This window comes from Actinomadura rugatobispora (assembly GCF_055379765.1).
This window is the reverse complement of sequence record NZ_AP029191.1, coordinates 4,376,216-5,278,856: the sequence shown is the minus strand read 5'-3', so window position 1 is coordinate 5,278,856 and position 902,641 is coordinate 4,376,216. Positions and strand designations below refer to the sequence as shown.

Sequence of the window (902,641 nt, the reverse complement as noted above, 5' to 3'; positions counted from 1 at the left end):
GGCGTCGGCATCCGCGCCGCCCGCGGCGAGATCGTCGTCTTCGCCGACTCCGACACCTGGTGGCAGCCCGGCCTGCTGGACGCCGTCCAGATGCCGTTCGAGGACCCCCAGGTCGGCGGCGTCGGCACCCAGCAGAACGTCTACCAGCGCACCACCAGCGTCTGGCGCCGCATCGCCGACTGGCTGGTCAACCTGCGCTACTACGACTACGTCCCCGCGATGGGCTCCAAGGGCGGCGTGGCCTGCCTGTCCGGCCGCACCGCCGCCTACCGCCGCTCGGTGATCCTGCCGGTGGTGGAGAACCTGGAGAACGAGTTCTTCCTCGGCCGCCGCTGCATCGCCGGCGACGACGGCCGGCTGACCTGGCTGACCCTCTCCCAGGGCTACAAGACCGTGCACCAGTCGTCGGCGCGCGCGATCTCGATGTTCCCCGACTCCTTCCGGGCCTTCGTCAAGCAGCGCATCCGCTGGAGCCGCAACTCCTACCGCTGCTACCTCACCGCCCTGTGGAAGGGCTGGCTGTGGAAGACCCCGTTCGTCACCAAGGTGACCGTGCTGCAGATCCTGCTGACGCCGGTCACCATGGGCGTCACCCTCGCCTACCTGATCTTCAGCCGGATCCTGGACAACCTGCACCCGCTGGGCATCGCACTGGCGATCGGCTGGGTGCTGTTCGGACGCGGCGTGCGCGGCTGGTCCCACCTGCGCCGGCACCCCAAGGAGATCCTGCTGCTGCCGCTGACCGCGCTGGTCATCATCATGATCTCGCTGCCGATCAAGCTCTACGCGTTCCTCACGATGAACAAGCAGGGCTGGCTGACCCGGAGCGCCGACCAGATCGGCGGCGCCGGCCAGACCGCGGGCTCGCTGCAGGGAGTGGGCTCCCCGTGATCGTTCCGCAGCGCCGCAGGGTCCTCGGACTGGGGCTCGCGCTGGGCGCCGGCCTGACCCTGCCGGCCGGCCTGGCCCCGGTCGCCCCGATCCCGGCCGCCCACGCGGGCCCGGTCGAGGACGCCAAGCGGCAGGCCACCCTGGTCGACCAGGAGGACCAGCGGATCATGCAGGTCCGCTCGGTGCTGGCCGCGATCCTGCAGATCGGCGGCGACCAGACCACCACGTGGAAGCGGCCCCAGGTCTTCGGGTCCAGCCACGGCAAGACGCTGGTGCTCCCGCCCGTCGCCAGCGGCAAGCCCTACACCGTCGCCGACCTCCAGAAGATCGGCGGCAAGTACTTCCAGCGGCTCGGCGACGGCTCCTTCATGCTGTCCGCCCACCTGTTCGTCGCGGACGGCGCCAAGCTCGTCCTGAGCAACCCGGCCGGCCCGCTGCACATCCGGATGGCCAGCAGCCCCACCTCCTTCAGCTCCATCGTGAGCTTCGGCGGTGCCCTCCAGATCGAGGGCACCGCGCAGAACCCCGTGCGGATCGACAGCTGGGACTCGCGGACCCGGCGGCCCGACGTCCAGGTCGCCGACGGCCGCCCCTACATCCGGGCGGTCGGCGGCGAGTTCAAGATGAAGTACGCCAAGGTCTCCCAGCTCGGCTTCTGGAGCGGCCGGACCGGCGGCATCGCGCTGACCGGCACCGACCGTCCCGCCAACGCCGTCAAGCGGCTCAACAAGGAGCAGCGGCACGAGGCCAAGAAGAAGCGGCTGGAGCAGAACCAGCAGGGCAACACCACCGGGGGCGGCGGCCCCGGCGACATCGAGATCGAGCAGCCCGGCGGCACCGCCACCCACGTGCCCGCCACCGACCTGGTCACCGGCTCCATCGACAACAGCACGATCGTCGGCGACGCGTTCGGGCTGTTCGTCTCCGGCTCCAACCAGACCCAGATCACCAACAACCGGATCGAGGGCAGCCTCGTCCACGGCGTGCTGATGCACCGGTTCGCCAAGAACGCCACGATCCAGAACACGACCGTGACCGGCAGCCGCGGCGACGGGTTCGTCCTGTCGCGGGCCACCGAGAAGGTCCGGGTCACGGGCTGCACCGCCGAGCGCAACGGCCACAACGGCTTCACCCTCAACGGGCAGGCGCTGGCCAAGGGCCCGTCGGCGTCCGGCGAGTCGCTGGAGAGCTTCGGCGACAGCTCGGTCACCAACAGCCTGGCCAAGGACAACGGCCACTACGGCATCGAGCTCATGGGCGGCGACAAGCTGTCGGTGCAGAACAGCCGGGTCATCGGCGGCGACATGGGCATCGTCGTCCGCAACGGCGCCACCGACGTGCAGATCTCCGGCAACCAGCTGCAGAAGCAGGTGCGGCAGGGCATCGCGCTGCGCGACGGCGTCCGCGACGCCAGCCTGGCCGGCAACACCGTCGTCGGCGCCCGCACCGGCATCTACCTGCGCAACGCGAACGCCTCCATGGTCGGGAACGTGGTGCAGGGCGCCACCGCGCACGGCATCACGCTCAAGGGGGACAACGACGGCTCCACCGTCCGCAACAACACCCTCAGCGGCTCGGGCACCAGCGCGGTCAGCACCTCCGGCTCGGACGGAACGGTCCGCAAGGAGGACAACAACACCGAGGGCTGGCACGACACCGCCTCGCTGTGGATGAAGGCCAAGCGGTACGCCAAGCCGATGAACCTGATCTGGGCCGCGGTGTTCCTCATGGTGATCATCTCCATGCTGCGGGCCCGGGGCGGGGGCGGCGTCCGGATCGGGCGCACCGGCGTGCACCCGTACTCGCTGCAGCAGGCGATGGAGAAGCGCCAGGTGTGGAGCCTGCCGAAGCGGCCCGGCAGCGGCCAGCAGATGATGCCGGGGCAGCCCGTCGCGGGCCGTGCCACCAACACCGGCGGCTTCCCGCTGCCGGGACAGCCCAACATGCCGGGGCAGCCCGTCGCCGGACGGCACGCCACGGCGAACGCGCAGGGCCAGCCGGCCCCGCAGAACGGCAACGGCCGGGGCGCCCGCCGGGCGCCGCAGCACCGCGCGCCGCAGCCGGCCGTCCCGATGGCCGCCCCGATGGCCGCCCCGGTGCCGCAGGGCGCCGGCAACGGCGCCGGGCACCAGCAGCCGCCCGGGCACCAGCCGGCGCACGCCACGCCCGTCCAGGGCATGCCGCAGCCCGACCGAGGGGGTAGGTGACATGGCGAGGGCGAAACCGGGCGCGCACGCGTCCAAGGTGGAGGAGCCGCCCGCCAAGCAGGGCTCGTTCGGGAAGGTCGTCACGACCATCCTCGTCCTCAGCCTGGCCGGCGGCGGCACCTACGCCTACCGCACCTACTTCTCCGGCGACGGGCAGGGCATGCCCGCCGTGAACGAGGTGACGTCCTCCTCCGCGCGGCAGCAGTCGACCCTGGTCGACCAGGAGGACACGCGCATCATGCAGGTGCGCGCCAACCACGACTCGCAGCTGGCCGACGGCGGCGCCCGCGCCGCCCAGGTGCGGCAGCCCTACAACGCCGCCTCCGCCAACGGCCGCACCCTGGTCCTGCCGCAGCGCCGCGAGCCGTACTACGTCGCGGAGCTGGAGAACAAGCGGGTCCTGGAGAAGCAGTCCGACGGCTCCTACCTGCTGACCATGAACATCCTGGCGGTCGAGGGCGCCAAGCTGATCCTGCAGAACGCCTCCGGCCCGCTGACCATCCGGATGCGCAGCGTGCCGGGCCAGTTCACCTCGATCGTCAGCTCCGGCGCCAGCGTCCGGATCAACGGCTCGGCGCAGAACCCGGTGCGCTTCCTCAGCTGGAACGACGACACCCGGCAGCCCGACACCCAGGTGTCGGACGGGCGGTCCTACATCAGGGCCATCGGCGGCGAGTTCAGCATGAAGTACACCGAGGTGTCGAACCTGGGCTTCTGGAGCGGGCGGACCGGCGGGCTGGCGCTGACCGGCACCGACCGTCCCGACTCGGCCGCCGAACGCGTCCAGGCGGGCGCGCCGGCGCGGCGGATCCAGCTCCCGAGCGGCGGCCAGGACACCAACAGCGGGACGCGGGAGGAGATCCAGGTCGGCGCCGCGCCGGGCGGCGGCGGGGCCACCTTCTACGTGCCGCAGGCCAACCTGGTCAGCGGCACCATCGACAACGTCCGGGTCACCGGCAACGCCTACGGGCTGTTCGTCACCGCGTCCAACCAGACCCAGATCACCAACAACCGGATCGATGGCAGCCTGGTGCACGGCCTGCTGCTGCACCGGTTCGCCAAGAACACCGTGATCGAGAACACCACGGTGTCCAAGAGCCGCGGCGACGGGTTCGTGCTGTCGCGCGGCACCGAGGGCGTCCGGGTCACCAACTGCACCTCCCAGGGCAACGGCGGCAACGGCTACACCCTCAACGGGCAGCCGCTGGCCGACGGCGCGTCCGCGTCCGGCGAGTCCATCACCGCCTTCGGCGGCAACCTGATCAGCGGCAGCACCGCCCGCGACAACAAGCGGTACGGGGTCGAGCTGCTCGGCGGCGACAACACCGCCGTCCAGAACAACCGGATCATCGGCGGCGACATGGGCGTCGTCGTCCGGGAGAAGGCGACCCGGATGCAGATCTCCGGGAACCAGGTGAGCAACCCGTCCCGGCAGGGCATCGTGCTGCGCGACGGCGTCTCGGGCGCGACGGTGGCCGGCAACGTCATCAGCGGCACCGACACCGCCCTCTACCTGCGCGACTCCAGCGGCGCCATCAACGGCAACACCGTGCAGTCGGCCTCCCGGCACGGGCTCACGCTGCGCGGCGCGGTCGCCGGGACGCAGATCACCGGGAACACGCTCAGCGGCACCGGGACCAGCGTGATGGACGTCGACCGGGCCACCGGGGCCTACGTCAACGCGAACAACAACACCAAGGGCTGGCACAAGACCGCCGGCTTCTGGACCTGGGTCAAGCGGCTCCTGAAGCCGATGAACATCATCTGGTTCCTGGTCTTCCTGCTCGTGGCCGTGTCCATGTACCGCTCCCGGGACGCCGGGATGCGGATCGGGCGGCGCGGTTCCCACCCGTACGAGAACCAGAGCAAGCTTGAGGATCGTCCTGTGCGGCTCCTGCGCCGCACCGCCACCGATTCCGCGGCTCCCGGGCACGACGCGGAGCGGGCCGGGGCGGGCGCCCGCCCGTGACGGCGGTACGGGGCACAGAGCGATCATCGAAGGAGTGGTGCGGCAATGACGATCAAGGTTGATGTGAAGTTCCTGGTGGGGCTGGCGGTGGGCGCGCTGGTCGTGGCCGGGCTGGTGTTCCTGGTGACGGGGGTGACCGGCGACGACAAGGCGTCCAACACCTCCGCGAACGGCCCCGGTCCCGCGCCGTCCCCCGACGGCGGCGACGGCGGTGACGGGGACGGCGGCGACGGGAACGAGGGCGACGGCGGTGACGGCGGCAACGGCGGCGGCGCCAAGCCCGGCGCCCCGCTGACCCTGCCGGTGCCCGAGGGCGCGGGCAAGATCTCCTGCCCGAACCCGACCAAGACCGTCGGCAACGCCCAGGAGCTGGAGCAGGCGCTGAAGGGCGCTGCCGCCGGCGACGTGATCAAGATGAACGCCGGCACCTACGAGGGCAAGTTCGTGGCCACCGCCTCCGGCACCCCGCAGCAGCCGATCTTCCTGTGCGGCGACCAGAACGCGGTGCTCGACGGCGGCGGCGTGAAGAAGGGCTACGCCTTCCACCTGAACAAGGCCGGCCACTGGCGGCTGATCGGCTTCACCGTCAAGAACAGCCAGAAGGGCGTGATGGCCGACACCAGCAACGGGTCGATCATCCAGGGGCTGACCGTGCACGACATCGGCGACGAGGCCATCCACCTGCGCAACTTCTCCACCGGCAACAGCGTCCAGTACAACAAGATCTACAACACCGGGCTACGCCGGGAGAAGTTCGGCGAGGGCGTCTACCTCGGCACCGCGCAGTCGAACTGGAAGCGGTTCTCCGGCGGCAAGATCGACAACAGTGACAACAACGTGGTGCGCGGCAACGTCATCCGGGCCACCGCCGAGGCGATCGACATCAAGGAGGGCACCTCCGGCGGCAAGATCATCGGGAACGTGTTCGACGGCTCGGTCACCGGCGGCGACAAGCACAACGACTCCTGGATCGACGTCAAGGGCAACAACTACGTCATCGAGGACAACCGCGGCACCAAGACCCCGGCCGACGGCTTCCAGACGCACGAGATCGTGGACGGCTGGGGCAAGGGCAACGTCTTCCGCCGCAACACCATCGACCTGGCCGGCGGCAACGGCGTCGGCATCAACGACACCGTCGGCGGCAACACCATCGCCTGCGACAACAAGGTGACCGGCGGGCAGCTCACCAAGAAGGGCGGCTGCTCCTGACCGGCCGCGGGCCGGCCCGGAGCGGCACGAGGTAGATCGTGGCAATCGACTGGAAGTTCACCGGCCTGCTGGTCGCCGGTGCCGTGGCCACCAGCGCGGTCGTGCTGGTGGCCACCGGGAGCGGGGACGGCGGCTCCGGCGAGCCGGCGGCGGGCGACGCCCCGCTCCCCGCGCCGCCCGCGGGCGGCCCGGCACCCGGCGCCGCACCGGGCGCCACCCCCGGCGCGGGCAACCCCGGCGGGCCCGGCGGCCCTGGCGGGCCCACCGGCCCGCAGCAGACGCTCCCGCTGCCCGCGATGGGCGGCCGGATCACCTGCCCGAACGCGACCGCGACCGTCAGCTCGCCCGTCGAACTGCAGGAGAAGCTCAACGACGCCAACCCCGGCGACGTCATCCGACTCGCCCCCGGCACCTACCCGGGGCAGTACCGCACGCAGCGCTCCGGCACCGCCGACAAGCCGATCTTCGTGTGCGGACCGGCCGGGGCGGTGCTGGACGGCGGCAACGCCGGCAAGGGCTACGGCTTCCACCTGGAGGGCGCCAGCCACTGGCGGCTGGTCGGCTTCACCGTCCGCAACAGCCAGAAGGGCGTGATGCTGGACGGCTCGTCCGGCTCCGTCCTCCAGGGCCTGACCGTGCGCGACACCGGCGACGAGGCGATCCACCTGCGCCGGTTCAGCACCGGCAACGCCGTCACGCACAACACCATCACCGGCACCGGACGCTCCAACCCGCGCTTCGGCGAGGGCGTCTACCTCGGCTCGTCCCACAAGAACTGGGCCCAGCTCACCCAGGGGCAGCCGGACAAGAGCGACAACAACCTCGTCGCCGCCAACCGCATCCAGGGCACCACCGCGGAGGCCGTCGACATCAAGGAGGGCACCTCCGGCGGCCGCATCGCGGGGAACGTCTTCGACGGCTCGCGGCTGTCCGGGGACAAGGTCAACGACTCGTGGGTGGACGTCAAGGGCAACAACTACGTGATCGAGGGCAACCGCGGGTCCAGGACCGTCAAGGACGGGTTCCAGGCACACGAGGAGTATCGGGGCTGGGGAACCGGCAACACCTTCCGCGGCAACATCGTCGACCTCGGCGGGGGCCGGGGCGTCGGCTTCAACCTCTTCTCCGACGGCAACCGGGTGGCCTGCGACAACCGCGTCACAGGCGGCCGGCTGCTCAACAAGGGCGCCTGCTCCTGATCTGAGCACCGCCCCGTTCCAACGACTTCAACGACCGCACAGCAAGGAGAAGGCACATGAACCCCACGGGGGCTCCGAGGCTCACTGTCATCGGCACCGGCTACCTCGGTGCCACACACGCGATCTGCATGGCCGTCCTGGGCTTCGAGGTCCTCGGCGTGGACGTGGACGAGGGAAAGATCGCGAAACTGGCGGCGGGGGAGGTACCGTTCTTCGAACCCGGACTGCCCGAGCTGCTGGCCAAGGCGCTGGAGTCGGGGCGGCTGCGGTTCACCACCTCCTTCGAGGAGGCCGGCGGGTTCGGCGACGTCCACTTCGTGTGCGTGGGCACCCCGCAGATGCCCGGATCGGACGCCTGCGACCTGACCTACGTGGACGCCGCCGTCCGCGGGCTGGCCCCGTACCTGGACCGGCGCACCCTGGTCGTCGGCAAGTCCACCGTGCCCGTGGGCACCGCCGCCCGCCTCACCTCGCTGGTGCAGGAGCTGGCCCCGGCCGGCACCGACGTCGAGCTGGCCTGGAACCCCGAGTTCCTGCGCGAGGGCTTCGCCGTCGACGACACCATGCGCCCCGACCGCCTCGTGTTCGGCGTCGCCTCCGACTGGGCGGACGAGCGGCTGCGCGCCGCGTTCAAGCCCATCCTCGACCAGGGCACCCCGGTCATCCGCACCGACCTCGCCACCGCCGAGCTGGTGAAGGTCGCGGCCAACTCCTTCCTCGCCACCAAGATCTCCTACATCAACGCGATGGCCGAGGTCTGCGAGGCCGTCGGCGCCGACATCAAGGACCTCGCCGACTCCCTCGCCCTGGACGACCGGATCGGCGGCAAGTTCCTCAAGCCGGGCCTCGGCTTCGGCGGCGGCTGCCTCCCCAAGGACATCCGGGCCTTCGCCCACCGGGCCGAGGAGATCGGCGTCGGGCAGGCGGTGTCGTTCCTGCGCGAGGTGGACGACATCAACCGGCGGCGCCGCGCCCGCACCGTCGACCTGGTACGCGAGCTGCTCGGCGGGCAGATCTCCGGCCGCCGCATCGCCGCCTGGGGCGCGGCGTTCAAGCCCAACTCCGACGACATCCGCGACGCGCCCGCCCTGGACGTGGCCCGCACCATGCACGGCCTCGGCGGCCACGTCCGCGTCTTCGACCCGGCCGCGCTCGACAACGCCCGACGCGCCTACCCCGAGCTGCGTTACGGCGAGAGCGCCCTGGACGCCGCCGAGGACGCCGACGTGGTGGTCCTGCTGACCGAGTGGTCCGACTTCCGCGAGATCGACCCCAACGCGCTGGCCGAGGTCGTCCGGCACAAGCGGATCGTCGACGGCCGCCACGCCCTCGACGCCGCCCAGTGGCGCGCAGCGGGCTGGGAGTACCGCGCCCTCGGGAGGAACTGATCTCCTGAAACACGCCAGGCTTCCGGCGGCGGGCCGATGGTGAACCGCCTCACCATCGGCCCGCCGCCGGAAGTTCTTGTGTTTTCGGCTTGTTAGCATCCAGGTGAGGGCCGTTCCCGGCCTTCCCGGACGAGGTGCGCGCCGTACCCGGCAGGCAAAGACGACGCGCGGGCAAGGCATACCCGTCCGGAAGGAAAGATCATGGCCTGGGTCCTCGTCGTCGTCGCCGGTCTGTTCGAGGTCGCGATGGCGCTCTGCCTCAAGCAGAGCAAGGGCTTCACCGAGCTCGTCCCCTCGATCGGATTCCTCGTCTTCGCCGTGACCAGTTTCGGCCTGCTCAGCATGGCGGTGAACCGGCTGGAGGTCGGCACCGCGTACGCGGTCTGGGTCGGCATCGGCGCCGTCGGCACGGCCGTGCTGGGCATGGTGCTGATGGGCGACCGGGTCACCCCGCTCAAGCTGGGCGCGCTCGCGCTGATCGTGATCGGCGTGGTCGGTCTCAACCTGGCCGGCGGTGGCGCGCACTGACGTCCGCCGGACCGTCCTGAATGGGGCGGTTCCGCTGCGAGTCACGCAGGTGGAACGTAGCCTCCCCCCAACGCGTCTATCCGAACAAGCACGCCAAACCGACATGGACGCGCGGGGAACGGGAAGGCGTCCACGGCACGGGAGGAAACCTTGGTCTTCAAGAAGCTCATGCAGGCGATGGGAGTCGGCGGCCCCCAGGTCGAGACCGTCCTGCACAACCCGAACACCACGCCCGGCGGCACCGTCACCGGCGAGGTGACGATCGTGGGCGGCGAGCACGACTCCGACATCATCGGCGTGAAGCTGGCGCTGAAGACCCGGGTGGAGATCGAGTCCGGCGACAACGAGTACTCGTCCAACCTGGAGTACGCCAAGCTGCCGATCGCGGGGGCGTTCAAGCTGGAAGACGGGGCGCGCCACAGCATCCCGTTCCAGCTGCCGATCCCGTGGGAGGCGCCGCTCACCCACTTCTACGGCCGGGCGCTGCACGGCACCACCGTGGGCGTCGCCACCGAGCTCGAGGTGGCGCGGGCCGTGGACGCGACCGACCTCGACCCGATCGCGGTGCACCCGCTGCCCGCGCAGGAGCGCATCCTGCTGGCCTTCTCCAACCTCGGCTTCCAGTTCCGAAACGCCGACTGCGAGAAGGGCCGGATCTGGGGCGTCCACCAGGAGCTGCCGTTCTACCAGGAGATCGAGTACTACCCGCCGTCGCAGTACGCGCGGGGCATCAAGCAGCTCGAGGTCACGTTCGTGTCGTACCCGCAGTCGATGGAGGTCGTGCTGGAGCTCGACAAGCGGGGCGGGGCGTTCACCGAGGGGCACGACGCGTTCAGCCGCTTCACCGTCGACTACGCGACCGTCGAGCAGACCAACTGGGAGCAGAAGCTCGACGAGTTCCTGCAGAAGGCCGGCCGCCGCAGGGGCCTGTTCTAAACACCGAATGAGCGAGGCCCGGGGGGAACCCTCCGGGCCTTGATCATTCAGGGGGGTTGCCCATAGAAAGGGGCCTTGTGGCGGAACCTCCCGGACTGAGCGATGCGGAACGACGACTGTGGACGGCCTTCCCCAGCGGAGGGCAGGTGGTCCTGGGAGATGAGATTCCAGCCGGGCCCGACCCCGACCGGATCGTCCGCGCCGAGGTGATCTCCCAGTTGCTGCTGGGGGCGTGCGAGCCGCGCAGCGGCTTCGTGGCGGCCGTGCGGCTGAGCGGTGCGTACATCATCGGCCCCCTGGAGCTTTCGGGCGGCACGGTGGAGTACGAGCTCCGCCTGACCCACTGCCGCCTGGTGGAGGTCCCCGACTTCTCCAACGCCCAGGCCCGCCAGCTGCGGCTCTCGGACTGCCGGATGCCGGGGTTCGACGGCGGCGGGCTGCGCGCCGACGGCTACCTCAGCCTGTCCGGCTCGGTGGTCGAGGGGCAGGTGCGGCTGACCCGCGCCCAGCTCATGGGCGGGCTCCGGATGAACGGCACCCGCGTCTCGGTGACCGATCCCGGCGAGTGGGCGATCTCGGCCGCGGCGCTGCTGGTCGAGGTCGGGCTCTTCGCCCGCGAGTGCGAGATCGAGGGCGGGGCGCGGCTGGTCGGGGCCCGGATGAACGGCGGGCTCTGGATGGAGGACGCGGTGCTGCGCAACCCCGGCCGGCTGGCCATGGACGCGCAGAACATGGTCGTGGAGGACGCCGCCGAGTTCAGCCGGGCGACCACGATCGGGACGGTCCGGCTGCGCAGCGCCCGGATCAACGGGACGCTGTCGTTCTCCCGGGCCCGGATGGACGCGGGCGCGCCCGACCGGATGGCGCTGCACGCCAGCCACATGGTGTGCGACGAGCTGACGCTGTGGCCGGCGGAGAAGATCCAGGGCCGGGTGGCGCTGTCGTACTCCCGGATCCAGCTGATCATGGATCATCCGGACATCTGGCCGGACGAGCTGTGGCTGAACGGCCTCGTCTACGAGACGCTGCGGGGCGGGGACTTCAAGGACCGGCTCAGCTGGATCTCCCGCGACAAGGAGTTCCACACCCAGCCGTACGAGCAGCTGGCCTCCTGGTACCACGGGATCGGCCACGACGACCTGGCCCGCAAGGTGCAGCTGGCCAAGATGCGCGCCCGCCGCCGCAACCTCAACCTCATCGGCCGGGCCTGGAACGGCCTGCTGGACTGGACGGTCGGCTACGGCTTCCGGCCCTGGCTGGCGTTCGCGTGGTTCGGGGTGCTGGTGGCGGTCGGCACGCTGGTCTTCTCCCTCAACCCGCCCAAGTCGATCAAACCGGGCGAGGAGCAGCCCGACTTCCACGCGCTCGTCTACACGCTGGACCTGCTGATCCCGATCGACACCTTCGGGCAGCAGCAGGCCTACGACCCGCAGGGCTGGTCGCGCTGGATGGCCTACGCCCTGATCGCGACCGGGTGGATCCTGGCCACCGCGCTCATCGCCGGCGTGACCCGCGTCCTGCGTCCCAACTAGGCTGTGTCTCAAAGTCCCGGCCTACGGCGCTCGCCTGGCGGCTCGCCCCTGACCGGGCCTTGGCGAGCGCGGCATCGCTCCGCGATCTGGCCGGTGACGCTCGCCTCCGGCATCGCACCACCGTCCAGGTAACGCGCTCGCGCCGCACCTGAGGCCACTTCGAGACAGGCCCTAGGAACGTGAGGCGAACCTGTGGGCCGGACCGCGCATCGACCACGATGAGCGAGGAGAATGGGGCGTCATGGGCATGTATCTGATCACGGGGGCGACCGGCGGGATCGGCGCCGCCGTCGCGGGGCTGCTGGCCGAGCGCGGGCACGAGCTGATCCTGGCCGGACGGTCGCCGGAGCGGCTGGCGGCGCTGGCGCAGCGGATCTCCACCGGGCAGCACGGGCGCACGCAGGTGCTGGTGCGGGACCGCAACGGCGAGCCGGGCGCGGTCCGCACGACCACGCCGCAGGGCTCCGCGCGCACCCTCACACTGGACCTGACCGAGCCGCGGCGGCTGGAGGCGGCGCTGGCCGAGGGCGGCGTCCCCGCCCGGCTGGACGGCGTCGTGCACAGCGCGGGCGTGGTCGACCTGGGCGCGGTGGCCGAACAGGACGCCGACCACTGGATCGACCAGCTGATGGTCAACCTGGTGTCGGCGGCGGAGCTGACCCGGATCCTGCTTCCCGCGCTGCGCGCGGCCGAAGGGCACGTGGTGTTCGTCAACTCGACGGCGGGGCTGCGCGCCAACCCGAAGTGGTCGGCGTACGCGGCGAGCAAGTTCGGGCTGCGGGCGCTGGCCGACTCGCTGCGGGCGGAGGAGCCGGCGATCCGGGTGACGACGGTGTACCCGGGGCGCACCTCGACGGAGATGCAGCGGAAGGTGCACGCCCAGGAGGGGCGGGTCTACGACGAGGACGCGTTCACCGATCCGGCGACCGTGGCGCGCGCGCTGGTCGCGGCCCTGGAGACGCCGGCGGACGCGGTCGTGTCGGAGATCACCGTCCGCCCCCGCGGCCGCCGCCCCTGAGCCCTCCGGGCGCTCACTCGTAGGCGGGCGCCCGGACCTCCTTGTCGTGGCCCCGGCGCAGCACCCAGGACGCCAGCACACCGCCGAGCATCCCGAACAGGTGACCCTGCCAGGAGATCCCCGGGTCGCTCGGCAGCACACCGAAGATCATCGTGCCGTAGACCAGGACCACGCCGACCGCGATGGCCAGGTCGAGCAGCCGCCGCTCGAACAGGCCCCGGCCGAGCAGGTAGCCGAAGAAGCCGAAGATCAGGATGCTGGAGCCCAGCGTGTTGGCGGAGCTGAGGAACCACACGCCCAGCCCCCCGACCACCACGATGATCAGGCTGGCGACCAGGAACTTGACGATGCCGCGGGCGGCGGCGAGGAACCCCAGGATGACGAACGGGAGGGTGTTGCCGATCAGGTGGCCGAACCCGCCGTGCATGAACGGGGCGGTGAAGATGTCGGGCAGGTCGCTCACGTCGTGGGGGCGGATGCCGTAGTCGTCCAGCGCGCCGTTCATCACGTAGTCGGCGATCTCCAGCACCCACATGCCGGCGGTGACGACGCCGATGATGATGGCCGCCGACAGGGCGCGCACGCCGTGCGTCGCGAGCCCTTCGGAGCGGTGCTTCTCGGGGACCGGGGGATAGCTCATGTTCGCCCACCGTTGGTGTGATGACCCTGCCGTCATTATCGGTAACGTTCGCGGGCCGCGCATCGTGCCCGTCCCGCTCGTCCCACCCGTACCCGGCGCCCCGGTGTGGCGAACGGGATTCGGTTTCGCCATATTGATGCAATGCGCTCAGTGGTATGCGAAGAACTCGGTTCGGTCGTCGTCCGGGACACCGCTCCCGTCGAGCCCGCCCCCGGCCAGGTGGTCGTCGCGGTCGAGGCGGCGGGGGTCAACTACGTGGACGGGCTGTTCGTCCAGGGCCGGTACCAGATCAAGCCGCCGCTGCCGTTCGTCCCGGGCAGCGAGATCGCCGGGACGATCGTCGCCGCGGCGCCCGGCGTGACCGAGCCGCCCGTCGGCACACGCGTCCTCGCCATGTGCGGTCTCGGCGGCTTCGCCGAGCGGATCGCCCTCGCGGCGGCGTCCGTGGTGCCGATCCCCGCCGAACTGGACGCCGCGCGGGCCGCCACGTTCACCCAGAGCTACTGCACCGGCCTGTTCGCGCTGCGGGAGCGCGGCGGGCTGCGCTCCGGGGAGACCGTGCTCGTGCTGGGCGCGGGCGGCGGGGTCGGGCTCGCCGCCGTCCAGATCGCCACGGCGCTGGGCGCCCGGGTACTGGCCGCGGCGTCGTCCGCGGAGAAGCGGGAGGCCGCGCTGGCGGCGGGCGCCGACGCCGCGGTGGACACCTCGTCCGAGGACGTGAAGACCGCGGCCCGCGCCTGGTCGCCCGGCGGCGTGGATCTCGTCTACGACCCCGTCGGCGGCCGGCTGGCCGACCCGGCACTACGGTCCCTGCGCGAGTTCGGCCGCTACCTGGTGATCGGTTTCGCGTCGGGCGACATCCCGTCGCTGCCGCTCAACCAGGTCCTGCTCCGCAACCGCACGGTGACCGGGGTCGACTGGGGCGCCTGGTCGGGGGCGCGCCCGCTGGAGCAGCGGGCGCTTCTGGAGGAGCTGCTGGCGATGGTCGCGGACGGGCGGCTCGCGCCGGTCGCGCCGCGCACCGCGCCGCTGGAGTCGGCCCCCGCCGTCCTGGACGACCTGCTAGGCCGCCGCGTCGTCGGCAAGGTAGCCCTGACCCCCTGACTCAGGCCGTGCCTTCGTGGGGGGACGACCCCCCACACCCCCCGGCAAGAACGGCGCTCTTGCCCTCGCTTCGCTCGGTCAAGCCGCGTCCTCCACCACGTCGCCGCGGACCATGATGACGGGCAGGCGGCGGCGGGGCGGGGCGTCCGCGGAGCGGCGCAGGTGGCGGCGCTCCTCGGGCGTGGTGCCGCCCCAGACGCCGTCCGGCTCGCCCACGCGCAGCGCCCAGGCGAGGCAGTCGGCCGTCACCGGGCAGTGGCCGCAGATCGCCTTGGCCGCCCGCTCCTGCTCCCGCAGGATCGGCGCGGAATAGCCGATGGGGAAGAACAGGTCGGGGTCGGCGCCGCGGCAGATGGCGTGGTCGCTCCAGTGTTCCTCGTTCTCGTCGTGCTGCATGGCTGCTCCCTGGGGCGTGCTCGGACGCCGGGCAGTTCCGGGGCGGGATTCTTTGCTGAACCCAACGTAGTACTACAAGGCGTAGTACTACAAGTCGTTGTGTCGAGAGGGACGATACGGCCGGATAACCTGTGTGACGTGCGGCGTGATCAAGAAGTGACCTTCCGGGAGGCGACCCGGGCGGATCTGCCCGCGATCGTCCGGCTGCTGGCCGACGATCCACTGGGCCAGACCCGCGAATCACCGGGCGAGGTCATCCCCGAGGCGTACTTCGCCGCGTTCGACGCGATCGACGGGGACCCCAACAACAGCGTGATCGTCGCCGAGATCGACGGCGCCATCGCGGGCACGCTGCAGCTGACCTACATCCCCGGCCTCACCTACACCGGCGGCGAGCGCGCCCAGATCGAGGGCGTGCGCGTCGCCTCCGAGCACCGCGGCCACGGCGTCGGGCAGGTGCTCATCCGCTGGGCCATCGACCAGGCCCGCGCCCGCGGCTGCCGTGTGGTGCAACTCACCACCGACCGCCAGCGCCCCGACTCGATCCGCTTCTACCAGAAGATCGGCTTCCGCCCCTCCCACATGGGCATGAAGTACCACCTCAAGGACGGTTAGCCCCAATGCCGGGTAGTTAAGGGCTTGGGGTGGGCGTCAACTCAGGTGGGTGGAGGATGTCGATGGTGAGGGTCGCCCGGTGGTTGGTGCGGTCGACCTGGCCTTTTGCCCGGTGTTTGGAGATCGCTCGTTTGACGATGCGGGGGCAGCTGCGGTCTCGGCGGGCGGGCAGCGGGTTGTCCAGGACCGCCCGGCCGATCTGTCCGACCAGGTCGATGACGGTGCCGGCGATGACCCCGGCGGCGTGGACGACCTGGTCGCGGGCGGCCAGCAGCGCGACGGTGAAGCTGGCCCGGTCGGCGGGGAGGCCGCCGCCGGCCGTGGCGTCGGCCATCGCCAGCCGCAACGCCTGGTAGACGGCCAGCAGAGCGTAGATCTCCTGGTCGGCGCCCTGCGGGGTACGCGAGCGCAGGACACGGCCGCCCAGCATGGTGGACTTCAGCTCCAGATAGGTCGTCTCGATCTCCCACCGCTGGTGGTAGAGCCTCACGATCTCCGCAGCCGGGTGGAGGCGCGGATCCAGCAGGGTGGTGATCAACCGGTAATGGCCGGTGCGGTGCCCGCCGCCCGACAGGGTGAGGGTGATCTGGGCGTCGATCACCCGGATCGGCACCCCGCCCAGCACCGAACGCCACGATCGGTCGGCCAGGGTCTCAAGACGGGGCAGCGGCCGGTTGCTCTTGCAGCGGATCAGCAGGTCCGCGCCGGTGCCCTGCGGACCGGCGATCGCCGCCACCAGGGCTTTGACGGCGAAATTGCGGTCGGCCAGCAGCAGCATGCCCGCCTTGAGGCAGCCGAACAACTCGGGCGCGTAGGCCGTCTCACCGGTCGCGAACCGGCCGAACCCGGCCCCCAGCACGGTGCGGGTGCCGCAGGCGACCACCGCGACCAGCCGGACCAGCGGATAGCCCGACCCGCCATGACTGCCGCTCTGATGACCATAGGCCGCCAGATTGGCCGGGCTGTCGGGGACACTCATCGTGGTGCCGTCCATCGCGCACACCAGCAGCCCCCGCCACCGCACCGCCCCCGCGGGCGGACCGGCCAGCAGATCGAACAACGCCCGCAGCGGCGCGACCCCCACCCGGCGGCGGGCCTGGGCCAGCACCGACGACGAGGGCACCCACCCCGGCCCCTCCAGGCCCGACACCAGCCGCGCCCACACCTGCCCAAGGCCCTGCCCCTCGAACAACCCCGCCGCCAGCAGCAGATACACCACCACCCGCGACGGCAACCGCCGCACCCGCCGCTGCGCCGACCGCGTCTCGGCCAGCACCTCGTCCACCATCTCGAACGGCACGATCCGGGTCAGTTCCCCCAGATGCCCGGGCGCGAACACCCCGCCCGCCCAACGGTCGACCGAACCCATGGCACAGGCCCCAGCAGACCTGGCAGACTCAACACCCAACGGAGATCCAGTAGGTCAGACGGACGATGGTAGAAGATCACCCGTTCTACTGGATCTCCGTTCCCACGTCTCCAAGATCCACCAAACCCCTGGACAACCAGCCCACAGGCCTAACTACCCGGCATTGCGGTTAGCCCGGGGGGCCGGTGGTGATGCCGGCCATGACCAGGGTGAAGAGGTGGTCGCGGCGGTCGGCCAGTGAGGGGGCCTGGTCGGCTAGCCAGCCGATGGCGCTGACCAGTGCGAGCAGGTCCACGCGGTCCACTTCCGGGCGGACGTGGCCGGACTTCTGCGCGCGTTCCAGCAGGTGCGCGACGGCCTCGCGCATGCCCTGGCACGAGGTGTAGAGCGGCGAGGTCTCGTCGTCGAGCGTGGCCATCATCGACGCGGCCAGGCCGCGGTAGGCGGTGCTCCCGGCGAGGAAGTCGCGCAGCCATTCGGCCAGCGCCTCCTCGGGCGGGCGGGTCTCGGCGAGCGTTCGGGCTTTCGCGGCCAGGTCGTCGAAGCCGCGGCCCAGCAGGGCCTCCAGCAGCGCGTCCCGGGTCGGGAAGTGCCGGTAGAGGGTGCCGAGGCCGACCCCGGCGTGCCTGGCGATCTCCCGTAGCGACGCCTGGGTGCCCTGCTCGGCGACCACGGTCCGGGCGGCGTCGAGGACGCGTTCGCGGTTGCGCCGGGCGTCGGCCCGCGGCGGGCGCGGCGGTACGGGGTCGGGCGTCATGGGACCCAGTATCCCTGAGTTGACAACCGGAGCACTGCTCCGCTTATTATCTGGAGCAGTGCTCCGGATATGGCCGGAGTCTGGCGAAGGGTGATGGCGACGATGAAGGCTGTGCAGGTGCACGAGTTCGGCGGGCCCGAGGTGCTGGTGTACGAGGACGTCCCGCGCCCGGTGCCGGGCCCCGGGGAGGTCCTGGTGCGCGTCCACGCGGCCGCGCTGAACCCGCCCGACTGGTACCGGCGCGTGGGTTACACCAACTTCCCGGAGGATGTGCGGCCGCCGGCGCCGCCGCTGCCGTTCATCCCGGGCTCGGACGTCTCGGGCACGGTCGTCGGGACGGGTCCAGGGGTCACCGCGTTCCGCGAGGGGGACGCCGTGTTCGGCCTCGTGCGCTTCCCCACGATCGACAACGCCGCCCGGGGGTACGCGGAGTACGTCACTTCGCCGGTGGAGCATCTGGCCCTCAAGCCGGAGACCGTCGACCACGTGCACGCCGCGGGTGTGCCCATGGCCGGGCTCACCGCCTACCAGTTCCTGTTCGACCACGTGCGGCTGGGCTGGGACAAAACGGTGCTCGTCAATGGCGCGGGCGGGGGCGTCGGCCACTTCCTCGTCCAGTTGGCCAAGACCAGGCGGGCGCACGTCATCGGCGTGGCCTCGGGGCGGCACGAGGCGTTCCTGCACAAGCTGGGCGTCGACCGGTTCATCGACTACACCACCACCTCGGCCGGGGAGACCGTCCGTGATGTTGACCACGTGTTCGACACCGTCGGCGGGCCCGACGGCCACCGGTTCCTGCCGGTGCTCAAGCGCGGCGGGACGCTCATGCCGGTCTTCTACGGCGACTACCACCAGGACCGCGCCGATGAGCTCGGCTTCACGTTCCTGTCGGGGCAGGTGCGCTCCGACGGGGCGCAGATGGCCGAGCTGGCCCGGCTGATCGACGACGGCCGGGTCCAGGTCGGGATCGACGCCGTCTACCCGCTCGCGGACGCGCCGGCGGCCCACGAGCGGGCCGAACGCGGGCACATCCAGGGCAAGATCGTTCTGCGGGTCGCCGAGGACTGACCCGGGGCGGGTTTACTGGTGTGAGGCCGGAAGCGGCCGCCCGGAGGGCACGGCGTCGGTCAGTCGACGGGAAGATGTCTGTATCTGTTAACCCTGTCGTGTAATGCTGGCCATAAAAGCCTGGTAACCAGCGCCGTTGCACCGGTGAGGAGCCTTACGTGGCCGTGAAGCATGTGGAGATCGAGCGCAAGTACGACGCCGCCGCCGATTTCGCCGTCCCCGAGCTGACCGTCCTGCCCGGGGTGGCGTCGGTCAGCGCGCCCGAGACGCACCACCTGCACGCCACGTACTTCGACACCGCCGACCTGCGGCTGGCCGCGCGCGGGATCACGCTGCGGCGGCGCCGCGGCGGGACGGACGCGGGCTGGCACCTGAAGATCCCGGCCGGTCCCGACAGCAAGAACGAGCTGCGCGCCCCGCTGGGCCGGGCGCATGTCGTCCCGGCCCGGCTGGCGGGGCTCGTCGCGGCGTACGCGCGCGGCGCCGAGCTGCGGCCGGTGGCCACGCTGGAGACCGACCGCACCGTGCTGCGGCTGCTGGACGACTCCGGCGAGGTGCTCGCCGAGGTGGCCGACGACGCGGTGACCGGACGGGTGCTGGACGAGGGGTCCGGCGACGCCTGGCGGGAGATCGAGGTGGAGCTCGCCGCCGGCGCCCGCGACCTGCTGAAGGCGGCGGGCAAGCGGCTGCGGAAGGCGGGGGCGCGCAAGGCGTCCTCGTCCTCCAAGCTGGGGCGGCTGCTGAACGGGCAGATCGCCCGTCCCACCGCCCAGGAGACCGGGCGGCAGGCCCTGGCCAGAATCGCCGCGCCCGCCCCGACCGCGGGCGACGCGGCGGTCGCCTACCTCGCGGCGCAGGTGGAGGCGCTGCTGGCGTACGACCCCAAGGTGCGGCTGGCCGAGTTCGACGCCGTGCACCGGATGCGGGTCGCGACCCGGCGGATGCGCAGCGTGCTGCAGAGCTACCGTCCCGTCCTCGACCGGGAGCGGACCGATCCGCTGCGCGAGGAGCTGAAGTGGCTGGCCGCGGTGCTCGGCGAGGTCCGTGACCTGGAGGTGCTGCGGATGCGCTTCACCGAACGGGTCGAGGGCCTGGAGGGCATCGGGGAGCCCGCGTGGCTGGAGGAGCTGGCCAAGCAGGAGCAGGCGGCGTACCGGCGGGTCAACACCGCGCTCAAGCTGCCCCGCTACTACGCGCTGCTGGACGCGCTGGAGGCGCTGGTGGCCGACCCTCCGCTGACCGCGCGGGCCGGGCGCGACGCCACCGCCGAGCTCCCCCGCCTGGTGGTGCGGGCGTGGAAGCGGCTCGCCGACGCCTACGACGGGGTCGCCGCGTCCGAGGACCCCGAGCTGACCCGGCACGAGGTCCGCAAGGACGCCAAGCGGGCCCGGTACGCGGCGGAGGCCGCGGTGGCGGTGCTGGGCGACCCGGCGAAGCAGACGGTGAAGAACGCCAAGCGCCTCCAGGAGGTGCTCGGCGGCTACCAGGACGGCGTGATCGCCAGCGAGCACCTGCGCGGGGCGGCGGAGCGCGCCCGCGACACCGCCGACGCGTTCACCCTCGGCGTCCTGTACGGCATCGAACGCTGCGAGGCCCAGGCCGCCCTCGACCGTCTCGAAGGCACCTGGGCCGACATCCCCGCCCCCGCCTTCTAGCGGCCCTCGCCGTAGGCGCCGTGGCGTTCCAGCGCGGAGATGGCCGGGGCGCCGTCGTCGCCGCCCGCCAGGTGCGCCACCCAGAACGAGCCCTTGCGCAGCGACGGCTCGTCGGGGACCTTCTCGCCGAGCGTGCGGCACAGCCCGGTGATCAGGTCGGCGACGATCTCGCCGTGCGTGCACACGATCACGGGGACGCCGTCGTCGGCCAGTTCCAGCAGCCGCTCGCAGGCCCGTTCGGTGTCGGTCTCGCCGATCGTGAACGCGGTGTCGGTGACGGCGGGGGCGCCGGTCCGCCGCGAGTACGGCAGCACCGTCTCCGTGCAGCGGGCGGTGGCCGAGGAGATCGGGCGGGCCGGGCCGTAGGCGGTCAGCAGCCCGGCCAGCCGCTGCGCCTCGGCGCGCCCGCGGGCGTCCAGCGGCCGCAGCTCGTCGGGTTCGTGCCAGCGGGTCTTCTCGCCGGCCGAGCCGTGCCGCAGGATCACCAGCGGCCAGGTGTGCGGGGGCCCGGCGGCGAACTCGCGCAGCAGGTCGACGTCGTGGGAGTAGGACAGCCGCGCCTCCGCCTCCCTGACGGGCAGCCACGCGATCCGGTCGACCTCGTCGTTCGGCACCGCGTGGCCGTCGGAGGCGCCGAGGCCGCGGGCCGTCCAGTAGTCGACCCGCTTGGTGCGGTCGTCCTTGGGATAGGTGCTGGAGGGCAGGCGGCGGCCCAGGCGTGGAACGATCCCGGTCTCCTCCTCGACCTCCCGGACGACGGCGCGCAGCACGTGCTCGCCGTTCTTGAGCTTGCCCTTCGGGAAGGACCAGTCGTCGTAGCGCGGCCGGTGGATCAGCGCCACCTCCGCCTCGCCGGGCTCCGGCCCGTCACGCCACAGGACGGCCCCGGCCGCGCGGATCAGGTCGTCCTGCGCGCCGGGGCGGTTCTCGCGACCGCGCCGCTCAGGCATCGACGGTCCTCCAGCGCCGGCTCCGGACGAGGTGGGTCTGGATGTCCAGCAGCGGCGCGTCGGTCATCGCGGAGCGGCGGGTCCAGGTGCCGTCGCCGTCCAGCCACCACGCGTCGGTGCCGTCGTCCATGGCGAGGGAGATCAGGTCGACCAGCTCGTGCCGGTGGCCGCGGTCGGTGACCTTGACCAGGGCCTCCACGCGGCGGTCCAGGTTGCGGTGCATGAGGTCGGCGCTGCCCAGCCACACCTCGGGGTCGCCGCCGTTCTCGAACGCGAACACCCGCGAGTGCTCCAGGAACCGGCCCAGGACGCTGCGCACCCGGATCGTCTCCGACAGCCCCTGGACGCCGGGGCGCAGCGCGCAGATCCCGCGCACCCAGACGTCCACCGGCACGCCCGCCTGCGCGGCCCGGTAGAGCGCGTCGATGACGACCTCGTCGACCACCGAGTTGCACTTGAACCGGACGTGCGCGGGGCGGCCGGCCTCGTGGTGCTCGATCTCCCGCTCGATCCGCTGCACCAGGCCGGGCCGCAGGCTCTGCGGGGCGACCAGCAGGCGCTTGTAGGAGTTCTGCCGGGAGTAGCCGGTGAGGTGGTTGAACAGGGCGCTGACGTCCTCGCCGACGGCCGGGTCGGCGGTGAGCAGGCCGAAGTCCTCGTAGAGCCGGGCGGTCTTGGGGTGGTAGTTGCCGGTGCCGATGTGGCAGTAGCGGCGCAGCGCGCCGTCGGCCTCCTGCCGGACGACCAGGGCGAGCTTGCAGTGCGTCTTCAGTCCGACGAACCCGTACACGACGTGGCAGCCGGCCTTCTCCAGCTTGCGCGCCCAGGCGATGTTGGCGCGCTCGTCGAAGCGGGCCTTGAGCTCGACGACCACCACGACCTGCTTGCCCGCGGCGGCGGCGCCGACCAGGGCGTCCACGATCGGGGAGTCGCCGCTGGTGCGGTAGAGGGTCTGCTTGATCGCCAGGACCCGGGGGTCGTCGGCGGCCTCCTCGATGAGCCGCTGCACGGTCGTGGTGAACGAGTCGTAGGGGTGGTGCACCAGGACGTCGCGCTCGCGGACGGCGGCGAAGAGGTCGGCGTCGGCCGGCAGCGCCTCCTTGGACGGCACGAACGGCGGGTACTTCAGCTCGGGCCGGTCGAGGTCGGCGATGGCCGACATCCCGGCCAGGTCGAGCGGGCCGTCCAGCCGGTAGATCTGCCGCTCGTCGATGGCCAGCTCGGTGGTGAGCAGGTCCAGGACGCCTTCGGAGATGGAGTCCTCCACCTCCAGCCGGACGACCGGGCCGAAGCGGCGGCGCAGCAGCTCGCGCTCCAGCGCCTGCAGCAGCCCCTCGCTGATGTCGTCGTCGATCTCCAGGTCCTGGTTGCGGGTGACGCGGAACGCGTGGTGCTCCACGATCTCCATGCCCACGAACAGCTGGCCGAGGTGCTGGGCGATGACGTCTTCGAGGGGGGTGAACCGGTTGGGCGAGGCCTCGATGAAGCGGGGCAGCACCGGCGGCACCTTGACGCGCGCGAACATGGTCGCGTCGTTCCCCGGGTCGCGGACGATCACCGCGAGGTTGAGGGAGAGCCCGGAGATGTAGGGGAAGGGGTGCGCGGAGTCGACGACCAGCGGGGTCAGCACCGGGTAGATGCGGTCGCGGAACAGCCGGCGCATCCGCTCCTGCTCGGTGTCGGCCAGGTCGTCCCAGCGCAGCAGCTCGATGCCCTCCTTGGCGAGCGCCGGGAGGAGGTCGTCGCGGAAGGTGGTGGCGTGCCGCAGCATCAGCTCGCGGGCGACGCCGGCGGTGCGCTCCAGCACCTCGCGGGGCTGCCGGCCGCTGGCGGACTGGACGGCCAGTCCGGTGGCCATGCGGCGGGTGAGGCCGGCGACCCGGACCATGAAGAACTCGTCGAGGTTGCTGGCGAAGATCGACAGGAAGCGGACCCGTTCGAGGAGCGGCAGCCGGGGGTCCTCGGCCAGTTCCAGGACGCGCTGGTTGAACCGAAGCCAGCTCTCCTCGCGGTCCAGGAACCGGTCGTCGGGCAGCGCTTCCGCACCGTGAGGGATTTGTCCTGGATTGACGCTCATACGGTAATAATCCCTGCTCAAGATGAACGGCAAACGAACGAAGGCGTCGCGGATGTCTCGGATCTGTCAGCCCCGAGTCAGACAGGCGGATGATGCCCGCGGTTCCCGCTGATCACTCGAACGACCGGGCCCGGGGCCGTGCTCCGGGACGCGATCGGGCCGCGAGTGCGGTCCGTGATCGGCGGGACGCGGGAATCCTCCGCCCGGCCGCCCCGGCCGGGCCGATGGTCCATCCCCCATATGCCCCCATGTCTCCAGATTACGTGCCAGGGATCGCACCAACCCGATGAACGACCATGCCGCACGGGGGTACAACGTTTGACGTGACCCCTACCGAGATATCGCGGTCGTCCACACTCGCCCCGATTTCGCCCTCTCCGTGGCTGCCACTCGGGCGCACCTGGCCGAGATGCGGCGCGGAGGACGGATGCACGGAACGGGCCTGCATTCCCTATCCCGCCTGCCTGGCCCACCTCACCCCGGACGAGCTGGAGCGCATGCTCGCCGGGCTCAACCCCGGGGCCGACATCGACCTGCGCGGGTCGACCGTCCCGGAGCGTGTCTTCGCCGCCCTGCTGAAGGCGGTGACAGGCCCCGACAAGCATCCGCACCTCGGACGCAGCCGCTTCGACGGGGCCGTGCTCCCCGCGGGAGCCTCACTGAGCGGGGTGTGCTTCGAGGGGGACTGCTCGTTCGACGGTGCGCGCTTCGACGGCGGGGTCTCGTTCTATGACGCGAGGTTCCTGGGGCACGTGTCGTTCCGTGGGGCGCGCTTCGCGGGCAACGCCTCGTTCCACGGGGCGCGCTTCCAGCGGCACGGGTCGTTCGACGAGGCCGTGTTCGCCTGCGACGCGCTCTTCGGGGAGACGGTGTGGCGGGCGGACGCCTCGTTCAGCCGCACGGTCTTCGTGGGAGCGGTGGCCTTCGACCGCGCGCACTTCGGCCGGGACGCGGTGCTGGAGGCGGCGCAGTTCGGCGGGGCGGCCTCGTTCAGGCGCGTCCGGGTGGCCAGGCACGCGCGCCTCGACCGGACCAGGTTCCGCCAGGACGTCTGGATGGGGCCGCTGGCCACGCGCGGACGGCTGTCCCTGACCTACGCCAAGGCCCACCGCGGGCTGCGCGTGGACGCGGTGGCACGGCAGGTCGACGCCAACCACGTCGTGGCGCACGGACCCGCCGAGTTCAGGCTGCGTCACGCGGACCTCGACCTTGAGGACGCGTACTTCCACGCGGGAGTGACCGTACGGTCCCTCTCCCGTCGGTTCCAGTGCCTGACCGAGGACGACTTCGACGGGCGGCACGGCCCCGTGCGCCTGCTCTCGGCACGCGGGCTGTCCGCGCCCAAGCTGGAACTGGCGGACGTAGACCTGAGCCGGTGCAAGCTCCTCGGCCTGGAACACCCGGAGGGGCTGCGCATCACGGGCGACTGCACGTTCGCGACGCTGCCCGCCCGCCGCCGCGTCCGGGGACTCCGTGGCCGCCAGAGCCCCCGCGACCGCCAGGGGTGCGCCGTGCTGGTGGAGGAGCTGGCGGGCTCGTACGGCGGCCTCGCCGTCCTCTACCGGCACCTGGCCGCCGCCGCGGCGGAGGCCGACCCGGACCTGGCCCGCGACCTGCGCTACCGCTCCTTCGAGGTCCGCCGCCGCGCCGATCCGCGGACCGTGCGGCGGTGGCTGCTGCACCTGTCCTGGCTGATGTGCGGGTACGGCCTGCGGACGGGACGGCTGACGACCTGCATGGCGGTCCTGGTGGTGCTGCTGGCGAGCGGCGCCGCGTACGCTGCGCGTCCATGACCGACAAGATCGGCACGAACGGGTTGTTCGTCTACGGCACGCTGCGCTTCCCCGAGATCCTGGAGATCCTCCTCGGCCGCGTGCCCCGGCTCGCCCCGGCGGCCGTCGCCGGATGGCGGGTGCGGGCGCTGCCCGGCGTCACCTACCCCGGGCTGGTGGCCGATCCGGACGCCACCGCCGAGGGCGTGCTGATCAGCGGGCTGACGGAGGCCGAGCAGGGGCTGCTGGACGACTTCGAGGACGAGTCGTACGAGCCGGCCCTGCTGCCGCTGGCGGACGGCTCGGGCCGGGCGCGCGCCTACGTCTGGCGCGGGCCCACCGAACCGTACGACTGGGATCCCGGCCACTTCGCCGAGCACGCGCTGGCCGACTTCGCGAAGGGCTGCCGCAGCTGGCTCGGCGGGCGGCTCTGACCCGCACCTCACCTTCATCTTCACGGTTTGCTTATATAAGCCACGACAACAATAATGAGGTCATGCACGCCTTCGACGTTCTCGGGGATCCGGTCCGGCGCCGGATCCTGGAGCTGCTCGCGGACGGCGAGCGCGCCGCCGGCGAGATCAGCGCCGTGGTGCAGGAGGAGTTCGGCATCAGCCAGCCGGGCGTGTCCCAGCACCTGCGGGTGCTGCGCGAGAACGGGTTCACGACCGTCCGCGCGGCCGGCACCCGCCGGCTCTACTCGGTGGACCCCGCCCCGCTCCAGGAGATCGACCGGTGGCTCGACCGCTACCGGCGGTTCTGGACGCAGCGGCTGGACGCGCTGGGCACCGAGATCGCGCGCGGCAAACGAGAGCGTCGGCACACGAGTCCCGGGGAGGACACGGAGACATGACCGACATCGATGACGCGATCAAGCCGACCCACCGCGAGATCGGCGAGCGGAAGATCGAAGGCTACGACGCCACCGGCACCGTCGTGCTGCGCCGCGCCTACGACACCACCGCCGAGGACCTCTGGGACGCCGTCACCGACCCGGCCCGGCTGGCCCGCTGGTTCCTGCCCGTCAGCGGCGACCTGCGCCCCGGCGGCACGTATCAGATCGAGGGCAACGCCGGCGGCGAGATCCTGGAGTGCGCTCCGCCGCGCCTGCTGCGGGTGTCCTGGGTGTACGGCGACCTGAACAGCCACGTGGAGGTGCGGATCTCCGCCGAGGGCGGGCAGGCCGTTCTGGAACTGGAGCACGGCGGCGTCCCCGAGGGCTTTTTCGAGGGCATCGGCGGCGGCTGGGATCCCGCGGTCTGGGCCCTTGACCAGCACCTTCGCGGACTTCTGCCGGAGGATCTCGCCGACCGGATGAAGGCCGGAGAAGTGCCCCCGGTGCTGCAGGAAATCTTCGCCAGGACCGCCGAGGAGTGGCACGCGGTCGCCGTCGCGGCCGGCAAGGAGGGGTTGAAGGGACCGGGCGCGGACACCGATTCCTGATCTCCCCGGGATCGCCCCGGGATCGTCCCGGGGGCCGCCTTCCGAGGGGCCGCCGGCCATTCGATCGATATCCGCGGATGAATTGTCAGACCCTTGGGGAATCATTCGTGGTATGAGCAGAGACTCCCATTCGGGGTTGCAGTGCCCGCACTGCCGCACGCATCTCGCGCTCGTCGCCGCGCCCGACTCCGCACCCGACCCGAAGACCGCACCCGCCCGGCCGGCCGCGGCGGTGGATCAGCCCTTCCTCGTCCGCGAGGAATGGTCGCCGCCGCCGGTCGGCGAGGTGCTCGCCCAATACGCCCATCTGACCAAGGACACCGCCACCGCGCTGCGCGGCGCCGCCCGCGTGCGCGACAGCCTCAACCGGGCCCGCCAGGCCGCGGCCAGAAAGCGCACGGAACAGCGCGCGGCCCGCAGCGCATGACCGCATGACCGTCCGGGCGCGCGACGCCCGACCGGCCGCCGGGCATCCGGGCGACCCGGCGTTTCGCCGTTCCCGCGCTCCGGCGTTCCGGCACTGTGACGGCGGCCTTACGGAAAGGGGTTGAGGGCTTTTCGGCCGATCGTCAGAGAACGGCCGATCGCCAGGGAAGGGTGGGCGACCACCGCGTCCCGCGGCGCTCGATCAGCATCCGCGCCCGCCGGGACACGCTCGGCGGAAGCAGCGCTTCCATCGCATATCTCCAACCCCGCGGGTAACACCTGGCCGCCAGCATTACCTCACCGCCGGGTCAGCCAATCCAGACCATCGAGCCCGGCTCGATCCCCCGAACGCGGGCCATAGCGGGGCAGACCCTTGACCCGTCCGGATTTCAGGCGCGGACGGGCGCGGTCTCGCTCCCGGAATCCCGCCCGGCACCGGATTCACCCCCGGCCCCGGCCACGGATTCACCCCCGGCCGCGGAATCGTCCTCGGCCGCGGAATCTTGCTCCGCATCGGGCGCGGACCCCGGAATGCCGTTCCAGTCCAGGCACACCACGACCGCGTCGTCCACCTGCTCGGCGCCCTGGTGGTAGGCCAGGAAGTGGCGGATGAAGGTGCGGACCGCCTCGGACGGGTTCTGCAGGCGGGTCTCGCGGAGGGCCTGCAGCAGGGCCAGCGTCCCGTACAGTTCCCCGGCGGGCGACTTGGCCGAGTGCACGCCGTCGCTGACGACGACCAGCCGGTCACCCGGCTCGATCATGAACTCCTCGGTCGTGTAGTGCGCGTCGCCGAACATGCCGAGCGGCAGCTGGGCCTCGAAGTCGAGGATCTCGGTGGTGCTTCCGCGCATCCGGTAGACCCGCGGGGAGCCCGCGTCGATCGCCAGCACCCGGCCGGTCGCCGGCTCGAAGTCCAGCAGCAGCGTGGCCAGGTGCCGGGTGCCGCGGTGGTGCGCGTACAGGGTCTGGTCGGCCAGCGCGGCCTGCTCGGCGATGTCGGCGCCGGAGCGGCGGGCGTTGCGCAGCGCGCTGATCGCCAGATGGGTGAGCGCGGCGGCCTCGGTCCCGGTGCCCGTGCCGTTGCTGACGGTCAGGGTCAGCCGGTCCTCCGACACCGACCAGTCGAAGTTGTCGCCCCAGACGGCGTAGGCCGGTTCGAGCTGCCCGGCCAGGTGGAACGTGCCGGTGTCGCAGGCCCGGCCGGGCAGCAGGTCCCACTGCATCTCGGCGGCGAGGGTGAGCCGGGTGCGGCGGCGGATCCGGCGGTAGAGATCGGTGTTGGCGTCGGCGATCTTCAGCGCGCGGGCCAGGACGACCGCGGCGGACTCCATCCGCTCCTCCCAGGGCGGCCCCTCGCCGTTCGCCTCCCTCAGGTCCTCGTCCGCCTTGGCGGACGGGCGCACGCTGAGGACGCCGAGCCGGTCGCCGTGCACCGACAGCGGCAGGTGCAGGACCGGCTCCCCGTCGCGCTCGCCGCGGACCACCCGCTGCGCCGCGAAGGCATGGCCCTCGGGGGTGTTGTCCACCCGGACGGGGTCGCCGCCCGACACCGTGGGGACCAGGTACGCCTGGCGGTAGTCGGCCAGCAGGATCTCCACACCGGCGGCGTCCGCGTGCTCCTCGAACGCCGCCCTGGCCCTGCCGATCAGCTCGTACGGCAGGGCGTCCCACAGGGCCTGTTCGAGATCTCGCGACTGGGCGGAACGCATCGTGTCCTCATCTGCATGTATCGCCCGCCCGGGCGTTCCCGGGCGGATCACTAGGTGGGGGACTCGGTGGGGGAAAGGTGCCGCGACGGACGCGGTATGTAACAGTGGAGGGCATGGTCGACACGCCGGGTCAGGGAGCCGCCGAGTCGGCCGCCGCGCTGGACGAGGCGGCCGGCACCCTGATGAGCGTATGGGCTCGCGCCCATAACGGCCCCGACGTGCCGGTCCCCGCGACCCAGCTGCGCGCGCTGTTCGTGCTCGAACGGGGTCCGGTCAACATCAGCAGCCTGGCGACCGAGCTGGGCGCGCTGGTCTCCTCGGCCAGCAGGCTCTGCGACCGGCTGGAGGCCGGGGGGCTCCTCCTGCGCGACCCGGGCCGCGACCGCCGCGAGGTGACGGTCCGGCTGACCACGGAGGGCCAGGCCCTGCTCGACCGGCTCCGGGTACGGCGCCGCGAAGAGCTCGCACGGGTGCTGGCGACGATGTCGTCCCCCGCCCGCGCAGCCCTGCTCTGGGGGCTCGCCCAGTTCCACGAGTCGGCCACTGCTTCCTCGGACGGCAAGGATACGTCCTCGTTCTCCATGCCCGCCTGACCGTCCCGCTGCACCAGGTGCCCGCGGCCAGGGCCTCGATGTGGCCTCGGCCACCGCGCGAGCGCGTTACCTGGGCGGTGGTGCGATGCCGGAGGCGAGCGTCACCGGCCAGATCGCGAAGCGATGCCGCGCTCGCACAGGCCCGGTGAGGAGCGAGCCGCCAGGCGAGCGCCGTAGGCCGGGACTTGGAAACACAGGATTCCCCTCCCGGACTTCCCAGCCCGTCGCCGCGCCTTTCGGGCGTGATGCCTCCGCCGCCGGCCATCGCATCACCCTCCCGACGATAGTTGTCATGCGGCAAATGTAGCGTGTGCCCCCGGTTCGTCGCGCCCGGCCACCCGGAAAGGCCGTACGGGTAGGCCCTGCGGGCGCGGACCGCGCCGGCGGCCGCCCCGCGGCGCCGCGACCGGCGCACACTCGCCCGCCGACCCGCCCGCCGGCCGGCTCCCGGATGGTGCACCTTTTTCCCGTTGTCGCTTTTGCCCGGCACCGTGGAATTGCCGATGAAATCCGGTGACGCGGGCAATGCCGGTACCCGGCGAATGCACCACGGCAAAGAAATCAGTTCGTTCACCGGAGTTCTGGACGCGCCCCCGCCGCCCGGCGCTAGCATCCCGGCGAACGGTCACCGCCAATCGCATTCCACGGGGGAACGGAATGCGCGACATGCCACGGGGGGCATTTCTGATGCATCGTGCACGCGCCGCGCGCGCCGTGGTCGCGGTCGCCGCCGCGGCCGCCACGGCGCTCCCGGCCGCCGCCTGCACGGGCTCGGCCCCGTCCGCCACGTCCGCCGGCAGGGAGCGGTCCGGGGAGCCGCCGGTCGGGATCCCCGCCGAGCTGCCCGAGTCCACCACCCACACCACCGTCCACGGCGCGCCCAGGGACCGGGCCGCGCACGCGGCGGCCGCCACCGACGGGCTCGTCGTCCGGGCGACCACGGACAGGACCGTCCTGGACGCCCCGGGGGGCCGTCCCATCGCGACCCTGCCCGCCCGCCAGCTCGGCGGCCCCACCTGGGTCCCGGTGGTGAGCCGCTCCGGCGCCTGGCTCCAGGTGCTGCTGCCGAGCCGCCCCAACCAGGCCACCGGATGGATCTCGACCGCCGAGGGCGGCCTCCGCACCGCCCGCACCCCGTACCTGGTCCGGGTGGACGTGCCGCGCCGCCGGCTGTCGCTGCTCCGGTCCGGCCGGACGGTCGGCCGCTGGCGCGTCGCGGTCGGCGCGCCCGCCACCCCGACCCCGATCGGCCGCACGTTCCTGCTGGCCCTGCTGCGGCCGTCCCAGCGCACCCCGAGCCCGCTGCTCATGCCGCTGGGCGCGCATTCGGCGACCCTCGACACCTACGGCGGCGGCCCCGGCACGGTCGCCCTGCACGGCTGGCCCGACCGGACGGTCTTCGGCCGGGCCGTCACCCACGGTTGCGTGCGCGTGCCGAAGGACGCGCTGCGCGCGCTGTCGAAGGTCCCGCTCGGAACCTTGGTGATCATCACTGGCTGACCGGCGGGCCCGACCCGCCGGAGCCTCCCAACCGCGAAAGAGAGACACCGTCATGCGCTCCACGAAGTTCCTGCCGGCCGTCGCGCTGCTCGCCACCGCGACCGCCACGGCCACCGCCGTCACCGGCCTGGCCGCCCTGGCGTCCGGACCGGCGACGGCGGCCGCCGCCGTCCCGTCCAGACCTCCCGTCCCGGCCCAACCGGAGGGCGCCGCCTACGGGGTGGCCGCCACCGGCCCGGTCAGGCTGCCGGCGACGCCCGCCGTGGTCTCCCGCGGCGCGGAGGTCCGCAAGAGCCTGGCGCATGAGAACCGCACCAAGCTGTTCAGCGCCACCGCGATGGACACCAGGGCCGCCTCCCGGCACGCCCGGTCGACGGTCAAGGACCTCAAGGTGCCCGGCGCCGCGCTGTCGGCCGACGCGGTCTCCGCCCGGTGCCGCGGCGGACGCGGCTCGGCCCGGCTCGCCAACACGGTCATCGACGGCAAGAAGATGGGCGTCAGGCCGCGCGCCAACAGCGTCGTCCCGGTGAAGATCCCCGGCGTCGGCACGGCGCAGGTGACGCTGAACAAGCAGCAGCGGCTCCGGGACGGGCGGCTGGCGGTCACCGCCGTGGAGGCCAAGGTGCCGATGGGCAGGCGCGGCACCGAGACGATCAGGACCGGCGCCGTGACCTGCGGCCGCGCGACCCACAAGCACGGCGGCCCCACCTCGCCCAACTCTCCCGGGGCCCCGGCCGGGCCCGGCACGCCCGCGAAGCCGGCGGCCCCGGGGGCTCCGGGCGGCCCCGCGAGGCCCGCCAACCCGGGGGCGCCCGGCGGTCACGCGGGAGCGCCCGGCGGTCACGGAGGCCACGGCAAGGGCGGCGGCGCCACGACGCCGGGCGCCGCGACCGCCGGCCAGCCCGCCAGGGCCCCCAAGCCCACGCCGGTGGACGGCGACCTCCCCGTCACCGGCTGACGACGCGGCCGCACGCCCCCGGTCCCGCCCGGCCAGCCGGCCGGCCGGCCGGCCGGGGGCGTGCGCACGCCGGTCGGTGGCCCGGGTCAGCTGGCCAGGGACTTCTCAAAATGAACGATCGCGCCGTTCCTGTCGGCGCGACCGGTGATGTTCAGGTCTTCGGTGAAGGCTCTCATCAGCTGGAGCCCCCTCCCGCTCTCCGCGATCGGCAGAGCGCGGCGCTCGCGTTTCCACAGCGCCATGTCGCCGGAACGGCCGCCGTCGATGACGTCCACGACGCAGCGCACACCGTCCATATGCGCGCGGACCTCGTACTCACGGCTCGACTCGGCGTGCTGGATGACGTTGGCGCAGGCCTCGCCAAGAGCCAGCGCGATGTCGGCACGAATCTCGGAGGTCACTCCCAAGCCCCGCAGGGACGCGTCGAGCGTATGCCGCACCAGTGGCGCGCTCTCGGCGTCCCGGGGCAAGGTCATCTCGATCACGACCTCCATGGCACCCTCCATTCCCCGTCGATAGATCAAGAGTTCCCGATGTGATCGAGCGGAAACACAGCGCTTCGGCAATGTGTCGAAACCCTCCCGGCCGGGTTCGAATGGGAAATGATTCTCACTGGCTACTCACCTGGCTGACAAAGCGGGCCGATTATCCGTGCTCCCGCGCGACAGTGCAGGCCCGCGGCGCTCCGCGATAATCCGTTGGCTTCCGTCCGCGGACGGAAGGGCATCCCCGTCGACGACGCACGGTTCGCTGGAGGTTCGGTGCCGCGACACCCAGATCCCCCGCACGGTGACGACCGGCGGCTCGCCGAGGAGCTGCGCGAGCGGCGCCCCGGCGCCGTCGGGCACGTCTACAACGTCTACGGGCCGCAGCTGTTCGAGTACGCGCACGGCCTGCTGGGCGATCGCGACCTGGCCGTGGAGGCGGTCCGGGCCGCGCTGCTCGCCGGGCGCGACGGCCCGGACGCCGTCCCCGGCCCGGAGCGGTTCCGCACCTGGCTGTACGGCCTCGTCCAGGACGAGTGCCTGGGCCGTCTCGAGGACGAGTCCACCGGGGCCGCCCCCACGGTCACGCCGCCGGCGGGCGCGGCCGAGCAGAGGGCACTGGCGCTGGCCGTCCAGCGGAACCTGCCCGTCGCCGAGTCGTCGGTCCTGGTGGGGCCGCCGCGGCCGGACGGCGGCGAGGGCCGGACGGCCTTCGCGGCGCCCGCCCCGGACATGCCCCCGGAGTTCATGGCGGCCGCGGCCCTCGAAGGAACCTCGAACCCGCAGGATCCCGGGCCGACCGACGACCCCGTCCAAGCCCTGGTGGCGCTCGCCACTCCCCAGCCGGACCCGACCGCCCTCGACGCCCACCAGGCCGCGCCCTTGCCGGAACCGGCCACTCCCCACGGGACCCCTGTGGCGGGGGAGGCGCACCGGAAGAAGGACGAGCCCTCCCCGCGCGTGCACCGCGCCAGGCTGCTGCTCATCGCGGTCGGGAGCGCCGCCGCCGTCGTACTGACCGGCCTGCTCATCATCGCCCAGATGCCGGACGACGGACCGCCCCCGGCGGGAGCCGCCGCCGCGCCCGGCACCACCGCGCCGCCCGTCCCGCCGCCGTCCGCGACCGCGCCGTCCGCGACCCCGGAGCCCAAGAAGACCAAGAAGCCCGAGCGGCGGACCACGACCAGGCCCGCGTCGTCCGGACGCCCCCGGCTGGTGATCGGCGACTCCGGCTGCCGCTCGGTCGCCGCGGCCGGGCTCGGCGGACGGTGCAGCATCCGGCTCACCGCGCGCGGCGGGACCGTCCGCTGGTCGGTCTCCTCGGTCAGCGGGACGGGCGTGTTCGCCTCCGGCGGCGGCACGCTGTCCAGCGGCCGGTCCACCTCGGTGACCGTGACCGTGCGGCCCTCCATCCGCTGCTACACGCGCGGCGGCGGCACCGGCAGCGTCGCGTTCTCGCCCGGCGGGCAGGCGAGCGTGAGCTACACCTGCCGGCCCGGCTGAGCCCGTCCGGGGACGCCCGGCGGCTGCTAACGTCGCCGCCTGTGGTGAACGTCTACGTAGGGAACGCCGGAGTCGACGCCCCCGGCGACCGGGGCTGGCTGCTGGGCCACTTCAAACCGCCCGGCGACCCCAGGCACAGCGACGACGTCGAGATCAAGTGGGGCACCCACCGGCCCGGCGACCGGCGCGCGCAGTGGGCCACCGGCGAGCGGCGCACCGCCCTGCTGGTGCTGATCAGCGGCCGGTTCCGGGTCGAGCTGCCGGGCCGGAGCGTGCTGCTGGGCAAGCAGGGCGACTACGTCGTCTGGGGGCCGGGCGTGGACCACTCCTGGTACGCCGAGGAGGAGTCGGTCGTGCTGACCGTCCGGTGGCCGTCGATCCCCGGCTACGCCGTACCGGAGGACCTCCTGAACGACTGATCCCCCGGCCGCCGGTCAGGTCGCCACGGGTTCCTCGCGCGCCGGCCCGCCGTCGCCCTCCCCGTCGACGGCCGCCTCCGGGCCGGGGTCGGAGCCGTCCTTGCCGTTCGTCCCGTTGCCCGGGACGACACGCAGCTCGAAGTCGCCGTCGTACAGCTCGTGCCCGGTGATGACGGCCGTCTCGACGGCCTGCTCCCCGCGCTCGCCGCGCAGGATCAGCGGGTCGTGCCGCAGGTCCCGCATCAGCGCCACGCACATCCCCACCATCACCAGCATGAACGGCACGGCCACCAGGATCGTGAGGTTCTTCAGCCCGGTCAGCGCCGCGTCACCGCCGCCGCCGACCAGCAGCATGATCGCCGCGACCGCGCCGGTCAGCACGCCCCAGATCACCACCACGGCCCGGGTGGGCTCCAGCGTGCCGCGCTGCGACAGCGTCCCCATGACGATCGAGGCCGCGTCCGCGCCGGACACGAAGAAGATCCCCACCAGGATCATCACCAGCAGGCCGGTGACGCCCGCGATCGGGTACTCCCGCAACACCGCGAACAGCTGCCCCTCCGGGGTGGCGTCGCCGCCGGTCAGCCCGGCGCCCTGCGACTCCAGCCGGGTCGCCGTGCCGCCGAACACCGCGAACCACACCAGGCTGACCACGCTCGGCACCAGGATCACGCCGCCGACGAACTGCCGGATGGTGCGGCCCCGGCTGATCCGGGCGATGAACAGGCCCACGAACGGCGTCCAGGAGATCCACCAGGCCCAGTAGAACACCGACCAGTTCGACAGCCACTCGGCGATGTTGTCCCCGGCGGTCGCCTCGGTCCGGGCCGCCATCTGCGGCAGGTCCTGCAGGTACGCGCCGATCGAGGTGGGCAGCAGGTCCAGGATCTGGACGGTCGGGCCGAGCACGAAGACGAACACGACCAGCATCAGCGCCAGCACCATGTTGGTGTTGGACAGCCACTGGATGCCCTTGTCGATGCCGGAGACGGCGGAGGCGACGAACGCCAGCGTCAGCACGACGATGATGAGGACCAGGATCCCCTCGGAGATCTCGTCGGTCCATCCGGCCGCCTTGGCGCCGCTGCTGATCTGCAGCGCGCCCAGTCCCAGCGAGGCGGCGGAGCCGAACAGCGTGGCGAAGATCGCCAGGATGTCGATCACCTTGCCGGTGCCGCCGTTGGCGTGCTTCTCGCCGATCAGCGGGGTGAACACCGCGCTGATGGTCTGCCGCCGGCCCCGGCGGTAGCAGCTGTAGGCGATGCCCAGGCCGACCACCGCGTAGATCGCCCACGGGTGCAGCGTCCAGTGGAACAGCGTGGTCGCCATCGCGGTCTCGATCTTGTCCGCGGGAACGGTGTCGTGGGTGCCGGGCGGCGGGTCGGCGTAGTGGGTGAGCGGCTCGTTCACCCCGTAGAACATCAGCCCGATGCCCATGCCCGCGCTGAACATCATCGCGACCCAGGAGATCGTCCGGAACTCCGGCTCCTCCCCCTCCTGCCCCAGCGTGATCTTCCCGTACCGGCTGAACGCCAGCCACAGCGCGAACACCACGAATCCGGAGGCGGCCAGCACGAACGCCCAGCCCAGGTTGTGCATGGTGCCGGTCAGGAGGGAGGTCGACACCTCCTCCAGCGAGTCGGTGGCGGTGGCGCCCCAGACCACGAAGGCGAGGGTCAGCACCGCCGTCACGCCGAACACGATCCAGTCGGTCCGGGGCGGCAGCGCTCCCCTCAGCCCGGCCGACGTGCCCAGGACCTCCTCACCGCCCTTGCTGTCCGGTTTCACGTGTTCCTCCGGCATGTTCCTCGTCCTTCTGTCTCGTTCTCTGCACCGGACGCCCGTCCGCACCTCGCGGATGGACCGTTCCGGCCACGGCTCGCCGCGCACCTCCGCGCTCCGACCACCCCAGCCCGCATAACAGACCAAAAGAAAAACAGTGCAGTCAAGTAAACCTAGATGCCCGTTCAAGCGTCAGGCAACACACGCCGGTACGCACGGTGACGCCCGCACCCCGCCGCGCCACCGGCCGGAGCCACCGGCCGGAGCCACCGTCCAGGGGCCCGATCCGCCCTGCTCAGCCCCCGTACAGGAGCCGGACGACCGCCCGCCTGAACTCGCCGAACGCCGGCGACTCGCCCCCGAACCCCTGAAGGAACCCCAGCAGCGCCTGCAGGCCGCCCGGGTAGTCCAGGCAGGTGCGGATGATCTCGTAGGTGTCGGACCGGGCATTGAACGACCGCGGGATCACACCGGCGATCTCCACCGGCAGCGCCGCCACCACCCGCTCCCGCTCCCCCGCCAGTTGCGCCATCCCCAACGCCAGATCCACCAACGCGAACAGCACGGCGCCCGCGCGCAGGACGCCGGCCGACGCTTCTACCGGAGTTCGAGCAGTTCTTCGCGAACAGGGCGCTTCAGCACAGCGGCCAACACCCTGGGGAGACGACGGACCAGACCGATAACGGCACAAGCCGACGAAATCGGCTATTGCGCAAGCCTGAAAACAATCAATGTCTTCAGAGAAGACCGATTCGGCCAGAAGTCATCCGAAACACGAACTAGAGCCGACCGTCGGTACCAGGAGTCAGCCGCTCAGATCGTTCGAAAAGCCACGACCCGGTCGGCCCGACCCCGGCGCCGGATCCAGTGTCTCGAACAAGGCCCGCATGAGCGGCGACTCAGGGGAGGTGGTCAGGCGAGAGAACGACAGGCCGGAGGTGTCGATGAGCTCAAGGCTCGCCTGGGGACCGGCGTGCACATCGGAACTCGCCTGTGTCATGCACTCTCCCTGGTCGCAGGCATGGGACACTGCTGGTCATCATTATACCCGGCCACCCGATCGACATGGCCGCGCCGCCCTGCGGCAGGCGACGCCGCCGGGCTGTTCCATCCGAAGCCCGTGCCCGTAGCGCAAGTTTAGGACATCAATAATCCAAATTATTGGAGCCCAAAATTAGAGCCTCGTCGGATGAGATGATCCCCTGAACCCGCTCACGCAAAGGGAATGGCCGATCCGCCCGCCGCATCGGACTTGTCTCTCCGCTTGACAGTACGGAGAATTGCGTGCATTGGTCGATACCTATGCAGAGGTGGCTCGGATGACCAACCCACGCCCGGGAGCAACGCGACCGGCCGGACGTGTTCCCGAGGTATGGGGAAGGATCCCACCCCGCAACAAGAACTTCACCGGCCGGAAAGAGTTGCTCGGCCGGCTCCACGACGGCATCGCGGGGCAGGTCACGGCGGTCGTGCCGCACGCGCTGCACGGCCTGGGCGGCGTCGGCAAGACCCAGATGGCCGTCGAGTACGCCTACCGCTTCCGTTCGGAGTACGACGTCGTCTGGTGGATCCCCGCCGACCAGCCCGTGCTGGTGCGCTCCTCGCTGGCGAGCCTGGCGCCGTCCCTCGGGCTGCCGACGCCCACCGCCAGCGGCATCGAGGACGCCGCCAAGGCCGTGCTCGAGGCGCTGCGGCGGGGAGAGCCGTACGACCGGTGGCTGCTCATCTTCGACAACGCCGACCAGCCCGAGGACCTGAACGACATCATCCCGCACGGCCCCGGGCACGTCCTGATCACCTCCCGCAACCACCGCTGGGAGGGCGTCGTCGACACCGTCGCGGTGGACGTGTTCCGCCGCGAGGAGAGCCTGGAGTTCCTGCGGAAGCGGGTGCCGCGGGCCATCACCGACGAGGACGCCGACCGGCTCGCGCACGAGCTCGGCGACCTCCCGCTCGCGCTCGAACAGGCCGGCGCGCTGCAGGCCGAGACCGGCATGAGCGTGTCGGAGTACCTCGGGCTGCTGGCCGAGCGCACCAGCCAGCTGCTAGCCGAGGGCAAGCCCAGCGAATACCCCGTGCCGATGACGGCCGCGTGGGGGCTGTCGGTGGCCAGCCTCAACGACAAGCTTCCCGAGGCCATCGCCCTGCTCCGCTGCTGCGCCTTCTTCGGTCCCGAGCCGATCCCCCGGGACGCATTCAGCCAGCCGCGCGTGGAACTCGGCGACCCCCTGGCCGGGCTGGTCCGCGACCCCATCCTGCTCAGCCGGGTGATCGGCGAGCTGGGCCGGTACGCCCTGGCGCGCCTGGACATACCCCACCGCACCATCCAGGTCCACCGGCTGATCCAGGCGCTGCTGCGCGAGGAGCTGCCGCCGGACGAGCAGGGCCGGCTGCGCGACGAGGTCCACCTGCTGCTCGCCGGGTACGCCCCCGGCGACCCCCGGGAGCCCGGCAGCTGGAAGCGCTACTCCGAGCTGCTGGGCCACATCGTCCCGGCGAAGGTCGGCTTCAGTCAGGTGCCCGACGCCCGACGCCTCTCCATCGACATCGTCCGGTACCTGTACGCGTCGGGCGACTTCGAGTCGGCCCGTGACCATGCGGAGAGCTTCCTCACCAAGTGGATCGCCGACTCCGGTGAGGAGCACTCGGACGTCATCGAACTCCGCATGGAACAGGCCAACATCCTGCGGGACCTCGGCGACTACGAAGCCTCGTCCAATCTCAATCTCAACACCCTGAAGGCGGCCGAGAAGACCCTTGGTCCCGATGACGAGCTGACGCTGCGCTTCCTGCGCGGGGAGGGCGCCGACCTCCGTGCCCACGGCGAGTTCCAGCGTGCGCTCGAACGCGACGAGGAACTCCTGCGCCGCTACGAGGCCAAGTTCGGTCAGGTTGACCTGAGGACCATCAGAACGGCGAACAACGTGGCGCTGGACTACGGGCTCAGCAGTGCCTACGTCCGCTCCAAGGAAGTGCTGGAAGACGCCTACCAGGCCTGCCTCGCCCTGGAGGCGAACAACTTCGACAAGCTGACCCACATCGCCATCTGGAGCGGGCTCGCTCGCGCCGTCCGGCTGTGCGGCGACTACTCGGAAGCCTGCGACCTGGGCGAGGACGCCTACGCCTACAGCGTCGAGGAGTTGGGGGTGGAACACACCCGGACGCTCCGGACCGGCAAGGACCTGTCCATTGCCTGGCGCCTGCTGGGCGAGCTCGATCGTGCCGCCGAGTTGACCGAAGAAGTTCACGTCCGATGCGTCCGGCAGTTCGGCCTCGACCACCCGGACACCCTCGCCGCGGCGATGTGCCTGGCCAATCTCCTGCGCACCCGTGGCGACATCTCGGAGGCCTTGGACTTGGCCGCGGACACGGTACGGCGCTATCCCAAGGTCTACGGGCCCGCCCACCCGTACAACTACGGCTGCATGGGGAACCTCGCCATCATGCACCGTGTCCGGGACGACCCGCACTCCGCACGTGAACTCAACGAACGGGCGTTGGCCGGGCTGGAATCGAAGCTGGGCCGCGACCACCACTATGCCCTGACCGTCGCGACGAACCTCGCCAGTGACCTGGCGGCGCAGGGCGACCACGACAACGCGTGCCGCCTGGGGCGGGGCACCCTCCGGCGGCTGCGCGCCGTCCTGGGCGCCGAGCACCCCATGACCCTCCTCTGCGCCGCCAATCTGACATCGGATCTGAAGGTGCTGGGCGAGGAAGAGGAGGCCATGGGTCTCTTCGAAGAGACCAGGGCCGCGTACCACCGGACGCTGGGCCTCGAACATCCCAGCGCGGCGCTCTTCCTCGAGGGCGGGCGCATCAACGTCGGCTTCGACCCGCCCCCGATCTAGGAGGTCGTCGCGCCTCGCAGGGCCTCGACGTCGGCGGACACGACCCCGTGGATGTACGTGATCAGCCGGTAGAGGTCATTGCAGTAGATGGAGCGGTCGCGGAAGCCGTTTCCCGAACGGTAACGGTGCACGTAGTGCCCGCCGCCGCACACACGCTTGATCCGGCAACTCGCGCAATGGGGACCGAGGGCCCGTTGCCCGATCTGGCGGGCGACGATCGGCGGCAGCATCAGGGCCGCGTCGAACGGGTCGCGCGAGACGTGCAGCGGCGTGACCGCAGCCCCCTCGAACGTCGACTTGAGCGAGTCCACCTGCTCGATCTGACCGTTGGCCTCCACCACGACCAGCGCGATCGGCGCCAGCCCGACCGCCTCGGCGGTGGGATGCCCGCCCAGCAGCAGGCGCATGATGTCATCGAACAGCCGGAGGCGGGTCTCCCTGGCCTTCGCGCCGTACCAGCGGTCGAACACGCTGATGAGCCAGTCGCCGTACGGCGTGGTGTCGTCCGGGGGACGCCCCGGAGGCGGCGAGTCCCAGTTCCCGTGCGGCAACAGGAAATCCACGGCGGGCGGCTCGAAGTCGAGCAAGGCCTCATAGGTCCGTACCGGATCGTTCTTCAGGTCGATCGTGCCCAGCAGTCCACCGAACAGCCGCTTGTACCGAGGCGCCCGCAACGCCTCGACGCCGGCGCGCACCGCCTGGAAACTGCCCCGCCCGTTGGCGCGGCGCCGATGGAGGTCATGGCCTTCCTCGTCGCCGTCCATGCTGACCCCGACCATGATGTCCAGTTCATCGAAGAGCTCGAGGAACTCGGCATCGATGAGCACACCGTTCGTCTGCACATGCAGGCCGACGTCGATCTCGGGCATGGCCCGGCGCAGGGTGCTCGCCGTGTAGCGCACGTGCTCGACCCCGGCCAGCAGCGGCTCACCGCCGTGCAAGATCACGTCGACCTTGGGCAGGAGGTTCGACCTGGCGTGCTCGGCGATCCTGCGCGCCACCTGGTCGACGATGGGACGGCTCATCCGCCGTGGTTGGCGTCGCCACCCCTGGTCCGCCATCTCGTACATGTAGCAGTAGTCACAGGCCAGGTTGCAGCGGCTGTGAATCTTGAGCACGAACTCGCGGAACGGCGTCGGCCGCCAGCCCTCCTCAAGGAGGGCCCTCACATCGAGAGTGTCGGGCCACTCGGGCCGCGGGCGGTGGGTAGGCAACTCAACGTCGAAGGCCACGTTCGCCCTCCTCAGTGAGATTCGAGCGCGGCGCCGCGCACCAGACTCCTCGTCCGCCCACGTACGAGGCCACGTGCGCTAGCTCCGATCGTCGACGATGGCCCAGCGCTCATGGTCCCGCCACACCCCCTCGATCCTAATCAGTTTCGGCGAGAATCCCTCCCGGCGCAGGCCGACCTTGGCCGCCAGGCTCAGCGACGCCGTGTTCCCCGGCTGGATGTCGGCCTCCAGCCGGTGCAGCCCCAGCCGCTCGAACCCGTGCCGGACCGCCAGCGCGACGCCCTCCGTCATATAGCCGCGCCCCTCGTGCGGCGTGAAGGCCCCGTACCCCAGCACGCCCTTCTCGTACGAGCCGCGCTCGATCCGGCTGATGCTGACGAACCCCGCGATCGCCCCGGTCTTCCGCAGGCAGACGACGAACCCCACGGCCGCGACCTGGTCGAACCGGGCCAGGTACTCCTCGAACCCCTGCTCCGTGGTGGGCACCCACACCCAGGGATGGTGCAGGTCCCCGCTGGCCCTCGCCAGGCCGATGAACTCGTCCCTGTCATCGGCCGAGGTACGCCGCAGCACCACCCGACCGCCGTCCCCGGCGTCGTCCACCGGCCGCCCGTGCTCCATGCGCCCAGTATCGCCCGGTACGCGAACCGAAAACCGCCGGACCGGGCGCGGTCCAACGGAGCCCTCTCCAGGCGCGCACGCTCGGATCAGCCCAGCCGCTCGGCCAGGAAGTCCTCCCACGTCCGCCCGCCGAGGTCGGCCCCTTCGAGGGTCAGGTTGTCGCCGGCCCGGTACGCGCGTCCGACCTTCCCCGGGATCCGGACCGGCACCATCGCCCGCCGCTTCCCGCGCACCCGCAGGTACTCGCGGACGAGATCGGCCATCCCGTACACCGCCGGCCCGGCCAGATCGTCCACCAGGCCGGCCGGCTCGCCGAGCGTCAGTTCCGCGAGCCGGGACGCCACGTCCCGCGCGTCGACCGGCTGGAACCGTAGCCCGCCCGGCGCCGGGACGGCCGGCAGCGCCGCCATCTTCCGCACCACCCCCAGCACCAGGTCGTGGAACTGGGCCGCCCGCAGCATCGTCCACGGGACGCCGGAGCCGGTCACGGCCTCCTCCGCGCCCAGCTGCGTCCGGAACCAGCCCAGCGGCATCCGGTCGGCCCCGATGACCGAGATGTGCACCAGGTGCCGCGCACCGGCCCGCGACACGGCCCGCGCGAGGTTGCGGGTCGCCGCGTCGTCGCCCTTGGGGCCGCCCGCCAGGTGCAGGACGGTCTCGGCCCCGTCCACCGCGGCCTCGATCCCCTCCCCCGCGAGCAGGTCGCCGGTCACGTGCTCGACGCCGTCCGACGGGTCCCCGCCGCGGCGGCTGAGCACCCGCACCTTGCACCCCGCGTCCAGCAGCAGCGGCGTGACGTGGCGTCCCAGGGTGCCGGTGCCGCCGGTGATCAGGACGGATGATGTCATGGCCTTCTCCAGAGCTCGCTCTCGGACCGGGCTCCCGCCCGGCCGGACCACCGGTTCCGGGGTCCCGCCTCTCTGAAACGCCGCCCGCGAGGAATGTGACAGATGGACGAGAACGCATCGCTGACCGAGCGTTTCGAGGCGGACAGGACCCATCTGCGAGCCGTCGCCTACCGGATGCTCGGCTCGCTCAGCGAGGCCGAGGACGCCCTGCAGGAGGCCTGGCTGCGCGCCAGCCGCGCCGACACCTCCGACGTCGCCAACCTCGGCGGCTGGCTGACCACGGTGGTGGCGCGGGTGTGCCTGAACATGCTGCGCGCGCGCCGTTCACGCCGCGAGGAGCCCATCGAGTCGCTCGCACCGGACCAGGCCCCCGCCGCCCGCGACGCCGGCGCCGACCCCGAGCGGGAGGCGCTGCTGGCCGACTCGGTCGGGGTCGCGCTGCTGGTCGTCCTGGACACGCTGGCACCGGCCGAACGGCTCGCCTTCGTGCTGCACGACATGTTCGCCGTGCCCTTCGACCAGATCGGCCCGATGATCGAGCGGTCCCCGGCCGCGGCGAGGCAGCTCGCGAGCCGCGCCCGCCGCCGCGTCAAGGGCGGCACTCCGGCTCCCGGCGCCGACCTGACCCGCCAGCGCCGCGTCGTCGAGGCGTTCCTGGCCGCCACCCGCGGCGGCGACTTCCAGGCGCTGGTCACGCTGCTGCACCCGGACGTGGTGCTCCGCGCGGACGCGGCCGTCGTCCCGACGCCCCGTCCCATCGTGGTGCGCGGCGCCGGCAGCGTCGCCGAGGGCGCGATGGCCGCCACGGGCCGGGCGCGCTTCACCGGGACGGCGCTCATCAACGGTTCGGCCGGGCTGGCCATGGCCCCGGGCGGCCGGCTGTCCCTGGTCCTCGCCTTCACGTTCGACGGCGACCGGATCACCGAGATCGACGTCATCGCCGAGCCGTCCCGCCTCGACCGCCTCGACCTGACCCCGCTCCCGGCCTGATCTGAGATCATGGATCATGGCCGAACGCATCGGAGGGCCGGTCGGCGCCGACGGCCGCCACCCGCTGCTCCTGCCCGATGACGCCACCGAGCTGGTCGACGAGGAACTCCTCCGGCACGACGAACTCGACGCGATCTCCCACGGGCCGAGGGTCGATTTCCGCACGGCGCTCCGCCTGGACGGCCCGCTCGCCGGGCAGACCGCCTACGCCGTCAACGAGCTCGGCTCCCGGTCCGGGTTCTACGAGCTGGTCGAACTCGCCGAGGGCGAGATGCGGCTGGTCGGGCTGAACGGCCGCCCTCTGCCCTAGGCGACATCCGCGGACGGCACTCTCCGGCAAGCAGCCGTTTGCCTGGCCTCAGCGAAGGAGGCACTGCAGACCCGCAAAGTGCAGGCGAACGCCCACGGAGGACCATGACCGACATCGACAGCACGGTCGTCGACGCCGCCGAACTGCTCGCGACGGCCATCCGGCACCTGAACGACCACGACACCCGGCGGCCCATCGCGGAGATCCCGACCCTGGACGAAGCGGCAACGCGGCCGTTCCGGCCGTTCCCGGCCCTGGCGATCGCCATGGCGTCCCACGTTCTCAGCGCATGGGAGGTGAGGACGTTCCAGGTCGAACGCGGCGACCACGGCGACCGGATCCGCTCCTTCACCGCCGTCGGCCGCGACCCCCTGCGCCCCTTCCGCGCGTGCACGGTGTTCGTCCCGGACCTCGGTACGCAACGCGTCGTCGAGATGTGCGGGCACGCCTTCTGCCCGAACATCGCCCCCGCGGGCCCCGGAAGCCGCTGCCCGGAACATCTGCGGGACCCTGCACCCGAGACCCCGCTCCATTGGCTCCGGCTGGCCGGTGAAGCCGCCAGAGCAGCGGAGCGCGAGCGCGGTGACCGTCCCGAAACGGAGAACCTGGCCCTGGCCTCCGTCCGCCTGGGACTCCCCCTGGACGAGATCTGCCGGGCGACCTTCCTCAACGAATGGACGGTGCAGGCCCTGGCGGACGAGCCCCCGCCGCTACCGGACGACGTCGCCGACTCCGACAACCCCGATCAATGGCCGCTCGTCCTCACCCCGGACCGGGACATCACCGCAGCCGACGCCCACCGGGTCTACGTCCTCGACGGCGGAAGATACGCTCCCGCCGATCCGCCCCCGGAAACGGTGCTCGCCCGCAGCGGCGGGTTCTACACCTACTTCCACACCCATGACCATGGGCCGCTCATCGTGGCCGGGGAGGATCGGCGCTTCTTCAGATTGGAATGGTGGCAGATCCAGGACCACCTGCCGCAACACCGCCTGGCCCGCCGAGCCGACGAACGCAGACAGGAAATGTACGAGCCCCCGGACCCCTGGGGAGAGCACTGGTAGGCACCGGTCACCCGCCCGAAAAGCGGGAATCCGCCGCCCCACCCGAACCTGGTGAGACGGCGGATGCCCACACTGCGATCCCTAGATGTCGCCGTCCTCGTAGCTCTCGTAGTTCTCGTCCTGGTCGCCGTAGCTCCCGTCGTAGCCCTCCTGGCCCTTGTTGGCGCCCTCGTGGCCCTTGAGCCCCGCGTGGTGCCCCTTCTCGCCCTCGTGGCCGCTCTGAAGGCCCTCGTGGCCCCCCTGCTGCCCCTTGTGGCCGCCCTGGAGGCCCTCGTGGCCCCCCTGCTGCCCCTTGTGGCCGCCCTGGAGGCCCTTCTCGCCCTGGCTCTTGTCGCCGCCCTGGAGACCCTTCTCGCCCTGGGCCTTGTCGCCGCCCTGCTGACCCTCGTGGACGACCTGCTGGCCCTTGTCGCCCTGGAGGCCCTTGTCGCCGTCGCGGCCCTTGTCGCCCTGGGGAGCCTTGTCGCCCTGGGGAGCCTTGTCGCCCTGGTGGGCCTTGTCGCCCTGGTGGGCCTTGTCGCCCTGGGGAGCCTTGTCGCCCTGGGGAGCCTTGTCGCCCTCGTGGCCCTTGTCGCCCTCGTGGCCCTTGTCGCCCTCGGGGCCCTTGCCGTGCTGACCGAAGAACTCCTCGAATGCCTGGCTGTGAAGACCATGGAGATGACCGAGGAACTGGCCGTGATAACCGTGCTCCCCGTGCTCGCCGTCGCAGTCCTGCGCGAACGAGCACGTGGGGGAAGTCGCTGCCTGGGCGGCGTTGGTTTGCGCCGCGCTCGACATGGTGGCGGGACCGAACGCGGCGAAGCCGGCGGCCGCGACCATGCTGGCACCGGTCAGTGCAGCCATGCGCAGCGGAGTCGGAATCTTCATGCTTCCTCCTGAAGTAAGGGCACCGAGCCCGTGTTTTCGCACGTCACGTACCCTCACCGTATTCAGGCAATTACAGAGAGTGAGTAAAGGCGTTCCAGGCTGGCCCCCACCCCGCCGCACTCTCTTGTTCTGACATCGGCCGGGTAAAGGCCAGTGATGATCACCCCACGGCACGACGGCATGCCTCTTACCCGAGGAAGCTCATTCACCCAGCGCGACCCGACAATCTGGACCGAGTTCCGCCGGTCGCAGGGGCGTGACGGCCCACCAGAAGGCGACACACGGATCACCATCAGGTCTTTACCAACACCCAAAGCCGGACCGCTGCGGCAGAGCGACTTCAGCAAAGTCACCTACAGATGGCACTCCGCGCGCCGAACCCGCACACGAATCAGCGAATCACTCACAACTCGCATAAGCCATCACAACCAGCAACCCCGTATCGCCTTGCCAGTCTCCCTCAATCGCCGCTGCTCATACGATCACGGGCATACCGGTCAGCGCAGCGCCGGCGCCTCGAGAGCCATTGACCTCGGTCGTCGCCTTCACGAGCCCGGAATCCGCACCCCGGCCAATGACCTGAATCGCAGGCAGCCTGCGCATCGAGCCGCACCCAGGCTGGAAACGGCGAGACCTCAGCAACGAAGCATCCACGAAGCCACCCGACCCCTAGTACTCCAGCTGTAGATCGCGATCTTGCTGGTTAAGGGCGTTTGGAAGCAGGACGGCCACCGCGTGATCATCGTTGTTTGTGAGGACAAACGAAAACCGGGCGGTGGCCGCTGGCCACAGCGTAGACCCTGGCCGCTGGCAGAGCATGTTCGATGACCTGATGGGCCATCTGGCCTGCCGATTCACCCGGGTGGAGCCACGACGCACGGCCCGGGCGATGCTGCTGGGGCTGCTGGCCGAGCTGCCGCGCAAGAACTGCTGGACGCTGGCTGAGCACGCCGGTCACGCCACCCCGGACGCGATGCAGCATCTGCTGTCGCGGGCGAGTTGGGATGCCGACGCCGTACGCGATGATCTGCGCCGGTACGTGACCGCCCGCCTCGCCGGCGCCGGGGCGGTGCTGGTGGTGGACGAGACCGGCGACCTGAAGAAGGGCACCCGCACGGCCGGGGTGCAACGCCAGTACACCGGCACCGCCGGCCGCATCGAGAACAGCCAGGTCGCGGTGTTCCTGGCCTACGCGGCCGACGCCGGGCACGCCTTCATCGACCGGGAGCTGTATCTGCCCCACGTCTGGGCCGGCGACGACCAGCGACGCCATGACGCCCGAGTGCCCGCCGACCGAGCCTTCGCCACCAAGGGCGAGCTGGCCCGCCGCATGATCGCCCGCGCGCTGGACGCCGGAACGCAGGCCGAGTGGGTGGCCGCCGACGAGGTCTACGGCCAGTACCCTGCCCTGCGCCGTGAGCTGGAGGAACGCGGCGTGGGATATGTGCTGGCGGTGGCGGCCTCCCACCGGGTCGCCCTGCCCATCGGCGCCCGCCGTGCCGACCAGGTGGCCGCCGCCCTTCCCCAGCGGGCCTGGCAGCGGCTGTCGGCCGGGGCAGGCGCCAAGGGCCATCGTCTTTATGACTGGGCGCTGGTCGACACCGACCGGCGGACCGACCGGCCGGGATGCCGGTGGCTGCTGATCCGGCGCAACCGCCGCACACGGGAACTGGCGTTCTACCGCTGCTACGCGCCCGGCCCGGTGCCGGTCGCGGCGCTGGTGAAGGTTGCCGGACGGCGCTGGACCATCGAGGAGGCGTTCCAGGCCGGCAAGGGCCTGTGCGGTCTGGACCAGCACCAGGTCCGCACCTGGAGATCCTGGTACCGGTGGACCACCCTCGCCATGCTCGCGCACGCCTTCCTGGCCGCCGTGACCACAGCCGAACGCGCCCGCCTCGGCGACCAACCCGACCTGGCCCCGATCACTTTGGCCGAGGTTCAGCGGCTACTGACCCGCATGACCTCACGCACGGCCCCTGATCCCGCGCACTGCCTGCACTGGTCGCACTGGCGGCGACGCCACCAAGCCCGCGCCCGCACCTGCCACTACCAGCGACAATCCACCCGGAAACGATAAAGATCACCTTCTACGGCTGGAGTACTAGACGGCCGTCCACGCCGGGAAATCAATGGGCGGCGAGGTGCGGTCGGACGAGGGCACACCGCCCTCCCTATAACCAGGTGAACGGAAAATGCCGGTTTCGGCCCTTACCGGCGTCCACCGAATTCCCAGTCGTGCACCTCTATGCAGGCGTACCGGTCCATGGTCAGGACGGCGCGTGCGGTGTCCGGGTCCGGCGCCTGGACCAGCGCCGCCGTCCCCAGCCAGGTGATCCCGTCGTCGGACAGCAGCGGCCCGTACGCGATCAGCTCGTCCTCCTCGGGCGGGAGGGCGAGGTCGGCGGCCCGCCCCGAGCCGAGGCCGAGCACCAGGTACCGGTTGCCGCCGGTCCGGCCACCGGGGAAATCCCACATGGTGCGCCCGAGCGTGTTGCGCCACCGCCGGAGCAGCACGTCCCGGTACACACCGGCCTGGTAGTTGGGCTCGTCGAAGGCGAACGAGCGGGCGTCGGCCGGACCGGGCAAGTCGACGATGTGCAGGCTGCCGGAGGGCGTGTCCCCGTCACCGGCGAAGGTCGGACCGCGAGCGATCATCTCCGTCGCGTACCGGTCCATGTAGGACCAGTGCTCCTCAAGCAGTTCGGCGCGCAACGCCATGGAGCCGGTCCGGTCGCGGTGATAGCAGAAGAACTCCATGCCACAACTCTCTACAGGACAGCCACGGTGGGCCTCGTCAGGACGTGATCGCAGCCGACCGCCGAGGTCAGAAGTACGCTCCACTCCGTCCTCGAACACGCACGCCTTCGGCGGGCGTGTTCGGGGCGTCCGGACGGTTCATGACCGCGCTCCGGCTACTCGAAGTCGTCGTCGAACATGCCGCTGGGGACGAGTCCCTCGACGAACGATCGGAAGTCCGGCGCCAGGGCGAGTTCCGTTCCTCGATCGGCGTCGAGCCAGGTGACCGACGGCTCGCGGTCCACCCCGGAGGCGCGGTAGTCAAGCGCGATCCAGTAGTGCCCATCACCGGACAGCAGGACGACCGGGGAGGGCAGACCCCACTCCTGGGTCAGGTACGGGGTATCGAGCAGAGACAGGGTTCCCTCTCGTCGGCCGATCCCGAGGAGATCGGGGAAGGGGACATGGTCAGGACTCCACGAGTTCGGCTCATCGGTGGGGAAGGCGTCCCATGCCTCAGCGACCTCGCCACCGTTCTGGACGCTCAGAAGATCGAGCAACAACGCGGGCAACCGGAGCGCGAGCTCCCGCTCGGCCTCCCCGACCGCCTCTTCCGTCAAGGGTGATTGGACGCCGTAGCCGTCCTCTGCCCAGAAGGTGAGCTTGACGTCCTCGAAGTCGGCCATGAGAACGGAGTCTAGGTTCACCGGGATCGCGCGGTCCTCGTTGACCAAAGCTCAGCCGGCCATGAGGACGGGCGACGCGCCTCACCAATGCGGTGACGGGCATCGGGACCGACTGCCTCCGCAACGCCGCGACACCTCGCCTGGTGACCACCGAGGCAAGGCGTGGTCACCAGCCGAATTCAGGTGGCCCGATCACCTCCGCGCCGACTTGGGCCGCCAGCCACTCCGCCCGCCGGTCCTCGTCAGGGCCGGCATGCACGAAGACGGTGTGATCGGGAGCCGGCTCTTCACAGAAGATGTCGCGGCTGTAGCAAGCGATCTCCAACTCGGCGTACTTGTGCTGCTCTCGGAGACCCAACTCGGGTACGGCGGGCCAGAAGATCCAGTGCCACAACACGTAGCAGGGCGTGATGCCCATTCCCGTACGGAGCGCGGCCGCCGCCTCCTCGAACGACCCCACCTTGAAGGTCACTTCCACCGGGAACAGCGATCCCTCTCGCCCGTACGACCTGGTCGCAGCATCGGGAAAGGCGGTCGTCAACCGCTCAAGAACAGATTCGGTACGGGCCCAAGCGTTCAGATAGCACGACGTGGGGCTGTAATCGTCGGCAACGGACAGTAGCCGCCGCGCCAGATCCAATGCCTGAGACACCTCTGCCGTCCTCAGTACCGGCCAAGCGCGAGTGTTGCCCATGAGAATGCATCATGGCACCGACGCGTCAACGACGCCGTTCTGCTGCTCCCCTTTCACAGGAAGCGCCCCCAAACGCCCCGCCACTCTAAGGCCGAGAGGTGCCCTTGAAGCTGCCTGAGAACGAGCACACGGACGTGATGCAAACGAATCGCTTCACTTGGACATGATCTCGGTAACAAACCACGGACGGGTGCTCGACCAGCAAGAAGACCCTCCGGCCGTAGCGGAGGTACACGCTTCCACCGGAAGTCTTGACGGGTCGCGCCAACGCCCGGCTGACGCTTCCCGGCGGATGCCCGCTGGTTCGCCGTGTCGTGCTGGAGGGGAACACCGGTGGGTGGGCCGCTTCCACCGCCAGCGGCTGGAGCGGCCTGGCCGACCGGTGCAGAGGGCCGTGCTCCTACCTGTCGCGGACACCCACTCGCGGGTCGAGGAGCGGGCGCTGCAGCCGCGTCGCGCGTTCCGTGCCGGGCCCGACCACATCTCCCGCGAGACCGGGATCTCGGCCCGCACCGTCACCCGGATCCTGCGCCGCCAGGGCGCCCTCGTCCTGGCCGCCTGCGACCCGGTCACCGGGCAGCGGATCCGCGCCTCCCGCATCAGCCCGGCGGCGCTATGAGCACTCCGCCGCCGGGCGAGAGGATCCATCTGGACGTCAAGAAGCTCGGCCACATCCCCGAGCGCGGCGACCAGCGCGTCCGCGTCACGTCGCGAGACGGTCCGCGGGCGCAGTTCGGCAGCGCGGCCGTGTGCTGGGCGCCCGACATCTCGGCGCGGTGAGGTAGGCACCGGTTCACGGTCGAGCCGCTGAGGCTCGGGGCGATCGGCGCTCATCACCGCACAGGCGGCGCCCACACGCCGCGGAGCCGCCTCTGCCGGGCTCGGCTGGCGGTCTTGAGGACGCTGCCGCAGCACGCCCCCGCCCCCCTTCGCTTTGTGACCGCGCGGGATCGGCTACAACCACGACCACACGTGCCTGGCCTACGCCGTTTTCGTGCCTGATGAGAGGGGCACCACCTCCGCCACGTTCCTTGCGTGGGCAGCGGAGTCGTTTCGCCGCCCACGGCCATCCACTAGGCCATGACCGACATCGCCAAGAATCACCAGTCCAGCCGCGCCTCCCAGCAGGTTTGCGCCGCCTGAAGGGGCGCGGCGCGGCGGAGACGGGCGCAGCGCCCTGCGGCCCGCGGCGGGGATGGCGCAACCGGCGCCCTGGGCACCCGCCAACGCGCCCCATCGCGGACGCTCGACGAGTCGCCCATGTCCCGAACAAATTGGGGTCTCCAGGCAATGCGCGTGCCAGCGGGGCCGAGGGTTGGAGCGGTCTGGCCGATCGGTGCTGCGGGCTTGTTCGCGCGGCCGTGGTGCCCACTGTCAGGCGGATCCCGTGGAGGGCCGCGGGTGACTTGCGCGGCAGCCCCTTACCGCTGCGAACAGCCGCGCCGGACGAGATGATCCGCTTGAACGTCAAGCTGATGGCTTGCGCGGGGGACGACAACGAGAGCGCTGCGTTGCGCTACAAGTTCGTGCTGAACGAGCAGCAGCGGAGCTAGAGCGGGACGGCGGGGAAGCCGATCGCCGCCGCGTTGTCGCATGGCGAGCGCGAGACACACCGGACCAGAAACGGTCAAGACCAAGTGCCCGGAATCAGTCTGGCCTGGACCTCTTGGTGGAGCAGGTGACGGGGAATCGAAGCGGATCCACGCGCTCCGAAGGGGCAGTTTGGCTCTGCAGTTGCTTCGGGCCGCCGCAGGTGGGCCGAGCTGGTCATCCACCAGCGTGCTCTTCGTCCGGACGTTCTCAAGGTGGGTCGGCAGGGCGGGCCCGGAGGGAAGCCGTGCACCGCTCGTTGGGCCTGTGGGGCAGCGCGGTTTGGGTAATGGCGTCCAATTTCCGGGGAGGGAGCTCTGATCGTTCCCGTTACCGTTGCGAACTTTGCTGTCGCCTTCGTCGGGCCCCGCTGAGAAGATCGGCACACCCCGGACAGTTGGTGAGGTGGCGTCATTGGAAGCGCTGGCAGACGGCGACCCGCGGACGATCGGCCGTTATCGGCTTGAGGCACGGCTCGGGCACGGCGGCATGGGTGTGGTGTTCCTGGGACGTTCCCCCAGTGGCAGGGCGGTGGCCGTCAAGATCGTGCGTCCGGAGCTGTCGACGGACCAGCAGTTCCGGCAGCGTTTCGCGGCCGAGGTCGAGGCGGCGCGCCGGGTCGGCGGATTCCACACGACGCCGGTGGTGGACGCCGACCCCGAGGGCGATCCGCCATGGCTCGTCACGGCGTACATCCCGGGGCCGTCCCTGGCGCAGGCGATCGCCGCTCACGGTCCGCTGCCGGAGCACTCGCTGAAGGTGCTCGCGGCGGGGCTGGCCGAGGCGCTGGAGGCCATCCATGCAGAGGGCCTGGTGCACCGGGATCTGAAGCCTTCCAACATCCTGCTCGCCGACGACGGCCCGAGGGTCATCGACTTCGGCATCGCGCGGGCTCTGGACGGGACCGCGATCACCCGGTCCGGGGGAGTCGTGGGAACGCCCGGTTTCATGGCGCCCGAACAGATCACCGGGGCGGGCTCGGGGCCGGCGGCCGATGTCTTCGCCTTCGGCTCGGTCCTGTGCCAGGCCGCCGGGGTCCAGCCGTTCGGTGAGGGTCCCACCACGGCGATGCTGTACCGGGTGGTCCATCAGGAGCCCGACCTGGGCGGGCTTCCCGGTGGCCTCCTTGACCTGGTCGCCAGCTGCCTGGCCAAGGACCCGGCCCAGCGTCCCACTCCCGCCCAGCTGCTTGAGCGCCTCTCGGTCGCGGGGCCGACGCGGGCCTGGCTGCCACACGAAGTGCAATCCATGCTCCCGGACGTCCCGGACACTCCGGCGCGCCCGGCCCCTCCTCGGACCGCGCCGCGCGGAGTCAGGTTTCCGGGAGTGAAGGCGTGGCCGGCGATCGGCCTTGCCTCCTACCTCGTCGGCCTTGTCATCAGCGGCTTCATGCTGTTCCTAGGGGTGGCCGGATTCCTGGGCGACAGCGGCGGCGACGGCCCCGTGCCCCTCATGGTGGCTTTGCTGGGAATCTTGGGCGTCACCTCCTGCCTGCGCGGCATGTGGGCGAGGATCAACACCCTGAGCCGACCGTACGACCTGAGCGTCGGCCCAGGCGGGCTGGACCTGCGGCACAGCGGCCGCCACACCATCTATCACTGGGCCGACATCAATCGTGTCGCGGTACGCCGGGGCGCCGAGAAGCGAGCCTGGTCGGTGTGCGTCTCTCTGGTCCCCGGCTCCCCGCCGCCTCCGGCCAAGGACTTCCGCGCGCCCTTCCCTCACCTGGAGAAGAAGACGGGCTGGATCGTCCTCGCCCTGACCCGTGAGCTCAGCGCCCCGCGAGCCGACATCGAGGCGGCTCTCGCGCGCTTCGCGGGCCCGCGCTGGGGAGGCAACGGGTGACCCGGCGCTCCGAGAGCCGCCTTCGACGTCGTCGCGAACGATCGTGATCCGCACGCCGGACGGCCGGGGCCCTCCCGTCCTGGAGCATCTGCCGCTCGTCCCACGTCGACGCCGACGATTCGAGCGGATGAGGTGCCCGTGCGAGGGCCCCGGTCAGGTCAGGCGCCCACGTAGGCCGCGAGGTGCTCGCCGGTGAGGGTGGAGCGCGCGGCGACGAGGTCGGCCGGCGTGCCCTCGAAGACGATCTTGCCGCCGTCGTGCCCGGCGCCCGGGCCGAGGTCGATGATCCAGTCGGCGTGCGCCATGACCGCCTGGTGGTGCTCGATGACGATGACCGACTTGCCGGAGTCGACGAGCCGGTCGAGCAGGCCGAGCAGCTGCTCGACGTCGGCGAGGTGGAGACCGGTGGTGGGCTCGTCGAGGACGTAGACGCCGCCCTTCTCGGCCATGTGGGTGGCCAGCTTGAGCCGCTGCCGCTCGCCGCCGGACAGCGTGGTGAGCGGCTGGCCGAGTTTGAGGTAGCCGAGCCCGACGTCCGCGAGCCGGCCGAGGATGCGGTGCGCGGCCGGCGTGCGCGCCTCACCGTCCCCGAAGAACTCCTCGGCCTCGGACACCGACATCGCGAGCACCTCACTGATGTCGCGGCCGCCGAAGTGGTGGTCCAGCACCGACGCCTCGAACCGCTTCCCCTCGCACTCCTCACACGTGGTGGCGACACCGGCCATCATCGCCAGGTCGGTGTAGATGACGCCGGCGCCGTTGCAGTTGGGGCAGGCGCCCTCGGAGTTGGCGCTGAACAGCCCCGGCTTCACGCCGTTGGCCTTCGCGAACGCCTTGCGGATCGGGTCGAGCAGCCCGGTGTACGTCGCCGGGTTGCTCCGCCGCGAGCCGCGGATCGCGCTCTGGTCGACCGACACCACGCCCTCGCCGGCCGGGATCGACCCGTGCACCAGCGAACTCTTGCCCGAGCCGGCCACCCCGGTGATCACGACGAGCACCCCGAGCGGGATGTCGACGTCCACGTCCCGCAGGTTGTTGGCCGTCGCACCGCGGATCTTCAACACGTCGCCGGACTTCCGCACCGCCTCCTTGAGGGTGGTCCGGTCGTCGAGATGGCGGCCGGTGACGGTGCCGCCGGCCCGCAGCCCCTCCACGGTGCCCTCGAAGCAGACGCTGCCGCCCTCCGTGCCGGCGCCGGGACCGAGGTCGACGACATGGTCGGCGATCGCGATCATCTCCGGCTTGTGCTCCACGACCAGCACCGTGTTGCCCTTGTCCCGCAGCCGCAGCAGCAGGTCGTTCATCCGCTGGATGTCATGGGGGTGCAGGCCCGCGGTGGGCTCGTCGAACACGTAGGTGGTGTCGGTGAGCGAGGACCCGAGGTGCCGGATCATCTTGACGCGCTGCGCCTCACCGCCCGACAGCGTGCCCGACGGCCGGTCGAGCGAGAGATAGCCCAGCCCGATCTCCACGAACGAGTCGAGCGTCCGCCGCAGCGTGCCGAGCAGCGGAGCCACCGACGGCTCGTCGAGGTCGCGGACCCATACGGCCAGGTCGCTGATCTGCATCGCGCACGCGTCGCCGATGTGGATGCCCTTGATCTTCGACGACCGCGCCGCCTCACTGAGCCGGGTGCCGCCGCACTCGGGGCACGTGGTGAAGGTGACCGCGCGGTCCACGAACGCCCGGATGTGCGGCTGCATCGCCTCCTTGTCCTTGGACAGGAACGACTTCTGGACCTTGGGGATCAGCCCTTCGTAGGTGAGGTTCACGCCCTCGACCTTCACCTTGGTCGGCTCCCCGTAGAGGAAGTCCTTCATCTCCTTCTCGGTGAACTCGCGGATCGGCTTGTTCGGGTCGAGGAAGCCCGACTCGGCGTAGGTCCGCACCGTCCACCAGCTGTCCGACTTCCAGCCGGGGATGGTGAACGCTCCCTCGGCGATCGACTTGGAGTCGTCGTAGAGCTGGGTGAGGTCGATGTCGGAAACGGTGCCCCGGCCTTCACAGTTCGTGCACATGCCGCCGGTGCGGGAGAACGTCGCCTTCACCGTCTTCTTGTCACCGCGCTCGACGGTGATCGCGCCGCTCGCCTTGACCGACGGAACGTTGAACGAGTACGCGTTGGGCGAGCCGATGTGCGGCTGCCCGAGCCGGCTGAACAGGATGCGCAGCATCGCGTTGGCGTCGGTGGCCGTGCCGACCGTGGAACGCGGGTCGGCCCCCATCCGCTGCTGGTCGACGATGATCGCCGTCGTCAGCCCGTCGAGGACGTCGACCTCGGGCCGCGCCAGCGTCGGCATGAAGCCCTGCACGAAGGCGCTGTAGGTCTCGTTGATCAGCCGCTGCGACTCCGCGGCGATCGTGTTGAACACCAGCGAGCTCTTGCCCGAGCCGGAGACCCCCGTGAACACCGTCAGGCGGCGCTTGGGGATCTCGACGCTGACGTCCTTGAGGTTGTTCTCCCGCGCGCCGTGCACGCGGATCAGATCGTGGCTGTCGGCAAGGTGCGGCGCAGGCGACTGCGGGTCGGTCCTCGGGGCCATGCTCATCGTTTCTCCATCTGTTACTCGGGACCGCCGTTGCGGTCACCGCCGGCGCCGCCTGGCTCGCTCGAACCAGCTTCGACCAGCACGTCTGGCTCTCCTGCGTCAGCGCGATCGCGGCAACAGCCCCCTGTTTACCTGATCGCCGAAGCCACCCGGGCGCCCGACCAGCAACGCCCCCGCCCGCCTGACATCGTCCAGTGACGCCCCGCCAGGCTGACGTTGGCGGCAACAACCCACCCGCGTGACTCCCACCGTCAGCACCCGCCCGGCTGACACCGGCGACACCCCGCCAGGCCGACGGTCACGGCGACGGCCCGTACACCTGATGCCAGCGGGGGTCGCGCCCATCGTTAGAACCAAGGCGCCCACGCCACTGCGCCGCGCCCTCGCCATCAATCCCGGGTGCCTGCGCGTCAGACCAGCCAGCGGCCGTCGCGCATCAACTCGCGATCAGTCAATTCGTTCTCCTCGCGCCAAGCCTGGACGCGGCGCGGAGAGACCCGGAACCAGCGGTACGACGTGTCCGACGCCCGCGGGTCGAAACCGGCGTGCGCGACGAACCGGTCGCCCCGCTCCTGTGGCAGCACGTCGATCTCGAGCACCTCGACGTCACCCTCGATCATGGTGACGTCCCGGGTGTGCCCCAACCCCAGCCGGACGACCCGGGTGGCGGCCAGGTTCCGGCCGGTCGGGCTGTCCGCCGGCGTGGCCAGCAGCAGCGCCTCACCGTCCCAGTCGAAGGAGAGCGGCACCATGTACGGCGCACCGTCCGCCGAGGCACTCGCCACCCACACGTCCGAGTCATGGGTGAGCCGATGCTCGGTGTCGCGACGACGCTGGACGCGGGAGCGTGGGCCGGCGCTCATAGGCCGGAAAGCGGTTCGGGGACGGAGACGGCAGCCTCCAAGCGGCCGCCACCAGCGTCACGCGCGGAGGCGGTTGCGCGTGCCATGACCACGATCATCGGACGGCTCAGCGTGCTTCCTGAATGCGGATCATATTGCCGGCAGGATCACGGACGGCGCAGTCGCGAACCCCGTAGGGCTGGTCGGTCGGCTCCTGGACGATCTCGACATCACCCGCCTGCAGCCGTTCGAAGGTGCCGTCGAGGTCGGCGGTCGCCAGCAGGATTCCGGCGTAGGTGCCCTTGGCCATCATCTCGACAATGGTGCGGCGCTCGTCGTCGGTGATACCGGGATCGGCGGCCGGAGGCTGCAGGACGATCGACGTATCGGGCTGGTCCGCGGGGCCGACCGTGATCCACCGCATCCCGTCGTACCCCACATCGTTGCGGACCTCGAACCCGAGAGCGTCGCGATAAAAGGCCAGGGACGCGTCCGGATCGTCATGCGGGAGAAAGCTCGCCTGAATGCTGATGTCCATGCCGGTCACGCTAGCCGCGGCTCCGTAATCCGCGCTTCTCGATTCCTGATCGGTCCGGTCACCCGCCCCACCGGACCACACGAAGGGACCCCTCACCCAACGCCGATGGACACCCACTCAAGTGGCAACTCTCCGCATCGGGCACGAGCAGGAGGCGCACACCATCCAACGCGACCACGCAAGCGCTCGGCAGACCTACAAGATCGCTCCGCCCCCAGAACCTGGGGCGTCCCGCCACAACGACGCCCCCACCGCTGTCGGCCGCGCGGTCGGGTTGCCGAACCGCATGTTCGTCGCCGGGGCTCTCCCAGGTGCAGCCGCGTGTATTCCAGATCGGCCAGGACAAGGACGATGCCCCCGCACACGAGCCCAGACATCGCGCAATTGCCGGGCTGGGGTACCAAGTGAGCCTGCCCAGGGCCTATCCCGCCGGGCCAGGTCCCCCGCCCCTTGCCGACCGTCCCAAAACAGCCGAACCACGCTGAGCAAGCCGTCGTCCTCCGACGCCCGCGCCCCTGCAACACCGCCCTCGGCACCCCGACAACGTGAGCGAGGCACACCTCCAGCCGCCCGGTCGGCTTGCGGTGGCCCCAGGCCGCAAGTGTCACCGGCCAGCTAACGAAGCGACCCAGGCCCCGTTAGGCGAAGGGCCCTCACCTAGACAGGGCCGACGAAACGGAACTTAGGACCTGTCTCAGAGTGGCCCCCGGACCCGGCCGAACGCCATACCCGGACGGAAAGGCCGCTGCGCCGCGGTCAGGGCCCCGGCACCGCCCCCGCGTGCCCGACGCTGCGGCACCACGGCGGCCCGCCTTCCGGCGCTCGACGACGCCGAGGCCGCTGCCTGGCGGCGGACCGGCGCCCTAGTGCGCGATGCCGGAGGCGAGCGTAACCGGCCAGGGTGCGTAGCGATGCCGCGCCCGCCAAGGCCGGATGGTGCTCGAGCCGCCAGGCGAACGCCGTCTCCGGGACGTCGAAACACAACACAACCGCAGCCCGGCGGCCGTACCGCCGACCGTTCCTCACTCCGGAGCGCTCGTCGTCGCGAACGACACTCGTCCGCAGCAAGATCGCCCTCAGAAACCCCGCATCCGGTCTCCTGCTCTCGCACCACGCACCGAGCCGGTCCGGGCCACAGGAGACACCTGCTCCGGCAGCACCAAGCACTCGACGGCCCCGCCCTGCCATGCGAATGGCGTCACCGCCGGCTGCCGTACCCGACGTCCCGTCCGGGTATGACCGTACGATCGCAGGACACGGAGACGCGGGCCACCGCACCGGACGGCTGAACTTCTGCGCCGACCATGTCGAGACGGTGCCGTCGGCCGCGACCTTCCTGTGAGCGGCCTCCCCGCCGGAGGCCCGGACAACGATCACAGGAGTAATGATGAGAAAGATCTTCGCGTTCTTCGTGGTGACCGCCGACGGATACTACGAGGGACCCAACGGGGAGTTCGACTGGCCCAACGTCGACCAGGAGTTCATGGACTTCTCCGTGGAGCAGCTCGACGAGATCGGCACGCTGGTGTTCGGGCGGATCACCTACGACATGGTGGCCGCACACTGGCCGACGCCCCAGGCGCGCGAGGACGCCCCGGCCGTCGCCGACAGGATGAACGCCACACCCAAGATCGTGGTGTCCCGTACCCTCCAGCGAGCGGACTGGGCCGACACGCGGCTGCTCGCCGACGATGTCGCCGGGGAGCTCACCAAGCTCAAGCAGCAGCCCGGCAAGGACATCGCGATCTTCGGGAGCTCGAACCTGACGGTGAGCCTGCTGGACCTGGGACTGGTCGATGAGCTGCGGATCATGGTGCATCCGATCGTCCTGAGCGAAGGCAAGTCGCTGTTCCACACAGCAGAGCACAGAATCCCCCTCGAACTGACCGGCACCAGGGCCTTCAAGTCGGGCAACGTGATGCTCTACTACCGGCCACTCACTAACTGAGGACTCTCGTCCCAGAGGCCCTTCGCAAGACGGCCTGGCCAGCACAATCGCGCGAACGAGTCCACCATGGGGCCTGGAAGTCGCAGGATCCCAGCAACACACCACGGCAATCGGCCCGTCAGCCAAAACGGCAACCCTCGGACTATTCCGAGAATCCGGCTGTGTGACGATGGCCGCATGATGCTGATGACTCGAAAGGGCCATGCCGCGTAGGCAGCCATCCCGCCTGCGTGCTGAGATGCTGCTCGATCGGCATCGCTGCAGCTGTTCCAAGAAGGTCTCGTGGTTCCCGCACATGTCCGGACGAGGCCGCCTCGTCCTGGCCAGCTTGGAACACACGCGGCTGCAACCGGGAGAGGCCAGGGAGGCATGGGAAATCTGGGCCCATGCGGTTCGGCAACCCGAGCACCGTCTGTACGCGCGGCCGAGTCCCTCCTATCTTTCCGGCTCACACGCCTATGACCCGGGCCATGACCTGCCGCTGCCCGGGTACGTCGACGGCCCCTGGGACTGCAACAACCCCTACCGCGCGCGGGAGGTACTGGAGGTCGTAGCCTGCGCGCTTCCTGGTAGAGACGCGCGGGAGTTTCGACGACGACTGAGCGCCCTCGACGAGCTGTGGTGATAGGACGGCGCCGAGCACCCGGCGACAAAGTCAACCAGCGGCCGTACGGCCATCAGGGCCCTGCCAGCGCGGCCAGTCGCACCAGGGCAACGCTCCAAAAGCCAAGCCAGGTCGGCGTTCAAGACGGCAAACCAACACAGCCACCCCGGACGCCCGCTCACCAAGACGATGAGCCGGTTAGGGCACTCTGAAGCGCCCCGGGTCGGATGGAGGCTCGATTTCCTGAGAGGATCGAGTCATGGCACGTCCGTCCCGTTATCCCCCTGAGCTGCGCAATCGTGCGGTCCGCATGGTTGCCGAGGTTCGTCCGGACTATCTGACCGAGTGGTCGGCGATGAAGGCCGTCGCGGCCAAACTGGGTGTCAAGCACGCCGAGACGGTGCGCAGCTGGGTGCGTAAGGCCGAGGTCGATGCCGGCGGGCGGCCGGGGACCACAACCGAGGAATCGGCCGAGCTCAAGCGGCTCAAGCGCGAGAACGCCGAGTTGAAGCGGGCGAATGAGATCCTCAAGGCCGCGGCGGGTTTCTTCGCGGCCGAGCTCGACCGGCCACACAGGTACTGATCGCGTTCATCGACGCGTTCCGCAAGGTGTTCGGGGTCGAGCCGATCTGCCGTGTCCTGTCCGAGCACGGCACCAAGATCGCCCCGTCCACCTACTACGCCGCCAAGTCGCGTCCCGTCTCGCCCCGAGCGGTGCGGGACGAGCGCCTCAAGTCCGAGATCACCCGGATCTACCGGGCCAACTACCAGGTCTATGGCGCTCGCAAGATCTGGCGGCAGCTGCACCGCGAAGGCCACGTCGTGGCGCGTTGCACGGTGGAGCGGCTGATGCGCGAGCTCGGCCTGCAAGGTGCCCGCCGCGGGAAGAGGGTCCGCACCACCGTGCGCGACGACGGGCATGAACGGGCCGGTGACCTGCTGCGGCGGGACTTCACCGCGCCCGCGCCCAACCGCCGCTGGGTGGCCGACTTCACCCACGTGGCCACCTGGGCCGGCGTGGTGTACGTCGCGTTCGTCGTGGACGTCTTCTCCCGCGCCGTCGTCGGCTGGGCCGCCGCGACCACCAAGCAGACCCGGCTGGTGCTGGACGCGCTCGACATGGCGCTATGGCGGCGCGACCGCGCCGGACGTCCGGTCGGGCCGGGCCTGGTTCACCACAGCGACGCAGGCTCGCAATACACGTCCTTCCGGTTCACCACCCACCTGATCGAGGCCGGGATCGACGCCTCCATCGGCACCGTCGGCGACGCGCTCGACAACGCCCTGATGGAATCGGCGATCGGCCTGTACAAGATCGAGCTCATCAAGCGCCATGGGCCGTGGAAGAACCTGACCGGCGTCGAACTGGCCACCGCCGAGTACGTGGACTGGTACAACACCACCCGGCTCCACGGTGAGATCGGCCACGTCCCACCCGATGAATACGAGGCCAGCTACTTCCAGAACCACACAGAACCGCAGGTCACAGCCACAACCTAGAGCCTCTATCGAACCCGGGGCGCTTCACTCCTCCACGCCTATGGCCCGTCGCGTCAACGCTGAGCAGAAAGCCCAACGGCCGAGGAGCAATCGGGCGCAACGGAGGCGAGGAAGCCTGAGGAAGCACGAAACCACGCCAGCCAACCACGCTCGCACCTGGACCTGCGACCGCGCCCAAACCCCCGGCCCGTTCGACGCAACGTCCACGGGACGGCCTCCGCCGCGATAGGAACCCAGCGGGCCTGCAGGTGGGACGAGCGCTCTACAGCAAAGCGGAGGCACCACGCGGCTAGATCATGACGACCAGGGCATCGGCGACTCCAGGCGAACGCCTGGAAGGCGCGGCCATGTTCGGCCGACTGCACGCAACAAGCAGCCGGTTGCCGCAGTCGCACCGCCGCAAAAGCAGTTCGCATCCCCCCGCCACCTGACGACGCCTAGCTGTGCCCCGCGCTCCTGGCCCAGCAGGCAATCGACCGCCCGATGTCAACGACTCGCGGGCGGCCACCCGTCATGATCGACAGCTCATCACCCGTGCATCGGCCGCCGACACACTCCCCTGACGACACGGCCAACGATCATGACGAGGAGCCTGGAACAGCCACGCGAACCGGCTCGCCGATCAAGGTTGCCGCTCCGCTTCAGAGGTGCCATGCTCCGCCGATGAGTCCGCTGAAATTGATCGAAACCTCGCCCGGGGCCTTCTCACTGTTGTTGAACGCAGGGACGACGCAAGTAGACGAACTCATCGAGCAACTCGGTCACGAACCGAACGGCTACTTCTGGGAAGGCGTCGCGCAGATCCTCGTGAGCACGGAGGCACAAACTCTCGAAGGACGCTTCTCATATGACCCGGAAGGCGGCATGTTCTGCGCGTACGGCAAAGACCGAACCGCACTCCAGGAGCTCGCCGATCTCATGAGCGCCGTCGCCACAGACAACGATCGGATGCGGAAGCTCGTCACGTCGGCCAAGGCCAACGGTTTCGAGTTCGACGACTGATCACCCACCAGCCGCTCGGCCGATCCACCACAAGACCGTCAGCCCCCAGAAGCGTCCAAAGACCATGCACCCCCCAGCGCCGTCGTACCACTCGCATCACCCACGCCGCTCGCCTCCCCAGTTCCCGCCTACTGGGCCTTGGGACGAGTGCGACGGCGCTCCGCGGTCTGGCCGGTGACGCTAGTCTCCATCCTCGCCTCACCGGCCAGACAAACCCCCTCGCGACAGGCCTTGCCCTGGAGGAGGAGCACTCACACGACCGAGACGTGCATCGCGCGAGGGCACCTCTCCCCCATAGGCGCTTGGGCCACGAGACCCACTCCACACTTGCCGCGCCGACGCCCCACGTACTGCGGTGCCTCCAAATTCGAGACCGAGGCCTGCCAGCGCGCAAGAGAATGAGGCTCCGCCCCCTAGTACTCCAGCCCTAGACCATGATCTTGCCGGTGGTCCCTGCAGCCATGGGGTCGATCGATATCGGATCGCGTGAGACGGATGCCAGCTGGCACGCTGCCTCTATGGATCGCGCAGAAGTACTGCTCATCGGAGGGCGGGCCGGAGTCGGCAAGACGACGGTGGCATGGGAGGTTTCGGCGCAGCTCCGGGCTGCGGCGGTCTCGCATGCGGTCATCGAGGGAGACTTCATGGGTCAGGTGCATCCGGCCCCGGAGGGGGATCCTCACCGTTCTGAGATCACCGAGAGCAATCTGACCGCTGTGTGGGCGAACTTCGCCCAGCGCGGCTACCGCCGACTGATCTATACGAACACTGTGAGTGTGCTGCCTGAGGCGACCGGGATGTTCGAGCGTTCCATGGGAACGGAGGTACGGATCGTACGGGTTCTGCTCACCGCCTCCGATCTCACCGCCCGCGAGCGGCTGGTGCGCCGGGAACTCGGCTCGGAGCTGGAGCAGGAGCTGGAGGGCAGTGCTCACAAGGCTCGGCTGCTGGACCAGCGGGCCCCTGCGGAGACCGTGCGGGTGGTAACGGATGGGCGGGCTGTCGTGGAGATCGCGCGCGAGGTGGTAACCACCACCGGTTGGGCCAAGCAGCACTCCCCGACTCTGAAGATCAGGCGGTGACCGCAGGGTCACAACATAGATGCCCCCTGGCAGGAGGCGTAAGAGCTCCTGAGGTCCCGGATAGCGGGTCGGTTCGCACGGGTTGAACCCCGGCGTTGGGTCAGTGACCTGGCGTTGGGCCTGCTGTCGGACCTGCCACGCAAGAACTGTTGGAGCATCGCAGAGTGGGCCGGGCAGGCCACTTCGGACGGCATGCCGCCCTTACTCGGCCAGGCCAAGTGGGAGGCCAACACCGTCCGCGAGTACGTGCTGGACCATCTCCACGACGAGGATGCGATGCTGGCGGTCGACGGACCGGGGATGCAAAAAGAGCACACCAGCGCCAATACACCGACCGCCGGGGGATCGAAAACGCGCAAGTCACGGTCGATCTCGTCTACGCAGGCGCACGGCGGTGCACCGTGAGCTGTACATCCCGCGCTCGTGGACGTGCGACCCAAACCCCACGCACCTGTCATAGGGCTCCAGCCGCATACGCTCGCCCATCTCATCCGTAGCAAGCTCGACGATGTCCAAGACCACCCAGCGCCGCTGTTAGCCCTCCCGCTCGCACGCCACCCCTCCCAGGGCGTGCGCCCGTGCAAACGGCGAGACGGCTTCGCGCAGGAGCCCCTCCGCCGCCCGCAGGGGACTGGAGCCGCAACGCCCCGCTTCTGGCACGCTCAACCGGCCTCCTCCGGGCGCGGCAGCAGACTTCGGGCCTCCTCGACCATGCTGATCTCCAACTCCCTTCGACGAGCCGGGTACTCCGCCCAGAGAGCCATCAAGTAAGGGATGTCGCCAATCTCTTGAGGTGATCCCAGCGCAACGCCGTAACGTTCGATCTGCGAAGCGCCCTCGTATGGACTGACCGTCGCTTCGACCATGCATCGGGCCCATAGCCGAACCTTCTCCCACAGCACCGAGTCCGCATCTGGCATCGGTATTTCCAGTTCGGCCATGGCGGCGAGATAGAGATCTCGGATGTCCCGGACATCGTCTGATGCGTTGCAGCCGGCCAACTCTCGGAGCGCCAGGGAGTCGACGCCTCGCGCAAGCGCCTCGGCAGCGATCGAGGGAAGCGCTTCTGGGCCCAACTCGCCAATCACATAGTCGCAGGCCAGACGATGAAGGCCGGTCACGATCCCGCCCACCGGCTCGCGGCGGCGGCGCTCGTGGGCCTGGAAGCGGTGGACGAGACCGTGATCGGGCAACTCACCGTCTCCTCCATCCAGGCGAACCTAGTCGAGACCAAGACCTTCGGTAGCACCCTCGTCGCCTCGCGCCCGCTTGAGGGGATCACACGATCCCCATCGCGCGCCGAAGCCCAATCCGGCCGCATTCGACCGGGCCTTGGAGCGGCTGCGCACTGGTCCGGCGACAGAGGCGCCGCTGATGGCCGGGGCAGCGCTGACGTTCGCCTTCGACATCCTTGATGTGGCCGACTGCTGCATCTACACGTCGGCTCCGTTCCTGACCGACATCCCTTATGACGACCACGAACGCGAGCCGGACAAAGAGATCGAGCCCTTCGACGATCGACACCGAGACGTCGTCCGGGCGCTCGCCGGCCTCCCCCGGACTCCTGGCCGATCTGACCGAGCCCCCGCTGCGGCTACTGCTACCGTTCATCCAGAATCATGGTTCGGTCGGCGGCAAGGCCGTCGCCAGTGCGAAAAGAAGTCTCTTCATGACCCTCCCCGGACTCGACCGGGTCGAATGGTCCACTCTCCAGCATGCCTACGGATCGGCCGGTGACCTGCCGGAATTGTTGCAGCGGATCGCCGATGACCAGGACGCCCCCGACGCGGTCTTCGATCTGGAGAACAAGATCTACCACCAGGGCGGATTCGTGTGCTCCGCCGCCACGGCGGCCCTGCCCTTTCTCGTCCTGCTGGCCAGGACTGCCGAGGTCACCGTGCGGCGGGGTGTCGTGGCACTGCTCGGAGGGCTGGCCGGGCAGGCCGTCCTCGCGGCGCCTCGGCATGTCGACCCTGGCTGGCGGCCGGCCTGGCGGGCGGCGCTGCCACGCCTGCTGGCACTTCTTGACGATCCCGATGTCGACTTGCGCCGTGGCCTGGCGCGGGCGCTCTCAGAGGCCGCCGCGGACGCGGATCCGGCGGTCACCGCGCTCTGCGACCGGTACTCCCGTGAGGAGGATCGGGCGGTACGGATCGGGATCATCCTGGCCGTCGGGGAACTCACGGCCAGATGTTCGGCCGAGGTCCTGCCCGAGACGGCGATCTGGCTGCGGGGGCTGCGCGCACATGCCGACCCGCAGATCCGGCTGGCCGCGGCGGTCGCGCTGGACAAGGCGATCGCCGCCCAGCGGTTGGGTACCGATCTGGACACGCTCATCGAGGCCTTGGGCGACGATGGGATCGGGGTTTGGCGGGACGTCCCATGGGTCGGCGCGATGCCGGCTTGGCTGACCGAGTACTACGGCGGGAGCGCCGCCCGGTTGGCCGGTTGGGTGGACCGGCGGCTCGGGGACGACGCGACCACACGTACCGAGGTGTGCCGGGCCTTCATCGGGAACCGGGACGCCGACCGGCGGGTGGGGGCCGTACGGGCGGCGGCCGAAGTCTTCAGCACCTGGCGGTCTCCGGGCGAGCGGCTGCTTCCTGCTCTGGCGGAGCGGACGGCCGACCCGGCTGGAGCCGTCCGCGCCTATGCGACCCACGTGCTCGCAGCCGCCGGCGAGGAGACGGACCGGTACCGTGACCTGCTCGCCGCGCGGCTTTCCGACGACCAGCGGCTGTCCCGGCACGGCGGCGGGCGAATCAGCGATATCGCTGCCTGGGGGCTGGCCTGGCGCCACGACGTGCGGTGCCTGCCGCACCTGCTGGACCGGCTCGGCGACCGCGAGCTCGGTTTCGGCACTGCCATCGTGCACGGTTACACGTCGTACGCGACGACCCTGCCGGCCGTACATGAAGTGCTCGCACCGCTTCGCGAGCATGCGGGCGTGCTGCTACCGGTGATCCGCGAGCGGCTACGTGACGGTGGCCATGAACTCCGCCGAGCCCTCGCCGGACTGCTCGAGCAGTGGGGTGAGGTCTCGGCGCCCGCCGTTCCTGAGCTGGTGGACCTTCTCGGTACCGAGACGCACGCACAGGGAGCCCTCGCACTCGGAGCCATCGGTCCCGCCGCCGGCTCTGCCGGCCCGGTCATCGAGCGGCTGCTGCGGCGGCCATCCGAACCGCCCGGGGCGTGGAACGCGCGGGTGTCCGCCGTCGTGCTGCCGTGGTCGTACTGGCGGATCACCGGCGATCCCGAGCCCGCACTCGCCGCGATCGGCGGCATGCTCGACGCGAAATCCGACGAGTGGGGCTTGCAAGAACACTGGCGCTGCCTCGCCGACCTCGGCACGCACGCCACGGCGCACATCGACCGGATCCGCGGCCACATCGACCGACAGAACAAATGGGAGCAGGTCCTCGCTGCTCACGCGTTGCACCGGATCACGGGCGATCCCGAGCCCGCCGTCCAAGTGCTCTGCCGCGAGATCTGGCCGCTCGCGTCAGGCGAGGAGCTCCCGGTGACGTGGGCGGCGTTGCGCTATCTCGCCGAGACGGGTGCCACGGCGGAGCCCTGCCACTGGGTGCTGCGCGACGTGCTCGACTCCGACCGCCGACACAGCACCGACGGCGGCTGGCGCAGGTTCACGCAGGACCGGGAGCTGCGCGAGCTGGCGGCCGGCATCCTGAGCTCCGCCGAGGTGTAGCCCCGAGCACGAAACGGAAACCCACGCACTCGAAGGGCGAGCCGACCCGGAGTGCAGGGCCGACTACGGCCCTGCGCTCCGAAGCGGCGCGGCAGCGATCGCCGACAACCACCGACAGACATTGGTTATCTACGGCGATCGTCTCGAATCTCCGCCGTCGCACTCGTCTGGTGATCGATGATGGCGGCCCTATGCTTTATCACACGCCGGGTTACCGCGCGTGCACCACCGGACTGGTGGTCGGGTAGAGGAAGTCGTTTCCCTTGAAGCGCGCTCGGAAGTACCCTCCGCGCGCAGGGAACGGGTCGCTCTCCGATTCCGGGAGGCCCCGGTCACGGGTGCCAAAAATCCCGTTGTCCATGGAGATCAGTTGCCCGAGGTGCCGCCAGCGGGTCCTGCCGTTGCGCGACCACTCGATGATGATGGGCAGATTCTTCATGTTGTGGAACAACACTTCGCCGTTCGGTCCCAACGGGCTCTCGATGGCCCCGAAGACGCCCGCTCGGCCGGGTTCGTTGAACGCGACATTGAAGTTCACGAACCGCGGCGTCCCAGGCGCGACGACCACCGGCACGTTGCCCTCCGCGTTGCCGCAGTTGACGGGGAAGAAGTAGAGGTCGTCCGACGGAATGTCGGGTGCCACGTAGAGGGGGTGGAGGCCCGGGTCCGCTGTGATCGGTACCGTGGCGCTGAATGCTCCGGCGGCGTTCAGCGGTGCGCTTCCCAGGATCTGGAAGTTCTTGTCGTCCCGTACCACGATGTTCCGACCGGTCAGGGGTACGGGACCGGCGCCGGTGTCGTAAGTGACGGTGCCGGTGACTGTGATGGGTGTCGTCTTGGTGACCCGAGTGGGGGTGACCTCGCAGGACTGGACCCGAGCCGCGGTCTGCCGGACTTCGAGCCACAGTTGTGGCGCTCTCGCTGCCGCCACCTGATCGGTCTCCTGGATCGCCGCCTCCACGATCGTGGACCGGTCGTCCGGGGTGATAGCCAGGCTGAAATGTCCGTCGCCGTCCGTGGTCAGCGTCCGTGGCTGGCCGGCTCCGACATCAGGGTTGACCTCGACCTGCTGGTTGGTGAGCGGCCCAGTACTCCCGTCGGGCATGGTCGCGGTGACCGTGCCGGTCACGACGGCCGTCCGATGGTCGACGTCGAGCGGGTTCCTGTCCGCCGTAAGCGTGATGGTCGGCTGGATCTTGTTAGTGGCGTCGGCGGCGCGGGCCGTGGCGAGGTTCACGATCAATGCGATCGCGAGGGCGAGCACGCCAGGGCCAAACAGAGGGTTTCGTCGCAAATCAGCACCTGCCCGGAGTCGATGAAAAACCGTCGCGTGTTCGATCACACACAGGGGAGACGCCCCAGGTGACGCCGGATTTGTCCGGATGTCCGGATGTGGACCGGTTCCAGGAACGGGCTGATCCGGCCGGCAGGACGGCGGCATAACGCCGCTGTTGGCAAGCCAGGCACCGTCGAAGCCCTTTCCAAGATCGAAAGGGCCTCTGACGTGCAGCCGCCCGTCGGAATCGAACCGACGCCCCTCATTACGAGTCTCACGAGCAAAATCCAGGACTGTCCAGCCTCGTCCGCTGACCTGCTCGGCACCCTCTCTGACGCCCGCTGGTTCCACGCTCGTCCAAGAGCGTCCAGACGAGTCGTTAGCACCCGCGTTAGCAAGCTCAGTGTCCATATCGACCTGTCGACGGGTTCACTCGCCGCCGGTACGCCGCGTCTCTACGTCGGAATGAGTGCCATCATGAGCCACGTGACAGACCAAGACGAGCTGCTGGGCCAGGTCGCCACCCACGCAAGGCAAGAATCCGGTGGCGCGCCCTCCCCGCGACCGGTGAACAGATCAGAGAAGCGCACCGATCTTGCCTGTCACCGGGGCGGATGGCCCGTACGCCTGTCCCCAAGTGATCGCCGTTGCACCTTGATCGCCGCTCCCGATTGCACGCCGGTTGCACAGCCACAGCTCGCTGACCAGAGCGATCAAGGTTCATGTCACACGCAGCTCAGTGGAATCCACGGCGTCCACCTCCTACCCTCAGACACGAACCCGTCTCGAAGATGAAGAAGGTGGTCGTCTTACGTCGGCGCGACATGCCTCGCCAAAACCGTGACAATCCGCTACAGGCCGATACGTCAACACCGGACGTGCTTACGGCATACGCCCCAGTCGTCACTTTTCAGAGAACAAGTCAGACCACCGGCACCGTCCCGAGCCTGACTACGCTAGGTAGCCCCGCTGGTCACGTCATGTGAGGCGTTGAGACTTCAGAGAGACACATGCGCGGGTCCGTGGGCTTGCGCTATTGTTCAAGTCAACATAATTCGTGACGGGTCGTGGGGGCCGAAAATGTCCGAGTCGATTCCAAGCAGTGACCTGATTCCAATTGAGAGTCGAACAAAGACCATCCAAACCTGTTTTCAACAGTGCCTGTATGAGGTTCCCAATTTTCAGCGCCCCTACAGCTGGTCACAGGATCAACTCAGCGATTTTTGGGACGACGTCATCTTGGCGAAGGGTGATTTTTTCTTCGGATCCACAGTAACGTGGGTCAGCAAAAAAAGGGATCTCTTCAACGACACATACTCAATCATTGATGGCCAACAGAGGCTAACCACGAGCGCAATCCTACTATCTGTTGTTCGTGACGCTTTTAACGACGTGGCTACTAAATATATTGATGTCAATGATTTCGATGCACATGCAGCTACGAGTCAGGCGCTCACTACTCAAAAGTATCTGATGGTCAAAGACGATGACGGCAAAAGTCATCCCGTTTTGCGTCGCCCCGAGAAGATGTTCTATGAAGTAATCCAAAATCCGAACGCCATTCCATCCGGGGCAGAGTGGAATAGGAGCGCTGAACGGATCGGAGAGGCGCGATCCTTCTTTGAGGCGAAGATTCTCGCTGCAGTCAAGGGATTGACGCCGAGTGGGCAACTCGAACGCCTTAAATCAATTCGGTCAAACGCCTTGAAGGCACGCGTAATTCAGGTTGAGTTGGCCTCTGAGGAAGACGGATTCCTGGTCTTCGAGACATTGAATACGCGCGGGGCAGATCTGCGCCTATCCGACCTCGTCAAGAACCTTCTGATCCGCGGCGGGGCCACGGACCCAGACGATCGCCAAGCAGTCGCAGATCGTTGGGACCGACTCGTCGACCGTGTTCAGCTAGGTCGTGTAAGCGCGGACTTTGTCGACAGATTCATTTGGCAGTCCTGGAACTCGCGACGCGAGGCGGTTAGGGAACCCGAACTGTTCAAGGAGATTAGCCGCATTGTGGGCGCCATCCCAGCAGCACACCTTTCCTACCTGGAGGAACTCGAACGAGATGCGGAAACCTATCAGTGGCTAGAGGCGGAGCATGTACAGGTTCAACCAAAAGTTCGTGGCGAACGCAATGCTTTTGCAATCCCTGAATTTGTTGACAGTGTTCGCGCACTTGCGATCTTCAATGTCTCGGTAGCAAATTCGACGGTCCTCGCCGTGGCCCGGAAATTCCGAGAAACAAAATTGATCAAGCAGGCACAGGTCATTGAAGTATTGAGGCTAGTTGAGTCTTTTCATTTCCAATATACCGCACTGACAAATAGCGGTTCAACTGGTGGCACTCGGGGTCGATATAATCGCTTCGCTGTCCGCTTGGAGAATGCTACCTCTGCCAGCGAAGTGGCGTTGGCTATCGGGGACCTGAAAGAAAAACTTCGCAAAAGTCTACCCGATCATACGAGAGCTCTCCAAGCATTCTGCTCCTTGTTCTATGCGCCCACACTTCAGTTGACCCAGGCGCAAAAACTCCGATCTCGTAAGATTTTCATCGCTTACGTGCTGATGTCGTTCGCGAAGTTGGAGGGCCTGCTGCCTGCGGGTCAGAATCTTACGACGTGGTCGATTGAGCACATCAAGCCTCAGGCAAAGGCCTCAGCGGATTATCGCGATCCGATATACGCGATAGGAAATCTGACACTACTCACCGATCGTCTCAATAGTTCCCTTGGGGACGCTCCGTTGTCATCCAAGGCTGAGGCCCTCAAGAGAGGAAGGGCGTATTTCGATTCGGAACTTGCCACGTGGGAATCAAGCGCCAACGATGCTCCGTCTGATGCCCAGATCGAGGCGAGGTCGCGTTTCCTGGCTGCCGACGCGCTGGATCGAGTTTGGCACCTATAGACACAGGAGGCGCTCCAGGTCGGGCTCGGGATGTCATGCCACCGATCAAACGGACCCGTAGAACCCCTCCCGGAACCCCAGCAACACCCCACGATCGGCATCTATGCCCGAACTCGCTCTGAAGGCTTCCCGATAACCGCTCTTCGTCCTCGCCTCATCCTCGTCCCGGCGCCCGTTCTGCCTCGTCCTCGGTGGGAACCTGGCCGTCATGCAGCCGGCCCCACGTCCGCCAGCCCAGCAGGGGCGGCCGCAGCATCCCCAGGTGCGGCACAGCAGGCTATGAGGATGGCGATCACGCTGCGGTTGCGCAGGTCGGTCACTACGCCGCGTCAGAACACGGCGCCCACGCCGGTCGGGCCATCGGCTGCTTTGGGCACCCAGATGCCCAGGACGTGCATGTCACCGTCGGTGTCGATCCCCCCGTGCCATTCTGTGAGATGTGCGTGGACGCACTTTGTCACAGCCTCGTACGCCGAGACGGAGAATGCGCCGACAATTCGTCCCCTCCGCTCGTCGAACTTGGGCCTCGTGACCGCTGACCTGCGCACCCTCGGCCCGCTCGGACGACGACCGCACATGCCTCATCCGAGGGCAAGCGGACCCGGAGCGCAAGCGGTATGCGGCATGGAGTACCTCCCGGGACACTTTAGCTGGGGCCTCAGCGAGGGCCGCGAACCAGTCGGGTCCGGCCGGTAGGCCCACAGGGTCTGTCCAGGTAACGGTGTAACTGGATCTTGTATGGGTTAGTTGCGGGTGGTCAGGCCACCTTCGAAGGTGATCTCGAAGGCGTTCAGGGCGGCTTTCCATCGGGCGATCCAGCGTTTGCGGCTGGTGCCGGTGGGATCGAGGCTCACCCCCGCCAGGTAGACGCACTTGACTGCGGCCTGTTCGTTGGGGAAGTGCCCGCGGGCCTTGACCGCTCGGCGGATCCGGGTGTTCACCGACTCGATCGCGTTGGTGGAGCACACCACCTTGCGGATCTCGGGGTCGAACTGCACGAACGGGACGAACTCGGCCCAGGCTTTCTCCCATAGCCTGATGATCGCCGGGTACTTGGTGCCCCAGTCCTCGGCGAACTCCAGCCACCGCTCCATCGCGGCGGCCTCGGTCGGTGCGGTGTAGACCGGCTTGAGGGCCTTGGCGACCTTGTCCCAGTCCTGGCGGGCGGCGTAGCGGAAGCTGTTGCGCAGCAGGTGCACGATGCAGGTTTGGACCAGCGCCTGGGGCCACACGTGGGCGACCGCGTCCGGGAGCCCGGTCAGTCCGTCGCAGACCACCATGAAGGCAACGGCGACGCCGCGGTTGCGCAGTTCGGTGAGCACCTGCAACCAGTACTTGGCGCCCTCGCCACCGCCGACGCCGGCCCACAGCCCCAGATGTCGCGGGTGCCCTCGACCGTGACCGCCAGCGCCACGTAGATCGGGCGGTTGGCGACCTGGCCGTCGCGGATCTTCACATGGATGGCGTCCAGGAAGATCACCGGATACACGCCGTCGAGCGGCCGGTTCTGCCACTCGGCCATCCCCTCGATGACCGAGTCAGTGATGGTGGAGATGGTCTGCTTGGACACGCTCGCGCCATACACCTCGGCCAGGTGCGAGGAGATCTCGCCGTGGGTGAGGCCCTTGGCCGACAGCGACAGCGACAGCGACAGCGACAGCGACAGCGACAGCGACAGCGACAGCGACAGCACCATCTCATCCGCGCCGGTCAGCCGCCGCTGCCGCTTTTTGACCAGCTGCGGCTCGAAGCTGGCATCGCGGTCGCGGGGCACCTCGATCTCGACCGGGCCGAGCTCGGTGGTCACGGTCTTGGCACGGTGCACGTTGCGGAAGTTGGCCCCGGTCTTGCCGGCCGCGTCGTGGCGGTCGTAGCCGAGGTGGTCGGTGAGCTCGCCCTCGAGCGCCGATTCCAGCACCCCGCTTGGTCAGCTGCTGCAGCAGCCCGCCTTCACCGACCAGGTCCAAGCCCTGCTCACGGGCCTGAGCGACCAGCTGACCGATCAGATCCTGGTCGACCGGGCCGATGCCCTTGCTCTCGGCCGGTTTGTCGGACTTGGCCACCGAGGCGTCCGCATTCTCTTGAGTTGTCGTCATCAGGTGTCACTCCTTGATCAGGAGTTACACCGAAAACCGTACAGCCCCGGCCCACATGTAGGAGCGGTGTTCGGGGCTGGTGCCTCGGTCGGCCAGGTAGCCGTTGATGGTCTTGTCTGTCCACCAGGGGACGGCGGTGCGGAGGTAGTCGGCGCACTCGATCATGGGGGTGCCGTCGTTGATGGCGCGGTGGGCTCGGGCCAGAATGAGTTGGGTGTTGTGGGTGAGGCGGACCCGGATGATCAGGACCTTGTCCTCGGGGAGCAGGAACAGGGGCCATACCTGGGCCAGTCCTTCGAGCATCACTTGCTGGGGCGCGTGGATGCTCAGGAGACGGCCCCAGGGGACGTCTTCGGCGGCGGCTGGGCGGTAAGGCTGGCGCTTTGGAGTCCGTGGCCGAGTACCTCGTGTAGGGCGAACTGTTTGGCGCCGGTCTGGGTGAACTCGATGTTGGGGAGGTTGAGACGGAGTCTGACGTTCTGGCCGGCGCCGTCCAGCCAGTAGGCCCAGTACGCCTCTACCTCGGCGGTCTCGATGGTGAGTGTGTAGGGCGCGGTGCTGCCGGTGGCTTCGCGAACTAGGGGCTCTAGGTTTTCGGCGGCATGGCGGATGGCGTCGGGGGCATCGCTGACGTCAAGGAGGCCCTCGGCCTGGCGGAGTTCGGCGTTGGTTTCGCTCCCCCACCGGATGCCCAGATCGGCCAACGCTTCGCGGAAAGCTCGGCGCGCTCGGCGAGGTACTCGTCTGGCCAACCAGCCGTGCCGCATCCCTGGATCGCACAGACGTAGTCGGCTAGGGGGCGGTGTTCGCCTAGCAGGGCGTCGAGGTAGGCCAGGTCGGCGTCAAGACGAGTCGCAAGCGGGCCCGTAGCGGCGGGGCGCAGGTCCGCGAGCTGGCGATAAGCGGTGAGGCGGTCGGGGGCTGGTATCGGTTCGGGACCGCCAGGGTGGCAGTCGAAGTCGATGATGGGTGAGTCGCCTCGGTTGACCTCGTAGGCGTTCCACGCTCGGAGAACGTTCTCGATCTCGTCACGCAGATTCATGCAGTACATCCCATCGCAGTTTGAGCGCCTGGTTCGGGCGGAGGTAGTCGCGGGGTCAACCGCATGACCCTCGGCGACCTGGCCCCCGCCGCCCTCGACGCCGCCCGCGCCATCCCCGCCGAAACCCCCGGCGTGTGCGTGGTCGCCGATCGGGCACGGCGCCTGGCACCGCGCCCAATCGGTCTACGTGCCTGAGCAGGCAGCCGAACAGGCTGCCCGCGACTACGCCGACCTTGCTCCGGACTGGGAGAGCCTCATCGGCTCCGTCCCGGACGTCCGCCCCGCCGTGTAGGCGAACCCCACTCCCCTGCGGCTCGGCGTGAGCCCTGATCGCGCCACGTCCCTACCCGACCCATGCCCGAAACCGCCTCTGGAGGCTCTCCCATGGCCGCTCGCGTCCATGTCCTTCGTCCTCGGCCCCGGTTCGTCGCCGTCCCGTCCCCGTCCCGGTCGTCCTCGGTGTCGTCCTGGGACGTGTGGCCGGTCGGCGTCGAGTGGGACGAATTCCGTTCCCTGCATGTGGCCCGCTGCCAGCAGTGCGCCGAGTCGCTCGCCTCCTCGTCCTCGTCCGAGGTGGACGACTGGGCCGACGCGCACCGCTGTGACCCGGAGCTGGCCACGCTGCTCGCCCTCGCCACCCGGCGGGCGGCATGACCCGGCGCCTCTTCGGGGCCGTGGCCGACTCCGGGCCGGTCGTCATCCTGGGGGTATCGCTGCGGCGGGGTCGTTCACCCACATCCGTGACACGGCCACCGACCACGGACAGCACGGGTGGATGGCCTGGGCCATCGCCGTGTGCATCGACCTCACGTGCGTGATGGCGGCTGGGGAACGCCAGCGCGACAAGCGCACCGGTCGGGAGACGGGACGGCTGTCCTGGCCGACGCTCGTCCTGGTCGGCGGAATCCTGCTCTCGCTCGCGGCGAACCTGGCGCAAGCGGATCAGTCGGTGTGGGGCTGGGTCACCACTGGCACTCCTGCCGGGGCGTTCCTGGTCGCGGTCTCCATGCTGGAACGCCGGAAGGACGCTCCGGCAGCGACGGAATCCACGGCTGTTCCGGAGCCTGCCGTCCTCGCAGGAATCCGCCCCGTCCTCCCCGTGGGTCGTCTGGGAGGACCGTCCCCGCACCCCTGACCCCGTCCAGGACGACCAGCCCCCGGCGGGCGCCACGGACGGCCAGACGGAGATCCCCGTCCCGATAGAGGAGTCCGCCGAGTCGGCTCCGGCGGCTCCGCTGGTCGCGTTCGTCCGCCGCGTCGCCTCTGAGCACGAGGGCCGGCACGGACGCCGGATCACCCGTGACGCGCTGCGCGCCCGGCTCGGGGTGTCCAACCAGCTCGCTTCCGACCTGCTCCGCCAGATCCGCGCCGAATCCGCACCCGTCGCCCGACCTCATGGAGGCACCCCACCATGACCGCCCACTCGATGCCCATCGTCCCCGGTGACCTGTTCTCGCGTCACCAGATCATCACCGGCCTGCGAGAGTTGGCCGACTTCCTAGAGGCCACCCCCGACGTCCAGGTCTGCGAGTACGGCGCGACCCTCCAGGTCTTCGCCCGCGAGGGCGACGACGCCAGCTCGGCCGCCCTGGTCGACCAGGTGGCCGCGCTCCTGGACGTGACCGTCGCCGATGACCGCGCCTCCGGTGCCCACTACGTCGCGACCTGGACCTTCGGCCGGGCCGCCTACCGCATCGTCCACATCCCCCAGCGCTGCCGGGAGGAGCACGAAGCACAGACCAGCTACTTCGACAACCTTCGCCTCGACAACGGCAGGCAGGCCGCCTGATGACCCCCCAGACCTCGACGCCATGGCGACTCCGCTGCTGGGTCTGCAACCACACCAACCACGGCCTCAACTGGGTGACCCTGCTCGCCCTCCGGGACGGCCCCGCCTGCTCGGCCTGCGGCTCGCACGAGGTGACCGCACAGGACTCCGCGACCGGAGCGGCCGTCACCTTCCCCTGCGCGGCCGTCTCGCTCGGCGAGTGGTGGCAGTGCTGCAACTGCGGCGGAACCGGCCTGGACTCCGGCGGCGACGCCTGCCCGCACTGCGAGGGCCTCGGCCACTGCCATCGCCGATGGCCCCGTAGAACCGATGACCGTGTCCGACGTATGGAGGGCTGCCTAATGGCGAACAAGGGTGGGCACCGCCGGTTCGGCAACATCCGCAAGCGTGACTCGGGGGGCGATACCAGGTCCGCTATCCAGGGCCAGACGGCCGCATGTGCACAGCACCCAAGACATATGCCAGCAAGACAGAAGCGGAACGCGCCCTGACGCTGATCGAAGCGGAGATCCTCACAGGGACGTGGACTGATCCTGAGCGGGCCAAGGTCAAGCTTGGCGTCAACGCCGAACTGTGGATCGAGCAGCGTCAGAGCTCCGGCCACGCACGCGAGAGCTGTACGCGTTGCTGCTGCGCAAGCACATCAGCCTCACCTGGGCGGTGTGAGCCTGAGCAACCTCAGTACGCCGATGATCCGGGAGAGGCTGACGACTCTCGCCAGCAGCGGCGTGGGGGCGACCTCGCGCGCCAAGGCGTACCGGCTGCTGCGGGCCGTGCTGATGACGGCGGGCGTGGAACACAAGCTTCTCCCCGCAACCCGTGCCAGGTGCGCGGGGCCGGCACCGAGCATGCCGAAGAGCGTCCGACACTCACCGTCGCCCAAGTCTTCGAGCTGACCGAACGGGTCGGCGTCCGCCCGGTCGGCAACTTCCACAAGTTGGACTCCGGTGACTACCGGCTGCGGTACCGCGTGAAGGGCGGAACCGTGCGGCGCTTCCCGCAGACGTTCGCCACCCGCGCGGAAGCGGAACGGGCTCTGTGGAAGATGGCGGAGGATGGGCACGCCGATGTCATCAGGGACGAGCGTCTGCGTGCGTTCATCCTGCTGGCGACCTTCGCCGTCTGCGCTGGGACGAGATCACCGCGCTTTGCCGCTGCGACCTGGACCTGACCGCGCGCACTGTTCGTGTCCGGCATGCCTACGTCGAGCAGGCCAACGGCCGCATGTTGCTCGGCCCGCCCAAGTCCAAGGCGGGAGTTCGGACGGTGACCATCCCGGCCGCGATCGTCCCCCACCTGACGGCGCACCTGAACAGGTACACCAAGCCCGAAGCGAACGCCTTGGTCTTCGCCGGGCTCAAGGGCGGGCCGCTGCGGCGTAGCGGCTTCAACAAGGTCACCAATTGGCGTCACCTGGTGGAGGCACTCGGGGTGCCGAACCTTCATTTCCATGACCTTCGACACACGGGCAACCAGCTCGCAGCCGACATGGGCGTCTCGACCAAGAACCTGATGGCTCGGATGGGCCACGACAACGAGCGGGCCGCGCTGCGCTACCAGCACAAGTCCGCGAAGGGTGATCGGATCATTGCCGATGGCCTCGATGAGCTGGTCCGTGCGGAGCAGGGCGAGGAAGGCGGCGGCCGGTTGGTGCCGGTGGCCTAACCTCGGGCTTTCACCGGGCGATGGGCCGGGAGTGACCGTTTAGATAAGAAAAGTGCCTCTGTGCTGGGAGGATAGGGCTTGTCGAAGGTCCTGTCCGTACCAGTCCAGAAGGCACTTTTCAGGTGAGCAAGCGTATCGGGTCATACCCGCGTGTGGGCGTCGATGGCTGTGGTCGCGGGGTGGTCTCGCAGGCCGGGGCCGTGCTGCTGGTGGAAACGGTCCGCAAGAGCGGGCTGGACGGCGCGCTTTCGGCGGCGTTGGCGCCTTGGCGCAGGCCGCGAGCCCGGCATGATCCGGGCAAGATCGTGATGGATATGGCGCTGGCGGTGGCGCTGGGCGGTGACTGCCTGGCCGATGTCGCGATGCTGCGTGCCGAGCCGGGGTTGTTCGGGCCGGTGGCCTCCGACCCGACGTTCTCCCGTCTGATCGATGTCCTGGCCGGTGGCGGTGAGCGGGCGCTGAGGGCGTTGCGCCGGGCTCGTGCCCAGGTGCGTGAACGGGTGTGGGCGCTGGCCGGTGACGCCGCCCCGGACACCGGCGGGCAGGTGATCGTGGATGTGGACGGGGTGCTGGTGATCGCGCATTCCGACAAGCAGGACGCCGCCCCGACCTGGAAGAAGACCTTCGGCCACCACCCGCTGATGGCGTTCGTCGATCACGGTCCCGGCGGATCGGGGGAGCCGGTGGCGGGGCTGCTGCGGCCCGGGAACGCCGGGTCCAACACCGCCGCCGATCACATCACCGCAGCGAAGCTGGCGCTGGCCCAGTTGCCCGCCCGTTATCGGCGTGGCCGCCGCACCCTGATCCGCACCGACACCGCCGGCGGCACCCACGGGTTCGTCGAGTGGCTGGCCGCGCGGGGCCGGTGGCTGGGCTACTCGGTCGGGATGACCATCACCGAGTCCATCCACGCCGCCGTCCTGCAGATCCCGGACCCGGCCTGGACCCCGGCCCTCGAGCCGGACGGCCGGATCCGCCACGGCGCCTGGGTGGCCGAGCTGAGCGGCCGGGTGCTGGCCGGCTGGCCGCCCGGGATGCGGCTGATCGTGCGCAAAGAACGCCCGCACCCCGGCGCCCAGCTGCGCCTCACCGACGCCGACGGCATGCGCCTGACCTGCTTCGCCACCAACACGCCCGGCACGCCGATCGCCGAACTGGAACTGCGGCACCGCCGCCGCGCCCGGGCCGAGGACCGCGTCCGCGCCGCCCGCGCCACCGGCCTGCGCAACCTCCCCCTGCACGACACCGCGCAGAACCAGATCTGGCTGGAGATCGTGCAACTCGCCCTCGACCTGCTCGCCTGGATGCCGATGCTCGCCCTTACCGGCCCCGCCCGCCGCTGGGAACCCCGCCGCCTGCGGCTGCGGCTGCTGCACACCGCCGGACGGCTGGTCACCACCGGACGCCGCCGCATCCTGCGCATCGCCCGGCACTGGCCCTGGACCACCCTGATCACTGACGCCCTCGCACGCCTCGCGGCACTACCCAACCCCGGCTGACCAGCACCAACCGTCCCCACAACCCAGGAAGGAGAACCAGGGGCCGTGGAACCCCGCCCACCCGGAGCGACATCCGGGCCACCGACCTGACCACCACCAGAAAACACAAACCGGTCAGGCCGCCACACGACCCAACCGGCGCTGTGAAAGATCGAGGCTAATGGCCCGTTAATGGCCCGGCGGCGGTGACGCCCAACAACGATCAAGGCCCAGTGTTCGGGATCATGTCCCGGACCTGGGCCTTCTGTGTGGAGCGGGTGACGGGAATCGAACCCGCGCTGTCAGCTTGGGAACCATCCCGATCTTCCTCGTTAACGGCGCTGACCTGGCGTTCGGCCGTACCGCGACTGACCGTGAATGCCCCTTGATCACCACCCTTAATGGCACGCTAATGGCACGCCGACCAAGCCCGTGGCCTGCGCGCTCGCCACGCGTACACGGGCGCTCCTCGCCCTGGAGCGCTCATCCGCGCGAACGGCGAGCCTGCTGACTGGCTGGGGGCCGCTCTGTTGAGCGGCTATCAGTCCGTCGTGCCGAAAACGTCCTTCACGGCTCGGAGTACCCTCCGTCGTTGCCATGTAGAAGCGCTGCGGAACTTCTGCGTAAACATATCCCATGTCTGCACATCCTGGGCGAAGGCGACCATGTCCGGGTCCGGCTCCGGCTCGTATCCAGCCACCTTCAACAGTTCGTAAGCTCCGAGGCCCGCTCCCCTGTAGTGACGGGCGAGCGCACGACCGAGCTTCTGCACGTCGCCGTAGGAAGGCTGCACTCCGCGTTTCCATTGACTGAGGCGCTGCTCTCGGATACCTGCCATCCGCTCTAGCTCAGCGTAGGTGAAGTGAAACTGAGAAAGACTCATCTGATCGTGGATGTACTCGACAACTGCCGGGCCGCTCATGGCGGCAACCTAGCCACATCCGATTGGTGATCACTTTAAGTGGCCGGAGTTGGCCTACCGGTGATGGCCACCTAAGAGCCGAGGTCGCAGACATCGTCTGATCCGTAGCAAGATCGACACCGTCCAGGCCCGTCCACACCCATCCCCTGACCTGGCCGCGCCCCTCTCGAACGTCCACCGCCGTCCGAGGTCATCCAGCGCCGTTGTTAGCACTCCCGTTAGCACGCCGACCGTACCGGAGGGTGCGCCCGCGCGAACGGCGAGACGGTGTGACAGACAGTCTCGCGCGGGCGTGCCCTCCGGCCCGCGGGGGGCTGGGGGTCGCGAGACCCCCGCTTCACGCTCGTCCAGCCGACACCCTTACTCCCTGACAACCGCACACGTCGTTGACACAAGCTCCGCCGGCACTCACACTGCTCAGCCAACACGGTTAGCAGCGGTTCGCCCCTTGTTCCAGCTTTCGACGACCATCTGGTAGCACTGACTCTCTCGGGACCCGGTACCACTGTTGTTGTAGCCCCCGTTCGAGGCTCGCGTCAGAGCTTCGGAGCGCCAGCGCGCAGCCAAGCCTCGCTTAAGCATCTTCTTCGCGAGTTCGGCGTCCTCAACGCCGTCGCCGTGGCGGCTGAGAAACATCGCCACGCCGCCCAGGATCACGCCGTCCCACGACTCTTTGTCCCTCCCCCAGGCTGCTTCGACCACCGTGAAGGTCCGGTCCAGGGTAGCTGCTCCATACTGTCTCGTGATGCGCAGCACCGCCGATACAGCACCCACGCTGTTGGTCGAACTCGACCCCAGACCGAGGCTATGGCTCTTTAGTACTTGGTCGACACTCACGCAGAGGGCGTCCCCGGCGGTCAGGCCCACTCTGTACTGGTCCAGCGTGCTGACCTTGGCAGATTCTCGGTTCTTGATGAGGAACAGAGTCGCTTCCTGCTGCTGGCTAAGTCCGTAGTGGATTTCCGCCTTGATCGTCCGAAGGCCTCTTAGCTTGCACGCCTCGGTCCGGTGCATGCCGTCAACGACGTATCGCTGGCCATCTGCACGTTCGGAGACCACGATCGACCCGAGGGCATCAATGATTAGACCATCAGCGATGCCCTTCGCGCGCTTCGAGTTGAGGCCACGCTGCGCGTCCTCATCGATCTTGAGTGAGTCGATCTCGATCTCGACCCCGTACTCAACGCGATGATCTGGGAGTTCGTACTGGAAACGAGCTTTGGCCATGGGGGTTAGACCTCCATATTCGAGGGTGGCGAGAGTCTAGAGTTCAGGGTGACGAGGATCGTGAGGCGGATCTAGAGGCGGAGGAACGCGCTTGAGGAACTCGGTGGCCACCTTCTCACTCGTAGTCGACACCGACCTGCGAGCATCCCCGTTCCGTTCCTCGCAGCGCAGCACCAGAGGAATCTGCTGCCCTCGATGGCGACTGGGCTCGCTATGCTGTTCGCCCTGGTCAGCCTTGGAATCAAACCACACTGCCAGGACAACAAGACCAAGCACCACGGCCCATGTCAGCAGGTTGTACTTCCACTCTGTAGCAAGGTTGACCGCTATAGCCACCCCCGCTGTAGCGAGCGCACCCCAAACCTTCCAGGGCTTGATCTTCATGTTTTGATGGCCTATCAGGGTGAGTTCCTGCACGGAAGGCCATCCTGTGTCCACGCTCAACACCCCTCAGGCCCGCACCCGGCACTCTACTCACGGGCTTGACCTGTGCACAACAAGAACCGCGCCAATCTCTTACCACAGACGCTAGCAAGCCATCGAAATTTTGACAATCAGTCCTGGTGAAACACGTGATCGATGTCGCGATCCTAGATTGACAACAAAGAGATAACTCCTCTCGATATTCGAGAAATATAATATGGTGATCAGTGGTTCGCGTGGCCGGTCGGTGCTGGCTCCGCAGTCCTGCAACGGGCATGACTCATGGGCAAGAGGAACAGATAGAGGCGACGTCGTGGGCTGTGCGGGATGCCCCTGTTCTCATGCCGATGTTTCGCATGGTGGCTGGGCGGCCGTGGCCGGGCTGCGAGACGGGACCGGACGGAACAGGCCGCATGCCCGGCTCGCAGAGCCGGGCGCGGCCGCCCGGCGACCCGCGCAGCGGGGCGCCTTTAAAGACGTACAGAAAGTTCTCATCGGGCAGGCTGCCGCCCTATCCTCTTGGTGCGTTCCTGCTGGTCAAGCCATCAACTTGCGGAGTGTTTCGCGGGTTTGGTCGGCAAGACTGGTGGCTGCGCCTAGGCGATTGTCGATGGTGTGGTGAACACCCGGCGGTGGTTCCTCGGTGTTCAGGGTGTTGGCGTACTCGTCCCAGTGGGACAGCTTCCAATGGTCGCGTGGGGCATCGCGGACCTCGATGTACTCGTGCATGGTGTCGATGTCGCTGTGCACCCAGACGGCGGCGACCTCGACGCCTCGGGCCTGGCATCGGTGGGTGAGGCGTGGCAACCAACCGGCGGTGCTCAACTCGGTGGTGAACGGCGCGGCGAGGATGATTGAGACGCCGTTGTCGGTGTTGGCGTAGGCGCTGTTCATCAGGACGCGGTACTCGTGGGGGCGTACCTCGGCGTTGTAGAGGTCGGTGTGGCGGTCGTGGGGGTTGGCGGCCATGGAGGCTAGGAGTCGTTCGGTCATGCGGCGGGTGAGTGCGTCCTTGTCCAGGAACGCCCATCCGGTGAGGCCCGAGAGGAAGCAGGCGAACTCGGTCTTGCCGGATCCGGCGTAGCCGCCGACCAGGACCAGGGAGGGGCCTCCGCCGGCGTTGGCCACGGCGCGGCCGTGCCATGCGTTGGCGATGCGGGACTTGAGGGCGTCGGCCTGGGGGAAGAACGCGGACAGGTCGAACGGGTGCCCGGTGGGCGCTGGCTCGGTACCGCGGGCGTGAGCGGCCATGCGTTCCAAGACGGCGAGCGGCACGTTGTGCGCCTGGGCGATGTAGGGCAACCAGTCGTCAGGGATGCGCTCGCCTCGTTCCCAGCGGGAGACCTCGTTACGGGTGAGCGTGACGGTCTCTGCCAGTTCGCACAGCAAGGCGGCTTGGGCGCGCTGGCTCCTGGTTCCGCGTAGGCGTGCGAGGTAGCGGCCGAATTCTCTGCGTCGCTCGGTCGTCATCTGCGGCAACCTCCCTCGTTCCAGTTTGGCCCCCTGCTGGCCCCCTGTCAGGCGCCTTTGGTGAACGAGTGCACGCGGGAAGTTGGATCGACCCCATTCCTGCGAACGGGTCCGGTCGTTAATGGCTGGATTCGTGCACGAACACGAGGTCTCCCATGACAGGAACATCAAGAAATGTCGAGGATCCGACCCTTGTCCGGCTTCGCGCGGACTTCCCTGGTCATCGCATCTGGCGCTCGATTCGCTATGACGGCCGACTCGGCGACTGGGTCGCGACCCTGCACGACCCTGCGGAGGGCGTCGATCCGACGGTTATCCGTGACGACGCTGAGGCGCTGCGCACGGCGCTCGAAGGGCAACGGGCCCAGGTCAAGAAGCGCTCTCGGACCCGGTGATGGATGGGGAGGGGCCGTCGATCCCATCACCGGACGGGGCCGCTTCGCAGGATGCGGCCCCGTGGGGGGATGAGAAGGCGGCGCGGTCGGTGGATATCTCCCCGGATGCATCGGCCGCGCCGTCCTTCGCCGATCGCTGGAAGCGGCGTTGGGCGTGTCGGCGGCTGGATCGACTCGCGCGAGAACTGCGGCGCCAAGGCTGGGCTACGGAACGAAGGTACGACCAGGACCCGCCACTACTGCACGTGTTCCCGAAAAGCGCTCCGGTGGTGGGTGACAGCATCTCGGTCATTCGAGGGCCTGGACTGTGGTGGTTCCAGTCGAGTACAGGCGCATGGCTGGGGCAGTGCACCCAACCATGGCGGGCCGCTGAATCCGTCACGGCACTGCTGGGAACGTGGGGTATCACCACGGGCGGTCGTGGGGGTGCGTCGTGACCGCTGATGCACGGTCGGATGCGTCGCCGGCGGCTCTCGCTGTCGAGGAACTGCGCGAGCAGTTTCCGGGGGTACCGCTGTGGTTCGGGCTGCACACCCGGATGTTCTGGGCGCTGGTCCGGGTGGCGGACTCCCCGCGGCTGGTGGAAGCGATCACGCCCCAGGAACTCGCCACGGCGATCAAGGCGCCATGGTGGCCGTGGCCGTCCCAGTGACCGGTCAGAGCTTGATGGCTTCGATGATGCGGCGGGCCGTGTCGGCTGGCTCTGCTTGGTCGGTGTGAACGACCAGGTCGAACGGCACCGCGCCTTTCTGGGATTCGCCTCGTCGTAGGTCTGCGTCGGTCTCGTCCCATGCTCGCAAGCGTGCGGGTGTGTCGACGTCGCCTCGTCGCTGGGAGCGTTCGGCGCAGACCTCGCGGGGTATCCAGAGGCATACGCTCGTCCAGTCCAGCGGGACGGCGGCGCGCAGCTCCGCCAGGTCGGCCAGGTTGCCGATGTGCACGACCGGAACGTGGCCCGTCTCGGTGAGTTCGTCGATGTCGTGGCGGTCGACGGCGTAGCGGTTGCCGTAGCGCTCGGTCTCGACGACCAGGCGCCCGGCCTGGCGGAGCCTCGCCAGGTCTTCGGCGGAGACCTGGCGGTAGCCCGTCGTACGGCCCGTTCCGGCCTTCAGCTTGGGCAACAGCGCGAACCGGTCATCCTGGCGGGCCAGTTCGGCGGTGACGGTGTCCTTGCCGCTGGTCGGCGGGCCGTACAGGATCACGCCTCGCTTGGTCACCCCAGGATCTTACGGATGGCGTCCCGCGTCTGGTCGGCGATGCTGATGGCTGCGCCCTGGCGGTTGTCGATGGTGAGGTGAACGCCCGGCGGGCTGGCCTCGGTGTTGATGCCCTGGATGTAGTCGTCCCAGTGGGTGAGCTTCCACTCATCGCGGGGAGCGTCGCGGAACTCGATGTACTCGCGCATGGAGTCGATGTCACAGCGGACCCAGATCGCGGCGACCTCTACGCCCTTGGCCCTGCACCGGTTGGTGAGGCGGTTCATCCAAGCTTCGTCGTTCAGTTCTGAGATGAACGGCGCCGCGAGGATCGTGGAAATGCCGCAATCGATGTTGTCGTTCGCGGTGTCCATCAGGCATTTGTACTCAAGCGGCCTGATCTCTTTGAGGTAGAGGTCGCTATGCCGGTCGTGGGCGTCGCCGCCCATGGCGGTCAAGAGGCGTTCGACGAGTCGCCTGGTCAGAGAGTCCTTGTCCAGGAACGCCCATCCCGATACATCGCCTAGGAATCGAGCGAACTCGGTCTTGCCCGATCCGGCGTAGCCGCCGACCAGGACCAGAACGGGCTTGTTGATCCCGTCCGACAGTGCTCGACCTCGCCACGCGTTGACCACGCGGTTCTTGAGGACCGTCCCGGCGGCGGCGTCCCGGTCCTGGGTGGCGTCGGTGACCTTGTCCAGTCCGCGAGAGATCGTGGTGGCGGCCTCTTCGGTCACGGCCGGGCTGGTGCCGGGCGTGGGGAGCGGCAGGACGGCGTCTAGGGCTACCTCCTCGCCGGGGAGGGGGAGGCGAAAGCCCAGGTCGGGCTCTGTGGACTGGTGCATCAAGCAGTACGCGCGCCGGTAGTGCGGCCCTGGGTAGACACTCCCGCTCTCGTGCCCCCACAGGGTTTGGAAGTTGGCCGCAACGCGGAGTTCTGCCCGGTCGGCGACCTGGCGCAACTTGTCGCCGGCGGCTTCCAAGCTCAAACCGTGCGCCTCGCGTCGCTCACGAAGCCTGCCGGGCTGCCAACCGGGACGCTGCTTGGTTGCGGTCATGCGTATCGGCCTTTCCGTTCACTGTAGATAATGCCGCGTTCTGCGGGCTTCGCGGTCTACATGGGAGGTGTGAAAGCGGATGTATAAACCGTTGTGAAAGCTTCTGATGATTGATAAGTGATGGGTTTCCTTCGCCTCCTGCGTTGAAATCTCAGTGTGCCGACAAACGAGAGAACGCAGCATGACAGGGGGCGGTTCTGAGTGACGGCGGAGGGTGAGCGGAGGCAGACCCCTGGGGAACTGCTGGCGCAGATTCTCGCGGAACTGGACGACCTCACTTGCCGGGTCGACGAGCTTGCGGTGGCTCTGCGAACACGCTCTCCTCAAGCCGGGCGACCCGTTCGCCCAGATCCCGGACGGCGCCCAGCACCTCGGCGAGCTGCTCCATGAGCGCGCCGTCTTCGGCGGGCGGGGCCGGCGACTCGACTGAGTCCCGGTCCTGGATGAACACGCCCTTGCCCTGCTGGCCGACGACCAAGCCTTCGGTGCGCAACACGCTGATGGCGGCCTTCACGACACCGGCGGACACGTCGTACTGCTCGCGAAGCTGCGCGGTCGACGGCAACGCGTCCCCCGGATTGAGTCGACCGTCGGCGACCTGTGCTCGCAGGTCATCGGCGATCTGGAGGTATCCGGGGCGTCCCGTCCTCTTGACCATCGTCCGCCTTCCCTCGTCGCTGCGGACTCCAGTTCAGCACAGTCCGACCGACCAAGAAAGCCAAGGCTGCCTTGACAGCTTGGCCGTCTATGCAGACTATGTTGTCTAAGTAGTTCACTCGACGTAGGAGGTTCCGCATGCGGAACATGCCCATCGACCTCGCGAACCTGGCGTTCGTGTGCGTCTCCCCGCCGCGTCCCAAGCTGGTGAACTAGGAGACCGGAGAAGTCAAGGTCGACAAGAACGGGGAGGCCGTCTATCAGGTCGGTCTGTCCTGCGCGAACGCTGAGGGTCGTGTCGACCTGCTCAACGTCGCGGTCACCGGAGACCCCGGTGTCTCGCTCGGCCAGGTCGTCACGCCGGTCGGCCTGGTCGGGTTCTTCTGGGAACAGACGATCAATGGTGAGCGGCGGTCGGGAGTCTCCTTCCGCGCTGAACGCGTGGTCCCGGTCGGCGGCGAGAGTGCGGCGGCTGCCTGATGGACGCGTCCACTGTGTACCTGGTGCTCGGGGTCCTGGCCGCTGCGGCGGCCGGGCTCTGGGCCTGGCACCGCTGGCACCCGCTGTCGTTCTGGTACGGCGTCGCCTTCCCGATCCGGGTCGTTCGGGTCTACCTGACATGGCGGTCGGTCGCCTCGGGCTGCAAGCTCACCCGGACCAAGCGCGCGTGGCGCGTCACCCTGGATGCGATTCCGGTGGTGGGGCCGGCGGCGCGGTCGGCGGCGACGGTGGTGGAGCAGAAGCGGCGGGTGCGGCGGGTCGATGTCGAGCAGGCTCCGCGGCTGGGCCTCATGCTCCCCACCCCCTACGGGTGGCGGCTGCGGATCAAGCTCCTCGACGGTCAGATCCCGGAGGACTACGCCAAGGTCGCCGAACGGTTCGCGCACTCCTGGCGGGTGCACGGGGTGCGGGTCCTGGAGCACAAGCCCGGCCGGATCACCCTGCTGGCCACCCGGCGCGACCCGCTCAAGCTCGTCACCGTGACCGCTGGCGGGGCTGGCGCGGGTGACCTGCTGGTCGTCCGTCCGGGCGTACTGGAGAACGGTGAGCCGTGGGTGATGGACTTCCGCACCGTGCCGCACTGGATGATCGTCGGTGCGACGCAGTCGGGTAAGTCGAACCTGGCGAACGCGATCATCCGAGCCTTGTCCCCTCAGCCGGTGGCGCTGATCGGGTTCGATCTCAAGGGCGGGGTGGAGTTCACGCCGTATGCTCCTCGGCTCTCGGCGCTGGCCACTACGCGCAAGGAATCGGTGGACCTGCTGGCTGAGCTGGTCGCCGAGGTGGAGTCCCGGATGGCGGTGTGCCGTGCGCAGGGTGCCCGCAACATCTGGAAGCTGGCGGAGTCGGCTCGGCCGGTCCCAATCGTCGCCCTGGTGGACGAGGTCGCAGAGCTGTTCCTGATGGGTGACAAGTCCGAGAAGGACGAGGTGGCCAAGACCGGTACGGCGCTGCTGCGGGTGGCCCAACTCGGCCGGGCGTTCGGGGTCTTCCTGATCATCTGCGGACAGCGCGTCGGCTCCGACCTCGGCCCCGGCGTGACCGCGCTGCGGGCGCAGTTGTCCGGGCGGGTCTGCCACCGGGTCAATGACCCCGAGACGGCGAACATGGCCCTGGGCGACCTCGACCCGGCGGCGCTGGAGGTCGCCCGGTCGATCGCGGCTGAGACTCCCGGCGTGGCGGTGGTCTCCGGTCAAGACGGCACCTGGCATCGCGCCCGTGCCGTGCACGTCAGCGAGGAAGAGGCCGAGCAAGCGGCCCGTGACTTCGCGCCCCTCGCCCCGTCCTGGGATGACCTGATCGGCGGTCCCCCGGCCATCGACGCCGCGTAACCCCTCCCCCTCCCCCTCCCTTTCCGGCTCGGTGCGGGCCCTGATCGCGCCACGTCCCTACCCCTGCCATGCCCGAAACCCGTCCTGGAGGTGTCCATGTCCGCGCGAGCGGCCTGCTTCCGTCCCCGTCCTGGGGCCGTCCCCGGCTCGTCCTGGGCGTCGTCCTCGCCCGTCCTGGCCGTTAAGGGCGCGCGGTGAGTCGGCGCGTGCTGGGTGCCGTGGCGGACACGGGGCCGGTGCTGGTCCTGGCCGCGATCGCGGCGGCCGGGTCCTTCACTCACATCCGCGATACCGCTGCCGAACACGGTCAGGGCGGTTGGATGGCCTGGGCCGTCGCGGTGTGCATCGACCTGACGTGCGTGATGGCGGCCCGCGAGCGTCAGCGGGACAAGCGCACCGGACGGGACACGGCGCGGCTGTCGTGGCCGACGCTCGTCCTGGTCGGCGGCATCCTGCTCAGCCTGGCCGCCAACCTGGCGCAAGCCGAACCGTCGGTGTGGGGCTGGCTGTCGGCGGCGACCCCGGCCGGTGCCTTCCTGGTCGCCGTCTCGATGCTGGAACGCCGCGCCTCCGGCTCGTCCGCGTCCCGTCCTGCGGTGCCGGCCGTCCCGTCCTCGGACGCGCTGACCGTCCCGCCGTCCTTCGGCCGTCCCAACGACTCGCCCTCGACCTCGACCGCGTTCCCGGTCCCGGCCGAGTCGCCGGTCCCCGTGGTCGAGGACGAGTCCCGCCCGGAACTCCCGGCCGTGCAGGACGAGCAAACCGAGATCCCCGTCCCCGCGGCCGAGTCGGCTCCTCGTCCGGCTGCTCCGCTCCTGGACTTCGCCCGCCGCGTGGCCGACGAGCGCAAGGCCCAGCACGGGCGCCCGATCACCCGTGACGCCCTCCGGGGCCGACTCGGCGTCTCCAACCAACTCGCCTCCGACCTCCTCCGCCAGCTCCGCACCGACACCCCCGCCTGACCACACCAACCCAGGAGATCACCATGACCGACCACGCCTTCGCCCCCGACGCCGACGAGACCGCCCACCGCAACCGCATCATCGACGGCCTGCTCGACCTGGCCGCCTTCCTGGAGGCCAACCCGGCTCTCCCGGTCCCCCGGTTCAACTGGACGCTGAGCATCCCTTCCGGCGTGAGCGTCAACAGGACCACCGACCTTCGCCAGCGCGCCGAGATCGACCGCATCGCCGAACTGCTCGGCGTCCCGGTCTGGGACGAGACCGCTGACGGCGGCCACTACATCACGCGCCGCCACTTCGGCCCGGTCACCTACGAAGCTGTCCATATCCCGGCCCGTCGCATGGCGCAGCACAGGGCGGCAGACAGCTACCACAGCAACATCACGGCCAGCTTCGAGGGTGAGGCGGCCTGATGATCAACGAGTACCTGGCGGTATGGCGGCTGCGGTGCCGCGCCTGCAACGTCACCACCACCGGCCTGAAATGGATGGTCCTGCTCGCCCTGCGGGGCGGGCCCACCTGCCCCGCCTGCGGCTCGCACGAGGTCACCGCGCAAGATCCCGCGACCGGAACGGCCATCGCCTTCCCGCGTCCGCTGGCACCGCCGGTCGAGTGGTGGCGCTGCTGCAGCTGCGGCGGGACCGGCGTCGACGCCTACGGCGATATGTGCCCCCACTGCGCGGGCCTCGGGCACTGCCCCTAACCCTGAGCGCCCCCGGCGTGGCCGCACGAGCCGCCAAGCACACGCGCCACGTCGGGGGCCATCCCCTCACCCGGACCGAACCGGTTAGGAGACCCCTCCATCGTGCCTCACCCTGTCATCACGCCGACCGACGCCCGGCTGATGGCGCGCATCATCGACCGACCCGACTTCGACCGCTGGGCCGCCCGTGCCCGCGCCACCGGCGGCTGCTCACAACCGGTCTTCCTCACCGGCACCGTCAAACACGTCCACACCGGCACCGGCGAACTCCTCCACCAGTACACGACCGACACCGAACCCGACGGCGCGCTCCCGGTGGCCTGCAAGACCCGGCGGGCCTCCCGCTGCCCCGCCTGCGCCGAGATCTACCGCGCCGACACCTACCAACTCATCCGCGCGGGCCTAGCCGGAGGCAAAGGCGTACCCGACACCGTGCCGGGACACCCCGCCGCGTTCGTCACCCTCACCGCGCCCTCGTTCGGGCCCGTCCACGCACGGCGGGAAAAGGCCGGCGGCCGGGTCGAGCGCTGCCACCCCCGCAGAAACGCCAAACCATGCCCCCATGGCATCGTCGCCTCCTGCGGCGCCCGGCACTCCGCCGATGACCCTCGGCTCGGTGAACCGCTCTGCCCCGACTGCTACGACCACGCCGGGTCGGTCCTGTTCAACGCCCTCGCTCCGGAGCTGTGGCGACGCTTCACGCTGGCGCTGCGCCGTTACCTCGCCAAGGCTGCGGGACTGACGCAGAAGGAGTTCCGCGAGACGCTGGCGGTCTCCTTCGCCAAGGTCGCCGAATACCAGCGGCGCGGCGTCGTCCACTTCCACGCCGTCATCCGCTTCGACGGCCCCACCGGACCGACCACACCCCCACCCGGCTGGGCAAACGTCCGGCTCTTGGACGACGCCGTCCGGCACGCTGCGGCCGCCGTCTCCGTCACCACCCCGGCCGCTCCTGGCACTCCGGCCCGGTCACTGGGCTCGGGCTCACAGGTGGACGTACGAGCTATCACGACCTCGGGCACCCTCACGCAACAGGCCGTAGCGGGCTACGTGGCCAAATACGCCACCAAGGCCGCTGAGTGCGTCGGCACGCTCGACCGGCGCCTTCGCCCCACTGACGACCTGGACGCGCTCGCGATCACGCCACACGCCCGGCGGCTCATGAACGAATGCCTCCGCCTGGGCGCCCTGGAAGAGTTCGCAGACCTCCGGCTCGCCCAGTGGGCTCACATGCTCGGCTTCCGCGGCCACTTCTCCACCAAATCCCGCCGCTACTCCACCACTCTCGGCGCGCTCCGGGCCGCGCGCATCGCCTACGTCCGCGAGCACCATCCCGGCTGGCAACCGCCGGACGACCAAGACTCCGCGCTGGTCGTCGCCCTCGGCGAATGGCGCTTCCACAGCCAGGGACTCACGCGCGGCGAAGCCCTCGTCACTGCCGCGCTCACCGGACGCCCCCTCCCTCCTCCCGCGACGACCGACAGGAGAGCCGCATGAGCAAAGCCAGGACTCAAGCGCCCTCGATCGATCTGAACGAACGGCTGCTGACGATCACTGAAGCCGCCGCCTTCCTCAACACCTCACCGCGCTTCCCTCGACGCCTCGTCGCCGAACGGCGCATCCAGTTCGTCCGCCTCGGCGAGCCGGGCAAGCGCGGACACATCCGCATCCCGGAGTTCGCGCTCCGCGAATACGTCTCGGCCGGACTGGTCGAGCCCATGACCGCTTCCGACATCTGGAGTGCTGCCTGATGGCCAATAAGGACGGACACCGGCGCTTCGGCAACATCCGCAAGCTGCCCTCGGGCCGGTACCAGGTGCGCTATCCGGGACCGGACGGGCGCATTCGTACCGCGCCCAAGACGTTCGCCACCAAGCGCGACGCGGACCGCTATCTGACGCTGATCGAGGGCCAGATGCTCAGCGGGGAATGGACGGATCCGGAGCGCGCCAAAGTCAGGCTCGGCGACTATGCCGCGAAGTGGATAGAGCAGCGTCAGAAGCTGCGGCCCCGCACTCGGGAACTGTATGTCTGGCTGCTCCGCAAGCACATCGCCCCGCACCTCGGCGGGGTCGCCCTCGGCCAGCTCAGCACACCGATGATCCGGGATTGGCTGTCGGCGCTGGCCGATGCCGGGGTCTCGGCGACTTCGCGCGCCAAGGCGTACCGGCTGCTCCGGGCCGTGCTCATGACGGCCGTGGATGAAGACAAGATTCTCACTCGGAACCCGTGTCGCGTGCGCGGGGCCGGCACTGAGGACGCTCCCGAACGACCGACCCTGACGGTTGTCCAGGTCTTCGAGCTGGCGGAACGGGTCGGCGTGCGGCCGGTCGGCAACATCCGCAAGCTGGACTCAGGTGAGTACCGGCTGCGCTACCAGATCAAAGACGGGGTCATGCGACGGTTCCCGCAAACCTTCGCGACCCGTCTGGAAGCTGAGCGAGTCCTCTGGAAGCTGGCAGAGGAGGGGCGCGCGGACGTGGTCCAGGACGACCGGCTTCGGGCCTTCATCCTGCTCGCCGCGTTCGCAAGTCTCCGGTGGGGCGAGGTGACCGCGCTGCGGCGGTGCGACATCGACACCGTGAACCGGACCGTTCGGGTACGTGCGGCCTACGTCGAGCGGGCCAACGGAGAGATGATCCTCGGCCCCACCAAGTCGCGGGCGGGGATGCGTACGGTCTCCATCCCGGCTTCGATCGTCCCTCACCTGGTCGCCCACATGAACAAGTACGTCCGGCCGGGCACCGATGCGCTCGTGTTCACGGGGATCAAGGGCGGGCCACTGCGGCGTAGCGGCTTCAACAAGCTCACGCGCTGGAGCCACGTGGCGAGCGCGTTGGGCGTGCCGAATCTGCACTTCCACGACCTTCGCCACACTGGCAACACCTTGGCCGCGGACATGGGCGTCTCGCTCAAGAACCTGATGGCACGGATGGGCCATGACAACGAGCGGGCGGCTCTCCGGTATCAGCACCGGTCAGCCAAGGGGGATCGTGCCATCGCGGACGGGCTTGACGCACTGGTCCAAGCTGAGCGGGGCCAGGACGACGACGGCGCGGCGGGTGCTCTGGTGCCGGTGGCCTAATGGCACGCTAATGGCACGAGTGCCCGCGTACGCGAAAACGATCAAGGCCCAGTGTTCGGGATCATGTCCCGGACCTGGGCCTTCGTGGTGGAGCGGGTGACGGGAATCGAACCCGCGCTGTCAGCTTGGGAAGCTGAAGTTCTACCATTGAACTACACCCGCGTGGTGCTGGGCACCGTGCCTTGGACATCGTACCGGACGGTGGGGGGTTCGCGGGACGGGACGTGGAGCCGGTAGCTTTTCTGACGTGCTGCTCTCCGATCGTGACATCAGGGCCGAACTCGACTCCGGGCGGGTGAAGATCGACCCCTATGACCCGGGCATGGTCCAGCCGTCGAGCGTGGATGTGCGGTTGGACCGGTTCTTCCGGGTGTTCGAGAACCACAAGTACCCGCACATCGATCCGGCGATCGAGCAGAGCGATCTGACGCGGCTGGTGGAGGTCGGCGGGGACGAGGCGTTCGTGCTCCATCCGGGGGAGTTCGTGCTGGCCTCGACGTACGAGGTGTTCGCGCTGCCCGATGATCTGGCGGCGCGGCTGGAGGGGAAGAGTTCCCTGGGGCGGCTCGGGCTGCTGACGCACTCGACGGCGGGGTGGATCGATCCCGGGTTCAGCGGGCACGTGACGTTGGAGTTGTCGAACGTGGCGACGCTGCCGATCAAGTTGTGGCCGGGGATGAAAATCGGGCAGATGTGCCTGTTCCGCACGAGTTCTCCGGCGGAGCATCCGTACGGGTCGGAGAAGTACGGGTCGCGGTACCAGGACCAGCGGGGGCCGACGCCGTCGCGGTCGTATCTGAACTTCCACCGGACGAAGGTGTGACTTCGCAGGTCGTGGGCTAATGTGACGCAGATCACCAAAAGGTGAAAGATTCTCCCAGTACGGGTAGTTTCGTTCGACGCATGAGGTTGACGTCCGGTTGACCGGCTCTTTTCCGGACGATGCCGAGCGAGACGTTTTCGCGCGGGTGCGCGGAAACCCGGAAGGAGACCGTGTCCATACTCCGCGCACAAGGCGTTACCAAATTGTTCGGCCGCAAGGCCGCCGAGGCACAGCGAAAACTCGGCGCCGGCGCGGCGCCTGAGGAGATCCGCCGGCTGGGGGTGACCGCGGCGGTGGTGGACGCCACGTTCGCGGTCGAGCAGGGCGAGATCTTCGTGGTCATGGGGCTGTCGGGGTCCGGTAAGTCGACGCTGATCCGGATGCTGAACGGGCTGCTGGAGCCGACCTCGGGGACGATCGAGATCGAGGGCCGGGACATCGCCCGGCTGGGCGGCAAGCCGCTGCGGGCGCTGCGCCAGAACAAGGTCAGCATGGTGTTCCAGCACTTCGCGCTGTTCCCGCACCGGTCGGTGCTGGAGAACGCGGCGTACGGGCTGGAGGTCCGCGGCGTCCCGAAAGAGGAACGTGCCAAGAAGGCGCGGGAGTTCCTCGGGCTGGTCGGGTTGACCGGCTGGGAGGACAAGCTGCCCGGGCAGTTGTCGGGCGGGATGCGGCAGCGGGTGGGGCTGGCCCGCGCGCTGGCCGCGGGCACCGACATCATCTTGATGGACGAGGCGTTCAGTGCTCTGGACCCGCTGATCCGCCGTGAGATGCAGGATCTGCTGCTGGACCTGCAGGCCAGGCTGAACAAGACGATCGTGTTCATCACCCACGATCTGAACGAGGCGATGCGGATCGGCGACCGGATCGCGGTGATGCGCGAGGGCCGGATCGTGCAGATCGGGACGGCCGAGGAGATCCTGACGGATCCGGCGAACGACTACGTGGCGCAGTTCGTCGCGGACGTGGACCGGACGCGGGTGCTGACGGCGGGGTCGGTGATGGAGAACCCGCTGGTGACCGTCCCGGCGAACACCGGGCCGCGGACGGCGCTGCGCACGATGCGCGAGCACCAGACGTCGGCGGCGTTCGTGGTGGGCCGGGACCGCAGGCTGGTCGGGAAGGTGACCGGGACGGCGGTGGCCGACGCGGTGCAGGACGGCGTCCAGACCCTGGACGAGCTGATCGATCCCGAGGACCTGGAGCCGGTGGCTCCGGACACCCCCGTGGCCGATCTGTTCGCCCGGTGCGCGGAGAGCGACCTGCCGGTGCCGGTGGCGGACGCCGACGGGATCCTGCTCGGGGTGATCCCGAGGGTGACGCTGCTGGCGGCGCTGGGCGCGATCAACACCCATGTGGCCGATGTGATCAGCGAGGAGGGCAGTGTCGTTGAGAAGCGGTGATCTGGCGGCGGAGCTGCCCCGGGTGCCGGTGGGCGACTGGTTCGACGGGCTGGTCACCTGGCTGACCGACAACGTGTCGTGGCTGTTCGACGCGATCGGCGCGGCGGTCGAGGGCGCGGTGGAGGGGCTGACGGCGGCGCTGACGGCGCCGCCGGCGCTGGTGCTGACGGCGGTGTTCGCGCTGCTGGCGCTGTTCCTGAGCGGCTGGAGGCTGGGCCTGTTCACGCTGGTGGGCTTCGGGCTGATCGAGAGCATGGAGCTGTGGGAGCCGGCGATGGACTCGCTGGCGCTGGTGCTGGTGGCGGCGCTGGTCTCGGTGGTCATTTCGATCCCGCTGGGGATCGCGGCGGCCCGCAACGACGTGGTGAGCCGGGTGGTGCGGCCGGCGCTGGACCTGATGCAGACGATGCCGGCGTTCGTCTACCTGATCCCGGCGATCTTCTTCTTCAGCATCGGGGTGGTGCCCGGCGTGGTCGCCACCGTGATCTTCGCGCTGCCGCCCGGGGTGCGGCTGACGGAGCTGGGCATCCGGGGCGTGGACGCGGAGATGGTGGAGGCCGGCGAGGCGTTCGGGACGCCGCCGGGCCGCATCCTGACCCGGATCCAGATCCCCCTGGCGATGCCGTCGATCATGGCCGGGATCAACCAGCTGATCATGCTGTCGCTGTCGATGGTGGTCATCGCGGGGATGGTCGGCGCGGGCGGCCTGGGCAACGAGGTGCTGGAGGGCATCCAGCGGGTCGACATCGCCCAGGGCTTCGAGGGCGGCCTGGCCGTGGTGGTGCTGGCGATCTTCCTGGACCGGGTCACCGGTGCGCTGGGCGACCGTACGGCGGTGTCCCGCGCGATGGCGCAGATGACCTGATTCGATCTACCGAAAGGAACGTTCCGAGCATGCGCTTCAAAGGTGTGACCGTCGCGGCCGTCGTGCTGTCCCTGGGGCTGACCGCCGCGGGCTGCGGCGGCGGTGACGACTCCGGATCCGGCGACAAGAAGATCGTGATCGGCTCGGTGGCGGGCTGGGCGGAGGGCGAGGCCGCCACCGCGCTGTGGCAGAAGATGCTGCAGGACAAGGGCTACCAGGTCGAGGTGAAGATGCTCGACGCCGGTCCGCTGTACGCGGGCATGGCCAAGGGCGACGTGGACCTCTACCTGGACGCGTGGCTGCCGGGCACGCACGAGGACTACTGGAAGCAGTACGGCGACAAGCTCGAGAAGATCAGCATCTGGTACGACGAGGCGCCGCTGACGATCGCGGTGCCGAACTACTCGCCGCTGAAGTCGCTGGAGGACCTGAAGGGCAAGGGGTCCGCCTACGGCGGCAAGATCATCGGGATCGAGAAGAGCTCCGGCCTGTACCGGGTGTCCAAGGAGGACATGCTTCCCGCGTACGGCCTGGAGGGCGAGTACGAGGTGACGACGTCGTCGACGGCGGCGATGCTCACCGAGCTGAAGAAGGCCACGGACGCCAAGAAGGACATCGTCGTCACGCTGTGGCGGCCGCACTGGGCGTACGCGAAGTTCCCGATCCGCGACCTGACCGACCCCAAGGGCGCGATGGGCAAGCCCGACGGCGTCAACATCGTCGGCCGCAAGGACTTCTCGAAGGACCAGGCCGAGGTCGCGGGCTGGCTGAAGAAGTTCCGGATGGACGACAAGCAGCTGGGCACGCTCGAGGACCTGATGGAGAACAAGTACAAGGGCAAGCCCGAGCAGGCCGTCAACGAGTGGGTGCAGGCCAACCCGGACTTCACCAAGAACATCACCGGCTGACCTCCCCCGCATGGGCCGTCCGACGTTTCGGGCGGCCCATGCCCTTGTGTCAGTCGGCGACGCCGACGACGACGAAGACGGCGAGGACCCCGCACGCGGTGGCGCACAGCGTCAGGACGCGGGGGTGGCGGCTGTGCGCCTCGGGCAGGATCTCGGCGGCGGCCAGGTAGAGCAGGACGCCCGCGAAGAAGCCGAGGTACGGTCCGAGGACCGCTTTCGGGACGGTCACCAGCAGCGTGGCCAGCGCCCCCGCGATCGGCGCCAGGGCGTCGGCGGCCAGCAGGATCAGCGCGGGACGGCGGTCGGCGCGGTTCAGGGACGCGGCGGTGAAGGTGTTGAAGCCGTCGGCGAAGTCGTGCGCGATCACGGCGAGGGCGACGACGACGCCGACGTCGTGGCCGGCCTGGAAGCCGAGGCCGATGCTGAGCCCGTCGATGAAGCTGTGCCCGACGAGCGCACAGGCGGCCAGCAGCCCGCCCTTCCCCGGGCCCGCGTGGGCGTGGACGTGCGGCGCGTACTCGCCCTCGTGCGCCCGGTGGATGGCGGCGGACTGCTCGACGACGTGCAGCAGCAGGAACCCGGCGGCGAAGCCGATCATGGGGGCGGGCACGCCGAGGAGGCTGGTCTCGGACTCCTCCAGGGCCTCCGGGACGAGGTCGAACGCGACGATGCCGAGGATCAGCCCGCCGGCCAGGCCCAGCACCAGGTGCCGGCGGTCCCGTACGCGCATCGCGACGAGCCCGCCGGTCAGGGTCATCAGGAAGGCCACCGCCGAGAGGACCACCGCCGCCATGGGACGGTCCTACCAGTCGTCCGGCCCCGTACGCGCGGAGACGGCCGCGTGTCGCGATCGCGAAGGCCCCCGGATCCCGCCGCGAGGGGCGGGGGCCGGGGGCCTTGGTCCGTCGGTCACTCGGCGGCGGCGGGCTGCTTCTCCTTGGCGGTGCCTTCGCCCTTGATGGAGCGGATGAGGAGCTGGGAGACGTCCACGACCTCCAGCGATTCCTTGGCCTCGCCGGAGTTCTTCTTCTCGTTGATGGCATCGCCCAGCATCACCAGGCAGAACGGGCACGCGGTGGAGACGGTGTCGGGGTCGGTGGTCAGCGCCTCGTCCACCCGCTCGGTGTTGATGCGCTTGCCGATCCGCTCCTCCATCCACATCCGCGCACCGCCGGCGCCGCAGCAGAAACCGCGGTCCTTGTGCCGGTGCATCTCCTGGGTCTTGACGCCCGGGACGGTGGCCATGATGTCGCGGGGCTGCTTGTAGACCTTGTTGTGGCGGCCCAGGAAGCAGGGGTCGTGGTAGGTGATGTTCTCCTCGATCGGGGTGACCGGGGTGAGTTTGCCCTCCTCGACCAGGTGCGCCAGCAGCTGGGTGTGGTGCACGACCTCGTAGTCCCCGCCGATCTGCGGGTACTCGTTGGCCAGGGTGTTGAAGCAGTGCGGGCAGGTCGCCACGATCTTCTTGGCGCCGGCGTCGTTGAGCGTCTCGACGTTCTGCTGGCCGAGCATCTGGAACACGAACTCCATGCCCAGGCGGCGGGCCGGGTCGCCGGTGCAGGCCTCCATCGGGCCCAGCACGGCGAACTTGACGCCGGCGATGTGCAGCAGCTCGGCGACCGCCTTGGTGGTCTTCTTGGCCCGGTCCTCCAGCGCGCCCGCGCACCCGACCCAGAACAGGTACTCGGTGTCCTCCGACAGCTTGTCGTCGACGACCTCGACCTCGAAGTCCAGCTCCTCGATCCATTCGAGGCGCTTCATCTCCGACATGCCCCAGGGGTTGCCCTTGTTCTCCAGGTTCTTGAGCATCACCCCCGCCTCCGACGGGAACGAGGACTCGATCATCACCTGGAAGCGGCGCATGTCCAGGATGTGGTCGATGTGCTCGATGTCGACCGGGCACTGCTCCACGCACGCGCCGCAGTTGGTGCACGACCACAGCACGTCGGGGTGGATGACCCCGTCCTCGCCGACCAGCTCCTTGTCCACCTGCATGGCGGCCTTCTGCTCGTCGGTGAAGGCGGCCCGCTCCTCCTCGGAGGCCAGCATGTAGGGGGCCTTGGCGAAGGCGTGGTCGCGCAGCTCCAGCACCACCATCTTCGGGGACAGCGGCTTGCCGGTGTTCCAGGCCGGGCACTGGGACTGGCAGCGCCCGCACTCGGTGCAGGTCGCCATGTCCAGGAAGCCCTTCCAGGTGAAGTCCTCGATCTTCCCGCGCCCGAAGGTGTCCTCGTCGGGGTCGGCCTCCTCGAAGTCCAGCGGCTTGCCCCGGCTCATCATCGGCTGCACCGCGCCCAGCCCGTCGGGGCGGCGCTTGAACATCACGTTCAACGGCGCGATGAAGATGTGCAGGTGCTTGGAGTTGACCACGATCACCAGGAAGATCAGCGCCACGCCGATGTGGGCCAGCAGGAAGAAGGCCTCCAGCCCGTTCAGCAGGCCGCTGTCGGGCTCGCCGATGTTCTCCAGCAGCCGGCCGACGCCGTAGGAGGCGTAGGCGGCCCTGCCGTAGGAGAAGTTGCCGTTGGCGACCTCCATGCCGCGGAAGGCCAGCATCGTCCAGATCACGTTGAAGATCATGAACAGGATCAGCCACGCGCCGCCGGTGTGCGAGCCCTTGAACCGCGACCCCCGGTCCAGCTTCTTCGGCGAGTTCCTCACCCGGATGAGCGCGAAGGTGGCCAGACCGGCCAGGCACGCCAGCGCGATCGTGTCCTGGACGAACCCGATCGGCCCCCAGGTCTGCAGGAACGGGATGTGGGCGTGCAACCCGAACAGCAGCTGGACGCCCGCCTCGCCGTACACGGTGATCAGCAGCAGGAACGCCCACATCACCGCCAGATGCGCCGCACCGGCCACCGTCCACTTCAGCAGCTTGCGCTGCCCCAGGACCTCGGTGACCTGCCCCTCCACACCGCTCTTCTTGTCACGCTTGAGCTGAAGAACACGATCGGGGTCGGGCTGACCGCTCTTGAACAGATCCCACAGGAACCTCACCCGCCGGCCCGCCAGCGCTAGCGCCACCGCTACACCGACGAGCCCGACGATCAACGTGATCGCGTACTGCACAGTTCCGTCCTCCTGAGGTACGGGCGTTGGCTGTCAGCGTAGGGCTCGCGACAGATCGCACTTCATCCGGGGCCCGAATACTACTCGGCAGTAGCTTATGCGTCTCCCGAGGCGAACCGGCCACGTGATGTACCACTTGTGACCGGTGTATATACGCGCGGCCTTATCCCAGGCAAACCCGTCCGTCCCGGAAACCGCCGAACAGGGACGCCGGCGGCCCGTGACGGGCCCTCGCTGGGCCCTCTCACAAAAGAGCACCGGCCGTACCCGGAGAAGGTACGACCGGCGCTCTCAGCGGCGGGTCAGGGGAGGGCCGGGGGCCTCGGGGCCTCGTCGGTCCAGCCCGCGCCCAGGTAGAGCGTGGTGCGCTCCTTGCCCGGGACGGCACCGCCCTTGACCTTGCTGATCACGTGCTCCGACAGGACCTGCGAGGTGCCCGGGTCGATGATCAGCCGGGTGCCGGTCGAGCTCGTCCCGTACGAGGCGACGATGGAGAAGGCCACGCCGGGCCGTCCGCGCCCGTCCACGGCCCGGCCCTCCGACCGGACGACCGGCATGTCGGCCAGCGCGCGGAACGCCGCCGCCCGCACCTTCGGCGGCACCGGCGCGGTGGTCAGCAGGTCGAGCAGCTTGCCCGCCGCGAACACCTGCCTCACCTGCTCGTTCGCGGCGTGCAGGCGATCCCTGCCGCCGTCGTTGAGCGCGCGCTTCTCGGCGAGCTTGCGCAGAACCGCCGGGTCGGTGGGGAGTTTCTCCAGGTCGGCGAACGACGGCCTGTCCCCGGCGATCGGGACCTGCAGGCCGGCGGACCCGGCCACCTTCACCAGGGTCCCCCGCTCCGGCTTGGTCTGGACGTACACGGGCCGCTTGTCGACGGTGTCCCCGATGCCGAGGGTCCATCGCGCCGGGGAGCCGTCGAGCCGCCACGCCTTCTCGTCCTGCGGGGTCTTCGGCTTGGCCCCCACCGTGCGGTGGCCGCTCCAGTTGCTCCCGTTCCGGGCGGTCCACTGCTCCGAGATGCGGGCGTCCTCGACGGTGTAGGGACGGTCCTTCGGCCCCACCTTGATCGGCAGCAGGTACATCTCGCGGACGCGCCAGTACTTGCCCGTCGCCGGGGCCGTCTCCGCCTTCGCGGCGGCGGCGAGCAGCACGGTGCGGGCCGACGTGGCGTCCAACTGCCCGGCGGTGGGCCCGCCGTCGCCGCCCGGTGCGCCGTCGCCGGGGACGCCGCCGCCCGTGGACGCGATGACCAGCGCCGCCGCGGCGGCCGCGCCGACCAGGCCGAGCCCGCCGCCCCACAGCGGGGCGACGCGGCGCCGTCCCGGGACCACCCGGCGGTCCGCGGCGCCGCGGGCGGCGGCGGGCGCCATGGCGTGGGCCAGTTCCGCGGCCCGGGTCCCGGCGTCGACCGGGGCGTCCGGGTCAAGGTGGGTGGGACGCGCCTCGGTGAGGGTCCGCATCACGTCGCGGCTCATGACATCTCCTTACTGACCATCCGAACGCGGGAACGAGCGGGGGCGACCCCGTCCGCTGGGGCCTCCACGGGGCCGTCCTCGACCGCGCGCAGCAGGCGCTTGCGGGCGCGGTGCAGCCGTACGCGCAGCGCGGTGGCGCTGCACCCGACGACCTTGGCGGCGTCCTTCGGGGACAGGCCCTGCCAGGCGACGAGGATCAGGATCTCCCGGTCGCCCTCGGGCAGCGCGGCCATGGCGCGCAGCACCGCGAGCCGCTCGGCGACCCGTTCGGCGATGTCATCCTCGGCGGCGCCGGCGAGGCCCTGGCGGCCCCGGCCCCGGCCGGGCGGCGGCTCGTCCGCGAAGTCGGTGGTGAACGCGGCGCGCCGGGCCTCCTCCCGGTAGCGGTCGCGCAGCACGTTCCGGGCGACGCCGAGCAGCCAGGGCAGCGCCGGCTCGGGCACGTCACCCAGCCGGCGCCACGCCACCGCGAACGTCTCGCTCACCACGTCGTCGGCGGCCTGCCGCCCGGCACGCGCCGCGGCGTACGCCCAGACGCGCTGCCGGCAGGCGTCGTAGATCGCGGTGAAGCGCCCGGCGTCCCGGGACTCCCCCGGTTCCCCGGGCGCTCCGGATCCTCCGGATCCAACGGTCATCGCCCGCACCTCCGTCCGTCCCTTGTCTTCGGTGTGTTCTGACACCAGGAAGTGGGACGGGAAGGCCCATCGTTACCCGGCTTCGCAAAGATTCCGGGAGAGGAGGGTCAGGCGGGGACGCGCTCGAAGACGGCGGCGAGGCCCTGGCCGCCGCCGATGCACATGGTCTCCAGCCCGTAGCGGGCCTCGCGGCGGTCCATCTCGCGGGCCAGGGTGGCGAGGATCCGCGCGCCCGTGGCGCCCACCGGGTGCCCCAGGGAGATGCCGGAGCCGTTGACGTTGAGCCGGTCGTAGTCGTCCTCCTTCAGGCCCCACTCGCGGAGGACGGCGAGGACCTGGGCGGCGAACGCCTCGTTCAGCTCGATGAGGTCGATGTCGGACAGGCCGAGCCCGGCCCGCTCCAGCGCCTTCGCGGTGGCGGGCACCGGGCCGATCCCCATCGTGCGGGGCGGCACGCCCGCCCGCGCCCAGGACACCAGCCGGACGAGGGGGCGCAGGCCCAGCTCGGCGGCGCGCTCGGGCGTGGTCACCACGCACACGGCGGCGCCGTCGTTCTGGCCGCTGGAGTTGCCCGCCGTGACGGTGGCCTGGTCGTCGCCCTTCCCGAGGACGGGACGCAGCTTGGCGAGGCTCTCCACGGTGGTGCCCGGACGCGGGTGCTCGTCGGCGTCCACGACCGTGTCGCCCTTGCGGGACCGCACCGTGACCGGGACGATCTCGTCGGCGAAGCGGCCCTCGCGCTGGGCGGCCACGGCCCGCTCGTGCGACATGACGGCGAGGCGGTCCTGCTCGTCGCGGGAGATGCCGTACTCGCGGCGCAGGTTCTCGGCGGTCTCCAGCATGCCGCCGGGGACCGGGTACCGGTCGCCGCCCGCGGTGACGCGGCCCCGGGCGAGCGAGTCGTGCAGTTCGAGGCCGGAGCCGCGGATGCCCCAGCGCGCCTCGGTCGTGTAGAACGGCGCGGAGCTCATGCTCTCGGCCCCGCCGGCGATGATCAGGTCGCTCGCCCCGGTCTGCACCTGGAGGGCGGCGTTCACGACGGCCTGGAGGCCGGAACCGCAGCGCCGGTCGATCTGGAGGCCGCCGACCTCGACGGGGAGCCCGGCGTCCAGTGCGGCGACGCGGCCGATGGCGGGGGCGTCGGAGGTGGGGTAGCAGTTGCCCAGGAACACCTCGTCCACCGCCTCGCCGGGCAGGCCGGTGCGCTCCAGCAGCGCCCGGATCACGGTCGCCGCCAGTTCGACCGGCGGGACCGTCTTCAACGCCCCGCCGAACCGGCCGATCGGGGTCCGTACCGGCTCGCAGATCACCGCTTCGCGCATCACTCGCTCCATGTCCCTTGGCGTCCGCCCTGTCCCCGGGCGTCCGCCACGAGGATAGGCACGCCCCGGGCGCACCGGCCCGATCACGGTCGATACCAAATCCGGCACACAGTGATACGCCGGCCGACATAATCGCCCGCCGCGGAGATCGCTAGGAGGTCTCCGGGGTGGGCAGGACCTCCTCGGCCACGGCCAGGACGGAGCGCAGCGCCGCCGACGGGTTGTCCGCGCGCCAGGCCAGCGCCAGCTCCAGCACGTTCGGACGGCCCGCCAGCGGCCGGTAGACCATGCCGGGGATGCGGATGTGCTGCACCGACGAGACCGTCAGCGTGACCCCGACCCCCGCCCCGACCAGCGCCAGGATCGTGTACGAGTCGGGCGCCTCCTGCACGATCCGGGGCTGGAACCCGGCGGCGACGCAGGCGTGCACCAGGGCGTCCCGCACCGCCGAGCCGCGTGTGCCGGGGAAGGTCACGAACGGTTCGGCGGCCAGGTCGGGCAGCCGGATCTCGTGGTGGCGGGCCAGCGGGTGCTCGGCGGGCAGCGCCGCGACCAGGAACTCCCGCTCGATCAGCCGGACGAGGACGCCCTCGCGGTGCACGGGCAGCCGGACGAAGCCGAGGTCGTGGTCGCCGCCCGCGACCTTGGTGACGGCCTCGCCGGAGTAGGTCTGGCCGCGCAGCACCAGCTCGATGCCGGGGTGCCGGGCGCGGACGGCCTTGGTGAGCACGGGCAGCGTCTCGTGGCTGCTGGCCCCGGCGAACCCGATCGTCACCCGGCCGACCTCGCCGCGTCCCCCGGCCTGCGCGGCGCGGCGGGCGACGTCGAGGTCGGCCAGCACGCGCCGGGCGGGTTCGAGGAACGCCCGGCCCGCCGAGGTGAGCCGCACCGAACGGGTGCTGCGCTCGAACAGCTGCACGCCGAGCTCGTGTTCGAGCTGGCGGATCTGCTGGCTGAGCGGCGGCTGGGCGATGTGCAGGCGGGCGGCGGCCCGGCCGAAGTGCAGCTCCTCGGCCACGGCCACGAACCCGGCGAGGTGCCGGAACTCCATGACCCGATTATGACTGTTCAGGTATCAGCCATCGGTCGATTGTACTGAGTCAACTCTTGAATTCGACCGCCCCGGTGGGATTCCATACCAGCACGACGACACGCGACCGCGGTGCCGGAACGACAGGCGGGAACGACAGGGAGATGCGCTGATGGAGCGGTGGACGGCCGGGCGGGTCCGCACGATCCGGGTGATCGGGACCGGCGTGATGGGGCGCGGGATCGTCCAGCTCGCCGCGGCGGGCGGCCTGACGGTGGAGCTGGCCGACGTGCGCGCCGAGGCCGTGACCGCCGCCGTCGACCAGGTCGGCGCGATGTTCGACAAGCTCGCCGGCAAGGGCCGCATGACGGCCGGCGACGCCGCGGCGGCCAAGGCCAGGCTCCGCCCGGTCGGCGACCCGCTGGCCCCCGCCGACGGCTGCGACCTGGTGGTCGAGGCCGTGCGCGAGGACCTGGAGACCAAGCGGGAGCTGTTCGCGGCACTGGAGAAGGTGTGCGGCGAGGGCACGGTCCTGGTCACCAACACCAGTTCCCTGTCGGTGACCGCGATCGGCGCCGCGATGGAGGATCCGAGCCGCCTGGCGGGCCTGCACTTCTTCAATCCCGTGCCGCTGATGCGCCTGGTCGAGGTGATCCCCGGTGCCCGGACGGCCGCCTGGCTGCCCGGCGAGCTGGTGGACCTCGTGCGGCGGCTGGGCCACGAGCCCGTGCTGGCCCCCGACACCCCCGGCTTCCTGGTCAACCACGCCGGGCGCGGGCTGGTCACCGAGGCCATGCAGGTGCTGTCCGAGGCGGTGGCCGAGCCCGCGGACCTCGACCGCATCGCCCGCGAGGCCCTCGGCTTGAAGATGGGCCCGTGTGAGCTGCTCGACATGACCGGCCTGGACGTCTCCCACCCGGTGATGGAAATCATCTGGAACGGCTTCTACGGGGACCCGCGGCTGCGGCCGTCCAGGGTCACGCGCACCCGCGTAGAGGCCGGGCTGCTCGGCCGTAAGACGGGCGAGGGCTTCTACCGGTACGTGGACGGCGCCAAGCAGGAGCCGCCCGAGCCGCCCATCCCCTCGGCCGACCCGCGTCCGGTGTGGGTGCACGACTCCGAGCCCCTGCGCACTCTCCTCGCCAAGGGCGACGTCCAGCTGGAAGCGGGTCCGCGGCCTTCTGATGAGGCGGTCATCCTGGTCACCCCGTACGGCCAGAGCGCGCTTGAGGCCGCCCATGCGCACGGCCTCCCCGCCGAACGGACCCTCTCGGTCGACCCCCTGGGCGACTTCTCCGGGCGGCTCACCCTGGCCGTGCACCCCGGAGTGGACCCCGCCGTAGGACGGGCCGCGCTCGCCGCACTCGGCAGCACCGGCCAGCCCGTGACCGTCGTACGAGACGCCCCCGGTACGGTCGCGCAACGGCTGCTCGCTTCGATCGTTAACGTCGCCTCCGCGATCGCCGAACTGCGCCTGGCCGACCCCAAGGACATCAACACGGCCGTCAAGCTCGGCCTGGGCTACCCGCAGGGACCTCTGGAATGGGGCGATCGCGTGGGGCCCTCCACCATCCTGCGCATTCTCCGCGCCCTGCACGCCGCCACCGGCGACCCGCGTTACCGCCCGAGCCCCTGGCTGGTCGAACGAGCCGAACTCGGCCTCCCCCTGAGCGAGACCGGCACCACCCCCGGCGACCTGCGCTGACCGAAGGAGTCAGTCCGACTTCGCCGGCTCCGCCGAAGGAGCCGCTTGCGCGACGGGCGGCGCGCCGGGAACGGAGCGCCGCAGCACGAAGGCGGCGAGCAGGGGGGCGTCCAGCGCGGCGCCCGCGCCGTTGCCGAACGCCGCCGCGACCGCCACCTGCAGCAGCGCCAGCCCGGCCTTCAGCGGCCCGTACGCCAGCACCAGCTGGAGGAACTGGGTCAGCGCCAACAGCGTCCCGGCCAGCGCGAACGCGAACAGCGCGATCACGATCGCGGCGCCGGAGAAGCCGGGCCGGGCCAGCAGCCGCAGATCGAGCATCGGCTCGGGGTTGCGGTGCTGCCAGGCGGCGAACGCGGCCAGCGCGACCGCGGCGACGGCCAGCCCGCCGAGCGTGCGGGCGCCCGTCCAGCCGTGCCCGGGCCCGGAGATCAGGCAGAGTTGACTCGCACACTGTACGAGTAAACTCGCACGCTGTTCAACTCTCATACTCTGTACGAGATACGCGGGAGAGGTGAGGGAGAGGAGACCGGGCGATGGCCGGGAGCGAGAAGGGCCCCACCTCGGTGTGGACGCGCCCCGAACGGCGGCGCCGCGAGCAGCCCACCCTCGGCCGCGACCAGATCGTCGACGCCGCCCTCGGCCTCCTCGACGCCGAGGGGCTCGCGGGCCTGAGCATGCGCCGCCTCGGCACCCGCCTCAACGCGGGCGCCACCTCCGTCTACTGGCATGTGGCCAACAAGGACGAGCTGCTCGAACTGGCCCTCGACCGCGTCATGGGCGAGGTGACCGTCCCCGACCCCGCCGAGCGGGGCTGGCGCGAGGCCGCCGCCGGCTACGCCCGCGGCCTCCGCGCGATGATCCACCGACACCCCTGGACGGTCACCCTCTTCGGCGACCGCCCCATGCTGGGCCCCAACGCCGCCCGCGCCCTCGACGAGACCCTCGCCGTCTTCGCGCACGCCGGCTTCACCGGCCACGACCTCGAATACGCCTGGTCACTGGTCGTCGACTACGTCGTCGGCGCCGCCGGGAGCGAGGCCGGCCGGCACGCCGCCCAGACCGGCACCACCGCCGCGGACTGGATGCACTCCCTGGGCCCCTACCTCGCCCGGATGGACGCCGAACGCCCCCGCTTGGCCGCGCACATCCGCGACATCTGGTCCGGCGACGACACCGAGAACATCCTGGAGGCCCGCTTCGCCTTCGGCCTCGAAACCGTCCTCGACGGCCTTGAGGCGCGCAGGCCCGGCCGGGGGTGAGTCCCCGGCCAGGCCCTCCGCAGCATGGAGTGTCAGGCGTGGTGCGGGGTCTCGTTCGTCCAGCCGGCCTGGAGGACGAGATCCCGGTTCAGGACGTCCCCCGGCCGCATGCCCTTCATGGAGCCGCCCGGCTTGACCACGACCTTCCGCCCGGAGAGGATCCGGTAGGTCTTCGGCTCCAGGATGAGCTGGTAGTCGAAGACGGTTCCGCTGCCCTCCTGCATGGTGCCGCGCGCGGCCAGCCCGATCCCGGTGCGCCCCCGGTCGTCGGTCACCGACCCGATCGTCCGGACGCCGGACACGCCGGCGAGGAGACGGAACGCCGCCGCCCGCACCTCGGGCGTCGCGGGGCGAAGGGTGAGGAACATGAAGCCCGACATCAGGTCGCCCGCGGCGTCGCGTTCCTGCGTCCGGAGACCTGCGGGCACCTCCCGGGCGTGCGCTGGGATCTGCTTGGTGCGCTTGGGGAAGAGCAGTTCCCCGACCTTCGACGGGTCGGCTACCACGCTCACGTCGTTCGGGCCCTCCCTGAGCGCGCGGCAGTCCGCGTCGGAGAGGGGCTTGCCGTCCTTGCGCATCTTCGCGCAGACCTGCTCGAAATCCTTGGCGGCCCGCTTCTTCCGCTCGGAGGTGGTGCGGTCCTCCTGCCACCCGCCGGGCCCGACACCGTACGTCTTGCCCGGGACGGTGCTGAGCGTGGCCCAGTGGTCGTTGGACCAGACGCGCATCGTCTTGGGCGAGCCCGCCTTCTTCCAGGCGGCCTTGTCGGCCGCTGTCAGCGGGCGGGCGCCCAGGTCGCGGGCATAGAGGACGTTGTCGTCCGAGTCTGAGCGGGCCGTCCACCTGTCCCACTGGGAGGTGTAGCCCAGGACGGTGTAGCCGCCCGCGCCCTCGTCGCCGACCCGGTATGCCTGGCCGTCGACGGTCTGGACGCGCCAGTAGCGCCCGGTCGGCTCCTTGGCCGCCTGCTCGGCCGCGGCAAGCAGGATCGACCGCGCAGACGTGCCGCCGGACTCCTCCGGCTGCGGTACCGCCGTCCCGCCGCCCCCCAACGTGGCGACGGCGACGGCGGCCGCGGCCCCAGCGGCGACCAGGCCGGTGAGGCCGAGCTGCATCCGCCCGACCAGGCGCCGCCGGGCCCGGACGCGGCGCCGCGGACGGCGTCCGGCGATCTCCGACTCCAGGGCCTGCAATGCCGCGCCGGTGGCGCGGACGGACGGCGGCGCGGGCTCGGCGAGCAGATCGCGGACCATCTTCATCTCGTTCATGCCGTGGACTCCTCAGTGGTCAGCATCCGATCGGCCCCGCCCAGCGCCTCGCGCACCTTCTTCCGAGCCCTGTGCAGCCTTGACGCCACCGTGCCGGTCTTCAGATCCAGCGCCGCCGCGACCTCGTCGTACGAGAGGTCCGCGAGCGCCACCAGGAGGAGGACGTCGCGGTCGCCGGAGGACAGCCGGGCCAGGGCCCTGGCGAGCTCTCCCCCGACCTCGCCCGCACTGACCCGGGCGGCGACGCGGTCCTCGTGACCGTCGGCGACGCCGTCGACCGGGGTGCGGGCGAGCGCGCGGTAGTGGCGCCGCTCGGCCCGCCGGTGCAGGCCGACCTGGTTGGTGGCGATCCCGTACAGCCAGGCCCGGACCGCCCCCTTCTCCGGGTCGAACCGGTCCCGGCGGCGGAACGCGGCCAGGAACGTCTCGGCGGCGATGTCGTCGGCGGCGTCGGCGCCCAGGCGGCGGGCGACGTAGCGGTGGATCTCCGCGAAGTACCGGTGGAAGATCCCGGCGAACAGTTCGGGCTCATGCCACGACCTCGCGATCGTCTCCGCGTCGTCCGCCGGTGGGTCGGATCCGGGCTCCGCGGCCTCGGCCGAGGCGTGGCTCTGTCTCATGGGAGGTCCTTGTCGTGGGGGAGGCTGTCACCCCGTACTCATCCGCACCGGGGATCCGCCTTCACGGCCCCGCCCCGGCCTCAGGGAGCGGTCGGCACGCGCGGCTTCTCGTCGGTCCAGCCGACTTCCAGGTAGGTCTCCGAGAACTCGGGGTGCCTGGGAAGGACCGTCCTGATCGACAGCAGTTGCGAGGTGGCGGGATCGACCAGCACACGCTCCTGCCCGTCCTTGCCGAGCCGCAGCTCGCGGCCCGGCCGTCCGCGCTGGTCGCGGGCGACGCCGCCGTCCCGGACGCCCGGCCGGTCGGCCAGCGCCCGGAACGCCGCCGCCCGGGTCGCGGGCAGCGCGGGCACCTGGACCAGCAGGTAGGTCAGGAGGGTGTCGACGAATCCCTCGATGTCCACCTTCCGCCAGTTGGGAGAGACCCCGGACGCGACCTTCCGCGCCCACCGCTCGATGCCCTCGGGGGTGGTGGGCAGGCCGCGGATCTCCTTCAGGGTGAGCGGCTGGTCCACCACCGAGAACCGGTTCGACCGCGGGCCGCGCGTGAGCCAGCCGCGCTCTCCCGCAGGCTTTCTGGGCCCTCCGAGCCAGAGGTGCCCGCTCCAGTACGCCCCGTCCTTGCCTTTCCAGTCCACCTCAAGTGACCTGCCGGCGTGGTTCTGCCGGATGTGGCTCACCTTCCAGTAGGCGCCGTCGGTGGCCGGCTTGCGTTCCGCCGCGGTCGCGGCCATCAGAAGCACCTGCCGGCTCGACATCTGCTGCAACGCCTCCACCGACGCCCCTGGCTGCCCGGCCTTGGTCGGGGGCGCGGACGGCGGCCCGGCCGGGGTGCCCGTCCCGAGACCGCTGATCGCCACGATCGCGGCCGCCGCGGCGGCGGTGAGGCCGGTGCCGAGGGCGGCCCAGCGCGGTGCCCGGCGCGCGGAGCGTCCGCCGCGGCCCGTCCTGGACGGTCCCGGGACGGCGGCGGTCATGGCGCGGGCGAGGTCGCGGTCGCGCCGGGACGGGTCGTGCGGAGGTGTGAGGGAGGCGGGACGGGTGCCGGCGATCCGGTCCATGATGTCGTCGCGGTCGCTCATGCGCGCTCACTTCCAGGGGTCAGTACGGATCGTGCGGCGGCCTCCCCGGCCGGAGGGGCGGCGGGAGGCAGGGTGAGGGCGCGCGCGAGGCGGCGCCGGGCGCGGTGCAGGCGCACGAAGAAGGTCGCCTTCGAGCACCCGACCACCCGCGCCACCTGGCCGGGGGTGAGGCCGTGCCAGGCGACCAGCGTGAGGAGCTCGCGGTCCTCCGCGGAGAGGGCGGCCAGCGCCCGCAGCATCTCGGCGCGCTCGACCACCGCCTCCGCGATGTCGCCGGCGGTCAGCTCGGCCGGCGAGGTCCAGGCGCGCAGCTCGGCGTCCAGGGAGTCGCGCCGGGCCTGGGTGCGGTACGACTCGCGCACCACGTTGCGGGCGATGCCGAGCAGCCACGGCAGCTCGGCGTCCGGCAGGTCGCGCATCCGCCGCCAGGCGACACAGAACGTGTCACCGGCGACCTCTTCGGCGAGATGCCGGCCGGCCCGGCTCACGGCGTAGGCGTACACGCGGTCGTAGTGCGTGTCGTACAGCGCCGTGAACCGGGCCCTGTCGTCGGGATCCGTCACGTCGAACCCTTCGTCCCGGGGGTTTGGGGGCCATCACCCGGGAAGTGATCGAGATCGGCCACTTCTTACACCCCGGTCCGGAACGCCCGCCATCGCCCGGCGTCCTTCTCACGGCGGAGGGCGGTCGCTCGTCCGGCGGAGGGCGCGGCCCCGGGCCGTCGTCCTCGGCGACGAATCTGCGCTCGCTCCCGGCCGCGGGGAACCGGAATACATCGCTCAATCGTCCTGTTGAAGAGGTCGTCAGCAAAGTTGAGTCGCCAAGACTCAAGTGATTTGACAGAGGGAGTCGCTCACGGCACCCTTGCCAACAGAGACTCGACCGGCCGCCGTCCCGCCCTCAGGCGGAGGCGGGCCGGCCCACATACCGGACGAGAACCACACGACGGAGGACGAGGGACATGACACGTGCGGTCGGTATCGACCTGGGGACGACCAACTCGGTCGTCGCGATCCTGGAGGGCGGCGAGCCCACGGTGATCGCCAACGCGGAGGGTTCGCGGACCACGCCGTCGGTGGTGGCGTTCGCCAAGAACGGCGAGGTGCTGGTCGGTGAGGTCGCCAAGCGGCAGGCGGTGACCAACGTCGACCGCACCATCCGGTCGGTCAAGCGCGAGATGGGCACCGACTGGAAGACCAAGATCGACGACAAGCCGTTCACCCCCCAGCAGATCAGCGCGTTCGTGCTGCAGAAGCTCAAGCGGGACGCCGAGGCCTACCTGGGCGAGAAGGTGACCGACGCGGTGATCACCGTGCCGGCCTACTTCTCCGACCACCAGCGGCAGGCCACCAAGGAGGCCGGGCAGATCGCCGGGCTGAACGTGCTGCGGATCATCAACGAGCCCACCTCCGCGGCGCTGGCCTACCACCTGGAGAAGGAGAACGAGGCCACCATCCTGGTGTTCGACCTGGGCGGCGGCACCTTCGACGTGTCGCTGCTGGAGGTCGGCGACGGGGTGGTCGAGGTCAAGGCGACCTCCGGTGACAACCACCTGGGCGGCGACGACTGGGACAACAAGGTCGTCGAGTGGCTGGTGGAGAAGTTCAAGAACGCCAACGGCGTGGACCTGTCCAAGGACAAGATGGCGCTGCAGCGGCTGCGCGAGGCGGCCGAGAAGGCCAAGATCGAGCTGTCGTCGTCCTCGGAGACGCAGATCAACCTTCCCTACATCACCGCTTCCTCCGAGGGTCCGCTGCACCTGGACGAGAAGCTGACCCGGGGCGAGTTCCAGCGGATGACCTCCGATCTGCTGGAGCGGACCAAGGCGCCGTTCAAGCAGGTGCTCAAGGACGCCGGGATCACCGTGGACGGCATCGACCAGGTCGTCCTGGTCGGCGGCTCGACGCGCATGCCGGCCGTCAGTGAGCTGGTCAAGGAGCTGACCGGGGGCAAGGAGCCCAACAAGGGCGTCAACCCCGACGAGGTCGTGGCGATCGGCGCGAGCCTGCAGGCGGGCGTGCTCAAGGGCGAGGTCAAGGACGTCCTGCTGCTGGACGTGACCCCGCTGTCGCTGGGGATCGAGACCAAGGGCGGCATCTTCACCAAGATCATCGAGCGCAACACCACCATCCCCACCAAGCGCTCGGAGACCTTCACCACGGCCGACGACAACCAGCCGTCCGTGGAGATCCAGGTCTTCCAGGGCGAGCGGGAGATCGCCGCCTACAACAAGAAGCTGGGCACCTTCCAGCTCACCGGCCTGCCCCCGGCGCCGCGCGGCGTGCCGCAGATCGAGGTCACCTTCGACATCGACGCCAACGGCATCGTCAACGTCAGCGCCAAGGACCAGGGCACCGGCCGCGAGCAGTCGATGGTCATCACGGGCGGCAGCGCGCTGCCCAAGGACGACATCGACAAGATGATGCGCGACGCCGAGGAGTACGCCGAGGAGGACCGCCGGCGCAAGGAGGAGGCCGAGGTCCGCAACCAGGCCGACACCCTCGCGTACTCGACCGAGAAGTTCCTGCGGGAGAACGACGAGAAGATCCCCGCGGAGACCAAGACCGAGGTCGAGGAGGCCGTCGCCGAGGTCAAGAAGAACCTCGAGGGCACCGACGTCGACGCCATCCGCACCAGCGCCGAGAAGCTGGCCCAGGTCAGCCAGAAGATGGGCGCGGCGATGTACGCGCAGAACCCCGAGGGCGCGCAGGCCGGCGCCGACGCCGGCCCGACGGCCGACGCCCAGGGCGGCGCCGCCGGTCAGGACGACGAGGTGGTCGACGCCGAGATCGTGGACGACGACAAGGAAAAGAAGGACGGTGCCGCGTGACGACCCCTCCCACCAAGGGCGAGGGCGAGGAGCGTGAGGGCCCGGTGATCCGCGACAAGCGGCGCATCGACCCCCAGACGGGCGCGGTCCGGGAGCCGGCGGCGCAGCCGCAGCCCCCGGGCGCGCCCGGCGGGGCGGCCCCCGGCGGCGCCACCCCGGGCGGGGGCACGGCGCCCGCCGCGGACGGGGAGGCCGCAGCGCTCAAGACCCAGCTCGCCGAGCGCACCGCGGACCTGCAACGGCTCAAGGCGGAGTACGACAACTACCGCAAGCGGGTCGAGCGGGACCGGGTGGCCGTGCGCGAGCAGGCCCTGGCGAACGTGCTGAACGAACTGCTCCCGGTGCTGGACGACATCGGCCGGGCCCGCGACCACGACGAGCTCGTGGGCGGGTTCAAGTCGGTGGGCGAGGCGCTGGAGGCGGTGACCGGAAAGCTCGGCCTGGAGCGGTACGGGGCGAAGGGCGAGCCGTTCGACCCGACCGTCCACGAGGCCCTCATGCACGGGTACTCGGCCGACGTGACCGAGACCAGCGTGACCGACGTCCTGCAGCCCGGCTACCGGATCGGGGAGCGGGTCCTGCGGCCCGCCCGGGTCGCGGTGGCCGAGCCCGACCCGAGCGCCGCGCCGGCGCCCGGCGCCGCCGGTTCCGGCGGCACGGCCGGTGACGGCGAGCAGGCCGGCGGCCCGGCCTGATCGCGCGCCGTCCGGGGCGGGCCCGTCCCGGCGGCGCGCCGGCCGACACTCGCGGTGGCCCCGCACCCGGCGGATCGGGGCGGGGCCGCCGCGGGGCAGACACGACTTGACGACAGTGGCACGAGCAGAGAGCGGGGCGCCGTGAGCACCAAGGACTACCTGGAGAAGGACTACTACAAAGTCCTCGGTGTCGCGAAGAACGCCTCCCAGGACGACATCAAGAAGTCCTACCGGAAGCTGGCCCGCAAGTACCACCCGGACGCCAACAAGGGCGACACCGACTCCGAGGACCGCTTCAAGGAGGTCTCCGAGGCCTACGACGTCCTGTCCGACGAGAAGCGCCGCAAGGAGTACGACGCGGTGCGGGCGATGCCGGGCGGTTTCCGCGGGCAGCAGGGCGGCGGCGGCTTCGGGTTCGACCTGGGCGACCTCTTCGGGCAGACCGGGGGCGGTGGCGGCGCGGGCGGCGCCGGGGGCGCCGGCGACCGGCTGGGCGACCTGTTCGGCGGGCTGTTCGGGCGCGGCGGTGGCGGCACCCGGACCACCGCCGGGTCGCGCCGGGCACGGCGCGGCGCGGACGTGGAGACCGAGGTGACGCTGTCGTTCGGCAAGGCGATGAACGGGGTGACCGTTCCGCTCAAGCTGACCAGCGAGGCCGCGTGCCCGAGCTGCCGCGGGACGGGCGCCAAGGCGGGCACCGTGCCGCGGGTGTGCCCGTCCTGCGAGGGCACCGGGCACGAGACCCGCAACCTGGGCAGCTTCGGGTTCCAGGAGCCGTGCCGCGAGTGCCGCGGCCGGGGCCTGGTGGTGGACGACCCCTGCCCGACGTGCACCGGCAGCGGCCGCGCGACCGGCACCCGGACGATCCAGGCGCGGATCCCGGCGGGCGTCGCCGACGGCCAGAAGATCCGGCTCAAGGGCAAGGGGGCGCCGGGCGAGAACGGCGGCCCGGGCGGCGACCTGTACGTGAACATCAAGGTCCGGCCGCATCCGGTGTTCGGGCGCGACCGCGACAACCTGACGCTGACGGTGCCGGTGACGTTCCCGGAGGCGGCGCTGGGCGCGGAGATCAGGGTGCCGACGTTCCAGGGGCAGCCGGTGACGCTGCGCCTGCCGGAGGGCACCCCGAACGGCCGGACGTTCCGGGTGCGGGGCCGCGGCGCCTCCCGGCGCGACGGCACCAAGGGCGACCTGCTGGTGACGGTGGACGTGCAGGTGCCGCAGAAGGTGGACGACCAGACGCGCGAGGCCCTGGAGCGGCTGCGCGCCACGGGCGCGGGCGACGACCTGCGCAGTGAGCTGCTCCAGAAGGCGCGGGAGGAGTGAGTTCGTCATGGACGCCTTCGGCGACGACACCCCGGTCTATGTGATCTCGGTGGCGGCGCAGCTGTCGGGCCTGCACCCGCAGACGCTGCGCACCTACGACCGGCTCGGGCTGGTCTCCCCCGGCCGGACGGCCGGGCGGGGCCGCCGCTACTCGATGCGCGACATCGTGCTGCTCCGGGAGATCCAGCGGCTCTCCCAGGAGGAGGGCATCAACCTGTCGGGCATCAAGCACATCCTCGAGCTGCAGCGGGACAACGTCATCCTCCGCGAGCAGCTGGCGAAGGCGCACGCCGCGCTGGAGGACCTGGCCAACGAACTCGAGTCGACCCGGGCCGTGGCCGCGCGCCTGGCGCAGCAGCGCCGGCGCGGCGACACCGCCCCGGCGGCGGGTCCCGGCGGGACGCCGGGCGGCGATCTGGTGCCGATCCGCCACACCGGTGTCGTGGTGTGGCGCGAGCGCGGCCGCGAAGACTGATGTGACGGGGAGTGGGGGTCAACCGAACATGGACTACAAGCTGACGCAGAAGAGCCAGGAGGCGGTGTCGGTCGCGGTCCGCCGGACGGCGGCCGAAGGGCACCCGCAGGTCGAGCCGCAGCATCTGCTGGTCGCGCTCATCGGCCAGCCGGAGGGCACGGCGGTGCCGCTGCTGGAGGCGGTGGGCGCCGACTGGCAGGCGCTGCGCCGCCGCGCGGAGGAGCAGCTGGCGGGCATGCCGAAGGCGGCGGGGTCGACGGTGTCGTCGCCGCAGATGTCGCGGCAGCTGATCGTGGCGGTCAACACCGCGGCGAACCGGGCCAAGCAGCTGGAGGACGAGTACGTCTCGACCGAGCACCTGCTGGTGGGCCTGGCCGCCGACGGCGGTCCCGCCGCGGGGCTGCTGAAGGAGTTCGGGGCGACGCCGCAGGCGCTGCTGGACGCGTTCGAGAAGGTCCGCGGGCACGCCCGGGTGACCAGCGAGAACCCCGAGGACACCTACCAGGCGCTGGAGAAGTACGGCGTCGACCTGACCGGCGCGGCCCGGGACGGCCGGCTCGACCCGGTGATCGGCCGGGACGCCGAGATCCGCCGGGTGGTGCAGGTGCTGTCCCGCCGGACGAAGAACAACCCGGTGCTGATCGGCGAGCCCGGGGTCGGGAAGACCGCGGTGGTGGAGGGCCTGGCGCAGCGGATCGTGGCGGGCGACGTGCCCGAGTCGCTGCGCGGCAAGCGGCTGGTGTCGCTGGACCTGGGCGCGATGGTCGCGGGCGCCAAGTACCGGGGCGAGTTCGAGGAGCGGCTCAAGGCCGTCCTGAACGAGATCAAGCAGAGCGACGGGCAGATCGTCACGTTCATCGACGAGCTGCACACGGTCGTCGGGGCGGGCGCCGCCGAGGGCGCGATGGACGCCGGCAACATGCTCAAGCCGATGCTGGCGCGCGGCGAGCTGCGCATGATCGGCGCGACCACGCTGGACGAGTACCGCGAGCGGATCGAGAAGGACGCGGCCCTGGAGCGCCGCTTCCAGCAGGTGCTGGTGGGCGAGCCGTCGGTGGAGGACACCGTCGCGATCCTGCGCGGGCTGAAGGGCCGGTACGAGGCGCACCACAAGGTGCAGATCAACGACTCGGCGCTGGTGGCCGCCGCCACGCTGTCGGACCGGTACATCACCTCCCGGTTCCTGCCGGACAAGGCGATCGACCTGATCGACGAGTCGGCGTCCCGGCTCCGGATGGAGATCGATTCCCGGCCCGTGGAGATCGACGAGCTGCAGCGTGCGGTCGACCGGCTCAGGATGGAGGAGCTGGCGGTCGGCAAGGAGACCGACGAGGCGTCCAAGCAGCGCCTGGAGCGGCTGCGCCGCGACCTGGCCGACCGGCAGGAGCAGCTGAACGGGCTGGTGGGCCGGTGGGAGCGGGAGAAGGCGGGCCTGAACCGGGTCGGTGAGATCAAGGAGCGCATCGACCAGCTCCGCGGGGAGGCCGAGCGCGCGCAGCGCGACGGCGACCTGGAGACCTCGGCGCGGCTGACCTACGGCGAGATCCCGGCGCTGGAGAAGCAGCTGGACGACGCCGTCGCCGCCGCCGACGGCGAGAACCGCGACGCCATGGTGAAGGAGGAGGTCGGCCCGGACGACGTCGCCGACGTGGTCGCGTCCTGGACGGGCATCCCGGCCGGGCGCCTCATGGAGGGCGAGACCGCCAAGCTGCTGCGCATGGAGGAGGAGCTCGGCCGGCGGCTGATCGGGCAGGAGCAGGCCGTCCGGACGGTGTCGGACGCGGTCCGCCGCGCCCGCGCCGGGGTCGCCGACCCCGACCGCCCGACCGGTTCGTTCCTGTTCCTGGGCCCGACGGGCGTGGGCAAGACCGAGCTGGCCAAGGCCCTCGCCGAGTTCCTGTTCGACGACGAGCGGGCGATGACGCGGATCGACATGAGCGAGTACTCCGAGAAGCACTCGGTGGCCCGCCTGGTCGGCGCCCCGCCCGGCTACGTCGGCTACGAGGAGGGCGGGCAGCTCACCGAGGCCGTGCGGCGCCGCCCGTACTCGGTGGTGCTGCTGGACGAGGTCGAGAAGGCCCACCCCGAGGTGTTCGACATCCTCCTGCAGGTGCTGGACGACGGGCGCCTCACCGACGGGCAGGGCCGCACGGTCGACTTCCGCAACGCGATCCTGATCCTCACCTCCAACCTGGGGTCGCAGTTCCTGATCGACCCGACGCTGGAGAACGGCGCCAAGCGGGACGCCGTCATGAACGCGGTCCGCGCCGCGTTCAAGCCGGAGTTCCTGAACCGGCTGGACGACGTGATCCTGTTCGACGCGCTGTCCACGCAGGAGCTCACCCGGATCGTCGACCTGCAGGTCGACCGGCTCGGCAGGCGGCTGTCGGACCGGCAGCTCACGCTGACGGTGACCGAGGCGGCCCGCGAGTGGCTGGCGCTGACCGGCTACGACCCGCTGTACGGGGCGCGCCCGCTGCGCCGCCTGGTGCAGACGGCGATCGGCGACCAGCTCGCGCGGGAGCTGTTGTCGGGGGAGATCCTCGACGGCGACGAGGTCGTGGTCGACCTGGACGAGGCCGCGGACGCGCTGACGGTGGGCCCGGCGCGGAGCATCACCCTCGCCAAGTCCTGACCCGATCAGGACCTCGCCGAACCGCACCGCGGCGTGCCGTCCCGGGCCTGGAACCGGTCCCGGGACGGCACGGCTTCTTTCGGTCCGCCCGGTCGCCGCCCGCGCCGGACGCGGTCAGCGAGTGATCAGGGAGCCGAAGGCGGCACGGATGTCGGCGGTGGAAGGCTTGACGTACTTCTTGCTCGGCGGAGAAGAGCCGAGACCGGGAACGGAGCTGTAGGAAAAGGACGATGGGCAGCTCCTGCCGCCGATCTGCAGTTCTCTGTCGGCGACGCGTTTCCCGGTCCGCAGTTCGTACGCCTTGACCGGGACGGCGATCTTGCGGAAGGTCACGTAGGTGACGCCGGTCCCGGCCCCGGTGTAAGGACAGGTCTGGGCGACCTTGCCGTACTCCCTCTCGTCCACGCAGACCACGAGAACCGCTTTGGCGATGTCCGTGGTCCGCCACGTGCCTGGGAGGCGGCCGGTGTACTCGTCGTCGCCGGCGAAGAAGGCGCGGTTGGTCCCCTTGCCGTACGGAGCGGCGCCGCTGTACTTGGCGGGCTCGGAGCAGTACTCGGGCTGGTCGCCGAACCTCTCCCCCAGAAGCGCGCGGACCTGCGCGAGTTCGCCGGCCAGGGTGGCCCGTTCGACGCCGTCTTCGGCTTTGCCCCTGAGCCCGTGGCCCGGGTACTCGTCGAGCATCTGCTGGTAGCGCATGCGCGCACTTGCCCAGTCCTCGGCGGTCATGGTGTCGTCGCCGCATCGGACGAGGGCGGCGGGCGCGGTCTGGGGGACGATGGCGGTGGCTCCGTCCAGCACGTTCCCACGGGCCCTCCGCAGGAGGAGCTCATCGGTGATCGCGGCCGTGGCGCAGGGCTTGCCGGCGGGCAGCCGGCGGAGGAACCCGTCCAGAACGGTCCGGACCATCTCCTCGTGGCCCGGCAGATCCGCAAGGACCCTCGTGAGACCGTGGAACCCGGCCCGCAACGCGTTCACGTCACCCGACAGCGCGGCGGCGAGCTTGTCCTCGGCCGCCGCGATCCTCCGGCATGCCTGGACGGTCTCGTTCCCGCGCGCCGCGAGCGGGGCGTCCGCCACACGCTGGCCGAACCACACGCGCCGCTGAGCCGCCAGCGCCCGTGCGCAGTCGCCGCTGCCGCGGGCCTTGGCGGTGGCCTCCTCGATCCCGGAGGCGTCGAATCGCAGGACCCCCACCGTCAACAGCACCGGGAGTGCGGTCGCGGCCGCGATCAGCCGCCGTCTCCGCCGGACCGGCCCACGGGCGGCCAGTGTCCACCCGTGTGCGATCAAGGCGGCCCACCACAGCACCACGATGATTTCGAACCACACCGCCTGCACGACCGAGGCGAGCAGGACGGCGAGCACGAGTGTGACCAGCCCGGTGACGACCGCGAGCCCGCGCCGTCCCAGGAACAGGTAGCCGATGCCGAGCAGGGACGCGTTCGCGAGAGCGACGGCCAGCGGATCATCACCCGTTGGGCGCGGAGAGTCGGACATCCTGGTCCCTTCATCGTGGACGGACAGGCCGACGCCATTGTTTTCCGCGCACTTCGGGACGGGTCCCAAGCCGAACCGCCCGGGTCACCGTCCCACCGGTCCGGGACCGGTCCCGGACCGGACCGCCTAAGATCCCCGCAACGCGAGCGGGTCCGGCCAGACCTTCAGTCGGGAGGGCAGCCCAGGAGGTGGACGAGGCGTCTCCCCCCGTCGCCACCGGTAATCGCCCGTCCGGACCAGGACGGGCACCCCCGGCAACACGCAGCGAGCGCACAGGGAAAGGAGCGGCCGATGCCATTGGCGCCGCAGGAGGGGTCCCCGAAGGTCCGCCTGTTGCCGCGAGAGGTCGGCAGCCTCGCACACGGGATCCCGAGGGCCACGCCGCCGGGAACGCTTTTCGTCATGGGGGTCGAAGGCGGCATGCGCGTGGCACCGGACGCGGGCTTCACCCTGCTGTTCGGGCGGTGCGAGCCCGATGTCCACGTATGCGTCGGCGCCGCCGACCGGCATGTCAGCAGGCGGCACGGATACATCGCGCACGAAGGTTCGCGCTGGGTGCTGCACAACACCGGCAGAATGGCCATCCGGTTCCCGGGCTCGCGCCTGGTGCTCGGCGGGCAGCAGGCCGAACTGCCCGCCGCCTACACGCCGCTGTTCATCGTCACCCCGCGGCAGGAACACCTTCTCGAAGTGCGGATCGCCACCGGGGCCGCGCTGTCGTCCCGGGAGGCACTGCACGAGGCCGAGACGGACAACTCCGACAAGTGGAAGCTGTCCAAAGAAGAGCGTCTGCTGCTGGTGTGTCTCGCCCAGCGCTACCTTCGACAGGAGCCTCACCCCCAGCCGCTGACCTGGGCTCAGGTCGCCTACGAGCTCGACCTCCTGCAGCCCCGGAGGGGCTGGACAGCCAAGGTCGCCTCGTACGGCGTCAAGACCGTGCGGGAGAGACTGAGCGGGAAAGTGCACGGGTTGACCGAGAAAGAGGTTCCACCGCCGATCGGCAACGCGCTCAACCACAACCTCATCACCGAGTTGCTGGTCACGGCGACGATCCGCGAAGAAGACCTGGCGCTGCTCGACCGGTCCGACGGCCCGTGAAGGGCCGGCGCGGGAACCGACCGGCCTACGTGTCCGAGTAGCTGAAGTTCCGCGTTCCCGCCCAGGTCGGTGCCGTGACGCGATACCGGTGCGCGCGTTCGTCCTCGGGATGGCCGGGCCCGATGTCGACGACGTCGGCGCGCGCCCAGCGACCGCCGATCCGCTGGTCGACGTAGTAGGTGAACTCGTTGAAGTCCTTCGTCGACGACGCGAACGTGTTTCTTATGACCAGGGCCTTCCTGTCCGCGGTGAGGGGCGCCGGGAATTCGACCGTCTGGTCCTTCCAGGTGACGAGGGACCCGTCCAGCCCCACCCACAGTCCGGCCCGTCTGCCGTTCACGGAGATGACCGCACTCTGTCCGGAGACACTGGAATCGAGTCGGCGTGTCAGCCGCACACCCGTGTTGGCCGGATCGACCCGCACGGTGAACTGACTCCACCCGCCCGGCCCGAAGGCCCTGCCGTCGTCGAGCACGAACCGCCGGGTGGCCGGTGGCCGCTCAGCGGACCCCGACAGCGTGAGGACCAGCACCACGGCCCCGGCGGAAAGCACCGCGACGGCGGCCCCGGCGACCAGCACGGCGCGGGGCCGGAGCCGGCGTCCGCGGCCGGGGTCCAACGTGCTCTGGTGGTGCATGCGGGGGTCTGTTTCACCGGTTCCCGACTTCAGCGCGCCGATGGACTCCGATTCGGTGGAGTGGATCATGTTCATGACGGCGGCCGGCAGCCAATTGCCGTCCGGCCAGGAACCGGCCAGCCGGGCGAGAATGTCGGGGAGTTCCGGACGGGCGGCGGGATCCTTGGCCAGGCACCCGGCGATCAGATCGCGATACCCGTTCTCCACGGGTATGTCGCCGAGATCGGGTGGTCCGCCGGTGATGCGATGAAGGGTCGCCGCGACCGTCTCGGCGCCGAAAGGGCTGCGACCGCCCGCGGCGAAGCCCAGGACCGAGCCGAGGGCGAACACATCACTCGCGGGGCCTGCCGGATCGCCGTTCACCTGCTCGGGGGACATGTAGGCGTAGGTCCCCAGAACAGCGCCGGTCGCGGTCATCCGGTCGGCGTCCTGCGTGCCGACAACGCCCAGATCGATGATCCTGGGCCCGTCGGCCGCCAGGATCACGTTGCCCGGCTTGAGGTCCCGATGCACCAGCCCGCAGGCGTGGATGGCGAGCAGGCCCTCGGCGAGCCCGGCGCCCAGGGTGCGCACGGCCTGCAGGTCGAGCGGACCGTGCTCGTCGACGGCGCGCTGCAGGGACGGACCGGGAATGTAGGCCGTGACCATCCACGGTGGATCGGCGTCGGGGTCCGCATCGATCACCAGCGCGGTATGGAATCCCCCGATCCGGCGAGCGGCCTCGACCTCGCGGGCGAAACGGGCACGGAAACGGCGCCGGTGAGCGTATTCGCTTCGGATGAACTTCACCGCGACCGGCCGCCCGCCAGGGGAACGGCCGAAGAACACCCGCCCCATTCCGCCTTCGCCAAGGCGTCCCAGCAGAAGATACTTCCCGGCATGGGTCGGATCGCCAGGCCCCAGAGGATCCACTCAAGCCCCCACTGCTGGTTCGCCGGTCGCCCCGAGGACGGCAACGCGAGCCGCCACCGAAAGGGCGTCCCCGTCCCGGGAAACAAGTTAGTCGAAGCGCGGCGCCCTGGGGGAACCAGTACGGCAATCCGAGAGATCGCACTCTGAGCAGAAGATCATCTGCCGGTAACGCGGGACGGCCGCCCAATGATCTTTATGTGCGACGATCAATGACCCCATTGGAAGATTGGAGTCATTCTGCGACAATCGCGGGCCATGAGCGTTCTGGTCATCATGATGCGCAAGAAGGCCGTCCAGGAGTGGAGCGCCGCACGTCACCCCCTGCGCGACGCCGAAGTCGCCTGACCATCACGCCACCGGGTGGGTCGGGACGTTCAGGCGGGTGCCGAGGCGGGTGAGATTCTCGTTGAAGGCTTCGCGGGTGCGGTCGGCGAAGCCTATGAAGAAGCGGTTCGCCAAGGGGACGCCCCAGCGCATCCACTGTGCGACGTTGATGACGCGGTGGACGAGCAGGGCCCCCTGGGGATGCGGCCTGACGCTCCACTCCCCGCGGTACCACCAGCCGCCCTGGAACGCGATGGTGTGACCGGTCACCTCCACGGTGGAGGTGTGACCGGGGGCGTCCTCGACGGTGAAGCGGCCGGTGCGCCTGCCGTCGGGCAGCAGGTCGCCCGCGAGGGCGTCCCAGACGCGGGCGACCGGGGCCTCGATGATCCCGGACACCTCGGCGATCGTCTTCATGACGCCGCCCTGGTGTTCTGGAAGGAGGCGAAGCGCCAGCCCTCGGGCGTGCCGACGGCGGTGAAGGAGACGATCGAGTCGCGCGGCGGGCCGCCCGCCAGGGCGGTGCCGCCCCGGGCGATCACCAGGACCGGGCCGTCGGCCAGCGGCTTGGCCGCGGTGTCGCCGGGCGCGGACATGGTGGATCCCTTGAGCGGCCCGTCGAACAGCCACCGGTGGGACGACTCGATGGCCGCACGCCCCCGGGTGTGCGTGCCGTCGAAGGCGATGTAGTCGGCGTCGTCGGTGAAGACGGCGGCGTAGGCGGTGGCGTCGCCCGCGTTCCACGCCTCGGCGAGGCGGGAGAGCAGGCCGGCGATTTCCGCGTTCACGGACATGGCGCGGCTCCTCACGGTCGCGGCGCCTATCCTTGGATCGCGCGTCCAGGCAGGGCAGGCGCCTTGTTCGGATGTCCGGCCGCCGGGGTGTTGGCGCACCCCGGCGGCCGCTTTCTTCAGGTCTCGCCGAGCACCTGGGCCAGCGGTTTCGCTTCGGCGGCGCTCGACCATTCCAGTTCGCCCGACTCCAGGCGTGCGACGAGCCCGCGGACCCAGGCCAGCTCGGTCTCGGTCAGCGCCCGCTCGTAGTCGATCTCGATCACCAGGATGTCGGGCAGGCCGCTGTCCTTCAGGGCCTTCAGCTGGGCGTTCATCCCGGTGAGGGCCCCTTCGAGCGCCGCCGCCCTGGTGCGCAGGGACTGCAGCGCGTCCGGTACGGGCAGGACGCCGAGCAGCGAGACGGCCGCGGTGAAGGTGCGGCGCTCCGCGCCCGGGTTCTCCAGCAGCACCCGGAGCCGGGTGGCCAGCTCGCGGCGGCCCTCGTCGGTGATCTCGTAGACGGTGCGTTCCGGCCGGCGGCCCTCCCTGCTGGTCTCGACCGGGACGATCAGCTCCTCGCCCGCGAGCCGCTCGACCGCGTGGTACAGGCTCCGGGGCAGGCCCGTCACGTAGTCCTTGTGCGTGTCGACGATGAAGCGGTGCAGCTCGTACGGGTGGCCGGCGCGCACCGAGAGCATCGCCAGCACGGTCAGTCCGACCAGGTCGGGACGCCGCGCCATGCCTCCCCCTTCCCTCGTGGGACACCCGCGTCGGCGGCAGTGCACTACAGCATAGCGCCATAGTGCGATTTGCAATATAGGGGTAAGCGGTCGTACGCCCTCCCCGATTTCGCGGGACGGGTCAGTGGAGGCGGGTCTCCAGGCCGTCGAGCAGGGCGCGGAGGCCGAACTCGAAGCTGCTCTCGGGGGCGGCACCGTACTGCTGGGCGGAGGCGTCGCCGAGGCGGGCACGGAGCCGCGGGAACTGCTTGCCGACCTCGGCAGCCTGCGCCATGGTCTCGCGCAGGCGTTCCCCGGCGTCGTCGCCCATCCGGTTGAGCTTCCTGGTCAGCGAGGCGGTGGACGACTCGCCGAGGGCGTTGCCGAGCACGAACATGAAGACGCCCGCTGTGGCCTGGTCCGCCTCGGCGCCGGTGAAGCCCGCGGCCTCGTAGACGCCCAGGCTGTGGTCGTCGTGGCGGGCCTTGTCCGGACCGTACAGCACGTGCGAGGCCAGTGCCTGCACGACCCAGGGGTGGCGGGTGAACATCGCCAGCAGGTCGGTGGCCATGGCCGTGGCCGCGGCGCGCCAGCCGACCGCGTCCGGGTCGGGCAGCCCGATCTCCTGCCACACCTGGTCGCCGGCCAGCAGCAGCAGGTTGTCCTTGCTCTTGACGTGCCAGTAGACGGCGGTCGCGGCCGAGTCGAGGCGCTGGCCGAGGGCGCGCATGTTCAGGCCTTCCAGCCCTTCCTCGTCCAGGAGCTCGATGGCGGTCCGGACGATCTGCTCCTTGGTCAGCGTGGTGCGCGGCATGCGGCCACGATACGGCAGCGGCGACCCTCCTGCACAAAGTTCAAGTCGACCACTTGCACTTAGTTCAAGTCATGCTTAGGGTCGCACTTGAACAAAGTACAAGTCACTCGCCCCGGGAGCCCCCATGACGACCGTCGCCGCCGTCGCCCAGATCCTCGTCGCCCTCGCCTTCGTCAGCATCCCGATGCTGCGCCACCGCTACGGCGCCACCACCGCCAAGGCCAACGCCGAGGCCGAGCTGAGGCGCCAGGGCATCCCCACCCGCGTGCTGGCCGAAAACAAGCTCACCTTCGACGCCGGCGGCCACGAGACCGCCGTGCCCGTCTCGGTCGCCGCGGTCATGGCCGCCGTCGCGGCCCTCAACCTCGCCGGGAACGAGTGGGGACAGACCCTGACCTATGTCTTCTCGTCGCTCGTCCTGGTCGGGAACGGGCTCATCCTGTGGAGCCAGCTGACCGCCGTGCAGTCCGTCCAGAGGGCCTTCAAGCGCAAGGGCGACCCCATGCTGGAGCGCGTCGACGTGCCGGCGCTGCTCAAGGCCGCCGGGAGCGGCTTCCCGTCGTGGACCCCGATCCTCCAGAACGTCCGGCACGGCATCGCCTTCGCCGGCTCGATCATCGCCCTGGTGGCGGTCGGCCTGGCGTGACGGCCTCGGCGTCCGCCTAGTGCAGGGGGATGGCCGGGCGGACCAGGACGTCGCGGGCCTCGTTGGCCGTAGGCCCCTCGGCGCCGTCGCGGTAGGACGTGGCCAGGGGAAGCCACCCGAGGAAGAAGCCGGAGCCGCCGCACACCGCGCTGCCGCCGTCGCCGCCGCAGAGCACGGCCGGGTCGGCGGTGGCTTCGCGGAGGGTGGAGCGCTGGCCGATGTTCAGGCCGAACGCGTTGGGCTCCAGATGCGGGCCGTGGTCGGGTTCGACGCTGCCGTCCCCGCGCATGGTGGCGCCGGGGTAGCGGTCGGCGGGGCAGTCATCGCCCCAGCGGAACAGGGTGGCGGCGCCCGCGCCGCAGGCGTGCTCCCACTCGTCCGGGGTGAGGAGCCGCATCCCCTTGGACGCCATGCGTTCCAGGTCGTCGGCGAGCGAGAACATCAGCCAGGCCTCGGTGACCGTCCCGTCCGGGGTCAGGAGCACGCGGGCCTGGCGCGCGGCGTGCTTCCCGGGCGGCCACATGACGCGGACCTCCCGGGGCTCCGCGGCGCGATCCTCCCGGGGATCGGCGCGGTGCATGGCGGCGGCCTCGGCGATCAGGGGGTGGTCGGGGGCGACACGGGTGAGGCCCGCGTCCCGCGCCTCGACCGCCACCAGCAGCGGCGGGACGTCCACGGCGCGCGGCGGGGACGTCAGCGTGTCGACGGTCTCGCGGATGTCGGCCGGAAGGCCGTAGTCCTCCCCCGGCGCCCCGTACTCCTCGTACGAGGAGGCGTAGGAGGCCAGCTGCCCCTCCGACGGGACGAACCGGGCGCCGTCGTAGCCGACCTCGACGCCGCCGCCCGGGACGAGGCCGTACAGCTCCCCGTCGCGGCGGAACAGCACGTACCGGACGGGTCCGGCGGGGCCGGGGCGCCACCCCGTCTCGACCGGTTCGGCGTCCGCGCGCGAGGCGATCCGGTCGGCCAGTCGGCCGGCGTCGCGATCGTCCAGGTCACGCCACTGTTCGAGGTCGAGATCGTCCAGAGCCACCGCGACAGCCTAGCGGCGCGCCGCCGCGAGCCGCGGGCCATTGACAAAGAACTCTTTTACGATAAAGACTTGTTTCATCATGAAGGAGATCTTTTGCATTGAGCGCTTCGAGCAGGCGGAGGCCCTGCTCAAGCCGCAGCGGGTCGAGGTCCTGCGGCAGCTGGCGCGGCCACGCTCGTGCACGGAGGTGGGAACGGCCCTCGGGCAGTCGCCGCAGCGGGTCTACTACCACGTCAAGAAGCTGGTGGACGCCGGGCTGGCGGCGCAGGTCGACGAGCGCCGGGTGCGCGGCATCCACGAGGGCGTCTACCAGGCCAGCGCGCAGTCGTACTGGCTGTCCCCGCGGCTGGTCGGCACGATCGGGCGGCGCCGCGTCCGCGACGAGCTCAGCCTCGGCTACCTGCTGAACCTCCTCGAAGACGTGCAGACCGACCTCGCCGCGCTCGACCCCGCGATCGACGAGCTGGCCACGCTGGCCGTCTCCGGGGAGATCCGCCTTCCGGCCGGGAACCGCGGGGAGTTCCTGGACGACCTGCGCACCACCCTCCAAGACCTGTTCGCCCGGCACGGCGGCGCCGAGGGAGACGCCTTCCGGCTGGCCGTGGCCTGTTACCCGAAGGAGAACCCGGATGAGTAGTGACGAGCTGTCGATCGAGGCCCGGCTGGGCGCCCCGCCGCCGCGCGTCTACCACGCCCTGACCGACCCCGGCGCGCTGCGCTCCTGGCTCGCCGAGCACGCCGCGTCCGCCCCGGAGCGGCGGGAGTACGCCTTCTGGGGCCGGCACACCCCGCAGGGCGAGATCGGGCGGCAGACCCTGGTGGCGGCCGAGGAGGACCGGCGGCTGGTGTTCGCCTGGACGCTCGACGACCAGCGGACCACCGTCGAGCTGCGGCTGGAGCCGTACGGGGCCGACGGCACCACGCTGCGGTTCCGGCAGGACAAGATGCCCACGCTCGAGGAGCTGATGGCCCCGCCGGGGCGGCGCGACGGCCGCCACTCGATGCACACGTTCTGGGGCCTGGCCGTCGCCAACCTGGCCGAGTACGTGGAGGGGCGGCCGCTGACGCCCAAGGCCGACTTCGGCCCGGCCCGGCCACGGGAGATCAGGGCGGAGGTCGTCATCGGCGCCTCGCCGGAGGAGGTGTTCGCGTCGCTGGTCGATCCGGCGCGGATCCGCCGCTGGTTCGGCTGGGAGGCCGAGGTCGAACCCCGTGTCGGCGGCCGGATGACGCTGGGCCTCGAGGGCGAGATCTCCGCGTTCGAGCCCGGGAAGCAGCTGGTCTACGGGGACGGCGAGGGCACGGTCGTCAACTGGGAGCTGGCCGGGTCCGAGGGCAGGACGTTCCTGACGTTCGTGCAGAGCGGCTACTCCGAGGACGAGCTCGACAGCGCCGCCCAGCATGAGGCGGGCTGGCTGGGCGGTATCGCCGAGCTCAAGCGTATGCACGAGCTGGGGGACGCGTGGACCCCGCTCATCACTGAGCTCCCCGGCACCGAGGAGGGCGAGCCGACCTGAGCCGGGTCGTGCCGGGTCGGCACAGTGGGGGCGGTCACCCGGGTGGACGGGACGTGGCACCGCCGGCGGTCGGCCCGCAGGCGGGGCTGGAGAACGTGCAGCCGCCCCTTACGAACAGCGGGAGCGGGGCGGCGAGCGCGGCGATGCAGGCCCCCACGAGGAGTAGGAGATCCGTGCCGAACCGCGCCACCGCCAGGCCCGCCAGGAGGTAGCCGATCGGTGTCAGCGACTCGCTGCCCAGCCAGTCGAGGGCCATGACGCGTCCGAGGACCTCGTCGGGGACGTCCCGTTGCACGGCGGTCGTCCACAGCACCTCGAAGATGGTGATGCCCGCACCGGCCGTCCCCCACAGGAGGAGAACCCCCGGCAGGGGGAGCGCGGCCAGGGAGAGGGGGGCTCCCGCCACGAGGACGATGCCGATGACGGCGGTGGCGCCGGGACGGCGCGTTCTCAGCCTGGCCGCCAGGAGCGCCCCCAGGATCGAGCCGACGCCCAGGGCGGTGAAGGCCGCCCCATAGGCTTGCGGGCTGTCCGTGGCGAGAGGTGCTATGAGCATCATGGGCGCGACGGTGATGCTCATGACCAGCATGGACGCGACCATGGACGCCCCCAGCCAGGGCCGCCTCCGGACCGCTTGGAACCCCTCGCCCAGGTCCAGGGCCGTTTGCCTGAGGCTCCAGGGCGGCGGCTTGGTCGCGGCCTCCGCCTGGGACTCCCTGACGAACGCGAGCGTGGCGAGGCTCATCGCAAAGGTGCCGACGTCCACCCACAGGGCCGCGGTCGTTCCGGCCGTCGCTATGACCGCGCCCGCCAGGGACGGGCCGATGACCAGGGCCGTGTACTGGGAGAAGGACGTCAGGGAGTTGCCCGCCTGGAGGCACCCGGCCGGAAGCGTGCGCGGGATGACCGCGGCGTAGGCGGGCTGGAACAGGCCCTCCGCCACGGCGATCACGATGACCAGGCCCACCAGGGCGGTGTCCGGGGTGAAGGCGAGCGCCGCCACGGCGAGGGCGCGGGCCAGGTCGGTCCACAGCATGATGGCGCGGCGGGGGAGACGGTCGGTGACGGCGGCGGCCAGCAGCGTCCCGACCACCAGGGCCACGCTCTGCACGGCGAGGACCACCCCCAGCGCCGCGGCGCCGGAATGCCGGTCGAGGACGACCAGCGCCAGGATCACCGGGAACATCCGGTTCCCGACCGCGCTGAGGGACTGCCCGGCCCACAGCAGCGCGAAATGGCGATGCCTCAGGGCCCCGAGCATGCAGCGCACCACATCACAAGATGATCATCACTTCAAGGTGGTGACCTTATGCGGTCAGGACCATTTTACGAATCTGTCAAGATGCTGAACACTGGCCGGATGCACACACCCCGCGACAATGCGCCCGGCCGCGACGCACCCGGGCGCAATACGCCCGGCCTGCGCGTGACCCTGGCGTCGATGCCCTGGCAGTCGTTCGAACTGCCGTCCCTGCCGCTGGCCTTGTTGAAGGCCCGGCTCGCCGAGGTACGCCCCGCCGACACGGTAGGTGAATATCACGGCTACCTGCGGTGGGCGGAGCACGTCCTGGAAGAGACCGGGGGCGAGATCACCCCCGCCACCTGCGAACGGGTTTCGGTCGATGACGTATTCCACGGAATCGGCGACTGGATTTTCGCGGGCGCGCTTTACGACGACCCCGAATGGCGGGCCGGGGAGCTGGAGTCGTACGCCGCGCGGGCCCGCGGCGGCGGCCCGCTCGACCTCGGCCCGGCCCGCCGGATGCGGCCGCTGGCCGCCGGGTTCATCGACCTGGCCGCCGCCGAGATCCTCGCGGGCGAGCCCGACGTCGTCGGCCTGACCTCGACGTTCATGCAGAACGTGGCGAGTCTCGCGCTGGCCCGGCGGCTGAAGGAGCTGGCCCCCGGCGTCGCGGTCGTCATCGGCGGCAGCAACTGCGACGGCGCGATGGGGCACGCCCTGCACCGCAACCACCCGTTCGTCGACTACGTCGTGCGGGGCGAGGGCGAGGTGGTCTTCCCCGAGCTGCTCGACCGTATCCGGGCCGGCAATTCCCCCGAGCACCTTCCGGGCGTCTGCTGGTGGAAAGGCGAGGACTCGGTGGCCAATGAGGCCGCCGCCCGCCCCGTTCCGCCGATGCTCGTCCCGCGCCCCGATTTCGACGGCTGGCAGCAGGTCCTCGACGCTTCGCCGGTGCGCCCGTTCGTGGAGCCGAAACTGCTCCTGGAAGGCTCCCGGGGGTGCTGGTGGGGCGAGAAACACCAGTGCACTTTCTGCGGGCTCAACGGCTCGTCCATCACCTTCCGGTCCCGCCCGGCCGAACGATTCCGCGCCGACATCGACCACCTGGTGAAACGGCACCGCATTCTCGACGTCATCACCGTCGACAACATCATGGACATGTCCTATTTCCGCGACCTGCTGCCGGGACTGGCGGCGTCCGGATGGGACCTGCGGATCCACTACGAGGTCAAGGCGAACCTGCGCGCCGACCAGCTGCGGCTCCTCGCCGACGCCGGCGTGCACTGCGTCCAGCCCGGCATCGAGAGCCTCAGCACCCGGGTCCTGGAGCTGATGGACAAGGGCACCACCGCGACCATCAACGTGCGGATGCTGCGCGACTGCGAGGCCGAGGGCATCACCACGTCCTGGAACCACCTCTGCGGCTTCCCGGGCGAGACCGACGACGACTACCTCCAGGTCATCGAGCAGATGCCCGCGCTCGTCCACCTCCAGCCGCCGGGCTCGGTCGGCCGCATCCTCCTCGAACGGTTCAGCCCGTACTTCGAACGGCCCGAGCTGGGCTTCGCCGAACGCCGCCCCCACCGCATCTACGACCACGTCTACGACCTCCCGGAGGAGGAGCTGAACGACCTGGTCTACCTGTTCGACACCCCGCCCGCGGGCATATCCGGCGCCCTGGAGAAGCGGCTCCAGGACGCGGCCGCGCGGTGGCGCGACGCCTACCCCGAATCGACCCTCGTCCTCTATGACGACGCAGAGGACGGCCTGCGCGTCGAAGACCGCCGCGTGGGCTGGCCCAGGGCCGACCACGTCCTCACCGGGTGGGAGGCCGACGCGTACCGCGCCCTGGAACGCGGCCGTACGGCGAAGGCGCTCATCAAGACCCTCGCCGAGGACTTCGGTGTCAGTGGGGACGTCCCCGTCGAGGCGTGGCTCCAGGAGCAGGTCCGCCGCGGCCTGCTGTTCCGGGACGGGCCGGTCTACCTGGCCTTGGCCAGCCGGGGCGCCCCCGTCCACAAGGTGTCGGAGCTCATGGAGGAAACCTCCCGTTGGAGGCCCCACGTATGACCGCGATCGACAAGCCCCTCGACCTGGGCGGCGACCCCGCGGCCACCACCCAGGCCGTGGCGCTCCTCCGCGACCTCGCGCCCACCGGCCAGCACGTCGACTGGCGCGGCAGGGTCACCGGCCCCATCGACCTCAGCCTGCTGCACCACCTGCCGCCCCCGGCCGAACTCGAACACGGCCCCGGCGATGGGACCGATGCCAAGGAAGCCTGGGCGCGTTCACACGACTTCGGCTCGTGCTACTACCGCATGGGGCCCGGCTTCCTTCAGGTGAAGGACGTCCGCAATCCCTCCAGCCCGACCCAGACAGTCCTGGACGACCCGGAACTCATCGACGCCTTCACCACCTGCCTCACACCGACCCGCGTACGGGCCCTGCAGGCCGCGGCCCTGCGCGACCTCGTCCGCCGCCGGCTGCTCCTGCTCGTGGACGACCTCGCCGTGACGCTCCCCTACCGCCTGACCAGGTGGCCGGTCCCCTTCTTCGCCATCTGACCGCCGCGAGCGGCTCGACGGGGCTGAGGGCTGGGGGTCCGCGCGGCCCCCAGCCCTCGGCTCAGGGGCCGTGAGGAGCGGGCGTGGGGCGGTTGGGCTCGACGAACTGCGACGGAGGCGTCCAGGTGATCTTGGAGTCGGTGAAGTTGACGGCCGCGGTGCCGGTGGGCGCCAGGGTGGCCAGCCGCATCGTCGAGCCGGCGCCCAGGACGGCGGAGAAGATGTTGTTGGCCGTGTTCAGGAAGTCCCGCACGGCGTCGACGAACATGGCCACCGACACGACCACCATCACGCCGATCACCGCCTTGGCGATCCGCGCGGGGATGCTCACGGCCGGGTGCGGCACTTTGGCCAGCGCCCACAGCGCGAAGATCATCGGGGCGACCGAAAGGATGAGGCTGCCGATGGACAACCAGTAGTCCATGTACATCTTGGCGATGCTCTCGACCGTCCCGCCGACGGCCTCCGCGTGCTTGCGGACGACCTCGACGTGCCCGATGAACTCCTCGACGGCGCGGGCGAACGCCTCCTGGTCGTCGGCGATCCAGTCCGTGCCCGAATTGGTCGCGATGCCGCGCATGAGCTGGTTGGCGGGCTTGTCGAGCTGCCCCGAGATACCGGTCTTCCAGTTCGACGAGGCCTGGTAGATACCCGGGATGTTGGCGATGCCCAGGGTGGCCATGGCGATGCCGACGAAGATCAGGTACTCCTTCTTCGCCACCTTCTTGAAGTTCTTCAGGACATCGTCGACCAGCGATCCCGCGGACGCGGGCCCCTTCGGCGCCGCACTCCCCGGAGGTCCGGGCGGACCCGCGGGGCCCCGGGGACCGGTCGCGCCTGGAGGGCCGGGCCGGCCAGAAGGACCCGCCTGGCCGGGCTGGCCGGGAGCACCGGTCTGACCGGGCGGACCGGCAGGACCGGTCTGGCCGGGAGTGCCGGCGGGCCCCTGAGGACCGGTGGGGCCTGTGGGCCCTGTGGGGCCCGGCTGACCCGGCTGGCCCGGGTAACCGGGCGGCCCCTGAGGACCCGTGGGGCCCGCGGGCCCGGTAGGTCCGGGCGGACCGGCGGGACCGACAGGACCGGTCCCGGGAGGCGGACCGGGCGGGCCGCCCGGCGGCCCCGACGGGCCGTGGTAGGGCGCTCCCGGCTGGTACGGCCCCCCTGGCGGATACCCCCCGCCCCCCGGCGGATACCCCGCGGTCGGATAACCCGGAGGCGGACCGCCCGGCGCCGGTTGCGCGGGCCAGGGACCCCCGGGGAGGCGAGGGTCGGGGGGCTGGTTGGGTGTCGTCATCTGCCTTCACCTCCACGCGGGGCCGAGACGGCCGTACCGGAACGGGTCGGCTCGGGGCGAGCACGAACGGTCGCGCGCACGGTCATTGGTAGACCGCGGGACCGGTGATGTTCACGTCCTGTCCGTTGGGGCCCTGCACGACCTTGGGCGCGCTGTAGTCCTCGGCCGCCCGCCAGACCCGCTTGATGTCCTCCAGGGCGGTCCGCCACGCCTCCATGACGTCGACGGCGTCCTGCATGTACCGCTCCATCTCGGTCTGCACATTGTTGTACGTGGGCGAGATGGCGATCATCCCGAGAAGGCCGAACCCCGGAAAGCCGACATCGGTTTCACCGACCATCTTCTTGACCTGCTGGAAAAACGGTATGGCCTCCTGCTGGAGGGTCACCCGAATACTTTCGATTCCCTCGGAGGTGACGTACTTTTCCTGCCCCGGAGCCATGCCGACGCCCCTTCCCCGTTGAGCCGGCCTCGTCCAGCCCCACCTTCTACCGCAGCCGCCCGCAACAGGACAAGCGGTTCTCCGGAACAGCCGATCTTTCCCATCCGATTCAAGAGATCAACACATGTGATTCCTGGCTTATTACCGCGTTATTCATGTTCGGTTGGTCGACTGTACGCCACTTTCCCCTCACGAAAGGCCCGCGATGTTCGACCTCAACCCCGCGAACTTCCGCATCGAGGATCTCGAACGCGTGATGCACCAGGCCGACGAGCTGATGAAGCGGCTGGGCGAGTCGAATGACGAGATGGCGGAGATGGTCGGGGAGGGCGAGTCGAAGGACGGCCTGCTGCGCGCCACGGTGGACTCCGGCGGCCGGCTCAAGTCGATCGACATCAATCCGCGGGCGATGCGGCTGGACAGCACGGCGCTGGCCGAAGGGCTGACCGAGGCGATCCAGGCCGCCCAGGACGACGCGGTGAACCGGTCCGAGGGAATGGTGACCGAACTGCTGGCCGCCTACGGGCTGCCCACCGATCCGGACACCGGCGACGTCAGCGACCAGATCAGCACCGTCACCGAGGCCGCCCAGCGCCGTTTCCGGCAGAACCACGATGAATTGAACGAGGTCCGCCGAAACATTCCCTGACCCGGAACACAGGGAATTCTCGGGACCGGGTTCCGGCGCGGAAGGAGAAACGGCCGATGACGGGGCGCGACCACCCGGAATGGGGCCGCAGCCTGTCGGTGAGCCCGGATCGCGGCACCTGGTTCCTCACCGCGCTGTACTGCGCGTTCATGCTGGCCGCGGGCGTGGCATTGGCGATCCAGACGGTGATTCTGGCACGGGACGGGCGCGGCACCGCCCCGTTCGCCGTGATGTTCGGGGTGTTGGCGGCGGTCGCCCTTTCCGAGACGGTCCTCAGCGTGCTCAGGCGTTATCACCGCGCCTTCTGGCTGAACGGGACGGTGCTCACCGCGCGGCGCGTCGGCGAGCCCGTCCGGTGCGACCTGTCGCGGGCGTCGGTCAGGCTGCACCGCGGCTCCAACGGCCTGGGGGGCCGGCGGCTGACGGCGACCGGGCCGGGCACTCGGCCGATCACCGTGCCGCTGCGGCTGAACGAGTCGTGGAACTCGACCTCCGCGGACGAGCTCCGGGCGCTCGCCCAGGCCATCGCCGCCGGCCGGGAGGGCGGCGGGGACGAGGCGGAGGAGGTCGCCGCCGAGCTGATGCGGCTGGCCGCCGAAGAGCGTGGAGCGGAAGAACCACCCCGCCCCTCGCCGTCCTAGACGAGCAGGCTGGGGTGTGGACGGGGCAGGGGCGCGGAGTCGGTTCAGTAGGTGGTGCCGTCGGGGCGCCTGCGGAGGGTGCGGCCGGGGAGGGCGCCGGTGTGGCGGCCGTCCTCGATGACGGGCACGCCGCCGACCAGGACGTGCGGGATGCCCTGGGCCTGCCGCCTGGGGTCGTCGAACGTGGCCGTGTCCCGGACGGTCGCGGGATCGAACAGGACGAGGTCGGCCCGGTAGCCGGACCGGACCAGGCCGCGCCCGGCCAGCCGCAGGCGCCGGGCGGGACGGCCGGTGAGGTGCGCGACGCACTCCTCCAGCGACAGGACGCCCAGGTCGCGGGAGTAGTGGCCGAGATAGCGCGGGAACGTTCCCCAGGCGCGGGGGTGGGGCTTGGCGGGGGCGAGCAGGCCGTCGCTGCCGCCGGTGTGGGCGGGATGCCGCATGATCGCTCGCACGTTGTCCTCGTCGCCGACGTGCTGGAGGATCGTGGTGCCGAGATCGTCGGCGAGGAGGCGTTCGCAGTAGACGTCGAACGGTGCGCGTCCCGCCGACTCGGCCAGTTCGGCGACGGTACGGCCCACGGCCGACGCGTCCGCGGGCGAACCGGCGATCTCGACGGTCGCCCATTCCACCGGGACGCCGTGGCAGCCGTCGGAGCCCTCGACCTCCATGGCGTACCGGATCCGTTCCCGATCGGACGGATCGGCGAGCCGTCGCAGGGTCGCCTTGGGGCCGCCCTCGGACGCCCAGCTCGGAAGCAGCGCGGCGAGGGTCGTGGCACCGGGCAGGTAGGGATAGGTGTCGAGGCTTATGTCGCAGCCCTCGGCGATGGCCTCGTCGAGGAGGTCGAGCAGTTCGGGGGCGCGTCCCTTGTTGACGCCGAAGTTCATGGTGGCGTGCGCGAGGTGCAGGGGGCAGCCTGAGCGGCGCGAGACCTCGACCATGTCGGCGTAGGCCTGCAACGCTCCAGCGCCGTACGAGCGGTGGTGCGGTGCGTAGAAGCCGCCGAGCGAGGCGACGACGCGGCACAGCTCGGTCAGCTCGTCGTCGGCTGCGTACATGCCCGGCACGTAGGTGAGCCCACTGGACATCCCCACCGCCCCCTCGCGCATGCCCGTGGCCACGAGTTCACGTTGCCGATCCATCTCCGCCTGTATGGGAGGGCGGTCGTCCCAGCCCATCGCCAGCATCCGCACCGACCCCTGGGGGACGAGGTAGCACGCGTTGACCGCGATACCCGGGTCGTCGAGCCGGTCCAGGTATTCGGCGACGCTCCTCCAATTCCAGTCGAAGCCGGCCGGATTCCCGTTCCAGCCCGCTATCGCCTGGCGCGTGGCGTCGAGCGTCGTGTCGTCCACGGGGGCGTAGGAGAGGCCGTCCTGACCTAGCACTTCGCAGGTCACGCCCTGGCTGACCTTGGCGAGATGGTCCGGCTCCACGAGCAGCGCCAGATCGGAGTGCGCGTGCATGTCGATGAAGCCGGGCGTCAGGACGAGGCCGGTGGCGTCCAGGACGCGCCGTCCCGTGGGCGTGGACGTGCCCGTGACGTCCTCGATCCGGCCGTCCGTGACGGCCACATCGGCCACGCGGCCTGGAGCGCCCGTGCCGTCCATCACGGTCGCGCCCCGGATCACCAGGTCGGCCATCAGAACCACGTCCTGACGAAGTCGACGACGACGGGCCGCTCGGCGTCGGCGTCGTCGACGACGGGGATGAGCGTCCACTTGTCGAACGTCGTGCACGGGTGGGACAGGCCGAGCCGTACGACGTCCCCCACGTCCACGTCGGCGCCCCTGAGGAAGGCGTGCTGGTCGTTGAGGGCGGTCACGCGCGCGCCCGCGACCGCATCGGCGCCGCGCGGGCCGCGTACGAGCTGGGGCGCGGGCATGCCTTCGTCGAACGGCAGATCGCGCTTGCCCGCGTCCAGCAACGCCAGCTCCGCCTCAGGCCGCGACACCACCCGCCCCCACCCGTGAATGGCCGACCGCAACCGTCCGGCGGTCGCTTCGGTGTGCGGGCGGGCGAAGGGGGAGATGTTCCGGTAGAAGCCGTCGTCGTGCGCGATGTAGGCGCCCGAGCGCAGCACCAGCCGCCCGTCCAGGCCGCCCAGTAGGTCCACGACCTGGTCGAAGAAGGAACTGCCGCCCGCCGTCACCACCGGCGCGTCGACTTCGTAGGCGAGGCGGTCGTGCAGGTTCGCGAGTCGCCTCAGGTAGGCGTCCACCGCCGCGAGCCCATCGGCGGACGCGTCGTGGGACAGGGCCCCCTCATAGCCGCCGGCCCCCGCCAACCTCAGGGTCGGCGCCTTGCGCACGGCCTCGGCCACGGCGACGGCGTCGTCCTCGTCGCGCACCCCTGATCGGCCGTGCGGACCCCCGAGTTCGACGCACACATCGACCTGCCGCTGCGCGCGCGCCGCGCGCAGCGCCTCGTCCATCAACTCGACCGAGCGCACTGAGTCGACCCAGGACAGGAACTCGAAGTCCGGGTCGTGGTCCAGTTCTCCCCCCAGCCATGCGAGCCCGGCTTCGTCCAAGAGCGAGTTGGCCAGCAGCACGCGGCGCACACCGAAGGCACGCGCGACACGCACCTGGGGGAGGTTCGCCAGGGTGATGCCCCATGCGCCCGCGTCGAGCTGCCTGCGCCAGAGCTGCGGGGCCATGGTGGTCTTGCCGTGCGGGGCGAGCTCCACGCCCGCCGCGCGCGTCCACTCGGCCATCAGGCGGACGTTGTGGTCGAGGGCGCCCGCGTCAAGGGTCAGCAACGGGGTACCGAAGTCGTCGAGCGGTCGCCTGGCGCGGGCCTGCTCGCGCACGGTCGAGCCGTGCGCCGAGGCCGGGATCGCCTTGAAGCGCCAGTCGAGGATCTCCTCGCCGAGTGCGTCGACCGCGTCGTTGTCGATGGCGTCGACCATCATGACCTCCTATGTTGCGTGATATGCAATGTGCATTGCGTCACACGCTTCTGCGGTTGTAACATCGCGTCGCACCCCGGGTCAACGCCCCCACTCCCGCCCCAGGAGCCCGATGAGCCAGAGCCTCGCGCGGGCGTTGCGCATCCTGGCCGAGCTCGGCGAGGGGCCGCGCACGCTGGACGAACTCGCGGCCACCCTCGGCGTGCACAAGACCACCGTGCTGCGGCTGCTGCGCACCCTCGAACAGGAGCGCTTCGCCTACCGCGACGACGCCCACCGCTTCCACCTGGGCTCGCGCCTGTTCTCGCTGTCGGGGGCCGCGCTCGAACAGCGCGGCGTCCGCGACGTCGCCGCGCCCCACCTCGCCGGGCTGAACGACCTCACCGGCCAGACCGTGCACCTCGGCGTGTACGAGGGCGGCGAGGTCGTCTACCTCGACAAATACGACTCGCGGCACGCCATCCGCATGTACTCGCGCGTGGGCCTGCGGATGCCGCTGCACGCCACCGCCATCGCCAAGGTGCTCCTGGCCGACCTCCCCGAGCCGAGGCGCCGCCGTGTCGCCGCCGACATCGACTACGTCCCGCACACCGGCAACACCATCACCGACCCGGCCGCACTGCTGGACGAGCTCTCCCGCGTGGCCGCCCAGGGGTATGCCGTGGACGACGCCGAACACGAGACATTCATCCGATGCATCGCCGTCCCCATCCGGGACGCCGAAGGCCGCGCCATAGCGGCCGTGTCCATTTCAGTACCGGACGTCGTTCTGGGACGCGAACAAGTGATGGACCTACTCCCCGACCTGCAGGCAACCGCCCGCGCCATCTCCGACCACTACGGCTACACAGCCCCGACCCCCCGGTGACCGCGGCTATTTGGGGAAGGCGCCGTCGTCGGCCAGTCGGCCCGTCGCGACCAGTTCCAGCGTCACGATGACCGCGGTGGCCTCGATGGCCAGCAGCCCGATCAGCACCAGCAACTGCGTCGCCCCCGCCTCGACCGGGTCGGCGCCGCCCAGCAGCACGCCCACGAACGCCCCCGGCAGCGTGACCAGCCCCACCGTGCGGGTCTGGTCCAGCACCGGCACCAGTGCCAGCGCCGCCGACGAGCGGCACACCTCCAGCGCCGCGTCCCGGGGGAGCAGCCCCAGGGCGAGCCCGCCCTCGTACTCGCCGCGCCGGGTGCGCAACTCGTCCAGCGTGCGGCGCCCGGTCAGCGAGGTCGCCGTCATCGCCCCGCCGATGAAGATCCCCGCGATCGGCAGCACCGCGACCGGGCGCGGCGGCAGCACCGTCGAGGCCAGCAGCAACGCCAGCACGGGCGCCACCCCGGCGAGGATCGGCAGCAGCGTCCACCAGGCGCGGCCGCGGAACGACCCGGTCACCCGCCGGCCCGCCGTGGCCGCCGCGACCACCACCATCCCCGTCACGAACACCGCGGTCCAGCCCGCGCTGCGCAGCACCGCCGCGATCAGCAGCGACACGGCGGTCAGCTGGACGGCGGCGCGCAGCGCGGCCACCACGACATCGCGCGACAGGCCGAGCCGGCCGAGCCGCACCAGCAGCGCCGCGACGGCCGCCAGCGCGAGGAGGACGACGGCCAGCAGCGGGCCGACCGCGGGTGCCGCGTTCATGACCGCGTCATCCCCCGTTCCGCCGCCGCACGCACCGAACGGAGGCCGTGGCGCCGATTGAACTCATTGTGATCGTTTCTCCGCGTTGGCCCCACCGACACCGATAGCGTTTGCGGCGTGGGGGTAGTCGATTCGAGCCTTGCGTCTCGCCGCAGGGCTCTCTGGTTGATGGGTGCGGCCGGTTTCGCTTGCCTGGCCGCCGACAGTGCGGGCGCGTCCACCACGCCCCTGAGCGCGCGGCCCGGGAACGCGGCCCGTACGCGCCCGGTGGTGCACCGCCCCAGTCCGACACCGACGCCCACACCCACCCCTACTCCGCGCCCCGCGCCCTGGACGCCGACACGGCTCACCGCGGTCAAGCCAGGCGAACCCATCCGCAACCTGACCGAGCTCATCCCGCCGGCGCCCGACAAGTCGATCGCGCTCACCATCGACGACGGGCCCAGTCCCCAGTGGACGCCCAAGGTGCTCGACCTCCTCGCGGAGCACCAGGTGCGCGCGACGTTCTTCATCATCGGCGCCCAGGTCAAGGAATACCCCAAGCTGACCCAGCGGATCGCGGCGGCCGGGCACCAGATCTGCAACCACACGATGACGCACCCGCTGTCGTTCGACGACCTGTCCACCAAGACGCTGCGCAAGGAGATCGGCGAGGCGCACGACCGCATCGCGCAGATCTCCGGGGTCGTCCCGCTGTTCTTCCGCGCGCCCGGCGGCGCCTGGTCGCCCCAGGTCATGGAGGTCGTCGGGGAGCACGGCATGCTGCCCATCGACTGGGCGGTGGATCCGCGCGACTGGGCCCGGCCGGGCGTCGCGAGGATCCGCAAGACGCTGATGGGCTGCGCGTCCGGGAACATCCTGCTGGTGCACGACGGGGGCGGCGACCGCTCCCAGACCGTGAAGGCGTTGAAGGACGTCGTCCCGAAGCTCAAGAAGCGAGGCATGACCTTCGTCCCCCTCTGAACCCGGGTGGTGTAGATAAGTACACCCCTGTCCGGGTTTCGGGCACACTGTGCTCGCGGGGCATCCGCCCAAGACTGGACTCCGTACGGCCGCAGAGGTACGGAGGAACCGGTGGAAAACGAACTGACCAGACAGACCTGGCTCATGGAACGGGCCCGCGCGCCCTGGCGCGGCTTCCGGCTGTGGCTGCTCTCGATCCCCACGATCATCATCACCTACCTGGTGGCCAGCACGTTCTCCGCGATCAGCATCGGTCTGGGCGTCCTGATCGTCCCGCCCGCCGTGGAGGCCGCGCGCCGCTGGCTCGGCGTCTACCGCCGCCTCATCGGCGAGTGGACCGGCCACCGCATCGAGCGTCCGTATCTGCCGGAACCGGCCGGCGCCGCCGACTCCCCCCACCCGAGGCTCCAGCGCTTCCAGCAGGTCATGGCCGACCCCGCCACCTGGCGCGACCTCGGCTGGATGGTGGCCGACCCGATCGTCGCGCTGTTCACCGCCGCGCTCCCGGCGAGCCTGATCCTGTACGGCTTCTGGGGCTGGAACCTCACCTTCTGGGCCGGCCACACCATCGGCAGCCAAGGCTGGACGGAGTTCTACACCTTCATCCGCGTGGACGCCGGGTACACCTCGAACGCGGCCAACGTGGTCGGCACCGCGGTGCTCGGCACCCTCTTCATCGCGATCGGCTTCCTCATCGGCCCGAAGATGCTCGACGTGTACGGCCGCTGGGGCCGTTCACTGCTCGGCCCCACGGAGAAGGCCCGCCTCGCCCTGCGCGTCCAGCACCTCACCGAGACCCGGTACAACGCGGTGGACGCGTCCGCCGCCGAACTGCGCCGCATCGAACGCGATCTGCACGACGGCGCGCAGGCCCGCCTTGTCGCCATGGGCATGAGCCTCGGCGCCATCGAGCACCTGCTGGACAAGGACCCCGACAAGGCGAGGCTGCTGCTGGCCGAGACCCGCGCCTCGTCCGCCATGGCCCTCGCCGAACTGCGCGACCTCGTCCGCGGCATCCACCCGCCCGTCCTCGCCGACCGCGGTGTGGGCGACGCGGTCAAGGCGCTGGCACTGGACCACCCGCTGCCCGTAGAGGTAACCGTCGACCTGTCTGGACGCCCCGAGCCCCCGGTGGAATCGGCCGTCTACTTCGCCGTCTCCGAGATGCTCACCAACACCGCCAAGCACTCGGGCGCCGAACGGGTGTGGATCGACCTCCGCCACAGCGACGGGATGCTGCGCGCCACCGTCACCGACAACGGCCAGGGCGGCGCCTCGTTCGAAGGCGGCACCGGGCTGCGCGGCATCGAACGGCGGATCGGTAGCTTCGACGGAGTGCTCGCCCTGAACTCTCCTCCGGGCGGCCCCACCATCGTCACCCTGGAGGTCACGTGCACGCTCGACTCGCCCCCCTCCCCGTAGGGAGCGCGCACTGATGCGCGTCGTCCTGGCCGAAGACCTGGCTCTCCTGCGGGAGGGCCTGGTCAGTCTCCTGGAGGCGCACGACTTCGAGATCGCGGCGGCCGTGGACAACGGCCCTTCCCTGGTCAAGGCACTGCTCGACCACCGCCCGGACGTGGCGGTGGTCGATGTGCGCCTGCCGCCCTCGTTCACCGACGAGGGCCTCCAGGCGGCGCTGGAGGCCCGCCGCCGGATCCCGGGCCTGCCGGTGCTGGTGCTGTCGCAGTACGTCGAGCAGCTGTACGCGCGCGAACTGCTGGCCGACGGCAGCGGCGGCATCGGCTACCTGCTCAAGGACCGGGTCTTCGACGCCGCCCAGTTCGTGGACGCGGTGCGCCGCGTCGCGGCGGGCGGCACGGCCATGGACCCCGAGGTCATCTCCCGGCTGGTCGCCAGCACCCGGCAGCGGCCGCTGGGCCGCCTCACGCCCCGCGAGCTGGAGGTGCTGGAGCTGATGGCGCAGGGGCGCTCCAACGGCGCCATCGCGCAGCAGCTCGTCGTCACCGAGCGCGCCGTCACCAAGCACACCGCCAACATCTTCGGCAAGCTCGACCTCGCCGTCTCCGACGACGACAACCGCCGCGTCCTGGCCGTCCTCGCCTACCTCAACCGCTGACCCGGCCGCATCGCGACCGGCGCGTGGGCAATGACCTTGCTGAAACGCGATATCGGGCTATCCCGGTCCTCACATGGTGAATTATCTTGCCAGGCAAGATTGAGCCCTTCTGGAGGGGCCGCCATGACATGGATCCTGGTCCTGCTGTGCCTGGCGATCGCGGGCCGTGAGCTGTACCTGGCGTTCGAGCGCAAGCGCCCCGGCACCACACCCGAACTGGCCGACCTTCGCGCCCGGCTCACCGACACCCGCGAGGAGGTCGAACGGCTCCGCTCCGCGCAGGACGAGCGGTTCGAGCAGACCGCCGCCGACCACACCCACCTCACCGAGTCCCTGGGCGAGACCGACGCCCGCATCAGCTCCCTCATCGGCCAGATCAACGACCGGATGGTGCCCGAGGTCAACACCCGCCTGACCCGGCAGCGCGAGACGATCGAACGCCTCGGCTCCGAACTGGCCGGACTCCGCGGCCACCTGATCGCCCGCCTCGACCAGGCCGTCGCCGCCTCCCTCGGCGCCGACCCCGTCGACACCGTCGCCGGAGCGCTCGCCGCCGACGCCACCGCACCCCGCACCGACCTCGGCCGCGCCTTCGAACGCCTCACCGGCCAGTACGGCCTCCGCGTCGAACTGGCCGACCCCGCCGCGTACCGGATGCCCGGCTCCTCCGACGCCTGGCAGACCCGCTACTACCTCTCCGGCCGCAGCCCGCGCGGCCTGGAACGCGACTTCATCGACCTGCTCCGCGCCCTCGCCGGCCCCGGCACCGACACCAAGGCCGAGGCAGCCCAAACTCTCCTGGGCGCCCTCGAACACACACGAATGGGCGGCGCCCAGATCGGCCCCCTCGTCATAGCCCGCACCCCCCACTCCCTCATCTGCGGCGTGCTCCCCCTGGCCGACCTGCAGAAATCCGAACCCGCCGCCCGCATCGCCGACCCCCTCACCACGGCGGCCAAACTTCAGGCCCTCCCCCCAACCCGCCTCTACACCCCCCGATCCCCCTGAGAGGAGGGGTTGCTTGCGGGTTAGTGGTGGGGGGTGGTCCAGGTGAAGGTGGGTGGGCGGCGTTGTTCGAAGGCGGTGACGCCTTCGGTCATGTCGCCGGTGGGGGCGTGGGCCTCGGCCAGCCAGCGGGCGGTGGTGGACTCCAGGTCGGCGCCGGTCACGATCGTGTCGACGATCTCCTTGGTGGCGCGCTGGGTGAGGAGGGAGCGGGAGGCCAGGGTGGCGGCGAACTCGGTGACGCGCCGGTGCAGGTCGCCGGGATCGACGACCTCGTTCAGCAGGCCGATGCGGAGGGCGTGCTCGGCCGGGACGAGGTCGGCCGAGTAGAGGAGGTACTTGGCCGCGGACGCGCCGACCTGGCGTACCAGGCGCCGCGTCGCCGAGGCCGGGTAGACGATGCCGAGGCGGGCCGGGGTGATGCCGAAACGGGCGTCGGCGGCGGCGAAGCGCAGGTCGCAGGCGGTGGCGAGCTGGCAGCCGCCGCCGACACAGAAACCCTCGATCGCCGCGACGGTCGGCTTGGGGAACGCGGCGAGGGCGTCCTCGGCGACGGTCGAGGGGTGCGCGTCGCCGCGGCGGCGGATCTCCGCCAGCTCGCCGATGTCGGCACCGGCGCAGAAGTTGCCGCCCGCCCCCGTGAGCACCACCACGCGCACGGCCGGGTCGTCGGCGAACACCTCCAGGAGTTCGGGGAGCCGGTGCCACATGGCCGTGGTCATCGCGTTGCGCTTCTCCGGCCGGTCGATCGTGATCGTCGCGACGCCGCCGGCGACCTCGCCGTGCAGCCACTGCTCCGCCATCCCGCCCCCCTCTGTTCGCGGCAATCGTACGAGGCGGCCCTTTCCCGACTCCGCCCTGGGTACGACTCCGCCTCCTCCGCCGGGTGAGGCGCAAGACACCACCTGCGGGTGAGGATTTCGGCGGCGCCGCGGCGGATTCTAGATGTGGGGGCGGCCCGAGGATCGGAGTTCGTGGTGCCACCAAGCACGCGCGTCTTCTGGACCATTCCGCTCGACGACGCCCCGGCCGCGCGCGCGGGCGCCAAGGCGGCCAACCTGGCCCGCGCGGCCCGGCACGACCTGCCGGTGCTGCCCGGCTTCGTCATCCCCGTCCGTCCCGGCGACGGCACCGGTGACCTCCGCGACGCCTGGGCCCGGCTCTCCGCGGGCGGCGAACGCCCCCTGGTGGTCCGGTCGTCGTCCACGCAGGAGGACGGGGCGGTGTCGTCCATGGCGGGCCGGTTCGTGTCGGTGCTGGACGTGCGCGGCTGGGAGCGGTTCCAGACCGCCGTCGACGAGGTCATCGCGTCCGCCTCGGCGCCCGGCACGATGGCGGTGCTGGTGCAGCCGCAGCTGGACGCGGTGGCGGGCGGTGTCATGTTCGGCGCCGACCCTGTCGACGGCCGCACCGACCGGGTGATCGTGTCGGCGGTGCCCGGCGGTCCGCACGCGCTGGTCGGCGGTGAGATCGACGGCACCCGTTACGCGCTGACCAGGCGCGGGCGGGTGGTCGGAGAGCACGGGGGCGGGCCGCTGACCCGGTCGCAGCTGCGCGCGCTCGCCCGGCTGGCGGCGCGGACGGCGTCGGTGTTCGGCGGCCCGCAGGACGTCGAGTTCGCGTTCGACGGGGACGGGCGGCTGTGGCTGCTGCAGAGCCGTCCGGTCACGGCGCTGGCCCCGGTGCCGCCGCGGCGGGCACCGCTGCTGGGGCCGGGACCGGTGGCGGAGACGCTGCCCGATCCGCTGTCGCCCTTGGAGGAGGACCTCTGGCTGATGCCGCTGGATCGGGGGCTCGGCGAGGCGCTGGCCACGGCGGGGGCGGTGTCGCGGCGCGCGCTCCGCAGGCGTCCCACGGTCGTCTCCGTCGGCGGGCGCGCGGCGGCCGACCTGCGGAGGCTGGGGGCCGCGCCCGGCGGCCGCCCGTGGCTGCGGCTGCTCAACCCCGTGCCCGCCGTCCGGAGACTGGCGGTGGCCTGGCAGGTGGGCCGCCTGCGCGCCGGGTTCCCCGAGATCGCCGCGCGTACCACGGCGCGGGTGGACGCGGAGCTCGCGGCCGTTCCGGGGTTGGCGGAGCTCACCGACAAGGAGATGGTCGCCGCCCTGCGCTGGACGCGGGCCACGCTGGTCCCGCTGCACGGTCTCGAAGCGCTCGCTGGCTCCCTTGTGACCGCGGAGAAGTCCGCGACCGCCGCGGCCCAGGGTCTGGCCGCGCTCACCGGGGCCCGCGCCCGAGGTCTGGACGACGCGCGGATCGTCGCCGCGAACCCGGCGGTCCTGGCCCTCACCCCACCGTCCATCGGTCCTACGTGCCTGCCACCGACGCGATGGGGGACGGCGACGCCCGGCTCTGGCCTGGGGGCTCGGGAGGGGTTGCGGTTGCGGATTCGGTGGGTGCAGGAGCTCGGCGCCCGGCTGGCGTGGGAGGCCGGGATGCGGCTGACCTCGGACGACGCGCTGCCGCGCCCCGAGATGGTGCGGGTGCTGAGGTTCGATGAGCTGGTGGCGGCGTTCGAGGGCGGCTCACTCCCCGCCGGTCTGGAACGCGGCGCCGCTCCGCCGCGTACCGCTCCGCTGCCGGCGGTGTTCCGGCTGGCTGGCGGACGGGTCGTGGCGGAGGCACCGCCGCCCGGGGACGGCGCGCGTCCCGCGGGCGGCGGACGGGGGTCCGGGCCGGTCCACGCCGGCCCGGGCTCTCCCCCGGCGGGTTCGGTGCTGGTGGTACGGACCCTGGCCCCTTCGCTGGCGGCGGAGCTGCCGGCGCTGGCGGGGCTGGTGGCCGAGACGGGGAGCCCGCTGTCGCACCTGGCGATCCTCGCCCGGGAGCTCGGGGTCCCGACCGTGGTCGGGCTGCGCGGCGCCCTCGACCGGTTCCCGCCCGGTACCGAGATCGTGGTGGACGGCGACACCGGCGCGGTCGAGGCCGCGGCATGAGGCGGCTGGTGTACGCGGGCCTCGGGGCGATGGTGGCCGCCACCGGGGGTTACACGGTGGTGTACCTGGCCCGGTGGGAGTGGCAGCGGTCGCTGATGGCGGGCGAGTTGCTGCTGGTGTGCCTGATCGTGCTGGTCGCGGTGGCCGGGGCGCACCGGTTGCGGCGGATCGAGCGGCTGCTGGCCGGAGGGCGGCCCGCGGAGAAGACAGAGCCCGTGGAGAAGACAGAGCCCGTGGAGGGGGAGGTGCCGCGGTTCCGGTGGCTGGAGGCCGAGTCCTCCTCGTACAAGGTGTTCATTCCGGTCCTGCTGGGGGTGGGGATCGTGGTGTCGGGCCTGGCGGCCCTGGTGGAACGGGTCGCGGCCTCCATCAGTCGGGGCACGGCCGGGGGCGACGTCGTTCCGGGCTCGCTGCGGTTGCCTGAGGGAGGGGTGCTGGTAGGTGCGCCGGAGCCGCCCCCGGCCGGGCGTGACCTTCGGGTGCGGGTGTTCGGGGCGGGCGTGGCGCTGGTGGTGGCCGCGCTGGGCGTCATCGAGCTGGCCGACCACACCCAGGACCGGCCCGACCCGCCGATGCGCGCGACCGCGAGCACGCTGATCCTCCAGGCGGAGACGAACGGGGTGGCGGCGTCCGGTCCGCTGACGGCGCGGCTGTGGGAGTACTGCCGAGGCTCCACCCGGCCCTACCTGGAGCGCGGCGGGCTCGTCCCCCTGGCCGAGGGGCGCTACGCCCTGGTCGTCCAGCCCGCTCTGGGGGAGTACGCGCTGAGGCGGCTGCGCGGGTGCCTGCAGGACGCGGTCATCGATCACGGGCGGTTCAGCGTGCTGTCCGTACGGCACGACCAGGGGTGAAGAAGGGAAGCGCGGGGAACTTGGGAAAGGGATGCGGAGTCATACGGGGTGTCAGAGAAAGGATTCGGGGGCTCTGCGAGGGGGATCGTCATTATGGACGACCGGCGTGAAGGGATCGCCGGGCGGCGGGAATGCGGAACGGGCGTTGCGTGCTGTACTGTCGTGATAGCGCCTGTGTGTTGCCGCCCCACATCGGTTGGGCGGTGAGGGCGTTTCCTCCCCGCCCGGGCCATCTGAGCGCCCGGTGATTGTGTTCCCCCATTCGTTCGTGTCCGGGGGTACGCGCGGATCCGCGTCCCGGACCATCGCACCAAGGGAGCCGACGGCAGCACGGTGAACCGGAGCTGCATCTCATTCCCTCCACGTACGGGCCACGCGCCGAGCGCGAGCCGTACGCGGAAACCGACTCCAGGCGCCGCACAACGCTTTCCGCGGACGCCTGAGAAGGGATTTCCATGACCACCATGACCACCGAACGCACGGCCGTGCCCAAGCAGCAGGCCACGCGCCGCCGGACGGCGCGGTCCTCGCGGCAGGCGACGGCCGCCACGGGGGCCGGCACTGCGGTGCGGCGGCCCGACCAGCCGGCCGCCGAAGAGACGGTCATCCCGTTCCAGGGCGTGCTGTCCGTGCAGGACAAGCACGCGTTCGTCCGGACGCAGGGCTACGCGCCCGGCCCGTCCGACGTGTACCTCTCGCCCGCGCAGGTGAAGGCGGCCCATCTGCGCCCCGGTGACGTCGTCGCCGGGACGGCCCGCCCGCCCCGCTCCAGCCGCGAGAAGCACAACTCCCTCGTCCAGGTCGAGGCCGTCAACGGGGGCTCCCCCGAGGACGCCGCCGCGCGGCCCGAGTTCGGCAAGCTGACCCCGCTGTTCCCGGAGGAGCGGCTGCGGCTGGACAGCGGCGCGCTCGCGACCCGCGTCATCGACCTGGTCTCCCCCATCGGCAAGGGCCAGCGCGGGCTGATCGTGTCGCCGCCCAAGGTCGGCAAGACGATGATCCTGCAGGCCCTGGCCAACGCCATCAGCATCAACAACCCCGAATGCCACCTCATGGTCGTGCTCATCGACGAGCGGCCCGAAGAGGTCACCGACATGCAGCGGTCGGTGAACGGCGAGGTGCTGCACTCGACGTTCGACCGCCCCGCCGAGGACCACACCGCGCTGGCGGAACTGGCCATCGAGCGCGCCAAGCGGCTGGTCGAGCAGGGCCGCGACGTGGTCGTGCTGCTCGACTCGATCACCCGGCTGGGCCGCGCGTACAACCTGGCGGCGCCGTCCAGCAGCCGCATCCTGGCGGGCGGCGTGGCGACGACCGCGCTGTACCCGCCCAAGAAGTTCTTCGGCGCCGCCCGCAACATCGAGGACGGCGGTTCGCTGACCATCCTGGCGACCGCGCTGGTCGACACCGGGTCCCGGATGGACGACGTGTTCTTCGAGGAGTTCAAGGGCACCGGCAACATGGAGCTGAAGCTCGACCGGGGCCTGGCCGACCGGCGGATCTTCCCCGCGGTCGACATCGAGGCGTCCGGCACGCGGCGTGAGGAGCTGCTCATCGGCCGCGAGGAGCTGCAGCTGAACTGGCGGCTGCGCCGCGCCCTGCACGGTCTCGAACGGCAGCAGGCCGTCGAGATGCTGCTGGAGAAGATGAAGGGCACCACCTCCAACGCCGAGTTCCTGCTGCGCGTGCAGCAGACGACCTGACGCTCCCTCCTCCCCCTCCGCCGGCGGTCAGCCGGTGCGGAAGGATTCCAGGATGCGGTCGTAGCGCCGTTGCGCCGGTGTCCAGTGGCTGTCGGGGGCGTGGAAGGAGAACTCGTATCCGGCCGCCCGGCTGCGCAGCGCGTGCGAGCGCTCGCCGTCCTCGCCCCAGGTGAACTCCCATTCCGCCGCGTCCGCGAGCAGCGCCGGCACGGCCTCGAGCCGCAGCAGGCGGTAGCCGGGGTAGGTTCCGGACGCCAGCGCCTCGTGCTCGGCCGCGCGCAGCCCGGCCAGCGGGTCGCCGGAGACCGGGGTGATGCGCAGCGCCTGCTCGGCCGCCGCGTCCTGCCACTGGACGGTGCCGCCGAGCCGTTCGCGCCGCCAGTCGCGCGGGATGTCGATGTGGTAGCCGCCGGAGCCGGCGACCTCGTGATAGGTGATCATTCTGGGTGAGCGGTGCCCGGCGGTCCCGTGCTCGTCCCCCGAGGCCGGGAGCAGGGCCAGGGGTTCGCTCTTGCCGACGGAGTTCCAGCGCGCGCTCCAGGCTCCCAGGACGACGGCCATCACGACGACCGTCGTGAAGCACGCCACCGTCAGGGCGCGCGGGCGGTTGTCGTGGGCGTGCGCCGCCGGCCCTGGACGGGCCGGGCCGGGATCGGGTTCGTCCACCATGAGGCCGAGGCGCGTAGACCACTGTCTGGGAATCCGCCGCCGCCAGAGCGGGACCGGCGGGTCGGGGGGACGGCCCGCCTCGCGCAGCATCCGCGCAGCGTCGGCTGCCCCCAGCCGCTGGGACGGGTCCTGTTCCAGCAACCCCTGGATGACGGGGGCGAGCCGGCCCGCGTGCACGGGCGGCGGGTAGTCGCCCAGCAGCACCGCCAGCATGGATGCGAGCGCGTGGCGTCGCAGGAACGGCGACACTCCCTCCACGGCCGTGTAGAGCGTCGCCCCGAGCGACCACAGGTCCGACTCGCGCCTGCCGGGTTCCCCCCGGACGCGTTCGGGCGGCATGTACGCGGGAGACCCCTCGATGCCCGCGACGAGCGTCTCCTCCGGTTCCTGGCCGCCCTGGTCCATGTGGACGGCCAGGCCGAAGTCGGTGAGCACGATCCGGCCGTCGTCGCACAGCAGCACGTTGCTGGGTTTGACGTCGCGGTGCAGGATGCCGGCCGCGTGCGCCGCGCGCAGCACCGACAGCACGCGCCGGCCGATGCGGGCGGCGCGTTCGACGCGCACCGGGCCGCGTTCGGCGATCTCCTGGTGCAGGGACCGGGCGTTCAGCAGTTCCATGACGATCCACGGACGCCCGTCCTCGATGACGATGTCGTGCACGTCGATGACGCCGGGATGGCGCAGCGCCGCGGTGGCGCGGGCCTCCTCGATGAGCCTGCGGCACAGGAGCCGGCACTCGCCCGCGGTGAAGCGTTCCGGAAGGCGCACTTCCTTCACCGCGACGTCGCGGCCCAGCATCTCGTCATGGGCGCGCCACACCGTGCCCATCCCGCCCCTGCCGACCACCGAGAGGAGGCGATACCGCTCGGCCAGCGGAATCAACCGATCTCTCCCCATGGGGTGGTTATGCGCGCGAACCGCCCCAAGGCATGTTCCGGGGCACCAAATCCTTTCTTGACCGATCCCCGACCCGGCGCTGAGCCGGGGCGTGGGGAGCGCGCGTGAAGTTAAGGAGCGTTCGCGCGCCTCCTCAAACGCCAGCCGCGGGCGCGGGCGTGGACGAGGGCGTGGACGCGGCCGGTTCGGGGTGCGGCTGCGGGCGCGTTTCCGGCGCCGGCGCTGGCGTCGGTGTCGGCTCCGGTTCCGCTTCCGGCTCCGGCTCCGGCTCCGGCTGCGCGCGGGGCGGCACCGGGCGGCGGCCGCGAGCCGGCTGCGCGACGGGAACGGGCCACCGGTCCAGCGGGTGGTGCAGGACGGTGCCGGGCGGCAGGTCCCGCCGTACGAACCACTCCGTACCCAGAACGAGCCGGAACACCACGCGCGGCAGACGCAGCAGCGCCGTGAACGTGCAGACCGAATCACCGCACAGCCGGTGCGTGACGTGGGCGGCCATGACGGCTCGCTTGGTCGCGCTGTACTTGCGGACGCGGATGCGGTGCGTGATTTCCCCGCGCGAGGTGTACGCGTGCCGCGCGCGCGGGAGCAGGCCGAAACGTGCGATCGGCCCGAGCGCGCGCAGGAGAAGGTCGCGGTCGACCGTCGCCTCCAGGACGACCGGCGTCCCCGCCAGTTCGGCGGCCCTGACCCCGACCCGGTGCACCTGCACATGGTCGGGGTGCCCGTAACCTCCGGCCGGGTCGTACACGGTGAGCAGGTCTGCCTGCTCCTCGCGCAGCACCTCGGCCACTTCCTCGGCGGCGAGTTCCACCTTCGTACGGGAGAACCCGCCGAGCGCGCTGCCGTCGGGACCGGAGTCCTCGTACCCGAGCAGCACGACGCGCTCGCATCCGAGGACGTGCGCCGGCGCGTCGAGCACGTCGGTGCGGACCTGGCCCCTCGGGCGGGCGTCCAGGCCGCTCGGCGCGTGCTCCGCCGCGGCGACCACGAGCACCACCCGGTGGCCCTCGGCCGCCAGGCGCGCCATCGTGCCGCCCGTCAGCAACGCCTCGTCGTCACGGTGGGCGTGGAAGAAGACGCAGGTCCTTCGCACGGCGTGTAGATGCCCCGACCCGGTTGAAGATCATTCCACCGGCTCGTCAAACCTGCGCCATACCCGCCACGCCGCGCACGACCGCGCCGGACGCCCGGTGCTAGGCGGCCCGGTCGAACGTCCCAATAAGGTCAGGTAAGGACGGATTTGGCCCACTTGTAGTCGGACTTCCCCACGGCGGTGCGGTGAACCTCGTCCACCACCGTGATCTGGCGGGGCAGCTTGTACCCGGCCAGGCGGCCCCGGCAGTGCTCGACCAGCGCCTCCAGGGTCGGGGACGCGCCGGGGCGGGCGGAGACGACGGCCGCCACGCGCTGGCCGAAGCGCTCGTCCGGAAGGCCCACGACCACGGCGTCGTACACGTCGGGGTGGGACTTGAGCGCGACCTCGACCTCCTCCGGGTAGACCTTCTCGCCCCCGGTGTTGATCATCAGGGAGCCGCGGCCGAGCAGGGTGATCGTGCCGTCCTCCTCCAGCGCGGCGAAGTCGCCCGGGACCGACCAGCGGGTGCCCTCGGCGTCGGTGAAGAACGTGGACGCGGTCTTCTCCGGGTCGTTGTAGTAGCCGATCGGGATGTGCCCGCTGCGCGCCAGCCGGCCGATCTCGCCGGGCCGCACCGCCTTGAGGTCGTCGTCCAGGACGGTGATGCCGGGCTTCATCATGAAGCGCGCCGTGCCCTCCTTGCCGCCGCCGATCGACGGGCCGCACGCGCCGGTCTCGGACGCCCCGTAGTTGTCCATGAACAGGATGTTCGGCAGGAGCGCCTGCAGTTCGGCCCGGGCGCCCTCGGTCAGCGGCGCCCCGCCGGACGCGATCGCGAAAAGCGAGGACGTGTCGTGCTCGCCGGTCGCCAGTTCCTTCGCCACCGGCCGCGCCATCACGTCCCCGACCAGCATCAGCACGTTGGCCTGCTCGTCCGCCACGATCCGCAGGGCGCGGGCCGCGTCGAACGCGTGGTCGGTGTAGAGGACGACCTTGGCGCCGCTGAGCAACCCCATGAACGCCACCCACTGCCCGGCGCCGTGCATGACGGGCGCGCAGTCCAGGACCGCCATCGGGGGCTGCTCAGCGTTCGCGGCGATCCCCTCGGGGCTGGTGATCGGGTCGCCGAGGACGTTCCCGCCGCCGAGCGCGCCGAAGAAGATGTCCTCGCAGCGCCACTCCACGCCCTTGGGGTAGCCGGTGGTGCCGCCGGTGTACATGATGTAGCGGTCGTCGCTGGACCGCTCCGGGAAGTCGTCGCCGGGGGAGACGGCCGCGAGGGACTTCTCGTACTCGACGGCGCCGGGGACGTCGGCGTCCGAGCCGTCCTCCAGGACGACCACGTGCCGCAGCTTCGGCAGGTCGCCCCGTATCTCCTCGACCCTGGCCAGCAGCGAGCGCTCCCCTATCAGCGCGACCGCGTCGGAGTCGGACAGCACGTGCCGCAGCTCGGCGGCGACGTAGCGGTAGTTCACCGGGATCGGGACGGCCCGGACCTTGAAGGCGCCGAGCATGCTCTCGATCCATTCGGCCCGGTTGTAGGCCAGGATCGCGACGTGCTCGTCCGGGCGAACGCCGGCGGCCGCCAGGTGGTGGCCCACCCGGCTCGCGCGTTCGTCGAGCTCACGGTAGGTGCGGCGCTCGTCCCCGGCGACGAGTGCGGGGCGGTCCGGTCCGGCGGCGGCAAGGATCTCGAGAAGGTCGGCCAGGTTGTAGCTTCGCGCCATGCCACGTCCTCGCGGTCGGGGGGTGGGTGGTATGCGGGTGGGCGGAGCGTCGGTTCCGTCGGGCTTGTCCGGGTTCCGCCGGTGGGGTCATCCGATCATGTCTGGCGTCCGTGCGGGGCTCAATCGCTGCTGACGGATCGTCCAATGGCATCGCTCACAAGGGCGTGAACGCCCCGGTCAATGAGCGATCCGTCACACGACCGCCGCGACCTGGCCCCATCCGGCCACCCCGCCGATCGGGGAAACCGCAGTTCACCAGGGATTCCGCCGGAACGACCCCGGGAGGGCCCGGCGCCGCATCCGGCCGGCCAACGACGTTCTTACACGGCTCTTATCTGGGTACCGGCATGCTTGGCCGTAACGATTTCGCATCAGACGGGGGTAGCGGTGAGCGCAGGCGCGATGGCGTGGACGCCTCCGACATGGGAGGAGATCGTCAGCGAGCACTCCACAAGGGTGTTCAGGCTGGCGTACCGCCTGACCGGTAACCGGCACGACGCCGAGGACCTGACCCAGGACGTCTTCATCCGGGTGTTCCGTTCCTTGTCCTCCTACAGCCCGGGGACCTTCGAAGGATGGCTGCACCGGATCACCACCAACCTCTTCCTCGACCGCGCCCGCCGCAAGCAGCGCATCCGGTTCGACGCGCTCGGCGACGACGCGGCCGACCGGCTGCAGGGCCGCGAGCCGTCGCCCGCCCAGGCGTACGACGAGCGGCACCTGGACGCCGACATCCAGCGCGCGCTGGACGCGCTGGCGCCGGAGTACCGCGCCGCGGTGGTCCTGTGCGACATCGAGGGCCTGACCTACGAGGAGATCGGCGCCTCGCTGGGCGTCAAGCTCGGCACCGTGCGCAGCCGCATCCACCGCGGCCGGGCCCAGCTCCGCGCCGCCCTGGAGCACCGCCGCCCGCCCGAGCCCGCCCCGGCCCCGAGCCTGGACGGCGACACCGTCCCCACCTCCTACTGACCCACCCGGCCACCCCCGCCACCTGCACTCACACCGCCTGGCGAGCAGAACCCGGCCGAGGTCGGCCTGCCCCGACCGTCCACACCGCGCCCGCCGGCGGGGTGCGGGCGCGGCGTGAGGACCGTCACACGTGACCGGCCGGTAACTTGTGGCCTACCCTCAGCCCGTGGACATCGTCTTCGAGCGTCGCGGCGACGGGCCGCCGCTGGTGCTGCTGCACGGGATCGGCCACCGGCTGCAGGGCTGGCGGCCGGTCATGGACCGGCTGGCCGGGGAGCGCGACGTGATCGCGCTGGATCTGCCCGGTTTCGGCGACTCGCCGCCGCTTCCTCCGGGCACCCCGTACACCGTGGACGCGACGATCGACGTCCTGGCGGACCTGTTCGAGCGGCTCGGCGTGGAGCGGCCGCACATCGCGGGCAACTCGCTGGGCGGGCTGTTCGCGCTGGAGGCCGCCGATCGCGGGCTGGTCAGCTCCGCCACCGCGCTGTCGCCGGCCGGGTTCTTCAACGCGCGCGAGCTGGCGCGGGCCGCCTCGATCCTGCGCGCCTCGCGGCTGGGGGCCAGGCTCCCGGACCCGCTGATGGCCCTGCTCGCGCGCTCGCCGCGCCGCCGGACGGCCATGTTCGGGATGATCTACGGCCGTCCCGACCTGCTGGACGCCGAGGCGCTCGCGGGGGACGCCAGGGCGATGCGCACCGCCGCCGGGTTCGAGCCGACGCTGCGGGCGGGGCGCGGGGTCCGCTTCCAGGGCGCCTGCGCGGACGTCCCGGTGACGATCGCGTGGGGCACCAGGGACCGGCTGCTGGGCGCGAGCCAGGCCGTCCGCGCCCAGCGGGCGCTGCCGGACGCCCGGTTCGTCTGGATGGAGGGCTGCGGTCACGTCCCGATGGGAGACGATCCCGAGCTGGTGGCCAAGGTCCTTCTGGACGGCAGCGCCCACCCTCTCCTCGCGGCGCAGGCCAGGTCCACCGCCTGAGCGGCCCTCCGGAGCGGTCTTCGCCAGGCGTTTGACATATCATTGAAGTCTCAACTAACCTCACCGTAGGCAAGTCGTTGAAACTTCAAGCAAATCTGGAGTGACCATGAGCATCGCCACCGCGGCCCCCGGGCTGACCGCCGGCACCTGGAACATCGACCCCGCGCACTCCGAGGTCACCTTCGTGATCCGGCACCTGATGACCAAGGTACGGGGCAGCTTCACCGACTTCTCCGGCAGCATCGTGATCGCCGACGACCTGGCCTCCTCCACGGCCACCGCCGAGATCAAGATGGCCTCCATCGACACCCGCCACGCCGACCGCGACGCGCACGTCCGCTCCGCCGACGTCCTCGACATCGAGAACCACCCGACGATGACGTTCGCGACCACCGGCCTGCGCTCCGAGGGCGGCGACCACTACCTCGACGGCGACCTCACCATCCGGGGCGTCACCCGCCCGGTCTCCCTGGAGGTCGAGTTCAACGGCGTCGGCGACGACCCGTGGGGCGGCTTCCGCGCCGGTTTCACCGCTTCCACCACGATCAACCGCAAGAACTGGGGCATCGAGTTCAACGTCCCGCTGGCCGGCGACAAGGCCCTCCTGGGCGACAAGGTCGACCTCCAGCTGGAGATCCAGGCCGTCCGCGCCTGACCTTCCCCTCCCGGGAGGTCACGAGGCGACGCCCCACTTGCCGAAGGGCCGCCCGCACCACGTGGTGCGGGCGGCCCTTCGGCATTCCCGTCCTTCAGGCGGGTGTGCCCGTGGCCGCCCGGAGGTACTGGCGGGGATAGAGCGACTCGACCGGCCCGGCCCCCAGTTCCCGCGCGGCCCGCAGCGGCCACGACGGGTCGCGGAGGGCCTCACGGGCGAGCAGCACCGCGTCCGCCGAGCCCTCCGCGAGGACGGCCTCGGCCTGCTCGGGACGGGTGATCAGCCCGACCGCCCCGACCGGGACCCCGGCCTCGGCCCGCACCCGGCGTGCGAAGGGGACCTGGTAGCCGGGCCCGACCGTGATCCGCTGGGCCGCGTCCAGGCCGCCGGACGACACGTCCATCAGATCGACGCCCCGCTCCCGCAGCGTCCCGGCGAGGTCGGCGGTCTCCTCGGGCGTCCATCCGCCCTCGATCCAGTCCGAGGCCGACAGCCGCACGAGCAGCGGCATGCCGTCCGGCCAGACGCCGCGGACGGCGTCGACGACCTCGCGGAGCAGCCGGGTGCGGTTCTCGAACGAGCCGCCGTAGCGGTCGGTCCGCCGGTTCGACAGCGGGGACAGGAACTGGTGCAGCAGGTATCCGTGTCCCGCGTGGATCTCGATCAGGTCGAACCCGGCGGCGCCGGCCCGCCGCGCCGCGTCCCGGAAGGACCGGACGACCCCGGCGAGCTCCTCGGCGGTGGCCTCGCGGGGCTCCGCCAGCCCCGGGTAGGCCAGCGGCGACGGGCCGAGGACGCTCCAGCCGCCCTGGTCCACCGGCAGGGGGCCGCGTCCGTGCCAGGGCGCGAACGCCGAGCCCTTGCGGCCCGCGTGCCCGAGCTGGACGCCGACGGCGGCGCCGTGCGCGTGGACGAAGTCGACGATGCGCGCCCACCCCGCCACCTGGTCCTCGTTCCACAGCCCGGTGTCCTGCGGGCTGATCCGCGCGTCCGGGCTGACGGCGGTGGACTCGGTGAGGATCAGCCCGAAGCCGCCCGCCGCGCGGGCGCCGAGGTGGACCAGATGCCAGTCCGCCGGGACGCCGTCGCCCGTCTCGACGCTGTACTGGCACATGGGCGAGAGCCAGGCCCGGTTCTTGATCGTCAGAGCCCGCAGGGTGATCGGTGTGAACAGGCGCGTCATGATCCGTCACCGTGAAGGAAGGTCCGGGCGTTGCCCGTGAGGGCCTCGGCGTCGAGCCCGGCGCCGGTCGCGAACCCGACCGGGTCCTGCTGCGCCATGTCGAACGGGTAGTCGCTGCCGCAGACGACCGCGTCCGCGCCGGCGTGCGCGGCGAGCAGGCGGAGCTGGCCGGCGTCGTGGGTGACGGTGTCGAAGTACAGCTCCCGGAATGTCTCGCGCGGCGGGCGCGCGGAGCTTCTCCGGACGTCGGCGCGCGTGCGCCAGCCGTGCTCCCACCGTCCGAGCAGTCCGGGCGCGCAGCCGCCGCCGTGGACGAAGCAGATCCGCAGCCGGGGGAGCCGTTCCTTGACGCCGCCCAGCAGCAGCGCGGCGACGGCGGTCGCGGTCTCCACCGGGTTGCCGATGAGGTTGGCCAGGTAGTGGTCGCCCCACTCCGGCCGGGGCAGCTGCATGGGGTGCACCAGCACCGCCAGGCCGAGCCGTTCGGCCTCGGTCAGGACGTGCAGCAGCGCGCCCCGGTCCAGGGAGGCGCCCGCGACCAGCGGCGGGATCGCCGCGCCGGCGATTCCGGGTGCCGCGGCCAGGCTCTCCAGCTGGGCGCTCGTCTCGGCGGGATCGTCGAACGAGACCATGCCCAGACCGGCGAGGGTGCCGCCGGCGTCCGCGACGAGGGCGCCGAGGGCCTCGTTGTACGCGGTGACGTAGCCGGTCGCCGGGCCCGCGACGGGGAACGCGAACGGTGGCGCGGACAGCACCCGCACGCCCACCCCTCCGGCCCGCATGTCGTCGTGGATCGCCCGCACGTCGCTCATCGCGCGCGTCTCGATGGACAGCGGGATTTCGCCCAGGTACAGCTCGCCGTCACGGTCCCGCATGGGGCCGTAGGGCGCTCCGGGAGGGAGGTCGAACAGCTCGGGCGGCAGCCAGTGGGCATGGACGTCGATCACGCCGCCGTCGATCACGCCGCTCATGGCGTCCGCCTCTCACGGTGGACGTCCAGGGGCTCGTTCGCGCTGTCCAGGTGCTCCACGGTGGTGAACACGAGCTCCCCGTCACCGATGTTCTCGATGTCGTGCAGCAGGTACTCGCCGGGGCCGAAGGTGAAGTGACGCGTCTCGCCGGCGGTGTAGGCCACCTCCCGCGTGGTGCCGTCGCTGGTGTGCTGGCGGCTGCGGCCCGCGTCCACCGCCGTCCAGAAGTAGTCCAGGACGTGCCGGTGGGCGTGCCAGCGCTCGCCGGGCGCGAGCCGGATCTCCCAGACCCGCACGCGCTCGTTCTCACTGAGCAGGCGCGACCCGACGTGCCCGTCGTGGGCGTACGTCTCGAACTCCTCGCGCAGTTCCTCGGACCAGCCGTCGAAGCCGGTCGCGACCAATTCCCCGGCCAGGGGCAGGTCGCTCAGGAACGAGGTGTCCGTCATGGTGTCTCTCCGTTCGTTACTGGTCGCTATTGGCCGGGGCCGTAGAGGCCGAACCGCAGGCTCGGGTCCCCCGGGATCCAGGTGTTGCTGAACTGCGAACGCTCCCCCATCGCGACGACGCGTTCGAGTAGGCGCGCGCTCAGCTCGAGCTGGGCGGGCTCCCATTTGCGCAGGGCGGCCGGAATGTCGCCCCTGGCCTCTTCGAGCGCCACGACGAGCGCCCACGCGTCCGCCGCGGCCTTGGCCGTGCCCGCCGCGGCGTGCGGGCGGGCGGCGCAGGCGGCGTCACCGATCAGCGCGACCCGCCCGTCGGCCATCCGGGACGCGCGCACGTCCGACACCACCTGCACGTACGGAGCGGCCGTCGCCGTCACCACCTCGGCGGCGGCGGGCGCGAGCATCCGCCCGGCGGCCTCGCGCATCTCCTCGACGTAGCGGTCCTGCACCTGCCCGGGATGGAGCGACACCTTGCCGGGGAAACCGCGCTTGTCGAGCAGCATCTCCGACAGCTCCGCGCCCTCCGGCACGTTCCGGTACCAGACGTAGTTCATCAACCGGTCGCGCGGCCCGGTGCCGCCCTCGCCCGGGATCGGGTAGAGCGTGATGTGGGAGTGGGGCACCACGCTGTATGAGATGGCGTCGCCCAGCAGCTCCCGCGTGGACTCGGTCAGCTCGTGCTCGGGGACGGTCCCGCGCCACCCCACGTACCCCGAGTAGGTGAGCCGGGCGGCGGGATCCAGCCGCTCCCGCCCGACCGAGGTGATGCCGTCGGCGAAGACCACCAGGTCGGCGGTCTCCCGGCGGCCGCTCACGAAGCGGACCGTCGCCCCGCGCTCGTCCTGGTCGAAGCCGCACGCGAACTCGCCGAGCCGGTAGCGGTCGAGCCCGAAGTCGGCGAGCAGCGCCCGGTAGAACGTGCCCCACGAGGTGTAGCTCCAGGAACGGCGGTCCCGGTCGATGATCTCGTTGCCGGGGCCGAGGTACTGGACCCACTCGGTGGTGGTGCTGAGCGCGTCCGGGCGCTGGGTGCTGCGCTCGTTGAACCAGCGCAGCGTGTCCGGCTGCAGGACGATCCCGCTGCCGCGCCCGTCCAGGGCCGCCGGGGTGCGCTCGAAGACCTCCGTCCGGAAGCCCAGGTCGCGCAGGAGCAGGGCGGCGGTGAGTCCGCCGATGGAGCCGCCGATGACCACGGCTCGCGCGCCGTCGTAGACGCTCATGACCTGGTCTCCTCTCCGGTCGTCGTGGTGGCGGGCGCGGCACCGGGCGCCGGAGCGACCGGGGCCGGGACGACCGGGACCGGGTCGGTCGGGAGCGGCGCCCCGCGGGTCTCCGGCGCGAAGAACAGCCCGATCGCGCCGAGCATGCCGACGGCGACCACGCACGTGGTGGCCAGGCCGAGATCACCGCCGAACCAGGACGCCGCGATGACACCGGCGACCAGGGGCCCGGAGGCGGTGATGAAACGGCCGATCCCGTTGTAGAGGGCCATGCCGGTCGCGCGGACGCTGGGCGGGAACAGCTCCGGCCCGTACACGAGGATGCCGGACAGCGCCCCGTACAGCCCGAACCCGGCCACCGGGATGACGAGCAGGAACACGCCGTACGAGCGGTCGAAGGGGAAGAGGAACAGCACGCTCGCCGCGGAGATCGCGAAGCTGAGCGCGAACGTCTTCCGGCGGCCGATGGCGTCGGCGAGGAAGCCCCAGGTGGCGTAGCCGAGGACGCCTCCGGCGTTGAACAGCATGGACGCCGTGGCCACCCGGTCCTTGACGGCGTCCGCGGGCAGGGCCGCCGCCGTCGCCGCCTCGCGCAGCACCTGCGGGTACCAGGTCGACACGCTCCAGAAGGCGAGCAGGGAACCGGTGGCCAGGGCGGTCCCGACGAGGGTCCGGTGCAGCAGCGGCGGGGTGAGCAGGCGGCGCAGGACGAACCGGTCCTCCTCCGCGCGATGCCCCAGCGCCTTGCGCGTCCGCCGGGCCTCGATCGTGTCCTTGATCTCCGGGGGCTCGGGGACGTGGCGGCGGATGAACCACACCAGCAGCGCCGGCGCGACCGCGATGCCCATCATGAGGCGCCAGCCGTAGCCGCCGAGGACCGCGTACGCGAGCGCGGCGACGAAGAATCCCAGGGCGTACCCCGACATCATCACGCCGCAGGCGCGGGCCCGGTGCCGGTTGCGCCAGACCTCGGCCACCAGCGCGGCCCCGACCGGGGCCTCCACGCCGGAGCCGAGTCCCGCGACGAACCGCAGGACGCCGAGCTGCCACCACGTGTCGGCGAACGCCGCGAGCGCGGTGAAGACCGCGTAGGTGACGATCCCGACCGACAGCACCCGGACCCGGCCGAAGTAGTCGGCGAGGATGCCGAACAGGATGCCGCCGGTGCCCCAGCCGAACAGGAACAGGGCGGCGGTGAGCCCGCCGTAGAGGCCGATGCTCCCGCCGTCGACGGCGATGCCGCTGTTGGGCAGCAGCTCGGTCATGGCCGGTCCGAGGACCAGCGTGTAGAGGCTTCCCGCGAACCCGTCGAGGGCCCAGCCCATGGTCGTCCCGAACAGGACGAGCCACTGGGTGCGGGTGATCTCGGCGCGCCAGCCCCGCGGAGGCGGTGCCGGGGTGGGGTGGGAGGGCATGGCGATCCCTTCGTTCGTGCGACGGATCGGTGGATCAGAGGGGGTGGGGGAGGTCAGTTGAGGCGGCCGGGTTCGTCCCGGCCGTACCAGTCGGCGTCGTCGGCGGCGGTGCGCACGACGACCGTCTTGATCCAGGTGAAGTCGTCGAAGCTCTCGGTCCCGGCGTCCCGGCCCGTCCCGGACTCCTTCGTCCCGCCCCACGGCAGCGACGGTTCGAGCCGGTGGTGGTCGTTCACCCACACCATCCCGGCGACCAGGCGGTCCGCGACCCGGTGGGCGCGGGCGACGTCGCGGGTCCAGACGCCGGCGCCGAGGCCGTACCGGTTGTCGTTGGCCTTGGCGACGGCGTCGTCCTCGTCGTCGAACGGCACGACCACCGCGACCGGCCCGAAGATCTCCTCCTGGGCGACCCGCATCGCGTTGGTCGCGCCGGCCAGGACCGTCGGCCGCACGTAGAAGCCCCCGCGCAGCGGGCCGGGCAGGTCGCCCGGGACGCCGCCGCCCGTCACCAGGCGGGCGCCCTCCTCGACGCCGACGTCGATCATCCGCAGCACCCGGTCGCGCTGGACGGCGCTGATCAGCGGCCCGAGGCGCGTCGCGGGGTCGGCGGGGTCGCCGATGCGGATCGACTCGGCCCGGCGGGCGAGGGCGGCGACGAACTCGTCGTGGATCCCGCGCTGCACCAGGAAGCGGGAGCCGGCGACGCACGACTGCCCGGCGGCGACGAACGCCGCGAACGCGGCGCCCTCGGCGGCGGCCGCCGGGTCGGCGTCGTCGAACACCAGGATCGGGGTCTTGCCGCCGAGTTCGGCCGTGACCCGGGCGAACCGTGCGGCGGTCGCGACGGCGGCGGCGCGTCCGGCCTCCGTGCCCCCGGTCAGCGTGATCTTGGCGACGCCGGGGTGGGCCGTGAGGTGCTCCCCGACGTCCCGGCCGCCGGTCACCACGTTCACCACGCCGTCCGGCAGGCCCGCCTCGCGCAGCACCTCGACCAGCGCCAGCGTGGACAGCGGGGTGGTCTCGGACGGCTTGACCACCACGGTGTTCCCGGTGGCGAGCGCGGCGGACAGGCTGCGCGCCAGGATCAGCAGCGGATGGTTGAACGGGGTGATGATCCCGCAGACGCCCAGGGGCGCGCGGCGCTGGTAGGTCAGGTACGGGCCGTCGGACGGGAGGACGGCGTCCCGCTGGGCGGCGAGCAGCCCCGCGTTGTAGCGGAACCATTCGGGGACGCGGGAGAGCTGGGCCCTGGTCTCGGTGATGGGGCGCCCGTTGTTGCGCGTCTCCAGCCGGTAGAGCGTCTCGGCGGCGGACTCGACGGCGTCGGCGGCGCGCAGCAGGTGGCGGGCGCGCTCGCTGCGCGGCAGCGCGGGCCAGGGCCCGCCGGTGAACGCGGCGCGGGCGGTGCGCACGGCGTCGTCGACCTCGGCGATCGTGCTGTCGGCGACGGTCTGGATCACCTCGCCGGTGGCCGGGTTCAGGACGGGCCGGGCCGCCGCGGCGGCGTCTGTCTGCGTCATGCGGTGCCTTTCCAACGCGGGGTGGGACCGGCGTCCCGATGCGCCGGTGCGATCGAGTATGGAATCGGACAGACCAGATTTATATGTATGGCGGAACACTCTTTCCGGTGATCTATGTTCCGCCTACCATTCAGATCGTGACCCCGACGAACGAACCGGACCACCTGCCCAACCACCGGCCCGACACTGAGTCGCTCGCCGAGCTGCGCCGCTGGCTGGACGCAGTCGGAGCCCTCACCGCGGCCGTCAACTCGGGCCGCGGACTGCGCGAGGTCCTCGACCTGATCGCGGAGACCGCGCGGTCGCTGCTCGGCCTCGACTTCTGCGGCGTCCTCGTCCCGGACGCCGCCGGGCGGAACCTGGTCATCGCCGGCTGGAGCGGGCTGACGGAGGAGTACGTCGCGCGGGTCAACTCCGACCGGCCGGTGCGCCTGGAGACCGGCGCGCGGGGCGGGGCTCCGTCGAGCCGGGCGTTCCGGTCCGGGCGGCCGGTCGCGGTCGCCGACATCTCGGCCGAGCCCGACTTCAGCTGGGCGGGCGTGGCCCGCGAACAGGGCTACCGCTCGATGCTGTCGGTGCCGCTGGTCACGGGCCCGGCGGTGGTCGGCACGCTGAACAGCTACCACTCCGCCGTCCACGACTTCACGCCGCTGGAGATCGACCGGCTGCGGCTGCTGGCCGACCACGCCGCGATCGCGCTCACCTCCGCCAGGATGCTCGACGACCTCCGCCACCAGCACGAGCTGGTCACCCGCTCCGAACGGATCCACGAAAGCCTGCTCCGCGTCGCCCTCCGGGCGGGCGGCGTCGACGGCATCGCCGCCGCGGTGTCGGACCTGCTGGCCAGGCCGGTGCTGGTCGAGGACGCCCGCGGCGAGGTCATGGCGCACGCCGGCCCCCTGGAGGACCTGCCCGGCGCCGAGATCCGCAGCACGAGCACGGCCAGGCCCGGAACGGACCTCGTCCGGCAGCACGGGGAGCACGTGGTCATCGGGGTGCTCCTGGAGGGCTCGGTGGTCGCCCGGCTCTGGCTGCCGCGCGGCACCGAGCCCCTCACGCCCCTGGACGAGCGGGCCCTCGAACACGCCTCGATCGTGCTGTCCCTCGAACTGTTCCGGCTCCGCACCGCCGCCGAGGTCGAGCAGCGGCTGCGCGGGGAACTGCTCGCCGACATCCTCGGCGGCACCGACCCCGCCTCAGGCCCGCTCCGCGAACGCGCCGAACTGCTCGGGCACGACCTGTCCCGCCCGCATCTGGCACTGGTCTGCCGGATCGAGCCCGCCCAGACCGCCCTGGCCGAGCGGGCACTGGCCGCGGTCACCCACCTGGCCTCCGGATTCGTCCCGAGACCCCTCGTCGCCCTGCACCGCCAAGCGCTCGTGGTGCTGTGGCCGGCGGAGGACGCCCGCCCTCGGGAGATCGGGGAGAGGGTGCGGAAGGCGCTGACGTCCGTGCCCGGGGTCACGGAGGCGATGGTCGCGGTGTCCGCCCCTGCCCACCACGGCATCGTCCAGTCCTACCGGACGGCGCTCGGCGCCCTCACCGTCGCGGCCAGAGCGGGACGGCCCGCGTCCACGGTGACGGTGGACGACCTGGGCATCGGCGGCCTGCTCCTACAACTGGACGACAGCGCCCAACTCCTCGCCTTCGCCGACCGCACGCTCGCGGACGTCCGCCACCACGACCGCGAACGCGGAACCGAACTCCTGCACACGCTCCGCGTCCACCTCGACGCCGGGCTCGACCGGCGCGAGACGGCGCGGCGGCTCAACGTCCACCCCAACACCGTCAGCCAGCGGCTGCGCCGCATCGAAACCGTGTCGGGCCTGGACCTGTCCCAGCCGGAGACCGTCGTCAACGTCCGGGCCGCCCTGGTCCTGCTCGACGTGGCCGAGGGCGCCGCCCCTTAGACGAGCATCAGCACCCCGCTGAACACCGCGAAGAACCCCTGGATCCACGCCCAGTGCTGGACGGGGATGCCGTAAAGCGTGTGCTCGTTGAACCCCCGGTACCCACCCTGACACGCCGCCCCGCCGTCGTCCCAGACTTCGTGGAGCAGTAGCGTCCTGCCGCAGTGCCTCTTCCCACAACGCGAGCAGCGCTCATGAACACCTCGGCGGAGAGCCCCCTCAGCGGCCTGGAGTCGGTCGGCTGGGCTGAGCTCCACCGCGCCTACGGCCCGGCCGTGGACGTCCCCGGCCAGCTCAAGGCACTCCTGTCAGCGGACGAGGAGGAACGCCGCCAGGCCCATCACCGGCTCCGCGGGAACGTCTACCACCAGGGAACCCGCTGGCAGGTGAGCTGCCATGTCGTCCCGTTCCTGACCGCACTGGTGGACGACCCGGCGACCCCGGACCGGGCGGCCGTGCTCGACCTCCTCCGCATCATCGCGCTGGGAGACCGCGACGACACCCACCTCCCCTTCGCCCTAACCCCGGCCGAGAACGTGACCGGCACTGCCGTAGCGGCCGTCGTCGCGTGGCTCTACGGCGACGACGACCGCGACGAACCCGAGGAAGCCGAAGCGGTCGCGGCGTCCTGGGACCGCGACGCCTACCTCGCGGCGGCCGTGCTCAGCGACCGGTTCGCCGCGTGGACCGACGACCCCGACCCGCTGGTCGCCGCGGGCGCGGCCGAACTCCTCGCCTGGTTCCCCGCCACCGGGCTCACCGTCTCGCGGCTCCTGGAGATCCCGGCGACCCAGGAGATACCGCGCGCGAGCGCCAATCTCACCCTCGGCTACCTCGCCCCGGCCGAACCCGCCATCGACCACCGGCTGACGTCCCTGCTCACCACCGAAAGCCTCGCCGTCCAGCTCACCGCCGCCGTCGCCCTCGCGCTCCGCCTCGGCGACCGGCTGCCCGACGCCGCGCTCCAGATACTCGCCGAGGCCCCCGACCACCCCGACGAGATCACCGCGTTCCCCATCCCCTGGGACCGCTCACTCCTCGGATTCGCCGCCCTCGCCCTCTACCGCATCGGCTTGTCCCCCTAATCCTCTAGGTTGCTCTCCATGCCGCTTGACGACGGTCTGAAGGCCCGGATGGCCGAGCCCGGCTTCTGGTCCGCCTACCTCTTCGAGGACGATGCCCCCGACTTTGAAGAGGAGGAGCCTTGCCGCGCTGAATTCGACGTAGGCGACGGCCACGCGCTCGTCCTCGACGTGGACCTCGCCTACGGCGCCTTCGAACTCGCCGTCGCCGTCCCCGGCACGGCGGAGCCCATCCAGGTCGGCTGGGATGACCAGGCCCACTTCCACCCGCACGTGATGCGCTGGTCCGAGCTGGACCTGCTGGCCCGGGCCGCGGCGCTGCGCGATGCCGAGCTGCGTCACCCGGGGCCATTCCTCGCCCTGCTGGCCCGCTTCGCCGTCCTGGACGAGCAGGACGACCCGGACGCGATGGCCCCGCTCGTGGACGGCGCCTTCCACCTGGTGCGTCCTGGCACCGTCAGCGGCCTCCGCCCTGAGACCCGAGAGTGGTACGAGCTGCGCGATCTGCGCGGCACCGGCCTGCTCTGGACGACCCGCCCGGACGGCCATCCCGCCGTCGACCAACCCCTCGACATCTCGATCGAGCGGCCGCTCTACTCGCTGCGAGCCCCCGACTCCGACGACTTCCCGTTCGCGGCCTGGGCCGCCCTCCTCGACCGCGCCCGGCATGCCCTCGCCGCCGTGGCCGCCGACCCTGCTCTCCAGGACGCCGCCGTCCGTTCCGCCCTGCAGCGCTGCTCCACCGCCCGCGGCCACCACGACCTCGTCCCACTGGCCCGGGCACTGCGCACCGCCGGTTTCGCCCAGCCCGTCCTGCTGCGCGCCTTGGAGGACCCGGTGAGCCGGGCGGAATCGTGCTGGGCGATCGAAGCGTTGGCCGGCCTCGACCAAGGCTCCCTGGTGAAACGCTGGTTCGGCCGCAGCCTCCTGGCTACGGCCCGTTTCTGGGAGCTGACCCTGACTCTGGCCGTCGAGGGCCGCCCGCAGGCCCACGCCCGTACCGTGGCGGCCGATCTCAGCGATGCCCTCAAGCAGGCCGGGCTGGGCCGTGCCGAGATCGGTGGCGGCACCTTCCGCCAGGCGCCGGGCGGCGGCTCCGTCGCCGAGAAGGTCATGATCGAGGTCACGGTCCGCGACGACCTGGACCGCGGAGCCTCCCTGGTCCACGAAACCCTGCGCCGCCACGACGCGACGGACACCGCCACCCTGGCCCGCTCCGGCCCGCCCTACGACCCCGTCCCCCTGGACCGTTGATGGGATATCGCTGAAGGGCGCGATGTGTCCCACCACGCCTCCTGGGGCGGCCTGTGGCCATTGACCAGCACCGACATCTCCCATCAACGATCTAGGGGCGGCGGTTCACGCGCCGGCACTCCGGGGGGACGTCGCGAGCCGCTCGCCGCCGGTGCGGTAGTCGAGCAGGACGAGGCGGTCGTCGATCACGGTGGTGCCGACGAGGTCCAGATCGGCCACGGGCAGTTCGTCGAAGACCGGCGCTTCCCCCTCCACACCGTGGATCATGGGGAAGAACATCACCCGGACACGGTCGACCAGCCCGAGCCGGAAGAGGCTGCGGACCAGGGACGCGCTGCCGATGGTGCGCATCGGCAGCCCGTCGTCCAGGGCCTTCAGCGCGGGCACGGCCGTCTCGACCGGCTCGTCGACGAGCGTGGTGTTCGCCCACGTCAGCGGCGGCCGCAGCGTCTTGGAGAACACGATCTTGGGGAGTTCCGCCATCCGGGGGAAGGTCGGGTCGTCGACGCTCGCGACGATCTCGGCCATCTGCCGGTACGACGTCGCGCCCATGAGCATGACGTGCTCCTCGGCGAGCTGGGCGTCCATCCATTCGGACAGCCCCGGCCCGATGTACCCCCAGTACGGGGCCGACCGCGGCCCGCCACCGCCGTACCCGTCGACGGTGCTGAACATGTCGACCATCAGCTCACGCATGCGCTCTCCCGGCCATCGGCTGGAGCCGGAGCACCCGTTGCCCCGACTTCTCCCCTGTAGACCTCCCCGGCCCGGAGAACTCATCGCCCGCACCTTCCGTCGTGCGCACCACCCTTGACACGACACACGAACGCACCCCGCGCGGCCGCATCGAAGGCCGGCCGGGGACCATCCGGGTCCTTGGAATCACGCAAACCGATCACAGGAGCCAGGTCCGCCACCTCGACGCACTCACCACCGTGATCGTCGCTGCGGCTGCTCTTGCGCCACCGGAGAGCTTGAGAGTCCATGCGTGCAGGCACCCCGCCGAGTCAATGTGGTGATCGCCACGGCGGGACCGAAAAGCAGGGAGAATGGCGATTCTATCCCCAAGGGTGCCGCGATGATCAGGCGACTCGCAGTTCGGCACCACGATCGTAGGATGTGCCGGACGGTAAGTCTTCCGGCAGACCTCGAGGGGCGATCGCCATGACCCAGAACGACCTGTTCGCAATTCCCCAGGAAGACCGGCGGTTCGAGGACTTCGTACCCGGCATGACCTATGAGCACAATGGGCAGATCGAGGTCACCGAAAAAGAAATACTCGACTTCGCGGGGGCCTTCGACCTGCAGTCGTTCCATACCGACCCGGCCGCCGCCTCGGACGGCCCCTTCGGCGGCCTGATCGCGAGCGGCTGGCACACCACCGCGCTGATGATGCGGTTGCTGACCGAGCACTATCTGCCGAGGACCGCCGGTTTCGGCAGTCCGGGCGTCGACGACCTGCGGTGGCTCGTCCCCGTACGGCCGGCCGACACGCTGCGGCTCCGGCTCACGGTCACTGACGCGGTCCGATCCACCAGCAGGCCCGACCGCGGCCTCGTGCACTTCCGGCCGCAACTGATCAACCAGGACGGCAAGGTCGTCCTGGACATGAAGGCCCTCATATTCCTGCGGACCGCGGAGGGATGAGATGAACGAGCCCGAAGTCCTCTGGCGGCCCCCGCCCGGTGTGCTGGACGCCTCCCGGATCGGCGCCCACCTGAGCATGGCTCCGCCATGACCGCGGGCTCCGCCTCGACGATTACCTCTCGCTGTGGGAATGGTCGGTGCGCGATCTCGAAAACTTCTGGACGTCGATCGCCGAGCACTTCGACGTGAAATGGCAGGTGCCGCCGGAAACGGGCCGGTCGCGACTCGACGATGTGGCCGGCGCCGTCTGGTTCCCCGGGTCGCGGCTCAACTACGCGGCCAACGTTCTCCGCCTTCCCGGTGTGGCCCCCGACGACATCGTGGTGCGCGCCTACAGCGAGACCCGGCCACCACAGAGCCTCACCGCGACCCAGTTGCGCGACACGGTGACACGGGTGGCGGCCGGGCTGCGCCGCCTGATCTTCGCTTGGGCTTCCTCAAGGTCAGCTTCTCGGCCGTGAACGGGCCGAGCTTGCGGCTCGGCCGTTCACACCTTGTTGCGCTCCCGGCCGCCACTGGCCGTGGTGCGCGGGTCGCATCACCCTTCTCCCGCCACGGGGTGGGGGGAGGGGCGGGCATGCTGACAAATACCGACGCCGTGCGCGCCCTTCGGTGGACCTTCACGGCGGCGATGTCGTCGGCCAGGCCAGCGAGCCCGCACACGACGCAACGCAACCCGCCCCTGGTGGGGCGGTTCATTCGGGAGACGTGCCCACACCACGGGTTCGGGCACCTCTGCGAGGTGTGGGGGTGCTCACTTGTTGGTTTCGTCCAGGATGTATCGCGCGAGGATGACGTCGCCGATCAAGCATACTTCGGCGACTTTCATCCGGTTGCCGGGGTGGTGAGGGAAAGCTCCGCCACCTACGAAGCGGGGGGCGTCGGTCTCACCGACGAAGAAGGGGGCGATGACGAGCTGGAGCTCGTTGGCGAGCCCTTGGGTGAGGAACTGGGTGTGGACGGTGCCGCCGCCTTCCACCATCAACCGCTGGACGCCTCGCATGGCGAGATCGTCCAGGACCTTCTCCAACTGAACTGTGTCGCCGGCGTTCACCACAGTTGCGGCGTCGCCGAGGCGGCCACGGCATTTGTCCACCGCGGCACCGGCGCAGTACACGATCTTTTCCACCTCGCCCGCGGCGAAGAACTTGGCCTCCGGGTCGAGATCGCCATGGTTGGTGAAGGTGACCTTGATCGGGCTTTCGGGGAGGCCACGGGCGAGACGGTCTTCACGGCGTTCCCGGGCCCGGACGAGCAGCCGGGGGTTGTCACGCCGAATGGTGTTGGCGCCGACAAGGATCGCGTCGCTGCCAGCCCGGACTTCGTCTACACGGTCGAAGTCTTCATCGTTGGACAGCAGCAGCCGCTTGTCGGTCGAGTCGTCGATGTAGCCATCGATCGAGGCCGCGCAGGACAGCAGTACGTAGGGACGTTCAGTCACATGGGGCTCCATGGTGGTCGTGGATCAACTGCTCGACGATCCGAACGAAATCCTCGGCGGAGTCCTCGCAGGCGTTCAGAGAGGCAAAGTGCTCGTGGGTCATCCATGAGCACAGGCGTTGGTCTCGAATCGCCTGCTGGTAGAAGCGCCGCGCCCTACCTCCGCTCGCGGGCAACACGATGATCTTCTTGCCCAGCGAGTGGGCGAGGTCGATCTCGGTTTGGGTGCCGGCCGCGCCACCGAGCACGATGACGAACTCGGCGCCCTGGACGACGTGGCGATGGCCGAAGAGTCCTATGGCCAAGGTGATGTCGGGTGGGCGGTACTGGTCAGCGATGTAGGTCATGACCTCGATGCCCACGCCGACCGGGCCGTGGCTGACCTTGTAACCGCGGCTCATGACCAGTCGTGCCAGGCACCGGACGACCGCGTCGATCACAACGGCGTCGGTATCGGGTGCCCGGCTGCCACAGATGGCGATGTGTACGGGACCAGACCTGGTTCGCACTTCAGTGCCACTGTGCGTGGTGACGCGCGGTGGCATGGGCGGCCGGTCGGCTCTGGGATCGGGGTTGTGGGCTGCTGGGGCGAGCCCGAGCAGGAGGCGGCTCTGGTCGGGTATGTGCAGGCCGTCGGCGATGCGGGAGGACTTCGATGTCGGAGACTCGGCCTTGGCGGGTGCCTCTGACCCAGTTGGAGATGTCGGAGCGGTCGTGTTGGGTGAGAAAGGCGAGCTGGGTCTGTGTGCAGTCGGGGAACTCGTTGAGGAACAGGCGGAACAGGCTCGCCACGTCCCTTTCGGTAAGGCATCGCTGAACATCGTCGCCGCACCAGAACCCCATGGGAACGGCTCCGGGATCGAAGACCCTGCGCCTGGCCACGTCGCCATTCGTCCTTGATTGGTTTGTCACCCCGGCCCCAAGCCTAGCGACCCGCAGGCGGCGGGCAAGCGCATTCGTTGGGAGTGACCCGTGGGGCGGTTCCACGGTCACAGACGACGTGCTCATTCCCTGCCGCAAAACGCGGGACGGACCACAGAGTAGGGCTCGGCAAGTCCGGCCGCAGGGGGCGGTCGGCCAGGAAGGAGTCCCAGTGAAGGACGAGAACGGCAGCAGCGGCCTGGTGGTGGCCGTGGAGAAGATCGTGGCGGCCCGCGGGCGTGCCACTCAGCCCTCCGACGGCGGATCCACCGGCAAGTCCGACCTGAACGACGGCTGAACCACGATCATGATCGACCTGATCGTCGAGGTCCTGGGCGGGGAGAGATTCCTCGCCCAGGACCTGGGCCGCACCCACCGCGTCTTCCCCGCCCCCGCTGCGGAGCGGGACCGGTTCGCCGGGCTGCTGAGCTGGCCTGCGTTGAACGAGATCCTGAACACTCATCGTCTGGAGCCGCCCCGGCTGCGGCTGGCCATCAACGGGACGACCGTGCCGACCTCCGATTACTGCGAGCAGCGCACATACCGGCGGATGCAACCCTGGAACGCCCCGCAGCCGCACCTCCTCGCAGCACAGCTGCGTGACGGTGCAACCCTGGTCCTGGACGCGATCGAGGAGATGCACCCGCCGATCCGCGACATGGCAAGCAGGCTGGAGCGGCACCTGCGCACCGGTGTGCAGGTCAACGCATACGCCTCTTGGACCTCTAAAGAAGGCTTCGGCGTTCACTGGGACGATCACGACGTCATCGTCATCCAGGTGGCCGGAGCGAAACGATGGCGTGTCTATGGCCCGACACGACTCACGCCGCTCTACCGAGACATCGACTTCGACGACACACCACCCGAGCACCCCACCGACGCCTTCACCCTCGAGGCAGGAGACGTTCTGCACGTCCCCCGCGGATGGTGGCACGCAGCGGCCGCGTCCACCGGACGGCCTTCGCTTCACCTGACCTGTGGCCTGGCCACGCACACGGGCATCGATCTGCTCTCCTGGCTGGTGGATGAGCTACGAGCCCACCAGTCCATGCGCGCCGACCTTCCGCGTTGGGCTGACGAAGCTACCCGATCAGCCTGGCGCCGACATGCCGCCGAGCTGCTATCCGAACGACTCGACGACCCATCGATCATCGAGAACTACCTGGCCGCGCGAGACGCCGCCTACGGGTCCCACGGCGGCTTCTCCCTTCCACACGCCGTCAGTGCGCAGCCCTCAGACGCCGACCTCAGGGTCCGGCTGACAGCGCCACGTGCCCTGATCCGCGATGCTGGTCAAACCGTGGCGTTGGAGGCCGCCGGGCAACGCTGGATACTTGCAGCCGAGGCGGCACCCCTGCTGGACATGCTCGCCTCCGGCCGGGAGACGGGCGTCGGCCGCCTCTCCGCGGCTGCGGGAATCGCTCCGGAACAGGTCGCCGAATTGCTGCACCAGTTCCTCCAGGCCGGCGTCGTGGCCGTGAGCGACGCGTGATGGCACTTCTGGGTTTGGGGACGTACCGCTGCCGTGACGTCTCCGCCGCCGCACGCGTGGCCGTCTCAGCAGGGGTCACTACCATCGACACCGCCCCCGTCTACGCCCAAGGAACCGCGCAAGCCCAGCTGGCCCACATCGTGGCCGCCCATCCCGAGGTGCGCCTCTTCTCCAAGGTCGGGCACATGACCCGCACGCAGGCCCAAGCGGCCCTACGCGCTGGAGTCATCGCGGCGCGGGATGCCACCCGATGCCACTCCATCAGTCCGGCCTATCTCGACTACCAGATCGCCACCACCGGCGCCGAACTGGACCGCCAACGCCTCGACCTGCTTTACCTGCACAACCCCGAGCATGACGCCCACACCGATCCCCGGCGCCTACTTCACCAGATCACACGAGCCTTCGCGACCTGTGAAAGGCGGTTCATGACGGCAAAATCGCCGGCTACGGCGTCGCCACCTGGAGCGGTTTCACCCACGGCGCCTTCAGCGTGCACCACCTCCTCAACGCCGCGCGAGACGCCGCAGGCGGCACCAACCACCACCTACGCGCGATCCAGTTGCCCGTGAACCTCGTACACATAACGCCCCTCGCCGGAGCATTGAACGGGGTCGGCCCAGTGGCCGAGGCCGCGGAAGCGGGCTTGCAGGTTTGGGCTTCGGCCCCGCTGAACGGCGGCGAACTCGTCGACATGGTCACCAACGAACTCGCCGCCCTCATCAACCCATGCCTGTCACCCGTCGCGGCGACCCTTGCCATCGTGGCGTCCACACCAGGATTAACCGGTGCCCTGCTGTCAGCATCCACTGCGGCACACTGGCACGAGGCCCTGACCGCGTTCCGGACTCCGGCCGTCCCGCCCTCGCACCTCAAGGAGATCTGCCATCTTCTCCGAGCCTGACGACCCCGCCTTGGCCGAAAGGATGCGCTCAGCCTTCACCGCCGCAACGACGCGACTCGAGCTCACACCGCTCGACCAGACGCCCAAGGTATGGGGCCACAGTGGCCGCACCCTCAGCGGCCCCGTCACCACGCACTCCGGACGCGCATGGCTCCGCCTGCTCGAAGCCCCAGCAGGCAAGGAGGGCGGCAAGCTATGGACCGGAACCCAGCAAGCCACCACACTGCTCCCCACCCAAATCCCGCGTCCCCGCCTGCTCCGCACCACCCACTGGACGCATGACGCGCACGTCTACCGCGCCGAACTCACCACCTACGAGCCGACCCCCGTCTGCTCACCCACACCCGACCTCACCGAACCGATCACCCTCCCCGACGCGTGGTGGACCCAACTGCGCCAGGCCACCGACGCCCTCAGCACAACTCCAGCCCCGCACGACCGCCAGCCCGTCATCAGCCAGGAGTACATCCACCGCACCATCCCCCGATACCTCGGCGACATCGGCATCGACACCGCCGTCCAACGATGGAGCCTGGCCCACGGCGACCTCCACTGGGCCAACCTCACCAGCCCGAAACTCACCATCCTCGACTGGGAAGGCTTCGGCCCCGCCCCCCACGGCTTCGACGCCGCCCACCTCCACGCCTACACACTCCCCAACCCCGAACTTGCCGCCCGCGTCCATCACAACTTCGCCGACATCCTGACCACACCACAGGGCCGACTCGCCAGGCTCACCGTCGCCGCGATCCTCCTCCAAGCCGCCGACCGCGACCCCACCCACGCCCGCCTCGCGCCCCACATACGAAAGCACGTCCATCAGTTGCTGGCATCAGCGATCTGAGCGGATCAGCCCAGGTCGTGCACACCAGCCTTGACACGGCGCGTGAACGCACCCCACGCAGCGGCATCGAAGGCCAGCCTGGGACCATCCGGATCCTTGGAATCACGGACACCGATCACAGGAGCCAGGTCCGCGACCTCGACACACTCACCGCCGTGCTGGTCGCTGTGGCTGCTCTTGCGCCACTGGAGAGCTTGAGAATCCATGCGCGCATCATCCGCTGGCCCACGGCCCCGGTCCAGACCGTGGGCACAACGCATCCGCCTCAGCCCAGGTCGAGCACACCAGCCTTGACACGGCGCGTGAACGCACCCCACGCGGCGGCGTCAAAGGCCAGCTTCGGACCATCGGGGTCCTTGGAATCACGCACACCGATCACGGAAGCCAGGTCTGCCACCTCGACGCAGTCACCGCCGTGATCGTCGCTGTGGCTGCTCTTGCGCCAGTGGATGATCGCCGGATCGTCCATGCTCATAGCTCCTCCATCACACTCTTGATCAAGTCCTGCGACTTGTCGACGGGGAGTGCGTGACCGCGCACCATGTCATAGCGTACGAGGCGCCTTGCGACTGAGGCGCGGTCATTGATGAGGACGCCTTCGCCCGTAGATTCGGTGTAGGCGACGTTCTTGCCGTCCCTCAGGTCAAGGATGGTGAACGTTCCTCCGAGTCCTTCGTGGTAGCCCGTGTCGAGCGGCACGATGTGCACCATGCTGGTTGGGCGCTCGCTAAATTCCAGAAGGTGGGCGAGTTGCTCGCGCATGATCTCCCGGCTGCCGACGATCCGTCGTAGCACCATCTCATCCATGACGAACCACGCGTGCGGCGGATGCTGGCGAGTGAGGATCCGCTGACGTTCCATGCGCTCCTGCAAGAGACGTTCGGCCTTCTCGGGGACCTGGTTGCTTCCGAGGACTGTGCGGGCGTAGCCCTCGGTCTGGAGAAGACCATTCACGAGCGTCGGGTCTGTCCAGTTAACGGTGTGACTCGATATTGCTGAGGTCAGCTGCCGGCGGTGGTGAGGCGGCCTTCGAAAGCGATGTCGAAGGCGTTGAGGGCGGCCTTCCACCGGGCGATCCAGCGTTTGCGGCCGGTGCCGGTGGGGTCCAGGCTCATCACCGCGAGGTAGACGCACTTGAGGGCGGCCTGCTCGTTGGGGAAGTGCCCGCGGGCCTTGACCGCGCGGCGGATCCGGGCGTTCACCGACTCGATGGCGTTGGTGGAGCACACCACCTTGCGGATCTCGGGGTCGAACTGCAGAAACGGCACGAACTCGGCCCAGGCGTTCTCCCACAACCGCACGATCGCCGGGTACTTGGCGCCCCAGGTCTCGGCGAACTCCAGCCACCGCTCCATCGCCGCCGACTCGGTCGGTGCCGTGTAGACCGGCTTGAGCGCCTTGGCGATCTTGTCCCAGTCCTGCCGGGCGGCATAGCGGAAGGAACCGCGCAGCAGATGCACGATGCACGTCTGGACCAGGGCCTGCGGCCAGACGTGGGCGACGGCGTCGGGCAGCCCGGTCAGCCCGTCGCACACCACCATGCAGGCGTCGTCCACGCCCCGGTTGCGCAGCTCGGTGAGGACCTGCAGCCAGTACTTGGCGCCCTCACCGCCGCCGTCCCCGGCCCACAGCCCCAGGATGTCGCGGGTGCCCTCGGCGGTGACCGCCAGCGCCACATAGATCGGGCGGTTGGCGACCTGCCCGTCGCGGATCTTGACCTGGATCGCGTCCAGGAAGATCACCGGATACACGGGGTCGAGCGGCCGGTTCTGCCACTCGATCATGCCGTCGATGACCTTGTCGGTGATGGTGGAGATCGTCTGCTTGGACACCGAGGCGCCGTAGACCTCGGCCAGGTGCGCCGAGATCTCGCCATGGGTGAGGCCCTTCGCGCTCAGCGACAGCACCATCTCGTCCACCCCGGTCAGCCGCCGCTGCCGCTTGCGGACGATCTTCGGCTCGAACGTGGCGTCCCGGTCCCGCGGCACCTCGATCTCGACCCGGCCGACCTCGGTGGTGACCATCTTGGAACGGTGACCGTTCCGGACGTTCCCGCCACCCTCGCCCGTCCGTTCGTGGCGGTCCCGGCCCAGGTGATCGGTGATCTCGCCCTCGAGCGCCGACTCCAGCACCCGCTTGGTCAACTCGGCCAGCAAGCCCCCCTCACCGGTCAGCTCCAGGCCCTGCTCGCGGGCCTGGGCCACCAGTCGGCCGACCAGCTCCTGCTCGACCGCGGCCGTGGTCGGCTTGTCGGACTCGGCCACCACAGCCTCCGTGCTCGTTCCGGTTGTCATGTGTCACTCCATGATCAGGAGTTACACCGAAAACCGTACAGTCCCCGAGCGTCGGGCTGACGTTGCGGATGGTCTCGGCGTTGGCCTCGTAGGCGAGGTACTGGGGGAAGCCGGGCGGGAGGGTGGAGAGGTGGCGAGTCTCCTCGATGCGCTTCCAGAGGCGGTGGAAGAGGCCGTTGGTCTTGAAGTAGGTGTCGAGGTCCTGGGCGAACTCCTGTGAGGGAAGGTTCTTGCACAGTTCGACCTGGCCCACGTAGGCGTCGGTGCAGCCGAGGGCCTGGGCGAGGGCCGTCTTCGTCAGCCCGGCGGCCGTCCGCCATGCCTCCAGTTCGGTGGCGAACGTGGTGATGGCGGGGGCGTCGTAGGGCTCGGGACGTGCGGGCATGGGGGCCTCCCGTATGTCGAACCTGATCGGCCGGGTTCGGACGATCTCGGCTGGGGTTTGTCGCTGGTAGTGCCTGGTCGCTTCCTCAGGGTAATCACGTGTGCGAGTGTGGTGGCAGCAATTCCGATGGAAGTGACACGAAGGTTTCTCGATGGACAGGGACTCGAACACTGAAGAGAAAGTTCTCGAACAGCTACGTCAAGAGTTCGAGGGGCATCGGATCTGGCGGTCGGTCCGTGCGGACGGCCGGCTCGGCGAATGGATCGCCAGCTTGCACGATCCCACGGCCGGGGTAACGCCCACGTTGATGCATCCAACGCCCGAGGCATTGCGAACGGCGCTCATACGGGAGCGCGTGCAGGCGCGGGCAAAGGACCTATAGGCCCAGTGGCGGTTTTCCCGTGGCCGCCACTGGAAAAGAGGGCGCCTCTATAGGAGCACCCTCAGTTGTAGTGGAGACGGCGCGGCCCGGTGTGCGTTCCCCCGTGTGCACCTGGCCGCGCCGTGGTCAACGGTCGTCCACAAGCGAGCGAGGTGAAGCGGATGTGGTTCGGTAGGGGCCGCCATGCGGCGACCGATGGGCAGCGGCGCAGGACGGGCAACCAGCGGCGCGAGCATCTGGAGAGGCTCGGGCGGGCCGTCGGGGCCAGGCCCGGGTTCAAGTGCCGGGTCGGAGAGGAGGGCGGGGTTCACGCCCTGCACGTGGAGAAGGGCGGAACCTCGCTGGAGGTGGGGTGCGACTTTAGGGACGGGCGCTGGTGGTTCACCTGGCCCGGCGACGGTCGGGCGATCGTGCCCGTCGCGGCTCTGTACGGTGCCGTGCGGGTGATCGTCCAGGAGTTGGGCGGGGCGCGGGCATGAGTCAGGGCGGGATGGTGCCGGGGCTCGCCTGAACGTCAGTCTTCGATGGTGATGCCCATGGCGGCGGTGAGGGCGTGGAGGAGGCCCTGGGCGTCGGTGGTGTTGACGATGGCGCCCTCGAAGCTCTGGATGCCGTTGACCCCGTACAGGTCGCAGTTGGCGATGCGGGTGCCGTGCATGTGGGCGGCGCTGAACTGGGCTCCGGTGAGCCTGCAGTCCTCGAATCTGGCGCCCCGGAGGTCGGCGCCCTGGAAATTGGCCTCGGCCAGGTTGCAGCCGCGGAAGACGACGTTCTTGAAGCGCGAGAAACGGAACGAGGTGAGATCGGCCCGGCAGTCGCGGAAAAGGACGTCGCGGAAGCCGCAGTCGGTCAGGGAAAGGCCGGTCAGGCGGCAGTCCTCGATCGCGACACCGAACATGCGGGAGTCGAACATCCGGAGATTGGCCAGGTCGCAGCCCTTGAAGGCGACGTCGGCCAGGCCGGTGCGGCGGAAGGTCGTGCCGGCCAGGCGGGTCTCGTCGAACCGGCAGCGTTCGAATTCGACGGCTTCGACGTCCAGGCCGACGAGGTCGAAGGCGCCGTAGTGCAGCGAGAGGTGGACGGAGTCGTCGGCGGGTTCGTCCTCCGGATAGGCGGCCCGGGCCAGCTTGGGCGGGAGTTTCGGTGCCACCGGTTCTTTCAGGCGTGCCGCCTCGTGCGTCCGCATGGCCCTGCACTCTACGGGGCGAGGGGGAGTGAAAGGGCGAAGCGGGCGCCTTGGGGGTGGTCCTCGATGCGGAGGGAGCCGCCGTGGGCCTGGGCGATCTCGCGGGCTATGGCCAGGCCCAGGCCGGTGCCTCCGGAGCCGCGGCTGCGGGCGGAGTCCAGGCGGGTGAAGCGTTCGAAGACGCGTTCGCGGTCTTCGGGGGGAACCCCGGCGCCGTCGTCGGTGACGGTCAGGCGGGCGTGCCCGTTCTGGGAGTCGACCTCGATCTCGACCTTGCCGCCCGCGTAGCGTTCGGCGTTGTCGAGCAGGTTGCCCAGGAGGCGGACGAGCTGCATCCGCACCCCGCGGACGGCCACGCCGGGGTCCAGGCTGGTGTGCACGGCCAGGCCGGACGACGTGCGGCGGCGCAGTTCGGCGGCGGCCAGTTCGGACAGGTCGATGGTCTCCTGGGCGGCGGTGCCGCCGGTGCCGATCCGGGCCAGCAGGAGCAGGTCGGTGACGATCGACTCCAGGCGGTCGGTGTCGCGGAGCGCCGAGGCGATCGTGCGTTCCAGGTCGGTGTCGTCGGGGTGCATCGAGGCGTCCTCCAGGTTGGCGCGCAGGCCCGCGATGGGGGTGCGCAGCTCGTGGGAGGCGTCCGAGGCGAACTGGCGCTGCCGGGCGACGGCGCGTTCCAGCCGGTCGAGGGTCTCGTTGGCGGTACGGGCCAGCTGGGCGATCTCGTCCTCGCCCGGCGGCTCGGGGACCCGGCGGCTGAGGTCGCTGGCGCTGATCTCGGCGAGCTGGGTGCGGATCTCCTCGACCGGGCGCAGGGTGCGGCCGACGAACCGCCAGGTGATCTTCGCGACCAGGGCGGACAGGGCCAGCACCGCGAGGGTCAGGAGGGCCTCCAGGAGGCCGGTGACCAGGATCCGCGGCATCGGCTTCACCGCGTACACGACGACGGAGTCGGGCGCGGTGGTGGTGCGGATGACCTCCAGGACCTCGCAGTGGCCGCCGGGGCCGACGGCGCGGCACTGGGTCCTGTCGATGATGCGCTCGTCGCGGGACGGCCACACGTCGCTGAGCGGCGGGCGTCCGGCGGCGGCCGGGGTGGCGCCGATGACCTCGCCGCCGGGGGCGACGACCTGGATGAGGATGCGGCCCCGGGTGTAGTCGGGGATCCGGGGGCCGGTGAGGGAGCCGTCGCGGACGCCGGCGCTGACCCGGCGGGCGGCGATCTGGGTCTCCTGGAGCAGCTCGGCGCCGGTGGCGTACCGCACCGCCAGGTCGGTGCCGGCGGCGATCGACCCGAAGACCAGGGCCGCCAGCACGGCGGCGATCAGGGTGTCGCGCGCGCGGATCGACCGGGGTCGCAGCCGCATGGATCTCCTCGTCCTGGCGGGGGGCGGGCGCGGAGCGGGTGGGGCGGGGTCGGGCCTCGCGCCAGGGTGGCACGGCTCCCCCCGATACCGCCCGGGACTCGGCCAACCGTACCGGCAAGTAACCAGCCGGGGGGCGAACCGGGCCGCAGGTCCGGGCGATTCACCCGGGCATCGGTCTGACCGAAACCGGCTCTGGGGTTTCGTCACGGCCCGACTGGACATGCGTCTCATAGCAATCCAAATCCAGCAAGGCGGGACATATGGGCAGGGATGTGAGCGCCACCACCATCAGCGGGGAGGACCGGCGTCGCTACCGCGACAAGGTCCGCAGCTGTCTCGACGTGCTCGCGCGGATGCTCGGCGAGTCGCAGTTCGACTTCGAACGGCCGCACATCGGCCTGGAGATCGAGCTGAACCTGGTCGACGCCATGGGCGATCCGCTGATGCGCAACGCCGACGTGCTCAAGGCGATCGCGGACCCCGCCTGGGCCACCGAGCTGGGCCAGTTCAACCTGGAGATCAACATCCCGCCGCGGGAGCTGGGCGGGTCCGGCACCGGGGAGCTGGAGGCGGAGGTCCGCGAGCATCTCAACCGGGCCGACGCGCGGGCCCGCGAGGTCGGCGCCCATCTGATCATGATCGGGATCCTGCCCACGCTGCGCCGCTCCGACATCGGGGAGGAGTCGCTGTCGTCCAACGCCCGCTACAAGATGCTCAACGACCAGATCTTCGCCGCCCGGGGCGAGGAGATGCGGATCGCGGTGGACGGCCCCGAACCGCTGCGGATGCACGCCGACACGATCATCCCCGAGGCCGCGTGCACCAGCGTGCAGTTCCACCTCCAGGTCAGCCCCGACCACTTCGGCGACTACTGGAACGCCGCGCAGGCGCTGGCGGCGCCGCAGGTGGCGCTGGCCGCCAACTCCCCCTTCCTGTTCGGGCACCGACTCTGGCACGAGACCCGCATCACCCTCTTCGAGCAGGCCACCGACACCCGCCCGGACGAGCTGAAGACGCAGGGCGTGCGGCCCCGGGTCTGGTTCGGGGAGCGCTGGATCACCTCGGTCTTCGACCTGTTCGAGGAGAACACCCGCTACTTCCCCTCGCTGCTTCCGCTGTGCGACGACGAGGACCCGCAGGAGGTCCTGGAGAACGGCGGCATCCCCGAACTGGGCGAGCTGAGCCTGCACAACGGGACCGTCTACCGCTGGAACCGCCCGATCTACGCCGTCGTGAACGGCCGCCCGCACCTGCGCGTGGAGAACCGGGTGCTGCCCGCCGGGCCCACCGTCGCCGACGTCGTCGCCAACGGCGCGTTCTACTACGGGCTGGTGCGGACGCTGGCCGAGGAGGACCGGCCGGTGTGGACGCGGATGTCGTTCCAGACCGCGGCCGAGAACCTGCGCCGCGCCGCCCGCGACGGCCTGGACGCCATGCTCTACTGGCCGGGCGTCGGGGAGGTGCCCGCGTGCGAGCTGGTGCAGCGGACCCTGCTGCCGATGGCGTACGAGGGCCTGGACCGCTGGAACGTCGACCCGGCCCGCCGCGACCGGCTGCTCGGGATCATCGACCAGCGCTGCACGACGGGACAGACCGGCGCGTCCTGGCAGATCCAGACCGTGGACGCGATCGAGGAGTCGTTCGGCACGGAGCGGCACGAGGCGTTGCGGCTGATGACGCAGAGTTACACCCGGTTGATGCACTCCAACGAGCCCGTCCACACCTGGCCGATCGGACCGTGATCGCCTTCACATAACCCCTACATTTCCCAACGAACTCGGACACGCTTTCTGCGTACAGTTCGGGCTGTGACAGCGAACCAGCAGCGCATCCTGGTCGTCGAGGACGAGCCGACGATCGCGGGGGCGGTGGCGGACCGGCTGGCGGCCGAGGGCTTCGCGGTCGAGATCGCCGCCGACGGGCCGTCCGCCGTGGAGCGGGCCCGGTCGTACCGGCCGGACCTGATCGTCCTCGACCTCATGCTGCCCGGCTTCGACGGCCTGGAGGTCTGCCGCCGCGTCCAGGCGGAACGTCCCGTGCCGGTGCTGATGCTCACCGCCCGCGACGACGAGACCGATCTCCTGGTGGGCCTGGGCGTCGGCGCCGACGACTACATCACCAAGCCGTTCAGCATGCGCGAGCTGGCCGCGCGCATCAGGGCCGTGCTGCGCCGCGTGGAGCGCTCGTCCGACGACCCGGACGGCGGGCCGGAGCCCGCCGGGCCGCTGCGCGCCGGTCCGCTGGAGATCGATCCGCGGTCCAGGAGGGTGCGGCGGGACGGGGAGGAGGTGCATCTGACCCCGACCGAGTTCGAGCTGCTGGGCTGCCTGGCCCGCAACCAGGGCACGGTGCTGACCCGCGCCGTGCTGCTGGAACAGGTCTGGGACTGGGCGGACGCCTCCGGGACGCGCGCCGTGGACAGCCACGTCAAGGCGCTGCGCCGCAAGCTGGGCGCCGACCTGATCCGTACCGTGCACGGCGTCGGCTACTGCCTGGAGATCCCCGCATGAGTACCCCCGAGGCCCCTCCCCGGGGCACTGTCCACAGGCTGTGGACGATCCTGCCGCGGCCGCTCGACCCGCTGCGCTCGATCAAGGTGAAGTTCGGGGTCGTGACGTCGGTGACGGCGTGCACGGCCATTCTCATGGTGCTGTGGGGGTACGCGCTCGATCTTCGCGCCCGGCAGACGCTGCCCGCCGGGGTCCTGGTCTCGCTGGTGATCATGCAGCTGCTGGCGCACGGGATGACCGCGCCGCTGCGCGAGATGACCGCGGCGGCGCGGGCGATGGCGCGCGGCGACTACAGCCGCCGGGTGCGCGCCACCTCGCGGGACGAGGTCGGCGAGCTGGCGCACGCGTTCAACCGGATGGCCGCCGACCTGGCCGAGGTGGAGCGGCAGCGGCGGGAGTTCGTGGCCAACGTCTCGCACGAGCTGCGCACCCCGATCAGCGCGCTGCGGGCCGTGCTGGAGAACGTCGCGGACGGCGTCACCCCGGCCACCCCCGAGGTCCTGGAATCGGCCCTCGACCAGACCGAGCGCCTCGGCCGCCTGGTCACCCAGCTGCTCGACCTGTCCCGGGTGGACGCCGGCGCGGCCCGGCTCGACCTGGCCGGGATCGATGTCGCCGCGTTCCTCGGGGACGTGACGGCGGAGGCCGCCGCGGGCCGTCCCGACGTCCGGTTCGACATCGACGTGACCCCCGGCCTGCACGCGGTGGCCGACCGCGACCGCCTCCACCAGGTGGTCGCCAACCTGCTGGACAACGCGGCCCGGCACAGCCCGCCGGACGCCCCGGTCACCGTGACCGCCGCCCCCCTCGGCACGGTCGGCGGCGGCCTGCTGCTGGAGGTCGCCGACCGGGGGCCCGGGATCCCGCCGAGCGAGCGCGCGCGGGTCTTCGAGCGCTTCTCGCGGGGCGCGCCCGTCCGGGAAGACCGCACCCGGGTCGGCACGCCGGGCGGCGGCACCGGCCTCGGCCTGGCCATCGCCCGCTGGGCCGTGGAGCTGCACGACGGGGAGATCTACGTCGTCGACACGCCCCAGGGCTGCCGCATCCGCGTCACCATCCCCGAGCAGCCGGGCGAGGCGGAGGGGCTCAGCGGCGCAGGTTCGTGACGACGCCGGACGGACCGGAACCCGGATCGCCCACGGCCGCGCCGGGCCCGGACAGGACGCGCCCCTCGGCGTCGTCGGCCAGCAGCGCCCGCGCCCGCAGCACGATCTCCAGGTCGAAGCGCAGGTCAGGGTCCATCAGCTGGTCCCCGAACAGGTCCTCCAGCTGCCGCAGCCGGTAGCGGACGGTCTGCGGGTGGACGTGCAGCCGCATCGCCACCTCGTTGGCGTTGCGGCCCGACTGGAGCCAGGCCAGCAGCGTCTCGGCCAGCCGGTCCTGCTGCCCGGCGCGCAGATGGCCGAGCGGCGCCAGCCGCAGCTCGGCCAGCGAGGTGATCAGCTCCTCGTCCTGGAACAGGATCAGCGTGGACATGTGCTCGACACTGCGGATCACCCCGGTGTCGGCCTCGATCACACCGCGTTCGACCAGGCCGAGCGTCTTGCGGGCCCACTGGATCGACCGGGCCGCCTCGGCCACCGGGACGCTCGGGCCGACCACCGCCAGGCAGCCGCTCAGTGAGCGGTCCACCACGCCGGCCCGGCCGGGGCCGTCCGGATCGGGGATGATCAGGCTGGGCGTGCGGCGGGTGAGGTCGACCAGGACGTCGGGCGGGAAGGCGGGCAGCCGGGAGTCGCGGTGGTGGCGGCGGCCCAGCGCGACCGCGGCGATCGTGCGGGGCACCGGCCAGTGCGCCGCCGCGGCCAGGTCGGCGATCGCCTCCGGGCCCACCGGCGGGTCGGCGAACAGCAGGTCGAGCAGGCGCTTGCGGCGCCGCTGCATCTCCCCGGCCACCGCCGCCTTGGCCTGCGCGAAGCCCTCGGCGGCCGCGGCGGCCAGCTCGTCCTGGAACTGCATGAGGACCTCGCCGACCGTGCCGAGGGTGCGCGGGGCGACCTCCAGCGCCGCGGCGCCCTCGCTGATCCGCCGCCAGGCGACCATCCCGCCGACCCGCATCGCGCTCTGCATCGCGTCCAGGCTGCGGCCCTCGGCGGCCTCGCCGCGGCCGATCGCGCGGAAGAAGTCGGTGACCGGGCCGGAGTCGTGGTCGGGGTCGGCGACCCGGTCCACGAAGTAGTGCAGGACGCGCTCGACCGCCTGCCGGGTCGTGCCCGAGTAGGCGCCGTCGGCCGGCCGGTCGTACTCGCTGACCCGGGACCGGATGGTCTGGATCATGTCATCGGCGACCTCGTCGAGATGGGGCCGCATGTGATCGGCCAGTTCCCGGGGCAGTTCGTGCCAGGCCCGCCCCAGGCCGGATCCCTCCTCGGCCACTGTGCCTCCCGCCGACGCGATCCCCCGGCGTGGCAGTCCGGCCACCCGGGGTAATTGCCTACTTATGTGCTTTATGTGGTGAAAATCATGTCCCTAGACGGGCGTCCACGCAAAGCCCCCTGCGGCGTTTCGACCAGATTCGGTCCGACCGAATGCCCCGATGTCACAACCCTGGTCGCCGGGGCGTCTACCGGGTAGTGCGACATAGAGGAGACGTACCACCCGGGAGGTCCGCGTGGCGGCGAACGAGGACGGCGGCGGCCAGGGGCCGCCGAAGGCACTGGCCGGCGCCGGCCGGGCGATCGACGAGCGCTTCGGCGCCGCGGCCTTCACCCGCAAGGCGTTCCGCAAGGCCTTCCCCGACCACTGGAGCTTCCTGCTCGGCGAGATCGCGATGTACTCCTTCGTGATCATCCTGCTGACCGGGGTGTTCCTCACCCTGTTCTTCAAGCCGAGCATGAACGAAATCGTGTACGACGGCTCGTACCAGGCCCTCCGCGGCGTCCGGATGAGCGAGGCCTACGCCTCCACCCTGCACATCAGCTTCGACGTGCGCGGCGGCCTGCTCATGCGGCAGATCCACCACTGGGCCACGATCGTCTTCATGGCGGCGATCGTCGTCCACCTGCTCCGCAACTTCTTCACCGGCGCCTTCCGCAAGCCCCGCGAGCTGAACTGGCTGATCGGCATCCTCCTGTTCATGCTCGTCATGCTGAACGGCCTGTTCGGCTACTCCCTCCCCGACGACCTGCTGTCGGGCACCGGCATCCGCATCCTGGAAGGCGTCCTGCTGGGCATCCCGGTCGTCGGCACCTACGCGCAGATGTTCCTGTTCGGCGGCGAGTTCCCCGGCGACCTGATCATCCCCCGCCTGTACGTCATCCACATCCTGCTCATCCCCGGCATCCTGCTCGCCCTCATCCCGCTGCACGCCATCGTGCTGACCTGGCGGCAGACCCACACCCAGTTCCCCGGCAAGGGCAGCACCAACCGCACCGTCCGCGGCTACCCCTTCTTCCCGGTGTTCATCGCCAAGACCACCGCGTTCTTCCTGTGGGTCTTCGGTGTCGTCACCCTCCTGGCCACCTTCTTCCAGATCAACCCGATCTGGCTGTTCGGCCCGTACAACCCGGGCGCCATCAGCGCCGGCTCCCAGCCCGACTGGTACATGGGCTGGCTGGAGGGCGCGCTGCGCATCATGCCCGCCTGGGAGATCAACGCCTGGGGCCACACCGTCACCTTCAGCGTGATGGTCCCCGCCCTGGTCGTCCCGGGCGTCCTGTTCACCGGGCTGGCGCTCTACCCGTTCCTGGAACGCTGGGTCACCGGCGACCACCAGATCCACAACCTCCTGGACCGGCCGCGCGACGTCCCCGCCCGCACCGGCATCGGCATGGGCGGCGTCGTGTTCTACGCCGTCCTGTGGATCGCCGGCGGCAACGACATCCTCGCCAACACGTTCCACATCCCGCTCTTCTGGACGACCTGGTTCTTCCGCGGCGCGATCATCCTCGGCCCCGTCCTCGCCTACGTCATCGCGTACCGGATCTGCCTCGGCCTGCAGCACCGCGACCGCGCGCTCATCGAGCACGGCCTGGAGACCGGCATGATCCGCCGCTCCCCCGAAGGCGAGTACACCGAGGTCGAGCACCCTCTGGACGACGAGCGCGCGGCCCCCATCACCGACGCCCGCCCACCCGCGGCGATCGCCATGGGCCGTCCCGAACACCAGGGCGTGGAAGCCCCCGAGGCCCGCGGCCGCCTGGGCAGGGTGCGCATAGCCCTGAACCGCCGCTTCATGACCGACCTGGCCACCCCGCCGTCCCGCACCGGCGACCGCGAGGAAAAGGAACGCAAGGCCGTCGAACGCGGGTCGCGTTAAAGGGAAAAAGGTTGACACAATCACCTTGACTGACCTGATCCGGCCAGTCCGATATCCCTTCCCACATTTCGCTTGTTTCGCAATAGGCCGTCGCTAAGCTGCGTGCTCATCGTTCTCTTCCATCCCACCGGATGGAGCGCGACCTCTGCCGACCGCGCCGATGCGCGGCTTCCCCGCCACGACCGAGGCGCGTCTCCGGCCTGCCGGAAAACACGATCAGAGGAGAAAGGCATGCGCGCGATTCGCCTGGCCGCGACGGGATTCGCCGCGGGGGCCATGGTCCTGGGAATGGCCGCCCCCGCCCTCGCCGCCGAGCCCGTCCCCACCACGGTCACCCCTGGCGCTTTCTGCAAGAACGAGCACCTCGGCCAGAAGAGCAAGACCAAAGACGGCACGCCCATGATCTGCCTGAAGAAGCCCGGCGAAAAGCAGGGCCGCTGGCGCGCCGTCGCCCCCGACGTCCCCACTCCGCCCAAGCCCGTGTTCAAATTCGGCTACGACAAGGTGAAGCTGTCCAGCCGCCGCGTCGTCCCCGGCGGCACGACGACGTTCACCGTGACCTGCCCGTCCACGGTGACCATCACCGGCAACGGCTACACCCGCAGCCCGCTGGCCGTGAAGAAGCTGAGCGCGAACCGCTGGACCGCCACGGGCACCTTCCGCACGAACCTCCCCGACCCGACGACCGCCACGGTGGTCTGCAAGGGCTACGGCTCGGTCAAGCTCAGCACCAGCCCGGAGAAGAACGACGGCCTGAAGCCCAAGCAGCCGAAGATCCCCACCGGCCGCATCGACACGGGCGACGGCAGCACCCAGGGCAACGGCTCGGCGCTGCCCGCCGCCGGCCTGGGCGCACTCGCCCTCGCGGGCCTCGGCGCCTTCGCCCTCCGCCGCAGGACGGCCCGGGAGCGGTCGTAAGGTGCCCGGGTACCCGGCCTCGGCCGCCGGTCGCCGCGCCGCGTGCGCGGCGGCCGGCGCACTGCTCACCACACTGCTCACCACGCTGCTCGCCGGCTGCGGAGGCGGGGAGAACACCGCCGCCCCCACCCCCGGGCCGTCCAGCAGCACCGTCCCGGCGGCGAACACCGCACCCCTGCCCGAGTCCCCGCCCACCAAGATCACCATCCCGGCCATCAAGGTCTCGGCCCCGGTGGACCGGCTCGGACTCCGCCCCGACGGGCGCATCGAGGAACCGCCGCTGAGCCGCCCCGGCCTGACCGGCTGGTACAAGGAGGGCCCCACCCCCGGCGAGGTCGGCCCGTCCGTCGTCCTCGGCCACGTCGACGCCAACGGCAAGGCGGCCGTCTTCGCCCGGTTGAAGGACCTCAAGCCCGGCGACCGGATCCAGGTGACCCGCCAGGACGGCTCCACCGCCACGTTCGCCGTGGAGAGATCGGAGCGCGTCGACAAGAACGCCTTCCCGCACAAGAAGGTCTTCGGCGCCGACCTGGACCACGCGGCCCTCCGCCTGGTGACCTGCGGCGGCGCCTTCGACCAGGCGTCCGGCCACTACAAGGACAACCTCATCGTCTACACCCGCCTCGTCACCACCTGACACCGTTCCCGCGCCCCTCGGTCCGGCGAGGGGCGCGGGAGCGGGCCTCCAAGAGGTCTGAGCGGGGGGCGAGCAGCGCGGCGGCGGCCACGATGGACGCACCGCCGAGCAGCGCGCTGGTGAGGCTGGTGGTCTCGGCGAGCACACCGCCGGTGAGGGGACCGAAGAGGAGCCCGACGCCCTGCATGCCGGTCGCCGCGGCGATCAGCACGGCGGTGAGGTCGTCCGGGGCCACGGCGATGGCGGCGATGGCGGCGGCCTCCAGCAGCGCGGTGAGCACGAACGTGAGGCGGGCGCCGAGGCGGGCGATCACGTCCGCGGCGGCCAGCCCGGCGAGGCTGGTGATCCCGGCCACGCCCAGCAGGATCCGGCCCGCGGCCTGGTCGAGGCCGGCATCGCGGACGTGGTCGATCGCGAAGGTCCAGAACGTCGCGCTGCCGAGCCCGATCAGCAGCGCGGCCGCGAACATCGGCAGCGCCGAGGGGCGCCGGCCGGGCGCGGACGCGGGTGGCGCCGCGGTCGTCGTGGTACGTCCGGGCAAGGTGCGTGCGGACAGCAGCGTGCTCAGGAGGGCGCAGCCGGCGAAGCCGAGGTAGGCGATCCGCCACGCGTCGCCGGTCAGGACGGCGATCGGGGCGGCGACGGCGACGCCCCACCCGGTGCCGCAGCTGATCGTCGCCAGCGTCCGAGCGCGCTCCACCGGGGGCAGCCGGTCCACGGCGTCGCCGAACGGCGCGTACACGAACCCGGCGCTGGCACCGGCGACGGCCGCCCCGGCGCCGAGCGGCACCGGGCCGTCGGCCAGCGCCACGACGGTCGTGCCCGCGACCGCCAGCAGGCCGCCGCCCACGACGGTGGCCCGGTGGCCCGCGCGCTCGACGCAGCGGACCACGAGCACCGTTGCGAGCAGGTAGGCGGCGTAGGCGAGCGTCCCGATCACACCCAGCGTGCCCAGCCCCAGCGCGAGGTCGTCCTGGATGTCGGGCAGCAGCAGGCCGTAGCCGTAGCGGGCCATTCCGAACGCGGTCGCGACGGCCGCCGAACCGGCCACCGCGAGGAGGAGCGGCGACGGGCCGCCCACCCCCGCCTCGGCGGTCCGGCCCGTCACCCGCGCGGCCTCGTCCTCGCGCCTCCCGGCCTGGTGGTGTGCTCAAGTGGGCAGCCCGGACCCGAGGTGCAGCACTCGCGGTCGCACAGCCGGCAAACGCGGACCGCCCCCGGACGATCCGCGGCCAGGCCCGCGGTGACCTGCCCGAGCAGACGCTCCAGCGTGCCCCGCTCACCCGGTGACAGCCCGGCCAGCAGAGGCGCGAGGGCCTCCGCCCGCGCCGCCAGGACGGCCTCTGCCGCGCGCGAGCCGGCCTCGGTGAGCACCAGCGCGACCGTGCGCCGGTCAGGCCCCGCGTCGCGGCGGAGCAGCCCCCGCTCGACGAGCCGGTCCACCAACCGCACGGTCGCCGGCTGCGAGAGGCCCACCACGCCGGCGAGGTCTCCCACCGAACCGCCGGGCCAGGCTCGCACATGCACCAGCGCGCCGGCCTCGGCCTCGCCCACCGTCGCCACACCGGCGCGCAGTCGATCCATCACGGCCAGGGCCACCACGCCGAGAAGCTGGTCTGTGCGGTCGTCCATACGGATGATCATATGCGTGGCGCATCATATGCACAACAAATACATCTGGCCGGTGCGGATGCAACAGATCGGGGGGCCGGCGCGTCCCGGGGGTGACGGAAAGGATGCCTGTGGACGATGACGGTTCGACCTACGAGAGGTTCGTCACCGAGCGGGCCCCGGCGCTCCTGCGGTACGGGTACGTCCTGACGGGCGACGCCGACGACGCCGTGGACCTCATGCAGGAGGGGCTGGCCAGGCTGCGCGCCGCGTGGCCCCGCGTCGTCCGGAAGGACGACCCCGAGGGCTACACGCGGACGATCATGGCCCGGCAGCACGTCAGCATGTGGCGGCGCCGCCGCCGGGAGCGCCTGGTCGGCGAGGTGCCCGAGCGGGAGTACGCAGACCCCGGCCTGGAGCGGGCGGAACGCGACCCGCGGCTGTGGCGCTCCCTCGCCGCCCTCCCGCGTCGGCAGCGGGCCGTGCTGGTCCTGCGCTACTACGAGGACCTCCCCGACGAGGAGATCGCCCGGATGCTCGGCATCTCGCGCGGGACGGTCCGCAGCCAGGCCGCCCGCGCCCTCGACAAGCTCCGCGCGGACTGGAGTCCGGCGGCCCGACCGACGACGGGAGCGCACCATGACCGATGAGATGCGGGAGGCCCTGAAGGGCACCCTCAAGGCCGCGTCGCTGAACGCCCCCGAGGTCGCCCCGGATCTGCTCGATCGGCTCGCCGACCGGCACCGGGCCCGCCGCCGCAGGCGCGCCACGTCCGCGGTGGCGGCGGTCGCGGCGGTCGCGGTCGCCGCCGGCGGGACGACGCTGGTCCTCCGCCCCGGCGGCGACGCCGGCCCCGAGCCGCTCAAGCGGCCGACGCCGCTGACGACCGCCACGCTGCCGAAGCCCGTCCCCGTCCCCGAGGGCGCGGTCCGGACCCTGCCGAAGACCCTCCCCAACGGCCGCGAGTACCGCCCGAAGGTCGCGTTGAGCGGGACCGCACTCCTGGTCTCCACGGAATCGAGCCTCCAGGTCACCGACCGCCTGTGGGTGTACGACCTCCGGACGCGCGCGGCCACCAAGGTCACCGACGTCGTGGTGCCGTCCGGATCGAAGATCTACGCGTCGTACTTCGCCGTCGGCGACGGCCAGGTCGCGTGGTGGCTGCAGCGCAGGAGCGGCGCCCGGATGATGACCGAGATATGGACGGCGCCGCTCGCCGGCGGAACCGCCCGCAAGGTCCTCGCCCTCGACGCGGCATCGGACGAGGGCAGGAGCATCGGGCGGCTCGTCGTCGGCGCCGGCAAGATCCGCTGGGGCCCGAACGATTTCATGCCCCAGGCCGGCACGGCAGTGTACGAGGCGCCTCTCACCGGCGGCCGGGCTCAGAGGATCCCCGGGACGGAGGGATCCCGCATACTCGCCTGGCCCTGGGTCGGCACGCCGGGCGGCACGTCGGGCCGGGTCGACGAGGCGTCCTTCAAGCGGCTCCGCAACATGGACACCGGAGAGACCCGGGACGCGGAACTCCCCAAAGGCAAAGCCTCCTGGACCTGCGGGATCACCTGGTGCCTGGGCGGCCAGGCCGCCGGCGTCACCTACACCGGCGGCGCACCCGACTCCTATGCCCTGCGGCGGGACGGCAAGGCCGGACACGTGTTCAAGATGCGCGACCTGGACCTTTTCCCTGGGGCGGATCCCCTGTACGACCGCTTCCTGCCCCAGCTGGTCGCGGCCACGTCCCAGGGCAAGAAGCTCGCGCGCAACGCGATGCTCTACGACCTTGCGACGGAGAAGCTGATCGATCTCGGTCCGAACAAGGGCGGGGCCGTGCCGGGCACCATCGCCAACGCCTGGCAGGGCGGCACCGGCCCCGGTCTCGACCGCTACATCGTCAGGGAAACCGCGGACGGCTCCTTCCAGATGGTCGACCTGGCCGCCCTCTCTTGACCACGGAGTCCACATTCGGCTTAGGGTTCTCGTTGTGGGAGTCGACTGGATTCGGATGCGGGTCCGGGACGGGGTGTCCCGTGCCGAGCTCCAACGGCTGGTCGAGGCGGAGAAGGACGCGTTCGCGGCTTTGGGGAACTGGTACGACGGGGAGTTCGACCACCTGGTCTCCTCGGCTCCGCCCGGGAATCCGGAGGGGTTGCGCGAGCACGTGGACATCGACGACGGGCCGGACGACTATCGGCGGGTCATGCTGTTCTCGCTGAATCCGGTGTTCCCGGCGGAATGGCGGCTGGCGGCGTACCGGAGTTATCTGCCCGATGAATTGCCGGGAGCGCTGGAGGTGTGGCTGGCGCATCTCGAGCGGGTGCGGGCCGGTGGGCACCGAGACTATCTGGAGGCTTGGTACCGGTACGCGACCAGCCGGGACCTGTCCCTGGAGTGGGCGGCGTTGCGGGAGCAGGCCCTGGAGGCGCGGGGGCGCGCCAATGCCTGGGCGGGACGGGCGGAGCTGGTGGAGGCGCGGGAACGGATCATCAGCGTGCCCGTGCCCACGGTGTCGCCCGTTCCGTTCTGGGAAGGCGGGCCCGTCGAGGCGGCGGCCTCACCGGATTTCGCGGGGGCGGTCGCGCTGGCCCGCGAATGGAATTACCGGGTGCCCAGGAAGCAGCGGGTGCACGTGACGCAGCCTGCGGGGTTCGAGGAATGGCTGGGCGAGGCGCTGGCGTCGGAGAGTCTCGCGGATCTGCTGGGGTGGCTTCGGCGGTCGTGTGACGCGGAGTTCGGGTTGTTTCTCGACTGGTGAAGGGTTGCGGCGTGCCGTCCCCCTGTGAGCCCTCGGTGCGGGGACGGCACGCCGCAAGTACTCAGCGGCGGAAGAGGTTGAGGCGGGTCTCGCCGACGCGGCCGCGCAGGGCGTGGTCGGTGACGCCTTCGCCTTCCTTGGGGGCGCCGCACAGGACGGCGACCTTGCCCACGTGCTGGTTGGTCTGGACGGCGCGCGTCGCCTCGCCCGCCTCCTCCAGGGGGAACACGGTCGAGAGGGTCGGGTGGATCATGCCGAGGCCGATCAGGCGGTTGACCTCGACGGCCTCGTGGTAGTTGAAGCCGTGCGAGCCGATGATGCTCTTGAGGCGCATCCACAGGAAGCGGTTGTCGTACTCGTGCTTGTAGCCGGTGGACGAGCCGCAGGTGATGATGGTGCCGCCGCGCTTGGCGACGTACACGGAGGCGCCGAACGTCTCGCGGCCCAGGTATTCGAAGACGATGCCCGGGTCCTCGCCGACCAGGCGGCGGATGGCCTCGCCGAGGATCCGGCCGGCCTTGGGGTGGCGCATGCCCTGCTCGCCGAGGTTGAGCTCGTTGCGGTTGATGACGTGCTCGCAGCCCTGGGCGCGGACGATCTCCGCCTTCTCCTCGGAGGAGACCACGGAGACGGGGATACCGCCGCCGTTCTTGACGAGCTGGGTGGCGTACGAGCCGAGCCCGCCGGTGGCGCCCCAGATCAGGACGATGTCGCCCTGCTTCATGCGGGCGCCGTGCTTGCCGACGAGCATGCGGTACGCGGTGGCGGCGCACAGCGTGTTGGACCCGGCCTCTTCCCAGGTGAGGTGGGCGGGCTTGCGGATGAGCTGGTTGGCCTTGGCGATGCAGAACTCGCCGAGCGCGCCGAAGTTGGTCTCGAAGCCCCAGGCGAGCTGGGTCTCGCTCATCATGCCGTCGTCGTAGGAGCCGTGGTCCTCCTCGTCGACGTAGGACGGGGAGATGACGACGCGGTCGCCGGGCTTCCAGCTCTTGACGCCGGAGCCGACGCGGACGACGACGCCGGCGGCGTCGGAGCCGAGGATGTGGTAGGGCAGGTCGTGCCGGGCGCCGTGCCAGCCCTGCCGGCCGAACTTCTCCAGGAACGCGAAGGTCGGGACCGGCTCGAAGATGGCCGACCACACCGTGTTGAAGTTGATCGCGGCGGCCATGACGGCGACGACCACCTCGTCCGGTGCGAGCTCGGGCATCGCGACCTCGCCCACGTGCAGGGAGCGGCGCACGTCCTTGTCGGTGTGACCGTCGAAGATGCCGACCTCGTCCTTCAGCGTGTAGGCGGCGCGGAAGGTGGACGGAAGGTCGAGGTCGAGCAGCTCCTGCTCTCCGGCGCCCGAGCGTGCGGCGTCGAGCAGGTCACTGGACCGAGCGGGCTGAGCCATGGATCTCCTCCGGGAGGGGCGGGGACATGAGCGGGTGCTGCCGTCCGGGCCGTTCCGGTGCGGCGAGCCTGTCCTCCAGGTGCGCGGCCATGAACCCGACCCCGGGCGGGTCGAGCAGGTTGAGGTGGTGCGCACCGGGAACGGTGACGATCTCCAGGTCGGCGCAGAGGTCGCCGAAGCCGTTGGTGCCGTCGAGCACGTAGCGGGCGTCCTTCACCGACCACGGCGTCTCCTCGGGCGCGTGGTAGAGGACGACGCGGCCGTCGTACGGGCCGGGCCGGTACGCCTCCAGGGATCGGGTGTCCTGGTGCGAGGTGAGCTGGTGGGTGAGGGCCGCCGGGGGGATGTGGTCGACGAGGGGTTCCGCGCGTTCCATGACGAGGGCGAACTGGGCCTCCTCGTCCAGTCCGGCGAGTTCGTCGTAGGTGAGGGCGACGTCGAGCCCGTAGGTCTGGTTGATGTAGTCGGCGAACGCGGCGAACCGGCGGGCGAGGGTGTCGGACTCGTCCTCGACGGGGAGGGGGAGCCCGGCGTCGAACAGCGCGACCAGTTCGACCTCGCGGCCGGCGGCGGTGAGCTGCCGGGCGGTCTCGTAGGCCAGGACGCCGCCGAACGACCAGCCGCCCAGCCGGAACGCGCCGTCGGGCTGGGCCTCCTGGAGGTGCCGGACGTAGCGGGCGGCGCGTTCCTCGACGGGCGGCGCGTCCTCGAACCGCTCCAGCCCGTAGACGGGCTGGTCGCCGCCGAGGAGTTCGGTGAGGGTCCGGTAGCAGGCGGTGGTGCCGCCGGCGGGGTGCGCGATGAAGAGGGGGCGGCGGGTGCCGGACGACTTCAGCGGCCGGACGGTCTGCCGGGCGGCCTCCTCGTCGGAGGCGCGGATGAACTCGGCGACGTGCTCGGCGGTGGGCGTCTCGAACAGTTCGCCGCGGGTGACGGCGTGGCCGAGTTCGGTGGCGACCTGGGCGACGACCTGGTCGGCCTGGTGCTCCTGGCCGCCGAGGTCGGCGAAGAAGTCGGCGGTGACGCCGACGCGGTCGAGGCCGAGGACGTCCTCGAACAGCCGGACGGCGAGGCGTTCGGCGGCGTCGCGGGCCATGACGTAGCCGGGTTCGGCGTTGGGCGTGGCCGCGGGTGCGGTGGGCGCCCCCGTCAGGCCCAGTTCGCCGGCCGCCCATTCCTCGAACACGTTGACGCTGGCGCCCTGCAGCAGGACCGACGCGGGGACGGTGAGGCCGAGGTCGTGCTCGACGCCGCTCTTGATCCGTACCGCGACCAGGGAGTCCAGGCCGAGGTCGGTGAGCGGGACGGCGGGGTCGAGCCGGTCGGGTTCGAAGCCGAGCACGGACGCGATCCGCCACCGGACCTGGTCGGCGATGAGGCGGCGGGCGGTGGCCGGGTCGAGGTCGGCGAGGGCGTCCACGCCGGGCCAGTCGGCGGCGGCGCCCGTGCCGGTGTCGCCGGCGGCCTCGGTGAGGGACGCGAAGTAGGGGATCCGGCGGATCTCCGGGAACAGGCTCACCGCGGCGTCCGGGTCGAAGCGGAGGACGCCGGTCGCGGGCCGGTCGTGGACGAGGATCGCCTCCAGGGCCTCGGCGCCCTCGTCCGGGCTGATCGGCTCGATGACGGCCAGGTTCAGCTCGGCGGCGCCGCCGACCTGGGACCAGGCGCCCCAGTTGACGGTGGTGCCGGGGCGGCCGTGCGCGCGGCGGTGCGCGACGAGCGCGTCCAGGGCGGCGTTGGCCGCGGCGTAGGCGGCCTGGCCGGGGGAGCCCAGCAGTGCCGCGGCCGAGGAGTGGGCGACGAACCAGTCGAGGTCCTCGCCCCAGGTGGCCGCGCTGAGCCGCCGGGCACCCTCGACCTTGGCGTTCCAGACGCGGTGCAGGTCGTCCGGGCCGAGGTCGGTGATGAGCCGGTCGTCGATGACACCCGCGCCGTGCAGGACGCCGCACAGCGGCGTGCCGCCCTCGCGGGCCACCGCGACCAGGCGTTCGGCGACGCCGGGATCGGCGATGTCGCCGAGGACCAGGCCGATGTCCACGCCGTTCTCGCGCAGCCGCGCGATCGCCTTCTCGGCGTCGGCGTCGGGGCCGGACCGGCCGGACAGCACGATCCGGGCGGCGCCGCGCGCGGCCAGCAGGCGGGCGGTGACCAGGCCGATGCCGCCGTAGCCGCCGGTGATGACGTAGGCGCCGCCGCGGCGGGCCAGTCCCCGGCGCCGCCGCCGCGGGAGGGCGGGACCCTCGGCGTGTCGCCCGTCCGCAGCGGTCTTTACGGGCGACACGCCGGGGTGCCGGGGGCGCGCCGCCGGGCCCGGGTCCGCGGCCGCGGAGTCCGCGGCGGCGGCCGGGTCGAGGGCGGCGCGGGCCAGGCGGGCGGTACGGCGCGTGCCGCTCCGCCAGGCGGTCTCGCGGGCGTCGCCGTCGCCGAGGATCTCGGTGACGAGGTCGGCCGGGCGGTCGACGTCCACGAGGGTGGCGCGCTGGACGGTCCGTTCGAACGCCAGCACGCGGGTCAGCGCGCGGGCGGGGGCGTGGCCGGGCTCGCCGGCCTCGCCGTCCAGGACGGGCAGGGCGGAGCGGGTCGCGATCCACAGCCGGGGCCCGTCGGGCAGCGACCGGCTCACCCCCGCGACGGTGAGGACGAGGGCTTCGTCGACCAGGTCCGCGGGCGGCACCAGGACGACCGCGTCCGGGGCGGCCTCGGCGTCCTCCGGCGGGTGCCCGTGGGGCGCGCGGTCGGCGAGGCGGTGCCGGACGACGCGGTGGCCGCGGGCCTCCAGGCCGGCGGCCGCGGCGGCGGCGAGGGGGTCGTCGTCCTCGGCGAGCAGCAGGTACGTGCCGTCGCCGATCGCGGGCGCGGGCGGCGCGGTCTCGTCCCAGACGACCTCGACGAGCTTGTCGGCCAGCGGCACGGGGACGCCGGAACGCTCGACGCGCCGCAGCACGATCCCGGTGGCCTCGGCGAGGACGGACCCGTCGGGCGCGACGAGCCGCACCGATCCGGTGGCCTCCCCGGAGCCCTCCTCCCCGGCGGCGGCCTGCACGCGGACGTGCCCGCCGCGGTGCGCGGGCCCGTACACGCGCAGGCTCCCGATCGTCTCGGCCAGCCAGACGCCGCCCGGCTCGCCGGTGACCGCCGCCGCCTCGGCCGACAGGACGGCCAGGCAGCGGTCGAAGACCTCGGGGTGCAGCCGGTAGTGGCGGCTGCCGCGCTCGGCGCCGGCGACCTCGGTGGGCGCGCCGGTCAGCGGCGGCGCGGGCGCGCGGTGGTCGGCGCCGACGTCGGCGCTGGCGAGCCGCGTCCACGTCCCGGCGGGGGTGCGGGCGTGCATCTCGACGCGCTGCTCGTCCTCGTCGAACGTGGTCGTGACGACGGTGTGCTCGGCGAGCGCGAGCGGCCGCTCCATCCACAGGCTGTTGACGCGGACCTCGTCCAGGCCGAGCGCCTCCGACCCGGCGGCCAGGGCCATCTCGGCGTACGCGGCGACCGGCAGCACCCGCAGCCCGTGCACGCGGGACTCGGCGGGCCAGTCCCACATGGCGGTGCCGAGGTCGGCGCGCCAGGCGTGCCGCTCCTCGCCGGGCAGCTCGACGTGCGCGCCCAGCAGCGGGTGCTCGTCGCGGCCGCCGGAGGGCCGCTTGGTGTGGTCCACCCAGAAGCTCTCGTGCCGCCACGGGGACGCCGGGACGTCGACCACGGCGCCGCCGTCGGCGGGCGGCCCGACCGGGACGCCGTGCGCGGCGAGGGCGCCGAGCTGGGCGTGGAAGGTCAGGGCGTCGTCGGTCGCCTCGCCCTTGCGGGCCCGCTTGAGGGTGTGGGTGACGAACGCGCCCGTGCCCTCCAGGGTCTCACCGACGCCGTGGGCCAGGATCGGATGCGCGTTGATCTCGACGAACGCGCGGAAGCCGTCCTCGGCGGCGGCGGCGATCGTGCTGGTGAGCCGGACCGGATTGCGCAGGTTCGCCGCCCAGTACGCGGCGTCTAGGCGGGCGCCGTCCGCGAGGAGGGCGCGCGGGTCGTCCAGGGCCGTGGTGTAGAGCCGGATGCCGTCGGCGAGCGGCACGCCGGGCTCGGCGCCGATCCCCGCGAGCTCCTCCCGCAGGTCCGGGAGCAGCGGGTCGACCTGCGGGGAGTGCCCGGCGCCCTCGGCCTTCACCATGCGGGCCAGGCGGCCCTCGGCCTCCGCCCGCTCGACCATGGTCGCGATCTGCGCGGCGTCGCCGGTCACGACGGTCTGCTTCGGCGAGGAGTGCACCGCCGCGTACACCTCGGGCAGGCCGTCGGCCAGCCGCGCGACCTCCTCGGCGGACGCGCCCAGCACCGCCATCGCCCCGCCGCCCACCAGCCGGGTCAGCAGCCGGGAGCGGCGGCAGATGACCTTGACGCCGTCCTCGGCGGTCAGCGCGCCCGCGACGACCGCCGCCGCGACCTCGCCCATCGAATGGCCGACGACCGCGCCCGGGACGACGCCGTACGACCGCAGCGTGCGGGCCAGCGCGACCTGGATGCCGAACAGCACCGGCATCGTCTCCGCCGGGCCGTCGGGCTCGCCGCCCTGTTCCAGGATCGTCCACAGGGCCGGGCCGCCCTCCTCCTGGAACAGCGTGTCGAGGTCGTCGACGGCCTCCGCGAACGCCGGTTCCTCTTCCAGGAGGCGCTGCGCCATGCCCGGACGCTGCGCGCCGTACCCGGAGAACACCCACACGGGACGGCCCGGGGCGCCCAGCGCCGTACCGGTGACGACGGCGGGGTGCGGGCGGCCCTCGGCCAGCGCCATCAGCCCGTCCACGAGCCCGGCCCGGTCGCGGGCGGCGACGGCGGCGCGGGCCCGGCCGCGGCCGGCGCGGCGGTGCAGGGTGGCGGCCAGGTCGGACAGGCGCACGCCGTCCTCGGCCTCGGCCTCCGCGAGCCAGCGGGCCAGCAGCCCGGCGTGGTCGCGGATCCGGTCGGCGTCGGTGTCCGACAGCGGGAACGCGCGGACCGCCACCGGGTCGTCCCCGGCCTTCTGCGGCGGCGCCTCCTCCAGGACGAGATGCGCGTTCGTCCCGCCGAACCCGAAACCGGACACCCCGGCGCGCGCCGGATGCCCCCGGTCGGGCCACGGCGTCTCCTCCGCCGCGACCGCGAGCCGCAGGTCGTCGAACGGGATGTGCGGGTTGGGCTCCTTGTAGTGCAGGCTCGGCGGGATCGTCCGGTGGTGCAGCGCCAGCACCGTCTTGATCAGCCCGGCGACGCCCGCGGCCGACTCCATGTGCCCGAGGTTGGACTTGGCCGACCCCAGCAGCAGCGGCTCCCCGGCCTCACGCCCGGCGCCCGCGCCCAGCACCTCGCCGACCGCCTTGGCCTCGATCGGGTCGCCCAGCAGCGTGCCGGTGCCGTGCGCCTCCACGTAGTCGACCTCGCACGGGTCGACGCCCGCGGTCGCGTACACCTCGCGCAGCAGCGCCTTCTGCGCGTCGGAGTTCGGCGCGACCAGGCCGTTGGAGCGGCCGTCGGAATTGACGCCCGAACCCCTGATCAGCGCCAGCACCCGGTCACCGTCGCGCAGCGCGTCCGGGAGCCGCTTGAGCACCACGGCGCCGCAGCCCTCCGCCCGGACCATCCCGTCGGCGGACGCGTCGAACGCCTTGCAGCGCCCGTCGGCGGCGGTCGCGCCGGACCGGTCGAACGTCATCGTGATCGTCGGCGACAGCAGCAGGTTGACCCCGCCGGCCAGCGCCACGTCCGCCTCCCCGCGGCGCAGCGCCTGCACCGCCAGATGCGCGGAGACCAGCGACGACGAGCACGCGGTGTCCACGATCATGCTCGGGCCGCGCAGGTCCAGCAGGTAGGACAGCCGGTTGGCGATGATGCTGAGCGCGGCGCCGGTCGCGGTGAACGCCTCCAGCGCCACCGGGTCGGAGGCGGTGTAGGCGGCGTACTCCGGCGCGGACACGCCCACGAACACGCCGGTGCGGGTGCCGCGCAGCGCCGCGGGGGCCAGCCCGGCGTGCTCGAACGCCTCCCAGGCCACCTCCAGGACGAGCCGCTGCTGCGGGTCCATGACGGCCGCCTCGCGCGGGGTGATCGCGAAGAAGCGGGCGTCGAACGCCGACACGTCGTCCAGGAAGCCGCCCAGCCGGGTGGTGCGGGCCAGCAGGTCGCCGACCTCGGGCGAGCCGTCGTCGAACGCGTCCCAGCGGCCCTCGGGGACCTCGCGGATCGCGTCACCGGACCCGGTGAGGAAGCGCCAGTAGTCGCCGGGCCCGGTCAGGTCGCGGTCGCCGCCGGGGAAGCGGCAGCCGATCCCGATGACGGCGATCGGCTCGTCGCCGGACGCGGAGACGGCGGGGGTGGGCGGGGGCGTCGCCGCCGTGGTGGCCGTGGGCGACGCGCCGGAGGCGATGTCCGCCAGCGCGACGGAGAGCTTGTTGATCGTCGGGTGTTCCCAGACGAGGGTCGCCGGGAGCGCGCGGCCGAGCAGCTGCTCCAGCACCCCGGCGACGGCGACGGCGTCCCGCGAGCCCAGCCCGAACTCCTCCAGCGGGCGGTCCGGGTCGATCTCTTCCGCGGCGATCCGGGAGCGGCGCGCGATCTGCTCGATCAGGTGCCGACGAAGCGCATCCTCGCTGATCCGCGTCTGGTCCTGCGCATCCTGCCGCGCGGCTCCGGAACGATCGTTGCTCTGCATGCGTGCGGCTCCCCCAACAATACGAGGATCGAAACATGGGATCGTTCGGCGGAGGGACCACTTTGTCCCACGCTGACCGGCTCATGATGCGCACGCAGACCACTTTTCTCAGCGACGGCTTGTCACGGTGATGACAAGACTCAGAAGTAATCGATGTGGCCTGATGGGATGGTGGAAAATCCCCGTCCCACCGGCGGGGTCGTGACACAACGCGAACGAAATGTAACGCCGCACACATGCGCCGGAACAACACCCAGAACAGCACGTGAGAACGCGTGAACAACAGAACGTACAAGCCCACTCACGCAATAGGGGGGAGCGGCGAATTCCCGGGCCGCCGGCCGGGACCGACGCGCCGCGCGATCAGGTGACCCGGGGCCGATACCGATGGGCGCTGGCGGTGGTCGCCATCAGCGCCTTCATGATCACCATGGACAACACGGTGGTCGCCAACGCGCTGCCCACCATGATCCGCGAGCTCGACATGTCGAACTCGGCGAAGGACTGGGTGGCCACCGGCTACATCCTGATGTTCTCCTGCCTGATGATCGCGGGCGGGCGGCTCACCGACGTGTACGGCTGCCGCGTCACCTTCACCACCGGCATGGTCGTGTTCACGCTGGCCTCCGCGGTGTGCGGGCTGGCGCCCGACGACATGGTGCTGATCCTCGGCCGGATCGTGCAGGGCGCCGGCGCCGCGCTGGCGCTGCCCGCCACCCTGGTCATGGTCACCGTCGGCCGCACCGACAAGCAGCGCTCCCTCGGCACGATCGTCTGGGTGGGCGCCGCGTCCGGGGCCACCGCGCTCGGCCCCACCATCGGCGGGATCATCGTCTCCCACTGGCCGTGGGGCTGGATCTTCCTCATCAACATCCCGGCCGGGATCCTCGTGATCATCCTCGGCCTGGTGGTGCTCAACGGCAAGGGCGACAACGCCGACGCCCGCGTCGACCTGCCCGGCGTGCTCATCTCCGCCACCCTGCTGTTCGCGCTGGCCTACGGCCTGGAGACCGGGCGCGTCCACGGGTGGGGCGACCCGTCGGTGCTCGCCGTGTTCGCGCTGGCCGCGATCGCGCTCGTGTGCTTCATCGTGGTGGAGACCTGGGCCCCCGACCCGATGATGAACCTGCGGTTCTTCCGCAACCGGGTGTTCGTGGGCGGGCTGCTGTCGCAGATGCTGTGGGGCATCGGCTTCAACGGGATGGTCTTCTACTCGGCGACGTTCCTGCAGACCTACCTCGGCTTCTCCCCGCCGAAGGCCGGGCTGGTCATGCTGCCCTCGGCGGTCGCCGTCATGGTGACCACGCCGGTCGCGTTCTGGCTGGCGGGACGGGTCGGGCCGCGCGCCGCGGTCGGCGGCGGGATGGCGGCCATGGCGTTCGGCATGGTGCTGTTCTCCATGCTCCGCCGCGACGACGGCTTCGCCGAACTGATGCCCGGGGTGCTCATCGTCGGGATCGGCTCGGCCATGTGCATGCCACTGGCGATGTACGTGCTCAAGGCGGTGCCCGACGACCAGGCCGGGCTGGCCAGCGGCATCCTGAACGTGATCCGCGAGGTGTCCGGGGCGTTCGGCATCGCGATCGTCGGGCTGCTGATCCACGAGGTGCCGCGGCAGGACGCGGGCGCCGCGGAACTGGAGGCGTTCCGGCACGGCACCGCCTCCGGACTGATCATCGGCGCGGTGCTGGTGCTGATCGGCGGCATGATCAGCGCGGTGACGCTGCCCAGCAGGCGGGGCTGGTTCGGGCCCAAGCACGGCCGGCAGGGCGGGCGCCGTCCCGCCGCCCCGGCACGCCGGGCCGCTGCGCCGCGTCCCGCGCAGCCCGTCCCGGCCTCCATCGGGGCCGACGGCGGCGGTGGCGGAGTGGGCGTCCTGGTGGCGGAGCAGCCCGCCGAGCCCGCCGAGCTACCGGCGCCGGAGCCGTACGAACCCGAGCCGCATCCAGACCTGCTCTCGTCATTCCGCCGACCTTGGGAGGGACTGGCCGTGACCACCTCGGGTCCTGCCTACACAGGACCGCCGCGCTACCCGGCGTACCCCGCGCCAACGGCGGAGGAGACCCCGCCCGTGGAGGAGAAGTCACCGCCGCCCCCGCCCGTGGACCCGGTCACCCCCCTGCGTGCGGCGCCGCCTCCCGCCGGGGAGTCCTCACGCACCACCCGGCCCGAACATCCGATCGTCAAGCCCGACCCCGAAGGCGAGGACGAACCCGACGCCTGGCGCCCGCCACCCCCGCCCAAGGGCTGGTACCACCCGTACGTGCCGGACGACACCCAGACGCCGCAGAGTGATTCCTGGTGACCCGGACCATCGTCATCATCGCGGCAGGGTCGCGGGGGGACATCCAGCCGTGCGTTGCACTCGCCCAAGCGCTCGTCGCGTCCAGGGGCGACCGCGTGCGGCTGGTCGCCTCCAGCCGGTACGCCCAGATGGTGGAGGCCGCGGACAGGGCCGTCCGCCGCGGCGGCATGACCGCTGGAATCGAGCTGTCCCCCCTGACCGCCGACCCCACCGAGATCCTCGACTCAGAGGCCGGCCAGGAACTCCTCGCCGGAGGCCGCAACCCGGTCACGTTCCTGGGCGGCTTCAGACGCATCCTGGGACCGATGGCCGAACGGCTCCTCGCCGAATGCCTCGACGCCTGCAAGGGAGCCGACCTCGTCATCGGCCCCACCCTCGGGATGCTCCCCCGGCACCTGGGCGAACACCTGGGCGTCCCCTGGGCGCTCGTGCACTTCCAGCCGAGCCACCCCACCGGAGCCTTCCCGCACCCGTTCGTCCCGCAGACGCAGAAACTGGGACCGTGGGCCAACCGGCTCGGCTTCCTGGCCATCGACCAGATCGCCTGGCAACTGTCCCGGCCCTTCATCAACCCGTGGCGGCGCGACACCCTGGCGCTGCCCACACTCTCCCTGCGCGGCCCTATGCACCAGGCACGCCGCCAAGCGAAGACCGTGCTCGCCTGCTTCAGCCGTGCCGTCGTGCCACGCCCCCGGGACTGGCCGCGGTACGTGCACCTGACCGGCTACTGGTTCCTGGACGAGCCCGACTGGGAACCGCCCCCCGCACTCGCCGCCTTCCTCGCATCCGGCCCGCCACCGGTCTACGTGGGCTTCGGAAGCATGCGGCCCAAGGACCCCGAGGCGACCGACCGCGCGATCCGTACCGCACTGCGGACGGCCAAGGTCCGCGGCATCGTGCAGGGCCCCGACCCCGAATCGTCGGACGACGACGTACTCGCCGTACGCGACGTCCCGCACTCCTGGCTGTTCCCCCGCATGGCCGCCGTCGTCCACCACGGCGGCGCCGGCACCACCTCCGCAGGACTGCGCGCAGGCGTTCCAACGGTCGTCTGCCCGTTCTTCGGCGACCAGCCCTACTGGGGCGAACGGATCGCCGCCCTCAAAGCAGGCCCTGCACCCGTACCGTTCCGCGACCTGACCGCACCACGCCTGGCCCGAGCCATCCAACAAGCCCAAGCACCCGTCATAGCCGAACGCGCCGCCGCACTAGGACGCCGCATATCGACCGAGGACGGCGCAGCGCGCGCTTGCGAACTCATCGACCGCATCGCCTGAACACAAAACGCCCCGGCCACCGGCCGGGGCGCTCCGCGTTCTCAGCCAACCTGCTTGGCGCCGAGGGTCTTCATCATCATCGGCCAAGCGGTGTGCATCTCCCGCTTCCAGTACGGCCACGAGTGCCGGCCGTTGCCGTAGATGTGCGCGGTGACCGGGATCCCCAGCCGCTTGGCCCGCGCCGCGAACTGCTCCACCGTCGGCCCGATCGCCCGCTCGCTCAGGTAGCCGATGTCCCAGGGGGCGATGTCCGGCGAGTCCAGCGGGCCGCGCTGGCCCGTGGTGCCGGACGACACGTACAGGCGCGTCCCCTTCATCCTGGGAAGCAGGTGGATCGGGTCGTGCGCGTCCCAGTTCGCCTTGTCGATCCAGGGGATGCCCCAGATCGCGTACGGGTCGTTCCCGTTCCCGCTGTTGGTGTACATCAGCAGCGCCGGCATGCCGGGCGAGCTCATCGACAGCACACCGCTGAAGCACGCCGCGTACCGGAACATGCCCGGCGCCCGGCCCGCGTACGTGCACGCCCCCTGCGCCCCGGACGAGATGCCCATCGCCGCCCTGGAGCCGCCCGCCTGGTAATTGCGCTCGACGAGCTGCCGCACCTCGCGCAAATGGAATTCCTCCCACCGCGGCGTGCCGCCCTTGCCGCCGTTCCACCAGTCGGTGAACGAGCCGTTGGAGGCTTCCGGCATCACCACCATGACGCCCCACTTACGCGACAGCGCCTCGATATCGGTGTTCTTCTTACGCGTCCACGACGTGTAATTGTCATTGCCCCCGTGGTAGGCGTACACCACGGGCCAGCTCTGCCGCGAGTTGTACTTCCACCCCTTGGGCAAGAGCACCCGGACGTTCTGCGACGCCCCCAAGGCCGGGGACTTGACGGTGAAATCGAACGCCGTCTTCCCCTTGTTCAGCCACCGGTAGGCGGTGATGCTCGCACCGTTGTCGGCCTTCTTGAACCCGGCGGTCGCGGCGGCCGGAACGGCGCCCGCCACCACCGTCGCCGCCCCCACCGCGACAGCGCCCACCACCGCCGCGGCGCATCTCACGGCACGCCGGCGTCCATCATTCGACATGTTCACTCTCCACTGTCCCTCCAGCGCCACCCCGAACCGTCGGGAGCGGGAACTATCTCGCGCTTGTTGCGGCTGTTGCGTTGCGGTACCGGCTCAGGCTGCCCATTGGCCCAGGGCGCCCAAGGCCGCCCTTCGTCGTCCCGCGCGGGCGGCGGCGGGTCCGCCCGCCTGAACGTCACGTCCCCAGAGAAATCACGCCCCCCGAAGGCGACAGCCCCCTCCACCCCCTGCCCCGAAGGCTGCGGGCCTGGCTGCGCCGGGGGCTGTGGGCCATGGGCCGACGGCCTGGCCTGAGGCAAGGACCGCACGCTCTGCGCCAGAGGCTCCCCGGCCGGTCGAGGCTTGGCCGCCCGAACAGGCACCCGCGCAGGATGCCCAGGCCCCATGGGCGCAGGTCCCGCGGGCGTAGGCATTGCGGGCGTAGGCATTGCGGGGCCCGGCCCCATGCGGGTTTGCCTTACCGGGGGCTTCGGTTTGGCCTGGGGCGGGGTGCTCGGGGTCGGCTCTTCCCAGCGCATCGCGTACGGGACGGGCGGAGGGCCCGGCTTGGACGCGGGCGGGGCGGTGGGGGTGACGTCGTCGCGTTCGCGGAGGTCCATGCGGGCGTGCAGGCCCGCCAGCGGGCGCGGGAGCCACCAGTTGGCGGCGCCCATGAAGCGCATGGTGGCCGGGACGAGCAGCGAGCGGACCAGCATGGCGTCCACGACGACGGCGACGAACATGCCGACGCCGATGAGCTTCACGACCGTGATGCCGGCCATGCTGAACGCGCCGATGACGACGAGGAAGAGCAGCGCGGCGCTGGTGATGATGCTGCCGGTGCGCTGCATGCCGACGGCGACGGCGGTGCGGTTGTCGTGGGTGCGGTCCCACTCCTCGCGGATCCGGCTGAGCAGGAAGACCTCGTAGTCCATGGACAGCCCGAACACCACGGCGAGGATGAGGATCATGCTGGTGGCCTCGACGCCGCCGGTCGGGGTGAAGTCCAGCAGGCCGGCGAGGTGGCCGTACTGGAAGCCCCACACGATCGCGCCGAACGAGGCGCCGATGGACAGCACGTTCATCACGATCGCCTTCAGCGGCAGGACGACCGAGCCGAAGAACATGAAGAGCAGGATGAACGTGGCGACGCCGACGGCGATGGCCATCATCGGGAGCGTGCGCATGAGGCTGGACATCAGGTCCATCTGCGCGGCCGTGCTGCCCCCGACGTCGATGTGCATCGGGTAGCCGTCCTTGGTCAGCTCCATGGCCCGGACGCGTTTGACGAGCTCCTGGGCCTGCGACGCCATCGGCTCGTACCGGTGCGTCACGGAGATGCGCACGCCGCCGTAGGTGCCCGAGTAGCCGGTGAACTTGGCGTCGGTGACGCCCGGCAGCTCGGCCAGGCGCTTGCGGAAGTTCTCCAGGTACGGCGGGATGGTGTCGCCGTCGCGGCCGGGCCGCCAGTTGCGCGGGATGAGGTCGCCGGAGACGACCACGTCGATCGGCTCGGCGGTGCCGTTGGGGAACTCGGCCTTGACGGTCTCGACGACGGCGCGGGTCGGGCTGTCCTTGGGGAGGACGCGCGCGTCCACGCTGGAGAACTGCACGTTCAGGAACGGCCCGAAGAGGACGGCGAGGATGACCAGCACCACGGCGAAGTAGGGCACGGGGTGCTTCATGACGCTGTGGCCGAGGCGGTACCAGAAGCCGCTCTCGGGGTCGCGCTGCGCGCGCTTGGCGCTGGGCCTCCGCCAGGGCATGCGCCCGCCCTCGACCTTGGGTCCGAGGACGGCGAGCAGGATGGGCAGGACGACGATCGCGCCGAACACGGCGACCAGGACGGTGGCGATCCCGGCCAGGCCGATGGTGCGCAGGAACATCTGCGGGAACAGCAGCAGGCCGCCGAGTGCCGCGGACACGGTGATGCCGGAGACGACGATGGTGCGGCCCGCGGTGCTCATGGTGATGGCGAGCGCGTCGCGGCGGACCGGGTCCAGCGCGCGCTTGTACGCCTTCTTGTCGGCCCTGCGTTCCTTGCGGGTGGGGAGGCGTTTCCAGGGTTTGCCCTGGGGGAGGCCCTTCGCGTCCATGCCGCGGGCCAGTTCCTCCCGGAACCGGGACACGATGAACAGCGAGTAGTCGATGGCGAGGCCGACGCCCATCATCGTGACGACCTCGAGGGCGAACGAGGTCACGCTGGTGAGATAGGTGACCGCGTGCACCACCGCGAGCCCGCCGACGATGGAGAAGATCGCCACGACCTGGGGCAGCAGCGAGGCCACCAGCGCCCCGAACAGGATGATCAGCAGGGCCAGCAGCGGCAGCGCGGTGATCATCTCGGCCCGGATGATGTCGGCCACGACCTGCTCGCCGAACTCCTTGCCCAGCGGAATGTTGCCGCCGAGCTCGACGCGCAGGCCGGGCGCCGCCAGCCGGTCCTTGATCGCCTCGTAGTTGGCCAGCTTGGTGGCGTCGTCCCTGCCCTCCAGCTTGATCGACACGAAGGTCTTGCGCTGGTCGCGGCTGGCGAACGGCGCCGCGTCCCTGCGGTCGAACGACCAGTACGAGATGACCTCGGCGACCCGGTCCTTCGGGAGCCGCGCCACCGTCGTGATGACCGCGCCCATGTAGCGGGGGTCGCGGACGGTCGCCGAGTCGCTGCTGTAGAGGACCAGCACGTCGGGGTTGGTGCTGCCGAAGTAGCTGGCGCCGAGCTTGGCCACCAGCGTGGACGACGCCTTGGGGTCCTCGAAGCCGCCCTGGGAGAACTTGCTGAAGACCCCCAGGCCCCAGCCCCCGGCGCCCACCGTCAGCAGCAGCACCAGGACAAGACCGGACCAGCGCCGTCGGTGAATGAGACGCCCCAGCCCGGCGAGCATGATCCTCCTGTGTCCCTGTCCGGTCGTGTCCCAGTGCGGCGGGTCAGCCGCGCCCGGCCAGCCGGTCCGCGGTGCCGGGCAGCTCTCCCTTCAGGAACCGCTCCCGGGTCGCGTTGCGGGCGATCTTGCCGCTGGAGGTGCGCGCCACCGCGCCCGGCTCCACCATCACGAACTCCTGGACGGCCATCTCGTGCTCGATCGTGACGGCCGCGCGCACCGCCGACTCGACCTCGTCCAGGTCCAGCCGGGCCAGCGGGACGCGCCGGTTGCGCTCGGCGACCAGCACCAGCCGCTCGGTGCCCTCGCCCGCCACGGCGAACGCGGCCACGTGGTCGGGACGCACGGCGGGGTGCGCCTCCTGCGCGGTGAGCTCGATGTCCTGCGGGTAGTGGTTGCGGCCGTCCACGATGATGAGGTCCTTGATGCGGCCCGTGACGTACAGCTCGCCCTCGTGGATCACGCCGTAGTCGCCGGTGCGCATCCACGGCCCCGCGGGGAGGGCGCCCGGCTCGGCCAGTTCGGCGCCGAAGGTGTCCTGGCTGCGTTCGGTGTTGCGCCAGTAGCCGCGGGCGGTGTTGGGGCCGTGCACCCAGATCTCCCCGACCAGCCCGTCGGGCTGCTCGACCCGGGACTCCGGATCGACGATCGCGACGTACTGCCCGATCGGCCGCCCGCACGACACCAGCGGGCCGGACCGCTCGTCGCCGGGCTCGCCCACCCGCAGCAGGCCCTGGGTCAGCGCCTCCCGGTCCACCGTGATGATCTTCGGGGGGACGTCCTCGGCCGCGGCGGTCACGAACACCGTCGCCTCGGCCAGCCCGTACCCCGGCGCCTGCGCGCCCGGCCGCAGCCCCGCGCCCGCGAACGTCTCCGCGAACGCCGACAGCGTCGCGGGACGGATCGGCTCCGCCCCGTTCAGGCACGTCACCAGGCCGCTCAGGTCGAGGCGGGCGAGCGCCTCGGGGGTGGCCATGGACGCGGCGTACTCGTAGGCGAAGTTCGGCCCGGCCGTGTAGACGTTCTTGTTCGGCCGCGACGCGATCAGCTCCAGCCACCGCAGCGGGTTCATGATGAACGACACCGGATCGGTGTAGATCGCGTGGTCGCCCCGCACCAGCGGCAGCGCCATCGTGGCGATCAGCCCCATGTCGTGGAACAGCGGCAGCCAGCTCACCAGCTCCGGGTCCGGCCGCTCCGGCGCCCAGCCCGACCACAGCTGCGCCGCGTTCGCGGTGACGTTGCCGTGGGTGATCTCCACCCCGGCGGGGCGGCGGGTCGAGCCCGAGGTGTACTGCAGGTACGCCAGGTCGTCGAACCCGATCGGCTCGTCCCGCCAGAACTCGGCCGGGCCCTCGTCGATCTCGTCCGCGAACACGATCTCCCGGGGCCGCGGCACGTCGTGGTCGGCGAGGAACTTCTCCACGTGCGGCAGCGCGTTCCGGGACGTGGCGATCAGCGTGGGCTCGGCGTCGCCGTACGCGCCGATCAGCCGGTCGGCGTGGCCCGGCAGGTCGGGGGAGAACAGCGGGACCGCGACAACGCGCGCGTACATCGCGCCGAGCATCGTCATCATGTACTCGAGCGTCTGCGGCAGCAGCAGCGCCACCCGCTCGCCCGGCTCGGCCGACCGGCGCAGCCGCGCCGCGGTGGCACGGGCCCGCCGCTCCACCTCCGCCCAGGTCAGGGTGACCTCCGCGCCGGAGGGGTCCAGCGAGTAGTCGACGAAGGTGAAGGCGGGTGCGTCCGGCTTCTCTGCGGCCCAGCGGGCGACCCGCTCGATCAGCGGGGTGCGGCCCGAGCCGCCGGGCTGGAGTTCGGGAAGCAGCGAGCCCAGTGCCATGGGTCCAACTCCTGGGGGTGAGCGGGGGGCGCGCCGCCGGGAGGGGCCGCCGGCGCGTACGAGCCATGGCCGGGCGCCCCCGCGGAGCCCCGGCATGAACGGTTCTACCGTGCAGCGTGAAGCTACCGGATGGTAGAACGCGAAGACATTGGGCCACGCGCACATTCGTTCCGCGCGGCTTTGTCACGGGGGTGACAAGAGAGGATCATCGCGTGTGCGCACGGGCGACCGTCCGTGACGGCCGCCGCACCAACGGTTTCCGGTGCCTTTCCTCGGCGCTTTCCCGGGGCTTTCTCGCGGGCTTCTCGCGGGCTTCTCGGGGCGTCTCGCGGGATTGTCGAACGCTCAGCGCGTATGCCTCAGGCGGACCAGGGTCCACCGGCGCCGCAGCACGAGCAGGCAGGCGAGCATCCACAGCAGGCCCACCTCGGTGACCAGGGCCGCGCCGAACACCGCGGCCCAGTCGCGCTGGTCGCTCTCTTGGCCGACCAGCGCGAGGCCCGTTCCGTTGGTGGCCAGCCGCGGCGGCATGGGCGGCGGCATGGGCGGCGGCGAGGGCAGCGTGAGCGGGGGCGGCACGGAGGGCGGTCCCGGAGGCGCGGGCGGCAACGTCGGCGACAGCGGACCGACTCCCAGGGGCTCCTGTGAGGGAGGCACCGGCACTCCTCCCAACGACGTCTGCTCCTCTCCCTTGCCTATGGGCTCCCCCTTGCCCTTGGGCTCTCCCTTGCCCTTGCCGTGCTCTTGGACTTCGTCCTGGACTTCCCCGGGAGGCACGGGCGGTTGGGCGCCGGGCTCGGGCAGGCCACCTGGGAACGGCGGCATGGCCTTAGGCGCGGACGGTTTCTTGGGCTTCGGCAGGGTGGACGGCTTCGAGGGGGAGGAACCAGAGGGGGAAGGCGTCTTGCCCTTGGGCAAGCTGACAGGCCCCTGCGCGGATCCAGACGGCTCCTTGGGCATGGGCGGCGTGGGCTCGCCCGGCCCAGCCGGCCCCTTGAACCAGGTCGGCGCCATAGGCCACGGGGGTGTGTGTTCATTGGGCCAGGGCGGCCTCTGGGGCCAGGTCGGTTCCGTGGGCCGGGTCCATGCCCGAGGGCATACGCAGCGCTCCCTCTGGGACCGGGTGGCCAGGTTGTGGTGCGATTCGCCGCTGCGCGCCGGGGGTGTGGAGGACGCCGCCAACCCGACCTGGTGACCGCTCAGGGGGGACGGCGCCGGGAGGGCGAGCAGGGCCGTCGTGCACAGCGTCGTGACCCCGATGCGCTGGACGCTTCTCGTGCTGCCCGGCGTTGGCACACCGGTCCCCTTTCGACGGTTCCCTCTACGGTTCGGTGGCTCCCGGGGGGACGGCACCATGACGACCTCTCCTGGCCGTAGTGAGTATTACCGCCCGAACACGGAGAGTAACGTCCCGTGCACCTTTCGCTGGCCGAAATCGATACTCCGTAGAATGCGGGGATCGCGAGGAGAGGAGGGCCGGTGGCGGAGGCCGTACGGTCACTGGAGCGCGCCTTCGAGCTGCTGGAGCATCTCGCGGACGCCGGGGGCGAGATGGCGCTGTCGGAGCTGACGGAGGTGTCCGGCCTGCCGATGCCGACCATCTACCGGCTGATGCGGACGCTGGTCAACCGCGGCTACGTCCGCCAGGAGCCGTCCAAGCGCTACGCGCTGGGGCCCCGGCTGATCAGGCTGGGCGAGAGCGCGGGCCGGCTGCTGGGGTCGTGGGCGCGGCCGGCGCTGACCCGGCTGGTGGACGAGGTGGGCGAGACCGCCAACATGGCGGTGCTGGAGGGCGACGAGGCCGTCTACGTCGCGCAGGTCCCGTCCCGGCATTCGATGCGGATGTTCACCGAGGTCGGGCGCAGGGTGCGGCCGCACTGCACGGGCGTCGGGAAGGCGCTGCTGGCCCAGCTGCCCGAGTCGCGCGTACGGGAGATCCTGGAGCGCACCGGCATGGAGGCGCAGACGCCCAACACCTTCACCGATCCGGAGGCGCTGCTGGCCGAGCTGGAGCGGATCAGGGAGCAGGGGTACGCGGTGGACGACGAGGAGCAGGAGATCGGGGTCCGCTGCGTCGCCGTGGCGCTACCGGGGGCGCCCGCGCTGACCGCGCTGTCGGTGTCGGGACCGTCCGCGCGCATGACCGGCGCGACCGTCCGGGACGCGGTCCCGGTCATGCGCGAGATCGCCGGCGGTTTCGCCAAGGAGCTGCGCCCCGGCGCCCCCTGAGCCCCTGCCGGCCCCTGGACGTCCGTCGGCCGCCGCTCACCGGGCGGCCCCTGAGCGCCCGGAGAACGGCGGCCGGTGGTCGATGGCCGGTGGTCAGCCGGCGATGTCGCCGACGACCACCTTGGGACGGCCGCCGCGTTCCCACCTGACGTAGTCGCCCGCCGACCGGACGAGGACGGCGGCCATCCACAGGGCCACGCCGGTGTCGTCGGCCAGGCCGAGCGGCACGAGGACGTCGGGGACGACGTCGAGCGGGGAGAGGATGTAGACCAGCCCCACCGCCATCAGGCCGAGCGTCTTGTACGACAGACCCTTGTAGTCGCCGCGCATGGCCGCCTTCAGCATGCGCGGCACGGCGCGGACGCGCTCGCCCATGCGGGGCGCGTCGGCCTGGAGAGTCTCGCTGTAGATGTTCCACGCCTGACCGGCCGCGGCATCGCTACGCTTCCTGTCCACAGGTGTCGCTCCTCCAACGTTGCTGGGGCGCGCCCCCGCGGCGCCCACGTTCTAGTACGACGCGGCGGGGGTTCAGTATGTTCCCTTCCGCGAAGACCGAAATGCCATGTTTCGTCGGCTCCGTAGCCGAATGTCGGCACTTCCCCGGTCTCACCGCGGGGATTCAGGGCAGGAGCGTCTTCATCGAGTTACCGCCGGTGAGGCATTCATCACTCTCGTGGGCGAGGTGCGGGGATTCGGGAGCATTCTTCGCCGTCCACTGAAAACATGGGGGGTGGGAACCTCCGGGTCCACGGGGAGTGCGCCGGCTCTCTGACCGACCGGCATCGGGAACGGAGCGCCAGCGGTGTCTGCCAGTGACGGGTTTCGGTCGGTCCGCTTACCGGGGGAGCCGGGGGGTACGTCCCCCCGGCAGCACAGACGAGTGCGATCCAGCACTATTGCCGAGCACAGCAGGAGCTGACCCAGAACATGAGCGGCGATCGCCCCACCCTGCCCGAAGCCGGGAGGCCCGTTCACGGGACCGCCGCGGGCACCGCGTACCTCGCCCTCCCGCCCACCGCCGTCGACGCCCGCCCGTCCGGACCCACCCGTCTCGTCGTCGCCTGGCCCGGGTTCGACCCGCCCCGCACCGCGGCCGCGCTGGCCGCCGCGATGCCGCTGACCGGCGTGCCGACCTGGCGCGTCTACCTCGAACTGACCGCGCCCGGCGGCGCCCCGTCCGAGGGCCTGGGCTCCGGCGCGCTGCTGGAGGCCCGCGGCGTGGAGGCGTACGCGGCGGCGGTCGAGGGCGCCGTCGAGAGCCTGCCCGCCGTGCTCGCGGCGCTCCGTGCCGACCTGGGCATCGAGGAGGGGCCGGTCGGCCTGGCCGGGTTCTCGGTCGGGGCGAGCATCGCGCTGCTCGCGCTCGCGCGCGGCACCGTCCCGGTGAGCGCCGCCGCGCTGGTCACCCCCGTGCTGGCGCCCGCCCGCGCCGCCACCTCGCTGGAACGCCTGGCCGGCCGCGAGCGCGACTGGGACGACCGGGCCGCGGCGGCCGCCGAGCGTCTCGACCTCGCCCCGCTCGCCGAGCGGATCGCGGGCGGTGACGCCGCGGTGCTGCTCATCGCGGGCGCCAAGGACCGCGTGGTGTCGTCCCTGGAGATCACCGAGCTGCGCGACCGGCTGCGCGAGCACGGGCTCAACGCGGTCGAGGCCGCCACGTTCCGGATGGGCCACGCCATGGCGGCGCAGCCGGGCATCGACGCGCAGCCCCCGACCACCGAGGCGGTACGGGTGGACGGCGTCCTGAACGACTGGTTCCGCGAACGGCTGGCCGTCGTGACCGACCCCGGCGGCGACGCGGAGCCGCATCCCGGCCACCTCGCCCCCGCCACGGCCGACCCGGTCGAGGCCGATCCGGTCACGACCGGCCCGGCCGGTGCCGGGCCCGTCCCGGTCGAGCCGGCCGCGCGGGCCGCGGAGACCGTCACCCAGCCCTTCTCGCGCCCCGCGGGCGGCTCCATGACCGGCACCGGCGCCGGACTGGACGCCGGCTCCGACGCCGGTCACGGTTTCCAGCCCACGCCCGGCCCCGGTTTCGGTTCCGGTTCCGCCGGATCCGCGCCCGTGATGGGGTTCGGCACGGTCCGCAGCCCGATGGGCGAGTATCCCGCCGACCTGTCGCAGGCGATCGGCCTGGGCTGCCACAACTGATCCACGACCGGTCAGGCGCGTTCGAGCACCTGGTACCGGACCGGGATCACCCCGGATCCGGTGCCGCGGACCTCGGTCATGGCCGCCTTGGAGAGGTCCAGGCAGCGGCCGCCCGCGTACGGGCCGCGGTCGTTGATGCGGACGATGACCGAACGGCCGTTGTTCTTGTTGGTGACCCGCACCTTCGAGCCCATCGGCAGCGTCTTGTGCGCCGCGGTCAGCTCGCCGGGGTCGAAGCGCTCGCCGCTGGCCGTCATCTGGCCCTGCCAGTAGTACGAGGCCTCGCAGGAGCCGGACCTGAGCACGCGGTACTCGGGCTTCTTCTTCGCCGGCTTCCGCGGCGCGCGCTCCAACTGGGAACTGGCGGTGGCCGTCATGCTCGGCGCCGGCTCGGGCGTCTCCGTCCGGGAACCGCCCCGGTCGGCCCTGGACGGCACGGGCCGCGGCGGGTCCGCCTGGGCGCCGGTGGCCTCCGGCGCGATCCGCGCTGCGCTCGCGTTGCCGGCACGGCCGCCGGACGCGGCCGAGGCGAGCGCCCACGCGCCCGCTGCGAGCACGGCCACGGCGAGGCCCGAGGCGAGCATGACGGTACGGACACGGGTGTTCTTGGGGCGATGCCTGGCACGCCGGCCCACAGAGTTGCCCACAGAGAGAGTCCTTTGGTCGGGGACAGGTCCCCGGACGCCCGGCGTGCGAAGCACCGCCGTCTGTAATTCGGCGCAGCCGGGCGACACCCTCGTCCCCCGAACTCATGCGCCGCGCAGGGGCCGGCCCGCCGGGAGAAACAATCCCGGGGCCCCCGCCGCCACGCCCCCGATAAGGGCGCCTTACCGCGTCATCGCGGTCATCGGCGTCCGGTCGGTGCGGCTCGGCGTCTGTTCACTTGAGAAATCGAACCCGTTCGTCATGAGCCGCACACAAGTTCCAGACCGTACGTCGAATTCCGCGTAGATCAAGACGTGCGGCGGGACTTTGTGGGGTTTGTCACCCGTCTTTTTGCGGTACGGAGTCGATCATGTGCAATGGGTGATCGCCTATGAAGATCGTCTTTACCCGTCCGGCGAGGCCGATCTCGGGTCGGTAAATCCCGGTGAAGTGATCATTTTCCGCGAAATGCCGGCGGGCGCCCCGCGGGATGCCGTCGCATCCGCGGGACGCCCGTCCGGGTGTCCTGAACCGCCGGTCTCCCGGCCGGCGTCAGCCGACCATGGGCAGCCCCGGGGCGCCGCCGAGGATCGCGCCGGTCGAAGGCGTGGCCGGGCCCGCGACCTGGCCGGGCATCCCGGTGACGGTGGACCGGAGGTCACCCGGCAGCGGCGCGGACACGAGCCGCTTCGCGGTCTTCGAGGCGTTCCCGGTGGCGGGCCGCGGAGCACCGGCCGACTGGCCGGCCCTCGACTTCTTCGACTTCTTCGTGGTCTTCGGCTTCTTCGACTTCGTGGACTTCGTGGTCTTCGGCTTCTTCGAGGTCTTCGGCTTCTTCGGGGCCTTCGGCGCACCCGCCGCCGGAGCCTCCGGGCCCTGGGGCGCGTTCGCGGCCGGGGCGTTCGGGACATTCGCCGCCGTGTCCTGCGCCGGGCCCTGCGGGGCATCCGCCACCGTGTCCTGCGTCAGGACCTCCGGGGTGTCCGCCGGCGACGCGTTGGACCGCGGTCCGGACCGCGGCCCGGACCTCGGCACGGAGCTGGGCAGGCCCGCGAGCGCGCCCATCTGCGCCATGTTGATCAGGTCGCGGAGCGTCCTCTCGCCCCCGTTGAACAGCAGGCCGTCCCGGTCCGGATCGGGGGCGCGCCGCTCGCCGGCCTTGGCGCGGGTCGGCTTCCCGAGCCCGGCCCCGTTCGTGCGGATGCCGGCCGGGCAGCGGGCGACGGCGTAGTCGCGGGTGACCCCGTTCGGTTCGGTGACGGCGGCGCCGACGACGGTGAGCGCGCCGGTGGCGTCGCGGAGCTGCTTGTTCAGGGTGACGGTCCGGCCCTTGGGAGCCGGGACGCGGTGGTTCTTCGCCGGGCGGGCCGGCACCTTGCCCAGCGCCCTGTTCAGCGTGGCGTCCGGGTTGATGCGGGTGAACCCGCGCACCAGGCCGTCCAGGTCCTTCTCGCAGCTCGCGGTCATCCCGGTGAAGCGCATCTCGCCCTGCGCGGTCCGGAGCGTGCCGGGGCCGAGCCGGGACGCGGCGCCCTTCGGGTTCACCGACGCCAGGCCGGGCTGGGCGGTGAGCACGTCGTTCGCGGCCGTCGCGGGGATCCGCACCAGCGGGTGGGCCGCGTCGGCGACCTCCGCGGGCAGGCTGCCCTTGGCGGCGTCCCTGGACAGGAAGGCCTGCGGGCCGGCCTCGGCGGCGCCCGGAACGGCGGGCGTGGCCGCGGCCGGAACGGTCGCCGTGGCCGCGGTGCCGGTCGCGATCGCGGCGGCCAGCGGAGCGACCACGGACATTCTCCGCAGAGCAGCCAGTGAACGGTTCATATTTCCCCCCCGGGAATTCCAGATTGAGCTGCGCGTCGTGCGGGGACGTTAGTACAAACCCGCGACCGGCGCCTGGAATTGTTCCCGAAAATGGTGAACCGAAAGGACGATCTACGGAAGGGCGACCCTTGGATTACCGGTGGATCCGCCAATATTCCCGGTGAAATGCCGATGCCCGGCCGGTCCCGGTGACCGGCCGGGCGCGGGCGTGCGCACGCGCTCGCGGCCCCCAGGGGCGGGCCGCAGGGCGAGGGGCGCCGCGGCGGCTCAGCCGGAGGCGCCGCCGAGGGCGACCGCCGCGTCGACCTCCCGCTTCCGCGCCGCCAGCTCCTCGGCGTGCCGCTCCTCGTCGACCTTCTCCGCGATCTCCTCGTCCTGCCGCATCAGGGCCTCGAGGTCGGACTTGGCGTTGTCCAGGACGCCCATGTCGTCGTAGGCCGCCTGCACCTTGTCGCCCCACAGCCCGACATCGCGCACGCACGGAACGATCCGGCTGAACAGCAGCGACTGGTAGAGCGTGTACATATCGGAGTTGTCGACGTACTCCATGCATTCGGCGACCGGCATGCCGAGGGTCTCGAAAATCTCACGGCCCTTGAAACGGTCCCGCATGAGGTAGCAGCCCTCGACGACGAACTCCTCGCGTTCCGCCCGCTCCCTGTCGGTCAGTTCGGCGTAGTAGTCCTTGAGCGCCAGCCGCCCGAACGCGACGTGCCGCGCCTCGTCCTGCATGACGTACGCGAGCAGCTGCTTCACCAGCGGGTTGGTCGACATGTCGCGGTACAGCCCGAACGCGGCCAGGGCCAGCCCCTCGATGAGCACCTGCATGCCGAGGTAGGGCAGGTCCCAGCGGCTGTCCTCCAGCGACTCGGCCAGCAGCTTGGCCAGGTCCTGGTTGATCGGGTAGTACATCCCGATCTTCTCGTGCACGAACCGGGTGTAGAGCTCGACGTGCCGCGCCTCGTCCATGGTCTGGGTGGCGGCGTAGAACTTGGAGTCCAGGTCGGGCACCGACTGGACGATCCGCGCCGAGACGTTCAGCGCGCCCTGCTCGCCGTGCAGGAACTGGCTGAACAGCCACGCGCCCTGGTGGCGGCCGAACTCGTCGCGCTCCTTCTGCGACATCCGGTCCCAGATCTCGGAGCCGAAGAGGGGGTTGAAGTTCTCCGGAAGCCCGGCGATGTTGACCGGGTCGACCTCCAGGTCCCAGTCGATGCGCTTCTGGGCGTCCCACTGCTTGTCCTTGCCCTTCTGGTACAGGCTCAGCAGGCGGTCGCGCCCGGCGTCGTACTCCCAGGTGAAGCGGGCGTCCCCGGCCATGGGGACGTTCCAGGTGTCGTGGGGGACGGGGCTGGAGTAAAGGTCATGGGAACTCACGGGGAAGCCTCCTCGGAAGCGCCGGCGCATCGTCGCGCCGGGTGGGGTCAACCGCCCACGGCTTTACATCCCTTCGTAACATGTAAAGGGCGCGTTGGCCATACCTGTGTGCTCCCTCACGCTCCGCACACGCCCGGGACCGTACGATCGGACGATGCGACGCCCTCTCGCGCCCGCACTCGCCCACACCGCGACCGCCGTCGCCCTCGCCCTGCTCACCGCCGCCGGGTGCTCAGCGCTTCCCGGCGGCTCCGGCGACCGCGGCCCCGCGAACGGGAACGGCGGCGCAGTCGGACGCCCGGCGGCTCCCGTCCCGCAGGCGAGCGTCCCCGCCGGCCGCCGGCCGGCGGTGCCGAGCACGGGCTGCCGCGCCGCGCAGGCGGCTCCCGCGACCGGGCGGCACACCTTCGCCGGACGGTCCTACCTGCTCAAACGGCCGAACACCGACCCCCGCAGACCCGCCCCGCTGATCCTCGACCTGCACGGCCTCCACTCCAGCGGCTTCCAGCAGGCCCTCTACAGCCAGATGGCCACCGTCGGATCGGCGCGCGGCTTCATCGTGGTCGAGCCCGACAGCGCCCCCGGCAGGGAGGGCTGGAAGCTGCCCGGGATGCCCGACGGCTCGGCGGACGTCGCGTACATGGGGCGGCTCCTCGACCACCTGGAGAGCGCGCTGTGCGTCGACCGCGCGCACGAGTTCGCGACCGGCTTCTCCAACGGCGCGGGCCTGGCGACCGCGCTGATCTGCGGCCTGGACGGACGGCTCGCGGGCGTCGCGCCGATCGCGGGGTTCAACCTGGCCAGGCCGTGCGCGGGCGCCCGGCCGACGACGGTCGTCGCCTTCCACGGCACCGCCGACCGGATCATCCCGTACCGGGGCGGCGAGCCCTACGGCGGCGACCGCACCCGGATCCCGCCGTGGATGCGCCCGTCCGACGGCGCCTTCGCGCTGCCCTCCGTGCGCACCGCCGCCGCCCGCTGGGCGCGCGCCCTCGGCTGCCGTACGACCGGCGACGGCGCCCGCAACGTCCAGAGCGGCGGTGAGATCGGCCGGCTGAGCTACCAGCGCTGCAAGGGCGGTGCCCGGCTGGACCTCTACACCGTGGCGGACGGCGGTCACACCTGGCCCGGAACGATGCCGATCGGCCTGGGGAAGACCACGACGCGGCTCAACGCCACGTCCACCATCCTGGACGCCTTCTCCCGCACCTGACCCGGAGACCCGCGAGGTCAGCGGGACTGGAGGGCGTCCAGCGCGACGGCCTGCGCGATGACCAGGCGGCGGTCGAGGTCGGGGTCCTTGATGTCGACGACGTACCGGTCGCGGAGGGAGAACTTCTTCTCGACCGAGAACGCGAGCCGGTCGCCAGCGTAGAAGTCGAAGTGGTACGGCCACGCGAACGGCAGCGCGTCCACGTACGGGATGATCCCCCACACCCGCCGCAGCACCGCCACCGCCTTGTTGCGCTCGCTGCCGGTGATCGCGCGCCGTCCCGGCTGCTCCAGGTGCCAGGTGGAGGCGAGCAGGGAGCGTTTGAAGTCCTTGCGGAAGAGCCCGATGGGCCGCCCGGCCTCGTCGGTGACGTCGTACGTCGCGGCCAGGTCGATGCGCTTGCGGGCCTTGAAGCCGAGGATCGGGCGGGTCTTCTCGGTGTCGGCGTACAGGGTGACCTGCTCCTTGAACGCCAGCCGCTTCTGCTGCGCGAACGCGACGAGGTCGCCCTCGGCGCCGCCGGGCGCCTCGGTGCGCACCTCGTACTGGTTGACCATCAGGCGCAGCCGCTGCCGGACCAGGAACCGTTCCCGCGCCTGGATCCCTTCGGCGCCCGCCGCGCCGCCCGCCGCCTCGCCGGTCATGTGGCCCTCCTCGCCGCGCCCGCCGCACTGTCGGTCTTCGGCCTCCCGGTCCGGCTCGGCGCGGGGGCGTGCCGGGCTAGGCGGGATCCGGCCGGGTTCGACCGGACATCGGCTCATTGTCCTTGATGTAGGCGGCAAGGTAACCGTGGATGAGCCGTTCCGCCTCCGCGATGATCGCCGGGTCGCCGCCGGGGGCGCGGCGGAAGGCCAGCTTGAGCACCGCGTCCCCGGCCTCGACCGCGATCGCCAGCGCCCGGGCCAGCTCGGCGGTGTCGGAGATCGCGAAGTTCTCCACGATCATCCGCCGCAGCCGGTCGGCGACCACCGAGTTGTTGTCGCTGACGGAGTCGAGCAGGTTGATGTCGGCGACGTCGCCGAAGCGCAGCTCGCGGAAGCCGGGGACGGTGCGGTGCATGTCGACGAAGATGTCGATGATCGCGCCCACCGTGTCGGTCCAGTGCGCGAAGCCGCCCTCGGCCAGCCGCCGCGAGATCCGCTGCCCGAACTGCTCCAGGTTGCGCAGCGCCAGCGCCTGCGCGACCGCCCGCTTGTCGGGGAAGAACTGGTAGACCGAGCCGATCGCCACCTCGGCCCGCTGCGCGATGCGGGTGGTGGTGAGGCCGTCGTAGCCGTCCTCGTCGAGGATGTCCGCGCACGCGTCGAGCATCCGCTGGACGCGTTCGGCGCTGCGGCGCTGGGCGGGGCGGCGGCGGAGCGGGGTCCGGATCTCGGTCACGCCCCCATTGTCACCTTTCCCCGGCGCGGCACGACACGATCGCCATCTCTGCCACCCCCGTCAAACTTCTGCCCGGCGACGGCACCGAAGGGGGAGCTCTCTTAAGCAAACTTCTCGTAATGAGCTTTCTAAAAGTTAGCTCATACCCTATCGTCGTGCCCGATGACCGGAAGGGAAGGACGGGCATGAGCCGAGTCGCACTGATCACGGGCGCCGGACGGGGCATCGGCGCCGCGACGGCCCGGGAACTGGGCGGTCGCGGGTTCCACGTGATCGTCAACTATGTCCGCGACGCCGCTTCCGCGCGCACCGTGGTGAAGGACGTCGAGGCCGCGGGCGGGACGGCGCGGGCCGTCCAGGCCGACGTGTTCGACCCCGAGCAGGCCGGGAGACTGGTGGACGCCTGCCCGCGCGTCGACGCGCTCGTCTGCAACGCCAACCGGCAACCGCCCTTCGCCACGCTGGAGGACATGACCTGGGAGGCGTTCCACGGCAAGCTGAGCGACGAGCTGGCCGGGGCGTTCCATGTCAGCCGGGCGGCGCTGCCGCGGATGCGGGAGCGCCGCGCGGGCACGATCGTCTACGTCTCCAGCCTCAGCGCCGAGCTGACCAGGCCGGGCGCCATCGCGCACTCCTCCGCCAAGGCCGCCCTGAACGCGTTCGCACGGCATGTGGCGCTGGAGGCGGCACCGTACGGGATCACCGTCAACACCATCGCGCCCGGCGCCGTCGCCACCGACGCGACCGCCGGGGTGTTCACGCCCGAGGCCCGCGCCGCGTTCGCCGAGAACTCCGTGCTGCGGCGCGTCATGGAGCCGGCGGACGTCGCCAGGGCGATCGCCGCCACCGTGGAGGGCGGCCTCGAAGGCGGCGCCTTCGCGGGCGTCACGGGGGCCCGCATCCCTGTCGACGGCGGCTACCGCGTCATCAGCGGCAACGCCTGAGCGGCAACGCTTCAAAACCCGGCCGTCCCGTCCGGAGGCCGAAAGCCGACCTCCGGACGGGACGGGTAGACCTTGGTCGCTATCCGTGCGCGCCCGAACGCGGAACGATCGCGTCCATGAAAGACGCCAAGTCCTACGACTCGCTCATGACCGCCGTCTTCCTCATCGGGGCCTACGAAGGGGTGGTGCCGTTCATCGCCAAGGCGACCGACACGAAGCCCATCCTGTCGCTGCCGGCGAGAATGCCCTCACCCCTCTGGTGGATCGTGTCGTCCGTGGTGATCGTGGTGGCGTTCTTCCTGCTCTGGGGTCTCGACAGCGCCAAGAAGCGCCACCAGGCACGCTGACCGCCGCCCCGCCCCCGCGGACGGGGATCGTCAGCCTCCCAGGCGGCTGCGGAGGCCGTCGAGGACCTTCTGGGCGTTCTCGGGAGGAAGCGTGGCCACGGCCTCGACGATCGCCTCCGGCGGCAGCCCGGTCAGCACGCCCTGCGCGAGCGCCCGCTGGTCACCGGCCGGGGACTGCGCCGCCAGCGCCGCCACCGCCGCCTTGACCTGCTGGACGCTGGAGTAGGTGTCCCGCACGATGTTGACGTGCCGCCACGTCGGGTTGTCGGCGGCGGACCCGGACGGCGCGGGAGCGGTGTCGCTGTTCCACACGATGTCGCGGATCTTCTGCAGGTCCTCGTTGGACAGTGGCATGTCGTCCTCCTGGTAGTCCGGGCGTCCGTACCCGGCGATCGCCGTCGACGAGCGGACCCTGCGCAGGCACTGGTCGCTCGTGTTCCCCTCGATGGTCTGCACCCGGCCGCCGCCGAGCGCCTTCTCCACCACGCCCACGTGGTCGATGGCGCCGACGGAGTTGGTGTTGCCCCAGTCGAAGAACACGATGTCGCCGGGCCGGGCCTTGTTGACGTTGGCGGTCGTGCCGGTGAACCACCGGTCCGCCTTCTGGAAGTCCTGCGCGTGCCAGACGGTGTAGGCCCGGTCGCCGCCCAGCAGCACGGCCCCGGCGTTGCCGGAGCGCCGCGCCCAGTACGTGACGGCCATGTCGCACCAGGCGGCCCGCAGGAACTCGTCCCCGTGCCGCTTGGCGTAGTCGCGCGTGATCGTGTTGGGGCGCCCCGACATGCCCAGGGACTTGCGGGCCTCGGCGAGCATCCCCTCGGCCGAGCCCATCAGACGCCCTCCCCGCGGAACACCCCGTCGGGATCGGGCTCCCCGTACAGCTCGCGCAGGATCTGCTCCTCGTCGGGCTCGGTGGCCGTGTGCACGCCCGGGTGCCGGTCCACGTCGCGCTCGACCAGCGCGGCCTCGTCGTTCTCGCTCATCGCCTTCCACATCCCAGATCGATTGGCACTCGTCTCTTCGCCGTCCCCGCCGTTCCCGCCGTCGCTCACCGGCCGCCCCATCGCGACTATCCGCCGTGAAGCGCGTCCGCGCGGGGAACGTACGGTCGGCTCATCTGCCGTTCACCTGGACGTTCTCCAGAAATCCTCCTCAACCACGACAAATCGCCTTTCACGCGCATGCCTCAATCGCCGACCGGAAACGACCCGATCGGCCCCGACGCTCCACAACCCGGCACCCGCCCGCCCGGACACCGGCCGCCCGGACACCGGCCGCCCGGACACCGGGCGGCCGTCATCACGGGCGGTCCGCGCGACCCTGCGCGGGCCGGGCCGGCCGGCCGGTGCGCGGAGTTCCCGTCACCGGCCGGCGGCCCGTCCGGTCAGCGGTCCTGGCGGACGGTGAGGCGGCCGGACACCGCGCGCGGCACCGGACGGCCGTCGGCGGGGCCGGCCGGGTAGACCGCGATCGCGGCGTACACGTGCTGCCCCTTCGTCAGCCCTTTACTCATCGACCCGGTGACGATCTGCGCCCCCTTGGTCGCGGGGTGGTCGGCGTGGATCTCGTCCCACCGGGCGCTGCTGCGCCCGTCCTTCCAGTCGTGCACCTCGTACCGCAGCTGGTACTCGTCGCCCGGCGCCAGGCCGTCCACACGCACGGACACGGTGAGGTCGGCCCACGAGCTCTGCGGCGCGACGTAGCCGGGGAAGTCGCCGTCCCCGTGCGCGCCCGCCGGGTCGGCGTACTCGGCGTCCCAGCTGATCGGGACGAACTCGCCCCACTTCAGCTCCTGGGCGCGCGTCTTGCCGAGGCTGGTGCGGATCGGCATGTCATCCTCCTCGCCGGTCCCGAGGGCCAGCGCCCTCAGATCGTTCAGGCTCGTGCGGTAGGCGTTGGCGTCGCAGCGCCCGGAGATGCCCGGCACGCTGGCGCTGCTGGTGAACTGCAGGACGCTGATCGGCTCGCCGCCGAAGGAGTCCCACCACGCGTCGGGGACCTTCGCGTACAGCGACGACGGCGACCCGGTGCCCTCCACGTAGTGGCTCTGCCAGATCGTGTCGAAGAACGACAGGTCGGGACGCCCCTGCTGGTCCCAGTACCAGCGCGGGAAGTAACCGATCACGGGATGGCCGCCGGTGCGGTCCTTGAACTCGCTGACCCAGTCGCGGGCGGTGGCCGCGTTCGCCCCGGAGGCCTCCACGTCCAGGGCCACCGCGAAGTCGCCCAGATCGCCCGCCTTCGACAGGAAGTAGCGCGCCTGGGCCGCCCCGTCGCCGCCGTGCAGGAAGTGGTACGCGCCGGGCAGGAAGTCGTCGCCGAGCGACAGCATCCCGGACCGGTTGTGCGACCAGGTGGGGTTGGTGTAGTCGGTGTCCTCGGTCACCTTGCCGAAGGCGAACCGGATCCCGGAGCCGTGCACCTTCGACCAGGACGGGTTCCCCTGATATGAGGCCACGTCCACGCCGTACAGCGGCATAGCGGCCCTCCCTCTCGTCGACGATCGCCGTGCGTGCGGGCAGCGCCACCCTAGAGAGAACCAACGTGATCAGGGGGAGAAAAGGGAAAGGTCACACCTTGCGTGCACCACGGGCTCACGGTGGGGACGCTCCCCGGACCAGGCCGAATGCTGCCAGGCTGTGTTTCACGGTCCCGGCCTACGGCGCTCGCCTGGCGGCGCTGGTCTTGTCGGCTCTCGCCTACCGAGCCTTGGCGAGCGCGGCATCGCTTCGCGATCTGGCCGGTGACGCTCGCCTCCGGCATCGCACCACCGCCCAGGTAACGCGCTCGCGCGATACCTGAGGCCACTTCGAGACAGACCCTAAGTCAGGAGGAGGGGCGGGCGGTGAGCCCGGCGCAGCCGCGCAGCGACGCCCACCGCTTCTGCCCGGCGGCCTCGGCGGGGCCGGTGAGCAGCCTGGGGAGGCCGCCGGAGATCCGGGCGGGCTTCCACTTGTCGGCGGTGACCTTGCCGTTCTCCACCCGCAGCACCAGGACGCCGGACTCGGCGGTCGGGCCGTTGGCGGAGTAGAAGACGAAGTTGCCCAGCCCGTAGTGGACGTAGGCGCCCTCCATGTAGCCGCCGCCCTGCAGGACGTGCGCGTGGCCGCCGACGATCGCGTCCGCGCCCGCCTCCACGAGCCGCCGCGCCAGCTCCTTCTGCCGGGGCAGCGGGCAGGTCGCCAGCTCCTGCCCCCAGTGCAGGTGGACGATCACCACGTCGGAGCCCTTGGCCGCGTCCCGTACGGCCTGCACCATCCGGTCGACGTCCTTCGCCGAGGCCAGCCCGCCCTTGGTGTCGGTCGCCGTCCACGCCGGGATCAGGTGGTCGTCCAGGACCTGGGTGGCGCCGACGATCGCGACCCGGTTGCCCTTCACGGTGACGCGGTGCGCCCGGTACGCCTCCGCGGCGTCACGGCCGATGCCGACCGTCGGGAACCCGGTCGCCTTGATGGCCCTGAGGGAGTCGCGCAGCCCGGAGTCCATGTAGTCCATGCCGTGGTTGTTGGCCATCGACGCGACGTCCACCCCGGCGGCCTTCAGGGCCGTGAACGCCGACGGCGGCGCGCGGAAGGCGAACTCCTTGCCGGGCGCCTTGGTGCCGCCGGTGGTGATGGCGGTCTCCAGATTGACCATGGCCAGGTCGGCGGCCTTGAGCGTGCGGGCGATGGGGCCGAGCGCGGTGGCGGGGGAGGCGAGCCTGGGCCGCAGGATGCCCTCGAAGTGCACGTCGCCGCCGAACGCCAGGGTGATCGGCTGCTTGGCGGCGGGCGCCGCCGGCCGGGACGGGGACGCGCCGGCGCTGCCGGGCGCGGTCGTGCCGGTGGCGCCCTGGGCCTTGGGCGTGCCCGAGTCGCCGCCGCACGCGCCCGCGGCCAGCGCCATGACGACCGCCCCGCCCAGGGCCGTCGCCACCATCGAGTTCCTGCGCATCCCGAGTCCCCCTCGTCATCGCTCGGGACAGCATGCCACGCCGCGCCGGGCCGCTCGGGGCGTCCCACCGGGTATCACGCTGCGTGAGCGGATCCGCACGCGGACCGGATCCACGTGAAACATCACCGTCCGCCGGAAGGCCGTTCAGGACGGGCCGGGGCGGACGTCGGCGCAGGTGCGCAGCGACTCCCACCGGGTGCGGGCGGTCTGCGCCTCGGCGCCCGACAGCGGCCGGGGGATCCCGCCGTTGATCACGGCGGGTGCCCAGTCGGCCTTGGCGACCCGGCTCGCGCCCGTCTTCGCGCCCCGCGCCTTCGCGCCGCCCTGCCCGCCGGGCCCGGGGTCGAAGGTCAGCGTGAGCACGCCGCTCTGCGCCGTCCGGCCGCTGGAGTTGTAGAAGACGAAGTTCCCGAGCCCGTAGTGGACGTAGGACTTGCGCAGGTAGCCGCCCGCCTGGAGGACGTGCGCGTGGCTGCCGACGACGGCGTCGGCGCCCGCGTCCGCGAGCTGCGCGGCGAGCTGCCGCTGGACGGGGGTGGCGCAGGAGTTCAGCTCCTGACCCCAGTGCAGGTTGACGATCACCACGTCGGCGGCCTTGCGCGCCGCCAGGACCGCCTGGACGAGCCGCGGCACGTTCTTGGCCGAGGCGAGCCCGGCCTTGGCGTCGGTGGCGGTCCACGCCTGGATGAGGTTGTCGTCCAGGACCTGGGTGGCGCCGATGACCGCGACCTTGGCGCCCTTCACCGTGACCGTGTACGGCTTGTACGCCTCGGCGGCGTTGCGGCCGATCCCGACCAGCGGCATCCCGGCCTGGCGTCCGGCGGCCAGGGAGTCGGTCAGGCCGGTCTCGCCGAAGTCCATGCCGTGGTTGTTGGCCATCGTGGTCACGTCCACCCCGGCGGAGCGCAGGGCGCGGAACGCGGTCGGCGGCGCCCTGAACGCGAACTGCTTGGGCGCCTGCGTGCCGCCGGTCGTGACCGCCGTCTCCAGGTTGACCATGGCCAGGTCGGCCCGCTTGAGCTGCTCGGCCACGGGCCCGAGGGCGGTGTCGGGGGCGGAGTCGAGCCGGGCCCGCAGCATGCCCTCGAAGTGCACGTCGCCGCCGAACGCGACGGTGAAGGGGCGCTTGGGGCCGCCGCCCTTCCCGCCGCCGCCCCCGCCCCCGCTCCCGTCGCCGGAGCCGTCGGAGCCGCCGTCGGCCGCCAGGGTGACGGCGACGCCGCCCGCCGCCAGCGCCGTCCCGGTGACCAGTGCCAGGACGACCGCCATGGCGGTCGAGCGTCTCTTGCGGCGACGCCGCTCGCGCATCGCGGCCTCCCCCGTGTCCGGACCGGCCCGCCGGGGCCGGTCTCTGAGCGTCCACCACTTGGATGCGGTCGACCACCGGGAAGTTCAAACCACCCGAAACCGCCCTCGCATCATGGAGGGCCGCCGGGAGTCGACGGGTCCGGATCGGCAGAGTGGCCTGAAGCGGTCCCGGTGCGTCCGGCACGGCGGGGCCTGGGCTCTCCCATATGTCGCATCGGCCACCCCTGTCCCAACAGAGGGTCAGCCTTTATGTGTGGCGTTATGTCAATGCTTCGTCGCGACATGCGAGGCTTGGCGCACCTCCGGAAAGCGCGCCATTATTAACACGGTCCCGGTCACAAGGAGTGTCTCGATGGGCAGCCGCATGGCCTACCGCACGTGTCCCCTCTGCGAAGCCCTCTGCGGCCTGGAGTTGACCCTGGACGACTCCGGCACGGTCACCCGTGTGCGCGGTGACCGCGACGACCCCTTGAGCAAGGGGTTCATCTGTCCCAAGGGCGCCACCCTGGGACGGCTCGACGCCGACCCCGACCGCCTGGACACGCCCCTGCTGCGCCGTCCCGACGGTAGCCACGTCCAGGCCCCCGGCTGGGACGAGGCGTTCGAGGTCGTCCGGCACGGCATCAGGAAGGTCGCCGAGCGGTACGGCAAGGATTCGGTCGCCGTCTACATCGGCAACCCCACCGCGCACTCCATCGCGGGCCCGCTCTACGGCGCGGCCATCATCAAGGCCCTCGGCACCCGCAACGTCTACACCGCCAGCACCGCCGACCAGATGCCCAAGCACGTGAGCTGCGGCCACATGTTCGGCGACCCGCTGGCCATCCCGGTGCCCGACCTCGACCGCACCGACCACCTGCTCATGCTCGGCGCCAACCCGCTGGAGTCCAACGGCAGCCTGTGCTCGGCGCCCGACTTCCCCGGGCGGCTCAAGGCCATCCGGGGGCGCGGCGGGAAGGTCACCGTCGTCGACCCGCGCCGCACCCGCACGGCTGCGCTCGCGAGCGAGCACGTGTTCATCCGGCCGGGCACCGACGCGTACCTGCTGATGGCGCTGGTCCGCACGCTGTTCGCCGAGGACCTCGCCGAGGTGCCCGCGCACCTGGCCGGGCGCGTCAACGGGCTGGACGACCTGCGCGCCCTCGCCGTCGACTTCACCCCCGAGCGCGTCGCGCCCGTCACCGGGATCCCCGCCGCCGCGATCCGCCGCATGGCGCGCGACCTCGCCGCCGCCGGCAGGGCCGCCGTGTACGGGCGGATCGGCACCTGCACCCAGGCGTACGGGACGCTCAACAGCTGGCTGGTGGACGTCCTCAACGTCCTGACGGGCAACCTCGACCGGGAGGGCGGCGCGATGTTCCCGCGCGCCGCGCACATGCCCGCCTACCGCCGCAAGCGCCCGTTCACCACCGGCCGGTGGGTCAGCCGCGTGCGCGGTCTGCCGGAGGTCAACGGGGAGCTGCCGGTCGCCACGCTGGCCGACGAGATCGAGACCCCGGGGGAGGGCCGGATCCGGGCGCTGATCACCATCGGCGGCAACCCGGTGCTGTCCGCGCCGAACGGGGCCCGGCTCGACCCGGCGCTGGACGGCCTGGAGTTCATGGTCAGCGTCGACCCGTACCTGAACGAGACCACCCGGCACGCCGACGTGGTGCTGCCGCCGCCGCGGCCCGTCCAGACCCCGCACTACGACCTGGCGCTGCTGCCCCTGGCGGTCCGCGACTACGTGCGCTACTCGCCGGCGGCGGTGCCGCTGCCCGCGGGCCGTCCCGCCGAGTCGGAGATCCTCGCCCGGCTGGCGGTGCTCGCCTCCGGCCTGGACGGCGACCCGGCCGCGCTGGACGAGATGGTCATCGCCGCCACGCTGGGCAAGGCCGTGGCGTCGCCCGGTTCCCCGGTGCAGGGCCGCGATCCCGACGAGCTGCGCAAGATGCTGACCGACGACGGGCCCGCCTCCCTCACCGAGCAGCGCCTGGACATGATGCTGCGGCTCGGCCCTTACGGTGACGGCTTCGGCGCCGTCCAGGACGGCCTCACCCTGGCGCGCCTTCGCGACGACCATCCGCACGGCCTCGACCTGGGCGCGCTCAAGCCCCGCCTGGACGAGGTGCTGTGCACGGCGTCCGGCCACATCGAGCTATGCCCGCCGTCGTTCGCGGCCGACGCCGCCAGGCTGCGCGCCGCGCTGGACGACGACCGTGACCGCGACCCGGCGCAGATGCTCCTGATCGGGCGCCGCCACCTGCGGTCCAACAACAGCTGGCTGCACAACGTCCCCGAGCTGGTGCGCGGGTCCAACACGTGCACGCTGCAGCTCAACCCCGAGGACGCGGAGCGGCTCGGCATCGGCGGCGGAGACGTGGTCCGGGTGGTGTCGCGTTCGGGCTCGCTCGAAGCCGTCGCCGAGACCACCGACACCGTGATGTCCGGCGTGGTGAGCCTGCCGCACGGGTGGGGCCACGACCGTCCGGGCACCCGTACCGAGGTCGCGCGCAAGCACGCGGGCGTCAACGTCAACGCGGTCACCGACGAGAACGAGATCGACCCGCTGTCGGGGACGGCCGTCTTCAACGGCGTACCCGTGACCCTCGAACCGGTCCTCGCGCCCGCCGCCCCCGCCGCGAGCCCGCGCGCCGAGGCGGAGGGCGCCGGGACGGCCACGGCCGGGTGACCGCGAACGGCACCGACCCGGCCTTCCCCTGCGAATACCTGTCGGCCGCAACGCGGGTTTAGGGCGTGCTACCTATAGGTAGGTATCCACCACTGTGGGTGCCCGCCACCGGCTGGGAGACCGTACAAGACGTCCCCCGGGTGGCTACACGTGAGCACGGGGGCTAGTGTCGCAACGAGCGTCCCATTACGGCCGTCCCCATCGACACCGGACGCGCACCCGAGGAGGGACATGAACCGTAGGGCGAGCAGGATCTTCCGGCGCGGTCCCCGGCCGCAGGCGCGGCCGCATCCGGTGGACCTGGCCGAGAGCCTGGAGCACGCCCAGGGCCTGGACGGCGCCATCCGGACGCTCTCCACGGCGGTCCAGCGGGCGATCCACCCCGGCCTCGTCAAGGACGCGCTGCACGGCGTGCCGATCGGGCATCCCGCGCACCCGCCGCTGACCGACCTGCCGATGGGCGCCTGGATGTCGGTCGCCGTCCTCGACCTGTTCCCGGGCACGGGCCGGGCGTCCCGGGCCCTGGTGGCCGCGGGCCTCGCGGGCGCCGTCCCGACCGCGCTCACCGGGATCGCCGACTGGTCGGCCCTGCACCGCCAGCAGCAGCGGGTCGGCCTCGTCCACGCGATGAGCACCGCGACCGCGAGCGCGCTGTACACGGCCTCGTTCGTGGCCCGCTCCCGCGGCCGCGACGCCGCGGGCCGCGCCCTCGGCTACGCGGGCCTCACCGCCCTGCTGGCGGGCGGCTACCTGGGCGGCCATCTGGCCTTCCGCCAGGCGGCGGGCGCCAGCCACGCCGACCAGACCGCGCACCTGGTGCCGCTGGGCTGGCACGACCTGTGCGACTCCGCCGAACTGCCGGACGGCTGGCCCGTCCAGCGCCGCCTCGGCTACATCAGCCTGTTCGTGCTGCGCGAGGGCGAGGAGATCCACGTCCTCACCGACCGCTGCAGCCACCTGGCCGGGCCGCTCCACCAGGGCCGGATCGTCACCGACGAGAACGCCGACACGTGCGTGGTCTGCCCCTGGCACGGCAGCACGTTCCGCGTCCGGGACGGGTCGGTCGTGCACGGGCCCGCCACCGGCCGCCAGCCCTCGTTCGAGACCCGCGTCCTGGAGGACGGCACCGTCCAGGTGCGCCCCGTGGCCTGAAAGCGGCTCAGTCGGGCTCGACCTCCGAGCCCCCGCCGTGCCGGGCGCCCGGGTCGTCGCCGGAGACGTGCGCGTCGGAGATCGGGTGCTCCACCAGCGCCAGCACCCGACTGGCCATGAACCGGGCGGTGCGGACGGGCGACCCGGTACGGGTGACCTCGCTCACCTCCACCACGCCGCGGCGATTGGTGATCTCGACCCGGCGCCCCGCCCGGGTGGCGCCGACCTCGTAGGTGCGGGGGCCCTCGCCCCCGGCGTCGATGACGATCTCGACCCTGTCGCCCTTCATCCGCACACCCCTCCGGGTCCTCGAACGTATATTCGAGTTATACCCACCCAAAGCGGCAGTGAACCCCCGAAATCGCTGGTCAGAACAGCAATGTGTAAAGGGCGGCGAGGCCCACCACGACGATGAACGCGCGCAGCGCCATGGGCGGGATCCGCCGCCCGACCCGGGCCCCGACCAGCCCCCCGATGGTCGCCCCCACCGCCACCAGCAGCACCGCGAGCCAGCTGATCTCGGTGTCGGAGAGCAGCCACAGCGCGATGAACACCACCGCCGCGGACCCGTTCACGATGGCCGACAGCACGTTCTTGGCCGCGTTCACCCGCTGCAACTCGTCGTCCAGCGCGATGCCCAGCAGGGCGATCAGCACGATGCCCTGCGCCGCCCCGAAGTAGCCGCCGTACACCCCGGCCAGCAGCACGCCCACCCACAGCCACGGCCCGCCGTGCGGGTGCTGCTTCTCCCGGCGCGCCAGCAGCCACCGCTGCAGCCTCGGCTGGACGACCACCAGCACCAGCGCGATCGCGATCAGCACGGGCACGATCACGTCGAACGCCCCGGCCGGCAGCCCCAGCAGCAGCACCGCCCCGACCAGCGCGCCCACCAGCGAGGCGCTGCCCAGCCGCAGCAGCCTCGGTCGCTGCCCCTTCAGTTCCTCGCGGTAGCCGTAGGCGCCGGTGACCGAACCGGGCACCAGCCCGATGTTGTTGGAGACGTTGGCGACGACCGGCGGGAAGCCGAGCGCCACCATCGTCGGGAACGTGATCAGGGAGCCGGACCCGACGACGGTGTTGATACCGCCCGCCGCGATCCCGGCCGCGAAGATCGCGGCCGCGTCAAGCACGTCCAAGAACCGACCATCCAAGCCTGTGACTTCTCAACGGACAACGATGGTAGGGAACCCCGGCCCACCCCCCGACACCGGGTCGGACCGGACAGAGAACCACGTCCCACTCGAGACGGCTCTCAGGAGGACACCGCCGCCGAAACGCCCTCGCAGGCACTGAAGAGTCGTCAGCGGACGGCGCGCGCGTACCAGCGGCCGTCCTGGCGCTCGACGCCGAGGCGCAGCCCGAAGCACTCGCTCAGCCGCTCCGCCGTGAACACCTCGTCGACCTTTCCCTGCGCGATGGCCTGCCCGCCGCGCAGCAGCAGCGCGTGGGTGAACCCGTCGGGGACCTCCTCCACGTGGTGCGTGACCATCACCATCGTGGGCGCGGCCGGGTCGTCGGCCAGGCGCGCGAGCCGGGCGACCAGGTCCTCCCGGCCGCCGAGGTCGAGCCCGGCGGCGGGCTCGTCCAGCAGCAGCAGCTCGGGGTCGGGCATCAGGGCGCGGGCGATCTGGACGCGCTTGCGCTCCCCCTCCGACAGCGTGTCGAACCGCCGCCGGATCAGATGCGCGCAGCCCAGCGCCTCCAGCAGCTCGACGGCGCGGCCGAGGTCGAGCGAGTCGTACTCCTCCTGCCAGCGGCCGAGGATCGCGTACGACGCCGTCAGCACCAGGTCGATGACGGTCTCGCCCGCGGGGACCTTCTCGGCCACGGCGGCGCTGGCGATGCCGATGCGCGGGCGCAGCTCGAACACGTCCGTACGGCCCAGCTCCTCACCGAGGATCGCGACCGACCCCGACGTCGGATGCAGCAGCGCGCCGGCGATCTGCAGCAGCGTCGTCTTGCCCGCGCCGTTCGGGCCGACGATCACCCAACGCTCGTTCTCGTTCACCGTCCATGTGACCTCGCGCAGCAGGTCGGCGCCGCCGCGCCTGACCCCAACCCTGCGAAGGTGCAGCACCTCACCGGTCATCGCGCGCCTTTGTCCCCAATCTCGCCTGCCAGGGCATCCGTCCTCAGGAGAGAACCTATGCGATTGCGAGCACTTATGGTGGTCTGCATGTGCGCTGGGACTCGACAGGACGGGCCGGTCAACGACGCGGGCGACGCGGCGACCGCTCTGGTCGCGTGGGGCAACGCGTGGCTGACCGGACACGTCGGTCTTGACGAGGGCGTGGACGCGGTCGAGAAGGTCGCGGGGCCCCAGATCGTGAGCGGTCTCACCGCGGTGCCCGCCGGGGCCGCCGGCGCGCCGCCGGGCGAGGTGCCGCTCCGCCGCGCCCTGGGCGACCTGCGGGTCTGCGGGCTGGCCGGGCTGCGGCTGGCGCTGCCCGCGCCCGGCGACCCGCTCGGCCTGACCGGCCCGCCCGACTTCAACCGGGCCGCGATCGACGCCGAGGCAGCGGTCATCGCCGTGCTGCCCGACCGCACCATCGGGCTGGTGCCCGGCGAGGACCGCCGCGGCTCGTCCTACGTCGGGGTGCGCTGGCGGTCCTGGGACGGCGCGCCCGGCACACCGGACGTGCCCGCGCTGCCCGACGCCGACCGGCAGTTGACGCTGGCCATGCGGGACGCGACCGAGGTGCTGCTGACCGTGGACGACGTGACCGGCGTCCCGCCGGAGATCGCCGACGCGCTGGCCGACCTGCGCGATCCCGACCGCGGCGACCATCCGCTCGCGCCCGGCTACCCTCAGCGCGCCCACCGGGTCGCCGCGCTGGCCGGACGGCTGGCGCTGGTGGTCGACCTGGCCCGCCGGCTGGACGCGCACGGGCTCACCGCCGACCAGATGCGGCGGCGTAGTGAGGCGCTGCGGATGCTCGACCGCGCCGTACGGCGGGCCCGGGTGGCCGCGTGCAACAGCGCGTTCGATCCCGTGCCCTGAACCCGGCGTTCCGCACCGCGCCGATCCGGGTTGGAGCGGTCCCGAATCCTTTGCCCGAGCCGGTGACCACGGCGTTTCCATGAGACTCCGGATATTTCCGGGCGAACACGCGGAACGGGGCGCCCCCGTACCCGCGGCCCGGGGACCCTGTGGTCCCGCCGGCCTCGGATGCGAGGACGCCCCGTCGCTCACGTGCGGACGCCGTACCTGCGCCTTCGGGACGGATCGCCCCGGTCGGCGGCGTGTCAGGCGCGGACGACGAGCGTGCTGACGATCTTGTCGTGCCAGGTCTGCTTACGCTCGTCCCACAGCGGCCAGAGGTAGCCGATGGGCAGGCCACAGACGATCGTGTCGACGATGTGGCAGATCCTGCGCAGGAACGCCATGCCGAAACCGATCGGCTGGCCGGTCTGGGCACCGACCACGCGGATGCCCATCTGCCGCTTGCCGATCGTCTGCCCGGTCGTGCCCTCCTGGTAGATCATCCAGATGCTGGCCGCGAAGGCCGCCAGCCCGCCGATCGAGAGCAGCAGCAGGCCGATCATCGCCGCGGCGCCCTCACCCGAGCCGGCGAGCAGGAAGAACAGTATGTAGAGCACGAACATCGGCCCGGCGATGATCACGTAGTCGATGAGGTAGGCGCCGACGCGCGAGCCCCACTCGGCGAGCTGGCCGGTCGCCCCGTAGTGGTGGTGGTGGACTTCCTGGCCGTAGCCCGGCTGGGCCTGAGGCTGCTGACCGTAGCCCGGCTGCGCCGGCGGCTGCTGACCGTAGCCGGGCTGCTGACCGTACCCGGGCTGCTGACCGTAACCGGGCTGCGCCGGGGGCTGCTGACCGTACCCGGGCTGCTGACCGTAGCCCGGCTGCGCCGGGGGCTGCTGACCGTAGCCCGGCTGCGCCGGGGGCTGCTGACCGTAGCCCGGCTGCTGGCCGTACGGGTCGTAGGGGTTACCCACACCTGCTCCTTATTGATTGACCCTGTGGTTATGTGACGCCCGCCGGACCCGGAGGGCTCCGCAAGTTTGACCGACGGAACTCGCGGCTTCAAACCCGCAGGAGACCGAGCCGGACAAGCTGCCACAGCTCCGACCCCAAGAGGGCGGCGCCGAGCACCCACGCGCGGGTGTTCGGCCGGAGTGCCCACCACCGGTCCCCCACCCCCAGCGGCGCGATCGCGAGCGCGACCGCCCCGGAGAAGGCCACCGGGTTCGCGAGCACGGCCTGGGCGGGACGGCCCGAGCCGAGTTCGACGAACACGGTGGTGCCCCCGCACAGGGGGCAGGGGATCCCGGTGAACGCCCTGAGGGGGCAGAGCACGCCGGGGTCGTTGACACGATGGATCCATGCCGCGCCGATGGCCGCCGTGGCCATCGCAGCGACGCGCAGCACCACGCCCGCAGGGCCGTGCCGCGCAGCAGTGAGGGTCCGGGCGACCGGGCCGCCCAGCGCACCGCGTGGCGCACCGGTGGCCGACGCCCCGGGCACTCCCCCCAACGGATCCTCCGCCTCGATGACTTAATCCGGGTGACCCGTATATCGGGTGCACCCCAAGGTGGGTCAAGCCCCGACGACCATCTGCGATCGGACCGTGACCTAGAGCGCGATCAACTCCACCTCAAGGGCAAGGGTAGGACAAACCACCACCAGGTGGGGCTGTCTTTATGGGCATCAGCCCGGGGAGGGCGGCCGTGCGCGGGGCCGCCGGAGGACCGGTGGAGAGGTGCGCGAGGGGCCCGGTTCGCCGTGCCGCCGTCCGCCGGGGCCGCCGGCGAGGGGCGGGCGCCGGGCCGCGAACGGCGCGGGCGCAAGGGCGCGGGGAGTGTTGGGGCCGGTGCGCGGGGAGGGGTGCGTGTGTTTCAGGAGGAAGCCGTGGCCGCGGACGTTCGGTGGGGTGGGGACGCCGCCGCTATGACACTGATCACCCGTCGCGCGCGTGCGCCGTCCGGCCGCGAACGGGCGGTGAACGGGGTGCGTCCCGGCACGTGGAGGGGCCGGGCACGAGACCGACCCGGGCACGGTTCGAGTCGGGCTCCGTGTGTCGCGGCTCGTGTGTCGCGGCTCGTGCGGTGCGGTGCGGCGCGTCGCGGCTCGTGCGGTGCGTCGCGGCGCGGTGCGGCCGTGCGGTGGCCCGGCGGCGTACGCGGTCCGGTGCGGTGCGGTACGGGCCGGGCTCGCGATCAGGTGTGGGTCTGGGCCGCCGCGCCGACGACGAGGGGAGGACCGGACTCGGTGAGCTGCTCGGCCTCGACCACGTCGGCGATCACACCGGTGATGTTGTCGGGGCCGCCGCCGTCGCGGGCCAGCCCGATCAGCCGCTCCACGGCGCGCTGCGGATCGGCCTCGGCCACCAGCACCTCGTAGATCGTCTGCGCGTCCACCACGCCGCTCAGCCCGTCCGAGCAGAGCAGGTACCGGTCGCCCGGACGGCCCTCGCGGAGCCGCAGGTCGGGCTCGCGGTCCTCGCGGCCGTCCAGCACCCGGTAGAGGACGTGCGACAGCCGCGACGCCTCGGCCGGGTCGGGGGCGGGGCCGCCGCCCGCCTGCTCGGCCTCCTGCTTGAGCAGCTCGTCCATGGTGTGGTCCTGGGTGATCTGGAAGAGCTCACCGTCGCGGAGGAGGTAGCCGCGGGAGTCGCCGATGTGGGCGAGCGCGACCGCCGTGCCGGTCCAGAGCATCGCGGTGAGCGTGGTGCCCATCCGGCTCAGGTCGGGCCGCTCCTCGCGGACGATCCGCAGCTTCTCGTTGGCCTCGGCGACCGCCCGTCCGAGGGTCTCCTCCAGATCGTCGTAGGGGGCGTCGGCGTCCAGCGAGCGCAGCGAACCGATGACGGTGGAGCTGGCGACCTCGCCGCCCGCGTACCCGCCCATGCCGTCGGCGACCGCGATCAACCGCGCACCGGCATAACCCGAGTCCTCGTTGTTCTCGCGGTTGCACCCGATGTCACTGCCTGCTGCGTACCTGATTGCTACGTTCATACCGATTTCGATGACGATCCTGTCAGAGGAGTTGTATCACTCGCCGGCCAGTCCATGGCGGACGGCGAACAGCGCCGCCTGCGTACGGTCCTGCACTCCCAGTTTCATGAGCAGATTACTGACGTGGGTCTTGACGGTCTTCTCGGAGACGACAAGGGCGCGGGCGATCTCCCTGTTGGACCTGCCCCGCGCGATCTGCACGAGCACCTCCCTCTCCCGTTCGGTCAGCGCGGCCGGGCCGCGGTCGTCGGCGGCCGGATCCGCCCGCACCATCGCCTCGGCGGCGTCCGGGGCGAAGAGGACATGCCCATCATGGACGGCCCTGATCGCCTGGACGAGCGCCTGCGGGTCGACATCCTTGTAGAGATACCCCGCCGCGCCCGCCTGAACGGCGGGCAGGACGTGTCCACGTTCCGTCACGCTGGTGAGGACCAGGACGCGCGCCGCCACCCCGCGAGCCCGCAGCTCCGTCAGCGCGGCCAAGCCGTCGGCGCCCGGCATCTTGAGGTCCATCAGCACGATATCGGGCCTGAGCGATTCGGCCAGCGACACGGCGGCCAGGCCGTCGGCCGCCTCGCCGACCACCTCGATGTCGTCCTGTATGCCCAGGAACGTCCGCAGGCCCTGCCGGACGACCGGATGGTCGTCGGCGATCAGCACCTTGATCACGTCCCCCTCCCCCGCGGCATTGCCGGGAACGGCCTTAGCATGCCTCACAGTGGCACCTCCAGCCGCACCACCGTGCCGACGCCGGGCGCGGCGTCGAGGGACAGCACCGCGCCGACCGACTCCGCGCGGTCGCGCATCGAGGCGAGCCCGAGCCCTCCGCCGCCGCCCTGCGCCTCCCCCTGGCCGCCGGGCGGCTGCCCGCCCGCGGCGCCGTTCGCGGAGCTCAAACCCCGTGCGGTCCCGCGCGCGGGACCGTCCGGGACGCCGTTCGCGGTGCCTGAGGCGGGCGCGGTGCCGTTCGGGACGGCGTTCGCGGCCAGTCCGGCGGGGTCGAAGCCGGTGCCGTCATCGGCCACCTCCAGCACGGCGGTACGCCCGGGCGCGTCGCCGCGGGCCTCATCACCGCAGGCCCCGTCACCGCGGACCCCGTCACCGTGGACGCCGCCGTCGCGGACCCGCAGCCGGACCTCGACCGTGCGGGCCGAGGAGTGCCGCAACGCGTTGTGCAGCGCCTCCTGCGCGATCCGGAACAGCACCGCCTCCTGGTCCTCGGCGAGCGTGACCGCGCAGTCGGCGGTGAAGCGCACCTCGGTCTCGTACGCGCGGTCCAGGACCTCCACGTGCTTGCGGAGCGAGGCGACCAGGCCGTCGGCCAGGTCCGCCGGCCGCAGCTCGAAGATCACCGCGCGCAGCTCGGCGAGGGCCTCGGCGGCCAGCCGCTCGACCTGCTCCAGCTCCCGCACCGTGCGGCCGGGGTCGCGCTCGGCCAGCGCCGCGGCGGCGCGCGCCGTCAGCCGCAGCGAGAACAGCTTCTGCGCGACCGCGTCGTGCAGCTCGCGGGCCAGCCGGTTGCGCTCGGCCACCACGGTCAGCTCCCGGTTGTGCTCGTACAGCCGGGCGTTGGTCATGGCGATGGCGGCGTGCGCGGCGAAGAGGGTGAGGAGCTCCTCGTCCTCGGCGGAGAACCCGCGCGGGCGGCCCTCCCGGCGGTTCTTGTTGGCCAGGAAGAGGATGCCCAGGACGTCCTCGCCGTCGCGGATGGGCACCCCGAGGAAGTCCTTGAGCACCGGGTGCGCCACGGGCCAGCCCTCGAACTCCGGCTCGCGGCGGATGTCGTCCAGCCGCTTGGGGGCGTTGTCGCGCAGCATCGCGGCGAGCATGCCGTGCTGGCGGGGGAGCGGGCCGATGGCCTCCCACTCCTCGTCGGTGATGCCCTCGACCACGAACTCGGCGAACGAGCCCTCCTCGTCGGGCACGCCCAGGGCCGCGTAGCGCACGTCCAGGAGCTGCGCGGCCGCGCGCACGATCACCTGGAGGACCTCGTGGACGGACAGGTGCCGGGTCACGGCGAGCACGGCGGAGCTGACCGCGTGCAGCGCGGCGTCGGCGCCCCCCGGGGATCCGTTCCGGTCCATCCGCTCGTCCATCCCGCCGTTCCGTCCGGCGGCGCGTGTCACCGGTCCGTGCCCGGTACGCGTCGCGGCTCCGTTGTTCGGTGCTTCCGTGTTTCCGTGCTTCCGTGGTTCCTGGGTGACGGGCGTGTCGCCCCTCTGAGAAAAACGTACTCCCCGTACGGGGGCCGCCGAATCAGCCCGGCGTCGTAGGTGGGAGCGAACCGCGCCCTCCCGGGGTCTCGGTGCCGCCCGACCCGTATCACCCTGCCGGGTTACGTCATTTATGTCGGGTTTATTGGGCGGGGGTTCCGGAGGTCCTAGGACCATGGTTCGAGCGGTCCCGGACCCGCGCGCCCGATGTCGCCGGCCCCCGGGATTCCTAGCGTCGAGACCATGACGGACATCGATCCCGGCCACGCAGCCCCCGATACCCGCACCCGCCCCCGTACCGCGGTCGTCACCGGCGCGTCGCGCGGCCTCGGCCTGGCCCTCGCCCGCGAACTCGCCCGCGACGGATGGAACCTGGTGATCGACGCCCGCGGCGCCCCCGCGCTCGAGGACGCGGCCGAGGAACTCCGCGAGACGGCCGCGAGCTCCGCGGCCTCCGGGACGGCGGTGATCGCTGCGCTCGCCGGGGACGTCGCCGATCCCGCGCACCGCGCGGCGCTCGCCCGCACCGCCCTGGAGATCGGGCACGGCGTCGACCTGCTCGTCAACAACGCGAGCGTCCTGGGCACCACCCCGCTGCCCCGGCTCGCCGCCCAGCCCCTCGCCGACCTGGAACGGGCGTTCGCGGTCAACACGGTGGCGCCGCTCGCGCTCGTCCAGGCGCTCCTGCCCGCTCTGCGGGAACGCGGCGGCGCCGTCCTCAACATCACCTCCGACGCCGCCGTCGAGGGCTACGAGACGTGGGGCGGCTACGGGGCGACCAAGGCCGCGCTGGAGCAGCTCTCCCGCGTCCTGGCGGCCGAGGAGCCCGGCCTGGCGGTCTGGTGGACCGACCCGGGCGAGATGCGCACCCGGATGCTGCGCGAGGCGGGTGAGGACGCCGATGCCGCGCCCCCGCCCGAGGAGGCCGCGGCGGCGCTGTACCGGCTGGTCACGGACCGGCTCCCGAGCGGCCGCCACCAGGCCGCCGACCTGGCGGGTGAGCGATGACCACGGTCACCGGCCCGTCGGCGCCCGCCGCCGACCCCGTTCAGGACGCCTCCGATCCGGGGCGGGCGGAGGGTCTGCTCGGCCGCCGCCACCGGGCCGCCACGCTCGGCATCGTCCTGGTCGTCACGCTGATGGCCTTCGAGGCGATGGCGGTCGCCACCGTCATGCCGGTGATCGCCCGCGAGCTGGACGGCCTGGCCCTGTACGCGTGGGGGTTCAGCGCCACGCTGATCGCGGGCGTCCCGGCCAACGTGCTGGCGGGCGGCTGGGTGGACCGGTCCGGGCCGTCCACACCCATGCTGACCGGGCTGGCGGCCTTCGTGGCCGGGCTCGTGATCGCCGGCGCCGCCCCCGACATGTGGATCTTCGTGGCCGGGCGGGCCGTGCAGGGCCTGGGCACCGGGATCGCGATGGTCGCCACGTACGTCCTGATCGCCCGCGTGTACCCCGACCGGCTCCGCCCCCGGGTGTTCGCGGCGCTGTCGGCCGCCTGGGTGCTGCCCGCGCTGATCGGCCCCGCGATCGGCGGCGCGGCGGCCGAGCGGCTCGGCTGGCGGTGGGTGTTCCTGGGGCTGATCCCCCTGGTGGTCCCGCCGACGCTCATGCTGGTCCCGGCGATGCGGGGCCTCCGCCGCACCGTCCACTCCAACGGCGCGAAGGCCGGCTCCCGCCGGAGGAGGCAATACCTGGCCGCGATCGCCGCCGCCCTGGGCGCGGCCGTGTTCCTGTACGGCCTCGACCATCCCGGCTGGGCGGTCCTCCCGCTCATCGCCGCGGGCCTGGCCGGGCTGGCGATCGGGCTGCCCCCGCTGTTTCCCGCCGGGACCCTTCGGATGCGGCGCGGCCTGCCCAGCGTGGTGCTCGTCAGGGCGCTGCTGTCGGGCTCCTTCTTCGGGACGGACGTGTTCATCCCGCTCGCGCTTACCTCGCTGCACGGCTTCACACCCACGCAGGCCGGGCTGGTCCTGACCGTGGGCGCGCTGGGCTGGTCCGCGGCCTCGCAGATCCAGGGCCGGTCGAAGCGGTCCGGGGCGTTCTACGTACGGCTCGGAGCGGCGCTGGTCACCACGGGCATCGCGACGTCCACGCTCGTGCTCCAGGTGACGGGCTGGGCGGCCGCACTGACCTGGATCGTCGGCGGTGCCGGCATGGGCTTCGCCATCGGCAGCCTCAGCGTGTTGCTGCTGGAGCTGTCGCCAGAGGAGGAGCAGGGCTCCAACTCCTCCGCCCTCCAGATCGCCGACACGCTCGGCTCGTCCCTGGTGGTCGGCGTCGCGGGCGCGCTCGTCACGGCGTTCGGCACCGACCGGCTCGCCCTGGGCCTCGGCGTCGCCGGGTCCCTCTTCGCCGCGATCGCCGCCGTGGGCATCGTCGCGGCCCTCCGCCTGGAGGCCAAGGCCAGAACCGGGGCCGGAACCCGCATTCCGCTCAGTGGAGGCTCGTCATGAACACGGCTCCCTCGCTTGATTTCACCCTCCCCAAGGCCCTGGAAGCCCAGGAGCCACCCGAGGAGCGTCCCGCCCGCCCTGGGGATGACCTGAGGCTTCTACCCCCGCCAGAGGCTCCTGAGGGGCGCCTGCGCCGGCGTACGCGCGACGACGTCCGGCTCCTGGTGGGACGGCGCGGCAGCGGGGCGGTGAGCCACCACAGGTTCCGCGAACTGCCCGACCTCCTGCGTCCCGGAGATCTCCTGGTGGTCAACACCTCGGCGACGCTGCCCGCGGCCGTCCACCTGGACAAGATCGCCGTCCACTTCTCCACCCCCTTCCCAGAAGGGGACGAAGGGATCTCCCCTGGCGGAGGCGAAGTGTGGCTGGTGGAGCTACGACGCCGTACGGGAAAGGGCAGCATCCCCTATCTCGGCGGCTCGCCCCACGAATGGATCCCCATGCCGGGGAACGCCACCCTCACTCTCCTGCGACGCCATACCGAAAGGCTCTGGGTGGCGCGCCTCGGCACCAGCGTCGTCCCGTACCTGCGCCGCTACGGCGTGCCCATCCGGTACGGGTACGTGCGCCGCTCCTGGCCCACCGCCGCCTACCAGACCGTGTTCGCCCACGACCAGGACGGTGAGACGGGAAGCGCGGAAATGCCCAGCGCCGCCCGCCCCTTCACCACGGACCTCGTCACACGCCTGGTCTCAAGGGGAGTGCTCATCGCACCGCTCACCCTGCACACGGGGGTGGCCTCTCCAGAAGCCCACGAGCCCCCGTACGCCGAACGCTACGAAGTGCCCCAAGCCACCGCGGCCCTTGTCGAACACGTCCACGCCCAGGAACCCAGGGGACGCGTCATAGCGGTGGGCACCACCGTGGTGCGAGCCCTGGAAACCGCCGTGGACGCCAACGGCCGCGTCCGAGCCTCCAAGGGCTGGACCGAACACGTCGTCACACCGGACGACCGAAAAGCAGGGGGAGGAGTGCGCGCGGTGGACGGTCTCCTCACGGGCCTGCACGAGCCCAGGTCGTCCCACCTGATGATGCTCACCGCCATAGCGGGCCATGACCTCGTCAAGGCCACCTACGACGCCGCCCTGACCGAACGCTACCTCTGGCACGAATTCGGTGACCTTAACCTTTTGGTTCCCTGACGCTCGCCGCACGCATACTCGCAGGCCACCCCCCGTATACAGGAGCGTCACCGCTGCCGCGGGCCGCGCCGTCCCGCATTGTGGACACGATGCGCGGTGCTTTGGCTCGGCCCGGTAGCGTGGTGAAAAGCATGAACGGGTCAGCACAGCGCACGCTGCTCATAACGCTCACCGGCCGCGACCGCCCCGGGGTGACCTCGCGGCTGTTCACCATGCTCTCCGAGTTCCCGCTCACGGTGGCGGACGTGGAGCAGGTCGTCATCCGCGGCCGGCTCGTCCTCGGCGTCCTGGTCACCTACCCCGAGGGCACCGACATCGGCCGGGTCTGGACGTCCGCGGAACGGGTCGCCACCGATCTCGACATGGAGATCGAGATGTCGACCGGCCGCGACAAGAGCATGCCCAGCCGCCGCGGCCGGCTGCACGTCACCGTGCTCGGGGCGCCGCTCCGGCCGGACGCGATGGCCGGGATCTCGGGCCGGATCGCCGCCGGCGGAGCCAACATCGACCGCATCGAACGGCTCGCCCACTACCCCGTGACCTGCATCGAGATGGACGTCTCGGGCGCCGATCCGGAGGCGCTGCGGGCCGCGCTGGCGGTGGAGGCCGCCGAGCGGCAGGTCGACGTGGCCGTCCAGCAGGGCGGGCTGCACCGGCGGGCCAAGCGGCTGATCGTCATGGACGTCGACTCCACGCTCATCCAGGGCGAGGTGATCGAGCTGCTGGCCGGGCACGCCGGGTGCCTGGACGAGGTGGCGAAGGTCACCGAGGCCGCGATGCGCGGCGAGCTCGACTTCGAGGGCTCGCTGCGGGAGCGGGTCGCGCTGCTGGCCGGCCTGGACGCCGCCGCGATCGACGCGGTCCGCGACCAGGTGGAGCTGGCCGCCGGGGCCCGCACGATGGTGCGCACCCTCAAACGGCTCGACTACAAGTTCGCCATCGTCAGCGGCGGGTTCACCCAGGTCACCGACGGTCTGGTGGAGGACCTCGGGATCGACTACTCCGCCGCCAACACGCTGGAGATCGAGAACGGGAAGCTCACCGGGCGGGTCACCGGGCCGGTGATCGACCGTGCCGGGAAGGCCGCCGCGCTGGAGCGGTTCGCCCGCGAGGCCGGGATCCCGATCAGCCAGACGGTGGCGATCGGCGACGGCGCCAACGACCTGGACATGCTCCAGGCGGCCGGGCTGGGCGTGGCGTACAACGCCAAGCCGGTGGTCCGGAAGGCCGCCGACACGGCGGTGAACGTGCCCTATCTCGACACGATCCTCTTCCTGCTGGGGATCTCCCGTGACGAGATCGAGGCCGCCGACGCCGCCGACGCCGTCCACACCGCGCGCTGACCTTTCCCTGCCGGCACCACGCCCGTCGCCCGCGGGCTCGCTGACGCGCGTCCGCTACGGCTGATTCCGGACAGCCGGAAAGAGCCGTCCGCCGTGCCGTCCGGACTATCGCCGGTGCCCCGTGCGGGTACATGCTGATCGTCCAGAACGCCACGAAACCGACATGAGCGGACCCGACACGGACCGGCGAGGGAGACGTGCGCCACTTCTTGCGCGGCGACCGAAGGGCGGCCCTGGAGCGCGCCCGCGAGGCGTACGCCAGGGTCGAGGGGCAGACGGCGCCCTTCTACGGGCTCGCCGCCTCCCTCGCGATCTCCCTGCCGCTCCTGGTCGGCACGCTCACCGGCCACGCCGCCCAGGGCGGGCTCATCGCCCTCGGCGCCTACCTCGTGGCGCTGCGCACCCCCGAGGGCCCGTACGGCGCCCGCGCCCGCAACCTCGCCAGCGCCGTACTGGTCATCGCCGTCGGCGCGACCATCGGCGGCAACCTGGCCGCGCACGCCTGGCTCGCGGTCATCGTCGTCCCGCCGGTCGTCGCGCTCGGCAGCGCCGTCCCCTGGATCGGTCCCACCGCGGGGCTCGCCGTGCTGCTCACCGCCATCCGCCCGCCCACCGGCGACGTCCTGTACGGCGGCTTCCTGGAACTGCTCGGCGGGCTGCTCACCACCGCGCTGCTGCTGGCCCCGTGGCCGGCCCGCCGGCTGCGGCCGCTCCGGACCACGCTGAGCGAGGCCGCCGACGCCGTCGCCGCCGCCCTGGACGCCGTGGCCGAGGACGTCGGCGGCCCCGACCCCGGCCCCCTGGAGGCCGTCGAGCTCACCGATCCCGGCCTCGCCTCCGTCGCCCGCAAGCCCGACTGGGACGAACGCCGTCGCGCCGCGTCCCAGGCCCTCACCGCCGCCCGCGCCACCTACGGCTTCTACCGTTCCGGACGCGGCCGCGAGGAGCCCACCCGGCCGGAGCGGCTCATCGACGCGCTCGCCCGGATCATGCAGGAGACGGTGGCGCTGCGGGCCCTGGTCGAGGCCGCGCGGCGCCGCCCGCCCGACCGCGAGTGGGAGCAGGAGGCCCGGGTCGCGATCGCGGCGCTGGCCGCCCGGGTCCGGCTGGTCGCCGGCGCCATCGAGGCGACCGGGAAGGCGCCCCTGGGCACCGTGGAGTCCGCCGCGATCCGCCGGTTCGGCCGGCAGACCGAGAGCATCCGGCGGGCCGGGCTGGCCGGCGACGAGGACCTGGTCGCGGTCGCGCTGATCGTGCAGATCCGCCGGTCGGTCGAACGGATCGCCGGCGGCGTCAACGCCGCCCGGCGGCTCGCGGCCGGCGGGGTCCGGATCGGCTTCGGCCCGCCCCGGCTGCTCGCCGAGGTCCCGGGCCCGGTCAGCACGTGGGGGCGGCTGGGCCGGGCCGTGCGGACCCGCTCACCCGGGTTCCGCGAGGTCGGACGGGTCACCTTCATCGCGTTCCTGGCCATGTTCCTCGCCACCGCGCTGGACCTGCCGCACGGCCAGTGGATGACGATCACCGCCATGTTCAGCCTGCGCGGCACCTACGGCCAGACCGTCGACCGGGTCGTCCAGCGGGTCGGCGGCACCGCGGTCGGCTCCGCCATCGCCGCGCTGCTGCTCGCCCTGGCCCCCGACCAGACCGCCACCGCCCTGATCATCTTCGCGTTCGCGCTGGTCAGCTTCACGCTGCGGGCGGTGAACTTCGTCTACTGGGAGCTGTTCAACACGGTCGTGGCGATGATGCTGCTGGGCTTCTCCGTGCCGTCCACCTGGGTGGACGCGGGCGAGCGGATCGGCCTCACCATCGCGGGCGGGCTGCTGGCCTTCCTCGCGGTCCGGCTGCTGTGGCCGACCGGGCACGCCGAGCGGCTGCCGGTCCAGGCGGACCGCCTCCTGAGCGTGCACGCGGACCTGGCCCGTTCGGCCGCCGCCGTCGTCGAGGGCAACCTGGAACGGCTCCCGCACGATCAGCTCGTCGCCGCGGAACGGGCCGCGGAGACCCTGGCCGACACCCGGAGCCGGCTCGTCCACGAGCGCCTGCCCGACGAAGACCTGATCGACCGGCTCGGCAACGCGGTCGACGCCGCCCACCGCGTCCGCGACAACCTCATAGCGATCGGCCGCATGACCCGTGAACACGAGGTCGACGCAGGCCCGCTCCCAGAGATCCTGGACCGCCTGGCCGACCATCTGGAAGAGGTGGCCGACTCCTTGGACGAGCCCGAACCCGCCTTGGACGAGGGCTCTCCCGACGCCCCGTCCCCTAACGAACGGCTGGACGAGGAGTTCTCCGACCTGGACACCCACCTGTCGGCCCTGGCCAGGCGCCGCCGCGAGGAAATCAAGGCCGGTGTGAGCACCGACGAGTTCACCCCGTTGCGACACGCCCTCCTGCAATCCTCAGGCACCCGCTACACCGCACGCTCGCTCCGGGCCGACGTCGAAACCCTCATCGAGAACACTTGCGCGGCCCTGGCCCCACAGGCACAGCTCGCTTCGGCCGCCGCGGAGCAGGCCGACTCCAAGGAACCCCGCCCCGTCTCCTGACGCGCTAGGCGCCGCCCTTGGGAGTGCGGTAGGAGGTCAGGTCACCCACCCCCGGGCGAATCTCGCTCCACGCCCCCGGAACGTCGATCACGGCCAGCGCGCACGTGGGGAAGGACTCGGGCGCCTCGCCGGTCAGATCGTGCACGAGCTGATGCACCGACGGGTTGTGCCCGACGAGGAGGACCCGTCCGGCCTCGTCCCCCGCCTCCCGGGCCAGGGCCAGCAGCGTGTCGGCGTCGTTGTCGTAGATCTGGGACTCGAACCTCACCTGGTTGGTCGCCAGCGCCAGCCGTTCCAGGGTCTGCCTGGTCCGGACGGCGGTCGAGCACAGCACCAGGTCGGGGGTCAGCCCCTCGTTCCGCAGCCACTCGCCCGCGGCCGTGGAGTCCCGCCGTCCACGGTCGTTGAGAGGACGGTCTATGTCGGCGAGCCCCGGCCCAGCGGCGGCCTTGGCATGGCGGAGAACGATGAGCGACGGCATGCCGTCACCCTAGTCCTCCTCAGGGAAGCCGCCGGTCTTCCTTACAGGACGCGCATGCACCCGCCGCCAGGCAATGCGAAAGCTTTACTCCGGAGTCCCGCTCAGGGAGCGACGAGGGCGGCGATCCCCCACAGGACCAGCATGACCCCGAGCATCCCGCCCAGGATGATGGCAAAGCCCTTCGGCCCGGCAATGGTGGACTTCCCGCCATCGTTCACAGCCGCGTCTCCTTCGTATCGTCGTCCACTGCCAGCCTATGTGCGCCCCCCGTCCACCCCGGACACACCCCCGCCCAGGCAAGGAGAAAGGGGCCGGCATGACGCCGGCCCCTTCCCCGAGGTGGTTCGGATCAGGCCTTGTTGGCCGAGGAGGTCTGACCCGGATCAGGGGTCGCCTCACCGGCCGCGTCGCCCTTCGCACCCGTTCCGTTCCCGGCCTCGACCGCCTCCGCGGCGTCGCCGGAGGCCACCGACTCGTCCGGGACCGCGGTCCGCGCGGCAGGGACCGCGTCGCCCGTGCCACCGCCCGCGGGCTTGGCGTCGCCCGCGCCGATCGGGTCCGCCTGCCGCTTGGAGATCACGATCGCGCCGACGACCACGGCGACCGCCGCCACGGTGACCCCGATCCGCAGCGGGACGTTCCCCGCGTACGTCACCACCGCGTCCGCGATCAGCAGCGCGACCAGGTTCATCACCTTGATCAACGGGTTGATCGCGGGACCGGCGGTGTCCTTGAACGGGTCGCCCACGGTGTCGCCGATGACCGTCGCCTCGTGCGCCTCACTGCCCTTGCCGCCGAGGTTGCCCTCCTCGACCAGCTTCTTGGCGTTGTCCCAGGCGCCGCCGGAGTTGGCCAGGAACACCGCCATCAGCACACCGGCCGCGATCGCCCCGCCGAGGAAGGCGCCCAGCGGCGCGTACCCCAGCGCGAACCCGACCGCGATCGGGGTCAGGATCGCCAGCAGGCCGGGCGTGGCCAGCTCCCGCTGCGCGTCCCGGGTGCAGATGTCGACCACCCGGTCGTAGTCGGGCTTCTCGGAGAAGTCCATGATCCCCGGCTTGGTGCGGAACTGCTCGCGCACCTCGACGACCACCCGGCCGGCCGCCCGGCCCACCGCCATGATCGCCAGCCCGGAGAACATGAACACCACCGCGGCGCCCACGATCAACCCGATCAGCACGTTCGGCTGGTCGATCGACAGGCTGAAGGACGCGAACGTGCCGAGCGCCTCACGGGCCTCGTCCGAGGCGTCCGAGAGCGCGGACACCACCGTCGTCCGGAACGACCCGAACAGCGCCGTCGCCGCCAGCACCGCGGTCGCGATCGCGATGCCCTTGGTGATCGCCTTGGTGGTGTTGCCGACCGCGTCCAGCCGCTCCAGCACCGCGGCGCCCTCGCCCTGCACGTCGCCCGACATCTCGGCGATGCCCTGGGCGTTGTCGGAGACCGGGCCGAAGGTGTCCATCGACACGATCACACCGACCGTGGTGAGGAGACCGGTGCCGGCCATCGCCACCGCGAACAGCGCGACGGTGGTGTTGCCGAACCCGAGCAGGAACGCCCCGTACACCGCGCCACCGATCACCAGCGCCGTGTAGACCGCCGACTCCAGGCCCAGCGAGATGCCCGACAGGATCACCGTGGCCGGCCCGGTGCGGGCGCTGCCGGTGACCTCCTGCACGGGCTTGCGGTTGGTCTCGGTGAAGTAGCCGGTCAGCAGCTGGATCGCGCTGGCCAGCACGATGCCGATCAGTACCGCGCCGAACGCCACCACCCGCGGATCGGCGTCCAGTCCCTGGATCGCCCGGTCCGAGACGCCGGTCAGCTCGGCGAACGAGGACGGCAGGTAGGCGAAGGCCGCCACCCCGACCAGCACCGCCGAGATGATCGCGGAGATGAAGAAGCCGCGGTTGATCGCCGACATCCCGGAACGGTCGCGGTCGCGGGGCGCCACCGCGAAGATCCCGATCACCGCGGTGATCACACCGATCATCGGCACGATCAGCGGGAACACCAGACCCTCGGTGCCGAACGCCGCGGTGCCCAGGATCAGCGCCGCGACCAGCATCACCGCGTACGACTCGAACAGGTCGGCCGCCATCCCGGCGCAGTCGCCCACGTTGTCGCCCACGTTGTCGGCGATGGTCGCGGCGTTGCGCGGATCGTCCTCGGGGATGCCCTGTTCGACCTTGCCCACCAGGTCGGCGCCCACGTCCGCCGCCTTGGTGAAGATCCCGCCCCCGACTCGCATGAACATCGCCAGCAGCGCCGCGCCGAACCCGAAGCCCTCCAGGACCTTCGGCGCGTCGCCCTGGTAGGCCAGCACGACCACCGCGGCGCCGAACAGCCCCAGGCCCACGGTGAACATCCCGGCGACGCCGCCGGTGCGGAAGGCGATCCGCATCGCCCGCTTCTCGCCGCCCTCCTCGCGGGCCGCCGCCGCGACCCGGACGTTGCCGCGCACCGCCAGCCACATGCCGACGAACCCGGTGACGGCCGAGAACAGCGCCCCGATGACGAAGAAGACCGAGCGCCCGATCCGTTCACCGGTGGAGTCGGCGGGGAGCAGGAGCAGGACGAGCGGGATCAGGATCACGAAGACCGCGACCGTACGGAACTGGCGTTTCAGGTACGCGCCGGCGCCTTCTTGCACGGCTCGCGCGATGTTCTGCATCTTCTCGGTGCCCTGACCCGCGGCCAGTACCTCGCGTACCAGACCACCGGCGACGACCAGTGCCAGCAGCGCGATCACGGCGACGACGACAACCAGTGAGAGGTCGCCGCCGCCGAGATCCACGTCTGCGCCGGCCGGGCTTGACAGGGAAAGCCCAGACATCCGTCCTCCTCGACAGGGGCATTGCGACTCGACCGTCTATGGACGATCTTTACCGCGTACCCACGCGGGTGGCGCTTTAGACGCCCGCACGGCAACGCGGGTGCCGGGAGTCTACGCACGAGGTGGACGGAAGAGAAGACTTACCTTGCTTCAATCGAGGAGTCAGGGAAGCCCAATCTGCGGTCCGTCAGAATTTGCCCTGAAACCTGCCCTCACTCAGCATCACCGCAGGTGACCATGGGTGCACGCCCCCGACCATTACGATCTTGAATCTTGACCATCCAGGCCGCCCCCGAGTCGCGCACGCCTCACCTCCCAGATACCTCCCAACACAAATACCAATTACATTCCGCCCAAAATTCACAACCTTTCCAAGATCGCCGCAAACAACATCCCATAACCCCCAACCCCACCCAGCCACCGCCCCCCTCGAAACGCCTTCCCCACCCCCGCAACCCGCGCACCACAAAGAGCCGCCGAACAACCACCGACAGCCCGCGACGGCCGCGAGAGCGCTCACTGCCCACGCGAGCGCCCTGGACCCGCCCGGGAGAGCCCGTACCCCTCCTAGAGCGCCTGGAGATCAAGAGGAGTGCCATGTGTGCCGCAGGGCGGCCTTACGGGACGCTCGGCGCGCCCAGGGCCCCCGCCGCCCCCGGACGACGACGGCCCGCATCACCGCAGTCGGGGCGCGCGGCCCACCCTCGCGGCCCTGCCGTCCGCAGGACCTCAGCGGTCGCAGGCACCGGCGACCGCCGAAGAGCGCGCGGGCCTCGTCCGCCGAACGGCCCCACCGGGCACATGCGTCAGGTGAAAACCAGTTGCCGGCCGACATGGCCGGATGTTTCGCTAGTAAGACATGGCAACTCACCATGTACCGGACCCGCGACAGACCGCGGAGCTCGCGGAGCACATCCGCCTCTACAGCGCGGCCTACGGCACGTCCGCGGAAGAGCTCGACCGTCTCTACGAGGACCGCGCTCTCCTCGTTCCCCGTCCAGGACACCCCGTCACCGGTTCTGAACGCCTCGCAGCCCACCGCCACATGATCGGCATGGGCACCACCCTGGAAGCCAGGCCCCGCCACACCTACGTCGTGGACGACATCGCCCTCCTCGTCGTCGACTGGACGATGAAGGGCACCACCCCTGACGGCCAAGGCTTCCAGTACGACGGAACGGCCGCCGATGTGGCCCGCCAGGGGCGAGACGGCCGCTGGCGCTACGTCATAGACAACCCCTTCGGCACAGCCTCCTGAGCCCCGCTAAGGCCGTCCAGAGCACCCCACACCAGCCTCAGCCCAAGCCGACAGCCATCAAGCCACCACCCCTCCAGCAGACGCCAGAGCCGAGGCCAGCCCAAGGCAACCAGCCAACAAGCCTCCCCCCCTCCAGCAGACACCGGAGCCGAGGCCCACCCAAGCCGACGAGCCATCAAGCCTCCGCCCCTCCGCCGATGCCGGAGGGGCGGCCCACTCAAGGCGAGCGCCGATCAAGCCTCTGTTCCCTCTGGCAGATCCCGGAGCCGAGGCCAGCCCAAGCCGACCAGCCAACAAGCCGCTGCCCCTCCAGCAGACGCCGGAGGGGCAGAAGCGGAAGGGCGAGAAAGAAAGATCGCGGCCGCCCGGTCGGGCGGCCGCGATCTTTGTGTCGGGTCGGTTCTCCGGTCCGTCAGGAGATCGGAGGAGGTTCTCCCGCGGCGGGCCAGCTCATCCGGATCTGCATGCCCTTGGGGGTGGAGGAGAAGTCCACGTCGTCGGCGAGGCTCGCGATCACGGCCAGGCCGAGTTCGGCGGTGTCATCACCCCACACCTCGTCGAACGCCTCGTCCGGACCACTGACCTCGGGCAGGCCGGCCGTCTCGGCGAGGCCGCCGGCGGCGTCGTCCTCGGGGACGGCGTCGCTGACGACGACTTCGAACCGGTGGCCTGCGCCACTCAGTTCCAGCCGCACCGGTTCGTCCGGGCAGCGCCTCCGGTGCGCCTCCACGGCCCGGGAGCACGCTTCACCGACCGCCAGCCGAACCTCGTCCAGCAGGGCCTCGGCCACTCCGCTGCGGCGGGCCACGGCGGTGACGATCAGCCGGGCCGTCCGGACGTGGACGGGTAGCGCGCTGAAAGAGAGCTCAACGGTCGCCATGTCGTCCGCGTGCCGCTACTTCGCGCCCTTGCGCTTTTCCTCGGCCTCGGCGATCGAGTCATGGATGCCGAAGACCTTGGTCAGCCCGGTGATGCGGAAGATCTTGAGGATGCGCTCCTGGGTGCACACCAGCTCCAGGGAGCCGTCGTGCGCACGCACCCGCTTCAACCCGCCGACGAGGACGCCCAGGCCCGTGGAGTCGAGGAACTCGACCTTTTCCATATCCACGAGCAGGTGGAACTTCCCCTTGTTGACCAGATCGATGAGCTTCTCACGAAGCTTCGGCGCCGTGTAGACGTCGATCTCGCCCTCCACGGTGATGACCGTGAGGCCATCTTCGGTGGTGCGGTCGTTCACCTTCAGGTCCACAGATCCTCCAGCGCCCTACAACTCACTGTGCTCTCGGAGCCGCCGCACCGCCGGGACGCCCTGCGGCGACGGAACTCCGCCCGTGATTCAACCACGCTCCGGCGTCGCTTACGCAGATAATCGCCCACTCGGGCGAAACTTCGCGCCATCCCGCTGACCTGCTGTTCCACCGGTCATGGCAGGGGGTACGGAGCCACCGGCGCCGGGGCGTTCCCGTTGTTCTGCCCAGGCTGGCAAACTGAAAACCTGATGGCCGTCCAAAGATCTTCTTCTCCCCTGGACCGACTGCTCGCCGACCCCACGCGCCGTGGACGCATCACCCATGTGGAGAGCGTTCCCGCACGTCAGGGGCGTCGTGCGGGCTGGCCTGACTGGGCGCCGGGGCTGCTGGTGGAGCGGCTCGCGGCGGCCGGGATCGAGGCTCCCTGGGAGCATCAGGCCACGGCCGCCGAGCACGCCCGCGCTGGCCGTTCTGTGATCATCGCCACTGGCACCGCGTCCGGGAAGTCGCTGGCCTACCTGCTGCCCTCGGTCGCCGCGATCTACGAGGAGGACGCGCGGCGCGAGGGCACTGTGCTCTATCTCGCACCGACGAAGGCTCTGGCGGCGGACCAGTTGCGCGCGCTGAGGGGGCTGCGCCTGACCCGTGTGCGCGCGGCGACGTACGACGGCGACACCCCTCGGGACGAGCGCGCCTGGGTGCGGCAGCACGCCAACTACGTCCTGACCAACCCGGACATGCTCCACCGCTCGATCCTGCCCGCCCACGCGCGCTGGACCTCGTTCCTGAGGCGACTGCGCTACGTGGTCATCGACGAGGCCCACGGCTACAGGGGCGTGTTCGGCTCCCACGTGGCCCAGGTGCTGCGCAGGCTCCGCCGGGTGTGCGCCCGTTACGGGGCCGAGCCCACCTTCGTCCTGGCCTCGGCCACCACTTCGGAGCCCGCCGCCACGGCCTCCCGCCTGACGGGCCTGGACGTGGTCGCGGTCCATGACGACGCCTCGCCGCGCGGCCCCGCAACCTTCGCGCTGTGGGAACCGCCCCTGACCGAGTTGCGCGGTGAGCGCGGCGCCCCCGTCCGCCGTACGGCGACGGCCGAGGCAGGGGACCTGCTGGCCGACCTCGTGGTCGAGGGGGTGCAGACCCTGGCCTTCGTACGGTCTCGCCGCGGCGCCGAGTCGGTGGCCCTCGGCGCCAAGCGCGCGCTGCACGAGGCGGCGCCCGAGCTGGCCGACCAGGTGGCGGCCTACCGGGCCGGGTACCTGCCCGAAGAGCGGCGTGCCCTCGAGGACGCCCTGCGCTCGCGCTCCATCATCGGGTTGGCCAGCACCAACGCCCTCGAACTAGGCGTGGACGTCTCGGGCCTCGACGCCGTCGTCGTCTGCGGCTGGCCCGGGACACGCGCCTCCCTGTGGCAGCAGGCCGGCCGCGCGGGCCGTTCAGGGCAGTCGGCCCTCGCGGTCCTGGTCGCCAGGGACGACCCCCTGGACACCTTCCTCGTCCACCACCCGGAGGCCATTTTCGGCACCCCGGTGGAAGCGACCGTCCTCGACCCGGACAACCCCTACGTCCTCGAACCGCACCTGTGCGCGGCGGCCTCCGAGCTACCGCTCACCGAGGCCGACACAGAACTCTTCGGGCCGTCCACCCGAGACCTCCTACCCGACCTCGTACGCCGCGGTTTCCTACGCCGGCGCCCCGCGGGCTGGTACTGGACGCGCCGCGACAAGGCCACCGACCTGGCCGACATACGCGGCGCCGGAGGCACCCCCATCCAGGTCGTGGAGGCCCTGACGGGCCGCCTGCTGGGCACGGTGGACGAGGCGTCGGCCCACACCACCGTCCACGAAGGCGCCGTCTACATCCACCAGGGCGAGTCGTACCTCGTCCAGACCCTCGACCTGGACGACTCCGTGGCCCTCGTGGAAGCCGCCGACCCCGACTACTCGACCACCGCCCGCGACATCACCGACATCAGCATCGTCGAACGCCTCCGCTCCACCGCCTGGGGCGAGGCGACCCTCTCCTACGGCACGGTGGACGTGACCCGCCAGGTCGTCGCCTACCAGATGCGCCGCCTCCAGACCGGCGAGATGCTGGGCGAGAAGCCACTGGAGCTCCCGCCCCGCACCCTCCGCACCCGCGCCGTCTGGTGGACGCTCTCCGAAGCGCAGATCGAGAACCTGGGCGACCTCGACCTCGCCGGCTCCGCCCACGCCGCCGAACACGCCTCGATCGGCCTGCTCCCCCTCTTCGCCACCTGCGACCGCTGGGACATCGGCGGCGTCTCCACGGCCGTCCACCCCGACACGGGCCTGCTCACCGTCTTCGTCTACGACGGCCACGAAGGAGGCGCGGGCTTCGCCGAACGCGGCTACGCCGACGCCTCCGAATGGCTCCGCGCCACCAGCGACGTCATCACCGCCTGCGAATGCGCGTCAGGCTGCCCGTCCTGCATCCAGTCGCCCAAGTGTGGAAACGGCAACGACCCCTTGGACAAGCAAGGCGCCCTCATCCTCCTGGCAGAACTCCTGCGACAGGCCCCTGACCGCTAGGCCTCTGGACGACTGCCCAACACAAGATCCCACGCGAATCTCCAAGGCGAAGCCTGGCCGCGCCCCAGAAACCAAGCCCCCCGCCGCAGGCCTGACCGTCCAAGACCCATCGCCGACCCCAAAACGACACCCCTGGCCAGACTCCATCCGCCCGAGTCCCGCTGTCCATGCCGGACTACGGCCTCTCCGCGGTACAAGGGTCCCGCCACGGCCGACTCCATAGCCGCCCCGATGGGCAGCGATGGGGGCGCCTTCGAGGAACGCACATCAACTGCCCCAAGGCCATCCCTCTCGAACGTCACCTTGGACGTTCCTCCACGTCTTCGGCTCCGACCAGAGCTAACGCCCTCACAACCTCGGCCCGCCCCTGAATCGCCCACAGGACTAGGGCTCCGAGAGAAACTCCACACCTGGCCCGAGACCGCAACGGCTCGACCGCCTACTGACCACGTCCGCTGGGACGACCCCAACCCCAAGGTGCGAAACTCGCACGTGGCATCGCCCGAGAAACGCGCACCACATGGGCCAACCACCAATGGAACGCTGTTCACTTCGCGCCGTTCGACCAACCTGGACCTTCGGCCGCATCCTCTGAACTACGCGACAGGGGCGTTGCGTGGCGCGTTGCGCCGAGCCTGCGCAAGCTCCCGCTGCAGCTGCCGCTTCTCCAACTCCAGCGTCTGCATCGACTCCGCGTGCTCGTCTCGAAGGTCGCGCAGCTCGCGCCGGATCCCCACCGCCCGCTTGAACCCGAGCGCCGCGACCGTGACACCCGCCATGAAGACGATCGCCACCACCGCACCGGCCATGAAGACCTGCCACTCCTCGGTGACACCGGGAACCTCGTTCCCGAACGACGTCAATCCGGCCGCTTCCGAGTTCCCCATGACCACGGCCGCACCGGCCACAACGGCGGCGACGGCCAGCACCAGTCCCAAGAAGATCATACGGAGGGTCTCCTCTCCGGATTCCGGGCACACCGGGAGATCTCAGCTGGCAAAGGAGCCTAAACCCTCCCCATTCCAAAACACCACCCCCACCAGACACGCATCCCCCGCACGCGGCCCTAAAACGCGCACGCTCACGGCCGCCGCCCAACCTCAACAGGCTGACTCAACCAAAGCTCTGCCCACACTGAAGCGAGCTCACCTGCGCGACACTCCACCCCACCCCTCCCGCCATCCAGGGACATCGTCACCGGAGCCACGTCGCGGCGACGCGGCATCCAGCGCGGCCAAGATCGTCATGGTGGTCCTAGCCCTACCCTCGAAGTGGAGTTCGCCTTATCGGCGCGACACCACAGGCGTACCTAGCGTTATCCCATGAACAATCACCGCCGCCGCAACCGCCGCCTGACCACCATCGTCACCCTCAGCGCCCTCGGGCTGCTGGGCGCCCTTGTCGCCCCCCAGGGAACGCTCGCGGCACCGCCCTCGTCATCCACCGACACCCTCCAGCAGGGGCTCGACTCGCTGGTGCACAAGAACGGGTCCCCGCCGCGCTCGCCTCGGTAACCGGACAGGACGGGCGCGTGCGCCACTACACCGCTGGCGCCGGTGACCTGAAGACCCAAGGCAGGGTCCCGGTGCGCATCGGCAGCAACACCAAGACCTTCACCGCCGTGACCGTCCTGCAAACTGGTCGGCGAGGGCAAGCTCGAGCTGGACAAGCCGATCGAGACCTACCTGCCCGCGGAACCGGAAGACGGAACCGGAACGCGGAACCGGAACGCGGAACCGGAAGGGGAAACAGGGAACCGGAAGGTGGGAGTGGAAGGGGAGCACCGTCTCGGCCGGGATTTGGGACGACAACCCAAGCTCACAAGGCCACCAGACCTGCCCACCAACAGGGCCGCCGTGCTGCGCCTTACTTGCGGCGGCGGCCTCGGGAGTTGGCGTGACGGCCACGACCGTCGACCGGCTCACGTCGGGGGCCGCCGCTACCTGGCTGAGCGATTCGCACGCTCACGCCACTGGAGCCGCGCGCTGACGTGCCGGGACGCCGTCCACCCCTCGGCGCGGACGCGGAACCCTGTCGGGAACTCGTGTCACCCCTGCGAGCTGCCGTCGTCCGGGCGGGCTTGCCGCCGCTTGCCGCCGCCAAGGGCACCGCGAGCTCGCTCGTCTTGGCGACCGCCTCGGCCCGTGCGATCTGCTCTCGGGCATTGCGGACCCGTGTGCGACCGCTGCCGCCCCGTGCCGTGCGAGCGGCCTTGCCTTGAGCGCTCACTCCGGCCTGCGCGACGCGCAGGCGCCTGGTCCACGTTCCCAGGTGAGCCGCGACGACGAGCAGGACCAGGGCGATGCCCACGCTCTTGCCCCACTGGAGGCTGTCGATCGCAGAGGCGTTCTCCGCCTTCGGTGACATCTGGTTGGCCACCTGCGGGGTCGGATAGGTGAAGCCCGGAGCGGCGCCGTCAGGCTGGACGGAGGGCAGGGTCACCGGCGACTCGTTGTTGAACGGCCTCAACGGTGCCGTTCCGCTCGGAGGGGCGGCGCCCGGTGCCGCGGGCGGAACCGATCCCAGCGAACCCGAGCCGGACCCGCTGCCGCTGCCGACCGAGGCGCTGGTCGCCGCGATACCCGAGGAGACCGAACCGCCCAGGCCGTCAGGACGCTTGGCACGCACCTTCACCGGGATCGAGCCACTGGCGCCGGACGGGATGCTCAGCGTCGTGGTGCAGTTCGTCCCCGAACAGAGAGAGCCGGCCGACCCGCTCTTGGAACCGGCCGAACCGGCGCTCACGGTATAGCCCGAGATGTCGTCCTCAAGGCCGAGGTTCCACTGCACGACGAGCTTGCCGCCCGATGCCTTCGCCGACACCCCGCTGGGCTGAGCCGGCGGGATCCGCACCGTGAAGGTGTTCGAGTCGTACACGTGGCCGGTGATGCCGCCCTTCATGTACACGGTGTACCGGCCGTTGCGGCGGAGCGGAATGGACGCCGACATGTCGCCCGCAAGGTTCCGCTTGGTCAGGAACGTGTCGCCCGACCCCGGAATGTTGGCACGCAGCTGCATGTCCACGGCGAAGTCGAAATGGGCGCGGGCGGTCACATTGGATCCGCTCGTGATCACCGCACCGTTCTGGGGAGCGAGCACCGTCGTCGCCGCCGCCTCGGCGGGCACCGACGCACCGAGAACCGGGAGGCCCATCGCAAGCGGTGCCGCCAGCATGAGTGCACCAGTCCTGCGAATCCTTGTCACGGCCTCATTCCCTTCATCGAACGCCCGACCGACCGCGTCGCGCTCAACCCTTGGGGAGCGGAGGCGAGTGGCCGTTGCAGTCGCCGTGTCGAGTGGTACCTGTGCGCTTACGGCAGGGTAACGTACCACCTGGTAGCAAGAGTCATCCGATGGTGACAAAAATCCAGCCGATACGGCTCACCCTCCGAACACCTATTGACGCCCAGTACAACGAACATGGGCCGTCAGGGTACGCTTTCGCGCTCCACAGGACCAGCCCTCGCCCGCGAGACGACGTCCAGCCCGCGGACCGGCCCTCTCAGCACCATCGCCACCGAGACCTCGGCGACACGGTCACGTACCGAGCAGGCCGACAGGCGGCCACCCGATTTCCTCACCGCCTCGGCCGCCGCCTTGCAGGCCACCTCAGTCCCCTCCGGCGCCCGCGCCGCCGCCCCGAGGGCCGCAAGGTCAGCCGCAGCATCTGCGCGGTGCCGTGTCACACGCGCCGCCCCCACCGTCATGGCCGCGACCCCCACCACCCAGACCAGCGCCATGCACGCCACCACCCAAACCACCCCCGCCCCCCGATCATCGCTCAGCGACACATCTCGTCCCCTCCCAACGAACACCCCCACACCCCCTCCCGACTCACGGACCTACTCCTCACGCACGGACCCAGCCGTGTCTCACTTCCAGGACCATTCGGCCGAGGGCCCAGTGCACTTTGCCGCAGCGGTCATGAACACCTCCCTCCTGTCGGCTCTCGCTCACGCCGAACTACGCAACGTCCGTGCCGGCACCGCCACGCGAGGCATGGGCCGCATGCCGTGGTCGCCAACTCCGGGTTCCGTGACCGCAGTCGCGCGAACTCGGATCACGAGCGGTGGGAGATCCGCGCTTGCGGGCGCTTCGACCGGGGCGGCGATCTCGACACGGGTGCTTTGCGCATCTCGATAGACGCGTACTGAAGCTCCGGCAGGCAAGGAGCGGGCGACGCGTGCTCGTACCACGTCTATGGGCTCTCCACGGGCAGCCGCTCTGGCCCCACTCCGCGCAGCGTCCGTGCAGGCGATCTGCGTAGAGGCGGCGACCACGCCCCAGATGGATAGGGCCATGACCAGTACGAGCGCCGGCAACGCGACCGCGATCTCCGCCGTCACCATCCCCCGCTCCCGGTCGGCGCGACCTCTCACCCGACCTGCTGCAGAGCGTTCTTGACCGCGGCTAACAGCAAGCCTTTGACGTCCGAGCCGGTCATGACCTTGAGCAGCACGCCCGCGAACGCCACCGCGGCCAGCATTCCGACCGCGTACTCGGCCGTCGACATCCCGAGATCCCTCGCTTCGCTTCGCCATCGCCGCACCACCGCCGTTCTGGCCCATGGCCGCGCCAGCTTCGCCATGAAGCGCATACACGCTCTCCTTTCGCCTTGCGGGCACCGATCGGCGCCAACATCAAGCCTGCAGACTTCGCGAGGCCGGCAACAGGCGAATCACGTTCTGTGGATAACGGGTCATCCAGCCGAGCGAGGGCCGTGACCAGCTAACACAGGCTCAGCCCACCGTCCCGCCGTCCCGCCGTCTTGCCGTCTTGCCGTTCCGCTGGCCCGTCCAGCCCGCTTCTGGGCGACCGGCCATTCAACGCACTCTCGTCAAGGTGAGCTCGCCCTCGGGAAGCCTCTGAACGGGACATCCGAAAACAAATTGATCTTCATGTGTGCGTCCGAGAAGCTGCCCGCCAGACTGTCTCGGCCTGGCAAGCGGGGCGTTCGGTCACGGAACGGAGGTCAGGGCCGTGTGGTATCCGAAAATCCCGCAGCGGTTCGGCGATGGACCGTTGCCCGGCGGGACCTGGGTGGCCGAAGAGAAGGTGCACGGCGCCCATCTCGCGTTGGTCAGCGACGGCCGGACGGCGCGGGCCGCCGGGCGACGCGGGCTGTTGGACGAGGATCGGCTCGAGACGTTCTTCGGGGTAACGCGGCTGTGGCCGGTACTGGCGACAGCGGCGGCGGCAGCGGCCCGGGCTGCCGGACAGGACGTGATCTTGTTTGGGGAACTGGCCGGCGGAGGCTATCCGCACCCGCAGGTACCGCCGGTCAAGGACATCGGCCCGGTGCAGACCGGCGTGTGGTACAGCCCTGACCTGGTCTGGCTGGCGTTCGACGGCGCCGTCGGCGCATCACCCGGCCAGCGCTGGATGAGCCGCGCGGAACTGGCAGACCTCGTGGCCGGTGTGGGCTTGGGATGCGTGCCGCTGGTGGGTCAAGGCCAGCGGCAGAAGCTAAGAGAGCTGACGGTCGACTTCCCGACGCTGGTCTCCAACGCGCTGGGCCTTCCCGAACTGCCCGGCAACCGCGCCGAAGGCTACGTCCTCAAGCCCGCCAGCTCCTGGGATACGAGCGAACTGGGACCACGGCCGGTTCTGAAGGTCAAGCATCCCGACTTTGCCGAGGACGCCCGCTACAGCGGCGCCCGGCCGTTCGTGCCACCGCCCGGCGGAGTGACGGGAGTGCCGGCTTGGCTGTTGGCGGCTGCAGTAGAGCGCCTCACCCCGCCGCGAGTGGACGGGGCCCGCAGCAAGCTCGGCCCAGCCGCTGACACCGCCGCATTGGCCACCGAGGTGGTGGCCGACCTGCTCGCCGACCTCGATGACGACCTGGGCGGCCTGCCCGAGTCCGATCGTCAACGCCTGGCCGCCGCGCTCATGCCGGCAGCCCGCGCACTGTCCACATTTCACCACCGCTGAAACAGCCCTACTTGGCCGAGGCATCAACGCGCAGCGATGCGAACGAGTTCTGGGTCGCTTGAGCTAGGCGAACGAGGTCCCCGCAGATTTAGCCACCCCCTCGCCAAGGACGGGACCGCGGAACGCTACATCGGTTGCCGGGGGACGGGGTCACGATGGCAGGAGGATCGTGGAGGCTACTCCGGCGATGGCCGGCACCACTCCGAGAAGCACGAAGGCAGGGAGGAAGCAGGCACCCATGGGTGCCAACGCCTTGATTCCTGCGGCGCGGGCACGCGTGGCGGCGGCCGTCCGGGCGTTCCGCCGTTGGTCACGGGCAAGCCGAGCAAGTGCAGTCGCGGGTGCGGCGCCGCTTTGTACGGCTCGGACCGCGGTACGGGCGAGAGGTGCCAGCGCCGGGTCTTGGGTGAGAGCGAGCCAAGCATCGGCGGGGTCGGCGCCCAGCCGGATCTGAACGGCGACCCTGTTCAACTCGTGGCCCAGCGGACCACCGACGGCACCGGCAACGGCTTCCACTGCTTCGCTCCACGGTGTGCCGCCGCGCAGGCAGGCGGCAAGCAGGTCCACCGCGATGGGAAGGTCCGCGACCAACCTCGCGTGGCGCTTCCGGTGCTCCATACGCTCCGCGCGGTTGAACGCACGATAGACCGTTGCCATGGCTGCGAGCCCGACCATGGCTCCGGCCAGTCCACCGACGCATACTGCGCAGCTCACGCAGACCAGGGCCGAGGTGAGGCGACGGAGCCGTTCTTTGCGGGGGCCATCTTTCAGGCTGCTCTCTGCTGTTGGCCCCTGGGGTGGCGGCAGTGAAAGGAACGGGCCGTCGTTCGCACGCTTTTCGGCGTGGTGGAGGTGTTGGACGGGTCGTGTGGCCCGACCCCGATGTCGCAGGGGAGACAGGCGCCAGCTTTTGGAGGGTGGCGGGTTCGGTGTGAGTTGGCGGGTCAGCCTGCGGGGCGTGCGGAGGGGCGCCTGAGTGAGAAGGAATCCGCACGCGGCGCTGCACAGTACGGCTATCAGGATCAGCATGTATGCCTCCATGGGCGCTGCGGCGTCACCGGAGTTCCTCTGCTGCTCGGGCCAGCCGGTGTGTCCACCAGAACCCGACCAGGTTCAACGCCAGTCCTGCGCACAGGCAGCCGAAGCCGGGAGCTGTTCCGAGGAGGAAGGACACAGGATTGGAGCCGAGTGCGGCGGCCATTCCCAGGCCGAGTAGCGGCAGCACAGCCAGCAACCGTGCGGTGGCGCGCGGGCCGGCGAGTTGGGTGGTGACTTCCTGGCGTTGTGTCTCCTCGTCCCGAAGCGCCGTGGCCAGACCGTCCAGGACGGTGGCCAGCGTGCCGCCTCTTTCGGCACCGATACGCCAGCTCACCGCCAGCATTCGGAGACCTTCTGCGCCATGGTTTGCGGCCAGTCTCTCCAAGCGGTCGATCGGTGGACCTATGGCTGTATGCGCGACCAGCTGCTGGGGGTGGTCCGCACGTGGCTGGTCGGCGTCGAGGGGCTGGTTGGGCCTGCTGCTGATAGCGCCGTACTCCGGCGGTGGCTGCCGCCACTGGTCGGTTGGCTTTTGGTGGCGCCGGGGCCTGCTGCGTCCGGGACGCCAGCGGGCGGGAGGCGGAAGGCCGCCGTGCAGCTCCGGAGCCCTGGCGCCCGAGGCTCGTCGGTCGGGGAGGGCGGGTGCCGATGCCGAGAGCGGTATCGGTTCCGCCGGCTGCCGTGCGCCGACGCGCGGAGGCCGATTGGCTTGAGCAAGCTGGGTGGGGGATGGTGCATGGGGGTTGAGGCCTTGGGGAGCGCGTGCGAGCTGTTCAGGAAACTGTGGCTCGCCTAGCAGCTCCGTGGCGATGCGCGGATCCAGGAGTGCCGCGGTTATCTTGAACGCTTCGTCGGGCGACCGTCCGGCCGCGAGTTCGGAGGCCATCCCGTCGCAGAGTTCGATGGCCGCCTCACGCCATCGTTGGCGTCTCCGGCTCCGTTCACGGACGCGCTCATAGCGGGACGCAACGTCTTGCACGAGCCGCTCGGCCCTGCTCGGCATGGGAGTGCTCTGGAGATTGAGCAGGTGCCCCAGTCGTTGGCTGGCCGTGGTCGATGGGAGAAGCAGCCATGCGAGCACGGCGGCGCAGCACGACGCAAGCCAGGCCGACTCCATCGCATCCTCCTGCTCTTGGTTGTGGGGTCACGTGGCGGGTTGCTGTCACTCGCGGGCGCCGGGGCGAGGTGCAGGCTTGTCGTTGCTCGAGGTCAGGGTGGCTTCCATAGGTTGTCGAGGCGGGCGGCCAGTGTGGTGGCGCCTGGCGCCAGTACCGTCTCGCCCGACGGGGTGAACGAGACGGCGGGGACCACGCCGACCAGCCCGTCCGGTGCGCGGCGGAGCAGGCACACTTCGGCGACCCGTCTTGGCTTCTTGGGGGACTCGCGGGTTAGATGGACGACGATCTCCAAGGCGGCGGCAAGCTGGCTGTGGACGGCCTCACGGCTGAGCCCGGCGGCACAGGCGAGGGCTTCCAGGCGCGCCGGTACATCGGCGGCCGTGTTGGCGTGCAACGTGCCGCAGCCGCCTTCATGACCCGTGTTGAGGGCGTTCAGCAGAGTTATGACCTCGACGCCCCTCACCTCGCCGACGACGAGCCGGTCAGGACGCATGCGCAGGGCTTGGCGCACGAGGTCGTCCAGCGTCACGCCGCCCGCCCCCTCCACATTCGGTGGCCGGGCTTCCAGCCGTACGACGTGCGGGTGATCCGGCTTCAGCTCGGAGGAGTCCTCCACCAGGACGAGCCGCTCGGCAGGGTCCGCGATCGACAGCAGGCAGCTCAGGAGAGTCGTCTTGCCGGTTCCGGTGCCTCCCGTGATGAGAAAAGCCGCCCGTGCCACCACGAGAGCCGCCAGCAACTCGGCACCGGCGGGTGGGACCGTGCCGACGTCCACCAGTTCGTCGAGCGTGAACGCGCGCCGGCGCGGCAGGCGCAGGGACAGGCACGTGCCGTTCGGGGCGATCGGAGGCAGCACGGCGTGCAGGCGGATGCCTCCTGGGAGGCGGGCGTCGGCGTAAGGGGACGCGTCGTCGAGTCGGCGACCGGCCGCGGCGGTCAATCGTTGTGCCAGGCGGCGGAGGGTGGCCTCGTCCGGGAAACGGGTCGACGTGCGCGTCAGGCCGTCCCCCGCGTCGATCCAGACCTCGCCCGGTCCGTTGACGAGGACGTCGGTGACGTGCGGCGAGCGCAGCAACGGTTCCAGGGGACCCGCCCCGACGAACTCGGCCTGTAACTGGTCGGCCAGCGCCAGAACCTCCCGGTCGCCCAGCAGTCGTTCTTCGGCCCGTACCGCAGTGGCGACCCACCCTGTGGTCGGCTCGGCGCCACTACCGGCGAGCCGGTCGCGTACAGCGTCGGAGAGACGGTTCACGATGCTTGCTGCTCCCTTGGGGCCTCGTCGATGCGCGGACGGTGAGGAATAGGTGAGGGGTGCGGGTGCTGAGTTGAGAAGTCCGGACGGTGAGGACTGCGGATGCTGAGATGCGCCGACGTCAGGTGCCCGAACGGAGAGATGCGTGGATAGAGGAGATATGTGCCGGTGAGGTTCGCGCTCAGGTGCACGCGAACGGTCGATGCGCGGACGTTGAGGGGAGTCGAGGAGTGCAGACAGCGAGGTGGGCGAGCGGCGAGGTGGGTGGACGGTCAGGAGCACGCGGACGGTGAGGAGCATGGGCGGTAGGAGCAACAGGGCCTGTCATATGCGCGGGGGACCACTCGGACAGGCGGTGTACGTGGTGAGGTCGGGCGTTCGGGCAGGCGGCGCGTGGGTGGGGTACGGCCCGTGATGAGGAGCACGGCGGTCATGTGTGCGGGTCTTGAGTTGACGCGGACGTTGAGATGCATGGGCACCGAGCAGTCCGGACGGTGGGAGCACGCGGACGGTGGGAGCACGCGGACGGTGGGAGCACGCGGACGGTGGGAGCACGCGGACGGTGGGAGCACGCGGACGGTGGGAGCACGCGGACGGTGGGAGCACGCGGACGGTGGGAGCACGCGGACGGTGGGAGCACGCGGACGGTGGGAGCACGCGGACGGTGGGAGCACGCGGACGGTGGGAGCACAGGGACCGTCCTATGTGCGGGGGTTCACTCGGACAGGCGGTGTAGGTGGTGAGGTCGGGCGTTCGGGCAGGCGGCGCGTGGGTGGGGTACGGCACATGGTGAGGTGCACGGCGGTCATGTGCATGCGGACTGTAGGGAGCCTGGACGGTGGGATAAGCGACTGTTAGGTGCGCAGGTGACGAGGCGGATCAACGGTGTGGTTCATGAGTTGTGCCAGCGGTGAAGTGCACGAGTGTTGATCAGGTGCTCGTGGGGTGTCGAGGCTAGGGAGGCAGGGAGCGTTGGTCATTGCGGGATACCAGGTGGCACGGGTCGTGTCGCGGCGGCATGGGTTGACCGCAGGAGTGGGGACTTTGGGGTGGCTGGCGGGTTAGGCGGCTTGGGGTTCTTCGTGTGGCTCCTGCAGTTGCGGGTGGAGAGTGGGCAGGAGGTGGGCGCACAGGTCGGCGAGGGGGCCGCGTCGTAGGGCTCGTTCCAGATCACCTGTCTCGAGGGTGCGAGTGAGCTTGCGGTCGCATTCCAAGAGGCCGGCGAGCGGCAGGGCGAGGGCGTCGGCCACCACCTCGGGGGTGACGTCACCGGGGCCGGGAGCGCGGACGATCACCTTCATGTTGGTGGAGTCGTCGCGCAGGGCGGCGACCTGGGTGTCGGCCGCCAAGGTCGCGCGGACCTCGGCCGGGACGAGGACGAGGGTGGTGTCGGCGGCGCGCAGGGCCGCCCGGCCGATCTCGCCCTGGTAGCGGGGGACGTCGACGATCACCAGGTCGAAGGCGCGTACGGCGGCGTCGATCAGGGATGGGGCCGCTTCGCTGTTGACGGTGGTCAGGGTGCCGCGCCGGCAGGAGAGCACCGAGAGGTCGCCCAGACGGGGAAGCGCTTCGTAGAGGGTGAGCGCGCTCAGGCGGCCGGAGCGGGCGGCGAAGTCGGGCCAGCGGGCTCCCGGCTGCTCTTCGATTCCCACGACCAGGTCGATGCCGCCGCCGTACGGGTCGGCGTCGACGAGGAGCGTGCGCAGGCCGCGGTTCGCGGCGGTGAGCCCGAGCGCGGCGGAGAGGACGCTGGCGCCGATACCGCCCGTGGCTCCGAGGACGCAGACCAGTGCCCCCTGGCCCTCGGGTTCCGAGGCGGCGGCCATGGCGTCGATGATCCATGACTCGTCGCCGGGCAGGCAGGCGACGTCCTGGGCGCCGACCTTGACGGCTCTTCGGTAGACCTGCTCGGTGTCCGGGTCGTTGGTGACCACGACGACGCCCTGCCGGCGTTCGGGTGCTTCCGCCGCTATCGCGTCGGCGAGATCGTTGCCGACGAGGATGAGCGAGGGCCAGTGCCAGCCCTGGCGGGCCCGGTCGGCGTCGTGGACGAGTTCTATCCGGGCGTCCGCGGCGGCGGCGAGCCGCAGCAGGTCGTCGGTGAGCGAGGGGTCATCGGTCGCGATCATCGCAGCGATGGTCATCCTGCCTCCCTGGGTGTCGGAGGTATCCACCATGCGCCGGCGGCGAGGGGCGGCGAAAGACCTTCCGCGAACTGTGGATAACTTCGTGGGAGGGGTGCCGACCTGCGAAAATGCGGCTTTTGCGAGGGTTGAGGTATCCGGCTGTGCGTACGCCCCGGGCCCGGCTGCGCCGGCGCGCGGCAGTCCCCGGCGCCATCGGCCCGGCGCGTCGTGGCGGTCAGCGTTCGTGACGGCTCGCGCGCCTTCCGCGGGGTCGGTCCCGCGGAAGGCGCCTTCGAGGCGGCCGGGCGGCCCTCGGAGAGGGTGGGCCACCGACTTGGGACGTGCGGCCGGGGGGCGGATCCGCTGGTAGGCGGGCCGCCCCCCGACCACTCACGACAGGGCGACCCCCGCCGGGGGGGATAGCGGGGGTCGCCTAACGGTCCGGCTCCGGGGGGGTAGAGCCGGCCCGTTTTCCCAAGAAAGTCTCAGGAGAGATCACGCTAAGCCGATCGCCAGTTTGATCTATAGGCGAGGCAAAGTCGTTGCCTACAGTCTAGGCAGATACAACATATGCTGCCCGATCGTCGAGACTTCCGTCGAGCCGCAAAGTCGTCCGACAGGTCACGTTTTTTCGCACCTGGTCGAGATGATCCCACTCTGGGAGTGGGGCGACGCCGCCGGTCGTTCGCCGCCCACGCCGGGGGATCCGGCGAGGAAAGCCCTGGACGAGAGTGGGAGCGTACAGCAGATCTAAAGATCCTTCCGGCACGGCACGAGATCACCGACATAAAGAATCGATCACACTGCGTGATCGAATCGCCGATGTGCCGGAGAAGCACCGATACCTCCCGAAAGGTACGGCGGCCAGTGCGGCTGAGGTGCACACGGGGGCGCGGTGGTTCATGAGGTCCCCCCTTTCGGGCGCGCACATTTTCCGAATAGGGGCTTGTCAACAGGGCAAAGGGGGCGTACACAGGAACTACGGACCAAGTGTCCGGGCACGGCAGCCGGGCACCCACGCGCGACCAGCCGCGGGAGGCGCGTCGTGACGGGCTTGACCCGATGCGACGGATATGAGGTGCACGCTTGGTAACCCGGTGTGACGTGACCGGCGACGGCGCCCCAGAGCGAGGGGCGCCGTTCGCTATGCGGACGACCCCTTCATCACATTCGCGTATCACCTTGATGTCGTGAAGGCAGCGCGTTCGATACTTACCATCTGGCAAGCCCGTGATGACGGCGAGCGCACGCAGACCTGGCGCCTGTCGTGGCGAGTCAAGGCGCCGGTTGCTCCGTGCCTGAGCAGGCGATCAGGCCCGTGCGGGCGCCTTGGGATTTGGGTGCGCGCCCTTGGGCCGCCGCCCCCGATGGACGCGGCGTCGCCTCCCTGGGCTCTCTGAATTCCCATTCGACCGCCTTGACCGATATGGATCAATCGCGGCCGCGTCAGGGGCGGTTCGGGCTAGCCGCGTTGGAAGGCTTCGCAGATGGCCTGGGAGTCGCGGGCGGCCGCGGCGACCGAGTCCGCGCAGTGGCGGATCCAGCCGGCCACGCCCTCGGGGGTACCCGTGATGTAGCCGTGCAGGGCCTTGGCATAGCCCTCGGACAGCTCCGCGTGACCGATCTCAGGGGCGGTCAAGGACTTGGGGTCCAGCCCCCTGGAGACGAGGGTGAGACGCTCCGCGGCGCGCGCGATGATGCCGTCCCCCCAGCCGAAGGGACGGAGGCTCAGGAGTTCGCCGTGCACGACGGCGGCCACCACAAGGGCGGGGGCCTTGGTGGGGTTGGTCAGCAGACCGCTGAGCATGTCCAGGCGTCCTGCCACTTCCGCAGGGGCCGGAGGGGCCTCCAGGCCGAGGATGTCCCTGGCCGGTTGGTCTTCGGAGCGTGGACGGCCCAGTTCGGAACTCTCGACGACGTCCGCGGCCGCCAGTACGTGGAGGCGGGCCAGGACTTGGCGAGGGGCCTGGCGCCAGGTATCGGAGAGGGTTCCGAGTTCGGCGGAGACCCTCAGTGCCCCCTGGACGATGGGGTCCTTGGGGCTTTCCTCTCCTCGCAGCTCGTCCAGAGTGACCGTGGCCCCTTCCAGGACGGCGGAGGCCCGGGCACCGCGCAGCGCGGATTCGGTGGAGACCTCTGCGCTGCGGCGTCGCAGGATGCGATGTCCTAGCAGCCTGTCCACCGCGGTACGGGCGTCGTCCACGGCGTCGGCCACTCCAGGCAGATTCGCCACGTGGGCGAGGGCGTCGGCTTCGGTCACGGGGATGACCCTACGTGGTGGGGCACAGCGCTCTGTTCCCACCCCCGCACACGTGTATGGATGCCTTCCCCGGGTAGGGGTGGCTGATTCCGGGTGCGACTTGGACGCGACGGCCCTTCGTCTACGTCCGATCCGGGGCTAGAAGCGCCGGGCGTCCGGCCGTGCAGCCGGGAAGGACTTGTGGGTCGGCACCGTCCCTGGTGAAGTGGGGCTCACCGGGCGCCTTCCTCTCGCAAGCAAGGAGTACGCGTTGAGTCAGAGCCAAGAGACACTTTCCAACCTGTTGCAGGAGACGAGGCGCTTCCCACCTCCGGCCGACCTCGCCGCGTCCGCGAACGTCCAGGCCGACGTGTACGACGAGGCCGCCTCCGACCGGCTCGCCTTCTGGGCCCGGCAGGCGGAGCGGCTGTCGTGGGCCAAGCCCTGGGACGAGGTCCTCGACTGGAGCAACCCCCCGTTCGCCAAGTGGTATGTGGGCGGCGAGCTGAACGTCGCGTACAACTGCGTGGACAGGCACGTGGAGGCCGGCAAGGGCGCCAAGGTGGCCTTCCACTGGGAGGGCGAGCCCGGCGACAGCCGTACCCTCACCTACGCGGACCTGCAGCGGGAGGTGAACAAGGCGGCCAACGCCCTGCTGGAACTGGGCGTGCGGAAGGGCGACCGCGTCGCCATCTACCTCCCGATGATTCCGGAGCTGCCGATCTCGATGCTCGCGTGCGCGCGCATCGGCGCCACCCACTCGGTGGTGTTCGGCGGTTTCTCCGCGGACGCGCTCCGGACCCGCATCAACGACGCCGAGGCCAAGGTGGTCGTCACGGCGGACGGAGGCTACCGGCGCGGCAAGCCGTCGGCGCTGAAGTCGATCGTGGACGAGGCCGTCGAGGACACCCCGTCCATCGAGCATGTCCTGGTGGTGCGGCGTACCGGCGAGGAGGTCGCGGAGAACTCCCGGGACGTGTGGTGGAGCGACCTCGTCGAGCGGCAGAGCGAGGAGCACACCGCCGAGGCGCACGACGCGGAGCACCCGCTCTACATCCTGTACACGTCCGGTACGACGGGTAAGCCCAAGGGCATCCTGCACACGACGGGGGGCTACCTGACGCAGGTGGCCTACACCCACCACGCGGTGTTCGACCTCAAGCCGGAGACCGACGTCTACTGGTGCTCGGCCGACATCGGCTGGGTGACGGGCCACTCGTACATCGTGTACGGGCCGCTGGCCAACGGCGCGACCAGCGTCATCTACGAGGGCACCCCCGACACCCCGCACCGGGGCCGCTGGTGGGAGGTCATCCAGAAGTACAAGGTGACGATCTTCTACACCGCGCCCACCGCGATCCGGACGTGCATGAAGTGGGGCGACGAGATCCCGGCCGGGTTCGACCTGTCGTCGCTGCGGGTGCTGGGCAGCGTCGGCGAGCCGATCAACCCCGAGGCCTACATCTGGTACCGCGACCACATCGGCGCGGGACGCACCCCGGTGGTCGACACGTGGTGGCAGACCGAGACCGGCGCCATCATGATCAGCCCGCTGCCCGGGGTGACCTCCGGCAAGCCGGGCGCGGCGATGACCCCGCTGCCCGGCGTGGTCGCGGACGTGGTGGACGACCAGGGGCAGTCGGTGCCGAACGGCGGCGGCGGGTTCCTGGTGGTCAAGGAGCCGTGGCCGTCGATGCTGCGCACCATCTGGGGCGACGACGAGCGGTTCGTCAAGACCTACTGGTCGCGGTTCGAGGGCATGTACTTCGCCGGCGACGGGGCCAAGAAGGACGACGACGGGGACTTCTGGCTGCTGGGCCGGGTGGACGACGTCATGCTGGTGTCGGGCCACAACATCTCCACCACGGAGGTGGAGTCGGCGCTGGTGTCGCATCCGAAGGTGGCCGAGGCAGCGGTGGTGGGCGCGACGGACCCGGTGACCGGGCAGGCCATCGTGTCCTTCGTGATCCCGCGGGGCAGCGCCGGCGAGGACGTGGAGGGCGAGGAGTTCCTCAAGGAGCTCCGCGACCATGTCGCCAAGAAGCTGGGCCCGATCGCCAAGCCCCGGCAGATCATGATCGTTCCGGAGCTGCCGAAGACGCGGTCCGGGAAGATCATGCGCCGGCTGCTGCGGGACGTCGCCGAGAACCGCAGCATCGGGGACGTCACCACGCTGGCCGACAGCACGGTGATGGACCTGATCTCCGAGAAGCTGCCCAGCGCCAAGTCCGAGGACTGACGCTCCGGTGGCCCGCCCGGCGGCCCGCCTAGCGGGCGCACCGCTTCGCCGCGCCGTGCCTCGGTAGTTCTACGCGGCTCCAGTCGTGTGTTGCGTGGGGCGTAGGTGAGGAGGAGTACCCCGGGTCGCGTAGTGCGCGACCCGGGGTACTCGGCTTTGGGCCCTGGCCTGTGGAACATGCCGGGTTCACCTTGGAGCGCGCTGGCTCTCCTAGGGCGAGGGTGGGGCGGAGTCTGCCGAATGCCGAACAGGAGCGCCCCGCCATACGGCAGAGCCTTTTCGCCGGTGTTCTGTGCGCCCGGTTCAAGCGTTCAGGCCCGCTTGCTGTGGCGTTGGAGAGCGCGGGGCCAAGAGGGTGTTCGTCCACCTGGTGACCCTGTTTGTGTTCGCCGGGTTGATGATCGGTAAGTTCGTGGGCGTCTTCGGCGGGGCGTTGGCTTCCCGCAGGGCCGGGCCGGTCACGCTGGGGCGGAACCGCATCGGCGGGAATCACCGGGGTCGGGATGCTTGCCGGACGGGTTTCACCATTTCGCTGCTGATCGGCGGTTTGACCTATACCGACCCCGCACAATTCGAGAGAGTGACAACAGCGGTCCCGATCGAGAGCGGCAGCCCGTCCGCTCGCGTTTGTGACCGCCACCGTCGTCTTCCGGAGGCGGGTGCACCGGCGGAACCCACGTCCCAGAGGGGCTCGGGAGCATGCCCTGAGGCTTGAGGGAGGCGTCCTGGGCCTGGGGGACGTCCTGAGGCTCGGGGAGTGCGTCTCGAGGGTGGAAGGGTGCGGCCTGAGGTTCGAGGGTCGCGGCCTGAGGCTCGGGGGTCGCTTCCTGAGGCTCGGGGTCGCGGCCTGAGGTTCGAGGTCGCGGCCTGAGCTGGAGGGTCGCGGCCCTGAGCTGCAGGGTCGCGGCCCTGAGGCTGGAGGGTCGCTTCCTGAGGTTTGGGGGTGCGGCCTGAGGGCTCGCGGGTTGCGCGCTGGGGACTCTGGGCGCCTGTGGCTCGTTCTTGGGACGGGGCGTGTTCATGGTGTCCTGGAGGCTCGACGGGCTGGTGTGAAGGGTTGTGCGTCTTGACACATCCGGATCACCGATGGCACTACCGGGTGGCCCGACCGATCGCCCGGCTGACAGGCTGTGAGGCCCGTCCTGAAGGCCGGGGCCCTGGAAGGAGAGAGCGAAATGTCCGAGGCACTGCCGGACGAGCGCATCGAGGACAAGTCCCTCGGCGAGCTGGTCGCGCTGGCGTCGAGCAACGTCTCCGACCTGGTCAGAGCGGAGATCGACCTGGCCAAGCTGGAGCTCAAGGCCGACGCCAAGAAGGCCGCGTGGGGCGGGGTCATGTTCAGCATCGCCGGGCTGATCGCCGGGCTGATCGTGATCCTGCTGTCGATCGCCGCCGCCTACGGGCTGGTCGCGCTGGGCATCTGGCACTGGGCGGCGTTCCTGATCGTCGCCGGGGCGTACTTGCTGCTGGCGGCGCTGCTGCTGCTGATCGGCTACTTCCGGATCAAGAAGATCGACGGAGCCAGCCGGACCCGCAAGACGCTGAAGGACGACCTGACCATGCTGCGCAAGCGCGGCGATGCGGACACCCCCGCACTGACGGACTGAGGACGATGCCCCGGCACGACGCGTCGATCGTCGAAGTCGACGGCCCCTGGACCCACCGGGCGATCAGCGCCGGGGGGACGCGCTTTCACGTCGCGGAGGCGGGTGAGGGCCCCCTCGTGCTGCTGCTGCACGGCTTCCCGGAGTTCTGGTGGTCGTGGCACAACCAACTGGTCTCGTTGTCCGCCGCCGGCTATCGGGCCGTCGCCGTGGACCTGCGGGGGTACGGGGGGAGCGACAAGCCTCCCCGTGGATACGACCTGGTGACCCTGGCAGGGGACGCCGCGGGGCTCGTCCGGGCCCTGGGCGAGGCGAACGCCACCGTCGTCGGGCACGACTGGGGCGGGCTTCTGGCCTGGACCATGGCGGTCTACCACCCCAAGGTCGTCCAGCGTCTCTCCGTGGTGAGCGCGCCCCATCCCCTCCGGTTGCGGCAGGCCATACGGAGCGATCCGCGCGGTCAGGGCTGGGCCGCACGGCACACGTTCGGCTACCAGCTGCCCATGTGGCCCGAGCGCCGTCTCATACGGGACGACGCCGCGCTCGTGGGGCGGCTTCTCCACGCGTGGTCCGGGCCCGGATGGCCTGATGAGCGCACCGAGAGTCTCGTACGGCGGGCCATGCAGATCCCCGGCACGGTTCACTGCGCGATGGAGTACCACCGGTGGTTCGTGCGTTCCCAGCCGCGCCCTGACGGCATCCGGTACGCGCACCGCATGCGTACCCCGATCCAGGTGCCGACCCTGCAGCTGCACGGTTCCCTGGACCCGTGCACGCTCCCCGCCAGCGCCCAGGGGTCGGGCCGGTACGTGGCCGCACCGTACCGCTGGAAGCTCATCGACGGCGCCGGCCACTTCCCCCACCAGGAACGCCCGCGCGCTTTCGACGCCCAACTGCTCGGCTGGATGAAGGACCCGGAGACCGCAGGCTGAGAGGCCGGCCTGGAGCCGCCCACTCCGAGAGCTCACGCGGAGGGGTGACAATGGGTTCATGCGGGATCGGGACGAAGCGGGACGGCCGCGTAACGCTCGGCCGCGCGACGCGTACGGCCGCCCTCTCCCCCGGGGCGCCACCGGAACACCGACGATGCCCGACGACCTGGCCGTGACCCCCGTGGAGGCCCTGGAGGAGGCTCAGCGCCTCCTGGACGCCGACAGACCCTTCCATGCGCACGAGGTCCTGGAAGCGGCCTGGAAGTCCGCACCGGAGGCCGAACGGGAGCTGTGGCGTGGGCTGGCCCAGGTCGCGGTGGGAATCACGCACGTACGCAGGGGCAATCCGCGCGGAGCCAGGGCCCTCCTGGAACGAGCGGCAGACCGTATCGAGACCTACGGAACCGCCGACGTTCCCCACGGCATCGACGTCCCGGGCATCGCCGCCGAAGCCCGGCGCACCGCCGAGCAGGCCGCACAGGGCTCAGACATCCCCGTCCACCTCCGGCTCCGCCTCGCGCACGGCTGACCGAACACCGCCGGGGCGGCCAGGAGGACGACAGGCCCGCCCACTGGCCGAGAGTTGCCCCCGGGGAGGGGCGAGTTCAGTCGGAGCAGGTCTGGGTCGACACAGGCGTGGTGGCGGCGGCACCGGCGCGGGCGTCCGGGGCGACCTCCTCGGCGGTCAGCGCGTAGCCCGTCGCCGGGGCGTCCAGGGCCGCGGCGAAGATGACGCCGTAGACGCTGCCGTCGCGGGCGAGGAGCGGGCCGCCGGAGTTGCCCGGCTCGACCGTGCCGCGGATGGCATAGATCTCCCGGCTGACCTGGCCGGCGTGGTAGATGTCGGGGCCCTTGGCGGTCTGCCGCGCGCGGACCCGGGCGGCGCTCGCGGTGAACGGGTGGTTCTTGGGGAAGCCCGCGATGATGGCGTCGTCCCGCACCCGGGCGGGCCCGGCGAATCTCAGCGGCGGCGCCTGCAGGCCCGGCACGTGCAGGACGGCGATGTCGCGCTTGGGGTCGTACAGGACGACCCGGCCGCGGTCGCGCGCCCCGCTCAGCGACGCGATGACCGACTGGCCGCGGGCGCCCGCCACCACGTGCGCGTTGGTCATCACGCGCTCCGGCGCGTACACGAACCCGGTGCCCTCGATCTTGCGCTGGCACTGCGGCGCGGTGCTGACCACCTTGACGATGCTGCGCTTGGCCTCGCGCAGCGCCCGGGTGTCGAGGATCGCGTCGTTCGGCGGCGGCACCTCCACCACCGACTCGCCGCCGAGGCCGTTGAAGACCTGCGGGAAGTCGCTGCTCTTCACGAATCCCTGAAACGAGGCGAACCACGTCTCGGCCTGCCCGGGCATCAGGTCGTTGATGCCGTTGATGATCGTGGAGGCCTTGACCTGGGTGCGCACCGGCCGGAACTCGGAGTTGGCGACCAGGGTGCCGAAGAACCAGGCGACGATCAGCAGGGACAGGGCGCTGACCACCGCGCCGCCGGCGGCGTCGGCGGCGCGGGCGTTGTCGCCGGTGACCCGGTTGCGCAGGACGGCCCCCACCGAGGAGGCGATCAGCTGACCGAGGGTGGCGGACAGGAACGCGACGACGATCGCCAGCAGCGCCTGCTGCGCGGCGCCGTCCACGGCCGCCTCGGCGATCGGCGGGGCGATGAGGACGCCCACCACGCCGCCGCCGACGAAGCCTCCGAAGCTCAGCAGGCTCACGATGAAGCCCTGCCGGTACCCCGAGACCCCGAACAGCACGAGGAGCACGAGCAGTATCAGGTCAAGAAGGTGGTCGCCCAGCACCGCTTCACCGTATAGCGCCCGGCCCCGTGTGCACGTCGCCTCGGTGTACCAGATTGGGCGGACTCACGTAGTCGTGCGGTGTGATGCGAAGCCGTCACCGTGCGCCAAGTCGGCGAGTTCGCCGGTCATCGCACGGTTACCGGCCGATCATGGACATGCGCCCGCCGCGGGGACGGCGCACGCGTCCCGCCCGAACCGGAAGCCGCGACACGCCTGGCCCACGCCCCCGCCCAACCGCCGCTCGCAGCGCAGGGCGGTGCGGGTTACTCGCGGGCGGCCAGGTTGAGGACTTCGGACGGGAGGTCCTCGACGTGGTCGACGTTCCAGGGACGGTTCCAGCCGCCCGCGTCGAGCACCTGGATGAGAAGCCCGGCCGTGAATCCCCACACGAGCATCTCCCGTACGCGGAAGGCCGGGCCCAGGGTGAGTCCGGACGGGTGCCGCACGGTCAGGCGGTTCGCCGGGTCGACGAGTTCGGCGATCGGCACCCGGGCCACGGTCGCGACCTCGCCGGGATGACCGGGCGCGATGTCGGACGGCTCGCGCCACCAGGCCGCCACCGGCGTCACGCGGTGCCTGCTGCGGGACAGGTAGAGCTCGGGGAGGGACGTCAGGACGTCCACGCCCGACGGCTCCACCCCGGCCTCCTCCCAGGCCTCGCGCAGGGCCGCCCCGACCGGTCCGTCGTCCTCGGGGTCGATACGGCCCCCGGGGAACGCGGGCTGGCCCGCGTGCGCCGCGAGCGTGGCGGCACGCTCCGTCAGGAGGACGTCAGGCCCCTCCGGCCCCTCCCCGAACAGGATGAGCACCGCCGCCGCGCGCGCGCCGTTCACCGGCTCCAGCATTGGCGGCACCGTCATGTGGGGGGCTTGCGCACGGAATCGGTCGAGCCAAGGCGGGCACTGAGGGAGGTCGGTCACTCTTGACCCAACCCCAGGACGACACGGTTACTTCCCACGAAATTCACACAGCTCCCCTTCCAGCCCCTTCGCCCTCCGAAGCGGGCCTCACGCAAGCCCCGCCCGGCCCTGGCCGCCCCTTCCTGGTGCGTCCGGTGCGTCCGGTGCCGGTCACCCGCATCGCAGGGTCACGAGAACGGGCCCTCCTTGACGAGCTTGCCCGCCGTGGCCGCGTCGGTGGGGCCCTCGCCGAACGACGGGCACAGCCTGGCCAGCGGGCAGGCGCCGCAGGCGGGACGGCGCGCGTGGCAGATCCGGCGGCCGTGCCAGATCAGCCGATGCGACAGGATCGTCCAGTCCTTGCGGGGGATCAGGGCACCTATCTCGTGCTCGACCTTGACCGGATCGGTCTCGGTCGTCCAGCCGAAACGCCGGGCCAACCGGCCGAAGTGGGTGTCGACGGTGATCCCCGGGACGTCGAAGGCGTTGCCGAGCACCACGTTGGCGGTCTTGCGGCCCACGCCGGGCAGCTTCACGAGCGCCTCAAGGGTTCCCGGAACCTCACCCTCATGGCGTTCGCACAGGTCATGCCCTAGTTTCATAATATTGTTGGCCTTGGCCCGGAAGAATCCGGTCGACTGGATCAGTCGTTCGAGTTCCTCGCGGTCCGCGGCGGCGTAGTCCTCGGCGGTCCGGTACCGGGTGAAGAGAGCCGGTGTGACCGCGTTCACCCGGCGGTCCGTACACTGGGCGGACAGGATCGTGGCGACCAGCAGCTCAAGCGGACTGGTGAAGTCCAGCTCGCAGTGTGCGTCGGGGTAGAGCGCGGCGAGCTCGCGGTTGATCCGCCGGGCACGGCGGACCAGGGCGAGGCGCGTCTCCACCCGAAGCCGGGGCTTGCGGGGCGCCGTCACGGGGGCGGGACTACCGTTGCGAGGCACGTGGGCAAGGGTACGTCCTCTGGCCCCCGCGTTCGGCGCGCCGCGGACCCTACCTTCGTACGCGGTGGGACGTACGTCACACTATGTATGTAGGTGTTTAGGAGGAGAAGCGTGACCGACCGCGACGTGGACGTATTGAGCAGGGCCCCGCTCTTCGAGGCACTCGACGAGCAGGGCGCCAAGGCGCTGCGCGCCAATGTGACGGAGGTGCGGCTGGCGCGCGGCCAGACGCTCTTCAACGAAGGGGAGACGGGCGACCGGTTGTACGTCGTCCTCGACGGGAAGATCAAGCTGACCCGGGCCGCGCCGGACGGCCGGGAGAACCTCCTGAGCGTCCTCGGCCCGAGCGAGATGTTCGGTGAGCTTTCGCTGTTCGACCCGCGGCCCCGTACGGCCAGCGCGATCGCGGTGACCGAGTGCCGGCTGGCCGGGCTGGGCCATGACGATCTGCGGCCGTGGCTGACCGGTCACCCGGAGGTGGCGGTCCAGTTGCTGCGGGCGCTGGCGCAGCGGCTGCGGCGGACCAACGACGTGATGGCCGACCTGGTCTTCACCGACGTCCCCGGGCGGGTCGCCAAGCAGCTGCTCGACCTGGCCGAGCGGTTCGGCCAGCCGTCGGAAGCCGGATTGCACGTCCACCACGACCTCACCCAGGAGGAGCTGGCGCAGCTCGTCGGCGCGTCGCGGGAGACCGTGAACAAGGCCCTGGCCGACTTCGCGCAGCGCAACTGGCTGCGGATCGAGGCGCGGGCCGTGGTGATCCTCGACATCGAAAGGCTCCGCAAGCGCTCCAAGTAACCGCCTCCGCAGACACTCCGGCCACTCTGGACGTCCCTCCCGACCCCTGGGCGTCCGGTGCACGTCGCCCGAACGCGCGTTGCTCCCAGGCGCCCAGGGCCTGTCTCGCCGTACGCGCGAGCGCGTGCGCGTCACCTGGGCGGTGGGCGAACGTCACCCGCCAGGTCGCGAAGCGATGCCGCGCTCGCTGGAACACAGCCCGGTGCTCGGCGCCCCACGAGCACGGGCAGGCGGGCGGCCGTACACCGGAGCGCGGAAGGTCAGGGGCGTCGTTCGTTGAGGTAGTCGAGCTGGGACTGGACGGACCACTCGGCGGCCGGCCAGAGGGACTTGTCCACGTCCGCGTAGACGCGCGCGACCACCTCCTTGGCGGTGCGGGCCCCGGCCGCGACCGCCGCCTCCACCTGGGCGAGCCGCTCGCGCCTGTGGTTGATGTAGTGGTCGAGCGCGCCGATCGGGTCGTCGAGCTTGGGGCCGTGTCCGGGGAGGATCGTGACGGCCTCGACGTCCTCGGAGAACTTCCGCAGCCTGTCCAGAGAGCTCATGTAGTCGCCGAGACCGCCTTCGAGGACGGTCGTGCCGTACCCGAGCACGGTGTCCCCGGTCAGGACGGCGCGGTCGGCGGGCAGGTAGAACGTCAGCGAGTCGTCGGAATGCCCCGGCGTCTCCATCACCTGCAGCTCCACGCCGCCGGTGACGACCACGTCACCCTCGGCCAGACCTTCGTCACCGAGCCGGTGGCGCGGGTCCAGCGCCCGCACGGGGACGGTGCCGGCCCGCGTCCCGCCGGGAGCACCGGGAGCGGCGGCGGCCGCGGCCGCGGCGAGGCCGGCGAACTTCACCGCGCCCGCCGAATGATCGGGATGCCCGTGCGTGAGCAGCACCAGCCCGACCCGGCGGCCCTGTGCCGTGATCCCGTCCACGACCCGCCTGAGGTGGACGCCGTCCTTGGGGCCGGGGTCGATGACCACGACCTCCTCCGCGCCGGGCTCGCCGATGACCCAGGTGTTGGTGCCGTCCAGCGTCATCGCGGACGGATTGGGCGCCAGCCAGCAGGTCGCCCGTTCCGTGCCCATCCCGTCGATCTCGCTCATCTGCCCCATCCTGCCCGACCGCCGATCGGGGTGGCGGACGGGGTTCCACCCCAGCCGGTCCAGGTGCCGCAGCGCGGACGTCCCGGCCAGCCGCCACACCACGGCTCGCGAAAGCGGTACATTCCCACCACGGCGCGGTGACATCGGATCAGCCCTTCGGGTAGTGCTCCTCCTTGCCCTCCGGCGGGACGAGATACGCCTCCCCATCGATGATCTTGGCCACGGGCTCGTGCACCACGATCTCGCGCGGCGCGGCGAGCACGTCCGCGACCGTCTCGTACCCGGCCAGCTCCGACAGCGTCGCGAGCGTCGGCGGCATCAGGAACCACTCGCCGCGGGACGCCCGCTCGACCGCCTCGGCGGGCCGCACCCACGCCACCTGGTCGGCCTCGGTGCTGACGTCGCGGGCCCGCTGCCCGTCCGGCATCCCGGCGACGAAGAACCGGGTGTCGTACCGCTTGGACTCCACGAGCGGGGTGATCCAGTGCGCCCAGGGACGCAGCAGGTCGGTGCGCAGGACCAGGCCGCGCCGGTCCAGGAACTGCCCGAACGACAGCGAACGGTCCAGGAGCGCCTGCCGGTCGGCCTCCCAGTCCTCGCCCCTGGTGTCGTCCACGACCGACGCCTCGGTGGGCCCGGCCAGCAGGACCAGCGTCTCCTCGAACGTCTCGCGGACCGCCGCGCAGACCAGTTCGCGCGCGACGGTCTCGCTCGCCTTGAACGCCGCACCCCATTCCGCGGGGGAGGGCCCCGACCACGCGAGCACCGCCTCGCCGTCGCGCGGGTCGACCGAGCCGCCGGGGAAGACGTAGGCGCCGGGGGCGAAGTCCATGGACACCACCCGGCGCAGCAGGAAGGCCTGCAGCCCGTACCGCGCGTGGTCGCGCAGGACGACGACGGTCGCCGCGTCGCGCGCGGACACCGGCTCGATCTTGCCGGCCTGGATGTCCTCGATCCGCTCCCGCATCTCCTTCGGGAGCTTCAGCCCGTTCACCATCGCCCGTCCCCGCAACTGATCCTCATGGCGGCCAATTCGGACATACCGAATGTCATTCCGTCAAGCCCCGCCCCCGGGAACCAGAGGGCAGGGGCAAGGGCCCGCCGTGAGATCGGCGTACGACCCGGACGCAATCTCACGGCGGGCATCTGCGGACGGCGCGTCGTCCGCGCCCTCTCCCGGCGCCGCGCGGCACCGGGACGCGTGCGGTCCGGCGGTCACCGCGCCTCGGAGGTCAGGAGACCTCGGCGATCAGTTCCACCTCGACCGGGACGTTGCTGGGCAGCACGGCCACCCCGACCGCGCTGCGGGCGTGCCTGCCCGCGTCGCCGAAGATCTCGCCGAGCAGATCGCTGGCGCCGTTGATCACCTTGGGCTGGCCGTAGAAGTCGGGGGCGCTGGCGACGAAGCCGACGACCTTGACGATCCTGACGACCCTCGACAGCTCGCCCAGCTCCGCCTTGAGCGCCGCGACGCAGTTGAGCGCGCAGATCCGCGCCTGCTCGACGGCCTGGTCCAGGTCGACCTCGGCGCCCACCTTGCCGAGCACGCGCAGCTCGCCCTTGACGAACGGGACCTGCCCCGAGGTGTAGACCAGGTTCCCGGTCCGCAGGGTCGGGACGTACGAGGCCACCGGCGCGACGGGTTCGGGCAGCTCCAGCCCGAGTTCGCTGATCCGCTCTTCGGGCGTGCCCACCCTCACTGCTCCAGTTCGCGCTTGAAGTAGGCCACGAGGTTCTCGGGGTTGGGCCCCGGCAGGACCGTGACGAGCTCCCACCCGTCCTGGCCCCAGTTGTCAAGGATCTGCTTGGTCGCGTGGACCAGCAGCGGAACGGTCGCGTACTCCCACTTCTTCATGCCGCTCAGCCTAGCGATCCCCCCTCCCCGCACAGCGCCTCCACGGCCCGCGCCGCCGCCCCTGGCTCAGACGGCCACGGCCCACACCCGTCTAGGGCAAGCCGGAACCAGGGGCCGCCTGGTCATCCGTTCCCGGTCGGCCGGGGGAGCGTCCGTCCGATCAGGACTCGCGATGGGGAGCTTCCGCGGTCTCTCCGTCCGGCCGCTGCCCTTGGCCGCGCCCGGCGGCGACGCCACGCTCATCCCCACCGGCGCCCTCGCCGGTAGCCGCCGCCTCAGCCTCCGAGGTGGACGAGCCGGACTCCAGTCCGGGCGTCCGCTGCTTGGGCGCCCTGGGCTCGTCCAGGCCGATCACCGGGGGCACGTCCTCGGCCGAGCCGAGGGCGGACGGCTCCTCCGCCGCCTTGAGCAGGTCCTGCTCGGCCTTGGCGAGACGTTCGCCCAGCCCCGGACGGTCCTTCTGGGCGCTCTCCCCGGCTGCTTCGGCCGGGCCGCCCGCCATCCGGTCGAAGAACCGGAGGACCTCCACCGGCAGCGGCATGACCAGCGTGCTGTTCCGCTCGGCGGACACCTCCACGACCGTCTGCAGCAGCCGCAGCTGCAGCGCGGCCGGGTCCTGCGACATGATCTCCGCGGCCGCGGCCAGCCGCTTGGACGCCTGGAACTCGCCGTCGGCGGTGATGATCCGGGCGCGGCGCTCCCGTTCCGCCTCCGCCTGGCGGGCCATCGACCGCTTCATGCCCTCGGGCAGCGAGACGTCCTTGATCTCGACCCGTTCGATCCGGATCCCCCAGGGGGCGTCGGTGATCTCGTCCATGATCCCGCGCAGCCGCAGGTTGATCTTCTCGCGCTCGCCGAGCAGCTCCTGCATGTCGGTCTGCCCGATCACCGAGCGCAGCGAGGTCTGCCCGATCTGGGAGACCGCGTAGCTGTAGTTCTGGACGTTCACGATGGCCTTCACCGGATCGATCACGCGGAAGTAGACGACCGCGTCGACCCGGACGCTCACGTTGTCCTGGGTGATCCCCTCCTGCCCCGGGACGTTCATCGTGACCGTCTGCTGGTTGACCTTCTGCATGCGTTCCACGAACGGGACGATGAGGGTGAGCCCCGGGCCGCGCAGCGCGCTGGGCCGGAGCCGCCCGCCGCGCTGCACCTGGCCGAACCGGAACACGATGCCGTGCTCGAACTGCTGGACGACCCGCAGCGACGACGCCGCCCCGATCAGCACCAGCACCCCGAGGACGAGGATGAGGAGGGCTACCGCTTCCATCACGGGCACCTTTCACGCGAGGGTGGTCCCGGGCCGTCTGAGACCCGGGAGGCCGGCCGTTCGCGCGGGAGGTCCGGCCTTGGGAGGCAGCCCCTGAAGCCGGCCGCCCCCGGCCCGACGACCGGTTGCACGTTTTCCAGCTAACCTCCTGGGCACGGCGGAGAACAGGGGTAGGGGGGATCGTTCCTGGAACGGCCCCTGGAACCGTGTCAGGAATCACTTGCATGAGGCGGGGCACCCTCTAAAAGTCCTTGCCGAGCGAACGATATGGTCGATCGGGTGAGCGCGAGAGACACCGACTGGGACGGCGTACGCCTCCACGTGGTCACGGGCAAGGGCGGGACCGGCAAGACCACGGTCGCCGCCGCGCTGGCCCTTGCGCTGGCCGCCGGCGGCCGGAAGGTGCTCCTGGTCGAGGTCGAGGGCCGGCAGGGCATCGCCCAGCTGTTCGACTGCCCCCCGCTGCCGTACGAGGAGCGCCGGGTGGCCGTCGCCCCGGACGGCGGGGACGTCTACGCGCTCGCGATCGACACCGAGGAGGCGCTCCTCGAGTACCTCGAGATGTTCTACAACCTCAAGCGGGCCGGCAAGGCGATGTCCAAGCTGGGCGTGGTCGACTTCGTCACCACGATCGCCCCCGGGCTCCGCGACGTGATCCTCACCGGCAAGACCGCGGAGGCGGTGCGGCGCCGGGCCAAGGACGGCTCGTACGTGTACGACGCGGTGGTCATGGACGCCCCGCCCACCGGCCGGATCACCAAGTTCCTGAACGTCAACGAGGAGGTCTCCGGGCTGGCCAAGGTCGGCCCGGTCCGCAACCACGCCGACACGGTGATGAAGGTGGTCCGCAGCCCCGAGACCGCCGTGCACTTCGTCACGCTCCTGGAGGAGATGCCGGTCCAGGAGACGATGGACGGTGTCCACGACCTCACCGAGGTCGGCCTCCCCGTCGGCGGCGTCATGATCAACATGGAGCATCCGCCGATGCTGGGCGCCGACGCGCTGGCCGCGGCCGCCGCCGGATCCCTCGACCGGGACGAGATCATCCGCGGGGTGAAGGCCGCCGGCCTGGAGCACGACGCCGAGTCGATCGCGGTCGCGCTGGCCGCCGAGGCCACCGAGCACGCCCGCCGCACCGCGATGCAGGCCGGCGAGAAGGAGCGCCTGGAGTCGGTCGACCGCCCGCGCTACTCCCTTCCGCTCCTGTCGGACGGCATGGACCTCGCCGGCCTGTACGACCTGGCCGAGTCCCTGCGGGCCCAGGGCGCCGCGTGACCTCCGGGGCCGGGGCGCCGACGCGCTCTCCAGAGACGAACGGAAGGGGCCGCCCGAGATGAGCCCGACCGCGAAGACCCCGCCCGTCCTGGACGTGGACGCCCTGATCGACGACCCGCGCACCAAGATCATCGTGTGCTGCGGCTCCGGCGGCGTCGGGAAGACCACCACGGCCGCCGCCCTCGGCGTCCGCGCCGCCGAACGGGGCCGCGACGTCGTCGTGCTGACCGTCGACCCGGCCCGCCGCCTGGCGCAGTCGATGGGCCTGTCCGAGCTGGACAACAATCCGCGCCGCATCGAGATCGACGGCGACGGCGAGCTGCACGCGATGATGCTCGACATGAAGCGGACCTTCGACGAGATCGTCGAGGCGCACGCCGACCCCGACCGGGCCAAGCAGATCCTGTCCAACCCCTTCTACCAGTCGCTGTCGTCGTCCCTGTCCGGGACGCAGGAGTACATGGCGATGGAGAAGCTCGGCCAGCTGCACCGTTCGGGCGCGTGGGACCTCATCATCGTCGACACGCCGCCGTCCCGGAACGCGCTGGACTTCCTGGACGCCCCCGAACGCATGGGCCGCTTCCTGGACAGCCGCTTCATGAAGCTCCTGGCGGCCCCCGCCAAGACCGGCGGCCGCCTCGGCGTGAAGGTCCTCAGCGCGGGCTTCGGCATGTTCACCGGCGTCATCAACAAGGTGCTCGGCGTCCAGCTGCTCCGCGACGTGCAGACGTTCGTCGCCGCCTTCGACACGATGTTCGGCGGCTTCCGCGAACGCGCCGAGAAGACCTTCAAGCTGCTCCAGACACCGGGCACCGCCTTCCTGGTGGTCGCCGCCCCCGAGCCCGACGCCCTCCGCGAGGCCTCCTACTTCGTGGAACGCCTCGCCGAGGAGCGCATGCCGCTGGCCGGCCTGGTCGTGAACCGCGTCCACGAGGCCGCCACCGACGCGCTGTCCGCCGCACGCAGCCAGGCCGCGGCCGAGAATCTGGAGGAACGCGGCGAACACACCCTGACCGCGGCCCTCCTCCGCATGCACACCGCCCGCATGCAACTGGCGGCCCGCGAGGAACGCCTCCGCGAGCACTTCGCCTCGACCCACCCCACGGTGCCCATCACCGCCGTCCCCGCCCAGGCCGAAGACGTCCACGACCTGGACGGCCTACGCCGAGTAGGCCAGGACCTCTCCACCCAACAAGCCGCCTGACAAAGGCACGTCCCGCACCGAGCCGGACACGCCATCCCAGGACGCACAGCACTCCCGCCGCCACACCACACGCCCTCCCACCAAGACACGGCACGGCGCGAGGCGACCCGCACGTCCGTGAGCGCGACGGGAAGGCGGCGCCGCCGAGTGACAAGCAGGACGACTCCACGCGCGCGGGGACATGGCACGCATGCCTTGGAGCGCCTCACCGAGGACACGGCCCGGGGTGGACATAGGGGATCAAAGCGGCGGCCTCGGGCTAAACGGGCACCCCGTGGCCGGATCCGGCCACGACGGGTTACGGACCAGAAAGGCACCACATACGGCCGACCAATACCGGCTCGCCATCCCCGTGATCGCCTCATCGCGATGCGCTTCGCTCGCCGCCGGAGGCATCGCCCGTCACCCGGAGCCCCCGCGTCCGGCACCGGGAGAACCCGCGCGACGGACGCGAGAGGACGCCGCGCCGCGTCCCGCACACGCCTCCGCGCGCATGGCGGGCGGACATGAGCGTGGGCCCGCACTCAACCAACGAGTGCGGGCCCACGACCCACTGATCAAGACCTTGAACTTCGCCGAACCGCGCCTCTGCCCCTCAGGGCCGCATCCGATCGCCGCCGGCCGGCACACCGGTCAACTGGCGACGAGTTCACTCTCGTCGGGTTCGACCGAGCGCTCGTACTCCTCCTTGGCGGTTTCCAGCAGGTCGCGCCACGAGCGCACATCCGGACGCCGCCGTAGCAGGGCACGTCGCTCCCGCTCGGTCATGCCGCCCCAGACGCCGAACTCGATCCGGTTGTCCAGAGCGTCCGCTAGACACTCCGTCCGCACCGGGCAGCCGCGGCAGATGAGCTTGGCTCGGTTCTGCGCCGCCCCCTGCACGAACAAGGCATCTGGATCCGCGTTACGGCAGGCGGCGCGGGCGGTCCAATCCGTGATCCACATCTTGGCCCCACTCCCCTAGGGTCTGTGTCGATTTGCGCTCCTTGGCCAGACGGGCGCGGACGTCAGGCCGCCAAACGAAAGCCGTGGGGAAGAACTTACGGAAGCGAGGGAGGATCCACCACTCCCCGATGGGCCCATTCTCGATATAGCCCTCCAGGGCCATACCGCCGGAACGGACTAGTTACCTTTGCTTGACGCGCGAGCCGCGCGCCTGGTTGACACCAAACCGAGGATCGTTCGGGCGAGCCGGGCGCACACCGTCGTACCGGACAGACACACCGCCCACCCCCGTCAACGCCGACCCGAACCCGAGCGCACCACCCACCCGGCCGCACGCTCCGCGCACACGTGGGCACTCCGCGGTTCACTGCCGCGGCCACGACCCCATCGTCCCGCACCGACGACCGGGGCGGATGGGAAACCGGCAATCCGGTCCCCGTGACCAGGCGTCATGGCCTGCGTCAGGCAACACTGAGCACGGACAAACAACAACGAACAACCACACCGAACGCACCCGGCCCGCGCCCCGAACCCGCCACCCACCAGCAGGATCACCGCCCGAGCGCACGCCGCCGCCCGAGCCCGCACACGCCGCCTCCGCCGGACGTGTCCCGTATGCACTGGTCATCCCCGCGTACCCTAGAGCGCGTGCACGGTGCAAAAGAGAATCGGCGGCAGGCCTTCTCCACGCTGTTCCGGCTCCTGGGAGCGGGTGTCGTCGCGGGCGTCCTGGTCGCGTTCATCGCGCTGCCCGGTGTCGGGAGCGCGGGACTCACCGCGCGCGACGCCGCGAACAACTTCGAGAGCATGGAAGGCGAGCTGAAGACGTCGCCGCCGTCGGAGAAGACGGTGATGTACGACGCCAACGGCAAGGAGATCGCCCGGTTCTTCGACAAGTACCGCGAATCGGTCCGCCTCGACCAGGTCAACCAGGTCATGCGGCAGGCCATCATCGACATCGAGGACTCGCGCTTCTACGAGCACGGCGCGCTCGACCTCAAGGGCACCATCCGCGCGATGGCGACCAACGCCAACTCCGAGCAGACCCAGGGCGGGTCCACGCTCACGCAGCAGTACGTGAAGAACCTCCTGGTCGACAACGCCAAGACCGAGGAGGAGTACCTCGACGCCACCGCGCCCACGGTCGGCCGCAAGCTGCGCGAGCTCCGCTACGCGCTCGACCTCGAACAGCGCCTCACCAAGGACCAGATCCTCGAGGGCTACCTGAACGTCGCCTACTTCGGCGCGGGCGCGTACGGCGTGCAGGCCGCGGCCAAGCGCTACTTCAGCAAGCCCGCCACCCAGCTCTCCCTGGAGCAGGCCGCGCTGCTGGCCGGCATCACCCAGAACCCGACCGCGTTCGACCCGATCCGCAACCCCGACGCCGCCCGCAAGCGCCGCGACATCGTCCTCTACCGGATGGTGCAGCTGCAGCACATCACCAAGCAGCAGGCCGACGCGGCCGCCGCCAAGCCCATCGAGCTCAACAAGACCGAGCCGGTGGGCGGGTGCGAGACGAGCAAGGCGCCGTACTTCTGCGAGTACGTGAAGTACGACATGCTGCAGATCCTGTCCGGCGGCAAGTACTGGCAGATGAAGCCGAAGCAGCGGCAGGACATCGTCAACAAACTCAACCGCGGCGGCTACACGATCCGCACCACGCTCGACATGAAGGCGCAGAACTCGGTCGACCGGGCGCTGCGCGGCAACGTCGCGCCCGGCGGCAACCGGGTCGGCGCGGAGGCGATGGTCGAGCCCGGCACCGGTCACGTCAAGGCGATCGGGGTGAGCAAGCGGTTCGGCGCCGGCAAGGGCCGCACCACCATCAACCTGGCGGCCGACTCGGCGCACGGCGGCGGCAGCGGCGTCTCCGCGGGCTCGACGTTCAAGGTGTTCACGCTGGCCGCCGCGCTCGACCAGGGCATCCCGGTCAGCACCAGCATCAACTCGCCGGAGACCACGAGCATCAGCGGCTTCCAGCCGTGCAAGTACACCGGCATGTTCAACGGCAAGAAGTACGACAACGAGTGGCTCGGCGGCGGCCCGTGGCCCTCGGTCTCCAACGCCGGTGACAGCGAGGCGGGCAACTTCAACCTGAAGACCGGCACCTGGCACTCGGTCAACACCTTCTACGCCTACCTGGAGAAGCGCGTCGGGGTGTGCAACTCGGTGAAGATGGCCGAGAAGTTCGGCATGAAGCGCGCCGACGGCAACCCGATCGCGCCGCTCCCGTCCCAGGTCCTCGGCGTGAACGACATCGACATGGTGCACCTGGCCGCCGCCTACGCCGGCTTCGGCGCCCGCGGCAAGTACTGCGCGCCGGTCTCGGTCGTGGACGTGGTCGACTCCGAGGGCAAGAAGGTCAAGCTGCCCAAGGCGGACTGCCGCCAGGTCGTGGACGAGGCCGTGGCCGACAAGGTGAACAACATCCTGCAGGGCGTCCTGACGCAGGGCACCGCGAAGGGACGCGGCATCGGCCGTCCCGCCGCCGCCAAGACCGGCACGTGCGAGGCCCACAGCTGCGCGGTCTTCGCCGGGCACACCCCGAACATGGCCGCCGCGACCGCGTACTGGGACTTCCGCGGCCCCTGGCGCTACAAGGTGTACGGCGTGTACGGCGCCGACACCCCGGGCGCCATGTGGCAGCAGAGCATGCGCGGCGCCCTGGCCGACAAGCCCTCGCCCGGGTTCGCCACCCCGACCCGCGACTTCGGCGACACCATCCGGGTGCCGGACGTGAAGGGCATGTCGGTCGGCGCCGCCACGGCCCGCCTCAAGGCCGCCGAGCTGGAGGTGAAGGTCTCGCCGCGGCCCATCGAGTCGGACGCGCCTCGCGGGTCCGTGGCGTCCACGTCACCGGGCGCCCAGACCGAGGTCGGCCCCGGCACCACCGTGATCATCTATCCGAGCAACGGCAGCCGCAGGAACGACGGCTGGCCCGGCCGCCGCCCCAACGAACCGGGCTTCCGCTGGCCCTGGGAGAACTGACGGAGGTCGCCCTGCGGGGCGCGGAGGGCGCCCTACCGGGCGCCCTCCAGCCTCAACCCCCCGCAAGCTGCCGCTTGACCTCGCCGGCCACCCGGCCGCCCTCGGCCCTCCCTGCGACCTTCGGATTCACAACCTTCATGACCTGACCCATCGCCCTCGGCCCCTCGGCCCCCGTCTCGGCGATCGCCTCCGCGACCAGCGCGGCCAGCTCCTCGTCGCCGAGCTGGGCGGGCAGGTACTCCTCCAGGACCTCGCCCTCGTCCCGCTCGGCCCGCGCCTGCGCCTCCCGGCCGGCGTCGTCGAACGCCGTGGCCGCCTCGCGGCGCTTCTTGGCCTCGCGGGTCAGCACCTTCACGACGTCGTCGTCGGACAGCTCGCGGGCCCGCCTGCCGGCGACCTCCTCGTTCTTCACCGCGGTGAGGGCCATGCGCAGGGTGCGGGTCCGCACCTCGTCACGGGCCTTCATCGCGACCGAAAGGTCGGTTTCCAGCTTCTCCTTCAGGGCACTCATGGTCACAATCATGCCCGTCCGGTCTCCCAGGTCTCACCAGGATTACCGTCGTACGCGACACTGCCCGATTCTGGGAGCATATGAGGTGTCGGGTTCGGTGCCTTGGAGGGAGAACCGTGCGAAAGCTCTACGCCCTGCCCCTTGGGATGGCGGGCGCCGGCGCGGCCACGTTCGGCTACGCGTCGGTCGTCGAGCGGAACTGGTTCCGCCTGCGCCGCTTCGACGTGCCCGTCCTGGCCCCGGGACGCCCCTCCGTGAAGATCCTGCACATCTCCGACGCCCACCTCACCCCGGGCCGGAAGCGCCTGATCAACTGGGTCCGCTCCCTCGACGCCCTGGAACCCGACCTGGTCGTCAACACCGGCGACACCCTCGCCCACCGCGACGCGATCGGCCCCTTCCTGGACGCCCTGGGCCCCCTCCTCGACCGTCCGGGCGTCTTCGTGTACGGCTCGAACGACCTCTACTCGCCGATCTTCAAGAACCCCACCCGCTACATCTGGCGCACCAGCAAGTCCGATTACAAGAAGCGCCGCCGCGAGCCCGACCTCCCGTACCGCGAACTGGGCTCCTCCCTCATGGCCGCCGGCTGGCTCGACCTCAACAACCGGATCGGCCGCCTCAAGGTCGGCGAGCTCGACGTGGAGTTCGGCGGGATCGACGACTCCCACATCAACCGCGACCGCTACGACAAGATCGCCGGCCCGGTCGACCCGCAGGCCGACGTCCACCTGGGCGTCATGCACTCCCCGGAACCCCGCAACCTCGACCGCTTCGCCGTCGACGGCTACGACCTCCTCCTCGCCGGCCACACCCACGGCGGCCAGGTCTGCGTCCCCTTCTACGGCGCCCTGGCCACCAACTGCGGCATCGACCGCCCCCGGGTCAAGGGCCTGCACCGCCACCGCGGCTCCTGGCTCCACGTCTCCGCGGGCCTCGGAACCTCCCCGATGGCCCCGATCCGCTTCTGCTGCCCACCCGAAGCATCCCTCCTCACCCTCGTCCCCCGCTAAATAGGGACGCAGCACCCCCAGACATCCGCTAAAGTGGACGAGGCGCCGGGAGGCACGTACGACTCCCGGGCAGCCACCACCGGGGTGTAGCGCAGCTTGGCAGCGCGCTTCGTTCGGGACGAAGAGGTCGTGGGTTCAAATCCCGCCACCCCGACAGAAACCGCCAGGTCAGAGGCCGGTTCTCCAAACAGGAGGCCGGCCTCAAGATCTTTTGTCCGCGATTCGTCCGTGGGACTGAACCTCCACCCACGAACACCGTCCGTCCCGGACCAGCACCCACCGAACACCCATCTCCCCCGTTACCTTTCACGTCCCCGCCTCGGGGGGAGCCAAGTCACCCGGCCCGGCATGGCTCAGGCTTCCTGTCGCAGGCATGATCCGGGAGGTGTTGTCACCGGGCCGGGGTGGCGTCGGTGGACCGCTCATAGGGACAAGACACCGTCTGTGACGAGGGAATCGTTCGCCATAACGTGGCTGCCGGCAACCGTCGCCAGAGCTGTGACCAGGCCGAACACAGCCCCCGAGGGAGGTGGAGCGTGAATGGCGAATATGCGGTGTTCTGGGTCTGGACGTGGGCAAGGGCGAATACCTGCCCGGCCTGACGATGCGCCGCCCGGCCGACCTTCACCCGGGCAACGCCAAGACCGACGCCCGCGCCTCCCGCACACCCTCCGACGAGTTGACACCGGCCAGGAGGCCCTGGCCTAGCGGGAAGTCCTCGTCGGGCTTGACGATGACCTGGCCGGGGGAGGCGACCAGGCTGGCCAACCGGCCTGCGGACTGCCGGTCACCATCCACCCCGCCCTGGAGATGGCCCTGGGACCGTGACAGCACCGCCCCGCCGCCCTGGAACTGCTCATCGCCTTCGACGGCCCGGATGGTCTGCGTACCGCCAGCCGCGACCAGCTGCTGGCCACCGCCAAGCCGCTGGCACCCCAGATGGCCGGACGGCTGATGGAGTCGTCCTGGCCGCGCTGGAGGCCCAGGCCGTGATCGTCCCCGACACACGGCAGCATCGACCGTCCTGCCGCACCTGGCCCGCTCGCTGCGAACGGTGCACGAGCAACGCGAACAGGTCGCAGTGCAGGTGTAGAAGACTTCTGATGCGCACCCTCTTGCCAAGGTCCTGATCTCGATGCCCCGGCTCGGGATCAGAACCGCCGCAAGGATTCGCTGGAGATCGGCGACATTGCCGCCGTCTCCACTCCCGGACACCTGGCGGCCTACGCTGGACTCGCCCCATCACTCGCCGATCCGGCTCCTCCATCAAGGGCGAACACCCGCCCAAGGGCGGCAACAAGACCCTGAAACGCGCCATACTACTCGCCGCGTTCGCCTCCCCTGTCCGACATGGGAACAGGGCCCTTCTGCCACGGCGACCGAAGGTCGAGCACAGCGCGGCCCGCACTGCCACGCTGTGCCGGGAGTTGGCAGTGGGGTAGTCGATGGGCCGGGTCGAATGCGCGCTGGTCAATGCCGCCGCGGAGGCGTTCCACTCAAAGCTGAAGATCAAGTTTTGCGCACCGGCCGCGACCCGCGCCGAAGCGCATCAAATTCTCGACCTTGATCAGTGACCTTCTACAACACACCGGAGACACCGCCAACCACGGACTCGATCTGATCACGCGCCAACGCCAGACGGCTGAGCGGCGGAGAGCATCAACCGGCCCGGCCCGGCTCGGAGCCGAGGTCGCATTACACCGCCTCCACGTTCTCCTCTCTCGCACCGCAGATCAGAGCGTCGAGTCGCCACAGCGACCGTGAGCTGTACGTGATTGTCGCCTGCCTGCTTCCCAAAGGTTCGACCACCTCCGGCCAAGACCTGCACGCCCCTGCAGCGTGATGCCTTGGCGCCCAGTATGTAGCCATGGGCGGCTATGAGGCTCTGGGGCAGGACGAGACGAATTCACAGAGACCACCAACCAGGAGTTTGGGAAGTACGCCGGAACCACTGCTTCCAACGTGCCTCCGCCACAACCATCGGCAGCAGGGCTTCACCTCCGGAGGCAACCGCTCCACCAGGTGCAGCGAGAGCGCTAGCAAAGCAGGCATACCGCGCTGTCGAGTTGAGCCGGCGCACCAGCACTGGCGCTCGCCTCATGCTTCCGGCGTGGGGTAGCGAAGCTCGGCGCGTACTCTCCGGAAGCTGCAGAGCATGCCTTGCCGAGGGCCGACATCCGAATCACTAGCAAAACACCTCCAGGGTTCGTCAGGTCGGATGCCTCTAGCCGGTTGACTTCTCGTCGTAGATCATCTAGCTACACGGTCGCCTTCACAGTGAATCCGAGGTCCACAGCACTGGCTGATCGACAATGTACTCTATGCAACGTTTGTGCAGGTCAGCCATGATTTCGAATCCTGGATTGCAATCCGTTCACGCAATCTGCTAGCGTTGGGCTATCGTAGGCTGGACTACGGAAGGAAGCTCGCACATGGCCCCCCGAAACTCCCGGACGGCACACCCCGCTGTCTCTCAGCAGATCGAGCAGATGCTCAGAGCGCGAAGCATTGAGTTCGACTTCGAGCCCAACGTGCAGATCTCCGAGATCCGTGACGCTGAAGGAAACCAGGTGCGCCTGACTGAGCATCGCGCTCCAAAGGACCAGATCACCCGGTACGCCGTCGCGATGAAGCACGGCGCACAGTTCCCCGCGATCGTCCTGAACGACCGACTGGAGCGCATCGACGGCAATACGCGTCTTGAGGCCCGCATCAGGAACGGCGACACGACCATCCCCGCGTACATCTGCCACGGACTTACGCCGTTGGAAGCGCGCTCTCTCTCAGTTGAGCTCAACCAGTCCAATGGCCTTGCCATGACCGAACAGGAAATCCGCAGGTTCGTGGACGGTGCTGTTCTGGAAGGCCAGCACGCGGACATCCGGAGTTTGTCCCGGATGACTGGCGTGAGCGACACAAAGATCGCACGTTGGATCGCCGAGACCCAGTTTAAAGCGCGGGCAGGACGTGAGGGCATCGAGGACCGGCACGTAAACGTGCTGCCCCCAAGCACTCGAGCCGCCCTCCACGCGGCACGCCTAGCCACCGTCTTCCGCGCCATTACCCAACTTGCCGCCGAGGCGCGTATTCCGGCGGCCGAGGCTAAGAAGGTCGTCGCTAAGGCGAACGCCGCCCCATCGGAGTCGGAGGCGCTGACCATCGTCGCAGCCGAGCGCGATGCTCGCCTGGAGGAAATCCGGGCCGTCGGGTCCGGTTTCAGTCCCCGCAACAACCGACGCTCCCAAGGGTCGGCCCAACACATTGGCGGTCTGGTCCGCTTCGAGGTTGACGACCTGCTGGACGTGGCCCCTGAGAAGCAGTTCGAGACATACCAGCGCATGAAGCTTCTTCGAGACCGGCTCAATGATGTAGTCCGGCGCGCCGAGGAAGAGTGGAACCTGACGCCGCCAAGCGACGAGACAGAGGGTCGGTTCAGCGACCAGTCCGACTAAACCACCGGCGCCGCGGCCGACATCTCCGGCTAGTCGCGCTAGCTCCACCTAGGGCTCCGAGAGAGGAAGACTTCATGCACCCTGCAGCCTCGGCTCAGACCGAGAGCAAACTCGCTGCCCGCCATGTGCGCTACGTGTTCGAACCGAACCTTGCCATCCATCAGATCCGCGATGTCGAAGGTAACCAGGTTCGCTTGAGTGAACACCGGGCACCAAAAGCGATGGTAGATCGTTACGCAGAACAGATGAGGGCCGGAGCAATCTTCCCTGCCATCGTCGTCAGCGACAGGTTCGAGATCGTGGACGGCAACAGCCGCTGGATGGCCTGCCGGCGCAACAAATCGGAAACAATCGCCGCCTACATCTGTTCGGACATCTCTGCGCTCCAAGCACGATCGCTGTCCGTAGAACTCAATCAAACGCACGGCCTCTCAATGACAGACGAGGAGATCCGCGCATTCGTAACGGGCGCTGTCGACGAAGGGCAGGTGCTCGACACAAAGGCATACTCTCGTATGACAGGGGTCAAGGCGTCTCGGCTTGCCCGGTGGGTGGCCGCCGAACACTTCGCCCTGCGAGCGGCCCGGGACGGTCTGGCCACCGAACAGCTGAAAGACCTGGCCGATAGCGCACGCGCAGCACTGAACGTGGCAAAGCTAGAGACTGTCTTCGTGCAGGCTACAACCCTTGCCATGGATGCGAGGGTCCCCGCTGCGCACCTCAGGCGGATCATCACCGAGGCCAATGCCGCACCTTCAGAAGCGGAAGCCATCGAGGTAGTCACACGAGCCCGCGCAGCTCGATCCGAGGACATCAAGGCGATCGCGTCGGGGTTCAAGAGTACTCCCCGCAAGAGCAAGGGATCGGCGCTTCACATTAGCGGCTTGCTCCGCTTCGAGGTAGATGACCTTCTGGACGTCTCTCCAAACAAGCAAGCTGAGATGTTCACGCGGATGAGCCGTCTCCGGGGGCTACTCGACGGAGCGCTCACGCAAGCGCGGGTCGATTGGAACCTGGATGACTTCCCCTCGACCGAGCAGCTAGACTCTCCACAGTCGCGCGATCTCACGCATGTGAGATGATGGACCGATGCGAGAGACTGCGAACACTCAAGATCTCCCCCCCGACAACGCATCACGGTTGGCTATCTACGACGCCGTTCACGAGTACGTTGCAGATACCGATAGCTCAGCAATAACCGACATCGAGCTTTTTGGACGCGTAATCGGACGCCTACGCGTGCTTGTACCTCGTGAGCTGCATCTCGCTGGGGACAGCGAATACGTGAACGAAAAGGTCCAGGCCTGCGTGCAGGCAGGGATCCTCATCACGGGGATCGATAACGGAACACGGACTCTTAGCTTGACGGGGCGGCCGCCACTCGTCCGCTATCCCGACGGAGAAATTCGTAAATATACGCCAGGGCTCGAACCTGCACGCGAGCGACTCGACCGTGACAACACACGCCTAAGAGCAGCTGGATTTGACGTCCGAAAGTTCATCCCCAGTATCGCCGATAAGCCAGAGGGGGGCCCGTTTCAGGCACTGCTTTCCTCAATGCGCGAGCATGGATTCATGAAGCAGTTCCCCGTCGTTGAGTATGAGGACGGTACCATCGTTGATGGGCTGGCTCGTCGCCGGGCGGCTACAATCCTGCAGCTCGACGTCGAATATTTGAAGTACGGCTCTGAAAAGGAGCGAAAAGCTGCGCATTTGCGCGACATGCCGCTGAATCGTATCCTGATCGCAGTGCACAGTAACATTGGCCGCTTGCAAGGTGATGTCGTAGATGCTGTGCACGAGAGCGCTTCCGAGGTTACCGGCCGGGCCTGGGACGAAACGGCGGCCGACCTCGCGCTGACTCAAGAGTGGCGGCACTCAAGACCATCCGAGTACACGCCGAGGTTCGAGGTCACGAGACTCGCCTACCGCGAGGGTGAGGATCCGAAGGTCCAGGTCACGGCAGACCACAAAGTGATGGTGCGTTCGTTGGTGGAGGCCGGCGGGCTTGCGAGCTACAAGATCGACACGCAACTTAGCCGTCACGTGCCGTTCGAAAGAGCTCGCAGCGCATACAGCGGTGGGCGAAAGGCATACTTTGCACGGGCCGAAGACTTGATCGCAGGGATTACGGCGATGCAGCAGGAACGACGGGCAGCAAGGCGCAAGACGGATCCCGAGTGGGAGCAGATCCGTGAATGGCTCGTTCGTACCTTCGGACCCACACAAGACTGAACGAGGACACCCGTAAGCTGTCTAGCAATGATCGCCTGACGCGGCGTGTCGTTGTGAGCATGGGTTGACAGTGCGAGTATCGTCGCTTCAATGAAGTGGCAGAGGTCGTCGTGATCGACGACATCATCCCCAGATCCCCCGTCGACAGGCTCAAGCGAGACTACAGCAAGAAAGAACTTCAGGCCGAGTTCGATGCTGACCTCGTTTCGGCTGTCATCGGGATGAGCCGTGCCTTCATGGTCCGTGCGCTCGACCGGCCAGGTACCCGCCCTCGGGTATTCACACTCGCTGAAGTCCTGACGTTGCTAGACGTCGATGGCTTTCAAGAGACCTTCATTCCTCGCAGTCGCATCCCGAAGTACCTTCTTGAGTATTCGGCGACGCCACCCAGCCAGATTCCTGGGCTTCGCCGCTCGTCAAGACAGATCGGAGACGCTACGCTGTGTGTCGGGGACGCTCGGGAACTAATTCCGCGGCTCGAGGCCGGCTCGGTGCAGTGCGTAGTGACGTCGACGCCCTATTGGGGCATGCGCGTTTACGATAATGAGCGAAACATCCGTTGGGCCGACGGCGAAAGCTGCCCGTACGGCTTCGAACAGACCCCCGAAGGCTTCATTCGCCACACGATTGAGCTACTTCTGCTTTTGAAGCCAGCTATCAAATCAGAAGGATCGGTGTGGTGGAATATCATGGATACTTACAACACTCGGACGCCTATCCGTGGAAACGCTCGTGAGTGGCTGGATGCCATGGGAGAAAAATCCGGAAGCCGTAAAGGGTGGACGGAGCATAGCGCCTGTCGGCATAGCGCTGGACATATGTACCTCGATGACGCTGAACTGAGTTCCATTCCTTCGCGAATCGCAGAGCGCGCGTCGCGAATTGGCTACAAACTCAAGAGTTTCATAACTTGGCGAAAACATCCGGCAATGCCAGAGCCTGCCAAGAGCCGGGTTTCCCGGCAAGCCGAGTACATCCTGCACCTCACAATCGAGCGCACGCCATTCTTTAATAAGGAAGCATGGCAAGCTCTGGAACCAGACCTCGGCGGCCCCAACCTGCGCCATGAATCAGCAGAGAAGATCACCGATGTATGGTCTCTACCCACGTCAACGGGCAAGAATGGGCACGGCGCAGAATTTTCTTTGGCGCTCGCTGGGCGCTGCATCGCCTTGACCAGCCGAAAAGGCGATCTCATACTTGATCCATTCGTAGGCGCCGGGACAACAGCGGTCGCTGCTGTCCTAATGGGGCGCCGATGCCTAGGTTATGATATCAGTGAGAAATATATAGACGCAGCTGAGAACCGCCTTAAGGTCGCCACAAAAGACGGTCAGCTCAGTTTCGACGACACCATGGATATTGAGTCACCAAACGTTGATGCAGCAGAGACACACGCATCAACAGCGTGACCCCCTCAAGAAGCACCGAGCAGCCCTTGCGCGCCTTGGTTGCGCAGGCCTCAGCCTGGCTGGTGAACATGGTCCAATGCGGACGATGAATTGTTGCCGAACCTCCTGGTAACGCTGATCACCACCCGATAGGTGGCGCGTGTAACGACCCGGAGGGCTTATCCGTGTGAACAGCGGGGGACGGTGTGACAGACAGATGCCGCGAGGAGGACTCCTCTGGATCGCGGGGGCTGGGGATTGCGAGACCCCTTTTGCTCAAGTTCAACCGCGCGCAACCAACCCACCGTCAGACACCGCCCCTTGAAAGGATCATCTAAATCTCGGGCGGTGCCGGTTTGCAGCTGTCAGAACACAACGTTCGGTCGGGGCACACCGCAGAGGTCGCAGCCTGCCGCCCCGGGGCTGCAGGCCCCCTTGTAGCGGGTGCCCTTGAGTTCTCACCCTGATCTAGGCGGGGTCTGCGTGCTGTCCCGGGGACGACAACTCGACCATGGTCGATCAATGCTAGCCATGAGGCGTCGGAGGTCGGCGGTGACGACTCGATAGCTGGTGCCTACGCGGATGACCTTGCAGGGGAAGCGGTTCTAACGGGCTAGTTGGTAGGTGCAGGTTCGGCCGAGGCCGAGAGCTCGGGCGGCGGTCTCGATGGTGGTTGTGGTGGGGAGGGCGGCGAGTTCCTCGTGGGTCATCGGCTCGATCATCAGGCCTCCTGGATGTTTTCCACTGCGGACGTGGATGGCTGTTGCGTTCGCTGGTAGGAGGCGGTGGGAGGAGCGTCGGGTCGGTGATCGGTCTGGGGAAGTCATTGGCCGCCGCTGCTACACCGACCTCCGCGTGTGTCTCGCCTCCGGCTGTCGAGGCGGCTGCGCGTTCGCAGGTCGGAAGGGAGTGGACAGCGTTGATAGCGGATTGGGCGTCCCTGAGGGCCACACAGAGAACTTGAGTATGGTGCCTGGCCTCGGCCAGAGCCTGGCCATGGCGGCCAAGTACGTCGGTGAGGTTTTCGCCGTGGTCGTGGCCGAGGTGGCCGGCATGGACAGCGTACCCATCGCGATCGACTGTTCTACTCGAGCGAACAGCGCAGGCGCGAGATGAACCTGAAGGTCCTGGCCAGCCTGGGCGGCACCCTGCTGTGGGTGTCGAGAGAACTGCGCGGAGCGGTGCACGTTTTCAAAGCGGCCGTCCCTGTGCCGCCGGTACGCACGGACGCCCGCACCGGGCCGCAGGTTCGGGACGCGCCGGGTCGGATTGATCACGTCGCGGCGCGCCAACCTCACCGGCCCGCGCCCGTATCTCACCCGGTACAGCGCGATCATGAAGAACGCGCACCGAGGACGGGAGCGGAGACCCATGCGGAAGATCGTGATCACCGGTGTGGCGGCGGCGCTGGCGCTCGGTCTGACGGCCTGCGACGGCAACGGTCCGGCGGCGGCGCCCTCGTCACCCGCCGGCTCCGCGCCCGCGCCGAGCGACAACTCCACTCCGCGGGGCGGCACCTCCACCCCTGAGGGCTCGGGTGATTCGGGTGCCCCAGCGGTGCAGCGCACCCCGCTCGCGCAGCAAGGGGGCCAGCAGATCAAGTCGCAGTGGGGACGGCTGCGTTACATGGCGCCGGGCAAGTTCGCCGTCGGCGACGTCGTCTTCTTCACCGCCGAGGACACCGTCCTGTACGTGGCCGGGAGCACGTGCCCGGACGGCATCAGGCCGCCCGGCGCCAGCAAGTGTTCCATGGCCGGATTCGACGACTGGGTGAAGGCCGCGCCGCACAACGCCACCGTGCGCTTCTCCGGCCAGGCCGCCACCCTCATCCGGGAGACCCAGTAGCGAGTTCGTGCGGGGCGCGAGATTCACCCAGACTCGCAAGGTGGGGCCATGGCGCGTTCGCCACGTCAGCCACTTTTCCGGTGCGGCGCATGACACGTCGACCTGTGATCGCTCCGACAATGCTTTGCCCCAGGAGGGCCGGGTCCTCCCTACAGTTCTGCCCCTCTATTGAGCGGTTGGCCTGGGGTTTCCCCGGCGTCGGGGAGTGTGTGGGTAGCGCTCGGTTGTGGCGGTGGAGGCGTTCTGGCTACCGCCTGGAGGTCTGCGCCGCCGCGCACTTCTTTGAATGGCCTTGAGAAAGGGGGTTTTGAACTCAGGGCTCAAATCGTGTGGACGCCGTCGTGGCCCCCTTCCGTGACGGAGGGGGCTTTGGTGGTTCGGGTTAGTAGGGGTGGCGGGTGGGTTTGGTGGTCCAGGCTTCGTAGGCTTTTTCACCTAGTTCGGGGTGGATTTGTTCTATGTGGATGCGGCGTTGGTCCATTGGTTTTTGGAAGTCCTCGTACTGGAAGGCGTCGTCGAAGCCGATGGCGGCGGTGGCGGCCAGGTCGTTGGCGAAGTAGACCTCGTCGATGCGTGACCAGTAGATGGCGCTCATGCACATCGGGCAGGGGGCGCCGCTCACGTAGATCGTGCAGCCCTGGAGCATGCGGGCTCGTTCGCTGAGGGGGTCGGGGGAGCCTTCGGGGCGGGGGACGTATTCGAGGGTGCTCTCGTTCTGGTGCTCCTCCGAAATGGAGGGGGCTTCGGGGTTGAGGCGGGCGATCGCTTTGCGAATGGTCTCCACTTCGGCGTGCGCGGTGGGGTCGCCGGTGAGGAGTACGCGGTTCTGACCCCGGGCGACGATCTCGCCGTCCCGGGTTATCACGGCGCCGAAGGGGCCGCCCCAGCCCTGTTCGACCGACTCGACGGCCAGCCTGACGGCCTCTTCCAGGAACTCCCGCTGCCCCATGGCGCAACCTCCGCTCGGTAATTTATGGGCAATTTGTCCTGTTTGTCGCTTTGTTACTACGCTACCCCTTATGGGCGTCAGGGCAAATGACGGCTCGGCCGGGGCGACGGTGGTCACGTCCCAGAAGGTTCTGCGGGGGTGCGAGGACGACTACCGGCGCTGGCAGGAAGGGGTGAACCGGGCCGCACGGGGCTTCGACGGGTTCGAGGGGACGGAGTCGTACCCGCCGGAGTCCGGCGCGAGCAACGAGTGGGTGGTGGTGTTCCGCTTCTCCGACGTCGACCAGTTGAGCGCGTGGTTGAGGTCCGGTACGCGGCGGCGGCTTATCGAGGAGGGGCGTGGGCTGTTCGAGGAGGAGCCGGCGCAGGAGGTGCTCAGTGGTGGGGCGCGCGCGCAGGAGGCGGTGACCGCGGTGGTGTCGCATGAGGTCAGGGCTGGGCGGGAACAGGATTTTTTGGAGTGGCAGCGTAAGACGTTGAAGGCGCAGGAGAAATTTCCCGGGTTCATGGGGTCGGAGCTGTTCGAGCCTGTCGAGGGGATTCAGGATAGGTGGGTCGTTATTTTTCGTTTTGATAGTCGGGAGAATTTGGGACGGTGGATGGACTCCGAGGTTCGGAGGCGGTTGTTGGACGAGGGGGACGAGTGTTTCAGCGATTATGAGGTGCGCGAGATCCGGTCGGCGTTCAGTGGGTGGTTCCGGTTCGAGGGGGCGCGGGAGGGGGCTCCACCTAGTTGGAAGCAGGCCATGGCGGTGCTGCTTGCGTTGTATCCCACGGTCATGGTGTTGACGTTGACGGTGGATCGGGAGGTTTCCGGTCTGGGGGCGCCGTTGTATCTGGCGCTGTTCATTGGGAATGTGCTGAGTGTCTCGATTCTGACCTGGGTCATGATGCCGCTGGTGAATCGGGGATTGGCCTTCTGGCTGCCGCCCGGACGCTCGCGGCGCGTTCAGGTCGCGGGCGCGGCTTTGGTGGTGGCGTGTTACGTGCTGCTCATCGTGTTGTTCGCACTGGTCACGTGAATGGACTGCTTATGGACCTGAACGGGATCACTTCGGTGGTGGAGGCGCCCACCCGGGCGGTGCAGGCGGCGTGGCGGCCGGGGGACGCGTGGCTCGGCGGCGGGACGTGGCTGTTCTCCGAGCCGCAGCCGGACCTTGAGCGGCTCATCGATCTCCGGGGCTTCGGCTGGGAGCCGCTGCGGATCGGGCCTGGGGGTTTGGAGATCGGCGCGACGTGCACCTTCGCGAAGTTGTCGGTGGACATGCCGGCGGACTGGACGGCGGCGCCGTTGATCGACCAGTGCCGCCGGGCACTGCTGGGCTCCTTCAAGGTGTGGAACGAGGCCACGGTGGGCGGCAATCTGTGCATGTCGCTGCCCGCGGGTCCGATGATCTCCCTGACGGCGGCCCTGGAGGGCGAGTGCACGATCTGGACGACCGGCGGGGGCGAGCGGCGGGTCGCGGCGGCGGATTTCGTCACCGGGCCGGGAAGGAATGTCCTGGAGCCGGGTGAGCTGCTGCGTTCGATCATGCTGCCGGAGTGGGCGATGCGGTTCCGGACGGCGTTCCGCTGGACCTCGCTGGCGCCGCTCGGCCGTTCGGCGGCGCTGCTCATCGGCAGGTGGTCGCCTGACGACGGCTCCTTCGCGCTGACGGTGACCGCCTCGACGCCGCGTCCGGTGCTGCTGTTCTTCCGCCGGACGCCCGGGTCGAGGGAGCTTCGGGATGCCCTCGACGTCGTGATCCCCCCGGAGTCCTATTTCGACGACGTGCACGGGACGCCGGAATGGCGCCGGCACATGACGCTCCGGTTCGCCGAGGAGATCAGGGACGAGCTCGCGACGGCCGGGGGGAGGTGATCCGGATGCGGATCGAGGTCAATGGTCGGGTGTTCGATGCCGAGGCATGTCCTGGGCAGTGCCTGCGGACCTTTCTGAGGGAGCTCGGTCATTTCGGGGTGAAGAAGGGCTGCGACGCGGGCGACTGCGGCGCGTGCACCGTGCACGTGGACGGCCGGCCCGTGCACAGCTGCCTGTTTCCCGCGTTCCGCGCGGCCGGGCACCGGGTGACGACGATCGAGGGGCTGGGGCCGCATCCGCTGCAGCGCGACTTCCTGGCGGCGCAGGGTTTCCAGTGCGGCTTCTGCACCGCGGGAATGATCATGACGGTGGCCGCGCTCGATCAAGGGCAGCGGGAAGACCTCGCGCGGTCGCTCAAGGGGAACCTGTGCCGCTGCACTGGTTACCGTGCGATCGACGACGCCGTGCACGGGATCGTCCACGTGGAGGAGCCGGAGGAGGGCGATCCGTGTGGACGGAACGTACCGGCACCGGCCGGGCCAGAGATTGTTAGCGGGCAGGCCCGCTACACCCTGGACGTGGCCATGGAGGGCCTGCTCCACCTCAAGCTGCTGCGCTCGCCGCATGCGCACGCCCGGATCGTCTCTATCGACACGAGCGCCGCCCAGGCTGTCCCTGGCGTGCAGGCGGTGTTCACGCACGAGGACGCGCCGCGGCGGCTTTACTCGACCGGACGGCATCAGAACCCCGGCGACGACCCCTCCGACACGCTGCTGTTCGACGACGTCGTCCGGTTCACCGGTCAGCGGGTCGCGGCCGTCGTGGCCGAGAGCGTGGCGGCCGCCGAGGAGGGCTGCCGACGGATCGCCGTCGACTACGAGGTGCTTCCGGCCGTCCTGGATCCCGACGAGGCGATGCGGGATGGTGCGCCCGTGCTGCATGGGGACAAGGGCGCCGAGCAGCACATCGCCCGTGCGGAACGCAATATCGCGGCCGAGGTGCACGGCGGCATAGGCGATGTCGAGGCGGCGTTCGAGGAGGCCGACGTCGTCCATGAGCACACCTATGCCAGCCATCGTCTCCAGCACGCGCACCTTGAGACCCACGCATCGATCGCCTGGGTGGACGAGTCGGGCCGGCTGACGGTGCGCACGAGCAGCCAGGTGCCGTTCCTCACCAAGGACGCCCTGTGCGCGCTCTTCGACCTTCCGGAGGACGGCGTGCGCGTGGTGTGCGGCCGGGTGGGCGGCGGGTTCGGCGCCAAGCAGGAGATGCTGACCGAGGACGTCGTCGCGCTCGCGGCCCTGCGGACCGGACGTCCGGTGCAACTGGAGTTCACCCGCCAGGAGGAGTTCGAGGCGGCCGTGACCAGGCATCCGGCGACCGTGGAGGTCAAGGCGGGCGCGCGGGACGACGGCACGCTCACGGCGCTGCGGCTGCGGGTGGTCACCGACACCGGCGCGTACGGCAACCACGCGGGCGTCGTGTTCCACGCCTGCAACGAGTCGATCGGCGTGTACCGCTGCGCGAACAAGAGGGTGGACGGGTACGCCGTCTACACCAACACCGTCCCCTCCGGGGCCTACCGCGGCTACGGGCTCAGCCAGGGGATCTTCGCCGTCGAGTCGGCGATCGACGAGCTCGCCCGCGCGATCGGCATGGACCCGGTGGCCTTCCGGGAACGCAACATCATCCGTCCCGGCGACGCGATGGTGAGCTTCCAGGTCCCGTCGGCGGACGAGGCCGTGATCGGCAGCTACGGCCTGGACCAGTGCCTGGCCCGTGTCGACGAGGCCCTGGGGCGCGGCGACGGGCCCGAGGAGGAGGGCTGGTCCGTGGGCAGGGGCGTCGCGCTGGCGATGATCGACACGATTCCGCCGCGCGGGCACCGGTCCGAGGCGCGGATCCGGCTGCTGGCCGACGGCGCCTACGAGCTCGCGGTGGGCATGGCCGAGTTCGGGAACGGGACGACGACCGTGCACCGGCAGCTCGCCGCCGCCGTCCTGGGCACGACCGTCGACCGGGTCCGGATCGATCAGGCGGACACCGACAAGGTCGGCCACGACACCGGCGCGTTCGGCTCGACCGGGACGACGGTCACCGGGCTGGCCGTCGCCCGCGCGGCGGGGGCGCTGCGCGAACGCGTCGCCGCCGTCGCCGGGGACCACGCGGGCGCGGACCCGTCCACCCTCGTCTTCGACGGCGACGAGATCCGCTCCGGCGGCACCTGCCTGAAGCTCGCCACCGTCGCCGCGGCGGCGCGGCTCGGCGGCCGGGAGCTGGTCGCGGACGGCGCGTCCGACGGGGCGCCGTGTTCGGTGGCGTTCAACGTCCAGGGGTTCCGGGTCGCGGTGTGCGCCGCGACCGGGGAGATCAGGATCCTGCAGAGCGTCCACGGGGCGGACGCCGGGCGGGTCATCAATCCGATGCAGTGCCGCGGGCAGGTCGAGGGCGGTGTGGCGCAGGCGGTGGGCGCGGCGATGTACGAGTCGCTCGTCGTGGACGGGGCCGGGCGGGTCGCGACGCCGGTCTTCCGGCACTACCACGTGCCTTCGTTCGGGGACGTGCCGCGCACCGAGGTGTTCTTCGCCGACACGTCCGACGCGCTGGGCCCGCTGGGCGCCAAGTCGATGAGCGAGAGCCCGTTCAACCCGGTGGCCCCCGCGCTCGCCAACGCGGTGCGGGACGCCACCGGCATCCGCTTCGGGACGCTTCCGCTGGCGCGCGATCGCGTCCACGCGGCGTTGGAGGCCCGTGGGGCGGCCGGAGCCGCCCCACGGCAGGCGCGGCGCCGCTAGCCGGTGGTGCGTTCTTCCAGGAGGGTCTGGAGGAGGGTGCGGGACTCCTCGGGGGAGGCGGCGGACTTCTCCTCGATGGTCTCCCAGAGGTCGGTGAGATCACCCCGCGCCAGGCCGATGCCCAGAATGGTGTGGATGAGGCTGATCCGGTCGCTGATACCGGGAAATTCCAGGACGTCGAACGGGTGGGCGCGGTCCTCGTAGAACAGCGCCCCGTCGGGCACCACCCGCACCCTGGCGTCGGGGCTCTCGCCGAGTTCCAGCAGGTGGCGCAGCTGCGCGCGCATCACCTTCGGATCCTTGACGGGCAGGGTCAGGGCGTGCTCGTCGACGATCACGTCGAGGAAGCGGCGGCGGCCGCCGGCGCGGAAACGCCGGCGGTGGTCCAGCAGCTCCCACTCGGCCTCCTCGTCGCACTCCATGATCTGGACGGAGGCGACGAACCGGGCGTACTCCTCCGCCTGCGCCAGATCCGGGATCTTCTGGAAGCCGTAGGTGTGGACGACGCACGCCTCCGACTCGGAGATGAGGGCGTCGCGCGCCTCCGCCTTCATCGTGCGCCCGGCCAGCCAGGGCGGGCCGTCCGGTCGCGAGGCCAGGTCGATCATCAGCTCGGCGACCTTGGCCTCGCGGACCTCGTAGCGCTCCAGCAGCCGTTCCACCTCGGCGGGCGCCGGCGGCGCGAAGCCGGTCTCCACCCGCACCAGCCAGTCGGACTCGCAGCCCGTCCGCGCCGCGGCCTCCTCGTACGACAGCCCCACGATCTCCCGGGTGCGCTGGAGGTACAGCCCGAGACGGCGGGCGTTGATGTTCGGACCTCGGTAATCGCCGGTCATTCACGCCTCCCGCCCTCCATCTTCGGTCACGATCGCGGAGGGCGCGCGGCTTCTCACGAGATGCAGAGTCTATGTACTGGTATGTCGATTTTCTTTCCGGGACGCCGCGCGCCACGGCGACCGCCTCGATTTCCAGGAGCCGGGATTCGTCGTAGATACCGGTGATGATGATGGAGGCCGGGCCGTGGTCGCCGAGGACCTCGTGGCGGATCCGGGAATTGGCTGCGTGCGGCTACAGGGGACGCAGGACCATGATGACTTCGTCTCGGGTGCCATTCTTTCCCGGGCAGACGGACTTGGGCCATCGGCCCACTTCCCGCCAGCCGAGCCGTTCGTAGAAATGCTCCAGGCCGAGTCCGCCGCGTGCGGCGAGCTGGAGCCGTTCCAGTCGCATCTCCTCGCGGGCGATGTGGTGGAGGCGGCGCATGAGGGCCGTCCCGACGCCGCGCTTGCGGTGGGACGGCAGGGTCTGCAGGAGGTTGACGCTGCCCCAGTGCGCGATCCGGGGGTTGGGGTCGCGGCTGAGGGCGACCCACCCGGTGAGGGCGGCGCCGCAACGGGCGACGAGGAGCCGTTCGCGATGGGGGTGCAGGCGGGTGATGAGGGCGTCCATGACGGGGGCGACGTTGTGGGCGTGGACGGGCGGGAACGGGAAGCCGGCTTCGCCGTCGCCGTTGGTCACTCGGGTCCAGCAGTCGATGAGGCCCCGGCGCAGCGCCGGGGTGACGTCCGAACGGTCGGTGAGCTGGATCAGGTCGGTCATTCGGGGGCCGCCTCTCACGCTGTTGATCTGATGATCCCCGCGCGGAAGGCGTTAGAAAATGGGCGATTTGACCGTTTTCGGCTTTGGGGCCGGTGCTGTGCGCGCAACGGGACGACCCTAAGGTCAAGGGGTCGGCGGGGACACCGCGATTCGTCGTTCGGGAGGGTCAGTGAAGGCTGGGAACGCAACGGACGGCGGACCCGCCCACGCCCCGGAAGAACCCACCGTCCCCGACGGCCCCACTGCCCCAACCGCCCCAGGCGAACCCATGGGTGGGCTGGGCGGGCCCACTGTTCCGCGCATTCTGTTGGGGGCGCGGCTGCGCCGCTTCCGGGAGGCGCGGCGGATTCCCCGTTCCAGGGCCGCCCATGCCATCCGGGCCAGCGACTCCAAGATCAGCCGCATGGAGCTGGGCCGCTCCCCGTTCAAGGTGCGGGACGTGGAGGACCTGCTCACCCTGTACGGGATCACCGAGGCACGCGAGCGGGAGTCCCTGCTCCAGCTCGCCCAGGAGAGCAACAGGCCGGGATGGTGGTACGGCTACAGCGACCTGATCTCCACGGGCACCGACCACTACCTCGGCCTGGAGGTGGCCGCCTCGCTCCTCCGGGTGTACGAGCTGCAAGTCGTCCCCGAACTCCTCCAGACGAGGGACTACGCGCGGGCCGTCACCAGGCTCAGGCAGCCCCGCACCCCCGATCTGGAGGTCGAGCGCTGGGTCGACCTGCGGATCGAACGCCAGGAGCTGTTCCTGAAGGCCGGCGGCCGCAAGCTCTGGGCCCTCCTGGACGAGGCCGTCCTGCACCGCGCCTGGGGAGGCGCCGAGGTCATGCGCGGGCAGCTGGAGCGGTTGCTCGAACTGAGCGAATCGCCCGAGGTGACCCTCCAGATCGTCCCGTTCACCGCCGTGACGGCCCTCGGCGTGGGGGGCGCGTACACGGTGTTCCGCTTCGCCGAGGACGACCTGCCCGACGTCGTCCACCTGAACCAGGCGACCGGCGAGTACTACATGGACAAGCAGGAGGACGTCGACCGCTTCGTCCACGAGTGGGGCCTGCTCTCCGGAGACGCCCTCCCCCCGCACGAGAGCCAGGCCCTGCTCTACGAGACGCTCGCACGCTCGTAGCGCAGAGGCTCGCAGGTAAAGGATGCGGGGGACCGGAAGTTTCGCGGGGCGGGTGGAGTTATGCCTAGAACGGCTCTAGGGGCTAGGTCCCCTCTCTTTGGGGGCTTTCCCCGATAGCGATGAGTTCGCCGGATCGTCAGAGTCTTACTTAGCGGCAGGGGCTTGGAGACCCCCCACCGACGGAAGAAGGCACACGATGTCGCACACGCTGAGCCCCACCTCGATGAGCACCTCCGACCTGGCCCAGATCCTGTTCGCCTCCCCGCTGCAGGCATCGGGACGTCCCACGCCCGAGCAGGTCCGGGCCGCGATCGACGCGCGGTTGTGCGCCTGCGGAGGCGACCACGCGCCGTGCGCCGCGTACGTGGCGCAGGAGGCCGGCGATCACCCCGAGGCGTACACCGTCCGGATGCGCTGGGCCCTCCATGCCATCGCCCTCGCCTTTCCCGCCTACACCACCGCCGCCTAGCCCTCGTCGTACCGTGCGCAGAGGAGGCGACCCAGATGCGCTCCCGATACGCCGACAAGCCTGAAGAGTTCACCGACAGGCGCGAAGAGATCGTGCCGCGTTCGCTTGAGCAACTGCTCCTGGCCGATGACCCGCAACGCAAGGATCGGCCCCGGCGGCGCAGGCCACGCAAGACCACGGCCCGGCGGAGGCGCGTCTAGCCCCCGCGGACGCGTCGTGCGTTAGTGGCTCTTCTTGCGCTTCTTCTTCTTGGAGTCGCCGCCGGACTCCCACTCGTACCCGGGGGTGTTCTTCTCGCAGAAGCTGTCGCTGACCACGGTGTCGGTCGCGTCATGCTCACACCAGCGGTCCTGCGAGCACGAGGTCACCCCCAGCCCCGAGACGAGCACGACGGCCGCGACCAACGTGGATGAGGTCCTGGGCATGAACGATCACCCTTCCAGAACGGGGAGCGCGTGAACGGGACCGGCTGAGATTAGCCCACCCAGGCCCGGCCCCATAGGGCGCCCCTGGGAAGTCCCGGTACCGGAACGGTGAACCGACCGCGGGGACAGACCCGGATATCGGGCCGCAAACCCCGACCGGTCCCGCTTCATCGCGATCACGCAGTGTGCGGGGACCGTGGCGAACTATGCTTGCGCCGTGAGCGACAATCCGGCGCGGGAAAACGGGGGCCCGACCCCGGCGAACGAAGCGATCACCAGCGCCGATCCCGCGCCGCCGCGCCCCGTCCGGGAGTACCGCATCGCCGAGCTCGCCCGGGCCGCCGGACTCCCCGTCCGCACGCTGCGCTACTACCAGGAGCGCAGGCTGCTGCCCCCGCCGCGCCGCGCGGGCCGGATCGGGCTGTACTCCGAAGACCACCTCGCCCGCCTCCGCATGATCGCGAGCCTGCTGGAGCGCGGCCACACCCTGGAGGGCATCCGCGAGCTGCTGTCGGCCTGGGAAGAGGGCCGCGACATCGAGGCCGTGCTCGGCGTCGAGCAGGCCGTGACCACCCCCTGGTCCACCGAGACCCCCGTGACCCTGACTCTGGACGAGCTCGCCGCGCTGTTCCCCGGCCAGGTGAGCACGCGATCGGTCGAACGGGCCGTGCGCCTGGGGCACATCGAGATCGACGGCGACCGCGTCACCCACTGGAGCCGCCGCCAGCTGGAGGCCACCGTGACGCTGGTCCAGGCGGGCGTGCCGCTCGAGGAGGTGCTCTCGGCCAGCCAGGAGCTGCAACGGAGCATGGACGACCTGGCGGCCGTGTTCGTCCGGCTGATCACCAGGCATGTGGTCGCGCGGATGGCCGAGCAGGACCTCGCCGGCCTCACCGACGTGCTGGCCCGGCTGCGCCCCGGCGCCCAGGTCGCGGTGGAGGCGGGCTTCGCCCGCGCCATGGACCGCCAGGTGAGAGCCGAGATCGACCGGGTGCTCGCCCGGCTGGCCGCCCCCTCCGAGCCCAGGCGCCCCTGACCTCCGGCCTTCCGCGGTCAGCGCCGCCGAGCGGGCGTCGGCATCGAGACCGCACCGTCATACTTGAGGGCATGGTCGACGAAGAGCGCTGGAAGGCCCGGTTCCGTGCCGCGCGGGTGAGCCTGCCCGGCTGGGCCCTGGACGCCCCGCACCGCAGCACCTACCGGTCGAACGTCACCGGCACCTGGGAGATCTACGCCTGGGACCGCACGACCGGCACCCGGCGGCAGGTCACCGACCGTCCCAACGGCACGTGGATGGGCGGCGTCGACCCCACCGGTGAGTCGATCTGGTGGTTCGCCGACACTGACGGCGACGAGTTCGGCATCTGGCGGCGCACACCGTTCGGCGCCGCGGACATCGCCGGCGCCGACGGCTCGGGCAGCGATCCCGCCGTGCCGGGCCTGGAGCCGTCCTACCCGTCCGGGCTGGCCCTGGGGTCCAGCGGGCTCGCGCTCGTCGGCCGGACGACCGAGAGCGGCAACACCGTCCACCTGTGCCGTCCCGGGGCCGCCCCGGAGACGCTGTACGAGCACGCCGAGGACGCGCACGTCGCCGCCCTCTCCCGCGACGAGACCCTCGTCGCCATCGGCCACAGCGAGCACGGCGACAGCCGCCACATGGCCCTGCGCGTCGTCCGCCCCGACGGGACCGCGGTCGCCGACCTGTGGGACGGCCCCGGCAAGGGCGTGTACGGCGCCGGCTTCTCCCCCGTCGCGGGCGACCCCCGGCTGCTGGTCGGCCACGAGCGCCGCGGCCGCGACGAGCTGCTGATCTGGGACCCGGTCGCGGGCACCGAGCAGGAGATCGTCCTCGACCTGCCCGGCGAGATCGGCGCCGACTGGTACGCCGACGGCTCCGCGCTGCTGGTCTCCCACTCCCACGAGGCCCGCGACGAGCTCTACCGCTACGACCTGTCCGGCTCCGGCGCCGGCTCCCTCACCCGCATCGACACGCCCCGCGGCGTGATCGGCGGCGCCACCGCCCGCCCCGACGGGACGGTCGAGTTCTCCTGGTCGTCGGCCGCCGAACCGCCCGTCGTGCGGTCCACGTCCGGCGCCGTGGTGCTCACCCCGCCCGGCCCGACCGCCCCGCCGTCGGTGCCCGTCGAGGACGCCTGGGTGGACGGCCCCGGAGGCCGCGTCCACGCGCTGGTCAGCAGGCCGGTCGAGGGGGAGGGCCCGTTCCCGACGGTGTTCGACGTCCACGGCGGCCCGACCGCCCAGGACCAGGACTCCTTCGTCCCGGCCGCCGCCGCCTGGATCGACCACGGCTTCGCCGTCGTCCGCGTCAACTACCGGGGCTCGACCGGGTACGGCTCGCAGTGGCGGGACGCCATCGAGGGCCGCGTCGGGCTCACCGAACTGGAGGACATCAAGGCCGTCCGCGACTGGGCGGTGTCGTCCGGCCTGGCCGACCCGTCCCGCCTCGTCCTCACGGGCGGCTCCTGGGGCGGGTTCCTGACCCTGCTGGGCATCGGCACCCAGTCCGACGACTGGGCCGTGGCGGTCGCCGCCGTCCCCGTCGCCGACTACTTCGCCGCCTACGAGGACGAGATGGAGGGCCTCCAGGCCTTCGACCGCTCCCTGTTCGGCGGGTCGCCGGAGGAGGTCCCGGAGCGCTACCGCGAGTCGTCCCCGCTGACCTACATCGAGAACGTGAAGGCGCCCGTCCTGATCCTGGCCGGGGAGAACGACCCGCGCTGCCCCATCCGGCAGATCGACAACTACCTCGGCAAGCTCACCGAACTGGGCCGTCCGCACGAGGTGTACCGGTACGACGCCGGCCACGGCTCCCTGGTCGTCGAGGAGCGGATCAAGCAGATGGAGGCCGAGATGACCTTCGCCCGCAAGCACCTCGGCCTCACCTGACGTGCCGTGAGCACGACCGGCGGGCGGGGTCGCGTCAGGCGCGGACGTCGCGGATGATGTCCACCAGCTCCCGCGTCACCGACTTGAAGCCGGGCAGCCGCGACATCGCGACCATGCGGTTGACCAGCGGCACGGTGCGGTCCACCAGGAGGTAGGTCTTGCGGCAGCCGGGGGAGCTGTCGTGCACCCAGTACAGGACGATCCCCATGGAGTAGAGCCACAGCAGCTCGGGAAGCTCCTTGCGGAACTCCTCGTCGATCTTCAGGGTGGAGCCGTCCACGACCTCGCGGTAGATGGCGACGGCCGCGGTCCGCGCCGGACCCGCGTCAGCGCTGAACGGGTTGAGGGGGCTGGTGGGCTCGGCCGCGAACTTGAAGAACTTCCCGGCGAACTCGTGGTACGGCACCATCGTGTCGACCCGGGCCTTCAGCACCCCCATCAGCCGCGCCGCGAACTCCCGTTCGGTGTCGAGGACGGCCCGGCAGGCCTTGACGTGGTCCTCCTGGAGCTCGTCGTAGTAGGCCTGGATCAGCTCCTCCTTGGAGCCGAAGTAGTAGTAGGCGTTGCCGACCGAGACCCCGGCCTCCTTGGCGATCGCCCGCATCGTCGTCGCCTCGTACCCGCGCTCGCGGAAGAGCCGCAGCGCCGTCTGCACGATCAGCGCACGCGTCTGCTCCGACTTCACCGCCTTGGTCTCGGTCACGTAGGCCACCCTAAGGCGCGGAAGCTCAACTTGTTCGCGCCCCGCCCCGCCGCTCCCGGGCGCCCGAATCCCAAATGACCTCACCGGGCCGTCCCCCAGCACAACGACGTCCGAGGCCGGTCGATCGCCTTGACGACAAGTCACTGGACGTCAACGGCCGAGCAGACAACGCCAACGGCCAAGGCGACCGCCTCAACGATCAACCGTCCGCGCTGACGCCCAGGCCGCCACCCCCGCGCCCCAAGAAGTCTCGACGACCCGTCGCCAGCGCCAAAGGGCCAAACCCCGCCGCCCACCGCCGATGGCCAAGCGCCCTCGCCAACGGTAGGGCGCCTTCGCTTCAACGGTTGGGGCATCGACGACGACGGCCGTCGCCGGGGGCTCAAGGCCCCCGGCGACGGCCGGGCGCTCGTCGACGATCGGTGGCCGGCGTCAGCGGCCGGTGCCGCCGTAGACGACGGCCTCGACCTGCTCGGCGTCGAGGTCGAACGCGCGGTGGGCGGCCGCCACCGCGGTGTCGATGTCGTCCTGGGCGACCACCACCGAGATCCGGATCTCCGAGGTGGAGATCATCTCGATGTTGACGCCCGCGTCGGCGATCGCGGAGAAGAAGGACGCGGTGACGCCCGGGTGTGAGCGCATCCCGGCGCCGATCAGCGAGACCTTGCCGATCCGGTCGTCGTAGCGCAGCGACTCGAACCCGATCCGGTCCTTCACCTTGTTCAGCGCGGTGAGCGCGGTCTGCCCGTCGGTGGCCGGGAGGGTGAAGGAGATGTCGGTGCGGCCGGTGGAGGCGGCCGAGACATTCTGGACGATCATGTCGATGTTGATCTCGGCCTCGGAGAGCACCGTGAAGATCGAGGCGGCCTCGCCGACCTTGTCCGGGACGCCCACCACGGTGATCTTGGCCTCGCTGCGGTCGTGCGCGACGCCGGAGATGATCGCCTGTTCCATGTTCTGGTCCCTCTTGCCCTCGATATCGCTGCTGTCGACGACCCAGGTGCCCTCCTTCTGGCTGAAGGAGGACCGCACGTGGATCGGGATGTTGTAGCGGCGTGCGTACTCCACGCAGCGCAGGTGCAGGATCTTGGCCCCGCTGGCGGCCATCTCCAGCATCTCCTCGTAGGAGATGCGGGGGATCTGGCGCGCGGCCGGGACGATCCGCGGGTCGGCGGTGAAGACGCCGTCCACGTCGGTGTAGATCTCGCACACGTCGGCGTCCAGCGCCGCGGCCAGCGCGACCGCGGTGGTGTCGGAGCCGCCGCGCCCGAGCGTGGTGATGTCCTTGGTGCCCTGCGAGACGCCCTGGAACCCGGCCACGATGCAGATCGAGCCCTCGTCCAGGGCGGTGCGGATCCGGCCCGGCGTGACGTCGATGATCTTGGCTTTGCCGTGCGCTCCGTCGGTGATCACCCCGGCCTGGGAGCCGGTGAACGAGCGGGCCTCGTGGCCCAGGTTGGCGATGGCCATGGCCAGCAGCGCCATGGAGATCCGCTCCCCGGCGGTGAGCAGCATGTCCAGCTCACGGACCGGCGGGAGCGGGCTGACCTGCTTGGCCTTATCGATGAGGTCGTCCGTCGTGTCACCCATGGCGGAGACCACGACGACGACGTCGTTCCCCGCCTTCTTGTTCGCGACGATGCGCTGGGCGACCGCCTTGATGCGCTCGGCATCGGCGACGGAGGAGCCACCGTACTTCTGCACGACAAGAGCCACGAGTGGGCGCTCCTCGGATAGGGGTCTGGCGTACCGCGGTCGAGTCTACCGAGGTGACTCGAATGCGTTACGACCAGGTAACTCCACGACTTTGATCACGCTTGATCGAGTATGCCCCGCAAAACCGCGAATATCCGGACTCGCTCCGGTCAGAGCGGCGCCCGGCCGGCTCGGAGACCGCCCGGGCACGTACGGGCCGCGGCCGCGCACGACGCGCCGCCGCCGACCCCGTCACCGCGTCAGAGGACGCCGGCCGCCTCCGTCGCCGCCGTGGCCTCGTCGGCGACGTCCAGGCGGGCGCCCGCGATCACGGCGTGCAGGGCCCGGAGCGCGGCGCCGGCGTGGTTGCCCCAGTGGTTGAAGTAGGAGTACTGCCACCACCACAGCGCCTCCAGCGGACGGTCGTGCTGGTAGTGGCGCAGTCCGTGGACCAGGTCGCTGGCGACGTCGACGAGGTCGTCGGAGAGCCGGTAGGACGTCGTCTCGTCGTCCTTGTACGGGTCGAAGACCTCGGTGTACTCGTCCACCCCGATGAGCCGCTCGGACAGGCCCTGCCGGATCTCGTCCAGGTCCGGGTCCTCGCCGACCTCCGGCTCCCAGTTGTCCGGAAGGATCACGTCGGCGCTGGCGCCCAGCTGCGCACCGGCCAGGATGACCTGCGACACCTCCAGGAGCAGCAGCGGCACGGTGTGGCGGCCGCCATCGCCCCGGGCGACGGCCTCGAGCCCGTTGAGATAGTTCTCCACATGGCGGGCCACCCGCTCGGCGAGGGCGTTCCAGTCCTGTGGGCTGTTGGAGTCAGACATCGAGCAGCCTCCGTCCTTCGAATGCGCGGCCCAGCGTCACCTCGTCGGCGTACTCCAGATCCCCACCCACCGGCAGGCCGCTGGCCAGGCGGGTGACGGTCAGCCCCATGGGCTTCACGAGACGGGCGAGATACGTCGCGGTGGCCTCGCCCTCCAGATTGGGGTCCGTGGCGAGGATCAGCTCGTTCACGGTGCCGTCGGCGAGTCGCTGCATCAGTTCCCGGATGCGCAGGTCCTCCGGGCCCACGCCCTCGATGGGACTGATCGCCCCGCCGAGCACGTGGTAGCGGCCGCGGAACTCCCGGGTCTTCTCGATGGCGACGACGTCCTTGGACTCCTCGACCACGCAGATGACCTGGGGGTCGCGGCGCGCGTCCCGGCAGATCCGGCACTCCTCCTCCTCGGCGACGTTGCCGCAGGTCTTACAGAAACGGACCTTGTCCTTGACCTCCTTGAGCGCCTTGGACAGCCGTTCGACGTCGGCGGGATCGGCGGCGAGGAGGTGGAAGGCGATCCGCTGCGCGCTCTTGGGGCCGACGCCGGGCAGCCTGCCCAGTTCGTCGATGAGGTTCTGAACGACCCCTTCGTACAACGGTCCCTTCCTTTCACGCTAGGCCGTCGATGGGTGACGACGACCGACCACGATACGACTCCCGGCGCGGTGACGGTATGGTCCGCTCACCTCACGGTGACTTGCGGACGGCCTGTCCGGCCTGCCGGAACGGCCGATCCGTCCAGGCACCGGGCCGTGTCCGGCTCCGACGGAAGATCAGCTCCCCGGCTTCCCGGCGCCGCCCTGCTCCTCCGGGCCCTCGCCGCCTTCGTCCTCCGAACCGCTCGGCCCGCCGGGGCCACCGGGCGCACCGGGCGCACCGGAGCCGGGCAATCCTGGGAATCCGGGCATGCCCGGGAGGCCGGAGATGTCGGGCATGCCGGGGATACCACCCCCTCCGGCACCACCGAGCCCCGGAAGCCCGCCACCGAGCGCGGCGAGCGGCGCCATCGCCGACTGCTGCAGCTCCTGTACGCCTCGTCCGGCGTCACGGATGGCCGCGAGCACCAGGTCGGCCAGGGTCTCGGCGGTATCGGCCGGATCGTCGGGATCGATCGTCTTCGGATCGATGGACAGACCGGTCACCTCGCCCTGGCCGTTGACCGTCGCGGTGACGAGCCCACCGCCCGAAGTGCCCGTCACCTCGGCCTCCGCGAGCTCTTGCTGCGCGGTGAAGATCTTCTGCGCCTGCTGCAGGAGCTCCTGGAAGTTCACCTGACCACCGGGTTCCACGGCGTGCTCCGTTTCCTCTCGCCCCCGAAGGGCCCCGTACTCGGCGGATCCGCCGACCATCGCGTCTGTCTTCCCGAGACTACGGGTTTCGCCCGCGTTCCGGTACGTGCCGACTCCGTATCCAGAATCCCACGCGCCCCCGTCGCGGAACGGCGCTGCTCCAAGGCACGCACCCCCGATGATCTCGCCCGACACGCCCGGACCAACCCCAAAGGACTCCTGCGCCGGCACCCCCGCCCGCTTAGGGCGCGGGCTATCGGTGCTGCCCCCTGCCCGTGCCCAATGGCGCCGCTCAGGGGGTTCAGGGTCGGGCGGCCTTCAGGAGTTGTCGATCTCGCGGATGATCTGGCCGCCCAGCTCCCGCTGGATGAGGGCCATGCCGCTGGCCTCGGCTTCCGCACCGTCCGCGTCGGCGTCGCCTTCCGGGTCGACCTCGTCACTCTCGTCCACCGGCGAGGGCTCGGGCGGTGGCGGAGGCTCGTCGGGCGGCGGAGGCCCGGGGTCGGGGTCCTGCCGTACGGGACCGGCCCCTCCTTGCCCCGCTCCCGGGACGGAGGCCGCGGACGCCCCGTGCACTTGCGGTGCGCCGGACGGCTCCGGTTGCGCTGCCGGCTGACCGGGTCCGGGACGCGAAGGCTCGGGCGCGGAGGCCCCGCCCCCGCCGAATCCGGACGCCGACGCGGGGGCCGCTCCGAATCCACCGCCCCCGGGACCGCCCGATCCGCCGGGCCTGCCCGCCTGCCGACCGCCCGAACGCCCGCCCTGACCGGCGGGCATCGCACCGCCGAGCACGGTGTCGATCCTCCATTCGACGCCCATCCGCTCCCGGAGGACCTCGCGGAGCACCACGTCCCGGCCGCCGTTGGTGAAGTTGGTCCGCGCCCCCTCCGCCTCGAACGACAGGGTGAGGAGGTTGCCGTCCAGCGAGATCGGCCGGACGCCCGACATGATCGCCATCCAGGCGACCCGGCTCTTCTGCTTGACGGCCTCGACGATGTCCGGCCAGTACCGCTGGACGGCCGAGACGTCCGCCCCGCCCTGCGAGGGCGCCGGCGGGGCCGCTGGTGCCGACTGCTGTACCGCCGGGGCCGGGGCTGGCGCCGGGGCCGCTGGACGTGGCGGCGCGGCCGCCTGAACTGCGGCGGGCTGCGGCGCCGATCGGGGGGCTTCCTGCGGACGGGCGGCGGCTGCGGGCCCGGCATCGGCCGGGGCGCCCCGGCCGGCGTCCCCGCCCGGCCGGTTATCCACAGAACCCCGTTCGCCTTCCCCGCCCCCGCCACCACGCTCGACAATCGAAGACGAGCCGGACGGCCCCGCCTGCGGCACCGGAACGTCCGCGAACGCCGGCGCCGGCCCGCCGCCCGCAGGGCCACCGCCACCGGCTCCGGCGAACCCGCCCTGCGCCGCCTGGCGCTCCAGCCGGTCCAGCCGGGCGAACATCGACGCCTCGTCCTCGTACGCGGCGGGAAGGAGGATCCGTGCGCAGATCAGCTCCAGCAGCAACCGCGGCGACGTCGCCCCGCGCATCTCCGTCAGCCCGGTGTGCAGCAGGTCGGCGGCGCGCGTCAGCTCTCCCGGCCCCATCGACGCGGCCTGCCGCCGCATCTGCTCCAGCTCGTCGGGCGGCACGTTCAGGAGCCCGGTCCCGCCCGCCTCCGGCACGTTCGACAGGATCACCAGATCCCGGACGCGCTCCAGCAGGTCGGCGGTGAACCGGCGGGGGTCCTGCCCGCTCTCGACCACCCGGTCGATCGCGGCGAACACGGCCGCGCCGTCACGGGCGGCGAACGCCCCGATCACCTCGTCCAGCAGCGCCGAGTCGGTGTAGCCCAGCAGCGACACGGCCTTGGCGTAGGTGATGCCCTTCTCGTCCGAGCCGGCCAGCAGCTGGTCCAGGATCGACAGGGTGTCCCGCGCCGATCCCGCGCCCGCCCGTACGGCCAGGGGCAGCGCCGCCTCCTCGTACGGGACGTCCTCCGCCCTGAGGATCTCCTCGACCAGGTCCTGGAGCACGCCCGGCGGGATCAGCCGGAACGGGTAGTGGTGCGTCCGGGACCGGATCGTCCCGATGACCTTCTCCGGCTCGGTGGTCGCGAACACGAACTTCAGGTGCGGGGGAGGCTCCTCCACCAGCTTCAGCAGCGCGTTGAAGCCCTCCCGGGTGACCATGTGCGCCTCGTCGATGATGTACACCTTGAAGCGCGCCGAGACGGGCGCGAAGAACGCGCGTTCCCGCAGGTCACGGGCGTCGTCGACACCACCGTGGGAGGCGGCGTCGATCTCGATCACGTCGATGTGGCCGTTGCCGGTGGGGCCGAGCGCGACGCAGGAGTCGCAGCTTCCGCACGGCTCGGGCGTGGGCCCCTTCTCGCAGTTCAGCGAGCGGGCCAGGATCCGGGCACTGGACGTCTTGCCGCAGCCCCGCGGACCGCTGAAGAGGTAGGCGTGGTTGATCCGCCCGTTCCGCAACGCCTGCTGGAGGGGCTCTGCGACGTGCTCCTGCCCCTTGAGCTCGGCGAACGTCGCTGGCCGGTACTTGCGGTACAGAGCCAGGGTCATCGGGGGTCCGCCCTCCTCGAGAAGCAGAGCGTCAGAAAGCACAGTGTCGCCTTAAACCAAGGGACCCCCCGCACACCCGCCAGAGCCTGCTTATCCTTGCTGCCTTCCGGCCCTGGGGAGGTTCACAGGGTGACGCCGTGCGAGGGGTCTGCCCCGAGTCTATGGCATCCGCGGCCCCGGGTTTGCACGGTTGCCACGTCCGCCCCAGATCGACTCACGTAGGCTCCGGCCCTATGCCCGCCCCCCACCGCTCGTCCCCCCAGGAAACGCTCCTCCACATCGCCGAGCGCCACCACTGGGAATCCGCCCGCGACACGGGTGTGTCGTACACCATGTCCACCCTGGGCCGCACTTTGGACGACGAGGGCTTCATCCACTGCTCCGCCGACCTCGCCCAGGTCGAGGGCGTCCTGTCCCGCTTCTACAAGGACATCGACCGCACGACCCTCGTCCTCCTGGTCATCGACCCCGCCCAGCTCCCGGCCCCCGTCCGCCACGAACCAGCCGACGGCCAGCTCTTCCCCCACGTCTACGGCCCGATCCCCCTCTCGGCCGTTATTGATGTCCGGTCAGTCCTCGAGAACCGGTAAGCTCTCCTGCGGAGGATTCGCCTAGTGGCCTAGGGCGCACGCTTGGAAAGCGTGTTGGGTTCACGCCCTCGCGAGTTCGAATCTCGCATCCTCCGCCAGCGTGAACAGGCACAACGCCGGGCGGTTCCCACAGCGGAGCACCCGGCGTTCTGCGTTTGGTCTCCTTCGCCGTCGGATCGGCCCGAGATCCAGATCAGCCTGCCCAGGCGCTGTGCACGGCCCCGGTGATGTGCTGGTGGCGAGCGGCCCATCGCCCTGGTGGACGAGCCGATCACTCCCATGACGCCTCGCCAGCCCTTAGGCGCCATCATGCAAAGGCGTTTCGGGCAACCGCGCGCTCCTGGGCGTGGCCGCGGCCGCGCTGACCGTCATCATCGGCCTCGACGCCTGGGCCCTCAACCGGCAGCGACGCACCTCATCCACGGTGTACGGCTCGACCTCAGATTCGCTGCCCGCCGTGCCTTGGCGAGCGCAGCGGGGTTCCTGGTGCCTTCCGGAAGCACGGCTTGCGATCGCCCGTCGCATCGCGGCACCGCCCTGTTATGCGAAGTCACCGAATCCGCCTCCAGGAGATCAAGGCGCCACCTCCGGCGGCGTAGGCCGGCCACCCCAGCCGGGCGCTCGCTCACCACGCCTCCGGCCCGGCGTGGGGTCGGCTACCCAGCCCCACGTGCCCCTGGGGCGCCTCCCGTCACCAATGATTCAGCGCGTGGTCGCAGGTCTACCCAGGCGAACAGTCGCACCGGAGGGATTCACATGCTGCAAAGGAAGACTGCCGTGATCTACGGAGCCGGCGGATCCGTTGGCCGGGCCGTCGCACGTGCGTTCGCCGAGAACGGGGCGTGCGTCCACCTGGCCGGTCGAAACCACTCGGCTGTCCAAGCCCTGGCGGACGAACTCACAGGCTCCGGGCTCAGCGCGTCCGCCGCTGCACTCGATGTCACCGACGCCGTCGCCACCGGCGAGCACGCCCGGTCTGTCGTGGACGTCGATGGCCGCATCGACATCGCCTTCACAGCCGTCACCTATGACGAGGTACAGGGGACCCCTCTTCACGAGTTGCCGGTCGACGACGTCGAGCGCACCCTCTCCGTCGCCGCCCGGTCCCACATGCACACGGTCCAGGCAGTGGCACCCCACATGATCAAGCAACGCGACGGCGTCGTCCAGACCATGGTCGGATATGGGCCGCCCCACCCCCTCATGGGATCGACGGCGCTGGCGTGGCAGCTCGTCGAAGCCATGTATCGCCAGTACGCCGTCGAACTGGGCCCATCGGGAGTGCGAGTCCAATGGTTCCGGACCGGCGGGTTCCGCGAGTCGATCGTCGACGCCCCCGACTACGGCAGCACCTACGCCGGTGACACGTCCACGCCCGAGCTGCTGGCATCCCTGGACGAGGCGACCGCCCTGGGGCGCGTGCCATCCGTCAACGACGCGGGATCATTCGCCGCGTTCGCCGCCAGTGCTGCCGGACGATCCCTGACCGCCGCCGGGTTCAACATGACGTCCGGCGCCGTCTCGGACAAGACCACCCGACCCGGCACCGCGCGGAGACAGGGGAAGTGCGGGCTGGTGATCTCCTCATGGCGCGCCGAGACGGCAGCCAGACACTGGCGGCGGCCTAGCTCGGCGGCATCGCCCGGCCGGAGCCCCGCCAGGCCCGTCAGCGCCCGCGCCGCGCCGGCGAAGACCATGCCGCCGAGCATGCGCTCGACGAGCCGTACCCACCGCCCCGTCAACGCTGACCTCCCGCGGCCGACGGCTCCTGAGGTCACGACTCGGGACCGCCGGGCCGCCGGTCTGGTGCCCCTCCGAGCGGTCCTGAGCGACCGCCCCCAAAACCCCTGCCTCCCCGGCCCCTAGAGGCATGAGCGCGGTGTGGTGCTCAGCAGCACGGTGACGGGCCGCCACGCCCAATGGCATCCGGCGCCCGACCCGCCAGCGCGCGGCGGCTTGGCGCAGGCGCGCGAGCTCGGAGGCATCGCCCGGCGGCGACCGGGAGTCGGCCCAACCTGCGGCGTTTCGCGACCTACGCCCTGCGCCCGGCTTTTGAAGCGGCCGCTGCGCGCACGACCTAGGCGGTGGGGAAGCTTCGCCGGGGCTCTGGGCACGGTCAAGCAGCGTGTGGGGGCCTTTGGCCTTGCGCAGCCGGTCGGAGGTAGGACGTTCGAGCGGAGCGGTGCGATGGGGTGTGGGTCGGGTGGGGTTTCCGCTGCGTGACCGGTTGCGGGTTCCGTGTCTTGGGGGTGACGGGGACGGCTGATGGGGAATGGTGGGGCTCGGAGGACCGGCCGGGGGGGGAGTGAGATGGACGGACCGCGCGGGAACGGCGAACTGTGCCTGGTGACGGGGGCGACCGGCTACATCGGCGGACGACTCGTGCCCGAGTTGCTGGAGGCCGGGTACGCGGTGCGCTGCCTGGCGCGGTCGCCCGAGAAGCTGCGCGACCATCCGTGGGCGCATCGGGTGGAGGTCGTGCAGGGTGACGTGACCGACCCCCAGTCGATGGCGGTGGCGCTGAAGGACGTCGCGGTCGCGTACTACCTCGTCCACGCGCTCGGCAAGGGTCCGGAGTTCGAGGCCACCGACCGTCGCGCCGCCGAGATCTTCGCGGCCTGCGCCGAGGAGGCGGGCGTGCGCCGGATCGTCTACCTGGGCGGGCCGGTGCCCCCTGAGGAGGCGGACCAGGAGTTGTCCCCGCATCTGCGGTCGCGCGCCGAGGTCGGGCGGATCCTGCAGTCGTCGGCCGTGCCGACCGCGGTGCTGCGGGCCGCGATGATCATCGGGTCGGGGTCGGCGTCGTTCGAGATGCTGCGGTACCTGACCGAGCGGTTGCCGGTGATGGTCGCGCCGCGGTGGGTGCGGACCCTGGTGCAGCCGATCGCGGTCCGGGACGTCCTGCGCTACCTGGTCGGATGCGCGTCCCTCCCGGCCGAGGTGGATCGCGGGTTCGACATCGGCGGCCCGGACGTCCTGTCGTACCGGGACATGATGCAGCGGTACGCGTGGGTCGCCCGGCTGCCGCGGCGCCTGATCCTGCCCGTGCCGGTGCTGACGACGCGGCTGTCGAGCCTGTGGGTGGGGCTGGTGACGCCCGTGCCGCCGGGGATCGCCCGGCCGCTGGCCGAGTCGCTGCGGCACGAGGTGGTGTGCCAGGAGAACGACATCACCCGGTACGTCCCGGATCCGCCCGAGGGGAGGGTCGGGTTCGAGCGGGCGGTGGGGCTGGCGCTCCAGAGGATCCGGGAGGCGGACGTGAGCACGCGCTGGTCGTCGGCGTCCGTGCCCGGCGCCCCCAGCGACCCGCTCCCGACCGACCCGGGCTGGGCGGGCGGCAGCCTCTACGCCGACCGTCGCGCGCGGGTCGTGGACGCGACGCCCGGGGAGCTGTGGCGGGTCATCGAGGGGATCGGCGGGGAGAACGGCTGGTACTCGTTCCCGCTGGCCTGGGCGGTGCGGGGCTGGATGGACCGGTTGCTGGGCGGGGTGGGGCTGCGGCGCGGGCGGCGGGACGCGGCGCGTCTGCGGGCGGGCGACTCGCTGGACTTCTGGCGGGTGGAGGAGATCGAACCGGGTCGGCTGCTGCGGCTGCGCGCGGAGATGCGCCTGCCCGGGCCGGCGTGGCTGGAGTTGATGATCGGACGCGACGCCCGGGGCCGGACGGTGTACCTGCAGCGGGCGGTGTTCCATCCGCACGGGCTGGCGGGGCACGCGTACTGGTGGGGCGTCTCCCCGTTCCACGCGGCGGTCTTCGGCGGCATGGCGCGCAACATCGCGGCGGCGGCCGAACACCGTCCGGGCGGGGGCGCGTAGCGTTACACGGAGGCCAGGTCCGGGCGGTGGACGTGCCGCCGGGGCGTGTCCCGGACGGTGCCGCAGAGGGCTCTGATCAGTGACTTCGCGGTTGACCGGACGCACCGGCACGGGTGACCCGGCCGGTTGCGCCGTCTTCTCTGGCCCCACCAGACGCCGTAGACTCAGAGGGTGATCTTCAAGGCGGTGGGTGACGGGCGGCCCTATCCGGAGCACGGCCTGACGCCCCGTGACTGGGCCAAGATCCCGCCCCGCCAGGTCCGGCTGGACCAGCTCGTCAGCACCAAGCGGGAGCTGGACCTGCAGTCTCTGCTGGCCAAGGACTCCACGTTCTACGGCGACCTGTTCCCGCACGTCGTCCTGTGGCAGGGCGAGCTCTACCTGGAGGACGGCCTGCACCGGGCGCTCCGCGCCGCCCTCCACCAGCGGCTCGTCCTGCACGCGCGCGTCTTCGACATGGACGCGGGCCGCCCGAACGGTTAGCCGAGCGCGTTCCGGCCACCGGCGGCCGATCCCGCGGGGACGGCCGCGGGGACGCCCTTGGGCTCGATCAGCTTCTCCACGCCCTCCTCGCGGCGGGGTGGGCCCGTCCGGACGAACGCGGGGCGGGCGGCGAGCAGGCCGAAGATCAGTTCGGGGACGACCAGGGCCAGTAGCAGGCCGAGCGACACGTCCCAGTTCCCGGTGGCGCTGTGCAGGAGGCCGACGGCCAGCGGTCCCAGTCCGGCCAGGAGGTAGCCGCCGCCCTGCGCCATACCCGACAGTCGCGCGGCCACCAGCGGGGTCGGCGAGCGGAGGGTCAGCAGTGTGAAGCCCAGCGGGAACGCGCTGCCGGTGGCCACGCCGAGGATCGTCACCCACACCCACGCGGGCTCGGGGAACAGCAGCAGCCCGGTCAGGCCCACCGCCATGATCGCCGCGATGCCGACGATGAGGGGCCGCTGGTCGCGCATCCGGGCGGCCACCACCGGGGCCAGGAAGCCCAGCGGGATACCGATGATCATCATGACCGAGACCATGCTCCCGGCGGCGGCGGGCGGCTGCCCGTGATCGCGCATGATCTCCGGCAGCCACGACATGAGGACGTAGAACATCAGCGAGGCCAAGCCCAAGAACGCGGTGACGTGCCAGGCCAGCGGCGAACGCAGCAGCGACCCGTGCCCGCGCTCCGCCCCGGCGGACGCCCCGTCCCGGACGGGCGTCGCGTCCTCGCGGCGGCGGCCCCTGAGGGCCAGCGGGCCCCAGGCCAGCGCCGCGAACAGCGAGGGCACGGCCCACACGGCCAGCGCGACCCGCCAGCCGGCCGCGTCGTTCAGCGGGACGGCCAGCCCGGCGGCGATCGCGCCGCTGGTGGCCATCAGCATCATCGCCATGCCGGTGAGCGACCCGACGCGGCGCGGGAACACGCGCTTGACCACCGAGGGCGTCAGCACGTTGCCCATCGCTATGCCCGCGCCCGCGAGGACCGTCCCGGCGAACAGCGCCGCCCGCGACGGGACCACCCGGAGCACGATCCCGGCCGTGATCAGCAGCAGCGAGAGCGCGATCGCGGGCTCGGCGCCCAGCCGCCGCGCCAGGAGGGGCGCGAGGTAGGCGAACAGGCCCAGGCACAGCACGGGCAGCGTGGTGAGGACGCTGACCTCGACCCCGGACAGCCCGAACACGTCCCGCAGGTCGGCGAGCATCGGCGAGATGCCGGTGATGGCCGCCCGCAGGTTGACGGTCAGGAGGATCAGGCCGAGGAACGTCCACGCGGCGGTGGCACGGCTGATGTTCGGTGATGAAGCAGTCATTTCGCCTTCGTCGGCGCCCGCGCGACCGGGCAGGAGAGCAGGGGAACAGGTATCGGGGACGGGATGGGGCCGGGGCCGGGCTCCGCCGGGCGTGCACGCCCGCGGGATCAGCGGCTCGTGGTGGACGACGAGCCGGCGGGCCGGCGGCGCACGTGGTCAGGCGCCTGGAACGGTCCCGACGAACGGGCCGGGCCGGAACGGCGGAACGGCGGAACGGGCCGGGAGGCCGTCAAGAAGGAGCCGGTGCGGCCTGGGTGGCCGGCGGACGCGTCTCCGTGGACCGGAGGATCTCGTCCAGACAGGTGTGCGTGGCCTGCGCCGCGGCCTCCGCGTCGCCCGCCTCGATCGCGGCGGCGATGGGGCCGTGCGGGACGTCCGAGTGCCGCAGCAGGGTGCCCGCGGCCCCGATGCTGGCCCGCAGCACGGCGCTGAAGTCGCGGTAGAGCTCGATCAGCACCCGGTTGTGGGTGGCCTCCACGACCGCCGTGTGGAACTCCAGGTCGGCCTCCACGAACTCGGCGTGCGCCCCGGCGGCCCAGGTGGCGTCCCGCCGGGCGAGCGCGTCGCCGATCGCGGCGATGTCGGCCTCAGTACGGCGCGCGGCCGCCAGCCGGGCGGCCTCCACCTCGAACCCGCGCCGCACCTCGAGGATCTCGACCAGTTCGGCGGTCTGCAGCCGCCGCCGTACGGCGCCGGACAGCTCGCTGGTGGCCCGCACGTAGGTGCCGTCGCCCTGGCGGCACTCCAGCAACCCGGCGTGGGTCAGTGCCCGTACGGCCTCGCGGACGGTGTTGCGGCCGACGCCCAGGCTCTCGGCGAGCGCGGGCTCGGGCGGGATCTTGGCCCCGACCGGCCACACGCCCGTCGCGATCTCACCCCTGAGCTGGTCGATCACCTGCTCGACCAGGGACGAGCGGCGGGCTGTGCGCAGAGTCAAGACTCCCCCTCGAACGATCACGGCGGCAGGACGGCGGCGGCCGATTCCACCAATCATCCTACGTTTACATGTTAGGACCACCGCTGCCGTGGTTATATTCCGGCCCTGCCAAAGAAGCCGGTCACGCCTTCACCGGACGAGGGCCAGGTCGCCCTGAGCTCGGCCCTCTCCCCGACTCGCCTGGGCTCAGTTTCGCCGCAGCTTGCCGGGCTCAGACCCGTGCCAGGTCGCCTTGGGCTCAGGCCGTGCCGGGTCGGCCCGGCTCAGACCCGTGCCAGATCGTCCGGGGTTCGGCCATCCCCGGGGTGCCCCGGGCTCAGAACGGTCGAGGTCATTGAGCCGGGCTCAGACTCGGCCCAGGTCGCAGTCGGCGGTGTGGGCGCGGGCGGGGCGGAGTCCGGCGGCCTCTAGGGCCTGGCGGTACGCGATGGTGGCGCCCTCGGTGTCGCCGGCGAGTTCGAACAGCTCGCCCAGTTCCCTGAACAGTTGGGCGGCCTGCCGGCCGGGGGTCAGCCGCTTGAGGTCACCGTCGGCGGCGCGCAGGACCACCAGGGCGGCCGTCGGGTCGCCCTGGGCCAGCCGTGCCCGTGCCAGGACCATGCGTGCCTGCGTGGTCTTGCGCACGCGGGCGGCCGGGTCGACTCCGGGGTGGGCCGTCACATGGGCCGGGATGTTGGCCGTGGGCGCGGCCAGGGCCATGCCGGTGTCGAGGAAGTCCTCCAGCATGGCGGTCGCCTGGTCGGGACGGCCCACGAGGACGAGCGCGCGGGCCTTCTCGATGGTGCTCTCGGTGGCCTCGAAGCCTTCGAGGACGGAGGTGCCCTCAAGGAGTTCGATGGCCTCTTCGGCGGCCGTCGCGCGCGCCCCCTCGTTCCGCTGCCAGCCGGGGCCCGCGGGACGTCCCAGGAGCACACCGCCCACGGGCTGCTCCTCGTCGCCCTTCTCCAAGGGGGTGGCGAGGTCGAGTTCGTGGCCGAACGGGGCGACGCCTCGCAGGAGGGCCTTGGCCCCGGCCAGGTTCAGGCGGGCCTGGGCGAAGGCGGGGCTCGCTCCGCTGTACGCGGCGAGCGCCTGGTCGGCCAGGTAGAGGGCGTCCCCCACCGCGCCCTCGCTCAGCGCGCGCGAGCTGGCCTTCTGGTAGCCGTCGGCCGGTTCCGTGTACTCCGCGGGCTCGTCGGGGGTGGTCTCCCTGGGCGCCAGCATGCGCCGTCCCAGCGCGTGGGCGCGGACGGGGTCGGACCGGTCCACGTACGCCAGGAGCAGGATCCGCCCGACCTCGGTGTACTCGTGGCCCACGCCGAGGCCCAGATGGCGCAGGCGGTTGAGGGCGCGTTCTCCCAGCGCGACCGCCTGGCCGAGGTCGCCGACGGCGTGGTAGCAGCGGGCCAGCGCGATCACCGGGGGCAGCCAGCTCGTCCGGCCCGGGTCGCGTTCGGCCTGCTCGCGCAGCTCCTCGAACAGGGTGATGGCGTCGTCGGTACGGCCCAGCTCCTCCAGCGCGCGGGCGCGGCCCCAGCGGGCGCGGGAGGTGAGGTCGGGATCGTCGCTGCGGGCGATCACATCGTCGAAGCCGGCCTCCGCCGTGGCCGGGTCACCGGCCAGCAGCGCCAGGTGCGCGTGCCTCTCCCGGACCTCCAGGTGGGCGCGCTGCTCCGGCTCGACGCCCTCGGCGAGGTACTCCGGGGTGCAGCCGAGCCGTTCGGCCAGCATCCGCAGGACGGTCGGCGTGGGCGTCCGCTTTCCGGACTCGATCAGAGAGATATAGCTGTCGGAGAGGTCGTGACCGGCGAGTTGCGCCTGCGACAAGCGTCTGGTCAGGCGCAGGTTGCGGACACGTTCGCCGACGTTGCCTGGACCCGGCATGTGGACTCACTTAGCGGAAGTAATCAGGCGGCTGGGGTGCCGACATGATTGCACATTGCGGGTTAACACACATCGAGAGTAAAGAAGCGGCACGGGTGGCGATCACCTGGCCGGCTCCGGCCCCCATGCCCTTCACCGGTGTGCGCCGCCGATCCCGGGACGCCGTCGGGGCCCCGGGATCACCCGCGCGCTCAGGGGATCTTCCTCTTACCGTAGCCGGTCACGTGCCGATCGGTCGGCGATGCCCTAAATTCGCGTAGACCGAGCCCGAAAATCCCTACAAACCCGCCATATCACGGCAGTTGCTACCGTCGAGTACGGCCGAACCCGGCCGACTTTCACCCCCGAACCACCCCAGAACGACCCGAGGCGGAGCGGGAGCCGGGACGGGGATCAGTCGTCGGAGGGGTTCTTGTTGGGGAAGATCATCTCGCAGACCTCGAGGTACAGCTGCTCGGGGTAGGGCAGGTAGTCCACCGTGTCCAGCGCCTGGTCCTGACCCGCGGACTCCAGCACGAAGTCCCCGTACCCGAGCATCCGGCCCATGATCGTCCGCCGGAAGCTCATGTCGGTGACCTTGGCCAGCGGCATCATCGCGACCTTGCGGGTGATGAGCCCGGTGGTCAGCAGCATCCGCTGGTTGGTGATCACGAAGTAGTCGACCGACCACTCGGCCACCCGCCAGACGAACCAGGCGAGCAGGATCAGCCAGCCCCACCAGATCCAGCTGGTGGCCTGGGTGACGGTGTTGCTCAGCACGCCGGCGACGATCAGCCCGGCCAGCACCAGGCCGACCGGCAGCATCAGCACGGCGGGATGCCGCCGCACCGTGATCACCTGGTTCTCGTGCGGCAGCAGGTACTTGTTCACCGACGCCGGCGCGGAGTCGCCGGGGGTCACCAGCCTCATCCCGACCCCCTCAGGCCAGCGTGTTGACGAAGGTGACCAGGGAACCGGCGACGGAGGCGAGACCGTCCGCCGCGTCGTTCAGCGACCGGGTCGCGCGGTCGGGCTGGCTGACGACATAGAACGCCACGAAGGCCGCGGCAGCCCACGTGATGTACTTCTTGGCGGGCACGGCTGCCTCCCGGAGCATGATGACCCACAGACCCCACGCCAGTCTCGCACAGCCCCGATGTGCCGCAAAGTAAGGGCTATGGAGCGTTGCCGAGGGTCGAGCGCGGCGACCGCCGGCGCTTCTCGGCGGCCACGACCGCCAGCACCTGCAGGTGCTTGCGGGCGATCCGTTCCACCAGGTCCGGCGCCGCGCCCCCCGTGACCTCCTGCGCGCCGTGCCGCGCCGCGGCGACGCAGCGCTGCACCGTCTCGGGCGGGTGCACGCCCGCGAACTCCTCGGTGAGACGGTCGCCGACCTCTTCGTAGCCCGACAGCCGCTGGTTGTCCCCTTGGTGAGCCATCACGTGTCCTCGAGCCTCGCTCGCACCGCCCCGGTCCTCGCGGTCCCCAGTTGCCAGGGCGGCGGAGGGGAACGATCACTGCGTTCCGTAGCTGCTTATTACCCACCGTGACCCATCCGCGAACATCGCACCTTCTGGGCTTGGTCAAGAGTCGGTACGGTCCGTCGCAAGTTCGGCGTCAACGCAGGTGAGAGGAACTATTCGTCCCAGTGCGGACTCTGGGGCCGGGGCGCGGCCCGTGCGGCGGCCACGGGGACAGAAGAGAAGAAGCCGTGTGAGTGGGATATGTCACACGGCTTCGGGAGAAGGGCGCAGGGCCGATGGGGCGATGGGACGTGCTCAGACCACCCCGTAGAGGCGGTCCCCCGCGTCGCCCAGGCCGGGCATGATGAAGCCCTGCTCGTTGAGGTGCGCGTCGATGGCGGCCGTCACGACCCGGATCGGCGCCTGCGTCCCCTCGAAGGCCTGCTCCATGTACATGAGCCCCTCCGGCGCCGCCAGCAGGCAGATCGCCGTGACGTCGTCGGCGCCGCGCTCGAACAGCAGCCGGATCGCGGCCGCCAGGGTGCCGCCGGTCGCCAGCATCGGGTCCAGGACGTAGCACTGGCGTCCGGAGAGGTCTTCGGGCAGACGCGTCGCATAGGTCTGCGCCTGCAGCGTCCCTTCATCGCGGATCATCCCGAGAAATCCCACTTCAGCGGTGGGGAGCAGGCGGGTCATCCCGTCCAGCATCCCCAGCCCGGCGCGCAGGATCGGGACGACGAGCGGCTTGGGGCTGGCGAGCTGGACCCCCTGCGCCGGCACCAGCGGGGTCTCCACGGTGACATCGGCGACCCGGACGTCACGGGTGGCCTCGTAGGCCAGCAGCGTGACGAGCTCGTCGGCCAGGCGGCGGAACGTGGGGGAGTCGGTGGTCACGTCCCGCAGCATGGTGAGCTTGTGCGCGACGAGCGGGTGGTCGACGGCAAGGGTCTGCATGCGCACACCGTACCCGCGCCCGATCATCCGGCCCGCACCCCAGGCCGCGGCCCCGGAACGCGTCCGTCAAGGCCACACAAAGCCGACAGGAGGATAGGAGTCCGCCCTGCGGGGCACGATGCCGTTATGACCCGAGATCGCGACCAGCAGCCGAGACGCGCGGCGTCGGCCGATGACGCCTTCCTGGAGGTCACCGGAGCGCTGGCGAGAAACGAGGGAGCGCGCGCCAGGGACGCCGCGGCCGGCGGCGGAGACGAGGAGGACCGGGCGGCGCCGGGCGCGGCCGCCGGGGCCCCGTCCCGCGACCGCACCGCACGCCCGTGGACACCCCCCGAGGACTCCGAGGAGGCGGCGGAGGGCGCGCACGATGCCACCGAGCCGGCCGTGTCCCCGGAGGAGGTCCGCGACCACCTCCGCCGCCGCGCGATCTTCCTGCGCGAACTGGCCGAGGCGCGCGAACTGCGCCGCCGCGTGACCCCGCACCGCTCCCGCCGCGCCCGGATCCACGCGGCCCTCCGTCGCCGCACCTTCCGGATTAACTGATCAGGAATCGAGTAGATTCGTCCGCGGCGCCCAGAAGGCGCTGTCGGCTCACCTCACGGACGGTCACGAGGGCCAGTTTGGCGGTGGGGGACACGAGGGCGCGCCGCATCTGCGACCATGCCCTGGCAGGAACCGCGCCGGTGGGGTGGAAATGACGGATGTGGACGCGACGGACTTCGCCGTCGTGGTGTATCGGGAGGACGAACGCTGGGAGGCGGAGGTCCTCCCCGTCGCGCTGACCGAGGACCTGGACGGGCTGATCCACGCCCTCCGCCAGCAGCCGAGCCTGGGCGGCACCATCGGGCTGGTGTCGGTGGGCGACGACTTCTTCGTCGCGATCCGGCTGCTCGGCGACGAGGTGATGGTCTTCCTCTCCGACGTGACCGCGTCGGTGGACTGGCCGCTGGCCGGTCAGGTGCTCGATCATCTGGACATCCCGATCCCGGAGGACGAGGAGCTCGACCAGGTCCTCCCGGTGGGCGACATGTCGATCTTCGCGGAGCTGGGCCTGGACGAGATGGAGCTCGGCGCGATCTCCGGCGACCTGGAGCTCTACCCGGACGAGATGCTGCTGAGCATCGCCGGCCGCGTCGGCTTCGCCCCCGCCTTCGAGCGGGCGCTGGACGCCATCGGCTGATCACCCCCGCCCGGTCCCGGACAAGGGGTGTGACCGGGGCGATCTCGTGGGTCACAATGAGCTGGTGTCCTACTTCGCCGCCGTCTTCGCCCGGACCCCGCAGGGGTGGGTGGGGACCGAGGCCGTGCTCGCGGAGGCCGAGGGCGTCGACGACGTCGCCGACCTCATGCGCGAGGCCGCCGTGGAATCGTACGGCGATCCGGTGCTGCTCCTGATCGAGCAGGACGACGACTGGTTCGCCGTTCTCCGCCTCGACGGGGAGAACGAGCCGAGGGCCTTCATCTCGACCGTCCGCGAGGACGGGCTGGGGGGCCTGTTCTACCAGCTGGTGGGCGAGGCCCCGGACGGCGACGTGGGCGGCGACCCCGAGCTGCTGGAGGATCTCGGCGTCGACGGCAAGCGGCTCGCCGACCTGGGCGAGCGGGCGCTGCCGGGGGACGCCCTGCTGACGGTCGCCGAACTGGCCGGGTTCGGCGAGGAGTTCGACCGGCTCCGTGACTGAGATCACTCCCCAGGGCACCGCGCACCGTCCTCCGGCGGGCGGCGGAGCGGTCGAGGCCGAGTTCGGCGGGCCGATGCGGCTGGCACTGGACGAGGCGCGGCGGGCCGCCGAGTCGGGGGACGTTCCGGTCGGCGCCGTCGTCCTGGACGCGTCCGGCGCGGTCATCGGGACCGGCCACAACGACCGCGAGCGCTCCGCCGACCCCACCGGCCACGCGGAGATCGTCGCGATGCGCGCCGCGGCCGCCGCACGCGGCTCCTGGCGCCTGGACGGCTGCACGCTGGTGGTGACCCTGGAGCCGTGCACCATGTGCGCCGGGGCCGCCGTACAGGCCCGCGTGGACCGCATCGTGTACGGAGCGATCGACCCCAAGGCGGGCGCCGTGGGCTCGCTGTGGGACGTCGTACGCGACCGCCGTCTCAACCACCGTCCCGAGGTCATCGCCGAAGTGCTGGCGCAGGAGTGCGGCGCGCTCCTCGTCGAGTTCTTCGCGCACCGCAGAGTCGGGTAGGCTTCCCCGCGGTGGTGTCGCCTAGTGGACGAGGGCGCACGCCTCGAAAGCGTGTGAAGGGCAACCTTCCGTGGGTTCGAATCCCACCACCACCGCCATTCTGAAGCGCCCCTGCCGTGCACCACGCCACGCCGGGGGCGCTCCGCGTTTCCAGGGGCTCCTGAAGCCTCCGCACGCCGCCCGGCAGGATGCCGCCGAGCCACCCACTCCACAAGGCACCTCACACGACAGGCCCGCCGGTTCCGCGACCGGCTCCTTCGACCGATGGACGGCCCAGGCCATCAGCAGACACCGGTGTCTGTTTGGAGGGGGTTCGCACTATGCTTCCCGCTGTGATCGAGGACCTCGGGGAGCTGTTGGGCGGCCGGTACCGGATCCTCGCCCCGATCGGCCGCGGCGGCATGGGCGTGGTGTGGCGCGCCTGGGACTCCGACCTGGACCGCACGGTCGCGATCAAGGAACTGCGGCTGCCCGAGCAGGTCGAAGCGGAGGAGCGCCAGGTCTTCTACGCCCGGATGGAACGCGAGGCCCGTGCCGCGGCCCGGCTCAAGCATCCCGGGATCATCACCGTCTACGACCGGGTGGCCGGTGAGGACGGCCGCCCGTGGATCGTGATGGAGTACATCGAGGGCGGTTCGCTGCACGACCTGCTGACCGAGAGGGAGCGGCTGCCGGTCGGCGAGGTCGCCCAGATCGGCGTCCAGATGCTGGACGCGTTGCGGCTCGCGCACGGCCAGGGCATCGTGCACCGCGACATCAAGCCCGCCAACGTGCTGCTCGAGGGCCGGCGGGTGGTGCTGACCGACTTCGGCATCGCCGCGCTGGACGGCGATGCCACCCTCACCCAGACCGGCGCCATCCTGGGCACCCCGGCGTTCATGGCCCCCGAGCAGGTGCGCGGGCGGGACGCCACCCCCGAGTCGGACCTGTGGTCCCTGGGCGCCACGCTCTTCGCCGCGGCCGAGGGCGGCCCGCCGTTCACCGGCACCAACCCCGGAGCGGTCTTCGTGGCCATCGCCACCGAGGACCCCGCCCCCTGCGTCCACTCCGGACCGCTCAGTGAGGTGCTCACCGGTCTCCTGAACAAGGACCCGGCGGCACGGCTGACCGCCGACCGCGCGCACGACCTCTTGGCCGCCCTGGCCACCGAAGCACCCGCTCCTCCACCACCGGCCGACGCCCCTGCGCCCCTGCCAATGCCAGGCGTTCAGGTGCCACCACCCGGCCCTCCGCCCGTACAGCCACAAACCAGGGCGGACGGCCCCGCACGGCAGGCGACGCCGGACTCATCCGACGAACTGCGTCCCCAGCTCATCGGCGCCTTGGCGGCCGTGCTCGTCGCGGCCGTCGTGATCGGGGCGGCGGTGCTCTTCTGGCCGGAGTCCGACAACGACCGGCTCGTCCCGGCGACCGGCTCGACGCCGCTCGGAGCGCCTCCTCCCGTGCAGCCGAGCCCCAGCCCCGAGGTCACCGGCACGCCGCGCGAGACGCTCAAGACCACCGGCGGGGCACGGTCCGTGTCGTTCAGCCGGGACGGAACCAAGCTGGCCGGCAGCTCCGACGGCGGCTCGATCAGGCTTTGGAACGCGACCGGCGGCCGCCCCACCGTCACCATGAAGCTCGAAACGCCCAAGTTCCCCATGGTGGCGTTCAGGCCCGACGGGAAAAGCCTGATCAGCGGCCAGTGGGACGGCTCCGTGCGGCTCTGGAACGTGGCGTCCCGCAGCTCCTCGGTCATCATGTCCGACCCCGACGGCGCCGGCGGGATCGCGATGAGCCCCGACGGCACGAAGGTCGCCCGGAGCGAGGGAAAGAAGATCCGGATCTTCGACGTGCCCGGGAACCGCACCGCCCGCACCCTGAGCGGCCATACCAAGTCCGCCGGCTCGGTGGCGTTCAGCCCGGACGGCAGGCTCCTGGCCAGCTCGAGCAGCCTCGACAACACCGTCCGGATCTGGGACGTGGCCTCCGGCCGCGCCCTCCGCGTCATCCCCAGCGAGGAACTGTCCATCTTCAGCGACATGCTGGCCTTCAGTCCGGACGGGAAGACCCTGGCCAAGGCCAACGACAAGAACAGCGTCCAGCTCTGGGACGTCGCCACCGGCAGCCTGACCAAGACCTTCACCAACGTCGAGGACTCGTCGTTCTACTCGCTGGCGTTCAGCCCCGACGGGAAGACCCTGGCCACCGGCACCGGCCGAGGTCTGATCAAGTTGTGGGACGTGGCGGGCGGCCGCGTCACCACCGTCCTCGCCGGCCACGACGATTCCGCGACGGTCAACGGGCTCGCCTTCCGTCCCGACGGCAGATCGCTGGCCAGCGCCGGCAGCGACGACACCGTCCGCCTCTGGGTAACCCCCTAACCCAGCCCCTGACCACTCCGGTAGGCCCGCGCTCCGAAGGAGCCGCCCCAGCGCCGCGGCGAGCAGCGCGGCAGATGCAAAACGGCCTACCGCCCCGCCAGGAACAGGCCAACTGCACCCCCGGCGGGCGGACGGCCCCAGCGCCCCCAAACATCCTCAAGCGTTCCCCGGCACTCCGACGCTCCCAGCGCCCCGACGCTTCCGGCGGACCCGGCGTCCGGGCAGCCCCGGCGTCCGGGCGGTCTCGGCACCCCCGGCGGTTCCAACGCCCCGACGCTCCCAGCTCCCAGCGCCCCGGCACCCCGAGTCTCCCAGCGGACCCGGCGTCCGGGCGGACCCGGCGTCCGGGCGGACCCGGCGTCCGGGCGGCCCCGGCGGTCCCAGCGTCCCAACTGTCCCCGGACGCCCCCGGCGGTCGGACGGTCCCAGCGTCCCGACGCCCCCGACACCCCCGGCGGTCCCAGCGTCCGGCGGTTCCGGCGGTTCCGGCGTCTCGGGCGGTCCCAGCGTCCGGGCACTCCCGGCACCCCGGGCGGTTCCGACGCCCCCGAAGCTCCTAGCGTCCCGGCGGTCCCGGCGGTCCCGGTGTCGGGGCGGCCCCGGCGTCTCGGGCGGCCCCGTCGGTCCCAGCGCCCCGACGTCCCCGGACGCCCCCGGCGGTCGAACGGTCCCAGCGTCCCGGCGGTTCCGCTGTCCGGGCGGCCCCAGCGTCTCGGGCGGCCCCGGCGTCCCGGCACCCCGGCGGTTCCGACGCCCCCGACGATCCCAGCGCCCCGGCACCCCGACGGTCTCGACGCCCCCGAGGGTCCCGGCGTCTGGGCGGTCCCGGTGTCCGGGCGGTCCCGCGCCCCCGACGCTCCCAGCGTCCCGACGGTCCGGGCGGACCCGGCGTCCGGGCGGACCCGGCGGTCCCAGCGTCCCAACTGTCCCCGGACGCCCCCGGCGGTCGGACGGTCCCAGCGTCCCGACCTGTCCCCGGACGCCTCCGGCGGCCCGTGGTCCGGGCGGTCCTAGCGTCCCGGTGCCCCCGGCGGTCTGAGCGTCGGGGCAACTGGGTTGTTGGGGGGCGGCTGATCAGCCGATGGTGACCAGGGCCACGCCCGCTGCGGCGATGGCGAGCCCGAGGCGTTGGACGACGCGTAGCCGCTCGCTGTAGGCGATCCTGGCCAGCAGCACCGTGATCGCGGGATACAGCGAGGTCAGGACGGCGGCAAGGCTGAGCATGCCCTGCTGGGCGGCGACGAAGTAGAGGGCGTTCGCGGAGGCGTCCAGGGTGCCTGACAGGACGGCCAGGCCGATGAGCAGCCGTCCCGAGACCGGGGGGCCGAGGTCTGCGCCGCGGGCCCAGATCATGACGGCCAAGGCCGCGCCGATCACGCACAGGTTGCCGACGCGGGCGGCGACCACCGGCCAGAGCCCGCTCGCGTCGCCGGCCCCCTTGAGCATGATGAAGAAGATCCCGAAGCAGACGCCGGAGATCCCGGCCATCAGCGGCCCGCTGTCCGCGAGCCGGGCGGACCAGGCAGGCATGCCCGCCACCCGCCCATCCGTGGACGCGGCCGCCTCCGGGGATGCCGATGGATTCGGAGATGCCCCGGTTGCGGTGGGGGTGTTGTTCTCCATGCTGATCAGGCCGATCGCGACCAGGCAGAGCAGGACGCCGGCCAGGACGGGGGCGTCCAGCTGCTCGCCGCGTAGTGTGCCGACGCCCACGGGCAGGACGGCGGCGGCGAGTGCGGACACGGGGGCCACCACGCTCATCGGGCCCCGGGCCAGTGCCCGGTAGAAGGTGATCAGGCCGGTGCCGCCCGCCAGGCCGGCGCCGAACCCCCAGGCCAGGGACGTCCAGGTGAACCGCCCGCCGATGACCAGCGCGGCCGCCAGGATCACTGCCAGGCCGACCGGCACGCACCAGGCCAGCGCCTTCAGCGCGCTGGTCCGGCGGGAGACGGCGCCGCCGAGGAAGTCGGCGACGCCGTAGGCGAGGGCGGCGCCGAGGGCCAGCAGCGTGACCATCAGCCGTCCGCGCCGATCAGCCGGCTTTCGATCCGCACGTCCGGGCTGATGGCGCGCAGCCGGGCGGCCAGGTCGTCGCCGGCGGCGCGGAGCCGGTCGAGGGGGTACGGGTCGAGCCGTTCGAGCAGGAACAGCCCGTTCACGGTGGATTCGGTGATGCGGGTGCGGACGCACTGCCGCCAGTTCCAGCGGCGGCAGGTCACCCCGGCGTCGTCGCGCCAGACCACCTCGCCCGGGAGCGGGTGCTCGACGGCAGGCTCGCCGCCCGCGACGGTGTCGAACGGCTCGTCCCCGGCCGCCCGGACGAGCCGTGCGGGCCCGCGGTAGGCGTCGAGGTCCTCGCCGCCGACCGGCAGGGCGTACTCGACGCTGATCGCGTTGTAGGCGTCCACGACCTTGTTGATCTGGGGCAGGGAGTCGGCCCGGCGCACCAGGGCGTCCACGGAGGGGCGGGTACGCTGCGGTTTGGCGCCGAAGGCGCGGTAGGCGTTCCGCCAGGCCTCCAGGTGCGGGTCGTCGGCGGCCTGTGCGGCGGCCTTGGCCGCCAGCGCCAGCCAGTCCGCCGTGAGGGCGTCGCCCGGCCCGTTGGCCAGGCCCTCGGCGGTGACGGCGAGCACCGCGACGTCCGGGCGCAACTCCCGCACGGCCCCGTCGATGACGATCCGCTCCAGCATTCCGGGCTCCCCTCCAGCACGGTCATTTTAATGAACTCCGCATACCATCTTACCGACCGCGAGGGGTGCTCGCGACGCTCTAAGGTGACGGAGGGGAGGACACCGTGAGCGATCAGGAAGCCATCGGCGAGGCCGTGGCCAGGACCGTGCGGGCGCTGCGGGCCGGGCACGGCTGGAGCCTGGACGAGCTGGCCGGCCGCGCCGGGGTGAGCAAGGGCGTCCTGGTCGGGCTGGAGCAGGGCCGCGGCAACCCCAACCTCGGCACCCTCATCCGCATCTCCGACGCCCTGGGCGTGCCGCTCACCCGGCTCGTCCAGGTCGAGGAGCAGCCGCCGATCAGGATGTTCCCGCCCGACCGCCACGTCGTCCTGTGGGAGGGCACGCACGGGGGCACCGGCACGCTCCTGGGCGGCAGCGATCCCCGGCCGTCCCTGGAGCTGTGGCGCTGGGAGCTGCGGCCGGGCGAGGTCAGGGAGAGCGATCCGCACGTGCCCGGCACCAAGGAGATCGTGTACGTGGAGGAGGGCGTTCTCACCCTGAACGTCGACGGCCGCGGCGACCTGGTCGAGGCCGGGACGGCGGCGGTGTTCGTCGGCGACCGGCCGCACACCTACGGCAACGCGGGCAAGGACGATCTCCGCTTCATCCTGGCCGTCCTGGACCTCTGACGCCCCCGGTTCTTTCACCCCCAAAGCGCGTTCCGGTCCGCGAGGGGTTTTCTCCGCGCGGCGTTCGGCGCATCGTCGTAGACGAGCGTGAATCAGGAACGGAGCATGCGCGTCAACGCGTTGGACGGGGTGTGCAGACGCTTGTCAGGACGCCACGGGACGGTCGTTGATCCCACCCGACGCGATTCGTCCCAGGCTCAGGTGAGAGGCCGTCAGCGGTGAACCGACACGAGACCCAGGGCCGCTCCGGGGTTACAGGCGCGCTGATGGTGCTCTCCGGTGGCACCGCGTGGCAGGTCGTCTCCCCCACGGTCGTCGAGGCTTCGCACATGCTCGCGGGAGTCGCCGCCGCGTCTCCGGCCGAGGTGTGGGTGGTGGGGCACGTCGGGCAGCATCCCCTCGTCGCCCGCTGGGACGGCACGAGGTGGACGATCCCGCCGGGCCCGCTGCCCGTCGCGAGCCATATCGGCGCCGGCTTCCGGGGGATAGCCGTCGCCGGCCGTGACTCCCGGGCAAAGCCCGCACGTCCCGCCGGAAGGCCGGAAGCGGACGTGTCCGTCCAGGCCATCGCGGTCGGCGGCGGCTACGACCGGCTGGCCGCGGCCGAGGTCCCGCTCATCCACCACTGGAACGGCTCCGTCTGGGACGCCTGGGAGGGCTGGCCCGAGGATCCCCGAGCGGCCCGCGGCTTCGTCCTGACCGACGTCGCCATGGTCGGCGAGGAGGCGTGGGCGGTCGGACACGGCCTTCTGCGGGGCGGCCCGCCCGGCCCTGTGGCCTTGCACCGGCACGGCGGCGCCTGGCACGCCGCCGAGACGCCTTCCGTGGCCAAGGGCAGACTGCTCGCCGTCTCCGCGACCAGCGACGGGGACGTGTGGGCCGTGGGCGCGGCCGACCGTACCGGGCTCGTCATGCACTACGACGGCCGCTCTTGGACGCGCGTGCCGATCCCCACGACCCGCTTCCCGCTCACCGGTGTCGTGGCGCTCGCCCGGGACGACGCCTGGGCCGTGGGCCGCGATCGGGTACTGCGCTGGAACGGCCGCAAGTGGCGCAAGGTGGACGCCCCGGTGACGGCCGCCAACACCGTGACCGCCCTCGCCCCGGACGACGTGTGGGTCGCCGGTGGACGCGGCGAACTCGCCCATTTCGACGGCCGCACCTGGAGCCGGACGCCGTCGCCCCAGCCGCTCGGCGACACCGCCGTGTGGCTGGCCTCCGCCTCCCTGCCCGCCCCCGAGGCGGGCGGCGCATGGCTGGTCGGCTCCCACCAGGTCCCCCAGGCCGGAACGGTCGGCACCGCCTCCAGCATCACCGCCCAATCCGGCGACTCCTAAGGAGGCGTCAGGCCGTCGTGCGGCGCCGGCAGGCGCATCGCCGTGCAAGCGGATCCCGGCACCCCACGCCGACGAGGGCGGGGACGTGCCGGGCCCCGCGATAGGCGGGTGGGCGGCTGTTACCGAGGGGTGTTCAGGAGGAGAGGCGGACGGGCATGGCCAGGTAGCGGTAGCCGGTGTCGCCTCCCGGGTCCGGTGGGGTCTCGTCCTCGGGCGCCTCGGCGTCCTTCTCCGGGTCGGGGACGGCGGTGAGGAGGGCGGCCTTGGTGGGGCCGGTGCACTGGAGCCGGGCGAACTCGGTGTCGATCCCGGCCAGACCGTCGAGCAGGTACTGCGGGCTGAACGCGATGTCGATCTCTTCGCCGTCCAGCGCGGCCGGCAGGCTCTCGTTGGCGCGGGCGGAGTCGCCGGAGGCGGCGCGGATCCGCACCTGGCCGGAGGCGAACGCCAGGCGGACCGGGGTGTTGCGCTCGGTCACCAGCGCCACCCGCTTGATCGCCTCGACGAACGGGGCGACGCGGACGCGGGCGGTGGAGGTCCACACGCCGGTGAGCCGGGACCGGTAGTCGATGAACTGGTCGTCGAGGAGGCGGGTGGTCATGCTGCGGCCGCCGCCGGAGACGCCGATCAGGACGTCGCCGGTGCCGGTCAGGCCGATGGCCACCTCGGCGCCCGGCCTGATCGCCTTGGCGGTGTCGGCGAGGGTGCGGGCGGGGACCACGACCCCGGCGGCGAAGTCGTCGCGGGACGGCGTCCAGGCCAGCTCGCGGGCGGCGATCCGGTAGCGGTCGGTGCAGGCCATCCGCATGGTGGTGCCCTCGACGTCGATCCGGACGCCGGTGAGCATGGGGAGGGTGTCGTCGCGGCCGGCGGCGGGCGTCACCTGGGCGACGGCGGCGGCGAACACCTCGCCCGGGACGGTTCCGGCGCGGGCGGGCGGCTCGGGCAGGCTGGGGTAGTCCTCCACCGGGAGGGGGAGCAGGCCGAACTCGGCGCTGCCGCAGCTCACCACGATCTCCGAGCCCTTGAGCGCGACGTCGACCGGTTGGTGCGGGAGGTTGCGGACGATCTCGGCCAGCAGCCGCCCCGGCACCAGGACCCGGCCGGGCGCGGTGACGGTCAGCCCGTCCTCGGCCGTGATCCTGGCCTGGGCGGACACCTCGTAGTCGAAGGCGGCCAGCGCCAGCTCGCCGTCGGCGGTCGCCTCGACCAGCAGGCCCGCGAGGACGGGCAGCGCGGGCCGGGACGGCAGCGTCCGCGCCGCCCACGCGACCGCGTCGGCCAGTGCCTGACGATCGACCCGGAACTCCATCGGTCGTGCTCCTCTGCCCCGATTCGTGCGTGCAGGGCCACCGTAACCGCCGCGTCCGACAGAACGCCGCCCGGCGGTCAGAAGAGGGTGGTCGCGGGCGTGCCGGAGTCCTTCACGCGGCGTTCGAAGTCGAGGAGGTAGCGCTTGCGCTCCAGCCCGCCGCCGTACCCGGTGAGCCCGCCGGACGAGCCCACGACGCGGTGGCACGGGACGATGACGCTGACCGGGTTGCGGCCGTTGGCCAGGCCGACGGCGCGTGAGGCGCCGGGCTTGCCGATCTCCTGTGCGAGTTCGCCGTACGAGACGGTCTCGCCGTAGGGGATCTCCTGGAGCGCGTCCCAGACCCGCTGCTGGAAGGGTGTGCCGCGCATGGCCAGCGGCACCTCGAACCGGTTCAGCTCACCGGCGAAGTAGGCCTTGAGCTGCTCGGCGACCTCCCTGTAGGGGGTGCTGTCGGCCGAGTCCGCGGGCACCCCGAAGGTCTCCTGGGCGGGGCGGTGCCGTTGCAGGTCCATGTAGAGCCCGGCCAGGGATCCGCCGTCCACCACGGCGGTCAGCGGGCCGATGGGGCTGTCCAGGACGGCGTGCGTGCGCTCGCCCGTGGACGTCGTGCCGATGCTCATGATTTTCCTTTCGATGGCATGGCCGCTCAGGCGGCGGGGAGGCGGTTGATGGCGTGGTCGCCGGTCGCCCAGAGGTACTGGACGGCGTATGCCCGCCAGGGGCGCCACGCGGCGGCGCGGCGGGTGAGCGCGGCGGGCGTCCCGGGCAGGCCGAGGTCGCGGGCGGCGGCGCGGACGCCCAGGTCGGTGGGGATGAACGCGTCGGGGTCGCCGAGGGCGCGCATGGCGATCGTCTCGATCGTCCAGGGGCCGATTCCGGGGAGTTCGCCGAGGGCGGCGCGGGCCTTGTCCCAGTCGCTGCCCGCGCCGAGGTCGATGCCGTCACTGGCGAGGGCGGCGACGAGGGTGGTGAAGGTGGTGCGGCGCGACTGCGGGAAGGCGAGCGTGGACGGGTCCAGGCCGGCCAGCGCTTCGGGGCCGGGGAACAGGTGCGTGAGCCCGCCCACCGGGGTGATCGGGTCGCCGTGGGCGGTGACCAGGCGCGCGGCGTGGGTGCGCGCCGCGGCGGTGGACACCTGCTGGCCCAGCACCGCGCGCACGGCGAACTCGGCCGGGTCGACGGTGCGCGGCACGCGCCGTCCCGGGGCCTTCTCCACCAGCGGCTCCAGGAGCGGGTCGGAGCGCAGCAGCTCGTCGACGGCGACCGGGTCGGCGTCGAGGTCGAGCAGGCGGCGGCAGCGGCTGATCGCGATGGTCAGGTCGCGGAGGTCGGTGAGGGACAGCGTGCAGGCGACGTGGTCGGGGTGCGGGCGCAGCGCGACGACGGCGTGCCCGTGGGGGAGGCGCAGCGTGCGCCGGTACGCGCCGTCCCGCCACTCCTCGACGCCCGGGACGGCGGTGGCCACCAGGTGCCCGAACAGGTTGTCCGGGCACAGCGGGGCGCGGAACGGCAGCCGCAGCGACAGCGACCCCGGCCCCGCGGTGGCCGGATGCCCGCGCGCCACCCGGTCGCGCAGTTCGCTCGGCGTGAGCGCGAACACCTCGCGGACGGTGTCGTTGAACGCCCGGATGCTGGCGAACCCGGCGCCGAACGCGATGTCGCCCATCGGCAGCGCGGTGGTCTCGATCAGCAGCCGCGCGGTCTGCGCGCGCTGGGCGCGGGCCAGCGCGAGCGGGCCGGCGCCCAGTTCGGCGTTCAGCAGCCGTTCGATCTGCCGCGGGCTGTAACCGAGGTGCGCGGCCAGGCCCGGGACGCCCTCGCGGTCGACCACCCCGTCCGCGATGAGCCGCATGGCGCGGGCCACGACGTCCGCGCGGTGGTTCCACTCGGGAGAGCCGGGGCTGGCGTCGGGACGGCAGCGCTTGCACGCCCGGAACCCGGCCTGCTGGGCGGCCGCGGCGCTGGGGTAGAAGCGCATGTTCTCCGGTTTGGGGGGCACCACGGGGCAACTGGGCCGACAATAGATGCCGGTGGTGACGACGGCGGTGTAGAACCACCCGTCGAACCGGGCGTCCTTGGACTGCACCGCGCGTACGCATCGCTCCACGTCCTCGTGCATGCCTCCAGCATCGTCGATGGTCACCGCGTTCCACTAGCGAGAATCCGACATCATCGTCGGCGGTCGCGGCGGCGATGACCCGCCAGGTAATCGATCTTCCGCGTCCGGCTTGGCACCGTGGTCCGTGCCGGGCGGCGAACCCCCGCCGCCCGCGTCACCGGACACGGAGGAGCGGACGATGAGCGACGTCAAGGACCTGGTGGAACGCTACCTGGCCGCCTGGAACGAGCGGGACGCCGGCGCCCGGCGCGCGGCCGTCGACGGCCTCTGCGCCGAGGACGCCACCTACACCGACCCGCTGGTGGACGTGGCGGGCCGGGACGCGATCGACGCCGTGATCGGCGCCGTCCAGCAGCGGTTCCCCGACTTCGTCTTCCGGTTGGCCGGAGACGTGGACGCGCACCACGACCTGGCCCGCTTCACCTGGGAACTCGGCCCGGAGGGCGGGGAGGCCGTGGTGGTCGGGTTCGACGTGGCGGTTCTGACCGGTGACGGCCGGATCGGCAAAGTGCACGGCTTCCTCGACAAGGTCCCCGCCGCCTGACCCGGCCCAACCCGTCCCAGCCCCGCTCACCCGGAACCGCGCCGCAGACTCCGGGGACGGGCTCGGCGCAGGGTCTGGCGCGGATTCCAGGGCGGGGCGGGCTCCGGCGAGGACGGGTCCGGCGCGGGCGGGGCGGAGACGCCCCGGGCGGGTTGAGGCCGGGCGGGGCGGAGGCGCCCCGGTGGGGGCCTTGAGGCCGGACGGGGGGGGCGTGGTTGCGGGCCGGTGAGGTGGGGTTGCGCTCCTACGGTTCCCCCAGCGCAACCCCGGGCTCTCCCCGGGCGCCGTGACGCGGGATAGGGCTGGATAGGGCTGGATAGGGCGCCGATACGATCGAGTGAACGGCGTGGCCCACGGGGATGGCGGACTCATGAACGGTCGGCGTGGAAGGCGGGCGGCGCGTTCTCTGGTCGAAGGCGAGGCCGAGACCCTCACCTGGGCGGATGAGCGGGACGGCGACGGGAGCGGGGCGCGGCATTCGGCGCGGTGGCGTTCGGAGAGCGGTGCGCCCCCGCCCGGACGCGTGGTGGTCGCGGACGACCGCGTGAAGGCCGACGACGCGTACCGGCTGGCCTGCGAGGGCACCGCGCTGCTCTGGCAGGGCGATTTCCAGAACGCGCGGCAGTTGCTCCAAGCGATGATGCGGCGCGTGGACCGTCCGCCCAAGCGCGCGCAGCGAAAGCGGCAGCAGGCCGCGGAGCCGTCCCTGACTCAGGCGTTCCACATGCACCGCCAGGCGCAGGCACAGCGCGCCCGCACGTTGGGCATGGTGCTGATCCCGGTGGAGGCGGGCCATGTCGTTCCACTGCGACGCGCTCCCGATGTAAGGCAGGCGTGCTTCGAGGCGTACGGGCCGGGCGACGAGCCTTACGTGGTGTCGTTGCGCGAACTGCTGGGCGTCATCGGCGCGCACGAGTGGCGCGAGAAGGGCGTCTCCATCCCGGCGCTGGGCGGAGACCGCATCCATCCGCATTACGGGGTCTTCTCCCCGGTGCGGGGCGAGTACGTCTCCCTGGTCGCGGAGGCTCCTCTTCCGGTGTCCAGGTCCTTGGCGTACGACATCGGCACTGGGACGGGGGTGCTCGCAGCCGTCCTGGCACGCCGTGGCCTGGAACGCGTCGTGGCCACCGACCAGGACCCGCGCGCGCTTGCCTGCGCCCACGAGAACATCACGCGCCTGGGTCTGACGGACCGGGTGGAGGTCGTGGAGGCCGACCTGTGGCCGCCGTCCCCGTCAGGCGGCGCATCGCTGGTGGTGTGCAATCCGCCGTGGGTGCCCGCACGCCCAAGCTCCCCTTTGGAGCACGCGGTCTACGACCCTGAGAGCCGTATGCTCCGCGCCTACCTCGGCGGACTCGCCCAGCACCTCGCGCCCGGCGGCGAGGGCTGGCTGATCCTCTCCGACCTGGCCGAGCATCTGGGCCTGCGGACGCGCGCAGAACTCCTGGCGGCGTTCGACGCCGGCGGCCTGAAGGTGGCGGGACGCCTGGACGCCAAGCCCGTCCATCCGCGCGCCGCCGATGCCGACGACCAGCTCCACGAGGCGCGCGCGGCCGAAGTCACCTCCCTCTGGCGCCTCGTCCCCGCCTGACCGCCTGACCCGACTTCGAACGCCGTTCCCTCCCCTCTGCTGTGCCCTATAGTAAACGAACAGACATTTATTAACTCTGGAGAGGGACGACGATCATGGGGCAGCTCACCGACACCGTCGCGCTCGTCGCCGGCGCCACGCGCGGGGCCGGCCGGGGGATCGCCACCGAGCTGGGCGCGGCCGGGGCGACGGTGTACGTCACCGGCCGCACGTCCCGGGACACCGGCCGCTCCGACCTCGACCGTCCGGAGACGATCGAGGAGACCGCCGAACAGGTCACCGGACGCGGCGGCACCGGCATCCCGGTCCGCTGCGACCACTCCGACCCCGACCAGGTGCGCGCCCTCACCGAGCGGATCGCCCAGGACCACGGACGCCTCGACCTGCTCGTCAACGACATCTGGGGCGGAGACGCCCTCACCCAGTGGGACAAGCGGCTGTGGGAGCACGACCTCGGCAACGGCCTCACGCTGCTGCACCGCGCCGTCGACACCCACATCATCACCAGCCACCACGCGCTGCCGCTCCTGATCGGCACGGGCCGCGGCCTGGTCATCGAGATCACCGACGGCACCGAGCAGTGGGTCGAGGAGATGCTCGACGGCTACCGCGGCACGTTCTTCTACGACCTGGCCAAGCACGCGGTGATCAGGATGGCCCGCAACCAAGCCGCCGAGCTCAAACCGCACGGCGTCGCGGCGCTCTCGCTCACACCCGGCTTCCTGCGCTCGGAGGCCATGCTCGACCACTTCGGCGTCACCGAGGCCACCTGGCGGGACGGCGCCGCCAAGGACCCGCACTTCGCCCAGTCCGAGACGCCCGCCTACATCGGGAGAGCCGTCGTCGCGCTCGCCGCCGACCCGGAGATCATGTCCAAGACGGGCGGCTCGTACGACACCGGGGGCCTGTCCGCGGAGTACGGGTTCACCGACGTGGACGGCACCCGTCCCGACTTCGCCGCCTACTACCGCGACTTCCTGGCCACCTCGAAGACCACCCCCACCCCCTGACCGCCGAACGTCCCTCGGCCGGCGCCCTCAATTGGAGGCTTCTCGGCGGGCGACCTCGTCCAGAGGTTCGGCGGCGCCCGCCTCGAAGTCGTTCTCGTAGGCGGCGTCGCCCAAGGCGAGGCGGAGGCCGGCGGCGATGCGGTCGACATCGCCCCGCTCCGCCGATGGCAGCGGAAGGCCGACCGACGCCCTGGCCGCATGCGCCGCGCCCAGCAGCCGGGCCGCGCGGCCGTGCTCGTCCACCAGTACCCACGCCCCCGCCAGGCCCTCGAACGCCAACGCCAGCGCGCGCCGGTCCTCTGTGGAACGAGCGGCGGCCAAGCCCTCCCGGTGCAGCGCGAGTGCCTCCCCGGCGTCGCCACGCAGTTCCGCCACGAACCCCAGCTCGGCGAGGGTGAAGGCCACCCCGGCCTCGCCCTCCCAGCGGCGGCACCACTCCAGCCAGGCCCGCAGGTGCCGCTCCGCCTCGTCCAGGCGTCCCCGCCTTCGGGCCAGCATGCCCAGGCCCACCTCGGCGAACTCCTGGCCGCGCAGGTACGAGCGTGCCGCGGCCAGGTCCCACGCACGCCGGTGCAGTTCCTCAGCCTGGTCGAGGTCACCCTTGAGGAGGGCGACCCGTCCCAGCCTGGCGAGCATGCCGGACGCCTCGTTCCACAGCCCCAGGTCCTCGGCCACGCGCAGGCCGTCCCGGCGCAGCCGCTCGGCGCGCTCGTAATCGCCGGTGATCTCGGCCAGCTCGCCCAGGACATGGACGATCTTCAGCTCCCCCCAGCGGTCGCCGAGCTCCCGGAACAGCGCCATGGCTTCCTCGCCGTCGCGCTGTGCCCGGTCCGTCTCGCCGCGGTAGAGGGAGACCTCCGCGCGGACGCTCAGCGCCGCCGCCGTACCCCAGCGGTCACCGAGCATGCGGTGCTCCGCGAGCGCCTCCTCCACCAGCGCGAACCCGGCACCGGCCGCGGAGTCGCCGAAACCGAGCCGGCAGAACCCCACGAACCAGCGCGCCCGCGCCCGTCCCGCCGGGTCGTCGGCCTCGTCGTACAGGCGCAGGACCGATCGGCTGTACCGGATCGGATCCGGCTCGCTGCCGTCCAGGACCAGCAGCGCCATGCCCGCGTCCCAGGCCATCGCCGCCGCCCGCACCGGATCGGCCGAGGGAACCGCCGTGCCCGCCGCCGTCAGGGCCAACTGGAGTGAGCGGCGCGCCTCGGCGTACCGGCCCCGCAGAAACCAGTACCAGGCCAGCGCATTGACCAGCCGCAACGCCGCCTCCGGAGCCCTCGCCCCCGCACCGGACGCGTCCCCAGCGCCCGGCGCCAGCCCCACATCGGACGTGGGAGCCACACCGGCGTCGCACGCAGCGCCCGGCGCCAGCCCCACAGCGGACGCTGGCCCCGGGCCAGGCGTCGGCGCGGCGCCGGTTGATGCGGTGCCTACCGCTGTTTCCAGGGCGGTGCGGAGGTTGGCGGCCTCGGCGTCCAGGTGTTCCAGCCAGCGGCGCTGGTCATGGCCGCGGAGGAAGGGTTCGGCGCGTTCGGCCAGTGCCAGGTGGTGGTCGAGGTGACGGCGCCGCACGCGGTCGAGTTCGCCCGCCTCGTCCAGGCGTTCCCTGGCGTACGCGGCGACCGATTCCAGCAGCCGGTAACGCACCTCCCGCGCCCCGGCCGCATCCGCGGTGGGAGGGTGCACCGGGACGACCAGGGAGCGGTCGATCAGCCGGCCCAGCAGCCCGAGCACCTCGTCCGCCCGGACGCCGTCCCCCGAGCAGACCTCCTCCGCCGACCGCAGCGTGCAGCCGCCCGCGTGCACCGCCAGCCGCCGCAGCACGACCCGTTCGGGCTCGGTCAGCAGCTCCCAGCTCCAGTCGATCATCGCCCGGAGCGTGCGCTGGCGGGCGGGCAGGCCGCGCGGAGCGGCCGTCAGCACCCGGAACCGGTCGTCGAGCCGTTCCGCCAGCTCGTGCACGCCCATGGCCCGTACCCGGGTCGCCGCCAGTTCCAGGGCCAGCGGGATCCCGTCCAGCCGGCGGCAGATCGCGGCGACCGCGGCGGCGTTCGACGCGTCCAGGGCGAAGCCGGGGGCGGCCGCCCGCGCCCGCGCCACGAACAGCCGCACCGCGCTCGACCGCCCTTCCAGCAGGTCGCCGGCATCCTCGGCGGGAGGCAGGTCCAGGGGCTGGACGGTCCACAGGCGTTCCCCGACCACCGCCAAGGGCTCCTGGCTGGTCGCGAGGACGCGCAGGTCCGGTGCCTCGCGGAGCAGCTCGGCGGCCAGTTCGGCGGCGGGGCCCACCACGTGTTCGCAGTTGTCCAGCACGAGCAGCATCCGCTTCATGCGCACGGCCTCGACGAGCCGTTCGAGCAGCGGGCGGGTCCGTTCGTCCGCCGCCGGACGCGAGGCCGGGCCGTCGTCGCGGATGCCGAGCACCGCGGCGACGGCCTCGGCCACCCGCGCGGCACCCTCGCTCCCCGCCTTCGCCGGGGGCTGCGCGGCCAGTTCCACCGCCAGCACGCCGTCGGGGAACGCGTCCTCCGACCGCCGCGCGGCCTCGAACGCCAGCCGGGTCTTGCCGACGCCGCCGGCCCCGGTCAGCGTCACCAGGCGTTCCTCGGACGCGAGCAGCCCGCGCACCTCCCGCACCGCGTCCTCCCGTCCGATCAGCGCGGTCAGCGGATGCGGCAGGTTGCTCACGGGACGAGCCGTCGCGGGAGACCGTGACGGCGGCGTTCGCAGAGCGGGGTCCTGGCGCAGGATGGCCTGGTGTAGAGCGACCAGCTCCGGCCCTGGGTCGATGCCCAGTTCGTCCTGGAGCAGGTGCCGGAAGCCGGTGTAGTCGGCCAGGGCCTCGCTCTGCCGTCCCGACAGGTAGAGGGCCCGGATGTACGCGGCGCGGAGCCGTTCACGCAGAGGATGGACCGAGACGGCATCACCGAGCTCGCTCACCAGGGTCCCGTGCTCCCCCAGCTCCAGCCGCGTCTCCGCCAGGTCCTCGACCGCGACGAGCCGCCGCTCCTCGAGCCGCTGGATCTCCGTCCGCGCGAACTCCTCGTCGGCGAAGTCGGCGAACGCCGGGCCGCGCCACAGGTCCAGGGCCTGCGCCAGCGACCGTGCCCGGGCCCGCGGATCGGCGCCGGCCCGCTCGTCCGCGTCCCGCAGCAGCGCGAGGAAGCGGTCCGCGTCCACCTCCCCCGGAACCGTCCTGATCAGGTAGCCGGGGGAGCGGAAGGCGACCAGTTCGAGGCCGGGACGGCCGGTCGCGCCGGCCAGGACGCGGCGGAGCTGCGACACCTTGGCGCGGAGCGTGGCGGCGGGGCTGCCCGGCGGTTCCGTCCCCCACAGGTCCTCGATCAGCCGGTCGGCCGGCACGGGACGGCCGCGATGGATCAGCAGGACGGCCAGCAGCGCCCTGACCTTGGTCTCCGGTACGCGGACGGCCCTTCCGTCCGCCGCCCAGACTTCCAGCGACCCCAGCACCCCGAAACGCACGCGGCCAGTTAACCCGCACCCCGCCGCGCACCGCACCACAAGCCGACCCGAACCAGACCGCAACGCCCGTCCCGCAGTGTTGAGACCGCCCCGAACCACGACCGACGAGGAAGACGATGACGACCGATACGACGACGAACAGCCCGGTCACCGTGCTCGGGCTCGGCTCCATGGGAAGCGCTCTCGCCGCGGCCCTGCTCAAGGCCGGGCACCCCACCACCGTCTGGAACCGTTCACCCGGGAAGGCCGACGACCTCGTCGCGGCCGGAGCCGTCCGGGCCGCCTCCGTCACCGACGCGATCAAGGCGAGCCCGCTGGTGATCGCCTGCCTGCTCGACTATCCCGTCGTGGAGGAGCTGCTCGCCCCGGCCGCCGACGCCCTCACCGGCCGCGACCTGGTCAACCTCACCAACGGCACGCCCGACCAGGCCCGGGCGCTCGCCGCCCGGCTGGACGCGCGCGGCGCCTGGTACGTCGACGGCGGCATCATGGCGATCCCCCGGCTCATCGGCACGCCCGAGGGGTTCATTCTCTACAGCGGCTCGCGCGAGACGTTCGACCGGGCGCGGCCGGCGCTCGACCGCCTCGGCGGCGCCCACTACCTGGGCGGGGACGCCGGGCTCGCCTCGCTGTACGACCTGGCCCTGCTCAGCGCCATGTACGGGATGGCCTCCGGAGTCCGGCACGCGATCACCATGGTGGGGGAGGAACGGGCCGCCGAGTTCGGCTCGGCGTACCTCGCTCCGTGGCTGCAGGCGATGGCGGCGCCGATCGGGCAGGGCGCGGCGGAGGACGAGGAGGCCTCGCCGCTCGGCATGCAGGCGGTCGGGATGTCCAACATCGTCGAGGCGTCCCGCGGCGAGGGCGTCCCGAACGTGCTCCTCAGCCACCTGCTCATCGCGATGCAGGACATCGTGGACGCCGGTCACGACGACCTCCTCCCGCCCCTGATCGACCAGATCAGGAAAGCGGGCTGACGGCGATCGGCCCCGGGCTCGCCCGGGGCCGACCAGGAGGCGCGCCGCCGGCCGAAAGCGGTCCGGAAGTCCGCCAGAAGTGCTCCCCGGCAGGGTGAAACCACCGAAGACCAAGGAGCCGACATGACGACCACCACCGCCACCCGCGCCCCCGTGACGATCCTCGGGACGGGCCCGATGGGGCAGGCGCTGGCCAGGGCGTTCCTCAAGGCGGGGCACGCCACCACCGTCTGGAACCGCACCGCCGCGAAGACTGAGGCGCTCGTGGCCGAAGGGGCCTCCGCCGCGCCGACCGCCGCCGAGGCCGCGGCCGCGAGCCCCCTGGTGATCGTGTGCGTGCTGGACTACGACGCCGTCCAGACGATCACCGAGTCCGCCGCGTCCGCGCTCAAGGGCCGCACGCTGGTCAGCCTCACCGCCGACTCGCCCGAACGCGCCCGCGCGATGGCCGCGTGGGCGTCCGGGCACGGCATCGACTACCTCGACGGCTCGATCATGACCCCGACCGTGACCATCGGCGGACCGGACGCCGTCCTGCTCTACAGCGGACCAGAGCCGGTCTACCGCGCGCACCGCGACACCCTCGAAGCCCTGGGCGGCACGGGCACCTACCTGGGCGCCGACCCGGGACGGGCCGCGGCCTACGACGTGGCCCTGCTCGGCATCGCCTGGACGTCCGTCAGCGCCATCATCCACGCGTTCGCGCTGGCCAGGGCCGAGAACATCGCCCCGGGCGACCTGGCGCCGTTCGCCCAGGGGATCCTCGGCATGCTGCCCGCGTTCGGCACGGAGATCGTCCGCAACCTGGAGACGGGCGACTTCCGGGACGACGTCTCCAACACCACCTCGATCGCCGCCGGGATGGAACACGTCATCCAGGCGTCCGAGGCACGCGGCATCGACGCGGCGTCCCTGCGCGGTGCCCACGCCGCCGCCCGGCGCGCCATCGACGCGGGCCACGGCAGGGAGAGCATCGCCCGCGTCATCGACTTCCTGACGTTGGACGGAACGGGCCTCAGCGCAGGAGCCGGAAGAACGCCCGGACATCGCCGGTGAGCAGCTCCGGCACCTCCAGCGCCGGAAGATGACCGCCCCGGTCGAACTCCGTCCAGTGGACGACATCGTGGACGCGTTCGGCGAACTGCCTGATCGGCAGCACCAGATCGTGCGGGAACACCGCCACGCCCAGCGGCACCGGGCACGGCAGCGGCCTGCCGCCGCGCTTGCCGCCCGACTCGCGGTGCAGGCGCGAGGACGATCCGCCCGTCCCGTTCAGCCAGTACAGCATCACCGTCGTGAGCAGCCGGTCATCACTGATCTCGCTCGCCGGATCGCTCCACTCCGCGACCTTGTCCGCGATCCACGCGAGCTGCGCCACGGGGGAGTCGGACAGCCCGTACGCGAGGGTCTGGGGTCGCGTGGACTGCATCCGCCAGTACCCGGCCGGCTCCGCCAGATAGTTCCTCATCCGGTCGAGCCGCGCCCGCTCCTCCTCCGTCAGGTCGCCGTCCTCCCCGCCGGACGGCGTCGGCAGGTAGTTGAGGTGGAGTCCGATGACCGACTCCCGCTCCTGAAGGGCCAGTTCGTGGGAGATCGGCCAGCCGAAATCGCCCCCCTGCGCGCCGTACCGCTCGTACCCGAGCCGCCTCATCAGCTCGCCCCACGCGCGGGCGACGCGGGGGACGTCCCAGCCCCGATCCCTGGTCGGCCCCGAGAACCCGAAGCCGGGGATGGACGGGACGACCACGTGGAACGCGTCGGCCGGATCGCCGCCGTGCGCCCGCGGATCGGAGAGCGGCCCGATCATGTCGAGGAAGTCGGCGGACGTGCTGGGCCAGCCGTGGGTCAGGATGAGCGGCAGCGCGTCCGGCTCGGGCGAGCGCACATGGTAGAAGTGCACGTTCGCCCCATCGATCTCCGTCGTGAACTGGGGGAACTCGTTGAGCCTCGCCTCCTGGGCGCGCCAGTCGTACCCGGTGCGCCAGTACTCGGCCAGTTCCCTCGTCCGCGCGAGCGGGATCCCGTGGTCCCAGCCGACGCCCGGCAGTTCGTCCGGCCACCGCGTGCGGGCCAGCCGCCCGGCGAGATCGTCCAGGTCCGCCTGGGGCACCTGCGCACGGAACGCGACGATGTCGGCCATCTCCCACTCCATTCATTGGCATCACCAACATTGGTGTAGCCAACGATAACGTTAATCGTGGGTGTTGCCAACAAGTTGCTAGACTCGCGCGCATGATGAAGGCCGAGGGCCCCCAGCCCGCCCGCCTCAGGCACGCGCCCAGCTGGCTGCTCGGCCAGGCCTCCATGCACAGCCACCGCCTGATCGGCGAACGGTTCGCCGCCGAGGGCGTCCGCGGCTACCACTACCGCCTGCTCGCTGCCCTCGAGGAGTTCGGCCCGTCCAGCCAGGCCGCCCTGGGCCGCAGCACGGGCATCGACCGCAGCGACGTCGTCGCCGCGCTCAACGAGATGGCCGCCAAGCACCTGATCGAACGCTCCCCCGACCCCGACGACCGCCGCCGCAACGTCATCACCCTCACCCAGGTCGGAAGCAGGCACCTCAAGGAGCTGGACGGCGTCGTGACCGAGATCCAGGACACCCTCCTGGCACCCCTCACCCCAGCCGAACGCGCGACCCTGACCGACCTCCTGTCCCGCCTGGTCGACCACCACACCCGCCCCTGAACCGACCCGCAGGCGGCCGCCGCACAGCCGAGATCGGCCCTGGGCGCACATCCACACGGCCGGTCAGAGCCACCCCGGCATCCGGGGATGGGGATGGTTGCGTGGCCAAGGAAGGCCAGGACAGCAGGCGGCAGGGCGACCGCGCCGCCGGCAGCGCGGGCAGCCCCGTGCGCGGCAAGACACAAGCGCCCCAAGTGCAAGGCAGGCCGCCCGAACGGGACGCGCGGCCGCTCGGACACGCCGCTACTGCGCCATGTCCACGAAGCGGCTGTAGTGCCCCTGGAACGCCACGGTCACCGTCGCCGTGGGGCCGTTACGATGCTTGGCCACGATCAGGTCGGCCTCACCCGCCCGTGGCGACTCCTTCTCATACGCGTCCTCACGATGCAGCAGCACGACCATGTCCGCGTCCTGCTCGATGGAGCCCGATTCGCGCAGGTCCGACACCATGGGCTTCTTGTCGGTCCGCTGTTCGGGACCACGGTTGAGCTGAGACAGCGCGATCACGGGCACGCCGAGTTCCTTGGCGAGGAGCTTCAGCGAACGGGAGAACTCCGAGACCTCCACCTGCCGGCTCTCCACCCGTTTGCCGGAGGTCATCAGCTGCAGGTAGTCGATGATGACCAGCCGCAGGTCGTGCTGCTGTTTGAGTCTGCGGCACTTGGCGCGGATCTCCATCATCGACATGTTGGGCGAGTCGTCGATGAACAGCGGGGCCTCGGCGACCTCGCTCATCCTGCGGGCCAGGCGGGTCCAGTCCTCGTCCTGCATGGTGCCGGACCGCATCGCGTGCAGCGCCACCCGGGCCTCCGCCGACAGCAGCCGCATCGTGATCTCGTTGCGCCCCATCTCCAGGCTGAAGAACGCCGAGGTCAGACCGTGCTTGATCGAAGCGGCGCGGGCGAAGTCGAGCGCGAGCGTCGAGTTGTGCGTGGGGATGCAGGAGCGCCCGGCCAGATACATGTGGTCGGCGTTGTCGACCTGGACGCACCGCACCGGCACGCTCTCCACCGGCCGCACATCGACGATGTACCGGACCCGCGCCTTCGGATCCACCCTCTTGCGCTGCCGCTCCAGTTTGCGCGGAAGCCGGAACACCGGCTCCGCCGGAGTGAAATTGATCCGATAGAACGTCGAGGTCTCAGGTGAACGCCCCTTGACCGGCTTGGTGGTCATCGTCGCCCGGTAGCCGAGACTGAGGATCAGCTCGTGCGCCCCCTCGGCCAGCCGCCTGTTCACGAACGCGAGCTGGACCTGACCGATCTCGGAAACGTACCCGTCGGTGTCGAGCATCCCGGCCAGCAGAGCGCGCCGCTGCTCCTCGGACGCCCGCAGATAGCGCGCGGGGATGTGCTTGTTCCGCCAAACCCCCAACTCCTTGAGCTTCGTTACCAGGCGAGGGAGACCGAACCGTCCAGGCGTCTTGTACCGCACGACCGGCTGCCCGGCCGTTTCGATCTGCTCCAGGATCTCCTCGTCGAAGCACGTGATGGCCCCGGCCCAGCTGTCCCCATCACCAAGCCACGCCCCCAGGACATAGGGGTCGACGGGCAACTCGGCGTGCGGCAGCCGGAAGGGCGCGGCCACTTCGACCGCGTGGTTGGGACGGTTGTCACCGCCACAGCGCAGGGTCGCCGCGATCTCCTCCGTCGTCTTGATGGGCCGGTGCTCCGCCGTGATCGCGAAGTTCTTCGGACGGACGGCGCGCTGCAGCAGCCCACGGTAAAGAGTCGCGCACTCATAACGGACCTGTCGCTTTGAGATGCTCGTATCGACCTCGCCGCGGTGGCCCAGTTGCCTGGTGACCGCATGGAGCGCATGGTGGAACTCCGCGCCGACCTCTGCCACCGCCTGGCGATGCGAGATCAGTCTCCTGGGCTGCTCGTTCGCGGCCGCCGTTGCCCACCGAACCCGGTTGATCGCGTCTGCGGACCAGTGGTAGGCAGGCCTGCGCTCATTACGCTGGCGGCGGCTCGCACGGGTCGTCGTCCGCCACTGGTGCTGCGCGTCGGCGACGAGTACCTCGCCGTCGGAGAACTCGACCTCGTAGCAGGGGCGGCCGTACATGACCTCGGTGGCGGCGACGACGCGGGTCGGCTTTCCGTCGGCCCCGATCAGGTAGTCCCCCACCTTGACCTCCCCCATCGTCGTCCAGCCGGTGGGGGTCGCTAGTGGGGTATTTGTCCGGAATGCCTTTCCCATTGCAGGGCGGGCGGCGACCACGATCATCTGGCCGGGGTGGAGGCCGTTGGTGAGGGCGTCGAAATCGGCGAAGCCGGTGGGGACGCCGGTCATCTGGCCGCCGCGGCTGCCGATGGCCTCGATCTCGTCCAGCGCGCCCGGCATGATCTCGCTCAGCGGCACGTAGTCCTCGCCGGTGCGCTTCTCGGCGATGGCGAAGACCTCGGCCTGGGCCCGGTCGAGGACGTCGTCCGCGTCGGCCCCGTCGGCGGCGTATCCCATCTGGACGATCCGCGTCCCGGTCTCGACCAGCTTGCGCAGCACCGCGCGCTCGCGGACGATCTTGGCGTAGTAGCCGGCGTTGGCCGCGGTCGGGACCGAGGAGATCAGGGTGTGCAGGTACGGGGCGCCGCCGATCCGGGCGATCTCGCCGCGCTTGGTCAGCTCCCCGGCGATCGTGACGGCGTCGGCCGGGTCGCCGCGGCCGTACAGGTCGAGGATCGCGTCGAAGATGATCTGGTGGGCGGGCCGGTAGAAGTCGTGGGTGCGCAGGAGCTCGATGACCTCGGCGATGGCGTCCTGGGAGAGCAGCATGCCTCCGATGACGCCCTGCTCTGCGGAGATGTCGTGCGGCGGGGTGCGCTCGAACTCCTGCTCGTGCGGTCCGAGCTCGGTCACGCTCATTCCAGCAGCCCCCCATGGCCTCAGTCGCCGCGGCAGTCCCGTCCGGCTCCTCTAGGTTCCGTTCATCTCATGTGCGTCTGACATTCTCCGAGCCGGACACGCCCGAGGGCAAAGCCGGGTGTGGACGAGCCTGTGGAGGCGTTGTGCAGACACGCGGGGATCGTTGTGCACGACCTGGGGACAACTTTGTGGATAACCGTGGACGGCTTCCACTCCAACCCTCCTGACCTGCGATGACCCCGTCCACCGGCTGTGCGGGAAAGAAAGTCCGAAGATCTGTGTCCCGCACGCCCACGAACACCCCGTAACCGACAAATTGCTCATATCCCTTACAGCTTGCTAGCCTGACGTGGATCATGGCCGGCCTCCCCCTGCGTGCGAACAAGCACGACCGCGAGATCCTCCGCCTCGCCATCCCCGCGTTCGGCGCGCTGGTGGCCGAGCCGCTGTTCCTGCTGACCGACAGCGCGATCGTCGGCCACCTCGGCACCGCCCAGCTCGGCGGCCTCGGCGTCGCCGGCCAGGCCCTGGCCACCCTCGTCTACCTGTGTGTCTTCCTCGCCTACGGGACGACCGCCGGAGTCGCCAGGCAGGTCGGCGCCGGCGACCTGCGGGCGGCGGTGCGCCAGGGTATCGACGGCATGTGGCTCGCGCTGGGGCTCGGCCTCCTGCTCATCGCGGTGTGCTGGCCCTTGGCCCCCTGGATCGTGGACCTGTTCGGCGCGTCCCCGTCGGTCGCGCCCTACGCCCGCACCTATCTCACCGTGAGCCTGATCGGCATCCCCGGCATGCTGGTCGTCCTCGCCGGGACGGGGGTGCTGCGCGGCCTCCAGGACACCCGTACACCCCTGCTCGTCTCCATCGGCGGCTTCGGCGCCAACCTCGTCCTGAACGTGGTGTTCGTGCTGTGGCTCGGGTGGGGCATCGCGGGCTCGGCCTGGGGGACGGTGCTCGCGCAGACCGGGAGCGCGGTCGTGTACGTGGTCGTCGTGCTGCGCGCGGCACGGCGGCACGGCGCCCCGATCCGGCCCGACCTGGCCGGCCTGCGCGGTGCCGTGTCCGCCGGGGTGCACCTCGTGCTGCGGACGGCCGCGCTGCGGATCGTGCTGATCGTCGGCACGTCGATCGCGGCCCGGATGGGCGACCCGGAGATCGCCGCGTACCAGGTCGGCTACCAGGTCTGGAACCTGATGGTCTTCGCCCTGGACGCGATCGCGATCGCCGGGCAGGCCATCACCGGACGCCATCTCGGCGCGGCCGACGTCCCCGCCACCCGGTCCGCGACGCGGCGCATGGTGCAGTGGGGCGCGGCCTGCGGGGTCGTCTTCGGCATCGCCGTCCTCGCCGTACGACCGTGGCTCCCCGCCCTGTTCAGCCCCGACGACCAGGTGCGGAACCTGCTGCTCGGCTCCCTGATCCTGGTGGCCCTGCTCCAGCCGATCGCCGGAGTGGTCTTCGTCCTGGACGGCATCCTGATCGGCGCGGGAGACGGCCCGTACCTCGCGGTGACCTCGGTGATCGCCACGCTGGCGTTCCTTCCCGCGGCCCTGCTCGCCTACTGGGCGGACGCCGGGCTCATCGGCCTGTGGCTGGCGATCGGCCTGTGGATGGTCACCCGCCTGATCACCCTCGGCCTGCGCGCCAGGGGCGACGCCTGGCTGGTCACGGGCGCCGTCCGGCGCTGACCGCCGGGAAATCGGTGAAGCTCACCCGTCCCACCGGTCACTCTCGCTAGGATTCGAACATGTGTTCCACACACGGCGAGCGGATGGCCCGCCTGACGCAGGCGATCGACGACCTGGCGGCCGAGGGCCTGGCCGGGCTGCCTCCGGAGACCCTGGTGGAACGGGTGGCGGGCATCTGGTCCCTGGTCGAGGGCATCGACCCGGAGATCGCCCGCCGCCGCACCCGCTACACGACCCCGGAGTCCTGACGTTGGCACGTTCCCACCGCTAGGGCAGCATCGGCAGATCGGGAAGCTCCAACGTCCCGTCCTCGAGCAACGGAATCCCGGAAGACGGCTCTTTCGGCTTCGTCTTGGGCTTCGCCTTAGGCTTCGTCTTGGGTTTCACCTTCGCCTTCGGCGGCGCCTTCTTCGGCTTCGCCTTGACCTTCGGCTGCGCACTCACCTTCTCCGAGTCGAACTCCTCGTCCGATTCGTCGGAGGTCTCGTCCAGGTCCAGGAGCCTGGCCACATCACCGCGAAGCTCCGGCAGCCGCGCGTAGAACACGTCCCCCGGACAGTCGGTCGCCACCAGGTCCCGGTGCCCGACGATGGCGCGGAACGGGTCGAGGCGGTACTCGGTGCACAGCCAGGCGCACGTCTCCACCAGGGACGACCAGAGCCTCGCCGGCACCGCGGCCTGGCTGTAGGTGCCCTCGTTCTCGATACCGATCGTGTGGGAGTTGTGGTGCAACGCCTGCGCGCCCACAAGATGCCGCCCCGCGCGTATGGCCGCGAGGCTGCCGTTGCGGCCCTCCATGACATGGCCGCCGCGGCTGATGGTGAGCTGCTGCCCGGCGTCGTCCCACCTGCGGGTGTTCATGTGGAAACCCTGGATCTGCCGTGACAGCTGATAGGCGTGCGCGACCGAGTAGTCCTTGGAGTTCGGGGTCGCCGTATGGTGCACGACGATCCGATCCGGAGCCCGACTGAGCACCTGCGCCCGCCTGCGCGGCGGCACCGCCTTCCACTGCGCCCGCGTGTGGACGCGCAGAGGCGGCGTGTCCCATGCGAACGCCTTGTCGACCAGGAGCAGGTCGAGAAGCCCGAACCCAAGGATTCCCGCCATACTCCGGCGGGTGAGCCGACCGTACGGATGCGTGGACACACCGCCCCCTCCAGTGAAGATCCACTTCGGACGGTAGCCACAGCTCGCCGCATGATCCAAAGACAGGGCGTTTCAATGTCATGTCCCACAAAACCCCGACTCCCCCACACCAACCCCCCATGGCCGCCCCACCCCGATCGCTCCAACCACAGCGCTCACGCACAACTCCGTAAGCCCTAACCAGCCCGCAGCTCGCATAGCCACACGTCGCCTTCGCGTGACCGGCCAGGCGGGGCGAAGACATGGTCGCCGGGGCTTGGACAAGGAGCTCCGCCCCGGCCAGACGGGACGGAACACCGTGGCGAGCCATGGCCCGACGCGGCAGACGCGACCACAGGCGGCCGCAACCTGACCAGGCGAGCCGGGGGCGGGCCATGATGCAGCACAACTCGGCACGCGCCACCACAGGCCGTCGTGACCTGACCAGACAAGACGGGGCATGGTTGCCCCGATCTGGCCAGGCGGGCGACGCAAGGGGACGCTACGGCCCAGCCAGCAGGACGGAACGGAACGCGGTGGCCCCGACGCGGCGGACGCCACCACCGGCTACCGCGACCAGGCCAGGCAAACCGGGCCGCGACATGATGCGACACAACTCGACAGGCGCCACCACAGGCTGCCACCAACAAGCCAGGCGAGCCGGGGCGGGGCATGATGCGACGCAACCCGGCAGGCGCCACCACAGGTTGTCGTGACCTGGCCAGGCGGGATGGAGACATGGTTGCCGGGCCTGGACAAAGGAGCTCCGGCCCGGCCAAGCGGACGGAAGGGAAGACCGTGGCGTGCCATGGCCCGACTACGACGCGACCATAGGTTGCCGCAACCTTGACCAGGCGAACGAGGGCGGGGCGTGATGCGGCTCGGCGGTCCGGGCCACAGGTTGTCTTGACCTGGCTAGGTGGGCGGCGCGCGGGGAGCGGAGGCATTGGGGGTGTGCGGGCGGGGGGGGGACGGCTACGGCCCAGGTGGACGCTGGTGCGTCCACCTGGGCCGTTGCTTTGTGGTCCTGCTCACGGGTGGTGTGAGCGGGGTCAGGCCTCGACTACATCGACGTCGATGGTGGCGTTGACGTCCGAGTGCAGGCGGATGCTGACCCGGTGGGTGCCGACGGTCTTGATCGGGTTGCCGATCTCGATGCGGCGGCGGTCCAGGTCGGGGCCGTCGGCGGCCTTGACGGCCTCGGCGATGTCGGCGGCGGTGACGGCGCCGAACAGGCGGCCGTTGCTGCCGGTGCGGGTCCGCAGGGTCACCTTGAGCGCCTTCAGCGCGCCGGCGACCTCCTTGGCGTGCTCGACGGTCGCGATCTCGCGGGCCGAGCGGGCCTTCTTGATCGAGTCGATCTCGCGTTCGGCGCCGCGGGTCCACTTGATCGCGAACCCGCGCGGGATCAGGTAGTTGCGGCCGTAGCCGTCACGGACCTCGATCACGTCTCCGGGCTCACCGAGTCCGGAGACCTGCTGGGTGAGGATGAGCTTCATGGTCGTCGTTCCCCCTCACTCAGCGCGCGGTGCTGGTGTACGGCAGCAGCGCCATCTCGCGGGCGTTCTTGATCGCCGTGGCGACGTCCCGCTGGTGCTGGGTGCAGTTGCCGGTCACCCGACGCGCCCGGATCTTGCCGCGGTCGGAAATGAACTTCCGCAGCAGCCCGGTGTCCTTGTAGTCGACGTAGGAGATCTTCTCCTGGCAGAAAACGCAAACCTTCTTCTTCGGCTTGCGGGGAGGTGGCTTCGCCATCGTGGTGCTCCTTTATGAGAGCCCCGCTCACGCGGGAATGGACTGGGTTGGTGTGATCGCCTAGAACGGCGGGTCGTCGGAGAACCCGCCGCCACCGCCGGAGCCGCCGCCGGTGGCCCAGGGGTCGGCCGGGGCTCCGCCGCCGGGGCCGCCCTGCTGGCCGCCGCCGAAGCCGCCACCACCACCGCCGGGACCGCCCTGCTGACCGCCGAAGCCGCCGCCTCCGCCGTCTCCGCCGCCGAAGCCGCCGCCACCGCCGCCCTGCCGCTGGGTCTTGTTGACCTTCGCGGTGGCGTTGCGCAGTGAGGGACCGACCTCCTCGACCTCGATCTCGAAGACGGTCCGCTTCTCACCCTGCTGGGTCTCGTACGAGCGCTGCTGGAGGCGGCCCTGAACGATCACCCGCATGCCGCGCTGCAGGGTCTCGGCCACGTTCTCGGCCGCCTGCCGCCAGACGTTGCAGGTCAGGAAGAGCGCCTCGCGGTCCTTCCACTCGCCCGACTGGCGGTCGAAGTACCGCGGCGTCGAGGCGATGCGGAACGACGCGACCGCCTGGCCGCTCGTGGTGAAGCGTAGGTTCGGGTCCTCCACGAGGTTCCCGACGATCGTGATTACGGTGTCGCCTGCCATGGGCTCGCTCCGGCTGGTGTGAGGGCCTGAGCCTGGCTCAGTGGACCTCGGGGCGGATGACCTTCGTACGGAGGATCGACTCGCTCAGGTTGAGCTGCCGGTCGAGCTCCTTGACCGTGGCAGGCTCGGCCGAGAGGTCGACCACCGCGTAGATGCCTTCGGACTTCTTCTGGATGTCGTAGGCCAGACGCCTGCGGCCCCAGATGTCGACCTTCTCGACGCTGCCGCCGCCGTCCTTGACGACCTTCAGGAACGGGTCGAGCGAAGCGGACGCGGTGCGCTCGTCGATGGCGGGGTCGAGGATGGCCATGAGTTCGTAACGACGCATGCTGTGTCCCTACCTCCTCTGGACTGATGCGGTCACGGTCTCTCCGTGACAGGAGGGTTCTTGCGTCTCTCGGGCCGCGCGGCACCGGCCGGGTGGCCGTGCACCGGCCGCGAGACCGATACAGGCTACCAAGAGTCGGCAGCGTGCAAGCCGTTTCCGCACGCGGACGGGCACGGAGCGCCTCCGCAACCGCACCGTCCGGCGCCGGCCCGTCCGCGTGCGCGGGGCCGGCGCAGGAGCCGTGCCGTCCGCACGTGCGGGCGGCACGGCTGCGGCGGCCGGTGGCGGGACGCACTAGCGCCGGGCACCGGGAGCGCGAGCGGCGCAGCGCCGGCGCTCCAGCTCGGCCATGATGTCGGCCATGCGGGCGCGCATGCGGGCGGTCTGGGTCGTCAGCAGCGACAACTCCTCGACCAGTTCCGCGTCGCCGATGACCGCGAGTTCACTCTGCCTCATCTCGGCACCTCCTGACTCTCCCCGCTTCCCCTCGGGGCGGACCGGGACCGGCGTCCTCGAATCCATGTTCGACCGTACCGGGTGCCGCCGACAATTTCGGGGAGCGGACAGCCGAATGATCATTCGTTTCCGGGGGAATCCCTTGTACGGGCGCGTTCCGGCAGCCCGTCCGGTACCCGCGCGTCCCGACGGAGACGGCGAACACGCCCGCACCGGCAGGAGGTGTCCCGATGTCGCAGGAGGCAGCCGGGAGGAAACGGTCGGCCCTCACTCTGAACACCGACGGCGAGCGCCATCCGGTGGAGAACTCTCTGGCGGTGGCCGCGCTCACCACCGGGCTGCTCGCCCTCGTGCTGGGATTCATCCCGGCCACCCACTTCTTCGGCGCCCTGGCGGGAGTGATCGGGCTTCCGCTCGCCCTCTACTCGCAGATGGTCTCCGCGACGACCGGGGAGCGCTGGCTGAACGTGGTCGGCATGGTGGCCGCGTTCATCGGGGCCGCCTTCGCCCTCAGCCACGGCGGCTTCTCCATCTGAGCCGCCGCCCCCGGCGGCTGACCTCAGGCGGGTGATCCCAGGCCGCTGATCCGGTCGCTGGTCCCGGCTGCTGGCCCCGGCCGCTGGTCCCGGCGGTTGATCCCGATCGCTCCGGCCGCTGATCTCGGCGGCTGGTTCTGGTCGCTGGCCCCGGCGGCTGGTCCCGGCCGCTGGTCCCGGCTGCTGGCCCCGGCGGCTGGTCCCGGCCGCTGGTCCCGGCTGCTGGCCCCGGCCGCCGGTCCCGGCCGCTGATCCCGGCGACTGGTCCCGGCCGCCGGTCCCGGCCGCTGATCCCGGCGGCTGATCCGGGCCGCTGATCCCGGCCGCTGATCCCGGCGACTGGCCCCGGCCGTTGATCCCGGCTGCCGGTCCCGGCGGCTGGTCGTGGCGGCTGGTCGTGGCCGGGGTTCTCGGGCGGTGGTCTCGGCGGGGGCCTGGTGGGGCGTTGCCATCGGGCGTGCCTGGGGTGCTGGCGCCGGATACCCTCGGAGGCATGCGCATCGGAGCCCATGTCGACCAGACCGACCCGCTCGAGAGCGCCCGCGCTCGCGAGGCGGACGTCGTCCAGTTCTTCCTGGGCGACCCGCAGGGCTGGAAGAAGCCCGTGATCCCCGAGGGCGCGAAGGCGGTCCAGGACTCCGACGTGGACGTGTACGTGCACGCCCCCTACGTGGTCAACGTGGCGACGTCCAACAACAAGATCCGGATCCCGAGCCGCAAGATCCTCCAGCAGCAGCTGGAGGCGGCGGCGTCGATCGGCGCCAAGGCGCTGATCGTGCACGGGGGGCATGTCCTCAAGGCCGACGACCCCGAGACCGGCTACGAGAACTGGCGGAAGGTCTTCGAGCGCATCGACTGCCCCATCCCGGTCTACATCGAGAACACGGCGGGCGGCGACAACGCGATGGCCCGCAAGTTCGACCGGATCGCCCGGTTGTGGGAGGTCCTGACGGGGGTGGACGGTCTCGAGTCCAAGCTCGGCTTCTGCCTGGACACGTGCCACGCGCACGCGGCCGGGGAGGAGCTCATCGACGCCGTCGACCGGATCAAGTCCATCACCGGGCGCATCGACCTGGTGCACTGCAACGACAGCCGCGACGCGTTCGGCTCCGGCGCCGACCGGCACGCCAACCTGGGCTCGGGCACCATCGAGACCGACCTGATCCTGTCGGTCGTACGGGCCGCGGGCGCCCCGGTCATCGTGGAGACCCCCGGCGACGGGCAGGCGGCCGACATCGCGCTGCTCCGCTCCAATCTGACCTGATCTTCGGCGGGCCGCCCGGATCGGCGGACGTTCGCGCGCGGAAATGCAGGGTTTCGATCTCCTGGAGCGGGGCCGCTTTCGGTCGTTCCGGCCTTGGCGCATGACCACGTCGCCGCGTGTGAGCATCGCGGGGGAGCGGCGGCATTCCCGGGCCGCCGACCTGCGGGGGAGCCGCGCGGGTTCCCGGACGGGGCCCGGGGCCGGATTGGGACGGGAGTAAATTCCCGAGGTTCGCAGGAACCTCGCGCTTGGACGCGGCATCTAATCTCTCACAGCACCGCAAAGCGCGAGTAAGCACCACACTGGCATAATCCGGAAGACGACCTCAGCCCCAGCGCACGCGCGCGTGACCATGCGACGACGGGCGCGCCGAACGATCGGGAAGTCAATGGCACAACCCCCTTACGACCCGTACGGCGGCTACGGGCATTCCGACCCGTACCAGCAGCCCGCGGTGCAGCACCACTACTACGGTGGCGGGCCGCCGATGGCGCCGCGCAACAACGGCATGGCGATCACCTCGATGGTCCTCGGCATCATCGGGGTCATCACCTGCGGTGGCGTCCTGTTCTCCGTCGGGGCGATCATCTTCGGGCACGTCGCGCAGAGCCAGATCCGGCGCACCGGCGAGCAGGGGTCCGGGATGGCCGTGGCCGGTCTGGTGCTGGGCTACATCTTCGCCCTGCTGGGGCTGATCTACTGGATCGTGGTCGTCGGCATCTATGGTGCGGCGATCTGGAGTCTCAACGAGAGCGGCGGCACCACCTACTGAGCCGAGGCCCTACTGGGTCCGGGCTTCGCAGAGGCTTGGCGCCGGGGACAGGCCTGGGTGTTCTCTCTGCCGCTCCTCACCCGAGTTTGGGAACGCCCGCCACCTCCACGCCGATGCTCGACAGCAGCACGGACATGGGGGTGGCGGTGTCCTGCCATGCGGTGACGGCGCCGGAGAGGACGTCGAGCGCCGTACGGAACGCGCGCTGATCCGCTTCCGCCAGTTCGGCCCACGACTCGTACAGGACGAGGTAGCCGCGGCTGGTCGGCGCCCAGGACAGGTCCCTCAGGCAGTCCTCGAAGGCGTCCCAGTTGCCGCCGAACCACTCCGGGAAGTCGAACGCCTCCGCGGACAGCCGCAGGAACGACTCCTTGTCGCGGGCGCGGCGCCCGTTCAGGTAGAAGGCCCGCCAGCCCCGATCCTCCGCCCGCGCGGGCCAGTCCGCGCCGGCGACGCCCGCTCCCGGGGCCGCGGGGGCGCGCCACTGGTAGACGCCCGGCTTCAGCCGTCCCTCGATCAAGTCGGTCAGCGCGCGGTTCGCGCCCACGTCTTCTTCCGGCACCGTCACTTCTCCGGTACGGACCTTCCGGTACGGATCGGTCGCCATCGGCGCGGGGTCCCCTGCCCCGTTCCGCATATTCTCCGTCCACATCGGGCCCCGTCCTCGGACCCCCCGTGACCGTGCGAGTCTCCCCGGATCGGGACCCGCCATGCAGGGTTGAAGGTTTCGAGGGGGAGGGACGGAAGTGCCCGGGGAGAACGGGCTTGAGTCTCCACCGACTGGAGACCCGAAGGTGAGGGACATGGACGGCGACACCCTCTACACGATCGGTGAACTGGCCCGCCGCACCGGCCTTCCGGTGCGGACGATCCGGTTCTACTCGGACGCGGGCGTGGTGCCGCCGGCCGATCGCACCGACACCGGCTACCGCCTGTACGACCTGGACGCCGTGGCCCGGCTCGACCTCGTCCGCACGCTGCGCGAGCTGGGTGTGGACCTGGCGACGGTCCAGCGCGTGCTGGCCCGCGAGATCACGGTGTCGGAGGTGGCCGCGGCGCACGCCGAGGCCCTGGACGTCCAGATCCGCACGCTGCGGCTGCGCAGGGCGGTCATGCGGGCGGTGGCCAAACACCGATCCGGTCCCGAGGAGATGGAACTCATGCACAAGCTCGCCAAGCTCTCCGACGAGGAGCGCAGGCGCATCATCACCGACTTCATCGACGAGGCCTACGCGGGCCTGGACGCCGATCCGGCGTTCGCGGCCAAGCTGCGTTCGGCCATGCCGGAGCTGCCCGACGATCCCCAGCCGGAGCAGGTGGCGGCCTGGGTGGAGCTGGCGGAGCTCGTCCAGGACCCCGGGTTCAAGGCGCGGATCCGGCAGATGATCGAGTACCAGGCGGCCAACCCCGTCCCGGCGGACCAGGCCGGCGGCATGGAGCTCGCGGAGGTCACGCAGGAGCGGGTGGAGGCCGCGCGGGCCGCCGGGATCGCGCCGGAATCGGCCGAGGCGGCGCCCGTGGTGGACGGCCTGGTGGCCGCGTACGCCGCGGCCTTCGGTGCCACCGACGACGCGGCGTACCGCAGGCTGCTGCTGGAACGCATGGAGATCGGCAACGACCGGCGGGCGGAGCGCTACTGGCAGCTTCTCGCGACGATCAACGGGTGGCCGTCCGTTCCGCCGACCCTGACGCCGGTCTTCGAGTGGTTCATCGCCGCGCTCCGCGCGCATTCCTAGGCGAGCGCTCCGCGCAGCGGCGCCGGCTCGCCGCCCGGTCTCCTGGACGCGGGCGGCGGCCGGCTCCCGCACCGCGGGAGGCGACTATCGGAAGCCCCAGTTCAGGACCTTGGCGGCGTCGGTGAAACGGGCCCTGTACTCGGTGCGCGAGCTGTCCAGGACGACGCCGACCAGCGTCCGGCCCTTGCGCCGCGCGGCGAACAGCATGCTGTAGCCGGCGGCCGAGGTGTGACCGGTCTTGATGCCCATGATGCCGGGATAGCCGCTCAGGAGGGCATTGGTGCTGGTCCACACGTACCGCTGGTGGCGGCGGGTCGCGGGCAGGACGTGCTGCCCGCGGCGGACGGTCTCGCGGAACGCCCGGAAGCGCAGCGCGTACCGGCCCAGCCGGGCCTGGTCGCGGGCGGTGGAGTGGCCCGGTGAGGGCGGGAGCCCGGCCACGTCGTCGTAGCGGGTGCGGGTGAGGCCGAGGGCGCGCGCGGTCGCGTTCATCTTGCGGACGAACCGCCTTGGCCCCGGACCGTAGGTGTCGGCGAGGGCGGCGGCCGCGTCGCATCCGGACGGCAGCAGCAGGGCGTGCAGCAGTTCCCGGGTCGTGAGGCGGTCGCCGGGACGCAGCCCTGCGGTGGAGCCGTTGCGGCGGGCCGCGTAGGACACGTGCCGCGGGCGGATGGTGATGGTGCGGTCGGGACGTGCCGAGCGGAGCACGACGACGGCGGTCATGACCTTGGTGATGCTGCCGATCGCGCGGCGATCGTTGGGCCGCCTGGACCACAGCGTGCGGCCCGTCCGGGCATCGAGCAGGTAGGCGGATCGCGCCTGGACCCCGGTCGGTCCCCTCGCGGCGTACGCCCCCTGCCCGGCGATGTTCGACGCGACCGCCCCGGGCGCGGAGCTGGTCTGGACCCCGGTGTACGCGGCTTGCCTTGGCCCGGCGATGCCTGGCGCGACCGCCCGGGGCGCCGCATTCGACGCTGCGGCGGCGAGCGCGGGTGCAGAAGCGGGGCTGGCCTGCCCCATAGCGACGTACGCGCCCTGCGCCGGCCCGGCGATGACTGGCGCGACCGCTCCGGGCGACATATGGGTTCCCGGCGTCGATGAGAGTGCGGAGGCGGGGCGGGCCTGCCCCGTCGCGGGGGACGCGCTCTGAACTGGCGCCGCTGGGGCGGGGGCGGCCGGTGGTGCCAGTGTGATCGCACAGGTCAGAGTGACCGCGGTGATCAATGTGATCCGCATGGTCGGGTGATCTACCCTGCGGGGCCGCCGCTCGACCGCGCTGTACCAGATCTTGACCCTGCGCCCACATACTGCGGAATGGACCATTCCGTTCTGATAGTGTGGGAACAGAACGATCCGTTCTGGAAGGGGACGCCCATGACCGGCAGCAGCGAGATCCGCCCGTACCGCATCGAGATCCCCCAGGCCGACCTCGACGACCTGCGCGACCGCATCGCCCGCACCCGCTGGGGCGCGGCGCTGCCCGGCGGGCCGTGGGAACGTGGCGTCCCGGCGGGCTACCTGCGCGAGCTCGCCGAGTACTGGCGCACCTCCTACGACTGGCGGGCGCACGAGGCCGAGCTCAACCGGCACCCGCAGTTCGTCACCGAGATCGACGGCGCGACCGTGCACTTCCTGCACGTGCGCTCGCCCGAGCCGGACGCGCTGCCGCTGCTCCTCGCGCACGGCTGGCCCGGCTCGATCGTGGAGTTCCTCGACATGATCGGGCCGCTCACCGATCCCCGCGCGCACGGCGGCGACCCGGCCGACGCCTTCCACGTGGTCATCCCGTCGCTGCCCGGCTTCGGCCTGTCCGGTCCGACCCGGGAGCCCGGCTGGAGCACCGGCCGCACCGCCGCCGCGTTCGCCGAGCTGATGAGCCGGCTCGGGTACGAGCGGTACGGCGCGCAGGGCGGCGACCTGGGCGCCTTCATCGCTCCCGAGCTCGGCCGGATCGACACCGGCAAGGTCGTCGGCGTGCACGTCAACGCGGCGACCTTCGGGTTCATCCCCTTCGGTGAGGTGCCGGAGGACGAGCGGGCCGGGCTGACGGACGTGGAGCGGGCGCGGCTGGAGCGGCGCGCGCACTGGACCGAGGACGGAAGCGCCTACTTCCAGATCCAGGCCACCCGGCCGCAGACGCTGGCCTACGGGCTCACCGACTCCCCCGTGGGGCAGCTGGCCTGGGTCGTGGAGAAGTTCAAGGAGTGGTCCCACCCGTCGGAGGCCCTGCCCGAGGCCGCCATCGACCGCGACCGCATGCTCACCAACGTGATGCTCTACTGGCTCACCGACACGATCGGGTCGGCGGCCAACATGTACTACGAGAACATGCACGCGGCCGGCGGCTGGAACGCGACGCCGCCCACCACCCCGACCGGTGTGGCGGCGTTCGCGGAGGACATCGCGATCCGCCGGTACGCCGAGGCGGGCAACAACATCGTGCACTGGTCGGACTTCTCCGAGGGCGGCCACTTCGCCGCCCTGGAGGTACCCGAGGTGCTCACCGCCGACGTGCGCGCGTTCTTCCGGCCTCTGCGGGACGAGAAGCCCTGACCACGCCCTCAGGCCGTCGCGGGGGCGACGGCCTTTCGGCGTTCTCGCCTGCGCAGCGTTCCCAGGGAGATGACGTCGGGGGCGTGGTCGAGCACGCCCCCGGCCGGATCGTCGACCCCGTCCTGGCGTACGACGTCCCAGGACGGGCGCAGGATGTCCCAGACGACGAGGGCCGCGAGCATGGCAACGGTGAGGAACCGCGCCAGCAGAGCCAGGTAGTAGACGTTGTTGTCGATGCCCTCCGCCGGGAGGTCGAAGCCCACCAGCGTATTGATGAGCTCGGAGAGGTTGGCGCCCTCCGCGCGGACGGTCACCGACAGCAGGAACCACCAGATCCCGAAGAAGTACAGGATCTCCCCTATCTGCCACACGATGAACGCGGGCAGCTTGGGACGGGCCAGGACGACCAGTGGAAGCAGCCACAGGACGTACTGCGGCGACCAGACCTTGTTGGGCAGCATGAAGGCCACCAGCACGAGGAACAGCAACTGGGGGAGACGCGGGCGGCGCGGCGCGGCCAAGGCGAGGACGGCGATGCCCAGGGCCAGGACGAGGAACGTGCCGGTACCGAGCAGATTGAGTTTCTCGGTGTCGTCGAGCCCGGACAGCCCCCGGTCCTGGAGGAAGAAGAAGATGGAGCCCCAGTCGATGTTCCGCTCCTGGCTGAACCTGTAGAACTCGATCCACCCGTCCCACGCGAAGAGCATCACAGGCAGGTTCACGGCTAGCCATGCGCTCGCCGTACCGGCGAGGAGCCGTCCCATGGCACGCCACTGGCCCGCCCTGATGCACAGCAGGACGAGCGGCCCCAGGAAGAGCAGCGGATAGAACTTCGCGGCGATCGCCAGCCCGAGCAGTACCCCGGCCCAGGCGGGGCGGCGGCTCGCCCAGGCGAACACGGCCAGCGCCGACAGCCCCACCGCGAGAAGGTCCCAGTTGATGTACGCGGTCAGCAGCAGTGCCGGAGACAACGCGACCATAAGGCCGGTCCGCAGCGAACGCGCACCGGCCACGTACGCCGTGGCGAGCACCGTCACCACGGCGAGCATCCCCAGCAGCAGCGCGGTGATGTTGAAGAAGGCCATCCCGCGCGCGTCCAGGCCGAACGGCTGCACCAGCACGTTCACCACGTGCATCAGGGCACCGCTCAGTACGGGGTACTCCACGTACTTGATGTCGCCGGCACCGGAGAAGGTGTCGAAGTAGGGGACCTTGTTGTCGTTCAGGCCCCGGACGAAATAGAGCGGGTAGATGTCGGTGTAGCAGGCGCGCGTCGTCGTCTTGACGAAGTCGAACGAGGCCGACGCGCACGGCTGCTTCTGCACCCAGCCGAGCACGGCGGTGAGGGCGGCCACGCCCGTCAGCAGCGGCGCCATCCGCGCCATCCGCCCGTGCCCGTCGTCGTCCCCGGCCCGCTTCGAGACACCGACATCGGTATCGGCATCGGATTTCGCCGGCCGGCGTGACTTCGCCGGACCGTCGGACTCGGGCTCGGCCCCGTTCTCAGGACCGGCCCCGGAATCGGGGGAGGACGACGACATGCCAGCAGACTATTGGGCGTCCGCAAACCCGCGAACACGCCCTGTGGATCACCGGCGCCCGTAGGTCGTCAGGGCCGGGTGCTCTGCGCCCTCGGACGGCCGGGACCCCCGTCCGGGGAGCACTGCGGGCTCCCGGGGTTGCGGTCGCACCACCACGCCGGCGGCGGATCGCTCGGCGGGACGTTCGGGTCGCAGCCGATCGGCAGGCCGAAACGGTCGCACGGCACGCTCGCGCCCGGCGGCCCCGTCGGCTGCCCCGGCGTCGGGCCGGGCGCCCCCGGGACGCACGGCTCGGCACCGGGCTGCCCCGGAATCTGCGGAACGCCGGGCGTGCAGGTGGGGCCGGGGGACGGCGACGGCGAGGGCGGCGGCGTGGGCTCCGGCTTCGGCACGGCCCACGGCGCCACCGTGCCGACGTCGCCGGGCGGCCCGAACTGCTCGATCTCCTCGTCCGCCAGGGCCCGGTTCATGAACCGGGCGAACAGGTCCGCCGGGACGGTGCCGCCGTAGATCTGGTTGTAGCCGCCGATGCCCTGCAGCGACTTCAGCGCGCCGTCCTCGCCCTGCCGCCACATCGCGACCGACGTGGCGAGCTGCGGGGTGTAGCCGACGAACCACGCCGACTTGTTCTCGTCCGTCGTGCCGGTCTTGCCCGCGACCGGGCGGGCGCCGAGGCTCGCCCGGGTTCCGGTGCCCGAGCGCACGACCGCCTGCATCGCCACCGTGGCGTCCCGGGCCACCTCGGGCGAGAACACCTCCTCGGCCTTGTACGGCACCTTCTTGAGCGTCTTGCCGAGCTCGGTCCGCACCGGGCCGCCCTGCCGGTCGGTGACCTGGCTGATGACGTGCGGCGGGATGTGCTTCCCCTCGGCGGCGAAGGTGGAGTAGACCGAGGCCATGGTGACCGGGCTCACCGAGATCGTGCCGAGCGGCAGGCTGGTGTAGCCCTTGTCCAGGTCGGCGGTGCCGGGCGGGACGCCCATCTTCTTGGCCATCTCCGCGACGTTCTCCAGCCCGACCTTCTGGCCGAGCTCCACGTACGCGGTGTTGATCGACATCTCGGTCATCTGGGCGAGGGTGTAGACGCCGTTCTCGCTGCGCGCGTCGTTGGTGAAGGTGTCGCCGTTGATGGTGCGCTCGTACGCGCCGTCCATCGTGGTCCGCAGGCTGATGCCCTGGTCGAGCGCGGTGGCCAGCACGATCGGCTTGAACGACGACCCCGGCTGGATCTTGCCGCCGAAGGAGTTGTCGAACTGCTGTCTGGTGTAGGACGGGCCGCCGTACGCGGCGACCACCCCGCCCGTCCTGGGGTCGACGGCGGCCAGCCCGAAGTGCACGTCGTCCTCCAGGCCCTTCTCCTTCCGGATCTGCTTGACGAGACTGGCGGTCTGGTCCTGGAGCCTCTTGTCGAACGTGGTCGTGATGCGCAGGCCGCCGGTCTCCAGCATCTCGTCGGTCACGCCGAGCCGCTTCAGCTCGTTCAGGACCCGCTCCTTGAGGTAGCCGGCCTGGGAGGTGGCGGGGACGTCACTCCAGTTGCGCTCGGTGGTGGGGAAGGTCTGCCTGTCGCGTTCGGCCTTGGACAGCCAGCCCTCCTCGACCATGCCGTCCAGCACGTACTTCCAGCGGTCGATCAGGGCCCGCTTGGCCGGCTGGGTGTCGGGACCGGTGGTGACGAAGAAGCCGGGCCGCTGGATCAGCGCGGCGAGCATCGCCGCCTCGCTCACCGTCAGCTTCCGGACGTCCTTGTGGAAGTACGCGCGGGACGCGGCCTGGATGCCGTACGCCTGGCGGCCGAAGCTCACCGTGTTCAGGTACAGCCCGAGGATCTCGTCCTTCTCCCGCTCGCCGTCCAGCCGGATCGAGATCAGGATCTCCTTGAGCTTGCGGCTGACCGTGCGCTTCTGGCTGAGGCCCTGGTAGTAGTTGCGGGCCAGCTGCTGGGTGATGGTGGAGCCGCCCTGGACGTCGCCGCCGGTGGCGGTCTTGAACAGGGCGCGGGCCACGCCGGTGGGCGAGACGCCGTGCTCGTGCTCGAAGTTGCGGTCCTCGGCGGCCAGCACCGCGTGCCGCACGACCGGCGGGATCCGGCTGATCGGGACGCTCTCGCGGTGCATGCCGATCCGGGCGATGGGCGTCTTGCCGTCCCGGTAGTAGATCACCGACTCCTGGGCGATCGCCTCCGCCTGCGCCTCGGTGGGGATGGGGGTGTTGGCGTACGCGACGCCGATGAGGGTGGCCGCGCCGAGCGTCATCAGGCCCATGACGGCGGCGACGGTCTTCCAGGACGGCACGAACCGCCGCCAGCCCGTCCTGGGGGCCCGGCCGCGGCGCCGCCGCCGACCGCCCGCACCGCCCCCACCGCCAGGCCCACCAGGCCCACCAGGGCCGCCAGGGCCGCCAAGCCGTCCGGGACCGGGCGGACCGCCAGGCCCCCCAGGACCCGCCGGGCCCACAGGGTGTGCGGGACCGCCACCGCCGAGGCCGAGGGCGCTGAGACCTTGACCTTGACCTTCACCGCCGCCGTGGCGGGGTTGCGTGGCGTACCGTCCGGACACCCTGGCACCGCCCGAACCGCTGAGCCGCTCCGGCAGCGCACCATGCCCCTCCACCGCGTGGCCGCCATGCGCGTCAGGCCGCGCATGCCTGCCGCGGGCCGCGGTGCCCCCGATGGAGGAGTCACCGTTGCCCGGGTCTTCCTGGGCATGTCGCCCGAACTGGCCTGGGTAACTCACGCGCGACCTCACCCCTGGAGTACGGCTGTGCGTCGTCCGAGGGTAACGCGCAGGTCTCGATGCGGGGGGTCACCGGGTCAGTCCATGGGCCGAATCAGGGCCGAATCAGGTGAGACGACCGGCGTGTCGCACGACTTGAGCCGTGCTGATGCGCTAACGACCGAAGGTCCGTGATGTCGGACACGAAAGACGGCGGCCGGCCCCGCCCCCTCAGGGACGAGACCGGCCGCCGCCGGAACTCTCGCTTCTCCCGCTACTCCTCTATTCGGGCCCGTTGCTGCGACTGCGGGAAGACAGGCTCGTCATCGTCCGGACCCCCGGGCCCGCCCGGCTGCCCCTGGTCGTCGTTGCGGCAGACCGGGTTCTGCTTGTGCGTCTGGCACCACCAGCCGTCGTCCCTCGGGTTCTCCTCCGGCGGCTTGTTCGGGTCGCAGTTCTGCTGCAACGGCGCCGTGCACGCCGGCAGGTCGCCGGGGTTCTGGCCGGGCTCCTCCTGGTCCTGGCACTGCGGGAGCTGCTTGAAGCGGGGTTCGTTGCAGTACGCCGGGCGGGTGTCCTCCGGCTCGGGCCGCTCGGTCTTCTTCGGCTTCGGCGGCTGCGCCCACTGCTGCTGCGCACCGCCCCACGCCGGGGGCTCGAACTGCTCGGGCGTGGTCCCCTGGGTGGCCTTCGTCATGTAGGCCTTCCAGATCTTGGCGGTGATGCCACCACCGAAGACCTCCGACTGCCCGTCCAGGGTCAGCGTCTTCTTGTCGTCGTTGAACAGCGTCACCGAGGTGGAGATCTTCGGAACGTAGCCGACGAACCAGGTCGCCACGTTCTTCTCGGTCGTACCGGTCTTGCCGGCGACCGGCCGGTCGGCGAGCTTGGCCGCCTCCGCCGTGCCGCCCGGCTGCACGACCTGCTGCAGCGCGTAGGTGACGTCCCGGGTCACCGTCTTCTTCAGGACGTTGTTCTGGTGCTTCCAGCTCAGCTTCTTGTAGTCCGCCGAGCCGTCCTTGGTCTTGACCGCCTTCACCACGTGCGGCTGGTGGTAGATGCCGCCGTTGGCGAAGACCGCGTAGGCCGACGCCTGCTCGATCGGGCGGATGTCGTTGATGCCCAGCGCCAGACCGGCCTGCTGCCGGTAGGGCTTCACCAGGTCCTCCGCGACGCCCATCTTCTCGACGTTGTCGACGACCTCCGACACCCCGACCTTCAGCGCGAGTTGCACGTAGCCGGTGTTGGACGACTCCTTGGTCGCCTTGATGAGGTCGATGGCGCCCGGGGCGCTGTGGCTGTTGACGATCGGTTTCAGCGCGCCCGGCGTGCCGTTGGGCACGACCTTGCCGGTGCCGTCGAACGAGATGCCCGAGCGCCCGTCCACGAGGCTCTTGAGGCTGTACCCCTTCTCCAGCGCCGTCGCCAGGACGTACGGCTTCATCGCCGATCCGGCCTGGGCCGAACCCGACCAGACGTTGTCGAAGGTCTGCTTCAGGTAGTCGGGGCCTCCGTAGATGGCCTCGACCTCACCGTTGGTGGTGTTGACCGAGGCGACCCCCAGGCGGATGTTCCGCTTGAGCAGCTTGGCCGGGTCCCCCGGAACGGTATTCACCACCGCGTCCTTGGCGGCCTTCATCTTGATAGCGTCGAAGGTCGTCACGACGCGCAGACCGTTGTTGAGCACCGTCTCCTCGGAGATGCCCTGATCGCGCTGCAGCTCCTTCATCGCCCGCTTGATCATGTAGCCGCGCTGGCCGCCGAAGGTCTCGTACCCGCCCAGCTCCTGGGTCTCGGGGAGCTTGTTGTAGTACTTGGCGTAGTCGGCCTCGCTGAGCTTGCCGGTCTTGCGCATCCCCTCGAGCACGTAGTTGTAGCGAGACAGGGTCTGCTTGACCAACTCGGGGTCATCGCTGGCCGGGTCGAACTTGCCGGGCTGCTGGATGATCGCGGCCAGCACCGCGCCCTCGCCCGGCGTCAGCTTGCCGACGTCCTTCTTGAAGAACGCCTTGGACGCCGCCTGGATGCCGTAGGCGTTGCGGCCGAAGTAGATGGTGTTGAGGTACTGCTCGAGGATCTTCTCCTTGCTCCCGAGCTCGTCCTCCAGCTTGAGCGAGATGAACAGCTCCTTGAACTTGCGGCTCATCGTCCGCTCGTCGCTCAGGTAGTAGTTCTTCGCCAGCTGCTGGGTGATCGTCGAACCGCCCTGGGTGGAGCCGCCCTGGAGGTTGACCCACACGGCACGGGACAGGCCCTTGGGGGAGAACCCGCTGTCGGTCCAGAAGCTGCGGTTCTCGGCCGCGATCACGGCCTCCTGGACGTGCTTGGGCACCTTGTCGATGGCGACCATCTCGCGGTTCTTGCCGAGCCGGCCGATCTCCGTCTTGCCGTCGGCGTAGTAGAAGATCGCCGCGGTCTTGGTGGCGTCGGAGTTGCCGACCTCCGGCACCGGGGTCTGCGCGTACGCGACGCCGACCAGCGTGAGGAAGCCGATGAAGCCCAGGGCCAGGACGCCGGTGACGATCTTCCAGTTGGGGACGTAGCGCCGCCAGCCGGTGCGCTCCTTGCCGGAGCCCTTGCCGTCGCCGTCGGTGCGGCGCCGGCGGCCGACGCCTCTACGCTCGTCGTCGCCTGGGCCGTCCCAGAAACCGTGCGGGCCACCGCCGCCGCCCCGGCCGCCGCCAGGGGGACCGCCCGGCCCGCCCGGCCCACCAGGACCGCCACGGCCGCGACCACCCGGGCCGCCGGGACCGCCCGGACCACCGGGGCCGCCTCGGCGACCTCCGCCGCCCGGGGGACCGCCGCGCGGGCCGCCGGGACCACCCGGCATGCCGCCGCCGCGCGGACCGCCTGGACCGCCCGGAGCGCCACCGCGCGGACCTCCCGGACCGCCTGGACCACCCGGACCACCTGGCATGCCGCCTCGGGGACCGCCTGGACGGCCGGGCCCGTTCGGGCCGGCCGCGCCGCGGCGCGCCGAAGGACGGGCCGGCTGCGCCGAGCCGGGGGCGGAGCCCTGCCGGCTTCGGACACCGGGCCTGCCGGAGCGGGGGGTCCTCTGCCCGCCCGGCCACGTCGACCTGGGTTCTGGTCGGGGCTGGCTTGGTTTACTCACGCGACCTCATCAACGGGGTTAACGGCTGGTGCGTCGTCCGAGATTACTGTGCAGGCGGGTGAGCGAGAGACCGCCGTGCGAGGCCGAAACCTCTCCTCGGGTCGTGCCGAGCCCCGCCGGCTGCGAGGCCGTACGACGTGCCCCCGCCGGCTGCGGAGGTCGTCGCCGTGGCCGAGAACGTACGACGCGATCAGGTGGTTCCGAGCGTCAACCTTGGCACACTTCGACCACAAAGACCCTGAATTCTCCGCATTCGCGGGTGCATGCCGCAAGCCCACGGGCCCCTCCGGCGCGTCCTGGGCCACACCATGAGTCGTGGTAATTCACACACTCTGTCACGCCTTGCCGCTCAGCGCCCGACAGATCGTGATCTTTGCGGAGGTGGGCCGCGGCGCCCACGGCTTTCCCCGGCGGACTTGCCACGGCGGCGGCACCCTACGTATCTTGTCGATGTATCGAGCCGATACATTGACTCGATACATCGAGGAAACACATCGGGCCGACATATCGGCCCGGCGCATCGAGCGGGGTCCCGGCTCCGCGGAAGTGGAGAGGGCATGGGAGGCAGGAAGGGTGCGGGAGTACTCGAGCTCGCCGTCCTCGGCCTGCTGCACGAATCGCCCATGCACGGCTACGAGCTGCGCAAGCGCCTCAACGCCCTGCTGGGCATGTTCCGCGCCTTCTCCTACGGCTCCCTCTACCCCTGCCTCAAGCAGCTCCTCGCCAAGGGGCTCATCGTCGAGGACCGGCCCGAGGAGCCCAACACCGCCCTGGCCCTGCAGAGCCGCCGCTCGAAGATCGTTTACAAGCTCACCGCCGACGGCAAGGAGCGGCTCCAGGAGCTGCTCACCGAGTCCGGCCCGGCGGCCTGGGAGGACGAGGGGTTCGGCGTCCACTTCGCCTTCTTCTCGCACACCCGCGCCGACGTCCGGCTGCGGATCCTCGAAGGCCGGCGCAGCCGCCTGGAGGAACGGCTCGAACGGCTGCGCGCCGCGCTGGCACGCACCCGCGAACGGGTCGACAGCTACACCCTGGAGCTCCAGAACCACGGTCTCGAATCCGTCGAGCGTGAGGTCCGCTGGCTCAACGAGCTGATCGGACGCGAGCGGGCCGAGCAGGAACGAGCACAGGCCAGGGCCGGCAGGCCCGACACAACCACGAACACCACTCAGGACACGCCCCCCGAGCAGGACCGCTGACCACGGCTGCCGGACGGGGACGGTCGAGAGCACACAGGAGAAGGAGCAACCGGATGGGTTCGGTGCGCGTCGCCATAGTCGGTGTGGGCAACTGCGCCGCTTCGCTCGTCCAGGGCGTCGAGTACTACAAGGACGCCGACCCGGAGACACGCGTCCCGGGCCTGATGCACGTCCAGTTCGGCGACTACCACGTCGGTGACGTGGAGTTCGTCGCGGCGTTCGACGTGGACGCCAAGAAGGTCGGCATGGACCTGTCCGAGGCCATCGTCGCGAGCGAGAACAACACCATCAAGATCTGCGACGTCCCGCCGACCGGGGTGACCGTCCAGCGCGGCCACACCTTCGACGGGCTCGGCGAGTTCTACCAGCAGATCATCGAGGAGTCGAGCGCGCGGCCGGTGGACGTCGTGCAGGCGCTCAAGGACGCCCGCGCCGACGTGCTGGTGTCCTACCTGCCCGTGGGCTCGGAGGAGGCCGACCGGTTCTACGCGCAGTGCGCCATCGACGCGGGCGTCGCCTTCGTCAACGCGCTGCCGGTGTTCATCGCCTCCGACCCCGAGTGGGCCGAGAAGTTCACCCAGGCCGGCGTGCCGATCGTCGGCGACGACATCAAGTCGCAGGTCGGCGCCACCATCACCCACCGCGTCATGGCCAAGCTGTTCGAGGACCGCGGGGTCGAGCTGCTGCGCACCTACCAGCTCAACTTCGGCGGCAACATGGACTTCATGAACATGCTGGAGCGGAAGCGGCTCCAGTCCAAGAAGATCTCCAAGACGCAGTCGGTGACCTCGCAGATCCCGCACGAGATGGCCAAGGCCGACGTGCACATCGGCCCGTCCGACCACGTGCCGTGGCTGGACGACCGCAAGTGGGCCTACGTCCGCCTGGAGGGCCGCTCCTTCGGCGACACCCCGCTCAACCTGGAGTACAAGCTGGAGGTCTGGGACTCGCCCAACTCCGCCGGCGTGATCATCGACGCCGTCCGCGCCGCCAAGATCGCCAAGGACCGCGGCATCGGCGGCCCGATCCTGTCCGCCAGCTCCTACTTCATGAAGTCGCCGCCCGAGCAGTACAACGACGACGACGCGCGCGAGGCCGTGGAGAAGTTCATCCGCGGCGAGGTCGAGCGCTGAGACCCTTCTCACATCGGGCACAATGAGGCGCCCCGGCAGTGGACATCCACGCCGGGGCGCCTTTACATCCCTAGGGAAAACGCCGATGTTGAGGTGGTTGTCACCCTCTGGCTCTAACCTGGCACCGCCAGTAATGGTGTGTGAGGCTCCGAGTCGAGCTGAGGAGAGGCATGGCACGCGAGACGCTCAAAGTGACGGCCGGATTCGCCGGGCTCGCGCTCGGCCTCTCCGCATGCGGGGCCGCAGGCGGCCCCTCCGACATCCCCACCGGCCCTCCCCGGGACGGCGGCACGCTGAAGGTGGTCGGCTCCTCCGACGTCGAGCACCTCGACACCGCCAGCGCCAACAGCGTCGGCGCCTACGGCCTCACCCGCACCTTCGCCCGCACCCTCTTCGCCACCAAGGCCTCCAACGACTTCAACGAGGCCGTCGCCCTGCAACCCGACATGGCCGCCGAACTCCCCACCAAGGAGAACGGCGGCATCAGCAAGGACGGCCGCACCTACACGGTGAAGCTGCGCAAGGGCGTCCAGTGGAACACCAAGCCGCCCCGCCCCGTCACCGCGGCCGACTTCGTCCGCGGCTTCGAACGGCTGTGCAACCCCGCCTCCCCCTCCAGCGCCAAGGGCTACTACACCTCCACGCTGAAAGGCATGGACCGCTACTGCGACGACTTCGCCAAGGTCGACGCCAAGAGCGCCCAGGCCATCGCCGACCACCAGAACCGCCACGACATCGACGGCGTCGAGGCCGAGGACGACCACACCCTGGTGTTCCGGCTCCAGAAACCGGCCAGCGACTTCCTCAACCTCCTCGCCCTCCAGTTCACCGCCGCCGCGCCGCAGGAGTACGACCGGTACGTCCCCGACAGCGCCGAGTTCCGGCGGAACACCGTCTCCAACGGGCCCTACCAGATCACCGAGTACCGGCCCGGCAGCTCCTACACCCTCGGCCGCAACCCCGCCTGGCGCCGCGAGACCGACCCGCTCCGCGGCGGGCACGTCGACAAGATCCAGATCACCCTCGGGCAGGACTCGGCGCAGGCCGTCCAGCAGCAGCTCGAAGTGGGCACCGCCGACCTCTCCTGGGACCACCCCGTCCCCACCTCGGCCATCCCGCGGCTGCGCAACTCCCGCGACCCCCGCTTCGCCATCCGCGACACCCCGAGCAACAGCCCGTACGTGGTCTTCAACACCCGCAGCCCCAACAACGACGGCGCCCTGGGCGAACGCGCCGTCCGGCAGGCCCTCCAGTACGCCGTCGACCGCACCGCCCTCATCAAGATCGTCGGCGGCCCGGAGATCGCGCAGCCCCTGCACACCGTCATCCCGCCCGGCAGCTCCGGCCACGCCCCCGCCGACCTCTACCCGACCCCCGGCGAATCCGGCGACCCCGCCCGCTGCCGCCGCCTCCTGGCCGACGCGGGCTACCCGGACGGACTCAGGCTGAAGTTCCCCTACCGCACCAACAGCGTCCACAAGCTCATCGCCGAATCCCTCAAGGCCAACCTGGAGGCCTGCGGCGTCCACGCCGAACTCTCCCCCGACGCCGGCGGCACCTTCTACGCCAGAACGCTCTCGTCCCCCGACCGGACCCGCGACGGCGCCTGGGACATCGCCGCCCCCGGCTGGACCCCCGACTGGTACGGCAACAACGGCCGCTCGATCATCCAGCCCCTCTTCGACAGCCGCGACTACGGCCCCGGCTCCACCAACTACGGCGGCTACGACAACTTCCAGGTCAACGGCCTCATCGACGCCGCCCTCACCGCCCCCGAGCCGTCCCACGCCGCGGGCTACTGGCGCCTCGCCGACCAGAAGATCATGGAAGACGCCGCCATCATCCCGCTCCTCAACCGAGCCCAGCCCATCTTCCACTCGTCCCGCGTAGGCGGCGCCGTCTTCCTCCCCACCACGGCCGGCTACGACTACACGAGAGTCTGGCTCGGTTGACTGTGTTTATCTGGGGGGCCACCCCCCAGACCCCCGGGTCGGGTCGATCGGCCCCTCCGCTCGCCTGGCGGCTCGCTACGGGCCCGCCCACCCCGGCAAGGGGCTCCGCCCCCTGCACCCCCGGCAGGAGGGGCTCCGCCCCCCTGCACCCCCGGCAGGAGGGGCTCCGCCCCCCTGCACCCCCGGCAGGAGGGGCTCCGCCCCCCTGCACCCCCCACCAACACCGCAGGGTGAATTGAGGGGTCGTGTTTACCTGGGCACCAACCCCCGCGCCGCCAGGCGGGGAGGGCTCCGCCCCTGCGCCCCTGCGCCCCCGACAAGCAACACCGCAGGGTGAATTGAGGGGCCCAAGACCTTGCACAAGACCATCTGCTCATTGGCGATACGTGGGCCTGGGTGATTGAGGTCTCCCCTATGGAAGGCCGTTCGGGGGTGCAGGGGGTGTCCCCCTGCCGGGGGCGTGGGGGCGGAGCCCCCACCGGGGGGTGCGCGCCCTGGAGCGAGCCCCCAGGCGAGCGCAAGGGCGCGAACGCCCCGCCCTGGGGGTCCGGGGGGTGGCCCCCCGGGTAAACACAGCCCCCCAGATACATACTGTGCATATGTGGGCTGATGGGTTGCTTGAGGTTTTGCGGGGGCGGGATTTTCGGCGCCTGTACGCTACGCGGCTGACTTCTCAGCTCACTGACGGGGTCTTTCAGGTGGCCCTGGCGGGTTATGTGTTCTTCTCGCCGGAGCGGCAGGCTTCGGCGGGGAAGGCCGCGGCGGCGTTCGCGGTGACGTTGCTGCCGTATTCGGCGCTGGGGCCGTTCGCGGGGGTTCTCATCGACCGGTGGCAGCGCCGGCAGATCCTGGTGTGGACGCCGGTGCTGCGGGCGGTGCTGGTGGCCGCGGTGGCGGCGCTGGTCGCGGCGGGGCAGGACGGGGCGTTCTTCTTCATCGGCGTGTTGATGGTGCTGGGGGTGAACCGGTTCTTCCTGGCGGCGCTTTCGGCGGGGCTTCCGCGGGTGGTGCCGCGCGAGCACCTGGTGACGGCGAACGCGTTCGCGGTGACGTCGGGGACGATCATCGCGTTCGTCGGCGCGGGCGTGGGCTACGGGCTGCGGAACGTGTTCGGGGCGGGGGATTCGGGGACGTCGGCGATCCTCGTCGTCACGACCGGTTGCTTCCTGCTGGCGGGACTGGTGGCGACCTCGTTGCCGCGGCTGGTGCTGGGGCCCCACCTGGAGGAGGCGCCCGCGCAGACAGTGGAGGAACTGCGGAACGTCGTCCGGGGCCTGGTGGACGGGGCGCGGCACATCTGGCGCCGGCGCCCGGCCGCGCTGGGGTTGGCGGCGATCTCGTTCCACCGGTTCCTGTACGGCGTCGTCCTCATCATGACGCTGCTCCTGTGCCGTAACCACTTCAACGCGAACGCCGAGGCCGGCCTGGCGACGTTCGCGTTGATGCTCGGGGTCTCGGGGGCGGGGTTCTTCGCGGCGGCGCTGGTCACGCCGTGGGTGGTGCGGCGGATCAGCAAGCAGGCGTGGATCTCGTTGCTGCTCGGGGCGGGCGGGGTGTTCCTGCTCGTGCTCGGCACGCCGTTCAGCGAGGTGCCGTGGGCGGCGGGGGCGTTCGCGCTGGGGGTGGTGTCCCAGGGCGTGAAGCTGTGCGTCGACACGATCCTTCAGGAGTCGATCGACGACGCGTACCGCGGGCGGGTGTTCGCCGTGTACGACATGCTCTTCAACGCCACGTTCGCCGCGGCGGCGGCGCTGGCGGCCGCGTGGCTGCCGCCGGACGGCGTCTCGTACCCGACCCTGGGGATCGTCGTCACGGCCTACGGCATCGGCGCCCTGCTCTACTGGAACGCCGCCTCACGCGCGTCGGCCAAGGTGCCCTAGACCCGCCTCAGGGTGCGAACGAGCGGGCGGTGAGGAGACGTCGAAGGCGAGCTTCACCGCCCCGATCGCGAAGCGACGCCGCACCCGCCAGGCTCGCTCACCCGGCGAGCGCCGTAGGGCGCCGCCTCGGGTGCCGCGCGAGCGCGTTCCCTAGGCGGTGAGGCGACGCCGGAGGCTCGTGCCCGCACGGGGCTAGAGGGATGCGGCTATGGCGTACATGGCGTCGGCTATGTGGCCGGTCTCGTCCTCGGTGCAGACGTACGGCGGCATCGTGTACACCAGCTTGCCGAAGGGGCGGAGCCAGATGCCGTGGTCCATGGCGATCTCCTGGACGGCGGTGACGTCCACCGGCTCGCGTGCCTCGATGACGCCGATCGCGCCCAGCACGCGGGCGTCGGCGACGCCGGGGAACTCCCTGGTCGGCTCCAGGCCCTCGGTGAGGATCGCCTCGATGGTGTCGACCTCGTCGCGCCAGTCGCGGGACAGGAGCAGGTCGATGGAGGCGGCGGCGACGGACGCCGCCAGGGGGTTGGCCATGTAGGTCGGGCCGTGCATGAGCGCGCCGCCCTCGCCCGAGGAGATCCGTTCGGCGACGTCGTCGGTGCACAGGGTCGCGGCCATCGTCATGTAGCCGCCGGTGAGCGCCTTGCCCAGGCACATGATGTCGGGGGCGATCTCGGCGTGGTCGCAGCCCCACAGCTCGCCGGTGCGGCCGAAGCCGGTGGCGATCTCGTCCAGGATCAGCAGCAGGCCGTGCTCGTCGGCGAGTTCGCGGAGGGCGCGCAGGTATTCGGGGGCGTAGAAGCGCATGCCGCCCGCGCCCTGCACGATGGGTTCGACGATGATGCCGGCGAGTTCGTGCGCGTGTTCGGCGGCGAGCTTGGCGAGTTCGTCGAGGTAGGCGCGGTCGGGGTCGGCGGAGTAGCCGAGCGGGGGCGGCGGCGCGAACAGGTGCCGGGCCAGCACGTCGGTGAACATGTGGTGCATGCCGTTCACCGGGTCGCAGACGGCCATGTCGCCGAAGGTGTCGCCGTGGTAGCCGCCGCGGACGGTGAGGAGCCGGTGGCGTTCGGGGCGGCCCTGGGCGCGCCAGTACTGGAGCGCCATCTTGATGGCGACCTCGACCGTGACCGAGCCGGAGTCGGCGAAGAACACCTTGGTGAGCGGTTCGGGGGTGAGGTCGACGAGGCGTTCGGCGAGCCGCACCGCGGGCGGGTGGGTGAGGCCGCCGAACATGACGTGCGCCATCTTCCCGAGCTGCGAGGTGACCGCCTCGTTCAGGACGGGGTGGTTGTACCCGTGCACGGCGGCCCACCACGACGACATGCCGTCGATGAGCTCGGTGCCGTCGGCCAGGGTCAGCCGGACGCCGGACGCCGACACGACCGGGTGCGCGGGCGCGGCCGCGGGCATCGGCGCGTACGGGTGCCAGATGTGGTCGCGGTCGAAGGCGGCGAGCCGTTCGGCCTCCCGCGGGCTCATCCGGGCGAGCTTCAGGTCGATCACGCGTCCCCCTCGATGAGGCCCTGCTCGCGGGCCCAGCGGCGCAGTTCCTCCGCCGCGGCCTCCTTGCCGATGAGACCGCGGTCCAGGCGTACGTCCAGGAGGAACTTGTACGCCTTGCCGACCAGCGGCCCGGGCTTGATGCCGAGGATCTCCTGGATCTCGTTCCCGTCGAGCTCGGGACGGATCGCGGCGAGCTCCTCCTCCTCGGCGAGCCGCTCGATCCGCACCTCCAGGTCGTCGTAGGTGCGGCGCAGCCGTTCGGCCTTGCGCCGGTTGCGGGTGGTGCAGTCGGCCCGGGTCAGCTTGTGCAGCCGCGACAGCAGGGGCCCGGCGTCGCGGACGTAGCGGCGCACCGCCGCGTCGGTCCACTCGCCCGTCCCGTACCCGTGGAAGCGCAGGTGCAGCTCGACCAGCCGGGACACCTCGGCGATGACGTCCTTGGGGTAGCGCAGCTCGCCGAGGCGCTTGCGGGTCATCTTGGCGCCGACGACCTCGTGGTGGTGGAACGACACCCGGCCGCCGTCCTCGAACCGCCGGGTCTTGGGCTTGCCGATGTCGTGCAGCAGCGCGGCCAGCCGCAGCACCAGGTCGGGGCCGTCCTCCTCCTGGGCGATCGCCTGCTCCAGGACGATCAGCGAGTGCTCGTAGACGTCCTTGTGCCGGTGGTGCTCGTCGATCTCCAGCCGCAGCTTGGGCAGCTCGGGCAGCACGTGCGCGGCCAGCCCGGTGTCGACCAGCAGCGCCAGCCCCTGCCGCGGGTACTGGCCGCAGACCAGTTTGGACAGCTCCTCGCGGATCCGCTCGGCGGAGACGATCTCGATCCGCCCGGCCATGTCCGTCATCGCCGCCACCGCGTCGGGCGCGACCGAGAAGCCGAGCTGGGAGGCGAAGCGGGCGGCGCGCAGCATCCGCAGCGGGTCGTCGCCGAAGGAGTCCTCGGGACGGCCCGGGGTGCGCAGCACCCTGTCGCGCAGGTCGGTCAGGCCGCCGAACGGGTCGACGAACTCGTGCCCCGGCAGCCGGGCGGCCATCGCGTTCACCGCGAAGTCGCGGCGCCGCAGGTCCTCCTTGAGCGAGGTGCCGTACTGGACCTGCGGCTTGCGGGAGCGGGGGTCGTACGACTCGCTGCGGTAGGTGGTGATCTCCAGCTGGTGGTCGCCCTTGCGGAGGCCGACCGTGCCGAACTCGATGCCGATCGTCCAGACGTTGTCCGCCCAGCCCTTGATGATCTCCAGGACCCGTTCCGGGGGCGCGTCGGTGGTGAGGTCGACGTCCTTGCCGGGACGGCGCAGCAGCGCGTCGCGCACCGGTCCGCCGACCAGTGCCAGCTCGTGTCCCGCGGCCTCGAACCGGGTGCCGAGCTCGTCCGCGACGGGGGCGATCCCGCGCAGCAGCTCGGCGATGGCGACGCGCTGGGGCTGGGGCAGCGGCGGTGAGGGCGGCGACTGCTCTGGGGTCATTTTGCGATCGGGCACGGCCATCCAGCGTATTTCCTTGCGAAGCGGCTGACAAAAGGCTTTGCGGCGGTCCCGGAGGCCCCGCGGGCCCCGCGACGTCGCGGGAATCCCTGGGGCACGGCGCACCGGCAAAGAGCGGTGAGAGAGCCCTTCACATGGCGCGATCCCCGGGTTACGTTCACGACACCCCGATGACGCCCCCGCGCGATCCGCCGGTGAGGCCTCCCGTAAGACAGTCCACGGTAGCGGGGACCGTCGGGGCGTGCTCAACCGCGTCACAGGCGGCCCGACGTACGACAGGGGACGAAGGCGGGCTCCAAGGACGGGTGAGGGGCTCCTGCCGCCGCAGGGCCCCGCTCCGGCCCGCACCGGGACCCTGACCGAATCGGGGGGTGTGTGCGGGGCGATCCCCGCGGGACGGAGCTGACATGAAGGACGCCCTCACCATCCACCGCGCGCTCCTCGAACGCGAGACGCGGCACGAGATCGTCCGGCTGCCCATCGCGATCGCCCGTGCCGACGACCTGCCCAGGGCGCTCGGCCTGCCCGCGGAGCGGTGCCTGGTGACGCGCGTCCTGGCCTGCAACGACGTGCAGCGCGGGCGGCGCTTCCTGACCGGGGTGATCGTGGCCGCCGGGACCGTGCCGCCGCTCGAGGTGGTCCGGCACGCGGTCGGCGCCCGGCTGATCCGCCCCGCCCGTGCCGACCTGGTCAACGCGGTCACCGAGTACGCGGCCGACCTGGTCTGCCCGCTGCTCCTGCCCGAGGGCATGGAGGTCCTGATCGACCGGGCGATCATCGACGCGCTCCCCGTGGACGAGGTCGTCTACACGGCGACGGGGGAGGCGTCGACGGCGCTCGGCATCCACGCCCTGGACCTGTACGCGCTGAGCCGCGCCCGGCCGGTCCGGCTCAGCGCCCGTTCCGGTCGTGCGGAGCGGGGTGGGGACGCGGAGGTCGCCTGACACTGAACATCCGCCTCTTCCACCGCAGTGCCCACTACCGCACCAGCCCATGGCCGCGTCCCAGGACGGTTCCGCCGCCGGGAACACCGACTCTTTATGCAAACGTGAGGCGGCACGCGGCAGGGTTACGGGCAGAGCGAGGAGAAGGCGTAACGCCACGCGGAAGCGAGACACGATCGTTTTGGGGGTGCCCTTGGACGGGACGGATCGGCCGGACGGCGGCTCGATCCCCGGCGGCGGCAGGCCAGGACGGCCTTACGGCACCGGTGTCGGGACTACCATCGAGCCCGTGATGCGGGAAAGCGACGTCCGCCATCCACGGGCGGCCCGGTCGTCTCCGGCGGCGGGCGGTCCTCGGGCGGACATGGCGTGAGAACTGTCCTACACGCGGTGGCGACGGCCGCCCTGCTCGCCTGCGTCACAGTGGGCACGGCCCCGGCCGTGGGCGCGGTGCCCGCCGTGGGCGCGCTGCCCGCCGCGCCCGACCCGGAGGGCGGGGGCCAGTCGCGCGAGCGCCAGCAGGTGGCGCTGGTGCTCGACAAGGTGACCCCGAAGACGGCGGGCCCGTCCGGCGCCCAGTCCAAGATCAGCGTTTCCGGGCGGGTGGAGAACCGCTCCGGCCACGCCCTCCCCGGCCTGAAGGTCCGGCTGCGCACCTCGGCGCAACGCATGACCAGCCGCAACCAGCTCGCCCAGTACGCCGCCGGGCAGCCGTCCTCGCTGCGCGGGCTCGCCGCGGAGGGCCAGCTCGCCCAGGCCGCCGGCGCGGGCGGCAAGGCCGCGTTCTCGCTCGGCACCACGACCGCGACGATCGGGCTCCAGGCCTTCGGCGTCTACCCGCTCGGGGTGGAGGTGGTGAACCAGTACGGCCAGGTCCTGACCGGCGTCAACACCTTCATCACCTTCGTCCCGAAGCAGCGCGACTTCAGGCCGCTGTCGGTCGGCTGGATCTGGCCGATGATCGACCGGCAGCACCGCACCACCGACGACACCTTCCTGGACGACCAGCTCGCCACCGACCTCGCCCCCGGCGGGCGCCTGGCCGGGCTGGTCGACGCCGCCGCGACGACCAAGACCCCGGTCACCTGGTCCATCGACCCGGCGCTGATCGACGACGTGCAGACGATGGCCGCCGCCCCCTACCTGGTGAAGGGCCCGCGCAACAAGAAGGGCACCCGCAAGCCCAAGAGCACCGCGGCCGCCGCCTGGCTGAACTCGCTGAAGACGGCCTCGAAGAACGACCCGTACTTCGCGCTGCCCTACGCCGACCCGGACGCGGTCGCGCTCGTCCGCAACAAGATGTCCAACCATCTCTCGATCGCCTACGCCAACAGCGGCGGAGTGAACCAGGCCCTCGGCCGCCCGCCCGTGCAGATGGCCTGGCCGCCGTCCGGGATGGCCGGGCACAGCACCCTCAACGAGCTGGCCAAGCGGGGGCGGCTCGGCAACGGCGCGTTCGTCATGAGCAGCGCCGCGTTCGCCGATCCCACCCAGGGCTACACGCCGGGCGCCACCACCCGGCTGGAGACCGAGGAGGGCCCCAAGAAGACCGTCGTGTACGACGAGACCCTCAACCGGATCGTCAGCGCCGACACGCGGTCGCCGGGCGCCGCCGTCCTGGCCGAGCAGCGGTTCCTCGCCGAGACCGCGATGATCACGGCGGAGGCGCCGGTGCTGGCGCGCTCGCTGGTCATCGCCCCGGACCGGCGCTGGAACCCCTCGCCCCAGTTCGCCAAGAACCTGCTCACCTACACCGCCGCCGCGTCCTGGATGGCCGAGACCCCGCTCGAGAAGATCGCGAACGCGGCGCCGCTGGACCGGGTGTACCGCGGCTACCCGGACGCGATGGAGGGCTACGAGCTGGGCCGCTCCTACCTCGACCGGGTCGCCGAGATCTCCCGCCGCGCCGCCCGCTTCTCCTCGATCATGGTGGAGCCGGTGACGGTGTCGTACCGGCGCGCGGTGCTGCGCATGGAGTCCACCGCCTGGCGCGGCCGCAACTACAGGCGGGCGGTGGAGGCCCGGCGGGTCCTGTCCGAACGGCTCGACGACGACATGGGCCGGGTCCGCGTCCTCATCGGCCCCGCGCAGCGCGTGACGCTGGCGGGCAACTCGGGCCGGATCCCGCTGACCATCGCCAACGAGCTCAGCAACCAGACGATCAGGGTGCGCCTTGAGGCCGTCCCGGAGAAACCCGCCCAGCTCCAGATCGGAAAGTTCGACGACGAGGTCATCGAACTCGGGCCGGGCCAGAAGCAGACCCTGTCCATCCCCATGCGGGCCGCCGGCAACGGCAAAGTGCGGGTGAACCTGCGGCTGACGTCCGCGGACCGCCGCACGTTCGGGTCCAAGCATGTCATCACCGTCCGCAGCACCGGCTATGGGCGCGTCGCACTGCTCATCACCGGGGGCGGACTTGCCGTACTCTTCGTGGGCGTCGGAGTGCGGGCCATGAGAGCGAGGCGCCGCCGGAAAGCGGAGGCAGCCGGTGACGGAGCGACCGGAGTGGGACCAGTGGCGGCGGGACCCCCAGGACCAGGGATCCCCGGCGCCGCGGAACCCGGCGTCCCCGGAGGACCAGGAGCCTCCCCCGGCGCCGGGCCAGGGCCCTTCGAGCCCTTCTCCGGAGGGACGCTACCCGGCGGAGGGGCAGGGGACTTCAGGACGCCCACCGACGCCGCCCCCCTCCCAGCACCCACAGCACCCGCAGCGCCCTCAACAACCCCCTCAGCACCCGCAGCATCCCCAGTACCAGCAGCGCCCTCCGTACCCGCAGGGCCAGCAGGGCCCGCAGGATCCGCGGAGGCGGCCGAACCCCCAAGCGCCACCACCGGCCCACTACCCGCCGCCCCCGGCCCAGAGGCCGGGTCAGGGCCAGGGACAGGCACCGGGCCAGGGCCAGAGGCCGGGGCAGGGTCCCCCTCCGGGGTACGGCCCGACGCCGGGCCAGAGGCCACCAGGAACGCCGGGGACGCCGGGCAGGCCACCGGGGGCAGGCGCCGGAGCGGCAACTCGCACTGACCTCCCCCTCCCGGGCGGCGGCCACCCCGGCCACCCCGGGCATGGCGGGCACGCCGCACCCGGCGGCCAAGGCGGTCGGTACGGCCCCGGCAGGCCGGGCGCTCCCCAGGTCCCGCCCGGCGCGCCACCCGGAACATCGGCCGGGACACATCCCGGCGGCCTCCCCACCAACGTTCCCGGCGCGCCCGGGGGCCCCGCGGGGCCGTTCCCCGGCATGGGCACGCCCGACGTGACCGCGGAGCCGGGCCCCCCGCCGCCCCCGCCCGGCGGCGAGGGCGAAGGCGGCGGAGGCGAAGGAGGCGGCCGCCGCGGCGGGGCGTCCGGGCTGCTCCGCTCGGGCGCGATCATGGCGGTCGGCACGCTGGCGTCCCGGCTCACCGGCTTCCTGCGCACCGCGATGCTGGTCGCCGCGCTCGGCACCGGCGCGCTCGCCGACGCCTACAACACCGCCAACACGGTCCCGTTCATCGTCTACGACCTGCTGCTCGGCGGCATCCTCACCGCCGTCGTCGTCCCGCTGATCGTGCGGGCCCGGGAGCGGGACGAGGTGTACGGCGCCCGCTACGAGCAGCGCCTGTTCACCCTCGCCGTCCTCGGCCTGGCGCTGATGACCACGGTGGCGGTGCTGCTCGGCCCGGTCTTCATCTCCATCTACGGCGGCTCGATGGAGGGCGCGCAACGCGACCTGGCGGTGCTGTTCGCCCGGCTGTTCGCGGTGCAGATCTTCTTCCTGGGGGTCAGCGCGTTCTCGGGCGCGATCCTCAACACCCGCAAGCGGTTCGCCGCCCCGATGTGGGCGCCGGTCCTCAACAACATCGTCATCTGCTGCACCGCGGGCGCGTTCCTGCTGGTCGCCACCGGCCGGGTGTCGCCCGAGTCGATCACCGACGGGCAGGTGGCGCTGCTGGCCGGCGGCACCATCGGCGGCATGGCGCTGCAGACGCTCGCGCTGTGGCCGTCGCTGCGCGGCTCCGGCTTCCGCTGGCGGCCCCGGCTGGACTTCAAGAAGGGCGAGCTCGGCCAGATCGGCAAGATGGCGGTCTGGACGCTGGCCTACGTCGTCATCACCCAGATCGGGTTCGCGGTGACGACCCGGCTGGCCAACTCGGCGGGCGTGCTGGGCCGCGAGCAGGGCCTCGGCGACGTCGGGTACACCCCGTACTTCAACGCCTACCAGCTCTTCCAGCTCCCGTACGCGATCATCGGCGTGTCGGTGATCACCGCGCTGCTGCCGCGGATGAGCGAGCACGCCGCCGCGGGCCGGATGGCCGAGGTCCGCGACGACTTCTCCAGCGGGCTGCGGCTGTGCTCGGTGGTGATCCTGCCCGCGGCCGGGCTGATGGGCGTGCTGGCTTCGGAGATCACCGTGGTGCTGTTCGCGCACGGGCAGACCAGCGTGGCGAACGCGCAGGTGATCGCGGAGGTGCTGCGGATGTTCGCGATCGCGCTGGTGCCGTTCGCGGCGTACCAGCTCATGCTGCGCGTCTTCTACTCGATGCAGGACACCCGCACGCCCACGTTCATCGGAATCGGCGTGGTCATCACCAACATCACGATGGCGCTGACCGCCTACGCCGTGCTGCCCACCAACAAGATCATCGTGGGGATCGCGGGCGGCTTCGCGATCGCGCAGACCGCCGGCGCGGTGCTCGGCTGGGCGATCCTGCGGCGCCGGCTGGGCGGCATGGACGGCCGCCGCATCTTCGTGTCGTACCTGAAGCTGGCGGTGGCGCTGTGGCCGCTGATCGGCTTCGCCTACGCGACGCACGCCGTGGTGGACGCGGCGCTCGGCGCCGGGCTCGCCTCCGGGCTGATCGCCCTGGTCGCCGGGAGTGTCGGCGGCGGCCTGCTCTACCTCGTTTTCGCCCGGATGATGCGTGTGGAAGAGGTCGGATCCATGCTCTCGATGGTGACGCGCAGGTTGCCCGGACGGGGATGAACCAGGCGAACCGCCGGAACGCCCGGGGGACGCGTGGCAAAGTACACAGGACGCGCCCCGATAAGGCAGCCGCCCAACAGAGTAAGCACTACCATGTTGGAGACTACGGCCTGCGGGGCGACACCCTGGGGAACGCAAAAGGAGGGTCGGAGGCGTAAGCTGCCACGCCACGAACATGGGATCTGACCACCTGTGCAGGACGCTGTGAGCACGTCCGTCATCGAGCCCGGCACGCGCCTCGCCGGCCGCTACCGTCTCGAGGAGCGCATCAGCGACTCGGGCGGCTCCTGTCTCTGGAAGGCCATCGACGAGATCCTGGCTCGCGCCGTGGCCGTCCGGACCTTCGACCCCGACTTCCCTCGCATCGCCGAGGTGGTCACCTCCGCCCGCGCCGCCAGCCGGCTGACCGACCCCCGCCTCACCCAGGTGTTCGACGCCGACGACAGCGGCGAGAGCGCCTACGTGGTGAGCGAGTGGGTCGCCGGCGAGACCCTGGAGCAGATGCTCGGCAAGGCCCCGCTGGAGCCCGGCCGCGCCGCGACGCTGCTGTACGAGGCGGCCGAGGCGATCGCCGCCGCGCACGAGGGGGGCCTGGCCCACCTGTGCCTGTCCCCGCGCGACCTGGTGTGGACGACCGGCGGCACGGTCAAGGTGCTCGGCATCGCCACCGACGCCGTCCTCGCCGACCGCGACTCCGACGATCCCGCCGCCCAGGACGTCCAAGGCCTGGGCTCGATGCTGTACGCGGCGCTCACCGCGCACTGGCCCGGCGCCCCGGAGCGCTCGTCCCTGCCCGCCGCGCCGACCGCGCCCGCGCCGGCCGCCGCCTCGGCGGAGCCGGGCTCCGGCGACGAGCAGCCCAAGGCGCCCCGGCAGGTGCAGGCGGGCGTCCCGTTCGCCGTCGACTCGATCGTCTGCCGCTGCCTGGGCATCGAGGTGCCCGGGCAGGAGCCGCTGACCGAGCCCGCCGAGGTCGCCAAGGCGCTGCGCGGCGTGCCCCGCACCCCGCTGCCGCTGTTCGCCGGGCTGGCCAACAACCATCCCGCGCCGCCGGCCCCGCGGTCGGGCGACGACGCGTCCACCGCCCAGCGCACCCGCCGGCTCGACAACCCGCCCGCGCGGCCCCGCGAGCAGGCCAACCGGCAGCGCCAGCCGCGCCGGCAGGACGGCGCGCAGCAGCAGCGCCGGCACGCGATGCCGCAGCCCGCGCCCGCCCCGTCCACCCAGCGCACCGCTCCCGCGGCGCACGCCGGGCACGGCTCCCACGGCGCCCACGCCGCCCGCCCCGCGGGCCGGTCGGGCAACCGCGCGCTCCTGGGCATCGCCGCGGCCGCGCTGACCGTCATCATCGGCCTCGGCGCCTGGGCCCTCACCGGCAGCGACGACGAGGGCGACCCCGGGCCGAACGCCAGCGGCAAACCGCAGCAGTCCCAGCCGGCCAAGCCGCAGGCCGCCAAGCTCCAGGTCGCGAACGTCGAGCCGGCCGAGGAGTCGATGAACAACCGCCACGACAGCACGATCGCGCGGCGGCTCGAACTCGTCACCGACGGCCGCGCCGGCGACGCCTGGGAGACCCAGACCTACGCCGACGTCAACTTCGGCCGCTACGCCAAGGCCCTGGGCGTGCTCCTCGACATGGGCCGCCCGGTCACCGTCAGCAGCGTCAAGGTGCACGTCCCCGAAGGCGGCGGCACGCTGCAGCTCAAGGTCGGCGACGGCAAGAACCCGGCCGCCCTGCCCGTGGTGGGCCGCCACACCACCATCCCGGGCGAGAACACGATCAACGCCACCGGGCAGGCCCGCGGCCGGTACGTGGTGGTCTGGTTCACCAGGCTCCCGGCCTCCCTGAAGGGCAAGATCAGCGAGATCACCGTCTACGGCTCCGCCGGCAACTGACCGCGGGCGGCGCCGTGCCGCCCCGGTCCCGAACTCCCTCCGAACCCGAGGAGCGCGGATCACCGTACGCACGGGACATCGCGCGGGCAGCGTCGACCTGCTCGATCGTCGCGCTCCCGCCCCTCACGGCGACGCGACGACGGCGAGACGGCATCCGCGGCCACCGGTTCGCACGATGGCGAGGGGTACGCGGACGCGCTCCGGAAGCGTCCCGGCCGGGCGGCACGGCACCGATCAGTCCCGTTCGCCGTCGGATGATCTGTGCCGCGACGTGTCGCATGTCGGTATCGTGCCTGTGAGCATCATGTCCCCTCACCACAGGATTTCAGCGGTGTCGACGCGACCAGGCAGGACCGATCGCACGTACCCGGCGCGGCACGGCGCACGCACGCGTGGGGGCGGGCGCCCATGACGTCGGTCAGCACGCGGCACGTGGACGGGGTGCCCGACAAGGAACTGCTCGCGCGGCACTCCCAGGGGGACCCGCACGCGTTCGCCACCCTCGTGCAACGCCACCGCGACCGCATGTGGGCGGTCGCGCTGCGCACGCTCGGCGACCCGGAGGAGGCGGCCGACGCCCTCCAGGACGCCTGCCTGTCGGCGTTCCGCGCGGCCGGCCGGTTCCGCGGCGACGCCGCCGTCACCACCTGGCTGCACCGCATCGTGGTGAACGCCTGCCTCGACCGCATCCGCCGCAAGTCCGTACGTCCCGCCACCCCCATGGGCGACGACGCCACCTTCGACGCCGTCGCGCCGAAGATGCCCGACCCGACCGACGCGCACGGGGTGTCGCTGGACGTGCACTCCGCCCTGGCCAAGCTGCCGTTCGAGCAGCGGGCGGCGCTCGTCCTGGTCGACATGATGGGCTACTCGGTCGACGACGCGGCCCAGGTCCTGGAGGTCCCGCCCGGGACGATCAAGAGCCGGTGCGCGCGCGGGCGCGCCAGGCTGGCCCCCCTTCTGACGCACCACAGGAACCGTAGGGACCCGCGGAACGTCGGAGGTGTGGAAGGAGGTGGCGTGCCTTGATGAACCCCGCGCATTATGACTACGAGACCCTGGCCGATCTGGCCGAGGGGCTGCTCGAAGACGACAGGGCCGCCTCCGTGAGCGAGCATCTCGATTCCTGCGCCGAGTGCCGGGACCGATCCGCCGACCTTGCGGACGTCTCCCGGCTCCTGGCGGAGGCGCCCGTCCCGTCCATGCCCGCCGAACTGGCGTCACGCATCGACTCGGCGATCGCGGCCGAGTCGCTGAACAGCGCCACCGTGGCGAGTCTGGAACGCAGACGCGGCCGGCGGCATTGGCGGATCATGTCGGCCGCGGCCGCGACGGTGATCGTGCTCGGTGGCGGAGGAGTGATCGGCAGCCTGGTGCTGAACGGCTCGAACGAGCACCAGGGCTCGGCCAACGCCCCGGTCTCCGACAACAGCGATCGCGGCACGTCCGGCGAGTCGTCGTCCAACCAGAAGAGGAGCACCCTGGTCGCCCCCGAAGGCCAGGCCTCCGCACGGACCGCGTTCAAGGTCTCCCAGAGCGGCACCGGCTACGGTGCCACCACGCTCGCCACCCAGGTCAACGGCCTGCTGGAGGGCCGGGCCGGGGCCGGGGCCGACGCTGACCGGGCACCCGATCCCGCCCTCGCCGGCTGCGTCGGCGCGGTCACCGGGGGCCGGGCGCCCACGCTGGTGGACACCGCGGAGTACGAAGGATCGCCCGCCACGGTGATAGCGGCCCCCGGATCCACGTCCAAGACCCTCGACATCTGGGTCGTCGGACCGGGCTGCACCGCACAGAACACCAAAATCATCAAGCATCTGGCCGCCACCCCTCGCGACTGACGGCGCGGGCCGGCCGCAAGGCCGCCGTCCCGCCACGGGCATGCGCGCCGCCGTCCCCAACGGTGGGCGGCGCGCATGACCCGCACGCGGAACCCGGCCGTGGCGGCCGGTATATATCAAGGCGAGCCCCCTGCCGAGCGTCGTGGCCAAGGCCCGGGGCACACTCGGAACGATCCACTGAACCGATCCACTCACGCCCGGTCTACGGAACGACGGTCACCGCGAAACCACAAGGTGACCACTCCATGAACGCCGCCCCATCCGGGACGATGAGAACGCGACCGGCCAGGCAGGCCGCCACATCGCCTCACCGGGCGTCCGCACGCAAGAGGACGCCCGATCCCGCGGGTGGGGCGATGCCGCCCTCTCCACGTTGCAGGCCGGGGCCTGGAAACACAGCGGGCTAGAGGTCGGCGATGAAGTCGAGGGCGATGGCCCAGGCGCGTTCGGCGGCCTCGGGGTCGTGGTCGGGCAGGCCGGGGTCGGTGAACAGGTGCCCGGCGCCCGGGTACCGGTAGATCTCGACGTCGGCCCCGGCGCGGCGCATGCGGAGGTACCAGGCGTTGAGCCAGTCGACGGGCTCGTAGGTGTCGGGATCGGCCACGTGCAGCTGCACCGGGAGCTCGGTGGAGACGTCGTCCGCGAGATCGGACGTGCCGTGCATCAGCAGCAGCCCCCGCGCCTTGCCGTCGGCGAGGGCGAGGTTCTGCGCGATCGAGCCGCCCAGCGAGAACCCCGCGTACACCAGCCCGTGGTCCGCGTGCGGCGCGGCGGCGGACACCGCGCGGCGCAGCAGCTCGTCCCGGCCGATCTCCTCCTTGATCTCGATGCCGGCCTCGGGGGCGTCGACGACGCGGCCGTCGTACAGGTCGGGTACGTGCACCTCGTGGCCGGCCGCGCGCAGCCTGCCGGCGGCGTCGTTCACGGCGGGGCGCAGGCCGTACATCGAGTGGAGGAGGAGAATCGAGGCCATGGGATCAGCCTAAGGCCGTCCCGGGCCGCGCGAACTGCGCCCGGGCGGGACGCTCGCGCACGCAAGGGCTGGTCGGCGCGGATCGGGAATCACCGGGCCCTAGTATCGGTTGACGCGACTGGCAGGCCGGGTCGTACGGGAGGTGCGGCGGGCCGGCGCTCGCGCCGGACGCGGAACGCACCCCGTGGCGGCCACGACAGGCCGGCTGGCACCGGAAGGTGAAAGAGGAGAGGCAGCACAGTGAGCGACGTACGCAACGTCATCATCATCGGCTCGGGCCCAGCCGGCTACACCGCCGCCGTCTACGCCGCCCGCGGCGACCTGAAGCCCCTGGTGTTCGAGGGTTCGGTGACCGCCGGCGGCGCCCTGATGAACACCACCGACGTGGAGAACTTCCCCGGGTTCCCGGACGGGATCATGGGCCCCGACCTGATGGACAACCTGCGCAAGCAGGCCGAGCGGTTCGGCGCCGAGCTGATCGCCGACGACGTCACCGAGGTCGACCTGACCGCCGATCCCAAGGTCGTGAAGGTGGGCGAGGACGTGTTCCACGCCCGCTCCGTGATCATCGCGACCGGTTCCGGCTACCGCGAGCTGGGCCTGGAGAACGAGAAGCGGCTGTCGGGCCGCGGCGTGTCCTGGTGCGCGACGTGCGACGGCTTCTTCTTCCGCGAGCAGGACATCGCCGTGGTGGGCGGCGGTGACACCGCGATGGAGGAGGCGATCTTCCTCACCAAGTTCGCCCGCTCGGTGACCGTGGTCCACCGCCGCGACGAGCTGCGCGCCAGCAAGATCATGCAGGACCGCGCGTTCGCCAACGACAAGATCACCTTCCGCTGGAACAGCGAGGTCGTCGAGGTGCACGGCGAGGACCGGCTGACCGGCGTCCAGCTGCGCGACACCCAGACCGGCGAGGAGAGCAGCCTGGACGTCACCGGGCTGTTCATCGCGATCGGCCACGACCCGCGCAGCGAGCTGTTCGCCGGCCAGCTCGACACCGACGACGACGGATACCTCCTCGTCGACGCCCCGACCACCACGACCAAGATCCCCGGCGTGTTCGCCTCCGGCGACGTGGTCGACCACATCTACCGCCAGGCCATCACCGCGGCCGGCAGCGGCTGCGCGGCCGCCATCGACGCCGAGCGGTGGCTACAGGACCAGGGCGCCGCCGAGACGGTGCGGCAGCCCGCCAAGGAACTGTCCCACCAGGGTTGAGCAGGCGCGGCGGGCGGCGCGCCGCCCGCCGGGACCGACACTAAGGAGATGTCATGAAGGCCGTGACCGACGCCGATTTCGAGACCGAGGTCCTCAAGAGCGACAAGCCCGTGCTCGTCGACTTCTGGGCCGAGTGGTGCAGCCCGTGCCGCATGATCGCCCCGATCCTCGAGGAGATCTCCGCGGAGTACGGGGACAAGATCGAGATCGTCAAGCTCAACATCGACGAGAACCCGCAGGTCCCGGCCAAGTACGGGATCATGGCCATTCCCACCCTGAACGTCTACCAGGGCGGCGAGGTCGTCAAGCAGATCCAGGGCGTCAAGCCGAAGGCCGCGCTGCTGCGCGAACTCGGCGAGTTCGTCTGAGCGCCACCGCCGCCTCTCCTTCGCTCCCAAGGGCCCGTACCTTCCTCAGGTACGGGCCCCGCGCGTTTCCCGGCCGGGAGGGCTGAGAGGCGCTCAGACGGGACGGAGGGCGCCTTCCGGGGTCATGGAGCCCAGGAGGCGTTCCAGTGCCACCTCGACGTCCTCACGCCACGACAGCGCCGACTTCAGCTCCAGCCGGAGCCGCGGATAGCGGTGATGCGGCCGGACGGTCTTGAACCCCACCGACAGCAGGTAGTCCGCCGGGACCATGCACCCGCCGTCCTCGCCCTTGAGATCGCCGAACGCCTCGATGGCCTTCACCGCGCGCCGGGTGAGGTCCTTCGCGACCCCCTGGACCAGCATCCGGCCGAGACCGCCGCCCGCGAACTCGGGCACGATGTGCGCGGTCATCAGCAGCACCGCGTCGGCGCTCACCGGGCTGGTCGGGAACGCCACCGAGCGCGGTACGTACAGCGGCGGCGCGTACAGCACGAAACCCGCCGGCACGTCGTCCACGTAGACGATCTTGCCGCAGCTGCCCCACTCCAGCAGCGTGGAGGAGACCCACGCCTCCTTCTCCAGGTCCGGGTCGCCGGCGTCGACGGCGCGGTCCCGGCTCACCGGGTCCAGCTCCCAGAAGACGCAGCGGCGGCACCGGCGCGGAAGATCGTCCAGATTGTCCAGTGTGATGTTGACGAGACGACGCGACACCGGATCTGCACCCCCCTGAGGGCCCTCCCGACCGTCCCGCGTCCTCGGTGGCGCCTGAGCGGGGAACCGGCGAGCGAGCACTTCTGGTGTACGTGAATTCTCGTGCGGAGCGCCACATCGCGGAATTCCCGGCAACACTCCGGGACCCTGGGGCATCGTATCGGACAGGGGAGTTTCCCCCAGCGAGCGGCACGAACGCGCGAACGCCCGCCGCACAAGTACAGAGCGCCCCCTCCGAACCGGGGGCGCCGCCCATCGCACTGACGACGATGCCGTAGTTTGCAATGACGTCCGAACACCCCCGGAGGTGCCTCGTGAACCAGCACTCGCGCACAGATGCCTACACCGATCGCTACGCCGCCCGTGCCGCCGGCATGGTGGCCTCGGAGATCCGGGCTCTGTTCGCAGTCGCTTCGCGTCCCGAGGTGGTCTCCCTGGCGGGCGGCATGCCCTACGTCTCCGCGCTCCCGCTGGACGCCGTGGGGGAGATGGTCGGCGAACTGGTCGCGCGCAACGGCGCCGAGGTGCTCCAGTACGCCTCCGCCCAGGGCGACCCGCTCCTCCGCGAACGCATCTGCGAGGTCATGTCCCTGGAGGGCATCCAGGCGTCGGCGGACGACGTCGTCGTGACCGTGGGGGCGCAGCAGGCCCTCGACCTCATCACCCGCATCTTCGTGGACCCGGGCGACGTGGTCCTGGCCGAAGCCCCCTCCTACGTGGGCGCACTGGGAACGTTCGCCTCGTACCAGGCGGAGGTCGTCCACGTGCCCCTGGACGACGGCGGCCTCGTCCCGTCCGCGCTCCGCGAGACCCTCGAACGGCTCCGCCGCGAGGGCCGCCGCGTCAAGTTCCTCTACACCGTCCCGACGTTCCAGAACCCCGCGGGCGTCACCCTCACCACCGCCCGCCGCGCCCAGATCATCGAGATCTGCGCCGAATACGACGTGCTCATCATCGAGGACAACCCGTACGGGCTCCTCGGCCTGGACGGCGAGCCCATGCGCGCCCTCCGCGCCGACGACGCCGAACGGGTGATCTACCTCGGCTCGTTCTCCAAGACGATCGCCTCCGGCCTCCGCGTCGGCTGGGCACTGGCGCCGCACGCCGTACGGGCCAAGCTGGTCCTGGCCGCCGAGTCGGCGATCCTGTGCCACCCGAGCTTCTCGCAGTTCGCCGTACGGGAGTACCTCAGCACCCAGCCGTGGCAGGAGCAGATCAAGGACTTCCGCGAGCTCTACCGCGAGCGCCGCGACACCATGCTCGAAGCCCTGGACGCGATGATGCCGGAAGGCTGCACGTGGACGCGGCCCGCCGGGGGCTTCTTCGTCTGGCTCACCCTCCCCGAGGGCCTCGACTCCAAGGCCATGGCCCCGCGCGCCATCGCCGACCGCGTCGCCTACGTCCCGGGCACCGGCTTCTACGCCGACGGCACCGGCCAGAGGCACATGCGGCTGTCGTACTGCTACCCCGAGCCCAACCGCATCCGCGAAGGGGTGCGCCGCCTGGCCGCCGTCATCGAGAAGGAGATCCAGCTCCGCGACACCTTCGGCGGCGTCGGGTCGACCTCCCCCACCGGCTTCGACACTCCGGGCCCCGGGGTCGTCTGACAGTTCACAAAGGCGCGCCGGCTCCCCCATCCTGGAGCCGGCGCGTTTCTACGAGAACCACCGGTGGAACGCTGAGATTCCCGCCACCGGCCATTTCGCGTCCTGAGGGGCGCCTGTGACACAAGGGGCATCGATTGGAACTCGGGCATGTGGTCGTCCTGGCCGGGGGTCTGTCGTACGAGCGGGAAGTCTCGCTGCGATCGGGCCGCCGCGTCGCGGACGCCCTGCGCGCCGTCGACGTCCCCGTCGAGCTCCGCGACGCCGACGCGACACTCCTCGACGCGCTCACCAACGACCCGCCGGACGCCGTCCTCCCCGTCCTGCACGGCGCCGCCGGTGAGGACGGCGCGATCCGGGACGTCCTCGAACTCCTCGACATCCCCTACGTCGGCGCCCGCCCCGACGCCTGCCGCGTCGCCTGGGACAAGCCCAGCGCCAAGTCGGTCGTCCGCCGCGCCGGACTGAGCACGCCCGCCTCCGTGGCGCTCCCCAAGGAGGTCTTCCACGACCTCGGGGCATCGTCCGTCCTCGACCACATCGTGCGGCGGCTCGGCCTCCCCCTCTTCGTCAAGCCCACCCGCGGCGGCTCGGCGCTCGGCGGCTCCGTCGTACGCGAGGCCGGCGAACTCCCCGCCGCCATGGTCGGCTGCTTCGCCTACGGGGACGCCGCCCTCGTCGAGCAGTACATCGAAGGCACCGAGATCGCCGTCAGCGTCATCGAACGCTCCGGCGAGCCGCAGGCCCTCCCCGCCGTGGAGATCGTCGCCCCGGGCGGCCGCTACGACTACACCGCCCGCTACGACGCCGGCGACACCGAGTTCGTCGTCCCGGCCCGCCTCACCCCCGAGGCCGCCGAACGCGCCACCCACGCCGCCGTCACCGCCCACCGCGCCCTGGGCCTCCGCGACCTCTCCCGCACCGACCTGATCGTGGACGCCAACGGCGAGGCCCACTTCCTCGAAGTCAACGTCGCCCCCGGCATGACCGAGACCAGCCTCTTCCCCCTGGCCGTCAGCGCCGCAGACCTGGATCTAGGCGCCGTATGCCGCGACCTTCTCCAAGCCCGTTTCACGTGAAACCCCGCCCCCACCCAACCGTTCCACAAGAAACACAAACCCCAAGCGCACCAGCCACGTCCCGGCCAACCAGCACCGGGCGCGCCACCCCAGGCGCATAATCCCAGCAAACCCAGACACGACGCTCGACCACCCCGTCCAACCCCACTGGACCGGGCACACCAACTCTCCCGCATACGCGCCAGTCGCCCCGCCCGACACAAGCCAAGGACCACGCCAAGCCGCGGAGAGCTCCCGCAACGCACGCCAAGCCGATCCCCCAGCGACGGTTCGGGCTCCGAACTCCGGTGCGGGTGGACCAAAGCTACCCAGGACAGCGCAGCCCGGTCGTATCAAACCCAGGCACCTCGCTCCCACCGACTCAACCAATCAGGCCCACTGGTCCATTGGGTCGGCCCCCGCGCGTTCTGTGTCGAGCGTCGAGCCCACGCCAGCGACAAGCAGACCGCCATAAGAGCATGCCCCCGAGTCGAAGGCGTCGATCTTCCTGAAGGCCCAGGCTCCCCGGAAGGCACGTCGCTCTACTGGCTCTGAGAGCTCGGATCCCCATCCAATGGCCACTCTTCGGGACCACCTCGACCTCCCGACCACAAGCCACGCTGGATACCGAAGCCGACGGGCCAGGATCGAGATCTGGGGGCGTCGATGGAGTCGGTGAACGGCTGGCGCAGCTATCGGCCGGCATCGACCCGTTAGATGCTCTCCGCCGAGACACCGTAGAGCCCGGACACCGCCCGCGACATCCGCGCGGAGGCACCTTAGCTCCGTGCAGCCTCGCCAGGGGCACCTCGTACGAGCAACCCCGCAGCTACCAGACGGCGCCAGCAGACCACGCCCGAACCCGAAGCCTCCTACTACGCCGACGTTCCCAGGCGCCACCAACAGGATGCCCTGGCTCACCAGAGATTCCGGATATCACCAGCCGATGCTCAACGTTGGGCAACGGCGGCTCATCGTCAACTTCCCACGGCGGGAAATCTGCGGCTCGCCGGGAGCACTGACGGCGATGCTCCGTGCGGACCGACACCCTGCCCGACGAGCGCGGTGTCCCACACGCGAAGCAGCCACCATGGCGGCGAGGAACTCGCCGACCTCCCGCCCGCCGGAGCCACCGAGACACCCCACCTCCAGGACCAACAACCCCGGAATGATCCGAAGACCCCGAAGATCATTTAGCGAGAAGTTCTAAGACGGGTCAGCATCGGCACAGGCAATGACATCAGCCGAACATCCACTGAAAGCCGTAACGCATAGCGCATGGCACGCCAACACGCCACGGGCAACAGGCAACAGGCAACAGGCAACAGGCAACAGGCAACAGGCAGGCTAGCTGGCGCAGCCAAGGACCAGGCAGACACTCTTAAACCCCTGGGCCATCCCCCAGACTTACTCCGCGCGCTCCAGATGGAGTCTCTGCAACGCAGCAGCTCGACGTTTCCCGTGAAACATCCGCGCCCAGCTCCCCGCCTGCCATGCCGGCCACCGCGGGTCGCGGCGGAAGTCGAGGAGCCCGTCCGTGGCGACCCGCCGCGGCAACAGCCTGCACTCCTCGTCCTTCCGGCCGGTCATCGTAAGACGGAAACGCCCGCCGCGGCGGCCAGGGCGGCATCGACGGTGCGGTCGGTGTCGTCCTGCCCCTCCGGCTCATGACTGCCGCCGGCGTCTCTGACGGCGCGCTGAGGATTGCTGCTTCAGCGATCGACCGCCCAATCGGCATCGGGAGGCGGGGAACCCACCGTGAGGATGTGGCCAACAATCCTGAAGGCCTCCTCCAGAGGCACGGTGGCCTCGTCGGGGTACTCGTCGTGCTGGCCGTTCTCCAGGACGAACCCGTCGCTCCAACCAGCAGCCCCCGAATCAGAGGCATGCTCACCGGCGTCACCGTCACCATCGAGCAGCATCACCATCGCGCGCTCAGTGTTGGACACGACTGCCAGCCGTCGTCCGGACGAACTGGTGAGCCACGATTCGAGCCGACCTTGAGCAATCCGTTGCCGAAGCCCTGTCAATGCGGCCGCCGGCGAGACGGGCTGCGCTCCGTCACTGAAGCTCCATGACTCAACCACGCATAGGACCCTCTCACCACCAAAGTTTGGGAGGGATGTGGACGGACGCGAGTTTTTCGAGGTTGGCGGCCAGCCTGGTTGAGGCTGGCGGCCAACGCTTCTCGAGGTGGGCGGTCAGTTGGGGTCGGGTGTGGTGGCCAGCGGGACGACTCCGCGTCCGGCGAGGGCTTCGGCCAGGCGGTGGGACTCGCCTGAGGTCTCGACCAGGTGGGCGTGGTGCATGAGGCGGTCGACGGTGGCGGTGGCCATGGTCTTGGGCATGATGGTGTCGAAGCCGGAGGGGTGGATGTTGCTGGTGACGGCCAGGCTGCGGCGCTCGTAGGCGGCGTCGACCAGGCGGTAGAAGGCTTCGGAGGTGTCCTGGTCGACCGGGAGCAGGCCGATGTCGTCGACCACGATGATGTCACTGCGGCAGATCTTGGTGATGGTGCGGGCGACGGAGTTGTCGGCCTTGGCGCCGGTGATGGCGGCGGCCAGGGATTCCAGGGTGAACCAGGACACGGTCAGGTCGTGGTCGATGGCCAGGTGGCAGAGCGCTTCCATGAAGTGGGTCTTGCCGGTCCCCGACGGGCCGGAGATCGCGCAGTTCTCGCGGCGGCCGACCCATTCCAGGGTCTGCAGGGCGTTCTGGGTGGGGATCGGGATCGAGGACAGTTCGCTCTTCCAGGAGGCGAAGGTCTTGCCGCTGGGCAGGCCGGCGTTCTTGCGGCGGGCCCGGCGGGTGGCCGCATCGCGGCCGAGGGCTTCTTCCAGCAGGAGGACGCGGACGACTTCGGCGGGGTCCCAGCGTTGGGCGCGGGCGGTGGCCAGCACCTCGGGTGCGGCTTTGCGGGCGTAGGGGAACCGCATCCGGGTGAACAGCTCCTGCAGTTCGGCCGGGACGGATGCTGGCTTGGGCAGGGTCACGCTCATATCCTTGGTCTCCAGACTGATCGAGAGTCGGTCGATGCGGCAGGCGGGCGGTGGGCTCGTGCCGGAGCCCCCGCCGCCGGGCGCTGGTCAGGGCGTGTGCCGTCCTGGCGCGCCAGTGCCGCGGACGGCGGCCCAGGAGCCGGTGCCGGGCTGGGCCGAGTGGGTTTCGTCGGCGATCTGGGCGGGGCCGGCGGTGTTGCCGCTGCGGGCCAGGTGGTCGCAGATCGAGGCCAGGTCGCTCTCGCCGAACCGGCCGTGGATGGCGGCCATGCCCAGCGCCTTGTCGACGCGCTGGTCGCCGACCAGTGAGGCCAGCTCGATCGCGCGGGCCATCTTGGCGCGGATGCGGGCGACGCCGGTGGCGGCGGCCTCCACCAGCCACGCCTCGGCGCCGGGACCGATCGCCAAGAACTCGCGCTCGGCCTTGGACTGCGGGCGCGGTCTGGGCCGGCGGGGCCCGTTGCCGCCGGGATGGTCGGGGTAGTGGGCCTCGACGATCCTGGGGCGTCCGGGCGTGGACAGCCTGTGTCTCCACAGTTCAGCCAGTGGTGCCCCGCCGGGCCGGCCGGCGCCCTGGCCAGCCGGGTCGCGGGGGCCGACGATGACCAGTTCGTCGCCGTGGACCCGGCACCAGACCCTGCGGCCCTCGTGCCCGGGCGGCACCGAGTAGCGCACATCGCCCCAGCGGACGGTGCGGTCGTCGCCGACCAGGCGTTCCTCGCCCAGCGCCAGCGCATAGGGCTGCCCTGGGACCGGATGCAGGTGCGGGCGTTCCTCTTCCAGCATCGCCGCAGGCGAGCGGTGGGTGGTGCGGTGGGTGCGCAGGTTGACCTGCTCGCACCACGCCGCGCAGGCCTCCTCCAGCTCGGCGAAGCCGCCGTAACGAGCACGCAGGTTGGCGCGGGCGGGCACCAGGTCCGCCTTGGCGATCTTGACGGTGTTCTCCACCCCGCCCTTGGACTCGGGGTCGAACGGCTCACAGGTGTGCACGACGCAGCCGTAATGCCTGCCCAGCTCGACCATCTGCGGATGACGGACCGGCACCCGGGCGACGTGCTCGACGGTCACGGTCCGCGGGTTGTCGGTCAGCAGATAGGTCGGTGCCCCTCCGATTATCCGCAACGCCGCGTCCAGGCAGGCCGTCAACGACCCCAGGGTCTGGTCCCAGGCCGGCAGCACCACCCGGAACTTCGACCAGGCCAGCCAGGCGCAGAACAACTGGGTCCGCTGCCCGGCGATCCTGGGGCCCTCGCCCCAGTCCCACTGCAACCACATTCCCGGCTCGGGGATCCAGGGCCGGTAGACCCGCCGGTTCCCCTCCCGCCAGGACTGCTTGATCGCCGCGACCGCCCGCCGGGTGCTGCGCTCGGACCCGGCGAACCCCATCGCCACCAGGTCCCGGTGCACCACATCGGCACGGATCCTGCCCTGAGACCTCTCGACCTTCTCCTCGATCTTGGGCAGGAACGGATCGATCGACCGGGCCCGCGGCGCCCGCTGCTCGGGCAACCGCCCCACCGCCCGCAACGCCACATACCGCTGCACCGTCTCGGCGGCGCACCCGACCAACTGCGCCGCCGACCACGCACTGCCCGTCAGGTCATACGCCTCGAAGATCTCCAGTATCTCGGTGTCGGACTTCATCGACTCCCCCCGGCTCCAGACGGCTTCACAGCTCCACAGCCAAGCCGGACGCGAGAGAACGAAGATCACCGACACGGCAGACAAGATCAACTCTTGCCTGGCCGCCTACCTCGACTTTTGCTGGCCGCACACCACGACCCGGACGGCCATCCACCTCAACCGAACTGGCCGCCGATCACAAGATCCAGATGGCCGCTAACAGAGGGAGTCGCCCGTCCAGGTGAAGGTGCTGCCTCGAGTCGCCCTCGGACACATCCTGGGGGAACCAACAGCGCCATGGTGAGCCGACTGGCTCGAAGCCGCCGTCCCACACGGCCCGTTAGGCAAGCCAAGGCAACTGGGCTATGCCTCAAAGACCCGGCCTACGGCGCTCGCCTGACGGCTCGCCCCTAACCGGGCCTGCGCGAGCGCGATATCCCTTCGCGGTCTGGCCGGTGAAGCTCGCCTCCAGCATCGCGCCACCGTCCGGTTAACGCGCTCGCGCGAAACCGGCAGCGTTGGGGCCCGCCAGTCCGGCCGCCGGATGGGTGCCGGGCGCGCCGTGGGCCGGCGGCCACATGCCCGCCCCGGCGCCAAGCCGCCAGGCATCAGGTGACGGTGGCAGTCGGGCCATCGACGCCGCATACCGCTCGCGACGCCGCCGTCCAGGCCGGGCGGGGAGGCGCCGCAGCGACGGGCCAGCGCGCCGGGCCGCCAGCCCACCGTCGGCGCGATCGGCGGGCTTCCTCCGGTACGCGTTCGGCACTTCGCGCTTGCTGGCGCGCGCCTCCGCGCTGGGGATGGGCACTTCTAACGCATCCGCCGCCTGGCGAACAAGACGCGTGACCGTCCGGACAGCGGACACCGCTCTGCCCGAGCATGCTGACGTCCCCAACGGCACCAGTCACTCATCAGGGCACGCTCATCCGTTGGGCGACGGCCACTTCAACCCCGGCAACGTGGTGCCGGACGGGGTGGGCGAGCGAGAGCTGGGGGCAAGGAAGCTCTATTGAACGTCGCGCCTTGGCCAACAGCGCCCCCTTGAGAACGGCCATGCCGGCAACTGTGCGCTCCGCGCCCACCGCGGCACGACGAGCCAGCCGCAGCGAGGCACTGGGGTACGCCGCCCTCACGCGGGCAGCGGCCAGCCCGGCTTGCTCGCCGATCCGGCCGTGCGTCAACGGCGCTGCCCCGGCCCGTCGGTCCGTCGGGAGGCACGGAGGCCGGCGGCTGGATATGGGCCCGCGATCGTCCGTAGCGGTGCCCCCCACTCGGCCCGGAGGCGGCTTCCAACTGACGCGCAGCACCGCCGTGGAGAACGGCTGGTACGGCATCCCTGCCAACGCGATCTGTCCCAGTCCGATCCGCACCCCTGGCGTTCGAACGGTACGCGCCCGATCTGGACTAGGCGCGACGGTCGGATAAGCCGACCACTCCGGATATGAAGCTCTCACCCGCGTGGCTACATGGCGACGCCTATCCGGTAAGCGAGCCGGGCGGACGGCGCCAGCAGCCCGCAGCCGTGCCCGCCCAGGCCGGGCGCGCCGTCGGCCCGCCCATGCGAGGCCGCTTGGCCAGGGCCGCCTAGCGCCGACTCGGCTGAGGCAAGCCGCGACGATACCGACCAGAGCGGTTGAGCTGGAAACCAGCACACCCCACCATTCGAGGGCCGCTGCCGGGGAGTCACCCTGCCCCGGGCCGGGCAGCGGTTCCACCCAGCAGGAGCGGGCGGCACATGAAACGGGCGGCCGTGCGAAGAGTTCCGCGGCCGTCAGCCTAAACGTTGGTGGCGCTGCGGACGATGACGGCAGTCATGGGCAGGGCGCCCAGTGCGCTGTAGACGATGTTGCCGGAGCCCCAGCAATCACCGCTACAGGAAGTCCTTACGTGGACTCCGACATCGCGGGGCTCGCCAAGTCGTTCGCAAGAAGCTTGCCACGGGGGAGTGCCGCTGAAATCGCCGTCCCGGCCACACTGGCATGGTCAGTATCCGAGCATCCTCGCGGAGGGGATCGTGGAGCGGCATCTACGGTGTTTCACGGGAAACATCGGCCGGTTCCTCATGGCTCCTTTTGGGACGGACAATCGCCGACGACAGGGCCATGGGGATGGCCTACTAGCGGCCGGGGCGCGGCGCCTCCGGGCGGCACCTCGTTTTGGCGAGCCCCATGGCAATGGCCTGAGCGTCGACTTGGCATTCGTGGAGCTCGTCACTGCCGTCCACTCACCCCCGACCGAGGTCCTGGAAGCCGTAGGCCAGGGCTCGGCGAGCGGCTTCGGCGGCGTAGCGAGGGCCGCGCGGCACGCCCTGTGGCTGCGGGTGCCACCGTGGGGACGTGTCACCAGGGGACGGCGGCGACGCTCATGTGGGGCACTGCACCCTGACGCGCCGCTGCAGTTGGAGGTCGGCCGTTGCGACTCCCGGCGGCGGTGGACGACCACGGCAATCGGGGCATGCCGGTCCAACTCCGCGGTCGCTGCCCGGTCGGCCGGCGTCCACCCGCCGACACCTCGATGTCGAGTTGCTCTTCAGTCAGCAGCTGCAAGGACCGGGCGCAGTATTGAACGCTTCGGACTTCGGCTTGCAGCGCCCCGGACGCCCAGGGGGACCAGGTTGTCGGAGCCGAGCTCGCGGGGCTAGCCAGCCCTGCGGCACCTGCTTCCCCAGTCCTGTCGAGATCGTTGTGTTTTGGCCCCAGCTTCTGCGGCGACTTCGGCAACCTACTGCCAGTGCGACGGACTGGACGGCGACGCTGATGCCAGCGCCTCCTCTGGGAGGAGGCGTCCCTCAGCATCAGTTCGACGTTGCAGGTGGGGACGCCCAGGACCGAAGGCTGGCGGGGACGGTAAAGAGGGTGTTGTTCGGCCCACGGCGGATGGGGGCGTTTCACGGGAAACATCGAGAGTTGATCGGTGGCTTCATGCCGAGCGTGATCCCCGAGGGCGGTGAGGTCGACCACCTTCCGCTCGCTCCGAGGGGTGAGGAGCAATCTTGGGAGGCTTGTGGACGGGTTATGGCGGGTCACGGCACAGTGAGCTGCCAGGCCAGTGCGGTGTGCGCGGGCGATCCGGTGTTGATGCTGACCGCTCCAATCAAGGCGACCAGGAGTTTCTGTCGCGGGCGAGGCTGGGCATCGGCGACAACGACGTGTTTGAGGTCAACGAGGCGTTCGCGTCGACCTCGCTGGACTAACCATCAAGCCGAAGCGGACCTCAGGCAACGAGAACTTGGCCTCGGCCAGGGCGGTGATCCAGTCGCAGGCAAGGGCGAGTCCGAAGCCGTCGGCGCCTGGTCGCCAGCAACGCCGATATCCCCGCCCCGGGCAACGTCATCGCTCGCCTGCCCACGCGACGGAAGGGCGTGGCGGGAGCCGACACGTCCCTACGTCCTTGAGAATCTTCGGGTCGATCAGACGCAGCGTGACTTCCGCGACCTGCGTGCACCGCACCACGATGAGGCCGGTCTTGCGGGTGAACGTGACCGTCGAGCACAGTCCGGCAGCAGCCCACCAGCCGAGCCGGGCCGATACCGCTGACACCCCGGAGGCATCACTGCCCGACCAGCCCGGGGCGCCGCCCCGGCAAGGCCGCTGGGCCAGAGCCCGCCTGACACCGATCCGGCTGAGGCAAACCGCGACGATACCGACCGAAGCCCCCAGGTGGCCGGTACGGCGCCTTCAAACCAGGGGCGCGCGAGAGCCGGGGGCAGGCTCCTTGTCGAGCCTGGCTCGTGGTCCCGGAGATCGAGGTGGGTCTCGCGGAGTGTGGCCAGTGGGTGGCGATCGGAGTCATCAGGCTGCGCCACCCGGGCGAGGGCCTCGTGGTCCCCGGCGCGGGTCACGTCGGCGCGGGCGGCGACCAACCGTCCTCGCCCGCGACCTCCCCTGCATCCGGAACCGGGTGGAACCCCCTACGCCGAGCGTGGCTCGTGGGCGAGCTCGGTGCCGGAGAACGACGTGGCTCCTGCAGGCGTGTGGGCCCTCAAGTGAGGGGTCGACGCCTTCAAACCTGGGCACTCGGGAGCTGGGGAGGCTCCTGGCAGGTTGCCGCCCCATGCCGCCGACCGACCTGGCCGAGACGCTGGAAGCGCGGCGTGCTCCGGGCGGCGCGGGTCCTGCGCCGGCAACCAGCGGCGGACGCGCGGACTATCGCGCAATCTGCGGCACCGTCACCCGCGGCGGCAAGGCAACCGTCGCCACACTTCTTTGTCGAGCGTGGCTCCGGGGTTGGGAGCTTCCTTGAGCTTCTGCACTTGTGAGGCGAGGTGGCTTCTGCGGGGAGTGGCTGGTGAGTGGAAATGGGCCCTCAGGCTGGTGCCGCTCAGCGCTGGGAGGGTTCCTACGCGGGAGCGTGGATGGTGTTGCTGACGGGTCTCGGTGGAGGCGTCGGCTGGGAGAAACGGTGCGGATGGTTGGGTGGGGTTGCATGGCGGGGACGGTTTGGGGGCTACGGGTGAGATTGGGGCGCTGCGGACGGTGTGATGCCCGGGGTTGTGTGAGGTTGCGTCCATGCAGGGGATGTCGCCCGACGGGGAGTGGCCAGACTCGAGGGGGAGCGGCTCGTACGCCGACAGATCACGGGCACCCGGGCGGCCGACACCGTGCCGTTGTGGTTGGGCGAGTCGGTGCTCTCGGGCGTCTTGATTGGGCCGACCGGGTTCCTTGCGGTGCTCTGGTCCGCCGCTGGTGGTGTTCCTCGTCGTCCAACCGTTCCGGCGAGGAGTGGACGGCCCGACGGGGAGTGGCAGGCGGTGGGGAACTGGTTCGTCGTCCTCGGCCTACTCGGGCTGGACGGCCTGGTGCTGTTCCTCGGCGTCGAGATGCCGGGGTGGATGCTCGGCGTTTGAACGCCCCGGGAGCCAGTGGCTTCCGGGGCGTTCACTCAGTCCTCGCCGGCGATGCTCTCGTCGGGGGCCATCGCCTTGATGATGCGGTCCAGGTCCTCCATCGAGCCGAACTCGACGACGATCTTGCCCTTCTTGCTGCCGAGATCGACCCGGACCTTCGTCTCGTACCGGTCGGAGAGGCGTTCGGCCAGCTCCTCGAGCACGGGTTCGACGGGCTTCCGGCGGCGGCCCTGCCGGGGCGCCCGCGGGCCCTCCTCCGCCTCGCGCAGCTTGATGATCTCTTCGACGCTCCGTACCGACAGGCCCTCCTGCACGATCCGCAGGGCCAGCGCCTCCTGCGCCTCGACGGTTTCGAGGCCGAGCAGGGCGCGGGCGTGGCCGGCCGACAACACTCCGGCGGCGAGGCGGAGCTGGACGCCGGGCGGGAGGTTCAGCAGCCGCAGTGTGTTGGTGATGTGCGGGCGGGACCGGCCGATCCGGGTGGCGAGCTGCTCGTGGGTGGCGCCGAAGTCCTCCAGAAGCTGCTGGTACGCGGCGGCCTCCTCCAGCGGGTTGAGCTGCTGCCGGTGGAGGTTCTCCATGAGCGCGTCGCGCAGCATGTCCTCGTCGCCGGTGTCCCGGACGATCGCGGGGATCATCTCGAGACCGGCGATCCCGGCCGCGCGCAGCCGGCGCTCGCCCATGACGAGCTCGTACTGGTGCTTCCGGCCGGAGACCCGGCGGACCACGATCGGCTGGAGAAGGCCCACGATGCCGATCGACTCGGCCAGCTCGTCCAGGGCGTCCTGGTCGAAGTGGTCACGCGGCTGGCGCGGGTTCGGCTCGATGGAGTCGAGCGGGATCTCGGCGAAATGCGCCCCGGCGACGGGCTGCATCTCCTGGCCGGCCGGTCCGCCCTGGACGGCGGACGTGCCGGCGGTCCCGTTCCGAGGGTCCGGGGCATCGCCCGGGTCGGAAGCGGGAGGGGCGGGCGGTGCCGTCGGGATGAGCGCGCCGAGGCCCTTGCCCAGCCCGCGTCGCTGCTGGCTCACTCGGGCGCTCCCCGGTGTGCCATCTCCGACGCGGCCTCACTGTAGGCGAGCGCACCGCTGGACCCCGGATCGTACGTCATGACCGACTGTCCGTAGCTGGGGGCCTCGGAGACCCGGACGCTGCGAGGGATCACGGTGTTGAGGACGACGTCGCCGAAGTGGTTCCGGACGTCCTCGGCGACCTGCGCGGCCAGCCGGGTACGGGCGTCGTACATCGTGAGCAGGATCGTGGAGACGGTCATTCCCGGGTTGAGGTGGGCCTTCACCAGGTCCACGGTACGGATCAGCTGGCCGAGCCCTTCCAGCGCGTAGTACTCGCACTGAATCGGGATGAGCAGCTCGTCCCCGCCGACCAGGGCGTTGACGGTCAGCAGGCCGAGCGAGGGCGGGCAGTCGATGAGGACGTAGTCGAACGCCTCGGTGTCGTAGGCGTCCAGCGCGCGGCGGAGCCGGGACTCGCGGGCGACCTTCGACACCAGTTCGATCTCCGCGCCGGCCAGGTTGAGGTTGGCGGGGGCGCAGTGGAGGTTGGGAATCTCGGGGGCCGGGACGACGATCTCGGCCATCGGCAGGTCCTCGATGAGGACCTCGTAGATGGAGGGGACGTCCGCGTGGTGCTCCACGCCCAGCGCCGTCGAGGCGTTGCCCTGCGGGTCGAGGTCGACCACCAGCACCTGGGCGCCGTGCATCGCCAGCGAGGCGGCCAGGTTGACCGACGTGGTCGTCTTGCCGACACCGCCCTTCTGGTTGGCGATGGTGACGATCCGGCAGTCGGCCGGCCTGGGCCATTCCTTCTCACGCCGCTCGGGTCGGACCCTTACGGCGGTTTCACGTGAAACTTTCGCGTCCTTGAGCGCCTCACGCACCAGTTCTGACTCCCCCTGAGATGGTCCGTTGCGGGGGCCCGGCGGCTGGACGGTGCCGCCGTTGGTCGGTACGTAACCGACGGTCTCCGCGGTGCCGGACGTCGTGCTTCCCCACATTGCGTGCCCGGAGGGGGGTGCCTCCCCCTCCTTGCCGGTCTGCGCCGCCGCCTCGCCGCCGGCGGGCAGGCCAGGGCCGGGCGGTGGTTCGTCGGGGGATTCGCTGGAGCGGTCAGGCCCGGGGGGCCTGTGCGAGGAGCCCAATCCTGGTCCCGTGCTCATGAAGACCTCTTCTTCCTCGACCCTTTGGCGTGTCGGGGCATTCGTTCGGCGACCACACGGACAAGCGTTGTCGGCGGGTCGACCTTACCGCGCCCGACTTGCAGCAGTTCGGCCGTACGGACACCGAAGCGCTTGAGGACGGGCTGGGCCTCCTCGAGCTCGACCGCGGCGCGCTCCCCTTTGAGCGCCAGCAACTCCCCGCCGGGCCGCAGCAACGGCAGGGCCCACTTTGCCAGGCGTTCCAGCGGGGCGACAGCACGGGCGGTCGCGACGTCCATGGAGAACTCCTTGGCGACCTCCTCGGCCCGCGCCCGTCGTACCTCCACGTTCGGCAGTTCGAGCAGGTCCACGCACTCGTTGAGGAAGGTGGTCCGGCGCAGCAGCGGTTCCAGCAGCGTCACCGAGAGGTCGGGTCGGACGATCGCCAGCACGATGCCGGGCAAGCCCGCACCGGAGCCGATGTCGACGACCGACGCCTTGGGTTCTATCGCCTCCGCCACCACCGCGCAGTTGATCAGGTGACGTTCCCAGAGGCGGTCGACCTCGCGCGGACCGATCAGGCCGCGCTCCACCCCGGCCTCGGCGAGGAACGCCGCATAGCGCTCCGCGACCGGCAGCGCATCACCGAAAACCTCGCTCTCGATCCCCACCGTACGAATCGTTCCACACATGCGAGGGACGGCGCACAACCCACACTGCCCGGACGCCACAGGAGCCTTACGGATCGGGCCACTCGGGGGTGTCCATGAATACTCCTCCACCATCGGGTACAGGGATCGACAGTGCCGCCCGTCCTGTCCCCCAGACGGAAGGAGGCTCCGAAACCATGGGGATCGGAGTCAGTCTCGCCTTCATCGCCATCGGCGCCATCCTGGCGTTCGCCCTCAACGTCGACCTCAGCGGAGTCAACATCCACTTGGTCGGCTTCATCCTGATAGCGGTCGGTCTCATCAGCATGTGGTTCACCCTCAAATACACCAGACCGCGCAGGCGCGCGAACCTGATGGCGGGGACGGACCCCGGCTACGTGGAGGCCGAACGGCCCGCGCCCGAGACGGTCGTCCAAGAGGAACGGATCATCGAACGTCCCGCGGACGGCCCGGTGGAGCGGGTCGAACGTGTGATCGAACGACCGGTACCACCGAGCGGCCAGACCGGTCACTCGCAACCCATCAAGGGCGACCCGCCCACCGGCCACGCCGCCCAGGACCCGGCGCATGCCCAGGACCCGGCGATCAGCCAGGATCCGGCGCGGGAGAACCTGACCCACGCCTCCCAGAGCCGGCGCCGCTCCCCGTTCAGGCGCTGACCGCCGCCGAGCCCTACGCGCCTCGCGGACGCCGCCCGGCCCTCTGACCACAAAGGCAGCTATATCGGGACACGATTCAGTCGGGAAGCGAGGGCACCTGGAGCAGCGCCATCGGCGATGCCCAGTACCCGCTGACACCGACTGAATCGATCTCGGGCCGGCACGCCCCGCCGGGACCGGCTCCGCAAGGCACGACCGCCCAGGTCGCTCAGGCCACGCTGGCCGCCCAGGTCAGCGTGGCCACACGGCCGCCTGAGCCACTTCGACTCCGTCGACCAATCGGCCATGCTGGCCGCCCGAGCCGCCTCAGCCCCCGGACCGCCTCGACTCCGTCGACAAGCCTGGGCCGCACCTGCCCGGATCGCCTCGGCCCCACGCTTACCGCCGCTGGCGGCGCAGGCCGCGTTACCTCGCCTGGACATGATGCCGCCCAGGCCACGCTTCGACCTCCCCGTCGGGTAACCCACCACCGCCTGGCAGGCCAACGCCGACACCCTGCGCTTCACCAGCGTCTTGGCCAAGCCACTCTTCTCGCCTCCCGCCGGGCCCGACCCATCTCGCCACGATCCGCGACGGCCCCCTGCCGCCTTGACCATGCTGGCCGCGCAGGTTGCGCAGGCGTCGCAAGGGCTACGCCGGGCACCCCAAGCATCGGCGTCAGGCCCCCTCGACTGCGTCGACCACGCCGACTGCGCAGGCACATCGACCATGCTGGCCGTGCGGGTGACGCCGACCACCTAGGCCACACCGGGCACGGCGGGCGCGCCTATCCATCGCCACTCGCCGGGCCGCGGGCCGTCCCAGCGCAAGGGGACGCGGCAGCAGAACATCCGAGCCGCCTCAACTCCGTCAGCCACGCTGAGAGGCGCAAGCCGCATCGCCTACCCGGGCCACGCCAGTCATGCTCGACACATGGGCCACGCCGGGCAAACCAAATTGAGTCGGAGTCCGGGCCACCCCGACTGTGTCGACCACGCCAACAGTGCAGGCAGCCTCAAGCACGTCGACTACGGGTGACACCGACCACCCAGGCCATGCCGGGCGCGCTTGGGCATCGCCACTCATCCGGCCGCGGACCGTCCTAGCAACGAGGGGATGCGGCGAAACGTCTGAGTCGCCTCGACTCCCTCGACCACGCTTGGGGCGTAAGCCGCATCAGCCACGTCGACCACGCTGGTAGCGCAGGCCGCATCGGCCTGCACGTGCCGCTGGGCCGTCGGGCCGTCGGGCACGGCGCGCGCTCCGGCCGCGCCTGGCCATCGCCACTCGTCCGGCTGCGGGCCATCCCAGCACCGGGGGAACACGGCGGACCGGCCGGGCTGTCTCGACTTCGTCAACCCCGTCCGGGAGCGCAAGACCGCATCGGCCACGTCAATCACGCCGACCCGAGCAAACCGCATCAGCCTGCCGCTCACGCTGGCCACCCGGCACGGCGTGCACGCCGGATACCGCTGGCTCGCGCGCCTGACCATCGCCGCTCGCCCGGCCGCGGGCCATCCCAGCGCAAGGGACGCTGCGGCGGAACGTCTGGGCTGTCTCGACATCGTCGACCGCGCCCAGGGCAGCCCGCATCGACCGCGTGACCATGCCCACCACGCTGGTGGTGCAGGCCGCATCGGCCTGTCCGGGCCACGCCGGGCGGGCCGGTCACGCTGCCCGCCCAGGTTGCCTTAGGCGCGTCGACCATGCTGGCAGCGTCGGCGACGTCCGCCGCCCAAGGCACGCTTACCGCGCAGGTGGCGCAATTGGCCTCGTGCGTCTGGCACCCATGTCACGCTGGGCGCCTGGGGCACGTCGGCAGCATCGCCCACGCAGACCACGCCAGCCTGCAAGTCGCCTCGGCCACGTCCACCGCGCCGGACGCCCCGGCCGAGTTGGATGCGAGGTGGCGCAAACTTGCCTCAGCGGCGTCGGCTGCCCAGGCGGTGCCGGGCAGTCGGTCATGCTGGCCGCCCAGGACCCGTCAGCCCTCCACGTCGCCTCGGCCGCGTTGACCATGCCGGGGCGTCCTGGCCGCGCAGGCACGGGGTGGCGCAAGTGGCCTCGGCCGTGTCGGCCGCCTGGGCCACGCTGGCCGCGTCGACCATTGCCGGGCGCCTCGACGCGCAAAGAGCTTCGGCCACGTCCAGCATGCCGGCCCCCCAACCAAGCTGGACGCGGGGTGGCGCAAGTAGCGTCGGCCGCCAGGGCCAGGCTGGGCTTGCCGGTGACGCTGACCGCGTTGACCACGCCGGGCGCCCTGGCCGCGTTGGACGCGTGGCGCAATCAGCTTTGGCCGCGCCGGGCGTGTAGACCGTGTCGGCTTGGGGGAACGGCGGAGGCCCCGCTCCCGGGTGGGTGCGGGGCCTCTCGTCTGCCTGTCGGGAACGATCCCGCCGCCGGTGGCGCGGCGGCGCGCCTGCGCCAAGCGCGTTCGGCGGCCGGCGGTCAGGACGGGTGGACGACCACGTAGCGGTCGGGCTCCTCGCCCTCGGACTCGCTGCGGAGCCCGGCGGCCGCCACCGCGTCGTGCACGATCTTGCGCTCGAACGGGGTCATCGGCGCCAGCGGCTTGGCCTCGTTGCTCTGCTTGACCTCGGCCGAGATGTCCTGGCCCAGCTTGGTGAGCTCGGCGCGGCGACGCTCCCGGTACCCGCCGATGTCGAGCATCAGCCGGGTGCGGTTGCCGGTCTGGCGGTGCACGGCCAGGCGGGTCAGCTCCTGGAGCGCCTCCAGCACCTCGCCGCGCTTGCCGACCAGCTCGTCCAGGGAAGCGCCGACGACGGCGACCACCGCGCGCTCGCCCTCGACGTCCATGTCGATGTCGCCGTCGTAGTCACCGATGTCCAGCAGGCCCTCGATGTAGTCGGCGGCGATCTCGCCTTCCTGCTCGAGCGCCTGGACGTCGACCTCGGTGGTGTCGGTCTGGCTCAACGGGATCTCCTTCTTCGACAAGGGCAGGGGTCAAAACTAGCGCTTCGGGCTGCCGCTGCGCTTGCTGCGCGGCTTGCGCGTCGGCTGGTTGCGCACGACCTTCGGCTTGGGCTCCGGCTCGGGAACCGGCTCCGGCTCCTTCTTCAGCTTGCCCTTGATGCCGGAGGAGCCCGCCGCGGCCTTGGCACCGCCCGCCCCCTTGCCCGCGCCCGCCTTGCCACCGGCGGCGGGCTTGCCGTCCGCGCCGTTCTCGCCGTTGGCGCCCAGCGGCGGGTACTTGGAGTAGATGTAGTGCTGCTGGACGAGGGTCCAGCTGTTGGACGTCACCCAGTACATGAGGACGCCCAGCGGGAAGCCGAGGCCGAACAGGCCGAACAGCGGCGCCAGGAAGACCATCATCTTCTGCGCCTGCATCATCGGGTTGTTCTCGTCGGTGACCGGCTGCCGCTTCATGCTGGACCGAACCGTGAAGAACGTGGTGATGGAGCTGATCACGACGGCGATCGCGGTGACGGTGACCGCGCTCCAGTTGCGAGGGTCGGACCCCCAGGCGGTCAGGAACGTGTCAGGAATGTGCGCGCCGAAGATGTTGGCCTTCTGGGCGCTCTGCACCAGGTCGGGGGTGACCGCGAAAACGCCCTGGCCAGGGTTGGCGTCGGAGATCCGCTTGAGAACCTGGAAGAGCCCGATGAACACCGGCATCTGCACCAGGATCGGCAGGCAGCCCGACAGCGGGTTGGCGCCGTTCTCCTGGTAGAGCTTCATGACCTCCTGGTTCATGCGCTGCTTGTCGTTCTTGTACTTCTTGCGCAACGCCTGAACCTTGGGGTTCAGCTCCTGCATCTTCCGGGACGCGTGGATCTGCTTGACGAACAGCGGCACCATCAGCAGCCGCAGCAGCACCGTGAGCAGGATGATCGAACCGCCCCAGGCCCATCCGCTGTCCTTGGGGAAGACGGCACTCAGTCCCGTGTGAATCCACACGATCAACTGAGCGACGATCGAATACAGCCAATCAAGCACCGGGCAGCTCCTTGGGCTCTGCTAGGGCGGGGCCGCTCTCCGCGCGGCCGGAGGTGGTGGAGGGGGCAGCGCCCTTCGCCGGCGGTACGGGGTCGAAGCCGCCACGATGGAACGGGTGGCACCGGCCGATCCGGCGAACGGTCAGCCAGCTGCCGCGCAGCGCGCCGTGGACCTGGAGCGCCTCCAGGCCGTACGCGCTGCAGGTGGGCTGGAAGCGGCACTGCTGGCCGAGCAGGGGACTCAAGAAGCGGCGGTAGGCGCGGACGAACAGGATCAGCACACGCGCAGCCGGACCGATGCGCCCTGCTGCGGGCTCGGACTCGGCGGCGGGGGGACCTCCCCCTGGCTGGCTCGTCATCTCCGCCCCTTGGAGGTGGGCCGCAGCAGCCGGTCGAGCGCCGACTCCAGATCCGCGGCCAGTTCGTCGTTGCGCGCCGTCCCCGAGGCGGGATTGGCGCGCACTACGAGCAGGCTACCCCCCGGGAGGCGGTGCAGGTGCGGGCGGACCAGGTGCCTGAGGCGCCGCTGGACGCGATTACGCACGACGGCATTGCCGACCGTGCGGGCCACGATGAAGCCGACGAGCGGCGTCGCCGCTTCGCCGGGAATGTCGTCCCGGCGAAGCAGGTGCACGACGACGGTGGGCCGTCCTGCGCGGCGACCGCGCCGGACGGCCTGGGTGAACTCCTCCCGCCGCCGCATCCGGTGACGGGACGGCAGCATGCGAAGGAAGGCCGGTCAGACCGCGATGCGCGAGCGGCCCTTGCCGCGCCGCGCGGAGATGATGGCGCGCCCGGCGCGGGTGCGCATGCGCAGCCGGAAGCCGTGCTTCTTGTGGCGACGACGGTTGTTCGGCTGGAAAGTACGCTTGCTCACTCGAGGCTCCAGTGCTGCGGTCGGTCTGATCGGGTCTGATCTTGAGGCGCGATGTCTCGCATCGAGGAACGCGTCCGGTCCCCCGCAGCGGGGGCCCACCCGTGCTCGCCCGTCGTCCACAGTGGGAGAAAAGGGAACGAGACGGCGGGCACGCGTCATCTCCATCGATGCGACTCGACCTCAGAACGTTACGGGCAACCGGGCCGTCCGGTCAAACGGAGAGCGCCGTCGGCGTTCCTCGCGACCTTGAACTTCACCGGTGTTCACCCAGGGCGGACGCCCGTGTTCACCGAGCACTACCACCCGCGCAAGGTTGCCGGCGACCCCACACCCGCCTGCCATACGCGTCGCCAAGCCCACTGGCCCCTGTTCCCTCGGCCTGTCTCCACGCGCTTCAGGCCACTTGGCAACTTTCGAGGCCTCCGATGCGCCTGCCCACTTGCGTCTATCCGCCTGCACTGTCGGCCCGTTCTACCTGCCTGGCCGCTCACCCGCCAGGGATCCCGCTCGCCTATGCCGCTCGCCCGCCAGCGCCTGCCCACCTACACCCCTGCCCGCACGTGCCTGTGTGCCGCGGTTCACCGACCCCATAAGCCCGTGGCCTCGCCCGTCTACGCCCACCGCGCCCGGCCAGAGTCGCCGGGGGCAGCGCCCGCGGGCGCGGGCCTGGGCGGCTCCGCCCGGCACGGACGGCCCAGCCGCTGCGCTCCTGGTGGATGGCCGCGGGGGCTACGGCCCGGGCCGGGCGGCCGGGAACGGCATCCCCGGCCCCGGTGGCGCGGCGCCTGCCACTTCTCGCCCGCACCCGCCTACCTGGGCCGCTCGCTCGACTGAACCCGCTGGCCGAAGCACCTTGGGCCACGCTCGCTTGCAACCATCCGTCTGCGCCGCCCACTCGACTGCGCCCGCCTCTGGGCCGCTCGGCCGCTCAACCCGCCCCCCGCCCACCTGTGCCCACCTACCTGGGCCTTGCCCGCGTTGCCTGCCTTGGCTGTGCGCTCGGCAGGGCCCACCCATGCGGCCTCGCCGTGCTCGTCCACCATGCCCTGCACCGCCCGCAACCGCTCGCCCTGGACCATGCCCTGCACCGCCCGCTCGCTCGGCTGGCCCTCGCCCGCCTCCGCTCGCCCGCGTGGGCTCCCACACGCCAGGGTCGTACTCGCTTACGCCCATGCGCTGCCGAGGAGGCGTAGACCGCCGCGGCCGCGCTCGCCGAGGCGGGACCGGATCTGAGATCGTCGGCACCCCCGCCGCCGAGCTGTCCGGGCCTGGTGCGCGCTCGCGGCGCTGGCCCTTGTCTCCGGCGATGGCCCCGGCGCGGACGCGCGGCTTGACCGGGGCGTCGAACTCCTCGGACTGTCGCTGGACGACCGGCTCACGTGCCCCGGCGAGCTCCCGGGCGCCCGCCTCCAGTGGGCGCTGGGCACCGTGCTCCTGCTGCGGTACGACCCGCGGCGCGGCCGGGGTGACAAGCGCGCCGGCCAGGATCTCGGCGCGGGCATCGCGCGCCTGGAACGCTCACGGGAGCTGTCGGCGGTCCGCCCCGGCGATCCGTCCAGGGCCGCGTGCCTGCAACGGCTGGCCCTGCTCTACCGCGACATGGCCGACACGGACCGGGCGATCGAGGCCGGCATGGAGGCGCTGCGCGCCCACGTCGACGACGTCCTGCTCCAGACCACCTCTGACGTCTCGGGTGCTCCGCCGTTTGTGCCGTGATCGGCTGGGCCCGTTCGCATGGACCGGCCACTCGGCTGGAGTCGGCGGCCAGCTACGTCCCTGCGCGGCTGGGTTGGGCGGTTGAACGTTTGGGCTCTGTGGGGCTTGGGGCGGGGGTGGAGAGCATCTTGCGGCTGTGTACGGGTGAGTACGGAGCGAATGTGGTGATGGCCACGTGAGGCGGATGACCCTCGTGACCCGTGTTGCGAGTGCGCGGCGGCGGGCGCTACTGTCTTCCGGGCGAGCCGATCGACGCTTGCGGCGTCCGCGTCGGCCCCGACATCCTCCCGAAGTCCCGCCTCGAACCGAACCGTTCCGTTTCCGCGGCGGGTACTCGCCCCCTGAACGTCATCCCGAGCCTGTGCCGTACCGCCTCATCGTCGACCCACAGACTTTTCCACACGGGCTCCGGTGCTCATACACAGCGTGTGGACAACTCTGTGGACAACTCGTGAGAGAGTAAGTCTTCCGCGGCGTCGGTGAGCTCCTGGAGACGGGCCGCGTACGTGGGGAAGCTGGGCAGTCAGGTGCTCCGGGCACGGAGTGTTGGGGAGGGGACCTTGCGCATGGACGGTCAGGATCTCGCGTCGGTCTGGACCCGCACTCTGACCGCCCTGTCCGAGGGAGAGCTGCCTCCGAGCTACCGCGCCTGGCTGCCGCTCGTGCGTCCGCTGGCCCTTGTGGAGGGCACCGCGCTGCTGGCCGCGCCCAACGAATTCGCCAAGGACGCACTGGAAACGCGGCTGCGCAACCTCATCACGCAGGCGTTGTCGCACGAGCTGGGCCGGGAGATCCGCGTCGCGGTGACCGTCCAGCCGGAGCCTCCCGGGGCGGCCGGCGGCGAGCCGGGCCAGGGCCATCATGAACGTCCCCCCGACCCCTATTACGACGACCGGTCGTTCGATGACCGTCCCTCCTATGAGGACCGCTCTTACCGTGACCGTCCCTATCCCGAGCAGGGGTATGGAGGGCGTCCGTCGTCAGGTTCTATCCACAGCCCCGGCGCTCCCGGTGGATATCCCCTTCCGGACGAGGACCGCGGCTGGCCCCCGCGTGAGGGCGACCCCGGCGGCGGTTTCCCATCGACGTCCCGTCCTCCCGCCTTCGGGGGGCCGGGTGGTCGTCCGGGGCCCTTCGACGGGCGCGGCTATCCGGGGCGTCCCCCTGGGTCAGAGAACTACGAGCCTGAGGGTTACGGGCCCGCGGGCGAATCGCGCGGACGTCACGGCGGTTCGCCCCAGGGGCACGCGCCTTCTCATCTGAACGACCGCACGCTCGGCGCCCCGCGTCCAGGACGCGGCGGGCCTCCCCAGCCCCGGGGCGGCGAAGGCCAGGGCGAGCAGCCGCGCGGCCGTACCGAGGACTCCTTCGCCTCGGCCCCTGCCGGCGAGTCCTATCAGCCGACCGACTCCTACCGCGGCGACGAGTCTCCTTATAGAGGAGGAGACGACAGGGGAGAAGGGGCCTTCCGCGACGAGGAGCCTTCCGCCGTGCCCGAGACGCGCGGCGGGCACCCGCATACGGGCAACGGTCCCGCCCCCGGCGCGGAGCACGCGCGGCTCAACCCGAAGTACACGTTCGAGACGTTCGTCATCGGGTCGTCGAACCGGTTCGCGCACGCGGCGGCCGTCGCGGTGGCCGAGCAACCGGCCAAGGCGTACAACCCCTTGTTCATCTACGGCGACTCGGGGCTGGGCAAGACCCACCTCCTGCACGCCATCGGGCATTACGCGCAGAGCCTCTTCAACGGGGCGCGGGTGCGGTACGTGAGCTCCGAGGAGTTCACCAACGACTTCATCAACTCGATCCGCGACGGAAAGGCCGACGGCTTCCGCAGGCGGTATCGGGACGTGGACATCCTCCTCGTCGACGACATCCAGTTCCTCGAAGGCAAGGAACAGACGCAGGAGGAGTTCTTCCACACCTTCAACACCCTGCACAACGCGAGCAAGCAGATCGTTATCTCCAGTGATCGGCCGCCCAAAGAACTGGTGACGCTGGAGGATCGTCTGCGCAACCGGTTCGAGTGGGGGTTGACCACCGACGTGCAGCCGCCCGAGCTGGAGACCCGGATCGCGATCCTGCAGAAGAAGGCGCGGCAGGAGGGTCTGGCGGCGCCGCCGGACGTGCTGGAGTTCATCGCCTCGCAGATCGCGACGAACATCCGCGAGCTGGAGGGCGCGCTGATCCGGGTGACGGCGTTCGCCAGCCTCAACCGGCAGTCGGTCGACATGAAGCTGGCGGAGATCGTCCTGAAGGACCTGATCCCCAACGACACCGGCCCGGAGATCACCGCGGCGATGATCATGGCGCAGACGGTGGAGTACTTCGGCACCACGATCGAGGACCTGTGCGGCCCGTCGCGGTCCCGGATGCTGGTGACCGCCCGGCAGATCGCGATGTACCTGTGCCGGGAGCTGACCGACCTGTCGCTGCCGAAGATCGGGCAGCAGTTCGGCGGCCGCGACCACACCACGGTGATGCACGCCGAGCGCAAGATCCGGTCCCTGATGGCCGAGCGCCGTGCGATCTACAACCAGGTGACCGAGCTCACCGGGCGGATCAAGCACCAGGCCCGCAAACGCTGACCGTTCGGTCCACCCGCGCGACTCTCCTGCCGGCCGCCCCGGCGGACGGCGTCCGACGCTACCCACAGGTTGGGGAAAACACTGGGGATCCGCGTGGAAAAGCCAGGGGAGAACCTGAGGATAGATCGTGGATGGTTTGTGGACGGGTTGGGGACCGGGCGGGGGACCCGACCGGCATCATGGGGACGACTCCGTGGACAGCCTGGGGAACACCTGGGGACGTGCTGGGGACGGGGCGTCCGGACGGCCCGTCCCGATGGCGTCCGATGCGGGCGGCCCGGCGGCCGGCGGGAAAACCTGCGGAGAACTCGTGGACAACCGGGGGATGACATGAGGATCGCGTGTGGGGACGGTTTCGCCGTCCTCAGGCGGCGGCGGCGCGTCCACGGCCAGTACACACGGCCGGTGGAAAGAAACTGGGCTGTCACCTGCGAGGACACCCGTCATCCACACTATCCACGGCCCCTATGACGAGTACTGCACCTTGTTTCTACCCAAGAAGAGAATCAACTCAACTCAGGGCCTGGGGATCCCGTGTCCCGGGCGTGCCGATTGATCAGTTCCACCTCACCCTCGTACCGAAACCTTCAGGAGGCGGGTCCCCATGAAGTTCCGCATCGACAGAGACGCCCTCGCCGACGCCGTGGCGTGGACGGCCCGGACGCTCCCGGTGCGTCCGCCGGTCGCCGTGCTGGCGGGCATGCACCTGGAGGTGACCGACCGGCTGAAGCTGTCGGCGTTCGACTACGAGGTGTCCGCCCAGGTGTCCACGGACATCGATGTGGAGGAGCCGGGCAGCGCCCTGGTGTCGGGGCGGCTGCTGGCCGAGATCTCGCGCAGCCTCCCTCCGCACCCTGTGGAGGTGACGACGGACGGGGCGAAGGTGATGCTCCGCTGCGGCAGCGCGAAGTTCACACTCCTCACCATGCCTGTGGAGGACTACCCGACGCTGCCGGAGATGCCTCCGGCGGCCGGGTCGGTGGGCAGCGACGAGTTCGCCGCGGCGGTCAACCAGGTCGCGGTCGCGGCGGGCAAGGACGACACCATCCCCATGCTCACGGGCGTGCGGGTGGAGATCGAGGGTGAGACGGTCACGCTGGCCGCCACCGACCGGTACCGGCTGGCGGTGCGGGAGATGCACTGGAAGCCGGACCGCCCCGACTTCTCCGCGGTGGCCCTGGTGCCGGCCAAGACGCTCGCCGACACGGCCAAGTCGCTGACCGCGGGCGCGGAGGTGTCGATCGCGCTGGGCGGCACGGGGAGCGGCGCCGGCGAGGGCATGATCGGGTTCGAGGGCGGCGGCCGCCGCACCACGTCCCGGCTGCTGGACGGCGACTTCGTCAAGTACCGGTCGCTGCTGCCGAGCGAGTACGCGGGGCTGGCCGAGATCCAGACGTCGCAGTTCATCGAGGCGGTCAAGCGGGTGTCCCTGGTCGCCGAGCGGAACACCCCTGTGCGGCTCTCGTTCAGCCAGGGAGAGGTCGTCCTGGAGGCGGGCACCGGGGATGAGGCTCAGGCCGTCGAGGCGCTGGAGGCGACGCTGGAGGGCGAGGACATCGAGATCGCGTTCAACCCCGGCTTCCTGCTCGACGGGCTGGCTGCGATCGGCTCGGACGTGGCCAGGCTGTCGTTCACGACGCCGACCAAGCCCGCGGTGCTGACCGGCAAGCCGCCGCAGGACGGTGAGAACCCCAACTACCGCTACCTGATCATGCCGGTGCGGTTGTCCGGTTGAGCCGATCCCCGAACGGCGGCCGCCTGAAACCGTTGCGGCTCGGGCTGCGTCATGCACAGGTGTGTGGACGACCGGCGCGCGGCGCACGAGCGCACAGCCTGTGGACGCGCCACGCGTAGACGCCGGTTTCCGGGTACGCCTATGCGCGGCGGTCGCGGACGGCATGGAGCCAGGGCCGGACGCACCGCGCGTGTACGGCGCGGCGGCCCGCCCCTGGGCCCGCACGCGGGGTCTCTGTACCCGCATGGGGGTCGGCCGCCCTGTGCAGGGACGATGTAGGGCACGCACGACACGTACGGCAAGGACGCTACGTACAGGAGTGAGCATGGAGCTGGGGATCATCGGCCTGGGCAAGATGGGCGCCAACATGGCCGAGCGCCTGCGCAGGGGCGGCCACACGATCGTGGGGTACGACCGCGATCCCGAGATCAGCGACGTCGCCTCGCTCGATGAGCTGATCGAGCGGTTGCCCGCCCCCCGCGCGGTGTGGGTGATGGTGCCCGCCGGAGCCCCGACCCACGACACTGTCCACAGGCTTGGGGAAATCCTCGAACCTGGGGACATCGTGGTCGACGGCGGCAACTCCCACTATGTGGACGACCAGAAGCACGGTGACGAGCTCGCGGCCAAGGGCATCGGCTTCCTCGACTGCGGCGTCAGCGGCGGGGTGTGGGGCCTGGAGAACGGCTACGCGCTCATGGTCGGCGGCGACGAGGAGCACGTGAAGCGGGTGATGCCGATCTTCGAGACGCTCAAGCCCGAGGGCGAGTTCGGCTTCGTGCACGCGGGGAAGATCGGCGCGGGCCACTTCGTGAAGATGGTCCACAACGGCATCGAGTACGCGATGATGCAGGCCTTCGGCGAGGGCTGGGAGCTGATCGAGGCCAGCGACGTGGTGACGAACGTGGCCGAGACCTTCCTCAGCTGGGAGCAGGGCACCGTCATCCGGTCGTGGCTGCTGGACCTGATGAACCGGGCGCTGGCCGACGATCCCCACCTGGACGAGCTCCGCGGATACGCCAACGACTCCGGTGAGGGCCGCTGGACCGTCAAGGCGGCCGTGGACCACGCGGTGCCGCTGCCCGCCATCACCGCCTCGCTCTACGCGCGGTTCGCCTCGCGCCAGGACGACTCCCCCGCGATGAAGGTCGTGGCGGCCCTCCGCAACCAGTTCGGCGGTCATGCCGTGGAGTCCGCCAAGGGGGCCGACTCCCCCGGCGCGGACGTCGAGCCGCCCCAGCTGTAGAGGTGTGAGCGGCATGGTGGGGTAGCAGTGGCCGGAAGGCTCTACGCTCGTGTCTCGTGCACGTCGCCCACCTGTCGCTCCAGGACTTCCGCTCGTACGCCACCGCAGAGGTCGCGCTCGAGCCGGGGGTCACCGCGTTCGTGGGGCCCAACGGCCAGGGCAAGACCAACCTGGTGGAGGCCATCGGGTACGTGGCCTCGCACGGCAGCCATCGCGCCGCCACGGACGCCCCGCTGGTACGGCACGGGGCCCCGCGGGCGATCGTGCGGGCCGGGCTGGTGAAGGACGACCGCAAGGCCCTGATCGAGTTGGAGATCAACCCGGGCAAGGCCAACCGGGCGCGCCTGAACCGCTCTCCCGTCCCCAGGCCCAGGGAGATCCTGGGGTTGCTGCGCACGGTGCTGTTCGCCCCAGAGGATCTGGCCCTGGTGAAGGGCGACCCTGGGGAGCGCCGTCGTTTCATGGACGAGCTGCTGACGGCGCGCGCGCCCAGGTTCGCGGGCGTCCGCTCCGACTACGACCGCGTTCTCAAGCAGCGCAACGCGCTCCTCAAGTCGGCCGCCGCGCACAGGCGCGCCCCCGGCCAGGAGGTGCTGGCGACCCTCGACGTGTGGGATTCGCACCTCGCCCGTACGGGAGCGGAGCTGCTGGCGGCCAGGCTGGACTTGGTGAGCGCGCTGCGTCCCCTGGTGGTCCGCGCGTATGCGGCGCTGGCCCCCGGAAGTGACGCCGCCGACCTCATCTACAAGAGTTCCCTGGGCGACGAGGCGGAGTTGTCCACAGACCGTGCAAAACTCGCCGAGCAGTTGCTGGCGGGCGTGGCCGGTGCGCGGCGGCAGGAACTGGAGCGCGGGGTGAGCCTGATCGGCCCGCACCGGGACGAGCTCGTCCTGCGGCTGGGGGAGCTGCCCGCGCGCGGTTACGCCAGCCACGGCGAGTCGTGGTCGTTCGCGCTCGGGCTGCGGCTGGGGGCCTTCGACCTGCTGCGGGACGACGGGGACGACCCCGTGCTGATCCTCGACGACGTGTTCGCGGAGTTGGACACGGGCCGGCGCAGCCGCCTGGCGGAGATGGTGGCGCCGGCGGAGCAGGTCCTGATCACCGCCGCGGTCCCGGCGGACGTGCCGGAGGAGCTGACCGGTGTCTCGTACACCGTTTCGGACGGGGAGGTGGCCCGGTGAGCGATCGTCCACAGGATGTGCATAACTCCCCCGATCCCGTGAATGCCTCCGACGTCCCCCCTGGGACGGGCACATCCGGGTCTGGCGAGACGCACGCCGCATCAGCCTCCGGCCAGGGCGCTGCGGAGGCCGCCCCGGCCAAGTCGGGGATCGAACTGGCGCGCGAGGCTCTGGCCCAGGCCAAGGCAGACGCCCGTAAGCGCGGCTCTATCCCGGGGCAGGGGGGCAAGCGTAAGAGCGTTCGCCCTTCGGTTGTTCGGGAGCCTGGCCGTGGGGGCGATCCCAAGGCGTTCGGCGCGGCCATAAGAGACCTGCTGGCCTCCCGGGGGTGGGAGCAGCGCGCGGCCGTCGGCGGCGTCTTCGGCAACTGGCCTGGCATCGTGGGCCCCGAACTGGCCGAGCACACCCGTCCCGACCGGTTCGAGGACGGCGAGCTCACCGTGGTGGCCGACTCCACCACCTGGGCCACCCAGCTGCGGCTGCTGTCGTCCACGCTGGTGCGGCGGCTGAACGAGGAGCTCGGGCACGGGACGGTGCGCAGGGTGAAGGTGGTCGGCCCGTCCTCGGGTCCGCGCCGCACGGGCGGCTGGCGCGTCCGCTGACCCCCTCCGCGCCCTGATCATCCGTAGTCCGTCGCTCACTCACCGTGCCCTGATCGCCCGCCGCCCGTCCGTTGATCGACGCCGCTCCGCTGTTGATCGTCGTCGCTCCGCCGCCCGGGGGCTGATCGCCGCCGCCGTCCGGGAAGCGCCGGCGCCGTCCGGCAACCGGCCGCGAGGCCGTCCGGGAACCGGTCAGGAGGCCGTCCGGAGGGCGTTCGGAGATCGTGTCGCCGCAGGCCGCGGGGGTGGCCGGAGCGCGAGGCGGCGGCCACGAACTGTCAGTGGCGTGTGGCAGGCTCCGATCCGCGAGCAAGACCACCACAAGAGAAGACATGGACCACGTGCGGAACGTGACCGGCCCGTCGCGGGCGGCGATCGCACGGGTGGGAACATCTGTTCGGTGTGGCGGTAGATGAATTTCGCTGCGAGCGCGCCGTAGGCCAGAGAACCCCCCGGGGCCTATGGGGGGATGCATCTCCTCGCCCACTCGCCCGCCACACGCGCATACAGGGCCCGTCAGTGCCACTTTTTGCCTCGCGAGCCGGTAGAATGAGAGCGGGTTCAGGATGCTGCGCCGCCAATGGGTCGCCCGGGTCTCTGGCCGACTGACCAGAGCATGAGGGCGCCCTTACGTGTGTTACGGGGCACACCGCGTTCTCCCGACGGGAACGGGCGCGGGTGACGAGCATCCCCGGCAGGAGGATCTCCTTTGGCGTACGACGCTAGTTCGATCACTGTCCTTGAAGGTCTCGAGGCGGTGCGCAAGCGCCCGGGCATGTACATCGGCTCGACCGGGGAAAGAGGCCTGCACCACCTCGTCTATGAGATCGTCGACAACTCGGTCGACGAGGCGCTCGCCGGCTATGCCGACGAGATCGTGGTGACGCTGCTGGCCGACGGCGGCGTGCGCGTGCGCGACAACGGCCGCGGCATCCCGGTGGGCGAGCACCCGGTCGAGAAGCGGCCCGCCATCGAGTTGGTACTGACCACGCTGCACGCGGGCGGCAAGTTCGACGGCAAGTCGTACGCGGTCTCCGGCGGCCTGCACGGCGTGGGCTCGGCGGTGGTCAACGCGCTGTCGACCCGGTTGGACGCCGAGGTCAGGACGGACGGCCACTTCTGGCGCCAGTCCTACACCTGGCAGGGCCCCGTGGCGCCGCTGGAGAAGGGCGAGCCGACCGACGAGACCGGCACCACGATCTCCTTCTGGCCCGACGGCGCCATCTTCGAGACCCTCGAGTGGAACTTCGAGACGCTCTCGCGCCGCATGCAGGAGTACGCGTTCCTCAACCGCGGGCTGTCGATCACGCTGCGCGACGAGCGGCCCGAGCACGCCGACGGCGAGCCGGGCGAGCCCGGCGAGCCGCGCGAGGTCCGCTACCACTACGAGGGCGGCATCGAGGACTTCGTCCGCTACATCAACAGCAAGAGGGACGCGGTCCACGACTCGGTCGTCTACTTCGGCGACGACACCGAGGGCATGTCGGTGGAGATCGCCATGCAGTGGAACTCCTCCTACGCCGAGTCGGTGCACACCTTCGCCAACACGATCAACACGGCCGAGGGCGGCACCCACGAGGAGGGCTTCCGGGCGGCGCTGACCAGCATCGTCAACCGGTACGCCAAGGAGCAGAAGCTCCTCAAGGAGGGCAAGGACGACAACCTCACCGGTGAGGACGTCCGCGAGGGCCTGACCGCGATCATCTCGATCAAGCTGGCCGACCCGCAGTTCGAGGGGCAGACCAAGACCAAGCTGGGCAACACCGAGGCCAAGTCGTTCGTGCAGAAGGCGTGCCACGAGCATCTGCGCGACTGGTTCGAGCGGAACCCGGGCGAGGCCAAGGAGATCATCAACAAGGCCACGCAGGCGGCGCGGGCCCGGATCGCGGCGCGGCAGGCGCGCGACCTGACCCGCCGCAAGAGCCTGCTGGAGTCGACCTCGCTGCCCGGCAAGCTGTCGGACTGCCAGTCCACCGACCCGTCCAGGACCGAGCTGTACATCGTGGAGGGCGACTCGGCGGGCGGCTCGGCCAAGGGCGGCCGCGACCCGCACTACCAGGCGATCCTGCCGATCCGGGGCAAGATCCTCAACGTGGAGAAGGCGCGGATCGACCGCATCCTCAAGAACAACGAGGTGCAGGCGATCATCACCGCGCTGGGCACCGGGGTGCACGACGAGTTCGACATCTCCAAGCTCCGCTACCACAAGATCATCCTGATGTCGGACGCCGACGTGGACGGCCACCACATCAACACGCTGCTGCTGACCCTCCTGTTCCGGTTCATGAAGCCGCTGATCGAGGCGGGCCACGTCTACCTGTCCCAGCCCCCGCTCTACAAGATCAAGTGGGATGCCCGGGGCCAGGACGCCGACTACGCCTACTCCGACCGGGAGCGCGACGCGATCATCGAGGCGGGTGTCGCCGCCGGCAAGCGCGACCCGCGCCCCCGCGACCTCGTGCAGCGCTTCAAGGGCCTGGGCGAGATGAACGCCAACGAGCTGTGGGACACCACCATGGACCCCGACAACCGGGTCCTGCTGCAGGTCACGCTGGACGACGCGGCCCAGGCCGACGAGCTGTTCAGCGTGCTCATGGGCGAAGAGGTCGAGCCGCGCCGCGAGTTCATCCAGCGGAACGCGAAGGACGTCCGCTTCCTGGACATCTGAGCATGGGCGCCCCGGCGCCGTCCGGGCCGCCGGCCGTCCCGCGCCTTCCCGTGGTGCCGTCCGGGCACCGCTCCCGGCGAAGGCGGCGCGGTACGGCGGGCGACGGCGGGTCAACGGCGGCGGAGCGTCCGGGAGCGGCGGCCCTCCGGGGTGGCCGCGCCGGCGTGGACGAACTTCCTTCCACTACGTAGAAGAGGTCTTTCAGAGTGACGGACGTGACCACAGAGGGCGGGCACCCGGGCGAGCGGATCGAACCGGTCGACATCCAGGTCGAGATGCAGCGCAGCTACCTCGACTACGCGATGTCGGTCATCGTCGCGCGCGCGCTGCCCGAGGTCCGCGACGGCCTCAAGCCGGTGCACCGCCGCGTGCTGTACGCGATGTACGACGGGGGCTACCGCCCCGACCGGGGCTACTTCAAGTGCGCCCGCGTCGTCGGCGACGTCATGGGGAACTACCACCCCCACGGCGACTCGGCCATCTACGACGCGCTGGTCCGGCTGGCCCAGCCCTGGTCGATGCGGTACCCGCTGGTCGACGGCAACGGCAACTTCGGTTCGCGCGGCAACGACCCCGCCGCGGCCATGCGGTACACCGAGTGCCGTATGGCGCCCCTGGCGATGGAGCTGCTGCGCGACATCGACAAGGAGACCGTCGACTTCTCCCCCAACTACGACGGCCGCTCCCAGGAGCCGGACGTCCTGCCGTCCCGGTACCCCAACCTGCTGGTGAACGGCTCGGCCGGCATCGCGGTCGGCATGGCCACCAACATCCCGCCGCACAACCTGCGGGAGGTGGCCGAGGGCGTCCAGTGGTACCTGGAGAACTACGGCGCCACGGACGAGGAGCTGCTGGAGGCGCTGATCCAGCGGGTCAAGGGCCCCGACTTCCCCACCAGCGGCCTGATCGTCGGCCGCAAGGGCATCGAGGAGGCCTACCGCACCGGCCGCGGCTCCATCACCATGCGGGCCGTGGTCGACGTCGAGGAGATCCAGGGCCGCACCTGCCTGGTCGTCACCGAGCTGCCCTACCAGGTCAACCCCGACAACCTCGCGCTGAAGATCGCCGAGCTGGTCAAGGACGGCAAGCTCGACGGGGTCGCCGACGTCCGCGACGAGACCTCGGGCCGCACCGGCCAGCGGCTGGTGATCGTGCTCAAGCGGGACGCGGTCGCCAAGGTCGTCCTGAACAACCTCTACAAGCACACCCAGCTGCAGGAGACCTTCGGCGCGAACATGCTCGCGCTGGTCGACGGGGTGCCGCGCACGCTGCGCCTCGACCAGTTCGTGCGGTACTGGGTGGCGCACCAGATCGACGTCATCGTCCGCCGCACCCGGTTCCTGCTGCGCAAGGCCGAGGAGCGCGCCCACATCCTGCGCGCCCTGCTCAAGGCGCTCGACCGGATCGACGAGGTCATCGCGCTGATCCGGCGGTCGCCGTCGGCGCAGGAGGCGCAGCGGGGCCTGATCGGGCTGCTGGAGATCGACGAGATCCAGGCGCAGGCCATCCTCGACATGCAGCTGCGCAAGCTGGCCGCCCTGGAGCGCCAGCAGATCACCGACGAGTACGACAAGCTCATGGCGGAGATCGCCGACTACAACGACATCCTGGCCTCGCCCGACCGGCAGCGCCGGATCGTCGGCGACGAGCTGGCCCCGATCGTCGAGAAGTTCGGCGACGAGCGGCGCACCGAGATCATCCCGTTCGACGGGGACGTGTCGTACGAGGACCTCATCGCCGAAGAGGACGTCGTCGTCACCATCACCCGCGGCGGCTACGCCAAGCGCACCAAGACCGACCTGTACCGGGCGCAGCGGCGCGGCGGCAAGGGCGTGCGCGGCGCGCAGCTCAAGCAGGACGACATCGTCGACCAGTTCTTCGTCACCACGACGCACCACTGGATCCTGTTCTTCACCAACAAGGGCCGGGTCTACCGCGCCAAGGCCTACGAGCTGCCCGACACCAGCCGCGACTCGCGCGGCCAGCACGTGGCCAACCTCCTGGCGTTCCAGCCCGACGAGCACATCGCCCAGGTGATGGACCTGCGCGACTACGACGTCGCGCCGTACCTGGTGCTGGCCACGAAGAACGGCCGGGTCAAGAAGACCGCGCTGCGCGACTTCGACTCGCCCCGCACCGGCGGGATCATCGCGATCAACCTGGTCGACGACGACGAGGTGATCGCCGCCCGGCTGGTGTCGCCGGAGGACTACCTGCTGATGGTGTCGACCGGGGCGCAGGCGATCCGGTTCCTGGCCGACGACGAGTCGCTGCGGCCGATGGGCCGGGCCACCAGCGGCGTCATCGGGATGCGGTTCGACGACGACCAGTACGTGCTGAACATGCTGGTCGCCCAGCAGGACGCGCACGACGTCCTGGTGGCCACCGAGGGCGGGTACGCCAAGCGCACCCCGATCGACCAGTACCCGGTTCAGGGCCGTGGGGGTAAGGGCGTCCTCACCGCTAAGATCGTGCAAACTCGCGGCAGGCTGGTAGGGGCGTTGATGGTGGGGCCCGACGACGAGGTGTTCGCGATGACGTCCAACGGCGGCGTCATCCGTACCACGGCGGCGGAGATCAAGCAGTCCGGCCGCCAGACCATGGGCGTCCGTCTGATGAACCTCGCCGAAGGGGACAGCGTCGTCGCCATCGCGAGGAACGTAGAGTCCATGGAGGACACGGACACCGAGGCGGACGAGGGGGGGCGACGGTGAATGAGGTCCCCGGTTCCGCCCACGAACCGCCGGGGCGGGTTCGCCGCGCCCGGTCCGCTCCGGGCGGGCGGGTGCCCCGCCCCCGCGCGGAGGGACCGGGAACGAGTGAGCACGCCCTAGGCCAGGAGGACACGTGAGCAGCCAGCCCGGCAAGGACGAGGCCCGGTCAGACGCCGGCCGTACCGGCAAGGGATCAGGCTCCGGCGACTCCCCGGCGGGCGGTAAGCCCAAGAAGTCCAAGAAGACCGTGGCGGCCTCGGCCGCCAAGCCCGGGCGGGACGAGGCCACCGTGGAGATCCCGCCGGCGGAGGAGACCAAGGCCGACCTCCCCCGGATAGAGCCGGAGCCGTCCGGGGAGGCGGCCGGCCGCGACCAGCCGGAGATCACCCCGGTCAGGGACACGCCCGGCGCGCCGCCGGCGGCCTCCGACTCCTCCTCGGAGCCGAGCTGGACCAAGCCCGCCGAGCCCGCGGCCTCGGTCTCCAGCGGCCGCGCGGAGCCGTCGTTCGGGGCCCCCGAGCCCCCCGCCGACCATTCCGCCCCGCCTGTTCCGGGGGTGATGAACCCGGGCGGGCCCTCGCCGCAGGCCGGCACGGGTCACACGGGCACGCCCGGCTCCGGGGGCACGTCCCGGTTCGGCTCGGGCTTCGCGGGCAGCGTCCTGAAGAACCGCGGGCGCGGCACGTCGCCCGGCTCCGCCAAGCCGGGCGGTGGCGGCGGCAAGACCGCCCGCAAGGCCCAGCTGCAGCTGGCCCGCCTGGAGCCGTGGTCGGTCATGAAGTTCAGCTTCGTGATGTCGCTGGTCTGCTTCGTGGTGCTGCTGGTCGCGGTGATCGTGCTGTACGCGATCCTGTCCGGCCTCGGCGTGTTCTCCGCGATCACCGACACCGTCTCCGACCTCACCCGCCGCCAGGGGGAGACCAGCGGCGGCCTGGACGCCGGGAGCTGGTTCTCCTTCGCCCGCGTCTTCGGCTACACGGTGCTGGTCGGCGCGCTGAACGTGCTGTTGATCACCGCCCTGTCCACGGTCGGCTCGGTCATCTACAACCTGGCCGCCGACCTGGTCGGAGGCGTCGAGGTCACGCTCAAGGAGGCCGAGTGACGACCGTGTGACGACCGGTCGAAGGCTGCCGCCGCCGCCCCGCGTTTATCGATTTCCGGTTGTCACGCCGGATGGGGTAATCTCTCGTTGCGCCGCTAGGGCGGCGGCACAGCACGGGCCTATAGCTCAGTCGGTTAGAGCGCATCCCTGATAAGGATGAGGCCGGAGGTTCAAGTCCTCCTAGGCCCACCACTCCAGAAGCCTTCACCGGGTGTCCGGTGGGGGCTTCTGGTTTCCGGGGCGACGGCTCTCGGACGAGAAGACCGGGCGTGAGCTGGGCAACCACCGTTTCAGAAGGTGATCTCGAACTCTGAGATGTCGTCGTGGGGGACGGCGCCCCACTGCTTCACCAGGACATCCCAGACACGCCGCATCAGTGCCCAGTCGACTTCCCCGATGAGCTGGACGGAGACCAGCAGGTCACTTCCCCAGATGCCGTGGGTGTCGCCGTCCGGTGTGAGTTGGAGGATCTCCTCGGCCAGCTCTTGGACACCTGTCCACACCTGCACATGCAGCGGGTGGGTGCCTGAGGCCTTTTCGCCGGTGAGATCACACCAGGAGGTCCCCAGCCCCCCGCCCCTCTCCTGCAGCAGGACGGGACCACCCGTCTCCGCGACTGCCGCCGCGAGTTGATCGAGAGCGTCAGAGGCCGTGACATCACTCCGCTTGCCGAAGAACTTCACGCCGTAGACCATCCACACTCCCAGCCCGCACCCGGTCCGAGATCCTGAACGTACTCCATGGCCGGCTTGTCACGGCCTGCGCGGAACGGACGGCTTTGATGGGCCGTCCGTTTGATGGTCAGGTAGGGGTACTGCTCGTCCTGGTCACTCCGGCAGCCGTGACGGCAACACCGGCGAACGCCGCCGCACGTGATCAGCGAGCACGCGGTCACGATGACGGAGAGAGCCGGCCACCATCGAGGCCGGTGGTTCCAGTCCACCTGGGCCCACCAGCGCGGAAGCCCACCGGGCAGGTGGTGGGGGCTTCTGGTTTCTGTCGGGACGGGGCCTCTACGCTGGCCATGAAGCGACGTGAGGAGCAGTTCCATGGGCAAGCATGAGAACCCCGACACGGACCACCTGGCCGAGTTCCGCTCGTTCGACACCGATGGCTCCGGCTACCTCAGCAGGGACGAACTCATCGCCGCCCTCGCCGCGTCCGGCGACCCCCGTTCCGTCGAGGAGATCGACGCCTACATCGCCACCGCCGACAAGAACGCCGATGGGGAGATCTCCTACGAGGAGTTCCTCGGCGAGGACCGTTAGGAGCGTCGTCGCTGTCAGTAGGGTGCGGGGCGCCGGCCCAGCAGCCATCCGCCGAACACGATGCACCACAGCCCCGCGCACGCGAGGGACGCGGAGAGCATCCGCATCCCGGTCCGGCGGGCGGGGCAGCTGGAATGGTTGGGCGAGTAGCCGTCCAGGGAGAAGAGGAAGGCGCTCCCGCAGGTGAGGCGGCTGTGTCCGTCGAAGCCCCACGGGTTCGGGTACAGGCTGGCGACGAAACCCGCGGCGAGCAGTCCCATGCCGGGCACGGCCAGCGCCGCCGCCGCGAAGGATCTGCCCATGGCGTGGCCTTCCTGCTGGACCGGGAGGTGCTCAGTGGTAGAAGCAGACCAGGTCGCGGCCGGATGAGTGGCAGGTGCGCAGCCAGTCCTGGACTTCGCGGATGGAGTCGAGGGCGCCGTACTCGGTGACGGCTTCGGCGTTCATGCCGTCGAAGGAGGTCAGGAGGGCGGGCATCGCGGCGGGGGCGATGTGGCCGATGGTGGGGAAGTCGTCGATGCGGGGGAGCGCGACCGGGACGCCGGTGAAGATCAGGTCGGTGGGGTCGAAGTCCACCCCGGCCGCCTTCATCTCGGAGCCGACCGTCTCGAACCAGCTGAAACGCATCGCCGACCAGCCGCTGTTGGGGAGGAACTCCGAGGAGCGGTGCGTCTCGATGAGGATCTTGAGGCAGTAGCCGTACAGGAAGCCGACGCGGGCGTCGTACTCCTCCCCCATGATCATGTGCGTGAGGGCGCCCCGCGCGGAGGTGACGTCGTCGCCGTCCAGGCCGACGTTGCCGCGCAGCTCGTCGAGGTCCTCCAGGTCGCGGGCCCGGGAGGCCAGCAGGTCGTCCAGCAGCCGTTGGCCGCCGGAGCCGATCATCGCCTTGACGCCCTTCAGATGCACGGCGTACGCCATGATCCCGTAGCTCACACCGGGTCCCCTCGGTCGGAAATCGATCAACCGTCAGACGCTTGTGCGGCCGGAGCTGTTCCACGGAGGCGGCGGAGCATCCGGGCGTCGGTGAAGCCGACCGCGCGGGCGGCCGATTCGACGGTGGCGCCCCGGCCGATGAGGTGCTCGGCGCGTTCCAGGCGCAGGGTCTGCTGGTAGCGCAGCGGGGTGAGACCGGTCGCGGCGCCGAAGGAGCGGGTCAGGGTACGGGGGCTGCATCCGGCGGCGCGGGCGAGGGCGTCCAGGGGGAGCGGTTCGGCGAAGCGCGTCGATGACGTCCTGGACGCGGTGGACCAGGTCCGAGAGGTGGGAGCGGTGGCGGAGGACGGCGCTGGCCTGCGGTTCGGTGCCGTTGCGCCGCGTGTAGACCACCATGTCGCGGGCGATGCGGGCGGCGACGGCCGGGCCGTGCCACAGCGCGGCCAGGTGGAGGGCGAGGTCGATGCCGCTGGCGATCCCGGCGGAGGTGACGATCCGGCCGTCGACGACGTACAGGACGTCGCGGACGACCGTGGCCCTCGGGTGGCGCCGGGCGAGCTCGTCCTGGACGTCGTGGTGCGTCGTGCAGCGGCGCCCGTCGAGGAGGCCCGCGCGGCCCAGGGCGTCCGCTCCCGCGCACACGCTGACGAGGGTGGCCCCGGCCTCGTGGTGGTCGCGCAGGCGCCGGAGCGTCGACGGGCTGAGCGGCCCTGAGGAGGCCAGGGTGGGCGCCCGCCAGCCCGGGACCACGACGACGTCCCCGGCCCGCGGCTCCGGCCAGGCGGTGGACGCGCGGACGGTGATCCCCTGTGCGGTCGGGACGTCGGGCTCCTCGGCGACGTAGCCGAGCTCGTAGTCCAGGCCGGAGAACACCTGGGCGGGGCCGGCCAGGTCGAGCAGGTGCAGCCCCGGCACCAGGAGGAAGGTCACGCGTGTCATCGGGTGAGGTCGGCGATGGTGCGGATCTCGGCGAAGCGTCCGGACAGCGCGTACTCCGTCCCGGCGATGACGTCGTCCACCGGCAGCGTGCGCGGGTCGGCCAGCACCTGGGCGGGGGTGAGGCCGGGCGGGGAGCCGGGCGGGGGGGATCGGGTTGGTCGCGGTCGCGTCGGTCACGAAGGTCACGCGGTAGCCGAGGTCCGCGCCGATCCGCGCGGTCGTCTCGCAGCACTGCTCGGTGCGGATCCCGGAGATCACCAGCTCGCGGACGCCGTGCGCGGTCAGGTACTGGTGCAGGTTCGTGGTCGTGAACGCGTTGTGCGAGGTCTTGGTGAGGACGGGCTCGCCGCCCGCCGGGGCGAGGCCGTCCATCGGCCGGACGTGCCCGGACGCCGGGTCGAACGGGCCGCCCGTCCCCGGCTCGGCGTGCAGCACCCAGACGACGCGGTCGCCCGCCGCCCGGACGGCGCCGATCAGCGGGTCGATCCGGTCAGGGAGGTCGGGGGCGGAGATCAGCGGCCACAGCGGGTGGTGGCGGAACGACTCCTGGACGTCGAGACGAGAAGGGCTCGGCTCATGTCTTCCAAGCCTGCTCGCGGTGTTCCGCCCGGACAACGCCCGATCGCGTCAGGTGGCGGAACGATCCGGTCATGGCCCGGGGGCGGCGCGGATGCCGCGGCGGAAGTATTCCAGGAGCCGGTGGGCCTGGTCGGGGCCGGACGCGGCCAGCGCGATGCCGTGCGCCGCGGCGACGAGGTCGGCCACGTCGTGCCGCGCGCCCGTACGGGCGAGGAGGGCGCCGGCGGTGGCGTGCATGGCGTCGTGCCAGCGCTCGAACAGTTGCGAGCGTTCGCCGTCGCGGTCCTCGGGGATCGCCAGGATCAGCTCGCGCTTGCCGGCGACGTGCTCGACGAAGCCCCGCAGCCAGGTGAACAGGGCGTCCCAGGGCGCCTCGGCGTCCAGGAGGTCGCGGCCCTTGGCGCACAGCCGCTCGACCTCGTCGGCGTACACGGCGACGATCATGTCGCGGCGGGTCGGGAAGTGCCGGTACATGGAGGCGTTCCCGGCCCCGGCCCGGCGGGCGATCTCGTCGAGCGGGACGCCGGCGCCGCGCTCCTCGAACAGCTCCCTGGCCACCTCCAGCAGCCGTTCGTGGTTGCGGCGCGCGTCCGCCCTGCGGGGAGGCGCGGGCCGCATCGTGCCCTGCCAGGGGCCGGCACCGGACGGCATGACCCTCCTCGCTGGACGGAGAACTCGCAGCTCAGCGTACTGCGCCGACGCTCACGGCCACGGCGGAACGGCGCGGAGAGCCGCCCGTGGCGGGAGGGCGCCGCGGTGGACGTGTCGCCGGCCGCGGCGCCCCGTCCCGGCATGTGAGGATCGAGCCTCCTGGGGATATCGCTGCGGACAACGAGCCGGCGGCTCGCCGGGGCCCTTGTGGAGCAGGTTATCCACAGGCTGTGGACGAAGTCGGCGCGTTCGGGCCTTCCGGCAGGTCAGCCCGGGTGTGGGCGGCTGAGCTGGGGAGAAGGCGCCGGGGGACGGACGGTGGATCGCGGCGGGAGCCGGTTGTTCACGCCTGGGGATCACCGCCGTCCACAGGCTCGCGGGTGAGTACCTCGGCCACCACGTGGCTCACGTTGCCGGGGCCGCCCGGCCGCTTGGCGAGGTCCAGCAGCTCCCGCACCCGGATGGGGCCGACGCCCCGCGGCACGGCTTCCCCAAGGACAAGGGCAATTCCCGGGAAGGAACAGGGCCCCGCGGGCATATGCCGCGAGGCCCTGTACCAGGGTGGTCTTCACTTCTTGTACGGCACCAGCTTCTCCCGCAGCTCCAGCATCGTCCCGCGCAGCATCTGGCTGAGCTGCTCCCGGCCCGCCGGATCGGCGCTGATGAGCCGGTCGATGTCGATGATCTGCTTCTTGGTCGCCGTCACGGAGTTGAGCTGGTGGTCGAGCTTGATGTCGCCCATCCACGGGTTGCGGAACAGGTTGGCCATGTCGGTCCTGAACATCGCCACCAGGTCGTCGGGGTCGGCGAGGTGGTTCTTGACCTCGCCCACGAACATCAGCGTGGCCTTGCTGCCGATGACCGCCTGCTGCAGCGCGCTGTCGCCGGTCTTGCGGTCCAGCACGATGGTCATGCTGTAGAGCACGTCGTCCTTGACGGGCTTGAACTTCACGTACTGCAGATCGGTCCCGGCGTGGAAGCCGATGGTGGGGCACCCCAGGTGCGCCATGGCGAACACCATCTCGCCGATCAGGACCTCGTCCTTGCTCTCCCGCGCTTCGGCGCTGTTCTTGAACTTCGACAGCAGCGACAGCATCGAGACCTCCTGAAGGGGTTGGTCGGCCGGTGGCCGCGGGTCAGGCGGGGGCGCCGGCGGCGCCGGGCGCACCGGCGGCGAGCCGTCCCCGCAGGTACTTGGCCAGGGCCTGGCGGACGGCCGACAGATGCTGCTGCAGCAGGGGGTAGCGGACGGTGTAGTCGTCGGCGAAGTACGGTTCGAGGTCGAGTAGCAGCTCGACCTGCACGTACACGTAGCCGGTGGTCAGGTCGGCGTCCACGGTCATCACGCCGGGCTCGCCCACGTCCAGGAAACCGCTCTTGATCTCCGACTTGAGGGCCTGCCAGACGGTGCGGGTGTCCTGCACGCGCTCGCCGTACCCCATGTGGACGGACGCGTAGTGGCCGAGCGTCCTGGCGGCGGCGAGGCTTCCGGTGGCGTGCGTGAGCCGGAACATGACGCGCTGCTTGCCCTGCGGGTGCTCGAACCGCAGATGGTGGTGGTCGCCGTTGGAGTTGAGGTCGATGAGGGAGTTGCCCTCGGCCACCATCGCGACCACCACGGCGCCGACCAGCAGGTCGTCGATCTCGCGCGCCCGCCGCTCCTCGTCGAACCGCTGCCAGCTGCGTTTCACCAGCTGGCCGAACACCTGATCGAGCTCTTCGCTCACCGGTCCTCATCCTCCCCGTCGGAATGCCGGTCCCCGGGCGGGGCGCGGCATCCGCACCGGCCCCGTCGCGCGCACTACCTTCGCCCGAAACATCCCGCCCGTGCAAGACCCCCGCCCCTCGGGCCCAAGCCCTGCGGCCCCAACCGTCCGACCGAATCTGACCGGCCGACCGGACGCCGGGCCTCGGCCGTGGTCGGCTGGCGGGGTTAGTCGGCCAAGGCTGTCAGGGAGCGGTCGGTGTTGGGGGCGCCTATGAGGGCCAGGCCTACGGGGAGGCCGTCGGCCTTGGGGCCGGGGAAGACGGCGCAGGGGAGGCCGGAGACGCCGGCGGCGCAGGTCAGGCGGAGGGTGGCGCCGCGTACGGCGTCCACCTCGGCGGCGGAGCCGCCGAGCGGGACGGCGGGGGCGGAGGCGGCGGGCAGTGCCAGCGCGGTGCCTTCCGGGACGAGGGCGCGGACGCGGGCGCGGGCCTTCTCGATCGTGGCCCTGGCGTCGCGGAGCTCCTGTGCGGTGACGGCGGCGCCGCCGGCGAAGCGGGCGTGGATCTCGGCGGCGAGCACGCCGGGGTTGGCCTCGATCCAGGCGCCGTGGTTGGCCCACGCCTCGGAGGACTGGACGATCCGGAAGGCGTTCGCCCAGTCCGCGAGGTCGGCGCCGAACGTGCGGTCGGGCTCGGTGACGGTCAGCCCCTTGTCCCCGGCCAGGGCGAGGGCGGCGGCGCGGACGGCGGCGGCGGTCGCGGGCTCGGCGAGGGCCAGCAGGTCGGCCGGGACGATCAGGCGGCGGACGGGGGCGGCGGCGGGCAGGAACACGCGGGCCACGGCGCCGAAGAGGGCGGCGTCGCGGGTGAACCAGCCGACCGTGTCGAACGACTGGGCGAGCGGGAGCAGGCCGTCGCGGGAGACGAGGCCGTGGGTGGTGCGGATCCCGTAGAGGCCGCAGTTGGACGCGGGCACCCGTACCGAGCCGCCGGTGTCGGTGCCGAGCCCGATGTCGGCGAGCCGCTGGGCCACGGCCGAGGCGGGGCCGCTGCTGGACCCGCCGGGGACGCGTCCCGGCGCGGCGGGGTTGCGCGGGGTGCCGTAGTGGATGTTGATCCCGGCGAGGCTGTAGGCGAGCTCGTCGGTGGCGGCCAGTCCGGTGACGTCTGCGCCGGCGGACAGCAGGCGCTGGACGGCCGCGGCGTGCCGGCGTTCGACGGGCGCCTGCTCCAGCCAGAACGGGTTCCCCGCGCCGATGCGCTCTCCGGCGACGGCGAACAGGTCCTTGACCGCGACGGTGCGGTGGGCCAGGGGGCCGGAGCGTGCGCCGCGGGCGAGGGGGGCGCCGATCGTGCGCCACACGGGGTTCGGGACGGTGGCGGGCCGTCCGCGCCCGGCGGGTCCGGCGGCGTGCGCCGGGGAGCCGCCGAGGGCCAGCCCGGCCACTCCGGCCGCGGTGGCGGCGCCCAGGAGGCGGCGGCGTGCCATATCGCTCATCAGTGTCCCTACTTCTCGATTCGGTCAGGCCGAATCATGTTGTAGACACCGTTTGTTTCGTACCCATGTCGTCCGTGTTTCCGCGGCCGCCACGCGGCCGGCGGGTCCGGGCGGCGAGGGTTTCGACGATGGCGGAAATCGGGGCGCGGGTGTCGTAGGCGGGCGCTAGATTGCGCCTCATGCCGACTGGATCCCCCTTCGCCGAGCTCCCCGGCGGACTCCCCCCGGGCGCCGTGCTGGAGACCGACCAGGACTACTTCGACGACGAGACGTGGGCGGGACGCGACGTCCTCTGGGTCTCGGACGAGCGGCTCCCGGACGCGGCCGCCCACTGGCTGCGGCTGTACGAACGCCGCGCCGAGACCGGCCTGTACCCGCTGCTGCTCGACACGCTCGGCGGCGACGACGCGCGTCCGTGGCACAGCCGCGAGTTCTCCCCCGCGCCCGTGGGCACCATCGACGTGCTGTCGGCCGCCGGGGTGCTGCGCCGCTTCTGGGACGAGGTGGCGGCCGAGCCCGAGGAGGACGAGGACGCCGACATCCCCACCGGCGCGTGGCCCGGCCTGGCGGCGCCCGGCGAGGACGGCCGCGATCCCGACGCGGTGGCGCGCGGGCTGGCGACCTCGCTGGGGGAGTCGCGCTCGTGGCTGCTGGGCCTGGTGCCGGCCGGGCGCGGCGCCGACACGCTCACGCTGGCCGGGTGGGACGGCCCGGTCAACCACACCGGCTACACGCAGGAGCTGTCGGCCGTCGTGCGGTCCTGGGAGGAGCGGTTCGGGGCGCGCGTGGTGGCGGTCGGGTTCGACACCCTCGACCTCTCCGTCGCGGCGCCTCCGGTGACGTTCGAGCACGCGCTGAACGTGGCGGCCGAGCACCACGCGTTCTGCCCCGACAATGTGTGGCAGGGCAGCGGGTCTCTGGAGGAGTACGCCAAGGGCCTCGTCGGCGCCGATCGCTGGACGTTCTGGTGGGACTGACGACGTGTCCACAGGCTGTGGACAAGTCTGGGCGCCTCCTGGGGCGGGTCACACGGTGTCGGCGCCGAAGGCGGCCTTGAGTTCACTCTTCAACGCCGTGCTCGGGGTGACGTAGTAGCGCGCGTCGATGCGCATGAGGACGTCCCCCTCGGGGCGGATCAGCCTGATGCGCACCTCGGTCGGGCCCGGGTGGGCCAGCAGGATCTCCTTGAGCCGGGAGACCAGCGGCGGGGTGACCCGTAGCTCGGCGAAGGTGAGCGTCAGCGGGGCGCTGTCGGACGCGGCCGCCAGATCGGGGACCTCCATGTCCATGACCATGAGGCGGGGGACGTCCTCGCGCTTGTCCAGCCGCCCCTTCACCAGGACGATGCGGTCCTCGGCGAGTTGCGGGCCGGCGAGCAGGTAGGACGAGGGGAAGAACAGGCAGTCGATCGTCCCGCCGAGGTCCTCGACGGTGGCGATCGCCCACGGCTTGCCCTGCTTGGTCATCTTCCGCTGCAGCCCGGAGACGATGCCGCCGACGGTGACGACGGCGCCGTCGGGGAGGCGCTCGTCGGCGACGAGGGCGGCGATGGGCTGGTCGGTGCGGGCGCGCAGCGCGTTCTCCAGGCCGAGCAGCGGATGGTCGGAGACGTACAGCCCGAGCATGTCCCGCTCCTGGGCGAGGCGGTGGGTCTTGTCCCATTCGTCCGTCGCGAACTCCAGGCCGAGATCGAAGCCCGTCCCGGTGCCGGCGTCGTCCGGGACGTCGAGGGCGAACAGGTCGTGCTGCCCGAACGCGCGGCTGCGCTTCACCCCGATGACGGCGTCGACGGCCTGCTCGTGCTGCTCGGCGAGCCCCTTGCGGGTGTGCCCGAGCGAGTCGTACGCGCCCGCCTTGATCAGCGACTCGACGGTGCGCTTGTTGCAGACCACCGCCTCCACCTTGTCCAGGAAGTCGGGGAACGACCGGAACCTCCCCCGCTCGGCGCGGGTCGCCAGGATCGAGTCGACGACGTTGGCGCCGACGTTGCGCACGGCGGTCAGCCCGAAGCGGATGCGGTCGTCGCCCTGCGGCGTGAACTCGGCGTCGGAGTCGTTCACGTCCGGGGGCAGCACGCGGATGCCCATCCGGCGGCACTCCCCCAGATATACCGCCATCTTGTCCTTGTCGTCCTTGACGCTGGTGAGGAGCGCCGCCATGTACTCGGCCGGATGGTTGGCCTTCAGGTAGGCGGTCCAGTAGGAGACGAGCGCGTACGCCGCCGCGTGCGCCTTGTTGTAGGCATAGCCGGCGAACGGCACCATGACGTCCCACACCGCCTGGACGGCCTCATCGGAGTAGCCGCGTTCCCTGCACCCCTTCTGGAACGGGATGAACTCCTTGTCGAGGATCTCCTTCTTCTTCTTGCCCATGGCGCGGCGCAGCAGGTCGGCCTGCCCGAGCGAGTAGCCGGCGAGCTTCTGCGCGGCGCGCTGCACCTGCTCCTGGTAGACGACGAGCCCGTACGTCTCGCCGAGGACGTCCTCCAGGGGCTCCTCCAGTTCGGGGTGGATCGGAGTGACCTCCTGCTGGCCGTTCTTGCGCAGCGCGTAGTTGGTGTGCGAGTTCATCCCCATCGGACCCGGCCGGTAGAGCGCGGTCACGGCGGTGATGTCGGCGAACGTGTCGGGCCGCATCATCCGCAGCAGCGACCGCATCGCCGCGCCGTCGAACTGGAACACCCCGAGCGTGTCGCCGCGCGCGAACAGTTCGTAGGTCGGCGTGTCGTCCAGCGGCAGGTCGAGCAGGTTCAGGTCGAGGCCGCGGTGGCGGCGGATCGCCTTGACCGCGTCGTCCATGATGGTGAGGTTGCGCAGGCCGAGGAAGTCCATCTTCAGCAGCCCGAGCGACTCGCACGTGGGGTAGTCGAACTGCGTGATGACCGTCCCGTCCTGCGGGCGCATGGACACCGGGACGTGCTCGGTCAGCGGCTCGGCGGACATGATGACCCCGGCCGCGTGCACCCCGGTCTGCCGGATCAGGCCCTCCAGCCCGCGGGCGGTGTCGATCACCTGGCGGACCTCGGAGTCGCCCTCGTACAGCGCCCGGACCTCCGCCGCCTCCGCGTAGCGCGGGTGGGAGGAGTCGGAGATGCCCGACAGCGGGATCCCCTTGCCGCCCACGTCCACGGGCATCGCCTTGGTGATGCGGTCGCCGAGCGCGTACGGATGCCCCAGCACGCGGCACGCGTCCTTCACCGCGGCCTTCGCCTTGATGACGCCGAACGTCACGATCTGCGCGACCTTGTCCGCCCCCCAGCGGTCGGTGACGTACCGGATGACCTCGCCGCGGCGGCGTTCGTCGAAATCTATGTCGATGTCGGGCATCGAGACGCGCTCGGGATTGAGGAAGCGCTCGAAGATGAGGCCGTGCGGGATCGGGTCGAGGTCGGTGATGCCCAGCGCGTACGCCACCAGCGACCCGGCCGCCGAACCGCGCCCCGGCCCGACCGCGATGCCCTTCTCCTTGGCCCACATGATGAAGTCGGCGACGACCAGGAAGTACGACGGGAAACCCATCTCGGCGATGACGCCCATCTCGAACTCGGCGCGCCGCCGGTACTCCTCCTCGGCACGCCCACCGCCGCGTCCATCGCTGCCGGAACCGTCGCCGTAGCCGTCGGGAAAACGCCGCGCCAGGCCACGCCACACCTCGGCACGGAACCAGCCCTCCTCCGTCTCCCCTTCGGGGACGGGGAAGCGCGGCATGAGGTCCTTGCGGTCGAACATCCCCGCGGTGTCGACCCGTCCCGCGATGAGCGCGGTGTTGCGGCATCCGGACTGCCACGCCTCCGACGGGTCGATGGCGTACATCTGCTCCGGCGACTTCAGGAAATAGCCCGACCCCTCGAACCGGAACGCCGGGTCGTCCAGCCGCGAACCCGTCTGCACGCACAGCAGCGCCGAGTGCGCGGTCGCCTCGTGCTCGTAGGTGTAATGCGAGTCGTTGGTGACGACGAAGGGCGCGCCGAGCCGTGCCGCGACCCGCTCCAGACCGGCGCGCGCACGCCGGTCGATGTCGATGTCGTGGTCCATCAGCTCGACGAAGAAATCGTCCTTGCCGAAGATGTCCTGGAACTCCCCGGCCGCGCGCAGCGCCTCGTCCTCCTGCCCCAGGCGGATGCGCGTCGCGACCTCGCCGGAGGGGCAGCCGGTCGTCGCCATGAGACCGTCGGCGTACCGCGCGAGCAGCTCGCGGTCCATGCGCGGCTTGCGGAAGTATCCCTCCAGCGCCGCGCGCGACTGGAGGCGGAAAAGGTTGTGCAACCCGGTCGCGTCGCGCGCCCAGATCGTCATGTGCGTGTACGCGCCGGCGCCCGAGACGTCGTCGCCCTTCTGCGCGGGCGTGCCCCACCGGACGGGCTTCTGCGTGGCGCGGTGCTCGGGCGCGAGGTACGCCTCGATGCCCAGCACGGGTGTGACGCCGGCGGCGACGGCCTGGCCGTAGAACTCGTACAGGCCGTGGAGGTTGCCGTGGTCGGTCATGGCGAGCGCGCCCATGCCGAGATCGCCGACCGCCTGGAAGAGGTCTTCGAGGCGCGCCGCGCCGTCCAGCATGGAGTACTCGGTGTGCACGTGAAGGTGCGTGAATTCCTGGGACCCCACCGGTCCGTCCCCCTCCCGTCCTGCGTTCTCGGAATCGGCCGCTTTATTCGGGACGGAGCGCGTCCAGCATGGCCTGGAGGCCGAGCGCCACGTCGTCGGCGGACGGCGCGTTCTCCGGGTCCACCAGCCACTGGAGCGAGAGCCCGGCGACCAGCGCCATGTGCACGGATCCGACGGCGCGGACCGCCTGCTCGTCGCCGGGGTCGACGCCGGGGAAGGCGACGCCCATCGGCTCGCGCGACCGCTCGTAGGCGGCGGCGATCTGCTCGCGCACGCCGGGGAGCCGGCCCGCCTGGGACAGCGCCTCGATGGTGGAAACGATCATCGCGCGGTCGGTGACGTACGACTCGATCACCGCCTTCCACATGGTCGCGAACCGCTGCCGCCGCTCGGCCCCCGTCGCGGCCGCACCGGCCCCCGTCTTCGTCCCGCCCGCCTCCGGGGGGGCCTCGCCGGGGGTGTGGACGACCTTCTCGCCCCAGGCGTCGACGGTCTCCAGGAGCGCGGCGGTGAGCAGCTCCTCCTTGGAGCCGTAGTGGTAGTTGATCGAGGCGACGTTGGCGTCGGCGGCCGCCGCGAGGTCGCGCGAGGTGGTGCGCGCGTACCCGCGCTCCGCCAGGAGGCGCCGGGCCGCGGACAGCAGGCGTTCACGTTGTCCCATGGCGCCCGACCCTACCTCGTTTCAAGCAAACGTTTAAAGCGCATGTTTAATGCGCGCGGGTCGTGGCTCGCGTCTTGACCGGACGGATCCGGCTGCCTAGTGTGTGGACAGTACTAGACAGACCTGTCTGTCTGGTACCCGGGAGAGGTGGACCTCGCCGGAATGCGGTACGAGCGGCCGTTCGTCGTGCACGGCGCGGCCGCCTGGGAGACGACGAACTCGCCGCGTACGTGCGGGCGTACCGGGAACGGCCGGCACACGGCGGCAGCGGCATCGGATGGAGGCGGCCTGACATGAAGATCGTGGTGATCGGGGCGAGCGGGATCATCGGATCCGCGGTCGCCGCCGCGCTGGAGAAGGAGCACGAGGTCGTCCGGGCGTCGCGGCGCGGCCCGGTGCGGGTGGACATGAACGACACCGCCTCGATCGACGCGCTCTTCGCGTCCGTCCCGGACGTGGACGCGGTGGTGTGCTGCGCGGCCGGCGCCCCGCTGACGCCCCTGGACTCCGGCCCCGGAGTGGACGTGGAGGACGTCGTACGGCCAAAGCTGTTCGGGCAGGTCCATCTCGTCCGGTGCGCGGTCCGGTACCTGCGGGACGGCGGCTCGGCCACGCTCACGGGCGGGGTGTTCGAGCGCCCGATGGCGGGCGGCGCGCTTGGCGCCATGGTGAACGCTGGGCTGGAGGCGTTCGTCGCGGGCGCGGCGATCGAGATGCCCCGCGGGCTGCGCCTGAACGTGGTCAGCCCGGGCTGGGTGGCGGAGACGCTGGAGTCCCTGGGCATGGACGCCTCCGAGGGCACGCCCGTCGGCGAGGTGGTGAAGGACTACGTCGCCGCCGTGGAGGGTGCCGACCAGGGGCGGACGTTCCGGCCGTCCAGACCGACAGGTCTGTCTATAGAGTGAGGTGAGGAGCGCCAGGGAGGTTCCATGGCCGGCACCGGCAGGACGAGCGCGCGAGGCGGCGCCGCCACCAAGAGGTCCGCGCGCGAGCCGGCCCGCGACCGCATCCTGCGGACGGCGACCGACCTCTTCTACACCTACGGAATCCGCGGCGTCGGCATCGACCGGATCATCGCCGAGTCCGGGGTGGCGAAGGCGACGCTGTACGCGCACTTCCGGTCCAAGGACGAACTGGTGCTCGCCTACCTCCGGCAGGCCGATGAGAAATGGCGCCGCATGCTGCGCGAGGCGGCCGCCGCGGCAGGCGACGACCCGCGCGCCCAGCTGCCCGCCATGTTCAACGCCATCGGCGCCCCCAGCCCGCCTACCGACACCGCGGCCTTGGACGCGGAGCGCTCCACCGGCGTTGGCGCGTCGCGCGATGGCGGGACTCCCAGCGGTGCTGAGGGCTTGAGGGAGGGCACTGCCTCGCGCGGCGCGGCGGCGGGGAGCTTCCGGGGGTGTGCGTTCATCAACTCGGCGAGCGAGTCGCAGCCCGGGTCGCCCGTGCATGAGGCGACGATCGAGCACAAGCGGCTCGTGCGCGAGTGGGTGGAGGGGCTGGCCGCCAAGGCCGGGGCCGCCGATCCCGCGCTGCTCGCGCGTCAGCTCACGGTGTTGCTGGACGGCGCGATGTCGGCCGCGTCCACCGAGCCCGTGCCCGATGTCATCCCAGCCGCCCGTGCGGGCGCCCAGGCCCTGGTGGCCGCCGCCTGCCCGTAAGGGGCTGCCCCGGCGCACCGTCACCAGGCGCAGCGACAGCCCGGGTCGCCGATGAGGCCGGGCTCCGGCAGGCCGCCGACGCCTACGGGACCAAGTACGGGCGCCTTCCACGACACCGAGGGGCGCCGACCGCCGGCCCGCCCTCGTGTGCGCTGTTCGGGATCGTCCCGGACAAGGGGCCGGCGTTCCCGGTCGACGAGCGCTAATCGCCCCCTCGCTGGAGGTTCTGACCCCGTCGCCCCGGCCGGGGAGGCGGTGTGTCGGCTGGAGCGGGGGTGGGGATGCCGCGAGGGTGTTTCCCACAGGGCGCCCGTTGTTGACGCGGCTGGGGAAGACCGGTGGGCGACGACAATCCACCGCCCTGGGGGCATTGTGGAGCGGCACTGCCCACAGGGTGTGAACGCCCTGTGGGCAACTCGTCGCTCGGTGTGCTTTCGACACTGGTCAGAGGGTTCTCCACGACGTGGAAAAGCGTCCCGGCCGGATGTGGAGGCATGGGGATGACCGGTGGACGACGCCTTCGGGCCATGACTCACACGGTGTGCGCAATAGTTATCCACAGGCTGTGGATTGCGGTGGACGACGGCGACGGCCGCGCCGTTCCTGTGAAGCGGCGGGGCGGCGGGGCCCGCGGTCGTGGAAAGCCTGGCTTCCTGGGGATTTCGCTGTGGAGTGACGGACCGGATACGCCCCCGAGCAGGGCTTCCAGGCTGTGCGTCACGTTTCCCCCAGCCTGTGGATGAAGTGTCTCAGGCACGCGTCCCGGCCGCCATGAAGATCGGGACGGCGACGAGCAGCCGGCCGGCCCGGGCCCGTGCGCGCTGCTCGCCGAGCCAGGCGCCCGCCTCCTCGTCCGTGATCGCGTTCGCCGCGCGGCAGGCCGCCGCGGCGGCGGCGAGCAGGGGAAGCGCCGTCTCGTCGGTGAACACGGCGGTGCGGGCCTCCACGGTCACGTCGCGGAAACCGCCGTCCAGCAGCAGCGCGCGATGGGCGCGGGCGGCGCGGGGCGAGGCGATCCGCCCGGCACGGGTGCGCACGATGGTGCGGGTCAGGCCGGGCCGATCGGAGTCGATCACGATGGCGTCCCAGTCCTGCCCGGTCAGGACCGCGCGCCCGCCCGGTTCCAGGACGCGCCGCGCCTCGGCGACCGCCCGCGCCGGCTCGGCCAGGTCGTGCAGGACCTTGTCGGCCCGGTAGCCGCCGAGTTCACCGTCCCCGAACGGGAGCGCGAGCGCGTCGCCGGCCCGGAACGCCGCCGCGTGCGCGGGCCACCGCCGCCGCGCCGCCGCCACCATCCGCTCGTCGGCGTCCAGGCCGATCGCCCGGACGCCGCGCTCGGCGAGCTCGGCGACGGCACGGCCCGCGCCGCACCCCACGTCCACCACCCTCGTCCCCAAGGCCGGGACGCCCGCGCTTCCGAGCAGGTCGTACGAGCGGGCGCGGAGGGCGGCGGCGTCGGGCCGGGCGTCGGCCAGATCGAGCCGGCGGACGAGATCGTCGAGGTCAGGAGTGGACATGGCGGACATGCTGCGACTTAATGTCGACATGAAGTCAAGCCCCGGGATGAGCATCGGCGCGGCCGCCGCCCGTTTCGGCCTGGCCCCCCACGTCCTGCGGCACTGGGAGGCGGAGGGCCTGCTCGCGCCCGCCCGCGCCGCCGGGGACCGGCGCCGGTACGGCACCGGCGACCTCTACCGGATCGCGATGATCGTGCGGGCCAAGGGGGCCGGGCTGGGGCTGGAGGAGATCCGCGCCATGTTCGCCACGGCCGCGCCCGCCGAGCGCCGCGAGGTCCTGCGCCGCCGCCGGGACGAACTGCGGCGGCGAATCGCCGAGGCCCGCGCCGCGATCGAGATCATCGAATGCGCGCTGGACTGCGACCACGAGGACTTCACCCGGTGCGCCCACGTCCAGTCCGTGATCGGGGCGCGGACGGGCCCGCCCGCGCCGCCCGCGCCGCCGCGCCCGGCGCCACGCCCGGGCGCGCAAATGCTCGGCGCCCACGGGCCCGCGGGCCTACCGTGAGAGCGCGCCTCCTCCCCGCCCCACTCCGGAAAAGGCCCCCCACCTGCGAACATCAGTTCGAATCGGTGCTAGGCTCGCGGACTCATGGGGCACCTTCTGAACGAGCCGATCCGGGCCGAGCACGACCCGTCCGGCAGGCTCACCGCGTACGAGTGGCGGGGCTCGCGCTACGCCGTGGACGAGGTCCTGAAGACGTACGGATCGTCCCCGGACGCGCTGGTCTACCGGGTCAGGATCAACGGGGACGACGGCGTCGCGATCGCGGAGCTCAGCCGTGACGCGGACCGCTGGCGGATCCGGCACCTCTTCTCCGCCTGATCCGGCCGTTCCAGCCACGCCGGCACGCGGGGAACGCTCGGCGCCGGTCGCGGACCGGGTGGTGTGGACGCGGATCGACGGCATCCAGGGCCTCCCCCTGGACCTGATGGCCGCCCGCATCGGGCGCCGCCACTACGCGCCGCACTCGCACGAGGAGTTCGCGATCGGCGTGTGCACCGGCGGCCTGGAGGCCATCCGCTACCGGGGCGAACTCCGGTACAACGGCCCCGGCAGCGTGGTGGTCGTCGAGCCAGGCGAGCCGCACACCGGCGGCCCCGCCAACGAGCAGGGCTTCGCGTACCGCGTCCTGTACCCGGCGCCCAGCCTCCTCGCCGAGCTCGGCCGCGGCGCGCTGCCGCACTTCCGGGACGCGATCATCGCGGACGACGACCTGGCCCGCCGGATGTGGACCGTGCACCGCGCCCTCACCCGGCGGCCCGGTCAGGGCGCGCGGCCGGAGCCGCTGGAGGGCGAGTCGATGCTGCTGTCGCTGCTCGACGTTCTCGTCCGGCGCCATGCCGGACGGTCCGCCGGCGCCGCCGTGCTCGGCGGGCGGCGGCACGACACGGCGGCGGCGTGGATCGCCCGGACGGTGTCGGTCCGGCTCGCCGACGAGCTCACCGGCCCGCCGACGCTTGAGGAGATGGCCGCCGACCTGGGGCTGTCGCGGTACCAGGTGCTGCGCGGGTTCCGGGAGATCATGGGCATGCCGCCGTACGCGTGGCTGGCCCAGCACCGGGTGGCGCGCGCCCGCTCGCTGCTCGACGCGGGCCTGCCCCCGGCCGAGGCGGCGGCCCGGGTCGGGTTCGCCGACCAGGCCCACCTGACCCGCTGGTTCAGGCGGGTGCTGGGGGTCACGCCGGGCGCGTACCGCAACAGCGTTCAAGACGGCACCGGCCGCGCGATCCGAGACTGAGGACTCATACCGGATACGACCGGGCATCCGGAGGAACCGGGCCCGGAGGCCGATGGAGGAGCCGGTGAGTCGTCGGGGCTGGGTGCTGTTCGCGCTGATGAGCGTGCTGTGGGGGATCCCCTATTTGATGATCAAGGTGGCGGTGGAGGGCGGGATCTCGGTGCCCGTCCTGGTGTTCGCCCGGACCGCGCTGGGCGCCGCCGTCCTGCTGCCCCTCGTCGTGCGGCGCGGCGCGGGCGGGCCGGGCGCGGGCGGACTCGGGACGCTGCGCCGCCACTGGCGGCCGATCCTCGCCTTCGCCGCGCTGGAGATCCTCGGCCCGTGGGCCCTGCTGTCGGACGCGGAACGGCACCTGTCCAGCTCGATGACCGGCCTGCTGATCGCCGCCGTGCCGATCGCGGGACTGGTCCTGGCCCGGCTGCTGGAGACCTGGGAGAGGGCGCGGGGCAAGGAGACGGCCGGTACCGGCGAACGGCTCGGCCCGGCGCGCTGGGCCGGGCTGCTGCTGGGGCTGGGCGGCGTCGGCGTGCTGGCGGCCCCGCATCTCGAAGGCGGCAGCGCCTGGGCGATCGGCGAGATCATGCTGGTGGTGCTGGGCTACTCGATCGCCCCGATGATCGCGGCCCGGCGGCTGGGGGAGGTCCCGAGCCTGCAGATGACCGTCGCGTGCCTCACCCTCGCCGCCCTCGTCTACGCCGCCCCCGCGGCCGCGACCTGGCCGGAGTCGATGCCGGACGGGACGGTGCTGGCCGCGCTCGCCGGGCTCGGGATCGTCTGCACCGCGCTCGCGTTCGTGGTGTTCTTCGAGCTGATCCGCGAGGTCGGGACGTCCCGGGCCATGGTCTTCACCTACGTGAACCCGGCGGTCGCGGTGGCCGCGGGCGTCCTGTTCCTGGACGAGCCGCTCACCGGGACGATCGCCGCCGCGTTCGTGCTGATCCTCTGCGGCTCCGTCCTGGCCACGGGCAGCCGCCGCCGACCCGGCCTCCCGCCCGAACCGGAGCGCCGGTCGGAGGAGGTCCGGGCCGAGCCGCACGCCTGACCTCAGCGGAGGACGGCGATGAACGTCCGCGGCTCGCCGACGTTCCCGGACGCGTCGATGGCGCGGTACTCGATGGTGTGGCGGCCCTTGCCGATCCCGCCGTACGACAGGTGGTCGATCACCGTCCCCTTCTCGGTGAAGCGGAACGGCGCCGTGGAGTCGGTCGGCCAGCCGAAGTAGTTGTACCAGCCGTCCCCGTCCACCCGGAACTCGCCGACCACGGTGCCCGGCCGGTCGTCGGACGCGGTCAGCCGCATGGTGAACGGCCCGTCGAAGACGTACTCGGGCGGGTGCCCGGGCCGCCGCCGGATCTCGGACGCCCGCGACAGCTCGTAGGCCACCGTCGGGCGCCGCGCGTCGATCGTCCACTCGCGGACCGCGCCGGCGCCCACGCGGGCGGTGAGGCGGTGCGTCCCGGGGGAGAGCCGGAGCCGGCCGAGGTCCACGGAGCGCTCGCCGCCGCGCACCACCCGCCCGTCGATCTCCCAGCGGATCCGCGGGACCTCCCGGACGGGATGGGTGGTCTCGGCGTGGACCACGTCATCGGTGCTCACCGCGCGGTCCGTGGGCGTCGAGGCGCCGAAGCCCACCGGCACCTCGGACGGCGGTGTCTCCACCCGCGTGTCCACGTTCCACGCGCGGGTCTGCGTCAGCGCCGCCGACGCGCGGATCGCCGGATCGCGGACGAACCCGGTCGGGTCGGTGACCGTGGCCTTCACCGTGTGCGCGCCGGGCCGGAGTCGCAGCCGCGCCAGGTCGAGATTGCGGGCGCCGCGCGCCGCCCGCACCTCCCGGCCGTCGACCTCCCAGGAGATCGACAGCTCGTGACCGGTCGGATGCGCCGTCTCCAGCCACAGCACCCGGTCGGCGCCCACGGGCGCGTCGTTCGGGGCGTGCGCCTGGACGAGGGCGACCTTGGCGGAGATCCGCTGCGTCATGCGCTCCCGCGCGGGCTGGTCGAAGTAGTAGCCCAGCGTCTTCATCATCGAGTGCCGGCTCGGACGCCAGACGCCCCTGGTGCTGTAGAGGCCGCCCTCGTACCGTCCGATCAGGCCCCCGGACTCGCTCGGCTCGCCCAGCCACCGCCACCACTTCGTCCGCCGCTCCCTCATCTGCCGCTCGGTGAGGAGGGTGTGATGGACGGAGTCGGGCTCGCCGCCCTCGTACGCGCCGCCCGGGACGCCCCGCTGGTAGTAGTCGTACTCGTCGTCCAGCCCCCCGAGCGAATGGCCCAGCTCGTGCGGCGTGATCAGCGCCGACAGGGCGTTCCCGCCGGACGCGGTGGCGTAGGTGCCGCCCGCGCCGCCGTAGGTGTCGCTGTTGGCCAGCGCGAGGATCTGCCGGTTGGCGGAGGTCGTCCCGGGGACCATGTCGGCGTACGACTTCGCGGCGGCCGAGTTCATGGTGAGCAGGCGCTGCGGCCCCGCCTCCTTGCACCCGCCCCAGAACGCCATGCCCAGCGGCGTGGTGCGGCGCGGCGACGACAGACCGGGATCGCAGCTCACCCCGCTCTCACCGGAGGTGATCTCGACGGCGTAGACGTTGACATAGCCGCGGTACGACTTGAACGGCTCGATCGTCCACAGGTCGTTCAGGTGCTTGTCGAGGTGGGCGCGGAACCTCGGCATGTCCGCGGACGTGTAGCCGTCGCCCAGGACCACCAGGTTGAACCGCCTGGCCGGATCCCCGGTCACCTGAACCGGAACGACCTCGGCCGCACCGCCCTCGTCCTGCGCGGCGGCCGTGGTGCTGGGGCCGCCCGTATGGACGGTGGCCGCGGCGCCCGTCGCTGTGAACGTCGCCAGCGGCAGCATGGCGGCGGTGGCGATCGTGCTGACGCTCTTGGCCTTCTTCGCCCTCGGCATGCGCGCACTCCTCGCGTCGGGGCGCGCGGCGGGCGAGGCAGCCCGGGGGGACGGCGCGCCGGCTCAGCCCGCTGATCAAGCGGACTGAGCCGGATTATCGCCAGGAGACCGCGGTGCTGTCGCCGTCGAAAACGTACGAAGAACACGGCCCGGCGGCGTCAGCCGTCCGGGAGCACCGGCTTTCAGGCGAGCTTCTCCAGCTCAGCCACCTCGTCCCCGGAGAGGGAGACGCTCGCCGCGGCCGCGTTGTCCTCGAGGTGGCCGACCTTGGACGTGCCAGGGATCGGCAGCATCACCGGCGAACGGTGCAGCAGCCAGGCCAGCGCGAGCTGCGCCGGGGTGGCGTCATGGCGGCGCGCCGCCTCGGCGAGCTTCCCGCCCGGCTCGGCCAGCTTGCCCGTCGCCAGCGGGAACCACGGGATGAACGCGATCCCCTCCGCGTCGCACCGTTCCAGGACGTCCTGCGACTGGCGGTTGGTCAGGTTGTAGAGGTTCTGCACCGACACGATCGGGACGTGCCGGCGGGCCTGCTCCAGCTCGTCCACCGTGACCTCGGAGAGCCCGATGTGGCGGATCTTCCCCTCGTCCCGCATGTCGCGCAGCACGCCGAGCTGCTCGTCCAACGGCACCTCGGGGTCGATGCGGTGCAGCTGGTAGAGGTCGATCCGCTCCAGCCGCAGCCGCCGCAGGCTCATCTCCACGCACTGCCGCAGGTACTCGGGCCGTCCCAGCGGCACCCACTCGCCCGGGCCCGTCCTGGTGAACCCGCCCTTGGTGGCGATCACCAGGTCGTCCGGGTACGGGTGCAGCGCCTCGGCGATCAGGTCCTCGCTCACGAACGGGCCGTAGGAGTCCGCGGTGTCGATCAGCGTGACGCCCAGCTCGACGGCGCGCCGCAGCACCCGTACCGCCTCGCCGCGGTCACGGGGCTCGCCCCAGACGCCCGGACCGGTGATCTGCATCGCGCCGTACCCGAGCCGATGCACCGGCAGATCGCCGCCGATGGCGAACGTGCCGCTGCTCGCGACGGGACGCACAGGGGAATCGCTCATGGTCGCTCCTGGATCGCAGTCGTTCTCGCCGATCCATTGGATCACTGGCCCGCGGCCCGGCCGCGACCCGGGCGGGCCGAGCGAAGAACGGACGGCGATGGGAAGAATGCCACCGTTATCAGCGTTTGCCGCGCTGCCCTTCCGCCAGCCCGCGCGCGACCCGGTCGCCCCCGACGCGGCGCTGCACGGCCGCCGACAGCGCCGGGGCGGCACCGCCGAGCAAGGCCCCCACGCGCAGCCCGAGCGGCGCCACGTCGATCTCGGCGACGTTCTTCTCGACGGCCCGCACGGTCGCCCGCGCCACGTCCCGCGACGTACGAGTGCCCACGCCGCGCGGCAGCGTCACGCCCGCGTCCGCGAACATCCCCGCGTCCCGGATGAAGCCAGGGAAGACCGTCGACACCCCGACACCGTGCTCGCGCAGATCCTCGCGCAGCCCCAACGCGAACCCGCGCATGCCGAACTTCGTGGCGTTGTACAGCGCGGCCCGTCCGGACGCGGTCTTCCCCGCGAGGGAGGAGATGAAGACCAGATGGCCGCGGCGCCGCTCGGCCATCCGCTCACCGGCGAGCTTGGCCATGACGATGGGGGCCCGCAGGTTGACGTCCAGCGCCCGGTCGATCTCGGTGACGCTGTAGTCGGCGAGCAGCCCCGAGGCGGGCAGCGCCGCGTTGGCCACCAGGACGTCGATGTCACCGGCTCGTTCCAGCAGATCCGCGGGCGCGTCGCGATCGGCGAGATCGGCGGCGAGCGCGATGGCCCGCACGCCGGTCCGCTTGGTGATCTTCTCGGCGAGCGGCTCCAGCACGTCGGCGCGCCTGCCGGTGAGCACCACCGAGGCGCCGCGCGCCGCGAGCGCGAGGGCGAGCGCCTGCCCGATGCCGCCGGTCGCCCCCGTCAGCAGGGCCGTGCTGCCGCGCAGTTCCATGGCCGCGATGATCGCATGCCCGACGCCACGGCCGAACACGAATCGCCTGCGGCCGCCCACCCAAGCACCCCTGGCCGGAACCGGACGGCCCCCGTCCAGGACAAACAGACATCGATCCCCCAAGTACGAACACCAGGCACCAGAACCGACGACATCGGACGCCGAAGGGCAGGCCCCGAGGCCCGTGCGCCGGACGGCAGGACCCGAGCCCCCAAAGACCCGGCGCTGGACAAGGGACGGCGGTTGCCGGACGACGGGCCCCGGGGCTCGGGAACCGAGGTCTTGGTGCCGTGCGCCGTCCGCCGGGCGGCGGGCGCCGAAGGTCCGGGCGCCAGAAGGCGGGCATCGAAGACCTGACGTCGGGCGATGGACGACGGGCCCCGAGCTTCGGGAACCGAGGTCTTGGCGCCGTCCACCGTCCGCCGTCCGCCGTCCGCCGTCCGCCGTCCGCCGTCCGCCGGGCGGCGGGCGCCGGGGCTTTGGGCGCCGAAGGTCCGGGCGCCAGACGGCGGGCACCGAAGACCTGGCGCCAGAGGAAGAACGGAGGGCGCCGGACGCCGGACGCCGGACGAAGGAGCAGGGGCGACAGGCCTCGGACGGCGGGCGTCGAGGTGAGAACGCCGAAGACTCAGGTGCCGAAGACCTGGCCCGTACGGCATTCGCCGGGTGGGGGGGGCGGTGTCGGCTCGAGTCGGTTCGCGACACGGTTCAGCGCGCCGTCGCCGCAAGCTTGAAATGATCTTGACTTCCGGTCGCCGGAACGTCCCGCAACGCAAGGAAGCCCTCGTGGCAGGGCAGGAACGAACCCGCCTGACGGCCGGCGAACACCACCGATCCCCCAAACCGCGGCGTCCACCCCGTCGGAACGGGACGGACCTCACATGCCGGCGCGCCAGAGCAGCAGGACCAGCGACGAGAGCACCAGCCCGGCGGCGCCGAGCGGTACCTGGCCGAGCGTGATGAGGGCGGTGCAGCCGGCAGCGGTCAGGGCCGCGACGAGCACCATGCCGCGCCCGCTCCCGTCGCTCCCGGGCGGGCGCGGAGGCTCCAGCTCCCGCTCCCAGAGGGCGAAGTCATCCTGTGCGCCCATACTTGGATTATCCGTCCGATCGGCGTCCCCGGCGAGATGACGGAACGGTCACAGCATCCGCACCATCCAGTGTTCCCCATCACACTCGTCCGGCGAATTTGGACGATCGGTCCGATAACACGATCGGGGTGCGGACCGCCCGGCATCGGTTGCTAGGCTGCGGAGAGCCTGGGGGAGCATCAAATGATCCGAACGTCCCCGGGCTTGGCTTCATAGTCGAGGTGAAGGGGTCCCCACCGTGAAGAAGCTGCTTGTTCTCGCTGTTGTCGCTCTCGGTGGCTTCGTTGTCTGGCGTCGGCTCCAGCAGGACCGTGCCGAGCTCGACCTGTGGACCGAGGCCACGTCCACCGACAGCTGACGCGCCGGAGCGCTCCCGCCGCGAACGGGAGACCGACTTCGAGGGAGGGCCCGGCGTGACCGGTGCGGAGCGGATCACCATCGCCTGCCTCGATCTCGCCGGGACCACGCTCGTCGACGGCGATGCCGTGGAGACGGCCTTCGCCGAGGCGATCGCGACCGTCGGAGTCGTTGCTGGAACCGCGGCGCACACGCGTGCGATGGCGCGCGTCCGCGAGTTCCGCGGCCGCCAGAAGATCGAGATCTTCCGGGCCCTGTTCGCGGGGGACGAGCCCCGGGCGCAGGCCGCGAACCTGTCGTTCGAACGGTCCTACGACCTGGTCGTCGACCGCCGCGGACTGGCTCCCGTGCCCGGCGCCGAGGCCGCCATCGAGCGGCTCAGCGGCGCCGGGGTGCGCGTCTGCCTGACGACGGGGTTCAGTCGCCGCACCCTTGGCCGGGTGCTGGACACCCTTGGCTGGTGGGGGCGGGTCGATCTCGCCCTCTGTCCCGAGGACGGGGGCGGCTCGGGCCGGGGGCGCCCGTACCCGGACCTCATCCTGTCCGCCGCGCTGCGGCTGGGCGTGGACGACGTCCGGCACATCGCGGTCTGCGGCGACACCGACAACGACGTCCTCTCCGGACGGCGTGCCGGGGCGTCGATCGTGGCGGGGGTGCTGACCGGTGCGCATTCCCAGGACCAGCTCCTGGGCGCGGGGGCGACGCACGTCCTGGGCAGCGTGAAGGAGTTCCCGGACCTCTTCCTGCCCGTGTCCTCGTCCGCGCTCTCGCCTCCGTCCGCGCCGCCCGATACGCACCACACGGTGCGATAGCCTCTAGGGGACACGTCCCGGGGTCATAGCTCAGTTGGTAGAGCGCCGCCCTTGCAAGGCGGAGGTCTGGGGTTCGACTCCCCATGGCTCCACAACACCCGCGTCGGCCCGCCGCGGCTCAGCGCCCGGTTCTCGCTCACCGCGCCTCGCATGGCGACTTGGCGTCCGCGCAATGCACACTTCTCGAATAATTCGAGCGGTCATTATCCTGGGACGCCCTCCGACGATCGACTCGCCACTGTATGTGTCCGGTTAAAACCGGTACGGCAATCTCCTGCATGCATGGCCGACTTCTGGGCTGTCGGTAAATACGTGATCTGATACCCCTTTTTGCTACCCCTCCCGTTCCCGTCCGGCAACTGAAAGGGTGGGGCGGAACAAGCCCCCACCCCACCACCCGGCAGAAGGTGAGGATGAACGTGACCGAGAAGCCCGGTACCGCGGCCGACCTGAGCTGGCTGCTGGACGATCTGGTCCGCCGGCTGCCGCACGTCCTGCACGCCATCGTGCTTTCGGCGGACGGGCTGCTGATGGGCTCCTCGTACGACCTCCCCAAGGACGACGGCGAGCACCTGGCGGCGGTGGCCGCCGGAATCCAGAGCCTGGCCAAGAGCGCGGGCGAACGGTACGGCGACGGCCCGGTCCGGCAGACCATCGTCGAGATGGAGTCGGGATTCCTGCTGGTGACGACCGCCGGCTCCGGCGCCTGCCTGGCGGTCCTGAGCGACGCGGAAGCCGACGTAGGCGTGGTCGCGTACGAGATGACCGTGATGGTCGGCGGCCTGGGCGAGCACCTCACCTCCCCGTCCCGGGCCCGCGGCACGGCACCCGCCTGACCGCGCGCAATTGCGCGCGGATGATGAGGGCACGCGTTCATGCGCCAATGTGCGCCGACCCTATTGTCACCTCGTGTCAATATCTCGTGCCGCTCGTCGTCAATTCCGACGTCCGGGGCCGGGAGACCGGCGCACGGCCATCGCCGCCGAACTCGCCCTCCCGAATTGAACGAAGAGATGGACCGCCCGTAACGCCGGAGGAGCAGGAACCCGCCGTCCACCCTCGCCAAGCTCCCGCCGCTGACCGGACGGCCTGCCAACGCAACAAGGGGACAATGCCTGACAAAAGCCCTCATTCTCACCGGCTGTGGTCACGATGGCATGTCCCGGTTTCTTCAACGGAACCACGACCGGCGCCCACCCGCACCTGAGCGGCTCCACCGACCGGGTCACCCTCGGTGTGGTACGGGACGATGCCGCAGCCAAGGTCGGCATCACGCTGCTGGATCACCCAGCTGAGACAGGTAACGCGGGAGCCGCTGGCCACCGGCAGCGGATTCAGCGCGACGCCCGACGGTGTTGCCGTCACCGCGACGGCCGCCGTCCGTTCCGCGCACGACTCCGACGAGTACGCCGTAGCGGCACGCATCGAGGAACTGTTCCGGACGCCGATCACCGCGGACCGGACGGCCGTCAACGACCCCATACGCGGTGACTCCGGCAACGCCCAAGGACTCTTCGCCGGGGTGAGTCACACGCGAGCGCCACTGAACCGGCCGGAATACAGCAGAACATGCGGTACCTGCTCCCGGGCACGGTCAGCAATGAATGAAGCCCATCGCCGCACAGACCGTCGGCGGGCGCCCGGGACTCAGGCTGGACGGCGTCCTGAGCGACCCCGCCAGGGAGCGCGTCTGCACGTCCGGACCTACCTCGTCCCACGTGCCGACTCGCCGACCGCGTTCCTCATCCTCTTCCGCGCCCCGGGCCACTGCCACGAGGACACGATGAACCGAATCGTCTCCAGCGCAAAGTTCACCACCGACTGACCGCCCCAGGGAGCGCACGCACACAGACGTTCACTCCCTGGGGGGCCGGCATTACGCGGGGTCGAGGAGGACCAGATAGATCGCGTTGGGGCCCAGGTCGACGGTCTGGGTGTGGGTCGTGCCGGGGGCGACGATCTTCTCGTCGACGAGTTGGAGGCCGGCCCTGGCGGGGTCGGTGAAGTAGTTGCTGGTGGTCTGGTCGATCCGGTACATGCGCTGGCGGACGGGCCCGTGCCTCAGCTTGGAGGGCAGGCGGGACATGTCGATGGTGGTCCTGTAGCTGTCGGCGTGGGTGTGCTGCCAGTTCCAGACCATCAGCGACGCGCCGGTCCCGTCCTTGGAGGCGATGGCGTAGACGCCGTTGTCGCCCTTCTCGCCCGCGTCGCCTTTCCGGCCGTCCGAGACGGCGGACACCCGGGTGTCCTTCATCTTGGACTGCATCAGCATCATGTTCCCGTAGGGCGTGAAGGTGTCGGTGGCCGGCCCGCCGGGATTCCGGGTGACCAGCTGGTCCTTGCGTTCCTCCACCCGGTGCCGGACGCACCAGTTGAACATGTAGGTGTCGGGCTGGCCGGCGTACAGGTAGCCGTAGGTCGCCAGGCCGGCCGCCTGCCGGAGATAGTCGTTCTTGGGGTCGGGCTCGTCGAACGAGGGACCGGGATAGATCCCGGTCTCGGTGACGAAGCTCGGAATGCCGGTGGGCAGGCGGCGCTTCTTCAGCCACGCCCGGACGGTTGCCCGGTCCGAGCCCACCACCCGCAGATCCTTGCTGTAGAGCGTGGGCACCTGGTAGTCGTCGTCCCACTTCAGGTAGGAGTGGTAAGAGAGGAAGTCCAGGCGCTTGCGGGGGTCGCGGTCGGCGGCGTAGCCGTCCAGGAACGGCTGCAGCCACTTGGGATCCATGAACATCAGCGCCGGTCCGCCCACCTGAAGCCGGTCGGCGCGCCGGAGTCCCTTGTTGACCTTGTGGACGGCCTCGTAGAACGGCCGGTAGAAGCGGTAGAGCCCGGTCGGCTGCAGTGTGGTCTGGTCTGCCGGTCGTCCTTGCTTTCGCTCCTGGCCGTGGAACTGCCAGTCGGGCTCGTTGAACACCTCGACGTACTTGACCCGGGGGTACTTCTTCTTCAGGCTCCCGACCATCAACTCCAACAGCGGCTGGAGATCCTTGAACGGCCTCGTGCCCTGGACGAAGTCGGTCGGATTGAGGTTCACCAGCACCGAGTCGGACACGGTGCTCGCCTGGGTGAGGTAGGCGTCCAGCCTGGAGAAGTCGCAGGTTCCGGCCGCCAGGTCGCACTGGTTGAACAGGTTGTCCTCGGCGGGAGCGTTGGGGCTGCTGAGCCAGACCCGGTAGATGTCGCCGTGCAGCCCCTGCTTGTTGAAGAACTCGACGTCCCCGGGACGTTGCTGGGGCCAGGCGGTGACGTTGCCGAAGTTGTTGTACCTCTCTGGACGTGACAGCCCGCCCTGCTCGAGCCCGAAGTCAACCGACACCCTCGCAGGGGCCGAATCATGCGCGTCGGCCCTGGCAGGGGGCTCGAGACTTGCCAGGGCGCTGCTCGCCAGCAGGACGCCGAGCAGAGGTATCCCCAGGACGCGCGGCCACGTCAGGTTCGACATGCATCACCCTCCTCCAGCCCTCTGTGACCCGTGTCACGGCGGCTCAAAGTAGGGTTGCAGTACAATTTTCGTCTGTCAAGAATCCTCCTCTCAACAACAAACAGCGGTATTCCGGCGCGGTCACTCGGCCAGGGCCGGCACGACGGAGGCCAGGAAGGCGCGCAGACCGCCCTGGATGTCGACGGTGTCGCGGTCGTAGAGCCACTGGGCCTGCAGGCCGTTGAGCAGGGCGAGCGTCATGGTGGCCAGAGTCTCCGCCGGGACGGGCGAACGCAGTTCGCCGCGCTCCCCCAAGGCGGTGAAGGCGGCGGTGAAGAACTGGCGGAGCTTCCGGTAGCGCTCGGTGTAGTAGGCGTGGGCGGGATGCTCCGGCGAGGTGGCCTCACCCGAAATGACACAGTGCAGCTCCAGCAGACCCGGGCTCAGCGAGTTGTCGGCGCTCACCGCGAGCAGGCCCTCAAGCGCCTTCAGCGGCTGCCCGACGGGATCGCGGGCGCCGGCCGCCTCCATCAGGCGGGTGCTCTGCTCGCCGCGGAACTCCAGCACCGCGATCAGCAGATCCTCCTTGCTCGGGAAGTGGTGCATCAGCCCGGTGTAACTGATGCCCGCGCGCCTGGCGACGTCCTTCATCGTGGCGCCGTAGAAGCCGGTCTGGGCGAAGGCGTCCACACACGCCTCCACCACCCGCCGCCGAATGGCCGCCGACTTCGCATACGGGCCACGGCCCACCCCAGACGTCATAGACCTTCCCATCATCCGAAAATGCCGCTACGCGCCGTCAGCGTAGATGAGCACCGCCGAATCGACCGGACGCCGGTGGAAGACCTTCCCATTCACCTTCGACGACGACGCCGCCCAGTGCAGAGATCAGCCGTGAGCGGTCCCGCGACTATCTCGCCGTCTCCATGCGTGCGGATCCAGCCTCGGCCGGGTGGCCGTCGGTCCTGGGCCCGTTTCGGCCTGGAACGCGAACGGCGGGGATGCGTCGTGCGACGCATCCCCGCCGTTCAGAAGCGGAGGATCGGAGATTTGAACCCCCGATGGCCGATAAGCCCCAACAGACCGCCGCCATCAGCCAAGACCAATCCCGTCTAGAGCCTGCCTCGCCATCACGATCGCGCCTCATGAGATGACTCAAGCGATCGATCACTCGCCGCCGTCGGAGCCGTACCTGTGCGAGTCGACGCTTTGGGTCGCGAACATGGGCGGATATTCGTGGTGTTGTGGTGGGCCGACCACGCGGTGGGCGGGGGTCAGATGGTGATCGCGATCTTGCCGGCGGGTTGGCCGGTCTTGAGGTAGTCGATGGCGTCGGAGGTTCGGGCGAGGGGGTAGGTGCGGTCGAGGGCCGGGGTGAGGGCGCCGGAGTCGATGAGGTCGGCCAGGGTGTGCAGGTCGGCGGCGGGCTCGGTGGACATGAGGCCGGCCAGGCGCTGGCCGACGAAGGGCGACAGCAGCTTCGCCCGGATCTGGCGGTCGGCGCCCTGGAGCACCCGTCCGCCTCCTGGCCCGCCGACGATGACGAGTGTGCCGCGGGGGGCGAGGGCGCGGCGTAGCCGGGTCAGGGGGCGGTTGCCGGCCGTGTCGAGTATGAGGTCGTACCGGTCGGTGCCAGTGGTGAAGTCCTCGCGGGTGTGGTCGATGACGCGGTCGGCGCCGAGGGAGCGGACCATGTCCGTCTTCGCGGTGCGGCACACGCCGGTGACCTGGGCGTCATAGGCCTTGGCGAGCTGGACGGCGAAGCTGCCCACGCCGCCGCCGGCGCCGGTGACGAGGACCCTTTGCCCGGCGGTGAGCCGGCCGGCGTCGCGCAGTCCCTGGAGGGCGGCGCAGGCGGAGATGGGCACGGTGGCGGCCTGGGCGAAGGTGAGGGAGGCCGGTTTGGGGGCGAGCTTGTCCTGGTGGGCGCGGGCGTACTCGGCGTACGCACCGTCACAGGTGCCGAAGACCTCGTCGCCGGGACGGAACCGGGTGACGTTGGCGCCGACGGCTGCGACGCGGCCGGCGACGTCCATGCCCGGGACGGGGTTCTTGGGCCGGCGCAGCCCGAAACCGGCGGCGCGCACCACGTAGGGCAGGCCGGTGATGACGTGCCACACACCCTGGTCGACGCCGGCGGCCTCAACGCGAACGAGCACATCGTCGGCGCCGATGGTCGGCACGGCCATGTCGCGCAACTGGAGCTGCGCCGGTGCGCAGTAGGTGTCGCGGGCGATCGCGATCATCGTCGTCTTCGTCATGGTCGGGGTGCTCGTGCGGTGGCGACCGGATTGGTCATGGGAGGTGGTCCTCTCGGATGAGGTGGGGGGCCACGAGGCGGTGGCCAGCACTCGGAGATGGGTCAGGTGTCGGTGTCGGGGTAACCGAAGACGTCGTCGAGCGGCACGTCGAACACCCGGGCGATCTTGAAGGCCACCTCCAGCGATGGCGAGTAGCGGCCCTGCTCGATGGCGATGACGGTCTGCCGGGTCACCCCGACGCGGTCGGCCAGCTCCGCCTGGGTCATCTCGCCGTTCGCGAACCGCAGCGCCCTGATCGAGTTCGTGACCTTCGTGGGTTTGACCATGGCTAGAGGCCCCGGCGGTACAGGACGATCTTCGTGATCGACGAGGCGAGTGCGGCCAGGACGAACGCCAGGTACAGCGCGTTGGCGATCCAGAAGTGGGCGGCCTCCGCCATGGCCAGGGCGAGCGGGACGATCGCGGCGATGCTCATGACGTAGAACCCGACGTACTCGCCCAGCCGGTGGATCTGCCGGTCGCGCTCGTCGGCCCGGCCGGCCTCTTTCGGCGAGGCGATGGCGGCTGCGATGCCGGCGACGATGCCCAGGCCGATCCCGGCACCGATGGCGATGAGCATCGGCCGCACATAGGCGATCCGCGCGACGTCCGCGCCCGGCACCTTCGGCAGGACGGTGACGAAGTAGACCGCGGCGACACCGACGGCGACCACGACGTAGATCCACGAACGTCTCTCTTCGGAGGACATGCCCCACTCCCATGTAAAAGAACTTTGACATGTCCCAAGGTAAAACGGCGCAGACATGATGTCAACAATTTTTGACCAGGACGCCCGAGGCGCACGCGCCAACGAGCCGAGGCGCGGATCCGACCCACGGCCTAGGTGGCCGCGCGGACGGTGCTGTACATCGGGTCGTCGCCGGTGGTGGGGTCGTCGACCACCGGTGCTGGGCTGGTGTCGAGGGTGCTGAGGCGCTGGATGAGCGCGGGCAACGGGGCTGACTCGGTGACCAGCGCGTTGACCTCGATGTTGGCGCCGACCTCGATCGTCTGGGCGGTGAGCACCATGAGCGGGCGGCCAGGCTGCCGTTGGCGGCTGGCGCGGAGGCGGTCGTGGTGGGTGTGCAGCAGGTAGTCGCTGCCGATGGTGCACGCGCAGCTCACCTTCAACCAGCCGGTCACCGGCCCGGTCCTGGCCGGCGCGATGCGCTACTGCGGGCTGGGCCTGTTCGTGCCCGCGGCCGATGGGGCCGATGGACGCGCCCTTTCCGAGCAGGGCCTTCCCCGTCGCCGCCGGAGACCGTTGTTCCTCGGCACCGGCGACAGGGTGCTGCGCGCCTTTGACGCCCGTGATGGTTGCCGGCGGTGGGCCGTGGACACAGGTGCTTCACCCACCTCGGGGGCATGTTCCGCCGCCGTTGGTGGGGCAGGGGCCGGTCTTTGTTCGCGGTGCCGACAGCGTCCGCGCCCTACGGGCCGACGACGATCACGTGCGCTGGGACCGCGGGACCGACAGTTCGCGGGAGAGCCTGCGCCCGGCCGGGGACAGGCCGCATGTCCCCGGCCGGCGGGAGCTCACTTCGCACGATGCGGTCGGCAGCCGGGGCGTGAGCGGCTCGACCTGCACGACCACCATCGCCGTTCTGACCGGCCGGGACGGACTCCGCCCTGGAATTCTCCAGGGGCGTCATAAACGCCCGGCTGTCATCGTCATCGTGACGAGCTACGTACACCGTTGCGTTTTCCGGTCGTTCAATGCCGTGGGAGGGAATCCGATTGTCCGAGACGGGGTTCCGGAGCGCTGACGCATGTCCAGAGGAGGGGTTCCAGCACGCCCGCATAGAGTTCAGCAGCGAGCACGACACTGATTTCCGAGCGGAGTATCGCGCGCTCGAACTCGGCGCGGTGACCGTGTGGCCGATGAACCGCCGGCCGGTGATCTCGCTGCGGCCTCCTAGCCTCGGGCTTTCACCGGGCGATGGGCCGGGAGTGACCGTTTAGATAAGAAAAGTGCCTCTGTGCTGGGAGGATAGGGCTTGTCGAAGGTCCTGTCCGTACCAGTCCAGAAGGCACTTTTCAGGTGAGCAAGCGTATCGGGTCATACCCGCGTGTGGGCGTCGATGGCTGTGGTCGCGGGGTGGTCTCGCAGGCCGGGGCCGTGCTGCTGGTGGAAACGGTCCGCAAGAGCGGGCTGGACGGCGCGCTTTCGGCGGCGTTGGCGCCTTGGCGCAGGCCGCGAGCCCGGCATGATCCGGGCAAGATCGTGATGGATATGGCGCTGGCGGTGGCGCTGGGCGGTGACTGCCTGGCCGATGTCGCGATGCTGCGTGCCGAGCCGGGGTTGTTCGGGCCGGTGGCCTCCGACCCGACGTTCTCCCGTCTGATCGATGTCCTGGCCGGTGGCGGTGAGCGGGCGCTGAGGGCGTTGCGCCGGGCTCGTGCCCAGGTGCGTGAACGGGTGTGGGCGCTGGCCGGTGACGCCGCCCCGGACACCGGCGGGCAGGTGATCGTGGATGTGGACGGGGTGCTGGTGATCGCGCATTCCGACAAGCAGGACGCCGCCCCGACCTGGAAGAAGACCTTCGGCCACCACCCGCTGATGGCGTTCGTCGATCACGGTCCCGGCGGATCGGGGGAGCCGGTGGCGGGGCTGCTGCGGCCCGGGAACGCCGGGTCCAACACCGCCGCCGATCACATCACCGCAGCGAAGCTGGCGCTGGCCCAGTTGCCCGCCCGTTATCGGCGTGGCCGCCGCACCCTGATCCGCACCGACACCGCCGGCGGCACCCACGGGTTCGTCGAGTGGCTGGCCGCGCGGGGCCGGTGGCTGGGCTACTCGGTCGGGATGACCATCACCGAGTCCATCCACGCCGCCGTCCTGCAGATCCCGGACCCGGCCTGGACCCCGGCCCTCGAGCCGGACGGCCGGATCCGCCACGGCGCCTGGGTGGCCGAGCTGAGCGGCCGGGTGCTGGCCGGCTGGCCGCCCGGGATGCGGCTGATCGTGCGCAAAGAACGCCCGCACCCCGGCGCCCAGCTGCGCCTCACCGACGCCGACGGCATGCGCCTGACCTGCTTCGCCACCAACACGCCCGGCACGCCGATCGCCGAACTGGAACTGCGGCACCGCCGCCGCGCCCGGGCCGAGGACCGCGTCCGCGCCGCCCGCGCCACCGGCCTGCGCAACCTCCCCCTGCACGACACCGCGCAGAACCAGATCTGGCTGGAGATCGTGCAACTCGCCCTCGACCTGCTCGCCTGGATGCCGATGCTCGCCCTTACCGGCCCCGCCCGCCGCTGGGAACCCCGCCGCCTGCGGCTGCGGCTGCTGCACACCGCCGGACGGCTGGTCACCACCGGACGCCGCCGCATCCTGCGCATCGCCCGGCACTGGCCCTGGACCACCCTGATCACTGACGCCCTCGCACGCCTCGCGGCACTACCCAACCCCGGCTGACCAGCACCAACCGTCCCCACAACCCAGGAAGGAGAACCAGGGGCCGTGGAACCCCGCCCACCCGGAGCGACATCCGGGCCACCGACCTGACCACCACCAGAAAACACAAACCGGTCAGGCCGCCACACGACCCAACCGGCGCTGTGAAAGATCGAGGCTAGGAGCTTCAGGCGACCCGAGCCCGATGCGTACTGCCTCTCCCTGCTCCTCGACATGATCAAGACAGTGGAAGCCGAGATCCCCAAGGATCTGCTTTTGCTCCCACGGGGCATGGCCGACCGGGTGATCGGACGTCCGATACCGGCACGCGATGGCGTCGGTGCCCTGCTGGCGGGTTTCCTGGCCCGGATCTGCACCGACGCCGGCGGCTTCACCTCGACCGACGGCCCCCGCCTTGGGGCGATCCTTGCCGGCCTGACCTCGGCGCTGGTGGCCCACACCCTCGAAACCGAGGATGGACCGGAGCCCGAAACACATCCGCGAACCGTGCTTCTGGGCATCCGCGACTACATCGATCATCATCTCCACGACCCGGACCTCACGCCGGGCGCCATCGCCGCCGCGCATCACATCTCCATCAGCTACCTGCACCGTCTTTTCAGGCCCGACGGTGTCACGGTCTCGGCCTGGATCCGCCGACGGCGTCTGGAACGGGCATGTGACGCGTTGGCCGACCCCGCACTGAGTTCCGTATCCATTCACGACATCAGCGCACAGTCCGGCTTCCTAAGCCACGCGGGGTTCACCCGAGCCTTCCGCGCGGCATTCGGCATCACACCCGGCGAATACCGTCGTCACCACCAGTCCCGTAGCCGCCGCGGCTAGGAATTGTCGGGAACGGCGACCTTGGGTCGTGCCTCTGCCCCTGGTCGATGGCGGAGAGGGGCGGCCAACAGGGGGACCAGGGACAGCGCCATGTAGGCGACCGCGATCACCAGGACGGTGGCCGACGCGGTGGTGTGGGCCAGCACCAGACCTGCGGCCGCGCTGCCGAGGGGGTAGCCGAGCGAGCTGACGGCCATCCGTCCCCCGACCACCTGGCCCCGCAGCTCGTTCGGTATCAAGCGTTGCACCATGGTTCGTTCGACCACGAAGTAGGGTCCCCACAGGAAGGCGGACAGCGCCGCGAGGGCGACCGCGATGCCGGGTTGGGAGACCAGGCCGAGCAGGGCGAACGGCGGGACCCCGGCGAAAATGATCAGTGCGACGCGAAAGCCGGGGCGCAAACCCCGCAGGAAACCGATGCCCAGCATCAGCCCCAGCAGGGAGCCCACGCCGGACGCGCCGACGAGTAGTCCATAGGTCTCGGAGCCCGCATGGAGCTCCTGGCGGCTGAAGACGGGGAAGAGCACTTCGATCATTCCGCCGAGGAACAGGAAGCCGGTGGTGGACATCGTCAGCGCGAGCACGGCGGGCAGACGGAACAAGGTCAGGAAGCCCAGCCAGCCGCGTAGCAGCCCCTGCCGCTCCTGCACGGATCCCTGTGCCGTGGGGGCCTCGATCCGCAGCCCCAGGCACAGCATGCTCATGACCACAAAGCTCAGGGCGTCCACGAACAGGGCAGGGGAGGCGCCGATCCAGGCGATCAGCAGCCCGGCCGCCGGGGGACCCAGGATCGAGGAGAGCTCCCAGTTCGCCCCCAGCAGCGCGTTCGCTCCTTCAAGGTCCTCGTCATCGACCATGCGGGGCACCAGAGCGCCTTCGGCGACCTCGCTCGTCACCGACAGGACCGCGCAGAGCGCCGCGATAACGTAGATGTGCGCGATGTGCATCGCACCGAGGAGGTCGAGCACCGGGATCAGAGCGATCAGTACCCCCCGCAGCGCGTTGTCCCAGAAGAGCAGGAGCCGGGCCGGGAAGAGGTCCAGGAGCCGCCCCGCGAACGGGCCGGCGATGACCCGGGGCAGGCCGAAGAGCAGCAGCGTGATCCCGAGCTCGGACGGTCCCGCGGTGGTGAGCACCAACCAGGACAGGGCGACCGTCGTGAACGCGTCGCCCACCCTGGAGATCATCATCCCGATCCAGAACCGGGCGAACCGTCGGTTCCGGCGGACCAGGCCCAGGGCACCGATCAGTTCTCGCACGGGTTCTCCGCGTGGTCGTCGGCCCCGGCGGCGAGCACCGCGCGCACGATCTGGGTGTAACCAGTGCAGCGGCAGACATTACCGGCGAGGGCCTCCCGGACGGTCGCCGTCGTGCGGCGCGCGCCGTAGGTGGCGTTCAGGAACGCCCTGGCGGCGACCACCATGCCCGGGGTGCACATGCCGCACTGGACGGCGCCCTTCTCGACGAAGCACCGCAGCAGCGCGTCGCCGCGCGCCGCGAGCCCCTCGATCGTGGTGATCTCGGTATCGCCGAGCGTCGCGGCCATCGTGGTGCAGGCCAGTGCCGGATGGCCGTCGACCAGGACCGAGCAGCCGCCGCAGTGCCCGGCGCCGCAGGGATGCTTGGTGCCGGTGAGGCCCAGATCCTCGCGCAGCCAGTGGACGAGTCGCCTGCCGTCGGACGGCACCGGCACGGCTACTCCGTTGACCGTGGCCGAAGGCGTGCCTGTCATGCGGATTCCTCCTCTTCCAGTTCGGTGAGCAGCCGCCGGGTGAGCACCTTCACAGCCGCGCGGCGGTAGTCCTCACCGGCCGCGCGGCCGGGCAGCACGACCGCCTCGTCCGCAGCGGCCGCGGCTGTGCGGCGGGCACAATGGTGGTCGCGCCACACGGCCTCCGCGTGCGGCAACCGGTGAGGGACGCTCCCGGTGGAGCCGACGGCGATCCCGCAGTGTCCGCGGCCGAGACGTACGGCCACACTCGCCGTGTTCGGTCCCCCTGCCGCGCGAACCGCCGTTCTGGCGAACGCCGTCCGATCGCCGACGGCCCCTTGCCAGCGCACGGACAGCACGACCAGGTCGGCGCCGCCGAGCACCGTTTCGACGGGAACGTGCCTCGGCGCCGTCATCGGGTACCGGCCGATGACGTGTGCGGAGGCGTCCAGGGTGAGCAGCACCGCTGCCAGGCAGCCTGGCCGGGCCGCTGTGACGTTCCCACCGATCGTGGCCGCCGCGCGGAGAGCCGGACCGCCGATGGTGGCCGCCGCGGACCGCAGCGCGTTCGGCAGTCCTGGGGCGCGAGCGATCTCGGTGAGGGTGACACAGGCGCCGAGCGTCACGTGCCCCGCGTCACGCGAGCGACGGCGGAGTTCGAGCACGGAAGGCAGATGAACGACGCTCTCGGGCGCCCCGTGCCCGCCCCACCGGGGAAGGGCGAGCGTGCCCCCGCCGACGACTTCGGCGGCGGGGTCGTTGAGCAGCGCGTACGTCAGGTCGGCCAGCGTGGAGGGGCGGTGCACCCGGGACGGTGCGGACCGGCCGATCACTGGTGCCCGTCCGAGCCGGCGCCGTCCCTCAACGCCTGCCACAGGGCCGATGGGCGCAGCGGTATGGTCGTGGGCAGCACGCCTGTGGCGTCGGCGACCGCGCTGAGGACCGCCGCGGGGACGGGGACGATGGGCAGTTCCCCCAGGCCGAGACCGCCGTAGGGCGCGTTCTCTGACGGCTCACCGGTGAAGACGGCCCCGACGTCCGGCACGTCCAGCGCTGTGGGAACGCCGTGCTCCTGGACGGTGCCCGGTCCCCGTCCGGTCGCGTCGGCGGACCACAGATCGATCAACGCCAGCCCGAGCCCCTGGACGCAGGCTCCATGGACCTGCCCCAACGCGCCCAGGGGGTTGAGGACCCGTCCGCAGTCGGTGACCACGTCGCACCGTTCCACGTGAACGGTGCCGAGCTCCATGTCGACGAGCACCGTGACGAAACAGGCGCAGTAGCTGGGGGGAACCGGCGACGCGCGGTAGGTGACGGGGACACCTGGCGCGGTATGAGCCGTCCTGGCCGCCTCCCTGGCCGCGCCCGCCCCGAGAAGGACGCTCCGCTGAGACGCGCTTCCCACGTCCACGTGACCGCGCTCGGTGTCGCCCTCGAGCACCTGGACGTCGGCGACGGAGATGCCCAGCTCCTCGGCCACAATCTGGGCCAGCACGGTGGAGGAGCCGGTGCCGGCGTCGCAGGTTCCTGTGACCAGGACGGCTCCCCTGTCCGAGGTGCGGGTGAGCGAGGCCGTGCTGACGTCGGACGCGTCCCCGGTGACGGTGGCCTTGGCGGCGACTGCCACGCCATGCCCCCTCAGGAGGTTTCCAGAGGGACGGTCGTTCGCGCGCGGGGGCGCGGGGAACACGCGAGCCGCCACGTCCAGGCATTGGCGCAGCCGTTGAGGGCTGTTGCGGCGGCGTACCTCGATGGGGTCGAGACCCATGCGCCGGGCGGCCAGGTCGAGCGCGCCTTCGACAATGACGTTCGCCTGTGCCACGCCGTACCCCCGGTAGGCGCCTCCGGGCAGGGTGTTGGTCCGCACGACCCTGCCGGAAAAGCGGTACGCGGCATGCGGATAGGTGGCCGGCACGGTCAGCGCGACGGCGTTCGCGACGTACGGCGCGTGGGAGGCGTAGGCGCCCGAGTCGACGACCGCGTCCAGGTCGATCCCGGTGATGACCCCGTCGTCGTCCAGGCCGAGGCGAACGCGGGCCCTCAGGGCATGACGCCGACGGGTGGCATGCAACTCTTCCTCGCGGTCGTACACCACTCGCACGGGACGGTTCAGGTCCAGCGCGAGCCATGCGGCCAACGCCTCCTCGTAAAGTTCCTGGCGGCATCCGAACCCGCCGCCTTCGTCCACCTTGCGGACATGCACGCGGTCGTCGTCCATGCCCAGGATCTCGGCCACCAGCGAACGCAGCTCGCCGGGCGACTGGGTGTTGGACCAGATCCGGACGCCGCCGCCGGCCGGTTCCGCCCGGCAGGCATGGGTCTCCAGGCAGACGTGCTGTGCGCCTGCGACCTCGAACCGTTCCTCGACGACGACGGCGGAGGCGGCAAGGGCGCCGTCCACGCGGTCGTCGCCGAAGTCCATTCGCCCGATCACCGCCCCCCGCTGGAGTGCGGCGTCGATGTCCAGGACCGGCTCAAGGACGTTCCATTCGGTGCTGGCGGCGCGGACCGCGTCCTCGGCGTGCGCGGCGCTGGTCGCGACGACCACCGCGACCGCGTCGCCCACATGGCGGGCCGTCGTCGCCAGCAACGGACGATCAGCCGCGGCGCGCAACTGGTCACTTGACGGCGCCAAAGCGGGGTTGAACCGGACGCGCGGAACATCGGCCGCCGTGCGAACCGCGACGACGCCCGGGGCGTCCACCAGCAGGCCGGTCAGTTTCGCCTTGGGATGGGGAGAGCGCACCAGCCGCATCCACGCGTCGCCGCCGAAACTCATGTCGGTGAGGAAGGCATGTCTCCCGGTCACCTTTGCCCAAGCGTCGACACGTGGCACCGCGCGGCCGACGACAGAGAAGGACCCATCGGCGTCATGCATGTGGCATCGGCACCAGATTCAGTTCGTCCTCTGACAGCGGATCGGATCGCCAGCCCAACTCGACCGCGGCGCGCTGCACCACGCCGTTGCCCAGGTACGGGAACGCCGCCGGGGAGTTCGGCACCAGCCCCGGTACCAGCACCCGCACCACGCGAAGACCCGCGGCGGCGACGTCCGCGGTGGTGATGTCGGCGTAGAACACCTCGTAGCCTCGGGCCTCCACCGCGCCGCGCAGGTCGCTGGGCCCGGGAGGGGCCAGGTCGGTCTCGGCGGGCATGTCGATCCAGGGCCGGATCAGATCGTGGGCCCGCGGGTCGAGATGCACCTGGACCTGGCACATCAGGTCGGTCACATCGCGGAAGTCGCCACGGTAGTCGTCGAGATACCGCCGGTCCGCGCGCGCCGGCTTCAGGCTCGACGCGTCGATCATGCCGTGTTCGGCGGCGGCGCGGTACGCACCGAGGGGACGCGCCAAGTCGCGCGCGATGTCGTGGAGAGTCAGCGCTTCCGCCCACGCCTTACGGCCGGCCTCGGCGGCGTCCTGACGCGCGGCGAAACCGATGGTGAGCAGCCCGTCCGCGGCATGCTCCACGCAACCGGCCAGTACCGGCACGGAGAACTCGTTGGGAAGCTGGATCAGCCAATGCCGCATCGGGCTTTCCCCCGTCCCGTCCGACCAGAGCGCCTCCAGTTCCGGGGTCGGTCTCACCGAGGGCACGGGGTGGGCGTTCAACCACCAGACCATCGTCACGTGCCGCTCCACGACCTCATACAGGGCCGCGTCCAGCGCCGAGTCCAGCGAGGACCCCGCCGCGATCCCGGAATAGAACACGGGGTTGATGAACGGCCCCTCCGAGACCGACAAGGAGTGCCAGTTGGCATAGACCATGCTGGCCGGAAGCCAGGCGGGCACATCATGGGTCAGCGACCGGCCCCGTACCCAGTGGACCTTCCGATCTGCGGTGAAAGGAACGAACGGAAATCCTGGGGACTCGTACATGCGCTGTGAGAACAGCACGAGCTTCCGAGGGTCCACGGCGCTCTCGCCACGCTCCCGCAGTTCCGCGAAGCTGGCCTGGGTCACCAGGTCGTGCCGAACCACGTTGCCGCAGTAACGCTCGACCGCCTCCCCGACGGCGGCGTGCTCGGCGGCCGCCCGGTCACCGAAGGTGCTGCCCCCTGCCACCGGGTCGTTGCGCCATGGCGTCACGCGGCTCACATCACTCGTCCTGGCGTGCACCGTCGTCAAGGTGCGGGGAATCGAAGGATGGTGCTCCACGTCGACGACTCTGCGAATGATGCCCGTGCGCTCGTCCACGAGCAGATCCGAAGGGGCGCCGGGCAGGGCGGCGATGGACGCCGCCGGTGACGATCCCGGCAAGGGCAGCACCGGGTGTGCGGACACGGCGAGTTCGACAGGGTCGAGTTCCACCTCGTGCCACGCGCCGCGTGCCGGCAGTCCCGCGACCCAGCGCCCCAGGTCGGTAAGGACGGCACCGAGCATCCAGAACAGCTCCCCGACCGGTGGGAGATAGCGGTCGCCGATCAGCGGCGGGCCGTCCAGCGCCGCCAGGACATGCGGGTCCGCGGCCGCCGCTGCGCGGCGGGCGAGCAGGTCCTCGGCGTCGGGACCATTCTCCGGATCGACATGGGGGCCGAACCAGCCGCGCTCACGCTCGAAATGGAAATGCGACCACCGCAGACTCCGCTGTCGGCAACGCCGGTCGACGTCCCGCAGAAACGCGCGATCAAGATGGTCGGACAGCGCCAGCAGGACCGTGTCGTCACTCTCCACGGTCGCGATTTCTGCCGGTGCGGCGAGACTGCGCACAGACCCGAACCCCGCCGACCGAACCAGGGAGTCCGCCGCCGAGACCATGGCGGCACATTCTCCTTCGCCCACCACGACCAATTCGGGCAGTGGCGCCATGCCGCCATTCATCTCGGGCGTCGCGAAACGCACTCGGTCCTGTTCATCCCGCACGGGCGGCGACATTGAAAGGACCCCGCTCTCGCAGAGCGCAGCCAGCATGGGGTGAAGATCGGCACCGAACGCGGCGGCGGACGGGAGAGAATGCACAGGCCGCTGTCCGTCACAACCTTCGAGCAGAGCGATCACATCCTCAGCGGACGCCTTCACCCGATACGAAGTGCCCTTGGGCGTGAAAATGACGACGCCTCCGCCGGGGTGGCCGAAAACCTCCGCACGCACCAGTCGGGGGCCGCGGGTCTGGCTCGGAACCTCAGTCATCGCCGGTCCATACGAATATGCTGGCGACGGGACGCTCGCTGGTTTCATGGTCGTAAGTGATCCAAAGCACTCGGTCGATGACCAGCTCGTAGAGAACGCTGTCGGCCGGCACGCGCACGTTGCCGTCCGAGACGTCGGCGAGCGCCGCGGCCTCGTCCGATGGCAGCCGCCGAACATGGCCGTTCAGGCTGAGCTCGGCGTCCTTCGGCCCAGGCAGCGCGTGCAGCACGAACCGTCCGTCACGCTCCAGGTCACCCCTCTTGGAAGAAGAGGGAATAACGCCGATATAGACGCGGCCATCAATGATCACCGGACAGACGGGGTGGACGCGAGGACCGCCGTCCCGGCGCACCGTTCCGAGATAGGCGATTCCATACTTGCGCAGCATGCGGGAGCCCAGCTCCGCGATGTCCGGCTCCTGTTCGGCGAACTCCGCCCACGTGGCCATTCGATTCCGTTCATCCGGGGCTCCGGCCCCCGGGCCACGCTCGCGGCCCGGGAACCGGAACTTGTTCAGAACGAGCGCATTACTCGTCGTCGTCCTGGGACTCGTCCCACACGAACGACTTGAACGTCGCGCTGTGGTGGCCGGGCGCCAGGATCTCGCGCTCACTGTCCTTCTTCTCGATGTCCTCGAACATGATCGCCTCCTTTCTCTTCCTCGAGTCATGGCCGCGAGCGGCCGCCACGCCACCCGTGATTTCTTGCGATATATCAGCGGGCTTCATGGCCTACATCGACAACTCTGCCCCAGGAACTCGACAAGATCATTGACCAGGAGTGCACTGTTGGTTGATCGGCAGTGCACCCGACGCCATATCCAGGGAATCCGCCTCTTGGCGACCGTCCGACAACTCCATGTGATCCCGGATCACGCTGCCGTAACAGCCGCCTGCGCCTGCCTTTGCTGCGCCTGCCCGACGAGGAGACGGTCTTCCTCTTCACGCTGCTCAGAACCGCCTCACCCGGAGCCGAGAACCCGCAGGACATGGTGGAGGCCAACCGTTCCCTCTACCTGCGCGCCCAAGCCGTCGGGGGTTACCAGTACCCGGTCGGCTCCATACCGACCACGGCTGAGGAGTGGCGCGCCCACTACGGCCCCGCATGGGCCGCCTTCAAGACGGCCCGTGAACGCTACGACCCCGACGGAATCCTCACTCCAGGCCAGGGCGTCTTCCCTCCGGGACCGTGAAGTCCGCAGCCGGATCACCCGTGCCGAGTCAAGGGCGCGGTGTTGCAGGACCTTCGCGTTGCCGACGCTGGCTTCGAGCGCCGCCGCTGCCTGCCGGAGCGTACGGCTCTGCAGGAAGCGCAGCTCCAGCACCGTCCGGTAGTGCGGGGGCCGGGCCGACCTCATCGGCAGCGGCTACACCGGCCGCCGCCCGCTCGATCAGGAGCAGGACGCCACGCTGCCTTGATCATCGCTTTTCACCGGTACTACCGGCACAACGTGCGCTTCCCCGATCCTTCCAGGCGCCACATCCACCAAGAAATGGTCGGCTTCGTGAACTCACTCGCGCACCTGGACTGGTCAGAGGCACCGTCCATAGGCAGGCCGCAAGATCAAGCATCGTCCCCGCGCTGACGGCGCCGCCCTGCGGGTGCTCGGGCTGGCGGGAGATGAGGAGAGGACGCCCGGAGGTTCTTGCGGACGGGCCGGGGCCATGGTTCCGGAGGCGCGGTGGTGCGGCGGGCCGTCCGGGTGGATGGACCCGCCGCGACTCTGCGTATGAGGGGCGAGGGATCGGCTGTGGGTCAGCGGGTCGTAAGGGCGGAGTTCACGGCGGTGCGTAGGGCCGTGCGGGTCAGCAGGAGGACGGGCCCGTCCGGGTCCTTACTGTCCCGCACCGCCACCACACCGGCCGCGTCCGCCAATTCGACGCAGTTCCCGCCGTTCTCGCCGCTGCGGCTGCTCTTGCGCCAGGAGAGCGCTGCTAGCTCCACGCAGTCCCCGCCGTTCTCGCCGCTGCGGCTAGCCTTGCGCCAGGTGAGGTTCGTCAGATCCATTTCTCCAGCGCCTCTTTCATCTTGTCCCGGGACATGTCTTCGGGGAGCGCCCTCGCGCGCAACTCTCTGAGAGATTCGGAGAGTTTGGCGAGGTCGGAGGGGGTGTCGGTCGTGATGCCTCGTACCGTCGTCTCCATGTAGGCGACCTCGCTCCGATCTTCCATGGTAGCCACCACGAAAGCGCCTCCCGTGCCTGCCGGACGCCCGTTGTTCTGGACGATCTGGATGGTGACGTTGGGAAGCTCGCTGAGGGTGATCAGGTGCTCTATCTGCTCGCGCATCACCTCGGGTGAGGTCACCAAGTAGTCGAGGACGTATTCGCTTAGGAGCGCGACCAGCGCCGTTGGGGGCGCGTCCTCGCGACTGAGGATGGCCTGACGTGCCATGCGTGCCTCGACGGCCTCGTTCGAGTTGAGGAAGCCGCGGGCGTAGGCCGGAGTCTGGAGTAGTCCGGGGACGATCGTGTGCTGCCAGGTGACGAGTTCTGCGGCGTCCGACTCGGTCTGGGGCCAGTCGAACCAGATCGGTACCGGGTGGCCGTCCCGATTCAGGTCCTCCCACAGGTTGAGGAGCGATCCGCCCGCCTCCAGGTAGTCGTCCACGAGCTCCACGAAGGCGCGGGTGGCGCGCTTCTTGCCGTTCTCGATCCGGCTGACCTGAGCAGGGCTGACCTTTGTGAGGTGAGCGATCGTGTCTTGAAGGACGTCTTTGGCTTCTCGTAGTCGGCGCATCTGGCGGCCGAAGGCCACGAGCGCGGGGGACTCGTTGGGACGCTGACGCCGTGCTGGCATGCTCACTTACCTTTCTCGGCAACTTGCATCCACTGCCTGTGCCCTTGCTGCCGCGTTCCGCTTTCGAGCGGCATGCCAAATCTAACTCCGAAAGTGACTGAATGTGTGGTGTTCGCCACGCAACGTGAGGAGAAGGATCATGGGCCAGGCGGCGTGCCACGAGAACGAGATGGTGGTGAAGCAGGACCCGAAGGTCGTTGCGGAGGTGCGGCGGTTCGTGCGGCTGGTCACCGGTCAGTGGGACATGGACGACTTTGCGCCCTGCCTGGTGGCGAGTGAGTTGGTCACCAACGCCCTGCGCTACGCGTCCGCGTCGGACGGCGATGTGACGTTCCGGATCGGACGCACCGAGGACGGCGCGCTGTGGATGGAGGTTCAGGACGCGACCTGCGACCTCCCGCACATGCAGGAGAGCGACACCATTAGCGAGGCGGGCCGGGGCCTGTTCATCGTCGACCAGTACTGCCGCTGCTGGGGCGTCCGCCCTCTGGCCGGCAACGTCGGCAAGGTCGTCTTCGCGGTCCTTGACGCCTCATGAAGACCAGCGGAGGGGCGGTTCCCCCCCGTCCGCCCCTCCGCTACCTACCGGCCGGGCCCGCCCCCTGCCGAGGCCCGTACCGCATCGGAGTTCATCGCCCTGGGGTCCTGGGCCTGCTGGGTCGCCGGCCTCCTGGGGCAGGCCGTCCCGGCAGGTTCTTGGGGTTCCTCAACCAATGGATGTCGCGGAGAAGACGCCCGTGATCACTCCCCCGTGGAGAAGTCGGCCGCTCGCCGGACGTGGGCACTTCCCGTCCGCTCGCGGCGGTCTATCGGGACGTGGAGAGGCGGATGCGGGTGAGGAGGTCGGCGATTTCGCGGGTGCGTTCGTCGTCGGGGCCGTTGATGACGAGGTGGTCCTGGTGGAGGGACTCGAAGACGTTCTCGGCGGCGGCCTTGTCACCGGCCGAGAACAGGAGCAGGCCGATGCTGTACCGGATGTCGAGGGCGAGTTCGCTGGCGTGGCTGCCCACGGCGGCGACATCGTCGAGGAGGCGGCGGAACTGGTCGAGCGCGACGGTGTTCTGGCCGAGGTTGGCGCGGCAGTGGGCGGCGTAGCGGCGGGATTCCAGCGCGCGGTCACTCGACGGCCCGGCGGTGCGGGCATAGGCATCGGCCAGGGCGTCGAACTCCGGGAGGGCCGTCCGAGAGTCTCCGCCAAGGAAGAGGATCAGCGCGCGATGGAAGCGGAGCTTGAGCAGGTCCGGGCTTTCGGAGCCCAGCATCTTGGCGGCAGGGCCGATGACCGCTTCGACGACGTCGGCCGCCTGCGCGAAGCGGTCGTAGCCGAGGAGTTCGGTGGAGCGCTTGAGCGCGTCGTCGATGGCGTTCCGGAGTTGGGTCGGCGGCGTGGTCGGTGCATGCGGCACGGTCGGCGGCGTCGCGACGGGAGGTTGCCGGAGCGTGCGGCGGCGAGGAGCGTTCGGCTGCCGGTACAGGAGCGTCGGGTCGGGCATCGTGCCGAGCCGCCGGCTCGTGGCGAGCGCCGGCGAGCCGGGCGACGGCAGGAACGGCAGCAGGCGCTCGTAGACGGCGTAGGCGTCGGCCGGTCGCTGTTCGGGCTTCTTGGCGAGCAGGGCCAGGACCAGTTCTTCAAGCTCTGCCGGCACGTCCGGACGCAGCTCGCGTAGCGGTTGCGGGCTGGCGGTGATGTGCTGCTGCCAGAGTTCGTACTGGCCGTCGCCGGTGAAGACGGGCCTCCCCGACACCAGTTCGTGCAGGACACAGCCCAGCGCGTACAGGTCGCTCTGCGGGGTCACCTGGGCGGCGTTGACCTGCTCGGGGGACATGTACCGGCTGGTGCCCATCGGGCTGCCCGTGACCGTGATCTTGGTGATGTCGCGGCGGAGGATCGCGGCGATGCCGAAGTCGAGGACCTTGACAGTGCCGTCATCGGTCACCAGGACGTTGTCGGGTTTCAGGTCGCGGTGGACGACCGGGATCGCGTGCGCGTGGGACAGGACGGTGGCGATCTGCGCGCCGACCGCGGCGGCCCAGGCGATTGGCAGCGGGTCGGCTGGGTCGATGTAGGAACGCAGGTTCCGGCCCTCGATGTACTGCATCACCAGGTAGAGGCGATCCGCGGAGTCGGCGTCCAGGACGGCGTCATACACCTGGGGAACGCCGTGGTGCTGGATGCGTGCGGTGACGCGCGCCTCGCGGCGGAACCGTTCGGCCAGGTCGGCGATGTGCTCCGGAGACAGCAGCATCTCGGGGCGGATGGCCTTGACGGCGACCTCACGGTCCAGGACCGAGTCATAGCCGCGCCAGATCATGCCCATGCCCCCGGAGCCGATCTGCTCGATCAGTTCATAGCGGGTGGCAATGGTTCTGACCGGCATCCTTGCTCCGAGTGCGATCGCTTTTGTCCGATGTGGTCAGTGTTGCGGTGGCGGAGATCGGCTGTCCAGCCGTCCTCCGATTCGCTCGGTGAACGGCCGGACAGGCAAGCGATCAGGCGACTCCGGCCTGTTCGCGCAGAAGTTGCCATGCCGCGCGGCGGGCGCGGCTGTTGAGGGACGACTTGAACTCGGGGTCCGAGCCGAAGTACTTCTGGCCGAGGGTGGCGATGGTGTCGACGTGGTCCATCATCTTCTCCTCGAATTCCTTGTCGAAGACGACGCCGAAGTTCTCCAGGTCGTTGGCGACCGCGGCCTGTTTGACCTTCGGTTCGGCCATCGCCTCCTCGAACGGCCGGACGAAGTCCTCTTCGGTGAAGTCCGTGCCGAACTTGGCGTTGAACTTCTCGATCAGCTCCGCCAGCGGCGACTTCTCCGGCTCCTTGGCGCCGCTGGCGCCGTCGCCGAAGCCCTTGACCACCGTGGCGCCCTCAGGGCCAAGGCTCAGGTTGTGCTCGCCGGTCTTGTCCACCCGCATGTGGGTGAGGTCGACCTCGCCGATGTCGACACCGCCGTCGGCACGCCTGGGAAGCCGGTTGAGCAGGTGCCGCCCGTACAGGTGGAGGCGTTCGAGTTCGGCGTCGCGGTACGGGACGATCTGCGAGAGGAACCCGTACTTACGAACGTAGTCGTTCAGGTTCGCGCGGAAGTCCTCGGCGGTCTCGTGGTCGTCGTCGTCCTCGCTGTCGATCAGTGCGGTGAAGCGCTCGACGGCCGGGTTGAGCAGCCGGTACAGCTCGGCGTGCAGCTTCTCCCAGCGTGAGGCCGAGCCGCCGGCCTTCTCCTCGGCTTCGAGGTAGGCGCGCGCGAACTCGTCCATTTCCGTGTTGGCGAGGATCTGCGCCGACATGACCCGGCTCTGCGCGGTGTAGAGGAGGTTCGGGTCCGAGGGGAGGGTCATCGCCTCCTCGTAGTACGGACGGAAAGCGTCCTGGATGTCCTCGGCGTCGTTGAGGAAGTCCACGACCGCCAGGTCCGTCTGGCTCTTGCGGTCGGCGGTGCGGTTGAGCCGCGACAGCGTCTGGACAGCTGCGATCCCCGACAGCGTCTTGTTCACGTACATCGTCGTCAGCAAAGGCTGGTCGAAGCCGGTCTGGTACTTCTCGGCGACGACGAGGATCCGGTACTCGGGCTTTCCGCGTCCGCCCGTCTGCGTGGCCAGGTCGTCGGCCCGCGTGTACGCGAACGCCTTGGGCAGGGCGCTCTCGGGCAGGCCGCCGTTCTCCTTGGACTCGGTGACCTCTTCCTTCTCGTAGGTGAGGGAGCCGGAGAACGCCACCAAGACACCGATGCCGTATCCCATGTCCTCGATGTGCTGCTTGATCGCGCGAGACATCTGCACGGCGCTCTTTCGGGACGCGGTCACCACCATGGCCTTGGCCCGTCCGCCGAGCCGTCCCTGGGTGTGCGCCCGGAAGTGCTCCACGATGATCTTCGCGTGCTGCGCGACGGTCGAGGGATGCGTCACCGCGTACCGCGCCAGCAGCGCGTTCGCCTTGGACGGGTCGACCTCGCGCTCGTCGGGGTTGTTGTTGACGAGTTTCCAGTACGTGTCGTAGGTGACGTAGTTGCGCAGCGGGTCGAGGATGAAGCCCTCCTCGATCGCCTGCCGCATCGAGTAAGCGTGGAACGGCCGGTACGTCGGCTTGCCTTCCACGGTGCCCAGCGTTCCGAACAGCTCCAGCGTCTTGCTCTTGGGCGTGGCCGTGAACGCGAAGTAGGACAGGTTGGACGCCTGCGAGCGCTGCGCGGCCTTGTGTTCCAGCTTGGCCTCGACCGTCGTGGCGCCCTCATCGTCGGAGTCGGCGTCCAGGCCCAGATCGCGCAGTGCGGCCTTGACCGCCGTCGCCGCGTCCCCGGACTGGGACGAGTGCGCCTCGTCCACGACGATCGCGAACCGGTGACCGGCGATCTCGGTCGGGTTGCGCCGCAAGAAGTCGATCAGCGCCGGGAACGTCTGCAACGTCACCGTGATGATCTTCCCGGACTGCTGCGACAGCGCCTTGGCGAGCTGCTCGGACTTGGCGCCGACCTTCTCGTCGATCTTCACTACGAGCCCGGCCGTCTGCTCGAACGCGCCGATCGTCTCCCGCAACTGGGCGTCCAGGTTCCGCCGGTCGGTGATGACGATGATCTTGTCGAAGACCGGAACCCCCGGCTCGACACCGCTCGCCACCGCCTCCGGAGCCAGGCCCGCCGCGTCCACGGACGTGTGCAGCGACGACAACCGGTGCGCCAGCCACGCGATGGTGTTCGACTTGCCCGACCCGGCGGACGCCATGACCAGGTAGTTGTGACCAGCCCCGGAGCGGGCGGCGTGCGCGGTGAGCTTCTTCACCACGTCCCACTGGTGGTAGCGCGGGAAGATCAGCGTCTTGCTCGTACGGCCGCCGGCGCTCTTGGTCTTCTGCTCGTGGACGAACCGCTGGAGCAAGTCCAGCCAGGTGTCCGGCTCCCAGATCCGCGTCCACAGATAGGAGGTCGAATACGTCCCCGGCTCGACCGGCGCCGGATTGCCCGCGCCGCCGGGCTGGCCCGGCCCATCGGACCCGGTGTTGAACGGCAGGAACCGCGTCTTCTGGCCCCGCAACTGCGTCGCGACGAACACGAGATCGGGATCGACGCAGAAGTTCGCCACCACCCGCTGCCGGAAGATCAGCTCGCTCGGGTCGCGGTCGCTGCGGTACTGCTGCTTCGCCTGCTCCACGCCCTGCCCGGTCAGCGGGTTCTTCAGCTCGGCCGTCGCGACCGGAATCCCGTTGACGAACAGCGCCAAGTCGAGCCGGTTTCCCTTGTCGGCCTGCTTGGTCGCGTACTCCAACTCGCGCACGACCGTCAGCCGGTTGGCCCGGTACTCGTCCAGGACGGAGTCGTCCAGCACAAGGTTCGGCTTGAAGTACGCGACGCGGATCAGGACACCCCGGTCCTTCACGCCCTTGCGGAGGACGGTGAGCACCCCGTCCTCGGCGATCGCCTTGTCGAGCCGCTTGGCGAAACCGAGCTGCGCGGCCTCGGTGCTATTCCCGTAGAGCATGACGAGCCGCTCCCACTCGTCGCCCTGGGTGTCCCCGATGAAAGTGAAGAGCTGCCGCGTGTCCAGCCCCACTTCTGGCCGGTAGTCGCGCGGATCGCCTTCCTCCCAGCCGCCCTTGAGCATCGCCGCGACGATCGCATCCCCGAACGCCCTCTCGTCATGCACCGGACTCATGCCCTACTCCGTAACCCCACGACCGGATGCCGTGGACACATCGAACTGCCCCGTAACCGCCGCCGTAATCAACGCCCGCCGCCGTTCTGCCAGCAGCTCTACCTGGCGACTGAGATTGTCGACGGCCTGATTTATTCTTCCAGACGTCGCGCGGATCTTTTGGACAATCTCGGTTTGCTGATGTATTGAGGGAATTGGAACTCTAATAGAGTACAAGTCTGGCATGAAGACCGTTACGTTTGTTGTTCCGACCTGTACGCTTTCGAAATATTGACGCATTGATCGAAGAAGGTAGAGAAGATATGCTGGCGCCAATCTGCTGCCGCATGTCCATGTAACGAAATGTTGACTGACGGCCATTTCCTTTGCCATGATAGTGGAGAAGCCGACAGATGCCGTGCGAGACAGCACTACTGTTCCTGCTGGATGGATGCACGCCGACGAGTTGTCGATGCCAAGTTGGCTGATCTGCTGCTTCGTCTCATGCAGGTACTCCTGGCGTGGATTTCTCATTGAGCCGACATCAAACAACGAGATCCACGGTATGTTGCAGTTCTCCCAGTACTCGGGACGCGTCCTGCTGGGCGTGTGCCCACTTCCCAGTTTTGCGACTTGATTGAGTTTGACGATAGGCCAGTTGTCGGGAAGGCAGTCCACCCATCCAAGGCTTCGGGGTGACTTAGGCAACGAAGTGTTCTGTCCGGTGACGCCATTGTAGATCGAAGCCCATCGTCGCTCTTCTAGCAGGTCGATCGTTCGCCTGGACACGCTCATAACCTGGTCGATCCGAGCGGTCTCGGCGTCGAGGAAGTCGGTGATCCGCCGTTGTTTTTCCAAGGGCCAGAGGGGAATTTTGAAGTCGCGGATTTTGCTGCTGCTGGTGGAAGCAAGGTTGGTCGTTTTGGTCCCAGTGCTCTCGAAATAGTGGCGCGCGTAAGCGGACTGCGTCAGGTAGGCCAGGTAGTCAGGGTCCAGGCGAGGGTTAGGGCGGACCGCGAAAACATGGTTCTGGTGCAGGCAGACGGGTATTTCACTGCGCCAGACGGTTCCCCGGCCGAGTTTGTCGAGGTCGCCACCTTCGGTCATCAGGACGTCGCCCGGCAGGAGCGTCGCCGTTGCGGCGGTGGTACGTGAGACGGTGATCTCGGTGACCGAGTCCAAGGCGAGGCGTCCCGCCTGGACGTTCGCGACTCGCAGATACGGCAGGGTGACTTTGTCCTCGGTGTGTTGGCGGGACGCGTCGACCGTGATGCCCGACTGGACACGGGCCAGATAACCCAACCGGACGAGCGGGGCCGAAGTTCCAGCGGGGAAAGTGAGCATCACGCGGTTACCTCGCTGAGGAGGGTCTGGATTTCGGCTTCGAGGGCCTTCAACTCGGCGTCGATCTGCGACAAGGGGCGTGGGGGTTTGTAGACGTAGAAGTAGCGAGTAACCGGGATCTCGTAGCCGGTCTTGGTTTTGGTGTGGTCGATCCAGGCGTCGGGGACGTGTGGGAGGACCTCGCGCTTGAGGTACTCCTCGACGTCCTCGTCCAGGGGTACGTTCTCGTAGTCGCGGAGGTCGGTGTCGGGTTCGATGACGCCCTTGCGCACCATCTGAATCTCGCCTTCGGGGTCGCGGACGCCGATGGCGTCGCGGACGGCCTTGGCGAATGGGGCGCCGGGCTGCCACTGGAGGCCGGCCTCCACGACGGCACCCATGAGGGCGTCCAGTGCCTCGACCTTGGTCGGCCAGGTGGTACCGAGGAGCGGGCGCACCGCGTTGATGAAGGCTTCCGCGTCGCCGAGCTTCTGGACCTGCTTGGTCGCCTCAAGCGCCGCCAAGGTCTCGTCGGTCAGCTCGAAGCGCAGCTTGAGGGGGCGTTCGACGGTGATGCGGCGGTAGCCGAAGTCCCGGTTGCGGAAGACCTTCACCTTGCCGTGCAGCGGGTGTTCGGGGTCGCCGGCGACCTCCAGGGCTTCGCCGTAGAGCCGGGTGATCTCAGCGATGTGGTCGGGGCGGCCGTCCTGGCCGTCGCCGATCTCCTTGCGTTTGTCGCCGAGGGACTTGCGCATCTTCTGCCAGTAGTCCCGGGCGTCCAGCAGGATGACCTTGCCCTCGTGGTCCTCGTGCTTGCGGTTGGTGACGATCCAGAAGTACGTCGAGATGCCGGTGTTGTAGAAGAGCTGGTCGGGCAGGGCGACGATCGCCTCCAGCCAGTCGTTCTCGATGATCCACTGGCGGATGCGGGACTCGCCGGACTCGGCGGCGCCGGTGAACAGCGGGGAGCCGTTGAAGACGATCGCGATGCGGCTGCCGCCGGCCTCCCGCGGTTTCATCTTCGAGATCATGTGCTGGAGGAACAGGAACGAGCCGTCGTTGATGCGCGGGAGCCCGGCACCGAAGCGTCCGGACTCGCCGAGCGTGTCGTACTCGTGCTCGATCTCCTCCTTGACCTTCTTCCACTCGACGCCGAACGGCGGGTTGGCCAGCAGGTAGTCGAACTTGGTGTTGCGGTGGCCGTCGTCGCTGAAGGAGTTGCCGAACGCGATGTTGTCCGGTTCCTGGTCCTTGATCATCAGGTCGGACCGGCAGATGGCCCACGACTCGGGGTTGAGTTCCTGCCCGTACACCTCGACGGTCGCGTCCGGGTTGAGGGAGGTGATGTACTCGTGGGTCGTGCTGAGCATGCCGCCGGTGCCGCAGGCCGGGTCCAGCACCCTGCGGACGATGCCGGGGACGCTGAGCGCGTCGGCGTCCGGCGCCACCAGCAGGTTGACCATCAGCTTGATGACCTCGCGCGGCGTGAAGTGCTCACCGGCCGTCTCGTTGGACAGCTCGGAGAAGCGCCGGATGAGGTCCTCGAAGAAGTAGCCCATGGCGTGGTTGGACACCACGTCGGGGCGGACGTCCAGGTCGGCGAAGCGTCCGACGACCTTGTAGAGCAGGTTCGCGCCGTCCAGGCGCTTGATCTGCTGGGCGAACTCGTACTTCTCCAGCACCTCCCGCGCGTTCGGGGAGAAGCCCGCGATGTACTTGGCGAGGTTCGTCGCCGCGTGCTCCGGGTCGTTGGCGATCTTCGCGAGGGTGTAGGCGGTGACGTTGTAGAACGACTGGCCCGACGCGCGGCGGAGGAACCGGTCGGTGTCGATGTCCTTGCCCTTGAACCGCTCCACGGTCTCCTGGACGGCCGCCCGGGTCGGCTCCAGGACGGTCTCCAGCCTGCGCAGCACGGTGAAAGGCAGGATGACCTTGCCGTATTCCGACTGCTTGAAGTCGCCGCGCAGCAGGTCTGCGACCGACCAGGCGTGGTTCACCAGTTCGGTGTGCTTGCTCGGATTCAAGGGGTTCCTTCCGGGGGTTGCGGGCCGCGGGGCAAGGGCTATCAAGTCTGGTTCATGAGAGCCGGGTGGCGCCGGTCGTCATGGCAACTCGGCTCCGTGGGGAAGCAGTGCTCCGCTGCTGAGGGCGGTGGCCATGAGGTCGGCCATCTCGTCGGCGCACGTCGCCGCGTTCCGCGCGCTGGCCCTGAGGTCGTGGAGTTTCCGGAACGCCTGGCCATATGCGGTCTGCTCGTCCAGCGGGAGCAAGGGGACGCGCAGCCGTGACGCCACGAGTTGGTGCGTGGAGCTGCCGGTCGTCGCCTGGCTGACGTTGTCGGGCGCGCTGACGAATCCGGCGAGGAACCACGGATTGAGGCGTGCGGGGTCGGGCCTGAGCAGGAACACGCCGTTGCCGAGCAGGCATCCGGCGTCGTCGTCGCCGGCCACGCGGGTCGCGACGCCCTGCGGGCCGACGACCTGGGTGATCAGGACGTCTCCCGCCTCGATGACGACCGGGTCGGCCAGGCGCGTCTCGCGTGTGTCGCCGCCGGCACGCGTCCCGCCGAGCAGGTCACGTGCCCGGAGTACGGGACGATCCGCGAGATCGGTGGGCGGGGTGTCGGCAGAGGCGGCCCGCGTTCCACGATGGACGGCGAGCGCGCCGCCGCGAGCGAGGTCGGCGACCGTGGCGCTGCGCCAGGTGCGGCTTGCCTCCCCGGCCGAGGCCAGCGGCCCGATCTCGCTCGCCTCGGTCAGCGCGGCCACGTCCGCCTTGAGACGCTCGGCGAGCTCGAGGACGTCGCGCAGGGCCGCGTCCGGAGTGACCATCGGCGCCGTGCGGACGTGCCGTGCCGGTGAGAGGTCGACGAGGTCGTCCAGGAGGTCGATCGTCGGCACCGCGCGGGCGGTCCCCGGGACCTCGGTGAACTCGGTCGGCGCGACGAACGCCTGCCACGTGCTGAGGACTGTTGCGTGGAGCCTGCCCGTGTCCGATGTCCTGCCTTGGCCGGAGGGCTCGTCCGCGGCGGCTTCGTCGGAGGCGTCCATCAGCAGGACCCGGTCCTGGCCGGGGCGGCCGGCTTCAGAGCGTCGCAGGATCCACAGGTGAAGCCCGATGTGGTGCGGGACGGCAAGGCCGGGCGGGAGCGCGATGATCGCGCACAGCGCCCCCTGCCGCAGCAGTTCGGCCCGGATGCGTCGGCCGGACGATCGTGACGCGGTCGCCGGCGGGAGCAGCAGCACGGCGTGGCCGCCCTCGGCCAGATGCGCCAAGGCGTGCTGGACCCAGGCGAGTTCGGGTTCTGAGCGCGGTGGCACGCCGTAGGCCCATCGCGTGTCGAGCGCGAGTTCATCGTGCCCCCAGTCGCGGTCGCCGTAGGGCGGGTTGCATACGACGGCGTCCACGTGCAGGCCGGGGAAGGCGTCGTGGCGCAGGCTGTCGCCGGTCCTGACGTCCACGGAGACCTTGGGCGCCGTCTCGGCCAGCCGGGTCTTCGCTTGAGCCGCCGTGACGGGACGGTACTCCTGGCCGTGCACGCCGGCGCCGGGCGTGAGGGCGGCCGCGGTCGCGGCGAGGAGGCGTCCGCTCCCGCAGGCCGGGTCGAGGACGCTGCGGACGCGCGGGCCTCCGGATGTCGCCAGCCCGGCCATCAGGTCGGCGAGCACCTCCGGCGTCAGATGCGTTCCGCGGATGCCGAGCGGCGCATCGGTGTGTTCCTCGAGCACGTCGAAGACGGCGAGCGGGCCTTCCTCGTGCGTCACGTCCGCCGCCGATCGCAGGAGCGTGGCGGGGACGTCCACATGGCCCGAGCCGCCGGGACCGGTCGAGGAGACCGCTTGCGTGTACATCGCGGTCAGTTCATCGTCGTCCAGGGTTGCGGTCTGGGCGCGCTTCCTGGCGTCCAGACCGGCCAGGTGCGCGGTGAACAGCGCCACGGCCCCGGCCTCGCACGGCGTGCGGCCGTGCAGGTGCGCCCGCAGGTCGTCCCTGGACGAGCGCGCGGGAAGGCGGCCCCGCGCGGCGAGCCACGCCTCGATCCGCCGCCGGTCGTAGCTGGGGCTGGCCTCCGTTCCGCCGCTGGGCTGCGGAAAGTCGGGGTGACGCCGGCGCCAGTTGCTCACGGTCGCCCGCGTCACGCCGGCGAGCCGGGAGATCTCGGCGGCGGTCAGCTGCTCGCTCTGCGAAGCCATCGAACGTCCTCACTTGCTTTCGGAAGCATCGCCACTATACATCATCCAATCGCGGCAACTTGTTTGACAGTGCTTTCACATCATGCTCTCATGGTCGTGCTTTCAATGGCTCGGGGTGAGGAGTGACGGATGACGAGCTGGGTGGCGATCGACTTCGAGACGGCCAACGCCCTGCGGGCGAGCCCGTGCTCGGTGGGGATGGTCAAGGTGAAGGGCGGGCGGATCGTCGAGGAGTGGTCCTCGTTCATCAAGCCCCCGGACGGACACGACCGCTTCGACGCCTTCAACGTCGGCGTCCACGGCATCACGGCCGACCGCGTCAGGGACGCCCCCGGCTGGCCCGAGACGCTGGAGCGCATCGTCGGGTTCGCCGACGGCATCCCCTTCGTGGCGCACAACGCGGCCTTCGACATCGGGGTTCTGGCCGGCGCGTGCGAGGCGAGCGGCCTGCCCGTCCCCGACCTCCGGTTCGCCTGCACACTCGTGGTCGCCAGGCGCGCCTGGACCGGCCTTCTCGCCTACAAGCTCCCGGTGCTCGCCGACGCCCTGGGCATCGAACTGCCGCGCCACCATGACAGCGGCGACGACGCGCGGGCGGCGGCCCAGGTGATGCTGGCCGCCTTGAAGCGGCAGGGCACGGCCGCCCTCGGCGACCTCCTCGCCGCCCACCAGATCACGATGGGCTCCTACCGCGGCGGTGTCCGCCAGGGGTGCAGGTACCGGGGTGCCGCACCGCGCGCCCCGTTTCCCGGCGCCGATCCCGACGCCGACCCCGACAACCCGTTCTTCGCGCTCACCGTCTGCTTCACCGGATCACTGCCGGGCATGACCCGGGCGGCGGCCGCCGGACGGATCGCCGCTCTCGGAGCCCGGACCGTCCGCGACGTCACCGCGGCCGTCGACCTGCTGGTGGTCGGCGGCATCCAGCCCCACCAGCTCGCCCCGGGGGCGAAGAAGACCGGCCGGCTCGCCAAGGCCGAACGTCTCCGCGACTCCGGCCAGGACATCACGGTCATCGACGCCGAAGAGTTCTACCAACTCCTCGCGGTCGTCGAGGGCTGACCAACCCCGCGAAGGCCTTCCGACCTCAGCATCCCCCCGGATGCGCGCCGCCGCCGGCTCGACCACTCCACGCCGGTCGGGCGCCGGCGGGCGGCGCACCTTCCACCGCGACCCGAACCGGTGACGCGCCATGCAGAGCGCGCCCGGCCACCAAGGAGCACCCATGCGCAAGATCATCGCCTGCCTCGGCGCCGTCGCCGTCCTCACCGCCGGCTGCGACCTCGAGCAGGACCCGGTCGCCGTCCAGCCCGCCGCCCCCCGCCAATCCGCGGGCAAGAGCGGTGCCGCGCCCAAGGGCACGACCTTCCCGATCAAGCTCACCGCCAAGCGGGCGCGCGCGAGCAGGAGCGTCCTGAGCGACGGCGGCGCCCTGTCCTGCGTCAAGGTCACCGTCACCAACCAGACCAAGAAGCAGCTCGAGGTCAACCCGCTCTACTTCTCGATCACCGACACCCGCGACACCAAGCACGACAGCGGCTCCGCCCTCGGCGAGTACGAGGGGCAGATCGCCACCACCGAACTCGCCCCCGGCGAGAAGGCCACCGGCCTCGTGTGCGCCAAGGGCGACTTCCGGCCAAAGATCGTCGCGATGACCAGTCCCCTGTTCAACGAGGCCGCACGCGCCCAGGTCGCCTCCTGAAAGGCGACGAAGGCCGAAGAAAAGGGCGGTCCCCGATGCGAGAAACCGCTTTATGGCCCCTACCTCCCCGCATGGCGACGTTTTCGTCACTTCGATCAGACAAGTCACAACACGCGGCTACCGTTCCTGAGGTCACTGGAGTCCCAGGACCATCCCGGCATCGGTCGCCGGGTCTCCCACGAAAAGGACGAGCATGAAGAAGATCCTGCATGCCGCCGATCTTCACATCGACAGTCCGCTGCGGGGCCTGTCCCGTTACGAAGGAGCCCCCGAGGACGATCTGCGGCTGGCGACCCGGAGAGCCCTCGACAACCTCGTCCGGCTCGCGACCGACCTGTCCGTGGACGCCGTGCTCCTCGCCGGCGACGTGTACGACGGGGACTGGAACGACTACCAGACCGGCCTCTACTTCAGCCGGCAGATGGCATTCCTCAGGCAGGCCGGCATCCCCGTCTACATGGTCTCCGGTAATCACGACGCGCAGAACCGCACGATGCGCACGCTCAAGTTCCCCGACAACGTGCACGTCTTCGCGACGGAGAAGCCCGAGACCATCCGGAACGAAGAGGCGGGGCTCGCCGTTCACGGCCAAGGCTTCGCCCGATGGGACCTTGGCGACAACCTCGCCGCCGGTTATCCGACCCGAGACGGCGGCCTGTTCAACGTCGGACTGCTGCACACAGGTCTGGAGGGCGGCCACTCCGATCACAAGCGGTACGCGCCCTGCACCGTCGCGGATCTCCAGGCGCGGGACTACGACTACTGGGCGCTCGGCCACATCCACACTCAGCAGATCGTCAGCCGGGAGCCGTGGATCGTCTACCCCGGCAACATCCAGGGACGGCACGCCCGCGAGACGGGTCCGAAAGGCTGCGTCGTCGTCACCGTGGACGGCGAGCTCCGGGTCGCGTCCGTCGAGCACCATGACCTCGACACCGCCCGCTGGGAACGCCTCGACATCGACGTCACGGGCCGCGACGACATCGACCAGGTGCTCAGCCTCGTCGAACAGGGCTTCCAGAAGATCCCGGAGGAGAGGCTGACCGCCGTCCGCGTCACCCTCAGCGGTGCGACGTCCGCGCACGCCGCACTGTGGCGGGACCGCGAACAGATCCTCAACGAGCTCCGGGCCGCGGCCGGTCACCACCCGAACCTGTGGCTGGAGAAGATCAAGATCCGCACGTCCGGGGAAGACGGCGCCGACGTGGGCGGGGGCGCCTCCGGGATCCTGACCGACCTTCACCGCACCCTCTCCGTGCTCGGCATCGATCCGGACGGTCTCATGACCAGGCTCTCCGGCCACCCGCTCATCGGAAGGATCCCCGCCGAGATCAAGGGGCCGGAGGGCATCGCCCCGAACGACCCGGCATGGGTCGGGAACCTGGCCGACGAGGCCTACCAGCTCGTGGAGTCCCTGCTGCAGGAAGCGCGGTGACCGGAATGCGCATCGAACGTCTCGACCTCATCGCCTACGGCGCCTTCGACGGCCACAGCCTGAACGGTCTGGGCAAGCCCGGCGTCCATCTGGTCCACGGCCCCAACGAAGCCGGCAAGTCCACGGCACTGAGCGCTCTCGATCAGCTCCTGTACGGCATCCCCCACAACTCCCGGTACGCCTTCCGGCACGGGAACCGGACGCGGCTGGGTGCCCGGCTCTCGGCCGCCGACGGGGTGGCCCTGGAGATCGTCCGCCGCAAGAAGCGCAGGGACGACCTCGTGGACGGCGACGGAGACCCGCTCGGTGACGAGGCACTCGCCCCCTTCCTCGGCGGCGTCGACCGCAAGACCTTCACCACCGAGTTCGCTCTCAACAGCGAAGAACTCCGCGAGGGCGGGAAACTGCTCGCCTCAGGCCAGGGCGACATGGCCCAACTGCTTGCCGCCGCACGGTCGGGCATGCGCCTCAACGCCGTCCTCGACAAGATCGAGGCCCGTCAACGCGCGCTGTTCCTGAGGCAGGGGAAGAAGCCCGCGATCAATGCCTCGCTGGACCGGCTGGCGGGCGTCCGGAAGAGGTCCCGCGAGGCGACCCTTCACCCCGAGCAGTACCGGGACGCCGAACAGTCCGCCGCCGAAGCGGTGCGGCGCCTCGCCGAGACCGAGGCCGAGTTGCGGGACGCGAAGCGGCGACGGGACGCCAAGCACCGACTCCGGGAGAACCTGCCCGCGCTGACCCAGTGCCGCGATCTCGAACAGCAGGTCGAGGAGATCAGCGCCCAAGGGCCGGTGGCCCTCGACGACATCCGCGAGCAACTCCCCGAGCTGCTCAACCAGCGAAGCCGGCACAGGGGGGTGCGCTCGACGAACGCCGAACTCCTCGAGCGAGCCGAGCGGCAACTCTCCGAAACAGGGCAGGACGGCTCCCTCCTCCCGCATGCCGCCGCGATCGAACGGCTGGCCAGAGACACCACGGCGATCCTCGACGAGCTGGACCGGCGGAACTCGGCGTCCGACGAGATCGCCGGCAAGCGCGTCCACGCCGAATCGCGGCTGCGTACCGTTCACGGGCACGCGACCCTGGCCGACGAAGAGCTCTACCGGATCCCGGAAGCCCTGCGCGGGGAGGGGCAGGAGCTCCGGGACCGGGGCCGGACGCTCCGCGACGACCTCGATCACGCGCGGGACGCGGTGCAGCGATGCCGGGACAAACACGAGCGACTCCACAAAGAGCTCAGCGCCCTCCCGGCCGGCGAGGACATCTCGCGGTTGCAGAACGCGTACGCGTCGGTCCCCCCTGACCTGGCGGGGAAGCTGGCCGACACCGAGGCCACCGAGAAGAAGCTGGACCGCCGGTTCCGCCAGGCACGCAATCGGCTCGAACTGCCCGAACTGCGCCCTGACGGCGTCCTGGACCTCCGGCTCCCCGACCGAGAGCAGGTCACCGGAGCCGAGCGGGCCCTCCGCGACCTCGGGCAGCGTCTGCGCGATCGCGCCGGAGAACTCGACGGCGCGCAACGGCGACTGGCGAAGTGCCGGCGCGACCTCGATCGGCTCGTGACCGACGACGCGCCGCCGACACACGACGAGCTCCACGCGCGGCGCGCCGAGCGTGACGACCTCATCGCGGGACTCCCCGATGGTCCGAGCGCCATGGACTCGCTCAGAGAGGCCGTCCGGCGAGCCGACGACACCGCCGACCTGATGCTGCGGCATGCGGAGAGCGTCAACAAGCGGGCCGACCTCGCGCGCGAGATCACCGACCTGGAGGCCGCCGTGCCCGGCCATCAGAAGGCCGTGGACGACGTGCTCGCCGAGCAGGCGCTGGAGCAGCGGCGCTGGGAGACGCTGTGGGAGGGGTACCCGGCCCCGGCACCCGCCATCGAACAGGCGTCGAAGGTCCTGGACGACTTCGACCGGCTCCAGGCCGACGCGCAGGACCTCCAGGACGTCCGCATCGAACTGGAAGGCCGGCGTGAACGCCTCAACGCCCACACGGCCAGGCTCCAGCACCTGCTGCGCCTCGGTGAGGACTCGCCGGCCGGTCCCGGTACGGCCGAGACGTCCGCGATGTTCGCGGAGATGGTGGAGACGGCACGCGGACGCCTTCACGAACATGAGCAGATCACCCAGGACAGAGCAGCCGTACAGCGCGACCTGGCAGGCGCGGAAACCGACCTTGACGAGGCGGAATCCGCGAAGGCCGAAGCCGAAAGGGCCTTGGCCGTCCACGACGGGCAATGGCAACGGTTCCTGAGCGGCGCGGGCCTTGCCGCCGACCGCGACTTCGACGCCGCCCTCGCCGACCTGGAAAGCCTGTCCCATGTGGCGGCGGACGTCGACGCGGCGGAGGCGTTGGAGCGCAAGCTCCGCCAAGGCGAGCAGCGGATCTCCGAGTTCGGGAACCTGCTGGAGGACACGCTCAGCGCCTGCGGGCGGAGCGTCCCGGCGTCCACCACCGGCTGGCACCAGGCCATCGAAGCGGTGGCGCGGGAACTCCAGGAGCAACGGGACGGCGCGCAGCGGCGCAAGGACCTGCTCGAACACAAAGCCGACCTCGTCAAACGGGTCGGCGACGCGGAGGCCGAACTGAGCGGACTGGAAAGCCGCTTGCAGGACTTCTCCGCACGCCTCGGCCTGTCCTCGATCACCGAACTGGAGGCCGCCGCGCAGCGCGGCACCGCCCTCAGGGAGGCGTCCACCGCTCTCGCGAACATCCGGCGAACCCTTCCGGCAGGGCAGGAACTGGCCCTCCTCCGCGAGCAGGCGGAGAAGACGTCCACTGAGGAACTCGTCGACGAGCTGACCGAGCTCGACCGTCAGCTCGAGGAGCTGGAGGCGGCCAGAGCCACCTGCCTCGAACAGCGCCTGGCTCGGCGGCAGGTGCTCGACGGCCTTGACGGGGGCGCCGACGCTGCCCGCGCCGAGGCCGACATCGCCCAGATCTGTGCCGAACTCGCCGAGAACGCCGAGGAGTTCCTGCGCCTGGAGGCCGCCAAGATCGCCATCCATGCCTGCATGGAGGAGTACCGGAGCAGCGACCAGGAACCCGTCCTGGCGCAGGCCTCCGCGATGTTCACCCAGCTGACCCGCGGCCGCTTCGCCGGGCTTGAGATGTCCGACGAGGAGCCCCCGAGCATCCGCGCCAAGTCGTCCACGGGAACGCTGGCGCCCGCCGCCCTCAGCGAGGGCACCAGCGACCAGCTCTACCTCGCGCTGCGGCTGGCCACTCTCGAACGCCATGCCGCGGCCGGAAACGCCCTCCCGATCGCCGTCGACGACATCTTCATGACCTTCGACGAACAGCGCACGGAGGCGGCGCTGCGCGTCCTGGACGGCGTGGCGGACCGGTTCCAGGTCATCGTCTTCACCCACCACGAGCACGTGATCCACCGTGCCGCCAAGGAACTGCCTCAGGGGCGGTGCCACGTGCACCGGCTGCCCGTCCGGCCAGAATGACAACGTCGCGCCACCCGGGCGGGAGGACTTCGTGATGGAGCCGGCCGACCGACAAGGAGAAACCATGCAGGGCCCTTCGGACTCGAAGAAGATCTCCGATCCTGAGGAGAACGGCCAGAGCACTACCGCGCCCGACTCGGCAACGGTATCGACGGTCCTGGCGGAAATTCTCCCGGGAGTCGTCGCCGCCTCCGGCGATGTCCCGGAGGAACTCAAGCTCGAGCCGATCGACCTTGGGTTCGTGTCGGTCGCCGACCGCGAGCAGATCTCCACATTGCTCGCCTCGATCGGAAACGCGGCGACCGTGGGCGGCAACCTCGCGAACGCGTTCGCCGGCGTGGAGGGGCTCTACAGGATCACCGACGCGACACGGACCCTACTGAACGCCGGCGGAACGCTCGCCGCCAAGGACGGAGCGAACCTCGGAGCGATATTCGTCAACGGCAAGCTCACCGCCCAGGCTCGCTTCATCCCCGTGTCCAAGGTGAACGCGGCGAAGAACCTGGCCGCGATAGGACCGGCGCTGGCCATGGTCGCCCTGCAGATGCAGCTGAGTGAGGTCACGGGCCTTGTCAGGACAAACATCGCGCTGACGAGCCAGGTACTCACGACCATGAACCACGCCCAGTGGGCCACGCTGACGGGGCTCGTCGAAACCGTCGATGACGCATTCCGCGAGGCACAGGAGGTCAGAGCGGTCACCCAGCACGTGTGGGACACCGTCGCGACCAAGAAAGCGGAGTTGCGTACGGTGCGTGACCAGTACCAACGGAACATCAGCGGGCACATCCAGAAGATCAGACAGTGTGCCCCGCATGGCCGCCGTGAGTATCTCGAGACCAACGCCGCCGCCATCGTCTTCGACGCCCACGCCCTCCGGGCCTCCCTCGAAGCGCGGACCAAGTATCAGGTGCTCCGCGCAGCGAAGGTGAGCGCCGCCGGACGCGAAGACCCCGACGAGGCACGGCTCGTCGAGGTCATCGCACGCGACACCCGCGCGGAGCACGACTCCGCCCTGGCCGAGATGACGAGTCTCGTCCACTCGCTGACGCGGGAGCTGCGCATCATCGCCGAGCTGCCCGACCGCGCCACGATGCCGCTGGCCCGGAACCGGAGGGACTCGAAGGCCGCCCGCCTGACCTGCACCCAGCTTCTCAAGGCGATCCAGCCCCTTGCCGACGCTCTCCACCCACCGGTCCCTCCGCTCGAGTCTCCGGACGTCGTCTGCGCACCCGCATCGCTGGATCTCGATCCGTACCTTCGCATCCTGCGATGGTTCCTCGAGGACGGTGAGACCCTCCGTGTCCTCGGCTTCCCCGACCAGCTCGATGCCCTCGGTCCTTTCGGCGCGACCTCCGGCGGAGCGAAGGAGAAGGCGGCGGCAGCCAAGGACAAGGTGGCGGCGGCGATCGACAAGGCGGCCAAGAACCTGGTCGCCGTCACGGATCGCCGCATCATCACGGCCAGGACCAACGTATTCCGCAAGCAAGGCCAGCTCGGTCAGGACATCCCGATCGACCGAGTGCGCTACGTCCGAGCGCCCGCACAGGACGCGAACGGGCGCTCGGCGATCGATATCATCACGGCCGATGAGAACATCCGGTTGATCTTCCACGCCGACATCGACAACGCGCACGTGGACGCGCTCGCCGCCGTGCTCGCCGAGTCCATGACGATCCCGGCCGCGGAACGCGATGAGCTTCAACGACGCCGCCCCGCCGCCCTCGAGGCGGGCAAGAAGGGCGAGAACACTGCCACGAGTTCTACCGAGGCCGTCACCGGCGATGCCGAGTAGGAATCGAACCAAGAAAGGCGGCCGCCCGCACGCACCCATGGATGGTCGGTTACCCCAAACCGCATTAGCGATACCATTCCGGGCGGCTGGATGCGTAGAGTCACCGGACGGGCGGCCACCACATGTGGCGCTGGGGTATGACCCGGCGGCCGAAACCACCGCGCGGACGTACAGCGCCCGTCATCCCCCGCCAGGGGGAATGCTGACGGCGTCGCTCCGCGACCTGCCACCCTCGAAGGGACGGGGCAAAAACGTGTCGGCGTCGCGACTCCCCTTCTTCCAACCGGCTCCTGATCGGCTACCTTGCCAGGAACGGTATCGTCGACATCGGGCCACTTGACGAACGCCCCTTCACCACATAACGCCCCGGCGGCCCCGAAGACTTCTTCACCGAAGGGGAGGTAACACCCATTATGGACGTCCTGAACGTTGTCCGAACCACCGACGTGCCAGCACACGCGCAGGCAGGCTGACCGTCATGGGAATGCTCATCCCCGCCTCCGGTGAGGCGCTCAACAGGTACGACGGCATCTCGGTCGCGGTGATCCGGATGACAGACGAGATGCGTGAAAACCTTGTTCTGCATCGCACGTTCATCGAGCGGCCCACGTTCACGATCGCCGACACCGCCGGACTGACCTGGAAGCGCGATCGCCGCTATCTCGGCGTCTTCAAGACCGATGTGGACGATGAGTCCAGAGTCGTCGGCCTCGGCATCATGACCCCGTCCAAGATGGCGAGCGATTACACCCGAAGGATTCGGGTAGAGCAGTTCGATACTTTGCGGCGCCCGATCCCGGTCTCCCAGATCCGCGGCATGCTGGGCGATCGATATCGGGACGCCATCAACGACGGACCACCGACCGATGCGCGATCCAGGCGCCTGCTCGCCGTACTGGAGAGCCTGGACGAGTCCGTAGGCGTCCTCATGGGAAAGTTCGCCCCTGGACTGGCGGTTCCGGACTTGAGTGAGGCCGCTGCCGCGGTCCGATCCTTCGAGAAGGACGCCACCGCGACGCTGTTGGATGCCGTCCTGGGCGACCGGGGGGCCGTCCGCGGTGCCGGTCTCCTTCACGAGAGCGAACCGTTCGTCAAGGCCATGCCGGGAGACAACAACGTCAACCATGACTGGCTTCATTTCGCGGACTGGCCAGGGATCGGTGACGTCAGTCATGGTGTCCGCCGCTTCAGCGGGCCCGATGAGCAGGAACTCGTCGTCTGCAACATGACAAAGCGGCTGCCTGAAGAGGTCGACGGCGTCGACCTGCTCTATTACAACGAACTTCATGCCTGCTTTGTACTGGTGCAGTACAAACGCCTTGTCAAAGACGGCAGGCACTTCTACTACCCAGGCGAGAACGCACTCGATCAGCAATTGACTCGCCTGCGTGCGATCGATGACGAGTGTCCGCCCGGCGATGCGGTGGCCGACATCCGGCTGCACGCGCAGCCGTCCTTCTTCAAGTTCTGCGAACCGAGCCGGTTGAATCAGGATTCGATCGACATGTTGAAGGGCGTCTACCTCGCCCGCCCGCACTTCGAGAGGATCTTCGCTGGAGGGGAGGGGGTGCCTGGCGGCAGCCGCTACCGCCTCGGCAAGGGTGAGGTCCCGCGCCACCTGAACACCACCGCGTTCACGATGCTTCTCGCGCATGGATGGATCGGCAGCTGTGGCACCGGCTCCGATTTCGTTCGGGAGCAGGCGCGACTCAGTCTCAGCACACGCGGCAGCCTGGTTTTCGGCCTTCACCGCGGCCTACGTCCCCCGGGAAACAGTTCTACGGGTTGGGGGTGAACGGCAAAATGCGCCTCCTTCCCGCCCCGAACACTTTGCTTGGGTTCCGGTGTATTCAGGTTCTCGACTGGTTGAGCGACATGAGACTGGAGAAACCCAATGTATTCCCCGAAGTGCGGTTCTTCTTGGCCCACCTCGACCTCCCCGCAGACGTTGACGAGGGGGCGGCTCCCGAATGGCTTCCACATGTTCTTTCGACCCTCGGTTCCTCAGGGCTGGTCACACTTCACAAGGTTCTGGGTTCCTATTTGGACCACAGTCTCCAGCTCACCGACGAGGGCTTGCGTGACGTGGCCGAGCGTGCTGAGCGCAGGCGTGACCGTCCGGCACGGAGGGCGACGGCCCGGCAAGGCGTCCTGCGGTGGCTCGATGAGGTATCGACGGACGTGCACTGTGAGCCGGAGATCCAGACCATATTCAGCAGTCCGTGGAGCACCTACGAGGGCGAGTACTTTACCATTGGGGAAGTCGTGGACGCTTGTGCCTACCTCATCGAACAGGAATTGATAGGCAAGGACCCTTACAGGCTCACCGCGGCTGGAATCGACTGCGTCGACGACCATGGAGGCCATGTGTCCGAGTACTTCGAGGACAAGAAGCCGCGTTCGAGCTTCACCACTCATTTCCACCAGCAGGTGGGAAACCTCCAGCTGGCGCAAGGTAACGGCGATGTCCAGCAGAACCAGCGCGTCGAGGGAATGAGCGGTACCGATCTGGCGCTGCTCGCTCAAGCGTTGCGCGAAGCCGCCCCGGTTCTGGGGCTGCCCGAGGCCAAGCAGGCCGAACTCGCGCATGTCGCGACGCAGATGGAAGAGGCAGCGGAAAGCGACGACCTTCCGCAGAGCCGCGTGCAGCAGCTCATGGACTGGAGCCGAACCATCCTGACGGATGCATCGCAATCCGCATTGGCTCAGGTTCTGATCGCCATCACGGGAGGCGTGGCCGGCGGTTGATGACAGCCGCTTGGCCTTGCGCCTTCCTAAGCTCCGTCTGCTCGGGTCGAGGAGCGTGCTCATATCTGACGTCGACCACGGTGGTGGTAGCACCCGCGTGCCATAAGCGGCTATCCCTCTCGGTCGGCGCCATGGGCGTTCCCGTCCTCGAGGCGTACGGAGTCGAGGGCGACAAACCCAGTGAACTGATCCGGCGCCTCCTTGAGGTTCGGGCGTACTCGACGAGAGCGCCGAAGGTCGCAGAGCCCCCACGCCGCAAAACAGACGAGATCCATCTCCCACCTCGCATCAGGGGAAGGTGGGTGAAGCCGCTCGTCTGGACGATCGAACGCGTCGAGCGACGCAGGAAACTGGGAAGGTGCCAGGCCCGGTGATGGTCTGGACCCCGCCCAGACGGGAGCCCCTCGACTTCATCGTGGATGAACAGCTGTATGCCCTCTTCCCTCTGGTCGCCTTCCGTGGGCTGCGTCGCGCCGAGGCCGCGGGGCCGGCCTGGGCGGACACCGATCTGTAGCGTGCGGGCACGCTGACCGCCCGCGAGACGAGTCCTGTTTCCAGGAGCCGGGACGACGAGTACGACGACACCAAATCCGAGGCCGGCGAGCGCATCGCGGCGCTGGGCGAGGCGACCATCTCGGTTCTGCTGGACTGGTGGCGAGACAAGCGCACTCCGCCGACGTCCCGTCCACACCAGGCGCGGGACAGCGGACGTCTGGAACGCGACAGGGACTCCGTCCGAGATTGAGATCTTGGACGAAGTCCCTGGTCAGGTGGCGGAGGATCGGGGATTTGAACCCCGGATGGGCGGTAAACCCAAACCGCATTGGCAGAGCGCCCTGACCCGTCCACTGGGGGTGGCCGCGTACCACAAAGTCCACTCAAAACCGGACACGCGGCCACCCCATCCATCAAGATCCAAAGCCCTCCCATGCAGTTTGGCCACACCATGGCCACACCACAGAGCCTTCCGACAGCCTCGGCCGTGCCCGGAGGGCTCAGATACGTGATCACTCTCCGTGCGAGTCGTTCTACTGTCAGTCGGTCGGAGCGCGCCCGATGTGACAGTAAGAGGGGCACGCCAACCCAGTCGTGACGATGGTGCCGATCAGCGGCAGGAGAGTGTGTTCGCCAACTCATCGTTCTCGGGGAACCTGTGCAGTGATCTGCACGGACAGCGCCGCGATCAGCCCAATGTTCACTCCCTTTGTGAGCGCAGGCTCCGCCATAACCCCTCGTACCAGCTCGACCAACTCGGTGATGAGTCACACTTCGAGGCGTACTGAGGGGCGCGTCCTGACCCCGGTCGGCAAGCATCACAAGGGCTTCGCCGCGTCGAGGCCACCGCCGACCATCCGCTCAGAAAGGCGGCTCGTCCGAGCTACTCGCGCCCACGGATCGATCGCCTTGGGCAGCGCCGCCTCCGGCAACGGCAGGTTGGTCACCACGTAGAGGTTCAATATGTCATCCCGATCCATAAACATGGACGGGCTCGTGGTGCTCTTCCCCGCCCACGTCATCCGCTACTGGGCACGGCCGGACATCGCCTACCTGCCGGTCACCGATCTGGAGCCGCTGCCGTACGCGCTGGTGTGGCGGAGGGAGGCGCAGAGCGAGCCCATCCGGGCCCTGGCCGGGATCATCCGAGGCCGGGGCTCTCTCGGCTCTTGATGTCGTCCGTCACCCTCGGGTGGGATCTGATGCCAAGCGGGCCGGGTGTTGCCTGGCTGTACGCCAATTCGCGCTGTCCCTGATGGGCAGGTGAGTGGCGGCGTCGTAGTCGTAGGAGCCGACCCGGACAATTACGAGAGATCGAAGGGGGCGGGGGAGTGGCCTTCCCAGATCTGGCGGGATGCCTGTTCGGGGTAGGGCAGAGTCTTCGACTCGGTGTCCAGGACGCGGGTGAGGTGCCCGCCGGGCCGGTGGGCGGACCAACCCGCGTCGCCGGTGGTGACGAAGCGGACCCATGCCTCCTGGAGTTCGCGGGAGAGCGCGACGGCCTCGGGAGTGGGCTCCTCGCCGATGAGCTGGGTGCCGACGGGGCTGTCCAGCGTGCCGAACGCCAGGGGCACGTCGAGGCTGTGGCAGGCGCCCAGGATGCCGCCGAGGGCCGGGGCGACCCAGCACAGTTCGAACAGGTACGAGGTGCCGCCGGCTGCGGCGTTCGCCTCGGCCAGCTTCTGTGACGGCATGCGGAAGAGGGCGTCGGAGTACACCGTCTCCACCAGCTCCTCCGGGCCTGCCTGCGGGAACGCGGCACGGTAGGCCCGCGCGCCGTCCGGCTGCGGGGCGTGCAGGTCCAGGGCTGCGTGGGCGTCCTCCTCGGTGAAGGTGCCGTGCCGTCCGCTCATGACGCTGAAGTACCGGAATTCGTCCCGGGTGTGGCCGACGAGCAGTTCGGTCCCGCTCGCGCGCGCGCCGGTCAGCGCGGGCCAGGGCGTTTCCGGGAGGACCTCGCCGTCGACGACAGGGCACAGCGCGGTGCCGGTCTCCGTGAGGCGTCCCCAGCTCTCCCGGTGCGCGTGGAGGCCGGCGTTGAAGGAGGTGAGCTCGGCGGCCAGGTGCCATGGGTCGATGTCGCGCAGGGCCTCGGCGGTGGGGGCCGCCGCGCCGAGCCGGTCCGCGAACGCGGCGGTGACCTGCCGTGCCAGCGCGGGGGTGCTGTGCAGCCCCGGCACCGAATGGGCGATGGCCCGCCGGAACAGGCCGCGCGCGGACTTCATCGTCAGCAGGGCGGCGACCGAGCCCGCCCCGGCGGACACTCCGCCCACGGTGACCCGGCCGGGGTCGCCTCCGAAGGCGGCGATGTTGCGCTGCACCCACTCCAGCGCCGCGATCTGGTCGAGGAATCCGCGGTTGGGCGGCACGTCGTCGAGGAACGCGAATCCCTCCGCGCCCACGCGGCAGTTGATGGTCACCACGACGACTCCCGCCTCGGCCAGCGCTGCCGGGTCGTACATCGGGTCGCTCGACGCCGCCGAGAGGTAGCCGCCCACGGGGATCCACACCAGCACCGGCAGTCCCGCCGCGCCGGGATCCGGAGTGCCGACGTTGAGCGTCAGCCAGTCGGTGCCCTGCGGGGGCACGTCGATCGGCAGGGACAGCGGCACCACGGGGCCGAACTCGACCGCCTGCCTCGTCCCCTCCCAGCGGTGCGGCGGCGCGGGCGCGGCGAAGCGGAGCGCTCCGACCGGGGGCTGGGCGTAGGGGATGCCGCGGAACACCGCGTGCCCCTGCCGCCGGCGGCCCTGCACCACGCCTTCCGTGGTCCGCACCCTTGGCTGTTCGGACATGACGATTCCTTCCCTCGAGTGGACCCCAGGATTATGGGTCAGGTGTATTATGTCAACTGTATTGGAAAAGTCCCGGAGGACGAGGGAGGGGCCGGCGATGCCGAAACAGGTGGATCACCGCGGACGCCGCGAAGCGATCGCCCGCGCACTGTGGCGGGTGGTGGAGCAGCGCGGCGTCACACAGCTGACGATGCGCGTGGTGGCGCAGGAAGCGGGCATGTCACTCGGGCAGCTGCAGCACTACTTCGCCTCCCGGACCGCCATGCTCTCCTTCGCCATGGACTTCGCGTCCGAGCAGACCTCGGTGCGCGTACACCAGGGGCTCGAAAAGCTCGGTGACCGTCCGCACCCCCGTGACGTGCTGCGACTGACGCTCGCGGAAATGCTCCCCCTGCATGCCGACGCCCGCGCGACCAGCCGGATGAGCGCCGCCTACGTCCTGGAGGCGCTGCACGACGAGGCCGTGCGCGAGCAGGCGCGCCGCGGCCTCGTCCAAGGGCGGGCCCTCGTCGAGCAGTTGGTCCGCCAGGCGATCGCCGACGGGCACATCGACTCCGGCCGCGACCCGGCGACCGAGACCAACCTGCTCCTCGCCCTCACCGGCTTCACCTCACTGATCGAACTCGACGTGATCGAGCCCCAGGACGCGCTCGCCGCGATCGACGTGCATCTGGACCGGCTGTTCAGGAGTACGTGACCTGCCCCGGACACGGGGGCAGGTGGGGACAAGATCAGCCCTAGTCCGGCCGCTCCCCGGCCTGGTGCCATCTGACCGGCCACCTCTACCTCGGCACCGCGCCCGGCAACGACCGTCCCATTTACGCCCTGAGCGTCCAGGCCGACGCCCGCCGTACCGAGCCCCATGCACCGTGGCGGTCAACGGTTCGGCCTTGCGCCCCGAGTGGATCTCGCAGCGCTTCGACGTCCTGATCGAGCGTTACAACACGATCCGACGGCGCCACCTCGATGAGGGGTGGCCCGTTGAGCAGATAGCGCGGTCACGATCTACGGCGGCCCGCTCCTGCCGATCAGGTTCCACGACCTGCGCCACGGCGCGGCGACGCTGAGCCTGCTCGGCAAGGTCGACATGAAGGTGATCAGCGCAACGCTCGGTCACTCCCGGTCCTCGTTCACCGCGGACACCTACACCTCGGTCCTGCCTGAGGTGGCCAGGGCCGAGGCGGTGGCCGCCGTGGTGCCGCTGCGACGCGATGGCCACACCATGGCCACACCAGACACCGAAAACGCCCCCGCCGAGATCATCTCACTCGGCGGGGGCGCTGGTAGTGGCGGAGGATCGGGGATTTGAACCCCGGATGGGCGGTAAACCCAAACCGCATTAGCAGTGCGGCGCCATAGACCGGACTAGGCGAATCCTCCAGAAGCCATCAGGCTCACGACAGGTTACCGGTCCGCAGCCCAACCAGCAAAGTCCGAACCCGCCTCACCGGCAGCCTACCTCCGGAGCCCCTCACAGGGTGTGCTCCGCTGCCTGGCTCGCCACGGCCGTGATCGTTCCGCCGCCCTCCGCGGGCCCGGGCACCCCCTCCGGTGCCCTACACTGGTGGACGTTGCCGAACGCGGGAAGCTGCTAGACTCCCGTCCGGCATCAAGCCATGGCACGACCAAGGCCCAGCAGCCGTAGCTCAATGGATAGAGCATCTGACTACGGATCAGAAGGTTGGGGGTTCGAATCCCTCCGGCTGCGCATCACATCAAAGGCCACTCTCCATGATGGAGAGTGGCCTTTTGAATGCGCCTTAGGAGCCACGGGCCCGTCAGGGGCCGAAAAGCGGCTACGCCGCACGCCCAAGCGCGTCATGGGGCTGCGCACCGCGCGTCTACATGCGAAGCAGTGACGGCAACACCAGCAGACACGAACGAAGGTGATCAGCGCTCAGCAGCACGGCCGCGCCAGATGATGACCTCGGAGCGGGTCGAACTGATAAAGATGCGGCCTGACGGTTGAGGTCTCACGCACGGTTAGCATGCGAGCCATGGTCGACAATGTGTCCCGGCCGCCACGTGGTGAGCCCTACGCATGCCCTTGTTGTGGCTTCCTCACGCTTGAACGGCGGGGATGGTACGAGATCTGTCCCGTGTGCTGCTGGGAGGACGTTGGCCAGGATGACCACAACGCCGACGAGTACCAGGGCGGCCCCAACCATGTCACCCTCACCGAGGCGCGACGGAACTTTGCCACTCTCGGAGTCAGTGACCCTCGCCGTCTTCCTCATGGGCGAGACCCGTATCCGCACGAACGCCCGCTCGGTAAGAAGGAGTAACAAGCAGGCCAGCGGATCGACTGGTCAGGGGCTTGATCCAAGCGGTGGTCTCCCGGCTCTGGTAGTCGCGTTGGGAGCCACGCGAACAAACGATCTTGAATCGCGGCGGACTGATCCGGACGGGTCTAAGGTCGGCGGACCAGCGTGCGGACTGATCTGAACGGGGTCGTTGATCTGGGAATCTACGGACCAGAAGGTTGGGGGTTCGGATCCCTCCGGCTGCGCACCACTGAAGCTGCCCGGATGGGTACAGCGATGGCGCGGATCCACGCCGTGACGGTGGTGCACTGGTCGGCGAAGAGCCGGTGCAGGGACCGCAGGGAGATGTGGTGGACGGCGGCGATCGCGGCCAGGGACAGTTCCGGGTTGCCCAGGTCGATGTGGGCCTGAGCCGGATGGATGCGGATCTGGAGAAGAAGGTCAATCTCGCCGTGTACTGGGCACGGCAGCGCGTTGACGTCCCTCGGGGGTGAAGAGGCACGCGGTGACCAGCCTGCGGTTCTTCTTGGACGCCGACGGCATCGAGCGCCCGGCGTAACGTGCAGGTGTTTCCCTGCTCGTCGATGGGCCTCGTTGCCTCAGTCCGGTCTGCCTCGTCGTGTGCAAGCGCGGCGACGGTGGTGGCGTAGGGCCCAGATGGTCAGGAGCGCGAGAACCACGATGGCCACCGCGATGTCGACGCCGTGGCCGACCAGGCTCTCGACCCGCGTGTAGGTGGCGCCGGCGAAGTAGCCCAGGAGGGTGAACGCCACCCCCCAGAGCAGCCCGCCCAGCGCGTTGAACGGCAGGAAACGGCGATAGGGCATGTGCGAGAGGCCGGCCAGTGCGGGCATGACCGCTCGGAAGAAGGCCACGAACCGCCCCAGGAACACCGCCACTGGACCGCGCCGCCGTATCAGCTCCCGGGCCGCTTGGACGCGGTCGGCGTGGCGGCGCAAGAGCGCGGCGTCCAGAATGCTCGGCCCGAGGCGACGCCCCACCTCATAGCCCACGCTGTCCCCGACGATGGCGGCGGCCACCACGACCACCGCCAGCAGGGTGACATCGACCCTGCCCTGGTGGGCGAGAAATCCCGCGACGACGACGGAAGTCTCGGCGGGCAGGACGAATCCAAAGAACAGGGAGTCCTCGGCGAAGACCAGCGCGGCGACGATCAGGTAGATCAGAGGGCCGGGCAGACCACCGATCCAGTCGGTGATGAAACGCATGACCCCCCTTTCTCCCGTAGTGCTTCCGGGCTTGCCGCCATCCACGGGGAAGGCCCCGCTTCCAGACTGCCCCCGGATCGACGAGATGACGCGTGAGAACACCCGCCGCTCCTGCCTTATCCCGCCGTTCCCGGACCGGAACTCGACGTACGCGACCGGCCCGGCCCCCTCTGGCCGCGGTGGAAGCCCACCTTGCCCACGACGCGGCTCGGCTCGACCGGGTGGTGCCGTTGTGGGGCGGCCAACGTAGTCGGCCAGGGTGGCGGAGATGACGTGGCGGCGGGCGGCGTAGCCGTACAGCCCGGTCATGGAGGACAGTTGCCGGTGCCGATCTGGTCGCGGTAGGCCACCAGGGATCGCCGACCGCTCACCGCGGCACGGCGTGGGGAAGCGGTGGGATTCACCATCGAGGTCGGCGATTCTTCGTTATTCGTGCCGATGGCGGCTCGCAGGTCGATGTCTTGAGAAAGGTGCGGGTCAGCGGGGAGACAACGGGCACCAGCAATGTTTGCTGGATCGTCGCGGACGAGATCAAAGTCGTCTGAGTGGCTCGGGTTGTGCTCCTCAACGACTCTGTGTCCTGGCTGGCTCTTCGAAGGCCGCTTTCCGTGATGGAAGGTGGCCTTTTGAACGCTCGGGGTCAGGGTTTCCATTCGGTTGGGCGTATCCAGGTTTCTTGGTCGCCCGGGCGTACTCTGGCGGCGTCGCCGACCTCCAGCTTGGCCAGGACGCCGAAGACGAGGGCGAGCACGGTGGATCGGTTCGCCGCTGGATCGATGTCGACGTCGAGGTTCGAGCGGTTGAGGCCGGTTCCGGCGCCGGTGACCTCGCCGAGACCTCGCAGGGCCTCGTTGAGGTCGTCCTCGACGTCGTCACGGTCGATGTTCGTCGGGAGTGGCCGGTCGAAGACGATTTCGATGAAATCCACGTTCGGTGTGCCGATTCTTGGGACTGTCGCGGGTGAACCGCGCCTGGTCATTGTCGGTGGAGGGTGGAGATGTTCGAGGGGGCTCGCCCGGGGGCGGGTTCACCAGCGCGGTCCTGGCCGCCGTGTAGGCGCCGGCGCCCTTGGCGCGGAGCTCGTTGTGCTCTGCGAAGGCCGGAGTCAGGTGTCGGGGCGGTGGGTGGCGCTGATCTCGGACAGGGCCGTTCGCCAGTGCAGGTGGGATCGTTCCTGGGCCAGGGCGGCGTGCTGGTTGCAGAACCACTCGGTGTTCTCGGGGTGGCCTACCCAGCCGCTGCGGTCACGGGCCTGGTGGGCGGTCTTCTCTTCGTGCGTTAGTTCGAAGGTGACGAGGGTGAAGACCGACCACAGGTCCTGGTCGTCGTCGATATCGCGCAGGCTCAGGCCGCAGACGAAGCAGTGGGGTGGTCGCATGGGCGCCATTGTGCTGCGGAACGGCCGGTTCTTGTAGACCGTTCCGCGGCACCTGGTGGTTCTAATGCTCGCGCTGCTGGTCCAGGCCGTCGCCCACCACGGCGGCCAGGGTCAGGTACGCCTCGCGGGTCGGTGGAGCCAGGGCCTCCAGTTCCACCTCGGCGCCCTCTTCCAGGTGGTCGTCGTACGGGACGCGCACGACGGCCCGGCAGCGGCTCTCGAAGTGGGCCTGGAGCTTGTCGAGGTCGACCTGGCTGCGGGTGCGGTTGCGGACCATCGACAGCACCACGACGCCGTTCCGCACCAGGTGGCCGTGGTCGTGGGCCTCCAGCCAGTCGAGGGTGGCGCTGGCGGAACGGGCGCCGTCGACCGACGGGGAGCTGACCAGGACGAGCTGGTCGGCCAGGCTCAGCACGCCGGCCATCGCCGAGTGCAGCAGTCCGGTGCCGCAGTCGGTGATGCAGATCGAGTAGTACTGCTCCAGGATGACGGCGACCGCGGCGTAGTCCTCGGCGCTGAACGCCTCGCTGACGGCGGGGTCGCGGTCGGAGGCCAGGACCTCCAGCCGGGCGCCGTTCTGGGACGTGAACGCGCGCACGTCGGCGTACCGGTGGATCGTGTCGCGGTTGTTGAGCAGGTCCCGTACGGTCGCGGCCGTCTCCAGCTTGACCTTGTCGGACAGGGTGCCGCGGTCGGGGTTGGCGTCCACCGCGATGACGCGGTCGCCGCGCAGCGAGGCCAGCATCGAGCCGAGACCGGTCGTGGTGGTGGTCTTGCCGACGCCGCCCTTCAGGGACATGACGGCGACGCGGTGGTGGCCGCCGCCGACCTGCTGCCGGGCGCGGGCCACCAGGTCCTTGCGGCGCAGCTCGCCCTGGGACTCGCCTGGGTGGACGTTGCCTGCGGTGGCCTTGTAGACGGCGCGGCGCCAACCGGACGACGGCGCGATGCGGCGTTCGCCGAGGAGGTTCTCAGAGCTGAGGCTTTCGGCGGTCTGCGGTTGGGGCGGGTAGCCCTGGCCTTGGTCCGGCGGGATCTGGCCCGGGACCTGTTGCGGAGGCCCCTGGGGGTAAGCGCCCGGAGGCTGCTGCGGCGGGCCGGGGACGTAACCCTCCGCGGGGGGCATCGGCTGCGGCGGAGGGCCGTACCCGTGCGGGGGTGGGCCGTAGCCGGGCGGCGGCGGGGGCGGGAAGCCCATCGGTGAGCCCTCGGCGGGCTGCGGCGGCGCGGGCGGGGCCTCGGGCGGGCCGAACGGGGGCAGTTGGTCCAGAGGTGGGGCGCCCGGAGGGTTGTTCGGCGGGTGGGGCTGCTCGAACGGCTGCGCGCCGCCCTCGGCCGGGGGCGGCGGAGGGGCCTGGAAGGGCGGCTGCGGGGGGCCTTCGAAGGCGGGAGGCTGCGGCTGCGGCTCACCGAACGGGGGCTGCGGCGGTTGGGCACCCTGGTACGGCGGGTGCTGCGGGCCGCCCTGGGCGGGGTCGGGCTGGAAGCCCTGCCCCGGTTCGGGCTGCTGGAACCCCGGCGCGTACGGCGGGGGAAGCATGCCGCCGTCGAACGGCTGCGGCATCGGGCCGCCGTCGTACGGCTGCGGTGGGGCGCCCTGACCCTGGACCTGCTCGAACGGCGGGGGGCCCGGGTACGGCGGGGGGCTGAAGTCGTTGTACGCGGGCGGGAAGCCGGGCGGCATCGGGCCCCCGGGTGCTTCGGCCGGCGAAGCGGGCGGGGGCGACGGTGGGTTCGGCGGAGGGAAGCCGCCCTCTGGCGGGGGCGGGAAGCCGGCCTCTGGGGGTGGTGGGAAGGCTTCCTGGCCGGGTGGAGGGGTGTTGCCCTCCTGGAAGGGCGGTGGCGGAGCGGGCGTCCACGGGTTGGCGTCCTGCTCGCCCGAGGGCGGCCCCCCGGGCAGGCCGGGGAAGGGCGTACCGGCGGCGGGGGAGGGATCGCCCGTGTCGGGGGCGTTGTCCTTCGGGGCGGCCTCGGGGCCGGCGGTGGCGGCCTTCGGCGGCTCGGCGTCACCGGGTTGCTCCGCGGGCGGTGACGGGGGTTCGGCGGCGGGCGCGGGCGGGACAGCGGACGGCCCGGTGGCCTCGCTGCTCATCGCGTCCAGAGACGCCAGACGCTCCTCCAGGGAACGTCCGTCGTGATCGTTCCTTGCCACCGTCTCTCCCCTCGGCCACGCCTCTAAAGTTCGGTTCAGGAGCGGGTAGGCATTGGCCCATCGGCAGGATACCTGTGCACCAATACCACGCATCCCGCCGCTGGGGCCACGCACCCCCGTACGCCCAGGGCAGAGGGGACTCAACCGGGGCGTACTCCCGCACCACGGCCCGGTAGCGTGACCGTTATGCATGCGATCGTTATTCGTGAGCCGGGCGGCCCGGAGGTCCTGGAGTGGACCGAGGTGCCCGACCCTGAGCCCGCGCCGGGCGAGGTTCTGCTGGACGTCGCGGCGAGCGCGGTCAACCGGGCGGACGTCATGCAGCGGATCGGCGTGTACGACCCCCCGCCCGGGGCGTCCCCGTACCCTGGCCTGGAGGTTTCCGGCAGGATCGCCGCGCTCGGCGAGGGCGTGACCGGATGGCGGGTCGGTGACGAGGTGTGCGCGCTGCTGTCCGGCGGCGGGTATGCCGAACGGGTGGCGGTGCCCGCGGAGCAGTTGCTCCCCGTCCCGGACGGCGTCGGCCTGGTCGAGGCTGCCGGGCTGCCCGAGGTGGTGTGCACGGTGTGGTCGAACGTCTTCACGCTGGCCGGCCTGGAGGCGGGCGAGACTTTCCTCGTGCACGGTGGCGGCAGTGGCATCGGGACGATGGCGATCCAGCTGGCGAAGGCGCACGGTGCGCGGGTGCTGTGCACGGTGGGCAGCGCGGAGAAGGCGGCCGCCTGCCGGGAGCTGGGTGCGGACGCGGCGATCAACTACCGCGAGGAGGACTTCGTCGAGAGCGGCCCGTACGACGTCGTCCTGGACAACATGGGCGCCAAGTACCTGGACCGGAACGTGCGGTCCCTGGCGACCGGCGGGCGGCTCATGGTGATCGGCCTCCAGGGCGGCACGCGGGCGGAGCTCGATCTGAACGCGCTGCTGCGCAAGCGCGCCGCGGTGCACGCGACCTCGCTGCGGGCCCGCCCGGCGGACGAGAAGGCCGCGATCGTGGCGTCCGTGCGCGAGCACGTCTGGCCGCTGCTGGCGGCCGGGAAGGTGCGGCCGGTGATCGACCGCACGCTGCCCATGGCGGAGGCGGCGTTGGCGCACCGGGTTCTGGAGGACAGTGGCCACATCGGCAAGATTCTGCTGAGCGTGTGAGACGGGAGACCCGAGACATGATGAACGAGCCGTCGAAGAACGAGTCGGAGCAGGAACCGCAGATCCTCGTGGTCGGCCCGAACGGGATCGCGATCGAGGGCGGCGGGGACGGCGGCTCCGGCGAGAAGTCGGTCACCGACATGGTCGAGCAGCCCGCCAAGGTGATGCGGATCGGCAGCATGATCCGGCAGCTGCTCGACGAGGTGAAGGCGGCGCCGCTGGACGAGGCGTCCCGGGCCCGGCTGCGGGAGATCCACCAGTCGTCGATCAAGGAGCTGGAGGACGGTCTCGCGCCGGAGCTGATCGACGAGCTGGAGCGGCTCTCGCTGCCGTTCATCGAGGGCCAGGTGCCCAGCGAGGCGGAGCTGCGGATCGCCCAGGCGCAGCTGGTGGGCTGGCTGGAGGGGCTGTTCCACGGCATCCAGACCACGCTGTTCGCGCAGCAGATGGCGGCGCGGGCGCAGCTGGAGCAGATGCGCCGCGCCCTGCCGGCCGGCATGGTTCCGCCGGCGGCCGACGACGAGCAGCCGGGCAGCCGCCGCCACTCTTCCGGCCCCTACCTGTAACCCCGCGGCGTCCGTGTCCGGTCCGTTCCACGGGCCGGGTGCGGGCGTTTCGCCTTTCAGGCGGGGAAGAAGGCTTCCAGGACTTGGGCGACGCCGTCGTCGTTGTTGCTCGCCGTCCTGTACGTGACGGTGGCCAGGACGTCCGGGTGGGCGTTGGCGACGCCGTACGAGGTGCCCGCCCAGGTGAGCATCGGCAGGTCGTTGGGCATGTCGCCGAACGCGACGACCTCGGCCGAGGTGATGCCCTGCCCGTTGCAGAACTCGGCCAGCGCGCTGGCCTTGGTGATGCCCTGGGCGCTCATCTCCAGCAGCCCGCGCCCGGACGAGTGCGTGACCGTGACCAGGTCGCCGACGGCCTTGACGGCCTCCTGGGCGAGCGAGTCGGGGTCGGCGCCGGGGTGGAAGGCCAGCAGTTTGGTGCCGCCCTGGCTGACGAGGGTCTCGTCGTCGACGGGACGGCCGCCGAGCGCCTCGGCGTCCCAGCGGCCGAGGTTGTAGCGGGCCTCGAACACGAACCCGCTGGGGTACTCGACGGCGAAGCGCAGCTCGGGCAGGGCGCCGCGGAGCCGCTCCACGACCTGCGCGATCACGTCCGGTTCGATCATGTGGGAGTTCAGCACCCGCTCGGTGTGCAGGTCGTAGAGCACGGCGCCGTTGGCGCAGATGGCCACGCCCCGGTGGCCGACCGCGGTGGCGATCTCGCGCATCCAGCGCGGGGGACGTCCGGTGACCATGACGACGGCGGCGCCGGCGCGTTCGACGCGGGCCAGGGCGTCGACGGTCCGGGACGAGACGGTGCCGTCCGAGCGCACGATCGTCCCGTCGAGGTCGGTGGCGACCAGGCGGGGCGTGAAGCCCGGCAGCGTGTACGGGACCGTCGGCTTGGTGTCGGCCAGGGGTGTGTGGTCGTGCGAAGGGCGGGGCGTGTCCGAATCAGCGTTCGCCGGGCGTGGCGTGAAGTCAGACATGTCACCTTCCAGTCCGGCCGCACCCGGGTCCTCCCCCGCCCCGCCGGCAGGGTCGGCGGGGTACGACGGCGGCTGGAACACACCATAGGCGATGTCTCATCCCCGTCCGCCACAGAGATCCCCGGGGCCGTCCTCGGCGGCCCCGGGGGTTCCGTGCGCGGTCAGCGCTTGACCGGCTCCAGGACCTCCTGGCCCAGGTACTTCTGCAGGGCCTTCGGGACGCGGACGGAGCCGTCGGCCTGCTGGTGGTTCTCCAGGATGGCGACGATCCAGCGGGTGGTGGCCAGGGTGCCGTTGAGCGTGGCGACGGGCTGGTTCTTCCCGGCGTCGTCCCGGTACCGCACGGCCAGGCGGCGGGCCTGGAACTCGGTGCAGTTGGACGTCGAGGTCACCTCGCGGTAGGCGTTCTGCGTCGGCACCCACGCCTCGCAGTCGAACTTGCGGGCCGCGCTGGCGCCCAGGTCGCCGGCCGCCACGTCGATGATCCGGTACGGCAGCTCGACCTTGGCCAGCATCTCCTTCTCCCACTCCAGGAGCCGCAGGTGCTCGGTGTGGGAGTCGGCGGGGTCGCAGTAGGAGAACATCTCGACCTTGTCGAACTGGTGCACCCGGATGATCCCGCGGGTGTCCTTGCCGTACGAGCCGGCCTCCCGCCGGAAGCAGGACGACCAGGCCACGTACCGCCGCGGCAGGGCGGAGATGATCTCGTTCATGTGGTACGCGGCGAGCGGTACCTCGGACGTCCCCACCAGGTAGAGGTCGTCGGCCGGGAGCTGGTAGACCTCGGCGGCGTGCGCCCCGAGGAACCCGGTGCCCTCCATCGCCTCCGGCTTGACCAGCACCGGCGGGTACATCGGCGTGAAGCCGCTCTCGACCGCCTGCTCCATGGCGAGGTTGAGGAGCGCGAGCTGCAGCCGCGCGCCGACCCCGGTCAGGTAGAAGAACCGGGCGCCGGACACCTTGGCGCCGCGTTCCATGTCGATGGCGCCGAGGCTCTCGCCGAGTTCCAGGTGGTCCTTGGGCTCGAAGTCGAACGCGGGCGGTTCGCCGATGTGCTCGAGGACGATGTAGTCCTGCTCGCCGCCGGGCGGGGCGCCCTCCTCGATGAGGTTGGGGACGCCCTTGATCAGCGTGTCGAGTTCGCCGCCGAGCCGGTCGGCGTCCGCCTCGGCCTGCTTGACCTGCTGGGCGAGCTCCTTGGCGCGGCCCAGCAGCGCCTGCCGCTCGTCGCCCTGCGCCTTGGACACCGACTTGCCGAAACTCTTCTGCTCCGCGCGCAGCCGCTCGAACGACGACAGCGCCGCTCGCCGCCGCTCGTCCAGGTCGAGCAGCGTGTCGACGACGGTGTCATCCTCGCCGCGGGCGCGCTGGGACGCGCGCAGCCGCTCGGGATCCTCTCGAAGAGCTCGCAGGTCAATCACAGACCCGAGGCTACCGCCGAGAGGCCCCCCGCCGCGCCCGAGTATCCGCCTTCCCGGCCCGGCCCGAGGTCAGCGGGTCGCGTGGGCGAGCAGGGCGTGGGCGGGGAGGGAGACCTGGCCGTCCGCCACGGCGTAGCGGGTCATGATCTCGTCGTAGGCGGCCTTGATCCGCGTGATGGTGGCGGTGTCCTGGCGGGTGACGATCACGCCGTTGCTGCCGACTCTGGACATCGCCCCCGTCTCCCACCACTCCTGCGGGTCGGTGCGGTGGTGCCAGGTGACGGTCTCGGCGCGGGCGTCGGCGAATCCGGCGGCGCGGACGAGGCGTTCGAACGCGGCGCGCTCCCCGTGCTCCATGAACGGCGTGACCGGGATGTCGTCCGGCCAGGGCACGCCGACCCGGTCGACCGCTTCCCGGACGATCCCGAGCGCGCCGCTGCCGGGCATCTCCCAGCAGGTCAGCGCCAGCCGCCCGCCGGGCCGCAGGACGCGCCGCAGCCCGGCCAGCACCGCCGCCGGGTCGCCCACGTGGTTGATCACGAAGTTGCCGGTGACGGCGTCGAACGAGGCGTCGCCGAACGGCAGGTCCGGCAGGACGGCCACGGTCACGTCCAGGCCGGGGACGTTCCGCGCGGCCGTCTCGGCCATCTGGGGGTCGGCGTCGACGGCGGACACCTTCGCGCCCCGCCGGACGGCCTCCGCGGGGACGACGCCGGGCCCGGTGCCCACGTCCAGGAGTGCGGTTCCGGGGCCGACCTTGGCCGCGTCCAGCAGCAGGCCCGCGGTGTGGGCGGTCAGGCGGGCGAAGCCGCGGTCGTACGCCGGTGCCCGCCCGGTCCACAGCTCCCGCTCGTACTCATCGAACGTCGTCACCCGGGCAGCGTACGCCCGCGGGCCCCGGCCGGGTCAGGGATGCGGCTGGCCGGAGCGGACGGACTCCAGCCAGGCGGCGGCCTCGGTGAAGTCGGTGTCGTGGGTGCCGCGGCGGATCTCGGGGCGGACGCGGTCGGCCCGCGGGTAGGAGCCCAGGAAGCGGACGTCCGCGCACACCCGGCGCAGGCCCATCATGGCCTCTCCGACGCGGGCGTCGGTGACGTGGCCCTCGAAGTCCATCCAGAACAGGTAGGAGCCGAGCCCCGCCCCGGTCGGCCGGGACTGGATGAGGGTCAGGTTGATGCCCCGCATCGCGAACTCGTTGAGGATCTCCAGCAGCGCGCCCGGGTGGTCCTCGCCGATGAACGCGACGACCGTGGTGCGGTCGGTGCCCGTGGGGTGCGGCGGCGGGCAGGGGCGGCGGACCGTCACGAACCGGGTGACGGCGTCGGCGATGTCGTGGATGTCCTCGGCCAGGGTCGACAGGCCGTAGCGGGCGGCGGCGAACGACCCGGCCAGCGCGGCGTCGTAGTGGCCGTCGGCGACGTGCTGCGCGGCCTCGGCGTTGGAGGTGGCGGCGCGCCACTCGGCGTCGGGGACGTGCTCGCCGAGCCAGCGGCGGCACTGCGGCTGCGCGTGCGGGTGGGACGCGACGGTCTTGATGTCGGCGAACGACGTCCCGGGCCGGACCAGCAGGGCGAACGAGACGGGCAGGTGCACCTCGCCGACGATCTGCACCGGCTCGCCGGTGGCCAGTTCGTCCAGCGTGGTGGGGACCGAGCCCTCGACGGAGTTCTCCAGCGCGACCACGGCCGCGTCGACCTCGCCGCGGCGCAGGGCGTCCAGCGCGGCGGGCACGGTGGCGAACGGCAGGTGCTCCGCGCTGTAGGCGTCCGGCACGGAGCGCAGCGCGGCCTCCGTGAACGTGCCCTGGGGCCCGAGATAGGCGTATCGCTGTGGCATGTGAGGTCTACTCCTCCGCCCCGGCGCGCGGCGGCGCGGGCGGGTGTGAGGCAGGAACGGCGTCGAGTGGTCCGAGTTTACGGTGCGTGGCGGCCCCGCACATCACGCCACCCCGCCAAGGGCGGCTCCGGCCCCGGCGGTCAGGCGGTGGCGGGGTGGGTGCGGTTGCCGAAGTCGGGGAGCGGGTCGTCCATCGACACGACCGGGCCCTTGCCGAGCCGGGCCGCGCGCAGCGCCTGGTTCTCCTCGGGCGAGAGCGAGTCGATCGGGTGCCCCTCCCGGACCGCCTTGGCGTACGTGCGGGTCTCGGTGCGGCCGTTGATCGAGCTGATCACCACCCCGTCGCCGTTGGCGTTCAGCACGGCGAGGGAGAAGGACCGGTGGCCCGACATCTCCTTGAGGGCGTCGTAGTGCACGATGGCGAGATCGCGCAGCGCCTGGTCGTCGGCGTTCCCGCCGGTGACCTGCAGCTGGCGTCTGAGGAGTTCCGAGCACTCCTCGACGACCTGGTTCACCCGATTGTGGGCCATCACCGCGATGGTCAGACCGGCCACCCCGGAGACCAATCCGACGACGGCCACCGCGACAAGCATCACAGGGGGAGAGTATCCATCCCGGCCGGTCGGCGCGAAGCATCTTCCCCATCTGGTACCCGCGTGACCAGCCGGTTGACCAGCCACCGGCCCAGCAGCAGGACGAGGGCCACCGCCGCCAGACCGTAGGCGTCCTGCACGATCTTGCCCGGAATCTTGGTGAGCGGCCCCTGCTGGAGACTGATCAGCTTGGCCCCCCACCAGGGCAGGGGGAACAGGAACCAGACCCACACGACAGCCGCGACCAGGCGTCTGCGGGTGTCGCGCCCGTCTCCCAGCAGGGCGCCCAGAACCGGGACGAGCCACACGAGGTGGTGGATCCAGCCGACCGGGGACAGCAGCACCGAGAGCAGGCCGACGATCGCGACCGCGGCCAGCCGCAGGCTGCGGGCGTCGGCGGCGCGGTCGCCGGCGGCGCGCGGGTTCTCGGCGAGCACCGTGTCGGCGAGCAGAGTGTCGGCGAGCAGCGTGGTGCGCCGCGCCATCCGGAACCCGATGTACGCCATGGCCGCGACCAGGACCAGCCACAGCAGCGTGCCGGCCGGGCCGGGCAGGTAGAGGCGGGCGACCATGCCGTTGATGGCCTGGTTGGTGGTGCCGTTGACGGCGCCGGTGCGGTCGCCGCCCTCCAGCAGCGCCCCGAACCAGAAGTCGGACGAGTCGCTCGGGAGCACCGCGAACGCCGCCAGCGAGGCCGCCGCGGCGGTGAGGACGGCGTTGCCCAGCGCCTGGCGCCGCCCGGTGACCAGGAAGTAGATGAGGAACACCCCGGGCACCAGCTTGATCGCGACGGCCAGCCCGACCAGCATGCCGCGCGGCCAGCGGGGGCGCTCGGTCAGGCAGTCGGCCATGCACAGCGCCATCAGCATCACCCCGACCTGCCCGAACCGGGCCTGGTCGAACACCGGCATCAGCCACGCGGTGGCGCCGATCAGCAGGCCCGCCGTGACCGGCGCCCAGCGTCCGGTGCGCCTGATCAGGTCGCGGAACGCGTACCCGACCACGACCGCGAGCGCCGCGTACAGCAGCGCCATCCACAGCCACTGCGCCGCCTTCCACGAGATCACCGTGAACGGCACGGCCAGCAGCGAGGCGAACGGCGGGTAGGTGAACGGCAGCAGCTGCGGCGGCTGCGTGAGCACCTCGTACAGCGGGGCCCCGCGCAGGACGGCGCGCCCGCCGTCCCGGTAGACCTCCAGGTCGACCATGCGCTGGTCGGGCGGGTTGTTCAGCCACCACGCCAGGATCGGGGCGACGAGGGCCGCCGCGACGGCGATCCCGGCCGCGAGGAATGCCAGATCCGGGCCCGACCGCCTCCGCCGGCCCGCCGCCGGAACCGTCCGCGGGGACCCGGCCCGTCCGGCGTCACCGCGGACCTCGTTGCCTGCACCCATGGCCCCCATCCTGGCGCACGTCCCCGGCCGCCACGGCCGCGCGGCCCTCGTGTCGCCCCCGTGCCGGCACCGTGCGGCCGCCGTCCGGTCCCGCGGTGAACGACCGGGAACGCGGGACAGGGCTCGGTGAGGTCCCTGTAGCCTGGACGCCATGGCGCGGGGGCTCAAGATCGGCATGGTCTTCGCCGCCGTGTTCTCCCTGGTGGCCGGGCTGACCGTGCTCATGGCGGCGCGACCGGCACCCGCCGCGGCGGCACCGGCGGCCGCGCCCGCCTCCCCGCCGGCCGCGGCCGCGCCCACCGGACGCACGGTGATCATCGGGGTGCCGGGGCTGATGTGGCGGGACGTCGGCGAACGGACCACCCCGGCGCTGTGGCGGCTCACCGGCCAGGGCGCGGGCGGCGCGCTCAGCGTCCGCACCACCAAGGTCAACACCTGCCCGACCGACGGCTGGCTGACAGTGTCGGCGGGGCAGCGGGCCCTGCTGCCGCAGGGCGACTGCGTGCTCCCCGCCTCCCCCGTCCTGCCGGGGTCGAGCGCGGCCTCCGCGCCCGGGACGGCGCCGCCCCCGGAGGCGGGCGCGACCGCCCCCGGCTGGGCGGAGATCAAGAAGGACAACGCGCGCGGTTCGTACCACGCCCAGGTCGGGCTGCTCGGCGACACGGTCCGGCGGGCCGGCGGCTGCACCCTGGCGGTCGGCCCCGGCGCGGTGTTCGGGCTGGCCGGCGGCGACGGGCGGGTCGACCGGTACGTGCCGTCCGCCGACCGGGTGTCCGCGCAGGACTGGACGCGCTGCCCGCTGGCGGCCGTCGAGGTCGACGACGTCTTCCGCGTCTACCTCGACGCCGGCGTCGACGCCGACGGCGACCAGGTCCCGGTCACCCCGGACGACCGCAGGGGCGCCGCGGCGGCAGCCGACCGCCGGATCGCCCAGGTCGTGGCCGCGCTGCCGCCCGGCACGACCGTCCTGGTGGCGGGGCTGTCCGACATCGGCGTCACCCCCCACCTGCGGGTGGCCGCCGCGCAGACCCTCGGCGCGCAGAACGGCCGGTTCGCCCGCTCCGGAATGCTGACCTCCAGCGCCACCCGCCAGCCCGGGATGGTCACGCTCACCGACGTCACCTCCACCGCGCTCACGTCGCTCGGCCTGGAGCAGCCCAAGCAGGCCGTCGGCTCGCCCTGGCGGGTGCAGCCCAGCCGGATGACCACCGGGGAGCGGGTCGAGGACCTGGAGGACGCCGACGTCGCGGCGCAGGCGATCCGCAACATCCAGGGCGTGTTCTTCTGGGTGCTGGGCGGGGCGCAGCTGCTGCTGTACGGGCTGGCCGTCCTGGCGCTGCGCCGCCGCCGCTGGGACACCCCCGAGTCCCGGGCCAAGATCCTCGCCGGTACGCGGATCGTCGCGCTGGTCGGGGGAGCGGCGCCGGTCGCCTCGTTCCTGGCCGGGCTGCTGCCCTGGTGGCAGTCCGCGCATCCGGCGCCCGCCCTGGTCTGCGCCGTGGTCGGGTTCGCCGGGCTGGTCGCGGGCGTGGCGGTGGCCGGGCCGTGGCGGCGCTCGGTGACCGCCCCCGGACTGGTCATCACCGGGGTGACCGCGCTGGTCCTGGCGATCGACGTGATGACCGGCTCGCGGCTCCAGCTCAACGCGCTGATGGGCTACACCGCGCTGGTCGCGGGCCGGTTCTACGGCTTCGGCAACCAGGCGTTCTCGCTGTTCGCGGTGGCGGTGATCCTGTCGGCGGCGTGGCTGGCGGAGTACCCGCTGCGCGCCGGGCGCAAGTGGCTCGCGGTCGCGATCGTCGCGGTGATCGGCGTCGCCGCGGTGGCGGTGGACGGGCTGCCGGCCTGGGGCAGCGACTTCGGCGGCGTGCTGGCGATCGTCCCGGCGTTCGCCGTGCTCGGGCTGATGATCGCGGGCAAGCGGGTGTCGGTGCCGCGGCTGGTGCTGTTCTGCCTGGCCGGGGCCGTGCTGGTGCTGCTGATCTCGTACCTGAACGCGCGCAGCGCCAACCCCACGCACCTGGGCCGGTTCTGGCAGGACCTGGTCGCGGGCGACGCCTGGGACACCGTGGCCCGCAAGTTCCAGGCGATGCTGCGCAGCCTGGGCTACTGGCCGTTCATCATCCCGCTGGCCGGCGCGGTCGGGTTCCTGTTCTTCGCGCTGGTCCGTCCGATCAAGGCGCGCACGCCGCTGCTGGAGCGGGCCTACGAGCACAGCGCGACCATGCGGCCCGCGCTGCTGTCCGCGCTGACCATGGGGGTGGCGGGGACGCTGGCGAACGACTCGGGCGTGGTGATCCTGTCGGTGGCGCTCAGCCTCGCGACTCCGCTGATGCTCGCGGCGAGCGTGCGGGCGCTGGAACTCGATCACGGCCGGCCCGCAGGCACGTCCGGATCACCGCGATCAGAATCGCCGTCGTCAGTATCGGAATGATGATCGGCCGGACGATGGTGACCAGCCAGCGCAGCCCGTCCGGCAGCCCGATCAGGTCGGGGTCGCGGGCGGGCAGGTAGGCCAGGCTGAGCGCGGTGGTGTGGGCCAGCAGCAGCCGGTCGAAGCGCGACCACGGCAGCAGCGCCAGCGCCGCCCAGGCGAACCCGTCGTACCAGGGCAGCTCGTAGGGGGCCGCCAGCAGCCAGGCCAGGACGAGCGCGGCGGCGATCCGCAGGCTCTCCGCGTGGTCGCCGGACGGCCCGTCGAGGCGGCCGGGCTCGCGCGGGAGGGCGCGGGCCAGCAGCACCACCAGCGTCACCATCAGCAGCACGAAGCCGATCTTGATGACGGTGCGGTGCCCGCCCCGGCCCATGAGCATGTCGAACAGGTGCCACGGGGTGGCCAGCGAGACCGAGTTGGACGCCTTGGCGACCTGGTCGAGCGCGTGCGGCCCGGCCAGCGCGAACGTGACCGCCGCGACCGCGCCCGCGCCCGCGAACAGGGCCGCCGCCCGCCACAGCGCGGCGCCCTCGCGGGTGGCGCGCCAGCGTTGCAGCAGCACCCAGGCCGGGCCGCCGCCGACCAGCGCGGCCGGCAGTTTGATCGCCATCGCCGCCCCGACCAGCGCCCCCGCCGCCAGCGCCCGCGTCATCGGCGCCCGCACCCGCTCCCCGCCCCGCCCCTCGTCGCGGGCGTCGCCGGCCCAGGAGCGGCCCGCGAAGACGGCCAGCGCGGCGACCATGGGCGCGATCGCGAGCGTGTCGTTGTGGGAGCCCGCGACCAGGTGGAACAGCAGCAACGGGTTGAACGTCCACATCAGCGCGGTCCGCAGGCGGCGCTCGGGCGTGCGCGACGTCCAGTACAGGACCGCCGCGGTCACCGCGAACGCCAGCGAGTTCACCAGCGACATCACGAAGACCGTGAGCCGCACCGACTCCCCGCCGATCCGCGACGCGAACGCCTCCTGCGCCGTGGCCAGCGGCCCGTACACCGACGGGGCGCGGCGCCACTCCTCGACGGCGCCGACCACCGGATCGCCGGGCATGTCCACCGCCCGGGTCGCGTACGGGTCGTGCCCGGTGACGACCATCCGGCCGTACGCGGCGTAGTTGAGATGGTCGCCGGAGCCGATCGGCGGCAGGAACGCGAACGCGGCCGCCACCAGCACCCCCGCCGCGACCAGCGGGAACGGCCGGCACCGCCAGCCCCGTCCGACCGCCGTGAAGCACGCCAGCAGCCCGCCCGCGCCCGCCAGCACGCCGAGCACCACCAGGCCGATCACCAGGTACGGCGACGGCGCGGCGTCGAACGCCCAGGGCGGCTGGCCGGGCCTGCCGGGCAGCGCGGGCTCCATCACCGACGGGCCCAGCACCGAGGTCACCAGGAAGCAGGCGATGCTCAGCCCGATCGCGCCGAGCCCCGCGCGGCCGAGCCGGCCGGGCGGGGCGCCGTCCGCGAGCTCCTTCCCGCGGCCCCCGCCTGCGGGGGTCCGCCGCAGGCGGGTGGCGGCCTTCACGACCGGCGGCCCCGGAACCGGGCCAGCCCCGCGACCACCGCGGGCTCGCGCGCCGCCAGCGCCCTGGCCACGTCCCGGAACTGCCTGGCCCGGTGCGTCTGGGCCCGCCAGTCGGTGCCGGTGGCGCGGTGCGCCAGCGGCACCTCCACCTCGGTGACCCGGAAGCCCTTGCGCAGCAGGTCGATGGTGAGCGCGGTCTCCACGCCGAACCCGGCGGCCAGCGGCAGCGCCGCGTCGAACGCCGTCCGGGTGAGGCAGCGCTGCCCGTTCAGCGGCTGGGTGGCCTCCCAGCCGGTGGCCCGCCGGATGCCGTCCCGGGAGAGCCGGACCACGAAGCCGTGCCCGCCGAGCTTCACCGTGCTGGAGAACGTCGCGATCGTCATGTCGGCCTGGCCGGCCCGCACCGGCTCGACCAGCGGCGCGGCGTCGCGCGCGGTGTCGGCCAGGTCGGCGTCCAGGAACAGCAGGTGGCGGGGCCGGTCGCGGCCCGCGTCGAGCAGCCGGGCGGCCTCCGCGCCGGTCTCCATGGCGGCGCCCTTGCCGCGGTTGCGGCTGTGCCGCACCACCCGGGCGCCGGCCTCCTCGGCCACCCGCCCGGTGCGGTCGGCGGATCCGTCGTCGACCACCACGACCAGGCCGGCTCCGGGCAGTTCCAGGGCGGCCTTCACGGTCGCCGCGATGCGGTCGCCCTCGTCCTTGGCCGGGATGATCACCGCTACATCCTGCATAGGGGCGATCGTAGTGGGCCGCCGCGGGCCCGCCCCAGGGAACGGCGCGCCCCGGGGGAGAACGATCCGCCACGAAAAAGGGAACGACCCGCGAGGGGGGCGCTCCCCGCGGGTCGGTCGGTCGTCGGTCAGTGCCGGCCGGGTGTCATCCGGCGTCCAGGGCGGGCACGGCGTCGATCACGGTGAAGACCGAGTCGAGCCCGGTGACCTGCAGGATCCGTCTGACCGCCGGCCGCGGCGCGGCCAGCTCCAGCGTGCCGCCCCGTTCCTTGAGCCGCTTGAAGGCCGACAGCAGGACGTTCATTCCGGTCGAGTCGCAGAAGTCGATGCCGCTCATGTCGACCACCACGCGGTCGAGCTGCTCGCGCAGCAGTCCGGCGAGCGCGGTCTGCAACCGGGGCGCGGTGTACAGGTCGAGCTCGCCGGTCGCCGTGACGACGGCGTGACCTCCCTGAGACGCGGTCGAGACATTTAGCTCCACGTCCGGCACACTATCGGGCGAACGGCGCGCGGGCCAGGGAGTACGCCAAGTCCCGTGTCGCATCCCCCGGCAGGGCGGGCGACTCCTTCCGCGATACCACTTTTGCCCGATAAATCCGTGCCGCTGGAGGGGCCGGAACAGGGCGGCGATCTGCGCGTTCGGGCCGCGCAGGGCCGCCGAGTAGGGGAGGCTGAGCGGGTGCGACAGAGGCAGCCGGATCCCGCACGCCCCGCGCCGCGCGCGTCACGCCGCGGCCACGGGCGACCGCCCGTCGCGGGGGATCCAGGGCCGCCATGCATAGGGGGGCGCCGCGTATGAAGGCCGACCATAGGACCGATCCAAGGGAGGCCCGGCTGCGGGAGCGCCTGGCGGCGATCCGGGCCCGCTCGGAGAAGTCCAGCTCGTGGCGCTCGTCCACCCGGTACCTGTCCCGCCTGGTGAACAGGTCCGGATTCGTCCCGATCAGGACCCGGCTCTCCCGCGAGGACCTGGCCTTCCTGACCGGCGCCCGGGACGAGGTGATCGCCTTCGCCGAGCTCGGCCTCCGGCTCCTCGAACTGCACCGCCCCCAGGACGCCGGCGGGATCACCAGCGACCCCGACCACCCGATCCTCCGCTGCCGGGCCTGCATGGGCCGCTGGCCGTGCGCCACCTTCCGCGTGGTGGACGAGACCCTCGACTCTTAGCCCGGGGGTCAGGCGCCCTCGACGCGGGGCCAGGCGGGTGAACGGCCGAGGGCGAGCAGGATCTCGTCCAGAGAACCGGGATCGCCGGTGGCGCCGAGGGCCGGGGCGAAGGCGGCGCCCGGCTCCAGCCTGAAGTCGCCGTCCGGCACGGCGAGCGCGATGGGACGCGCCGCCTCCAGCAGCTCCGCGTCGAGCTCGTAGGGCAGGTCGAGCGCCCGCGCGACGTCCCATCCGTGCACCACGTAGTCGATGAAGTGGAACCCCATCGCCTGCTCGGCCGGGACCGCCACCCCGGGACCGAACTCGGGAAGCGCGAAGTCGCGCTCCGCGACGCCCTCCCCGGCGAACGCCGCGATCACGGCGTCGGCGGCCTCGGCGTAGGACTTCACGGTGCCCGGCGGGCGCACCTTCCAGGCGCCGAGATCGGCGCCCTCACCGCGCGCGGAGGCGGCGAATCCGTGGTGCTGCGCGGTCATGTGGGCCAGCAGGTCGCCGAGCGTCCACCCCGCGCAGGGCGTGGGACGGGAGAGGTCGGCGGGGCCCGCCCGGTTCGCCACGTCCACCGTCGCCAGCACCGCCCGGCGGTCCAGCTCGCGTATCGCATCAATCGTCATGAACCGGATAATAGGCAAGCACCTATCATCTGTCCATGCTTATTTTCCCGGACGTCCTATCTTTGACGCCATGGCGGACGGGCTGGAGGAGGAGCGGGACGACCTCGCGGCGATGATCGTTCCGCTGGGCCGCGCGCTGATGGCGGCCGAGGTGCCGATCCTGCGCGAGCACGGCCTCGCCATGTGGGCGTACGGCGTCCTGCTCGGCCTGAGCGAGGAGCCGGTACGGACCCAGAGCGCCCTCGCGAAGGCCATCGGCGCCGACAAGACCCGCATCATCGGCGTCCTCGACGACCTGCAGGAACGCGGCCTCATCCGCCGCACCCCCGACCCCGCCGACCGCCGCGCCCGGCTGCTCTCCCTCACCCCCGAGGGCCGCCGCCTGCGGGACTCCGCCCAGGCCGCGATCCGCCGCAGCGAGGACGAACTGCTGGCCCACCTGCCCCCGGACGAGCGCCGCGCCTTCGTGCGCGCCCTCAAAACCCTCTCCGTCCTCCCCTGGCCCGACCCCGCCGGGCCCCAGACGTAAGGGAGCGGCAACTCGACCCGGCAGATGGCCGCATGCCCCGGGCCCGGGCCGCGTCCCAAGCCGTGCACCGCGACAAAGCCCGCCCGGCGAACCCTCACCGCCACCGCACCGCCCCGCACGACGCCGGCGATCTCGACCTTCCCGTCGGCGGCCCCGCGCCCGTGCCGTCGCGCGAGCTGCGCGCTGTGAAGAGATCGTCGTTGCGGCGGGGACGTTGCTGTTACGTCATGTAGGTGTGAGGTTGCGGTGGGTGCCATGTCGCCGGTTCGTAAGACCTGATCTTCACCGTCGAGCGGGGGCCTTCACGGGCGCATGGCGGGCGGTTTAATGGGCGGATGTCGCAAACGCGCTCCCCCTCGTCCAGCGGTGCGATCCTCGCCGCCGTCCTCGTCGGCCTCGTCGCCGCGACCATCGTCGACGCGGTGATCACGGTGATCATCAGTTTCATGGTCAACAACCTGGGATACGGCGGCGTCGGGACCGTCCGCGTCACGGCGGCGCTGACGGCGCTGATCGTCGGCGCGATCGCGGGCGGTGTGCTGCTGTTCACGAGGCCGAACGGGCCGCTCGGGCCGATCCTGGCCGCGGTCTCGTCGCTGGTCGCGGTGCTCGTCGGCGACATCATCGGGATCTTCGTGTACCACGGCGTCCGGGGCAGGGGCCTCCCGATCGAGATGGTCGAGATCTACTTCAGGTCGTTCCGGCACATGGACCTGATCGGGCTGGTCATCTTCGTGCTGCCGCCGGTGGTCGCGGGCGGGCTCGGGGCGGTCCGGCTCATGAAGGAGGGCGGGCGGCAGGCGCAGCAGCCCGCACCGGTGGGCCCGTGGGGCGGCCAGCAACCGCAGCCTCCCGCTCCGTACGGCGCACAGCCCGGCCAGTACGCGCAGCCGGGCCAGCCTTACCCGGGGCAGCCCGCTCAGCCCGGGCCGTTCGGCCAGCCGGGGCAGCCCGGTCAGCCTTACCCGGGACAGCCTGCCGAGCCGGGGCAGTTCGGACAGCCGGGCGGGCAGCCTGGGCAGGTGGGTGGGCAGTTCGCGCCCCCGTACGACCAAGGTCCCGGGGGGTCCTTCCAGCAGCCGGGTCAGGGTTCGTCTCAGGGTGAGGCTCCCCCTGGCGGCGGGGCGCAGCCTCCGCAGGGTCCTCCCGCAGGGTGATGACGGACGTCCACGGAGCGGCATAGCGTGGTGCCATGGGTAAGACAATCCTGACGATCGCCGGAGTGGTGCTCGCCATCTGGCTGGTGCTCACCGTCCTCGGCGCGCTCATGTCGATGGTGAAGTTCTTCTTCTTCATAGGCTTCGTCGCCGTCCTGGTGTACCTGGCGGTGATGCTCGTCTCCAAGTCGTCCAAGTCCTTCAAGGGCCGTTAGAAACGCTCGGCCGGGCGCCTCTTGCCCCCGGTGCGCCGATACCCGCATGATTTCGATCACAACGGGCGGCCACCCGGCGAAAGGGGCTTTCGTGCCGAGCCTGACTGAGGTACTGCGCGAGCGCGCGCAGCGGCATCCGGATCGCATCGCGTTCCACGCGGGCGACTCCTCGATCACCTACCGTGACTTCGACCGGCGCGTCGATCGGGCGGCCGCGGCTCTCGCCGCGGCCGGCGTCGGCCATGGGGACCGGGTCGCGGTCCTGGACAAGAACTCGCTCGAGTACGCCGAGCAGCTCTTCGGCGCCGCCCGGATCGGTGCGGTGCAGGTTCCGATCAACTACCGGCTGGCGCCCGACGAGGTCGCCTACATCGTCAACAACGCCAAGGCGAAGGTGTTCATCGTCGGGCCGGAGTTCGTCCCCGTGCTGGACGCCATCGCGGGCAAGCTGGAGCACACCGACCACACCATCGTGATCGGCGGCGGCGACGGCCACCAGGACTACGAGACCTGGCTGGCGGCGCAGGAGCCCGGCGGCCCCGTGGACGCCACCGACACCACCGACGTGTTCGTCCAGCTGTACTCCTCGGGCACCACCGGGCTGCCCAAGGGCGTGATGCTCACCCACGACAACTTCAACTCGGTGCTGCCGCTGAGCAACGACATCTGGAACATCGACGACTCCACCGTGCTGATGGTGGCGATGCCGATGTACCACGTGGCGGGCAACGCGCTCACCGTCTGCGTGATCTTCGACGGGATCACCGGCGTGATCGCGCGTGAGCCCGATCCGATGGCGATCGCCCGGGACATCGAGGGGCGCCGCGTCACGCACGTCTTCCTCGTCCCGGTGCTGCTGCAGTTCTGGCAGCTGATGCCGGAGGTGGCGGAGGTGGACATGTCCAGCCTCCAGCTGCTGCTGTACGGGGCGTCCCCGATCAGCGACGAGGTGCTGCGCGGCGCGATGGGCATGCTGCCCGGCACCGACTTCATGCAGGTGTACGGGCTGACGGAGACCACCGGGGCGATCACCTCGCTGCCGTCGGCGGACCACGACCCGGACGGCCCGCACGCGCACCGCATCCGCAGCGCGGGCATCCCGAACCCGTCCTGCGAGCTGAAGATCGTCGACCCGGCCACGCTGGAGGAGGTCCCCACCGGGCAGGTCGGGGAGATCCTGTGCCGGACGCCGCAGAACATGAAGGGCTACTGGGGGATGGCGGAGGCGACCGAGGCGGCGCTGCTGCCGGACGGCTTCTTCCGCACCGGCGACGCGGGCTACCTGGACGAGGACGGCTACCTCTTCATCCACGACCGGGTCAAGGACATGATCATCTCGGGTGGGGAGAACATCTACCCGGCGGAGGTGGAGAACGTCCTGATGGGCCATCCGCACGTCACCGACTGCGCGGTGATCGGCGTGCCGGACGAGAAGTGGGGCGAGCGGCCCAAGGGCATCGTGGTGCTGGACGCGGACGTCCCGGAGCAGGAGCTGATCGACTACTGCCGGGAGCGGCTGGCGCACTTCAAGTGCCCGTCGTCGGTCGAGCGCCGGGACGCGATCCCGCGCAACCCGACCGGCAAGATCCTCAAGCGTGAGCTGCGCGCCCCGTACTGGGAGGGCCAGGACCGCGCCGTCCACTGACGCGCTCCGTGCCCCCGGCCACCGGCCACCGGAGCGCCGGTGGCCGGGGGCACGGTCAGCGGAAGCTGACGGCGGCGGCCAGCGGGCGGTGGTCGGAGGCCCGGGTCGGCGTGCCGGAGACGCCGCAGGAGGCGCCGGCCGTCTTGCTGATGAAGAGGTAGTCGGTCTTGGCGACGGGGGTGCCGCGCCAGTCCTGCTGGGTCATCGCGCCGGTACGGGACTCGTTCGGCCCCTGGTCGCACTCGGCGAAGGCGCGGTAGAGCGGGTCGAGCGCGGGGGACTCGGGGCGTTCGGTGAAGTCGCCGCCGATGATCACGCGGTTCTCCGCGGCGAGTTCGCCGAGCGCGCCGATCTGCTTGCCGCGCCACTGGCCGCGCGGGTCGTCGTCCCACTGCGACGAGCTGAGCTGGACGCCGCACAGCCGGGCGTTCCACGCGCCGACGGTGCCGCAGGCCGCGGACCGGCCGTACCGGTCGGGCGAGGGCAGCCGCATCTCCCGGACGTCCGACATCGGCGCCTCGGTGCCGACCGCCACCCCCAGCGTGCCCTGGCCGTTCGCGCACGCCCGCTCGGCGCCGCCGGTCGTCCGGGACGGGGCGAACGCCCAGCTCCACGAGCGCAGCCGCTGCTCGCGCTTGAGGGTGTCGACGTGGCCGGAGCAGACCTCCTGGAGGAAGACCGCGTTCATGCTGACGGTGCGCCCGCCGACCTCGCTGCCGGCCAGCTGCCGGGCGATCTCGGTGGCCAGCTCGCCGGGCCTGCTGCCCATGGGGCAGCCGGTGTCGCCGCAGACGTTCCAGGTCAGGGCGTTCACCGTGGCCGGTGGAAGCGCCTCGGCGGCGTCGGCGAGGGCCGGTCCGGTGGTGCCGGACACGTTCTCGATCGCGGCGCCGGCGCCGGCGGTGACCACGACCGCGGCGGCTCCGGCGACGGCGAGCAGGGGGATCAAGGCGCGCGGGGTTCGCACAGTTCTCCATGCGGGGTCACGGGGTGAAACAGCGGGGTATAGGGGAATCCCACCACATCAAGATCCATTCGTGCCGGTGAAACGCGGAAGTAGGCGCCCGGAACGGCGAAGGACCCGGCGGATTCCTCCGCCGGGTCCTCCCCGGTACGACGCCCGATCGGGGCGGCGCCGCTCTAGTCGAGCAGGGCGGTGACGGTGCCGGCGCCGACCGTGCGGCCGCCCTCGCGTATGGCGAAGCCCAGGCCCTCGGCCATCGCGACCGGCTTGCCCAGCTCGACGGTCATCTCGACCGCGTCGCCGGGCATCGCCATCGAGCCCTCACCGCCGAGGTCCACCGCGCCGGACACGTCCGTCGTCCGGAAGTGGAACTGCGGCCGGTAGCCGTGGAAGAACGGCCTGCTCCGGCCGCCCTCCTCCGCGGTCAGCACCCGGACCCGGGCCCGGAACCGCAGGTGCGGCCGGATCGTGCCCGGGGCGGCGACCACCTGGCCGCGCCGGATCTGGTCCCGCTTGACGCCGCGCAGCAGCATCGCGGTGTTGTCCCCGGCCTCGGCGTGGTCCATCGTCTGCCCGAAGGTCTCCAGCCCGGTCGTGACCGAGCCGAAGGTGTCCCCGAGCCCGACGACCTCGACGGCGTCGCCGACCCGTACCGAGCCCTGCGCCACCACGCCGGTCACGACGGTGCCGCGGCCGGTGATGGTGAGCACGTTCTCCACCGGCATCTGGAACGGCTTGTCCAGGATGCGCGGCGGGACGGGCACGTAGGCGTCGATCGCGTCGAGCAGGTCGCCGATGCGGGCCGTCCAGTACGGGTCGCCCTCCAGCGCCTTGAGCCCGGACACCCGGACGACGGGGATCTCCTCGCCCGGGAACCCGTACTCGGAGAGCAGCTCGCGGACCTCCAGCTCGACCAGGTCGAGGAGCTCGGTGTCCTCGACCGCGTCGGCCTTGTTGAGCGCCACCACGATGTGCCCGACGCCGACCTGCTGCGCCAGCACGATGTGCTCGCGGGTCTGCGGCATCGCGCCGTCCTGCGCGGACACCACCAGCACCGCCCCGTCGACCTGCGCCGCGCCCGTGATCATGTTCTTCACGTAGTCGGCGTGACCCGGCATGTCGACGTGGGCGTAGTGCCGGGTCGCGGTCTCGTAGTGGACGTGCGCGATGTTGATGGTGATGCCGCGGTCGCGCTCCTCGCGGGTCCGGTCGATGCCCTCGAACGGCACGGCGGAGGCCAGCCCCCGGGCGGCGAGCACCTTGGTGATCGCCGCGGTCAGGGTGGTCTTGCCGTGGTCGACGTGGCCCATCGTGCCGATGTTGAGATGCGGCTTGCCGCGTTCGTAAAGCTGCTTCGCCATGATCCTTGTCCTCACTGGGTTCCGGCGGAACGTGAGAACCCCCCGCGGGTATTCCGCGGGCGTCTGGACCAACCCCCCTCCGCTGGTTCTCCGGAGGGTGGGACGGAGAGGGGTCAGCGTCGCAGGCCGTCGACGGCTGCGTCTGCTGCCTCTGCTGCCAGGAGGAAGGCAGCCGGCACCGCGCTCAGCAGAGCGGACTCTGCGAGCGTGCGGGTGCCGGCTGCGAAGAACATGCCCTGAGCGTACGAACCGTTCCGCCGGAAGTCGATTGATTTATCCGCGGCCGCCGATGACCGCGTACGCGGTGGCGAACCCGAGCCCGTTGACCGCCCAGTGCAGCGCGGCGGGCGCGATCAGGCTGCCGCTGCGGCGCTGCACCTCGCACAGCAGCGCCCCGGCCAGCGTCATGGCGACCACCGTCACCGCCACGGCCACCGCGGCTCCGGCCGCGCCCGTGCCGAAGATCCGCTCGAAGTGCGGGTTGACGGTGCTGATCCCGGACGAGGGCAGCACGTGCCAGAGGCCGAAGAGCACCGACGACACCGCGGTCGCCCAGACCACCCCGTGCTCCGCCCTGACCAGGCCGTACAGCACGCCGCGGAAGGCCACCTCCTCCAGCAGCACCGTGCCGAGCGGGATCCGGACGAAGACCTCGAAGACCAGCCGTCCCTGCCCGGCGTCCCCGACCCGCCGGTCCAGGAACAGCTCCCGCGTCGCCGGAAGCAGCGCCAGGACGAGGTAGCACGCGGCCACCGCGGCGACGAGCACCAGGTCCCAGACCAGCCCGCGGCGCGCCGCGTCCCGTCCCAGACCCGCCTGCGACCAGCCCACGCCCGCCGACGCGAACAGCGCCAGCAGCACACCGGTCGTGACCACCGAGGTCAGCACGTACGCCGACGGCGCCAGCCTGTTGTTGAGGACGTTCGCCGCCACCAGCACGGCGACGGCCGCCGCCAGGGCGGCGTGCGGGCTCAGGGACATGACCGTTCCGACCCTAGCCACCGCCCGTGACGGATCGCCGGAACGTCCCCGGCGCCCGTTAGCGTGGCCGCCGAGATCACGAGACACGGAGGCATGCATGGGTTACGGCGTCACGCCGTATTCGGTGAACGTGAACGTGCTGCGATCGCCGCACACCTACACCCAAGACCCCGAGGATTTCCTGGCCTGGATCCAGGACCGCTTCTGCAAGGACGACGAGGACGAGGAGTACGAGTACGGGCCGACCCGGCAGTCCATGCGGGAGATGTTCTTCGACCAGCCGCTCACCGGCACCGAGGGACTTGTGTACGGCAACACCCTCAGAGCGTTCTGCGACACCTTCGGCGGCATGCTCGGCAATGGGCACTGGTACCCCGTCGGCTTCAGCTGGTTCGACACCGTCCGGGACGCGCTCGCCCAGGTCGGAGTGAGCTTCGACCCGAACGACCTGATCTACTCGGGCTCCCCGGTGACGATGCCGCCCATCGACGACTTCCCGTGCATCGGCTACCTGGAGCGGGACGAGGCGCTGTCCCTCGCCGAGCAGTTGGACGCCGCGGACCTGTCGGCCATCGGCGACCAGAAGGTCACCGGCTCCATCAGGGAGATGGTCATCGGCTCCATCAGGGAACTGCACGGCTGGTTGAAACAGTGCAAAGCCGACGGGGAACACGAGACCGACAACTACGACCTCGTCTGCTTCTACAGCTGAGCCGCCGTTTCGCGTCCTGCGGGGCGTTCGTCAGCCGCCGGTGAGGGCGAGGTCGCGGACCCACCCGGGTTCGGCGGTCCTGTTCACCGAGATGGCGCCGATACTGATGTGCCCCGCCCGCAGGGCCGCGGTGTCGCTGCGGGGGTCGAGCCTGGGGGCCGGGTCCGCCGTGCTAAAGCCGAGCCGGTACCCGCCCGCTCCGTCGGGCACATAGGTGACGTGCCCGAGCGGGTCCCGGCCCATCCGCGTCCACCGCGGCGAGGGCGACGCGCCGGGGCGGACGTCGGGAACGTTGATGTTGAGCAGCACCTTCTCCCGGCCGAGGCGCTCGGCCGCCCTCCGGTCGGACAGCAGGCGGGCCGCGACCTTCGTCGCGAAGGCGGCGGCGGCCTCGTAGGTGCGGTCGGACGGGGGCCGCCCGATCTCGCCCTGGCCGCTCGCGCTGACCGCCACGGCCGGAACGCCGTGCTCGGCGGCCATCGTCGCGGCCCCCACCGTGCCGGACATGTTCACCGCGATGTCGGAGTTGGCTCCGGAGTTGGTCCCGCTCAGGACGAGGTCCGGCCCGCCGGCCCAGCCCGCCTGCCGCGGCAGGAACGCGTTGAGCGCCAGTTCGACCGCGTCGGCGGGCGTGAGCGTCGCCGACTGCGGCGTGCACGGGCCCGAACTCGCGCACGCGCCCACGATCAGGCCGCGGGACGGCGCGGTCGAGCAGTCCCCGGCGAACCCCTCGGGGATCGCGATCGGCGGCGCGACCCTGGCCTGCGGGGCCGTGGAGATGCCCCGGCCCGCTCCGCTCTGCTGCTTCCACGGCCCGACCACGACCACGTCGGCCTTCGCCTCGCACAGCGCCTTGCGCAGGATGTAGAGGCCGCGGCCGTCGGCCCCGTCCGCCGCCGACGCCTGGACCGAGTCGTCGTTGGCCAGCAGGATCCGCTTGCCCGCCACGACCTCCAGCCCGTTCCCGGGACGGACCCTGTCCGCGCTCGCTCCGGCCGGTACCAGTGCCGTCCCCACCGCGACCGCCGTCGCGAGCGAGATCCTGCCGCGCCGCTCCAAGGCAATCAAGCGGAACATCCGTCCCTCCAATGTCGAAGAGGCCCCCAGATTCTCGACCGCGCCCGTAGGAGACACAAGACTTGACAATGACGTCGAAAATGAGTCACCAGTTCAGGACCCGTGCCGTCAGCGCTTGGTGACCCGGTCGCGGGCCCGGGACGGGCGGCCGATGAGCAGGAGGAGCAGGCCGAGGAGGGCTCCGAGGAGCTGGCAGGCGGCGATGGCCAGGAGCAGTCCGATCGGGCCGATCGTGTCGGCGAACGTGCCCGTCAGGGCGGCGCCGACGGCGGACGCCCCGATCTTGAGGCTGCCGCCCGTCGTGTTGACCTGCCCGAGCCGTTCAGGGGGCGACTCGCGCTGGCGGAGCATCAGGGTTGCGGTGAAGACGGGTCCCTCGACGATGCCGACCACGAGGAAGCACAGCAGCGCCCAGGGGAGCGACGGCGCCAGCGTCACCAAGGCCAGCGCGCCGCCGAAGGCCGCCAGCCCGCCCAGGACCACCGCGTCCGCCTGACCGGCCTTCAGCCATCGCGCCGAGGCGAGGGAGCCGATCAGCGAGCCCGCGGCGAACGCCACGAGGAACTGGCCGCCCGCGCCGGCCTCCTCGCCGATGTGCTCGGCGAACAGGACGGCGGTGACCGCCACCCCGCCGAACCCCAGCCACGCGAACGTCGTCGCGACCGTCAACGACCGCAGACTCGGGTTCGCGACCAGCACGAACAACCCGCCGATCACCACGTCCCCGATCGCCCGCACACCCCCGAAGCGCTCCCGCCGCCCCAGGCGCGTTCCACCGCCCCCCGCGCCGCCGTCCTCCGCGCCGCCGTCCTCCGCGTCGCCGTCCTCCGCGTCGCCGTCCTCCGCGTCGCCGTCCTCCGCGTCGCCGTCCCCCGCGTCGCCGCCCCCCGCGTCATCGTCCTCCGCGTCGCCGTCCTCCGCGTCGCCGTCCTCCGCGTCGTCGTCCTCCGCGTCGCCGCCCCCCGCGCAGCCTTCCGGGTCCGCGCCGCCTTCCTGGGCCGCGCCGCCTTCCTGGGCCGCGCTGCCTTCCTGGGCCGCGCCTGCTTCCTGGGCCGCGCCGCCTTGCGTGTCCGCGTCGCCTTCTGGGTCCGCGTTGCGGGCGTCAGGCCCTCGAATACCGCTGTCCAGGCTTCCCTTGCGTCGTCCGTCCCCAGGCCCACTGGCCGCCTCGCCCCAGCGGGCCGTGGCCTGGTAGCCCGTGTCGTCGGTGGCCGCGCCCTGGTCGTCCGCCGGGGTGTCCCCGCTCACCGCGCCGCCGCGGGCAGCGGCCCGGGGGGCTGTTTGGCGGGCGCCCGTGTCGTCGGTGGACGGGGTGTGGCGGTGGGGGAGGAAGAGGAGGGCCAGGGTGCCCAGGGCGGCGGCGGTCACGGTGGCCAGGCCCGCGTTGGAGCCGCCGGCGAGGGTGGCCAGTGCCGCGGCGAGGCCGGGGCCGGCTATGGCGGCGACGCTGTAGCTCGACGCCTCCAGGCCGTACGCGCGGGAGAGCCGCTCGGCCGCGACGAAGCGGGGCAGCAGGCTGGTGAGCGCCACCACGATGGGCTCCGTGCAGCCGACGACGGCCGCGATCATCAGGGCCAGGACCAGCGGGGAGCGTCCGGCCGTCAGGAAGAGCACCGCCGTCGCGGCCGCGTAGCCGGTCGCGAGCGCCATGGCCAGCGTGCGGGGACGGGACGTGCGGTCCAGCAGGTGCCCGATCACCGGCCCGCTCAGGATGTACGGCAGCGTCAGCGCGGTCTGCAGGAACCCCGCGTCGGCCGCCCGGCCCGTGCGGGCCTGGACGGTCAGGACGAGCGCGGTCGCGGCGCCCTCCGCCGACACCCGGAGCAGCGTGGCCGCGGTGAGATGGGGCGCGAGGGCACCGATCCGTCCGGGCACCACCAAATGGTGACACAGCCGGACGTCTGGCCGATCGGTGCTGATCAGCGGGCACCTAGACTCGCAGTGTGACGCACACGAGAGCGTACGAGCATCGGGTGACCAGTGAGGTGGGGCGCCTGCGGACGGTGCTGCTGCATCGTCCGGGCGCGGAGCTCAAGCGGCTGACCCCGCGCAACAGCGACAAGCTGCTGTTCGACGCGATCCCGTGGGTGGGGCGGGCGCAGGAGGAGCACGACGCGTTCGCGCAGGCGCTGCGCGATCGCGGGGTGGAGGTCCTGTACGTCACCGAGCTGCTCCAGGACGCCCTGGAGTACGAGGAGGCGCGGGACGCCGCGATCTCGGGGGTGGTGGCCGACCTGCGGTGGGGCGATCAGCTGCGCCGGGTCGTGGCGGACCACCTGCGCGATCTCGATCCGGAGGAGCTGGCCCACGTGCTGATCGCGGGGCTGGCGCACGAGGAGCTGAAGAGCGGGCACGGCCTGGTGTACCGCCTGATGGACCGGCTCGACTTCATCATCGATCCGCTGCCGGGGCTGCTGTTCACCCGTGACAACAGCGCGTGGATCGGCGACCGGGTGGCGGTGACGAGCCTGGCGATGCCCGCCCGGCGGATGGAGGCGTCGCTGGTCGGGCTGGTGTACGCGCACCATCCGCGGTTCGCGGGGGTGGAGCCGGTGTACGGGCCGTCGCTGGAGCATGTGGAGGGCGGCGACATTCTGCTGCTGTCTCCGGGCGTGCTCGCGGTCGGGACGGGGGAGCGGACGACCCCGGCGGGGGTGGAGCGGCTGGCCCGGCAGGTTCTGGAGGCGGGGCTGGCGCACACGGTGCTGGCGGTGCCGATCGCGCAGGAGCGGGCGACGATGCACCTGGACACGGTCTGCACGATGGTCGACGTGGACACGGTGGTGATGTATCCGCCGGTGGCGGACTCCCTGACCGCGTACGCGGTCACCTCCGGCAACGGCGATCTGCTGGTGGGGCCGCCGCGCCCGTTCCTGGAGGCGGCGGCGGAGGCGATGGGCCTGGACCGGCTGAAGGTGATCGACACCGGGCTGGATCCGGTCACCGCGGAGCGGGAGCAGTGGGACGACGGCAACAACACCCTGGCGATCGGGCCGCGGCTCACGGTCGCCTATGAGCGCAACATCGAGACCAACGCCCAGCTGGAGGCGGCTGGCGTCGAGGTGATCCGGATCAGCGGCAGCGAGCTGGGCACGGGACGGGGCGGTCCGCGCTGCATGTCGTGCCCGATCCTGCGTGATCCGCCCCCCGGAGGCTAGGGGGCCTCAGGTACCGCGCGAGTGCGTTACCTGGGCGGTGAGGCGATGCCGGAGGCGAGTGTTACCGCCCAGATCGCGGAGCGATGCCGCGCTCGCCAAGGCCCGGTCAGGGGCGAGCCGCCAGGCGAGCGCCGTAGGCCGGGACTTTGAAAGAGAGTGTGGAGGCTCGGGCGGTGTCGACGGGGGCACGACAGCGCCCGAGCTTGAAGAGGACCATACAAGGTCGGGCGGGCAGATGAACACCCGGGGTCCTACTCCGGCCGTCAGCCTGGAAAGGCCCTGGTGGGGGCGGTCTCTCTGGCGCTGCCGTTGTGCAGTCCGCCGGACGGCTCCTCGGTCAGGTCCTCCAGGGAGCCGAAGTCGGGGAACACCGCGGAGGGGCTGTGGACGGTCTCTTCGGCGTTCTCGGGGGCGCGCAGCACCGCCCAGACGGTGGTGGAGCCGTCCTCGTGCCGGACGCCCCAGCCTTCGGAGAGGGCCTCGACGATGCCGAGGCCCCGACCGCCGAGGGACGACAGCGTCCCGGGGCCGCGTCTGGGTTCGGTCATCGCCCCGCCGTCGCTGACCGACAGCTCGATGAGGTCGCCGTTGCGGAACCAGGTGAGGCGGATCTGGCCGGAGGGCAGCGGGCGGGCGTGGCGGAGCGCGTTGCTGAGCAGCTCGCTGACGATGACGCTGGCATCGTCGACCACGGTCTCGAAGACGCCCGAGGCGGTCAGGTCGGAGCTGAGGCGCCTACGGGCGACCGCGACGCTGGACGGCGCGTGTGGCAGCAGTACGACGCTCGACGCCCTCACCTCCCGTGACCCTGCGAAACCGGCTGCGCTTTCTGGTACGTCCGAAATGCCCGGAAGCCAGAAGCCGGAAACCTTCGCGAAACACCCTGCTTCCTGGCACAACGAGTGACCGACCGTCCAGTCACGGCCCATCACCCCCGTATACGGCGCCGATCGGAAGCACAACCCCGCTCGAAAACATCTATGGATCTATCCAGCCAACGGCGGATTACTCCTCACGCGCGCGTTTCGTCCGTCACACTGCCGTCGCCGGGAACGTTCCCAAAGCGCACCGCCGGTCACGGCAGTAACACCGCCACAAGGCCCTGGCGTGCGGCGACGCGGGTTCACCCCGGCTCCCCGGCGGGATGCGCGCCCTCACCGGCCGGCGCGGTGGCCGCCTTCAGCCGCAAGCACATCCGCGTGCCCGCGTGCCCGGCGGCCGGGTGCGCCGAAATCTGCCCGCCCTGCGCCTCTGTGAGGCGTTTCACAATGTAGAGACCGAGCCCGATGCCGCCGAAGCGGCGCCGGTCGCCCGCCTCGCCCTGCACGAAGCGCTCGAAGATCCGCTCGTGGTCGCCGGGGGCGATGCCGATGCCCTCGTCGACCACGGTGACCACCACGTCGTCGTCCTCGCACCAGGCCCGCACCGTGATCGTGCCGCCGTCCGGGGAGTACTTGACGGCGTTCTCCAGCAGCTGGCCCAGCACGATGTCGGTGGCCAGGGCGTCTCCGCGCGCCTGCGGCAGGTCGTCGGCGATCTCCAGCTCGACCCGGTGCAGGTCCGACAGCGAGCGGAAGCCCGCCACCACGCCCTCCAGCACCCTGGCCAGCCCGAACGACTCGATCGTCACGGCCAGCTCGTCCGCCCCCGCGCGGGCGCCGCGCAGCAGGTGCTCCACCAGGCGGCCCAGCGACTGGGCGCGCTCGGCGATGGTCGCGACGGCGGACCGGCGGTCGGCGTCGGCCATCTCGTCCCACCGGTTGGTGAGCGTGCTCGCGAACCCCTGCACGACCGTGACCGGGGTGCGCAGCTCGTGGCTGGTGGTGGCGAGGAACAGGTCCTTGGCCTCCTCCAGCGCCTTGGCCTCGGTCACGTCGCGGAAGTCGACGACCAGCTCCTCGGTCTCCTCGATCTCCGCGACCAGCACGTTCAGCCAGACGCCCGTCTCGAACGGGATGGTGAGCATCTCGCCGACCGCGGGCATCTCGAACGGCAGCTCCTTGCCGAGCGCCTGCTCCGGCGGGATCCCGGTGAGCGCGTGCGCGGCCGGGTTCCACTGCCGGACCAGGCCGTCGCGGTCGAGGACGGCGATCCCGTCCGCGCTGGAGTCGATCACCGCCCGCTCGTGCGCCCGCTGCCGGACCACCTCCTCGTAGGCGACCGCGTTGCCGACCGCCACCCCGGCGTGCCCGGCCAGCAGCTCCAGCAGTTCCAGCTCGCGGTGTCCGACCTTGCGGCCGGAGAACAGCGCGTACAGCGCCCCGTACGGCCTGTTCTGCAGGAACGACAGCCCCAGCGCCACCGTGTGCAGTCCGGGCAGCTCCGACCAGATCAGATCGCCCAGCCGCTGCCGGCCGGTGGCCAGCCGCACCGCCCGGCCCGACCGCAGCAGCTCGCCGACCAGGCTGGAGCGCAGGTCGGCGGTGGCGCCGCGCATGTGGTCGGGCAGCCCGGTCATGTTGACCAGCCGCAGCCGCTCGCCCTCGATCCGGACGAACCCGGCCGCGTCGGCGCCGGTCAGCTCGATCAGCGCGGCGGTGATCCGGTCGAGCACCACGCCCAGGTCGAGTTCGGCGTTGAGGTCGGCGACGATGTCGTTGAGGCGGCGCACGAGCCGGGCCCGTTCGGCGGTGTGGTGCTGGGCGACCTCGTCCTCCTCGACCGGGTGGTAGACGCCCACCCAGCCGAGCGGGGCGCCGTCGCCGTCCTGCAGGAGGCTGGTGTCGATCCGCACGTCGATCAGCCGCCCGTCGCGGTGGAACCGGCGGGTGGCGATGGAGATGCGGCCGCCGTCGCCGCCCTCGCCGGTGCGCCGGGTCAGCAGCCGCTCCTGGACGGCGTTCTGCTCGGCCTTGAGCTCGTCCGGGACGATCGGCGGCGGCCGGCCGATGACCTCGGCGGCGCTCCAGCCGAACATCCGCTCCGCCGCCGGGTTCCACACGGTGACGTGGTAACCGTTGTCGACGGCCACGATCGCGTCGGCCGCGCACTCGATGACGGCGCGGGCGATCGGGTCGTGAACGGTCTGCACGTCTGTCATCGTGCCACTGCGACTCGGGGCCGCGCCGGGCAACCGCCCTGGAAAAGTTCCCACCCCGCCTTCCGGCCTGAGGGAAGAACACCACGTCAGGGCACGGAAAGCGGGCGAAACGCCGGTCACCGGCGGTCTCCGGCCGTCAACGGCGGCGCAGGCGGCCGACCAGGATCGCGGCGAGCCCGGCCAGCAGGAAGGAGAACAGCGAGGCGCTCATCCAGGTCTGCGGCGTGAAGCCCAGCGCGCCCTGCACGTCCTGCCAGAAGGCCGCCCACCAGCTCACCCCGCCCGGGTAGATCAGCTGGTAGGCCACGAAGCCGATCGCCCAGGCCGCGATCATCCCCCAGCGGGACGGGGCGTTGCGCGAGGTGTCCCAGCCGAGCCGGTCGGCGTCCGCCGTCCCGATGGCGGCCCGCCACCGGCCCCGGCCGAGGAAGAAGTCGGCGGCCAGCACGCCCAGCATCGGCACGAACACCGACCCGATCAGGGACAGGAACGCCGCGTAGTCCCCGATGTCCAGCAGCAGCGCCAGCCCGGTGATCCCGGCGCCCAGCGCGACCGTCAGCACGCGGCGGTCGGCGCGCGGGATCAGGTTCTGGATGGACACCGCCGTGGAGTACACGTTCGCGAACGACTGGTCGGCCTCCCGCAGCACGAACACCGCGAAGAACAGCACGCCCAGCGTCACGCCCAGGAACGGGTCGAACACCTTGGAGGAGTCCCCCGCGACCAGGGCCAGCGCCAGCAGCCCCAGCACGTAGGCGAAGATCTGCGTGGCGGAGTAGCCGACCGCGGCCGCGCCGAACGCCCCGCGCGCGCTGCGGGCGTGCCGGGTGTAGTCGGCGGCCACCGGCACCCAGGAGATCGACACCGCCAGCGCCGCGTCCGCCCCGATCCAGAAGCCGCCCCACGACCCCACGGTCAGGTCGGGCAGCGGCTCGCGCAGCAGCTGGACGTAGAAGTAGACCAGCGCCACCATCACGGCGGCGGTCACGTAGCGGCGCAGCAGCCGGACCGAGCCCAGCGGCCAGATCGTCAGCGCGGTGGTGAGGATCCCGGCCGCGATCACGTACCCCCACCGGGGTATCCCGTCCCACAGCGTCCGGGCCGCGTCCGCGATCACGATCAGCTCGAACGTGCCCCAGCCGATCAGCTGCGCGATGTTGAGGACGGTCGGCACGTACGACAGCCGGGCGCCGAAAAGGCCGCGCAGCAGCACCATCGCCGGCTGCCCGGTGCGCGCGCCGGGCGCCGCGGCCAGGCCCAGCATCAGCCCGCCCAGGACCGTTCCCACGACCATCGCGACGATCCCGGCCGCGATCGACAGCGTCGGCCGGCCGTTCTCGTCGGGGGCCAGCACGGTGTACGCGCCGGAGAACGCGAAGAGGCTGACGCCGAGGTTGGCCCAGAACGCGCCCTGGTCCCAGAAGCCGAGGGCCTTGGGGGCGGGCTCCTCCAGGGTGAAGGGCACCTCGGCATGCGGGCGCGGCCCGTTCTTGGGGCGCGGTTCGGCCTTGGACGTCATGGGACACGCTCCCTACGCCGGCATTACCCGGACAGGTTCATGCGGTCGGCGACGCCCTACAGGTCGCCCTCTCAGCCCGGTCGGCCCGAGCTCCCGCGGATATCGGTCGAGCCAATCGTAGCTAGGCGAAACCGGCCGAACCACCCCCGGTCCGGCACATTCGTCACGCCCGCCTCGCTCGTCCCATGAGACCGGTGGTCAGGCCACGTACGGCGGTGCCCCCGAGTCGGTCTCCATCGGGCGCCCGGTCTCCACCCAGCGCTTCATGCCGCCGTCGACGTTCTTGGCCAGCCAGCCCGCCTGGTTGAGCGCGACGGTCACCTGGGCCGACCGGACACCGGACCGGCAGATCACGTAGACCTCCTGGTCGCGCGGCACCTCGGCGGCGCGGTCGCTCAGCCGCCCCATCGGAATGTGCACCGCGCGGGGCGCGTGACCGGCGTCCCACTCGTCCTGCTCCCGCACATCCAGCAGGTACGCGTCCTGCGGAACGTCCTTCGCGTCAACCGCCGGGACATCGTCCCCGAAAATCATCACACCCCCATGGAACCCTGCGGACCCTGCCCGCGTCGAATCACGCATGCGGTATCGGACGCTCCTTTTCACGACGCCCGGGCTCGCCATGATCCTGTCATTGGCGGCCTGCGGCTCAGAACAGGCCACGAGCAACCCCGCTGACCAGCCCTCGGCCACGACGTCCGTCCAGCCCTCCGGGTCCCCGGAGGCGAAGAACACCCTGACCGTCCAGGTGAAGGCCTCGGCCCAGGCCCCGGCCACGACCTGGACGCTGAGCTGCGATCCGGCGGGCGGGGACCATCCGAAGGCCCAGCAGGCGTGCGCCGCGCTGGCCAAGGCCAAGGACCCCTTCAAGCCCACGGCCCCCGACCAGATGTGCACCAAGATCTACGGTGGTCCGGAGATCGCCACGGTCAAGGGCACCTGGCACGACAAGCCGATCGACGCGAAGTTCACCCGCGCCGACGGCTGCGAGCTGCACCGGTGGACGCAGGTCGCCCCGCTCCTGGGCGACGTGCCGAAGGTCCGCTGACAGCCCGTTCGCCCGACAGAACGACGACCCCGCCGACCACACCCCGCCGACGACGACCCCGCCAACCGCACTCCCCGGCCGCCGAGCCCGCCGACCCGGGCCCGGCGGCTACTTCAGGAGGCGGGACATCCTGCGGTCGGCGAGCGGTTTGCCCCCGGTCTGGCAGGTCGGGCAGTACTGCAGCGACGAGTCGGCGAACGACACCTCGCGGATCACATCCCCGCAGACGGGGCATTTCTCGCCGGTACGGGCGTGCACCCGCAGCCCGGTCTTCTTCTCGCCCTTGAGGTCCTGGGCGGCCAGGCCCCGGGAGCGCTCGACCGCGTCCCGCAGCGTCCCGACGATCGCCTCGTGGAGGGTGCGCACGTCGTCCTCGGTCAGCGATGAGGCGATCTTGAACGGGGACATCCGCGCGACGTGCAGCACCTCGTCGGAGTAGGCGTTGCCGATGCCCGCGACGACCTTCTGGTCGCGCAGCAGCCCCTTGATCTGGGTGCGCTTGCCGCCGACGATCGCCGCCAGCGCCTCGGGCGTGAACGCCTCGTCCAGCGGGTCGGGGCCGAGCGTCGCCACGCCCGGGACCTCCCGCGGGTCGCGGACGACGTAGACGGCCAGGCCCTTCTTGGTGCCGGCCTCGGTGAGGTCGAAGCCGGAGCCGTCGTCGAGGTGGACGCGCAGCGCGAGCGGGTTCTTGCCGCCGGGCCGCGCGGGCTTGGCGGGCATCTCCTCGCGCCACCGCAGCCACCCGGCCCGGGCCAGGTGGACGACCAGGTGCAGCCCGTCCACGTCGATGTCGAGGAACTTGCCGTGGCGGGCGACGCCGGTGACGGTCAGGCCGCCGAGCGCGGTGACCGGCGGGTCGTACGTCTTCAGGGCGGAGATGGCGAGAACATCGACTCGGGCGACGGCGTGTCCGGCCGCGCGCTCGCGCAGGAATCCGGCGAGCGCCTCGACCTCGGGTAGTTCAGGCATGGCTCAAGTATCCGTGACGGAGGTGTCCACAACCCTGTGGAAACCTGTGGACAACACTGTGGACGACCGGGCGCGGGCCCGGGTGTTCGACACTTTCAGGGGATAGAGCTCAGCAAACAGGGACAAAATTCCATGAAGATCGTCCACTCGCCCGGTCGCGGGGGTGTGGATAACTTCGTGGACGACCCCGCGGGGCGGGTGCGCGCCCGGTCTCCGCGGCGGCGATGTGACCCGGATCGCGAAATAACCCCTAGGGGGTACGGGTTGTCATGTCGTGAACGTTGTGCCACCATCAGAACCGTCAGATACCCCCCAGGGGTAAATAGAGAGGGAGTGCCGATGAGCACCGCCACCTACACCGTCACCGGAATGACCTGCGGGCACTGCGTGAACTCGGTCAAGGAGGAGGTGGGCCAGGTCGCCGGCGTGAGCGAGGTGGCCGTCGACCTCGCGACCGGCCGGGTGACCGTGACCAGCGCAGCGCCCCTCGACGTGGCCCAGGTCCGGGCGGCCGTCGAGGAGGCCGGATACGAACTGAAGGCGTGAGGATGAGATGAACACCGCGACCAAGCTGGGAGCGTACGCCCTGGGCCTGGCCGCCGTCTTCGGCGGCGCCCTCGGGGCCGGCACCGTCGTCGGCCCCGTGGGCGCCACCACCGAGACCGCGCAGCACAAGGGCGGCGGCGGTCACGGGACGGGCGGCGGCGCGCAGGCCGGCGGGGGACACGGCGGCGGCCACGGAACCTCCGGCGGCGATACCCCCTCCCCCGTACCCGGCGGCCTCCAGGTCTCCCAGGACGGCTACACCCTCCGGCCGGAGACCACCACGGTCGAGCCGGGCGAGAAGACCGACTTCCGCTTCACGGTGGACGGCCCGGACGGCAAGCCCGTCACGCGGTACACGCTGCTGCACGGCAAGAAGCTGCACCTGATCATCGCTCGCCGCGACCTGTCGGGCTTCCAGCACCTGCACCCGGCCGAGGCCGGCGGCGGCGTCTGGACGATCCCGCTCACCCTGCCCGACCCGGGCGCCTACCGGTTCTTCACCGACGTCCAGCCCGAGGGCGCCAAGAAGCAGCTGACCCTGGGCACCGACGTCACCGCCCCCGGCGACTACCGGCCGCGGAAGCTGCCGGAAGCCGGACAGGTCGCCGAGGTCGACGGCTACGAGGTGAAGCTGGACGGGCGACTCGTTCCGGGCCGCTCCAGCAAGCTGACCCTGACCGTGAGCAAGGACGGTGAACCGGTCACCGACCTGGAGCCGTACCTGGAGGCGTACGGCCACCTGGTGGCGCTGCGCGATCGGGACCTGGCCTACCTGCACGTCCACCCGGACGGCGAGCCGGGCGACGGCAAGACCCGGCCGGGGCCGTCGATCACCTTCTACGCTGAGGTGCCGAGCACCGGCGCGTACCGGCTCTACCTGGACTTCCAGCACGGCGGCACGGTCCGTACGGCCGAGTTCACCGCGACGGCCGGGGACCAGGGGACCCCCGTCCCGCCCGCCGAAACCGGCGACGGGCACGGCGACGACCACGAGCACAACTGACATCTCGCACGACGATGCAAGGAGGAGGGGCGATGGCTTCCGGCGACGCGCTGGACCGGGTCGAGCTGGCGATCGGCGGGATGACGTGCGCCTCGTGCGCCGCCCGTGTCGAGAAGCGGTTGAACAAGCTGGAGGGCGTGACCGCGACGGTCAACTACGCCACCGGGAAGGCGCGGGTCGACTACCCCGAGGGCGTCAGCGTCGACGATCTGATCGCCCAGGTGGAGAAGGCCGGATACACCGCCGAGCCGCCCCCGCCCCCCGATCCGGACCCCGGGCCCGGGGCGGATCACGCCGATGACGACGGGCTGCGGCCGCTGCGGCAGCGGCTGGTGACCTCGATCGTGCTGGCGGTGCCGGTGATCGCGCTGGCGATGGTCCCGGCCTGGCAGTTCGAGTACTGGCAGTGGCTGTCGCTGACGCTGGCCGCGCCGGTCGTGGTGTACGCGGGCTGGCCCTTCCACAGGGCCGCCTGGACGAACCTGCGGCACGGCGCCGCGACCATGGACACGCTGGTGTCGCTGGGCACCCTGGCCGCGTTCGGCTGGTCGCTGTGGGCGCTGTTCTTCGGCACGGCGGGCGTGCCGGGCATCCGGCACGGCTTCGAGTTCTCCATGACCCGCTCGGACGGGTCGATGAACATCTACCTGGAGGCGGCCGCGGGTGTGATCGCCTTCATCCTGGCCGGGCGCTACTTCGAGGCCCGTTCCAAGCGCCGTGCCGGTGCGGCCCTGCGCGCCCTGCTGGAGCTGGGCGCCAAGGAGGTCTCGGTCGTCCGGGACGGGGGCCGCGAGGAGCGCGTCCCGGTCGAGCGGCTGGTCCCCGGGGACGTGTTCGCGGTCCGCCCGGGGGAGAAGATCGCCACCGACGGGCAGGTCGTGGAGGGCTCCTCGGCGGTGGACGCCTCGCTGCTGACCGGCGAGTCCGTCCCGGTCGAGGTCGGGCCGGGCGACGCGGTCACCGGCGCCACCGTCAACGCGGGCGGGCGGCTGCTGGTCCGGGCGACCCGGGTCGGAGCCGACACGCAGCTGGCGCAGATGGCGCGGCTGGTGGAGGAGGCGCAGAACGGCAAGGCGCGGGTGCAGCGGCTGGCCGACCGGATCTCCGGGGTGTTCGTCCCGATCGTGATCGCGCTGGCCGCGGCGACCCTGGGGTTCTGGCTGGGCACCGGCACGGGCACGGCGGCGGCGTTCACCGCCGCGGTCGCGGTGCTGATCATCGCCTGCCCGTGCGCGCTGGGCCTGGCCACCCCGACCGCGCTGATGGTCGGCACGGGACGCGGCGCCCAGCTGGGCATCCTGATCAAGGGCCCGGAGGTGCTGGAGTCCACCCGCGCCGTCGACACCGTCGTCCTGGACAAGACCGGCACCGTCACCACCGGCCGGATGGCCATGGTCGGCGTGGTCACCGCCGAGGGCGTGGACGAGGCCGAGGTGCTGCGGCTGGCCGGCGGCCTGGAGAACGCCTCCGAGCACCCGATCGCCCGGGCGATCGCCGCCGGTGCCGTCGAGCGCGCCGGGGAACTGGGCACGGTCGAGGACTTCGCCAACGTCGAGGGCCTGGGCGTGCAGGGGATGGTGGACGGGCACGGCGTGCTGGTCGGCCGTCCCCGGCTGCTGGCCGAGTGGTCCCAGCACCTGCCGCCCGAGCTGGAGAAGGCGATGGACGAGGCGCGGGAGCGCGGCCACACCGCGGTCGCGGTCGGCGTCGACGGCGCCGCCCAGGCCGTGATCACGGTCGCCGACCAGGTCAAGCCGACCTCCGCCGAGGCGATCGAGCGGCTGCGCGGGCTGGGACTGCGGCCGGTGCTGCTGACCGGCGACAACGAGGCGGTCGCCCGGACCGTCGCGGACGCGGTGGGGATCGAGGAGGTCGTCGCCGAGGTCCTGCCCGAGGGCAAGGTCGAGGTGATCAAGCGGCTGCAGGCCGAGGGCCGCACGGTCGCGATGGTCGGGGACGGCGTGAACGACGCCGCCGCGCTGGCCCAGGCCGATCTCGGGCTGGCGATGGGCACCGGCACCGATGTCGCGATCGAGGCGTCCGACCTGACCCTGATCAGCGGCGACCTGCGCGCCGCCGCGGACGCGATCCGGCTGTCGAGGCGCACGCTGACCACCATCAAGGGCAACCTGTTCTGGGCGTTCGCCTACAACGTGGCCGCGCTGCCGCTGGCCGCCGCGGGGCTGCTCAACCCCATGATCGCCGGTGGGGCGATGGCGTTCTCCTCGGTGTTCGTCGTCAGCAACAGCCTGCGCCTGCGGGGGTTCAAGCCGCTCAAGGGGCGTCCGGTGGCGGAGGGGGCCGTCGCGGCGCCGTCCGGCCCGCAGCCCCCGGCGAAGGAGTCGGCCACCGCGACCCGCTGACCTCCCGCGCCTCGGCAGGACGAGCGGCGCTCCCGGACGGGGGCGCCGCTCGTGCTTTCGTCAGCGGCGGTGGTGGGACGTGGCGCACCGGAGCAACTGGACGGGCCGCTGCTTCCAGGAGAAGCGGCACCGGCCCGGGCCCGCCGTGCGGGCCCCGGCCTCCGGCGGTCCGGAGGGGAGGACGTCCGGCGTCACCCTCTGGCCGGGGGCCTTGTCCCAGCGGCCGTCGCCCGTACCGCGCGCGCCGTCGTCCCCGACGGAGCGGAGCGCGGCGCCGGCACCGCCCGACGCGCCGGTCGTCCCGGCGAGCCCGGCGAGCAGCAGAAACGCGACCAGGACGGCTGGCCGCGCCGGCCGCCGCTGCTGCGGAGCGTGACCGGTAGATATCGGACGGGAGTGACTCATGCCCACGGAACGGACCCTATATCCCTCTGCGTGCTCCGTCCCTCACCTTGGGTCATCGTCCGGCTGAAAAGGCGATGGCCGGAGCATGTCCGGGGGGCGGTCAGGCGCGGAGCGCGGTGACCAGGGGGCCGACGCGCTGGTCGCCGGTGGCGGAGTCGAGCGCGTCGCGGAGGGTCTCGTGGTAGGTGGGGGCGGCCTTCTCCTGGACGGCCCGCCCCTCCTCGGTGATCATCGTGTAGACGCCGCGGCGGTCGTTGGGGCAGTGCGCCCGCCGGGTCAGGCCGGACGACTCCAGCCGCGCGACCAGGCGGCTGACCGAGCTCTGGTTGAGGCCGATGAGGTCGGCCAGCTCCTGCATGCGCAGCTCGCCGCCCTCGGCGGAGGCGAGCCGGCACAGCGCCCGGTACTCCGACAGGCCGATGCCGTGCCGCCGCTGGATGGTCTTGGCGAGTTCGCTCTCGACGCGCCCGTGCAGGGTGACCACCTGGTCCCAGATGGCCCCGTCCGTCGTCCCGGTCATGTCGGCGCCTCCTCTTGACAGAGGATACATGCACTGCAAACATCTGCATGCACATACATTCAATGTAGGTACATGCATTTCTTCTGGAGGCGATCATGACCGTCAGCGCGAAGCGGCGGGTGGCGACCGACCCCGACTGGTACGAGCCGTACCGGATCTCCCAGGCCATCGAGGCGGGCGGGCTCATCCACGTGTCCGGCCAGGCCGGCATCGACGAGCACGGCCGCACCGTCTCGGCGGACTTCCTGGAGCAGGGCCGCCGGGCGTTCGGCAACGTGCGCCGGGTGCTGGACGCCGCGGGCGCCGGCCTGGCCGACATCGTCAAGATCGGGATCTTCGTGACCGACCTGGAAACCCGGCTCGACGACGTGATCAAGCTGCGCGAGGAGTTCCTCACCGAGCCCTACCCCGCCGACACGCTCCTCGAGGTGTCCCGCCTGGCCCAGGCCGACTGGCTGATCGAGATCGAGGCCACCGCACTCGCCGCCCGCTGAGCGCGCCCGTCCACGACAGGAGGAAACCCCATGCCAGAGGTCGTCCCGCAGCCCCCGAACCCGCTGCTGCTCCCCTACGAGACCGGCCACCTGCGGCTGCGCAACCGGATCGCGATGGCCCCGATGACCCGCGGCCGGGCCGACGACACCACCGCCGTCCCGAGCCCGCTGACCCGCACCTACTACGCGCAGCGGGCCGGCGCCGGGCTGATCGTCACCGAGGGCCTCTGGCCCCACCCGCTCGGCAAGGGCGGCCCCGGCATCCCCGGCCTGGTGACCGACGAGCACGTGGCGGCCTGGCGCGAGGTGACCCGCGCCGTCCACGCCGAGGGCGGGCGGATCTTCGCCCAGCTCTGGCACGTCGGCCGCATGACGCACCCCGTCACCCTCCCCGACGGCGAGCTCCCGGTCGCGCCCTCGGCGGTCCGGATCACCGGCGAGCCGATCTTCACCCGGGACGGCCCGCTCGACCACGTCACCCCCAGACCGCTGGCGACCGCCGAGGCCGAGGCCGTGATCGCCGCGTTCGCCGCCGAGGCCCGCAACGCGATCCGCGCCGGGTTCGACGGCGTGGAGGTGCACGGCGCCAACGGCTACCTCCTCCAGCAGTTCCTGGCCGAGAACACCAACCTGCGCACCGACCGCTTCGGCGGCTCCCGCAACGGCCGGCTGCGCCTGGTGGTCGAGGTCGTCGAGGCGATCGCGGCCGAGATCGGCCCCGAGCGGGTCGGACTGCGGATCTCCCCCGACAACCCGGAGAACGAGATCGCCGAGGAGGACCCCCAGGGCACCTACCGCGCCCTCGCCGGCGCCCTCGCCCCCCTCGGGCTCGCCTACCTGCACGTGATCGAACGCGGCGCGTACGGCGCGCTCGCCGACCTGCGCCCGCTCTGGCCGGGCACCCTGATCGCCAACTTCAACGGCCCCGAGCCCACGACACGGCGGGCGGGCGAGGAGGTCCTGGAGGCGGGCCTGGCCGACCTCTTCTCCTTCGGGCGGCTGTTCATCTCCAACCCCGACCTGCCGGCCCGCTTCGCCGCCGGAGCCCCGCTCAACCGCCACGCCGAGCACCTGGTGTACGGCGGCGGCGCCGAAGGCTACACCGACTACCCCGCCCTGGAGGCGCCCACCGCGGAAGGGGCGCGGACCTGACGGCCGCTCAGAACGGCACGTCCCAGAACGCGACCTCGTGCCGCATGCCCTCCAGGAACGCCCTTTCGGCCGCCTCCCGCTCCGGGGCCGCCTCGTCGATCATCTGGGCGACGCGGCGGGTCAGCGCGGCGAACCCGGGATCGGCGTAGGTGTCGACCCAGCGGCGGTAGCGCGGCTCGGCGGGAGGGTCCTCCGCGAGCCGCGCCCCGAGCGTGGAGTAGCCCCACATGCAGGGGTACAGCGCGGCCAGGCCCGTACCGTACGAGGCGGCGCCGTCCAGCAGGAACGCGGTGTACGCGGCGCACGCCGGCCCCTTGCCCGCCCCGTCCAGATCGGCGCCGAACTCCGCGGACAGCGACCGGTGCAGCGACAGTTCCTCGTGGTACGTCGCGTGGGCGAGGTCGACCAGGTCGCCGAGGTGCGCGGCGGGCGCCTGCCAGGCCAGCCGGGAGAAGACGCGGACGTAGTCGTGCAGGAAGAGGTAGTCCTGCTCCAGCCAGGAGCGGAACACCGCCTCGTCGAGGTCGCCCCGGGCGATGCCCGCCACCGTCGGATGCTTGAGCTGCTCCTCGACCAGCGGCCGGCCGAGCTCCTCCAGATGCGCCGCGAGACTCATGCCGCCAGTGTGCCAGCCGCCCCGGAGACGACCAGACCCCGCCAGGTCCTGGGACCTGGCGGGGCCGTGGTCATGCCGGTGTGCGGGTCGCCTCTCGGCGAAATGCACAACGCGGCTCCAGCCGGACGGTATTCCGCGAAGGCGATAGGTGAGGCCCGGGGACTCCAGGCACACCGGCCATCACATGTAACCACGACCGCCGCCCCGATGTTCCCGCGCCCCACCGACGGATCCCCGAATGATCGTCGGCACCCGGCACGCGCCGCCGCCGCACACCCGAACTCCGCGGCGACCGCCCCCGTCGTTTCACGTGAAGCCTCCACCCGAGACGACGCACCGTCCGCCCGGCCGGCCTGCGCGTCCGGACCGCGGCACCGAATGCGATCATTCTCACTCGCGGACTCCGGAGGGCCAGGTGAGGAGGCGGTCCACGTGGCGGCGGGTCAGTCCCTCGCGCGGGTCGGCGTGGACCAGTTCGATGCCCCGGTACGGCCACGCCTGGCGCTTGATCCGCGGCGGGATGACGTCATCGATCCACGCGAAGCGGCGCCCGTCGGCGTGGCGGAGCAGGGGCGCCCATTTGTGCGTTTCGAGAAGCTGGATGATCGGGAACCGCGGATCGCCCCGCCGCCGCCGGTACGCGGAGAACTCCACCACGGGCAGTTCAGGTAGGCCCAGCAGCGGCCCCACGTGCTCGTTGGCGTGATGCTCCCAGGTCGTCGCCCAGACCAGGTCGTAGAGTCCGGCCAGTTCCCGCAGCCAGGCGCCGTGGTCCGGCGAGAGGCGGACGGTGAGATCTCCGATCGAGTGCCGGGCGAAACGCTCCGGCTCGGAAGGCGACAGCGGATTCAGCACGCCGTCGATGTCCACGTACAGCAACGGCTTGACCGCCGGGCGGGTTCCGGGGCGCGGTACGCGACCGATTCCCCAGGCCACCTAGTCGCCCAGGTGGAAGTCGGGGTGGCGCAGCCAGGCGGCCAGGAACTCGGTGTCGCCGACGTGCCGGAACCAGCGGCCGCCTCCGCCGGTGTCGTACGAGACTTCTTCGACCCGTCCTGGCAGGGAGGCCACCAGCGCTCTGGCCCGGGTCAGGTCGGCCGGGTCTCTGGTTTCGTCGCGCGGGGTGGGGTAGCCCAGGACGCCGTCGAAATCGATGAGTGCGTCCAGACGCGCGGCGAGTGCGAGTGCGAGGTGGCCGAGGACGAGGTCATGCGTGCGGCCCGAGCGCCCTGCGTCGAGAATCAGGCTCTGGACGGGCGGACGCGCGAATGCGGAGTAGTCCTCGTCGTCGGCCGGAACGCATTCGTCGTCGGAGAGGAAGAAGGCGCCGGTCTCACCAGGGGAAAGGGCGTCAAGGGCGATGGCGGTGCCGTCCCGTACCCAGAAGGAGACGTCGCCGTCTCGTGCGATCTTCACCCCGTCGCAGAAGGTTTCCAGCCAGGGGACGACGCGGGGCCGCACATCGTCCGATGCGAAGAGCCACAGCCCGACGGCCGAACCTGCCATAACCCCGTCCTCTCAGCGCGGGTCGGCTCGATCATCGCCTCACCCTAGCCGCGGGGGTCCCGGGTGGGGGAACACGTTTATCCAGATCCCAAATTTCGGGTCTCCCCTTGTCAGGCCAGGCGATTGTTTCCTTTTCCCCGGTGGCCCCATGCTGCTTACCGGAGGGGGTGGGCCGCGTGCGGGTGCTCGGTTCGATCAGTCTGCCGGGGGTGACCAGGTCGGCGCCGCGGGCGCGGGCGTTCGTGGGGAGGGTGGCGGGCGACCGGCTGCGGGTGGACGCGGAGGTGCTCGGCGACATCGGGCTGTGCGTCGGCGAGCTGGTCGCCAACGCGTGCGAGCACACCGCCTCGGGACAGGGCGGCCGGGTCGCGGTGGTGGTCGAGGCGCGGCGCGCCGTCGTCCGGGTCACGGTGATCGACGATGGCGGCGCGGACGGGAAGCCGCATGTGGCCGAGCCGTTCGGGGAGGACGGCCGCGGCCTGCGGCTGGTGGAGGCCCTGGCGGCGGGGTGGGGGGTGGACGAGGCGGACGGCGGAAGCGCCGTGTGGGCGGAGTTCCCCGCCGCCGTCTAGGGTCGGGTCGCGTGGAGGATCCGGAGGCCCTGCGGGCGGCGATCGTGGCGTGGGCCAGGAACGATGTGCGGGTCGAGGCCGTGGTGCAGACGGGGTCGCGGGCGCGGGGGACGGGCGTCGACGCGTTCTCCGACCTCGACGTGGAGATCATCGGCCGGGGCTGGCGGGAGCTGTTCGCGGACGTGTCGTGGAGCGGGGCGTTCGGGCGGGTGCTGGTGTCGGTGTCGACGACGCCGGAGGAGTTCGCGGAGGAGCGGGCCACCCGGCTGGTGGTGTACGGGGGCGGGCGCAAGGTCGACTTCACGCTGGCGGGGCCGGAGCGCCTGGAGGGCTTCCGGCGGGAGGGCCTGGACGATCTCTACGAGCGCGGTCACCTGGTCCTGCTGGACAAGACCGGGGTCACGGAGGGCCTGCCGGCGGCGACGGGGGCGGCGCCGGTGCCGCGGCGTCCGGGCCGGGAGGAGTTCGATCACGCGGTCGCGGAGTTCTGGTTCGAGGCGACGCAGGTGCCGATCTACCTGGCGCGCGGCGATCTGTGGGTGGTGAAGTTCCGCGACACCACCATGAAGGAGTTCCTGCTGGACATGCTCCAGTGGTACGCGGCGGTGGAGGGCGCGGCGGACGTGTGGCATATCGGTCACCGCATGGATCAATGGCTTCCGGAGCATATCTGGAAGGCGCTCCAGGAGACCTATGGGCGTTTCGACGCGGCGGACGGCTGGCGTGCCCTGCGCGCCACGAACCGGGTTTTCGCGGAGGTCGCCGAGGTGGTCGCGGAAAGGTGCGGTTTCGCGTCGTGCGCGGGGTTGGCCGAGGATGTGGGCCGGCTTGTCGACGCGATCGAGCGGCGGGCTAGGGAAGGCTCGTTCTGACGGCTTGGCCTGCGGGTTCGCTGATGAGGGGCTGCCAGGAGAGGAAGAGTTCGCGGAGCCCTCGTCCGTGGCGGGCGCGCATTTCCGGGGACGCGCGCATGACGTCGAGTTCGTTCGCGACGGTGATTTCGGCGAAGCCCCTCCGGATGGGTTCGGGCGCTAGGGAGATCGTGCCGGTGAATCGGTCCCGGTAGGTGCCGCCGTCCTGGACGAGGCGCGGATGGGTGTGGGCGCGGTCGCAGGCGCCGTAGAAGTAGACGAGTTCCTCGGCCTCGGCTCCGACGGCGGCGGAGAGGACGTGGCGGTCGCCGATGTGTCCCAGGGCGGCGGGAGAGCCGTCGGCGCCGTAGAAGGCGTGGGTCAGCCCGGCCATGCGGATGTGCGCGGGGGCGTCCCAGCGGCGCAGCAGCGCGTGGACGCGTTCCAGGTGGGCCAGCAGCGTGCCGCCGGGGTGGGCGATCTCGCCCGCGCCCCGGTCGCGCAGGAGCTCGGTGGCCGCGGTGATCGGCATGGCCTCATGCTGTGATCGCCGCCGGCCCCGGTCAATGCCCCGTCGCGCTTGGGACGGTCCAAGCCGCGAGAACGCGCTTGACATCAACCATTGTTGAGGTTTCAGGGTGGGGTGCGAGCCGGTCACCCGCACCGGTCACGTGACGGATGCCCGTCCGCGAAGGGGCTTCCTAGCGTCGTGAACGACCGTACGACCTGCATGGACGGAGCGAGACCATGACCGAGAACGCACTGCGCGTGGCGATCGTCGTCGGCAGCAACCGCAGCGGGCGGTTCGCCCCCGCCGTCGCCACCTGGTTCGCCGGACGGGCAGGGGAGCACGAGGGCGTCCGGCCCGACGTCATCGACCTGGGCGATCTGGAGCTGCCCACCGTCCTGGGCGACCCGGCGGCCGCCGCCGCGCTGGCCGAGGCCACCGAGGCCCTCGAACGGGCCGACGCGTTCGTGATCATCACGCCGGAGTACAACCACAGCTTCCCCGGGAGCCTGAAGAACTTCATCGACGCGCACTTCACCCAGTGGCAGGCCAAGCCGGTGGCCTTCGTGTCGTACGGCGGGATGGCCGGCGGCCAGCGGGCGGTGGAGCACCTGCGGCAGGTCTTCGCCGAGCTGCACGCGGTGACGATCCGGGACACCGTCAGCTTCCACAACCCGTGGGGCCAGTTCGACGGCGAGGGCCGCCACCTGGAACCCGAGGGCGCCAACGCCGCGGCCAAGGGCATGCTCGACCAGCTCGCCTGGTGGGGCCACGCCCTGCGCGACGCCCGCGCCGTCCGCCCCTACAGCGCCTGACCTTGGGAGATGCGATGAGCAACGAAAGACCCGGCGAGCAGGAAGGCCCGGACGCGATCGCGTCCAGAGACACCCCCCGGCCGGCCGGGCGGGGGGCGATGACCATCGCGCTGGTGCTGGTCCTCGGATCGATCATGGTCTCGCTGGACATGACCGTGGTGAACGTCGCGATCGCCCACCTGTCGGCGGACTTCGACGCGCCGCTGGCCACGATCCAGTGGGTCGCGACGGGCTACTCGCTGGCGCTGGGCGCGGTGATCCCGCTGTCGGCGTGGGCGATCGGCCGCTTCGGCGCCAAGCGGCTGTACCTGGGCGCGATCGGGCTGTTCGCGGCGGGGTCGATGCTGGCCGGGCTGGCCTGGAACATCGAGTCGCTGGTCGCGTTCCGGGTGGTGCAGGGCCTGGCGGGCGGGCTGGTGATGCCGGTCGGCATGACCATCCTGATCCGCGCCGCCCACCCCGACCGGCTGGGACGGCTGATGAGCACGCTGGGCCTGGCGATCCTGGTCGGGCCGATGGCCGGGCCGGTGCTCGGCGGCTGGCTGATCGACGAGGTGTCGTGGCGGTGGATGTTCTTCATCAACCTGCCGATCGGCGTGGTCGTGATCGCGCTGGCGTCCCGGATCTTCGCCCCGGACGGCGCCCGCGACCCGCGTCCGCTGGACGTCCCCGGCGCGCTCCTGCTGTCGCCCGGACTGGCCGCGCTGATCTACGGGGTGACCTCCGGCGGGGAGCACGGCGACTTCGCCCGTCCCGCGGTGCTGGTGCCGCTGGTCGCGGGCGGCGCGCTGATCGCGGCGTTCGTCGGACGGGCCGTCACCGCCCGCTACCCGCTGCTGGACCTGCGGCCGTTCCGCGACCGGGCGTTCGCGACCGCCACCGGGACGATGAGCCTGTTCGCGGTCGGCTACTTCGGCTCGATGCTGCTGCTCCCTTTGTACTTCCAGGTGGTGCGGGGCGAGAGCGCGACGATGGCGGGGCTGCTGGGGGTGCCGATGGCGCTGGCGTCGGGGACGGTCATGCAGTTCGCCGGGCGGCTGGCCGACAAGGTGAGCCCGGGCCGGACGGTCCCGGTGACGATCGCGGTGTCGGCGACCGGGTTCGCCCTCTTCGCCCATCAGTTGAGTGCGGACGCCTCGTACTGGGGCCTGGGCGCCGCGCTGCTGCTGGTCGGCGCGGGCGGCGGCGCGACGATGATGCCGCTGATGACGGCGGCGACCCGGCGGATGCCGCACGACCAGGCGCCGGCGGCCAGCACCACCCTCAACCTGATCAACACGACGGTCGCGGCGGTGGGCACGGCGGTGGCGTCGGTGCTGCTGTCGGCGGCGATGGCGGCGCGGGTGCCGGTGGCGGGCGAGGGCGGCCTGCAGGCGCTGCACGGGCTGGCCCCGGACGCGCGGGCCGCGGTCGCCCCGGGGCTGGCGGAGGCGTTCCAGCACACCTACGTGTGGGCGGTGGCGTTCGTGGTGCTGGCGATCGTCCCCGCGCTGTTCCTGCCGCGCCGCGACGACGGCCGTCCGGGGCGGGGCGCGGGTCAGCGGGACGAGCCGGAGCCCCGCCCCGAGACCGGCACGGAACCGGCCTCCGGCCTCGCGGTCTCCGCGGCCTCGGCCGAGACGCGGGCGTCGTAGGCGGTGCGGGCGGCGGCGATCTGCGGCTGGTGCTCCTCGGTCCAGGTGACGAGCGCCTTGATCGTGGAGTGCAGGTCGGCGCCGAGCGGGGTGAGCTCGTAGTCCACCCGGGGCGGGACGACCGGGTGGACGGTCCGCTTCACCAGCCCGTCGCGTTCGAGATGGCGCAGCGTGCGGGCGAGCATGCGCTGGGAGATCCCGTCGATCTCCCGGCGCAGCTCGGTGAAGCGCATGCTGCGCCGGTCGAGCAGGGCGATGACCAGCAGCGACCACTTGTCGGCGATCCGGTCGAGGATCTGCCTGACCTCGCAGTCCGCGCGGGTGTCCCAGTTCGTGACGTCGAAGCCCTGGTCGGTCCCGGTATCCCCGCAGTTACCGGGTGACTCGAAAGTCCCGTCTTCCATGGTCAGACATGGTGTCGCATGATGCTGCCGGTTACAAGAAGGAACCGGCAGGCCCCTGGAGAACCAGTCGGGCCGGGAGGAGACGTCCATGTCCGCACCACCACCGCCGCCGGGAGATCCCGGCGCCGCCGCCCGGATGGACGGGCGCGCCTGGGGCGTCCTCTTCGTCCTCTGCGGCGCGATCTTCCTCGAGGGCATCGACATCGCCATGCTCAACGTGGCGCTGCCCGCGATCCGCGCCGACCTCGGGCTGTCCACCGGGATGCTGAGCGGCGTGGTGAGCGCCTACGTGCTCGGCTACGGCGGGTTCATGCTGCTCGGCGGGCGCGCCGCCGACCTGCTGGGGCGCCGCCGGATGTTCCTGCTCTGGCTGACGGTGTTCCTGGTCTTCTCCGGTCTGGGCGGGTTCGCCACCGAGGGCTGGATGCTGCTGGTCGCGCGGTTCGTGACCGGGGTGGCGGCCGCGTTCATGACCCCGGCCGGGCTGTCGCTGATCACCACCGGGTTCCCCGCGGGCCCGGCCCGCGACCGGGCGCTGCTGATCTACGCGGGCACGGCGGCGGGCGGGTTCTCGCTGGGCCTGGTCGCGGGCGGGCTGCTGACCGCGGCCGGATGGCGCTGGGTGTTCTTCGCGCCCGTCGCGCTGGCCGCGGTGATCCTGGCGGCCGCCATCCCGCTGATCAAGGAGACCGGCGCCCCCGGCCGCGCCGCCCGGTCCCTCGCCGGCTTCGACCTGCCCGGCGCGCTCACCGTCACCGGCGCGATGATGCTGCTGGTGTACGGCGTCGTCCGGCTCGAGCACCCGGGGCACGGGCCGGGCCTGACCGCCGCCGTGTTCGCCGCCGGGCTGGCGCTGCTGGCCGCGTTCGCCGCGATCGAACGGCGGTCGCCCGCCCCGCTGGTGCGCCTCGGCATCCTGCGCTCGGGCGGCCTGGTGCGCGCCAACCTCGGCGCGGTCCTGCTGCTCGGGGGCTTCTTCGGCTTCCAGTTCCTGGCCACCCTCTACTTTCAGGAACTGCGCGGCTGGTCGACGGTCGAGACCGGGCTGGCGCTGCTGTTCCTCGGCATCGACGCCGTCCTGGCGCCCACCCTCACGCCCCGGCTGGTCCGGCGGTTCGGCCATATCCGGGTGATCTTCGCCGGGTTCGTGCTCGCGGCGGCGGGCTACGCGCTGTTCCTGACGGCCGGGCCGGACACGGTGTACGCGGCGATGATCCCGACCCTCTTCCTGGTCGGGCTGTCGTTCGCGCTCACCTACGGCCCGATCACGATCGCCGCCACCGACGGCGTGGACGAGCGGGAGCAGGGCCTGGCCGGCGGGATGCTGAACACGGCGTTCCAGTTCGGCGCCGCGTTCGGGATCTCGGCCGCGACCGCCGTCCAGGTCGCCGCGCTCGGAGCCTCCACCCAGAACGGCTACGACGCGATCCGCACGGCGCTGCTCGTCCCGGTCGTGGCCGCCTCCCTCGGCGCGGTCGTCATCGCCTTCGGACTGCGCGCCCGCCGCACGACGGCGCCGCCCGCGACCGCCGAGACCGCCGAAGCGATGACGGGAGCCACCCGATGACCGCCAACGTCCGGGACTTCTCCGCGATCCGCGACGCGTTCGACACCTACATAGGAGACATCGTCTACGCGACGATGACGACCGTGGACGCCAAGGGCCGCCCACGCGCGCGCGTCCTCATCCCCGTCTGGGAGGTGATCGACGGCCGCCCCCTCGGCTGGCTGTGCACGTTCAAGACCCCGGTCAAGGCCGCGCACCTGGCGGCCAACCCGCACACCACCTTCTCCTACTGGAGCCCCAGGCAGAACGCGGTGTACGTGGACACAGTCGCCGGATGGACCGAGGACCACGACCTCAAGCGACACGTCTGGGACCTCTATACGAAGGGGAGCCCGCCCGGCGCCGGCTACAACCCCGCCCAGTTCTGGAAGGGCCCCTCCGACCCCGCGTTCCAGGTGCTGCGCCTGGAACCGTGGCGGGTGCAGGTCATCCGCGGCACCGACCTCGACAGCCGCATCTGGCGGCCCGGCGCCTGAGGGCCGATGGACGGCGCCGCGCACCGGCGCCGTCCTCGCGGGTCGTACGGCGGCATCGGCCAATCGGTTGATGCCGGGACGAGCGCCCTGGCCGATACCGCCGGACCCGCGCCCCGGACATGCTCGAAGCATGCCGATCATCGAAGTCACCGGCCTGCGCAAGGTCTACGGGGGCCGCCCCGCGGTCGACGGCGTCTCCTTCGCCGTCGAGGAAGGCGAGATCTTCGGGATCCTCGGCCCCAACGGCGCGGGCAAGACCACCACCGTCGAGTGCGTCGAGGGACTGCGCGTCCCCGACGCGGGCACCGTCCGCGTGAACGGGCTCGACCCCGTCGCCGACCGCGACGAGCTCACCCGGTTCCTCGGCGCCCAGCTCCAGGAGAGCCAGCTCCAGGGGAAGCTGACCGTACGCGAGGCCCTGGAGCTCTACAGCGCCTTCTACCCCAGCCCGCTCGAATGGCGGCCCCTCGCCGAGCGCCTCGGCCTCACCGAAAAGCTCCGCACCCGCTTCGCCGACCTCTCCGGGGGGCAGAAGCAGCGCCTGTTCATCGCGCTCGCCCTCATCGGCGGCCCCCGGATCGTCGTCCTGGACGAGCTCACCACCGGCCTCGACCCCCGCGCCCGCCGCGACACCTGGACCCTCATCGAGGAGGTCCGTGACTCCGGCGTCACCGTCCTCCTCGTCACCCACTTCATGGAGGAGGCGCAGCGGCTCTGCGACCGGATCGCCGTCATCGACTCCGGCCGCGTCGCCGCCCTCGACACCCCCGGCGGGCTGATCCGCCGCGCCGCCGGCAACACCGTGATCTCCTTCACCCCGTCCCAGGCCCTCGACCGCACGGACCTGGAGGGGCTGCCGGAGCTCGACAGCGTCCACCTCCAGAGCGGCCGGATCACCATCAACGGCACCGACACCACCGTCAACGCCGTCATCTCGCTGCTGGCCCGCAACCAGATCACCGCCCACCAGCTGCGCGTCGTCGACGCCACCCTCGACGACGCCTTCCTCGACCTCACCGAGAAGCAGGAGTCCTGACGTGTCCGCGTCCACCGCCGTCCTGAAGGCCGAGTCCCGGCTGTTCTCCCGCGAGCCCTACACCCTCTTCTGGCTGGTCGGCTTCCCCACCCTGCTGCTGGTCATCCTCGGCCTCATCCCCTCCTTCCGCGAGCACTCCGCCGACCTGGGCGGCCGCCGGGTCATCGACCTGTACGTCCCGATCGTCGTGCTGCTCGCCCTGATCGTCGCGGGGATCCAGGCGCTGCCGCCCGTGCTGGCCGGCTACCGCGAGAACGGCATCCTGCGCCGCATGTCGACCACGCCCGTCCGCCCGGGTTCGCTGCTCGGGGCGCAGATCCTCCTGCACCTCGCGGGCGGGCTCGCCTCCGCGATCCTGGCCATCGCCGTCGGAAGGCTGGTCTTCGGCGTCGCCCTCCCCGAGCACGTCCCCGGCTACCTGGTCGCGCTCGCCCTCGCCGCCACCAGCGCCATCGCCACCGGCGCCGCCATCGCCGCCGTCTCGCCCAACACCAAGGTCACGACCGTGGTCGGCTCCGTCGTCTTCTTCCCCTCGCTGTTCACCGCCGGCGTCTGGGTGCCGGTGCAGGTCCTGCCCGACCTGCTGCGGCGGATCGTCGAGTTCACCCCGTCCGGTGCCGCCTCCCAGGCCCTCGACATGGCGAGCCGCGGAGACTGGCCGGACTGGACGCACCTGGGCGTCACCGCCCTGTGGGCCGTCCTGCTGATCGCGGCGGCCATCCGCTGGTTCCGCTGGGAATGACGCAGACTGGCACCGTGATCGAGGACCACTGGGAACGCTTCATCCGCTGGGGACCGTACGGCCTGCTCGCCCTGGCGACGCCCATCGCGTTCCTCACCCGCGACGTCCTGATGTCGCCCGCCGAGCAGCGGCTCACGGCGCCGCTGCTCGGGGTGACCCTCACCCTCCAGCTGTTCCACACCGCGGGCCGGATTCCCGGACCGCTCTACTACTGGGCGCGCACCGTCCTGGCCTTCGCCCTCTCCTGGCTGAACCCGCTGTTCGCGATCTACGCCGTCATCGGCTACTTCGACGCCAGGCAGTGCCTCAAGGGCCGCTGGGCGAAGATCGGCTGCTACGCCAACGCGGTCACGATGGCCGGCTCGGAGGCCGGCGGCTTCCCGCCGAAGGAGCCCCTCGTCTGGGTCCTGTTCGGCGTCCTGCTGGCCCTGCACATCGCCCTCCTCGCGATCTTCGGCGGCATCGCCGAGCGCGAGGACCGGCTGGCCGCCGCCAAGACCGCGATGATCGACGAGCTGGAGCGCACCAACGCCCGCCTCGAACAGGCCCTCGGCGAGAACGCCGCGCTCCAGGCCCAGCTCCTCGTCCAGGCCAGGGAGGCGGGCGTGAACGACGAGCGCCGCCGCCTCGCCGCCGAGATCCACGACACCATCGCCCAGGGCCTGGCCGGCATCGTCACCCAGCTCCAGGCCGCCCAGGACACCACGGACCCCGCACACGTCCGGCGCGCCCACGCGCTCGCCCGCGAGAGCCTCCGGGAGGCCCGCCGCTCCGTCCGCAACCTGGCGCCCGCCCACCTCGAGCACGACACCCTGCCCGAGGCCCTCAAGAAGATCGTCGCCACCCACCCCACGGCCCGCCTCACCCTCACCGGCACCGTGGAACCCCTGCACGAGGAGATCGAGGCCACCCTCCTGCGCATCGCCCAGGAGGCCCTCGCCAACGCCATCCGGCACGCCGCCGCCGACCGCGTCGGCGTCACCCTCTCCTACATGGACGACGAGGTCACCCTGGACGTCCGCGACGACGGCCGGGGCTTCACCGGCCCCACCCGCGGCTTCGGCCTGAACGGCATGCGCGAACGGGCCGAACGCGTCCTCGGCACCCTGGAGGTCGAGTCCGAGCCCGGCCAGGGCACCGCCGTCTCGGCCCGCGTACCGTTGGTCCGCCATGGCTGACATCACCCTCCTCATCGTCGACGACCACCCCGTCGTCCGCGACGGCCTGCGCGGCATGTTCGCCGGCGCCCCCGGCTTCGAGGTCCTCGCGGAGGCCGCGAACGGCCGCGAGGCCGTCGCCCTGGCGGCCGACCTGCGCCCCGACGTCATCCTCATGGACCTCCGCATGCCCGGCGGCAGCGGCGTGGAGGCCATCACGGAGATCACCGAGCGGGGACTGCCGTCCAAGGTCCTGGTCCTCACCACCTACGACACCGACTCCGACACGATCCCCGCGATCGAGGCGGGCGCCACCGGCTACCTCCTCAAGGACGCCCCCCGCGACGAGCTGTTCAACGCCGTCCGCGCCGCCGCCGAGGGCCGCACCGTCCTGTCCCCGGCCATCGCGTCCCGCCTGGTGAACCGCGTGCGAGCACCCCAGACCGGCACCCTCAGCGCCCGCGAGATCGAGGTGCTCCGCCTGGTCGCCAAGGGCACCGGCAACCGCGAGATCGCCGCCGAGCTCTTCATCAGCCAGGCCACCGTCAAGACCCACCTGACGCACATCTACGCGAAACTGGGCGTCAAGGACCGCGCCGCCGCCGTGGCCTCCGCCTACGACCAGGGCATCCTGGGGTGAACACGTGAGGCCCGCGCCGTGTGGCGCGGGCCTCGGTGTTTCATCGTGTGGGGTCAGACCCGCTTGGACGGGTCCCCTCCGCCTCCGCCTGCCGGGGGGTCGCCGTCGAGTTTGTTGAGCTTGCCGTGTCCGGGGTCGGGTGCGGGGCCGGCGCCGCTGGGCGGCCCGCCGCTGCCGGGTGCGCCGTTGCCGGACGGGGCACCGCCGCCGTTGGGTGCGGGGGGCCGAGGGTGCTCCACCGCTGGGTGCGCCGCCGGACGAGCTGTCGCCGGAGGGGCCGCTGTCGTTGTGGGAGTCGTAGGTGCCGTTGTCCCTGTTGCGTTGCTGCTTTTTGGCCTGCGATTCGCGGCCGCTGTTGCCGTAGTCGGGGTCGGCGGTGTTGGCGCTGGCGCCCTGGCGTCCGTAGGTCTTGGGTTCGTCGTCGTTGTCGTGAAGGTTGCCGATCTTGCCCTTGGTGACCTTGCCCGATTTGATCCGTGACCGGGGCGGGGTCTTGTCCCGCTCCCGGTCGTCCTTCGGGACGACCCTGGGAGCCGGCTTGATGGTGCGCTCGGGCATCATCCAGTCCAGGTTCTTGCCCTCCTGGCCCGCGCGGTACCGGTAGAGCGCCCGGGTGTCGCGGATGCGTGCCATGTCCTGCGGCGTCAGCACCCCGTAGCGGTCGTTGGGGTTCATCGGCGTCAACGACGGGGGATGCTGGGCCTCCCAGAGGGAGATCAGGTAGCTCCTCAACTCGGGAGTGAAGTAGCCATCGATGAACTCCTCGTCGTTGAGCCCGAGGAATTGCCCGACGTCCCGCTTGCGCCGTTCCACCCAGCCCAGCTTCTCGTACTCGGCGTAGTCCGCCAGGTACCGGTCGGCGGCCGCCTTGTCACGTGTCAGCTGATTGGCCAGCCCAGTCAGGTTCAGGGAGAGCATTCCCGTGTAGGCGGCGTCCAGGCCCTGGAAGACGACTTCCGCGGCGACGTTGCCCTTGCTGAGGGGGCCGAGGCGTCCGCGCCGGAAACCGTCCAAGGTCCCGGGCGTGTTACCGGGCGTGAACCTGGAGGTCTGGGGAGTGACCGCAGGTCGTCTCGTCCAGGTGTCGTCCGGCCTGGCGGGCGGGCGCCCGAAGCCGTTACGGGCGACCGGCGGGCGTCCCTGACCGTCCGTGGTGACCGGCGGACGTCCCGGACCGTTCGGAGCGATCGGCGGGCGGGCGGAGCCGTCCTGCGTGCCCTGCGGAGGGGTGGCCGCCGTGCCGGACGGTCCCGGCGTCACCGGCCGTGGCCCGCTCGGCCGCGGCCCGGACGGGTCACCGCCCGTCCCGCCGCCGCCGCGGCCGGGCGTGGAGCGCGCGTCGCCGCCCCAGCCGGGCGTGCCCCGGCCGTCCGGCGCGAGCCCGGCGCGGCCGGTGGTGCCGCGCGCGTCGCCCTGCCAGCCGGGCGTGGTCTGACCGGTCTGTGGGAGCCGGGCGCGGCCGGGCGTGGGGCGTGCGTTGCCCCGCCAGCCGGTCGAGGCGTCGCCGGCCGGCCGGGCGCCGGTGCGGCCGGGGGCGGGGCGTGCGTCGCCTCGCCATCCGTACCTGGTCTGGTCGGTCGGTGAAGTGCCGTTACGGCCGGGGGCGGGGAGGGTGCCGCGGGCAACTCCACGCCAGCCGGTGTCGGCGAAGGGCTGCCGGACGTTACCGGCTCGCGGAGCCGCCGAGCCGGGACGAGCCGAGTCCGCCCCGGCACCGAGCGTGGGCCACGCGCCTCGGCCACCGCCGGGAACCGGCCCGGACCGGGTGAAGCGGACCCCGCCTCGCTGTCCCTCACCGAACTGCCACCCGTGACCCCGGGACCACCGGGCCCGGTCGAGTTCCTCGGCCGCCGCGACGGACCGGTAGAAGTTCACTCGGGCCCGGGTCAGGCGGCGGTCGGCCGTCCTGCGTGCGACGGGGCCGTTGGCGCGTTGAGCCGCCGACTCCGCGGCCTGCACACGTTGCCAGCCCTCGGTCAGTCCCAGCCTGGTCCTGTCGACCTGAGTCTGGCGCTGCTGTGCCAGAGCACGGTTGGCCGCGACCAACTCGCGCTGCGCCATCTGCCGGGCCCAGGGGCTCATGTCCTGCGCTCGGATCACCTGTCGCTGGGCACTGGCGACGCGCTGTTCGGCACGCACGAACTGGCTGGCCTTGTACGTGTCCAACCATTCTTTGGCGAACTCCGCGGCCAACGTCGTGGACGTCCACCCGCTGCTGAAGCCGGGGCTGGTCACGAGGGAAGGCAGTGACCTTGCGAAGTGCAACGTCGTGTCACCGCCCACGAAGCTCGGGCTTGACGCGAGCCGGAGCTGGGTCAAGTAGTACGTCTGCTGTATCCGGTTCAAGCGCGGCTCGTCGCTCGGGCGCGGAGGCAGCGGCCGGGGCCGTGGACGTGGCGGGAGGGGGCGGCGCGGCGGTTCTCCGCCGGCCCGCGCTCGCTCACCGGGACGCGCGAGGCCGGGGGTTCGCGGCGCGGTGGTCGACCGCCCGTCGCCCTCGCCGGGAGTGGTCGAGACCGTCCGTCCCGGAATCGGGAGCACGGGCACGACGGGAAGCGGGGGGAGCCCCGGGGGCGGGGTCTCCGGCGGCATGGCAGGCGCGGGAGACACGGGAGCCTCGGGACGCCTGTCGCCGGGCCCCGGACTCTTCGGCTCGACCTGCCGGGGCGCGCGCGGCTTGGGCTTCGATCGTTCTGAGGATCGCGGCGCCTGGCGGGCCTTCGGCTTCGAGCGCGTCTTGGGTGCGGAGGATCGTGGCTCGGAGGAGCGGGGAGGCCGCGCGGACCCCTGCTCGTTGCGCGGCGGTGATGGCGCCTTCACCGGCGGCATCCAGTGATTCGGGTCGCAGAACTCCGGTGGGAACCAGGGCTGGTCCTGGCAGGCGGGCGGGGGCGCGTTGGCGGGTTGCGCCGCATAGGCCTCCTCGGCGGTGAACGTGTCATAGGCCATGCCGCCGAAAACGGCGAAGGACAGGCCCCCGACGGAGGTGAGGCCCATCCGGACGAGACGGATCATGGCGAACACAGTAAGACACCAGTGTCTATTTAAGGATTACGATCAGATACCCGATCAGTAAGCCGTCGGTCACCCCGTCTTCGGCGGCCGTTAACGGACGCGCCTCCCGCCCACGGCCAAGGCATGCTGAGCAGATGGAACCGCTGGGCCCCTCCGACCCACCCCGCGTCTCCACCTACACCCTCCTCAACCGATTGGGCTCCGGCGGCATGGGCCGGGTCTACCTGGCCCGCTCCCAGGGCGGCAGGCTCGCGGCCGTCAAGGTGATCCACGCCCACATCAGCGACGACCCCCGCTTCCGCCGCCGGTTCCGCCGTGAGATCGAGGCGGCCCGCACGGTCAGCGGCCACTACACCGCCCCGGTCATCGACGCCGACCCCGACGCCGACCCGCCGTGGCTGGCCACCGCCTTCATCGACGCCCCGGACCTGGGCGCCGTCGTCTCCGCCGAGGGCCCGCACCCTCCCGCCGCCGTCCTCGCCCTCGCCGCCGCCCTGGCCGAGGCCCTGGAGGCCATCCACGCCGCCGGCCTGGTCCACCGCGACCTGAAGCCGTCCAACATCCTCTGCGCCCCCGACGGCCCCCGCGTGATCGACTTCGGCATCGTCCGCGCCCCCGACCACACCGAGATCACCCAGGGCCTCCTCGGCACGCCCGCCTACATGTCCCCCGAACAGGCCGACGGCCGCCCCGCCGGCCCGCCCAGCGACATCTTCTCCCTGGGCGGCGTCCTCTACTTCGCCGCCACCGGCCGCCCCCCTTTCGGCACGGGCCCGTTACGCCCCCTCATGGCCCGCGTCGCGAACGCCGTCCCCGACCTGACCGACGTTTCCCCCGCCCTCCACACCCTCATCGGCACGTGCCTGGCCAAAGACCCCCAAGCCCGCCCCACCGCCACCACTCTCCTGAAAACCCTCGCCGCAGAACCAGAGCCGCCCCCCACCGCAGAACCGGAACCACCGATCACACGCCACCGCACCCGAAGATCGAGGGCGGCTCTGGCCGGCGTGATCGTCCTGGCGGCCGCCCTGGTCGTGATCGTCCTGGAGCGGCGGGACGACCCCTGGTCGGTCGATGACGTCCAGAGCAGTCCGGTCGTCGCCGGCGGGCTGGTGTACGTGAGCCACTCCGACGGGACGGCCGCCTATGACGCCCGCACCGGGCGCCGCCGCTGGTTCTCGCCCGGGGCCGACCAGTACGTGACCGCCGTCCGCGACGGCATGCTGATCGCAGGCGGCGCACGCTCCATGTCGGGCCTCCAGGCCACGACCGGCACACGCCGCTGGCACGTCCCCACAGCCGAGCGCTACTGCGGCCACCTGATCCCGGGCGGCCCGATCGTGCTGAAGGAACCGTCCGCCTCGGACCTCAAGGTGTCCGTTCTCAACCCGTCCACGGGCGCCCGCACCTGGACCAAGGTTCTCCCGAAGGCGAACTGTGCCGCCCAGGCCGGCGCCAACGACACGACCAGGGTCAACGTGCCCGACGAAACCGGGATGGTCTCCTACGCCCTCGCCTCGGGAAAGAGCTGGCGCTTCACCGAGGAGACCCAGAACGCCACCTCCGACGCCACGAACGTCTACATCCTCACCGAGAAGAACCGCCTGCACGCCAGGGACGCCGAGACGGGACGCCCGCGCTGGGAGGCCGCCCTCCCGTCCACCTCCACCACCGACCCCCATCCGTCCCTGACCGTGACCGGTTCCACCGTGTACGCCCTGGCCGAGGACGGCGTGCACGCCTTCGACACCGCCAGCGGCAAGCGCCGCTGGCGACTGCCTCTCCCCTGGGTGAGCGGCGGATTCATGCACCGGGACGGCACCACCGCCTACGTGGTCCAGCGAGGCGCGTACACCGTCTCGGCCGTCGACCTCAACACCGGCCGCCGGCTCTGGCACCGTCAATGGGAGATCGACACCGAGGTGATCGCGGCGGGCGAGACCCTCTACCTCACCTCCGAGGACGACCGCTTCCTGCGCCGTGACGTGCACCGGCTCACGGCCGTCGACCCCCGTACCGGCAAGGAGCGCTGGCGCGACGACATGGAGGTCAAGGGGCTGGCCACCACGGGCACCGCCGCCTACGCCGTCGACCAGAAGGGCACGCTCAAGGCCCTGGACGCCAACACCGGCCGACCCCTCACGGACTAATGATCACCCGCAGGAGAACGGAGAAGGATAGTGCGGACGGAGACCGGCCGCGAGGACGCGGTCGAGGAGCCGGTCGGGCAGTACCCGCGACAGGCGCGTGATCAGGGCCGCGTCACGGCCGACGGTGTAGCGGGTGCGAGGCCTTCCGGTGGTCACGGCCTCCGCGATCACCCGGGCCGCGTCGTCGGCGGGCCTGCCCCTTCGGGTGTGGGCGGCGGACTGCGCGTTGACCGCCCGGACCAGCCTTCCGTAGCGGTCGCGCTGTTCCGGTGACATGGCATCGGTCAGCCGTTCCGCGGTGGCGATCACCCGGTCCGCCATCTCCGTGCGGACCGCGCCGGGCTCGACGACGACCACCTGCACGCCCAGCGGCGCCAGTTCCCGCCGCAGCGAGTCGCTGACCGCTTCGAGGGCGAACTTCGTGCCCGCGTAGGGACCGTACGTGGCCATGGCGATCCGCCCGCCGACCGAGCTGACGTTGACCACCCGGCCCGAGTGGCGCAGCAGCGCGGGCAGCAGCGCCTGGGTGACGGCGATGTGGCCGAAGAGGTTGACCTCGAACTGCCGGCGCCACTCGCTCAACGGCAGGGTCTCGACAGGGGCGTTGATCTGGATGGCGGCGTTGTTCACCAGCGCCCGCAGCGGCTCATCGCCGAGGTGGGCGGCCAGCCGCGCGATGTGGTCCGGCTCGGTGATGTCGAGGATGACCGGCTCGATGCCGTCCGCGCGAAGCGCGTCGGCGTCACGCTCCCGGCGGACTCCGGCGATGACGTGGAACCCCCGGCGAGCCAGTTCGCGTGCGGACGCCGCGCCGATCCCGGTCGAGGCTCCCGTCACGACGACGCGTCCCCGGATTTCAGATGACATTGTCACCTGAAACAGGCTAGGTATCTCAGATGACACTGTCAACTGTAGGCTGGCCGGCATGGTCAGTCGCGTGGAATCGGCGGCCGCGACGCGCCGCGCCCTGCTGGATGCGGCCGCCGAGCTGCTGGACATCGGTGGCCCGGACGCGGTGACGCTGCGCGCCGTCGGGGCGCGAGCGGGCGTCAGCCGCGGCGCGCCGTACCGGCACTTCCCCGACAAGGACAGCCTGCTGACCACCATCGCGGCCGGGGCATTGGACCGGCTCGCGGATCAGGTGGAGGCCGTGCGCGCCGATCCGCGGATGCCCCCGACCGACAGGCTGCACCGCGCCCTGTCCGCGCTGATGACGGTCGGCCGCCGTCAGCCGCACCTGTACCGGCTGATGTTCGCGTCCCCGGTCGGCGACCCGGCCGCGATCCACGCGGCGACCCGGGCGGCCGAACGCGCCCAGGACGAGTTCCTCGCCATCGTCGGCGATCTGGTCGGCGCGCAGCATGCCGGCCGATTCGCCGCGCTGCTGTTGACCAGCGCGCACGGCATCACGGACATGGAGGTCAACGGGCACCTCTCCGCGGACAAGTGGCACGCCACGTCCGAGGAACTCGTCTCGACCCTGGTGACCATGATCGACATGCAGGCCCGGCCCGGGTAAGCGGTGCCGCGGACTGCCCTGGGTGGCCGACCCCTCGATCGCGGGCGCCCAGACGATGTCGCCGTCCAGGACCCCGGGCGATGTACTCGTGGCGTGGTCCGAGGTCTCGTTCACGGCGGTGTAGGCGTCGGCGCTGAGCACCAGTGCGTACGGGCCGGCGACGCCTGCCAGTCGCAGGGGGCACCGACTGGGACCTCGCGGCACGCGAAGCGATCGCCGTTCTCCGCCTCAACGCGGCCCGTCATCCGCGTGACCCGGCCTTGGCCGCGCTGCTGGACGCAGGGGGGAGCGCGGAGTTCCGCCGTATCTGGGACGCCCATGAGGTGGATGTCGGCAGAAGCGGCCGCCGCCGCTACCGCCACCCGGTCGCCGGCGAGATCGAGCTCCACAGTGAGCGTTTCGACAGCAGGGATGAGCCCGGTCAGGTGCTCTTCACCTACAGCGTGGTGCCGGGCTCAGCCTCCGATGCCGGCCTCCGCAGGCTCACCGATGCCGACACGGCCGGACGTCGCACGTAGCCGGGATCTCACGCGTCGTCGATGGAGCCGAGGCCCGCCACCACGCGTTCGGAGACCTTGATGAGGACGTCGCGTTCCTCCGGGGTCAGCAGGTCGAGGTAGTGCTCGCGGACGTACTGCGCATAGGGAGCGAAAGCGTCCTCGACCGTCGCGCGGCCCGCGGGCGTCAGGGCGAGCAGGGAGCTGCGGGCGTCGTCGGGGTTGGGTTCGCGGACGATGAGGCCGCGCTGCTCCATGCGCCGGACCTGATGGGACAGGCGGCTCTTCTCCCAGACCAGCGTGCGGCGGACCCGCAGGGAGGTCATGCGCCCGTCGGGCGAGGTCGCCAGCGCGGCGAGGATCTCGAAGTCGGCTCCGGACAGTCCGCTGTCGCGGGCGAGGCGGCGAGCGAGGCCGGCGCTCAGCAGGGCGTGCACGCGCAGGTGTGACCGCCAGGTCAGGCCCTCGTCAGGGGTGAGGTGGTCCGGTTCCAGCGGCATGCCTCCAGCGTAGTCGGCGGTTGACACGTCACCCGCAATCAGAGTGATGCACATCACCTAAAAGGTTGACATATCATCCAAAGCTCGCGGTGTTGAGACGGACATCGACCAGCACGTCCCGGAGGCACACCCCATGTCCCACTACGGTCACGATCTTCGATTCGGCGCCTTCCTCAACCCCACCGCCCACGATCCCGAGCAGGTCGTCGAGCTCGCCGTCCTCGCCGAGGAGTCCGGCCTCGACCTCGTCACCTTCCAGGACCACCCCTACCAGCCCGGCTTCCTCGACACCTGGACGCTCCTGACCTGGGTCGCGGCGCGCACCTCGCGGGTCGAGATCTCCGGCAACGTCCTGAACCTGCCGCTGCGCAACCCCGCCGTCCTGGCCCGTGCCGCGGCCTCCCTCGATCTGCTGTCCGGCGGACGGGCCGCACTCGGCATCGGCGCCGGCGCGTTCCTGAACGCCGTCACCGCGATGGGCGGCCCCGCCCTTACCCCGGGCCAGTCCGTGACCGCCCTGGGCGAGGCGGTGGAGATCATCCGCGGAATGTGGCAGACCGGCGACCGCACCTCGCTGCGCGTCCGCGGCGAGTTTCACCGCGTCGACGGCGCCAAGCGCGGCCCGGCCCCCGCGCACGACATCCCGCTCTGGCTCGGCGCCTACAAACCCAGAATGCTGCGGCTCGTCGGCGCCGTCGCCGACGGCTGGCTGCCCTCACTCAACTACATCGACACACCCACCCTGAAGGAGAGCAACGCCATCATCGACGAGGCCGCCCGCGAGGCCGGACGCGACCCGCGCGAGATCCGGCGGCTCCTGAACATCCTGACGAGCGAGCGCCTGTCCACACAGGAATGGGTTGACCGGCTCGTGCCGCTCGCCCTCCAGGACGGCGTCTCCACCTTCCTGCTAGGCAGCGACGACCCGGACGCCATCGCCGCGTTCGGCCGAGAGGTCGCCCCGGCCGTCCGCGAGGCCGTCGCCCGCGAACGCGCCCGCGCCGGCATGCCCACCGGCGCCGTCCGGCCCGCCGCCGCACTCGCCCTGCGCGAACCGGGGATCGACTACGACGCGGTCCCGCCGTCCCTGGCGGCCCGCGCCGTCGAGCCCGGCGACCGGGAGTACGAGGACCTGCGCTCGACCTACATCTGGAAGGGGACGCCCGGCCTGATCCTGCGGCCCGCCGATGAGGCGCAGGTCGCCGACGCGCTCGCGTTCGCCCGCGCGCAGGACGTCCCGCTCGCCGTCCGCAGCGGCGGGCACGGCCTCAGCGGCCGCGCCACCAACGACGGCGGCATCGTGCTGGACCTGTCGGCCCTCGACTCCGTCGAGGTCCTCGACCGCGACCGGCGCCTCGTCCGGGTCGGGGCCGGCGCCCGCTGGGGCGACGTCGCCGCCCGCCTGGCCCCGCACGGCCTGGCGATCAGCTCCGGCGACTACGGCGACGTCGGCGTCGGCGGGCTCGCCACCACCGCGGGACTCGGCCTGCTCGCCCGCTCCTACGGCCTGACCATCGACCACGTGAAGGCCGCCACCGTCGTCCTCGCCGACGGCCGCACCGTACGGGCCGACGCCGACCACCACCCGGACCTGCTGTGGGGGCTGCGCGGCGCGGGCGCCAACCTCGGCGCCGTCACCTCCCTGGAGATCGAGGCTGCCGGGGTCGGCGACGTCGTCCTCGCCGTCTTCCTCCACGACGCCGCCGACACCGCCGACTTCCTCCAGCGCTGGGGCGAACTGGTCGAAGGCAGCCCGCGGGAACTGACCGCGTTCCTCACCCTCACCCGCCAGGGCGGCACGATGGTGGCACAGACCCTCGCGATGTGGGCGGACGCCGACACCGACGCGGCCGTCACCGCCCTGCAGCCCTTCCTCGACCTGGCGCCCGTCCTGGACCAGCGGGCCCACCTCACCCCCTACGCCCAGGTCATGGCACGCGCCCACAACCCCCACCGGGGCCAGGGCTCCGGACCAGGCGAGCTGCACTCGCGCTCGGCGCTCGTCCCGCACCTTGACGACCGCACCGCCAAGGCGCTGGCCGCGATGTTCGACGACGGGTACACCGGGCTCGCGCAGATCCGCTCGATGGGCGGTGCCGTGGCCGACACCCCCGTCCAGGAGACGGCGTTCGCCCACCGCGACCGCGCGTTCGCCCTGTCGGCGGTGCTGCGCACGCGCCCGGGAGCGCAAGAGGCATGGGACGAGGTCGGCGACGATGCCATCTACCTCAGCTTCGAAACCCACGACCACGACGCGATGCTCGCCCGCGCGTTCCCACCCGCGACGCTGGAGCGGCTGCGGCAGGTGAAGCGGATCTACGACCCCGACAACGTGTTCCACGGCAACTTCACCGTCACTCCCGCCCCCTGAGCAACCGCCTTGCGCCCAGGGATCAGACAGCCTCTGAACGCAAGACTGATCAGCGCCGCCCAGCCCCTCCTGCCGCACAAGACAGCCGAGCCACCGGGCAGCTGGACACTCACCGGGCATATCGCCCCGCCCGGAGGCACCCACCAAGGCACTCTCCAGGCCCTGGACGAGACACCGGCCGACCCCTCACGGGGTGGCGATCACACGCACCAGGAGGGAGAGTAGGAGGAAAGCAAAAACCGAAGCCACCCAGGCCCCGAATGCAATGAGGGACCAACCCCGGCCCCGAACAATGCGATCAAGACCAACTGCCGCAGCCCCGCACCATTCCGGGGGTTCCAGGGGGTCGCCCCCCTGGGCGAACACGGCGAGGAGGAGCGGTCCGCGCTCTGCCGCGACCCCGCACCATTCCGGGGGTTCCAGGGGGTCGCCCCCCTGGGCGAACAAGACGAGGAGGAGCGGTCCGCGCTTTCCGCGGACACACTCCCCTTATCCTCCGAGTGGGCGAGGAGGGATTTGAACCCTCACGTCCTTGCGGACACACGGACCTGAACCGTGCGCGTCTGCCGTTCCGCCACCCGCCCGGGTGAGCGTCCCCTTGTCGGGGTGCTCGAAAAGGCTAGCACGGTCGTGGGAGTGGTTAGGTATCCAGATACTCCGAGCGAACCTTCGCACCGATACGATCGTCTACCAGTGGGGAAGGGAGGTGCCCGTGGGCGTCATTCAGCGCTTCGAGCGACGGCTCGAGGGCATGGTCGAAGGAGCCTTCGCCCGGGCCTTCAAGTCGGAGCTGCAGCCGGTCGAGGTGGCCAGTGCTGTGCAGCGCGAGATGGATGACCGGGCCGCGATCGTGGCACAGGGGAGGACCCTGGTGCCGAACGACTTCGTCGTCGAGATCTCCCAGCAGGATGGGGAGAGGCTGCAGGTGTACGCCGACAGCCTGAGCCAGGAGCTGGCGAACTTGGCGCGGGAGTACGCGAAGGAGCAGGGGTACTCCTTCGTGGGGCCGGTGCGTGTACGTTTCGAGAACGCCGGCGATCTGGCCACGGGCATGTTCCGTATCCGGTCCGGGGTGATCCGGGGCTCGACGGTCGAGGGCGGGGAGATCCGCAGACCGGTCAGTGACGTCCCGCAGGGGCGGGGCGGGGTGTTCGGCGGCCATCCGCGGCTGCTGGTCACCACGGCGGTGGAGGGGGGCGACGCCACCCAGCGCACCTATGAGATCAATACGCCGGTCACGCTGCTCGGCCGCGGTACGGACTGCGACCTGCGGCTTGTCGACCCGGGCGTATCCCGGCATCATGCCGAGATCCGTGTAGAAGGTCCCGAAATCGCTCTCGTCGATCTAGGGTCGACCAACGGCTCCTTCGTGAACGGTCAGCCGATCAGGCGGGTCACGCTCGTCGACGGCTCCCGCGTCACGATGGGCCGGACGACACTCGTGTTCCGCCGCGACAGGGAGTAACCCCGACTCCGATGACCCCACTCACCCTCACGCTCATCAAGCTGGCGTTCCTGGCGGTGCTCTGGCTCTTCGTCATCGCGGCCGTCGGCGTGATCAGGGCTGACATGTTCAGTTCGAAGGCCGCCGAGCGGGCGGCCCGGCCGCGTCCCGCGAAGGCGGCGAAACAGCCCAAGGCGCAGCGGACGCCGCAGCGCAACGTCCCGACCAAGCTGGTGGTGGTCCAGGGCGAGCGCACGGGGACCGTCATCGACCTCACGGGGGCCCCCATCACGGTCGGGCGGGCGAATGACTCCACGCTCGTCGTGACAGACGACTACGCTTCGACCCGGCATGCCCGACTTTTCGCGCAGGACGGTCAGTGGATCGTGGAAGATCTCGGCTCGACCAACGGGACGTTTCTGGGTCGTACCAAGGTGTCCCGCCCCATGCCGGTGCCTCCGGGGGTGCCGGTCCGTATCGGTAAGACCGTGATCGAGCTTCGCAAATGACTCTGGGAATCCGCTACGCCGCGCGCTCCGACGTCGGCATGCTGCGCGAGGGCAACGAGGACTCGGCGTACGCGGGGGCGCACCTGCTCGCGGTGGCCGACGGGATGGGCGGCCATGTCGGCGGCGAGATCGCCAGCGCGGCGGCGATCTCGGAGCTGCGGAAGCTGGACAAGGACCTGCCCGCGCCGGAGCTGCTGGCCGCGCTGGAGCACACGGTCAAGGCGGCCAACGACAACCTGCACCGGATCGTGGAGTCGGATCCGGCGCTGCAGGGCATGGGCACGACGCTGACGGCGATGCTGTGGGCGGGCAACCAGGTCGCGCTGGTGCACATCGGCGATTCCCGGGCGTACCTGCTGCGGGACGGCAGCCTGTTCCAGATCACCCACGACCACACGCTGGTGCAGTCGCTGGTGGACGAGGGGCGGATCAGCCCGGACGAGGCGGCCTCGCATCCGCAGCGGTCGCTGCTGCTGCGGGCGCTGGACGGGCGCGGCGAGGTCGATCCGGACCTGTCGCTGCGAGAGGCGAAGGTCGGCGACCGCTACCTGCTGTGCTCGGACGGCCTGTCCGGTGTGGTGACGGCCGAGACGATCTTCCAGGTGCTGACCGATGTGGACGATCCCGAGCAGGCCGTCCGGCAGCTGATCGATCTGGCGAACCGCGGCGGCGGCCCGGACAACATCACCTGCGTGGTCGCGGACGTGGTGGACCTGGGGCAGGCGCCGCCGGCGGCGGGTCCCGGGCACGCGGTGGGCGCGGCGGCGAACGCCCGCCCGCCGGAGGCCCCCGGTAATCCGGGCAATCCCGGTCCGCCTCCGCCGACGACGCCCGACACGCCGGCGGGGCGCGCGGCGCAGTTGCGCGACACGATGCCGCAGCCGCCGGTGGTGGTGGACGAGATGCCCGCCCCGGCTCCGGCGCCGATGCCGATGGGCGAGCCGCGGTCCGCTCCGCCGCAGGCCGGGCCGATGGCGCCGCCTCCGGCGGGCCGCCCGCGCGGCGGGGCCCGCAGGTGGGCGTGGCTGATCGGCGCGGCGGGGCTGGTGGTGGTCGGGGTGGCCGCGGTCGGGTTCGTGGCGCTGCAGAACGTCAAGGGCGGCTACTACATCGGCCAGGAGGGCGGCCAGGTCGTGCTGTTCCGCGGCACGACGCAGAAGGTGCCCGGGTTCGACCTGTCCCGGAAGGCCGACGCCAAGGACCAGCCCAATCCGCCGATCATGGTGGCGGATCTTCCGCAGGACAAGCAGCAGCAGGTGAAGGACACCTACTCGGTGAACGGCCCGGCCGGTGTCGAGGAGCTGCGGAAGATGGTCTGCAAGTACGTGCTCACCGACGAGGGCGGCAAGGTGGTCATCGTCAAGGGCCGCGGCCAGCAGGACTGCCAGCAGGCCAAGGTGAAGAACAGCGAGATCCCGCTGAGCGACCTGCCGGAGAGCGACGCCACCGCGGTGAAGCAGGGGAAGCGCGCCTACCCCGGGCTCGCGGCGGCGGAGGCCGAGCTGAACCGGCTGAACGGGCGGCGGGCCGAGTGCAAGTCGAACCGTCCGGCGATTCCGGACTGCCCGGCGTCCGGCGGGGGTGGATGAGTCGATGAGCTCGATCGGGGAGCAGATCCGGGCCCAGTTGCCGTACCAGCGCCGCAACGCGGCGTCGCTGATCCTGCTGATCTTCGCGATGGTGCTGACGCTGTCGGCGTTCGCGGAGGTGGGGCTGGCCCGTGACGGGAACATCCCGGCGGGCCTGTTCGGTTACGGCGGCGGCCTGGCCGTGCTGGCCTTCGCCGCGTACTTCGTGCAGATGAGGTTCGCGCCGTACGCCGATCCGCTGCTGCTGCCGCTGTCGGTGGCGCTGAACGGCATCGGGCTGGCGATGATCTACCGGCTCGACCTGGACACCAGCAAGGACAAGCTGGACGCGGTCGCGGCGGGGCAGAAGCTGGCCGAGGACGAGGCGTCCGCGTCCGGGCAGCTGATGTGGACGTTCGTGGGCATCGCGATGTTCGTCGCCGCGGTGATGATCATGCGGGACACCGACAAGACGGACGCGCCGCTGTCGTTCACGCCCAAGACCGCGCAGCGCTACACGTACCTGATCGGGCTGACCGCGATCATCCTGCTGCTGCTGCCGATCGTGCCGGGGCTGGGCGGCGAGGTGAACGGCGCCCGGGTGTGGATCTTCATCGGGCCGTTCTCGGTGCAGCCGGGCGAGTTCGCCAAGCTGCTGCTGGTCGCGTTCTTCGCGGGCTATCTGGTCAACAAGCGGCAGGCGATGTCGCTGATCGGCAAGAAGATCGGCCCGATGAGCCTGCCCCGGGCCCGCGACCTGGGCCCGATCGTGGTCATCTGGATCTTCTGCCTCGGCGTGCTGTTCATCCAGAAGGACCTGGGGACGGCGCTGCTGTACTTCGGCCTGTTCGTGTCGATGCTCTACATCGCCACGCAGCGGGTCTCGTGGGTGATGATCGGTGTGGGGCTGCTGGCGGTCGGCATCTTCGTCGCCACGCTGCTGCCGTTCATGGGGCACGTGAACCAGCGGATCGACATCTGGCAGAACCCCAAGCCGTACTTCGACGGCGGGTGCCTGCTGGAGGACGGCCGGGTCATCCCGGTCAACCCCGACACCGAGATCTACAAGAAGGAGCAGGCGGCGGGCAGCGCCGGGCCCGGGTTCACCGCGTGCGCGAAGATGGGCGGCGAGTACTCCGACAGCGGGCAGCTGATGAAGGGCCTGTACGCCCTCGGCCAGGGCGGGGTGCTCGGCACCGGCCTCGGCCAGGGCGAACCCTGGCGCACGCCGCTGTCGTTCAGCGACTTCATATTCGACTCGCTCGGTGAGGAACTGGGGCTCACCGGGCTGATGGTGCTGCTGCTGATATACGCGTTGATCGTGCAACGCGGTATGAAGACGGCCGTCGCGGCGCGGGACCCGTTCCTGAAGCTGTTCGCGGGCGGTGTGTCGTTCGTCCTGGCGCTCCAGGTGTTCGTCATCGTCGGAGGTGTCACCAAGCTGATCCCCCTCACGGGTCTGACGACGCCGTTCCTGTCCCAGGGCGGTTCCTCCCTCATGGCCAACTGGATCCTCATCGCGATCCTGGTGCGGATGAGCCACGACGCGCGCAAGCCCGCGCCGCAGGCCATCCAGGACGAGGGCATGACGCAGATCGTGAGTGTGAGGTGAGCTCGTCCCGATGACCATCGAGCACGCGCGGAGACGGACGGGCGGGCACGCTCCGGGTGGTTCCGGGGGGTCCGCGGCTGGCGGGGCAGGGTTGCGCGGGGGCGCCGAGCGCGAGCGGAGCGAGGCAACATGAACATGGACAAGCCGCTGCGGCGGGTCGCGATCTTCGCGCTGCTGCTGTTCTTCGGCCTGATGGCCCAGGTCAACTACGTCCAGGGCAGCCAGGCGGAGAGCCTGCAGAACGACGACAAGAACTCCCGGCAGTACGCCGAGGTGTTCAACAACCCGCGCGGGCAGATCACCGCGGGCGGGCAGGTGCTGGCCCAGTCGCAGGAGACGGGCAAGGACAACCCCAAGTACGGGCGTACCTACAAGGACGGTCTGATCTTCTCCCCGGCGACCGGTTTCTTCAACGGCGGCGCGTCCAAGGTGGAGATGGCCTACAACTCGCTGCTGGGCGGCAAGGACAAGCGGATCACCCAGCAGCGCTGGTTCGACACCTTCATCGGCAAGCCGGCCGAGGGCGCGAACGTCGAGCTGACGATCAACCCGCGGGCGCAGCAGGTCGCGTACTCGCGGCTGAAGGGCAGCACGTCCCGCCGCGCGGGCGCGGCCGTGATCGACATCAAGACCGGCGCGATCGTGGTGCTGGCGTCGTTCCCGTCGTTCGACCCGAACGAGGTGGCGCCGCAGCAGGGCCTCAAGGGCGGCCGGCGGCTGGAGCAGCTGGAGAACCAGCCCGGCGTGCTCAAGCCGCTGATCGACAACGCGATGAGCCAGACGTTCCCGCCGGGGTCGTCGTTCAAGACGGTGACGGCGGCGATCGCGATGGAGCAGCAGAACCTCAGCAGCGGCAGCGTCGTGCCGACCGGCCAGCTGGTCCTGCCCGAGTCGGGCCGGCCGCTGCCGAACTCGCACGACACCGGCAACTGCGCCGGGTCGGCGTCGCTGCGGGGCGCGTTCGCCGAGTCGTGCAACACCACCTTCGGCAAGATGGCCATGGACATGGGCATCGAGAGGCTGAACCAGGGCGCCAGCAAGTTCGGGTTCAACAAGAGGCTGGAGCTGGAGCCCGACCTGTTCGCGGCCGAGAGCGACGTCCCGGTGTCGGTCCGCAACGCGCAGACCGGCGAGACCATCCAGACCGGCAAGGACGGCACGGCCCGTTCCGGCATCGGCCAGGAGAACGTGCGGGCGACGCCGCTGCAGATGGCGATGACGGCCGCGGCCGTGGCCGACGGCGGCAAGATCATGCACCCGTACCTGGTGCAGAAGGTCCGGGCCAAGGACCAGAGCGAGCTGTACAGCGCCAACCCCAAGGAGTACTCGCAGGCGATGAAGGAGGGCACGGCCGAGCAGCTCGAGGACATGATGCGGGCCGTGGTCACCGAGGGCACCGCCAAGAACGCGGCGGCGTTCAACATCGCCGGCAAGACCGGCACCGCCGAGCAGGGGCCCGGCAACCCCAACGCCCGCTGGTTCGTCGGGTTCTCCCCGATGCAGAAGCCGCGGTACGCCTTCGCCGTGGTGACCGAGGGTTCGGGCAGCGGCGGTGAGGCGGCGGTGCCCGTGGCCGGGGCCATCATGCAGGCGGTGCTGCGGTAGTGGGTCATGACCTCGTCCTGAACGACCGGTACCGGCTGGTGGAGCGGCTGGCGACCGGCGGGATGGGCGAGGTCTGGCGGGCCGCCGACGAGGCGCTGGCCCGCGAGGTCGCGGTGAAGCTGCTGCGGCACGAGCTGATGTCGGACGTGTCGGCGTGCGAGCGGTTCCGCGCCGAGGGCCGGTTCGCGGCGTCGCTGCGGCACGGCGGGATCGCCCGGGTGTACGACGTGGGCACGGTCCGCGACGAGGAGCTCGGCGAGGGCCGCGCCTACCTGGTGATGGAGCTGGTGCGCGGCGAGCCGCTGGCGGAGATCATCGCGCGGGCGGGGGCGCTGCCGGCGGAGGCGGTGCTGGACGTGGTCGCCCAGGCCGGGCGGGCGCTGGCCGCCGCCCACGCCGCGGGGATCGTGCACCGCGACATCAAGCCGGCCAACCTGATGGTGACCGTGGACGGCACCGTCAAGATCACCGATTTCGGCATCGCGCGGCAGCTGGCGGCGGCGTCGCAGACCCAGACCGGGATGGTCATGGGCACCGCGTACTACATCGCGCCCGAGCAGGCGTCCGGGCAGGGGGTGACGCCGGCGGCCGACCTGTACTCGCTGGGCGTGGTGGCGTTCGAGTGCCTGGCCGGGCGGGTGCCGTTCGACGCGGCGACGCCGGTCGAGGTGGCGCTGCAGCATGTGCGGGACGCGCCGCCGCCGCTTCCGGAGCGGGTTCCGGTGCGGCTCCGGGAGCTGGTGGACGAGCTGCTGGCCAAGCGTCCGGCGGACCGTCCGGCGGACGCGGACGAGGTGGCCGACCGGGCGCTGGTGATCCGCGACGCCGCCGGGCTCTCGTCACCGGGGCTGAGCCGCTGGACGCGCTTCCCGGGAGGGCCCGGCAAGGCGCCTCCCGGCACGCCGCCGGGGCAGGTCTCGGGTGGGCCGGTCGCGGGATCCGGCGATCCGATCGCGGACACCCCGGACGGCCCGGACGCTCCGGGCCGTGCCGACGGCCGGGGCAGAACCACGGGACGGGTCGCCGGCCCGGCCGTTCCGGGTGAGGGCGGTCAGGCGGGGCCGGTCGGCGGGCCTGACGGCTTCGGGACGGGTTCTTTTTCCTTGCCCGCCGGTGAGGCGTGGCTGCCCGGCGGCAGGCCCGTACAGCGGGCGCGCGCGGAAGGGCACGCGGAAGGATGGACGGCGGCGGGCGGGCCCCCGCACGAGCCGTACGACTTCTTCGGAGCGAGCGGCGCCCACACCACCGCACAGGGCCCCCAGCACACCCCCGCACAGAGCAGCGGCCGGTACACCCCCGTACAGGAAGGCCCGTACGCCCCTGGAGCGAGCAGTTCGCACACCCCCCGGACAGGCGGCCTCCGCGCCCCTGGTACGTTTCCTCACCGGCCGGGTTTGCCGGAATTTGACGATGACCACACTCCGGATAGCCTCGGCCAAGGGCGAACGGCCGCGCGACGGCGCACGGCACTGACCTACGCCTCGGTCACCGCCGGGAGCCTGTTGCTCGGCGTCATCGTGGTGGGCACAATGTGGCGGGGGTTCGGTACGGCCGAGCCCCAACGGGAGAACCAGGAGAGGCTCCCGGCCGTACAACCGGGCGAGGGCGACCCCGCCCGGCATCTCCCGGCCGACCCGGCGACCCGCCTGCACGAACGCCGCGGCCAGGAGAGCAAGCCCTCCCCGTCCCGCGACCGACGTACGTCAACGCCCCGGTATCCACGCGCGTCCCCTTCACAGAAGCCAACCAGGAAACCGCCCCGGGCGACTTCCACCGCCCCAGATCCAACACCGCGACCGACGGACAGCACCACGACTCCGTCAACTCCGAGCCCGGATCCCTCACCTACCGAGAGCGGGGAGCTAGGTTCGGAGGACAAGGTGTAGAGGTACGAGGGAAAGTACACATATGAGCCAACCTCGGCTGCTCGGCGGTCGCTACGAGCTCGATACCGTCATCGGGCGCGGCGGCATGGCCGAGGTCTACCGTGCCAGAGACCTGCGCCTCGATCGCGTGGTCGCGGTCAAGACCCTGCGGTCGGACATGGCGCGCGACCCGACGTTCCAGGCCCGTTTCCGGCGGGAGGCGCAGTCCGCGGCCTCGCTCAACCACCCCTCGGTCATCGCCGTGTACGACACCGGCGAGGACGTCATCGGCGACACCCCGATCCCCTACATCGTCATGGAGTACGTCGACGGCAGCACGCTGCGCGACCTGCTCCGCGAGAACCGCGCGCTGCTGCCCGAGAAGGCCCTGGAGATCACCGACGGGATCCTGCGGGCGCTGGACTACAGCCACCGCGGCGGCATCGTGCACCGTGACATCAAGCCCGCCAACGTGATGCTGACCCGCGGCCACGAGGTCAAGGTCATGGACTTCGGCATCGCCCGGGCCATGGCCGACTCGGCGGCCACGATGACGCAGACCGCGCAGGTGATCGGCACGGCCCAGTACCTGTCGCCGGAGCAGGCCCGCGGGGAGCGGGTGGACGCGCGCAGCGACATCTACTCCACCGGCTGCGTGCTGTACGAGCTGCTGACGGGCAGGCCGCCGTTCACCGGCGACTCGCCGGTCGCGATCGCCTACCAGCACGTCCGGGAGGAGCCGGTCCCGCCGTCGCAGGTGGATCCGGACATCCCGCACTGGGCGGACGCCATGGTGCTGAAGGCGATGGCGAAGGACGCCGACCACCGCTACCAGAACGCCAACGAGTTCCGGCAGGAGATCCAGCGGGTCCTGCAGGGGCAGCCGGTGTCGTCCACGGCGGCCTCGACGATGCTGATGGGCGCGCAGCCGCAGGGCACCCAGGTGATGGGGGCCGTTCCGGGCGGCGGTCCGGCCCGCACGCAGGTGCAGCGGCCGGGCGGGCACACCGGCTACGACCTGCCGCCCGTCCACTACGACGACCGGCATCCCGAGCGCGCCGGCGCCGGCAAGAAGGTGGCGCTGTGGCTGGCGCTGGCCGCGGTGTTCATCGGCGGCGCGGGGCTGATCGGCTGGGCGGTGACGCGCGACGGCGAGCCCGACACGGTGGCGGTGCCGAGCGCGATCGTGAACGTGTCGCAGGCCGACGCCAAGGCCCAGCTGGTGAAGGCCGGCCTGGAGGTAGGCGAGGTCAAGGAAGACTGGAACAGCGAGGTCAAGAAGGACCACGTCATCAGCACCACACCGGCGCCCGGGGCGAACGTGGAGAAGGGCTCGGCGGTCAGCCTGGTGGTCTCCAAGGGCAGGAGGCCGCCCGCGCTGGTCGAGGTCCCCGACGTCGCGAACAAGCCGTACGTCGTGGCCAAGCAGCTGCTGGAGAGCAAGGGCTTCGACATCGAGCGGAAGATCGCCACGAACGACTCGGTGCCGCGCAACAGCGTGATCCGCAGCGACCCCGGCGGGGGCCAGCGGGTGCCCAAGGGCGAGACGGTCACGCTCTACGTCTCGGCGGGGCCGAGCAACATCAAGGTGCCCAACCTGTTCAACGCCAGCCAGCGGTCGGCGTGCGGCCAGCTGGCGCAGCTCGGGCTGAAGTGCAAGACGGTCGTCGAGCCCGCGCCGCCGGACAAGCAGGTGGCGCCGGGGCAGGTGTTCGCGCACGAGCCCGGCCCGGACGCGACCGTGGCGCCGGGTGACACGATCACCATCCATGTCGCGGCGCGGCCGTCGCCGTCGCCGTCGGAGCCGGGGCCGTCGATCCCGGTCCCGGGGAACGGGGGCGACGAGTGAGGGCCGTCCGGCCGTCCTGAGCCCGTTCTGAACCGGTCCTGAACGCGGACACGGGCCCCGCTCCTCCAGTGCGGAGGGGCGGGGCCCGTGGCGTTGGCAGGCGATCTCCGATGCGGTGAGCCCGGAGAAAAGGAGAGAGCTTCCGCCACTCGGGGGCAATGGCGGAAGCTCTCATCTTGAACTTCGGAGGATGGCGCCTGGATGTTACGGGTTTCTCCGACTTTTTTCTGATTCGACCGGAGACCGGGTCACGGAGGGCCGGGCCGTGCGGCGGATCCGCAGGTCCGGAGCCAGTTTCCGAGGAGGCGGTGGCCCTGCTCGGACAGCACGGACTCGGGGTGGAACTGGACGCCCTCCACCGGCCGGGCGCGGTGGCGCAGGCCCATCACCACCCCGTCCGGGGTGCGGGCGGTGACCTCCAGCGCCCGCCCGGCGGCGGTGGCGGGCGCGATCGTCTCCGGGGCGACGGCGAGGGAGTGGTAGCGCGTCGCGGCGAACGGGTCCGGCAGCCCCTCGAAGACGCCGCGCCCGTCGTGGTGGACGGGACTGGTGTAGCCGTGGACGAGTTCGGGGGCGCGGGCCACGGTCGCCCCGTGCACGTGCGCGATCACCTGGTGGCCGAGGCAGACGCCGAGGAGGGGCAGGCGGTGCCGTTCGGCGTGCCGGACGAGGTCGAGGCAGATCCCGGCGTCGGCCGGGTGGCCGGGGCCGGGGCTCAGCAGCACCCCGTCCACGCCGTCCGCGTCGCCGAGGGCGGCGTGCGACCGGTCGAGCACACGGCAGTCGGCGCCCAGCTCGCGCAGGTACTGGACGATGTTGAAGACGAAGCTGTCGTGGTTGTCCACGACCAGGACGCGGGGTGCGGGCACGGCGGCGCTCAGGGGCGTCCGGTGGTGGTGGCCGGGGCGGGGCCGGGGGAGGCGGGCGCGCCGTGCTCGACGACGCCCCGGTCGAACTGGATCTTGGGTTCCACCCAGGGGAACACCGCGAACCAGAGGACGAGGCAGACGGCCAGGACGAGCCCGAGCGCGACGGCGGTCTTGGTCTGCCACCGGCCGGGCAGGTGCCGCCAGATCCAGGCGTACATCGCTGCTCGCTCCTTCTCCTTTCCCGTGCGGGGCGGCCGGGCTAGCGGCCGCCCTGGGCGGACGCCACCGGCGCGGCCCGGCGCATCTCCGACACCAGCTCACCGAAGATGATCATCCGCTCGGCGGCGGAGTACTTCGGATGGCAGGTGGTGAGCGTGATCAGTTTCTTGGTCGGCCGCTCCTTGGGACGGCCCGGGACGGGCGCGGTGACCTCCACCGCGGTCGGCTTGACGATCCGGCGCCCGGTCACGTGGTAGACGAACTGGCGGTCGCGGGTGTCGATGAGGATCCGGTCGCCCTTGCGCAGCTCGCCGGCGCGGTTGAAGGGCGCCGAGTAGGTGGTGCGGTGCCCGGAGACGACGAAGTTGCCGACCTGCCCGGGCAGCGCGCTGCCGGGGTAGTGGCCGGGCCCCTTGCGCAGGTCGGACTGCTTGACGCCCTCGACGATCACGTACCGGAACTTCGCGCCGAACCGCGGGATGCGGATCATCGCCAGGCCCTCGCCCAGCTTGACCTGCTCCCGGGTGACCTGCGCGGCCCGCCAGGAGTCCATGAGCTCCCGGCCGAGCCGGTCCTGCTGGCCCTGGGTGTAGCGGCCGGTGCCCCACAGCTGGTAGGTCACGAACAGCAGCACGATCAGCCCCGCGGTGATGCACAGCTCGCCCAGCCCACGGATGATCACCCGCACCGCGCATCCCCTTCCGCCGCCCGGCCCGTCCCGGCCGTCCCGTTCGGTCCCGTTCGGTCCCGTTCGGTCCCGGTCAGTTCCGGCCCGGATCGGACGGCACCGTCGCATGCCGCATCGTCACGTTCCCGGTGTACGCGGGCAGCGCCGCGTGCCGCGCGGTGCGCACCGCGTAGCCCAGGCCGTACTCGCGCACATACCTTTTATAGATCTTTACCTCGGGGGAGGCGTCCAGCGCGGCGCGCAGCCGGGCGGGATCGCCGACGGCCGTGATCCGGAACGGCGGCGAGTACACGACCCCCTGGAGGATGAGGGTATTGCCCACGCAGCGCACGGCGCTCGTCGAGATCACCCGCTGGTCCATGATCTGCATCCCGAGCGCTCCGCCCGCCCACAGGGCGTTCACGACGCCCTGGACGTCCGATTCGTGCACGACGAGGTCGTCGGGACCGGCCCCGCGGGGGTAGTCTCCGGTGTGCGGGGCGTCGTCCAGGGTGACGCGCACTCCGGGGCCCGTCAGCGGGGCGAAGCCGGAGCGCGCGGCCAGCCGGTCGGCGCGGGCCCGGGCGTCCTCGACACGGGCGTCGTCGCGGCCCGCGAGACGGGACAGGGCGTCGACCTCGTGCCGCAGCCGCCGGTAGTCGGTGCGGGCCTGGCGGGTGCGGCGCTGCTCGGCGCCGATCAGTTCGGTGATGCGGGTGCGCCCGTCCTCGCGCAGGTCGGTGCCGCGGGACGTGCTCGCGCCGGCCGCGAACAAGGTTCCCGCAAGAAGCGTGAGGGCTGGGATGATGCTTCCCCACGCTGGACGTCGTACGCTGCTCACCAGCGACTACGCTAACCGACAATCCACACATGTGCGGTCCGGCGCTCCGGCCGCCGCCGCCCGAGGAGATCGAAGCCACCGTGGCCAAGTCCAAAGTGCGCAAGAAGGCCGTCTACACTCCGCCGCAGAAGTCCCAGGCGCCGCAGGTCAGCCCGCGCTGGCTGGTCCCGACGATGATCGGCCTGTGGTTGGTCGGCCTGGCCTGGATCGCCACGTTCTACGTGACGGCCAGCACCGGGACCAACGTGCCGTTCATGAGCGATCTGGGCAACTGGAACCTCGGGATCGGCTTCACCGCGATCATTCTGGGCGTCGTGCTGTCCACACGCTGGCGCTGATCGGGTGAACGGCGGCTGGACGGGACGGGGCGTCCCGGGTGCCCGGACCGGTCCCCGGGGTGTCGGACGGCGCCCGGCGGCCGCGGGTACCCGCTTTCCGGCCGGCTAATCCACGATTGTTATCCACAGGCTGGGGATGAGTGCACACGTTATCCCCAGGTTTTCCACAGGTGCGCGGGCCGTGCCGCCCGGGGTGTGGGGTAGCGCCCGGATCGCGCCCTGAGCGCGGAGGGGGCGTGCCGTCGCGCTCTCACGCGACGGCACGCCCCCTGCAGCCCGCTTGTAGCCCGGAGACCGCCGGCCCCTGCCCGTGATCAGGGCGGCCGTGGCGCCGGAGGCATTCCGGTCGGCCGCGGGGCCGCCGGTCAGGACACGCCCGACATCAGCTCGGACGTCTTCACCAGCACCAGCGCCACGAGCAGCACCAGCACGGCCGCGGACGCCGCGACGTGCACCAGTTGCCGCCGGGCCTTCGGCGCGTACGCGTACGCCACGGCCAGCACCGCCCCGGTGGCCAGCCCGCCGATGTGCCCCTCCCAGGAGATGCTCGGCACCGCGAACGTGATCACCAGGTTGAGCACCAGCAGGAACACGATCGGCCCGACCTGCCCGCCCAGCTTCCGGCCGATGACGAAGTACGCCGCGAACAGGCCGAAGATGGCCCCCGAGGCGCCCACCGCCGCGTCGAACGGATCGACCAGGTAGAGCAGCACCGAGCCGCCCAGCCCCGACAGCATGTAGAGCGCCAGGAAGCGCCAGCGCCCCAGCAGCTGCTCCAGCTGCGGGCCGATCGCCCACAGCGCCCACATGTTGAACAGGATGTGGGTGAGGCCGAACCCTCCGCTCTGCGGCGGCTGGTGCAGGAACATCGAGGTGAGCAGGCGGTACCACTCGCCCTCGGCCACCCCGACCAGCGTCCCGCCCTGCATCGCGCCCAGGCCGAGCATCATGAACTCGCGCACGACCTGCTCGGAGGCCACCTCGCCCAGGTAGGCCAGGACGCACAGGCCGATGAGGGTGTAGGTCACCACCGGCGTCTGCGACCCGGAGGCGCGCGCGCCGAGCACCGTGCGCGCCTGGCGGACGCCCTTCTGGCCCTCCGCCACGCACTCCACGCACTGGTGTCCCACCGCCGCGTCCCGCATGCACTCCGGGCAGATGTAGCGATCGCACCGGGTGCAGCGGACGTAGGTCTCCCGGCCCGGGTGCCGGTAGCAGGACGGCACCGGGGTGTCGGGCCCGGGGGCGGGACTGGGATCTGTGCTCATGCGGCGCTCCGTCGGACTTGCGGGGTCTCTCTCAGTATTACGACTGGCGCCGCTCGATCGTCACCGACTCGATGACGACATCGTTCACGGGACGGTCGCCCCGGCCCTTCTGCACGGCCGAGATCGCGTCCACCACGTTGGTGCCCTCGATCACCTTGCCGAAGATGGTGTGCCGGCCGGTGAGGTGCGCGGTGGCCGCGACGTTGGTGGTGATGAAGAACTGCGAGCCGTTGGTGCCGGGCCCGGCGTTGGCCATGGCCAGCAGGTACGGCCGGTCGAACTTCAGGTCCGGGTGGAACTCGTCCTGGAACTCGTAGCCCGGGCCGCCGGTGCCGCGGCCGATCGGGTCGCCGCCCTGGATCATGAAGTTGTCGATGACCCGGTGGAAGATCGTCCCGTTGTAGAGCGGCTCCTGCTTCTTCTCGCCGGTGGCCGGGTGGGTCCAGACCCGGGTGCCCTCCGCCAGGGAGACGAAGTTGTCCACCGTGATCGGGGTCTTGTCCGGGTAGAGCTGCACGACGATCTTGCCGTGGTTGGTGTTGAGCGTCGCAAAGAGTTGTTCAGCCACTGCTGGCCGCCCTCCTCGTCGTCGAATGTGCGCCGTCTCCGGCATGTCTCCCGCACCACCGAGGGTGTTCGTGTGGTAACGCTCCCGATGTTTACCTCCCGCTCGCCGGGAAGGCTGCTGTGCAGGACCTCGCAAACAGGGAGGTTAGCGTGTCCCTAATGATGAGTATCCGCCGGAAGCCGCACGAGGAGGCCCTGACCAGGCTGGGCCGTATGCAGGCGGCGTGCCGCCAGGGCGCGTCGGGCGCGGCCGGGCGGGTCGGGCCGGCGGCGCGGAGCACCCGTGACGTGGCCGCCGGACGTGTTCTGGTCGCCCGCGGCTGGAGTGCGCCGAGATTGCGCAAGGCCGGCACCTACGTCGAGACCGAGCTGGGCCCGCGGATGGGGGCGATGCTGTCGAACGCCGCCCGCCGCGTGGAACCGCCGCATCCCGTCCGCAAGGGCAGGAACGTCGCGATGACGATGGTGGCGGCAGCCTCCGCCGTGGGGCTGGCCGGGGCGCTGCTGACACGACGCAGTGGTGCCCAGGAGCCGGCCGGCCAGGAGTCCGGGCGGTCGTCGGCCACGACGACGGCTCCGGCCGACGCCGACGGCCAGGTACGGACGCCGTAGCCACTGGCGTGAGGGAGGGTCCGGCCGCACGGCCGGGCCTTCTCCCTGTTCGGGACCCTGAAGGGGATTCCGGTCGGGTTCGTTGTTGGTTGTCGGTAATGGGGCGGTTATCCGGCTTGCCTACCAACCGGTACGGTAACGCCATGTCGCCGAAGACCAGCTCGATACGGCAGCGCTTGGCCGCACAGGCCCGCCGTGGCCTGCACTCCGCCGCGCACCGCGGCTGGGAGTGGATCCAGCGGCACGGCGAGATCACCCCCCAGACGCACGGCCGCCGCAGGTTCGCCCACCTGGGCGAGGGCGCCTGCATCGGCTTCCCGGTAGGCGCCATCTACGGCGAGCCGTGGATCTCCATCGGCGACCACACGCTCGTCGGCACGCACTGCACCATCTCCGCCGGGTTCGTGCCCGGCCTGGACCTCGGACCCGACGTCATCATCCGGATCGGCCGCTCCTGCTCACTCGGCCGGGGCACGCACGTCGTGGGCCACCAGTCGATCGAGATCGGCGACGACGTCTTCACCGGCCCCAACGTCTACATCACCGACCAGAACCACTCCTACGGCGACCCCGGCACCCCGATCGGGCGGCAGTGGCCGGAGAACAACCCGGTGGTGATCGGCGACGGCTGCTGGATCGGCACCGGCGCGATCATCCTGCCGGGCACCCGGCTGGGCCGGAACGTGGCGGTCGCGGGCGGCGCCGTCGTCCGCGGCGAGTTCCCCGACCACGCCGTCATCGGCGGCGTCCCGGCCAAGGTGCTGCGCAGCTACGACGCCGAGCTCGGCTGGCAGCCGCCGCTGCGCAACGAGACGATCGTCTCCCTGGAGGAGCTCGCCAAGCTGTCGGAGGACGGCCTCCAGGACCTCCAGATCCTCCAGGACAAACTCCGCGAAGAAGCAGGCTGAGGCAGGCGGGCAGCGACCCTCGCACGGCCCGGCTGACACCAAGGCCGGACTCGAACCCGCCCAGCCCCCGAACCAGGTGGCCGGCTGCGGCGAGCACCGGAGTCGCGGTCGGACGCCGGGGCGGATCGAGGTGGACGAGCCGTACCTTGCGCGCCGGGTCGGGGCGGGCGCGCGGTCGCGGTGAGCACCGGGGGCGTGGTTGGGCGTTGAGCCGGGGCGGATTGAGGTGGATGAGCCGTACCTTGCGCGCCGGGCTGGCGCGGGTCGGGTCGGGCGCGGTCGCTGTGAGCACCGGGGGCGTGGTTGGGCGTTAAGCCGGGCTGAGGTGGGCGACGCGCAGCTCTGCCCAGGCCGGACTCCGGGCCTGGAAGGGCCTGTCTCGTCGTGGCTCGGGTACCGCCCGAGCGCGTTACCTGGCCGGTGAGGCGACGCCGAAGGCGAACCTCACCGGCCAGATCGCGAAGCGATGCCGCGCTTGCCAAAGGCCCGGTTAGGGGCGAGCCGCCAGGCGAGTCCCGTAGGCCGGGACTTCGAAAACACAGCCGCCAGGCGAGCGCCGTAGGCCGGGACTTTGAGACACAGCGTGGGTCAGCTGTAGCGGGCCGGGCTGCGGTCGGTGCCGTCGCGGCGCTTGCCGCCGCCGCCACCGCCGCCGTACGAGCCGCCGCGCCTGCCGCCGTGCGGTCCGCCGCCGCCGCGGCGCTCGCCGTACGGGGCGCCACCGCGGCGCTCGCCGCCGTGACCGCCCTCGTGGCGGCCGCCGTACGAGCCTTCCCGCCGGTTGCCGTACGAGGAGCCGTCGCCGCCGGCGTCGTCGCGGCGCGGGGCGCGTCCGCCGCCGTCCTGACGGTCGTACGAGCGCGGCCCGCGCCCGCCGAAGCCGCGTCCGCCGCCGCCCCGCCGGCCACCGCCCGGACGGCCGCCACGGCCGTTCTCGCGGCGCGGGCGGTCGGGGATGATCGGGCCCTCGATCGGCACGCCGGACGGGGTCCGCGCGCCGGTGAGGCGGATCAGCTCGTCGTCGCCGACCGCGACCCGGGTGCGGGGCGCGTTGATGCCGGCGCGGCGGGTCATGGCGGAGGTGGAGCGGACCTGGTGCGGCAGCACCAGCGTCACGACGGTGCCGCGCTCGCCCGCGCGCGCCGTACGGCCCGCGCGGTGCATGTAGTCCTTGTGGTCGGCGGGCGGGTCGACGTGCATGACCAGGGTGACGTCGTCGACGTGGATGCCGCGGGCGGCGACGTCGGTGGCGACCAGCACGCTGATGGAGCCCTCACGGAACTCGGCCAGCGTGCGGGTGCGCAGCCCCTGGCTCTTGCCGCCGTGCAGCCCGGCCGCGCGCACGCCGACCTGGACGAGCTGCTTGGCCAGCCGGTCGACGCCGTGCTTGGTGCGGGCGAACAGGATCGTCCGGCCCTCGCGGTTGGCGATCTCGGCGGTGATGGCGCCCTTCTCCTTGGGCGCCACCAGCAGCAGGTGGTGCTCCATGGTGTCGACCGACTCGTCGACCGGGCCGATCGCGTGCGTGACCGGGTCGTTCAGGTACCGCTTCACCAGGACGTCGACGTCGCGGTCCAGGGTCGCGGAGAACAGCAGCCGCTGCCCGCCGGGACGGGCCTGGTCGAGGATGTCGGTGACGTCGGGCAGGAAGCCCATGTCGGCCATGTGGTCGGCCTCGTCCAGCACCGCGATCTCGATGTCGGACAGGTCGCAGGCGCCCTGCCGCATCAGGTCCTTGAGCCGCCCGGGGGTGGCGACCAGCACCTCGACGCCGCGGCGCAGCGCGTCGATCTGCTTGAACATCGAGGTCTGCCCGATGACGGTCTTGAAGTGCAGGCCGAGGGCGCGGCCGAGCGGCTCCAGGTTCTGCTGGACCTGCTGGGCGAGCTCCCGGGTCGGGACGAGGATCAGGCCGAGGGGGCGCCTGGGCGCCGCGCGGCGGCCGGCCAGGCGGGCCAGCAGGGGGAGCCCGAAGGCGAGGGTCTTGCCGGACCCGGTCTTGCCGCGGCCGAGGACGTCGCGTCCGGCCATGACGTCCGGGATCGCGGCGGCCTGGATCGGGAACGGCGACTCGATGCCCTGGCGCGCGAGCGCGGTCACGAGGGAGTGGGGGAGCCCCAGCTCGGCGAACGTCGGGACGGCTTCGGCGGCGTCCTCGACGGCGGCGGCGGGAGCGGGTGCCGCGGCGGCGGCGGGGGGGGAGGTTCTCCGAGGGGAGGTCGGTCGCGGGCAGGGAACTACCAGCAGGCACAGAGGTCACGCATTACCTTCCGAGAGGGGGGCACGTCTCGGGAGGCACCGCGAAGAGATCTGGAGAGATCCGTGGCCTGCAAGGACGAGCCTGACGCGTTCGGCGTCGAGAGTGATTGCCTCAGTCTAACGTTGCCGACGTACCTGCTTATGCCCGTGTCCCGGTGGTCAAACCTGAAATACCCGAGTCTCCCACGTCTCAGCGCCCCCGCTGGTGATCCACATCACCTGGTCAGCACGCGCAGGCGACGCCCGGGGCGGGCGCGGTGAGCGGGTCGGGGGAACGGTGCACGGGCCTTCCGTCGCCGGTCTCGACGGGGTGTCCCTCGCGGGCCCAGTACTCGAATCCGCCGAGCATCTCCTTGACCGGGTGGCCGAGCCGGGCGAACTCCAGCGCCGCCCTTGTGGCCCCGTTGCAGCCGGGTCCCCAGCAGTAGACGACCACGGTGGCGCCCGGCGGCACCACGGCGGCGGCCCGTCCGGCGATCTCGGCGGTCGGCAGGTGGACGGCGCCCGCGACGTGCCCCTGCTCCCAGCCCGCCGCGCCGCGCGAGTCCACGACCACGAGGCCGGGGGCGCCGCTCGCGAGGTCGGCGGCGACGTCGGCGGCGTCGGTCTCGAACGCGAGCCGGGCGGAGAAGTGGGCGATGGCCTCGGCCGGGGCGGCGGCGGGCGTCCGTGTCGTCGCTGTCATGCCCTGATCGTCCCGTTGTAGGGGTGAGTGCCGGAAGTGGCGTGAACGCCGACCATCGCTAGCATCACGCCATGCCCTTCGACCTCCCCCTCCGCGACGGCGGCGCGGGACGGCGCCACACGGTGTCGGTCCTCGCCTTCGACGGCATGGCCCCGTTCGAGCTCGGCTCGGTCGTGGAGGTGTTCGGCCTGCCCCGGCCCGAACTCGGCGTGCCGTCCTGGTACGACCTGCGCGTCTGCTCGCTCGAACGCGGCCCGATGCGGGCGGTCGGCGGCTTCACCGTGACCGCCGGGCATGACCTGGACGACTTCGCCGCCGCCGACACCGTCATGGTGGTGGCCGTGCCGGACGTGCGCGGCGACGTGCCGGAGCCGGTCCTGGACGCGCTGCGCGCCGCCCACGGCCGCGGCGCCCGCGTCGTGTCGATCTGCTCGGGCGCGTTCGCGCTCGCCGCCGCCGGGCTGCTGGACGGCCGCGAGGCCACCACCCACTGGCGTTACGCCGACCTGCTGCGCCTCCGCCACCCGCGCGTCCGGGTGAACCCCGGCGTCCTGTACGTGGACGGCGACGACGTGCTCACCGGCGCGGGCAGCGCCGCCGGGCTCGACCTGTGCCTGCACCTGGTGCGCAAGGACCACGGCGCCCGGGTCGCCAACGCGGTGGCGCGGCGGCTGGTCGTCCCGCCGCACCGGGACGGCGGGCAGGCGCAGTTCGTGGAGGCCGCCGTCCCGGAGCCGGACGCCGACGACCCGGTGGCGCGCAGCATGGCGTGGGCGCTGGAGCATCTCGCCGAGCCGATCACCGTCGCGGAGCTGGCCCGGCGGGCCCGGCTGGCGCCGCGCACGTTCATCCGGCACTTCGCGCGGCAGACCGGGACCAGCCCGCTGCGCTGGGTGATCCACCAGCGGGTGCTCGCCAGTCTGCCGCTGCTGGAGGAGGGGACCGTGCCGGTCGAACGGGTCGGGGCGCTGGTCGGCTTCGAGAGCCCGGCCACCTTCCGCCGCCACTTCACCCGGGCGATGAGGACCTCGCCGTCGGCGTACCGGCGGACGTTCCGGACGGCCCTCGCCTCCTAGCCGTCCCGTCGATGGAGGCCATCCCCAGCCAGATGAGCGCGGCCGCGACCGGCAGCAGGTCGAGCTCGACGGTGATGGCCAGGAAGCCGAAGGCGATCAGCGCCAACGACCACCACGACACGCGCTGCGGGCGTCCCAGGGCGAGGTGCAGGAGGAGGGCGAACAGGCCGAGCTCGAAGAACAGCGGGCCGATGTCGTAGAGCAACTTGGGCAGTACGTCGGGGGCGTCGGCGTACAGCCGGGCCAGCGCGCGCTTCTCGGTGGCGTCGGCGGCGCGCAGCCCGACGACGATGTCGACGACGGCGACGCGGACGAAGGTCAGCAGCCCGGCGAGCCCGACGACGGCCGCGACCGCCGCGGCCGCCCGCCCGGCCCGTCCACCGGTGGGCACGGTGCGGTACAGGCCGGCGATGACCACTCCGAGCAGGAGCAGCGCGGCCAGGAAGAAGACGTGCCCGACGGTCCAGGCCAAGCCCGGGCCGTACTGCCCGTCGCGCCCGTCGAAGACGCGGACGACGCCGTACACCAGCATGCAGGCCGGCGCGGCATGGAAGGCGAAACGGGTCGGCGTTTCGAGGGGGCCGACGCGGCGGCCTGGAAGTGCGGTGTCCACGGACGTCTCTCCTGGGGGCCGATGAGATGCCCTGATCCTCCCGGCGGGCGACGCGGACGGGGATCGCCGCCGGGAGCGGTTCCCGATCTCCCCCGCACGTCTCGCATTGGCCCGCCGGTCTCCCTCAAAGGAGTGATGACCTGCGGATTCGCTGAGCTTGTCGGGCCTGGCGGGACAATACGGTCAGCCCCAGTGACGCCGCGCCCTCTCAGGGGGCCGGGGTCTGGACGGTCACGCCGCCCAGGAGTGAGAACACCCGTATCCGGAGGGTGGGCGCGTCCGGCGCAGCGTCTCCGCGACCTTCGTCCTGCCCGCCGGCGAAGAGGGCTGGGAGGCCGAGCAGGCTGCGCCCTTCCAGGATCACGCGCACGCCGCGCGGCACGCAGACCGTCACCTGGCCGAGCAGGGAGACCTTGGTCAGGGTGACCTCGGGCGCCGCCAGTTCGGCGTTCCGGAGGTCGAGGTGGGTGCCGCCGATGACGGTCAGGGAGACCAGGTGCCGGTCCATGTGCCAGTGCCCGTGCCGGCGCAGCCCGCCCACGGGCGCCACGTGCCACTCGGTGCGGACCTCCGGCGTCTCGGGGGCTCCGGGGTCGGCGGCGGGGATGTCGTCGACGAGCCGGTCCAGTTCGGCGCGCGTCCGGACGAGCTCCGCCTCGTGCAGCCGCTCGCTGTACTCCGCCAGGCTCAGCAGCCCCTCGCCGCAGGCCCGGTTGAGGCGGGTGACGACGGCGTGCCGCTCCGCCTCCGAGACGTCCCCGCGGTTGCCGCCTTTGGCGCGGTCCAGGCGGGTCGGGTGCGCCGGGGCCTTCTCCCAGTTGTCGGCCATGCCCGCATCCGTACCCCCGAAGACCAAGATCGACCGGACGGGGCTCAGGTGGTGCGGGGGCGGCGGAGGAGGCGCGGCCGGACGCGTCCCAGCCCCTGGAGGGGCCGGGGGCGCAGGGAGGAGATGTCGTACGCGCCGGACGGCAGCGCGGCGGCGAGGTCGCCGTCGGCCAGGACCGTGCCGGGGTACGCGGTGGCGGTGAGCCGTGCGGCCATGTTGACCGGGGTGCCGAAGACGTCCCCCAGGCGGAGGACCACCTCGCCGTAGGCCATCCCGACCCGGACGCGCGGGAAGCCGGGGTCGTCCTCGCAGCGCCCGGCGACGCCGAGACCGATCTCGGCGGCCGCGGCGGGGTCGTCGGCGACGAACAGGACCTCGTCTCCGAGCGTCTTGATGATCCGGCCGCCGTGCTCGGCGACGATCTCGGTGACGGTGGTCTCGAAGCGTTCCACGAACTCGGCGAGCTCGCCGCCCTCCATCCGCCGGCTCATCCGGGTGAAGGACACGATGTCGGCGAAGCCGGTCGCGAGCCGGGCGACGCCCGCGGCCGGGTCGGCGGTCGCGGTGGCGGTGGCGCCGGCGGCGCGCAGGCCCGCGGCGGCCAGCTGGCGGCGCCAGCCGTGCATCAGCAGCCGCTCGAACGCGGGCCGCAACTCCTCGGTGGCCTCCAGGGCGGCGATGACGGCCTCCTCGGTGACCGGCTCGTCCGGCGGGAGCCGTTCGCTGAACCGCTGCAGCCAGACGTCGCCCAGCCAGCTGGCGAGCCGTCCCATGGTCTGCCCGACCGCGCGGGACAGCCGCAGCACCATGTCCTCGTCCACCAGGTCGTGCGCGAGCAGTTCCTTGATCTCGCGGAGCGCGAGCAGGTCGCCCTCGGTGAAGGCGACCTCGTCGTCGGGCGGGACGGGGAAGCCGAGCGCCCGCCAGATGGCGCGGGCCTGCTCCTCGGGGATCCCGGAACGCTCTTCGACCTGCTCGCGGGTGTAACGCGTCGGACCGCCGAGGAGCTTCTCCTCGATATCCTGGGCCTCCTGGGGACCCGCCATGACCACCTCTATGTGTCATCGATCGATGTCACAATGGTGGCGCGTAAGATCAAGGCGGTCAAGGAATCCGAGACCGGCGGGCGGGGCATGGCCGAGTACCGAATCGACGAGTTGGCCCAGGCGGCGGGCGGCACCGTCCGCAACATCCGGGCCTACCAGGACCGGGGGCTGCTGCCCCCACCGCGCCTGGAGGGCCGGGTCGGCATCTACGACGACTCCCATCTGGCCCGGCTGCGCCTGATCGGCAAGCTGCTCGGCCGCGGCTACACCTTCGCGATCATCAAGGACCTGCTGTCGGCCTGGGAGACCGGCAAGGACGTCGGCGAGGTCCTGGGCCTGGAGAAGGTGCTCACCGATCCGTGGTCGGACGAGATCCCCGGCACCACCACGCTGGAGGAGCTGCGGTCCGCCTTCGGGCCCGACCTGGACCCCGCCGAGATCGCCCGGATGCTCGACCGCACCGTCCGGCTCGGCCTGGTCGAGCCCGCCGGCGGCGACCACTACCGGGTGCCGAGCCCGCGGCTGCTGCACGTGGGCGCCGAACTGGTCGCCGCCGGGATCCCGCTGGAGTCGGTGCTCGACATCGCCGAGCAGATCCGCGACGACTGCGACGTGATCGCCGGCCGGTTCGTCAACCTGGTGCGCGAGCACGTCTTCCAGCGCGACACCGACGAGTCCGTGCCGGGCGGCGACGACGTCGCGGAGATCGCGGCGATGGTGCGGCGGATGCGGCCGCTGGTGAAGATGGTCGTCGACCCGTTCATCGCCCGCGCCATGGAGACCCGCGTGCAGGCCGCCCTCGGCACCCAGCTGGAGGAGATCCGCGACCACATGGCCGCGGCCGCGGACGCCTCCCGGAGCTGAGCACCCGGGGCGGGGTCAGAGCAGGGACGCGCCCCAGACGACCGTGACCTGGCGCGAGTCGCCGGTCGTGGGGTCGATGAACGTGACCGTCGCCTCGCCCGGCAGGTTGATCAGCCCGGTGCTCAGCGTGATCGTGAGATCGGCGGTCCCGTCCCGATCCAGGTCGCCGCGCGGCTGCGACACGCTCACCTGCTCGGACGACGACACCGCGTTCCACTCCACCGGACCGCGCAGCGCGCTCACCCGCACGCTCCCCGTCTTGGTGCCGTACAGCTCCACCTTCGCCGGGCTGACCGCGAGCGTGCCCGGCCTGGGCGGCGCGGGCGGGGCCGGCACCGTCGGCGACGGCCGCGGTGTCTCCCGCTCGTTGGATTGCGGGTTCAGCGGCGGCCGGGCACCCGGCGCGGACGGCGCCTGCGCCTGCGGGGGACGCCGCTGGTCGCGTTCGTGGCCCTGCGCCCCCGGCGACTGCTCGGTGATGGACGGCTGCGGGCGGGTGTGGAACGGCGGCCAGTAGATCGTCGGGTTGCCCAGCCCCGGACCCATCATCAGCGCGGCCAGCACCGCCGTCACCAGAGCCCCGGCCATGCCGCCGCCCGCGAACAGCCACCGCTTGGTGAACGGCGACGGCATGTCCGGCTGGCTCGGCAGTCCCGCCGGGGTCAGCCCGCCGCCGCGGGCCGCGATGTCGGCCCGGTAGCCGGCCAGCTCGGGATCGGTGGCGGTGTGGACGACCCGGTGCCGCAGCGCGGCGGGCAGCACGGGCGAGGGCGCCAGCGCGAGCAGCGCGGCCGGGTAGACGGCGGCGCGGCGGTCGCAGTCGTCGCACGCGTGGTCGTCGAACGCCGCGCCGCCCGGGGGCTGCTGAGTGCGCCGCCCGGCCGCGCGCTTCGCCCCGCCGGGGCCGCCGCTGGACGGCGCGTTCCCACGCTGGGGCGGACGGCGCGAGGGCGGCGCGGAACGGCGCGCGCGGCCGGGCAGGACGCCCGCGGCGGTCCGCCGCGAGGCCGGGCCGCGGCGCCGTTCGGATCGCTCCTGCGCGGCTTGGCCGTCTTCGTCGTCGCCCTCGGTGTCGTCCGGCTCGGGGACGGGCGGCTTCTTCGCGGCCGCTCCGCCGACAACGGTGCTCGCCTGCTCGTCCTCCGCGCGGCCCTGCACGGACTCGGTACGGGCGAGCAGCTCCGCCTCCGCGTCCGCGACCTCCACGGCCGGCGGGGTGCGCCGTTCGGCGACGCAGCGTTCGGTCAGCAGCATCAGCTCGGTCTCGTACGCGGACTCCAGCGCGGACCGGGAGCGTGCCACGCGCGCGGCGGCGCGGCGCGAGGAGATGCCCAGCACGATGCCGATCTCGGAGGGGAGCAGCCCGTGCCGCACGGCCAGCAGCAGCGCCTCCTGGTCGCCCGGATCCAGGCGGCCCAGCGACGCGTCCAGGAGCCTGCGCAGCTCGGCGGACGGCGGCAGCTCCGGTTCCTCGGCCGCGGGAATCTCCGTCCGCGCGGACCCGCCGTCCTCCTTCGGCCTGCGGCGGGGCAGCGGCGGGCCGCCCGGACGGCGGCCCAGCCCCCTCGCGTTCCCGCCCGCGCCGGCCCGGGCCGGCTCCGCGGCCATCAGCGCGGGCGGCTCACCGAACTCGACATCGGGCTCCCAGAACAGCGCCCGCGGCCGGCCCCGCAGGACGCACCGGCGGCGGGCCGCCCCGTACAGCCAGGACCGCAGGTGCACGTGGTCGCGCATCCGCGGCGCGCGGCGGCAGGCGTCGATGAACGTGTCGTGCACGATGTCCGCCGCGATCTTGTATTCGCCGGACAGGGACAAAACGTAGTCGTACAGGCGCTCAGCGTACCCGTCGTAGAGAGCGGCCAGCGCGCCATCGTCGCCTTCGTTCAGCCTGTGGACCAACCGTCGGTCGGCCGCGGTGTCGAAGGAGGACCACCTGGGCATTCGCGCTCCCGGCACCGGCATGTGGGAGACCCGCCCTCGCGGGGCCGTCTGGGTATTCGGCCCACCCTGCATACACCCGTCTGCCCCATCCGCACCACTTGATCCCTTGAAATGACAATGAGGTGGCCATGGGGTGACACCGACCGTTCCCTTTGTATCTGCGGGGATGTCAGGGTGTACCCGTTCCGTAACGCCGCGCGAACGCCGTCCCGCCGGGGTCAGCCGAAGTGCCGCACGGTGAGCTCCCCGTCCGCGTACCGCCGCCGCAGCACCTTCTTGTCGAACTTGCCGACCGAGGTCTTGGGCACGGATTCGATGAACGACCAGCGCTCGGGGAGCTGCCACTTGGGGATCCGGTCGCCGAGGAACCCCCGCAGCTCCTCGGCGGTCAGCACGGCGCCGTCCCGTACCACCACCGACGCCAGCGGGCGCTCCTGCCAGCGCTCGTCGGGGACGCCGACCACCGCCGCCTCCAGCACGTCGGGATGCGCCATGAGGTGGTTCTCCAGCTCCACCGAGGAGATCCACTCCCCGCCGGACTTGATCACGTCCTTGGCCCGGTCGGTGAGGATCAGGTAGCCGTCGGCGGACAGCGTGCCGACATCGCCGGTGCGCAGCCAGCCGTCGTTGAACCGGGACGGGTCCTCGTCCAGGTGGTACGCGCCGGTGATCCACGGGCCGCGGATCTCCACCTCGCCGACCGACACGCCGTCGTGCGGCAGCACCACGTCGCCGTCGCCGACGATCCGCATCTCCAGCCCGGCCAGGACGCGGCCCTGCGACACCCGGGCCCGCCAGGCGTCCTCGCCGCCGGAGCCGACCGGCGGGTGCGCCATCGTGGCCACCGGCGAGGTCTCGGTCATCCCCCACGCCTGGACGATCGTCACGCCGAGGTCGTCGAACCCGCGCATCAGCGACTCCGGCACCGCCGAACCGCCGCACGGCACCAGCCGCAGCGAGCTGAGGTCGGCGCCGTGCTCCCTGGTGTGCCGCAGCACGTCCGCCCAGATCGTCGGCACCGCCCCCGCGATGGTGGGGCGCTCCGCCTCGATCAGCCGGACCAGCGGCTCGGCCTGCAGGAACCGGTCCGGCATGACCAGCGACGCCCCCGCCATGATCGCCGCGTACGGCAGGCCCCAGGCGTTGGCGTGGAACATCGGCACCACCGGAAGCACCCGGTCGGACGCGTTCATCCCCATCGCGTTGCCCGTCGCGATCGACATCGAGTGCAGGTACGCCGAGCGGTGCGAGTACACCACGCCCTTGGGATTGCCCGTGGTGCCGCTGGTGTAGCACATGGCGGCCGCCGCACGCTCGTCGATCTCCGGCCAGTCGAACTCGGCGGGCGCCGCGGCGAGCAGCTCCTCGTAGGAGTGCAGCACCTTGCCCGCCCCCTCCAGCGGCCCGGTGTCGCCCTCGCCGACCACGATCACGTCCCGGATCGTCTTCAGCTGCGGCAGCACGGGCGCCAGCAGCGGGATCAGCGAGCCGTCCACGATGACGACCCGGTCCTCGGCGTGGTTGGCGATGTAGACGAGCTGGTCGGGGAAGAGCCGCAGGTTCAGGGTGTGGAGCACGGCACCCATGGAGGGGATCGCCAGGTACGCCTCGAGATGTTCGGCGTTGTTCCACATGAAGGTGGCCACGCGCTGGTCGCCGTCCACGCCCAGCCCGCGCAGCGCCCCGGCCAGCCGCGCGGCGCGCTCGCCGAGCCGCGCGTAGGTCTCCCGGCGGGTCCCGTCACCGGTCCAGGTGATCACCTCGCTCCCGCCGAAGACGCCGGTGCCGAAGCGCATGATCGAGGTGATGGTCAGCGGAAAGTCCTGCATCGTGCTCCACACGGCGCACCTCCAGCTCGGTGGATCCCAGAACCCGGATTCTTGCCCGAAGTATCGGCCGATGTCAGCACCCGCCCGCAGTTTTCTCCGTATCCCCTCCAGACACGCACCGCGATAGCGGCTTCGCGGCACCCGCCGCGCCGACGCCTCGCGGCCGACGCGCCGCGCTTCTAAGGGCCCGCATCGCGGTTGTGCGGAGACGCGTCATGGCTCCAGGGCGGCACGTCCCGGCTCTGGGGCGGCGCGTCGCGGTTTGGCTGGCTCGGCGGGAACGAGCCAGCTCCGGGACAGCGTGTCGCGGTTTCGCGGAGACGCGTTGCGGTTTTGCGGAGGTGCGTTGCGGCTCTGGGACGACGCGTCCTGGCCCTGGCGCGAGGGACCGCGCTTCTGCGGGAGCGAGGCGGCTCTGGGGCGGCGCGTCGCGGTCTTGTTGGGGCGCGTCGCGCTTCTGCGCGGGCGCGTTGCGGTGTTGCGGAGGCCCGTCGTGGCTCCGGGGCGGCGCGTCGTGGTCCTGGGACGGCGGGCGGATCGCGCTTCTGCAGGAACGAGTCGTGGCTCTGGCGGCGCGTCGCGGTCTTGCGGGGGCGTGTCGCCGTTCTGCGCGGGCGCGTTCCGGCTCTGGACGACGCGTCCTGGGCCTGGCGCGGCGGGCCGCGCCTGCGGGGACGAGTCGCGGTTCTGGGGCGGGGTGTCGCGGTCTTGCGGGGGCGTGTCGCCGTTCCGCGCGGGCGCGTTCCGGCTCTGGACGACGCGTCCTGGGCCTGGCGCGGCGGGCCGCGCCTGCGGGGACGAGTCGCGGTTCTAGGGAGGCGCGTCGCGGTCTTGCGGCGGCGTGTCGCGGTTCTGCGCGGCTGCGTCCTGGCTCTCGGGCGGCGCGTCGTGGCTTTGCGGGGGCGTGTCGCGGTTCTGTGAGGGCGCGGGGCGGCTTTGGGGCGGCGCGTCGTGGTCCTGGGACGGCGTGTCGCGGTTTGGCGGGGGTGTGTCGTGGTTCTCGGGCGGGGTGTCGCGGTTCTGGGGTGGGACGCCGGGTTCCGGGGACGGGATCTTGGGGAAGTCGGCCTCGAGGCCGGCGTCGTCCCGGAGCTTGGCCATAGCGCGGGAAACGGTGCTCTTGACGGTGCCGATGCTGACTCCGAGAACCTCGGCGATTTCGGCCTCGGCCATGTCCTCGTAGTAGCGGAGCATGACCGCCATGCGCTGCCGCTCGGGCAGGCGATCCAGGGCGCGGCCGAGGGCGTCGTGCAATTCGCTCCGCCGGGTATGATCATCTACCGGCTGGTCGGGCAGTTCGTCGGTGGGGTAGATGTCCAGCTTGCGCCGGCGCCACCAGGAGATCTGGGTGTTGACCATGGCGCGGCGCACGTAACCGTCGACCGAGGCGCGGTCCTGGATGCGGTCCCAGGCCAGGTAGGTCTTGGCGAGGGCGGCCTGCAGGAGGTCCTCGGCCTCGGCGCGATCACTGGTGAGCTGCAGCGCGGCGCGCAGCAGCGCGGGCCCGCGGGCCGCGACGTAGTCGCGGAACTCCTCGTGCCGCGTGCTGTTCACGTCACCACCGAGCCAGGGGTTGGGAGCCTGCGGTCGACCCGTACCGACGAGCTGATCGTGAGGCATCGGAGCGTGATCCCGACCCCTCGACGATGGCACGAAGATCGTAATTCCGGGTCATCTGAAAAGACATATTAGGGTCAACCAGGGGATAATAATCAACCGGGGTAAAAAGAACCTCAACCCCTGCATGACTTATCGCGACAAATCCGTCGACAGTCCGGCCCCCGCGGGTGAGTCTTGACACGCTGTCCTAACAGCCCTGGACACGAGTTTGAAGATCGCCGAAGTCAAGATCGACGCCGGAGTGTCGCCATGCCGCTTCCACCCCGATGCCGTGGCGGAGAGCGCCGCAGATACCGGGAGCTCGTCCTGGGAGGGTCCGAGCCGCCCGGTACCGCCCCGGGTCCGCGCCGTCCCCCGCGCGTCCTGGCAGGGACCGTCCTCGACGCGAGCCCGCACCTGCTGGTGCTGCGCGGGTCCGGCGGCGAGGTGCGGCTGCCCATGACCTCCGCCACCTCGGTCTGGCATGGCGGGCGCGGGGGCCTCGCCGCGCTGCTGCCGGGACGGGAGGTGATCGTCCGCTCCACCCCGGACGGTCTCGGCGCCGACCGGATCTGGGTGGACATCGGCCGGGTGACCGGCACGATCCTGGCGCGCGGCAGGGACGCCGTGGAGGTGGACATGGGTCCGCATCGCGGGCGCACCCATGTGGTGATCCCCCCGCACGCCCTGGGCCGGGTCCTCGTCCGGCACCCCAGGCTCGAACCGGGCTTCCTGATCGACGTCATCTGCGTGCGCTCCCCGGCGGGGCCGCAGGCGGTCCGGCCCGGGACGTCCCAGCCGGGCCACCGCGCGGCCGACCTCGCCGCGCCCGAGCCGGACGTGTCGGTGCCCCAGGTGCTCCAGGGGACGGCGACCTGGTTCGGCGGCGCCACCTACGAGGTCCCCGCGCCGCGGGCGGAGCCGGACACGGCCCGTCCGGACGGCGACGGTGCACCGCTCGGCCGGACGAGCCCGGGCGCCGAGGCGCTTCCGCACATCGACGGCGCCGTCGTCCCGACCCGCGCGGAGTCAGGACGGGGACGATGCGGGCCCCGGCACGCCTCGTCCACCCGCAGGCGCGGCCCGGCCCGTCCCACGCGCCGCCGCCCCGAGGCCGGTGTCCCGGAGGCGCGGCCCGACGCGCGGGCGGCGGGTCCGGATTTCCGTCTCAGCGGGGGCGCGGCCGGGGCCGCCTACCCGGCGCTCGACCCCGAAGGACAGGGCGGCGGTTGCCCCGACGCCCCGCCGCCCGGGTGCGCGGCGCTGCCCTACCTCTCCCTTGGCAGTGAACTGGTCGTCCGGAACGAGTGCGCGGACCTGACCGCGACGCTGCCGGTGATCGAGTGCGGCTGCGTCGCGGCGGGCTACTGCGACCGGTGCGTCGAATGCGGCACCTCCCCGCGCGGGCGCCTGGTCGAACTCACCCCCGCGGCGTTCGTCGGCCTCGGCGGCGACCTGGACGCGGGCTGCTTCAACACCGTCCTGCGGCACGGCGCGCCCGGAGCGGCGGCGGGAGTCTGACGATGCTGGACGACATCCAGAACACCCAGGTCCTGCTGCTGGCCACCGTCCTGCTGGCCGCCTGCCTGGCCAAGTTGATCATCCTTCCGCCGGCGTCCGCCGCCGCCGAGCACGTGCACGGCGTGCCGCTCCCGGAACGGCTGCGCCGGGCGACCGGGCTGGGGCAGAGCCGCGTGATCAACGTCGGTCTCGGGCTGACCGAGGGCACGCTCGCCCTCGCCCTGCTCGTCACCTCCCACATGTCGGTGCGGGTGGCCACGACCGTGGCGTTCGCCGCCGCCACCTGGGCGGTGGGGGAACTGCGGGTGCACCGGCCGGACGCGGGCTGCGGCTGCTTCGGCGGGCTGAGCACCGAACGCGTCCGCCGCCGCGGCGTGCTGCGCGCGATGCTGCTGACCGCGGCCGCCGTCCTGTCGCTCGGGGCGCCGCTCGCGGGCGTCCAGGTGCTGCGCGAGGTCCCGGCGCAGGTGGCGCTGGTGTTCGCGGTCGAGCTGGCACTGTTCGCCGCGCTCTCGCCCGAACTGGCGGCGATCGCCCGGCGTCGCGTCCGGCTGCGGCGGCGCCGTCCCGCGACGCCGTGCGAGCGGCGCCGCAGCCCGCTGGCCGAGACGTACGCGACGCTGTACGGGAGCGCCGCCTGGACGGAGGCGGAGAACTCGGTCACCAGCGCCGTCCCGGTGGACGTGTGGCGGGAGGGCTGCTGGCGGTTCGTGGTCTTCCCGGCACGCGTGGACGGCCACGACACCGAGATCGTCTTCGCCGTCTCCACCGCCGAACGCCGCCGCACCGTACGCGCCGCGCCCGTCCCGCCCCCCGCCGAACCCGAACCCGATTCGACGCTCGACCACGAACCCGTCCGAGCGGAGGTGGGCCCCGCAGAGGTGTGCACCGCCTCCAGCTGACTCTTCGCCTCTCTAGCCGTCTCTTGGGTCATTGCTAGAACCTCTTAGAAAACCCTCACCCCAGAAGCCTCGACGCAACCGACAACCCCCTGTTCTCCAAGGTCACCGGAACCCGAGGACACCGGGCGTGCGGCTTGGCGCCGTCCACCGATCAGCGCGTTGGCCCAGGGCGAGGGTGATCGTGGGACCCGCGTGCCTTTCGTGCAGGCGGGGCTCGTGGCCGGGGGGTGCGGGTTAGCGGAGGCGGGTGATTCGGACGGCGATGCGGTTGCCCTCCGGGGGACTGGTGTCGATGCTGAGGGCGTTGTTGATCTCGATGCCGCCGTTGGCGGTGGTGGTCATGCCCGAGTCGAGGGCGAAGGTCACCCCTCGGCGCCGACGGCGAGGACGGTGAGGGCCTGGATCCGGGGCTCGGCCTTGACCTTGGGGCCGAAGCGCAGCACGTCACCCGCCTTGACCATAGACCTCACAGTCGCCGTCCTTGCAGGCCGACAGCTTCCTGCCGTCCGCCGCCGTGGACGGGGAGAGCGGCTTGGCGGAGGGCGAGGCGGACGACGGGGAGGCGGCGGTGCCGGTGCCCTCGTCGCCGCCGCAGGACGTGAGCAGTGTCAGGACGGGACGGCGGGCACCAGTGCGGCCGTGACGAGAGGCGGCTTCCGGTCCATGGTCTTCCTGCTGGTGGGAGCCGCGCCATCGTGGTACGGAGCACCTGAGAGGGGTCCCGGAAACAGGCGAGGCCGCGTCCGCTGGATGGGTACGGACGCGGCCTCGAACCACTGGTGAAGGGGCCACCGATGATGATGGTCTCACCGGTGGGCGTCTTTGGGTATTACCAGTTGCCCTCTTCCGGCCGCATCATGCGCTCGTCCTGCTCGCGGCCGCGCTCGTCGGCGCGGCGGGACGAGAACATGCCTTGGTCCTCCTGGGCCGCCATGCTCTGGTCGTCGCGGTCCGCCGAATGCTCGTTCTGGGCGCCGGCGGGCATCTTCTGACGCGCCTCCTGGGCGGAGGGGTGGCGGGCGGCGCCGGAGCCCCGCCGCGACGCGGCCATCTCGTCGCGGTTCCGCTGCGCGGACGACTGCTGGCCCTCGTTGCGGGGCTTGCTCCGGCGACCTTCGCGATTGTTCATGTCTCCCCCTGACTTGGACAGTGCGCCCTCAATGACGCAAACACCCCGCGTTATACCCCGAATGCGGTGAGTAACCGACTTTTGTTCCTCGGCTTCGATACGACTCTCTAGCCCCCTCTAGCGATCCGCCTAGAGCGGCTTAGAGAGCGCGAGATGCGAAGGCTCGGCGACTATGCGGCTATCTAGCGTCAGGGCTAGAAAGCCGTAGAGAGTGCTGACGTCGCCGGTCGATGCGGTTTTCTAGGGGTCTCTACGCCGTCCCCTAGACAGGGGTAGAGGACGGTCGAGAGTGCTTGCCGGGTTCAGGCGGGCTGGGAGCGCAGGAACTTGCCGAAGTGCGGGACGGTGAACGCGACAAGACCGCGCTCGGCGCTGTAGATCAGGCCTTTCTTGATGAGGCCGTCGCGTGCGGGTGACAGGCTGGAGGGCTTGCGGCCGAGTTCTTCGGCGACGGCGGAGGTGAGGACGGGGTCGTCGCCCAGCATCGCCATCGCCCGCATGTAGTCGCGCTCGGCCGGGGTGGCGCGGTCGTAGCGGCTGCCGAAGAAGCCGACCGCCAGCTCGCTCTCCGCCTCCGGCGCCGCGACCTTGATGTCGTCGGCCGTGATCGGGGTGTCGGGGGCCACGTCCCAGACGACCTTGGCGTACGCCTGGACGAAGTAGGGGTAGCCGTCGGCCGCGCCGTACAGCGCGTCGAGGGCCTCGGGGGTGAAGGTCACGTGCTCGCGCTCGGCGGGGGCCATCAGCGCGAAGTCGGCCGACTCGCGGTCGAGCCGGTCGATGCGGGCGTACCGGAACAGCCGCTCGGAGTAGGACTTGCTCGCCGACAGCACCGCGGGCAGGTGGGGCAGCCCCGCGCCGACCACGATCAGCGGGCCGCCGACCTGGGACAGCTCGTGGCAGGCGGCGCACAGCGCGGAGACATCGTCGGCCGGGATGTCCTGCATCTCGTCCACGAACAGCGCGATGCCGGCGCCGACGTCGGTGGCGACCGAGGCGGCGTCCACGAACAGCTCGGTGAGGTCGATCTCCAGATCGCCGGAGTCGGCCCGGCCGCGCGCGGCGGGCACGTCGATCCCCGGCTGCCAGCGGTGCGCGCGGGCCTTGCCGCGCCCGGTGCCCGGCTCCTCGCCCGCCTGGGCGAACGCCTTGAGCACGCCGAGGAACTCCTCGATCCGGTCGGGGGCGCGGTGCCGCGGCGCCAGCTCCCGCACCGCCATGTGCAGGGCGGAGGCCACCGGCCGCCGGATCGACTGGTCGGGCCGCGCCTCGATCTTGCCGGTGCCCCACAGCTTCTGGATGGCCATCGAACGGAACGCGTTCAGCAGCACGGTCTTGCCGACGCCGCGCAGCCCCGTGATGACCATGCTGCGCTCGGGACGGCCGCGCGCGACGCGTTCGAGGACCACCTCGAACTGCCGGAGCTCGCGGTCGCGGCCGGCCAGCTCCGGAGGGCGCTGCCCGGCGCCGGGAGCGTAGGGATTGCGCACGGGGTCCACGCTCTCGGACTCTATGAGGCGATATAGCTGAGGCCGTAGATTTGCGTAGAAACTCGTACGGCGTGTCGCGCGGGATTCCCGGCGCCCGGCGCAGCGCGGCGCCGCGTCCAGGCCGATCGGTGCCACCGTCGCAGCCATGTGCCACCTCCCCGGGCGCGCTTGCGTGCGAACGAGCTGGTCGAACCTCTGTTCGACTCGTTCGAACACAGTAGCGCATGCCGTCCCGTCCGTCATCCGGAACACGGCGAACGGCCGCGCGCCCTTTCTCTCGGGCCCGCGGCCGTTCGCCGCTCGGAATCGCAGGTCAGGACAGGTTCTCGTCCGCGCTGGACAGGTGCGGGACGTGCTCGGCCGGGATCGTTCCCATGCGTCCGGCCTGGAAGTCCTCGAACGCCTGGACGATCTCCTCGCGCGTGTTCATCACGAACGGCCCGTACCGCGCGACCGGCTCCCGGATCGGCAGCCCGCCCAGCACGAGGATCTCCCAGCCGTTCGGGCTCGAGGCCGGCTGGGCGCCGGCGGCCCGCAGCACGATCCCGTCGCCGTCGCCCTTGTGGTGGGACCCGGCGAAGACGGCCATCTGGCCCTCGTCCACCGCGACCTCCTCGACCCCGGCGGTGCCGCGGCCGGACAGCACGTACACGAGGGCGTTGAACTCGCGCGGCCACGGCAGGGTGAGCCGCGCGCCGGGCGCGACGGTCGCGTGCAGGTAGTTGATCGGCGTGTACGTGTCGCCGGGCCCGTCGTGCCCGGCGAGCGATCCGGCGATCACCCGTACGAGCGAGGACCCGTCGTCGGCGGCGAGCAGCTTCACGTCGCGCGCCTCGATGTCCTGGTAGCGCGGCTTGACCCACTTCTGGGCGCGGGGCAGGTTCACCCACAGCTGCACGCCGTGGAACAGCCCGCCCTTGGCGACCAGCTCGGGCGGCGGCTGCTCGATGTGCTGGATCCCGGACGCGGCGGTCATCCACTGGGTGCCGCCGTCGGAGATGAGGCCGCCCCCGCCCGTCGTGTCCTGGTGCTGGAACGCGCCGTCGATGATGTAGGTGACGGTCTCGAACCCCCGGTGCGGATGCCACGGGGTCCCCTTGGCCTCGCCCGGGGCGTACTCCACGGCGCCCATGTGGTCGAGCAGGAGGAACGGGTCGGCCAGCGCGAGATCCACCCCTGGGAACGGGCGCCGCACTTGGAAGCCCTCCCCTTCGAGGTGTCGCTGGGCGGTGATGACCTTGGCGACGCGGCGCCAGTCCGTACCGTCCTCGGGGAGACGGGGCAGACGGGGCAGCGTGAGCGGGTCGGCCATGACGGCGGGCATGGGACTCTCCTCTACACTCTCGGGCCGCCCCCGGTCGCCGGATCGTCCGCCTTCCCGGGGAGCGCTGTGCGCGGTACAACCTGGTTGAAAGATAAACTATTCCAGTATTAGTTGAAACTTCAACATGACCGTATACTGGCGGCATGAGCGAACCACGCTGGCTCGATGCCGCCCAACAGCACGACTGGCGGGCCTACGTGGACGGCAGCGTCAGGCTCAACGAGATCATGGACCGCGACCTGAAGACCAAGCACGGCCTCTCGGTCTCAGAATACGAGATCCTGGTCCGGCTCTCGGAGGCGCCCGACCGCCGTCTGCGAATGGCCGAACTGGCCGCGCACGCCAGCCAGTCCCGCAGCCGCCTGTCCCACACCTGCTCCCGCCTGGAGGCCAAGGGCCTGGTCAAGCGGGACAACTGCCCCAACGACAAGCGCGGCGTGTTCGCCCACCTCACCGACGAGGGCTTCGCCGCACTGGAACGCGCCGCCCGCGACCACGTCGAGACCGTCCGCGACTTCTTCATCGACGTGATCGAACCGGAGGACCTGGCCGCCATCGGCCGCGCCTTCACCGCCGTCAACAAGCGCATCGGCGACAACCGCTAGAGGGGAAGGCCCGTCAGGAAACCCACCGACACCAGGGTCAGGAACACCCAGCCCAGCATCATCCCGAACCCGTACGGCCGCCACGGCCCCCGCACCTTCCACGCCAGCAGCCCGCCGAGCCCGAACGCCAGCACCAGCAGCGTCACCATCTGCGGCATCAGGCTCGGCCGGCGGCTCATCATCAGCGGCCCCCACATCATGACCGCGTCCACGAACGCGAACGTCAGGAACCCCGCCGCCGCCAGCCCGATCTCCCGCCGCGGCGGCACCGCCACCGGACTCCGCCGCAGCCGGATCAGCGGCTCGGCGCGCGAGGCGTCCTCCACCTCCACGGACGAGGCCACCGCGAAGATCTCGTCCTCCAGGCTGGCGCCGTCCGGGTCCTTCTCGTCGTGCTCGCCCATGCCGGCTCCCGGCCGGGGACGCCGGGTCGGCCCCGGCTGGGGGGTGAACGTATCTGCCACGGCGTGCTCGCCCCCGTCCCCTGTCACGACGGGCACGCCCTCAGACGCACCGTAGCGAATCCCCGGTCCCACGCGAAGGCACCGCGACGTGTCATCCTGCTGTTATGCCTGGTAGCCGCCTCGTGTACGCAACAGCACTGGTGACGGCACTCGCCGTCACGGCGACCGGATGTGGCCGCGGCTCCGAGGAGCCGGCCGGCGCCCCGGCCGCACCGCCGACCGCGCCCGCCACCCCGCCGCAGGCCGCGCCCTCCCCGAGTCCCACGGCCTTCCAGTCCCAGATCAAGAAGGTCACCGCCGGGGACCTCGAACACTCCTGGCGGCAGGGCTGCCCGGTCGGCCCGTCCGGGCTCCGGATGATCGAGATGACCTACTGGGGGATGGACAAGAAGCCGCACACCGGCGGTCGCCTGGTCGTCAACGCCGACGCCGCGAACGACCTGGTCAAGGTGTTCCGCAAGCTGTACGACATGCGCTACCCGATCGCCCGCATGGAGCCCGTGGACGCCTACAAGGGCAGCGACTTCGACTCGATCGAGGCCAACAACACCTCGGCGTTCAACTGCCGCCGGGCCACCGGGTCGAGCAACTGGTCACAGCACGCCCTCGGGCTGGCCATCGACATCAACCCGTGCGAGAACCCGTACGTCTCGGCCGACGGCACCGTCGCCCACAAGAACTGCGTCAAGTTCAAGAACCGCGAGCGCCGCGACCCCGGCGTCATCCACGCCGGCGACCGCGTCGTCAGGGCGTTCGCCTCGATCGGCTGGGGCTGGGGCGGCGACTGGGGCGGCCCCTGGGACTACCAGCACTTCTCCAGCACCGGCCGCTGACTCACATCATCATCGCGACCGCGATCGCCACGACCACGACGAGGGCCACCACGAGCACCGCGCCCACGATGAGCCCGGTGTTGACCTGCTTGGACTTCTCGGCCGGCCGCTGCGCGGCGAAGTTCTGGAACTGGTGGGTCGTCCCGGCCGGATCTTGGGGCTTTTCAGACATGCCGACGAGCGTAACGGAAGTCTTCCCCCAAGCTCAGGCCCTCCACCACACCCCGAAAGCCCGGTGAACGCCCCCGCCCCGACCCGCTATCGTGGTGCCTGCTCCACGGGAGGCTTCGCATAGTGGACGAGTGCGGCGGTCTTGAAAACCGCTGGGCCGGTATCCCCGGTCCCGTGGGTTCGAATCCCACAGCCTCCGCCAACCAGCACCCGTGATCGCCGGCCCCCGACCGCGCACCGAAAGCCGCCGGTCACCCGTCGTCGCAGCGGTCACGTGGCGGGTGGCAAGTAGGCGTCGTACTGCGCATAGTGGATGATCGCCGCGCACGCCTCCTCTGTGGTCGGCCGCGCACCTGCTCGCCAGCTACTCCAAACATCCAGCACCTCGCGGATCAGGACGACTTCCAGGAGGTAGGGCAGGTCCACCGGCGAGAGACCGTCCCCATGTTTCGCCGCCACCACCCGCGAGCCTGCTGTCCAGGGCTCCTCTGCGTACACGGTCAAGCCGTCGGCCACCCTGGCCAGCTGATCCACCAACTCGGCAAGCGTCAAGAGGAACTCCTCAGCCACGGGGGCGCGCCAATGCCCGACCATCAGGCGGGCCCGTGGCGCCGCTGTCTGTCGCACCATCTCGACGTTCACGCGCGGAAGGGGACCTCGTGGTGGTCATCGCGTGGCCGCTTGCCGTTCCTCGATGATCTGGATCGCCCGGCTGAGGTGATCGAGGAAGGTCCGTGCGTGCGGCAGCGTCAGCAGCAGGGACACATCGAGGCCGAGGCCGTCATCCCATGCATCGATCTGGACCATGTCACGCTCGTCGTCCGTCTCCACACTCACGACCGTGGAGTCGTCGCACGTCTCTTGATCGTCCACTGCGTGACCGTCCAAGGCGGGGATGGGCGTGCCGATGGGGCTGTCGCTGTGCATGTCCCCAGCCTCGCAGTGGGCTGCCGCTTTACGCTCATCACGTGTTCGCTCAATCGTCCGGTTTGCCGGCGGAACTCAAAGCCGCACTGCGAGAGCTGCGCCGGGTACGCGCCCAGCGTCCCGAGAGGGCGAGCGACCCCCTCGGCTTCGCGAACTGGCGCGAGGACATAGCAGGCGTCCTGGAGACCCTCTCCCGGCTTCTCCTCTTCGAAGAGGACCGCACCAAGGCAGTCGGCGAAGCCGCCCAGGCGCGAGAAGAGGCCGCACGCATCCGTGCCGAAGTTCGACGCGAGGCCGATAAGGGTTCCGGCGGGGGGCTCTGACTCTGGGCGCTCAGCGCCTGTCTGCGTCCCAGGGCCCGATCACCTGCGCGTCTTCGCCGGGGAGCAGGCGGTCCCTTCTCTTCGGCGGACGCCGCGGGCCGATCCCTCGTCCGGGCTCGTGGGCGTGACGATCTTGCGGTTCTCGGCGGCGCATCAGGCGATCAAGTCGCGGCCGCTCCTTGTCCGGTGCTGGTTCCGGATGACGAGACACGGGCGGGCCGGCCTTCAAAGGACCGGCCCGCTTGCTTCGTGGTGGTACGTGTACTTCAGGCCAGGGTTTCGCTACAGGGAACCGCGCCGCCAGGGGCCGGTGATGGCGAAAGTGATGCCGGGGCTCTGCGCGTTGGCGAACAGCCAGTTGCCGTTCTTCGGCTCGAAGGCCGACCCGCACCACTCCGATCCGGTGTAGTCGCCGGGTGCGACCGACTTGCCGGGAACGCCACCGGCCGGGATCACGACCTTGTTCTCCGAGAACGGGAAGATCTCCCCGTCGGTGGTCAGGCCGTGCAGGTACTCGCTGTCACTCCCGTCCTCGCAGAGGACGATGCCGCCCCGCGGGCTCACGCAGATGTTGTCCGGGTTGTTGAGCACGGACGCGTCCGGAGAGGCGAACAGCACCCGCATCCGCTCCGCCTTGGGGTCGTACTCGAAGACCTGGCCCTGCCCCTTGGGGCCGCCGCTCGTCGACACCAGGTAGATCCGTTCGTTGCCGTACCACGCACCCTCGCCCCGCCGGACCACCGCGGCACCGAGCGCGGCCCCCTGCTCCGCCGGACGCTTCTCGCCCGGCGCATAGTCGGGGTTGGGAATCGTGACCCACGATGTCCGGTACTCGACTCCCGTGGCATCGGCGTAGGTCGAGTACGAGGAGCCGTCGGGCGTCTCGATGACCATCATCTGCAGCTCGCCGCCGGCGGCCAGCTCGCCCGGCTTGCTGGGCAGGAACCGGTAGAAGCCGGACGGAGTGGCGTCCTCGGTCAGGTACACGATGCCCGTACGCGGGTCCACCGCGACGGCCTCGTGGCTGAACCGTCCCATCGCCTTCAACGGCCGCGGGTCGCCCTTGCCGTCAAAGGGAACCTCGAAGACGTACCCGTGCCGAGTGCCGTCGGGGCCGACCTCGGTGGTCTCCTCACAGGTCAGCCAGGTACCCCACGGCGTCGGCCCACCGGCGCAGTTCCGGATCGTGCCGGACAGGCTGCCCCAAGATTCGAGGAACTTCCCCGCCTTCGGATCGAACACGAGATTGGTGGTGCCGCCACGGGCCGCCGGGTTGTAGGCCGGTGTGGTGAACGCCCCGGTGAAACCGCTGCGCTCGTGGTTCCGAACCAGAGCGATCTTGCCGTCCGGGCGGTGGAACGCGGCCATGCCGTCGTGTGAACTCGGCGTGGGAGTTCCGTCGGACATGACGTCGCCCGTCCACCCGTAGGTCAGGTACTCGAATCCCTTCGGCAGGGCGAGGAGTTCGAGACCTGTGGTGTGGTCCTTGACCGGGTAGAGCGGTCCGTAATCCGGACTGGACGGCTGCTTGCCCATCGGTGCCGCGCCGGCGGTACGGGCGCCGAGGGCCTCCAAGGGAGCGATCGCGGCCACGGCGGCGGCTGTGGTGAGCCCGCCTTTAAGGAACTTGCGACGTGCGAAGCCGTCTGCACGGTCTGTCATTGATTCCTCCTGATGTCATTTGACGGAGGCAAGCTATCGGCCGCCAATAGCGCTCCTTTGAAACGGTCCAAAAATCCTGGATGAATAGTTGTGATTTGATCGGTCAAAGTGGCGGATCGGGGAGCATTCTCATGGACCATCGCCGAATGGTCCCCGGTTCAGGTCGATTTCCGCGGGGCCGGCCAGGCCACCGCGCGAACTGCCGGTGATCGGCCGTGCTCGTGCTGTGGTCGTGGTGCCCGCCGTCCGGAGGGGCTCGTCGGAGCGCCGCGGCCACGTTCGCCGTCGAGGCGTTCTACGAGGACAACCCCACATTTCGAACTCCGTACGCCCACGGGAACCGGGACCTTCGGCAAAGCGGCTGCGGCTGTGCTGAACGACCAGAGCTGCTGGGGCAGGCGAGGCGTGGCACGGTTCTCATCAATCGGATGAAACAAGGATTTCGCGCTTTGGGGTGTGCCTTTGGCGATGGCTTGATTTCCTTCCGGATACTCCTGTACGAGGTGGTCTGCGATGAGCTTTGTCGGCTGGTGGTGAAGTCGTTTTCTGTGGGTGTGGTGGAGGGAATCCTGGAGGGGAAGATGGACCACGATCCTGCTGCGCCGACTGGTGCTCAACGCCCTCGACTCCGACCACGCCGTCATGCCCAACCGCCAACCGGGGAAGCGAGACCGGCAGACGCCTGATCCCGACCGCGTTGAGCCGCATCCGTGCCTGGTGGCGAGCAGGCGGGCGCCAGGACCAGGTGACCGACGGAACCGGCGGCGAGCGCGACAGGGCCCCGGGCGCCCGTTGATGGCTTTCAGGTGAAAGAGCGGCGGCCGCTCATGGTCCCGGGGAAAGGGGCCGTTCTGGAGGCCAGGGTGCTCTGCTCCCCGCGCACGCGGGGAATGGTTCCTGGACCGGGTCGCTGGGCGACTCCCCCCGCCTCTACTCCCCGCGCACGCGGGGATGGGTCTCCACCCGCCCGGGCCGCGCCGCACGGGCTGTCCGGGTCCCCGCGTGCCCCCGACCCAGCTGGCGCAGCAGAGCTCCCGGCACTGGGTCCCGCGCGGGGTTAGCGCGCTCTTGTCTGGGGTGGGACGTCGGCAGACGGGAGGATCGGGCGGGTGGTTGCTGGGCGTCGTTTCGCACCCTCGCGGGGACTTACTCTCCGGTTGCGCCGTCGATGCGCTCGCGGAGCAGGTCGGCGTGGCCGTTGTGCCGCGCGTACTCCTCGATCATGTGGACGAGGACCCAGCGGAGCGAGACCTCCCTTTCGCGGTGACGTCCGGTGATGTCGAGGGACGCAGCGGCTCGAACGATGTCACGTGACCGTGCACACTCCTCGTCCCAGGCAGCGAACGCCTCGTCGGGGTCGGCCCTGTCGATCTGGAAGTCGATGTCGTCCTCGGGTCGCCGCTTCCACCGGTACGAGATGTCCTCGCCGCGCAGCCTGATTCGGAACCAGACCCGCTCGACCTCGGCCATGTGCCGGACCAGTCCCAGCAATGACATGGCCGACGGCGGTACGGACCTCTGCTTGAGCTGCTCGGCGGTCAGCCCCGCGCATTTCATGGCCAGTGTCTCGCGCTGGTACTGGAGAAAGCCTGCCAACATGGTGTGCTCTTCGGCCACCAGAGATGGTTCGGTCCGCCCTTGATCGTCCACTGGGGCAGTGTGGCACGGCCTGGACAACCACTCGGTGTGGACCTGCAACGCCATGGCCGCCGTACAGGCTTGGCAGCACGTCGTGATCGGGATGAGCGCGTGAGGTGGGGGAAGAACAGCGGTTCCGCTGCACGGCTGAGCGGTACTCGCGCCATGTGATGGCCGTCTGCCCGCCGCTCGCGCTCGCCGGGCCGACCTCGCCCGGCGCTTGACAGGCCGTCGCCGTGCCATGATCCGAATTGTGATCCAGTCAGCCCGAGTCATCTTCTTCCGGCCCGGCGCGGGTCTTCGCGATTCGTTCCGAGCCTACACGTTGCTGATCGACGGCGTTCCGTGCGGGAATATCAGGGTCGGGGAGCAGCTCAGCCTCGACGTTCACCCTGGGACGCACTGGGCGCGGGCTCGGATGGACTGGTTCAGCAGCCGGGAAACCTACTTCGACGCGGTGCCAGGGCATGCGGTTTGGATACGCGTTGAGCCTGCGGGCGGCGCGCTCCAGGCGCTGTGGCAACGCTTCAGCGACCCCAAGGGCAGCATCGTGCTCACGCCGTCCACCCCCCAACCGCTTTCCTGGTAAACCGGCCAAGCTGCCGGGCGCTGCGCTTCGCGTTTCCGTACCGCTCGCCCGGTGACGGCGGGGCGGGCGGTACGGCGCGGGCGCGCGGCTCAGGCGCCTCCGGCCCGTCACGCCGGAGGCCGCTCCGCTCGGCCGAGGCGCCGGTCAGCCGCAGTGCTCCCAGGGGGAGTACCACCCTTCGTTGGGGTTGCTGCCATAGCTACCGCCCCACTGGATGCATTGCCCTGCGGCATTGACCTTCACCGGGCCGGCGTAGGTCCGGTAGTTGCCGCCGTCGGACTTCCAAGAACCGCCGGGCTTCCGGATCTGGGCCGAGACGTACGTGGTGGTGCCGGGGCTGTTCTTCCAGGTGACCACGCAGTTGGTGGTGCCGTTGTACAGCAGGTAGATGATGGCCTTGCCCACGTACTCCTTGTCGATCACGTGGTATGAGCCGCCGCCGCACGCCGCGATCGGTGATGAGGCCGCCATCGCCGGGCTGCTGGTGAAGATGGAGCCGGCGATGGCGGCCGCGCTGGCCAGGGCCAGCGCAGCGCCCTTCTTGAAGTTGCGCACGGTACGTTTCCCGCTTAGGTGAGAGGGGCGAATCTTCTGACACTTGTATTCGTCCGCGCACGTGCCCGAAGCGCAACCTTCGGCTTGCGTCGCGTCGGGGCTCTCGTTGGATAGGTTCGTGGGGGTTTGATCACGGGAGTGGGGGCTTATGGCTGACGTGGGTGCGTTGCTGGGTGTGGCGTTGGGCGCGGCTGAGGTCGCGGGGGAGATCATGCGTACGCGCGGGCCCGGGGTGGTGACGGCCAAGGGGGAGCGCGACATGGCCACCGAGGTCGACTACGCCGTGGAGCGGGAGGTGCGCGCCTACCTGCGGGAGCGTACGCCGGACATCGCCATTCTCGGGGAGGAGGAGGGGATGAGCGGCGACGCCCGGAGCGAGCTGGTCTGGGCGGTCGATCCTGTGGACGGGACGGCGAACTTCGCCCGCGGCATTCCGCTCTGCGGGTTCTCGCTGGGGTTGCTGGAGCGGGGGCGTTCCGTGGTGGGGGTCATCGATCTGCCGTTCCTGGGGGCCCGGTATCACGCCGCCGAGGGGGCGGGGGCGTTCGATGGGGAGCGCCGTGTCCGGGCGAGTGCGACGACCACGCTCAAGGAGGTCATCGTTTCCCTGGGCGACTACTCGGTGGGGGACGAGCCGGAGTTCAAGAACCGGGTCCGGCTGGATCTGACCGAGCGGCTGGCGGCGAGCGTGCAGCGGATCAGGATGCTGGGGTCGGCGGCGATCGACCTGGCCTGGGTGGCGGACGGCAAGCTGGATGCCTGCGTGATCCTGTCGAACAAGCCGTGGGACACCTCGGCGGGTGTCGCCATCGCGCGTGAGGCGGGGGCGCGGGTGGTCGACCAGGACGGCAGCGACCACAGGGTCGACTCGGCGGCGACGATCGCGGTCACTCCCGCGTTCGCGGAGGAGATCGGCGGGCTGGTGCGGGAGTCGTGCGAACGGTTCGGATGACGGCGGTTCCGGCGTCCAGGTCGAGCCTGTTGTCTCCCTCCTCGTCCCGCATGACGAGGGAGCTCTGGCGCTGGTCGACCTCGTGGCGTTTGGACGAGGCGTAGAGGGACTGCAGTTCCTCGAAGCCGGTCGCGGCCAGGGGGCGGCCGTCGGCGGCCTTCCGCCAGGGCAGGCGGAGCCTGCTGCTGTTGGCCGCGTGCCCGACGCGGTCGATGACCGCGAGGGCGAAGAGCAGGAGGACCAGGCCGGGCAGCGACACGATCACCATGACGGTCAGGGCGGCGGGCACGACGCTTCAACGGTGCGGGGGCGGTGATGGTTCCGGAGACGATCGCGGCGGTGCCCTATTCGAGGGCGCGCCGTGGCGGCGGGACGGAGTCGGCGGTGCTTCCCGTCCAGCGGATCGGGGCCGGGCCGCTGCCGGACGGCTGCGAGGCGCTCGTGGTGGCGGGGGATCTGCAGGGTGTCGCCGCGTCGCCGTGGGGCGGTGATCCCGTGCTGCTGGGGGTCGCGGTCGCGGATCACCTGGGCGTGTGGGCCGAGCAGGGCCTGATTCCGGCGGTGGAGCGGGTCGGGGTGGTGCTGACGGGTGATCTGTACTCGGCGGACCGGAGGGGTGCGACGGGGCGTGTCGGGGACGTGTGGCTGGCGTTCGCGGTGCTCGGCTGCCCGCTGGTGGTGGGGGTCGCGGGCAACCACGACGTCGTTTCCGCGGAGGAGGTCGCCGAGTTCGGCGGCGTGTTGCTGGACGGCGGTTCGGTGGTACGGGGCGGAGTGCGTTTCGCGGGGGTCGGGGGGATCGTCGGCGACCCGCGGCGGCCTGGGCGGAGGCGGCCGGAGGATTTCGCCGGGCGGCTCGACCGGGTGCTGGACGAGGAGCCGGCCGTGCTGGTCCTGCATGAGGGGCCGCACGGGGACGCACCAGGGCAGGCGGGTAGTGCCCTGGTGCGAGAGCGGATCGCGTCGCGTCCCCCGGCGCTCACGTTGTGCGGGCACGTGCACTGGGAACGGCCCGTGTCGCCCCTGGGGGGCGGTCACATCATCAATGTGGACGCGCGTGTGGCCGTCCTGACCGGGCGGTCTTCTCCCAGACGTTGAGGAGGCGCGCGGTGGAGCCGCCGATGGGGCCGACGGCGTCGGCGATCGTCGAGCGGGGCGGGAGTTCGGCGTCCGCGACCGCCTGGACGGCCTGGCCCGGGTCGTCGATCGTGCTGGAGCAGACCGCCAGCAGGTGGGCGGGGACGGTCAGGGCCGGGTCGGTGCAGCCGACCAGCGGCGTCCCGACGGCGGTGACCAGCGGGAAGATCGTGCCGGGGATGCCGATGGCCGCCTCGGCGCGCGCGGATGCCTGCAGGGAGGGGACGGCGCTGATCTCGTACCGGTCCCAGAGCGTGCGGTCCTCGCGGGGGTGCAGGCCGACGAGGATGCGCCTGCCGGAGGCGCGCAGCCGCTCGGCGGCGGCGAGGAGCAGTTCGGTGCCGGGCGCGGCCTCGCCGGTTTCGTCCGGGTGGGTGACGCTGGTGAGGACCAGGACGAGACCGGGTTCGGGGGCGCGTACGGGCAGGGTGTCGGTCTGCGGTGAGCCGACGACGTCGATGGGACGGCGCGTGCCGAGGTAGCCGCCGAACGAGCGGGCGTCCGCAGGTGAGGGGGCGGTGATGGCGCGGAGCCGGGGGCGGAGGCGGCGGGCGCCGGGGGCCTCGGCGGGTCCGAGGTAGGCGAGCGCGCTGGCGGCGAGGGGAAGTTTCCGGAAGCGGTCGGCGCATTCGAGGGGCCAGTCGCCGGCGCCGGTGACGACGATGAGGTCGGCGGGCGGCGCCTGGCCGGGGGTGGTGACCGGTACGGGGTCGTCCGGCGCGATCTGCGCCGGGTCGGGGACGAGCTGGGTGAGCCGCCAGCCGCGGCGGGCGGCCTCGGTGAGCAGCGGCCTGACGTGGTAGGTGCCCCAGGGTTCGTTGGTCGCGATCAGTGCGCGGAGCGGGCGGCGCGGGCGGGCGTCGGCGGTGCCGGTGGTGGCGGCGAGGGCCGGCGCGGTGAGGGCGGCGGTCAGGAGGGCGCGGCGGGACGGCCGTCCCAGACCAAGATCGTTCTGCATGCGCCGCACCGTACGGGATGTGGGCGGACATCCGGTTAACGACATGAGGTTCCCCCCGGAACGGGGCAGAATCGGCGGGATGGGCGAAGCGGACCGCGAACCCCCGCCGGAGCTGGTCGCCGAGGCGGCGGCGCATCCCGGCGGCTGGGTGTACGAGATCGACTCCGGCTGGGTCGATGAGCCCGACGGGTACCTTCCGGTTCAGGCGATCCTCGGTGCGTGGAAGGTGGCCGGCGACGGGCGGCTGACCGGGGAGTTCCGGGAGAACGAGCGGCACCGCCCGCCCGGGGACGACTTCTCGGCGCTGACCGGGTCCGACCACTGGCTCGGCGACGATCCTGCGGCGGCCGTGCTGGCGGAGGTCGTCGACATCCTGAACCGGCAGGTCGACGGCACGGTCGTGGAGTGGATGCAGGTCCTGGAGGAACCCCGGTTCCGCCGGGACGGCGCGGAGCGGACCCAGGTGACGCGGGCGGCGCTGGCGCTGTCGCTCGTGCTGATGGCGCGGACGCCGGAGGGGCGCAGGCTGGCGCTGCCGGGCGTGCTGACCTGGGTGGCGGCGGGGCTGGACCGTCCCGCGGAACGGCGCGACCGGGTGTGGTTCGAGCTCGGGGTCGACTTGGACCGCGCCGAGGAACGGCTGCGGGAACGGATCCGCGAGCTCGACCGTCCGGAATGAGTTGCCGCGCTGTTGCGGGCGTTACACGCGCGTCGCGTGACGGCCATGGGGTCTTTCGCATCGAATGTCAATGTTGAATTCTGTGGCCGTCGAAGCCGTTGACTGCCGCGTCCCCGCTCGTGAGCATTCTCATCGACCACCTTCTGAGCCTGGCCGTACCCCCGAACGGCCGCTCCCGGCAGGATCGGAGTTCCGATGAGAAGGCGTCTCCCCCTGGTCACGCTCCTAGCGGCAGCGCCGCTCGTGGCCGTCCTCGCTACCCCCGCCCAAGCCGTCACGCACAACGCCCCCCTCTCCATGGCCGCTCCAGGGCATGGCGTGGAAGGCCAGTACATCGTGACCCTGAAGAAGGGCGAGTCCGTCGGCGACACCGTCTCCGAGCGCGGCATCCGTACGACGCACCGCTTCGGCAAGGTGCTGAACGGGTTCTCCGCGAAGATGACGTCGTCGCAACTCGAACGCCTCCGCCGCACCCCGGGTGTGGCGTCGATCGAGCAGGACGGCGTCGTCCAAGCCAGCGCGACCCAGACCAATCCCCCGTCGTGGGGCATCGACCGGATCGACCAGACGAACCTGCCGTTGTCGCGGAGCTACACCTACACGGCCACGGGCGCCGGGGTGAACGCGTACATCATCGACACCGGCATCGCCACCTCGCATTCCGACTTCGGCGGCCGCGCGACCAACGTGTACGACGCGGTCGGCGGCAACGGGCAGGACTGCAACGGCCACGGCACGCACGTCGCCGGGACCGTGGGCGGCACCGCGTACGGCGTGGCCAAGCGCGTGAACCTGCGCGGCGTGCGCGTGCTGAACTGCCAGGGCAGCGGCACCAACTCCGGTGTGATCGCGGGCATGAACTGGGTGGCGAGCAACCACGTCAAGCCCGCGGTGGCGAACATGTCCCTGGGCGGCGGCTACTCGTCCACGGTGAACTCCGCGGCCAACGGCCTGGCGTCCTCCGGCGTGTTCCTGGCGGTGGCGGCGGGCAACAGCAACGCGAACGCGTGCAACTACTCGCCGTCCAGCGCGGCCAACGCGACCACGGTCGCGGCGAGCACCAGCAGCGACGCCAAGGCCAGCTACAGCAACTACGGCAGCTGCGTGGACCTGTACGCTCCCGGGTCGAGCATCACCTCCGCGTGGCTGAACGGCGGCGTCAACACCATCAACGGCACGTCGATGGCCTCGCCGCACGTGGCGGGGGTGGGGGCGCTGTACAAGTCCGCCAACGGCGACGCGTCGTTCTCCACCATCCGCACCTGGCTGGCCACGAACGCGACCAGCGGCGTCATCACCGGCAACCCGTCCGGGACGCCGAACCTGCTGCTCAACAAGCGCGCTCTCTGATCGCCTGATCCGAGGCCCGGCGGGCCCGGTCCCGGCACCCGAAAGGAAGGGTGCCGGGACCGGGTTTTCGCATTCTTTCTGTCATATGGGTGTAACAAGCGGCATTTACGCTCACGTGATGGGCGACCGGGCGGAAATGACGGCCGTGGGCGTGGAAACGCATCGGCCGCTGCCCAGGGCCGACGGCCTGCCGGGACGGCTTCCCGGCGACCGGGTCGGCGCCGGAGCCGCGGCGTCTCCTGCGGTGCCCGCGGGTGGAGGACGTGGTCCTGCTCGCCGGGCCGTTCCGGGCGATGGTGGCCGAGGAACTGGACGGGGGCCGTTCGCCGTCGCGCTCACCCGCGTGGAGCCGGATCGTGAACTTCGCCAGGGGCGGAGGAGCCAAGCGACCCGGGGCGGACACGAGGCGCGTGTAGGAGGGAGCGGCGAAGGATGTGCGGGCTGAGCGGTGAGGTGCGTCTCGACGCGGAGGCCGCCGACGTCGAGGCGGTCGCGAGGATGACGGCCGTGATGGAGCCGCGCGGCCCGGACGGGGTCGGCGTCTGGTCGTCCGGGCGGGTGGCCCTGGGGCACCGCAGGCTGAAGGTCATCGACCTCTCCGACAAGGCCGCGCAGCCGATGGTCGACAGCGGCCTGGGCATCACCGGCGTCTTCAGCGGCTGCCTCTACAACTACCGGGAGCTGCGCAAGGCGCTGCACGCCGAGGGCTACCACTTCTTCTCCACCTCCGACACCGAGGTGCTGCTGAAGGCGTACCACCGGTGGGGCCGCGACTGCGTGCTGCGCTTCAAGGGCATGTTCACCTTCGCCCTGGTGGAGCGTGACTCCGGGGTGGTCGTCCTAGGGCGCGACCGTCTCGGCATCAAGCCGCTCTACCTGACCCGTGACAGCGAGCGCCTGCGCTTCGCGTCGACCCTCCCGGCCCTGCTCGCGGGCGGGGACGTGAACACCGATCTGGACCTGGTGGCCCTGCACCACTACATGACGTTCCACTCGGTGGTGCCGGCACCCCGCACCATCCTGGCCGGGGTGGAGAAGCTTCCGCCCGCGACCGTCCGCACCATCCGCACGGACGGCCGGTTCGACGATTACCTCTACTGGCGGCCCGACTTCTCCCGGCGGATCCCGATGAACCCGGAGGAGTGGTCGGAGGTCGTCCGGGAGGGTCTGCGCGCGGCCGTGGACCGCCGCATGGTCGCGGACGTCCCGGTCGGCGTCCTGCTGTCGGGCGGGCTGGACTCCAGCTTCATCGTGGCGCTGCTGGCCGAGTCCGGGCAGACCGGCCTGTCCACCTACAGCATCGGCTTCACCGCGGCCGAGGGCGAGGAGAGCGACGAGTTCGCCTACTCCGATCTGGTCGCGGAGCGGTTCGGCACCGACCACCACCGGATCAGGGTGGACGACTCGCGCCTCCTCCCCGCCCTGAACGGCGCCATCGAGGCCATGAGCGAGCCCATGGTGAGCCATGACGTCGTCGCGTTCTACCTCCTCTCCAGGGAGGTCTCGCGGCATCTCAAGGTGGTGCAGTCCGGCCAGGGGGCCGACGAGGTGTTCGGGGGATACGACTGGTACTCGCCGCTTGCGGGCATTCCCAGGGCGGACGCCCTCCCCGCCTACGCGCACGTGTTCTTCGACCGTCCCCATGGGGAGCTGTCCGGGATCCTCAACCCGCCCTACCTGCTGGGCCACGACGCGGGGAGCGACTTCGTCCGGTCCCATTTCAGCGTGCCCGGGGCGGAGACCACCGTGGACGCGGCGCTCCGCATCGACACCACGGTGATGCTGGTGGACGACCCGGTGAAGCGCGTGGACAACATGACGATGGCCTGGGGCCTGGAGGCGCGCACCCCGTTCCTCGACCACGAGCTTGTGGAGCTGGCCGCGGCCTGCCCGCCCGAGCTGAAGCTGGCGCAGAACGGCAAGGGGGTGCTCAAGGACGCGGCACGCGGGATCGTCCCGGACGAGGTCATCGACCGTCCCAAGGGCGATTTCGCGGTTCCGGCCATCCGCCACCTCTCCGGCGCCTACCTCGAACTCGTGCGCGAGGCACTGCTGGCGCCCTCCGCCAAGGCGCGCGGCCTCTTCCAGCCCGACTACATCGCCCGCGTACTGGAGGCGCCCGGCCTCTACCGCACCAACCGCGGTGCCAGCCAGTTGTGGCAGGCGGCACTGCTGGAGCTGTGGCTCCAGTGCCATGGGGTGTGACATGTTCAGCGGAGGCGGTCGGCCAGGGCCGGCATGATCCGCCGCCGCGACCATCCCAGGTAGAGCGCGGCCCCGGCCACCGCGACCACGCCGAACGTGATGACCATGCTCCACTCGATGTACCAGGGCTGCCCGGTGTCCCGCGGCCAGACGATGTTGACCGTCTGGACGGCCAGCCACACCGCCGCCGTGTACGTCACCGGTGCGCTGAAGCGTCCGAGGCTGAACGGCCCGGGCCGCCACCTGCCGCGTATGTGCTGGAGGGCCGCGCCCAACACCGGCAGCCCGAACGACACGTAGAACCCGACCGTGGTGAAGTTGACCAGCACCGAGTACAGCGTGGAGCCGGTCAGCAGCACGAACACGGCCGCGCCCGCGCCGGTGAGCACGATCGCGTTCACCGGCAGCCGCTCCGCGCCCGCGAGCCTGCCCAGCACGCCCGACCCCGGGAGCGCCCGGTCCCGCGCCGAGGCCCAGATGACCCGGGACACCGCCGCCTGCACCGCCAGGAAGCTCGCCAGGAACCCGATCACGAACGTGACCAGCAGCGGCCGCCCGATCGCCGGCCCGAAGTGCGCCACCAGCGTGTCGGCCACCGGGTCACCGGTCGCGCCGGACGTGGCCGCGTCCATGTCGGGAATGGCCAGGATCAGGCCGGCCGCCGAGTACATCACGATCGCCCCGACCGCCAGCAGCGACAGGATCAGCGCCTTGGGCACGTCGCGTTCGGGACGCTCCACCTCTTCGGCGATCGCGCCCGCCGACTCGAACCCGACGAACGACCATCCGACGTAGGCGGTGGCGGCCAGCAGTGGCGCGCCCAGCCACGGATCGCCTCCGGCACCGTCGAACAGGACGCTCACCGGGTTCTCGCGGTAGAAGAGGAGCAGCACCGTACCGAGGCCGACGGACGCGAGGACCTCGCAGATGAGGCTCGCCACGACGAGCACCTTCAGTGTGCGCCGTCCCACGATGTTGGCGAGGCTGCCCAGCACCAGGATCGCCATGGCGGTCGCCATCGTCGGGGCCTTGCCCGGGTCCGTGACGTTCATTGCCTGCAGGAGGAAACCCGCCGCCCCATAGGAGAGTGTGGACAGCGCGATGGTGAGCCCCCACATGTACGCCCACGCGGCGAACCATCCGGCACCGGGCCCGCGCACGTGCCGCGCCCACTGGTAGACGCTCCCCTCGTACGGCCATCGCGAGGCCAGCTCACCGAAAACGCAGGCGACCAGCAGCTGCCCCAGAAGGACGATCGGGAACGCCCACCAGAACCCTGGCCCGGCCGCCAGCAGACCCAGCGTGAAGATGGCGTAGAGGGCGACGATAGGAGACACGTCGGCGAAGGCCAGCGCCGTGGCCGATCGCAGGTTGAAGCCTTTGCGGAGGGTCCGGGTGTTGTCGCCGATCGTGGCCGTCATGGGAGGCGGCGGTCCTTCGCCGGCAGGCTGAGCAGCTCGTAGACCACCGCGGCCGCCGCGATCGAGGTGATCTCGGCGTGGTCGTAGGCGGGCGCCACCTCCACCACGTCGGCGCCGACGATGTTCAGCCCGGCCAGGCCGCGCAGCATGCCCAGCAGCTCCCGGCTGGTCATCCCGCCGCTCTCCGGGGTGCCCGTCCCGGGCGCGAACGCGGGGTCGAGCACGTCGATGTCCACCGACAGGTAGACCGGGGCGTCCTGCACCCGCGCCCGCACCCGTTCGGCCGCCCCCCGCACGCCCAGGTCGTCGATCTCCGCGCAGTGCACGATCGTGAACCCGAACCGCGCGTCGTCCACCTGGTCGCGCGGGTCGTACAGCGGGCCGCGGATGCCGATGTGCGCGCTCGCGTCCCGCATCAGCAGCCCCTCCTCGGCGGCCCTCCGGAACGGGGTCCCGTGCGTGTACGGCTCGCCGAAGTAGGTGTCCCAGGTGTCCAGGTGCGCGTCGAAGTGCACCAGCGCGACGGGGCCGTGCAGCGCGTGCGCCGCCCGGAGCGCGGGCAGCGCGATCGAGTGGTCGCCGCCGATCGTGATCGCCGTGGCGCCGTCCCCGGTCAGCTCGCGCAGCCCCGCCTCCACCTGCGCGAGCGCCCCGCCGATGTCGAACGGGTTGCAGGCGATGTCGCCCGCGTCCACGACCTGCCGCACGGCGAACGGCGACACGTCCAGCGCCGGGTTGTACGGCTTGATGAGCCGCGAACCCTGCCGTACCGCGGCGGGCCCGAAGCGCGCCCCCGGCCGGTACGACACGCCGCCGTCGAACGGCGCCCCGACCACCGCCACGTCGAAGCCCGGCACGTCCTCGCGGCGCGGCAGCCGGGCGAACGTGGACGGCCCCGCGAACCGGGGGACCTCCAGGGCGTCGACCTGTCCAACGGGCTCCATCCGTGTCCCCTCCTCCGGGGGGCTCATATGCGGCCGCGGGTCGTACCGCCGTTGACGTGCAGGATCTGGCCGACCAGCGTGCCCATCCGGGAGTCGGCCAGGAACGACACCGCCGCCGCGATCTCCTCCGGCGTCGCGATCCGGCCCAGCGGCACCCGCGCCGCGTACCGGGCCCGGATCTCCTCCACGGTCACCTCGGCGTCCCGGGCGTCCACCTCCAGTTGCGGGGTGTCGACCACGCTCGGCGCGATCGCGTTCACCGCGATGCCCAGCGGGCCCAGCTCCCGGCCCAGCGACTTGGCCAGCGCGATGATCCCCGCCTTGGACGCCGAGTACGCGGTGGCGTTCGGCCACCCCGTGACGCCCCACTCCGAGGCGATCAGCACCATCCGGCCGCCGCCGCGCTCCGACATGCCCGGCAGCACCGCCTGGGCGCACGCGAACGTCCCGCCCAGGTTGACGTCCACGATCCGCCACCAGTCGTCGAGGTCGTGCTCGGCCAGCGGCGCCATCGCCAGGTGCGCGGCGCCCGCGACCAGCACCCCGACCGGCTCCCCGGCCTCCTCCTCGATCCGGGCCACCATCCGCTCCACCGCCAGCGGGTCGGCGATGTCGGCGGGCACCGCGATCCCGTCCAGGTCGGCGGCCAGCCCGGCCAGCCGCCCCGGCAGCTCCCCGCCCGGCCGGTCGGTCAGCGCGACCAGGTGGCCGTCGGCCGCCAGCCGCCGCGACACGGCCCGGCCCAGCCCGCCCGCGGCGCCCGTCACCAGCGCGACCGCCATCAGATCACCGCCCCGGCGTTCGGCGAGATGATCTCGCCGAGGCAGAAGCCGCCGTCCTCGATGAGGAAGGCGACGGCGAGCGCCACCTCCTCGGGCGCGGTCAGCCGCCCGGCGGGCAGCCCCTGCAGATACGCGGGACGGCGCCACGGCGAGTCCGGGACCAGCAGCGGCGTGTCGGTCGGGCCGGGCGCCACCCCGTTCACCCGCACCCCGGTCGGCGCCAGCTCGATCGCCAGCGCCTTGACCAGCCCCAGCACCGCGCCCTTGGCCGCCGCGTAGTGCGCCTCCCGGTCGCCGCCGCCGATCGCCAGCTCGGACGCGACGCCCACGACGTTCCCGCGGCCGCGCCCCACCATCGCCGGGACGGCCGCGCGGCACACGTTCAGCAGCCCGCCCAGATGGACGCGCAGCATCCGCCGCCACTCCGCCCACGCGATGTCGGCCATCGGGGTGATCGCGTAGTGCCCGGCCGCGCACACCACCGCCTCGACCGGCCCCAGCTCCCGCTCGATCCGCACGACCGCGGCCCGGACCTGCGCGTCGTCCGACACGTCCACGCCCACCCCGTGGTCCACGTTCGGCGCCGGACGCAGGTCGAGCCCCGCCGTCCGCCAGCCGCGCCTCGCCAGCTCGGTCGCCACCGCCGCGCCGATTCCGCCCGCCGCCCCGGTGACGAGCGCGACCCGATCCGCCATACGTCTCTCCCTGATCGATCAGGCGCCGGGCAAACCCCGGTGCCGGGCCAGGTGACAAGGGTTTTGCGCGAACGTCGGCCGACCGCGCCGCGCGGGCGGCGGCCGCTCGCGGACTTGGCCAATACCCGGTCACGCGACGGTCACCCGCCCGGGACGCGGTGAGAGGCTGGGAGCGTGACCGGTGATCAGGCGGCGCGGCTGCGCCTCACCGTCGGGCAGCTCCTGGAGGTGCCCGACTTCCGGCTGCGGCTGGTGGCGGGCGCCGCCGGGCTCGACCGGCCGGTCCGCTGGGCGCACTCCACCGAGCTCCTGGACCCGGGGCCCTACCTGCGCGGGAACGAGGTGGTCCTGACCGTCGGCGCGTCGCTCACCGACCCGGCCCGCTGCGCGGCGTTCGCGCGGTCGGTGCACGCCAGCCGCGCGAGCGCGATCGGCTACGGCATCGGCGACGTCCTGCCCGCCTCCCCGGACGCGCTGCGCGCCGCCTGCGACGACCTCGACCTGCCGCTGCTGGAGGTGCCGCCCGAGGTCCCGTTCCTGAGCTTCACCGAATGGTTCGCCGAACGCCTCACCTCGTCCCGAGACGTCCAGCACGAGCGCGAGGAGACCGGGCGGCTGCTGGAGATGGTCCGCAACGGGCTGGCCTCCCCCGAAGCCGTGCGGAACCGGCTCGAACGCACCGGCCTGACCCCCGAGCCGATCGTCGTGCTGGCCGTCCCCGCGCCGAGCGTCCCCGACCGGGTGGACGGCTCCATCGGCGCCGTCCTCGGCATCGACGGCGACGTGGCGCTGCTGCTGGTCAACACCGAGCGCCACGCCCTCGAACTGGCCGAGGCGTGGGGCGGCGTCGGCGGCCTGGGCACGCCCGGACCGCTGGACCGGCTCCCGCAGTGCCTGGCCGAGAGCGTCCTGGCGCTGGAGGCGTCGCAGCGCGGCGGCGGCGTCGTCCGCGCCGCCGACCTGGCCACCTTCCAGGGCCTGCTGGGACGCCTCGAACGGCACCAGATCGCCCCGTTCATCGACCAGATCGCCCGCCCGCTCGCCGACTACGACGCCGCCCACGGCACCCGCCTGGTCGAGACCCTCCGCACCTTCCTGGGCACCGGCGGGGCGGTCGGCACCACGTCCCGCGAGCTGTACCTGCACCCCAACACGCTCCGCCACCGCCTGACCCGGATCGCGGCGCTGACCGGCCGCGACCCGCTGAACTTCGACGACCGCGTGGCCCTGGCCGTGGCGATGTGGGCCGACCGCTGAACCGTCGGTCCCATGGATTACCTTCGGCGCATGGCCGCCATCCGCTACCTCAAGGGCGACGCGACCTCACCCCAGGCCAAGGGCGTGAAGGTGATCGCGCATGTCTGCAACGACCTGGGCGGCTGGGGCAAGGGCTTCGTCCTGGCCATCTCCAAACGCTGGCCCGAGCCGGAGAGGGCCTACCGCGCCTGGCACCGCGACCGCGCGCGGAACGACTTCGGCCTGGGCGCCGTGCAGTTCGTCCAGGTCGACCCGTACATCTGGGTCGCCAACATGGTCGCCCAGCGCGGCACCAGGCCCAGCAAGAAGAACGGCCCGCCCATCCGCTACGAGGCCGTCGGCACCTGCCTGACCGCGCTGGCCGAGAAGGCGAAGTCCCTGGACGCGACCGTCCACATGCCCCGCATAGGCTGCGGCCTGGCCGGCGGCAAGTGGTCGAAGATAGAACCCCTCATCACCACCCGCCTGACCGCCCACTCCATAGAAGTGACCGTCTACGACACCGACTGACCCCCGCACTCCAGGCAGGCCCGCCGGAGCCGGTCACCGGTTCTTTCACGCCTTCACACAAGACCCTTCAAGGCCACCTGGAGAAGGCGGGAGCCAGCGCCAAGCAGGCGGAGGCCCTCGCATGGGCGGGAGGCTTGTTCGGCTGCATCCTCGGCATCGCCCTGGTGACCAACAGCCTTGTCGGGACTATGTCGCCGGCGTGACCGCCGGGAGGGTGATGCGGACGGTGGTGCCGGTGCCGGGGGCGGAGAGGAGTTCGGCGTGGCCGCCGTGGGCGGCGGCTATGGCGGCGACGATGGGGAGGCCGAGGCCCGCGCCGTCGCCCTCGTGCTCTGAACGGTGGAAGCGTTCAAAGGCGCGGGCGGCGTCCTCGGGGGACATGCCGGGGCCCTCGTCCGCCACCTCCAGGGTGATCGCGTGGGGCGTCCGGGTCAGGCGGACGGTCGCGGGGGTGTGCTCGGGGGTGTGGACGCGGACGTTCGCCAGGAGGTTGGCCAGGATCTGACGGATCCGGGGCTCGTCCACGGTGGCGGTGAGGGTGTCCGGGGCGTCCAGGGCGAAGGACCGGTCCGGGGCGGCGGCGGACGCGTCGGCCACGGCGTCGCGGGCCACGGCGACCAGGTCGGTGGGGGCCGGTTCGAGGGGCGCCTCGCGGTCGAGCCGGGCGAGTTCGAGCAGGTCGCCGACCAGGCGGCTCATGCGGCGGGCCTCGTCCTCGATGCGCCGCATCGCCTCGGGGAGCTCGTCGGGGCCGAGGGCGCCGTGCCGGTACAGCTCGGCGTACCCCTGGATGGTGGTGAGCGGGGTGCGCAGTTCGTGGGACGCGTCGGCGGCGAACTCCCGGACCCGGGCCTCGGAGCGGCTGCGCGCCCAGAACGCCTGCTCGATCCGGTCCAGCATCACGTTGATCGCGGCGGCCAGCCGGGAGGTCTCCGAGCGCGGGCCGGGATCGGGCATCCGGGCGCGCAGGTCGCCGCCCATCGCGATGGCCTGCGCGGTGGCGGCCATCCGGTCCAGCGGCAGCAGGCCCCGGCCGATCAGCCACCGGCCGAGCAGCAGCAGCGCCGCCAGCAGCAGCGCCGCCGTGGCGACCTCGGCCAGGACGAGGTTGCGGACGGCCAGGCGGATCTCGTCCAGCGGCGTCGCGACCACGACCGTTCCGCCGGCGCGGGCGGGGCGGGCGACGGCGCGGAGCCCGGCGAGGGAGAACGGTTCGAGCGTGCCGGCGTGCCCGGCCAGCCCGGAGGGGCCCAGCCGCCGGATCTGCTCGATCGCCTCGGCGGGATCGGGCTGGTCGCCGCTGATCACCCTGATCCGTCCCTGCGCGGTCACCGACAGGACGACGAACCGCGCGGGCGCGACGCCCTCGCTCGGCAGGCCGGGCCGGACGAGCCGGGCGACGGCGCGGTCGCGGGCGCCGCGCAGCTGGTCGTCCACCCGGTTCATCAGGTAGCCGCGCAGGACGACCGCGCTGACCAGCCCCATGACCAGCAGCCCGGCGAGGGTGACGGCGACCAGCCCGGCCAGCAGCCGGGTGTTGAGCGCCGACAGGCTCATGGGGCGGACCGCAGCGAGTAGCCGACGCCGCGGCGGGTGTGGATCAGCGGCGGGCCGAGCGGGTCGAGCTTGCGCCGCAGGTAGCTGATGTAGGTCTCCAGGACCTGGGCGTTGCCGTGGTGGTCCCAGCCCCAGACGTTCTCCAGCAGCTGCGCGCGGGTGAGGACCCGCCCGGCGTTCCGCATGAGGTAGGCGAGCAGCTTGAACTCGGTCGGGGACAGCTCGATGTCGACGCCGGCGCGGCGGACCGTCCAGCGGGACTCGTCCAGCTCCAGGTCCGCGACGCGCAGCGGCCCCGCCTCCTCGTCGGACGGCGGGGCGTGGACGGCCGCGCGGCGCAGCACCGCGCGGACCCTGGCCACCAGCGCGTCGATGGAGAACGGCTTGGTGACATAGTCATCGCCGCCGAGGGTGAGCCCGGTGACGGTGTCGGACGGGGCGTCCCGCGCGGTCAGGAAGATCACCGGCACCTGGTCGCCGCCGGCCCGCAGCCGCCGGCAGACCTCGAACCCGTCGATGTCGGGCAGCATGACATCGAGCAGGACCAGATCGGGCCGCCGGCCGCGGGCCTCCCGCAGCGCCTCGCCCCCGGTACGGGCCGTGCACGTCTCGAAACCGTGGAAGCGCAGGGCGGTCTGGATCAGGTCGCGGATGTTGGCCTCGTCCTCCACGACGAGCACCCGCCGGCTCTCGTTCATCGGCTCCCGCATGTCGTCGCCTGCTTTCGGACGACGCTACTGCGGTTCTACTTCTTCTTGGGCACCACGACGAGGCCGATGGTGCGGGTCGTGCCCTCGCGCTGACCCATGACGATGACGCGGTCGCCGGCGGCGAGGGCGGTCGGGGCGGACTTGGCGCCGTCCTTGCGGACGCGGGTCTTGCCGTCGGTGTTCCAGGTCCAGGTGACGCCGTCGGCGCTGCGCACGGTCAGGGTCGCACCGGACCGTCCGGTGATCTCGCCGCGCTGCCAGGTGCGGACGTGGAACTTCTCGTCCTTGCCGCGCACGGTCGCCTCGCCGTGCACGCCGCGCGCGGCGAAGCGGGCCCGGTGCTTCCACGGCCGCTGCTGCGCGCCGGGCCGCCCGTCCTTGGCCTTCGGCTGCGGGGACGCGGTCGTGCTCGGGGACGGGGCCGGGTCGGCGGACGCGGCCGGGACGGCGAGGTACAGCCCGAGGCCGAGCAGGCTCGCCGCGCCCAGGCCGGCCGCCAACGACTTCCTGTTCATCTTCTCTCGCATGCCCCTACTCCATCGCGGGCGCCTGGTAGAAGACCATGGAGAAAGCTGGGAGGAAGCTGGGAATCGGCTGCCCCCTTTCTCAGCGGAAGTCGGCGGCGTGCTCGCCCGCCCACTCGGCGAAGGTGCGGGCGGGACGCCCCGTGACCGCCTCCGACGTGGGGAACGGCCCGTACGAGGCCAGGTCGAAGTCGGCGGCGTCGGCCGGGTCGGCGTCGTTCCCGGAGTAGTCGGTGAAGCCGAGGAGGAAGTCGGCGTTGTCGGCCGCGAACCCGCCCTGCCGCCGGTAGAGCTCCCGCGCCTCCTCCGGGGTGACGCGCTCGAAGCGGATCTCCTCCCCGATCGCCTCGGCGAGGACGCGGACCTGGTCGCGGTAGGAGGTGAACTCCGGGCCGTTCAGGTCGTACGCGGCGCCCGCGTGCCGGCCGCCGCCGCCGAGCGGCGGCGGCGACCGTGATGTCGCTTTTGTGTATCGGGCACCAGGGCACGTCCGGGTTCGGCTCACGGACGAGGCGTTCCGCGCGGATGGACGGGCCCCACAGCCACAGCTTGTTCAGCTTGACCTCCTCCCCCTCGTCGGCGAGGGGGATTCCAACCCGCCGCAGAGGAGGACAGGTTGAGGTTCGCGGTTCGTCCGCCCTGGTATCCCGGGGCGTCCCCGCGCAGCAACGGCCGGTCCGGCCGCCGTGCACACGAGCCTGGGCTCGCGCGCGATGTTGCGAACCGCATTCACATCGGCATTGCCGACGTAGCCGCAGGACCGGCACCGGAAACACGCTTGGCTCTCACGCGCCCCCGGTCCGTGGTCCCGCACGCCGAGCAACACTCCGAGGTGTAGGCGGGATCGATCTTGTACACACGGCCGGGCGCCTTGTGCTCCAGCCGCTCGACCAGCATGGCCCGGCCAGCTTGTCCCCACCGGCCAGGCATCACAGACGCTAGCACCAGCCCGCAGGCCCGCGCCCGGGGTTTCGGAGATCCGCCGTGGCGGCAGATCTCCGATTCTTGTCCTTGCTCCGCGTAAGTCTGATTCCTTCCTCGCCTGACGGCGGGGGTTTCTTGTAGTTCCCGATGAACTCGCCGGGCCGCACATGCGTCCACGCCATCCCGGATGCCTCCGCGGCCTGTTTGCGGGAAAGGTTGGAAAACACGCGAACGTACATTGTGCATTTGCCTCTGACCTGCGTTCCCGGGCTTTGCCGGGAACCTGAATAAGTGACCTGGGGATAGGTAGAAAGTCGAAAGAAATATCAATCGGTGGCGGCGAGGGTCTCCAGGATCTGCTCCCCGTACTTGGCGAGCTTGTTCTCACCGACCCCGTTCACCGTGCTCAGCTCCGCCAGCGACCCCGGCCGCGCGGTGGCGATCTCCCGCAGCGTCGCATCGTGGAAGATCACGTACGCGGGGACGCCCTGCTCCTTGGCCGTCGCGCCCCGCCAGGCCCGCAGCCGCTCGAACACCGGCACGGCCTCCGCGGGCAGGTCGACCGGCGCCTTGCGCTCCCGGCCACCCGCCTTGCCCGAGCCGCCGGTCTTCCCGGCCGCGGCCTTCGCCCGCTCGGGCTCGCGCCGCATCGGCACCGTGCGCTCGCCGCGCAGCACCGCCGCGCTGGCGTCGGTCTCGACCAGCGCGCCGTAGTTGCTCTCCACGGCCATCAGCCCCTGCGCGAGCATCTGCCGGACGACGCCGCGCCACTCCGCCTCGCCCAGGTCGGCGCCGATCCCGAAGGTGCTCAGCGCGTCATGGTCGAACTGGATGATCTTGGCGTTCTTCTTCCCGCGCAGGATGTCGATCACATGCCCGGCGCCGAACTTCTGCCGCCGCTCGCGCTTGAGCCGCACCACCGTCGACAGCACCTTCTGCGCGGGCACCGTCCCGTCCCACGACTCCGGCGGCGACAGGCAGGTGTCGCAGTTGCCGCACGGCCCCGACTCCTGGCCGAAGTAGTCCAGCAGCCGCACCCGGCGGCAGGCGGGCGTCTCGCACAGCGCCAGCATCGCGTCCAGGTGCAGGCTCAGCCTGCGCCGGTGCGCCTCGTCGCCCTCCGACGATTCGATCATCTTGCGGAGGTTGACGACGTCCTGCAGCCCGTAGGCCAGCCACGCCGTGGACGGCTGCCCGTCCCGCCCCGCCCGGCCCGTCTCCTGGTAGTAGCCCTCGACCGACTTGGGCAGGTCGAGATGCGCCACGAACCGCACGTCCGGCTTGTCGATGCCCATCCCGAACGCGATCGTCGCCACCACGACCAGGCCGTCCTCGCGCAGGAACCGCGACTGGTTCGCGGCGCGCGTGCCCGCGTCCAGGCCCGCGTGGTAGGGCACCGCCGCGATCCCGTTCGCGGTCAGGAACTCAGCGGTCTTCTCCACGGAGTTGCGCGACAGGCAGTAGACGATGCCCGCCTCGCCCGCGTGCTCGGCCGTCAGCAGCCGCAGCAGCTGCCGCTTGGCGTCGGACTTCGGCTCGATCCGGTACCGGATGTTGGGACGGTCGAAGCTCGCCGTGAAATGGTGGGCGTCCTTCAGATCGAGCCGCGTCGCGATCTCGTCCTTGGTCGCCGGGGTCGCGGTCGCGGTCAGCGCGATCCGCGGCACGTCCGGCCAGCGCTCGTGCAGGCCCGACAGCATCAGGTAGTCGGGACGGAAGTCGTGCCCCCACTGCGCCACGCAGTGCGCCTCGTCGATCGCGAACAGCGCCACCGTGCCGCGGTCGAGCAGGTTCACCGTCGCCTGGACGCGCAGCCGCTCGGGCGCCAGGTAGAGCAGGTCGAGCTCGCCCGCCAGGAACTGCGCCTCGACGACGCGGCGCTCGTCCAGGTCCTGGGTGGAGTTGAGGAACCCGGCCCGCACGCCCAGCGCCCGCAGCGCGTCCACCTGGTCCTGCATGAGCGCGATCAGCGGCGAGATGACGACGCCCACGCCCTTCCTGACCAGGGAGGGGATCTGGTAGCACAGCGACTTGCCGCCACCGGTCGGCATCAGCACCAGGGCGTCGCCGCCGCCGATCACATGGTCGATGATCTCCTGCTGGCCGTCCCGGAACGCCTCGTACCCGAACACCCGCCGCAGCGTGCCCAGCGCGTCCTCGCCCTCGGCGGCCGCGTGCGCCGCGGGCGGCGCGGCCTCGGGTTCGAACTCGGCGGGCTCGTACTCCCGGTCGTAGAACTCGGGCTCGTAGAAGTCGGGCTCGGGCGGGAACTCGCTCTCCGGGGAAACCACCGATTCATACTATTGGCCTCCCCGGACGTTCGACCGCCGTTCTCAGGGAGCCGGGGCCTTGCCGACCTGGGCGATGGTCTCCGCGGTGACGCCGTCCAGGCTCTCCGCCGTGTACGCGGCCAGGGCGAGCGCGTCGGGCGCGGGCGGGTAGTTCGGCCGCGGCACCGCGATCACCCTCATCCCGGCGGCGTGCGCGGACCGCAAACCGTTGCTGGAGTCCTCGATCGCCACGCACCTCCCGGGCGCCACCTCCATCCGCGCCGCGACGGTGAGGTATCCGTCGGGGGCCGGTTTGCCCTGGTCGACCTCCTCGGTGGAGACGGTGGCGCGGAACAGGGCGTCCATCCGCATCTCCGCGAGCACCAGCTCGATGAGCGCCCGCGGGGATGAGCTGTTCAGCCCGAGCGTGAACGACTCGGCGAGCCGCCGCACCGCCTCCAGGGCGCCCGGCAGCAGCGGCAGGTGGACGGAGTAGCGGCGGCGCATCCGGTCGATCACCTCGTAGGCGACCTCGTCGCGGGACTGGCGGCCGTCCAGCAGATCGTCGGCCAGGTAGGCGGCCCACTCCTCGGTGCTCATCCCCATGAGCCGCTCCTGGGTGTCGCGCCGCCAGTCCCCGCCCTGCTCGTCGACGTAGCCGCGGCGGACCTCCTCCCAGACGGGCTCGGAGTCGATCAGGACCCCGTCCAGATCGAAGACGACCGCGTGCGCGTCCCGCGCGTCCATGGACCACTCCCGGCTCGATGCTCGGATCTTCCGCACCGAACCACTACCCAGCGAATACCGGGAGAATCCCGGCGGTCGCTCGCGGTGAACAGCATCTGACCAGGATAAATGCCGCAATTAAGGCAAATTACGATCAAGTCTGGCATGGTGGGTGAACCCCGCCCGCCTCCGGAGAGTAACTGGAGAGGAGAACGACCCATGGTCTTCCTCGGACTGATCCTGGCCGCCGCGGCCGTCACAGCAGGTGCCGGCATCGTCATGGCCAACGACGGCTCGGCGTCCCTCACGATCTTCGGCTACGCCGTCCCCGGCGTCAGCACCCACTGGCAGGTCTTCCTCACCGGAGCCGCCGTGGCCGTCGTCTTCATGCTCGGCATGATGATCGCCATCGTCGGCTTCGGACGCCGCATGCGCACCCGCCGCGACCTCCGCTACCTCCGCGAGGAGCACGAGGAGTCGCTGACCACCCTCGAAATGGAGAAGCGCCGCCTCCAGCGCGAACTCGCCCAGGTCCGCCGCGGCGAGCCCGCCCCGGCGCCCGCGCCCCGTCCCGGCCCCGCCGCCCCGCAGCCGCCCGCCCCCGGCCGCCACGTGGCCGGCGCCCCCCACCAGACCGGCCCCCGCGAAACCCCCCTCGCCGGCGCCGCCGCCCGCACCACCTTCTTCGACCGCAAGGACTGACCGGGACGCCGAACGCGCGCCGGGCAGCGCCGCCCGGCCGCGCGGCGGCAGACCCTCTAGGTGATCGCCACGCGGTGATAGCCGTCGCCGAGATCGTGGAGATACAGGTGAGGACCGTGGCAGTCGAGAACCTGCCAGTCCTCGAACGGTCCGGCGATCTCCGCGGCGTCCAGCCACCGGACCTCACCGTCGACCAAGCCGCACCACGAGAGCCGCTCGCCGGGCCCCGCGAGCAACAGGCGGTCCCCCTCGAACGCGAGCGCGTGAACCCCGTCCACCGGACTGTCGTATTCCGCCTCGAGGCCATCCTGCAACCGGACCAGTGAGGGCCTCCGGTACACCCAGGTCACGCCCGCGTGGGAGTTGACGGCATCGTCCTGGCAGGCGATCCCCGAGTCCCAGAGCCATGCGCCCCGGACGTCCCGGCGCACCAGACCGTACGACTCGCCCCAGCCTTCCTCGTTGTGCGTGGTCCAGATCGTTCCGGAGTCGTCCGAGAAGACCCGCTCGATGTCGTCGCCCAGCGCGAAGGAGCGCCGGTGTGCTCCGTCCGGGCCGAACACATGGGCGTTCCGGGGATCCGGCCGGCCGTCGACCCACGGGATGCGCGGACACGCGACCAGCAACTCGCCGTCCGGCAGCAGGGCGATCACCGGGTATGACACAGGCAGATGGGACAGCTCCAGCCGATGCCACTCATGCGCACGGTAGGTGTAGAGCACCGCCGTACAGGAAGGCCGGTAGAACGGCATCGAGCCACCGTGCGGCCCGTGGACGAAGCCCCGGGCCAGTCCGGGCTCGCGGGTGGCGAGCACCCCGACCACGCCCTCCGCACTCACCGTGGACGCGAGCCCTGCCTCTCCGTCCGCCAACGGCGCCGACGGAGCAACCTGAACGGCATTGAGAACATGCACCCGTGCGATCGTAGGTCAGTAGAAGCACACGGGAAGCATCAGGGCATCGAAGGCCGTGAGCCTCCCCAGCTAGCCGGATCGGCCAGGAGCGTGGCACGCTGCTGAGCCCGCTGCGTGAGCGACTCGTCATGCAGAGGGACGCAGAGAGCGAAGGTGCGCGCCCGTCACAGCGGTCACCTCGTCCAGAAGCGGCCTGAGCCTGCCACCAACGCACGTCCTCTGGAAAAGCCGAACGGTAGCCACCATCTCCCCAGCGAGGTAGGCGGCGAACGCTCGGCGTCGGAGACGTGGCGCTGCTGGCCGGTACCGACATGAGCCTCGGGGACACCGCGTCCCTCCCCATGGCGCCCTTCGCCCGCATCCCGCACGAAGCCTTACCGGCGATCCGCGACGCCGTCCGTGAAGCGATGCTGACCGTCCCGGCCCCACCCGAACCCGTCGACCTGGCGCGCTGGCCAAGCGCGCAACGCACGCCTGGCGCCTGTGGCACAGCCCGGCGGCATCCTCCCCGGGCTGAGCCGGGACGCCAGGGGCGCCGCCTGGGCCGCCGAAGGCGAACGACGCCGCACCACGAACGCGATCCTGTCGGACGTGTACGCCCTCGCCCAGGGTGGTCGCGGACCGCAGCGTCGGTGCCACGCACGACGCCGACCGGCCCGTCTCGCTGGCCTGGGCCGCGTGGACGCTGGCGATCGTCCAGCGCTCGATGGGCGACCTGGACGGCGCGATCGAGCTCGTCACCGAGGCGGCCGGGCTGCTGCGCCCGCGGCTGGAGGACGGCCCGGTCGAACTGCAAGCGATGTACGGCGCGCTCCCATTGCCATGAGTGCGGCTGCGAAGACGACGCGCTGCGTTACCTCGATGAACGGCAGCGGACGGCCGAAACGCTCCCGGACGGCTACCACCACCCGTGGACGCAGTTCGGCGCCTCGAACGTGGCCGGGATGCCGGCTGTCAGCCGAAGTCGTCGGGGACGATGTGGAGTTTTTGTGCGATGCGGGCGAGGGCCTTCTGGTCGGTCGTGTTGAGCGAGTCGAGGACGATGCGGCGGACGGCGCGCAGGTGCGTGGGCGCTGCCAGGTGCACGATGTCGAAGCCGGCGTCGGTGAGTTCGGCGAGGGTGTAACGGCCGTCGGCCGGGTCGGGTGTCCGTACGACCCAGCCGCGCTGTTCACAGCGTTTGATGACGTTGGACAGGCGGGAGAGCGACCCGCTGGCGAGGAAGGCGAGCTCTCCCATCCGAAGCGTGCGCCGCGGGGCCTCGGAGAGGTGGCTGAGCACGAGGTACTCGAACAGGGTGAGGCCGTGTTCCTGCCGCAGCGGCGACTCCAGCTTGCCGGGCAGCAGCAGGACAAGGGAGATCAGCCCCGTCCACGCCGCCTTCTCCTGCTCGTCGAGCCATCGCAGTTCCTCATCGACCCCGTGTTCGCCCGTGCCGCTCATGGGCCCTCCCGTGCTGCTCATGGATCTTCCCGCCCTCCGGCGAAGCCCGCCATCACTTTGCGCTTGAAGTCATTGCTTGCTAGTATCACTTTACGCGTGAACTCATGTACGAGGGAACGCACCCCTATGCACAGGAAGAGGAAGCATCATGAGCACCGTCACCTTCGGCATCGTTCCGGGCTACGGCGAGAAGCTGCACGAGGCCTTCGGCTACAGCGGGGCCGTCCGCGTCGGCGATCGGGTCGAGACCTCCGGCCAGGCCGGGGTGGATGACGACCTGGTCATCCCCGACTCGCTGGAAGACGAGATCATCCAGGCTTTCGACAATGTGGAGCGCACGCTCGCCACGGTCGGCGCGACCTGGAAGGACGTCATCCACGTCAACTCCTACCACAAGGTCGCACCGGGAGATGACGCCATCGGCGATGACGTCAACGCGGTCATGGCCGAGCAGTTCCGCCGTCGCCTCGGCGGCCGCGCGCCGATCTGGACCGAGACCGGCGTCACGGTCCTCGGCCTCGCCGCCATGCGCGTGGAGATCCGCGTCACCGCCATCGTCGGCTCCGGGAACTGAACCATCACCTCCAGTGACCGCACCAAGGACTGAACGCGCCTCTTCACTGCAGGCGGTCGCCCCGAAACCGGGCGGCGGCCTGCAGCGCGTCCGCCCTGATCGCTCGACCGGGCGCGCCACAACCCCTGCTGACTTTCACCTCGGCGCCTGAGCGCCTTCTTGTTCTGACGTCCGCGGAAACGGGTCCTGAGCGGTACTTCCTCGGGACGTGGCGAGCCGACGACAGGCACCTCGTAAGAATGCACGGAGCAGCGAAAGCGACAGTTACGCCGTACTGCCGGCATCGGGGGCGTCCTCCGCGCGGGGTGCACCGAGCCATCACTCAGCGTCAACATCGCGCTCGCATTCTCGTGGAGTGAGGCCCTGAACGGCGGACCCGCCGGGCAGTCAGGTGGGCTACGGGCGGAGCCATAGGCGGCTCGCTGCCGCGGTGGCACCGGGCGGCGGGTGGATGCTTGAATGCGCCGGCTCTTCGACGTCATCAGCCAGGCCAAGCGCGCCGCGACGTTGGCCGCAGCGCCCACCGCCTTCGGCGACTCCTCGGCCGACGACGGCGAAGCCTCTGCCCGTCCCGGCTGCTCAGAAGCGGCCCGCCATGTCGGTGAGCCGTCCAGATCGCGTGGCACGTCGGCGGAGCCGGTGGTGGTGCGCTACCTGGACGTGACCGGGCCGGGGCTGAGCAGCGGGACCGAGGCGTTGCTTTGCGGGCTACATGAGGGACGACTCCTGGCGGGCCGTGCTGCGTGAAGTCCCTCGCCACCTGTTCGCGCCTTCGGCGGCGTGGGCCAATCCGGCTACCGACCCGCGCTACAGGATCGACGCCCGCAAGGATCCCGCCGCGTGGTGGGAGGCCGTTGACGAGCCGCGCCAGCCCACCTCGTCACTGTCGGCACCGAACATCGTCCTGCCCTTCCTCGAACTGCCGCACCCGTTGCGCGGACAGCGGGTGCTGAACATCGGCACGGGCTGGACCGCCGCCCTGCTGTGTAAGCGGGTCGGTGAACGGCACGTGGTCTCGGCGCCGCCTACTTCCAATGGATCCGATGGGGCCGCCCAGCCCTGACCCGCTTCGGCCTGACCATCACCCCAGACACCCAACGCGTATGGCTCGACGACCCCAAGCACCAGATCCCGCCCATGATGTGACCGCCGACGTTGCCTGGGATGCCGGGTCGGTGCTGGAGGCGTCGCCCGGTCGGCCGGTTCATCGCGGTTGGCCGAGCTGGTCGAGGCCAGGATGCCGGAGGACGATCTCAGTTTGGGGCCCGGCCTGCGCCGAGCAGGACGATCGAGCCCAGGGGGCCGACGGGGAGCTGCCAGGCCGAGGCGGCTGGGCCGCCGGGCGTCAGTCGACGGTGAATTCGAGGACGAGGACCTTGTCGGATTGGCTGGTCGTTCCGCGTTCGACGGAGATGCTGACGTAGGTGATCTCCACCGAGCTCTGCGTGAGGACCGAGAGCCGACAGCCGGCGTAATCGTCGCACTCGTCCCTGGGGTCGTTGAGGATCACCGACCGCACGACGGACTGCGCCCGGAACCAGTTGATGACGGTGTTGACCTGGCCGTTCACGTCGCATCGGTCGGAGGAGGCGTCCTCGCACAGGACCGATGTCACCTCCACCTCGCCTTCATCCTCTCGGCTGAGGTCGGTCGATGAGCCCGGGATCGTCCCCATCCCGGCGATGGTGCTCATGTTCGCCTCGTAGCGCTGGTTCTCCTGCCTCTCCTGGTACGCGGGCACCGCCAAGGTCGCCGTGAGGGCGACCGCCAGGACGGCGGTGGCCGCGATGAGGACGAGGCCGACGATCTTCTTCTTCCGCGAGAGGGCCGGGCGTTTCGGCGGCCGCGGAAAGGGTGGATGCCGGACGGTCGGCGGCACGGGCGGCTGTGCGGGTTGGCGGCCCTGGACGAGCCAGGCGAGCTGGGCGTGCAGGTGATCGGCGGTGGGGCGTTGGGACGGGTCGCGGTGCAACAGCGTTCTGAGGATGGGTTCGAGGGAGCCGGCGTGCGCGGGTGGGGCAGGGTCCTCGGTGGCGATGGCGATGAAGACCGCGCCGGTGCTGGCGCCCTCGAACGGGGGGCGTCCCTCCACGGCGGTGTAGAGCGTGGCGCCGAGTGACCACAGGTCGGCGGCGGCCGTGGCCTCCTGGCCTCGGACCTGCTCGGGCGACATGTACGCGGGAGTGCCCAGAACCACGCCCGTTCCGGTCAGGGTCGCATCGCCCTCGACGGCCGCGATGCCGAAGTCGGTCAGGACGGCGCGGTCGTTCTCCAGCAGGACGTTGGCGGGCTTGATGTCGCGGTGCGTGATGCCCGCCCGATGAGCCGCGCGCAGAGCGTCCAGCACCTGCAACCCGATCTGCGCGACCCGGACGGGCGGCAGCCGCCCCTCGGCCTTCAGCAGGTCGTCCAGGGAACGCCCCCGTACGAGCTCCATGACGATCCAGGGGCGGCCGTCATCGCCGGTCACGCGGTCGTGCACGGTGACGATCCCGGGATGCCTGAGCCCGGCCGCGGCCCGTGCCTCCCGGTCCAGCCGGGCGATCCAGGTCTGCCGTGCGGCGTCGTCCAGCTGCTCGGGCAGGCGCAGTTCCTTGACCGCCACCTCACGGTCGAGCTGCTCGTCGTGGGCCCGCCAGACCGCTCCCATGCCGCCCCGGCCCAGCAGGCCGGTCAGCCGGTACCGGCCCGCCAGTACCTGACCGTCCGCGTCCGCCGCCTGCCGCCAGCCGTCCTGCCTCAACGCGACACCCTTCACAGGAACATTCGTGTCTGCCCGACAAGTTGAGATCATCTCAAACGCCGGCCGCCTGGAGCGAGGTAACGGCCGCCGGAGGGCTCACGCCGGTCCTGCGGTGTCGGCCAACGGGATCCCGGGACAGGGGCGTTCGGTGGCGAGGGTTCGGTCTAGCCCAGGCCGAGTTGCCGGGAGAAGGTCTGGACGTCGGAGATCACCCAGTACTCCGCGAACCGGCCGCCCTCGGCGCGCAGGATGTCGTGGCCGCTGAACGAGACGCTCGTGCCCTCCGGTGCCGTCGCCCCCGGCATTCCTCCCCTGTAGCGCCCGCCGAACGTCCACCGCGCGGCGACCCGGTCACCGTCCACGATCGGCCCCACGTCCAACGCCACCGTGACGTCGGCGAACGGGGCGTGACCCTGCGCGAGCATCTCGATCAGCCGCTCGGGCCCGCGTACCTCCACGCCCGGCCAGTGCCCGACGAAACCGGGCGTGACCAGCTCGTGGGCGAGCCGGAAGTCTCCGGCCCACATCTCCAGCAGCCACCGCTCGTACAACTTCGCGATCATGAGGACCCTTCTCGTTCGGCGTCGTCATCCTGACCGTCGTTTCCGGTCGCGCCGGTCCGATGCCCCGACCGCCGAACCCCTCGACCTGGACCCCATCCTCGAATGGGTAGGACGCCGGGGAGTCGTTCCTCATGATGAGATGCGCATCCGGGAAAATCCCCATACGGGCTGATGGTGGACGGGGCATCGGCGGCGCAGGATCGTGATGTGCGGATAATTCTCAAGGTAGGCATCACCGCGGTCGCGCTGTGGGTCGCCACCGTGCTGATCGCCGGCATCGACGTCGAGGGCGACACCGCCGGACGCCGCGCGCTGACACTGCTCGGCGTCGCGGTGATCTTCGGGCTGGTGAACGTCCTCATCAAACCCATCGTCAAGACTCTGGGCTGCGCCTTCTACGTCCTCACCCTGGGCCTCATCGGGCTCGTCGTGAACGCGCTGCTGCTCCTGCTCACCGGCTACATCGCCAACGAGTTCGACCTCGCCTTCAACGTCGACGGCTTCTGGCCCGCCTTCGCAGGCGCCATCGTCGTCGGCGTGGTCGGCTGGGTCCTCAACCTCGTGCTCGGGGACGACGACTAACGGCCGAACGGCGACCGCGTCAGCCGCACCCCGTCCGCGTACTCCGAATACGCGGACGGGGTCTCGCCGTCGTACCCCAGAAGCACCCAGCGTCGGGTCCGGACCGCCCCCACCAGAAAGTCCGCCTCGTTGAACGCCCCGGCGCCCGCCAGCAGCAGGACGTCGAACTCCGCCTCAGCACCTGACGCGCCCAGCGTCGCGGGCGTCCCGCACACCAGGTCCGCCGTGCGCAGCAGCACCTCGGCCGCCTCGTCCGACGCGGCACGGCCCGTCTCGGCGTGCTCGACGTAGTGCGACAACTGCTCGATCCGCGCCATCGCCCGGCCCTGGTACCCCGCCAGCAACTCCCGGTCGACCGGATCCCCGCCGCAGACCTCCTGCACCTTCTCCCGTGAACGGGCCTCCGCCTCCGTCGCCGCCTCGAACTCCGCCGAACGCGTCGAGAGCTCCTCCTCGGCCTCGACCTTCCGGCGCTCCAGCAGCGCCCCGGCCTCCGCCAGGCTCGTCCGGGCCGCCTCCGCCTCCGCGCCCGCGCGCTCGTACGCGGCCCGGGCCGCCTCGTGCGCCTGCCGCGCCGCCGCGAGCCGTCCCTCGATCTCCTGCGCCACCCGCTGCGCTTCCACCGCCAGCGCACTGGCCTGCGTCGCACGCTGCACCGCTTCGGCCGCCAGCCGCGCCTTCTCCTGGTGATCGGCCGCCGCCGCCTCGCGCTCCGGGACCAGCCGGGCCAGCTCCGCGCCGAGCTGCCGCTGCGCCTCCTGCGCCTGCGCCAGCCGCGCCCCGCCCTCGTTGATGAACGACTCCAACTGCGTCCGGTAACCGTGCGCCCGCTCCGCGGCCTGCTTCGCCTGTCCCGCCCGCTCGGCCGCCTCGTCCGCCGACTTGCTGAGCGCCTTCACCTCGGCGCGCAACTCCTTGATTTCCGGGGGCGGCGCCGCCACGTGCAGCCGCTGCCCCAGCGTCAGCTTCCGCCGCCGCGCCGCAAGCGCCGACTCCGCCGCCGCCAACCGGTAGTACTTCGTGTGCCCGTCGGCGTCGGCCGCCGCCGACTCCGCCACCAGCCGGTCCGCCTCCTCGACTGCCCGCGGCAGATCGTCCCGCGCCCGACTCAGGTCCGCGGTCAGCGACTCCTCCTGCTGCTGCGCCGCCTGCAACTCCGTGCGCGCCTGGCCGTCCCGCTGGTCCAACGCCTCGCACCGCGCCCGGGTCGCCTCCGCGGTACGGGTGAGCCGCCCCGCCTCGTCCGCCGTCGCGTCCGCGTCCGTCTGCAACCGCTGCGCCTCCGACAGCGGCCCGGCCAGCTCCGCCGAGATCTGCGCCTGTGCCTCCTCCAGCCGCTCCGCCTCCTCGGCGGCCTGCGCTCCGGCCCGCTCGGCCTCCTCGACGGCGCCCCGCGTCTCCTCGATCCGCGTGGCCAGCCCCGCCAGCTCGGCGTCCAACTCCTCCCGGCGCCGTTCGCGGGCGTCCTGCAACGCCTCCAGCGTCGCCAGGTCCCGCGGCCACTGCTCCAGCCACAGCAGGCCGCGCTGCAGCATCTTCGCCTCGGTGACCCACGCCTGCCGCCAGGCCTCGCCCACGGGCCGTACGACGACCCCCTGAAGCCGAGCCTCGACCGCCTCGAACTCCGGCGCCTCGGGCTCCGGCTCCTTCGGTTCCAGGTCCTCCGGCTTCACGGGCCTGAACTCGACCGTCCCGTTCGACCCCATCTCGCGCAGCGGCCGCCCCGCCACGACGGGCCGCTCCTCACCGTCGATGAGCAGCGCGTACACATCATCGCCGAGCCCCTGGACGACCTCCCGCGCCCGCTCGTCCGTGGGCGCCAGCACCAGAACCCGCTCACGTCCGGCCAGCAGCCTTTGAACGACCTCGCCGACGGCCTCGTCCCAGACAACATCCGAGGGCTCCGCGTTCAGCAGCAGCCGGGCCAGTTCGTCCCAGTCCCCCGCGACCCTCCGCTCCCGCATCGCCCGCAAGGCCGCCAACTGCCCCCGCCACCCGACGGCCTTGGTCTCCCCGTCCCGAAGCCGCCGCTCAAGCCCCTCGTAAACCTCCAGCAGCTCCGCACAAACACCGTCGGCGCCCGTGTTCGGTGGCGTGTGGGCGAGCGCCGTGGCTTCAGCCTTCGGGGTGTCCTCGTCTTCCGCGTCGCTTCCGCTGGTGGACGCTGCCAGCGTGGGTGTGCCGACCTCCGCTTCCGGACCGGTCACGGCGTAGCCCGCTTCGGGCTCGTGCAGGCCCGTGCTCTCGGCGTTCGCGGCAGGGGCATCGCTTTCGTCAGGGGCAGTTGCTTCCAGGCCCGACTCGCTCTTCGCGGGCGCGTCCACTTCCGGCGGCACGGAACCGTCGTCGGCGGTGCTGGGTGGTGTGTGGTCGAGCGCTGTGGCTTCGGCCTCTGGGACGTCCGTGTCCTCGTCTTCCGCGTTGGTTCCGCTGGTGGACGCTACCAACGTGGGCGTGTCGACCTGCGCTGGTGAGCCCATCTCCGCTTCCGGGCCGGTCGCGGCATCGTCCGGGCTCACGTTCTGTGCGTCCGTCCTTTGAACGTTGCCGATGGATGCCGCGGGCGCGGGGGTGGGGTTTGCGGGTGGGCTGGCCTCCAGCGGTTCGTCCACGGTCGGTCCGGTGACCGTGGACGGTGTCGTCGGCGGGAGGTCCTTTGTTGCGGACGCGCTCGCGGCGGTCGTTGGCAGCGCGGGGGTGTTGGTCTCCGCTGGTGAGCGCGGCTCCGCTTCGGGCTCGCTGCCCGGAGGGGCATGGTGCAAGCTCGGGACGTCCGCCTCGGGAATGTCGCCCGTGGTTACTGCCGGCGTCCGCGTGGTGTCTACGGGCCTGCCCGCCTTCGGCGGTGTGGGAGCGGTCGTGCTCACGGGTTCGGTGTCTTGCTGGGGGGTGCTGTCTGCGGCTGTCGTTGGCGTGAGGCCCTCGTTGGACGCGTCCGTTGCCGGGGGTGTTGAGTCGGCAGAGACCTCTGGTGTGGGGTGGAGCGCCGTGGCCTCCGCTTGCGGGGCGTTGGGGTCGGTGGCTGTCGCATCGGCTTCTGCGGGGTCGGCCGTGGCTGTGTCCGGTGCTTCGAGTTCGTTGACGAGCGCGGCCGGTAGCGGTCTTGTGGTGTCGGCCGGTGGGCCTGGCGGCTGTGCTTCGGGGGCCGCGATCTCGTTGTCGGCGGGGTCGGTTGTCGCGGTGAGGGCCTCGGCCAGTTTGGTCACGTCCTGGACGGTCTGCGGGTCGTCCGCCATGGGGAGCATGGTGGCTTCGGGCGGCGGGTTCAGTTCGTCCGTCTGGGCGCTGGGGGTGGGGTCGGTGGTCTGGGGGCCCGCGGCCGGGGTGACCTGGGGGAGGGGGCGGGTGGCCAGGTCGGCGTCGGCGTACGGGCCGGTGGCCTTCGAGGGGTCTTTGGTCAGGTGGCCGGGGTCCTCGTCGTTGGTCGGGCCCGTTCCTGGTGAGTGCTCCACGCCGTCATCCCGTTCCATCGGTTCGGGGCCTATCCATTCCCCCTTGTACTGGGAATAACGTCTCACACGCGATGAGCGCTCAGCGCGGCGTGGTGATCTATGCCATCGCGGGGCTCGGGATCGGGGTGGACGAGGGCACCGGTGAGGCGCGGGAGGGCGTGGAGGAGGCCGTGTTCGGCGTCCACGGCGATCCGGTGGGCTTGGACGAGGGTGGCGGACGGGTCCACGATGACGTCGCATTCGGCGCGGAGGCGGTGGCCGATCCAGCGGAGGCGGATGTCGCCCACGTCCAGGACGCCTGGTGTTGAGGTGAGGGCGGCTTCGGCCTTGTCGACGAGGTCGGGGTCGACGGCGTCCATGAGGCGGTGCCAGATCTCCAGGGCGGCCTGCCGGAGGACGGCGAGGATCGCGAGGGTGATGAGGAGGCCGATGACGGGGTCGGCCCAGGGGAGTCCCAGGGCGACGCCGCCCGCGCCTAGGAGGACGGCGAGTGAGGTGAAGCCGTCGGTGCGTGCGTGGAGGCCGTCCGCGACGAGGGCGGCGGAGCCTATGCGGCGGCCCACGCGGATGCGGTAGCGGGCGACGAGTTCGTTGCCTGTGAAGCCGATGAGGGCGGCCATGGCGACGGCCCAAAGGTGTGTGACCGGCCGGGGGTCGGCGAGTCTCTCCAGGGCCGTGTAGCCGGCGGCGAGGGCGGACGCGGCGATGGTGAGGACGATGAGGATTCCCGCGACGTCCTCGGCGCGTCCGTACCCGTAGGTGTAGCGGCGGGTGGGCGGGCGGCGGGCCAGGAGGAACGCGATGCCGAGGGGGACGGCGGTGAGGGCGTCGGCGGCGTTGTGGAGCGTGTCGCCCAGCAGCGCCACCGAGCCCGAGATCGCGACCACGATCGCTTGGAGCACGGTGGTGGCCCCTAGGACGACGAGGGAGATCCATAGGGCGCGGATGCCTTCGGCGCTCGATTCCATGGCCGCGTCCACCTTGTCGGAGGAGGCGTGGGAGTGGGGCCGCCGGTGGTGGTGCTGATGTCCCTCCATGGGGTCAGGATGCGCCAGGAATCCCGTTGCAGCATCTCGACACCTACGCGGGCTGCGCAGGCGCGAGATGCTCGCAACGTTAGTGCGGGTTGGTCGCCAGGAGTTCGGCCAGCAGGTCGTCCAGGGTGACGATGCCCGCGAAGGCGCCCTGGGCGTCGTTGACGACGGCCAGCTGGGCGCGGTCGCGGCGCAGGCTGGTGACCGCGTCCAGGACGGTGGTGCCCGCGGTCAGGACGGGCGCCGGGTGAGCCAGCTCGGCGGCGCGGCGCTCGCCGTCGGGTTCGGTGACGGCGGCCCGCACGTGGACGATGCCCGCCATCGTCCCGTCGGCGTTGCGGACCAGCAGGCGGCTGTGCCCGCTGGCGGTCGCGGTGCGGCGGATCCCGGCGGCGGTCGCGTCGGCCTCGATGGTGGTCACCTCGGTCCGCGGGACGACCAGGTGCCCGACGGTCACCTCGCGGGCCGAGATGGCGCGCCGCAGCAGCTCGTGGTCGTGCCGGCCGATGAGGCCGAGCCGGCGGGACTCGCCGAGCAGGTGGCCGAGCCGCTGCGGGTCGGTGTGGTCGTCCAGCTCGTCCTTGGGGGTGATCCCGATGAGCCGGATCAGCCCGTTGGTGACGCTGTTGAGGGACGCCAGGATCGGCCGGGACACCTTCGCGAACGCCCGGAACGGCAGCGCCAGGATCAGCGCGGAGCGTTCCGGGTGGGCGATCGCCCACGACTTCGGCGCCATCTCCCCGATGACCATGTGCAGGAACGTCACCACGGCGAGCGCGGTGGCGAGCGCGATGGCCTTGGAGCCGGCCTCGGGGACGCCGAGGGCGTGCAGCGGCGGTTCGAGGAAGTGCTCGAAGGCGGGCTCGGTGACGATGGCCAGGCCCAGCGAGCACATGGTGATGCCGAACTGGGCGCCGGCCAGCATCAGCGACAGCTCGCGGGTGCCGGCGACGGCGGCCGCGGCGGGACGGCTGCCGCGGGCGGCGATCCGTTCCAGCTGCGGCCGGTTGGCGGCGACCAGCGCGAACTCGGAGGCGACGAAGAAGCCGTTGCCGAGCAGGAGCAGCACGGTGATCAGCAGGGTGGTCACGGGGCCTCTCCCGCGGGGACGAGGGCCGGGAGGGTGCGGAGCCGGACGTCGTCGGGGACGCGGCGGTGCACCGTGATGACCTCCAGTTCGACCCGGGCGCCGTCGTCCAGGTCGATGGTGAGGCGGTCGGCGGGGGCGGGCAGGCGGCGCAGCCGGGCCATGATGAGGCCGCCGAGGGTGTCGTACGCCTCGCCCTCGGGGAGGTCGAGGCCGGTGAGCCGGCCGACCTCGTCGACGCGCAGGCCGGCGTCGACGACCCAGGAGCCGTCCGCGGCGGCGGTGGGCGCCTGCTCGGCGGCGTCGTTCTCGTCGGTGATCTCCCCGACGAGCTCCTCGGCGACGTCCTCGAAGGTGAGGATGCCGGCGAGGCCGCCGTACTCGTCGACGACGCAGGCGAACTCCTCGCCGCTGTCGCGCATGTGCTCGATCACGCCGTACAGCGGCTGGCTGCCCGGGACGAGCAGTGCCGGCCGGGCGATGCGGCGGACCGGGGTGGACGGGTCGAGGGTGTCGTCGGCGACCTCGCGGGCGCCGGCGACGCCGACGACGTCGTCGACGTCCTGCCCGTACACCGGGTAGTTGGTGTGGCCGGTGGCGGCGATGAGCTCGGTGAGCTCGGCGACGGTGGCGTCGCCGGGCAGGGTGTCGACCTGGGGCCGCGGCACCATGACCTCGTCGGCGGTGCGGTCGCCGAACGACAGCGCCCGGTCCAGCAGCCCGGACAGGTCGGCGGGCAGCAGCCCGGCGCTGTGCGAGCGGCCGATGATCTCGCCGAGCTCCTCCAGGGTGGCGCCGCTGTGGAGTTCCTCGACCGGTTCCACGCCCACGGCGCGCAGCAGTTTCTCGGCGGAGCGGTCGAACAGCCGGATGATGGGGCCGAAGATCGTCAGGTAGACGAGGGTGGAGGCGGCCAGGGCGCGGGCCAGCTGCTCGGCGCGGGCCAACGCCAGGTTCTTGGGGAACAGCTCGCCGAGCAGCATCTGGATGAGGGTGGCGACCACGAATCCGGTGGCCAGCGCGATCGCCCCGGTGGCGCCCAGCGGTACGCCGGTGACGCGCAGGAGGGGTTCGATCAGTTCGGCCAGGGCGGGCTTGGCGATGAATCCGACCACCAGGGTGGTCATGGTGATGCCGAGCTGCGCGCCCGACAGCATGAAGGAGAGCCGTCCGATGACCTTGAGGGAGCGCCGGGCGCCGATGTCGCCCCGGTCGGCCGCCTCGGTGAGCCGCGCGCGGTCGGCGGCGACGAACGCGAACTCCTGGGCCACGAAGTATCCGGTCGCCGCGGTCAGCACGAACACGGCGAGGACGCCCAAGGTCGCGGTCAGCATGACGCGCCCCGTGCTGCCGAGGCGCGCCGGCCGGCGGGTTCGCCGGGTCTATGACTGGGGTCCGACACTGCGGACTCTCAACTCCTCTCGATCGGGGATCGTTCCTTATCGCAACGTCACCTCATACCAGGTGGTTCCCGGTTTGCAAGCACCGCGGAGGTGATGATCGCCTCATCCCCCGGCGGCGGGGCGCCGGAGGGCGGGGTGACCGGACGCGGCCAGCGGGTTCCGCGGTCATCGGCGGCGGGGTATTCATGCGGCGATCACTGGGCGGCTCCGGGGGCGGCTTGTCCTGAAAAGTGTCACCGATCACACTGGTGAGTGAGCGTACGCCGGATCCTGGGGGCGGGACACGTGTGCGGGCGACCGACCCCCTGACCGACGGGGACCAGGAACGCGGGGCTTGAGTGAACGAGAGCGGGGCCGGCGCTGCCGCGCCCATGAGCCGTGAGGGGATCGACCACGCCCTGCGGGGCCTGCGGGAGGAGAAGGAGAAGATCTCCGCCGCGCTGCTCGATCTTGAGGGCCACGACGGCAACCGGCTGCTGAAGGGCGCCCGGCTGGCCGGGGAGACGTGGCGGCGGTGGGAGGACGCCCGGGCGGAGATCGCCCTGGTCTGGCGGCTGTACGACGCGTACCAGCGGGTTTTGGCCGAGGTCGAGGAGTTGCGGGCGCGGCACGGCCGGCCGGGTCCGGCGGTGCTGGTGGAGCTGACCGGGCTGCTGGCGGGCGAGTCGGTGGACGTGCCGGGCGGCGAGATCCCGCTGGAGCGGCGGACGCTGCTGGGCGAGTCCCGGGAGCGGATCACGCTGGACGAGGCGGTGGCGCAGATGGAGGCCGGGTACGCGCGCGCGGCCGAGGTGGTCGCGGCGGCGGACGCGGCGTGGACGGCGCTGCTGGTCCCGCTGGAGGACGTGGAGGAGACCTGGCGGGAGACGGCGCGGCTGGCGCAGGGGCTGGACGGTTCCCGCCATCCCGAGCTGGACCGGCTGGGCCGCGAGCTGTCCGCGCTGGGGCAGCTGGCCCGTACCGATCCGCTGGCGCTGGTGAGCGACGGCCGCGCGGACACGTCCCGGCTGGACCGGGTGCGGGTGGCGCTGGAGGCGCTGCGCGGGTCGCTGGCGGAGGCGGCGCGGCTGCGGGACGGGTACGAGCAGCGGCTGGCGGTGGTGACGGCGTCGATCGACGACGTGGAGGAGGCCGAGCGGCGGGCCCGGGAGGCGCGCACCACCGCGACCGTGAAGATCGAGGCGGCCGGGCTGCCGGAGCCGCCGTCGCTGGGCGGCGGGCTGCGGCACCGGCTGGCCGATCTGGAGGGGCTGCGGCGGGCGGGCCGGTGGGCGGAGCTGGCGGCGCGGGTGGCCGAGCTGGATCGGGCGACCGGGGCGGCGCTGGAGCGGGCCCGCGACAACCTGGCGCTGAGCACCGGGCTGCTGGATCGGCGGGGCGAGCTGCGGGGGCGGCTGGAGGCGTACCGGGCGAAGGCGGGGCGGCTGGGGTTCGCGGAGGATGAGCGGTTGACCGCGTTGTACGGGCGGGCGCGGGGCCTGCTGTGGACGGCGCCGTGCGATCTGCGCCGGGCCACGGCGGCCCTGGCCGAGTACCAGCGGGCGATCAAGGAGCGCGAGGGCGGCGGCGGGACGGAGGCGGGCCGATGACGCTGTGCGACCAGGTGGACTGCTCGGGCAGTGTGGAGGACGGCTTCTGCGATCTGTGCGGGATGGCCCCGATCTCCGGCGCTTCGGCGGCGCCGGTCGAGACGGCCGGGACGGCCTCCGGGGCGCGGTTGCCGGGGTCGGCGCCGCCCGAGGAGGGCTCGGTGTCGCCCACGACCCCCGCCGCGATGGCCGCCCCCTCCTCCGGCGGCTCCGGATCGGGCTCGGGCGGGGCGTCGTCCGGGTCCCGCGGGTCGCGGGGCTCGTCCGGCCGGACCGCGACGCGCGGCACCATGGGCGGCGGCGGGACGGGCTCCACCGCGCAGGCGCGGCGCGGCATGCTCGGCGCCGGGCTGGTGGAGGTGCCGCCCGTCCCGTACCGTGATCCCGCCGACGCGGTCATGGAGCGGCCGGAGGTCCCGGAGAACCGCCGGTTCTGCAGCCGCTGCGAGGCTCCGGTGGGGCGCGGCCGGGAGGGGCGTCGGGGCCGGACGGAGGGCTTCTGCAAGAGCTGCGGGCACCCGTTCTCGTTCAATCCGAAGCTGAACCCGGGCGACTGGCTCGGCGGGCAGTACGAGGTCCTCGGCTGCCTGGCGCACGGCGGTCTCGGCTGGGTCTACCTGGCCCGCGACCACAACGTCAGCGGCCGCTGGGTGGTGCTGAAGGGCCTGCTGGACACCGGCGACTCCGACTCGCTGGCCGCCGCGACCGCCGAGCGGGCGTTCCTGGCCGAGGTCGAGCACCCCAACATCGTCAAGATCTACAACTTCGTGCGGCACGGCGGGTCCGGCTACATCGTCATGGAGTACGTCGGCGGCCGGTCCCTGAAGGACATCCTGCTGCGCCGCCGCCGGGAGGAGGGCGAGCACGCCGCGCTCCCGCTCGGGCAGGTGATCGCGTACGGGCTGGAGGTGCTGCGCGCCTTCGGCTACCTGCACGGGGTCGGCCTGCTCTACTGCGACTTCAAGCCCGACAACGCGATCCAGTCGGAGGAGCAGCTCAAGCTGATCGACCTGGGCGGGGTGCGGCGGGCGTTCGACGTCAACAGCCCGATCTTCGGCACGCCCGGCTACCAGGCCCCGGAGATCGCCGACCAGGGCCCGTCGGTGAGCTCGGACCTCTACACGGTGGGCCGCGCGCTGGCGGTGCTGAGCTTCCCGTTCCGCGGCTACACCGGGCGCCACCTGCGCAGCCTGCCGCCGCGGGACGAGGTGCCGCTGCTGGTGCGGTACGAGTCGTACTACCGGCTGCTGCGCCGGGCCACGCACATGGATCCGGCGCTGCGGTTCCAGAGCGCCGAGGAGATGGCCGAGCAGCTCACCGGGGTGCTGCGGGAGGTGCTGTCGGCCGACGACGCGCGCCCGCGCCCGGCGCCGTCGGCGCTGTTCGGCCCGGAGCAGCACGCCGCCGGCACGGAGATCGTGAGCGGGCCGGCGGCCGGGGTCGTCCTGCCGCGGGCGAACGGCGCGCACCGGACCGCCGGCGCCCGCGGTGCCGCGCGGCCCGCCCTGACCGGTACGGCGGCCGACGGGATGCTCCCGGTGCTGGCGCCGCTCTCGCCCGTCGCCGCGGCCGTGGCGCTGCCCGTGCCGCTGGTGGCCGGTTCCGACCCGGCGGCGGGGTTCCTCGCCGGTCTCACCGCCCGCGACCCCGAGGAGCTGGCCGCGGCGCTGGCCGCCGCGCCCATGCCGTCGACCGAGGTGAGCCTGGCGCTGGCGCGGGTCCGGATCGAGCTGGGCGAGCTGGACGCGGCGGGCCGGGTGCTGGACGACATCGCGGCGGGCCAGCCGGACGACTGGCGGGCCGACTGGTACCGGGGCGCCGCCGCGCTGGCCGCCGGGCGCTTCCGCGACGCGTCGGAGATCTTCGACGACCTGTACGACCTGATGCCGGGCGAGACGGCGCCGAAGCTGGCGCTGGCGTTCTGTTACGAGTGCGAGGGCGGCACGTCCAAGGCCGCCCGCTACTACGAGACCGTGTGGCGGACCGATCCGACGTTCGTGAGCGCGGCGTTCGGGCTGGCCCGGGTGCGGCTGGAGGTGCGCGACCGCAAGGGCGCCGAGGAGGTGCTCGACTCGGTCCCGCGGATCTCCAGCAACTACCTTGCCGCGCAGCTCGCCGCGGTCGTCACGGCCGTCCGGGGGCGCAGGCCGTCGGAGCTGGACGCCGCCGCGCTCGTCGGCGCGGGCCGCCGCCTGGAGGGGCTGCGGCTCGACACCGAGCGCTACAACGCCTACGCGGCCGAGGTGCTGGAGGCGGGGCTGGCCTGGCTGAGGGCGCAGGCGTGGGCGACGCCCGGCCCCATGCCCTCGCCCGTGCTGACGCCCGCCGCCAAGCGCCGGGCCGCCGAGGGCGGCGACGCGGGGGGCGAGGCCGCGGAGGGGCGGCCCACGGAGTTGCTCGGGACGCCCCTCACCGAGCCGGCGCTGCGGCTCAGGCTGGAGCGCACCTACCGGCTGCTGGCCAAGCTCGCCGACGGTGCCGGTGACCGCCACGCCCTGGTCAAACGGGCCAACGCCGTACGTCCGAGGACGCTGTTCTGACGATGGACGACGGCACGGGTGAGAACGGCGGCGGGCACGAGCCAGCGGGTGACGAGGACGTGGTGCTGTCCTGCCCCTGGTGCGGCGAGCCGCTGGAGCCGGGCGACCGGTTCTGCGAGGCGTGCGGGCGGGCGCCGCACGGTCCGCGCGCCGTCATCGAGATCCCGGAGATCCGTCCCGAAGCGGTGCTGGAGACCTCGTCCCGGCGCACCCGGACCGAACCGGGCCCCGCCTGCGGCGACTGCGGCGGCACCGACATCGATGCCGAGGGCTACTGCGGCGACTGCGGGCTGCGCCGGCCGGCCGGCAACGAGCATGTCGAGATCGAGCTGGCCGGTCCGGCGGCGGGGTGGGTGCGGGCCGCCGGGATCAGCGATCTCGGGCACCGCCGGGGCCGCAACGAGGACGCGATCGCGATGGCCGCGCTGCCCCGCACGGTGTGCGCGGTGGTGTGCGACGGCGTCGCCTCCGCGCCCGGCTCGGACCGGGCCGCCCAGGTCGCCGCCGACACCGGGGTGGTGACGCTGGCCGAGCGGCTGGTCGAGGGCGACGGGCCGGAGGACGCGACGCGCGGCGCCGTCGACCGGGCCAACAGCGCCGTGACCCGTCTCGCCGAGTCGCCGCACAACCCGCCCGCCTGCACCTACGTCTCGGCCGTCGTGGGGCAGGGGAGCGTCACCATCGGCTGGGTCGGCGACAGCCGCGCGTACTGGATCCCCTTCGAGGGCGACGGCGCCGCCCCCAACGGCACGTCGAACGGCACCAACGGCACGAACGGCCACGGTTCGGCGCTGCTCACCCGGGACGACTCCTGGGCCGACCTGATGATCGCGCGCCGCACCATGACCGAGGCCGCCGCCCGCTCCGACCCCCGGGCGCACCTGCTGACCGGCTGGCTGGGCGCCGACGCCGACGTGTTCGCCCCGCACGCGGTGACGTTCCGTCCGCGCGGCCCCGGCATGGTCCTGATCTGCAGCGACGGCCTGTGGAACCACCTGCCCGAGCCGTCCCTCCTGGAGGAGGTCCTGACCAGGGCCGCCGCCTCCCCGTCCCCCGAGCCCCCCGCCGCGTCACCCTCCGCCGAGCCCGGTGCGCGCCTGCTCCCGCTGGCGCGCAGCCTCGTGCAGGCCGCGCTCGACGAGGGCGGGCACGACAACGTCACCGTCGCGCTCATCCCGTACCCGCCGAGAACACCCGCCGTCGCCCCCGCTCCCGCCCAAGCGCGACCGCCCTCCCCCGATGCCCCGGACGGACCCCCCAGGGAGCCCCCCAGATGAGCGACCTACCCGAGTTCACCATCCGTGTCGACCAGAACCCCTACCTCCCGGCGGGAGGCCGGGAGATGCACGCCATCGTCACCGTCGAGGCGTCCGGGGCGGCCCCGGGCACCGCCTCGGGGGCCGGTCCCGCGGACACGGCGGCGTCCTCCGCGGAGGCGGCCGAGGTCATCATCATCGACTCGTCCGGCTCGATGTCGTACTCGGGCAAGATGGCGGCGGCCAAGCGGGCCGCCAAGGCCGCGCTGAACGTGCTGCGCGAGGGCGTGCACTTCGCGGTGGTCGCGGGCGCCAACCAGCCGCGGATGATCTACCCGCGGGAGCAGCGGACGGCCCGGCTGGACGCCGCGACCCGGCAGGAGGCGCTGACCGCGGTGAACCGGCTGGACGCGGCGGGCGGCACCGCGATCGGGTCCTGGCTGCGGCTGGCCGACCGGCTTTTCGAGGACCACCGGGACGCGGTCCGGCACGCGATCCTGCTCACCGACGGCAAGAACCAGCACGAGAGCGACGCCGAACTGGACGCCGCCCTCGAGCAGTGCTCCGGCTCGTTCGTCTGCGACGCGCGCGGCGTCGGCACCGACTGGAACGTGGCCGAGCTCCGCAAGATCGCCTCCGCGCTGCTGGGGACGTTCCTGGACGTCCCCGACCCGCAGGACCTGGAGGCCGACTTCCGCGAGATGACCGCCGCCGCCATGGACAAGCGGGTCGCGGACGTGGTGCTGCGCGTGTGGACGCCGCAGAACGCGAGCCTGCGCTTCCTCAAGCAGATGGTGCCGACCGTGGAGGACCTCACCGCCCGGCGGGCCGGCTCCGGGCAGATCGGGGACTACCCGCTGGGCGCGTGGGGCGCCGAGGGCCGCGAGTACCACCTGTGCGTGGAGGTCCCGGCCGGGGACGTCGGACGGCAGATGCGCGCCGCCTGGGTGAAACTCGTCGTCCCGGACGCCGGCGAGGGGGACCGCGAGCTGGCCGCGGGCAACGTGCTGGCCGAGTGGACCGAGGACGAGGGCAAGTCGACCAGGATCAACGCCCGCGTCGCCATCCACACCGGCCAGTCGGAGCTGGCCGAGGCCATCCAGGAGGGCCTTGAGGCGCGCCGGGAGGGCGACGAGGAGCACGCGACGGCCCGGCTGGGACGCGCGGTGGTGCTGGCCGGAGAGGTCGGCAACGAGCAGATCGCCGGGCTGCTGGACCGGGTCGTGGACGTCATCGACCAGGAGTCGGGGACGGTGCGGCTGAAGAAGGAGGTCTCCAAGGCCGACGAGATGTCGCTGGACACCCGGTCGGTGCGGACCGTGCGGACCGCCCACCGCACCGGGGAGGCCCCGGACGGCAACCCGCGCACCCGTGCCACGCGTCCCACTTCCCAAGGGCCGCCGGGGCCGCAGGGTTCCCGGGCGCCCCGGGACGAGGGGTGAGGCCATGCCGATCTGCCCGAGCGGCCATACGTCCGGCTCCGCCGACTTCTGCGACGTCTGCGGGGAGCTGATCCCGGGGGCACCGCGCGTCCGGCTCGACGCCGGCGCGACCGGGCCGCCGCCGTCCGGGACCGCGCGGGGGACCGGGGCGGAGGGCGGCGAGCCCTGCCCGCTGTGCGGGACGCCGCGCTCGGGGCGCTTCTGCGAGGTGGACGCCTACGATTTCGAGACCGGGGAGGTGAGCGGCAACGCCCAGATGTACGCCGAGCCGCCGTCCACCCCCTCCCCTCCGATCGACACGGCCCGCCCGGAGGCGCTCTGGACGGTCGTGATCAGCGCCGACCGCGCGTACTACGGCTCGGTGATCGCGCTCGGCGGCCCGGACGCCGCCTCGATCGCGTTCCCCCCGTACTGCCCGGAGCGGCGCGTCGACCTGGCCGGAGAGCTGCGCCGGGGCGGAGCGATACGCATCGGGCGGCGCAGCGCGTCCAGGGGCCTGGCCCCTGAGATCGACCTGAGCGTCCCGCCGGAGGACCCGGGCGTCTCCCACATGCACGCCGTGCTGCTCGCCCGGCCGGACGGCACGTGGACGCTCGTCGACCCCGGCTCCATGAACGGCACGACGCTGAACGGCGGCACCAAGCCCGTCGACGTCAACGTCCCGATCCCGGTCGGCGACGGCGACCGGATCCACGTCGGCGCCTGGACCACTCTCACCCTCGTGCTCCGAGCGGGGCCGCCGGGCGGTTCCCCGGCCGGGTCCCGGGGAGGTTCGCCCGCATGAGCAGCCCGCAGACCACGACCACGGCGAAGCCCGCGCCGCGGCCCCCCGAGGCAGGCCGGCCCGCGACGATGTCCGTGGCCCACCCGGGCAGCCTGCTGAGGACGTTCTTCCGGGGCCGCTGGCTGGAGACCGTGCCCGGCCGCATCCGCCTGTACGTGGCGCTGTCGCTGGGCGCCGCCGCCCTCCTCCTGGCCGCGCTGACCATGGCGATCGGGAACGCCCGCGACGGCGTGCAGACCATCGGGCACGACGCGGGCCCGCAGGTCGTCGCCACCGGCGACCTGTTCTTCGCGCTCAGCGACATGGACGCCCAGGTCGCCGACGTGCTGCTGATCGGCCGCGAGCACGGCCTCGGCATCGGCCACGACCGGTCGCTGCAGCTGTACGACCAGCGCCGCCGCGAGGCCGCGCAGGCGCTCGTGCAGGCCGCCCAGCTCGCCGGGCAGGACGCCGACCGGCAGCGGACCGTCCGGGAGACGATGGCGGCGCTCGGCTCGTACGAGCGGCTGGTGGGCGAGGCGCTCGTCCTGGACCGGCAGGCCGCGCACGCCGCCGGGGAGCCGCCCGCCGCCGTCCTGAACGCCTACCGGCAGGCGACCGACCTGATGCGGATGGAACTGCTCCCCCGCGCCTACAACCTCACCCTCGACAGCGGCGCGACCGTGCGGCAGGAGTACGAGGACAAGCGGCAGGCCGTCCAGAACGGCCGGGCCTGGGTCGCCGCCGCCGGCGGGCTGCTCCTGGTGGTGCTGCTCGCCGCGCAGTTCTCCCTCGCCCGCCGCTTCCGCCGGACGGTCAACCCGCCGCTCGCGGTGGCCACGCTCGGCACCCTCCTGCTCGTGGGGACGGGCCTGGGCGTGCTGTCCGCGCACGCCGACCACCTCAGGACGGCCAAGGAGGACGGCTTCGACTCGATGCTGACGCTGTCCCGGGCCCGCGCGATCAGCCACAGCGCGTTCGCCGACGAGAGCCGCTACCTCCTCGACCCGCGGCGCGCCGACACCTACGAGCAGACCTACCTCGACAAGGCGCTCTCGGTGCTCTACCTCGACGCGGGGGAACGCCCGCTCAACCTGGAGACCTACTACTCGCTGGTCGGCCGGACGGTCCAGGTGTACTCCACCAAACCCGACCAGATCGACTTCCTCGGCTTCTACGGCGACCAGGCCGCCAAGGCGCGCACGGCCGCCGAACGGCGCACCCTGGCCCGCACCATGACCGCGTACGCCGCCGTCCTGGACAACGACCGGCGGATGCGGGAGATGGTCGCCGACGGCGACCGGGCGGGCGCGATCAGGCTGCGGATGAGCCAGGGGAACGCCGGCGCGATCAGCGCGTTCCAGGAGTACGACGAGGCCCTCGTGCGGCAGGCCGCGGTGCACCGCGCCGCGTTCGACGGCGCGATCAGGTCGGCCGACGGCGGGCTGCGCGGCTGGACGGTGCTGCCGCCGGTCGCGGCGCTGGCGATCGCGGGGCTGGTCCTCGCGGGCGTGCGGCCCCGGCTGGCCGAGTTCCGCTGAGGAGGAGCAGAGCATGCGAAGGATCGTCCGAAGCGCGGCCGCGGCGACGGCGCTGGCCGCGGCGGTCACGGCGGCCGGCTGCGGCCTGGACGGCGGCGAGCGGGAGTCCGTGGCCGCCAAACGCTCCCTGGTGATCGGCGTGAAGGCCGACCAGCCGGGGCTGGGCCTGCGCGACGCGTCCGGCGCCTACACCGGCTTCGACGTCGACACCGCCCTCTACGTCGCCGGGCGGCTCGGCGTGCCGCGCGACCGGGTCAGGTTCGAGACCACCCCGTCGTCGATCCGCGAGCACGCGCTGGCGGCCGGCACCGTCGACATGATCTTCGCCACGTACTCCATCACCGCGCCCCGCAAGTCCAAGGTCACCTTCGCCGGGCCCTACTACGTCCCGCACCAGGACACCCTGGTCCGCTCCGACGACGACTCGATCCGCAACGTGCGCGACCTCAAGGGCAAGCGGCTCTGCGAGGTCACCGGCTCCAACTCCTGGCGGCGGGTGATCGAGGAACGGAAGATCGCCGCCGAGCGGGTGCGGTCGCCCACCTACAGCGCGTGCATGACCATGCTCGCCGAGGGGCGGATCGACGCCGTCTCCACCGACGACCTGATCCTCGCCGGATTCGCCCGCGGCCGCCCGGTGAAGATCATCAACGCCCCGTTCACCGACGAGAAGTACGGCGTCGGGCTGCGCAAGGGCGACCTGGACGGCTGCGAGGCGGTCAACCGCGCGATCACCCAGATGTACCAGTCGGGCCACGCCCAGCGGCTGCTGGAGAAGTGGTTCGGCGAGTCCGGGCTGCGGCTGACCACCGGCGTCCCCCAGTTCGAGGGCTGCTCCTGACCTCAGGAGGACGAGGTCGCCGACGGCAGCGCGCTGATCGCCTCCCGCAGCGTGTCGTAGATCGGGATGAACTCGTCCACCGCGGTGATCCGGAACACCCGCCGCACCCGCGGCGGCAGCGCCACCAGCGCGATCGCGGTGCCGCGCTCGATGGCCCGCTTGTTGGCGGTGACGATCGCGTTCAGCCCGGTGGAGTCGCAGAAGGTGACCTGCCGCATGTCGACGACCATCGGGCCGCCCGCCTCCAGCGCCTCCGACATCGTGGCCTCGAACGGCTCGCGGGACACCACGTCGATCTCGCCGCGCACCCGAACGACGGAGCAGCGGTCCTGGCGGAGCAGATTCACGTCGAAGTCCATGGGCAACCTCCCGCCCCGAGTATGAGCTACCCGCGACCCGACCCCGTGCGCTCAGGATCGCGCACCCGTGCCCGCAATCCAAGCCCGCTGGGCAAAGGTCCTGGTCGCCCCGTACGTCCCCGACGTTAACCGATCTTCGCCCGTGCGGGGGCCCCGGAACCCCCAATCCGGCCGGGAAAGCTACCGATCGGAAACCTACTTTTGGGTAAGAAATGGCCGGGGATTGGATCGCCCGTCCAATGTCGGCGACTTCCGCCGCGCCCGCCCACCCCCGTACCCGCCCGCCCTGACCTGCGCCATCCCACATTCCGGGACGTTCAAGACCGGGGCAAAAGGTGATGGAGGTGGGGGACGGAACGGCGCAGACGTTACAGTGGCGGTGCCGAATTCTGGAGGCTGGGTGTTCTACACGTTCATGTCGCGCGTCGTCGCCCCGATCCTGCGCGCCCTTTTCCGGCCGCGGGTCGAGGGGGTCGAGAACGTCCCGCTGTACGGGCCGCTCATCGTGGCGAGCAACCACCTGTCGTTCATCGACAGCTTCATCATCCCGCTGGTGCTCCCGCGCCCGGTGACCTACATCGCCAAGGCCGACTACTTCGAGGGCAAGGGCCTCAAGGGCTGGTTCGTCCGCTGGTTCCTGACCACGCTCGGCCACGTCCCCATCAAGCGCGGCGCCCAGCGCGCCGCCATGGGCGCCCTCGAACAGGCCGCGGACGTCCTCGACAACAGCGGCGCCTTCGCCATCTACCCCGAGGGCACCCGCTCCCTCGACGGCCGCCTCTACCGCGGCCGCACCGGCGTCGGCTGGCTCGTCCTCGCCTCCGGCGCCCGCGTCCTCCCCGTCGCCCTCGAAGGCACGGAGAAGGTCCAGCCCATCGGCGCCGGCATGCCCCGCTTCCTGGGCCCCCGCCCCACCGTCCGGATCGGCCCCCCGATCGACTTCTCCCACTACCGCGACCTCCCCCCGGCCAAGGCCCGCCGCGCCATCACCGACGAGATCGTCGAAACCATCCAGAAGATGTCCGGCCAGGAGTACGCCGGCACGTACAACGAGCGCGCCGACTCTCGTTGATTGTGGAGGGGCGACCCTCCACACCACCCGCCCGTCCCTCCACTCCGCTGGCGCTCCGCTACGGGCCGGACAGTATTTGGCGGTCGCCGTTGCGGTCGCTGCGGGGCCGGGCATTCATAGCCGGCGTTGACCAGGGCGTCGGGGGATGGCTGGGCGCCACGGTTGGGTAAAGGGCGTGTCGGCGGGGGTGGTCGCCGGGGTGGCGGTCGTAGTGTCACCAGGCATGGCCCAGAGGCTCCTTTCGACGGCGATGCTCCTGACGGTGACGGCCACGGCCGCGGTCGCGTGCGGCGGTGGCGGTGACGACGATCCGGGGCAGCAGGTGAAGGCGAACGGGCGGGCCGCGCTGGCGGGTACGTCCTACACCTCCGACCAGCTCGAACAGGCGCTGCTCGCCGAGCTTCCCGGTTACCGGAGGGCGGGGGAGCCCGACTCCGGCGAGTACGGCGGGCTGAAGTCCATCCAGAACTTCAACCAGCTGCAGCGCCAGGTCACCATCGACAAGCCGCGGTGCAGCAACGCGGGCGGGGCGCGGCCCGGGTCGCCGCCGATGGACAAGAGCGCGCCGACGGCGATCACCGCGTTCGTCAAGGACAACGGGCAGAACGTCACCGAGACGCTCATGGCGATGCCCGCCGACGCCGCCGAGAAGCACGTGAGCGCCCGTGTGCCTCCGGGGTGCCTGACGTTCCGGACCAAGGTCGGCGACCAGTGGGCCGACCACAAGGTGTTCGAGTCCCCGCCCGGCACCATCGGGGAGGGGTCCCGCACGGTCGGGGTGAGCACGCTCAGCGGGTCGTCCCAGCTCAAGACGTGGTACGTGGTGCTGCGGGGGCGGCGTTACCTGGCCACGATCAGCCTGATCGGGGGGGCGGCGACGCGGGCCGAGGCGGAGCAGCTCGCCCGGCTGGCCGACGCACAGGCCAAGCGCATCCTTCCTTGATCGGGTCCCACTCGCGGCCGGTCGGGCGGAACGGATAGCGTTCCCCTACCTGACGGCGTGAACGAGCGGGGGAGCCCTTGATCGGCAAGGAGGGACGGGTCACCGGCAGGATCGGGCCCGGTCTGGTCGGAGAGGTCATGATCCCGGTCCGCGGCGGGGCGGAGGCGTTCTACGCCCATCCGAGCGATCCGCGCGACGAGTTCACGGTGGGGATGATCGTGGTGGTCGTCGAGTACCACCCGCCGCGCACGGTGTACGTGGCCCAGGCGCTGGTCTAGGGATTCGATACGGGTTCGAGACCTTCGGGGAGAACCGAACGCGCGTTTTCTGCGTCCAAGGGGGCACAACGAGGGGTTTGTTCCACTCCTCCTGGCCCTTGAGGAGGTCGTATGCCCGTGGTCATGGTGGCGGTTCTCGCGGTCGTCGCCGTCATCGTCCTGATCATTCTCTTCAAGATGGTCTGGCGGGTGGCGGAACCGAACGAGGCCCTGATCATCTCGGGGCTCGGTGCCAAGTCCAAGCCGATCGACGGGGTGGACAGCCTCGGCTTCAAGATCATCACCGGCAAGGGCACCTCGGTGCTGCCCGGCTTCCAGGTGGCGCGCCGGCTCCGGCTCGACAGCCGGGCCGCCAACCTCGAGGTCAACTGCGTCACCCAGCAGGGCATCCCGGTCAAGGTGCGCGGCGTGGTCATCTACAAGGTCGGCGACGACTTCGTCTCCATCGCCAACGCCGCCCGGCGCTTCCTGGAGCAGCAGGACTCCATGAACGACGCCATCCACGAGCTGTTCACCGGCCACCTGCGCTCGATCATCGGCAACCTGACCGTCGAGGACCTGATCCTCAACCGGGAGCGGCTGACCAGCGAGACGCGCAGCTCCGCGGCCGACGAGATGAGCAAGCTGGGCCTGGTCGTCGACTCGCTGCAGATCCAGGAGATCGACGACGAGACCGGGTACATCACCAACCTGGGCCGCCCGCACGCCGCCAAGGTGGCCGCGTCGGCCCGGATCGCGGAGGCCGAGCGGGACCAGGAGGCCACCCAGCGCGAGCAGGAGACCGAGCGGCTCAAGGCCGCGGTCATCCGCGACACCGAGATCAAGAAAGCCGAGTACGACGGCCAGGTCAAGCAGGCCGAGCAGCAGGCCCGCCAGGAGGTCATCCAGCGCGAGACCCGCAACGCCGAGCTGGAGGCCGAGCGCACCGAGCGGCAGCTGGAGAGCCAGATCCGCAAGCCCGCCGACGCCAAGGCGTACGAGCAGGTCAAGCTGGCCGAGGCCGAGCGCGAGGAGCGCATCGCCTACGCCCAGGCGGCGGCCACCGAGGTCCAGCTCAAGGCGCAGCGCGAGTCCGAGGCCGTCCGGCTGATGGGTGAGGCCGAGGCGGAGGCCACCCGCCGCAAGGGCCTGGCCGAGGCCGAGGCGATCAAGGCGCGGGCGCAGGCGCTGGCGGAGAACCAGGAGGCCGTCATCGCCCAGCAGCTCGCCGAGAACTGGCCGCAGATCGTCGAGGCCGGCGCGGGCGTGTTCGGCAACGTCGACAACATGGTCGTCCTGAACGGCGCCGAGGGTGTGGAGGAGATGCTCGCCAAGGCCCTCACCCTGGGCGGCACCGGCCTGGGCCTGGCCCGGACCCTGCTCGCCAACATGAACGGCGCCCATGGGCCCAATGGCGTCCCGGTGGTGAAGAGCGCCCCGTCCGACAACGACTGACCCGGTTCGACGGCCCCGCACTCTCCGGAGTGCGGGGCCTTTCGTTTCCCGCAGGGGCCCTTGCTTTCGGGGGTGTGTGGTGGCGCGGCCCCAATAGAGTCGGTGGTATGTCCGTGCCCCGCCTGGCCGTCACCGTTGATCTTGTCGTGCTCACCGTGCGGGAGCAGCGGCTCAGTGCGCTGATGTGGCGGCGTGACCGGGCGCCCTACGACGGGTGCTGGTCGCTTCCGGGCGGGTTCATCCAGTTGGACGAGGACCTGCCGGTGGCCGCTTCGCGCTTGATGGCGGAGCGGGCGGGGTTGGCCGACGTGCGGATCCACCTGGAGCAGCTCGCCACGTACGGCTACCCGGACCGCGACCCGCGGCAGCGCGTGGTGAGCGTGGCGTACCTGGGCCTGGCGCCGGATCTGCCGGCGTCCAGCCGGGCGCAGGTGCTGTGGACGGCCGTGGACGATCTCAAGGAGCGGGACCGGGCGGCGTTCGACCACCGGCGGATCCTGTGCGACGGGGTGGAGCGGGCGCGGGCGAAGCTGGAGTACACCTCGCTGGCGGCGGCGTTCTGCCCGCCCGAGTTCACCGTGGCCGAGCTGCGGCGGGTGTACGAGATCGTGTGGGGGACGCCGCTGGATCCGCGGAACTTCCACCGGAAGGTGACCGGCGCCGACAGGTTCCTGATCCCCACCGGGCGGACCACGACGCGGGACGGCGGGCGGCCCGCGCAGCTGTATTCGCGCGGCGACGCCGAGCAGTTGCGGCCGCCGATGCTGCGGCCCCGTCCCTGACCTGGTCAGGCCACGATCGGGGGATCGTGCGGGCCAGCGGTCCGGCATTGCTAGCTTGGGGCACTATGGATGGCGATTTGTCCGAAGAGCTGGGGTTTCTCGTCCGGGACATCGGTGATGCCGGTATCGCGGAGATGGCCGGTTCGCCGGCGCTGGCGGCGGCCGTCGACCAGCACGCGGCGGCGGTCCGCGACCTGCTCGTGGGTCCCGGCGGCTCCCGGCCCGCGCCGGACGCGCTGATGAACTACCTGCACGGGTTCGCCGAGGAGGCGTTCGAGCGCGGCTGGTGGCCGGACAGCACGCGGGACTGGGAGTTCGTCCGGATCGTCACCATCTGCTGGATGATGCGGCAGGGCGTGCCTCCGTCGTCCCCGGACGGCTCGTAGGCTGAGCGCACGACCGTAGAACGAGGAGGACAACGGTGTCCGAGGCAATCACCCCGCGCTTCCGCTCCGTGCTCGACCGGTTCCAGGCGTACAAGCCCGGCAAGGCCGTGGTGTCGCCCGAGGGGCGCTCGTTCAAGCTGTCGTCGAACGAGTCGCCGCACGGGCCCCTCCCCTCGGTTCTGACCGCGATCAGCGAGGCGGCGCAGCGGGTGAACCGCTACCCGGACAACAACTGCACCGCGCTCGTGGAGGCGATCTCCGCCCGTTACAAGATCCCCGCGGATCACGTAGCGGTGGGCTGCGGGTCGGTCGGGGTCACCCAGATGCTGCTGGAGGCCGTGTCCGAGCCGGGCGCCGAGGTGGTGTACGCGTGGCGGTCGTTCGAGGCGTACCCGCTGCTGGTGGCGCTGGCGGGCGCGGAGCCGGTGCAGGTGCCGCTGCGGGACGAGACCCACGACCTGGACGCCATGGCCGACGCGATCACCGACCGCACCCGACTGATCCTGGTCTGCAACCCGAACAACCCGACCGGCACCGTGGTGCGCCGCGCCGAGTTGGAGAGGTTCCTGGACCGGGTGCCGGCCGACTGCCTGGTGGTCCTGGACGAGGCGTACCGCGAGTACATCCGCGACGCCGACGTCCCCGACGGCTTCGACCTCTACCCGGAGCGTCCCAACCTGGCGGTCCTGCGGACGTTCTCCAAGGCGTACGGGCTGGCGGGCCTGCGGGCGGGCTTCCTGGCGGCGCATCCGGTGGTGGCCGAGGCGATCCGCAAGACGCACCTGCCGTTCAGCGTGAACGCGATCGCGCAGGCGGCGGCGGTGGCGTCCCTGGCGGCGGCGGACGAGCTCCTGGAGCGGGTGGAGAGCACCGTGCAGGAGCGCGAGCGGGTCCGTGACGGCCTACTGGCCGACGGCTGGACGGTGCCCCCGACGGAGGCCAATTTCGTCTGGCTGCGGCTCGGAGAGCGCACCCTGGACTTCTCCGCGGCCTGCGACGCGCAGGGGGTCAGCGTCCGCCCGTTCGCGGGCGAGGGTGCCCGCGTCTCCATCGGGTCGCCCGAGGAGAACGAGGCCTTCCTCGCCGTGGCGAAGGCCTACCCCCACCGCGCTGTGTCCCTGTAACCCCGGCCCAGGCGACTCGCCTGGCGGCTCGTCCCCTGACCGGGGTCAGGCGACCGCGGCATCGCTTCGCGATCTGCCCGGCGAGACTCGCCTTCGGCGTCGCCTCACCGGGCAGGTAACGCGCTCGCGCGGTGGCTGAGGTCCGGCGACCTTGAGAACTGGACGCCTCCCTCTCAGGTCCCGGCCTTGGGGCCCAGCTTTTCGACGATCAGCCGGTAGAGCTGCCGCGGCCGGCCCGGCTGCGGGGTCCGGTTCGGCGGCAGCGGCCAGGCCAGGCCCTCCTCGACCAGCGTGCGCAGCAGGCGCCGGGCGGTGCGGGGGGTGACGCCGAGCATCTTGCCGGCGTTCTCCGCGTCCACGATCAGCGGCTGCTCCTGGTCGCCGAGCTTGTCGGCGAGCCGGGCGAGGATCTCCAGGCCCTTCGGCTTGGCCTGCGGCTGCGCGCGCGGTGGCGTGCGCGGCGCCGGGACGAGCGCGCGGCCGTCGCGGTCCAGGGCGAAGCCCTGCGCGCGCTGCGAGCTCTGCGAGCGGGCCAGCGCGGCGCGGGCATGCGTCTCCGCCTCGTGCGCCGTGCGGCCCATCCCGATGCCGACCTCGATCGCCAGCCCCAGTTCCTCGCGGACGCGCTCGACGAACGGCGGCGTCCGGAAGCCCTCGGTGCTGGCGGTGACCGAGCCCCGGGTGGCGATGACGAGGTAGCTGTGGTCGTCCAGCGGCCACACCGACGCGTTCATCCGGTGCGCCTCCTGGAGGAGCACCCGGTGCAGCGCCAGTTTCAGCTCGTCGCGCCAGTACCTGGGGGTGACGCGGCGCGGGGTCTCGCGCAGCGTCGGCACGTCCACCAGCACGACCACCAGCTGCGACTCCTCCAGCCGGTGGTGGGCGCCGAGCAGCGCCGCGGTCTGCAGCGAGCTGCGGATCGCCGCGCCGGTGGGGCGCACCCGGATGGTCGGCACCCCGGCCATCTCCATGCGTTCGGCGGTGGCGTGCACGCACGTCATCGCGACGGTGGTCGCGCCGCGCCGCCACAGCCGCTCGTGGAAGGCGGCCAGCGTGCCCGGCCCGGCGGCCTCCTCGCGCAGGTGGACCTGCTCGGTGCCGAGGCTGATCTCCGCGTACGCCTCCTCGACCTCGGCCCGGCCGAGCACGTCGATGCTCACCCGTCCCGGGTCGAAGCGCTCGTCGAGGGAGGCCCGCAGCAGCGCGCCCTGCAGGGCGGCGCCGTTCAGCGGCACGTAGGTGGCCGGCATGGTCAGCACGCCGGCCTTGCGGGCGAAGTCGTACGGCACCGGGCTGGCGAACAGGCACACGTCCACCCCGGAGCCCAGCCGTACGACCTTGTCGGCCGCCTCCTGCTCGTCCCGATATGCGGCGGCCACCAGCCGGCTCGGCACCGGCGTGGGACCGTGTCCCATCAGCATGACCCGTTCGACCAGGTCATGCGGGCCGACGACGCCGATCGTGAGATCGGGCGTGACCGATCCCGTTCTCGTGGCCGTCATCGGCGATCGCTCGCTTCCCGACCATGCTCTTGGTGGGGGTCCTGCCCCGGCCATGCGTTCGCGCACGCTCCGCCCAACGGTTGACTCATGGCTTGTCGCCCCTGCCTTCTGACCCTGCACCGCAATCCCGCGATTCGTTCCTCAGTGGGCAGATCGGGTCAGGGCGACCTGGTGTGACGCCCAGACGCGAAATCGAATCAAGAGTGCGGCGAAAAAGTAACCTACGCGACCCCCTAGTCAGTAATTTGTCACCAATCGGTCAGTCTTGATCCTGCATCTTCGGTCGTCCGAAGTTGAAAAACAAGACCCGAAAACACCGCGAGGGCCTGTGCACGGCGCCGATGCGCACTACGGGAGCCCCTGTCACGTCCGATTAGTGTACGCAGGGACCGAAAATCGACCGTCCCGTCTTCGGGGGGCCCTGAAATGCGAGCGATCCGCACTTTTTTCGGTGACCGGAGTGCCGGGACGCGTCCGCACGAAAGTTTTCGCCGGTCATACGGGCGCCGGGACGGCCGGTGACCTCCGAACCGTACGAGGACGCCCCAAACCTTGACCCGCGTGTTGACGTCCACCATCGGCCACGGAACGTGCCCGCGGCGCGGACTCCGGGGCCGGTTCGGGGCCCGGGAAGTCAGATGCGGGTCAGGAGAAGCGGTCAGATCCGCTGTAAGGGGTCTTCTGACCGGCCCGCGGACTCCGGCGTCGGAACGGCCGGAAGTTCCCGCAGGGAGGACGTGAGGACGCCCGGAGACCATCTCCGCTGAGGGGTCCCCGGGCGGGCGCGGCCTCCGGGCGACGCCGGAGGCCGGACGGGCGTTCCGGACGGCGCTTCGCAGGCCCTTTCCGGACGGCGGTTCGGCGCGCTCGGACGGCGTTTCGGAAACCGTGCGAGGCGCTTCGGGGGCGCTTCCGCGGCCGCCTCGCCGGCGGGTGCCGCGGAGGCGCCCCGAGGGTCAGTCGGTCTCGCGGGTGATCTCGGCGCCGAGCTGGGACAGCCGCTCGGCGGTGTGCGCGTGCCCGCGGTCGAGGTAGTAGGCCGAGGTGATCGTGGTCTCGCCCTCGGCGGCCAGGCCGGCCAGGACCAGCGCGCTCCCGCAGCGCAGGTCGTGCGCCTCCACCTCGGCGCCGCGCAGCGAGCCGGGGCCGTTGACCTTGGCCCGGTTGCCGTTGACCTCGATGTCGGCGCCCATCTTCGTCAGCTCGTCGGCCAGCTTGAAGCGGCCGTCGAAGATGCGCTCGTAGATGTAGGAGGGCCCGTCGGCCAGGCAGGACAGCGCCATGATCGGCGACTGCAGGTCGGTGGCGAAGCCCGGGTACTCGTCGGTGATGACGTTTATGGGGCGCAGCCCGCGCTCCCGGCGCACCTGCAGGACCGCGCCCTGCTGGTGGAACTCCAGGCCCATCTGCTCCAGCTTGTCGGCGGCGACGCCGAGGTGCTCCAGGTTGGCGCCCACCAGGTTGAGGTCGCCGCCGGTGATCGCGGCGGCCATCACGAACACGCCGGTGTCGATCCGGTCCGGCATCACGGTGTGCTCGACGGCCGACAGCTCGCCCACGCCCTCGACGGTGACGAAACCGGTGCCGCCGCCGCTGATCCGGGCGCCCATCGCCTGCAGCAGCGCGATGTTGTCGAGCACCTCGGGCTCCAGCGCGGCGTTCTTGATCAGCGTGGTGCCGCGGGCCAGCGCCGCCGCCATGATCAGGTTCTCGGTGCCGGTGTGCGAGGGGGTGTCGCAGTAGAGCGTGCCGCCGCGCAGGTCGCCGGCCTTGATGTGGATCTGGCCCGCGCCGTTGGCGCCCATCTGCTCGGTCACGGTCGCGCCGAGCCGCTTGAAGCCGTTGTAGTGGAAGTCCAGGTTCCGGCTGCCCAGGTTGCAGCCGCCGACGCCCTCGATCACCGCCTCGCCGAGCCGGTGCAGCAGGGCCGGCACGAACAGGAACGAACCCCGGAAACGGGCCGCGATGTCGGCCGGCAGCACGGGGCTGTCCAGCTCCGAGGCGTCGATCACGAGCGTGCGCTCGGCCTCGTGCAGCTCGGCTTTGGCGCCCACCGCGCGGGCGAGTTCCACCGCGCGCCGCACGTCTTCGATGATCGGAACGTTGCGCAGGACCGTGCGGCCCTTGGACGCCATCAGCGAAGCGCCGATCATCGGCAGGACGGCGTTCTTCGCGCCCTGGATGAAAACGGTGCCGTGCAGCCGCCTGCCGCCGCGCACGCGGTAGCGAACCTCGTGGCCCATGCTCATGCCGCCTTACTCCTTAACTGCGGGTACGGTCCTGTCGGTTCAAAACGGACTGCCGCCCTCCGTCCGCTGCGGGAACGGCGGGGTCACGAGGGCCGGGCGCACGCCGGACGGGTCCCCCCCCCGTTATCGCACGTCCTTCATTGCACAACGCGGTCCCAGTAAACCACCGGGACGGAGGCGAACGGTCCGGAGCGCGCCCCATCGGGCGCCAGTCTTGTCTCTTTGACCGGCGAATGTGGCGGGAAGTTCGGGTTTTTGCGCTAAGACTCGGATGTGAGTCGTGACGCACTCCGTCATCTGGGCCCGTACCACCGCTTTCTTCCCTAAGGTGAACGCCCATGGACGAGTCCACGGAGGCCGCGGACGAAGCGCCCGGCTGGCACGCCATCGACCGCGCCCTGGAGCCCCTCTACGGCGATGTCGAGCCGCTCCACTGGGGGACGATCCTCAAGTGGCGGCTGGGCGGGAAGGACCCGCTCGACGGCGTCAGCGCCTACCCCAGGACCGACCCGGTCCCGCACTGGCATTTCGTCTCGTACGGCATGAGCGAGCTCTACGAGAAGGGCGAGGGGAGCGACCCCGAGGAGTCCGGCTGGGGCTTCGAGTTCACCTTCCGCCTGGTCCGCGACCCGTCCGAGACCACCCCGCCGGTCTGGGCGGTCAGTCTCCTGCAGAACCTCGGCCGCTACGTGTTCACCTCCGGCAACTGGTTCGAGCCGGGCCACCACATGGACATCAACGGGCCGATCGCCACGTCCCGGGAGGACTCGGCCATCCGCGCGATCATGTTCGCCGAGGACCCCGAGCTCGGGACGATCTCCACCCCGCACGGCTCCCTGCAGTTCCTCCAGGTGATCGGCCTGGCCCGGGAGGAGTACGAGGCCGCCCGGCAGTGGAACACCATGGCGCTGCTGGACGTCCTGGCGCCGCGGCTGCCGCTCTACGTCACCGACATCGACCGGGGCTCGCTGCTGGCCGATCCGGAGCTGGCGGCGGCGGTCCGCGCCGGCGTCGAGCGGGACGGCTCCAGCAGCGGCCTGCTGTTCGTGGGCACCGCCGGGTGGGAGGAGGAGGGCGGCGGCACGACGCTGCGGCTGGGCGCGCTCCAGGCGCCGATGATCCGCCAGTCCCTGCGCGGGCGGCTGCCGTTCGGGCGGTCGCTGGCGATCCAGGCCCAGGACGGCGGCGTGCTCCACTTCGTGCCCGCCGACGGCTTCGAGGTGGAACGCCTTGAGGGCGGGCTGTCGATCAGTGTCCCGGACGCGGCGCTGAACGGCCTGATCGACGCGATCCGCTCCGAGGCGGGCCGCGTCCCGGTGCCGTCCCTGCCGGGCCTGACCGTCGAGATCGTCCCCACCCGCATGCGCGACCAGTACGGCGAGGAAACCGGCGAGGTCATCGGCTGAGCCGATGGGCGAGGGCCGCGAGCGGCTGATCCAGATCGCCGATGTCGGGATGGCGGCGCAACTGGACGATCACGCACAGCTGCGCGATACGGCCGTCCGGGGTGTCGAGCAGATGCGCGAAGCGCCGGTGGATGTCGGCGGCCAGCTCGGGCACCAGCAGGCTGGTGCACATCAGCGTCGCCGCGTCCGCGCCCACCGGTGCCAGCCCCCAGAACTCCCAGTCCAGCAGGTAAGGGGTATGCGCGGTGAGGTTGGTCCAGCGCAGATCGCCGTGCTGGACGGCCCACCGCCGGACCCGGGTCGGCACACCGGGCCCATAGGCGCGGCGCATCACAGCGGTGATCTGCTCCTGGGTACGGGGCACGCGGTCGGTGCGATGGCGGGCGAGCCGGTCGAGCGAGGTCTCCAGGCTCGTCCACCAGGCCGTGGACAACCGGAGCTGACGGGCACGCCGCGGAGTGAGCGTCTCGTGCGGGGCGCAGGCCGGTTCGTCGACCAGCTCCCACACCTCTGCGCGCACCGACTGCTCGCGGTCGGCCCAGGTCTCGGTCGCCAGCAGCGCAGGGCGGCTCAGCCCCGGAATCGCCGGGGCGGTGATCGGCCCATACCACAAGGCACCGCACGCCCGCTCAGCCGGGACGGCCAGCACGCGCAGCCAACGCGCGCCGCCAGATACCGGGTCGGCAACGCGCCCGGACAAAGTCCGCCCGGCCACGCCCGGCACCAGCCGCCCGTCCACTACCAGCCCGAAGGCACGCAGCGCACGCTCGAACTGCGCCTGCATCCATTGCGTGCGGGGGCCTGTCGGCTGGACGGTCACCGCTCGCCCTCCCCTCCGGTCTGTTCGGCTTCGGCACGGCGAGCACGCAGGGTTTCGCAGCCCAGCACGACCCGGTACCGCGTGCCATCGCGGAAGAAGACAGGCAGCGGCGGTCCGAACAGTTCGTCTCCATTCCGCAGCCAGCCGGAGTGTCCAGCTCGATACGACAGCAGCACGCTACCGTCACTGAGCGTATAGCGGGAGGGAAAGAAGATCCCTTCAGCGGCGTCCAGCACCCACAACCGGTCGATCGCCTCAACGCCGGAGTCGGTGCAGTCCCCGGCGATCAGGGCGCGCGTGATGGTGTGCTCGCCCGTCAGATACCGAGGGTCCAAGGTGACCTTGGCACCGGGAGTCCGGAAGTGCGGATGATGCGGGTGGTCGGCGGGACGAGGAGGAACGACTCCAGCGGCGCGGGCGGCCACACGGCGGGAGGCGTCCCGTCCGTAGACCACGATGTCCAGATCGCGGGCGGTCCCCGGAGGCTTGTACATGGCCGAGCCGTAGACGCCGAACTTGTCGCGGTCAACGCCGCACCAGGTGGCCAGCGCGTCCAGGGCCGCGGCGTGTGCGGCCAGCAGGTACGGGTCCCGGGTGGACCTGGCGGCGACGATGCCGGCGGCGCGGATGCGGGCGATCTTGCCCAGATGCGGGACGAGCGCGTCCGGCTGACGGGCGGCGATCAGCGGCGCGTAAGTGGCGTACGGCAGGTTCAGGGTGCGTTGCCACTCCCGGCCCCAGAATCGGCTCCGCGGCCCCTCACCGTCGCGGCCGGGACGGGCATCGTTGGCAACGTAGCCCACCAGCGCGTACATGGAGTCGCCCATGCTGGTGATCTTCGCCGCGAGCAGGCCGCCGTCGGTGAGCACCATGGAACACGGCGGCAGCATCTGGTGAGGGATGGCCAGGGCGGGCCACCCGCAGGCATGCGATTCCATTGAGTCCACCTTCCACAACGCGTTCAGAGGCGCAGCCGCCGCCGCAGCCACCCACGCCGGGTGCGCCTGGGAGCGGCGTGGATGGGCGCGGCGGGGCGGGGCATCCTGGACGGTGTCGACCGCGCCGCCGCGCCGGTCTTGGGGGGCGTGCGGGAGAAGCGCGGCACCGTCCGGGCGCCGATCGCCTCCAGGTGTCGAGCGAGCTCGGCCGGATCGGGCGCCTCGATCAGACGGTCACGGCCCCACGGGTCCCGCGCCAGTGCCCACCAGGCACCCGTGTACGTGCCGCGCCACGCGCACGCCCCCGGGAACCGGCGCCGCAACTCGGTCACGACCAGGTCGACGTCGAGCGCCGCCCACGGCGCGACGGCGGTCACCGTCCGCCTCCCCCGGCCAGGTTGCCGAGGATGACCTTGGACGCGTCGGTGATCGGTTCGCCCCACGACGTCCAGAACCACATCCGGCCGTCGTCCTCGCGGCGCGCGTGGCAGGTGATCGTGTCCGCCGGGTGCGCCGCGTCGTCGCAGCATCCGCCCGCGTGCGGGTTGGTCACCCGCAGCCCTTTCTCGGTGAGGCCGATGGTGAGGCCACGTGCGACGAGATGCGCGCCGAGTGCGGCCAGCCGCTGCTGCGAGGTCATACGATCCATCTGGGCCGGGTCCCTTCCGGTCAAGGCCCCGGCCGACGCTGTCATCGTCGCGTCCGGGGCCGCCTTGTCTTCGGGACGGGATGCTCCCGCCGCGTCTCAGTGAATCCGGGGTACGTGCCGCAGGTCACCGTGGTATGCAGGAAAAGCAGCGGATACGCTCCGCGTTTCCGTGGCTACCCACCGCCCCCGGCGAGAGGTGCACGCGACATGACCTCCGACAAAAGGATCATCGGCGCGGCCCTGCGCGCAGAGCGCAAAGCCCAGGGCTTGGTCGTCTCCGACCTGGCCGCGCGGTTCCGCGAGGTCGCGCCACCCCACGTCCGGCTGCCCGACCGGGAACACGTGGAGACCACCATCCGAGGGCACGAGCGCGGCGCCCACTCCGTGAGCGAGCGGTACAAGCTGCTGTACTGCCTCGCCCTGGGCAAACCCGAAGAAGAGCTGTTCCCCTCAACTCCGCAGGCGCCGTCCGCCGCGGGTACCGTGGATCAAAGTCCTACTCCCGGTCAGGGGGACGACGACGTGAAACGCCGTGCCGCACTCCAGCTCCTCGCCGCGATCGGCACCGGGGCCAGCGTCCCGCCCGGCGTCCTGGAAGAGCTGCTTTCCGGCGTCGATCACGTTCTCGGCCGCACCGCCGATGTCGAGGAGTGGGAACAGACCGTTCGTGATTACGGTCATCAGATCTATCGGCGGCCGTTCGATGCGCTCATACCCGACCTGATCGCGGATATCGTCGCGGTGGGCGAACTGCTCAAGAAAGGCCGCCCACCCCGTGAGCAGGCCGGTCTTCTGCGGGTGAGCGCCGGACTTACCGGCGTCCTGGCTGAAACGCTGTGCAACGTCGGGGAAGATCGCGCCGCGCGTCGTACGTGGAGCACGGCACGCCGTGCCGCCGACGCGTCCGGCGACCGTGAGCTACGGGTCTGGGTACGGGGTAGAGCCGCCCAGCACGTCAGTTGGGCAGGCAACTCGCACCATGCCGTCATGACCATGGTCGACGACGCCGCCCACATCGCCAACGGCACCCCGTTCTCAGGACTGGCGCGCGGCTACGCCGCCGGGGCCTACCAGGCAGCCTCTCAAGGTGACAACGTCACAGCGCACAAGAGCCTCGACATGCTGAAGCGCACGTTCGAGCAGCTACCCCGCAGTTCCAGCGAACCGACGGTGCTGGATTTTCAAGAAAGCCAATTGCTCTGGAGTGAGGCGTACGTCCGCACGATCTCTGGAGATCGGCGCGCTGTGACGGCGGTCGAGAACGCCCGTGCCCTCTATCCATCCACCGCCAGAGTGCCGATCACCAATCTCGATCTGATGCGCGCCATCGACCTGGTCAAGTCCGGCGAGGTGCGCGAAGGGCTTGATCTGGCCGTCACATCGCTCACCGATCGTCCCCGTCCGGTCCTGGCCACGCGGCAGCTGGTCGGCCAGGTGCTGAGCACGCTGCCCGAACCCGCCCGGACGCTCCCGGCCGCGCGCGACCTTCGCGCACTCAGCGTCGGCGCCTAGAACGGCTCGAGGTCACCACCCGCCGCGTTCTTGAGCGATGCCCGAGCGGGCTCGCTTCCAGCCGCACGGGGACTCCGAGCGCTGACGGCTGGGGTGTGACCTCGGCGTTCAGCGCCACCGGTATGAGAGCCAAAAAATTTCGTGGTGGGGATGTCGAGATCCCGTGGGCGGCTTCGTCCCTGGTGTGAGCGCGACCAGAATGGGTCGCACCAGCGCGAGGAGAACCACGATGGCCAAGTACCTGCTGCTCAAGCACTACCGCGGCGCGCCGGCGGCGGTCAACGACGTGCCCATGGAGAAGTGGACGCCTGAGGAGATCTCGGCCCACGTGCAGTACATGAACGACTTCGCGGCCCGGCTGGAGGAGACCGGCGAGTTCGTCGACGGCCAGGCGCTCGCCCCCGAGGGGACGTGGGTCCGGTACGACGGTGAGGGGCGCCCGCCGGTGACCGACGGCCCGTTCGCCGAGACCAAGGACCTCATCGCGGGCTGGATGGTGATCGACGTCGACGGCTACGAGCGGGCCGTGGAGTTGGCCGGGGAGCTGTCGGCCGCGCCCGGGGCGGGCGGGAAGCCGATCCACGAGTGGCTCGAGCTGCGCCCGTTCCTGACCGAGCCGCCCACCGTCACCGAGTGACCTCTCCCATCGACGAGGTCCTGCTCCGGAGCCTCACGCCGAGCGTGCTCGGGATCCTCGTCCGCCGCGGAGCCGACTTCGCGGCGGGCGAGGACGCCGTGCAGGACGCGCTGGTCGAGGCGGTCCGGGTCTGGCCGGACGACCCGCCGCGTGACCCCAAGGGCTGGCTGGTCACCGTGGCCTGGCGCAAGTTCCTCGACGCGACCCGGGCCGACGCCGCCCGCCGCCGGCGTGAGGACGTCCTGGAGGAGGAGCCGCCGCCCGGGCCCGCGCCCGCGGTGGACGACACGCTCCAGCTCTACTTCTTGTGCGCCCACCCGTCGCTGACGCCGTCGTCGGCGGTCGCGCTCACGCTGCGCGCCGTCGGCGGGCTGACCACCCGCCAGATCGCCCAGGCGTACCTGGTGCCCGAGGCGACCATGGCGCAGCGCATCAGCCGGGCCAAGCGCACCGTCTCCGGCGTGCGGTTCGACCAGCCCGGGGACGTCGCCACCGTGCTGCGCGTCCTCTACCTGGTCTTCAACGAGGGCTACTCCGGTGACGTCGACCTGGCCGCCGAGGCCATCCGGCTGACCCGGCGGCTCGCGGCCGCGATCGACCACCCCGAGGTGGCGGGGCTGCTGGCGCTCATGCTGCTCCACCACGCGCGGCGGGCCACCCGGATCGCGCCTGACGGGAGTTTGGTGCCGCTGGCCGAGCAGGACCGCGGCCGGTGGGACACCGCCTCGATCGCCGAGGGCGTCGAGATCCTCCAGGCGGCCCTGGCGCGCGACCGGCTGGGCGAGTTCCAGGCCCAGGCCGCCATCGCGGCGCTCCACGCCGACGCGCCCACCGCCGAGGAGACCGACTGGGTGCAGATCGTCGAGTGGTACGACGAACTCGCGCGCCTGACCGACAGCCCGGTCGTCCGGCTCAACCGCGCGGTGGCCGTGGGCGAGGCCGACGGGCCGCGCGCCGGGCTGGCGGCGCTCGCGGACCTGGACGACTCGCTGCCCCGGTACGCCGCGGTGGCCGCCTACCTCCACGAGCGTGACGGCGACCTGGCCACGGCGGCACGGCTTTACGCCGAGGCGGCCCAGAAGGCGCCCAACCTGGCCGAGGTCGTCCACCTGACGCGCCAGGCCGCCCGTCTCAACGCTCGCTGATTGCGGTCAGGCCGCGGGGTGCATGTGCTCGCGGGCCCACTCCTCGAAGCTGGTGAGGGGGATGCCGAGGTCCCTCGCGTACTGCGGGCGGGCCGGTTGGCCGTGGACGTTCATCCACTCGTGTGAGGCGCCCATCCCCGGCATTCCGGCGGCCACTGCCTCCTCCTCGGTCATGTCCGGCGCGGACAGCGGCGTGCCCAGGACGCGGGAGAGGACCTCGGCGATCTCCGTCATCGACAGGTAGTCGCTCGCCAGTTCCAGCTCGACCCGGTCGAACAGGCCGGGTTCGGTGAGCGCCGCGGCGGCCGCCCTGCCGATGTCGTCCACCGCGGCCAGGGACAGCCGGGTGCCGGGGTTCAGGACGCTCACCAGGCCGCCCTCGATGCCGCGCGGGAACAGGAACGCCATGGACGGGCGGAAGTTGTCCATGAAGAAGCCCGGCTTGAGGATCGTCCAGTGCGGGAAGCCGGCTTCGCGGACCCGGTCCTGGATCGTGCTCTTGGTGTCCAGGCTGGGCACGATCGCGGACCAGTGGTCGTCCCAGCCGGGGGCCTCGGCGTGCTGGCCCGCGCCGGAGGTGGACGTGTGCACGAACTGCGGCACTCCGGCGGCCTTCGCACCCTCGATGAGGTTGACGGCCTGGGCGATCTCGCCGTCGAAGTCGAAGGCGTCCCCGGTGAAGGGCGCGATCTGCACGGAGAAGACGGCGCGGGCGCCCTCGGCGGCGCGGGTCACCGAGGCGCGGTCGTGGAGGTCGCCGGTGACCAGTTCGGCGCCGAGCGCCTCGACGGCCTTGGCGCGGTCGGTGGACGGGTCGCGGACCAGGGCGCGGACGGGAACGCCCGCCGCGAGCAGGGCGCGGGCGGTGGCGCCCCCCTGCTTTCCGGTGGCGCCGGTGACCAGGACGAAGGCTGAAGACATGATGCTCCCAGGATTAAGTGGCGGGGCCCGCCGTTTTTCACTTCGGTACGATACGGCGGGGCCCGCCACTTAACAACCCTGGAGATGACGCCATGCCCGACCGCCAGCGCGCGGACGCCCGGCGCAACTACGCGCGCATCCTCGCCGTCGCCGAAGAGGAGGTCGCCGCCCACGGCGCCGCCGCCTCCCTGGAACAGATCGCCCGGACCGCGGGGGTCGGGTCGGCGACCGTGCGCCGGCACTTCCCCACCCGCCGCGCCCTGCTGGAGGCCGTCTCCCACCAGCGGATCGAGGCCCTGTGCGTGCGCGCGCAGGAGCTGACCGGCGAGGGCGACAGCCGGAACGCGCTGCTGGAATGGCTGACCGACGTCGTCGCCTACTGCGTCGACGCCCGGGGGCTGGCGGCCGCGCTGCTCTACGACGAGGACCCGCTGCGCGAGAACAGCTGCGCGACGCTGATCGAGGAGGCCGGCGAGCCGCTACTGCGCCGCGCCGTGCGGGACGGCGCGGCCGCGGCGGACGTCACCGTCGCCGACCTGATCGCGCTGATCGTCGGCATCGTCCTCGCGACCGAGCACCACCCCGACCCCGCCGCCGCGGCGGACCGGCTGTTCCGGATGGCCGTGGCGGGGCTGAGCCCGTGCGGCCCGACCGGTGACGCGGTCAGGTGAAGGTGCGGCCGGTGATGCGTTCGTAGGCCTCGACGTACTTGGCGCGGGTGCGTTCGACGATCTCGTCCGGGAGCGGGGGCGGGGCCTCGCCCGACGCCCGGTCCCAGCCGGACTCGGGCGAGGTCAGCCAGTCGCGGACGAACTGCTTGTCGAACGACGGCTGCGCGTGGCCGGTCTCCCAGGCGTCCGCGGGCCAGAAGCGGGACGAGTCGGGCGTGAGGACCTCGTCGGCCAGGATGAGCTCGCCGTCCGGGGCCCGGCCCAGCTCGATCTTGGTGTCGGCGACGATGATGCCGCGCTCGCGGGCCAGCTCGGCGCCGCGCCCGTAGACCGCGACGGTGAGGTCGCGCAGCCGGGCCGCGAGCTCGGGGCCGACCTTGGACTGGACGTCGGCGAAGGTCATCGGCTCGTCGTGCTCGCCCACCGGGGCCTTGGTGGTGGGGGTGAAGATCGGCTCGGGGAGGCGCGAGCCGTCGACCAGGCCGTCCGGGAGCGGGACGCCGCACACCGAGCCGGTCTTGGCGTAGTCGGCCAGGCCGGAGCCGGTCAGGTAGCCGCGGGCCACGCACTCCACCGGGACCATGTCGAGCCGCCGCGCCACCACCGCGCGGCCCGCCCACTCCGCGGGCGCCCCGGGCGGCAGGTCGGTGGACAGGATGTGGTTGGGCAGCAGGCCGGTGAGCCGCTCGAACCACCACAGCGACAGCTGCGTCAGGATCCGCCCCTTGTCGGGGATCGGCGTGTCGAGGACGAAGTCGTACGCCGAGATGGTGTCGCGGGCGACCATCAGCAGCTCGCCGCCGGGCAGCTCGTACAGGTCGCGGACCTTGCCGCTGTGCAGGTGCTTCACCGGTCCTCCTCCACGGTCTCCAGGACCTCCACGGGGTCGCCCACGGCCAGCGGGCCCGGCGTGCGCGGCACCGCGTTCTGGCCGAAGCGGATGCCCCGCTCGTAGGTCCGGTACGAGGCCAGCGTGCGCAGCGGCTCCCGGCCGCGCTCCCCGCTGTCCTGATCGGTCGTCGTGATCACGCAGCGGGCGCAGGACCGGACCATCTCGATCACCGTGCCGCCGACCCGCAGCAGTCTGACCCGGTCCTCGCCGTACGCGCCCAGGCCCTCGACCACCAGGTTGGGCCGGAACCGGTTCATCGGCAGCGGCCCCTGATCGCCCAGCCGGTCGTTCAGGTCGGCCAGGGACTCGGCCGAGATCACCAGCAGCGGGTAGCCGTCGGCGAACAACACCTCCCCGCCGCCCCGGGACGTGGAACGGCGGCCCGTGAAGCGCACGAGGCGGCACTCGGTGTCCAGGAGGGCGGCGAACCAGGCCGCGGCCTCGTCGCCCTGGTCGATCCCCTGGCACTCGTACCGGTGCACGTAGACGTCCCGCACCGGCCCGTCGTCCACGGGCTTGTGGGTGAGCGGCGCGAATGACAGGGCGGGGTCGGCGACGTCCACGGTGAGGACGTCCCCGTCGTACACCGGCCGCATCACCGCCATCCGCCCCAGGTCGCGCTGCGACAGGAACCGGCCCTCCGGGGTGACGAGCATGAACTCGCGGTCGTACCGCAGCCCGGTCGGCAGCAGGTCGGCCGCGCGCAGGGCGGTGCCGCCGCCGCTCTTGAGCGGGTAGACGTTCAGCTCGGTCAACCGGGCAGCCATCGGGTCTCCTGGGGGTCAGGTGAGCGCGGACAGGCGGTCGAACACCGGCCCGAGACGCTCGACGAACCGCTCCGGACGGCACACCTCGTCCAGCCGCCCCTCGTTCAGGCTCAGCCCGGCCTCGGCCGCGTGCGCGCGCAGCGTGTCGCGGAACGGCTCACCGGTCTGCCACGTCTCCATCGCGGCCTTCTGGACGAGCGGGTACGCCTCGTCGTCGCGGGACATGCCCGCCTCGACCAGCTCCAGCAGCACCGTCGAGGTGTAGATCAGCCCGCCGGTCGACTCCAGGTTGGCCAGCATCCGATCGGCGTCCACCACCAGCCCCGACATCAGCCGGTTCGTGAGGTTCAGCATGTAGTCGAGCGCGATGGACGCGTCCGGCAGCGTGATCCGCTCGGTGGAGGAGTGCGAGATGTCGCGCTCGTGCCACAGCGGTATGCCCTCCATCACCGGCACCACCTGCGCCCGCACCACCCGCGCCATCCCCGCCAGCCGCTCGGAGATGATCGGGTTCTTCTTGTGCGGCATGGCCGAGGAGCCCTTCTGGCCCTTGCCGAACGGCTCCCACAGCTCCCGGACCTCGGTGCGCTGCCCGTGCCGCACCTCCAGCGCGATCGCCTCGCACACCGTCGCCATGATCGCCAGCGCGGAGACCCACTCGCTGATGCCGTCCCGGATGACCACCTGCGTGGACACGTCGGCGCTCTTCAGCCCCAGCCTCCGCGCGACATGCCGCTCGATCTCGGGGTCGATGTTGGAGTACGTGCCGACCGCGCCGGAGATCGCCATCACCCCGACGGCCTCGCGGGCGCGGCGGAGGCGGTCGCGGGAGCGCGCCATCGCGAACGCGAAGTCGGCCACCCGGTGGCCCCACACGTCCGGCTCGCCGTGGATGCCGTGCGTGCGGCCCACCCGCAGGGTCGCGCGGTGCTCCAGGGCGTGGTCGCGCAGCGTCCCGACCAGCGTGTCGGCCTTCGCCAGCAGGATGTCGGTCGCCTCGGCCAGCTGGATCGCCAGCGCGGTGTCCAGCAGATCGGACGAGGTCATCCCGAAGTGGACGTACCGGGCCGCCTCGCGCGGCTCGGTGTTGTCCGCCCACGCCGTCAGGAACGCGATCACGTCGTGCTGGGTGACCGCCTCGATCGCGTGCACCGCCTCCGGGGTCGGCGGCGGCGCCTTGCGGATCGGCTCCACCACCTCCGCCGGGATCGTGCCGGCCTCGGCGTGGGCCTCGACCACCAGGGTCTCGACCTGGCACCACAGCTCGTACTTGTGCGCGTCGCTCCAGACGCGGCCCATCTCCGGAAGGGTGTAGCGCTCAATCACCCGACGATTCTCCCAGGTCGTACGGGATGCTCGGGCCCCGCCCCCGATCAGGCCGGACCGGCCTGCGCGGCCTGCAGGGCGATGTCGGTGCGGTGGTGCGAACCGCGGAGGCCGATCCTGCCGGCGGCCTCGTACGCGGCGGCGCGCGCGGCGGCCAGGTCGGGCCCGGAACCCACCACGTTCAGCACCCGGCCGCCCGTGGCCACCAGGCGGCCGTCCTCGTTCAGCGCCGTCCCGGCCTGCAGCACGTACGCCCCCGGCACCCGCTCGGCCTCCTCGATCCCGGTGATCACGTCACCCTTGACCGGGGACGCCGGGTAGCCCTCCGCGGCCACCACCACCGTCACCGCCGCGCCCTCGTGCCAGGCCGGGCGGAACGACGGGTCCAGCCCGCCGATCGCGCACGCCTGCAGCATCCCGGCCAGCGGCGAGGCGAGGCGGTCGAGCACCACCTGCGTCTCCGGGTCGCCGAACCGCGCGTTGAACTCCACGACCCGGACGCCCTTCGCCGTCAGCGCCAGGCCCGCGTACAGCACGCCCACGTACGGGGTCTCGCGGCGCCGCAGCTCCTCGATCGCGGGCAGCACCACGGTGGCCATGACCTCGTCCACCAGCCCCGGCGGCGCCCACGGCAGCGGCGTGTACGCGCCCATGCCCCCGGTGTTGGGGCCCTCGCCGCCGTCGTAGGCGCGCTTGAAGTCCTGCGCGGGCAGCAGCGGCAGCGCCGACCGCCCGTCCGACAGCGCGAACAGCGACACCTCGGGGCCGTCCAGGAACTCCTCGATGACCACCCGGCCGCAGTCGGCCGCGTGCGCCACGGCCTCCGCGTGCTCGACGGTCACCACCACGCCCTTGCCGGCCGCGAGCCCGTCGTCCTTCACCACGTACGGCGGCCCGAACTCCTCCAGCGCCGCCAGCACCTCCGACTCCGACTCGCACACCCGCGCCGCCGCCGTCGGCACCTCCGCCGCCGCCATGATCTCCTTGGCGAACGCCTTCGAGCCCTCGATCCGCGCGGCCTCCCGATCCGGCCCGAAACAGGGGATCCCGGCCCGGCGCAGCGCGTCCCCGACCCCCTCCATCAGCGGCGCCTCCGGGCCGATGACCACCAGCTCGGCGCGCAGCCGGGCGGCCAGCTCGACGACCGCCGTCGGGTCGGCCGCGTTCAGCGCGTGGTTCTCCGCGATGGCGGCCGTCCCCGGATTCCCCGGGGCGCAGTGCAGGGCGGTGACGGCAGGGTCGCGATGCAGGGCGCGGGCGAGCGCGTGCTCGCGGCCGCCGGATCCAAGGACGAGTACTCGCACGCCGGGAGCCTATCCGCCCCGCCGGCACCGGCGCCCGCCCGCGCCGTGACCGCCGCCACACGACCCCCCGGTGAACCCCCCGGCGCGGCCGGACGTCCCACTACCGGGCGGCTTGGGCGCCTTCGGGGGTGCGATTCCCCCGATTCCCAGGCTGGTAGGCTTCTGTCGGCTTACGTGGCTGATGATGGCGAAGGGAGGTGGTCGGGATGAGTCCTGGTGATCCTTGCAATACGCCGGAGATCCCTCACAGTCCGAACTTCCCTGTTCGGAGTGTCCGTCCGTCCGCCTTCGTTCGGCGTCCGGCCCACGCCTTCGCGCGCTCCCCTCGCTAGCCGCCGGGATTCCTCCCCGGCCTCCAGGGTCGAGCGCGCCCAGACGCGCGTGCCGGCCGGCGGGTTAGGAGCACCCCATGGCCATGACACGAGTCCGCCCGGGACGCGCGACCAGGTCGCTGTTCAAGTCGCGCGGCCGCCCGCACGCCCTCCCCGCCTCCGGCCGCTCCGGCGACACCGCCGTCATCGACTGGGCCGCCTACATCGACGGCCACCGCGTCTGCACCGACACCGTCGCCGACGCCGTACGGCTCATCCGCGACGGCCGCCTCACCGCCCAGGAGGAGAGCGCCGGCTTCGTCTGGGTCGGCCTCCACGAGCCCTCCGCCACCGAGCTCTCCGACCTCGCCGAGGTCTTCGGCCTCCACCCGCTCGCCGTCGAGGACGCCATCAACGCCCACCAGCGGCCCAAGCTCGAGCGGTACGACGACGTCAACTTCTTCGTGATGAAGACCGTCGGGTACGTCCGCAAGGAGCCCGGCGCGCCCGAGGTCGTCGAGACCGGCGAGATCATGGTCTTCTGCGGCCCCGACTTCGTCGTCACCGTCCGGCACGGCGCCCACGGCGAACTCGGCCCCGTCCGCACCCGCCTGGAGCACGCCCCCGAGCGGCTCGCCCTGGGCCCCGCCGCGGTCGTCCACGCCATCGCCGACCGCGTCGTCGACGGGTACGTCAACGTCGCCGACGCCGTCCAGGAGGACATCGACGAGGTCGAAGAGGCCGTGTTCTCCCCCGAGCGCACCGACGAGTCCCGCCGCATCTACCGGCTCAAGCGCGAGGTCATCCAGCTCAAGCGCGCCGTCGGCCCGCTCGCCGGGCCCCTGCGCAACCTCGGCTCGCGGCGCTTCGTCCCCACCGAGATCAAGGAGTACCTCCGCGACGTCGAGGACCACCTCACCCGCGTCCGCGAGCAGGTCGAGTCCTACGACGAGCTCCTCAACCCGATCCTGCACGCCCACATGACCCAGGTCACCGTGGCCGACAACAAGGACATGCGGAAGATCTCCGCCTGGGGCGCCATCTTCATGGTCCCCACCGCCATCGCCGCGATCTACGGCATGAACTTCGACTTCATGCCCGAGACCCAGTGGAAGTTCGGCTACCCCATGATCCTCGGCGTCATCGCCATGGTCTGCCTGTCCCTGTACCGCGGCTTCCGAAGGAACGGCTGGCTCTAACACTGTGGAGGGGCGACCCTCCACACCACCCGGGACGGCGCGAAACGCCTCCTCCGCTCGCCTGGGGGCTCGCTGCGGACCCGCTCCCCGCCGCCCTGCCCGTCCCTCCACTCCGCTGGCGCTCCGCTCCGGGCCGGCCAGTGAAAAGCAAGGGCAGAGCGGGGCTGGGGTCGCGGGTCTAGTTGGGGACGGGGAGGGTCGTCTTCAGCCAGGGGTCCGGGACGGGGAGGCCGTGGGCCTGGAGGACGAGCCGTAGGCGGTCCGGGTAGTCGGTGACGATGGCGTCCACGCCGTAGGCGAGGTAGCGGGTCATGTCGTCCGGCTCGTTGACCGTCCAGACCGCGACCGGGAGGGCCAGGCGCTGGGCGCTCTCGACCAGGGACGGGCCGGCCAGGGCCCATTCCGGGGAGAGGGCGGTGGCGCCGATGTCGAGGGCGGCGCCGGCCGGGTCGGTGTGGGGCTGGCCCGCGAACCAGAGGGTGCCGGGCACGGTGGTCCGCCGGTCGATCAGGGCGACCCGGCCCGCGTCGGGGGCGTAGCGGCGGGCCTCGACCAGGACGCGCCAGTCGAAGGCCAGCAGGCGGCTGCGGGCGGTCACGCCGAACGCCTCCAGGACCTCGGCGACCGCGGCGGTGAAACGGGTGATCTCCGTGTCGGGCCAGTCCGGGTCGGTCTTGAGCTCGACCGCCAGGTGGACGCCGGGGACGGCGCTGAGGAGGGCGCAGACCTCGGCGAGCGTGGGCAGCGGGGTGCCCGGGATGGGGAGCTGGGTGAGCGCGAACGGGTCGTCGTCGTGCTGAGGGCGGCGGGTGCCCGCGTCGACGGTCCTGACCTGGGCGAGCGTCAGGTCCCGCAGCGGCCTGCCGACGTAGGGGAACAGCGGGTCGCCGGGACGCACCGGGCCGGTGTCGGCGGTGGTGAGCGGTGACAGCACCTGGTCGTGGCTGAGGACGACGACGTCGTCGGCGGTCAGCCCGACGTCGAACTCGAGCGCGTGCACGCCCAGCGCCAGCGCGTGCGCGAACCCGGGCAGGGTGTTCTCCGGCCGGAGACCCCGAGCGCCCCGATGCCCGTGCAGCTCGACGGCCTCCCCGGTGAAAGTCACGGCAGGCACGCTACAGCCCGTGGCGGAACTCGTCGTGGCCGAACGGTGAGAATCGATCGAACGGGCTCAGATCAGCGGGCGCAGCGACAGCGTCTGGTCGCGGCCGGGGCCGACGCCGATCGCGGAGATCTGGGCGCCGGACATCTCCTCGATGGCGCGGACGTAGGCGCGGGCGTTCTCGGGAAGGTCCTCGAAGGTCTTGGCGCCGGTGATGTCCTCCTGCCAGCCGTCCAGGTACTCGAGGATCGGCTTGGCGTGGTGGAACCCGGTCTGGGTGGTGGGCATCTCGTCGACGCGCTCGCCGTCGACGTCGTAGGCGACGCAGACCGGCACCCGCTCCAGGCCGGACAGGACGTCCAGCTTGGTGAGGAAGTAGTCGGTGACGCCGTTGACCCGGGTGGCGTAGCGGGCGATGACCGCGTCGAACCAGCCGCAGCGGCGGTCGCGGCCGGTGGTGACGCCGTACTCGCCGCCGGTCGTGCGGAGGTATTCGCCCTGCTCGTCGAGCAGTTCGGTCGGGAACGGGCCCGAGCCGACCCGGGTGGTGTACGCCTTGATGATCCCGATCACCTTGGTGACCTTGGTGGGGCCGACGCCCGAGCCCGCGCACGCCCCGCCGGCGGTCGGGCTGGAGGAGGTGACGAACGGGTAGGTGCCGTGGTCGATGTCCAGCAGCGTGCCCTGGGCGCCCTCCAGCAGGACGACCTTGTCGTCGTCGAGGGCCTTGTTGAGCACGAGGGTGGTGTCGGCGACGAACGGGCGCAGCCGCTCGCCGTAGGCCAGGTACTCCTGGACGATCGGGCCGGTGTCGATCCGGCGCCGGTTGTAGACCTTGGTGAGGACCTGGTTCTTCTCGCGCAGCGCGAGGTCGAGCTTCTGGGTGAGGATGTTGGCGTCGAACAGGTCCTGCACCCGGATGCCCATCCGGTTGATCTTGTCGGCGTAGGCGGGGCCGATGCCGCGTCCGGTGGTGCCGATCCGGGCCTTGCCGAGGTAGCGCTCGGTGACCTTGTCCAGCGCACGGTGGTGGGGCATGATCAGGTTGGCGTTGGCGGAGATCAGCAGCCGTTCGCAGCCGATCCCGCGGTCCCGGAGGCCGTCGATCTCCTGGAGCAGCACGGCCGGGTCGATGACCACGCCGTTGCCGATGACGGGGACGACGTCGGGGGACAGCACGCCCGAGGGGAGCAGGTGGAGGGCGTAGCTCTTGTCGCCGATGACCACGGTGTGGCCGGCGTTGTTGCCACCCTGGTAGCGGACGACGTAGTCGACGTCGCCGCCCAATAGGTCGGTGGCCTTGCCCTTGCCCTCGTCTCCCCACTGGGCCCCGACAAGAACGATGGCCGGCATGCCGTTACACCTCTCCCACGACGAAGGCCCCTGATCGCAAGCGCGAAGGGGCCTCTTGCGATCAAATCGTACCCGGGAGCGGGCGATGAAGAAACCGCGCCTCGCCCTGGGGCTTCAGCGGCCGGTGCGGGGCCAGTGGTTCTCGGTGAAGAGGCGGGCGACGAGTTCGCCGCGGCTGGAGACGCGGGCCTTGGCGAAGATCGCCTTGATGTGGTCGCGGACGGTGTGCGGCGAGATGACCAGGGCGGCGGCGATGTCGCCGGTGGGGAGCCCGCGCGCGATCATCTGGGTGATCTCCAGTTCGCGGGGGGGAGAGGCCGTACGCCTCGGCGATGATCGGGGCCATGTCGGATCCGGCGGCGGGCTGGATGACCATCGCGGTGCCGCCGGGCGCGCCGCCGGGGCCGTCGAGGGCGGAGGCGTGGCAGATCAGCCACCGGCCGTCGCGGGTGCGGATCCGCACCCGGGCGCCGCCGCGGTCGCGTTCGGCGGCGACGGCGCGGGCCTGGGCGGCGGTGCCGGCGAGCCAGATCGGCAGCCGCAGCCCGGACGGGTAGCGGGCGGACGGCCCGGCGGGCATGAGGTCGATGTACCGGCGGGCCTCGTCGTTGATCGAGATCGGTGCGCCGGACGGGTCGAACAGGACCAGGCCGGGGCCGGGCGCGGCGTCCGGCGCGGGCCGCGGGACGGGACGGGCCAGGTCGCGGAGCCGTCCGGCGAGCGGCGCGGACAGCCCGGCGACGAGCGCGACGTCCGCGGGCCCGAAGGGGGCGCGGCCCTTCTCCCGGAACAGGCTGACGACGCCCCAGGGCCGGTCGCCCGCGCGCAGGACGGCCCGCAGTTCGTCGCCCACGCCCTGGCGGGCCAGCAGCTTGCGGAACTGTGCGCTGCGCGCGGGCAGGTCGCCGGTGCTGGCGCGGATCCCGGCGGCCGGGACGGCGGCGCGGGCCAGTTCCCGGTACGGGACGACGTCCTCTTCCAGGAGGGCGGTCTCCCAGTAGGAGAAGCAGTGCTCGCCGCCGCCCAGGTTCTCCACCAGCATCGGCGCGGTGATCAGTCCCGTCTCGGGGTCGGTGGCGGACCAGGCTGCGGCATCGAAGGGCAGCATCCGGCGCAGGCGCGCGGAGGCGGTGCCGAAGAGCTCCGTGGCGTCCCGGGCGTGGGCGGCCCGTTCCAGGAGGGCCCGCGTGCCGCGCTGTTCGATCATCGTGTCCAGCCTGCCCGGGGAGGTGGAGCGTTCGCACCCCCTCGAATGGGGGATCGCGCCCGGCGCGGATCCCCGAACCGGGGGGATGGGGGCGGCGCGGCCCGGCGACCAGGCTTCCTCAGGTCGGACGAGATCGGAGGAAGGCATGGAGATCGGGATCATCGGGGCGGGCGCGGCGGCCGTGGGGCTGCTGGACGCGCTGCCGCCCGGGACCGCCGAGGCGGTCACCGTGTTCGACCCGGCGCGGCTGCCGTGGCGGGGGCGGCCGTACCAGCCGGATCTGGACTCCGTACGGGTCAACGTCACGCCGGAGATCAGCTCGATCCGGTTCCGGGACGGCGGCCATTACGTGCGGTGGCTGGGGGAGCGCGGGGCCGTCCACATGGACCGGCTGCTGGGCAGGCCGCTGGTGCCGCGCGGCGTGTTCGGCGGCTACCTGGAGGACACGGCGCGGGCGGCGCTCACCAAGTTCGGGCGGGCGCGGGTGGTGCGGGCGGCCGTGACCGGCGTCTCCGCCGGTGAGCGCCTCACGTTGACGACGGGGGACGGGCGCCGCCATGAGGTCGACCGGGTGGTGCTGTGCGTGGGCGGCGGCGCGCCCCTCGACCACTACGGGCTCACCGGCACGCCCGGGTTCGTCCCGGACCCCTACCCGCTGGAGCGGACGCTCGCGGACGTCCCGGCGGGCGGCGACGTGGCCGTCCTCGGCAGCGGCCTGACCGCCGTCGACATCGTGGTGTCGCTGGCCGCGCGCGGGCACACGGGGCGGATCTCGCTGGTGTCGCGGAGCGGGGCGCTGCCGTACGTGTGGCAGCGACCGAGGGAGATCGAGCTGCGGCATCTCACGTTCGAGCGGGTGCGCGCCCTGACCGGCCCGGTGACGCTGGACGCCCTGGCCGGGCTGATGCGCGCCGAGCTGGCGGAACACGGCGAGGACTGGGACGAGCTCGCCGCCCGGATCGCCGCGGACGCCCGGTCCGCCGACACGGCCGGGATCCTGCGCCGCGGGGTCGACGAGGTGGACTCCCCCGCCGTGGGCCGCCAGATCCTGCGGATCACGGCGCACGGCCTCGCCCCGCGGGTGTGGCGGATGCTGCCCGGCGCCGACCGCCGCCTGCTCCGGGAACGCCACTTCCGCACGGCCGTCGGCCTGGCCTCCCCGATGGTCCCGGTGAACGCCGCCGCGCTGCTGGACCTCTTCGACTCCGGGCAGCTCGAAGCGGTGCGGGGCATTCAGAAGATCGAGCCGGGACGCGGGGCGCGCGGCGGGTTCCGGCTCGCGCACGCGGCGGGCGAGCGGACCGCCGACGTCGTGATCAACGCGGTGAACCCGCCCCCGCACGCGGTCCCCCGGACCGCCGAGCCGCTGGTGACGGCGCTGCTGGCGGCGGGGGCCGCGCTGGATCCGTCCGGCGGCCTGCGCACCGACCCGTCCACCGGGCGGCTCCTGGTCGGCGGGCGGCCCGACCCGCGCGTGCACGTGGTCGGCGACCTCGCGGGCGGCGGGTCGTTCGTCACCTCCGGCATCCCGGCCGTCGCCGCCCGGGCGCACCTGGCCGCGGCGTCGCTCGCGCGCTAGGCGCTGGGGGTGCCGTTGAGGGTGTCGGCGGCGGTGGCGCTGCTGTCGCGCAGGAAGGTGCGGCAGCGCTCGGCCTCGTGGTCCTCGCCGATGGCGGCGGCGGCGCGGCCGAGGGCGTGCAGCGCCCGCAGGAACCCGCGGTTGGCCTCGTGCTCCCACGGCACCGGGCCGTGACCCTTCCACCCCGCCCGGCGCAGCTGGTCGAGGCCCCGGTGGTAGCCCGTGCGCGCGTACGCGTACGACTCGATCACGCTGCCGCCGGCGAAGGCGCGATCCGCCAGCGCGGCCCACGCGCCCGGGTACTCCGGATGGCGCGCGGCCACCTCGACCGGGTCGGTGCCGGCGTCCAGGGCCTCGCGGGCCTCGGCGTTGTCCGGCAGTTCGGTCGGTGGCGGGCCGCCGAGCAGATTCTGGGTCATGCGGGTCATGGTAGGTGGCCGGGACCGGGGCCGCTCAACCCGGGGTCACCACCGGGTTCACCGGCGGGTTCGCGGCCGGGACCGGCAGCGGGAGGCTGTAGCGCGCGGCGCCGTCGGCGCCGACCGGGCGGGCGGCGGGCCAGCTGCTGAGGATCGCCAGCGTCGCGGTGCGGTTCTCCAGCAGGACGTCGGCGTCGAACTCGGTGATGCCGCGCCGTCCGGCCAGCGCGGCGAGGTAGCCGACCAGCGCGGTGGCGAGGCCGTGCCGCTGCCACGGGTCGGCGATCAGGACGGCCAGCTCGGCGCGCCAGGGGCGGTCCGGGTCCCGGACGTACTCGGCGATGCCGATCATCTCGCCGTCCAGCAGGGCGGCCATCGCCTCCCGGTCCCAGTGGTCGAGTACGGCGAGGGCGGCCGCGTACTCCTCGGGGATCCGCGGGGTGCCGGACCAGAACCGCGTGTAGAGGCTGTGCCGGGAGAGCCGGGCCGACATCCGGCGCAGCCGCTCCCCGTCGGTGATCCCGTACGGGCGGAAGCGCACCTCGGAGGCGATGAGTTGCTTCATAAAACTCATTGGACCGCAGTGCGTTTCATGAAGCAACTATGTCGGAGGTAAAACCGGGCGGCGGAGTGTCAGAGACCGGCGCCCGGACCGGGACGCGTCTCGACCTCGTCCGGCTGCAGGCGCTTGCCGCACGCGTCGCAGCTCAGGTCGTCGCCCAGGACGCCGCCGCAGCCGGCATGCGCGACGATCACCGGCGGGCCCGCCGGGGCGTAGTGCCGGTCGCCCCACCGCATCAGCACCATCATCGCGGGCCACAGCTCCACGCCCTTGCGGGTCAGCCGGTACTCGTAGCGGTCGGGGCGCTCCTGGTAGGGCACCTTCCGCAGGATCCCCTCGTCGCAGAGCCGGGTGAGCCGGTCGGTCAGCACGTTCCGGGCGATCCCGAGCGCGTCCTGGTAGTCGTCGAAGCGCCGCACGCCCTCGAAGGCGGTACGGATCACCAGCATCGTCCAGCGGTCGCCGACGACCTCCAGCGAGCGGGCGACCGAGCAGTTCTGTGAGTCGTAGGTGCGGGGCAGTACCACGCTCCGAGCCTACCCAGGTTGTGTGACACAACGAACCCGTGAACGGTGCGGGAACCGGTCCGCGACGGCAAAGGCCGGCGGGCCCGGAGCGGGCCCGCCGGCCTCGGCGGTCTCGGGGGCGATTACTTGATCTTCTGGCCGGCCGACTGCAGGCTCTGGCAGGCCTCGACGACCCGCTCGGCCATGTTGGCCTCGGCGGCCTTGCCGTACGAGCGCGGGTCGTACTGCTTCTTGTTGCCGACCTCGCCGTCGATCTTCAGGACGCCGTCGTAGTTGCTGAACATGTGCGCGGCGATCGGGCGGGTGAAGGCGTACTGGGTGTCGGTGTCGACGTTCATCTTGATCACGCCGTACGACACCGCCTCCCGGATCTCCTCCAGGGACGAGCCGGAACCGCCGTGGAAGACCAGGTCGAACGGCCGGTCCTTGCCGTGCTTGGCGCCGACCGCCTCCTGGATCTCCTTGAGGACCTCGGGACGCAGCTTCACCGCGCCCGGCTTGTAGACCCCGTGCACGTTGCCGAACGTCGCCGCCAGCATGTAGCGGCCCTTCTCACCGATGCCGACCGCCTCCGCGGTGGCCAGCGCGTCGCCGGCGGTGGTGTAGAGCTTCTCGTTGATCTCGTTGGCGACGCCGTCCTCCTCGCCGCCGACCACGCCGATCTCCATCTCCATGATGATCTGGGCCTTGGCGCACTCGGCCAGCAGCTCCGCGGCGATCTGGAGGTTCTCCTCCAGCGGCACCGCCGAGCCGTCCCACATGTGCGACTGGAACAGCGGCCGCTCGCCGCGCGCCACCCGCTCCTGGGAGACCTTGATGAGCGGCCGCATGAAGCCGTCCAGCTTGTCCTTGGGGCAGTGGTCGGTGTGCAGGGCGATGTTGACCGGGTACTTCTCGGCCACCACGTGGGCGAACTCGGCCAGCGCCACCGACCCGGTCGTCATGTCCTTGACGGCCGAACCGGAGAGGTACTCGGCGCCGCCGGTGGAGACCTGGATGATCCCGTCGCTCTCGGCGTCGGCGAAACCGCGCAGCGCCGCGTTCAGCGTCTGGCTGGAGGTGACGTTGATGGCGGGGTAGGCGAAGCCCTCCTGCTTGGCACGGTCGAGCATCTCCGCGTAGACCTCGGGCGTTGCGATGGGCATTTCAGCGTCCTTTCTTACGCAGCGGTGCCGCCGGGCATCCGGCCGGGCGGTGCGCCCCGGCCCGCGCGCCCCGGCCGAGGCCGGAGGGACGCGGGGCCCGGGCAGGGCGTGCCGTCCACGGTCAGTATCTCGTGCCGATCCTCACCCGCCATAAGGGTGGGCTCCACAGCCGCCAGTATCCCGGATTACCCGTCACGGCGTCCGCCAAGCCCCCGTGCGAACGACGCAGAAGCCCGCAGAGGCGCGCGGGCGTTCCGGACGACCCCGGACATGGCGGATACATGTCACGTTCCCCGTAGAGCCCTACAAAAGCGTCCAGGCCCAACCGGGTCCGCGCCGCTCACGGGAAGGCGGAGGCCCCGCGGGTACTCTCGCTGGCGTGGACCCTGCACTCGTCCCGCTCGACCTCGTCGAGTGGCTGCATCCCACGCCCTGGCTGGAGCTCTTCGGAGCCTTCGCCACGGCCGGCGTCATCGCCGTCATCTTCGCCGAGACCGGGCTGCTCTTCGGGTGCGTCCTCCCCGGCGACTCGCTGCTGTTCACCGCGGGCCTGCTCACCGCCGTCCCGGTGGCCGCCGAGCAGGAGGGCACTCCGCTCTCGCTGACCTGGCTGATGATCGGCGGGCCGATCGCCGCCGTCCTCGGCGCCCAGCTCGGGCACTGGCTCGGCGCCCGCTACGGCCGCAGGCTCTTCGACCGCCCCGACTCCAGGATCTTCCGGCAGGAATGGGCGGAGAAGGCCGAGTACTACTTCGCGCGCTTCGGCCCCGCCCGCGCCGTGGTCCTCGCCCGCTTCATCCCGATCGTCCGGACGTTCCTCAACCCGCTCGCCGGGATGGTCGGGATGAGCTCCCGCCGGTTCCTCCTCTGGAACCTCGTCGGCGCCGTGATCTGGACAGAGTCGCTCTTCCTCGCCGGGCACCTCCTCGGCGCCTCGGTGCCCGGCCTGCAGCACTACATCCTCCCGGGGATCGCGGTACTGCTGGTGCTGTCGATGATCCCGATCGCCCGCGAGATGGTCCGCGGCAGGCGCGGATCGGGCAACGGTACGAATAAGAATGCCTCTGAAGAGTCACGTCCGTCGCTCAGCGGTGACAGTTATCGCTAACCTCCCCATGTGGGACGTCATCGGTCGGACCCTAGGGGTCTCGCGCGCATACTCATAGCGGCCGTAGCCGTGCTGCTCGCATTAGGGCTGTTGGTCGCGGGCGGCATCGCGCTGGTGAACGCGCTGACCTCCAGTTCGCACGATCCTGGGCCCGCGGGCACCGCGGGCTCCAGCGATCCCGGGCAGGTGGAGCCGACCGCGAGCGAGCCGGCGTCCCCCCGGACGACGAGGTCGGCCCGTACCAGCTCCAGCACCGCGTCGGTCACGCCGCTGCTGATCCGCGTCACGGGTGCCCCCACCCAGGTCTACGTGCGGGTCCCCGGCAGCGGTGAGGTGCTCCAGCAGGGCGTCCTCAACACCGGCGAGGCGCTCCAGTACGAGCAGGCTCCCCTCAACGTGGTCGCGAACAACGGCGCCGCGGTCGAGGTCGTCATCTACGGCAAGAAGCAGCCGCAGAAGGCGGCCGGCGAACGCGGCGAGTGGTTCGTTCCCGAAAGGTGAGCCGGCGGTCCTCGCCCCCGCGAGGATCGCCGTCGCGCCGCCCGGCGTCAGCCGGTGGCCGCCACGCCGAGATCGGCGACCGTGAACGGGTACCGGTACTCCAGGCCCGCCGCGGCGATCCGCTCGGCGGCGCCCCGCTCGACGATCGTGGCGACCGCGACGACCTCGGCGCCGGCCTCGCGCAGCGCCTCCACCGCCGTGAGCACCGAGCCGCCCGTCGTCGAGGTGTCCTCGACGGCCAGCACCCGCCGTCCGGTGACGTCCGGGCCCTCGATCCGGCGCTGCAACCCGTGCGCCTTCCCCGCCTTGCGCACCACGAACGCGTCCAGCGCGCGCCCCCGGGCCGCCGCCGCGTGCAGCATCGCGGCCGCGACCGGATCGGCGCCCAGCGTGAGCCCGCCGACGGCCTCGTAGTCCAGGTCCGCGGTGGCGTCCAGCATCACCCGTCCCACCAGCGGTGCCGCCGCGCCGTCCAGCGTCACCCGGCGCAGGTCCACGTACCAGGACGCGCGCTTCCCCGACGACAGCACGAAGTCGCCGTGCACGACGGCCTTGGACTTGATCTCTTCCAGCAGGTCATCACGTTCGCTCACATCGAGCCACCCTATTCGGGCCTCCCACACGCGCCGCACGCTGCCCTGAACTCCGGCCCGAACCCGGTACGGTTGGTCACGGGAGGTGACGTGACCCCCGGAACCCTCGTGCTCCTGCACTCCCCGTACGCCCGCTCCGCCGCCTGGGGCGACCTGCCCGAGATGCTCCGGCTGCACGGGCTTGACGTCGTCACCCCGGACGTCCCCGACAGCTCAGGCCCCCGCTACGTGGCGCGCGCCTCGCTGGTGATCTCCGCGACCGCCCCCACCGCGCCCCTGGTGCTCGTCGCCCGCGGCGGCGCCGGCCCGCTGCTGCCGGGCATCGCCCTCGCGCAACGCGCGGCCCACCGCAAGGTGGGCGGCTACGTCTTCCTGGACGCCGAACTGCCCCGCCTGGGCCACGGGCACGCCCACGACCACGACGAGCCCTCGGTACCGGTGCCGCCCGATTGGCCCGAGGCCCCCTGCGGCTACCTCCGCACCACCACGCGCGGGGCGCAAGGGACCGGTGGTGACGCCGGGACGGCCGACCCCGCGCTCCGCGAGGCCCGCCTGCGCGGCTGGTCCGTGGTGGAGCAGCCCCCGAAAACCTCCCTGGCCCGAACCCTCAACGACCTGATAGCGACCCTCTGACACCGCCGCAGCGGTCAGGCGTTCTTCAGGAGGTCGTCGAGGAGGGCGTCGTAGTCGTCCTCCTCGCGGCCCAGGTCGACGCGGGCGCGGTAGCGCAGGCGCAGGAGGGCCTCCAGGCTGTCCTCGGCCAGGGCGACGTCGTCGGGGCCCGGGGTGAGGGAGCGGTCCTCGTCCTCGGGCGTGCCGCCGGTGCCCGCCCCGACGCCGACCGCGCGGTCGCGCAGGGCCAGGACCACGTCGGCGCCGCCGGTGGCCCACTCGTGCGCGCCCGCCGCGTCGCCCTGGGCGTACAGCACCTCGGCGACGGCCCGGTAGACCTCCGGGTCGCGCGGCTTGTCGGCGCGGATCTGCTCGACGAGCTTGCGCGCGTCGTCGGCCTGGCCCAGTTCGAACAGCGCGTCGGCGAGGTAGGCGCGGGCGTCGCCGTAGGTCTCGCCGCCGTCCTCGAGGGCGGCGCGGTACAGCTCGGCCGCCCTGGCGTGATCTCCCGCGTGCTGCCATTGCTCGCCCGCCCGCAGCAGCACATTGGCACGCGACACCCCGCCGGACACCGACTCGGCGAGTTCGGAGAGCCGCCGTGCCGCCGAGATGTGATCGCCCGTGCGCAGGGTGTCGAACTCCAGATCGTCGAGATCGTCTTCCGTCACATGCGTCACGCTTCAACGCTACCCGTCGCTCGGCGAGCGAAGCGGGTGAATCGAGGAGGATCGTGAATTACCTACGCGTACGGTGTCGCCGTCAGCGGTTCACCTGCGGGAACGTTCGAGGGCGTCCCAGAAGCCGCGGCGCAGCGCGTGGCGGACCTCGTCGTGCAGCAGGAAGTCGATGGGCAGCGCCGACCCCTGGAGCAGCCGCGCCTCCAGGTCGGAGGGCATCCGCGGCTTGCGGGCCAGCACCGCCTCCAGCCACAGCGCGGGCGCGTCGCGGGCCACGGACTCGCCGAAGTCCTGGCCCTCCTGGTGGGCGGCCTTGACCGCGTCCGCGAGCGTCGGGGCGGACTGCTGCACGGCGGGGACGGGCGTGATCTGCTGCGGCCCGGTGTAGGGACCGTGCTGCTGCGCCGGCGGGACGGACGAGGTGGGCGGCAGGTACTGGGGGCCCGTGCTCGGCTGCGGCGGGGGCGCGGAGGTCACGGGGCCCGTCGTGCTGGGGCCGAGGACGCTCGGGCCCGTGATGCCGGGGCCGGTCGTGCTGGGGCTGGGCGTCGGGGCCGCGTGCAGGGGGGACGGGGGGATGCTCGGCGGGGGCGGTGCCGGAGGCGCCGGGGGTGTCTGCGGCGCGCTGGAGGCGCTCGGCCCGGAGCCGTTGCCGTTGCCGTTGCCCGGGACGGGATAGGCGCCCGTGCCCATGCCTGGGGTGGAGCCGTTGACGCTGCCGTTGCCCAGGTTGGAGTATCCGGTCCCGGGGGTGAAACCGCCGGTGGTGCTGGAGCCGAAGCCGAGGTTGGACGGCGTGTCGTATCCGGACGAGCCGAGGCCGTAGGTGGAACCGGTGTCGGACACGTAGCCCAGGCCGGGAGGCGGCTGCGGGGACGGGTCCGGGGCGGACTGCCCGACGGGCTGCGCCGGACCGGTCAGCGGGGTGGACGGGGGCGCGCCGTTGTGCGCGTCGGCGGTGTGGAGCGGGCCGATGTGGCCGCCGGTGCCGTGGCCGTTCGACAGCGGGCTGGGGATGTCCGCCGGCGTGCCCGCGCCGATCGCCCCGATGGCCCCGATCCCGGTGCCCCCGACGGAAGGCGCCTCGATGGCGGGGCTCTCGCGGACGGCGCCCGTGTCGCGGACGCCTTCGAGACCGGCCAGCAGGCTGACGTACGGCCGCAGATGCCCGGACCCGACCTCGATGAGGTCGTCGCACTCCTGGCGGAGCGAGCGCGCGATCGTCCAGCCGCCGTCCATGGTGACGTGCACGACCGTGACCCGGACGCCGAAGTCCTGGGCGTCGACCACGACCTGGGCGAGGTCCTCGTCGCCGCTGACCACCACCGCGTCGGCCAGCGCGCCGTTGCGGGCCAGCGTCATCAGGTCGCGGTGGATCTCGGTGTCGACGCCCTCGCGCCGCCCGGGGCGGACCCGGCCCAGCCGCAGCTTGAGACCGGGCAGGTCGGCCAGGGCCTCGTGCTCGGGGGCGCGCCGGCCCTCGACCGTGGCCTCGTACCAGTAGCAGCGCAGCAGCGGGAGGCCGGTGCGTTCGCGGGCCAGGTTGCCCAGCAGTTGCAGCAGGCCGCCGAAGTCCCACGAGACGGTCTCGCGATGGCGGGTGCCGTGCACCGCCATGGCGCCGTCGGCCAGCAGGTAGCCGGCGTCTACGAACAGCGCGCAGCGATCCATGCGACATCGCCCTTCCTCAACGCGGGACCTCTCCGGAAGCCCATTCCTCGGTCAGGGTGGCGCGGGTGACCATCGTGCGGCGGTCTCCCCCTCCTGCTCTCGGGGACGCGGGCGGAGAAAGCCCCGGGCTTATAGCGTAGTGAAGCCCGTTAGCCCCGTAGGCGAATACGGCGATTCGCCACTCTTTCATGACACTTAGCCATATGCGAGCCACCCGGACTCACAAATCCGCGGTCGGCGGTGCGCTCCCGCGACGAACCGGCGGACCTGGTTCGCGAACGCGGGGGAGCCGTGCGCACCGGAGGGCGCGACGCCGTGCCACGTCACGGCATCGCCTTAGTGATCGTCTTTCCTGATCGAGGTGTCAGCGCGGACGCTACCAGCCGTTCCGGTCTGTCCCTAATGAGTGCACATGATTTTTACACGAAGAATCGGTTGACGGCCGTCCGGACTGCGGTCAGTGACCTCCGGGGGCGGTAACGGTGACCGCTCCGGTGATCACCGCATCGCGCCGGGTCACGAGCGCCAAACCGGGACTCTGACCGAGCGTGGCGGTGAAGTCATCGATATCTGTCCCGAAAGTCATGGCCGGGCCGATCGCCCCCGTCGCGGAACCGTCGAGAACGTTTCCCGGCGAACCGTCGCCGCCCGCCGGGACCAGTTCCCGGCCGTTCAGCAGCAGCTGGTCGCCGTCCAGTCCCGCGTCCCCCTCCCACGCCACCAGTCCGATCCGGGCCGGACGGGACGAGGGCAGCAGGCCGTGCAGCGGGATGCCGAGGCCGCCGGGCGCCTCCGGGCCGAGCGGGCGCGCGCCGTCCAGCACCATCGCCCGCCCGTGCGGGGCGGCCGGGTCCTCGACCACGGCCACCAGGCTCCACCCGGCGTAGTGCCCGGCCCGGGGAACGTCCGTGAGCGGCCCCCCATGGGCGACGTCCCCGGCCCACCACGTACCGCCGCCGTGCCGCTGCACGAGCGCCGTCACCTCGGCGAACGCCTGGTAGGCGCCGGTGGACCCGGGTAGCCGAACCCACTCCACCTCGTTGGCGCGGACGGTCTCGTACCGCTCCGCCCCCGGGGGCCGCACCCTGGCGACCCGCGCCCTGCCCGCGCCGCCGGGGAGCTGCCGGGGGTGGTGGGGACTGACGCTGCCCGACCAGTAGAGGCCCGCCCACAGCACCTTCGCGCCGTCCGGGAAGGCCACCCGCGCGGCGCTGGAGCTCGTGGTGGTCTCGTCGTCGTCCCGGTCGACCGGGTGCATCGCCCAGAAGTCGTTGTCGCGGGCCTGGCCCTTGCGGGCGAGCGCGCGGCGGCATCCGGGGACGCGCTCGTCGCAGCCGAGCAGCGCGTTGCCCGCCTCCAGGGCGCGGACCCGGCCGTCGGCGGCGAAGCGCGCGGACAGGCCCTCGGCCGCGACGCCCGCCGGCGCCTCGGCGGAGGCCCGCGCGGGGCCGGAGCGCAGCGTCATCGTGGGCGGGGTCCGGTACGGCGCGGACGATCCCACCTGGACGTGCAGGTAGGCCGTGGTCGTCGCCCCCGGCTCCAGCGGCGCGCGGGTGCAGCGCACGCGGTTACCGTCGCCGCTCGGGCCCGCGGTCGTGCCCGTGCCCGTACTTGTGGCCCCGCCCGCGGTCGTATCCGCGCCCGCGGTCGTGCCCGTACTTGTGCCCGTATTTGTGGCCGTACTTGTGCCCGCGTCCGTGCCTGGGCTTGGACTTGTGCCGGGGCGGCCTGGGCGGCAGGTCCACCCGTCCCCTGGGGGGCGTGCCGGGGTGAACATCGCCGCGTTCCTTCCCGTCGCGCCTCCCGGGTAGGTCACGTCCGGGGGAAGGTCGACATCGGCGGTCAGGTCCCGTGACCGGCCGGCGCCCGCGTTCCGCACCGCCATCGCGAGGATCCCGGCCTCTTCGCGGAGAAGGACTCCCACCGTTCCGAGGCTTGCCGTCAGTCGGGCAGGGCTGCCCGGAGGGGGAGGTGGCGCCGGGACTGCCGGGGCTGCCGGGGGAGCCGCCGGGGGTCGGGGTGGCTCCCCCGGCGCGCTCGGGCCGGCCGTTGGTGGCTGGGGACGGGGCTGTGGACCAGCCCCCGGCGCTTTTGGGTCCGCTCCCGGGGGGCTCACCGCCGCCGGCGGAGGCGGGCCGGGCCTGTTGGGCTCGTCGCCCGAGACCAGGACCAGGGCCATCGCGACCGTGGCCGCGACCGCCGCGGCGCCCACCCCGAGGCCCTGCTGCTGCAGCGTGGGCATCCGCCGCAGCGCGTGCCACCAGGCGGCGTAGGCGCCGCCCGTCGCGGCGCCCTCCTTGGACGCCAGGAGGGCGGCCGACGCCGTACCGAGGATGAACGGCCCGACGGCGTCCCGCAGCCGCGTGTTGACGTCGACGAGTTCGCCGTAGACGGCCGTGCAGGACTCGCAGTCGTCCAGGTGCCGCTCGACGGTGCGGGAGTCGCGCCTGGCGAGGCCGCGGCGCACGTACGCGCCGAGCATGTCCAGGACGGGGCGGCAGCGCTCGTCGATCGCCGCAGCCGCCTCCCCGCCCGCGCCGGACGCCGCGTCCGGCGGATCGGCCAGGTGCATCCGCAGGTACGCCTGCCGCAGCCCCTCCCTGGCCCGGTACACCAGCGCCGCGACGCCGTTCGCCGACAGGCCGAGGATCGGCGCGATGTCGGCCGGCCGGGCGCCCTCGATCTCGGTGTGCCAGAGCACCGCCTGCCAGCGCTCGGGGAGCGACTGGAAGGCCCGGACGATCATCGTGCGCTCCAGCCCCTCCAGGGCCGGGTCGACGAACGGCACCCCCGGGTCGTACAGCTCGATCCGGTCGGTCGACTGCAGCCGCCGCTCCCGGCGGTGGCGGTCGTAGACGGTGCGGCGGACGGCGGTGAGCAGGTAGGGCCGGAACCCCGACCGCGGCCCCCCGCCCCGGCCCAGCACGTCGAGGATCTTGGCGAAGGTCTCCTGGACGGCGTCCTCGGCCGCGTCCCCCTCGGCCAGCTGCCGGGCCAGCCCCCGCGCCGCCCCGATGTGCCGCTCGTACAGGAGCCCGTACGCGTTGACCTCGCCGGCACGGATCCGGGAGATGAGCACCGCGTCGCTGGACTCCGCCAAGGGCAGGTTTGACGCGGTCTCGCTCACGATCACTCCTTGCCTTACCCGGAATATGACTCGCCCATTGTTACTACATGACCACCGAACGTCGCTGAAGAAGATTCCGCAAACCGCGTCATGGTCAAACAGGCTCGCCGTCATCCTTTGCGTGAGGATTTTCCGAAGGTCGCCGCCCGGCGACGACTCCCGGCGCCGCCGGGAGTCGCCCGTGAAACCCACAGAACGCCATCGGCGTCCTGGGCCGCTCCCGAGGAGGGGGCAAGGGCGGGGACGCCGATGGTCCGGCGAGGTGCGTCCGCTCCGTTGAGGGGGCGGAGCGGACGCACCTCACGCCGCGGGCGTCTCGGTTCGCCGGGTCAGCAGATGTGGGCGCGGCCCATCTCGCCGATCTCGGTCGCCGACAGCGGCGTGTCCCAGCGCACCTGGGAACGGCGTCCGGCCAGCTCGACGGTCGCGATGGCGTTCTCGAACCAGGGCCCGTCGGTGATCTTCCACTTCAGCGGCGGCACCGGCACCTTCGCGGACTTGGCCAGCATCCGGAACATCCCCGGCAGCAGCGGCGTGCCCGCGACCTTGTTGGCCGTGCGGAACTTGCCGGCCAGCGGGTTGCGCAGCGGCGAGCACACCACCTGCGTGATCGCCGTCCCGCCGATGGCCCGGCCCGCCGCGTCGGTCCGGCCGGTGTCGGGCTTGGTGACCCGGGCGAGGTAGGAGTAGTGGATGTCGCCGGACAGAAACGAGATGCTCACCGGGGCCGTGCCGCGCTCGCCCCGCGCCACGGCCAGCACGTAGTCGGCCATCGCGCGGAACGAGCGGTCGAACGCCGCCCAGTGCTCCAGGTCGGCGGCCTGCCGGATCCCCTCGGCGAGCTGGGCGCCGCGCTTGCCCCAGGCGCCGTCGGCCATCGCCTCGTTCCACGCCTCGGCGTGGTGGATGGAGCGCGGCAGCAGGTAGGGCAGCGAACTGGCGATCAGCAGGTGCTCCATGCCGCCCTGGACCTGCCCGTCCAGCCAGGCGAACTCCTCCTCGTCCAGCATCCCGCGGCTGTCGGCGGTCAGCAGCCGCGACGCCCGGCTGTCGACGACGATCAGGCGGGTGCCGCCCCAGTCGTGCGCGTAGCTCCAGCGGGCGGTGGCCGGCTCCCGGTCGGCCCGCTCGGCGAACTCGTCGATGATCTTCCCGACGTCGCCGCCCTCCGCGGCCGCGAGGCGCACCGCCACGTACACCGGGTCGGCGGCGCGCTCCTCGGGGGAGAGGTTGCCGAGGTGCTGGTAGACCCAGTACGAGCCGATGCCGCCGGTGATCCGGGCCCGCCACCAGGGCTTCTTCCACATCTCCTGGCGCCAGGCGTGGGAGGTGTTCCAGTCGTCGCGGACGTCGTGGTCGTCGAACACGGTGAACGTCGGCAGCGTCGACAGCAGCCAGCGCACGGCCGGGTCCTCCTGCCAGGCCAGCTCGTAGAGCTTGGTGTACTCCTCGAAGTCGGCCACCTCGCCCTTCGGCTCGGTGTCGGGGCCGCGGCGCTCGTGCAGGTAGGCGAGCATCTCCTCGCCGAGCTCGTCGGCGTAGATCTGGTCGCCGACCATCAGCAGCGCGTCGGGCCAGGCGCGGCCGCCGTCGCCGCGGCCGCCCGCGTCGGCGGCCTGCTGGGCGGCGAGGTGGTGGGCGAACGCGGACAGCGCGTCCAGGCCGTGCACCCCGGCCCGGTCGGGGGAGCGGCGGCACGAGCCGAAGGAGACCCGGACCATCCCGGCCGTGTCCATCGTCCGGATCTGGCTGGCGGGGAACGGCGAGCCGGGCTCCGGCCACACCGTCTCGCCGTCCAGCGCGACCGCGTACGGGACCCGGGCGCCCGGGTCCAGCCCGTCGATCTCGACGAGCGCGTAGTGGTGGCCGTGCGCGGTGAAGGTGCGCGCGGCGGCCTCCACGCCGGGCGCCCCGGTGGACACGCGGACCTCGCACGGACGGTCGGTCTCGACCCAGATCGTCGCCGTGCGCTCGGACACGTGCCGGAGCAGGGGACCCAGTACCAAAGCGGTCATAACACGTTTCTCTAGCGGACGGACGGTGGCCGCGTCCATCGTTTCGGCGGTTCCGGCCCGGGGTGCCCCGCCGCTGTATCGGCTGCGCCACCGGCGGGGGTACGGCTGGCTGTACCGGTGACGTTACCCGCGGACACGACGCCCCGCGGCCGCACCCCCGGCGGCCGCGGCCCCGGCGGCGCGCACCAGGGCGGCCACGGCGGGCGACCGGGTCCGCTCCGGCCAGGCGATCACGACCGTGACCGCGGGCGCGTCCGGCACCGGCACGCACACCAGGTCGCGGCGCAGGTGGTCGGCCACCGACTCCGGCGCCAGCATCGCGACCCGGCCCAGCGCGATCATCTGCATCAGGTGCCCGGCCTCGGGCATCCCGTCCCGCTCCCGGTCGAAGAGGCGTTCGCCGTCCAGGTCGGCGAGGGTGACGTGCCCGCGCCCGGCCAGCCGGTGCCCGCGCGGCACGATCAGGACCTGCCCCTCGGTCACGAGCTCCTCGGTGTCGAAGCCGGTCAGGTCCTCGTAGGGGGTGTGCAGCAGCCCGGCGTCCGCCGATCCGTCGCGCAGCGCCCGGCCGCGCTCCCCGATCCCGCACATCATCACCTCGACGGGCACGGGGTCGGGTTCGGCGGCCTCGTAGGCGTCCAGGATCGCGGGGAGCAGGCCGCCGTCCCCGCCCGGCTTCATGACCAGGACGATCCGTTCCGTGCCGGCGCCCGCGCGGCGGGTCCGGCGGACGGCGGCGTCCACCGCCTCCAGGGCGCGCCGCGCCTCGCGCAGCAGCACCTCGCCGGGGCCGGTGAGCGTGACGCCGCGGGGCGTGCGCTCCAGCAGCAGGACGCCGAGCCTGCGTTCGAGCCGCTGGATCGCCCGTGACAGCGGCGGCTGCGCGATGCCCAGGCGGGCGGCGGCCCGCCCGAAGTGCAGCTCCTCGGCGACGGCGGCGAAGTAGGCGAGCTCCCGCGTCTCGATCCGGTCCGGACCATCGGCCATACCGCCAGGGTATTGCCCGGGACCGGGATGATCCTGGACCGGGCGCGGAGGGCGGTGTGCAATCGGGCCATGACCGATGACACGAAGATCGCTCTGGTGACGGGTGCCAACAAGGGGATCGGCTTCGAGATCGCCGCCGGGCTCGCAGGACTCGGCATGACCGTCCTGGTCGGGGCCCGGGACGAGGGGCGCCGCGCGGACGCGGTGGCCCGCCTGAAGAACGCCCGCGGCATCGCCCTGGACGTCACCGACCAGTCCACCGTCGACGCCGCCGCGGCGGAGATCGGCGACCGCTACGGCCGCCTCGACGTGCTGGTCAACAACGCGGGCGTCCCCGGGACGCTGACCCCGCCGAGCGCGTGCGAGGTGGCGGAGATCAAGGAGGTGTTCGAGGCCAACCTGTTCGGGGTGGTGCGGGTGACCAACGCCATGCTGCCGCTGCTGCGGCGGTCCCCGTCCGCGCGCATCGTGAACGTGTCCAGCGGCACCGGTTCCCTCACCAACATGACCGACCCGGGGCACTACTTCACCGCGATGCCCGCCGCGGCGGCGTACGTGTCGTCCAAGTCGGCGCTGAACATGCTGACCGTGCAGTACGCCAAGGAGTTGCGCGCCGACGGCGTCCTGGTGAACTGCGCGATCCCGGGGCCCTGCAACACCGATTTCCTCAAGGGGCTGGACCTGGGCATCCCGATCACGCGCACCGCCGCGGACGGCGCCGCCATCGCCGTGAAGCTCGCCACCCTGGGCCCGGACGGCCCGACCGGCGGAGCCTTCGACGACAACGGCGCCTATCCCTGGTGAGGCGCTAGGAGCGGTCGTCGAGCAACGCGCCGCCGGCCAGTTCCTCGAAGCGGTCGAGGTCCTCGGACGGGGCGTCGATGCCGCGCAGCGCGCCCTGGTCGGCCAGCCGGGCGCCCGCGTACAGGCGGGCGACCAGCGCTTTGCGGTCGGTGCCCAGCTCGGACCGCTCCCACCCGGCCTGCTCCAGCAGCAGCGCCGCCGCGTACACGTCGGCCATGTACTGGGCGAGCGGGTAGAGGCGGGCCTCGGCGGTGGCCCGGTCGAGGCCGTGCCACCGCTCGATCGCCTTGCGCAGGTCGCCGATGCGCTCGCGGACGAGGCCGGCGGTCGCGCCGTCGCCCTCCGGCGCCCGGGCGGCTGCGCTCTCGAGCCGGTCGAGGAACGGCAGGTGCGCCCGCTCGCGTTCCATCGCGCGCCGCACGTCCAGGCACAGGACGTTGTCGCCGCCCTCCCAGATCGGGTTGACCTGGGCGTCGCGCAGGATCCGGGCCACCGGCCACTGCTCGATGTAGCCGTTGCCGCCGTGGATCTCGATGGCGTCGCTGGCGGCGGTCACGCCGAGCCGCGCGGTGCGCAGCTTGATGAGGGCGGCGCCGATCCGGAGCCGGGGCCGGCCCAGGTAGCCGTCGAAGACCAGGGCCTGGGCGGCCTCGGTCTCCACGATCAGCTCGGCGAGCTTGCGGCGCATCAGCGGCTGCTCGTACAGCGGTGCCCCGAACGCCTCGCGGGCCCGCGCGTAGCACAGCGACTCGACCAGCGAGCGGCGGGCGCAGCCCAGGCCCATCGCGGCGATGCCGAGCCGGGCGCCGTTGGTGAGCTCCATCATGCGGGCCAGGCCCTTGCCGTCGCCCGCCGCTCCTTCCACCGGGGCGCTGGAGGCGGGGGCGAGGAGGAACGCCTCGGCGTCGGTGAACTCGATCTCGGCCGAGGCGACCGAGCGGGTGCCGAGCTTGTCCTTGAGGCGGCGGACGCGGATGCCGTTGCGCGACCCGTCCCGCCGTTCCCGCAGCACGAGGAACGGCGCGATGCCCCGCACGCCGTCCACCGCTCCTTCGGGTTTGGCCAGGACGACGAACGCCGAGCCGTTGGCGTTGGACGCGAACCACTTGAAGCCGTTCAGCCGCCAGGTGTCGTCGCCGTCCGGCGTGGCGGTCGACTCCAGGGCGCCGAGGTCGGAGCCGCCGGACCGTTCGGTGAGCATCTGCGCGGCCTCGCCGGAGAACTCCCCGGCCGCGAACAGCTCGCGCACGCGTTCCTTGACGTCCTCGGGGGCGAACGGCTCGGTCAGCCCGACGACCATGTCGCCGCCCGTGCCGAGCGCGCAGGCCATGCCGATGTCGGCCTGGTCGAGCAGGTAGCTCCAGGCCACGCCCAGCGGCGCCGGGTCCACGCCCGCCGCCTTCGCCTCGGCGACGAAGCCGGGACGGGTGAACCCGGTCGCGACCAGGTCGGCGCGGGCGGCCTCGAACGACGGCGGCATCACGACCCGGCTGATGTCCCGGCCCCACCGGTCGTACTTCTCCAGGCGGGGCGGGTCGCGGTCGGTCTCCTCGGCCCGCTCGGCGATCGGGCCGCCCATGAGCGCGCCCAGCTCGGTCAGCCGCGGCTCGGCCCAGGCGAGGCCGTCCGCGCCGAGGTGGCGCCGCATGAGGAGGCGCAGCGTGGGGTCGCAGGTGTACCAGTTGAGGCCCGCGGCCCCCTGGTAGCGCTCGGTCGCGTACCGGCGGGCCTTCTCCGGGCCGCCGAACGGGAGCCGGTCCACGGGCTCGATCAGATAGGACGCCATGGCCGGACATTACACTCTCGCTACAGTCGACGAAAGTCTGTAATTTCATCCTGGACGGTTCCGTGCCGGTAAGGTCCTGCCCCACATGGCGAACACTCTGGAACTCAGACCGCTGACGGCGCGCTCGGTCGTCCTGAGCACGCTCCTCGGCCTGCACCCGCCCCGCATCGGCGCCCGCCAGGCGGTCCGGGTCGGCGAGCTGTTCGGCATCGCCGAGGGCACGATCCGGGTCGCGCTGTCGCGGATGGTGGCCTCGGGCGACCTCGTCCAGGACGAGAAGGGCCGCTACGAGCTCACCGACCGGCTCCGCAACCGCCAGACCCGCCAGGACGAGAGCCGCTTCCCCCGCACCCGCCCCTGGGACGGCACCTGGGAGATCGCCGTCATCACCGCCGAACGCCGCTCCCCCGCCGAGCGCGCCGCGCTGCGCCAGGCGATGTCCGCGCTCCGCCTCGCCGAGCTCCGCGAGGGCACCTGGCTGCGTCCGGCCAACCTCAGCCGCCCCGGACGGCCCGAGATCGTCCAGCGGCAGTGCACCTTCCTGGAGGGGCGGCCCGAACGCGACCCCGCCGCCCTCGCCGCCGTCCTCTGGGACCTGGACGCCTGGACGGCCACCGCCGGCGACCTGCGCGCCGCCCTCGACCAGGCCGACACTCTGGCCGAGCAGTTCACCGTCTCCGCCGCCGTCCTGCGCCACCTGCTGCGCGATCCGCTGCTGCCCCCGCCGCTGCTCCACTCCGGCTGGCCCGGCCCCGGCCTGCGCGAGCACTACGAGCGTTTCGAGGCCGCCTTCGAACGCCTCCTGAGCGAGCACATCTTCGCCTGAGGCGCTCTGGGCCCGCACGCCCGAGCCCCTCACAGGACCTTGCTCCAATCGTGATCGGCTCCCCTGGCGCGGCCGCCGAAGCGAGGGAAGGAGACAGGGAGAGGTCGGGGGTTCGGAACTGTTGGCGGGAGGGTGTTCGGGGGGTGTCCATGACTACCCGTGCGTGCCCATCCCATGGCGGCGTGCCGCCACGGTGTCCGAGTGGTGCGAGTCGATTGCATGTTCGAATCCTGTCACTTAAAGTGTTTGTCATGTCGCGCACCGCTTCCGGTGGTGTGGTCGCCGAGACGGCGCCCCGCCACGCCGCCCCCGGCCGCACAGCCCGCCGCCCAGGCGGCGGGGTGCGTGCGATCGCGGCGCCGTTCGTGGCGGCGGGCCCGTCGGGGGTGGCGGTGCGTGACCGTCTCAAGGGCCTGACGGCTGAGGACGAGCGGGTGTTGCGGCTGGCGGGGGCGTATCTGGGTTCGCTGGCGGCCCGGGATCTGAAGGTCCGGTGCGGTGATGGCCTGGAGCATGATGCGGGCCGGTGGGCGGCGCGTAAGCGGGAGTTGACCGGGGTGTCGTCGGCGCGGTGGGCCGGTTCGATCACCAAGGCCACCCATGACCAGTGGGCCTTGGCCCGCCGCGCCCAGCACGCGCACGTCCAGGGTTTGGAGTCGGGGGTGCGGACGCTGGAGCACCGGCTGTCGCTGCCGATCGGAGCCGAAGGCACCAGACGCGTCCCGGGCGGGTACGGGTCGCGGCGCGAGTGGTTTGCCAAGTCCCGCCGCCTGGGCGTCCTGAAGGACCGGCTCGCCCGTGAGCGGGCCGACCGGGACGCCGGGATCGTGCACGTGGTGCGCGGCGGCAAGAGACTCGCCCGCCTCCGCCACCATCTCGGCGATGCCGGGCTCACCGAGCGGCGGTGGCGGGAGCGCTGGGAGGCCCGGCGATCGTTCCTGGCCGCCGATGGCGAGAGCGGGAAGCGGTACGGTAACGAGACCATCCGCCTCACCCCCGGCGGCCAGGTGTCGATCCGCCTCCCCGCCCCGCTGGCCCATCTGGCCAATGCTCCGCACGGCCGCTACGTTCTCGCCGCCCGCGTCGCGTTCCGGCACCGGGGAGCCGAGTGCGCCGACCGCATCGAGGCCGACCGTGCCGTGGCCTACCGCATCCACCACGACCCCGAACGTGACCGCTGGTATCTCACCGCGTCCTGGCAGCGCACCCCCGCCCGAACCCTCCCCCTCCAGACGGCGTGCGCGCGGGGTGTGATCGGGGTGGACGCCAACGCCGACCACCTGGCCGCATGGCGGCTCGACGCCTGCGGCAACCCCGTCGGCGACCCGCACCGGTTCGACTACACCCTGACCGGTACCGCCTCGCATCGCGACGCGCAGATCCGGCACGCTCTGACCCGCCTGCTGCACTGGGCCGCGTCCTGCGGCGTGGCCGCCATCGCCATCGAAGACCTCGACTTCGCGGACCACAAGACGCGGGAGAGGCACGGGCGGTGCAGGCGGTTCCGGCAGCTGATCTCCGGCTTCCCACCGGGAAACTGAAGGCACGGCTGGTGTCGATGGCGGCCGAAGCGGGCTTGGCGGTCGTGGCCGTCGACCCGGCCTACACATCCCAGTGGGGTGCCCAGCACTGGCAGAAGCCACTGCGCACCCCACGCCGTGAAGTTTCCCGGCACGATGCCGCGAGCATCGCGATCGGGCGACGCGCCCTCGGGCACCCGATCCGGCGACGGACGGCACCGCCCCGCGACGACCGGAGTGATCGTCGCGGGCATCGGACCGTCCAGGCCGGACCAGGCGCACGGGAGCGTGAGGGAACCCGCCCACCCGTCACGGACCGTGCACACGATGCACCCGGCCGAGCGGGCAGACGAACGCGGGAGACCAGCGCATCCAACACCGTTCGGGATACGCGCAGTTCCGGGAGCCGACATCGACTGTCACTCCCGGACACTGTTTAGGAACGGTCACCAGAGGAGGTACCGCCATGGCCACCGCCCACAGCACGTTCCGCTCCCTGGTCCGGCGCAAGCCCATCGACCGCATCGAGGACGACACCGGCGAGACCGGCGGCCTGCGCCGCACGCTGGGCCTCTGGCAGCTCACCGCGATCGGCATCGGCGGCATCATCGGCGCCGGGATCTTCTCCCTCGCGGGCGCCGTCGCCAACGAGACGGCCGGACCGGCCGTGGTGATCTCGTTCCTGATCGCCGGGATCGCCAGCGCCGCCGCCGCGCTGTCGTACGCCGAGTTCGCCGGGCTCATCCCGAGGGCCGGGTCCGCCTACACCTACGGGTATGTCGTCCTCGGCGAGTTCGCCGCCTGGTTCATCGGCTGGGACCTGCTCCTGGAGTACACCGCCATCGTCGCGGTCGTCGCGATCGGCATCTCCGGCTACTTCAACGACCTGCTCGGCTTCATCGACGTCGACCTGCCGCTGTGGATGGTCGGCGCCCCCGGCACCGAAACCGAGGGCGTCGCCGCCGGCAGCTACAAGATCAACCTGTTCGCGGCGCTGCTGTGCCTGCTCATCGCCTACGTCCTCAACCTGGGCATGAAGAGCGCGGCCCGGTTCGAGACGGCGCTGGTCTACCTCAAGGTCGGCATCGTGCTGCTGGTCATCGTGGTCGGCGTCTTCAAGATCAACACCGGCAACTACGCGCCGTTCTTCCCGTTCGGGCTGGGCGGGGCGGTCACCGGGGCGGCGACCGTCTTCTTCGCGGTCTTCGGCTACGACGCCATGTCCACCGCGGCCGAGGAGTCCCATGACGCCCGCCGGCACATGCCCAAGGCGATCATCTACTCGCTCGCGGTCTCGATGGTCCTGTACGTGCTGGCCTGCCTGGTGCTGACCGGCATGGTCGACTACCGCGACATCAACCCCACCGCCGCGTTCTCCTCGGCGTTCGCGTCGGTCGGCATGAAGACGGTCGGGCTGGTCATCGCGGTGGGCGCCATCCTCGGGATCCTCACCGTGCTGTTCACGTTCATGATGGGCGCGGCCCGGGTGTGGTTCTCGATGAGCCGGGACGGGCTGCTGCCCGGCTGGTTCGCCAAGACCCACCCGACCCGCAGGGTGCCCACCCGGATCACCTGGATCCTCGGTGCCGGGTCCGCGCTGATCGCCGGGTTCCTGCCGATCGGCGAGGCCGCCGAGCTGACCAACATCGGCATCCTGCTGGCCTTCATCGTGGTCTGCGTCGCGGTGATCGTGCTCCGCTACCGCCGTCCCGACCTGCCGCGCGAGTTCCGCCTCCCGTGGATGCCGGTGATCCCGGCGGTCGGCGTGGTGTTCTCGGTCTGGCTGATCACGTTCCTGGCCTGGCAGACCTGGGTGCGGTTCGCGCTCTGGTTCCTGATCGGCCTGGTCGTCTACTTCGCCTACAGCCGCCGGCACTCCCTGCTCGCCGCCGCCCCGCCGGAGCCGCCGGCGGAGCGGGACGAGCGGCCCGCCCGCTAGGTCAGGCGGCGCGGGCGGCGGTCACCGGTCCTCTCCGCGCGGGCGCCGGATCGCGTACCCGATGCCCGCGGCGACGGCGGCGGCGAACACCGCCAGCAGGGCGAGGTACCAGAACCCGCTCGCGCCGGACTCCTCCCGCGCGGCCGGAACGGCGGCCGGTCGCGCGGACGGGGGCGGGGACGCGGCCCCGGCTCCGGAGGCCCCGCGGACGGTCAGATGGACGACCCCGCTCGCGACGTGCCCGTCGGCCGCGCTCACCGCGCGCCAGGCGACCACGACCGGCCCGCGCACGGTGTCCGGGACCTTGCCCAGGTCGGCGACGAGCGTGTCGTCCCTCCCCGCGGGCTTGCTGAGCGCGAGCCGGGTCGCGCCCAGCGTGACCAGTGACGTCTCCGCCGACGGCGGCTCGGTGAAGGTGAGGGTCATGGTGCCGGGCAGCGTGGCGAGCACCGCGCCCTCGGCGGGATCGGACGAGCGCAGCTCGGCGTGCGCCCGGACGGGGGTGGCGGTGAACGCGATCAGCGACGCGGCGGCGCACAGCGGCAGCAGGCGGCGCGCGGACCGGGAAGCCGGCGGGCGCCGCGGGACGGGCAGGGGCATGACAGGTGTCCTCCGGTCAGTCGTCGAGGTGTTCGGGGCCGGCGGCCGGTGAGGTGAGCAGGAGCAGGCAGAACACCGCGACCGCGCAGACCAGCCCGGCGATCGGCAGCAGCGGGTTCACCGACTTGCCGGGGGCGGCGGACGCGTTCGCGGCGGGCTGCGGCTGCGCGGCCGCCGGCGCGGACGGCGTGGACGTCGTCGACGGTGCGGGCGTGGACGTCCCGTCCCGCGGCGTCGAACTCGCGGAGGCGGTGGGCCTCGCCGTGCGCGAGGGCGCCGGATCGTGCCCGGCGTGCCCGCTCGGCGCCGGGGTGGCCGCCCGCGGCTGGACGACGATGCGCCCCCGCATCGCCGGGTGGACCGAGCAGTAGTACGCGTACGTCCCCGCCACGCGGAAGGTGAAGCTCCAGGAGCGGCCGCGCTGCAGCATCGGGGACCGCAGTGCCTGCGGTCCGCTGGTGGTCACCACGTCGTGCGGGATCTGGTCCAGGTTGGTCCAGGTGACGGTGTCGCCGACGCGGATCGTCAGGGTGGACGGGCTGTAGGCGGTGTTCTGCATCCGCACCTGCGCGGTGTCGGCCCTGGCCGGTTCGGCGGCGGGGCCGAGCAGGCCCGCCAGCAGGGACGGCGAGCCCAGCGCCAGGACGAGCCCGATGCGCTTGGCCATGGGTTTCTCCCAACTGTTCGACTGTCGAGGTCTCGGGGCACAATGGCCGCGGGTGCGGCGGACCGGCCGACTGCGACTCGGCCGGTCCGCCGCACGTTCCGGACCGGCGTCGCTCAGCAGCCGCCGCCGAGCAGCCCGTCGAGACCGGGCTTGAGCATGTCCTGGACGAGGACGGTGTGGCTCTTCAGGTAGGAGTCCAGCGCCAGCGCGTCCGTGACCTGCTCACCGGGGGAGCGCTGCAGGTGGGCCGCGTAGACGTGCTGCAGCAGCGGCTGGAGGCCCTTGAGGAACTCCTGCGCCCCCTTCACGCCCGACTCCGCGATCATCTGCACCCACGCGGTGTGGGTCTTGACGTAGGCGTCGAGCGCGAGCGCGTCGGCGACCTGCTGCGAGGGTGAACGCTGCAGGTGCGCGGCGTAGACGTGCTGCAGGATCACCGTGAGCACCTCGCTCGCCGCGCCCGGCGAGCACGGCGTGCCACCGCCCGGCGGCGGCGCCGTCGGTGCTCCGGTCGGCCCGGCCGTCGGCCCGGGGGTGGGGTGGCCCGTCGGGTGACCGGTGGGCGCGGCCGTGGGGGACGCGGTGGGTGCCGGCGACGACCCGCCGCCCGTGACCGTCACGCCCGCCTTCATGTCCGGGTGGTAGGCGCAGTAGTACGCGTAGGTGCCGGGGGTGCTGAAGGTGTACGAGAACGACTCGCCCTGCTTGATCTCCCCGGAGTCGATCTTCGTGGGGCCCGAGGTGGTCGTGACCGTGTGCGGGGCGGCGTCGTCGTTCACCCAGGTGACCTTCTGCCCGGCGGGCACCTGGAGCGTGCTCCGCGAGTAGGTGTTGTTCTTCATCCGGATGACGATCGGCTCCGCCGCCGCGCTCTGTGCGGGACCGCCCGGCGCGGCTGCGGGCACCGCCTGCGCGGGCTGCTGGAGCCCGCCGGTCTGGGAGGCCGGACGGGACGCGCCCAGCCCGCCGCCGGACTCGTCCCGGTTGGTCAGGCCGACCAGGCTCAGCAGGGCCAGCGCGATCGCGAGGGCGGCGCACACGACCAGTGCGAGCCGTCCCCGGGCGGCGGCCGGGGGTGCGGGAGGTTGTCTCACGGGGGGTTTCCTTCCATGGGGACGGTCGCGGCCCGGACGGCCGCGACGATCAGGGGGTCAGCGGCCGGGGGAGGCCGTGACCAGCAGGGCGGCGGCGAGCAGCACGACGCACAGCAGCGCCGTCTCGATCGCCACCGAGTAGAGGAACGGGCGCACGGTCGCCGCGTTGCTGCGCAGCGACACGGCCGCGTCCAGCCGGGCGGCGACCCACCGCTTGCTGCGCTGCGCCGCGCCGAGCACCAGCGCGAACACGGCCAGCTTCGCCAGCAGCAGCCGCCCGTAGTCCGTGGTGAGCAGGCCGCCGAACGAGCCGACGAGCTGCCAGGTCAGCAGCAGCCCGGAGGCCGCGATGGTCAGGACGGAGACGAGCGCGAGCGTGGAGTAGCGGGGCACGACCTCGGCCAGTTCCGCCGGACGGCGCCGCCGCAGCACGCCGACGAGCAGGACGGCCAGCCCGCCGAACCACAGCGAGACGCCGGCCAGGTGCAGCAGGTCCGCGGTCTGGCTGAGGAAAGGCCGCGGCGAGGCGGCGGCGTGCGCCGTCATGCCGGTGGTCCGCAGCAGTCCGAACCCGACCGCGAGCGCGGCGATCCGCCACGCGGGCCGCCGTACGGCCTGGTCCCCGCCGCGCATCGCCCAGGCGAGGACCACGGCCGCCAGCAGCCACAGCAGTCCCTTGACCGCCCCCACCTCGCCGATGCGGTCGGTCAGGACGGCGCCGAGCAGGCCGGGGTCGACGACGTCCGACAGCGGTCTCACCCGGGTGTGGACGGCCTGCAGCCCGAGGCCGGCGACGGCGGCGAGGGCTCCGGCCGTCCAGGCCGTGACGAGGGCGCCGCGGACCCGGCGGTCCCAGGCCCCGCGCGGCCACAGCAGCGCCAGGAAGGCGAGCCCGCCCACGAACAGCGCCAGCCCCACGAAGCCGATCACCTTCACCGCGACCAGCAGGGGCCGTACGGCGGGGTCCTCGCGCGGCACGGGTTCGGCGGCGGGGGGCGGGGCGACCACGGGCGCGGGCACCGCGTCCACGGTGAAGCGGAGCGTTCCACGCGCGGTGTGACCGTCGGTCTCGCTGCTCGAACGCCACGCCACCGCGACCTTGCCCGAAAGGGGACGGTCGAGCCGGGACAGATCCGCGACGAGCGTGCGCGGCGCGCCGGACGCGCGGCTCAACGGAAGCTTCTCCCCCGCGACCTCGACCGACGAGCCCCGTTCCGACACCGCCTCGCCGAAGGTGAGCGACAACCGCCGGGGCGCCTCGGCGAGCTCAGCGCCTTCCTTGGGATCGGACCTGGTCAGTTCGGCGTGGGCGTGCGACACGGAGCCGGGAAGTACCAGCCAGAACAGGACGGCGGCCATCACGCAGAGCGCGACCCGGTACCGGCGCGGCCGCGAGCGGGGTACGGCCATCCCCGGTCACCTCCCCGGACGCGCGGACGGCGCCGGCGCGGTCGCGGGCTGCGGGCAGGCCGCCGCACCGCCCAGCAACGGCACCAGCAGCGGGTCCAGAACACCGGGCGGGGCCGGAGTCGTCCCCAGCGGCAGGACGGGCCCGATCAGCGGCCCGGTCACCGAGTTCACCGTGGGCCCGAGCAGCCCGGGGCACGGAGTCTGGGCGGGCGGCTTTTCCGGAGGGGGCGTCGAGCCGGGCGGCGCCGGGGTGTGCCCGGGCGGATGCGGCGTCGCGCCGTCCCCCGGCATCGGCGGATGGGACGGTGGCGTTCCCGGCGGGTCGTGCACGGCCGGGGGCGGTGCCGCGCCGACGTCCGAAGCGGGCGGGGGCGGGACGGGCTCGGCGGGCTCGGGCGACGACGGCACCAGCGGCTCGATCGGCGCGGCGTTCGGCGGTGTCGTCGCGGGCGGCCCCGCGGCGCCGGCGGTCCAGGAAACGCCGAGGCCGGAGGCGTACCCCACGAGGATCACGACGGTGCCGACGAGCACGGCGGAGACGAGAGCGCCCCGCCGGTCGGGTGAGACGGTTGCCATGGCGCGGCCTCAACGCGGCCGGGCGGCGGCGTGACGAAATGTGGCCATTGTGCTTCTCCCAGTGATCGGAGCAATGGGAGGCCACGTTTCCCGAGCGATGATCGCGCTATGTGAAGGTCCTGTTACAAGGTCACCAATTAACCTGCACTCGCCGCATCACGCTCAGTGAAATGCCCGCTTCGCGAGTCAGAGCAGGACGACCTGCCGCACGGCCTCGCCGGAGTGCAGCCGGTCGAAGCCCGCGTTGACCTCGTCCAGCGTGAGCCGGTGCGACAGCAGCGCGTCCACCGGCAGGCTCCCGGCGCGGTACAGGCCGATGAACCGGGGCACGTCCCGGCGGGGCACGCTGGACCCCAGGTAGCTGCCGCGCAGCGTGCGCTCCTCGGCGACCAGGCTGAGCGCGGGCAGCGTCACCGGCTCGCCGGGCGCGGGCAGCCCGACCGTCACCGTCGTGCCGCCGGGACGGGTCGCCGCGTACGCCTGCTCCAGCACCGGCACCACCCCGGTGGTGTCGACGACCTTCTCCGCGCCGCCACCGGTGAGCTCGCGCACTTGCTCCACCGCGTCCACGCCACCGGTGACCGCGTGCGCGGCCCCCAGGCCCAGCGCCAGCTCCAGCTTGGACGGGACGACGTCGACCGCCACGATCGTCGACGCCCCCGCGGCCTTGGCGGCCAGCAGTGCGGCCAGCCCGACACCGCCGAGCCCGAACACCGCGACGCTGTCGCCCGGCTTGACGTCCGCGCTGTAGAACGCGGCGCCCGCCCCGGTGAGGACGGCGCAGCCGAACAGCGCGGCGATCTCGTACGGCAGGTCCGGGTCGACCTTCACCGCCGACCGCGACGACACCACCGTGTACTCCGAGAACGCGGAGACGCCCAGGTGGTGGTACGGGCGCGTGCCGTCCCCGGCGGTGAACCGCGTCCCGCCGCCGAGCAGCGTCCCGGCGCCGTTGGCCCGCGCGCCCGGCCCGCACAGCGCGGGCCGTCCGCCGACGCACCGCTCGCAGCTCCCGCACGCGGGGACGAACGCCAGGATCACGTGGTCGCCGGGCGCGAACTCGGCGCCGTCCCCGGCCGCCACGACCTCACCGGCCGCCTCGTGGCCGAGCGCCATCGGCAGCGGCCGCGGCCGCGACCCGTTGATGACCGACAGGTCGGAGTGGCACAGCCCCGCCGCGCGCACCCTGACCAGCAGCTCGCCCGGACCCGGCGGGTCGAGCCGCAGCGTCGCGACCTCGATCGGCGCGGACGCCGCGTACGGCTCGGGCCGTCCCGACTCCACCAGCACCGCGGCCCGCGTCTCGACGATGCCCCCGCTCACGCGACCACCAGTTTCTGCATCTCGGCGCGGATCGGCTCGGGGACCGCGACCGGACGGCGGCTCTCCCGCCCGACGAACACGTGCACGAAGTACCCCTCGGCGACCAGCGTCCCGTCCGAGCGGTACAGGCCGATCTCCCAGCGCACGCTGGAGCGTCCCAGCTTCCCGATGCGCAGGCCCAGGGAGATCGTGTCGGGGAAGGCGACCTCCGCCTTGTACGAGCAGTGCGACTCCACGCACAGCCCGATCGTCTCCGCCGTGCCCGGGTCGAACCCCGCCGTCGTGATCATCCACTCGTTGACGGCGGTGTCCATCAGCGAGTAGTGGACGACGTTGTTCACGTGCCCGTAGAGGTCGTTGTCCTTCCAGCGGGTGGGGACGGTCACCCAGTGCAAGTAGTCGTCGTTCACGCGACCAGCATAGATACCGGCCGGTAACGCGAGATCGGTGAAATCGCCCGCCTCAGTGCGGCCGCCGCCCGCCGCCGCCACGGAACCTCGCCAGCACCCCGCGCATCTTCGCCTGCGTACGCGGGTCGCGGGCCATCCGCTCGGCGCGGGCCCGCGCCTGCCGTCCCTGCGGGCTGTGCAGGAAACGCTTGAGCTTGGAGACGATCGAAGCCATCTCTCCTCCTCCGCCAGGTTGTGCCGGGCGCGTGGGGGCGGATCCGGCGGCCTCATCCGGACAACGAACCGTTCCGGCCGAAGGTTGCAGGCGTCATGCCCCAACCCCGGGCCGCCAACCGGCATCGGATAGATCAACGAGCCGCTTGTCACCTCCACGGAAGGCCGACCATGACGCTCCCGTCCAGGATCGGCGCCGCCGGCCTGCTGCTCCTCGCCGCGGCGGCGCTGGTCACGCTCAACCCGTTCCGCTGGATCGTGTTCGGCGACGCGCTGCACTACCGGCTGGGCACAACGGCCCTCGGCCTGCTCCTCCTCGTCGTCGCCTGCGTCGTGACCATGGTCAAGACGGCGGATTGGCGCCGGTGGACCGCACTGCCCCTGGCCGTCTGCTCCACGCTCGCCGCCCTCTGGTGCGCGTACAACGCCCTCGGCTACCTCATCTTCGCGAACCCCGACAAGCTGCAGCCCGTGGCGGTGTCGCCCGACGGCCGGCTCAAAGTCGTCCTGCACGACAACTCCGGCTGGGCCGGCTACGACCAGGGCCTTTACGTGCAGTCGACCGACGGCTTCTTCAGCAAGCGCGCCTACCTGGGCTGCCGCAACCTGTACGAGGGCGAGACAAAGTTCGACCGGGTGAGGTTCACGGCCCCGGACACGGTGGTCGTCAAGGCGGGCGAAGAGGAGTGGACACTGCGCTTCGACCCGAAGGACGTCAAGACCATCAACACGACCTCCGAAAACTTCTGCAAGCAGGACCTCTACACCGGCTGACACGACGCGAAAGGCTCGGGATGCGACTCTCCAAAGTTCTGGGGGCCGCCGGCCTTCTGCTGCTCGCCGTGGTGGGCCTGGCGTGGCTGAATCCGTTCCGCTGGGTCGGGGCCGGGGACCTGATGTCGTTCACGCCCTTCGCGGTGGCCGCCGCCCTGGCCCTGATCATGGCGGCGGGGTTCTTCGCCGCGCCGAAGGTCCGGAGGGGATGGCGCTGGGCCACGTGGGCCGCGTCCGTCTGCGTTGGCATGGTGGCGGTGCTGAGCGTGATGACCGGGTGGTTCGTCCTGGCGTTCAGGGACACCGACATGCGGGTGGCGGCGGTGTCACCCGACGGACGGTTCAAGCTGATCGTCCACGAGACCTCCAACGTGATCGACCCGGTGGAGGGCCTGTACGTGCAGTCCACCGACGGGCCGTTGAGCAGGCGCGCCTACTTCGGCTGCTTCAACCACGACGCGACCGAGCCGCTGGAATGGGCGCGATTCACGGGCCCGGACACCGTCACGGTCAAGGCCGAGGGGCAATGGACCCTCCGGTTCGACCCGGACGAGGTCCGAGCCATCGACACCCTTCCCGACGGCATGTGCGCGCAGGGCCTCTACACGGGTTGACCGTTCCCTGTTTCGGTCCGTTGTGCTTCCATGGCTCACCGTGCCGCAACCCCTGTACGTCCCCTCGGAAACGCCCGTACAAGAGCTCCCCCAGCACGACGACCGCGTCGTCCTGGTCCTGGCGAGCACGCGGCGGCGCGTCGTGGCCCGGCTCGTCGACCTCCTGGCCACGTGCCTCACGGCGATGGCCGTCCTGTCCCCCGCCTTCGCCTTCGCGCTCTGGACCGAGGACAGCTCCAGTGCGCTGATGGCCGTGTCGCTGGCGACGGCCATGGTGCTCGTCTTCCCCGCGATCATCGCGCTGCGCGTGGGACGGTACGTGTGGTGGGGCTGCACCGTGGGCCAGCGCGTCGCCGGACTCCGCGTCGTGTGCAAGGACGACGGCACGAGCCTGCCGAACTGGAGGCAGGCGTTCAGAAGATGGATCATTCCCCAGCAGGCGCAGGGCTTCCCGCTGGTGACCGACTTCTGGACGCACAAGATGGACAAGCGGCTGGGCCAGTGCGTCCACGACCAGAAGGCCGGAACGGTCGTCGTCCGAGCCCTGCCCGACGAACGCACGCACCGCATCGTCCTCGGCTCCGCCCTGGGAGTCATCGGGGCGGCCGTGGTGGCCACGCCCCTCGTGTTCGGAGCGCTGGAGGCCAGGGGCCCGGCCTTCGAGGTGAACACCTTCTACGACGACGACATCCGGTTCGAGAACCGCCGCAACGGCCTCGCCGTGGCGTACGAGCGGACCGCCGCCAAGGTCCTGGACGACGAGAAGGGCTGCCTCGCGGGCGCCACCACCGACCAGGCCCGGTCCGTCCTGCGCCAAGCAGGATGCGAGGGCCGTATCGAGGCCGCGTTCAGGACCACCGACGGCGTGCTGGTCGGCGGCCACGTCCTGAAGTTCCCCGACGCCGCTGCCGCCTCGACCGCGCAGCAGCGCCTGACGTTCACCGACCTGCGCTTCGTCCCCGGCGGCCGCATCGACCCTCCGGGCGGTGCGAACATCGGCCAGGTCGGGGACGAGGACCGCTACGTGGTCGTCACGATGGCCGTCTCGCCCAAGCAGCCGGAGGCGCCCGTCAAGGCCAAGAACGCCTTCGCCCTCATCCACGCCCCGGTCCTGAGCACCATCGTCTGGTTCTGATCAGCGAAGGTCCTGGCCCGCGGGACGCCACGGCCCCGAGCAGCACCGGCCACGCCCTCGCCGAGGACGGCGGCACGGCCGCCCAGCTCATGGCCGCACCCCCACTGGAAACCGCCTGACCAGTTCAGGTGAGGTGTTGGTCCAGCCGGTGCCGGAGGAGGGCCTGCTGCGCCGGGTTGGTGGTCAGGGCCAGGGCTTGCTCGTCGGCGGTGTGGGCGGCTTCGGGGTCGCCGAGGGCGCGCAGGAGTTCGGCACGGGTGGCGTGGTAGAGCGAATAGCGCTGTAGGGTGCGCTGCTCGCCTGGGGGCAGGGCGTCGAGGGCGGCGAGCGCGTTGGCCGGGCCGCCGCGGGGCGGCGGGGCGTGGTGGACGGCGATGGCGCGGTGCAGCCGGTGGATCGGGGACGGCGCCAGCGCCAGCAGCATGTCGTAGAGCACCAGGATCTGGGCCCAGTCGGTGTCGTCCCAGCTCGGGGCCTCCGCGTGGCAGGCGACGATGGCGGCCTGCACCTGGTAGGGGCCGGGCCGTTTGCGGGCGGCGGCGCGTTCCAGCAGGCCGATCGCCTCGCCGATCGCGGGCCCGTCCCAGCGGGCGCGGTCCTGGTCGCGCAGCGGCACCAGGTCTCCGGCGGCGGTGAAGCGGGCGGCGGCGCGGGCCTGGTGCAGCCGGATGAGCGCGAGCAGCCCCAGCACTTCGGGCTGCCCGGGCATCAGCCAGGCGAGCTGGGCGGCGAGCCATTCGGCGTCGCCGGCCAGGTTGGCCGCGTGCGGGCGGTCGCCGGCGCTGGTCAGGTAGCCCTCGTTGAACAGCAGGTAGACGACGGCCAGGACCTGGCCGAGCCGGTCGGGCAGTTCGGTGTCAGAGGGGACGCGGTAGGGGATGCCCGCTTCGGCGATCTTGCGTTTGGCGCGCGTGATGCGCTGCGCGACGGTGGACTCGGGGACCACGAACGCGGCGGCGATCTGCGCGGTGGTCAGCCCGCACACCGTCCGCAGCGTCAGCGCGATCTGCGCGGACCGCGGCAGGGCCGGATGGCAGCAGGTGAAGATCAGCTTCAGCCGGTCGTCGGGGTCGGGCCGGGGCGGCCACCGCAGCCGGGCGAGCTTGTCGCGGTGGGCGGCCTGGCGGCGCAGGACATCGATGCCGCGGTGGCGGGCGACGGTCAGCAGCCAGGCGTCGGGATGCTCGGGGACGCCTTCGGCGGGCCAGCGGCGCAGCGCGGTCTCCACGGCGTCGGCGACGACGTCCTCGGCGGCCGCGAAGTCGCCCAGGACCCGTACCAGGCAGGCCGTCAGCCGGCCCGCGTGCTCGCGCACCACGCGGGCCAACTCGGCGTGCGCCTCGTCGCCCGCCTGGCGGCGCGCGCCGGGGCGGCGGTCGGCGGTCATGCGGGCGGCTCAGGTGATGGGACGGATCTCGACGACGGGGCAGGCCGGCCAGGCGCGGGCGATGGCGAGGGCCTGATCCAGGTCGTCGACCTCGATCTCGGCGTAACCGGAGACGACCTCCTTGCCCTCCACGAAGGGGCCGTCGGTGACCACCGGCCCGCCGCCGTCCAGACGCACCGTGGTGGCGGTCTCGGCCGGGTGCAGGTACGCGTGGTGGGTGATCTGCGCGGCGTGATCGGCGAACCACAGCCCGACCCGCTCGAACGCCGCCTGGCGCTCGCTCTCGCCCATGGCCTCCAGGTCGTGCGCGAACTCCTCGGTCTCGACGAACATCAGCACGTATTTCACGGTTCTGGTCCTTCCCAGATGATGGTGGATGAGCCGGAGCATTCCGGCTGCCTGTCATCCCCAAGACGAACGGCGCCGCCGCCGATCCGACACCTTGCGCGGGAAATCTCCACTTTCTTTTTCGGTGATCCAGCGGGCGGCGAGCAGGCCGGAGCCGGCGGTGAGGACGGCGGCGGCGATGACGGTGGCGTTGAGGCCGAGGGCGTCGGCGAGGACCCCGGCGACCAGGGCTCCGGCGGCGTAGCCGATGTCGCGCCAGAACCGGTAGGTGCCCAGCGCTTTCGCTCGCCAGGCGGGATGGGCATGATCGGACACCGAGGCGATCAGTGCCGGGTAGACCATCGCCGTCCCGACGCCCAGGAAGACGGCCGACATGATCCCCGCCAGCAGAGGCCGGTCCAGCAAGACCAGCGCCAGAACGAACCCCCCGGCCTGGACGAGCATGCCGGCCACGATGAGGGGTTTGCGGCCGATGCGGTCGGCGAGGTGGCCGGTGTAGATCTGCCCGATCCCCCACAGCAGCGGGTAGAGGCCCTTGATCAGGCCGACGGCGGCCAGGCCGAGGCCGTGGTCGGTGAACAGCAGCGGGAACACGCCCCAGGTGAGGCCGTCGTTGAGGTTGTTGACCAGCCCGGCCTGGCTGGCGCCGCGCAGCGAGCGGTCGCGCCAGGAGGTGCGCGCGAAGGCGGTGGCCAGGCCGGTCGGCTCGGTGGCGGGCCGTGGGTGCCGGGCCAGTTCGAGCGCGAGGTGGGCGGCGGTGTCGCGGACGATCAGGGACAGGGCCAGGCCGGCGGCGACGAACACGACGCCGATCAGTTCGGGGGCGGGCCGCAGGCCGTAGACGGTGGCCAGATAGCCGGTGGCCAGGGCGGTGGCGCCGACGGCGACGTACCCGGCGGCCTCGTTCAGCCCGGTGGCCAGGCCCCGCCGCGCCGGGCCGACCAGGTCGATCTTCATGTTGACGGTCATCGACCAGGTCAGGCCCTGGTTGATGCCCAGCAGCACGTTCGCGGCGATGATCCAGTTCCACGACGGTGCCCACGCCAGCGCGAACGGCACCGGCACGCCGGCCAGCCAGCCCGCGATCAGCAGGTGCCTGCGGCGGAACCGGGCGGTCAGCGCGCCCGCGGCCAGGTTGGTCAGGGCCTTGGTCACGCCGAAGGCGATGATGAAGGAGAACACGACCAGGTCGCTGGTCAGCCCGAACACCCTGGTACCGATCAGCGGGACGGTGGTGCGCTCCAGCCCGACCAGCGCGCCCACGCACACGTTGACGACGACCAGCAGGGTGAACTGCAGCCAGTTCTCGCGCAGCCCCAGCCTGGTGGTGCTCACACCGCGGGCTCCAGGCGCAGGCCGTGGGCGGCGGCGTACTCGTCGGGGGTGCCCCGCAGGACGGTGAGGTCGGTGTGCCCGGCGCGTTCTAGGACGCTGGCGGCGGTCATGGCGCGCTCGCCGTGCGCGCAGGCCACCACCGCGCCCGCCGGGGCGTCACCGGCATGGTCGGCGAGGTCGCCGAGTTCGAGGTTCAGGGCACCGGGCACGTGCCCCGCGTCGTACTCGGACCGCTGGCGCACGTCGACGTACGGGGCCGCCGGGGCCTGGTCGGCCGTGACGAACGCGGTGGTGGCCTCGGCGGACGTCCAGGCGGGCATCCCACCGGCCAGGTGCCCGGCCAGGCGCTCGTACCCGATCTTGTACGCGGGCCAGACGATCTCGTCCAGGTCCTGGTCCGCACCGGCGACGAAGGCGATGGGGGCGGTGGCGGGCAGCAACCAGCCCAGCCAGGTGGCGAACTGGTCGCGCAGCGCGATGGACAGGGCGCCCGGGATGTGCCCGGCCGCGAAGTCGGCCGCCGGACGGACGTCCACCACGTACCCGCCGTCGTCCAGCAGCGCCTTGACCTGCCCGGCGTCCAGTTCCGGCAGTGACGGCGCCGCCGTGAGCACGGCGGGGCCGCGCCGGTTGAGCTCGTTGAGGCGGGCGAAGTACTTCGGGTAGGAGCCCAGGCCGTCCACCAGCCGCCGCACGAAGGTGTCCTCGTCGGGCGCGGCCAGCAGCGGGTTGTTCCGCTTCTGGGCACCGATGGTGGTGGTGCGTTCGCCGCCGGGCGGTGCAGAGCAGAACGAGCCCGCCCCGTGCGTGGGCCACACCGCGGTGTCGTCCGGCAGCGTGACCAGGTGGCGCAGCGACCGGTACTGGGCGCGGGCCAGGACCTCGGTACGGTCGGCGCCCAGCAGGTCGGTGCGGGCGGCCGAGTCCACGATCAGCGAGCCGCCGGTGAACACTCCCAGCACGCGCGTCCCGTCCAGCAGCAGGAAGGACAGGTGCTCGTCGGTGTGCCCGGGCGTGGCCACCGCGCGCAGCGTCAGCCCGCCCAGATCGACCTCGTCGCCATCGTCCAGGCCACGGTGCGGAAAGGCACGGTGCCCGGCGGCCGGGGCCAGCACGGTCGCCCCCGTGTCGTGCCCGAGCTGGAGGGCCCCGGACAGGAAGTCGGCGTGCAGATGCGTCTCGGCCGCGTACGCCACGGTCAGTCCGCGCCGCCGCGCCGCGGTGTGCAGGTCGCGCAGATCCCGACTCGCGTCCACGGCCAGGGCGCGTCCGTCGCCCAGATCGACCAGGTAGGCGCTGTTGCCCAGCCCCTCGTCGACCAGCGGCACCAGGTGATCCTCGGCGAAGCCCATGCGGTCCTCCCATCCGCTCGGCGGCATCACCCACCACATTCCATGGATTTGCGGAGGAAACCATGGCGGGGACCGGCAATGCGCCACGACGTCGCCCGGCTTCTGCGCAAGGTGGACGTGCGTCCGGTGGAGGAGTACCGGGCCGGGCACAAGCGTCCCGGTCGCCGAACTGGCCGACCAGCCCGTAGAGGTCGGACAACCCGCCTGGCTCAGCAGCAGGCGCAGCCGGGGCCGCAGGACTGCGGCACGGCGGCGGGAACCGCGCAGCAGGCGTCCCCGCGCCACGCCTCGCGGCCTTCCTTGACGGCGACGGCGGCGATGACCAGCGCGGCGATCGGGTCGGCCCAGGCCCACCCGAACAGCGTGTTGACCGCCAGCCCGACCAGCAGCACCGCCGACAGGTAGGTGCACAGCAGGGTCTGCTTGGAGTCGGCGACCGCGCTGGCCGACCCCAGTTCGCGTCCCGCGCGGCGCTGCGCGTACGACAGGCCCGGCATGATCGCCAGGCTGAGCCCGGCCAGCACCAGCCCGGCCGTGGAGTGCTCGGCGTCGCCTCCGCCCAGCAGCGCGGCGATGGCATCGGCGGTCACGTAGGCGGCCAGCGCGAAGAACGACACCGCGATGATCCGCAGCGCCCTCCCCTCCCGCCGCGCGACCACCTCGGGTTCGCGGGCGGAGAACTGCCAGGCCACCGCGGTGGCCGAGGCCACCTCGATCACCGAGTCCAGCCCGAACGCCACCAGCGCCCCCGACGAGGCGACGCTGCCGGCCGTGATCGCGATGGCGGCCTCGACCAGGTTGTAGGCGATGGTGGCGGCCACCAGCAGGCGCACCCGCCGGGCCAGCACCGCCCGCCGCCGCGGCGAGGGCCCCAGCGACAGCGCCGTCATGTCCGCGCGGTATTGCCGTAGGTGGGGCACAGCGCGACGGCCCGGTCGGTGGCGGACAGCAGGTGCTCGGCCGCGCGCAGCAGGTCCAGCAGTTCGGGGGCGGCGATGAAGTAGAAGGACTGGCGGCCCTCGGCCCGGTAGTCCACCAGCTCGCAGCCGCGCAGGCAGGCCAGATGCTTGGACACCGTGGACTGTGCCAGCCCCAGTTCACGGGTCAGGTCCACCACCCTGGCCTCGCCCCGGGCCAGCCGTTGCACGATCGACAACCGCACCGGGTCGGCCAGCGAATGGAACAGCGCCGCCGCCGGCGCCAGCCCGTCCAACGAAGTCATTCCACAATCGGAATCAATCGCCATACCGCGATGATAGCTCTGGTGCGTGGTCGGTCAAGGAGATGCGCGCCCAGACCCACTTGCCCTGCGGCTCGGTCCTCTGGACGCCGCATCCGTCCGAGAGCGCCTGGACGATCGGCAGTCCCCACCCGCCCGTACCGTCGTCGTGCCCGTCGTCCAGGGCCCGCGCATCGGGCTCGATGTCGTCCAGCGTCAGCTCTTTGACGGGAGTGGCCACCGGCATCGCGTCGGAGGAGTCCCACACCGCCAGCAGCACGGCCGCCTCGCCCTCGCGCGCGAACCGCACCCGGATCTCCCCGTCCGGCGTGGTCTGCACGGCGTTGGCCACCAATTCCCCGGCGATGAGAACCGCGTCGTCGACAAGGCGGTCGAGCCCCCAGCCCGCGAGCCGATATTCGATCAAGGACCGAACCTGCCCCGGCGCCGTCCAAGCGGCAAGACACACAATGTCCAGATCGCCGGTAATCCCGGTAATGCCGCCCATATTCCTCACCCCTATTCTCTGATTCCTGGGGCAACTGTGGACTTGACCGGCTAGCTTGTCGCGTGTCGATGAAACTCCCGACACACCGGAGCGTGACCCATGGCCCCCGTAGAGTCGCTGAACCCGGATCACTCTTTCAAGCACTGGATCGCCTCTGACCTGCGCTTCTTTCGGGAGCGCGAAGGGCTCTCGCTCTCCCAGATGGGCCAGATCATGAAATGCAATCGGCACACCGTGTCGAACATCGAGCACGCCCGCGACACCTGGAACATGAACGAAGATCAGGCGGATCGTCTCGACGCCTTCCTCCGGCTCAATGGACATTTCGCGCGTCTCGTCCGCTACGCCCGCACCGCCCACGACCCCGACTGGTTCGCCGAGTACGCCAAGCACGAGGCAAAGGCCTTGGTCATCAGGCTCTACCGGCTCTCGCTGATCCCTGGAATCCTCCAGACGCCTGACTACGCCCGCGCGGCCATCACCGCCTCGCGCATGGTCACAGACATTGAGGCTGCGGTGAACGCTCGAATGGAACGGTTCGAGGTGCTGATGCGCCCGAAGCCGCCGACGCTGTGGGTGGTGCTCGACGAGGCCGCTCTTTACCGGCCCATAGGTGGGCCATCTGTAATGGGCGAACAACTCGCAAGGCTGCGTGAGGTGGTAGAGCTCCCGCACGTGATGGTGAGGATCGTTCCACGATCCACAGGCTTCTATCTAGGGCTGGAGGGTTCCTTCAACAGCCTGACCATGGAATCTGGGGAAATGTCCTTCGTGGAGGCTCCCGGTGGAGGGAGGCTGATACAGGGCACTAGGGAAGTTCGCGAGTTCACGGTACGTTGGGACCGTATCGGGGCAAGCGCCCTACCCTGGGACCTGTCTCGAGACCTGATCACACAGGCGATGGAGCGGTTCACATGATCACTTGGCGTAAGTCGACTTACAGCGGCGGCGGCGGTTCGGGTGGCCAGGACTGCGTCGAGTTGGCCAGGCTTGCTGGAGCGGTTGGTGTTCGTGACAGCAGGGCCCCCGAAGCCGGGCATTTGGCACTGGCGCCGGAGGCATTCACGCGTCTGGTGGCTCAGGTGAAGCGCGATGAGTTGGGCGTCTGATTCCGGTCGGATCACCTGGCGTAAGTCCAGCCACAGTGGCGGCACCACGGCGCAGTCCGACTGCGTTGAGCTGGCACGGCTTTCCGGGGCGGTTGGTGTTCGTGACAGTAAGGCTCCGGAGGCTGGGCATCTGGCCCTGACGGCGGAGGCGTTCGCGCGGCTGGTTGCTCGGGTGAGGCGGGACGAGTTGCGCGGCTGATCCTGGATCAGGGGGCGGGCGGAGTGAGGCGCTGATCCATCTCGTGGAGGAACAGGTCGGGGTCGATGCCCGGTGTGGCGGCCCAGATCGCGCATCCGTGGTCGCGCATGTTCCGCTCGGCGCGCCTTCCGAGCCGTGTCCAGACCGCCGAGTCGTCCACCACCGCGACGCCCAGGAACTTCCCGTCGCACCCGACGGTCATGATGTCGTCCCACGGTATGGCGATCCGGTACTCCGGCAGCTCAAGTTGCAGGACGGTGGAAGTGCAGGCGACGTGAGCGGGCCGCCGCAGTTCCCGCCAGGCCCAGATCGTGCGCTCGATGAGGTAGATCCCGGCACCCAGGAACACCGGCGCCGATGCCGCCTGCCACCACGGGAAGGCCGCCCACCCCGTCTCGTCGGCGTCCCTGTCGGCAAGACTCACGAGCAGGGGGACGCCGCCGAGGAAGAACGACATCGGCACCGTGGCCGCCATCACGATCACGCCGAGGACGAGGCGGCGGCGCGCCAGGCCGAAGATCACGGCCGGCTCCGGTGTCCCGTCCACGTCCACGGTGCCGTGCTCGGGCGGCACGCGCGAGCGTCCCGTCACCGGAATCAGGACGAGGCAGACGATCAGCGTTGCGACACCGAGCAGCAGTGCCCCGACGAGGACGGTCAGCGCCACCTCAGCCGGTATCAGCGCTATCAGGAGCGCCATGCCGCCCACGACGGCGGCCGTGGTCACACCGAGCGTTTTCGCTCTGCCCATCGCGTCCCCCCCCGGCGGTGAAGATCGAGAGGTTAGACGCTGAAACCGGGGCGCAGGGTCGCGCCCGGGAGGCAGGAGTCCGAAGCGGTGATGGTCCATGCGCCGACCTCGTTGTAGGCCGAGCCGCCACTGCGAATGGCCGCGGGTGAGGCTGGCCACGAACTCTCTTGTCGCCGATCACGCCGGGACCGCGACCAGCCTGTGACCAGGCGAGTACGCCAGAGCCCTGGGGCTCATCGGCCCGAGCGCGGAGGCCCGACGTCAGTGGGGCGTCACGACGACCTTGCCGAGGGCGTGTCCCTCGCCGACGTGGCGCAGCGCCTCGGGGACGTCGTCGAGCGTGAAGGTGCGGTCGATGTGGATGTCGACCTTGCCCGCGGCGCAGAGGTCGGCAAGCGGCTCGAACCGCGCGGGGCCCAGACGCACCACGAGAACTCCCATCCTCCGCCCGGTGAGTAGGCCGGCGATCGATCCGATCGTCCCGATGTTGAGCACCACCGGTACGGAGCCGCCCACGCACCAGTACCGGCCGCCGCGAGCCAGCGCCCGCCCGCAGGCGAGCGGCGAGCGGGTGGCGACGAGGTCCAGCACGAGGTCGTACCGCTCGCCGGTCCGGGCGAAGTCCTGGCTCCGGTAGTCGATCACCTCGTCGGCGCCCAACGACCGCATGAAGTCGAGCTTGGCTGCGTTGTCGACTCCGGTCACATGGGCGCCGGCGCGTTTGGCCAGCTGGATCGCGAACGATCCCGAGCCGCCGCCGGCGCCGTTGATCAGTACCCGGCGCCCCGCACCGGCGGGAGCCGTTCCCTGCAGCGCGATCGCCCCCGCCTGCGGGATCGTCGACGCCTCGGCGAAGGTCAACTGCTTCGGCTTATGAGCGAGAGCCGATTCGGGCGCCACCGCGAACTCGGCGAAGCCGCCCTTCAGGCCGAGATTGTCGCCGTACACCTCGTCTCCCACGTCGAAGCGAGACACCCCCGAGCCCACGGCCTCCACCCGCCCGGCGATGTCCGAGCCGAGCGTCCTGCGCGCCGGCTTGCGCAGTCCACCGATCCGCGAGTACAGGGGATCGCCGCGCAAGGTCTCCCAATCCGAGAGATTGAGCGACGTCGCCGCCACTCGCACGAGGACCTGCCCCGGAGCCAGCGACGGCGTCGGCACGTCCTCCACGCGCAGCGCGTCCGTCGAGCCGTACCTGTCGTAGACAACCGCTCGCATCTCGTCTCCCGGCTCGGAAGCATCGCCCGAGCGGAGGGTAGCCGTCTCCGCAACCGCGGAACCAGGGCTCCGGCGTGGTCGAGTGATCCGCCTGGGTGTCCGAAAGTGGTCGGCGGGTGCCGCACACCGGGCATCCGGGTGAGCCAGACCGCCGACTGCGGCAGCCGGCTCGCGCCGATCGGTCCCGGGCGGCCCAACGAGGACGAGGCGGCGGGCCAGGCCGAAGGGATCACGGTCGGCTCCGGCGCCCCGCCCGCGTCCACGGTGCCGTGCTCGGGCGGCACACGCGAGACGAGGCAGACCGTCAGCTCAGGAACGTCACGGCCGCCCGCGGGCCAGGGGGGTCAGGAGTCCGACGTGGTGATGGTCCACGCGCCGACCTCGTTGTAGGCCGAGTCGTAGATGGGGGAGCCGTCGCCGGGCTTGAGGTCGTAGTGGTGGAGGTTGCCACCCCAGTAGCGCAGGATCCGGCCGAGTTCCTTGTCGGCGCTGCCGTCGAACGCGGTGTCGCCCATGTCGACTTCGAGTACGAACTTCATCGCTCACCTTCCTGTTCGGGGTCCTTCAAGTTTCTCATTGAAGTTGCTTGTGAGGGTTTGAAGGAGTTGGTTGGCAGGTTGGCCGCATTTCCTTGGGACGAAAGTCTCAAGTGGCGGTCGCGGTGAAGTCGGTCAGGCCGTTCTCTCGGGTGTTGTGGGCGGCGCGGATGCGCCATCCGTCCGGGGTTCTTACCAGGACGAAGGTGATGAGGCCGCGGCGGTCTTCGGCGGGGGCGCCGGGGAGGCGGTGGTCGGGCCAGGTCCAGACGGTGTGGACGAGCGCGACGTCGGCCGTGACCTCCTGGATGTCGACGACGTCCTGCGTGTAGTTCTTCTTCTGGTCGAGGACGGACGGCGGCACGTCCTTGTGCCCCGCCACGTTCTCCGCGCGCGTCCGCCACCAGAGGCCCCGGTGGGTGATGAAGTCGGAGTCCTCGGTGAAGAGGGCGCCCCACTCGTCCATCTCGTGCCGGATCCACAGGTCGGTGTGCCTGGCCATCAGGGCCCTGATCGCGTTCTCGTCCATGGCACGATGCTCTGACCTCGACCTTGGTCGAGGTCAAGGGGGTGTGGTGTTCCGGGCCAGCCGCGCGGCCTCGGAACGGAGGCGTTCGCGCAGGTCGGTGAGGGCGTCGATGCGTTCGTCCAGGGTGGCCAGGCGCTCGTTGAAGATCGCGAGGGTGTCGCCGCAACCGTCGGTGGCGGGCGGCCCGCCGAGGCAGTGGACGAACCGCAGCACGTCCTGCGAGCCGAGGCCCGCGCGCAGCAGCCGGGCGATGTCGCGGACGAGGGGCACGGTGCCGGGCTCGTAGATCCGGTAGCCGTTGCGGTCCCGTTCCGCGGTGATGAGGCCCTGCTGCTCGTAGTAGCGCAGGGCCCGCGTGGACACCCCGGCGCGGCGTGCCACCTCACCGATCCTCATGCGCGCGCTCCCTCCCGCGGACGGTTCCGAAAGGCCATCGCGAACAACGCCAGGGAGGCCAGGACGCATCCCGCCGCCGTCCCGGTCACCGCGACCGGGCCGCCGGTCTCCAGTGCCAGGCCGCCGAGGCCGCCGGCGAGCGCGAAGCCGAGGAACATGGCGCTGTTGTTGAGCGCGATGAGTTCGTTCGCGGCCTCGGGGGCGCCGCCGCGTTCCAGCAGCCATGCCTGCGTCGCGGGCGCGATCCCCCAGGTCGCCAGTCCGTACAGGGTGAGGGCCAGCGCCACCACGGGCGTCGGGTAAGGGCCGCCGGCGAGGCCGAGGAGGGTCATGAGGGCGGGCGCGGCCAGCACTCCGAGCAGCATCAGCCGCAGCGCGCGCAGGGCGCCGAGCGCGTCCACGAGCCGGCCGCCCGCGAGCGCGCCGACGATCCCGGCGGCGCCGACCGCGGTGATCAGGGGCGCGACCGCGGCGCCGCGCAGCCCGCCGAGCCTGGCGGCGATTTCGGTGACGTAGACGTACGACATCATGCCGCCCGCGCCGGAGGGGATCATCGCCGCCAGCGCGGGGAGCGTCCCGGGGTGGCGCAGGACGGCGAGCCGGTCCCGGAGACGGCCCGGGGCGGCGCCCGGTACCCGCGGCACCGTCGCGAGCAGCGCGACACCGGCCGCGGCGGCGAGCGCGGCGACGAACAGCATCGTGGACCGCCAGCCGAGGGCGCCGCCGATCCAGGTGCCGAGCGGCACGCCCGCGACGAGCGCGGTGGTCAGGCCGGCGCCGACGACGGCGAGGAAGCGTCCCCGGCGGCCCTCGGGCGCGGCGGTGGCGGCGAGCGCGAACGCGGCGGGCGCGGCGGTGGCGGCGGCCAGGCCGGAGACGATCCGCGCCGCCATGAGCGTCCCGTACGTCGGGGCCGCCGCGGCGGCGAGGTTGGCCGCGGCGAACACGGCCGCGGAGGCGGTGAGGACCGCGCGCCGCGGCAGCCGCGCGGTGAGCAGCGCGGCGAACGGCGCGCCGAGCGCGTACGTGAGCGCGAACGCGGTCACCAGCTGGCCGCTCGCGGCGACGGTGACGTCCAGGTCGCGGGAGATGGCGGGGAGGATCCCGGCGATGACCAGGTCGTCGGTGCCGATCGAGAACGCCAGCAGGAAGAGGGCGGGCAGCCACAGCGGGCGCGTCGTGTGCGAGGCCATGGCGGGACGGTAGGAGGTTGACGCCTGCGTCAAGGTCAAGCCCGCCGGGGCCGGTTTCAGGGGACGATGCGTTCGACCGTGGCGGTGATCAGGTCGGCGATCTCGTCCTCGGGGAAGACGTCCGGGAGGGTGAGGCGCTCGACGATCAGCCAGTTGAGGGCCAGGTAGAGCAGGACGACCGTGGTGGTGTCGCCGGGCATGCCGGACTCGTGGTGGAAGTCGATGTTGGCCTTGAGGTCGGCCTTGATCTGCTCGGTGAGGACCGCGCGCAGCTCGGGGCGGCGGGTGGCCTCCAGGCGCAGTTCCAGCAGGGCGAGGTAGCCGGAGCGGAACTCGGTGATGCGGCCGACGAGTTCGTGCATGAGCCGGCCGACCATGGCGCGGTCGCGGGGGCCGTGCATGAGGTCGGTGATGGCGGACGGGTCGGGCGTGAGCCGCTCGTAGACGCGCCCGCCGGCCTGGGTGAGCAGGTCGTCGCGGTTGGCGAAGTAGTTCGAGGCGGTGCCGGGGGGGGACGGCGGCCCGGGTGTCGACGGCGCGGAAGGTCAGGCCGCGGGCGCCCTGGTCGGCGAGGACCTCGATGGCGGCGTCGATCAGCGCGGCGCGGCGGGCCGGGTTCTGGCGCATGGGGGGTCACTCCTCCGGGTTGACACCACTCTGGCTGTAGTACTACGTTCAAACCACTTCAAGCAGAGTACTACAGATGGCTTGGAAAGGGGGCGGGTCGCATGCGCGGGCTCACCTACTTCGTCGGCGCGTCGATCGACGGGTTCATCGCCGGACCCGGCGGCTCGATCTCGGACTTCTTCCCGCTGCCGGACGGGATGCTCGACCTCCTCGTCCAGGAGTATCCGGACACCATCCCCACCCACCTGCACGAAACGGTCGGCGCACGGCCGAACGGCCGGTTCGACACGGTCGTGATGGGCCGCGCCACCTACGAGCCCGGTGTGCGGGAGGGCGTCACCAGCCCGTACGGCCACCTCAGGCAGTACGTGGTCTCCAGCACGATGAAAAGCTCCCCTGACCCCGCCCTGGAGCTGATCCGGGACGATCCGGCGGCCGCGGTCCGCGCGCTCAAGTGCGAGGAGGGCGCCGGCGTCTGGCTCGCCGGCGGCGCCGCCCTGGCCGGGACGCTGCTGGACGAGATCGACGAGCTGGTGGTGAAGGTCTACCCGTTCGTCATGGGCTCGGGTATCCCGCTGTTCACCGCGCCCTTCGCCTCCGGCCGGTTCAGGTTGGCCGACCACCGCACGGTCGCCGGCGGCGCCGCCGTCAACACCTACGCCAAGCAGTGAGGAACCGCATGCGCAAGCTCGTCTACTACGTCGCCGTCACGATCGACGGCTTCATCGCCGGGCCCGGCGGTGAGTTCGACTTCTTCCCGATCGAGCCGGACGTCATGCGGGTGCTCACCCCCGAGCTGCCTGAGACCGTCCCGACGGCGTTCCGGGAGCAGGCCGGGGTCGCCGACCTGCCCAACCGCCGCTTCGACACGGTCGTGATGGGGCGGGGCACCTACGACCCCGCCTTCAAGGAGGGCATCACCAGCCCGTACGCCCACCTGAAGCAGTACGTCTTCTCGCGGAGCCTGGCCGGCACCGATTCCGAGGTGGAGATCGTCTCGGCCGATGCGGCGGAGTTCGTCCGGGGGCTCAAGCGGCAGGAGGGCGCGGACATCTGGCTGTGCGGCGGCGGTGACCTCGCCGCCCAGCTGGCCGGGGAGATCGACGAGATGATCATCAAGCGGAACCCGATCGTGATCGGCGACGGGATCCGCCTGTTCGACGGGCCGTTCGAGGCGCACCGCTTCGCCCTCACCGAGACCCGCCCGTTCGAGTCGGGGGTGGTCGTCATGCGGTACGCCAAGAACTAGGCCCTGGAACGGGACGCGGGCCCGGCTCGTCCTAGGGGAAAGGGCGGCACGACTCACGGGGAGGCCGGAATGGGGCGCGGCGGGATTCCGCACGACAGGTCGGGGCAGCTCAAGCAGATCGAGAGCGGGCTGCTCCCGGGGGAGCAGATCATCGCGGTCTACGACGCCGTCGGCGCCGGGACGGGCTTCATCGGCCTCACCGACCGCCGCGTGATCATCCAGGACAAGTCGTTCGTCGGCAAGAGGATCGCGATCACCAGCGTCCCGTACTCGCGGATCAGCTCGGTCAGCGTGGTCAGCAACAAGTCGTTCGCGGGGTCGTTCTTCTCCTCCGGCGCGATCGCGATCCACGTGGGCACCCAGCTCTACGAGGTCGAGTTCCGCGGCGAGGAGAAGACCCACCACGTGCACAACGTGATCATGCATCACATCTCGCTCTGATGATGACGCCGGACGAGTTCTGGACGCTGCTGGACGGCTCCGCGGCCGCGGCGGATCGCACCGGGTGGCTGACCGCCCGGCTGGCACGGCTCCCGGCCGCGGAGATCATCGAGTTCGAGGTCCACCTGACCGCCCAGCGCAGGCGGGTCGACACCCGCCTGATGTGGGGCGCCGCCTGGAACATCATGGAGGGCTGGTGTTCCGACGACGGCTTCTGGTACTTCCAGCCCTGGCTGGTCGGCCTGGGCCGGGACGCGTTCGAGCGCGTCGCCGCCGACCCTGACGCGCTCGCCGGACTCCCTGAGGTCCGCCGCCTGGCCGGCCGTCCGATGAAGGAGTGGTCCGACGACGAGTGGCCCCAGTGGGAGTCGCTCAACTACGTCGCGCTGCACGCCTACGAGCGCGCCACCGGCGACGACCTGGACGAGGCCCTGGAGGCCCGCGGCCTCGGCCGCGTCTGTGACGCCGCCCCCGAGGACCCCCGCTGGGACTACGACGACCCCACCGAACGACGGGCCCGCCTTCCGCGGCTCACCGCTCTCCTGGGCTGAGCCCCGGGCGGGAGCACGCACGCGCCCCCGCCCGGGGCGTCAGAAGGCTTCGTCGAAGGTGACGGTGCCTTCCACGCCTCTTTGGTAGGCGGAGACGCGGCGTTCGAAGAAGTTGGACAGTTCCTGGACGTCCTGGAGTTCCATGAACGCGAACGGGTTGGACGAGCCGTACCGGACGGGCAGGCCCAGCCGGGTGAGGCGCTGGTCGGCCACGTACTCCAGGTAGCCGCGCATGTCGCCGGCGCTCATCCCGGGCAGGCCGTCCCCGCACAGGTCGCGGGCGAACTCCAGTTCCGCCTCGACCGCCTCCTCCAGCATGCGGGTGACCTGCGCGGTCAGCTCGGCGTCGAACAGGGCGGGTTCTTCGGCGCGGACGGTGTCGACGACGGAGAAGGCGAACTCCATGTGCTGGCTTTCGTCGCGGAAGACCCAGTTGGTCCCGGAGGCGAGGCCGTTGAGGAGGCCGCGGGAGCGGAGCCAGTAGACGTAGGCGAACGCTCCGTAGAAGAACAGGCCCTCGATGCACGCGGCGAAGCAGATGAGGTTGAGGAGGAAGGAGCGGCGGTCGGCGGGTGTTCGCAGCTCGGCGAGGGCTCCAATGGAGTCGATCCAGCGGAAGCAGAACTCCGCCTTGGCCTTGATGGACGGGATGTGCTCGATGGCCGCGAACGCCCGCGCGCGCTCGTCGGCGTCGGGAAGGTAGGTGTCCAGCAGGGTCAGGTAGAACTGGACGTGCACCGCCTCCTCGAACAGCTGCCGTGACAGGTACAGCCTGGCCTCGGGGGCGTTCAGGTGTTTGTAGAGGTTCAGGACGAGGTTGTTGGCCACGATTGAGTCGCCGGTGGCGAAGAAGGCGACCAGCCGGTTGACCAGGTGGACTTCCTCGGGGGTGAGCTTGGTCAGGTCGGGGAGGTCCGAGGCGAGGTCGACCTCCTCTACCGTCCAGGTGTTGCGGATGGCGGCGCGGTAGCGCTCGTAGAAGTCGGGGTAGCGCATGGGCCGGAGGGTGAGGTCCATGCCCGGGTCCAGGAGCGTCACTGGCACGCCTCGCAGGTCTCGGGGTTCTCCAGGGAGCACATGACTGCTTCCTCGGGGGCGGTGACCGTTGTCTGGGTGATGCGGGTCGCGGGGCGCGAACGCAGGTAGTAGGTCGTTTTCAGGCCGCTGCGCCATGCGTAGGCGTACATCGAGGAGAGCTTGCCTATGGTGGGCGTCTCCATGAAGAGGTTCAGCGACTGGCTCTGGTCGATGTAGGGCGTGCGGGCCGCGGCAAGGTCGATGAGGGACTTCTGGGGGAGTTCCCAGGCGGTCCTGTAGAGGGTGCGGAGTTCCTCGGGAAGGTCGACGATCCCCTGGACCGACCCGTTGGAGCGCTTGATGGCGTCCCGGACGGCGGGCGTCCACAGGCCCAGCTGTTTGAGGTCCTTCACCAGGTAGCCGTTGATCTGGAGGAACTCGCCCGACAGCGTCTCGCGCTTGAACAGGTTGGACACCTGCGGCTCGATGCACTCGTAGCAGCCCGCGATGGACGCGATCGTGGCGGTCGGCGCGATCGCGATCAGCAGCGAGTTGCGCAGCCCGACCTCGGCGACCCGGGCCCGCAGCGCGTCCCACTCGGCGGCGCGGGACGGCGACGCGTCCGGGAAGTGGTCCGGGTGGAGCGTGCCGCGCGCGGTGCGGGTGCTCGCGTACGCGGGCAGCGGCCCGTTCTCGGCCGCCAGGTCGGCGGACGCCCCGTAGGCCGCCAGCGCGATCTCCTCGGCGATCCGGGTGGACAGCTCCAGCGCCTCGGCCGAGTCGAACGGCAGCCGCAGCGTGAAGAACACGTCCGCCAGCCCCATCACGCCCAGCCCGACCGGCCGCCACCGCCGGTTGGCGTCCGCGGCCTCCGGGGTCGGGTAGAAGCCGCGGTCGATCGTGCGGTCCAGGAAGCGGACGGCGGTGCGGACGGTGGACCGCAGCCGCTCCCAGTCCACCCCGTCCGGGCTGCTGCCGTGTGGGGGGCGACCCCCACGCCCCCGCACGAGGTGCGCGGCGAGGTTGACCGAGCCGAGGTTGCACACGGCGGTCTCGTCGCCGCCGGTCACCTCCAGGATCTCGGTGCACAGGTTGGACAGGTGGACGACGCGGTCCGGCTCGGCGGTCTGGTTGCAGGCCCGGTTGGCGGCGTCCTTGAAGGTCATCCAGCCGTTGCCGGTCTCGGCGAGCGTCCGCATCATGCGCCCGTAGAGGCGGCGCGCGGGGACCCGCCGCACGTACCGGCCCTCCTCCTCGGCGCGCCGGTACGCGGCGTCGAAGTCCTCGCCCCACAGGTCGGTGAGCTCGGGCACCTCCTTGGGGTCGAACAGCGACCAGGTCCCGTCGGCCTCGACCCGGCGCATGAACTCGTCGGGGATCCAGTTGGCGAGGTTGAGGTTGTGGGTGCGGCGGGCGTCCTCGCCGGTGTTGTCGCGCAGCTCCAGGAACTCCTCGACGTCGGCGTGCCAGGGCTCCAGGTAGACGCAGGCGGCGCCCTTGCGGCGGCCGCCCTGGTTGACGGCGGCGACGGAGGCGTCGAGGGTGCGCAGCCACGGGACGATCCCGTTGGAGTGCCCGTTGGTGCCGCGGATCAGCGACCCGCGGGAGCGGATCCGCGTCCAGGAGACGCCGATGCCGCCCGCGTACTTGCTGAGCCGCGCGACCTGCCCGTACCGCTCGTAGATCGACTCCAGCTCGTCGCGGGGCGAGTCGAGCAGGAAGCACGACGACAGCTGGGGGCGGGCGGCGGCGGAGTTGAACAGGGTGGGGGAGCTGGGCAGGTACGACAGGGTGCTGAGCAGCCCGTACAGTTCGGCGGCCTCGGCGGTGCCATCGACGTGCTCGCCCGAGGGGGGACGACCCCCCACGCCCCCCGGAGCGACTTCGTCGCATGCGAGGCCGCAGGCGACGCGGAGCAGGAAGTGCTGGGGTCGTTCCAGGACGCGGCGGGTGCTCGGGTGCCGCAGCAGGTAGCGGTCGTAGAGGGTGCGGAGCCCGAAGTACTCGAAGCGGTCGTCGGCGGACTCGTCGATCAGCGCGTCCAGCTCGGCGGCGCGGGCGGCGACGAACGCGGCGGACGCGTCGGCCAGCAGGCCCTGGGCGTGCGTGGCCGCGATCGACTCGGAGAAGGTCCGCACCCCTTCCGCCGCGGCCTCGTCGGCGATCTTCAGGCCGAGCAGGCGGGCGGCGACCTTGGAGTAGGCGGGTTCGGCGGCGACCAGGGCGGCGGCCTCGGCGATCGCCTGGTCGCGGTGCCCGGCGTCGCCGCGTACGGCCGCCAGGACCCGTTCCGGGTCGGCCCCGGGCAGGCCCGCGCAGGCCCGCTCCACCTCCGCGGCCCACCGGGCGCGGTCGTCGTTCAGGGGACGGGCGGGCGGTGCGATGACGTGCTGTGTCACGTGTTCTGCTCTCTCCCTCGCGAGCTGCTCGCCTCGCCGGGGGGCGCGCACGCGAACGGGAGCACGGCGGCGCGCCGTGCCCGTCCACCGGCCCTCCCGCGAGGCCTGGACGAACATCGGTGCGGGCAGGTCTTCGGACTCGCGGGCACCACGCCTCCGGTCGTCCGGAGTCCGTGACCTAGTGGCCGTCGCTTCCCGGCGCGCCACCTGGGGGTGGGCGCGCCAGTGCCGATGACGGCGGTCGTTCCCGCTCACCGCTGCGGGGCAGTCCCGGAATTGGCGGCGCCGATGGCGTGCGGCGCCCCGCACCGGGTTCCCTCTTACGACGCCCGCGCCGCTCGGCGGCGCCGGGCGAACCAGCACGGGCAAGACCCTACATCTAGTCGATCGATCTTGCGACAACCCCATATGTTGGGCGTGTTGGGCGCTACCCGGGGGGAGGTATAGAGATCGCGCACCGGGAGTGGGACGATGGGCGGGCCATGTCCCCGCACCCGCCGCATCCGCTCTTCCGGACCTCGCGGGCGGTCGCCTTCGCCGCCGTCTGCGTCACGCTGGCGACCCTGGGACACACCCTGACCTCCACCGCCGCGGTCCCGCTCTGGGCGATCGCGGCCGGATTCGGCGGGGTGCTGGCGGTGACACTGGCGCTGGCGGGCCACGAGCGCTCGCTGGCCACGATCCTGGGCGGGCTTCTGGGCGGCCAGTTCGCGCTGCACAGCCTGTACGCGGCGGCCACCGCCCCGCCCCTGCCCGCCGATCCGGCGGCGGTGGAACGGCACCACGCGGTCGCGTCCCTCCCCGGGCACGAGTCGAGCTTGGCGATGACCCTCGCGCACGTGGTCGCGGCCGTCGTCTCGGCCTGGTGGCTGCGGCGCGGCGAACGGGCCGCCTGGACGCTGGCCCGGCGCGTCATGGTGCTGGCCGGGCGGCCGTTGCGGGTCCTGCTGGCGCTGCTCGGCGCCGAACCGGCGGCGCCCGCGCCCCGTACCCCGGTGGTGAGGGCGGTCGTCCCGGCCGCCTCCGCCGGTGGCGTTCTCCGGCACCAGGTCGTACGGCGGGGCCCGCCCCGGCGTTCGAGGGCGCTCGCGCACGGCTGACCCCGGGTAGGGACGGCCGGCGGACGAGCGCCGTACGCCACCGGGCACGCCGCCTCTCGGCGCGCCCGGCTTTCCCGTACGTCTCGAACGCCCGATCGGAGACTTCCCATGCCCATGCGCGCCCATTCCCGTGCCGTCCGCAGATCCGCGGCGGTCGCGGCCCTGACCGCCGTGTCGGTGACCGGCCTGGCCACCGGCGCCGCCGCGCACGTCACCGCCAACCCCCGCACCGCCGAGCAGGGCTCGTTCGCCAAGGTGTCCTTCCGGGTGCCGAACGAGCGCGACGACGCCGAGACCGTCAAGCTGGTGATCGACATGCCCGCCGGCCACCCGATCGAGCACGTGTCGGTGCGCCAGGTGCCCGGCTGGACGGTCAAGGTCGAGAAGGCGAAGCTCGCGGCCCCCGTCAAGATCGAGGGCGGCGAGCTGACCGAGGCCGTCTCCCGGATCACCTGGTCCGGCGGGAAGATCGGCGCCGGGCGGTTCGAGGAGTTCGACGTCTCGATGGGGCCGCTGCCGTCCAACGCGGAGCGGGTGCTGTTCAAGGCCGAGCAGACCTACTCCAGCGACGAGGTCGTGAAGTGGGACCAGGATCCCGGCAGCGGCCAGAACGAACCGGAGCACCCCGCGCCGGAACTCAAGCTCACCCCGAAGGGCGCCCCGGCCGGCCCGGCCGGCGCCGCGCTGATCACCGCCCAGCCCGCGCGCGCCGTCCTGGCCGGCGACGACTCCGCCGACGGCACCGCCCGCCTCCTCGGCGGCCTGGGCCTCGCGGTCGGGATCGCGGGCCTCGGCGTCGGCGCCTTCGGACTCACCCGTGCAAGGAGGCACGCATGACCATCCGTCCCACTCTGCTCCGCACCGGGCTGGCGGGCGCGCTCGCGGCGGCGACGCTGACGCTGGGCGCGGCGCCCGCGTCCGCGCACACCGCCCTGAAGTCGTCCGACCCGAAGTCGGGCGCGGAGATCGCGCCGCCCGGTGAGATCACGCTGACCTACACCGAGACGATCCGGCTGCCCCGGGTCGTGCTGACCGGTCCGGGCGGCTCCCGGCACGAGAACGGGCCCGCGAAGGCGGTCGGCGACACGGTCACCCAGCCGGTGAACGGCACGCTGCCCAACGGCACGTACACGGTCGGCTGGCGGGTGGTGTCCGCCGACGGGCACCCGGTCACGGGCACGCTCAAGTTCACCGTGAAGGGCTCGACGGCCGCCGAGGGCCAGGGGCAAGGGCAGGCCCCGGCCGGGAACGCGGGCGCCCCCGCGACGCCCGCCGCGTCCTCGCCGTCCCCGAGCAACGCCGCCGGGCAGGAGGAGTCGGGCGGCTCCTCGTCCGGATGGGTGTGGATCGGCGTGGGGGGACTGCTGGTGGTCCTGGTGGTCGGTGGCGTGGCCTGGGCCCGCCGCCCGAGCCAGGACTGAGGCAAGCCGGAACCGCGCGGCACCGCGCGGTTCCGGCTCCGGCCAACCGATCGCGGCGGCGACGACGGCTCCAATACCGTGATCACCCGAGCCGAGCGAGATGGGGATCGCGATGATCGTCGAGTACATCCGCTACCGCATCGACCAGGCCGACGCCGCGGACTTCGAGGCCGCGTACGCGCGCGCCGCCGAGCCGCTGTCGGCCGCCCCGCAGTGCGTCGACTACGAACTCTCCCGCTGCGTGGACGAACCCGAGTGGTACGTCCTGCGGATCGCCTGGACCTCGGCGGACGACCATCTGCAGGGCTTCCGGGGCGGGGAGCACTTCCAGTCCTTCTTCGCCGAGATCCGCCCGTACGTGCAGCGGATCGAGGAGATGCGCCACTACGAGCGCACCGCCGTGCGCGGCACCGGCGCCTCCGTACCGAGCCTGTACGAGTGGGCGGGCGGAGCCGAGGCGTTCGCGCGGCTCACCGACGTGTTCTACGCGCGGGTGCTCAAGGACGACCTCATCGGCCCGCTCTTCGCGGGCATGGACCCGGGCCACCCCGAGTACGTGGCGATGTGGCTGGCCGAGGTCTTCGGCGGCCCCGCCCGCTACAGCGGCGAGCGCGGCGGCTACCACCACATGGTCGTCCAGCATCTCGGCAAGGGCATCGGCGAGCCGCAGCGCCGCCGCTGGGTGAGCCTGCTGATGGACGCCGCCGACGAGGTCGGCCTGCCCGGCGACCCCGAGTTCCGTGCCGCGTTCTCCGGCTACATCGAGTGGGGCACGCGGATCGCCCTGGCCAACTCCCAGCCGGGCGCGACGCCGCCCATGCAGGCCCCGGTGCCGCGCTGGGGCTGGGGCGTCGCGCCGCCCTACATCCCCCAGAGCTGAGCGTCGCTGGAGTCGAGCCGCGTCCGCCAGAGCACGATGATCCCGGCCGTTCCGGCGCATGCGGCGACGGCCATGCCCCAGCGCATGCCCGGCAGCGCGTACCCCGACAGCGCCCACGAGGCGGTGGCCAGCGCGGGCCCGACCGCGAAGCCGAGCTGGCGGGCCAGGCTCTGCGCCGCGCCCGCCGTCCCCGCCAGCGCGCCCGGCGCCCGCGACATGATCATCGCGAAGTTGGGCCCGGCGAACAGCCCGGTGCCGATCCCGGCCACGGCCAGCCGCCAGCTCAGGTCGGCCGGGCGCCAGCCGCCGTCCAGCGGGACGAGCAGCAGCGTGCCCAGCGTGGTGACGACCAGGCCGAGCAGCGTCGTCCGGGCGGCGCCCCAGCGGTCCCCGAGCAGGCCGCCGACCGGGCCCGCGAGCACCATCCCGGCGGGGAACGCCAGGATCGCCGCCCCGGCCGCCGCCGCCGGCAGGCCCAGCACCCGCTGGAGGTAGAACGGCGCGAGGAACTCCACCATGGAGATCGCGAGCGCGTTCAGCAGCACCAGCGCCACCGGTCCCGGCAGGCCCGGGGCGCGCGTCAGGTCCCGGAACGGCGCGCTCGCGGCGCTCCGCCACCACGCCAGCGCGGGCGGCACCGCCAGCCCGGCCAGGCCGAGCCACCCCGGCCCGTGGCTCGCGCCGAGCGACAGGCCGAGCAGCAGCGCGCCGGTCGCGGCGCCCAGCAGCGCGGTCTCGCCCGCGAACGAGCGGTCCGGACGGCGCGGCGGCGTCGCGTCCGGCGGCATCTGGACCAGCGCGATCGCGATGACCAGCAGGCCGATCGGGGCGTTCAGGTAGAAGATCCACGGCCAGCCCCAGGTGCCGGCGATCAGCCCGCCCGCCGCCGGTCCGCTGACCGCGCCCAGCGGTCCGAGCGTCATGACCAGCGCCGATGCCCGTCCGGCGTACTCCGGCCGGACCGCCCGGGTCGAGATCATCGGGATGAGGGCGAAGAGCACCCCGGCGCACGCGCCCTGCGCGATCCGCGCCGCGACCAGCACGGCGAGGGCGGGCGCCGCCCCGGCCGCCAGGCTGCTCGCGGTGAATCCGGCGACGGCGAGGACGAGCGCCGAGCGCGCGCCCGCCCCGTCCAGCCACCGCCCGGCCGGGAGGGTGAGGGCGACCAGGGGCAGCAGGTAGCCCAGGACGACCCATTCGGTCGCGGCGGTGCGCACGCCGAAGTCGCGTTCCATGGCCGGAAGCGCGACCGCGACGACGCTGGTGTCGAGCGTCGCCATGAAGACGACCAGCGCCGTCCCCGCCACCAGCCACCAGCGATTGCGCGGCCGCCGCCCGTCGTCCATGCCGAGCCCCCTCATCAACTACACACCATGTGCACTTAAAAACTACACAGCATGTGCACTTGCTTCAACGGGCAGGGGCAGTCTGGAAGCATGTCCGGCATGGTCAAGCCGATCGAGGAGCCCCGGAACGCGCGCGGCCGCCGCTCCCGCGCCGCGCTGCTGGCCGCCGCCCGGGAGATCGTCGAGACCGAGGGCGTCACCGCCGCCACCATGGCCGCCGTCGCCGAGCGCGCCGGGGTCACCCGCCGCGCCGTCTACCTGCACTTCGCGTCCCGCGCCGACCTGATCAGCGCGCTGTTCGACCACGTCAACGAGGCCGAGGACATCCAGGGCCGGTTCGCCCCGGTCGGCGACGCGCCCGACGCCGTCACCGCGCTGGAGGAGTTCGCGCGGCGGCACGCCGCGTACATGCCCCGCATCCTCGCCGTCGCCCGCGCCGTCGAGCGCGTCGCCCCCACCGACCCCGACGCCGCCCGGCACTGGGAGACCGCGATGTACTGGCGGTACGAGACCAACCGCGCCCTCGTCCGCCGCCTCCACGACGAGGGGGTGCTCGCCCCCGGCTGGACGGTCGACACCGCCGCCGACATGCTCCTCGCCCTCATCTCCAACGGCGTCAGCGAGACCCTCCTCGTCGAACGCGGCTGGACCCCCGCACAGGTCGGCGACCACATGGCCCGCCTCCTCCGCTCCACCTTCGTCTCGCCCCCCGCGCCGGACTCATAAAACGGCGCCCAGGGGTAAGGAAGAGCGCATCAGGAGCGAGGCGGGCTCGCAGGCACCCCGCGACTACCCCCCTTCGGGGGTGGTGCCGGGTCGGAGCTTGACCAACGATCCTTCTGACGGGGTGGCTGTCCGGCTACGAGGAGGAGTCACATGGCGGCAGTGGAGTTTCGTGCGGCCCGCGACTTCTTGCTCGCCCATCGCGACGACTACGCGACGGCGTACGAGAAGTTCCGCTGGCCGGTGCTGACCGGGTTCAACTGGGCGCTCGACTGGTTCGACAAGATCGCCGAGGACAACGACCGGCCCGCGCTGTGGATCGTGGAGGAGGACGGGTCGGAGGCCCGCTACACCTTCGCCGACGTCTCCCGGCGCTCCAGCCAGGTCGCCAACCGGCTGCGCGCCGCCGGGGTGCGCCGCGGCGACCGCGTCATCCTCATGCTCGGCAACCAGGTCGAGCTGTGGGAGACGATCCTGGCCGCCATGAAGCTGGGCGCCGTCCTGATCCCGACCACCCCGCTCCTCGGGACCGCGGACCTGCGCGACCGGCTGACCAGGGGACGGGCCCGCCACGTCGTGGCCGGATCCGACGCCGCCCACAAGTTCGCCGACATCCCCGGCGACTACACGCGCATCGCGGTCGGCCCGGAGGTCGAGGGGTGGCTGCGCTACGACGAGGCGTACGACGCCGACACCGCCTTCACCCCGTACGGGATCACCTTCTCCAGCGACACGCTCCTGCTGTACTTCACCTCGGGCACCACGGCCCGTCCCAAACTGGTGGAGCACACGCACGCGAGCTACCCCGTGGGCCACCTGTCGACGATGTACTGGATCGGGCTGCGCCCGGGGGACGTCCACCTCAACATCTCGTCGGCCGGCTGGGCCAAGCACGCCTGGAGCAACGTCTTCGCCCCCTGGAACGCCGAGGCGTGCGTCTTCATCTTCAACTACACCCGCTTCGACGCCGACCGCCTGCTGAACGAGCTGGAACGCTGCGGCGTCACCAGCTTCTGCGCCCCGCCCACCGTGTGGCGGATGCTGATCCAGGCCGACCTGACCCGGCTGGCCACCCCGCCCCGCGAGGTCGTCGCGGCCGGGGAGCCGCTGAACCCGGAGGTCATCGAACGGGTCCGCGACGCGTGGGGCGTGACGATCCGGGACGGCTTCGGGCAGACCGAGACGACCGTGCAGATCGCCAACTCGCCGGGCCAGCGGGTCAAGCCCGGCTCGATGGGACGTCCCGTGCCCGGCTACCGGATCACGCTGGTGGACCCGGTGTCCGGGGAGCCCGCCGAGGAGGGCGAGATCTGCGTCGACCTCAACGACGACCACCGCCCGCTCGGGCTGATGACCGGCTACCACGGCGACGAGGAGCGCACCGCCGAGGCGATGGCCGGGGGCCGCTACCACACCGGCGACATCGGCTCGCTGGACGCCGACGGCTACATCACCTACGTGGGCCGCGCCGACGACGTCTTCAAGGCGTCCGACTACAAGATCTCCCCGTTCGAGCTGGAGAGCGTGCTGATCGAGCACGAGGCCGTGGCCGAGGCCGCGGTCGTCCCGTCGCCGGACCCGGTGCGGCTCGCGGTGCCCAAGGCGTACGTCACCCTGGCCGCCGGCTGGGAGCCCACGGCCGAGACCGCGGCGGCGATCTTCGAGCACAGCCGGGCGCAGCTGTCGGCGTTCAAGCGGATCCGGCTGCTGGAGTTCGGCACCCTGCCCAAGACGATCTCCGGCAAGATCCGGCGGGTGGAGCTGCGCGCGAGCGAGGTGGACAAGCATCCCGACCCCACCACCCGCCCGGAAGGCGAGTTCCGGGAGGAGGACCTGCGATGACCGAGCGAAGCGAGGGCGGCGCGGCTGCCTTTCCGGGGGGTGTGGGGGGTCGTCCCCCCACAGGCGGCTCGTCGACGGAATTGGCCTATGCGTCGGGCACGTCGGGCAGGCCGCTGCTGGGCGACACCATCGGCGCGAACTTCGCCCGCACCGCCGCCGCGTTCGGTGACCGGGACGCGCTGGTCGAGTACGCCACCGGGCGGCGCTGGACGTACGAGCAGCTCGCCGCCGAGGTCGACTCGGTCGCGCTGGGGCTGCTGGAGCTGGGCGTGGCCAAGGGCGACCGGGTCGGGATCTGGGCGCCCAACTGCGCCGAGTGGGTGTTCGTCCAGTACGCGACCGCCCGGATCGGGGCGATCCTGGTCAACATCAACCCCGCCTACCGGGTGCACGAGCTGGAGTTCGTGCTGAACCAGTCGGGGGTGCGGACGCTGGTGGCCGCGCCCTCGTTCAAGACCTCCGACTACGCGGCGATGATCGAGGAGGTCCGGCCGCGCTGCGAGGCGCTGCGGGACGTCGTGCTGATCGGCCGGGAGTCGTGGCAGGCGCTGCACGACGCGGGCTGGGTCGGGGACCCGGCGCGGCTGGCCGAGGCGGGCGCGGGGCTCAGCGCCGACGACCCGATCAACATCCAGTACACCAGCGGGACGACCGGGTTCCCCAAGGGCGCGACGCTGTCCCACCACAACATCCTCAACAACGGCTTCTTCGTCGGCGAGCTGTGCGGCTACGACGCGGAGGACCGGATCTGCGTGCCGGTGCCGTTCTACCACTGCTTCGGCATGGTGATGGGCAACCTGGCGGCCACCAGCCATGGCGCGTGCGTGGTGATCCCGGCGCCGGCGTTCGACCCGGCGGCGACGCTGGCGGCGGTCGCGGCGGAGCGCTGCACCTCGCTGTACGGGGTACCGACGATGTTCATCGCCGAGCTGAACGACGACTCGTTCGCCGACCACGACCTGTCCTCGCTGCGCACCGGGATCATGGCCGGGTCGCCGTGCCCGGTGGAGGTGATGAAGCAGGTCATCGAGCGGATGGGCATGGCCGAGGTGGCGATCTGCTACGGCATGACCGAGACCTCCCCGGTGTCGACCCAGACCCGCGCGGACGACTCCCTGGACCGCCGGGTGTCGACGGTCGGGACCGTCCACCCGCATCTGGAGGTCAAGATCGTCGACCCGGTGACGCGCGCGACCGTGCCGCGCGGGACGCCCGGGGAGCTGTGCACCCGGGGCTACTCGGTGATGCTCGGCTACTGGGAGGAGCCGGACAGGACCGCCGAGGCGATCGACGCGGCCCGCTGGATGCACACCGGCGACCTGGCCGTCATGGACGCCGAGGGCTATGTCAACATCACCGGCCGGATCAAGGACATGGTCATCCGGGGCGGCGAGAACGTGTACCCGCGCGAGGTCGAGGAGTTTCTCTACACCCATCCGGACATCGTGGACGCGCAGGTCATCGGGGTGCCGGACGAGAAGTACGGCGAGGAGTTGATGGCCTGGGTGCGGCTGCGCCCCGGCGCCGGGCCGCTGACCGCCGAGGCGCTGCGCGAGTTCTGCTCGGGGCGGCTGGCGCACTACAAGATCCCCCGGTACGTCCATCCGGTGGACGAGTTCCCGATGACCGTCACCGGGAAGGTCCGGAAGGTCCAGATGCGGGAGGAGGCGGTCGGGATCCTGGGCCTGGACGAGGCGGCCCGCACCCGGCACGCCTGACCGCCGCGTGATCCGGATCACCGTTCCCCCTTCACTCCGCGGCGCCGTCCGGGCATGCTCTGAGCATGGGTGACGACTCCGCGGCGGTGCGCACGGCCGTCCTGTCGCTGCAGCGCGCGACCGGCCTCCCGATGGTGTTCGGCGGCGCGCTCAGCGGCCGCGACCGGATGCGGATCAGCGAGCTGGTCGGCGGCACCACGGGCTCCCTCGACGGGCTGGTGGTCCGCCGGAACTACGGGCTGGGCGGCAAGGCGATGGCGCTGGGCCGTCCCGTGTGGGTGAGCGACTACCCGCGCGCGTCGACGATCAGCCACGACTACGACGGCCCGGTGGGCGCCGAGGGGCTGCTGTCGATCGTGGCGGTGCCGATCGTGGTGCGCCGCCAGATCCGCGGGGTGCTGTACGGGGCGCTGCGCGAACCGCTGTCGATCGCCGACCGGGTGCTGGCGATGACCGTCCAGGCGGCCCGCGACCTGGAGCAGGACCTCGCGGTACAGGACGAGGCCGACCAGGCGCTGGCGCGGGCGGCGGCCCCGTCCGAGGCCGGTCCGGCGGCGGCGCGCTGGGAGGAGGTCCGGGCCGTGCACGCCGAGCTGCGCGGCCTCGCCGACCAGATCACCGATCCCGGTGTCCGCGCCCGCCTGCTGGAGGCGTCCACCCGCCTGGCCGCCGCCGGCGCCGACCCGTCCAGCGCGCCCGAGACGGAGCGCCCGCCGGGGCCGTCGCTGTCGCCGCGCGAGCTGGACGTCCTGTCGTACGTGGCGATCGGCTGCACGAACGCGCAGGTCGCGCGCCAGCTCGGGCTCCTCCCCGCGACGGTGAAGAGCTACCTGAAGTCGGCGATGCGCAAGCTGAACAGCCACACCCGCATGGAGGCGGTGAACGACGCGCGCCGCGCGGGCCTGCTCCCTTGACAGCACCCTTTGACAGGTCCCGGTCACGTCCCGGCATAACCCGTGGTCGTCCTTGCTGCGAATCTGACACATCCGTTGGGCACGGGTCGTTCATGCCGGTTCCCGGCCGCCGCCGCCCGCGATTTCTACTGCCGCCATCCCGTCTCAACAAGATCGACGGCTGGGCGGTACGCAGATTCGGCGAAGGGGCACCGTGTCCGAGAGCGAGAGCGCACCCGACGACCAGATGATCGGCGATCTGATCGCGGCGCTGGAGAAGCATCTGGAGCGGCTGTCGGAGGCCGTCCGCTGGCACGACACCGCGATCGGCCGCGCGCCGAGCCCGAACCTGCTGGTCAACGCGGGCTGGGCGTACGGGAAGGGGCTGACCGAGCTGGAGATCTCCGGTCAGGCGCTCACCATGGAGCCGGCCTTCCTCTCCGCGACCATCAGGGCGGCGACCGGCGAGGCGCAGCGCGACCTGCTGCGCCAGGCGGGCGACCTGGTCGCCGACGTCCGCCGCGAGGCCGAGGAACTGCTGGACTCCCTCGACGCCGCCCTGCTGGCCGACCTCCCCGACGACGGCCGCGCCACCCTGTACGACACCCGCGACTGGTGGCGCGGCTACGTGGAGTCCCTCCACAAGATGGACGACAACCTCCGCTTCATGAACGGCGACTGACCGCGGGGCCGACGGTGTTCTCCCGAACGTGCCCCCAGGGCCAAAGTAGTTTTGTGATCAGTCACGGTTGCGGTTCGTGCTCGTCACGAGTCGGGTGTACCGCAGCGCGGTAGTGCATCCCTGGCATTCAAGGGTTTTCCCGACCCGGAGCATCTCGACCTCGGGTTGGCGGCTTGACGCCGTGGGGCCCCGCGACTTGATCCCGGGTTCAGGACGTGGCGGTGCTCTCGGCCGGGCTGGGCGCCGGGCAGCAGGGCGGCCGGCCAGGCGATCCCGACGACCAGGTGCATGGCGGCCAGGGCGAGGGCGGTGGCGGCGTCGGCCGAGACCGCGAACGGCATCGCCGCGGAGACGAGGGCGACGGCCGGCCCGGCCCAGGCGGCCCAGCGCGGGAAGGCCGGGAACCAGCGGGCGAGCAGCCACACGATCGCGGCGCCGGCCAGCATCGGGACCACGGTCCCCAGCGCGACCATGGCGGCGTTGAGGTCGTAGGGCGCCTCGATGTCCAGGGACGCGCCCGCGGCGGTCCCGATCCACAGCAGCAGCAGGTCGATGACCAGCGCCGCGGCGGTGGCCGCCAGGACGCGGGCGGGCTGGAGCGGGCGGCGGGCGGTGGTGCGCGCGGCGGATGTTCGGGTGTGGCTCATGTGCCGGCTCCTTGGCGTGCGCAGTGGGCCCCGGGCCCGGTGTCAGGGGGCGGGGCGGGGTGACAGGCGGATGATCGGCAGGATCCGGTCGGTCTTGTCCTGGTAGGAGGCGAACTGGGCGGAGGCGGCGGCGATCTGCTCCCACGCCTGCGCGCGTTCGGCGCCGTGCAGCTGGTCGGCGACCACCGGGATCGTGCGGCCGTCGACCTCGATCCGGGCCTGGTCGGGGTGGGCGGCGAGGTTGTGGTACCAGGCGGGGTTCCCGGCGGCGCCGGCGGCGGAGGCGACGATCAGCCAGGTTCCGTCCGGGCCGGGGAACCAGCCGACCGGGGTGGTGCGCTCGGCACCGCTCTTGGCGCCGATGGTCGTCAGGACCAGGGCGTTGAAGCCCATGGCCTTGCCGGTCTTGCGGATCCGCCGGGCCAGCAGGGTGTTGACCCAGCGCATCATCCGCCCGGACGGCCGGCGCGCGCCGCGGGTTCCGGCGGGAGTGTCGAAGCTCATCTGACCTCTCCAAACAGGCACAGGGGGTTGGTGGCCGCGGGGGCCGCCGTGGTGGTGGGCGCCGCCCGCGGCCGGCGGGCGGCGCTGGGAATCAGGCCCCAGCGGTGAGCGCGGCGCGGAAGCGGAACCGGCCGGGGATCAGCTCGCCGTCGGCGCGGGCCTTGTCCAGGGCGGCCGCCCACCAGGCCAGGTCCTCGAGCATCACCTGCAGGCCCACCGCGGTGGCGGGACCACCACGGCCACAGCCTGCGAGACGGGCCGTTACTGCCCGGCGCCGGGCTGGTGGACGGTGCGCTGCACCACGACCTGCCGGTCGTGGGTGAAGGGCAGGCCCTCCAGGTTGAAGCTCCACGACAGCGTCGGGGTGATCTTCATGTACGGGGCGTTGCCGAACTGGCCCTGGCGTTCGACCAGCTCGGCCTCGCCGTAGATGCGCAGGTACCGCGGCGTCCACGGATCGGTGGAGACCAGGTCGTCGATCACGATGGCGACCTTGGGGTTGCCGGCCTGCACGTTGCGAAACTTGCGGGTCCTGGCCGGGTCCATGCCGCCCACGTACACGTGCGTCCCGTCGAACTCGAATCCCACCGGCGCCACGTCGGGCTGCCCGTCCGGGGCCGCGGTGGCGATCCGGGCCAGCCGCTGGGACCGCAGATAGGCGGTTTCCTCTTCGGTGAACGACACAGCGAACCTCCTGGTGGACGTCGTGACCTGCACATTTGGTCTGGTTAAGCCAGCGTACTGTACGCGGCATTAACCATATTTCCCGTGTACTGTATTCCTGTGGACAACACGGGGCAAACGGTCACGGAGGGGCATGCCGCGGGGCTCGGCTGCGCCGCCGGCGCGCCGCGCATCGGCGCGGACCCGGCGGACATGGACGTGGCGACCGGGCTGGTGCAGCTGACCAGCCTGGTCCAGGGCATCTACGCCGCCGTGTCCGCGCGCCACGACCTGACCCCAGCCCAGGCCAAGCTGCTGTGCGTGCTGCTGGACGGCCCTCGTGGCATGGCCGACCTCGCCCGCTGCTTCGGGGTCGAGAAGGCCGCCCTGACCGGCCTGATGGACCGCGCCGAGCGCCGCGGACTGGCCCAGCGCGCCCCCGTGCCCGGTGACCGCCGCGCCCTGCAGGCAGTCCTCACCCGCACCGGCCGCCAGGCCGCGACCGCGTTCCACGCCGAGGTCAGCGCCGAACTCGCCCACCTCACCGCACCCCTTAACCCGGCCGACAGCGAGCAGTTCCGCGCCACCATGGCCGGCATCATCCAGCGCTGCCGCGCCGCCTCCGAACCCGGACCGCGCTGAATCTCGCCAGCAGGGCCGCGGCGGGCAAAGCCCCTCACAGCCACGTGGCCGCCCGGCGCATCGGCCTTCGGAGAGCCTGAGTGCAGAAGTCGCGGTCCAGTTGGGCGGCGACGGCCAGGACGGCGAAGAGCAGCGCCGAGCCCGGCAGGGTCGTAGATTCCCGTCAGCGGCCCGGTCAGCGGCTCCAGGTGGATCCCGGCACCTTGTAGGCCGGCGGCGAGGGTCATGAGGTCGGCGGCGTTGGGGGCGGGGCGCTTGAGCTCGTGGACGGTGAAGATGACGGCCTGACGGCTGGCGCGACCGGCGGCAGGGCCTGCCATGCCGTGCCGGGCCTTCGCCCGCTCGGAACGCGGCCGTCCGGTGCTCGCTGCGGGGTCTCGCAGAACGGGTCAGTCATGGCGAGCACGAAGAGTGTCGGTCGCTACGCATAGCTACTTTGGTCCTGGGGTCACCTCGGGAGAACACCCCCGGGCCGCGTGCGTCAGGGGCCGGATGCGGGCGCGTGGCCGCAGGCGGCCTTGAGCGTCTCGTTGTTGATGTAGCCGCCGCCCGCCGTCATGCCGTCGTTGTACGCGGTCGACGTGGTGCCGGGCGGCAGTCTGCTCAGTGAGGCGGCGGCCGCGTCCAGCTCGGCCGCGATCTTGCTGGCCTCGGCCGGGCCGCCCTTGTCGATCCTCGTGCCCAGGCTGCGGATCCTGGACGCGGCGTCCCGGAAGAACGGGGCGTCGGCGGAGGACAGGGCGACAACCTGACCGGAGGACCGCATCTTCCGGCTCACGGAGTCCAGTTCGTCGAAGAGGGCGTTGCACGGGAAGAGCCGTTCCTGGATCCCGCCGCATCCGGTGGACGTGAGAACCACGCCCGCGAGGGCGACGGCGCCGGCCAGTCTGGTCATGGACATATGCGTGGGCGTTCCTTCGGAGAAGTTGCGTGCATGGAATATCAGACGCGTACTTCACCATCTTTGGATCCCCTGCCGCCCACAATAAAGGGACAAATGAAAAGGCGTAATGTCCTTGACTTGTCCGCGCTCCTCCAGGATTCCGGCCGCGGTGTCGGAGGTCTGTGGCACAGTGCGTGCCATGCCTCATACCTACCGCGCCCTGGCAAGCGAACTCGTACGGCTCCGCGCGCTCACCTCCGAACGCGCCGAAGCAGGGCTGGCGAAGGTGGCCGAGTGGGGTGACCTCGACGAGGAGGCCGAACTCCCCGACCTTTTCGAGGCCCTGCGGGAGTTCGGGCTCACGATCCACGTGCCCGACAAGGTGAACACGCTGCTGGACGGCTACACCTGGCTCATCGAGGAGGCGGTGGCCTGCGCGGGCGGCTCGATGATCATCGACGACATCGAGCTCTTCGAGGACGAGGACGACGAGGACGAGGACGACCTCCTCCACTTCCGCCGCGACGGCCACTCCATCTGGTGGAGCCTGGAGCACCAGTCGGCCCGCTACCTCGACCTGATGACGGTCTGGGAGAACCTGCACGACCTCGCCCCGGGCGGCTCCGACCCGCGCGGCTATTTCCAGATCATGGAGGAGGGGCAGGGCTCGGTCGGTTACTACCTGCTGATCACGCCCGAGCAGGCCAGGGCCCTCCGCGACGGGCTGGGCCTGCCGCTCGACGAGCACGGCATCTTCGGCCCGCCCGGCAACCCCCCGACGGCCGAGCCCGGCACGCTCGACTACTACATGCAGGACGACCGCCGCTACATGGACGACGAGTCCTGCGCCTTCCTGGACGCGTGGCTCGCCGACATGGACGCCGAACTCGACCGCTGGCGTGCCCGCCACCTGCCCGCCGACTTCCCCTTCGACTTCACCCCCGCCTCGCTCTCCGCCCTCAAAGCCCTGCTCCTCGCCGGCCCCGACCTCCCCGACGACTTCGCCGACGGGGCCGTCCGCTACATCGGCGAGACCGCCGTGCGCACCTGGCCGTGCCGCTGGGCCTACCGGCACTCCAGGGGCGACAACCCGTACACGGGAGTGCCGCTGATCCGCTCCAACACCCCGGGCGACCTGATGAGCGTCGTCGTGCCGCGCGACATCATCGAGGCGCTGCTGAGCGGGCGCGACCCGGGCCGGCTGAACGAGGACCTGGAGGAGATCCCGGACGCGGTCAGCCGATACGAGAGGGCGGTCAGCCTCAAGAACGGCTAGAGGACGCCTTCAGGCGATCCGGGACCAGCGCGCTGGCCAGGCCCATCGTGGAGCCGCCCGCCCCGAGCACCCCCAGCGCCAGGAGCGTCACGCCGATGACCCACAGGCCGCTGCCGTCGTCGCGCGACCAGTCCAGCCCGGCGGCCAGGGCCGTCCCGAGCACGCTCCCGGCCAGGGCGGCGACCACCCGCCGCCCCCACACCGCGACGGCGCCCGTCCCGAGCAGGACGACCGCCAGCCCGACCACCTGCCACGCCTGGTAGGGCCCGGTCTCGATCCCGTCGGGCTGGACGTCCCGCTTCTGGTCCCACCCAAGCCAGACCAGCCAGTTGAGCATGCTCACCGCGAACACCAGGACCGTCACACCCAGATGCGAGACCACACCGCGAAGGTTCATAACCGAACCCTCCCTCCAAGCCCCGCCCGTCCCCACCGCCGAACTACTCAACCTCGCTGAGTACTTCACCGTGCGGCGATGATTTCCGGTGACGCCCAGGGTCTTGTCCGTATGACCACCACTCACACCCTTGAGGCGCCGGGCGTGCGCCTGTACTACGAGGTCCGCGGCTCGGGGCCGCTCCTTCTGCTGACGGGCTCGCCGATGGGCGCCGCGATGTTCGGGCCCCTCGCCGACGCGCTGGCGGGCGACTTCACCGTCGTCACGCACGACCCGCGCGGCATCTCGGGCAGCCGCCTGGACGACCCGGAGCAGGACTCCACACCCGACCTGCGGGCCGCCGACCTCGTCGCCCTCCTGGACGCCCTCGGCGCCGAGTCCGCGGACGTGTTCGGCAGCAGCGGCGGCGCGGTCACCGGCCTGGCGCTCGTCGCAAGCCACCCCGGCCGCGTCCGCACGCTCGTGGCGCACGAGCCGCCGCTGCTCGACCTCCTCCCGGACGCCGCCGAACGGCACGCGGCCACCGAGGACATCGTCGAGACCTTCCACCGCGACGGCGCGGGCGCCGCCTGGGTGAAGTTCATGATCGCCGCCGGATTCGACGTGCCCGAAGAAGCCTCCGGCCCTCCAGGCGAGCCCACCGAGCAGGACCTGGCCGACAACGCGCGCTTCTTCAGCCACGAGCTGCGCGGCACCACCCACTACGTCCCGGACGTGGCCGCCCTGAAGGCCGCGTCGTCCCGCGTCGTCGTCGGCGTCGGCGCGGACTCCAAGGGCCTGGTCACCTACCGGACCTCCCTGGCCATCGCCGACCTCCTCGGCACGGAGCCGGCCGAGTTCCCCGGCGAGCACGGCGGCTTCCTGGGACAGCCCAACGAATTCGCCGAAGCCCTGCGCAAGATTCTCTGATGAGAACGGGACGGTCCGAGACCACCCGCGCCGGTGGCCCCGGGCCGTCCCGCGTCAAAACCCCAGCAACCGCCGAATCAATCCCCGCCGCCGTGGCGCCCTGGGAGGAACAGGTCGGCCCCGTCCTTCCGCGCTGGCCCTGTCGGTCCTGAACCGCATCTGGATCACCTGGGGCCCGCGCACGATCTCCAGCCGCCGTGCCATCTCAGCAGGACTGGCCGCCTCCACCAGACTGTCCCGCCCGTGCCGATCCGCCGCAACGGCCCACCACGACCCCGTCCGCGCGCCCCACCACACCCGCGCCCCCGGGAACCGCCGCTCCAGCAGGACCACGATTCGCCCGACCTCGAACTCCACCCGCACGTCACCCGCGACCGTCACCGCTCACCACCCCCGGCCAGCCGCACCATCACGAAGATCCGCGCGTCCGTGATGTGATCCGACTCCGCGATCGGCTCACCCCCCGAACCGAAGAACCACAACCGCCCCCCATCCTCCGCACGCGGATTACACGTGACCGTGTAATCCGCCCCCGCGTTCCGCACCACCAGCCCTCGCACCGTCAACTCCACCGCGAAACCGTGCGCACCCAAATGCGCACCCAACGCAGCGAGCGGATCCGTCTCGGCCGTACGCTCTCCCATGGGCCGGACCTCCTTTCCGGTCAAGGGCTCGGCCGGTGCTGAACTCACCGCGTCCGAGCCCGCCTCATGCCTGGCACCGCGAGGAAGAAATCTCGGTGCTCATCCGGTCACTGTCAGTGAATCGGCCGCGCGGGGTGCGAGGACAGAGGATTATGGCGACCAGTAGGGGACCCTCCCCTGGTCCCCTTCATGGCCGAAGGGTGTCCGCCATGACGAGTCACGAGGAACGCCCAGAGTGGGCCGTGCGCCTGGAGACCGAACGCGAGGCGCGCGGCTGGGGACGGTGGGCCATGGCCCGCCGCCTGCTCACCGCCGTGGGCATCGACCATCACGACCCGACGCGGGTCAAGAACCTCGGCCGGCAGATCCTCGGGTACGAGAAGGGGGAGCACTTCCCCCGCGACTGGTCCACCGCCTACGCGACCGCGCTCGACTTGGACGAAGAAGACCTCTTCCCAGAGGAAGAGGCGTACACCCTGCCGGTGGGTACCGTAAACGAGAGCCCTGTTCCCGAGCATGGGAGCGACGAAGTGAAGCGTCGCGCAGCATTGCAGCTCATCGGAGCGATCGGCGCGGGGACGGCCGTCCCCCCGGGCGTTCTGGAACAAGTCCTGGCGGGCATCGAGGACGCGCTCGACGGCCCGCTGGACCTCCCTGAGTGGGAGCGCGTCGTCCACGAGCACGGCCAGCGGATCGTCACCCGCCCTGCCGGCGCCCTGGTCGGAGACCTGACCGCCGACATCATCGCGGTCGGGGAACTGCTCAAACGCAAGCACACGACCCCGGAACGTGCCGGTCTGCTCCGAGTCAGCTCCAACCTCTCGGGCCTCCTGGCCATCGACGTGGGCGACATGGGCGACCAGCGTGCCGCACGCGTCACATGGAACACGGCCAAGCGAGCCGCTGACGCGTCGGGCGACCACGACTTGCGAGTGTGGGTACGAGGCCGGGCCGCGGAGGAAGCGGCCTGGGCAAGGCGACCCGCTCGTGTCGTCACCGACCTGGTGAACGAGGCGGTGGCGCTGGCGGGCGACCCGCCGTCGCGAGGACTGCGATCGGGAGGGCTGGCACGTGCTCACTCAGCCCACGCCTACATGGCGGCCGACCGCGGTGACGCTTCCCAGGCGCGTGCTTCGATCGCCGATCTGCATCGGACTTTCGAGCGGATGCCGCAGTCGGACGAGCTCTCGGCCCTGTCGTTCAGAGAGAGCCAACTGCGCTGGGTGGAGTCCTTCGTCCACACCCGTACGGGTCACAAGCAGGCGGACGCGACATTGTCGCGGGCGATGTCGCTGTATCCAGCCGAGGCGCAGGGGCCCCTCGCGAACCTCGCGCTGATGCAGGCCGCGCATCTCGTCCGGACACGTGAGATCGACGCCGGCCTCAAACGGGCGCTCACCGCGTTGGAGGACACGCACATCGCCACGACCGCACGCCTCTCGCTGGCCAACATGGTCCTGCAGGCGCTCCCCGAGCAGGCGCGCTCGCATCCGGCGGCCCGTGAGCTGAGGGAATTGACCACCGCCGCCTGACACTTACCTCCCGGCCTAGGGTTTCGGGTAGGGAACGGGTGTTGGGTCACCGAGGACCAGTACCACTCCGCGCTCGGTGACCTTCTGATCGCGCGGGCGGACACCTACGTCTGGCTCGATCTTCCCCGCCGGACCGTCATGTTCCGGGTCGTTCGCGAGTCGTTGAACCGGGCGGTGACCGGCCGCGAGCCGTGGAACGGCAACCGGGAGACCTTCCGGGACCGGCTCGACGCCGACCACCCCGTCCGCTGGGCCTGGGCGCGGCACGGGGTGAAACGGCGGCGGACGGCTGATAGGCTGCGCCGCCCGAGTCGCTCCCCTCGCCTGGTCAGGGCAACTTGCGGTCGTCCACGACGACGGTCCCGATCAGGCGGTGGCGCCACGGCCGCCGTGAGCGGACGGCCCAGGCTCCGAAATCCACGATCGTGGTCGCGACCACCAGTGATTCGGGTTGGGAGCGTTGCAACACGCGCAGTCCGAGCCTCCTGGCGAGCGTGCTCAGTCCGGGCGGGGTGCCGTCGCGTGCGGTCACCGTTCGCAGCCCCATCACGCGCTGCCCCGGGGTTCGGCCCCCCAGCACGGACGGGACGACCTCATACCCGAGTTCGAGCAGGAGCGACCACCATTCGGGGGTGCTCTGGGGCAAGGGGTTCCGCGGCATGAAGAACCATTTCAGCACCCTTTCGCGGCTCGGCGGAGCCTGCGGGGGCGTCTCCTCCACGTCGGCCTGGTCTTGCCGGAAGCTGCGGATCGCGTTCCGCAGTGGGGGACCCCAGAGCGGCGCGGACACCGCCACGAGCAGCACCATGTCGATCGACTCCGCGGCGGCCCGCCGCCGGAAAGGAGCCGGAATGATCTCGTTCGCCATGATCAATGACACCACGGCGAGCACACCCCTGGCGATCGCCGTCCGTGACCGGTTCAGGCTCCGCGGCGGGGCGGGACGGAACGGTGGTAGGCCCGTGCCTCGCTGCTGTGCAGCAGGACGACGGGGGTGGCCAGCATCAGGAGCAGGGCGCTGGGAATCGCCTGCGCGAACACCAGCAGTGCGAGGCCGATCAGCCCGTAGACGCCCGCCAGCACGGTGGCGAGCCGGCGCGACCAGGATTTGCCGCGCTTGACCTGGTCGGCGGTGACGAAGTGGGCGGCGGCCACCGCGCCCCACAGCGCGATCCAGCCGCCCCACGATCGCAGTCCGCCGAGCAGGTCGTCGCCGGTCACCGCGAGGAACAGCAGCATGGCGGCCAGCCCCCACGACAGCCAGCCCAACACCGTGCCCGCGTGTTCCACCGACGCGGGCACCGGGACCTCTGGACGGCGGGACCGGGCGAACACCCCGTTGTGGGCGCGCACGTCCCGGTGCAGCAGTGGCCCGCCGCCGAACAGCATCACCAGGATGGCCATGATGCTCGTGGCGATGTCACCGCCGGTGGCCCGGAACACCGCGATGTGGCCGAGGAGCACGGCGGCCGCGACCGCGACCCTCCACGCGGCTTTGGAGGGGCGGCGACCGGCCGGCGCCGCCGAGGACCAGCGCGGCGGCGATGGCCGGCAGCGCGGCCGAGTTCTTGGTCGCGGTGTCCCAGTCGGATCCGCCGAAGAAGCCGCCCTCGCCGACCGCCAGGGCGATCACACCGCCCAGCAGCGTCAGCGGCGCCACCCCGAACGGCAGGCAACCGAGCGAGCCGACCGCGTCCGACGTCGTTTCACCGCCCGGTTCCCGGCTCTGCGTCACAGCGGACCATCCCGTCAGCACGACCTCGCTTGATCGACCACCGGAACGACGCTGAGCGGGCCGGAGTCGGCCAACCGGGCCGAAGGGCCGCCGGACTAGCGGGTGTCGCCGAGGGCGTCCAGGTGGCGGGTGAGGGCGGCGCGCATGCGGGTGGGCGTGGCGCGTTCGGGGCGCATGGCGGCGTGGACGGCCAAGCCGTCGACGAGCGCGTGGAGGCGGTCGGTCTCCAGTTCCACGTCGCTGCCGGGAGCCAGCGCCCGCGCCAGTTCGCGGCAGCCCGCGTGCAGGACGTCGTGGGCCTTCTCGCACAGCGCGCGCAGCTCTGGGTCGACGAGGGCGCGTGCGTTGAACGCGAGCCACACCTGGTTCTCCGCGGCCCGTTCCTCGTCCAGGGGGAGCACCTCACCCAGGATCCGCTCGGCCCGCTCGCGGGGGCCGGCCTCCGGGCCGATCCGGGCGATCCGTGCCTCGATCCGCTCGATGATCAGGTGGAGCGTGAAGTTCAGCAGCTCGGACTGGGTGCCGAAGTAGTGCCGCAGCGATCCCATCGAGAGCCCGGCCTCGGCGGCCACGTTCCGTACCGAGGCGCGGTCCAGCCCGTCGCGCCGGACCACCCGCCAGACGGCCGCGGCCACTTCCTCCCGGCGTGCGGCCGGGTCCACCACTTTCGGCATGGACTCTTTATAGCACAGTCGTGCTAGCATCCGGTTTGTAGCACAGTCGTGCTATGACAATCTCCGGAAGGATTCGCATGTCCTCTCGCACGCTCCGCGTCCTGAGCACGCTGGTCGGGGTACCGCTGCTGCTGAGCGGGTGCGGCTTCGCCGTGGCCGCCGCCGCGCAGGCCGGGTCGGACGGTTCCTTCGCCACCCCGGGACAGCGGTTCGCCACTTCCGCCGCCGCCCTGAAGACCGACGAGATCCAGGTGGGCGCGGACACGGCGCACGCCGACGATCCCGACCCCGACATCGGCGAGGCCGCCAAGGTGACGATCGTGGTGCGCGCCGCCGACCCCGGGACGCCGATCTTCGTCGGCATCGGCCCCAAGGCCCAGGTCGAGGCGTACCTGCGTGGAACTTCCTACGACGAGTTCGTCTCGGCCCGGCTGGCCCCGCTGCGGCCGTCGTTCCGCCGCGTGCCCGGGACGGCCGCCTCGCCGCCGGACGCCCAGACCTTCTGGGTGGCGCGATCGTCCGGGACGGGCACCCGCCGGTTGGCATGGGACAAGACGCAGGGAGCCTGGTCCGCGGTCGCGATGCGCCTGGACGGACGGCCTGGCGTGGACGTCCACGCCTCCATCGGGTTGCGTTTCGGCTTCCTGGCCCCGGTAGCCGCCGGCACCCTGGCCGGTGGCGCCCTGATGCTCGGCTACGCCGTGTTCGCTCACCGAAGGAGCCGTGGCGCACCGGCCCGCCGGGAAGGCTGACCGTGACCCGCGGGCCGCGGATCGTCCATCGCGCGGGGCCGGACCTTTTCAGCCGCTCAGGCCGCGCAGGAGTTTGCGGAGCAGGTCGTCCAGGGTGCCCAGTTCCTGGTCGTCCAGGGCTGACAGCAGGCGAGTGACGTTGGCGGTGTGCTCCGTCATCGCGGTGTCCACGGTGGCGTATCCGCGTTCGGTCAGGCGGATCTGGAAGCTGCGCCGATCGCCGGGGTCCAGTGTGCGTTCGACGAACTCCGCCTTTTCCAGCCGGTCCAGCCGGTTGGTCATCCCGGCCCGGGAGAGCATCAGCAGTTGCGACAGCTGGGAAGGGCTCTGGATGTAGGGCTCGCCCGAGCGTCGCAGCGCCGCGAGCACGTCGAACTCGCCGCGCTGGAGGCCGAAGGTGGTGAACACCTTCTCCTGGGCCGGGCCCAGGAGGAGGGAGAGGCGGCCGAGGCGGCCGGCGGCGGCGATCGCGGTCAGGTCGAGGTCGGGGCGTTCGCGGTGCCAGGCCTCGATGACGCCGTCGACCGCGTCCGGGGAGTCTGCGCTTGCGGAGTCCATGGACCCACTGTACTTCGATGGCGACACTATTCGATCCAGAATAGTTTGACATCGTACTATCAGACGTGGAATCATCCTTGCCATGAGCGAGCCACAGCATCCGCACCACACGGCCGGAGCCCGGCCGGTCCTGGTACGCCGCGACGAGGCCGAGGTCCTCGGTCCGGCGCCGGGCACCCTGAGGCTGCTGGCCGACCTCCCGGCCACCGGCGGCTTCCTGACCAGTCACCGCAGCACCCTGGGCCGGGGCAAGGACGGGGCGACCCCGCACTACCACCGGGACTCGGCCGAGATGTTCTTCATCCTCGACGGGCGTCTGCAGGTGCTCATCGACGACGAGGTGGTCACCGCGAGGGAGGGAGACCTCCTGGTCGTGCCACCGCACACCACCCACGCCTTCGCGGCGGCACCGGATTCGGCCGCCGACGTGCTGATCGTGCTCACCCCTGGCGTCGAGCGGTTCGACTACTTCCGCCTGCTCGACCGGGTCCGCCGCGGCCAGGCCGACCCGCAGGAGATCCAGCGCACGCAGGAACGCTTCGACAACCACTTCGTGGACAGCGCCGCCTGGCGCCACGTCCGCGCGGCCTGACCACAACCCAGGGAGTCATCATGCGCAAGATCATCGCCTCGACCTATGCCACGCTCGACGGCTTCATCGACAATCCGCACGAGTGGTCGCTGCAGTACAACAGCGAGGACGCCATGGGCTACGCCTTCGCCATGACCACCGGCTGCGACGCGCTGCTGCTCGGCCGCGTCACCTACGAGGGCATGGCCCAGGCCTGGCCGAACATGGGCGGCAACCCCTACGCCGACCACGTCAACGCCATGACCAAGTACGTCGTGGCCTCCCAGCCGGTCGACACCACCGCCTGGAACCCCACGGTCGTCATCCCCGGCGGCGAACTGGCCGACCAGGTCGCCAAGATCAAGGAGCAGGACGGCCAGGACATCCTCATCTGGGGCAACGGCCGGCTGACCGACGGCCTCGCCGCCCACGGCCTGCTGGACGAATACCGGGTCTGGATCTACCCCGTCCTCAAGGGCCGGGGCGAGCCCCTCTTCCGCCCCGACAGCGTCATCGGGATCGAACTGGCCGACACCACCACCTTCACCTCCGGCGTCGTCGTCCACACCTACAGGCCGACCGCGTAGCGGTCGAGGGTCAGGGGGTGAAGACCTCGGCTGTGGCGGTCAACTGGAGGGCCGCGCCGCTGGCCGTGGCGAGCGGGCCGAAAGTGATGCCTCCCGCGGCCAGCACGCGCCCGTCGCCGAGGCCCACGGCCGCGAAGTCCCAGCGGCCCGTGCTCAGCCCCTCGGTGACGCTCCAGGTCCGCGCGGCCGGGTCGTAGACGAACGCCTCCCGGTAGCCGACGTCCACGCAGCCGGAGTCGGTGCCCCCCACCACCAGCACGTTCCCGGACGGCAGCGGCACGGCGCAGTGGAAGCTCAGGGCCCACGGCATGTCCTCGGCCGCGCTCCACCGGCCGGTCGCCGGGTCGTAGCGTTCGGTCGAGGACAGGCTGTACGGGCTGTAGGCCCAGTTCTGGAAGATGCCCTGCCCGCCGCCGGTCAGCAGCACCGTGCCGTCCGGCAGCGGCACGGCCCGCGCGTCGATCCGCGGCGTGACCAGGTTCCCGGTCGGCGTCCACGTTCCGGCCGCGGGATCGTAGGTCTCGCAGTGGGCGATGCCGGCGCCGTCGTCGCGGGTGACGATCACCGTGCCCCCGGCGACCAGCACCCGGCCGTCGCCCAGCGGGACGGCGGGGTGCCCGGTGCGGACGTCGGTCATCGGGCCGGTCTCGGACCAGGTGCCGGTGTCCGGGTCGAACAGCTCGGCCGAGTCGAGCGTCCGGTACGACTCCGCGCTGCGGATCGAGGTGCCGCCCGCGACCAGTACCTTCCCGTCGGGCAGCGGGGTCGCGGAGTGGAAGTAGCGGGCCTGGCGCATGCTTCCGGTCGGCGTCCACGTTCCCGTCGCCGGATCGTAGATCTCGGCCGAGGCGAGTTCGCCCGGCGGCAGGGAGAACGCCCCGCCGACCCCGCCGGCGGCCAGGACCCGGCCGTCCGCGAGGAGGGTGAGCGTGTGCAGCCTGCGGGTCGTGGTGAGGCTCGCGGTGGGCGTCCAGGTGTTGGCGGCCGGGTCGTACACCGTCGCCTCGCCGAACGCGTTGCGCCGCGCGTCCTCGCCGCCGGCCAGCAGGACCTCGCCGCCGCCGAGCAGCACCGCCGTGTTCGTGGCCAGCCACGTGGCCTTCGGCAGTTCGCCCGCCGCCGACCACCCGCCCGGCGCAGCCGCGGCCTCGGCCGTGCGCGCCGCCCCCGTCGCTCCCATGACCACGACACCCTCCAGTCTCGGTACGACCACCGAGTGTCGGGCATCGAGCCCGCTGAGTGATATGTCGAATACTGAGGGTTAAGGGTGGCAGGGGCGCCAGGGTGAACTCACCGCGGCTCTATCGTTGCGGTCATGGTCGACATGCCGTCGATGGAACCCGCGGTCTTCCACGCGCCGTTCCGCGATCAGTTCGAGACGTTCCTCGATGAGCACCGGTCCGCGCTGCACGACAGCCTGGACGGGCTGACCGAGGAGCAGGCGCGCCGGTCGCTGGTCGCGTCCAAGACCACGCTGCTGGGGCTGGTCAAGCACGCCGCGTTCGTGGAGAAGGTCTGGTTCGACGAGGCGGTCGCGTGCCGGTCGCGGGCCGAGATCGGCATTCCGGACTCGCCCGACGAGTCCTACGATCTCGACGACGGTGACACGATCGCCTCCGTCCAGCGGGCCTACCGGAAGGCGTGCGCGGCGTCCCGCCGGGCCACGGCGGAGCTGGCGCTGGACGACCTCGTGCGGGGCAACCGCCGGGGCCCGCTTCCACTGCGCTGGGTCTACCTCCACATGCTGCGTGAGCTGGCCCAGCACTGCGGCCACGCGGACATCCTCCGCGAGCAGGTCCTCCGTGAGGACGCGGAAGGCCAAGCCGCTCCCTAGTAGGACTTTGTTAGTTCGGTATCATATGGGATGATCTTGGTGTGACTCCGGCTGAGCTGGCTGAGGTTCGTGGCCGTCTTGAGGACTTCGCGGGTGAGATTTTCACGCCGTTCGCGCGTCGTGAGCAGCGCTTGAACGGCGGGCTGTATCTGCGGGGGCTGATGCTGGACGGGCGGCGTAAGTCGATGCAGCCGATGGCCGAGCGCCTGGGGGTCGATCATCAGCGGCTGCAGCAGTTCATCACGTCCTCGACGTGGGATTTCGTGGCGGTGCGGCGGAGGTTGGCGGATCGGTCGCTGCGGGTGGTGGAGCCGGAGGCGTGGCTTCTGGACGACACCGGACACCTCAAGGACGGGGACGGGTCGCCGTGTGTGGCCCGGCAGTACACCGGGACGGCGGGCAAGGTGACCAACTGCCAGATCGCGGTGAGCGTGCATGCGGTCACCGACGCCTGCTCGGCCCCGCTGAACTGGCGTTTGTTCATGCCCGAGCGGTGGGATGACACGCTGGCCGCCGATCCGCAGGAGGCGGGGCGGATCGCCGAGCGGCGCAGGCGCTGCGGCATCGGCGATCAGGTACGGCATCGTCCCAAATGGCGGCTCGTCCTGGACATGATCGACGAACTGGCCGCCTGGGGGCACATGCCGCCGCTGGTCGTCGGTGACGCCGGATACGGCGACAACACCACCTTCCGGCTGGGACTGACCGAGCGCGGCATCGGCTATGTGATGGCTGTCAAGGCCGCCACCAGCGCCTACGACGGCGACGCGGTGCCGGTCACGCCGGCCTATTGCGGACGCGGCCGCCCGCCCGGGCCACGCTACGCCGGGGATGCCTCCAACCTCCGTGACCTGGTGCTGGCCGCCGGCCGCGCGAGCCTGCGGCGGGTGACCTGGCGCCAGGGCACCAGGAAGACCGCGGCCAACCCCACCGCCAAACTGCGTTCACGCTTCACCGCGATCCGGGTACGTCCCGCCAACCGGGACATCCCCAAAGCCGCCGACGGCAGTGTGCCCGCGTGCTGGCTGCTGGCCGAGTGGCCGCCCGGTGAGCCCGAGCCCACCGACTACTGGCTTTCCACGCTGCCCGAAAACACCCCGATCAAGACCCTCGTACGCCTGGCCAAGATCCGCTGGCGGATCGAACACGACTACCGCGAACTCAAGACCGGCCTCGGCCTCACCCATTTCGAGGGCCGCTCCTGGACCGGCTGGCACCGCCACGTCACCCTGGCCTCGGCCGCACACCTCTTCCTCACCGAACTACGCCTGGCCAGCCCAAAAGCGGCCGGGGCGGCCTGAGTCTCTACAAGATTCTCAAACAGCTCCAAGTGCTGCTCGCCACCTGGAGCGGCCGATGCCCCACATGCCACCAGCACCCACCATGACGAACTAACAAAGCCCTACTAGGGGCCCGAGGAAGAACCACACCGTGGTCAAGAACGCGTCCGGCGGCGGATAGTTCGTCGCCGGTCTCCCTTTCGCGACGGCGCGTGCGGGAAGGGTCCGCGCTGTGGACGGGCTCGCGCGGGCGTCGCCCGACGGCACGCCGCGAGCCAGAGGGGGAGCGTTGGATCTCCAGATCCTTCCGCTGGCCATCACGATGATGGCGGGACCGCAGATCATGTCGGCCATCATCCTGGTGACCACGAAGCGGCCGGTGCGCGTCTCCCTGGCGTTCCTGCTCGGGGTGGCCGTCGCCGTGGCGATCGGGGTCACCATCACCCGCGGCGTCTTCGCGCTCCTGGGCGGCAGCGTGTCGTTGGGCGATCCCGCCGACAACGGATCCGTGGGCAAGATCATCCAGTATGTGCTGGTCGCGCTGCTGATCGCCGCCGCGCTGCGCAACTACGTCAAGCGGGCGACGATCGAGCCGCCCAAGTGGCTCGGAACGCTCATGGAGGCCACTCCCCGCCGGGCGCTCATGACCGGCTTCCTGGTGATCGTCCTGATGCCCTCCGACATCGTGATCATGCTGACCGTGGGGGCCCACCTGGAGCAGCACCACCTGGGCGTGGTCGCCGCCCTGCCGTTCCTCGGGCTCACCGTGCTGATCGCGGCGCTGCCGCTGCTCGCCCTGCTGCTGTTCCACAAGCGCGCCGAACGCGCCATGCCCGGTGTTCGCACGTGGATGAACACCCACAGCTGGCTCATCAACATCATCTGCTGCCTGATCTTCATCCTGATCATCCTCTGAGGACCGGGCGGCCCGCGGCGCATGTCACCCGCGGCAGGTGATACGCCGTCCGCCGTCGCCCGGACATGCTGCTGGGGAGGGACCGCACCGGGCGGTCCGCCGACGGAGACGAGACGGCATGGCCATCGGACCTGTTCAACTGGTCGTCCTGGGATTCGAACGGCCCGACTTCCACGGCGAGATCATCGACGAGCTGGAGCGGCTGCGCGAGAGCGACACGGTGCGCGTGATCGACTCGCTGGCCGTCTACAAGGACGAGGACGGCAATCTGGAGGTGGAGCACCTCAGCAACCTCAGCACCGACGAGGCGATCGAACTCGGCACCAAGATCGGTGCCCTCATCGGCCTGGGCATCGAAGGCGAGGAGGGCGCGGAGGCCGGGGCGCAGGCCGGTGCCGAGGCGATGGCCGGTGGCGCGGGGGCCCTCGACGAGGAGGACGCCTGGGACGTGGTGGCGGACATCCCGAACGACTCCGCCGCCGCGCTGGTGCTGCTGGAACACCACTGGGCGGTGCCGCTGCGCGACGCGGTGCTGCGCGCCGGGGGCTACCGGATCGCCGATGCGTTCATCAGCCCCCTCGACCTGGTCGAGATCGGGATGTACACGGCCGAGGAGGCCAAGCAGCTGCACGATCTCGAAACGGCCGCGGTGCGCAGGTGAACGTCACCGGGTACGGAAGGAAAGGAGCACGATGATGTTCGGAAGCCGTAGGGTCGCTCGGCGCACCTCGCGCCGGACCGCGCGCCGTACGTCACGCCGCCGCGCCTGAACGAGCAAGGCCCGTTCCGGTGAACGACGGGCAGGACGAAGGGTGTTCGAGCACGGGCCGCGAGCACCGGCCCGAACACCACCTCAGCCCCTCTCCGGCAGGCCGGAGGGGGGCTGCCCACGCCGCTGCACGCACTGAGCAGGCCGCGGTGGTGGCCGGCCGCGCGCAGGGGCGAGTGCTCGCGGACGGTGGTCAGGTGGGGCCGGGGTGCCAGGGGTGGAGGCGGGGGATCCAGGCGGGGACGGCGCGGCGGTACCGCTCGTACTCGGGGCCGAAGCGGCGGAGGAGGACCGGCTCCTCGCGCCAGCGCACGTAGGCGGCCGGGACGATCCACACGACGGCGGCGTACACGAGGAGGACGGGCCGGACGAGCAGCAGCGCCTCGCCCAGGACCATCGCCAGGATCGCCACGTACATCGGGTTGCGGACGTAGCGGTAGAAGCCGCCGACGACGAGGCGTTCGGGAGCCGCGGCGGGGAGCGGGGCCCCGAGCCCCTCCACGACGAACCGCCGGAACGCGTGCGCGATCACGTACAGGCCCGGCAGGAACAGCAGCAGGCCCGCCGCGCGCAGCGGCCACCACGAGGCGAGGGCGTCGCCGGATTCCAGCCCGGTCAGCCACCACGGCACCAGCAGGGCGACGGTGATCGGCATGAGGGAGAACGCGACGCTGACGAGGGCCGCTTTCTTCGTGCTCCTGGTCATGGGCTCACCGGCCTCAAGAGTTCAACGCATGATGAATTCCTCGTCCCAGAGTAGTCCGGCGGGCGCGGGGCGTCGAGGGGGTGAGATTCGGCGCGATGTGATCGAACGGGTTGACCGAACAGGATTCGGCTTCTAGGTTCCTTGCGGGCGGCCGTTCGTCAGTGTCGCCGGGGGACGACCCCGGCTGGAGGAGCCGAGATGAGCCTCACCGTGGAGGAGGCGGGCCGAGCGCTCGCCGATCCGGGCGCGTACGCCGACGAAGCACGGCTGCACGCGGCGCTGACGCTGCTGCGCCGCGAGGATCCGGTGCGCTGGGTGGAGGCGCCCGGCTACAACCCCTTCTGGGCGATCACCCGGCACGCCGACGTGCTGGAGATCGAGCGCGACCACGAGGTGTTCCTGAACGCCCCGCGCCCGCTGCTGGCCACCGCCGTCCAGGACGAGATCAACCGGACCCGCGCCGAGCAGGGCATCGGGCTGCGGACCCTGGTCCACATGGACGACCCCGACCACCGGGTGGTGCGGGCGATCGGCGCCGACTGGTTCCGCCCCAAGGCGATGCGGGCGCTGGAGCCGCGGATCAGGGAGCTGGCCCGCCGGTACGTGGACCGGATGGCGATCCTCGGCGACAGCTGCGACTTCGTCCGGCAGGTGTCGGTGCACTACCCGCTGTACGTGATCCTGTCGCTGCTGGGGCTGCCGGAGTCGGACTTCGACCGGATGCTCAAGCTGACCCAGGAGCTGTTCGGCGGCGACGACACCGAGCTGCGCCGCGGCGAGACGCCCGAAGAGGTCCTCGAGGTCCTCATGGAGTTCTTCGCCTACTTCCAGGAGCTCACCAAGGCGCGGCGGGCGCGGCCGACCGACGACCTGGCCTCGGCGATCGCGAACGCGACGGTCGACGGGGAGCCGCTGAACGACTTCGACACCACCTCCTACTACGTGATCATCGCGACCGCGGGGCACGACACCACCAGCTCCACCATCTCCGGCGGCCTGCACGCGCTGATCGAGCACCCCGACCAGCTGCGCCGCCTCCAGGACGACCCGGGGCTGATGCCGCTCGCGGTGGACGAGATGATCCGCTGGGTGAGCCCGGTCAAGGAGTTCATGCGCACCGCCACGACCGACTACGAGCTGCGGGGCGCCACGATCCGCGCGGGCGAGTCGGTGGTGCTGTCCTACCCGTCGGCCAACCGGGACGAGGACGTGTTCGACGACCCGTTCCGGTTCGACGTCGGGCGCGATCCGAACAAGCACCTGGCGTTCGGGTTCGGCGTCCACTACTGCCTGGGGGCGGCGCTGGCGCGGATCGAGACCCGGGCGTTCTTCGAGGAACTGCTGCCCCGGCTGGAGTCGATCGAGCTGGCCGGGACCCCGGAGGGCACGGCGACCACGTTCGTCGGCGGGCTGAAGCGCCTGCCGATCCGCTACTCGTTGAGAGGTTGAGCCGATGCGCGTCGAAGCCGCGGTCCTGCGCGCCGCCGACGGTCCCTACACGGTCGAGCCCGTGGAGCTGTCCGATCCCGGGCCGGGCGAGGTGGTCGTGCGGATCGCCGGAGTCGGGTACTGCCACACCGACATGGTCGGCCGCGGCATGCCCGGACCCGTGATCCTCGGGCACGAGGGCTCGGGCGTCGTGGAGGCGGTCGGGCCGGGGGTGACCGAGGTCGAGGTCGGCGCGCACGTGGTGCTGTCCATCGACTCCTGCGGGACGTGCCGGAACTGCCGCGACGCGCGGCCCGGCAACTGCGCGCAGATGGTCGAGCTCAACATGCTGGGCATGCCGCTGGACGGCGTGCCGCGCGTGAAGGACGGGCAGGGCGAGCAGGTCAACAACCGGTGGTTCGGGCAGTCGTCGTTCGCCTCGCACGCGCTCGCCACCGTCCGGAACGTGGTCCCCGTCGACCAGGAGGCGCCGCTGGAGCTGCTCGGCCCGCTGGGCTGCGGCGTACAGACGGGCGCCGGGTCGGTGCTCATCTCACTGGGCGTGGGGGTGGGCGACAGCATCGCCGTCTTCGGCACGGGCGCGGTCGGCCTCGCCGGAGTGATGGCCGCGCGGGTCGCCGGGGCCGCGACGATCGTCGCCGTGGACCTGAACGACGCCCGCCTCGAACTGGCCCGGGAACTGGGCGCCACGCACGTCCTGAACGGCGCCGAGGACGGCCTGGTCGAGAAGATCAAGGAGATCTCCGGCGGCGAGGGCGTCCAGTACTCCTTCGACACCACCGCGGTGCCGAGCGTCGTGTCGGCGGCGGTCGCGTGCCTGCGCACGACCGGCGTCTGCGGCCTGGTGGGCGTCGGCGGCGAGGAGTACCGGTTCGACCCGACGCTGCTGCTGATGGGCCGCACGGTGAAGGGCATCATCGAGGGCGACGCCGTCCCGCAGACCTTCATCCCCCGGCTGGGCGAGCTGTGGCGGCAGGGCCGCTTCCCCTTCGACCGGCTGATCACCACCTACCCGCTCGCGGAGATCAACCGGGCCGAGGAGGACGTCAACGCCGGGAAGGTCGTCAAGCCCGTCCTGCTCCCCGGCGGGTAGCGCCTCCGGCGTTCAGCGGACGCGGTGGAGGAGGTCCTCGCCGGAGGCCAGCCGGCGGCAGTTCTCCACCGCGACCGCGAAGTAGCGGTCCCAGGTCTCCCGGGTCAGCCACGCCACGTGTGGCATCGCCACGACGGTGTCGAGCGCGAGCAGCGGGTTCCCGGCCGGGACCGGCTCGTGCTCGAACACGTCCAGCCCGGCCCCGCCGAGCCGCCCGGACGCCAGCGCCTCCACCAGCGCCGCCTCGTCGATGATCGCGCCGCGGGCGGTGTTGACGACGATCGCGCCGGGCGGCAGCAGCGCCAGCCGCTCCCGGTCCAGGAGGTGGTGGGTCTCGGCGGTCAGCGGGATGTGCACCGAGACGATGTCGCTGGCCCGCAGCAGGTCGTCCAGCTCCCGCCAGGCGGGGTCGTCGGGGCGGGGCCGCCGCGAGGTGTAGAGGACGGTCGCGCCGATCGCCTCCAGCATGCCGCGCAGCAGGCCCGCGATCTGCCCGCCGCCCAGCAGCCCCACCGTGCGGCCGCTCAGCTCCCCGCCCACCAGCGCCCGGTCGGCGGGCCAGCCCCGCCCCTCCCGGGTCCGCGCGTCGAAGGTGACCACCCGGCGCAGCGCCGCCAGCATCAGCAGCAGCGAGGTCTCCGCGACCGCCTGCGCGTTGGTGCCCGGCATGTTCGCGACCGCGACGCCGCGTTCGGCGGCGGCGTCCAGGTCGATGGTGTTCACCCCGGTGCCGAGTTTCTGGACGAGCCGCAGCCGCGGCGCGCGGGCCAGGTCGGCGGCGGTGAGCGGGCGCAGCACGTGCCAGATCACCTCGGCCTCGGGCAGCAGCTCGGCGAACCGCTCGTCGTCCTCCTCCGGGCAGCTCGCCACCTGGAGATCCACGCCGTTCGGATCCACACCGGAGAAGTCGGTGTCGTAGTGCAGCAGTACCCGCATCCCGCGCTCTCCTTGATCGTCGGTATTCCGTAGTATTCCGCGAGGTGCGAGGGGGGTCCCATGCTGGAGTTGCGAGCGCTCGGCCGTCCGGTCGTGCAGGCGCCGATGGCGGGCGGCGCGTCGACGCCCGCGCTGGCGGCGGCGGTGTCGGAGGCGGGCGGCCTCGGATTCCTGGCGGCCGGGTACAAGACCGCCGCGGCGGTGCGCGCGGACATCACCGCGACGCGGGCGCTGACCTCGCGGCCCTTCGGTGTGAACGTCTTCATGCCCGCGGCCGGCGCGGTCGACGAGGCGGCGGTGGCCGCGTACCGCGAACGGCTCGTCCCCGAGGGGGAGCGGCTGGGCGCCGAGCCGGGCGACCCGTCCGCCGCCGACCGCACCGACGCCTACGACGACAAGATCGCCGACCTGCTCGCCGATCCGCCCGCCGCGGTGAGCTTCACCTTCGGCTGCCCGGACGCGGCCACCGTCCGCGCCCTCCGGGAACGGGGCGCGCTGGTGATCGTGACCGTGACCACGGCGCGGGAGGCCGTGACCGCCGCCACGTCCGGCGCCGGCGCGCTGTGCGTGCAGGGCGCGGAGGCGGGCGCGCACCAGGGCTCGTTCACCGACACCGGCGGGCTGGACGACCCGATCCCGCTGCGCCGCCTGCTGGCCGCGGTCCGGTCCGTCACGACGCTGCCGCTGATCGCCGCCGGGGGCCTCGGCACCGGAGCGCAGATCGCCGAGGTGCTGGGGCTGGGCGCGGTCGCGGCCCAGCTCGGCACCGCGTTCCTGCGCTGCCCGGAGAGCGGCGCGAGCGCCGTGCACAAGGCCGCGCTCACCGACCCCCGCTTCACCCGCACCGCGCTGACCAGGGCCTTCAGTGGACGGCCCGCGCGCGGCCTGGTCAACCGGTTCATGGAGGAGCACGGGGAGCACGCGCCCGCCGCCTACCCCGACGTCCACTACATCACCGCCCCGCTGCGCAGGGCGGCCTCCGCGCGCGGCGACGCGGAGGCCGTGAACCTGTGGGCGGGCACCGCGTACCGCCTGGCCCGGGAGGCCCCCGCCGCGGAGATCGTCGCCGCCCTCACCGCCGACGCGCGCCGCCCCTGACCTAACGCTCCACCGGGACGGGCGGGACGCGGGTGAGGCAGGCGGTGTCGCCGGTCTCGCGGTGCTGCAGGAAGTGCCGCGCGATCCCGGCGGCGCAGCCGGTCGGCTCGGCGTCCGGGGTGTGCCCGGCGTTCGGGACCTCGACCATCCGCGCGTTCCGGAACTGCCGCGCGGCCTCCCGGCTCTCGCCGGGCGCGGTGACGGTGTCGAGGTCGCCGGCCATCACCAGCACGGGCGCGCCCGTCGCGGGCGGCGCCGTCGACTGGGCGCGCCCGCCGCGATCCGGCCAGCGCAGGCACCAGTCCGGCTCGCTGTAGCCGTCGGTCCACCCGGCCGCGCTGAACGGCTCGAACGCCCGCGCGGGCAGCGCGTCCCGGCGCTGGACGTACTGCCGCTCCCGCACCCGGAACGGCGCCCGCATGTCGAACGCCTTCGGATAGTCGTTGCAGATCACCGACAGCCCCGCGCCCAGGCTGTAGGCGCGGCCCGCCTGCGGCAGGTCGGCCGTGCGCAGAAGGTCCTGGCGGGCGAGGCCGACCAGGCGGCCGGGACGGCCCCGCAGCGCCTCCCGCACGACCTTCGGCAGCGCGCCCCAGCGGCCGACCTCGGAGGCCGCGCTCGCCCCGTACACCACCGCCGCGAGCGCGGCCTCGTCCAGCCGCACCGTGCGGGGCCGGCCGCCGACGGTCACCTCGTACGGGATCGGCCGGTCGCGGAGCCGCTCGGCCAGCCGCCCCACGTCCGCGAGGACCCGCTCCCCGTCGCAGCCGCCGTCGCGCACGCACACCCGGCGGACCGCCTCCCGCACCGCCGCCGCGTTCGGCCGCTTCCACGGGTCGGACGCCAGCGGGAACGCCCCCGACAGCACCATCGAATCGACCTTCCCGGGATGCCGCTGGGCGTACACGGTCATGAGGTACGTGCCGTAGGAGAGCCCGAGCAGCTTCAGCCTGGGCGCGCCCAGCCGCGCGCGCAGATCGTCCAGGTCGTCGGCGATCGCCGCGGAGGTGTGGTGGCGGGCGCGGTCGCCGAGGGAGCGCCCGCACCGTCCCAGTTCCTCGACCAGCGGCGCCCCGCGCAGCGTGAACACGTCGTCCCGGACGTCGCAGTCCAGCCACCCGGACACGCCCATGCCGCGCGGGTCCATCAGCAGCAGCTCGTGATCGTTGAGGAGGTCCCCGGCGGCCTGGACGAACATGTCCGCCTGGGCCACGGCCGATCCGCCGGGCCCGCCCGGATTGACGGCGATCATGCCCGCGGACGGGCGGGCGGCGTCGCGGCGGCCGATCAGCGCGTACCCGACGCGGGTCGTACCGGCGGCGGGGTTCGCCCGGTCCAGCGGGACGGTGATCGTCCCGCATCGCGCCCCCTCGGGGCAGGGGATCGGGGCGGGGGCGCGTGCCGCCGCGGCCGAACCGGGGACCAGCGTGGACACCGCGAGCGCGAGGGCGGAGACCGCGGCCGCCGCCGTGGTGAAACGGATCGTGGGTCGCATACCGACGATGCTCGCCGCGCCCGACCCGCGCCGCCATCAGGGCAGCCCCCGGCCCGCCCTCCACCCAGGTCTACTTCGCGGGGTCGGGCTCCTTGGAACGGGCGTCCGGCTCCCGCTCGCCGAGGTCGTCCCGTTCATTGATCTTGGACGTGTCGCGCGGCTCCGCGAACGGCTCCCCGCCGTCCCCGCCCGCCCCGATCGCCCGGCCCCGGGCCAGCTCGGCGTCGAACTCGGCGCCCACCAGGATCGCCACGTTCGAGAACCACATCCACACCAGGAAGATCACCGCGGTGGCCAGCGCGCCGTAGGTCCGGTTGTAGGAGCCGAAGTTCGCCACGTACACCGCGAACCCGGCGGAGGCCGCCACCCACACCAGCACCGCCAGCACGCAGCCGGGGGTGACCCAGCGCCGGCCGGGCTGCCGGACGTTGGGCCCGGCCCAGTACAGCGTCCCGATCGCCACGATCACGATCGCCAGCAGCACCGGCCACTTCAGCACGCCCCACGCGGTCACGAACGCCGAGCCCAGCCCCAGCAGCCGCCCGGTCTGCTCGGCCAGCCGCCCGGTGAAGGTGATCGCCAGGGCGCTGGAGGCCAGCACGACGATCATCGCCAGGGTCAGCAGCATCCGCAGCGGCGCCAGCTTCCACAGCGGGCGGCCCTCCGGCATGTCGTAGACGGCGTTCAGCGCCCGGATCAGCGCCCCCACGTACCGCGACGCCGACCACAGCGCCAGCAGCAGGCCGACCCCCGCCATCACCCCGGCGGTGGGCGCGGTGCCCTGCAGGCTGTCCAGAATGCCGATCATCGAGTCGCGGAACCGCCCCGGGGCGAGCTGGCGCACGTTGTCGGCCAGCGTCCGCTTCCCGGACGCGCCGAGCAGCCCGACCAGCGACACCGCCATGATCAGCGCGGGGAAGAGCGAGAGCACGCCGTAGTAGGTCAGCGCCGCCGCCCAGTCGACGAGGTTGTCGTCCATGAACCCGCGGACCGTCCGCCGCACCACGCCCCACCACCCGCGGACCCCCAGCCGCGAGGGCTTGTCCGGTGCCTCCTCGTCGTCCGCCGCTTCCGCCGTCCCGTCCCTGCGCCACCACTTCGCCACGCGCCTGCTTTACCCGAGAAAGGGGGATCGATTCGTGATCGCGGCGTACGCGGCTTTGCGGGGGCTTGGGCATATCAGGCCCTTCCTCGGGTACCCGGCCCAAACGGAATCAAGCGGCCAGAAGGACACTGGGGGCACGAACCGCCATGGCGAACTCCGCCGAGAACGGAAGCGACAAGCAACGTCAGCTCGACCCCCACCGGGTGGACCCCGAGGGGAAGCTGACCACCGACCAGGGCATCGGGGTCGACGACACCGACAACTCGCTGCGGGCCGGCGAGCGCGGCCCCACCCTCATGGAGGACTTCCACCTCCGCGAGAAGATCACCCACTTCGACCACGAGCGGATCCCGGAACGGGTCGTGCACGCGCGCGGCGCCGGCGCCTACGGGCACTTCCACGTCTACGACGGGTCGCTGGCCGAGTACACGGCCGCCGACTTCCTCACCGACCCGTCCCTGAGCACGCCCGTGTTCGTGCGGTTCTCCACCGTCGCCGGCTCGCGCGGGTCCGCCGACACCGTACGGGACGTGCGCGGCTTCGCGACCAAGTTCTACACCCGCCAGGGCAACTTCGACCTGGTCGGCAACAACATGCCGGTGTTCTTCATCCAGGACGCGATCAAGTTCCCCGACTTCGTGCACGCGGTGAAGCCCGAGCCGCACAACGAGATCCCCCAGGCCGCGTCCGCGCACGACACCCTGTGGGACTTCGTCCAGCTCCAGCCCGAGACCATCCACATGATGATGTGGCTGATGTCCGACCGGGCACTGCCGCGCAGCTTCGCGATGATGCAGGGCTTCGGCGTGCACACCTTCCGGCTGGTGAGCGCCGAGGGCCGGGCCACGTTCGTGAAGTTCCACTGGAAGCCCACCCTGGGCACCCACTCGCTGGACTGGGACGAGACCCAGAAGATCGCCGGCAAGGACCCCGACTTCAACCGCCGCGACCTGTGGGACACCATCGAGGCCGGCCATTACCCCGAATACGAGCTGTGCCTGCAGCTGGTGCCCGAGGAGGACGAGCACAGGTTCGACTTCGACCTGCTCGACGCCACCAAGATCATTCCAGAGGAGCAGGTTCCGGCCCGCCCGGTCGGACGGCTCGTCCTGGACCGCAACCCCGACAACTTCTTCGCCGAGACCGAGCAGGTCGCCTTCCACCTCGGCAACGTGGTCCCCGGCATCGACTTCACCAACGACCCGCTGCTCCAGGGCAGGCTGTTCTCCTACCTGGACACCCAGCTCATCCGGCTCGGCGGGCCCAACTTCCCGCAGCTGCCCGTCAACCGGCCGGTCGCCCCGGTGCGCAACCACCAGCGCGACGGCTACCACCAGTCCGACATCCACACGGGGCGCGCCGCGTACCACAAGAACACCCTGTCGGGCGGCTGCCCGGCGCTCGCCGGCGACGGGGCCGGACCCGCGCCCGGCGCGTTCACCCACTACCAGGAGCGGGTGGACGGCAACAAGATCCGCAAGCGCAGCGAGAGCTTCCAGGACCACTACAGCCAGGCGACGCTGTTCTGGAACAGCATGGCCGACTGGGAGAAGGCGCACATCGTCGCGGCGTTCCGGTTCGAGCTCGGCAAGGTCGAGACCGTGCCCATCCGCGAGGGCGTCGTCGACCACCTCAACCACGTGGACCACGACCTGGCGCTCCGGGTCGCCGAGGGCATCGGGGTGGAGCCGCCCAAGCCGTCCAACACGCCCAACCACGGCCGCAGCTCGCCCGCGCTCAGCCAGGCGAACGCGCCCCGCGAGAGCGTCCGCACCCGCAAGGTCGCCGTGCTGGCCGCGGAGGGCGTCGACTCCGCGGACATCGCCTCGGCCGCCGACGCCCTCACCAACGCCGGCGCGGTCGTGGAGGTGCTGGCCGCCAAGGACGGGACGATCCAGGCGGGCAACGGCGCGAGCGTCGAGGTCACCCGCGCCATGTCGACGGTCGCGTCCGTGCTGTACGACGCCGTCCTGATCCCCGGCGGCGCCGAGTCCGCCCGCACGCTCAAGAGCGACGGGCTCGCGGTGCACTTCGTCGCCGAGGCGTTCAAGCACGGCAAGGCGATCGGCGCCGTCGGCGACGGCATCGAGGTCCTGGAACGCGCCGGGCTGCCGGGCGTCGCGTACGCCGGAAACGGCGACGGCACCCGCTCCGACCGGGGCGTGGTGACCCGCCGCGGCCCCGCCGACGACTTCGCGCCCCGCCTGATCGAGGCGATCGCGGCGCACCGCCACTGGGACCGCGACCGCGACGCCGTACCCGCCTGACAAGGAGAGGACGATGACCCGACCCGACCCCCCGGACGTCGAGCTGCTCTGGGACGAGTTCCACCAGGTCGTGAACATGACCTCGGACGAGATCCGGGTCTGGCTGCTCACCGACGCCGCGGGCGAGAGCGGGGCGTTCCCCGCCGACCCCGGGATGGAGCTGCCGGAACTCGGCACCCGCGTGGTCGATCTGCTCCGCAAGCGCAAGGCCGACCTGACCGGGGCCGACGCCGACGTCATGCGCAAGGTCGTGGAGTTCGTCGAAGACCAGGTCGCCGACGCGCCCCCGGACGCCGAGCAGGACGACGCCTGGCGCCGGTCGCTGATGACGGTCGGCCACGACCCGCTCAAACCCTGAACGACGAGGGAGACCATGCCCGCTCGGAGCGCACGGCGGTGAACGAGCAGCCCGCGCCCGAGGCGACCGACCCGAAGAGCACCCGTCCCAAGGGCCACGCCCACGGAACCGACAAGGGCGACAAGGGCGGCGGCGTACCACCCGACCAGCAACCCCCGCACCCGTCCTGAGCTCAGCAAGGCGACGGGCCCGTGCGGAACGTCTCATGGGCCCGCCGGATCAGTGACAGGCAAGGCCCGTGCCGACAACGGACATGAGCACGACCACGCCCTGTACGCCGGCCAGCAACCACTCTTGATCGCGGCGCACGAGGCCGCGCGGGTCCTTGGTCTCGGCCACCGGTCCGGACATGTGCACCTCCTCCGGCGCGCATCATCGTCTGGAACCTCACCCCCGGCCGCACGCCGCATGCCAGGAGCGAGAGGCTGCTACGGAGCGGCCGGCTGCCGCGCCGGAGAGGCCAGGCCGCCCCGTGCTCGAAGCCACGGCGGCCGCGCCCGCCCTGGTGACCTGCGTGCGGCGTCCGGATGGGGCGACCGGCCACTCAGGGCCCCGCCGCCACCCCCCCCGCAGGGTTCGGCCGGTCGGGGGCCACGTGGTGCTGTACGGCCGCTCGACGATCGAGAGGGACGTGCGGCCGTACGACGCGGAACCGCGGCCCCAGGCGCGCGCCTCAGCCTGGGACCGCGGGGCCTCAGACGGGCGCGTGGGGCCGGACGAGCGCGCCCAACTCGCGCTCAACGTAGGCGACCGCGCCCGGGATGTCGTGGCGCCGGGCCATGAGCGCACCCGTGGACGAGCGGAACCACAAGCCGTCCCGCTCGCACGCCACGTTCACGGTCTCCCCGACGACCGGGTTCGACGGATGCCAGACCCGCAGCCGCCCCGGCACCTCGTGATACCGAGGAACCGCGCACCAGCCCTCGGCCATAAGTGCTCCGCGCAGCGCCTCCAACAGTTCGACGTCACCGGTCACAGGTTGACCCCCGCGCCTGGCTCCAACGGGTGCTGGTCGCCCTTCCAGACCACATCCCCGTCGGCTGCCCGGCGCGCGTGCGTGACCCCGAGGAACTGCGCAAGCGCGCCGATGAGGAGCCGCGCGTTTACCGGGACACCTATTACGACCGGGCGGACGGCTCGTTCACCGGCCGCGGCCGGGAACTGCGCGTGCGCGTGGTCGAGCAGGGCGGCACCTGCCAGACGATCCTGACCTACAAGGAACCGGCCGTCGACGAGGCGTCCGGGTCCAAGCCCGAGCACGAGACCAAGGTCGCGGACGCGGCCGTGATCGACACCGTGCTGCGTGCCCTGGGCGCCATCGAATACGTCCGCCTCACGAAGGACTGCGCCAACTACCGGTTCAACGCCCATGGCCGGGACATGCTGGCGACAATGGTCACCGTCCCTGAACTGGACGGGACGTTCGTCGAACTGGAAACGCTCGCCATCGAGGCAGACCTGAGCGAGGCACTCGGCGCCGTCCGCGCGGTCCTGGCCGAGCTTGGCATCACAGACGCGGACCTGACGACCGAGCAGTACACCGACGCCGTACTCAACGCCCGTGCCTGAGCCCGCGCACCGGCGTATCCGGACAGTCCTGGACTGGTCGCGGCCGCATCGGACGCTGCAGGCTGTGGTCGAAAGTGTTCGAGCCGGCGGCAACGTCGCCCAGATGGTTGATTCCAAGGGATGGCCTGAGGACATGTATCCCTCCACGGCCGGCGCCTGCGCCGGACTTCAGCAGCGGCAGCCGGTACTGCGCGCCGGGCCTTCGTGCTCACCCTTGAGGTACCGGTGGATGCGGTCCAGTCGCTCGCGGTCCGCCGGGAGATTCGCCAGGCCCCTTGTCTGCCGCTTCCCACGGGGTGACATCGGGCACGGCCATGCTCATCCCGGTCGACCCCTTGCCATATCTATCGAATCTCGATAGATTCTTATCGTGAGTCGATCGAGGGAGGCGTCGTGGGAGAGCTGACAGTGCGTGCGCTGCGCGTCGTGCTCGCAGGGGTGCTCGCCAGCACCGTGTTCGTACAGGCGGTGCTGATGTGGGCGCTGGTCAGCGGGAGCGACCCGGAGGACGGGTCGCTCCCGCTGACCTCGCTCCGCGTGATCGTGATCCTGGGCGTCGTGACGGGCCAGGTCGTCGTGGTCTGTGTATGGCGGCTGGTGACGATGGTGCGACGCGGAACCGTGTTCTCCCATGCCGCCTTCCGGTACGTGGACGTCGTGGTCGGTGCGATCGCGGCAGCCGCCCTCTTGTGGTTCGCGCTCACGGCCCTCCTGGCACCAGAGCATCGGGACAACCCGGGTGTGACCGTCATCATGGGCGGGATCGGCATGGCGGTCCTGGGGGCCGCGCTCATCGTGCTCATACTGCGGATGCTGCTTGCCCAGGCCGTCGCGCGCGACGTCGAAGCGACGCGGATGCGGGCCGAGCTGGACGAGGTGATCTGATGCCGATCATCGTCGACATCGACGTGATGCTGGCCAAGCGGAAGCTGTCGGTGGGCGAACTCGCGGACCGCGTCGGGATCACCCCCGCCAACCTGGCGGTGCTCAAGAACGGCCGCGCCAAGGCGGTGCGCTTCGCGACACTCGCCGCGCTCTGCGAGGCGCTCGACTGCCAGCCGGGAGACCTGCTGCGCTTTGAGGCCGAGGACACCGCGGACGGGCGACATCAGCCGTCGGCGACGGTGGCCAAGGCCGAAGTGGAAGACCGACTCTAGACTTCTTGATTCCCCAGGATCTGGCTGCGGACATGCAGTGAGGGTGTCCAAGATCGTTTTGTGACGAACGACGTCTGCGGGCGGCAACGGCGCTGGTCCCGCACATTGAGCCAGGTCCCCCCGCTGTGGGAGGACGACGTGCGGGTGGCGGACTCGACCCCGGTGGAGTGCGGCCGGTCCCGGCAGGCCGCCCGCCGCAGCGCGCCGGCCGGGTGGGCCGAGTACGGTCACCGCGCGTCGCATTCGCGATTCTTCTGGGGGCTGCGGCTGCACCTGCTGTGCACGCTGGGCGGGCTGCCGGTGGCGTTCGCGCCGAACGCAGGAGCAGCTGTCACTCCTCGCCGTCGCCGAGTTCATGCACCGACGACCTGAGCAGCGTTATCGCACCTTCGCGGCTGTCAGTTGTGCTGGACACCTTGGAGATAGTCGGTCACGGCGCCGACCCTGCTCTTCTCACCCCCTCGCTGAGGTGTGGGTGCCTCGCTGTTCGCTAGGGGATCTCGGTTTGGGGGGTGTAGCCCTCTTCTTCGCCGCCTGGGGCGTCGGCTGGGGCGTTGGGCGGGTCGGTCGGGCCTGGGGTGTGCTCGTCTGCGAAGTCCTGGTCGTCCTCCTGCGGGGCGCCGCTCTCGGCGCGGCGGTCCGCAAGCGGCTTGTCACTGTCGTCCTTGCGCTCGGTCATGTGTCCTCCCCTTTTGCGGTAGGCGATACCCGTGGGGCGGGTCCCAACCGGGCTCGGGAGAATTCGTGTATGAGCGAACGGTTCGTGGTGCTGACCGGGGGTCCGGGGTCGGGGAAGAGCACGCTGGTCGAGGAGTTGGAGGAGGCCGGGTTCGCGCGGTCGGATGAGGCCGGCCGCGGGGTGATCCGCGACCAGATGGCGATCGGCGGCCCGGGGCTGCCCTGGAAGGATCCGGACCTGTTCGCCGAGCTGATGCTGTCGTGGGAGCTGCGCTCGTACGGACTGGCGGCGTCGTCCGGTCTGGTGTTCTTCGATCGCGGCGTCCCGGACATCGTCGGCTACCTGCGGCTGGAGGGGCGGCCCGTACCGGCGCATGTGATGGAGGCGGCGCGGGCCTTCCGGTACCACCGCCGGGTGTTCGTCGCGCCGCCGTGGCCGGAGATCTACCGGCGGGACGAGGAGCGCAGGCAGTCCCTGGAGGTCGCGGAGCGGACCCACGCGTCGATGGTGGAGACGTACCGGGAGTTCGGCTACGAGCTGGTCGAGCTGCCGCGCGTCCCGGTCGAGGAGCGGGTCCGGTTCGTCCTGGACGCCCTCGACCGGGGATAAACCAAGTAGGTCCGAAAGGGCACGCTGCGGATTTATCTGGCCGGAACCCCCGCATCGCGCACGTTCATTACGTGCTCAGCGCTGTCAGGACTGGGACGGCCTGGAGAGGTAGTAGTAGATCGAGACGTCCTCTGGGGCATGGAGTCTTTCTTCGCCGTCTGCGCCGACCATGAGCACCCAGCCTTCGGGAGTCGACCCGTAAGCCGTGCCGGGTTTCGTGATAGCGAACGGTCCGGTCCCGTTCTGGGCCCAAACTCGTGCACCGATGGTGACATCGTGGCCGTCGCGGGTGCGGTATCTCGCCATGGGCCGCTTGATATCAGCCGGGCTTGCCGCCGCCAAGCGTCCACCAGGCCAGTTCGTCGTCCTGCTGGGTCAGTTCCCGCGACCGCCTGCCACGGCTTTTGCGACATCGCCCAACGCCCGCGCTTGAGCCGGTAACGGCCCGCCAACTCGTCCCCTGCCCTCATGCTGATCAACGTAGTCGGGCGCCCCGGTGTGCGGTATCGCTGTGGGGTGCTCACAGGGGTACGACGGCGTCCGCGGCTAGGCGGGGCGCACCGAGAGGGTGTGGCGGAAGACGTCGCGCGGGTCCCACCTGGCCTTGACCTGCTGGAGCCGGGGGTAGTTGTCCCGGTAGTAGAGGGTGTGCCAGGGCGCGCCCCTGTTCCAGGCGGGGTCGGCCAGGTCGGCGTCGGGGTAGTTGATGAACGCGCCGTCGCCGGGCGCCGGGACGCCGCCGGTGTCGGCGTACAGGTCGCGGTAGAGCTCCCGCAGCCAGGCGATGTGCCGGTGGTCGTCGGCGGGGTCCTCCCAGCCGTTGACCAGGAAGACCTTCATGATCGTGTCGCGGTGCGGCGTCGCCGTCGCGTCCGGGGCGACGGTGTTGACCCGGCCGCCGAAGGTGTAGAGGTTGAGCATGCCGCCCAGGTAGTCGTAGTCGGTCCGGGTGAGATGGTGGTGCAGGACGTCGATCTGCCGGTCGCTCAGGCGGCGGCGCAGGTACGACGACTTGGCCTTCAGCCGGTAGTGGGGGCCGGGTTCGCCCGGCGATCCGGCCAGGGCGGCGGCCAGCCAGGGCTGGTTCCTCACCTGGCGGACCGGGGTGACCGGGACGCCGCGGTTGATCGCGGCCAGATGGTCGTCCAGCAGCCGTTCGGCGCCGGACGCGGCGGCCACCTGGCCGATCATGCCGAGCGTCCCGGCCGGCCGGCGGTTGAGCTGGAGCTCGCTGTAGAGCCGGGTGGACGGGGAGTCCGGCGCGCTGTTGCGCTCGGCCCATGCGCCGTAGTTGCGGACCATCCGGGCGAAGGACGCCTTGTCGAACCCGTTCCAGTCCCAGGTGATGGTGAAGGTCAGCACGGTCGGCGGCGGCGCGGGGAGCAGCCGGGCGGGGTCGTCGCCGCGCGCGCCGGGCGTGCGGAACCAGTAGCGGGTGACGATGCCGAAGTTGCCGCCCCCGCCGCCGGTGTGCGCCCACCACAGGTCCCGGTTCGGGTCCGTGGCCTCGCGGGTGGCGACGACGCTGCGGGCCCTGCCCGCTCGGTCCACCACGACGACCTCGACCGCGTGGAGGTGGTCGACGGCCAGGCCCATCGACCGTGACAGCGGGCCGAAGCCGCCGCCCAGGACGTGCCCGCCGGCGCCCACGGTGGGGCACCATCCGGCGGGGATCGTCACGCCCCAGCCCAGGTAGAGCCTGCGGTACACCTCGCCCAGCAGGGCGCCCGCCTCCACGGCGAACGCGCGGCGGCCCGGGTCGTAGTAGACGGCGGTCATGGCGGAGGTGTCGATGACGACCTGCACGGCGGGGTCGGCGGCGAAGTCCTCGAAGCCGTGGCCGCCGCTGCGGACCGTGACCCTCTTGCCGCCGTCGACCGCCTCCTGCACGGCCCGGACGACGTGTTCGGTCGTGCCGACCACCCACACGTGCTCGGGCCGGCCCACGAACCGCCGGTTGTAGCCGCGGGTGGCCAGGGATCGGTGGCGCGGGTCGTCGCGTCCGACCTTGGCGGGGCCGGGCGGGAGCGGGCAGCCGGGTTCCGCTCCGGCGGGGCCGGCTCCAAGGGTGGGGACGGCGATGCCCGCCGCCGTCGCAGCCAGGCCGCCGCGCAGGACGTTCCTTCTGGTTCGCTCGGTCATCAGGGCTCCTCGGTCAGGTTGCCCTCAACCTAGGAACGCGGCCGCGAAGAATCAGTGGGCCTGGCTCCACCGGAGCGGTAGGCGCAACTCCCCAGTCGCGTGACAGATGACAGGTCCCCCGCCGCCTGCTTAGCGTCGGCCTTATCACCGACATACGTAGGGTTCGGACCTGTTGGCGGGAGAGTGTTCAGGAGTGTCCATGAATACCCATGCGTGCCTATGGCGATGTGCCGCCACGGCGTCCGAGCAGCAGAAGTCGATTGCATGTTCGAGTTATGTCACTTAAAGTGTTCGTCATGTCGCGCACCGCTTCCGGTGGTGCTGCCGCTCCCGGCCGCGCAGCCCGCCCCCCAGGCGGCGGGGTGCGTCCGATCGCGCCGCCGTTCGTGGCGGCGGGCCCGCCGGGGGTGGCGGTGCGTGACCGTCTCAAGGGCCTGACCGCTGCCGACGAGCGGGTGTTGCGGCTGGTGGGGGCGCATCTGGGGTCGCTGGCCGCCCGGGATCTGAAGGCCCGGTGTGGCGATGGCCTGGCGCATGATGCGGATCGGTGGGCGGCGCGCAAGCGGGAGTTGACCGGGGTGTCGTCGGCGCGGTGGGCCGGTTCGATCACCAAGGCCACCCATGACCAGTGGGCCCTGGCCCGCCGCGCCCAGCACGCGCACATCCAGGGCCTGGAGGCGGGAGTGCGGACGCTGGAGCACCGGCTGTCCCTGCCCATGGGAGCCAGGGGTGCCGGGCGGGCGCCGGGCGGGTACGGGTCCCGGCGCGAGTGGTTCGCCAAGTCCCGCCGCCTGGCCGTTCTGAAAGACCGGCTCACCGGTGAGCGGGCCGACCGGGACGCCGGGATCGTGCACGTGGTACGCGGCGGCAAGAGACTCGCCCGCACCCGCCACCATCTCGGCGATGCCGGGCTCACCGAGCGGCGGTGGCGGGAGCGCTGGGAGGCCCGGCGATCGTTCCTGGCCGCCGATGGCGAGAGCGGGAAGCGGTGCGGTAACGAGACCATCCGCCTCACCCCCGGCGGCCAGGTGTCGATCCGCCTCCCCGCCCCCTTGGCGTCCCTGGCGAACGCTCCGCACGGCCGCTACGTCCTGGCCGCCCGCGTCGCGTTCCGGCACCGGGGCGCCGAGTGGGCCGACCGCGTCCAGGCGGACCGGGCGGTGGCCTACCGCATCCACCACGACCCCGAACGCGACCGCTGGTATCTGACCGCGTCCTGGCAGCGCAGCCCCGTCCAGGCGATCCCCCTCCGGACGGCGTGCGCGCGGGGTGTGGTCGGGGTGGACGCCAACGCCGACCACCTGGCCGCATGGCGGCTCGACCCCTGCGGCAACCCCATCGGCGACCCGCACCGCTTCGGCTACACCCTGACCGGCACCTCCACCCACCGTGACGCGCAGATCCGGCACGCCCTCACCCGCCTGCTGCACTGGGCCGTATCCTGCGGCGTGGTCGCCATCGCCATCGAAGACCTCGACTTCACCGACGGCAAGACCCGGGAGAAGCACGGGCGGCGCAGGCGGTTCCGGCAGCTGATCTCCGGCTTCCCCACCGAGAAACTGAAGGCACGGCTGGTGTCGATGGCGGCCGAAGCGGGCTTGGCGGTCGTGGCCGTCGACCCGGCCTACACATCCCAGTGGGGTGCCCAGCATTGGCAGAAGCCGCTGCGTACCCCACGCCGTGAAGTGTCCCGGCACGATGCCGCGAGCATCGCGATCGGGCGACGCGCCCTCGGGCACCCGATCCGGCGACGGACGGCACCGCCCCCTGCTCACCGGAGCGATGAGCAGGGGCATCGGACCGCCCAGGCCCGACCGGGTAGCCGAAGGCGTGAGGGAACCCGCCCACCCGTCACGGAACCTGCACACGATGCACCCAGCCGGACGGGCAGACGAACGCGGGTGACCAGCGCATCCAACACCGTTCGGGATACGCGCAGTTCCGGGAGTCGGCATCAGATGCCAATCCTGCACACTGAAACTGAATAGGAACGGTTGTGGACATGCGGTTGCACGGGAGGGCCGGGGAAGCGGCCGCGATCGACCGGCTGCTGGACGGGGCCGCCGGTGGCCGGAGCGGGGCGTTGGTGCTGCGGGGCGAGGCCGGGATCGGGAAGACGGCGTTGCTGGAGCTCGCCGCGGCCCGTGCCGCCGGGAAGGGCATGCGGGTGCTGCGCGGGACCGGCATCGAGAACGAGACCGGGATGCCGTACGCGGGCCTGCACCTGCTGCTCGGCGGGGAGCTGGACAGGATCGACGCGCTGCCGGGTCCGCAGGCGGGTGCCCTGCGTGAGGTGCTCGGCATGGGCGGCGGCGGTGATGGGGATCGGTTCCTGGCCGGGCTGGCTTTGCTCACTCTGCTGGCCGATCTCGCCGAGGAACGCCCGCTGCTGTGCCTGGTCGACGACGTGCAGTGGCTCGATTCCGCGTCGGCTGAGGTGCTGTTGTTCGCGGTCCGGCGCTTGGAGGCCGAGCCGATCGCGGTGCTGCTGGCCGCGCGCGACCCCGACGAGACGGAGTTCGTCGCGCCCGGCCTGCCCGAACTGCGGCTGCGCGGCCTTGACCCGGCGGCCGCCGCCGACCTGCTGGCCGAGCGTGCCGCCGAGCTGCCCCGGCACGAGCGGCACGAGATCCTGGCCGAGGCGATGGGCAACCCGCTGGCGCTGCTGGAACTGCCCGCCGTGTCCGCGAGGACTGACTCCCCGTCGTCCAGGTTCCAGCGGATCCAGGGGGCGTTCGCCGCTCGTGTCGCGGCGCTGCCGGAGCCCTCGCGGACCGCGCTGCTGGTCGCGGCGGCCGACGGCACCGGCGATCTCGCGCTGATCGTCCCGGCGGCCGGACGGCTCGGCGCGTCGGTCGCCGATCTCGACCCGGCCGAGCGCCGGGGCCTGGTGACCTCCGCCGACGGGCTCCTGAAGTTCCGGCACCCGCTGATCCGGACCGCGGCGTACACGGCCGCGCCGCTGAGCCGCAGGCTGGCCGCGCACCGCGCGCTCGCCGAGGCGCACCGGGAGCTGGGCGACGGGTGCCGGTACGCCTGGCACCTGGCCCGGTCCGCCACCGGGCCGGACGAGACCGTGGCCGCCGTCCTGGAGCGCGCCGCCGGGCTCGACCTCGGCGTGGGCGGGAACGCGGTGGTGTCGGCGATGTACGAGCGCGCCGCCGTGCTCAGCCCCGACCCCGCCGACCGGGGGCGGCGGCTGGCGGTCGCGGCCCGCGCCGCCGCCGACGGCGGCCTGTCCGAGCACGCCATCGCGCTCGCCGAACGGGCCGAGGCCGACACGCCCGACCCGGTGCGGCGGGCCGACCTGGTGCTGATCCGGGCCCTGCTCGCCGAGGAGGGCGACCGCGGCAGGGAGGCGTACCGGCTGCTGAGCGGGATCGCCGGCGAGGTCGCGGACCAGGAGCCGCACCTGGCCGGTCACCTGCTCTTCAAGGCCGCCTCCGCCGCGTCCAAGGCCGGGGACGTGGACGCGTTGCGCCGGGCGGCCGAGCGGGCCGAGGAGCTGAAGCTGCCGAACGGGCACCTGCCGCGCGCCCTGGCCACGATGTTCCTCGGCCAGGACCCGCCGGCCGCGGGCGGGGACACGGCCGCGCTGAACGAGCTGATCACCGACATGGCCGGCTGCCTGGGCACTCGTGAGGTCGTGGAGACCGGGTGGTGGCGGCTGCTCGCCGGGGACCTCGAGGGCGCCGAGCGGGTGGCCGCCGACGTGGCGCAGCGCTGCCGCGACCAGGGCTCGGCCGGGCTGCTGTCCCTGGCGCTGCCGCTGCTCGCCCGGGCCCGGCTCATGCTGGGACGGCACGCCGAGGCCCTCACCGCGGCGACCGAGGGCATGCGGATCGCCGGGGACATCGGGCAGCACCGCCTCCGCGTCTACAACGCGACCGTGCTGGCGCTGCTGGCGGCGATCGCGGGTGAGGAGGAGCGCTGCGCGGAGTTGGCGGGGGAGGCGCTGCGGCGCGGCGTCCCGCCGGGCACGGCGCACGCCGCCGGGGCGCTGGGCCTGCTCGATCTGGGCCTCGGCCGGTACGAGGCCGCGCTGTCCCGGCTGTCGGACGTGGTGGCGGGGTCCCGGCGGCAGGGTTCCCTCGGCAGCCTGCCCGACCTGGTCGAGGCCGCCGTGCGGGCGGGGACTCCCGAGCGCGGGCGGGAGGCCGCCGCCTGGTACCGGGACTGGGCCGCGCGGATCCGCCGCCCGTGGGCCGAGGCGATCGCGCTGCGCTGCGCCGCCCTGCTCGCCACCGGCGCAGGGGAGGCGGACCAGGCGTTCGCGCGGGCGGTCGAGCTGCACCGCCGGGACGCGGCGTCCTCGCCGTTCGAGCGGGCCCGCACCGAGCTGCTGTACGGGGAGTGGCTGCGCCGGTCCCGCCGCCGCAACGACGCCCGCCCTCTCCTCCACTCGGCCCTGGACGCCTTCGAGCGGCTCGGCGCCGAGCCCTGGGCCGAGCGCGCCCGGACCGAGCTGCGCGCCGCCGGGGAGAGCGTCGCCGAGCCGGACGGGACGGCCGGGGCGCTGGCCTCGCTCACCCCGCAGGAGCTGCAGGTCGTGCGGCTGGCCGCGTCCGGGTTGAGCAACCGGGAGATCGGCGCCCAGCTGTTCCTCAGCCCCCGGACCGTCGGCTACCACCTCTACAAGGTCTATCCCAAGCTGGGCGTCGCGTCGCGCGGTGAGCTGGCCCGGCTCGACCTGGCCTCAGCCTGAGGGACGAAGCGCGCGGGCGTCACCTCGCGGGTGTGGACGACGGCGTCGACCCAGCGGCGGATCGTGCCCCCGGCCATGTGGTGGTCGGCGTCGTCCTCGGCCCGGTACCCGGGGCCGATCACGCGGAGCTTGGCCGGGGCGTCCAGCCACGCGCGGGCGGCGTCGTTCTCGGGAGCGCGGAGGTCGGCCAGGTAGAGCCCGGACGGGGCGGCCTCGTCGAACACCGCGTCGGCGAAGTCGCCGGGCGGGTGCGGGACGGGGACGCCGCCGTGCACCGCCCCGCGCCCGAAGGTCAGGGCCATGGAGAGGTAGCCGGTGCCGAGCCGCTCGCGCAGCAGCCCGCCCGTGTTGCCGGCGGAGTGCCCGATGCCGCCCCAGTAGACGATCTTCGAGCCGGTGTGCCCGCGCCACCCGAGGATGTTCTCGGCCATGCGGCGCTCCACGTACGGGAGGGCCTCCATGACCGGGCGGGAGTGGAAGCGGTGGAAGTCCACGATCGCGCGGGCGTGGTGGAGCGCCAGGTCCCGTCCTTCGGCGGCGGGCAGCCCGGCGACCAGGTCGTGCGCCTGCTCGGCGCGGCGGATGTGCGGTCGCTTGTCGGGGAGGCGCCGGTAGCGTCCGACGTGCTCGTCGATCGCGGCGGCGGGGTCGGGGCGGAGCGGCCCGTAGTGCTCCTCCAGTTCGGGCAGCCGGCCGGGGGCGGCGCGGCGCGCGTACGCGGCGACGGCGTCGTAGGCGACCGCGCGCGTCGTGGACATGTCCACCCCGACGAACCGCACGGGATCGCCGGGGTTCCGCTGGTTGTACGCCCGCATCCAGGCGAGGACGTCGAGCATCTCGCGGGTCTGCCAGGGCAGCCACATCCGCCTCAGTAGCGCGCGCGGCTCGCCCTCGCCGGTCAGCACGTGGGCGTCCAGGAGCAGGCCGGTCGTCCAGTCCTCCTCCAGGGCGAGGGCGCGGAACCCCTCCTCCTCCACCAGGAACCGCAGGATGCGGTGCTGGAGCGCGGACACCTCGTGCGCGCCGCGGGTCGAGGCGCCCAGCCCCACGACCGCGGCGCCGTCCGCGAGCGCCCGCAGCGGCTCCAGATCGTCCGGTGCCGCGGTGCCCAGCGGGCGGGCGCGTCCGGCGATCCACCGGACGGCCGCCGGCCGCTCGTCGTCTGCCCTGGCCATCGGCTCTCCTTCCGTCCACTCCGACGCTAGGACGAGCCGATGACCGGGGCATCTGTCACGTGACCGGTCAGGCGGCGGCGCGGCGCAGGGCGCCGGCGGGCCGGCGGATGGTGACGTTGATCCGGTTCCAGGCGTTGATCGCCGCGATGGCCATGACCAGGGCGGCCAGCTCCTCCTCGCCGTAGTGGTCGGCGGCCTCGTCCCAGACGTCGTCCGGGACGCCGTCCGGGTTGTCGGCCAGGCGGGTGGCGGCCTCGGTCAGGGCCAGCGCGGCCCGCTCCTCGGCGGTGTAGTACGGCGCCTCGCGCCAGGTCGCCACCGACCAGAGGCGCTCGTCGCTCTCGCCGTCCTTCTTGGCGTCGTGGGCGTGCATGTCGACGCAGAAGCCGCAGCCGTTGATCTGGCTGGCCCGCAGTTTGATCAGGTGGCGGGTGGCGGCGGGGAGGCCGCTCTGCCCCAGGAACGCCTCCAGGGCGAACAGGGCCTTGTACGCGCCGGGCGCCAGCTCGGTGACGTCGGGCATCCGTTCCTGCATGATCGATACTCCCTCACTTAATTGGATACTTGATGTCCAGATTCACGGCCTGCGGCGGTGCGCAGGGTGGACGTTGCGGTTCTCAGGTGCGCTCGTGCCAGGCGCGGAGCTGCTCGCCCAGGCGCGGGGCGTGCGCCTCGGCCTCCGCCTGGACGTCGGCGAGCGTCTGCTCGGCCAGCGCCTGCCGCCAGGCCAGCTCGGCCCGGCGCATCGCGGCGTTCACCGCGCAGGGGGAGTCGTAGACGCGTTCCGGGGCGTCCCGGCCGGGCCCGTGCCGCCGGATCTCGGTGCAGCGGAACGCCTCGTCCGGCCCCTCGATCGCGGTGACCACGTCCATCAGGGTGATCTTGTCGAGCGGGCGGGCCAGCCGGAACCCGCCCCGCGCCCCCGGCGTCGAGGTCAGGAGGCCCGCCCTGACCAGCGCCTGGAGCTGCTTGTTGAGGTACGGCGGCGGCAGCTCGTAGCCCGCCGCCAGCCGGGTGGTGGACATCGGGCGGTCCGAGTCCACCCAGTCGAGCAGCAGCAGGACGTGCGCCGCCCACTCGACCCCCTCGTTCATCCGCACGGTGCTACCCCCGCGCCCGCGACAGCTCGCCGACCAGCCGGGACGCGTCGGCGGCGGCCAGCTCGACGCCGAAGGTCTCGGCGAGGACCTTGGGGACCTCGCCCGGCTCCAGCTCCCGGACCTCGACCGCGTCGGCGCGCCCGTCGGCGTGCGTGGCCGTCAGCCGCGTGCCGTCCAGCTGGTACTGGACGTCCGGCGCGTACCGCTGGCTGTAGGCGCGGCCGGTGAACGGCGAGTTCGGGTGGGTGGAGACGAAGTGGTTCCCGACCTCGTAGTCGATCCGGTACGAGGGCGCGAGCATGAACGTGTGGCGGCGCAGCCAGCCCTCCGGGCCCCGCTGGTGCAGCGCCCACTCCTGCGCGCCGGGCAGCCCGCCCGCGTCGCCGGTGAGCCGTTCGAGCCGGTATGCCCAGCCGCCCTGCTCCGCCTCGGCGCCGTCCTCGAACGGGAGGGGCGCGAGCGGGCCGGCGCCGAAGCCGACGTCGCAGATCCACAGCCCGCCGTCGACCTCGACGCGGACGAGCGCGTGCGTGGCGGGCAGCAGCTTGTCGAAGCCCAGCGAGACGCGGGCGCTGAGGGCGGTGAAGGTGAAGCCGAGCCGTTCCAGCGCGGCCGCGAACAGCTCGGTGTGCTCGAAGCAGTAGCCGCCGCGCCGGTGCCGGACGAGCTTGTCCTGGACGGCCTCCACGCCCAGCAGCACGGGCCGGCCGAGGAAGATCTCCAGGTTCTCGAACGGGATGGAGGTGACGTGCCCGCCCTGCAGGCGGCGCAGCGTCTCCAGGGTCGGGGAGCGGTCGCCCTCGTAGCCGATGCGGGCCAGATAGGCGTCGAGGTCCAGCAGCTCGCCCTGCCAGGCGAGATCACCGGGTGGGTGCGTCATCGGCCCGCCTCTCAATCTGGATAGCTGACATCTAGATTAAACCACGCCTCCGCGCCCCGCCCCAAGGCCCCCTCGAACGTCTCGTCGAAGACCCGGTCGCCCAGCGCGGCACGGGCCGCCGCCTCGATCCGCTCCACGTCGGCGCGCTCGCCCGGCGGGAGCGGGGCGCCGATCGAGGCGCGCAGGCCGCCGGCCGTCCCGAGCAGCCGCGCCGCCTCGGCGGGGTGCCCGGCCGCCGCCCGCGCCCCGGCGATCCCCTCCAGCGCCAGCGCCACCGCACGCGGGTCGCCCGTCGCCCGCGCCGCGTCCAGCGCCTCGCGGTGCAGCTCCAGCGCGCGTCCCGCCGCACCGCGCTGCTCCGCCACGAACCCCAGCTGGGCCAGCACGAACGCGACCCCGGACCGGCCGCCGATGTCGCGCAGCCAGCCCAGCCGGGCCCGCAGGTGCCGCTCCGCCGCGTCCAGGTCGCCGCGACGCCGCGCCACCAGCGCCAGCCCGATCTCCGAGAACTCCAGCGCGGACCGGCTCGGCAGCGCGGCCGCCAGCCGGAACGCCCGCTCGTGCAGCTCCCCTGCCCGTTCCAGGTCGCCGGTCAGCAGCGCCAGCCGGCCCAGCTCCGCCAGCTTGAACGCGGCCTCCGCCCCCAGACCCAGCTCCTCCGCCAGGGCCAGGGCCTCCCGCCGCAGCGCGGCCGACCGCCCGTAGTCGCCGGTGATCTCCGCATGGCGGCCGAGCGCGTCGGTCGCCTCCAGCCGCCCCCACGGATCCCCGAGCTCGCGGAACAGCCGCAGGCTGCGCTCGCCGTCGCGGGCCAGCCCGTCCAGGTCGCCGCGCACCATCGCCTGCTTGGCCCGCAGGCTCAGCGCCGCCGCCGTCCCCCAGCGGTCGCCGCGGGCCCGGAACGTCGCCAGCGCGCCCGCGACCCGCTCGGCGTTGGCGTCCAGGTCGCCGTACGGCCAGTGGACGTGCCCGAGGAACCACACCACCCGCGCACGGGCCAGCGAATCCGGAGCGTCGAGGCCGTCGTACGCGCGCAGCGCCTCCAGCCTCAGCCGCTCCGAGTCGTCCCCGTCGCCGGAGGCCATGACCATGCCCGCGCGCCAGGCCACCGCCTCCGCCCGCGCCACCGGATCGGCCGGACCCGGCACGGCGAGCGCGGCGTCCAGCGAACGGGTCGCCTCACCGAAACGGCCCCGCAGGTACCAGTACCAGGCGAGCCCGTTGACCAGCGCCAGCGCGAGGTCCGCGTCCCCGGCGCCGGCGGCCCGGTCCAGCGCGGCGCGCAGGTTGGCGCCCTCCCGGTCGAGGCGCCCGAGCCACTGCCGCTGATCCGGCCCGCGCAGCCCGGCCGTCCCGCGCCCGGCCAGCCCGGCGTAGTGGCGCGCGTGGCGGCGCCGGACGGCGTCACCCTCGCCCGCCTCCTCCAACCGCTCCAGGCCGTAGGCGGCGACCGACTCCAGCAGCCGGTACCGCGTGCCGCCCGATCCGTCCCGCACGACCGTGACCAGCGACCGGTCCACAAGGCGGGCCAGCACGTCCAGCACGTCGACGCCCGGCTCGGCGCAGATCCGCTCGGCGGCCTCCAGCGCGCAGCCGTCGGCGTGCACGGCCAGGCGTCGCAGGACGAGGCGCTCCGGGCCGTCCAGCAGCTCCCAGCTCCAGTCGATCACCGCCCGCAGGGTGCGCTGCCGGGCGGGGGCGTCCCGCCGTCCCGAGGACAGCACCCGGAAGCGATCGTCCAGCCGCCCGGCCAGCTCCCGCACACCCAGCGCCCGCACGCGGGTGGCGGCCAGCTCCAGCGCCAGCGGAATCCCGTCCAGCCGCCGGCAGATCATCGCGACCGCCGCGGGATCGTCCACGGTGAAGCCCGGCGCGGCCGCCGCGGCCCGCGCCGTGAACAGCTCCACCGCGCCCGCGTGCTCCAGCGGCGGGACGGCCAGCAGCCGCTCGCCCTCGATCCCCAGCGGCTCCCGGCCGGTCGCCAGGACCCGCAGGCCGGGCGCCGACGCCAGCAGCCGCACGGCCAGCTCCGCCGCCGGGCCGATCACGTGTTCGCAGTTGTCGAGGACGAGCAGCATCCGGCGCCCGCGCAGCGCCTCCGCGAGCCGTTCCACCGGATCCCCGGGGAGCGAGTCGTCCCGCAGGCCGAGCACGCCCGCCACGGCGTCGCCGAGCACCCCGGCGCTCCCGGCGGCCGGAACCGCGGCCAGCTCCGCCAGCCACACGCCGTCAGGGAAGGGCGGCCCGCCCGGATCGGCGGCGACCGCCAGCGCCAGCCGGGTCTTGCCCACCCCGCCCGGCCCGGTGAGCGTGACCAGCCGGGAGGTCGCCAGCGCGTCCCGGGCCTCCTTGATCGCCTCGTCGCGGCCGACGAGGTCGCTGAGCGGCTCGGGCAGGTTCGTCCGCGAAGGCGCCGCAGCCTCCGGGACGGTGGCCGGACGCGGCGCCAGCGCGGGGTCCCGGAGCAGGATCGCCTGGTGCAACGCGGCGGCCTCCGGCCCCGGATCGACGCCCAGCTCCTCCGCCAGGCGTTCGCGCAGGTCCTGGTAGGCGGCCAGGGCCTCACCCTGGCGGCCGGCGAGGTAGAGCGCCTTCATGTACGCGGCGCGCAGCCGCTCGCGCAGCGGATGGTGCGCCACCGGCCCCGCCAGTTCGCTCGCGGCCAGGGCATGCTCGCCCAGTTCCAGGCGCGTCCAGGCGAGGTCCTCCAGGGCGGCCAGGCGCCGCTCCTCCAGGTCGGTGATCGCGGCGCGGGCGAAAGCGGCGTCGGCGACGTCGGCGAACGCCTCGCCCCGCCACAGGTCCAGCGCCTCCACCAGCAGAGACGCCCTGAGCCCGGGGTCGGCCGCCTTCCCCGCCCGGACGGTCAACTCCTCGAAACGCGCCGCGTCCACATCCGACGCCTCCAGGGCGTACCCGGGCGGACGGAACGCGACCAGCGCGCGGGCGCCGGGCTCCGCACCGTCCAGGACGGCGCGCAGCTGCGAGATCCGCGCCTGGAGCGTGCCGGTGGGGTTGCGCGGGGGCCGCTCGCCCCACAGATCGTCCACCAGCCGGTCGGACGGCACCGGCCGCCCCCTGGCCACCAGCAGATCGGCCAGCAGCGCCCTGACCTTGGGCTCGGGCACGTGGACGGGACGGCCGTCGTCCGTCCACACCGCCAGCGGACCGAGCACCCCGAAGCGCACACCGCCAGGCTAACCGCCCTCGGACGGGCGTTCGCGCGCACGTCCGTAGCGGATCCGAAGGGGATCCGTAGCCGCGCCCAGCACTGTGGATCCCGTTGAAAGGAGCGCATATGTCTACGCACGAACTCGCACCCGTCACCGTCATCGGCCTCGGCCCCATGGGGGCGGGCATGGCCGAGACCTTCCTCGCCAAGGGGCACCCGACCACGGTGTGGAACCGCACGGCGAGCAAGGCCGACCCCCTGGTCTCCAAGGGCGCGACCAAGGCGGTCACGCCCGCCGACGCCCTCGCCGCGTCCGAGGTGATCGTCATCAGCCAGATCGACTACGGGGCCATGTACGACTCGCTCGGCCCGGCCACCGGGGCACTGGACGAAAAGGTCCTGGTCAACCTCAGCTCGGGCACCCCGGAGGAGCTGCGGAAGGCGTCCGCGTGGGCGGCCGGGCACGGCGCCGTCCTGCTCACCGGCGGGATCATGACGCCGCCGCCCGGGATCGGCCGGCCGGGCGCGTACGTCTTCTACAGCGGCCCCGAGCAGGCCATCGACCGCCACAGCGACACCCTGAAGGCGATCGCCGACGTGTCCTACGTGGGCGAGGACCCCGGCCTGGCCATGCTCTACTACCAGGCGCAGCTGTTCCTGTTCTGGTCCACGCTCAGCAGCTACATGCACTCGGTGGCGCTGCTGGAGACGGCCGGGGTGAGCGCGCGCGAGTTCCTCCCGTACGCCGCCCGGACGGTGCGCGAGCTGGCCGAGGACGGCCCGATGGCCTTCCTGAAAATCATCACCGACGAAATCGAGGCCGGTCACTCTCCGGGAGACCTCAACAGCCTCACCATGCAGGCCGTGGGCGCCGGGCACGTCGTCGAGGCCAGCCGCGACGCCGGCATCGACACCGCCTACCCGGCCGCGCTCCGCGACCTGTTCGAGCGGGCCGTCAAGGCAGGTCACGCTGCCGACGGGCTGGGCAGCGTCATCGAGGCCCTCAGGAAGCCGAACGGGGCGCCGATCAGGAACGACTGACCTATCCCGTCCGCGACGCTGACCGATCTCACGGGAGACCGGCGGCGCGGTGAACATATGCTCCGTGACGGTGAGCGAGTGAAAAGTGTCGTCCCAGAAGGAGCGCACATGCCCTTGTCCCCCCACCGATCGGCGTCCGGCGCCGCGGTGTCCGCGCTGGAGGAGACCTACGAGCGGATCCTCCGCCGGAACCCGGGCGAGCCCGAGTTCCACCAGGCGGTACGCGAGGTGCTGGACGCCCTCGTCCCCGTCCTGGACGCCCGTCCCGAGCTGGCCGACGCCAAGGTCGTCGAGCGGATCACCGAGCCCGAACGGCAGATCATCTTCCGCGTCCCCTGGACGGACGACTCCGGCGAGATCCACGTGAACCGCGGGTTCCGCGTGGAGTTCAACGGGGTGCTGGGGCCCTACAAGGGCGGGCTGCGCTTCCACCCCTCGGTCAACCTGGGGATCATGAAGTTCCTCAGCTTCGAGCAGGTGTTCAAGAACGCGCTGACCGGGCTGTCGCTCGGCGGCGGCAAGGGCGGCAGCGACTTCGACCCGCACGGCCGCTCGGACGCCGAGGTGATGCGGTTCTGCCAGTCGTTCATGACCGAGCTGCACCGCCACCTCGGCGAGCACACCGACGTCCCGGCCGGCGACATCGGGGTCGGCACGCGGGAGATCGGCTACCTGTTCGGGCAGTACCGGCGGCTCACCAACCGCTGGGAGGCCGGGGTCCTCACCGGGAAGGGCCCCGGCTGGGGCGGCTCGGCGGGCCGGCCGGAGGCCACCGGGTACGGGAACGTGCTGTTCACCGCCGAGATGCTGCGGCTGATCGGGGAGGACTACGAGGGGCGGCAGGTCCTCGTCTCCGGATCCGGGAACGTCGCGATCCACACGGTCGAGAAGGCGCAGTCGCTGGGCGCCAACGTCATCACCGTGTCCGACTCGGGCGGCTACGTGGTCGACGAGAAGGGCATCGACGTCGCCCTCCTCCGCCAGGTGAAGGAGGTGGAGCGGGGCCGGGTGTCCGACTACGCGGAGGCGCGCGGCTCCTCCGCCCGGTACGTGCCCGGCGGCAGCGTCTGGGACGTGCCCGCCGACATCGCCTTCCCGTCCGCGACGCAGAACGAGCTGGACGCCGACGCCGCCGCGACGCTGGTCCGCAACGGGGTCAAGGCCGTCTCCGAGGGCGCGAACATGCCGGCCACCCCGGAGGCCGTCCGGCTGTTCCGGGAGGCGGGCGTCGCGTTCGGGCCGGGCAAGGCCGCCAACGCGGGCGGCGTCGCGACCAGCGGCCTGGAGATGCGGCAGAACGCCGGCCGCGAGTCGTGGACGTTCGAGCAGGTGGAGAACGAGCTGGCGCGGATCATGCGGTCCGTCCACGAGGAGGTGTACGCGACCGCCGAGCGCTACGGGGCTCCGGGAGACTACGTGCTGGGCGCCAACATCGCCGGGTTCGAGCGGGTGACCGAGGCCGTCCTGGCGCAGGGCCTCATCTGAGCCCTTCTCATGGCCGCGGCGGGCGCAGGCCGTCGAGCAGGAGGCCCAGGAGCCGCTCGGTGCGGCCGCCGCGGGCCTGCTCGTCGGCCCACGCGATGCCGTAGACCATGGTGAGGAACTCCGGCGCGTCCACGTCGGGCCTGATCTCGCCCGCCCGCTGCGCGCGGGCCAGCAGGTCCGAGCCGGCCGCGTTCAGCGCCTTGCACGAGGCGTACAGCTCGGTCGACTCGTCCCGCAGGGTGGTGATGAACGCCGTGGTCAGCCCGCGGTAGGCGGTGCTGGACTCCATCAGCGCGAGCGCCCAGGCGGCGAGGGCGTCGCGCGTGCCGGGGGCGTCGCGCGCCCGCGCGGCCAGCGCGTCGAACCCGTCCCGCAGCAGCGCCTCCAGCAGCGCGTCCCGGGTGGGGAAGTGCCGGTAGAGGGTGCCGATGCCCACGCCCGCACGCCGCGCGATGTCCTCCAGGGACGCCTCGACGCCGCTTTCGGCGAAGGCGGCGCGCGCCTCGCGCAGGAGCCGTTCGTAGTTGCGCCGTGCGTCGGCCCGCATGCCCGCCCTCCCTTGCTCCGCTTGCCAAAGCGGAGGCTGCCTCCTTATTGTAGTGGAGATTAACCGGAGGCTGGCTCCGATTATTTGGGAGGGATCATGGACGTGTTCCGCGGCCGGTTCGGGGTCTGGGTGGCGCCGGCCACCCTGCTGGAGGCGTCCGCCGCCGTCCAGCGCGAGCAGTTCGCCCGCGTCGAGCGCCTCGGCTACACCTCGCTGTGGAGCGGCGAACCGCCCGCCGCCTCGGGGGCCGGCGGGCGCGAGGTCTTCGCCCAGCACGCGCTGATGCTGGCCGCCACCGAACGCCTCACCGTCGGCACCGGCATCGCCAACGTGTCCATGCGCGACCCGGTCGCCATGCACGGCGGCGCGGCCACCCTCGCCGAGGCGTACCCGGACCGGTTCGTCCTGGGCCTGGGCGGGGCTTCCGGCGACCGCCCCCTGACCGCGCTCCGGGACTACCTCGACGCGATGGACGCCGCGTCCCGGCGCATCCTCCCCGGCGTCCCCTACCCCCGCGTCCTGGCGGCGCTCGGCCCGAAGGCCCACCGGCTCGCCCGCGAACGCGCCCACGGCGTCCACCCGTTCCTCCAGCCCGTCGAGCACACGGCGACCGCCCGCGCCGCCCTCGGCCCGGACGCCCTGCTGATCCCGCACCAGGCCGTCGTCCTGGAGACCGAGCCCGACGCCGCACGCGCCCGCCTCCGCGCCCTCTTCGGCGCCGGCTGGGCCCACGACAACCCCTACACCCGCAACTTCCGGCGCCTCGGCTACACCGACGACGACCTGAAGGGCGGCCCCAGCGACCGCCTCGTCGATGACGTCCTGGCCTGGGGCGACGAAACCGCCGTCGCCGGACGGCTCCGCGCCCACCTGGACGCGGGCGCCGACCACGTGCTCGTCCACCCCTTCGCCCCCGACCTGGTCTCCGCGGTCGACCAACTGGAACGCCTCGCCCCGGCCATACTGGAAGCCGTGACAGCGACCGGTTAGGGGACTCATGGTCGGGGCTTCGGTGGTCGAACGGCTGTACTTCGGACGCGACGACGCCGAACGCGACCTTGCCGACGGGCTCCTGCGCAGCGGCTTCCAGGAGACGGCCGCCTACGGCGTCGCGATGTCGGGACGCAAGATGCTCGTCATCGGCCGCAAGGGCGTCGGCAAGAGCGCCATCTGCGTCCTGCTCGCCGCGGACGGGGCGCACCCCGGCGGCACCGTGCTGATCACGCCGGACGACACCGCGGGCGAGGAGATCCGCCGGTTCGAGCTCCAGGGCCTGCCCGGCGACACCGCCAAGTCGCTGATCTGGCGGTACGTGTTCGCCGTCCACGCCGCCCGCCACGTCGTCAGGCACGCGGGCACGCACGGCCGCCGGACCCCCAAGTCCGTCAGGACGCTGCGGCGGTTCCTCAAGGCCAACCAGGAATGGCTTGACGAGAGCCTCTCCGACCGCATCGTCAAGGGCGTCCGCGGGCTGCAGGGCGCACTGTCGCTGGAGGCGTTCGGCTTCGGCGCCGGGGTGGAGCTGACCCGCGTGAAGTCCGAGGGGGCCCGCGCCTCGCACCAGCTCGCCGTCATCGAGAAGGGCGTGGCCGCCGCCTTCGACGACCTCGGCTGCGCGGAGGCGCATCCGCCGCTGCTGCTGCTCGTCGACCAGCTGGAGCAGGTGTGGTCGGCCGAACGGGAGAGCAACTCCATGGTGATCGGCCTGCTGCTGGCGGCCCGGCACGTCTCGGGCCTCTACGGCAGGGCGCTGAACTGCCTGCTGTTCCTGCGCTCCGACATCTACGACTCGCTCTCGTTCGGCGAAGGCGACAAGTTCCGCAGCGACGAGCTGCGGATCACCTGGACGGAGACGGAGCTGGAGGCGCTGGCACTGCGGCGGGCAGGGGTCTCCCTCGGCGAGGACCTGACCGCGCAACGGCTGTGGGGCGAGATCTTCCCCCGGACGGTGAACGGCGAGCCCACCGTCTCCTACCTGTTCACCCGGGCGCTGCCCCGGCCGCGCGACATCATCCAGTACCTCAACGGGTGCCAGTCGACCGCGATGGCCAACGGGCACCGCGACCGCATCCTGGAGAGCGACGTCCTGGAGGCGACCCGCCAGTTCTCCGAATGGAAGATGATCGACCTCGTCCAGGAGTACCTCGTCGCCCATCCGTTCCTGGAACGCCTCTTCCCGCTCTTCCAGAACAGCGGCTACGTGGTGACGCGGACGGCGCTGGAGACGCGGTTCCTCCCGGTGGCCCGCGCGCTGCACCGGGAGTTCCCCGCGTACGCGCACGGGCTGACGCTGCCGGGGATCCTGACCGTGCTGTACGAGGTCGGTTTCCTGGGCGTGCGCCGCGGCAACGACGTCGTCTACTCCGGAGGCCCGTGGCCGTCCGTCCAGCCGCACGAGGAGGAGTTCCACATCCACCCGTGCTTCCGCGCGGCGCTGGGCGCCACGACGGCGGCGGGGCTGGGCGTCTACAACCGCAGGCTGGCCGAGAGCATCCAGGGGCAGATCGTCACGGGGGACGTGACGATCCTGCGGTCGACGCGCACCAGCCGGCCCAGCCGCGAGTTCGGACTGCTCCAGCGGGTCAGGCGGGCGTGCCGTACGATCCTCGACCTGACCGGGCGCGCCGACGGCCTGCCCGCGGAGGTCCGTTCCGAGATCTCCCACCAGTTGGCCCGCATCCTGCACGACGCGGAGTGCGCCGAGGAGTGGGAGGAGTACACGGTGCTGCAGTCCGCGGCGGAGTTCTTCCGGGAACTCTCCGCCCGGCTCCATGAGCAGGCGTTGAGCGACGGCACCCTGATCCTCGCCAGGCGCCTGGACGAGGAGGCCCGGCGGCTCACCCGGGCGGAGGGCGGCTACATGGGCGGCGGCAGCGGCGACAGCTACTGACGCCCGGCCCCGACCCGTTCGCTCGGCGGTTCGGCTCGCAACGGGTCGGGGCGGGCGGTCAGTTCGGCTCAGCTCGGGTCAGGCCGGGATGCCGGGGTCAGCGGCCCCGCTGGAGCTGCCGATTGGGCATCTGGCGGGCGTTGCGGCGCTGCGCGCCGCGCGCGAAGCCCGCCGTCCGGGCGTCGGTGTTCCGGCCCTTGCCCTTCTTCTTCATCGCCTTCTGGAAGGGCTTTTCCTCGTTCGCGTTCAGGTTGATGGCACGCATGAACTGACACCTCCGGGCACGTTGGAATCGGGCCGTGAAAAGGCCGCGATAAATGGTTCCTGGGAAAGGCGCCGGACGGGGGCGTGCCACATCGCGACCGGTCGTGCCGCTGTCAGGGCATGCGTGAGCACGGTCCGGACAGCGGACGATCGGTGGATGACGCGATGGGTGAGCGCCCTGGGCGCCGAGTGCGGGAGCGGGCCGCGAAAGTGTCGCGGCGGCTCAACCGGTGGGGATCACAGCTCCATGCCGTTGATATTAGCGGCCTGATCGGGTGGTGTGTCAACCGTGATTTCCGGGTTTTCCGGTTTTCCTATAATCGCGGGATGGAGCCGCTCGACCGATTCCGGGATCCGCGGACGTCGGCGTACGACCTGGCGCAGGAGCAGATCCTGGTCCGCTGCCCGCGCTGCGACGGGCTCGCGCACGTCACCGGAGGCCGCCGGTTCGGCTGCCCCGGCTGCGGCCTGGCCCGGACGGCGGAGGGACGCGGCGGCGCCTACGCCCGGAGCACCGCCGAGCCCGCCGCCGACCCCTTCTTCCGGCTCCCCCTCTGGCTCCAGACCCGCACCAGGCACGGCTGGCTGTGGGCCTACAACGCCGAGCACCTCGACCTGATCGCCGGCCTCGTCCGGGCGCGGCTGCGCGAACGCGAACGGGACGCGGCGGACGGCGGCCGGAGGAACAGCACCCTGGTCTCCCGCCTCCCCCTGTGGATCAAGAAGGCCGAGCACCGGGACGAGGTCCTCCGCGCCGTCGACCGCATCCGCGCGACCCTGCCCTCCTAGGGGGTCACGGCGTAGACCATTCGGCGCCCCTCGCCGGTGCCGTTCGCGTCCGATCCCGGGTGCTCGGAGACCGACCAGACGGCGCCCAGGGTCGGGGAGGTCTCGCTGCCGCCCGGCCAGTGCGACAGGTCCTCCGGGCCGATGGGCAGCGCCTTCTTGCCGGTGGTCTGCAACGGGCCGGTGACGGCCGGCGGCTGGACGTTCGGGACCGCGGTGTGCAGCCATCCGGCCCTGGTCGCGCCGTCGCTCTGGCTGAGGTACCAGCGGTTGTTGAAGCGCGTCGCGCCCTGGACGTTGCTGACCGGCAGGGTGTAGGCGGCGTCGGCGTTCCACCGGTAGTCGGGGTCCATCACCAGCTCGCCGCCGCTGAACGCCCCGGCCATCGGCCACGTCGCCACCCGGCCGTTGGTGTCCTCGTCGCCGGCGCAGTACTCGCCCGCGATGAGGTGGTCGGTGCCGCTGCGGTCCAGGGAGGTGTAGGAGAAGTTCGGCGAACCGTCCTCGGCGCCCACGTTGTCGGAGCACTTCGTGCCGGTGGCGGCCGTGTGCGTCCAGGAGCCGATCTGCGGCATGACGTAGCGGTAGCCGTACCCGTAGTAGGTGCCCTGCTGGTAGCCGATCAGGTGGTCGCCGCTGGTGGTCCCGTTCTCCGAGGCGCCCAGGTCGAAGACGCGGCGCATGTCGAACACCCGGAAGCCGCGCGCGGTGTCGGCGACGAACAGGTAGTTCCCGTACCAGACGATCCCGCCGGCGTGCAGCGAGGTGGTGTAGCCGTCGGCGGTGCTGTCCTGCGAGACGCGGACGGCGTCGTAGCTGGTGATGCCGGCGCTCTGCTTGGGGTACACCAGCAGGACGTGCCGGTACGAGCCGGTGGTGCGGTTCATGAAGCTGACCCGGACGCCCTTGACCATGCCGTCGGCGTTGTCGTTGGCGTCGTACCAGCTCACCAGGACCGGCTGGTGGCCGTCGCCCCACTCCTGGTCGGCCTGCATGTCGGCGACCGTGGTCACGCCCTGCGGGTACCACTGCGTCGTCTCGTTGTCGTCGTCGGTGAAGCAGAGGCTGCGCTGGATGGCCGGCGACGACCCGGACGCCACCGCCTCGGGCTTGCACGCGCCGCCGACCGTCACCGGGGGACCGTCGTCACGGGTCCGGTTGAGGTCGCCCATGATGGTCGTGACGGTGGCCTTGACCAGCGGGAGCGCGTCCGCGCGGTCCTGCAGGTCGGTGCCGTAGGCGTTGGGGCGCAGCTGGAAGTTGGACAGGGACAGCACGTTCGCCGACGCGGGGCTCTGCAGGGCGACCAGCGTGCCGGCGGTGAGGACGACGGTGATCGCGGGGGACAGCGCTCTGCGGCGCCACTTCATAGTGCTCCTCGGGCTCGGCCCTCGGCCGGACGGAGGCACGGTGGCGGGGGGCCGACCGGGCGGGGACGCCTGGGAGCGCCCGACCAAGATCATGAGTGGAACGCGGTCAATATCCCATATGTGGGATACCCCGACCAGACTTCAATTTCGGGGTGATTCGCACTACCCTCCGGCCGCGATCGCCGCCTCGATGCGGTCCACATCGCCGCGCTCGGCGGGCGGGAGCGGCGCCCCGGCCCCCTCCCGCGCGGCCGCGGCGTCCGCCAGCAGCCGCGCCGCGCGCTCACGGTCACCGGCCAGCGCGTGCGCGCCCGCCATCCCCTCCCAGGCCAGCGCCACCGCGCGCGGATCGCCCGTCGCGTTCGCCGCGTCCAGGCCGTCCCGGTGCAGCGCCAGCGCCCGCTCCGCGTCGCCGCGCAACTCCGCGATGAACCCGAGCTCCGCCAGGATCAGCGCCGTGCCGTGATGCGGCGCGGCCTCCCGGTTCCAGTCCAGCCAGCGCCGCAGGTACGACTCCGCCTCGTCCAGCCGCCCGCGGCGCCGCGCCACCAGCCCCAGCCCCGTGTCGGCGAACTCCTCCGCCAGGTGGTTGCGCTGCTCGGTCGCCAGCCGCGCCGCCCGCCGGTGCAGGTCCTCGGCCGCCGCGTGGTCACCCTCCAGCAGCGCGATCCGGCCCAGCGCCGCCCACTGGAACGACGCGTCCGTCCACAGCCCCAGTTCCTCGGCCATGCGCAACGCGTCGCGGAGCAGCCGCCGCGCCCCCGCGTAGTCGCCCACGATCTCCGCCTGCCCGGCCAGGACGCTCGACGCCTGCATCAGGCCCCAGCGGTCGCCCAGCTCGGCGAACGCGTCCGACGCCTCCCGGCCCAGGCGCCGCACCCCCGCCAGATCGCTCCGCGCCAGCGCCTGCTTCGCCAGCGTCAGCCGCGCCGCCGCCACACCCCACCGGTCGCCCGCGGCGACGAACCGGTCCAGCACCCGGCGCGTCCTGGCCTCGCTGACCGCCAGCACCCCGAAATCGATCTCCGTGAACGCCAGGAACCACTCGGCACGCGGATCCGGCGCCTCCTCCGGCGGCAGCTCCCGCACCGGATCGCCCGCACAGCCCGACAGGTTCTCCAGCGCCGCCCGCCAGGCCCGCGCCGTACGCAGCGCGCCCGCGTCCCCGGGCCCGTCCAGGACGGAGTCCAGCGCGCACATCGCCTCGCTCAACCGGCCGCGCAGCACCCAGTACCAGGCCAGCGACCCCGCCAGCCCCAGCGCCTCCGCCCCGAAGTCGAACGCGGCGTTGAGGTTGGCCGCCTCCGCGTCCAGCCGGGCCAGCCAGCCGAGCTGGTCACGGCCGTCCAACCGGGCCCGCCCCGCCAGCTCCGCGTAGTGGCGGGCATGCCGGCGCCGGACCGCGTCGTACTCCCCGGCCACCTCCCGCATCCGCTCCGCGCAGTACGCCGCCACCGACTCCAGCAGCCGGTACCGCGGACCGTCCGGGCCCTCCGCCACCACCACCAGCGACCGGTCGACCAGCCGGCCGAGCAGATCGAGGACCTCGTCCCCGCGCACCCCGTCACCCGCGCAGACCGCCTCCGCCGCCTCCAGCGCGCAGCCGCCCACCTGGACCGCCAGCCGCCGCAGCACGATCCGCTCCGCCTCGGTGAGCGGCTCCCAGCTCCAGTCGATCACCGCGCGCAGCGTCCGCTGCCGGTCCGGCGCGTCCCGGCGGCCCGAGGCCAGCACCCGGAAACGGTCGTCCAGCCGCGCCGCCAGCTCCCGCGCGCCCAGCACCCGGACCCGCGTCGCCGCCAGCTCCAGCGCCAGCGGGATCCCGTCCAGCCGCCGGCAGATCGCCGCGACCGCCGCCGCGTTCCCCGCGTCCAGCGCGAAACCCGGCGCCGCCGCTGCCGCCCGCGCCACGAACAACCGCACCGCGCCGAAGGCCGGCAGCGCCTCGGGATCCGGCTCCACCGACGGGCCCGGCGCCTCCAGCGGCGGGACGTTCACCAGCACCTCGCCCGCCACGCCCAGCGGCTCCTGGCTCGTCGCCAGCACCCGCAGCCCCGGCGCGTCCCGCAGCAGCCGCGCCACCACCCCCGCCAGCGGAACCACCAGGTGCTCGCAGTTGTCCAGCACCAGCAGCAGCCGCTTGGGGCGCAGCGCCGCCGCCAGCCGCTCCAGCGGATCGCGCGCCGTCCGCGTCCCCGCCTCCTCGCGCAGCTCCAGCGCGACCGCCACCAGATCGCAGATCCGCGTCTCCGCCGACGGCGCGTCCCGCGCCAGCGCCGCCAGATCGACGATCCGCACCCCGTCCGGCAGGTCCCCGACCGGGCCGCCCGCCGCCTCCACCGCCAGCCGCGTCTTCCCGACCCCGCCCGGCCCCGTCAGCGTCACCAGCCGCGACCCGCCCAGCAGCGCCCGCACCCGCGCCACCGCTCCGTCCCGCCCGATCAGCTCGTTCACCGGCGCGGGCAGGTTCCCGGACGGCGCCGGCGCCAGCCCCGGATCCTGCTTCAGGATCGCCTCCTGCAACGCCGAGAGCTCCGGCCCGGGGTCCAGCCCCAGCTCCTCGGCCAGATGGACGCGCAGCGCCTCGTAGCTCTCCAGCGCCTCGCCCTGCCGCCCCGACCGGTACAGGGCCCGCATGTGCGCGGCGCGCAGCCGCTCCCGCAGCGGATGCCGTCCCACCAGCTCACCGAGCTCAGGCACCAGCGCCGCGTGCTCGCCCAGCTCCAGCCGCGCCTCCGCCAGCGCCTCCAGAGCCTCCAGCCGCCGCTCCTCCAGCCGCATGATCGCCGGACGGGCGAACTCCTCGTCCCCGAACTCCGCGAACGCCGCGCCCCGCCACAGCCCCAGCGCCTCCGCCAGCAGCCCGGCCCGCTCCCGCGCGCTCCCGCCGCCCCGCGCCCGCTCGACCAGCGCCGAGAACTCCTCCGCGTCGACCGCCGCGCCGTCCAGCCGGTAGCCGTGCCCCGGTGGATCCGACACCACCAGCGCCCGGCCCCCCGGCTCCGCGTCCTCCAGGACCCGCCTCAGCTGCGAGACCTTCGTCTGCAGCACCGCCGAGGGATTGGCCGGGAGCCGCTCGTCCCACAGGTCCGCGATCAGCCGGTCGGCCGGCACCGGCCGCCCCGCGTGCGCCAGCAGATGCGCCAGCAACGCACGCACCTTGGCCTCGGGAACCCGGACCGGTTCCTCCCCGTCGCCCGCCCAGACGACAACCGTCCCGAGCACCCCGAACCGCACGTGTTTACTTTATGGGAGGGAAGCCCCCCATACCCCCCGCGGGCCGCGCAGCCCTGCGCTCGCCTGGGGGCTCGCTCCGGGCACCCGGCCCTTGGCGGGGGCCAGCCCCCGCACCCCCGGCAGGGGCTCCGCCCCCACACCCCCGACCAACCTCGTAACCAGGCTCTTCGACCGGAAGCCGTTCGGAAGTCGGCCGGAAGTCGTTCGCCGCAGGGTGGGGGCATGGGTTCTTTCGAGGGGAAGAAGGCCGTCGTCACGGGCGGGACGCACGGGATGGGGCTGGCAGTGGCGCGGGCGCTCGTGGCCGGGGGCGGGGAGGTGGTCCTCACCGGGCGGAACGAGCGGACGATCGAGGAGGCCCGTTCCGTGCTCACGCCGCTGGGGACGGCGCACGTGGTCCGGTCGGACGCGGCGAGCATGGCCGACGTCCGGGCGCTCGGCGATCTGGCCGGGGAACGGCTCGGGACCATCGACGCCGTGTTCGTCAATCACGGCATCGCCGAGCCGGAGCCGCTGGAGGAGGTCACCGAGGAGTCCTACGACCGGCACTTCGCGATCAACGCCAAGGGGGCGTTCTTCACCGTCCAGCGGCTGGCGCCCCTCGTGCGGGACGGCGGGGCGTTCGTGTTCACGACCGTGGCGAACGACCGGATCTTCCCGGGGATGAGCGCCTACTCGGGGTCGAAGGAGGCGGTGCGGGCGTTCGCGCAGGTGTTCGCGGCGGAGTTCCTGCCGCGGCGGATCCGGGTGAACGCGGTCGCGCCGGGCTTCATCGAGACGCCGACGATGGGCGTGGCGACGATGAGCGACGAGGAACGGGCCGCGTTCCAGAAGCAGGGGGACGAGATGACCCCGCTCGGCCGCAACGGAACAGTAGAGGAAGTGGCCGCGGCGGCGCTGTTCCTGGCGTTCGACGCCACGTTCACCACGGGGGTGGAGCTGCCCGTCGACGGCGGCTTCGCCCAGGGGATCTAGGGCCTGTCTTGAAGTGGCCTCAGGTGCCGCGCGAGCGCGTTACCTGGGCGGTGGTGCGATGCCGGAGGCGAGCGTCACCGGCCAGATCGCGAAGCGATGCCGCGCTCGCCAAGGCCCGGTCAGGGGCGAGCCGCCAGGCGAGCGCCGTAGGCCGGGACTTTGAGACACAGCCTGATGACCGATCGGGTGCCGCAGTACCTCACCTATCAGGCGAGGGCGACGCGGGAGTTTCCGATCGTGGTTCTGGAGCGGGTGAGGCCGTAACCGCCTCGACCTCGGCGCGGAACGCCTCGGACTCCTTGAGGACCTTCTTGCGGGTACGGGTCGGCAGCCGGTCGATGTAGAGGCGGCCCTCCAGGTGGTCGGTCTCGTGTTGAAGGCACCGTGCCAGCAGGCCGGTGCCTTCGACCGTGACCGGGTCGCCCTTGACGTCGAACCCGTGGCAGGTCGCGTGGTCGGGGCGGGCCAGTTTCGCCTGGGCGCCCGGGACCGACAGGCAGCCCTCGTCGCCGTCGTCGAGCCGCCGCTCGTCGACCCCGGGGAGCTCCAGGGTCGGGTTGACGACCACGCCCCTGCGCATCACGTCGTCCTCGTCCGGGCAGTCGTAGACGAAGACGCGCAGGTCGACGCCGATCTGGTTGGCGGCCAGGCCCACGCCCTCGGCGGCGTACATGCTGGCGAACATGTCGTCGACCAGCGCGGAAAGCTCGTCGTCGAACCGTTCGACCGGACGGCACGGGCTGTGCAGGACGGGCGTCCCCACCAGCGTGATCGGTCGTACCTCTCCGGCCATGCACCCCTCCTCGGCGTCACCCAGCATGCTATGCCGGATCAGAGCAGGAGCTTCTCCGGAATGATCGGCAGGTCGCGGATCCGGCGGCCGGTGGCGTTGTACACGGCGTTGGCGATCGCGGCGGCGGAGCCGACGGTGCCGAGCTCGCCGAGGCCGCGGACGCCGGAGGGGCTGAGTTCGGTGTCGGGGTGCTCGAGGAAGTGCACGTCCAGGCGGGGGACGTCGGCGTTCACGGGGATGAGGTAGTCGGCGAGGTTGGCGCCGGCGACGCGGCCGGTGCGGGTCTCGACGTGGGCGCGTTCGAGGAGGGCCTGGCCGATACCGAAGGTGACGCCGCCGGTGATCTGGTTGCGGGCGGCCTTCTCGTTGACGATCGTGCCCGCGTCCACGACGGTGAGCATGCGGGCGACGCGGGCCTCGCCGGTGAGGCGGTGGACGTGGACCTCGCAGAAGTGGGCGGCGAACGAGGCGACCGCGAAGCGTTCGGAGCCGTCCCAGCGCGCGGTGGACGTGGCGCCCACGCCGGGCGAGCCGGTGAGTGCGAGGAGGCTGGTGAAGGTGAGGCTCCGGGTGCCGTCGGTGAGCCGGCCCTTGTCGTAGCGGACGCCGGGCGTGCCATGGAAGGGGGACTTCTCGTGGCCGGTGGCGTGGGCGACCAGCTCTTGGACGGCGTCCTCGGCGGCCTGCCGGACGGCGGGCGCGACCGTCACGGTGGAGCCGGACCCGACCGCGCCGTAGACGGAGGTGGAGGCGTCGTCGACCGGGAGGGTGGAGTCGCCGAGCTCGGGCCGGATCCGTGACCGGGGCAGGTCCAGGCTCTCGGCGCCGACGATGGCGAGCACGGTGAGCATGCCGGTGCCGAGGTCGGCGGCGGCGGTGGCGACCCGGACCGTGCCGTCGGGACGGAACCGGACTTCGGCGGCGGTGGAGTCGCGGCCGGTGTGCATGACGGCGGTGGCCACGCCCGCTCCGACGAGCCGGTCGCCTCGGGTGACGGAGCGGGGCGGGCGGTGCCGCCAGCCGAAGCGTTCCGCGCCGAGGCGGTAGCACTCGGCCAGGTGCTTGCCGGTGAACGGGCGGCCGTGCTCGGGGCTGTGCGTCAGGTCGTTGCGCAGGCGCAGTTCGACGGGGTCGACGCGGAGTTCGGCGGCGAGTTCGTCCATGGCCGATTCCAGGGCGAACGAGCCGGCTTCGGCCCCGGGCGCCCGCATGATCGTGCTGGGGGGACGGTCGAGCGCGGCGACCCTGAGGCCGATGTGCAGGTTGGCGGTCTTGTAGAAGTCCATCGTCCCGAAGCGGGCGGGGTCCTCGAACGGGTGCGTGGTGACCGCGTCGTTGCTGACGGCGTTGAGGCTCCCGTCGCGGTGGGCGCCGAGGGCGATGACCTGGCGGCTGGGCGGGCGGTGGCCGGTGACCGTATAGAGCTGCTCGCGGGTGCTGACGACCTTGACCGGCCTGCCGAGGCGGTGCGCGGCCGCGGCGGCGAGGAGGGCCGGCGCCCAGGTGGTGGCCTTCCCGCCGAAGCCGCCGCCGACATGCGGGCTGATCACGTGAACCTGCCGGGCCTCCAGGCCGAGCGCTTCGGCGATCTCGGCGGCGTGGGCGCGCGGGCCCTGCGTGCCGCTGTGGACGGTCAGCGTGCCGTCCTTCCACTCGGCGACGGCGGCGTGCGGTTCCATCGCGTTGTGGTGCTTGGGCGGCTGCGTGTAGGTGGCGGAGACGGTGACCTGGCTGGCGCGCAGGGCGTGGCCGATGTCGCGCACGCCGTCGGCGAGGCGGTCGAGCGGCCGGCCGAACGGCGGGGCGGGCACCTCGCCCTCGGCGCCCTCGAACGACACGTCGGGGCGGCGGGCGCGGTAGGAGACCTTGACGAGGGTGGCGGCGTCGCGGGCCTCCTCGAAGGTGCGGGCGACGACCATGCCGATGATCTGCCCGTGGTAGCGCACTTCCCGGTCCTGGAGCGGCGGTCGCGAGTCGCCGAGAAAGGTGGGGAGCATCGCCGTCTGGGGGCGCAGCCGGAGCGGGTTGTCTGGGGTGAAGACGCCGATGACGCCGGGGGAGCGGCCGGCGGCGCGCACGTCCATCGATCGGATCGTGCCGCGACCGATCGTGGCGAGGACGAGGTGGCCGTGCAGCATCCCGGCGGGGCGGTGGTCGGCGGCGTACGCGGCCGCGCCGGTGACCTTGAGGCGTCCTTCGACGCGGTCGGCGGAACGGGTCATGACGACGCCTCCAGCAGGGCGCGGACGATGGTGCGGCGGAGTAGCGCGGGCTTGAACGCGTTGTGCCGCAGGGGCCGGGCGCCGTCGGCGGCGCGGGTCGCGGCGGCTTCGAAGGACGTCTCGTCGGGCCGGGCGCCGCGCAGGGCGCGTTCGACGACGGGGAGCCGCCAGGGGCGGGTGCCGACGCCGCCGGCGGCGACCCGCGCGTCCCTGATCCGCCCGCCGCGGACGTCCAGGGCGACGGCGGCGGAGGTGAGCGCGAACTCGTAGGACGCGCGGTCGCGGACCTTCACGTACGCCGATCGCCGGGCGGCCCGGTCCAGGTCGGGCACCGTCACCGCGACGATCAGTTCGCCGGGGCGCAGGCGGTTCTCGCGGTGCGGGGCGTTCTCGGGGAGGAGGTAGAAGTCGGTGAGCCTCATCCGGCGCTCGCCGGTGCGGTCGCGCAGGACGAGCGAGGCGTCCAGGGCGGCCAGGGCGACGGCGAGGTCGCTGGGGTGGGCGGCGACGCAGGAGTCGCTGGTGCCGAGGACGGCGTGCGAGCGGTTCTCGCCGTTCAGGGCGGGGCAGCCGGTGCCGGGCTCGCGCTTGTTGCACGGTACGGCGGTGTCGCGGAAGTAGCCGCAGCGGGTGCGCTGCAGCAGGTTGCCGCCGATGCTGGCCATCTGCCTGATCTGCGGGGACGCGCTCTGGAGCAGCGTCGCGGAGATCATCGGCTGGTGGCGGGCGACCAGGTCGTGGGCGGCGACGTCGGCCATCCGTTCCAGGGCGCCGATGCGCAGGCCGTCGCCGTCCCGCTCGATCCCGGTCAGCGGCAGGCCGCCGATGTCGACGACCCGGCCGGGTGCCGTGACGTCCAGCTTCATGAGGTCGACGAGGGTGGTGCCGCCGGCGAGGTAGGCGCCGCCGCCGGCCGCCTGGTCCAGCGCCTCCGGGACGCTGCGGGGCGCGGTGAGGGTGAACGGCCGCATCAGCGCCGCCCCCCGGTCCCTGCGGCGGCCGTCCTGACCGCGTCGACGATGCCGTTGTAGGCGGCGCAGCGGCACAGGTTGCCGGACATGAACTCGCGGATCTCCTCGTCGGAGCCCGCGTGCCCTTCCCGGATCAGCGCGGCGGCCGACATGACCTGTCCCGGCGTGCAGAAGCCGCACTGGAGTCCGTCGCGTTCGACGAACGCCTGCTGGACGGGGTGCAGCGTGCCGTCGCGGTCCGCCAGCCCTTCGATCGTGGTGACGGGTCCGCCGCGCGAAGCCGCCGTGGCGGCGAGGGTCAGGCACGACAGGACGCGCCGGCCGTCGATGTGGACGGTGCAGGCGCCGCACTGCCCGCGGTCGCAGCCCTTCTTCGTGCCGGTGAGCCCGAGGCGTTCGCGGAGGGCGTCCAGGAGGGTGACGCGGGTGTCGAGGCGGAGCCGTTCGGTGCGGCCGTTCACCCGCAGCACGACCTCGGCCGTCTGGGGGCCGGGCGGGGGCGCCGGGGCGGGGGGTGGTGGCGCGGTGCCCGCGACGGCGTCGGCGGAGGAGTGGGCGGCCTGCGCGGCGGTCGCGGCGGCGGCGGTCGCGGCGGTGGTCCGGGCGAGGAACCCGCGGCGGGAGAGGCCGCGCCGGGTGGGATCCATGGATGAACCCTTTCGTGAGACAGTAAGACTCTTAGATGAGACAGAATGTCTCACTATGAAGACATGATTGTCAACGGGCTGGGAGCCGTGGGAGGGGCAGGGGGCGGTGGTTGTGGCGCTCACAGAGATGCTTGCGCCGCCGCGCGGCTTATATGGACATTGATAATCCGCGGGGCCGAACAGCTTCCGCCGTTGACTATTTCTGTGAGGATCTTCGCGTGACTGTGTAAGAAGTGGTGTTCAGGACGCGTTCGGGGGACCTGGCCAGGGAGGTCCAACGTGAGCGAAGAACCCGGATCGGTGACGGCGACGCCGCGGCTCGCGGAGGTGCCGGCCGGGCTGGCGCAGCCGCTGCGGCCCCACCTCGACGAGGCCGCGGCCGAGATGATCCGCGAGATCCAGGGCCTGGTGCCCGAGTACGCGCGCCCGCCCGACAGCAAGTACGGGCGCCGGATGAGGTGGACGGTCGAGCAGACCGTCGGCCACTTCGTCGACGCCATGGGCCGGGACGACACCGACTGGGACGCGCTGACCGAGATCTACGTCGGCATCGGCGCCTACGAGGCGCGCGGCGGCCGCAGCCTGGACGGCCTGCAGACCGCGATCAGGGTGTGCGGCCAGGTCGCCTGCCGCCGCTTCATCAAGGACGCCCGGCGGCTCGGCTGGTCGCTGACCACGCTCGGGCAGATCATCGAGTCGCTGTTCGTCTTCCTGGAGAAGCTGGCCGGCGCCGCCGCCCGGGGCTACGCCGACGCCCAGCGGCGGCTGGCCACCGAGCGGGAGCGGCACCGCTGGCGGCTGCGCGACCTGCTCGTCGTCGAGCCGCCCGCCAGCGTGGAGGCGGTGCGCGAGCTGGCCCGCCCGGCCGGCTGGGAGCCGCCCCGCACCATCGCGCTGGTCGCCCTCGGCCCCGCCATGGAGGACAGGGCGCCGGTCGCGCCGCCGTCCGTGCTGGCCGACTGGCACGGCCCGGCGCCGTACCTGATCGTCCCGGACCCGGACGGACCGGGGCGGGAGCGGATGATCGCCGGGCTGGTGCGGGGACGGCCCGCCGCCGTCGGCCCGACCGTGCCGCTGAACAAGGGCGCGGTGTCGCTGCGCTGGGCCAGGCGCACGCTGGACCTGGTCGTCCGGGGCGTCATCCCGGAGAAGGCGCCGGTCCGGTGGCTGGACCATGTGGCCACGCTGGTCGCGTCAATGAGCGAGGAACTGATCGACCTCGCGCTGAACGTGCGGCTCGGCCCGCTCAAGGAGCTGCCGCGGCACCGCAGGGAACCGCTGGTGCGGACCCTGCTGGCCTACATGGAGAGCCGCGACAACGCGGTCGCGGCGTCCGAGCGGCTGGTCGTCCACGAGCAGACGGTGCGCTACCGGATCCGCCGGCTGGAGCAGCTGCTCGGCGACGCCCTCTACGATCCCGACCGCAGGATCGAGATGCTGCTCCTGCTGCACGCCTGGGTCCGCTTCCCGGACGTGCCGAGGGACTTCCGGCCGGTGCCCGGGGACGAGGCCGCGGTGGACGCGGCGGGCCCCGGGTAGTTCAGCGGGTCCGCGCGTGCTCGCTGAAGAACCGCCAGATCAGCGGGCTGGCCCGGACGTCGGGGTCCACCTGGCCGCTGGGCCACTCGTGCCCGCCGCCGGTGATCGTGCAGGACTCGACCTCGCTGCCGGTGCGGCCCCGGCCGGTGGTCCGGCACGTGGTCCTGGCCGTGCCGAGGGTGATCCGGTCGAACGGCAGCAGCCGCCCGGCCGTCCGCCAGAAGTCCATGACGGCGGTGAACGCCGGGAACGGCGTCTCGTTGTTCCAGTCCTGGTTGCCGCCGCCGAGGAAGGGGACGGAGAAGTCCGCGGTGCCGTGGAAGGCGATCACCGACACCGGGCGGCGGGGCGCGCACTCCACGGCCAGCGACCCCGACACCACCCCGACCGCCGCAACCCGCGAGGACCGTTCGCAGGCGTACCGGTAGGCCATGCCGCCGCCGTTGGAGAACCCGGTCAGGTAGATCCGGCGCGGGTCGGCCAGGCCCTCCCGCACCAGTGTCGAGATCAGCCTGTCGAGGAAGCCGACGTCGTCGATGCCGGCCATGCGCGCGAACCAGCAGCAGCCGCCGGCGTTCCACGTCCTGACGAACCCGTTGGGGTAGGCGACGAGGAAGCCGTTGCCGTCGGCGACCGTGTCCAGCCCGGACTGCCGGCGGATGTAGTGCATGTCGTCGAGGCCGCCGTGCAGCGCGATGACCAGGGGCTTCGGAGTTCTCGTCCGGCCCGGCGGCACGTGCAGGAGGTATTCGCGCTCCCAGCCGCCGTCCATGGTCAGGGTGCGCTCGTGCGTGCCGGGACCCGGCGGCGGGGTATCGGCCGCGGCCGGGTGGACGGGCGCCAGCCAGTACGCGGCCAGGGCGAGTGTGAGGATGACGCGGGTCACAGTCCTCATGACCAGTGATCATCCGCCGGGGGCGCCGGGCGTACTACTCGCCAGACCAACGAACGGCCGGCGGAATTCGCGCGTACGGCACAGGACAGCGTCAGGCGGGGCCGCCGGGTGCCCGGACGGAGTGCCAGATGCGCTCGGGGAGGATGCGGGCCGCGACCGCCAGATCGACGCCCGGATCCCCGGCGAGCCAGCGGCGGGAGGTCTCCGCGACGGGGGCGATGACCAGCATCTCGGTGAGCGGGTCGGGAAGGGGCAGGACCGTCCCGGCCTCGACGTGCGGGCGCAGCCAGCCGACGATCCGCTGCATCCGGGGGTTCTTCGCCTCGGCGATCCGGTCCGCGTTGGGCGGGAGGAAGTCGGCGTAGGACGAGGCGTGGATGAAGTGGGCCGCGGGGCGGTCCTCCTGGGTGAAGCGCAGGTACGCCTCGACGAGCGCGCGCACCCCGGACCGGGCCGTGCGGGAGCGTTCGAGCGCGGCGGCGACCGAGTCGAGCAGTTCGCCCATGGAGCGCGCGTACAGCGCGGCGCGCAGGCCGTCGAAACTGCCGAAGTGGTGGTAGAGGCTGCCGCTGCTGGTCCCGGTCTCGGCGATCAGCGCGCTCATCGTCAGGCCGCCCGGCCCCTTCGCCGCGTACAGGGCGAGCGCCGCGTCCAGGACCTTCCCTACGGTCGCCTCGCCCCGCTGCTGCTTAGGCGACATGGCCGTTCAGGAGACGTCGCAGGTGCGGGCGGTGCGGTCCCAGAGGCGCTGGGCGAGGTCGCGGTCGGCGGCGACGGGGGCCAGGGGCTGCTCCTTCTCCAGGTGGAAGTAGCGTCCGGTCCCGCCGTCCGTGGCCAGCGCGAGCGCGACCACGGGACGGGCCCCCTTGGCGGGCTTCTTCCACAGCACCTTCGACGCCTTGAGGACCGCGCCCAGGGGACCGGTGCGATCGCCCAGGCCGGTCCGGATCACCCCGGGGTGGACGGCGTCGATGGTCACCCCGGTGCCCTTCCAACGCTCGGCGAACAGCGGAACCATCATCAGGTTGCACAGCTTGGTGTCGGCGTAGGTCCGCAGAGGGTGGAAGTGCAGGCCCTCAGGGGTCCGGTCGGGATGGGCCACCCCCTTGACGTAGAGCCCTGCGCTGACCTGGACGACCCGCGCGTTGGACGCGAGCAGCAGCGGCTCCAGTTCGAGGTTGAGCAGGAACGGCGCGAGGTGGTTGGTGACGTACGACTGCTCTAGGCCGTCCTCGTTGAGGACGCGCTCGTACGGCCACATTCCGGCGTTGTGCACGAGGACGTCGATGCGCGGGCACGCGGCGGTGAGCGCGACGGCGGTCTCCCGGATCGCCCGTATCGAGGACAGGTCGCCCACGACCAGCCGTACCCGGCCCTCGCCCTGTCCGGACGCGTCCAGAGAAGCACGCGCGGTCTCACCGCGGTCCCGGTCGCGCGAGACCAGCACGACCTCGTGCCCTTCCCGGACCAGCCGCTCCGCGACCGCGTAGCCGATCCCCCGGTTGGCTCCCGTCACCACGGCCACCGGCCGCTCTCCCGTGCCCATGCCGGCGAGTGTAGGGACGAAACCCCCGGAAAACCAGAGAGGCTCTCTAGTTTTTCCTTTCGTACGTCTTTATGCGGGTCCCGGTACGAATAGGCTCTCCCAAGCTGAGAGGCAGGACAGGCATGCGACTCGGGCCGCTCATGCTCCACGGCATGCTCGCCCACCACGGGGGCGGCGGCAGCTACGACGCCAGTAGGCCGCTCTACCTGCGGGGCCGGGTCATCCAGGCGCGGTACGGGTTCCCCCACGCGCAGCTGCGGATCGAGGTCCCCGCCGACCTCACCGTCCCGCGGAGCCTTCCCGGGGTCGACGGTCTTCGCGGCCACGACGACTGGACGGGGCCGCCCGTGGCGGAAGGCGCCGGGCAGGCCCGCGACCTGCTCCTCCCGCCCGACCTGACCGGCACGCTCGGCGGCATGCGCGGCCGTCCACAGGTCGGGGACGAAGTGGCAGCCGTCGTCTACCGCCGCTGCGACGCCGAGGGCGACGACTACTCCGGCGAACTGCGCGTGCAGATGCTCTACGCGGCGGGCGGCGTCCACCCCTACCGCGGCACCCTCACCCGTTTCGTCGACCGCTGCCTCCAGGCCGCGCGACCCCGCTCGGCCGCGCCGACCGCCACGGGTTCTGCGGCACCGGTCGCCACGGGCTCGGACGACCCGCCCTACCTTCTCCTCGGCGGGGGCGCCGCGCTCGCCGCCGGGTTCGTCGCGGCCCTCATCCGCCTGCGCACCCGCCGCCAGCGTTGAACGGCGTCCTGTCCTGGCTGGAGGCGACCGGCCCCGCCACCTTCATCCGGGACGGGCGATGGGCCTACCCCCTCACGGAATCGGCCCACCTCATCGGCCTCGCCCTCATGTTCGGCGCCATCGCCGTCTTCGACCTGCGCCTGCTGGGCTTCTCCCGCCGCGTCCCGGTCAGCGGTCTGGCCGCCCAGGCCCTCCCCTGGGCGCGCCGGGGGTTCGTGCTGGTCGCGCTGAGCGGCGCGCTGCTCTTCTCGGCGAACGCCACGCAGGTCTTCGACAACACCGCCTTCCAGGTGAAGCTCCTGCTGATCGGGGCCGCGGGCCTGAACATCTTCGTCTTCCACACGGGGGTGTTCCGCGACGTCAAGGACTGGGACACCGCCGACCGCGCGCCCGCCGCGGCCCGCGCCGCCGCCGCCCTGTCCCTCGCCATCTGGCCCGCCGTCATCGTCTGCGGCCGCCTCATCGCCTACGCCTGACCGGCGCCCCGGGAAAGCGACCGATTTCGTTCGCCGAGGGAAATGGTCCGATGACTCCCCTTATGATCGGCCACTTGATCAACACCAAAGGGGGAGTGCGTTGAGAAGATCACGGATGCGCGGGTCCGCCGCTCTCGTCACGGTCCTCGCGCTGGCGGGCTGCGGCGCGCAGGCGGGCCCGGTCGACACCTCCCGGGTGGCCGGCACCGAGAACGCCGAGGCGAGCGCGGTCGCGCACCGGCTCCAGAAGACCCTGGACGCGCTGCGCTTCCAGGAGGTCCTGGACACCGCGCCGCCCGGCTCCGCCCAGGCCCGGACGCTGATGAACGCCGTTGACAAGGAGGCCCGCAACACGCCCCGGCAGCGGCAGAGCCTCCTCGCGGCCGCGCCCGACGCGAAGCCGATCGTCCAGCAGCCGCAGATCGACGCCACCGTCATCGAACTCGACCGGCGCGGGCGGCCCGTCTCGTCCGGCACCGTCCTGATGAGCCCGCAGTACAAGAACGGCGTCGTCGTCCCCGTCGACCGCAACCTGTCCACCACCGACGTGCGGTGGCGGCAGTGGGACGACGCGGGCTGGTACGCCAACAAGGGCCAGGGCAGCATCGACGTCGTCCCCGGGCGCGAGGGCGCGAGCCTCGACTTCATGAGCCCCTACCCCGCCTCCGTCCTCAAGCTCATGGTCAACTTCGGCGTGCTGCGGCTGGTCGACCAGGGCACGATCACGCTGGACGGCACCTACGACTACCGGCCCACCGAGACCAGCTCCCTGTGCGGCGGGCCCACGAGCAAGACCGTCGCCCAGTACGTCGACGAGTCCATCACCTGGTCGTCCAACGCCGCGTCCTGCGCCCTGGTCAAGCTCCTGCACGACAACGGCGCCGTCGACGGGCTCAACCGGACCTTCCAGGACCTCGGGCTCCAGACCCTCCAGCTCAAGAACACCAACCCGGCCTCCGGCGGCCGCTGGGGCAACCCCGTCACGATGAGCTCCCTGGACACCGCCAAGCTCCTCACCCTCGTCAACGGCGCCCCCGGCACGGTCTGGACCGCGCCCGGCGGCAAGCCCGTGACCAGCGCCGTCCTGAGCGCCTCGTCCCGGAAGTTCTTCCAGGACAAGCTGAGGTCGCAGGGCTGGAACGACATGCTGTCCACCCCCAACTGGTGCGGCGGCGCCTACCCGGCCGCCGGCATCCCGCACGGCGTCCCGTCCCGCTGGGTCGGCGCCGACGGCACGGTGAACGTCAACGGCTCGAAGTTCGGCCGGGACGTGCGGCCGTGCACCAAGAAGGCGGAGGTGTCGTTCGCCCACAAGACCGGCTGGGTGAACAACAGCGGCGCCGACGCGGGCATCGTGAAGGCCCTGCCGGGCAAGGGCGGGCGCAGCTACGTCGTCGTGGTGTTCTCCAACCTCGGCACGCAGTACGTCGACGCCGGCCGGCCGGACACCCCGGAGGGCATCTACCCCTACGCCTTCACCGAGAAGTTCGCCAAGCTCGGCCGGATCATCGACACCTACGAGAAGAACCGCGCCGCCCGCGGCTGACCCGTCATCGTCGCCGGCCTGTTGCCGGCCGCCCACCGCTCCACACGGTTACCGCTGCTGGAAGACCGCGCCTCCCGAGTCCTCCGAACCTGGCCCCGGGAAGGGAAAGCGGCGCTTCGGGTGAGTACAGGTAAACGGTGATCTGGAGGAGGCTCCGGGTGGGACGAACGTACAGGGTGGCGCTCTGCGCGGCGCTGGCGGCCGGCGGGATGGCGATGCTGCCCGCGACGGCCGCCGGCGCCGCGCCCGGCTCGCCGCCGGGTTCGCTGCCGGGTTCGCTGCCGGCGGGCGGGTCGTGGACGGTCACGCTGCTGACGGGCGACGTGGTGAAGGTCCGGACGGTGAAGGGACGGCCGCCGCTGGTGTCCGTCCGGCCGGGCGAGGGGCGGGACAACACGCTCTTCCACCGGTCGATCCGGCCGGACGGGAGCGTGACCGTGACCCCGGCGGACGTGGCGTCGCAGGTCGGACGGGCGCTCGATCCGAAGCTGTTCGACGTGACGACGCTGATCCGGCAGCGGTACGACGACGCGCGGAGCCGCGAGCTGCCGCTGATCGTCGCCGGGAACCCGGACGTGCGGGCCCTGGGCGCCCGCCAGGACCGGCGCCTGTCCAGCATCGGCGCGGTCGCGGTGCGGCAGCCCAAGGGGCAGGGGGCGCGGATGGTGTCGGCCCTGTCCGCGCGTTCCGGCGGCCTCCGGTACGTATGGCTGGACCAGAGGGTGAAGGCCGCGGCGGCGCCCGGCACCCGCAAGCTCGACCGGAACCTGAGCCAGGTCGGGGCGCCGAAGGCGTGGAAGGCGGGCTTCACCGGGAGCGGCGTCAAGGTGGCCGTGCTGGACACCGGCGTCGACGCCGCCCACCCCGACCTGGCCGGACGCGTCGCGGAGACGATGAACTTCAGCGCGGCCCCGGACGCCGTGGACCGCCACGGGCACGGCACGCACGTGGCCGCCACCGTCGCGGGCACCGGCGCGGCCTCCCGCGGCGAACGCAAGGGCGTGGCGCCCGGGGCCTCGCTGCTGGTCGGCAAGGTGCTGGACGACGAGGGCTACGGCGAGATGTCCGACCTCATCGCCGGGGCGGAATGGGCCGCGCGGCGCGCCAGGGTCGTCAACATGAGCCTCGGCGGATGGGAGCCGTCGGACGGCACCGACCCGGTCTCGCAGGCGGTGGACAGGCTGACGGCGGCGCACGGCTCGCTGTTCGTCGCGGCCGCGGGCAACAGCGGCGGGCTGGGCGACATCAGCTCGCCCGCCGCGGCCGGCTCCGCGCTCACCGTGGGCGCCGTCGACGGGAAGGACGCGCTGGCCGGCTTCTCCTCACGAGGCCCGCGCCCCGGCCGGACCGCGATGAAGCCGGAGATCGTCGCGCCCGGCGTGGACGTCGTCGCCGCCCGCGCCGCGGGGACCACGATGGGCGAGCCGGTGGACGCCCGCTACACCGCCGCCTCCGGAACCTCCATGGCCGCGCCGCACGTCGCGGGCGCGGCGGCGCTGCTGGCCCAGCGGCATCCGGGATGGCAGGCCGCGCAGCTCAAGGCGGCCCTGACGGGCTCGGCCGACCCGGCCACCGGCGGCGACGCGTTCGAGCGCGGGACGGGCCGCCTGGACGCCGGCGCCGCCGTCACCGCCCCGGCCGTCTCCTCGACCGGAGTGGTCCACCTGGGCGCCGCCAAGGGGGACCTCGCGACGGAGCTGAACTGGACCGGCCGCGAGGGCGCCAGGCTCGCCCTGTCGGTGAAGCTGACCCGGCGCCGGGGCGGTGACGTCGACGGCGCGGCCGAGTTGTCCGCCACGAACGTGACCGTGCCCGCGAACGGCACGGCCTCCGCGACCCTGCGGATCGACGCCGCCGCGCTCAAGGACGAGCCCGGCCTGTACGTGGCGGAGGTGACCGCCGAGGGCGGGCCCAAGACGTTCGTCACGTTCGAGGTGGAGCCGCCGAGCCACACCCTCACCGTCAAGGCGACCCGGCTGCCCGGCACGCCCGACGCCGCGTTCGCCGCGTTCGCCTTCGTCACCGACCTGACGGATGTGACGCGCACCGCCGCGACCGTGGAGGCCGGCGCCGACGGCACCGCGACGGTGCGGCTCCCGCGCGGGCGGTACAGCGTGATGGGCCAGGTCGTCGACGGCACCGAGGGCGGCAGGCGCTCCGCGCTCGCCGGTGACCCCGACGTCCTGCTGGACCGCGACCTGACGGTCACGCTGGACGGCGCCGCGGCCAAGGAGGTCAAGGCGGGCGTCCAGGGGAGGACCACCCAGACCACCTGGGCGGCGGCCGCGTACACGCAGGGCAACGGGCAGGCGGTCTGGGGCGACGCCGTCTTCTCGTTCGAGCCGGGCAAGGACTCGATCTACGCGCAGCCGACCAGCCCCGTGTCCTCGGGCACTTTCGCGACCTACGCCTCGTTCCGGCTGACGGCACCGGGCCACGTGTGGGATCTGCTGGAGCCGCTGGGCGACCGCCTGCCCGCCGACCCGTCGTTCGTGGTGACCCCCGCCGTCCAGGCGCGGCTCGCGCGGCTCGACCAGCGGTTCGCCGCGATCGACGGGGACACCGCGAAGCCGGTGCGCGAGAAGCGGTACGGCATCAGCCCCGAGGGCTTCATTCTCGGCGAATCGGCTAGCGAGGTGCCCGCCGGGACGACCCGGACCGACTACCTGTCGGCCGGGCGCGGCATCCTGTGGAACGACGAGGCGTTCCCTGCCGCGGTCGAGGGCTGGGTGGACCAGGAGCCGTTCACCGAGCGCACGCCCGGCAGCCGGACGGTCAAGACCTGGGGCCGTCAGCCGATGCGCCCCGGCCCGTACCCGGCGACCGCCGCGTCGCTCAGCTTCTGCGCGCCGCCCGCGTCGATCCGGTCGCGCGAGGTCATGAGCGTCTACCTCGTCGACCTCCAGACCCGCCCTGACGGCTTCGACTGCGGCCTGGACGACCCGAGCGTGATCAAGCGGAAGATGACCCTGTACGCGGGGGACCGCGTGATCGGGCAGTCCGCCGATCCGGGCGCCCGCTTCACGGTGCCGAGGGAGGCCGCGACCTACCGCCTCCACTACGACACCGACGCCTCGGCCGTGCTGCCGGTCTCCACGCGCACGGCCACGACCTGGACGTTCGAGTCCACCGGCCCCGCGGGCACGGGAACCGCCCGGCTCCCCCTCCTCACCGTCGACTACGACCTCGGCCTCGACCTGCGCAACCAGCCGGCGGGCAGGCCGGCCGTCTTCACGGTCGGGCGCGTCGGGGGCGGCGGCGCCGAAGTCACCGGGCTGAGGGCGTGGACGTCGGTCGACGACGGCACGACCTGGACGCCGGTCGCGGTCAGGACGCTCGGCGGCGGCCGGTTCTCGGCGCCGCTGCCCGCCCCGGCGCAGGGCCAGGCGGTCTCGCTGCGCGTCGACGCGCGCGACGCGGGTGGCAGCGCCGTCGACCAGCGGATCATCAGGGCCTACCGGGTCCGCTGACCCAAGGCCCCGGCTTGCCACGGCCTCAACGGGCCGGTGGATACACCGTCCAGGCGCCCCCGTCGAGCACGTCGAGCCCGCCGTACCCGCTCACCGCGAGCGGTGCGGCACCCGGCTCGACCTCGCGGTCCTTGCCTGAGCGGGCGTCCAGCACCACCGGCCCGTTGGAGGTCTCGCCGTACACGGCGCCGTGCCAGAACGCGGTGACCTTCGGCGCGATCCGCCCCTCGGACGGCAACCGCCACAGCGTCTCCAGGCTCGTCGCGTCCAGGCCGACGACACCGCCGTCGTACTCGCCCCGGTAGCACAGGACGGTCTGCGCCTCGTCGAAGCGGCAGTGCCAGCTGTTCTCCATCTTCACGTGCTTCCGGGGCTTCCCGGTCCTGACCTCGTGAAGGTCCGTGGTGCCCCAGTCGCCGGCGGAACCCGTCTTGACGTTCAGCGAGAACAGGCCCGGGCCCGCCGCGGCGATGTCGACGAACACCCCTCCGATCTCGTCGGAGGCCCAGACCTGTCGCTGGTCGGCGGCGCGCAGCCCGACCATCCGGTACTCGGGGCCGTCCCCCGTCCTCTCCGCGACCACGCCGCCGTCCAGCCCGACCGGGTCGAACCCGTACCGCGTCCAGCGCACCTTGTGGGTGGCCAGGTCGGCCACCATGGTGGTGTTCTGCGCCCAGGTCATCACCGCGGTCGTGGCGTCGACCCCGACGATGCCGACCGGCCCGCCCCCGCCGTACTCGTAGCCGCTGTCACGGGGCACCGGCAGCACGTCGTCGAGGACGCGGCCGCCGCTCGACACGTCCACCCCGATCAGTTCGATCGCCACGCCCGCGGGCGTGGTGCCCTGGCCCGGGACCTCGGTCAGGAACGCGGCGAGGACGGTCCGGCGGCCCTGGAGCGTGGTGACCACGGGCTGGGTGGAGCCGGTCCCGCCGAGCAGCTTCCTGCTCGGAGCCACCTTCCACGCCTGCCTGCCGGTGGTGATGTCCGTTCCGGCCAGCTCGCCGCGCCGGGTGGTCGTCACGGCGACGCGATCGCTGATCGCCACGGGGACCGAACCGTACAGGGTTTGGTACTGGTACGGCCTGAGCTCGGCCGGGATCGTGACCGGCCTCCCGGTGTCGAACCGCGTCGGCGGGTCGGCGAAGGCGGCGGACGGGGCCGCGCTCGCCTGCCCGGAGGGGGACTTCCCGGAGGGCGGTCCGCCCTCCGGGTCACCGCCGCCGCCGCATCCCGCGAGGACGACGGCCGCCGTGAATGTCGCGATCATCCGTATTCTGTTGTCCACATTCCGGACTATAAACCGGCGCGTCCTACCGCCCCATCACCCCGTGACGGGGCCGAACGCCTGGCGGGTGTCGATCACTTCGCCGAACAACTCCCAGCGCTCGCCCCTGAAGCGCATCATCTGCATCGACTCGATCGGGAAACCGTCGTCCTTGCCGGTCTGCATCCGGATCCCCGGCAGCAGCATCGGGACCTCGACGTTGTTCAGGTTGCGCATCGAGTCCCGCAGGCCCTCGCGGGTCGGGCACTTGGCGGCCTCCAACGTCTTGTGGAAACTGCTCGCCGCCGCCCAGCCGAACGCGTGGTACGGCACCGACGTGTCCGCGCCCGGCGCGTACTGCTTCATCTTCGCCGTGTACAGCGTCATCTCCGCGTCGTCCTTCCACTGCGGATCGCTCGGATCCTTGTAGTAGTTGGCGGACACGACGTTCTGCACGTTCGGGAAACCGACCGGTCGCAGCACGGTGATCGACGCGGCGACGTTGTTGACGATGTGCAGCGGGTTCCAGTTCGTCAGCTTGGCGTCGGCGGCCAGCGCCTGCGACCCGAACTTCGGCGTGGTGACGTTCAGGAACACGTCGGCCTTGGAACCGGCCAGGTTGCGCATCTGCGGCTCGACGCTCGGGTCGGACACCTCGTAGCTCTGCTCCCCCACGATCGTGATCTTGGTGCCGGCGAGCGCCTTCTTGAACCCGCCCAGCAGGTCCTTGCCGAAGTCGTCGTTCTGGTAGAGCACCGCCACCTTCGCCTCGGGGCGCTCGGACTTGAGGAACTGCGCGTACACCCGCGCCTCGGACACGTAGTTCGGCTGCCACCCGATCGTCCACGGATGCCCGGTGTCGCTGCCCCACTTCGACGCGCCCGTCGCCACGAACACCTGCGGCACCTTGCGCTGCCCGGCGTAGTCCCACGTCGCCGTCGTCGACGGCGTGCCCAGCGTCTGGAACAGCGCGAACACCTGCTCCTGCTCGACCAGCCGGCGCGCCTCCTCCACCGCCTTCGGCGGCTGGTAGCCGTCGTCGCGGACGACGAACTCCACCTTCCGCCCGCCGATGCCGTTCTTCTCGGCGTTCACGTAGTCGAAGTACGCCTTGATGCCCTTGGGGATGTCGCCGTACGCCGACGCCGGGCCCGACAGCGGGTAGATCCCGCCGAGCTTGAGCGTCTTGTCGGTGATGCCGGTCGTCTGCTGGCCCTTGCACGCACCGGAGGCGGTGGTGGAACCGTCGTCCTCCCCGCGCCCGCCGCACGAGGCCGCCGCCGTCGCCGCGAGCAGCACGGCCGCCGTCGCCGCCGTCCCGCGTGCCGCCGTTCCGCCGCCGAACCCTGAAGAACGCATGCGCCTACCCCTTCCGAAGGGTCTTGTCGAACGAGTGCACCGCGCGTCCCGCCAGCCCGGCCAGCCCGGTCGGGGCCACGTACATCACCGCGATGATCAGCAGGCCGAAGATCACCCCCGGCGCCGCCTTGTTCACGTCCTGCGACAGGCTCGGCACGAACATCACGAACAGCCCGCCGAGCAGCGGGCCCCACATCGAGCCCAGACCGCCCACCACCAGCCCCGCCAGCAGCGTGATCGAAAGGTTCACCGTGAACGAGTCCGGCGACACGAACCCGATCACCCACGTGTAGAGGCAGCCGGCCGCCCCGGCGAACAGCGCGCTCCACGCGAACGCCATCCGCTTGTAGAACGCCGGCCGCACGCCCATGACCTCGGCCGCCGTCTCGTTGTCCCGCACCGAGTGCAGCGCCCGCCCCACCCGCGACCGCAGCAGGCTGTAGGTCACGGCGAACGCGGCCAGCGCCACCGCCAGCGTCAGGAAGTACAGCCACTGGTCCTCGGCCAGCCCCGTCCACGCGGGCGGCTGCGGCTTCCCCAGGGTCAGGCCCATCGACCCGCCCGTCACCGACTCGAACCGCTTGAGCAGCGGCACCAGGAAGATCGCGATCGCCAGCGTCACCAGCGCCAGGTACAACCCGCGCAACCGCGTCGCCGGCACCCCCAGCGCCAGCCCGATCACGAACGCGGCCGCCGCCGCCAGCGGAAGCGTCAGGAGGTACGGCAGCTCCCAGTGGAACATCATGATCGCCGTGCCGTACGCGCCGACCGCGAAGAACGCCCCGTGCCCCAGCGAGATCTGCCCGCCATGCCCGACCAGCAGGTTCAGCCCGAGCAGCGCCACCGCGTACACCAGCACCATCGTGAACTGGAACACCCGGAACGGCACCAGCTGGAACGGCGCGTAACACGCCCCCAGCAGCAGAGCCCCGACCGCGATCCACTGCCACCGCGCCCGCGCCGCCCGCACGAGCCCGCCCCGCCCGGGGGCCGCGTCCGCCGCCTCGTCCGGCACCGCGGGCTCGTCCTTCTGCACCGTGTCCATCTCGGTCCGCTCGCTCATGCGCGCTCCACCGCCGCCCGTCCGAACAGGCCCTGGGGACGCAGCAGCAGGACGCCGAGGATGACGGCCAGCGGAACACCGATCTTGAGGTCGGAGCCGATGAAGCCGACATAGGCGCCCGCGAGCGTCTCCGCCACACCGACGATCAGACCGCCGGCGACCGCGCCCATCGGGCTGTCGAACCCGCCGAGGGTCGCCGCCGCGAACGCGTAGATCAGGACGCCGCCCATCATGTTGGGCTCCAGGAACAGCAGCGGCGCCACCAGCACGCCCGACACCGCGCCGACCGTCGCCGCCAGGCCCCAGCCCAGCGCCAGCGTCCAGCCCACCCGGATGCCCACCAGCCGCGCCGACTCGGGGTTCGTCGCCACCGCCCGCATCCCCAGCCCGATCTTGGTGTGCCGGAACAGCAGGTAGAGCAGCCCCATCACCGCGGAGACCACGGCCATCACGCCGAGCGTCGAATAGGCCACGCTGACCCCGCCCGCCTCGAACGCGCCGCGCGGGAACGGGTTCGGGAAGTCCTTGATGAGGAACGACCAGATCCACCCGGCCGCCGCGTTCACGAAGATGAACAGCCCCACGGTGACGATCACCACGGTCAGCTCCGGCCCGCCCTCCACCGGACGGATGATCACCCGTTCGATCAGCATCCCGCCCGCGAACGACACCGCCAGCGTCAGCACCAGCGCCAGCCAGAACGGCACCCCGGCGTGCACGAACTGCCAGGCGACGTAGGTCGCGAACATGGCCAGCTCGCCCTGCGCGAAATTGACGATGCCGGTGAACCGGTAGATCAGCACCAGGGCCAGGGCCAGGCTGGCGTAGATGGAGCCCGCGCCCAGCCCCTCGATGATCTGCTGCAGGAACTCGACCATGCCTAGATCCGGTAACCGAGGTAGGACTGGGCGACCTGCTCGTCCGCCCGGATGTCGGCCGCCGACCCCGACAGCACGATCCGGCCGGTCTCCAGCACGTGCGCCTGCCCGGCGATGTCCAGCGCCAGATGGGCGTTCTGCTCCACGACGACCACGGTGGTCCGCTCCTCCCGGTTGATCGAATGGACGATGCCGAACAGCTCCCGGGTGACCAGCGGGGCCAGTCCCAGGGACGGCTCGTCCAGCAGCAGCAGCCGCGGCCGCAGCATCAGCGCCCGCCCGATCGCGAGCATCTGCTGCTCGCCGCCCGACAGGCTGCCCGCCGCCTGCCCGAGCCGCTCCTTCAGCACGGGGAAGTAGCCGTACACGCGCTCCAGGTCGGCCTGCACGGCCGCCCGGTCCCGCCGCGCGTAGGCGCCGAGCCGCAGGTTCTCCTCGACGGTCAGCGGCATGAACGTGCCGCGGCCCTCGGGCACGTGCGCCACGCCGAGCCGCGCCACGGCGTCGGGTGAGCGCCCGGACAGGGACGCGCCGTCCAGCCGCACGCCGCCGCGCCCGCGGACCATCCCGCACAGCGCCCGCAGCAGCGTGGTCTTGCCCGCCCCGTTGGGACCGAGGATCGCGCAGATCTCGCCGCGCCCGACCGACAACCCGACCCCGTGCAGCACCCGCACGTCCCCGTAACCGGCGTGCAGATCCTCGACCTCCAGAAACCCGAGCTCGGTCATGCCGCCTCCTCGTGGGGGGACGACCCCCCACACCCCCCGGCAAAAGCCGCGCTCATGCCCTCGCTTCGCTCGGTCATGCGTTCTGCTTGTGGGGGGCGACCCCCCACACCCCCCGGCAAAGCCCGCAGCACTCCCTCGCTTCGCTCGGTCATGCGTTCTGCTTGTGGGGGGCGACCCCCCACACCCCCCGGCAAAGCCCGCAGCACTCCCTCGCTTCGCTCGGTCATGCCGCGGTCCCCAGATACGCCTCTATGACGGCGGGGTCGCGTTGGACGTGGTCGGGCGGGCCTTCGGCGATCTTGCGGCCGAAGTCGAGGCAGACGACGCGGTCGCAGACGCCCATCACGAAGCCCATGTGGTGCTCCACGACGATCACGGTGACCTCCAGGTCGTCGCGGATGGCGCGGAGGGTGGCGGAGAACTCCTCGACCTCGCCGTGGCTGAGGCCGTTCACGGGTTCGTCCAGCAGCAGGAGCTCGGGACGGGCGGCCAGCGCGCGGGCCAGCTCGACGCGTTTGAGGGTGCCGAACGGGAGCCCCGCCGCCGGGTGGTCGGCGAGGGCGGCGAGGTCCAGGCGTTCCAGGACCTCGTCCGCCTCGGCGCGCAGCCGGGCCTCCTCGCGGCGGACGCCCGGCAGTCGCAGCCCGGCGGTGAAGAATCCGGTGCGGCCGTGGTGGTGCGCGCCGACCATGATGTTCTCGCGCACCGACATGCGCGGGAACAGGCCCAGGTTCTGGAACGTGCGGGCGATGCCCAGGGCGGCGATCGCGTGCGGCGGTACGGCCAGCAGGTCGCGGCCCTGGTAGAGGACGCGGCCGGCGTTCGCCGCGTACCGGCGGGTCAGGCAGTTGAACAGGGTGGTCTTCCCGGCGCCGTTGGGGCCGATCAGTCCCACCATCTCGCCGCGTTCCACGGTGAAACCGACGCCGTCCAGTGCGGTGATGCCTCCGAAACGGACGGTGAGCTCGTGAACCTCCAGCATCCGGCCTCCTGGTGCGCGGGGTGGGGCGGTGGTCGGTCGTCGCTGTGGAACGGTGTTCTGGAGTAGGGCGTCAGCGTAGGATCCGCCGATCAGGCCGCACATTGGGCACGGTCACCCAAGATGCGACCTGGGAGTTGTCCGCCGAGCACAGGGCTTGTCTCGGACGTGTCACGGGGCGTTGACGCTGCCGTCACCGGCATGGATTATCCGGGCATGTCCGGTGGATTCAGCACGGGAAGTGTCACCAGCGCGGACATGGTCCGTACCGAACGCTCACGTATCCTTGCCGAGATCCTCGACCGGGTGGACGAACTGGCGGACCGGGCGGTCGCCGCGATGCTGGCGGAGATCCCCGCCTACGACGCCCAGGACGCGGCCTTCCACGCCGACGTGCGGGAACAGGTGGTCCGCCACTACCGCACCAAGCTGGCCGTGCTGCTGGAGGAGCGCACGGTCACCCTGGACGACATCGTGTTCACCAGGCGCGCGTCGATGCGCCGGGCGCAGGCGGGGTTCGCCCTGGCCGACTACATCAACGCCTTCCGGGTGGGCCAGCAGGTCTTCTGGGAGGCGATCATCCAGCACGCGGGCGGCACGTACGCGGGGCACGAGGCGGCGCTGTCGCTGGCGTCGGCGGTGATGCGGTACATCGACTTCGCGTCCACGCACGCCGCGAACACGTACGTGGAGTTCCAGCAGTACGCCGCGGCGGAGGCCGTCCGGGAGAGCCGCGACCTGGTGGAGATCCTGCTGGCGGGGGAGCTGCCGACGCGGGGCCCGCAGCTGGCCGCGGCGCACGCGTACGGCCTGGGGCCGGACGCCCGCACGCCGCTGGTGGTGGTGTCGGCGGTCATGGTCGGGCAGGACACCGCGGCGGCGCCGCGTCCGGGTGCCGAGGCGGAGTGGAAGAGCGCGGGCCCGGCGGCGGCGCCCGCCGGGACGGGTCTGGGCGGCGGGACGGACGCGCGGCACGCGGCGTGCGCCGCGATGGCCCGGACCGGCGTGAACGGGAGGCGGACCCTGTCGGTGGTCCGGCAGTCGGAGATCGTCGCGGTGGCGGCGCTGGGTCCCGGCGGCGATCCGGAGCGGCTGTGCGACCGGCTGCAGGAGGTGCAGGAGGCGCTGCTGGCGGAGGGGATCGTGCTGGCGATGGGGATCAGCACGGTCGTGGCGGGGATGGCGCAGGTGCCGCGCGCCTACCAGGAGGCGCGGGCGGTGCTGGAGTTCCTGCCGGAGGACGGCGGGGTGGCGGCGCTGCCGCGGATCAGCCCGTTCGAGTACATGGCGCTGCGGGCCGACGACACCGCCCGCCATCTGGTCGATCCGCGGATCACGGGGCTGCTGGCCGAGGACCGGGAGCGCGGCGGGGTGCTGACCGCGACGATCCGCGCGTTCGCGTCCGCCGACCTCAATCTGCGGGCGGCGGCGGAGCGGCTGCAGATCCACCACAACACGGCGCAGTACCGGTTGCGGCGGATCCAGGAGCGGACCGGGAAGAACCTGCGGCACATCACCGATCTCGTGGATCTGCTGGTCGCGATCGCGCTCCAGGACGCGCTTCCGCCAGGTACCAATCCGGGGCGGCAAAGACTGGTCTCCGCGACCAATGAGGGTGATGGGACGGCGGACGTAACGTCGCCTCATGACCGAGCGAAGCGAGGGCATGAGGGCGGTTGCCGGCCGGGGGCGTGAGGGGTCGGCTCCTCACGACGTCGGGGCATGAACCTGGCTGACCGGCTGCGGGCCGCGGCCGAGCGGCTCGGCGGGCGAACGGTCCTCACCCTGGACCGGGAGGGGCTCAGCTACCGCGCGCTGGAGGTCATGAGCGCCCGGGTCGGCGCGATGCTGCGTCGGCGCGGGATCGGGCCTGGTGACCGGGTCGCGGTCATGCTGCCGAACGTGCCCGAGTTCGCGGTGGTCTATTACGGGGTGCTGCGGATCGGGGCGGTGGTGGTGCCGCTGGATCCGCTGCTGAAGCGCCGGGAGATCGCGGCGTATCTGGGCGACTGCGCGGCCCGGCTGGTGGTCGCCTGGCACGCGTGCGCGGAGGCGGTGGAGGCGGGCTCGGCCGCGACCGGCACCGACTACCTGTTCGTGGTGCCCGAGGAGTTCCGCAGGCTGCTGCGCTCGGTGGCGCCCGAGCACGGCGTCGTCCCGAGGGAGGGCGGGGAGACGGCGGTCATCCTCTACAGCGCCGGGACGACCGCGCGGGCCAAGGGGATCGAGCTGACCCACGCCAACCTTGGCGGGAACGCGGCGACGGTGGCGCGGATGCACGCGCTGGGCGTGGACGATGTCGTCCTGGGGGCGCTGCCGCTCTACCACGCGTTCGGGCAGACGTGCGCGCTGAACGCGACCGTGCACGCGGGCGGGCGGCTGACGCTGATGCCGCGGTTCGACGCGGCCCGCGCGCTGGAGGTCATCCGGCGGGACGGGGTGACGGTGTTCCAGGGCGTCCCGGCGATGTACATCGCGCTGCTGGAGCAGCCGGGGGTGTCCGACCTGTCGCTGCTGCGGATCTGCGCGAGCGGCGGTTCGGCGATGCCGCCGGCCGTGCTGCGCGCGTACGAGGAGCGGTTCGGCTGCGCGATCGTCGAGGGGTACGGGCTGAGCGAGACCTCGCCGGTGTCGGCGTCGAACCGGGGCGGCGCGGGCCGCCGGCCGGGGTCGATCGGCAGGCCCGTCCGGGACGTGGAGATGCGGGTGGTGGACGACGCGGGCCGTCCGGTGCCGTGCGGGGAGATCGGGGAGATCGTGGTGCGCGGCCCGAACGTGATGAAGGGCTACTGGAACGACCCGGCCGCGACGGCGGAGGCGGTCCGCGGCGGCTGGTTTCACACGGGCGACCTGGGGCGGGTCGACGAGGACGGGTTCTTCTTCCTGGTCGACCGGCGCCGCGACGTGATCATCCGGGGCGGGTACACGGTGTATCCGCGGGAGGTCGAGGAGGTCCTGTACGAGCATCCGGCGGTGCGTCAGGCGGCGGTCGTCGGGGTCCCGCATCCGGAGCTGGGGGAGGAGGTGGCCGCGGTGGTGGCGGTGCGCTCCGAGGTGCCTCCGGAGGAGCTGCGCGCTTGGGTGCGGGAGCGCGTGGCGGCGTACAAGTACCCGCGGCGGGTCTGGTTCGTGGACGAGATTCCCACCAGCCCCACCGGGAAGATCATCAAGCGCGCCCTGGGGCCGCCGGGTCACGGTGCGGTAAGCCCCTGAGCGGATCAGCGGGGGAAGAGGCCCAGGCGGTGGGCCGCGGCGGCGGCCTCGCCCCGGGTGGCGACGCCGAGCTTGCCGAGGATGCGGGAGACGTGGACGCTCGCGGTCTTCGGGCTGATGAACAGCTCTTCGGCGATCTGGCGGTTGGAGCGTCCGGCCGTGATGAGGCGGAGGACCTCGGTCTCGCGTCCGGTGAGGCCGAGGTCCTGGTCGCCCTTGTCCTGGGGGCGGCTTGGGGCGAGGCGGGCTGCCCTGGCCAGGACGGCCATCTCCTCGGCGAGGGGCCGTGCGTCTAGCTGCGCGGTCTGTTCGGTGGCGGCACGCAGGAGTTCCGCCGCCGATTCACGGTCGCCTTGGCTCATGGCCGTTTCGGCTGCGCGCAGGCGCGCCTGGGACGCCGCGTAAGGGTCGCCCACCTCGCCCCAAGCGGTGACGGCGTCCAGCCAGGGCGCGTCGCCTGTGTCGGCCTTGAACTGGGCGGCGTAGGCGGCGGTGAGGGGAGTGTTGGCGGCGAGGGTTTCTGCCTGCTCGCGCAGCGCGGAGACCCCCTTCGGGGTGTTCGTCTTGGAACGGAGGCCGGCCCGTGCCTCGATCCTCGCGCCCAGCACCAGCAGCTCCCAGGTCTGGGCGGGGACGGCCCCGGGGATGGCCAGGGCTTCGGCGAGAGCGGCGCGGGCCTCCTCGACGCGGTTGCCGTACAGCGCGAGCGCGGCTTCGAGGCGGCCGACCGGAATCGCCTCCTGGCAGGGGGACGGACCCGCGAGCGTCCGGGCGAGGGCGAGCTGCTCCCGCGCCATGTCCTCGTCCCCGCGCCTGAGGGCCAGGTCTCCGCGCAGTGCGTACAGCATGGCCCCGAATCCGGCGGGCGGGTCGGCGCGGAGCGCGTCGGCCACGGCCTGCTCCGACTCGTCCCAGCGGCCGGTTGCGGCGAGAGAGTTGGCCAGCCGGAGCCGGATCAGGGCACCCAGCGTGCGTGCCAGGCCGGAGGTCAGGGCGGCGTCCAGTCCGGTGCGGGCCGCCGCGATGGCCGCCTCGTGCCGTCCCGCGTCGCCCAGCACGTAGGCCCGGTTGAGGTGGACGCGGGCCAGGCGGACGGCGTCCCGGCGGCGTTCCGCGATGGCACCGGCCTCGTCCAGGGCCCGCAGCGCCTCCTCCTCGCGGCCGAGCTGGCCCAGGGCCATCCCCGCCGTCGTGATCGCGTTCGAGGCCAGGCCCGCCTCCCCCAGCCCGGAGGCGATCCGGGCCGCCTCCCCGGCCGCGTCACGGGCTTGCTCCGGGCGGCCGCGAAGCATGTAGACGGCCCCGGCGAGGTCGAGGACGCGGGCACGTGCCAGGGGTTCCGCCTCGGAGACGGCGTCGAGTGCTTCGTCCAGGGCGGTCAGCGCGCCGTCCCTGCCGAGGGTGTGCAGGGCCATTCCCCTGTGGGCGAGCAGCATCCCCGTGCGTTCGGGGGTGGTCTCGTGGACGAGGGCACGGTCGAGCAGGTCGAGTACCTGGAGGTTCTCGCCCGCCCATCCGGCGGCGCCCAGGGCTTTTTCCAATACGGCGCCGCGCTCTTCCTGCGGGCGGTCCGTCCGCTCCCAGAGGTCGAGGGCGCGTTCGAGCATCCGGGCCTGTTCGGCATGGGCGTAGACGGCTTCGGCCGTTTCGGCGGCTCGCAGGAGGGCGGGCAGCGCGCGCGCCGCGTCACCCGCCTCATACCAGTGGAAGGCCACTTCCGCTGCGAAGCGGTCAGGCGGGCTCAGCTCAGGACGGGCTTCGAGCGCCTCCGCGTACCGCTTGTGCAGCCGCACCCGTTCCGCTGGGAGGAGGTCACCGGCGACCGCCTCGCGCAACAGCGCGTGCCGGAACGCGTAGCCCGAGTGGCCCTCCGCCACCAGAACGTGCGCGTCCCGCGCCGCGCGTATGGCGGCCAAGAGGTCGTCTTCGTCGTCCATGCCGGCGACCTCGGCGAGCAGGTCGTGCGGGACGACCGGCCCGCCCGCGGACGCGACCCGCACCACGCCGCGGGACGCCTCGGGCAGGTCCCCGAACCGCATCAGCAGCAGGTCGCGCAGGGAGCCGGGCAGCTCGCCGCCGTCCGCCCGCACCAGTTCCTCGGCGAAGAGCGCGTTCCCGCCGGAGCCGCGGAAGACCCGCTCCGCCAGGGCCTGCGGCGCGCGCCCGTCGTCCGTCACGGCGGCGATCAGCTCGGCCGTCTCCGCCCGGTCGAACGGGGGCAGATCGGCGCGGTCGACGTTGCGCAGCCGTCCCAGCTCCGCCAGGAACGGGCGCAGCGGATGCCGTCCCACCAACGCGTCCGACCGGAACGCCAGCAGCGCCAGCACCCGCGTGGCGTCGAGCGTCCGCGCCAGGAACCCCACGAGGTCGCGGGTCGAGCGGTCGGCCCACTGCAGGTCGTCGATGACGAGCAGCGTGGCGCGGTCGGTGCCGAGCCGTTCGAGCAGCGCCGCGACCGCCTCGAACAGCCGCCCCTGCCCGCCGTCGCCACCGTCGTCCAGTCCGAGGAGGCGGCGCAGCGGGCCCGGGTTCGGGAGGAGGCCGTCCGGCCCGAGGTCCCGGACGACCTCGCGCAGGATCCCCGTGAACGGCGCGAACGGCAGCCCGTCCCCGCCCAGCTCCACGCACGCGCCGCGCAGCACCCGCACGCCCGACTCGCTCAGGCGCCCGGCGACCTGCTCCATCAGCCGGGTCTTGCCGACGCCGCCGTCCCCGCCGAGGACGACGAAGCGCGGCTCGCCCCCTTCGGCGGCCCGCAGCGCCCCCTCGATCAGGGCCAGCTGCTCCCGCCGCCCCACGAACCGCCCCCGACGCCGCATAAGCCTCATCATGCCCGACCCCGGATTTATAAGGACCCGCGTAAGGCGTTCGCCGGACGCGGCCGAGCGGCCTCGTGACGGAAGCTCGGATCATCCCACGACAAGGAGCGAAGAGATGTCCGAGATCCAGGCGCAGACCGGCCCCAACGCGGGGCGCGAGGACGAGCGGGCGGAGGTCACGGCCGAGGGCGTCCGGGCGGCCCGGGTCCGCGTGCCCGGCCCCGGGCGGCCGGACGCGACGGCCCGGCTGAGCTTCGACAACGGGCTCGACCGGCTCGCCCTGTCGGCCCGCGCGGGCCTCGGCGGCCTGCTGGAGGCCGACTTCGGCGACCCGGTCCCGACCGTGTGGTCCGTGGACGGCAGGACGCACGTCGAGTACCCGCTCGGCTCGCGGCTGTTCCGCCGCCCCGCGCCCGGCACCGTCCGGATCGACCCGGGTTCGCCCTGGTCGGTGGACGTGCACGGGGGAGCGGCCCGGCTGGAGGCCGACTTCACCGGGGTCGACCTGCGGTCGCTGGCCTTCCACTCCGGGGTCGCGCACGTCACGATCACGCTGGGCCGCCCGCGCGGCACCCGCGTCGTCCGGCTGGCCTCGGCCGACGATCTGACGATCCTGCGGCCGCCGGGCGTCCCGGTACGGATCGAGGCGGCGAAGGGCCTCACGAAGGTGACGCTCGACGGCCGCTCGTTCGGCGCCGTCGGCAATGGCCTCACCGACGAGACCCCCGGCTACGGCACCACCGAGGACCGGTACCTGATCCTCATCTCCGGCGGCGTGTCCGGCCTGACCCTCACCGAGACCGACTCCTGACGACCCGGAATTCCCTCCCGGGCATGTCCGAATCCGGCGACCTGGCGCGATGCCGCGCGGGTCGCCGGATGACCTTGTGGGCCACTGTAAGTGAGGTTAGCCTTACCTAATTCTTTGTCCGTGAGGGCTGACATGGGAGGTTCGCCGATGCCCCGGCAGCAGGAGGCCGTCCACACCCAGGGGACGCCCGGAACCGCGCACACCCGCGACGGCCGCGAGCTGTTCTACATGGAACTCCCCGGCCCGGCCACGGAGACCGGGCCCGCTCCCAGGCCGACCGTGGTGTTCGAGGCCGGAATGGCGGCCAGCCGGTCGTTCTGGGCGCTGATCCAACCCCAGGTGGCGGAGTGGGCGCGGGCCGTGGCCTACGACCGTTCGGGCCTGGGACGCAGCCCCGCCGACATCGAGCCGCGCACCCTGGAGCGCATGGCCGACGACCTGAACGACCTGCTCGACCACCTGGAACCGGGCCCGTTCATCCTGGTCGCCCACAGCGGAGGCGGCCCGATCGTCCGCGCCGCCACCGCCGCCAAGCCCGACCGGATCGCCGGGCTGGTCCTGGCCGACGCCACCGACGAGGGCTGCGAACCGCTGTTCGACCCCAAATTCCGGCGGATGGAGCGGATCGCGCACCGCGCCAGCGTCCTGCTGGCCCGCCTGGGCCTCCTGAAGCTCCTCTACCGCGGCCAGCTCGCCGCCCTGCCCCCCGACGCCAAGGCCGACATGCGCGCCGAAGGCTTCACCAACACGGTCATGCGCACCCGGGGCGCGGAGCTCCACGGCCTCGTCGCCGCCACGAACCGGCTCCGCCACGACCCCCTGGACCTGCCCCGCGACATCCCCGTCACCACCATCTCCGGCGCGCTCGCCGACACCGGCATGCCCGAGAAGTTCCGCGCCGCCGTCAACGCCTCCCACCGCGACCGCGCCGAACGCTCGGCGCACGGCCGCCACGTCCTGGCCCGCGAATCCGGCCACGCGCTGATCCTCACCGAGCCGGACCTGGTCGCCGCCGAGATCCGCCGCCTCCTCGACCACCGCCCCGGCGGCTGAAACCGCCCCGGCGGCATGGGGCGGCCCAGGCCGGGCACAGGGTGAGCATGTTCGTACTCACCGTGATCATCTCGGTCCTGACGGCGGCCGCGTTCGCCTTCGCGGGCTACTCCAAGGTCAGCGGTGCCGAGCAGCAGGTGGCCGAGGCCGACCACCTGGGCGTGGAGTGGTCCGCCTACCGGCTCATCGGGGTCGCCGAACTGCTCGGCGCGCTCGGCCTGCTGATCGGGCTCTGGCTGTCCTGGCTGGGCGTGGTCGCCGCGTTCTGCCTGATCGGGCGGATCGGCGGCGCGCTGATCGTCCACGCGAAGGCGGGCGACCAGGTGGACGCGATGCGACCGGCGATCGCCTACGGGGTGCTGGCCATCGTCGCCTTCGTCTTCCGCCTGATCACCGCCTGACGCGTCAGGACGGGCCGTCCGCGGGCCGCTCGTCCAGCGGCAGCAGCACCTGGAACCGGGTGTCGCCCGGCTCGGACTCCACCCGCAGGTCGCCGTGGTGGCGGTTCACCACGATCCGCCAGGAGATGTCCAGGCCCAGCCCGGTGCCGTCCCCCACCGGCTTGGTGGTGAAGAACGGCTCGAAGATCCGCTGCAGGTTCTCCTCCGGGATGCCCGGCCCGCTGTCGCGGATCTCCACCATCAGCCGGTCGCCGGCCGGGCGGGTGCTCACCGTCAGCGTCCCGGAGCCCTCCATCGCCGCCACCGCGTTGTCGATCAGGTTGGTCCACACCTGGTTGAGCTCGCCCGCGTACGCCGGGACGGCGGGCAGCGAACGGTCGTACTCCTTCACCACCCGCACCCCCGAACCGATCTTGCCGGACAGCATGACCAGCGTGGAGTCCAGGCCCTCGTGGACGTCGATCCACTGGAACGGGGCGCGGTCCATCTGGGAGTACTGCTTGGCCGCCCCCAGCAGCTTGGAGATCCGGGCGGTGGCGTCCTCGATCTCCCCCATCAGCGTCTCGGTCTCCAGCGCGTAGCCCAGCCAGCGCAGCGCCGCGTTCAGGAACTCCTCCCCGACCGCGTCGTTGACCTCGTCCAGGTCGGACACGGCGATCCCGGCCGGGACGAAGGTGGGCGCCAGGTCCCAGCCGTCGGACACGTCGTGGTCGTCGAGCCAGTCGATCAGCTCGTCCTCCCGGTCGGCGACCTCCATGGCGGTCAGCTTCGGCGCCGCCGCGACCCGCTTGACCAGCCGCTCCTGGACGTCGATCAGCTTCTCCAGCAGGCCGGGCTCGATGTCGTGCTGGGCCAGCAGCGCCAGCTTGTGCCGCATCCCCGCGACCCGCTCGCGCAGCGACGCGGTCGCCCGCACCGCCGCCGCGGCCGGGTTGTTCAGCTCGTGGGTGAGGCCCGCCGACAGCGCCCCCAGCGCCAGCAGCCGCTCCCGCTGCCCCACCACCAGCTGGATGTTGCGGCTGCCGATGAGCATGCCCTCCAGCAGGTGCGTCGCCATCGGGAACCAGGTGCGGAACCGCTCGGCCAGCTCCTCGGCCGGCAGCAGGAAGAACGTGGTGTCGGTGACCGAGTACACCGACATCCCGTACCGCGGGTCCTCCTGATCCGCCAGGAAGAACTGGGTGGCGCCGGAGTAGACGCCGCGCTGGTCGGAGCGGACGGTCTCCACCTCCTCGCCCCGCACCGCCCGCGTCATCCGCATCGTGCCGCTCAGCAGCACGAAGAAGCACGTCGCCGGCTCGCCCTCGCGGAACACCGCGGCGCCCCGCGAGAACGCCTCGACCTGCCCGTGGGCCGACACCCAGTCGAGCTGCGCGGGGTCGAGCCCCGCGAACAGGAACAGTGTCTTCAGGTCGGCCGGGGCCAGCCTCTCCTCGTCGCTCACCGTTCCTCCAGATAGCGGTGCACCAGGGTCACGGCCATCGCGCCTTCGCCGACCGCCGAGGCCACCCGTTTCACTGACTGGGCCCGCACGTCCCCGGCCACGAACACGCCCGGGACGGACGACTCCAGGTAGTAGGGGTCGCGGTCCAGCGGCCACCCCACCGGCCGGTTCCCCTCGTCCAGCAGATCGGGCCCGGTGCACACGAAACCGTGGTCGTCACGCGCCAGCGTGTCGCCCAGCCAGTCGGTGTGGGGCGCGGCGCCGATGAAGACGAAGACGTGCCCGGTCCGGACCTCCTCCGTCCTGCCGGTGTCGGCGTCGCACAGCGTCAGCTCCTCCAGGTGCCCGTCGCCCTTGGCCGCGGCGACCGTCGTGCGCAGCCGCACCTCGATGTTGTCGATGGCCCGGATCTGCTCGATCAGGTAGTGCGACATCGACTGGCCCAGGTCCTTGCCGCGGACCAGCAGCGTCACCTTGCGGGCGTACCGGGAGAAGAACACCGCCGCCTGGCCCGCCGAGTTGGCCCCGCCGACGATGTAGACGTCCTCGCCCTCGCACGACTGCGCCTCCGTCGACGCCGACCCGTAGTAGATCCCGCGCCCGGTCAGCTCCCCGCAGCCCGCCGCGTTCAGCGACCGGTACATGACGCCGGTGGCCAGCACGACCGAGTGCGCCGCGATCTCCGAGCCGTCCTCGAACCGCACCACCCGCGCCGAACCCCGCGTCTCCAGCGCCACCACGCCACGCGCCGTCAGCACCTCCGCGCCGAACTTGCGGGCCTGCCGCCGGGCCCGGTCGGTCAGCTGAGCGCCCGACACGCCGTCGGGAAAGCCCAGGTAGTTCTCGATACGAGAACTCTGTCCGGCCTGCCCGCCGGTCGCCTTCTTCTCCACCAGCACCGTGCGCAGGCCCTCGGACGCCCCGTACACCGCCGCGCCCAGCCCCGCCGGGCCGCCGCCCACCACGATCAGGTCGTAGAACTCGCTGGCGGGATCGGTCGACAGGCCCGCCGCCGCGGCGATCTCGTGCCCGGCCGGACGGATCAGCGCGGTGCCGTCCGGGGTGACGACCACCGGGATGTCGTCGGGACCGGCCTCCGCGGCCTCAAGGAGCCGCTTGCCCTCCGGCTCGTCCACCGAGTACCAGCGGTAGGGGACGGCGTTGCGGGCCAGGAAGTCGCGCACCCGGTACGAGGGCTCCGACCAGCGGTGCCCCACCACCTTGATCTCCTCGACCGGCCGTTCGCCGACCGCCCTCCAGGTCTCCACCAGGGCGTCCACCACCGGATAGAGCTTCTCCTCGGGCGGGTCCCAGGGCTTGAGCAGGTAGTGGTCGACGTCCACCACGTTGATCGCCTGGATCGCCGCCTCGGTGTCGGCATAGGCGGTCAGCAGCGCCCGGCGGGCCCGCGGAAAGAGGTCCATCGCCTGTTCGAGGAACTCGATGCCGTTCATCTGGGGCATCCGGTAGTCGGCCAGGATCGCCGCCACCGTCTCGCCGCGCAGCTTGATCTCGCGCAGCGCCTCCAGCGCGTCGGCACCGGACGAGGCCCGCATCACCCGGTAGTCAGGGCCGTACCTTCGGCGCAGGTCACGGGCGACGGCACGGGACACCGACGGGTCGTCATCGACGGTCAACAGGATCGGCTGGCTCATGGAACGCATCATCCCCTACAGGACGGCGAATCGCTCCTCAGTGAGGCTCCCCTGGCTCTCGTTTGGAGGGCGCCAGCAGTGCCGACTCCAGCCTCTCCATGAGCAACAGCACGACCAGCGCCACCAGAGGGGCCATCAGCAGCGTGAGGATGGCACTCACCTCCCACACGGGTTGGGGTATTTGCGGCCAGACCACAATCGGCCACAAATCCGACAACAGTGCCTCTACCTCCCGAAACACCCCCTAAACCCCCCGGCCCACCAGCCCGTCCCTGAAGAACAGCCTGGAGGCACCTGCCGCGAGGCGATGAAGCCCGCATCTCCCGCCTCCGTACGCGTCCGCCCCGCTTCCCGCCATTGAGATCGATCGCCGACAGCATCGAGTACCCCGCAGGCACCCAAGCCACTTACGTCACACCCGTTGACCAACCCCACGGCCGGAACCCGACCCGCCGCTTCCCAACTAGCCGGCCGACGCAACCGATTCGGCCTCACACTCCGCCCAGACGACCTTCCCGCCCTCATTGAGCGCCCGCGTCCCCCAACGCACGACCAGTTGCGTCATGAGCAGCAGCCCCCGCCCCGATTCACTGAGTTCATCGGGCGTCCGCACGACCGGGGCCTCGTCCGACCGATCCCACGCCTCCACCACAGGCCGCCCGTCCCGCAGGTAAACGCGCACCACGATCGGATCTCCCGGCTGCGATCCGTGCTTGACGGCATTCGTGGCCAGCTCCGTGACGACCGTCCGCGCGACAAAGCTGTCCAGGCCCCACGCCCCGAGAATCAGCCCCACCCAATCCCGCGCCTCCTTGATCGCTTCCGGCTGCGCTTTCAACACGATCGTCGGCGGTTCGGCCATCTTCCCTCCCAATGTTCGTGACCCACCGCACAGACTTACTGACTCGGCGTAATCTCAGGGGAGAAGCGAACGAGGACAAACGAGTCCTCGGCAGGCGGTTGCAGAGAGGTGGCACCATGGCGTCACGCAAGCCGACCCCGCAGACCATCGCCTTCGGCGCGGAACTCCACCGCCGCCGCGAAACGGCCGGCCTCTCCCGCCTCGAACTGGCCAAACTCATCAGCATCAGCCGCAGCTACATCGGCCAGGTCGAGACGGGCGTAACCCGTTGCCGCGAGGAGTTCGCCCAGTGCGCCGACAACGCCCTCGGCTGCGCCCCCGCCCTAGAGGACGCCTGGAACGACCTACTCCGCTCCTCCGGCTACCCCAAGTGGTTCGCCGACTACCCCCAAGCCGAATCCACCGCCGCCCTCCTCCGCGCCTTCTCGGCAACGTACGTGGACGGGCTCCTGCAAAGGGAGGACTACGCCCGTGTACTCCTCGCGTCAGACCAGACGGGCCTCGAAGGGCGACTCCGGCGGCAGCAGATCCTTACGCGAGAGAACCCGCCCCGGCTTGTGGTGGTCCTGGAAGAGAGTGTGCTGGCACGACAGGTCGGCAGCCGGGAAGTGATGCACGCCCAGTGCGAGTACCTCCTGGAGGTCTCGCAGGCCGAGAACATCACACTGCAGATCGCTTCCACGATGTACCACCGGGGCGTCTCGAGCGCCTTCAACATCGCCACCCAGCCCAACGGCGAGGAACTCGTTCATCAAGAGACCTCGACTGGTGGCGTCACATCCAATGATGTGGGCGATATCTTGCACCTCGTCAGCGCATTCGCGGAGTTGCAGGCGCGCTCTCTGAGCGTCAGTGACTCGCGCGAGTTCCTACGAAAGGCGGTGGTCCGGTGGAGCCCGTGACCTGGCGAAAGGCTCGTCTGAGCAATGATCAGGGCGGTGCGTGTGTGGAACTGGCGGGGCTGCCCGAGGGAGTCGCGGTGCGGGACTCCAAGGACCCGCAGGGGCCGAGGCTCATGGTGAGCCGTGAGGCGTTCAGGACGTTCGCGGCGTCCCTGAAGAAGTAGCCCCGATCAGACGAGGCCCCGGCGCGTGCCGGGGTTTCGCTTTTTCTGGGACGCGTCCGGTGCAACCCTGGCTGGAACACTCGGCGCAAGGATGGTGGTGGACGTGTCTGAGATCGTGTGGCGGAAGGCCACCCGGAGTGACAACCTCGGTGGCAACTGCGTGGAGGTAGCGGCGCTTCCCGGTGTGGTTGCTGTACGAGACTCGAAGGATCCGCAGGGGCCGAGCCTCATGGTGAGCTGGGAAGCGTTCAGGACGTTCGCTGCGTCCCTCAAGAACTAGCCCTCGGAGGACGAGGGCCCGGCGGGCTTCCCCCTTTCCCTGGGACGCGTCGGATGCAACTCTGGCGGAGGTGCTCGGCACAAGGGTGGTGGTGGACGTGACCAAGGCCGTGTGGCGGAAAGCCAGCCGAAGCAACGACCAGGGCGGCTTGTGTGTGGAGCTGGCCAGCCTTCCCGGCACAGTCGCTGTGCGGGATTCCAAGGACCCGGAGGGGCCAATGCTCCTGGTCAGCCGAGAGGCGTTCAGGGCGTTCGCGGTGTCCTTGAAGAAGTAGCCCTCGGAGGATGAGGCTCCGGCAGGTGCCGAGGCATCTCTTTCTCTGGGGCGCGTCTGATGCGACTCTGGCGGAGGTACTCGGCCACAAGGATGGTGGACGTGGCTTTAGCCCGGCAAGTCCAGGCTGGACCCGTCGAGTCTCCTGAGCGACCGCCAGAAGCCGACGCCGCCCCTTGTCGAGCTCTTCTGCCGTGTCACCAGCGGCGATGGTGGTGGTGGTGTTGACGACCTTGCGCGGCGACGCCGGTGGGAGTACCAGCGCGGGCGGCCCCGGATCAGAGCGGGGTGAGGACGCAGAACCCACGCGTGTGGGGACGGCCCCCCAATCAGCATTGAACAGGCCGCGCGTGATCGCGCGCTCCTCACGCTCGCGGGGTGGGGCGGTAGAACGGCCCGCCAGCAGACGTTGGCGGGACGGCCGCGAGGACAAGGCGCGTCTTCACCTGGCGTGCTTACAGGTCGAACGCATCCCGGACCTGCTGGAAGAGGCCGCGGTAGTCGGTGCCGAAGGCGGCCGCGGCGGCATAGAGAGCGTCGAGCGCGGCCTGCAACGGGTCGGCCGAGACCGCGCCCAACAGTGCCGGCACGGCCGCCGCCTGCTGGGAGAAGTTGTCGACCTCCCCTTGAGGAAGCGTGACCGTCGTTCTCGGCACGCTTTCGTCGGCGAACAGTCTGGGCCAGACCTGTTCGAAGTCGTCGAAGGGCGGGGGAAGGTCGCGGCCCTGTTGCATGGCGGCCAGGGCGGGGGCGATCCAATCGATGCCCGTCAGACCCGCCACCTGGTAGGCGCGTCGCGCCGCCCACCGGGCGATGTCACGCTGCAGTTCCGGATCGGTCGCCGCTATCGACTCGGCCAGGTCGCGATCAAGGCGAACCAAGCCGGGCGCGTTACCGGCAACGCGCCGAAGCCGCTCGCTGGGCAGTTGTCCGCCCCATAGAAGCATCTCAGAACGCAGCCTGGCTTTTTCCTGCTCGCGTTCCTGCTTGCGTTCCTTTTCCAGCTCGGCAAGACGCGCCGCCTCGGCTCTTTCTGCGGGCGTCGGGGCCGGAGGCAGACCGCGGGCGAACTCGTGCCAGTACGCGGCGATCTCAGTGGTCTGCTTCAGTACGCGATCGGGTTCGGGCGGGGCCGGCCAGAACTGCAGAAGGTAGCGGTCGATCAGCGGCTCGTCCTCGAGCCTGGTGTCGGCGTCCCTGGCCGCCCTCATTCCGCTGGCGCAGCACCGGACGCGGTAGTCGACCCGATCGAGTTCGAGGTCCCACCTGGCCTCCCCCGCCCACTGCATCAGGACGACGTCGTCCGTCTCCGGTGTGAAGGAGACTTCGACGATCTCCTCCCAGGCCCCGTCGTCGATCAGGGGCGGCTCATCATGCGACTCGACGGCGAACCCGACGTTGCCGGTGTGCAGGCCGGTGGTCAAGAACAACATTCCGGGTTCCGCCGCGCCGCACAACCCGTTGACCTGACCCGCGAAGCAATCGCGCAGGCTGCTGCCGAAACTCTGCGAGCTGTGCACGTACACCTGGCTGTAGTGGACGTGCACTTCACCGCTGAACAGCAACTGCATGACCGACTCCTGATCCCTCGATCGCCGAAGCCGAGACTGTCACCTCACACCGACATTTTCTGTCGCCCGCGCTCCCGCCAGGTCGCGTCACCTCGGCAATGCGGAATGCCACAACCGAGGGACCCACCTGCCCGACTTCGCGATTCAAGAACGCTTGTGCCTAGTAACGCCGCCAGGAGGGATCCGCAGGTGTGGAAATATCTGTGATCAACCGTGTCGACGACCCAACCTTGACTACTGTAAGTGATCTTCCTTCTACTGCAGCGGACACGTCAGAGACCGCGCAATAACCTAAGGCCGTGTGGCGAAAAGCCAACCGCAGCAACGACCAAGGCGGTGCATGCATCGAGGTGGCCGGGTTCCCCGGCGCGGTTGCCGTACGTGACTCCAAGGACCTGGACGGGCCGCGTCTCCTGGTGAGCCATGAGGTCTTCAAGGCGTTCGCGGTGTCCTTGAAAAGGTAATCCCTCGGAAACTGGGCCCCGCATATGCCGGGGCCAGCTTTCTCTAGGACGCTTGCGGTGCGACTCTGGCAGGAGCGCTCGATACCAGGGTGGTGGTGCACGTGTCCAAGATCGTGTGGCGGAGGGCCAGCCGGAGCAACGACCAGGGCGGCCACTGCGTGGAGGTGGCCAGCCTTCCCGGCGCAGTCGCTGTGCGGGATTCCAAGGACCCGGAGGGGCCGCGTCTCCTGGTGAGCCATGAGGCGTTCAGGACGTTCGCTGTGTCCGTGAAGGGGATGGGCTCGACGTGAGCGCGATCGTGTGGCGGAAGGCCAGCCGGAGCAACGAGCACGGCGGTGCTTGTATCGAGGTGGCAGAGCTCCCTGGTGCAGTGGGCGTACGAGACTCCAAAGATCCGGACGGGCCGCAACTTGTGGTCAGTCGTGAGGCGTTCGGAGCGCTCGCGGCGGCTTTGGGGAGGCAGGTCGAGTGAGAGGCGGCTGGGCGGTGAGCACCGGACGGCGCTGGCAGGACATCAAGGACGAAGCCCACCGCCGTTACCCCGAGTTGGGCGGACCGTCAACGGCAGGCTCGCGCCCGTGCGCAGCCTGACGCTTGGGTCGCTGGTCACCGCCTCAACCCAGGCGGTGAGTCGCCCAGTTGCGGATAGCGTGTGAATTGCATGCGGTGGAACGCGAGCGGACGGCGGGACTTGTGGGGTGCCGTGCCGCCATCGAGGGAGAGGGTGACCATGCCTGGGCGGGCTCCGCAGGATTGGGAAGAGCTGGAGCGGGAGTTGTACGCGGCCGGGGTCTCACCGGCGGAGGTGGAGGCCGGGACGCGCAGGCTGCTGGCTGAGACCAGGGGCCATCAACTCGCGGAGGCGCGTAGGCGGGCGGGTCTTGCTCAGGGGGACGTCGCGGCGCGATGGGAGTGAATGTCGCTCCCTTTGGCCGGTTCAGGTGCGTACGGTGGTGGGAGCGCGCTTGAGCAGAGGAGGCCGCCGTGCCGGAGACCGTCCGCTGGCGTAAGAGCAGCCACAGCCACAACAACTCCCAGCAGCAGTGCGTCGAGGTCGCGGCGGTGGCCCACGCGATCGGCATCCGGGACAGTGAGAACCCGGCAGGGCCGCGCCTCGCGGTGAGCCGGGCGGCCTTCCGGAGCCTGGTCGAGCGGGTGAAGGCTGGCGACCTCAACTGACCTGGCGAGGATGCCACGCCGTGCCCTTGTTCGGGAGCCTTGCTGGTGTTTCCTCCGGGTGCTGCCCGTCCGTTCCGCCGCCGGTGTGCGGTGATTGTTGCTGGGCGGGTTGGCCGCTGACCGCGCTGGTCATCGGTGTGGCCTTTGATCGGGGTGCATGGCAACTTCGTGTTCGCCCTGCCCGTCCTGGCTTACCTGACTGGTCTGCGCCGCAGCGCGGACGTGGGCGCGGCGCTGGTTCCGGCCCGCGATTGGTTCGTGCTGGCCTGGCTGGTGGGCCGCTGCCGGCGCAGGCTGCTCCGGGCCGGGCGGCGGCACGTCGAGGGGCCGCGCGAACGAGCCCGGACACTGGCGGCGTGTGCCGAGGCCCCGGCCTGGACGGCCACCAGCGGGAGTGCTGCGGGACGCTGGCGTCGTCCTGTCGCAGGAGCACCCGCCCCCGTGCCGTTGTGCGGCAGGTGCTTCCGCCAGGTTTCGATGCACGCCGAAGACCCTGAGCCGCGCATCTAGGGGGACGGGGTTCATTTCAGGGTGACGATCTCGTGCATTCCCTGGGCGGCGAACATCCGGCCGGTGCGGTAGTCGGTGATCCAGGTGACCAGGGCGTACGTGCCCGGTCGTAGGCCGACCGAGATGACCGTGGAGCGGCCCGGCGACAGCGGTACCGTGCCGATGGGGCCTCCGGTGAACGGGGGCGAGGCCGCCTCGCCGGCTTCCAGGGCGGTGAAGAAGGCGCCGACGTGGGCGCGGGTCGTGCCCTCCCGTACGGGCATGAAGATCGCCTCGTTGAACTGGCGGGACCGGTTGGTCACACGGATCGGGGCCCCGGCGCGCAGGACGCCCGAGACGCCGAACCGCGCCGTCTGGTGCTGGACGATCTCCGCCTCGGCCCGAGGCCGGGTGCGGCCCGGGCCGAGGACGCGCAGTGTGCGGACCTTGGCCTCCAAGCCGGGGGACCCGACGTCCTTGAAGTCGAGCAGGTGGTAGGTGCCCTGCCGGAGCGTGGGCGTGAAGGTGACGGGAACGCCGGGCAGGACGGCCGCGCCGCCGTACATCACCACGTCGCGTTCGGCGGCCCGCGATCCGGCCAGGGCCGCTTCGGGGTCGGACTCGTCGTAGGCCTGTTCGAGGTCGGCCAGGTACCGCTGGAGCGACACCCCCTTCCGGAGCTGGACCAGTCCGATGTACGCGCCGTCGGGATCGGTCGCGGTCACCCGGAAGGACGTGGCCTCCGGCACGGTGGCCGGGGCGGTGAACCCGTCGGGCGTGACGGTGATCTCGGATGCCCTGGCCTGCGATCGGGCGGCGTGGGCGGGGGTGACGGCGGTGGCCAGCAGGGAGACGATCAGTGCTGAAGCGGTGAGGATTCGCATGGGCCAAAACTCGCCCATCCAAGATCACCACGGCATCTGGCTCCGGCCGTATCTCCCCGGCGCTCCCTACGACCGCAGATGTAGGAGGGAGGAGAACCTGAGAGGTAAGGACTCGCGGCCGAGAAGGGTGGCTGGGGGCGGTTGGGGGTTGGCTCTTGCGGGTGACGTTGATTCGGCGGTGCCGTTCCTAGTGTGAACGCCCATGCGAAGGTATGTGGCGTTGGTGAGCGGGGCCTTGGCCCTGACGACCGTGGTGACGGCGCAGCCGGCCGTGGCGCGTACGGATCAGGCGGAGCTGCGGCGGGTGATGCAGCGGTTGACCGCGCAGGACGGCGCGGTGGGCGCGCAGGCGCTGGTGACCGGACGGGGGGAGCGTACGGCCATTGCCGAAGGGCTGGGCGACGTGCGCACCGGGACACCGATGCCGCGCGGGGGGCGGTTCCGGATCGGCAGCCTGACCAAGCCGTTCGTCGCGACCGTGGTGCTCCAGCTCGTGGGCGAGGGCAAGGTCGAGCTGGACGCGCCCGTGGAGCGCTACCTCCCCGGGGTGGTGCGTGGCAACGGCAACGACGGGCGGGAGATCACCGTACGGAACCTCCTCCAGCACACGACCGGCCTGCCGGACTACCTGCGGCTCCTCTCGCCGCAGCACTTCATCGAGCACCGGTACGAGGATCACGATCCGCGCGAGCTCCTGCAGGTCGCGCTCGACCATGACAGGCTCTTCGAGCCCAGGTCGCAGTGGAGCTACTCCAACACCAACTACATCCTGGTCGCCATGATCATCGAGCGTGTGACCGGTCGTTCGCACGGGGAGGAGATCGACCGGCGCATCGTGCGGCCGCTGCACCTGCGCGACACGTCCGTGCCCGGGGACGAGACCGGCATCGGCAGCGGGCATGCGCGCGGGTACGTGCGGGCGGGGTCCGAGCTGCTCGACCTCACCGAGCTCAACGCCTCCATGGCGTTCGGCGGCGGCGACATGATCTCCAGTGCCGCGGACGTGAACCGGTTCCTCGGCGCGCTGGTCAGGGGCAGGCTGCTGCGACCGGACCAGCAGCGCGAGATGATGACGACCCGGCCCACCGGTGGCTCCTCGGGCAGCGAGTACGGGCTGGGCCTGCAGAGGTTCCAGCTGGACGGCTGCGAAGGCGAGTTCTGGGGCCACGGCGGGGACATGCTCGGCTACACCGCCAAGTCCGGCGTGACCCTGGACGGCCGCCGGCAGGTCACCGTCATGATCAACCTCAACCCCGGCGGCACCCAGGCCCAGGAGGACGACCAGGGACGCGCCGTCTCCGCCGCCCTGTGCGACTGACGGGTCTGGAAAGGGTCTCCGCGCGGGGTGCCCCAGTCTGTCGCAACAGAAAGGGTTTGGGTCGTTCCGTGTTGTTACCGTCTGCCGTGGTGTGAGGCGGACGGGCAGGGGGCATGCCGGTGACGACGTTCAGCACGCGCAGCGACAGCGATCTGCTGGCAGGGTTCCGTGCGGCGGTGGACGCGTTCCTCGATCGCACGCTCCAAGACAAACTGGCCACCGACGCTGGCGCGCACCTGGCCGTGCCGGTGAGTGTCCTGCGGGACTTCCTGGGCGGGGGCGGGGAGCGCCTGCGGCCGATGTACTGCTACTGCGGCTGGCTGGCGGGTGGCGGCGATCCCGACGACCCTACGGTGGTGCGCCTCGGGGCCGCCGTCGAGCTGCACCACGCCCGCTACCTGCCCCTGCCGGGGTTGGGCGAGAACGCCGCGGTGCTGCTGGGCGACCTGTGCGCGAGCTGGGCGGACGAGCTGTTCGGCTCGATGCGCGAGGCCCGGCGGATGTTCGCCCGGATGCGCACCGAACTCGTGGTGGGCCAGTACCTGGACCTCTGCGCGACCGGCACCGTCCAGCAGGCGCTGACCGTCGACCGGTACAAGTCGGGCAGCTACACCGTCCAGCGGCCGCTGCACATCGGCGCGGCCGCCGCGGGCGCTGACGCGCGGGTCCTGGCGGCGTGCAGCGCCTACGGGCTGCCGCTCGGCCAGGCGTTCCAGATGTGCGACGACCTGGAGGACGTGATGGGGCACCCCGGCCGCCTGAGGGAGGGCAAGTCGACCGTGGTCGTCGCCCTGGCCGTGCGGCGCGCAGACCCGGCGCAGCGGCTGCGGCTCGGCGCGCTGCTGGGCGATCCCGGCCTGGACGAGGCGGGCGCGGCCGAGGCCCGCGCGATCATCGCCGCCACCGGCGCCGTCTCCGTCACCACCGAGATGATCGGGGAGTATCGCGAGCGCGCCCTGTCCGCCCTGCGCGCCGCCCCGTTCCCCGCGGAAGTGGCACGCCTGCTGACTATCCTCGCCGGATGCGACTCGACCTGATCACGATCGTCGTGGACGACTACGATCCCGCCATCGAGTTCTACACCCGCGCCCTGGGCTTCGACCTGGTCGAGGACTCTCCGTCGCGGACGAATGACGGCCGTCCGAAACGGTGGGTCGTCGTCCGGCCGCCGGGCGCCGAGACCGGCATCCTGCTCGCCCGCGCGGACGGCCCGCAGCAGACCCCCGCCGTCGGGAACCAGGTCGCCGGACGCGTGGGGTTCTTTCTCCAGGTGGACGACTTCGACGCCGCCCACGCGCGCATGACGGCCGCCGGTGTCGAGTTCGTCAAGCCGCCCCGGACGGAGCCCTACGGGCGCGTCGCCGTCTTCCTCGACATCGCCGGCAACCGCTGGGACCTCCTGGGTCCTGCCTGACCCGCTGGGCGTGCCGCCCGCACCGCGGCCGTGCGGCGCGGGACTGGCTATTCAAGTTTGACTAGCGGTGTGATCGGGTCCTACCGTGACGGCATGGCCGAGAAGACCATTCCGATCTTTCCCTGCCGGGACATCGACGACTGCTGGGCGTTCTACGAGGCGCTCGGGTTCGAGCTGACCTTCCGGGAGACGCGCCCCTACCCCTTCCTGGCGGTCCGCTACGGCGACATCGAGGTGCAGTTCGGGGGCATGAAGGCGCACGACCCGAACACCGGCCTCTTCAGCTGCTACGTCCTGACCACTGATGTCGACGGCCTGTACGCGGCGTTCCGCGGCAACCTCAAGGCCGCGCTCGGCCGGATCCCCGCGCGCGGGCTGCCCCGGATCGGCCGGCTCGGCGACATGTCGTACGGCGTCCGCCAGTTCCTGGTGACCGACCCGGACGGCAACCAGCTGCGCATCGGCCAGCCGATCTCCGACCACTTCGAGCACCGGCCCGCGCCCAAGGACAAGGTCGGCCGCGCCCTCCACACGGCACGGCTGTACGTGAACTCCAAGGAGGACTTCGCCGGAGCCGCCAAGATCCTCGATCACCTCCTCGCGGACGCGGACGGCCTGACGGCGGCGCAGCGGGTCGAGGCGCTGGTCCTGCGCGCCGACGTCGCCGTGCACATGGAGGAGGGCGGCCGGGCCAGGGAACTGGTGGACGAGGCCGCGCGCGTCGAGCTGACCCCCGGCGAGCGCGAGGCCGTACGCGACGAACTGCGGCGGCTGGACGACCTGAACGAAGCCGTCTGAGCCCGCGAAGCCCTCAGGGCAGGGGCGGCGCGGGGTTTCTTCCGCCAGGTCTTCGTTCTCGCCCGCGCCGTCGCGGAGAGCCCGCGGGGCCGGGCTGCGCCGTGGCGATGATCCTGGGGCGCGGGCGGTTTTGGGGAGGCTTGACCGGTCGTTAGGTTTGCATAAAACACATTCTTCCTAGGCTCGTTGGAAAGACCCATACAGATCAAAGAGGGCGAGAGGCGAAGCGTAAATTACACGGAAAGGAATGAAGGTATGCGCCTCATTATCATTGGTCTGATGACAGCGGTAATGACGCTCGCAGGACTCCTGGGGGTCACCGCCATCAGCGCTTCGGCCACCACCGGCCAGCAGGTCGTCAAGGACCATCACGGAGACGGCGACCGGTACGGCGACTGGTGGAACAACGGCCGCGACAACGGGTACCGGCACGACCGCGGCGACTTCCGGGATCACGGCGACTTCGGCCGCCACGGTGACTTCGGCCGCTTCGGCGACTTCAACCGCCACGGTGACTTCGGGCGCCACGGTGACTTCGGCAACTTCGGCGACTTCGGGTTCTTCGGGCGCTGATGGCTGTCAGCAAAAGCTCCGGCAAACTGGTGCCGGGGCTTTTTGCTGGACGCCGCCGGCAGCGCGCGGTGGCCGCTTGTCCTGAGGGGTGGCCGGGCGGGACCGGGACGCGGAGCCGTGTCGTCCGGGACCGGTGCCTGCCTACCGTGAACGCGGCAGTCGACGCACGGGGGAGACGTGATGATCACTCAGGAACTGCGGACCGTGGTGTGGCTGATGATGGGGTCCACGGGGAGCGCGCCGGGGACGCTGCGGTTGGGGGACGGGCGGCTGACGTTCGAGGCGTACGGGCGGGGCGCGCTCACCGGCGGCCAGCTCCGCGAGGTCGAGAAGCGGTCGGGGCGGCCCGGCCTGGCCGCCCACCTGGACGGCGGGCACGCGGGGGTCGTGTTCGACGTCGCCGCGTCCGGGATCGGCAAGGTCACCTTCCCCTGGTACTACTTCGGCGGCGGGATGAAGCTCACCGCGGCGGGCTCGCCCTACCGGTTCTCCTTCCTCCAGCCGCAGAACACGATGCTGACGGAGCGGCTCGGCGGGATCCCTGCCGGGCGGGCGTGCGGGCGGGCGTGGAAGGAAGCGCTGCGCTGAGGTTTTCCACAGGACGGAGTGCATAGGGCGGGCCGGGGACGGTGATGATAGGGCCTGTCGCCAAGGCCCGGTCACCAGGCGAGCGCCGCAGGCCGGGCGGCCTAGGGTGGGCGGCGACGATGCCGTCCACGAGGAGGGAACTGTCCATGGCGCATGAAGTCCGCGGAGTGGTGGCCAAGGGCAAGGGCGAGCCGGTCTCGGTGGAGACCGTCCTGGTGCCCGACCCGGGTCCGGGTGAGGCCCTGGTGAAGGTGCAGGCGTGCGGGGTCTGCCACACCGACCTGCACTACCGGGAAGGCGGTATCAACGACGAGTTCCCGTTCCTGCTGGGCCACGAGGCCGCCGGGGTGGTCGAGGAGGTCGGGGACGGCGTCACCGAGGTGGAGCCCGGCGACTTCGTGATCCTGAACTGGCGGGCGGTGTGCGGGCAGTGCCGGGCGTGCCTGCGGGGCCGTCCCTGGTACTGCTTCGACACCCACAACGCGAAGCAGAAGATGACCTTGGCGGACGGGACGGAGCTGTCGCCCGCGCTCGGCATCGGCGCGTTCGCGGAGAAGACGCTGGTGGCGGCGGGGCAGTGCACCAAGGTGGACCCGGAAGCGAGCGCTGCCGCGGCCGGGCTGCTGGGCTGCGGGGTGATGGCCGGGCTGGGCGCCGCGATCAACACCGGCGGGGTGACCCGGGGCGACAGCGTCGCGGTGATCGGCTGCGGCGGGGTCGGGAGCGCCGCGGTCGCGGGGGCGCGGCTGGCCGGCGCCGCGAAGATCATCGCGGTGGACATCGACGCCCGGAAGCTGGAGTGGGCCACCGGGCTGGGCGCCACCCACACGATCGACGCGTCCGCGGCCGACCCGGTGGCGGGGATCCGCGAGCTGACCGGCGGGTTCGGCGCGGACGTGGTGATCGACGCGGTGGGCCGGCCGGAGACCTACGAGCAGGCGTTCTTCGCCCGCGACCTGGCCGGGACCGTGGTCCTGGTCGGGGTGCCCACCCCGGAGATGCGGCTGGAGCTGCCGCTGCTGGAGGTGTTCGGGCGGGGCGGGGCGCTGAAGTCCTCCTGGTACGGCGACTGCCTGCCCTCCCGCGACTTCCCGATGCTGATCGACCTGTACCGGCAGGGGCGGCTCGACCTGGACGCGTTCGTGTCCGAGACGATCGCGCTGGACGAGGTAGAGGCCGCGTTCACCAAGATGCACCACGGCGACGTGCTGCGCTCGGTGGTGATCTTCCCGTGAGCGCCCGCGTCGACCACGCCGTCACCTCGGGGACCTTCTCCCTGGACGGCCAGACCTTCGACGTCGACAACAACGTGTGGGTGCTCGGGGACGACGCCGAGTGCGTGGTCGTCGACGCGCCGCACGACGCGGAGGCGATCCGGGAGGTGGTCGGGGACCGCAGGCTGGTGGCGGTCCTGGCGACGCACGCCCACGACGACCACGTGCGGGTGGCCCCGGAGCTGGCCGACGCGACCGGGGCGGAGATCCTGCTGCATCCGGCCGACCTGCCGGTGTGGCGGCTCACCCACACCGAGCGCAGGCCGACAGGGGAGCTGGCGGACGGCCAGGTCCTCGAGGTCGCGGGCACCCGGATCGAGGTGATCCACACGCCGGGGCACGCGCCCGGCGCGGTCTGCTTCTACGTCCCCGATCTGGGGGTGCTGTTCAGCGGCGACACCCTCTTCCAGGGCGGGCCGGGGGCGACCGGGCGGTCGTTCTCCGACTTCAACCTGATCATCGCCTCGATCCGGGACCGGCTGCTGGAACTGCCGCCGGAGACGGTCGTCCACACCGGGCACGGCGACAGCACCACGATCGGGGCGGAGGCGCCCCACCTGCAGGAGTGGATCGACCGGGGGCACTGAGCCGCTCTCCGGCGGGGCCCGCGGCGAGTCGTCCCGCGGGCCCTTCGCGCGCGAGGGATGAGTACGCCGCCGGGGTCGCGTTGAGTAGTACGACGGGTGGCGCCTCGACTACTCTGCCGATTCAATGATCACAATCCTGAAGGAACGGTGACAGGCCGGACACCGCGCGGGTGGTGACGGGGGGATCATGGCGGCAGTGGAGACGGCGGCGGGGTTCACGGAGCGGCTCGCGCCGCGGCTGGGGCGGCTGACCCTGCGGGAGCGGTGGCGCCGGGCCCGCCTCCAGGGCTACTCGTGGGCGCTCACCGGGGCGTACCGGACGGCGTCCCTGCACCCGGCCGTGTGGCGGCTGGTGGCCCGCGGCTACCATCCGGCGCTCGACCGGCTGGCCGCCCGGCACGCCCGCGTGGCCTGCGAGTTCGGCGCGGTGGACGTCCCCGCGTACCGCGACTTCGTGCGGCGGCACGCGGGCGGGCGGCGGCCGCGCCGGCTGGCCGACTTCCCGGAGATGACCAAGCAGAACTACGCGGGCGTGTACGACGAGGCCAGCCGCTGCCAGGAGGGCCGGCTGCACCGGGCCGGGGTGGTCGTGGACGAGTCGTCCGGCTCCACCGGCAAGCCGTACAACTGGGTGCGGGGCCCGCGCGAGCTGAAGGCGATCTACCGGAACGCGGCCGGGTACATCGAGCTGGTCTTCCCCGGCGAGAAGCTGTTCGTGATCAACGGCTACTCGATGGGCGCCTGGGCCACCGGCACCACCACCGGGACGGCGATGACGCGGATCGCGATGGTGAAGAACACCGGTCCCGACCTCGAGAAGATCGTGGACACGCTGGAGCACTTCGGCCCCGGCTACGACTACGTGATCACCGCGTACCCGCCGTTCCTGAAGCATCTGCAGGACCGCCTGGACGCGATCGGGTTCCCCTGGGAGCGGTACCGGATCCGGGGGATGGTCGGCGGCGAGGGCATGACCGAGGCGCTGCGCGCGTACCTGGAGCGGCGTTTCGAGGAGGTCCGTTCCGCGTACGGGGCGAGCGACCTGACGATCGGGATGGGCGCGGAGACCGGGTTCACGGTGTGGCTGCGCAGGCGGCTGGCGGCGGATCCGGAGCTGCGCCGCGAGCTGCTGGGCGAGGACGAGCAGCGGCTGCCGATGATCTTCCACTACAACCCGCTGGAGACGTTCCTGGAGGTCAACGGGCGCGGCGAGCTGCTCTGCACGATCAACACCAAGAGCTGCCTGCAGCCCAAGCTGCGCTACAACGTGGGCGACGAGGCGCGGCTGCATCCGCTGACCCGGGTCAAGGAGATCATCCGCCGCGATCCGGAGCGCTGGGCGGACTGCCGCAGGGCGACGGCGGACGAGCGGATGGCGCTCCCGCTGTTGTTCCTGTTCGGGCGGGCCGACAGCACGGTCTCCTACATGGGCGCGAACCTCTACCCGCAGGACGTGGAGTACGGCCTGTACGAGGGCAACCCGTACGCCGCCGACATCGCCCGGTTCTGCATGTCGCTGGAGGAGCTGCCCGACCTGGAGTCGCGTCCGGTCGTCAACATCGAGTTGCGCCCCGGCGTGGAGCTGGACGAGGAGGCCACCGCGATCCTGGTCGAGACGTGCCGCAGGGGGGTCCTCGACCATCTGGCGTCGGTGTCGCGGGACTTCGCCGAGTCGCTCAAGGAGGATCCGGCGGCCGGCGACCTGCGGGTCCGGGTGTTCGCCGAGAACGAGGGGCCGTTCGAGGGCGCGAGCAGGCTCAAGAACACCTACCTCGTCAAGGAGGCGTCCTGATGCGGACCACCGACTTCAGCAAGGCGCCGCCGCAGGGGCAGGCCACCGCGATGTTCGTCGGCGCGACCCGGTACCGCGGCCCGGTCTCGATCATCACGCTCACCTTCACCTGGTACCGGATGGTCCGCGACATGAAGCGGATGAAGGGCTACCGCTGGCACAAGGTGTACTGGGAGTTCCCGTACACGCTGGGCACGCTGGCGTTCTTCAGCGACCGGGACGCGCTGCTCCGGTTCGCCCGCAGCCGCCACCACCGCAAGCTGATGGTGTGGGTGACGGACGGGCGGAAGAACGCGACGGGCGGCTACATCCGGCTCTACAACGCCGAGCCGGAGGGGTACAGCAACGGGGTGTGGCGGGCCGAGGGCGACGTCATGGCGCACATTCCGGAGTTCACGGCGCTGTCGGGCGAGGAGCAGGGGCCGCCGGTCGTCCGTGAGCGCCGGTGAGCTTCGCGTTCGCGGCGGTGGAGGGCCGCCGCGACCTGCGGGAGTTCGTCGCGTTCACGCGCCGCGTGTACGGGCGCGACCCGCGGCACGTCCCGGTGCTGGCGCAGCAGATCCGCGGCTGGCATCGCGGCGAGGTCCCGGGCGTGCGGCTGCACCTGCTCCGGGACGCGTCCGGCCGGGTCGTCGGCCGGACGACGTTGCACACGGACGCCGCCTTCGACGCCAAGCTCGGCAAGCGCCTCCAGTTGTTCGGGCTGACGGAGTTCCTGGACGAGGACGGCGTGCCCGAGGCGCTGTTCGGCGCGATCTGCGCGGCGGGGCGGGCGGCGGGCCGGGACGCGGCGTTCGGGCCGGTGTCGCTGCTGCCCAACCAGGCCGGCGGGGTGATCACCTCCGGGTACGCGGAACGCGGTTTCATCGACAGCGCATGGAATCACCCCTATTACCCGCGCGCGTACGAGACCTGCGGCTTCTCGCGCCGTTTCGAGTCCGACACCTGGATCTGCCCGGCGACCGCCGATCCCGAGGCCGCGTTCCCTTTCGACGACGCCCGGATCGCCGCCGAGGACCTGGTCCTGCACCGCGGCGACAGGAAACGGTTCCGCGCGCAACTGCCCATCCTGCGCGAGATGCTGAACGCGAGCTTCGCCCAGCTCGGCTACTACACCGAGATCTCCGCCGAGCAGCTCGACCGGGCGACCGACGGCCTGGCGCACCTGATCGACGAGTCGCTGCTGCTGTACCTGACCAGGGCGGGGCGGCCGGTGGCGTTCGTGCTGTGCGTCCCGGACATCTCCGAGTTCGTCGTGAAGACGGGCGGCGACCTGGGCCTGCCCAACCAGCTCCGGCTGCTGCTCACGCGGTCCCGGTACCGCCGCGACGCCGTTCTCATCATCAAGGGCACGGTTCCGGAGGCGCAGGGGCGCGGCTACATGCGGCTGCTCTCGCGCGAGCTGCTGCGCAATGTGCGGGCCGGCGGATATGAATTCCTCCGCAGCACGTATGTGGAGCGCGCCAACCCCGGTTCGGCGGCACAATACGAAGCGATGGGCGGACGTCCCCTGCACGGATACACGTTCTACGAGAAAGGCTTCCATTGAAGCCCGACGCACTGCGGGAACTGGAACCGGACTTCTGGCGCGCGCCCAGCGCGCACAACACCCAGCCCTGGGTGCTCCGCTACCGCGAGGACTCGGTCGAGATCGGGTGGGACCCGGCCCGCACGCTCCCGGTCGGCGATCCCGCCGGCCGGGATCTGCGGCTCGCGCTGGGCGCGTTCACCGAGACGTGCCTGATCGTGTGCGCGGACGCGGGCCTGCGGGTGGAGTTCCGGCAGGACCACTCCGAGGCCGACCGCCGGGCGGGGTACCTGGCCGGGGTGGAGGGCCGGTACCCGGCGCCGTACACGACGCCGTTCACGGCGCAGGACGTGCGCGACCGCCGTACCGGGCGCGGCGCGTACGAGCCGGGGCGCCTGGACGAGGCGGTGATCGGCCGCCTGGAGAAGCTGGCCGCCGAGGAGAAGGCGGAGGTGCGCCGCGTCCCGTGCCGCGAGCTGATCGAGCTGGCCTACGACGCCGACCGGCACCTGTTCTCGACCCCGCCCATCGCCCGTGAGCTGCGCGCGTGGCTGCGCCTCGACCCCGAGGACCCGCGCTACGAGCAGGACGGCCTCACCGACCGCGCCCTGGGCCTGACCCGCATGGAGACGCGTGCGCTGCGGGCGGCGCTGTCCCGGCGCGGCTACCCGCTGCTGCGCCGCCTCGGGGTTCCCAAGCTGATGGCGTCCTCGTCCCGCAGGACGCTCGACTATGACGGCGAGGTCGTCGTCCTGGTGGGCCGGCCCGGCTGCACGGACGGCGAGCAGGTCGCGCTGGGGCGCGTCCTGATGCGCCAGTGGCTGACGCTGTCGACGCTCGGCTACACGACCCATCCGGTCAGCCAGATCATCGACGTGGAGATCACCAAGCAGCGGCTGGCCCGGCTCCTGGGGATCGACGACCCGTCGCGGCTCCTCAACGTCACGCGGGTGGGCCGTCCGAAGGCGACCCCGCCCGCCTCGGCCCGCCTGCCCCGGTAGCCGGGCGGACCCGGCGCAGGCCCCACCGGGTTTCCGCGCGCCATGCGAAGGCACCGTGGACCGGTCCCGTCAAGTACTTGCTAGCCGTCCAGGAAGTTTGTTACGTTCACCGCACTTCGCTGCCGCCACTTGAGGAAACACCGGAGCGACCACTCCGAGGAGGACGCCATGGGGCCAGGCCCGAGACGGTGTCGACGCGAGCGCCACCACCCCCGGCGAACGAGGCACCGCACGCCCGCCGCCGCCGCGCTCGCGCTCGCGCTGACCGCGTCCGTCACCGCCGCCTGCGGGACGGGCGGACCGGCCGACCGCACACCCGAGTTCCGCTGGGGGTACTCCACCCGGGCGACCACCCTGAACCCGCACCGCGGCGCCCAGTTCGACCTGATCTTCCTGCATCCGGTCTACGACGCGCTGATCAAGATCGGCGAGTCCGGGGAGTTCGAGCCCGGCCTCGCCACCGCGTGGAAGCTGTCCGACGACGGCCTCACCTTCGACCTCACCCTCCGCGCGGGCGTCCGGTTCCAGGACGGCGCCGCCCTCGACGCCGCCGCCGTCAAGGCCAGCCTGGAGCACGGCAAGCAGCCCAAGAGCACCGTCGCCGGCGACCTGGAGGTCGTCCGCGCCGTCGAGGTCGTCGACCCGCTGCACGTGCGGCTGCGGCTGGCCGGACCCGGCGGCCACCTGCTCGGCGTGCTCGCCGGCGAGGCCGGAATGATCATCAGCCCGCGCGCGGTGAACTCCCCCGACCTGGCCAAGCGCCCGGTCGGCGCGGGCCCGTACCGGATCGCCTCCTACACCATGCGCCAGGTCACCTACGAGAAGTGGGACGGCTACTGGGACGCCGGCTCGGTCACGATGCCCCGGCTCAAGATCATCACGATGACCGACGACAGCACCCGGCTCCGCGCCCTGCTGTCCCGCCAGCTCGACGCCGCCTACCTGCGCCCCTCCCACACCGCCCGCCTCAAGTCGGCCGGGATCACGCTGCTGAGCAAGCCCCGCACGCTCATCTACACCGCCGTCGTCAACACCGCCCGCCCCGGCCTCAAGGACCCGCGCGTCCGGACCGCGCTCAGCCAGGCCATCGACCGCGCCAGCATCGACGAGAACCTCCAGAACGACGGCTGCACCCCGACCGTCCAGCCGTTCATCCAGCAGTACTGGCCGCACGTGCCCGGCCTCGACGCGCGGCCCGAGGCGGTGCACGACCCCGCCCGCGCCCGCCGCCTCCTCGCCGAGGCCGGCCACGGCGAGGGCCGCGAGCCGCTGACGCTCACCATCACCTCGGCCAACATCACCCAGTACCAGATCCTCGCCGAGGCCCTCCAGGCCCAGTTCAAGGACATCGGCATCCGCGCCGAACTGCGCGTCGTCGACACCGCCCAGTCCACCCCGACCCTCCGCACCGGCAAGTTCGACCTGATGGTCACGCCCATCGACGTCGGCCGCCCCGACCCGTCCACGTTCATCGCCGACTACTACCTGCCCGGCGGCGCCGTGAACCCCGGACGCTTCCAGGTGCCCGACGGCCCCGCGCGCCTCGCCGAGGCCCGCCGCCGCCTCGACACCGCCGGTCAGCAGGGCCCGCTCCGGGACCTGTTCCGCAAGGCGTACGAGGCCGGCCCGCCGATCATCCCCATCTGCGCCCCCGACAACGTCGTCGGCGTCCAGCCGGACGCCGGCGGGATCGTCATCCCGCCGACCGGCACCTACGAGTTCCGCGGCACCCACGTCGCCGGCTGAGCCGCACCCGGAGGACTGAACCCCATGAACATGGCGAGACTCACGCGCCGGCTGGCCTCCGCCGTCCTGGTCATCTGGCTGGTGCACCTGCTGACGTTCCTGCTGATCCGGCTGGTTCCCGGCGACCCCGCCCAGCTGCTGGCCGGGGAACGCGCCACCCCCGACGAGGTCGCCCGCATCCGCGAGCAGCTCGGCCTGGAGGACGCGCTGATCGTCCAGTACGGCCACTCGCTGGGCGGGCTGCTGCGCGGCGACCTCGGCGCGTCGATGTTCTCCGAGCTGCCCGTCACCCGGCTGCTCGGCGACGCCGCCCCCGCCACCCTGTCCGTCGCGCTGATGGCGCTGCTGTTCGCCACCGTCTTCGGCGTCGGCGCGGGCACCATGGCCGGGCTGCGGCAGGGCGGCTGGACCGACCGGATCGTCTCCACGGTCGCCACCGTCGGCATCGCGATGCCCAGCTTCTGGATCGGGCTGGTGCTGGTCACCTTCTTCGCGCTGGTCAACCCGTGGTTCCCGGCGACCGCGTACGCGCCGCTCAGCGAAGGCGTCGGCACCTGGCTGCTGCACCTCATCCTGCCCGCGGTCACCCTCGGCCTGGCCGTCGCCGCCGAGATCGCCCGCCACACCCGCGGCGGCGTCGCCGACGTGCTGGCCAAGCCGTACATCAGGACGGCGCGGGCGCGCGGCGCGTCCGGCACCCGGCTCGTCCGCGGCCACGTCCTCCGCAACGCCGCCATCCCGGTCGTGACCGTCCTCGGCCTCCAGACCGGCAAGCTGCTCGGCGGCACGGTGGTCGTCGAGGCCGTGTACGGCATCTCCGGCCTGGGCACCCTGGCGGTCAACTCCGTCCTGGAACGCGACTACCCCGTCCTCCAGGGCTTCGTCATCTTCGCCGCCGTCGTGGTCGTCCTGGCCAACCTCCTCGTGGACGTCGCCTACGGCTGGATCAACCCGAAAGTGAGGACGGCGTGAGCACGGTCACCACTGCCTCCGCCGGGACGGCGGACGCGGACGCGGTCGTTCCGAGCTCGGCGCGGAAGCGGCCCGGGCTGCTGCGGGCGATGCTGTCCAGCCCGTCCGCCATCGCCGCGGCCGCCTACCTGGTGCTGCTGGCCGTGCTCGCGATCGCGGCACCGCTGGTCGCCCCGCACGACCCCAACGCGCAGAACCTCTTCGACCGGTTCGCCGGGATGAGCGCCGAGCACCCCCTCGGCACCGACGACTTCGGCCGGGACGTGGCCAGCCGGGTCATCTACGCGGCCCGGATCTCGCTGGTCGCGCCGCTGATCTCGCTGGCGGTCGGGCTGGCGCTGGGCGTCCCGGCGGGGCTGCTGGCCGGGCTGCGGCGCGGGGTGTTCGACGCGGTCGCCGACCGGCTGTCGGACACGCTGCTGAGCATCCCCGCGATCGTGTTCGCGCTGGCGATCATCGCGGTCATGGGGCCGTCGCTGACCAACGCGATGGTCGCGATCGGGATCGTGTTCGCCCCGCACCTGTTCCGGGTCGTGCGCGGCGCCACCATGGTCGTCGCCGAGGAGACCTACATCGCCTCGGCGGAGGCGATCGGCGCGAGCACCCGCCGGGTGCTGCTGGTGCACGTGCTGCCGAACATCCGCGCCCCGTTGCTCGTCCAGGTCACGCTGCTGATGGGCTTCGCGCTGCTGGCGGAGGCGAGCCTGAGCTTCCTCGGGCTGGGCGTGCAGCCGCCGGAGGCCAGCTGGGGCTCGATGCTCAAGGCGGCGTACGAGAACCAGTTCGAGGCGCCCTACTCGGTGCTGCCGTCCGGGATCGCGATCCTGCTGACGGTCCTGTCGTTCAACGTGCTCGGTGACAGGCTGCGCGACTCCGTGGCCGGGAGGGAGAGGTCATGAGCGAAGCGGAGTCCGTGCTGAGTGTCAGCGGGCTGACGCTCGATCTGGTCGGGGGGCACGCGCCGCAGCCTCGGCTGGTGCACGACGTGACCTTCGACGTCCCGTCCGGCGGGGCGGTGGCGCTGATCGGGGAGTCCGGCTGCGGGAAGACGATGACCGCGATGGCCGTGCTGGGCCTGCTGCCGAAGGGCGTGCGGGCGGTGGCGGGCGGCGTCCTGCTGGACGGCCGCGACCTGCTCCGGTGCAAGGAGCGGGAGCTGGCCGCGGTGCGCGGCCGGACCATCGGCACGATCTTCCAGGAGCCGATGTCCAGCCTCGACCCGACCATGACCGTCGGCGACCAGATCGCCGAGTCGCGCCGCCTGCACCTGGGGGAGCGCCGCGGCGCCGCCCGGGCGCGGGCCCGGGAACTGCTCGACCGGGTCGGCATCCCGGACGCGGCGCGGCGGCTGCGCGCCTACCCGCACGAGCTGTCGGGCGGCATGCAGCAGCGCGTGATGATCGCCGCGGCGATCGCCTGCGATCCCCGGCTGGTGATCGCCGACGAGCCGACCACCGCGCTGGACGTGACGATCCAGGCCGAGATCCTCGGGCTGCTGCGCGACCTGCAGCGCGAGTCCGGCATGGCGGTGCTGCTGGTCACCCACGACCTGGGCGTGGTGGCCGAGTTCTGCGAGGACGTGGTCGTGATGTACGCGGGCCACGTCGTCGAGCGGGCGGCGGTCACCGAGGTGTTCGGGACGGCGCGGCACCCGTACACGCGGGCGCTGCTGCGCTCGGTCCCGACCGGCCGGGCGCCGCGCACCCGGCTCGACGTCATCCCGGGCCGGGTGCCGCCCGCCGGGGCCTTCCCGTCCGGCTGCCGGTTCCGGCCGCGCTGCGAGTACGCCGCCGACGCGTGCGCCACGACCGAGCCCGCCGAATCCCAGGAGGCCGGGCACGCCACCCGGTGCCTGCGGGTGGCGGCCGGTGAGATCGAGCTCCAGGAGGCACGATGAGCACGCCGCTGCTGACCGCGCGCGGGCTGCGCAAGACGTTCCCGACCGGCCGCGACCTGCTGGGCCGCCCGTCCGGCGGGGTCCGGGCGGTGGACGGCGTGGACCTCGACCTGGCCGCCGGCGAGACCGTGGGCGTGGTCGGCGAGTCCGGGTCGGGCAAGACGACCGTCGGCCGGCTGGTGTCCCGGCTGGCCGCGCCCGACGCGGGACGGGTCGAGCTGGACGGCCGCGACATCACCCGGCTGCGCGGCCGGGATCTGAAGCGCGTCCGCCGCGACCTCCAGGTGATCTTCCAGGACCCGTACGGCTCGCTCGACCCGACCAAGACGGTCGAGCACGCCGTGGCCGAGCCCCTGGCCGTGCACCGCGTCGGGTCCCGCGCCGAGCGCTCCGCCCGGGTGGCCGGGCTGCTGGAGCAGGTCGCGCTCGACCCGGCCATGGCGCGGCGCTACCCCGACGAGCTGTCGGGCGGGCAGCGGCAGCGGGTCGCGATCGCGCGGGCGATGGCCCTGTCGCCGCGCGTGCTGGTGGCCGACGAGCCGACCTCCGCGCTGGACCTGTCGACCCGTTCGGAGATCCTCAACCTGCTGCTGGAGCTGCAGGCCGGGAAGGGCCTGGCGACGCTGCTGATCTCGCACGACTTCGCCACCGTCCGGCATCTGACGCACCGGATCGTGGTGATGTACCTCGGCCGGGTGGTGGAGGAGGGCGACGCGGCCGAACTGGTGGCTTCGCCGCTGCACCCGTACACGAAGGCGCTGCTGTCGGCGGTGCCGGAGCCCGATCCGGTACGGCAGCGCGGCCGCGAGCGGATCGAGCTGCGCGGCGAGCAGCCCGACCCGGCGAACCCGCCGAGCGGGTGCCGGTTCCGGGGCCGCTGCCCGCAGGCGATGGCGCGCTGCGCCGAGATCGACCCCGTACTGACCGACGCGGGCGACGGCCCCGGTGCTTCTGTACACCGTGTGGCCTGCCTGCTGCACGAGGAGAGCAAGTGAGTGAAGAGAAGGCGCTACCGCTGCGCGGGGTGCGTTGCCGGGGCTGCGGCCGTACGGCGTTCCCCGTGCAGGACTTCGGCTGCGAGAGGTGCGGCGCGCACGGCGACGACCTGGAGCCGGTGGAGCTGAGCGGGAACGGGACCGTGCTGGCGCTGCTGACCGTCCACGAGCATCCCGACCCGGCCGTGCCCACGCCCGCGGCCATCGCCGGGATCCAGCTGGAGGAGGGCCCGGTGCTGCGCGCCCGTGTCGGCGCGGGCGTGGACGCGGCGGGCGCGGCTGTGACGGCGGCGGCCGACGGCGGCGTCCTGGTCTTCCAGAAGAGGAACGGAGCGGACAACCGATGACGACCCTGCGACTGGGCGACCTCCGCCCCGTGTACGTGATCGGTGTGGGCCTGCACCGCTTCCAGCGGGCGAGCGACACCAGCTTCGTCGAGCTGGGCGTGACCGCGGTCCGCCGCGCGCTCGCGGACGCCGGGCTGGAATGGACGGGCGTGCAGGTCGCCTACACGGCCGCGACCCGGCTGGGCATGGCGGTGTCGCGGCCGATGCTGCGGCACCTGGGCGCGACCGGGATCCCGATGACGCAGGTGGAGAACGCGTCGGCGTCGGGGTCGTCGGCGTTCCGGCTGGCCTGCCGGGACGTCGCGGCGGGCTTCGCGGACGTGGCCCTGGCCGTCGGCGTCGACAAGGTCGGGAAGGTCGCCCGTGCCGAGCACCTGACCGGGCTGCCGCGTCCGGACGCCGGGCTGGTGATCCCGCCCGTCCACTACGGGCTGCTGGCCGAGGAGTACCTGCGCACGCGCGGCGGCGGCCCCGAGGACCTGGCGCGGGTCGCGGTGAAGAACCACGGCAACGGCGCCCGCAACCCGTTCGCGCAGCGGCAGAAGGCGCGGACGCTGGAGGAGGTCCTGGAGGACCGGCCGATCGCCGGGCCGCTGACCCGATTGCAGTGCTGCCCGGTCGGAGAGGGTGCGGCGGCGGCGCTGGTGGTGTCGGAGGACGCGATCCAGGGGTTCGGGCTGGACGCGGGGCGGGCGGTGCGCGTGCTGTCGTCCGTGCAGCGCAGCGAGGAGCTGTACGGCGCCAAGAGCTTCGACGCCGAGCTGACCCGCACCACCACCGCGCAGGCCGTGGCCGAGGCAGGGATCGCCCCCGCCGACCTGGACGTGGTGGAGCTGCACGACGCGTTCACCATCGAGGAGCTCCAGTACGTGGAGGCCATGGGCCTGTGCGGGGACGGCGAGGGCCCGGGACGGCTGGCGGACGGCGAGTTCGCCATCGGCGGCCGGGTCGCGGTGAGCCCGTCCGGCGGCCTGCTGGCGATGGGGCATCCGGTCGGGCCCACGGGCGTCGGCCAGATCGCCGAGGTCACGGCGCAGCTGCGCGGCGAGGCGGGCACGCGGCAGCAGCCGGACGCCCGGCTCGGGCTGGCGCACCTGGTCGGCGTCGGCGCGGTGTGCGCGGTGCACGTCCTCGCCGCTCCGGGCCGGTGACCGGGATGCTCGTCGAGACGAGGCTGGGCTTCGGTCCGGACGCGGGGGAGCGCGCCGCCCGCCAGGAGGCCGCCGGGTACGCCGGCACGTTCACCCGGGAGACCGACACCGACCCGTTCCTGCCGCTGGCCCTCGCGGCCGGCGGCACGGAGCGGATCGAACTGGGCACGGCGGTCGCGATCGCGTTCGCCCGTTCCCCGATGACGCTCGCGTACACGGCGCACAACCTGCAGACCCTCACGGGTGGACGGTTCGTGCTCGGCCTGGGCACGCAGGTGCGCGGGCACATCGTGCGGCGCTTCTCCATGGGCTGGGACGCCCCAGTGGCCCGGATGCGCGACTACCTGGACGCGCTCCGGGCCATCTGGGCCGCATGGCGCGAGGGCACCCCGCTCAAGCACGAGGGGGCCTTCTACACGCACACGCTGATGACGCCCGCGTTCACCCCGCCGCCCCACTCGTACTCTGACCCGCCCGTACTACTGGCCGCCGTGGGGCCCGCGATGACCGATCTAGCTTGCGAACGGGCCGATGGACTGCTGGTGCATCCGTTCAGCGGGCACGCCTACCTGCGCGAGGTCACGCGTCCGCGTGTAGGGGAGGCCCTGGCCCGCCATGGGCGCGACGCCGGTTGCTTCCGGGTGGGCGGGTCGGTGCTGGTCGCGACAGGGCGCGACGAGGAGGAGACGGCGGCGTCCGTGGCGGCCCTGCGTGCACGGGTCGCGTTCTACGGAAGCACCCCCGCGTACCGGCCCGTCCTGGCCCACCACGGTTGGGGGGACCTGGCCGACCGCCTGCATGGCCTGTCCAAGTCGGGGCGGCCCGATCGCTGGCAGGCAATGGCCGATCTGATGCCGGACGAGGTCGTCCACACCATCGGGGTCGTGGCCGACCCGGACGACCTGGCCGCCCGGGTCGCGGACCGCTACCGCGGCCTGCTCGACCGCGTCTCCCTGAACCACCCCGGGAAGGTCCCGCCGGAGCTGCTCGACACCGTCTCCACGCGCCTGTAGTCCGGCTCAGTCGGTGCTGAGGTCGTGCTCCAGGGAGGCGAGGGCGGCGTTCTTCATGGCCTCCACGTCGACCTCCGGGTCGAGGGAGTACTGGAGGACGATGCCTCGCAGCATGCCCTGGAGCACGCCCGCGTGGGCCTCGGGGTCGAGTGACCTGCGGACGGTGCCGTCGGCCATGCCGGTGCGGAGCATGCCCACGTACGTCTCGCGGATCATCGCGTAGGCGTCCTGCACCGCCTGCCGCACGGCGGTGTCCTCGGTGCCGGACTCGATGGCCAGGATCAGCATCACCTTGGCGGGCTTGGGGTTGCGCGCGAGCCGGGTGAGGTAGGAGTCGAACATCTCCAGCACCTGCTGGAGCCCGGTCATGTTCGCGCGGTTCTGGACGGCGGCGGTCTGGTCCCGGTACTGCGTCCGGATGCTGTCGACCACCGCCTCCATCAGCTTCCCCTTGGAGCCGAAGTGGTAGCCGACCAGGCCGCGGCTGAGGCCGGACGCCTCCTGGATCCGGGCGACGGTGGCCGCCCGGTAGCCCTCACCGGCCAGCACCTCGATGGTCGCCTCGATCAGCGCCCGCCGCGACGCCTCCGTGCGCTCCGGCTGCGTGCCCAGCCGCGGGACGGCCGCCCCCGCCATCATGGCCACTCCTTTTCCTTGCTGGATGACCATCAAGACTACCGGCGGTCAGCGATCGGTCCACACCGGGTCGCGCCGTTCCAGGAAGGCGCGGATGCCCTCCTGGCGGTCCGGGGACGACATCGCGGGCTCGGCGGCGGCGAGCTGGGCGTCGAACGCGTCGGCCTCGCCGCCCCACTCGAACGCCCGCCGCACGATCTCCTTGGCGGCGCGGACGGCGGACGGCCCGTTGCCCGCGATCCGTCCCGCCAGGCCGAGGGCCGCGGTGAGCGCCTCGCCCGGGTCGGCGAGCTCGTTGACGACGCCGGTCTCGGCGAGCCGGCCGGCGCCCACGTGCTCGCCGGTGAGCGCGAGCTGCATGGCCAGGTGGTACGGCATCCGCAGCGGCAGCCGGATCAGCCCGCCGCCGATCGCGACCAGGTTCCGCCGCACCTCCGGCAGCCCGAACACCGCCTCCCGCGACGCCACGATCAGGTCGCACGACAGCGCCAGCTCGAACCCGCCGGCCAGCGCGTACCCCTCGACGGCCGCGATGACCGGCTTGCGCGTCGAGGTGCGGGTGAACGCGGCGAGCTGCGCGGCGCGCGAGGCGTACATCGGCTCGCCCGCGGCGGCGGCCTTGAGGTCGCGGCCGGAGCAGAAGTTCCCGCCTGCCCCGGTCAGCACGATCACGGTCACGGCGGGGTCGGCGTCGAAGCCGTCCAGGGCGTCCTGCATGGCCTCGCGCAGCTCCAGGTTGAGCGCGTTGCGCACCCGCGGCCGGTTGAGCGTGACGATCCCGGCGTCGCCGCGGGTCTCGGTCAGAACGACTGCGTCGGTCATGGTTCCCCCTAGAGCGCGAACGAGTAGCCGCCGTTGACCGGGATGGTCTGCCCGGTCACCCAGGACGCGGCGTCGGAGGCCAGCATCAGGATCATGTTGGCGGCGTCCTCGGGCTGGCCGGGGCGGCGCACGACGTACTTCTTCATGACCTTCTTCAGCCGCTCCTGGTCGTCCAGGCCGGCGGCGGTGCGCGGCGTGTAGGTCGCGGCGAGCGAGACGCAGTTGGCGGTGACGCCGTGCCGGCCCCCGCTGGCGGCCAGCGAGCGGGTGAACCCGGCCGCGCCCGCCTTGGCCGCCGAGTAGCACTCGCGGCCGGGCTCGGCGAAGCGTCCGGCGTCGGAGATGACGGTGACGATCCGGCCGTACCCGCGCTCGATCATGCCGGGCATGACGGCGTGCGCGGTGTTGAGCACCCCGTACAGGTTGGTGCCGAGGTAGCCGTGCCACTCGGCGGGCGTCTGCTCCCAGAACGGCGCGGTCATCTCGCGGGTGGGGTTGGGGCCGGCGTTGCCCGCGTTGTTGACGAGGATGTCGACGCCGCCGAAGGTCTCGGTCGCGCGCCGGACGGTCTCGGTGACGGCCGCGAGGTCGGAGACGTCCCCGGCGACGGCGAGCGCGCGGGCCCCGGCCTGTTCTACCTCGGCGGCGACCTTTTCGGCGCGTTCCAAACGGAAGTCGTTCACGACGACGGCGCCCGCGCCGTGCTCGGCGAAGTGCAGCGCGACCCGCCGCCCGACGCCCTGCCCGGCACCGGTGACCAGCGCGGTCCGTCCCTTGAGATCCAGCAGATCCGGCATCTGTCCTCCCTGGTGTGATCCTTGCTGAGCGTACAGCAAGTGTGTTTCGATGGAAATGCCCGACCCCCGAACCCCGAGCGAGGTGCCCGACCCGATGGACTTCGACCTCACCGAGGAGCAGACGGAACTGCGCGACGCCATCCGCCGCTACCTGGCGGCCGAGGTGGAACCGCTCGTCAAGGAGCACGAGGCGGCCGGAACGTTCCCGTACGAGCTGCTGCCCGGCCTGGCCCGGTTCGGCTACCTCGGCGGCTGGCTCCCCGAGGAGCAGGGCGGACTCGGCGTCAGCCGCGTCACCTGGGCCATGATGATCGAGCAGCTCGGCTACACCTGGCCCTCCCTCCGCACGATGATCAACATCAGCAACGGGCCCCTCCAGCGCATCGCCGCCCACGGCACCCCCGAGCAGAAGAAGCGCTACCTGGAGCCGCTGCTGGCCGGCGAGGCCCGCGTCTTCAACGGCATCACCGAACCCGAGGTCGGCTCCAACGTCGCCGAGATCCGCACCAAGGCCGAGCTGGACGGCGACACCTGGGTCGTCAACGGCCGCAAACTCTGGATCACCGGCGGCGCCTGGGGCGACTTCGGCACCATCGTCGCCCGCACCTACAGCCCCACCTGCGACGGCGGCCTGTCCCTCTTCCTCGTCGACAAGGCCGAGTCGCCGTTCGAGGTCCGCAAGGTCGACACGATGGTGCTGCGCTCCACCGGCACCGCCGAACTCGGCTTCGACGGCGTCCGCATCCCCAAGGGCAACCTCCTCGGCAAGGAAGGGCACGGGCTCAAGTCGACCCTGGCCGGGCTCGGCGTCGCCCGCGTCAACGTCGCGATGGGCGCGGTCGGCGCCGCCCAGCGCGCCTTCGACCTCTCCCTGGAGCACGCCAAGACGCGCACGCAGTTCGGCAGGCCGATCGGATCGTTCCAGCTCGTCCAGAAGCACCTGGTCGAGATGAAGACCCGGATCGACGCCGCCCGCGCCCTCACCTACGCCGCCGCCGCGGCGCTCGACAAGGGCCGTCCCGCCAAGGTGGAGGGCTCCATCGCCAAGCTGTACGCCACCGAGGCCGCCCACCAGGTCGCCGACATGGCCCTGCAGATCCACGGCGGGCTCGGCTACGCCACCGGCTACCCCATCGAACGGATCTTCCGCGACACCCGGGGCGGCACCATCCCCGAGGGCACCAGCGAGATCCAGACCCTGATCATCGGCCGCGAGCTGACCGGCCTCTCCGCCATCAAGTAAGGAGCTCCGCATGAGCGGCCCCCACGCCCTCCCCGACCTGTCCCGGCTGGTACGGCCCGAGTCCGTCGTCATCGTGGGCGCGTCCGACAAGCCCGGCGGCCTCGGCACCCGCACCGTCCACAACCTGCTGCGCGCCTCCGACTTCGACGGCCGCACCTTCCTGGTCAACCCGCGCCGCGACGAGATCGACGGCCACCCCTGCCACCCCGACATCGAGTCGCTGCCCATCGCCCCCGACGTCGCCGTGATCGCCATCCCGGCGCCCGGCGTCCTGGACGCCCTCGAACGCTGCGCCGCCAAGGGGATCGCGTTCGCCATCGTCCTGACCTCCGGATTCGGCGAGGTCGGCGACGAGGGCCGCGCCCAGCAGGAGCGGATGCGCCGCATCGCCGCCGACACCGGCATGCGGATCTACGGGCCCAACTGCCCCGGCCTCACCAACCTCGCCGACCGCATCGGCATGACGTTCTCGCCCGCGTTCGCCGACGACAAGCGCACCGGCCCGATCGGCATCGCCACCCAGGGCGGCGGCCTCGGCCGCAACCTCGTCCAGGCCGCCGAACGCGGCGCCGGCGCCGCCCTCTGGGCCTCCCTCGGCAACGCCGCCGACCTGGACGTCGCCGACTTCGTCCACCACATGGCGGGCGACGACGGCATCACGGTGATCGCCACCCTGCTGGAGGGCGTCCGGGACGGCGCGCGGCTGATGGCCGCGTTCGGCGCCGCCGCCGAGGCGGGCAAGCCGGTGGTCGCGCTGAAGGTGGGCCGGTCGGAGTACGGCGTGCGCGCCATCCAGTCCCACACCGCCGCCCTCGCCGGGTCCGCCGCCGTGAACAGCGCCGTGTTCGCCCAGTACGGCGTGGTCGAGGTGGACGACACCGACGAGCTCATGGACGTCGCCTGGCTGCTGGCCCGCGCCGCGCCCCCGCCGCGCACCCGCGTCGCCGTCTTCGGCGGCTCCGGCGGCGCCGCCGCGATGGCCGCCGACATGGTGGGCGCCGCCGGCCTGGAACTGGCCGTGTTCGAGCCCGCCACGACGGCGGCGCTGCGCGAGGCGCTCCCGGACTTCGCCGCCGTCGGCAACCCGGTCGACATCACCGCCGCCTCCATCTCCGAACCGGGCCTCATGGACCGCACCCTCGGCCTCGTCGCCGCCGACCCCAACGTGGACCTGGTGCTGCTACCCATCCCGCTCGACTACGGCGCCCACTCCGCCCGCGGCTCGGAGGTCATGGCCGCCGTCCAGAAGCAGACCGCGACGCCGCTGCTGCCGGTCTGGATGAGCGACCGGCGCGGCCCCGGGTTCCAGGTGCTGGCCGACGCCGGGTTCTGCTCGCCGCGCAGCCTCGACAAGGCGGTCCTGGCCGTGCGCCGCTGGGCCGACCACGGCCGGTGGAGGGCGGAGTCGCGCGCCCCCGAGCCCCTGCTGCTGGCCCCGTCCACCACCGAGCCCCTGCCGCCCGTCCGCACCGAGCCAGAAGCGAAGGCGTGGCTGGCGGGCGCGGGGATCGCCGTCCCCGAAGGCAAGGTGGCCGCGACCGCGGACGAGGCCCGCACCGCCGCACGGGAACTGGGCGGACGGCTCGTGCTGAAGGTCGTCAGCCCCGACCTGCCGCACAAGTCCGACATCGGCGGCGTACTAGTAGGCGTGGAGGGACCCGACGCCGCCGCGGCCGCCTGGGAGCAGATCGTCGCCGCCGCCTCCCCGCACGGCAGTGTCGAGGGCGTCCTGGTGGAGCGGATGGCCCCGGACGGCGTCGAGATGCTCGTCGGCGTCCACCGCGACCCCGTCTACGGCCACCTCATCACCGTCGGGCTCGGCGGCGTGCACGTGGAGCTGTTCGGCGACGTCCAGCGCAGGCTGCTTCCGCTCGACCCGCAAACCGCCCGGGAGATGGTCGACGGCCTCCGTTCGCGCCCGCTCCTCGACGGGCTCCGCGGCGCGCCGCCCCACGACGTCGACGCACTCGTCGACCTGCTCCTCGCGGTCTCCGACCTGGTCACGAAGCACGCCGCCGACATCGGCGAACTCGACCTCAACCCGGTCCGCGTCCTCCCGTCCGGCGTCATCGTGCTGGACGCCCTGGTGGTGCCGTGAGCCCGCTAGAAGGCACGGTCGTCGTCGACTTCAGCGAACTGCTGCCAGGCCCCTTCCTCACCCAGAACCTCGCCGACCTCGGCGCCCGCGTGATCAAGGTGGAGCGGCCCGGCGGCGACAACGCCCGCCACCTGTCACCCGGACTGTTCGCCATGGTCAACCGGGGCAAGGAGCACCGCACGGCCGACCTCAAGGACCCCGCCGACCGCGCCGCGATCAGCGAACTCATCACCCACGCCGACGTGCTCGTCGAAGGATTCCGGCCGGGCGTGATGGCCAAACTAGGCTTCGACCCTGCGGAGACCCTGGCGGCCTGCCCCCGGCTGGTGTACGTCTCCGTCTCCGGCTTCGGCCAGTCCGGGCCACACGCACAGGAGCCGGGCCACGACGTGACGTACGCCGCCCACGCCGGGATCGTGGCGCTTGCAGGAGCCCCCGGTGGCCCGCCCTCCTGGGGCCCCGGAGTGCCCGTGGCCGACCTGTGCGCCGCCATGTACGGCCTATCGTCCGTCCTGGCCGCGTTGCACGAGCGCGAACGCACCGGCAGGGGCCGACACCTGGACGTGTCCATCCGCGACTGCCTCGCGCACTGGCTGAACGCGCGACTCGGCCCGTTCCACCACGCGGGCGCCACCGAACTGCACGAGCAGCGGGCGATGGCGCTGCGGCGCCCCGGCTACGGCACGTTCACCTGCGCCGACGGGACGGCCATCGCGGTCGGGGCCATCGAGGACCACTTCTACGCGCGGCTCGTCCAAACCCTGGGCCTCACCGACTGGGCCGGGCCGGAGTGGGCGTCGTACGCGGCCAGGCACGGCGCGGCCGAGGAGCTCAACGCCGCCGTCGCCGCCGCCCTCGCCACCCGCGACTCCGGCGCCGCCCTCGCGGAGCTGTCGGCGGCGGGAGTCCCGGTCGCGCCCGTCCTGTCACCGCTGGAGGCCGTCGCCGCGACCCCCGGCACCCTCGACGACCCGGTCGCCGGACCCGTGATCCCGTTCCCGGTGGCGATGCCATAAGGGCGCGGGAGGCGGGCCGAATAGCGCATTCTCGGCGCCCCCGCGTCCCGCGCCCTAGTTTGGGGGACATCAGGCGAAAGAGAAGGAGCTGTCGGACAATGCAGGACGACACTTCCAATTCCCCCGCGAAAATCAACACCGAGGTCCCGCATTCGGCGCGGATCTGGAACTACTGGCTCGGCGGCACCGACAACTACGCGGTCGACCGCGCCGCCGGCGACCAGTACGTCGCCGTCTACCCCCAGATCAAGGAACTGGCCCGCGCCGGCCGCTACTTCCTCGCCCGCGCGATCCGCTTCCTGACCGCCGAGGCCGGCGTCCGCCAGTTCCTCGACATCGGCACCGGCCTGCCCACCGTCGACAACACCCACGAGGTCGCCCAGCGCATCGCCCCGGAGACCCGCGTCGTCTACGTCGACAACGACCCACTCGTCCTCGCCCACGCCCGCGCGCTCCTCACCGGTACTGCCCAGGGCGCCACTACCTACATCGACGCCGACCTGCACCACCCCGAGAAGATCATCGAACGCGCCAGGCCTTCGCTCGACTTCTCCCAGCCGATCGGCCTCATGCTGATGGGCGTCATGGGCCACATCATCGACAACACCGAGGCCCACTCGATCGTCGCTCGCCTCGTCGACGCGCTCCCCTCGGGCAGCCACCTCACCCTCTACGACTCCACCGACGACGACCCCACCTTCAACAAGGCCCAGAGCGGCTACGACGACACCGGGGCCGTCCCCTACGTCCTGCGCGCCGCCGAATTCGTCACCGGCTACTTCGACGGGCTAGAACCGGTCGAACCGGGCATCGTGCCCCTCGGGCAATGGCGCCCGGAGATCGAACCATTCGAGCGCAAGAACGACCCCACCCTGTGTGGCGTGGCCCGCAAACCGTAATCCGGCCGCCTTATTCCACCGCTCGCGGGTCTATAGTGGAAACATTCGTGCACCCGTTCGAGGAGCCCCCTTGGCCTCCCCAACGACCGCGTCCGACCCGCTGATCCCCCGGCTCCTCCTGGGCCGCCGCCTCCGCGAACTGCGCGAGGCCAGGACCATCTCCAGAGCCCGCGCCGCCACCGCGGCCGGCCGCTCCCCGTCCACGATCACCCGGATCGAACGGGGCCGCACCTCTACCGCTCCGGAGACCCTCACCGCCCTCCTCACCCTCTACTCCGTCGCCGACGACGAACGCGCCACCCTGCTAGCCCTCGCCGACCAAACCAAACATCGCCCCTGGTGGCACGACCACCGCGACGCCGTCCCCCACCACCGCCGCCGGTACCTCAGCGCCGAGGGCACCGCGTGGCTCGTTCGCTGCTACTCCGACCGGTACCTCCCCGACCTGCTGCGCACCAACGACTACGCCCGCGCGCTCGGCAGCGACCTCGACCTCCTGTCCCAGCGCCGCCGCATCCTGCGCCGCCGCCCCCGCCCGGTCAACCTGTGGGTCGTCCTGGACGAGGCCGTGCTCTGGCGGCCGGTCGGCGACGCCGCGACAATGCGCGCCCAGCTGGAACACCTCGTCGAACTCTGCTGGCGGCCGAACGTCACCATCCAGATCGCCGCGTACAACACCTGCCGCCGCGTCGCCCCCGACGGCCCGCTCACCCTGATCCGCTTCCCGCAGCAGAACCTGCCGGACATGGTGACCCTCGAATCCGACGGCACCTACCCGACCAGGCCCGCCGAGATCGAGCACCACTGGCACGTCTTCAACACCCTCGTCACCGAGGCCGCCCCGCCCGAGCACACCCCGCGGCTCGTCGAGGACGCCCTCAGCGAATACCGCACCCGCGAGATCGGCGCGCGCTTCTAGGCTTCACCCGTGACGCGCAACAGGACGTACCGCATCGTCGACGGGGAACGCATCGAGGGCACCTGGCGGCCCGTCTTCGTCCACAACTGGAACTACCACCTCACCGACCTGAAGATCTTCGCCGACGGCGCGATCCACTGCTGGGACTGGCTCGACCTCGACGGCCTCCGCGCCAAACTCGAATCCGGCCGGATCGCCACCGCCATCGAACCCGGCGCCCGCGCCTCCGCCCACCACCTCGGTGCCTGGCGGTTCGACGACTTCCGCTCGTCCCTCACCCCCGAGATGCTGCTCGGCGAGGTCGCCGACGAGATCGACCGCCTGAACGACCGTCCCGACTCCAGCGGCCGCTGCCGCCAGGCCCTCGACCGCTACCTGGAGACCCGCACCGAGGAAGACCGGCAGGCCCTCCGCACCGCCTACCTCGACATCCCCGAACACCTGCGCGTCTACGTCCTCGGCGACATGGACAACAAGGACCACCCCTTGGCCGTCCTGTGCACATCCCTGGGCGAACCCCTCCTCGCCAACCGCACGCCAGGCTCACCCCCCATCGTCACCGAGAAGATGCGCGACCAAGCCTTCGCCTACTTCACCCACCAAACCCGCGCGGAACAGACCTTCCCACCCCACACCCCAGCCGACGACCCCGAAACCCAGCCAACAGCCCTCCACATAACCCACACCGTCTACCCCAGCGGCTGGCCCACCGAACCAGGCCCGCACTACCTCCAGAACGAATACCCGGCCCCCATCGAAATCAGCGGGACCACCTACCCGACCGTCACCCACGCGTACTGGGCCCTGTCCACCACCGACGCGGAAACCCGCGACCAGATCCGCCAGGCCGACCGCCCCTTCAACGCCGAACGCCTAGCCCGCGACGCCCCCCGCGCCCCTACCTGGCCCGACTCCAGGGCCGCCGTGATGGCCACCCTCCTCCGCGCAAAGTTCGCCCAGCACCCCCACCTCGCCGACTACCTCCGCAGCACACGCGGCCGCATTCACTACAGCGGCACCGGCTCCACGTACTGGACCGCCGCCGGCGAGACCGGCCGCAACTGGACGGGCCGCCTCCTGGAACTCATCCGCTCCGAGTACATGATCGAACACATGTTTGACTGACCGCCTACAATGGGCCCATGACCAGGGCTTTCCAGGGTTCGCTGCTCGACTTCGCGGACGAGCCGGGCCCGCGCGAGCTCGATTCCGTCCGCCGGACGCACCTCTCCGACGGCGCCTGGCTCGACCTGCGCCCCAACTGGATCGCCGGCGCCGACGCCCTCTTCGAGCGCCTCCTGGAGATCGTCCCGTGGCGAGCCGAGAGCCGCCACATGTACGACCGCGTCGTAGACGTCCCCCGCCTCCTGAGCTTCTACGACGAAGACGCCACTCTCCCCGACCCCCTCCTCGACGAGGCTCTCAACGCCCTGAACGCCCACTACGAGGAAGAACTAGGCGAACCCTTCCGCACCGCCGGCCTCTGCCTCTACCGCGACGGCCACGACAGCGTCGCCTGGCACGGCGACAAAATAGGCCGCGGCAGCACCGAGGACACGATGGTCGCCATCATCTCCATAGGCACCCCCCGAGCTCTCCTCCTACGCCCCAGCTCAGGCGGCCACGCCCTCCGCTACGACCTGGGCCACGGCGACCTCATCGTCATGGGCGGCAGCTGCCAACGCACCTGGCAACACGCCATCCCGAAGAGCACCCGAGTCACAGCCCCCAGAATCAGCATCCAATACCGCCCAAGAGGCGTCCGCTAAGAAACGACCTGCTCCAGGTAACGCCGCGCCCCCCGATGACGCTCGGCCACCTCCACCAACAACTCCTCCAACCGATCCCGCCCCATACCCGCCAACCGCTCCCGAAGGTCAAACCGCCGCGGAATCTCCACCCCATGCTCCCGGTCGTGCAGGTAGACCAGCGCAACAGCGACGCAGTGCTTGCAGAAGTTGCCCTCCTCGCCCCAAGGGCAGTCGCACTCCCCGCCAAGCCCACGACCGTGACGAAGTCGGACGCTGTACAACTCGGTCCCCTGGACAGCGGCATAGACCCCGCCGTCATCGGCCTCCAACTCCTCGACCGCATCGAGGTAACCGAGGCCACGCTCGTACGACTTGGCACCGGCGAGTTCGCGAACGTCATCCTTCGTGAAGGGGGGCATGACACCCATCAAACCAACCCGCCGATGTTTCCATGCCGTGATGTCTTAGGTACCTGACTGCCCGCCGCGCCACAACTACCATGAGGTGATCCCGCGTGGCAGCGGACGGTTACTTCGGGTTGGGGTGGTTCGATGTACCCGGTTCCTCACGGCGGTGCGGAACCCGTCCTGCTGCAGATCGGCGACATGTCGCTGACGAGCACACACGTGATACTCCCGTATGGCCAGTTCCCGCTGCACGGCGCCACCTGGACCGTCCAGGACTCCACCCAGGTGACCGAGGGCATCCCCGCCGTCGGGATCGTCCTGACCATCATCTTCGTTTGGTTCTGCCTCCTGGGCCTGCTCTTCCTCCTGATGAAGGAACGCCGCTACCTAGGCTTCGTCTCCATCTCTGTGACCGGCCCCGGCTTCCACCACACCGCCCAGTTCCCGCCGGGCCCCCAGACGGCAGCCTGGGCCGCCAACGCCATAGGCCAGGCCCGCGCCATCACCGCCTCAGCACCCCCCATGGCCTGAGACACACAGCCCCGCCCTGCGTGGTCGTCGGCTGCCCTGGATCGCCCCCCAAACGCGATGTATCGTGTTGCCGTCAACGCGATATATCGCTTCTTGGAGGGATCGTGGGCCTGCGAGACCTGTTCTTCGTGACCGGCACGCTGGAGAGCACAAAGCAGATCACCAAGCGCATGCGCCACTTGCGCATCGCCTGCCCGCCCCAGACCTGGACGCCGGGCCAGCAGATCCGCATCAGCGTCGACGGCCTCCTGACCCGCCGCACCTACTCCATCTGGGACGGCGACGAAACGGGCCTCGAGCTCTGCGTCCTGGACCACGGCGAAGGCCCCGGCTCCCGCTGGGCTCGCACCATCCAACCCGGCCAGAAAATCACCTTCACCAAACCCGAAGGCAAACTAGTCCTACGCCCCGCCCGCTACCACCTCTTCGCCGGAGAGGAAACCGCCTCAGTAGCTTTCGCCCCCATGCTCCGCACCCTCAAGGACGCCAAGACCCACACCCTCCTAGAGGTAGACACCCCCGAAGACCGCCTCCCCCTGGACAACGTCACCTGGCTCTACCGCGAAGGCGCCCCCGCAGCCTCCTCGAAAACCCTCCTGGAAGCCGTCCAAAACCTAGACCTGCCCCCCGACCCCGGCATGGCCTACCTCGCCGGCGAGGCCAAGACCATCCAGTCGATCAAGACCCACCTGATCCAAGACCGTGCCTGGCCCCGCCAGTCCATAAAAACCAAACCCTTCTGGACCCCAGGCAAAAAAGGTCTTGAATAACCCAGAAGTCGACCCGGGGAAGGCCCGCCCGGTGACTTGGATAGGGCCTGCAACTCCTGAGCTGATACCCCCGTCAGCCAACGGAGGCGTGCCGGAGTTCCTGCCGTTGATCCCAACCTCGCGCGTCTAGTTAGAGCGTTGGCCGCCGCACCGTGGCGGAGGTCGCGCAGGCGGACCGGCGGGAGCTTGGCCCCGTGGACTAGCAGGCGGGCAGCGCACATAAGATTCGGACGTTCCCGTTCTCCTGCGTGAGGCAGGTAGCCGACCTCCGGCCAGGTGATCGCCGGGCCTAGGCGGCGGCGGACAGCGCCAACAGCTCCGGAGCCCGCGAATCGCCGAGGCGACCAGGTCAAACACATCCCTGGAGTTCCCTGAGGGATCCCTGAACTTCCCCGACTCATGTGCATTCGATGTGCACGCGCGGGACGTCTTCGGGAACTGTTGGGAAGTCCGCCACCGGGCTCACGGCGGTCGTTCCGCTCGTACTCTGGAGCGGTGATCTCTGTGGTGTTCGACGTTGGCGAGACCCTGGTGGACGACACGCGGGAGTGGCGGGCATGGGCCGATTGGCTCGGCGTTCGCCCTCACACGATGTCGGCCCTTGTTGGCGCCGTGGTCTCCCAGGGGCGCGACAACGCCGACGCACTGCGTCTCATCCGGCCCGACATCGACCTAGCAGCCGAGCGCCAGGCCCGTATCGCTGCGGGATGCGGCGAGCAGATCATCGAGGCAGACTTGTACGGCGACGTCCGCCAGGCCTTGGCCGGACTGCGATCCCAGGGGCTGTGGGTCGGCATCGCAGGCAACCAGACCTCGCATGCCGGCGACTGCCTGCGCGCGCTGAATCTCCCCGCTGATGCGATCGCCACTTCACAGGAGTGGGGGGTAGCCAAGCCAGATCCCGCTTTCTACGCCCGGCTGGCCGAATGGGCGCCTGGCGCTCCCGGCGAGATCCTGTACGTGGGTGATCATCCGGCCAACGACATTGGGCCAGCCAAAGCCGCGGGTCTGCGGACGGCACTTGTGCGCCGCGGCCCCTGGGGCTACCTGTGGGCTGACGATCCAGCAGGCGGCCGGAGTGCGGATTGGCTGGTCGACCAGCTGACCGATCTTCCTGAACTGCTGCGCTGAAGTTCGCTGCCCGCGGGGGAGGGCCATGTACGGTGCTTGCAGGACCTACCCCACGGAGCCCACGGTGACCCCGGACAGGCAGGTCGGCCATCGCATCGCCGCGATGCGCGGCGTGCGTCGACTCACGCAGCGGCGACTGGCCGAGGACGCGCACATCTCGCTGAGCACGTTGCGCAAGGTCGAACAGGGCAGCCGCCCGGTGAGCGATCGTGTACTGGAGTCGATCGCCGCAGCGCTTGGGGTGGAGCCGGACGCCCTCACCGGCCGCCGCACGCACACAGACAGCCGGGTGCATGCGGCGGTGCCGAATATCCGCACTGCCATCGATGCCTACGACGTTCCCGACGATGGCCCCGTACGTCCGTTGGACCAGCTCAGGCAAGCGACCGCGACCGCAACGCAGCGGCGGCTGACCTCGCAGTACACGCGCCTGGCCGAGGAGCTGCCCCTGCTGCTGGTGGAGCTGTCGCGCGCCGTGTTGGGTGGAGCTCCCGAACGCCGAGCCGTCGCGGCCCTGCTGGCTGCGGCCTATCGTTCCGCTGACGCGGTGGCCTACAAATACGGCTATTACGACCTGTCGGCCCGCCTGATCGAGTTGATGCGCCGGTCGGCCGATATCGCAGAGGATTCGGCGCTGATCGCCACCGCCGCCTATGTGCGAACCGAGGTGTTCTTCGCTGCTGGCCGCAATCTCACTCCGGGACTGCGCGCACTGGAGATGGCCCTCGATGACCTTCCCGAGCCCACCTCGCCGGACCTGGCCGCGGCGGCTGGCTCCCTGCATATGCGCGCCGCCGTCGTGGCCGCCCGGCTGACCGAAGACCCTGCGGTTGTCGGCCAGCACCTCAAGGAGGCTCGGCGCTTGGCCAAGGGGGTCCCTGAAGGCGTCTACAACGGCACGGCCTTCGGTCCGGCCTCGCTGCATGTGCACGAGGTCTCGGTCGCCGTCGAGCTTGGCGACGCGGCGCGCGCGGTCGAACTCGCCATTGGCCAGAAGGCCGAGCGGGAGAAGATCCGCCTCGACGGCTTGCCTCCCGAGCGCCGCTCCCACTACGCCATCGACCTGGCGCGCGCGCAACTATGGCTGGGGATGCGCGACGAGGCGTTCGGGTCGCTCCAGACCGCCCGGCAGATCGCTCCTCAGCATGTGCGCGAGCACCCATTCGTGCGTGATGCCCTGGTCACCCTGCTTCGCCTGCATGTGTCCCCGCCGCACGCCCTCGTCGCATTTGCCGAGTGGGCGCGGGTCATTTAGCCAGTTCAGGCGCGGTGACACCAGGTGTGTCACTTCTGGGCCTTGTGAGCCATCAGCATCGGTGCGTGGGCGCGACCTGCTGAACGACAGCCGCCCGCCCGCCCGACAACAAGGCGGCCCCGGCCTGGCGCGCGAACACCAGGGGACCCGGGGCCTTGGCCGGAAGGTGCTCCGACCTGTGAGTGATGTTACGACCAACCCCGATCCGCTAGCCCCCCTCGCCGGGTTCTTGGCCGGCCAGGGGCTGAAGACCGAGTTGACCGACAAGGGCCTGAAGGTGGTCAACCCGAAGATCGCCGGATGCTGCTCGGCCCACGCGGCCGACACGATCACCTGCCGCCCGCGCACCGACGACGGCGGGCGCCTCTGGTTCTTCACCTCGTGGGGCGAGCCGATCGCCGAGCCCCACCACATCGCCGACGCCGCCCTGTTCATCCGCGCCAACCTCGCCCGCCGCGAGCTGACGGGTGATCCCCGGTGAACGCGATGGCTCCGCTCCCCGCGGAGATCCCGCGCATCGTCGCCGAGCTCGGCCGCCGCTTCCCGGGTGTGCGCGCCTGGTGGGGCCGCTCCACAGGGGAGTGGTGGGCGATGACCCGCGACCACTCCGGCCGCGACCGCCTGGTGGAGGCCGACAGCCCGGCCGAGCTGAGCCGGCGCCTGGACGCCATCCTCACCGTCCCCCGGTTCGCCCGCGCCCACCAGTTCGGCGCCCCGAGCCGTCCGGCGCCCCGAGCCCCCGAGCCTGCCCGACCGTCCGCCGCCACCGCGTCGCCGACGCACGGCCGCCACGAACTTCCCCGGCGCGGCCTGCTGCGCGGCCGACGACGGCCCCTCGCACGTGGGAACGCGAACCATGCCTGAGTTCAACGAGCCGCCCGGTTTGGTGCCGTACGCGCAGTTCGGCCCGCTCGACAGGCTGCACGCCGTGCTCCGACGCCGCTACCCCACCGTCGCGGCGTCGGTTGTCCGATCGGGCGCGCTCCCTCAGGACGGGCAGCCGGACGCCTGGCTGGTGGTGACCCACCGAGATGAAGGCCCGGACAGGATCGCCTGGGACCGGAAGAGCAACGCCTACGTATGGATCGACAACTCCAACTGCCTCGGTCCGTCCCTCGGCACGCCCCACCGACTCGACCAGGCCGCCGACGCCGTCGCTCGTGAAATGCGCGCCCCCGCCGCGCCCACCGAGCCGGAACACCCCCAGATCCTGATCGAACACACCACCCTTACGCCATTGAGCCCGGCTGACGTGCTGCGGAATCGCGAGATCATCGCCAACCGCCTGGACTGGCCGGACGGCGCGTTGCAGACGTGCCTGGAACTGGAGGCGCGCTGGCCGGGCTGGAACGTCAGCTACAGCACCGGCGTGCTCGGCGGCCCACCCGAGTACCTCGCCTTTCTGGACCAGGACACGATCTGGCAGGGCTACAACCCGAAGATTTCCGCGGCCGACCCGGCCGGGCTGGAACAGCAGATCCGGGACGCGGACGCGCGGCGACCGCCGCGCCCCCGGTAACCCGAGGAAGGAGAGACACGGTCATGGACAAGATCCCGATCGTGCACGGAGACGACGGCGGCAGCCCCGGAGAGTGCCCCAAGGGCGGCGAACACTCCATGGACTGGGCCAACGGCGCGGCCTACTGCACCAAGTGCCTCGCCACCTTCTGACCTTCTGACCGCCGCACGCCCGCGCCGATACGTCACACGGGCGGCGTGCGGCCGGGACGCGGCCCACCCCTACCAGCGAACCCGGGGGCGGAGCCGCGGCCCACCCGAAGCGCGGGGCGGCGCGGCCTACACGGCGCGGCAGCCGGGCCGCCCCGCACCCACCCCGTGCGACCGCCCCGAGCACCGCAATCCCTCCGTGAATCTCATGACCGCGAGGGGCGGTCGCACGGTCCAGATCCCGGACGGCGGCGGTGAGGAAGCGCCGCCGCCCGGGCGCAGAGGGGGGCGCTGCGCGGCCGGTGCCTTCTACCCCCGAGGGCACCGGCCGCGCCGCGAAGGAAGGTCATGTTCACCGATCTCTGGCATGCCTGCCTCGACGCGCTCGCCTGGTCGATCGCTCATCCGATGGCCGCGGCCACCTCGGCGGTCTGCTCGGCCGCCGTCGTGGCCGCGCTCCTCGGCAGGCAGCCGTGACACAAGGCACACGGGAGGAGACGAGATGTCTGATGGATTCGGCGAGATGCTGCGCAGATGCTGGAAGGACGGGCCCGCGCGTGGGGTTGCCTGCCAGGTGATCGAGCGCGACGACGAATTCGTGTCCGTCGAGGATGCGTACCGGTATTTCACCCGCCCTGAGGAATGGGTGGCCAGCGAGCAGCGCGCGGTCGAGCTGGCGCGCGGCAGGGTCCTGGACGTGGGCTGCGCGGCGGGCCGGCACATGCTGGAGCTCGCCGGCACGCGCGAGGTCATCGGGATCGACCCGTCGCCGGGCGCGGTTGCCGTCGCCCGCGCGCAGGGCCTGGACGCCCGGCTCGGCAGCGTCCAGGAGCCCGGCGAGGTCGGCACCTTCGACACGATCATGCTGCTCGGCGGAAACCTCGGCCTCCTCGGTTCCGCGCGGGAGGCGCCCAAGGTCCTAGGCAGCCTGGCCAAGCTCGCACGCCCGGGTGCCGAACTGCTCGCCGTCGGCCACGACCCCTACGCCGCACCGCTCGCCGACCACGACGACTACCACCGGCACAACCGTGAGCGCGGGTGGCTGCCCGGCCAGGTGCGGATGCGGCTGCGCTACCGGGGATGGTCGACCCCGTGGTTCGACCGGCTGCTGCTGTCGTCCGACGAACTGTCGCACCTGGTCGACACCAGCGGCCTCTGGGCGATGGAGAGCTGCGGCCAGCCGGACAACCTCGGCTTCTACCTGGCCATCCTGAAGCGAAAGGGCGCTGCGGTGCCCGCCGACATGCTAGGAGGGTGACATGAGCGAAGACACAAGCCCCTGGGACGCGATCAACGAGCTGAGCCACCAGGTCGCCGCGCTGCGCGAGGACTTCCGCGCGGCCACCGAAGACCCGAAAGCGCGGTACGCCGCGGCGTCCGAGCGTCTCACCGCGGAGGCGGTCCGGGACACCAAGTTCGTGATGCCACGGATGCAGCCCGGCTACTGGACGGAGCAGGTCGACCCCTTCATGGATCAGGTCGCGATCGAGTTGGAGACGCTCACCCGCGAACGCGACGAGGCCCGCGAAGAGGTGGCGACCCTACGCGCGGAACTAGGCAGAAGCGCTTCCTGAGCCTACGTCCCACAACAGACGCCCCGACTGGTGAGAATCCGGGCGGGGCGCTCTGCTGTTTGCCGCTCGACACCGACGTCCCTGCGGCGCTCCGCGATCTAGGCCATCCCCAGCCTGACCTCGGCGCAAGCGTGCCCGCAGCGGCCGGCGCTGATCGTGCGGGCCGCCGGGGCATCGAGGCCCCGCACCACGTCCGGGACATCACCTTCGGCTAGGACGTCAGCAAGATCTGGGCCGGGCACGAGCCCGAGAACATGGCACACTCCGGAAGCTGGCCTGGGCCCGGCTCCGGGACGCCGGGTTCAATAACATCACCGCCACCCGCCGCCGAATGTATTACGACACCTTGAACGTCTCGCTTGACCTACTCGGTATCCGATCCTGACCAGCGGCAACATCAACGATCAGCACTTTGAAGTGGCCCTGATCCGACCCCGAACACCGCGTACCTGGCCGGCGCGGCCAAGACCATCCAGTCCATCAAAGACCCACCTCATCCAAGACCACGCAAATCCATAAAGTTAAACTTTTCTGGACCCTAAGCAAAAGGCTTGGAGTGGACATCAATGGTTTCTGCGGGGCTGCCTTACCTGGTTACGGTAGAGCTTTCGGTGATAGCGCACGTATTCGACACCGATCTCGTGTCTGGGCACAGTGTTGAGCTGCCCGATTGGCACCCCATCGATCTCATCGATCACCTTGAGATCGTCCTCAATGGTAATAGTCCCTAGTTCAAGTTGTACGCGATGTGTCGGGCACACGCACAGCAGGTTGGCTGCGATGTCGGGACCTTGGTGCGGCCTAGTGAGGGCCCTGAGATGGAATGTCTGGGCAAAGCGGAAACCGGCAGGAGACTGCAGCGTTACCCTGCAGATCTGACACTGAAATCTGTGTGCTTGCTTGACCCTGTCGGCGATTCGGCGGTCGCCATAGACTCCCAGCCCTACAGGTTCCCAACGGTGCAGGTCGATCCCGGGCATGTCTACCATCGAGTTGGACGGCACCAACGGCGGCGCGGAGTCGCGAAGCTTCTCTAGTCGGAACTGAAGGATTCGGAATCCTTCGATTCCGATCGTGGTCCAGTACCCCTCGACTGTGTAGAGTCCGTCGTATCTATATCCCGTGGCAGGAGAGTGTTGCTCGTCCCCCGCGGAACCACGGATCACTCGGACGGGATATCGCGTGGTGATGCTGGCGAGCAGCGCTGCATTGCCGGATGCAGTCGGATCCTGGTCCTTCGCTTGCTGGCCATTTTCCCGACCTCCGTGGCCGGTGTAGACGATGACATCTCCGTAGTCCTCGTCATCGGGATAACCGCCAGAAAGGACGATGGATTCTGCTCCGCCGTCCCGGTATGTTCCGCAGATTCCTGCTTGCAGAGGTCGATGAACTTTGGCCTCGTGCAACTCTTGTCTGCTGGGGAAAGGAGCGCCTTCTTCAAAACCTGGGATCTCCCCATACCCTGGCGGCGTCTTGGCAGCGGCTCTAGCGCGGTTCTTGATGAGTGCTACCTGTCCGGCATCATTGCGGTCTTGACGCCAGGGGCGCGGGCGGGCCTTGGCCGCCATCTCCCCTTTTACGTGATCGAAAATCTGGTCCAGCGTAAGGAAGGCACCGGCATCCGGGAGGCCGCCACGGATCACTTCGATGAGTTCCTGCGTGAACGCGGTGAACTCGGCACCTTCAGGTGCGAGGGATGCCTTGGTAGGCGGCGCTGAGGTGAGGGTGTACGTGCCCTCAATGTCAGTGAGAGGGGAGACGGTGGTGGCACCCATGGTGTAAGCGGCTTTGCCGCTGTAGCAGCAGTCCAGGATGACGATGCGAATCTGTGCACGGCTGTTCTGCACGGTTGTCCGCAGGGCGTCGTACGCGACGGCCGTGTAGTGCGACCGGGTGCGGTCGTTGTGAGTGCCGGGTGTCCCGAGGTAGAGGTCATCGTTGGGGCCGATCACGCCATGCCCCGCGAAGTACACCAGGAGGACTTCACGGGCCTCGTCGCTCGCCTCGTGAACCGGGGTGATCATCCCTTGAGGGTCAGTGGGATCCTCCACCACCCTGCAGTGTTGCGGTGACAGCCCCCACACTTCGTGCCGCATCAGTTCCTGCTGCAGCGCCCGCAGGTTGCGGGCAACGGCGGGCAGGTCTTCCATGTGCTCGTACCGAGCAGTCCCGATGAGGACGGCGCGAGAAGCCTGTGGGTCGGGCTGCGTCACGACTCGTCAGCGTCCAGCTTCTTGGCGACTGACTCGGCTGTCTCGTCGGAGGCTTCCGACAGGGGGATCTTCGTCTTCCCTTGCTCGATGGTGCCGCTGACCTTGATGCCGCGGGCAGCACGCCAGGCCAGGTAAGCAAGGACAAGTTCCGCCGCCTGGAAGCCCTGCTCCACGGCCACTTGGATCGCATCGAGGGCCGTGCCCATCTCGCCGGGCTTCGCCTCAGCCGACCGCAGCGACACGCTTGCGTGCCTACGGATGGCGGGCTCGGCCATCAGCCAGTCATGAAGCGATTGAAGCTGCTCATCAGCTTCCGGGCCGTCCAGACGAATGACAATTTCCATGAAATCTCCCGATTCTCTAGGAATCGGATATTTCCAGAGTGACTGGTGCGGTGGCAGTTGACTGCCGATAGACGTGCGAGCGCCGTGCCAGCGTGACGAGATCGTCATCCGGTCGGATGACCACCTTCGATCTCATCAAGATCCCAGGTCAGCCAGTGTTGACCTTCGCGTAGTGGAAGACGTCAGCAGGCAGTGGATGAGCCAGCTCCCACAGGATGCGCATCGGCTGCTCACCCTCGTGGCTGCGGTACGTCATGGGGCCGGCGTAGAGGTACGGCGGGGCGCCTGCCTTGCTCTCGCGGATGAACAGGTGCACCGTGGAGCCCCGCTCAGCATGGTGGATGTAGCGCTGACCGTCGCGCGAGTCCTCGCGAGTCTCGCTCTGGGACTCCCACTGGAACAGTGTCGGAGTGATCGCGCGGTCGTTGTACATGGTGGACGGCTTGTAGCCCTTCTCGGTCTTATTGATGGTGACCATGAAGAGATCGGCTCGTTCACGCTCTACCCAGCGAATGCCCTGGACCCAGGAACGAGGCTTCTCCATGCCGAATGCAGAGAGCAACTCGTCCTTGCTGTAACGAGCGTGCAGGTGGATCGGCAGATGGGCGACTTCGTTAACGACCGGAGTCACACGATGAATCCGCTCGTACAGCACGCCTGTGATGAGTAGCAGCTCTTCACGGCGCGCCGCGTTCTGCCAGAGCCGCGCGAGGTTCTGTTCGAGCACGCTGATCGGCTGGCTGCTGTCGAGGGAAGCATGGAGCATCGCGAGCAATCGCTTTCGTCGCGGATCCGCCGAGGCCGTCTCGGGCGGGTTCGGTGCGTCTAGGACTTCACGCAGGAAACGCAGCCGTTCAGGGTCGTCGATGTGGAGCATCCGTCCGATGGATCTCGCGAGCTTCTGATCCTCCTTCTCGTCGGCCACTGGGCGCGGGTCGTAGCCCGCTTCGCGGCGTAGCCGTACCCAACCACCACGGCTGCCTTGGTACAGATCCTCAAGCTCCCGGCCCGTCTCGCTGAGGAAGTCGGGCAGGCTGACATCGCCGAGGTCGCGCAACTCCGAAACTGCCTCTTTAACGCGGAAGCCGAGCGACTGCTTGATGTTGGCGAGCACGATCTGACTGACCTCACGGTCCAGGTCGATAGCGCACCCCGCCGGGAGCGTAGGAAAGCCTGCCTCAATCTCCTGCGCGAGCCGCCCTCGTGGGACGCCGGTCAGTGCTCTGAACCGCTTGTCGAAACGGAACTCCTTGTTCTGGTGGCCAACGAAGTCCAGGACAGTGAGCACTGGCTTATCTGGTGCGAGCCGCAGACCGCGGCCAAGCTGCTGCAGGAAAACGGTGGCACTTTCGGTCGGGCGAAGGAAAAGCACAGTGTCGATGTCTGGTACATCGACCCCCTCGTTGAACAGATCGACCGTAAATACCACCTGGACGGTCCCGTCCTTGAGGTCACGGAGAGCGGCTTCGCGTTCTTCGGTGGTCATTGCCGAGGTGACCGCCCGCGCCGGGATGCCGCGATGGTTAAACCGGTCCGCCATAAAAGTGGCATGCCCGATACTGACACAGAACCCGACGGCTTTCATGGTCGACACATTCCCTAGTTTGTCCGCCAGGGCTTGTACGATCATGTCGACTCGGGTGTGCAAGCCCGTGTAGAGCTCGGACAGATCGCTGATGTCATAGCCGCTTCCACGGCGCCAGGCGACTTGACTCAGATCGGTGTCGTCATGGATGCCGAAATAGTGAAAGGGCACCAGCAGTCCGCGTTCGAGAGCTTCCCACAGCCGCAACTCGACGTCCGGCTTGCGCCCGTCGAACCAGCGCAGGATATCCTCGCCGTCAGCCCGCTCAGGCGTTGCGGTCAGGCCCAGCAAGACGGTGGGTCGTGCCTGATCCAGCAACGTACTGTACGAGGCCGCCGCCGCATGATGAAACTCATCCACGATGATCATGCTGTACCGGTCGGGGTCGAGAGCGGGCAGCAGGTTCAGGGATTGGATGGATGCGAAGACGTGCTGCCAATTCATTGGTCGCTTCCCATTGACCAGCAACTCCCCAAAAGCGCCATCCTTAAGTACCATACGGAACGTACTAAGGCTCTGCTCTAGGATTTCCTTTCGGTGGGCGACGAAGAGGAGCGAGTCAACTCGTCCCTGGCGTCGGAGTCGCTGGTAGTCCAGTGCTGACACTATCGTTTTTCCCGTGCCGGTGGCCATGACTACCAAGTTGCGCCAGTGACCGTGCACCTCACGAACTGCCTCGAGTTCATCAAGGATCTCTCGCTGGTACGGGTAGGGATTGATATCGATGTTAGCGATCTGGAGCGGAAGGGCGGTATTGCCATTCTGTTCATGCGAGAGTGCGCGCGCCAGCCGTGGCTTATCACGCTCGGAGTCGTATCGCTCGAAAGATGCTTCGTTCCAGTACTCTTCAAAGGTTGCAGCAAAAGTGTCGATGAGATGCGGCTGCTCGGCGCGTGCTAGCCGAACATTCCACTCCACCCCATCGAGCATCGCGGCCCTCGACAAATTCGATGAACCGACGTAGGCGGTGTCTAGTCCCGAATCTCGACCAAATAGCCAAGCCTTCGCGTGCAAGCGTGTGCGGCGCGTGTCATACGAAACGGCCACCTCGGCGCCCAGTTCGACCAGCCGTTCTACCGCACGCAACTCTGTTGCGCCCATGTAGGTCGTGGTGATCACACGCAACGTGCCGCCTCGCGCGAGGAACTCACGCAGCGCCCCTTCCACGAGGCGCAGGCCATGCCATTTGAGGAACGCACACAGCAGGTCGACACGGTCTGCCGATGCCAGTTCCTTGACGACCTCCCGCCCGATCTGCGGCTGCTCGCGCCCGTTCACCAGCAGTGCACTGGATGTCAGCGCGATTTCCGGGCGTTCAGGGAAGCGAACGCGACCATCTGGAAGCCGGCCATCTGCAACAGCGAGCAGCACATCGTGATCGTCGGCCAGCAGATCGTCGGCCTGGGAGGCTCCCGGCACCAGCCGTGAGATCGCCTCACTGATCGCGTTTGCTACCACCGCCTGGCGCGCCAGAGCCTTGTCCGGATCAGTGCTCTCGGCAGCAATCCGTAGCGCTCGCCGTATCTGGTGGGAGACGTGACGAACGAGCATCTCTTCCGAGTCAACGGCATCTAGCCCGGTGCGATGCACGAGATCGTCGTCCAGAACCTGGAGTCTCCGCTGGAGCGCAGCAGTCACGATCTCCTCGTACGCCCCAGGGGCCAGCTCAGCCATGAGGCAACCGTAAGGCCCGGCCCTGACAACGTGCCAAGTTGGATTCTGGTCCCTCTGATCACTCCCGGTGGAGCGATGCCGCTATCAGCTCCCCCCGGCTAGGGGCGAGTATCGATCAGGTTGATGACGCGTTCGGTGGTTTCGTGGAGGTCGAGCAAGGGGTGATGGTCGTGGCCATTGCCTTCCGGCCAGGAGAAGGTCTTGGGCTCGACCCGGATGTTGAGACCACCTGCGGTGATGACGGGTCGGCCAGTGTCGTTGCTGCCGTGGGTGGAGTGGATACCGCGTGTCTGGAGTGCCAAGAGCAGACGGTAGGCGGCCACGGTTGGTGTGACGCCGTGTTTGGGCTCGGGCCAAGGGGCGGGGATCGCGAGAGCGAACCACACGGCCTTGCCCCGCACGGGGGCGCAGGCCAGGCGTGAGCGGGTGAAGCGGGCACCCGTGTCGGAGGCGAGCGCGGCGACGATGCCGAGACCCTTGCCGTGCTCGTCCAGCAGGTGGCACATGACGGGGCTCGGAAGGCTTGTGCGGGAGGCGTCGAAGAGCGAGATCACGAGTTCGTGACGCGGATGGGTGCGGGCCCAGATCCACAGCTCTGGCGGTGTGGCCGGCTGTTTGGTGTGGAGGTAAGCGTTGGTGGCCAGCTCTGAGACAGCGAGTTCCGCGTCCTCGACGAGGTTGTCCGGCATGGAGAGCGCCCGCAGTGCATTGACGACGAGCGACCGCGCAAGCGAGGCAGAGCGAGGACCTTCGGGAAGTTGGAAGGCACATGCTCCTCCAGCAGCGATGTCGGCGGTGCTGCCGGTCCTCATTGCCTGCCCCTTTCCCAGAGGGCAGAGCTGCGGTGGGTGTGCGGGTGGTTTGTGCTCTTCCGGTGGGTGAGGGAGCGCAGGACGCGGGGAAGCAGGCGGGGCCACGGACGTGCTTGGTAGCTCGCGCTGATGCCGGGACTCGTGCGGGGGGTGGCCATGCCGTAGCCCGGGAGTGGCCTGGTTGCGTGGGCCGCCTGGATAGCGATCATGCGGCTGAGGTCGCTCGGGGATGTCGCCTCAAGGATGTGGTCGTGCTGGCTTCGGTTCCGGACCATGGCCCAGTAACGGCCGGTGTGCTCGCCCAGCCACATGACCACGCTGGGGAAACGGGCGCGGAGCTGCGCCAGCGCCACCTCGGGGTCGATCTCGAACTCGGCCCAGGGCGGCGGGAAGAGCGCGGTCACTTCGTGGGGTGGTGGCTTCGTACGATGGTGCATGGATTGGACCTCCTGCGTCCGATCAAGGTCCCGGCCGGTGTTGCAGCACCGCGTCCGGGACCGTCTCGTTTCGAGTGATCACGATGCGTGAGCACCTCGTTACGAGGCATCATGACTTGGACACGTCCTGATGTCCATGCACTTGTTCATTTTTCTTGGAGCAAGTTTTCCGCTTCTCAGGAGGTGATCACCTGGAAGTGGCATGCTGCGCACCATGACACCCGAGCAGAGCCCGACGGTTCGGCATCGCCGTCTCGCTCGTCAGCTCCGAGAAGCGCGCAAGCGGTCTGGTATGTCGATGGAGGCCGCGGCAGCCGCCCTCGGCTGGAGTCGTCCCAAGCTGGTCCGGTTCGAGACGGCCAAGACTCGTCCGACGGCAGCGGACGTTGCGGCGATGCTCGACCTCTATGGTGGCGGCGAGGCGATCAAGCTGGCCCTCGTCCAACTTGCCAAGGACATCCGCAAACGCGGCTGGTGGTCAGCGTTCAACGACGTGCTCGCAGGGTCGTTCGCGGAACTCGAAGACGACGCTGTACGCATCCGGACCTGGCAGGTTCAGTTCGTGCCGGGGCTACTGCAGATCAGCGACTACGCGCTCGCGCTCATCCGGGTGAGTAGTCCGGAAGAGACGGAGGAGATCCATCTGCGACGCCTGCAAGCACGAATGGCACGGCGGACGATCCTCGAACGGCAGGAGGGAGCCTCGCTTGCGGTTGTCCTGGACGAGGCAGTCCTGAGGCGGCCGGTTGGAGGCGCCGAGGTGATGGCGCGTCAACTGGACGCGTTGGTGAACGAAGCCAAGAAAACCAACGTCAGCTTGAGCGTCCTTCCGGCTGCGTCCGGTGAGCATGCCGGGATGGACGGCCCGTTCGTCATTCTGAGCTTCGAGGGGCAGCTGGACCCTGAGGTCGTCTACCTGGAGGGGATGGGCGGTGAGATCTACGTTGAAGATGTCGGGCAGGTCAACCGCTGTAATGTGAGGTTTGACCGGCTTTCAGATCAGGCGCTGTCCGAGGAAGACTCGGCGCGGCTGATCGTCGACATCGCCAAGGAGTACCGGGAAACCCCATGAGCCTCCCAGTTGACGCTTCACGGATCCGCTGGCGCAAGGCCAGCCGAAGCAGTGGCACCGGCAGCGACTGCGTTGAGATCGCTGACGTGGCAAACACGATCGCCGTGCGTGATTCCAGGGATCCTGCGGGGCCCAAGATCCTTGTTACGCGTGCGGGCTGGCGGGAGCTGGCTCGCCGGGTGGCAGATGGGGAGCTCGACGTTCGCTAGCTTCGAGCTTTATGAGCCTGTCGGGTTGCGGCCGGCGGGCTCTTTTTTTTTAGAGGGTGGTTGTTGCCTTGGTGGCTAGTTGTTGGGCTATGACTGGATGGCGATTCTGGTCGTGTTGGGGGGTGCCTGGGCCCTTGTAGCCTATGCGGGCCATTACTGGGCCCTTGGTTATTATTACGCCGGTGTCCAGAGGGGATTTGTAGGCGCAGGCATTGGAGGGTTTGGGGGTGGCCAGGGTGGTGTGGCATTCCCAGGTTTGGGCGGTTCGGTAGAAGTCGGCTTCGGCGGTTTTGGGGTTGTCGTAGACCTTGGCTTCCACGTTGAGGGAGTTGGCTTTGTTGCGGTCGGTCCAGTAGCAGCCCACGTAGTTGTGGGTCTCGTTGTCGCTGATGGTGCTGGGTTCGCCGGTGCGGTCGCCGGTCAGGGACTCCGCGAGGGACGGGTCGACGAGGGTGCAGGCGTTCAGTGATCTTCGGGCTCCGCCGCAGGAGGCGAGGGGGAGGAGGGTGACGAGTATGGAGATCACCAGAAATGACCGCATGGAGCCTTCAGGGGGAGGAGGGCGGGCTCCGAGGGTATCGCTTAATGTGCGGGGAGTTGATTTATGTGGCGGTTTCTTTCAGTGGAAGTGGGAAATGTTGGCAGTTGCCCAGGTTTTGAAGGTTCGAGGTGGGTTGGTGGTGATTTGTTCTACGGCGGGGGAGATTTCCGCGGGGGTGTTGACGGCCGCTGCTTGCATGGTGAGGAGTGTGTCGGCTATGGGGGCGGGGATGTGGTTGGCGAGCATGGCCTGGCGGGCTTGTTCGGGGAGTGTTTCTTCGTAGCGGAGGGGGCGTCCAAGGGCTTCGCCGATGATGCGGGCCTGGTCGGCGTTGGTCAGGGATTCGGGGCCGGTCAGGTGGGGTTTTGAGTCAATGAGGGTGTCGGTGGTCAGGGCGACGGTGGCTACGGCGGCTATGTCGCGTTCTTCGATGGGGGCCGTGTGGGCGTTGGCGTAGGGGGCGCGGACGATTCCGTTGGTGCGGATCTCGTTGGCCCACTGGAGGGTGTTGGACGCGAACGCGCCGGGGCGGAGGAAGGTCCAGTGGAGGGATGACTCCTCGATCTGGGCTTCCAGGGCCAGGTGGTGGGCGCCTATGAGGTTGGTGGGGTCGTCGTAGGCGGCGGCCAGGGAGGAGAGGAGGACGACGCGGTGGACGCGGTGGTCGGCGGCTTTCGTGAGGAGCTCTTCTAGGCCGTTTCGGAAGACGGCGGGGTTGATGAAGATCGAGGTTACGTCATCCAGGGGGAGGTCCTCGGTGCGGGCTAGAAGACTGCTGAAGATCTTGGGGTTCTGGCCCCGTCGCGGTTGCGGCGGGGCCAGTGTGGTGTGGTGTGGTGATGGGTGAATGGGCCGGGGAGAGGGTCGGTCCGGATGTGTGGGAGACGTGCCGGGAGCTGATCCCGGCCGGGAGCGTGTTCGCGTTCCTGGCCGAGCACCGTGGCGCGTTGTTCCCGGCGGAGATGTTCGCCGACATGTATCCCTCGGCCAACGGGCGGCCCTCGATGCCGCCGCAGATCCTTGCCGCGGCGATCCTGCTGCAGGCCCTGCACGGGCTGTCGGACTTTGAGACGGTGCAGGAGTTGCGGTGTGACCTGCGGTGGAAGGCCGCCTGCGGGCTGGGCCTTCACGACACCGCGTTCCACCCGTCGCTGCTGGCCTACTTCCGTCGCCGGCTGGCGCGTTCGGCCCGGCCGGACCGGATTTTCGAGGCCGTCCGGCAGGTCGTCCAGGCGACCGGGGTGCTCAAGGGCCGGCAGCGGCGGGCGCTGGACTCGACCGTGCTGGACGATGCGGTGGCCACCCAGGACACCGTCACCCAGCTGATCGCCGCCGTCCGGGCGGTGATCCGCGAGGTGCCGGGAGCGGCCGGGGTCGCCGCCGCCCGGTGCACCGCGCACGACTACGCCCAGGCGGGCAAGCCCCGCATCGCCTGGGACGATGAGCAGGCCCGCGCCGAGCTGGTGGACGCGCTGGTCACCGACGCGCTGCGGCTGCTGGGGCACCTGCCCGAGCAGGAACTGGGCGAACGGGCCGCGAACGCGGTCGGCATCCTGGCCCTGGTCGCCGGTCAGGACGTCGAACCGGCCGGCGGGTCCGACGGCCGCGACGGACGCTGGCGCATCACCGACGGCACCGCCCCCGACCGGGTGATCTCGGTCGTCGATCCCCAGGCCAGGCATGTCCACAAGACCCGCAGCCACCGCCAGGACGGCTTCAAGGCCCACCTGGCCGTCGAGCCCGAAACCGGCCTGTTCACCGCCGTGGCCCTGCGACCGGGCGCCGGGCCCGCCCACCATGAGGCCGTCGTCGGCCTGGACCTGCTCTCCTGCGAGGACACGCCGGTGGAGGTCTTCGGCGACACCGCCTACTCCACCGGCCAGGCCCGCCGGGCCCTCACCGCCGCCGGGCACCGGCTGTTCATCAAACCCGCCCCGCTGCGGCCCGCCATCCCCGGCGGCTTCACCCTGGACGACTTCGCCATCGACACCACCACCGGCACCGTGACCTGCCCCGCCGGGCACACCGCTCCCTTAACGGAACCCGGCGGGCGACACCACCAGCGCAAAGCCACGTTCGGAAAGCTCTGCACCGGGTGCCCCCTGCGCGAGCGGTGCACCAACGCCAAGGCCGGCCGCATCCTGACCATCCGCCCCCACCACGACCTCCAGGCCGCCGCCCGCCGCCAGGCGGCCGGCGATCCGGCCTGGCAAGCCGACTACCGCCGCTGGAGACCACCGGTCGAACGCGCCGTCGCCTGGCTCGTCCACCACGGCAACCGCCGCCTGCGCCACCGCGGCACCATCGCAGGCGACGCCTGGCTGCACACCCGGGCCGCCGCCCTCAACCTCCGCCGACTCATCAACCTCGGACTCACCCGGACCAACAGCACCTGGCATCTGTCCTCGGCCAACGCATGACCACAGAGGGGCTGTCCGGCCCACGGCCGGACAGCCCCTCTAACAAGATCTTCAGCAGTCTTCTAGTAGGGCTTTGTTAGTTCGTCATGGTGGGTGCTGGTGGCATGTGGGGCATCGGCCGCTCCAGGTGGCGAGCAGCACTTGGAGCTGTTTGAGAATCTTGTAGAGACTCAGGCCGCCCCGGCCGCTTTTGGGCTGGCCAGGCGTAGTTCGGTGAGGAAGAGGTGTGCGGCCGAGGCCAGGGTGACGTGGCGGTGCCAGCCGGTCCAGGAGCGGCCCTCGAAATGGGTGAGGCCGAGGCCGGTCTTGAGTTCGCGGTAGTCGTGTTCGATCCGCCAGCGGATCTTGGCCAGGCGTACGAGGGTCTTGATCGGGGTGTTTTCGGGCAGCGTGGAAAGCCAGTAGTCGGTGGGCTCGGGCTCACCGGGCGGCCACTCGGCCAGCAGCCAGCACGCGGGCACACTGCCGTCGGCGGCTTTGGGGATGTCCCGGTTGGCGGGACGTACCCGGATCGCGGTGAAGCGTGAACGCAGTTTGGCGGTGGGGTTGGCCGCGGTCTTCCTGGTGCCCTGGCGCCAGGTCACCCGCCGCAGGCTCGCGCGGCCGGCGGCCAGCACCAGGTCACGGAGGTTGGAGGCATCCCCGGCGTAGCGTGGCCCGGGCGGGCGGCCGCGTCCGCAATAGGCCGGCGTGACCGGCACCGCGTCGCCGTCGTAGGCGCTGGTGGCGGCCTTGACAGCCATCACATAGCCGATGCCGCGCTCGGTCAGTCCCAGCCGGAAGGTGGTGTTGTCGCCGTATCCGGCGTCACCGACGACCAGCGGCGGCATGTGCCCCCAGGCGGCCAGTTCGTCGATCATGTCCAGGACGAGCCGCCATTTGGGACGATGCCGTACCTGATCGCCGATGCCGCAGCGCCTGCGCCGCTCGGCGATCCGCCCCGCCTCCTGCGGATCGGCGGCCAGCGTGTCATCCCACCGCTCGGGCATGAACAAACGCCAGTTCAGCGGGGCCGAGCAGGCGTCGGTGACCGCATGCACGCTCACCGCGATCTGGCAGTTGGTCACCTTGCCCGCCGTCCCGGTGTACTGCCGGGCCACACACGGCGACCCGTCCCCGTCCTTGAGGTGTCCGGTGTCGTCCAGAAGCCACGCCTCCGGCTCCACCACCCGCAGCGACCGATCCGCCAACCTCCGCCGCACCGCCACGAAATCCCACGTCGAGGACGTGATGAACTGCTGCAGCCGCTGATGATCGACCCCCAGGCGCTCGGCCATCGGCTGCATCGACTTACGCCGCCCGTCCAGCATCAGCCCCCGCAGATACAGCCCGCCGTTCAAGCGCTGCTCACGACGCGCGAACGGCGTGAAAATCTCACCCGCGAAGTCCTCAAGACGGCCACGAACCTCAGCCAGCTCAGCCGGAGTCACACCAAGATCATCCCATATGATACCGAACTAACAAAGTCCTACTAGGCCGTGTCCCGTGATCATGTGACGGGGTCGCGGAGCCAGATGCGGATCGAGGCGACGTCGATGGTGCCCTGGTAGATGCGTTGTCGTTTGTCGTAGCGAGTGGCCACGGCACGATGCTGGCGGAGTTTGTTCACGCAGCGCTCGACGGTGTTGCGTTCTTTGTAGGCCTCCCGGTCGAAGACCGGGGGCCTGCCGCCTTTGGAGCCGAGTCTCGTGCGGTTGGCGGCCTGGTCCTTCTTCATCGGGATGACGGCCTTGATGTTGCGTTTGCGCAGGTAGCGGCGGTTGGTGCGAGAGGAGTAGGCCTTGTCGGCCATCGCCCTGGCCGGCCGGTTGCGGGGTCGTCCAGGGCCACGGCGCGGGATGCGGATGGACTTCAGCAGCGGGATGAACTTCGGGCAGTCCGCGTGCTGGCCCGGGGTGAGGATCCGGCTGATCGGTCGGCACCGCCGATCGGCCACCAGGTGAATCTTCGTGGACAGCCCGCCCCGTGACCGTCCCAGGGCCTCCCGACCCGCCGACGTCACTTCGTGATCTTTGCAAGCCCCTTTGAAGGCAGGTCGACGGCCGGAGCGTGCCGTGCCCCGGCCGCGTGCTGGTGCGCGCGGACCACAGTCGAGTCCGCGCTGACCGTCCAATCCTCGCCCTCGACCTCGTCGCAGCCCGCCCGCAGCCCGTCCAGGATCCGCTCCCACGTCCCATCCAGCGACCACCGGCGATGCCGGTTGTAGACCGTCTTCCACCTGCCATAACAGGGCGGCAGGTCACGCCACGGCGTGGCCGTACGCGTCCGATGGAAGATCCCGTTCATCACCGTCCGATGATCATTCCACCGAGCTCCATGCACGGTCTGTGACGGCAGCAGCGGCTCCAACAGCAGCCACTCCGCATCCGTCAGATCATGACGCTTCAGACGTTCCTCATCCACATGGATGATCTACACCAAACCGCCCCCAAAGGCCACGGGCACGATCTAGGGGAGGCGGGCCAGCAAGTGGGCGTCGAGGAAGCCCCGCTCGGAGGCCGGGTCGTGGAGCAGCCGGGCGAACGGGAGGAGCCCGGCCCCGGCCAGCAACTCGGCGAACCGGTCCGCTGGCCAGCTATAGGCGGGCGTCACCTTGTGGTCGAAGCGGACCGGCTCCGATCCGTCGGTCGCGAAGAACGAGACCAGGAGCAGGCCGCCCGGTGCCAGCACACGCACCTGCTCGGCGAGCAGCGCGGGCAAATCCCCAGGAGGGGTGTGGATCATCGAGTAGTGGGCCAGCACGCCGAGCGCGCCGTCCTCGACCGGCAGGGCCTCCATCCGCGCCTCATCAAACCGCAGCGCCGGATGGGCCCGCCGGGCGTGGTCGACCATGCCCGGGGAGAAGTCGAGCCCGAAGGCGTCCAGCCCCAGATCGTGCAGCATGGCCGTCAGATGTCCAGGCCCGCACCCGACGTCGACTGCCCGCAGGTTCCCCGTCCCGCGCACCAGCTCAGCGAAGGTACCGATCATGTTCCGCGAGAACGGCTGCGTCTCCAACTGATTAGCGAACATCGACGCATACAGCTTGACGACCCCGTCGTAGGCCGCCCGGGTGTCGTCCTGATGTTCCATCACGGGGAAGGAAACTAGCATCCGCGCACGTTCGCAGTTTCTCGGCCCCGTGTCCCCCAACCCCTTAAGGTCTGGCTGTCCGATCACATGATCACGGGACAGGCCCTAGTTCGGCCCCGGCGGGGAGGTTGGCGGTGGCGGGGTTGCGGGTGAGTGCGCGGACTTTGTGGCCGGCGCGGAGGAGTGCGTGGACGAGGGGGCGGCCTACTGCGCCGGTGGCGCCGGTTACCAGGATCATGGTCGGTAGTTTCATCCAGATGGATGAAGTTGTCAACCAAATGGATGGATGATGGGCGCTAGCATGCGGGGCGTGGAGGAAAAGGGGCCTCGGAGGGCGCCGCGGGACGGTGAGCGCAAGGTGGACGCCGAGCGGTCGCGGCGGCTGCTGCTCGACGCCGCGCTGGAGGAGTTCGCCGCCAAGGGGTACGCCGGTGCCCGCGTCCAGGACATCGCCGATCGTGCGGGCGTGAACAAGCAGCTGATCAGCTACTACTTCGGTGGCAAGGAGGGGCTGTATCAGGAGTTGGGGCGGCAGTGGCTGGAGCATGAGGCCGCGTTCAACGATCCCGATATTTCGCTGGAAGAGCTTCTTATGCGTTACCTGCGCGATTCGCTGGACGATCCGCGCGGTGCCCGGCTGAACGCGTGGGCGGGGCTCACTGGGGACGTCGTACCGGAGGATCCCGCGGAGGATCTGTCGGATCTGCGGCGTCGCCAGGCGGAGGGGGAGATTGCGGCCGAGCTTGAGGTCGAGGCGGTGATGCTGCTGATGACGGTGATGGTCGCGGCGCCCGCGACGATGCCGAACGCGGTGCGGCGCATTTACGGGATGAGCCCTGACTCGCCCGAGTTCAAGCAGCGGTACACCGAGCAGTTGCGGCGCATCGTCCGGCGCCTGGGCCAAGTGGAGTGAATCTCCGCACGCGCTGTGCGCCTGGGAGTGAAGGTCGGTGGACGGTACGAGCTGACGCACGGCCCCATCCGCGGGGGGCGGGTGGCCCGTGACACCGAGCTGGGACGGGCCGTCGTGCTCAAGCGGGTTGAGAGCACGACGGCGTTCAAGGCCCGGGCGTTGGCGCGGTTCAGTCATCGGCATGTGGTCACGCTCTATGACGCCGTGCGCGGCCGGGGGCGTTCCTGGCTCGTCCTGGAGTACGTGCCGAGCGGCAGCCTGGACCGGTGGCCGACCATCGAACCCGAGCTCGCGGCCCGTGTCGGCGCCCAGATAGCCGATGCTGCGACTGGCACAGCACCACCCGCGACCAGCCGCTGACCGCGGCGGACGGTAGCCCGGCCCGGCTGCGGGGCTACCACGCCTGCCCCTATTAGGGCGGCCGCCCGGCGGTTGAGATGGTCTACCTCGGTGTCCGAGCGGCTATGTGGCGGTCAGGCGGGCGCCGCCGCCCCTAACCGGACGTTCTCCGGACGTTCGGCGCTGGATGTCGGAGGCATCGCCTAGCGTGGGCCGCTATGGACGATCAGCTCCCCGACATGCCGGACACCTGGCGCCGGCAGGTGCATCCGCGGCGCGGTGGCCGCCATGTTCCCGAGGTCGAGATCGACGCCTCCGCCCCGGGTCGCCTGGCCGCCTGGGTCGAGGAGCACAGCGCCCACGTCCAGAAGGCACTGGAGGCGGGCGGCGAGCCCGCTGCGGTTGCGAGCACCCGCCGTTACCTGGGCGGCGAGGCTGATCCGGTGGGTGCGGCAGTGGTGGTCCTGCTGTTGGTCAGCGCGACCCCTGTGCGTCCGGGGCCGCTGCCGGACTGGATCGTGGACGCCTGGACGGCCCAGCACGGCCTCGCGTTTGCTGCGTGCGCGACCGTGCATCTGAACGCGGTCGAGGTCTACCAGACGCCCAACTCCAGCGCCCTGTCCATCCATCACCGGGACGACGGCACCATGCGCGTCCGGGGCAATGCCTGCCTGCGCCGCGCGCGCATCCTTCTGGCCGCGGCGGACGAGGGTGACTACGGGGCGGCCGTCGAGGGTCTGGAACGGCATCGGAAGTCCTCGGAGCAGCGCCTGGAGGCGGCGTACCTGGCCCCCACCCGGCACGACTGGGTGGAGGAGTGCTGCCAGGACCCCGCGGTCAACGATTACCGCGCGCGGTTGAAGCACTGGATGCTGATGTGCTCCGTGGGCACGCAGGCCCACGCCGACCTGATGGCGCTCCACTTCGAGCCGGTCCACTACGGGTATGACGAGGACGCCATCGCCACCCTGGTCGACGGGCTCGGCGCGGCCGCCGTGCCGTTGCTGAAGGCGTGGCTGGACAGGTTCAGTGTTGAGTCCGGCAAGCAGCTTCTCAGGGGCCTGGCCATTCTTCCGGCGGACGAGGCGTTCCAGATCCTGGTCGACCGGGTCGACGACAAGCACGCCCAGCCCGTGCTGATCGACGCAATGGGGCGGTTCCCCGTCCGGGCGTTGCGGCTGCTGGGGCCGGTCGCGGCCGGGACGTCCCGTACCGCCGGGGTCGCCGCCGATCTGCTGCGCGGCCACCTGCGCGCGCACCACGACACGGTGGTGTCCGCGCTGCCCGGTCTCCCGGACGAGGCCCGCGAGGCCGTCGCGCCGATGCTGGAGGCCCTGGCCGGAAGCCGGGTTCCGGACGCGCCCGCCGACGCGCTCCCGAAACTGCTGGTTGAACCGCCGTGGGCCGCGCGCGGCAAGAAGGCGAAGCCGGTCGTCATCAACGGCCTGACGGCTCCGGAGAGCCGGTCGATCGTCTGGGCGCCGGGCGAGCGCGAACGCTGGGCGACGCCGCGGTACGGCTGGGGGATCCACTGGAAAGACGAGGACGACCCCGTCCAGGTGTTCCGCCGGTACGGCGTGCACAACCAGCTCTGGGTGCTCGCCAGCGCCCCCGAGGAGCAGGCCCGGTCGCTGCTGCCGATGTGGGCGCCCAACTACGACCACGTCTACCCCGCCGATCCCCGCGTGCGGATGATCCTGGCGAGGTTCGAGGACGACGCGTTCCACGTGTTCTCCGCCCTGCTCAAGGCGCAGCAGTCCGAGACCGGCGATCTGGTGCTGCCGTTCCTGGACGCGGAGACGGCGGCGTACGCGGCCCGCTGGCTGGTCAGGGTGCGGCGGCTGCGTAAGGTCGCGCTGGCCTGGTTCGACCGGCACGGGCTGAACGCCGTCCCGTACCTGCTGCCCGCCGCGCTCGGCAAGCAGGGCGCGGCGCGGGGCAATGCCGAGGCCGCGCTGCGGCTGCTGGCGTCCCGGCACGGCACCGGCCCGATCGCCGAGGCCGCGCGGGCGCACGGCGACCGTGCCGCCGACGCGATCGCGGCGATGCTGGCCGCCGACCCCCTGGACGCGCTGCCGGCGCGGATGCCGAAGATCGGCGCGTGGGCCGACCCGGAACTGCTTCCCCAGGTGCTGCTGCGCGACCGCGAGCGGGCCCTTCCCGCGCAGGCCGCCGGGCACCTGCTGAGCATGGTGGCGATCTCCAAACCGGACGAGGTGTACCCGGGCGTGGGCATCGTCCGCGACCTGTGCGACCGCGAGTCGCTGGCCGAGTTCGCCTGGGAGGTCTTCCGCCGCTGGGACACCCACGGGGCGCAGTCCAGCGACGGGTGGGCGCTCGCGCAGCTCGGCTGGCTCGGCGACGACGGCACGGTGCGGCGGCTGACCCCGCTGCTGCGCACGTGGTCGGCCGATCGCCGCACGCCGAGGGTGGTGGCCGGGCTGGACGTCCTGGCCGCGATCGGGTCCGACGTCGCGCTGATGCGCCTGAACGGCGTCGCCCAGTCGGCGCGGTCCACGTCGCTGCGGAAGCGGGCCCGGGAACGGCTCGACGAGGTCGCCGCGGAGCTGGAGCTGACGCCCGAGCGGCTCGCCGACCGGCTGGCGCCCGACTTCGGCCTGGACGCCGACGGCGGCATGACCCTCGACTACGGGCCGCGCCGCTTCCGGGTCGGCTTCGACGAGCAGCTCAAGCCGTGCGTCATCGACGAGGACGGCAAGCCGCGCAAGTCGCTGCCGCGTCCGGGCGCGGCCGACGATCCCGAGCTGGCGCCGGCCGCGCACAAGCGGTTCGCCGCGCTGAAGAAGGACGTGGCCGCGGTCGCGGGCGACCAGCTCCACCGGCTGGAACGGGCGATGGCCGACCTGCGCGAATGGCCGGTGGACGAGTTCCGCACCTTCATCGTGGAGCACCCCCTGGTCTGGCACATCGCCCGCCGCCTGGTGTGGACGTCCCGGTCCGGCGACGGCGCGTTCTCCTTCCGGATCGCAGAGGACCGCTCCTTCGCCGATGTCAAGGACGCGGAGGTGACCCTGCCGGAGACCGCGCGGATATCGATCGCGCACCCGCTCCACCTGGACGGGGAGCTGGGCCCCTGGTCGGAGCTGTTGGCCGACTACGAGATCATCCAGCCGTTCGCGCAGCTCGGCCGTCCCGTCCACGCCCTGACCGAGGAGGAGCGGGACGGCGACCGGATGGGGCGGTTCGAGGGCGTGGAGGTCTCCACGGGACGGATCCTGGCGCTGCGGAGCCGGGCCTGGGA

829 protein-coding genes, 10 tRNA genes, 1 other RNA gene, 16 pseudogenes, 3 riboswitches and 1 other annotated feature (2 of these 860 cut by a window edge) are annotated in these 902,641 nt (G+C 71.3%); of the genes and pseudogenes, 433 read left to right on the top strand and 423 right to left on the bottom strand.

The features are described from left to right. The 10 genes from ACZ466_RS23395 to ACZ466_RS23350 form a co-directional block, all read left to right on the top strand. A protein-coding gene (locus tag ACZ466_RS23395) for a glycosyltransferase family 2 protein (protein WP_378286088.1) crosses the window boundary here: on the top strand, positions 1-891 show its 3' portion. It extends 384 nt beyond the left edge of the window; only the last 891 of its 1,275 coding nucleotides appear in the window; its start codon lies beyond the left edge, outside the window; the stop codon is at positions 889-891. Then, entirely contained in the window at positions 888-3,098 is a 2,211-nt protein-coding gene (locus tag ACZ466_RS23390; protein WP_378286087.1) for a right-handed parallel beta-helix repeat-containing protein, read from the top strand. Before ACZ466_RS23395 ends, ACZ466_RS23390 begins: the two co-directional genes overlap by 4 nt. Before the next feature lies 1 nt (position 3,099). Further along, the gene (locus tag ACZ466_RS23385) at positions 3,100-5,067 is read left to right on the top strand and encodes a right-handed parallel beta-helix repeat-containing protein (protein ID WP_378286086.1); all 1,968 of its coding nucleotides are present in this window, start codon (positions 3,100-3,102) and stop codon (positions 5,065-5,067) included. A gap of 45 nt (positions 5,068-5,112) precedes the next feature. After that, a complete protein-coding gene (locus ACZ466_RS23380; RefSeq protein ID WP_378286085.1) occupies positions 5,113-6,279 on the top strand; it encodes a right-handed parallel beta-helix repeat-containing protein in 1,167 nt (388 codons plus the stop codon). 38 nt (positions 6,280-6,317) lie between these two features. After that, positions 6,318-7,478 carry a right-handed parallel beta-helix repeat-containing protein gene (locus ACZ466_RS23375; RefSeq protein WP_378286083.1) on the top strand — a complete coding sequence of 387 codons (1,161 nt, stop codon included), beginning with the start codon at positions 6,318-6,320 and terminating at the stop codon, positions 7,476-7,478. A 56-nt stretch (positions 7,479-7,534) separates the two neighbouring features. Then, the gene (locus tag ACZ466_RS23370) at positions 7,535-8,866 is read left to right on the top strand and encodes a UDP-glucose dehydrogenase family protein (RefSeq protein WP_378286082.1); all 1,332 of its coding nucleotides are present in this window, start codon (positions 7,535-7,537) and stop codon (positions 8,864-8,866) included. 103 nt (positions 8,867-8,969) lie between these two features. Further along, positions 8,970-9,036: riboswitch (guanidine-III (ykkC-III) riboswitch) on the top strand. 31 nt (positions 9,037-9,067) lie between these two features. Next, complete coding sequence (locus ACZ466_RS23365; protein WP_378286080.1) at positions 9,068-9,394, top strand: DMT family transporter; 327 nt, start codon at positions 9,068-9,070, stop codon at positions 9,392-9,394. Positions 9,395-9,544: 150 nt separating this feature from the next. Then, entirely contained in the window at positions 9,545-10,330 is a 786-nt protein-coding gene (locus tag ACZ466_RS23360) for a sporulation protein (protein WP_378286079.1), read from the top strand. Between the two features lie 146 nt (positions 10,331-10,476). Next, positions 10,477-11,862: a pentapeptide repeat-containing protein gene (locus ACZ466_RS23355; protein ID WP_378286078.1), complete on the top strand. Its 1,386-nt coding sequence runs from the start codon at positions 10,477-10,479 to the stop codon at positions 11,860-11,862. 241 nt (positions 11,863-12,103) lie between these two features. Beyond that, entirely contained in the window at positions 12,104-12,880 is a 777-nt protein-coding gene (locus ACZ466_RS23350) for an SDR family oxidoreductase (RefSeq protein WP_378286077.1), read from the top strand. A gap of 13 nt (positions 12,881-12,893) precedes the next feature. Here the strand turns inward: ACZ466_RS23350 and ACZ466_RS23345 are convergent, their stop codons facing one another. Continuing rightward, on the bottom strand, positions 12,894-13,520 hold the full coding sequence (locus ACZ466_RS23345; protein WP_378286076.1) for a rhomboid family intramembrane serine protease: 627 nt from the start codon (positions 13,518-13,520) through the stop codon (positions 12,894-12,896). Positions 13,521-13,661: 141 nt separating this feature from the next. Here ACZ466_RS23345 and ACZ466_RS23340 point away from each other — a divergent pair, with 141 nt between their 5' ends. Further along, the gene (locus ACZ466_RS23340) at positions 13,662-14,624 is read left to right on the top strand and encodes an NADPH:quinone oxidoreductase family protein (RefSeq protein WP_378286075.1); all 963 of its coding nucleotides are present in this window, start codon (positions 13,662-13,664) and stop codon (positions 14,622-14,624) included. 78 nt (positions 14,625-14,702) lie between these two features. Here the strand turns inward: ACZ466_RS23340 and ACZ466_RS23335 are convergent, their stop codons facing one another. Beyond that, positions 14,703-15,020 (bottom strand): WhiB family transcriptional regulator, encoded by a 318-nt coding sequence (locus ACZ466_RS23335; RefSeq protein ID WP_378286074.1) that lies wholly within the window; start codon positions 15,018-15,020, stop codon positions 14,703-14,705. 156 nt (positions 15,021-15,176) lie between these two features. Between ACZ466_RS23335 and ACZ466_RS23330 the strand changes: the two genes are divergently transcribed. Further along, positions 15,177-15,635, top strand: a complete 459-nt coding sequence (locus ACZ466_RS23330) for a GNAT family N-acetyltransferase (RefSeq protein WP_378286210.1) — start codon at positions 15,177-15,179, stop codon at positions 15,633-15,635. A 16-nt stretch (positions 15,636-15,651) separates the two neighbouring features. Here ACZ466_RS23330 and ACZ466_RS23325 read toward each other — a convergent pair whose 3' ends face one another. After that, a complete protein-coding gene (locus ACZ466_RS23325) occupies positions 15,652-17,004 on the bottom strand; it encodes an IS4 family transposase (protein ID WP_378293554.1) in 1,353 nt (450 codons plus the stop codon). Positions 17,005-17,173: 169 nt separating this feature from the next. Then, positions 17,174-17,761, bottom strand: coding sequence for a TetR/AcrR family transcriptional regulator (locus ACZ466_RS23320; protein ID WP_378292813.1), 588 nt, complete (start codon positions 17,759-17,761; stop codon positions 17,174-17,176). A gap of 102 nt (positions 17,762-17,863) precedes the next feature. Between ACZ466_RS23320 and ACZ466_RS23315 the strand changes: the two genes are divergently transcribed. Beyond that, a complete protein-coding gene (locus tag ACZ466_RS23315; RefSeq protein WP_378292811.1) occupies positions 17,864-18,829 on the top strand; it encodes an NADP-dependent oxidoreductase in 966 nt (321 codons plus the stop codon). Positions 18,830-18,987: 158 nt separating this feature from the next. Next, positions 18,988-20,484, top strand: a complete 1,497-nt coding sequence (locus ACZ466_RS23310; protein ID WP_378292809.1) for a CYTH and CHAD domain-containing protein — start codon at positions 18,988-18,990, stop codon at positions 20,482-20,484. Here the strand turns inward: ACZ466_RS23310 and ACZ466_RS23305 are convergent. Next, positions 20,481-21,434, bottom strand: a complete 954-nt coding sequence (locus ACZ466_RS23305) for an NUDIX hydrolase (protein WP_378292807.1) — start codon at positions 21,432-21,434, stop codon at positions 20,481-20,483. The two genes, ACZ466_RS23310 and ACZ466_RS23305, sit on opposite strands and share 4 nt — an antisense overlap. Further along, positions 21,427-23,511, bottom strand: a complete 2,085-nt coding sequence (locus ACZ466_RS23300) for an RNA degradosome polyphosphate kinase (RefSeq protein WP_378292805.1) — start codon at positions 23,509-23,511, stop codon at positions 21,427-21,429. Before ACZ466_RS23300 ends, ACZ466_RS23305 begins: the two co-directional genes overlap by 8 nt. Positions 23,512-23,834: 323 nt before the next feature. Between ACZ466_RS23300 and ACZ466_RS23295 the strand changes: the two genes are divergently transcribed. The 5 genes from ACZ466_RS23295 to ACZ466_RS23275 all read left to right on the top strand — a co-directional run bounded on the left by ACZ466_RS23295 (position 23,835) and on the right by ACZ466_RS23275 (position 27,153). Beyond that, the gene (locus ACZ466_RS23295; protein WP_378292803.1) at positions 23,835-25,304 is read left to right on the top strand and encodes a pentapeptide repeat-containing protein; all 1,470 of its coding nucleotides are present in this window, start codon (positions 23,835-23,837) and stop codon (positions 25,302-25,304) included. Further along, entirely contained in the window at positions 25,301-25,717 is a 417-nt protein-coding gene (locus ACZ466_RS23290; protein WP_378292801.1) for a gamma-glutamylcyclotransferase family protein, read from the top strand. Before ACZ466_RS23295 ends, ACZ466_RS23290 begins: the two co-directional genes overlap by 4 nt. 62 nt (positions 25,718-25,779) lie before the next feature. Beyond that, entirely contained in the window at positions 25,780-26,136 is a 357-nt protein-coding gene (locus tag ACZ466_RS23285; RefSeq protein WP_378292800.1) for an ArsR/SmtB family transcription factor, read from the top strand. Continuing rightward, positions 26,133-26,726: an SRPBCC family protein gene (locus tag ACZ466_RS23280; RefSeq protein ID WP_378292798.1), complete on the top strand. Its 594-nt coding sequence runs from the start codon at positions 26,133-26,135 to the stop codon at positions 26,724-26,726. The genes ACZ466_RS23285 and ACZ466_RS23280 overlap by 4 nt, the downstream gene beginning before the upstream one ends. 112 nt (positions 26,727-26,838) lie before the next feature. After that, positions 26,839-27,153, top strand: coding sequence for a hypothetical protein (locus ACZ466_RS23275; RefSeq protein WP_378292796.1), 315 nt, complete (start codon positions 26,839-26,841; stop codon positions 27,151-27,153). Positions 27,154-27,541: 388 nt separating this feature from the next. Here ACZ466_RS23275 and ACZ466_RS23270 read toward each other — a convergent pair whose 3' ends face one another. After that, positions 27,542-28,861 carry a PP2C family protein-serine/threonine phosphatase gene (locus ACZ466_RS23270; RefSeq protein ID WP_378292794.1) on the bottom strand — a complete coding sequence of 440 codons (1,320 nt, stop codon included), beginning with the start codon at positions 28,859-28,861 and terminating at the stop codon, positions 27,542-27,544. 113 nt (positions 28,862-28,974) lie between these two features. On the opposite strand from ACZ466_RS23270, the gene ACZ466_RS23265 reads away from it, so the two are divergent. The 3 genes from ACZ466_RS23265 (at position 28,975) to ACZ466_RS23255 (ending at position 31,912) form a co-directional block, all read left to right on the top strand. Continuing rightward, positions 28,975-29,454, top strand: coding sequence for a MarR family transcriptional regulator (locus ACZ466_RS23265; RefSeq protein WP_378292792.1), 480 nt, complete (start codon positions 28,975-28,977; stop codon positions 29,452-29,454). A 687-nt stretch (positions 29,455-30,141) separates the two neighbouring features. Further along, a complete protein-coding gene (locus tag ACZ466_RS23260) occupies positions 30,142-30,954 on the top strand; it encodes a L,D-transpeptidase (RefSeq protein ID WP_378292790.1) in 813 nt (270 codons plus the stop codon). A gap of 52 nt (positions 30,955-31,006) precedes the next feature. Further along, positions 31,007-31,912 (top strand): choice-of-anchor P family protein, encoded by a 906-nt coding sequence (locus ACZ466_RS23255; protein WP_464043939.1) that lies wholly within the window; start codon positions 31,007-31,009, stop codon positions 31,910-31,912. Between the two features lie 86 nt (positions 31,913-31,998). On the opposite strand, the gene ACZ466_RS23250 is transcribed toward ACZ466_RS23255, so the two are convergent. Further along, positions 31,999-32,406, bottom strand: coding sequence for an ATP-binding protein (locus tag ACZ466_RS23250; protein ID WP_378292760.1), 408 nt, complete (start codon positions 32,404-32,406; stop codon positions 31,999-32,001). A gap of 267 nt (positions 32,407-32,673) precedes the next feature. On the opposite strand from ACZ466_RS23250, the gene ACZ466_RS23245 reads away from it, so the two are divergent. Further along, positions 32,674-33,900 carry a hypothetical protein gene (locus ACZ466_RS23245; RefSeq protein ID WP_378292762.1) on the top strand — a complete coding sequence of 409 codons (1,227 nt, stop codon included), beginning with the start codon at positions 32,674-32,676 and terminating at the stop codon, positions 33,898-33,900. 44 nt (positions 33,901-33,944) lie between these two features. Further along, a complete protein-coding gene (locus ACZ466_RS23240) occupies positions 33,945-34,319 on the top strand; it encodes a cupin domain-containing protein (protein ID WP_464043938.1) in 375 nt (124 codons plus the stop codon). Between the two features lie 15 nt (positions 34,320-34,334). On the opposite strand, the gene ACZ466_RS23235 is transcribed toward ACZ466_RS23240, so the two are convergent. The 3 genes from ACZ466_RS23235 to ACZ466_RS23225 all read right to left on the bottom strand — a co-directional run bounded on the left by ACZ466_RS23235 (position 34,335) and on the right by ACZ466_RS23225 (position 37,101). Continuing rightward, entirely contained in the window at positions 34,335-36,122 is a 1,788-nt protein-coding gene (locus tag ACZ466_RS23235) for a BCCT family transporter (RefSeq protein ID WP_378292766.1), read from the bottom strand. Between the two features lie 274 nt (positions 36,123-36,396). Continuing rightward, positions 36,397-36,651, bottom strand: coding sequence for an effector-associated domain 2-containing protein (locus tag ACZ466_RS23230; protein WP_378292768.1), 255 nt, complete (start codon positions 36,649-36,651; stop codon positions 36,397-36,399). Between the two features lie 255 nt (positions 36,652-36,906). Beyond that, a complete protein-coding gene (locus ACZ466_RS23225; protein WP_378292770.1) occupies positions 36,907-37,101 on the bottom strand; it encodes a hypothetical protein in 195 nt (64 codons plus the stop codon). 319 nt (positions 37,102-37,420) lie between these two features. Between ACZ466_RS23225 and fxsT the strand changes: the two genes are divergently transcribed. Then, positions 37,421-39,952 (top strand): FxSxx-COOH system tetratricopeptide repeat protein, encoded by a 2,532-nt coding sequence (gene fxsT, locus ACZ466_RS23220; RefSeq protein WP_378292772.1) that lies wholly within the window; start codon positions 37,421-37,423, stop codon positions 39,950-39,952. Here the strand turns inward: fxsT and ACZ466_RS23215 are convergent. The 3 genes from ACZ466_RS23215 to ACZ466_RS23205 form a co-directional block, all read right to left on the bottom strand. Beyond that, the gene (locus ACZ466_RS23215; RefSeq protein WP_464044021.1) at positions 39,949-41,070 is read right to left on the bottom strand and encodes an FxsB family cyclophane-forming radical SAM/SPASM peptide maturase; all 1,122 of its coding nucleotides are present in this window, start codon (positions 41,068-41,070) and stop codon (positions 39,949-39,951) included. The genes fxsT and ACZ466_RS23215 overlap by 4 nt on opposite strands. Before the next feature lie 192 nt (positions 41,071-41,262). After that, on the bottom strand, positions 41,263-41,805 hold the full coding sequence (locus tag ACZ466_RS23210; protein WP_378292776.1) for a GNAT family N-acetyltransferase: 543 nt from the start codon (positions 41,803-41,805) through the stop codon (positions 41,263-41,265). Positions 41,806-41,891: 86 nt separating this feature from the next. Further along, on the bottom strand, positions 41,892-42,653 hold the full coding sequence (locus ACZ466_RS23205; RefSeq protein WP_378292778.1) for an SDR family oxidoreductase: 762 nt from the start codon (positions 42,651-42,653) through the stop codon (positions 41,892-41,894). A 102-nt stretch (positions 42,654-42,755) separates the two neighbouring features. Between ACZ466_RS23205 and ACZ466_RS23200 the strand changes: the two genes are divergently transcribed. The 3 genes from ACZ466_RS23200 to ACZ466_RS23190 all read left to right on the top strand — a co-directional run bounded on the left by ACZ466_RS23200 (position 42,756) and on the right by ACZ466_RS23190 (position 45,017). Continuing rightward, the gene (locus ACZ466_RS23200; protein WP_378292780.1) at positions 42,756-43,643 is read left to right on the top strand and encodes a sigma-70 family RNA polymerase sigma factor; all 888 of its coding nucleotides are present in this window, start codon (positions 42,756-42,758) and stop codon (positions 43,641-43,643) included. A gap of 16 nt (positions 43,644-43,659) precedes the next feature. Further along, complete coding sequence (locus ACZ466_RS23195; RefSeq protein ID WP_378292782.1) at positions 43,660-43,953, top strand: hypothetical protein; 294 nt, start codon at positions 43,660-43,662, stop codon at positions 43,951-43,953. Between the two features lie 104 nt (positions 43,954-44,057). Continuing rightward, the gene (locus ACZ466_RS23190) at positions 44,058-45,017 is read left to right on the top strand and encodes a hypothetical protein (protein ID WP_378292784.1); all 960 of its coding nucleotides are present in this window, start codon (positions 44,058-44,060) and stop codon (positions 45,015-45,017) included. An 81-nt stretch (positions 45,018-45,098) separates the two neighbouring features. On the opposite strand, the gene ACZ466_RS23185 is transcribed toward ACZ466_RS23190, so the two are convergent. Next, positions 45,099-45,884 carry a collagen-like domain-containing protein gene (locus ACZ466_RS23185; protein ID WP_378292786.1) on the bottom strand — a complete coding sequence of 262 codons (786 nt, stop codon included), beginning with the start codon at positions 45,882-45,884 and terminating at the stop codon, positions 45,099-45,101. Between the two features lie 832 nt (positions 45,885-46,716). Here ACZ466_RS23185 and ACZ466_RS23180 point away from each other — a divergent pair. Next, the gene (locus ACZ466_RS23180; RefSeq protein WP_378293571.1) at positions 46,717-47,961 is read left to right on the top strand and encodes an IS701 family transposase; all 1,245 of its coding nucleotides are present in this window, start codon (positions 46,717-46,719) and stop codon (positions 47,959-47,961) included. Positions 47,962-48,092: 131 nt separating this feature from the next. Here ACZ466_RS23180 and ACZ466_RS23175 read toward each other — a convergent pair whose 3' ends face one another. The 3 genes from ACZ466_RS23175 to ACZ466_RS23165 all read right to left on the bottom strand — a co-directional run bounded on the left by ACZ466_RS23175 (position 48,093) and on the right by ACZ466_RS23165 (position 49,958). Next, the gene (locus ACZ466_RS23175) at positions 48,093-48,641 is read right to left on the bottom strand and encodes a YciI family protein (RefSeq protein WP_378291183.1); all 549 of its coding nucleotides are present in this window, start codon (positions 48,639-48,641) and stop codon (positions 48,093-48,095) included. Positions 48,642-48,796: 155 nt separating this feature from the next. Next, positions 48,797-49,306, bottom strand: coding sequence for an SMI1/KNR4 family protein (locus ACZ466_RS23170; RefSeq protein WP_378291185.1), 510 nt, complete (start codon positions 49,304-49,306; stop codon positions 48,797-48,799). Positions 49,307-49,472: 166 nt separating this feature from the next. Further along, the gene (locus tag ACZ466_RS23165) at positions 49,473-49,958 is read right to left on the bottom strand and encodes a hypothetical protein (protein ID WP_378291187.1); all 486 of its coding nucleotides are present in this window, start codon (positions 49,956-49,958) and stop codon (positions 49,473-49,475) included. A gap of 436 nt (positions 49,959-50,394) precedes the next feature. On the opposite strand from ACZ466_RS23165, the gene ACZ466_RS23160 reads away from it, so the two are divergent. The 3 genes from ACZ466_RS23160 (at position 50,395) to ACZ466_RS23150 (ending at position 53,435) form a co-directional block, all read left to right on the top strand. Then, a complete protein-coding gene (locus ACZ466_RS23160; RefSeq protein WP_378291189.1) occupies positions 50,395-50,619 on the top strand; it encodes a hypothetical protein in 225 nt (74 codons plus the stop codon). Next, positions 50,616-50,780, top strand: coding sequence for a hypothetical protein (locus ACZ466_RS23155; RefSeq protein ID WP_378291191.1), 165 nt, complete (start codon positions 50,616-50,618; stop codon positions 50,778-50,780). Before ACZ466_RS23160 ends, ACZ466_RS23155 begins: the two co-directional genes overlap by 4 nt. A gap of 1,155 nt (positions 50,781-51,935) precedes the next feature. After that, complete coding sequence (locus ACZ466_RS23150) at positions 51,936-53,435, top strand: serine/threonine-protein kinase (protein WP_464043937.1); 1,500 nt, start codon at positions 51,936-51,938, stop codon at positions 53,433-53,435. Positions 53,436-53,593: 158 nt separating this feature from the next. On the opposite strand, the gene ACZ466_RS23145 is transcribed toward ACZ466_RS23150, so the two are convergent. The 3 genes from ACZ466_RS23145 to ACZ466_RS23135 form a co-directional block, all read right to left on the bottom strand. After that, the gene (locus tag ACZ466_RS23145) at positions 53,594-55,984 is read right to left on the bottom strand and encodes an ATP-binding cassette domain-containing protein (protein ID WP_378291195.1); all 2,391 of its coding nucleotides are present in this window, start codon (positions 55,982-55,984) and stop codon (positions 53,594-53,596) included. 410 nt (positions 55,985-56,394) lie between these two features. Beyond that, on the bottom strand, positions 56,395-56,847 hold the full coding sequence (locus tag ACZ466_RS23140; protein WP_378291198.1) for a pyridoxamine 5'-phosphate oxidase family protein: 453 nt from the start codon (positions 56,845-56,847) through the stop codon (positions 56,395-56,397). A gap of 106 nt (positions 56,848-56,953) precedes the next feature. Further along, positions 56,954-57,364: a VOC family protein gene (locus ACZ466_RS23135; RefSeq protein WP_378291200.1), complete on the bottom strand. Its 411-nt coding sequence runs from the start codon at positions 57,362-57,364 to the stop codon at positions 56,954-56,956. Positions 57,365-58,748: 1,384 nt separating this feature from the next. On the opposite strand from ACZ466_RS23135, the gene ACZ466_RS23130 reads away from it, so the two are divergent. The 5 genes and pseudogenes from ACZ466_RS23130 to ACZ466_RS23110 form a co-directional block, all read left to right on the top strand. Continuing rightward, on the top strand, positions 58,749-59,312 hold the full coding sequence (locus ACZ466_RS23130; RefSeq protein ID WP_464043936.1) for a dihydrofolate reductase family protein: 564 nt from the start codon (positions 58,749-58,751) through the stop codon (positions 59,310-59,312). An 863-nt stretch (positions 59,313-60,175) separates the two neighbouring features. Further along, a protein-coding gene (locus ACZ466_RS23125; protein WP_378291205.1) for an IS3 family transposase occupies positions 60,176-61,416 on the top strand; the annotation gives its coding sequence in 2 pieces (ribosomal slippage) (positions 60,176-60,458 and positions 60,458-61,416; 1,242 coding nt in all). Next, positions 60,454-60,585, top strand: a sequence feature (AL1L pseudoknot). Its footprint overlaps the gene before it by 132 nt. Positions 61,417-62,079: 663 nt before the next feature. Further along, a complete protein-coding gene (locus ACZ466_RS23120) occupies positions 62,080-62,418 on the top strand; it encodes an immunity 51 family protein (RefSeq protein ID WP_378291207.1) in 339 nt (112 codons plus the stop codon). Positions 62,419-62,852: 434 nt separating this feature from the next. Next, the gene (locus ACZ466_RS23115) at positions 62,853-63,500 is read left to right on the top strand and encodes an AAA family ATPase (protein WP_378291209.1); all 648 of its coding nucleotides are present in this window, start codon (positions 62,853-62,855) and stop codon (positions 63,498-63,500) included. Between the two features lie 48 nt (positions 63,501-63,548). Then, positions 63,549-63,942 (top strand): annotated as a pseudogene (locus tag ACZ466_RS23110) (transposase); the annotation flags it as partial. Positions 63,943-64,162: 220 nt separating this feature from the next. Here the strand turns inward: ACZ466_RS23110 and ACZ466_RS23105 are convergent. Both ACZ466_RS23105 and ACZ466_RS23100 read right to left on the bottom strand, forming a co-directional pair. Next, entirely contained in the window at positions 64,163-64,693 is a 531-nt protein-coding gene (locus ACZ466_RS23105) for a hypothetical protein (RefSeq protein WP_378291211.1), read from the bottom strand. An 85-nt stretch (positions 64,694-64,778) separates the two neighbouring features. Beyond that, on the bottom strand, positions 64,779-65,024 hold the full coding sequence (locus ACZ466_RS23100; protein ID WP_378291213.1) for a hypothetical protein: 246 nt from the start codon (positions 65,022-65,024) through the stop codon (positions 64,779-64,781). Between the two features lie 145 nt (positions 65,025-65,169). Here ACZ466_RS23100 and ACZ466_RS23095 point away from each other — a divergent pair, with 145 nt between their 5' ends. Continuing rightward, positions 65,170-67,206, top strand: coding sequence for a hypothetical protein (locus ACZ466_RS23095; RefSeq protein WP_378291215.1), 2,037 nt, complete (start codon positions 65,170-65,172; stop codon positions 67,204-67,206). A gap of 211 nt (positions 67,207-67,417) precedes the next feature. Here the strand turns inward: ACZ466_RS23095 and ACZ466_RS23090 are convergent, their stop codons facing one another. After that, positions 67,418-68,548 (bottom strand): hypothetical protein, encoded by a 1,131-nt coding sequence (locus tag ACZ466_RS23090; RefSeq protein ID WP_378291217.1) that lies wholly within the window; start codon positions 68,546-68,548, stop codon positions 67,418-67,420. A gap of 1,014 nt (positions 68,549-69,562) precedes the next feature. Here ACZ466_RS23090 and ACZ466_RS23085 point away from each other — a divergent pair. After that, the gene (locus tag ACZ466_RS23085; RefSeq protein ID WP_378291219.1) at positions 69,563-71,383 is read left to right on the top strand and encodes a GmrSD restriction endonuclease domain-containing protein; all 1,821 of its coding nucleotides are present in this window, start codon (positions 69,563-69,565) and stop codon (positions 71,381-71,383) included. 743 nt (positions 71,384-72,126) lie between these two features. Here ACZ466_RS23085 and ACZ466_RS23080 read toward each other — a convergent pair. The 3 genes and pseudogenes from ACZ466_RS23080 to ACZ466_RS23070 all read right to left on the bottom strand — a co-directional run bounded on the left by ACZ466_RS23080 (position 72,127) and on the right by ACZ466_RS23070 (position 74,183). Next, a pseudogene (locus ACZ466_RS23080) lies at positions 72,127-73,479 on the bottom strand (IS256 family transposase). Between the two features lie 24 nt (positions 73,480-73,503). Further along, a complete protein-coding gene (locus ACZ466_RS23075; protein ID WP_378291221.1) occupies positions 73,504-73,782 on the bottom strand; it encodes a hypothetical protein in 279 nt (92 codons plus the stop codon). Positions 73,783-73,805: 23 nt separating this feature from the next. Further along, positions 73,806-74,183 (bottom strand): hypothetical protein, encoded by a 378-nt coding sequence (locus ACZ466_RS23070; RefSeq protein ID WP_378291223.1) that lies wholly within the window; start codon positions 74,181-74,183, stop codon positions 73,806-73,808. Positions 74,184-74,905: 722 nt separating this feature from the next. Between ACZ466_RS23070 and ACZ466_RS23065 the strand changes: the two genes are divergently transcribed. The 4 genes and pseudogenes from ACZ466_RS23065 to ACZ466_RS23050 all read left to right on the top strand — a co-directional run. Then, entirely contained in the window at positions 74,906-75,175 is a 270-nt protein-coding gene (locus tag ACZ466_RS23065) for a hypothetical protein (protein ID WP_378291225.1), read from the top strand. Continuing rightward, positions 75,123-75,656 (top strand): DUF2637 domain-containing protein, encoded by a 534-nt coding sequence (locus ACZ466_RS23060; RefSeq protein ID WP_378291227.1) that lies wholly within the window; start codon positions 75,123-75,125, stop codon positions 75,654-75,656. The genes ACZ466_RS23065 and ACZ466_RS23060 overlap by 53 nt, the downstream gene beginning before the upstream one ends. Positions 75,657-75,932: 276 nt before the next feature. Next, positions 75,933-76,310, top strand: a complete 378-nt coding sequence (locus tag ACZ466_RS23055; RefSeq protein WP_378291229.1) for a hypothetical protein — start codon at positions 75,933-75,935, stop codon at positions 76,308-76,310. Positions 76,311-76,719: 409 nt separating this feature from the next. Next, positions 76,720-76,809 (top strand): annotated as a pseudogene (locus ACZ466_RS23050) (hypothetical protein); the annotation flags it as partial. 150 nt (positions 76,810-76,959) lie between these two features. Here the strand turns inward: ACZ466_RS23050 and ACZ466_RS23045 are convergent. Then, the gene (locus tag ACZ466_RS23045) at positions 76,960-77,244 is read right to left on the bottom strand and encodes a hypothetical protein (protein ID WP_378291231.1); all 285 of its coding nucleotides are present in this window, start codon (positions 77,242-77,244) and stop codon (positions 76,960-76,962) included. Between ACZ466_RS23045 and ACZ466_RS23040 the strand changes: the two genes are divergently transcribed. The 3 genes from ACZ466_RS23040 (at position 77,137) to ACZ466_RS23030 (ending at position 79,474) form a co-directional block, all read left to right on the top strand. Next, positions 77,137-77,481, top strand: a complete 345-nt coding sequence (locus tag ACZ466_RS23040) for a hypothetical protein (RefSeq protein WP_378291235.1) — start codon at positions 77,137-77,139, stop codon at positions 77,479-77,481. The genes ACZ466_RS23045 and ACZ466_RS23040 overlap by 108 nt on opposite strands. Beyond that, positions 77,433-77,975 (top strand): site-specific integrase, encoded by a 543-nt coding sequence (locus ACZ466_RS23035; RefSeq protein ID WP_464044020.1) that lies wholly within the window; start codon positions 77,433-77,435, stop codon positions 77,973-77,975. The genes ACZ466_RS23040 and ACZ466_RS23035 overlap by 49 nt, the downstream gene beginning before the upstream one ends. A 122-nt stretch (positions 77,976-78,097) precedes the next feature. Beyond that, entirely contained in the window at positions 78,098-79,474 is a 1,377-nt protein-coding gene (locus ACZ466_RS23030) for an IS1380 family transposase (RefSeq protein WP_378293550.1), read from the top strand. A gap of 520 nt (positions 79,475-79,994) precedes the next feature. Here the strand turns inward: ACZ466_RS23030 and ACZ466_RS23025 are convergent. The 4 genes from ACZ466_RS23025 to ACZ466_RS23010 form a co-directional block, all read right to left on the bottom strand. Further along, on the bottom strand, positions 79,995-80,375 hold the full coding sequence (locus ACZ466_RS23025) for a helix-turn-helix domain-containing protein (protein WP_378293481.1): 381 nt from the start codon (positions 80,373-80,375) through the stop codon (positions 79,995-79,997). A gap of 417 nt (positions 80,376-80,792) precedes the next feature. Beyond that, entirely contained in the window at positions 80,793-81,602 is an 810-nt protein-coding gene (locus ACZ466_RS23020) for a DUF6551 family protein (protein ID WP_378293479.1), read from the bottom strand. Between the two features lie 36 nt (positions 81,603-81,638). Further along, a complete protein-coding gene (locus ACZ466_RS23015; protein WP_378293477.1) occupies positions 81,639-82,019 on the bottom strand; it encodes a hypothetical protein in 381 nt (126 codons plus the stop codon). Positions 82,020-82,562: 543 nt separating this feature from the next. Beyond that, positions 82,563-83,495 carry an AAA family ATPase gene (locus tag ACZ466_RS23010; protein WP_378293483.1) on the bottom strand — a complete coding sequence of 311 codons (933 nt, stop codon included), beginning with the start codon at positions 83,493-83,495 and terminating at the stop codon, positions 82,563-82,565. Between the two features lie 155 nt (positions 83,496-83,650). Between ACZ466_RS23010 and ACZ466_RS23005 the strand changes: the two genes are divergently transcribed. Both ACZ466_RS23005 and ACZ466_RS23000 read left to right on the top strand, forming a co-directional pair. Continuing rightward, positions 83,651-83,890 carry a hypothetical protein gene (locus ACZ466_RS23005; protein ID WP_378293608.1) on the top strand — a complete coding sequence of 80 codons (240 nt, stop codon included), beginning with the start codon at positions 83,651-83,653 and terminating at the stop codon, positions 83,888-83,890. Between the two features lie 433 nt (positions 83,891-84,323). Next, on the top strand, positions 84,324-84,542 hold the full coding sequence (locus ACZ466_RS23000) for a hypothetical protein (RefSeq protein WP_378293606.1): 219 nt from the start codon (positions 84,324-84,326) through the stop codon (positions 84,540-84,542). 4 nt (positions 84,543-84,546) lie between these two features. On the opposite strand, the gene ACZ466_RS22995 is transcribed toward ACZ466_RS23000, so the two are convergent. The 3 genes from ACZ466_RS22995 to ACZ466_RS22985 form a co-directional block, all read right to left on the bottom strand. Further along, complete coding sequence (locus ACZ466_RS22995; RefSeq protein ID WP_464043934.1) at positions 84,547-85,107, bottom strand: ATP-binding protein; 561 nt, start codon at positions 85,105-85,107, stop codon at positions 84,547-84,549. Beyond that, positions 85,104-86,069, bottom strand: coding sequence for a P-loop nucleotide/nucleoside kinase family protein (locus tag ACZ466_RS22990; RefSeq protein WP_378293544.1), 966 nt, complete (start codon positions 86,067-86,069; stop codon positions 85,104-85,106). The genes ACZ466_RS22995 and ACZ466_RS22990 overlap by 4 nt, the downstream gene beginning before the upstream one ends. A 349-nt stretch (positions 86,070-86,418) precedes the next feature. Then, complete coding sequence (locus ACZ466_RS22985; protein ID WP_464043933.1) at positions 86,419-86,802, bottom strand: winged helix-turn-helix domain-containing protein; 384 nt, start codon at positions 86,800-86,802, stop codon at positions 86,419-86,421. A 227-nt stretch (positions 86,803-87,029) separates the two neighbouring features. On the opposite strand from ACZ466_RS22985, the pseudogene ACZ466_RS22980 reads away from it, so the two are divergent. The 8 genes and pseudogenes from ACZ466_RS22980 to ACZ466_RS22945 form a co-directional block, all read left to right on the top strand. Continuing rightward, positions 87,030-87,281: pseudogene (locus tag ACZ466_RS22980) on the top strand (SCO3933 family regulatory protein); the annotation flags it as partial. Further along, positions 87,281-88,633: an FtsK/SpoIIIE domain-containing protein gene (locus tag ACZ466_RS22975; RefSeq protein WP_378293088.1), complete on the top strand. Its 1,353-nt coding sequence runs from the start codon at positions 87,281-87,283 to the stop codon at positions 88,631-88,633. The pseudogene ACZ466_RS22980 and the gene ACZ466_RS22975, both read left to right, overlap by 1 nt. A 206-nt stretch (positions 88,634-88,839) precedes the next feature. After that, entirely contained in the window at positions 88,840-89,595 is a 756-nt protein-coding gene (locus tag ACZ466_RS22970) for a DUF2637 domain-containing protein (RefSeq protein WP_378293090.1), read from the top strand. A 23-nt stretch (positions 89,596-89,618) separates the two neighbouring features. After that, a complete protein-coding gene (locus ACZ466_RS22965) occupies positions 89,619-90,008 on the top strand; it encodes a hypothetical protein (protein ID WP_378293092.1) in 390 nt (129 codons plus the stop codon). Further along, positions 90,008-90,298 carry a hypothetical protein gene (locus ACZ466_RS22960; protein ID WP_378293094.1) on the top strand — a complete coding sequence of 97 codons (291 nt, stop codon included), beginning with the start codon at positions 90,008-90,010 and terminating at the stop codon, positions 90,296-90,298. The genes ACZ466_RS22965 and ACZ466_RS22960 overlap by 1 nt, the downstream gene beginning before the upstream one ends. Before the next feature lie 102 nt (positions 90,299-90,400). Continuing rightward, on the top strand, positions 90,401-91,795 hold the full coding sequence (locus ACZ466_RS22955) for a replication initiator (protein WP_378293096.1): 1,395 nt from the start codon (positions 90,401-90,403) through the stop codon (positions 91,793-91,795). After that, positions 91,792-92,049, top strand: coding sequence for an excisionase family DNA-binding protein (locus ACZ466_RS22950; protein ID WP_378293098.1), 258 nt, complete (start codon positions 91,792-91,794; stop codon positions 92,047-92,049). Before ACZ466_RS22955 ends, ACZ466_RS22950 begins: the two co-directional genes overlap by 4 nt. Next, on the top strand, positions 92,049-93,383 hold the full coding sequence (locus ACZ466_RS22945; protein ID WP_378293100.1) for a tyrosine-type recombinase/integrase: 1,335 nt from the start codon (positions 92,049-92,051) through the stop codon (positions 93,381-93,383). The genes ACZ466_RS22950 and ACZ466_RS22945 overlap by 1 nt, the downstream gene beginning before the upstream one ends. An 88-nt stretch (positions 93,384-93,471) precedes the next feature. Here ACZ466_RS22945 and ACZ466_RS22940 read toward each other — a convergent pair. Beyond that, a tRNA-Gly gene (locus tag ACZ466_RS22940) sits at positions 93,472-93,545 on the bottom strand. A gap of 85 nt (positions 93,546-93,630) precedes the next feature. Here ACZ466_RS22940 and dcd point away from each other — a divergent pair. From dcd to ACZ466_RS22920, 4 genes and pseudogenes are all read left to right on the top strand, one after another. Beyond that, the gene (gene dcd / locus ACZ466_RS22935) at positions 93,631-94,206 is read left to right on the top strand and encodes a dCTP deaminase (RefSeq protein ID WP_378293102.1); all 576 of its coding nucleotides are present in this window, start codon (positions 93,631-93,633) and stop codon (positions 94,204-94,206) included. Positions 94,207-94,409: 203 nt separating this feature from the next. After that, the gene (locus ACZ466_RS22930; RefSeq protein WP_378293104.1) at positions 94,410-95,609 is read left to right on the top strand and encodes a quaternary amine ABC transporter ATP-binding protein; all 1,200 of its coding nucleotides are present in this window, start codon (positions 94,410-94,412) and stop codon (positions 95,607-95,609) included. Between the two features lie 127 nt (positions 95,610-95,736). After that, positions 95,737-96,474 (top strand): annotated as a pseudogene (locus ACZ466_RS22925) (ABC transporter permease); the annotation flags it as partial. A 29-nt stretch (positions 96,475-96,503) separates the two neighbouring features. Further along, positions 96,504-97,382, top strand: a complete 879-nt coding sequence (locus ACZ466_RS22920) for a glycine betaine ABC transporter substrate-binding protein (RefSeq protein WP_378293108.1) — start codon at positions 96,504-96,506, stop codon at positions 97,380-97,382. Positions 97,383-97,431: 49 nt separating this feature from the next. Here the strand turns inward: ACZ466_RS22920 and ACZ466_RS22915 are convergent, their stop codons facing one another. From ACZ466_RS22915 to ACZ466_RS22890, 6 genes are all read right to left on the bottom strand, one after another. Continuing rightward, the gene (locus ACZ466_RS22915) at positions 97,432-98,175 is read right to left on the bottom strand and encodes a ZIP family metal transporter (RefSeq protein WP_378293110.1); all 744 of its coding nucleotides are present in this window, start codon (positions 98,173-98,175) and stop codon (positions 97,432-97,434) included. 116 nt (positions 98,176-98,291) lie between these two features. Beyond that, a complete protein-coding gene (locus tag ACZ466_RS22910; protein ID WP_464043932.1) occupies positions 98,292-100,451 on the bottom strand; it encodes a (Fe-S)-binding protein in 2,160 nt (719 codons plus the stop codon). A 302-nt stretch (positions 100,452-100,753) separates the two neighbouring features. Continuing rightward, the gene (locus ACZ466_RS22905; RefSeq protein ID WP_378293144.1) at positions 100,754-101,926 is read right to left on the bottom strand and encodes a CU044_5270 family protein; all 1,173 of its coding nucleotides are present in this window, start codon (positions 101,924-101,926) and stop codon (positions 100,754-100,756) included. Beyond that, positions 101,923-102,561 (bottom strand): RNA polymerase sigma factor, encoded by a 639-nt coding sequence (locus tag ACZ466_RS22900; RefSeq protein ID WP_378293146.1) that lies wholly within the window; start codon positions 102,559-102,561, stop codon positions 101,923-101,925. The genes ACZ466_RS22905 and ACZ466_RS22900 overlap by 4 nt, the downstream gene beginning before the upstream one ends. Positions 102,562-102,668: 107 nt before the next feature. Next, positions 102,669-103,883, bottom strand: a complete 1,215-nt coding sequence (locus tag ACZ466_RS22895) for an acetyl-CoA C-acetyltransferase (protein ID WP_378293148.1) — start codon at positions 103,881-103,883, stop codon at positions 102,669-102,671. Between the two features lie 151 nt (positions 103,884-104,034). Then, positions 104,035-104,934, bottom strand: coding sequence for a LysR family transcriptional regulator (locus ACZ466_RS22890; RefSeq protein WP_378293150.1), 900 nt, complete (start codon positions 104,932-104,934; stop codon positions 104,035-104,037). A gap of 151 nt (positions 104,935-105,085) precedes the next feature. On the opposite strand from ACZ466_RS22890, the gene ACZ466_RS22885 reads away from it, so the two are divergent. Next, positions 105,086-106,618 (top strand): 3-hydroxyacyl-CoA dehydrogenase, encoded by a 1,533-nt coding sequence (locus tag ACZ466_RS22885; protein ID WP_378293152.1) that lies wholly within the window; start codon positions 105,086-105,088, stop codon positions 106,616-106,618. A 9-nt stretch (positions 106,619-106,627) separates the two neighbouring features. On the opposite strand, the gene ACZ466_RS22880 is transcribed toward ACZ466_RS22885, so the two are convergent. Beyond that, complete coding sequence (locus tag ACZ466_RS22880) at positions 106,628-107,104, bottom strand: hypothetical protein (protein ID WP_378293154.1); 477 nt, start codon at positions 107,102-107,104, stop codon at positions 106,628-106,630. 47 nt (positions 107,105-107,151) lie between these two features. On the opposite strand from ACZ466_RS22880, the gene ACZ466_RS22875 reads away from it, so the two are divergent. Next, positions 107,152-107,877, top strand: a complete 726-nt coding sequence (locus tag ACZ466_RS22875; protein WP_378293156.1) for a TetR/AcrR family transcriptional regulator — start codon at positions 107,152-107,154, stop codon at positions 107,875-107,877. Between the two features lie 32 nt (positions 107,878-107,909). On the opposite strand, the gene ACZ466_RS22870 is transcribed toward ACZ466_RS22875, so the two are convergent. From ACZ466_RS22870 to ACZ466_RS22855, 4 genes are all read right to left on the bottom strand, one after another. Continuing rightward, positions 107,910-109,145, bottom strand: a complete 1,236-nt coding sequence (locus ACZ466_RS22870; RefSeq protein ID WP_378293158.1) for a hypothetical protein — start codon at positions 109,143-109,145, stop codon at positions 107,910-107,912. Continuing rightward, on the bottom strand, positions 109,142-109,765 hold the full coding sequence (locus tag ACZ466_RS22865; RefSeq protein WP_378293160.1) for an RNA polymerase sigma factor: 624 nt from the start codon (positions 109,763-109,765) through the stop codon (positions 109,142-109,144). The genes ACZ466_RS22870 and ACZ466_RS22865 overlap by 4 nt, the downstream gene beginning before the upstream one ends. 80 nt (positions 109,766-109,845) lie before the next feature. Further along, positions 109,846-110,847, bottom strand: a complete 1,002-nt coding sequence (locus tag ACZ466_RS22860) for a CU044_5270 family protein (RefSeq protein WP_378293162.1) — start codon at positions 110,845-110,847, stop codon at positions 109,846-109,848. After that, on the bottom strand, positions 110,844-111,410 hold the full coding sequence (locus ACZ466_RS22855; protein ID WP_378293164.1) for an RNA polymerase sigma factor: 567 nt from the start codon (positions 111,408-111,410) through the stop codon (positions 110,844-110,846). Before ACZ466_RS22855 ends, ACZ466_RS22860 begins: the two co-directional genes overlap by 4 nt. A gap of 398 nt (positions 111,411-111,808) precedes the next feature. On the opposite strand from ACZ466_RS22855, the gene dnaK reads away from it, so the two are divergent. From dnaK to clpB, 5 genes are all read left to right on the top strand, one after another. Beyond that, on the top strand, positions 111,809-113,677 hold the full coding sequence (gene dnaK / locus ACZ466_RS22850; RefSeq protein WP_464043930.1) for a molecular chaperone DnaK: 1,869 nt from the start codon (positions 111,809-111,811) through the stop codon (positions 113,675-113,677). Then, positions 113,674-114,372 carry a nucleotide exchange factor GrpE gene (gene grpE / locus ACZ466_RS22845; RefSeq protein WP_464043929.1) on the top strand — a complete coding sequence of 233 codons (699 nt, stop codon included), beginning with the start codon at positions 113,674-113,676 and terminating at the stop codon, positions 114,370-114,372. Before dnaK ends, grpE begins: the two co-directional genes overlap by 4 nt. 141 nt (positions 114,373-114,513) lie before the next feature. Beyond that, positions 114,514-115,698, top strand: a complete 1,185-nt coding sequence (dnaJ, locus tag ACZ466_RS22840; RefSeq protein WP_378287436.1) for a molecular chaperone DnaJ — start codon at positions 114,514-114,516, stop codon at positions 115,696-115,698. 7 nt (positions 115,699-115,705) lie between these two features. After that, complete coding sequence (locus tag ACZ466_RS22835; RefSeq protein ID WP_378287435.1) at positions 115,706-116,173, top strand: heat shock protein transcriptional repressor HspR; 468 nt, start codon at positions 115,706-115,708, stop codon at positions 116,171-116,173. A gap of 28 nt (positions 116,174-116,201) precedes the next feature. After that, on the top strand, positions 116,202-118,808 hold the full coding sequence (gene clpB, locus ACZ466_RS22830) for an ATP-dependent chaperone ClpB (protein WP_378287434.1): 2,607 nt from the start codon (positions 116,202-116,204) through the stop codon (positions 118,806-118,808). 114 nt (positions 118,809-118,922) lie between these two features. On the opposite strand, the gene ACZ466_RS22825 is transcribed toward clpB, so the two are convergent. Continuing rightward, positions 118,923-120,308, bottom strand: coding sequence for a hypothetical protein (locus ACZ466_RS22825; RefSeq protein ID WP_378287433.1), 1,386 nt, complete (start codon positions 120,306-120,308; stop codon positions 118,923-118,925). Between the two features lie 297 nt (positions 120,309-120,605). Between ACZ466_RS22825 and ACZ466_RS22820 the strand changes: the two genes are divergently transcribed. Continuing rightward, positions 120,606-121,406 carry an FHA domain-containing protein gene (locus ACZ466_RS22820; protein WP_464043928.1) on the top strand — a complete coding sequence of 267 codons (801 nt, stop codon included), beginning with the start codon at positions 120,606-120,608 and terminating at the stop codon, positions 121,404-121,406. Between the two features lie 25 nt (positions 121,407-121,431). Here the strand turns inward: ACZ466_RS22820 and ACZ466_RS22815 are convergent, their stop codons facing one another. The 5 genes from ACZ466_RS22815 to ACZ466_RS22795 form a co-directional block, all read right to left on the bottom strand. Then, positions 121,432-122,955, bottom strand: a complete 1,524-nt coding sequence (locus ACZ466_RS22815) for a serine/threonine-protein kinase (protein WP_378287431.1) — start codon at positions 122,953-122,955, stop codon at positions 121,432-121,434. 348 nt (positions 122,956-123,303) lie between these two features. After that, a complete protein-coding gene (locus ACZ466_RS22810) occupies positions 123,304-123,696 on the bottom strand; it encodes a hypothetical protein (RefSeq protein ID WP_378287430.1) in 393 nt (130 codons plus the stop codon). Beyond that, a complete protein-coding gene (locus tag ACZ466_RS22805) occupies positions 123,693-124,073 on the bottom strand; it encodes an SgcJ/EcaC family oxidoreductase (RefSeq protein ID WP_378287429.1) in 381 nt (126 codons plus the stop codon). The genes ACZ466_RS22810 and ACZ466_RS22805 overlap by 4 nt, the downstream gene beginning before the upstream one ends. A gap of 116 nt (positions 124,074-124,189) precedes the next feature. Continuing rightward, entirely contained in the window at positions 124,190-124,792 is a 603-nt protein-coding gene (locus ACZ466_RS22800) for a PadR family transcriptional regulator (RefSeq protein WP_378287427.1), read from the bottom strand. Between the two features lie 121 nt (positions 124,793-124,913). Then, positions 124,914-125,585, bottom strand: coding sequence for a TetR/AcrR family transcriptional regulator (locus tag ACZ466_RS22795; protein WP_378287426.1), 672 nt, complete (start codon positions 125,583-125,585; stop codon positions 124,914-124,916). A 124-nt stretch (positions 125,586-125,709) separates the two neighbouring features. Between ACZ466_RS22795 and ACZ466_RS22790 the strand changes: the two genes are divergently transcribed. Beyond that, positions 125,710-126,231: a hypothetical protein gene (locus tag ACZ466_RS22790; protein ID WP_378287425.1), complete on the top strand. Its 522-nt coding sequence runs from the start codon at positions 125,710-125,712 to the stop codon at positions 126,229-126,231. 16 nt (positions 126,232-126,247) lie between these two features. Here ACZ466_RS22790 and ACZ466_RS22785 read toward each other — a convergent pair whose 3' ends face one another. Next, a complete protein-coding gene (locus ACZ466_RS22785) occupies positions 126,248-127,264 on the bottom strand; it encodes a hypothetical protein (RefSeq protein WP_378287424.1) in 1,017 nt (338 codons plus the stop codon). A gap of 79 nt (positions 127,265-127,343) precedes the next feature. Between ACZ466_RS22785 and ACZ466_RS22780 the strand changes: the two genes are divergently transcribed. Both ACZ466_RS22780 and ACZ466_RS22775 read left to right on the top strand, forming a co-directional pair. Continuing rightward, positions 127,344-127,901, top strand: a complete 558-nt coding sequence (locus tag ACZ466_RS22780) for a helix-turn-helix domain-containing protein (protein ID WP_378287423.1) — start codon at positions 127,344-127,346, stop codon at positions 127,899-127,901. Continuing rightward, complete coding sequence (locus ACZ466_RS22775) at positions 127,894-128,781, top strand: SRPBCC domain-containing protein (protein ID WP_378287422.1); 888 nt, start codon at positions 127,894-127,896, stop codon at positions 128,779-128,781. The genes ACZ466_RS22780 and ACZ466_RS22775 overlap by 8 nt, the downstream gene beginning before the upstream one ends. Positions 128,782-128,815: 34 nt before the next feature. Here ACZ466_RS22775 and ACZ466_RS22770 read toward each other — a convergent pair whose 3' ends face one another. Continuing rightward, positions 128,816-130,042 carry an MFS transporter gene (locus tag ACZ466_RS22770; RefSeq protein WP_378287421.1) on the bottom strand — a complete coding sequence of 409 codons (1,227 nt, stop codon included), beginning with the start codon at positions 130,040-130,042 and terminating at the stop codon, positions 128,816-128,818. A 99-nt stretch (positions 130,043-130,141) separates the two neighbouring features. On the opposite strand from ACZ466_RS22770, the gene ACZ466_RS22765 reads away from it, so the two are divergent. Continuing rightward, positions 130,142-132,094 carry a RiPP maturation radical SAM C-methyltransferase gene (locus ACZ466_RS22765; RefSeq protein WP_378287420.1) on the top strand — a complete coding sequence of 651 codons (1,953 nt, stop codon included), beginning with the start codon at positions 130,142-130,144 and terminating at the stop codon, positions 132,092-132,094. Beyond that, on the top strand, positions 132,091-132,588 hold the full coding sequence (locus ACZ466_RS22760; protein WP_378287419.1) for a DUF5825 family protein: 498 nt from the start codon (positions 132,091-132,093) through the stop codon (positions 132,586-132,588). The genes ACZ466_RS22765 and ACZ466_RS22760 overlap by 4 nt, the downstream gene beginning before the upstream one ends. 61 nt (positions 132,589-132,649) lie before the next feature. Here the strand turns inward: ACZ466_RS22760 and ACZ466_RS22755 are convergent, their stop codons facing one another. Next, complete coding sequence (locus ACZ466_RS22755) at positions 132,650-133,309, bottom strand: hypothetical protein (protein WP_378287417.1); 660 nt, start codon at positions 133,307-133,309, stop codon at positions 132,650-132,652. 655 nt (positions 133,310-133,964) lie between these two features. Beyond that, the gene (locus tag ACZ466_RS22750) at positions 133,965-134,324 is read right to left on the bottom strand and encodes a hypothetical protein (protein WP_378287415.1); all 360 of its coding nucleotides are present in this window, start codon (positions 134,322-134,324) and stop codon (positions 133,965-133,967) included. Positions 134,325-134,529: 205 nt separating this feature from the next. Between ACZ466_RS22750 and ACZ466_RS22745 the strand changes: the two genes are divergently transcribed. Beyond that, entirely contained in the window at positions 134,530-134,973 is a 444-nt protein-coding gene (locus ACZ466_RS22745) for a YbaB/EbfC family nucleoid-associated protein (protein WP_378287413.1), read from the top strand. A 56-nt stretch (positions 134,974-135,029) separates the two neighbouring features. Continuing rightward, on the top strand, positions 135,030-135,614 hold the full coding sequence (locus ACZ466_RS22740) for a hypothetical protein (protein WP_378287412.1): 585 nt from the start codon (positions 135,030-135,032) through the stop codon (positions 135,612-135,614). A gap of 44 nt (positions 135,615-135,658) precedes the next feature. Here the strand turns inward: ACZ466_RS22740 and ACZ466_RS22735 are convergent, their stop codons facing one another. Together ACZ466_RS22735 and ACZ466_RS22730 are read right to left on the bottom strand one after the other, a co-directional pair. Beyond that, positions 135,659-137,260 (bottom strand): N-acyl-D-amino-acid deacylase family protein, encoded by a 1,602-nt coding sequence (locus ACZ466_RS22735; RefSeq protein ID WP_378287411.1) that lies wholly within the window; start codon positions 137,258-137,260, stop codon positions 135,659-135,661. After that, complete coding sequence (locus tag ACZ466_RS22730) at positions 137,260-138,531, bottom strand: amino acid deaminase (RefSeq protein WP_378287410.1); 1,272 nt, start codon at positions 138,529-138,531, stop codon at positions 137,260-137,262. Before ACZ466_RS22730 ends, ACZ466_RS22735 begins: the two co-directional genes overlap by 1 nt. 109 nt (positions 138,532-138,640) lie before the next feature. Here ACZ466_RS22730 and ACZ466_RS22725 point away from each other — a divergent pair, with 109 nt between their 5' ends. Next, positions 138,641-139,396, top strand: a complete 756-nt coding sequence (locus tag ACZ466_RS22725) for an IclR family transcriptional regulator (protein WP_378287409.1) — start codon at positions 138,641-138,643, stop codon at positions 139,394-139,396. A gap of 6 nt (positions 139,397-139,402) precedes the next feature. On the opposite strand, the gene ACZ466_RS22720 is transcribed toward ACZ466_RS22725, so the two are convergent. Next, complete coding sequence (locus tag ACZ466_RS22720; protein ID WP_378287408.1) at positions 139,403-140,164, bottom strand: ABC transporter permease; 762 nt, start codon at positions 140,162-140,164, stop codon at positions 139,403-139,405. Positions 140,165-140,434: 270 nt separating this feature from the next. Here ACZ466_RS22720 and ACZ466_RS22715 point away from each other — a divergent pair, with 270 nt between their 5' ends. The 4 genes from ACZ466_RS22715 (at position 140,435) to ACZ466_RS22700 (ending at position 144,212) form a co-directional block, all read left to right on the top strand. Next, a complete protein-coding gene (locus ACZ466_RS22715; protein ID WP_378287407.1) occupies positions 140,435-141,127 on the top strand; it encodes a polysaccharide deacetylase family protein in 693 nt (230 codons plus the stop codon). 111 nt (positions 141,128-141,238) lie between these two features. Further along, positions 141,239-142,549: a sensor histidine kinase gene (locus ACZ466_RS22710; RefSeq protein WP_378287406.1), complete on the top strand. Its 1,311-nt coding sequence runs from the start codon at positions 141,239-141,241 to the stop codon at positions 142,547-142,549. A 13-nt stretch (positions 142,550-142,562) separates the two neighbouring features. Further along, positions 142,563-143,204, top strand: coding sequence for a LuxR C-terminal-related transcriptional regulator (locus ACZ466_RS22705; protein WP_378287405.1), 642 nt, complete (start codon positions 142,563-142,565; stop codon positions 143,202-143,204). A 123-nt stretch (positions 143,205-143,327) separates the two neighbouring features. Then, complete coding sequence (locus tag ACZ466_RS22700; protein WP_378287404.1) at positions 143,328-144,212, top strand: hypothetical protein; 885 nt, start codon at positions 143,328-143,330, stop codon at positions 144,210-144,212. 20 nt (positions 144,213-144,232) lie between these two features. On the opposite strand, the gene ACZ466_RS22695 is transcribed toward ACZ466_RS22700, so the two are convergent. Continuing rightward, positions 144,233-145,012, bottom strand: coding sequence for an enoyl-CoA hydratase/isomerase family protein (locus tag ACZ466_RS22695; protein WP_378287402.1), 780 nt, complete (start codon positions 145,010-145,012; stop codon positions 144,233-144,235). A 174-nt stretch (positions 145,013-145,186) separates the two neighbouring features. Here ACZ466_RS22695 and ACZ466_RS22690 point away from each other — a divergent pair, with 174 nt between their 5' ends. From ACZ466_RS22690 to rho, 3 genes and pseudogenes are all read left to right on the top strand, one after another. After that, a complete protein-coding gene (locus ACZ466_RS22690; RefSeq protein WP_464043927.1) occupies positions 145,187-147,142 on the top strand; it encodes a PEP/pyruvate-binding domain-containing protein in 1,956 nt (651 codons plus the stop codon). Further along, on the top strand, positions 147,139-147,993 hold the full coding sequence (locus ACZ466_RS22685) for a hypothetical protein (protein WP_378287400.1): 855 nt from the start codon (positions 147,139-147,141) through the stop codon (positions 147,991-147,993). Before ACZ466_RS22690 ends, ACZ466_RS22685 begins: the two co-directional genes overlap by 4 nt. Before the next feature lie 635 nt (positions 147,994-148,628). Further along, positions 148,629-149,696: pseudogene (gene rho / locus ACZ466_RS22680) on the top strand (transcription termination factor Rho); the annotation flags it as partial. Positions 149,697-149,723: 27 nt separating this feature from the next. Here rho and ACZ466_RS22675 read toward each other — a convergent pair. The 3 genes from ACZ466_RS22675 to ACZ466_RS22665 form a co-directional block, all read right to left on the bottom strand. Continuing rightward, a complete protein-coding gene (locus ACZ466_RS22675) occupies positions 149,724-151,262 on the bottom strand; it encodes a serine/threonine-protein kinase (RefSeq protein ID WP_378287399.1) in 1,539 nt (512 codons plus the stop codon). Positions 151,263-151,395: 133 nt separating this feature from the next. Beyond that, positions 151,396-152,355: a PIG-L deacetylase family protein gene (locus ACZ466_RS22670; RefSeq protein WP_378287398.1), complete on the bottom strand. Its 960-nt coding sequence runs from the start codon at positions 152,353-152,355 to the stop codon at positions 151,396-151,398. A 131-nt stretch (positions 152,356-152,486) separates the two neighbouring features. Further along, complete coding sequence (locus tag ACZ466_RS22665; RefSeq protein WP_378287396.1) at positions 152,487-154,064, bottom strand: acyl-CoA synthetase; 1,578 nt, start codon at positions 154,062-154,064, stop codon at positions 152,487-152,489. A gap of 402 nt (positions 154,065-154,466) precedes the next feature. Here ACZ466_RS22665 and sigE point away from each other — a divergent pair, with 402 nt between their 5' ends. From sigE to ACZ466_RS22650, 3 genes are all read left to right on the top strand, one after another. Continuing rightward, on the top strand, positions 154,467-155,033 hold the full coding sequence (sigE, locus tag ACZ466_RS22660; protein ID WP_378287439.1) for an RNA polymerase sigma factor SigE: 567 nt from the start codon (positions 154,467-154,469) through the stop codon (positions 155,031-155,033). Between the two features lie 166 nt (positions 155,034-155,199). After that, the gene (locus ACZ466_RS22655) at positions 155,200-156,012 is read left to right on the top strand and encodes an alpha/beta fold hydrolase (RefSeq protein WP_378287395.1); all 813 of its coding nucleotides are present in this window, start codon (positions 155,200-155,202) and stop codon (positions 156,010-156,012) included. Positions 156,013-156,118: 106 nt separating this feature from the next. Next, positions 156,119-156,667: a YceI family protein gene (locus ACZ466_RS22650; protein WP_378287394.1), complete on the top strand. Its 549-nt coding sequence runs from the start codon at positions 156,119-156,121 to the stop codon at positions 156,665-156,667. Between the two features lie 94 nt (positions 156,668-156,761). Here ACZ466_RS22650 and ACZ466_RS22645 read toward each other — a convergent pair whose 3' ends face one another. From ACZ466_RS22645 to ACZ466_RS22620, 6 genes are read right to left on the bottom strand one after another with little or no spacing between them, the layout of a single operon-like run. Beyond that, a complete protein-coding gene (locus ACZ466_RS22645) occupies positions 156,762-157,850 on the bottom strand; it encodes an NADH:flavin oxidoreductase/NADH oxidase (RefSeq protein WP_378287393.1) in 1,089 nt (362 codons plus the stop codon). Next, positions 157,847-158,821, bottom strand: a complete 975-nt coding sequence (locus tag ACZ466_RS22640) for an amidohydrolase family protein (RefSeq protein ID WP_378287392.1) — start codon at positions 158,819-158,821, stop codon at positions 157,847-157,849. The genes ACZ466_RS22645 and ACZ466_RS22640 overlap by 4 nt, the downstream gene beginning before the upstream one ends. Further along, positions 158,818-159,270: a cupin domain-containing protein gene (locus tag ACZ466_RS22635; RefSeq protein WP_378287390.1), complete on the bottom strand. Its 453-nt coding sequence runs from the start codon at positions 159,268-159,270 to the stop codon at positions 158,818-158,820. Before ACZ466_RS22635 ends, ACZ466_RS22640 begins: the two co-directional genes overlap by 4 nt. A gap of 26 nt (positions 159,271-159,296) precedes the next feature. Next, entirely contained in the window at positions 159,297-160,487 is a 1,191-nt protein-coding gene (locus tag ACZ466_RS22630; protein ID WP_378287389.1) for an FAD binding domain-containing protein, read from the bottom strand. Continuing rightward, positions 160,484-161,902: an MFS transporter gene (locus ACZ466_RS22625; protein ID WP_378287388.1), complete on the bottom strand. Its 1,419-nt coding sequence runs from the start codon at positions 161,900-161,902 to the stop codon at positions 160,484-160,486. Before ACZ466_RS22625 ends, ACZ466_RS22630 begins: the two co-directional genes overlap by 4 nt. Positions 161,903-161,955: 53 nt before the next feature. Further along, entirely contained in the window at positions 161,956-163,422 is a 1,467-nt protein-coding gene (locus ACZ466_RS22620; RefSeq protein ID WP_378287387.1) for an aldehyde dehydrogenase, read from the bottom strand. 137 nt (positions 163,423-163,559) lie between these two features. On the opposite strand from ACZ466_RS22620, the gene ACZ466_RS22615 reads away from it, so the two are divergent. The 3 genes from ACZ466_RS22615 to ACZ466_RS22605 all read left to right on the top strand — a co-directional run bounded on the left by ACZ466_RS22615 (position 163,560) and on the right by ACZ466_RS22605 (position 167,668). After that, on the top strand, positions 163,560-165,332 hold the full coding sequence (locus ACZ466_RS22615; protein ID WP_378287386.1) for a helix-turn-helix domain-containing protein: 1,773 nt from the start codon (positions 163,560-163,562) through the stop codon (positions 165,330-165,332). A 194-nt stretch (positions 165,333-165,526) separates the two neighbouring features. After that, on the top strand, positions 165,527-166,417 hold the full coding sequence (locus ACZ466_RS22610) for a hypothetical protein (protein WP_378287385.1): 891 nt from the start codon (positions 165,527-165,529) through the stop codon (positions 166,415-166,417). An 18-nt stretch (positions 166,418-166,435) separates the two neighbouring features. Continuing rightward, positions 166,436-167,668: a hypothetical protein gene (locus ACZ466_RS22605; protein WP_378287384.1), complete on the top strand. Its 1,233-nt coding sequence runs from the start codon at positions 166,436-166,438 to the stop codon at positions 167,666-167,668. A 105-nt stretch (positions 167,669-167,773) separates the two neighbouring features. On the opposite strand, the gene ACZ466_RS22600 is transcribed toward ACZ466_RS22605, so the two are convergent. Then, complete coding sequence (locus ACZ466_RS22600) at positions 167,774-168,364, bottom strand: dihydrofolate reductase family protein (protein WP_378287383.1); 591 nt, start codon at positions 168,362-168,364, stop codon at positions 167,774-167,776. 80 nt (positions 168,365-168,444) lie between these two features. Continuing rightward, positions 168,445-168,654: a DUF397 domain-containing protein gene (locus ACZ466_RS22595; protein WP_378287382.1), complete on the bottom strand. Its 210-nt coding sequence runs from the start codon at positions 168,652-168,654 to the stop codon at positions 168,445-168,447. Positions 168,655-168,832: 178 nt separating this feature from the next. Here ACZ466_RS22595 and ACZ466_RS22590 point away from each other — a divergent pair, with 178 nt between their 5' ends. Together ACZ466_RS22590 and ACZ466_RS22585 are read left to right on the top strand one after the other, a co-directional pair. Further along, complete coding sequence (locus ACZ466_RS22590; RefSeq protein ID WP_378287381.1) at positions 168,833-169,315, top strand: MaoC family dehydratase; 483 nt, start codon at positions 168,833-168,835, stop codon at positions 169,313-169,315. Positions 169,316-169,437: 122 nt separating this feature from the next. Continuing rightward, complete coding sequence (locus ACZ466_RS22585) at positions 169,438-169,776, top strand: acetyl-coenzyme A synthetase N-terminal domain-containing protein (protein WP_378287438.1); 339 nt, start codon at positions 169,438-169,440, stop codon at positions 169,774-169,776. 293 nt (positions 169,777-170,069) lie between these two features. Here ACZ466_RS22585 and ACZ466_RS22580 read toward each other — a convergent pair whose 3' ends face one another. Both ACZ466_RS22580 and ACZ466_RS22575 read right to left on the bottom strand, forming a co-directional pair. Further along, positions 170,070-170,756, bottom strand: a complete 687-nt coding sequence (locus ACZ466_RS22580; RefSeq protein WP_378287380.1) for a RibD family protein — start codon at positions 170,754-170,756, stop codon at positions 170,070-170,072. After that, entirely contained in the window at positions 170,749-171,195 is a 447-nt protein-coding gene (locus ACZ466_RS22575) for an SLOG cluster 4 domain-containing protein (RefSeq protein ID WP_378287379.1), read from the bottom strand. Before ACZ466_RS22575 ends, ACZ466_RS22580 begins: the two co-directional genes overlap by 8 nt. A 653-nt stretch (positions 171,196-171,848) precedes the next feature. Between ACZ466_RS22575 and ACZ466_RS22570 the strand changes: the two genes are divergently transcribed. Genes ACZ466_RS22570 through ACZ466_RS22550 form a run of 5 tightly spaced genes read left to right on the top strand, consistent with a single transcriptional unit; the run spans position 171,849 to position 174,916 of the window. Next, entirely contained in the window at positions 171,849-171,974 is a 126-nt protein-coding gene (locus ACZ466_RS22570; RefSeq protein WP_378287378.1) for a hypothetical protein, read from the top strand. A gap of 9 nt (positions 171,975-171,983) precedes the next feature. Next, entirely contained in the window at positions 171,984-173,168 is a 1,185-nt protein-coding gene (locus tag ACZ466_RS22565) for a cupin domain-containing protein (protein WP_378287377.1), read from the top strand. Then, positions 173,168-173,740 (top strand): aldo/keto reductase, encoded by a 573-nt coding sequence (locus tag ACZ466_RS22560; RefSeq protein ID WP_378287437.1) that lies wholly within the window; start codon positions 173,168-173,170, stop codon positions 173,738-173,740. Before ACZ466_RS22565 ends, ACZ466_RS22560 begins: the two co-directional genes overlap by 1 nt. Before the next feature lie 50 nt (positions 173,741-173,790). Then, positions 173,791-174,072 (top strand): aldo-keto reductase family protein, encoded by a 282-nt coding sequence (locus ACZ466_RS22555; RefSeq protein WP_378287376.1) that lies wholly within the window; start codon positions 173,791-173,793, stop codon positions 174,070-174,072. A 10-nt stretch (positions 174,073-174,082) separates the two neighbouring features. After that, positions 174,083-174,916: a phosphotransferase gene (locus tag ACZ466_RS22550; protein ID WP_464043925.1), complete on the top strand. Its 834-nt coding sequence runs from the start codon at positions 174,083-174,085 to the stop codon at positions 174,914-174,916. 5 nt (positions 174,917-174,921) lie between these two features. On the opposite strand, the gene ACZ466_RS22545 is transcribed toward ACZ466_RS22550, so the two are convergent. The 7 genes from ACZ466_RS22545 to ACZ466_RS22515 form a co-directional block, all read right to left on the bottom strand. Continuing rightward, on the bottom strand, positions 174,922-175,122 hold the full coding sequence (locus ACZ466_RS22545; RefSeq protein ID WP_378287374.1) for a DUF397 domain-containing protein: 201 nt from the start codon (positions 175,120-175,122) through the stop codon (positions 174,922-174,924). Positions 175,123-175,181: 59 nt separating this feature from the next. Further along, positions 175,182-175,391 (bottom strand): DUF397 domain-containing protein, encoded by a 210-nt coding sequence (locus ACZ466_RS22540; RefSeq protein WP_378287373.1) that lies wholly within the window; start codon positions 175,389-175,391, stop codon positions 175,182-175,184. After that, positions 175,388-175,984 carry a DUF5753 domain-containing protein gene (locus tag ACZ466_RS22535; RefSeq protein ID WP_464043924.1) on the bottom strand — a complete coding sequence of 199 codons (597 nt, stop codon included), beginning with the start codon at positions 175,982-175,984 and terminating at the stop codon, positions 175,388-175,390. Before ACZ466_RS22535 ends, ACZ466_RS22540 begins: the two co-directional genes overlap by 4 nt. After that, positions 175,918-177,180: an IS256 family transposase gene (locus tag ACZ466_RS22530; RefSeq protein WP_464043923.1), complete on the bottom strand. Its 1,263-nt coding sequence runs from the start codon at positions 177,178-177,180 to the stop codon at positions 175,918-175,920. Before ACZ466_RS22530 ends, ACZ466_RS22535 begins: the two co-directional genes overlap by 67 nt. Then, the gene (locus tag ACZ466_RS22525) at positions 177,080-177,595 is read right to left on the bottom strand and encodes a helix-turn-helix domain-containing protein (RefSeq protein WP_464043922.1); all 516 of its coding nucleotides are present in this window, start codon (positions 177,593-177,595) and stop codon (positions 177,080-177,082) included. Before ACZ466_RS22525 ends, ACZ466_RS22530 begins: the two co-directional genes overlap by 101 nt. Positions 177,596-178,491: 896 nt before the next feature. After that, entirely contained in the window at positions 178,492-179,163 is a 672-nt protein-coding gene (locus ACZ466_RS22520; protein ID WP_378284956.1) for a pentapeptide repeat-containing protein, read from the bottom strand. Positions 179,164-179,174: 11 nt separating this feature from the next. Further along, positions 179,175-180,527, bottom strand: a complete 1,353-nt coding sequence (locus ACZ466_RS22515; protein WP_378284955.1) for a sensor histidine kinase — start codon at positions 180,525-180,527, stop codon at positions 179,175-179,177. A 260-nt stretch (positions 180,528-180,787) separates the two neighbouring features. Here ACZ466_RS22515 and ACZ466_RS22510 point away from each other — a divergent pair, with 260 nt between their 5' ends. From ACZ466_RS22510 to ACZ466_RS22500, 3 genes are all read left to right on the top strand, one after another. Further along, a complete protein-coding gene (locus ACZ466_RS22510) occupies positions 180,788-182,269 on the top strand; it encodes a glutamate--cysteine ligase (protein WP_378284954.1) in 1,482 nt (493 codons plus the stop codon). A gap of 66 nt (positions 182,270-182,335) precedes the next feature. Next, positions 182,336-183,037, top strand: a complete 702-nt coding sequence (locus ACZ466_RS22505; RefSeq protein ID WP_378284953.1) for a response regulator transcription factor — start codon at positions 182,336-182,338, stop codon at positions 183,035-183,037. Next, positions 183,034-184,143, top strand: coding sequence for a sensor histidine kinase (locus ACZ466_RS22500; RefSeq protein WP_378284952.1), 1,110 nt, complete (start codon positions 183,034-183,036; stop codon positions 184,141-184,143). The genes ACZ466_RS22505 and ACZ466_RS22500 overlap by 4 nt, the downstream gene beginning before the upstream one ends. On the opposite strand, the gene ACZ466_RS22495 is transcribed toward ACZ466_RS22500, so the two are convergent. Next, positions 184,124-185,413: a helix-turn-helix domain-containing protein gene (locus ACZ466_RS22495; RefSeq protein ID WP_378284951.1), complete on the bottom strand. Its 1,290-nt coding sequence runs from the start codon at positions 185,411-185,413 to the stop codon at positions 184,124-184,126. The two genes, ACZ466_RS22500 and ACZ466_RS22495, sit on opposite strands and share 20 nt — an antisense overlap. Before the next feature lie 235 nt (positions 185,414-185,648). Between ACZ466_RS22495 and qcrB the strand changes: the two genes are divergently transcribed. From qcrB to ACZ466_RS22480, 3 genes are all read left to right on the top strand, one after another. Next, positions 185,649-187,295 (top strand): cytochrome bc1 complex cytochrome b subunit, encoded by a 1,647-nt coding sequence (gene qcrB, locus ACZ466_RS22490; RefSeq protein ID WP_378284950.1) that lies wholly within the window; start codon positions 185,649-185,651, stop codon positions 187,293-187,295. Positions 187,296-187,526: 231 nt separating this feature from the next. Beyond that, positions 187,527-188,213: a hypothetical protein gene (locus ACZ466_RS22485; RefSeq protein WP_378284948.1), complete on the top strand. Its 687-nt coding sequence runs from the start codon at positions 187,527-187,529 to the stop codon at positions 188,211-188,213. 1 nt (position 188,214) lies between these two features. Beyond that, positions 188,215-188,850, top strand: coding sequence for a class F sortase (locus ACZ466_RS22480; RefSeq protein ID WP_378284947.1), 636 nt, complete (start codon positions 188,215-188,217; stop codon positions 188,848-188,850). On the opposite strand, the gene ACZ466_RS22475 is transcribed toward ACZ466_RS22480, so the two are convergent. Both ACZ466_RS22475 and ACZ466_RS22470 read right to left on the bottom strand, forming a co-directional pair. Then, positions 188,840-189,958 (bottom strand): MFS transporter, encoded by a 1,119-nt coding sequence (locus ACZ466_RS22475; protein ID WP_378284946.1) that lies wholly within the window; start codon positions 189,956-189,958, stop codon positions 188,840-188,842. The genes ACZ466_RS22480 and ACZ466_RS22475 overlap by 11 nt on opposite strands. Continuing rightward, positions 189,955-190,482 carry a MarR family winged helix-turn-helix transcriptional regulator gene (locus tag ACZ466_RS22470; protein ID WP_378284945.1) on the bottom strand — a complete coding sequence of 176 codons (528 nt, stop codon included), beginning with the start codon at positions 190,480-190,482 and terminating at the stop codon, positions 189,955-189,957. The genes ACZ466_RS22475 and ACZ466_RS22470 overlap by 4 nt, the downstream gene beginning before the upstream one ends. 104 nt (positions 190,483-190,586) lie before the next feature. Here ACZ466_RS22470 and ACZ466_RS22465 point away from each other — a divergent pair, with 104 nt between their 5' ends. Genes ACZ466_RS22465 through ACZ466_RS22455 form a run of 3 tightly spaced genes read left to right on the top strand, consistent with a single transcriptional unit; the run spans position 190,587 to position 193,213 of the window. Beyond that, entirely contained in the window at positions 190,587-191,111 is a 525-nt protein-coding gene (locus tag ACZ466_RS22465) for a SigE family RNA polymerase sigma factor (RefSeq protein WP_378284943.1), read from the top strand. Further along, positions 191,101-192,408: a hypothetical protein gene (locus ACZ466_RS22460; RefSeq protein ID WP_378284942.1), complete on the top strand. Its 1,308-nt coding sequence runs from the start codon at positions 191,101-191,103 to the stop codon at positions 192,406-192,408. Before ACZ466_RS22465 ends, ACZ466_RS22460 begins: the two co-directional genes overlap by 11 nt. 34 nt (positions 192,409-192,442) lie before the next feature. Continuing rightward, positions 192,443-193,213 carry a hypothetical protein gene (locus tag ACZ466_RS22455; protein WP_378284941.1) on the top strand — a complete coding sequence of 257 codons (771 nt, stop codon included), beginning with the start codon at positions 192,443-192,445 and terminating at the stop codon, positions 193,211-193,213. Positions 193,214-193,274: 61 nt separating this feature from the next. Here the strand turns inward: ACZ466_RS22455 and ccrA are convergent, their stop codons facing one another. Together ccrA and ACZ466_RS22445 are read right to left on the bottom strand one after the other, a co-directional pair. Next, complete coding sequence (gene ccrA / locus ACZ466_RS22450) at positions 193,275-194,609, bottom strand: crotonyl-CoA carboxylase/reductase (protein WP_378284940.1); 1,335 nt, start codon at positions 194,607-194,609, stop codon at positions 193,275-193,277. Further along, entirely contained in the window at positions 194,584-201,279 is a 6,696-nt protein-coding gene (locus ACZ466_RS22445; protein WP_378284939.1) for an SDR family NAD(P)-dependent oxidoreductase, read from the bottom strand. The genes ccrA and ACZ466_RS22445 overlap by 26 nt, the downstream gene beginning before the upstream one ends. Positions 201,280-201,646: 367 nt before the next feature. Between ACZ466_RS22445 and ACZ466_RS22440 the strand changes: the two genes are divergently transcribed. Continuing rightward, on the top strand, positions 201,647-203,584 hold the full coding sequence (locus ACZ466_RS22440) for an MFS transporter (protein WP_378284938.1): 1,938 nt from the start codon (positions 201,647-201,649) through the stop codon (positions 203,582-203,584). After that, a complete protein-coding gene (locus ACZ466_RS22435) occupies positions 203,581-204,861 on the top strand; it encodes a glycosyltransferase (RefSeq protein WP_378284937.1) in 1,281 nt (426 codons plus the stop codon). The genes ACZ466_RS22440 and ACZ466_RS22435 overlap by 4 nt, the downstream gene beginning before the upstream one ends. 41 nt (positions 204,862-204,902) lie before the next feature. Here the strand turns inward: ACZ466_RS22435 and ACZ466_RS22430 are convergent, their stop codons facing one another. The 4 genes from ACZ466_RS22430 to ACZ466_RS22415 form a co-directional block, all read right to left on the bottom strand. Continuing rightward, complete coding sequence (locus tag ACZ466_RS22430) at positions 204,903-205,895, bottom strand: alpha/beta hydrolase (RefSeq protein WP_464043921.1); 993 nt, start codon at positions 205,893-205,895, stop codon at positions 204,903-204,905. 47 nt (positions 205,896-205,942) lie between these two features. Further along, entirely contained in the window at positions 205,943-208,804 is a 2,862-nt protein-coding gene (locus ACZ466_RS22425) for an MMPL family transporter (protein WP_378284935.1), read from the bottom strand. Positions 208,805-208,847: 43 nt separating this feature from the next. Continuing rightward, positions 208,848-210,644: a fatty acyl-AMP ligase gene (locus tag ACZ466_RS22420; protein ID WP_378284934.1), complete on the bottom strand. Its 1,797-nt coding sequence runs from the start codon at positions 210,642-210,644 to the stop codon at positions 208,848-208,850. A 345-nt stretch (positions 210,645-210,989) separates the two neighbouring features. After that, positions 210,990-211,301, bottom strand: coding sequence for a hypothetical protein (locus ACZ466_RS22415; RefSeq protein ID WP_378284933.1), 312 nt, complete (start codon positions 211,299-211,301; stop codon positions 210,990-210,992). A gap of 822 nt (positions 211,302-212,123) precedes the next feature. Here ACZ466_RS22415 and ACZ466_RS22410 point away from each other — a divergent pair. Next, on the top strand, positions 212,124-212,873 hold the full coding sequence (locus tag ACZ466_RS22410) for an IclR family transcriptional regulator (RefSeq protein ID WP_378284932.1): 750 nt from the start codon (positions 212,124-212,126) through the stop codon (positions 212,871-212,873). Positions 212,874-212,966: 93 nt separating this feature from the next. Here ACZ466_RS22410 and ACZ466_RS22405 read toward each other — a convergent pair whose 3' ends face one another. Further along, complete coding sequence (locus tag ACZ466_RS22405) at positions 212,967-213,329, bottom strand: YkvA family protein (protein WP_378284931.1); 363 nt, start codon at positions 213,327-213,329, stop codon at positions 212,967-212,969. Between the two features lie 471 nt (positions 213,330-213,800). Between ACZ466_RS22405 and ACZ466_RS22400 the strand changes: the two genes are divergently transcribed. Then, positions 213,801-215,024: an alpha/beta hydrolase gene (locus tag ACZ466_RS22400; RefSeq protein ID WP_378284930.1), complete on the top strand. Its 1,224-nt coding sequence runs from the start codon at positions 213,801-213,803 to the stop codon at positions 215,022-215,024. A gap of 11 nt (positions 215,025-215,035) precedes the next feature. On the opposite strand, the gene ACZ466_RS22395 is transcribed toward ACZ466_RS22400, so the two are convergent. The 3 genes from ACZ466_RS22395 to ACZ466_RS22385 form a co-directional block, all read right to left on the bottom strand. Further along, the gene (locus ACZ466_RS22395) at positions 215,036-215,671 is read right to left on the bottom strand and encodes a septal ring lytic transglycosylase RlpA family protein (protein WP_378284929.1); all 636 of its coding nucleotides are present in this window, start codon (positions 215,669-215,671) and stop codon (positions 215,036-215,038) included. A gap of 550 nt (positions 215,672-216,221) precedes the next feature. Then, the gene (locus tag ACZ466_RS22390) at positions 216,222-217,457 is read right to left on the bottom strand and encodes a hypothetical protein (RefSeq protein WP_378284928.1); all 1,236 of its coding nucleotides are present in this window, start codon (positions 217,455-217,457) and stop codon (positions 216,222-216,224) included. 297 nt (positions 217,458-217,754) lie between these two features. Continuing rightward, positions 217,755-218,864, bottom strand: a complete 1,110-nt coding sequence (locus ACZ466_RS22385; RefSeq protein ID WP_378284927.1) for a ferritin-like domain-containing protein — start codon at positions 218,862-218,864, stop codon at positions 217,755-217,757. 154 nt (positions 218,865-219,018) lie between these two features. Between ACZ466_RS22385 and ACZ466_RS22380 the strand changes: the two genes are divergently transcribed. Next, a complete protein-coding gene (locus ACZ466_RS22380) occupies positions 219,019-220,077 on the top strand; it encodes a CE1 family esterase (RefSeq protein ID WP_378284926.1) in 1,059 nt (352 codons plus the stop codon). A 17-nt stretch (positions 220,078-220,094) separates the two neighbouring features. On the opposite strand, the gene ACZ466_RS22375 is transcribed toward ACZ466_RS22380, so the two are convergent. Continuing rightward, positions 220,095-220,721: an LURP-one-related/scramblase family protein gene (locus tag ACZ466_RS22375; RefSeq protein ID WP_378284925.1), complete on the bottom strand. Its 627-nt coding sequence runs from the start codon at positions 220,719-220,721 to the stop codon at positions 220,095-220,097. Between the two features lie 76 nt (positions 220,722-220,797). Beyond that, a complete protein-coding gene (locus tag ACZ466_RS22370) occupies positions 220,798-221,457 on the bottom strand; it encodes a TetR/AcrR family transcriptional regulator (protein WP_378284924.1) in 660 nt (219 codons plus the stop codon). Between the two features lie 185 nt (positions 221,458-221,642). On the opposite strand from ACZ466_RS22370, the gene ACZ466_RS22365 reads away from it, so the two are divergent. Together ACZ466_RS22365 and ACZ466_RS22360 are read left to right on the top strand one after the other, a co-directional pair. Further along, on the top strand, positions 221,643-222,401 hold the full coding sequence (locus ACZ466_RS22365; protein WP_378284923.1) for an SDR family NAD(P)-dependent oxidoreductase: 759 nt from the start codon (positions 221,643-221,645) through the stop codon (positions 222,399-222,401). A 116-nt stretch (positions 222,402-222,517) separates the two neighbouring features. Continuing rightward, positions 222,518-222,748 (top strand): hypothetical protein, encoded by a 231-nt coding sequence (locus ACZ466_RS22360; RefSeq protein ID WP_378284922.1) that lies wholly within the window; start codon positions 222,518-222,520, stop codon positions 222,746-222,748. Positions 222,749-222,778: 30 nt separating this feature from the next. On the opposite strand, the gene ACZ466_RS22355 is transcribed toward ACZ466_RS22360, so the two are convergent. The 5 genes from ACZ466_RS22355 to ACZ466_RS22335 form a co-directional block, all read right to left on the bottom strand. Beyond that, the gene (locus ACZ466_RS22355) at positions 222,779-223,579 is read right to left on the bottom strand and encodes a CHAP domain-containing protein (protein WP_378284921.1); all 801 of its coding nucleotides are present in this window, start codon (positions 223,577-223,579) and stop codon (positions 222,779-222,781) included. Next, positions 223,579-223,731, bottom strand: a complete 153-nt coding sequence (locus ACZ466_RS22350; protein ID WP_378284920.1) for a hypothetical protein — start codon at positions 223,729-223,731, stop codon at positions 223,579-223,581. The genes ACZ466_RS22355 and ACZ466_RS22350 overlap by 1 nt, the downstream gene beginning before the upstream one ends. Before the next feature lie 401 nt (positions 223,732-224,132). Beyond that, the gene (locus ACZ466_RS22345) at positions 224,133-225,227 is read right to left on the bottom strand and encodes a glycoside hydrolase family 25 protein (RefSeq protein ID WP_378284918.1); all 1,095 of its coding nucleotides are present in this window, start codon (positions 225,225-225,227) and stop codon (positions 224,133-224,135) included. Between the two features lie 347 nt (positions 225,228-225,574). Then, positions 225,575-226,681: a CapA family protein gene (locus ACZ466_RS22340; protein WP_378284917.1), complete on the bottom strand. Its 1,107-nt coding sequence runs from the start codon at positions 226,679-226,681 to the stop codon at positions 225,575-225,577. 144 nt (positions 226,682-226,825) lie between these two features. Continuing rightward, a complete protein-coding gene (locus ACZ466_RS22335) occupies positions 226,826-227,989 on the bottom strand; it encodes a CapA family protein (RefSeq protein ID WP_378284916.1) in 1,164 nt (387 codons plus the stop codon). A 352-nt stretch (positions 227,990-228,341) separates the two neighbouring features. Between ACZ466_RS22335 and ACZ466_RS22330 the strand changes: the two genes are divergently transcribed. Beyond that, complete coding sequence (locus tag ACZ466_RS22330) at positions 228,342-230,660, top strand: molybdopterin oxidoreductase family protein (RefSeq protein ID WP_378284915.1); 2,319 nt, start codon at positions 228,342-228,344, stop codon at positions 230,658-230,660. Between the two features lie 231 nt (positions 230,661-230,891). Further along, positions 230,892-231,812 (top strand): Rieske (2Fe-2S) protein, encoded by a 921-nt coding sequence (locus ACZ466_RS22325; RefSeq protein ID WP_378284914.1) that lies wholly within the window; start codon positions 230,892-230,894, stop codon positions 231,810-231,812. Positions 231,813-231,819: 7 nt separating this feature from the next. Here ACZ466_RS22325 and ACZ466_RS22320 read toward each other — a convergent pair whose 3' ends face one another. From ACZ466_RS22320 to ACZ466_RS22310, 3 genes are all read right to left on the bottom strand, one after another. After that, on the bottom strand, positions 231,820-232,101 hold the full coding sequence (locus ACZ466_RS22320; RefSeq protein WP_378284912.1) for a hypothetical protein: 282 nt from the start codon (positions 232,099-232,101) through the stop codon (positions 231,820-231,822). Positions 232,102-232,180: 79 nt separating this feature from the next. Then, positions 232,181-232,948, bottom strand: a complete 768-nt coding sequence (locus ACZ466_RS22315; protein ID WP_378284911.1) for a sulfite exporter TauE/SafE family protein — start codon at positions 232,946-232,948, stop codon at positions 232,181-232,183. A gap of 164 nt (positions 232,949-233,112) precedes the next feature. Continuing rightward, positions 233,113-233,901 carry an ABC transporter ATP-binding protein gene (locus ACZ466_RS22310; protein WP_378284910.1) on the bottom strand — a complete coding sequence of 263 codons (789 nt, stop codon included), beginning with the start codon at positions 233,899-233,901 and terminating at the stop codon, positions 233,113-233,115. An 87-nt stretch (positions 233,902-233,988) separates the two neighbouring features. On the opposite strand from ACZ466_RS22310, the gene ACZ466_RS22305 reads away from it, so the two are divergent. Further along, positions 233,989-234,813: a hypothetical protein gene (locus ACZ466_RS22305; RefSeq protein ID WP_378284909.1), complete on the top strand. Its 825-nt coding sequence runs from the start codon at positions 233,989-233,991 to the stop codon at positions 234,811-234,813. Positions 234,814-235,058: 245 nt separating this feature from the next. Here the strand turns inward: ACZ466_RS22305 and ACZ466_RS22300 are convergent, their stop codons facing one another. The 5 genes from ACZ466_RS22300 to ACZ466_RS22280 form a co-directional block, all read right to left on the bottom strand. Then, complete coding sequence (locus tag ACZ466_RS22300) at positions 235,059-235,769, bottom strand: RDD family protein (protein ID WP_378284908.1); 711 nt, start codon at positions 235,767-235,769, stop codon at positions 235,059-235,061. Positions 235,770-235,857: 88 nt separating this feature from the next. Continuing rightward, positions 235,858-236,298: a DUF2752 domain-containing protein gene (locus tag ACZ466_RS22295; protein ID WP_378284907.1), complete on the bottom strand. Its 441-nt coding sequence runs from the start codon at positions 236,296-236,298 to the stop codon at positions 235,858-235,860. A 692-nt stretch (positions 236,299-236,990) separates the two neighbouring features. Further along, positions 236,991-237,788: a PP2C family protein-serine/threonine phosphatase gene (locus tag ACZ466_RS22290; protein ID WP_378284906.1), complete on the bottom strand. Its 798-nt coding sequence runs from the start codon at positions 237,786-237,788 to the stop codon at positions 236,991-236,993. A 36-nt stretch (positions 237,789-237,824) separates the two neighbouring features. Next, the gene (locus tag ACZ466_RS22285; RefSeq protein WP_378284905.1) at positions 237,825-238,457 is read right to left on the bottom strand and encodes a response regulator; all 633 of its coding nucleotides are present in this window, start codon (positions 238,455-238,457) and stop codon (positions 237,825-237,827) included. A gap of 44 nt (positions 238,458-238,501) precedes the next feature. Beyond that, entirely contained in the window at positions 238,502-239,884 is a 1,383-nt protein-coding gene (locus ACZ466_RS22280; RefSeq protein WP_378284904.1) for a GAF domain-containing sensor histidine kinase, read from the bottom strand. 360 nt (positions 239,885-240,244) lie between these two features. Between ACZ466_RS22280 and ACZ466_RS22275 the strand changes: the two genes are divergently transcribed. From ACZ466_RS22275 to ACZ466_RS22255, 5 genes are all read left to right on the top strand, one after another. Continuing rightward, positions 240,245-241,009, top strand: a complete 765-nt coding sequence (locus ACZ466_RS22275) for an SDR family NAD(P)-dependent oxidoreductase (protein ID WP_378284903.1) — start codon at positions 240,245-240,247, stop codon at positions 241,007-241,009. Continuing rightward, on the top strand, positions 241,006-242,457 hold the full coding sequence (locus tag ACZ466_RS22270; protein WP_378284902.1) for an MFS transporter: 1,452 nt from the start codon (positions 241,006-241,008) through the stop codon (positions 242,455-242,457). The genes ACZ466_RS22275 and ACZ466_RS22270 overlap by 4 nt, the downstream gene beginning before the upstream one ends. After that, entirely contained in the window at positions 242,454-243,599 is a 1,146-nt protein-coding gene (locus ACZ466_RS22265; protein ID WP_378284901.1) for an S-adenosylmethionine:tRNA ribosyltransferase-isomerase, read from the top strand. The genes ACZ466_RS22270 and ACZ466_RS22265 overlap by 4 nt, the downstream gene beginning before the upstream one ends. 131 nt (positions 243,600-243,730) lie before the next feature. Next, on the top strand, positions 243,731-244,942 hold the full coding sequence (serB, locus tag ACZ466_RS22260) for a phosphoserine phosphatase SerB (RefSeq protein WP_378284900.1): 1,212 nt from the start codon (positions 243,731-243,733) through the stop codon (positions 244,940-244,942). A gap of 197 nt (positions 244,943-245,139) precedes the next feature. After that, the gene (locus ACZ466_RS22255; protein WP_378284899.1) at positions 245,140-247,494 is read left to right on the top strand and encodes an FUSC family protein; all 2,355 of its coding nucleotides are present in this window, start codon (positions 245,140-245,142) and stop codon (positions 247,492-247,494) included. 4 nt (positions 247,495-247,498) lie between these two features. Here ACZ466_RS22255 and ACZ466_RS22250 read toward each other — a convergent pair whose 3' ends face one another. Together ACZ466_RS22250 and ACZ466_RS22245 are read right to left on the bottom strand one after the other, a co-directional pair. Continuing rightward, positions 247,499-247,975, bottom strand: a complete 477-nt coding sequence (locus ACZ466_RS22250) for a SixA phosphatase family protein (RefSeq protein WP_378284898.1) — start codon at positions 247,973-247,975, stop codon at positions 247,499-247,501. A 349-nt stretch (positions 247,976-248,324) separates the two neighbouring features. Then, positions 248,325-250,811, bottom strand: coding sequence for a sodium-translocating pyrophosphatase (locus ACZ466_RS22245; protein WP_378284897.1), 2,487 nt, complete (start codon positions 250,809-250,811; stop codon positions 248,325-248,327). A gap of 859 nt (positions 250,812-251,670) precedes the next feature. On the opposite strand from ACZ466_RS22245, the gene ACZ466_RS22240 reads away from it, so the two are divergent. Beyond that, entirely contained in the window at positions 251,671-252,069 is a 399-nt protein-coding gene (locus tag ACZ466_RS22240) for a YybH family protein (RefSeq protein ID WP_378284896.1), read from the top strand. A gap of 412 nt (positions 252,070-252,481) precedes the next feature. On the opposite strand, the gene ACZ466_RS22235 is transcribed toward ACZ466_RS22240, so the two are convergent. Together ACZ466_RS22235 and ACZ466_RS22230 are read right to left on the bottom strand one after the other, a co-directional pair. After that, the gene (locus tag ACZ466_RS22235) at positions 252,482-252,949 is read right to left on the bottom strand and encodes an ATP-binding protein (RefSeq protein ID WP_378284895.1); all 468 of its coding nucleotides are present in this window, start codon (positions 252,947-252,949) and stop codon (positions 252,482-252,484) included. 15 nt (positions 252,950-252,964) lie between these two features. Beyond that, positions 252,965-253,318, bottom strand: a complete 354-nt coding sequence (locus ACZ466_RS22230; RefSeq protein WP_344594590.1) for an STAS domain-containing protein — start codon at positions 253,316-253,318, stop codon at positions 252,965-252,967. Between the two features lie 249 nt (positions 253,319-253,567). On the opposite strand from ACZ466_RS22230, the gene ACZ466_RS22225 reads away from it, so the two are divergent. Continuing rightward, on the top strand, positions 253,568-255,874 hold the full coding sequence (locus tag ACZ466_RS22225; RefSeq protein ID WP_378284893.1) for a DEAD/DEAH box helicase: 2,307 nt from the start codon (positions 253,568-253,570) through the stop codon (positions 255,872-255,874). Positions 255,875-256,470: 596 nt separating this feature from the next. Here ACZ466_RS22225 and ACZ466_RS22220 read toward each other — a convergent pair. After that, positions 256,471-256,821, bottom strand: a complete 351-nt coding sequence (locus ACZ466_RS22220; protein WP_378284891.1) for a hypothetical protein — start codon at positions 256,819-256,821, stop codon at positions 256,471-256,473. 375 nt (positions 256,822-257,196) lie between these two features. Here ACZ466_RS22220 and ACZ466_RS22215 point away from each other — a divergent pair, with 375 nt between their 5' ends. Beyond that, positions 257,197-257,388 carry a hypothetical protein gene (locus ACZ466_RS22215; protein WP_378284890.1) on the top strand — a complete coding sequence of 64 codons (192 nt, stop codon included), beginning with the start codon at positions 257,197-257,199 and terminating at the stop codon, positions 257,386-257,388. A 352-nt stretch (positions 257,389-257,740) separates the two neighbouring features. Here the strand turns inward: ACZ466_RS22215 and ACZ466_RS22210 are convergent, their stop codons facing one another. From ACZ466_RS22210 to ACZ466_RS22195, 4 genes are all read right to left on the bottom strand, one after another. Continuing rightward, complete coding sequence (locus tag ACZ466_RS22210; RefSeq protein ID WP_378284889.1) at positions 257,741-259,048, bottom strand: hypothetical protein; 1,308 nt, start codon at positions 259,046-259,048, stop codon at positions 257,741-257,743. Between the two features lie 254 nt (positions 259,049-259,302). After that, complete coding sequence (locus ACZ466_RS22205) at positions 259,303-259,665, bottom strand: Rv3654c family TadE-like protein (RefSeq protein ID WP_378284888.1); 363 nt, start codon at positions 259,663-259,665, stop codon at positions 259,303-259,305. Positions 259,666-259,827: 162 nt separating this feature from the next. After that, positions 259,828-260,223 carry a TadE family type IV pilus minor pilin gene (locus tag ACZ466_RS22200; protein WP_378284887.1) on the bottom strand — a complete coding sequence of 132 codons (396 nt, stop codon included), beginning with the start codon at positions 260,221-260,223 and terminating at the stop codon, positions 259,828-259,830. 26 nt (positions 260,224-260,249) lie between these two features. Further along, positions 260,250-260,471, bottom strand: coding sequence for a DUF4244 domain-containing protein (locus tag ACZ466_RS22195; protein ID WP_378284886.1), 222 nt, complete (start codon positions 260,469-260,471; stop codon positions 260,250-260,252). A gap of 383 nt (positions 260,472-260,854) precedes the next feature. Between ACZ466_RS22195 and ACZ466_RS22190 the strand changes: the two genes are divergently transcribed. Further along, the gene (locus ACZ466_RS22190) at positions 260,855-261,805 is read left to right on the top strand and encodes an RNA ligase family protein (protein ID WP_378284885.1); all 951 of its coding nucleotides are present in this window, start codon (positions 260,855-260,857) and stop codon (positions 261,803-261,805) included. Positions 261,806-261,955: 150 nt separating this feature from the next. On the opposite strand, the gene ACZ466_RS22185 is transcribed toward ACZ466_RS22190, so the two are convergent. From ACZ466_RS22185 to ACZ466_RS22165, 5 genes are all read right to left on the bottom strand, one after another. After that, positions 261,956-262,462: a type II secretion system F family protein gene (locus tag ACZ466_RS22185; protein WP_378284884.1), complete on the bottom strand. Its 507-nt coding sequence runs from the start codon at positions 262,460-262,462 to the stop codon at positions 261,956-261,958. 397 nt (positions 262,463-262,859) lie between these two features. Then, positions 262,860-263,729: a type II secretion system F family protein gene (locus tag ACZ466_RS22180; protein ID WP_378284959.1), complete on the bottom strand. Its 870-nt coding sequence runs from the start codon at positions 263,727-263,729 to the stop codon at positions 262,860-262,862. A 323-nt stretch (positions 263,730-264,052) separates the two neighbouring features. After that, a complete protein-coding gene (locus tag ACZ466_RS22175; RefSeq protein ID WP_378284883.1) occupies positions 264,053-265,213 on the bottom strand; it encodes a TadA family conjugal transfer-associated ATPase in 1,161 nt (386 codons plus the stop codon). A gap of 1,061 nt (positions 265,214-266,274) precedes the next feature. Continuing rightward, entirely contained in the window at positions 266,275-267,357 is a 1,083-nt protein-coding gene (gene ssd, locus ACZ466_RS22170; RefSeq protein ID WP_378280684.1) for a septum site-determining protein Ssd, read from the bottom strand. 1,444 nt (positions 267,358-268,801) lie between these two features. Next, complete coding sequence (locus ACZ466_RS22165; protein WP_378280689.1) at positions 268,802-269,605, bottom strand: Fic family protein; 804 nt, start codon at positions 269,603-269,605, stop codon at positions 268,802-268,804. A gap of 244 nt (positions 269,606-269,849) precedes the next feature. Between ACZ466_RS22165 and acs the strand changes: the two genes are divergently transcribed. From acs to ACZ466_RS22140, 5 genes and pseudogenes are all read left to right on the top strand, one after another. Next, positions 269,850-271,817, top strand: a complete 1,968-nt coding sequence (gene acs / locus ACZ466_RS22160) for an acetate--CoA ligase (protein ID WP_378280683.1) — start codon at positions 269,850-269,852, stop codon at positions 271,815-271,817. A 271-nt stretch (positions 271,818-272,088) separates the two neighbouring features. Beyond that, positions 272,089-272,532: pseudogene (locus ACZ466_RS22155) on the top strand (Na+/H+ antiporter NhaA); the annotation flags it as partial. A 460-nt stretch (positions 272,533-272,992) separates the two neighbouring features. Beyond that, positions 272,993-273,424 carry a phage holin family protein gene (locus ACZ466_RS22150; RefSeq protein ID WP_378280682.1) on the top strand — a complete coding sequence of 144 codons (432 nt, stop codon included), beginning with the start codon at positions 272,993-272,995 and terminating at the stop codon, positions 273,422-273,424. A gap of 5 nt (positions 273,425-273,429) precedes the next feature. Further along, a complete protein-coding gene (locus tag ACZ466_RS22145) occupies positions 273,430-274,353 on the top strand; it encodes an alpha/beta fold hydrolase (RefSeq protein WP_378280681.1) in 924 nt (307 codons plus the stop codon). Positions 274,354-274,507: 154 nt separating this feature from the next. Further along, entirely contained in the window at positions 274,508-274,882 is a 375-nt protein-coding gene (locus tag ACZ466_RS22140; protein ID WP_378280680.1) for a DUF309 domain-containing protein, read from the top strand. A gap of 76 nt (positions 274,883-274,958) precedes the next feature. Here the strand turns inward: ACZ466_RS22140 and ACZ466_RS22135 are convergent, their stop codons facing one another. The 3 genes from ACZ466_RS22135 to nth all read right to left on the bottom strand — a co-directional run bounded on the left by ACZ466_RS22135 (position 274,959) and on the right by nth (position 277,968). After that, positions 274,959-276,155: a MarP family serine protease gene (locus tag ACZ466_RS22135; RefSeq protein ID WP_378280679.1), complete on the bottom strand. Its 1,197-nt coding sequence runs from the start codon at positions 276,153-276,155 to the stop codon at positions 274,959-274,961. A gap of 263 nt (positions 276,156-276,418) precedes the next feature. Then, positions 276,419-277,000: an NUDIX hydrolase gene (locus tag ACZ466_RS22130; RefSeq protein ID WP_378280678.1), complete on the bottom strand. Its 582-nt coding sequence runs from the start codon at positions 276,998-277,000 to the stop codon at positions 276,419-276,421. A gap of 242 nt (positions 277,001-277,242) precedes the next feature. Continuing rightward, complete coding sequence (gene nth / locus ACZ466_RS22125) at positions 277,243-277,968, bottom strand: endonuclease III (RefSeq protein WP_464043920.1); 726 nt, start codon at positions 277,966-277,968, stop codon at positions 277,243-277,245. A gap of 138 nt (positions 277,969-278,106) precedes the next feature. Between nth and ACZ466_RS22120 the strand changes: the two genes are divergently transcribed. Then, on the top strand, positions 278,107-278,793 hold the full coding sequence (locus ACZ466_RS22120; protein WP_344594623.1) for a Crp/Fnr family transcriptional regulator: 687 nt from the start codon (positions 278,107-278,109) through the stop codon (positions 278,791-278,793). 260 nt (positions 278,794-279,053) lie between these two features. Here the strand turns inward: ACZ466_RS22120 and ACZ466_RS22115 are convergent, their stop codons facing one another. The 5 genes from ACZ466_RS22115 to ACZ466_RS22095 form a co-directional block, all read right to left on the bottom strand. Next, on the bottom strand, positions 279,054-279,887 hold the full coding sequence (locus ACZ466_RS22115) for an MBL fold metallo-hydrolase (RefSeq protein WP_378280676.1): 834 nt from the start codon (positions 279,885-279,887) through the stop codon (positions 279,054-279,056). A gap of 148 nt (positions 279,888-280,035) precedes the next feature. Beyond that, positions 280,036-280,884 carry an NUDIX hydrolase gene (locus tag ACZ466_RS22110; protein ID WP_378280675.1) on the bottom strand — a complete coding sequence of 283 codons (849 nt, stop codon included), beginning with the start codon at positions 280,882-280,884 and terminating at the stop codon, positions 280,036-280,038. Positions 280,885-281,119: 235 nt separating this feature from the next. After that, positions 281,120-281,581 carry a RidA family protein gene (locus tag ACZ466_RS22105; RefSeq protein ID WP_378280674.1) on the bottom strand — a complete coding sequence of 154 codons (462 nt, stop codon included), beginning with the start codon at positions 281,579-281,581 and terminating at the stop codon, positions 281,120-281,122. A gap of 2 nt (positions 281,582-281,583) precedes the next feature. Next, positions 281,584-281,742, bottom strand: a complete 159-nt coding sequence (locus tag ACZ466_RS22100; protein ID WP_019633547.1) for a DUF4177 domain-containing protein — start codon at positions 281,740-281,742, stop codon at positions 281,584-281,586. A gap of 160 nt (positions 281,743-281,902) precedes the next feature. Beyond that, the gene (locus ACZ466_RS22095; RefSeq protein ID WP_378280673.1) at positions 281,903-283,015 is read right to left on the bottom strand and encodes a slipin family protein; all 1,113 of its coding nucleotides are present in this window, start codon (positions 283,013-283,015) and stop codon (positions 281,903-281,905) included. Positions 283,016-283,294: 279 nt separating this feature from the next. On the opposite strand from ACZ466_RS22095, the gene bagA reads away from it, so the two are divergent. Then, positions 283,295-284,290, top strand: coding sequence for an ArsA-related P-loop ATPase (gene bagA, locus ACZ466_RS22090; protein WP_378280672.1), 996 nt, complete (start codon positions 283,295-283,297; stop codon positions 284,288-284,290). Between the two features lie 58 nt (positions 284,291-284,348). Continuing rightward, positions 284,349-285,494, top strand: a complete 1,146-nt coding sequence (gene bagB / locus ACZ466_RS22085; RefSeq protein ID WP_378280671.1) for an ArsA family ATPase — start codon at positions 284,349-284,351, stop codon at positions 285,492-285,494. Positions 285,495-286,127: 633 nt separating this feature from the next. Here the strand turns inward: bagB and ACZ466_RS22080 are convergent. Continuing rightward, positions 286,128-286,439: a WhiB family transcriptional regulator gene (locus tag ACZ466_RS22080; RefSeq protein WP_378280670.1), complete on the bottom strand. Its 312-nt coding sequence runs from the start codon at positions 286,437-286,439 to the stop codon at positions 286,128-286,130. Between the two features lie 648 nt (positions 286,440-287,087). Between ACZ466_RS22080 and ACZ466_RS22075 the strand changes: the two genes are divergently transcribed. Further along, complete coding sequence (locus ACZ466_RS22075) at positions 287,088-289,427, top strand: penicillin-binding protein (RefSeq protein WP_378280669.1); 2,340 nt, start codon at positions 287,088-287,090, stop codon at positions 289,425-289,427. A 52-nt stretch (positions 289,428-289,479) separates the two neighbouring features. Here the strand turns inward: ACZ466_RS22075 and ACZ466_RS22070 are convergent, their stop codons facing one another. Further along, entirely contained in the window at positions 289,480-289,938 is a 459-nt protein-coding gene (locus ACZ466_RS22070) for a GatB/YqeY domain-containing protein (RefSeq protein WP_378280668.1), read from the bottom strand. A 116-nt stretch (positions 289,939-290,054) separates the two neighbouring features. On the opposite strand from ACZ466_RS22070, the gene ACZ466_RS22065 reads away from it, so the two are divergent. Together ACZ466_RS22065 and ACZ466_RS22060 are read left to right on the top strand one after the other, a co-directional pair. Next, positions 290,055-290,951 carry a metallophosphoesterase gene (locus ACZ466_RS22065; protein ID WP_378280667.1) on the top strand — a complete coding sequence of 299 codons (897 nt, stop codon included), beginning with the start codon at positions 290,055-290,057 and terminating at the stop codon, positions 290,949-290,951. An 80-nt stretch (positions 290,952-291,031) separates the two neighbouring features. Next, a tRNA-Pro gene (locus tag ACZ466_RS22060) sits at positions 291,032-291,105 on the top strand. 470 nt (positions 291,106-291,575) lie between these two features. On the opposite strand, the gene ACZ466_RS22055 is transcribed toward ACZ466_RS22060, so the two are convergent. Further along, positions 291,576-291,785, bottom strand: coding sequence for a hypothetical protein (locus ACZ466_RS22055; protein ID WP_378280666.1), 210 nt, complete (start codon positions 291,783-291,785; stop codon positions 291,576-291,578). Positions 291,786-292,396: 611 nt separating this feature from the next. Here ACZ466_RS22055 and ACZ466_RS22050 point away from each other — a divergent pair. From ACZ466_RS22050 to ACZ466_RS22025, 6 genes are all read left to right on the top strand, one after another. Next, complete coding sequence (locus ACZ466_RS22050; RefSeq protein WP_378280665.1) at positions 292,397-292,525, top strand: hypothetical protein; 129 nt, start codon at positions 292,397-292,399, stop codon at positions 292,523-292,525. A gap of 858 nt (positions 292,526-293,383) precedes the next feature. Beyond that, positions 293,384-294,403 carry a hypothetical protein gene (locus ACZ466_RS22045; protein WP_378280664.1) on the top strand — a complete coding sequence of 340 codons (1,020 nt, stop codon included), beginning with the start codon at positions 293,384-293,386 and terminating at the stop codon, positions 294,401-294,403. Between the two features lie 74 nt (positions 294,404-294,477). Then, on the top strand, positions 294,478-295,485 hold the full coding sequence (locus ACZ466_RS22040) for a ParB N-terminal domain-containing protein (protein WP_378280663.1): 1,008 nt from the start codon (positions 294,478-294,480) through the stop codon (positions 295,483-295,485). 7 nt (positions 295,486-295,492) lie between these two features. Next, entirely contained in the window at positions 295,493-296,638 is a 1,146-nt protein-coding gene (locus tag ACZ466_RS22035; RefSeq protein WP_378280662.1) for a ParB N-terminal domain-containing protein, read from the top strand. A 110-nt stretch (positions 296,639-296,748) separates the two neighbouring features. Then, entirely contained in the window at positions 296,749-298,050 is a 1,302-nt protein-coding gene (locus ACZ466_RS22030; protein WP_464043919.1) for a DNA-methyltransferase, read from the top strand. Positions 298,051-299,400: 1,350 nt separating this feature from the next. After that, positions 299,401-299,874 (top strand): hypothetical protein, encoded by a 474-nt coding sequence (locus tag ACZ466_RS22025; RefSeq protein ID WP_378280660.1) that lies wholly within the window; start codon positions 299,401-299,403, stop codon positions 299,872-299,874. Positions 299,875-300,256: 382 nt separating this feature from the next. On the opposite strand, the gene ACZ466_RS22020 is transcribed toward ACZ466_RS22025, so the two are convergent. Next, positions 300,257-300,823, bottom strand: a complete 567-nt coding sequence (locus tag ACZ466_RS22020; protein WP_378280659.1) for a nucleoside deaminase — start codon at positions 300,821-300,823, stop codon at positions 300,257-300,259. 70 nt (positions 300,824-300,893) lie between these two features. On the opposite strand from ACZ466_RS22020, the gene ACZ466_RS22015 reads away from it, so the two are divergent. From ACZ466_RS22015 to ACZ466_RS22005, 3 genes are read left to right on the top strand one after another with little or no spacing between them, the layout of a single operon-like run. Then, complete coding sequence (locus ACZ466_RS22015; protein WP_378280658.1) at positions 300,894-301,844, top strand: antibiotic biosynthesis monooxygenase; 951 nt, start codon at positions 300,894-300,896, stop codon at positions 301,842-301,844. Positions 301,845-301,855: 11 nt separating this feature from the next. Beyond that, positions 301,856-302,683 carry an FAD binding domain-containing protein gene (locus ACZ466_RS22010; protein WP_378280657.1) on the top strand — a complete coding sequence of 276 codons (828 nt, stop codon included), beginning with the start codon at positions 301,856-301,858 and terminating at the stop codon, positions 302,681-302,683. A 5-nt stretch (positions 302,684-302,688) separates the two neighbouring features. Then, positions 302,689-305,421: a molybdopterin-dependent oxidoreductase gene (locus ACZ466_RS22005; RefSeq protein ID WP_378280656.1), complete on the top strand. Its 2,733-nt coding sequence runs from the start codon at positions 302,689-302,691 to the stop codon at positions 305,419-305,421. On the opposite strand, the gene ACZ466_RS22000 is transcribed toward ACZ466_RS22005, so the two are convergent. Continuing rightward, entirely contained in the window at positions 305,418-306,257 is an 840-nt protein-coding gene (locus tag ACZ466_RS22000) for a helix-turn-helix domain-containing protein (RefSeq protein WP_378280655.1), read from the bottom strand. The genes ACZ466_RS22005 and ACZ466_RS22000 overlap by 4 nt on opposite strands. A 232-nt stretch (positions 306,258-306,489) precedes the next feature. Further along, the gene (locus tag ACZ466_RS21995; protein ID WP_378280654.1) at positions 306,490-307,020 is read right to left on the bottom strand and encodes a GNAT family N-acetyltransferase; all 531 of its coding nucleotides are present in this window, start codon (positions 307,018-307,020) and stop codon (positions 306,490-306,492) included. Positions 307,021-307,327: 307 nt separating this feature from the next. On the opposite strand from ACZ466_RS21995, the gene ACZ466_RS21990 reads away from it, so the two are divergent. Continuing rightward, positions 307,328-308,146 (top strand): DUF5753 domain-containing protein, encoded by an 819-nt coding sequence (locus tag ACZ466_RS21990; RefSeq protein WP_378280653.1) that lies wholly within the window; start codon positions 307,328-307,330, stop codon positions 308,144-308,146. A 196-nt stretch (positions 308,147-308,342) separates the two neighbouring features. Further along, positions 308,343-308,615: a hypothetical protein gene (locus ACZ466_RS21985; protein WP_378280652.1), complete on the top strand. Its 273-nt coding sequence runs from the start codon at positions 308,343-308,345 to the stop codon at positions 308,613-308,615. A 221-nt stretch (positions 308,616-308,836) separates the two neighbouring features. Here the strand turns inward: ACZ466_RS21985 and ACZ466_RS21980 are convergent, their stop codons facing one another. Then, the gene (locus tag ACZ466_RS21980) at positions 308,837-309,040 is read right to left on the bottom strand and encodes a hypothetical protein (RefSeq protein WP_378280651.1); all 204 of its coding nucleotides are present in this window, start codon (positions 309,038-309,040) and stop codon (positions 308,837-308,839) included. A gap of 217 nt (positions 309,041-309,257) precedes the next feature. On the opposite strand from ACZ466_RS21980, the gene ACZ466_RS21975 reads away from it, so the two are divergent. Further along, positions 309,258-310,076 (top strand): MerR family transcriptional regulator, encoded by an 819-nt coding sequence (locus ACZ466_RS21975; RefSeq protein ID WP_378280650.1) that lies wholly within the window; start codon positions 309,258-309,260, stop codon positions 310,074-310,076. Positions 310,077-310,147: 71 nt separating this feature from the next. Then, complete coding sequence (locus tag ACZ466_RS21970) at positions 310,148-311,947, top strand: S9 family peptidase (RefSeq protein WP_378280649.1); 1,800 nt, start codon at positions 310,148-310,150, stop codon at positions 311,945-311,947. A 34-nt stretch (positions 311,948-311,981) separates the two neighbouring features. Here the strand turns inward: ACZ466_RS21970 and ACZ466_RS21965 are convergent, their stop codons facing one another. From ACZ466_RS21965 to ffs, 7 genes and pseudogenes are all read right to left on the bottom strand, one after another. Further along, positions 311,982-312,650, bottom strand: a complete 669-nt coding sequence (locus ACZ466_RS21965; protein ID WP_378280648.1) for a TetR/AcrR family transcriptional regulator — start codon at positions 312,648-312,650, stop codon at positions 311,982-311,984. Positions 312,651-313,082: 432 nt separating this feature from the next. Further along, positions 313,083-314,366 (bottom strand): aspartate kinase, encoded by a 1,284-nt coding sequence (locus ACZ466_RS21960; protein ID WP_378280647.1) that lies wholly within the window; start codon positions 314,364-314,366, stop codon positions 313,083-313,085. 239 nt (positions 314,367-314,605) lie between these two features. Beyond that, a complete protein-coding gene (locus ACZ466_RS21955; RefSeq protein ID WP_378280646.1) occupies positions 314,606-315,172 on the bottom strand; it encodes a DUF5063 domain-containing protein in 567 nt (188 codons plus the stop codon). Then, the gene (gene recR / locus ACZ466_RS21950) at positions 315,165-315,764 is read right to left on the bottom strand and encodes a recombination mediator RecR (RefSeq protein ID WP_378280645.1); all 600 of its coding nucleotides are present in this window, start codon (positions 315,762-315,764) and stop codon (positions 315,165-315,167) included. Before recR ends, ACZ466_RS21955 begins: the two co-directional genes overlap by 8 nt. Positions 315,765-316,100: 336 nt before the next feature. Then, positions 316,101-316,439: pseudogene (locus ACZ466_RS21945) on the bottom strand (YbaB/EbfC family nucleoid-associated protein); the annotation flags it as partial. Positions 316,440-316,775: 336 nt separating this feature from the next. Next, positions 316,776-319,016, bottom strand: a complete 2,241-nt coding sequence (locus tag ACZ466_RS21940; protein WP_378280644.1) for a DNA polymerase III subunit gamma and tau — start codon at positions 319,014-319,016, stop codon at positions 316,776-316,778. Positions 319,017-319,072: 56 nt separating this feature from the next. Then, positions 319,073-319,168, bottom strand: an RNA gene (ffs, locus tag ACZ466_RS21935) — signal recognition particle sRNA small type. 81 nt (positions 319,169-319,249) lie between these two features. On the opposite strand from ffs, the gene ACZ466_RS21930 reads away from it, so the two are divergent. The 5 genes from ACZ466_RS21930 to ACZ466_RS21910 all read left to right on the top strand — a co-directional run bounded on the left by ACZ466_RS21930 (position 319,250) and on the right by ACZ466_RS21910 (position 323,905). Continuing rightward, positions 319,250-319,606, top strand: coding sequence for a DUF952 domain-containing protein (locus ACZ466_RS21930; protein WP_378280643.1), 357 nt, complete (start codon positions 319,250-319,252; stop codon positions 319,604-319,606). A gap of 10 nt (positions 319,607-319,616) precedes the next feature. After that, a tRNA-Ser gene (locus ACZ466_RS21925) sits at positions 319,617-319,704 on the top strand. 658 nt (positions 319,705-320,362) lie between these two features. Next, positions 320,363-321,472 carry an SDR family NAD(P)-dependent oxidoreductase gene (locus ACZ466_RS21920; RefSeq protein ID WP_378280642.1) on the top strand — a complete coding sequence of 370 codons (1,110 nt, stop codon included), beginning with the start codon at positions 320,363-320,365 and terminating at the stop codon, positions 321,470-321,472. Positions 321,473-321,916: 444 nt separating this feature from the next. Next, complete coding sequence (locus ACZ466_RS21915; RefSeq protein ID WP_378280641.1) at positions 321,917-323,422, top strand: SDR family oxidoreductase; 1,506 nt, start codon at positions 321,917-321,919, stop codon at positions 323,420-323,422. Between the two features lie 171 nt (positions 323,423-323,593). Then, complete coding sequence (locus tag ACZ466_RS21910) at positions 323,594-323,905, top strand: type II toxin-antitoxin system VapB family antitoxin (RefSeq protein WP_378280640.1); 312 nt, start codon at positions 323,594-323,596, stop codon at positions 323,903-323,905. Here ACZ466_RS21910 and ACZ466_RS21905 read toward each other — a convergent pair. From ACZ466_RS21905 to upp, 7 genes are all read right to left on the bottom strand, one after another. Further along, complete coding sequence (locus tag ACZ466_RS21905) at positions 323,902-325,215, bottom strand: CynX/NimT family MFS transporter (protein WP_378280639.1); 1,314 nt, start codon at positions 325,213-325,215, stop codon at positions 323,902-323,904. The genes ACZ466_RS21910 and ACZ466_RS21905 overlap by 4 nt on opposite strands. A 229-nt stretch (positions 325,216-325,444) precedes the next feature. Then, positions 325,445-326,152, bottom strand: coding sequence for a FadR/GntR family transcriptional regulator (locus ACZ466_RS21900; protein WP_378280638.1), 708 nt, complete (start codon positions 326,150-326,152; stop codon positions 325,445-325,447). Between the two features lie 345 nt (positions 326,153-326,497). After that, positions 326,498-328,015 (bottom strand): helix-turn-helix domain-containing protein, encoded by a 1,518-nt coding sequence (locus ACZ466_RS21895; RefSeq protein WP_378280637.1) that lies wholly within the window; start codon positions 328,013-328,015, stop codon positions 326,498-326,500. 393 nt (positions 328,016-328,408) lie between these two features. Beyond that, positions 328,409-328,924, bottom strand: a complete 516-nt coding sequence (locus ACZ466_RS21890; protein ID WP_378280636.1) for a PH domain-containing protein — start codon at positions 328,922-328,924, stop codon at positions 328,409-328,411. A 10-nt stretch (positions 328,925-328,934) separates the two neighbouring features. Further along, positions 328,935-329,093: a hypothetical protein gene (locus tag ACZ466_RS21885; RefSeq protein WP_378280635.1), complete on the bottom strand. Its 159-nt coding sequence runs from the start codon at positions 329,091-329,093 to the stop codon at positions 328,935-328,937. Between the two features lie 76 nt (positions 329,094-329,169). Then, a complete protein-coding gene (locus ACZ466_RS21880) occupies positions 329,170-329,433 on the bottom strand; it encodes a three-helix bundle dimerization domain-containing protein (protein WP_378280634.1) in 264 nt (87 codons plus the stop codon). 339 nt (positions 329,434-329,772) lie between these two features. Beyond that, entirely contained in the window at positions 329,773-330,411 is a 639-nt protein-coding gene (upp, locus tag ACZ466_RS21875) for a uracil phosphoribosyltransferase (RefSeq protein WP_378280633.1), read from the bottom strand. A 126-nt stretch (positions 330,412-330,537) separates the two neighbouring features. Between upp and ACZ466_RS21870 the strand changes: the two genes are divergently transcribed. The 6 genes from ACZ466_RS21870 to ACZ466_RS21845 all read left to right on the top strand — a co-directional run bounded on the left by ACZ466_RS21870 (position 330,538) and on the right by ACZ466_RS21845 (position 334,967). Next, positions 330,538-330,954, top strand: coding sequence for a hypothetical protein (locus tag ACZ466_RS21870; RefSeq protein ID WP_378280632.1), 417 nt, complete (start codon positions 330,538-330,540; stop codon positions 330,952-330,954). 151 nt (positions 330,955-331,105) lie between these two features. Next, positions 331,106-331,591: a tRNA adenosine deaminase-associated protein gene (locus ACZ466_RS21865; protein WP_378280631.1), complete on the top strand. Its 486-nt coding sequence runs from the start codon at positions 331,106-331,108 to the stop codon at positions 331,589-331,591. Positions 331,592-331,655: 64 nt separating this feature from the next. After that, positions 331,656-332,093 carry a tRNA adenosine deaminase-associated protein gene (locus ACZ466_RS21860; protein WP_378280630.1) on the top strand — a complete coding sequence of 146 codons (438 nt, stop codon included), beginning with the start codon at positions 331,656-331,658 and terminating at the stop codon, positions 332,091-332,093. A gap of 73 nt (positions 332,094-332,166) precedes the next feature. Next, positions 332,167-332,604 carry a tRNA adenosine(34) deaminase TadA gene (gene tadA, locus ACZ466_RS21855; protein WP_378280688.1) on the top strand — a complete coding sequence of 146 codons (438 nt, stop codon included), beginning with the start codon at positions 332,167-332,169 and terminating at the stop codon, positions 332,602-332,604. A 10-nt stretch (positions 332,605-332,614) separates the two neighbouring features. Further along, positions 332,615-332,702: transfer RNA gene (locus tag ACZ466_RS21850), tRNA-Ser, on the top strand. A gap of 234 nt (positions 332,703-332,936) precedes the next feature. After that, positions 332,937-334,967 carry a WD40 repeat domain-containing serine/threonine protein kinase gene (locus ACZ466_RS21845; protein WP_378280629.1) on the top strand — a complete coding sequence of 677 codons (2,031 nt, stop codon included), beginning with the start codon at positions 332,937-332,939 and terminating at the stop codon, positions 334,965-334,967. A gap of 1,074 nt (positions 334,968-336,041) precedes the next feature. On the opposite strand, the gene ACZ466_RS21840 is transcribed toward ACZ466_RS21845, so the two are convergent. Next, positions 336,042-336,983: an EamA family transporter gene (locus tag ACZ466_RS21840; RefSeq protein WP_378280628.1), complete on the bottom strand. Its 942-nt coding sequence runs from the start codon at positions 336,981-336,983 to the stop codon at positions 336,042-336,044. Then, the gene (locus ACZ466_RS21835) at positions 336,983-337,657 is read right to left on the bottom strand and encodes a B3/B4 domain-containing protein (protein WP_378280627.1); all 675 of its coding nucleotides are present in this window, start codon (positions 337,655-337,657) and stop codon (positions 336,983-336,985) included. The genes ACZ466_RS21840 and ACZ466_RS21835 overlap by 1 nt, the downstream gene beginning before the upstream one ends. Before the next feature lie 104 nt (positions 337,658-337,761). Between ACZ466_RS21835 and ACZ466_RS21830 the strand changes: the two genes are divergently transcribed. Together ACZ466_RS21830 and ACZ466_RS21825 are read left to right on the top strand one after the other, a co-directional pair. Then, positions 337,762-338,325, top strand: coding sequence for a helix-turn-helix domain-containing protein (locus tag ACZ466_RS21830; protein WP_378280626.1), 564 nt, complete (start codon positions 337,762-337,764; stop codon positions 338,323-338,325). A 266-nt stretch (positions 338,326-338,591) separates the two neighbouring features. Continuing rightward, positions 338,592-339,662 carry a beta propeller repeat protein gene (locus ACZ466_RS21825; RefSeq protein ID WP_378280625.1) on the top strand — a complete coding sequence of 357 codons (1,071 nt, stop codon included), beginning with the start codon at positions 338,592-338,594 and terminating at the stop codon, positions 339,660-339,662. A 133-nt stretch (positions 339,663-339,795) separates the two neighbouring features. Here ACZ466_RS21825 and dnaN (ACZ466_RS21820) read toward each other — a convergent pair whose 3' ends face one another. From dnaN (ACZ466_RS21820) to ACZ466_RS21810, 3 genes are all read right to left on the bottom strand, one after another. Then, positions 339,796-340,974: a DNA polymerase III subunit beta gene (gene dnaN / locus ACZ466_RS21820; protein ID WP_378280624.1), complete on the bottom strand. Its 1,179-nt coding sequence runs from the start codon at positions 340,972-340,974 to the stop codon at positions 339,796-339,798. Positions 340,975-341,051: 77 nt separating this feature from the next. After that, a complete protein-coding gene (locus tag ACZ466_RS21815) occupies positions 341,052-341,597 on the bottom strand; it encodes a methylated-DNA--[protein]-cysteine S-methyltransferase (protein ID WP_378280623.1) in 546 nt (181 codons plus the stop codon). A 26-nt stretch (positions 341,598-341,623) separates the two neighbouring features. After that, a complete protein-coding gene (locus ACZ466_RS21810; RefSeq protein ID WP_378280622.1) occupies positions 341,624-343,096 on the bottom strand; it encodes an AlkA N-terminal domain-containing protein in 1,473 nt (490 codons plus the stop codon). Positions 343,097-343,274: 178 nt separating this feature from the next. Here ACZ466_RS21810 and ACZ466_RS21805 point away from each other — a divergent pair, with 178 nt between their 5' ends. The 3 genes from ACZ466_RS21805 (at position 343,275) to ACZ466_RS21795 (ending at position 346,241) form a co-directional block, all read left to right on the top strand. Then, positions 343,275-343,640, top strand: coding sequence for a nuclear transport factor 2 family protein (locus tag ACZ466_RS21805; RefSeq protein ID WP_378280621.1), 366 nt, complete (start codon positions 343,275-343,277; stop codon positions 343,638-343,640). Between the two features lie 370 nt (positions 343,641-344,010). Continuing rightward, positions 344,011-345,231, top strand: coding sequence for a methyltransferase (locus tag ACZ466_RS21800; protein WP_378280620.1), 1,221 nt, complete (start codon positions 344,011-344,013; stop codon positions 345,229-345,231). Positions 345,232-345,326: 95 nt separating this feature from the next. Beyond that, positions 345,327-346,241 (top strand): SDR family oxidoreductase, encoded by a 915-nt coding sequence (locus tag ACZ466_RS21795; RefSeq protein WP_378280619.1) that lies wholly within the window; start codon positions 345,327-345,329, stop codon positions 346,239-346,241. Positions 346,242-346,268: 27 nt separating this feature from the next. Here ACZ466_RS21795 and ACZ466_RS21790 read toward each other — a convergent pair whose 3' ends face one another. Then, on the bottom strand, positions 346,269-349,724 hold the full coding sequence (locus tag ACZ466_RS21790) for an AfsR/SARP family transcriptional regulator (protein WP_378280618.1): 3,456 nt from the start codon (positions 349,722-349,724) through the stop codon (positions 346,269-346,271). Positions 349,725-349,840: 116 nt separating this feature from the next. Here ACZ466_RS21790 and ACZ466_RS21785 point away from each other — a divergent pair, with 116 nt between their 5' ends. Together ACZ466_RS21785 and ACZ466_RS21780 are read left to right on the top strand one after the other, a co-directional pair. After that, positions 349,841-350,701, top strand: a complete 861-nt coding sequence (locus ACZ466_RS21785) for an NAD(P)-dependent oxidoreductase (protein ID WP_378280617.1) — start codon at positions 349,841-349,843, stop codon at positions 350,699-350,701. Between the two features lie 123 nt (positions 350,702-350,824). Then, positions 350,825-351,757 (top strand): NAD(P)-dependent oxidoreductase, encoded by a 933-nt coding sequence (locus ACZ466_RS21780; protein WP_378280616.1) that lies wholly within the window; start codon positions 350,825-350,827, stop codon positions 351,755-351,757. Here ACZ466_RS21780 and ACZ466_RS21775 read toward each other — a convergent pair. After that, a complete protein-coding gene (locus tag ACZ466_RS21775) occupies positions 351,717-352,841 on the bottom strand; it encodes an epoxide hydrolase family protein (protein ID WP_378280615.1) in 1,125 nt (374 codons plus the stop codon). The genes ACZ466_RS21780 and ACZ466_RS21775 overlap by 41 nt on opposite strands. A 92-nt stretch (positions 352,842-352,933) precedes the next feature. Between ACZ466_RS21775 and ACZ466_RS21770 the strand changes: the two genes are divergently transcribed. Beyond that, positions 352,934-353,386: a MarR family winged helix-turn-helix transcriptional regulator gene (locus ACZ466_RS21770; RefSeq protein ID WP_378280614.1), complete on the top strand. Its 453-nt coding sequence runs from the start codon at positions 352,934-352,936 to the stop codon at positions 353,384-353,386. A 243-nt stretch (positions 353,387-353,629) separates the two neighbouring features. Here the strand turns inward: ACZ466_RS21770 and dnaB are convergent, their stop codons facing one another. Continuing rightward, positions 353,630-356,251: a replicative DNA helicase gene (dnaB, locus tag ACZ466_RS21765; protein ID WP_378280613.1), complete on the bottom strand. Its 2,622-nt coding sequence runs from the start codon at positions 356,249-356,251 to the stop codon at positions 353,630-353,632. A gap of 356 nt (positions 356,252-356,607) precedes the next feature. Here dnaB and ACZ466_RS21760 point away from each other — a divergent pair, with 356 nt between their 5' ends. Both ACZ466_RS21760 and ACZ466_RS21755 read left to right on the top strand, forming a co-directional pair. Then, positions 356,608-357,936: an MATE family efflux transporter gene (locus ACZ466_RS21760; RefSeq protein WP_378280612.1), complete on the top strand. Its 1,329-nt coding sequence runs from the start codon at positions 356,608-356,610 to the stop codon at positions 357,934-357,936. A gap of 59 nt (positions 357,937-357,995) precedes the next feature. Then, the gene (locus ACZ466_RS21755; RefSeq protein WP_366621930.1) at positions 357,996-358,184 is read left to right on the top strand and encodes a hypothetical protein; all 189 of its coding nucleotides are present in this window, start codon (positions 357,996-357,998) and stop codon (positions 358,182-358,184) included. 19 nt (positions 358,185-358,203) lie between these two features. On the opposite strand, the gene ACZ466_RS21750 is transcribed toward ACZ466_RS21755, so the two are convergent. The 6 genes from ACZ466_RS21750 to ACZ466_RS21725 form a co-directional block, all read right to left on the bottom strand. Further along, a complete protein-coding gene (locus ACZ466_RS21750) occupies positions 358,204-359,082 on the bottom strand; it encodes a peptidoglycan recognition protein family protein (RefSeq protein WP_464043918.1) in 879 nt (292 codons plus the stop codon). Positions 359,083-360,113: 1,031 nt separating this feature from the next. Next, on the bottom strand, positions 360,114-360,560 hold the full coding sequence (gene rplI / locus ACZ466_RS21745) for a 50S ribosomal protein L9 (protein WP_378280610.1): 447 nt from the start codon (positions 360,558-360,560) through the stop codon (positions 360,114-360,116). Between the two features lie 19 nt (positions 360,561-360,579). Continuing rightward, entirely contained in the window at positions 360,580-360,816 is a 237-nt protein-coding gene (gene rpsR / locus ACZ466_RS21740; protein WP_019631633.1) for a 30S ribosomal protein S18, read from the bottom strand. Positions 360,817-360,876: 60 nt separating this feature from the next. Next, positions 360,877-361,446, bottom strand: a complete 570-nt coding sequence (locus ACZ466_RS21735) for a single-stranded DNA-binding protein (protein ID WP_378280609.1) — start codon at positions 361,444-361,446, stop codon at positions 360,877-360,879. A 37-nt stretch (positions 361,447-361,483) separates the two neighbouring features. Continuing rightward, positions 361,484-361,774: a 30S ribosomal protein S6 gene (gene rpsF / locus ACZ466_RS21730; protein WP_378280608.1), complete on the bottom strand. Its 291-nt coding sequence runs from the start codon at positions 361,772-361,774 to the stop codon at positions 361,484-361,486. Positions 361,775-362,068: 294 nt separating this feature from the next. Then, positions 362,069-362,230 (bottom strand): hypothetical protein, encoded by a 162-nt coding sequence (locus tag ACZ466_RS21725; protein WP_378280607.1) that lies wholly within the window; start codon positions 362,228-362,230, stop codon positions 362,069-362,071. A gap of 230 nt (positions 362,231-362,460) precedes the next feature. Here ACZ466_RS21725 and ACZ466_RS21720 point away from each other — a divergent pair, with 230 nt between their 5' ends. The 4 genes from ACZ466_RS21720 (at position 362,461) to ACZ466_RS21705 (ending at position 364,802) form a co-directional block, all read left to right on the top strand. Continuing rightward, positions 362,461-362,766, top strand: coding sequence for a hypothetical protein (locus ACZ466_RS21720; protein WP_378280606.1), 306 nt, complete (start codon positions 362,461-362,463; stop codon positions 362,764-362,766). Between the two features lie 96 nt (positions 362,767-362,862). Beyond that, on the top strand, positions 362,863-363,018 hold the full coding sequence (locus ACZ466_RS21715) for a hypothetical protein (protein WP_378280605.1): 156 nt from the start codon (positions 362,863-362,865) through the stop codon (positions 363,016-363,018). Between the two features lie 241 nt (positions 363,019-363,259). Next, positions 363,260-364,030 (top strand): deoxyribonuclease IV, encoded by a 771-nt coding sequence (locus ACZ466_RS21710; protein ID WP_378280604.1) that lies wholly within the window; start codon positions 363,260-363,262, stop codon positions 364,028-364,030. 388 nt (positions 364,031-364,418) lie between these two features. Further along, positions 364,419-364,802 (top strand): DUF4190 domain-containing protein, encoded by a 384-nt coding sequence (locus ACZ466_RS21705; RefSeq protein ID WP_378280603.1) that lies wholly within the window; start codon positions 364,419-364,421, stop codon positions 364,800-364,802. A gap of 76 nt (positions 364,803-364,878) precedes the next feature. Here ACZ466_RS21705 and ACZ466_RS21700 read toward each other — a convergent pair whose 3' ends face one another. Continuing rightward, a complete protein-coding gene (locus ACZ466_RS21700; protein ID WP_378280602.1) occupies positions 364,879-365,409 on the bottom strand; it encodes a barstar family protein in 531 nt (176 codons plus the stop codon). A gap of 196 nt (positions 365,410-365,605) precedes the next feature. Between ACZ466_RS21700 and ACZ466_RS21695 the strand changes: the two genes are divergently transcribed. Next, complete coding sequence (locus ACZ466_RS21695; RefSeq protein ID WP_378280601.1) at positions 365,606-366,538, top strand: helix-turn-helix domain-containing protein; 933 nt, start codon at positions 365,606-365,608, stop codon at positions 366,536-366,538. Between the two features lie 84 nt (positions 366,539-366,622). Here the strand turns inward: ACZ466_RS21695 and ACZ466_RS21690 are convergent, their stop codons facing one another. Further along, positions 366,623-367,558: a D-alanyl-D-alanine carboxypeptidase family protein gene (locus ACZ466_RS21690; protein WP_464043917.1), complete on the bottom strand. Its 936-nt coding sequence runs from the start codon at positions 367,556-367,558 to the stop codon at positions 366,623-366,625. 354 nt (positions 367,559-367,912) lie between these two features. Between ACZ466_RS21690 and ACZ466_RS21685 the strand changes: the two genes are divergently transcribed. Further along, positions 367,913-369,091, top strand: coding sequence for an epoxide hydrolase family protein (locus ACZ466_RS21685; protein WP_378280597.1), 1,179 nt, complete (start codon positions 367,913-367,915; stop codon positions 369,089-369,091). 8 nt (positions 369,092-369,099) lie between these two features. On the opposite strand, the gene ACZ466_RS21680 is transcribed toward ACZ466_RS21685, so the two are convergent. From ACZ466_RS21680 to ACZ466_RS21665, 4 genes are all read right to left on the bottom strand, one after another. Then, positions 369,100-370,467: a glycosyltransferase family 87 protein gene (locus tag ACZ466_RS21680; RefSeq protein WP_378280595.1), complete on the bottom strand. Its 1,368-nt coding sequence runs from the start codon at positions 370,465-370,467 to the stop codon at positions 369,100-369,102. A 233-nt stretch (positions 370,468-370,700) separates the two neighbouring features. Then, on the bottom strand, positions 370,701-372,926 hold the full coding sequence (locus ACZ466_RS21675; protein WP_378280593.1) for a transglycosylase domain-containing protein: 2,226 nt from the start codon (positions 372,924-372,926) through the stop codon (positions 370,701-370,703). Further along, complete coding sequence (locus ACZ466_RS21670; RefSeq protein ID WP_378280591.1) at positions 372,887-373,150, bottom strand: hypothetical protein; 264 nt, start codon at positions 373,148-373,150, stop codon at positions 372,887-372,889. Before ACZ466_RS21670 ends, ACZ466_RS21675 begins: the two co-directional genes overlap by 40 nt. Positions 373,151-373,620: 470 nt before the next feature. Further along, positions 373,621-376,176 (bottom strand): transglycosylase domain-containing protein, encoded by a 2,556-nt coding sequence (locus ACZ466_RS21665; RefSeq protein WP_378280589.1) that lies wholly within the window; start codon positions 376,174-376,176, stop codon positions 373,621-373,623. 842 nt (positions 376,177-377,018) lie between these two features. On the opposite strand from ACZ466_RS21665, the gene ACZ466_RS21660 reads away from it, so the two are divergent. The 4 genes from ACZ466_RS21660 to ACZ466_RS21645 all read left to right on the top strand — a co-directional run bounded on the left by ACZ466_RS21660 (position 377,019) and on the right by ACZ466_RS21645 (position 382,625). Beyond that, entirely contained in the window at positions 377,019-377,660 is a 642-nt protein-coding gene (locus tag ACZ466_RS21660) for a PadR family transcriptional regulator (RefSeq protein WP_378280587.1), read from the top strand. A gap of 53 nt (positions 377,661-377,713) precedes the next feature. Further along, positions 377,714-378,793, top strand: a complete 1,080-nt coding sequence (locus tag ACZ466_RS21655; protein WP_378280585.1) for an inositol-3-phosphate synthase — start codon at positions 377,714-377,716, stop codon at positions 378,791-378,793. Positions 378,794-378,963: 170 nt separating this feature from the next. Then, the gene (locus tag ACZ466_RS21650) at positions 378,964-380,745 is read left to right on the top strand and encodes an ABC transporter substrate-binding protein (protein WP_378280583.1); all 1,782 of its coding nucleotides are present in this window, start codon (positions 378,964-378,966) and stop codon (positions 380,743-380,745) included. Between the two features lie 599 nt (positions 380,746-381,344). Continuing rightward, entirely contained in the window at positions 381,345-382,625 is a 1,281-nt protein-coding gene (locus ACZ466_RS21645) for an MFS transporter (protein WP_378280580.1), read from the top strand. A 192-nt stretch (positions 382,626-382,817) separates the two neighbouring features. Here the strand turns inward: ACZ466_RS21645 and ACZ466_RS21640 are convergent, their stop codons facing one another. Together ACZ466_RS21640 and ACZ466_RS21635 are read right to left on the bottom strand one after the other, a co-directional pair. Further along, on the bottom strand, positions 382,818-384,131 hold the full coding sequence (locus ACZ466_RS21640) for an adenosylmethionine--8-amino-7-oxononanoate transaminase (RefSeq protein ID WP_378280578.1): 1,314 nt from the start codon (positions 384,129-384,131) through the stop codon (positions 382,818-382,820). Next, complete coding sequence (locus ACZ466_RS21635) at positions 384,128-385,591, bottom strand: CCA tRNA nucleotidyltransferase (protein WP_378280687.1); 1,464 nt, start codon at positions 385,589-385,591, stop codon at positions 384,128-384,130. The genes ACZ466_RS21640 and ACZ466_RS21635 overlap by 4 nt, the downstream gene beginning before the upstream one ends. 425 nt (positions 385,592-386,016) lie before the next feature. On the opposite strand from ACZ466_RS21635, the gene ACZ466_RS21630 reads away from it, so the two are divergent. From ACZ466_RS21630 to ACZ466_RS21605, 6 genes are all read left to right on the top strand, one after another. Beyond that, entirely contained in the window at positions 386,017-386,553 is a 537-nt protein-coding gene (locus ACZ466_RS21630) for an aminoacyl-tRNA deacylase (RefSeq protein ID WP_378280576.1), read from the top strand. Between the two features lie 369 nt (positions 386,554-386,922). Continuing rightward, positions 386,923-389,574, top strand: coding sequence for a DUF6049 family protein (locus ACZ466_RS21625; RefSeq protein ID WP_378280574.1), 2,652 nt, complete (start codon positions 386,923-386,925; stop codon positions 389,572-389,574). A 214-nt stretch (positions 389,575-389,788) separates the two neighbouring features. Further along, positions 389,789-391,513, top strand: a complete 1,725-nt coding sequence (gene murJ, locus ACZ466_RS21620; protein ID WP_378280572.1) for a murein biosynthesis integral membrane protein MurJ — start codon at positions 389,789-389,791, stop codon at positions 391,511-391,513. A 204-nt stretch (positions 391,514-391,717) separates the two neighbouring features. After that, positions 391,718-393,409 (top strand): protein kinase family protein, encoded by a 1,692-nt coding sequence (locus ACZ466_RS21615; protein ID WP_378280570.1) that lies wholly within the window; start codon positions 391,718-391,720, stop codon positions 393,407-393,409. 408 nt (positions 393,410-393,817) lie between these two features. Further along, positions 393,818-394,438, top strand: a complete 621-nt coding sequence (sigM, locus tag ACZ466_RS21610) for an RNA polymerase sigma factor SigM (RefSeq protein ID WP_378280568.1) — start codon at positions 393,818-393,820, stop codon at positions 394,436-394,438. Beyond that, complete coding sequence (locus ACZ466_RS21605) at positions 394,438-395,250, top strand: anti-sigma factor family protein (protein ID WP_378280566.1); 813 nt, start codon at positions 394,438-394,440, stop codon at positions 395,248-395,250. The genes sigM and ACZ466_RS21605 overlap by 1 nt, the downstream gene beginning before the upstream one ends. A gap of 403 nt (positions 395,251-395,653) precedes the next feature. Here the strand turns inward: ACZ466_RS21605 and ACZ466_RS21600 are convergent, their stop codons facing one another. Continuing rightward, entirely contained in the window at positions 395,654-396,223 is a 570-nt protein-coding gene (locus ACZ466_RS21600; protein WP_378280564.1) for a dienelactone hydrolase family protein, read from the bottom strand. A 240-nt stretch (positions 396,224-396,463) separates the two neighbouring features. On the opposite strand from ACZ466_RS21600, the gene trxB reads away from it, so the two are divergent. Both trxB and trxA read left to right on the top strand, forming a co-directional pair. Beyond that, positions 396,464-397,441, top strand: a complete 978-nt coding sequence (gene trxB, locus ACZ466_RS21595) for a thioredoxin-disulfide reductase (protein WP_378280562.1) — start codon at positions 396,464-396,466, stop codon at positions 397,439-397,441. 53 nt (positions 397,442-397,494) lie between these two features. Further along, complete coding sequence (trxA, locus tag ACZ466_RS21590) at positions 397,495-397,809, top strand: thioredoxin (protein WP_378280560.1); 315 nt, start codon at positions 397,495-397,497, stop codon at positions 397,807-397,809. Between the two features lie 93 nt (positions 397,810-397,902). Here the strand turns inward: trxA and ACZ466_RS21585 are convergent, their stop codons facing one another. Next, on the bottom strand, positions 397,903-398,520 hold the full coding sequence (locus ACZ466_RS21585) for a GNAT family N-acetyltransferase (protein WP_378280558.1): 618 nt from the start codon (positions 398,518-398,520) through the stop codon (positions 397,903-397,905). A gap of 284 nt (positions 398,521-398,804) precedes the next feature. Here ACZ466_RS21585 and ACZ466_RS21580 point away from each other — a divergent pair, with 284 nt between their 5' ends. Further along, the gene (locus ACZ466_RS21580; protein WP_378280556.1) at positions 398,805-400,127 is read left to right on the top strand and encodes an aminotransferase-like domain-containing protein; all 1,323 of its coding nucleotides are present in this window, start codon (positions 398,805-398,807) and stop codon (positions 400,125-400,127) included. Positions 400,128-400,261: 134 nt separating this feature from the next. Beyond that, positions 400,262-401,203 (top strand): D-alanine--D-alanine ligase family protein, encoded by a 942-nt coding sequence (locus tag ACZ466_RS21575; protein ID WP_378280554.1) that lies wholly within the window; start codon positions 400,262-400,264, stop codon positions 401,201-401,203. A 1,691-nt stretch (positions 401,204-402,894) separates the two neighbouring features. Here ACZ466_RS21575 and ACZ466_RS21570 read toward each other — a convergent pair. The 6 genes from ACZ466_RS21570 to rsmG all read right to left on the bottom strand — a co-directional run bounded on the left by ACZ466_RS21570 (position 402,895) and on the right by rsmG (position 413,476). Further along, a complete protein-coding gene (locus tag ACZ466_RS21570) occupies positions 402,895-403,110 on the bottom strand; it encodes a hypothetical protein (protein WP_378280552.1) in 216 nt (71 codons plus the stop codon). A 273-nt stretch (positions 403,111-403,383) separates the two neighbouring features. Continuing rightward, the gene (locus tag ACZ466_RS21565; RefSeq protein ID WP_464043916.1) at positions 403,384-404,175 is read right to left on the bottom strand and encodes an ATP-binding protein; all 792 of its coding nucleotides are present in this window, start codon (positions 404,173-404,175) and stop codon (positions 403,384-403,386) included. A 93-nt stretch (positions 404,176-404,268) separates the two neighbouring features. Further along, entirely contained in the window at positions 404,269-405,825 is a 1,557-nt protein-coding gene (gene istA, locus ACZ466_RS21560; RefSeq protein WP_378280549.1) for an IS21 family transposase, read from the bottom strand. A 4,860-nt stretch (positions 405,826-410,685) separates the two neighbouring features. Continuing rightward, complete coding sequence (locus ACZ466_RS21555; RefSeq protein WP_378280547.1) at positions 410,686-411,681, bottom strand: ParB/RepB/Spo0J family partition protein; 996 nt, start codon at positions 411,679-411,681, stop codon at positions 410,686-410,688. Beyond that, positions 411,678-412,547 (bottom strand): ParA family protein, encoded by an 870-nt coding sequence (locus ACZ466_RS21550; RefSeq protein ID WP_378280686.1) that lies wholly within the window; start codon positions 412,545-412,547, stop codon positions 411,678-411,680. The genes ACZ466_RS21555 and ACZ466_RS21550 overlap by 4 nt, the downstream gene beginning before the upstream one ends. 275 nt (positions 412,548-412,822) lie before the next feature. Then, on the bottom strand, positions 412,823-413,476 hold the full coding sequence (gene rsmG, locus ACZ466_RS21545) for a 16S rRNA (guanine(527)-N(7))-methyltransferase RsmG (protein ID WP_378280546.1): 654 nt from the start codon (positions 413,474-413,476) through the stop codon (positions 412,823-412,825). A gap of 176 nt (positions 413,477-413,652) precedes the next feature. Between rsmG and ACZ466_RS21540 the strand changes: the two genes are divergently transcribed. Then, complete coding sequence (locus ACZ466_RS21540; protein ID WP_378280544.1) at positions 413,653-414,135, top strand: DUF6458 family protein; 483 nt, start codon at positions 413,653-413,655, stop codon at positions 414,133-414,135. A 2,427-nt stretch (positions 414,136-416,562) separates the two neighbouring features. Here the strand turns inward: ACZ466_RS21540 and ACZ466_RS21535 are convergent. The 5 genes from ACZ466_RS21535 to rpmH are packed head-to-tail and all read right to left on the bottom strand — an operon-like array spanning position 416,563 to position 418,947. Further along, entirely contained in the window at positions 416,563-417,048 is a 486-nt protein-coding gene (locus ACZ466_RS21535) for a Jag family protein (RefSeq protein WP_378280542.1), read from the bottom strand. A 36-nt stretch (positions 417,049-417,084) separates the two neighbouring features. Next, positions 417,085-418,071 (bottom strand): membrane protein insertase YidC, encoded by a 987-nt coding sequence (gene yidC, locus ACZ466_RS21530; RefSeq protein WP_378280540.1) that lies wholly within the window; start codon positions 418,069-418,071, stop codon positions 417,085-417,087. Beyond that, complete coding sequence (gene yidD, locus ACZ466_RS21525; protein ID WP_378280538.1) at positions 418,064-418,429, bottom strand: membrane protein insertion efficiency factor YidD; 366 nt, start codon at positions 418,427-418,429, stop codon at positions 418,064-418,066. The genes yidC and yidD overlap by 8 nt, the downstream gene beginning before the upstream one ends. Beyond that, entirely contained in the window at positions 418,426-418,794 is a 369-nt protein-coding gene (gene rnpA / locus ACZ466_RS21520; protein ID WP_378280536.1) for a ribonuclease P protein component, read from the bottom strand. The genes yidD and rnpA overlap by 4 nt, the downstream gene beginning before the upstream one ends. Before the next feature lie 15 nt (positions 418,795-418,809). After that, positions 418,810-418,947, bottom strand: a complete 138-nt coding sequence (gene rpmH / locus ACZ466_RS21515; protein ID WP_378280534.1) for a 50S ribosomal protein L34 — start codon at positions 418,945-418,947, stop codon at positions 418,810-418,812. A 1,428-nt stretch (positions 418,948-420,375) separates the two neighbouring features. Between rpmH and ACZ466_RS21510 the strand changes: the two genes are divergently transcribed. From ACZ466_RS21510 to ACZ466_RS21465, 10 genes are all read left to right on the top strand, one after another. Continuing rightward, a complete protein-coding gene (locus ACZ466_RS21510) occupies positions 420,376-420,663 on the top strand; it encodes a hypothetical protein (RefSeq protein WP_378280532.1) in 288 nt (95 codons plus the stop codon). 566 nt (positions 420,664-421,229) lie between these two features. Further along, the gene (dnaA, locus tag ACZ466_RS21505; RefSeq protein WP_378280530.1) at positions 421,230-423,251 is read left to right on the top strand and encodes a chromosomal replication initiator protein DnaA; all 2,022 of its coding nucleotides are present in this window, start codon (positions 421,230-421,232) and stop codon (positions 423,249-423,251) included. Between the two features lie 604 nt (positions 423,252-423,855). Then, entirely contained in the window at positions 423,856-424,986 is a 1,131-nt protein-coding gene (gene dnaN / locus ACZ466_RS21500; RefSeq protein WP_378280528.1) for a DNA polymerase III subunit beta, read from the top strand. A 325-nt stretch (positions 424,987-425,311) separates the two neighbouring features. After that, positions 425,312-426,232: a phosphogluconate dehydrogenase (NAD(+)-dependent, decarboxylating) gene (gene gnd / locus ACZ466_RS21495; protein ID WP_378280526.1), complete on the top strand. Its 921-nt coding sequence runs from the start codon at positions 425,312-425,314 to the stop codon at positions 426,230-426,232. 56 nt (positions 426,233-426,288) lie between these two features. Beyond that, positions 426,289-427,413 carry a DNA replication/repair protein RecF gene (recF, locus tag ACZ466_RS21490; protein ID WP_378280523.1) on the top strand — a complete coding sequence of 375 codons (1,125 nt, stop codon included), beginning with the start codon at positions 426,289-426,291 and terminating at the stop codon, positions 427,411-427,413. Continuing rightward, on the top strand, positions 427,410-428,015 hold the full coding sequence (locus ACZ466_RS21485) for a DciA family protein (protein ID WP_378280521.1): 606 nt from the start codon (positions 427,410-427,412) through the stop codon (positions 428,013-428,015). The genes recF and ACZ466_RS21485 overlap by 4 nt, the downstream gene beginning before the upstream one ends. Positions 428,016-428,724: 709 nt before the next feature. Continuing rightward, the gene (gene gyrB / locus ACZ466_RS21480; RefSeq protein ID WP_378280519.1) at positions 428,725-430,683 is read left to right on the top strand and encodes a DNA topoisomerase (ATP-hydrolyzing) subunit B; all 1,959 of its coding nucleotides are present in this window, start codon (positions 428,725-428,727) and stop codon (positions 430,681-430,683) included. A 206-nt stretch (positions 430,684-430,889) separates the two neighbouring features. Continuing rightward, the gene (gene gyrA / locus ACZ466_RS21475) at positions 430,890-433,397 is read left to right on the top strand and encodes a DNA gyrase subunit A (protein ID WP_464043915.1); all 2,508 of its coding nucleotides are present in this window, start codon (positions 430,890-430,892) and stop codon (positions 433,395-433,397) included. Between the two features lie 133 nt (positions 433,398-433,530). Next, entirely contained in the window at positions 433,531-434,499 is a 969-nt protein-coding gene (locus tag ACZ466_RS21470; RefSeq protein ID WP_378280516.1) for a DUF3566 domain-containing protein, read from the top strand. Between the two features lie 115 nt (positions 434,500-434,614). Next, positions 434,615-434,691: transfer RNA gene (locus ACZ466_RS21465), tRNA-Ile, on the top strand. 98 nt (positions 434,692-434,789) lie between these two features. Here ACZ466_RS21465 and ACZ466_RS21460 read toward each other — a convergent pair. Beyond that, positions 434,790-435,194: a hypothetical protein gene (locus ACZ466_RS21460; protein ID WP_378280514.1), complete on the bottom strand. Its 405-nt coding sequence runs from the start codon at positions 435,192-435,194 to the stop codon at positions 434,790-434,792. A gap of 354 nt (positions 435,195-435,548) precedes the next feature. Here ACZ466_RS21460 and ACZ466_RS21455 point away from each other — a divergent pair, with 354 nt between their 5' ends. Beyond that, on the top strand, positions 435,549-435,767 hold the full coding sequence (locus tag ACZ466_RS21455; protein ID WP_378280512.1) for an EF-hand domain-containing protein: 219 nt from the start codon (positions 435,549-435,551) through the stop codon (positions 435,765-435,767). A gap of 14 nt (positions 435,768-435,781) precedes the next feature. Here ACZ466_RS21455 and ACZ466_RS21450 read toward each other — a convergent pair whose 3' ends face one another. From ACZ466_RS21450 to ACZ466_RS21410, 9 genes and pseudogenes are all read right to left on the bottom strand, one after another. After that, positions 435,782-436,069, bottom strand: a complete 288-nt coding sequence (locus ACZ466_RS21450) for a hypothetical protein (protein WP_378280510.1) — start codon at positions 436,067-436,069, stop codon at positions 435,782-435,784. 31 nt (positions 436,070-436,100) lie between these two features. Then, positions 436,101-436,703: a DUF7691 family protein gene (locus ACZ466_RS21445; protein ID WP_378280508.1), complete on the bottom strand. Its 603-nt coding sequence runs from the start codon at positions 436,701-436,703 to the stop codon at positions 436,101-436,103. Positions 436,704-436,729: 26 nt separating this feature from the next. Next, a complete protein-coding gene (locus tag ACZ466_RS21440; protein WP_378280685.1) occupies positions 436,730-436,969 on the bottom strand; it encodes a helix-turn-helix domain-containing protein in 240 nt (79 codons plus the stop codon). 235 nt (positions 436,970-437,204) lie between these two features. Further along, positions 437,205-438,257: pseudogene (locus tag ACZ466_RS21435) on the bottom strand (isochorismatase family protein); the annotation flags it as partial. Positions 438,258-438,290: 33 nt separating this feature from the next. Then, positions 438,291-438,872, bottom strand: coding sequence for a TetR/AcrR family transcriptional regulator (locus ACZ466_RS21430; protein WP_378280505.1), 582 nt, complete (start codon positions 438,870-438,872; stop codon positions 438,291-438,293). A 343-nt stretch (positions 438,873-439,215) separates the two neighbouring features. Next, on the bottom strand, positions 439,216-439,356 hold the full coding sequence (locus ACZ466_RS21425; RefSeq protein ID WP_378280503.1) for a hypothetical protein: 141 nt from the start codon (positions 439,354-439,356) through the stop codon (positions 439,216-439,218). An 84-nt stretch (positions 439,357-439,440) separates the two neighbouring features. Continuing rightward, entirely contained in the window at positions 439,441-439,968 is a 528-nt protein-coding gene (locus ACZ466_RS21420; RefSeq protein ID WP_378280502.1) for a hypothetical protein, read from the bottom strand. 40 nt (positions 439,969-440,008) lie between these two features. Continuing rightward, entirely contained in the window at positions 440,009-440,599 is a 591-nt protein-coding gene (locus tag ACZ466_RS21415) for a hypothetical protein (protein WP_378280500.1), read from the bottom strand. A 206-nt stretch (positions 440,600-440,805) separates the two neighbouring features. After that, positions 440,806-442,077, bottom strand: a complete 1,272-nt coding sequence (locus ACZ466_RS21410; RefSeq protein ID WP_378280498.1) for an amidase — start codon at positions 442,075-442,077, stop codon at positions 440,806-440,808. Between the two features lie 179 nt (positions 442,078-442,256). Here ACZ466_RS21410 and ACZ466_RS21405 point away from each other — a divergent pair, with 179 nt between their 5' ends. After that, positions 442,257-443,054: a DUF4253 domain-containing protein gene (locus ACZ466_RS21405; RefSeq protein ID WP_378280496.1), complete on the top strand. Its 798-nt coding sequence runs from the start codon at positions 442,257-442,259 to the stop codon at positions 443,052-443,054. 48 nt (positions 443,055-443,102) lie between these two features. Here ACZ466_RS21405 and dnaE read toward each other — a convergent pair whose 3' ends face one another. Together dnaE and ACZ466_RS21395 are read right to left on the bottom strand one after the other, a co-directional pair. Then, complete coding sequence (dnaE, locus tag ACZ466_RS21400; protein ID WP_378280494.1) at positions 443,103-446,681, bottom strand: DNA polymerase III subunit alpha; 3,579 nt, start codon at positions 446,679-446,681, stop codon at positions 443,103-443,105. Positions 446,682-446,724: 43 nt separating this feature from the next. Then, positions 446,725-447,342 carry a TetR/AcrR family transcriptional regulator gene (locus ACZ466_RS21395; RefSeq protein WP_378280492.1) on the bottom strand — a complete coding sequence of 206 codons (618 nt, stop codon included), beginning with the start codon at positions 447,340-447,342 and terminating at the stop codon, positions 446,725-446,727. A 293-nt stretch (positions 447,343-447,635) separates the two neighbouring features. Between ACZ466_RS21395 and ACZ466_RS21390 the strand changes: the two genes are divergently transcribed. Continuing rightward, positions 447,636-448,247: a short chain dehydrogenase gene (locus ACZ466_RS21390; protein WP_378280490.1), complete on the top strand. Its 612-nt coding sequence runs from the start codon at positions 447,636-447,638 to the stop codon at positions 448,245-448,247. A 24-nt stretch (positions 448,248-448,271) separates the two neighbouring features. Continuing rightward, positions 448,272-449,006: a TetR/AcrR family transcriptional regulator gene (locus ACZ466_RS21385; protein WP_378280488.1), complete on the top strand. Its 735-nt coding sequence runs from the start codon at positions 448,272-448,274 to the stop codon at positions 449,004-449,006. A 749-nt stretch (positions 449,007-449,755) separates the two neighbouring features. Here the strand turns inward: ACZ466_RS21385 and ACZ466_RS21380 are convergent. Beyond that, positions 449,756-450,523: a methyltransferase domain-containing protein gene (locus ACZ466_RS21380; RefSeq protein ID WP_378280486.1), complete on the bottom strand. Its 768-nt coding sequence runs from the start codon at positions 450,521-450,523 to the stop codon at positions 449,756-449,758. A gap of 28 nt (positions 450,524-450,551) precedes the next feature. Between ACZ466_RS21380 and ACZ466_RS21375 the strand changes: the two genes are divergently transcribed. The 4 genes from ACZ466_RS21375 to ACZ466_RS21360 all read left to right on the top strand — a co-directional run bounded on the left by ACZ466_RS21375 (position 450,552) and on the right by ACZ466_RS21360 (position 453,307). Continuing rightward, entirely contained in the window at positions 450,552-451,031 is a 480-nt protein-coding gene (locus ACZ466_RS21375) for a MerR family transcriptional regulator (protein ID WP_464043914.1), read from the top strand. 84 nt (positions 451,032-451,115) lie between these two features. Then, entirely contained in the window at positions 451,116-451,349 is a 234-nt protein-coding gene (locus tag ACZ466_RS21370) for a hypothetical protein (RefSeq protein WP_378280482.1), read from the top strand. A gap of 61 nt (positions 451,350-451,410) precedes the next feature. After that, positions 451,411-452,265 carry a helix-turn-helix transcriptional regulator gene (locus tag ACZ466_RS21365; protein ID WP_378280480.1) on the top strand — a complete coding sequence of 285 codons (855 nt, stop codon included), beginning with the start codon at positions 451,411-451,413 and terminating at the stop codon, positions 452,263-452,265. Between the two features lie 64 nt (positions 452,266-452,329). Continuing rightward, on the top strand, positions 452,330-453,307 hold the full coding sequence (locus ACZ466_RS21360; RefSeq protein ID WP_378280478.1) for a DMT family transporter: 978 nt from the start codon (positions 452,330-452,332) through the stop codon (positions 453,305-453,307). Positions 453,308-453,309: 2 nt separating this feature from the next. Here ACZ466_RS21360 and ACZ466_RS21355 read toward each other — a convergent pair whose 3' ends face one another. From ACZ466_RS21355 to ACZ466_RS21340, 4 genes are all read right to left on the bottom strand, one after another. Further along, positions 453,310-455,172, bottom strand: coding sequence for a M64 family metallopeptidase (locus tag ACZ466_RS21355; RefSeq protein ID WP_378280476.1), 1,863 nt, complete (start codon positions 455,170-455,172; stop codon positions 453,310-453,312). A 182-nt stretch (positions 455,173-455,354) separates the two neighbouring features. Beyond that, positions 455,355-456,224, bottom strand: coding sequence for an aldo/keto reductase (locus tag ACZ466_RS21350; RefSeq protein WP_378280474.1), 870 nt, complete (start codon positions 456,222-456,224; stop codon positions 455,355-455,357). Between the two features lie 118 nt (positions 456,225-456,342). Further along, a complete protein-coding gene (locus ACZ466_RS21345) occupies positions 456,343-457,152 on the bottom strand; it encodes an SDR family NAD(P)-dependent oxidoreductase (protein ID WP_378280472.1) in 810 nt (269 codons plus the stop codon). Between the two features lie 877 nt (positions 457,153-458,029). After that, complete coding sequence (locus tag ACZ466_RS21340; RefSeq protein WP_378280470.1) at positions 458,030-458,242, bottom strand: hypothetical protein; 213 nt, start codon at positions 458,240-458,242, stop codon at positions 458,030-458,032. Between the two features lie 238 nt (positions 458,243-458,480). Here ACZ466_RS21340 and ACZ466_RS21335 point away from each other — a divergent pair, with 238 nt between their 5' ends. The 4 genes from ACZ466_RS21335 (at position 458,481) to ACZ466_RS21320 (ending at position 460,247) form a co-directional block, all read left to right on the top strand. After that, positions 458,481-458,600, top strand: coding sequence for a DLW-39 family protein (locus ACZ466_RS21335; RefSeq protein ID WP_211245696.1), 120 nt, complete (start codon positions 458,481-458,483; stop codon positions 458,598-458,600). A 55-nt stretch (positions 458,601-458,655) separates the two neighbouring features. Beyond that, positions 458,656-459,411, top strand: coding sequence for an HAD family hydrolase (locus ACZ466_RS21330; protein WP_378280468.1), 756 nt, complete (start codon positions 458,656-458,658; stop codon positions 459,409-459,411). A 19-nt stretch (positions 459,412-459,430) separates the two neighbouring features. Beyond that, a tRNA-Ala gene (locus tag ACZ466_RS21325) sits at positions 459,431-459,503 on the top strand. Positions 459,504-459,824: 321 nt separating this feature from the next. Further along, a complete protein-coding gene (locus tag ACZ466_RS21320) occupies positions 459,825-460,247 on the top strand; it encodes a roadblock/LC7 domain-containing protein (RefSeq protein WP_378280467.1) in 423 nt (140 codons plus the stop codon). Between the two features lie 298 nt (positions 460,248-460,545). On the opposite strand, the gene ACZ466_RS21315 is transcribed toward ACZ466_RS21320, so the two are convergent. The 7 genes from ACZ466_RS21315 to ACZ466_RS21285 form a co-directional block, all read right to left on the bottom strand. Then, complete coding sequence (locus ACZ466_RS21315; protein ID WP_378280465.1) at positions 460,546-460,836, bottom strand: hypothetical protein; 291 nt, start codon at positions 460,834-460,836, stop codon at positions 460,546-460,548. 451 nt (positions 460,837-461,287) lie between these two features. Continuing rightward, positions 461,288-462,856 carry a hypothetical protein gene (locus ACZ466_RS21310; protein WP_378280463.1) on the bottom strand — a complete coding sequence of 523 codons (1,569 nt, stop codon included), beginning with the start codon at positions 462,854-462,856 and terminating at the stop codon, positions 461,288-461,290. A 120-nt stretch (positions 462,857-462,976) separates the two neighbouring features. After that, positions 462,977-463,525: a TetR/AcrR family transcriptional regulator gene (locus ACZ466_RS21305; RefSeq protein WP_378280461.1), complete on the bottom strand. Its 549-nt coding sequence runs from the start codon at positions 463,523-463,525 to the stop codon at positions 462,977-462,979. A 584-nt stretch (positions 463,526-464,109) separates the two neighbouring features. Then, the gene (locus ACZ466_RS21300) at positions 464,110-465,096 is read right to left on the bottom strand and encodes an NAD(P)-dependent alcohol dehydrogenase (protein ID WP_378280459.1); all 987 of its coding nucleotides are present in this window, start codon (positions 465,094-465,096) and stop codon (positions 464,110-464,112) included. Between the two features lie 101 nt (positions 465,097-465,197). Next, complete coding sequence (locus tag ACZ466_RS21295) at positions 465,198-465,422, bottom strand: helix-turn-helix transcriptional regulator (protein ID WP_378280457.1); 225 nt, start codon at positions 465,420-465,422, stop codon at positions 465,198-465,200. A gap of 2 nt (positions 465,423-465,424) precedes the next feature. Then, positions 465,425-465,844 (bottom strand): hypothetical protein, encoded by a 420-nt coding sequence (locus ACZ466_RS21290; protein ID WP_378280455.1) that lies wholly within the window; start codon positions 465,842-465,844, stop codon positions 465,425-465,427. 131 nt (positions 465,845-465,975) lie between these two features. After that, a complete protein-coding gene (locus ACZ466_RS21285) occupies positions 465,976-466,278 on the bottom strand; it encodes a hypothetical protein (RefSeq protein WP_378280454.1) in 303 nt (100 codons plus the stop codon). Positions 466,279-467,176: 898 nt separating this feature from the next. On the opposite strand from ACZ466_RS21285, the gene ACZ466_RS21280 reads away from it, so the two are divergent. Together ACZ466_RS21280 and ACZ466_RS21275 are read left to right on the top strand one after the other, a co-directional pair. Beyond that, on the top strand, positions 467,177-468,553 hold the full coding sequence (locus tag ACZ466_RS21280) for an IS1380 family transposase (RefSeq protein WP_378293550.1): 1,377 nt from the start codon (positions 467,177-467,179) through the stop codon (positions 468,551-468,553). Positions 468,554-468,766: 213 nt separating this feature from the next. Beyond that, positions 468,767-469,378 (top strand): AraC family transcriptional regulator, encoded by a 612-nt coding sequence (locus ACZ466_RS21275; protein ID WP_378284486.1) that lies wholly within the window; start codon positions 468,767-468,769, stop codon positions 469,376-469,378. On the opposite strand, the gene ACZ466_RS21270 is transcribed toward ACZ466_RS21275, so the two are convergent. The 6 genes from ACZ466_RS21270 to ACZ466_RS21245 are packed head-to-tail and all read right to left on the bottom strand — an operon-like array spanning position 469,375 to position 476,666. Continuing rightward, positions 469,375-470,637: an MFS transporter gene (locus tag ACZ466_RS21270; RefSeq protein ID WP_378284487.1), complete on the bottom strand. Its 1,263-nt coding sequence runs from the start codon at positions 470,635-470,637 to the stop codon at positions 469,375-469,377. The genes ACZ466_RS21275 and ACZ466_RS21270 overlap by 4 nt on opposite strands. Continuing rightward, on the bottom strand, positions 470,625-471,110 hold the full coding sequence (locus ACZ466_RS21265) for a (2Fe-2S)-binding protein (protein ID WP_378284488.1): 486 nt from the start codon (positions 471,108-471,110) through the stop codon (positions 470,625-470,627). Before ACZ466_RS21265 ends, ACZ466_RS21270 begins: the two co-directional genes overlap by 13 nt. After that, positions 471,107-471,922 carry an FAD binding domain-containing protein gene (locus ACZ466_RS21260; RefSeq protein WP_378284490.1) on the bottom strand — a complete coding sequence of 272 codons (816 nt, stop codon included), beginning with the start codon at positions 471,920-471,922 and terminating at the stop codon, positions 471,107-471,109. The genes ACZ466_RS21265 and ACZ466_RS21260 overlap by 4 nt, the downstream gene beginning before the upstream one ends. After that, positions 471,919-473,967: a xanthine dehydrogenase family protein molybdopterin-binding subunit gene (locus tag ACZ466_RS21255; protein ID WP_378284491.1), complete on the bottom strand. Its 2,049-nt coding sequence runs from the start codon at positions 473,965-473,967 to the stop codon at positions 471,919-471,921. The genes ACZ466_RS21260 and ACZ466_RS21255 overlap by 4 nt, the downstream gene beginning before the upstream one ends. Continuing rightward, complete coding sequence (locus ACZ466_RS21250) at positions 473,960-476,218, bottom strand: YcaO-like family protein (RefSeq protein WP_378284492.1); 2,259 nt, start codon at positions 476,216-476,218, stop codon at positions 473,960-473,962. Before ACZ466_RS21250 ends, ACZ466_RS21255 begins: the two co-directional genes overlap by 8 nt. Further along, positions 476,211-476,666 carry a pyridoxamine 5'-phosphate oxidase family protein gene (locus ACZ466_RS21245; protein WP_378284493.1) on the bottom strand — a complete coding sequence of 152 codons (456 nt, stop codon included), beginning with the start codon at positions 476,664-476,666 and terminating at the stop codon, positions 476,211-476,213. Before ACZ466_RS21245 ends, ACZ466_RS21250 begins: the two co-directional genes overlap by 8 nt. A 456-nt stretch (positions 476,667-477,122) precedes the next feature. Between ACZ466_RS21245 and ACZ466_RS21240 the strand changes: the two genes are divergently transcribed. Further along, positions 477,123-477,410, top strand: coding sequence for a hypothetical protein (locus ACZ466_RS21240; RefSeq protein ID WP_378284494.1), 288 nt, complete (start codon positions 477,123-477,125; stop codon positions 477,408-477,410). 39 nt (positions 477,411-477,449) lie between these two features. Here ACZ466_RS21240 and ACZ466_RS21235 read toward each other — a convergent pair. From ACZ466_RS21235 to ACZ466_RS21225, 3 genes and pseudogenes are all read right to left on the bottom strand, one after another. Next, positions 477,450-477,575, bottom strand: a pseudogene (locus tag ACZ466_RS21235) (sigma factor-like helix-turn-helix DNA-binding protein); the annotation flags it as partial. 398 nt (positions 477,576-477,973) lie between these two features. Continuing rightward, on the bottom strand, positions 477,974-478,225 hold the full coding sequence (locus tag ACZ466_RS21230; protein ID WP_378284495.1) for a DUF397 domain-containing protein: 252 nt from the start codon (positions 478,223-478,225) through the stop codon (positions 477,974-477,976). Then, positions 478,216-479,016, bottom strand: coding sequence for a helix-turn-helix domain-containing protein (locus ACZ466_RS21225; RefSeq protein ID WP_378284496.1), 801 nt, complete (start codon positions 479,014-479,016; stop codon positions 478,216-478,218). The genes ACZ466_RS21230 and ACZ466_RS21225 overlap by 10 nt, the downstream gene beginning before the upstream one ends. A 139-nt stretch (positions 479,017-479,155) precedes the next feature. On the opposite strand from ACZ466_RS21225, the gene ACZ466_RS21220 reads away from it, so the two are divergent. Beyond that, a complete protein-coding gene (locus ACZ466_RS21220) occupies positions 479,156-479,554 on the top strand; it encodes an ATP-binding protein (RefSeq protein WP_378284497.1) in 399 nt (132 codons plus the stop codon). A 268-nt stretch (positions 479,555-479,822) separates the two neighbouring features. On the opposite strand, the gene ACZ466_RS21215 is transcribed toward ACZ466_RS21220, so the two are convergent. From ACZ466_RS21215 to ACZ466_RS21195, 5 genes are all read right to left on the bottom strand, one after another. Next, entirely contained in the window at positions 479,823-481,394 is a 1,572-nt protein-coding gene (locus ACZ466_RS21215) for a serine/threonine-protein kinase (RefSeq protein ID WP_378284498.1), read from the bottom strand. 112 nt (positions 481,395-481,506) lie between these two features. Next, positions 481,507-484,659 (bottom strand): type I restriction endonuclease subunit R, encoded by a 3,153-nt coding sequence (locus ACZ466_RS21210; protein ID WP_378284499.1) that lies wholly within the window; start codon positions 484,657-484,659, stop codon positions 481,507-481,509. A gap of 3 nt (positions 484,660-484,662) precedes the next feature. Beyond that, positions 484,663-485,982, bottom strand: a complete 1,320-nt coding sequence (locus ACZ466_RS21205; RefSeq protein WP_378284574.1) for a restriction endonuclease subunit S — start codon at positions 485,980-485,982, stop codon at positions 484,663-484,665. Next, positions 485,982-487,985, bottom strand: a complete 2,004-nt coding sequence (locus tag ACZ466_RS21200) for a type I restriction-modification system subunit M (RefSeq protein ID WP_378284500.1) — start codon at positions 487,983-487,985, stop codon at positions 485,982-485,984. Before ACZ466_RS21200 ends, ACZ466_RS21205 begins: the two co-directional genes overlap by 1 nt. A 78-nt stretch (positions 487,986-488,063) precedes the next feature. Beyond that, entirely contained in the window at positions 488,064-490,154 is a 2,091-nt protein-coding gene (locus tag ACZ466_RS21195; protein ID WP_378284501.1) for an N-6 DNA methylase, read from the bottom strand. A gap of 129 nt (positions 490,155-490,283) precedes the next feature. Between ACZ466_RS21195 and ACZ466_RS21190 the strand changes: the two genes are divergently transcribed. From ACZ466_RS21190 to ACZ466_RS21155, 8 genes are all read left to right on the top strand, one after another. Beyond that, positions 490,284-491,216 (top strand): exonuclease domain-containing protein, encoded by a 933-nt coding sequence (locus ACZ466_RS21190; protein WP_378284502.1) that lies wholly within the window; start codon positions 490,284-490,286, stop codon positions 491,214-491,216. Between the two features lie 163 nt (positions 491,217-491,379). After that, positions 491,380-491,856: a DUF4352 domain-containing protein gene (locus ACZ466_RS21185; protein WP_378284503.1), complete on the top strand. Its 477-nt coding sequence runs from the start codon at positions 491,380-491,382 to the stop codon at positions 491,854-491,856. Positions 491,857-492,049: 193 nt separating this feature from the next. Next, entirely contained in the window at positions 492,050-493,291 is a 1,242-nt protein-coding gene (locus ACZ466_RS21180) for a metallophosphoesterase family protein (RefSeq protein WP_378284505.1), read from the top strand. A gap of 5 nt (positions 493,292-493,296) precedes the next feature. Then, complete coding sequence (locus ACZ466_RS21175) at positions 493,297-496,752, top strand: AAA family ATPase (protein WP_378284506.1); 3,456 nt, start codon at positions 493,297-493,299, stop codon at positions 496,750-496,752. 34 nt (positions 496,753-496,786) lie between these two features. Further along, the gene (locus ACZ466_RS21170) at positions 496,787-498,547 is read left to right on the top strand and encodes a hypothetical protein (protein ID WP_378284507.1); all 1,761 of its coding nucleotides are present in this window, start codon (positions 496,787-496,789) and stop codon (positions 498,545-498,547) included. Positions 498,548-499,025: 478 nt separating this feature from the next. Then, on the top strand, positions 499,026-500,342 hold the full coding sequence (locus tag ACZ466_RS21165; RefSeq protein ID WP_378284508.1) for a hypothetical protein: 1,317 nt from the start codon (positions 499,026-499,028) through the stop codon (positions 500,340-500,342). Beyond that, positions 500,339-501,295 carry a hypothetical protein gene (locus ACZ466_RS21160; protein ID WP_378284509.1) on the top strand — a complete coding sequence of 319 codons (957 nt, stop codon included), beginning with the start codon at positions 500,339-500,341 and terminating at the stop codon, positions 501,293-501,295. Before ACZ466_RS21165 ends, ACZ466_RS21160 begins: the two co-directional genes overlap by 4 nt. Positions 501,296-501,665: 370 nt before the next feature. Then, a complete protein-coding gene (locus ACZ466_RS21155; protein WP_464043912.1) occupies positions 501,666-501,809 on the top strand; it encodes a hypothetical protein in 144 nt (47 codons plus the stop codon). 799 nt (positions 501,810-502,608) lie between these two features. On the opposite strand, the gene ACZ466_RS21150 is transcribed toward ACZ466_RS21155, so the two are convergent. Beyond that, positions 502,609-502,752 (bottom strand): hypothetical protein, encoded by a 144-nt coding sequence (locus ACZ466_RS21150; RefSeq protein WP_378284510.1) that lies wholly within the window; start codon positions 502,750-502,752, stop codon positions 502,609-502,611. Positions 502,753-502,774: 22 nt separating this feature from the next. On the opposite strand from ACZ466_RS21150, the gene ACZ466_RS21145 reads away from it, so the two are divergent. Next, the gene (locus ACZ466_RS21145) at positions 502,775-502,963 is read left to right on the top strand and encodes a hypothetical protein (protein ID WP_378284511.1); all 189 of its coding nucleotides are present in this window, start codon (positions 502,775-502,777) and stop codon (positions 502,961-502,963) included. Positions 502,964-503,094: 131 nt separating this feature from the next. On the opposite strand, the gene ACZ466_RS21140 is transcribed toward ACZ466_RS21145, so the two are convergent. After that, positions 503,095-504,585, bottom strand: a complete 1,491-nt coding sequence (locus tag ACZ466_RS21140; protein ID WP_378284512.1) for a carboxylesterase/lipase family protein — start codon at positions 504,583-504,585, stop codon at positions 503,095-503,097. A gap of 97 nt (positions 504,586-504,682) precedes the next feature. Between ACZ466_RS21140 and ACZ466_RS21135 the strand changes: the two genes are divergently transcribed. Then, the gene (locus ACZ466_RS21135) at positions 504,683-505,282 is read left to right on the top strand and encodes a TetR/AcrR family transcriptional regulator (protein WP_378284513.1); all 600 of its coding nucleotides are present in this window, start codon (positions 504,683-504,685) and stop codon (positions 505,280-505,282) included. 306 nt (positions 505,283-505,588) lie between these two features. Beyond that, a complete protein-coding gene (locus ACZ466_RS21130) occupies positions 505,589-505,894 on the top strand; it encodes a tyrosine-type recombinase/integrase (protein WP_464044019.1) in 306 nt (101 codons plus the stop codon). On the opposite strand, the gene ACZ466_RS21125 is transcribed toward ACZ466_RS21130, so the two are convergent. After that, a tRNA-Ser gene (locus ACZ466_RS21125) sits at positions 505,873-505,965 on the bottom strand. The genes ACZ466_RS21130 and ACZ466_RS21125 overlap by 22 nt on opposite strands. A gap of 255 nt (positions 505,966-506,220) precedes the next feature. On the opposite strand from ACZ466_RS21125, the gene ACZ466_RS21120 reads away from it, so the two are divergent. The 3 genes from ACZ466_RS21120 (at position 506,221) to ACZ466_RS21110 (ending at position 507,343) form a co-directional block, all read left to right on the top strand. Continuing rightward, positions 506,221-506,293 (top strand) — tRNA-Arg (locus ACZ466_RS21120). Positions 506,294-506,573: 280 nt separating this feature from the next. Then, positions 506,574-506,870, top strand: coding sequence for a CPCC family cysteine-rich protein (locus ACZ466_RS21115; protein ID WP_464043911.1), 297 nt, complete (start codon positions 506,574-506,576; stop codon positions 506,868-506,870). Positions 506,871-507,199: 329 nt separating this feature from the next. Then, positions 507,200-507,343, top strand: a complete 144-nt coding sequence (locus ACZ466_RS21110; RefSeq protein WP_378284516.1) for a hypothetical protein — start codon at positions 507,200-507,202, stop codon at positions 507,341-507,343. Positions 507,344-507,448: 105 nt separating this feature from the next. On the opposite strand, the gene ACZ466_RS21105 is transcribed toward ACZ466_RS21110, so the two are convergent. From ACZ466_RS21105 to ACZ466_RS21085, 5 genes are all read right to left on the bottom strand, one after another. Further along, positions 507,449-508,078, bottom strand: a complete 630-nt coding sequence (locus ACZ466_RS21105; RefSeq protein WP_378284518.1) for a DedA family protein — start codon at positions 508,076-508,078, stop codon at positions 507,449-507,451. A gap of 305 nt (positions 508,079-508,383) precedes the next feature. Then, the gene (locus tag ACZ466_RS21100) at positions 508,384-508,731 is read right to left on the bottom strand and encodes a hypothetical protein (RefSeq protein WP_378284519.1); all 348 of its coding nucleotides are present in this window, start codon (positions 508,729-508,731) and stop codon (positions 508,384-508,386) included. Beyond that, complete coding sequence (locus ACZ466_RS21095; RefSeq protein ID WP_464043910.1) at positions 508,719-509,006, bottom strand: hypothetical protein; 288 nt, start codon at positions 509,004-509,006, stop codon at positions 508,719-508,721. The genes ACZ466_RS21100 and ACZ466_RS21095 overlap by 13 nt, the downstream gene beginning before the upstream one ends. Positions 509,007-509,183: 177 nt before the next feature. Next, entirely contained in the window at positions 509,184-509,456 is a 273-nt protein-coding gene (locus tag ACZ466_RS21090) for a hypothetical protein (protein ID WP_378284521.1), read from the bottom strand. A 61-nt stretch (positions 509,457-509,517) separates the two neighbouring features. Beyond that, a complete protein-coding gene (locus ACZ466_RS21085; protein WP_378284522.1) occupies positions 509,518-511,608 on the bottom strand; it encodes a nucleotide-binding protein in 2,091 nt (696 codons plus the stop codon). 186 nt (positions 511,609-511,794) lie between these two features. On the opposite strand from ACZ466_RS21085, the gene ACZ466_RS21080 reads away from it, so the two are divergent. Together ACZ466_RS21080 and ACZ466_RS21075 are read left to right on the top strand one after the other, a co-directional pair. After that, positions 511,795-512,751, top strand: a complete 957-nt coding sequence (locus ACZ466_RS21080; protein ID WP_378284523.1) for an NAD(P)H-quinone oxidoreductase — start codon at positions 511,795-511,797, stop codon at positions 512,749-512,751. A 20-nt stretch (positions 512,752-512,771) separates the two neighbouring features. Further along, entirely contained in the window at positions 512,772-513,317 is a 546-nt protein-coding gene (locus tag ACZ466_RS21075; protein WP_378284576.1) for a bacterial proteasome activator family protein, read from the top strand. 56 nt (positions 513,318-513,373) lie between these two features. Here the strand turns inward: ACZ466_RS21075 and ACZ466_RS21070 are convergent, their stop codons facing one another. From ACZ466_RS21070 to ACZ466_RS21045, 6 genes are all read right to left on the bottom strand, one after another. Then, positions 513,374-514,285 carry an HAD family hydrolase gene (locus ACZ466_RS21070; protein ID WP_378284524.1) on the bottom strand — a complete coding sequence of 304 codons (912 nt, stop codon included), beginning with the start codon at positions 514,283-514,285 and terminating at the stop codon, positions 513,374-513,376. 161 nt (positions 514,286-514,446) lie between these two features. Then, complete coding sequence (serS, locus tag ACZ466_RS21065) at positions 514,447-515,706, bottom strand: serine--tRNA ligase (RefSeq protein WP_378284525.1); 1,260 nt, start codon at positions 515,704-515,706, stop codon at positions 514,447-514,449. A gap of 69 nt (positions 515,707-515,775) precedes the next feature. Beyond that, a complete protein-coding gene (locus ACZ466_RS21060; RefSeq protein ID WP_378284526.1) occupies positions 515,776-516,579 on the bottom strand; it encodes a class I SAM-dependent methyltransferase in 804 nt (267 codons plus the stop codon). 33 nt (positions 516,580-516,612) lie between these two features. Further along, positions 516,613-517,542, bottom strand: a complete 930-nt coding sequence (gene pheA, locus ACZ466_RS21055; RefSeq protein WP_378284527.1) for a prephenate dehydratase — start codon at positions 517,540-517,542, stop codon at positions 516,613-516,615. Positions 517,543-517,682: 140 nt separating this feature from the next. Continuing rightward, positions 517,683-518,135 (bottom strand): DUF4446 family protein, encoded by a 453-nt coding sequence (locus tag ACZ466_RS21050; RefSeq protein WP_378284577.1) that lies wholly within the window; start codon positions 518,133-518,135, stop codon positions 517,683-517,685. Beyond that, the gene (locus tag ACZ466_RS21045) at positions 518,135-519,529 is read right to left on the bottom strand and encodes a glycosyltransferase 87 family protein (RefSeq protein ID WP_378284528.1); all 1,395 of its coding nucleotides are present in this window, start codon (positions 519,527-519,529) and stop codon (positions 518,135-518,137) included. Before ACZ466_RS21045 ends, ACZ466_RS21050 begins: the two co-directional genes overlap by 1 nt. Positions 519,530-519,680: 151 nt before the next feature. On the opposite strand from ACZ466_RS21045, the gene ACZ466_RS21040 reads away from it, so the two are divergent. Beyond that, complete coding sequence (locus ACZ466_RS21040; protein ID WP_378284529.1) at positions 519,681-521,963, top strand: DUF2339 domain-containing protein; 2,283 nt, start codon at positions 519,681-519,683, stop codon at positions 521,961-521,963. 568 nt (positions 521,964-522,531) lie between these two features. Here the strand turns inward: ACZ466_RS21040 and mptB are convergent. The 3 genes and pseudogenes from mptB to ACZ466_RS21025 all read right to left on the bottom strand — a co-directional run. Next, positions 522,532-523,317, bottom strand: a pseudogene (gene mptB, locus ACZ466_RS21035) (polyprenol phosphomannose-dependent alpha 1,6 mannosyltransferase MptB); the annotation flags it as partial. Between the two features lie 158 nt (positions 523,318-523,475). Next, the gene (locus ACZ466_RS21030) at positions 523,476-524,207 is read right to left on the bottom strand and encodes a glycosyltransferase family 2 protein (protein WP_378284530.1); all 732 of its coding nucleotides are present in this window, start codon (positions 524,205-524,207) and stop codon (positions 523,476-523,478) included. A gap of 145 nt (positions 524,208-524,352) precedes the next feature. After that, positions 524,353-524,688: an STAS domain-containing protein gene (locus tag ACZ466_RS21025; protein ID WP_378284531.1), complete on the bottom strand. Its 336-nt coding sequence runs from the start codon at positions 524,686-524,688 to the stop codon at positions 524,353-524,355. 314 nt (positions 524,689-525,002) lie between these two features. Between ACZ466_RS21025 and ACZ466_RS21020 the strand changes: the two genes are divergently transcribed. Then, positions 525,003-525,374 (top strand): hypothetical protein, encoded by a 372-nt coding sequence (locus ACZ466_RS21020; protein WP_378284532.1) that lies wholly within the window; start codon positions 525,003-525,005, stop codon positions 525,372-525,374. A gap of 8 nt (positions 525,375-525,382) precedes the next feature. Here ACZ466_RS21020 and ACZ466_RS21015 read toward each other — a convergent pair whose 3' ends face one another. Beyond that, a complete protein-coding gene (locus ACZ466_RS21015) occupies positions 525,383-525,988 on the bottom strand; it encodes a TIGR03086 family metal-binding protein (protein WP_378284534.1) in 606 nt (201 codons plus the stop codon). A gap of 70 nt (positions 525,989-526,058) precedes the next feature. Between ACZ466_RS21015 and ACZ466_RS21010 the strand changes: the two genes are divergently transcribed. From ACZ466_RS21010 to ACZ466_RS20995, 4 genes are all read left to right on the top strand, one after another. Continuing rightward, positions 526,059-526,517, top strand: coding sequence for a MarR family winged helix-turn-helix transcriptional regulator (locus tag ACZ466_RS21010; protein ID WP_378284535.1), 459 nt, complete (start codon positions 526,059-526,061; stop codon positions 526,515-526,517). Positions 526,518-526,852: 335 nt separating this feature from the next. Then, positions 526,853-527,674 (top strand): hypothetical protein, encoded by an 822-nt coding sequence (locus ACZ466_RS21005; RefSeq protein WP_378284536.1) that lies wholly within the window; start codon positions 526,853-526,855, stop codon positions 527,672-527,674. 35 nt (positions 527,675-527,709) lie between these two features. Further along, complete coding sequence (locus ACZ466_RS21000; RefSeq protein WP_378284537.1) at positions 527,710-527,889, top strand: hypothetical protein; 180 nt, start codon at positions 527,710-527,712, stop codon at positions 527,887-527,889. A gap of 91 nt (positions 527,890-527,980) precedes the next feature. After that, positions 527,981-529,534 (top strand): long-chain-fatty-acid--CoA ligase, encoded by a 1,554-nt coding sequence (locus tag ACZ466_RS20995; protein ID WP_464043909.1) that lies wholly within the window; start codon positions 527,981-527,983, stop codon positions 529,532-529,534. 55 nt (positions 529,535-529,589) lie between these two features. Here the strand turns inward: ACZ466_RS20995 and ACZ466_RS20990 are convergent, their stop codons facing one another. The 3 genes from ACZ466_RS20990 to ACZ466_RS20980 form a co-directional block, all read right to left on the bottom strand. Further along, the gene (locus ACZ466_RS20990) at positions 529,590-530,501 is read right to left on the bottom strand and encodes an endonuclease/exonuclease/phosphatase family protein (protein ID WP_378284539.1); all 912 of its coding nucleotides are present in this window, start codon (positions 530,499-530,501) and stop codon (positions 529,590-529,592) included. Positions 530,502-530,674: 173 nt separating this feature from the next. Then, the gene (gene tuf / locus ACZ466_RS20985) at positions 530,675-531,859 is read right to left on the bottom strand and encodes an elongation factor Tu (protein WP_378284540.1); all 1,185 of its coding nucleotides are present in this window, start codon (positions 531,857-531,859) and stop codon (positions 530,675-530,677) included. Positions 531,860-532,132: 273 nt separating this feature from the next. Further along, positions 532,133-532,840, bottom strand: a complete 708-nt coding sequence (locus tag ACZ466_RS20980) for a CPBP family intramembrane glutamic endopeptidase (protein WP_378284541.1) — start codon at positions 532,838-532,840, stop codon at positions 532,133-532,135. A gap of 97 nt (positions 532,841-532,937) precedes the next feature. On the opposite strand from ACZ466_RS20980, the gene ACZ466_RS20975 reads away from it, so the two are divergent. Continuing rightward, complete coding sequence (locus ACZ466_RS20975) at positions 532,938-533,552, top strand: DUF7691 family protein (protein WP_378284542.1); 615 nt, start codon at positions 532,938-532,940, stop codon at positions 533,550-533,552. 30 nt (positions 533,553-533,582) lie between these two features. Here the strand turns inward: ACZ466_RS20975 and surE are convergent, their stop codons facing one another. Both surE and ACZ466_RS20965 read right to left on the bottom strand, forming a co-directional pair. Beyond that, the gene (gene surE, locus ACZ466_RS20970) at positions 533,583-534,629 is read right to left on the bottom strand and encodes a 5'/3'-nucleotidase SurE (protein ID WP_378284543.1); all 1,047 of its coding nucleotides are present in this window, start codon (positions 534,627-534,629) and stop codon (positions 533,583-533,585) included. A gap of 108 nt (positions 534,630-534,737) precedes the next feature. Then, complete coding sequence (locus ACZ466_RS20965; RefSeq protein ID WP_378284545.1) at positions 534,738-536,504, bottom strand: MFS transporter; 1,767 nt, start codon at positions 536,502-536,504, stop codon at positions 534,738-534,740. A 68-nt stretch (positions 536,505-536,572) separates the two neighbouring features. Here ACZ466_RS20965 and ACZ466_RS20960 point away from each other — a divergent pair, with 68 nt between their 5' ends. Continuing rightward, positions 536,573-537,787 (top strand): arginine deiminase, encoded by a 1,215-nt coding sequence (locus ACZ466_RS20960; protein WP_378284546.1) that lies wholly within the window; start codon positions 536,573-536,575, stop codon positions 537,785-537,787. A gap of 263 nt (positions 537,788-538,050) precedes the next feature. Here ACZ466_RS20960 and ACZ466_RS20955 read toward each other — a convergent pair whose 3' ends face one another. The 4 genes from ACZ466_RS20955 to ACZ466_RS20940 form a co-directional block, all read right to left on the bottom strand. Beyond that, on the bottom strand, positions 538,051-538,584 hold the full coding sequence (locus ACZ466_RS20955; RefSeq protein ID WP_378284547.1) for an ATP-binding protein: 534 nt from the start codon (positions 538,582-538,584) through the stop codon (positions 538,051-538,053). A gap of 326 nt (positions 538,585-538,910) precedes the next feature. Next, positions 538,911-540,827 (bottom strand): PAS domain-containing sensor histidine kinase, encoded by a 1,917-nt coding sequence (locus ACZ466_RS20950; RefSeq protein WP_378284548.1) that lies wholly within the window; start codon positions 540,825-540,827, stop codon positions 538,911-538,913. 136 nt (positions 540,828-540,963) lie between these two features. After that, complete coding sequence (locus ACZ466_RS20945; RefSeq protein WP_378284549.1) at positions 540,964-542,346, bottom strand: purine-cytosine permease family protein; 1,383 nt, start codon at positions 542,344-542,346, stop codon at positions 540,964-540,966. Next, positions 542,339-542,453, bottom strand: a riboswitch (TPP riboswitch). (Overlaps the previous gene by 8 nt.) A 91-nt stretch (positions 542,454-542,544) precedes the next feature. Beyond that, positions 542,545-542,877 carry a rhodanese-like domain-containing protein gene (locus ACZ466_RS20940; protein ID WP_378284578.1) on the bottom strand — a complete coding sequence of 111 codons (333 nt, stop codon included), beginning with the start codon at positions 542,875-542,877 and terminating at the stop codon, positions 542,545-542,547. Positions 542,878-542,926: 49 nt separating this feature from the next. On the opposite strand from ACZ466_RS20940, the gene ACZ466_RS20935 reads away from it, so the two are divergent. After that, positions 542,927-543,394 carry an SSI family serine proteinase inhibitor gene (locus ACZ466_RS20935; protein WP_378284550.1) on the top strand — a complete coding sequence of 156 codons (468 nt, stop codon included), beginning with the start codon at positions 542,927-542,929 and terminating at the stop codon, positions 543,392-543,394. A gap of 108 nt (positions 543,395-543,502) precedes the next feature. On the opposite strand, the gene ACZ466_RS20930 is transcribed toward ACZ466_RS20935, so the two are convergent. Continuing rightward, positions 543,503-544,366, bottom strand: a complete 864-nt coding sequence (locus ACZ466_RS20930) for an Fpg/Nei family DNA glycosylase (RefSeq protein ID WP_378284551.1) — start codon at positions 544,364-544,366, stop codon at positions 543,503-543,505. Positions 544,367-544,705: 339 nt separating this feature from the next. Between ACZ466_RS20930 and ACZ466_RS20925 the strand changes: the two genes are divergently transcribed. From ACZ466_RS20925 to ACZ466_RS20915, 3 genes are read left to right on the top strand one after another with little or no spacing between them, the layout of a single operon-like run. Then, positions 544,706-544,912, top strand: coding sequence for a heavy-metal-associated domain-containing protein (locus ACZ466_RS20925; RefSeq protein ID WP_378284552.1), 207 nt, complete (start codon positions 544,706-544,708; stop codon positions 544,910-544,912). Positions 544,913-544,919: 7 nt separating this feature from the next. After that, on the top strand, positions 544,920-545,915 hold the full coding sequence (locus tag ACZ466_RS20920) for a hypothetical protein (RefSeq protein WP_378284553.1): 996 nt from the start codon (positions 544,920-544,922) through the stop codon (positions 545,913-545,915). 32 nt (positions 545,916-545,947) lie between these two features. Beyond that, entirely contained in the window at positions 545,948-548,278 is a 2,331-nt protein-coding gene (locus ACZ466_RS20915; protein WP_378284554.1) for a heavy metal translocating P-type ATPase, read from the top strand. Between the two features lie 505 nt (positions 548,279-548,783). Here the strand turns inward: ACZ466_RS20915 and ACZ466_RS20910 are convergent. Then, positions 548,784-549,203: a MarR family winged helix-turn-helix transcriptional regulator gene (locus ACZ466_RS20910; protein ID WP_378284556.1), complete on the bottom strand. Its 420-nt coding sequence runs from the start codon at positions 549,201-549,203 to the stop codon at positions 548,784-548,786. 95 nt (positions 549,204-549,298) lie between these two features. On the opposite strand from ACZ466_RS20910, the gene ACZ466_RS20905 reads away from it, so the two are divergent. Together ACZ466_RS20905 and ACZ466_RS20900 are read left to right on the top strand one after the other, a co-directional pair. Next, on the top strand, positions 549,299-549,697 hold the full coding sequence (locus ACZ466_RS20905) for a RidA family protein (RefSeq protein ID WP_378284557.1): 399 nt from the start codon (positions 549,299-549,301) through the stop codon (positions 549,695-549,697). A gap of 30 nt (positions 549,698-549,727) precedes the next feature. Beyond that, positions 549,728-550,849: an alkene reductase gene (locus ACZ466_RS20900; RefSeq protein WP_378284558.1), complete on the top strand. Its 1,122-nt coding sequence runs from the start codon at positions 549,728-549,730 to the stop codon at positions 550,847-550,849. Positions 550,850-550,856: 7 nt separating this feature from the next. Here ACZ466_RS20900 and ACZ466_RS20895 read toward each other — a convergent pair whose 3' ends face one another. The 3 genes from ACZ466_RS20895 to ACZ466_RS20885 all read right to left on the bottom strand — a co-directional run bounded on the left by ACZ466_RS20895 (position 550,857) and on the right by ACZ466_RS20885 (position 552,971). Further along, positions 550,857-551,465: a TenA family protein gene (locus tag ACZ466_RS20895; RefSeq protein ID WP_378284559.1), complete on the bottom strand. Its 609-nt coding sequence runs from the start codon at positions 551,463-551,465 to the stop codon at positions 550,857-550,859. A 390-nt stretch (positions 551,466-551,855) separates the two neighbouring features. Next, entirely contained in the window at positions 551,856-552,401 is a 546-nt protein-coding gene (locus ACZ466_RS20890) for an HAD domain-containing protein (protein ID WP_378284560.1), read from the bottom strand. Next, positions 552,402-552,971, bottom strand: coding sequence for a DUF6368 family protein (locus ACZ466_RS20885; RefSeq protein ID WP_378284561.1), 570 nt, complete (start codon positions 552,969-552,971; stop codon positions 552,402-552,404). 209 nt (positions 552,972-553,180) lie between these two features. Here ACZ466_RS20885 and ACZ466_RS20880 point away from each other — a divergent pair, with 209 nt between their 5' ends. Next, positions 553,181-553,543, top strand: coding sequence for an ATP-binding protein (locus ACZ466_RS20880; RefSeq protein ID WP_378284562.1), 363 nt, complete (start codon positions 553,181-553,183; stop codon positions 553,541-553,543). Between the two features lie 11 nt (positions 553,544-553,554). Beyond that, the gene (locus ACZ466_RS20875; protein WP_378284563.1) at positions 553,555-554,415 is read left to right on the top strand and encodes an aminoglycoside 6-adenylyltransferase; all 861 of its coding nucleotides are present in this window, start codon (positions 553,555-553,557) and stop codon (positions 554,413-554,415) included. On the opposite strand, the gene ACZ466_RS20870 is transcribed toward ACZ466_RS20875, so the two are convergent. After that, entirely contained in the window at positions 554,396-554,926 is a 531-nt protein-coding gene (locus ACZ466_RS20870; protein ID WP_378284564.1) for a DUF6817 domain-containing protein, read from the bottom strand. The genes ACZ466_RS20875 and ACZ466_RS20870 overlap by 20 nt on opposite strands. Before the next feature lie 215 nt (positions 554,927-555,141). Here ACZ466_RS20870 and ACZ466_RS20865 point away from each other — a divergent pair, with 215 nt between their 5' ends. After that, a complete protein-coding gene (locus ACZ466_RS20865) occupies positions 555,142-555,717 on the top strand; it encodes an NADPH-dependent FMN reductase (RefSeq protein WP_378284565.1) in 576 nt (191 codons plus the stop codon). A gap of 14 nt (positions 555,718-555,731) precedes the next feature. After that, positions 555,732-557,351: a DHA2 family efflux MFS transporter permease subunit gene (locus ACZ466_RS20860; protein WP_378284566.1), complete on the top strand. Its 1,620-nt coding sequence runs from the start codon at positions 555,732-555,734 to the stop codon at positions 557,349-557,351. On the opposite strand, the gene ACZ466_RS20855 is transcribed toward ACZ466_RS20860, so the two are convergent. After that, complete coding sequence (locus tag ACZ466_RS20855; RefSeq protein WP_378284567.1) at positions 557,255-557,755, bottom strand: winged helix-turn-helix transcriptional regulator; 501 nt, start codon at positions 557,753-557,755, stop codon at positions 557,255-557,257. The genes ACZ466_RS20860 and ACZ466_RS20855 overlap by 97 nt on opposite strands. 88 nt (positions 557,756-557,843) lie before the next feature. Between ACZ466_RS20855 and ACZ466_RS20850 the strand changes: the two genes are divergently transcribed. The 8 genes from ACZ466_RS20850 (at position 557,844) to ACZ466_RS20815 (ending at position 568,538) form a co-directional block, all read left to right on the top strand. Continuing rightward, positions 557,844-559,322 carry an MFS transporter gene (locus ACZ466_RS20850; protein WP_378284568.1) on the top strand — a complete coding sequence of 493 codons (1,479 nt, stop codon included), beginning with the start codon at positions 557,844-557,846 and terminating at the stop codon, positions 559,320-559,322. Next, a complete protein-coding gene (locus ACZ466_RS20845) occupies positions 559,319-559,798 on the top strand; it encodes a pyridoxamine 5'-phosphate oxidase family protein (protein ID WP_378284569.1) in 480 nt (159 codons plus the stop codon). The genes ACZ466_RS20850 and ACZ466_RS20845 overlap by 4 nt, the downstream gene beginning before the upstream one ends. Before the next feature lie 130 nt (positions 559,799-559,928). After that, positions 559,929-560,834 (top strand): ABC transporter ATP-binding protein, encoded by a 906-nt coding sequence (locus ACZ466_RS20840; protein WP_378284570.1) that lies wholly within the window; start codon positions 559,929-559,931, stop codon positions 560,832-560,834. 1 nt (position 560,835) lies between these two features. Then, positions 560,836-561,576, top strand: a complete 741-nt coding sequence (locus ACZ466_RS20835; RefSeq protein ID WP_378284571.1) for an ABC transporter permease — start codon at positions 560,836-560,838, stop codon at positions 561,574-561,576. Between the two features lie 14 nt (positions 561,577-561,590). Further along, on the top strand, positions 561,591-562,754 hold the full coding sequence (locus ACZ466_RS20830) for a sensor histidine kinase (RefSeq protein WP_378284572.1): 1,164 nt from the start codon (positions 561,591-561,593) through the stop codon (positions 562,752-562,754). Further along, positions 562,747-563,373 carry a response regulator gene (locus ACZ466_RS20825; protein ID WP_464043908.1) on the top strand — a complete coding sequence of 209 codons (627 nt, stop codon included), beginning with the start codon at positions 562,747-562,749 and terminating at the stop codon, positions 563,371-563,373. Before ACZ466_RS20830 ends, ACZ466_RS20825 begins: the two co-directional genes overlap by 8 nt. Positions 563,374-564,526: 1,153 nt before the next feature. Next, complete coding sequence (locus ACZ466_RS20820; protein ID WP_464043907.1) at positions 564,527-564,808, top strand: hypothetical protein; 282 nt, start codon at positions 564,527-564,529, stop codon at positions 564,806-564,808. A gap of 1,714 nt (positions 564,809-566,522) precedes the next feature. Then, positions 566,523-568,538, top strand: coding sequence for a protein kinase domain-containing protein (locus ACZ466_RS20815; RefSeq protein ID WP_378286489.1), 2,016 nt, complete (start codon positions 566,523-566,525; stop codon positions 568,536-568,538). Positions 568,539-568,541: 3 nt separating this feature from the next. Here ACZ466_RS20815 and ACZ466_RS20810 read toward each other — a convergent pair whose 3' ends face one another. Next, positions 568,542-569,375 (bottom strand): SDR family oxidoreductase, encoded by an 834-nt coding sequence (locus ACZ466_RS20810; RefSeq protein WP_378286490.1) that lies wholly within the window; start codon positions 569,373-569,375, stop codon positions 568,542-568,544. Between the two features lie 88 nt (positions 569,376-569,463). On the opposite strand from ACZ466_RS20810, the gene ACZ466_RS20805 reads away from it, so the two are divergent. Then, positions 569,464-570,057, top strand: a complete 594-nt coding sequence (locus tag ACZ466_RS20805) for a TetR/AcrR family transcriptional regulator (RefSeq protein ID WP_378286491.1) — start codon at positions 569,464-569,466, stop codon at positions 570,055-570,057. A 36-nt stretch (positions 570,058-570,093) separates the two neighbouring features. On the opposite strand, the pseudogene ACZ466_RS20800 reads toward ACZ466_RS20805, so the two are convergent. Continuing rightward, positions 570,094-570,261 (bottom strand): annotated as a pseudogene (locus ACZ466_RS20800) (encapsulin); the annotation flags it as partial. On the opposite strand from ACZ466_RS20800, the gene ACZ466_RS20795 reads away from it, so the two are divergent. After that, positions 570,201-570,575, top strand: coding sequence for an MmyB family transcriptional regulator (locus tag ACZ466_RS20795; RefSeq protein WP_378286492.1), 375 nt, complete (start codon positions 570,201-570,203; stop codon positions 570,573-570,575). The pseudogene ACZ466_RS20800 and the gene ACZ466_RS20795 sit on opposite strands and share 61 nt — an antisense overlap. An 8-nt stretch (positions 570,576-570,583) precedes the next feature. Here the strand turns inward: ACZ466_RS20795 and ACZ466_RS20790 are convergent, their stop codons facing one another. Beyond that, complete coding sequence (locus ACZ466_RS20790) at positions 570,584-571,054, bottom strand: MarR family winged helix-turn-helix transcriptional regulator (protein ID WP_378286493.1); 471 nt, start codon at positions 571,052-571,054, stop codon at positions 570,584-570,586. A gap of 133 nt (positions 571,055-571,187) precedes the next feature. On the opposite strand from ACZ466_RS20790, the gene ACZ466_RS20785 reads away from it, so the two are divergent. Beyond that, positions 571,188-573,425 carry an LLM class flavin-dependent oxidoreductase gene (locus tag ACZ466_RS20785; RefSeq protein WP_378286494.1) on the top strand — a complete coding sequence of 746 codons (2,238 nt, stop codon included), beginning with the start codon at positions 571,188-571,190 and terminating at the stop codon, positions 573,423-573,425. 501 nt (positions 573,426-573,926) lie between these two features. On the opposite strand, the gene ACZ466_RS20780 is transcribed toward ACZ466_RS20785, so the two are convergent. Then, positions 573,927-574,009, bottom strand: a tRNA-Leu gene (locus tag ACZ466_RS20780). A gap of 128 nt (positions 574,010-574,137) precedes the next feature. Here ACZ466_RS20780 and ACZ466_RS20775 point away from each other — a divergent pair. The 7 genes from ACZ466_RS20775 (at position 574,138) to pknB (ending at position 583,877) form a co-directional block, all read left to right on the top strand. Further along, positions 574,138-574,890 carry an FhaA domain-containing protein gene (locus ACZ466_RS20775; RefSeq protein WP_378286495.1) on the top strand — a complete coding sequence of 251 codons (753 nt, stop codon included), beginning with the start codon at positions 574,138-574,140 and terminating at the stop codon, positions 574,888-574,890. Positions 574,891-574,901: 11 nt separating this feature from the next. Further along, the gene (locus tag ACZ466_RS20770; protein ID WP_378286497.1) at positions 574,902-575,378 is read left to right on the top strand and encodes an FHA domain-containing protein FhaB/FipA; all 477 of its coding nucleotides are present in this window, start codon (positions 574,902-574,904) and stop codon (positions 575,376-575,378) included. Beyond that, positions 575,375-576,967 (top strand): Stp1/IreP family PP2C-type Ser/Thr phosphatase, encoded by a 1,593-nt coding sequence (locus ACZ466_RS20765; protein ID WP_378286499.1) that lies wholly within the window; start codon positions 575,375-575,377, stop codon positions 576,965-576,967. The genes ACZ466_RS20770 and ACZ466_RS20765 overlap by 4 nt, the downstream gene beginning before the upstream one ends. A 4-nt stretch (positions 576,968-576,971) precedes the next feature. Beyond that, positions 576,972-578,558, top strand: a complete 1,587-nt coding sequence (locus tag ACZ466_RS20760; protein WP_378286500.1) for an FtsW/RodA/SpoVE family cell cycle protein — start codon at positions 576,972-576,974, stop codon at positions 578,556-578,558. 129 nt (positions 578,559-578,687) lie between these two features. Next, entirely contained in the window at positions 578,688-580,163 is a 1,476-nt protein-coding gene (locus tag ACZ466_RS20755; protein WP_378286501.1) for a peptidoglycan D,D-transpeptidase FtsI family protein, read from the top strand. Next, positions 580,163-582,049, top strand: a complete 1,887-nt coding sequence (locus tag ACZ466_RS20750; protein ID WP_378286502.1) for a serine/threonine-protein kinase — start codon at positions 580,163-580,165, stop codon at positions 582,047-582,049. Before ACZ466_RS20755 ends, ACZ466_RS20750 begins: the two co-directional genes overlap by 1 nt. 22 nt (positions 582,050-582,071) lie before the next feature. Next, a complete protein-coding gene (pknB, locus tag ACZ466_RS20745) occupies positions 582,072-583,877 on the top strand; it encodes a Stk1 family PASTA domain-containing Ser/Thr kinase (RefSeq protein WP_378286503.1) in 1,806 nt (601 codons plus the stop codon). Between the two features lie 248 nt (positions 583,878-584,125). On the opposite strand, the gene ACZ466_RS20740 is transcribed toward pknB, so the two are convergent. The 4 genes from ACZ466_RS20740 to ACZ466_RS20725 form a co-directional block, all read right to left on the bottom strand. Further along, on the bottom strand, positions 584,126-584,746 hold the full coding sequence (locus ACZ466_RS20740) for an anthranilate synthase component II (RefSeq protein ID WP_378286504.1): 621 nt from the start codon (positions 584,744-584,746) through the stop codon (positions 584,126-584,128). Between the two features lie 8 nt (positions 584,747-584,754). Then, positions 584,755-584,964, bottom strand: coding sequence for a hypothetical protein (locus tag ACZ466_RS20735; protein ID WP_378286505.1), 210 nt, complete (start codon positions 584,962-584,964; stop codon positions 584,755-584,757). Between the two features lie 41 nt (positions 584,965-585,005). Beyond that, the gene (locus ACZ466_RS20730) at positions 585,006-585,653 is read right to left on the bottom strand and encodes a class E sortase (protein ID WP_378286506.1); all 648 of its coding nucleotides are present in this window, start codon (positions 585,651-585,653) and stop codon (positions 585,006-585,008) included. Positions 585,654-585,726: 73 nt separating this feature from the next. Continuing rightward, entirely contained in the window at positions 585,727-586,473 is a 747-nt protein-coding gene (locus ACZ466_RS20725) for a DUF881 domain-containing protein (RefSeq protein ID WP_464043906.1), read from the bottom strand. A gap of 80 nt (positions 586,474-586,553) precedes the next feature. Between ACZ466_RS20725 and ACZ466_RS20720 the strand changes: the two genes are divergently transcribed. Further along, positions 586,554-586,811 (top strand): cell division protein CrgA, encoded by a 258-nt coding sequence (locus ACZ466_RS20720; protein ID WP_378286563.1) that lies wholly within the window; start codon positions 586,554-586,556, stop codon positions 586,809-586,811. Positions 586,812-587,176: 365 nt separating this feature from the next. Here ACZ466_RS20720 and ACZ466_RS20715 read toward each other — a convergent pair whose 3' ends face one another. Both ACZ466_RS20715 and ACZ466_RS20710 read right to left on the bottom strand, forming a co-directional pair. Beyond that, complete coding sequence (locus ACZ466_RS20715) at positions 587,177-588,079, bottom strand: rhomboid family intramembrane serine protease (protein ID WP_378286508.1); 903 nt, start codon at positions 588,077-588,079, stop codon at positions 587,177-587,179. A gap of 37 nt (positions 588,080-588,116) precedes the next feature. Continuing rightward, positions 588,117-588,647 (bottom strand): peptidylprolyl isomerase, encoded by a 531-nt coding sequence (locus tag ACZ466_RS20710; protein WP_378286509.1) that lies wholly within the window; start codon positions 588,645-588,647, stop codon positions 588,117-588,119. A 158-nt stretch (positions 588,648-588,805) separates the two neighbouring features. On the opposite strand from ACZ466_RS20710, the gene ACZ466_RS20705 reads away from it, so the two are divergent. Both ACZ466_RS20705 and ACZ466_RS20700 read left to right on the top strand, forming a co-directional pair. Continuing rightward, positions 588,806-589,258 carry a hypothetical protein gene (locus ACZ466_RS20705; protein WP_378286510.1) on the top strand — a complete coding sequence of 151 codons (453 nt, stop codon included), beginning with the start codon at positions 588,806-588,808 and terminating at the stop codon, positions 589,256-589,258. Between the two features lie 143 nt (positions 589,259-589,401). Beyond that, positions 589,402-590,166: an acyltransferase gene (locus ACZ466_RS20700; RefSeq protein WP_378286511.1), complete on the top strand. Its 765-nt coding sequence runs from the start codon at positions 589,402-589,404 to the stop codon at positions 590,164-590,166. A 588-nt stretch (positions 590,167-590,754) separates the two neighbouring features. On the opposite strand, the gene ACZ466_RS20695 is transcribed toward ACZ466_RS20700, so the two are convergent. Together ACZ466_RS20695 and ACZ466_RS20690 are read right to left on the bottom strand one after the other, a co-directional pair. Further along, positions 590,755-592,266 carry a DEAD/DEAH box helicase gene (locus ACZ466_RS20695; protein WP_464043905.1) on the bottom strand — a complete coding sequence of 504 codons (1,512 nt, stop codon included), beginning with the start codon at positions 592,264-592,266 and terminating at the stop codon, positions 590,755-590,757. Between the two features lie 382 nt (positions 592,267-592,648). After that, positions 592,649-593,110, bottom strand: a complete 462-nt coding sequence (locus tag ACZ466_RS20690; protein WP_378286512.1) for a rhodanese-like domain-containing protein — start codon at positions 593,108-593,110, stop codon at positions 592,649-592,651. A gap of 71 nt (positions 593,111-593,181) precedes the next feature. On the opposite strand from ACZ466_RS20690, the gene ACZ466_RS20685 reads away from it, so the two are divergent. Then, complete coding sequence (locus ACZ466_RS20685) at positions 593,182-594,186, top strand: helix-turn-helix domain-containing protein (protein WP_378286514.1); 1,005 nt, start codon at positions 593,182-593,184, stop codon at positions 594,184-594,186. On the opposite strand, the gene ACZ466_RS20680 is transcribed toward ACZ466_RS20685, so the two are convergent. The 3 genes from ACZ466_RS20680 to ACZ466_RS20670 form a co-directional block, all read right to left on the bottom strand. Beyond that, the gene (locus ACZ466_RS20680) at positions 594,119-594,799 is read right to left on the bottom strand and encodes a hypothetical protein (protein ID WP_378286515.1); all 681 of its coding nucleotides are present in this window, start codon (positions 594,797-594,799) and stop codon (positions 594,119-594,121) included. The genes ACZ466_RS20685 and ACZ466_RS20680 overlap by 68 nt on opposite strands. Before the next feature lie 208 nt (positions 594,800-595,007). Then, positions 595,008-595,628, bottom strand: coding sequence for a DUF1707 SHOCT-like domain-containing protein (locus tag ACZ466_RS20675; protein WP_378286516.1), 621 nt, complete (start codon positions 595,626-595,628; stop codon positions 595,008-595,010). Positions 595,629-595,672: 44 nt separating this feature from the next. Continuing rightward, positions 595,673-596,674: an adenylate/guanylate cyclase domain-containing protein gene (locus ACZ466_RS20670; RefSeq protein WP_378286517.1), complete on the bottom strand. Its 1,002-nt coding sequence runs from the start codon at positions 596,672-596,674 to the stop codon at positions 595,673-595,675. 33 nt (positions 596,675-596,707) lie between these two features. Between ACZ466_RS20670 and ACZ466_RS20665 the strand changes: the two genes are divergently transcribed. After that, the gene (locus ACZ466_RS20665) at positions 596,708-597,538 is read left to right on the top strand and encodes a MerR family transcriptional regulator (RefSeq protein WP_378286518.1); all 831 of its coding nucleotides are present in this window, start codon (positions 596,708-596,710) and stop codon (positions 597,536-597,538) included. Positions 597,539-597,553: 15 nt separating this feature from the next. Here the strand turns inward: ACZ466_RS20665 and ACZ466_RS20660 are convergent, their stop codons facing one another. The 3 genes and pseudogenes from ACZ466_RS20660 to ACZ466_RS20650 all read right to left on the bottom strand — a co-directional run. Beyond that, the gene (locus tag ACZ466_RS20660; RefSeq protein WP_378286519.1) at positions 597,554-599,479 is read right to left on the bottom strand and encodes a sigma factor; all 1,926 of its coding nucleotides are present in this window, start codon (positions 599,477-599,479) and stop codon (positions 597,554-597,556) included. Positions 599,480-599,697: 218 nt separating this feature from the next. Then, entirely contained in the window at positions 599,698-601,308 is a 1,611-nt protein-coding gene (locus ACZ466_RS20655) for a long-chain fatty acid--CoA ligase (protein WP_378286520.1), read from the bottom strand. Positions 601,309-602,379: 1,071 nt separating this feature from the next. After that, positions 602,380-602,862, bottom strand: a pseudogene (locus tag ACZ466_RS20650) (SigE family RNA polymerase sigma factor); the annotation flags it as partial. 315 nt (positions 602,863-603,177) lie between these two features. On the opposite strand from ACZ466_RS20650, the gene ACZ466_RS20645 reads away from it, so the two are divergent. Beyond that, entirely contained in the window at positions 603,178-604,428 is a 1,251-nt protein-coding gene (locus ACZ466_RS20645; RefSeq protein ID WP_378286521.1) for a hypothetical protein, read from the top strand. A gap of 2 nt (positions 604,429-604,430) precedes the next feature. Beyond that, positions 604,431-605,330, top strand: coding sequence for a MauE/DoxX family redox-associated membrane protein (locus ACZ466_RS20640; RefSeq protein ID WP_378286522.1), 900 nt, complete (start codon positions 604,431-604,433; stop codon positions 605,328-605,330). Between the two features lie 234 nt (positions 605,331-605,564). Here the strand turns inward: ACZ466_RS20640 and ACZ466_RS20635 are convergent, their stop codons facing one another. Then, on the bottom strand, positions 605,565-605,696 hold the full coding sequence (locus tag ACZ466_RS20635; protein WP_378286523.1) for a hypothetical protein: 132 nt from the start codon (positions 605,694-605,696) through the stop codon (positions 605,565-605,567). Positions 605,697-605,811: 115 nt separating this feature from the next. On the opposite strand from ACZ466_RS20635, the gene ACZ466_RS20630 reads away from it, so the two are divergent. Next, positions 605,812-605,973 carry a hypothetical protein gene (locus tag ACZ466_RS20630; RefSeq protein WP_378286525.1) on the top strand — a complete coding sequence of 54 codons (162 nt, stop codon included), beginning with the start codon at positions 605,812-605,814 and terminating at the stop codon, positions 605,971-605,973. Positions 605,974-606,159: 186 nt separating this feature from the next. On the opposite strand, the gene ACZ466_RS20625 is transcribed toward ACZ466_RS20630, so the two are convergent. The 3 genes from ACZ466_RS20625 to ACZ466_RS20615 form a co-directional block, all read right to left on the bottom strand. Continuing rightward, positions 606,160-606,459: a hypothetical protein gene (locus ACZ466_RS20625; protein ID WP_378286527.1), complete on the bottom strand. Its 300-nt coding sequence runs from the start codon at positions 606,457-606,459 to the stop codon at positions 606,160-606,162. A gap of 302 nt (positions 606,460-606,761) precedes the next feature. Continuing rightward, a complete protein-coding gene (locus tag ACZ466_RS20620; protein WP_464043904.1) occupies positions 606,762-607,949 on the bottom strand; it encodes an AAA family ATPase in 1,188 nt (395 codons plus the stop codon). A gap of 313 nt (positions 607,950-608,262) precedes the next feature. Then, complete coding sequence (locus tag ACZ466_RS20615; protein WP_378286529.1) at positions 608,263-609,273, bottom strand: pirin family protein; 1,011 nt, start codon at positions 609,271-609,273, stop codon at positions 608,263-608,265. A gap of 143 nt (positions 609,274-609,416) precedes the next feature. On the opposite strand from ACZ466_RS20615, the gene ACZ466_RS20610 reads away from it, so the two are divergent. Beyond that, positions 609,417-609,878 (top strand): MarR family winged helix-turn-helix transcriptional regulator, encoded by a 462-nt coding sequence (locus ACZ466_RS20610; RefSeq protein WP_378286530.1) that lies wholly within the window; start codon positions 609,417-609,419, stop codon positions 609,876-609,878. Here ACZ466_RS20610 and ACZ466_RS20605 read toward each other — a convergent pair. Continuing rightward, on the bottom strand, positions 609,875-610,282 hold the full coding sequence (locus ACZ466_RS20605; RefSeq protein ID WP_378286531.1) for a hypothetical protein: 408 nt from the start codon (positions 610,280-610,282) through the stop codon (positions 609,875-609,877). The genes ACZ466_RS20610 and ACZ466_RS20605 overlap by 4 nt on opposite strands. 164 nt (positions 610,283-610,446) lie before the next feature. Between ACZ466_RS20605 and ACZ466_RS20600 the strand changes: the two genes are divergently transcribed. Beyond that, positions 610,447-611,175, top strand: a complete 729-nt coding sequence (locus ACZ466_RS20600; RefSeq protein WP_378286532.1) for a M15 family metallopeptidase — start codon at positions 610,447-610,449, stop codon at positions 611,173-611,175. Position 611,176: 1 nt separating this feature from the next. Here the strand turns inward: ACZ466_RS20600 and ACZ466_RS20595 are convergent, their stop codons facing one another. Beyond that, on the bottom strand, positions 611,177-611,347 hold the full coding sequence (locus ACZ466_RS20595; protein ID WP_378286533.1) for a hypothetical protein: 171 nt from the start codon (positions 611,345-611,347) through the stop codon (positions 611,177-611,179). A 108-nt stretch (positions 611,348-611,455) separates the two neighbouring features. Here ACZ466_RS20595 and ACZ466_RS20590 point away from each other — a divergent pair. Next, positions 611,456-611,548, top strand: a tRNA-Ser gene (locus tag ACZ466_RS20590). Between the two features lie 68 nt (positions 611,549-611,616). Here ACZ466_RS20590 and ACZ466_RS20585 read toward each other — a convergent pair. Both ACZ466_RS20585 and ACZ466_RS20580 read right to left on the bottom strand, forming a co-directional pair. After that, on the bottom strand, positions 611,617-611,988 hold the full coding sequence (locus ACZ466_RS20585) for a hypothetical protein (protein ID WP_378286535.1): 372 nt from the start codon (positions 611,986-611,988) through the stop codon (positions 611,617-611,619). 24 nt (positions 611,989-612,012) lie between these two features. Further along, positions 612,013-612,273 carry a hypothetical protein gene (locus ACZ466_RS20580; protein ID WP_378286536.1) on the bottom strand — a complete coding sequence of 87 codons (261 nt, stop codon included), beginning with the start codon at positions 612,271-612,273 and terminating at the stop codon, positions 612,013-612,015. Positions 612,274-612,314: 41 nt separating this feature from the next. On the opposite strand from ACZ466_RS20580, the gene ACZ466_RS20575 reads away from it, so the two are divergent. After that, entirely contained in the window at positions 612,315-612,596 is a 282-nt protein-coding gene (locus ACZ466_RS20575; protein ID WP_378286537.1) for a hypothetical protein, read from the top strand. A 282-nt stretch (positions 612,597-612,878) separates the two neighbouring features. Here the strand turns inward: ACZ466_RS20575 and ACZ466_RS20570 are convergent, their stop codons facing one another. Then, positions 612,879-614,258: an alkaline phosphatase PhoX gene (locus ACZ466_RS20570; RefSeq protein ID WP_378286538.1), complete on the bottom strand. Its 1,380-nt coding sequence runs from the start codon at positions 614,256-614,258 to the stop codon at positions 612,879-612,881. A 1,146-nt stretch (positions 614,259-615,404) separates the two neighbouring features. Further along, complete coding sequence (locus tag ACZ466_RS20565) at positions 615,405-615,857, bottom strand: DinB family protein (RefSeq protein ID WP_378286539.1); 453 nt, start codon at positions 615,855-615,857, stop codon at positions 615,405-615,407. A 292-nt stretch (positions 615,858-616,149) separates the two neighbouring features. On the opposite strand from ACZ466_RS20565, the gene ACZ466_RS20560 reads away from it, so the two are divergent. After that, the gene (locus tag ACZ466_RS20560; protein WP_378286540.1) at positions 616,150-616,485 is read left to right on the top strand and encodes a hypothetical protein; all 336 of its coding nucleotides are present in this window, start codon (positions 616,150-616,152) and stop codon (positions 616,483-616,485) included. Positions 616,486-616,629: 144 nt separating this feature from the next. Here ACZ466_RS20560 and ACZ466_RS20555 read toward each other — a convergent pair whose 3' ends face one another. After that, a complete protein-coding gene (locus ACZ466_RS20555) occupies positions 616,630-617,040 on the bottom strand; it encodes a spore-associated protein A (RefSeq protein ID WP_378286541.1) in 411 nt (136 codons plus the stop codon). A gap of 211 nt (positions 617,041-617,251) precedes the next feature. Between ACZ466_RS20555 and ACZ466_RS20550 the strand changes: the two genes are divergently transcribed. Then, positions 617,252-617,992 (top strand): inositol monophosphatase family protein, encoded by a 741-nt coding sequence (locus ACZ466_RS20550; RefSeq protein WP_378286542.1) that lies wholly within the window; start codon positions 617,252-617,254, stop codon positions 617,990-617,992. On the opposite strand, the gene ACZ466_RS20545 is transcribed toward ACZ466_RS20550, so the two are convergent. Further along, on the bottom strand, positions 617,928-618,281 hold the full coding sequence (locus ACZ466_RS20545; protein WP_378286543.1) for a DUF6191 domain-containing protein: 354 nt from the start codon (positions 618,279-618,281) through the stop codon (positions 617,928-617,930). The genes ACZ466_RS20550 and ACZ466_RS20545 overlap by 65 nt on opposite strands. A 23-nt stretch (positions 618,282-618,304) precedes the next feature. On the opposite strand from ACZ466_RS20545, the gene ACZ466_RS20540 reads away from it, so the two are divergent. Next, the gene (locus ACZ466_RS20540) at positions 618,305-619,090 is read left to right on the top strand and encodes a metallophosphoesterase family protein (protein WP_378286544.1); all 786 of its coding nucleotides are present in this window, start codon (positions 618,305-618,307) and stop codon (positions 619,088-619,090) included. Here the strand turns inward: ACZ466_RS20540 and ACZ466_RS20535 are convergent. Next, a complete protein-coding gene (locus ACZ466_RS20535; protein WP_378286545.1) occupies positions 619,035-620,087 on the bottom strand; it encodes a hypothetical protein in 1,053 nt (350 codons plus the stop codon). The two genes, ACZ466_RS20540 and ACZ466_RS20535, sit on opposite strands and share 56 nt — an antisense overlap. 79 nt (positions 620,088-620,166) lie before the next feature. Here ACZ466_RS20535 and ACZ466_RS20530 point away from each other — a divergent pair, with 79 nt between their 5' ends. From ACZ466_RS20530 to ACZ466_RS20520, 3 genes are all read left to right on the top strand, one after another. Continuing rightward, a complete protein-coding gene (locus ACZ466_RS20530) occupies positions 620,167-620,766 on the top strand; it encodes a hypothetical protein (RefSeq protein ID WP_378286546.1) in 600 nt (199 codons plus the stop codon). A gap of 195 nt (positions 620,767-620,961) precedes the next feature. Continuing rightward, on the top strand, positions 620,962-622,116 hold the full coding sequence (locus ACZ466_RS20525) for a S8 family peptidase (RefSeq protein WP_378286547.1): 1,155 nt from the start codon (positions 620,962-620,964) through the stop codon (positions 622,114-622,116). A gap of 432 nt (positions 622,117-622,548) precedes the next feature. Further along, positions 622,549-624,321: an N-acetylglutaminylglutamine amidotransferase gene (locus ACZ466_RS20520; protein ID WP_378286548.1), complete on the top strand. Its 1,773-nt coding sequence runs from the start codon at positions 622,549-622,551 to the stop codon at positions 624,319-624,321. Between the two features lie 5 nt (positions 624,322-624,326). On the opposite strand, the gene ACZ466_RS20515 is transcribed toward ACZ466_RS20520, so the two are convergent. The 4 genes from ACZ466_RS20515 to ACZ466_RS20500 are packed head-to-tail and all read right to left on the bottom strand — an operon-like array spanning position 624,327 to position 628,163. Continuing rightward, entirely contained in the window at positions 624,327-625,742 is a 1,416-nt protein-coding gene (locus ACZ466_RS20515; RefSeq protein ID WP_378286550.1) for an APC family permease, read from the bottom strand. Beyond that, a complete protein-coding gene (gene speB, locus ACZ466_RS20510; protein ID WP_378286551.1) occupies positions 625,739-626,686 on the bottom strand; it encodes an agmatinase in 948 nt (315 codons plus the stop codon). Before speB ends, ACZ466_RS20515 begins: the two co-directional genes overlap by 4 nt. Before the next feature lie 23 nt (positions 626,687-626,709). After that, positions 626,710-627,468, bottom strand: coding sequence for an SDR family NAD(P)-dependent oxidoreductase (locus ACZ466_RS20505; RefSeq protein WP_378286552.1), 759 nt, complete (start codon positions 627,466-627,468; stop codon positions 626,710-626,712). Beyond that, positions 627,468-628,163, bottom strand: coding sequence for an SDR family NAD(P)-dependent oxidoreductase (locus tag ACZ466_RS20500; protein ID WP_378286553.1), 696 nt, complete (start codon positions 628,161-628,163; stop codon positions 627,468-627,470). The genes ACZ466_RS20505 and ACZ466_RS20500 overlap by 1 nt, the downstream gene beginning before the upstream one ends. 174 nt (positions 628,164-628,337) lie before the next feature. On the opposite strand from ACZ466_RS20500, the gene ACZ466_RS20495 reads away from it, so the two are divergent. Both ACZ466_RS20495 and ACZ466_RS20490 read left to right on the top strand, forming a co-directional pair. Continuing rightward, positions 628,338-629,420 (top strand): PucR family transcriptional regulator, encoded by a 1,083-nt coding sequence (locus ACZ466_RS20495; RefSeq protein ID WP_378286554.1) that lies wholly within the window; start codon positions 628,338-628,340, stop codon positions 629,418-629,420. Positions 629,421-629,450: 30 nt separating this feature from the next. Beyond that, positions 629,451-629,930, top strand: coding sequence for a macro domain-containing protein (locus ACZ466_RS20490; protein ID WP_378286555.1), 480 nt, complete (start codon positions 629,451-629,453; stop codon positions 629,928-629,930). Between the two features lie 186 nt (positions 629,931-630,116). Here the strand turns inward: ACZ466_RS20490 and ACZ466_RS20485 are convergent, their stop codons facing one another. The 6 genes from ACZ466_RS20485 to ACZ466_RS20460 all read right to left on the bottom strand — a co-directional run bounded on the left by ACZ466_RS20485 (position 630,117) and on the right by ACZ466_RS20460 (position 636,662). Further along, complete coding sequence (locus tag ACZ466_RS20485; protein WP_378286556.1) at positions 630,117-631,487, bottom strand: sensor histidine kinase; 1,371 nt, start codon at positions 631,485-631,487, stop codon at positions 630,117-630,119. Beyond that, positions 631,484-632,185, bottom strand: coding sequence for a response regulator transcription factor (locus ACZ466_RS20480; protein WP_464043903.1), 702 nt, complete (start codon positions 632,183-632,185; stop codon positions 631,484-631,486). Before ACZ466_RS20480 ends, ACZ466_RS20485 begins: the two co-directional genes overlap by 4 nt. Positions 632,186-632,232: 47 nt before the next feature. Next, positions 632,233-632,724 carry a hypothetical protein gene (locus tag ACZ466_RS20475; RefSeq protein WP_378286558.1) on the bottom strand — a complete coding sequence of 164 codons (492 nt, stop codon included), beginning with the start codon at positions 632,722-632,724 and terminating at the stop codon, positions 632,233-632,235. A gap of 79 nt (positions 632,725-632,803) precedes the next feature. Next, positions 632,804-633,226, bottom strand: coding sequence for a hypothetical protein (locus tag ACZ466_RS20470; protein WP_464043902.1), 423 nt, complete (start codon positions 633,224-633,226; stop codon positions 632,804-632,806). A 745-nt stretch (positions 633,227-633,971) separates the two neighbouring features. After that, positions 633,972-635,936 carry a DNA helicase RecQ gene (recQ, locus tag ACZ466_RS20465; RefSeq protein ID WP_378286560.1) on the bottom strand — a complete coding sequence of 655 codons (1,965 nt, stop codon included), beginning with the start codon at positions 635,934-635,936 and terminating at the stop codon, positions 633,972-633,974. Between the two features lie 42 nt (positions 635,937-635,978). After that, on the bottom strand, positions 635,979-636,662 hold the full coding sequence (locus tag ACZ466_RS20460) for an HAD family hydrolase (protein WP_378286561.1): 684 nt from the start codon (positions 636,660-636,662) through the stop codon (positions 635,979-635,981). A 198-nt stretch (positions 636,663-636,860) separates the two neighbouring features. Here ACZ466_RS20460 and ACZ466_RS20455 point away from each other — a divergent pair, with 198 nt between their 5' ends. Then, positions 636,861-637,343, top strand: coding sequence for a hypothetical protein (locus tag ACZ466_RS20455; RefSeq protein WP_464043901.1), 483 nt, complete (start codon positions 636,861-636,863; stop codon positions 637,341-637,343). A gap of 56 nt (positions 637,344-637,399) precedes the next feature. On the opposite strand, the gene ACZ466_RS20450 is transcribed toward ACZ466_RS20455, so the two are convergent. Beyond that, a complete protein-coding gene (locus tag ACZ466_RS20450) occupies positions 637,400-638,257 on the bottom strand; it encodes a hypothetical protein (RefSeq protein WP_378283023.1) in 858 nt (285 codons plus the stop codon). A 610-nt stretch (positions 638,258-638,867) separates the two neighbouring features. On the opposite strand from ACZ466_RS20450, the gene ACZ466_RS20445 reads away from it, so the two are divergent. Next, a complete protein-coding gene (locus tag ACZ466_RS20445) occupies positions 638,868-639,083 on the top strand; it encodes a hypothetical protein (protein WP_378283022.1) in 216 nt (71 codons plus the stop codon). 128 nt (positions 639,084-639,211) lie between these two features. On the opposite strand, the gene ACZ466_RS20440 is transcribed toward ACZ466_RS20445, so the two are convergent. Next, the gene (locus tag ACZ466_RS20440) at positions 639,212-639,700 is read right to left on the bottom strand and encodes a MarR family winged helix-turn-helix transcriptional regulator (protein WP_378283021.1); all 489 of its coding nucleotides are present in this window, start codon (positions 639,698-639,700) and stop codon (positions 639,212-639,214) included. A 148-nt stretch (positions 639,701-639,848) separates the two neighbouring features. On the opposite strand from ACZ466_RS20440, the gene ACZ466_RS20435 reads away from it, so the two are divergent. The 3 genes from ACZ466_RS20435 (at position 639,849) to ACZ466_RS20425 (ending at position 641,337) form a co-directional block, all read left to right on the top strand. Then, complete coding sequence (locus ACZ466_RS20435) at positions 639,849-640,274, top strand: Rid family hydrolase (protein WP_378283020.1); 426 nt, start codon at positions 639,849-639,851, stop codon at positions 640,272-640,274. A 459-nt stretch (positions 640,275-640,733) separates the two neighbouring features. Next, a complete protein-coding gene (locus ACZ466_RS20430) occupies positions 640,734-641,021 on the top strand; it encodes a hypothetical protein (protein ID WP_378283019.1) in 288 nt (95 codons plus the stop codon). After that, on the top strand, positions 641,011-641,337 hold the full coding sequence (locus ACZ466_RS20425; protein ID WP_378283018.1) for a methyltransferase domain-containing protein: 327 nt from the start codon (positions 641,011-641,013) through the stop codon (positions 641,335-641,337). Before ACZ466_RS20430 ends, ACZ466_RS20425 begins: the two co-directional genes overlap by 11 nt. Before the next feature lie 282 nt (positions 641,338-641,619). Here the strand turns inward: ACZ466_RS20425 and ACZ466_RS20420 are convergent, their stop codons facing one another. Together ACZ466_RS20420 and ACZ466_RS20415 are read right to left on the bottom strand one after the other, a co-directional pair. Further along, positions 641,620-643,017 (bottom strand): serine/threonine-protein kinase, encoded by a 1,398-nt coding sequence (locus ACZ466_RS20420; RefSeq protein WP_378283017.1) that lies wholly within the window; start codon positions 643,015-643,017, stop codon positions 641,620-641,622. Between the two features lie 164 nt (positions 643,018-643,181). After that, complete coding sequence (locus ACZ466_RS20415; protein WP_378283016.1) at positions 643,182-643,580, bottom strand: ester cyclase; 399 nt, start codon at positions 643,578-643,580, stop codon at positions 643,182-643,184. Between the two features lie 207 nt (positions 643,581-643,787). Between ACZ466_RS20415 and ACZ466_RS20410 the strand changes: the two genes are divergently transcribed. Next, positions 643,788-644,162 carry a phage holin family protein gene (locus ACZ466_RS20410; protein WP_464043900.1) on the top strand — a complete coding sequence of 125 codons (375 nt, stop codon included), beginning with the start codon at positions 643,788-643,790 and terminating at the stop codon, positions 644,160-644,162. On the opposite strand, the gene ACZ466_RS20405 is transcribed toward ACZ466_RS20410, so the two are convergent. From ACZ466_RS20405 to ACZ466_RS20390, 4 genes are all read right to left on the bottom strand, one after another. Next, positions 644,159-647,632 carry a hypothetical protein gene (locus ACZ466_RS20405; protein ID WP_378283014.1) on the bottom strand — a complete coding sequence of 1,158 codons (3,474 nt, stop codon included), beginning with the start codon at positions 647,630-647,632 and terminating at the stop codon, positions 644,159-644,161. The genes ACZ466_RS20410 and ACZ466_RS20405 overlap by 4 nt on opposite strands. A 44-nt stretch (positions 647,633-647,676) precedes the next feature. Next, positions 647,677-648,651: a cation diffusion facilitator family transporter gene (locus tag ACZ466_RS20400; protein ID WP_378283013.1), complete on the bottom strand. Its 975-nt coding sequence runs from the start codon at positions 648,649-648,651 to the stop codon at positions 647,677-647,679. Between the two features lie 79 nt (positions 648,652-648,730). Continuing rightward, positions 648,731-649,738 (bottom strand): hemolysin family protein, encoded by a 1,008-nt coding sequence (locus ACZ466_RS20395; protein WP_378283012.1) that lies wholly within the window; start codon positions 649,736-649,738, stop codon positions 648,731-648,733. Next, entirely contained in the window at positions 649,735-651,069 is a 1,335-nt protein-coding gene (locus ACZ466_RS20390; RefSeq protein ID WP_378283011.1) for a hemolysin family protein, read from the bottom strand. Before ACZ466_RS20390 ends, ACZ466_RS20395 begins: the two co-directional genes overlap by 4 nt. Positions 651,070-651,509: 440 nt before the next feature. Between ACZ466_RS20390 and ACZ466_RS20385 the strand changes: the two genes are divergently transcribed. From ACZ466_RS20385 to ACZ466_RS20355, 7 genes are read left to right on the top strand one after another with little or no spacing between them, the layout of a single operon-like run. Continuing rightward, positions 651,510-652,727, top strand: a complete 1,218-nt coding sequence (locus ACZ466_RS20385) for a hypothetical protein (RefSeq protein WP_378283010.1) — start codon at positions 651,510-651,512, stop codon at positions 652,725-652,727. Beyond that, positions 652,724-655,267: a serine/threonine-protein kinase gene (locus ACZ466_RS20380; RefSeq protein WP_378283009.1), complete on the top strand. Its 2,544-nt coding sequence runs from the start codon at positions 652,724-652,726 to the stop codon at positions 655,265-655,267. The genes ACZ466_RS20385 and ACZ466_RS20380 overlap by 4 nt, the downstream gene beginning before the upstream one ends. Positions 655,268-655,269: 2 nt before the next feature. Continuing rightward, positions 655,270-656,544, top strand: coding sequence for a protein phosphatase 2C domain-containing protein (locus ACZ466_RS20375; protein ID WP_378283008.1), 1,275 nt, complete (start codon positions 655,270-655,272; stop codon positions 656,542-656,544). Beyond that, positions 656,541-657,965, top strand: coding sequence for a VWA domain-containing protein (locus ACZ466_RS20370; RefSeq protein WP_378283007.1), 1,425 nt, complete (start codon positions 656,541-656,543; stop codon positions 657,963-657,965). Before ACZ466_RS20375 ends, ACZ466_RS20370 begins: the two co-directional genes overlap by 4 nt. 4 nt (positions 657,966-657,969) lie before the next feature. Beyond that, positions 657,970-658,749 (top strand): FHA domain-containing protein, encoded by a 780-nt coding sequence (locus ACZ466_RS20365; RefSeq protein WP_378283006.1) that lies wholly within the window; start codon positions 657,970-657,972, stop codon positions 658,747-658,749. After that, positions 658,746-660,269, top strand: a complete 1,524-nt coding sequence (locus ACZ466_RS20360; RefSeq protein WP_378283005.1) for a hypothetical protein — start codon at positions 658,746-658,748, stop codon at positions 660,267-660,269. Before ACZ466_RS20365 ends, ACZ466_RS20360 begins: the two co-directional genes overlap by 4 nt. Before the next feature lie 13 nt (positions 660,270-660,282). After that, entirely contained in the window at positions 660,283-661,110 is an 828-nt protein-coding gene (locus ACZ466_RS20355; RefSeq protein WP_378283004.1) for a glutamate ABC transporter substrate-binding protein, read from the top strand. A gap of 2 nt (positions 661,111-661,112) precedes the next feature. Here ACZ466_RS20355 and ACZ466_RS20350 read toward each other — a convergent pair whose 3' ends face one another. After that, positions 661,113-661,469 carry an STAS domain-containing protein gene (locus tag ACZ466_RS20350; RefSeq protein WP_378283003.1) on the bottom strand — a complete coding sequence of 119 codons (357 nt, stop codon included), beginning with the start codon at positions 661,467-661,469 and terminating at the stop codon, positions 661,113-661,115. Positions 661,470-661,869: 400 nt separating this feature from the next. Between ACZ466_RS20350 and ACZ466_RS20345 the strand changes: the two genes are divergently transcribed. The 7 genes from ACZ466_RS20345 to hisC all read left to right on the top strand — a co-directional run bounded on the left by ACZ466_RS20345 (position 661,870) and on the right by hisC (position 667,488). Continuing rightward, complete coding sequence (locus ACZ466_RS20345; RefSeq protein WP_378283026.1) at positions 661,870-662,541, top strand: lysophospholipid acyltransferase family protein; 672 nt, start codon at positions 661,870-661,872, stop codon at positions 662,539-662,541. Between the two features lie 223 nt (positions 662,542-662,764). Then, positions 662,765-663,484, top strand: a complete 720-nt coding sequence (locus ACZ466_RS20340) for a hypothetical protein (RefSeq protein WP_378283002.1) — start codon at positions 662,765-662,767, stop codon at positions 663,482-663,484. Positions 663,485-663,561: 77 nt separating this feature from the next. Further along, complete coding sequence (locus ACZ466_RS20335; RefSeq protein WP_378283001.1) at positions 663,562-663,762, top strand: hypothetical protein; 201 nt, start codon at positions 663,562-663,564, stop codon at positions 663,760-663,762. Positions 663,763-663,873: 111 nt separating this feature from the next. Continuing rightward, the gene (locus tag ACZ466_RS20330; RefSeq protein WP_378283000.1) at positions 663,874-665,196 is read left to right on the top strand and encodes a flotillin family protein; all 1,323 of its coding nucleotides are present in this window, start codon (positions 663,874-663,876) and stop codon (positions 665,194-665,196) included. Between the two features lie 107 nt (positions 665,197-665,303). After that, positions 665,304-665,978 (top strand): NUDIX hydrolase, encoded by a 675-nt coding sequence (locus ACZ466_RS20325; RefSeq protein ID WP_378282999.1) that lies wholly within the window; start codon positions 665,304-665,306, stop codon positions 665,976-665,978. Between the two features lie 77 nt (positions 665,979-666,055). After that, positions 666,056-666,364 (top strand): DUF6401 family natural product biosynthesis protein, encoded by a 309-nt coding sequence (locus tag ACZ466_RS20320; RefSeq protein WP_378282998.1) that lies wholly within the window; start codon positions 666,056-666,058, stop codon positions 666,362-666,364. Positions 666,365-666,399: 35 nt separating this feature from the next. Continuing rightward, entirely contained in the window at positions 666,400-667,488 is a 1,089-nt protein-coding gene (gene hisC / locus ACZ466_RS20315) for a histidinol-phosphate transaminase (RefSeq protein WP_378282997.1), read from the top strand. A gap of 173 nt (positions 667,489-667,661) precedes the next feature. Here the strand turns inward: hisC and ACZ466_RS20310 are convergent, their stop codons facing one another. After that, a complete protein-coding gene (locus ACZ466_RS20310; protein ID WP_378282996.1) occupies positions 667,662-668,990 on the bottom strand; it encodes a transcriptional regulator in 1,329 nt (442 codons plus the stop codon). 956 nt (positions 668,991-669,946) lie between these two features. Beyond that, a complete protein-coding gene (gene murA, locus ACZ466_RS20305) occupies positions 669,947-671,233 on the bottom strand; it encodes a UDP-N-acetylglucosamine 1-carboxyvinyltransferase (protein WP_378283025.1) in 1,287 nt (428 codons plus the stop codon). A 344-nt stretch (positions 671,234-671,577) separates the two neighbouring features. Here murA and ACZ466_RS20300 point away from each other — a divergent pair, with 344 nt between their 5' ends. Then, entirely contained in the window at positions 671,578-672,645 is a 1,068-nt protein-coding gene (locus ACZ466_RS20300; RefSeq protein ID WP_378282995.1) for a suppressor of fused domain protein, read from the top strand. On the opposite strand, the gene ACZ466_RS20295 is transcribed toward ACZ466_RS20300, so the two are convergent. The 4 genes from ACZ466_RS20295 to ACZ466_RS20280 are packed head-to-tail and all read right to left on the bottom strand — an operon-like array spanning position 672,635 to position 675,052. Then, positions 672,635-673,465 (bottom strand): aminoglycoside phosphotransferase, encoded by an 831-nt coding sequence (locus tag ACZ466_RS20295; RefSeq protein WP_378282994.1) that lies wholly within the window; start codon positions 673,463-673,465, stop codon positions 672,635-672,637. The genes ACZ466_RS20300 and ACZ466_RS20295 overlap by 11 nt on opposite strands. After that, positions 673,462-674,403 (bottom strand): hypothetical protein, encoded by a 942-nt coding sequence (locus ACZ466_RS20290; protein WP_378282993.1) that lies wholly within the window; start codon positions 674,401-674,403, stop codon positions 673,462-673,464. Before ACZ466_RS20290 ends, ACZ466_RS20295 begins: the two co-directional genes overlap by 4 nt. A gap of 23 nt (positions 674,404-674,426) precedes the next feature. After that, the gene (locus tag ACZ466_RS20285; protein WP_378282992.1) at positions 674,427-674,780 is read right to left on the bottom strand and encodes a hypothetical protein; all 354 of its coding nucleotides are present in this window, start codon (positions 674,778-674,780) and stop codon (positions 674,427-674,429) included. Then, positions 674,777-675,052 carry a hypothetical protein gene (locus ACZ466_RS20280; RefSeq protein ID WP_378282991.1) on the bottom strand — a complete coding sequence of 92 codons (276 nt, stop codon included), beginning with the start codon at positions 675,050-675,052 and terminating at the stop codon, positions 674,777-674,779. Before ACZ466_RS20280 ends, ACZ466_RS20285 begins: the two co-directional genes overlap by 4 nt. 207 nt (positions 675,053-675,259) lie before the next feature. On the opposite strand from ACZ466_RS20280, the gene ACZ466_RS20275 reads away from it, so the two are divergent. The 3 genes from ACZ466_RS20275 (at position 675,260) to ACZ466_RS20265 (ending at position 678,346) form a co-directional block, all read left to right on the top strand. Next, positions 675,260-676,564, top strand: coding sequence for an XRE family transcriptional regulator (locus ACZ466_RS20275; protein WP_378282990.1), 1,305 nt, complete (start codon positions 675,260-675,262; stop codon positions 676,562-676,564). 229 nt (positions 676,565-676,793) lie between these two features. Beyond that, entirely contained in the window at positions 676,794-677,201 is a 408-nt protein-coding gene (locus ACZ466_RS20270; RefSeq protein WP_378282989.1) for a YciI family protein, read from the top strand. A gap of 8 nt (positions 677,202-677,209) precedes the next feature. Then, the gene (locus tag ACZ466_RS20265) at positions 677,210-678,346 is read left to right on the top strand and encodes an RNA polymerase sigma factor (RefSeq protein ID WP_378283024.1); all 1,137 of its coding nucleotides are present in this window, start codon (positions 677,210-677,212) and stop codon (positions 678,344-678,346) included. Positions 678,347-678,352: 6 nt separating this feature from the next. Here the strand turns inward: ACZ466_RS20265 and ACZ466_RS20260 are convergent, their stop codons facing one another. Further along, positions 678,353-679,267: an NmrA/HSCARG family protein gene (locus ACZ466_RS20260; RefSeq protein WP_378282988.1), complete on the bottom strand. Its 915-nt coding sequence runs from the start codon at positions 679,265-679,267 to the stop codon at positions 678,353-678,355. A 92-nt stretch (positions 679,268-679,359) separates the two neighbouring features. Between ACZ466_RS20260 and ACZ466_RS20255 the strand changes: the two genes are divergently transcribed. Next, positions 679,360-679,938, top strand: a complete 579-nt coding sequence (locus tag ACZ466_RS20255; protein ID WP_378282987.1) for a TetR/AcrR family transcriptional regulator — start codon at positions 679,360-679,362, stop codon at positions 679,936-679,938. On the opposite strand, the gene ACZ466_RS20250 is transcribed toward ACZ466_RS20255, so the two are convergent. The 4 genes from ACZ466_RS20250 to purD are packed head-to-tail and all read right to left on the bottom strand — an operon-like array spanning position 679,931 to position 684,227. Beyond that, positions 679,931-680,788, bottom strand: a complete 858-nt coding sequence (locus tag ACZ466_RS20250) for a phosphoribosylaminoimidazolesuccinocarboxamide synthase (RefSeq protein ID WP_378282986.1) — start codon at positions 680,786-680,788, stop codon at positions 679,931-679,933. The two genes, ACZ466_RS20255 and ACZ466_RS20250, sit on opposite strands and share 8 nt — an antisense overlap. After that, positions 680,785-681,597: an MOSC domain-containing protein gene (locus tag ACZ466_RS20245; protein ID WP_378282985.1), complete on the bottom strand. Its 813-nt coding sequence runs from the start codon at positions 681,595-681,597 to the stop codon at positions 680,785-680,787. The genes ACZ466_RS20250 and ACZ466_RS20245 overlap by 4 nt, the downstream gene beginning before the upstream one ends. Before the next feature lie 15 nt (positions 681,598-681,612). Then, complete coding sequence (gene purB, locus ACZ466_RS20240) at positions 681,613-682,923, bottom strand: adenylosuccinate lyase (protein ID WP_378282984.1); 1,311 nt, start codon at positions 682,921-682,923, stop codon at positions 681,613-681,615. Between the two features lie 47 nt (positions 682,924-682,970). Then, positions 682,971-684,227, bottom strand: a complete 1,257-nt coding sequence (purD, locus tag ACZ466_RS20235) for a phosphoribosylamine--glycine ligase (RefSeq protein ID WP_378282983.1) — start codon at positions 684,225-684,227, stop codon at positions 682,971-682,973. Between the two features lie 409 nt (positions 684,228-684,636). Here purD and ACZ466_RS20230 point away from each other — a divergent pair, with 409 nt between their 5' ends. Beyond that, positions 684,637-685,737 (top strand): magnesium and cobalt transport protein CorA, encoded by a 1,101-nt coding sequence (locus ACZ466_RS20230; protein WP_378282982.1) that lies wholly within the window; start codon positions 684,637-684,639, stop codon positions 685,735-685,737. A 178-nt stretch (positions 685,738-685,915) separates the two neighbouring features. Here ACZ466_RS20230 and ACZ466_RS20225 read toward each other — a convergent pair whose 3' ends face one another. The 3 genes from ACZ466_RS20225 to ACZ466_RS20215 all read right to left on the bottom strand — a co-directional run bounded on the left by ACZ466_RS20225 (position 685,916) and on the right by ACZ466_RS20215 (position 689,399). Next, positions 685,916-686,842, bottom strand: coding sequence for a glycerophosphodiester phosphodiesterase family protein (locus ACZ466_RS20225; protein ID WP_378282981.1), 927 nt, complete (start codon positions 686,840-686,842; stop codon positions 685,916-685,918). Positions 686,843-686,908: 66 nt separating this feature from the next. Beyond that, positions 686,909-688,192, bottom strand: coding sequence for an adenylosuccinate synthase (locus ACZ466_RS20220; RefSeq protein WP_378282980.1), 1,284 nt, complete (start codon positions 688,190-688,192; stop codon positions 686,909-686,911). Positions 688,193-688,253: 61 nt separating this feature from the next. Continuing rightward, complete coding sequence (locus ACZ466_RS20215; protein ID WP_464043899.1) at positions 688,254-689,399, bottom strand: LuxR family transcriptional regulator; 1,146 nt, start codon at positions 689,397-689,399, stop codon at positions 688,254-688,256. Between the two features lie 145 nt (positions 689,400-689,544). Between ACZ466_RS20215 and ACZ466_RS20210 the strand changes: the two genes are divergently transcribed. Then, positions 689,545-690,978: an FAD/NAD(P)-binding protein gene (locus ACZ466_RS20210; protein ID WP_378282978.1), complete on the top strand. Its 1,434-nt coding sequence runs from the start codon at positions 689,545-689,547 to the stop codon at positions 690,976-690,978. Here the strand turns inward: ACZ466_RS20210 and ACZ466_RS20205 are convergent. From ACZ466_RS20205 to fbaA, 4 genes are all read right to left on the bottom strand, one after another. Continuing rightward, positions 690,975-691,406 carry a DUF3151 domain-containing protein gene (locus tag ACZ466_RS20205; RefSeq protein WP_378282977.1) on the bottom strand — a complete coding sequence of 144 codons (432 nt, stop codon included), beginning with the start codon at positions 691,404-691,406 and terminating at the stop codon, positions 690,975-690,977. The two genes, ACZ466_RS20210 and ACZ466_RS20205, sit on opposite strands and share 4 nt — an antisense overlap. Before the next feature lie 25 nt (positions 691,407-691,431). Then, positions 691,432-691,962, bottom strand: a complete 531-nt coding sequence (locus ACZ466_RS20200; protein ID WP_378282976.1) for a GNAT family N-acetyltransferase — start codon at positions 691,960-691,962, stop codon at positions 691,432-691,434. 68 nt (positions 691,963-692,030) lie between these two features. Continuing rightward, positions 692,031-692,486 (bottom strand): winged helix-turn-helix transcriptional regulator, encoded by a 456-nt coding sequence (locus ACZ466_RS20195; RefSeq protein ID WP_378282975.1) that lies wholly within the window; start codon positions 692,484-692,486, stop codon positions 692,031-692,033. 122 nt (positions 692,487-692,608) lie between these two features. Continuing rightward, positions 692,609-693,631 (bottom strand): class II fructose-bisphosphate aldolase, encoded by a 1,023-nt coding sequence (fbaA, locus tag ACZ466_RS20190; protein WP_378282974.1) that lies wholly within the window; start codon positions 693,629-693,631, stop codon positions 692,609-692,611. Between the two features lie 379 nt (positions 693,632-694,010). Between fbaA and ACZ466_RS20185 the strand changes: the two genes are divergently transcribed. Together ACZ466_RS20185 and ACZ466_RS20180 are read left to right on the top strand one after the other, a co-directional pair. Continuing rightward, positions 694,011-694,739, top strand: coding sequence for a DedA family protein (locus tag ACZ466_RS20185; RefSeq protein WP_378282973.1), 729 nt, complete (start codon positions 694,011-694,013; stop codon positions 694,737-694,739). Between the two features lie 69 nt (positions 694,740-694,808). Then, the gene (locus tag ACZ466_RS20180) at positions 694,809-695,240 is read left to right on the top strand and encodes a hypothetical protein (RefSeq protein WP_378282972.1); all 432 of its coding nucleotides are present in this window, start codon (positions 694,809-694,811) and stop codon (positions 695,238-695,240) included. Positions 695,241-695,287: 47 nt separating this feature from the next. On the opposite strand, the gene pyrE is transcribed toward ACZ466_RS20180, so the two are convergent. Continuing rightward, entirely contained in the window at positions 695,288-695,833 is a 546-nt protein-coding gene (gene pyrE, locus ACZ466_RS20175) for an orotate phosphoribosyltransferase (RefSeq protein ID WP_378282971.1), read from the bottom strand. Between the two features lie 90 nt (positions 695,834-695,923). Between pyrE and ACZ466_RS20170 the strand changes: the two genes are divergently transcribed. Continuing rightward, positions 695,924-696,466: a hypothetical protein gene (locus ACZ466_RS20170; protein WP_378282970.1), complete on the top strand. Its 543-nt coding sequence runs from the start codon at positions 695,924-695,926 to the stop codon at positions 696,464-696,466. Between the two features lie 14 nt (positions 696,467-696,480). Here the strand turns inward: ACZ466_RS20170 and ACZ466_RS20165 are convergent, their stop codons facing one another. From ACZ466_RS20165 to ACZ466_RS20145, 5 genes are all read right to left on the bottom strand, one after another. Beyond that, positions 696,481-697,122, bottom strand: coding sequence for a tol-pal system YbgF family protein (locus ACZ466_RS20165; protein ID WP_378282969.1), 642 nt, complete (start codon positions 697,120-697,122; stop codon positions 696,481-696,483). Positions 697,123-697,212: 90 nt separating this feature from the next. Next, the gene (locus ACZ466_RS20160) at positions 697,213-698,793 is read right to left on the bottom strand and encodes an NYN domain-containing protein (RefSeq protein ID WP_378282968.1); all 1,581 of its coding nucleotides are present in this window, start codon (positions 698,791-698,793) and stop codon (positions 697,213-697,215) included. A gap of 457 nt (positions 698,794-699,250) precedes the next feature. Beyond that, positions 699,251-701,920, bottom strand: coding sequence for a sigma-70 family RNA polymerase sigma factor (locus ACZ466_RS20155; protein WP_378282967.1), 2,670 nt, complete (start codon positions 701,918-701,920; stop codon positions 699,251-699,253). Positions 701,921-702,249: 329 nt separating this feature from the next. Continuing rightward, positions 702,250-703,935 carry an alkaline phosphatase D family protein gene (locus tag ACZ466_RS20150; RefSeq protein ID WP_378282966.1) on the bottom strand — a complete coding sequence of 562 codons (1,686 nt, stop codon included), beginning with the start codon at positions 703,933-703,935 and terminating at the stop codon, positions 702,250-702,252. Positions 703,936-704,058: 123 nt separating this feature from the next. Further along, positions 704,059-704,922 (bottom strand): LysR family transcriptional regulator, encoded by an 864-nt coding sequence (locus tag ACZ466_RS20145; RefSeq protein ID WP_378282965.1) that lies wholly within the window; start codon positions 704,920-704,922, stop codon positions 704,059-704,061. A gap of 69 nt (positions 704,923-704,991) precedes the next feature. Between ACZ466_RS20145 and ACZ466_RS20140 the strand changes: the two genes are divergently transcribed. Then, positions 704,992-705,726, top strand: a complete 735-nt coding sequence (locus ACZ466_RS20140) for an SDR family NAD(P)-dependent oxidoreductase (RefSeq protein ID WP_378282964.1) — start codon at positions 704,992-704,994, stop codon at positions 705,724-705,726. A gap of 4 nt (positions 705,727-705,730) precedes the next feature. Here the strand turns inward: ACZ466_RS20140 and ACZ466_RS20135 are convergent, their stop codons facing one another. After that, a complete protein-coding gene (locus ACZ466_RS20135; RefSeq protein ID WP_378282963.1) occupies positions 705,731-707,512 on the bottom strand; it encodes an acyl-CoA dehydrogenase family protein in 1,782 nt (593 codons plus the stop codon). 85 nt (positions 707,513-707,597) lie between these two features. Between ACZ466_RS20135 and ACZ466_RS20130 the strand changes: the two genes are divergently transcribed. The 3 genes from ACZ466_RS20130 to ACZ466_RS20120 all read left to right on the top strand — a co-directional run bounded on the left by ACZ466_RS20130 (position 707,598) and on the right by ACZ466_RS20120 (position 711,797). After that, positions 707,598-708,338: a PaaX domain-containing protein, C- domain protein gene (locus ACZ466_RS20130; protein WP_378282962.1), complete on the top strand. Its 741-nt coding sequence runs from the start codon at positions 707,598-707,600 to the stop codon at positions 708,336-708,338. 251 nt (positions 708,339-708,589) lie between these two features. Beyond that, the gene (locus ACZ466_RS20125; protein ID WP_378282961.1) at positions 708,590-709,879 is read left to right on the top strand and encodes an IS200/IS605 family accessory protein TnpB-related protein; all 1,290 of its coding nucleotides are present in this window, start codon (positions 708,590-708,592) and stop codon (positions 709,877-709,879) included. Between the two features lie 445 nt (positions 709,880-710,324). Then, on the top strand, positions 710,325-711,797 hold the full coding sequence (locus ACZ466_RS20120; RefSeq protein WP_378282960.1) for an amino acid permease: 1,473 nt from the start codon (positions 710,325-710,327) through the stop codon (positions 711,795-711,797). 21 nt (positions 711,798-711,818) lie between these two features. On the opposite strand, the gene ACZ466_RS20115 is transcribed toward ACZ466_RS20120, so the two are convergent. The 8 genes from ACZ466_RS20115 to ACZ466_RS20080 all read right to left on the bottom strand — a co-directional run bounded on the left by ACZ466_RS20115 (position 711,819) and on the right by ACZ466_RS20080 (position 718,091). Beyond that, complete coding sequence (locus tag ACZ466_RS20115) at positions 711,819-712,397, bottom strand: copper resistance CopC family protein (RefSeq protein WP_378282959.1); 579 nt, start codon at positions 712,395-712,397, stop codon at positions 711,819-711,821. A 16-nt stretch (positions 712,398-712,413) separates the two neighbouring features. Continuing rightward, positions 712,414-713,064, bottom strand: coding sequence for a cupredoxin domain-containing protein (locus ACZ466_RS20110; RefSeq protein ID WP_378282958.1), 651 nt, complete (start codon positions 713,062-713,064; stop codon positions 712,414-712,416). A 113-nt stretch (positions 713,065-713,177) separates the two neighbouring features. Continuing rightward, a complete protein-coding gene (locus ACZ466_RS20105) occupies positions 713,178-714,158 on the bottom strand; it encodes a cupredoxin domain-containing protein (protein WP_378282957.1) in 981 nt (326 codons plus the stop codon). Between the two features lie 57 nt (positions 714,159-714,215). After that, complete coding sequence (locus tag ACZ466_RS20100) at positions 714,216-715,568, bottom strand: copper resistance CopC/CopD family protein (RefSeq protein ID WP_378282956.1); 1,353 nt, start codon at positions 715,566-715,568, stop codon at positions 714,216-714,218. Between the two features lie 6 nt (positions 715,569-715,574). Further along, complete coding sequence (locus tag ACZ466_RS20095; protein ID WP_378282955.1) at positions 715,575-716,144, bottom strand: hypothetical protein; 570 nt, start codon at positions 716,142-716,144, stop codon at positions 715,575-715,577. 186 nt (positions 716,145-716,330) lie between these two features. Next, positions 716,331-717,467, bottom strand: a complete 1,137-nt coding sequence (locus ACZ466_RS20090) for a zinc-binding dehydrogenase (protein ID WP_378282954.1) — start codon at positions 717,465-717,467, stop codon at positions 716,331-716,333. After that, entirely contained in the window at positions 717,464-717,877 is a 414-nt protein-coding gene (locus ACZ466_RS20085) for an acyl-CoA thioesterase (protein ID WP_378282953.1), read from the bottom strand. The genes ACZ466_RS20090 and ACZ466_RS20085 overlap by 4 nt, the downstream gene beginning before the upstream one ends. Positions 717,878-717,929: 52 nt before the next feature. Then, positions 717,930-718,091: a hypothetical protein gene (locus tag ACZ466_RS20080; protein ID WP_378282952.1), complete on the bottom strand. Its 162-nt coding sequence runs from the start codon at positions 718,089-718,091 to the stop codon at positions 717,930-717,932. Positions 718,092-718,261: 170 nt separating this feature from the next. Between ACZ466_RS20080 and ACZ466_RS20075 the strand changes: the two genes are divergently transcribed. Genes ACZ466_RS20075 through ACZ466_RS20065 form a run of 3 tightly spaced genes read left to right on the top strand, consistent with a single transcriptional unit; the run spans position 718,262 to position 720,613 of the window. Further along, complete coding sequence (locus tag ACZ466_RS20075) at positions 718,262-718,864, top strand: hypothetical protein (RefSeq protein ID WP_378282951.1); 603 nt, start codon at positions 718,262-718,264, stop codon at positions 718,862-718,864. 20 nt (positions 718,865-718,884) lie between these two features. Further along, a complete protein-coding gene (locus ACZ466_RS20070; RefSeq protein ID WP_378282950.1) occupies positions 718,885-719,478 on the top strand; it encodes a hypothetical protein in 594 nt (197 codons plus the stop codon). 40 nt (positions 719,479-719,518) lie between these two features. Next, a complete protein-coding gene (locus ACZ466_RS20065; protein WP_378282949.1) occupies positions 719,519-720,613 on the top strand; it encodes an RDD family protein in 1,095 nt (364 codons plus the stop codon). A 124-nt stretch (positions 720,614-720,737) separates the two neighbouring features. Here the strand turns inward: ACZ466_RS20065 and ACZ466_RS20060 are convergent, their stop codons facing one another. The 7 genes from ACZ466_RS20060 to ACZ466_RS20030 all read right to left on the bottom strand — a co-directional run bounded on the left by ACZ466_RS20060 (position 720,738) and on the right by ACZ466_RS20030 (position 726,762). After that, positions 720,738-722,000, bottom strand: coding sequence for an RNA polymerase sigma factor (locus ACZ466_RS20060; protein WP_378282948.1), 1,263 nt, complete (start codon positions 721,998-722,000; stop codon positions 720,738-720,740). Positions 722,001-722,009: 9 nt separating this feature from the next. Beyond that, positions 722,010-722,348 carry a YciI family protein gene (locus ACZ466_RS20055; RefSeq protein ID WP_378282947.1) on the bottom strand — a complete coding sequence of 113 codons (339 nt, stop codon included), beginning with the start codon at positions 722,346-722,348 and terminating at the stop codon, positions 722,010-722,012. A gap of 54 nt (positions 722,349-722,402) precedes the next feature. After that, on the bottom strand, positions 722,403-723,683 hold the full coding sequence (locus ACZ466_RS20050) for an MFS transporter (protein ID WP_378282946.1): 1,281 nt from the start codon (positions 723,681-723,683) through the stop codon (positions 722,403-722,405). Beyond that, complete coding sequence (locus ACZ466_RS20045) at positions 723,680-725,062, bottom strand: MBL fold metallo-hydrolase (protein ID WP_378282945.1); 1,383 nt, start codon at positions 725,060-725,062, stop codon at positions 723,680-723,682. The genes ACZ466_RS20050 and ACZ466_RS20045 overlap by 4 nt, the downstream gene beginning before the upstream one ends. Positions 725,063-725,244: 182 nt before the next feature. Further along, positions 725,245-725,925: a cation efflux transmembrane domain-containing protein gene (locus ACZ466_RS20040; RefSeq protein ID WP_378282944.1), complete on the bottom strand. Its 681-nt coding sequence runs from the start codon at positions 725,923-725,925 to the stop codon at positions 725,245-725,247. Further along, positions 725,922-726,257, bottom strand: a complete 336-nt coding sequence (locus ACZ466_RS20035) for an ArsR/SmtB family transcription factor (RefSeq protein WP_378282943.1) — start codon at positions 726,255-726,257, stop codon at positions 725,922-725,924. The genes ACZ466_RS20040 and ACZ466_RS20035 overlap by 4 nt, the downstream gene beginning before the upstream one ends. Before the next feature lie 13 nt (positions 726,258-726,270). Then, on the bottom strand, positions 726,271-726,762 hold the full coding sequence (locus ACZ466_RS20030) for an ATP-binding protein (protein WP_378282942.1): 492 nt from the start codon (positions 726,760-726,762) through the stop codon (positions 726,271-726,273). Between the two features lie 99 nt (positions 726,763-726,861). Between ACZ466_RS20030 and ACZ466_RS20025 the strand changes: the two genes are divergently transcribed. Genes ACZ466_RS20025 through ACZ466_RS20015 form a run of 3 tightly spaced genes read left to right on the top strand, consistent with a single transcriptional unit; the run spans position 726,862 to position 728,070 of the window. Next, the gene (locus tag ACZ466_RS20025; protein ID WP_378282941.1) at positions 726,862-727,680 is read left to right on the top strand and encodes a DUF5753 domain-containing protein; all 819 of its coding nucleotides are present in this window, start codon (positions 726,862-726,864) and stop codon (positions 727,678-727,680) included. Then, positions 727,677-727,871, top strand: coding sequence for a DUF397 domain-containing protein (locus ACZ466_RS20020; RefSeq protein WP_378282940.1), 195 nt, complete (start codon positions 727,677-727,679; stop codon positions 727,869-727,871). The genes ACZ466_RS20025 and ACZ466_RS20020 overlap by 4 nt, the downstream gene beginning before the upstream one ends. Continuing rightward, entirely contained in the window at positions 727,855-728,070 is a 216-nt protein-coding gene (locus tag ACZ466_RS20015; RefSeq protein WP_378282939.1) for a DUF397 domain-containing protein, read from the top strand. The genes ACZ466_RS20020 and ACZ466_RS20015 overlap by 17 nt, the downstream gene beginning before the upstream one ends. A gap of 7 nt (positions 728,071-728,077) precedes the next feature. Here the strand turns inward: ACZ466_RS20015 and ACZ466_RS20010 are convergent, their stop codons facing one another. The 7 genes and pseudogenes from ACZ466_RS20010 to ACZ466_RS19980 form a co-directional block, all read right to left on the bottom strand. Further along, positions 728,078-728,821 carry a hypothetical protein gene (locus ACZ466_RS20010; protein WP_378282938.1) on the bottom strand — a complete coding sequence of 248 codons (744 nt, stop codon included), beginning with the start codon at positions 728,819-728,821 and terminating at the stop codon, positions 728,078-728,080. 261 nt (positions 728,822-729,082) lie between these two features. Next, the gene (locus tag ACZ466_RS20005) at positions 729,083-729,991 is read right to left on the bottom strand and encodes an NAD(P)-dependent alcohol dehydrogenase (protein ID WP_378282937.1); all 909 of its coding nucleotides are present in this window, start codon (positions 729,989-729,991) and stop codon (positions 729,083-729,085) included. Positions 729,992-730,383: 392 nt separating this feature from the next. Next, a complete protein-coding gene (locus ACZ466_RS20000; RefSeq protein ID WP_378282936.1) occupies positions 730,384-730,578 on the bottom strand; it encodes a hypothetical protein in 195 nt (64 codons plus the stop codon). Positions 730,579-730,684: 106 nt separating this feature from the next. Then, complete coding sequence (locus ACZ466_RS19995; RefSeq protein ID WP_378282935.1) at positions 730,685-731,104, bottom strand: YybH family protein; 420 nt, start codon at positions 731,102-731,104, stop codon at positions 730,685-730,687. Between the two features lie 33 nt (positions 731,105-731,137). Beyond that, positions 731,138-731,500 carry a MerR family DNA-binding transcriptional regulator gene (locus tag ACZ466_RS19990; RefSeq protein ID WP_378282934.1) on the bottom strand — a complete coding sequence of 121 codons (363 nt, stop codon included), beginning with the start codon at positions 731,498-731,500 and terminating at the stop codon, positions 731,138-731,140. Continuing rightward, positions 731,497-732,693 carry an MFS transporter gene (locus ACZ466_RS19985; protein ID WP_378282933.1) on the bottom strand — a complete coding sequence of 399 codons (1,197 nt, stop codon included), beginning with the start codon at positions 732,691-732,693 and terminating at the stop codon, positions 731,497-731,499. Before ACZ466_RS19985 ends, ACZ466_RS19990 begins: the two co-directional genes overlap by 4 nt. Before the next feature lie 56 nt (positions 732,694-732,749). Next, positions 732,750-733,320, bottom strand: a pseudogene (locus ACZ466_RS19980) (TetR/AcrR family transcriptional regulator). Positions 733,321-733,421: 101 nt separating this feature from the next. Between ACZ466_RS19980 and ACZ466_RS19975 the strand changes: the two are divergent. From ACZ466_RS19975 to ACZ466_RS19960, 4 genes are all read left to right on the top strand, one after another. Beyond that, positions 733,422-733,991: a dihydrofolate reductase family protein gene (locus tag ACZ466_RS19975; RefSeq protein WP_378282931.1), complete on the top strand. Its 570-nt coding sequence runs from the start codon at positions 733,422-733,424 to the stop codon at positions 733,989-733,991. Positions 733,992-733,999: 8 nt separating this feature from the next. After that, positions 734,000-734,569 carry a dihydrofolate reductase family protein gene (locus tag ACZ466_RS19970; RefSeq protein ID WP_378282930.1) on the top strand — a complete coding sequence of 190 codons (570 nt, stop codon included), beginning with the start codon at positions 734,000-734,002 and terminating at the stop codon, positions 734,567-734,569. Between the two features lie 69 nt (positions 734,570-734,638). Continuing rightward, positions 734,639-735,010, top strand: a complete 372-nt coding sequence (locus ACZ466_RS19965; protein WP_378282929.1) for a PH domain-containing protein — start codon at positions 734,639-734,641, stop codon at positions 735,008-735,010. Continuing rightward, entirely contained in the window at positions 735,010-735,561 is a 552-nt protein-coding gene (locus ACZ466_RS19960; RefSeq protein WP_378282928.1) for a DUF4240 domain-containing protein, read from the top strand. The genes ACZ466_RS19965 and ACZ466_RS19960 overlap by 1 nt, the downstream gene beginning before the upstream one ends. Before the next feature lie 39 nt (positions 735,562-735,600). Here the strand turns inward: ACZ466_RS19960 and ACZ466_RS19955 are convergent, their stop codons facing one another. Both ACZ466_RS19955 and ACZ466_RS19950 read right to left on the bottom strand, forming a co-directional pair. Continuing rightward, positions 735,601-736,599: a ribonucleotide-diphosphate reductase subunit beta gene (locus ACZ466_RS19955; RefSeq protein ID WP_378282927.1), complete on the bottom strand. Its 999-nt coding sequence runs from the start codon at positions 736,597-736,599 to the stop codon at positions 735,601-735,603. Then, positions 736,596-738,977, bottom strand: a complete 2,382-nt coding sequence (locus ACZ466_RS19950; RefSeq protein WP_378282926.1) for a ribonucleoside-diphosphate reductase subunit alpha — start codon at positions 738,975-738,977, stop codon at positions 736,596-736,598. Before ACZ466_RS19950 ends, ACZ466_RS19955 begins: the two co-directional genes overlap by 4 nt. A 107-nt stretch (positions 738,978-739,084) precedes the next feature. Continuing rightward, a riboswitch (cobalamin riboswitch) is annotated at positions 739,085-739,353 on the bottom strand. Between the two features lie 106 nt (positions 739,354-739,459). On the opposite strand from ACZ466_RS19950, the gene ACZ466_RS19945 reads away from it, so the two are divergent. The 4 genes from ACZ466_RS19945 to ACZ466_RS19930 all read left to right on the top strand — a co-directional run bounded on the left by ACZ466_RS19945 (position 739,460) and on the right by ACZ466_RS19930 (position 742,378). After that, a complete protein-coding gene (locus ACZ466_RS19945) occupies positions 739,460-740,077 on the top strand; it encodes an MFS transporter (protein ID WP_378282925.1) in 618 nt (205 codons plus the stop codon). Positions 740,078-740,185: 108 nt separating this feature from the next. Then, on the top strand, positions 740,186-740,914 hold the full coding sequence (locus tag ACZ466_RS19940; RefSeq protein WP_378282924.1) for a YcnI family copper-binding membrane protein: 729 nt from the start codon (positions 740,186-740,188) through the stop codon (positions 740,912-740,914). After that, a complete protein-coding gene (locus ACZ466_RS19935; protein WP_378282923.1) occupies positions 740,911-741,498 on the top strand; it encodes a copper resistance CopC family protein in 588 nt (195 codons plus the stop codon). The genes ACZ466_RS19940 and ACZ466_RS19935 overlap by 4 nt, the downstream gene beginning before the upstream one ends. 112 nt (positions 741,499-741,610) lie before the next feature. After that, positions 741,611-742,378, top strand: a complete 768-nt coding sequence (locus ACZ466_RS19930) for a group II truncated hemoglobin (protein WP_378282922.1) — start codon at positions 741,611-741,613, stop codon at positions 742,376-742,378. Here the strand turns inward: ACZ466_RS19930 and ACZ466_RS19925 are convergent. Further along, the gene (locus tag ACZ466_RS19925; protein ID WP_378282921.1) at positions 742,360-743,739 is read right to left on the bottom strand and encodes an MFS transporter; all 1,380 of its coding nucleotides are present in this window, start codon (positions 743,737-743,739) and stop codon (positions 742,360-742,362) included. The genes ACZ466_RS19930 and ACZ466_RS19925 overlap by 19 nt on opposite strands. A 75-nt stretch (positions 743,740-743,814) precedes the next feature. Between ACZ466_RS19925 and ACZ466_RS19920 the strand changes: the two genes are divergently transcribed. From ACZ466_RS19920 to ACZ466_RS19900, 5 genes are all read left to right on the top strand, one after another. Continuing rightward, positions 743,815-744,450 (top strand): TetR/AcrR family transcriptional regulator, encoded by a 636-nt coding sequence (locus ACZ466_RS19920; RefSeq protein ID WP_378282920.1) that lies wholly within the window; start codon positions 743,815-743,817, stop codon positions 744,448-744,450. 150 nt (positions 744,451-744,600) lie between these two features. Beyond that, positions 744,601-746,289, top strand: a complete 1,689-nt coding sequence (locus tag ACZ466_RS19915) for an AMP-binding protein (protein WP_378282919.1) — start codon at positions 744,601-744,603, stop codon at positions 746,287-746,289. A gap of 80 nt (positions 746,290-746,369) precedes the next feature. Next, complete coding sequence (locus ACZ466_RS19910) at positions 746,370-748,007, top strand: AMP-binding protein (RefSeq protein WP_464043898.1); 1,638 nt, start codon at positions 746,370-746,372, stop codon at positions 748,005-748,007. Positions 748,008-748,072: 65 nt separating this feature from the next. Further along, a complete protein-coding gene (locus ACZ466_RS19905) occupies positions 748,073-748,921 on the top strand; it encodes a LuxR C-terminal-related transcriptional regulator (RefSeq protein WP_378282917.1) in 849 nt (282 codons plus the stop codon). A 193-nt stretch (positions 748,922-749,114) separates the two neighbouring features. Continuing rightward, positions 749,115-749,582, top strand: coding sequence for a hypothetical protein (locus ACZ466_RS19900; RefSeq protein WP_378282916.1), 468 nt, complete (start codon positions 749,115-749,117; stop codon positions 749,580-749,582). A gap of 83 nt (positions 749,583-749,665) precedes the next feature. Here the strand turns inward: ACZ466_RS19900 and ACZ466_RS19895 are convergent, their stop codons facing one another. From ACZ466_RS19895 to ACZ466_RS19880, 4 genes are all read right to left on the bottom strand, one after another. Then, the gene (locus ACZ466_RS19895; RefSeq protein WP_378282915.1) at positions 749,666-750,229 is read right to left on the bottom strand and encodes a DUF6069 family protein; all 564 of its coding nucleotides are present in this window, start codon (positions 750,227-750,229) and stop codon (positions 749,666-749,668) included. Between the two features lie 42 nt (positions 750,230-750,271). After that, positions 750,272-750,733, bottom strand: a complete 462-nt coding sequence (locus tag ACZ466_RS19890; RefSeq protein WP_378282914.1) for a nitroreductase/quinone reductase family protein — start codon at positions 750,731-750,733, stop codon at positions 750,272-750,274. Between the two features lie 91 nt (positions 750,734-750,824). Then, the gene (locus ACZ466_RS19885; protein ID WP_378282913.1) at positions 750,825-750,950 is read right to left on the bottom strand and encodes a hypothetical protein; all 126 of its coding nucleotides are present in this window, start codon (positions 750,948-750,950) and stop codon (positions 750,825-750,827) included. Positions 750,951-750,994: 44 nt separating this feature from the next. Further along, positions 750,995-751,417: a PPOX class F420-dependent oxidoreductase gene (locus tag ACZ466_RS19880; RefSeq protein ID WP_378282912.1), complete on the bottom strand. Its 423-nt coding sequence runs from the start codon at positions 751,415-751,417 to the stop codon at positions 750,995-750,997. 99 nt (positions 751,418-751,516) lie between these two features. Between ACZ466_RS19880 and ACZ466_RS19875 the strand changes: the two genes are divergently transcribed. Then, positions 751,517-752,038 (top strand): MarR family winged helix-turn-helix transcriptional regulator, encoded by a 522-nt coding sequence (locus tag ACZ466_RS19875; protein ID WP_378282911.1) that lies wholly within the window; start codon positions 751,517-751,519, stop codon positions 752,036-752,038. Between the two features lie 481 nt (positions 752,039-752,519). On the opposite strand, the gene ACZ466_RS19870 is transcribed toward ACZ466_RS19875, so the two are convergent. Then, positions 752,520-752,939, bottom strand: a complete 420-nt coding sequence (locus ACZ466_RS19870; protein ID WP_378282910.1) for a hypothetical protein — start codon at positions 752,937-752,939, stop codon at positions 752,520-752,522. A 181-nt stretch (positions 752,940-753,120) separates the two neighbouring features. On the opposite strand from ACZ466_RS19870, the gene ACZ466_RS19865 reads away from it, so the two are divergent. Continuing rightward, on the top strand, positions 753,121-754,197 hold the full coding sequence (locus ACZ466_RS19865) for a hypothetical protein (RefSeq protein ID WP_378282909.1): 1,077 nt from the start codon (positions 753,121-753,123) through the stop codon (positions 754,195-754,197). Here the strand turns inward: ACZ466_RS19865 and ACZ466_RS19860 are convergent. Continuing rightward, complete coding sequence (locus ACZ466_RS19860) at positions 754,184-754,594, bottom strand: hypothetical protein (RefSeq protein WP_378282908.1); 411 nt, start codon at positions 754,592-754,594, stop codon at positions 754,184-754,186. The genes ACZ466_RS19865 and ACZ466_RS19860 overlap by 14 nt on opposite strands. A gap of 111 nt (positions 754,595-754,705) precedes the next feature. On the opposite strand from ACZ466_RS19860, the gene ACZ466_RS19855 reads away from it, so the two are divergent. After that, complete coding sequence (locus tag ACZ466_RS19855; protein ID WP_378282907.1) at positions 754,706-755,503, top strand: alpha/beta fold hydrolase; 798 nt, start codon at positions 754,706-754,708, stop codon at positions 755,501-755,503. 377 nt (positions 755,504-755,880) lie between these two features. Here the strand turns inward: ACZ466_RS19855 and ACZ466_RS19850 are convergent, their stop codons facing one another. After that, positions 755,881-756,147 carry a hypothetical protein gene (locus ACZ466_RS19850; protein WP_378282906.1) on the bottom strand — a complete coding sequence of 89 codons (267 nt, stop codon included), beginning with the start codon at positions 756,145-756,147 and terminating at the stop codon, positions 755,881-755,883. A 209-nt stretch (positions 756,148-756,356) separates the two neighbouring features. Here ACZ466_RS19850 and ACZ466_RS19845 point away from each other — a divergent pair, with 209 nt between their 5' ends. Next, entirely contained in the window at positions 756,357-757,679 is a 1,323-nt protein-coding gene (locus ACZ466_RS19845; protein WP_464043897.1) for an XRE family transcriptional regulator, read from the top strand. Between the two features lie 328 nt (positions 757,680-758,007). Here ACZ466_RS19845 and ACZ466_RS19840 read toward each other — a convergent pair whose 3' ends face one another. The 4 genes from ACZ466_RS19840 to ACZ466_RS19825 form a co-directional block, all read right to left on the bottom strand. Then, positions 758,008-758,547, bottom strand: coding sequence for an RDD family protein (locus ACZ466_RS19840; RefSeq protein ID WP_378282904.1), 540 nt, complete (start codon positions 758,545-758,547; stop codon positions 758,008-758,010). Between the two features lie 53 nt (positions 758,548-758,600). Further along, positions 758,601-759,143, bottom strand: coding sequence for a hypothetical protein (locus ACZ466_RS19835; RefSeq protein ID WP_378282903.1), 543 nt, complete (start codon positions 759,141-759,143; stop codon positions 758,601-758,603). Then, positions 759,100-759,414 (bottom strand): hypothetical protein, encoded by a 315-nt coding sequence (locus ACZ466_RS19830; protein ID WP_378282902.1) that lies wholly within the window; start codon positions 759,412-759,414, stop codon positions 759,100-759,102. Before ACZ466_RS19830 ends, ACZ466_RS19835 begins: the two co-directional genes overlap by 44 nt. Positions 759,415-759,509: 95 nt before the next feature. Next, entirely contained in the window at positions 759,510-760,088 is a 579-nt protein-coding gene (locus ACZ466_RS19825; RefSeq protein WP_378282901.1) for a TetR/AcrR family transcriptional regulator, read from the bottom strand. Between the two features lie 77 nt (positions 760,089-760,165). On the opposite strand from ACZ466_RS19825, the gene ACZ466_RS19820 reads away from it, so the two are divergent. Next, positions 760,166-760,840 (top strand): hypothetical protein, encoded by a 675-nt coding sequence (locus ACZ466_RS19820; protein ID WP_378282900.1) that lies wholly within the window; start codon positions 760,166-760,168, stop codon positions 760,838-760,840. Positions 760,841-760,888: 48 nt separating this feature from the next. On the opposite strand, the gene ACZ466_RS19815 is transcribed toward ACZ466_RS19820, so the two are convergent. Continuing rightward, on the bottom strand, positions 760,889-761,398 hold the full coding sequence (locus ACZ466_RS19815) for a MarR family winged helix-turn-helix transcriptional regulator (RefSeq protein ID WP_378282899.1): 510 nt from the start codon (positions 761,396-761,398) through the stop codon (positions 760,889-760,891). Between the two features lie 82 nt (positions 761,399-761,480). On the opposite strand from ACZ466_RS19815, the gene ACZ466_RS19810 reads away from it, so the two are divergent. Both ACZ466_RS19810 and ACZ466_RS19805 read left to right on the top strand, forming a co-directional pair. Beyond that, positions 761,481-761,990, top strand: coding sequence for a cupin domain-containing protein (locus ACZ466_RS19810; RefSeq protein ID WP_378282898.1), 510 nt, complete (start codon positions 761,481-761,483; stop codon positions 761,988-761,990). A gap of 20 nt (positions 761,991-762,010) precedes the next feature. Then, the gene (locus ACZ466_RS19805; protein WP_378282897.1) at positions 762,011-762,556 is read left to right on the top strand and encodes a dihydrofolate reductase family protein; all 546 of its coding nucleotides are present in this window, start codon (positions 762,011-762,013) and stop codon (positions 762,554-762,556) included. Between the two features lie 10 nt (positions 762,557-762,566). Here the strand turns inward: ACZ466_RS19805 and ACZ466_RS19800 are convergent, their stop codons facing one another. Then, on the bottom strand, positions 762,567-763,736 hold the full coding sequence (locus ACZ466_RS19800; protein WP_378282896.1) for a Kelch repeat-containing protein: 1,170 nt from the start codon (positions 763,734-763,736) through the stop codon (positions 762,567-762,569). A 135-nt stretch (positions 763,737-763,871) separates the two neighbouring features. On the opposite strand from ACZ466_RS19800, the gene ACZ466_RS19795 reads away from it, so the two are divergent. The 4 genes from ACZ466_RS19795 (at position 763,872) to ACZ466_RS19780 (ending at position 767,247) form a co-directional block, all read left to right on the top strand. After that, the gene (locus ACZ466_RS19795) at positions 763,872-764,390 is read left to right on the top strand and encodes a DinB family protein (protein WP_378282895.1); all 519 of its coding nucleotides are present in this window, start codon (positions 763,872-763,874) and stop codon (positions 764,388-764,390) included. A 41-nt stretch (positions 764,391-764,431) separates the two neighbouring features. Beyond that, on the top strand, positions 764,432-765,691 hold the full coding sequence (locus ACZ466_RS19790) for an IS701 family transposase (RefSeq protein ID WP_378293577.1): 1,260 nt from the start codon (positions 764,432-764,434) through the stop codon (positions 765,689-765,691). Between the two features lie 268 nt (positions 765,692-765,959). Beyond that, entirely contained in the window at positions 765,960-766,586 is a 627-nt protein-coding gene (locus ACZ466_RS19785) for a GAP family protein (RefSeq protein WP_378285369.1), read from the top strand. A 118-nt stretch (positions 766,587-766,704) separates the two neighbouring features. Further along, positions 766,705-767,247, top strand: a complete 543-nt coding sequence (locus ACZ466_RS19780) for a hypothetical protein (protein ID WP_378285368.1) — start codon at positions 766,705-766,707, stop codon at positions 767,245-767,247. A gap of 301 nt (positions 767,248-767,548) precedes the next feature. Here ACZ466_RS19780 and ACZ466_RS19775 read toward each other — a convergent pair whose 3' ends face one another. Continuing rightward, the gene (locus ACZ466_RS19775) at positions 767,549-768,061 is read right to left on the bottom strand and encodes a methyltransferase family protein (RefSeq protein ID WP_378285367.1); all 513 of its coding nucleotides are present in this window, start codon (positions 768,059-768,061) and stop codon (positions 767,549-767,551) included. A 198-nt stretch (positions 768,062-768,259) separates the two neighbouring features. Between ACZ466_RS19775 and ACZ466_RS19770 the strand changes: the two genes are divergently transcribed. Both ACZ466_RS19770 and ACZ466_RS19765 read left to right on the top strand, forming a co-directional pair. Then, entirely contained in the window at positions 768,260-769,510 is a 1,251-nt protein-coding gene (locus ACZ466_RS19770; protein WP_378285366.1) for a cytochrome P450, read from the top strand. 4 nt (positions 769,511-769,514) lie between these two features. Continuing rightward, positions 769,515-770,603 (top strand): NAD(P)-dependent alcohol dehydrogenase, encoded by a 1,089-nt coding sequence (locus tag ACZ466_RS19765; protein WP_378285365.1) that lies wholly within the window; start codon positions 769,515-769,517, stop codon positions 770,601-770,603. 12 nt (positions 770,604-770,615) lie between these two features. On the opposite strand, the gene ACZ466_RS19760 is transcribed toward ACZ466_RS19765, so the two are convergent. Then, complete coding sequence (locus tag ACZ466_RS19760) at positions 770,616-771,539, bottom strand: 2-hydroxyacid dehydrogenase (protein ID WP_378285364.1); 924 nt, start codon at positions 771,537-771,539, stop codon at positions 770,616-770,618. A 60-nt stretch (positions 771,540-771,599) separates the two neighbouring features. Here ACZ466_RS19760 and ACZ466_RS19755 point away from each other — a divergent pair, with 60 nt between their 5' ends. Further along, on the top strand, positions 771,600-772,637 hold the full coding sequence (locus tag ACZ466_RS19755; RefSeq protein WP_378285363.1) for a nitronate monooxygenase: 1,038 nt from the start codon (positions 771,600-771,602) through the stop codon (positions 772,635-772,637). A gap of 1 nt (position 772,638) precedes the next feature. Here the strand turns inward: ACZ466_RS19755 and ACZ466_RS19750 are convergent, their stop codons facing one another. Together ACZ466_RS19750 and ACZ466_RS19745 are read right to left on the bottom strand one after the other, a co-directional pair. Continuing rightward, positions 772,639-774,132, bottom strand: coding sequence for an alpha/beta fold hydrolase (locus ACZ466_RS19750; RefSeq protein ID WP_378285362.1), 1,494 nt, complete (start codon positions 774,130-774,132; stop codon positions 772,639-772,641). Between the two features lie 70 nt (positions 774,133-774,202). Continuing rightward, positions 774,203-775,237, bottom strand: coding sequence for a YihY/virulence factor BrkB family protein (locus ACZ466_RS19745; RefSeq protein WP_378285361.1), 1,035 nt, complete (start codon positions 775,235-775,237; stop codon positions 774,203-774,205). A 146-nt stretch (positions 775,238-775,383) separates the two neighbouring features. On the opposite strand from ACZ466_RS19745, the gene ACZ466_RS19740 reads away from it, so the two are divergent. Genes ACZ466_RS19740 through ACZ466_RS19730 form a run of 3 tightly spaced genes read left to right on the top strand, consistent with a single transcriptional unit; the run spans position 775,384 to position 778,032 of the window. Further along, entirely contained in the window at positions 775,384-777,504 is a 2,121-nt protein-coding gene (locus ACZ466_RS19740) for a catalase (RefSeq protein ID WP_378285360.1), read from the top strand. A gap of 13 nt (positions 777,505-777,517) precedes the next feature. Next, positions 777,518-777,862, top strand: a complete 345-nt coding sequence (locus ACZ466_RS19735; RefSeq protein ID WP_378285359.1) for a DUF3140 domain-containing protein — start codon at positions 777,518-777,520, stop codon at positions 777,860-777,862. A 38-nt stretch (positions 777,863-777,900) separates the two neighbouring features. Next, entirely contained in the window at positions 777,901-778,032 is a 132-nt protein-coding gene (locus ACZ466_RS19730; RefSeq protein ID WP_378285358.1) for a hypothetical protein, read from the top strand. A 49-nt stretch (positions 778,033-778,081) separates the two neighbouring features. On the opposite strand, the gene ACZ466_RS19725 is transcribed toward ACZ466_RS19730, so the two are convergent. Together ACZ466_RS19725 and ACZ466_RS19720 are read right to left on the bottom strand one after the other, a co-directional pair. Then, complete coding sequence (locus tag ACZ466_RS19725; protein ID WP_378285357.1) at positions 778,082-778,213, bottom strand: hypothetical protein; 132 nt, start codon at positions 778,211-778,213, stop codon at positions 778,082-778,084. 343 nt (positions 778,214-778,556) lie between these two features. Then, positions 778,557-778,838 (bottom strand): hypothetical protein, encoded by a 282-nt coding sequence (locus ACZ466_RS19720; RefSeq protein ID WP_378285356.1) that lies wholly within the window; start codon positions 778,836-778,838, stop codon positions 778,557-778,559. Positions 778,839-778,915: 77 nt separating this feature from the next. Between ACZ466_RS19720 and ACZ466_RS19715 the strand changes: the two genes are divergently transcribed. The 4 genes and pseudogenes from ACZ466_RS19715 to ACZ466_RS19700 form a co-directional block, all read left to right on the top strand. Continuing rightward, on the top strand, positions 778,916-779,431 hold the full coding sequence (locus ACZ466_RS19715; protein WP_378285355.1) for a class IV adenylate cyclase: 516 nt from the start codon (positions 778,916-778,918) through the stop codon (positions 779,429-779,431). A gap of 393 nt (positions 779,432-779,824) precedes the next feature. Continuing rightward, positions 779,825-780,316, top strand: a complete 492-nt coding sequence (locus tag ACZ466_RS19710) for a DUF2975 domain-containing protein (protein ID WP_464043896.1) — start codon at positions 779,825-779,827, stop codon at positions 780,314-780,316. Further along, positions 780,316-780,588 carry a helix-turn-helix domain-containing protein gene (locus tag ACZ466_RS19705; protein WP_378285353.1) on the top strand — a complete coding sequence of 91 codons (273 nt, stop codon included), beginning with the start codon at positions 780,316-780,318 and terminating at the stop codon, positions 780,586-780,588. The genes ACZ466_RS19710 and ACZ466_RS19705 overlap by 1 nt, the downstream gene beginning before the upstream one ends. 123 nt (positions 780,589-780,711) lie before the next feature. Beyond that, positions 780,712-780,900, top strand: a pseudogene (locus ACZ466_RS19700) (IS982 family transposase); the annotation flags it as partial. A 178-nt stretch (positions 780,901-781,078) separates the two neighbouring features. On the opposite strand, the gene ACZ466_RS19695 reads toward ACZ466_RS19700, so the two are convergent. Continuing rightward, the gene (locus tag ACZ466_RS19695) at positions 781,079-781,267 is read right to left on the bottom strand and encodes a hypothetical protein (protein WP_378285351.1); all 189 of its coding nucleotides are present in this window, start codon (positions 781,265-781,267) and stop codon (positions 781,079-781,081) included. A gap of 69 nt (positions 781,268-781,336) precedes the next feature. On the opposite strand from ACZ466_RS19695, the gene ACZ466_RS19690 reads away from it, so the two are divergent. Next, positions 781,337-781,876 carry an AAA family ATPase gene (locus ACZ466_RS19690; protein WP_378285350.1) on the top strand — a complete coding sequence of 180 codons (540 nt, stop codon included), beginning with the start codon at positions 781,337-781,339 and terminating at the stop codon, positions 781,874-781,876. A gap of 546 nt (positions 781,877-782,422) precedes the next feature. Here ACZ466_RS19690 and ACZ466_RS19685 read toward each other — a convergent pair. Beyond that, positions 782,423-784,018, bottom strand: coding sequence for an FAD-binding oxidoreductase (locus tag ACZ466_RS19685; RefSeq protein WP_378285349.1), 1,596 nt, complete (start codon positions 784,016-784,018; stop codon positions 782,423-782,425). 296 nt (positions 784,019-784,314) lie between these two features. Here ACZ466_RS19685 and ACZ466_RS19680 point away from each other — a divergent pair, with 296 nt between their 5' ends. Beyond that, positions 784,315-786,006, top strand: a complete 1,692-nt coding sequence (locus tag ACZ466_RS19680; protein WP_378285348.1) for an IS200/IS605 family accessory protein TnpB-related protein — start codon at positions 784,315-784,317, stop codon at positions 786,004-786,006. 14 nt (positions 786,007-786,020) lie between these two features. Beyond that, positions 786,021-788,723, top strand: a complete 2,703-nt coding sequence (locus tag ACZ466_RS19675; protein WP_378285347.1) for a helix-turn-helix transcriptional regulator — start codon at positions 786,021-786,023, stop codon at positions 788,721-788,723. Here ACZ466_RS19675 and ACZ466_RS19670 read toward each other — a convergent pair. The 5 genes from ACZ466_RS19670 to ACZ466_RS19650 all read right to left on the bottom strand — a co-directional run bounded on the left by ACZ466_RS19670 (position 788,660) and on the right by ACZ466_RS19650 (position 795,066). Beyond that, positions 788,660-789,898, bottom strand: a complete 1,239-nt coding sequence (locus tag ACZ466_RS19670) for an erythromycin esterase family protein (RefSeq protein ID WP_378285346.1) — start codon at positions 789,896-789,898, stop codon at positions 788,660-788,662. The two genes, ACZ466_RS19675 and ACZ466_RS19670, sit on opposite strands and share 64 nt — an antisense overlap. A 67-nt stretch (positions 789,899-789,965) precedes the next feature. Then, a complete protein-coding gene (locus ACZ466_RS19665; RefSeq protein ID WP_378285345.1) occupies positions 789,966-790,433 on the bottom strand; it encodes a carboxymuconolactone decarboxylase family protein in 468 nt (155 codons plus the stop codon). An 82-nt stretch (positions 790,434-790,515) separates the two neighbouring features. Continuing rightward, on the bottom strand, positions 790,516-790,992 hold the full coding sequence (locus ACZ466_RS19660) for an RrF2 family transcriptional regulator (protein WP_378285344.1): 477 nt from the start codon (positions 790,990-790,992) through the stop codon (positions 790,516-790,518). Positions 790,993-791,002: 10 nt separating this feature from the next. Beyond that, complete coding sequence (locus tag ACZ466_RS19655) at positions 791,003-791,878, bottom strand: arylamine N-acetyltransferase family protein (RefSeq protein ID WP_378285343.1); 876 nt, start codon at positions 791,876-791,878, stop codon at positions 791,003-791,005. A gap of 11 nt (positions 791,879-791,889) precedes the next feature. Then, complete coding sequence (locus ACZ466_RS19650) at positions 791,890-795,066, bottom strand: AfsR/SARP family transcriptional regulator (protein WP_378285342.1); 3,177 nt, start codon at positions 795,064-795,066, stop codon at positions 791,890-791,892. 110 nt (positions 795,067-795,176) lie between these two features. Between ACZ466_RS19650 and ACZ466_RS19645 the strand changes: the two genes are divergently transcribed. Together ACZ466_RS19645 and gdhA are read left to right on the top strand one after the other, a co-directional pair. Next, positions 795,177-796,091: an NAD(P)-dependent oxidoreductase gene (locus ACZ466_RS19645; RefSeq protein ID WP_378285341.1), complete on the top strand. Its 915-nt coding sequence runs from the start codon at positions 795,177-795,179 to the stop codon at positions 796,089-796,091. Positions 796,092-796,199: 108 nt separating this feature from the next. Next, on the top strand, positions 796,200-797,576 hold the full coding sequence (gdhA, locus tag ACZ466_RS19640; protein WP_378285340.1) for an NADP-specific glutamate dehydrogenase: 1,377 nt from the start codon (positions 796,200-796,202) through the stop codon (positions 797,574-797,576). 7 nt (positions 797,577-797,583) lie between these two features. Here the strand turns inward: gdhA and ACZ466_RS19635 are convergent, their stop codons facing one another. After that, on the bottom strand, positions 797,584-798,123 hold the full coding sequence (locus ACZ466_RS19635; protein ID WP_378285339.1) for a TetR/AcrR family transcriptional regulator: 540 nt from the start codon (positions 798,121-798,123) through the stop codon (positions 797,584-797,586). Positions 798,124-798,219: 96 nt separating this feature from the next. On the opposite strand from ACZ466_RS19635, the gene ACZ466_RS19630 reads away from it, so the two are divergent. Together ACZ466_RS19630 and ACZ466_RS19625 are read left to right on the top strand one after the other, a co-directional pair. Next, a complete protein-coding gene (locus tag ACZ466_RS19630; RefSeq protein ID WP_378285338.1) occupies positions 798,220-799,113 on the top strand; it encodes a TIGR03620 family F420-dependent LLM class oxidoreductase in 894 nt (297 codons plus the stop codon). A 7-nt stretch (positions 799,114-799,120) separates the two neighbouring features. Beyond that, on the top strand, positions 799,121-801,013 hold the full coding sequence (locus tag ACZ466_RS19625) for a P-loop ATPase, Sll1717 family (protein ID WP_378285337.1): 1,893 nt from the start codon (positions 799,121-799,123) through the stop codon (positions 801,011-801,013). 97 nt (positions 801,014-801,110) lie between these two features. On the opposite strand, the gene ACZ466_RS19620 is transcribed toward ACZ466_RS19625, so the two are convergent. Beyond that, positions 801,111-801,278 carry a hypothetical protein gene (locus ACZ466_RS19620; RefSeq protein ID WP_378285336.1) on the bottom strand — a complete coding sequence of 56 codons (168 nt, stop codon included), beginning with the start codon at positions 801,276-801,278 and terminating at the stop codon, positions 801,111-801,113. Between the two features lie 326 nt (positions 801,279-801,604). Between ACZ466_RS19620 and ACZ466_RS19615 the strand changes: the two genes are divergently transcribed. Then, on the top strand, positions 801,605-802,066 hold the full coding sequence (locus ACZ466_RS19615) for a hypothetical protein (RefSeq protein ID WP_378285335.1): 462 nt from the start codon (positions 801,605-801,607) through the stop codon (positions 802,064-802,066). Here ACZ466_RS19615 and ACZ466_RS19610 read toward each other — a convergent pair. After that, positions 802,063-803,433, bottom strand: a complete 1,371-nt coding sequence (locus ACZ466_RS19610) for a hypothetical protein (RefSeq protein ID WP_378285334.1) — start codon at positions 803,431-803,433, stop codon at positions 802,063-802,065. The genes ACZ466_RS19615 and ACZ466_RS19610 overlap by 4 nt on opposite strands. Positions 803,434-803,595: 162 nt before the next feature. Then, positions 803,596-806,670, bottom strand: a complete 3,075-nt coding sequence (locus ACZ466_RS19605) for a BTAD domain-containing putative transcriptional regulator (RefSeq protein ID WP_378285333.1) — start codon at positions 806,668-806,670, stop codon at positions 803,596-803,598. Between the two features lie 222 nt (positions 806,671-806,892). On the opposite strand from ACZ466_RS19605, the gene ACZ466_RS19600 reads away from it, so the two are divergent. Further along, complete coding sequence (locus ACZ466_RS19600; RefSeq protein ID WP_464043895.1) at positions 806,893-807,645, top strand: SDR family oxidoreductase; 753 nt, start codon at positions 806,893-806,895, stop codon at positions 807,643-807,645. 199 nt (positions 807,646-807,844) lie between these two features. On the opposite strand, the gene def is transcribed toward ACZ466_RS19600, so the two are convergent. From def to ACZ466_RS19580, 4 genes are read right to left on the bottom strand one after another with little or no spacing between them, the layout of a single operon-like run. Next, a complete protein-coding gene (gene def, locus ACZ466_RS19595; RefSeq protein WP_378285332.1) occupies positions 807,845-808,438 on the bottom strand; it encodes a peptide deformylase in 594 nt (197 codons plus the stop codon). Between the two features lie 38 nt (positions 808,439-808,476). Next, positions 808,477-810,660: a xanthine dehydrogenase family protein molybdopterin-binding subunit gene (locus ACZ466_RS19590; protein WP_378285331.1), complete on the bottom strand. Its 2,184-nt coding sequence runs from the start codon at positions 810,658-810,660 to the stop codon at positions 808,477-808,479. Then, positions 810,657-811,631 carry an FAD binding domain-containing protein gene (locus ACZ466_RS19585; RefSeq protein WP_378285330.1) on the bottom strand — a complete coding sequence of 325 codons (975 nt, stop codon included), beginning with the start codon at positions 811,629-811,631 and terminating at the stop codon, positions 810,657-810,659. The genes ACZ466_RS19590 and ACZ466_RS19585 overlap by 4 nt, the downstream gene beginning before the upstream one ends. Then, positions 811,631-812,278, bottom strand: coding sequence for a (2Fe-2S)-binding protein (locus ACZ466_RS19580; protein WP_378285329.1), 648 nt, complete (start codon positions 812,276-812,278; stop codon positions 811,631-811,633). Before ACZ466_RS19580 ends, ACZ466_RS19585 begins: the two co-directional genes overlap by 1 nt. 279 nt (positions 812,279-812,557) lie before the next feature. On the opposite strand from ACZ466_RS19580, the gene ACZ466_RS19575 reads away from it, so the two are divergent. Further along, positions 812,558-813,817: a PucR family transcriptional regulator gene (locus tag ACZ466_RS19575; protein ID WP_378285328.1), complete on the top strand. Its 1,260-nt coding sequence runs from the start codon at positions 812,558-812,560 to the stop codon at positions 813,815-813,817. A gap of 1 nt (position 813,818) precedes the next feature. On the opposite strand, the gene ACZ466_RS19570 is transcribed toward ACZ466_RS19575, so the two are convergent. From ACZ466_RS19570 to ACZ466_RS19560, 3 genes are all read right to left on the bottom strand, one after another. Beyond that, positions 813,819-814,712, bottom strand: coding sequence for a CE1 family esterase (locus ACZ466_RS19570; RefSeq protein WP_378285327.1), 894 nt, complete (start codon positions 814,710-814,712; stop codon positions 813,819-813,821). A gap of 91 nt (positions 814,713-814,803) precedes the next feature. Then, positions 814,804-815,412: a TetR/AcrR family transcriptional regulator gene (locus tag ACZ466_RS19565; RefSeq protein ID WP_378285326.1), complete on the bottom strand. Its 609-nt coding sequence runs from the start codon at positions 815,410-815,412 to the stop codon at positions 814,804-814,806. A 6-nt stretch (positions 815,413-815,418) separates the two neighbouring features. After that, positions 815,419-816,258: an SDR family NAD(P)-dependent oxidoreductase gene (locus tag ACZ466_RS19560; RefSeq protein ID WP_378285325.1), complete on the bottom strand. Its 840-nt coding sequence runs from the start codon at positions 816,256-816,258 to the stop codon at positions 815,419-815,421. A gap of 122 nt (positions 816,259-816,380) precedes the next feature. Here ACZ466_RS19560 and ACZ466_RS19555 point away from each other — a divergent pair, with 122 nt between their 5' ends. The 4 genes from ACZ466_RS19555 (at position 816,381) to ACZ466_RS19540 (ending at position 822,499) form a co-directional block, all read left to right on the top strand. Further along, a complete protein-coding gene (locus ACZ466_RS19555) occupies positions 816,381-817,007 on the top strand; it encodes a hypothetical protein (RefSeq protein ID WP_378285324.1) in 627 nt (208 codons plus the stop codon). Beyond that, entirely contained in the window at positions 817,004-817,483 is a 480-nt protein-coding gene (locus ACZ466_RS19550; protein WP_378285323.1) for a DUF6644 family protein, read from the top strand. The genes ACZ466_RS19555 and ACZ466_RS19550 overlap by 4 nt, the downstream gene beginning before the upstream one ends. 115 nt (positions 817,484-817,598) lie before the next feature. Next, the gene (locus ACZ466_RS19545) at positions 817,599-819,029 is read left to right on the top strand and encodes a serine hydrolase (RefSeq protein ID WP_378285322.1); all 1,431 of its coding nucleotides are present in this window, start codon (positions 817,599-817,601) and stop codon (positions 819,027-819,029) included. A 158-nt stretch (positions 819,030-819,187) separates the two neighbouring features. Further along, positions 819,188-822,499, top strand: a complete 3,312-nt coding sequence (locus ACZ466_RS19540) for a S8 family serine peptidase (protein WP_378285321.1) — start codon at positions 819,188-819,190, stop codon at positions 822,497-822,499. A gap of 25 nt (positions 822,500-822,524) precedes the next feature. Here the strand turns inward: ACZ466_RS19540 and ACZ466_RS19535 are convergent, their stop codons facing one another. From ACZ466_RS19535 to ACZ466_RS19510, 6 genes are all read right to left on the bottom strand, one after another. Beyond that, positions 822,525-823,787, bottom strand: coding sequence for a hypothetical protein (locus ACZ466_RS19535; protein ID WP_378285320.1), 1,263 nt, complete (start codon positions 823,785-823,787; stop codon positions 822,525-822,527). Positions 823,788-823,823: 36 nt separating this feature from the next. Continuing rightward, entirely contained in the window at positions 823,824-825,125 is a 1,302-nt protein-coding gene (locus tag ACZ466_RS19530; RefSeq protein WP_378285319.1) for an ABC transporter substrate-binding protein, read from the bottom strand. Between the two features lie 4 nt (positions 825,126-825,129). Further along, entirely contained in the window at positions 825,130-826,188 is a 1,059-nt protein-coding gene (locus tag ACZ466_RS19525; protein ID WP_378285318.1) for a branched-chain amino acid ABC transporter permease, read from the bottom strand. Then, complete coding sequence (locus ACZ466_RS19520) at positions 826,185-827,066, bottom strand: branched-chain amino acid ABC transporter permease (RefSeq protein ID WP_378285317.1); 882 nt, start codon at positions 827,064-827,066, stop codon at positions 826,185-826,187. Before ACZ466_RS19520 ends, ACZ466_RS19525 begins: the two co-directional genes overlap by 4 nt. 2 nt (positions 827,067-827,068) lie before the next feature. Then, the gene (locus tag ACZ466_RS19515) at positions 827,069-827,794 is read right to left on the bottom strand and encodes an ABC transporter ATP-binding protein (protein ID WP_378285316.1); all 726 of its coding nucleotides are present in this window, start codon (positions 827,792-827,794) and stop codon (positions 827,069-827,071) included. A gap of 223 nt (positions 827,795-828,017) precedes the next feature. Beyond that, entirely contained in the window at positions 828,018-828,776 is a 759-nt protein-coding gene (locus ACZ466_RS19510) for an ABC transporter ATP-binding protein (protein WP_378285315.1), read from the bottom strand. 213 nt (positions 828,777-828,989) lie between these two features. Here ACZ466_RS19510 and ACZ466_RS19505 point away from each other — a divergent pair, with 213 nt between their 5' ends. After that, positions 828,990-830,468: a helix-turn-helix domain-containing protein gene (locus tag ACZ466_RS19505; RefSeq protein ID WP_378285314.1), complete on the top strand. Its 1,479-nt coding sequence runs from the start codon at positions 828,990-828,992 to the stop codon at positions 830,466-830,468. Positions 830,469-830,495: 27 nt separating this feature from the next. Next, entirely contained in the window at positions 830,496-831,986 is a 1,491-nt protein-coding gene (locus tag ACZ466_RS19500) for a long-chain-fatty-acid--CoA ligase (RefSeq protein ID WP_378285313.1), read from the top strand. A 5-nt stretch (positions 831,987-831,991) separates the two neighbouring features. On the opposite strand, the gene ACZ466_RS19495 is transcribed toward ACZ466_RS19500, so the two are convergent. Continuing rightward, entirely contained in the window at positions 831,992-834,805 is a 2,814-nt protein-coding gene (locus ACZ466_RS19495; RefSeq protein ID WP_378285312.1) for a helix-turn-helix transcriptional regulator, read from the bottom strand. 115 nt (positions 834,806-834,920) lie between these two features. Between ACZ466_RS19495 and ACZ466_RS19490 the strand changes: the two genes are divergently transcribed. The 3 genes from ACZ466_RS19490 (at position 834,921) to ACZ466_RS19480 (ending at position 837,070) form a co-directional block, all read left to right on the top strand. Beyond that, positions 834,921-835,616 carry a hypothetical protein gene (locus tag ACZ466_RS19490; protein ID WP_378285311.1) on the top strand — a complete coding sequence of 232 codons (696 nt, stop codon included), beginning with the start codon at positions 834,921-834,923 and terminating at the stop codon, positions 835,614-835,616. Positions 835,617-835,763: 147 nt separating this feature from the next. Continuing rightward, positions 835,764-836,669, top strand: a complete 906-nt coding sequence (locus tag ACZ466_RS19485) for an alpha/beta fold hydrolase (RefSeq protein ID WP_378285310.1) — start codon at positions 835,764-835,766, stop codon at positions 836,667-836,669. 47 nt (positions 836,670-836,716) lie between these two features. Continuing rightward, complete coding sequence (locus tag ACZ466_RS19480; RefSeq protein WP_378285309.1) at positions 836,717-837,070, top strand: DoxX family protein; 354 nt, start codon at positions 836,717-836,719, stop codon at positions 837,068-837,070. A 4-nt stretch (positions 837,071-837,074) separates the two neighbouring features. Here ACZ466_RS19480 and ACZ466_RS19475 read toward each other — a convergent pair whose 3' ends face one another. The 4 genes from ACZ466_RS19475 to ACZ466_RS19460 form a co-directional block, all read right to left on the bottom strand. Beyond that, entirely contained in the window at positions 837,075-838,514 is a 1,440-nt protein-coding gene (locus ACZ466_RS19475) for an ATP-binding protein (RefSeq protein ID WP_378285308.1), read from the bottom strand. After that, complete coding sequence (locus tag ACZ466_RS19470) at positions 838,511-840,169, bottom strand: NAD(P)/FAD-dependent oxidoreductase (RefSeq protein WP_378285307.1); 1,659 nt, start codon at positions 840,167-840,169, stop codon at positions 838,511-838,513. The genes ACZ466_RS19475 and ACZ466_RS19470 overlap by 4 nt, the downstream gene beginning before the upstream one ends. Before the next feature lie 37 nt (positions 840,170-840,206). Further along, entirely contained in the window at positions 840,207-840,329 is a 123-nt protein-coding gene (locus ACZ466_RS19465) for a hypothetical protein (RefSeq protein WP_378285306.1), read from the bottom strand. 303 nt (positions 840,330-840,632) lie between these two features. Next, complete coding sequence (locus ACZ466_RS19460) at positions 840,633-841,031, bottom strand: ATP-binding protein (protein WP_378285305.1); 399 nt, start codon at positions 841,029-841,031, stop codon at positions 840,633-840,635. 116 nt (positions 841,032-841,147) lie between these two features. On the opposite strand from ACZ466_RS19460, the gene ACZ466_RS19455 reads away from it, so the two are divergent. The 4 genes from ACZ466_RS19455 to ACZ466_RS19440 all read left to right on the top strand — a co-directional run bounded on the left by ACZ466_RS19455 (position 841,148) and on the right by ACZ466_RS19440 (position 842,651). Further along, positions 841,148-841,933, top strand: coding sequence for a helix-turn-helix domain-containing protein (locus tag ACZ466_RS19455; RefSeq protein WP_378285304.1), 786 nt, complete (start codon positions 841,148-841,150; stop codon positions 841,931-841,933). Next, positions 841,921-842,097, top strand: a complete 177-nt coding sequence (locus ACZ466_RS19450) for a DUF397 domain-containing protein (RefSeq protein WP_378285303.1) — start codon at positions 841,921-841,923, stop codon at positions 842,095-842,097. The genes ACZ466_RS19455 and ACZ466_RS19450 overlap by 13 nt, the downstream gene beginning before the upstream one ends. Positions 842,098-842,188: 91 nt before the next feature. Continuing rightward, positions 842,189-842,377, top strand: a complete 189-nt coding sequence (locus ACZ466_RS19445) for a DUF397 domain-containing protein (RefSeq protein WP_378285302.1) — start codon at positions 842,189-842,191, stop codon at positions 842,375-842,377. Between the two features lie 70 nt (positions 842,378-842,447). Next, positions 842,448-842,651, top strand: coding sequence for a DUF397 domain-containing protein (locus ACZ466_RS19440; protein WP_378285301.1), 204 nt, complete (start codon positions 842,448-842,450; stop codon positions 842,649-842,651). Positions 842,652-843,105: 454 nt separating this feature from the next. Here the strand turns inward: ACZ466_RS19440 and ACZ466_RS19435 are convergent, their stop codons facing one another. Next, the gene (locus tag ACZ466_RS19435) at positions 843,106-844,221 is read right to left on the bottom strand and encodes a hypothetical protein (protein WP_378285300.1); all 1,116 of its coding nucleotides are present in this window, start codon (positions 844,219-844,221) and stop codon (positions 843,106-843,108) included. A 299-nt stretch (positions 844,222-844,520) separates the two neighbouring features. Here ACZ466_RS19435 and ACZ466_RS19430 point away from each other — a divergent pair, with 299 nt between their 5' ends. The 4 genes from ACZ466_RS19430 to ACZ466_RS19415 all read left to right on the top strand — a co-directional run bounded on the left by ACZ466_RS19430 (position 844,521) and on the right by ACZ466_RS19415 (position 845,864). Beyond that, a complete protein-coding gene (locus ACZ466_RS19430) occupies positions 844,521-844,685 on the top strand; it encodes a DUF397 domain-containing protein (protein WP_378285299.1) in 165 nt (54 codons plus the stop codon). An 89-nt stretch (positions 844,686-844,774) separates the two neighbouring features. Beyond that, positions 844,775-844,975, top strand: a complete 201-nt coding sequence (locus ACZ466_RS19425) for a DUF397 domain-containing protein (RefSeq protein ID WP_378285298.1) — start codon at positions 844,775-844,777, stop codon at positions 844,973-844,975. Further along, positions 844,972-845,157, top strand: a complete 186-nt coding sequence (locus ACZ466_RS19420; protein ID WP_378285297.1) for a DUF397 domain-containing protein — start codon at positions 844,972-844,974, stop codon at positions 845,155-845,157. Before ACZ466_RS19425 ends, ACZ466_RS19420 begins: the two co-directional genes overlap by 4 nt. Positions 845,158-845,669: 512 nt before the next feature. Next, a complete protein-coding gene (locus ACZ466_RS19415) occupies positions 845,670-845,864 on the top strand; it encodes a DUF397 domain-containing protein (RefSeq protein ID WP_378285296.1) in 195 nt (64 codons plus the stop codon). 521 nt (positions 845,865-846,385) lie between these two features. Here ACZ466_RS19415 and ACZ466_RS19410 read toward each other — a convergent pair. Further along, the gene (locus ACZ466_RS19410) at positions 846,386-847,237 is read right to left on the bottom strand and encodes a hypothetical protein (RefSeq protein ID WP_378285294.1); all 852 of its coding nucleotides are present in this window, start codon (positions 847,235-847,237) and stop codon (positions 846,386-846,388) included. A gap of 223 nt (positions 847,238-847,460) precedes the next feature. Here ACZ466_RS19410 and ACZ466_RS19405 point away from each other — a divergent pair, with 223 nt between their 5' ends. The 20 genes from ACZ466_RS19405 (at position 847,461) to ACZ466_RS19310 (ending at position 866,231) form a co-directional block, all read left to right on the top strand. After that, a complete protein-coding gene (locus tag ACZ466_RS19405; protein ID WP_378285293.1) occupies positions 847,461-848,555 on the top strand; it encodes a serine hydrolase domain-containing protein in 1,095 nt (364 codons plus the stop codon). 119 nt (positions 848,556-848,674) lie between these two features. Then, a complete protein-coding gene (locus tag ACZ466_RS19400) occupies positions 848,675-849,592 on the top strand; it encodes a polyprenyl synthetase family protein (protein WP_378285292.1) in 918 nt (305 codons plus the stop codon). Then, positions 849,577-849,969, top strand: coding sequence for a VOC family protein (locus ACZ466_RS19395; RefSeq protein ID WP_378285291.1), 393 nt, complete (start codon positions 849,577-849,579; stop codon positions 849,967-849,969). Before ACZ466_RS19400 ends, ACZ466_RS19395 begins: the two co-directional genes overlap by 16 nt. A gap of 93 nt (positions 849,970-850,062) precedes the next feature. Next, entirely contained in the window at positions 850,063-850,767 is a 705-nt protein-coding gene (locus ACZ466_RS19390) for a bleomycin resistance protein (protein ID WP_378285290.1), read from the top strand. A 279-nt stretch (positions 850,768-851,046) separates the two neighbouring features. After that, the gene (locus ACZ466_RS19385) at positions 851,047-851,340 is read left to right on the top strand and encodes a hypothetical protein (protein ID WP_378285289.1); all 294 of its coding nucleotides are present in this window, start codon (positions 851,047-851,049) and stop codon (positions 851,338-851,340) included. Positions 851,341-851,520: 180 nt separating this feature from the next. After that, positions 851,521-851,928, top strand: a complete 408-nt coding sequence (locus tag ACZ466_RS19380) for a hypothetical protein (RefSeq protein WP_378285288.1) — start codon at positions 851,521-851,523, stop codon at positions 851,926-851,928. Positions 851,929-852,074: 146 nt separating this feature from the next. Further along, entirely contained in the window at positions 852,075-853,163 is a 1,089-nt protein-coding gene (locus ACZ466_RS19375) for an S-(hydroxymethyl)mycothiol dehydrogenase (protein ID WP_378285287.1), read from the top strand. Beyond that, a complete protein-coding gene (locus tag ACZ466_RS19370) occupies positions 853,160-853,789 on the top strand; it encodes an MBL fold metallo-hydrolase (RefSeq protein ID WP_378285286.1) in 630 nt (209 codons plus the stop codon). Before ACZ466_RS19375 ends, ACZ466_RS19370 begins: the two co-directional genes overlap by 4 nt. Before the next feature lie 187 nt (positions 853,790-853,976). Further along, entirely contained in the window at positions 853,977-855,581 is a 1,605-nt protein-coding gene (locus ACZ466_RS19365) for a phenylacetate--CoA ligase family protein (protein ID WP_378285285.1), read from the top strand. Next, on the top strand, positions 855,581-856,030 hold the full coding sequence (locus ACZ466_RS19360) for a DUF4188 domain-containing protein (protein ID WP_378285284.1): 450 nt from the start codon (positions 855,581-855,583) through the stop codon (positions 856,028-856,030). Before ACZ466_RS19365 ends, ACZ466_RS19360 begins: the two co-directional genes overlap by 1 nt. Next, a complete protein-coding gene (locus ACZ466_RS19355; RefSeq protein WP_378285283.1) occupies positions 856,027-857,130 on the top strand; it encodes a GNAT family N-acetyltransferase in 1,104 nt (367 codons plus the stop codon). Before ACZ466_RS19360 ends, ACZ466_RS19355 begins: the two co-directional genes overlap by 4 nt. Beyond that, positions 857,127-858,110: a nitroreductase family protein gene (locus ACZ466_RS19350; protein WP_378285282.1), complete on the top strand. Its 984-nt coding sequence runs from the start codon at positions 857,127-857,129 to the stop codon at positions 858,108-858,110. The genes ACZ466_RS19355 and ACZ466_RS19350 overlap by 4 nt, the downstream gene beginning before the upstream one ends. 168 nt (positions 858,111-858,278) lie before the next feature. Further along, entirely contained in the window at positions 858,279-859,856 is a 1,578-nt protein-coding gene (locus tag ACZ466_RS19345; RefSeq protein ID WP_378285281.1) for an ABC transporter substrate-binding protein, read from the top strand. A gap of 24 nt (positions 859,857-859,880) precedes the next feature. Continuing rightward, positions 859,881-860,828 carry an ABC transporter permease gene (locus ACZ466_RS19340; RefSeq protein WP_378285280.1) on the top strand — a complete coding sequence of 316 codons (948 nt, stop codon included), beginning with the start codon at positions 859,881-859,883 and terminating at the stop codon, positions 860,826-860,828. Beyond that, positions 860,825-861,727, top strand: a complete 903-nt coding sequence (locus tag ACZ466_RS19335) for an ABC transporter permease (protein WP_378285279.1) — start codon at positions 860,825-860,827, stop codon at positions 861,725-861,727. The genes ACZ466_RS19340 and ACZ466_RS19335 overlap by 4 nt, the downstream gene beginning before the upstream one ends. Then, a complete protein-coding gene (locus ACZ466_RS19330; protein WP_378285278.1) occupies positions 861,724-862,725 on the top strand; it encodes an ABC transporter ATP-binding protein in 1,002 nt (333 codons plus the stop codon). Before ACZ466_RS19335 ends, ACZ466_RS19330 begins: the two co-directional genes overlap by 4 nt. After that, positions 862,722-863,720 (top strand): ABC transporter ATP-binding protein, encoded by a 999-nt coding sequence (locus tag ACZ466_RS19325; protein ID WP_378285277.1) that lies wholly within the window; start codon positions 862,722-862,724, stop codon positions 863,718-863,720. Before ACZ466_RS19330 ends, ACZ466_RS19325 begins: the two co-directional genes overlap by 4 nt. Then, positions 863,717-864,067 carry a Zn-ribbon domain-containing OB-fold protein gene (locus tag ACZ466_RS19320; RefSeq protein WP_378285276.1) on the top strand — a complete coding sequence of 117 codons (351 nt, stop codon included), beginning with the start codon at positions 863,717-863,719 and terminating at the stop codon, positions 864,065-864,067. The genes ACZ466_RS19325 and ACZ466_RS19320 overlap by 4 nt, the downstream gene beginning before the upstream one ends. Then, complete coding sequence (locus ACZ466_RS19315) at positions 864,064-865,218, top strand: thiolase family protein (protein WP_378285275.1); 1,155 nt, start codon at positions 864,064-864,066, stop codon at positions 865,216-865,218. The genes ACZ466_RS19320 and ACZ466_RS19315 overlap by 4 nt, the downstream gene beginning before the upstream one ends. A gap of 5 nt (positions 865,219-865,223) precedes the next feature. Continuing rightward, a complete protein-coding gene (locus tag ACZ466_RS19310) occupies positions 865,224-866,231 on the top strand; it encodes a TIGR03617 family F420-dependent LLM class oxidoreductase (RefSeq protein WP_378285274.1) in 1,008 nt (335 codons plus the stop codon). 6 nt (positions 866,232-866,237) lie between these two features. Here ACZ466_RS19310 and ACZ466_RS19305 read toward each other — a convergent pair whose 3' ends face one another. From ACZ466_RS19305 to ACZ466_RS19295, 3 genes are read right to left on the bottom strand one after another with little or no spacing between them, the layout of a single operon-like run. Continuing rightward, on the bottom strand, positions 866,238-866,870 hold the full coding sequence (locus ACZ466_RS19305) for a TetR/AcrR family transcriptional regulator (protein ID WP_378285273.1): 633 nt from the start codon (positions 866,868-866,870) through the stop codon (positions 866,238-866,240). Positions 866,871-866,915: 45 nt separating this feature from the next. Continuing rightward, positions 866,916-867,689, bottom strand: a complete 774-nt coding sequence (locus tag ACZ466_RS19300) for a crotonase/enoyl-CoA hydratase family protein (RefSeq protein ID WP_378285272.1) — start codon at positions 867,687-867,689, stop codon at positions 866,916-866,918. An 8-nt stretch (positions 867,690-867,697) separates the two neighbouring features. Further along, positions 867,698-868,486, bottom strand: a complete 789-nt coding sequence (locus tag ACZ466_RS19295; protein WP_378285271.1) for an SDR family NAD(P)-dependent oxidoreductase — start codon at positions 868,484-868,486, stop codon at positions 867,698-867,700. Positions 868,487-868,535: 49 nt separating this feature from the next. Between ACZ466_RS19295 and ACZ466_RS19290 the strand changes: the two genes are divergently transcribed. The 7 genes from ACZ466_RS19290 (at position 868,536) to ACZ466_RS19260 (ending at position 876,430) form a co-directional block, all read left to right on the top strand. Beyond that, entirely contained in the window at positions 868,536-869,729 is a 1,194-nt protein-coding gene (locus ACZ466_RS19290) for an acyl-CoA dehydrogenase family protein (protein ID WP_378285270.1), read from the top strand. 10 nt (positions 869,730-869,739) lie between these two features. After that, positions 869,740-871,827: an acetate--CoA ligase family protein gene (locus tag ACZ466_RS19285; protein WP_378285269.1), complete on the top strand. Its 2,088-nt coding sequence runs from the start codon at positions 869,740-869,742 to the stop codon at positions 871,825-871,827. Further along, a complete protein-coding gene (locus ACZ466_RS19280) occupies positions 871,824-872,843 on the top strand; it encodes a CaiB/BaiF CoA transferase family protein (protein ID WP_378285268.1) in 1,020 nt (339 codons plus the stop codon). Before ACZ466_RS19285 ends, ACZ466_RS19280 begins: the two co-directional genes overlap by 4 nt. 98 nt (positions 872,844-872,941) lie before the next feature. After that, the gene (locus ACZ466_RS19275; RefSeq protein ID WP_378285267.1) at positions 872,942-873,742 is read left to right on the top strand and encodes an SAM-dependent methyltransferase; all 801 of its coding nucleotides are present in this window, start codon (positions 872,942-872,944) and stop codon (positions 873,740-873,742) included. A 70-nt stretch (positions 873,743-873,812) separates the two neighbouring features. Next, positions 873,813-874,661 (top strand): helix-turn-helix domain-containing protein, encoded by an 849-nt coding sequence (locus ACZ466_RS19270; protein WP_378285266.1) that lies wholly within the window; start codon positions 873,813-873,815, stop codon positions 874,659-874,661. A gap of 9 nt (positions 874,662-874,670) precedes the next feature. Next, on the top strand, positions 874,671-875,786 hold the full coding sequence (locus ACZ466_RS19265) for an NADAR family protein (RefSeq protein WP_378285265.1): 1,116 nt from the start codon (positions 874,671-874,673) through the stop codon (positions 875,784-875,786). Between the two features lie 17 nt (positions 875,787-875,803). Beyond that, positions 875,804-876,430, top strand: coding sequence for an alpha-ketoglutarate-dependent dioxygenase AlkB (locus tag ACZ466_RS19260; protein ID WP_378285264.1), 627 nt, complete (start codon positions 875,804-875,806; stop codon positions 876,428-876,430). Here ACZ466_RS19260 and ACZ466_RS19255 read toward each other — a convergent pair. Then, on the bottom strand, positions 876,427-876,831 hold the full coding sequence (locus ACZ466_RS19255) for an SWIM zinc finger family protein (protein ID WP_378285263.1): 405 nt from the start codon (positions 876,829-876,831) through the stop codon (positions 876,427-876,429). The two genes, ACZ466_RS19260 and ACZ466_RS19255, sit on opposite strands and share 4 nt — an antisense overlap. Before the next feature lie 132 nt (positions 876,832-876,963). On the opposite strand from ACZ466_RS19255, the gene ACZ466_RS19250 reads away from it, so the two are divergent. The 11 genes from ACZ466_RS19250 (at position 876,964) to ACZ466_RS19200 (ending at position 883,748) form a co-directional block, all read left to right on the top strand. Beyond that, positions 876,964-877,350, top strand: coding sequence for a hypothetical protein (locus ACZ466_RS19250; protein ID WP_378285262.1), 387 nt, complete (start codon positions 876,964-876,966; stop codon positions 877,348-877,350). A 104-nt stretch (positions 877,351-877,454) separates the two neighbouring features. Further along, positions 877,455-878,120: a siderophore-interacting protein gene (locus tag ACZ466_RS19245; protein WP_378285261.1), complete on the top strand. Its 666-nt coding sequence runs from the start codon at positions 877,455-877,457 to the stop codon at positions 878,118-878,120. 495 nt (positions 878,121-878,615) lie between these two features. Then, positions 878,616-879,251 (top strand): HAD family hydrolase, encoded by a 636-nt coding sequence (locus tag ACZ466_RS19240; protein ID WP_378285260.1) that lies wholly within the window; start codon positions 878,616-878,618, stop codon positions 879,249-879,251. A 64-nt stretch (positions 879,252-879,315) separates the two neighbouring features. Beyond that, the gene (locus tag ACZ466_RS19235) at positions 879,316-880,506 is read left to right on the top strand and encodes a helix-turn-helix domain-containing protein (protein ID WP_378285259.1); all 1,191 of its coding nucleotides are present in this window, start codon (positions 879,316-879,318) and stop codon (positions 880,504-880,506) included. 178 nt (positions 880,507-880,684) lie between these two features. Continuing rightward, complete coding sequence (locus tag ACZ466_RS19230; RefSeq protein WP_378285258.1) at positions 880,685-880,987, top strand: hypothetical protein; 303 nt, start codon at positions 880,685-880,687, stop codon at positions 880,985-880,987. Positions 880,988-880,992: 5 nt separating this feature from the next. Beyond that, on the top strand, positions 880,993-881,370 hold the full coding sequence (locus ACZ466_RS19225; protein WP_378285257.1) for a hypothetical protein: 378 nt from the start codon (positions 880,993-880,995) through the stop codon (positions 881,368-881,370). Then, entirely contained in the window at positions 881,363-882,025 is a 663-nt protein-coding gene (locus ACZ466_RS19220) for a hypothetical protein (RefSeq protein WP_378285256.1), read from the top strand. Before ACZ466_RS19225 ends, ACZ466_RS19220 begins: the two co-directional genes overlap by 8 nt. A gap of 23 nt (positions 882,026-882,048) precedes the next feature. After that, the gene (locus ACZ466_RS19215) at positions 882,049-882,177 is read left to right on the top strand and encodes a hypothetical protein (RefSeq protein WP_378285255.1); all 129 of its coding nucleotides are present in this window, start codon (positions 882,049-882,051) and stop codon (positions 882,175-882,177) included. Positions 882,178-882,522: 345 nt separating this feature from the next. Beyond that, entirely contained in the window at positions 882,523-882,651 is a 129-nt protein-coding gene (locus ACZ466_RS19210; RefSeq protein ID WP_378285254.1) for a hypothetical protein, read from the top strand. Positions 882,652-882,676: 25 nt separating this feature from the next. Beyond that, positions 882,677-883,432: a class I SAM-dependent methyltransferase gene (locus ACZ466_RS19205; RefSeq protein WP_378285253.1), complete on the top strand. Its 756-nt coding sequence runs from the start codon at positions 882,677-882,679 to the stop codon at positions 883,430-883,432. Position 883,433: 1 nt separating this feature from the next. Continuing rightward, positions 883,434-883,748, top strand: a complete 315-nt coding sequence (locus ACZ466_RS19200; protein WP_378285252.1) for a DivIVA domain-containing protein — start codon at positions 883,434-883,436, stop codon at positions 883,746-883,748. Between the two features lie 563 nt (positions 883,749-884,311). Here ACZ466_RS19200 and ACZ466_RS19195 read toward each other — a convergent pair. The 5 genes from ACZ466_RS19195 to ACZ466_RS19175 all read right to left on the bottom strand — a co-directional run bounded on the left by ACZ466_RS19195 (position 884,312) and on the right by ACZ466_RS19175 (position 890,813). Continuing rightward, positions 884,312-885,961 (bottom strand): caspase, EACC1-associated type, encoded by a 1,650-nt coding sequence (locus ACZ466_RS19195; RefSeq protein ID WP_378285251.1) that lies wholly within the window; start codon positions 885,959-885,961, stop codon positions 884,312-884,314. Further along, entirely contained in the window at positions 885,958-886,413 is a 456-nt protein-coding gene (locus ACZ466_RS19190) for an effector-associated constant component EACC1 (RefSeq protein WP_378285250.1), read from the bottom strand. The genes ACZ466_RS19195 and ACZ466_RS19190 overlap by 4 nt, the downstream gene beginning before the upstream one ends. A gap of 40 nt (positions 886,414-886,453) precedes the next feature. Beyond that, on the bottom strand, positions 886,454-889,564 hold the full coding sequence (locus ACZ466_RS19185; protein WP_378285249.1) for a DEAD/DEAH box helicase: 3,111 nt from the start codon (positions 889,562-889,564) through the stop codon (positions 886,454-886,456). A 98-nt stretch (positions 889,565-889,662) separates the two neighbouring features. Further along, positions 889,663-890,376 (bottom strand): ATP-binding protein, encoded by a 714-nt coding sequence (locus ACZ466_RS19180; protein WP_378285248.1) that lies wholly within the window; start codon positions 890,374-890,376, stop codon positions 889,663-889,665. Then, a complete protein-coding gene (locus ACZ466_RS19175; protein WP_378285247.1) occupies positions 890,373-890,813 on the bottom strand; it encodes a hypothetical protein in 441 nt (146 codons plus the stop codon). The genes ACZ466_RS19180 and ACZ466_RS19175 overlap by 4 nt, the downstream gene beginning before the upstream one ends. A gap of 202 nt (positions 890,814-891,015) precedes the next feature. On the opposite strand from ACZ466_RS19175, the gene ACZ466_RS19170 reads away from it, so the two are divergent. Together ACZ466_RS19170 and ACZ466_RS19165 are read left to right on the top strand one after the other, a co-directional pair. Next, on the top strand, positions 891,016-891,885 hold the full coding sequence (locus ACZ466_RS19170; RefSeq protein ID WP_378285246.1) for a helix-turn-helix domain-containing protein: 870 nt from the start codon (positions 891,016-891,018) through the stop codon (positions 891,883-891,885). Beyond that, positions 891,882-892,094, top strand: coding sequence for a DUF397 domain-containing protein (locus ACZ466_RS19165; protein WP_378285245.1), 213 nt, complete (start codon positions 891,882-891,884; stop codon positions 892,092-892,094). The genes ACZ466_RS19170 and ACZ466_RS19165 overlap by 4 nt, the downstream gene beginning before the upstream one ends. 49 nt (positions 892,095-892,143) lie before the next feature. Here the strand turns inward: ACZ466_RS19165 and ACZ466_RS19160 are convergent, their stop codons facing one another. Continuing rightward, positions 892,144-892,635 carry a hypothetical protein gene (locus tag ACZ466_RS19160; protein WP_378285244.1) on the bottom strand — a complete coding sequence of 164 codons (492 nt, stop codon included), beginning with the start codon at positions 892,633-892,635 and terminating at the stop codon, positions 892,144-892,146. 836 nt (positions 892,636-893,471) lie between these two features. On the opposite strand from ACZ466_RS19160, the gene ACZ466_RS19155 reads away from it, so the two are divergent. Beyond that, positions 893,472-895,055 carry an IS1182 family transposase gene (locus ACZ466_RS19155; protein WP_378293548.1) on the top strand — a complete coding sequence of 528 codons (1,584 nt, stop codon included), beginning with the start codon at positions 893,472-893,474 and terminating at the stop codon, positions 895,053-895,055. Between the two features lie 170 nt (positions 895,056-895,225). On the opposite strand, the gene ACZ466_RS19150 is transcribed toward ACZ466_RS19155, so the two are convergent. The 4 genes and pseudogenes from ACZ466_RS19150 to ACZ466_RS19135 all read right to left on the bottom strand — a co-directional run. Beyond that, positions 895,226-896,485, bottom strand: coding sequence for an IS701 family transposase (locus ACZ466_RS19150; protein WP_378293577.1), 1,260 nt, complete (start codon positions 896,483-896,485; stop codon positions 895,226-895,228). A gap of 59 nt (positions 896,486-896,544) precedes the next feature. After that, positions 896,545-897,443, bottom strand: a protein-coding gene (locus ACZ466_RS19145) for an IS5 family transposase (RefSeq protein WP_378291367.1) whose coding sequence is annotated in 2 segments (ribosomal slippage) — positions 896,545-897,101 and positions 897,101-897,443 — 900 coding nt in all. Because the reading frame shifts where the segments join, the coding sequence is not laid out codon by codon here. Positions 897,444-897,503: 60 nt separating this feature from the next. Then, entirely contained in the window at positions 897,504-898,130 is a 627-nt protein-coding gene (locus ACZ466_RS19140) for a class I SAM-dependent methyltransferase (RefSeq protein WP_464043894.1), read from the bottom strand. Positions 898,131-898,233: 103 nt separating this feature from the next. Continuing rightward, positions 898,234-898,380 (bottom strand): annotated as a pseudogene (locus ACZ466_RS19135) (NmrA family NAD(P)-binding protein); the annotation flags it as partial. A 57-nt stretch (positions 898,381-898,437) separates the two neighbouring features. Between ACZ466_RS19135 and ACZ466_RS19130 the strand changes: the two are divergent. The 3 genes from ACZ466_RS19130 to ACZ466_RS19120 all read left to right on the top strand — a co-directional run. Then, positions 898,438-899,040, top strand: a complete 603-nt coding sequence (locus ACZ466_RS19130; RefSeq protein WP_378283276.1) for a TetR family transcriptional regulator — start codon at positions 898,438-898,440, stop codon at positions 899,038-899,040. A gap of 81 nt (positions 899,041-899,121) precedes the next feature. Beyond that, complete coding sequence (locus ACZ466_RS19125; protein ID WP_464043893.1) at positions 899,122-899,400, top strand: hypothetical protein; 279 nt, start codon at positions 899,122-899,124, stop codon at positions 899,398-899,400. A gap of 197 nt (positions 899,401-899,597) precedes the next feature. After that, positions 899,598-902,641, top strand: the 5' portion of a protein-coding gene (locus tag ACZ466_RS19120) for a DUF4132 domain-containing protein (protein WP_378283278.1). It continues 247 nt past the right edge of the window; 3,044 of the gene's 3,291 nt are visible here — the first part of the coding sequence; it begins with the start codon at positions 899,598-899,600; its stop codon lies beyond the right edge, outside the window.

Excerpts from the sequence above, each read along its gene's own strand:
- ACZ466_RS22100 (WP_019633547.1), bottom strand. The coding sequence starts at position 281,742 with ATGAAGAAGTGGGAGTACGCGACCGTTCCGCTGCTGGTCCACGCGACC.
- ACZ466_RS20520 (WP_378286548.1), top strand. The coding sequence starts at position 622,549 with ATGTGCGGGCTGAGCGGTGAGGTGCGTCTCGACGCGGAGGCCGCCGAC.
- ACZ466_RS21980 (WP_378280651.1), bottom strand. The coding sequence starts at position 309,040 with ATGCCCAGGACCTCATCCACGTTGGTCGCGGCCGTCGTGCTCGTCTCG.
- ACZ466_RS23170 (WP_378291185.1), bottom strand. The coding sequence starts at position 49,306 with ATGGCCGACTTCGAGGACGTCAAGCTCACCTTCTGGGCAGAGGACGGC.
- gdhA (WP_378285340.1), top strand. The coding sequence starts at position 796,200 with ATGCCCTTGTCCCCCCACCGATCGGCGTCCGGCGCCGCGGTGTCCGCG.
- ACZ466_RS20525 (WP_378286547.1), top strand. The coding sequence starts at position 620,962 with ATGAGAAGGCGTCTCCCCCTGGTCACGCTCCTAGCGGCAGCGCCGCTC.
- ACZ466_RS19915 (WP_378282919.1), top strand. The coding sequence starts at position 744,601 with ATGGCGGCAGTGGAGTTTCGTGCGGCCCGCGACTTCTTGCTCGCCCAT.
- ACZ466_RS21570 (WP_378280552.1), bottom strand. The coding sequence starts at position 403,110 with ATGGTGATGCTGCTCGATGGTGACGGTGACGCCGGTGAGCATGCCTCT.
- ACZ466_RS21880 (WP_378280634.1), bottom strand. The coding sequence starts at position 329,433 with ATGGCTCACCAAGGGGACAACCAGCGGCTGTCGGGCTACGAAGAGGTC.
- ACZ466_RS20325 (WP_378282999.1), top strand. The coding sequence starts at position 665,304 with ATGTCCGTGCCCCGCCTGGCCGTCACCGTTGATCTTGTCGTGCTCACC.
- ACZ466_RS21770 (WP_378280614.1), top strand. The coding sequence starts at position 352,934 with ATGATGAAGGCCGAGGGCCCCCAGCCCGCCCGCCTCAGGCACGCGCCC.
- ACZ466_RS19180 (WP_378285248.1), bottom strand. The coding sequence starts at position 890,376 with ATGAGGACCGGCAGCACCGCCGACATCGCTGCTGGAGGAGCATGTGCC.
- ACZ466_RS20935 (WP_378284550.1), top strand. The coding sequence starts at position 542,927 with ATGCGGTATCGGACGCTCCTTTTCACGACGCCCGGGCTCGCCATGATC.
- ACZ466_RS22915 (WP_378293110.1), bottom strand. The coding sequence starts at position 98,175 with ATGGCGGCGGTGGTCCTCTCGGCGGTGGCCTTCCTGATGACCCTGACC.
- ACZ466_RS23305 (WP_378292807.1), bottom strand. The coding sequence starts at position 21,434 with ATGCCTGAGCGGCGCGGTCGCGAGAACCGCCCCGGCGCGCAGGACGAC.
- ACZ466_RS21450 (WP_378280510.1), bottom strand. The coding sequence starts at position 436,069 with ATGGGCAGATCCTTCGCGGCGGCGGCGCTGGCCGTGCCCGGCATGGGA.
- ACZ466_RS19820 (WP_378282900.1), top strand. The coding sequence starts at position 760,166 with ATGTCCTCTCGCACGCTCCGCGTCCTGAGCACGCTGGTCGGGGTACCG.
- ACZ466_RS21630 (WP_378280576.1), top strand. The coding sequence starts at position 386,017 with ATGAAGGACGCCCTCACCATCCACCGCGCGCTCCTCGAACGCGAGACG.
- ACZ466_RS19665 (WP_378285345.1), bottom strand. The coding sequence starts at position 790,433 with ATGCAGGAACGGATGCCCGACGTCACCGAGCTGGCGCCCGGCGCGTAC.
- ACZ466_RS22650 (WP_378287394.1), top strand. The coding sequence starts at position 156,119 with ATGAGCATCGCCACCGCGGCCCCCGGGCTGACCGCCGGCACCTGGAAC.
- ACZ466_RS19560 (WP_378285325.1), bottom strand. The coding sequence starts at position 816,258 with ATGGGCACGGGAGAGCGGCCGGTGGCCGTGGTGACGGGAGCCAACCGG.
- ACZ466_RS22000 (WP_378280655.1), bottom strand. The coding sequence starts at position 306,257 with ATGACCGGCGATTACCGAGGTCCGAACATCAACGCCCGCCGTCTCGGG.
- ACZ466_RS21195 (WP_378284501.1), bottom strand. The coding sequence starts at position 490,154 with ATGGCTTCGCAGAGCGAGCAGCTGACCGCCGCCGAGATCTCCCGGCTC.
- ACZ466_RS21870 (WP_378280632.1), top strand. The coding sequence starts at position 330,538 with ATGACCCGAGATCGCGACCAGCAGCCGAGACGCGCGGCGTCGGCCGAT.
- ACZ466_RS22665 (WP_378287396.1), bottom strand. The coding sequence starts at position 154,064 with ATGGCGCGAAGCTACAACCTGGCCGACCTTCTCGAGATCCTTGCCGCC.
- ACZ466_RS21940 (WP_378280644.1), bottom strand. The coding sequence starts at position 319,016 with ATGACCCTGGCTCTGTACCGCAAGTACCGGCCAGCGACGTTCGCCGAG.
- ACZ466_RS21405 (WP_378280496.1), top strand. The coding sequence starts at position 442,257 with ATGCCGACTGGATCCCCCTTCGCCGAGCTCCCCGGCGGACTCCCCCCG.
- ACZ466_RS22020 (WP_378280659.1), bottom strand. The coding sequence starts at position 300,823 with ATGGGGCAGCGGGAGTTCCTGGAAGAGGCCGTCAGGCTGGCCGTCGAG.
- ACZ466_RS19255 (WP_378285263.1), bottom strand. The coding sequence starts at position 876,831 with ATGCCCCCCTTCACGAAGGATGACGTTCGCGAACTCGCCGGTGCCAAG.
- ACZ466_RS19585 (WP_378285330.1), bottom strand. The coding sequence starts at position 811,631 with ATGCGGCCGTTCACCCTCACCGCGCCCCGCAGCGTCCCGGAGGCGCTG.
- ACZ466_RS21815 (WP_378280623.1), bottom strand. The coding sequence starts at position 341,597 with ATGAGCATCGGCACGACGTCCACGGGCGAGCGCACGCACGCCGTCCTG.
- ACZ466_RS20115 (WP_378282959.1), bottom strand. The coding sequence starts at position 712,397 with ATGCCCCTGCCCGTCCCGCGGCGCCCGCCGGCTTCCCGGTCCGCGCGC.
- ACZ466_RS21090 (WP_378284521.1), bottom strand. The coding sequence starts at position 509,456 with ATGCGACCACCCCACTGCTTCGTCTGCGGCCTGAGCCTGCGCGATATC.
- ACZ466_RS19755 (WP_378285363.1), top strand. The coding sequence starts at position 771,600 with ATGCTGGAGTTGCGAGCGCTCGGCCGTCCGGTCGTGCAGGCGCCGATG.
- ACZ466_RS21915 (WP_378280641.1), top strand. The coding sequence starts at position 321,917 with ATGGACGGACCGCGCGGGAACGGCGAACTGTGCCTGGTGACGGGGGCG.
- ACZ466_RS21600 (WP_378280564.1), bottom strand. The coding sequence starts at position 396,223 with ATGGCCTCGATTCTCCTCCTCCACTCGATGTACGGCCTGCGCCCCGCC.
- ACZ466_RS21295 (WP_378280457.1), bottom strand. The coding sequence starts at position 465,422 with ATGGTCAAACCCACGAAGGTCACGAACTCGATCAGGGCGCTGCGGTTC.
- ACZ466_RS21460 (WP_378280514.1), bottom strand. The coding sequence starts at position 435,194 with ATGGTCTACGGCGTGAAGTTCTTCGGCAAGCGGAGTGATGTCACGGCC.
- ACZ466_RS20150 (WP_378282966.1), bottom strand. The coding sequence starts at position 703,935 with ATGACCGCTTTGGTACTGGGTCCCCTGCTCCGGCACGTGTCCGAGCGC.
- ACZ466_RS21290 (WP_378280455.1), bottom strand. The coding sequence starts at position 465,844 with ATGTCCTCCGAAGAGAGACGTTCGTGGATCTACGTCGTGGTCGCCGTC.
- ACZ466_RS20040 (WP_378282944.1), bottom strand. The coding sequence starts at position 725,925 with ATGACGGCGCTGTCGCTGGGGCCCTCGCCGCGGCGGCGGGCGGTGCTG.
- ACZ466_RS22945 (WP_378293100.1), top strand. The coding sequence starts at position 92,049 with ATGGCCAATAAGGACGGACACCGGCGCTTCGGCAACATCCGCAAGCTG.
- ACZ466_RS19295 (WP_378285271.1), bottom strand. The coding sequence starts at position 868,486 with ATGCCGGATCTGCTGGATCTCAAGGGACGGACCGCGCTGGTCACCGGT.
- dnaN (WP_378280528.1), top strand. The coding sequence starts at position 423,856 with ATGAAGTTCCGCATCGACAGAGACGCCCTCGCCGACGCCGTGGCGTGG.
- ACZ466_RS23205 (WP_378292778.1), bottom strand. The coding sequence starts at position 42,653 with ATGACATCATCCGTCCTGATCACCGGCGGCACCGGCACCCTGGGACGC.
- ACZ466_RS20400 (WP_378283013.1), bottom strand. The coding sequence starts at position 648,651 with ATGGAGGGACATCAGCACCACCACCGGCGGCCCCACTCCCACGCCTCC.
- ACZ466_RS21010 (WP_378284535.1), top strand. The coding sequence starts at position 526,059 with ATGGCGGACGGGCTGGAGGAGGAGCGGGACGACCTCGCGGCGATGATC.
- ACZ466_RS22045 (WP_378280664.1), top strand. The coding sequence starts at position 293,384 with ATGGCCCCCCGAAACTCCCGGACGGCACACCCCGCTGTCTCTCAGCAG.
- ACZ466_RS23185 (WP_378292786.1), bottom strand. The coding sequence starts at position 45,884 with ATGAAGATTCCGACTCCGCTGCGCATGGCTGCACTGACCGGTGCCAGC.
- ACZ466_RS22720 (WP_378287408.1), bottom strand. The coding sequence starts at position 140,164 with ATGAACGCGGCACCCGCGGTCGGCCCGCTGCTGGCCGTCGTCCTCCTC.
- ACZ466_RS21165 (WP_378284508.1), top strand. The coding sequence starts at position 499,026 with ATGGGAATGCTCATCCCCGCCTCCGGTGAGGCGCTCAACAGGTACGAC.
- ACZ466_RS19330 (WP_378285278.1), top strand. The coding sequence starts at position 861,724 with ATGAGCGAAGCGGAGTCCGTGCTGAGTGTCAGCGGGCTGACGCTCGAT.
- ACZ466_RS22500 (WP_378284952.1), top strand. The coding sequence starts at position 183,034 with ATGAGTACCCCCGAGGCCCCTCCCCGGGGCACTGTCCACAGGCTGTGG.
- ACZ466_RS19435 (WP_378285300.1), bottom strand. The coding sequence starts at position 844,221 with ATGCAGTTGCTGTTCAGCGGTGAAGTGCACGTCCACTACAGCCAGGTG.
- ACZ466_RS22760 (WP_378287419.1), top strand. The coding sequence starts at position 132,091 with ATGACCGCGATCGACAAGCCCCTCGACCTGGGCGGCGACCCCGCGGCC.
- ACZ466_RS22200 (WP_378284887.1), bottom strand. The coding sequence starts at position 260,223 with ATGGTGACGGCGGAGATCGCGGTCGCGTTGCCGGCGCTCGTACTGGTC.
- ACZ466_RS19555 (WP_378285324.1), top strand. The coding sequence starts at position 816,381 with ATGCGACTCGGGCCGCTCATGCTCCACGGCATGCTCGCCCACCACGGG.
- ACZ466_RS20825 (WP_464043908.1), top strand. The coding sequence starts at position 562,747 with ATGGCTGACATCACCCTCCTCATCGTCGACGACCACCCCGTCGTCCGC.
- ACZ466_RS20910 (WP_378284556.1), bottom strand. The coding sequence starts at position 549,203 with ATGACCGGGACGACGGACGGGGCCATCTGGGACCAGGTGGTCACCCTG.
- ACZ466_RS22470 (WP_378284945.1), bottom strand. The coding sequence starts at position 190,482 with ATGGACGACCGCACAGACCAGCTTCTCGGCGTGGTGGCCCTGGCCGTG.
- ACZ466_RS22080 (WP_378280670.1), bottom strand. The coding sequence starts at position 286,439 with ATGTGGATCACGGATTGGACCGCCCGCGCCGCCTGCCGTAACGCGGAT.
- ACZ466_RS20300 (WP_378282995.1), top strand. The coding sequence starts at position 671,578 with ATGGACGAGTCCACGGAGGCCGCGGACGAAGCGCCCGGCTGGCACGCC.
- ACZ466_RS22810 (WP_378287430.1), bottom strand. The coding sequence starts at position 123,696 with ATGAAGACGATCGCCGAGGTGTCCGGGATCATCGAGGCCCCGGTCGCC.
- ACZ466_RS22880 (WP_378293154.1), bottom strand. The coding sequence starts at position 107,104 with ATGAGAGTTGAACAGCGTGCGAGTTTACTCGTACAGTGTGCGAGTCAA.
- ACZ466_RS19620 (WP_378285336.1), bottom strand. The coding sequence starts at position 801,278 with ATGCGTGCCATCAACCTGAACGCGAACGAGGAAAAGCCCTTCCAGAAG.
- ACZ466_RS19810 (WP_378282898.1), top strand. The coding sequence starts at position 761,481 with ATGAGCGAGCCACAGCATCCGCACCACACGGCCGGAGCCCGGCCGGTC.
- ACZ466_RS22180 (WP_378284959.1), bottom strand. The coding sequence starts at position 263,729 with ATGGCCTCCGAACTCGCGGCCGGACGGTCGCCCGACGAAGCGTTCAAG.
- ACZ466_RS19740 (WP_378285360.1), top strand. The coding sequence starts at position 775,384 with ATGGCGAACTCCGCCGAGAACGGAAGCGACAAGCAACGTCAGCTCGAC.
- ACZ466_RS21840 (WP_378280628.1), bottom strand. The coding sequence starts at position 336,983 with ATGGTCACGCTGCTGGCCCTCGGCGCCGCCCTCGCCTACGGCGTCGCC.
- ACZ466_RS20280 (WP_378282991.1), bottom strand. The coding sequence starts at position 675,052 with ATGGATCGTATGACCTCGCAGCAGCGGCTGGCCGCACTCGGCGCGCAT.
- ACZ466_RS20145 (WP_378282965.1), bottom strand. The coding sequence starts at position 704,922 with ATGGCCGATGGTCCGGACCGGATCGAGACGCGGGAGCTCGCCTACTTC.
- ACZ466_RS19520 (WP_378285317.1), bottom strand. The coding sequence starts at position 827,066 with ATGGTCGAGTTCCTGCAGCAGATCATCGAGGGGCTGGGCGCGGGCTCC.
- ACZ466_RS22460 (WP_378284942.1), top strand. The coding sequence starts at position 191,101 with ATGACCGATGAGATGCGGGAGGCCCTGAAGGGCACCCTCAAGGCCGCG.
- ACZ466_RS19205 (WP_378285253.1), top strand. The coding sequence starts at position 882,677 with ATGTCTGATGGATTCGGCGAGATGCTGCGCAGATGCTGGAAGGACGGG.
- ACZ466_RS20570 (WP_378286538.1), bottom strand. The coding sequence starts at position 614,258 with ATGACAGACCGTGCAGACGGCTTCGCACGTCGCAAGTTCCTTAAAGGC.
- ACZ466_RS23025 (WP_378293481.1), bottom strand. The coding sequence starts at position 80,375 with ATGAGCGGCCCGGCAGTTGTCGAGTACATCCACGATCAGATGAGTCTT.
- ACZ466_RS21320 (WP_378280467.1), top strand. The coding sequence starts at position 459,825 with ATGAACGTGACCGAGAAGCCCGGTACCGCGGCCGACCTGAGCTGGCTG.
- ACZ466_RS19930 (WP_378282922.1), top strand. The coding sequence starts at position 741,611 with ATGATCGTCGAGTACATCCGCTACCGCATCGACCAGGCCGACGCCGCG.
- ACZ466_RS19615 (WP_378285335.1), top strand. The coding sequence starts at position 801,605 with ATGGAGCCGCTCGACCGATTCCGGGATCCGCGGACGTCGGCGTACGAC.
- ACZ466_RS19395 (WP_378285291.1), top strand. The coding sequence starts at position 849,577 with ATGCGACTCGACCTGATCACGATCGTCGTGGACGACTACGATCCCGCC.
- ACZ466_RS20340 (WP_378283002.1), top strand. The coding sequence starts at position 662,765 with ATGGCCCAGAGGCTCCTTTCGACGGCGATGCTCCTGACGGTGACGGCC.
- ACZ466_RS23365 (WP_378286080.1), top strand. The coding sequence starts at position 9,068 with ATGGCCTGGGTCCTCGTCGTCGTCGCCGGTCTGTTCGAGGTCGCGATG.
- ACZ466_RS20900 (WP_378284558.1), top strand. The coding sequence starts at position 549,728 with ATGCCAGAGGTCGTCCCGCAGCCCCCGAACCCGCTGCTGCTCCCCTAC.
- ACZ466_RS20230 (WP_378282982.1), top strand. The coding sequence starts at position 684,637 with ATGGCCATGACACGAGTCCGCCCGGGACGCGCGACCAGGTCGCTGTTC.
- ACZ466_RS22775 (WP_378287422.1), top strand. The coding sequence starts at position 127,894 with ATGAGTAGTGACGAGCTGTCGATCGAGGCCCGGCTGGGCGCCCCGCCG.
- ACZ466_RS21605 (WP_378280566.1), top strand. The coding sequence starts at position 394,438 with ATGAACCCCGCGCATTATGACTACGAGACCCTGGCCGATCTGGCCGAG.
- ACZ466_RS19525 (WP_378285318.1), bottom strand. The coding sequence starts at position 826,188 with ATGAGCGAGCGGACCGAGATGGACACGGTGCAGAAGGACGAGCCCGCG.
- ACZ466_RS21175 (WP_378284506.1), top strand. The coding sequence starts at position 493,297 with ATGCGCATCGAACGTCTCGACCTCATCGCCTACGGCGCCTTCGACGGC.
- ACZ466_RS22390 (WP_378284928.1), bottom strand. The coding sequence starts at position 217,457 with ATGTCCGTGGTCGCTCCGCTGGCCGCCGCGATCGCGACCGGCACCGCG.
- dnaN (WP_378280624.1), bottom strand. The coding sequence starts at position 340,974 with ATGGAGTTCCGGGTCGATCGTCAGGCACTGGCCGACGCGGTCGCGTGG.
- ssd (WP_378280684.1), bottom strand. The coding sequence starts at position 267,357 with ATGACCATCGCTGCGATGATCGCGACCGATGACCCCTCGCTCACCGAC.
- ACZ466_RS21805 (WP_378280621.1), top strand. The coding sequence starts at position 343,275 with ATGAGCGACGTCAAGGACCTGGTGGAACGCTACCTGGCCGCCTGGAAC.
- ACZ466_RS21695 (WP_378280601.1), top strand. The coding sequence starts at position 365,606 with ATGGACGGCGACACCCTCTACACGATCGGTGAACTGGCCCGCCGCACC.
- ACZ466_RS20565 (WP_378286539.1), bottom strand. The coding sequence starts at position 615,857 with ATGTTGGCAGGCTTTCTCCAGTACCAGCGCGAGACACTGGCCATGAAA.
- ACZ466_RS20130 (WP_378282962.1), top strand. The coding sequence starts at position 707,598 with ATGGCGAACACTCTGGAACTCAGACCGCTGACGGCGCGCTCGGTCGTC.
- ACZ466_RS21825 (WP_378280625.1), top strand. The coding sequence starts at position 338,592 with ATGGTGCTCTCCGGTGGCACCGCGTGGCAGGTCGTCTCCCCCACGGTC.
- ACZ466_RS21015 (WP_378284534.1), bottom strand. The coding sequence starts at position 525,988 with ATGACGATTGATGCGATACGCGAGCTGGACCGCCGGGCGGTGCTGGCG.
- ACZ466_RS19960 (WP_378282928.1), top strand. The coding sequence starts at position 735,010 with ATGATGACGCCGGACGAGTTCTGGACGCTGCTGGACGGCTCCGCGGCC.
- ACZ466_RS22305 (WP_378284909.1), top strand. The coding sequence starts at position 233,989 with ATGTGCGCTGGGACTCGACAGGACGGGCCGGTCAACGACGCGGGCGAC.
- ACZ466_RS19990 (WP_378282934.1), bottom strand. The coding sequence starts at position 731,500 with ATGAGGATCGGTGAGGTGGCACGCCGCGCCGGGGTGTCCACGCGGGCC.
- ACZ466_RS22795 (WP_378287426.1), bottom strand. The coding sequence starts at position 125,585 with ATGCCGCGCACCACGCTGACCAAGGAGCAGATCGTCCGGACCGCCATC.
- ACZ466_RS19845 (WP_464043897.1), top strand. The coding sequence starts at position 756,357 with ATGACGAGTCACGAGGAACGCCCAGAGTGGGCCGTGCGCCTGGAGACC.
- ACZ466_RS20310 (WP_378282996.1), bottom strand. The coding sequence starts at position 668,990 with ATGACGGCCACGAGAACGGGATCGGTCACGCCCGATCTCACGATCGGC.
- tuf (WP_378284540.1), bottom strand. The coding sequence starts at position 531,859 with ATGGCGAAGCAGCTTTACGAACGCGGCAAGCCGCATCTCAACATCGGC.
- ACZ466_RS19965 (WP_378282929.1), top strand. The coding sequence starts at position 734,639 with ATGGGGCGCGGCGGGATTCCGCACGACAGGTCGGGGCAGCTCAAGCAG.
- ACZ466_RS21865 (WP_378280631.1), top strand. The coding sequence starts at position 331,106 with ATGACGGATGTGGACGCGACGGACTTCGCCGTCGTGGTGTATCGGGAG.
- ACZ466_RS22645 (WP_378287393.1), bottom strand. The coding sequence starts at position 157,850 with ATGACGCGCCTGTTCACACCGATCACCCTGCGGGCTCTGACGATCAAG.
- ACZ466_RS22800 (WP_378287427.1), bottom strand. The coding sequence starts at position 124,792 with ATGGCGCGGCGTCCCGACCTGGTCGGACTGACCGTGCTGGCGATGCTC.
- ACZ466_RS22335 (WP_378284916.1), bottom strand. The coding sequence starts at position 227,989 with ATGCGCGAGCGGCGTCGCCGCAAGAGACGCTCGACCGCCATGGCGGTC.
- ACZ466_RS22355 (WP_378284921.1), bottom strand. The coding sequence starts at position 223,579 with ATGGGCTCGGCCGAGGGGATGCTCGCCGAGGCCCGCAAGTCCCTGGGC.
- ACZ466_RS21655 (WP_378280585.1), top strand. The coding sequence starts at position 377,714 with ATGGGTTCGGTGCGCGTCGCCATAGTCGGTGTGGGCAACTGCGCCGCT.
- ACZ466_RS20380 (WP_378283009.1), top strand. The coding sequence starts at position 652,724 with ATGACGCTGTGCGACCAGGTGGACTGCTCGGGCAGTGTGGAGGACGGC.
- ACZ466_RS22210 (WP_378284889.1), bottom strand. The coding sequence starts at position 259,048 with ATGCTGGCGGCACCGCTTGCGATGGGCCTCCCGGTTCTCGGTGCGTCG.
- ACZ466_RS19635 (WP_378285339.1), bottom strand. The coding sequence starts at position 798,123 with ATGCGGGCCGACGCACGGCGCAACTACGAACGGCTCCTGCGCGAGGCG.
- ACZ466_RS22920 (WP_378293108.1), top strand. The coding sequence starts at position 96,504 with ATGCGCTTCAAAGGTGTGACCGTCGCGGCCGTCGTGCTGTCCCTGGGG.
- pknB (WP_378286503.1), top strand. The coding sequence starts at position 582,072 with ATGAGCCAACCTCGGCTGCTCGGCGGTCGCTACGAGCTCGATACCGTC.
- ACZ466_RS23010 (WP_378293483.1), bottom strand. The coding sequence starts at position 83,495 with ATGACGACCGAGCGACGCAGAGAATTCGGCCGCTACCTCGCACGCCTA.
- ACZ466_RS23065 (WP_378291225.1), top strand. The coding sequence starts at position 74,906 with ATGGCCGCTCGCGTCCATGTCCTTCGTCCTCGGCCCCGGTTCGTCGCC.
- ACZ466_RS20735 (WP_378286505.1), bottom strand. The coding sequence starts at position 584,964 with ATGTACGCCTGGATCTGGCGGCACCTGCCCGGCCGGTGGCAGACCAAG.
- ACZ466_RS20920 (WP_378284553.1), top strand. The coding sequence starts at position 544,920 with ATGAACACCGCGACCAAGCTGGGAGCGTACGCCCTGGGCCTGGCCGCC.
- ACZ466_RS22325 (WP_378284914.1), top strand. The coding sequence starts at position 230,892 with ATGAACCGTAGGGCGAGCAGGATCTTCCGGCGCGGTCCCCGGCCGCAG.
- ACZ466_RS19945 (WP_378282925.1), top strand. The coding sequence starts at position 739,460 with ATGTCCCCGCACCCGCCGCATCCGCTCTTCCGGACCTCGCGGGCGGTC.
- ACZ466_RS20375 (WP_378283008.1), top strand. The coding sequence starts at position 655,270 with ATGGACGACGGCACGGGTGAGAACGGCGGCGGGCACGAGCCAGCGGGT.
- ACZ466_RS20860 (WP_378284566.1), top strand. The coding sequence starts at position 555,732 with ATGAGCAACGAAAGACCCGGCGAGCAGGAAGGCCCGGACGCGATCGCG.
- ACZ466_RS22630 (WP_378287389.1), bottom strand. The coding sequence starts at position 160,487 with ATGAGCGTCTACGACGGCGCGCGAGCCGTGGTCATCGGCGGCTCCATC.
- ACZ466_RS23190 (WP_378292784.1), top strand. The coding sequence starts at position 44,058 with ATGACCGACATCGACAGCACGGTCGTCGACGCCGCCGAACTGCTCGCG.
- ACZ466_RS21835 (WP_378280627.1), bottom strand. The coding sequence starts at position 337,657 with ATGCTGGAGCGGATCGTCATCGACGGGGCCGTGCGGGAGTTGCGCCCG.
- ACZ466_RS19895 (WP_378282915.1), bottom strand. The coding sequence starts at position 750,229 with ATGAGCCACACCCGAACATCCGCCGCGCGCACCACCGCCCGCCGCCCG.
- ACZ466_RS20220 (WP_378282980.1), bottom strand. The coding sequence starts at position 688,192 with ATGCCGGCCATCGTTCTTGTCGGGGCCCAGTGGGGAGACGAGGGCAAG.
- ACZ466_RS21920 (WP_378280642.1), top strand. The coding sequence starts at position 320,363 with ATGCTGCAAAGGAAGACTGCCGTGATCTACGGAGCCGGCGGATCCGTT.
- trxA (WP_378280560.1), top strand. The coding sequence starts at position 397,495 with ATGAAGGCCGTGACCGACGCCGATTTCGAGACCGAGGTCCTCAAGAGC.
- ACZ466_RS19285 (WP_378285269.1), top strand. The coding sequence starts at position 869,740 with ATGAGCGGCCCCCACGCCCTCCCCGACCTGTCCCGGCTGGTACGGCCC.
- ACZ466_RS21105 (WP_378284518.1), bottom strand. The coding sequence starts at position 508,078 with ATGCGTTTCATCACCGACTGGATCGGTGGTCTGCCCGGCCCTCTGATC.
- ACZ466_RS22900 (WP_378293146.1), bottom strand. The coding sequence starts at position 102,561 with ATGACCGTTGGATCCGGAGGATCCGGAGCGCCCGGGGAACCGGGGGAG.
- ACZ466_RS22250 (WP_378284898.1), bottom strand. The coding sequence starts at position 247,975 with ATGCCGTCGCTCATCGTTCTCCGCCATGCCAAGGCCGCCGCTGGGCCG.
- ACZ466_RS20440 (WP_378283021.1), bottom strand. The coding sequence starts at position 639,700 with ATGAGCGGCACGGGCGAACACGGGGTCGATGAGGAACTGCGATGGCTC.
- ACZ466_RS19170 (WP_378285246.1), top strand. The coding sequence starts at position 891,016 with ATGCTGCGCACCATGACACCCGAGCAGAGCCCGACGGTTCGGCATCGC.
- pheA (WP_378284527.1), bottom strand. The coding sequence starts at position 517,542 with ATGCCACAGCGATACGCCTATCTCGGGCCCCAGGGCACGTTCACGGAG.
- ACZ466_RS19545 (WP_378285322.1), top strand. The coding sequence starts at position 817,599 with ATGCGCGGGTCCGCCGCTCTCGTCACGGTCCTCGCGCTGGCGGGCTGC.
- ACZ466_RS19315 (WP_378285275.1), top strand. The coding sequence starts at position 864,064 with ATGACGACCCTGCGACTGGGCGACCTCCGCCCCGTGTACGTGATCGGT.
- ACZ466_RS20490 (WP_378286555.1), top strand. The coding sequence starts at position 629,451 with ATGGCCGCCATCCGCTACCTCAAGGGCGACGCGACCTCACCCCAGGCC.
- ACZ466_RS22340 (WP_378284917.1), bottom strand. The coding sequence starts at position 226,681 with ATGCGCAGGAACTCGATGGTGGCGACGGCCCTGGGCGGGGCGGTCGTC.
- ACZ466_RS22960 (WP_378293094.1), top strand. The coding sequence starts at position 90,008 with ATGATCAACGAGTACCTGGCGGTATGGCGGCTGCGGTGCCGCGCCTGC.
- ACZ466_RS20110 (WP_378282958.1), bottom strand. The coding sequence starts at position 713,064 with ATGGCCAAGCGCATCGGGCTCGTCCTGGCGCTGGGCTCGCCGTCCCTG.
- ACZ466_RS22595 (WP_378287382.1), bottom strand. The coding sequence starts at position 168,654 with ATGGACTCTCAAGCTCTCCGGTGGCGCAAGAGCAGCCGCAGCGACGAT.
- ACZ466_RS19625 (WP_378285337.1), top strand. The coding sequence starts at position 799,121 with ATGGTCGGGGCTTCGGTGGTCGAACGGCTGTACTTCGGACGCGACGAC.
- ACZ466_RS22010 (WP_378280657.1), top strand. The coding sequence starts at position 301,856 with ATGGACCTGAACGGGATCACTTCGGTGGTGGAGGCGCCCACCCGGGCG.
- ACZ466_RS21370 (WP_378280482.1), top strand. The coding sequence starts at position 451,116 with ATGGGGCACCTTCTGAACGAGCCGATCCGGGCCGAGCACGACCCGTCC.
- ACZ466_RS19490 (WP_378285311.1), top strand. The coding sequence starts at position 834,921 with ATGTCCGAGATCCAGGCGCAGACCGGCCCCAACGCGGGGCGCGAGGAC.
- ACZ466_RS21890 (WP_378280636.1), bottom strand. The coding sequence starts at position 328,924 with ATGAGGCTGGTGACCCCCGGCGACTCCGCGCCGGCGTCGGTGAACAAG.
- ACZ466_RS19970 (WP_378282930.1), top strand. The coding sequence starts at position 734,000 with ATGCGCAAGCTCGTCTACTACGTCGCCGTCACGATCGACGGCTTCATC.
- tadA (WP_378280688.1), top strand. The coding sequence starts at position 332,167 with ATGCGGCTGGCACTGGACGAGGCGCGGCGGGCCGCCGAGTCGGGGGAC.
- ACZ466_RS20455 (WP_464043901.1), top strand. The coding sequence starts at position 636,861 with ATGGTCTTCCTCGGACTGATCCTGGCCGCCGCGGCCGTCACAGCAGGT.
- ACZ466_RS23145 (WP_378291195.1), bottom strand. The coding sequence starts at position 55,984 with ATGAGCATGGCCCCGAGGACCGACCCGCAGTCGCCTGCGCCGCACCTT.
- gnd (WP_378280526.1), top strand. The coding sequence starts at position 425,312 with ATGGAGCTGGGGATCATCGGCCTGGGCAAGATGGGCGCCAACATGGCC.
- ACZ466_RS23235 (WP_378292766.1), bottom strand. The coding sequence starts at position 36,122 with ATGCCGGAGGAACACGTGAAACCGGACAGCAAGGGCGGTGAGGAGGTC.
- ACZ466_RS22445 (WP_378284939.1), bottom strand. The coding sequence starts at position 201,279 with ATGCAGAGCAACGATCGTTCCGGAGCCGCGCGGCAGGATGCGCAGGAC.
- ACZ466_RS20815 (WP_378286489.1), top strand. The coding sequence starts at position 566,523 with ATGGAACCGCTGGGCCCCTCCGACCCACCCCGCGTCTCCACCTACACC.
- ACZ466_RS20700 (WP_378286511.1), top strand. The coding sequence starts at position 589,402 with ATGTCGCCGAAGACCAGCTCGATACGGCAGCGCTTGGCCGCACAGGCC.
- ACZ466_RS21135 (WP_378284513.1), top strand. The coding sequence starts at position 504,683 with ATGCCGAAACAGGTGGATCACCGCGGACGCCGCGAAGCGATCGCCCGC.
- ACZ466_RS19495 (WP_378285312.1), bottom strand. The coding sequence starts at position 834,805 with ATGCGGCGTCGGGGGCGGTTCGTGGGGCGGCGGGAGCAGCTGGCCCTG.
- ACZ466_RS22640 (WP_378287392.1), bottom strand. The coding sequence starts at position 158,821 with ATGAGCGGCGTGATCGACGGCGGCGTGATCGACGTCCATGCCCACTGG.
- ACZ466_RS20430 (WP_378283019.1), top strand. The coding sequence starts at position 640,734 with ATGCGCCGGCTCTTCGACGTCATCAGCCAGGCCAAGCGCGCCGCGACG.
- ACZ466_RS22590 (WP_378287381.1), top strand. The coding sequence starts at position 168,833 with ATGACCCAGAACGACCTGTTCGCAATTCCCCAGGAAGACCGGCGGTTC.
- dnaA (WP_378280530.1), top strand. The coding sequence starts at position 421,230 with ATGGACGGTCAGGATCTCGCGTCGGTCTGGACCCGCACTCTGACCGCC.
- ACZ466_RS20035 (WP_378282943.1), bottom strand. The coding sequence starts at position 726,257 with ATGACTTCGTTGGACGGGCTGGCGCCGGCGGCGGCGCTGTTCCATTCG.
- surE (WP_378284543.1), bottom strand. The coding sequence starts at position 534,629 with ATGTTCCGCTTGATTGCCTTGGAGCGGCGCGGCAGGATCTCGCTCGCG.
- ACZ466_RS20865 (WP_378284565.1), top strand. The coding sequence starts at position 555,142 with ATGACCGAGAACGCACTGCGCGTGGCGATCGTCGTCGGCAGCAACCGC.
- ACZ466_RS19470 (WP_378285307.1), bottom strand. The coding sequence starts at position 840,169 with ATGAGCCAGCCGATCCTGTTGACCGTCGATGACGACCCGTCGGTGTCC.
- ACZ466_RS20785 (WP_378286494.1), top strand. The coding sequence starts at position 571,188 with ATGTCCCACTACGGTCACGATCTTCGATTCGGCGCCTTCCTCAACCCC.
- ACZ466_RS21785 (WP_378280617.1), top strand. The coding sequence starts at position 349,841 with ATGACGACCGATACGACGACGAACAGCCCGGTCACCGTGCTCGGGCTC.
- ACZ466_RS23175 (WP_378291183.1), bottom strand. The coding sequence starts at position 48,641 with ATGGAGTTCTTCTGCTATCACCGCGACCGGACCGGCTCCATGGCGTTG.
- ACZ466_RS19705 (WP_378285353.1), top strand. The coding sequence starts at position 780,316 with ATGCCGATCATCGTCGACATCGACGTGATGCTGGCCAAGCGGAAGCTG.
- ACZ466_RS21205 (WP_378284574.1), bottom strand. The coding sequence starts at position 485,982 with ATGCTCACTTTCCCCGCTGGAACTTCGGCCCCGCTCGTCCGGTTGGGT.
- ACZ466_RS19815 (WP_378282899.1), bottom strand. The coding sequence starts at position 761,398 with ATGGACTCCGCAAGCGCAGACTCCCCGGACGCGGTCGACGGCGTCATC.
- ACZ466_RS20805 (WP_378286491.1), top strand. The coding sequence starts at position 569,464 with ATGGTCAGTCGCGTGGAATCGGCGGCCGCGACGCGCCGCGCCCTGCTG.
- ACZ466_RS22070 (WP_378280668.1), bottom strand. The coding sequence starts at position 289,938 with ATGAGTGCCCTGAAGGAGAAGCTGGAAACCGACCTTTCGGTCGCGATG.
- yidD (WP_378280538.1), bottom strand. The coding sequence starts at position 418,429 with ATGACGAGCCAGCCAGGGGGAGGTCCCCCCGCCGCCGAGTCCGAGCCC.
- ACZ466_RS20950 (WP_378284548.1), bottom strand. The coding sequence starts at position 540,827 with ATGACAGACGTGCAGACCGTTCACGACCCGATCGCCCGCGCCGTCATC.
- ACZ466_RS21660 (WP_378280587.1), top strand. The coding sequence starts at position 377,019 with ATGGGAGGCAGGAAGGGTGCGGGAGTACTCGAGCTCGCCGTCCTCGGC.
- ACZ466_RS21710 (WP_378280604.1), top strand. The coding sequence starts at position 363,260 with ATGCGCATCGGAGCCCATGTCGACCAGACCGACCCGCTCGAGAGCGCC.
- ACZ466_RS19925 (WP_378282921.1), bottom strand. The coding sequence starts at position 743,739 with ATGAGGGGGCTCGGCATGGACGACGGGCGGCGGCCGCGCAATCGCTGG.
- ACZ466_RS20290 (WP_378282993.1), bottom strand. The coding sequence starts at position 674,403 with ATGGAATCGCATGCCTGCGGGTGGCCCGCCCTGGCCATCCCTCACCAG.
- ACZ466_RS21580 (WP_378280556.1), top strand. The coding sequence starts at position 398,805 with ATGACGTCCGAACACCCCCGGAGGTGCCTCGTGAACCAGCACTCGCGC.
- ACZ466_RS22245 (WP_378284897.1), bottom strand. The coding sequence starts at position 250,811 with ATGTCTGGGCTTTCCCTGTCAAGCCCGGCCGGCGCAGACGTGGATCTC.
- ACZ466_RS19445 (WP_378285302.1), top strand. The coding sequence starts at position 842,189 with ATGGTGGTGGACGTGTCTGAGATCGTGTGGCGGAAGGCCACCCGGAGT.
- ACZ466_RS20905 (WP_378284557.1), top strand. The coding sequence starts at position 549,299 with ATGACCGTCAGCGCGAAGCGGCGGGTGGCGACCGACCCCGACTGGTAC.
- ACZ466_RS19600 (WP_464043895.1), top strand. The coding sequence starts at position 806,893 with ATGGGTTCTTTCGAGGGGAAGAAGGCCGTCGTCACGGGCGGGACGCAC.
- ACZ466_RS20645 (WP_378286521.1), top strand. The coding sequence starts at position 603,178 with ATGCCGCTTCCACCCCGATGCCGTGGCGGAGAGCGCCGCAGATACCGG.
- ACZ466_RS19160 (WP_378285244.1), bottom strand. The coding sequence starts at position 892,635 with ATGCGGTCATTTCTGGTGATCTCCATACTCGTCACCCTCCTCCCCCTC.
- ACZ466_RS22605 (WP_378287384.1), top strand. The coding sequence starts at position 166,436 with ATGCCGCTTGACGACGGTCTGAAGGCCCGGATGGCCGAGCCCGGCTTC.
- rpsF (WP_378280608.1), bottom strand. The coding sequence starts at position 361,774 with ATGCGTCGTTACGAACTCATGGCCATCCTCGACCCCGCCATCGACGAG.
- ACZ466_RS22050 (WP_378280665.1), top strand. The coding sequence starts at position 292,397 with ATGGGCCGGGTCGAATGCGCGCTGGTCAATGCCGCCGCGGAGGCGTTC.
- ACZ466_RS19250 (WP_378285262.1), top strand. The coding sequence starts at position 876,964 with ATGTACCCGGTTCCTCACGGCGGTGCGGAACCCGTCCTGCTGCAGATC.
- ACZ466_RS22540 (WP_378287373.1), bottom strand. The coding sequence starts at position 175,391 with ATGAGCATGGACGATCCGGCGATCATCCACTGGCGCAAGAGCAGCCAC.
- ACZ466_RS23120 (WP_378291207.1), top strand. The coding sequence starts at position 62,080 with ATGAGTCCGCTGAAATTGATCGAAACCTCGCCCGGGGCCTTCTCACTG.
- ACZ466_RS19935 (WP_378282923.1), top strand. The coding sequence starts at position 740,911 with ATGACCATCCGTCCCACTCTGCTCCGCACCGGGCTGGCGGGCGCGCTC.
- ACZ466_RS20665 (WP_378286518.1), top strand. The coding sequence starts at position 596,708 with ATGGTGGCGCGTAAGATCAAGGCGGTCAAGGAATCCGAGACCGGCGGG.
- ACZ466_RS22485 (WP_378284948.1), top strand. The coding sequence starts at position 187,527 with ATGCGCGCGATTCGCCTGGCCGCGACGGGATTCGCCGCGGGGGCCATG.
- ACZ466_RS20460 (WP_378286561.1), bottom strand. The coding sequence starts at position 636,662 with ATGGACGCGCGGGACGCGCACGCGGTCGTCTTCGATCTGGACGGGGTC.
- ACZ466_RS20925 (WP_378284552.1), top strand. The coding sequence starts at position 544,706 with ATGAGCACCGCCACCTACACCGTCACCGGAATGACCTGCGGGCACTGC.
- ACZ466_RS19175 (WP_378285247.1), bottom strand. The coding sequence starts at position 890,813 with ATGCACCATCGTACGAAGCCACCACCCCACGAAGTGACCGCGCTCTTC.
- ACZ466_RS20675 (WP_378286516.1), bottom strand. The coding sequence starts at position 595,628 with ATGGCCGACAACTGGGAGAAGGCCCCGGCGCACCCGACCCGCCTGGAC.
- ACZ466_RS20855 (WP_378284567.1), bottom strand. The coding sequence starts at position 557,755 with ATGGAAGACGGGACTTTCGAGTCACCCGGTAACTGCGGGGATACCGGG.
- ACZ466_RS21905 (WP_378280639.1), bottom strand. The coding sequence starts at position 325,215 with ATGACTGCTTCATCACCGAACATCAGCCGTGCCACCGCCGCGTGGACG.
- ACZ466_RS22330 (WP_378284915.1), top strand. The coding sequence starts at position 228,342 with ATGGGCAGCCGCATGGCCTACCGCACGTGTCCCCTCTGCGAAGCCCTC.
- ACZ466_RS20670 (WP_378286517.1), bottom strand. The coding sequence starts at position 596,674 with ATGGCGGGTCCCCAGGAGGCCCAGGATATCGAGGAGAAGCTCCTCGGC.
- ACZ466_RS22310 (WP_378284910.1), bottom strand. The coding sequence starts at position 233,901 with ATGACCGGTGAGGTGCTGCACCTTCGCAGGGTTGGGGTCAGGCGCGGC.
- ACZ466_RS21780 (WP_378280616.1), top strand. The coding sequence starts at position 350,825 with ATGACGACCACCACCGCCACCCGCGCCCCCGTGACGATCCTCGGGACG.
- ACZ466_RS20015 (WP_378282939.1), top strand. The coding sequence starts at position 727,855 with ATGAGTTGGGCGTCTGATTCCGGTCGGATCACCTGGCGTAAGTCCAGC.
- ACZ466_RS20895 (WP_378284559.1), bottom strand. The coding sequence starts at position 551,465 with ATGAGTCTCGCGGCGCATCTGGAGGAGCTCGGCCGGCCGCTGGTCGAG.
- ACZ466_RS19460 (WP_378285305.1), bottom strand. The coding sequence starts at position 841,031 with ATGGCCGAACCGCCGACGATCGTGTTGAAAGCGCAGCCGGAAGCGATC.
- ACZ466_RS22950 (WP_378293098.1), top strand. The coding sequence starts at position 91,792 with ATGAGCAAAGCCAGGACTCAAGCGCCCTCGATCGATCTGAACGAACGG.
- ACZ466_RS21310 (WP_378280463.1), bottom strand. The coding sequence starts at position 462,856 with ATGTCGAACCTGACGTGGCCGCGCGTCCTGGGGATACCTCTGCTCGGC.
- ACZ466_RS19480 (WP_378285309.1), top strand. The coding sequence starts at position 836,717 with ATGTTCGTACTCACCGTGATCATCTCGGTCCTGACGGCGGCCGCGTTC.
- ACZ466_RS20610 (WP_378286530.1), top strand. The coding sequence starts at position 609,417 with ATGAGCGAACCACGCTGGCTCGATGCCGCCCAACAGCACGACTGGCGG.
- ACZ466_RS22095 (WP_378280673.1), bottom strand. The coding sequence starts at position 283,015 with ATGGAAGCGGTAGCCCTCCTCATCCTCGTCCTCGGGGTGCTGGTGCTG.
- ACZ466_RS22735 (WP_378287411.1), bottom strand. The coding sequence starts at position 137,260 with ATGGCCGACCTGGTGATCCGGGGCGCGACCGTGATGGACGGCACGGGC.
- ACZ466_RS19290 (WP_378285270.1), top strand. The coding sequence starts at position 868,536 with ATGGAAATGCCCGACCCCCGAACCCCGAGCGAGGTGCCCGACCCGATG.
- ACZ466_RS22635 (WP_378287390.1), bottom strand. The coding sequence starts at position 159,270 with ATGACGGACACCTCGTTCCTGAGCGACCTGCCCCTGGCCGGGGAATTG.
- ACZ466_RS20000 (WP_378282936.1), bottom strand. The coding sequence starts at position 730,578 with ATGAAGTTCGTACTCGAAGTCGACATGGGCGACACCGCGTTCGACGGC.
- ACZ466_RS20025 (WP_378282941.1), top strand. The coding sequence starts at position 726,862 with ATGGCCCCCGTAGAGTCGCTGAACCCGGATCACTCTTTCAAGCACTGG.
- ACZ466_RS22520 (WP_378284956.1), bottom strand. The coding sequence starts at position 179,163 with ATGCGGACGCACGAGGCGGCACGCCTGAAAGAACCGGTGGCACCGAAA.
- ACZ466_RS23340 (WP_378286075.1), top strand. The coding sequence starts at position 13,662 with ATGCGCTCAGTGGTATGCGAAGAACTCGGTTCGGTCGTCGTCCGGGAC.
- ACZ466_RS21100 (WP_378284519.1), bottom strand. The coding sequence starts at position 508,731 with ATGGAAACCCTGACCCCGAGCGTTCAAAAGGCCACCTTCCATCACGGA.
- ACZ466_RS20530 (WP_378286546.1), top strand. The coding sequence starts at position 620,167 with ATGGGCGAAGCGGACCGCGAACCCCCGCCGGAGCTGGTCGCCGAGGCG.
- ACZ466_RS20600 (WP_378286532.1), top strand. The coding sequence starts at position 610,447 with ATGCCTGGTAGCCGCCTCGTGTACGCAACAGCACTGGTGACGGCACTC.
- ACZ466_RS22965 (WP_378293092.1), top strand. The coding sequence starts at position 89,619 with ATGACCGACCACGCCTTCGCCCCCGACGCCGACGAGACCGCCCACCGC.
- ACZ466_RS19695 (WP_378285351.1), bottom strand. The coding sequence starts at position 781,267 with ATGACCGAGCGCAAGGACGACAGTGACAAGCCGCTTGCGGACCGCCGC.
- ACZ466_RS21230 (WP_378284495.1), bottom strand. The coding sequence starts at position 478,225 with ATGGATCTGACGAACCTCACCTGGCGCAAGGCTAGCCGCAGCGGCGAG.
- ACZ466_RS19850 (WP_378282906.1), bottom strand. The coding sequence starts at position 756,147 with ATGGGAGAGCGTACGGCCGAGACGGATCCGCTCGCTGCGTTGGGTGCG.
- speB (WP_378286551.1), bottom strand. The coding sequence starts at position 626,686 with ATGGAGCCCGTTGGACAGGTCGACGCCCTGGAGGTCCCCCGGTTCGCG.
- ACZ466_RS22240 (WP_378284896.1), top strand. The coding sequence starts at position 251,671 with ATGGCAACTCACCATGTACCGGACCCGCGACAGACCGCGGAGCTCGCG.
- bagB (WP_378280671.1), top strand. The coding sequence starts at position 284,349 with ATGAGCCCGACCGCGAAGACCCCGCCCGTCCTGGACGTGGACGCCCTG.
- ACZ466_RS20215 (WP_464043899.1), bottom strand. The coding sequence starts at position 689,399 with ATGATCGAACAGCGCGGCACGCGGGCCCTCCTGGAACGGGCCGCCCAC.
- ACZ466_RS21410 (WP_378280498.1), bottom strand. The coding sequence starts at position 442,077 with ATGAGCGATATGGCACGCCGCCGCCTCCTGGGCGCCGCCACCGCGGCC.
- ACZ466_RS21385 (WP_378280488.1), top strand. The coding sequence starts at position 448,272 with ATGGCCGGCACCGGCAGGACGAGCGCGCGAGGCGGCGCCGCCACCAAG.
- ACZ466_RS19645 (WP_378285341.1), top strand. The coding sequence starts at position 795,177 with ATGTCTACGCACGAACTCGCACCCGTCACCGTCATCGGCCTCGGCCCC.
- ACZ466_RS19340 (WP_378285280.1), top strand. The coding sequence starts at position 859,881 with ATGAACATGGCGAGACTCACGCGCCGGCTGGCCTCCGCCGTCCTGGTC.
- ACZ466_RS21255 (WP_378284491.1), bottom strand. The coding sequence starts at position 473,967 with ATGCATGACGCCGATGGGTCCTTCTCTGTCGTCGGCCGCGCGGTGCCA.
- ACZ466_RS21020 (WP_378284532.1), top strand. The coding sequence starts at position 525,003 with ATGAAGGCCGACCATAGGACCGATCCAAGGGAGGCCCGGCTGCGGGAG.
- ACZ466_RS21720 (WP_378280606.1), top strand. The coding sequence starts at position 362,461 with ATGTCGCAGGAGGCAGCCGGGAGGAAACGGTCGGCCCTCACTCTGAAC.
- ACZ466_RS19855 (WP_378282907.1), top strand. The coding sequence starts at position 754,706 with ATGACCACCACTCACACCCTTGAGGCGCCGGGCGTGCGCCTGTACTAC.
- ACZ466_RS23370 (WP_378286082.1), top strand. The coding sequence starts at position 7,535 with ATGAACCCCACGGGGGCTCCGAGGCTCACTGTCATCGGCACCGGCTAC.
- ACZ466_RS23195 (WP_378292782.1), top strand. The coding sequence starts at position 43,660 with ATGGCCGAACGCATCGGAGGGCCGGTCGGCGCCGACGGCCGCCACCCG.
- ACZ466_RS20885 (WP_378284561.1), bottom strand. The coding sequence starts at position 552,971 with ATGGCAGGTTCGGCCGTCGGGCTGTGGCTCTTCGCATCGGACGATGTG.
- ACZ466_RS19870 (WP_378282910.1), bottom strand. The coding sequence starts at position 752,939 with ATGTCCATGACCAGACTGGCCGGCGCCGTCGCCCTCGCGGGCGTGGTT.
- ACZ466_RS21030 (WP_378284530.1), bottom strand. The coding sequence starts at position 524,207 with ATGCAGGATGTAGCGGTGATCATCCCGGCCAAGGACGAGGGCGACCGC.
- ACZ466_RS22015 (WP_378280658.1), top strand. The coding sequence starts at position 300,894 with ATGGGCGTCAGGGCAAATGACGGCTCGGCCGGGGCGACGGTGGTCACG.
- rpsR (WP_019631633.1), bottom strand. The coding sequence starts at position 360,816 with ATGGCGAAGCCACCTCCCCGCAAGCCGAAGAAGAAGGTTTGCGTTTTC.
- ACZ466_RS19380 (WP_378285288.1), top strand. The coding sequence starts at position 851,521 with ATGATCACTCAGGAACTGCGGACCGTGGTGTGGCTGATGATGGGGTCC.
- ACZ466_RS23380 (WP_378286085.1), top strand. The coding sequence starts at position 5,113 with ATGACGATCAAGGTTGATGTGAAGTTCCTGGTGGGGCTGGCGGTGGGC.
- ACZ466_RS22730 (WP_378287410.1), bottom strand. The coding sequence starts at position 138,531 with ATGATGGTCGACGCCATCGACAACGACGCGGTCGACGCACTCGGCGAG.
- ACZ466_RS20640 (WP_378286522.1), top strand. The coding sequence starts at position 604,431 with ATGCTGGACGACATCCAGAACACCCAGGTCCTGCTGCTGGCCACCGTC.
- ACZ466_RS22035 (WP_378280662.1), top strand. The coding sequence starts at position 295,493 with ATGCGAGAGACTGCGAACACTCAAGATCTCCCCCCCGACAACGCATCA.
- ACZ466_RS20060 (WP_378282948.1), bottom strand. The coding sequence starts at position 722,000 with ATGACCGCCGACCGCCGCCCCGGCGCGCGCCGCCAGGCGGGCGACGAG.
- ACZ466_RS20390 (WP_378283011.1), bottom strand. The coding sequence starts at position 651,069 with ATGCTGACCGCGACCTTGGGCGTCCTCGCCGTGTTCGTGCTGACCGCG.
- ACZ466_RS19375 (WP_378285287.1), top strand. The coding sequence starts at position 852,075 with ATGGCGCATGAAGTCCGCGGAGTGGTGGCCAAGGGCAAGGGCGAGCCG.
- clpB (WP_378287434.1), top strand. The coding sequence starts at position 116,202 with ATGGACTACAAGCTGACGCAGAAGAGCCAGGAGGCGGTGTCGGTCGCG.
- ACZ466_RS23095 (WP_378291215.1), top strand. The coding sequence starts at position 65,170 with ATGACCCTCCCCGGACTCGACCGGGTCGAATGGTCCACTCTCCAGCAT.
- ACZ466_RS22985 (WP_464043933.1), bottom strand. The coding sequence starts at position 86,802 with ATGGTCAAGAGGACGGGACGCCCCGGATACCTCCAGATCGCCGATGAC.
- ACZ466_RS20615 (WP_378286529.1), bottom strand. The coding sequence starts at position 609,273 with ATGCCCGCCGTCATGGCCGACCCGCTCACGCTGCCCCGTCTGCCCCGT.
- ACZ466_RS19660 (WP_378285344.1), bottom strand. The coding sequence starts at position 790,992 with ATGAACGAGGGGGTCGAGTGGGCGGCGCACGTCCTGCTGCTGCTCGAC.
- ACZ466_RS19485 (WP_378285310.1), top strand. The coding sequence starts at position 835,764 with ATGCCCCGGCAGCAGGAGGCCGTCCACACCCAGGGGACGCCCGGAACC.
- ACZ466_RS20480 (WP_464043903.1), bottom strand. The coding sequence starts at position 632,185 with ATGAACGAGAGCCGGCGGGTGCTCGTCGTGGAGGACGAGGCCAACATC.
- ACZ466_RS23140 (WP_378291198.1), bottom strand. The coding sequence starts at position 56,847 with ATGAGCGCCGGCCCACGCTCCCGCGTCCAGCGTCGTCGCGACACCGAG.
- ACZ466_RS21735 (WP_378280609.1), bottom strand. The coding sequence starts at position 361,446 with ATGGCAGGCGACACCGTAATCACGATCGTCGGGAACCTCGTGGAGGAC.
- ACZ466_RS20385 (WP_378283010.1), top strand. The coding sequence starts at position 651,510 with ATGAGCCGTGAGGGGATCGACCACGCCCTGCGGGGCCTGCGGGAGGAG.
- ACZ466_RS22725 (WP_378287409.1), top strand. The coding sequence starts at position 138,641 with ATGAGCCAGAGCCTCGCGCGGGCGTTGCGCATCCTGGCCGAGCTCGGC.
- rnpA (WP_378280536.1), bottom strand. The coding sequence starts at position 418,794 with ATGCTGCCGTCCCGTCACCGGATGCGGCGGCGGGAGGAGTTCACCCAG.
- ACZ466_RS23055 (WP_378291229.1), top strand. The coding sequence starts at position 75,933 with ATGACCGCCCACTCGATGCCCATCGTCCCCGGTGACCTGTTCTCGCGT.
- ACZ466_RS21420 (WP_378280502.1), bottom strand. The coding sequence starts at position 439,968 with ATGCTGTCGCTGCTGTCGAAGTTCAAGAACAGCGCCGAAGCGCGGGAG.
- sigE (WP_378287439.1), top strand. The coding sequence starts at position 154,467 with ATGGCGTGGACGCCTCCGACATGGGAGGAGATCGTCAGCGAGCACTCC.
- ACZ466_RS20415 (WP_378283016.1), bottom strand. The coding sequence starts at position 643,580 with ATGATCGCGAAGTTGTACGAGCGGTGGCTGCTGGAGATGTGGGCCGGA.
- ACZ466_RS20120 (WP_378282960.1), top strand. The coding sequence starts at position 710,325 with ATGGCCACCGCCCACAGCACGTTCCGCTCCCTGGTCCGGCGCAAGCCC.
- ACZ466_RS19985 (WP_378282933.1), bottom strand. The coding sequence starts at position 732,693 with ATGGCCTCGCACACGACGCGCCCGCTGTGGCTGCCCGCCCTCTTCCTG.
- ACZ466_RS19655 (WP_378285343.1), bottom strand. The coding sequence starts at position 791,878 with ATGACGCACCCACCCGGTGATCTCGCCTGGCAGGGCGAGCTGCTGGAC.
- ACZ466_RS22770 (WP_378287421.1), bottom strand. The coding sequence starts at position 130,042 with ATGCTCGGGGCCCTGAGGCATCGCCATTTCGCGCTGCTGTGGGCCGGG.
- murJ (WP_378280572.1), top strand. The coding sequence starts at position 389,789 with ATGGGCACGCCCGACGTGACCGCGGAGCCGGGCCCCCCGCCGCCCCCG.
- ACZ466_RS20790 (WP_378286493.1), bottom strand. The coding sequence starts at position 571,054 with ATGCCGCTGGAACCGGACCACCTCACCCCTGACGAGGGCCTGACCTGG.
- ACZ466_RS22700 (WP_378287404.1), top strand. The coding sequence starts at position 143,328 with ATGACATGGATCCTGGTCCTGCTGTGCCTGGCGATCGCGGGCCGTGAG.
- ACZ466_RS19725 (WP_378285357.1), bottom strand. The coding sequence starts at position 778,213 with ATGTCCGGACCGGTGGCCGAGACCAAGGACCCGCGCGGCCTCGTGCGC.
- ACZ466_RS19770 (WP_378285366.1), top strand. The coding sequence starts at position 768,260 with ATGAGCCTCACCGTGGAGGAGGCGGGCCGAGCGCTCGCCGATCCGGGC.
- ACZ466_RS22675 (WP_378287399.1), bottom strand. The coding sequence starts at position 151,262 with ATGGGGAGAGATCGGTTGATTCCGCTGGCCGAGCGGTATCGCCTCCTC.
- ACZ466_RS20760 (WP_378286500.1), top strand. The coding sequence starts at position 576,972 with ATGAGCTCGATCGGGGAGCAGATCCGGGCCCAGTTGCCGTACCAGCGC.
- ACZ466_RS22290 (WP_378284906.1), bottom strand. The coding sequence starts at position 237,788 with ATGAACGTAGCAATCAGGTACGCAGCAGGCAGTGACATCGGGTGCAAC.
- ACZ466_RS21775 (WP_378280615.1), bottom strand. The coding sequence starts at position 352,841 with ATGGCCGACATCGTCGCGTTCCGTGCGCAGGTGCCCCAGGCGGACCTG.
- ACZ466_RS23130 (WP_464043936.1), top strand. The coding sequence starts at position 58,749 with ATGATGAGAAAGATCTTCGCGTTCTTCGTGGTGACCGCCGACGGATAC.
- ACZ466_RS20030 (WP_378282942.1), bottom strand. The coding sequence starts at position 726,762 with ATGGGCGGCATTACCGGGATTACCGGCGATCTGGACATTGTGTGTCTT.
- ACZ466_RS22885 (WP_378293152.1), top strand. The coding sequence starts at position 105,086 with ATGGAGCGGTGGACGGCCGGGCGGGTCCGCACGATCCGGGTGATCGGG.
- ACZ466_RS19805 (WP_378282897.1), top strand. The coding sequence starts at position 762,011 with ATGCGCAAGATCATCGCCTCGACCTATGCCACGCTCGACGGCTTCATC.
- ACZ466_RS20625 (WP_378286527.1), bottom strand. The coding sequence starts at position 606,459 with ATGAACAATCGCGAAGGTCGCCGGAGCAAGCCCCGCAACGAGGGCCAG.
- ACZ466_RS22560 (WP_378287437.1), top strand. The coding sequence starts at position 173,168 with ATGGCACTTCTGGGTTTGGGGACGTACCGCTGCCGTGACGTCTCCGCC.
- ACZ466_RS20275 (WP_378282990.1), top strand. The coding sequence starts at position 675,260 with ATGACCTCCGACAAAAGGATCATCGGCGCGGCCCTGCGCGCAGAGCGC.
- ACZ466_RS21000 (WP_378284537.1), top strand. The coding sequence starts at position 527,710 with ATGGGTAAGACAATCCTGACGATCGCCGGAGTGGTGCTCGCCATCTGG.
- ACZ466_RS21345 (WP_378280472.1), bottom strand. The coding sequence starts at position 457,152 with ATGGAACTGCGCGGCAGCACGGCCCTGCTGACGGGGGCGACCGGCGGC.
- ACZ466_RS19890 (WP_378282914.1), bottom strand. The coding sequence starts at position 750,733 with ATGAGCTTCGACACTCCCGCCGGAACCCGCGGCGCGCGCCGGCCGTCC.
- ACZ466_RS23200 (WP_378292780.1), top strand. The coding sequence starts at position 42,756 with ATGGACGAGAACGCATCGCTGACCGAGCGTTTCGAGGCGGACAGGACC.
- ACZ466_RS19920 (WP_378282920.1), top strand. The coding sequence starts at position 743,815 with ATGTCCGGCATGGTCAAGCCGATCGAGGAGCCCCGGAACGCGCGCGGC.
- ACZ466_RS22140 (WP_378280680.1), top strand. The coding sequence starts at position 274,508 with ATGCCCGACGACCTGGCCGTGACCCCCGTGGAGGCCCTGGAGGAGGCT.
- murA (WP_378283025.1), bottom strand. The coding sequence starts at position 671,233 with ATGGGCCACGAGGTTCGCTACCGCGTGCGCGGCGGCAGGCGGCTGCAC.
- ACZ466_RS21755 (WP_366621930.1), top strand. The coding sequence starts at position 357,996 with ATGTGTTCCACACACGGCGAGCGGATGGCCCGCCTGACGCAGGCGATC.
- ACZ466_RS19345 (WP_378285281.1), top strand. The coding sequence starts at position 858,279 with ATGGGGCCAGGCCCGAGACGGTGTCGACGCGAGCGCCACCACCCCCGG.
- ACZ466_RS19780 (WP_378285368.1), top strand. The coding sequence starts at position 766,705 with ATGGCCATCGGACCTGTTCAACTGGTCGTCCTGGGATTCGAACGGCCC.
- dnaB (WP_378280613.1), bottom strand. The coding sequence starts at position 356,251 with ATGAGCGTGACCGAGCTCGGACCGCACGAGCAGGAGTTCGAGCGCACC.
- ACZ466_RS21250 (WP_378284492.1), bottom strand. The coding sequence starts at position 476,218 with ATGACTGAGGTTCCGAGCCAGACCCGCGGCCCCCGACTGGTGCGTGCG.
- ACZ466_RS20100 (WP_378282956.1), bottom strand. The coding sequence starts at position 715,568 with ATGGCCGTACCCCGCTCGCGGCCGCGCCGGTACCGGGTCGCGCTCTGC.
- ACZ466_RS22265 (WP_378284901.1), top strand. The coding sequence starts at position 242,454 with ATGAACACGGCTCCCTCGCTTGATTTCACCCTCCCCAAGGCCCTGGAA.
- ACZ466_RS20605 (WP_378286531.1), bottom strand. The coding sequence starts at position 610,282 with ATGGGCGAGCACGACGAGAAGGACCCGGACGGCGCCAGCCTGGAGGAC.
- ACZ466_RS22860 (WP_378293162.1), bottom strand. The coding sequence starts at position 110,847 with ATGAGCGACCGCGACGACATCATGGACCGGATCGCCGGCACCCGTCCC.
- ACZ466_RS19590 (WP_378285331.1), bottom strand. The coding sequence starts at position 810,660 with ATGACCCGTTCCGCCGACCGCGTCGAAGGACGCCTCAAGGTCACCGGC.
- ACZ466_RS22565 (WP_378287377.1), top strand. The coding sequence starts at position 171,984 with ATGATCGACCTGATCGTCGAGGTCCTGGGCGGGGAGAGATTCCTCGCC.
- ACZ466_RS22780 (WP_378287423.1), top strand. The coding sequence starts at position 127,344 with ATGAAGGAGATCTTTTGCATTGAGCGCTTCGAGCAGGCGGAGGCCCTG.
- ACZ466_RS22130 (WP_378280678.1), bottom strand. The coding sequence starts at position 277,000 with ATGCTGGAGCCGGTGAACGGCGCGCGCGCGGCGGCGGTGCTCATCCTG.
- ACZ466_RS21275 (WP_378284486.1), top strand. The coding sequence starts at position 468,767 with ATGATCAAGACAGTGGAAGCCGAGATCCCCAAGGATCTGCTTTTGCTC.
- ACZ466_RS23300 (WP_378292805.1), bottom strand. The coding sequence starts at position 23,511 with ATGAGCGTCAATCCAGGACAAATCCCTCACGGTGCGGAAGCGCTGCCC.
- ACZ466_RS19165 (WP_378285245.1), top strand. The coding sequence starts at position 891,882 with ATGAGCCTCCCAGTTGACGCTTCACGGATCCGCTGGCGCAAGGCCAGC.
- ACZ466_RS23315 (WP_378292811.1), top strand. The coding sequence starts at position 17,864 with ATGAAGGCTGTGCAGGTGCACGAGTTCGGCGGGCCCGAGGTGCTGGTG.
- ACZ466_RS22465 (WP_378284943.1), top strand. The coding sequence starts at position 190,587 with ATGCCTGTGGACGATGACGGTTCGACCTACGAGAGGTTCGTCACCGAG.
- ACZ466_RS19260 (WP_378285264.1), top strand. The coding sequence starts at position 875,804 with ATGACCAGGGCTTTCCAGGGTTCGCTGCTCGACTTCGCGGACGAGCCG.
- ACZ466_RS22350 (WP_378284920.1), bottom strand. The coding sequence starts at position 223,731 with ATGAGCGAGAACGACGAGGCCGCGCTGGTCGAGCGCGACGTGGACCGG.
- ACZ466_RS22525 (WP_464043922.1), bottom strand. The coding sequence starts at position 177,595 with ATGCCCGCACGTCCCGAGCCCTACGACGCCCCCGCCATCACCACGTTC.
- ACZ466_RS22420 (WP_378284934.1), bottom strand. The coding sequence starts at position 210,644 with ATGGCACTGGGCTCGCTGCTTCCCGAACTCCAGCCCGGCGGCTCGGGC.
- ACZ466_RS19570 (WP_378285327.1), bottom strand. The coding sequence starts at position 814,712 with ATGAGGACTGTGACCCGCGTCATCCTCACACTCGCCCTGGCCGCGTAC.
- ACZ466_RS20980 (WP_378284541.1), bottom strand. The coding sequence starts at position 532,840 with ATGTCCCTGAGCCCGCACGCCGCCCTGGCGGCGGCCGTCGCCGTGCTG.
- ACZ466_RS19185 (WP_378285249.1), bottom strand. The coding sequence starts at position 889,564 with ATGGCTGAGCTGGCCCCTGGGGCGTACGAGGAGATCGTGACTGCTGCG.
- ACZ466_RS22515 (WP_378284955.1), bottom strand. The coding sequence starts at position 180,527 with ATGCGGCTGCGACCCCGGTCGATCCGCGCGCGCGACACCCTGATCGCC.
- ACZ466_RS20945 (WP_378284549.1), bottom strand. The coding sequence starts at position 542,346 with ATGACGTCCAAGGCCGAACCGCGCCCCAAGAACGGGCCGCGCCCGCAT.
- ACZ466_RS21685 (WP_378280597.1), top strand. The coding sequence starts at position 367,913 with ATGACCGGCAGCAGCGAGATCCGCCCGTACCGCATCGAGATCCCCCAG.
- ACZ466_RS21180 (WP_378284505.1), top strand. The coding sequence starts at position 492,050 with ATGAAGAAGATCCTGCATGCCGCCGATCTTCACATCGACAGTCCGCTG.
- ACZ466_RS21220 (WP_378284497.1), top strand. The coding sequence starts at position 479,156 with ATGGGCCAGGCGGCGTGCCACGAGAACGAGATGGTGGTGAAGCAGGAC.
- ACZ466_RS23115 (WP_378291209.1), top strand. The coding sequence starts at position 62,853 with ATGATCTTGCCGGTGGTCCCTGCAGCCATGGGGTCGATCGATATCGGA.
- ACZ466_RS21145 (WP_378284511.1), top strand. The coding sequence starts at position 502,775 with ATGGACGGGCTCGTGGTGCTCTTCCCCGCCCACGTCATCCGCTACTGG.
- ACZ466_RS21895 (WP_378280637.1), bottom strand. The coding sequence starts at position 328,015 with ATGCCGGGTCCAGGCAACGTCGGCGAACGTGTCCGCAACCTGCGCCTG.
- ACZ466_RS19275 (WP_378285267.1), top strand. The coding sequence starts at position 872,942 with ATGCAGGACGACACTTCCAATTCCCCCGCGAAAATCAACACCGAGGTC.
- ACZ466_RS19510 (WP_378285315.1), bottom strand. The coding sequence starts at position 828,776 with ATGCTGGAGGTTCACGAGCTCACCGTCCGTTTCGGAGGCATCACCGCA.
- ACZ466_RS21140 (WP_378284512.1), bottom strand. The coding sequence starts at position 504,585 with ATGTCCGAACAGCCAAGGGTGCGGACCACGGAAGGCGTGGTGCAGGGC.
- ACZ466_RS23275 (WP_378292796.1), top strand. The coding sequence starts at position 26,839 with ATGAGCAGAGACTCCCATTCGGGGTTGCAGTGCCCGCACTGCCGCACG.
- ACZ466_RS22145 (WP_378280681.1), top strand. The coding sequence starts at position 273,430 with ATGCCCCGGCACGACGCGTCGATCGTCGAAGTCGACGGCCCCTGGACC.
- ACZ466_RS20755 (WP_378286501.1), top strand. The coding sequence starts at position 578,688 with ATGAACATGGACAAGCCGCTGCGGCGGGTCGCGATCTTCGCGCTGCTG.
- ACZ466_RS21070 (WP_378284524.1), bottom strand. The coding sequence starts at position 514,285 with ATGTCTGACTTCACGCCACGCCCGGCGAACGCTGATTCGGACACGCCC.
- ACZ466_RS19225 (WP_378285257.1), top strand. The coding sequence starts at position 880,993 with ATGGCTCCGCTCCCCGCGGAGATCCCGCGCATCGTCGCCGAGCTCGGC.
- ACZ466_RS22280 (WP_378284904.1), bottom strand. The coding sequence starts at position 239,884 with ATGGACGAGCGGATGGACCGGAACGGATCCCCGGGGGGCGCCGACGCC.
- ACZ466_RS20660 (WP_378286519.1), bottom strand. The coding sequence starts at position 599,479 with ATGCCCAGGTGGTCCTCCTTCGACACCGCGGCCGACCGACGGTTGGTC.
- ACZ466_RS20655 (WP_378286520.1), bottom strand. The coding sequence starts at position 601,308 with ATGCAGGACTTTCCGCTGACCATCACCTCGATCATGCGCTTCGGCACC.
- ccrA (WP_378284940.1), bottom strand. The coding sequence starts at position 194,609 with ATGGCTCAGCCCGCTCGGTCCAGTGACCTGCTCGACGCCGCACGCTCG.
- ACZ466_RS19760 (WP_378285364.1), bottom strand. The coding sequence starts at position 771,539 with ATGCGGGTACTGCTGCACTACGACACCGACTTCTCCGGTGTGGATCCG.
- ACZ466_RS23135 (WP_378291200.1), bottom strand. The coding sequence starts at position 57,364 with ATGGACATCAGCATTCAGGCGAGCTTTCTCCCGCATGACGATCCGGAC.
- ACZ466_RS23335 (WP_378286074.1), bottom strand. The coding sequence starts at position 15,020 with ATGCAGCACGACGAGAACGAGGAACACTGGAGCGACCACGCCATCTGC.
- ACZ466_RS22870 (WP_378293158.1), bottom strand. The coding sequence starts at position 109,145 with ATGAACGAGATGAAGATGGTCCGCGATCTGCTCGCCGAGCCCGCGCCG.
- ACZ466_RS22235 (WP_378284895.1), bottom strand. The coding sequence starts at position 252,949 with ATGGCGACCGTTGAGCTCTCTTTCAGCGCGCTACCCGTCCACGTCCGG.
- ACZ466_RS23180 (WP_378293571.1), top strand. The coding sequence starts at position 46,717 with ATGGGCCATCTGGCCTGCCGATTCACCCGGGTGGAGCCACGACGCACG.
- ACZ466_RS19305 (WP_378285273.1), bottom strand. The coding sequence starts at position 866,870 with ATGATGGCGGGGGCGGCCGTCCCGCGGCTGGGCACGCAGCCGGAGCGC.
- ACZ466_RS22040 (WP_378280663.1), top strand. The coding sequence starts at position 294,478 with ATGCACCCTGCAGCCTCGGCTCAGACCGAGAGCAAACTCGCTGCCCGC.
- ACZ466_RS20435 (WP_378283020.1), top strand. The coding sequence starts at position 639,849 with ATGAGCACCGTCACCTTCGGCATCGTTCCGGGCTACGGCGAGAAGCTG.
- ACZ466_RS19825 (WP_378282901.1), bottom strand. The coding sequence starts at position 760,088 with ATGCCGAAAGTGGTGGACCCGGCCGCACGCCGGGAGGAAGTGGCCGCG.
- ACZ466_RS20270 (WP_378282989.1), top strand. The coding sequence starts at position 676,794 with ATGGCCAAGTACCTGCTGCTCAAGCACTACCGCGGCGCGCCGGCGGCG.
- ACZ466_RS21190 (WP_378284502.1), top strand. The coding sequence starts at position 490,284 with ATGACGAGCTGGGTGGCGATCGACTTCGAGACGGCCAACGCCCTGCGG.
- ACZ466_RS23285 (WP_378292800.1), top strand. The coding sequence starts at position 25,780 with ATGCACGCCTTCGACGTTCTCGGGGATCCGGTCCGGCGCCGGATCCTG.
- ACZ466_RS20475 (WP_378286558.1), bottom strand. The coding sequence starts at position 632,724 with ATGCGAGAGAAGATGAACAGGAAGTCGTTGGCGGCCGGCCTGGGCGCG.
- ACZ466_RS19210 (WP_378285254.1), top strand. The coding sequence starts at position 882,523 with ATGTTCACCGATCTCTGGCATGCCTGCCTCGACGCGCTCGCCTGGTCG.
- ACZ466_RS20245 (WP_378282985.1), bottom strand. The coding sequence starts at position 681,597 with ATGGCTGCCCGGTTGACCGAGCTGAACGTCTACCCGCTCAAGAGCGGC.
- ACZ466_RS21760 (WP_378280612.1), top strand. The coding sequence starts at position 356,608 with ATGGCCGGCCTCCCCCTGCGTGCGAACAAGCACGACCGCGAGATCCTC.
- ACZ466_RS20330 (WP_378283000.1), top strand. The coding sequence starts at position 663,874 with ATGCCCGTGGTCATGGTGGCGGTTCTCGCGGTCGTCGCCGTCATCGTC.
- ACZ466_RS19775 (WP_378285367.1), bottom strand. The coding sequence starts at position 768,061 with ATGACCAGGAGCACGAAGAAAGCGGCCCTCGTCAGCGTCGCGTTCTCC.
- ACZ466_RS20850 (WP_378284568.1), top strand. The coding sequence starts at position 557,844 with ATGTCCGCACCACCACCGCCGCCGGGAGATCCCGGCGCCGCCGCCCGG.
- ACZ466_RS21380 (WP_378280486.1), bottom strand. The coding sequence starts at position 450,523 with ATGTCCACTCCTGACCTCGACGATCTCGTCCGCCGGCTCGATCTGGCC.
- ACZ466_RS19685 (WP_378285349.1), bottom strand. The coding sequence starts at position 784,018 with ATGACCGAGCGAACCAGAAGGAACGTCCTGCGCGGCGGCCTGGCTGCG.
- ACZ466_RS21955 (WP_378280646.1), bottom strand. The coding sequence starts at position 315,172 with ATGTCTGACTCCAACAGCCCACAGGACTGGAACGCCCTCGCCGAGCGG.
- ACZ466_RS22360 (WP_378284922.1), top strand. The coding sequence starts at position 222,518 with ATGAAAGACGCCAAGTCCTACGACTCGCTCATGACCGCCGTCTTCCTC.
- ACZ466_RS22270 (WP_378284902.1), top strand. The coding sequence starts at position 241,006 with ATGACCACGGTCACCGGCCCGTCGGCGCCCGCCGCCGACCCCGTTCAG.
- ACZ466_RS19940 (WP_378282924.1), top strand. The coding sequence starts at position 740,186 with ATGCCCATGCGCGCCCATTCCCGTGCCGTCCGCAGATCCGCGGCGGTC.
- ACZ466_RS21040 (WP_378284529.1), top strand. The coding sequence starts at position 519,681 with ATGGCGCGGGGGCTCAAGATCGGCATGGTCTTCGCCGCCGTGTTCTCC.
- ACZ466_RS19190 (WP_378285250.1), bottom strand. The coding sequence starts at position 886,413 with ATGACGATCTCGTCACGCTGGCACGGCGCTCGCACGTCTATCGGCAGT.
- ACZ466_RS23260 (WP_378292790.1), top strand. The coding sequence starts at position 30,142 with ATGCATCGTGCACGCGCCGCGCGCGCCGTGGTCGCGGTCGCCGCCGCG.
- ACZ466_RS22750 (WP_378287415.1), bottom strand. The coding sequence starts at position 134,324 with ATGGCTCCGGGGCAGGAAAAGTACGTCACCTCCGAGGGAATCGAAAGT.
- ACZ466_RS21650 (WP_378280583.1), top strand. The coding sequence starts at position 378,964 with ATGGCACGCGAGACGCTCAAAGTGACGGCCGGATTCGCCGGGCTCGCG.
- ACZ466_RS22115 (WP_378280676.1), bottom strand. The coding sequence starts at position 279,887 with ATGAGCGAGATCGACGGGATGGGCACGGAACGGGCGACCTGCTGGCTG.
- ACZ466_RS23320 (WP_378292813.1), bottom strand. The coding sequence starts at position 17,761 with ATGACGCCCGACCCCGTACCGCCGCGCCCGCCGCGGGCCGACGCCCGG.
- ACZ466_RS22875 (WP_378293156.1), top strand. The coding sequence starts at position 107,152 with ATGGCCGGGAGCGAGAAGGGCCCCACCTCGGTGTGGACGCGCCCCGAA.
- ACZ466_RS22110 (WP_378280675.1), bottom strand. The coding sequence starts at position 280,884 with ATGGTGAACGGGCTGAAGCTCCCGAAGGAGATGCGGGAGCGGATCGAG.
- ACZ466_RS19795 (WP_378282895.1), top strand. The coding sequence starts at position 763,872 with ATGGTCGACATGCCGTCGATGGAACCCGCGGTCTTCCACGCGCCGTTC.
- upp (WP_378280633.1), bottom strand. The coding sequence starts at position 330,411 with ATGCAGACCCTTGCCGTCGACCACCCGCTCGTCGCGCACAAGCTCACC.
- ACZ466_RS19680 (WP_378285348.1), top strand. The coding sequence starts at position 784,315 with ATGTCGCGCACCGCTTCCGGTGGTGCTGCCGCTCCCGGCCGCGCAGCC.
- ACZ466_RS22695 (WP_378287402.1), bottom strand. The coding sequence starts at position 145,012 with ATGGCGGAGCAGTGGCTGCACGGCGAGGTCGCCGGCGGCGTCGCGACG.
- fbaA (WP_378282974.1), bottom strand. The coding sequence starts at position 693,631 with ATGCCCATCGCAACGCCCGAGGTCTACGCGGAGATGCTCGACCGTGCC.
- ACZ466_RS20870 (WP_378284564.1), bottom strand. The coding sequence starts at position 554,926 with ATGCCGATCACCGCGGCCACCGAGCTCCTGCGCGACCGGGGCGCGGGC.
- ACZ466_RS19865 (WP_378282909.1), top strand. The coding sequence starts at position 753,121 with ATGCCTCATACCTACCGCGCCCTGGCAAGCGAACTCGTACGGCTCCGC.
- ACZ466_RS23350 (WP_378286077.1), top strand. The coding sequence starts at position 12,104 with ATGGGCATGTATCTGATCACGGGGGCGACCGGCGGGATCGGCGCCGCC.
- ACZ466_RS20125 (WP_378282961.1), top strand. The coding sequence starts at position 708,590 with ATGTCGCGCACCGCTTCCGGTGGTGTGGTCGCCGAGACGGCGCCCCGC.
- ACZ466_RS19610 (WP_378285334.1), bottom strand. The coding sequence starts at position 803,433 with ATGAAGTGGCGCCGCAGAGCGCTGTCCCCCGCGATCACCGTCGTCCTC.
- ACZ466_RS22765 (WP_378287420.1), top strand. The coding sequence starts at position 130,142 with ATGCACACACCCCGCGACAATGCGCCCGGCCGCGACGCACCCGGGCGC.
- ACZ466_RS21540 (WP_378280544.1), top strand. The coding sequence starts at position 413,653 with ATGGGGATCGGAGTCAGTCTCGCCTTCATCGCCATCGGCGCCATCCTG.
- ACZ466_RS22895 (WP_378293148.1), bottom strand. The coding sequence starts at position 103,883 with ATGCGCGAAGCGGTGATCTGCGAGCCGGTACGGACCCCGATCGGCCGG.
- ACZ466_RS22890 (WP_378293150.1), bottom strand. The coding sequence starts at position 104,934 with ATGGAGTTCCGGCACCTCGCCGGGTTCGTGGCCGTGGCCGAGGAGCTG.
- rplI (WP_378280610.1), bottom strand. The coding sequence starts at position 360,560 with ATGAAGCTCATCCTCACCCAGCAGGTCTCCGGACTCGGTGAGCCCGGA.
- ACZ466_RS21930 (WP_378280643.1), top strand. The coding sequence starts at position 319,250 with ATGCCCGCCCCCCACCGCTCGTCCCCCCAGGAAACGCTCCTCCACATC.
- ACZ466_RS20070 (WP_378282950.1), top strand. The coding sequence starts at position 718,885 with ATGCGACTCTCCAAAGTTCTGGGGGCCGCCGGCCTTCTGCTGCTCGCC.
- ACZ466_RS20405 (WP_378283014.1), bottom strand. The coding sequence starts at position 647,632 with ATGGAACGGGATGACGGCGTGGAGCACTCACCAGGAACGGGCCCGACC.
- ACZ466_RS22745 (WP_378287413.1), top strand. The coding sequence starts at position 134,530 with ATGTTCGACCTCAACCCCGCGAACTTCCGCATCGAGGATCTCGAACGC.
- ACZ466_RS22365 (WP_378284923.1), top strand. The coding sequence starts at position 221,643 with ATGAGCCGAGTCGCACTGATCACGGGCGCCGGACGGGGCATCGGCGCC.
- ACZ466_RS19975 (WP_378282931.1), top strand. The coding sequence starts at position 733,422 with ATGCGCGGGCTCACCTACTTCGTCGGCGCGTCGATCGACGGGTTCATC.
- istA (WP_378280549.1), bottom strand. The coding sequence starts at position 405,825 with ATGAAGTCCGACACCGAGATACTGGAGATCTTCGAGGCGTATGACCTG.
- ACZ466_RS21690 (WP_464043917.1), bottom strand. The coding sequence starts at position 367,558 with ATGGGGCAGGCCAGCCCCGCTTCTGCACCCGCGCTCGCCGCCGCAGCG.
- ACZ466_RS20140 (WP_378282964.1), top strand. The coding sequence starts at position 704,992 with ATGACCGATGACACGAAGATCGCTCTGGTGACGGGTGCCAACAAGGGG.
- ACZ466_RS23225 (WP_378292770.1), bottom strand. The coding sequence starts at position 37,101 with ATGACACAGGCGAGTTCCGATGTGCACGCCGGTCCCCAGGCGAGCCTT.
- ACZ466_RS19385 (WP_378285289.1), top strand. The coding sequence starts at position 851,047 with ATGACAGCGGTAATGACGCTCGCAGGACTCCTGGGGGTCACCGCCATC.
- fxsT (WP_378292772.1), top strand. The coding sequence starts at position 37,421 with ATGACCAACCCACGCCCGGGAGCAACGCGACCGGCCGGACGTGTTCCC.
- ACZ466_RS21245 (WP_378284493.1), bottom strand. The coding sequence starts at position 476,666 with ATGGCCACGTGGGCGGAGTTCGCCGAACAGGAGCCGGACATCGCGGAG.
- ACZ466_RS21635 (WP_378280687.1), bottom strand. The coding sequence starts at position 385,591 with ATGACCCCAGAGCAGTCGCCGCCCTCACCGCCGCTGCCCCAGCCCCAG.
- ACZ466_RS21995 (WP_378280654.1), bottom strand. The coding sequence starts at position 307,020 with ATGACCGACCTGATCCAGCTCACCGACCGTTCGGACGTCACCCCGGCG.
- ACZ466_RS19300 (WP_378285272.1), bottom strand. The coding sequence starts at position 867,689 with ATGACCGACGCAGTCGTTCTGACCGAGACCCGCGGCGACGCCGGGATC.
- ACZ466_RS20370 (WP_378283007.1), top strand. The coding sequence starts at position 656,541 with ATGAGCGACCTACCCGAGTTCACCATCCGTGTCGACCAGAACCCCTAC.
- ACZ466_RS21115 (WP_464043911.1), top strand. The coding sequence starts at position 506,574 with ATGCGAGCCATGGTCGACAATGTGTCCCGGCCGCCACGTGGTGAGCCC.
- sigM (WP_378280568.1), top strand. The coding sequence starts at position 393,818 with ATGACGTCGGTCAGCACGCGGCACGTGGACGGGGTGCCCGACAAGGAA.
- ACZ466_RS19750 (WP_378285362.1), bottom strand. The coding sequence starts at position 774,132 with ATGCGACCCACGATCCGTTTCACCACGGCGGCGGCCGCGGTCTCCGCC.
- ACZ466_RS21045 (WP_378284528.1), bottom strand. The coding sequence starts at position 519,529 with ATGGGTGCAGGCAACGAGGTCCGCGGTGACGCCGGACGGGCCGGGTCC.
- ACZ466_RS22620 (WP_378287387.1), bottom strand. The coding sequence starts at position 163,422 with ATGACGCAGACAGACGCCGCCGCGGCGGCCCGGCCCGTCCTGAACCCG.
- ACZ466_RS22805 (WP_378287429.1), bottom strand. The coding sequence starts at position 124,073 with ATGTCCGTGAACGCGGAAATCGCCGGCCTGCTCTCCCGCCTCGCCGAG.
- ACZ466_RS20930 (WP_378284551.1), bottom strand. The coding sequence starts at position 544,366 with ATGCCTGAACTACCCGAGGTCGAGGCGCTCGCCGGATTCCTGCGCGAG.
- ACZ466_RS22345 (WP_378284918.1), bottom strand. The coding sequence starts at position 225,227 with ATGCCGCTGTACGGCGTGGACGTGGCCTCATATCAGGGGAACCCGTCC.
- ACZ466_RS19630 (WP_378285338.1), top strand. The coding sequence starts at position 798,220 with ATGGACGTGTTCCGCGGCCGGTTCGGGGTCTGGGTGGCGCCGGCCACC.
- ACZ466_RS22705 (WP_378287405.1), top strand. The coding sequence starts at position 142,563 with ATGCGCGTCGTCCTGGCCGAAGACCTGGCTCTCCTGCGGGAGGGCCTG.
- ACZ466_RS23020 (WP_378293479.1), bottom strand. The coding sequence starts at position 81,602 with ATGGCCAAAGCTCGTTTCCAGTACGAACTCCCAGATCATCGCGTTGAG.
- ACZ466_RS20355 (WP_378283004.1), top strand. The coding sequence starts at position 660,283 with ATGCGAAGGATCGTCCGAAGCGCGGCCGCGGCGACGGCGCTGGCCGCG.
- ACZ466_RS19325 (WP_378285277.1), top strand. The coding sequence starts at position 862,722 with ATGAGCACGCCGCTGCTGACCGCGCGCGGGCTGCGCAAGACGTTCCCG.
- ACZ466_RS22025 (WP_378280660.1), top strand. The coding sequence starts at position 299,401 with ATGCGGAAGATCGTGATCACCGGTGTGGCGGCGGCGCTGGCGCTCGGT.
- ACZ466_RS22375 (WP_378284925.1), bottom strand. The coding sequence starts at position 220,721 with ATGACCGGCGAGGCGGCGGGCGGCGCGGCGGGCGCCGAAGGGATCCAG.
- ACZ466_RS19200 (WP_378285252.1), top strand. The coding sequence starts at position 883,434 with ATGAGCGAAGACACAAGCCCCTGGGACGCGATCAACGAGCTGAGCCAC.
- ACZ466_RS22545 (WP_378287374.1), bottom strand. The coding sequence starts at position 175,122 with ATGGATTCTCAAGCTCTCCAGTGGCGCAAGAGCAGCCACAGCGACCAG.
- ACZ466_RS20505 (WP_378286552.1), bottom strand. The coding sequence starts at position 627,468 with ATGGCGGTCGCGCTGGTGACGGGCGCCGCGGGCGGGCTGGGCCGGGCC.
- ACZ466_RS19505 (WP_378285314.1), top strand. The coding sequence starts at position 828,990 with ATGTCCGGTGGATTCAGCACGGGAAGTGTCACCAGCGCGGACATGGTC.
- ACZ466_RS21075 (WP_378284576.1), top strand. The coding sequence starts at position 512,772 with ATGAACGAGCCGTCGAAGAACGAGTCGGAGCAGGAACCGCAGATCCTC.
- ACZ466_RS21170 (WP_378284507.1), top strand. The coding sequence starts at position 496,787 with ATGGAGCCGGCCGACCGACAAGGAGAAACCATGCAGGGCCCTTCGGAC.
- ACZ466_RS20045 (WP_378282945.1), bottom strand. The coding sequence starts at position 725,062 with ATGCCGCCGAGCGGATGGGAGGACCGCATGGGCTTCGCCGAGGATCAC.
- ACZ466_RS22685 (WP_378287400.1), top strand. The coding sequence starts at position 147,139 with ATGAGGCGGCTGGTGTACGCGGGCCTCGGGGCGATGGTGGCCGCCACC.
- ACZ466_RS20485 (WP_378286556.1), bottom strand. The coding sequence starts at position 631,487 with ATGAGCCTGTCGGCGCTCAACACCCGGCTGCTGGCCGGGCTGGTCGCC.
- ACZ466_RS20840 (WP_378284570.1), top strand. The coding sequence starts at position 559,929 with ATGCCGATCATCGAAGTCACCGGCCTGCGCAAGGTCTACGGGGGCCGC.
- ACZ466_RS21970 (WP_378280649.1), top strand. The coding sequence starts at position 310,148 with ATGGTCGACGAAGAGCGCTGGAAGGCCCGGTTCCGTGCCGCGCGGGTG.
- ACZ466_RS21315 (WP_378280465.1), bottom strand. The coding sequence starts at position 460,836 with ATGCGTGCCGCTACGGCGTACTCGTCGGAGTCGTGCGCGGAACGGACG.
- ACZ466_RS22625 (WP_378287388.1), bottom strand. The coding sequence starts at position 161,902 with ATGCCCTCCCACCCCACCCCGGCACCGCCTCCGCGGGGCTGGCGCGCC.
- ACZ466_RS21700 (WP_378280602.1), bottom strand. The coding sequence starts at position 365,409 with ATGGCGACCGATCCGTACCGGAAGGTCCGTACCGGAGAAGTGACGGTG.
- ACZ466_RS21455 (WP_378280512.1), top strand. The coding sequence starts at position 435,549 with ATGGGCAAGCATGAGAACCCCGACACGGACCACCTGGCCGAGTTCCGC.
- ACZ466_RS22215 (WP_378284890.1), top strand. The coding sequence starts at position 257,197 with ATGAACAATCACCGCCGCCGCAACCGCCGCCTGACCACCATCGTCACC.
- ACZ466_RS20500 (WP_378286553.1), bottom strand. The coding sequence starts at position 628,163 with ATGGCGGATCGGGTCGCGCTCGTCACCGGGGCGGCGGGCGGAATCGGC.
- ACZ466_RS20550 (WP_378286542.1), top strand. The coding sequence starts at position 617,252 with ATGCGTACGCGCGGGCCCGGGGTGGTGACGGCCAAGGGGGAGCGCGAC.
- ACZ466_RS19390 (WP_378285290.1), top strand. The coding sequence starts at position 850,063 with ATGGCCGAGAAGACCATTCCGATCTTTCCCTGCCGGGACATCGACGAC.
- ACZ466_RS21800 (WP_378280620.1), top strand. The coding sequence starts at position 344,011 with ATGAACGGTCGGCGTGGAAGGCGGGCGGCGCGTTCTCTGGTCGAAGGC.
- ACZ466_RS21300 (WP_378280459.1), bottom strand. The coding sequence starts at position 465,096 with ATGACGAAGACGACGATGATCGCGATCGCCCGCGACACCTACTGCGCA.
- ACZ466_RS20685 (WP_378286514.1), top strand. The coding sequence starts at position 593,182 with ATGCCCTTCGACCTCCCCCTCCGCGACGGCGGCGCGGGACGGCGCCAC.
- ACZ466_RS19905 (WP_378282917.1), top strand. The coding sequence starts at position 748,073 with ATGGGTGACGACTCCGCGGCGGTGCGCACGGCCGTCCTGTCGCTGCAG.
- ACZ466_RS19365 (WP_378285285.1), top strand. The coding sequence starts at position 853,977 with ATGGCGGCAGTGGAGACGGCGGCGGGGTTCACGGAGCGGCTCGCGCCG.
- dnaK (WP_464043930.1), top strand. The coding sequence starts at position 111,809 with ATGACACGTGCGGTCGGTATCGACCTGGGGACGACCAACTCGGTCGTC.
- ACZ466_RS21430 (WP_378280505.1), bottom strand. The coding sequence starts at position 438,872 with ATGCCGTCCGGTGCCGGCCCCTGGCAGGGCACGATGCGGCCCGCGCCT.
- ACZ466_RS22510 (WP_378284954.1), top strand. The coding sequence starts at position 180,788 with ATGGGCAGGGATGTGAGCGCCACCACCATCAGCGGGGAGGACCGGCGT.
- ACZ466_RS21985 (WP_378280652.1), top strand. The coding sequence starts at position 308,343 with ATGTCGCACACGCTGAGCCCCACCTCGATGAGCACCTCCGACCTGGCC.
- ACZ466_RS22195 (WP_378284886.1), bottom strand. The coding sequence starts at position 260,471 with ATGCGCTTCATGGCGAAGCTGGCGCGGCCATGGGCCAGAACGGCGGTG.
- ACZ466_RS22225 (WP_378284893.1), top strand. The coding sequence starts at position 253,568 with ATGGCCGTCCAAAGATCTTCTTCTCCCCTGGACCGACTGCTCGCCGAC.
- ACZ466_RS23345 (WP_378286076.1), bottom strand. The coding sequence starts at position 13,520 with ATGAGCTATCCCCCGGTCCCCGAGAAGCACCGCTCCGAAGGGCTCGCG.
- ACZ466_RS20210 (WP_378282978.1), top strand. The coding sequence starts at position 689,545 with ATGGAGATCGGGATCATCGGGGCGGGCGCGGCGGCCGTGGGGCTGCTG.
- ACZ466_RS20080 (WP_378282952.1), bottom strand. The coding sequence starts at position 718,091 with ATGGCTTCGATCGTCTCCAAGCTCAAGCGTTTCCTGCACAGCCCGCAG.
- ACZ466_RS19860 (WP_378282908.1), bottom strand. The coding sequence starts at position 754,594 with ATGAACCTTCGCGGTGTGGTCTCGCATCTGGGTGTGACGGTCCTGGTG.
- ACZ466_RS23265 (WP_378292792.1), top strand. The coding sequence starts at position 28,975 with ATGGTCGACACGCCGGGTCAGGGAGCCGCCGAGTCGGCCGCCGCGCTG.
- ACZ466_RS22275 (WP_378284903.1), top strand. The coding sequence starts at position 240,245 with ATGACGGACATCGATCCCGGCCACGCAGCCCCCGATACCCGCACCCGC.
- ACZ466_RS22185 (WP_378284884.1), bottom strand. The coding sequence starts at position 262,462 with ATGGCAACGGTCTATCGTGCGTTCAACCGCGCGGAGCGTATGGAGCAC.
- ACZ466_RS23210 (WP_378292776.1), bottom strand. The coding sequence starts at position 41,805 with ATGGAGCACGGGCGGCCGGTGGACGACGCCGGGGACGGCGGTCGGGTG.
- ACZ466_RS21810 (WP_378280622.1), bottom strand. The coding sequence starts at position 343,096 with ATGCACGAGGACGTGGAGCGATGCGTACGCGCGGTGCAGTCCAAGGAC.
- ACZ466_RS20075 (WP_378282951.1), top strand. The coding sequence starts at position 718,262 with ATGACGCTCCCGTCCAGGATCGGCGCCGCCGGCCTGCTGCTCCTCGCC.
- ACZ466_RS20535 (WP_378286545.1), bottom strand. The coding sequence starts at position 620,087 with ATGCAGAACGATCTTGGTCTGGGACGGCCGTCCCGCCGCGCCCTCCTG.
- ACZ466_RS23250 (WP_378292760.1), bottom strand. The coding sequence starts at position 32,406 with ATGGAGGTCGTGATCGAGATGACCTTGCCCCGGGACGCCGAGAGCGCG.
- ACZ466_RS22380 (WP_378284926.1), top strand. The coding sequence starts at position 219,019 with ATGCGACGCCCTCTCGCGCCCGCACTCGCCCACACCGCGACCGCCGTC.
- ACZ466_RS21080 (WP_378284523.1), top strand. The coding sequence starts at position 511,795 with ATGCATGCGATCGTTATTCGTGAGCCGGGCGGCCCGGAGGTCCTGGAG.
- serB (WP_378284900.1), top strand. The coding sequence starts at position 243,731 with ATGAACGGGTCAGCACAGCGCACGCTGCTCATAACGCTCACCGGCCGC.
- ACZ466_RS22320 (WP_378284912.1), bottom strand. The coding sequence starts at position 232,101 with ATGAAGGGCGACAGGGTCGAGATCGTCATCGACGCCGGGGGCGAGGGC.
- ACZ466_RS20705 (WP_378286510.1), top strand. The coding sequence starts at position 588,806 with ATGATGAGTATCCGCCGGAAGCCGCACGAGGAGGCCCTGACCAGGCTG.
- ACZ466_RS22400 (WP_378284930.1), top strand. The coding sequence starts at position 213,801 with ATGAGCGGCGATCGCCCCACCCTGCCCGAAGCCGGGAGGCCCGTTCAC.
- ACZ466_RS21725 (WP_378280607.1), bottom strand. The coding sequence starts at position 362,230 with ATGAGGCAGAGTGAACTCGCGGTCATCGGCGACGCGGAACTGGTCGAG.
- ACZ466_RS20580 (WP_378286536.1), bottom strand. The coding sequence starts at position 612,273 with ATGCACAGCGACAGCCCCATCGGCACGCCCATCCCCGCCTTGGACGGT.
- ACZ466_RS23085 (WP_378291219.1), top strand. The coding sequence starts at position 69,563 with ATGTCCGAGTCGATTCCAAGCAGTGACCTGATTCCAATTGAGAGTCGA.
- ACZ466_RS23280 (WP_378292798.1), top strand. The coding sequence starts at position 26,133 with ATGACCGACATCGATGACGCGATCAAGCCGACCCACCGCGAGATCGGC.
- ACZ466_RS22425 (WP_378284935.1), bottom strand. The coding sequence starts at position 208,804 with ATGCTCGCCGGGCTGGGGCGTCTCATTCACCGACGGCGCTGGTCCGGT.
- ACZ466_RS19840 (WP_378282904.1), bottom strand. The coding sequence starts at position 758,547 with ATGGCGAACGAGATCATTCCGGCTCCTTTCCGGCGGCGGGCCGCCGCG.
- ACZ466_RS22610 (WP_378287385.1), top strand. The coding sequence starts at position 165,527 with ATGAACACCTCGGCGGAGAGCCCCCTCAGCGGCCTGGAGTCGGTCGGC.
- ACZ466_RS22975 (WP_378293088.1), top strand. The coding sequence starts at position 87,281 with ATGGACGCGTCCACTGTGTACCTGGTGCTCGGGGTCCTGGCCGCTGCG.
- ACZ466_RS20975 (WP_378284542.1), top strand. The coding sequence starts at position 532,938 with ATGGGTTACGGCGTCACGCCGTATTCGGTGAACGTGAACGTGCTGCGA.
- ACZ466_RS19690 (WP_378285350.1), top strand. The coding sequence starts at position 781,337 with ATGAGCGAACGGTTCGTGGTGCTGACCGGGGGTCCGGGGTCGGGGAAG.
- ACZ466_RS23005 (WP_378293608.1), top strand. The coding sequence starts at position 83,651 with ATGACAGGAACATCAAGAAATGTCGAGGATCCGACCCTTGTCCGGCTT.
- ACZ466_RS22150 (WP_378280682.1), top strand. The coding sequence starts at position 272,993 with ATGTCCGAGGCACTGCCGGACGAGCGCATCGAGGACAAGTCCCTCGGC.
- ACZ466_RS20205 (WP_378282977.1), bottom strand. The coding sequence starts at position 691,406 with ATGACCCGCATGACCCAGAATCTGCTCGGCGGCCCGCCACCGACCGAA.
- ACZ466_RS22905 (WP_378293144.1), bottom strand. The coding sequence starts at position 101,926 with ATGAGCCGCGACGTGATGCGGACCCTCACCGAGGCGCGTCCCACCCAC.
- ACZ466_RS20360 (WP_378283005.1), top strand. The coding sequence starts at position 658,746 with ATGAGCAGCCCGCAGACCACGACCACGGCGAAGCCCGCGCCGCGGCCC.
- ACZ466_RS20010 (WP_378282938.1), bottom strand. The coding sequence starts at position 728,821 with ATGGGCAGAGCGAAAACGCTCGGTGTGACCACGGCCGCCGTCGTGGGC.
- ACZ466_RS21390 (WP_378280490.1), top strand. The coding sequence starts at position 447,636 with ATGAAGATCGTGGTGATCGGGGCGAGCGGGATCATCGGATCCGCGGTC.
- ACZ466_RS20690 (WP_378286512.1), bottom strand. The coding sequence starts at position 593,110 with ATGACAGCGACGACACGGACGCCCGCCGCCGCCCCGGCCGAGGCCATC.
- ACZ466_RS19530 (WP_378285319.1), bottom strand. The coding sequence starts at position 825,125 with ATGCGTTCTTCAGGGTTCGGCGGCGGAACGGCGGCACGCGGGACGGCG.
- ACZ466_RS22835 (WP_378287435.1), top strand. The coding sequence starts at position 115,706 with ATGGACGCCTTCGGCGACGACACCCCGGTCTATGTGATCTCGGTGGCG.
- ACZ466_RS21340 (WP_378280470.1), bottom strand. The coding sequence starts at position 458,242 with ATGGGCGCACAGGATGACTTCGCCCTCTGGGAGCGGGAGCTGGAGCCT.
- ACZ466_RS21355 (WP_378280476.1), bottom strand. The coding sequence starts at position 455,172 with ATGCCGAGGGCGAAGAAGGCCAAGAGCGTCAGCACGATCGCCACCGCC.
- ACZ466_RS23155 (WP_378291191.1), top strand. The coding sequence starts at position 50,616 with ATGAGCACTCCGCCGCCGGGCGAGAGGATCCATCTGGACGTCAAGAAG.
- ACZ466_RS23325 (WP_378293554.1), bottom strand. The coding sequence starts at position 17,004 with ATGGGTTCGGTCGACCGTTGGGCGGGCGGGGTGTTCGCGCCCGGGCAT.
- ACZ466_RS22790 (WP_378287425.1), top strand. The coding sequence starts at position 125,710 with ATGACGACCGTCGCCGCCGTCGCCCAGATCCTCGTCGCCCTCGCCTTC.
- ACZ466_RS20365 (WP_378283006.1), top strand. The coding sequence starts at position 657,970 with ATGCCGATCTGCCCGAGCGGCCATACGTCCGGCTCCGCCGACTTCTGC.
- ACZ466_RS22865 (WP_378293160.1), bottom strand. The coding sequence starts at position 109,765 with ATGAGACAGAGCCACGCCTCGGCCGAGGCCGCGGAGCCCGGATCCGAC.
- ACZ466_RS23270 (WP_378292794.1), bottom strand. The coding sequence starts at position 28,861 with ATGCGTTCCGCCCAGTCGCGAGATCTCGAACAGGCCCTGTGGGACGCC.
- ACZ466_RS19995 (WP_378282935.1), bottom strand. The coding sequence starts at position 731,104 with ATGGACGAGAACGCGATCAGGGCCCTGATGGCCAGGCACACCGACCTG.
- ACZ466_RS22220 (WP_378284891.1), bottom strand. The coding sequence starts at position 256,821 with ATGATCTTCTTGGGACTGGTGCTGGCCGTCGCCGCCGTTGTGGCCGGT.
- ACZ466_RS19515 (WP_378285316.1), bottom strand. The coding sequence starts at position 827,794 with ATGACCGAGCTCGGGTTTCTGGAGGTCGAGGATCTGCACGCCGGTTAC.
- ACZ466_RS21210 (WP_378284499.1), bottom strand. The coding sequence starts at position 484,659 with ATGAGTCCGGTGCATGACGAGAGGGCGTTCGGGGATGCGATCGTCGCG.
- ACZ466_RS21215 (WP_378284498.1), bottom strand. The coding sequence starts at position 481,394 with ATGCCGGTCAGAACCATTGCCACCCGCTATGAACTGATCGAGCAGATC.
- ACZ466_RS22600 (WP_378287383.1), bottom strand. The coding sequence starts at position 168,364 with ATGCGTGAGCTGATGGTCGACATGTTCAGCACCGTCGACGGGTACGGC.
- ACZ466_RS19215 (WP_378285255.1), top strand. The coding sequence starts at position 882,049 with ATGGACAAGATCCCGATCGTGCACGGAGACGACGGCGGCAGCCCCGGA.
- ACZ466_RS19310 (WP_378285274.1), top strand. The coding sequence starts at position 865,224 with ATGCTCGTCGAGACGAGGCTGGGCTTCGGTCCGGACGCGGGGGAGCGC.
- ACZ466_RS21185 (WP_378284503.1), top strand. The coding sequence starts at position 491,380 with ATGCGCAAGATCATCGCCTGCCTCGGCGCCGTCGCCGTCCTCACCGCC.
- ACZ466_RS21050 (WP_378284577.1), bottom strand. The coding sequence starts at position 518,135 with ATGCTTGTCGCGGTGGCCGTCGTCGGATTGGTCTCCGGGGTGGCCGGT.
- ACZ466_RS20160 (WP_378282968.1), bottom strand. The coding sequence starts at position 698,793 with ATGGATCGCTGCGCGCTGTTCGTAGACGCCGGCTACCTGCTGGCCGAC.
- ACZ466_RS20770 (WP_378286497.1), top strand. The coding sequence starts at position 574,902 with ATGACCCCACTCACCCTCACGCTCATCAAGCTGGCGTTCCTGGCGGTG.
- ACZ466_RS22740 (WP_378287412.1), top strand. The coding sequence starts at position 135,030 with ATGACGGGGCGCGACCACCCGGAATGGGGCCGCAGCCTGTCGGTGAGC.
- ACZ466_RS20765 (WP_378286499.1), top strand. The coding sequence starts at position 575,375 with ATGACTCTGGGAATCCGCTACGCCGCGCGCTCCGACGTCGGCATGCTG.
- ACZ466_RS20260 (WP_378282988.1), bottom strand. The coding sequence starts at position 679,267 with ATGTCTTCAGCCTTCGTCCTGGTCACCGGCGCCACCGGAAAGCAGGGG.
- ACZ466_RS21395 (WP_378280492.1), bottom strand. The coding sequence starts at position 447,342 with ATGGGACAACGTGAACGCCTGCTGTCCGCGGCCCGGCGCCTCCTGGCG.
- ACZ466_RS19800 (WP_378282896.1), bottom strand. The coding sequence starts at position 763,736 with ATGGGAGCGACGGGGGCGGCGCGCACGGCCGAGGCCGCGGCTGCGCCG.
- ACZ466_RS20595 (WP_378286533.1), bottom strand. The coding sequence starts at position 611,347 with ATGTCTGAAAAGCCCCAAGATCCGGCCGGGACGACCCACCAGTTCCAG.
- ACZ466_RS22825 (WP_378287433.1), bottom strand. The coding sequence starts at position 120,308 with ATGTCCGACTCTCCGCGCCCAACGGGTGATGATCCGCTGGCCGTCGCT.
- ACZ466_RS23290 (WP_378292801.1), top strand. The coding sequence starts at position 25,301 with ATGACCGACAAGATCGGCACGAACGGGTTGTTCGTCTACGGCACGCTG.
- ACZ466_RS20715 (WP_378286508.1), bottom strand. The coding sequence starts at position 588,079 with ATGAGCACAGATCCCAGTCCCGCCCCCGGGCCCGACACCCCGGTGCCG.
- ACZ466_RS21265 (WP_378284488.1), bottom strand. The coding sequence starts at position 471,110 with ATGACAGGCACGCCTTCGGCCACGGTCAACGGAGTAGCCGTGCCGGTG.
- ACZ466_RS20020 (WP_378282940.1), top strand. The coding sequence starts at position 727,677 with ATGATCACTTGGCGTAAGTCGACTTACAGCGGCGGCGGCGGTTCGGGT.
- ACZ466_RS21665 (WP_378280589.1), bottom strand. The coding sequence starts at position 376,176 with ATGCCGGGTGGTCCCGGCGGCCCGCGCGGCGGTCCCCCGGGCGGCGGA.
- ACZ466_RS20915 (WP_378284554.1), top strand. The coding sequence starts at position 545,948 with ATGGCTTCCGGCGACGCGCTGGACCGGGTCGAGCTGGCGATCGGCGGG.
- ACZ466_RS19580 (WP_378285329.1), bottom strand. The coding sequence starts at position 812,278 with ATGGATCCCACCCGGCGCGGCCTCTCCCGCCGCGGGTTCCTCGCCCGG.
- ACZ466_RS20255 (WP_378282987.1), top strand. The coding sequence starts at position 679,360 with ATGCCCGACCGCCAGCGCGCGGACGCCCGGCGCAACTACGCGCGCATC.
- ACZ466_RS19765 (WP_378285365.1), top strand. The coding sequence starts at position 769,515 with ATGCGCGTCGAAGCCGCGGTCCTGCGCGCCGCCGACGGTCCCTACACG.
- ACZ466_RS21375 (WP_464043914.1), top strand. The coding sequence starts at position 450,552 with ATGAAGTCAAGCCCCGGGATGAGCATCGGCGCGGCCGCCGCCCGTTTC.
- def (WP_378285332.1), bottom strand. The coding sequence starts at position 808,438 with ATGGCCGGAGAGGTACGACCGATCACGCTGGTGGGGACGCCCGTCCTG.
- ACZ466_RS19670 (WP_378285346.1), bottom strand. The coding sequence starts at position 789,898 with ATGGCCAGGGCAGACGACGAGCGGCCGGCGGCCGTCCGGTGGATCGCC.
- ACZ466_RS19675 (WP_378285347.1), top strand. The coding sequence starts at position 786,021 with ATGCGGTTGCACGGGAGGGCCGGGGAAGCGGCCGCGATCGACCGGCTG.
- ACZ466_RS19500 (WP_378285313.1), top strand. The coding sequence starts at position 830,496 with ATGAACCTGGCTGACCGGCTGCGGGCCGCGGCCGAGCGGCTCGGCGGG.
- ACZ466_RS23255 (WP_464043939.1), top strand. The coding sequence starts at position 31,007 with ATGCGCTCCACGAAGTTCCTGCCGGCCGTCGCGCTGCTCGCCACCGCG.
- ACZ466_RS20845 (WP_378284569.1), top strand. The coding sequence starts at position 559,319 with ATGACCGCCAACGTCCGGGACTTCTCCGCGATCCGCGACGCGTTCGAC.
- ACZ466_RS20515 (WP_378286550.1), bottom strand. The coding sequence starts at position 625,742 with ATGACGGCCACGATCGGCGACAACACCCGGACCCTCCGCAAAGGCTTC.
- ACZ466_RS19410 (WP_378285294.1), bottom strand. The coding sequence starts at position 847,237 with ATGCGAATCCTCACCGCTTCAGCACTGATCGTCTCCCTGCTGGCCACC.
- ACZ466_RS20095 (WP_378282955.1), bottom strand. The coding sequence starts at position 716,144 with ATGGCAACCGTCTCACCCGACCGGCGGGGCGCTCTCGTCTCCGCCGTG.
- ACZ466_RS22005 (WP_378280656.1), top strand. The coding sequence starts at position 302,689 with ATGCGGATCGAGGTCAATGGTCGGGTGTTCGATGCCGAGGCATGTCCT.
- ACZ466_RS19455 (WP_378285304.1), top strand. The coding sequence starts at position 841,148 with ATGGCGTCACGCAAGCCGACCCCGCAGACCATCGCCTTCGGCGCGGAA.
- ACZ466_RS21680 (WP_378280595.1), bottom strand. The coding sequence starts at position 370,467 with ATGGCGCCGCTGCTGACGGGCGTGGCCGCCCTCACCGCCGTGCTCGGC.
- ACZ466_RS21350 (WP_378280474.1), bottom strand. The coding sequence starts at position 456,224 with ATGAGCGATTCCCCTGTGCGTCCCGTCGCGAGCAGCGGCACGTTCGCC.
- ACZ466_RS21005 (WP_378284536.1), top strand. The coding sequence starts at position 526,853 with ATGTCGCAAACGCGCTCCCCCTCGTCCAGCGGTGCGATCCTCGCCGCC.
- ACZ466_RS19735 (WP_378285359.1), top strand. The coding sequence starts at position 777,518 with ATGACCCGACCCGACCCCCCGGACGTCGAGCTGCTCTGGGACGAGTTC.
- ACZ466_RS21225 (WP_378284496.1), bottom strand. The coding sequence starts at position 479,016 with ATGCCAGCACGGCGTCAGCGTCCCAACGAGTCCCCCGCGCTCGTGGCC.
- ACZ466_RS20200 (WP_378282976.1), bottom strand. The coding sequence starts at position 691,962 with ATGAAGCAACTCATCGCCTCCGAGGTGCGCTTCCGCCCGTACGGGATC.
- ACZ466_RS19360 (WP_378285284.1), top strand. The coding sequence starts at position 855,581 with ATGCGGACCACCGACTTCAGCAAGGCGCCGCCGCAGGGGCAGGCCACC.
- ACZ466_RS20135 (WP_378282963.1), bottom strand. The coding sequence starts at position 707,512 with ATGGCGTCCTATCTGATCGAGCCCGTGGACCGGCTCCCGTTCGGCGGC.
- ACZ466_RS21705 (WP_378280603.1), top strand. The coding sequence starts at position 364,419 with ATGGCACAACCCCCTTACGACCCGTACGGCGGCTACGGGCATTCCGAC.
- ACZ466_RS19220 (WP_378285256.1), top strand. The coding sequence starts at position 881,363 with ATGCCTGAGTTCAACGAGCCGCCCGGTTTGGTGCCGTACGCGCAGTTC.
- ACZ466_RS21795 (WP_378280619.1), top strand. The coding sequence starts at position 345,327 with ATGGGGCAGCTCACCGACACCGTCGCGCTCGTCGCCGGCGCCACGCGC.
- ACZ466_RS19565 (WP_378285326.1), bottom strand. The coding sequence starts at position 815,412 with ATGTCGCCTAAGCAGCAGCGGGGCGAGGCGACCGTAGGGAAGGTCCTG.
- ACZ466_RS20350 (WP_378283003.1), bottom strand. The coding sequence starts at position 661,469 with ATGGACTTCGACGTGAATCTGCTCCGCCAGGACCGCTGCTCCGTCGTT.
- ACZ466_RS21645 (WP_378280580.1), top strand. The coding sequence starts at position 381,345 with ATGTGGGCTGATGGGTTGCTTGAGGTTTTGCGGGGGCGGGATTTTCGG.
- ACZ466_RS23385 (WP_378286086.1), top strand. The coding sequence starts at position 3,100 with ATGGCGAGGGCGAAACCGGGCGCGCACGCGTCCAAGGTGGAGGAGCCG.
- ACZ466_RS23075 (WP_378291221.1), bottom strand. The coding sequence starts at position 73,782 with ATGCTCGAAGGACTGGCCCAGGTATGGCCCCTGTTCCTGCTCCCCGAG.